This window comes from Streptomyces sp. MMS24-W38 (genome assembly GCF_059889265.1).
This window is the reverse complement of record NZ_JCBCPP010000001.1, coordinates 57,672-980,417: the sequence shown is the minus strand read 5'-3', so window position 1 is coordinate 980,417 and position 922,746 is coordinate 57,672. Positions and strand designations below refer to the sequence as shown.

The 922,746-nt window shown below is 71.5% G+C and carries 549 protein-coding genes, 1 tRNA gene and 88 pseudogenes (1 of these 638 cut by a window edge); 367 read left to right on the top strand and 271 right to left on the bottom strand.

The window, feature by feature from the left end; all coding sequences use genetic code 11:
* A protein-coding gene (locus tag AC6F7H_RS03330; protein ID WP_500755086.1) for an amino acid permease crosses the window boundary here: on the top strand, nucleotides 1–1,054 show its 3' portion. 467 nt of this gene lie to the left of the window's left edge; the window shows 1,054 of its 1,521 coding nt (coding positions 468–1,521); the start codon falls outside the window, past its left edge; the stop codon is at nucleotides 1,052–1,054.
* A 41-nt stretch (nucleotides 1,055–1,095) separates the two neighbouring features.
* On the opposite strand, the gene AC6F7H_RS03325 is transcribed toward AC6F7H_RS03330, so the two are convergent.
* Nucleotides 1,096–1,470 (bottom strand): PIN domain-containing protein, encoded by a 375-nt coding sequence (locus AC6F7H_RS03325; protein ID WP_500755085.1) that lies wholly within the window; start codon nucleotides 1,468–1,470, stop codon nucleotides 1,096–1,098.
* Nucleotides 1,471–1,537: 67 nt separating this feature from the next.
* Between AC6F7H_RS03325 and AC6F7H_RS03320 the strand changes: the two genes are divergently transcribed.
* On the top strand, nucleotides 1,538–1,666 hold the full coding sequence (locus AC6F7H_RS03320; protein WP_500755084.1) for a hypothetical protein: 129 nt from the start codon (nucleotides 1,538–1,540) through the stop codon (nucleotides 1,664–1,666).
* Nucleotides 1,667–1,807: 141 nt separating this feature from the next.
* Here the strand turns inward: AC6F7H_RS03320 and AC6F7H_RS03315 are convergent, their stop codons facing one another.
* The 5 genes from AC6F7H_RS03315 to AC6F7H_RS03295 all read right to left on the bottom strand — a co-directional run bounded on the left by AC6F7H_RS03315 (nucleotide 1,808) and on the right by AC6F7H_RS03295 (nucleotide 8,523).
* Nucleotides 1,808–3,937, bottom strand: a complete 2,130-nt coding sequence (locus tag AC6F7H_RS03315) for a 3-hydroxyacyl-CoA dehydrogenase NAD-binding domain-containing protein (RefSeq protein ID WP_500755083.1) — start codon at nucleotides 3,935–3,937, stop codon at nucleotides 1,808–1,810.
* A complete protein-coding gene (locus AC6F7H_RS03310) occupies nucleotides 3,934–5,151 on the bottom strand; it encodes a thiolase family protein (RefSeq protein WP_500755082.1) in 1,218 nt (405 codons plus the stop codon). The genes AC6F7H_RS03315 and AC6F7H_RS03310 overlap by 4 nt, the downstream gene beginning before the upstream one ends.
* A 332-nt stretch (nucleotides 5,152–5,483) precedes the next feature.
* Nucleotides 5,484–6,782 (bottom strand): ribonuclease D, encoded by a 1,299-nt coding sequence (locus AC6F7H_RS03305; protein ID WP_500755081.1) that lies wholly within the window; start codon nucleotides 6,780–6,782, stop codon nucleotides 5,484–5,486.
* A 134-nt stretch (nucleotides 6,783–6,916) separates the two neighbouring features.
* A complete protein-coding gene (locus tag AC6F7H_RS03300; protein WP_361460658.1) occupies nucleotides 6,917–7,576 on the bottom strand; it encodes a helix-turn-helix transcriptional regulator in 660 nt (219 codons plus the stop codon).
* A gap of 269 nt (nucleotides 7,577–7,845) precedes the next feature.
* Nucleotides 7,846–8,523, bottom strand: coding sequence for a DUF3000 domain-containing protein (locus AC6F7H_RS03295; protein WP_500755079.1), 678 nt, complete (start codon nucleotides 8,521–8,523; stop codon nucleotides 7,846–7,848).
* Nucleotides 8,524–8,682: 159 nt separating this feature from the next.
* Here AC6F7H_RS03295 and hemE point away from each other — a divergent pair, with 159 nt between their 5' ends.
* From hemE to AC6F7H_RS03280, 3 genes are all read left to right on the top strand, one after another.
* Complete coding sequence (hemE, locus tag AC6F7H_RS03290) at nucleotides 8,683–9,750, top strand: uroporphyrinogen decarboxylase (RefSeq protein ID WP_500755078.1); 1,068 nt, start codon at nucleotides 8,683–8,685, stop codon at nucleotides 9,748–9,750.
* A 159-nt stretch (nucleotides 9,751–9,909) separates the two neighbouring features.
* Nucleotides 9,910–10,113: a hypothetical protein gene (locus AC6F7H_RS03285; protein ID WP_500755076.1), complete on the top strand. Its 204-nt coding sequence runs from the start codon at nucleotides 9,910–9,912 to the stop codon at nucleotides 10,111–10,113.
* A 284-nt stretch (nucleotides 10,114–10,397) separates the two neighbouring features.
* A complete protein-coding gene (locus AC6F7H_RS03280; RefSeq protein WP_500755074.1) occupies nucleotides 10,398–11,843 on the top strand; it encodes a hypothetical protein in 1,446 nt (481 codons plus the stop codon).
* A gap of 369 nt (nucleotides 11,844–12,212) precedes the next feature.
* Here AC6F7H_RS03280 and AC6F7H_RS03275 read toward each other — a convergent pair whose 3' ends face one another.
* Both AC6F7H_RS03275 and AC6F7H_RS03270 read right to left on the bottom strand, forming a co-directional pair.
* On the bottom strand, nucleotides 12,213–13,703 hold the full coding sequence (locus AC6F7H_RS03275) for a molybdopterin-dependent oxidoreductase (protein ID WP_500755072.1): 1,491 nt from the start codon (nucleotides 13,701–13,703) through the stop codon (nucleotides 12,213–12,215).
* A gap of 34 nt (nucleotides 13,704–13,737) precedes the next feature.
* Nucleotides 13,738–14,235: a hypothetical protein gene (locus AC6F7H_RS03270; RefSeq protein ID WP_500755070.1), complete on the bottom strand. Its 498-nt coding sequence runs from the start codon at nucleotides 14,233–14,235 to the stop codon at nucleotides 13,738–13,740.
* A gap of 290 nt (nucleotides 14,236–14,525) precedes the next feature.
* On the opposite strand from AC6F7H_RS03270, the gene AC6F7H_RS03265 reads away from it, so the two are divergent.
* On the top strand, nucleotides 14,526–16,328 hold the full coding sequence (locus AC6F7H_RS03265) for a thiamine pyrophosphate-requiring protein (RefSeq protein WP_500755069.1): 1,803 nt from the start codon (nucleotides 14,526–14,528) through the stop codon (nucleotides 16,326–16,328).
* The gene (locus tag AC6F7H_RS03260; protein ID WP_500755067.1) at nucleotides 16,325–17,419 is read left to right on the top strand and encodes an SDR family oxidoreductase; all 1,095 of its coding nucleotides are present in this window, start codon (nucleotides 16,325–16,327) and stop codon (nucleotides 17,417–17,419) included. The genes AC6F7H_RS03265 and AC6F7H_RS03260 overlap by 4 nt, the downstream gene beginning before the upstream one ends.
* On the opposite strand, the gene AC6F7H_RS03255 is transcribed toward AC6F7H_RS03260, so the two are convergent.
* Entirely contained in the window at nucleotides 17,391–19,172 is a 1,782-nt protein-coding gene (locus AC6F7H_RS03255) for a glycoside hydrolase family 15 protein (RefSeq protein ID WP_500755066.1), read from the bottom strand. The two genes, AC6F7H_RS03260 and AC6F7H_RS03255, sit on opposite strands and share 29 nt — an antisense overlap.
* 150 nt (nucleotides 19,173–19,322) lie before the next feature.
* Between AC6F7H_RS03255 and AC6F7H_RS03250 the strand changes: the two genes are divergently transcribed.
* The 5 genes from AC6F7H_RS03250 to AC6F7H_RS03230 all read left to right on the top strand — a co-directional run bounded on the left by AC6F7H_RS03250 (nucleotide 19,323) and on the right by AC6F7H_RS03230 (nucleotide 27,315).
* Complete coding sequence (locus AC6F7H_RS03250; RefSeq protein ID WP_500755065.1) at nucleotides 19,323–19,622, top strand: hypothetical protein; 300 nt, start codon at nucleotides 19,323–19,325, stop codon at nucleotides 19,620–19,622.
* Nucleotides 19,622–20,764: an enolase C-terminal domain-like protein gene (locus tag AC6F7H_RS03245; RefSeq protein ID WP_500755064.1), complete on the top strand. Its 1,143-nt coding sequence runs from the start codon at nucleotides 19,622–19,624 to the stop codon at nucleotides 20,762–20,764. The genes AC6F7H_RS03250 and AC6F7H_RS03245 overlap by 1 nt, the downstream gene beginning before the upstream one ends.
* 28 nt (nucleotides 20,765–20,792) lie before the next feature.
* Nucleotides 20,793–23,954 (top strand): FAD-binding and (Fe-S)-binding domain-containing protein, encoded by a 3,162-nt coding sequence (locus tag AC6F7H_RS03240; protein ID WP_500755063.1) that lies wholly within the window; start codon nucleotides 20,793–20,795, stop codon nucleotides 23,952–23,954.
* Nucleotides 23,955–24,710: 756 nt separating this feature from the next.
* Nucleotides 24,711–25,274 (top strand): fasciclin domain-containing protein, encoded by a 564-nt coding sequence (locus AC6F7H_RS03235; RefSeq protein ID WP_500755062.1) that lies wholly within the window; start codon nucleotides 24,711–24,713, stop codon nucleotides 25,272–25,274.
* A gap of 1,030 nt (nucleotides 25,275–26,304) precedes the next feature.
* Entirely contained in the window at nucleotides 26,305–27,315 is a 1,011-nt protein-coding gene (locus tag AC6F7H_RS03230) for a YihY/virulence factor BrkB family protein (protein WP_500755060.1), read from the top strand.
* A 283-nt stretch (nucleotides 27,316–27,598) separates the two neighbouring features.
* On the opposite strand, the gene AC6F7H_RS03225 is transcribed toward AC6F7H_RS03230, so the two are convergent.
* Nucleotides 27,599–28,018 (bottom strand): transposase, encoded by a 420-nt coding sequence (locus AC6F7H_RS03225; RefSeq protein ID WP_500755059.1) that lies wholly within the window; start codon nucleotides 28,016–28,018, stop codon nucleotides 27,599–27,601.
* A gap of 63 nt (nucleotides 28,019–28,081) precedes the next feature.
* Nucleotides 28,082–28,327: pseudogene (locus AC6F7H_RS03220) on the bottom strand (lysine transporter LysE); the annotation flags it as partial.
* A gap of 121 nt (nucleotides 28,328–28,448) precedes the next feature.
* Between AC6F7H_RS03220 and AC6F7H_RS03215 the strand changes: the two are divergent.
* Nucleotides 28,449–29,654, top strand: a complete 1,206-nt coding sequence (locus AC6F7H_RS03215; RefSeq protein ID WP_500755057.1) for a cytochrome P450 — start codon at nucleotides 28,449–28,451, stop codon at nucleotides 29,652–29,654.
* A 12-nt stretch (nucleotides 29,655–29,666) separates the two neighbouring features.
* The gene (locus AC6F7H_RS03210) at nucleotides 29,667–29,864 is read left to right on the top strand and encodes a ferredoxin (protein ID WP_055571498.1); all 198 of its coding nucleotides are present in this window, start codon (nucleotides 29,667–29,669) and stop codon (nucleotides 29,862–29,864) included.
* Nucleotides 29,865–30,055: 191 nt separating this feature from the next.
* On the opposite strand, the pseudogene AC6F7H_RS03205 reads toward AC6F7H_RS03210, so the two are convergent.
* The 4 genes and pseudogenes from AC6F7H_RS03205 to AC6F7H_RS03190 all read right to left on the bottom strand — a co-directional run.
* Nucleotides 30,056–30,679, bottom strand: a pseudogene (locus AC6F7H_RS03205) (IS3 family transposase); the annotation flags it as partial.
* Nucleotides 30,680–30,726: 47 nt separating this feature from the next.
* Nucleotides 30,727–31,044: a transposase gene (locus AC6F7H_RS03200; RefSeq protein ID WP_500755056.1), complete on the bottom strand. Its 318-nt coding sequence runs from the start codon at nucleotides 31,042–31,044 to the stop codon at nucleotides 30,727–30,729.
* A 193-nt stretch (nucleotides 31,045–31,237) separates the two neighbouring features.
* Nucleotides 31,238–32,674, bottom strand: a complete 1,437-nt coding sequence (locus AC6F7H_RS03195) for a trimethylamine monooxygenase (RefSeq protein ID WP_500755054.1) — start codon at nucleotides 32,672–32,674, stop codon at nucleotides 31,238–31,240.
* A gap of 460 nt (nucleotides 32,675–33,134) precedes the next feature.
* Nucleotides 33,135–33,904 (bottom strand): annotated as a pseudogene (locus AC6F7H_RS03190) (transposase family protein).
* A 204-nt stretch (nucleotides 33,905–34,108) separates the two neighbouring features.
* Between AC6F7H_RS03190 and AC6F7H_RS03185 the strand changes: the two are divergent.
* Complete coding sequence (locus AC6F7H_RS03185; protein WP_500755052.1) at nucleotides 34,109–34,330, top strand: helix-turn-helix domain-containing protein; 222 nt, start codon at nucleotides 34,109–34,111, stop codon at nucleotides 34,328–34,330.
* A gap of 371 nt (nucleotides 34,331–34,701) precedes the next feature.
* Here AC6F7H_RS03185 and ltrA (AC6F7H_RS03180) read toward each other — a convergent pair whose 3' ends face one another.
* From ltrA (AC6F7H_RS03180) to AC6F7H_RS03165, 4 genes are all read right to left on the bottom strand, one after another.
* The gene (ltrA, locus tag AC6F7H_RS03180; RefSeq protein WP_500754556.1) at nucleotides 34,702–35,958 is read right to left on the bottom strand and encodes a group II intron reverse transcriptase/maturase; all 1,257 of its coding nucleotides are present in this window, start codon (nucleotides 35,956–35,958) and stop codon (nucleotides 34,702–34,704) included.
* A gap of 538 nt (nucleotides 35,959–36,496) precedes the next feature.
* On the bottom strand, nucleotides 36,497–36,997 hold the full coding sequence (locus AC6F7H_RS03175) for a transposase (RefSeq protein WP_500755050.1): 501 nt from the start codon (nucleotides 36,995–36,997) through the stop codon (nucleotides 36,497–36,499).
* A 289-nt stretch (nucleotides 36,998–37,286) separates the two neighbouring features.
* A complete protein-coding gene (locus AC6F7H_RS03170) occupies nucleotides 37,287–37,970 on the bottom strand; it encodes an HdeD family acid-resistance protein (protein ID WP_500755048.1) in 684 nt (227 codons plus the stop codon).
* 600 nt (nucleotides 37,971–38,570) lie between these two features.
* Nucleotides 38,571–38,705: a hypothetical protein gene (locus AC6F7H_RS03165; RefSeq protein WP_500755046.1), complete on the bottom strand. Its 135-nt coding sequence runs from the start codon at nucleotides 38,703–38,705 to the stop codon at nucleotides 38,571–38,573.
* Between the two features lie 48 nt (nucleotides 38,706–38,753).
* Between AC6F7H_RS03165 and AC6F7H_RS03160 the strand changes: the two genes are divergently transcribed.
* Nucleotides 38,754–39,035, top strand: a complete 282-nt coding sequence (locus AC6F7H_RS03160) for a hypothetical protein (RefSeq protein WP_500755045.1) — start codon at nucleotides 38,754–38,756, stop codon at nucleotides 39,033–39,035.
* Between the two features lie 283 nt (nucleotides 39,036–39,318).
* On the opposite strand, the gene AC6F7H_RS03155 is transcribed toward AC6F7H_RS03160, so the two are convergent.
* Both AC6F7H_RS03155 and AC6F7H_RS03150 read right to left on the bottom strand, forming a co-directional pair.
* A complete protein-coding gene (locus AC6F7H_RS03155) occupies nucleotides 39,319–39,531 on the bottom strand; it encodes a hypothetical protein (protein WP_500755044.1) in 213 nt (70 codons plus the stop codon).
* Between the two features lie 223 nt (nucleotides 39,532–39,754).
* Nucleotides 39,755–40,477: a dienelactone hydrolase family protein gene (locus tag AC6F7H_RS03150; protein ID WP_500755043.1), complete on the bottom strand. Its 723-nt coding sequence runs from the start codon at nucleotides 40,475–40,477 to the stop codon at nucleotides 39,755–39,757.
* Between the two features lie 919 nt (nucleotides 40,478–41,396).
* On the opposite strand from AC6F7H_RS03150, the gene AC6F7H_RS03145 reads away from it, so the two are divergent.
* The 3 genes from AC6F7H_RS03145 to AC6F7H_RS03135 all read left to right on the top strand — a co-directional run bounded on the left by AC6F7H_RS03145 (nucleotide 41,397) and on the right by AC6F7H_RS03135 (nucleotide 45,669).
* Complete coding sequence (locus AC6F7H_RS03145; RefSeq protein ID WP_500755042.1) at nucleotides 41,397–43,691, top strand: FUSC family protein; 2,295 nt, start codon at nucleotides 41,397–41,399, stop codon at nucleotides 43,689–43,691.
* A gap of 487 nt (nucleotides 43,692–44,178) precedes the next feature.
* Nucleotides 44,179–44,865 (top strand): SDR family oxidoreductase, encoded by a 687-nt coding sequence (locus AC6F7H_RS03140; RefSeq protein ID WP_500755041.1) that lies wholly within the window; start codon nucleotides 44,179–44,181, stop codon nucleotides 44,863–44,865.
* 45 nt (nucleotides 44,866–44,910) lie between these two features.
* Complete coding sequence (locus AC6F7H_RS03135) at nucleotides 44,911–45,669, top strand: SDR family oxidoreductase (protein ID WP_500755039.1); 759 nt, start codon at nucleotides 44,911–44,913, stop codon at nucleotides 45,667–45,669.
* A gap of 18 nt (nucleotides 45,670–45,687) precedes the next feature.
* On the opposite strand, the gene AC6F7H_RS03130 is transcribed toward AC6F7H_RS03135, so the two are convergent.
* Nucleotides 45,688–46,824 (bottom strand): alpha/beta fold hydrolase, encoded by a 1,137-nt coding sequence (locus AC6F7H_RS03130; protein ID WP_500755038.1) that lies wholly within the window; start codon nucleotides 46,822–46,824, stop codon nucleotides 45,688–45,690.
* A gap of 566 nt (nucleotides 46,825–47,390) precedes the next feature.
* On the opposite strand from AC6F7H_RS03130, the gene AC6F7H_RS03125 reads away from it, so the two are divergent.
* Nucleotides 47,391–47,981, top strand: coding sequence for a VOC family protein (locus AC6F7H_RS03125; protein WP_500755037.1), 591 nt, complete (start codon nucleotides 47,391–47,393; stop codon nucleotides 47,979–47,981).
* 20 nt (nucleotides 47,982–48,001) lie between these two features.
* Nucleotides 48,002–48,652 (top strand): cysteine hydrolase family protein, encoded by a 651-nt coding sequence (locus AC6F7H_RS03120; RefSeq protein WP_500755035.1) that lies wholly within the window; start codon nucleotides 48,002–48,004, stop codon nucleotides 48,650–48,652.
* 1,655 nt (nucleotides 48,653–50,307) lie between these two features.
* Here the strand turns inward: AC6F7H_RS03120 and AC6F7H_RS03115 are convergent.
* On the bottom strand, nucleotides 50,308–51,270 hold the full coding sequence (locus AC6F7H_RS03115; protein WP_500755034.1) for an alpha/beta hydrolase: 963 nt from the start codon (nucleotides 51,268–51,270) through the stop codon (nucleotides 50,308–50,310).
* 188 nt (nucleotides 51,271–51,458) lie between these two features.
* Between AC6F7H_RS03115 and AC6F7H_RS03110 the strand changes: the two are divergent.
* A pseudogene (locus tag AC6F7H_RS03110) lies at nucleotides 51,459–51,619 on the top strand (IS5 family transposase); the annotation flags it as partial.
* A gap of 59 nt (nucleotides 51,620–51,678) precedes the next feature.
* On the opposite strand, the gene AC6F7H_RS03105 reads toward AC6F7H_RS03110, so the two are convergent.
* Together AC6F7H_RS03105 and AC6F7H_RS03100 are read right to left on the bottom strand one after the other, a co-directional pair.
* Nucleotides 51,679–52,131: a VOC family protein gene (locus tag AC6F7H_RS03105; RefSeq protein ID WP_500755033.1), complete on the bottom strand. Its 453-nt coding sequence runs from the start codon at nucleotides 52,129–52,131 to the stop codon at nucleotides 51,679–51,681.
* Between the two features lie 252 nt (nucleotides 52,132–52,383).
* Complete coding sequence (locus AC6F7H_RS03100; protein ID WP_500755031.1) at nucleotides 52,384–53,247, bottom strand: alpha/beta fold hydrolase; 864 nt, start codon at nucleotides 53,245–53,247, stop codon at nucleotides 52,384–52,386.
* Between the two features lie 431 nt (nucleotides 53,248–53,678).
* Between AC6F7H_RS03100 and AC6F7H_RS03095 the strand changes: the two are divergent.
* A pseudogene (locus AC6F7H_RS03095) lies at nucleotides 53,679–54,964 on the top strand (RNA-guided endonuclease InsQ/TnpB family protein).
* A 45-nt stretch (nucleotides 54,965–55,009) separates the two neighbouring features.
* On the opposite strand, the gene AC6F7H_RS03090 reads toward AC6F7H_RS03095, so the two are convergent.
* Complete coding sequence (locus tag AC6F7H_RS03090; protein ID WP_500755030.1) at nucleotides 55,010–59,617, bottom strand: HAD-IC family P-type ATPase; 4,608 nt, start codon at nucleotides 59,615–59,617, stop codon at nucleotides 55,010–55,012.
* Nucleotides 59,618–59,911: 294 nt separating this feature from the next.
* On the opposite strand from AC6F7H_RS03090, the gene AC6F7H_RS03085 reads away from it, so the two are divergent.
* A complete protein-coding gene (locus tag AC6F7H_RS03085) occupies nucleotides 59,912–60,508 on the top strand; it encodes a cadmium resistance transporter (RefSeq protein ID WP_500755029.1) in 597 nt (198 codons plus the stop codon).
* Nucleotides 60,509–61,271: 763 nt separating this feature from the next.
* Here AC6F7H_RS03085 and AC6F7H_RS03080 read toward each other — a convergent pair.
* Nucleotides 61,272–61,724, bottom strand: a pseudogene (locus AC6F7H_RS03080) (rhomboid family intramembrane serine protease); the annotation flags it as partial.
* A gap of 769 nt (nucleotides 61,725–62,493) precedes the next feature.
* Between AC6F7H_RS03080 and AC6F7H_RS03075 the strand changes: the two are divergent.
* From AC6F7H_RS03075 to AC6F7H_RS03060, 4 genes are all read left to right on the top strand, one after another.
* A complete protein-coding gene (locus AC6F7H_RS03075) occupies nucleotides 62,494–62,670 on the top strand; it encodes a hypothetical protein (RefSeq protein WP_500755027.1) in 177 nt (58 codons plus the stop codon).
* Nucleotides 62,663–63,880: a CoA transferase gene (locus tag AC6F7H_RS03070; protein WP_500755025.1), complete on the top strand. Its 1,218-nt coding sequence runs from the start codon at nucleotides 62,663–62,665 to the stop codon at nucleotides 63,878–63,880. Before AC6F7H_RS03075 ends, AC6F7H_RS03070 begins: the two co-directional genes overlap by 8 nt.
* Complete coding sequence (locus AC6F7H_RS03065; protein WP_500755023.1) at nucleotides 63,877–65,295, top strand: amidohydrolase family protein; 1,419 nt, start codon at nucleotides 63,877–63,879, stop codon at nucleotides 65,293–65,295. The genes AC6F7H_RS03070 and AC6F7H_RS03065 overlap by 4 nt, the downstream gene beginning before the upstream one ends.
* A gap of 112 nt (nucleotides 65,296–65,407) precedes the next feature.
* Nucleotides 65,408–65,920 carry a tyrosine-type recombinase/integrase gene (locus tag AC6F7H_RS03060; protein ID WP_500761636.1) on the top strand — a complete coding sequence of 171 codons (513 nt, stop codon included), beginning with the start codon at nucleotides 65,408–65,410 and terminating at the stop codon, nucleotides 65,918–65,920.
* 159 nt (nucleotides 65,921–66,079) lie between these two features.
* Here AC6F7H_RS03060 and AC6F7H_RS03055 read toward each other — a convergent pair whose 3' ends face one another.
* The 7 genes from AC6F7H_RS03055 to AC6F7H_RS03025 all read right to left on the bottom strand — a co-directional run bounded on the left by AC6F7H_RS03055 (nucleotide 66,080) and on the right by AC6F7H_RS03025 (nucleotide 72,885).
* Nucleotides 66,080–66,772, bottom strand: a complete 693-nt coding sequence (locus tag AC6F7H_RS03055; RefSeq protein ID WP_500755022.1) for a TetR/AcrR family transcriptional regulator — start codon at nucleotides 66,770–66,772, stop codon at nucleotides 66,080–66,082.
* Nucleotides 66,773–66,981: 209 nt separating this feature from the next.
* Nucleotides 66,982–67,758: an enoyl-CoA hydratase/isomerase family protein gene (locus tag AC6F7H_RS03050; protein ID WP_500755021.1), complete on the bottom strand. Its 777-nt coding sequence runs from the start codon at nucleotides 67,756–67,758 to the stop codon at nucleotides 66,982–66,984.
* 41 nt (nucleotides 67,759–67,799) lie between these two features.
* On the bottom strand, nucleotides 67,800–68,981 hold the full coding sequence (locus AC6F7H_RS03045; protein WP_500755020.1) for a thiolase family protein: 1,182 nt from the start codon (nucleotides 68,979–68,981) through the stop codon (nucleotides 67,800–67,802).
* Between the two features lie 164 nt (nucleotides 68,982–69,145).
* Nucleotides 69,146–69,598 carry a MaoC family dehydratase gene (locus AC6F7H_RS03040; RefSeq protein ID WP_500755018.1) on the bottom strand — a complete coding sequence of 151 codons (453 nt, stop codon included), beginning with the start codon at nucleotides 69,596–69,598 and terminating at the stop codon, nucleotides 69,146–69,148.
* A gap of 48 nt (nucleotides 69,599–69,646) precedes the next feature.
* Entirely contained in the window at nucleotides 69,647–70,402 is a 756-nt protein-coding gene (gene fabG / locus AC6F7H_RS03035) for a 3-oxoacyl-ACP reductase FabG (protein ID WP_500755016.1), read from the bottom strand.
* 18 nt (nucleotides 70,403–70,420) lie between these two features.
* On the bottom strand, nucleotides 70,421–71,131 hold the full coding sequence (locus AC6F7H_RS03030; RefSeq protein ID WP_500755015.1) for an HAD family hydrolase: 711 nt from the start codon (nucleotides 71,129–71,131) through the stop codon (nucleotides 70,421–70,423).
* A gap of 677 nt (nucleotides 71,132–71,808) precedes the next feature.
* On the bottom strand, nucleotides 71,809–72,885 hold the full coding sequence (locus AC6F7H_RS03025; protein ID WP_500755013.1) for an enoyl-CoA hydratase/isomerase family protein: 1,077 nt from the start codon (nucleotides 72,883–72,885) through the stop codon (nucleotides 71,809–71,811).
* Between the two features lie 520 nt (nucleotides 72,886–73,405).
* Here AC6F7H_RS03025 and AC6F7H_RS03020 point away from each other — a divergent pair.
* A complete protein-coding gene (locus AC6F7H_RS03020) occupies nucleotides 73,406–74,236 on the top strand; it encodes a FadR/GntR family transcriptional regulator (protein WP_500755012.1) in 831 nt (276 codons plus the stop codon).
* Between the two features lie 44 nt (nucleotides 74,237–74,280).
* Here AC6F7H_RS03020 and AC6F7H_RS03015 read toward each other — a convergent pair whose 3' ends face one another.
* The 14 genes from AC6F7H_RS03015 to AC6F7H_RS02950 all read right to left on the bottom strand — a co-directional run bounded on the left by AC6F7H_RS03015 (nucleotide 74,281) and on the right by AC6F7H_RS02950 (nucleotide 88,204).
* Entirely contained in the window at nucleotides 74,281–75,396 is a 1,116-nt protein-coding gene (locus AC6F7H_RS03015) for an acyl-CoA dehydrogenase family protein (protein ID WP_500755011.1), read from the bottom strand.
* 17 nt (nucleotides 75,397–75,413) lie between these two features.
* Nucleotides 75,414–76,859 carry a class I adenylate-forming enzyme family protein gene (locus AC6F7H_RS03010; RefSeq protein WP_500755010.1) on the bottom strand — a complete coding sequence of 482 codons (1,446 nt, stop codon included), beginning with the start codon at nucleotides 76,857–76,859 and terminating at the stop codon, nucleotides 75,414–75,416.
* A gap of 27 nt (nucleotides 76,860–76,886) precedes the next feature.
* Nucleotides 76,887–77,177, bottom strand: a complete 291-nt coding sequence (locus tag AC6F7H_RS03005) for a hypothetical protein (protein WP_500755008.1) — start codon at nucleotides 77,175–77,177, stop codon at nucleotides 76,887–76,889.
* A gap of 2 nt (nucleotides 77,178–77,179) precedes the next feature.
* Complete coding sequence (locus AC6F7H_RS03000) at nucleotides 77,180–78,280, bottom strand: phosphotransferase family protein (protein WP_500755007.1); 1,101 nt, start codon at nucleotides 78,278–78,280, stop codon at nucleotides 77,180–77,182.
* Complete coding sequence (locus tag AC6F7H_RS02995; RefSeq protein WP_500755006.1) at nucleotides 78,273–79,571, bottom strand: acyl-CoA dehydrogenase family protein; 1,299 nt, start codon at nucleotides 79,569–79,571, stop codon at nucleotides 78,273–78,275. The genes AC6F7H_RS03000 and AC6F7H_RS02995 overlap by 8 nt, the downstream gene beginning before the upstream one ends.
* Nucleotides 79,572–79,592: 21 nt before the next feature.
* The gene (locus tag AC6F7H_RS02990) at nucleotides 79,593–80,741 is read right to left on the bottom strand and encodes a thiolase family protein (RefSeq protein ID WP_500755005.1); all 1,149 of its coding nucleotides are present in this window, start codon (nucleotides 80,739–80,741) and stop codon (nucleotides 79,593–79,595) included.
* Nucleotides 80,738–81,160: a Zn-ribbon domain-containing OB-fold protein gene (locus tag AC6F7H_RS02985; protein ID WP_500755004.1), complete on the bottom strand. Its 423-nt coding sequence runs from the start codon at nucleotides 81,158–81,160 to the stop codon at nucleotides 80,738–80,740. Before AC6F7H_RS02985 ends, AC6F7H_RS02990 begins: the two co-directional genes overlap by 4 nt.
* On the bottom strand, nucleotides 81,157–81,582 hold the full coding sequence (locus AC6F7H_RS02980) for a Zn-ribbon domain-containing OB-fold protein (protein WP_500755003.1): 426 nt from the start codon (nucleotides 81,580–81,582) through the stop codon (nucleotides 81,157–81,159). The genes AC6F7H_RS02985 and AC6F7H_RS02980 overlap by 4 nt, the downstream gene beginning before the upstream one ends.
* Nucleotides 81,583–81,587: 5 nt before the next feature.
* Nucleotides 81,588–82,775 (bottom strand): thiolase C-terminal domain-containing protein, encoded by a 1,188-nt coding sequence (locus tag AC6F7H_RS02975; protein WP_500755001.1) that lies wholly within the window; start codon nucleotides 82,773–82,775, stop codon nucleotides 81,588–81,590.
* Nucleotides 82,768–83,949, bottom strand: a complete 1,182-nt coding sequence (locus AC6F7H_RS02970; protein ID WP_500754999.1) for a CaiB/BaiF CoA transferase family protein — start codon at nucleotides 83,947–83,949, stop codon at nucleotides 82,768–82,770. The genes AC6F7H_RS02975 and AC6F7H_RS02970 overlap by 8 nt, the downstream gene beginning before the upstream one ends.
* Nucleotides 83,946–85,235: a CaiB/BaiF CoA transferase family protein gene (locus AC6F7H_RS02965; RefSeq protein WP_500754998.1), complete on the bottom strand. Its 1,290-nt coding sequence runs from the start codon at nucleotides 85,233–85,235 to the stop codon at nucleotides 83,946–83,948. The genes AC6F7H_RS02970 and AC6F7H_RS02965 overlap by 4 nt, the downstream gene beginning before the upstream one ends.
* A 97-nt stretch (nucleotides 85,236–85,332) precedes the next feature.
* Nucleotides 85,333–86,151: an SDR family NAD(P)-dependent oxidoreductase gene (locus AC6F7H_RS02960; RefSeq protein ID WP_202278842.1), complete on the bottom strand. Its 819-nt coding sequence runs from the start codon at nucleotides 86,149–86,151 to the stop codon at nucleotides 85,333–85,335.
* Nucleotides 86,148–87,410 (bottom strand): acyl-CoA dehydrogenase family protein, encoded by a 1,263-nt coding sequence (locus AC6F7H_RS02955; protein WP_500754997.1) that lies wholly within the window; start codon nucleotides 87,408–87,410, stop codon nucleotides 86,148–86,150. The genes AC6F7H_RS02960 and AC6F7H_RS02955 overlap by 4 nt, the downstream gene beginning before the upstream one ends.
* Nucleotides 87,407–88,204, bottom strand: coding sequence for an SDR family NAD(P)-dependent oxidoreductase (locus AC6F7H_RS02950; RefSeq protein ID WP_500754995.1), 798 nt, complete (start codon nucleotides 88,202–88,204; stop codon nucleotides 87,407–87,409). The genes AC6F7H_RS02955 and AC6F7H_RS02950 overlap by 4 nt, the downstream gene beginning before the upstream one ends.
* Nucleotides 88,205–88,557: 353 nt before the next feature.
* Here AC6F7H_RS02950 and AC6F7H_RS02945 point away from each other — a divergent pair, with 353 nt between their 5' ends.
* The 8 genes and pseudogenes from AC6F7H_RS02945 to AC6F7H_RS02910 form a co-directional block, all read left to right on the top strand.
* Nucleotides 88,558–89,388, top strand: a complete 831-nt coding sequence (locus AC6F7H_RS02945) for a mycofactocin-coupled SDR family oxidoreductase (protein ID WP_360030589.1) — start codon at nucleotides 88,558–88,560, stop codon at nucleotides 89,386–89,388.
* 30 nt (nucleotides 89,389–89,418) lie between these two features.
* Nucleotides 89,419–89,613, top strand: a complete 195-nt coding sequence (locus AC6F7H_RS02940) for a ferredoxin (protein WP_500754994.1) — start codon at nucleotides 89,419–89,421, stop codon at nucleotides 89,611–89,613.
* Nucleotides 89,613–90,836, top strand: a complete 1,224-nt coding sequence (locus tag AC6F7H_RS02935; protein ID WP_500754992.1) for a cytochrome P450 — start codon at nucleotides 89,613–89,615, stop codon at nucleotides 90,834–90,836. The genes AC6F7H_RS02940 and AC6F7H_RS02935 overlap by 1 nt, the downstream gene beginning before the upstream one ends.
* Nucleotides 90,837–90,853: 17 nt before the next feature.
* Nucleotides 90,854–91,240: an ester cyclase gene (locus AC6F7H_RS02930; protein WP_500754991.1), complete on the top strand. Its 387-nt coding sequence runs from the start codon at nucleotides 90,854–90,856 to the stop codon at nucleotides 91,238–91,240.
* 95 nt (nucleotides 91,241–91,335) lie between these two features.
* A complete protein-coding gene (locus tag AC6F7H_RS02925; RefSeq protein WP_500754990.1) occupies nucleotides 91,336–92,535 on the top strand; it encodes an NAD(P)/FAD-dependent oxidoreductase in 1,200 nt (399 codons plus the stop codon).
* Between the two features lie 385 nt (nucleotides 92,536–92,920).
* Nucleotides 92,921–96,151, top strand: coding sequence for a fused isobutyryl-CoA mutase/GTPase IcmF (icmF, locus tag AC6F7H_RS02920; protein ID WP_500754989.1), 3,231 nt, complete (start codon nucleotides 92,921–92,923; stop codon nucleotides 96,149–96,151).
* 49 nt (nucleotides 96,152–96,200) lie between these two features.
* Nucleotides 96,201–97,061 carry a 3-hydroxybutyryl-CoA dehydrogenase gene (locus tag AC6F7H_RS02915; protein ID WP_500754987.1) on the top strand — a complete coding sequence of 287 codons (861 nt, stop codon included), beginning with the start codon at nucleotides 96,201–96,203 and terminating at the stop codon, nucleotides 97,059–97,061.
* Nucleotides 97,062–97,822: 761 nt separating this feature from the next.
* Nucleotides 97,823–97,978 (top strand): annotated as a pseudogene (locus tag AC6F7H_RS02910) (IS30 family transposase); the annotation flags it as partial.
* Nucleotides 97,979–98,185: 207 nt separating this feature from the next.
* Here the strand turns inward: AC6F7H_RS02910 and AC6F7H_RS02905 are convergent.
* Entirely contained in the window at nucleotides 98,186–99,349 is a 1,164-nt protein-coding gene (locus tag AC6F7H_RS02905; protein WP_500754986.1) for an acyl-CoA dehydrogenase family protein, read from the bottom strand.
* An 82-nt stretch (nucleotides 99,350–99,431) separates the two neighbouring features.
* On the opposite strand from AC6F7H_RS02905, the gene AC6F7H_RS02900 reads away from it, so the two are divergent.
* The gene (locus tag AC6F7H_RS02900; protein WP_500754984.1) at nucleotides 99,432–100,154 is read left to right on the top strand and encodes a TetR family transcriptional regulator; all 723 of its coding nucleotides are present in this window, start codon (nucleotides 99,432–99,434) and stop codon (nucleotides 100,152–100,154) included.
* 466 nt (nucleotides 100,155–100,620) lie between these two features.
* Here AC6F7H_RS02900 and AC6F7H_RS02895 read toward each other — a convergent pair.
* A pseudogene (locus AC6F7H_RS02895) lies at nucleotides 100,621–101,073 on the bottom strand (rhomboid family intramembrane serine protease); the annotation flags it as partial.
* A 371-nt stretch (nucleotides 101,074–101,444) separates the two neighbouring features.
* On the opposite strand from AC6F7H_RS02895, the gene AC6F7H_RS02890 reads away from it, so the two are divergent.
* Nucleotides 101,445–101,699 carry a tyrosine-type recombinase/integrase gene (locus AC6F7H_RS02890; protein ID WP_500754982.1) on the top strand — a complete coding sequence of 85 codons (255 nt, stop codon included), beginning with the start codon at nucleotides 101,445–101,447 and terminating at the stop codon, nucleotides 101,697–101,699.
* Nucleotides 101,700–101,857: 158 nt separating this feature from the next.
* Nucleotides 101,858–102,097, top strand: a pseudogene (locus AC6F7H_RS02885) (DUF5655 domain-containing protein); the annotation flags it as partial.
* Nucleotides 102,098–102,496: 399 nt separating this feature from the next.
* On the opposite strand, the pseudogene AC6F7H_RS02880 reads toward AC6F7H_RS02885, so the two are convergent.
* Nucleotides 102,497–102,706, bottom strand: a pseudogene (locus AC6F7H_RS02880) (IS3 family transposase); the annotation flags it as partial.
* 50 nt (nucleotides 102,707–102,756) lie between these two features.
* Between AC6F7H_RS02880 and AC6F7H_RS02875 the strand changes: the two are divergent.
* The 5 genes from AC6F7H_RS02875 (at nucleotide 102,757) to AC6F7H_RS02855 (ending at nucleotide 106,088) form a co-directional block, all read left to right on the top strand.
* Nucleotides 102,757–103,020: a DUF5372 family protein gene (locus tag AC6F7H_RS02875; protein WP_500754981.1), complete on the top strand. Its 264-nt coding sequence runs from the start codon at nucleotides 102,757–102,759 to the stop codon at nucleotides 103,018–103,020.
* A 176-nt stretch (nucleotides 103,021–103,196) separates the two neighbouring features.
* Nucleotides 103,197–103,700 (top strand): helix-turn-helix domain containing protein, encoded by a 504-nt coding sequence (locus tag AC6F7H_RS02870; protein WP_500754980.1) that lies wholly within the window; start codon nucleotides 103,197–103,199, stop codon nucleotides 103,698–103,700.
* Nucleotides 103,701–103,776: 76 nt separating this feature from the next.
* Nucleotides 103,777–103,956: a hypothetical protein gene (locus tag AC6F7H_RS02865; RefSeq protein ID WP_500754978.1), complete on the top strand. Its 180-nt coding sequence runs from the start codon at nucleotides 103,777–103,779 to the stop codon at nucleotides 103,954–103,956.
* A 35-nt stretch (nucleotides 103,957–103,991) separates the two neighbouring features.
* Nucleotides 103,992–105,287 carry a recombinase family protein gene (locus AC6F7H_RS02860; protein ID WP_500754977.1) on the top strand — a complete coding sequence of 432 codons (1,296 nt, stop codon included), beginning with the start codon at nucleotides 103,992–103,994 and terminating at the stop codon, nucleotides 105,285–105,287.
* Nucleotides 105,288–105,299: 12 nt separating this feature from the next.
* Complete coding sequence (locus AC6F7H_RS02855; protein WP_500754976.1) at nucleotides 105,300–106,088, top strand: hypothetical protein; 789 nt, start codon at nucleotides 105,300–105,302, stop codon at nucleotides 106,086–106,088.
* Nucleotides 106,089–106,100: 12 nt separating this feature from the next.
* On the opposite strand, the pseudogene AC6F7H_RS02850 reads toward AC6F7H_RS02855, so the two are convergent.
* The 5 genes and pseudogenes from AC6F7H_RS02850 to valS form a co-directional block, all read right to left on the bottom strand.
* Nucleotides 106,101–107,074 (bottom strand): annotated as a pseudogene (locus tag AC6F7H_RS02850) (IS3 family transposase); the annotation flags it as partial.
* A gap of 296 nt (nucleotides 107,075–107,370) precedes the next feature.
* Nucleotides 107,371–108,438, bottom strand: a pseudogene (locus AC6F7H_RS02845) (transposase); the annotation flags it as partial.
* Between the two features lie 148 nt (nucleotides 108,439–108,586).
* On the bottom strand, nucleotides 108,587–109,081 hold the full coding sequence (locus AC6F7H_RS02840; protein ID WP_500761634.1) for a transposase: 495 nt from the start codon (nucleotides 109,079–109,081) through the stop codon (nucleotides 108,587–108,589).
* Between the two features lie 8 nt (nucleotides 109,082–109,089).
* Nucleotides 109,090–109,629, bottom strand: a complete 540-nt coding sequence (locus AC6F7H_RS02835) for a winged helix-turn-helix domain-containing protein (protein ID WP_500754975.1) — start codon at nucleotides 109,627–109,629, stop codon at nucleotides 109,090–109,092.
* A gap of 96 nt (nucleotides 109,630–109,725) precedes the next feature.
* Nucleotides 109,726–112,281, bottom strand: coding sequence for a valine--tRNA ligase (valS, locus tag AC6F7H_RS02830; protein WP_500754974.1), 2,556 nt, complete (start codon nucleotides 112,279–112,281; stop codon nucleotides 109,726–109,728).
* A 278-nt stretch (nucleotides 112,282–112,559) separates the two neighbouring features.
* On the opposite strand from valS, the gene fabG (AC6F7H_RS02825) reads away from it, so the two are divergent.
* The 6 genes from fabG (AC6F7H_RS02825) (at nucleotide 112,560) to AC6F7H_RS02800 (ending at nucleotide 139,965) form a co-directional block, all read left to right on the top strand.
* Nucleotides 112,560–113,321 carry a 3-oxoacyl-ACP reductase FabG gene (gene fabG, locus AC6F7H_RS02825; RefSeq protein ID WP_500754973.1) on the top strand — a complete coding sequence of 254 codons (762 nt, stop codon included), beginning with the start codon at nucleotides 112,560–112,562 and terminating at the stop codon, nucleotides 113,319–113,321.
* Nucleotides 113,322–113,518: 197 nt separating this feature from the next.
* Nucleotides 113,519–115,513 (top strand): AMP-binding protein, encoded by a 1,995-nt coding sequence (locus tag AC6F7H_RS02820; RefSeq protein ID WP_500754971.1) that lies wholly within the window; start codon nucleotides 113,519–113,521, stop codon nucleotides 115,511–115,513.
* Nucleotides 115,514–115,542: 29 nt separating this feature from the next.
* Complete coding sequence (locus AC6F7H_RS02815; protein WP_500754969.1) at nucleotides 115,543–119,991, top strand: MupA/Atu3671 family FMN-dependent luciferase-like monooxygenase; 4,449 nt, start codon at nucleotides 115,543–115,545, stop codon at nucleotides 119,989–119,991.
* Complete coding sequence (locus AC6F7H_RS02810; protein ID WP_500754968.1) at nucleotides 119,988–127,958, top strand: condensation domain-containing protein; 7,971 nt, start codon at nucleotides 119,988–119,990, stop codon at nucleotides 127,956–127,958. The genes AC6F7H_RS02815 and AC6F7H_RS02810 overlap by 4 nt, the downstream gene beginning before the upstream one ends.
* Before the next feature lie 53 nt (nucleotides 127,959–128,011).
* On the top strand, nucleotides 128,012–136,738 hold the full coding sequence (locus AC6F7H_RS02805; RefSeq protein ID WP_500754967.1) for an amino acid adenylation domain-containing protein: 8,727 nt from the start codon (nucleotides 128,012–128,014) through the stop codon (nucleotides 136,736–136,738).
* Nucleotides 136,735–139,965: an amino acid adenylation domain-containing protein gene (locus AC6F7H_RS02800; protein WP_500754965.1), complete on the top strand. Its 3,231-nt coding sequence runs from the start codon at nucleotides 136,735–136,737 to the stop codon at nucleotides 139,963–139,965. The genes AC6F7H_RS02805 and AC6F7H_RS02800 overlap by 4 nt, the downstream gene beginning before the upstream one ends.
* Nucleotides 139,966–140,094: 129 nt before the next feature.
* Here the strand turns inward: AC6F7H_RS02800 and AC6F7H_RS02795 are convergent, their stop codons facing one another.
* From AC6F7H_RS02795 to AC6F7H_RS02785, 3 genes are read right to left on the bottom strand one after another with little or no spacing between them, the layout of a single operon-like run.
* Complete coding sequence (locus AC6F7H_RS02795; protein ID WP_500754964.1) at nucleotides 140,095–140,301, bottom strand: MbtH family protein; 207 nt, start codon at nucleotides 140,299–140,301, stop codon at nucleotides 140,095–140,097.
* Between the two features lie 27 nt (nucleotides 140,302–140,328).
* The gene (locus tag AC6F7H_RS02790) at nucleotides 140,329–142,017 is read right to left on the bottom strand and encodes an NAD(P)/FAD-dependent oxidoreductase (RefSeq protein WP_500754963.1); all 1,689 of its coding nucleotides are present in this window, start codon (nucleotides 142,015–142,017) and stop codon (nucleotides 140,329–140,331) included.
* Entirely contained in the window at nucleotides 142,014–150,236 is an 8,223-nt protein-coding gene (locus tag AC6F7H_RS02785) for an SDR family NAD(P)-dependent oxidoreductase (protein ID WP_500754962.1), read from the bottom strand. Before AC6F7H_RS02785 ends, AC6F7H_RS02790 begins: the two co-directional genes overlap by 4 nt.
* A gap of 607 nt (nucleotides 150,237–150,843) precedes the next feature.
* Here AC6F7H_RS02785 and AC6F7H_RS02780 point away from each other — a divergent pair.
* Nucleotides 150,844–152,369, top strand: a pseudogene (locus AC6F7H_RS02780) (ISL3 family transposase).
* 91 nt (nucleotides 152,370–152,460) lie between these two features.
* Here the strand turns inward: AC6F7H_RS02780 and AC6F7H_RS02775 are convergent.
* Nucleotides 152,461–152,625: pseudogene (locus AC6F7H_RS02775) on the bottom strand (IS1380 family transposase); the annotation flags it as partial.
* Between the two features lie 202 nt (nucleotides 152,626–152,827).
* Here AC6F7H_RS02775 and istA (AC6F7H_RS02770) point away from each other — a divergent pair.
* Nucleotides 152,828–154,003 carry an IS21 family transposase gene (gene istA, locus AC6F7H_RS02770; protein WP_500754961.1) on the top strand — a complete coding sequence of 392 codons (1,176 nt, stop codon included), beginning with the start codon at nucleotides 152,828–152,830 and terminating at the stop codon, nucleotides 154,001–154,003.
* On the opposite strand, the gene AC6F7H_RS02765 is transcribed toward istA (AC6F7H_RS02770), so the two are convergent.
* Complete coding sequence (locus tag AC6F7H_RS02765) at nucleotides 153,982–155,223, bottom strand: IS110 family RNA-guided transposase (RefSeq protein WP_500754954.1); 1,242 nt, start codon at nucleotides 155,221–155,223, stop codon at nucleotides 153,982–153,984. The genes istA (AC6F7H_RS02770) and AC6F7H_RS02765 overlap by 22 nt on opposite strands.
* A 527-nt stretch (nucleotides 155,224–155,750) precedes the next feature.
* Between AC6F7H_RS02765 and AC6F7H_RS02760 the strand changes: the two genes are divergently transcribed.
* From AC6F7H_RS02760 to AC6F7H_RS02745, 4 genes are all read left to right on the top strand, one after another.
* The gene (locus AC6F7H_RS02760; RefSeq protein ID WP_500754960.1) at nucleotides 155,751–157,187 is read left to right on the top strand and encodes an IS701 family transposase; all 1,437 of its coding nucleotides are present in this window, start codon (nucleotides 155,751–155,753) and stop codon (nucleotides 157,185–157,187) included.
* Nucleotides 157,188–157,271: 84 nt separating this feature from the next.
* Entirely contained in the window at nucleotides 157,272–157,937 is a 666-nt protein-coding gene (locus AC6F7H_RS02755) for a hypothetical protein (protein WP_500754959.1), read from the top strand.
* A 1,240-nt stretch (nucleotides 157,938–159,177) separates the two neighbouring features.
* The gene (locus AC6F7H_RS02750; RefSeq protein ID WP_500754958.1) at nucleotides 159,178–161,511 is read left to right on the top strand and encodes a peptidase domain-containing ABC transporter; all 2,334 of its coding nucleotides are present in this window, start codon (nucleotides 159,178–159,180) and stop codon (nucleotides 161,509–161,511) included.
* Between the two features lie 118 nt (nucleotides 161,512–161,629).
* Nucleotides 161,630–163,648: an AfsR/SARP family transcriptional regulator gene (locus AC6F7H_RS02745; protein WP_500754957.1), complete on the top strand. Its 2,019-nt coding sequence runs from the start codon at nucleotides 161,630–161,632 to the stop codon at nucleotides 163,646–163,648.
* A gap of 24 nt (nucleotides 163,649–163,672) precedes the next feature.
* Here AC6F7H_RS02745 and AC6F7H_RS02740 read toward each other — a convergent pair whose 3' ends face one another.
* Both AC6F7H_RS02740 and AC6F7H_RS02735 read right to left on the bottom strand, forming a co-directional pair.
* A complete protein-coding gene (locus AC6F7H_RS02740; RefSeq protein WP_500754956.1) occupies nucleotides 163,673–164,980 on the bottom strand; it encodes a condensation domain-containing protein in 1,308 nt (435 codons plus the stop codon).
* 260 nt (nucleotides 164,981–165,240) lie between these two features.
* Nucleotides 165,241–165,924: pseudogene (locus AC6F7H_RS02735) on the bottom strand (IS701 family transposase); the annotation flags it as partial.
* A 451-nt stretch (nucleotides 165,925–166,375) separates the two neighbouring features.
* Between AC6F7H_RS02735 and AC6F7H_RS02730 the strand changes: the two are divergent.
* On the top strand, nucleotides 166,376–167,617 hold the full coding sequence (locus AC6F7H_RS02730; RefSeq protein ID WP_500754954.1) for an IS110 family RNA-guided transposase: 1,242 nt from the start codon (nucleotides 166,376–166,378) through the stop codon (nucleotides 167,615–167,617).
* A 21-nt stretch (nucleotides 167,618–167,638) separates the two neighbouring features.
* On the opposite strand, the pseudogene AC6F7H_RS02725 reads toward AC6F7H_RS02730, so the two are convergent.
* Together AC6F7H_RS02725 and AC6F7H_RS02720 are read right to left on the bottom strand one after the other, a co-directional pair.
* Nucleotides 167,639–168,193, bottom strand: a pseudogene (locus tag AC6F7H_RS02725) (IS701 family transposase); the annotation flags it as partial.
* Nucleotides 168,194–168,315: 122 nt separating this feature from the next.
* Nucleotides 168,316–168,693 (bottom strand): VOC family protein, encoded by a 378-nt coding sequence (locus AC6F7H_RS02720; RefSeq protein ID WP_500761632.1) that lies wholly within the window; start codon nucleotides 168,691–168,693, stop codon nucleotides 168,316–168,318.
* A gap of 77 nt (nucleotides 168,694–168,770) precedes the next feature.
* Between AC6F7H_RS02720 and AC6F7H_RS02715 the strand changes: the two are divergent.
* From AC6F7H_RS02715 to AC6F7H_RS02700, 4 genes and pseudogenes are all read left to right on the top strand, one after another.
* Nucleotides 168,771–169,103 (top strand): annotated as a pseudogene (locus AC6F7H_RS02715) (recombinase family protein); the annotation flags it as partial.
* Nucleotides 169,077–170,033, top strand: a complete 957-nt coding sequence (locus tag AC6F7H_RS02710) for a recombinase zinc ribbon domain-containing protein (protein ID WP_500761630.1) — start codon at nucleotides 169,077–169,079, stop codon at nucleotides 170,031–170,033. The pseudogene AC6F7H_RS02715 and the gene AC6F7H_RS02710, both read left to right, overlap by 27 nt.
* A gap of 126 nt (nucleotides 170,034–170,159) precedes the next feature.
* On the top strand, nucleotides 170,160–170,426 hold the full coding sequence (locus tag AC6F7H_RS02705; RefSeq protein WP_500754953.1) for a transposase: 267 nt from the start codon (nucleotides 170,160–170,162) through the stop codon (nucleotides 170,424–170,426).
* A complete protein-coding gene (locus tag AC6F7H_RS02700) occupies nucleotides 170,414–170,731 on the top strand; it encodes a hypothetical protein (protein WP_500754951.1) in 318 nt (105 codons plus the stop codon). The genes AC6F7H_RS02705 and AC6F7H_RS02700 overlap by 13 nt, the downstream gene beginning before the upstream one ends.
* Nucleotides 170,732–171,119: 388 nt before the next feature.
* Here the strand turns inward: AC6F7H_RS02700 and AC6F7H_RS02695 are convergent, their stop codons facing one another.
* Complete coding sequence (locus AC6F7H_RS02695; RefSeq protein WP_500754950.1) at nucleotides 171,120–171,944, bottom strand: rhomboid family intramembrane serine protease; 825 nt, start codon at nucleotides 171,942–171,944, stop codon at nucleotides 171,120–171,122.
* Nucleotides 171,945–172,080: 136 nt separating this feature from the next.
* Between AC6F7H_RS02695 and AC6F7H_RS02690 the strand changes: the two genes are divergently transcribed.
* Nucleotides 172,081–172,488 (top strand): hypothetical protein, encoded by a 408-nt coding sequence (locus AC6F7H_RS02690; RefSeq protein WP_500754948.1) that lies wholly within the window; start codon nucleotides 172,081–172,083, stop codon nucleotides 172,486–172,488.
* Here AC6F7H_RS02690 and AC6F7H_RS02685 read toward each other — a convergent pair.
* Together AC6F7H_RS02685 and AC6F7H_RS02680 are read right to left on the bottom strand one after the other, a co-directional pair.
* Nucleotides 172,472–173,956, bottom strand: coding sequence for an FAD-dependent oxidoreductase (locus AC6F7H_RS02685; protein ID WP_500754947.1), 1,485 nt, complete (start codon nucleotides 173,954–173,956; stop codon nucleotides 172,472–172,474). The genes AC6F7H_RS02690 and AC6F7H_RS02685 overlap by 17 nt on opposite strands.
* Nucleotides 173,957–173,995: 39 nt before the next feature.
* A complete protein-coding gene (locus AC6F7H_RS02680) occupies nucleotides 173,996–175,030 on the bottom strand; it encodes a DUF4349 domain-containing protein (RefSeq protein WP_500754946.1) in 1,035 nt (344 codons plus the stop codon).
* 157 nt (nucleotides 175,031–175,187) lie between these two features.
* Between AC6F7H_RS02680 and hemG the strand changes: the two genes are divergently transcribed.
* Nucleotides 175,188–176,645: a protoporphyrinogen oxidase gene (hemG, locus tag AC6F7H_RS02675; protein WP_500754945.1), complete on the top strand. Its 1,458-nt coding sequence runs from the start codon at nucleotides 175,188–175,190 to the stop codon at nucleotides 176,643–176,645.
* A 5-nt stretch (nucleotides 176,646–176,650) separates the two neighbouring features.
* Entirely contained in the window at nucleotides 176,651–177,382 is a 732-nt protein-coding gene (gene hemQ, locus AC6F7H_RS02670) for a hydrogen peroxide-dependent heme synthase (RefSeq protein ID WP_202282515.1), read from the top strand.
* Here the strand turns inward: hemQ and AC6F7H_RS02665 are convergent, their stop codons facing one another.
* The 5 genes from AC6F7H_RS02665 to AC6F7H_RS02645 all read right to left on the bottom strand — a co-directional run bounded on the left by AC6F7H_RS02665 (nucleotide 177,383) and on the right by AC6F7H_RS02645 (nucleotide 182,530).
* Nucleotides 177,383–179,041, bottom strand: a complete 1,659-nt coding sequence (locus tag AC6F7H_RS02665) for an alpha/beta hydrolase (protein WP_500754943.1) — start codon at nucleotides 179,039–179,041, stop codon at nucleotides 177,383–177,385.
* A gap of 89 nt (nucleotides 179,042–179,130) precedes the next feature.
* Complete coding sequence (locus AC6F7H_RS02660; RefSeq protein WP_500754942.1) at nucleotides 179,131–179,949, bottom strand: TIGR04222 domain-containing membrane protein; 819 nt, start codon at nucleotides 179,947–179,949, stop codon at nucleotides 179,131–179,133.
* A gap of 130 nt (nucleotides 179,950–180,079) precedes the next feature.
* Complete coding sequence (locus AC6F7H_RS02655) at nucleotides 180,080–181,399, bottom strand: MbnB/TglH/ChrH family RiPP precursor modification enzyme (protein ID WP_500754941.1); 1,320 nt, start codon at nucleotides 181,397–181,399, stop codon at nucleotides 180,080–180,082.
* A 205-nt stretch (nucleotides 181,400–181,604) separates the two neighbouring features.
* Nucleotides 181,605–181,799 (bottom strand): hypothetical protein, encoded by a 195-nt coding sequence (locus AC6F7H_RS02650; protein ID WP_500754940.1) that lies wholly within the window; start codon nucleotides 181,797–181,799, stop codon nucleotides 181,605–181,607.
* A 14-nt stretch (nucleotides 181,800–181,813) separates the two neighbouring features.
* Nucleotides 181,814–182,530: an aminoacyl-tRNA hydrolase gene (locus AC6F7H_RS02645; RefSeq protein ID WP_500754939.1), complete on the bottom strand. Its 717-nt coding sequence runs from the start codon at nucleotides 182,528–182,530 to the stop codon at nucleotides 181,814–181,816.
* A gap of 364 nt (nucleotides 182,531–182,894) precedes the next feature.
* On the opposite strand from AC6F7H_RS02645, the gene AC6F7H_RS02640 reads away from it, so the two are divergent.
* Together AC6F7H_RS02640 and AC6F7H_RS02635 are read left to right on the top strand one after the other, a co-directional pair.
* Nucleotides 182,895–184,124 carry an RNA-guided endonuclease InsQ/TnpB family protein gene (locus AC6F7H_RS02640; RefSeq protein ID WP_500754938.1) on the top strand — a complete coding sequence of 410 codons (1,230 nt, stop codon included), beginning with the start codon at nucleotides 182,895–182,897 and terminating at the stop codon, nucleotides 184,122–184,124.
* Between the two features lie 46 nt (nucleotides 184,125–184,170).
* Complete coding sequence (locus AC6F7H_RS02635) at nucleotides 184,171–184,641, top strand: SRPBCC family protein (protein ID WP_500754937.1); 471 nt, start codon at nucleotides 184,171–184,173, stop codon at nucleotides 184,639–184,641.
* Nucleotides 184,642–184,705: 64 nt separating this feature from the next.
* Here the strand turns inward: AC6F7H_RS02635 and AC6F7H_RS02630 are convergent, their stop codons facing one another.
* The 3 genes from AC6F7H_RS02630 to zapE all read right to left on the bottom strand — a co-directional run bounded on the left by AC6F7H_RS02630 (nucleotide 184,706) and on the right by zapE (nucleotide 188,332).
* Nucleotides 184,706–186,157: a PhoX family protein gene (locus AC6F7H_RS02630; protein WP_500754935.1), complete on the bottom strand. Its 1,452-nt coding sequence runs from the start codon at nucleotides 186,155–186,157 to the stop codon at nucleotides 184,706–184,708.
* Between the two features lie 92 nt (nucleotides 186,158–186,249).
* The gene (locus tag AC6F7H_RS02625) at nucleotides 186,250–187,098 is read right to left on the bottom strand and encodes a slipin family protein (RefSeq protein WP_500754934.1); all 849 of its coding nucleotides are present in this window, start codon (nucleotides 187,096–187,098) and stop codon (nucleotides 186,250–186,252) included.
* A 112-nt stretch (nucleotides 187,099–187,210) separates the two neighbouring features.
* The gene (zapE, locus tag AC6F7H_RS02620; RefSeq protein WP_500754933.1) at nucleotides 187,211–188,332 is read right to left on the bottom strand and encodes a cell division protein ZapE; all 1,122 of its coding nucleotides are present in this window, start codon (nucleotides 188,330–188,332) and stop codon (nucleotides 187,211–187,213) included.
* 37 nt (nucleotides 188,333–188,369) lie between these two features.
* Here zapE and AC6F7H_RS02615 point away from each other — a divergent pair, with 37 nt between their 5' ends.
* From AC6F7H_RS02615 to AC6F7H_RS02580, 8 genes are all read left to right on the top strand, one after another.
* Complete coding sequence (locus tag AC6F7H_RS02615; RefSeq protein WP_500754932.1) at nucleotides 188,370–189,194, top strand: pyrimidine reductase family protein; 825 nt, start codon at nucleotides 188,370–188,372, stop codon at nucleotides 189,192–189,194.
* A gap of 238 nt (nucleotides 189,195–189,432) precedes the next feature.
* Complete coding sequence (locus AC6F7H_RS02610; RefSeq protein ID WP_500754931.1) at nucleotides 189,433–189,906, top strand: indole-3-glycerol phosphate synthase; 474 nt, start codon at nucleotides 189,433–189,435, stop codon at nucleotides 189,904–189,906.
* A 227-nt stretch (nucleotides 189,907–190,133) separates the two neighbouring features.
* Nucleotides 190,134–191,558, top strand: coding sequence for a UDP-N-acetylmuramate--L-alanine ligase (murC, locus tag AC6F7H_RS02605; RefSeq protein WP_500754930.1), 1,425 nt, complete (start codon nucleotides 190,134–190,136; stop codon nucleotides 191,556–191,558).
* A gap of 44 nt (nucleotides 191,559–191,602) precedes the next feature.
* On the top strand, nucleotides 191,603–192,010 hold the full coding sequence (gene msrB, locus AC6F7H_RS02600; protein WP_500754929.1) for a peptide-methionine (R)-S-oxide reductase MsrB: 408 nt from the start codon (nucleotides 191,603–191,605) through the stop codon (nucleotides 192,008–192,010).
* A 229-nt stretch (nucleotides 192,011–192,239) separates the two neighbouring features.
* Entirely contained in the window at nucleotides 192,240–193,364 is a 1,125-nt protein-coding gene (locus AC6F7H_RS02595) for an ABC transporter ATP-binding protein (RefSeq protein WP_500754928.1), read from the top strand.
* Entirely contained in the window at nucleotides 193,361–194,059 is a 699-nt protein-coding gene (locus AC6F7H_RS02590) for an ABC transporter permease (RefSeq protein WP_500754927.1), read from the top strand. The genes AC6F7H_RS02595 and AC6F7H_RS02590 overlap by 4 nt, the downstream gene beginning before the upstream one ends.
* Nucleotides 194,056–194,721 (top strand): ABC transporter permease, encoded by a 666-nt coding sequence (locus tag AC6F7H_RS02585; RefSeq protein WP_500754926.1) that lies wholly within the window; start codon nucleotides 194,056–194,058, stop codon nucleotides 194,719–194,721. The genes AC6F7H_RS02590 and AC6F7H_RS02585 overlap by 4 nt, the downstream gene beginning before the upstream one ends.
* 86 nt (nucleotides 194,722–194,807) lie before the next feature.
* Nucleotides 194,808–195,764: an ABC transporter substrate-binding protein gene (locus AC6F7H_RS02580; RefSeq protein ID WP_500754925.1), complete on the top strand. Its 957-nt coding sequence runs from the start codon at nucleotides 194,808–194,810 to the stop codon at nucleotides 195,762–195,764.
* A 201-nt stretch (nucleotides 195,765–195,965) separates the two neighbouring features.
* Here AC6F7H_RS02580 and AC6F7H_RS02575 read toward each other — a convergent pair whose 3' ends face one another.
* The 5 genes from AC6F7H_RS02575 to AC6F7H_RS02555 form a co-directional block, all read right to left on the bottom strand.
* Complete coding sequence (locus tag AC6F7H_RS02575; RefSeq protein WP_500754924.1) at nucleotides 195,966–196,553, bottom strand: GTP-binding protein; 588 nt, start codon at nucleotides 196,551–196,553, stop codon at nucleotides 195,966–195,968.
* Nucleotides 196,540–196,899: a DUF742 domain-containing protein gene (locus AC6F7H_RS02570; RefSeq protein ID WP_500754923.1), complete on the bottom strand. Its 360-nt coding sequence runs from the start codon at nucleotides 196,897–196,899 to the stop codon at nucleotides 196,540–196,542. Before AC6F7H_RS02570 ends, AC6F7H_RS02575 begins: the two co-directional genes overlap by 14 nt.
* 1 nt (nucleotide 196,900) lies before the next feature.
* Nucleotides 196,901–197,332 (bottom strand): roadblock/LC7 domain-containing protein, encoded by a 432-nt coding sequence (locus AC6F7H_RS02565; RefSeq protein WP_109379714.1) that lies wholly within the window; start codon nucleotides 197,330–197,332, stop codon nucleotides 196,901–196,903.
* Nucleotides 197,333–197,354: 22 nt separating this feature from the next.
* Entirely contained in the window at nucleotides 197,355–199,826 is a 2,472-nt protein-coding gene (locus AC6F7H_RS02560; RefSeq protein WP_500754921.1) for a sensor histidine kinase, read from the bottom strand.
* Nucleotides 199,827–200,013: 187 nt separating this feature from the next.
* Entirely contained in the window at nucleotides 200,014–201,027 is a 1,014-nt protein-coding gene (locus tag AC6F7H_RS02555) for a substrate-binding domain-containing protein (RefSeq protein ID WP_500754920.1), read from the bottom strand.
* A 563-nt stretch (nucleotides 201,028–201,590) separates the two neighbouring features.
* On the opposite strand from AC6F7H_RS02555, the gene AC6F7H_RS02550 reads away from it, so the two are divergent.
* The 4 genes from AC6F7H_RS02550 to AC6F7H_RS02535 all read left to right on the top strand — a co-directional run bounded on the left by AC6F7H_RS02550 (nucleotide 201,591) and on the right by AC6F7H_RS02535 (nucleotide 207,193).
* Nucleotides 201,591–202,238 carry a ScbR family autoregulator-binding transcription factor gene (locus AC6F7H_RS02550; protein WP_500754919.1) on the top strand — a complete coding sequence of 216 codons (648 nt, stop codon included), beginning with the start codon at nucleotides 201,591–201,593 and terminating at the stop codon, nucleotides 202,236–202,238.
* 67 nt (nucleotides 202,239–202,305) lie between these two features.
* The gene (locus tag AC6F7H_RS02545; protein ID WP_500754918.1) at nucleotides 202,306–203,493 is read left to right on the top strand and encodes a damage-control phosphatase ARMT1 family protein; all 1,188 of its coding nucleotides are present in this window, start codon (nucleotides 202,306–202,308) and stop codon (nucleotides 203,491–203,493) included.
* 121 nt (nucleotides 203,494–203,614) lie between these two features.
* Entirely contained in the window at nucleotides 203,615–205,837 is a 2,223-nt protein-coding gene (cyc2, locus tag AC6F7H_RS02540; RefSeq protein WP_500754916.1) for a germacradienol/geosmin synthase Cyc2, read from the top strand.
* Nucleotides 205,838–206,236: 399 nt separating this feature from the next.
* Nucleotides 206,237–207,193 (top strand): aminoglycoside phosphotransferase family protein, encoded by a 957-nt coding sequence (locus tag AC6F7H_RS02535; RefSeq protein ID WP_500754915.1) that lies wholly within the window; start codon nucleotides 206,237–206,239, stop codon nucleotides 207,191–207,193.
* A gap of 63 nt (nucleotides 207,194–207,256) precedes the next feature.
* Here AC6F7H_RS02535 and treZ read toward each other — a convergent pair whose 3' ends face one another.
* The gene (treZ, locus tag AC6F7H_RS02530; protein ID WP_500754914.1) at nucleotides 207,257–209,002 is read right to left on the bottom strand and encodes a malto-oligosyltrehalose trehalohydrolase; all 1,746 of its coding nucleotides are present in this window, start codon (nucleotides 209,000–209,002) and stop codon (nucleotides 207,257–207,259) included.
* Nucleotides 209,003–209,204: 202 nt separating this feature from the next.
* On the opposite strand from treZ, the gene AC6F7H_RS02525 reads away from it, so the two are divergent.
* Together AC6F7H_RS02525 and AC6F7H_RS02520 are read left to right on the top strand one after the other, a co-directional pair.
* Complete coding sequence (locus AC6F7H_RS02525) at nucleotides 209,205–209,756, top strand: FHA domain-containing protein (protein WP_500754913.1); 552 nt, start codon at nucleotides 209,205–209,207, stop codon at nucleotides 209,754–209,756.
* Nucleotides 209,757–209,851: 95 nt separating this feature from the next.
* Nucleotides 209,852–210,295: an SSI family serine proteinase inhibitor gene (locus AC6F7H_RS02520; RefSeq protein WP_500754912.1), complete on the top strand. Its 444-nt coding sequence runs from the start codon at nucleotides 209,852–209,854 to the stop codon at nucleotides 210,293–210,295.
* A 65-nt stretch (nucleotides 210,296–210,360) separates the two neighbouring features.
* Here AC6F7H_RS02520 and AC6F7H_RS02515 read toward each other — a convergent pair whose 3' ends face one another.
* The 3 genes from AC6F7H_RS02515 to glgX form a co-directional block, all read right to left on the bottom strand.
* Nucleotides 210,361–211,614 carry a M14 family zinc carboxypeptidase gene (locus tag AC6F7H_RS02515; RefSeq protein ID WP_500754911.1) on the bottom strand — a complete coding sequence of 418 codons (1,254 nt, stop codon included), beginning with the start codon at nucleotides 211,612–211,614 and terminating at the stop codon, nucleotides 210,361–210,363.
* A gap of 76 nt (nucleotides 211,615–211,690) precedes the next feature.
* Nucleotides 211,691–214,117 (bottom strand): malto-oligosyltrehalose synthase, encoded by a 2,427-nt coding sequence (gene treY / locus AC6F7H_RS02510; RefSeq protein WP_500754910.1) that lies wholly within the window; start codon nucleotides 214,115–214,117, stop codon nucleotides 211,691–211,693.
* A 77-nt stretch (nucleotides 214,118–214,194) separates the two neighbouring features.
* Nucleotides 214,195–216,330, bottom strand: coding sequence for a glycogen debranching protein GlgX (gene glgX / locus AC6F7H_RS02505; protein ID WP_500754909.1), 2,136 nt, complete (start codon nucleotides 216,328–216,330; stop codon nucleotides 214,195–214,197).
* 289 nt (nucleotides 216,331–216,619) lie between these two features.
* Here glgX and AC6F7H_RS02500 point away from each other — a divergent pair, with 289 nt between their 5' ends.
* The gene (locus AC6F7H_RS02500; RefSeq protein WP_500754907.1) at nucleotides 216,620–217,858 is read left to right on the top strand and encodes a DUF5919 domain-containing protein; all 1,239 of its coding nucleotides are present in this window, start codon (nucleotides 216,620–216,622) and stop codon (nucleotides 217,856–217,858) included.
* A 130-nt stretch (nucleotides 217,859–217,988) separates the two neighbouring features.
* A complete protein-coding gene (locus tag AC6F7H_RS02495) occupies nucleotides 217,989–218,711 on the top strand; it encodes a 3'-5' exonuclease (protein WP_500754906.1) in 723 nt (240 codons plus the stop codon).
* A 67-nt stretch (nucleotides 218,712–218,778) separates the two neighbouring features.
* Here AC6F7H_RS02495 and AC6F7H_RS02490 read toward each other — a convergent pair whose 3' ends face one another.
* Entirely contained in the window at nucleotides 218,779–219,648 is an 870-nt protein-coding gene (locus AC6F7H_RS02490) for an aminoglycoside phosphotransferase family protein (protein WP_500754904.1), read from the bottom strand.
* 249 nt (nucleotides 219,649–219,897) lie between these two features.
* Here AC6F7H_RS02490 and mgt point away from each other — a divergent pair, with 249 nt between their 5' ends.
* The 3 genes from mgt (at nucleotide 219,898) to AC6F7H_RS02475 (ending at nucleotide 222,115) form a co-directional block, all read left to right on the top strand.
* The gene (gene mgt, locus AC6F7H_RS02485) at nucleotides 219,898–221,097 is read left to right on the top strand and encodes a macrolide-inactivating glycosyltransferase (RefSeq protein WP_500754903.1); all 1,200 of its coding nucleotides are present in this window, start codon (nucleotides 219,898–219,900) and stop codon (nucleotides 221,095–221,097) included.
* 102 nt (nucleotides 221,098–221,199) lie between these two features.
* Entirely contained in the window at nucleotides 221,200–221,748 is a 549-nt protein-coding gene (locus AC6F7H_RS02480) for a DUF1697 domain-containing protein (protein WP_500754902.1), read from the top strand.
* Nucleotides 221,741–222,115, top strand: a complete 375-nt coding sequence (locus AC6F7H_RS02475; RefSeq protein WP_500754900.1) for a nuclear transport factor 2 family protein — start codon at nucleotides 221,741–221,743, stop codon at nucleotides 222,113–222,115. Before AC6F7H_RS02480 ends, AC6F7H_RS02475 begins: the two co-directional genes overlap by 8 nt.
* 45 nt (nucleotides 222,116–222,160) lie before the next feature.
* Here the strand turns inward: AC6F7H_RS02475 and AC6F7H_RS02470 are convergent, their stop codons facing one another.
* The 14 genes from AC6F7H_RS02470 to AC6F7H_RS02405 form a co-directional block, all read right to left on the bottom strand.
* Nucleotides 222,161–222,919, bottom strand: coding sequence for a sirohydrochlorin chelatase (locus AC6F7H_RS02470; RefSeq protein ID WP_500754899.1), 759 nt, complete (start codon nucleotides 222,917–222,919; stop codon nucleotides 222,161–222,163).
* 7 nt (nucleotides 222,920–222,926) lie between these two features.
* Nucleotides 222,927–223,817, bottom strand: a complete 891-nt coding sequence (locus AC6F7H_RS02465) for an ABC transporter permease (protein WP_500754898.1) — start codon at nucleotides 223,815–223,817, stop codon at nucleotides 222,927–222,929.
* A complete protein-coding gene (locus AC6F7H_RS02460; protein WP_500754897.1) occupies nucleotides 223,804–224,619 on the bottom strand; it encodes an ABC transporter ATP-binding protein in 816 nt (271 codons plus the stop codon). Before AC6F7H_RS02460 ends, AC6F7H_RS02465 begins: the two co-directional genes overlap by 14 nt.
* Before the next feature lie 38 nt (nucleotides 224,620–224,657).
* Nucleotides 224,658–225,761 (bottom strand): aliphatic sulfonate ABC transporter substrate-binding protein, encoded by a 1,104-nt coding sequence (locus tag AC6F7H_RS02455; RefSeq protein WP_500754896.1) that lies wholly within the window; start codon nucleotides 225,759–225,761, stop codon nucleotides 224,658–224,660.
* Nucleotides 225,762–225,984: 223 nt separating this feature from the next.
* The gene (locus tag AC6F7H_RS02450; RefSeq protein ID WP_500754895.1) at nucleotides 225,985–227,319 is read right to left on the bottom strand and encodes a sulfate adenylyltransferase subunit 1; all 1,335 of its coding nucleotides are present in this window, start codon (nucleotides 227,317–227,319) and stop codon (nucleotides 225,985–225,987) included.
* Nucleotides 227,320–227,321: 2 nt separating this feature from the next.
* Entirely contained in the window at nucleotides 227,322–228,275 is a 954-nt protein-coding gene (cysD, locus tag AC6F7H_RS02445; RefSeq protein WP_500754894.1) for a sulfate adenylyltransferase subunit CysD, read from the bottom strand.
* Nucleotides 228,272–228,808, bottom strand: a complete 537-nt coding sequence (gene cysC / locus AC6F7H_RS02440; RefSeq protein WP_500754892.1) for an adenylyl-sulfate kinase — start codon at nucleotides 228,806–228,808, stop codon at nucleotides 228,272–228,274. The genes cysD and cysC overlap by 4 nt, the downstream gene beginning before the upstream one ends.
* An 80-nt stretch (nucleotides 228,809–228,888) precedes the next feature.
* Nucleotides 228,889–229,599 carry a phosphoadenylyl-sulfate reductase gene (locus AC6F7H_RS02435; protein ID WP_500754891.1) on the bottom strand — a complete coding sequence of 237 codons (711 nt, stop codon included), beginning with the start codon at nucleotides 229,597–229,599 and terminating at the stop codon, nucleotides 228,889–228,891.
* Complete coding sequence (locus AC6F7H_RS02430) at nucleotides 229,596–229,775, bottom strand: hypothetical protein (protein ID WP_500754890.1); 180 nt, start codon at nucleotides 229,773–229,775, stop codon at nucleotides 229,596–229,598. Before AC6F7H_RS02430 ends, AC6F7H_RS02435 begins: the two co-directional genes overlap by 4 nt.
* Nucleotides 229,772–231,469, bottom strand: coding sequence for a nitrite/sulfite reductase (locus AC6F7H_RS02425; protein ID WP_500754889.1), 1,698 nt, complete (start codon nucleotides 231,467–231,469; stop codon nucleotides 229,772–229,774). The genes AC6F7H_RS02430 and AC6F7H_RS02425 overlap by 4 nt, the downstream gene beginning before the upstream one ends.
* A gap of 152 nt (nucleotides 231,470–231,621) precedes the next feature.
* Entirely contained in the window at nucleotides 231,622–231,705 is an 84-nt protein-coding gene (locus tag AC6F7H_RS02420) for a putative leader peptide (RefSeq protein ID WP_310887545.1), read from the bottom strand.
* Nucleotides 231,706–231,898: 193 nt separating this feature from the next.
* Nucleotides 231,899–232,471 (bottom strand): GNAT family N-acetyltransferase, encoded by a 573-nt coding sequence (locus tag AC6F7H_RS02415; protein WP_500754887.1) that lies wholly within the window; start codon nucleotides 232,469–232,471, stop codon nucleotides 231,899–231,901.
* Between the two features lie 90 nt (nucleotides 232,472–232,561).
* On the bottom strand, nucleotides 232,562–233,893 hold the full coding sequence (locus AC6F7H_RS02410) for a hypothetical protein (protein ID WP_500754886.1): 1,332 nt from the start codon (nucleotides 233,891–233,893) through the stop codon (nucleotides 232,562–232,564).
* A 321-nt stretch (nucleotides 233,894–234,214) separates the two neighbouring features.
* Complete coding sequence (locus tag AC6F7H_RS02405) at nucleotides 234,215–235,852, bottom strand: acyl-CoA dehydrogenase family protein (RefSeq protein WP_500754884.1); 1,638 nt, start codon at nucleotides 235,850–235,852, stop codon at nucleotides 234,215–234,217.
* A gap of 90 nt (nucleotides 235,853–235,942) precedes the next feature.
* Here AC6F7H_RS02405 and AC6F7H_RS02400 point away from each other — a divergent pair, with 90 nt between their 5' ends.
* The 6 genes from AC6F7H_RS02400 (at nucleotide 235,943) to AC6F7H_RS02375 (ending at nucleotide 242,696) form a co-directional block, all read left to right on the top strand.
* On the top strand, nucleotides 235,943–237,103 hold the full coding sequence (locus AC6F7H_RS02400; RefSeq protein ID WP_500754883.1) for a YihY/virulence factor BrkB family protein: 1,161 nt from the start codon (nucleotides 235,943–235,945) through the stop codon (nucleotides 237,101–237,103).
* Between the two features lie 136 nt (nucleotides 237,104–237,239).
* Nucleotides 237,240–238,295, top strand: coding sequence for an iron ABC transporter substrate-binding protein (locus AC6F7H_RS02395; RefSeq protein WP_500754882.1), 1,056 nt, complete (start codon nucleotides 237,240–237,242; stop codon nucleotides 238,293–238,295).
* Nucleotides 238,296–238,300: 5 nt separating this feature from the next.
* Nucleotides 238,301–239,908: an ABC transporter permease gene (locus AC6F7H_RS02390; protein WP_500754881.1), complete on the top strand. Its 1,608-nt coding sequence runs from the start codon at nucleotides 238,301–238,303 to the stop codon at nucleotides 239,906–239,908.
* Nucleotides 239,905–240,996, top strand: coding sequence for an ABC transporter ATP-binding protein (locus tag AC6F7H_RS02385; RefSeq protein WP_500754880.1), 1,092 nt, complete (start codon nucleotides 239,905–239,907; stop codon nucleotides 240,994–240,996). The genes AC6F7H_RS02390 and AC6F7H_RS02385 overlap by 4 nt, the downstream gene beginning before the upstream one ends.
* A 61-nt stretch (nucleotides 240,997–241,057) precedes the next feature.
* The gene (locus tag AC6F7H_RS02380) at nucleotides 241,058–241,993 is read left to right on the top strand and encodes an AraC family transcriptional regulator (protein WP_500754879.1); all 936 of its coding nucleotides are present in this window, start codon (nucleotides 241,058–241,060) and stop codon (nucleotides 241,991–241,993) included.
* 10 nt (nucleotides 241,994–242,003) lie between these two features.
* Complete coding sequence (locus tag AC6F7H_RS02375) at nucleotides 242,004–242,696, top strand: helix-turn-helix domain-containing protein (protein WP_500754878.1); 693 nt, start codon at nucleotides 242,004–242,006, stop codon at nucleotides 242,694–242,696.
* Here the strand turns inward: AC6F7H_RS02375 and AC6F7H_RS02370 are convergent.
* Both AC6F7H_RS02370 and AC6F7H_RS02365 read right to left on the bottom strand, forming a co-directional pair.
* Entirely contained in the window at nucleotides 242,676–243,080 is a 405-nt protein-coding gene (locus AC6F7H_RS02370; RefSeq protein WP_500754876.1) for a VOC family protein, read from the bottom strand. The two genes, AC6F7H_RS02375 and AC6F7H_RS02370, sit on opposite strands and share 21 nt — an antisense overlap.
* 64 nt (nucleotides 243,081–243,144) lie before the next feature.
* Complete coding sequence (locus AC6F7H_RS02365) at nucleotides 243,145–244,197, bottom strand: LacI family DNA-binding transcriptional regulator (RefSeq protein ID WP_500754875.1); 1,053 nt, start codon at nucleotides 244,195–244,197, stop codon at nucleotides 243,145–243,147.
* 267 nt (nucleotides 244,198–244,464) lie between these two features.
* Between AC6F7H_RS02365 and AC6F7H_RS02360 the strand changes: the two genes are divergently transcribed.
* Nucleotides 244,465–246,006 (top strand): carboxylesterase/lipase family protein, encoded by a 1,542-nt coding sequence (locus AC6F7H_RS02360; RefSeq protein ID WP_500761628.1) that lies wholly within the window; start codon nucleotides 244,465–244,467, stop codon nucleotides 246,004–246,006.
* Between the two features lie 163 nt (nucleotides 246,007–246,169).
* Nucleotides 246,170–247,177 carry a homoserine dehydrogenase gene (locus AC6F7H_RS02355; protein ID WP_500754873.1) on the top strand — a complete coding sequence of 336 codons (1,008 nt, stop codon included), beginning with the start codon at nucleotides 246,170–246,172 and terminating at the stop codon, nucleotides 247,175–247,177.
* A gap of 61 nt (nucleotides 247,178–247,238) precedes the next feature.
* Here the strand turns inward: AC6F7H_RS02355 and AC6F7H_RS02350 are convergent, their stop codons facing one another.
* Nucleotides 247,239–248,369, bottom strand: coding sequence for a winged helix DNA-binding domain-containing protein (locus AC6F7H_RS02350; RefSeq protein ID WP_500754871.1), 1,131 nt, complete (start codon nucleotides 248,367–248,369; stop codon nucleotides 247,239–247,241).
* A gap of 213 nt (nucleotides 248,370–248,582) precedes the next feature.
* Between AC6F7H_RS02350 and AC6F7H_RS02345 the strand changes: the two genes are divergently transcribed.
* Nucleotides 248,583–248,795: a hypothetical protein gene (locus AC6F7H_RS02345; protein WP_500754870.1), complete on the top strand. Its 213-nt coding sequence runs from the start codon at nucleotides 248,583–248,585 to the stop codon at nucleotides 248,793–248,795.
* Between the two features lie 150 nt (nucleotides 248,796–248,945).
* Nucleotides 248,946–249,254 carry a hypothetical protein gene (locus tag AC6F7H_RS02340; RefSeq protein WP_500754869.1) on the top strand — a complete coding sequence of 103 codons (309 nt, stop codon included), beginning with the start codon at nucleotides 248,946–248,948 and terminating at the stop codon, nucleotides 249,252–249,254.
* A 445-nt stretch (nucleotides 249,255–249,699) separates the two neighbouring features.
* Here AC6F7H_RS02340 and AC6F7H_RS02335 read toward each other — a convergent pair.
* Together AC6F7H_RS02335 and AC6F7H_RS02330 are read right to left on the bottom strand one after the other, a co-directional pair.
* Nucleotides 249,700–249,801 (bottom strand): annotated as a pseudogene (locus tag AC6F7H_RS02335) (IS200/IS605 family transposase); the annotation flags it as partial.
* Between the two features lie 19 nt (nucleotides 249,802–249,820).
* Complete coding sequence (locus AC6F7H_RS02330; protein ID WP_500754867.1) at nucleotides 249,821–250,513, bottom strand: maleylpyruvate isomerase family mycothiol-dependent enzyme; 693 nt, start codon at nucleotides 250,511–250,513, stop codon at nucleotides 249,821–249,823.
* A 195-nt stretch (nucleotides 250,514–250,708) separates the two neighbouring features.
* Between AC6F7H_RS02330 and AC6F7H_RS02325 the strand changes: the two genes are divergently transcribed.
* Nucleotides 250,709–251,428 carry a leucine-rich repeat domain-containing protein gene (locus tag AC6F7H_RS02325; protein ID WP_500754866.1) on the top strand — a complete coding sequence of 240 codons (720 nt, stop codon included), beginning with the start codon at nucleotides 250,709–250,711 and terminating at the stop codon, nucleotides 251,426–251,428.
* A gap of 80 nt (nucleotides 251,429–251,508) precedes the next feature.
* Here the strand turns inward: AC6F7H_RS02325 and AC6F7H_RS02320 are convergent, their stop codons facing one another.
* The 6 genes and pseudogenes from AC6F7H_RS02320 to AC6F7H_RS02295 form a co-directional block, all read right to left on the bottom strand.
* Nucleotides 251,509–251,940, bottom strand: coding sequence for a DUF4259 domain-containing protein (locus tag AC6F7H_RS02320; protein ID WP_500754864.1), 432 nt, complete (start codon nucleotides 251,938–251,940; stop codon nucleotides 251,509–251,511).
* 325 nt (nucleotides 251,941–252,265) lie between these two features.
* A tRNA-Ala gene (locus AC6F7H_RS02315) sits at nucleotides 252,266–252,339 on the bottom strand.
* 552 nt (nucleotides 252,340–252,891) lie between these two features.
* A complete protein-coding gene (locus AC6F7H_RS02310) occupies nucleotides 252,892–253,269 on the bottom strand; it encodes a hypothetical protein (RefSeq protein WP_500754863.1) in 378 nt (125 codons plus the stop codon).
* Nucleotides 253,270–253,308: 39 nt separating this feature from the next.
* Nucleotides 253,309–254,487 carry a M48 family metallopeptidase gene (locus AC6F7H_RS02305; protein ID WP_500754862.1) on the bottom strand — a complete coding sequence of 393 codons (1,179 nt, stop codon included), beginning with the start codon at nucleotides 254,485–254,487 and terminating at the stop codon, nucleotides 253,309–253,311.
* A 255-nt stretch (nucleotides 254,488–254,742) separates the two neighbouring features.
* Nucleotides 254,743–255,006, bottom strand: a complete 264-nt coding sequence (locus tag AC6F7H_RS02300; RefSeq protein WP_500754861.1) for a DUF397 domain-containing protein — start codon at nucleotides 255,004–255,006, stop codon at nucleotides 254,743–254,745.
* Nucleotides 255,003–255,838: pseudogene (locus tag AC6F7H_RS02295) on the bottom strand (helix-turn-helix domain-containing protein). The gene AC6F7H_RS02300 and the pseudogene AC6F7H_RS02295 overlap by 4 nt, the downstream one beginning before the upstream one ends.
* Before the next feature lie 43 nt (nucleotides 255,839–255,881).
* On the opposite strand from AC6F7H_RS02295, the gene AC6F7H_RS02290 reads away from it, so the two are divergent.
* Nucleotides 255,882–256,466 (top strand): ATP-binding protein, encoded by a 585-nt coding sequence (locus AC6F7H_RS02290; protein ID WP_500754860.1) that lies wholly within the window; start codon nucleotides 255,882–255,884, stop codon nucleotides 256,464–256,466.
* Here the strand turns inward: AC6F7H_RS02290 and mmuM are convergent.
* A complete protein-coding gene (mmuM, locus tag AC6F7H_RS02285) occupies nucleotides 256,366–257,283 on the bottom strand; it encodes a homocysteine S-methyltransferase (protein ID WP_500754859.1) in 918 nt (305 codons plus the stop codon). The two genes, AC6F7H_RS02290 and mmuM, sit on opposite strands and share 101 nt — an antisense overlap.
* 117 nt (nucleotides 257,284–257,400) lie before the next feature.
* Between mmuM and AC6F7H_RS02280 the strand changes: the two genes are divergently transcribed.
* The 3 genes from AC6F7H_RS02280 to AC6F7H_RS02270 all read left to right on the top strand — a co-directional run bounded on the left by AC6F7H_RS02280 (nucleotide 257,401) and on the right by AC6F7H_RS02270 (nucleotide 259,635).
* Nucleotides 257,401–258,234 carry a class II glutamine amidotransferase gene (locus tag AC6F7H_RS02280; protein ID WP_500754858.1) on the top strand — a complete coding sequence of 278 codons (834 nt, stop codon included), beginning with the start codon at nucleotides 257,401–257,403 and terminating at the stop codon, nucleotides 258,232–258,234.
* A gap of 109 nt (nucleotides 258,235–258,343) precedes the next feature.
* Nucleotides 258,344–259,138, top strand: a complete 795-nt coding sequence (locus AC6F7H_RS02275; RefSeq protein ID WP_500754856.1) for an isocitrate lyase/PEP mutase family protein — start codon at nucleotides 258,344–258,346, stop codon at nucleotides 259,136–259,138.
* 71 nt (nucleotides 259,139–259,209) lie between these two features.
* The gene (locus AC6F7H_RS02270; protein WP_109378943.1) at nucleotides 259,210–259,635 is read left to right on the top strand and encodes an NUDIX hydrolase; all 426 of its coding nucleotides are present in this window, start codon (nucleotides 259,210–259,212) and stop codon (nucleotides 259,633–259,635) included.
* Here AC6F7H_RS02270 and AC6F7H_RS02265 read toward each other — a convergent pair.
* The 3 genes and pseudogenes from AC6F7H_RS02265 to AC6F7H_RS02255 form a co-directional block, all read right to left on the bottom strand.
* Nucleotides 259,622–260,371 carry a hypothetical protein gene (locus AC6F7H_RS02265; protein ID WP_500754855.1) on the bottom strand — a complete coding sequence of 250 codons (750 nt, stop codon included), beginning with the start codon at nucleotides 260,369–260,371 and terminating at the stop codon, nucleotides 259,622–259,624. The two genes, AC6F7H_RS02270 and AC6F7H_RS02265, sit on opposite strands and share 14 nt — an antisense overlap.
* Nucleotides 260,372–260,401: 30 nt before the next feature.
* Entirely contained in the window at nucleotides 260,402–261,817 is a 1,416-nt protein-coding gene (locus AC6F7H_RS02260; RefSeq protein ID WP_500754854.1) for a prenyltransferase/squalene oxidase repeat-containing protein, read from the bottom strand.
* Nucleotides 261,818–262,212: 395 nt separating this feature from the next.
* Nucleotides 262,213–262,947: pseudogene (locus tag AC6F7H_RS02255) on the bottom strand (glycoside hydrolase family 2 protein); the annotation flags it as partial.
* A gap of 822 nt (nucleotides 262,948–263,769) precedes the next feature.
* Here AC6F7H_RS02255 and AC6F7H_RS02250 point away from each other — a divergent pair.
* From AC6F7H_RS02250 to AC6F7H_RS02110, 29 genes are all read left to right on the top strand, one after another.
* Nucleotides 263,770–264,321, top strand: a complete 552-nt coding sequence (locus AC6F7H_RS02250) for an OvmZ protein (protein WP_500754853.1) — start codon at nucleotides 263,770–263,772, stop codon at nucleotides 264,319–264,321.
* A gap of 20 nt (nucleotides 264,322–264,341) precedes the next feature.
* Nucleotides 264,342–264,575: a helix-turn-helix domain-containing protein gene (locus AC6F7H_RS02245; protein ID WP_500754852.1), complete on the top strand. Its 234-nt coding sequence runs from the start codon at nucleotides 264,342–264,344 to the stop codon at nucleotides 264,573–264,575.
* 244 nt (nucleotides 264,576–264,819) lie between these two features.
* Nucleotides 264,820–265,194 carry a dehydrogenase gene (locus tag AC6F7H_RS02240; protein ID WP_500754851.1) on the top strand — a complete coding sequence of 125 codons (375 nt, stop codon included), beginning with the start codon at nucleotides 264,820–264,822 and terminating at the stop codon, nucleotides 265,192–265,194.
* Nucleotides 265,191–265,739: a nuclear transport factor 2 family protein gene (locus AC6F7H_RS02235; protein ID WP_500754850.1), complete on the top strand. Its 549-nt coding sequence runs from the start codon at nucleotides 265,191–265,193 to the stop codon at nucleotides 265,737–265,739. The genes AC6F7H_RS02240 and AC6F7H_RS02235 overlap by 4 nt, the downstream gene beginning before the upstream one ends.
* A 58-nt stretch (nucleotides 265,740–265,797) precedes the next feature.
* Nucleotides 265,798–266,271: an ester cyclase gene (locus tag AC6F7H_RS02230; protein ID WP_500754848.1), complete on the top strand. Its 474-nt coding sequence runs from the start codon at nucleotides 265,798–265,800 to the stop codon at nucleotides 266,269–266,271.
* 101 nt (nucleotides 266,272–266,372) lie between these two features.
* A complete protein-coding gene (locus AC6F7H_RS02225) occupies nucleotides 266,373–266,774 on the top strand; it encodes a nitroreductase family deazaflavin-dependent oxidoreductase (protein ID WP_500754847.1) in 402 nt (133 codons plus the stop codon).
* Nucleotides 266,775–266,840: 66 nt separating this feature from the next.
* On the top strand, nucleotides 266,841–267,425 hold the full coding sequence (locus AC6F7H_RS02220) for an NADPH-dependent FMN reductase (RefSeq protein WP_500761626.1): 585 nt from the start codon (nucleotides 266,841–266,843) through the stop codon (nucleotides 267,423–267,425).
* Nucleotides 267,426–267,459: 34 nt separating this feature from the next.
* Nucleotides 267,460–268,809, top strand: coding sequence for a cation:proton antiporter (locus tag AC6F7H_RS02215; RefSeq protein WP_500754845.1), 1,350 nt, complete (start codon nucleotides 267,460–267,462; stop codon nucleotides 268,807–268,809).
* A 95-nt stretch (nucleotides 268,810–268,904) separates the two neighbouring features.
* Nucleotides 268,905–269,564 (top strand): hemerythrin domain-containing protein, encoded by a 660-nt coding sequence (locus AC6F7H_RS02210; protein ID WP_500754844.1) that lies wholly within the window; start codon nucleotides 268,905–268,907, stop codon nucleotides 269,562–269,564.
* An 85-nt stretch (nucleotides 269,565–269,649) separates the two neighbouring features.
* Nucleotides 269,650–271,125, top strand: a complete 1,476-nt coding sequence (locus tag AC6F7H_RS02205) for an MFS transporter (RefSeq protein WP_500754843.1) — start codon at nucleotides 269,650–269,652, stop codon at nucleotides 271,123–271,125.
* Between the two features lie 212 nt (nucleotides 271,126–271,337).
* The gene (locus AC6F7H_RS02200; RefSeq protein ID WP_500754842.1) at nucleotides 271,338–272,282 is read left to right on the top strand and encodes a MarR family winged helix-turn-helix transcriptional regulator; all 945 of its coding nucleotides are present in this window, start codon (nucleotides 271,338–271,340) and stop codon (nucleotides 272,280–272,282) included.
* A gap of 200 nt (nucleotides 272,283–272,482) precedes the next feature.
* Nucleotides 272,483–274,195, top strand: a complete 1,713-nt coding sequence (locus tag AC6F7H_RS02195; protein ID WP_500754840.1) for an NAD(P)/FAD-dependent oxidoreductase — start codon at nucleotides 272,483–272,485, stop codon at nucleotides 274,193–274,195.
* A 49-nt stretch (nucleotides 274,196–274,244) separates the two neighbouring features.
* Nucleotides 274,245–274,826, top strand: a complete 582-nt coding sequence (locus tag AC6F7H_RS02190; RefSeq protein WP_452986373.1) for a flavin reductase family protein — start codon at nucleotides 274,245–274,247, stop codon at nucleotides 274,824–274,826.
* A 1-nt stretch (nucleotide 274,827) separates the two neighbouring features.
* Nucleotides 274,828–276,582, top strand: coding sequence for an acetyl/propionyl/methylcrotonyl-CoA carboxylase subunit alpha (locus AC6F7H_RS02185; RefSeq protein WP_500754838.1), 1,755 nt, complete (start codon nucleotides 274,828–274,830; stop codon nucleotides 276,580–276,582).
* 7 nt (nucleotides 276,583–276,589) lie between these two features.
* On the top strand, nucleotides 276,590–277,552 hold the full coding sequence (locus AC6F7H_RS02180) for a hypothetical protein (protein ID WP_500754836.1): 963 nt from the start codon (nucleotides 276,590–276,592) through the stop codon (nucleotides 277,550–277,552).
* Between the two features lie 71 nt (nucleotides 277,553–277,623).
* The gene (locus tag AC6F7H_RS02175) at nucleotides 277,624–279,090 is read left to right on the top strand and encodes an FAD-dependent monooxygenase (protein ID WP_500754835.1); all 1,467 of its coding nucleotides are present in this window, start codon (nucleotides 277,624–277,626) and stop codon (nucleotides 279,088–279,090) included.
* A gap of 46 nt (nucleotides 279,091–279,136) precedes the next feature.
* Nucleotides 279,137–279,466: a TcmI family type II polyketide cyclase gene (locus AC6F7H_RS02170; protein ID WP_500754833.1), complete on the top strand. Its 330-nt coding sequence runs from the start codon at nucleotides 279,137–279,139 to the stop codon at nucleotides 279,464–279,466.
* Entirely contained in the window at nucleotides 279,463–280,734 is a 1,272-nt protein-coding gene (locus AC6F7H_RS02165; protein ID WP_500754832.1) for a beta-ketoacyl-[acyl-carrier-protein] synthase family protein, read from the top strand. Before AC6F7H_RS02170 ends, AC6F7H_RS02165 begins: the two co-directional genes overlap by 4 nt.
* Nucleotides 280,731–281,951: a ketosynthase chain-length factor gene (locus AC6F7H_RS02160; RefSeq protein WP_500754830.1), complete on the top strand. Its 1,221-nt coding sequence runs from the start codon at nucleotides 280,731–280,733 to the stop codon at nucleotides 281,949–281,951. The genes AC6F7H_RS02165 and AC6F7H_RS02160 overlap by 4 nt, the downstream gene beginning before the upstream one ends.
* Nucleotides 281,952–281,991: 40 nt before the next feature.
* Nucleotides 281,992–282,261, top strand: coding sequence for an acyl carrier protein (locus AC6F7H_RS02155; RefSeq protein WP_500754829.1), 270 nt, complete (start codon nucleotides 281,992–281,994; stop codon nucleotides 282,259–282,261).
* Between the two features lie 86 nt (nucleotides 282,262–282,347).
* Complete coding sequence (gene fabG / locus AC6F7H_RS02150; protein WP_500754828.1) at nucleotides 282,348–283,133, top strand: 3-oxoacyl-ACP reductase FabG; 786 nt, start codon at nucleotides 282,348–282,350, stop codon at nucleotides 283,131–283,133.
* 44 nt (nucleotides 283,134–283,177) lie between these two features.
* On the top strand, nucleotides 283,178–284,122 hold the full coding sequence (locus AC6F7H_RS02145) for an aromatase/cyclase (protein WP_500754827.1): 945 nt from the start codon (nucleotides 283,178–283,180) through the stop codon (nucleotides 284,120–284,122).
* A gap of 46 nt (nucleotides 284,123–284,168) precedes the next feature.
* Nucleotides 284,169–286,628, top strand: a complete 2,460-nt coding sequence (locus tag AC6F7H_RS02140; protein WP_500754826.1) for an SDR family oxidoreductase — start codon at nucleotides 284,169–284,171, stop codon at nucleotides 286,626–286,628.
* A 61-nt stretch (nucleotides 286,629–286,689) separates the two neighbouring features.
* Nucleotides 286,690–288,174: an MFS transporter gene (locus AC6F7H_RS02135; RefSeq protein WP_500754825.1), complete on the top strand. Its 1,485-nt coding sequence runs from the start codon at nucleotides 286,690–286,692 to the stop codon at nucleotides 288,172–288,174.
* A gap of 232 nt (nucleotides 288,175–288,406) precedes the next feature.
* Entirely contained in the window at nucleotides 288,407–289,123 is a 717-nt protein-coding gene (locus AC6F7H_RS02130; protein ID WP_500754824.1) for a 4'-phosphopantetheinyl transferase family protein, read from the top strand.
* A 13-nt stretch (nucleotides 289,124–289,136) separates the two neighbouring features.
* Nucleotides 289,137–290,774: an acyl-CoA carboxylase subunit beta gene (locus tag AC6F7H_RS02125; RefSeq protein ID WP_500754823.1), complete on the top strand. Its 1,638-nt coding sequence runs from the start codon at nucleotides 289,137–289,139 to the stop codon at nucleotides 290,772–290,774.
* Nucleotides 290,771–291,034 (top strand): acyl-CoA carboxylase epsilon subunit, encoded by a 264-nt coding sequence (locus tag AC6F7H_RS02120; RefSeq protein ID WP_500754821.1) that lies wholly within the window; start codon nucleotides 290,771–290,773, stop codon nucleotides 291,032–291,034. Before AC6F7H_RS02125 ends, AC6F7H_RS02120 begins: the two co-directional genes overlap by 4 nt.
* Before the next feature lie 52 nt (nucleotides 291,035–291,086).
* Nucleotides 291,087–291,998, top strand: a complete 912-nt coding sequence (locus AC6F7H_RS02115) for an alpha/beta hydrolase (protein WP_500754819.1) — start codon at nucleotides 291,087–291,089, stop codon at nucleotides 291,996–291,998.
* A 14-nt stretch (nucleotides 291,999–292,012) separates the two neighbouring features.
* Nucleotides 292,013–292,189: a hypothetical protein gene (locus AC6F7H_RS02110; RefSeq protein ID WP_500754818.1), complete on the top strand. Its 177-nt coding sequence runs from the start codon at nucleotides 292,013–292,015 to the stop codon at nucleotides 292,187–292,189.
* An 86-nt stretch (nucleotides 292,190–292,275) separates the two neighbouring features.
* On the opposite strand, the gene AC6F7H_RS02105 is transcribed toward AC6F7H_RS02110, so the two are convergent.
* From AC6F7H_RS02105 to AC6F7H_RS02095, 3 genes and pseudogenes are all read right to left on the bottom strand, one after another.
* Nucleotides 292,276–292,443 carry a hypothetical protein gene (locus tag AC6F7H_RS02105; RefSeq protein WP_500754817.1) on the bottom strand — a complete coding sequence of 56 codons (168 nt, stop codon included), beginning with the start codon at nucleotides 292,441–292,443 and terminating at the stop codon, nucleotides 292,276–292,278.
* Nucleotides 292,444–292,673: 230 nt separating this feature from the next.
* Nucleotides 292,674–293,020 (bottom strand): annotated as a pseudogene (locus AC6F7H_RS02100) (ABC transporter permease family protein); the annotation flags it as partial.
* A 55-nt stretch (nucleotides 293,021–293,075) separates the two neighbouring features.
* Nucleotides 293,076–294,332 (bottom strand): FAD-binding protein, encoded by a 1,257-nt coding sequence (locus AC6F7H_RS02095; protein ID WP_500754816.1) that lies wholly within the window; start codon nucleotides 294,330–294,332, stop codon nucleotides 293,076–293,078.
* A 189-nt stretch (nucleotides 294,333–294,521) separates the two neighbouring features.
* Between AC6F7H_RS02095 and AC6F7H_RS02090 the strand changes: the two genes are divergently transcribed.
* From AC6F7H_RS02090 to AC6F7H_RS02070, 5 genes are all read left to right on the top strand, one after another.
* Entirely contained in the window at nucleotides 294,522–295,841 is a 1,320-nt protein-coding gene (locus tag AC6F7H_RS02090; RefSeq protein ID WP_500754814.1) for a radical SAM protein, read from the top strand.
* 250 nt (nucleotides 295,842–296,091) lie between these two features.
* The gene (locus tag AC6F7H_RS02085) at nucleotides 296,092–297,612 is read left to right on the top strand and encodes a cellulose binding domain-containing protein (protein ID WP_500754812.1); all 1,521 of its coding nucleotides are present in this window, start codon (nucleotides 296,092–296,094) and stop codon (nucleotides 297,610–297,612) included.
* Between the two features lie 369 nt (nucleotides 297,613–297,981).
* A complete protein-coding gene (gene rsgA / locus AC6F7H_RS02080; protein ID WP_500761624.1) occupies nucleotides 297,982–299,052 on the top strand; it encodes a ribosome small subunit-dependent GTPase A in 1,071 nt (356 codons plus the stop codon).
* An 88-nt stretch (nucleotides 299,053–299,140) separates the two neighbouring features.
* Nucleotides 299,141–300,541: an AlkA N-terminal domain-containing protein gene (locus tag AC6F7H_RS02075; RefSeq protein ID WP_500754811.1), complete on the top strand. Its 1,401-nt coding sequence runs from the start codon at nucleotides 299,141–299,143 to the stop codon at nucleotides 300,539–300,541.
* A 2-nt stretch (nucleotides 300,542–300,543) separates the two neighbouring features.
* Entirely contained in the window at nucleotides 300,544–301,080 is a 537-nt protein-coding gene (locus AC6F7H_RS02070) for a methylated-DNA--[protein]-cysteine S-methyltransferase (protein ID WP_500754810.1), read from the top strand.
* Nucleotides 301,081–301,106: 26 nt separating this feature from the next.
* On the opposite strand, the gene AC6F7H_RS02065 is transcribed toward AC6F7H_RS02070, so the two are convergent.
* Nucleotides 301,107–301,589 (bottom strand): DUF456 domain-containing protein, encoded by a 483-nt coding sequence (locus AC6F7H_RS02065; RefSeq protein ID WP_500754809.1) that lies wholly within the window; start codon nucleotides 301,587–301,589, stop codon nucleotides 301,107–301,109.
* Nucleotides 301,590–301,767: 178 nt separating this feature from the next.
* Here AC6F7H_RS02065 and AC6F7H_RS02060 point away from each other — a divergent pair, with 178 nt between their 5' ends.
* Nucleotides 301,768–302,979 (top strand): protein phosphatase 2C domain-containing protein, encoded by a 1,212-nt coding sequence (locus AC6F7H_RS02060; protein WP_500754808.1) that lies wholly within the window; start codon nucleotides 301,768–301,770, stop codon nucleotides 302,977–302,979.
* A 93-nt stretch (nucleotides 302,980–303,072) separates the two neighbouring features.
* Nucleotides 303,073–304,815, top strand: coding sequence for a pyruvate dehydrogenase (locus AC6F7H_RS02055; protein ID WP_500754806.1), 1,743 nt, complete (start codon nucleotides 303,073–303,075; stop codon nucleotides 304,813–304,815).
* A gap of 7 nt (nucleotides 304,816–304,822) precedes the next feature.
* Here AC6F7H_RS02055 and AC6F7H_RS02050 read toward each other — a convergent pair whose 3' ends face one another.
* Nucleotides 304,823–306,220, bottom strand: coding sequence for a helix-turn-helix domain-containing protein (locus AC6F7H_RS02050; RefSeq protein ID WP_500754805.1), 1,398 nt, complete (start codon nucleotides 306,218–306,220; stop codon nucleotides 304,823–304,825).
* Nucleotides 306,221–306,510: 290 nt separating this feature from the next.
* Here AC6F7H_RS02050 and AC6F7H_RS02045 point away from each other — a divergent pair, with 290 nt between their 5' ends.
* Together AC6F7H_RS02045 and AC6F7H_RS02040 are read left to right on the top strand one after the other, a co-directional pair.
* Nucleotides 306,511–307,122 carry a hypothetical protein gene (locus tag AC6F7H_RS02045; RefSeq protein ID WP_500754803.1) on the top strand — a complete coding sequence of 204 codons (612 nt, stop codon included), beginning with the start codon at nucleotides 306,511–306,513 and terminating at the stop codon, nucleotides 307,120–307,122.
* Between the two features lie 242 nt (nucleotides 307,123–307,364).
* Nucleotides 307,365–307,814, top strand: coding sequence for an ATP-binding protein (locus tag AC6F7H_RS02040; RefSeq protein WP_363034850.1), 450 nt, complete (start codon nucleotides 307,365–307,367; stop codon nucleotides 307,812–307,814).
* Nucleotides 307,815–307,828: 14 nt separating this feature from the next.
* Here AC6F7H_RS02040 and AC6F7H_RS02035 read toward each other — a convergent pair whose 3' ends face one another.
* Nucleotides 307,829–308,872: a DUF2637 domain-containing protein gene (locus AC6F7H_RS02035; protein WP_500754802.1), complete on the bottom strand. Its 1,044-nt coding sequence runs from the start codon at nucleotides 308,870–308,872 to the stop codon at nucleotides 307,829–307,831.
* 248 nt (nucleotides 308,873–309,120) lie between these two features.
* Nucleotides 309,121–309,975 carry a (2Fe-2S)-binding protein gene (locus tag AC6F7H_RS02030; protein WP_500754800.1) on the bottom strand — a complete coding sequence of 285 codons (855 nt, stop codon included), beginning with the start codon at nucleotides 309,973–309,975 and terminating at the stop codon, nucleotides 309,121–309,123.
* 189 nt (nucleotides 309,976–310,164) lie between these two features.
* Between AC6F7H_RS02030 and AC6F7H_RS02025 the strand changes: the two genes are divergently transcribed.
* On the top strand, nucleotides 310,165–311,028 hold the full coding sequence (locus AC6F7H_RS02025; RefSeq protein WP_500754799.1) for a GntR family transcriptional regulator: 864 nt from the start codon (nucleotides 310,165–310,167) through the stop codon (nucleotides 311,026–311,028).
* Between the two features lie 16 nt (nucleotides 311,029–311,044).
* Here the strand turns inward: AC6F7H_RS02025 and AC6F7H_RS02020 are convergent, their stop codons facing one another.
* Complete coding sequence (locus tag AC6F7H_RS02020) at nucleotides 311,045–311,812, bottom strand: hypothetical protein (RefSeq protein ID WP_363034858.1); 768 nt, start codon at nucleotides 311,810–311,812, stop codon at nucleotides 311,045–311,047.
* A 239-nt stretch (nucleotides 311,813–312,051) separates the two neighbouring features.
* The gene (locus AC6F7H_RS02015) at nucleotides 312,052–313,776 is read right to left on the bottom strand and encodes a PucR family transcriptional regulator (RefSeq protein ID WP_500761622.1); all 1,725 of its coding nucleotides are present in this window, start codon (nucleotides 313,774–313,776) and stop codon (nucleotides 312,052–312,054) included.
* 465 nt (nucleotides 313,777–314,241) lie between these two features.
* On the opposite strand from AC6F7H_RS02015, the gene AC6F7H_RS02010 reads away from it, so the two are divergent.
* The 4 genes from AC6F7H_RS02010 (at nucleotide 314,242) to AC6F7H_RS01995 (ending at nucleotide 319,407) form a co-directional block, all read left to right on the top strand.
* On the top strand, nucleotides 314,242–315,132 hold the full coding sequence (locus tag AC6F7H_RS02010) for an FAD binding domain-containing protein (RefSeq protein WP_500754797.1): 891 nt from the start codon (nucleotides 314,242–314,244) through the stop codon (nucleotides 315,130–315,132).
* On the top strand, nucleotides 315,132–315,737 hold the full coding sequence (locus AC6F7H_RS02005) for a (2Fe-2S)-binding protein (RefSeq protein ID WP_500754796.1): 606 nt from the start codon (nucleotides 315,132–315,134) through the stop codon (nucleotides 315,735–315,737). Before AC6F7H_RS02010 ends, AC6F7H_RS02005 begins: the two co-directional genes overlap by 1 nt.
* Entirely contained in the window at nucleotides 315,734–318,157 is a 2,424-nt protein-coding gene (gene pucD, locus AC6F7H_RS02000; protein WP_500754795.1) for a xanthine dehydrogenase subunit D, read from the top strand. Before AC6F7H_RS02005 ends, pucD begins: the two co-directional genes overlap by 4 nt.
* Before the next feature lie 71 nt (nucleotides 318,158–318,228).
* On the top strand, nucleotides 318,229–319,407 hold the full coding sequence (locus tag AC6F7H_RS01995; protein WP_500754794.1) for an XdhC family protein: 1,179 nt from the start codon (nucleotides 318,229–318,231) through the stop codon (nucleotides 319,405–319,407).
* Nucleotides 319,408–319,449: 42 nt separating this feature from the next.
* Here the strand turns inward: AC6F7H_RS01995 and AC6F7H_RS01990 are convergent, their stop codons facing one another.
* From AC6F7H_RS01990 to AC6F7H_RS01975, 4 genes are all read right to left on the bottom strand, one after another.
* Entirely contained in the window at nucleotides 319,450–319,890 is a 441-nt protein-coding gene (locus tag AC6F7H_RS01990) for an SRPBCC family protein (protein WP_500754793.1), read from the bottom strand.
* Between the two features lie 79 nt (nucleotides 319,891–319,969).
* Complete coding sequence (locus tag AC6F7H_RS01985; RefSeq protein WP_500754792.1) at nucleotides 319,970–320,095, bottom strand: hypothetical protein; 126 nt, start codon at nucleotides 320,093–320,095, stop codon at nucleotides 319,970–319,972.
* A 428-nt stretch (nucleotides 320,096–320,523) separates the two neighbouring features.
* Nucleotides 320,524–321,315 (bottom strand): S1 family peptidase, encoded by a 792-nt coding sequence (locus AC6F7H_RS01980; RefSeq protein ID WP_500754790.1) that lies wholly within the window; start codon nucleotides 321,313–321,315, stop codon nucleotides 320,524–320,526.
* Nucleotides 321,316–321,520: 205 nt separating this feature from the next.
* On the bottom strand, nucleotides 321,521–324,400 hold the full coding sequence (locus AC6F7H_RS01975; RefSeq protein WP_500754789.1) for an AAA family ATPase: 2,880 nt from the start codon (nucleotides 324,398–324,400) through the stop codon (nucleotides 321,521–321,523).
* A gap of 358 nt (nucleotides 324,401–324,758) precedes the next feature.
* Here AC6F7H_RS01975 and AC6F7H_RS01970 point away from each other — a divergent pair, with 358 nt between their 5' ends.
* From AC6F7H_RS01970 to AC6F7H_RS01955, 4 genes are all read left to right on the top strand, one after another.
* Nucleotides 324,759–326,429, top strand: coding sequence for an AMP-binding protein (locus AC6F7H_RS01970; protein WP_500754788.1), 1,671 nt, complete (start codon nucleotides 324,759–324,761; stop codon nucleotides 326,427–326,429).
* Between the two features lie 707 nt (nucleotides 326,430–327,136).
* Nucleotides 327,137–327,430 carry a hypothetical protein gene (locus tag AC6F7H_RS01965; RefSeq protein WP_500754787.1) on the top strand — a complete coding sequence of 98 codons (294 nt, stop codon included), beginning with the start codon at nucleotides 327,137–327,139 and terminating at the stop codon, nucleotides 327,428–327,430.
* 289 nt (nucleotides 327,431–327,719) lie between these two features.
* Nucleotides 327,720–328,415, top strand: a complete 696-nt coding sequence (locus AC6F7H_RS01960; protein WP_500754786.1) for a type 1 glutamine amidotransferase domain-containing protein — start codon at nucleotides 327,720–327,722, stop codon at nucleotides 328,413–328,415.
* Between the two features lie 123 nt (nucleotides 328,416–328,538).
* Entirely contained in the window at nucleotides 328,539–328,844 is a 306-nt protein-coding gene (locus tag AC6F7H_RS01955) for a muconolactone Delta-isomerase family protein (protein WP_500754785.1), read from the top strand.
* Between the two features lie 641 nt (nucleotides 328,845–329,485).
* Here AC6F7H_RS01955 and AC6F7H_RS01950 read toward each other — a convergent pair.
* Nucleotides 329,486–330,052 (bottom strand): GNAT family N-acetyltransferase, encoded by a 567-nt coding sequence (locus tag AC6F7H_RS01950; RefSeq protein WP_500754784.1) that lies wholly within the window; start codon nucleotides 330,050–330,052, stop codon nucleotides 329,486–329,488.
* Between the two features lie 88 nt (nucleotides 330,053–330,140).
* A pseudogene (locus AC6F7H_RS01945) lies at nucleotides 330,141–330,707 on the bottom strand (hypothetical protein); the annotation flags it as partial.
* A gap of 253 nt (nucleotides 330,708–330,960) precedes the next feature.
* Here AC6F7H_RS01945 and gcl point away from each other — a divergent pair.
* Nucleotides 330,961–332,745 carry a glyoxylate carboligase gene (gcl, locus tag AC6F7H_RS01940; protein ID WP_500754783.1) on the top strand — a complete coding sequence of 595 codons (1,785 nt, stop codon included), beginning with the start codon at nucleotides 330,961–330,963 and terminating at the stop codon, nucleotides 332,743–332,745.
* 240 nt (nucleotides 332,746–332,985) lie between these two features.
* On the opposite strand, the gene AC6F7H_RS01935 is transcribed toward gcl, so the two are convergent.
* From AC6F7H_RS01935 to AC6F7H_RS01925, 3 genes are all read right to left on the bottom strand, one after another.
* Nucleotides 332,986–333,222 carry a hypothetical protein gene (locus tag AC6F7H_RS01935; protein ID WP_109378915.1) on the bottom strand — a complete coding sequence of 79 codons (237 nt, stop codon included), beginning with the start codon at nucleotides 333,220–333,222 and terminating at the stop codon, nucleotides 332,986–332,988.
* 310 nt (nucleotides 333,223–333,532) lie between these two features.
* A complete protein-coding gene (locus tag AC6F7H_RS01930; protein ID WP_500754781.1) occupies nucleotides 333,533–334,426 on the bottom strand; it encodes a 2-hydroxy-3-oxopropionate reductase in 894 nt (297 codons plus the stop codon).
* Nucleotides 334,427–334,474: 48 nt separating this feature from the next.
* Nucleotides 334,475–335,332 (bottom strand): TIM barrel protein, encoded by an 858-nt coding sequence (locus AC6F7H_RS01925; protein ID WP_500754780.1) that lies wholly within the window; start codon nucleotides 335,330–335,332, stop codon nucleotides 334,475–334,477.
* Nucleotides 335,333–335,841: 509 nt separating this feature from the next.
* Between AC6F7H_RS01925 and ctaD the strand changes: the two genes are divergently transcribed.
* The 8 genes from ctaD (at nucleotide 335,842) to AC6F7H_RS01885 (ending at nucleotide 342,215) form a co-directional block, all read left to right on the top strand.
* A complete protein-coding gene (gene ctaD / locus AC6F7H_RS01920; protein ID WP_500761620.1) occupies nucleotides 335,842–337,500 on the top strand; it encodes an aa3-type cytochrome oxidase subunit I in 1,659 nt (552 codons plus the stop codon).
* Nucleotides 337,501–337,503: 3 nt separating this feature from the next.
* Nucleotides 337,504–337,851 carry a hypothetical protein gene (locus AC6F7H_RS01915; RefSeq protein ID WP_500754778.1) on the top strand — a complete coding sequence of 116 codons (348 nt, stop codon included), beginning with the start codon at nucleotides 337,504–337,506 and terminating at the stop codon, nucleotides 337,849–337,851.
* A gap of 320 nt (nucleotides 337,852–338,171) precedes the next feature.
* Nucleotides 338,172–338,423, top strand: coding sequence for a hypothetical protein (locus AC6F7H_RS01910; RefSeq protein ID WP_500754776.1), 252 nt, complete (start codon nucleotides 338,172–338,174; stop codon nucleotides 338,421–338,423).
* Nucleotides 338,420–338,788: a helix-turn-helix domain-containing protein gene (locus AC6F7H_RS01905; protein ID WP_500754775.1), complete on the top strand. Its 369-nt coding sequence runs from the start codon at nucleotides 338,420–338,422 to the stop codon at nucleotides 338,786–338,788. Before AC6F7H_RS01910 ends, AC6F7H_RS01905 begins: the two co-directional genes overlap by 4 nt.
* Nucleotides 338,789–338,941: 153 nt before the next feature.
* Nucleotides 338,942–339,451 carry a 2-oxo-4-hydroxy-4-carboxy-5-ureidoimidazoline decarboxylase gene (gene uraD, locus AC6F7H_RS01900; protein ID WP_500754773.1) on the top strand — a complete coding sequence of 170 codons (510 nt, stop codon included), beginning with the start codon at nucleotides 338,942–338,944 and terminating at the stop codon, nucleotides 339,449–339,451.
* A gap of 7 nt (nucleotides 339,452–339,458) precedes the next feature.
* Complete coding sequence (gene uraH / locus AC6F7H_RS01895) at nucleotides 339,459–339,854, top strand: hydroxyisourate hydrolase (RefSeq protein ID WP_500754772.1); 396 nt, start codon at nucleotides 339,459–339,461, stop codon at nucleotides 339,852–339,854.
* A gap of 4 nt (nucleotides 339,855–339,858) precedes the next feature.
* Nucleotides 339,859–340,794: a factor-independent urate hydroxylase gene (pucL, locus tag AC6F7H_RS01890; RefSeq protein WP_500754771.1), complete on the top strand. Its 936-nt coding sequence runs from the start codon at nucleotides 339,859–339,861 to the stop codon at nucleotides 340,792–340,794.
* A 26-nt stretch (nucleotides 340,795–340,820) separates the two neighbouring features.
* Complete coding sequence (locus AC6F7H_RS01885) at nucleotides 340,821–342,215, top strand: 8-oxoguanine deaminase (RefSeq protein WP_500754770.1); 1,395 nt, start codon at nucleotides 340,821–340,823, stop codon at nucleotides 342,213–342,215.
* A 15-nt stretch (nucleotides 342,216–342,230) separates the two neighbouring features.
* Here the strand turns inward: AC6F7H_RS01885 and AC6F7H_RS01880 are convergent, their stop codons facing one another.
* From AC6F7H_RS01880 to AC6F7H_RS01865, 4 genes are all read right to left on the bottom strand, one after another.
* Complete coding sequence (locus AC6F7H_RS01880; RefSeq protein WP_500754769.1) at nucleotides 342,231–342,923, bottom strand: peptidoglycan recognition protein family protein; 693 nt, start codon at nucleotides 342,921–342,923, stop codon at nucleotides 342,231–342,233.
* Nucleotides 342,924–343,054: 131 nt separating this feature from the next.
* Nucleotides 343,055–343,939 (bottom strand): lysozyme, encoded by an 885-nt coding sequence (locus AC6F7H_RS01875; RefSeq protein WP_500754767.1) that lies wholly within the window; start codon nucleotides 343,937–343,939, stop codon nucleotides 343,055–343,057.
* Nucleotides 343,940–344,250: 311 nt separating this feature from the next.
* Nucleotides 344,251–344,673 carry an acyl-CoA thioesterase gene (locus AC6F7H_RS01870; protein ID WP_500754765.1) on the bottom strand — a complete coding sequence of 141 codons (423 nt, stop codon included), beginning with the start codon at nucleotides 344,671–344,673 and terminating at the stop codon, nucleotides 344,251–344,253.
* A 58-nt stretch (nucleotides 344,674–344,731) separates the two neighbouring features.
* Nucleotides 344,732–345,358: a hypothetical protein gene (locus AC6F7H_RS01865; protein WP_500754764.1), complete on the bottom strand. Its 627-nt coding sequence runs from the start codon at nucleotides 345,356–345,358 to the stop codon at nucleotides 344,732–344,734.
* A 135-nt stretch (nucleotides 345,359–345,493) separates the two neighbouring features.
* Here AC6F7H_RS01865 and AC6F7H_RS01860 point away from each other — a divergent pair, with 135 nt between their 5' ends.
* Together AC6F7H_RS01860 and AC6F7H_RS01855 are read left to right on the top strand one after the other, a co-directional pair.
* The gene (locus tag AC6F7H_RS01860; RefSeq protein WP_500754763.1) at nucleotides 345,494–346,285 is read left to right on the top strand and encodes an IclR family transcriptional regulator; all 792 of its coding nucleotides are present in this window, start codon (nucleotides 345,494–345,496) and stop codon (nucleotides 346,283–346,285) included.
* A 294-nt stretch (nucleotides 346,286–346,579) separates the two neighbouring features.
* Nucleotides 346,580–347,890 (top strand): MFS transporter, encoded by a 1,311-nt coding sequence (locus AC6F7H_RS01855; protein ID WP_500754762.1) that lies wholly within the window; start codon nucleotides 346,580–346,582, stop codon nucleotides 347,888–347,890.
* 143 nt (nucleotides 347,891–348,033) lie between these two features.
* On the opposite strand, the gene AC6F7H_RS01850 is transcribed toward AC6F7H_RS01855, so the two are convergent.
* Complete coding sequence (locus tag AC6F7H_RS01850) at nucleotides 348,034–349,242, bottom strand: pyridoxal phosphate-dependent aminotransferase (protein ID WP_500754761.1); 1,209 nt, start codon at nucleotides 349,240–349,242, stop codon at nucleotides 348,034–348,036.
* 90 nt (nucleotides 349,243–349,332) lie between these two features.
* Here AC6F7H_RS01850 and AC6F7H_RS01845 point away from each other — a divergent pair, with 90 nt between their 5' ends.
* The gene (locus AC6F7H_RS01845; protein ID WP_500754760.1) at nucleotides 349,333–349,983 is read left to right on the top strand and encodes a winged helix-turn-helix transcriptional regulator; all 651 of its coding nucleotides are present in this window, start codon (nucleotides 349,333–349,335) and stop codon (nucleotides 349,981–349,983) included.
* 90 nt (nucleotides 349,984–350,073) lie between these two features.
* Here AC6F7H_RS01845 and AC6F7H_RS01840 read toward each other — a convergent pair whose 3' ends face one another.
* Genes AC6F7H_RS01840 through AC6F7H_RS01830 form a run of 3 tightly spaced genes read right to left on the bottom strand, consistent with a single transcriptional unit; the run spans nucleotide 350,074 to nucleotide 353,745 of the window.
* The gene (locus AC6F7H_RS01840; protein WP_500754759.1) at nucleotides 350,074–350,904 is read right to left on the bottom strand and encodes a hypothetical protein; all 831 of its coding nucleotides are present in this window, start codon (nucleotides 350,902–350,904) and stop codon (nucleotides 350,074–350,076) included.
* Complete coding sequence (locus tag AC6F7H_RS01835) at nucleotides 350,904–352,187, bottom strand: VWA domain-containing protein (RefSeq protein WP_500754757.1); 1,284 nt, start codon at nucleotides 352,185–352,187, stop codon at nucleotides 350,904–350,906. Before AC6F7H_RS01835 ends, AC6F7H_RS01840 begins: the two co-directional genes overlap by 1 nt.
* A 16-nt stretch (nucleotides 352,188–352,203) precedes the next feature.
* Nucleotides 352,204–353,745, bottom strand: coding sequence for an IucA/IucC family protein (locus AC6F7H_RS01830; protein ID WP_500754756.1), 1,542 nt, complete (start codon nucleotides 353,743–353,745; stop codon nucleotides 352,204–352,206).
* A gap of 100 nt (nucleotides 353,746–353,845) precedes the next feature.
* Here AC6F7H_RS01830 and AC6F7H_RS01825 point away from each other — a divergent pair, with 100 nt between their 5' ends.
* The 10 genes and pseudogenes from AC6F7H_RS01825 to AC6F7H_RS01780 form a co-directional block, all read left to right on the top strand.
* A complete protein-coding gene (locus tag AC6F7H_RS01825) occupies nucleotides 353,846–355,462 on the top strand; it encodes an IucA/IucC family protein (protein WP_500754755.1) in 1,617 nt (538 codons plus the stop codon).
* A gap of 251 nt (nucleotides 355,463–355,713) precedes the next feature.
* Nucleotides 355,714–356,496, top strand: coding sequence for a CoA transferase subunit A (locus tag AC6F7H_RS01820; RefSeq protein WP_500754753.1), 783 nt, complete (start codon nucleotides 355,714–355,716; stop codon nucleotides 356,494–356,496).
* Between the two features lies 1 nt (nucleotide 356,497).
* The gene (locus tag AC6F7H_RS01815; protein ID WP_500754751.1) at nucleotides 356,498–357,157 is read left to right on the top strand and encodes a CoA transferase subunit B; all 660 of its coding nucleotides are present in this window, start codon (nucleotides 356,498–356,500) and stop codon (nucleotides 357,155–357,157) included.
* Between the two features lie 180 nt (nucleotides 357,158–357,337).
* Nucleotides 357,338–358,876, top strand: a complete 1,539-nt coding sequence (locus AC6F7H_RS01810) for an extracellular catalytic domain type 1 short-chain-length polyhydroxyalkanoate depolymerase (RefSeq protein WP_500754750.1) — start codon at nucleotides 357,338–357,340, stop codon at nucleotides 358,874–358,876.
* 50 nt (nucleotides 358,877–358,926) lie between these two features.
* Nucleotides 358,927–359,283, top strand: coding sequence for a hypothetical protein (locus AC6F7H_RS01805; protein WP_500762192.1), 357 nt, complete (start codon nucleotides 358,927–358,929; stop codon nucleotides 359,281–359,283).
* A gap of 167 nt (nucleotides 359,284–359,450) precedes the next feature.
* Nucleotides 359,451–360,248 carry a 3-hydroxybutyrate dehydrogenase gene (locus tag AC6F7H_RS01800; protein ID WP_500754748.1) on the top strand — a complete coding sequence of 266 codons (798 nt, stop codon included), beginning with the start codon at nucleotides 359,451–359,453 and terminating at the stop codon, nucleotides 360,246–360,248.
* 94 nt (nucleotides 360,249–360,342) lie between these two features.
* The gene (locus AC6F7H_RS01795; protein WP_500754746.1) at nucleotides 360,343–361,737 is read left to right on the top strand and encodes an MFS transporter; all 1,395 of its coding nucleotides are present in this window, start codon (nucleotides 360,343–360,345) and stop codon (nucleotides 361,735–361,737) included.
* Between the two features lie 196 nt (nucleotides 361,738–361,933).
* Nucleotides 361,934–363,877: a helix-turn-helix domain-containing protein gene (locus AC6F7H_RS01790; protein WP_500754745.1), complete on the top strand. Its 1,944-nt coding sequence runs from the start codon at nucleotides 361,934–361,936 to the stop codon at nucleotides 363,875–363,877.
* Between the two features lie 92 nt (nucleotides 363,878–363,969).
* Nucleotides 363,970–364,773, top strand: coding sequence for an SAM-dependent methyltransferase (locus AC6F7H_RS01785; protein WP_500754744.1), 804 nt, complete (start codon nucleotides 363,970–363,972; stop codon nucleotides 364,771–364,773).
* A gap of 60 nt (nucleotides 364,774–364,833) precedes the next feature.
* Nucleotides 364,834–365,188: pseudogene (locus AC6F7H_RS01780) on the top strand (ISL3 family transposase); the annotation flags it as partial.
* A gap of 60 nt (nucleotides 365,189–365,248) precedes the next feature.
* On the opposite strand, the gene AC6F7H_RS01775 reads toward AC6F7H_RS01780, so the two are convergent.
* Genes AC6F7H_RS01775 through AC6F7H_RS01750 form a run of 6 tightly spaced genes read right to left on the bottom strand, consistent with a single transcriptional unit; the run spans nucleotide 365,249 to nucleotide 370,797 of the window.
* On the bottom strand, nucleotides 365,249–366,124 hold the full coding sequence (locus AC6F7H_RS01775; protein ID WP_500761618.1) for an alpha/beta fold hydrolase: 876 nt from the start codon (nucleotides 366,122–366,124) through the stop codon (nucleotides 365,249–365,251).
* A gap of 20 nt (nucleotides 366,125–366,144) precedes the next feature.
* Entirely contained in the window at nucleotides 366,145–367,206 is a 1,062-nt protein-coding gene (locus AC6F7H_RS01770) for a branched-chain amino acid ABC transporter permease (RefSeq protein WP_500754742.1), read from the bottom strand.
* A complete protein-coding gene (locus tag AC6F7H_RS01765) occupies nucleotides 367,203–368,129 on the bottom strand; it encodes a branched-chain amino acid ABC transporter permease (protein WP_500754741.1) in 927 nt (308 codons plus the stop codon). Before AC6F7H_RS01765 ends, AC6F7H_RS01770 begins: the two co-directional genes overlap by 4 nt.
* Nucleotides 368,129–368,869, bottom strand: a complete 741-nt coding sequence (locus tag AC6F7H_RS01760) for an ABC transporter ATP-binding protein (RefSeq protein ID WP_500754740.1) — start codon at nucleotides 368,867–368,869, stop codon at nucleotides 368,129–368,131. Before AC6F7H_RS01760 ends, AC6F7H_RS01765 begins: the two co-directional genes overlap by 1 nt.
* Nucleotides 368,869–369,609 (bottom strand): ABC transporter ATP-binding protein, encoded by a 741-nt coding sequence (locus AC6F7H_RS01755; protein ID WP_500754739.1) that lies wholly within the window; start codon nucleotides 369,607–369,609, stop codon nucleotides 368,869–368,871. Before AC6F7H_RS01755 ends, AC6F7H_RS01760 begins: the two co-directional genes overlap by 1 nt.
* 3 nt (nucleotides 369,610–369,612) lie before the next feature.
* Nucleotides 369,613–370,797 carry a substrate-binding domain-containing protein gene (locus AC6F7H_RS01750; RefSeq protein WP_500754738.1) on the bottom strand — a complete coding sequence of 395 codons (1,185 nt, stop codon included), beginning with the start codon at nucleotides 370,795–370,797 and terminating at the stop codon, nucleotides 369,613–369,615.
* A 1,223-nt stretch (nucleotides 370,798–372,020) separates the two neighbouring features.
* On the opposite strand from AC6F7H_RS01750, the gene AC6F7H_RS01745 reads away from it, so the two are divergent.
* Nucleotides 372,021–373,289: a MalY/PatB family protein gene (locus tag AC6F7H_RS01745; protein ID WP_500754737.1), complete on the top strand. Its 1,269-nt coding sequence runs from the start codon at nucleotides 372,021–372,023 to the stop codon at nucleotides 373,287–373,289.
* Between the two features lie 58 nt (nucleotides 373,290–373,347).
* The gene (locus AC6F7H_RS01740; RefSeq protein WP_500754736.1) at nucleotides 373,348–374,274 is read left to right on the top strand and encodes a HipA family kinase; all 927 of its coding nucleotides are present in this window, start codon (nucleotides 373,348–373,350) and stop codon (nucleotides 374,272–374,274) included.
* Here the strand turns inward: AC6F7H_RS01740 and AC6F7H_RS01735 are convergent.
* Nucleotides 374,260–374,757, bottom strand: a complete 498-nt coding sequence (locus AC6F7H_RS01735) for a hypothetical protein (protein WP_500754735.1) — start codon at nucleotides 374,755–374,757, stop codon at nucleotides 374,260–374,262. The genes AC6F7H_RS01740 and AC6F7H_RS01735 overlap by 15 nt on opposite strands.
* Before the next feature lie 172 nt (nucleotides 374,758–374,929).
* Here AC6F7H_RS01735 and AC6F7H_RS01730 point away from each other — a divergent pair, with 172 nt between their 5' ends.
* Nucleotides 374,930–377,461: a sensor histidine kinase gene (locus tag AC6F7H_RS01730; RefSeq protein WP_500754734.1), complete on the top strand. Its 2,532-nt coding sequence runs from the start codon at nucleotides 374,930–374,932 to the stop codon at nucleotides 377,459–377,461.
* Nucleotides 377,462–377,469: 8 nt separating this feature from the next.
* Here the strand turns inward: AC6F7H_RS01730 and AC6F7H_RS01725 are convergent, their stop codons facing one another.
* Nucleotides 377,470–378,222, bottom strand: coding sequence for a DUF4118 domain-containing protein (locus AC6F7H_RS01725; RefSeq protein ID WP_500754733.1), 753 nt, complete (start codon nucleotides 378,220–378,222; stop codon nucleotides 377,470–377,472).
* On the opposite strand from AC6F7H_RS01725, the gene AC6F7H_RS01720 reads away from it, so the two are divergent.
* From AC6F7H_RS01720 to kdpC, 5 genes are read left to right on the top strand one after another with little or no spacing between them, the layout of a single operon-like run.
* Nucleotides 378,221–378,484 (top strand): hypothetical protein, encoded by a 264-nt coding sequence (locus AC6F7H_RS01720; protein ID WP_500754732.1) that lies wholly within the window; start codon nucleotides 378,221–378,223, stop codon nucleotides 378,482–378,484. The two genes, AC6F7H_RS01725 and AC6F7H_RS01720, sit on opposite strands and share 2 nt — an antisense overlap.
* Nucleotides 378,481–378,570 carry a potassium-transporting ATPase subunit F gene (locus tag AC6F7H_RS01715; protein WP_109378870.1) on the top strand — a complete coding sequence of 30 codons (90 nt, stop codon included), beginning with the start codon at nucleotides 378,481–378,483 and terminating at the stop codon, nucleotides 378,568–378,570. Before AC6F7H_RS01720 ends, AC6F7H_RS01715 begins: the two co-directional genes overlap by 4 nt.
* A 1-nt stretch (nucleotide 378,571) precedes the next feature.
* On the top strand, nucleotides 378,572–380,236 hold the full coding sequence (kdpA, locus tag AC6F7H_RS01710) for a potassium-transporting ATPase subunit KdpA (protein ID WP_500754731.1): 1,665 nt from the start codon (nucleotides 378,572–378,574) through the stop codon (nucleotides 380,234–380,236).
* A gap of 53 nt (nucleotides 380,237–380,289) precedes the next feature.
* A complete protein-coding gene (gene kdpB / locus AC6F7H_RS01705) occupies nucleotides 380,290–382,341 on the top strand; it encodes a potassium-transporting ATPase subunit KdpB (protein ID WP_500761616.1) in 2,052 nt (683 codons plus the stop codon).
* A gap of 13 nt (nucleotides 382,342–382,354) precedes the next feature.
* Nucleotides 382,355–382,990, top strand: a complete 636-nt coding sequence (kdpC, locus tag AC6F7H_RS01700) for a potassium-transporting ATPase subunit KdpC (RefSeq protein ID WP_500754730.1) — start codon at nucleotides 382,355–382,357, stop codon at nucleotides 382,988–382,990.
* A 145-nt stretch (nucleotides 382,991–383,135) separates the two neighbouring features.
* On the opposite strand, the gene aceB is transcribed toward kdpC, so the two are convergent.
* A complete protein-coding gene (gene aceB, locus AC6F7H_RS01695) occupies nucleotides 383,136–384,761 on the bottom strand; it encodes a malate synthase A (RefSeq protein WP_500754728.1) in 1,626 nt (541 codons plus the stop codon).
* A gap of 142 nt (nucleotides 384,762–384,903) precedes the next feature.
* Nucleotides 384,904–385,551, bottom strand: coding sequence for a nucleotidyltransferase family protein (locus AC6F7H_RS01690; protein WP_500754727.1), 648 nt, complete (start codon nucleotides 385,549–385,551; stop codon nucleotides 384,904–384,906).
* A 239-nt stretch (nucleotides 385,552–385,790) separates the two neighbouring features.
* On the opposite strand from AC6F7H_RS01690, the gene AC6F7H_RS01685 reads away from it, so the two are divergent.
* Nucleotides 385,791–386,051 carry a DUF5955 family protein gene (locus AC6F7H_RS01685; protein ID WP_500754726.1) on the top strand — a complete coding sequence of 87 codons (261 nt, stop codon included), beginning with the start codon at nucleotides 385,791–385,793 and terminating at the stop codon, nucleotides 386,049–386,051.
* A gap of 109 nt (nucleotides 386,052–386,160) precedes the next feature.
* On the opposite strand, the gene AC6F7H_RS01680 is transcribed toward AC6F7H_RS01685, so the two are convergent.
* Complete coding sequence (locus AC6F7H_RS01680; protein WP_500754724.1) at nucleotides 386,161–386,964, bottom strand: IclR family transcriptional regulator; 804 nt, start codon at nucleotides 386,962–386,964, stop codon at nucleotides 386,161–386,163.
* Nucleotides 386,965–387,211: 247 nt separating this feature from the next.
* On the opposite strand from AC6F7H_RS01680, the gene allB reads away from it, so the two are divergent.
* From allB to AC6F7H_RS01665, 3 genes are all read left to right on the top strand, one after another.
* Nucleotides 387,212–388,552 (top strand): allantoinase AllB, encoded by a 1,341-nt coding sequence (gene allB, locus AC6F7H_RS01675; protein WP_500754723.1) that lies wholly within the window; start codon nucleotides 387,212–387,214, stop codon nucleotides 388,550–388,552.
* Between the two features lie 130 nt (nucleotides 388,553–388,682).
* Nucleotides 388,683–389,849 (top strand): allantoicase, encoded by a 1,167-nt coding sequence (gene alc, locus AC6F7H_RS01670; protein ID WP_500754722.1) that lies wholly within the window; start codon nucleotides 388,683–388,685, stop codon nucleotides 389,847–389,849.
* A gap of 148 nt (nucleotides 389,850–389,997) precedes the next feature.
* The gene (locus AC6F7H_RS01665) at nucleotides 389,998–391,551 is read left to right on the top strand and encodes an MFS transporter (RefSeq protein ID WP_500754720.1); all 1,554 of its coding nucleotides are present in this window, start codon (nucleotides 389,998–390,000) and stop codon (nucleotides 391,549–391,551) included.
* Nucleotides 391,552–391,604: 53 nt separating this feature from the next.
* Here AC6F7H_RS01665 and AC6F7H_RS01660 read toward each other — a convergent pair whose 3' ends face one another.
* Nucleotides 391,605–392,474, bottom strand: a complete 870-nt coding sequence (locus AC6F7H_RS01660) for a Cof-type HAD-IIB family hydrolase (RefSeq protein ID WP_500754719.1) — start codon at nucleotides 392,472–392,474, stop codon at nucleotides 391,605–391,607.
* Between the two features lie 182 nt (nucleotides 392,475–392,656).
* On the bottom strand, nucleotides 392,657–393,679 hold the full coding sequence (locus AC6F7H_RS01655; RefSeq protein ID WP_500754718.1) for a Gfo/Idh/MocA family protein: 1,023 nt from the start codon (nucleotides 393,677–393,679) through the stop codon (nucleotides 392,657–392,659).
* A 128-nt stretch (nucleotides 393,680–393,807) separates the two neighbouring features.
* Between AC6F7H_RS01655 and AC6F7H_RS01650 the strand changes: the two genes are divergently transcribed.
* From AC6F7H_RS01650 to AC6F7H_RS01585, 14 genes and pseudogenes are all read left to right on the top strand, one after another.
* Complete coding sequence (locus AC6F7H_RS01650; RefSeq protein WP_500761614.1) at nucleotides 393,808–394,545, top strand: GntR family transcriptional regulator; 738 nt, start codon at nucleotides 393,808–393,810, stop codon at nucleotides 394,543–394,545.
* Nucleotides 394,546–394,790: 245 nt separating this feature from the next.
* Nucleotides 394,791–395,975, top strand: a complete 1,185-nt coding sequence (locus AC6F7H_RS01645) for an ROK family glucokinase (protein WP_500754717.1) — start codon at nucleotides 394,791–394,793, stop codon at nucleotides 395,973–395,975.
* Nucleotides 395,972–396,550, top strand: a complete 579-nt coding sequence (locus AC6F7H_RS01640; RefSeq protein WP_500754716.1) for a sugar kinase — start codon at nucleotides 395,972–395,974, stop codon at nucleotides 396,548–396,550. The genes AC6F7H_RS01645 and AC6F7H_RS01640 overlap by 4 nt, the downstream gene beginning before the upstream one ends.
* 147 nt (nucleotides 396,551–396,697) lie before the next feature.
* Entirely contained in the window at nucleotides 396,698–399,688 is a 2,991-nt protein-coding gene (locus tag AC6F7H_RS01635; RefSeq protein ID WP_500754715.1) for an SCO1167/SCO6262 family helicase, read from the top strand.
* Nucleotides 399,685–401,799, top strand: a complete 2,115-nt coding sequence (locus AC6F7H_RS01630; RefSeq protein WP_500754714.1) for an SWIM zinc finger family protein — start codon at nucleotides 399,685–399,687, stop codon at nucleotides 401,797–401,799. The genes AC6F7H_RS01635 and AC6F7H_RS01630 overlap by 4 nt, the downstream gene beginning before the upstream one ends.
* Before the next feature lie 428 nt (nucleotides 401,800–402,227).
* The gene (locus AC6F7H_RS01625) at nucleotides 402,228–403,055 is read left to right on the top strand and encodes an HARBI1 family protein (RefSeq protein ID WP_500754713.1); all 828 of its coding nucleotides are present in this window, start codon (nucleotides 402,228–402,230) and stop codon (nucleotides 403,053–403,055) included.
* Nucleotides 403,056–403,173: 118 nt separating this feature from the next.
* Nucleotides 403,174–403,815 (top strand): hypothetical protein, encoded by a 642-nt coding sequence (locus tag AC6F7H_RS01620; protein WP_500754712.1) that lies wholly within the window; start codon nucleotides 403,174–403,176, stop codon nucleotides 403,813–403,815.
* 13 nt (nucleotides 403,816–403,828) lie between these two features.
* The gene (locus tag AC6F7H_RS01615) at nucleotides 403,829–404,233 is read left to right on the top strand and encodes a nucleotidyltransferase family protein (RefSeq protein WP_500754711.1); all 405 of its coding nucleotides are present in this window, start codon (nucleotides 403,829–403,831) and stop codon (nucleotides 404,231–404,233) included.
* Nucleotides 404,234–404,239: 6 nt separating this feature from the next.
* A complete protein-coding gene (locus tag AC6F7H_RS01610; RefSeq protein WP_500754709.1) occupies nucleotides 404,240–405,241 on the top strand; it encodes an NAD-dependent epimerase/dehydratase family protein in 1,002 nt (333 codons plus the stop codon).
* A pseudogene (locus tag AC6F7H_RS01605) lies at nucleotides 405,238–405,717 on the top strand (spherulation-specific family 4 protein); the annotation flags it as partial. The gene AC6F7H_RS01610 and the pseudogene AC6F7H_RS01605, both read left to right, overlap by 4 nt.
* A gap of 186 nt (nucleotides 405,718–405,903) precedes the next feature.
* Complete coding sequence (locus AC6F7H_RS01600) at nucleotides 405,904–406,818, top strand: endo alpha-1,4 polygalactosaminidase (RefSeq protein ID WP_500761612.1); 915 nt, start codon at nucleotides 405,904–405,906, stop codon at nucleotides 406,816–406,818.
* 322 nt (nucleotides 406,819–407,140) lie between these two features.
* Nucleotides 407,141–409,060: an ABC transporter ATP-binding protein gene (locus AC6F7H_RS01595; protein ID WP_500754708.1), complete on the top strand. Its 1,920-nt coding sequence runs from the start codon at nucleotides 407,141–407,143 to the stop codon at nucleotides 409,058–409,060.
* Between the two features lie 501 nt (nucleotides 409,061–409,561).
* Nucleotides 409,562–409,774, top strand: a pseudogene (locus AC6F7H_RS01590) (AAA family ATPase); the annotation flags it as partial.
* A 94-nt stretch (nucleotides 409,775–409,868) separates the two neighbouring features.
* Nucleotides 409,869–409,931 carry a hypothetical protein gene (locus AC6F7H_RS01585; RefSeq protein WP_500761610.1) on the top strand — a complete coding sequence of 21 codons (63 nt, stop codon included), beginning with the start codon at nucleotides 409,869–409,871 and terminating at the stop codon, nucleotides 409,929–409,931.
* Nucleotides 409,932–410,199: 268 nt separating this feature from the next.
* On the opposite strand, the gene AC6F7H_RS01580 is transcribed toward AC6F7H_RS01585, so the two are convergent.
* A complete protein-coding gene (locus tag AC6F7H_RS01580; protein ID WP_500762190.1) occupies nucleotides 410,200–410,340 on the bottom strand; it encodes a hypothetical protein in 141 nt (46 codons plus the stop codon).
* Between the two features lie 273 nt (nucleotides 410,341–410,613).
* On the opposite strand from AC6F7H_RS01580, the gene AC6F7H_RS01575 reads away from it, so the two are divergent.
* The 5 genes and pseudogenes from AC6F7H_RS01575 (at nucleotide 410,614) to AC6F7H_RS01555 (ending at nucleotide 415,236) form a co-directional block, all read left to right on the top strand.
* Nucleotides 410,614–412,764, top strand: coding sequence for a hypothetical protein (locus AC6F7H_RS01575; protein WP_500754707.1), 2,151 nt, complete (start codon nucleotides 410,614–410,616; stop codon nucleotides 412,762–412,764).
* Between the two features lie 322 nt (nucleotides 412,765–413,086).
* A pseudogene (locus tag AC6F7H_RS01570) lies at nucleotides 413,087–413,381 on the top strand (IS701 family transposase); the annotation flags it as partial.
* Nucleotides 413,353–414,117 (top strand): annotated as a pseudogene (locus tag AC6F7H_RS01565) (GNAT family N-acetyltransferase); the annotation flags it as partial. The pseudogenes AC6F7H_RS01570 and AC6F7H_RS01565, both read left to right, overlap by 29 nt.
* A gap of 213 nt (nucleotides 414,118–414,330) precedes the next feature.
* Complete coding sequence (locus tag AC6F7H_RS01560; protein WP_500761608.1) at nucleotides 414,331–414,828, top strand: peptidylprolyl isomerase; 498 nt, start codon at nucleotides 414,331–414,333, stop codon at nucleotides 414,826–414,828.
* A 213-nt stretch (nucleotides 414,829–415,041) separates the two neighbouring features.
* A complete protein-coding gene (locus AC6F7H_RS01555; RefSeq protein WP_500754706.1) occupies nucleotides 415,042–415,236 on the top strand; it encodes a hypothetical protein in 195 nt (64 codons plus the stop codon).
* A gap of 42 nt (nucleotides 415,237–415,278) precedes the next feature.
* Here the strand turns inward: AC6F7H_RS01555 and AC6F7H_RS01550 are convergent.
* A pseudogene (locus tag AC6F7H_RS01550) lies at nucleotides 415,279–415,395 on the bottom strand (integrase); the annotation flags it as partial.
* A 76-nt stretch (nucleotides 415,396–415,471) separates the two neighbouring features.
* A complete protein-coding gene (locus tag AC6F7H_RS01545; protein WP_109381677.1) occupies nucleotides 415,472–415,834 on the bottom strand; it encodes a hypothetical protein in 363 nt (120 codons plus the stop codon).
* A 162-nt stretch (nucleotides 415,835–415,996) separates the two neighbouring features.
* Between AC6F7H_RS01545 and AC6F7H_RS01540 the strand changes: the two genes are divergently transcribed.
* Nucleotides 415,997–417,979 carry a sensor histidine kinase gene (locus AC6F7H_RS01540; RefSeq protein WP_500754705.1) on the top strand — a complete coding sequence of 661 codons (1,983 nt, stop codon included), beginning with the start codon at nucleotides 415,997–415,999 and terminating at the stop codon, nucleotides 417,977–417,979.
* Entirely contained in the window at nucleotides 417,967–418,608 is a 642-nt protein-coding gene (locus AC6F7H_RS01535; RefSeq protein ID WP_381220668.1) for a response regulator, read from the top strand. Before AC6F7H_RS01540 ends, AC6F7H_RS01535 begins: the two co-directional genes overlap by 13 nt.
* 103 nt (nucleotides 418,609–418,711) lie before the next feature.
* Here the strand turns inward: AC6F7H_RS01535 and AC6F7H_RS01530 are convergent, their stop codons facing one another.
* The 3 genes from AC6F7H_RS01530 to AC6F7H_RS01520 all read right to left on the bottom strand — a co-directional run bounded on the left by AC6F7H_RS01530 (nucleotide 418,712) and on the right by AC6F7H_RS01520 (nucleotide 422,770).
* Nucleotides 418,712–419,914 (bottom strand): S8 family peptidase, encoded by a 1,203-nt coding sequence (locus tag AC6F7H_RS01530; protein ID WP_500754704.1) that lies wholly within the window; start codon nucleotides 419,912–419,914, stop codon nucleotides 418,712–418,714.
* Between the two features lie 299 nt (nucleotides 419,915–420,213).
* Nucleotides 420,214–420,414: an NAD-dependent epimerase/dehydratase family protein gene (locus tag AC6F7H_RS01525; RefSeq protein WP_500754703.1), complete on the bottom strand. Its 201-nt coding sequence runs from the start codon at nucleotides 420,412–420,414 to the stop codon at nucleotides 420,214–420,216.
* A 1,399-nt stretch (nucleotides 420,415–421,813) separates the two neighbouring features.
* A complete protein-coding gene (locus tag AC6F7H_RS01520) occupies nucleotides 421,814–422,770 on the bottom strand; it encodes a zinc-binding dehydrogenase (RefSeq protein ID WP_500754702.1) in 957 nt (318 codons plus the stop codon).
* 950 nt (nucleotides 422,771–423,720) lie between these two features.
* Here AC6F7H_RS01520 and AC6F7H_RS01515 point away from each other — a divergent pair.
* Nucleotides 423,721–425,301 carry an outer membrane protein assembly factor BamB family protein gene (locus AC6F7H_RS01515; RefSeq protein ID WP_500754700.1) on the top strand — a complete coding sequence of 527 codons (1,581 nt, stop codon included), beginning with the start codon at nucleotides 423,721–423,723 and terminating at the stop codon, nucleotides 425,299–425,301.
* An 878-nt stretch (nucleotides 425,302–426,179) separates the two neighbouring features.
* On the opposite strand, the gene AC6F7H_RS01510 is transcribed toward AC6F7H_RS01515, so the two are convergent.
* Together AC6F7H_RS01510 and AC6F7H_RS01505 are read right to left on the bottom strand one after the other, a co-directional pair.
* Entirely contained in the window at nucleotides 426,180–426,788 is a 609-nt protein-coding gene (locus AC6F7H_RS01510) for a YceI family protein (RefSeq protein ID WP_500754699.1), read from the bottom strand.
* Nucleotides 426,789–427,298: 510 nt separating this feature from the next.
* On the bottom strand, nucleotides 427,299–428,060 hold the full coding sequence (locus AC6F7H_RS01505) for a pirin family protein (RefSeq protein ID WP_500754698.1): 762 nt from the start codon (nucleotides 428,058–428,060) through the stop codon (nucleotides 427,299–427,301).
* Between the two features lie 233 nt (nucleotides 428,061–428,293).
* On the opposite strand from AC6F7H_RS01505, the gene wrbA reads away from it, so the two are divergent.
* The gene (gene wrbA, locus AC6F7H_RS01500) at nucleotides 428,294–428,914 is read left to right on the top strand and encodes an NAD(P)H:quinone oxidoreductase (RefSeq protein ID WP_500754697.1); all 621 of its coding nucleotides are present in this window, start codon (nucleotides 428,294–428,296) and stop codon (nucleotides 428,912–428,914) included.
* Nucleotides 428,915–429,283: 369 nt separating this feature from the next.
* Complete coding sequence (locus AC6F7H_RS01495; protein WP_500754695.1) at nucleotides 429,284–430,090, top strand: alpha/beta fold hydrolase; 807 nt, start codon at nucleotides 429,284–429,286, stop codon at nucleotides 430,088–430,090.
* Nucleotides 430,091–430,147: 57 nt separating this feature from the next.
* Here AC6F7H_RS01495 and AC6F7H_RS01490 read toward each other — a convergent pair whose 3' ends face one another.
* From AC6F7H_RS01490 to AC6F7H_RS01475, 4 genes and pseudogenes are all read right to left on the bottom strand, one after another.
* Nucleotides 430,148–430,306, bottom strand: coding sequence for a hypothetical protein (locus tag AC6F7H_RS01490; protein ID WP_500754694.1), 159 nt, complete (start codon nucleotides 430,304–430,306; stop codon nucleotides 430,148–430,150).
* Between the two features lie 304 nt (nucleotides 430,307–430,610).
* A pseudogene (locus tag AC6F7H_RS01485) lies at nucleotides 430,611–431,384 on the bottom strand (isopenicillin N synthase family dioxygenase); the annotation flags it as partial.
* Between the two features lie 41 nt (nucleotides 431,385–431,425).
* A pseudogene (locus AC6F7H_RS01480) lies at nucleotides 431,426–431,911 on the bottom strand (IS6 family transposase); the annotation flags it as partial.
* Nucleotides 431,912–432,543: 632 nt separating this feature from the next.
* Nucleotides 432,544–433,614 (bottom strand): hypothetical protein, encoded by a 1,071-nt coding sequence (locus tag AC6F7H_RS01475; RefSeq protein WP_500754583.1) that lies wholly within the window; start codon nucleotides 433,612–433,614, stop codon nucleotides 432,544–432,546.
* 1,084 nt (nucleotides 433,615–434,698) lie between these two features.
* Here AC6F7H_RS01475 and AC6F7H_RS01470 point away from each other — a divergent pair.
* Nucleotides 434,699–435,073: pseudogene (locus AC6F7H_RS01470) on the top strand (DDE-type integrase/transposase/recombinase); the annotation flags it as partial.
* Nucleotides 435,074–435,139: 66 nt separating this feature from the next.
* A pseudogene (locus AC6F7H_RS01465) lies at nucleotides 435,140–435,301 on the top strand (cold-shock protein); the annotation flags it as partial.
* Between the two features lie 88 nt (nucleotides 435,302–435,389).
* Here AC6F7H_RS01465 and AC6F7H_RS01460 read toward each other — a convergent pair.
* Nucleotides 435,390–437,042: an IS1182 family transposase gene (locus tag AC6F7H_RS01460; protein ID WP_500754693.1), complete on the bottom strand. Its 1,653-nt coding sequence runs from the start codon at nucleotides 437,040–437,042 to the stop codon at nucleotides 435,390–435,392.
* Nucleotides 437,043–437,206: 164 nt separating this feature from the next.
* On the opposite strand from AC6F7H_RS01460, the gene AC6F7H_RS01455 reads away from it, so the two are divergent.
* Nucleotides 437,207–437,329: a PmrA gene (locus AC6F7H_RS01455; protein ID WP_500754692.1), complete on the top strand. Its 123-nt coding sequence runs from the start codon at nucleotides 437,207–437,209 to the stop codon at nucleotides 437,327–437,329.
* Nucleotides 437,330–437,382: 53 nt separating this feature from the next.
* Here the strand turns inward: AC6F7H_RS01455 and AC6F7H_RS01450 are convergent, their stop codons facing one another.
* Entirely contained in the window at nucleotides 437,383–438,873 is a 1,491-nt protein-coding gene (locus AC6F7H_RS01450) for a SulP family inorganic anion transporter (RefSeq protein WP_500754690.1), read from the bottom strand.
* Between the two features lie 419 nt (nucleotides 438,874–439,292).
* On the opposite strand from AC6F7H_RS01450, the gene AC6F7H_RS01445 reads away from it, so the two are divergent.
* Nucleotides 439,293–439,706, top strand: a complete 414-nt coding sequence (locus tag AC6F7H_RS01445) for a MerR family transcriptional regulator (protein ID WP_500754689.1) — start codon at nucleotides 439,293–439,295, stop codon at nucleotides 439,704–439,706.
* Between the two features lie 83 nt (nucleotides 439,707–439,789).
* Here the strand turns inward: AC6F7H_RS01445 and AC6F7H_RS01440 are convergent, their stop codons facing one another.
* Both AC6F7H_RS01440 and AC6F7H_RS01435 read right to left on the bottom strand, forming a co-directional pair.
* Nucleotides 439,790–440,875 carry an integrase core domain-containing protein gene (locus AC6F7H_RS01440; protein WP_500754688.1) on the bottom strand — a complete coding sequence of 362 codons (1,086 nt, stop codon included), beginning with the start codon at nucleotides 440,873–440,875 and terminating at the stop codon, nucleotides 439,790–439,792.
* Nucleotides 440,876–441,237: 362 nt separating this feature from the next.
* On the bottom strand, nucleotides 441,238–441,690 hold the full coding sequence (locus tag AC6F7H_RS01435; protein WP_500754687.1) for an SMI1/KNR4 family protein: 453 nt from the start codon (nucleotides 441,688–441,690) through the stop codon (nucleotides 441,238–441,240).
* Nucleotides 441,691–441,818: 128 nt separating this feature from the next.
* Here AC6F7H_RS01435 and AC6F7H_RS01430 point away from each other — a divergent pair, with 128 nt between their 5' ends.
* Nucleotides 441,819–441,998 (top strand): hypothetical protein, encoded by a 180-nt coding sequence (locus AC6F7H_RS01430; RefSeq protein WP_500754686.1) that lies wholly within the window; start codon nucleotides 441,819–441,821, stop codon nucleotides 441,996–441,998.
* 54 nt (nucleotides 441,999–442,052) lie between these two features.
* Here AC6F7H_RS01430 and AC6F7H_RS01425 read toward each other — a convergent pair whose 3' ends face one another.
* The 3 genes and pseudogenes from AC6F7H_RS01425 to AC6F7H_RS01415 form a co-directional block, all read right to left on the bottom strand.
* The gene (locus AC6F7H_RS01425) at nucleotides 442,053–442,688 is read right to left on the bottom strand and encodes an SMI1/KNR4 family protein (protein WP_500754684.1); all 636 of its coding nucleotides are present in this window, start codon (nucleotides 442,686–442,688) and stop codon (nucleotides 442,053–442,055) included.
* Between the two features lie 170 nt (nucleotides 442,689–442,858).
* Nucleotides 442,859–443,566: pseudogene (locus AC6F7H_RS01420) on the bottom strand (IS6 family transposase).
* 301 nt (nucleotides 443,567–443,867) lie between these two features.
* Complete coding sequence (locus AC6F7H_RS01415; protein ID WP_500754683.1) at nucleotides 443,868–444,749, bottom strand: NAD(P)-dependent oxidoreductase; 882 nt, start codon at nucleotides 444,747–444,749, stop codon at nucleotides 443,868–443,870.
* A gap of 97 nt (nucleotides 444,750–444,846) precedes the next feature.
* On the opposite strand from AC6F7H_RS01415, the gene AC6F7H_RS01410 reads away from it, so the two are divergent.
* On the top strand, nucleotides 444,847–445,221 hold the full coding sequence (locus AC6F7H_RS01410; RefSeq protein WP_500754682.1) for a winged helix-turn-helix transcriptional regulator: 375 nt from the start codon (nucleotides 444,847–444,849) through the stop codon (nucleotides 445,219–445,221).
* A 56-nt stretch (nucleotides 445,222–445,277) separates the two neighbouring features.
* Here the strand turns inward: AC6F7H_RS01410 and AC6F7H_RS01405 are convergent, their stop codons facing one another.
* Nucleotides 445,278–445,736 (bottom strand): PPOX class F420-dependent oxidoreductase, encoded by a 459-nt coding sequence (locus tag AC6F7H_RS01405; protein WP_202279437.1) that lies wholly within the window; start codon nucleotides 445,734–445,736, stop codon nucleotides 445,278–445,280.
* Nucleotides 445,737–446,436: 700 nt separating this feature from the next.
* Here AC6F7H_RS01405 and ltrA (AC6F7H_RS01400) point away from each other — a divergent pair.
* The 3 genes and pseudogenes from ltrA (AC6F7H_RS01400) to AC6F7H_RS01390 all read left to right on the top strand — a co-directional run bounded on the left by ltrA (AC6F7H_RS01400) (nucleotide 446,437) and on the right by AC6F7H_RS01390 (nucleotide 449,418).
* The gene (gene ltrA, locus AC6F7H_RS01400; RefSeq protein ID WP_500754681.1) at nucleotides 446,437–447,909 is read left to right on the top strand and encodes a group II intron reverse transcriptase/maturase; all 1,473 of its coding nucleotides are present in this window, start codon (nucleotides 446,437–446,439) and stop codon (nucleotides 447,907–447,909) included.
* A 256-nt stretch (nucleotides 447,910–448,165) separates the two neighbouring features.
* Nucleotides 448,166–448,999, top strand: a pseudogene (locus AC6F7H_RS01395) (IS5 family transposase).
* A complete protein-coding gene (locus AC6F7H_RS01390; protein ID WP_500754680.1) occupies nucleotides 448,996–449,418 on the top strand; it encodes a hypothetical protein in 423 nt (140 codons plus the stop codon). The pseudogene AC6F7H_RS01395 and the gene AC6F7H_RS01390 overlap by 4 nt, the downstream one beginning before the upstream one ends.
* A gap of 131 nt (nucleotides 449,419–449,549) precedes the next feature.
* On the opposite strand, the gene AC6F7H_RS01385 is transcribed toward AC6F7H_RS01390, so the two are convergent.
* On the bottom strand, nucleotides 449,550–450,308 hold the full coding sequence (locus tag AC6F7H_RS01385; RefSeq protein ID WP_500754679.1) for an IS6 family transposase: 759 nt from the start codon (nucleotides 450,306–450,308) through the stop codon (nucleotides 449,550–449,552).
* A 524-nt stretch (nucleotides 450,309–450,832) separates the two neighbouring features.
* On the opposite strand from AC6F7H_RS01385, the gene pcaDC reads away from it, so the two are divergent.
* The 4 genes from pcaDC (at nucleotide 450,833) to AC6F7H_RS01365 (ending at nucleotide 454,161) form a co-directional block, all read left to right on the top strand.
* Complete coding sequence (gene pcaDC / locus AC6F7H_RS01380) at nucleotides 450,833–452,128, top strand: bifunctional 3-oxoadipate enol-lactonase/4-carboxymuconolactone decarboxylase PcaDC (RefSeq protein WP_500754678.1); 1,296 nt, start codon at nucleotides 450,833–450,835, stop codon at nucleotides 452,126–452,128.
* Between the two features lie 48 nt (nucleotides 452,129–452,176).
* Nucleotides 452,177–452,812 carry an MBL fold metallo-hydrolase gene (locus AC6F7H_RS01375; protein WP_500754677.1) on the top strand — a complete coding sequence of 212 codons (636 nt, stop codon included), beginning with the start codon at nucleotides 452,177–452,179 and terminating at the stop codon, nucleotides 452,810–452,812.
* 64 nt (nucleotides 452,813–452,876) lie between these two features.
* Nucleotides 452,877–453,656 (top strand): exodeoxyribonuclease III, encoded by a 780-nt coding sequence (locus tag AC6F7H_RS01370; protein WP_500754676.1) that lies wholly within the window; start codon nucleotides 452,877–452,879, stop codon nucleotides 453,654–453,656.
* Between the two features lie 94 nt (nucleotides 453,657–453,750).
* Nucleotides 453,751–454,161 (top strand): DUF6278 family protein, encoded by a 411-nt coding sequence (locus AC6F7H_RS01365; RefSeq protein WP_500754674.1) that lies wholly within the window; start codon nucleotides 453,751–453,753, stop codon nucleotides 454,159–454,161.
* A gap of 424 nt (nucleotides 454,162–454,585) precedes the next feature.
* On the opposite strand, the gene AC6F7H_RS01360 is transcribed toward AC6F7H_RS01365, so the two are convergent.
* A complete protein-coding gene (locus AC6F7H_RS01360; protein ID WP_500754672.1) occupies nucleotides 454,586–455,416 on the bottom strand; it encodes a hypothetical protein in 831 nt (276 codons plus the stop codon).
* A gap of 152 nt (nucleotides 455,417–455,568) precedes the next feature.
* Between AC6F7H_RS01360 and ggt the strand changes: the two genes are divergently transcribed.
* Nucleotides 455,569–457,389, top strand: coding sequence for a gamma-glutamyltransferase (ggt, locus tag AC6F7H_RS01355; RefSeq protein ID WP_500754670.1), 1,821 nt, complete (start codon nucleotides 455,569–455,571; stop codon nucleotides 457,387–457,389).
* A gap of 102 nt (nucleotides 457,390–457,491) precedes the next feature.
* Here ggt and AC6F7H_RS01350 read toward each other — a convergent pair whose 3' ends face one another.
* Both AC6F7H_RS01350 and map read right to left on the bottom strand, forming a co-directional pair.
* The gene (locus tag AC6F7H_RS01350) at nucleotides 457,492–460,098 is read right to left on the bottom strand and encodes an ATP-dependent Clp protease ATP-binding subunit (RefSeq protein WP_500754669.1); all 2,607 of its coding nucleotides are present in this window, start codon (nucleotides 460,096–460,098) and stop codon (nucleotides 457,492–457,494) included.
* A 306-nt stretch (nucleotides 460,099–460,404) separates the two neighbouring features.
* Complete coding sequence (map, locus tag AC6F7H_RS01345; protein ID WP_500754667.1) at nucleotides 460,405–461,172, bottom strand: type I methionyl aminopeptidase; 768 nt, start codon at nucleotides 461,170–461,172, stop codon at nucleotides 460,405–460,407.
* Nucleotides 461,173–461,204: 32 nt separating this feature from the next.
* Here map and AC6F7H_RS01340 point away from each other — a divergent pair, with 32 nt between their 5' ends.
* From AC6F7H_RS01340 to AC6F7H_RS01285, 12 genes and pseudogenes are all read left to right on the top strand, one after another.
* On the top strand, nucleotides 461,205–461,528 hold the full coding sequence (locus AC6F7H_RS01340; protein ID WP_500754666.1) for a helix-turn-helix domain-containing protein: 324 nt from the start codon (nucleotides 461,205–461,207) through the stop codon (nucleotides 461,526–461,528).
* Nucleotides 461,529–461,723: 195 nt separating this feature from the next.
* A complete protein-coding gene (locus AC6F7H_RS01335; protein WP_500754665.1) occupies nucleotides 461,724–462,566 on the top strand; it encodes a nitrilase-related carbon-nitrogen hydrolase in 843 nt (280 codons plus the stop codon).
* Nucleotides 462,563–463,849 carry an aspartate aminotransferase family protein gene (locus tag AC6F7H_RS01330; protein WP_500754664.1) on the top strand — a complete coding sequence of 429 codons (1,287 nt, stop codon included), beginning with the start codon at nucleotides 462,563–462,565 and terminating at the stop codon, nucleotides 463,847–463,849. Before AC6F7H_RS01335 ends, AC6F7H_RS01330 begins: the two co-directional genes overlap by 4 nt.
* 101 nt (nucleotides 463,850–463,950) lie before the next feature.
* A pseudogene (locus AC6F7H_RS01325) lies at nucleotides 463,951–464,424 on the top strand (amidohydrolase family protein); the annotation flags it as partial.
* 142 nt (nucleotides 464,425–464,566) lie between these two features.
* Nucleotides 464,567–465,958, top strand: a complete 1,392-nt coding sequence (gene hydA / locus AC6F7H_RS01320) for a dihydropyrimidinase (protein WP_500754663.1) — start codon at nucleotides 464,567–464,569, stop codon at nucleotides 465,956–465,958.
* Nucleotides 465,959–466,001: 43 nt separating this feature from the next.
* Nucleotides 466,002–467,015, top strand: coding sequence for a TIGR03842 family LLM class F420-dependent oxidoreductase (locus AC6F7H_RS01315; RefSeq protein WP_500754662.1), 1,014 nt, complete (start codon nucleotides 466,002–466,004; stop codon nucleotides 467,013–467,015).
* Between the two features lie 774 nt (nucleotides 467,016–467,789).
* On the top strand, nucleotides 467,790–469,754 hold the full coding sequence (locus AC6F7H_RS01310; protein ID WP_500754661.1) for a KAP family P-loop NTPase fold protein: 1,965 nt from the start codon (nucleotides 467,790–467,792) through the stop codon (nucleotides 469,752–469,754).
* Nucleotides 469,755–470,468: a Qat anti-phage system associated protein QatB gene (locus AC6F7H_RS01305; RefSeq protein ID WP_500754659.1), complete on the top strand. Its 714-nt coding sequence runs from the start codon at nucleotides 469,755–469,757 to the stop codon at nucleotides 470,466–470,468.
* A complete protein-coding gene (gene qatC / locus AC6F7H_RS01300) occupies nucleotides 470,465–471,799 on the top strand; it encodes a Qat anti-phage system QueC-like protein QatC (RefSeq protein ID WP_500754657.1) in 1,335 nt (444 codons plus the stop codon). Before AC6F7H_RS01305 ends, qatC begins: the two co-directional genes overlap by 4 nt.
* Nucleotides 471,796–472,542 carry a TatD family hydrolase gene (locus AC6F7H_RS01295; RefSeq protein ID WP_500754655.1) on the top strand — a complete coding sequence of 249 codons (747 nt, stop codon included), beginning with the start codon at nucleotides 471,796–471,798 and terminating at the stop codon, nucleotides 472,540–472,542. Before qatC ends, AC6F7H_RS01295 begins: the two co-directional genes overlap by 4 nt.
* A 652-nt stretch (nucleotides 472,543–473,194) precedes the next feature.
* Nucleotides 473,195–473,405 (top strand): annotated as a pseudogene (locus AC6F7H_RS01290) (DUF5655 domain-containing protein); the annotation flags it as partial.
* 501 nt (nucleotides 473,406–473,906) lie between these two features.
* Nucleotides 473,907–474,332: a hypothetical protein gene (locus AC6F7H_RS01285; RefSeq protein WP_500762188.1), complete on the top strand. Its 426-nt coding sequence runs from the start codon at nucleotides 473,907–473,909 to the stop codon at nucleotides 474,330–474,332.
* Between the two features lie 190 nt (nucleotides 474,333–474,522).
* Here AC6F7H_RS01285 and AC6F7H_RS01280 read toward each other — a convergent pair.
* Nucleotides 474,523–475,708 (bottom strand): annotated as a pseudogene (locus AC6F7H_RS01280) (IS3 family transposase).
* A 92-nt stretch (nucleotides 475,709–475,800) separates the two neighbouring features.
* Between AC6F7H_RS01280 and AC6F7H_RS01275 the strand changes: the two are divergent.
* From AC6F7H_RS01275 to AC6F7H_RS01260, 4 genes and pseudogenes are all read left to right on the top strand, one after another.
* Nucleotides 475,801–476,014, top strand: a pseudogene (locus AC6F7H_RS01275) (DUF5655 domain-containing protein); the annotation flags it as partial.
* A gap of 91 nt (nucleotides 476,015–476,105) precedes the next feature.
* The gene (locus AC6F7H_RS01270) at nucleotides 476,106–476,936 is read left to right on the top strand and encodes an IS5 family transposase (RefSeq protein WP_500754654.1); all 831 of its coding nucleotides are present in this window, start codon (nucleotides 476,106–476,108) and stop codon (nucleotides 476,934–476,936) included.
* Nucleotides 476,933–477,355 (top strand): hypothetical protein, encoded by a 423-nt coding sequence (locus AC6F7H_RS01265; RefSeq protein WP_500754652.1) that lies wholly within the window; start codon nucleotides 476,933–476,935, stop codon nucleotides 477,353–477,355. Before AC6F7H_RS01270 ends, AC6F7H_RS01265 begins: the two co-directional genes overlap by 4 nt.
* Before the next feature lie 81 nt (nucleotides 477,356–477,436).
* Nucleotides 477,437–477,844 (top strand): annotated as a pseudogene (locus AC6F7H_RS01260) (DUF5655 domain-containing protein); the annotation flags it as partial.
* Nucleotides 477,845–478,015: 171 nt separating this feature from the next.
* Here the strand turns inward: AC6F7H_RS01260 and AC6F7H_RS01255 are convergent.
* Complete coding sequence (locus tag AC6F7H_RS01255) at nucleotides 478,016–478,672, bottom strand: SPDY domain-containing protein (RefSeq protein WP_500754650.1); 657 nt, start codon at nucleotides 478,670–478,672, stop codon at nucleotides 478,016–478,018.
* 20 nt (nucleotides 478,673–478,692) lie between these two features.
* Here AC6F7H_RS01255 and AC6F7H_RS01250 point away from each other — a divergent pair, with 20 nt between their 5' ends.
* The gene (locus tag AC6F7H_RS01250; protein ID WP_500754648.1) at nucleotides 478,693–480,654 is read left to right on the top strand and encodes a WD40 repeat domain-containing serine/threonine protein kinase; all 1,962 of its coding nucleotides are present in this window, start codon (nucleotides 478,693–478,695) and stop codon (nucleotides 480,652–480,654) included.
* On the opposite strand, the gene AC6F7H_RS01245 is transcribed toward AC6F7H_RS01250, so the two are convergent.
* From AC6F7H_RS01245 to AC6F7H_RS01230, 4 genes and pseudogenes are all read right to left on the bottom strand, one after another.
* Nucleotides 480,644–481,201 carry a hypothetical protein gene (locus AC6F7H_RS01245; protein WP_500754646.1) on the bottom strand — a complete coding sequence of 186 codons (558 nt, stop codon included), beginning with the start codon at nucleotides 481,199–481,201 and terminating at the stop codon, nucleotides 480,644–480,646. The two genes, AC6F7H_RS01250 and AC6F7H_RS01245, sit on opposite strands and share 11 nt — an antisense overlap.
* Nucleotides 481,198–481,440, bottom strand: a complete 243-nt coding sequence (locus AC6F7H_RS01240; RefSeq protein WP_500754644.1) for a hypothetical protein — start codon at nucleotides 481,438–481,440, stop codon at nucleotides 481,198–481,200. The genes AC6F7H_RS01245 and AC6F7H_RS01240 overlap by 4 nt, the downstream gene beginning before the upstream one ends.
* 65 nt (nucleotides 481,441–481,505) lie before the next feature.
* A pseudogene (locus tag AC6F7H_RS01235) lies at nucleotides 481,506–481,691 on the bottom strand (DnaB-like helicase N-terminal domain-containing protein); the annotation flags it as partial.
* A 57-nt stretch (nucleotides 481,692–481,748) separates the two neighbouring features.
* A pseudogene (locus tag AC6F7H_RS01230) lies at nucleotides 481,749–481,912 on the bottom strand (IS5 family transposase); the annotation flags it as partial.
* A 214-nt stretch (nucleotides 481,913–482,126) separates the two neighbouring features.
* Between AC6F7H_RS01230 and AC6F7H_RS01225 the strand changes: the two are divergent.
* Nucleotides 482,127–482,843 (top strand): DUF4839 domain-containing protein, encoded by a 717-nt coding sequence (locus AC6F7H_RS01225; RefSeq protein WP_500754642.1) that lies wholly within the window; start codon nucleotides 482,127–482,129, stop codon nucleotides 482,841–482,843.
* A gap of 133 nt (nucleotides 482,844–482,976) precedes the next feature.
* On the opposite strand, the gene AC6F7H_RS01220 is transcribed toward AC6F7H_RS01225, so the two are convergent.
* On the bottom strand, nucleotides 482,977–483,204 hold the full coding sequence (locus tag AC6F7H_RS01220) for a hypothetical protein (protein ID WP_500754640.1): 228 nt from the start codon (nucleotides 483,202–483,204) through the stop codon (nucleotides 482,977–482,979).
* A gap of 171 nt (nucleotides 483,205–483,375) precedes the next feature.
* Between AC6F7H_RS01220 and AC6F7H_RS01215 the strand changes: the two genes are divergently transcribed.
* The gene (locus AC6F7H_RS01215) at nucleotides 483,376–484,356 is read left to right on the top strand and encodes a hypothetical protein (RefSeq protein ID WP_500754638.1); all 981 of its coding nucleotides are present in this window, start codon (nucleotides 483,376–483,378) and stop codon (nucleotides 484,354–484,356) included.
* On the top strand, nucleotides 484,353–484,844 hold the full coding sequence (locus AC6F7H_RS01210; protein WP_500754636.1) for an HNH endonuclease: 492 nt from the start codon (nucleotides 484,353–484,355) through the stop codon (nucleotides 484,842–484,844). The genes AC6F7H_RS01215 and AC6F7H_RS01210 overlap by 4 nt, the downstream gene beginning before the upstream one ends.
* Before the next feature lie 10 nt (nucleotides 484,845–484,854).
* Here AC6F7H_RS01210 and AC6F7H_RS01205 read toward each other — a convergent pair.
* Nucleotides 484,855–484,994: pseudogene (locus AC6F7H_RS01205) on the bottom strand (IS1380 family transposase); the annotation flags it as partial.
* A 113-nt stretch (nucleotides 484,995–485,107) separates the two neighbouring features.
* Here AC6F7H_RS01205 and AC6F7H_RS01200 point away from each other — a divergent pair.
* A complete protein-coding gene (locus tag AC6F7H_RS01200; RefSeq protein WP_500754634.1) occupies nucleotides 485,108–485,791 on the top strand; it encodes a DUF6308 family protein in 684 nt (227 codons plus the stop codon).
* Nucleotides 485,792–485,849: 58 nt separating this feature from the next.
* Here the strand turns inward: AC6F7H_RS01200 and AC6F7H_RS01195 are convergent, their stop codons facing one another.
* Complete coding sequence (locus tag AC6F7H_RS01195; protein ID WP_500754633.1) at nucleotides 485,850–487,199, bottom strand: ISL3 family transposase; 1,350 nt, start codon at nucleotides 487,197–487,199, stop codon at nucleotides 485,850–485,852.
* Between the two features lie 218 nt (nucleotides 487,200–487,417).
* Here AC6F7H_RS01195 and AC6F7H_RS01190 point away from each other — a divergent pair.
* The 3 pseudogenes from AC6F7H_RS01190 to AC6F7H_RS01180 form a co-directional block, all read left to right on the top strand.
* Nucleotides 487,418–487,795: pseudogene (locus tag AC6F7H_RS01190) on the top strand (FecCD family ABC transporter permease); the annotation flags it as partial.
* Nucleotides 487,792–488,624 (top strand): annotated as a pseudogene (locus tag AC6F7H_RS01185) (ABC transporter ATP-binding protein). The pseudogenes AC6F7H_RS01190 and AC6F7H_RS01185, both read left to right, overlap by 4 nt.
* A pseudogene (locus AC6F7H_RS01180) lies at nucleotides 488,605–488,994 on the top strand ((2Fe-2S) ferredoxin domain-containing protein). Before AC6F7H_RS01185 ends, AC6F7H_RS01180 begins: the two co-directional pseudogenes overlap by 20 nt.
* Nucleotides 488,995–489,104: 110 nt before the next feature.
* Here AC6F7H_RS01180 and AC6F7H_RS01175 read toward each other — a convergent pair.
* The 5 genes from AC6F7H_RS01175 to AC6F7H_RS01155 all read right to left on the bottom strand — a co-directional run bounded on the left by AC6F7H_RS01175 (nucleotide 489,105) and on the right by AC6F7H_RS01155 (nucleotide 496,510).
* Nucleotides 489,105–490,556, bottom strand: a complete 1,452-nt coding sequence (locus AC6F7H_RS01175) for an argonaute/piwi family protein (protein WP_500754632.1) — start codon at nucleotides 490,554–490,556, stop codon at nucleotides 489,105–489,107.
* The gene (locus tag AC6F7H_RS01170; protein WP_500754630.1) at nucleotides 490,553–491,866 is read right to left on the bottom strand and encodes a DUF4365 domain-containing protein; all 1,314 of its coding nucleotides are present in this window, start codon (nucleotides 491,864–491,866) and stop codon (nucleotides 490,553–490,555) included. Before AC6F7H_RS01170 ends, AC6F7H_RS01175 begins: the two co-directional genes overlap by 4 nt.
* 1,303 nt (nucleotides 491,867–493,169) lie before the next feature.
* On the bottom strand, nucleotides 493,170–494,258 hold the full coding sequence (locus AC6F7H_RS01165) for a hypothetical protein (RefSeq protein ID WP_500754628.1): 1,089 nt from the start codon (nucleotides 494,256–494,258) through the stop codon (nucleotides 493,170–493,172).
* A gap of 927 nt (nucleotides 494,259–495,185) precedes the next feature.
* A complete protein-coding gene (locus AC6F7H_RS01160) occupies nucleotides 495,186–495,389 on the bottom strand; it encodes a hypothetical protein (protein WP_500754626.1) in 204 nt (67 codons plus the stop codon).
* Nucleotides 495,386–496,510, bottom strand: coding sequence for an ISAs1 family transposase (locus AC6F7H_RS01155; protein WP_500754596.1), 1,125 nt, complete (start codon nucleotides 496,508–496,510; stop codon nucleotides 495,386–495,388). The genes AC6F7H_RS01160 and AC6F7H_RS01155 overlap by 4 nt, the downstream gene beginning before the upstream one ends.
* A 134-nt stretch (nucleotides 496,511–496,644) precedes the next feature.
* Here AC6F7H_RS01155 and AC6F7H_RS01150 point away from each other — a divergent pair.
* The 8 genes and pseudogenes from AC6F7H_RS01150 to AC6F7H_RS01115 all read left to right on the top strand — a co-directional run.
* A pseudogene (locus AC6F7H_RS01150) lies at nucleotides 496,645–497,871 on the top strand (IS1380 family transposase); the annotation flags it as partial.
* Between the two features lie 301 nt (nucleotides 497,872–498,172).
* On the top strand, nucleotides 498,173–498,520 hold the full coding sequence (locus tag AC6F7H_RS01145) for an SH3 domain-containing protein (protein WP_500754624.1): 348 nt from the start codon (nucleotides 498,173–498,175) through the stop codon (nucleotides 498,518–498,520).
* A gap of 57 nt (nucleotides 498,521–498,577) precedes the next feature.
* Nucleotides 498,578–499,039, top strand: coding sequence for a hypothetical protein (locus tag AC6F7H_RS01140; RefSeq protein ID WP_500754622.1), 462 nt, complete (start codon nucleotides 498,578–498,580; stop codon nucleotides 499,037–499,039).
* Complete coding sequence (locus tag AC6F7H_RS01135; RefSeq protein WP_500754621.1) at nucleotides 499,036–499,485, top strand: hypothetical protein; 450 nt, start codon at nucleotides 499,036–499,038, stop codon at nucleotides 499,483–499,485. The genes AC6F7H_RS01140 and AC6F7H_RS01135 overlap by 4 nt, the downstream gene beginning before the upstream one ends.
* A 13-nt stretch (nucleotides 499,486–499,498) precedes the next feature.
* Nucleotides 499,499–499,912, top strand: a complete 414-nt coding sequence (locus AC6F7H_RS01130; protein ID WP_500754619.1) for a hypothetical protein — start codon at nucleotides 499,499–499,501, stop codon at nucleotides 499,910–499,912.
* 42 nt (nucleotides 499,913–499,954) lie between these two features.
* The gene (locus tag AC6F7H_RS01125) at nucleotides 499,955–500,797 is read left to right on the top strand and encodes a winged helix-turn-helix transcriptional regulator (RefSeq protein ID WP_500754617.1); all 843 of its coding nucleotides are present in this window, start codon (nucleotides 499,955–499,957) and stop codon (nucleotides 500,795–500,797) included.
* Nucleotides 500,794–501,270: a hypothetical protein gene (locus tag AC6F7H_RS01120; RefSeq protein WP_500754615.1), complete on the top strand. Its 477-nt coding sequence runs from the start codon at nucleotides 500,794–500,796 to the stop codon at nucleotides 501,268–501,270. Before AC6F7H_RS01125 ends, AC6F7H_RS01120 begins: the two co-directional genes overlap by 4 nt.
* Nucleotides 501,267–502,475 (top strand): MFS transporter, encoded by a 1,209-nt coding sequence (locus AC6F7H_RS01115; protein ID WP_500754613.1) that lies wholly within the window; start codon nucleotides 501,267–501,269, stop codon nucleotides 502,473–502,475. The genes AC6F7H_RS01120 and AC6F7H_RS01115 overlap by 4 nt, the downstream gene beginning before the upstream one ends.
* 149 nt (nucleotides 502,476–502,624) lie before the next feature.
* Here the strand turns inward: AC6F7H_RS01115 and AC6F7H_RS01110 are convergent, their stop codons facing one another.
* Nucleotides 502,625–503,629, bottom strand: a complete 1,005-nt coding sequence (locus AC6F7H_RS01110; RefSeq protein WP_109382741.1) for an IS3 family transposase — start codon at nucleotides 503,627–503,629, stop codon at nucleotides 502,625–502,627.
* 20 nt (nucleotides 503,630–503,649) lie between these two features.
* A complete protein-coding gene (locus tag AC6F7H_RS01105) occupies nucleotides 503,650–504,030 on the bottom strand; it encodes a transposase (RefSeq protein WP_500754603.1) in 381 nt (126 codons plus the stop codon).
* A 225-nt stretch (nucleotides 504,031–504,255) separates the two neighbouring features.
* Between AC6F7H_RS01105 and AC6F7H_RS01100 the strand changes: the two genes are divergently transcribed.
* The 3 genes from AC6F7H_RS01100 (at nucleotide 504,256) to AC6F7H_RS01090 (ending at nucleotide 507,191) form a co-directional block, all read left to right on the top strand.
* A complete protein-coding gene (locus AC6F7H_RS01100; RefSeq protein WP_500761607.1) occupies nucleotides 504,256–505,491 on the top strand; it encodes an ATP-grasp domain-containing protein in 1,236 nt (411 codons plus the stop codon).
* Nucleotides 505,488–506,186 carry an MFS transporter gene (locus tag AC6F7H_RS01095; RefSeq protein ID WP_500754612.1) on the top strand — a complete coding sequence of 233 codons (699 nt, stop codon included), beginning with the start codon at nucleotides 505,488–505,490 and terminating at the stop codon, nucleotides 506,184–506,186. The genes AC6F7H_RS01100 and AC6F7H_RS01095 overlap by 4 nt, the downstream gene beginning before the upstream one ends.
* Before the next feature lie 219 nt (nucleotides 506,187–506,405).
* Nucleotides 506,406–507,191 carry a GNAT family N-acetyltransferase gene (locus tag AC6F7H_RS01090; RefSeq protein ID WP_500754610.1) on the top strand — a complete coding sequence of 262 codons (786 nt, stop codon included), beginning with the start codon at nucleotides 506,406–506,408 and terminating at the stop codon, nucleotides 507,189–507,191.
* Nucleotides 507,192–507,193: 2 nt separating this feature from the next.
* Here the strand turns inward: AC6F7H_RS01090 and istB (AC6F7H_RS01085) are convergent, their stop codons facing one another.
* From istB (AC6F7H_RS01085) to AC6F7H_RS01075, 3 genes are all read right to left on the bottom strand, one after another.
* Nucleotides 507,194–507,991, bottom strand: coding sequence for an IS21-like element helper ATPase IstB (gene istB / locus AC6F7H_RS01085; RefSeq protein WP_500754609.1), 798 nt, complete (start codon nucleotides 507,989–507,991; stop codon nucleotides 507,194–507,196).
* Nucleotides 507,988–509,619 (bottom strand): IS21 family transposase, encoded by a 1,632-nt coding sequence (gene istA / locus AC6F7H_RS01080; RefSeq protein WP_500761605.1) that lies wholly within the window; start codon nucleotides 509,617–509,619, stop codon nucleotides 507,988–507,990. The genes istB (AC6F7H_RS01085) and istA (AC6F7H_RS01080) overlap by 4 nt, the downstream gene beginning before the upstream one ends.
* A 135-nt stretch (nucleotides 509,620–509,754) precedes the next feature.
* A complete protein-coding gene (locus AC6F7H_RS01075) occupies nucleotides 509,755–510,168 on the bottom strand; it encodes a hypothetical protein (RefSeq protein ID WP_500754607.1) in 414 nt (137 codons plus the stop codon).
* Nucleotides 510,169–510,361: 193 nt separating this feature from the next.
* On the opposite strand from AC6F7H_RS01075, the gene AC6F7H_RS01070 reads away from it, so the two are divergent.
* Nucleotides 510,362–510,595: a hypothetical protein gene (locus tag AC6F7H_RS01070; RefSeq protein WP_500754605.1), complete on the top strand. Its 234-nt coding sequence runs from the start codon at nucleotides 510,362–510,364 to the stop codon at nucleotides 510,593–510,595.
* 15 nt (nucleotides 510,596–510,610) lie between these two features.
* Here AC6F7H_RS01070 and tpg (AC6F7H_RS01065) read toward each other — a convergent pair.
* Both tpg (AC6F7H_RS01065) and AC6F7H_RS01060 read right to left on the bottom strand, forming a co-directional pair.
* Nucleotides 510,611–510,859 (bottom strand): annotated as a pseudogene (tpg, locus tag AC6F7H_RS01065) (telomere-protecting terminal protein Tpg); the annotation flags it as partial.
* 774 nt (nucleotides 510,860–511,633) lie between these two features.
* On the bottom strand, nucleotides 511,634–513,226 hold the full coding sequence (locus AC6F7H_RS01060) for a S8 family peptidase (RefSeq protein ID WP_500754604.1): 1,593 nt from the start codon (nucleotides 513,224–513,226) through the stop codon (nucleotides 511,634–511,636).
* Nucleotides 513,227–513,813: 587 nt separating this feature from the next.
* Between AC6F7H_RS01060 and AC6F7H_RS01055 the strand changes: the two are divergent.
* Nucleotides 513,814–515,153, top strand: a pseudogene (locus tag AC6F7H_RS01055) (helicase associated domain-containing protein); the annotation flags it as partial.
* A gap of 36 nt (nucleotides 515,154–515,189) precedes the next feature.
* On the opposite strand, the gene AC6F7H_RS01050 reads toward AC6F7H_RS01055, so the two are convergent.
* Nucleotides 515,190–516,194 (bottom strand): IS3 family transposase, encoded by a 1,005-nt coding sequence (locus tag AC6F7H_RS01050; RefSeq protein ID WP_109382741.1) that lies wholly within the window; start codon nucleotides 516,192–516,194, stop codon nucleotides 515,190–515,192.
* Nucleotides 516,195–516,214: 20 nt separating this feature from the next.
* A complete protein-coding gene (locus AC6F7H_RS01045) occupies nucleotides 516,215–516,595 on the bottom strand; it encodes a transposase (RefSeq protein ID WP_500754603.1) in 381 nt (126 codons plus the stop codon).
* A gap of 53 nt (nucleotides 516,596–516,648) precedes the next feature.
* Between AC6F7H_RS01045 and AC6F7H_RS01040 the strand changes: the two genes are divergently transcribed.
* Both AC6F7H_RS01040 and tpg (AC6F7H_RS01035) read left to right on the top strand, forming a co-directional pair.
* A complete protein-coding gene (locus AC6F7H_RS01040) occupies nucleotides 516,649–517,062 on the top strand; it encodes a helicase associated domain-containing protein (protein ID WP_500754601.1) in 414 nt (137 codons plus the stop codon).
* A 160-nt stretch (nucleotides 517,063–517,222) separates the two neighbouring features.
* Nucleotides 517,223–517,780 carry a telomere-protecting terminal protein Tpg gene (tpg, locus tag AC6F7H_RS01035; RefSeq protein ID WP_500754600.1) on the top strand — a complete coding sequence of 186 codons (558 nt, stop codon included), beginning with the start codon at nucleotides 517,223–517,225 and terminating at the stop codon, nucleotides 517,778–517,780.
* Nucleotides 517,781–518,040: 260 nt separating this feature from the next.
* Here tpg (AC6F7H_RS01035) and AC6F7H_RS01030 read toward each other — a convergent pair whose 3' ends face one another.
* The 10 genes and pseudogenes from AC6F7H_RS01030 to AC6F7H_RS00985 all read right to left on the bottom strand — a co-directional run bounded on the left by AC6F7H_RS01030 (nucleotide 518,041) and on the right by AC6F7H_RS00985 (nucleotide 527,904).
* On the bottom strand, nucleotides 518,041–518,589 hold the full coding sequence (locus AC6F7H_RS01030; RefSeq protein WP_500754599.1) for a DM13 domain-containing protein: 549 nt from the start codon (nucleotides 518,587–518,589) through the stop codon (nucleotides 518,041–518,043).
* Nucleotides 518,590–518,720: 131 nt separating this feature from the next.
* Nucleotides 518,721–519,833: a sensor histidine kinase gene (locus tag AC6F7H_RS01025; RefSeq protein ID WP_500754598.1), complete on the bottom strand. Its 1,113-nt coding sequence runs from the start codon at nucleotides 519,831–519,833 to the stop codon at nucleotides 518,721–518,723.
* Nucleotides 519,834–519,835: 2 nt separating this feature from the next.
* Complete coding sequence (locus AC6F7H_RS01020; RefSeq protein WP_500754597.1) at nucleotides 519,836–520,597, bottom strand: response regulator transcription factor; 762 nt, start codon at nucleotides 520,595–520,597, stop codon at nucleotides 519,836–519,838.
* Nucleotides 520,598–522,280: 1,683 nt separating this feature from the next.
* Nucleotides 522,281–522,643: pseudogene (locus tag AC6F7H_RS01015) on the bottom strand (transposase); the annotation flags it as partial.
* Nucleotides 522,644–522,669: 26 nt separating this feature from the next.
* Entirely contained in the window at nucleotides 522,670–523,794 is a 1,125-nt protein-coding gene (locus AC6F7H_RS01010) for an ISAs1 family transposase (RefSeq protein ID WP_500754596.1), read from the bottom strand.
* A gap of 139 nt (nucleotides 523,795–523,933) precedes the next feature.
* Nucleotides 523,934–524,413 (bottom strand): annotated as a pseudogene (locus AC6F7H_RS01005) (transposase); the annotation flags it as partial.
* A 233-nt stretch (nucleotides 524,414–524,646) separates the two neighbouring features.
* A complete protein-coding gene (locus AC6F7H_RS01000; RefSeq protein WP_500754595.1) occupies nucleotides 524,647–525,045 on the bottom strand; it encodes a hypothetical protein in 399 nt (132 codons plus the stop codon).
* Nucleotides 525,042–525,895: pseudogene (locus AC6F7H_RS00995) on the bottom strand (IS5 family transposase). Before AC6F7H_RS00995 ends, AC6F7H_RS01000 begins: the two are co-directional and overlap by 4 nt.
* A 461-nt stretch (nucleotides 525,896–526,356) precedes the next feature.
* A complete protein-coding gene (fmdA, locus tag AC6F7H_RS00990; protein WP_500754594.1) occupies nucleotides 526,357–527,601 on the bottom strand; it encodes a formamidase in 1,245 nt (414 codons plus the stop codon).
* Nucleotides 527,602–527,622: 21 nt separating this feature from the next.
* Nucleotides 527,623–527,904 (bottom strand): FmdB family zinc ribbon protein, encoded by a 282-nt coding sequence (locus tag AC6F7H_RS00985; protein WP_112469573.1) that lies wholly within the window; start codon nucleotides 527,902–527,904, stop codon nucleotides 527,623–527,625.
* A 483-nt stretch (nucleotides 527,905–528,387) separates the two neighbouring features.
* Here AC6F7H_RS00985 and AC6F7H_RS00980 point away from each other — a divergent pair, with 483 nt between their 5' ends.
* Entirely contained in the window at nucleotides 528,388–528,918 is a 531-nt protein-coding gene (locus AC6F7H_RS00980; protein WP_500754593.1) for a GNAT family N-acetyltransferase, read from the top strand.
* Between the two features lie 39 nt (nucleotides 528,919–528,957).
* Here the strand turns inward: AC6F7H_RS00980 and AC6F7H_RS00975 are convergent, their stop codons facing one another.
* Nucleotides 528,958–530,055: an IS630 family transposase gene (locus AC6F7H_RS00975; protein WP_500754592.1), complete on the bottom strand. Its 1,098-nt coding sequence runs from the start codon at nucleotides 530,053–530,055 to the stop codon at nucleotides 528,958–528,960.
* A 362-nt stretch (nucleotides 530,056–530,417) separates the two neighbouring features.
* Here AC6F7H_RS00975 and AC6F7H_RS00970 point away from each other — a divergent pair, with 362 nt between their 5' ends.
* Nucleotides 530,418–531,008, top strand: coding sequence for a cadmium resistance transporter (locus AC6F7H_RS00970; protein ID WP_500754591.1), 591 nt, complete (start codon nucleotides 530,418–530,420; stop codon nucleotides 531,006–531,008).
* Between the two features lie 478 nt (nucleotides 531,009–531,486).
* On the opposite strand, the gene AC6F7H_RS00965 is transcribed toward AC6F7H_RS00970, so the two are convergent.
* A complete protein-coding gene (locus tag AC6F7H_RS00965) occupies nucleotides 531,487–532,314 on the bottom strand; it encodes an HARBI1 family protein (RefSeq protein ID WP_500754589.1) in 828 nt (275 codons plus the stop codon).
* 694 nt (nucleotides 532,315–533,008) lie between these two features.
* Here AC6F7H_RS00965 and AC6F7H_RS00960 point away from each other — a divergent pair.
* Together AC6F7H_RS00960 and AC6F7H_RS00955 are read left to right on the top strand one after the other, a co-directional pair.
* Complete coding sequence (locus tag AC6F7H_RS00960) at nucleotides 533,009–534,136, top strand: inorganic phosphate transporter (RefSeq protein ID WP_500754588.1); 1,128 nt, start codon at nucleotides 533,009–533,011, stop codon at nucleotides 534,134–534,136.
* A gap of 44 nt (nucleotides 534,137–534,180) precedes the next feature.
* Nucleotides 534,181–534,417, top strand: a complete 237-nt coding sequence (locus tag AC6F7H_RS00955; protein WP_500754587.1) for a hypothetical protein — start codon at nucleotides 534,181–534,183, stop codon at nucleotides 534,415–534,417.
* 191 nt (nucleotides 534,418–534,608) lie between these two features.
* Here AC6F7H_RS00955 and AC6F7H_RS00950 read toward each other — a convergent pair.
* Nucleotides 534,609–535,053: pseudogene (locus tag AC6F7H_RS00950) on the bottom strand (IS6 family transposase); the annotation flags it as partial.
* 717 nt (nucleotides 535,054–535,770) lie between these two features.
* On the opposite strand from AC6F7H_RS00950, the gene AC6F7H_RS00945 reads away from it, so the two are divergent.
* Nucleotides 535,771–536,934, top strand: a complete 1,164-nt coding sequence (locus tag AC6F7H_RS00945) for a carboxylate-amine ligase (protein WP_500754586.1) — start codon at nucleotides 535,771–535,773, stop codon at nucleotides 536,932–536,934.
* Nucleotides 536,935–537,028: 94 nt separating this feature from the next.
* Nucleotides 537,029–537,785, top strand: a pseudogene (locus AC6F7H_RS00940) (IS6 family transposase); the annotation flags it as partial.
* Between the two features lie 46 nt (nucleotides 537,786–537,831).
* Here AC6F7H_RS00940 and AC6F7H_RS00935 read toward each other — a convergent pair.
* Nucleotides 537,832–538,101, bottom strand: a complete 270-nt coding sequence (locus AC6F7H_RS00935) for a hypothetical protein (RefSeq protein ID WP_500762186.1) — start codon at nucleotides 538,099–538,101, stop codon at nucleotides 537,832–537,834.
* A 549-nt stretch (nucleotides 538,102–538,650) separates the two neighbouring features.
* On the opposite strand from AC6F7H_RS00935, the gene AC6F7H_RS00930 reads away from it, so the two are divergent.
* The gene (locus AC6F7H_RS00930; RefSeq protein WP_363045333.1) at nucleotides 538,651–538,854 is read left to right on the top strand and encodes a cold-shock protein; all 204 of its coding nucleotides are present in this window, start codon (nucleotides 538,651–538,653) and stop codon (nucleotides 538,852–538,854) included.
* A 47-nt stretch (nucleotides 538,855–538,901) separates the two neighbouring features.
* Nucleotides 538,902–539,099, top strand: coding sequence for a hypothetical protein (locus AC6F7H_RS00925; protein ID WP_500754585.1), 198 nt, complete (start codon nucleotides 538,902–538,904; stop codon nucleotides 539,097–539,099).
* A 107-nt stretch (nucleotides 539,100–539,206) separates the two neighbouring features.
* Here the strand turns inward: AC6F7H_RS00925 and AC6F7H_RS00920 are convergent, their stop codons facing one another.
* From AC6F7H_RS00920 to AC6F7H_RS00895, 6 genes are all read right to left on the bottom strand, one after another.
* Nucleotides 539,207–539,527, bottom strand: a complete 321-nt coding sequence (locus AC6F7H_RS00920) for an STAS domain-containing protein (RefSeq protein ID WP_500754584.1) — start codon at nucleotides 539,525–539,527, stop codon at nucleotides 539,207–539,209.
* Between the two features lie 224 nt (nucleotides 539,528–539,751).
* Complete coding sequence (locus AC6F7H_RS00915; RefSeq protein ID WP_500754583.1) at nucleotides 539,752–540,822, bottom strand: hypothetical protein; 1,071 nt, start codon at nucleotides 540,820–540,822, stop codon at nucleotides 539,752–539,754.
* Between the two features lie 1,414 nt (nucleotides 540,823–542,236).
* Nucleotides 542,237–542,806, bottom strand: coding sequence for a hypothetical protein (locus tag AC6F7H_RS00910; RefSeq protein ID WP_500754582.1), 570 nt, complete (start codon nucleotides 542,804–542,806; stop codon nucleotides 542,237–542,239).
* Between the two features lie 149 nt (nucleotides 542,807–542,955).
* Nucleotides 542,956–543,255 carry an integrase core domain-containing protein gene (locus AC6F7H_RS00905; RefSeq protein WP_500754580.1) on the bottom strand — a complete coding sequence of 100 codons (300 nt, stop codon included), beginning with the start codon at nucleotides 543,253–543,255 and terminating at the stop codon, nucleotides 542,956–542,958.
* A 66-nt stretch (nucleotides 543,256–543,321) separates the two neighbouring features.
* Nucleotides 543,322–544,080: an IS6 family transposase gene (locus AC6F7H_RS00900; protein ID WP_500754579.1), complete on the bottom strand. Its 759-nt coding sequence runs from the start codon at nucleotides 544,078–544,080 to the stop codon at nucleotides 543,322–543,324.
* 148 nt (nucleotides 544,081–544,228) lie between these two features.
* The gene (locus tag AC6F7H_RS00895; RefSeq protein ID WP_500754578.1) at nucleotides 544,229–544,420 is read right to left on the bottom strand and encodes a hypothetical protein; all 192 of its coding nucleotides are present in this window, start codon (nucleotides 544,418–544,420) and stop codon (nucleotides 544,229–544,231) included.
* Nucleotides 544,421–544,651: 231 nt separating this feature from the next.
* Between AC6F7H_RS00895 and AC6F7H_RS00890 the strand changes: the two genes are divergently transcribed.
* The 6 genes and pseudogenes from AC6F7H_RS00890 to AC6F7H_RS00865 all read left to right on the top strand — a co-directional run bounded on the left by AC6F7H_RS00890 (nucleotide 544,652) and on the right by AC6F7H_RS00865 (nucleotide 551,066).
* Entirely contained in the window at nucleotides 544,652–545,110 is a 459-nt protein-coding gene (locus AC6F7H_RS00890; RefSeq protein WP_500754577.1) for a hypothetical protein, read from the top strand.
* A 277-nt stretch (nucleotides 545,111–545,387) separates the two neighbouring features.
* Nucleotides 545,388–546,977, top strand: coding sequence for a S8 family serine peptidase (locus tag AC6F7H_RS00885; RefSeq protein WP_500754575.1), 1,590 nt, complete (start codon nucleotides 545,388–545,390; stop codon nucleotides 546,975–546,977).
* A 280-nt stretch (nucleotides 546,978–547,257) separates the two neighbouring features.
* Nucleotides 547,258–547,611, top strand: a pseudogene (locus AC6F7H_RS00880) (helix-turn-helix domain-containing protein); the annotation flags it as partial.
* 488 nt (nucleotides 547,612–548,099) lie between these two features.
* Complete coding sequence (locus AC6F7H_RS00875) at nucleotides 548,100–549,329, top strand: IS110 family RNA-guided transposase (RefSeq protein WP_500754573.1); 1,230 nt, start codon at nucleotides 548,100–548,102, stop codon at nucleotides 549,327–549,329.
* 22 nt (nucleotides 549,330–549,351) lie between these two features.
* A pseudogene (locus AC6F7H_RS00870) lies at nucleotides 549,352–550,105 on the top strand (transposase); the annotation flags it as partial.
* A 118-nt stretch (nucleotides 550,106–550,223) separates the two neighbouring features.
* Complete coding sequence (locus AC6F7H_RS00865) at nucleotides 550,224–551,066, top strand: IS5 family transposase (protein WP_500754572.1); 843 nt, start codon at nucleotides 550,224–550,226, stop codon at nucleotides 551,064–551,066.
* Between the two features lie 23 nt (nucleotides 551,067–551,089).
* Here the strand turns inward: AC6F7H_RS00865 and AC6F7H_RS00860 are convergent, their stop codons facing one another.
* The 5 genes from AC6F7H_RS00860 to AC6F7H_RS00840 form a co-directional block, all read right to left on the bottom strand.
* The gene (locus tag AC6F7H_RS00860) at nucleotides 551,090–551,368 is read right to left on the bottom strand and encodes a hypothetical protein (protein WP_500754571.1); all 279 of its coding nucleotides are present in this window, start codon (nucleotides 551,366–551,368) and stop codon (nucleotides 551,090–551,092) included.
* Nucleotides 551,369–551,499: 131 nt separating this feature from the next.
* Nucleotides 551,500–552,744 (bottom strand): ParB/RepB/Spo0J family partition protein, encoded by a 1,245-nt coding sequence (locus AC6F7H_RS00855; RefSeq protein WP_500754570.1) that lies wholly within the window; start codon nucleotides 552,742–552,744, stop codon nucleotides 551,500–551,502.
* Complete coding sequence (locus tag AC6F7H_RS00850; protein WP_500754569.1) at nucleotides 552,741–553,895, bottom strand: ParA family protein; 1,155 nt, start codon at nucleotides 553,893–553,895, stop codon at nucleotides 552,741–552,743. The genes AC6F7H_RS00855 and AC6F7H_RS00850 overlap by 4 nt, the downstream gene beginning before the upstream one ends.
* A 175-nt stretch (nucleotides 553,896–554,070) precedes the next feature.
* Nucleotides 554,071–555,078, bottom strand: coding sequence for an IS3 family transposase (locus AC6F7H_RS00845; RefSeq protein WP_500754568.1), 1,008 nt, complete (start codon nucleotides 555,076–555,078; stop codon nucleotides 554,071–554,073).
* A 17-nt stretch (nucleotides 555,079–555,095) separates the two neighbouring features.
* On the bottom strand, nucleotides 555,096–555,518 hold the full coding sequence (locus AC6F7H_RS00840) for a transposase (RefSeq protein WP_500761603.1): 423 nt from the start codon (nucleotides 555,516–555,518) through the stop codon (nucleotides 555,096–555,098).
* 92 nt (nucleotides 555,519–555,610) lie between these two features.
* Between AC6F7H_RS00840 and AC6F7H_RS00835 the strand changes: the two genes are divergently transcribed.
* The gene (locus AC6F7H_RS00835) at nucleotides 555,611–556,267 is read left to right on the top strand and encodes an NUDIX domain-containing protein (protein WP_500754566.1); all 657 of its coding nucleotides are present in this window, start codon (nucleotides 555,611–555,613) and stop codon (nucleotides 556,265–556,267) included.
* A 226-nt stretch (nucleotides 556,268–556,493) separates the two neighbouring features.
* Here AC6F7H_RS00835 and AC6F7H_RS00830 read toward each other — a convergent pair.
* Nucleotides 556,494–557,207, bottom strand: a pseudogene (locus AC6F7H_RS00830) (ISAzo13-like element transposase-related protein); the annotation flags it as partial.
* 60 nt (nucleotides 557,208–557,267) lie between these two features.
* On the opposite strand from AC6F7H_RS00830, the gene AC6F7H_RS00825 reads away from it, so the two are divergent.
* A complete protein-coding gene (locus AC6F7H_RS00825; RefSeq protein ID WP_500754565.1) occupies nucleotides 557,268–558,626 on the top strand; it encodes an IS4 family transposase in 1,359 nt (452 codons plus the stop codon).
* 16 nt (nucleotides 558,627–558,642) lie between these two features.
* Here the strand turns inward: AC6F7H_RS00825 and AC6F7H_RS00820 are convergent.
* A pseudogene (locus AC6F7H_RS00820) lies at nucleotides 558,643–559,587 on the bottom strand (ISAzo13 family transposase); the annotation flags it as partial.
* Between the two features lie 149 nt (nucleotides 559,588–559,736).
* Here AC6F7H_RS00820 and AC6F7H_RS00815 point away from each other — a divergent pair.
* From AC6F7H_RS00815 to AC6F7H_RS00755, 13 genes and pseudogenes are all read left to right on the top strand, one after another.
* Nucleotides 559,737–559,964 (top strand): MazG nucleotide pyrophosphohydrolase domain-containing protein, encoded by a 228-nt coding sequence (locus AC6F7H_RS00815; RefSeq protein ID WP_500754564.1) that lies wholly within the window; start codon nucleotides 559,737–559,739, stop codon nucleotides 559,962–559,964.
* Between the two features lie 924 nt (nucleotides 559,965–560,888).
* Nucleotides 560,889–561,803, top strand: a complete 915-nt coding sequence (locus AC6F7H_RS00810) for an AAA family ATPase (RefSeq protein WP_500754563.1) — start codon at nucleotides 560,889–560,891, stop codon at nucleotides 561,801–561,803.
* Between the two features lie 485 nt (nucleotides 561,804–562,288).
* Nucleotides 562,289–562,924, top strand: coding sequence for a hypothetical protein (locus AC6F7H_RS00805; protein WP_500754562.1), 636 nt, complete (start codon nucleotides 562,289–562,291; stop codon nucleotides 562,922–562,924).
* A 760-nt stretch (nucleotides 562,925–563,684) separates the two neighbouring features.
* Entirely contained in the window at nucleotides 563,685–563,930 is a 246-nt protein-coding gene (locus tag AC6F7H_RS00800; RefSeq protein WP_500754561.1) for a hypothetical protein, read from the top strand.
* Nucleotides 563,931–565,042: 1,112 nt separating this feature from the next.
* Nucleotides 565,043–567,616: a hypothetical protein gene (locus tag AC6F7H_RS00795; RefSeq protein WP_500754560.1), complete on the top strand. Its 2,574-nt coding sequence runs from the start codon at nucleotides 565,043–565,045 to the stop codon at nucleotides 567,614–567,616.
* Between the two features lie 446 nt (nucleotides 567,617–568,062).
* Nucleotides 568,063–568,410, top strand: coding sequence for a transposase (locus AC6F7H_RS00790; protein ID WP_500754559.1), 348 nt, complete (start codon nucleotides 568,063–568,065; stop codon nucleotides 568,408–568,410).
* Nucleotides 568,407–568,553, top strand: coding sequence for a hypothetical protein (locus tag AC6F7H_RS00785; RefSeq protein WP_500754557.1), 147 nt, complete (start codon nucleotides 568,407–568,409; stop codon nucleotides 568,551–568,553). The genes AC6F7H_RS00790 and AC6F7H_RS00785 overlap by 4 nt, the downstream gene beginning before the upstream one ends.
* A gap of 538 nt (nucleotides 568,554–569,091) precedes the next feature.
* Nucleotides 569,092–570,348 carry a group II intron reverse transcriptase/maturase gene (gene ltrA / locus AC6F7H_RS00780; RefSeq protein WP_500754556.1) on the top strand — a complete coding sequence of 419 codons (1,257 nt, stop codon included), beginning with the start codon at nucleotides 569,092–569,094 and terminating at the stop codon, nucleotides 570,346–570,348.
* Between the two features lie 102 nt (nucleotides 570,349–570,450).
* Nucleotides 570,451–571,224 (top strand): annotated as a pseudogene (locus AC6F7H_RS00775) (IS3 family transposase); the annotation flags it as partial.
* Nucleotides 571,225–571,232: 8 nt separating this feature from the next.
* Nucleotides 571,233–571,703 (top strand): transposase, encoded by a 471-nt coding sequence (locus AC6F7H_RS00770; protein WP_500754555.1) that lies wholly within the window; start codon nucleotides 571,233–571,235, stop codon nucleotides 571,701–571,703.
* A 359-nt stretch (nucleotides 571,704–572,062) separates the two neighbouring features.
* Nucleotides 572,063–572,299 (top strand): annotated as a pseudogene (locus tag AC6F7H_RS00765) (IS5/IS1182 family transposase); the annotation flags it as partial.
* 428 nt (nucleotides 572,300–572,727) lie between these two features.
* The gene (locus tag AC6F7H_RS00760; protein WP_500754554.1) at nucleotides 572,728–573,705 is read left to right on the top strand and encodes an ABC transporter ATP-binding protein; all 978 of its coding nucleotides are present in this window, start codon (nucleotides 572,728–572,730) and stop codon (nucleotides 573,703–573,705) included.
* Nucleotides 573,706–573,779: 74 nt separating this feature from the next.
* Nucleotides 573,780–574,535, top strand: coding sequence for an ABC transporter permease (locus AC6F7H_RS00755; protein WP_500754553.1), 756 nt, complete (start codon nucleotides 573,780–573,782; stop codon nucleotides 574,533–574,535).
* Nucleotides 574,536–575,301: 766 nt separating this feature from the next.
* Here AC6F7H_RS00755 and istB (AC6F7H_RS00750) read toward each other — a convergent pair.
* Nucleotides 575,302–576,054: an IS21-like element helper ATPase IstB gene (istB, locus tag AC6F7H_RS00750; protein ID WP_500761601.1), complete on the bottom strand. Its 753-nt coding sequence runs from the start codon at nucleotides 576,052–576,054 to the stop codon at nucleotides 575,302–575,304.
* Nucleotides 576,055–576,192: 138 nt separating this feature from the next.
* Here istB (AC6F7H_RS00750) and AC6F7H_RS00745 point away from each other — a divergent pair.
* From AC6F7H_RS00745 to AC6F7H_RS00730, 4 genes and pseudogenes are all read left to right on the top strand, one after another.
* A pseudogene (locus tag AC6F7H_RS00745) lies at nucleotides 576,193–576,734 on the top strand (ISAzo13-like element transposase-related protein); the annotation flags it as partial.
* A gap of 208 nt (nucleotides 576,735–576,942) precedes the next feature.
* Entirely contained in the window at nucleotides 576,943–577,092 is a 150-nt protein-coding gene (locus AC6F7H_RS00740; protein WP_500754552.1) for a hypothetical protein, read from the top strand.
* Nucleotides 577,047–577,640: pseudogene (locus tag AC6F7H_RS00735) on the top strand (metallophosphoesterase); the annotation flags it as partial. The gene AC6F7H_RS00740 and the pseudogene AC6F7H_RS00735, both read left to right, overlap by 46 nt.
* A gap of 268 nt (nucleotides 577,641–577,908) precedes the next feature.
* Nucleotides 577,909–579,480, top strand: coding sequence for a helix-turn-helix domain-containing protein (locus AC6F7H_RS00730; RefSeq protein WP_500754550.1), 1,572 nt, complete (start codon nucleotides 577,909–577,911; stop codon nucleotides 579,478–579,480).
* On the opposite strand, the gene AC6F7H_RS00725 is transcribed toward AC6F7H_RS00730, so the two are convergent.
* From AC6F7H_RS00725 to AC6F7H_RS00700, 6 genes are all read right to left on the bottom strand, one after another.
* Complete coding sequence (locus AC6F7H_RS00725; RefSeq protein WP_331755234.1) at nucleotides 579,440–580,678, bottom strand: cytochrome P450; 1,239 nt, start codon at nucleotides 580,676–580,678, stop codon at nucleotides 579,440–579,442. The two genes, AC6F7H_RS00730 and AC6F7H_RS00725, sit on opposite strands and share 41 nt — an antisense overlap.
* Before the next feature lie 188 nt (nucleotides 580,679–580,866).
* Nucleotides 580,867–583,671 carry a helix-turn-helix transcriptional regulator gene (locus AC6F7H_RS00720; protein WP_500754549.1) on the bottom strand — a complete coding sequence of 935 codons (2,805 nt, stop codon included), beginning with the start codon at nucleotides 583,669–583,671 and terminating at the stop codon, nucleotides 580,867–580,869.
* Nucleotides 583,672–584,086: 415 nt separating this feature from the next.
* Nucleotides 584,087–584,875: a thioesterase II family protein gene (locus AC6F7H_RS00715; protein WP_323183773.1), complete on the bottom strand. Its 789-nt coding sequence runs from the start codon at nucleotides 584,873–584,875 to the stop codon at nucleotides 584,087–584,089.
* Nucleotides 584,876–585,139: 264 nt separating this feature from the next.
* Entirely contained in the window at nucleotides 585,140–600,220 is a 15,081-nt protein-coding gene (locus tag AC6F7H_RS00710; RefSeq protein ID WP_500754548.1) for a type I polyketide synthase, read from the bottom strand.
* Nucleotides 600,186–604,802: a type I polyketide synthase gene (locus AC6F7H_RS00705; RefSeq protein WP_500754547.1), complete on the bottom strand. Its 4,617-nt coding sequence runs from the start codon at nucleotides 604,800–604,802 to the stop codon at nucleotides 600,186–600,188. The genes AC6F7H_RS00710 and AC6F7H_RS00705 overlap by 35 nt, the downstream gene beginning before the upstream one ends.
* An 18-nt stretch (nucleotides 604,803–604,820) precedes the next feature.
* On the bottom strand, nucleotides 604,821–621,449 hold the full coding sequence (locus tag AC6F7H_RS00700; RefSeq protein WP_500754545.1) for a type I polyketide synthase: 16,629 nt from the start codon (nucleotides 621,447–621,449) through the stop codon (nucleotides 604,821–604,823).
* 302 nt (nucleotides 621,450–621,751) lie between these two features.
* Between AC6F7H_RS00700 and AC6F7H_RS00695 the strand changes: the two genes are divergently transcribed.
* Entirely contained in the window at nucleotides 621,752–622,921 is a 1,170-nt protein-coding gene (locus AC6F7H_RS00695; protein WP_500754544.1) for a cytochrome P450, read from the top strand.
* Between the two features lie 228 nt (nucleotides 622,922–623,149).
* Here AC6F7H_RS00695 and AC6F7H_RS00690 read toward each other — a convergent pair whose 3' ends face one another.
* The 4 genes from AC6F7H_RS00690 to AC6F7H_RS00675 all read right to left on the bottom strand — a co-directional run bounded on the left by AC6F7H_RS00690 (nucleotide 623,150) and on the right by AC6F7H_RS00675 (nucleotide 679,166).
* A complete protein-coding gene (locus tag AC6F7H_RS00690) occupies nucleotides 623,150–641,968 on the bottom strand; it encodes a type I polyketide synthase (protein ID WP_500754543.1) in 18,819 nt (6,272 codons plus the stop codon).
* A 42-nt stretch (nucleotides 641,969–642,010) separates the two neighbouring features.
* Complete coding sequence (locus tag AC6F7H_RS00685; RefSeq protein WP_500754541.1) at nucleotides 642,011–676,024, bottom strand: type I polyketide synthase; 34,014 nt, start codon at nucleotides 676,022–676,024, stop codon at nucleotides 642,011–642,013.
* A 476-nt stretch (nucleotides 676,025–676,500) separates the two neighbouring features.
* Nucleotides 676,501–678,360 (bottom strand): hypothetical protein, encoded by a 1,860-nt coding sequence (locus tag AC6F7H_RS00680; protein WP_500754540.1) that lies wholly within the window; start codon nucleotides 678,358–678,360, stop codon nucleotides 676,501–676,503.
* Nucleotides 678,361–678,365: 5 nt separating this feature from the next.
* Nucleotides 678,366–679,166, bottom strand: coding sequence for an ABC transporter ATP-binding protein (locus AC6F7H_RS00675; RefSeq protein ID WP_500754538.1), 801 nt, complete (start codon nucleotides 679,164–679,166; stop codon nucleotides 678,366–678,368).
* A 399-nt stretch (nucleotides 679,167–679,565) separates the two neighbouring features.
* On the opposite strand from AC6F7H_RS00675, the pseudogene AC6F7H_RS00670 reads away from it, so the two are divergent.
* From AC6F7H_RS00670 to AC6F7H_RS00590, 17 genes and pseudogenes are all read left to right on the top strand, one after another.
* Nucleotides 679,566–680,267, top strand: a pseudogene (locus tag AC6F7H_RS00670) (beta-ketoacyl [acyl carrier protein] synthase domain-containing protein); the annotation flags it as partial.
* Between the two features lie 39 nt (nucleotides 680,268–680,306).
* Nucleotides 680,307–680,690 (top strand): annotated as a pseudogene (locus AC6F7H_RS00665) (beta-ketoacyl [acyl carrier protein] synthase domain-containing protein); the annotation flags it as partial.
* Nucleotides 680,667–681,101 (top strand): annotated as a pseudogene (locus tag AC6F7H_RS00660) (ketoacyl-synthetase C-terminal extension domain-containing protein); the annotation flags it as partial. The pseudogenes AC6F7H_RS00665 and AC6F7H_RS00660, both read left to right, overlap by 24 nt.
* A gap of 33 nt (nucleotides 681,102–681,134) precedes the next feature.
* Nucleotides 681,135–686,090 (top strand): annotated as a pseudogene (locus tag AC6F7H_RS00655) (acyltransferase domain-containing protein); the annotation flags it as partial.
* Nucleotides 686,076–696,440, top strand: a pseudogene (locus AC6F7H_RS00650) (type I polyketide synthase); the annotation flags it as partial. The pseudogenes AC6F7H_RS00655 and AC6F7H_RS00650, both read left to right, overlap by 15 nt.
* Nucleotides 696,441–696,524: 84 nt before the next feature.
* A pseudogene (locus tag AC6F7H_RS00645) lies at nucleotides 696,525–696,941 on the top strand (alcohol dehydrogenase catalytic domain-containing protein); the annotation flags it as partial.
* A 108-nt stretch (nucleotides 696,942–697,049) separates the two neighbouring features.
* Nucleotides 697,050–702,215, top strand: a pseudogene (locus tag AC6F7H_RS00640) (type I polyketide synthase); the annotation flags it as partial.
* Nucleotides 702,201–709,292 (top strand): annotated as a pseudogene (locus AC6F7H_RS00635) (SDR family NAD(P)-dependent oxidoreductase); the annotation flags it as partial. The pseudogenes AC6F7H_RS00640 and AC6F7H_RS00635, both read left to right, overlap by 15 nt.
* Nucleotides 709,293–709,304: 12 nt before the next feature.
* A pseudogene (locus AC6F7H_RS00630) lies at nucleotides 709,305–709,646 on the top strand (ketoacyl-synthetase C-terminal extension domain-containing protein); the annotation flags it as partial.
* 150 nt (nucleotides 709,647–709,796) lie between these two features.
* Nucleotides 709,797–710,603: pseudogene (locus AC6F7H_RS00625) on the top strand (acyltransferase domain-containing protein); the annotation flags it as partial.
* 69 nt (nucleotides 710,604–710,672) lie between these two features.
* Nucleotides 710,673–711,245, top strand: a pseudogene (locus AC6F7H_RS00620) (SpnB-like Rossmann fold domain-containing protein); the annotation flags it as partial.
* A 42-nt stretch (nucleotides 711,246–711,287) separates the two neighbouring features.
* A pseudogene (locus tag AC6F7H_RS00615) lies at nucleotides 711,288–711,875 on the top strand (SDR family NAD(P)-dependent oxidoreductase); the annotation flags it as partial.
* An 18-nt stretch (nucleotides 711,876–711,893) separates the two neighbouring features.
* Nucleotides 711,894–712,388: pseudogene (locus AC6F7H_RS00610) on the top strand (acyl carrier protein); the annotation flags it as partial.
* 48 nt (nucleotides 712,389–712,436) lie between these two features.
* Nucleotides 712,437–712,664: pseudogene (locus tag AC6F7H_RS00605) on the top strand (type I polyketide synthase); the annotation flags it as partial.
* A 36-nt stretch (nucleotides 712,665–712,700) separates the two neighbouring features.
* Complete coding sequence (locus AC6F7H_RS00600) at nucleotides 712,701–744,161, top strand: type I polyketide synthase (RefSeq protein ID WP_500754536.1); 31,461 nt, start codon at nucleotides 712,701–712,703, stop codon at nucleotides 744,159–744,161.
* Nucleotides 744,151–772,482, top strand: a complete 28,332-nt coding sequence (locus AC6F7H_RS00595) for a type I polyketide synthase (RefSeq protein ID WP_500754534.1) — start codon at nucleotides 744,151–744,153, stop codon at nucleotides 772,480–772,482. The genes AC6F7H_RS00600 and AC6F7H_RS00595 overlap by 11 nt, the downstream gene beginning before the upstream one ends.
* Before the next feature lie 196 nt (nucleotides 772,483–772,678).
* Entirely contained in the window at nucleotides 772,679–773,212 is a 534-nt protein-coding gene (locus AC6F7H_RS00590; RefSeq protein ID WP_500754532.1) for a DUF1707 SHOCT-like domain-containing protein, read from the top strand.
* Here AC6F7H_RS00590 and AC6F7H_RS00585 read toward each other — a convergent pair.
* From AC6F7H_RS00585 to AC6F7H_RS00555, 7 genes and pseudogenes are all read right to left on the bottom strand, one after another.
* Entirely contained in the window at nucleotides 773,094–773,963 is an 870-nt protein-coding gene (locus AC6F7H_RS00585; protein ID WP_500754531.1) for an AfsR/SARP family transcriptional regulator, read from the bottom strand. The genes AC6F7H_RS00590 and AC6F7H_RS00585 overlap by 119 nt on opposite strands.
* 218 nt (nucleotides 773,964–774,181) lie before the next feature.
* Nucleotides 774,182–775,066 (bottom strand): annotated as a pseudogene (locus AC6F7H_RS00580) (acyl-CoA carboxylase subunit beta); the annotation flags it as partial.
* 68 nt (nucleotides 775,067–775,134) lie between these two features.
* Nucleotides 775,135–775,227, bottom strand: a pseudogene (locus tag AC6F7H_RS00575) (hypothetical protein); the annotation flags it as partial.
* A 56-nt stretch (nucleotides 775,228–775,283) separates the two neighbouring features.
* Nucleotides 775,284–775,913 (bottom strand): 4'-phosphopantetheinyl transferase family protein, encoded by a 630-nt coding sequence (locus AC6F7H_RS00570; RefSeq protein ID WP_500754530.1) that lies wholly within the window; start codon nucleotides 775,911–775,913, stop codon nucleotides 775,284–775,286.
* Nucleotides 775,894–776,778 carry a metallophosphoesterase family protein gene (locus AC6F7H_RS00565; protein ID WP_500754529.1) on the bottom strand — a complete coding sequence of 295 codons (885 nt, stop codon included), beginning with the start codon at nucleotides 776,776–776,778 and terminating at the stop codon, nucleotides 775,894–775,896. Before AC6F7H_RS00565 ends, AC6F7H_RS00570 begins: the two co-directional genes overlap by 20 nt.
* Before the next feature lie 17 nt (nucleotides 776,779–776,795).
* Entirely contained in the window at nucleotides 776,796–777,506 is a 711-nt protein-coding gene (locus tag AC6F7H_RS00560; RefSeq protein WP_500754527.1) for an AfsR/SARP family transcriptional regulator, read from the bottom strand.
* Nucleotides 777,507–778,375: 869 nt separating this feature from the next.
* Nucleotides 778,376–778,879, bottom strand: coding sequence for a hypothetical protein (locus AC6F7H_RS00555; RefSeq protein WP_500754525.1), 504 nt, complete (start codon nucleotides 778,877–778,879; stop codon nucleotides 778,376–778,378).
* An 8-nt stretch (nucleotides 778,880–778,887) separates the two neighbouring features.
* Between AC6F7H_RS00555 and AC6F7H_RS00550 the strand changes: the two genes are divergently transcribed.
* On the top strand, nucleotides 778,888–779,037 hold the full coding sequence (locus AC6F7H_RS00550; protein ID WP_266752870.1) for a hypothetical protein: 150 nt from the start codon (nucleotides 778,888–778,890) through the stop codon (nucleotides 779,035–779,037).
* Between the two features lie 36 nt (nucleotides 779,038–779,073).
* On the opposite strand, the gene AC6F7H_RS00545 is transcribed toward AC6F7H_RS00550, so the two are convergent.
* Entirely contained in the window at nucleotides 779,074–780,768 is a 1,695-nt protein-coding gene (locus AC6F7H_RS00545; RefSeq protein ID WP_500754523.1) for an acyl-CoA carboxylase subunit beta, read from the bottom strand.
* Between the two features lie 149 nt (nucleotides 780,769–780,917).
* Here AC6F7H_RS00545 and AC6F7H_RS00540 point away from each other — a divergent pair, with 149 nt between their 5' ends.
* The 3 genes from AC6F7H_RS00540 to AC6F7H_RS00530 are packed head-to-tail and all read left to right on the top strand — an operon-like array spanning nucleotide 780,918 to nucleotide 783,421.
* Nucleotides 780,918–781,922: a beta-ketoacyl-ACP synthase III gene (locus AC6F7H_RS00540; RefSeq protein ID WP_500754521.1), complete on the top strand. Its 1,005-nt coding sequence runs from the start codon at nucleotides 780,918–780,920 to the stop codon at nucleotides 781,920–781,922.
* Nucleotides 781,923–781,961: 39 nt separating this feature from the next.
* Nucleotides 781,962–782,204, top strand: coding sequence for an acyl carrier protein (locus AC6F7H_RS00535; protein WP_500754520.1), 243 nt, complete (start codon nucleotides 781,962–781,964; stop codon nucleotides 782,202–782,204).
* Entirely contained in the window at nucleotides 782,201–783,421 is a 1,221-nt protein-coding gene (locus AC6F7H_RS00530) for a beta-ketoacyl-[acyl-carrier-protein] synthase family protein (protein ID WP_500754519.1), read from the top strand. Before AC6F7H_RS00535 ends, AC6F7H_RS00530 begins: the two co-directional genes overlap by 4 nt.
* Nucleotides 783,422–784,001: 580 nt before the next feature.
* On the opposite strand, the gene AC6F7H_RS00525 is transcribed toward AC6F7H_RS00530, so the two are convergent.
* Nucleotides 784,002–784,892: a hypothetical protein gene (locus AC6F7H_RS00525; protein ID WP_500754517.1), complete on the bottom strand. Its 891-nt coding sequence runs from the start codon at nucleotides 784,890–784,892 to the stop codon at nucleotides 784,002–784,004.
* Nucleotides 784,893–785,018: 126 nt separating this feature from the next.
* Here AC6F7H_RS00525 and AC6F7H_RS00520 point away from each other — a divergent pair.
* The 7 genes and pseudogenes from AC6F7H_RS00520 to AC6F7H_RS00490 form a co-directional block, all read left to right on the top strand.
* Nucleotides 785,019–785,559, top strand: a pseudogene (locus AC6F7H_RS00520) (IS6 family transposase); the annotation flags it as partial.
* 776 nt (nucleotides 785,560–786,335) lie between these two features.
* Nucleotides 786,336–787,412, top strand: coding sequence for a bifunctional DNA primase/polymerase (locus AC6F7H_RS00515; RefSeq protein ID WP_500754516.1), 1,077 nt, complete (start codon nucleotides 786,336–786,338; stop codon nucleotides 787,410–787,412).
* On the top strand, nucleotides 787,409–788,956 hold the full coding sequence (locus AC6F7H_RS00510) for a DNA primase family protein (protein WP_500754515.1): 1,548 nt from the start codon (nucleotides 787,409–787,411) through the stop codon (nucleotides 788,954–788,956). The genes AC6F7H_RS00515 and AC6F7H_RS00510 overlap by 4 nt, the downstream gene beginning before the upstream one ends.
* A gap of 132 nt (nucleotides 788,957–789,088) precedes the next feature.
* A complete protein-coding gene (locus tag AC6F7H_RS00505) occupies nucleotides 789,089–789,469 on the top strand; it encodes a DUF6009 family protein (protein WP_500754514.1) in 381 nt (126 codons plus the stop codon).
* 135 nt (nucleotides 789,470–789,604) lie between these two features.
* Nucleotides 789,605–791,141, top strand: a pseudogene (locus AC6F7H_RS00500) (ISL3 family transposase).
* 446 nt (nucleotides 791,142–791,587) lie between these two features.
* Entirely contained in the window at nucleotides 791,588–791,950 is a 363-nt protein-coding gene (locus tag AC6F7H_RS00495; RefSeq protein WP_500754513.1) for a hypothetical protein, read from the top strand.
* Nucleotides 791,947–792,606: a nucleotidyl transferase AbiEii/AbiGii toxin family protein gene (locus tag AC6F7H_RS00490; protein ID WP_073759566.1), complete on the top strand. Its 660-nt coding sequence runs from the start codon at nucleotides 791,947–791,949 to the stop codon at nucleotides 792,604–792,606. The genes AC6F7H_RS00495 and AC6F7H_RS00490 overlap by 4 nt, the downstream gene beginning before the upstream one ends.
* A 32-nt stretch (nucleotides 792,607–792,638) precedes the next feature.
* Here the strand turns inward: AC6F7H_RS00490 and AC6F7H_RS00485 are convergent, their stop codons facing one another.
* A complete protein-coding gene (locus AC6F7H_RS00485) occupies nucleotides 792,639–792,773 on the bottom strand; it encodes a hypothetical protein (protein ID WP_500754511.1) in 135 nt (44 codons plus the stop codon).
* A gap of 308 nt (nucleotides 792,774–793,081) precedes the next feature.
* Between AC6F7H_RS00485 and AC6F7H_RS00480 the strand changes: the two genes are divergently transcribed.
* The gene (locus AC6F7H_RS00480; protein ID WP_500761599.1) at nucleotides 793,082–793,321 is read left to right on the top strand and encodes a hypothetical protein; all 240 of its coding nucleotides are present in this window, start codon (nucleotides 793,082–793,084) and stop codon (nucleotides 793,319–793,321) included.
* A gap of 63 nt (nucleotides 793,322–793,384) precedes the next feature.
* On the opposite strand, the gene AC6F7H_RS00475 is transcribed toward AC6F7H_RS00480, so the two are convergent.
* Nucleotides 793,385–793,894 (bottom strand): DUF6082 family protein, encoded by a 510-nt coding sequence (locus AC6F7H_RS00475; RefSeq protein WP_500754509.1) that lies wholly within the window; start codon nucleotides 793,892–793,894, stop codon nucleotides 793,385–793,387.
* A 611-nt stretch (nucleotides 793,895–794,505) separates the two neighbouring features.
* Nucleotides 794,506–794,946: pseudogene (gene tpg / locus AC6F7H_RS00470) on the bottom strand (telomere-protecting terminal protein Tpg); the annotation flags it as partial.
* Nucleotides 794,947–795,250: 304 nt separating this feature from the next.
* Here tpg (AC6F7H_RS00470) and AC6F7H_RS00465 point away from each other — a divergent pair.
* The 3 genes and pseudogenes from AC6F7H_RS00465 to AC6F7H_RS00455 all read left to right on the top strand — a co-directional run bounded on the left by AC6F7H_RS00465 (nucleotide 795,251) and on the right by AC6F7H_RS00455 (nucleotide 797,279).
* Nucleotides 795,251–795,972: pseudogene (locus AC6F7H_RS00465) on the top strand (IS6 family transposase).
* A 158-nt stretch (nucleotides 795,973–796,130) separates the two neighbouring features.
* Nucleotides 796,131–796,262, top strand: a complete 132-nt coding sequence (locus tag AC6F7H_RS00460) for a hypothetical protein (RefSeq protein WP_500754508.1) — start codon at nucleotides 796,131–796,133, stop codon at nucleotides 796,260–796,262.
* A gap of 534 nt (nucleotides 796,263–796,796) precedes the next feature.
* Nucleotides 796,797–797,279 carry an integrase core domain-containing protein gene (locus tag AC6F7H_RS00455; protein WP_500754506.1) on the top strand — a complete coding sequence of 161 codons (483 nt, stop codon included), beginning with the start codon at nucleotides 796,797–796,799 and terminating at the stop codon, nucleotides 797,277–797,279.
* A gap of 121 nt (nucleotides 797,280–797,400) precedes the next feature.
* On the opposite strand, the gene AC6F7H_RS00450 is transcribed toward AC6F7H_RS00455, so the two are convergent.
* The 4 genes and pseudogenes from AC6F7H_RS00450 to AC6F7H_RS00435 all read right to left on the bottom strand — a co-directional run bounded on the left by AC6F7H_RS00450 (nucleotide 797,401) and on the right by AC6F7H_RS00435 (nucleotide 799,072).
* Entirely contained in the window at nucleotides 797,401–797,799 is a 399-nt protein-coding gene (locus tag AC6F7H_RS00450; RefSeq protein WP_500754504.1) for a PIN domain-containing protein, read from the bottom strand.
* Nucleotides 797,799–798,071: a hypothetical protein gene (locus AC6F7H_RS00445; protein ID WP_500754502.1), complete on the bottom strand. Its 273-nt coding sequence runs from the start codon at nucleotides 798,069–798,071 to the stop codon at nucleotides 797,799–797,801. The genes AC6F7H_RS00450 and AC6F7H_RS00445 overlap by 1 nt, the downstream gene beginning before the upstream one ends.
* A 273-nt stretch (nucleotides 798,072–798,344) precedes the next feature.
* Nucleotides 798,345–798,506: pseudogene (locus AC6F7H_RS00440) on the bottom strand (IS6 family transposase); the annotation flags it as partial.
* A 386-nt stretch (nucleotides 798,507–798,892) separates the two neighbouring features.
* On the bottom strand, nucleotides 798,893–799,072 hold the full coding sequence (locus tag AC6F7H_RS00435) for a hypothetical protein (RefSeq protein ID WP_500754501.1): 180 nt from the start codon (nucleotides 799,070–799,072) through the stop codon (nucleotides 798,893–798,895).
* A 29-nt stretch (nucleotides 799,073–799,101) separates the two neighbouring features.
* Between AC6F7H_RS00435 and AC6F7H_RS00430 the strand changes: the two genes are divergently transcribed.
* The 8 genes from AC6F7H_RS00430 (at nucleotide 799,102) to AC6F7H_RS00395 (ending at nucleotide 809,345) form a co-directional block, all read left to right on the top strand.
* On the top strand, nucleotides 799,102–799,287 hold the full coding sequence (locus AC6F7H_RS00430) for a hypothetical protein (RefSeq protein ID WP_500754499.1): 186 nt from the start codon (nucleotides 799,102–799,104) through the stop codon (nucleotides 799,285–799,287).
* A gap of 1,344 nt (nucleotides 799,288–800,631) precedes the next feature.
* Nucleotides 800,632–801,459, top strand: coding sequence for an HARBI1 family protein (locus tag AC6F7H_RS00425; RefSeq protein ID WP_500754497.1), 828 nt, complete (start codon nucleotides 800,632–800,634; stop codon nucleotides 801,457–801,459).
* Between the two features lie 171 nt (nucleotides 801,460–801,630).
* Nucleotides 801,631–802,386 carry a helix-turn-helix transcriptional regulator gene (locus AC6F7H_RS00420; protein WP_500754496.1) on the top strand — a complete coding sequence of 252 codons (756 nt, stop codon included), beginning with the start codon at nucleotides 801,631–801,633 and terminating at the stop codon, nucleotides 802,384–802,386.
* 178 nt (nucleotides 802,387–802,564) lie between these two features.
* Complete coding sequence (locus AC6F7H_RS00415; protein WP_500754495.1) at nucleotides 802,565–803,140, top strand: DoxX family membrane protein; 576 nt, start codon at nucleotides 802,565–802,567, stop codon at nucleotides 803,138–803,140.
* A gap of 315 nt (nucleotides 803,141–803,455) precedes the next feature.
* A complete protein-coding gene (locus AC6F7H_RS00410) occupies nucleotides 803,456–804,529 on the top strand; it encodes a sodium:calcium antiporter (RefSeq protein ID WP_500754494.1) in 1,074 nt (357 codons plus the stop codon).
* Nucleotides 804,530–804,667: 138 nt separating this feature from the next.
* Nucleotides 804,668–806,059 carry an LCP family protein gene (locus AC6F7H_RS00405; RefSeq protein ID WP_500754492.1) on the top strand — a complete coding sequence of 464 codons (1,392 nt, stop codon included), beginning with the start codon at nucleotides 804,668–804,670 and terminating at the stop codon, nucleotides 806,057–806,059.
* A gap of 820 nt (nucleotides 806,060–806,879) precedes the next feature.
* Nucleotides 806,880–807,464, top strand: a complete 585-nt coding sequence (locus AC6F7H_RS00400) for a TMEM165/GDT1 family protein (protein ID WP_500754490.1) — start codon at nucleotides 806,880–806,882, stop codon at nucleotides 807,462–807,464.
* A gap of 1,320 nt (nucleotides 807,465–808,784) precedes the next feature.
* Complete coding sequence (locus AC6F7H_RS00395) at nucleotides 808,785–809,345, top strand: hypothetical protein (protein ID WP_500754488.1); 561 nt, start codon at nucleotides 808,785–808,787, stop codon at nucleotides 809,343–809,345.
* A 347-nt stretch (nucleotides 809,346–809,692) separates the two neighbouring features.
* On the opposite strand, the pseudogene AC6F7H_RS00390 reads toward AC6F7H_RS00395, so the two are convergent.
* A pseudogene (locus AC6F7H_RS00390) lies at nucleotides 809,693–810,136 on the bottom strand (helicase associated domain-containing protein); the annotation flags it as partial.
* A gap of 177 nt (nucleotides 810,137–810,313) precedes the next feature.
* Between AC6F7H_RS00390 and AC6F7H_RS00385 the strand changes: the two are divergent.
* From AC6F7H_RS00385 to AC6F7H_RS00355, 7 genes and pseudogenes are all read left to right on the top strand, one after another.
* On the top strand, nucleotides 810,314–810,685 hold the full coding sequence (locus AC6F7H_RS00385) for a hypothetical protein (RefSeq protein WP_500754487.1): 372 nt from the start codon (nucleotides 810,314–810,316) through the stop codon (nucleotides 810,683–810,685).
* 206 nt (nucleotides 810,686–810,891) lie between these two features.
* Nucleotides 810,892–812,350, top strand: a pseudogene (locus tag AC6F7H_RS00380) (IS4 family transposase); the annotation flags it as partial.
* The gene (locus tag AC6F7H_RS00375; RefSeq protein ID WP_500754486.1) at nucleotides 812,277–812,651 is read left to right on the top strand and encodes an integrase core domain-containing protein; all 375 of its coding nucleotides are present in this window, start codon (nucleotides 812,277–812,279) and stop codon (nucleotides 812,649–812,651) included. The pseudogene AC6F7H_RS00380 and the gene AC6F7H_RS00375, both read left to right, overlap by 74 nt.
* A gap of 26 nt (nucleotides 812,652–812,677) precedes the next feature.
* Nucleotides 812,678–813,574 (top strand): annotated as a pseudogene (locus AC6F7H_RS00370) (S8 family peptidase); the annotation flags it as partial.
* Nucleotides 813,575–813,676: 102 nt separating this feature from the next.
* Nucleotides 813,677–815,191 carry a S8 family peptidase gene (locus AC6F7H_RS00365; RefSeq protein WP_500754485.1) on the top strand — a complete coding sequence of 505 codons (1,515 nt, stop codon included), beginning with the start codon at nucleotides 813,677–813,679 and terminating at the stop codon, nucleotides 815,189–815,191.
* Nucleotides 815,192–815,247: 56 nt separating this feature from the next.
* The gene (locus AC6F7H_RS00360) at nucleotides 815,248–816,639 is read left to right on the top strand and encodes a CoA transferase (RefSeq protein WP_500754484.1); all 1,392 of its coding nucleotides are present in this window, start codon (nucleotides 815,248–815,250) and stop codon (nucleotides 816,637–816,639) included.
* Nucleotides 816,640–817,018: 379 nt separating this feature from the next.
* Nucleotides 817,019–818,117 (top strand): annotated as a pseudogene (locus tag AC6F7H_RS00355) (integrase core domain-containing protein).
* 92 nt (nucleotides 818,118–818,209) lie between these two features.
* Here the strand turns inward: AC6F7H_RS00355 and AC6F7H_RS00350 are convergent.
* Both AC6F7H_RS00350 and AC6F7H_RS00345 read right to left on the bottom strand, forming a co-directional pair.
* Nucleotides 818,210–818,449, bottom strand: coding sequence for a hypothetical protein (locus AC6F7H_RS00350; RefSeq protein WP_500754483.1), 240 nt, complete (start codon nucleotides 818,447–818,449; stop codon nucleotides 818,210–818,212).
* Nucleotides 818,450–818,559: 110 nt separating this feature from the next.
* Nucleotides 818,560–820,482 carry an acyl-CoA dehydrogenase family protein gene (locus AC6F7H_RS00345; protein WP_500754481.1) on the bottom strand — a complete coding sequence of 641 codons (1,923 nt, stop codon included), beginning with the start codon at nucleotides 820,480–820,482 and terminating at the stop codon, nucleotides 818,560–818,562.
* 291 nt (nucleotides 820,483–820,773) lie between these two features.
* Between AC6F7H_RS00345 and AC6F7H_RS00340 the strand changes: the two genes are divergently transcribed.
* From AC6F7H_RS00340 to AC6F7H_RS00275, 14 genes are all read left to right on the top strand, one after another.
* A complete protein-coding gene (locus tag AC6F7H_RS00340) occupies nucleotides 820,774–821,475 on the top strand; it encodes a ScbR family autoregulator-binding transcription factor (RefSeq protein WP_500761597.1) in 702 nt (233 codons plus the stop codon).
* A 154-nt stretch (nucleotides 821,476–821,629) separates the two neighbouring features.
* On the top strand, nucleotides 821,630–822,787 hold the full coding sequence (locus tag AC6F7H_RS00335; RefSeq protein WP_500754480.1) for a cytochrome P450 family protein: 1,158 nt from the start codon (nucleotides 821,630–821,632) through the stop codon (nucleotides 822,785–822,787).
* A 166-nt stretch (nucleotides 822,788–822,953) separates the two neighbouring features.
* Entirely contained in the window at nucleotides 822,954–823,727 is a 774-nt protein-coding gene (locus AC6F7H_RS00330) for a thioesterase II family protein (RefSeq protein ID WP_500754479.1), read from the top strand.
* Nucleotides 823,728–823,888: 161 nt separating this feature from the next.
* Entirely contained in the window at nucleotides 823,889–825,664 is a 1,776-nt protein-coding gene (locus AC6F7H_RS00325) for an acyl-CoA dehydrogenase (RefSeq protein ID WP_500754478.1), read from the top strand.
* Complete coding sequence (locus AC6F7H_RS00320) at nucleotides 825,661–826,608, top strand: 4'-phosphopantetheinyl transferase family protein (protein WP_500754477.1); 948 nt, start codon at nucleotides 825,661–825,663, stop codon at nucleotides 826,606–826,608. Before AC6F7H_RS00325 ends, AC6F7H_RS00320 begins: the two co-directional genes overlap by 4 nt.
* Entirely contained in the window at nucleotides 826,547–827,776 is a 1,230-nt protein-coding gene (gene metK / locus AC6F7H_RS00315; protein WP_500754476.1) for a methionine adenosyltransferase, read from the top strand. Before AC6F7H_RS00320 ends, metK begins: the two co-directional genes overlap by 62 nt.
* Nucleotides 827,773–828,651, top strand: a complete 879-nt coding sequence (locus AC6F7H_RS00310; protein WP_500754475.1) for a thioesterase II family protein — start codon at nucleotides 827,773–827,775, stop codon at nucleotides 828,649–828,651. Before metK ends, AC6F7H_RS00310 begins: the two co-directional genes overlap by 4 nt.
* Nucleotides 828,648–831,134: an FkbM family methyltransferase gene (locus AC6F7H_RS00305; RefSeq protein ID WP_500754473.1), complete on the top strand. Its 2,487-nt coding sequence runs from the start codon at nucleotides 828,648–828,650 to the stop codon at nucleotides 831,132–831,134. Before AC6F7H_RS00310 ends, AC6F7H_RS00305 begins: the two co-directional genes overlap by 4 nt.
* Nucleotides 831,135–831,150: 16 nt before the next feature.
* Nucleotides 831,151–832,002: a 3-hydroxyacyl-CoA dehydrogenase family protein gene (locus AC6F7H_RS00300; RefSeq protein ID WP_500754472.1), complete on the top strand. Its 852-nt coding sequence runs from the start codon at nucleotides 831,151–831,153 to the stop codon at nucleotides 832,000–832,002.
* A gap of 56 nt (nucleotides 832,003–832,058) precedes the next feature.
* The gene (locus AC6F7H_RS00295) at nucleotides 832,059–832,313 is read left to right on the top strand and encodes an acyl carrier protein (RefSeq protein WP_364683967.1); all 255 of its coding nucleotides are present in this window, start codon (nucleotides 832,059–832,061) and stop codon (nucleotides 832,311–832,313) included.
* 22 nt (nucleotides 832,314–832,335) lie between these two features.
* Nucleotides 832,336–833,520 (top strand): acyl-CoA dehydrogenase family protein, encoded by a 1,185-nt coding sequence (locus AC6F7H_RS00290; protein WP_500754470.1) that lies wholly within the window; start codon nucleotides 832,336–832,338, stop codon nucleotides 833,518–833,520.
* On the top strand, nucleotides 833,517–834,542 hold the full coding sequence (locus AC6F7H_RS00285; RefSeq protein WP_500754469.1) for an HAD-IIIC family phosphatase: 1,026 nt from the start codon (nucleotides 833,517–833,519) through the stop codon (nucleotides 834,540–834,542). Before AC6F7H_RS00290 ends, AC6F7H_RS00285 begins: the two co-directional genes overlap by 4 nt.
* A 111-nt stretch (nucleotides 834,543–834,653) precedes the next feature.
* On the top strand, nucleotides 834,654–835,280 hold the full coding sequence (locus tag AC6F7H_RS00280) for a hypothetical protein (protein WP_500754468.1): 627 nt from the start codon (nucleotides 834,654–834,656) through the stop codon (nucleotides 835,278–835,280).
* Nucleotides 835,281–835,339: 59 nt separating this feature from the next.
* Nucleotides 835,340–835,546, top strand: a complete 207-nt coding sequence (locus tag AC6F7H_RS00275) for a helix-turn-helix domain-containing protein (protein ID WP_500754467.1) — start codon at nucleotides 835,340–835,342, stop codon at nucleotides 835,544–835,546.
* Nucleotides 835,547–835,642: 96 nt separating this feature from the next.
* Here AC6F7H_RS00275 and AC6F7H_RS00270 read toward each other — a convergent pair whose 3' ends face one another.
* The 11 genes and pseudogenes from AC6F7H_RS00270 to AC6F7H_RS00220 all read right to left on the bottom strand — a co-directional run bounded on the left by AC6F7H_RS00270 (nucleotide 835,643) and on the right by AC6F7H_RS00220 (nucleotide 908,179).
* Nucleotides 835,643–836,863 (bottom strand): cytochrome P450, encoded by a 1,221-nt coding sequence (locus AC6F7H_RS00270; RefSeq protein WP_500754465.1) that lies wholly within the window; start codon nucleotides 836,861–836,863, stop codon nucleotides 835,643–835,645.
* Nucleotides 836,864–836,979: 116 nt separating this feature from the next.
* Nucleotides 836,980–837,177 (bottom strand): ferredoxin, encoded by a 198-nt coding sequence (locus tag AC6F7H_RS00265; RefSeq protein WP_500754464.1) that lies wholly within the window; start codon nucleotides 837,175–837,177, stop codon nucleotides 836,980–836,982.
* A 92-nt stretch (nucleotides 837,178–837,269) separates the two neighbouring features.
* Nucleotides 837,270–838,646: an NAD(P)/FAD-dependent oxidoreductase gene (locus AC6F7H_RS00260; RefSeq protein ID WP_500754463.1), complete on the bottom strand. Its 1,377-nt coding sequence runs from the start codon at nucleotides 838,644–838,646 to the stop codon at nucleotides 837,270–837,272.
* Between the two features lie 32 nt (nucleotides 838,647–838,678).
* Nucleotides 838,679–850,429: pseudogene (locus AC6F7H_RS00255) on the bottom strand (SDR family NAD(P)-dependent oxidoreductase); the annotation flags it as partial.
* A gap of 89 nt (nucleotides 850,430–850,518) precedes the next feature.
* Complete coding sequence (locus AC6F7H_RS00250) at nucleotides 850,519–861,357, bottom strand: type I polyketide synthase (RefSeq protein ID WP_500754462.1); 10,839 nt, start codon at nucleotides 861,355–861,357, stop codon at nucleotides 850,519–850,521.
* A 79-nt stretch (nucleotides 861,358–861,436) separates the two neighbouring features.
* A pseudogene (locus AC6F7H_RS00245) lies at nucleotides 861,437–867,088 on the bottom strand (type I polyketide synthase); the annotation flags it as partial.
* 19 nt (nucleotides 867,089–867,107) lie between these two features.
* Nucleotides 867,108–873,269: an SDR family NAD(P)-dependent oxidoreductase gene (locus AC6F7H_RS00240; RefSeq protein ID WP_500754460.1), complete on the bottom strand. Its 6,162-nt coding sequence runs from the start codon at nucleotides 873,267–873,269 to the stop codon at nucleotides 867,108–867,110.
* Between the two features lie 255 nt (nucleotides 873,270–873,524).
* Complete coding sequence (locus AC6F7H_RS00235; RefSeq protein ID WP_500754458.1) at nucleotides 873,525–888,419, bottom strand: amino acid adenylation domain-containing protein; 14,895 nt, start codon at nucleotides 888,417–888,419, stop codon at nucleotides 873,525–873,527.
* A gap of 128 nt (nucleotides 888,420–888,547) precedes the next feature.
* Entirely contained in the window at nucleotides 888,548–905,581 is a 17,034-nt protein-coding gene (locus AC6F7H_RS00230) for an SDR family NAD(P)-dependent oxidoreductase (protein ID WP_500754457.1), read from the bottom strand.
* A gap of 245 nt (nucleotides 905,582–905,826) precedes the next feature.
* Complete coding sequence (locus AC6F7H_RS00225; RefSeq protein WP_500754456.1) at nucleotides 905,827–906,558, bottom strand: TetR/AcrR family transcriptional regulator; 732 nt, start codon at nucleotides 906,556–906,558, stop codon at nucleotides 905,827–905,829.
* Between the two features lie 4 nt (nucleotides 906,559–906,562).
* Nucleotides 906,563–908,179, bottom strand: a complete 1,617-nt coding sequence (locus AC6F7H_RS00220) for an MFS transporter (RefSeq protein WP_500754455.1) — start codon at nucleotides 908,177–908,179, stop codon at nucleotides 906,563–906,565.
* Nucleotides 908,180–908,518: 339 nt separating this feature from the next.
* On the opposite strand from AC6F7H_RS00220, the gene AC6F7H_RS00215 reads away from it, so the two are divergent.
* The 13 genes from AC6F7H_RS00215 (at nucleotide 908,519) to AC6F7H_RS00155 (ending at nucleotide 920,826) form a co-directional block, all read left to right on the top strand.
* Nucleotides 908,519–908,701, top strand: coding sequence for a DUF5302 domain-containing protein (locus AC6F7H_RS00215; protein WP_500754453.1), 183 nt, complete (start codon nucleotides 908,519–908,521; stop codon nucleotides 908,699–908,701).
* A 328-nt stretch (nucleotides 908,702–909,029) separates the two neighbouring features.
* Nucleotides 909,030–909,686, top strand: a complete 657-nt coding sequence (locus tag AC6F7H_RS00210) for a TetR family transcriptional regulator (protein ID WP_500754452.1) — start codon at nucleotides 909,030–909,032, stop codon at nucleotides 909,684–909,686.
* Nucleotides 909,687–909,953: 267 nt separating this feature from the next.
* Entirely contained in the window at nucleotides 909,954–910,778 is an 825-nt protein-coding gene (locus tag AC6F7H_RS00205) for an AfsR/SARP family transcriptional regulator (RefSeq protein ID WP_500754451.1), read from the top strand.
* A gap of 91 nt (nucleotides 910,779–910,869) precedes the next feature.
* Nucleotides 910,870–911,283, top strand: coding sequence for an acyl carrier protein (locus AC6F7H_RS00200; RefSeq protein WP_500754450.1), 414 nt, complete (start codon nucleotides 910,870–910,872; stop codon nucleotides 911,281–911,283).
* Between the two features lie 20 nt (nucleotides 911,284–911,303).
* Nucleotides 911,304–913,109, top strand: a complete 1,806-nt coding sequence (locus AC6F7H_RS00195; RefSeq protein WP_500754449.1) for a beta-ketoacyl [acyl carrier protein] synthase domain-containing protein — start codon at nucleotides 911,304–911,306, stop codon at nucleotides 913,107–913,109.
* Nucleotides 913,106–913,936 carry a 4'-phosphopantetheinyl transferase family protein gene (locus AC6F7H_RS00190; RefSeq protein ID WP_500754448.1) on the top strand — a complete coding sequence of 277 codons (831 nt, stop codon included), beginning with the start codon at nucleotides 913,106–913,108 and terminating at the stop codon, nucleotides 913,934–913,936. The genes AC6F7H_RS00195 and AC6F7H_RS00190 overlap by 4 nt, the downstream gene beginning before the upstream one ends.
* A gap of 216 nt (nucleotides 913,937–914,152) precedes the next feature.
* Nucleotides 914,153–914,974, top strand: a complete 822-nt coding sequence (locus AC6F7H_RS00185; RefSeq protein ID WP_500754446.1) for an AfsR/SARP family transcriptional regulator — start codon at nucleotides 914,153–914,155, stop codon at nucleotides 914,972–914,974.
* Nucleotides 914,975–915,148: 174 nt separating this feature from the next.
* Complete coding sequence (locus AC6F7H_RS00180) at nucleotides 915,149–916,108, top strand: aromatase/cyclase (protein ID WP_500754444.1); 960 nt, start codon at nucleotides 915,149–915,151, stop codon at nucleotides 916,106–916,108.
* Nucleotides 916,109–916,153: 45 nt separating this feature from the next.
* Nucleotides 916,154–916,852 (top strand): acyltransferase domain-containing protein, encoded by a 699-nt coding sequence (locus AC6F7H_RS00175; RefSeq protein WP_500754443.1) that lies wholly within the window; start codon nucleotides 916,154–916,156, stop codon nucleotides 916,850–916,852.
* Nucleotides 916,853–917,036: 184 nt separating this feature from the next.
* Complete coding sequence (locus AC6F7H_RS00170) at nucleotides 917,037–919,169, top strand: condensation domain-containing protein (RefSeq protein WP_500754442.1); 2,133 nt, start codon at nucleotides 917,037–917,039, stop codon at nucleotides 919,167–919,169.
* A 44-nt stretch (nucleotides 919,170–919,213) separates the two neighbouring features.
* Nucleotides 919,214–919,396, top strand: coding sequence for a DUF5302 domain-containing protein (locus AC6F7H_RS00165; RefSeq protein WP_500754440.1), 183 nt, complete (start codon nucleotides 919,214–919,216; stop codon nucleotides 919,394–919,396).
* 221 nt (nucleotides 919,397–919,617) lie between these two features.
* Nucleotides 919,618–919,758, top strand: a complete 141-nt coding sequence (locus tag AC6F7H_RS00160) for a hypothetical protein (protein WP_500754439.1) — start codon at nucleotides 919,618–919,620, stop codon at nucleotides 919,756–919,758.
* A gap of 99 nt (nucleotides 919,759–919,857) precedes the next feature.
* Nucleotides 919,858–920,826, top strand: a complete 969-nt coding sequence (locus tag AC6F7H_RS00155; protein ID WP_500761595.1) for a transposase — start codon at nucleotides 919,858–919,860, stop codon at nucleotides 920,824–920,826.
* Between the two features lie 308 nt (nucleotides 920,827–921,134).
* Here AC6F7H_RS00155 and AC6F7H_RS00150 read toward each other — a convergent pair whose 3' ends face one another.
* Together AC6F7H_RS00150 and AC6F7H_RS00145 are read right to left on the bottom strand one after the other, a co-directional pair.
* A complete protein-coding gene (locus tag AC6F7H_RS00150; RefSeq protein ID WP_500754437.1) occupies nucleotides 921,135–921,611 on the bottom strand; it encodes a GNAT family N-acetyltransferase in 477 nt (158 codons plus the stop codon).
* Nucleotides 921,612–921,640: 29 nt separating this feature from the next.
* Complete coding sequence (locus tag AC6F7H_RS00145; protein ID WP_500754436.1) at nucleotides 921,641–922,621, bottom strand: LuxR C-terminal-related transcriptional regulator; 981 nt, start codon at nucleotides 922,619–922,621, stop codon at nucleotides 921,641–921,643.
* Nucleotides 922,622–922,746 lie beyond the last annotated feature (125 nt).

Here is a 922,746-nt window from a genome sequence, read left to right as displayed (position 1 = left end):
CCTCGGCTTCGACATCCTCGCCGCCGCACTGGTACTGGTCCTCACCGGCGTCCTCGTCCTCGGCATGAAGCTGTCCGCACGGGTCACCTCGGTCGTCGTCGCCATCAAGGTGACCGTCGTCCTCGTCGTCATCATCGCCGGTGCCTTCTTCGTGACCGCCGGCAACTACGACCCGTTCATCCCGAAGGCGCAGGCCGTCCCAGCCGGTGAAGGCCTCCGTGCGCCGCTCATCCAGCTGATGATCGGCTGGGCACCGTCCAACTTCGGCGTGATGGGCATCTTCACGGCGGCCTCGGTGGTCTTCTTCGCCTTCATCGGCTTCGACGTCGTCGCCACGGCCGCCGAGGAGACCAGGAACCCGCAGCGGGACATGCCGCGCGGCATCCTCGGCTCCCTGTTCATCTGCACCGCGCTGTACGTCGCCGTGTCGATCGTCGTCACCGGAATGCAGCGCTACACCGACCTGTCCGTGGACGCCCCGCTCGCGGACGCGTTCAAGGCCACCGGCCATCCCTGGTTCGCGGGCTTCATCAGCTTCGGTGCCGCCATCGGCCTGACCACGGTCTGCCTGATCCTGCTGCTCGGCCAGACCCGGGTGTTCTTCGCGATGAGCAGGGACGGGCTGCTGCCCCGCTTCTTCTCCCGCGTCCACCCCCGCTTCAGGACCCCGTACCGGCCGACCATCCTGCTCGGCGTGATCATCGCGATCGTCGCGGGCTTCACCCCGTTGTCGGAGCTCGCCGAGCTGGTGAACATCGGCACGCTGTTCGCCTTCGTGGTCGTCGCGCTCGGCGTGATCATCCTGCGCCGTACCCGCCCCGACCTGCCCCGGGCCTTCCGCACCCCGTGGGTGCCGTTCCTGCCGATCCTGTCGGTCGCCGCCTCGCTGTGGCTGATGCTGAACCTGCCCGCCGAGACCTGGCTCCGGTTCGGCCTCTGGATGGTGCTCGGCTTCGTCTTCTACTTCCTCTACAGCCGGAGCCACAGCCGTCTGGGCCGGGAAGAGGAGGTCGGCAGCCGGCCCGGCAAGCCGCCGGGCCCGGCCTTCCGGTGACCCACACGGCCCCGGCCCCCGCCCTCTCCCGGCGGTCGCGGTCAGGGCCGGACGGTCCGGGGGCCGGTCACGGTGGCGCCCAGGGCGGTCACCCGGCTGCGCAGTTCGCGGTCGGCGGTGACGACCAGGACCGGGCGCTCACCCGCCTCGGCCACCAGGTCGACCACGCGGTCGTCGCCACTGCCCGGTGCCGCCTCCACCCGTACCCCGGGCACCGACTCCACGCCCCGTGCCGCGCCCTCCACCACCAGGACGATCTCCACCGGCCCCGGACGGTCGGGCAGCCCCCGTGAGGCCAGCCGGTCCCGCAGCCGCTCCGCGGCACCCCGGCGGTCCCGCCACCACCCGTCGGGCACCGACCCGACGACGTTCGCGGAGTCGACGAGCACGAGCAGGGCGGCGGTGCTGTGGTCCATGCGGCCAGAATCCCACGGAACGGCCCCGCCCGAGGCGCCCGCGAACCGGCTTGCCCAGGGTGAAACGGTGAACGGCGACTGGCTCCTCCGCGGCCACGACGGCCGCCTCACCGTCTCCCGCTCCACCGGCTCCCTCCGGCTCGCCCGCCGCGAGGACGAGCCGGGCCTGACCCTGACGGCGTGGCGCAAGGTGTGACCCGGGTACCCACCCGGTCGGACCGTGCGGCGGTCCGCTCGCCGCGCCCGTGACGAAAACCCGTGACGAAAACCTGTGACGAAAGGGGGCGGGCCGCACGGATCGTCACCGTGCGGCCCGCCCCCTGTCAGGGCCTGCCGGTCACGCCGGGACGCTCGCCACGCCCGGGGCCAGGAACCTCTTGCCGTTGACGCGCTCGGAGACACCCTCGCGGTCCAGGTACGGCGTGATGCCGCCCAGGTGGAAGGGCCAGCCGGCACCGGTGATCAGGCACAGGTCGATGTCCTGCGCCTCGGCGACGACACCCTCGTCGAGCATCAGCCCGATCTCCTGCGCCACCGCGTCGAGCACCCGCGCCCGCACCTGCTCCTCGGCGAGGACGGTGTCGCCCTGCTCGAGCAGTGCGGCGACCTCCGGGTCGAGCTCCGGCTTCCCGCTGTCGTAGACGTAGAAGCCGCGCTTGCCCGCCTCGACGACCGCCTTGAGGTTCGGGGAGACCGTGAAGCGCTCGGGGAAGGACCGGTTGAGCGTCTCGGACACGTGCAGCCCGATTGCCGGGCCGACCAGCTCCAGCAGCACCAGCGGGGACATCGGCAGACCGAGCGGCTCGACCGCCTTCTCGGCGACCTCGACCGGGGTGCCCTCGTCGATGACGTTCTGGATCTCACCCATGAAGCGGGTCAGGATGCGGTTCACGACGAACGCCGGGGCGTCCTTGACCAGCACCGCGGTCTTCTTCAGCTTCTTGGCGACACCGAACGCCGTCGCCAGCGAGGCGTCGTCGGTCTGCTCGCCGCGGACGATCTCGAGGAGCGGCAGGATCGCGACCGGGTTGAAGAAGTGGAAGCCGATGACCCGCTCGGGGTGCTTCAGCTTCGACGCCATCTCCGTCACCGACAGCGAGGAGGTGTTGGTGGCGAGGATCGCGTGCGCCGGGGCGACGGCCTCGACCTCCGCGAACACCTGCTGCTTGACGCCCATCTCCTCGAACACGGCCTCGATGACGAAGTCCGCGTCCGCGAAGCCCTCGGCCTTGTCCAGTACACCGGTGACCAGCGCCTTGAGGCGGTTGGCCTTGTCCTGGTTGATCCGGCCCTTGCCGAGCAGCTTGTCGATCTCGGCGTGGACGTATCCCACACCCTTGTCGATGCGCTCCTGGTCGATGTCGGTCAGCACGACCGGCACCTCCAGACGGCGCAGGAACAGCAGCGCGAGCTGCGAGGCCATCAGACCGGCGCCGACGACACCGACCTTGGTGACCGGGCGCGCCAGGTTCTTGTCCGGGGCGCCGGCCGGGCGCTTGCCGCGCTTCTGCACCAGGTTGAACGCGTAGAGGCCGGACCGCAGTTCACCGCCCATGATCAGGTCGGCGAGCGCCTGGTCCTCGGCGTCGTAGCCCTGCTGGAGGTCGCCGTTCTTGGCGGCGGCGATGATGTCCAGGGCGCGGTAGGCGGCCGGGGCCGCGCCGTGCACCTTGGAGTCGGCGATGGAGCGGCCCTTGGCGACGGCCTGGTCCCAGGCCTCGCCGCGGTCGATCACCGGACGGTCGACGACGATCTCGCCCTTGAGGACGGCCGCCGTCCAGATCAGCGACTGCTCCAGGAAGTCGGCGCCCTCGAAGAGCGCGTCCGCGATGCCGAGTTCGAAGACCTGCCGGCCCTTGAGCTGCTTGTTCTGGTTGAGGCTGTTCTCGATGATGACCGAGACGGCCTTCTGCGCGCCGATCAGGTTCGGCAGCAGCGCGCAGCCGCCCCAGCCGGGGACCAGGCCGAGGAAGACCTCGGGCAGGGAGAAGGCGGGGATGGCCGCGGACACCGTGCGGTAGGAGCAGTGCAGGCCGACCTCGACGCCGCCGCCCATGGCCGCGCCGTTGTAGTACGCGAAGGTGGGGACGGCGAGCTTCGACAGCCGCTTGAAGACGTCGTGGCCGCCCTTGCCGATGGCGAGCGCGTCCTCGTGCCGCTTGAGTAGCTCGACGCCCTTGAGGTCGGCGCCGACGGCGAAGACGAACGGCTTGCCGGTGATGCCGACGCCGACGATCTCGCCGTCCGCGGCCTCCTTCTCGACCTGGTCGAGGGCGGCGTCCAGGTTCGCCAGCGACTGGGGGCCGAAGGTGGTCGGCTTGGTGTGGTCCAGCCCGTTGTCGAGGGTGATGAGCGCGAAGCGGCCCGCGCCCAGGGGAAGTTCGAAGTGGCGTACGTGGGAGGTCGTGACGACCTCGTCCGGGAACAGCGCGGCGGCGCCCTTCAACAGTTCTGCGGTGGTGCTCACTTGTCCCCCTCGAAGTGCGGGTTCTCCCAGATGACCGTCGCGCCCATGCCGAAGCCGACGCACATGGTGGTCAGGCCGTAGCGGACGTGCGGCTGCTCCTCGAACTGGCGGGCCAGCTGCGTCATCAGCCGGACGCCGGAGGAGGCCAGCGGGTGGCCGAAGGCGATGGCGCCGCCGTACTGGTTGACGCGCGCGTCGTCGTCGGCGATGCCGTAGTGCTCCAGGAAGGCCAGCACCTGGACGGCGAAGGCCTCGTTGATCTCGAACAGGCCGATGTCGGAGATGGACAGGCCAGCCTGGGCGAGCGCCTTCTCCGTGGCCGGGATCGGACCGTAGCCCATGACCTCCGGCTCGACGCCCGCGAAGGCGTAGGAGACCAGGCGCATCTTCACCGGGAGGCCGTTCTCGCGGGCGAAGTCCTCGGAGGCGATGAGCGAGGCGGTGGCGCCGTCGTTGAGACCGGCCGCGTTGCCGGCGGTGACCCGGCCGTGGACGCGGAACGGCGTCTTCAGCCCGGCCAGGTTCTCCAGGGTGGTGCCCGGACGCATCGGCTCGTCGGCGGTGACCAGGCCCCAGCCCGTCTCGCCCGCCTCGGCGTTGGTGCGGCGTACCGAGACCGGTACCAGGTCGGCCTGGATCTTGCCGTCGGCGTACGCCTTGGCGGCCTTCTCCTGCGAGCGGACCGCGTACTCGTCGGCGCGCTGCTTGGTGATCGTCGGGTAGCGGTCGTGCAGGTTCTCCGCGGTCATGCCCATGAACAGGGCGGACTCGTCGACCAGCTTCTCGGAGACGAACCGGGGGTTGGGGTCGACGCCCTCGCCCATCGGGTGGCGGCCCATGTGCTCGACACCGCCCGCGATGGCGACGTCGTACGCGCCGAAGGCGACGGAGCCGGCCACCGTGGTCACGGCGGTCAGGGCGCCCGCGCACATGCGGTCGATGGAGTAGCCCGGAACCGAGGTGGGCAGGCCCGCGAGGATGCCGGCGGTACGGCCGATGGTCAGGCCCTGGTCGCCGATCTGCGTGGTCGCGGCGACCGCGACCTCGTCGATCTTCTTCGGGTCGAGTCCGGGGTTGCGGCGCAGCAGCTCCCGGATCGCCTTCACGACGAGGTCGTCGGCACGGGTCTCGTGGTAGATGCCCTTGGGGCCCGCCTTGCCGAACGGGGTGCGGACGCCGTCGACGAAGACGACGTCCCTGACGGTACGAGGCACGATGGCTCTCCTCCAGGGTGCGGGATGGCACTGCTGCGTTGCGCTGAGCGCGCGCTCAGAGCCTATGCTACTTGTGGGTAATGTAGCTGCCCAGCCCCACGGAACCGAGCGGCGAAGCTCACACTCCTGGCGGAGCCGTCGCACCACGCGGTGTCAGGACCGGGGTCGGCACGGACTGAACCCGCTCTGAGGATCTTGGCGTGATCTCGACGTCGCTGTTCTGTTTTGAGGGTCCCTGGTAAACCGCCGGCGCACGGGAAACCGTCTCGGCGGGCGCGATCCCGGTCGTCCTCTCCCCGCACCCGCCCCGCGACAGGCGCCGCCGACGGCGCTCAGCTCCCTCCCGAACCGCCGGAGACCAGTGCGGCGACCAGCACCGGGGTCACCTGCTCCACCTGCCACGGCCGCGCCCCGTACCCGGCCAGCGCCGCCGCGACGGACTCCCTGTCGGCGGGCTGCGGGGGCTCCCAGCACAGCCTGCGCACCGTGTCCGGGGTGATCAGGTTCTCCTGCGGCATGTTCAGCCGCTCGGCGAGCGCGCTCACCCCCGCGCGGGCCGCGGAGAGCCGGGCGGCGGCCACCGGGTCCTTGTCCGCCCAGGCGCGCGGCGGCGGCGGGCCGGTCACCGGCTGACCGGGCTGCGGCAACTGCGACTCGGGCAGCGCCCTCGCCCGGTCCACGGCCGCCTGCCACTGCTCCAGCTGGCGCCGCCCCACCCGCGGCCCGAACCCGTTCAGTGCGGCTAGGGCGTGGGTGTTGGCCGGCACGGCGAGCGCGGCCTCGACGATGGCGGCGTCGGAGAGCACCTTGCCGGGGGAGACGTCCCGGCGCTGCGCGATCCGGTCCCGGGCCTGCCACAACTCCTTGACGACGGCCATCTGCCGGCGCCTGCGCACCTTGTGCATGCCGGAGGTGCGCCGCCAGGGATCCTTACGGGGCTCCGGCGGCGGCGCCGAGGCGATCGCCTCGAACTCCTGCAGTGCCCACTCCAGCTTGCCCTGCCGGTCCAGTTCCTTCTCCAGGGCGTACCGCAGGTCGACCAGGAGCTCGACGTCGAGGGCGGCGTAGCGCAGCCAGGGCTCGGGCAGCGGGCGGGTGGACCAGTCGACGGCGGAGTGGCCCTTCTCCAGGACGAAGCCGAGCACGTTCTCGACCATCGCGCCGAGGCCGACCCGGGGGAAGCCGGCCAGGCGTCCGGCCAGTTCGGTGTCGAAGAGACGGCCGGGCAGCATCCCTATCTCGCGCAGACAGGGCAGGTCCTGGGTGGCGGCGTGCAGCACCCACTCGGCGTCGGACAGCGCCTCGCCCAGGCCGGACAGGTCCGGGCAGGCGACGGGGTCGATCAGTGCGGACCCGGCGCCCGCACGGCGCAGCTGGACGAGGTAGGCGCGCTGGCCGTAGCGGTAGCCGGAGGCGCGCTCGGCGTCGACGGCGACCGGACCGGTGCCCGCGGCGAAGGCGGCGGTCACCTCGGCGAGGGCGGCCTCGTCCGTGATCACGGGCGGGATGCCCTCGCGCGGTTCGAGCAAGGGGGTCGGCGCCTCCGTAGCAGATGATCCGTTGTCGTCCGGAGGGGCGCCTCCGGTGGTGCGCAGGGAGCTGTCTGCTGCGGTGTCGTGGGCGTCGGTCACCTGTCAAGAGTAGCCATGCCGTGAAGGCGCCTGCCGACGGAACGTTCCGTCGGCAGGCATCGGGGGGTCGCAAACCAGTCAGGTCGGTGAACGTGCGGCAGAGGGGGAGCAGGGGAACGGCGGGGGCGGCGAGGTCAGTGGATGATGCCCGTGCGCAGGGCCACCGCCACCATCCCCGCGCGGTCGCCCGTACCGAGCTTGCGGGCGATGCGGGCGAGGTGGCTCTTGACGGTCAGCGCGGACAGGCCCATCGAGACACCGATGGCCTTGTTGGACTGGCCCTCCGCCACCAGTCGCAGCACCTCGACCTCACGGCCGGACAGTTCGCGGTAGCCGCCCGGGTGGCTCGGGGCACCCGGGGGGCGGCGGTGCAGACGGGCACCGGCACCGAGGGGAGCGGCTCCGGGGCGGGAGGGGAGCCCGAGGTTGGTGCGGGTGCCGGTGACGACGTAGCCCTTCACTCCGCCCGCGAGGGCGTTGCGCACGGCGCCGATGTCGTCGGCGGCGGACAGGGCGAGGCCGTTGGGCCAGCCCGCCGCTCGGGTCTCGGAGAGGAGGGTGAGGCCGGAACCGTCCGGCAGATGGACGTCGGCGACGCAGATGTCGCGGGGGTTGCCGATGCGGGGACGAGCCTCCGCGACGGACGAGGCCTCGATCACGTCGCGCACACCGAGCGCCCACAGATGGCGGGTGACGGTGGAACGGACGCGGGGGTCGGCCACGACCACCATGGCGGTCGGCTTGTTCGGGCGGTAGGCGACCAGGCTTGCGGGCTGCTCGAGGAGAACGGACACCAGGCCTCCTGGGGTGGCGGGACGGGGCCGGCTCGTGGGGGTGAAGCCGGGCTCAACCGTGCTTTCAAGGTCACAGTCGTCTTCGGCACCAAACCCGGTCTCCTTTAGAAAGTGATCACGATCTGGTGAGTAACAATCTGTGCAATTCGGACACACGGTCGATCATTCGAAGACCGAACGGTTTCGGTCGGCGTCGCAACGCTTCCGAAAGTGGCCGTATCGACAAAGGGACCGACAGGTGTGATTGCCGAGGGCTCCGGAGGGGAAGCTCAGCGCGACTGCGGCCCCCTCCGCTGGGGGAGCGTCACCACCGACGCGTCTCCCGGAGCCGCCGGGGGCAGTCCGGCGACCTGGGCCAGCAGGTCGCACCAGGCGGCCAGGTGGGTGGCGGTGTCCGGCACCCCGCCCAGACCCTCCCGCGGCGTCCACGAGGCGCGGATCTCGATCTGCGAGGCGGCGGGGCGCTCGGACAACCCGCCGAAGTAGTGCGAACTCGCCCGTGTGACCGTGCCGCTCGGCTCGCCGTACGTCAGACCGCGCGCCGAGAACGCGCCGGTCAGCCAGGACCAGCACACCTCCGGCAGCAGCGGATCCGCCGCCATCTCCGGCTCCAGTTCCGCACGGACCAGCGTCACCAGCCGAAAGGCGCCCTGCCAGGCGTCGTGCCCGGCCGGGTCGTGCAGCAGCACCAGCCGGCCGTCCGCCAGTTCCTGCTCACCCTCCACGACCGCCGCCTCCAGCGCGTGCGCGTAGGGGGCGAGCCGGGTGGGCGCGGGCGTGGTCTCCACCTCGATCTGCGGTCGCAGCCGCGCGTCCCGCATCGCGTCGACGGCCGTCCGAAAGGGCAACGGGGGTGCCGCGCCCCCCTGCCCGAGGTCCTCCCCGGTGTTCTTCGCCTCGTCCATACCGCCCTTGCCGTCCGACAATCGTCCTTGAGCCGCAGCCATGCGGGGAAGATTAAGGGGAACGCGGCCCCGGCGCGGGGAAGGACACCCACGGCGCAGCACGCTGTCCGGATCGTGTCGTCCCGGGCGCGGCGCACGGGTGCCGTGCGCCGGACGGCCTGCGGTGCGGGGTCGCCGGCGGACCATGCGAGACTGGCCGGTGTGAGTGCCAATGTCAGCCCCCGGGGCAAGCAGCCGACCCAGACGTACGACAGTGCCTTCCTCAAGGCGTGCCGGCGTGAGCCGGTGCCGCACACTCCGGTGTGGTTCATGCGGCAGGCGGGCCGCTCACTGCCGGAGTACCGCAAGGTGCGCGAGGGCATCGCGATGCTCGACTCCTGCATGCGCCCCGACCTCGTCGCCGAGATCACGCTCCAGCCGGTCCGCCGGCACAACGTCGACGCGGCGATCTACTTCAGTGACATCGTCGTCCCCCTCAAGGCCATCGGTATCGACCTCGACATCAAGCCCGGCATCGGCCCCGTCGTCGAGGAGCCCTTCCGCGCCCGCGCCGACCTGGCCCGGCTGCGCGACCTCACCCCGGAGGACGTCTCCTACGTCACCGAGGCGTACGGCCTGCTGACCGCCGAGCTGGGCTCCACCCCGCTGATCGGCTTCGCGGGCGCCCCGTTCACCCTCGCCAGCTACCTCGTCGAGGGCGGCCCGTCCCGCACCTACGAGAACGCCAAGGCGATGATGTACGGCGACCCGGAACTCTGGGCCGACCTCCTCGACCGCCTCGCGGACATCACGGCCGCCTTCCTCGCCGTGCAGATCGAGGCCGGCGCCTCCGCGGTCCAGCTCTTCGACTCCTGGGCCGGCGCGCTCGCCCCCGCCGACTACCGGCGCTCGGTGATGTCCGCCTCGGCCAAGGTCCTCGACGCGGTGTCCGGTTACGGCGTCCCCCGCATCCACTTCGGTGTCGGCACCGGCGAGCTCCTCGGTCTGATGGGCGCGGCCGGCGCGGACGTCGTGGGCGTCGACTGGCGCGTTCCCATGGACGAGGCCGCCCGCCGCATCGGCCCCGGCAAGGCGCTCCAGGGCAACCTCGACCCGACCGTGCTGTTCGCCGGCACCGAGGCCGTCGAGGCGAAGACCCGCGAGGTCCTGGCCCAGGCGGAGGGCCTCGAGGGCCACATCTTCAACCTCGGCCACGGCGTCATGCCGAACACCGACCCGGACGCCCTGACCCGCCTGGTGGACCACGTCCACACCCTCACCACCCGCTGATCGGCCCCACCTGGAGTCCGGCCACACCCGCAGTGGCGCCGAGTGCCTGCTTCTCCGCTTCCTGGAACTCCCGAGGAGGTCGGCGGAGCAGGCCCGGTGGAGGCGTTCGCGGTCGGCGGTGCCCCTCCCTCTCCAGGCGGCGGATCACGTCCCGCTGGGGTGCTCGACACGGGATCGAGCGTCCTCTTCCTCGTCGCCGTCCGGGACGGGCGGCCTCGCCGTCGTGCCGGACTGCCCGCGTCGCTCTACCCCGTCAGCACGGTGCTGCCGGCCCGCTTCGTGCTCAAGGAACGCATCCGCGGCATCCAACACGTCGGGGTGACCCCGGCGGTGGGCAGCGTGCTGCTGTTCGCCGGGGGCTGACCCGTGGACGGCTCCTCCGGTACGGTAGCCCGCTCCGCGGGCGCCGAGGCATCCGAGTCAGCTTGACCACCATGCGCAGCCACGGCGGCCGTGGTCCTTGACCATGGCTTCTCCGTGCAGTGACATCCGGATCGGGAAGCCCGCCGTGAGCAGCGACCGTACGGCCGTGGTCCGCTGGCGCGGAGCACCGGAGCGCGGTTGCATGGGTTGGCGGGCTGTCGTGCGAGTGAGGCGCGTGACGTGCGGATCCGGTGGCCGCTCGGACGGTGCGGAGGAAGAGGTTGTTGGACTTCCGTCAGGCGTCAGCCCTCACCGTTGCGGTCGCCGCCCTGGCGACGGGCTGCACAGCGGCCGGCGCCGTGCCGGACTCGGCGCCGCAGGTGGCCGTTCTGCGGCTGGACACGCCGGTGCGGGAGCCGGTCTGGTCGAAGGAGGCCCACGCGGTCGTCGCACTGGCCGAGGACGCGTCCCGGATCGCCGGGATCACCCCGAGGGTGATGTCCGGCCGGCTGACGGCGCACACCGTGCTCTCCGGTCCTCTCCCCGGTCTGGGCGAGAATCTGGCGCCCGACGCCACGGGCGAGGAGGTGGTGTACGCGCCACGCCCCGATGCGGACCAGGTCGCCGTCGTCGACGTCAGGACGCTGCGGGCGAGGACGTTCCTGCGAGCGGGCAGGGCGCCGTCCTTCGTCTCCGTCGACTCCGGCGCGGACGTGGTGCTGGCGCTGTCCGCGGACGGCTCGACCGTCACCGGGGTGGGCGTCCAGCCGGCGCCCGGCGAGGAACCCGCCGTCGTGACGCGGACCGACGTCCGGCTCGGTCCGGCGGGCGAGGTCGACGGCGCCGCGCGTGGCCGCCTCATCGAGTTCCACACGGTCGGACCGGACCGGGTGAGCCATTACAAGGGAAGCGCGGGCGAGGTGGAGAAGACCGCCGACATCGCCTTCCGGGCGGAGACGGCCACCGGCGACCTGATCAAGGTCAGTCGGCTCTATGCCGCCGAGAAGGGGACGGACCGGCTGGTCGCGATCGACACGGCACCCGGCGGGGACAGGCTCCTGATGGTGGCCCAGTCCCGTCTCGGAGCCCCGGTGCTGCGCCTGGCGGTCGATGAGGATCGGCTCTACGCCGCCACCGAGGACCGGCTGGTGGTGCTGGAGACGAACAGTTACGAAGGTTTCCCGGAGGGGAGGTTCACCGTCGTGAAGAGCGTCGACTTCCGGGCCCCGGTGAGGGACACAGAGGTGAGGAAGGCGCCGCTGTCGGGCATGACGGTGGGCCCGGAACGGGTCCTGTCCGACCATGCGGGGCGTTCCGTACGCCCTCGGTGTCGCCAAACCGAGCCTGTAGGGGCCACGCTCATGGGGTTCCGCACGTGGAGCGCGCGCCGCAGGCGGTCGGCCGGCGGCGGCGAACCGGAGTCCGCAGCCGTGCCCGGTGCGGCCGCGGACATGGACCTGCTGTTCACCCAGGTACGACACCTGCGCGAGCTGGCCGGTGACCCCGAGAAGGCCGAGGACGCCGACCGCGTCTACGACTTCAGCATCCGGTGGGGGGCGTTTCTGCACGGGCGGCTGCCGAGGCTGGTGCAGTACGACCGTCAAGGCGCGCTCGGTCCGGCCGAGCGGAACCGGTTCGCGGACCTGTGTGCCGAACTGCGGGACGTCGCGCCGCTGGCCGAGCGGCTCGGCCTGGCGGCGCCGCGCCTGGACGGCGAGCGGCGACGTTGAGCGGCACCGGCACCGGACCGCGGGGGCGCCGCGGGGTCAGGGTTCCAGGACGTCCGCCCGGTGCACGATGACGCCGGTGCGGGGCCGGGGGCAGCCACGGCGGCGGCAGGTCACCGCGATCATGTAGGCGTCCTCGTCCTCGTCGAGAAAGAGGAACCCCAGGTGGAGCGCAGCGCCGACGGTCCAACGCCGGCGGTTTCCGCAGTGCGGGCAGGCCGCGCCGCAGCACGCGGCGGACCCGCTTGCGCTGTTCCTCGTCGAGCGGTGTGATCTCCGGACGGGCCGCCGCGCGCACCGGGGCATCGGCTGCGTGGCGCGAACCGCCCCGACGGCCGGCGGTGGCCTGCTCGGTGCGCGCCGGACCGGGCATCAGACCTCCACGTCCTTGTCGTAGAAGACGTTGTCCTCGCGCCAGCCGCCCATGCCTTCGCCGATCGCCGAACAGTCAAAGACCACTTCGATCCGGTCGATCCACTTGGCCATCTTGGATCCCACCTGGGTCTCCAGTCGCAGCCGCAGCGGTGCGCCGTGCTTGATGGGAAGCGGTCCGCCGTTCATGTCGTAGGCGAGGATGCACTGCGGGTGTTTCGCCAGGCTGAGATCGATGACCTCGTAGAACTGGCCCGCGCCCTCGGCGCCGGGTTCGTCGCGGCCGACGTCCTGCATCGTCAGGAAGCACAGGAAACGCGCCTCGGGCAGGGGGTTCACCAGGTCGAGCACCGTCTGCAGCGGTACTCCGCCCCATCGGGCGATGCTGGACCAGCCCTGGACGCAGTTGTGCAGGACCTGTTGGGTCTGCGGCCGGCCCAGCGCGCGCAGGTCCTCCAGGGAGAAGGCCATGGGGCGTTCCACCAGTCCGCCGACCTCGAGCCGCCAGTCCACGAAACCGTGCACCGCCATCGTCTTGTACTGGAGGGAACACGGCGGTTTGCCGTTGACCCGCTGCTCGACGGACACCTCGCGGCCCGGGTACGCCTGGGTCGACTTCAGAGGTCGCAGCAGTGTCCGGCGGACCGGTGTGATCACGGCACCGAGAGCGCGTTGCACGGTGCGCGGCCGTTTCAGGCTGACCACCGTGGCCGCGACGTGCACTGCGACGATGCCGGCCAGGACGGCCAGGGACGCTCCGACGGCCCTGTCCAGGTCCTGTACATGACCGAAGATCATCAGTGCGTGCAGTTCCGACCAGCCCCACAGGCCGATCATCGTCAGGTGAGCGGCGAGGAACCCCAGGAAGGCCAGCAACCCCAGGAAGTGCAGGCTGCGAGCCGCCTGCCGTCCGCCCCACAGCCGTACGTACCGGGGGAACCGGGCCTCGATCGCCGGGGACTGCGCGGAGCCGGTGAGGATCTGGAAGGGGACCAGCAAGAAGATCACGGCCCCGTACGCGATTTTCTGCCGGGCGTCCAGGGGCTCGCCCGGCAGCAGCGGCGACAGGTTGAAGCTGAGGTAGGTCTGCAGGTCGTCCCAGGCGGTGGAGAAAAGTGACCAGTCCTGAGGGACGTAGCGGCGCCACTGGCCGGTCGTGAACAGCAGGACGTAGTAGGCGGCGCCGGTCAGGACCCAGCCGATCACGCTGATGAAGTGCCAGTGCCTGCCCATCCCCAGCTTCCTGTGGCCCGGCAGGGACACGAGGGAGGAGTAGTGCTCCTCCTCGTCCAGGGTGTCGTACAGGCGGTCCTTCGGCATGGTCTTGCGGGTGAAGCGCGCCCACTCGGTGCCCGGCCGGCTGTCGTTGCGCCAGTAGAGCTTGGGGTGGGTGGCGATGATCTCGATGCCGCTGCGGATGAGCAGCGTGAGGAACAGGACGTTCAGCCAGTGCTCGACCCGCAGCCACACGGGGTAATCCAGATGCTGCACGAGAACTCCCACGTCCGGGCTGTCGGCTTCCGGTTCAGTCGTGCCAGTGACGGCGGTCGGGCGCGGCGACGTTCAGTCCGGTGAGGACCGAGAAGTGAAGACCCACGAAGAGACCCGCCAGAGCCATCGTGAGGGTGCCCGGGATGTGGTCCCACCGTCCCCTCAGCTCCCCGAGACCCGGAAGCCCCGCAGTGCGGCTGAGGAGGTACATCGCGACGGAAGCCGACGTCACCAGGCTGCCCAGGGCCCAGGCGAAGCGGCCGCGGCGGCGCGGCCCGCCCGCGCGAGCGGCCCAACCCTGCGCGACACCGACTACGGCGAGCACTGAACCAGCGGCGAGCAGCGCCAGGTACGCGGTGAAGTGGCCCGGCACCTCACGGTGGGTGAACAGCGTCCACAACTGGACAGCGGCGAAGCCGAGCAGCAGACCCAACGCCGACAGTGTGGTGAGAACCGGCAGGTTGAAGGCGAGGTACCGGTAGAAGGACACCGCCTTTCCCACGCCGGTCCACCGCAGCACCGCGGCCGTCACCGTCCACCACCGACGCCCGGGTGGCGACTCTCCCGGCATCCGGCCGGTGGCGATCCGTGAGTGACCAGCATGAGACCCAACGCAGGCGTAACCCCGGCTGACGGCACCCCGGCCGTTCCTGGTCGGTGCGCAGGAGCGAGTCCTGGACCCGTTCCGGCTCACCGCGGAGGTCTCCCCCGCCCTACGCGCACGTCTGCCGGGGGCGGCCGAACGAGTGAGTGCCGTCCGGTTCACCGACTTTCGGGGAAAGCACTCCAAAAGTGTCTTTCATCCCTCCCCAGGAGAGCCCCATGACTCAAGTCGCCGACTACGTGCTCCAGCGCTTGTCCGAATGGGGCGTGAAGCGGGTGTACGGCTATCCGGGCGACGGCATCAACGGTCTGCTCGGCGCGTTCGACCGGGCCGACGGCGATCCGGAGTTCATCCAGACGCGGCACGAGGAGATGGCCGCGTTCATGGCCTGCGCGCACGCGAAGTTCACCGGTGAGGTCGGCTGCTGCACGGCGACCTCCGGTCCGGGCGCGGTGCACCTGCTCAACGGTCTGTACGACGCCAAGCTCGACCACCAGCCGGTGGTGGCGGTGGTCGGCCAGCAGAAGCGGCTGTCGCTGGGCACCCACTACCAGCAGGAGATCGCGCTCGACCGGCTGTTCGCGGACGTGTCGGAGTTCTGCCAGATGGTCGTGCACCCGGGCCAGGCCCGGCACGTCATCGACCGCGCCTTCAAGACGGCGCTGACCACCCGGGGCGTCGCCACGATCATCATCCCCAACGACGTGCAGGAGGAGGACGCCATGCCCTCCCCACCGAAGATGCACGGTGCGGTCTTCTCCAGCGTCGGCTGGAGCCGGCCCCGGATGCTCCCCGACCCCGGAGAGCTGCGCAAGGCCGCCGACGTCCTCAACGCCGGCAAGAAGGTCGCCATGCTGGTCGGCCAGGGTGCCGCGGAGGCGGAGAGCGAGGTCGTGGAAGCCGCGGAGCTGCTGGGCGCCGGCGTGGCCAAGGCCCTGCTGGGGCGGGAGGTGCTGCCGGACGACCTGCCGTTCGTGACCGGCCCCATCGGGCTGCTGGGCAGCAAGGCCAGCGACAACATGATCCAGGGCTGCGACACCCTGTTCATGATCGGCAGCAGCTTCCCGTACGCGGAGTGGCTGCCGGACGAGGGCCAGGCCAAGGGCGTCGAGATCGACATCGACGGCCGGATGATCGGCATCCGCTATCCCATGGACGCCCACCTGGTGGGCGACTCCAAGGAGACCCTGCGCGCCCTGATCCCCATGCTCCGGCGCAAGGAGGACCGCTCCTGGCGGAAGGAGATCGAGAGGGACGTCGTCGAATGGAACGATCTGTGCGAGCGGTGGGCCGACCAGCACTTCGGAGACACCATCAACCCCCAGGCCGTCGCCGCCGAACTCTCGCCGCGGCTGCCGGACGGCGCCATCCTGACCGCCGACTCCGGCTCGGGCACCAACTGGTGGGCACGCCACCTCAAGCTCCGCGACGGCATGCGGGCCTCGCTGTCCGGCACCCTGGCGACCATGGGCCCGGGGACGCCGTACGCGATCGCGGCGCGCTTCGCGTACCCGGACCGGCCGGTGATCGCCTTCATCGGGGACGGCGCGTTCCAGATGAACGGCATGAACGAGATGATCACCGTCAAGCGGTACCTGGACCGCCTGTCCGGACGGGCCCCGCTGATCTTCTGCGTGTTCAACAACCAGGACCTCAACCAGGTCACCTGGGAGCAGCGCGCCATGGCCGGCGACCCGAAGTACCCGGGCTCCCAGACCATCCCCGACGTCCCCTATGCCGCCTACGCCGAACTCCTCGGCCTCAAGGGCATCGTCTGCACCCGCCCCAAGAAGGTCGGTGACGCCTGGGACGAGGCGCTCGCCGCCGACCGGCCCGTGGTCCTGGAGTTCAAGGTCGACGCGGAGATCGCGCCGATCCCGCCGCACATCATGAAGACGCAGGCCAAGAAGGCGGCCAAGGCGGCGCTGCACGACCCGGAACTCACCGGCATCGCCACCAAGGGCGTACGCCAGAAGCTCACCGAGTACGCCGAGCACATCCCCGGTCGGGGGAAGAAGTGAGCGCCGCGCGGCGGCCCCCGCGCGGCGGACGGCACCGCCGGACGGGCGGGGACGTCGTGGTCGTCACCGGGGCGAGCGGCGGGGTCGGCCGGGCCACCGCCCGGGCCTTCGGCGCGCGCGGAAGCTCCGTGGCCCTGCTCGCGCGGGGCGAGCACGCCCTGGAACGGGCGGCCGACGAGGTGCGGCAGGCGGGTGGACGCGCGCTGCCCCTGGTCGTGGACGTCGCCGACCCTCAGGCCGTGGACGCCGCCGCGACCCGGGTGGAGGAGGAACTCGGGCCGATCGACATCTGGGTGAACGCCGCCTTCACGACGGTCTTCGCCCCCGTCCAGGAGGTCCGGCCGGAGGAACTGAAGCGGGCCACGGAGGTGACCTACTTCGGCTTCGTGCACGGCACCCAGGCCGCTCTGCGGCGCATGACGCCGCGCGATCGCGGCACCATCGTCCAGGTCGGTTCGGCCCTGGCCCAGCGCAGCGTCCCGCTCCAGGCGGTGTACTGCGGAGCCAAGCACGCCATCCAGGGGTTCACCGCCTCGCTGCGCTGCGAGCTGTTGCACGACCGCAGCGGGGTGCGGGTGACCATGGTCCAGATGCCCGGGCTCAACACGCCCCAGTTCAGCTGGGTCCTCACCCGGCTGCCCCGGCACCCGCGCCCCGTGGCCCCCGTCTACCAGCCCGAGGTCGCCGCCGAGGCGGTCCTGTACGCCGCGGACCATCCGGAGCGGCGCGAGTACTGGGTCGGCGGGTCCACCGTCGCCACCCTGCTCGGGCAGAAGCTCGCCCCCGGGCTGCTGGACCGCTACCTGGCCAGGACCGGTTACGACGCGCAGCCGACGGACCGGCCCGTCGACCCGTCGCGGCCGGTCAACCTCTGGAAGCCGCCGGACGACACCGCTCCGGCCGACTACGGCGCGCACGGCGTCTTCGACGACGAGGCCCACCCGCGCAGCCTCCAGTTCTGGCTCTCCCGCCACCGCCGGCCGCTCGCGCTGGCCGCCGCCGCGGCCGGTGCCGCCGCGGCGGTGGCCGGTGGTGTGGGAGGGTACGTTCGGGCGGGCGCGCTCAGAACGGCAGCGTCGAGACGTCGTTGAGGCGGACCGCGCACTCCAGCAGGAGCGCGTGGACGAAGGCCTGGGGCAGGTTGCCGCGCAGCTGACGCTGCCGTACGTCGTACTCCTCCGCGAACAGCCCGGACGGACCGCAGGCCGCCCGGGCGCGTTCGAACCAGCGGAACGCACCCGTGCGGTCGCCCAGCTGGTGCGCGGCCAGAGCCATGGTGAACCCGCACAGCAGGAAGGCGCCTTCCTCCCTGCCCAGAGGACCGCCGGGGTGGTCGAAGCGGTACACGTATCCGTCCTCGGCCAGTCGGTCCTCGACGTAGGAGCGGGTGACGGCGTTGCTGGGGTCGTCGGCGGAGGGGCAGCCGCGGGCCAGCGGCACCAGCAGGGCGGCCTCGGCTCCGTCGTCGTCGGCGGCCCGGCGCCAGCGGCCGTCGGCGCGCAGACAACGACGGCGTGTCTCGGCCATGATCACGTCGGCGGTCTCGGTGCAACGCCGTGCCGTCGCGCCGGGCAGCACGTCCGCGATGTGCCGCAGCCCGGAGACGACGCTCAGCCGGGAGTGGGTCCACCACCGGTCCTCCAGCTCCCACAGGCCTGCGTCGGGCCTCCGCCAGTTGCGTTCCACCGCGTCCACCGTCACGCTCACCGCGCGTTCCGCCTCCGCGGTGAGCCGGTCGTGCCGGGCGGCCGCGGCGAAGAGCTGCAGCGCCTCACCGAACGTGTCGAGCTGGAACTGGGTGGCCGCCCGGTTGCCGATCCGGTCGCCACCGCCCGGATAGCCCGGCAGTCGCAGCGCGTGCTCCTCGGGCACCGGCCCACCGGTGACGGTGTAGGCGGGCCGGACCCGTTCGCCGTCCTCGAGCACGCGTTCGGAGATGAAGCGCACGGCGCCGTCCATCAGCTCGTGCGGTCCGTGCGCGGCGACCGCGACGCCCGCGTAACACTGGTCGCGCAGCCAGGAGAAGCGGTAGTCGTAGCTGCGTCCGGTGTTGGCCCGTTCCGGCAGCGACGTGGTGGCGGCGGCGACCATGCCGCCCGCCGAGCTGGTCAGCCCCCGCAGCACCGCGTACGCGTGCCGGGCGTCGCGCGGTGCGGCGAGCGTCGAGCAGTCCGGCACCGCACGCCGCCACTCCCGCTCCGTCGCCCGCCACAGTTCCCCCGGCTCGAGGCGGCCGCCGTCGGGGCCCGAGGCGAGCTCCAGCACCAGGTCGTGCTCCTCGCCCCGCCGCAGCCGGAACTCGCCGCGCAGCCCGGACTCCCCGTCCCACTCCGCCTCGGGGGCCCCCAGCAGCCGCAGCCGCAGCCCGTCGCCTTGAGCCGTCCACACGCCGCCCTCCAGTCGGGCGTTCGTCATACGGTGGGCGCCGAAACCGGGGAGCGGGTCGAGGCTCAGCCGCAGCCGCGCCTCACCCCGCTCCACCCGCATCCGGCGCAGCAGCACCAGCCGGTCCGGCGTGGCGGGCAGGGCCAGCGCGTCACGGCACTCGATCACGGAGTCCGCGGTCACCCAGCGGCTCACCCGGATGAGGGTCCCCTCCTCGTAGTAACCGCCCCACACGTGCCACCGGTCGGCGGGTTCCACCGCGAAGTGCCCGGCGCCTGCGATCAGGGCGCAGAACACCGCGTCGCTGTCCCACCGCGGCGCGCACAGCCAGACCACCCGGCCCTCGGGATCGACCAGCGCCCCGCGCTCACCGTCGGCCAGCACGGCGTAGTCCCGGATGGCCCAGGGCGGGACAGCGGGATGTCCCGTCGTGGCGGGCACCGGGGGTCGGAAGCTCATGACACTGGCCCTAACCGGACTGAACCGGATGGAAACGTGACACCGCCGACCGGCGGCTCTTCGGCCCGGACCGACCACTCACCGTGCGGTCCGCACGAGTGGCAGAACCGGGAGCACCGTTTACGCGGCCCGCCCAGGGGTCACCCACTGATGACGGCAGAGGTGCGTCCGGAGGAGAACGTGATGACGCTGGTGGCCGACTTCGTCCCGCCGCGCCCACAGAAGCGGGGCGCGAAGCGGGTGTACGGCTGTCCGGGTGAGGACGTCAACGGCCTGCCCGGCCACCGTGACGCGCCGAAGGGGACCGGTGCGGCCCGGGGCGGGGCGCCGGCCTTCGACCGGCCCGTGGTGCTGGAGTCCGAGGCGGGTCCGGAACGCGTCGACAGCGCCGCCGAGGGCGTACGCCAGGAGCTCGCCGAGTACGCCGGGCACCTCCCGGGGCGCCACTGATGCGGGACGACACGACGTCGTTGGAGGGGTGCACGGTCGACGCGGTCGACGTCCACGCCTTCGAGGTCCCCACCGACGGTCCCGAGGGCAGGGAGCAGGACGGCACCCTGGAGTGGGACTCCACGACCCTGGTCCTGGTACGGGTGCACGCCGGTGGCAGGACCGGGCTGGGTTACACCTACGGGGACGCCTCGGTCGCCTCGTTCGTGCACTCGAAACTGACTCCGGTGATCAAGGGCGAGCCCGCCTCCTCGCCTGCGGCGCTGTGGCAGCGGATGGGTGCGCGGATCCGCAACGCCGGGCGTCCCGGCGTCGGGAGCATGGCGGTCTCCGCCGTGGACGTGGCGCTGTGGGACCTCAAGGCCAGACTGCTGGACCTTCCGCTGGTGCACCTCCTCCCGGCCTGCCACGACCGGGTGCCGGTCTACGGCAGCGGCGGCTTCACCAACTACCCCCTGGACCGCCTCACCGACCAGCTCACCGCCTGGGTGGGTCAGGGCATCCCGCGGGTGAAGCTGAAGACCTCCCGGCAACCGGAACGCGACGCCGACCGCCTGACCGCCGTGCGCAAGGCGATCGGTGACGAACCGGAACTGTTCACCGACGCCAACGGCGCACTCGCCCGCAAGGAGGCCCTGTACTGGGCGCGGCGGTTCCACGACGAGTGGGACGTGCGCTGGTTCGAGGAGCCCGTCACCTCCGCCGATCTCGAAGGGCTGCGGATGCTGCGCGACCGGGGGCCGGAACGGCTGGAGATCGCGGCGGGAGAGTACGCCTTCACCGCCCAGGACTTCGGCAGCCTCACCGACGGGCCCGCCGTCGACTGCCTGCAGGCGGACATCACCCGGTGCGGGGGCGTCACCGGTGTGCTGGAGGTCGCCGGTCTGTCGGCCGCCCGGCACCTCGACCTGTCCGCGCACTGCGCCCCCGCGCTGTCCGCGCACGCCTTCTGCGCCGTGCGTCGACTGCGGCACCTGGAGTACTTCCATGATCACGTGCGCGTCGAACACCTGCTGTTCGACGGCACCCTGTCGCCCGTCGGCGGCGCGCTGCGGCCCGACACCGACCGCCCCGGACTCGGCCTGGACGTCAAGTGGGCCGACGCGGAGCCCTACCGCGTTCACGGGACGCAACCGTCCTGACCAGGACGGCAGAGGAGAGTGGACACCCATGGCCGAAGCGAGACACGGCACGGAGCGGGACGTACCCGCCAAGACCGACCCGGGGATCGCGGGACCGCCACGCGCCCGGCAGACCATCGACGTCGGGAAGCTGGAGCGGGCGCTGCACAAGGCGGTCGAGGGCGAGGTCCGCTTCGACAGCGGCACGCTCGGCCTGTACGCCCAGGACGCGTCCAACTTCCGTCAGGTGCCGGTGGGGGTCGTCGTACCGCGCACCCTGGACGACGTCGTGGCGGTGCACAGGATCTGCCGCCGCTTCGGCGCCCCCGTCCTCAACCGCGGCGGCGGCACCAGCCTGTCCGGGGAGACGGTCAACGAGGCCGTCGTCATCGACCACTCGAAATACCTCACCGCCATCGGCGAGATCGACCTCGAGCGTCGCCTGGTCACCTGCGAGCCGGGCGTCATCAACGAGGAGCTCAACCGCCACACCGGCGAACACGGCCTGATCTTCGGACCCGACCCCTCCACCCACTCCCGGTGCGTCATCGGCGGCAACATCGGCAACAACTCCTGCGGCATCCACTCGGTGCAGTCGCAGCTGTACGGCCCCGGCCCGCGCACCAGCGACAACGTCGAGGCTCTGGAGATCGTCACCTACGACGGCGCACGGTTCTGGGTCGGCGTCGACGAGGAGGAGCGGGTCGACGAGATCATCGCCGCGGGCGGCCGCAAGGGCGAGATCTACGCCGCGCTGCGCGACCTGCGGGACAAGTACGCCGACGCCATCCGAGCCGGGTTCCCCTCGGAGAAGCAGGTGCCGCGCCGGGTCTCCGGCTACAACCTCGACGAGCTCCTGCCGGAACGAGGCTTCAACGTCGCCCGCGCCCTGGTCGGCACCGAGAGCACCTGTGCCACGGTGCTGCGGGCCGTCCTCAAGCTCACCCCCGCCCTGCTGCAGCGCACCACCGTGGTGGTGGAGTACGACGACCTCGCCGACTCGGCCGAGCACTGCGAGGAGATCGTCGAGCGGTGGCGGCCGATCGGCCTGGAGGCCCTGGACGACGAGCTCATCCGGGAACAGCAGGAACAGAACATGAACGTGGAGGACATCAAGGAGCTCCCGCGCCGGGGAGGCGGGGCCTGGCTCGTCGTCCAGTTCGGCGCGGACACCACCGAGGAGTCCGTCGACCGGGCCCACCGGTTCATCGCATGGCTCACGGACGACAAGGGCTACGCCCGCGACCGCATCCGCGTCGCCAGGAGCACACAGGAGGGTGGCACCAGCGAGCACCTGTGGGCGATCCGGGAGGGCGGACTCGGCTCGACCGCGTTCCCGCCCGACGGCAAGGACCACTGGCCCGGCTGGGAGGACTCCGCCGTCCCGCCCGACCGGCTCGGCGAGTACGTGCGCAAGCTGCGCGAGGTCATGGACCGACACGGCATCAAGGGCGCCATGTACGGGCACTTCGGCCAGGGCTGCATCCACTGCCGGCTCAGCTTCGACCTCCGTACCGCCGAGGGCCTGGCCACGTACCGGGCGTTCATCGAGGACGCCGCCGACCTGGTCGTCGCCCTCGGCGGATCGGTGTCCGGCGAGCACGGGGACGGCCAGCAGCGCGGTGAACTGCTGGAGAAGCAGTACGGTCCCGAACTGGTCCAGGCCATGCGTGAGTTCAAGGCCGTCTGGGACCCGCAGGCCAAGATGAACCCCGGCAAGGTCGTCGACCCCTACCGGATGGACGAGAACCTCAAACTCGGCACCGACTACAACCCCCCGCGCATCCCGCTCAAGTTCGCCTATCCGGAGGACGGCGGCGACTTCGCCCACGCCACCCTGCGCTGTGTCGGCATCGGCAAGTGCCGCGTCCCGCGGGCCGAGACGACGATGTGCCCCAGCTACCAGGTGACCCGCGAGGAGAAGCACACCACCCGCGGCCGGGCCCGGCTGCTGTACGAGATGCTCAAGGGCGACGTGATCACCGACGGCTGGCAGTCGAAGGAGGTCAAGGACGCACTCGACCTCTGCCTGGCCTGCAAGGGCTGTACCAACGACTGCCCCGTCAACGTCGACATGCCCACCTACAAGGCGGAGTTCCTCCACCACCACTTCAAGTCGGCCCGGCGGTGGCGCCCCCGGTACGCCTACGCCTTCGGCTTCATCGACCGGACCGCCCGGATCGCCTCACGCGTTCCCGAGCTGGCCAACATCGCCACCCGGACTCCGGGGCTGTCCCGGCTGACCAAGCTGGTCGCGGGCATCGACCGCAGGCGCCCGCTGCCCCGGTTCGCGCCGATGACGCTCCAGGACTGGTTCGCCCGACGCGGCGGCACCGCCAACCCGACCGGACGGCCCGTCGTCCTCTTCCCCGACACGTTCAACAACCACTTCCACACCCAGGTCGGTGTGGCGTGCGTGGAGGCGATCGAGGCGGCGGGCTGGCGGGTCATCATGCCCGAGCAGCACATCTGCTGCGGCCGGCCGCTGTACGACTACGGCTTCCTGGACGCCGCCGAACGCTACCTGCGCCGGGTGCTGGACGTCCTGCGGCCCGAACTGCGGGCCGGAACGCCCGTCGTCGGCATGGAGCCCAGCTGCCTGGCCGTCTTCAAGGACGAGCTGCCCAAACTGCTGCCGCACGACGACGACGCCAAGCGGCTCACCCGCAACGCCTACCACTTCGCGGAGTTCTTCCAGACCTTCGGCATCCGGCCGCCCGCCCTCGACGGCAAGGCGCTCCTGTGGGGACACTGCCACCAGCGGGCCACCGGCGGCATGAGTCCCGACCGCCAACTGCTGGAGGACATGGGCCTGGAGGTGAACGACCTCCAGGGCGGCTGCTGCGGCCTGGCCGGATCGTGGGGCTTCGAGTCCGGCAAGTACGAGATCTCCCTGGACTGCGGAGAGCAGGCCCTCCTGCCCGCCGTACGGGACGCCGAGGACGACTGCGTGGTGGTGGCCGACGGCTTCTCCTGCAAGACGCAGATCGAGGACGCCGGCACCGGACGCCGGGCACTGCACGTCGCCGAGGTGATGAAGCTGGCCCGAGACCCCCGAGGACGAAGCCCGCACGCCGCGCCCGGTCGGCCCGAGCGGAACGGCCCCTCGCGCCCCACCCCGCCGTGGCGGGAGCGTGCCCTGCGCGTCTCGGCCGCCGCCCTCCTGGGAGCCGCCGTCACCGCTCTCGGCGTCCGCGCGGCACGTCACTGAACCGGGCCCTCACGCACTCCTTCGCCAGGACCGCACCCCTTGCGCCGGGGTGATGTGCGCCAGCTCCCGCGAAAGCGCCCGCACTGCGGGCTTTCCCCGCGAGCACTCCGCGACCTGTACGTCCACGTCCGCACCGAGCAGCAGACGCCCGAGTGGCAGCCCGCTGCGCGGTCCGCTCCGGAGTGGAGGGCACCGTCAACGAGTTCGCCCACGGGCACGACATGTGCCACTGCTGCTACCGGGGGGGCAGCCGAAGGCCCGCCCACAGCACGTGTGCACGGCCATCGCCGTGGGCACCGAGCGCCTCAGCGGTCTGTCACCGGCCGAGGAAGCGCCCACGTCCGGCCGCCGACCGCGTTCCAGGACTTCCCGGATCAGCGCGGTACCCCTCGCCTGAATTACTGACGAGCCGTCAGCGGACGGTCTCGACAGCTTCAAGATCCCCGAGAGAGCCAGGCCAGGTGGTTCGCTTCGCAAGCGCGGTCTCCAGGTACTGGCTGCAGCACCTGAAGACGTCAATACCGCGAATCCGGCAGGCCGGAGTTCAGCGGGGCGGGGCGTTCACCGCTTCCGGGCTTCGAGATGCGGTCACCAGCGCCTGCCAATACGCTCGCTGAGTGACCGGCTGATGATGGCCCGAGGCCGGGCGCAGCAGCCGCCTCCTACCCCGCCCAGCGGAAACGAAGACTTCCGCAGTCCAAACCTCTGCAGTGTTCACGCCTCCACGGGAAGAAGGTTGCGATGAGGTTCACCCGCATGCGTACAGCGAAAGCCGCCGCGGCAGCTGTGGTCGCCATCCCGCTCGCGCTCGGAGGCCTGGCGGCGCAGAGCCACGCACAGGATGCGTCTCCCAGCCCGTCGGGGACGTTCGGCCCCGGCTGTTCGACGCTCTCCCAGAAGGCCGACACGTCCAAGGACAAGCTCATAGAGGCTGCGGCCGCATACCCGCAACTCAGCCAGCTGGTCGCAGCCGCGGCCAGGGCGAACCTGATCGGCACCCTCGACGGGAAATCCGACATCACCGTCTTCGCCCCCAACAACCAGGCTTTCCAGAAGGTGACTGTGTCGCAGCTCAACTCGCTGCTCGGCAATCAGGAGCAGTTGAAGAAGGTGCTGACCTACCACGTGGTGGACAAGCGGATCACCCCGAACGAACTCCCCAAGGGCTCCTTCACGACGGTGGAAGGCGGCAAACTGACCACGTCGGGCTCGGGCACCGACTTCAAGGTCAACGGCAAGGCGAACATCGTCTGCGGCAACATCAAGACCGCGAACGCCACCGTCTACGTCATCGACACGGTCCTCCAGCCCCCGTCCTGACGCATGGCTCTCGTTCCCGGCACGGGGAACACCCGACCCGAGCGCACTCGGGCCGGGTGTTCCCCGTGCCGCTCGAAAAGTCGTCGTCGCCGGTCAAGCGGTGCGGCGGTACTCGCCGATCATGCCGCCGAGGGGCCCGGGTCCGCAGCACCCGGCGGGCGTCGAGGGCGTGCACTGCGACGTCGGGCCGTTCCTCGGCGTCGGGCGGTAGTCGCCGGCGGGCCCGGTGGGGTCGGTGGGCGTGGTGGTGTCGCTGGCAGGCGGCCGGGATCTGGTGGGTGCGGGTCTCGTTCCCGATCAGGACGTGGTCGAGCGTCTCGCATCGGATGCTGCCGCTGATTCTCTCGCCTTGGGCGTTCGTCCGGGGAACCCGCGGGGCACCCAAGAGCACCTCCGGCTCCCCGGCCCCGAAGACCGCGTCGCACGCCGCACCGTACGTGCCGTCGCGGTCCCGCGGCAGGGACCGCGGGGACTTCATGCGCGTGCCCGGGCCGGCGGTGAGGGGCCGCGCCCGGTGCCCGGCCCACTTCCGGGCGGTGACTCCGGTGCCTGCAGCCTCGTGCCGAGCGCGGCGCCGGGGCGACACTCGCGACGTGGAGGATCTCCCGGACCGTGGAGGCGGCGATGGGGCGGCCGGCTCGGCTCGGCTCGGCTCGGCTCGGCTCGGCTCGGCCTGGATCTTCGGGGCCGAAGACCGGTCAGGAGGTCATCCTCTCCCCGGAGCTGCCGAAGACGTCGGCCGCATACTGGATGCTGATGCAGGTCTCAATGGTGCTCGGTTTTTCACCGCGTGGCCCGTGAACGCCTGGCTGCTCCGGGCGGGCTCGAAGGAACGGATGTGAGATCTCCCCGACGCCGGTCCTCCGACGTGCGTGGACGGCCGGTGCAGGTGTGTCGGCAGCCAAACCGCCGGCCCGTCCGTCCTCACCCTGGAGCGACCGGGACGCCGGACCGGGCTGCACGAACCTGAGACCGGACGCGCCATCGCCTGGCACAACGAACGCCTCGGGCCTCGGGAAAGGCGCGAACGATGACACTCCACGAGCGTCTGGACCGCTACCAGCGAGGTCACCGCTGGGTGGGACTGCCGCTCGCCGTGCTGTACAAGTTCTACGACGACCAAGCCCTGTACCTCGCCGCCCTCCTCACCTACTACGGCTTCCTCTCCCTCTTCCCGCTCCTCCTCATCCTCGTCACCGTCCTGAGCACCTTCCTCAGCAACGATCCCGCCCTGCGCCAGCGGGTCCTCGACTCGGCCCTGAGCAAGTTCCCCGTCATCGGCGACCAGATCGCCGGCAACATCCACTCCTTCCACGGCAGCGGTACCGCACTCGCCGTGGGCATCGCGGGCAGCATCTACGGCTCTCTGGGCGTGGCCCAGGCAGCGCAGTACGCCCTCAACAAGATCTGGGCAGTGCCCCGGCACGCCCGGCCGGACCCCTTCCGCTCACGGCTCAAAGGACTGCTGTTCCTGCTGATCCTGGCACTCGGACTGTGCGCGTTCACCCTGCTGTCCGTGGTGGCCTCGCAGACGTACCTGTTCGGCGCGCGGCTGTGGGGCGGGGCCTGGATCGCCGCCACGGTGGCGTCCGTGGGCCTCACCACCTCGCTGCTCCTCGTGAGCTACCGCTTGCTGACGCAGCGGGAGCTGCCGCTGCGCGGACTCGTCATGATCGCGCTCGGCGCTGCCTGCGCGTGGCAGGGGCTGCAATGGGTGGGCACCTATTACGTCAGCCATGTCCTGCGCGGGAGCACAGCCACCTACGGCCTGTTCGGCATCGTCCTGGGGCTGCTCGCCTGGCTCTATGTGGGGGCACTCATCTTCATCACGGCTGCCGAGGTCGGAGCCGTCCGGCTGCTGCGGCTGTGGCCGCGGAGCCTGCTGACGCCGTTCACGGACCGAGTGGACCTCAGCGTGGGTGACCGTCGCGCCTACCAGTCCTACGCCGCCACCGAAACGTTCAAGGGCTTTCAGAAGATCCGGGTGCACTTCGAGTCGCCGCCGAAGCCTCGGCGCGAACAACCCCCTGACGACCTCTGAGGGGGCCGGGGTCCAGCAATGGGCTCCGGCTACCCGACCCCACCAGTACCACATCCGATCCCCTCTTCGATCACGCGCGGGGCTGCTGGTCCCACTGACGGCGTCGGCGCTCGTGGTCTGCGCGCTGTGGTCTGCGGCGGCGCGCGGGCTCAGCCGGGTGCTGCCGGTAACGGGGCCGGTCACTCTTGTCCTGGTGGTGCCGACCCCCGGATCCGGCGAGTGGCTGGAGGACCGGGTGCGGGAGAGTGCGCTGCTGGGAGAGCACGCCAGAGGGGGTCCGGCCTCACTCCATGGGCGATCGCCCTGGTCGTGGCCGTCGGCGCGGCCATCCAGGTGTACCGGATCGGTGACTCGGGCGCGAAGGCGGCCTGGCAGGGCCGTTTCTCGACGAGCCGGTCCGGCGCCGCCACGGCTGCTTCACCCACAGGACCATGCAGCGTTCGAGGACATCACGTTCCATCCCCGACTCCTTGGCGTCCTTCTTCAGCTGCTTGTTCTCCTCCAGCAGCCGGGCGATCAGCGCGTCCTTGTCCTCCGGCGCCGTCCTCCCCGCGCGCCTGGCCCGCGAGACCCGGCTCGCCGGCGTCGTCTCGTTGACCCCCGAGTCCTGCGCGACCTGCGCGACCGGCTTCCCGGTCTCGGTCACGATCCGCACGGCCCCCTCACGGAACTCCGCGCCGAACTTCCGCCTCTTCTCCGCCATGACTCCCGACTTCCCCTGCAGTGACGGCCTCCAGCTATGAGGGGACGGTCACCGGTCCGCAGGGGACGTTCGGGCGGTCAGGGTGACGAGGCAGGTCGCGACGGCGCCGACGGGCACGGCGATGCCGTAGCCCGCGAGCAGGCCCGCGACGAGCGCGGCGGACCGGGCCTTTGGGGACGGCCGGGCTGCTGCCGGGACCGCGCGGAGAGGTCGGCGGCGGACGGCAGCGGCGAGAACACATCGGTCGTGGACATGGCCGGATCCTGTATCCCGCGCCGTTCGGGCGGCAACCGAACTACGATGCGGAATGAGTGGTTCCCAGCCGGATCCCGCAGGTCCCCGATCTGGCCGAACTTCATGTCGTGCACCTAGGTGCGCCGGGCATCTATAGAAGATCGGCACGACGCATCCATCGTCTGCGAGGTCTTCCATGACAGACCTGACCGAACTGTCCGAGCCCGTCTCCTTCCCCCAGGACCGGACCTGCCCCTATCACCCGCCCACCGGGTACGACCCGCTGCGCACCGCCCGGCCACTGGCCCGCATCCAGCTCTACGACGGCCGCCCGGCCTGGCTCGTGACCGGCCACGCCGTCGCCCGCGACCTGCTGGCGGACCCCCGGCTGTCCACGGACCGCACCCGCTCGGGCTTCCCCGTCACCACGCCCCGCTTCGCCGCGGTCCGCGACCGCAAGCCGGCACTCCTGGGCGTCGACGATCCCAAGCACCGCACCCAGCGGCGGATGATGATCCCGAGCTTCACCCTCAAGCGCGCCACCGAGCTGAGGCCGCGCATCCAGGAGATCGTCGATGAACTGCTGGACGCGATGATCGCGCAGGGGCCGCCCGTCGACCTGGTGCGCGCCTTCGCGCTGCCGGTTCCTTCCATGGTGATCTGCGCCCTGCTCGGCGTGCCCTACGCCGACCACGAGTTCTTCGAGGAGCAGTCGAGGCGGCTGTTGCGGGGACCGACGGCCGAGGAGACGCAGGACGCCCGGGACCGGCTGGCGGCGTACCTGGAGGAACTGATCGACCTCAAGCAGCGGCAGCCCGGCGAGGGCCTGCTGGACGAACTCGTCCAGCAGCGACTGCGCGAGGGCGAGCTGGACCGCGAGGAGCTGACCGCGCTGGCGATGATCCTCCTGGTCGCGGGCCACGAGACCACGGCCAACATGATCTCCCTCGGCACCTACACGCTCTTGCTGCACCCCGACCGGCTGGCCGAACTGCGCGCCGACCCCTCGCTGCTGCCGGACGCGATCGAGGAACTCATGCGGATGCTGTCCATCGCGGACGGGCTGCTGCGGCTGGCCACCGAGGACATCGAGATCGCCGGGACCACGATCAGGGCCGGGGACGGCGTGGTCTTCTCCACCTCCGTCATCAACCGCGACGAGGACGTCTATCCGGCGCCCGACACGCTCGACTTCCACCGCTCGACCCGTCACCACGTCGCCTTCGGCTTCGGCATCCACCAGTGCCTCGGCCAGAACCTCGCCCGCACCGAGCTGGAGATCGCCCTGCGCACGCTCCTCGAACGGCTGCCCGGGCTCCAGCTCGCCGCCCCGCCGGAGGAGATCCCCTTCAAACCCGGCAACACCATCCAGGGGATGCTGGAACTCCCCGTCAGCTGGTAAGAGGCTGCCGTCATGCACATCGAGATCGACAAGGACCGCTGCATCGGCGCCGGACAGTGCGCCCTGACCGCGCCGGGAGTGTTCACCCAGGACGACGACGGCTTCAGCGCCCTGCTGCCCGGCCGGGAGGACGGAGCCGGCGACCCGCTGGTCCGGGAGGCCGCCCGAGCCTGCCCCGTGGGCGCCATCACGCTGTCCGAGGACGAGTAGCGGGTCACGCCGACCGACGGTCCGCCGCCGCACGCGGCGGGCCGGCCGGCCCGCCGCGTGCGGCGGCGGACCGTGGCCCAGGCGGCGCGGGACACTGGACTCCAGCAGCTCGACTCCACGTAATCCGGGGCACAGCACAGGCTGTTGAAGGCCTCCGCGAGGGCGTTGTCGTACGAGTCGCCGCGTGAGCCGACCGATGCCACGGCGGCCTCATCGGCGAGGCGTTCGGTGTAGCGCAGGGCGCGGTATTGCACGCCGCGATCGGAGTGATGGACCAGTCCGGCCAGGTCCGCGCCGTCGCGCCGGCGGCGCCAGATACCCATGTCCAGGGCGTCGAGGGCGAGGTCGGTGTAGAGGCTGGTGGCGACCTGCCAGCCGACGACCATGCGGGAGAAGACGTCGATGACGAACGCGGCGTACACCCAGCCGGAGAAGGTGCGGATGTAGGTGATGTCCGCGACCCACAGCTGGTTCGGTCCGCTCGCGGTGAACTCGCGTTTGACCAGGTCGGCGGGGCGGCCGGTCTCGGGAGCCGGCCGGGTGGTGCGCGGGCCCCTAGCCCTGCTCACGCCGCGCAGGCCGGCCTCGCGCATGAGGCGTTCCACGGTGCAGCGGGCCACGTTCCGCCCGGCTCTGCGCAGCGCGGCGTGGATCTTCCGGGCGCCGTAGACGCCGTAGTTGGCGGCGTGGAGCACGCGGATCTCCTGGGTGAGCCGCGCATCGCGCAGGCTGCGGGCACTGGGGGGCCTGCTGGCGGCGGCGTAGTAGGTGCTCGGCGCGATCTCGGCGTCGGTGCCCTTCAGGGCCTCGCAGATCGGCTGGACGCCGAACTCCTGTTTGTGCTGGTCGACGTAGGCGACCTTCAGCGCAGTGGGCGGTCCAGCTCCGCGGCGAAGAAAGCCGAGGCGGACTTCAGGATGGCGTTGGCCCGGCGCAGCTCCTTGTTCTCGCGTTCCAGCTCGGCGATCCGGGCGGCGTCGGCGCTGGTGGTGCCCTCGCGCAGGCCCTCGTCGGTCTCGGCCCGCTTGACCCAGGTGCGCAGGGCCTCGGGGTGGACGTCGAGCTGTTCGGCGATGCGGCGGATTGCTCCGGTCCGGCCGGCGGGGTCCTGGCGGGCCTCGACCGCCATCCGTGTCGCGCGCTCACGCAGTTCGTCGGAGTACTTCTTGGGGGCAGCCATGGTCGGCATCCTTCCGGGTCTTCGATGTCTCCATCAAACCCAGGGCGATTCAGAGGCTCAACGGCGCACTCCCCCTGACCCCAGCAACCGACATCCCCCAGTTGTGCCCACCCCATGGATACGGGTCAGGGGCCCGCAGTGAGAGCTGCTGGGCCCCTGACCCGTAGTGGGGTCCGCCCCCGACCTCGGGGAATTACGCCGCTAGGCTGCGCTCAGCGTTCTGCAGGGTCTTGGCGGTGTCTTTGGCGAGGTAACGCTCGATCGAGTCGTCGAGTTCTTCGAGCCACGGTGTGTGGTGCTCGGCGGCCAGGGTTCCCGTCATGACCGAGCGGTAGACACGGTCGCGGTAGCCCATGATGTCGGCCCTCTTGTCGCACTTCCACGAGAGGAAGATCTCGACGACCCGGTCGAGGTCGAACTCGGGGTAGTCCGTCTGCCGCAGCAGATCGCGCACGTAGTCGGCCTGGAAGCGGACCTCTTCGGCGTCCGAGGAAAGCTTCTCGAAACGTTCCCGCCACTCGGCGATGGACGCGGAGCGTTCGGTCTCCGACGGCAGCTCGGCGCGGCCCAGGATGAGGTCGCGTACGTACCAGGCCTGCGCGTCGAACATGTTGAAGGTGAACCACTGGTCCTGCGCGCCGAGGTAGGCCAGACGTGGGTTGTCCTGCCACACGACACCGCGGTAAAGGCCGTCCGGGTACACGTTGTTCGGGGAGGCCAGCGCGAGCTCGTCGGGCAGGAACGGGTACTTGTGCAGGTAGCCGGTGCACAGGATGACGGCGTCGATGTGCTTCGAGGTGTCGTCGGCGAAGTGGACCGTGTTGCCCTCGATGCGCTTGATGACGGGGCGTTCCTCGAAGCCCTCGGGCCAGTCGTAGCCCATCGGCGCGGAACGATAGCTCGCCGTCACCGAGCGTGCGCCCATCTTGAACGCCTGGCTGCCGATGTCCTCGGCCGAGTAGCTGGAGCCGACGACGAGGACGTCCTGCCCCTTGAAGGCTTCCGCGCCGCGGAAGTCGTGCGCGTGGGCGATGTACCCGGGGAAGGTCTCGATGCCAGGGAAATGCGGCACGTTGGGGAAAGCGAAGTGGCCGCTGGCGACGACCACATGGTCGAATTCCTCGGTCGTCGTTTCTCCGGTGGGGAGATTCTCGACCGTGAGCGTGAAGACCTCACGCTCGGCGTCGTATTCCGTCCAGCGCACGACGGTCTGGAAACGAATGAAATCGCGCACGTTCGTCTTCTTCAGCCGGGCGGCGATGTAGTCCCACAGAACCGGGCGCGGCGGGTATGAGGAGACGGCGCGACCGAAGTGCTCGTCGAAGGTGTAATCAGCGAACTCCAGCGCTTCCTTCGGCGCATTCGACCACAGATTGCGGTACATACTCGAGTGCACGGGCTCGCCGCACTCGTCGAGTCCGGTGCGCCAGGTGAAGTTCCACTGGCCACCCCAGTCAGCCTGTTTCTCAAAACAGACAATCTCGGGGATGTCCGCCCCCGCGCGCGCTGCGGTCTCAAAGGCCCGCAGCTGAGCCATGCCCGAGGGGCCGGCACCGACAATCGCTACTCTTTTTCTGTTCGTCACGTATGTCCCTTTATTTTCGCCATGCGGCCCCGTACCCACCCTCACGGGCAGGGCTGAGCCATCCGGTCGCCAGAGTCCGCACGTATCGACCGGTCCAGAGAGACGGATTTCTTTTGACCGTAGCAGGATTGGCTCAGTTGCGCTAATTTGCTATCGCAATCGACGGTGTCAACCTGTCGTAGGTGCGGGCTGCGACAGCCGGTCCGGCTGTGCGACTGCAGGTCGACATCAAGCCCCACTCTCGGCGGATGAACTGCAGCTTTGTCACCTCGTCGGGTGCGACGGGGTCGTCCGCCGGGCTGGCCGTGAAGGTCGTCGCCCTGCATGTCTTCACCCTTTGAACTTCACATCGGCAACGCGGTGGAAAGGGTGGATGGCGCCCTGACGGAAATGTGCTGGACCGCAGCTCCTTCCCGGTCTGCGCAATCTCATTCCTCCGAGATGCAGAAGGAAGCGGATCCGTAATCTGGTTCTCCGTCTTGTCCGAGTGAAGGAGGGTTTTCCATCATCGGTCTGAGCTGGCCGGATGAAGGCAGAGGGCGGCTTGGACGAGGCTGGTGATCCGGGTGGTCGAGCACCGGAGCTTGCGGAGGAGCCGCCAGGACTTGAGGGCGGCCATGGCCTGCTCGACGAGTGCGCGGATCTTCGCGTGGGACCGGTTCACCGCCTGCTGACCGGTGGAAAGGGTCCCCACCGTCCCCAGCACGGAGTGCGGACCGTGCCGCCGGCACCCTGGTAGCCCTTGTCGGCCCAGCACGTGATGTCGGCCTCGGCGAGGGCGTCGACGATGCCGTGTTCGTGAGCCGCGCGGATGTCGTGGACGGCGCTGGGCGGGGTCGGTGAGGCCCACAGCAGCCGGCCGAAGGGATCGGCAAGGACCTGAACGTTCACCCCGTGCCTCTTGTGCTTCCCCGAGTAGTAGGGCCGGTCCGCGGCGATCTCCCCAGCCTTCGGCCGGGAGGTGCCCCCGGTCGATCGGCGGCAGGGTCCCGTCCAGCAGCACGAACGCCTTCAAGGATGCTTTCCGGACCGCCTCCGCAAGGGGCGGCGCGAGAGCGGCCAGGACCTCGACGGCCTCGGTGATGTACCGGTACGCGGTCGTGGTCCCGATACCGAACCCGGCCGCGAGCTGGGCATACGGGTGGCCGTTGCGGAGATGGGCAAGAGTGAGCAGGGCCTGACGGCCGACGCTCAGGCGCCGCCGGCGGGTGCCGAGCTCATGGGGCGGCGCTGACGGAGCTGGGCGGACAGGAAGCGCAGGGCGGAACCGGACACGTCGACGCGATGGGGCCTCTCCTGCTCGAGCGAAGCCGAGAACTCGGGGAAGGGTAGACAAGCACACGAAGCCTCTGGTGGAGACGGATTTCTTGGTCGAAAACCCATCTACCAGGGGCTTCATCTGTCTGTCACCCCAACTGGCCCTCCAACCCGACAGGTTGGAAAGAGCTCAGTCATTGATCGTCGCGTTCCGACGTCGTCATGCGGTATGCGCATGGGGGCGGGCTGACGCCCAAGGAGCAGCAGAAGCGGGGGCTGGTGCGCCTGGAGTCCGCCGAGCGGTTCGCTCGTGGGGAGCCGACCGAGACCGTCGCGCGGGGCCTTCGAGTAACGGCGCGGTCGGTGCGGCGCTGGCAGGGGGCGTGGGAGCAGGGCGGTGCGGACACATTGCGCTCGACGGAGCCGCCTTGGTGGAACGGTTGAGCCGGGCGCAGTTCGGGCTCCTCGGCGGTGAAGTCCCGGCGGACGAAGTCCGCGGCAGCCGGCCGCCTGCCCGGCCTGGTCAGCGACCGGCGGCGACGCACCTTCCGTCCGGCCGGCCCGAGTTCGGCCATGACCTTCGCGACGGTGTTCACCGACACTCGCCGGCCTCTGCGCACCAGCTGGATGAACACCTGCGGCGAGCCGTAGGTGTTCATCCGAGTCGTGGAAGATCTCCTCGGCCAACTGCCGGCGGCTTACCTCACGCGCTGTCGGCGGACGATCCCGGTCGGGTGGCCCCGGGGAATCTCACCCCGGGGCTCCCACAGATCCCGGCGTGAACCTCTCGGTTCACCGGGCTCTTGTCGTCCTGGTCACCAGACAGCCGGAACCGTGTTGACCCAGATCCAGTGCGCGAAGAACCGAGGCCGCAGCCTCACAGCCCGATCCCACGCGGCTTGGGCCTTCTTCCGGTTCCGCAGCCGTTTGTACTTGTTGCGCGACCACCGCATCACGTAGGCGTTGATGCGGGTCAGGAGGGGATACAGCGCCGACCGATAGAAGGCACCGTAGTAGTTCAACCAACCACGCACTACCGGGTTGATCCGTCGTGCGAGGTCCGCTTCGGAAAGGTCCGTACGCTGGTGCAGTCGCCAGGACCGCACCCGTGCACTCATCATCTTCAGAGCTTCCTTGCTGACCGCCGGGTTGAAACCGAGGAACATCTGCCCGGTCTTCGTCCGCGCCCCGCGCGCCCGGAACGTGAACCCCAGGAACGTGAACGCCGTGTGCTCATGCGAGCCGCGCCGCTTCCCGTCCTTGCAGTAGACGATCCGGGTCTTGTCCGGGTGCAGCTCCAGCCCGACCTCGCGCATCCGTTCCTTGATCGCCGCCAGCACGGTGCGCGCCCGCGACTCGCTGACGCAGTGGACCACTGCGTCGTCCACGTAGCGTTCGAACTCGACGCCAGGGAACTCCCGGGCCATCCAGACGTCGAACGCGTAGTGGAGGAACAGATTGGCGAGCACGGGCGATACCGCTGATCCCTGTGGGGTCCCGCGGTCGCGCCCCTGCAATGTCCCGTCGGGCAGTGCCAACGGTGCAGCCAGCCACCGCTTGACATACAGCACCACCCACGGCAAGTCAGTGTTCGCCTCGACCGCCTTGACGATCAGATCCCACGGCACGGAGTCGAAGAACTTCCGGATGTCCAGATCGATCACCCAGTCGTTGCTCCAGCACCGTGTCCGGCAGGTCCCGACCGCGTCCAGCGCGGACCGCTTCGGCCGGTAGCCGTAGGAATCCGGATGGAAGATCGGCTCGACCCTCGCCTCCAGCACCCCGGCCACCACCGTCTGAGCGACCCGGTCGGCGACGGTGGGCACGCCTAAAATTCTCGTGCCCCCGCCGTGCGACTTCGCGATCTCCACCGCGCGGACCGCAGGAGGGAAGTACGTCCCCGAGGACATCCGGTTCCAGATCTTGTACAGGTTGCCCCGCAGATCCTTCTCGAACTCCTCGATCGACACACCGTCCACCCCGGCTGCGCCCTTGTTCGCCCTGACTTTCTCCCACGCCTCCCAGACAGCCCGCTTCGAGATCTCGAACGGCTTGCCTGATGCTTTCAGCACGTCCACGCGACTCCTCCCGGAGCACTTCCGGTTGATCGAACAAACGGCCACGAACGACCCGGCCCCTTCGCTCCACCCCCATTACAGGGGCTTCACAGCTACTACGAACCGGTCCGCCAGCACGACCCGCGACGGTACTCAGGCCCCCTGCGGACAGCCGCAGGAGACACTCCCTCTCGCCGCCCACAGGGCGGACGGTGTCGGATCGCGCCTTCTCACGTTCCGCGTGGAACCCGCAGACCGGGCTCGCGTCGCCTCCATGCCGGACACCGCCTGGCCAGTCGACGGGCTCCCGCCAGGCTCATCCCGGGATCAAGTGGACACCCCGGTTTCGATGTCGTCTGTTTCTATTTCGACACGTCAGCAGCGATTCGCTTGCGCTCGCCTTCCCGATCCCCACCTGACGCCTCGACAGACGCCTTTTCCACATCGCTCACCACGGACGGCATTCAGCCGCCGCAGCATGTGGCGGTTTGGAGCCTCCCCCCGCAGGGCGACTCCGAAGGGCCAGAACCTTCATCTTCCACGCAGCACCGCCTCACGAAGCTCTACCTACATCGAGCTCCCTTCGGCGTTCGTGACACACCCACTTGTAGAACCACGCCTCCGACACCCCCAACGCCCGGCAGGCGGTGCGGTACGGAATCTTCTGCTCGGCCTTGCAACTGCTGATCACCCCGACCGCGACGGCCGGGTCCGCCTCAGCCACTTCACCCCACAAGGCCACGAATCGCTTGCACACATCACGCTCCATTTCCAGCTCGCGGATGCGCTTGTCCTTCTCCCTGGCCTCGGCCCGCAGCCGCTCCAGCTCAGCGCGCTCCCTCTCCCGCAGACGACCACCGGGCGATGGACCGGCCACCGGCCGATCCGACGACGGCGACCCGTTGCGCCGGGCCCGCGAGACCCAGCTGTGCAGCTTCCCCGGGTGGATGCCCAGGTCCTCGGCCACCTCCGGAATCGGCTTCCCGGTCTCCGTCACGATCCGTACCGCTCCCTCGCGGAACTCGGCGTCGTAGATGCGCTTCCTGGATGCCATGACCCCCGACTATCCCTCCGGTCACGGTCTCCACAGGAGGAGGGGAACCTCACCAGCCCCGGTCACGGGAAACGAGGAGACCTCCTCCGCGATCGTGGCGGACGGCGGTGCGCTGGGAGGTGATGCCGAGCGGCGCGCGGACGCCGAAGCGATCCGTTGCTCCATCGTCGGCGCGAGTTCACCACGCGGTCGTCCGCCGCCGGGCGGCGCCGACGCCGACCGGGGCTGTGCCGATCCGGGCGGGAGGTTCTTCGCCACTCGCCGCGGCCGGCCACTTTGGTTCCGCCGATCAGTGCTGGGGGTGCGGACGGGCGTGGAACAGCGGTCGCCGCTGGGTGGTTGTGTCCGGTGCGAGATGACCGATCTCGACACGCGTCCTGATGGCGCGGATCACCTCGGTCAGGCCCAGGACTATGGCCATGACGCCGACCACCAGGGTGAGTGTCGCGATCGAGGCGAACGGCATGATGATCATCACGATGCCGGCCATGGCCCCGATGATGCCGAAGGCCACGTGCCAGCCGCGCGCCGGCATGTCCGGGGCGGAGGCCGCCGCGGCCGTCTCCAGGGTGCCGCGCAGCAGCCAGCTGAAGCCGATCCACAGGGCGAGCAGCAGGATCGACTGCAGGGTGCCCCGGAAGCAGATCAGTCCCAGCAGGATGGAGGCCGCGCCGGTGAGGAAGTGCAGTACGCGAAGATGCCGGCGGACGTGGACGCCGAAGGCAGCGGCGAGCTGGAAGACACCGGTGACCAGCAGATAGACGCCGAAGAGCACGCCGACGACTCGCAGGGTCGCGCCCGGCCAGACGAGGGCGATGACGCCCAGGGCGATGGTGGCCAGGCCCATGGTGAGCAGGAGCTGCCAGCCCATGTTCGCCAGGGCGCCCATGCCTTCGACCAGGGGCGTCTCTCGCGTTCGCGGCTCGGTGACGTGCGGGGGAACGGGACCTGCGGATTCGGAAGGAGATGTCATGACGCCTGCCTCCTTCTGGGAGCAGCGTGGTCACGTCAGTACACGTCCATCGTCACCCGATCGGCCTCATGTCGCTCGGTGGAGCCGGCGGGGGTTCGTGGCGCATGCGGTACTCCCCGAGCGAGCTTCTCCGACCCTGCTCACCGGCACGGCAATCCTCCGGGGCAACAACCTTCACGGGCCGCGTGCCCGAGGGACTGCTACCGCGGCTCGACATCGCTTCGGCGGGCACCCACCTGCTTCACGGGAAATGATCTTGATGAGCGCGGGGTTGTGTCTCGAGGAGCCCATTCGTATCCCCTGACCAGCGCATTTCGTTGGTTCCCCGCATATGTGGATCCGGCCGGGTGCCCTGCGTGTGCTGCTGCCGAAGGGCCGGCCGGGGATCCCGCCGGAGCGCGTGCCCGGGCGCCCGGGAGCAGTGCGGGCAGGGGGCAACGGTTGACGGTTGACCGGCCGGGTCGGACCAACAGGGGGACCACTGGGCCTGTTCTTTATCAAAGGCCGGACCCACCCGGCGACCGTGCACGGGAAGGGGAGTGACGGCGGGCCGTTGCACGGCTGGGCGACCGTCACGCAGTCCGCCTGGGCAATCAAGCCCTACACCGCGTTCTTGGGCGCGTTGCGGCCGGCCGACGAGGTCCGGGTGGAGTTCGAGGTGGCCAGGCTTGGCCCGGTGGACAGGCCCGGGTAGCCGCCGTTCGCGGTCCAGGCGCGACAGCCGATCACAGCCACCCGGCTCGAGGCTGCGGGCAAATCGACCCATCGGCCTACGGTAGGGGCATGAGCGACATCGTCGTCGTGTACGAGCTCGACAAGCCGGTGGCCACACGCTCCTCCTCCGGTTCACCAGGTGATGAAGAACGGCCCGTCCGCCGGGTGCACGCGGCGCCCACCGCGCCGGGAACGCCCACCAGGACCGGACCACGAACCCTCTGCGGCAAGGACACGTTCGTTATGGCGACCGCCCGCCGCAGGCCTTCCGAGCGCCGTGGGGCGCCGTGGTACCCCGATGAGTACGCATCCTTGGTCTGCTCCGACTGCGATGCCGTGATGGAGGTCTGACCGGCACACGCGCCGACATGCCCGGCCGCCTCCTCCCAAGACTTCTCCTTGGAACGCTTCAGGGCTTCCCTGGCGACTTCGCGCCCGTGCACGCTGTGCACGGGCTGCGGGCGGGCCACACCCCCTCACCCGACAGCCGTAAAGAGACGTGACCAGTGTGCCTCGGCAGTGCGACCCAGCGCCCGGAGACACCGCGACAGACAGTCCTTCTTCGCAGGCCAGACCCAGGCATCTGGACACGACAGCGGCACCACCGCGACACAGGCCCCACGTGCCACCGACGTCACCGAGCGCATCCGACGTCCAGCACTTCGATCACGTCACCACGGACGGTGTACACAAGCCAGCACCATTCACCGAACGCTGCGGCCGGCTCCGGGACCTGCACCTCCGGATTCTTGGCCACAGCGGTGATGAGCGTGATGATCTCCTCATGCGTGTCCTCCGGGACGTCGAACAGCACGTCGGCAGCAGGTTGGATCAGTTCGACTTTCATTTCTGGCTTTGTTCACGAGAACCGACAGCACCTGTACACGAGGTTGGTCAGCACTCGAAGCACTGCAGAAATCGAACAGTTCATGACTTCGGGCAGCGCGGGCCCCTGCCGAGTCGGCAGGGGCCCGCGGTATGGAGAGTTGAGGAGGGCCGGGACCTGTCCTCGACGAGCAGTATCCTGGCCGACACCGCTTACCGTCTGCTGCCGGCCTGACGGCCCGGCCTCACTTCAGGTGTCGGTCCAGGAACCGGCACCCGTCCTCCAGCTCGAACCACGGGGTGCCGGTATGCCCGCCCAGATTGGCGTGCAGCGTCTTCTCCTTGCTGCCGAAGGCGTCGAACAGGTCCAGGGCCCGTTGCCGGGGGTTTCCTTCGTCGTCCCACTGCAGCAGGAACAGCAGCGGAATGGTGATTTGCCGGGCCTCCTCGCGCTGGGCGCGGGGCACGTAGCCCCCGGCGAAGAAGCCGACGGCCGCGATGCGCGGCTCGAGGACCGCCAGCCGAATACCGAGGGCGGCCCACCCCCCGGAGTACCCGACCGGGCCGCCGATCTCGGGCAGCTCAAGGAGGGCGTCCAGAGTGGTCCGCCATTCCGGGACCGCGTTTTCGACCAGCGGGCCGATGAAGGACTCGAAGATCTCGTCGACCGGCTCGCCGGCCTGCGTCGCCCGACGGAGGTCGGCGCGGGCCTGCTCGTCGGCGGCGGAACGGGGCCGGTCACCGCACCCGGCGGCGTCGATGGTGGCCACCGCGTAGCCGCGCGCCGCGGTGTACCGGGCCCGGGCCACCAGCCGGGGTTCCGCCCTGGGCAGGCCGTTGTTGTGGGCCATCAGGATCAGCGGGGCCGGTTCGGATCCGGGCGTCCACAGGGTGCCGGGGATCTCGCCGAGAGTGAATTCGCGTTCGAGGACGCCGTCGTCGAGGCGCTGCTCGGAAGTGAATTGCATGGTCGTGCCTTTCGGGAGTGCGCTTAAACGGCGCTCCCGGACGACCTATCGCCCGACCGTGACCCCGGAGGGGAGCACCCATGTCGATACTGCGTTCACGGGTACCACCTCCTCGTTCTCTCGCACGGTCTCCGGGAGACTAGCAACGGTCGCCGTGGTCCGCCAACGGGTATTCGCGGAGGCTCCGTAGCCGGATGCCATGGAGTCGGAACACTACGCAGAGCTGCTTGGGGCCTCATCGCGGCTTCCCGAGGTGAGGCCCTGCGACGGCGAGGCGCGCTGGGGGCGCTGTCGTTTCTCATGAACATCGAACACGACGCGCCGCCGACGCCTCCCAAACTCGTGTACGGGTGCTTTCGGTTCTCGTGAACAAAGCCACCTTGCGTGATCCGGCACGGCGAGTCGGCTCCGAGGTAAAATTCATACCTTAATGCTGTGACTTGCACCCTATGTGATGAGTCGACAACGGTTCATGGTCGCGATTCGCCGCAAAGTCGAGATCACCGACCGCCGGACACACCAGCCGTGGTGCACGACCAAGACGACCCCGGCGTTCAGCGACATGGTCGTCAAGCTCCACCGGACGCTCATCACCGCCCGCCACATTCGCAACCCCGCAGGTCAACCCAGCCGCGAGGAAATCGCGGCGGTCATCCGCGCCTGGGAAGCCGCAGCGGCACAGAGCACCCCGCACCAAGATCACGACCCGCTGCAAGGTCGAGCAGATGACCGACAACGGCACCCGTCTCATGTACGACTCTGCCGCCGGCGCCCTGTCCGTCTATCAAGACGGACACTCCGTGGCCGCTGCCTGTGGCGTCGCCCCGAGGTTCTCGCCCTACTGCGGCACACCGCGGCTCAGGATGGATGGAAGCCACTGCTTGGTTGCCGTGCCACCACCTCACCGAGGCGGATCGCGATGATTCAGATGCGTCAGTTCACCGCGTGGTTGCGCCGCAGGGATCCGGGCCTCGCCGCCATGCGGCGGGCGGCCAGGACCGCGGTGGTGATGCCGTCCCTCTTCGCGCTGTGCACCCAGGTCCTCCACGCACCGGTCATGGGCACCTTCGCCGCGTTCGGCGCGTTCGCGATGCTCTTGCTGGTCGAATACACCGGCCCCGTGGTGCAGCGGCTGCGCGCGCATGCGGCGCTCGGCGCGGCCTGGCTGGTGCTGGTCTCACTGGGCACCCTCGCGTCGCGGTCGGTCTGGATCGCGACTGCTGCGACGCTGGTGGTGGGCTTCGTCGTGCTCTTCTCGGGCGTGGTCAGCTCGGTCCTGGCCGGCGCCACGACGTCGCTGCTGTTGGCGTTCATCCTGCCGGTGTCTTCGCCCGCTCCCCTGGCCCAGCTGCCTGACCGGCTGATCGGCGTGGTGCTGGCGGCCGGGACGTCCCTGATCGCGGTCTGGCTGTTGTGGGCGAGGACGCAGGCCGATCCGCTCAGCGCGCCGGCGGCTCGGGTCTGCCGAGCCGCGGCGGTGCAGTTGCGCACCGATGCGGACTACTTCACGGGCCGTGCCCCCGGCCCTGCCTTCGGGGAGTGCCGTGCCTGCGCCCAGGAGACCAGGTCGAGCACACAGAAGCTGCAGCAGGCGTTCACCGCCACCCCCTACCGGCCCACCAGCCTGTCCACCGGGTCCAGGGCGCTGGTCCGCCTGATCGACGAGCTGACCTGGCTGAGCGCGATCCTTGTGGAGGCCGCCCCCGCCGTCGAGGACGGTTCGACGGGGACCCGGCAGTCCTCAGTGGTGCGCAGGGCCGCTGCCGCCGTACTGGAACCGGCGGCGGAGATGCTCGATGATCCGCGCATCACGCCGGATTGCCTGCGCGCCGGGACGGAGGAGCTTCGTCATGCGTTGACCGCGCTGGAGGACGGGGCAGTCGACCGGCTGCCGATGCCGGACGACGGCTCCGGCGGCAGGCGTGGCCTCGACACCTTGATCGACAGCCTCGACGTCACCTTCCGGGCTCAGGAGGTGGCCTTCGTCGTCCTGCAGATCGCCCGGAACGTCGACATCGCCCGGACCGCCGATCACCGCGGCTGGCCGGACCGCCTGCTCGGCCGCGAGCCCGGATCCCCGGGCAGTCGCCTGACCAGCGCCACGGAACGCGCCGCCGCACATGTCGAACCGCACTCCATATGGCTGCACAACAGCATCCGCGGCGCCATCGGCCTGGGCGTCGGCATCGCACTGGCCGACGTGACCGGCGTCCAGCACGGCTTCTGGATCACGCTGGGCATCCTGTCGGTGCTGCGTTCCAACGCTCTCAGCACCGGACAGAACGTCTTCCGTGCCCTCGGCGGCACCCTGGTCGGCTCGGTCCTGGGCGCCGGTCTGCTCCAGCTCATCGGACACGACACGACCGTGCTGTGGATCCTGCTGCCCGTCGCGGTGATGGCCGCGGGTGTCGTCCCGGCCGCGATCTCGTTCACCGCCGGGCAGGCGGCCTTCACGCTTGCCCTGGTAATCCTGTTCGACATCGCCCAGCCGGCGGACCTGTCGGTCGTCCTGTTCCGTATCGAGGACATCGCGCTCGGCTGTGCGGTGAGCCTGGTCGTCGGCCTGATCTTCTGGCCGCGCGGCGCGTCCGCCGCCCTCGCCAGGGCGTTGGCGGAGGCGTATGTCGACAGCGCGCGCTATGTGCTCGGGGCAGTGGGCTATGCGGTGTCCTGCTGTACTTTCAGGCCCGAAACCATCGAGCGCCCGCGGGAGGGCCGCCGGGCGGCGGCCGCGGCGCGCCGACTGGACGACGCCTTCAGGACCTATCTGGCCGAGCGCGGAGCAAAGAACGTCTCGTTGTGCGAGACGACGACTCTGATCACCGGTGTCGTGGGGCTCCGTCTGGCCGCCGACGCGGTCCTGGAACTGTGGCGGCGGGCCCCGGGCGGCCGACCGCTCGAGGACCGCGCTGCCGCGCAGAGGGAGCTGCTGGTCATGGCGGAACGGGTCTTCCGGTGGTACGAGACCCTGGCCGAGGGGCTGGAGAGCGAAGGGCCGGTACCGGAGCCTTTGGAGTCCGACCGGGAGCACAACGCCCGGCTGGTCGAGGCGGTCCGCCGGGACCTGCGTGATGCGGACGGACGGACGGCGGGGACCGGCATCCGCATCATCTGGACCGGCGACCATCTGGAAGCAGTGCGGCGGCTCCAGTCGCCCATCGCGGCGGCAGCCGGTCACGCCGACGCGCGCGTTGCCGTCATCGAATCAGTTTGACTCCGCAGGTGTCGACAACCCACTCAGTCGCGCTCGGCATGCTCACACCCATCGAGTTCGAGCTGAGGGCAGCTCCCTCGATCGCCTGGAGCCCACGATGAAGTCCCCGCCATTCGACCAGGTCAGCGCCTGCGCCGGTGTTCTGGGGGGAGGCCTCGCACGTCATCTCGACGGCGGTTGCTCTCTGTGGATTGACCGCCGAAGGGAAAGGGGGCCCGTAGCCGAGCACCGTCTCACGTGCGTCGCTGCGGCGTCCGATGCACGCTGGTGATGGAGAGGACTTTTTACGTGGGGACCCTGCGTGGCACTGGCCTGAAATGCAGGTGAAGATCGAGAACCGGCCTCCAGGTGTCGAGTCGCCCTTTGTGCCAGTCGTGCATGGACCTGGGGGCGTGCCAGGACGCGGTCCGGTTCAGGCCCCATCGCAGAGTCGTCCCTCGCCTCAGTGCCTGCTGTGCTCGGCAGGCGGCAGCGGGAAGGAAGCGCGATGGAGATCAAGGGATCGATCGCTCTGGTGACGGGGGCCAATCGTGGTATCGGACGCGCGTTCGCCCGGGCGCTGATCGAGCGGGGAGCAGCCAAGGTCTACGCCGGTGTCCGCGATCCGTCGAGCGTGAGCGACGATGACCTTTCTGCGCTGCGCCTGGACGTCACCAAGCCGGAGGATGTCGCCGCGGCGGCCGAGACCGCCGGTGACGTCACCATCGTCGTCAACAACGCGGGCGTTGCCGGTTTTGAGACCGAACTGCTGACGGGTTCCTTCGACGGTGCACGCGAGGCGATGGAGGTCAACTACTTCGGCACGTGGGCCGTGTCCCGTGCCTTCGCCCCGGTCCTGGCGCGCAACGGCGGCGGCGCACTGGTGAACATGCTGTCGGCTGCCTCCTGGATCCCCCGGCCGGAGTACCCCGGGTATGCGGCGTCCAAGGCAGCCCAGTGGTCGTTGACGGGCGCGCTGCGGGAGGGCCTGCACGAGCAGGGAACACTCGTGATCGGGGTCCACGCCGGTTTCGTGGAGACGGACCTCAGCAGCTTCACGGACGCGCCGAAGATCAGCGCGGCGGACGTGGCGGTGCAGACGATGGACGCCCTGGCGAACGACCGGGTCGAGGTGCTCGCCGACGAGCGGACCAAGCAGATCAAGCATGCCCTGGCGCAACCACTCCAACAGTGAGAAGAAGCCCGGGCGGGACCGTGACGCCACAGCACAGGAGGATTCATGACCTCTGAACCGCCTGGAGGGCACAGCGCCGGCGGCCTGCCCCTGCTCGGGCAGACCCTCGTCGTCATCGGCGGGAGCGCGGGCATCGGACTGGCGACCGCACGGCTCGCCCGTAGCCAGGGCGCCTCCGTGGTCCTCACCGGACGGGACCCAAAACGGCTGCGCACCGCGGCCATGGAGGCCGACGCGCTCAGCACCGCGGCCTTCGACGCCCACGACGCGGCGCAGCTGGAGCGGTTCTTCCAGCAGCTGCCGGGGCCGATCGACCACGTGATGGTCACCGCGGGAGGCCCGTCCTACGGCCGCCTTCTGGACATGGACGCCGAGCAGGCACGCCGGGCGATCAGCGACCACATGGTGCTCGCACTCGAGGTCGCGCACCACTGCGCCGGCACCTTACGGTCGGGCGGCACGCTGCTGCTCCTGGGCGGCACGGGAGCCCGCAGGGTCCGGGCCGCTCTCGGTGTCGCCCCCGCGGTCACCGCCGCGATGCCCGCGTTCACGGCCAGTCTCGCACTCGAGCTCGCGCCGGTCCGGGTGAACCTGATCGCCGCCGGCTTCGTGGACACGCCGTTGTCGGCCCGCCTGCTCGGCGACGCGCTCGACGCCCGTCGCGAGGAGCTGCGCGCCGCGCTGCCCATCGGCCGTGTAGTCGTACCCGACGACGTGGCGGCGCTCGCCGTGCACATCATGACCAACACCGCACTCACGGGTGCGACCTACGACATCGACGGAGGCCAGCAACTCGTCGGCTGAGCCACACATCGATGGCGATCATTTGCCGAGCGTCGCGGCCGGCTGAGGTCGTGTGCTCCGGCCTTGGTTGCGGTACGGGGCCAGGAACGGGGTCAGCGCCGCGAGCACTTCCTGGGGTGCCTCCTCGGCCACCCAGTGGCCGGTGCCGGGGATTACTACGCTCCGCACGTCGTGTGCGACAAGTTTCATGGTGCCGGCGACGTTGTTACCGAGGCTTCCCGCACCGCCGATCGCAAGGACGGGCAGGGTCAGCAGGCGTGTTTTGCGTTGCTGGTCCTGCGCGCTGGTGATGTCGAGCGCGCGGTACCACCCAAAGCTGCCGCGCAGGGATTCGTGCTGGGAGGCGAGGATCCGGACGTAGTGGTCGACGGCGTAGTCGGGGAGTTCTCGTACGGCCTTGGTGGCGAACTGCCAGCCGAAGTAGATGCCTTCGCGTCCCCGGACGAGCTGTTCGTTCACGTCGGTGAGCCGGTTGAAGGGGATGTGCCACAGCCGGTTGTTGACCTGCGCGGTGCCGATCAGGGGAGGCGACGGGGTCACGGCCGGGAGGAACGCCTCGGCGACGGCCAGGCGGGCGACGCGCTCCGGGTGGTCTGCGGCCAGCGCGTAGGCGATGGGCATTCCGGTGTCATGGCCGACCACGGCGAACCGCTGGTGGCCGAGTGCGTCCATCAGAGCGACCATGTCGCGTGCCAGGGTACGGGTGTCGTACCCGCTCTCGGGTTTCTCGGTCAGCCCGATGCCGCGTTGGTCGACGGCGACGACCGTGAAGTGTTCGGCCAGTTCCGGCATCACCAGGCGCCAGGCGTACCAGGTCTCGGGCCAGCCGTGTATCAGGAGCAGCGGCGGTCCTTCACCTCCGACGACCACGTGCTGGCGGATTCCATTGGCTTGGACGAAACGGCTGGTGAACGTCTTGGTGAACCCAGCCGGCAGGTGCGGCGCCTGCCCGACGGAGCCGAGGCCTTCGGGCGTGGGTATGGATGTGGCCTGGGGCTGCGGGGCCCCGCCGCGGAGCCCCGTGACGGCGGTCAACGCTACGCCTCCCAGGCCGAGCCCCAGTGCACCCGCACCGGCCGTGCGCAGCACGTGGCGCCGGGGCAATCCGGCGTTGGTCTGGTCTTCGGAGTCGCCGTTCCCGGATGCCTGTGACATGCGCTCCCTTTCCGCTTCTGACGAGCGTTTTCAGTGACAAGCAGTGACGCGTCGGATCGGTCGTCTCCGGCCTCGTGGTAGGGGTCGCGACAGCGCGCCATGCCCGCGGACGAGCATGAGCGCAGGTCTCACGCCTGCTGAGCTCATGCTGGGGTGCGCCCCCTGCCCCCGCAATCGGAGCCACGCGTGACGGCCCGGCCGCTGTCCGCGCGCGGCTCGCGGGGTGCGTGGAGAGACCGGGAGTGGCGAGGAGGAGGCGGGAATGAGCTAGATGGCGCTTGGTGTCCGCTTCACGCTATGTGACGGTGCTGGTAAAGCGTTCGACGACCACGGACGTCAGCCGCACGTCCGTCATTTCCGGAGCGAAAGCGGGAAGTGCGCCGGAGAGAACGGAGATCGACCGCCTCCGACCGTACGCCGGCGAGTACCCCTCCACGTCTGCAGAGCGGTTCGCAAGGCTCGGACTCCGGTACCGGCCGTGACGCCTCCTGGTGCGGCACAGCCGTGCCGACGCGACGATGGTGCCCTGCACCCACCAGTGAGGCCCCGGCGGAGAGGGCGGATTCATGAACGTGAACGACATCGACATGAAGGTCGAAGTGCTCGTCATACCGGTGTCGGACATCGAACGGGCGAAGGAGTTCTACGGCCGCCTCGGCTGGAGGCTGGACCGGACCCCGCCCTCAGTCGTCCAGTTCACCCCGCACGGCTCCGCCTGCTCGGTCCAGTTCGGCGCGGACCTGACGTCGGCCGCGCCCGGTTCGGGCAAGGGGTATCTGATCGTCTCCGCCATCGAAGCCACCCGCACCGCGCTGGTTGCCGCCGGAATCGAGGTGAGCGCCGTCTTCCACCTCGGGCCTGACGGCCCGATCGAGGGCCTCGACCCGGAGCGACGCAGCTACTTCTCGCGCGCCACCTTCCGTGATCCCGACGGCAACACCTGGCTGCTGCAGGAGATCACCACCCGGCTCCCCGGGCGCGTCGATCCCGGCCCGACGTCCTTCACCTCCACGACCGATCTGGCGAGTGCGCTGCGGCGCGCGGCTGCCGCCCATGGTGAACACGAGAAACTCATCGGCCAGGAGGATCCGGACTGGCCCAACTGGTACGCCCGGTACATGGTCAGCGAGCAGACCGGCGCCGAACCGCCCAAGTAGGGTCGGCACGGGGAGGAACCATGGCCGAGACCTACGATCTCCACCGCACGGCCGTTCTGCTGGTCGACCCCTACAACGACTTCCTCTCGGAGGGCGGTAAGGTCTGGCCGCGCCTGGAGCCCGTGGCCGACAGCGTCGGTCTTCTGGACCATCTGCGCTCCGTGATCGCCGCCGCCCGCGAGAACGGTGTGCGCGTGGTGTTCGTGCCGCACCGCCGCTGGGAGCCGGGTGACTACGAGACGTGGGACCATCCGACCCCCTCGCAGCGGAAGATCCAGGAGTTCCACCACTTCGCCCGGGGTTCCTGGGGTGGGGAGTTCCACCCTGACTTCCAGCCGTGGCCGGGCGAGGTCGTCGTTCAGGAACACTGGGGGTCGAGCGGGTTCGCCAACACGGACCTGGACATGCAGCTCAAGCAGCACGGCGTCACCCACGTGATTCTTGTGGGCGTACTGGCCAACACCTGCGTCGAGGCCACCGCTCGTTTCGCCATGGAGCTCGGCCACCACGTGACGCTGGTCAGCGACGCCACCGCGGCCCTCAGCCCCGAGATGATGCACGCCGCTCACGAACTCAACGGTCCCACCTACGCCCACGCCATCATCACCACGGACCGACTCGTCACCGCATTCAACGGGTCCCGTGATGACAGTCGGACTCGCCCGTGTTGAGGCTGCAGGGCCGATACGCAACACCTCGGTATGCGGGCTTACCGGTCTCAACCCCCTGCTTGTGCGAGGACCTTGCTGACGTGGACCGGCAGGAGGGTGTGCAGGTGCATGGAGAAGGGGTGGCCCGGGTGTGCGTGTTCGAGTACGGATACCACTGAGGCGTCGGTTGCGGCGGGCTCGTCCGCCGGTCCCGTGAGCGGCTCCATGCCGGGGCCAGCCGCCGCTCGCTGCCGGTGAGACGGGGCCAGGTCATGGCGGAGAAGCAGGTGCGGAGACGTTCGGCCTTCCGCGAGCCGGCTGCGATGCGTCGTCTCCGGCCCGTGTAGCTCTCGATGATCTCCTGCATGTCCGATGCAGGGAGCATCCAGTTGGCGTAGCGCTGCCGTCGGTCGTAGTAGTCCGTGGGCGGCTGCCGGGCGACGGAGTCGGTGAGTGTCGACGGTCAGCCAATTCCCCACCCAGAACGTCACGTAATGGGCCAGGGGGACGCTGACGCCGCGACCGCCGTGGACATGGGGACGGTGACCGTGCGTCGGGATCCCCAGGGCGCCAGAGGTTCCCGGGCCGCCCGATAGCCAGACTGTCGTTCAAGCTGGTCAGGGCTATCCAGGGTGGCCGAAAGGCCAGCGCGTAGCGCCGCCGAAGGCGCCCTTGACAGACCGGACCAGCCCCACACTCGGCCGTCGGGCGGCCCGTCACGGCCTCAGCCCGGGTGGGGAATTGCGTGACGCTGATCATGCAGATCGTGGGGAATTATTTGACCGCTGACAGTGAGGTGTTGGAACAGCGCGGGCAGATCGGCTCGGTGCCCGTAGAACCTCTCTTCCAGAGGGCGGAACCTGCCCCGGACGCCGGTACAGGACGGGGCATGCCAAGGTATGCGCCCGCGTCCGTCAGCGGCGTGCCGGTGGCGGCTTGGACGAGATGTGCTGCGAGGCCGCGGCGCAGGGCGGTGCTCGCAGGGGACCGGGGCGCGCTGCCGAGGGGCTCCGTGATGATGCTCGTCCAGCCCTCGGGGAGTTGCTGAGGAACTTGTGCCGTTCGGATATTCGTCTCTGCTGGTCAAGCTGCGTATCTGTATTCGCTGATCAGGCCGCTGAGGACGTGGCTGCGTAGCAGTCGCGTGATGCTCAGGCCGGTGACCGGTGCGGGCTGCCGTGAGGTGATGCCTCGGCCGGGCATCGCTGTCACCAGGGCCTGAGCAACCGGGCCGGGAACTCCCACCAGTCCACCCGCCGGCGCGAACGCGCCGTGAAGGGCTTGTGCAGCGTCGGCGTCGTCGAGCTCATGGGCGAGAGGCATACGAGGCCGGGCTCGACGATCGCGTTCCCAAAGGAGGCTCCATGCGGTGCATCGACTCGCGGGTTGCCGCAGCGCCCGTCGCGCCGGCGTGTTGCCGTGCCGCACTCATCCGCCGAGACGAACGCTCCTGCGGCTGGAGCGTGCACGGAGCAGAGAACAGGGCCGACCCAGGTTCCGGTCCGCTCCGCGGCTTTCGCGCCTCCCCGGCCCGGGACCACGTCGAGCGGACCCAAGAGCCACTCGGACACCTCGCAAGCCTGCCCGTAGTGCCGACCAACGTACGATCTCCTGATCATGCTCGGCCCCAGGCAGGCCGCCGCCCAAAGGGCGTGCCCGATCCTGCCGCCGGGCGGTCAGTCGGTGCCGAGGGCGTCGCGCAGGAGCGAGACGGCCTGGTCCACAGCTGCTCGGGTGGCCCTGGACCGGCTGAGCGAGTTGATCATCATGAAGTCGTGCACCGCGCCGTCGTAACGCACCGTGGTGACCGGGACGCCGGCGGCGCGCAGCTTGGCGGCGTAGGCCTCGCCCTCGTCGCGTAGCACGTCGGCCTCGTCGACGATCAGCAGGGCGGGCGGCAGGCCACGGAGCTGCTCGGTGGTGGCGTGGTTGGGAGAGGCGGTGATCTCCGCGCGCTGCTGGGGGTCGGTGGTGTAGGCGTCCCAGAACCATTCCATGGCCTTGCGGCTGAGGTAGTAGCCGGTTTCGAACTGCTCGTAGGATCCGGTGTCCATGGCCGCATCCGTGACCGGGTAGTACATCGACTGCTGTACGAACGTCACGTCACCGCGTTCCTTGGCCATCAGGGCGAGCGCGGCTGTCATGTTCCCGCCGACCGAGTCGCCGGCCACGGCCATGCGCCGGGCGTCCAGGCCTTTGGATGCTCCGTCACGGGTGATCCATTGGGCGGTGGCGTAGCCCTGCTCGATGGCCACGGGGTAGCGGGCCTCCGGTGAGGGGGTGTACTCCACGAAGGCCACCGCTGCTCGGGCACCGACCGCCACCTCCCGGACCAGGCGGTCATGGGTGTCGGCGTTGCCCAGCACCCAACCGCCACCGTGCATGTACAGCACGACGGGCAGCGTTCCGGTGGAGCCCTGCGGTTTGACGATGCGCACCCGCACGTCGCCCACGGAGGCCGGGACGGTGATCCACTCCTCGTCGACCGGCAGCTTGTCGACCGGCGCGGCCTGCAGGTCGTCGAGGACCTTGCGGGCTTCGACCGGCTTCAGCTCGTACAGGAAGGGATGCGTCGAAGTGGCGTCGGCCAGTTCCTGCGCCGGGCGCTCCAGGACGATCGAGGCAGATCGAGCGGTCATGACCATGCTCCCTGGCAGTACTGAGAAGCCCGGAGCGAAGAGGGGCGGGCGTGTGAGGACTGCCCTGGGGCGTCGGCACCACCGCACGCCCGGGCTCTGGTCCGAGCTCCTGATTGAAGCCCTCGACAGGGCGATACGCCCATCGTAGTGGCGCACCGTGCGACCCTCGACTTCGGACGCCGCCAAGGCTCCACCGCCGCCTGGCCCGTGGCTACGAACCCCTCCCCGCACGCTCCGAAGCCGTGATCCACCTCGCGATGACCGATCTCATGGCCGCCGCCTCACCGGCGAGAACACCACCTCCTGGCGCGCCCCCACGAAGTCACACCAACCGAAGATTCCAGGATGAAACATCGGCAGAAAAAGACCTCTCAGGGGCCATTCGGCTGGTGGTGACGTTCCTCAGCACTACTCGGGCTCGTCGTCGGTCCACGCAAATAGGCCTTCCAGCATGCCGGTGGCCTGGCCGACCTCGATCAGGTAACCGTCAGGATCGCGCATGTAGCAGCGCAGCTCGGCGCGCCGGTCGATCGGCGGTGTCAGGAACTGCACCCCCTTGGCGCTCCAGTCGGCGTAGCAGGCCTCGAGGTCGGCAACGCGGATGTTCATGAAGCTTGAGACGGTGTGCGGGTCGGTGGGCGGTCGCAGCGTCACGTCCGGCTTGTCGGGGGTCGGTCCTCCGCCGGGGTTCATGATGATCCAACTGTTGGCGAGCTTGACGATGCAGGGGTTCTCGTTCAGCGCGACCTCTCCGCCGAGCACCTCACTGTAGAACTGCCGTGAGCGCGCCACGTCGCTCACGGTCAGGAAGTGGGTGAGTAGCAGCCCTTCGCTCGGGTACGGAAGGTTGTCCTTGGCCATGACGGACTCCTCAGACCTTGCGGTGCCCTGGGACGATGAACCGCTCCGGGATCGGTGGAGGTGATGCACCCCAGGGTCTCGGCCTTTCGCCTTGCCGGGCTCATGTTCCGGGCCGATGGCGTGCGGCGACCCGCTGCCCCGGTTCGCGCGGCGCGGCGCGGGGGTGTGCCGGTCAGGCTCGGTTGTTCTGCCGCCGCTTGCGGGCGGGCCACCTCAGGGCCGCGCCGAGCGCGGCTGCGGCTGCGGCGGCGCTCAGGGCGGCGGGACGGAGTTCCCGGTGTGGGCCGGGCTCGGGGTAGCGGCCGCGTCGAGGATCAGGTCCGTCACGGCGTCCGGGGCGGTGAGGTAGGCGGCGTGCGGGGCGTCGACCTCGACGGTGCGGGCCCGGGCGCGTTCGGCCATGAAGCGGAGGTTGGCGGTGCCGATGGCGCGGTCGTCGGTGCCGACCAGGAACCAGGAGGGGATGGTCCTCCACGCCGGGGCACCGGACTTGTCGGTGGACGTGGCGGGCGTCGCGGGACGCTGGGAGGCGGCCAGGACGGCCGCTTCGGCGAGGTTGAGCCGGTTGCTGAGGAAGACGTCCCGGAACTTGTCGGGCTTGATGTAGAGGTCCATCCCTCCCTGGTCCTTGGGGATGGGCACGGCGTTGAACGCGTCGGTCAGCAGGCTGCCGGGGAACTTGGCGAGCAGCTCGGCCGCCGACTCGCCCTTCTCCGGGGCGAAGCCGGAGATGTAGACCAGGGAGGCGACGTGGGGGTTTCCGGTCGCGGCGTTGGTGATCACCGAGCCGCCGTAGGAGTGCCCGACCAGGACGACCGGGCCGTCGATGCTCTTGAGGAACGCGGCGAGGTAGGCGGAGTCCTGGGACAGGCCGCGCAGCGGGTTGGCCGGGGCGACGACCCGGTAGCCGCGCTGCTGCAGGGCGGCGATGACCGGCCGCCAGCCCGAGGCGTCCGTGAAGGAACCGTGCACCAGGACGATGGTGGGCCTCTCGCCCGCGGTGTTCCCCCCTGAGGGAGCGGAGGCGGCCGAGGCGGCCTGCCCGGGTATGACCGCGGCGGACACGGCGAGCGCGGCGGCGCCGGTGCGCCAAGCGCTGGGGAGGGATCGGGGCATGGGGGCCTCTCTTCCTCGGCCGGGGACGGCCGTCGCTGCTCACTGTGTCCGGCCGCCGGACGTCCGGCGCGGTGATGCTGGGCTGATCAGGTGACGCCACTGCGACGATCCTTGCGAACCCGCCTTCCTTGCGAACGCGCGTTGCTCAGGGCCACCGTTGGCGTCCGGACAGCTCGCAGGCCGAGCGAGGGTGAGGAAACTTCAGCTTGTTCTTGCGAGGAACCCCGGGGCTTCAGCCCCGGGAGGAATCGCATCCTCGTGTATCGCGGCGTGCAGCGCCGCGGTATCGCTGTGTCCGTCCGGCCGTGGAGTGGCCGGGTCCTGCCCACGGGCGCGGTGAGGCGGCCCCGGTCATGCCGGGTTTCACTCGATGGGGTGGCCGGTGGGGAACGCGTGGTGCGGCGTCGTGCGGGTGTCTACGATCGGTGATCGTGAAGCTGGTGGTGCAGGTGAAGCTGCTGCCGACGCCCGTGCAGGCGGCGGCTCTGGAGGCGACCCTGCAAGCCTGCAACGAGGCGGCCACCTGGGTCAGTGGTGTCGCCTTCGAAAAGGATGTGCAGAAGAACTTCGCGCTGCGCAAGCACACCTACACCGAGATCAAGGCCCGGTGGAACCTGGGTGCGCAGGCCGCCCAGCACGTGATCAAGAAGACCTGCGACGCGTACGCGACGCTGCGGGCGAACCTGAAGGCCGGGAATCTGGGCCGACCGGGCTCGCCACGGTACCGGCGGGCCACGCAGAAGCCGATCGGTTTCCGGCCGACGGGTGCCCAGCCCTTCGACGACCGGATGCTGTCCTGGCAGTTCGCCGGGCGGCATGTGTCGATCTGGACGGTGGCCGGGCGGGTGAAGGACGTGGCGTTCACCGCCTCACCGGAGCAGCTGGCCACGCTCGCCCTCTACCGCAGGGGCGAGTCCGACCTGCTGGTGCGGGACGGTATGTGGTTCCTGAGTGCCACCTGCGAGGTGCCCGAGGCGCCGCTGAACGGTGACCCGGTGGACTTCCTCGGTATCGACCTGGGCATCGTGAACATCGCCACCACCTCGGACGGCGAGATCATGGCCGGGCGGGAACTCAACCGCATCCGGGCCCGGGAACGCACGCTGCGCACCAAACTGCAGAAGAAGAACACCCCGTCCGCCCGGCGCCGGCTGAAGAGGCGCCGGGGCAAGGAGGCCCGGCGGGCGAAGGACATCAATCACAAGATCGCGAAACATGTGGTGGCCGAGGCAGAACGCACCGGTCGCGGGATCGCCCTGGAAGACCTGACGGGCATCCGTGAGCGGGTACGGCTTCGCAAGCCCTGGGGGTACCTCCCACGCCTTTAAGGCAGTGGGGGAGGGCCACCCTGCACTCCTGGGCGTTCCATCAGCTCGGGCAGTTCATCGCGTACAAGGCCCGCCGGGCGGGGGTACCGGTGGTGTATGTCGATCCGGCGTACACCTCCCGTACCTGTGCCGAGTGCGGGCACCTCGACCAGGCGAACCGGGTCTCCCAGGCCCGGTTCGCCTGCCGGTCCTGCGGATTCGTTGATCACGCGGACCGGAACGGCTCCCGCAACATCCGCGCGAGAGCGTGGGAGTTGCGGCGACGCGGGGCGCAGTCAACCGCCCCAGACCCACCTCCCGGACCGGAACGTGGGACAGGACGCAAACGCAGCACCACAGCCAGTGATGCCCGTTGTGCAAGCCCGGGACTTTCAGTCCCGGGTCGTTGACAAGGGGAATCGGCCCGGTCCACCCGCCATCCGTGGGGGTGTCGTTCACGGGGACTCGGGGGTGAGGCGCGGGAGGAAGCGCGGGGTGACGGCCGCTGCGAGGGTGGCGGTGGTGGCGCAGGCGGTGACCATGGTCCATGCGACGGGGCCGAGGGGAGTACAGCCGAAGAAGTGGCTGAGGCCAGGGGTCTGGACGACGGTGATCAGGGCGGCGACGGAGAGCCCTGCGGTGGCCAGCACGAGGGGACTGTGCCAGTCGGTGATGAGGGTCTGGCCGAGCTGGGTGGTGATGAGGGCGGCCAGGCCCATGGTGCCGGCGCGGCGTGGCAGGCCGGTGAGGCGCCCGGTCTGCCAGGCGCTGAAGGCGCCGAGTGTGGTGGCGGCGCCACGGATGGCGAGGAGGCGCGCGAGATCGGGCCCCAGGAGCGTGGGCGCCGGTCCGGGGGCGAGGGGGGCGCCGCCGGACCGGGGGGTGCGGGAGGGAGCGAGTGCGACGGCGAGGGCAGGCAGCATGTCGGTCAGGAGGTTGACCAGGAGCAGTTGGCGAGTGCCGAGAGGGGCCCGGCCGGACAGGGCGGTGCCGAGCACGGTGAAGGCGACCTCGCCGGCGTTGCCGCCGAGGAGGATCGCGGCCGCGTCACGGACACTGCGCCACAGGCTGTGGCCCTCGTGGACGGCGTCGAGGATCCGGGTGGGATCGGGGTCGGTGAGGACGAGGTCGGCCGCGGCGCGGGCGGAGGCGGAGCCGTGGGCGGCCAGGCCGATGCCGACGTCGGCCAGGCGGATGGCGGCGGCATCGTTGATCCCGTCGCCGGTCATGGCGACGACGTGCCCGGTCTGCTGCAGGGCCTGGACGATGCGGACCTTGTGCTCGGGGGAGACGCGGGCGAAGACCGAGGTCCTGTCGATCGCCTGGATGCGTTCCGGTTCGGGCAGGGCGTCGAGTTCTGCCCCGGTCAGGACGGTGTCGGTTTGTGGGATGCCCAGGTCGCAGGCGATGGCCGCGGCGGTGGCGGGATGATCACCAGTGATCATGATGACCCGCACACCCGCGTCGGTGAGGCGTTTGACGGTATCGGCCGCCCCGGGCCGGGGGGTGTCGGCGATCGCCAGGAAGCCCAGCAGGGTCAGTTCACCAGCCAGTTCGGCCAGTTGATCGGCGGGATGTGTCGCGGTGGCAGGCGTGCCCTGGGCGACGGCCAGCACCCTCAGTCCGTCGCCCGCGAGGCGCTGTACGAGGCGGTGCGCGGCCTGCAGCCGGGTCGGGTCGAGGGGGACGATGCCGGCGGGGCCGTCCTGGGCGGCGCTCAGGGTGGTGGTGCACCGGGCGAGGACGGTCTCGGGAGCGCCTTTGACGGCGAGGCAGGGCCGCCCCGCGTCGGTGCCCAGGGACGCGGAGTAGCCGCGGCCGGCTTCGAAGGGGAGCTCGGCGCCGGGTTGCCATGCGTGGTCCCAAGGGCACTGGGCGGTGGCGGCGTCGACGACGGCCTGGTCGGTGGCGTGTGCGAGAGGCCGTCCGTCGGTGGGTGGGGGACAGGCCCGTGCGGCAATGCGCAGGAGGCGTTGCCCGGCGGGGCTGTCGACCAGGAGATCGTGGTCGAGTGTGGCCAGGCGGCTGACGGTCAGGCGGCCCTCGGTGAGGGTGCCGGTCTTGTCGAAACAGATCACGTCGGTGCGGCCGAGGGCTTCCAGGACGCGGGCGGAGCGGGTGAGGACCCCGTGGCGGGACAGGCGGCGGGCGGCAGCGGACTGGGCCATGGTGGCGACAAGCGGCAGGCCCTCGGGAACGGCGGCGACCGCGACGGCCACCCCGGATGCCAGGGCCTCGCGCACCGGCACGCCCCGCATCAGCCCCAGGAGAGTGACCGCACCGCCGCCGATGCCGACGGCGGGCAGTGCGGTCTTGGTCAGGGCGGCCAGATGGCCTTCGATGCCGGGCGGGGTGGCTGCGTGGCCGGCCAGGTCGGCGGCGCGGCCGGCCTCGGTCTGGGATCCGGTGGCTACCACGACGGCGTAGCCGGTGCCGGCCAGCACCGTGCAGCCCTCGTAGAGCATGCAGGACCGCTCGGCCAGCTCCGCCCCGGGGGTGGCCGCCGGGTCCTTGGCGACGGGCGCGGGCTCGCCGGTCAGGGCCGCCTCGTCGATCTCCAGGCGGTCGCTGACCAGCAGTCGGGCGTCCGCGGGGACGACGTCCGCGGGGCCCAGGGCGATGATGTCCCCGACCCGCAGGTCCTGCGCGGGGACGGGGTGTACCGCGGCCGTGTCCAGTCCGGCGAAGAACCGCATCCGGTCCGACAGCGGCGTGGCCTCCGGGCCTGCCACGGGGGAAGGGGGTGTCCACGCCACCCGCCGAGCGCGGATGTTCTGGGTGAGCACAAGACCGGCCAGGGCGCGCTCGGCTCGCAGCCGCTGTGCGCCGCTCACGACGGCGTTGCCGGCCATGACTCCTCCCACCAGCGCCGCATCGATGCTCGACCCCACCGCCGCGGAAGCGGTCGCGCCCAGTGCCAGCACAGGGGTGAGAGGGTCCTGGAGCTCTTCGCGCACAGCGCTCAGCAACCGCCCCGCCCACCGGGTCAGCGGAGCCAGACCGATGGCAACGGCCGCGGCGTGTCCGGCATCGCCGAGGAGACGGGCGGGCCCGGAGGCCGGTCCAGCCGCGGGGGGTCCGGCCGTTTCCTCGTCGAGGGCCGTCAGGATGCGGAGGGTCTCGCGCGCACCCAGGGCGTGCCAGGCGCCCCGGATACGGGCCGGGGGCAGGGGGCGGCAGGCCAGGCGGCGGGCGCCCCTGATGCCGCCGAACTGGGCGATGAAGGCCGCGCCGTACACCGGAGACGTCGTCAGGCCGCCCACCGCCCGGCGGGTACCCGCAGCCGCGATCAGCGCTCCCAAGGCGGACCCGCCCATCGACAGGTGAGCCGATTTTCCGCTGACCTGACGGGCGTTGTCCACCGCGGACAGGATCCGCCAGACCTGCGCCGTCCCGCCGCTGCAGACCAGGTCCGCCGACCACCACACCCCCGGCGCCCCGACAGGGTCGGTTCCGGGTGCGGGCAGTACGGCGACGCCGATGTCAGCGGCGGCCAGCGCACGGTCCTCGGCCGTGCTGATCAGCAAGACGACCTGCCCGTCCTGCTGCAGGCGCCGTACCTGCTCGTCCAGCGGCGTGGACGACGGCATGTTCCGGTCGGCCCACGGGAGCAGTTCGGCAGCGGAGACGTGCTCGGTGAGCAGCAGGCGCCGGCTGCCGGAACGGGCCGCGGTCACGACGGCATCGGCCAGCGGGTCGAGGTCGCAGCCCACCAGGACCCGGCCCGTGTATCGGCCGTCCGGGGCGCGCAGGTCCAGCGGCAGCCCCGAGGGGGCGTCCGGCCGGGCCTGAAGCGCGTCGGCGGGGCGCTCCAGCCGCCAGCCCCGAACGTCGCTCCACGGGCCGGGGCCGCACAACCGACGCAGCGAGAGGTCTGCCAGCAACGTCTGCGCGGCGGCCCATACAGCTGCCTCGTCGTGGCCGCCCGGGGCAGTCACCGACAGCAGCCTCGGGCGAGCCGCGCACAAGACCGCCGAGTCGATCACCACGGCAGAGACCCTGTCCAGCAGCCGCAGGACCGCCCCGTTCATCGGGACCACACCGTCCCGGGCCAGGTCCCGGCCCAACTGCGAGCAGAACGCCTCCCGCCCCATACCCGCGGCCTTCGGCGCCGTAGCCAAGATCGCCTGCGCGGCGGCCTCGGGGCTGCGGGCCCACGCCCATGCTCCTGCCGCGCCCAGCAGGGAGGCCAGCGAGGTCCGCTCTCCGCACTTCTCCACCGGCCCGGCCGGCAGCGGCACCGGCCGGGGCTGACGCTCCGGGGCCTTTCCCGGCAGTCCTTCCCCCGCCACACCGACCAACTGCCTCTCCAGCCGGTGCCACGCGGTCTGCCGGGCGCGGATCTCCGCCAACTGCCACACGCGCTGGACCCCGTCCAGGACCAGCGGTGCGATACCCGCCGTCGCGGCATGCGCGCACGCGTGGCCCACCCCGAGCACCATCTCGGCATGCGCCCGACCCAGGCGGCCCTCCAGCATGCTGCGCAGCCGCGGCTGCGTCTCCGCCACGACCACGGGCACCCGCAGCACCGGAGAGAACACGGGAAGCGGCGTCACCCGGCGAACCGCGGCCACCAGCAGCCCCAAAGAGTCCGCAACCAACGACGTCCCGGCCAGCACGGCCGGGACGGTGTCGAACGGTGGATGCGGACGCTCGCCCGCGAACGGCTCCCCACCGCAGCCGTGCGCCTCCTCCACGCTCTCCACCAACTCCAGCAGGCCGTCCACATCGAGGCGATCCTCTTCGGCGCCGACAACCACCTGTCCCAGTACCGCGTTCACCTCCGCCCACGCCACACCCTGAACCCCCCGCAGCGCACCGGTCACCTCGCGAGCCAGCCGCTCATGCCGCTCCCCGTGCCCGTTCAGTCCGCGCACCTCGATGTGCGCCCTGCCCGACCGGGCCCACACCCGCCGGTGCTCGCGGTCCTCACCCGCATCCAGCAGCACGCTCACCGCTTCAGCAAGTCCGGCCGGCACACCCGCGACCACACCGCCCAACGCACGCCGCCCCCTCTGCGCCGCATCGACCAGCGCGGCCCCCGCCTGTTCTGCAACCGACACGGCCGTACCCACAGGCGCGGTGCACGCCACCGGAATCGGCCGGAAAGCCACGCCCAGCCAGGAAAGAGGAAGCCCGCTCCACGGTGGCACCAGCAACTCCTGCTCTCACTCGTCCAGCGACAGCGCCGCGCTCGCCGGGACACGCTCCACGCGGACACGCCCAAAACCGCCACGGCGCCGTAGGCACCAGAAAGCGATCATCGCTGAACCGCACAAGAGCCGCACAGCGGACGCGCCCGTCCGGGTGGGCGTGCCGGGCCACCGGCCGTGGGGAGCTGGGATAGGTTCCGCGTGGTGAATGGGACCTTCGAGGCTGCGGTTACCGCGGCCGGGATGTTCGCGGGCACCAACATCGACGACATCCTCGTGCTGACGGTGCTGTTCCTGGCCCGCCGGGCCACCGGTCGGCCCACGGGCCGGCAGATCTGGATCGGCCAGTACCTCGGGTTCGCCGTACTGCTCGCGCTCTCGACGGTCGCCGCGCTCATGCTGGTGGCCTTACCGGACCGGTGGCTGGGACTGCTGGGGCTGGTGCCGCTCATGCTGGGCGTGCGCGGCCTGATCACCGCTGCACGGAAAGAAGGAGCCGGTGAGGGCAGCACCGCCATGGCCGGCGGGGTGCTGCCGGTGGCCGGGGTGACCATCGCCGCCGGAGCCGACAACATCTCGGTGTACACCCCGGTGTTCCACGCCCTCGGCGCCGGCGCCCTGGCCGTGGTGCTCACCGTGTTCGCCGCCGGGATCGCCCTGTGGTGCCTGGCCGGGGCCTGGCTGGGCACCTCCCGGGCGGCCACCGCGGTCGTCAAGCGGCACGGGCGATGGATCATTCCCGCGGTGTTCGTGCTCATCGGCGCGGCCCTGGTCATCCACTTCGGCCCGATCACCCCGTAGCGATCGCCGCGCGGCTGCATCCCCTCGCCCGTCCTGTGCCGCTCGAAAAAGCTCAGTGCAGCTTTTGTTGTTCCAGCCACCTGAAGACATCGGACCTCTTGTGCGGGACCTTCGCGTTTCTGCCCCGCCCAAGCTTGCAGCCCTTGAGTCCCAGCTTTCGGGCTTCTCTGCAGACCCATCTCTCGGACATGTTGATCATGGCTGTGAGCCCGGAGGTATCCGTGAGTACGGGCTCCACGGCGGAGCTGCTGCCCTCAGCAGAATGAGGCCGAGGGTCTTCTCGGAGCGCTTTCGTCCCGTGGGCATCGGCATCTCTTCTCCATTCGGTGAAGTACTCATCGGGGTCCGAGGGCCATTCGTCAAGACGGACGACCGGCTTGGTCGAGGTAGGAGAATGATGCGGAGTAGCGCCGGTTTGGCTGACCGGGGAATTCCGGCTGTGTTCCGCGCCGCCTCGTGATGTGGCACCTTCGGCATGGAGTGCTCGGGGGCCCCGTCGGGCTCGGCTGTGAGCCCGACGGGGGCCCCACTCCGAGCCGTGATGGACGGGCTCGGCGTGTCCCTGTGGGGACGCCTGCCACCTGACGAGGCGTCAGGAAAGTCGGCAACGGGTCAGTAAGAGCCCTGCCAGAGGCTGGAAAAGCTGGCAAACCATGCAGGTGGTTGAATTGTTCAACGACTGACGGCTGGCCTGAGAATACAAATGTCACTCATGTGAACTGATGCAGGTTCCCCTTGCGTTTCCTTGCCCTGGCGTGTGGCCCTACCACTCCCCTCGGGTCTGCCGTCCGAAGAGGATGCCGGCCGGTTCGGGTGGTGGGGGAGTGCCCGGTTTGAGGGGCCAGGCGATCAGCATGCCGACGACGAAGCCGACCACGTGGGCCGCGTAGGCCACCGTTCCGGCGCCGGTGATGCCCGCGCCCGCCGAGTACGCCGCCTGCAGCAGGAACCACAGGCCCAGCACGATCCAGGCCGGCAGCCGCAGGGGCAGGAAGATCAGGAAGGGGACGAGGACCCAGACCCGGGCCTTCGGGTAGAGGACCAGGTAGGCACCCAGCACCCCGGCGATGGCGCCCGAGGCGCCGATCAGGGGAGTGGTGGCGTCGGGGTTCGTGAGTGCGAATCCGTATGCGGCCGCGTAGCCGCAGACCAGGTAGAACAGCAGGTACCGCAGACGGCCCATGCGGTCCTCGATGTTGTTGCCGAAGATCCGGAGGGTGGGCATTAGCGCAGGTCAGGCGCATGCTGGGTGGCCCCGGGTCAGCAAGCAGCCAGCATGTGGCGAGGCAGAGATCTCCGCCTTGCTGACCGAGGGGCGTGACAGCAGAGTCGGCCTTCGCTGGTTCGCTCGTCCCTTCGGAAGGTGTCACTCCTCGGCTCGTCAGCTTGCTCGCGGCATGAGCTCCTCCTTCAAGGGCTGCTCCTGTGCCAAGCCCAGCCGCTGTCCGCACCTCTGCAAATGCCGCGGCCGGTGTCGCGGACGAGCGTTCGGCTGATGCGGCAGATGTCCTTGCTGAGGAAGGACTGGCCATGACAGCGCCGCACACGGAGAGCAACGATCCGCTGATCCTCCAGGTCTGCCCTCGCCCTCCCTGCGTTGCGCCAAGCCGTGGCCTCGGTCGCGCCTCCCCGCTTGTCGGAGTTCTTCGAGGACATGCAGAAGGCGTTCGGCAGAAGGCGTTCATACGGGCCGAGGAGGAAGACGACGTGGTCCCGGTCCGGATGTTCTACCGCCAGTGGGCGGTGGTGGAGATCGAGCGGCATCCCCCGTGAGGGAGTCCACGGTCTTCCTCCCGCAGGATCACCCGCTCGGGCCACTTCGCCTGCGCACCCAGGGTCGCGGCACTCCGTAAAGCCGGGGCGCCCAGACAGGCCTTCGGCGGTCAGCTTCCGGGCCTGCCCGGAGGGTCTTGCGACCGTCGTCGTAGGCTGGGTGCGCCCGGCCGCGGTGCCGACACCCGAAGGACCAAGCAGGAGGCTGAAGCGTGGACAGGATCGGACTGCGCTGCGTGGCCGACGGCGCGGCGGTCCTGATGGTCGGCGCGGACGGACTCCCTGACTCCCTCCTGGTAGTGGTCGACCCCACCGACCTGGTGGCGTCGGCACCGGGCTTGAGTCGGGGCCCCGTCGACGCCCGGGTCGAAGTGCACGGCCGTGGCTGACCTCGGCGCCTGGGCCGCGTCGGGTGCGATGTGCCTCACCGGCCGACCCGACGGCCCGCCCATGGTCGCCCCCGGCGACCCGGCGGGCGCAGTACGGCGAGCACTGGCGCGCGTCGCCGCGGCCACCCGGCGGCGCACCGGAGTCCTCCCCACCCTGCCGGACGTCGGCCTGCTCGGGGAACGGGCGGCGAGCGCCGGGCTGCGCCGCAACGGACCGTGGTCCTGCGGCGGCGCCTTTCGCCTGCTGCCGACCGCAGATGGCTGGTGGGGGGTGTCGCTGCCGCGTCCCGAGGACATCGAACTGGTACCGGCCCTCATCGAAGATGATGATCCGGGTGACCCCTGGGAGGCGGTCGTCCGCTGGGCACGCGGAACCGCCTCGGCGGACGCGGTGGCACGAGGCCGACTGCTAGGGCTGCCATGCTGCGACCCGGTGTCGGTCGACCGGTCCCGTCCCGGTGTCGTGGTCCGGCAAGGCGGTCGCCGCTTTCCGCGGGAGCGCCCGCGAGTGGTCGACCTGACCTCGCTGTGGGCCGGCCCTCTCTGCGCGAACCTGTTGGGGCTCGGCGGCGCGGAGGTCGTGAAGGTGGAAAGCCGGCACCGTCCCGACGGCAGCCGTCGTGGGCCACGCGCCTTCCTCGACCTGCTCCACGGCGGGCACGCGATGGTGGCCGTCGACTTCCACGACCCCGACGAGGTCGCCCGCCTGCGCGACCTCGTCGCCTCCGCCGACCTGGTGCTCGAGGCGTCCCGCCCCCGGGCGCTGGCGCGCCTCGGCCTGGACGCCGATGCGCTGGTCGATCAAGGGGTGTCCTGGCTGTCGATCACCGCGCGGGGCCGGGACCACGACGCGGTGGGGTTCGGAGACGACGTCGCGGCCGGGGCCGGCCTGGTGGTCGAGGACGGCGGGGAGTTGCTTCCCTGCGGTGACGCCCTCGCCGACCCGCTGACCGGCGTGACGGCAGCCGCGGCGGCCGCCGAGGCACTGCTCTTCGAGCGCGCCGCGCTCATCGACGTGTCGATGCACCATGTCTGCGCCGAGTTCTCGGGGCCGTCGGCCTCGCACGAGGTGGTCCGCCGCGCAGACCGCTGGTGGGTCACCTGGGACGGCGGCGAGGCCGTGGTCGCCGACCCGGCACCACGCGTGCCGCTCCTGCCTGCCGGTGAGTCGGGTGCGGACAACGAACGAGTCCTGGAGGGCCTGCGGTGAGCGTGCTCCTCCGCGACGTCGAGGTGGAGGGCTGTCGCTCGGACGTCCTCCTCACGGGTGGCCGGGTGGCGGCCATCGGAGCCGGGCTGCCCGCACCGGTCGGAGGCGAGGTGGTGGCCGGGGACGGTGGGGCGCTGCTGCCCGGATTGCACGACCACCACCTGCACCTGCTCTCGATGGCCGCCGCGCTCGACTCGGTCGACTGCGGCCCCGGGGTGGTCCGCGGCCCCGAGGCGCTCGCCGAGACGCTGCGCCGTGCCCCCGCTCAACCCGGCGGGTGGGTGCGCGGCACGGGCTACCACGAGGACGTCGCCGGTCCGCTGGACCGGTGCCTGCTCGACCGGTTGGTGCCCGACCGGCCGGTGCGGGTGCAGCACCGCAGTGGCGCCTTGTGGATGCTGAACTCACGTGGTCTCGACGAGGTTTCCCACGTCCTTGACCGGAGCCCCGACGTCGAGCGGGACGCGCACGGTCGGCCGACCGGACGGCTCTGGCGGTACGACGCCCGCCTTCGACCGGCGCTGGCCGATGCGCCGCCCGACCTCGCTCGGGTGGGCAGCGCCCTGGCGGCCTACGGCATCACCGGCGCCACCGACGCCACACCGGACCTGAACTCGGCGGCGGTCGACCTGCTCGGCCGGGCGGTGGCCGCCGGTGACCTCCCGCAGCGGGTGGTGCTGCTCGGCGCGCCGACCGGCGCCGAGCTTCCGCCCGGCCTCACCGCGGGCCCCCGCAAACTCCTCCTGCGCGACCACGACCTGCCACCGTACGACGAGCTGGCCGCAGTGGTCGCCGCCGAGCACGCCGCAGGGAGGCCGGTTGCCGTGCACTGCGTGACCCGGGACTCGCTGCTGCTCACGCTCACCGTGCTGGACGAGGTGGGACCGCTGCCCGGGGACCGGGTCGAGCATGCGGCGGTGGTTCCCGAGGGGATCGCCGAGTGGATGGCCCGGCTCGGGGTCCGCGTCGTCACGCAGCCGGACTTCTTGCGCACCCGCGGCGCGGCGTACCGGCGCGATGTCGATCCCGACGACCTGCCCCATCTGTACCCGTACGCCGGCCTGCTCGGGACGGGCGTGCCGACCTGCGCCTCGAGCGACGCCCCCTTCGGCGTGGCCGACCCATGGCAGGTGATCGCCAGCGCGGTCGACCGCACCACCGCGGACGGCGACATCCTCGGGGCCGGGGAGCGGGTTCCGCCGGCCACCGCCCTCGCCGGCTACCTCTGCGCCCACGACGAGCCCGGAGGCCCGCCCCGCCGCGTCCTCAGAGGCGCACCGGCCGACCTGGTCCTGCTGAGGGTGCCCCTCGACCAGGCGCTCGCCGAGCCGGACGCCGGTGTCGTCGCCGCGGTGTGGCGCGACGGGCGGCGCCTCGATGCAGGGGACCCCGGACTCGTCGGGCACCGGCCGTAACCCGGCCAGGGCAGGGCTGCGGCCGGGCCGAGCACCCCGCTCGCTCCGCCGGGTCCCGGTCAGCGGGCGACGGCACCGCTGACACCGGCCCGACCGACGTCCCGGCGCCCCGCTGTTCCCCTCCGAACGGAAGAACGCCGATGACTCCGTCCGCCGTGTCGGCGACGACGCCCTGCGCAACGGGCTGTCCGACGCGGCGAAGCTCCGTTGGCCCGGCCGGCGACAAGCTCCCCCGCATCTCCTGCGGCACTTCTGTGCGTCCGAGCTCTCCCTCGGCGGACTCGACCTGAGCGCGATCCAGGATGTCCTCGGACATTTCTGGATCGCCGTGACCATGCGAGACATCCACGTTCAGCAGACCCGGGTCGAGGACGCCTGGGTGCCCGGGCGGCAGCGGGTCGCGAACGGCTGGAAGGACTTCTGCGATGAAGTGAAACCTGCGGTTGAGCGCCGAGAACAAGGGCGTCTGAAAAGCCTCCGAGCTCCAGCGGAGCCTGGCCGAGCACGGGTTGGTGATCTCGGCGGGAAGACGCCCGGGCTGGGGACCGGCCAGCCGGTCTCACTCGAGCTGGAGGACTGGACGTCAACTGCGCGGTCCTCGGCTGCGAGATCGGCGACCTGTTGATCCCCGAGCCTGAGAAGGTCCGCCGCCCGGGCCAGGCGGAGGAGACCGGACGGGCCGTGGTCGGCGCGGGAACCGCCGTACCAGAGGTGATTCCCGAGCGCCGGCATGGCCGGTCGCTGCCGCCGCGTCAACCCCCGGCACCGAGCACCGCATCGAGGGCTACGGGGAGACCAGCGTTCCGCCGGGGCCTCGGGGGGTCTGGATGCCCAGTGAGTTGGCCCACAGCAGGGAGAGCTGTCGGGCAACCTTGTCCACCCCGCAGTCCGCGTCGCGCGCCAACCAGCGATACGCGAAGTTGCTCACCATTCCGCTGAGCGCCATCGCGGCGTACACCGGATCGACATCCGGGTCCGCGAGGCCCTTGTCCTGCCAGTGGCGAATACCTTTCTCGATCCGCTGTACGAACCGGTCACTGGCCTCGCGCCGCAGGTTCTCGACTCTCGCGTCCAAGGTGGCGACCTGTTCCCAGACGACCATGATCGAGAGATTCTCCCGGTACGCGGTCAGGTAGGCGTGGTTCGCCCGGAAGATCTGCTCGTACGGTTCCAGGCGGTTCGACCCGTCGTCGCCCTGCTGTACATCACGTGGGCCTGGGCTGCGAAGCTCGTCCTCCAACTCGCGCAGCAGCGCGACGAAGATCTCCTCCTTCGAGTCGAAGTAGGTGTAGAAGGAGCCGTGCGCCGCGTTCGCGGTGTCGGCGATGTCGGCGATCCGCGCATTCGCGAAGCCATCGCGCGCGAAGACCTCCCTGGCCGCGTCCAGCAGGCTCTGCCTGCGTCGCCGCCCCCGCGCGGTGGCGGGAAGCGGGCGCACGTCCGGACCAGCGTCGGTGAGGTCGCCGGTGTCGACCATGTTGCTCCCCATGCCGTCATGACTTCGTCCATCGGAACCTCTACTGGTCCGTCACGTTACTCGACCTCGACGTCGGGTTCATACGACTGGTCCCCGGGGGCTGCACCGAGCCCGAGCCGGCCCGGTCGTCGGGTCGGCTGCTCACCATGGAGGGTGTCGCGCACTCCGCCCTCCCGGTCGCCCGCGTCGTGCGGCGGACCGCACTGCGCTCATGCGGCTCCTCCCCGACGACCGGTGAAGGACGCGAGGAGCACGGTGGCCTCCGGCCGGGTGGCCGCCTCCGCGATCACACGGGCTTCCTCCCGGCCGGTCTGCTCCCGCGAGTTCCGCCAGGAGGAGCGCAGCAGCTGCTTGGCCTGCCCGAGGGCGAACGGCGGCCCCGCGGCGAGCTGCTCACTGAGCCGGCGTGCCCGGTCACCGAACGAGACGTCGTCCACCACCTCGGTGATCAGGCCCCATGCGCGGCCCTCCTCGGCGGTGAGCGTGCGGCCCGTCAGGGCCAGCTCCAGGGCGCGGTGTCCCCCGATCGCACGCGGGAGGAGGTAGGACAGGCCGCAGTCGGGGGTCAGGCCGACACCGGCGTAGGCCAGCAGGAACTTCGTCGAGGCGGCCGAGATGATCACGTCACAGCTGAGCATCAGGGACATTCCGGCCCCCGCCACAGAACCCTGAACCGCGGCGACGACCGGCTTGGGCAGCGCCGCGAGGCACTGCAGGGCGTCGTCGAAGGTGCCGGCGAGCTCCTCGAGATACGCCGCCCGGTCCGGCGCGGCGGCCATCGCCTCCACGTCGCCCCCGGCGCAGAACCGCTTGCCCTCCCCCCGGACAAGCACCGCTCGCACCTCGGGATCGGCCGCCGCCCGGTCCACCGCCGCGCCGAAGGCCCGCGCGGTCGGCAGGTCCACGGCGTTCGCCCTGGCTGATCTGGCCAAGGTGATCCGGGCCACCCCCGCTGCGCATTCGTAGCGGACTGGATTCTCTGTCATACGGTGCTCGCTTTCTGGTCGAGGTGGTCTCGGCGCGGTGGTCAGACGCGGCGGAAGAGCGCGGCCAGGGCCTGACCACCGCCGATGCACATGGTGACCACGCCCAGCTCCAGGTCGCGCCGGATGAGGTCCTTGGCCACCCGCAGGGTCAGGATCGCGCCGGTCGCCCCGACCGGGTGCCCGAGCGCGATGGCCCCGCCGTACGGGTTGGTCTTCTCCGGGTCCAGATTCGCGTCCCGGATCACTGCGACCGCCTGGGCCGCGAAGGCCTCGTTCAGCTCGACGGTGTCGATGTCGGACGGAGAAGTGCCGGTCATCCGGAACAGCTTCTGCAACGCCGGTACCGGCGCGTACCCCATCAGTTCCGGCTCCATCGCCGCGGTCGCCACCGCCTCCAGCGACACCAGGCCGGACAACCCGCGCTCGGCAGCCACCGACTCCCGGGCCAACACCAGCGCCGCACCGCCGTCGTTGATCCCCGACGCGTTGCCGGCGGTCACCGTGCCCTCCGGCTGGAACGCCGGGCGCAGGCCGGCCAGCGTCTCCACCGTGGTGTGGGGCTTGGGGTGTTCGTCCACCTCGACAAGGCGAGGCTTGCGGCCGCCCGCCTCGACGGGCGTGATCTCCTCGGCGAAGGCCGCCCGGGCCGCTTCCGTGGCGGCCCGCCGCTGGGACTCCGCCGCGAACTCGTCCTGCTCCCGGCGTGAGACGCCGTACTTCGCGGCGACCTTCTCGGCGGTGAGACCCATGTGAATGCCGTGGAAGGGGTCGGTCAGCATCATCACGGTGCCGTCGACCAGCGTGCGGTCGCCGAGCCTGTAGCCGGACCGGGCGCCGAAGTCGTAGAACGGCATCCGCGTCATGTTCTCGTCGCCACCGGCCAGCGCGAGGTCCACGCCGCCCCAACGCATCTGCATCGCCGCCGACCAGACGGCCTGCAGGCCACTGCCGCACAGCCGGTTCACGGTGTAAGCCGATGTGCTCGTCGGCAGCCCGGCCGCGAAGGCGACCCGGCGCGCGTTGTAGGCATCCGCCCCCACCTGCCCGATGCAGCCCATGACCACCTCGTCGATGTCCTGCGGACCCACCCCAGCGCGTTCCAGCGCCGCCCGTGCCGCGACACCGCCGAGCTCATGCGCCGGCACGTCCTTGAACGCGCCGCCGAAACTGCCGATCGGAGTGCGCGCCCCCTCGACGACGAGGATCCTTTCCTGTGGCCCCATGGCCATCCCTTCCGAAAATTGTGGTCTGCGTGCCGCGCCCACGGGCGCGGCAGGAGGGCAGCGAGCTGAGTCCGCTGCGCAGGAGTGACGCCGACGGGCGCGGCCGGGGCGCACCAGGTGCTCAGCCGATCGGCGTCACTCGCCGGGCGGGAACACCGGTCGCCTCAGGGCACCAGCACGCTGACGGTCTCGGCGACGCAGGCCGGCTTGTCGGCGCCCTCGCGCTCGATGGTGACCCGGGAAATGGAGTTCACCCCGTTCGGTCCCGGGGCCAGCGAGACCAGTTCGACGCCGGCCCTGACCCGCGATCCGGCCGGCACCGGGGAGGGGAAGCGCACCTTGTTGCAGCCGTAGTTGACGCTCATGGCCAGGCCCTCGACCCGGTAGACCTGCCAGGCCAGCTTCGGCACCAGCGACAGGGTGAGGTAGCCGTGCGCGATGGTCGTGCCGAACGGTCCGGCCGCTGCCTTCTCGGGATCGACGTGGATCCACTGGTGGTCGTCGGTGGCGTCGGCGAACAGGTCGATCTGCTGCTGCGTGACGGTGTGCCAGGGGCTGTACCCGAGGTGCGTGCCGACCGCCTTCTCCAGTTCGCCGATGCCGTTGAAGACCTTCATGGGTACTCCTTTTCCTGTCGGGCTCGGTGAGGGTGGGGCGCGCCCCGGTCAGTCGCACGGGCCGCCCGCGACATAGAGGACCTGGCCGGAGACGAAGCCGGCCCCCTCACCGGCGAAGAACGACACCGTGTGGGCGATGTCCTCGGGCCTGCCGGTGCGGCCGAGTGGGACCTGCGCGGCGACGGAGGCCTTGAACTCCTCAAACGGCATGCCCATCCGCTCGGCGGCCGCGGCGGTCATGTCGGTCTCGATGAAGCCCGGGGCGACGGCGTTCGCGGTGATTCCGAACTTGCCGAGTTCGATGGCGAGGGTCTTGGTGAACCCCTGCAGGCCCGCCTTGGCGGCGGAGTAGTTCGCCTGGCCCCGGTTGCCGAGCGCGGAGGTGCTGGACAGGTTGACGATGCGTCCCCACCTCTGCTCGGTCATGTGGCGCTGGACGGCACGGCTCATCAGGAATGCCCCGCGCAGGTGGACGTTCGTCACCGCGTCCCAGTCGTCGCTGGTCATCTTGAGCAGCAGGTTGTCGCGGACGATGCCGGCGTTGTTGACCAGCACGGTGGGGGCGCCGAGCCCCTGCGCGACCCGGGCGACCGCCGCCTCGACGGCCGTCTCGTCGGAGACGTCGGCGCCGACCGCGAGCGCGTCGCCGCCCCCGGACCGGATGTCCTCGACGACCGGTGTGCAGGCCGCCTCGTCCAGGTCGAGCACGGCCACGGCGAAGCCGTCAGCGGCCAGTCGCTTCGCCACGGCGGCGCCGATACCGCGCGCGGCACCGGTCACGATCGCGGTACGTCGGGTGCTCATCTCTCCTCGTTCCTTTCGTCATTCCCCTTGGGGAGGCGTCATGTCGTCGCGGACGGCCGAAGGCGCCGCCCCGAAGCCGGGGCGTCCTGTTGCCGAGGGGTCCCGGTGCAGCTGCGGCAGCAGCCGCATCAGCGCGGCCCGCGTCGTCGCGGGGTCGGTGTGGAGCACGGACCGCAGGCCCACGGCACGGGCGCCGGCCACATTCGGCTCGGCGTCATCGACCAGGACCACCTGCGCCGCAGCCAGGCCCAACCGTTCCAAGGTGAGTTCGAAGACCGTCGGCAGCGGCTTGCGCGAGCCCACTTCGCCGGAGATCACCACCGGATCGAACAGCGACTCGAGCCGCTCGCGGGGATAGTCGTTGCCCCAGCTGTTCGACAGCAGCGCCACCCGCACACCGCACGCGCGCAGTTCCTCGGCGAGCGCATACATCCGTGGTTCAGGACGCAGGCCCGCGAAGAACCTGTCCAGCACACCGACAGGATCGACCGGTGTGCCGCTGAGGGTCACCAGCTCGGTGGCGAACAGGCGCTCGAACTCCGCCACCGGCAGCTCTCCGGTCTCCAACCGGTGGATGGGGGTGCCCTCCGGCGCCTGGCGCCCGAGCCAGGCCTTCAGTGTCCTGGAGAACGACGCCGGCTCAATTCCGTCGTGCTCCAGCCAGGCGGCGATCGACTGCCGTACCGGTGTGGTGAGCACTCCGCCGTAGTCGAACACCACAGCGGCCACAGGCGGGTTGTCGGCCATCATTCCGATCACCCCACCGTTCCGCCGACAGCCCGACACGGGATGTCCTCGATCGCGGCCGCCGTTTCCTTCGATGCCTCGTGCCTGCGGGGGCTTCACCCGGTCGGGCATCCAGGGCGACCAGTCGATCAGCGCTGCTACGGCCGGAGCCGGTCGAACCGCCGGACCTGCGAGACACGGCAACTCCTCGTCTTGGGGGTGGTCGGTCGGCGGCTCGGGCCGCAGTGCGCCGGGCGTGACTGCCCGTGGCGCTCGGACCTCGGCGCGGGCGCCGGTGGAGTTCACCGTGCCGACGGGGAACTGGGCGGGGTGGTGTCGCGCTGTCAGAACCCGTCCCGCACACCGCGGCGGCAGCGGCCGTTGCATCCCTGACAGCAAGCCGACCTCCATGGATCCGCCGCCATCCTGCCGCCACAGACCCTAACTTAAAGTTGACGTCAGATTCAACTGTTCTCTTCGCCACATGCCCCCTCATTACGAGGAGGAGAGTGCTGCCGCGCGCATCGCGAACGTGGCTGCGTGGACCGGTCGTTCCCGGGCGCCCGGCACGCAGCGTGGAGTCGCGGGAGCTGTGTCGTCCGGGAGCGTGGAAAAGCTGGACCGGGTGATGATCCGGATCGCGCCGACCCGCCGCTCACGGTGACCCCGTGCCCGGACGGCTACCCGGACGACGGGGCCCCGAGAGCGTCGACCAGGCCCCAGGCGAGCGCGGTGGGGGAGTCCAGGACGCTGCCCGTGAGGGCGAGGTACAGGGTGCGCCAGCGTCCGATGCGCCGCGGGATGCTGACGGTGCCGCCGGCGCCGGGGATCAGGCCCATGCCGACCTCGGGGAGCCGGAAGGTGGTCTCCGGGGTGGCGAGGACGGTTCCGGCGAACGCCGGCAGTTCGATGCCGGAGCCCACACACGTGCCGTGCACCCGCGCCTGTATCCGGTCGCGCAACTCGTGGAGCAGTCGACCGGCGCCGGCGCGGGTCCGCACCAGATGGGCGCTGACCGGGTCGGGGGCCGTGCCGAACTCGTCGAGGTCTCCACCTGAGCAGAACGCCGGGCCGGAGCCGGTGAGCACGACCCGGGAGATGGTGTCATCGAGGGCGGCGAGGTGCAGGGCCTCGACCAGCGCGTCCCGCATGTGCCGGTCGTAGGCGTTTCGCCGCGTCGGCCGGTTGAGGACCACTTCCAGCTCGTCCCCGCTCCGGGTGACCAGCACGGGGTCCGGCACGGGGGGAGGCTGTGGACGGGGTCCGCGTGCGGCCAGCCACCGACGGAACTCCGCACCGCCGAGCAGAGTGGAGTACGCCAGCGACTCCACATCCAGGGCGTCGCGCACCGGGAGCGTCTCGGTCGTGCGCAGGAGGCCGGCCAGCACGAGTGCGGTCTGGGGGTTCGCGGTCACCGCGGCTTCGACCTCGGCCAGTGCGGCGGTTGGATCGGGCACCGGGACGAACGGGCGGTCGTCGGCCTGCGAACCCTGATCGACCAGGGTCATGTCGAGTGCCGCCGCCAGCAGCCGGCCCTCGGTCCGCACCCCCGCTCCCGCAGTGCCTGTGATCCCGACGAGCAGCCGGTCGCACGTCTCGGCGCGGCGGACCGCGGCGCCGAGCACGGCGGGATCGGCGGGCTCGGCCAGGTCGACGCCCAGCACCGGGGCGACCGGCCGCGCGGTCGGGTCGAGCAGCGGGGTGCCCGCCGCGCCGGCCGCCAGTTGCGCTGGACTGATCAGGGGCGAGGGGGACACGGAACAGCACGCTCCTCACGATCGCAGCCGACGGACGCCAGGGTGTTGCCTGCCCGTCCCCGGCTCGCGGAGGGCCCGGGCCCCACCCTGGCAGGCCGAACGGCTGATCGGGTTGGCGTGGCAGGTCGCCGGGCAGGGCCGGGACGAAGTGGCAACCGGGGCCGGGTCTGTGACGGCGGGTCAGGTGGACGCACCGACACGGGATCGCCGACTGGGGTGGGAGGGGCTCCTCCACCAGGCCTGGAAGCGGCGATGTGCTCGCCCCGCCACGGCGTGCCGAAGCCGCGCTGCTCGGCCGCCACCGCAAGTTCGGTGACATGGGTGCCGTTCGTGCCGTGTGCGCTTGGGTAGATGTGGTACCGCAGCGTCATTACTCGACGGTATAATCTCATGAGCAATTACGTCAACGACGTGGTGTTGGCCCTGCGAGGCCCGCGAGGAGCCGGGCCTCCTCTCTCCTGCCGTCGGCACTCGGCCACGCCTGCTGAAGATGCGGCCCCAAGGCAACGAGGAGATGTGGATGACCGACACGACCGCCGCGAAGGATTCCCCCGGCCGGCCCCGTGGCATCCCCATCGTCTACCGGCCGGGCACCGCCTATCGCACCGTCGTCCCGGGCAACGGACAGACCGCCTCACGCACGCCGAAGGCCTCCGAGGTCACCGCGGCCACGATCGTGCACGACATCGTCGCCGACAACCTCCAGGTCGGCGACCGGCTGCGTCCCGAGGCCGAGATGCTGGCGCACTACAACGTCAGCCGCGAGACGCTGCGGGAGGCGCTGCGTCTGCTCGAGGTGCAAGGACTGGTCTCGATCAAGCGCGGACCGGGTGGCGGACCGCTCGTCGAGCCGCTCAACGCCAGTTACCTCGCGCGCACCGCCACGCTGTACTTCCACCTCAGCGGAGCGACCTACAGCGAGCTCTTCGACACCTGGGAGATCCTCGAGCCGCCCCTCGCCGACCGGGTGGCGCAACTGCCGGATCGCAAGCTCAAGAGGCGGGCATTCGCACCGTTCCTCGACTACCAGCCCGAGGAGCACGAGCACGACGAGGTCTTCGAGGACCTCAACAACTTCCACGCGGTGATCGCGGCACTGAGTGGGAACCGGGTTCTCACCCTCCTGAGCCAGGCGGTGACCCACATCGCCACCGACCACGTGCTGGAGAGCATCGACCCGATCGCGGAGAGTGCTCACATGCTGCACTCGCACACCGACATAGCCGAGGCGATCATCGCCGGCCGTGCGAAGCGCGCGGCCACGCTGATGCGGGAGCACATCGTGGCGGTGACGGCGAGTTACCGGGAGCGGTGGCCGGAGCGGCTGCAGCAAGCGATCGAGTGGCGCTGAGCGCCCAGGTCTGGAGCGGGAGCCATCGCCCCGCTCCAGACCTGTCAGACACCCAGTTCGGTGAGAAGCCGCTCTTGGTGCTCCACGCGGTCGCCGAAGAGCACGGCACTCGTGGCGGCCCGTCGGAAGTGCAGGTGCGCGGGGTGTTCCCAGGTGAAGCCGATGCCACCGTGGACCTGGATGTTCTCGGCGGCGACGTACCGGTAGGCGCTGCCGCAGCGCAGGGCGGCCGTCATGGCCGCCAAGGGGAGTTCGCCGGACGCCTCGGCGGCGGCTGCGGTGGCCCAGGCGCTGGCGGAGCGGGCCGCCTCGATGTGCAGGGCCATGTCGGCGCAGCGGTGTTTGATCGCCTGGAAGGAGCCGATGGGTCGGCCGAACTGGATGCGGTCGCGGGCGTAGGCGACGGCGGAGTCCAGTGCCGCGGCGGCGCCGCCGAGTTGTTCGGCGGCCAGGGCGGCGACGGCCCGGTCGAGCACCTTGGCAAGGATCGGCATCGCACCGCCGGGCGTTGCGACGGCGCGGGCCGGCGTGGCCGCCAGTTCGATCCTGGCGAGCTGGCGGCCCGGGTCCATCGCCCGCATGGGCGTGCGGACCAGACCGGGCGCGCCGACGTCGACGGCGTAGATCCCCGGTCCCTCCGGAGCGCGGGCGACGACCAGCAGCAGGTCGGCCGTCGCCCCCTCGACGACCAGGATCTTGCTGCCGGTCAGTCGCCACCCGTCGCCGTCGGGGGTCGCGGTGGTGGCGAGGCGGTCGGGGCTCCAGCCCTGCGGGTCCTCCTGATAGGCCAGTGTTGCGGTCACCTCACCGGAAGCGAGCTTGGGCAGGAGGTCGGCCCGCGCGGCGCTGTCGTCGGTGTGCAGCAGCACTCCGACGCCCAGCACGGCGGTGGAGAACCACGGGAGTCGGACCAGGGACCGGCCCAGCTCCTCGGCCACGACCGCGACCTCGCGGAAGCTCGCCCCCGCTCCGCCGAGCGTCTCGGGCACGTCGAGGCCGGCCGTCCCGAGTTCACCGGCGAACCGGTTCCAGGTGGCCGGGTCCCAGCCCTGATCACCGGTCGGCTCGCGGAAGACCGCTTCGAGGTCGGCGTGTTTGCCGAGGAAAGCGCGTACGGTCTCCCGCAGCTCTTCGGCATCTGTGTCAGGTGTCAGGCGCATCAGATCGTCGCTCCCTCTCACGACAGGCTCGTCAGCAGTTCGGCGCGCAGTACGCGGCGCAGCGGCTTGCCGGTGTCGGTGTGCGGCAGTGCGTCACGCACCAGCACGCGGGCCGGGGTCTTCGCCGAGCGCAGCCGGGCGCGGACGAAGTCCCGCAGATCGGTCTCCACGGCGGGAGCACGGAGCACCACCGCGGCCACGGGCACCTCGCCCCACTCGACGTCCGGGGTGCCGAAGACGATCGCGTCGGCCACGGCGGGGTGCGACAGCAGGGCGTCCTCGATCTCGCCCGGCGACAGGTTCTCCCCGCCCCGCACGATGACGTCGTCGGCCCGGCCGTCGAGGAAGAGATAGCCTTCGGCGTCGAGCCACCCGCGGTCGCGGGTGGGGAACCAGCCCTCGCCGTCGGTGGCGGTGTGCGTGAGGTACTCGCCGGACACCTGTTCGCCGCGCACGTAGATCTCCCCCGGCTCGCCGGGAGGGAGCCCCCGCCCCTCCTCGTCGCGGATCTGCAGTTCCACACTGGGCAGGGGCCTGCCGACGGAGCCGAGCCGTGCCCGGACGGCGGGGTCGGGGGAGGCGAGGGCGTCGCGGTGGTCCTGCGGGCCGAGCACGGCGATCGTGGAGCTGGTCTCGGTGAGCCCGTAGGCGTTGACCAGGTCTACGTGCGGCAGCAGTCGCAGAGCCCGCTCCACGACCGGCATGGGCATCCGGCCGCCTCCGTACGACAGGTGCCGCAGTGCGGGCAGCGTGCGGCCCTCGGCCTCCAGCACGTCGAGGATCCGGCCGAGCATCGTCGGCACGACCATCGCGTGCGTTACCGCCTCCTTGTGCGCCAGATCCACCCAGGCCGCCGGATCGAACGAGGGCAGCATCAGGAGCCGGCGTCCGGCGAACACCGAGGTCAGCATCGAGGAGATGCCGGCGATGTGGTAGGGCGGCACGCTGACCAGCAGCGCCTCGTCCTCGCCGGCGGACAGGAGGTCCACCGTGGACAGCACATAGGAGACGAGGTGGGCCGGGCGCAGCACGGCCGCCTTGGGATCTCCGCTGGTGCCGGAGGTGAACAGCAGTGCGCTGATGTCCCCGGGGCCGGACCGGCCGGGAGCGCCCGTCGGCAGCTGTGGTGCCGTCAGCACGGTGACGCCGTCGATGCCCACACACCGGTCCCGCTGCTCCTCGCCCACCACCACCACGGCCGGGGCGATCCTGGCCAGCGCCGCGTGCAGCGCGTCGTCGGCGAGCCGGTAGTTCAGCGGCACGAACGGCAGACCCGCCAGCGCCGCACCGTAGAACAGCTGGGGAACCGTCTCGGAGTTCACATCCACCAGGGCGACGTGGTCCACGCCCAGGCCGCTCAGCCCCCCGGCCAGCGTCTCGGCGCGCGAGAGCAGCTCGGCGTAGGTCAGCCCGGAGCGTGCCGACCCGAGCGCAACGCGCTCGGGCGCGGCGTCGGCGACCATTCTCAAAAGGATCGAGGCATCCATCGTTCAGTCCGATGCCGGCAGCGGGCGGGTGCCCATCAACTGGAGGGGACGGCCGTCGACCGCGAGCTCGCCGGCCCCGCCACGGGTGCACATGACTTGCAGACCGCTGTCCTCGTCGGCGTAGCGCTTGCCGATCAGCGGGCCCTCGGCCTCAGTGGTGACTGCCGCCGTCCCCGGCTCCTGTTCGACCATCGGGACGCCCCCGCAGGTCAGCGTCACCTCCCCGGCGGCAGGTCGGACGACGACGACCGACACCGGACTCACCGTGCTCCAGAACCGCGTTCCCGGTTTCATGCTCACTGTGCTCCTTTCGCTGAACGTGTGGTGGGCAGGCCGAGCCGGCTCATGCCTCGCTCGGCCAGCACCGAGATGTGGTCACCGCGGCGGGCCATCCGTTCGTCGGTGGTCTCGCCGCGCAGGTGGCGGGCGTACAGCTGCTGCAGGATGACCAGCGTCTTGAAACAGCCGTAGGCCTCGTACCAGTCGACGTCGCGGACGCTGCGTCCCGACCGCGCGGCATAACGGTCGACGACCTCCTGGCGGGAGGGCAGGCCGAGTCGCGACAGGCGCAGCTCCGCCAGCGCGCCCGCGTCGCCGAACTCCGGGTCGGGCCAGTAGTTCAGCAGGGTGCCGAGGTCGGCCAGGGGATCGCCGAGGGTGGCCATGTCCCAGTCGAACACGGACGTGACCGTGTCGGGGGCGCCCGGTGCGAACTGACAGTTGTCGATCTTGAAATCGTTGTGCAGCACGGCGGGCGGCCCCGAATCCGGCAGGCTCGCCGCCAGCCGTTCGCCGAGCTCGGCTGCGACGGGGTCGCTGTCCGCGGTGGCGGCCAGATCCCACCGCTTGCGCCAGCCGGTGACCTGGCGGGCCAGGAAGCCGTCCGGACGGCCCAGATCGTCGAGGCCGCATGCGGCGGGATCCACCCGGTGCAGGTCCGCCAGCGCGTCGATCACCGCGAGCCCGATCCGGTGGCCGGCGTCGGGGAAGGCGGCCATCGACTCCGGCGTCGTGTCCCAGACGACGACCCCGGGCCGGTACTCCATCACCAGGAAGTCGGCCCCGGCGACGGAGTGGTCGTCGCAGAACAGCAGCGCGCGCGGCGCCCGCGGGTAGGCCCGCCACAGCCGTGAGAGTGCCTTGTACTCACGCCGCATGTCGTGCGCGCCCGGCGCCAGCTTCCCGAACGGCGGGCGGCGCAGGACCAGCGGGGTCGCGCCGAAGCGAATCCGGTACGTGAGGTTGGCCGAGCCGTGGGGGAACTGCAGCACCGAGAACTCCCCGGTCAGCTCGGGCAGTTCCGCGCGCAGGCAGGCCTCCACCCGCGGCCAGTCCAGGTCCTCCCCGGGACGGACGGGAGCGGTCTCGGAGTCGTACGCCGTCATCTCCTCACTCATCGGCGTCCCATTCGGCGATGACGTCGGCGTAGCGCTGGTGCGCCTGTTCGGCCAGGGTGGGCAGGATGTAAGGCGGGAACAGGCCCTCGTCGGGCTCCGTCCGGCGCAGCAGCGCCTTGGCGAGGTTGGCCTTGTGCACCTCGGTGGCGCCGTCGGCCAGCCCCATGTGGAAGGACTCCATGACCCACTTGCCGAACGGCAACTCCTTGGAGATGCCGAGCGAGCCGTGGACCTGGATGGCCCGTGACGCGACGTCGAGCAGCACCTTGGGCATCGCCGCCTTGACCGCGGCGATGTCGGCCCGCACCTCGCGGTAGTCGTTGTACTTGTCGATCTTCCAGGCGGTACGCAGCACGAACAGCCGGAACTGCTCGAGCTGGATCCAGGAGTCGGCGATCATCTCCTGGACCAACTGCTTGTCGGCGAGCCGCTCACCCTTCGTCGTCCGGGACACCGCGCGCCGCTTCATGAGCTCGAACGCCTGGCTGACCAGCCCGACGGTGCGCATCGCATGGTGGATCCGGCCGCCGCCGAGCCGGGTCTGCGCGACGGCGAACCCCTCGCCACGCTCACCCAGCAGGTTCTCCGCGGGCACCCGGACATCGTTGTAGCGCAGGTACTGGTGGGTACCGACGCGCTCCTCGTGTCCCCACACGCTCACGTCCCGGACCCGTTCGATGCCCGGGGTGTCGGCCGGCACGACGAACATCGACATGCTCCGGTGCCCGGGCGCCTCCGGCTCGGTGACCGCCATGACGATCAGGAACTCGGCGAACAGCGCGTGCGAGGAGAACCATTTCTCCCCGTTGAGCACCCACTCGTCACCGTCGAGCACGGCGGTGGTGCGGAAGCCGGTCGGGTCCGAGCCGCCGTGCGGCTCGGTCATCGAGAAGCACGAGACGATCTCGTTCTCCAGCAGCGGCTCGAGGTAGGTCTTCTTCAGGAAGTCGCTGCCGTAGTGGGCGAGGATCTCGGCGTTGCCGGAGTCGGGGGCCTGGCAGCCGAAGACGACCGGACCGGAGTGGGTGCGGCCGAGTTTCTCGTTGAGCAAGGCCAGCTTCAGCTGTCCGTAGCCCGGGCCGCCCAGCTCGGGGCCGAGGTGGCAGGCCCACAGCCTGTGCTCACGGACCTTCCGCTGCAGCGGTTTGATCAGCTCGTTGCGCAGCGGGTCACGGGTGTTCCAGGCGTGCTCGATCACCTGGTCGACCGGTTCGACCTCGGTCCGGACGAACTCCTCGACCCACTCCAGCTCCTGCTGGAACTCCGGGTCGGTCTCAAAGTCCCAAGCCATGGGAACGTTCCTTTCTTGTGATCAGCGGGTGAGTACCGTGCACGCGCTGATGCCGGGTGCTCCGTAGACATGGGTGAAGCCGACCCGGGGCCCGCCGGGAACCTGGTGCGCGCCGGCGTCGCCGCGCAGTTGCAGCACGGTCTCGTAGACCTGCCGCAGCCCCGATGCGCCGATCGGCTCGCCGTTGGCGATGCAGCCGCCGTCGGTGTTGACCGGCAGCCGGCCACCGATCTCGGTGGCTCCTTCGGCGAGGACCTTCTCCTGCTCGCCGTGGGCGCACAGCCCGGACTCGGCCATGTGCATCAGCTCCGCGCCGGCCTCGGTGTCCTGAAGCTGCGCCAGGTCCACCTCGTCCGGTGTGACGCCGGCCTGTTCGAAGGCCGCCCGCGCCGCCTCCACCGTCGGTGCATCCGCCCGCTCCAGCGCCAGCCACGGGCTGAACACCTCGAACGATCCGTACCGCCGCGACCGCAGCGTCGCTCCGCGCAGGAACACCGGTCGGCCGGTGTAGCGGTGCGCGAGGTCCGCGCGGCACAGCACCAGCGCCACCGCGCCCTCGGCGGGCGAGCAGTACATGTACTGGGTCAGCGGATGCGAGATCATCGGCGCCGCCGCGATCTCCGCCTCGCTCAGCGGGGTGCGCCGCCAGGCGTTGGGGTTCAGCGCGCCATTGCGGAACGCCTTGGCCGCGATCTTCGCCAGCACGCCGACGTCGATCCCGGTCTGGTGCAGATACCGCTGGATCTTCATGCCGAAGAACTGTGTGGTGAGCATCAGGCCGGTCTCCCCGTACCAGGCTCCGATCCCGTGTTCGGCCGGGTCGGTGTTGAACGCCCCACGCTCGTGCTTGTCGAACCCGATCACGATGCCAAGGTCGTGCAGCCCCGACTTGATCGCCGCGTGCGCGCTGATCAGCGCGCTGCCGCCGGTGGCGCACCCGTTGGCCACGTTGATGAACGGCAGGCCGCTCAGGCCCAGTTCTGACACCAGCGTGTCGGCGTCGCCCGCCGAGTGGCTGCCCCCGAACGCGAACTGCATGTCCGCGAAGCCCGTGCCCGCGTCGGCCAGCGCCGCCCGAGCCGCGGTCACCGCCTGCCGTCGGCCCGAGACCCCGGGGGTGCGGCCGAACGGGTGGATGCCGATCCCGACGATCGCCACGTCCGTGCTCATCGCCGGACCTCCCGGGCGGGGGCGAACGCGAACATCAGCACCGGTGTGCCGGCGTCATCGGTGCGGAAGGGCACTAGCTCCAGCGTCATCGGCATCCCGATCCGCAACCGATCGGGGTCGTTCTCGGTCAGTCGCGCTTCCACGATCACCTGTCCCGGTAGCTCCACATAACCCACTCCGTACGGCTCGAACTCCCGCGGTCCCACGTACGGCTGCTTGGGCCGGAACCCCTGCACCGTGAAGGACCACAACGTGCCCGTCCGCGAGAGCGGCACGTCCTGCATCGAGGCCCCTGTGCACCGCGGGCAGCCGTCCTGCCGGGGGAAGGTGTGCGCGCCGCAGTCGGCGCACCGGCTGCCCACCAGCGCCACTCCGTCCGGGGTGTCGGTGAACAGCGAATCGTCCACGGTGCGTGTCACGCCTCCACCTCCCAGTTGGGGACGGTGGTTCCGTCCGGCGCCCGGTCGAAGCGCACCCGCATCGGCTGCCCGACCTCCAGCTCGGCCTCGCCGGGAACGCTCCCGACGAGCCGGGCGTCGACCTCGTCGAGGTCGACCAGCACGACCGTGTACGGCGTCGAGAACGCCGGGTGCACCTGATGGGTGACGATGGTCCAGGCGTGGACGCGCCCGCGGCCGGGCACGGCGCGCCATTCGCTCCGGATGCCCCCGCAGGAGAAGCAGACCTGCCGGGGCAGGTGCAGCAACTGCCCGCACGCGCTGCAGTAACGCAGCGCCAGTTCGCCCCTGCGGGCGGCGGCGAAGAACCCGCCGGTGTCATGGTCGTCCTCGACCGGCAGCAGCGGCAGCACGGCGACCTCGTGGAACACCTCCTCGGACATCCCGCTCACCCCCTCACCAGCAGCAGCGCGCTCGTGCCGGGCGGTGGGGCCGAGGTGACCAGGCTGACCTCGGCTCCGGCGATCTGCGAGGTGGACGTGCCGCGGATCTGGCGGACGCCCTCCAGCACATGGTTCATCCCGTGCACGTAACCCTCCGACAGGTTCCCCCCGGCGGTGTTGACCGGCAGGGCGCCGCCCGGGCGCAGCGCCCTGCTCTCGGCGAAGGCACCGCCCTCGCCCTTGGCGCAGAAGCCGTAGTCCTCCAACTGGAGCAGAAGGGTGATGGTGAAACAGTCGTAGATCTGTGCCACGTCCACATCGGAGGGGCCCAGGCCGGCACGGGAGAACAAGGTCTGCGCCGCGGTCCGGGAGGGCGTCGTCGTGATGTCGGGACGCATCAGCATCGGGTACATCACCCCGGGCTGCACCCGAGGGCCGGTCGACTGCGCGACCGCGCGGATCAGCGCTGGCGGCTGTGCGCAGTCCGCCGCGCGCTCGGCGGTGGTGACGACCACGGCACAGGCGCCGTCCGTTTCCAGGCAGAAGTCGAACAGCCGCAGCGGCAGGGAGATCGGCCGAGCCGTCAGGCAGTCCTCCAGGGTCAGCTCGCGCTCGTGCATCTGCGCCGCGGGGTTGCGGTTCGCGGCTGCCCGGCAGGCCAGCGCGATCTCCGCGAGCGCCTCCGGGCGGGTGCCGTAGGAGCTCATGTGGCGCTGGGTGAGGAGCGCGAAGAACTGGCCGGGCGTCACCAGTCCGTAGGGACCGAAGAACTCCTCGTAGTTGCCCCGGCCGCCGACGCGGGCGTCGAAATCCACGGTGCCCTGCCCGTACCGGCGTCCGGAACGCCCGTTGAGGGAGCGGTAGACCAGGACGGTGGTCGCCTGTCCGGACAGGATCGCGGCGACCGCCTGACCGACCATGGCGCAGGGACCTGACCCGCCCGGCCCGGTCTGCCCCCAGTAGGTCAGGTCGTCGATGCCCAGGGCGTCGGCGATCGCGCTGTAGGAGACCAGGTCGTAATCGCAGGACACGACACCGTCCACGTCGGCCACGGTGAGCCCGGCGTCGTCGAGCGCGGACCGGCAGGCCTGCGCGGCCAGCGTCAGCTCGCTGCGGCCGCTGTCCTTGGAGAACTCGGTGGCGCCGATGCCCGCGATGGCACAGCGGTCACGGTGGGAAGCGGAATCAGGCACTTTCGAACACCTCCCTGGTGTGCTCCCCGAGCCGAGGAGCACGGCGTGGTCCGGGAAGGCCGAACGCGCTGAAACGGTAGGGGGTGCCGGGCTGCTTGACGGGCTGCGCACCGTCCTGCTCCACATCGACGAAGAAGCCGCGTGCTCGCAGGTGCTCGTCGTCGAACAGCTCCTCCGGAGCCCTGGCGACTCCGATCGGCAGTCCGCGCCGCTGGCCCTCGTGGTAGGCGGTCTCGGCGTCGAGGAGCAGGAAGAACACCTCGACCAGCTCCTGGACGTGCGCGAAGTTCTCCTGGCGGTGTGCCAGGTCGTGGTAGGCGGGGTCGGTGAGGTCGGCGGCCAGCCCCATGTCGTCCATCCACTTCACCAGGGCCTGCCAGGGTTTCTGGTCGGCGAGGATGAGTGCGAAGTACACGTAGTGGTCATCACCGCACCGGAACAGGGCCGGCTGCGTCGGGGAGGGCTGGGCGTGCCGGCTGGTCTGCCGCTTGACGACCGCCTTCGGGTAGAACCAGAAGGGGTTGCTCAGTTCGCCGCTGACCGCGCAGGCCGCATGAACGGAGACGTCCACGACCTGGCCCCGCCCGGTCCGCCTCCGCTCCAGCAGGGCGAGCAGCAGACCGGTGTGGGCGAAGCTCGCCGCCGTCGTGTAGGCGTGGTCACCGCCGGGGCGGATCGGCGGGATGGAGTGGTCGTCGTAGCCACAGGAGTGGAGCATCCCGCCGGCCGCGAGCCCCACCAGGTCGCTGCCTCGGTAGGAGGACCACGGCCCGTCGAGACCGAACGGGGTGACCGCCACCACGATCAGCCGCGGGTGCCGGGCGACCAACTCGGCAGGGACGAGGCCGCGCGCGGCAGCCTGCGCGGGCTCCAGCGAGATGAGCAGCACGTCGGCACCGGTGATCAGTTCGGCGAGCGCGGTCTGCCCGGCGTCGCCGGTGTCGTCGATCGTGACACTGCGCTTGCCGGCGTTGTACCAGCGGAAGGAGAGGCTGGCCTCGGGGTCGGTGCGGTCGCCGGGGAACGGCCCGATCCGCCGGCTGGCCGCCCCGGAGGGGGGCTCCACCTTGATGACGTCGGCGCCGGAGCCGGCCAGCAGTTTGCCGGTGAACTCGCCGCCGGGATCATCGGCGATCTCCACGACCCGCAGGCCGCTGTAGGGAGTGGCGGTCACAGGATCCCCTCCTTGGTGAGCTCGGCGATCTCCTCATGCGACATGCCGAGCAGGGTCGTGAACACGTGCTCGTTGTCCTCACCGAGCAGCGGAGCCGAGCGCCAGTTGTCCGGCTCGATGCCGGAGAAGAGCACCGGGCTGCCCTCGAACCGCGCCTCGCCGATGACCGGGTGGTCGAGTTCGAAGAAGGTGTCCCGGTGCGCGAGCTGGGGGTCGTGCTCGTTGAGGTCGCCGGCGTGCTGCACCGCCGCCGCCGCGACGCCCGCGGCCTGCAGCCGGTGCATGATCTCGTGCGGGTCGCGCTCGCGCGTCCACGCCGACAGGTACTCGTCGAGGACGTCCTGGTGGGCGAACCGGTCCGCCTGCGTGGCGAAACGCGGATCAGCGGTCCACGCGGGCGCGCCCACCTCGGTGACCAGCGCCTTCCAGTCGGCGTCGTCGAAGACCGCGATCGCGACCCAGCGGTCCTCGCCGGCCGCCGGGTACACGCCGTGCGGCGCCGCCTGCGGATGCTCCAGCCGGTTGCCCGTGGGGAAGTCCGGGCCCCGGGTCGACCGGCCGTTCACGGCGACGTCCAGCAGTACCGGGCCGAGCAGGTTGATCCCGACCTCCACCGCGGAGACGTCGACCTCGGTGCCCTGCCCGGTGATCTCCCGCTGCAGCACCGCCATCAGGACGGCCGCGGAGTTGTAGTACGCCGCCTGGTTGTCCATGTGTGAGAAGCCCCACCCCGAAGGCTCGCGTCCGGGAAGGCCGCTGATGTGGGTCAGTCCGCTGACGGCTTGGACGACCGGGCCGTAGCTGCGGTACTCGCTGTGCGGCCCGTCGTGGCCGTATCCGCTCATCCGGGCGTAGATCACGTCCGGTCGCAGCTCATGGAGCCGTTCGTAGGTCAGCCCCCACCGCTCCATCACGCCGGGCGCGAAGTTCTCGGTCACCACCGAGGCCTTCGAGATCAGCTGCTCGGCGATCTGCCTGCCGCGCTCGGTCCGCATGTTGATCGTGACGCCGAGCTTGTTGCGGTTGTAGTTGTTGAACAGCCCGCCCTTGTTCGGGTCCGGCTGGGAGTCCTCCTCGCCGTAGGTGCGGACCTCGCCCTTGTAGAAGGGCAGACGTCGGGGCATGTCCAGGCGCGTCCGGTCCTCGATCTTGATGACGTCGGCGCCGAAGTCGGCGAGCAGGCGGGTCGCGACCGCGCCCACGCCCATCCAGCAGAAGTCGGCAACGATGAGCCCGGCGAGCGGGCCTCGTCGCTTCCTGGGACGGCGGTTCATGGCTGTCGACACCGACACTCCTTCCAAAATTTGTCATGAGGTTTTCATCGGCGCAGGCTTCGCCCTTCAACGCGGGCTCCGCCTTCGTGGGGACTGTGGGGACGGTGTGTCAGGGCGCCGCGAGGCGCCCCCCGTCCACGGCGAGCAGAGCGCCGGTGGTGAAGCCGGCCGACGGCCCGCACAGGTACAGCGCCGCACCCACGATCTCGTCCGGGCTGCCGCCGCGGTGCAGTGGCCAGGACTCGGCCATCTCGTTGAACGCCTCCAGGTCCCACGCCTGGCTGATGTCGGTGAAGAACGGGCCGGCCAGGATCGTGTTCACCCGTACCGACGGGCCGTACTCCTGGGCGAAGCCCGCGGTGAGGGTGTTCAACGCCGCCTTGGCCGCGGCGTAGGGCAGGTCTGCGGCGGTGGGACGCTCCGACGCGATCGAGCTGATGTTGAGGATCACCCCGCCGCCCGCGGCGGCCATCCGCTTGCCGGCCGCCGCCATCAACCGGAAGGGGCCCTTCAGGTTGACCCCGATGACCTTGTCGAACAGCTCTTCGCTGACTTCGTCAAGACTGGGATACAGCGGGGCGATGCCTGCGTTGTTGACCAGGATGTCGACGGTGCCGAGGGTCTCCTCGACCTCGTCGAGCAGGTCGGTCAGCCGGTTCCAGTCCGCGACGTGGGCGGCGTGCGCACTCACCCGGCGGCCTGTGGCGGCCGCCAGTTCCTCGGCGAGCGCGACGCAGTTGTCCTTCTTGCGGCTGGCCACCGCGACGTCCGCACCGGCCGCCGCGAACGCGACGGCGATCTCCCGGCCCAGCCCGCGGCTGCCGCCGGTCACCAGGGCGGTTCGCCCGGCGAGCGGCTGCTCCACTGCACGTGCCGCGGCCACGGCCTCGGCCACCGAACGAGCATCGACGCGATCCGTTGTCGTCATCGGGGAACCTCCCGCCAGGGCATGGCACGATCCGTCCGCGGCTCCTGCGGAAGGCTGAGCAGGCGCTCGCCGATGATGGTGCGCTGCACTTCGTCCGAGCCGCCGGCGATGCGGTAACCGGGAGCGCCGAGGACATGCCCGGTCCACTGGAAGGTTTCGTCCTCCGTGTCGGCCACCAGCCTCGGTCCGAGGATGCTCGCCGCTGCCTCGCTCACCAGCGTCAGTCCCTGGCTCCAGGCGAGTTTGCGCAGCGATCCGACCGGCCCCGGCTCGATCCCGGCCAGCCGCGTCTCCCGGTCGCGCTGCGCCGCGATCTGGGCGACCCGCTCGTGCACCCACACCTCGGCCAGCAGGCGCCGCACCTCTGGATCGCCGGTACGGCCCAGCCTGCGGGCCAGTGCGACGAGCTGTGCGTAGCCGCCGCCGACGGAGCTGGTCCGTCCGCTGTGACCGCGCTCGAAACCGAGCGTGGCCAGGGCGACCCGCCACCCCTCGCCGACACCGCCCAGGCGCAGCGAATCGGGGATCCGCACCTCCTCGAGGAACACCTCGCAGAACGACGATCCGCCCGACATCTGGCGCAGCGGTCGTACCTCGACACCCGGACTGTCCATGGGCAGCAGGAACGCCGTCATGCCCTTGTGCTTGGGCACGTCCGGGTCGGTCCGCACGATGAGCTCGCCCCATCCGGCGAACTGCGCGCCGGAGCTCCACACCTTCTGCCCGGTGACGACCCAGTCGTCCCCGTCGCGGACGGCGCGGGTGCTCAGCCCCGCCAGGTCCGATCCCGCCGACGGCTCGGAGAACAGCTGGCAGGCCAGCTCGTCGCCGCGCAGCAGGGGCCGCGCCAGCCGTTCCCGCTGCTCCGGCGTCCCGAACAGGCGCACCGTCGGCGCGATCAGGTGCAGGCTCACCGAGGCCAGCTCATGGGACCCCGGCGTGTCGAACTCCGCCTCGACCTCGGCGAACGCCTCCTCGAACAGGGGGTCGAGGCCGGCGCCGCCGTACTCGGACGGCCACGTCAGTGCGCCGTAACCCGCGTCGAACTTGACGCGCTGCCATGTGCAGATGCGCTCCAGGAGCGCTTTCTCCTCATCGAACGGCAGGTCGTGGAAGACCGCGACGCTGTCGGCTGCCTCGTCCTGGCCCTGCCGGGGCCGGGCATGGCGTGCCAGCCACTCGCGGGCCCGCCGAACGAACTCCGCGGGCTCGGGCGCGTCCGCCCTCGGCGGGGCTCCGTCCACCTGCTCCGCCGTCACCACAAGGACTCGCCTCCGTCCACCACGAGATTGGTGCCGGTCACGAACGAGGCGGCGGGGTTGCACAGGTAAAGTGCGCCCTCGGCGATGTCGGAGGGCATACCGGCCCGGTTCAAGGGAGTCAGCTCGGCGCCGAGTTCGGCGGCCTTGGGGTTGTTCGACAGCGACATCGGAGTCACCACGAGTCCGGGGGACAGCGCGTTCACCCGGATGCCGAGCGGGGCGAGCTCGTAGGCCGCCACCCGGACCAACTGGTTCAGTCCGGCCTTCGTCGTCGAGTAGGGCAGGGTGCCCGGCCGCGTGCCCTCCGCCCGGATCGAGGAGACCACCACGATCGCGCGGTTGTCGGCGGGACGGTCGCGCATGAGACGTGCGGCGGCCTGCGTGCAGCGGAAGGTCCCGGTGAGGTTCGTGGAGATGATCCCGTCCCACTCCTCGTCGGTCACCTCCAGGAATGGATGGAAGATCCCGTAGCCGACATTCGCCACGAAGATGTTCAGCGCCGGCAGCTCATCGGTGAGGCGAGCGAACAGCTCGTCCACACCGGCGCGTCCGCTGAGGTCGGCGGCCAGCGACTCGATCCGCTGGCCGTCCCCGGCCCGCGTGCGTAGTTGTTCGGCCGCGTCGTCAAGAGCGACCTTGTCGCGAGCGACGATGACGACGTTCGCACCCTCGCTGACGAAGCGTTCCGCGATCGCGAACCCGATGCCCTTGCTCCCGCCGGTCACCACGGCCCATTGGTCGCGGAGCAGCCCGGTCGCCGCCGCGTTGCTGCGATCCTCTGCTGTTGCCAAGTCACTCCTCCGTCTGTGTGCTTGCCTCTCCCGCCCATGACCAGCGGGTTCTGCCCGCACTGAGGCTGTCCGCCCCGGACGCTGTCGAGGCCGGCCGCGTCTTCGGGTGCCGTCGCTTCCAGGACCCCCTGACTCCGCAGTGTGGCGGACGCAACATAAAACATCATGAGGAAATAGCGCAAGGGCCTCGGTGAGGGGTGCCCGGCGGCATGATGATCCTCATGAGAAATAAAGATGAACCTTATGATGAATATTGACCGCCGCGTTGGACGGCTGTAGCGTCCTGGCCACTTGAGCGAGGAAGATCACACAAACCTGCTGCAAGGCTGTGCAGAGAGTGGAGTTGAGGACACATGGGGCGGGTAGAAGGCCAGGTCGCGTTGATCACCGGTGCGGCCCGTGGTCAGGGGCGCGCTCACGCCGTGCGGCTGGCGCAGGAGGGGGCCGACATCGTCGCCATCGACCTGTGTCGCGACCAGCCCGAGCTGCAGTACGGCCAAGGCACACCCGAGGACCTGGCCGAGACCGTGGCGCTGGTCGAGAAGGAAGGTCGCAGGATCATCGCCCGCGCCGGCGATGTGCGTGACCAGGCAGCGCTGGACGGCATCGTGGCTGAGGCGCTGGAGCAGTTCGGCAAGATCGACATCCTGGTCTCCAACGCGGGGATCTCCAACCAGGGCCTGGCGCACGAGCTCACCGACAAGCAGTGGGCCGACATCCTCGAGACCAACCTGGTCGGCGCCTGGCACGCAGCCAAGGCAGTGATCCCGTCCATGATCGAGCGTCAGTCGGGGTCGATCGTCTTCGTCAGTTCCACCACCGGGCTGCGCGGGGTGCCGGGCCAGGTCCACTACGGGGCGTCCAAGCACGGAGTGCAGGGGCTGATGGGCGGCCTCGCCAACGAGCTCGGCGGGTACGGAATCCGGGTCAACTCGGTGAACCCCGGCACGGTGAACACGCCGATGGCGCTGAACGAGCGCCTGCTGAAGAACTACCTGCCGCACATCGAGAACCCCACCCTGGACGACGCTGCCGAGGCGTTCAAGCCGCTCACCCTGCTGCCCGCCCCCTGGGTGGAGCCGGAGGACGTCGCCAACGCCGTGCTGTGGCTCGCCTCCGACGAGGCCCGCTTCGTCTCCGGTGTCGCGATTCCCGTGGACTGCGGCCTGCTGGCCAAGTTCTGACTTATCAGCTTCGAAAACAAGGGAGTTTTCATGCTCGCCAAGTTGGAGATCGACGTGCCCATGTGTCAGGGGCACGGCCGCTGTTACGAGATAGCACCGGATGTGCTCGACGCCGACGGGGACGGCATCGCCGTCCTCAAGAGCGACGAGCCGATCGATGTGGACCGGGCTCGCGCGATCGCCGCCACCTGTCCGGAGTTCGCGATCCTCGTCAAGGAGGTCTGATGACCGTCGACGACGTCCAGAAGCAGGGCCTGTGCCCGGTCAATCTCTGGTCCGAGGAGTTCAACGAGAACTTCTGGGAGACCATCGGCTCACTGCAGGAGAACGCCTCGCTCGGCGTGCACAGACAGGGTAGCACTCCGTGCTACTACGCCACCCGGTACCGGGACGTCTTCAAGGTGCTGCGGGACGCCGGTACTTACTCCTCCGAGGGGGGAGTCGCGATCCTGGGCGGCGACAACCGCTCCGAACCGCCGAAGAACGAGGGCCGGTTCCTGCCCGAGGACCTCGACGCGCCGGTGCACACCGAGTGGCGCAAGGTGATCGACCCGTTCCTCACCGCAAAGCGGGTCGAGGCCTACGAGCCCACGATCCTTGAGACCATCGACGAGCTGCTCGACGCCGCGCTGCCGAACGGCCGGTTCAAGTTGCTGGCCGACTTCCTGCGACCGCTCCAGCTGAAGATCATCTTCGCCGACCTCCTGCACCTGCCGGGTGAGGAGATCGAGGACTGGATGCACTGGAGCCACGACCTGTTCGTCGGCGAAACCCCCGAGATCGCGGCGCAGGCGTTCGTGAGCATCAACAAGGCAGCCGAGGAACTGGTCCTGCGGCGGATGGCCGACCCGATTCCGGACGACCTGGTCAGCGCCGTCTGCACGGTCAAGGAGATCGGCGGCCGCGAGCCGACCCTGGCCGAGCGCACCGCGGTGGTCGTGCCGCTGGCGATCGCCGGCACCGAGTCGGTGGGGACCATCCTCAGCGGCATCGTCCACCACCTGGCCACCCACCCCGACGACCTCGTCGAGCTGGTCGCCGACCCCGGCCTCGTCCCCGCCGCCGTGGAGGAGGGGTTGAGGATGTTCGCCAACGTGACGGCGCTTCAGCGAACGGTGACACGTGACACCGAGCTCGGCGGGGCCCCGCTCGAGGCCGGCGCGAAGGTCTGGACGAGCTACAACGGCGCCAACCGCGACCCGGAGCAGTTCCCCGACCCGCACACCTGGAACCTGCACCGCGACGAGGTGCGGCATGTGGCGTTCGGCGTGGGCCCCCACCGGTGCCTCGGATCCAACCACGCCCGCCTCATGATCCGGTCGGTGCTCACCCGTCTGCTCGAGCGAGTGCCCCGCTTCACCCTCGCACCCGACCAGACGATCTCCCACTTCTCCATGCCGACCCGTGGCATCCACGAAGTCATCATCGACGTCCCCACCCAGGGCTGACAGACGGGAACACCGACGTGTCCGAAGACAACAAGCAGGAACTGTTCGACCGCGCGCTCGCCGTGGTCGACGCCTGGAACCGCCTCGACTTCGACGCGCTGCGCGAAATCGTGCACGAGGACGTCGAGGTGGTGCACCAGAACCGGGGGGTCGCGGCCCGGGGCCGGGACCTGATGTTCGAGACCATCGAGGCGATGAGCAAGGCGTTCCCCGACCGGTCGATCGGTGAGACCACCCGCTGGGCGGTCAGCGGGAACACGGTCTTCCGGGAGACCGTGTGGCAGGGGACCGCCGCGGTGGACGTGCCCGGCTTCGGCAAGGCCGGTGAGCACTGCAAGCTCGACGTCCTGTCGCTGATGACGTTCGAAGAAGGTCGCCTCGTGGAGTGGTGCGACTACGGCTGACGGCTGGGGAAGGGGCGGATGCGAACCGCACCTGCCCCTTCCCCAGCTCGCTGGTTGAGTTCCGGGACGAACCCGGGACCGGACAAGGAGTTCGTATGACAGGCCAGCCACAGCACGTCGTGGTGGTCGGCGCCGGGCTGGGCGGGATTCGGACCGCCGAGCAGCTGCGCGCCTCAGGTTTCCAGGGAAAGATCAGTCTGGTGGGGGCCGAGCAGCACCTGCCCTACGACCGCCCCCCGCTGTCCAAGCAGGTGCTCACCGGGGAGTGGGATCCCGAGCGGATCGTGCTGTGCGACAAGGCCCGGCTGGACGAACTCGGCATCCGCGCCCGGTTCGGCGAGCCGGCGGTGGCACTGCACGACGGTGCCGTCGAACTCGCCGACGGCACCGAACTGCAGGGCGACGCGATCGTCGTCGCGACCGGTGTGGCGGCGCGGCGGCTTCCCGACCAGCCGGACACCGCACACACGCTGCGCACCCTGGACGACACGCTCGCGCTGCAGAACGCACTGGCGACCGCACGGTCCCTGTTGGTCGTCGGCGCCGGCTTCGTCGGCGCCGAGGTCGCCGGGGCCGCGCGGGCCCGCGGCGTCGACGTGACCGTCCTCGAGGCCATGCCCGTGCCGTTCGCCCGGGCCCTGAGCCCCGAAATCGGCGCCGTCTGCGCCCGGTTGCTCACCGAAGGCGGGGTCGATCTGCGTACGGACGCCCGCCTGGAACGCTTCACAGGAGGGTCCTCCGTCGAGCTGACCGACGGCACGCGCCTGGACGCCGATGTCATGCTCGTCGGAGTCGGCGGGGTTCCCGAGCTCGACTGGCTCGCGGGCACCGGCATCGACACCTCCAACGGGGTGCCGTGTGACGCCCGTGGCCGCGTCGAAGGCGTTGCCGGCATGTGGGCGGTCGGCGACATCGCCGCTTGGACGGACCCGGTCCGAGGCGGCCGGCGCCGCAGCGAACACTGGACCAACGCCACCGATCAAGCTGCTGCCGTGGCCCGCGACATCGTCGGCGCCGATGCGCCGCCTCTCTCGACGCCGTACTTCTGGTCGGACCAGTTCGGATTGAAGATCCAACTGGTCGGGCGGCCCGACCTCGCCGACACCGTGCTCCCCCTGCACGGGGCCGGTCTCGACGGTGGCCCCGTCAAGGGCACGGTTGCGGCCTACTTCGACGGCGCGCGCCTGGTCGGCGTCGTCGGATTCGGCGCGGCGCGGCTCATCGCCCGCTACCGCGGGCTCGTCGGTCGCGAGGCCGACCGCGCCGAGGTGCTGGCCCTGGCCGCCTCGGATTGAACGAGTCCTCCAGGTAGAGCATTCCTCCTGCTGTTGCCGAGTGGCCGTAGTCGCCGGTGGTGTGACCGGGTCGCACCGTCGATCACGGATGAGAGCCCACAGGACGTCGACGCGTCGGTGGGTAAGTGCGAGCTTTCCCCGGCGGCCGCCCCGTCCAACTGGCTCCGGCCGTACGGACCGCGGCCCTGGGCCTGCCCCGCGTCCTCCACGCAGGCACCCGACCCCGGCAGGGAGGCCCCCTTCCCGTCAGCCGCCGCCTTCACCCGGAAACGTGGTGTTCGCCGCCCTGTGCTGGTGATCACAGCACCAGCACCTCTCGCAATTTACTAGGACGTCCTAGCATCTCTTTCGATCCGCCTCCCGCCACCTGTTGTGAGGGCACCCCATGAGCGATCTGCACCGTCCCCTGCACCCGGTCCGCCTGGTCACCGCTTCGGCCCTGTTCGACGGGCACGATGCGTCGATCAACATCATGCGGCGCATCTTCCAGTCCCAAGGCGCCGAGGTGATCCACCTCGGACACAACCGGTCAGTGCGGGAGGTCGTGGACGCGGCACTCGAGGAGGACGCACACGGCGTGGCGGTCTCGTCCTACCAGGGCGGGCACGTCGAGTACTTCGAGTACCTGGTCGCCTCGCTGCGCGAGCGGGGAGCGGAGCACATCCGCGTGGTGGGCGGCGGTGGGGGCGTGATCGTGCCCGAGGAGATCACCCGGCTGCGCACCAGCGGGGTGACCATCTTCTCCCCGGAGGACGGCCAGCGGATGGGCCTCGCCGGGATGGTCAACTCGGTGTTGAAGGAATGCGACTTCGACCTCTGGGAGAGCAAGCCGGCCGACGCGGCCGCCGTGCTCGCCGGCGACTGGTCCGCTGTCGCGCGCGCCATCACCGGCGCCGAACTCGGCAAAGTGCCCGCGGACTTCCTGGCAGAGCTGCGTGCCGCGGCGGCGGCACGGGTCACGCCGGTTCTCGGCATCACCGGTACGGGCGGCTCCGGGAAGTCGTCCCTGACCGACGAGCTGGTGCGCCGGTTCCGTGTCGACCAGCAGGACAAGCTGCGGATCGCGGTGATCGCGGTCGACCCGACCCGCCGCCGCGGCGGCGGTGCGCTGCTCGGGGACCGGATCCGCATGAACTCCCTCGACGGGGACCGGGTCTTCTTCCGTAGTCTCGCCACCCGCGGCAGCCACGAGCTGCCCGAGCACCTTTCCGATGTGATCGACGTGGTCAAGGCCGCCGGGTTCGACCTGGTGATCGTGGAGACGCCGGGCATAGGCCAGGGCGACGCGGCGATCGTGCCGTTCGTCGGCACCTCTATGTACGTGATGACGCCGGAGTTCGGCGCCGCCTCGCAGCTGGAGAAGATCGACATGCTCGACTTCGCCGACGTCGTGACGATCAACAAGTTCGAGCGGCGCGGCGCCAAGGACGCGCTGCGCGACGTCAGCCGCCAACTGATCCGCAACCGTGAGGCGTTCGACAAGAAGCCCGAGGACATGCCGGTGTTCGGCACCTCGGCGGCGACCTTCAACGACGACGGGGTCACCGCGCTTTACCAGTATCTGAGGAGTACTCTGGCCGAGAAGGGGCTGGAGCTGTCCGAGGGCGCGCTGGCACCGGTCGACGTGCGCCACTCCTCCGGCACCCGCCAGGTGGTGCCCGCGGGCCAGGTGCGCTATCTGGCCGAGATCACCGAGACGCTCCGCAGGTACCACGCCGAGACCGAACGCCTCGCCGAGGCGGCCCGGCGGGTGCAGCGCCTGGACGCCGTCAAGGGCGAACTCGCCCGGGTCGGCTCCGACGCCGGGAACGTGGCCTCGCTGCTCGCAGACGCCCGTAAGCAGCTCCCGCACGACGTCACGGAACAGATCGAGAACTGGCCCGCCGTCGTGGCCTCCTACTCCGGCGACGAGCAGGTCGTGAAGGTCCGGGACAAGGAGATCCGTACCAAGCTGACCCGTGAGTCCCTGTCGGGCAACGTGGTCCCCCGCGTGGCGCTGCCGAGGTTCACCGACCACGGGGAGCTGGTGCGGTTCTGGCGCCGGGAGAACCTGCCCGGCTACTTCCCGTTCACCGCCGGGGTGTTCCCGTTCAAGCGCGACGGTGAGGACCCGGCGCGGATGTTCGCCGGAGAGGGCGACCCGTTCCGCACCAACCGGCGGTTCAAGCTGCTGTCCGAGGACCAGCCGGCCACCCGGCTGTCCACCGCGTTCGACTCGGTCACCCTGTACGGCCGTGACCCCGGCGAACGTCCCGACATCTACGGCAAGGTCGGCACCTCCGGCGTGTCGGTGGCCACGCTCGACGACATGAAAGCCCTCTACGACGGCTTCGACCTGGTCGCGCCGACGACCTCGGTGTCTATGACGATCAACGGTCCGGCACCCACCGTGCTGGCGTTCTTCCTCAACACCGTCATCGACCAGCAGATCGAGAAGTTCCGCGCCGCCGAGGGCCGCGACCCCTCCGACGAAGAGGCGGCCGGGTTGCGCGCGCACGCGCTGGCGAACGTGCGCGGCACGGTGCAGGCCGACATCCTGAAGGAGGACCAGGGTCAGAACACCTGCCTGTTCTCCACCGAATTCTCCCTGCGGATGATGGCCGACATCCAGGAGTGGTTCATCGACCACCAGGTGCGCAACTTCTACTCGGTGTCCATCTCCGGCTACCACATCGCCGAGGCCGGCGCGAACCCGATCAGCCAGCTCGCGTTCACCCTGGCCAACGGCTTCACCTATGTCGAGGCCTACCTGGCCCGGGGTATGCACATCGACGACTTCGCGCCGAACCTGTCGTTCTTCTTCTCCAACGGCATGGACCCGGAGTACTCCGTCCTGGGCCGGGTGGCCCGCCGGATCTGGGCCGTCGCGATGCGGGAGAAGTACGGCGCCAACGAACGATCCCAGAAGCTGAAGTACCACGTGCAGACCTCCGGCCGTTCCCTGCACGCGCAGGAGATGGACTTCAACGACATCCGCACCACCCTGCAGGCACTCATCGCCATCTACGACAACGCCAACTCGCTGCACACCAACGCCTACGACGAGGCCGTCACCACCCCGTCGGAGGAGTCGGTGCGCCGGGCGCTGGCGATCCAGCTCATCATCAACCGGGAGTGGGGCCTGGCGATGAACGAGAACCCGCTGCAGGGCTCGTTCATCATCGACCGGCTCACCGACCTGGTCGAGGAAGCGGTGCTCGCCGAGTTCGACCGGATCAACGAACGCGGCGGCGTGCTCGGCGCCATGGAGACCGGCTACCAGCGTGGCCGCATCCAGGACGAGTCGATGCTGTACGAGCAGCGCAAGCACGACGGCAGCCTGCCGATCATCGGCGTGAACACCTTCCGCAACCCCCACGCGGACACCGCCGAGACCGGCGTCCTCGAACTGGCGCGCGCCACCGCGGAGGAGAAGAAGTCCCAGTTGCAGCGCGTTCTCGACTTCCAGGAGCGCCACCGCGACCCGGCCCGGGCCGCCCTCGCCGACCTCAAGGACGCCGCGGTCAGCGGCCGCAACGTGTTCGCCGTCCTCATGGACGCCGCCCGGGTCTGTTCGCTGCAGCAGATCACCGAGACCTTCTTCGAGGTCGGCGGCCAGTACCGCCGCAACGTCTGACCCCGACCCCAGCAACGACCCCGCCGCTCCTCACCAGTTGGGAATTCACATGGACCCCGTTACCCGTCTCGGCGTCGTCGGCTGCGGCCTGATGGGCTCCGGCATCGCCGAAGTCGCCGCCCGCAGTGGCCTCGACGTCCTTGTCGCCGAGGCCACACACGACGCCGCCGAAGCGGGCCGCCGCCGTCTCACCGCCTCCCTCGACCAAGGCGTACGGCGCGGAAAGCTCAGTGAGGAGCAGCGCGACCAGGCCCTCGCCAGGCTGTCCTTCACCCACGACCTCGGCGACATGGCCGACCGTCAGTTCGTCATCGAGGCCGTCGCCGAGAACCGCGACATCAAGACCGACGTCATCCGAGCCCTGGACAAGGCGGTCGAAGACCCCGCGGCGATCCTGGCCACCAACACCTCCTCGATCCCCATCATCGATCTCGCCGTCGCCACCGAGCGCCCCGGGCAGGTCATCGGCATGCACTTCTTCAACCCGGTGCCCGTGCAGCAGCTGGTCGAGCTCATCCCCGCGCTCACCACCGCGGAAGAGACCATGGCGCGCACCCGTCATCTCACCCAGCAGATGGGCAAGCGGGCCATCCAGGCGTCCGACCGCTCCGGCTTCGTGGTCAACGCGCTGCTGGTCCCCTACCTGCTCAGCGCGGTACGGATGGTGGAGGCAGGCTCCGCAGTCCCGGACGACATCGACCGGGGCATGGAACTCGGCTGCGCCCACCCCATGGGGCCGCTGCGCCTGCTCGACCTCATCGGTCTCGACACCGCCCAGGCAGTGGCCGAGTCCATGTACGAGGAGTTCAAGGAGCCGCTGTACGCGCCGCCCGCCCTGCTGCGCCGCATGGTCGCCGCGGGCCACCTCGGACGCAAGAGCGGCCGCGGCTTCTACACCTACGACGCTTGAGTAAGAGGGGTGTCCAGCAGACCTGACCCGCCTGGCACCGTCGTCGCGTCAACGTCCTCTGGCTCCTTCTCCGTGACGGACGGGCCTACGAAGCCGTGCCTCCCACTGCCCTCACGGCTTGACGGACAGCATGAGGAGTCACTGACTGGGGGCCACGATCAGTATTACCGGACAGGGCCAGCAGCCGAGGGGCGTACGGATCCGGTGCCGCAGTCGGTCACAGCAGACATGGCCGGCTCGGGACAGCGGGCCAGGTGCGGGGCGAGTTTGCCCGTGCTCATCCGGGCGAGACGGCCGAAGACCTGGGCGAGCGGCGGCGGGCATGACCCACTCGCCTCGAAGGAACTGGGAGATCTGCTCGTCGAGCGTGAACTCGTCGTTGCCGATGGCCGCCTTCGAGCCAATCCGCCGCAGCGCGGACTCGGACGGTCGACCACCTGCAGTGACCCGTTATGAGGCAGCCGGTCCCGGTCACCGTCCACGGCGGCGCGGATGCGACACGCGGAGGCAGAGCGTGCAACCGGGGCGCTCGAAGCACCCGTCGCTGATCCCTGCATCCCTTGCAAAGGAGGGAAGTCGGTGAGGCGTTGCATTACGGCGTTTCAGCAACACTGTTCCGTGACGCCTGCCGCTCGGGGCAGATTCGGAATCGGCAGCGGTCCGGACAGTACACTGCCCGCTCCACCCCACCGTCCACGACCGGCCCCACACCGGACACTCCCCTGCTCGCCCTGCTGCACCCAGGGTGAGCGCGGGGTGATACGGACTTGTCGCGATGGGATCCCGATGAGCTCGAGGTCGTTGCTCTCGCACTCAACAGCAGGCCCCGCAAGACCCTCGGGTGGAAGACACCCGCCGAAGCCCTGAACGATCATCCACCATCGATCCAGGAAGCCGGTGTTGCGACAACCGGTTGAGTCTGTGCTGGACTCCCCTGTCGGCATGGAAGACCGCACCGCGCACGTCACCGCCACGTGTGGCCACGGCCATCTCGGTGGCGTCCCAGGCTGTTGCGCGCACATACCTCAGCAGTTACGGAGTCCATCAGTTCGCCGCTCACCACGCCGGCCTTGCGCATGGCGCGATCGTTTCGTGCCCATCGAGTGCCTCCCCGGGGTCCAGTGCTACGGCAGGTTGCGGGCCATGACGATGCGCTGGACCTGGTTGGTGCCCTCGTAGATCTGCGTGATCTTCGCGTCGCGCATCATCCGCTCGACCGGGTAGTCGCGGGTGTAGCCGTAGCCGCCGAGGAGCTGGACGGCGTCCGTGGTGACCTCCATGGCCACGTCGGAGGCGAAGCACTTGGCGGCGGCGCCCTGGAAGGTCAGGCCCCCCTCTCCACCTCCGGCGGCGACGCGCTCGGACCTGGCGGCGGCCGCGTAGGTCAGCTGGCGGGCGGCCTCGATCTTCATGGCCATGTCGGCCAGCATGAACTGCACGCCCTGGAAGTCGGCGATCGGCCGGCCGAACTGCTTGCGCTCCCTGACGTAGCCCTGGGCGTAGTCGAGGGCGCCCTGGGCGATGCCCAGGGCCTGGGCGGCGATGGTGACGCGGGTGTGGTCCAGGGTGCGCATCGCGGTGGCGAAGCCGGTGCCCTCGGCGCCGATCATCCGGTCCGCCGGGATGCGGACCTGGTCCAGGTAGACCTCGCGGGTGGGCGAGCCCTTGATGCCGAGCTTCTTCTCCGGGGCGCCGAAGGAGACGCCCGCATCCGACTTCTCCACGACGAAGGCGGAGATGCCCTGGGAGCGGCGGGCGGGGTCGGTGACCGCCATCACCGTGTAGAACTCGGAGACGCCCGCGTTGGTGATCCAGCGCTTGACGCCGCTCAGGACGTAACTGTCGCCGTCGCGGACCGCCTTGGTCTTCATGCCGGCCGCGTCGGAGCCGGCGTCCGGCTCGGACAGGCAGTAGGAGAACATCGCCCGGCCCTGGGCGAGCGGGGTCAGGTACTTCTTCTTCAGCTCCTCGGAGCCGGCGAGGAGCACCGGCAGCGAGCCCAGCTTGTTCACCGCGGGGATCAGGGAGGACGAGGCGCAGACCCGGGCGACCTCCTCGATCACGATGACGGTGGCGAGCGCGTCCGCGCCCGCGCCGCCGTACTGGTCGGGCACGTGCACGGCGTGCAGGTCGTTCGCGACCAGCGCGTCCAGGGCCTCCTGGGGGAAGCGGGCGTCCTCGTCCACCTCGGCGGCGTACGGCGCGATCTTCGCCTCGGCCAGCGAGCGGACGGCGTCACGGAGCATGTCGTGCTCCTCGGACGGGCGGTACAGGTCGAAATCCGACATAGACTCTCCCACAGGATGGCACTCAGTACCCTCATTATGCATACTGAGTTCCCTTCGGGAAGGGGGCATGTACTTTCATGTCATGAGCGAGCAGCCCTACAACGGCCCGAGCGGGCCGGCGACCGAAGAGGACCAGGAGAAAGCCCCCATCAGGGATCTCCTCGTGTCAGCCGCCTTCACGCTCTTCACGGAGCGCGGCTACGAGAGGACCACCATCGACGACATCGTGCGCCGGGCCGGCGTGGGCCGCCGATCGTTCTTCAGGTACTTCCCCACCAAGGAAGCAGTCGTCTTCCCTGACCATGAGAGAGCCCTCGCCGACATGGTCGAGTACCTGGAGGAAGGCAGCCAGGACCCCGACCCCGTCGGACGCGCCTGCGGCGCGGCCCGCCTGGTCATGCGTATGTACGCGGAGAACGCCGAGTTCTCGGTGAAGCGGTACGCGCTCACCCGCAAGGTCGCAGCGCTCAAAGTCCATGAGACATCCGTGGTCTGGCGCTACGAGCGTGCCCTCGCCGCGTACCTTGAGCGCCGGTTCGCCACACTTGCGGACGGAGACGTCCGGGCCTGCACTGTCGCCGCGAGCGTCGTCGCCGCACACAACCACGGACTGCGCGCCTGGTTGCGCTCCGGCGCTCGGGGTGATGCCGCCGCAGGCGTCGACCGGGCTCTCGATCTGGTTCATCGCACCTGGGGCGACACCGGCGACACCATCGTCCTGGTCACCCGCAGCAGCACTCCCATGTGGCAGATCGTCCAACACCTTGAAGGCGCCCAGGCCGGACAACCACAGACGGGGAACTAAGTACCCCACGATGCGGGCATTCAGTTCCTTCTTTCGGCCTGCTGTGGGCGGCTCTTGCATCCCTGGCGCCGCCGCTGATCAGGCCACAGATCGATGCGGCTTTCAGCGGTGTCCGCCGACGGGACTCATGCCCCTACCTGCGCATTCCGAGTACTTGGTCGACTGCGTCACCTGGCGGGACGCGAGCGGAGCACTCCTCTGCGGTTGGCGGTGAATCCGCCGATGGTTCACCGCCCCGAACAGGTCATCCGGGCCACGGACGTGAACGGTCAGCATGTCGTCCACCTTGCTGAGGGGCGGGACGCGGACACGCAACTCGGGCGTCTGCCGCCCGAAGTCGCCGTTGCCCTGGCCTGTCAGGTACCCGTCCAGGCGCCCCTGTGCCGTCCCCGCCGAGTAGCTCCCCACCTACCCTTGGAGACGCTCCGTTGGGCCGCTCTCGTGTTGCTCGCTGTACGGCAGGCCCCTACCAGCCCCCTCGGGTCTGCCGTCCGAAGAGGATGCCGGCCGGTTCGGGTGGTGGGGGAGTGCCCGGTTTGAGGGGCCAGGCGATCAGCATGCCGACGACGAAGCCGACCACGTGGGCCGCGTAGGCAACCGTTCCGGCGCCGGTGATGCCCGCGCCCGCCGAGTACGCCGCCTGCAGCAGGAACCACAGGCCCAGCACGATCCAGGCCGGCAGGCGCAGGGGCAGGAAGATCAGGAAGGGGACGAGGACCCAGACCCGGGCCTTCGGGTAGAGGACCAGGTAGGCGCCCAGCACCCCGGCGATGGCTCCGGAGGCGCCGATCAGGGGGGTGGTGGCGTCGGGGTTCGTGAGTGCGAATCCGTATGCGGCCGCGTAGCCGCAGACCAGGTAGAACAGCAGGTACCGCAGACGGCCCATGCGGTCCTCGATGTTGTTGCCGAAGATCCACAGGATGGACGTTTTCGCAGGTCAGGCGCATGCTGGGTGGCCCCGGGTCAGCAAGCAGCCAGCATGTGGCGAGGCAGAGATCTCCGCCTTGCCGACCGCGGGGCGCGTCAGCAGGACCAGGTCCGCTGGTCCGCTCGCCCCTTCGGAAGGTGTCACTCCTCGGCTCGTCAGCTTGCTCGCGGCATGAGCTCCTCCTTCAAGGGCTGCTCCTGTGCCAAGCTCAGCCGTTGCCCGCGCGCCTGCACCATCCGGTTTCGCGACGCTCGGGGAGAACAGCGACCGGAAGAAGACGTCTTTCTCGATCGAACGATTCGCGGAAGAGCACGGGTCCACGGAGGACGGGCACCTCTTGAGAGGGCCGAAGGGGCCCTTCAGTGAACCGAACGAGCGATACCGGGTGGTCGAAGCTGTTCCAGGTCCTCCCGCCGGCGGAAGGCGTCGGAATGTACAGCTTCCGGCACTTCTTCGCGTCCAACGCGCTGAGCAACGGCATTCCCATCACAGACGTGGCGGAACGGATGGGACACACGTCGATCCAGGTCACCTACCGCACATACAGGCACCTCATGCCCGGGAGCATCACCAAGGCGGCGATGGTCTTGGACGAGCAGTTGCGAGCTGTCGTGTGACGGTTGGAAGTCGGTGCCAGAAGCGGCGGCGGGACACCGGCGGGCCCTGGCGGCCCGCCCTCAACCCTCCACCTGATCCTCACTCTTCTTGGTGTCATCACGGAAACAATCCCGCCCCTCTCCAACGTTCTCGATCTTCGTATCGAGGAGGGGGGAAGATGTCCGGCCTGAAGTTGTTCCGCACGACGAAGGGCGGCATGAGGGAGGTCGTGCTGCGGCTGGCTGATACCGAGGCCGCTGTGCAGCGCCTCGTCGAGAGCAACGTGCAGGAGCTGCTCGGGGTCCGGTTCCTGGCGAGCGAGTACGGCACCGGCCCGGTGCACGGCGGGCGGATCGACTCGCTGGGCCTGGACGAGAACGGGGCGCCGGCGGTCGTGGAGTTCGAGCGCGGGACCGAAGAGGCGGGCGGGATCCCGTGCTCCCCATGGACCTTTTTCCGATGACGCATCACGTGGAGTGCGTGGCGATCCTGGAGCCTGCCGCAAAGGGCTCCTGACCTGCAGTTTTGCGTGCGTGCATTATGTGCGGTGCGGGCGTTACGGGCGATATTCTGACGCTGGAATTACGCTCATTTGACGCTCCTCCTGATAGGTCGTCAGGTGACTTGTGTTGCTGGTCATGCGGTCTGTTGGCTACGCGGGTGTGGCAGGCTGCCGGGAATGTCGTGGCGCCAAGCGGCCTTGCTCAATTACGCGGGTGGAGCGTCCAGCAGGTTCTTCGTCTGCTGGTGGTACACGGGACATCACTTCGCTGCCTACAGCAAAAGGGACTGCTGCATGATCGGGTGACAGCGGGGTTTATGCAGCCAGGGCTGCGGCTGGGGTCATGATGGTCTCGTACTCGACGGGGGTCAATCGGGTCAGGCGTCTCTGACGCCGGCGTCGGTGGTAGGTGCGCTCGATCCAGGTCACGATCGCGATCCGCAGCTCCTGGCGAGTGGCCCAGGTACGGCGGTCGAGGACGTTCTTCTGCAGCAGCGCGAAGAAGCTCTCCATGGCCGCGTTGTCACACGTCGTCGACTGCACCCGATCAGTACGGTCAGCCGGGAGTTATCCGGGTGACGCATCCGTTCCATCCGTGGTGCGGGCGGGAGTTCGTCTTCGTCGACCGGCGTCTGGCCTGGGACGAGGACAGGGTCAGCTTCGTGGACGAGAACGGGGAGGTGGCCTCGCTGCCTGCAGCGTGGACGGACATCGACCCAGCCGATCCGTTCGTGGTGGTCGCCGCGGGTCGCTGCCCGTTCCGGGTGGATGACCTGCTGGCCGCCGCTGGCCTGATCGACGCGCTCCGATCTCGCGGTGTCGGGAAGACGACGCCGTGAGCGTCGTCTGATCCACGCCGTATCGCGTGCCCGTGCCGTCCGGCGGCGCGCGGAGGAAGCCACCGGAGTGCGCCCCCACCTGTTGCTTCGCCTCCGTGCGCCGATCTTGAGGGCTTGGCAGGCGCACCTGTCGGCGTGAACCTGGTGACATCGGCTCGGACCGAGGGAGTGACACGGTGGCATCGACGGCGACGGATCCGAAGGTGGCCGCCCTGGCGGCGGCCCGCTCGCTCAACCCGCATCCGGAGAAGGTGGTCGACGAGGCATTCCTCGCCTCGCCGTTCTGCGATGTGCGGGATGTGGTTCAGGTCAAGTACGAGATGGTGCGGCGGGTGCGCGTGGATAAGGTGCCCGTCGCCCAGGCCGCCCGGGCCTTCGGCTACTGCCGGCAGGCGTTCTATGAGATCGCCGCTGCCCTGGACGCCGGCGGGCTGTCAGCCCTGGCTTGGGGCAAGCCCGGCCCGAAGGGCCCGACCAAGCTGACCGCGCAGGTCATGGAGCGCGTCGAGGGCTGGCGTGCGGTCGAACCATCCTTGACCTCAAGGCAGTTGACGGCCAAGGTGCACGCCGAGTTCGGCTTCTCTGTCCACCCGCGCTCCATCGAGCGCGCGCTGACCCGCCGCGAGCCGGAGAGCGACCCCCAGCCAGAGCCCATAGCCCGCACCGGCTCCCAGCACTGACCCCGCGGCGGGCATCACCGAGTACGAGCGGCTGCGCGAGACGGCAGGCCGGGGCGGGCACCGCCACGGGCTCGGCGTGCTGGTGGCCCGCGGCATGGTCGCATTCCTGCGGGTCGCCGCAGCCCTGGCCGCCGCGGCGACGCCGCGGAGCCCGGTTGCACCCCCGCCGACAGCGCGTGAGACGCCCATCGGGCTGGACCCGCAGATCGTCCGGGTGTGGTCGCGGATGGTGCTGGCCCACGCCCACAGCCCATGACCAGCAGCAACCCTCATAAGGAAGCAGGGGAGTTGATGGAGTCAGTGTTCGGGCCGGCGGCCAAGGTGACCGCCGGCCACCTCGCCAGAGACGCCTACCTGTATGTCCGGCAGAGCTCGCTCAAGCAGGTGATCAACAACACCGAGTCCACAGTTCGCCAGTACGGGCTCAAGGAGCGGGCGGTCGCGCTGGGCTGGCCGGCCGACCGGATCGTCGTCATCGACACCGACCAGGGCCAATCCGGTGCCTCGGCCGCCGACCGGGAAGGCTTCCAGCGGCTGGTCACCGAGGTCGGCATGGGACACGCCGGCATCGTCCTCGGCCTGGAAGTGAGCCGGCTGGCCCGCAACAACACCGACTGGCACAGGTTGCTCGAGATCTGCGCGATGTCCGGGACACTGATCTTGGACGAGGACGGCCTCTACGACCCCTGCGATTTCAATGACCGCTTGCTGCTGGGGCTCAAAGGCAGTCTCTCGGAGGCGGAGTTGCACCTGCTCAAGGCCAGGTTGCGGGGCGGTCAGCTGTCCAAGGCCCGCCGCGGGGAGCTGATCAGCCCGCTGCCGGTCGGCCTGGTCTACGACCCGGCCGGCAAGGTCGTCCTCGACCCCGACACCGCCATCCAGCAGGTCATCCGCGTGGTCTTCGAGCTGTTCGACGCGACCGGGTCGGCCACCGGCGTGGTCAAGGCGTTCAACCACGAGGGCCTGCGACTGCCCCGCCGCATCGCCCACGGCCCGGGCAAGGGCCAGGTCGTGTGGGCGCCGGCCCAGCACTCGCGGATCCTGCAGATCCTGCACAACCCGCGCTATGCCGGGGCGTTCTTCTACGGCCGCTACCAGCACAAACCCACCCCCGGCACCGGGAAGAGCGGGCCCCGCTTGCTGCCGCGCGAGCAGTGGGTCGCCTTCTTCCCCGGCCACCACCCCGGATACATCACGCTCGAGAAGTACGACGCGAACCAGGCCAAACTCGCCTCCAACGCCACCGCGCACGGCAAGGACCGTCGCCACGGCCCGCCGCGCGAGGGCCCCGCCCTGCTGCAGGGCATCGCGGTCTGCGGGATCTGCGGCCGGCGCATGACCGTGCGCTATCACCAGCGCAAGGACCGGCTGGAGCCGGAGTACGTCTGCCAGGCCAAGGGCATTCAGTACGGCAACCCGATCTGCCAGCGCGTCCACGGCGCCGTCGTCGACGTCGCCGTCGGCGAACTGCTGGTCACCGCGCTGACCCCGCACGCGGTGCAGGTGGCACTCGCCGTCGCAGACGAACTGGCCGCTCGCGCGGACGAGGCCGACCGGCTGCGGGCCGCCACCGTCGAACGCGCCTAGTATCAGGCCGACTTGGCCCGTCGTCGCTACCTTGCTGTCGATCCCGACAACCGTCTGGTCGCCACCAGCTTGGAAGCCGACTGGAACCAGGCTCTGCGCGAGCTCGCCGAGGCCACCGATACCTACGAGAAGACAAAAGCCGCCGAAACCGGTGTCCTCGACGAGACCCAGCGGGACCGGGTCACCGCGCTGGCCCGCGACTTCCCGGCCCTGTGGGCGGATCCGGAAACCCCCGACCGCGAACGCAAACGCCTGGTGCGGCTGCTGGTCACCGACGTCACCCTGGTCCGCGCGGAGCAGATCACCGTCCACGTCCGCCTCACCGGCGGGCAGGAGCACACGCTGGTCAGGCCCGTCCCGCTGGCCTCCTGGCAGATCCGGCAGACCCCGGCCGAGGTCGTCGCCGCCGTCGACGAGCTCCTGGACGACCACACCGACGGCCAGATCGCGAAGATCCTCACCGAGCGCGGCCACGTCTGCGGCGGTGGCCAGCCCATCGGCCCGGGAACCATCAAGCACATCCGGAATGCCTACAACCTGCGCAGCCACCCCCAACGACTCGCCGAGGAAGGGCTGTTCAGCCTGAACGAGATCGCCCGCCGCCTGCACGTGCACACCAACACCGTCAAGAAGTGGCGCAACGACGGCCTGCTGACCGGCCGCCTCGCCAACGACAAGGGTGAGTACTTCTACCAGCTGCCCGGCCCGGAGTTCACCAGGCCACGCATCGGCCGGCCGCCCAACCCGCGGCCCGCACCCGAGGAAACACCGATCGAATCAGCCCAAGGAGGCGCAGTATGAAGCACGAGGTTTGTCGCCGGCCGCACCGACCCGGCCCATCGAGCCGACCAGGTCGTGACGTGCGAGAACGGACACGAACTTCCGTGAGCGGAACTGCGACCCGCGGTCGGAATGAACCATGCATCCGGCGACCTGGCCGCGACGGGCCACCGCGGATTCAAGGGCTCTCACCGCGAGGCTGGACTTCATCCGGGCGTCGATGGAATAGCCCACGATGCGGCCGGAGTACACGTCCTTGACGGCACACAGATACAGCTTGCCCTCGCCGGTTGCGTGCTCGGTGATGTCCGTCAGCCACAGCCGGTTCGGCCCATCCGCGGTGAAATCCCGCCGCACCAGATCATCATGGACAGGCGGCCCGGCTTTGGCGTTCTTCCCACGGCTCCTGCGCTTGCCGAAGGCACTCCACCAGCCGTTGTCCCGGCAGATCCGCCAGGCGGTCCGCTCGGCCATCGACTCACCGGCGGCCCGGGCCTCGTCGAGAAGGAAGCGGTGACCGAACTCGGGATCGTCGCGATGCGCGTCGAACAGGGCGTTCGCCCGGTATGCCTCAGCGAGCTCCGACTCGGTGACCGGTGAGGCCAGCCACCGGTAGTAGGGCTGGCGGGCCAGCTTGAGTACCCGGCACGTCACCGCCACCGGCACCCGGTGAGGGGCAGCGGCGGCGGCCAGCTCGCGGACGAGCGGGTACATCATTTTGACGGCAGGTTCGCCTGCGACAGATACGCCGCGGCCCTGCGCAGCACCTCGTTCTCCTGCTCCAGGAGCCGGATGCGTTTGCGGGCCTCGCGCAGCTCGGCCGACTCACCCGACGCCGTTGCGGGCCTGGCGCCCTCGTCGGTGTCGGCGCGGCGCAGCCACTTCGACAGCGTGATCGGGTGGACGCCGAAGTCGGCGGCGATCTGTTCCAGCGTGACGCCGGGCTCGCGGCTGCGCGCGACCCGCACGACGTCCTCGCGGAACTCCTTCGGATACGGCTTGGGCACTGCAACATCCTTCCAGGCCGCCTCTCAGCAAGCCAGGTCAGGTGTCACCTGCTCGTGCAGCAGTCCCCACGCGGCTGGGTCACCGCCCGCCAACTCAGCAACCCGCGCCGGTCCTGGGTGATCCACGCCGACCCCGCAGAAGTCGAACGGCTCCGCCGGCTCCACCGGCAGTCCCGCGGCCACCAGTCTCGACAAGCCTGGCTCGACCACCAACAGACGGTGATAATCCCGGACGGGAAAGGAAACACGCACGATGACGGCGAACCGCGACTTTGACAGCACTGCGGCTTGCTCATCTCCAGGTCGAAGCGTCGCAGGAACACCTGCCACCAGCGGTCCACGTCCGCCGGTGCGGCAGCGGTGGCCGAGCACCACAGCCAGACCGGTTTCGGGTCGCGGCCGCCGGGCAGGCGCTCGACCTTCAGGCGGATCAACGTGCCGTGCAGGATGGGGAGTTCTTCCTTGGCGTGGGCCAGCCAGGGGCCGCGATGGGTGAGCCGGGGGTGCATCCGGTCCCAGGCCGTCGCGGTGGCCGTGCCGTAGCGGGTGGTGTCCGTGGCGGTCGTGACATCCGGCTCGTGCCAGCTGTCGGGCTTCTTGAACGTGAGGACGCCGCCATGCCGGCGGGGACGCCCGCCCCGGGGGCCCGACCGGGCAGGGCCGGGGTCACGGAGCATGACCCGGTCCGAGCGCAGCCGTCCGACCAGCACGACGGGCAGGTCGGCGAGAGCGTGGGTCAGGTAGGCGACGTCGTAGCCGGAGTCCATCACGATCACGATGTCCGGATCGCCCGGTGCCCAGTGGCCTGCGCTCATCAACCGCTCGATGACATCGCGCAGTTGGGCGGCCGTGACAGTGGTCGCGTCGTCCGCCGGCCCGAGCCGTACGGCGTCCAGCAGAGCGACCCAGGAGGTGCGGCCGGACTCCAGGGCGGCGACGAAGGAGTAGGGCCAGCCGGGCACCAGCTGGTCCGAGCTGCGGTCGCCGCGTCCGTAGACGTGGCAGAACAGCCGCTCGTCGCTGGTCGGAGCGTCCGGGCGGAGCCAGTTGCTGACGTCCACCGCCAGCACGATGCGCCCGTCGGCCGCCCTCGGCAGCGGCAGCCCGGCCAGCGTGCGGCGCAACCGCATCGGTTCCAGCCAGCCCCGGTCCAACGCGGCGTACAGGGTGCCGTGCCCGCGCCGGTGCTCGGCCGCCAGCGACAGTTCGACCAGGGTTTTCACCGGCCCGTCCGCGCACAGCACCGCGTCGGTGAGCTCGAAGAGCGCGTCCGCGCGGCTATACAGGCAGTCGTAGAAGTCGACCCGAAAGCGGGACAACACGCCCAATGCCTCGCCTGCGGGCGCCTCGGCGGGGAGACTCATACGCAGCGGCCGTTCTCTCGTGCTTCGTTACTCGACATCTCGAAGCGTGAAGAACGGCCGCGTCATGTGCCGCCGGTTCCCGGGGATCTCAGCAGGTCGAGTGACCTGCGATGTTACTGATTCCTTTGGATTGAATTGACAACGGTCCTCAGTCCAGGGCGAGTCCGGCACCGGCGAGGAAGGCGAGCAGTAGGTCCGGGCGGTACTGGGTGCGGCACAGGGCACGCCGGGCGGCGGTGGTGACCTCGTCCAGGACGCGGGCGACGAGGTTGCCCAGGGGGCCGTCCTTGAGGAGTCCCCACAGCCCTTCAACGGGGTTGAGTTCGGGCGCGTAGCCGGGGAGCCGGTAGACGGTCAGCCAGTCGGCGTTGTCGTCGAGGAAGGCCAGGACGCCTTTGTCGCGGGCGTGTCCGGTGAGATTGTCCCACACCAGGACAACCGGGGCGTCCAGGTGGCGGTGCAGCCGGCGCAGCAGGTCGGGGAAGTCTGCTGCGGTGAAGTGGCCGCCTGGGCGCAGGTTGTATCGCAGCCGGGGGGTGTGGCCGGTGCGGTAGCAGCACCAGCCGGCCATCGAGGTCTTCTTGTGGCTGACCGGGGCGGTGAGGATCGGGGTGTGGCCGCGCCGGGCCCAGGTGGTGCGCAGCGGCGGGTTCAGCGTGGCGGCGGATTCGTCCTCGAAGACGATCCAGGCCCCGAGGCCCGCCGCGGTGCTTTTACCTCGGGCCAGGTCTCCTGCCGCCAGGTGCAGATGGCCTCCTCGTCGCGTTCGGCGGCCCGGTGGACGGGGCGCTGGCAGGAGAAGCCGATACGGCGCAGCAGCAGCCACAGGGAGCCGAGCGAGGCGTACCACACGCCGGTGGTCTCGTAGATCAGTACGCGGATGCGGGGGACGGTCCAGCGGTCGGTCTCCCAGCCGTGGGCGGCCGCGCCCCGCTCCAGATCGGCCTGGAGAGCCCGGATCTGCTCCTCGGTCAGGTAGGACTTCGTCCCCGGCGCCCCGGTGGAGGCCAGCGCCGCGCGGCCGCCGGCCCGCCAGAGCCGGTGCCACCGGTGCACCGCCTGGCGGGACACCCCCAGCCGGCGGGCGACCTCGGCCTGGGGCACCCGCTCCGCGAACAACTCCGCCGCGGCCGCCCGCCGGTCCTCCCGGCGCTGCCGCTCCTTCGGCGTCAGCCCTCGGACAGTAGCCATACCACCGGCATAGCACCCAGCAGGCCGATGTCAAGCCAACCCAAAGGAATCAGTAAACGCCAAGCTCAGGTGGGTAGTGCCCGTTGGGGGTGTGGGTCAGAGGAGGGCGACTTCGTAGGTGAGGGTGTCGGTGTCGGCGGGGTGGAATTCGGTGTTGAGGACGTGGCCGGCGGCTTGGATGTCAGGCAGGACTTTGCGCAGAGCGTTGTGCAGGGTGAGTGGGCCGGTCACGTTGAGGCTCTTTACCTCGGCGCGCATGGAGAGCTGGGCGGTGCTTTTGGCTTTGCGGATGGCGGTGATGGCTTCGGCGGCGAGGGTCAGGAGTTGGGGGTCGCCGTGGGGTGCCAGGGGCTGGAGTTCCTGGGGGGTGGGCCAGGTGGCGCGGTGGATCGAGCCGGTCTGCCACCAGCTCCAGGCCTCCTCTGTGGTGAATGGCAGGAAGGGGGCCAGAGCGCGTAGGAGGACGGACAGTGCGGTTGTCAGGGTTGTGCGGGCTGAGTCGGTGTCGGTCTGGGGCGTGGCGCCGTAAGCGCGGTTTTTGACCAGTTCGACGTAGTGGTCGCAGAAGCTCCAGAAGCAGCGTTCGATGGTTTCCAGGGCGCGTGCGTAGTCGTAGTTCTCCAGGTGTGCGGTGGCTTCGGCGACGATTTCGGCGATCCGGGCCAGCATGGCTTGGTCGAGTGGTTGGGTGACCTCGGTGTGTGAGGGGCTGGTGCCGAAGCCCAGGACGAATTTTGAGGCGTTGAGGACCTTGACGGCCAGGCGGCGTCCGATCTTCATCTGGCCGATCTCGAACGCGGTGTCGGTGCCGGGGCGCGCGGAGACGGCCCAGTACCGGACCGCGTCCGAGCCGTGCTGGTCGAGCAGGTCGGCCGGGGTGACCACGTTGCCCTTGGACTTCGACATCTTTTTGCGGTCGGGATCGAGGATCCAGCCGCTGATGGCGGCATGGCGCCAGGGCAGTACGCCGTGTTCCAACTCGGCGCGGACGGCGGTGGAGAACAGCCAGGTGCGGATGATTTCGTGGGCTTGCGGGCGCAGGTCCATCGGGAAGACCCGGGCGAACAGGTCGTCGTCGTGTCCCCATCCGCCGGCGATCTGGGGCGTGAGCGAGGAGGTCGCCCAGGTGTCCATCACATCGGGGTCGCCGGTGAATCCGCCGGGCATGTCGCGTTCTTCGGCGGTGAATCCGGGTGGGGCCTCGCTGCTCGGGTCGACCGGCAGTGCGTCCTCGGACGGCAGGATCATCTCGTCGGTCGGGTTGCCCGAGTCGTCGAGGCGGTACCAGATTGGGATCGGCACCCCGAAGAAACGCTGGCGGCTGATCAGCCAGTCACCGTTGAGGCCCTCGACCCATGACTGGTACCGGCTGCGCATCGTCTCCGGATGCCAGGACAGCTCCTGTCCCCGGTGGATCAGTTGGTCGCGCAGGGCCGCATCGCGGCCGCCGTTACGCAGATACCACTGCCGGCTGGTGACGATCTCGAGCGGTTTGTCGCCCTTCTCGTAGAACTTCACCATGTGGCTGAAGTGTCGCGGCTGGCCCAGCAGCGCCCCTGCGTCGCCGAGCATTTCGAGGATCCGCTCGCGTGCGGTGTGCGGGGTGGCACCGGCGAGCCGCGCGTAGGCATCGAGAGCTTGCTGTGAGCCGAGGTGGGCCGGGCCTTGCTTGACGAACCTGCCGTCGCGTCCGATCACCGCCCGGGTCGGCAGGTCGAGTTCGCGCCACCAGATCACGTCGGTGGTGTCGCCGAAGGTGCAGACCATCACCAGCCCGGTGCCCTTCTCGGGGTCGGCCAGGCGGTGCGGCAGCACCGGCACCTCGACGTCGAACACGGGGGTGCGCACGGTGGTGCCGAACAGGTCCTGGAACCGTTCGTCGTCCGGGTGTGCGACCAGGGCCACGCAGGCGGGCAGCAGTTCGGGCCGGGTTGTTGCGACTTCCAGGGCCTCCTCTGCGGCCCCCTTGAAGACGATGTGGTGGTAGGCGCTGGGCCGCTCGCGGTCCTCCAACTCGGCCTGGGCCACTGCAGTCTGGAACGTGACGTCCCACAATGTCGGCGCCTCGGCACGGTAGGCCTCGGCCCTGGCGAGGTTGCGCAGGAAGGCCCGCTGGGAGACGGCGCGCGCCCGGCGGTCGATCGTCTGGTACGTCTGCCGCCAGTCCACCGACAGCCCGAGGCGCCGCCACAAGCCCTCGAAGACCTTTTCGTCTTCAAGGGTCAGACGCTCGCACAGTTCGATGAAGTTGCGCCGTGAGACCGGGATCTGCTGCTTTCCGGGGGCACCTGGCGGGGTGAATTCCGGGTCGTAGGGAAGGGACGGGTCGCAGCGGACGCCGAAGTAGTTCTGGACGCGGCGCTCGGTGGGCAGTCCGTTGTCGTCCCAGCCCATCGGATAGAAGATCTGCTTGCCGCGCATCCGCTGAAAGCGGGCGATCGCATCGGTCTGGGTGTAGGAAAAGACGTGACCGACGTGCAGGCTGCCGCTCACCGTGGGCGGGGGCGTGTCGATCGAGTACACCTGCTCCCGGGTCGCGCTGCGGTCGAACTCGTATACGCCCTGCTCGTCCCAGCTCTTGCTCCACTTGGCCTCGAGGCCGTCCAGTGTGGGCTTGTCGGGAGTCGTGGGGCGAGGAAAAGGGGTCGTCATGCCCCGGATCATACTGACACTTCCCCCCGGGGAGTGCCGGCCTGCCGCCCTGGCCCGGCTTCACCTGACCTCAGCCGCAATTCACCGCCGGTTCAGTGCTGTTCGGTATCATAGCCCGAGCAGAAATGGCAAATTGATTAATTCCTGGCGCACTTCCGATGGCGGGGCGCAGCGGCCGCCGCCTCGATAGGTGACGCGTACGGACGCGTGCCGCTGAATGCGAACCTGCCGACCGGCAGTCGGCGGCGTGCCGCCACCCCACCCCGGAGGAACACCGCGTGACCACCACCGCATACAACGGGGCCGCCCGGCCCGTGGCCCTCGTCTCGGGTGGTTCCCGGGGTATCGGCCGCGCGATCGTGACCCGCCTCGCGCAGGACGGCTACGACGTCGCGTTCTGTCACCGCTCGCGGTCGGATGCCGCCGACGAGACCGCCCAGGCGGCAGCCGGGCACGGCGCCCGGGTCTTCGCGCGGCGTTGTGACGTCGCCGACGCCGCGCAGACCCGCGATTTCGTCGCGGCGGCCGAGGTCGAACTGGGCTCTGTCGACGTGGTGGTGGCCGCCGCAGGCGTCACCCGCAACCAACCGCTGGTCATGATGGACGACGCCCAGTGGCAGGATGTGGTGCGCACCAACCTGGATGGCACCTATCATCTCTGCCGTGCCGCCCTGCCGTTTCTGATCAAGCGTCAGAAGGGCGTCATCGTGACGCTGTCGTCCATCGCCGGTGTGTACGGTTCGGTGATGCAGACGAACTACTCCGCCGCCAAAGCCGGGGTCATCGGCTTCACGCGCGCCCTCGCCAAGGAGTACGGCAAGCTAGGGGTGCGCGCGAACGCGGTGGCGCCGGGATTCGTCGACACAGACATGATGGCGTCGATGAATCCCGCGACGAGGGACAAGCACCGCAAGCAGATCCCGTTGGCCCGGTTCGGCGCGCCCGAGGAGGTGGCCGACCTCGTGTCGTTTCTCGTCTCGGACCGGGCGGGATACATCACCGGGCAGGTCGTCGGCATCGACGGCGGACTCGCGATCTGAGCGGGGTCCCGTGGTCTGGGCGGGGTTTCCGGGGGGCCGGGGAGCGGGCGGCGCAGCACTGCTTCACCGGCCCGCAGCGGGATTTCACGGAGGCTTCAGCGGGCGTGAGTAGCCTGACCAGCGGAAAGACGCTCCGTATGAAGGGTCAGGCCGTGTCGAGGCAGAGCTTTGAACCCCTTGTTCGAGATCTCAACAGCTTGCTTCGGCAGCACGCGGAAGACCTGCCACAGGCCGTCACCTACACCTTCGTCGACCGCTTCACCGACCAGCGCACCTGGCGCGAACGGCAGTTGACCAACCGTGAACTGTTCCGACGCGCGAAAGCCCTGGCCGCCCGGATCCAGTGCCACGCGGCCCCCGGAGACCGCGTCCTGGTGCTCAATCAGCCCGGCGCGCACTACGTGATCGGGATCTACGCCGCCATGCTGGCCGGCGCGATCGCGGTGCCCGCCTATCCGCCGGAGGCGACGCGGCTCAGCCGCGGGCTGGAGCGGGTCCGCGCCATCATGGCCGACGCGGCCCCGAGCTGCGTCCTGGCCGACGACATGGCGGGACTGCCGGGGAGTTCGCTGCACGAGGAGTTCCCCTCGGTGGAGTGGATCGTCTCCTCCTCGGTCCCCGAGGAGTCGGCGGACGCCTGGGTGGCCCCCGATACCCGGCCCGAGGACCTGGCCGTCCTGCAGTACACCTCCGGCTCCACCGGGCAGCCGAAGGGCGTCATGCTGTCGCACCTGAACCTGCTGGAGAACCTGCGTGCCGGCCGGGACGCCTACGGTGTCGAGGGCCGGATGAACGGTGTCTTCTGGCTGCCGCCGTACCACGACATGGGACTCATCGGCGGCATTCTGATGGCGCTCCTGTGCGGTGGCCGCGCACAGCTGATGGCGCCGTTCACCTTTCTCCGCGACCCGCTGCGCTGGGTGAGCGCGATGTCGCACTACGGCGCCTATGTCAGCGCCGCGCCGAATTTCGCCTACGAAATGGCGGCCCAGGCCGCCGAGGCCGATCCCGAGGCGATCCGCGGCCTGGATCTGAGTAACTGGCGGGTGGCGATATCCGGCGCCGAACCGGTTCACCACGCGACGCTGGACCGGTTCGCCCGGGCCTTCGCCGGCACGGGTTTCAGCCGCGACGCCTTCCACCCCTCCTACGGACTGGCGGAGAACACCCTCCTGGTGACGGCGCAGCCCGGCGGCGACGGCCTGGCCCGTCTGGACGCGGCGCAGCTCGAGCGCCACCGGGTGCGCGAGGCGGCACCGGGCGCGGAGGCACGGCTGGTCGTGGGGTGCGGCCCGAGCGCGGGCCCGGGCCAGCGCGTCGAGATCGTCGATCCCACGACGCGTGAACGCCTGCCCGAGGCAACGATGGGGGAGATCTGGGTCAGCGGCCCCAGCGTAGCGCGCGGGTACTGGGGCAGGGAGCAGGAGAGCGAGTCGGTCTTCCGGGCCACGCTCGCCACCGGCGAAGGCCCGTTCCTGCGCACCGGCGATCTCGGGTTCACCGGACCGCAAGGCCTCTTCGTCACCGGCCGAGTCAAGGACCTGATCGTGCTGCACGGCCGCAACCACTATCCGCACGACCTCGAACGGACCGTGGAGGAGTCGCATCTGCGGATCCGTAGCGGCCGGTGCGTGGCCTTCGCGGTCGGCGGCGAGCACGGGGAGGAGCTGGTACTGGCCATCGAGACGGCCGGCCGGATCACCGCGGAAGAGGGCCGGGCCATCGCCCGGACCGTCCGTGAACAGGTCAGCGCCGGCCACGCGGTGGCCGTCCGGGAGGTCGTCTTCGTGCCGCGCGGTGGGATCCGGCGCACCTCCAGCGGGAAGCTGCAGCGGTCCGCCGTACGCGCCGCCTACCTGGCCGGGGAGTATCCGCCCGAGGACCGCTCCCGCACCGAGTATACGGCACCGCGCAACGAGTTCGAGCAGACAGTGGCGGACGCCTGGAGCAGGGTCCTCGGGGTCGAGCGGGTGGGCGTTGAGGACCGGTTCTTCGAACTGGGCGGCGACTCGCTGAAGGCGGTGCGGCTGCTGGGCGATCTGGACACCCGCCTCGGACACCGGCTGACGCTGTCCGACGTGGCGGACGTGCACACGGTCGGCGAGTTCGCCGCGCTGCTGCAGCAGCGCGCGAACGAAACACAGCCGGACACGCGGCCGGGCACTGCGGAGATTCAGCTGGACCTGGGCTGATGAGCGAGGGCGGGGAGAGGAGACCGGCGATGGCCGAGGACATACACCACTTCATGGCCGGGGTCGAGGCCCTGGGCATCAGGCTCTTCCTGGAGGAGGGCCGCCTCCAGTGCCGCGGGGCGCAGGAACAGTTGACGCCCGCGCTGCTGGAACAGGTACGCGAGCGCCGTGACGCGATCGTGGCGCACCTGCGCACCGGGGCCGCGCAGAGCGGTCCGCTGACCGCGGGACAGCGCAGTCTGCTGCTGCACCAGCGGTTGACCCCGGACAGCGTCGCCTACAACCTCGCGCTGGTGGCCCGTACCGACGAGGCCCTCGACGCCGGGCGCCTGGACCGCGCGCTGCGCTCGGTCATGACCCGGCACGCGATCCTGCGGACGACGTACCGCTGGAACGACGGCGAGCCGCTGCGGTGCGTGGCCGAGGTCCCCCCGTCAGTCCTCGTGGAGGAGACCACCACGGCCGAGCTGGTCGAGTCCCTCGCCGAAGCGTTCGTGGACCGGCCCTTCGACCTCGAGCGGGAGCTGCCGCTCCGGGCCGCCCTGGTGCGCGGCGGCCCGGACGACGAGCATCCGGTGCTGGCGCTGGCGGTGCATCACATCGCCGCGGACCTGCGGTCCGTCGACGTGATCGTCGAGCAGTGGCTGGCCGCCTACCGGGCCCAGGACCCTGCGGCGGCGGTGCCGCACAGCGTGGACTTCACCGAGCAGGTACACCGTGAGCAGCACCGGCTCTCCGGTCCCGACGCGGCAAACGCCCTGGCGTTCTGGCGCGAGGAACTGGCCGGCCTGGCGGAGACGCAGCTGCCCTTCGACCGGCCACGCCCGCCGGTGCAGACCTTCCGCGGCGGTCGCCTCACGGTGGAGCTGGACCACCGGCTGTCGGCCACGATCGCCCGGGTCGCCCGCGACGCCGACGCGACGCCGAACATGCTCTTCCTGTCGGCCTTCCAGGTGCTGTTGCACAAGCACCTGGAAGCGGACGACGTCGTCGTGGGCACGCCGGCCGCCAACCGGCCGACCACCGACGTACAGGACACGGTGGGCTTCTTCGCCGACCCGGTGGTCGTGCGCACCACACTCGCGGACGATCCCACCTTCCTCGCGGCGCTCGGGCGCACCCGCACCACCCTGCTGCGGGCGCTGGACCACCCGTTCCCGTTCCCACTGCTCGTCGAGCGCCTCAACCCGGTGCGCGATCCGCGCCGTTCCCCGTTCTTCCAGGTGATGTACGTCTGGCAGCAGGCGGAACCGGACCGGCAGCCGATCTCCCTCACGCCGCTGGCCGCCTCCGGTCAGCGCGGTGCCCCCTACGACCTGGTCCTCTCCGTCCAGCAGGCGCACGGGCGCTTCGCCTGTTCCTGGACCTACAACGTCGACCTCTTCGAACAGGCGACCGTCGAGCGGATCGCGGACGGCTACCTTGCCCTGCTCGACGCCGTCACCGCCCGCCCGGAGCAGCCGGTCTCGCAGCTGCCGGCCCTCTCCCACGCGGCCGAGCAGGCACTGCGAGCCGAGACCAGCGGGCCGACGGTGGACCTGGGCGAGCTGCCCTGGCCCGATCAGTTCGACGCCCAGGTGCGCCGGACCCCGCAGGCCGTCGCCCTCGTCTGCGGCGAGCGGTCGGTGACCTACCGGGAGCTGGGGGAGCGGGTCGACGGCATGGCCGCCGCACTGCGTGCGCGGGGGGTGCGCGAGGAGGTACGGGTCGGTCTGTGCGCCGAGCGCTCGATCGAGCTGGTGGTGGCCATGCTGGCCATCATCCAGGCCGGTGGCGCCTATCTGCCACTGGACCCGGATTACCCGCAGGAGCGCCTCGCCCACATGGCCGAGGACGGTCGGATCACGCTCTGCCTGGTGGACGGGACGGGCGAGCGGGCGCTCCGCGGGTGCCCCGGCGAACTCCTCGCCCTGGACACCCTCGCGCGGGAGGCCGCCAGGCTCGCCCCGACGCGGCTCGCAGCGGCCCCCGAGGCCGCGCTCGCCTACGTCATCTACACCTCGGGGTCGACCGGCCGGCCCAAGGGGGTCATGGTCACACGGCGCAACGTCACCAACCTGTTCGCGGGCCTCGACCTGGCTGTGGGCACGCCCCCGGCAGGCCAGCAGCCGGTCTGGCTCGCCGTCACCAGCGTCTGCTTCGACATCTCGGTCGTCGAGCTGCTGTGGACCTTGTGCCGCGGCTACCGCGTCATCGTCGAGACCGAACGATGGGCGACACCCGCGCGGCGGGCCGGGGAGAACGGCTGCGCCCCGTCGCGCCCGGTCGACTTCAGCCTGTTCTACTTCGCCTCCGACTCCGGCGAGCGCCGGGGGCCCGACGTCTACCGGATGCTGCTGGACGGGGCACGGTTCGCCGACGCCGCCGGGCTGCGTGCGCTCTGGCTCCCGGAACGGCACTTCCACGCCTTCGGCGGCGCGTTCCCCAACCCGTCGGTGCTGGCCGCCGCGGTGGCCACGGTGACCGAGCGCGTCGCCCTGCGGGCGGGCAGCGTCGTCCTTCCGCTGCAGGATCCGCTGCGGGTCGCGGAGGAGTGGGCCGCCGTCGACAACCTCTCCGGCGGACGGGTCGGCCTCTCCTTCGCCTCCGGATGGCAGCCGAACGACTTCGTGCTGGCACCGGAGAAGTTCGCCGACCGCAAGGAGCGGATGTGGCGGGACATCGAGACGGTGCGGGCCCTGTGGCGCGGCGAGAGCGTGCGGCGGGTGAACGGCGACGGCACTGAGGTGGAGACCGCCACCCTGCCCCGGCCCGTCCAGCCCGAACTGCCCGTCTGGGCCACCGCGGCGGGCAACGAGGAAACGTTCCGCCAGGCGGGCGCGGCCGGCGCCCACCTGCTGACCCACCTGCTGGGACAGAACGTCCAGGAGCTCGCCCGAAAGATCGGTGTCTACCGCGCCGCGCGGGCCGAGGCGGGACACGACGAGGGCGTGGTGACCCTGATGCTCCACACCTTCGTCCACCCCGACCCGGACGTGGTCCAGGAAGCGGTCCGCGAGCCGTTCAAGAACTACCTGCGCAGCTCGATCGAACTGATGCAAGGGCTGGCCAAAGGACTCGGCCTCGACCCGGTGGAGCACCGGGAGCTGCTCGTCGAGCACGCCTACCAGCGCTTCACACGCAACAGCGCGCTCTTCGGCACGCCAGAGCACTGCGCTTCACTGGTGCGGGAACTGGCGGACGCGGGGGTCGACGAGATCGCCTGTCTGATCGACTTCGGGGTCGACGACGAACAGGCGCTCGCCGCACTCGACCACATCGTGACAGTCCGCAGGCTGCTCACCGAGGTGTCCGGGACGCTGCCGGCCGGCTCGCTGTCCCGGCACGCGGTGACGCACCTCCAGTGCACGCCCGCCTACGCCCGGATGCTGCTGGAGACGGCCGGGACCGGTGCAGGGCTCGGCCCGCTGCGGCACCTGCTGGTCGGCGGCGAAGCGGTGCCCCCCGACCTGGTGCAGCGGCTCGGCAGCTCCGCCGTCGAGCGGATGCTCAACATGTACGGCCCGACCGAGACCACCGTCTGGTCGGCCGTGCAGAGGCTGGAGGTCGACGCCTCGGGCCGGGTCACCATCGGCGGAGCGCTGGCCAACACCACGCTGTACGTACTGGACCGCCACCTGCGGCCGGTACCGCCCGGAGTCGCCGGCGAGCTCTTCGTCGGCGGGACCGGTGTGGCCCGCGGCTACTGGGACCGGCCGGCACTGACCGCCGAGCGGTTCCTACCCGATCCCTTCGCCGCTGCCGCCGGTGCGCGCATGTACCGCACCGGTGACCTGGTCCGGCCGCTGGCCGGCGGCCGGCTGGAGTTCCTCGGCCGGGTGGACCACCAGATCAAGGTGCGCGGTTTCCGCATCGAGGTCGGCGAGATCGAGGCAGTCCTCAGCGCCCACCCGGACGTGGCCGAGTGTGCTGTGAGCGCCCGGCGGGACGGGCAGGGCGAGAACAGCCTCGTCGCCTTCGTCGTCCCCCGCGGCGACGCAGAGTTCGATGAACAGGCGCTGCGCTCGCACGCGCGCGGTCTGCTGCCCGAGTACATGGTGCCCTCCAGGTTCGTGGCACGCAGCACCCTGCCGCTGACGCAGAACGGGAAGACCGACCGCGGCGCGCTCCTCCGATCCGCCACCGAGGTCTCCTCGGCCGTGCCCGCCGGGTACGTGGGCCCGCGCGACGAGGCCGAGAGCGTGTTGCAGCGGATCTGGGCCGAGCTCCTGGGGCGCGACTCGGTGGGCGTGCACGAGAACTTCTTCGAGGTCGGCGGCCACTCCGTGCTCGCAGCCAGGATGCACAGCCGCCTCCAGGGCACCGGCCTGGGCCCGATCGAACTCGTTGACATCTTCACCTATCCGACGATCGCCGCCCTGGCCGCCCGGCTGGGCTCCGGCGGCGCCCCCGACGCCGAAAGCGGGCGCATCGACGACCGGGTCAACAAGCAGAGGGCCGCCGTCCGACGGCAGCAGCGCAGGAGGCAGAGCCCGTGAGCGAACACGACACCGACGACGACGTCCAGCACATCGCCGTCATCGGCATGGCCGGCCGGTTCCCCGGGGCCCGCGACCCGGAGGAGTTCTGGCGCAACATCGCGGACGGCATCGAGTCCGTCACCTGGCTCTCGGAGCAGGACCTGCTTGCCGCGGGCGTCCCGCAGCGTCAATTCCGCGAGCCGGGGTACGTCCGTGCTGCCACCGTGCTGGACGGGATGGAGCAGTTCGACGCCGGCCTGTTCGGACTGACGCCGATGGAGGCGGCCATCCTCGATCCGCAGCACCGGATGCTGCTGGAGGGCACCCAGGCGCTGTTCGACCACGCCGGTTACAACCCCGAGACGCTGAGCGTCACCACCGGGGTCTACGTCGGCGTGGGCTTCCCCTCCTACCTGGTGAACAATCTGCTCGGCCGTCCGGAGCTGATCGAACAGGTCGGCATGCAGCGGATCTTCTTCGCCACCGACAAGGGCTTCGCGCCGACTCGGATCTCGCACAAGTTCGACCTCACTGGTCCGAGCGTCGGCGTCGACACGGCCTGTTCGACCTCCCTGGTCGCGGTCCACCAGGCGGCCCGGGCGCTGCTCGGGTACGAGTGCGACCTCGCCGTCGCCGGCGGCGCGAGCGCGATCCTGCCCAGCAAGGTGGGCTACCAGTACCACGAGGGCGGCATCCATTCCCCCGACGGGCACTGCCGGGCCTTCGACGCCGCCGCAGGCGGGACCCGGTTCGGCAGTGGCATGGGTCTGGTACTGCTCAAGCGGCTCTCCGAGGCAGTCACCGACGGCGACCACATCCTCGCGGTGATCCGGGGTTCGGCGGTGAACAACGACGGTGCCGCGAAGGCCGGCTTCACCGCCCCGAGCGCCACCGGGCAGGCCGCCGTCATCGCCGAGGCACTCGCCTTCGCCGACGTCGAACCGGACACGGTCGGCTACGTGGAGGCGCACGGGACCGGCACCGTGATCGGGGACCCGATCGAACTCGTCGGCCTGACAAAGGCGTTCCGAGAACAGACCGACCGCCGCCAGTACTGCGCGATCGGCTCGCTCAAGACCAACGTCGGCCACCTCGACGTGGCGGCCGGGATCGCCGGCCTGATCAAGACCGTTCAGGCACTGCGGCACCGTGACCTTCCGCCGAGCCTGCATTTCAAGCAGCCGAACCCCGCCATCGGCTTCGCCCGCAGCCCCTTCTACGTCAACACCGAACTGCGGCCCTGGCCGGCACCGGACGGGGCACCGCGGCGCGCAGGGGTGAGCTCCTTCGGCATCGGCGGGACCAACGCCCACGTCGTGCTGGAGGAGGCACCGGTCCGTCCGGCCTCGGGGCCATCCCGCGACGCGCAACTCGTGGTCTTCTCCGCACGCTCGCCCCAGGCACTGGACCAGCTGGGCGCCGAACTGGCGGACGCCTTCCGCACGGCCGACGACACGCCGATGGCGGACCTCGCGTTCACCCTGAGCACCGGCCGCCGCACGCACTCGCACCGGCGTGCAATCGTCTGCCGGGACCGCGCCGGGGCGATCGAGGCGCTGGCCGGAGAACGTCCCTCGGTGCCGCTGTCCGGGGTGGCCGGGGCCGACGCCCCCGGCGTCGCCTTCCTGTTCCCCGGTCAGGGCGCACAGCAGGTGCGGATGCTCGCCGGTCTCTTCGCCGACGAGCCGGTCTTCCGCGAGGTGGTGGACCGCTGCGCGGAGCACGCCGCCGACCGGCTCGGCGTGGACCTGCGCCGGGTGATCTGGCCGGACCCCGCCGACGAAGAGCGCGAACGCACGCGGCTGGACCGGACCTGGCTGACCCAGCCCGCCCTGTTCACCGTGACGCTGGCGCTCGCCCGCCTCTGGACGGCGTGGGGCGTGCGGCCGTCCGTGCTGATCGGGCACAGCGTGGGCGAGTACGTGGCGGCGACGCTGGCAGACGTCCTCCGGTTCGAGGACGCCCTCGACCTCGTCGTCGAACGCGCGCGGCTGATGAACGAGGCGCCCGGCGGCGCCATGCTGGCGGTGTCGCTGGACGAACAGTCGCTGCTGCCCCTGCTGGAGGACTGCTCCCTGGCAGCCGTGAACGGCCCGCAGCACTGCGTCGCCGCCGGCCCCCACCCGGCGGTCGAGGAACTGGAGCGGCGGCTGACCGCCCAGGGCGTGCAGCACCGCCGGCTGCGCACCTCGCACGCGTTCCACTCCGCGATGCTGGACCCGGTCGTGGGCTCGTTCGAGAAGCAGGCAGCCCGCTTCGACCTGCAAACGCCGCGGATCCCTGTGGTCTCCTGCCTCACCGGCCAGGTGGCGTCGGCCGAAGAGCTCGGCGACCCGGGCTACTGGGCCCGCCAGCTACGCGGGACGGTGCGCTTCGCCGACGCCGTCCGCACGGCCGCCGAGCAGGGCGCAGAGGTCTTCCTGGAGGTGGGCCCCGGGCGGACGCTCGGCCCGATGGTGCGCCGCGGCGGCATTCCGGCCCACCGCGTGATCTCCTCCGCGCGCGGCGCCGAGGACGCACGGACGGACGGCGAGGCGCTGCTGGAGGCGCTCGGCGCCCTGCACTGTGCCGGCGTGCCGGTGGACTGGCCGAAGTTCTGGGCCGGACAGCGGCGGCACCGCGTGCCGTTGCCCGGGCACCCCTTCGAGCGCGAGCGCCACTGGATCGAACCCGTTCCCACGACCTCGGCGCCGTCGCCGCAGGCCACGCTCACACCCGTCGTGAGCGAATCCGCAGGCACGGTCGGCAACCTGGCCCGACGTTGGACTCCCGCGCCACGTGTAGGCCTTGACACCGCCGCACGGCAGCCGGGCGACTGGCTGGTGGTGGCCGACGACGTACTGGGCCAGGCACTGGCAGACCGTCTGGACAAAGACGGGGAGAGCATCGTCCGGGCGCGTCGCGGTGCGGCGTTCGCCGCACGGGACACAGGCTTCGTCCTCGATCCGGCCCACCCCGAGGACGTGGCCGCGCTGCTCGGCGCGCTGCGCCAGCGCGGAGGCCTGCCCCGCCACATCGTGCTGGAGTGCGACCCGGGCGCGGCCGCAGCACCGGGAGACGAACTACGCCTGGCCGGGACCTGGATGGCGCAGCTGCTCGCTGGCACCGAGGACGACGAGGTGCAGCTCGCCCTGGTGGCACGCGGGCTGCACCGGATCACAGCCGATGACGACCCGTCACCGATCGCCGCGGCCCTGACCGGCCTGACCCGCGCGATCGCCGCCGACCACCCGGAACTGGCCGTGGTCTGCGTCGACGTGGACGACCGGCTCGCGGAGGCCGCCGACGGTATCGTCGGCGAACTCCTCGGCGGCGTCGCCGAGACCGTCGTCGCGTTCCGCGCGGGCACCCGCCATGTCGAGTGCTACGAACAGGACCTGACGACACAGCCGGCCCCACAAGCCCACAGCCTCGTTCTCACCGACGGGCTCGCCGAGGTGCCCATGCTCCTCGCGCGCCGACTGGCGCGGCAGCGCCGGGCCGGACTCACCCTGCTGGAACGCCACCCCCTGCCGCCCGAGCCGCAGTGGTCCGACTGGCTCCACGAAGCAACCGGCCCCGCACTTGCCCTCACCGCGGTGTCCGCCGACAAGACCCTGCCCGAGCTCGAACGACTCGCGCCCGGCCTGTCCGCCGCCGAGCACCGACTCGCCCAGGAGGCCGGGGCCGCCTGGGACCGGGACACGGTGAGCGCGGTACTCAACCGGCTCTGCGGCAGCCACGTGTACCGGACCCTGCGCGACGGCGGCATCGATCTGCGGGCCGGCGTGGTACACCAGCGCGCCGAGATCGCCGAGCGGATGCGGATCCTGCCCGCCTTCGTCAAGTTCCTCGACTTCTTCCTCCAAGTGCTGCACGAAGACGGCGTCGTCCGCTGCGAGGGGGACCGGGTCGAGGTGCTGCGCGGACCGGACCAGGTGGAACTCTTCGACTCCGCCGCCGCCAACGCCCAGCTGCCCGGCTTCGAGCCGACGATCTCCTTCATCGACCACTGCGTGCGCAACTTCCCGGCCGCGCTGAGCGGCGACATCGACGCCGTTGGTGTGCTCTTCCCGGACGGCGACCCCGCACGGCTGGAGCAGGCGTTCCGTACCCTGCTGGATGCCAGCAACTACCGCGTCTACGCGGAACTGGTCGGGCGCCTGCTGGCCGAACTGGCCGACGCGACCCCGCAACGGCCACTGAGGGTACTCGAAGTCGGCGGCGGAAACGGCCAGTTGACCAGAATCATCGCCGCCGCCCTGCGCGGGCGGGAGGTCGAGTACTGCTTCACCGACCTCGGTGGCTCCTTCGTCCGCCGTTCCCGGCGATGGGCCGCCGGCTGCGGCTTCACCTCCCTTGACTGCCAGGTCTTCGACATCACCCGCGACCCGGCCGAGCAGGGCCTCCAAGCGCACTCCTTCGACGCCGTCATCGGCTTCGACGTGGTCCACGCGACACCGCGGATCGCGGACACGGTCGAGAACCTGCGCGGCCTGATCGCTCCGGGCGGGCTGCTCGGACTGGTCGAAGCCGTGGTGTCGCTGCGCTGGGTCGAGCTGCTCTGGGGCCTCGCCGAGGGGTGGTGGCTGTTCGAGGACGAGGACATCCGAAGCGGCTCGCCGCTGGTCCCGCTGGACACCTGGGACCGGGTGCTGCGGGAACGGCCCTTCACGGAGGTCATGTCCTTCCCCCGCGACGAAGCCACCCGCAACGCCACGGACTACGGTCTGGTGCTCGCCCAGCAGCCCACGACGCTCGACTCGCCCGGCCACCGGGCGCACCTCGCCCGGCGCGCCGAGGCCGTTCTGCGCACCACCCGGGAGCGCATCGGGGCCGTGCAGGAGCTCGCGGCCCTGGGCGCCGAGGTCCTGGTCGTCGACGCCGACCCGACCTCACCAGAGCAACTGGCGCGGGCCCTGTCCCGGGCTGCCACGCGATTCGGGCGCGTGGACGGGATCGTCCACGCGCCGCAACTGCCGCTCGACGACACACCGCAGCCATGGGAACCGGCCGACCTGCCGGCCCTGGCGGCTCCGCACGTCGCCACCGCACAGGCCCTGGTGCACGCCGCGGCGCAGGCGGAGGTCCCGGCGCTGGCCCTCGTCTCGCCCGCGCGCGCCGTCACCGGCGCCACAGGCAGCCTGCGCCCCGCGCTCGCCGGCAGCGTCTTCGACGTCTTCGCCAGTGACCGGGTCGCCTCGATCCACTGGGACGCGGACGCGGACCCCGCCCTGCTGGAGCAGGCCCTCGACCGGCCCGGCACCGTACTGCTGGCCGGGGCGCCCCCCCACCTCGGCACGGCCGCCGACCGGCGCGAAAGCCGGGCACGCAGGGCCACAGAGGCGACACAGGCCCCCACAGCGGACGTGGAGGAGGAAATCCTGGCCATCTTCCGGCAACTGTTCGGCACCGCAGAACTCGGCGCGCACGACGACTTCTACCGGCTGGGCGGCGATTCGCTGCTGGCCACCCAGGTGATCGCCCGTATCCGCCGCAGCCTCCGCGTCGACCTGCCGGTCAAGGCCCTGTTCGACGCCCCGACGGCCGCGGGCCTGGCCGAGCAGGTACGGGCAGCGCAGTCCCAGGACACCCACCCGGACATCCCGCTGCTGCAGGTACCCAGGCACGAACCGGTACCGCTCTCCTTCGGCCAGCAGTCCCTGTGGCTGGCCGAGCAGTTCCACGGCCCGAGCGCGACCTACAACATCCCCGGAGCAGTGCGCCTGCTGGGCCGGCTTGAGATCGAGCCGCTGCGGCGCGCCCTGCGGGAGGTCGTGGGACGCCACGAGGTGCTGCGCACCACCGTCCACGCCGTGGACGGCTCGCCGGTACAGCGCATCCACCAGGACGTCACGGTCGACCTACCGGTCCGTGAGGTGGCCGAGGAGGAGATCGAGACATACGCCCAGGAGCACGCGCGCACCGTCTTCGACCTCGAGCGGGGACCACTGATCCGGATGGCCCTGCTGCGGGTCGCGGAGGCGGACCACGTCCTGCTGGTCAACATCCACCACATCGTCTCCGACGGCTGGTCGCTGGGCGTCCTGGTGGAAGAACTGGTGACGCTGTACTCGGCGTTCACGCGCGGCCAGCGGTCACCGCTTGCTCCGCTCGACCACCAGTACGCGGACTTCGCCGACTGGCAGCGGCGCTGGCTGGACGGAGAGCTGTTCGACCGGCAACTCGCCTACTGGCGGCGCCAACTGGCCGGCGCACCGAAGCTGCTTGGACTGCCCACGGACAGGCCCCGGCCCGAAACCCAGAGAATCCGCAACGCCGTCCACCGCTTCGTGGTCCCGCTGCAACTCGCCGAGCGACTCGGCGGACTCGGCCGGGACGAGGGCGCCACCCTCTTCATGGTGCTGCTCGCCGGATTCAAGGTGCTGCTGTCGCGCCTGGCCCGCACCACGGACGTCTCGGTCGGCACCACGAACGCCAACCGGACCCGGGCCGTGTTCGAGCAGATGATCGGGATGTTCGTCAACAATCTCGTGCTGCGCACGGACCTCGGCGGCGACCCCACCTTCCGGGAACTGCTCGCCCGCGTCCGCGCGACGTCGGTGGACGCCTACGCGCACCAGGACCTGCCGTTCCTGACGCTCGTCGACGAACTCCGTCAGGAACGCAGCCCGGCGCACACGCCGCTGTTCCAGGTGCTGTTCCTGCTGCAGAAGCTGAACATCACCCTCGAACTCCCCGGGATCACCGCGCGCACCATCGAAGTCGACGCGCTGCACACGAAGTTCGACCTGACCCTGTTCATGGAGGAACAGGGCCAGGGGATCGTCGGCACCTTCATCTACAACGCGGAACTCTTCGACGCCGCCACGATCGACCGGATGGCCACGCGACTCGTGCGCGTGCTACACGACGCCGCCCAGGCGCCGGATACCCGGATCGGCGAGCTGCGCATGGAGAACAACGACGAGAACGGGACACGGGACATGACCGAGCAGGACTCCCACAGCACAAGGCTCCAGTCGCTGCGCAGCGCCAAGCGCCGCTCGGTGGACGTCGCCCGGATCAGTCCGGTACACACCGGCTTCCTGCCCGGTCTGCCACAGGCCCCCCTCGTCCTGACGCCCGCCGCCGACGTCGACCTCGCGGGATGGCTGCGGGGCAACCGGGAGGTCGTCGACACCCATCTGCACAAGCACGGAGCGGTGCTGCTGCGCGGCTTCCACGAGGGATCAATCGAGCGGTTCGAGGAGGCGGCCTCGGCGATCTGCCCGACACTCTTCCCCGAGTACGGGGACCTGCCGCGCGAGGGCCAGTCGCCCCGCGTCTACAAGTCCACCCCCTACCCGGACGACCGGTCGATCCTCTTCCACAACGAGAGCTCCCACCTGCACACCTGGCCGATGCGGCAGTTCTTCTCCTGCATCGTGGCGGCCCGCGAGGGCGGCGAGACGCCGATCGTGGACTGCCGCCGGGTGCTCGCGAGCCTGCGCCCCGAGCTGGCCGAAGAGTTCACCCGGCGCGGGCTGCGCTACGTCCGCAACTTCATCGACGCCGTGGACGTGAGCTGGTCGAGGTTCTACGGCACCGAGGACCGGGCCGAGGCGGAGCGCAAGTGCGCCGCCGCCGGCGAGGGCTTCAGCTGGCTGCCCGACGGCACCCTGCGCACCTGGCGGCGGGCCGACGCGGTGCTGCCGCACCCCCGCACCGGCGAGGCGGTCTTCTTCAACCAGCTTGCCCTGCACCACCCCTCGTGCCTCGACGCGGACACCCGGCAGTCGCTGGAGACACTGTATGGGGAGGCCGGTCTGCCCAGGAACGTGTACTGGGGCGACGGCTCCGTCATCCCCGACGAGGTGGTCACCGAGGTCCGCGAGGTGATGGACCGGGAGGCGCTGGTCTTCACCTGGCAGGAGGGCGACATCCTCGTCACCGACAACATGCTGGTGGCGCACGCCCGCCGGCCCTTCGTCGGGCCGCGGAAGATCGTCGTGGCGCTCGGCGACATGATGCGCGCCGACCTGCCCGCCCCCGCCGACCACTGACCCGGATTCAGCACGCACCGGCCCGATGGGCTGAAAATGGAGAATCGCACACCATGAACGACGCCGAGCTCGACAGCATGGCGCAGGCCGGATTCCGCCTGGCACCGCCGCAGCTTCGAACCTGGTCGCAGGCCCCGGGGCAGCGCGTGCAGATCCACGCCCTGCTGGAGGGCCCCCTCCCGGGCGACCGGCTCCGGCGAGCTCTGGCCCTGCTGACCGAACGTCATGAGCTCCTGCGCGCACACCTGATCGAGGTCCCAGGACTGACGGCACCGCTGCAGTCGGTGCAGTCGCCGGCCGAGCCCGAGTGGTATGAGGACCATCTGCCGGCCGACGCCGACCAGGCCGCGGCCGCGGTCGAGAACGTCGCCGCGGCGGACCTCACCGAACCGTGGACCGGACCGCTGCGCGCGCGCCTGCTGGCCGGCGCCGACCACGCGGTCCTGGTACTGACGGCCAGCGGCGTGTTCGCGGACCGCCGCTCGCTGCTCGTGGTCCTCACGGAGCTCGCCGAACTGCTCGACGGCCGGTCGCCGCAGGAGGAGGAGCCGTTCCAGTACCTGGACGCGGCGGAGTGGCTCCACGAGCAGGTCGGGACGGACGAGTCGAGGGCCCGGATGGACCGCTGGCTCGGCCGGGAGCTGGCCCTCGCCCGCGAGTCCACCCTGCCCCCGGAGACCGGCCCGCTCGGCGAGCCGACCCGGGTGGCTCTCGGGCTGGACGCCACGCTGTCGGCGACGCTGGACCGGGCGAGCGCCCAGATCGGCGGCAGTGCCGCCGCGGTGCTGCTCGGGGCCTGGCAGGTCCTCCTGCTCCGCCTGACCGGTCGCCCTGAGATCCTCACCGCGGTACTGCCCGGCTCCCGAGGACTGGACGAACTGGACCACGTCATCGGGCCGTTCGAGAGCCCGGTACCGGTGGCGGCCACCCTGGCCGGCACACTGCCGTTCGCCTCGCTGGTCCGCGACCTCGACCGGTTCCTGACCGACGCTCCCGCCGAACAGTTCGCCTTCGACAGCACGCGCCTCACCGATCCGCTCCCCTTCAGCTTCGCCTTCACCGAACTGCCCGCCGTCGTGCCCGCGGGGAGCGCACGGCTAACCGTGACCGGTGTGGGCGGCAGCCCCGGCGGAGCATCGCTGCACTTCGACGTGGTCCGGGCCGCCGACGGCGCTCTCACGGCCTCGCTCGTCCGAGACGAGCGACACGTGTCACACCGGCACACGCTGCAGATCGCCGGGCAACTGGTCTCGGTACTCAGCGAGATCAGTACGCGCCCGCAGACGCCGCTCGCGGACCTCGGCCTCGCGGCCGGACCCTACACGGGCGTTCCCGGGCACGGCGGACCCGCACCCACGGCGGCATCCGGCACCGCACTCGCCCACCTGCGGTTCACGCAGGCGGCCACCGAGCGGCCCGAGGCCCTCGCGGTGGTCTGCGGCGACGAGGAGCTGACCTACGGCCAGCTGGAGGGCCGGGCCAACCGGCTGGCACACGCGCTGCGCACCCGCGGGGTCGGCCCGGGTGTGCCGGTCGCCCTGCTGCTGGACCGCTCCGTCGACTACGTCATCGGTCTGCTCGCTGTCCTCAAGGCGGGCGGCGCCTTTGCGCCCGTCGACCAGGCGCTGCCGGCCGCACGGGTGCAGGGGATGCTGGAGGCCGTCCGCCCCACGGTACTGATCACCCACCGCGGCCGGCTCGACACCGAGGCGGCCGGCACGACGCCGGTGCTCGACCTGGACCGCGACGCCGCGGACCTGGCCGGCCTGCCCGAGACTCCGGTGGACGTGTCGGTCCGGCCGGAGCACCCCGCCTACCTGATCTTCACCTCCGGCTCGACCGGACGGGCCAAGGGCGTCACCGTCCCGCACCGCGCCATCTGCGCCTACCTGGACAGCGTGATCGCCGCCCTGAACCCGCCGCAGGACGAACTGCTGGGCACCCTGGCCACGCCCGCCGCCGACCTCGGGCACACCGCGGTCTTCGGCGCCCTGTGCACGGGCCGCCCCCTCTTCCTGCCGCTGACCGAGGAGGTTCTCGCGGCCGACGCGCTCGCCGCCCGCTTCCGGGCCCGTCCGCTGGGCCTGTTGAAGATCGTGCCCTCGCACCTGGCCGCGCTGCTCGACGCGCCCGACGCCACCGACCTGCTGCCCACCCGATGCCTGGTGCTGGGCGGTGAGCCGGCGTCCCCCGCGCTGCTGGAGCGGATCCGAGCACTGCGCCCGGAACTTCGGGTCGTCAACCACTACGGCCCGACCGAGACCGCCGTGGGCGCGCTGGTCCACCAGGCCGCCGGGGACGAGCCGGGCCCGCTGCCGATCGGCCGGCCGCTCGCCGGCTACCGCGCCTACCTGCTCGACGCCAAGCTCCGCCCGGTACTCCAAGGAGCGCCCGGGGAGCTGTACCTCGGCGGTCCCGGGCTCGCCCTGGGCTACTGGGACCGACCGGGCACCACCGCGGAGCACTTCCTGCCCGACCCGTTCGACGCCGAGCCCGGCGCCCGGATGTACCGGACCGGGGACCTGGCGCGGCAGCGCCCCGACGGCGCCGTGGTCTTCCTCGGCCGCACCGACCAGCAGGTGAAGATCCGCGGACACCGGGTCGAGCCAGGTGAGGTCGAGGCCGAGCTTTGCCGCGACGAACACGTCGCCGACGCGGTGGTGGTCGCCGTCGGCGAAGGGGCCGAGATACGGCTGGCGGCATACGTCGCGCCGCGTCGCGGTGCCCGGATCGACACCGACGAACTCGACCGGCAGTTGCGGCTGCGACTGCCGGACCACATGGTCCCGGCCGTGATCGTCCCGCTGCCAGCCCTGCCACTGAGGCCGAACGGAAAGGTGGACCGGCGCGCCCTGCCCGCAGCGGACCCGGCCGCCCCCCGCTCCGCCTATGTCGCGCCCGAGACGCAGACCGAGGTCCTGCTGGCCGCCCTGTGGGCGGAGATCCTCGGCTGTGAACGAGTCGGCCGCGACGACTCCTTCTTCCAGACGCTCGGCGGCAACTCCCTGGACGCGACCAGGGTGGTGGCCCGGATCCGGGCTACCACCGGTGTCGGCCTGCACGTCAGCACCCTGTTCGAGGCCCCCACGGTGGCGCGACTGTCCGCGCTGGTCGACGGCGCCCAGGCCGACGCGGATGCCGCGGCGATCCCCGTGGCCGAGCGCACCGGTCCCCTGCCGCTGTCCTACGCCCAGCGCCGGCTCTGGGTACTGTCCGAGGTGGACGGCGCCGACGCGGCGTACAACATCCCGGCGGCCGTCCGCATCCACGGCGCGCTGGACGTCGAGGCCCTGGTCCGCGCCCTGTACGAGGTGGTCGGCCGGCACGAGGCGCTGCGCACCAACATCGTGCTCGTCGAAGAGACGCCCCGCCAGGTGGTCCGTGAGGCCGCGCCGTTCGAGGTGCCGCTGACCGAGGCCACCGGGGCGGACGTGGTCCGGCACGCACTCGCCTTCGCGGCGCGCCCCTTCGACCTCGCGCACGACGACCTCTTCCGCGCCGCGCTGCTGCGGGTGGCACCGCAGGAGCACGTGCTGCTGCTCTGCCTGCACCACGTCGTCTCCGACGGCTGGTCGACCGCACTCCTGTGGCGGGAGACGGTGGCCCACTACAACGCCTGCCGCGCCGGCCACTCCGCCTCGCTCGCCCCGCTGCCGATCCAGTACGCCGACTACGCCCTCTGGCAGAACCAGTGGCTGGAGGGCACCGGCGTAGAGCCCCAACTGAACTACTGGACAGAGCAGTTGCGCGATCTGCCGACGCTGCTGGAGCTGCCCACCGACCGACTGCGGCCCGCGGTCCAGGGCCACGCTGGCGCGACCGTGGCGATCGAGCTGGACCCGGCGACCGTCGCCGGGCTGCGCGCGCTCGCGCACCGGCAGCACTCGACCATGTTCATGGTGCTGCTGGCCGCCTTCAACGTGCTGCTGGCCCGCCAGAGCGGCCAGCAGGACATCGCCGTCGGCACCCCGGTGGCCAACCGCACCCGGGCCGAGGTGGAGCAACTGATCGGCTGCTTCTTCAACACGCTGGTGATCCGCACCGACCTCACCGGCGACCCGGAGTTCACCGACCTGCTCGGCCGGGTCCGTGACGTGGTCCTGGCCGCCCAGGCCCACCAGGACCTGCCGTTCGAGCGGCTGGTGGAGGCGCTCAACCCGCCGCGCGACGCCGGGCACTCGCCGCTGTTCCAGACACTCTTCGTCTACCAGCCAGCCCCAGACGAGGGACTGGCGATGGACGGCGTGCGGCTGGAGCCTGTGCCGCTCGAGGGTGAGGTCGCCAAGTACGACCTCACCCTCGACCTGGTGGAGCACGCCGACGGCGTGCGGGGCCGGATCGAATACCGCACCGACCTGTTCGACGCCGACACCGTCCAGCGGCTGGCCGGACACTTCCACGAACTGCTCGGCTCGATCGTCCGCGCCCCGCACACGAGGATCGGTGACCTGCGCCTGCTGCCCGAACAGGAGCGCGCCGTGGTGCTGCGGGAACTGAACGCCGGGTACCGCGCCGATCCGGAGGCCACGCTTGTCGCGGACGCCTTCGAGGAGCAGGCCCGCAGCCGGCCACGGGACACCGCGCTCGTCCACGGCGGACGCTCGCTGAGCTACCAGGAGCTCGACCGCGCAGCGAACCGGCTGGCGCACGTCCTGCGGGCCAGGGGAGTGGCCGACAACGACCTGGTGGCTCTCTGGCTGGACCGCTCGGTGGAGATGGTCGTCGCCATGCTCGCCGTGCTCAAGGCCGGCGCCGCCTACCTCCCGCTCGACCCGAGCGCCCCGGCAGCACGCAACACCGACCTGATCGCGGACGCGCGGGTCGGCTCCGTGATCACCACCGGGGACCGGGCCGCGGACCTGCCCACCGGGGTCACGCTGATCGACCCCGGACAGGAGCCCGGCACGGACGACTCGACGCCCTCGCGCCGGACCGGTCCCGAGGACCTCGCTTACGTCATCCACACCTCGGGATCGACCGGCCGCCCCAAGGGCGTGATGATCGGCCAGCGCAACCTCGCCGGCTTCTTCCACGCCATGGACCAGCGGCTCGGCACCGACCGGCCCGGCACCTGGCTCGCCGTCACCCGGTACACCTTCGACATCTCCGTGCTTGAGCTGCTGTGGACCCTGACCCGCGGGTTCAAGGTCGTCCTCGTCGGTGACGAGCTCGTACTCAGCGACGGAGCCCGGCCGCGGCGCCGGAAGACGGACTTCAGCCTCTTCTACTTCGCCAGCGATGCAGGCGAGCGCGGCACGGCGAAGTACCGCCTGCTGCTGGAGGGCGCCCGCTGGGCCGACCGGAACGGTTTCGCCGCCGTGTGGACGCCGGAGCGCCACTTCGGCACCTTCGGCGGCCTGTACCCCAATCCCGTCGTCACAGCCGCCGCGCTGGCCACCGCGACCAGCCGCATAAGCATCCGCACCGGCAGCCTGGTCCTCCCGCTGCACAACCCGATCCGGGTGGCTGAGGACTGGGCCATGATCGACAACCTCTCCGGCGGCAGGGTCGGGCTCTCGGTGGCCTCGGGCTGGCAGCCGCACGACTTCGCGCTCGCCCCGCACAACTTCGCGGACCGCAAGGAGACCATGTTCCGCGACCTCGAGGTGGTCCGTGGACTGTGGAGGGGCGAGCCGGTGCGCACCGCCTCGGGCACCGGCGAGGAGATCGAGGTGCGCACACTGCCGCGTCCGCTCCAGCCGGAGCTGCCGGTCTGGATCACCGCCGCCGGCAACCCCGAGACCTTCCGGCGGGCCGGCGCGATCGGCGCCAACGTGCTGACCCACCTGCTCGGACAGTCGGTCGATGAGCTGGCCGAGGCAGTACGGGTGTACCGGGAGGCCCGCCGCGAGGCGGGCCACGCCGGCCCCGGCCACGTCACCCTGATGCTGCACACCTTCGTGTCCGAGGACGAGGACTTCGTCCGCCGGACCGTCCGAGAGCCCTTCAAGAACTATCTGCGGGAGTCCGTGGACCTGGTCCGGCCGATCGCCAGATCACGCGGGCTGGAGCTGGAGGACTTCGACGAGGCTGACCTCGACGCGCTCCTCGACCACGCCTTCGACCGCTACTACGACACCAGCGGTCTCTTCGGCACCCCGGACCAGTGCGTGGCGCTGGTCGACCGCCTGAGCGCGGCCGGCGTGGACGAGATCGCCTGCCTGATGGACTTCGGCGTCCCCGCCGACGACGTGCTGGCGAGCCTCGACCACCTGGACGAACTACGCCGGCTGGTCTCGCCCGGCTCCGAGGAGGACGTCCCCGAGTCCATCGCGGCACTGATCGAGCGGCACGGCGTCACCCATCTCCAGTGCACCCCCTCGCTGGCCTCCCTGCTGGTCGCCGACGAGCAGGTCAAGGCCGCCCTCGGCTCCCTGGAATGGATGCTGGTCGGCGGCGAGGCGCTGACCCCGGCCCTCGCGGCGGACCTGTCGCAGGCGGTCGGCGGTCAGCTGCTCAACGTCTACGGCCCGACCGAGGCGACCATCTGGTCCACCAGCCACCTGGTGCGCGACGCGACCGGTCTGATCGGCCGGCCGCTCACCAACACCCGGGCATATGTGCTGGACGAACGCCGGACCCCCGTGCCGATCGGTGTGCCCGGCGAACTCCACCTGGGCGGCGAGGGCGTGGCGCTCGGCTACCTGCACCAGCCCGACCTCACCGCAGAGCACTTCCTCACGGACCCCTTCGCCGCCGACCCGGCGGCGCGGATGTACCGCACCGGGGACGTCGTGCGCTACCGGGCCGACGGCAAGCTGGAGTTCATCGGCCGCCGGGACGACCAGGTGAAGATCCACGGCTTCCGGGTGGAACCCGGGGAGATCGAGGCGGCGCTGACCGCAGCACCGGACGTCCGGGCCGCTGCGGTCGTCGCGGCCGACGACGAACGGGGCGGACGGCGGTTGATCGCCTACGTCGTCACCTCGGGACCCCTGGACGTCGAGGCCCTGCGCGGGCACCTGAAGGCGCGGCTGCCGCGGTACATGGTGCCGGCCCAGTTCGTCGGGCTGGACGCGATGCCACTGCTGCCCAGCGGCAAGACCGACCGCCGCGCACTGCCGCAGCCGCCCGCGCAACAGCACACCGCACCGTCCGCCGCGCCGCGGACGGCGACCGAGCGCATCCTCGCCGGCGTCTGGAGCGACCTGCTGCACCGCGCGGAAGTCGGGGTCGAGGACAACTTCTTCGAACTCGGCGGGGACTCGATCGTCGCGATCCAGATGGTCTCGCGCGCCCGGCAGGCCGGGCTCACCATCGCGGCCCGGGACCTGTTTCAGCACCAGACGCTCGGGGCGCTCGCCGCAGTGGCACGCCAGGGCGTGCACACCTCGGCCGAACAGGGCCCGGTCCTGGGCCAGTCGCCACTCGCCCCCATCCAGCACTGGTTCTTCGAACAGGAGTTGGCCGACGCCCACCACTACAACCAGGCCGTGCTCGCCGACGTTACCGGCGATCCGCTCGACCTCCGCGTGCTGGCGCTGGCCCGTGACGCCCTACTGCAGCACCACGACGCCCTGCGCAACCGGTTCCGCGAAGGCGAGGCCGGCTGGGACCAGCGGACAGAGCCACCCCAGGAGGGAACGACGCCGATCGAGCACGTGGACCTGAGCGGGCTGCCCGAGCAGAGCTGGCCGCAGGAGACCGCGGCCGTCCAGGACCGCGTCCACCGTCAGCTCGACCTCGCACACGGTCCGCTGCTGCGGATGGTCTCCTTCGGCTACGGCGGCCGGCGGGCCGACCAGGTCTTCACGGTGATCCACCACACGGTGGTCGACGGCGTCTCCTGGCGCGTCCTGCTGGAGGACCTGCAGCGCGCCTACCGACTCCTGCAGGCCGGCCAGCCTGTGCAGCTGCCCGCCAAGACCACGTCGTACCAGGAGTGGACCGGCAGGCTGGCAGGGGAGGCCGGCACCGAACGGACACTCGCCGAACTCGACTACTGGGCCGACCAGGTAGAGGGCCCGGCGCCGACACTGCCGCGCGACCACGACGGCGACAACACCGAGGCGAGTGCCCGGACCGTCACCGCGCAACTGTCCGCCGAGGACACCGACGCCCTGCTGCACGAAGCGCCCGCGGCCCACGGCACCGACCTGCACGCGGCGCTGCTCTGCGCCGTCGCGGAGGCCTGCACGCCATGGACCGGCTCACACACGGTGCTGCTCGACGTGGAAGGGCACGGACGCGAAGACCTCTTCGAGGACGTGGACGTCTCACGGACCGTCGGATGGTTCACGGCGCTCTACCCGCTGCGCATCGAACTCCCGGAGGCCCCCGAAGACCGGCCGGCGGCCGTCCGCGAACAGGTGCGGCGCATCCCGCGCCGCGGAATCGGGTACGGCCTGCTGCGCCACCTGCACCAGGACGCATCGGTCCGCGACCGCCTCGGCAACGGACACCAACCCGAGATCATCTTCAACTACCTCGGCCAAGCGGACACCTCCAGGAGCGAGGACGCACTGCTGGCCCTCGCCCCCACGGCCGTGGGCGCACCGCACGGACCCGCGCAGCGGCGCCGGCACCTGCTCAACGTCAACGGGCTCGTGGCGAACGGCCGGCTTCGCGTCGACTTCACCTTCAGCGAGGCCGTGCACCGTCCGGAGACGGTCCGGGCCCTCGCCGACCGGGTCGTCGCCTCGCTGCGCCGACAGGTCGAGGACTGCCGCACCGGACGCGTACGGCTCACCCCCGCCGACTTCCCCGACATCGATCTGACGAAGGAGTCGTTGGACGAACTGCTCGGCGAACTGCGCGACCAGGAAGGAGGACTGGCTTGAGCCGGCCCGACGACGTAGAGGCGATCTACCCGCTCTCGCCGCTCCAGCACGCGATGCTGCTCCGGTCCCGGCTCGCCCCCGGCAGCGGAGTGTACGTCCTGCAGCTGTCCTTCGACATCCTCGGGGCGTTCGACGCGGCGGCGTTCCGGCGGGCCTGGCAGCAGGTCACCGCCCGGCACGCCGTGCACCGGACCTGCTTCCTGCGGCTGGACCAGCAACAACCCCTGCAGATCGTGCGCCGGACGGTGGAACTGCCCTGGCGGGAGGACGACTGGAGCGCACTCCCGGACGACGAGCAGGAGGCCCGGTTCGCCGCGCTGCTGGAGTCAGACCGCGCAAAGGGCTTCGTGCCCGAGCGGGCTCCGTTGCTGCGCTGCCTGCTGGTGCGTCTGGCCAAGGACCGGCACCGCTTCCTGTGGACCCGTCACCATGCCGTTTCCGACGGCTGGTCCATGCCCACCGTGCTCTCCGAGGTGGTCCGCTGCTACCAGGCGGATCGCGAGGGCGAGGCGCCCAGGCTCGGTCCGGTGACCCAGTATCGCGACTACATCGCGTGGCTCCAGGCGCGGGAAACGGCCACGACGCAGGAGTACTGGCGCCGTTCACTCGCCGGGGTGAGCGGGCCCACGCAGCTCGGGATTGACCGGCCGCGCACCCACCGCACCGCCGAGCAGGGACCAGCCGGGCAGCAGCGGGTGATGCTGAGCCAGGAGACCACGGCCGCGCTGCTCGCCACCGCCCGCCGCGAGCGGATCACGCTCAACACCTACGTCCAGGGCGCGTGGGCCCTGCTGCTCAGCTGCTACAGCGGCGAGCGCGACGTCCTGCTCGCTGCAATCACCTCGGGGCGCCCGCCGTCCCTTCCCGGCATGGAGTCCGCGGTCGGGTGCTTCCTGAACACGCTGCCCGTGCGCGTCGCAGTCGACCACCAGGCCCCGGTCGCCGACTGGCTGCGCGGGCTGCAGGCAGCCCAGGTGGAGCGCGAGGAGCACGGCCACGCGTCCCTCGCGCAGATCCGGCGCTGGGCGGGTCTGCCGGGTGACCTCCCCATGGCGGACACGCTGGTGGTCTTCGAGAACTTCCCACTAGGGCCGGCGCTGGCGGCGCAGGACGGACCGATCCGCGTCGAGTCGATCCACATGGCGGAGCGGACCAGTTTCCCACTCACCCTCACGGTCGCCCCGGGTGACCGCATGTCACTGCAACTGGGCTACGACGAGGACCGGTTCGACGCGGACGCGGTCGGGCGCATGCTTGAGCACTACAAGACACTGCTCACTGCGCTTGCAGCCCCCCCGGCCCTGATCGGGGACCTGACCGTGGTCGGCCCGGCCGAGCGGGCGGCGCTCGTGACGCAGGCCGCCGGCCCCCGCCTGGCGCTCCCGACGGCCGGTTCGGGCGGGGTCCACCGGTTGTTCGAGGCACGAGCGGCAGCGAGCCCCGGCGCGACGGCACTGATCGCGGGCCAGACACGCCGCTCGTACGCGGAGCTGGACGCGCGCGCCGATCAGATCGCGGTACGGCTGCAGGCGGCCGGTGTGGCCGCAGGCGACTACGTGGGCGTGTGCCTGGAGCGCACGGCCGACCTGCCCGCCGCGCTGCTGGCGGTCTGGAAGGCCGGGGCGGCGTACGTGCCGCTGGACCCGGCCTACCCCGCGGCACGGGTACGGCACATCCTGGCGGACGCGGCTCCCGCAGTGGTCCTGGCCCAGGAGCCGACCCGCGCGCTGTCGGCCGGCACCGCCTGTCCGGTCCTGCTGCTCGACGGCCCCGACCAGGGCCCGGACGCCGGCCCCACTGCCCCGTTCGTCACCGTGGACGCGGCCGACGACGCGGTGGCCGTGACGATCTATACCTCGGGCTCGACCGGCACACCGAAGGGGGTCCTGATCACCCATCGCAACATCCGCGCGCTGCTCGCCTGGGCGGCCGGGGTCTACTCGGCCGAGGAGCTCTCCGGAACGCTCGCCTCGACGTCGGTCTGTTTCGACCTCTCCCTCTTCGAGCTCTTCGTGCCGCTCACCACCGGGGCCACCGTGGTCCTCGCGGACAACGCCCTGCTGCTGCCCTCGTTGCCGGCGCGCGACGAGGTGACGCTGGTCAACACCGTCCCGTCGGCGCTCGACACGCTCCTGCGGTTGGGCGCGCTGCCGGCCCGCGTCGCCGTGGTCAACCTTGCGGGGGAGCCGCTCCCGCGGGACCTGGTGGACCGGCTGTACCGGCGGCCCGGGATCCGCAAGGTGTACAACCTGTACGGGCCTTCGGAGGACACCGTCTACTCCACGTTCGCCCTCGTCCCGGAGGACGGCGGCAAGCCCCTGATCGGGCGGCCCATCGCCAACGCGCAGGCCTACGTCCTCGACTCCCGGCTTCGGCCGGTGCCGGTCGGTGTCGCCGGCGAGCTGTTCCTCGGCGGCGAGGGCGTCTCCCGCGGCTACCACGACCGCCCCGCGCTCACCGCGGGCCGCTACCTGCCGGACCCGTTCGGCGGGCGCCCCGGCGCCCGGCTCTACCGCACCGGGGACGTGGTGCGCCGCCTGCCCGACGGCGGGCTCGACTACCTCGGCAGGACCGACCATCAGGTCAAGCTGCGCGGTTTCCGGATCGAGCTCGGCGAGATCGAGGCGGCCCTGCGAGCGCTGCCGGGCGTGCGGGACGCGGTGGCCGTGGTGCGTACCGACCCGCCCGGGGGCAAGCGGCTGGTGGCCTACGTGGTCACCGAGCAGGGGCCCGCCTTCGACCGGGCCGAGACCGTGCGGGCGCTGCGCTCCACCCTCCCCGAGCACTTGGTGCCGTCGGCCTTCGTCGAACTGGCCGAGGTCCCGCTCACCCCGAACGGCAAGGTCGACCGCGAGGCGCTGCCGGCTCCCGAGCCGGTGCGATCGCGGCGGACGCACCGAGCACCCGTGAGCGAGACGGAGCAGACCGTCGCCGCCGTCTGGGCCTCGGTGCTGGGCGTGTCGAGCCCGGGGATCGACGACGGCTTCTTCGAGCTCGGCGGTGATTCGCTGCTGCTGGCCCGCGTGTTCGGCGAGCTGAAGTCCCACTACCCGGGGAGCGTGCAGATGACCGACCTGTTCCGCTATCCGACCATCGCCGAGCTCGCCCGCCACATCGAAGGCGCCGAGGAGCGGCCCGCCTTCACCGGCGTGCGCAGTCGGCTGGAGCGTCGTCTGGCTGCCCGGGGCACCGAGACGAGTCCTCCGGCGGGTTCCACGGTAGGCTGAGCGACCATGGGCTGAGCGGGGCGGCGGGACCGTCGTACCGAGGAACCAACACACGAGGCGGGGCGGGAGCGGACGTGGTGTCCGCTCCCGCCCCGCCTCGTGCGCGCTCCGCCCGCTGCGGACGGCTGCTCAGTGTGGTGCGGCGGTACGCAGCGACAGCGGCCTCATGTCCGTCCAGTTCACCTCGACCCAGGCCAGGCAGTCCGTACGGGAACCGGCGACCCCGGTGTCCCGCCAGCCCGTCGGGCTCTGCTCATCGGCGAACCAGATCGAGTACTGCTCCTCGTCGTTCACCACGACCTTGTAGCGCGCGCCGGACTCGTCGTCATCCGTCATGCTTCACTCCCTCCTCGTTGTCATGCGTCAGGACTGTTGCGATGTCGGGCGCTTGTGCCCGAGAGCGCCCCGGTACAGCTCTTCCAGAGGCTGGTGGCCGTCCCAGTCAGGGTCGAACGCGGCCTTGAACCGGGTCTCGTCCCAAGCGGCTCCGGAGATCTCGATCAGCCGGCGGACCAGGGTGCGGCAGAAGATCTCGTAGGTCCGTTCGTCCGCCGGGAGTTCCAGCGCCCAGTCGCGCTTCCGGTGGACCTTGGCCATCAGGACCTCGTCCTGGTCGAACGAGCGAGAGTCCAGGAACATCCCGTCGTTGCAGCTGTAGAACATCCCCCAGCGGTCGAGCAGGCCTGTGAACTCCTCGGTCAGCCGGTCGGCGGACTTGAGCAGGCGGGACAGTTTGCCGCCCATCACTTGGTCGTCGCACTGGCAGTCGGTGCCGTGCGTCCGGGCGAAGTGCAGCAGGATCCGGTGGTCCTCGAACGCGTCCGGCACAATGCGGTTGTAGTAGACCCGGTTGCGCAGGGCCAACCAGGCGCTCCAGGTGTCGAAAGAGCCCTTGGCGAGGTAGTGCCCGGGGCTGTTGAGCAGCTTCTCGTAGCGGCTGCGCATCCGGATGCCGAAGTGGTGGACCAAGCCGGGCAACTGGTGTTCCCGGCCAGTGCGTTCGGCCTTGATGAAATCGCCGATGAGCTTGTTGTTCTCGGTGAACAGCCAGGACGCGGTGGCGAACATCGGGTCCAGCACGGTCCCCGCGTTGCCGGTCAGGAACCAGCGCTCCTCCGAAACCTGCTGCCGGGCGAAGCGGGCGAACCGGGCCCGGGAACCGTAGGAGAGCGGGCGCGGCGAGGGGCCGAGGATCTCGCCCAGCGCCCGGTGCTCGCGCAGGAAGGCGAGCAGCTCCTCGGGCGAGCCGAGCTCCGGCCGTACGTGGCGGCGGTCGAAGACGACCCCGATGCTGTAGGTCGTCTCGGAGACCGGGAACAGCCAGATCCAGTACCCGCGGTACATGAAGTACGTCATCGACGAGGCACGCCCCCAGTGCGGGACCCGCTGCCGCCACGCCTTGTCACCCAGGTCGTCGAGGGACGCGCAGCCCTCGAAGCGGCCCCAGGCGGCGGCGATGGGATTGCGGTCGTCTTCGGCCACCAGGCCGAGCATCCGGGTCAGCGGTGACGCCTCGCCCGCGGCGTCGACCAGCCATCTGCAGGTGATGACGCCGGCGGAGGTGCGCACCCGGTGGCCGCGCTCGGCATCGAGAAAGATCGCCTCGGCCGGCGACTCGTCTGGGCCGCAGTTCAGCACCGTCGTACCGAGAAGGACCCGGACCCCGTTGCGGCGGTTCATCTCGCACAGTGCCTGCTCGACCGCTGGCCGGTCGATCAGGTAGGTGGGGATGGGATGCGGGCTGAGGCCGCCGATCTCAGACATCCGGTCGATCGGCAGGTCCCGCTCGCGCGAGTCGAAGAAGAAGCGGGTCCCCGAGCAGACGTGGTGGTGCTTGCGCAGGTAGGGGCCGATCCGCAGGACGCGGTTGGCGTAGTTCGAGAACTCCTCGCCCGAGGCCTCGTCCAGGCCGGGTGGGAACTCGGTGACCCGGTCCACCACGACGATGTCCAAGTCGGGCTGTTCCAGGCTCAACTGGCGCGCCAGCGAGCCCCCGGCCAGCCCGGCGCCGATGATCAGCACGTCACACTGGATGTCCGTCTCGTTGCTCATCGGGCGCCGCCCTTTCGGAGTTCCGCGGCGACGATCCGCGCGCTGGTCTCGGCGTTCGCGGACCCGAACATGGCGAGGTAGTCACCGGGCAGGGTGTGCGTGGTCAGTCCGCCGAGGGCCAGTTGCGCCCAGGCGCTGTCCGGCCGGGCCGGGTCGATCCCTTCCCTTCGCCGCTCGGCGAGGAAGAACAGGACACGACCGGAGTAGGGGGCCGGCCGGTAAGCGTACAGCGCCTCCAGATTGGCCTGGTACACCGCGAGGACCTGCCGGGCGGACTCCTCGACCGCCTGGCTCGGCGCCACGCCCCTGTCCGCCAGGCGCTCGGCCAGCAGCTGGTCCGCCTCCGCGGGGGGCAGCTCCGCATGCCGGTTCAGCGGCATCTGCCCGGGGCCGGGGGTGTCGAACAGGGCCAGCAGCTCCACGTTCTCACCGGCGGCGCGCAGACGCTGGGCGACCTCCAGTGCGACCAGGCCGCCGAAGGCCGCTCCGCCGAGCGCATAGGGGCCCACCGGTTGGGCGGCGCGCAACTCCGGGAGGTAGCGGTCGGCGAGCTCTTCGACCGTCCGCCGCGGCACTGCCCCGTCGTGCAGCCCGGCCGCCCGGAAGGCGTGCACCGGCTGCTCGGCCGGCAGCAGGCGGGCGAACTCGCGGTAGACGTACACGCTGCCGCCCACCGGGTGGAACAGGAACAGCGGCTGGTGGCCCGGCGCCCCCTCCCGCAGCGTGATCAGCGACGCCGACCCCTGCTGTGACTGCAGGAGGTGGTCGATGTGGGTGGCCAGGTGGGTGGCGGTGGGTGCTTCGAGGAGTGTGTGGTGGGGGAGTTCGATGTCGAAGGTGGTGTTGGCCTTGGCGATGAGGTGGAGGGCCATGAGGGAGTCGCCGCCGAGGTCGAAGAAGTCGTCGTCGGGTGCGATGGGGGTGGTTGCGAGGGTTTCTTCGAGGAGGGTGATGACGGTGGTGAGGGTGTTGGTGGGGGTGGTGCGGACGATCTGGGGGCGGTCGTGGTCGGGGGCCGGGGTGGGGGCCTGCTGTGACTGCAGGAGGTGGTCGATGTGGGTGGCCAGGTGGGTGGCGGTGGGTGCTTCGAGGAGTGTGTGGTGGGGGAGTTCGATGTCGAAGGTGGTGTTGGCCTTGGCGATGAGGTGGAGGGCCATGAGGGAGTCGCCGCCGAGGTCGAAGAAGTCGTCGTCGGGTGCGATGGGGGTGGTTGCGAGGGTTTCTTCGAGGAGGGTGATGACGGTGGTGAGGGTGTTGGTGGGGGTGGTGCGGACGATCTGGGGGCGGTCGTACTCGCGTTCCGGGGCCGCGGGCCCGCGGAGCGCAGGCTCGAAGCTTGGCGTCGGGCGAGGGCTGGCCGCCGGTGCGGCGGCGGTGGCGACGGTGCTGCCAACGGCAGCGCTCTCCCAGCTGCCCGGCGCGTCGATCCAGTAGCGCTTGGTGGCGAACGCGTACGTGGGCAGCGGCACCCTGCGCGGCTTGCGGTGCTCGTGCAGCGCGGACCACCGGACGGGTGCGCCGTTGACCCACAGCCGCGCCAGCGCCTCCCGAATGGCCACCGCGTCGTGACGCACTGGGTTCGTCGAGGACACCACGATCCGGTCGATGGGCTGTTCCCCCAGCACCGCCGCCGCGCCCGGAGCGATCTCCAGCAGCATGGTTTCCGGCTCGTCCCGCAGCAGACCGGTGGAGTCAGGGCCCACGTCCGCTCGACAGTGCTCCACCCAGTACGACGCGCTCGTGGCCTGCTCGGCGGTGATCCAGTCGCCCGTCCTGCTGGACGCGAATCGCAGCCGCGGAGCCTTCAGACGCATCGTCGGCACCACGTCCGCCAGCTCTTCGTGCCGTGACTCGGCCCGCAGACACACGAGGCGGAGGGCGTCTTCGAGGGTCCAGACCTCGGCGAGGGTGGCCGCGACGAGTTCGCCGAGGCTGTGGCCGATGAGGGCGTGGGGCTGGATGCCCCAGGCGCGCCACTGCTGGGCCATGGCGTACTGGAGGGCGAAAAGGATGGGCTGCTGGTGTCGGGTGTCGGTGAGGTGGTTGTTCGTGGCGTCGGGCGTGTAGAGGGCGGTGAGGGGGTTGTGGCCGGTGTGTTGTTCGATGGTCCGGGTGCAGGTGTCGAGGGTGGTGCGGAAGACGGGGTGGGTGTCGTAGAGGCCGCGGGCCATGGTCGGGTAGGGGTTGCCCTGTCCGGTGAAGAGGAAGGCGGTCCGGGGGTTGGGGTGGGCTTGACCGGTGATCGCGGGCCGGGTGGCTTCGGTGGTGGTGCGGGCGAGGACGGCGGCGCGGTAGGGGTGGTGGTGGCGGCCGGTCTGGAGGGTGTGGGCGATGTCGGGCAGGGGGTGATGGGTGGTGCTGAGGTGGGTGGTGAGGCGGTGTTGTTGGGTGGTGAGGGAGGCGGGGGTGCGGGCGGAGGTGGTGAGGATCTGCCAGTCGTGTTGGCCGGTCTCGGTGTTGCTGGGTTCGGGGGTTTCCGCGGGTGTGGGTGCTTGTTCGATGATGATGTGGGCGTTGGTGCCGCCCATGCCGAAGGAGCTGATGCCGGCGCGTCGGGGGGTGGGGCCGGTCCAGGGCTGGGTGTAGCTGTTGATCCGGAAGGGGGTGTTGTGGAGGTCGGCCCGGGGGTTGGGTTTCTGGTAGTGGAGGGTGGCGGGGATGGTGGCGTGCTGGACGGTCAGGACGGCTTTGATGAAGCCGGCGATGCCCGCGGCGGTGTCGAGGTGTCCGATGTTGGATTTGACGGAGCCGAGGGTGCAGTAGCCGGTGTCCTGGGTGGTGGTGCGGAAGGCTTCGGTGAGGGCGGCGATCTCGATGGGGTCGCCGAGCGTGGTGGCGGTGCCGTGTGCCTCGACGTAGCCGATGGTGCGGGCGTCGGTCCCGGCGAGTTGTTGTGCCTCGTAGATGACGTCGGCCTGGCCGCGGACGCTGGGGGCGGTGAAGCCGACTTTGTCGGCGCCGTCGTTGTTGACGGCCGAGCCGCGGATGACGGCGCGGATGGTGTCGCCGTCGTGCAGGGCGTCGCTGAGGCGCTTGAGGACGACGATGCCCACGCCGCTGGCGAAGACCGTGCCGTTGGCGTCGGCGTCGAACGGACGGCAGTGCCCGTCCGGGGAGAAGATGTTCCCCTCCTGGTAGAGGTAGCCACCGCGCTCCGGCACGCGGACCTTCGCGCCGCCCGCGATCGCCGCGTCGCACTCGCCCGCCGCGAGGCTCCGGCAGGCATGAGCGATCGCGACGAGTGAGCTGGAGCACGCGGTGCTGACGCTCACACTCGGGCCGCGCAGGTTGAGGCGGTACGAGATCTGCGTCGCCGCGAAGTCCTTGTCGTTGCCCAGCCCGACGAAGAGGGGATCGAGGTCCGAGGTACCGCGTTGCGGGACCAGGTTGTTGAGCAGGTAGCTGCTCAACGCGGCGCCGACGTAGACGGCGACCGACCCGGGGTAGTTCCGCGGATCGTAGCCCGCGTCCTCCAACGCCTCGTACGAGCACATCAACAGCAGGCGCTGCTGCGGGTCCATGACCTCCGCCTCGCGCGCCGAGAAACCGAAGAAGCCCGGGTCGAACTGGTCGACGCCGTTCGGGGCGCCGGCCACCGCGACGTACCGGCCGCGAGGGCTGATTGCCGACCCGGCCGGCTCCGAGGTGGGGACGAGCGACTCGACGCCGTTGACGAGGTTCTGCCAGAACTCCTCGACGTTGTCCGCGCCCGGGAAGCGAGCCGCCATGCCGATCACGGCGATCGCCGCGTCGTCCGCCGGCTCGGGCTGTGCAGTCCGCCGGGCCGCGGGCGCCTGCGCCGCCGGGTCCGAGGACAGCCGGTCGACCAGATGCGCGACGGTCGGGTACTTGAAGAGGTCGGACACCGGGAGCGTGGCCTGCAGCCGCTCCTTGATCTGCCGGCCCGCCTCGATCACGAGCAGCGAGTCACCGCCCAGATCGAAGAAGTTCGCGTCGACATCGATCTCCGAACGCCCGAAGAGGACCCGCCAGATCTCGAGCAGCGTCTCCTCCACCTCGGCCCGGGACCGCTCGACCGGCGTACCGGCGTGGTGGCCCGCGGGTTCCAGGCGGCGGGCGCCGCGGGCGGCGAGCCGATCGGGCAGCGTGTCGGTCGACACCACGACACGCCGCTGCCCTCCGCTGACGGCCTGTTCGAAGACCGCCAGGGCGGCGGCGGCCGGGATCCCGGACCACTCCTGATCCGCGTGGGCGGCGACGACGGCCGCGGGCAGGCGCTCGGGCGCCGCCATGCCGACGCCGCGCCAGGTGTCCCAGGCGATGGTCACGGCACCTTCCGGCGCCTCGGGTGAGCATGCCCAGCTGTCCAAGAAGGCGTTCGCGGCGCAGTAGTCGACCTGGCCGACGTTGCCCAGCAGCGCACTGACTGAGGAGAAGACGGCGAAGAACGAGAGCCGGTGCTCCCGCAGCGCGGAGGCGAGGGCGAGCGTGCCGTCCAGCTTGGGCGCCAGCACCTGCCGCATGGCTTCGGACCGCTGGAACTGCGCCAGCGCGCCCCCGGCCAGGCCTGCGGCGTGGACCACGCCCTCGACCGGCCCGAAACGCGCCTCGGCACGGCCCAGGGCCTGCGCGAGCGCCTCCCGGTCCGTCACGTCGAAGCACTCGACGTGCACCTCGGCGCCGACAGACTCCAGCCGGCGGATCAGAGCCAGCCTGCGGCGGATCTCCGCCTCGGTGCTCGGGTCGCCCTCCAGCTCCGCCCACTGCTCGCGCGGCGGCAGCGGGGTACGCCCGGTGAGCACCAGACGTGCCTGGTAGTTGCGGGCCAGCCAGCCGGCGATCTCGGTGCCGATGCCGCCGAAGCCTCCGGTGACCAGGTAGACCCCGCCCTGCCGGAAACGGCTTTGCGCCCAGCCGGAGTCGGCCGGCAGCTGCTCGACGCGCTCGACGTGGCGGACCGCGCCGCGGTAGGCGACGAGGCTGTCCGGCAGCCCGGCGCACACCTCGGCGAGGACCGACGCGAAGGCCGCCTCGAAGCCGTCCTCCGCAGCCTCGAAGTCGATCACGGACGCGGTGAGCGCCGGGTACTCCAGCGGCAAGGTCCGCACCGGACCGAGGACCAGCGCCTGCGCCGGGGGAGCCGTCGGCTGCTGCCCTGGCACCGGGGCCAGACCGCGGGTGACGACGGCGAGCCGGGTGGCGTCACCGCCACGGCGCGGGCCCACGGCGCGGGCCAGCAGCACCAAGCCGTCGAGCGACCGGGCCTGGGCCTGCTCCAGGCTCGCGCCTGCCTCGACGTTCCACAGGTACAGCACGTTCCAGGTGCGGGGTCCGCCCTGCTCCTGGAGCGTGTCCACCAGCTGCTCGTAGTCCCCGGCTGCCTCGGGCCGGATGCGGAAGGCGTCCTCGGCCGTGCGCTCGTAGGCGGTGCCCGCGGTCACCGTGACCACCTGCTCGCCCGACGCGCGCAGCCGTGCCGTCCAGCGGTCAGTGCCCGGGGCGGCGTCGGTGAGGACCAGCCAGCGCGCCGTGCCCGGCTCGGTGGCGGCGGGGACGGCGGTCTTCCGGAGGACCGGCCGGAACAGTCGTGTCCCGTCCTGAACCGACGGCCGCTGGGCGGCCCGCTCGATCCAGTAGCGCTTGCGGTCGAACGCGTAGGCGGGCAGCGGCACCTTCCGCGGCTTGCGGTGTTCGTGCAGCGCCGACCAGCGGACGGGTGCGCCGTTGACCCAGAGCCGGGCAAGCGACTCCCGGGCCACCTGGACGTCGTCGCGGTCCTCGCGGGCGTGCCGCATCGAGGGAACCAGGATCCGCTCGCGGCCCTCCGGGTGGTCCGCCACCATCATCCGGACCGCGGCACCGGGCCCGACCTCCAGCAGCATGGCGTCGGGCTCGTCGCGCAGGAGGGTGGACAGGCCGGCGGAGAACCGCACGGTAGCGCGGATGTGCTGGGCCCAGTAGGAAGCGCTGGTGGCCTGCTCCAGCGTGATCCAGTCGCCCGTCACGTTCGACACGAACCGGGTGCGCGGCGCCCTGAGTTCAAGCCGGGCGACCTCCCGCTCGAACTCCGCAAGCATCGGTTCAATCATCGGGGAGTGGAAGGCATGGGAGGTGGCCAGCCGTCGGTGCCGCACGCCGCGCTCGGTCAGCGCGGCGGCCGCGCGGGCGATCGCCTCGTGGGTTCCGGAGAGCACCGTCTGCCGTGGGCTGTTGACCGCTGCGAGGACGCAGTCGTCGGTCACGAACGCCAGCACCTCGGCCTCGCCCAGGGACACCGCCAGCATCGCGCCCGGGGCCTGCTGCTGCATCAGCCTGCCTCGCAGACACACGAGGCGGAGGGCGTCTTCGAGGGTCCAGACCTCGGCGAGGGTGGCCGCGACGAGTTCGCCGAGGCTGTGGCCGATGAGGGCGTGGGGCTGGATGCCCCAGGCGCGCCACTGCTGGGCCATGGCGTACTGGAGGGCGAAAAGGATGGGCTGCTGGTGTCGGGTGTCGGTGAGGTGGTTGTTCGTGGCGTCGGGCGTGTAGAGGGCGGTGAGGGGGTTGTGGCCGGTGTGTTGTTCGATGGTCCGGGTGCAGGTGTCGAGGGTGGTGCGGAAGACGGGGTGGGTGTCGTAGAGGCCGCGGGCCATGGTCGGGTAGGGGTTGCCCTGTCCGGTGAAGAGGAAGGCGGTCCGGGGGTTGGGGTGGGCTTGACCGGTGATCGCGGGCCGGGTGGCTTCGGTGGTGGTGCGGGCGAGGACGGCGGCGCGGTAGGGGTGGTGGTGGCGGCCGGTCTGGAGGGTGTGGGCGATGTCGGGCAGGGGGTGATGGGTGGTGCTGAGGTGGGTGGTGAGGCGGTGTTGTTGGGTGGTGAGGGAGGCGGGGGTGCGGGCGGAGGTGGTGAGGATCTGCCAGTCGTGTTGGCCGGTCTCGGTGTTGCTGGGTTCGGGGGTTTCCGCGGGTGTGGGTGCTTGTTCGATGATGATGTGGGCGTTGGTGCCGCCCATGCCGAAGGAGCTGATGCCGGCGCGTCGGGGGGTGGGGCCGGTCCAGGGCTGGGTGTAGCTGTTGATCCGGAAGGGGGTGTTGTGGAGGTCGGCCCGGGGGTTGGGTTTCTGGTAGTGGAGGGTGGCGGGGATGGTGGCGTGCTGGACGGTCAGGACGGCTTTGATGAAGCCGGCGATGCCCGCGGCGGTGTCGAGGTGTCCGATGTTGGATTTGACGGAGCCGAGGGTGCAGTAGCCGGTGTCCTGGGTGGTGGTGCGGAAGGCTTCGGTGAGGGCGGCGATCTCGATGGGGTCGCCGAGCGTGGTGGCGGTGCCGTGTGCCTCGACGTAGCCGATGGTGCGGGCGTCGGTCCCGGCGAGTTGTTGTGCCTCGTAGATGACGTCGGCCTGGCCGCGGACGCTGGGGGCGGTGAAGCCGACTTTGTCGGCGCCGTCGTTGTTGACGGCCGAGCCGCGGATGACGGCGCGGATGGTGTCGCCGTCGTGCAGGGCGTCGCTGAGGCGCTTGAGGACGACGATGCCCACGCCGCTGGCGAAGACCGTGCCGTTGGCGTCGGCGTCGAACGGACGGCAGTGCCCGTCCGGGGAGAAGATGTTCCCCTCCTGGTAGAGGTAGCCACCGCGTTGCAGCACGTTGATCGAGGCGCCGCCCGCGAGTGCCGCGTCGCACTCGAACTCAGCCAGGCTCTTGCACGCCTGGTGGACTGTCACCAATGAGCTGGAACAGGCCGTGCTGACCGTCATGCTCGGCCCGGTGAGGTCGAGCCGGTGCGAGACCTGGGTGGCCGCGTAGTCCTTGTCGTTGAAGAGCGAGATCTGGCGGGCGAAGGAGGCCATCAGCTCGGCCCGCGGCAGCAGATGATGGAGGAAGTAGCCGCTGCGGCCCACGCCCAGGAAGACGCCGGTCGTCTCCTCGGTCACGGTGGGGTCGTGGCCCGCGTCGTTCAGGGCCTCCACGGCTGCTTCGAGGAGGAAGCGCTGTTGCGGGTCCATCAGCTCGGCCTCACGCGCGGTGAGGCCGAAGTGGTCCGCGTCGAATTCCTCGATCCCGTCGAGAAGCCCACCCGCGCGCACGAGGTCCGGCCGATCGAGGATGCCCGGGTCGTCATGCGCGGACATCAGGTCGTCGTCGCCGAGGCGTGTTATCGACTCCTTTTCCTCGACCAGGTTCCGCCAGAATTCATCGGCATTCACGGCTCCGGGCACGCGAAGGGCCAATCCGACGACCGCAATCGGGTCCACGCTCAAAATCGGCTCCTCTTCGGGCATGAAGGTACTTTTTTCCCGACACCGTATCCAGCGCCGATGAATCTGCCATGAATCACAACTGCGGATCACTGAAGCTGCGCTACCGCCGAGTGAACCCGGCGGTGGACTCGGAACCGCCACCCGAGGCGGGTGTGTCGCACAGGCACAACATTCCTGGTGGTGCCCCCGACAGGGGCGTGCCCGGAAGCGGAAGGCGCGTCTGTGACGCCCGAACGGGCAGCGTCGAGTTCACAAAGGGAGCCGGTCTTGTTTCGTATACGACATCAGCTGCCGCCGGGGAGGCGGATGTTACGGCCAGGGCAGGTCGTCGCACCCGTCCGTGTTCACGATGCGGCGGTGAACTTCCCGTCCGCGAGCTTGCACAGCCGTCCCCGCCCGGAGATCCCCCGCTCACCACGGACCTGCCTCGCGGGGCAGGTCGCGCGGACCGGCGGCGCTGGCGGAGCGGACGCGGTGCTCAGCCCGGGCCCGTTGAAGGTGGCGCAGTTCCCGTTCCGTACCGGCTGTCGGCGTACAACCTCATCTGTCCACCGGGTGTGTCAACTTAACGGGTCTGGCCCGTAGTCGGTGGTGACGGCGGGTAGCCATCAGCGATCATGATCTTGTGATGGATATCAACTCGCTTGTCGTCACGGTGTTTTCCGGGTTGTCGGGGGTGGTGATCGAGGGTGTTACGGACGGCGGGGACGCGGTCGTGGTCACGGCCCGTACCCGGGGTGCCGCGGTGCCGTGCCCGGTGTGCGGGACGCCGACGATGAAGGTGCACGGGTATCACCACCGGACGGTGGCGGACGTGCCGGTCGACGGCCGGCAGGTCGTCGTCCGGCTGCGGGTGCGGCGGCTGGTCTGTCCGGTGCTGGGCTGCGTGCGGCAGACCTTCCGTGAGCAGGTTCCCGGACTGCTGGAGCGCCATCAGCGCCGGACGGTGCGGCTGGCCGGGCAGATAGCCGAGGTGGCACGGGAGTTATGCGGCCGGGCGGCCGCCCGTCTGGCCGGCCTGCTGGCCGTGCCGGCCTCCCGCAGCACCGCGCTGAGGTGGCTGTGGCGTCTGCCGGTGCCCGAGGCGCCGGTCCCACGGGTGATCGGGGTGGACGATTTCGCGCTGCGGCGCCGTCGCCGCTACGCCACGATCATTACCGATGCCGTCACCGGCCGGCGCATCGAGGTCCTGCCCGGCCGGGACGCCGATCCCCTGGAAGTCTGGCTGCGCGAGCATCCCGGCATCGAGGTCGTATGCCGGGACGGCTCGGCCACCTATGCCGAGGCCATCTGCCGCGCCCTGCCCGACGCGGTGCAGGTCATCGACCGCTGGCACCTGTGGCGCAACCTGTGCGACAAGGTCCAGCTCGAGGTCCGCGCCCACGCCGGCTGCTGGGCCGCCGTCCTCAACCCGCCGCTGCCCGGCGGCATCTGCGAACAGACAACCCGTGACCGCTGGAACAAGGCCCACACCCTGCTCGGCCAGGGCGTCGGCCTGCTGGACTGCTCCCGCCGCCTCGGCCTCGCGTTGAACACTGTCAAACGCTACGCCCGCATGCCCGAGCCCACCGGTCTGCGCATCGCGCCGGCCTACCGGCCCACCCTCGTCGACCCCTACCGCGAACACCTGCGCCGGCGCCGGACCGAGGAGCCGGGCGTCCCCGTCCTCCACCTCTTCCACGAGATCAAGGAACTCGGCTACACCGGCAGCCTCAACGGCCTGCACAAATACCTCAACCAGGGCCGCGCCGACGGCGACCGGCCCGTCACCACCCCACGCCGCGCCGCGCGGCTCCTCCTCACCGATCCGAAGAACCTGCGGCCGAAAGAGGCCACCCTGCTGGAGAAGCTCACTGCGGCCTGCCCGGAGATGACCGAACTCGCCGATCTCGTGAGCGACTTCGCCGCCCTGCTGGCCCCGGCCCAGGGCAACGATCTGAAGCTCACCGAGTGGATCACCGCCACCCGCGCCGCGGCCCTGCCTCACCTGCACAGTTTCGCCAACAGCCTCGAACTCGACCGCTCAGCCGTCGACGCCGGCCTCACCACAACGGCCGCACCGAAGGCGTCAACACCAGAACGAAACGGATCATGAGACAGATGCACGGCCGCGCCGGATTCGACCTCCTCCGCCACCGTATCCTCCTGCGTTGATGGCTACCCGCCGTCACCACCGACTACGGGCCAGACCCGTTGATTAGACACTCCCGTCGGTCGGTGAAGCGCGAGGGGGGGCCGGGGTGCGGGCGTTTGTGCGGATCAGTGTCTGCCGCCCGCGCCGGTACTTCTTGGGCAGTGGGCCAGGGCTGACCTCGCGGCATCGATGTGGCCGGCGGCGGTGTTGTCGCCCGCGTTGCCCGGCCGCAGCAGGCCCGCCACCGTCGCCGGATCCGCCGCGGCCGTGATCGACGGGCGGCCAACTGTCGGCGTACACGTGAACGTCCCCACCCGCGTACGGATGAACGCGGCCAGTTCCTGATGCGCTGAGGGGTGCTGCTCGGCACTCTGCTGCTTGGTCGGTGTAGGCGGCGGAGGGGCGGTCGACGGTGGTTTTGGATCCGCATCGCTGGTTGGAACTGCGGCGTTTCCGTGGCCTGTTGGAGTCCGGGGCGATGAGCCTGTCGGAGATCGCCAGGGAGACGGGACTGGACCGCAAGACGGTCCGCAAGTATCTGTCGGCACCGGGCCCGGCGACCCCGCCGCGCCGGTCGGCGAACGGACGGTCCCTGGCAAGAAAGATCGACGAGTTCGCGCCGCTGATCGACTCGATGCTGCGGGCCGAGGTCCTGATGAAGGCATCGGTGATCCACGAGCGGCTGACCGCGGAGTACGGGTTCACCGGCAACTACCAGCGCGTCAAGCTCTACGTTCAGGAAGCCCGCCCCAGGATCGCCGAGGAACTCGGCATCACGCCGAAGGAGCTGGCGGGCATGCACCGCCGCTTCGAGGTCATCCCCGGCGCCCAGGCCCAGGTGGACTGGGGCGACGAGGGCAAGATCCTCGCCCACATGGGCATCGGGAAGGTCTACTCCTTCCACATGACGCTGTCGTACTCCCGCGACCCGTTCTGCTGTTTCACCACCAGCCAGGACCTGCAGACGTTCTTCGACTGCCACCGGCGGGCGTTCGCCCACTTCGGCGGGGTGCCGATGACGATCGTCTACGACCGCACGAAGACCGTCGTGCGCCAGCACGTCGCCCCGGGCGAGGCGGTTCCGCTGCACCCGGAGGCGGTCGGCTTCGCCGGCCACTATGACTTCGACATCGACGTCCTGGCCGCCTACCGGCCCACCGGAAAGGGCCGCGTCGAGCGACAGGTGCTGATCGTCCGCGACCACGTCCTGTCCGGTCGGGCCTTCTCCTCCACCGAGGAGATGGACGCCGCCTTCACCGCCTGGGTGCCGCAGCGCAGGTCCCAGATCCACAAGACGCACCGGGAGGTCATCGGCGAGCGGGCGGCCCGTGACCATGCGGCCCTCAGGCCGCTGCCGCCGACTCCGTATCTGGTGGCCGAGCGGCATCTGCGGCCGGTCGGCAAGGACTGCCTGGTCGCCTTCGGCGGCAACCTCTACTCGGTGCCCGCCCGCAGGGTCCGCCCCCGCCAGCTCGTGGAGATCCGGGCCACGAAGTCGCAGGTCATGCTGCACTCGGCCGTCACAGACGCCAGCGGCGAGACGCTGCTGGCCGTTCATGAACGGGCGGTCGGCCGCGGGGTCCGGGTCGTCGAGGAGACGCACTGGGAGGGCCTGCCCACCGGCAAGGGCCGTCAAGCGGCCTCGGTGAGTTGAACGTCTGACGGGACGGGGAAGGCGACGGTTTCGCTGTAGCAGACGCGGTGGGTCAGGCAGTGGTGGAGGCAGCCGATCATGCGGTTGAACAGGTTGCGCTGGGCGGAGGTATGGCGGTCTCCGGCCTCGCGGCGGCGGTCGTAGTGGGCTCGGGCGCCATCGGAGTGGGACATGGCGGCGAAGGCCCACATGTAGCCGGCAGCCGCCAGCCGCTGGTTCTTGACCCGGCGGGCCAGGACAGCAACGCTCTTGCCCGAGGCCCTGGTGATCGGGGCTGATCCGGCGTAGGCCTTCAGGCCGCGTGCGTCGGTGAACCGGGATCGGTCGTCGCCGATCTCGGCGAACACCCGGGCGCCGCTGAGAGCGCCGAGCCCTGGGAAGCTGGTGATGATCTCGGCGTCCGGGTGCTTCTCAAAAGACTCCACCGCGGCCTGTGCGAGGTCGTCGGCGCTGGCGCAGGCGGCCTCCAACTGCCGCAATAGCGCGAGTGTCTGGTGTCCCATCGCCTGCTCGACCAGGGGAAGTTGTCGCATCTGGGACAGGCGAAGCGCGGTGTGGAGACGGTCGGCCTCGGCGTCGAGGGTGTTCTTTCGGCCAGCCTTCTTCAGCAGGGACCGTAGCTGGGCGCGGGTGAGATGGGCGGCCCGTTCAGGGGTGGGGGCGGCAGCCAGCAGGGTGCGAGCGATGGGGTGGCACACGCCCTCGCGGCGGATGCCCACCGCGGCGAGGAAGCCGGGGAAGTACTCGTGCAGGTGCGAGGTGAGCTTGTTGGCGGCCTGGGTGCGGTCCCACACCGCGTCCTGCTGGGCGCGGGCGAGGACCGCGATGGCCTGGGCGAGTTCGGTGTCGGCGGGCAGTCGGCGGTGGGCGGCGGCGTCCGTGCGCAGGATGTTGGCCAGCACCATCGCGTCGAGGTGGTCGGACTTCTTGCGGGAGACCGCGTGACGGTCGCGGTAGCGGGCGGCGGCCATCGGGTTGATTGCGTAGACGGGGCGGCCGGTCGCGCGCAGGCAGGCGACCAGCAGGCCCCGGGAGGTCTCGATGGCCACCGGGATCGGGTCCTCGGCGGTGTCGCCGTGCTCGGTAAGGAGCTGCAACAGCTCGGCGAGCCCTTCGGCGGTGTCGTCGATCCGGGTTTTGGCCCGTAACGTTCCGGTGTCGTCGACAACGGTCACGTCGTGGTGGTCGCTGGCCCAGTCGATGCCGCAGAACACCTTCACAGTGCTTCACGTCCTCTCGATCGAGTCGCATATCGTGGCTGGTCACAGCCGTGTGGGGCACGCGTCTCCCTAATGGAAGGGCTCGATGGCCCGTCATCCGATTAGCCGTTCGTGACCCCAGCGACCCGCACGGTCCTCGGTCTTGGGAGGAACTCGGCGGCTCCCGAATACGGAAGAGGTGCTCCCTGCGGGTGGCTCGGACCACAAGCGTCAACGGTCTGATCATGTGCTCGGTCACGGTGCCGGTGCCGGTGCTCGCCGCTCTTTTTCGAGGGTTCACATCCGGGTAACGGGAAGGCGTCGCACCAACATCGGCTTCCAGCCCTACGGCCGGGAGGCTGGGGGGAAGACGGCGACGGACGACCGAATCTCATCACAGGGGTCGGGGCCCCTGGTCTACGGTGCGGTTCCCGATATCGCCGTCTGCTCCCCTTCCTCCACTGCCCATTACCGGTGATTTGTTGACTCTGGGCGGAGGGTGCAGTAGGCCGGTGGGGAGGGGTTTTCCCTGCTCGGAGGTGGTCCTGATGGCGACCGCGAGGCGTCCGTGTCCGCCGGCCCCGGGCCCGCTGGAGGACTATGCGGCCCAATTCGATGATCTCTTCTCGTCGCTCGCCCAGCGGCGGGGTTTCCGGGAGTACCTGACCGGGCTGCTGCTGCCGCGGGACCGGAACAAGACGCTCACGGCCCTGGCCGGGGCCGAGCCGGTGGCCGGGGCTCAGCATCCGGCGGTGCAGCGGCTGCAGTTCTTCCTGTCCGAATCCACGTGGGACCCCGAGCGGGTCGACGCCCGGCGCCTGGAGCTGCTGCGGGCCGATGCGGCGACCGCCCCGCACGCGGGCGGGGTGTTGGTGATCGACGACTCCGGGGACCGCAAGGACGGCACCACGACCGCGCACGTCGGGCGGCAGTGGCTGGGCCGGTACGGCAAGACCGACAACGCCGTGGTCACCGTGACCACGCTGTGGGCCGACGAACGCCTCTACTACCCGCTGCACGCCGTGCCCTATACCCCGGCCCACCACTTCGCCGGTGGCCGAAGCGACCCGGCCTTCCGTACCAAGTGGCGGATCGCCGCGGAGCTGGCCGGCCGGGCCCGGGCTGCCGGATTCCCCTTCCGCGCCGCGGTGGCCGACGGCGCCTACGGAGATCTGGACGACTTCCGGTGCGAACTGCACGCCGCCAAGGTGCCGTTCGTGATGGCCATCAAACGCCGCCGCGGCGTGTGGGCCTACGGCGACCAGGCCCGCACTCCGGTGGACGCCGCCCGCGAGCCGGCCTGGGGCGGCCCCGAGGAGCCCGGCGCGTGGACGCCGGTCGTGCGGACCTTCCGCGACGGGCACAGCGCCACCTGGTGGGCCACCGACGCCACGCTGGGGTTTTGGGGGCCGGACGGCCTGACGCGGCTGGTGGTGGCCACCACCGATCCGGCCACCCTGCCGGAGAAGGCCACCTGGTATCTGGCCACCGACCTGCCCCGGCCCGGCGGCCCGCGCGCCGTCGAGTCCCCCTATCCGCCCGCCGGCCTGGCCGAGGTCGTGCGGATCTACGGCATCCGGAACTGGATCGAGCAGGGCTACAAGCAGGTCAAGGACGAACTGGGGTGGGCCGACTTCCAGGTCCGCTCCGACACCGCGATCCACCGTCACCAGACCCTGGTCACCTGCGCGTTCACCTTCTGCTGGGAGGCGTGGTCCCCCGACCGGGAACCTGAGAACACGTCGGCGGAGGGCACCACTGCCGGAGAGAGGGGGGCCCGCACGGGCAGCTCCACCCCCACCACCGTGCTGGCCCAAGGCGATTCGCGCCGTCCGCAGCTGGCTGACCCCCGCGGTCGCGCTGCAACGCTGGTGGCGGGCCTGGTCCAACGCGCCCCCGCCGTCCGGGCTCCAGGCCCTGATCGACGCGGCCACCACCGGACAGGCCCTCAACCTCTACTCCCTGATTTAACAAACCACCGGTAGGTCTATGGCCGCAGCGCGAAACTGCGCGGCTTCTTCGAGGAGAACGGTATCGGCTACGTCTTCGCCGTCGGCGTCAACTTCGCCGTGCCCACGAGCGTCGGGCCGATCCGCGCCGATGTCCTGGCGGCGAGGAAGGTCCCCAAGCGGGCCTGGAACCGGCTCTCGTGCGGACAGGGCGCCAAGGGACCGCGCGTCTACGACTGGGCCCTTATCGCCACCGCCGACCCGCACCACCACCTGCTGGTCCGCCGCAGCATCGCCGACCCCACCTACCTGTCCTACTTCTACGCCTACGCACCCCCGGGCCGGTCGATGGCGCTGGCCGACCTCGTGGCGATCGCGGGGATCAGACGGACAGTTGAGGAGGACTTCGCCAACGGAAAGGACGCCGTCGGACTGGATCACACCCAGGCCCGCCGCTACCGCTCCTGGCGACGCCATGTCGTCCTTGCGATGGCCGCCCTCGCCCTGCTCTCCGTGATCACCAGCCTGGACCGGCGAGAACATCCCGCCCCGGTCCTGCCCGCCAGCCCCACCGACAAAGCACCCGCGGACTTCGAGCGGATCGCCCTGACCGTCACCGAGGCCCGCCGCCTGTTCCAGCTGTTCACCAGCCTGCTGCGGAACCTGCCCACCGCCCTCGCCGCCCGCCGCATGGCCTTCCACCTGCAGTGGTCCACCTGGCGGCGACGCCACCAAGCCCGCGCTCGCTGGCACCACTACAAGCGGCGCCTCACCGACCTCGACTGAACCCCGCACCACCCGTCGCCCCGTCAGATCACGAAGTGCGACTGGAGTACCGGAAGAATCCAGCATTCTGAAAGGACCCCTAAGAGCCTGAGGCTAGGGTTGACACAATGCCGAGTCGAAGTGTCTGATCATGAAGGGACGGGTTGGCCAAACACTTGGGGAGGGTGAATCTGGCCATGAGTTGATGCAACATCCGTTGACACACATTCACTGACCGAATTACCTTCGCTCCAGGAGATCGGTCGAAGGCAGCCAACCGGTGTGGCGCCCATCGACCACGATACCGGTCCCGGCCATCGAAAGCCGGTCCGTGAACTCCAATTCGTGAAACCAATCCGCCGATGTTCCGCTTGTGCGGAACCCGGCCCGCGAGACCCCTGCCGCCACGCATCGCCAAGTGCCGCAGGGTGCGTATCCGGATCCGCCGCTTCGAGTCCGCCCTCCCAAAAACCGGGAGGAGCCGTGGGCTCCCCGCAGGCTCCGCTGCCCTCCCCCTGAGCGCCGTGCCCTCGAGGCGCTGTGCTCGGGGAAGGGTCGCGGGTTGTCACACAGTCTCGCCGAACGAGAGGAGGTGAACAGCATGGAGAAGATCGAGTTCGAGAACGTCGAGATCGCCGACCTGGCGGACGACGAGCTCGCCGATGTCGTTGGTGGCCAGGCCCTGCTTGCCGGCCTCGTCAAGTGCATGGCCTGAGGACGCACTGAGGTTCCGAGCCCTGTAGGGAGGTGAACAGCATGGAGAAGATCGAGTTCGAGAACGTCGAGATCGCCGACCTGGCGGACGACGAGCTCGCCGATGTCGTTGGTGGCCAGGCCCTGCTTGCCGGCCTCGTCAAGTGCATGGCCTGAGGACGCACTGAGGTTCCGAGCTCTGTAGGAGGGTGAACAGCATGGAGGAGATCGAGTTCGAGAACGTCGAGATCGCCGACCTGGCGGACGACGAGCTCGCCGATGTCGTTGGTGGCCAGGCCCTGCTTGCCGGCCCCGTCCACTGCCTGTGAAGCCCATGGGGTGAGGACCTTGTAAGGCGATGCGGCCGGGCCTCCTGACATGAAAGAGATGTCAGGAGGCCCGGTTCATGGTAAGCCCCGGCGACGGTTGACCCGCCGCCATCCCAGGGACCGGCAGACGGCGGGGAACACCCCTGCTGCGCAGCGGCACAGGCTACGGCCGACGACACCAACATCAACGTCGGTTCCGCAGCCCGGACCGCATGGATGGAAACTCTCAGGTGAGCACAGTGGACACTGCGGAAGAAGGCGGCGCCCCGACCCCGCGACCGACTCCGTCGGGCAGGTTCCGGCAGCAGGCTCTCGCCGCGCGCGGTGCCGTACGCGACTACGGCGCCCAGGTAGCCCCCGGTCGCCTCGCACGACTCCCGTTCCGGCCGTCCGCCGAAGGCCAGGATTCGTCCGGCCGCAAGAAACGCTGGCTGCCCCGGCCCCAGCCCCGCGTCCCGGTACGGCTGCAGTCCCAGATCAGCGACTGCGGAGCCGCGTCGCTCTCCATGGTCCTCGCCTTGCACGGGGTCGACATTTCCATCCAGGAGCTCCGTCAGGCGACCACCACCGGTCGGGACGGGGTGTCGGCACGTCAGATCCTGGAAGCGGCACGCACATACGGCTTCAACGCGCGCGGCGTCCGCGTCGAACTCGACGCGCTGCGACACCTCCCGGCGGGCACGATCCTGTTCTGGGACTTCGCGCACTTCGTCGTACTCGAAGGGGTGCGCGGCGACACCGTCCACATCGTGGATCCCGCGCTGGGGCGGCGACGGCTGACCCTGGAGGCGGCCGGGACCTCCTTCACCGGTGTGGCCCTGCAGATCACCCCGGCCCTGGAGACGGTGCGCAGCTGGAGCGCCCGCCGCGCGGCGCGCCGGAGCGCGGGCTCCTGGCGCTACCTCTGGCACTTCGTCCCCACCGGCTACCGCTGGGTCCCGTTCGCGGTCTGCTCGCTGGTCCTCGTGCTCTTCAACCTGGGCATGCCGCTGGCCACCCGGTACGTGGTCGACCAGGTGGTACCTGGTCACGCCGCCGGCGTCGGCTACCTGTGGGTGGCGATACCCGTTCTCGCCGGAGCCTACTTCGCTCTGCAGTTCCTCCGTTCACTGACCTTCCTGGCCGTCCAGGCGGCCATGGACGAAAGCGTCACCCTCGGCATCCTCAACCGGCTCTTCGCGCTGCCCTACGACTTCTTCACCAGCAGGACTCCGGGAGACCTGCTGCAACGCGTACGAACCAGTTCGACGATCCGTCAGGTCTTCTCGGCCACGTCGTTCGCCAGCGTCTTCGACGGCCTCCTGATCCTGGTCTACATGACCCTGCTGCTGCTGGCCGACAGCACACTGGCGCTCGTGGTCATCGGCGTGGCCCTGCTGCAGGTGCTGCTCCTCGTGGTCACCTGGCGCCGCCAGGAATACGCGAGCGCCGATGCGTTGGAGGCCCGCTCACGGGCCGAGTCGGAGCTGGTCGAGATCCTGGACGGCATGGCCACGATCAAGGCGGCCGGTGTCGAGGGCGCAGCCGGTCACCGCTGGAGCCACACCCTGGCCGAGGAACTGAACACCCGACTGCGCAGTCGGCGGCTGCTCGCGCTCTCCTCGACGCTCAGCTCCGCCCTGCAGCTGGTCGCACCGCTGATCATCCTGGTCGTGGGCACGCAGCGGCTCTCCTCGGGTGCGCTGAGTCTGGGCGACGTGCTCGGCTTCAGCGTGCTCGCCATGGGACTGCTGGTCCCTCTGGTCAACTGCGTCCAGGTCGGCTTCCAGGTGGCCGGGATCGGTGCCGAACTCACCAAGCTGGGCGACATCATGGAGACGGCCCCCGAACGCCGCACCGGCGACGTCGAGGTCGGCGCCGTCAGCGGGACACTCGAGATCCGTAAGGCCTCCTTCACCTACCAGGCAGAGCAGACCCCGGTGGTCCGCGACGTCTCGTTCACGGTTCCGGACGGCAGCTTCACCACGATCCTGGGGGCCTCCGGATCGGGCAAGTCCTCCTGCGCGCTCCTGCTCGCGGGACTGCACCAGCCCAGCAGCGGGGCGGTGCTGGTGGACGGACGCGACCTCGCCTCCGTGGACACCGGAGACTACCGCCGGTCCATCTCCTTCGTGAACCAGGACTCCAAGCTCTTCTCCGGGGCGATCCGGGAGAACATCGCCTGGGGCGGCTCGGAGGTGACCGAGGCGGAGATCGTCGAGGCCGCCCGGCTGGCCGGCATCCACGAAGACATCGCCCGGATGCCGATGGGGTACGACACCCTGCTCGGCCCCGGCGGCATAGGTGTCTCCGGTGGTCAACGCCAGCGGATCATCCTGGCACGGGCGTTGGTGCGCAAGCCGCGCCTGCTGATCCTGGACGAGGCCACCAGCGCGCTCGACCCGGTCCTGGAGCTGCAGATCTTCAACCGGCTGCGCAGCCTGCCCATGACGATGGTCGTGGTGGCGCACCGGCTGACCGCCATCGACTGCGCCGACCAGGTCGTGGTGCTCGAAGCAGGCCGGATCGTGCAGCTCGGGCAGCCGGACGAGCTGTCCCTCCAGGACGGCCCCTACCGGACCCTGACGAGCTGACGCCCCGATGGACTGCCGACCGTATACCGCCGGACCCGAGCACCGACGACGTGACGAGCGAGACACCCGTCTGTCCCCGCGGCCCGTCTGCCGGTCAGCCGCTTGTTCTGCTGGTCATGTGGCAGACGACTCGACCGTGGAAGTGATACCCGTGTTTCCCTACCCGCTTGACACCGCCAAGTCGTTCCGATTCGCGTTGCTCGGCCCGATCCGCGCCTGGCGGGGCAACTGCGAACTCGACCTGGGCTCAGCCCGGCAGCGGGCGGTGCTGGCCAGGCTGCTGCTGGCCACCGGACAGCCGCACGCCATCTCCGAGATCATCGAGGCTGTCTGGGGCGAGGATCTGCCCGGCAACCCGCGCAACCTGGTACACAAGTACGTGGGCGGTCTGCGCCGGGCCCTGGACCCCGACGTCGGGGACGCCCGCACCAGCGAACTGCTCCCGCTCATCGACAACGGCTACTCGCTGCTGGTCGACCGGGACCAGGTCGACCTCAACGTCTTCACACAGATGCTGGCCGAGGGCGTGTCGCTGGTCGACATCGACCTGGAGACGGCGCGCGAGCGGATGGACACAGCACTGGGGCTATGGCGCGGCGACGCGTTCGGTCCGCTCGCCACCGAGTTCTTCGGTGCCGAGCGGAGCCGGCTGGTGGAGCGCCGGCTCTCTGCCCTGGAGGACCGGATCGGTATCGACATCGCCCTCGGACGGCACGCCGAGGCAGCGGTCGAACTGGTCAGCCTGCTGGTGGAGAACCCGCTGCGCGAGCACCTGGCGGTCCTCCTGATGATTGCGTTCTACCGGTCCGGTCGCCAGGCCGACGCGCTCCGGGTGTTCCATGACTGCCGCCGGAAACTGACCCGCGAGCTCGGGATCGAACCCGCCAGGGAACTGCAGGAGATCCAGCTGCAGATCCTGGCCGGCGAACCGATCCGGACCATGACGCTGTCCTGCGGGAAAACCGTGAAGGCCGCCGTGCCGAACTCCTGGAGTGAGCGGCCCGCGGCTCCAAGCGCCGGCAAGCCGAACGGCCGCCCGAGACCGGCCGGGGCCGAGCGGTGCTACCTCAAACCGGACCTCGGCGACTTCGTCGCCCGGGAGCGGGAGCTCACGCAGGCCTGCACGATCCTGGTCAAGCAGACCCAGGTCCCGCCCACCGTCGTGATCACCGGCAACGCGGGCATAGGCAAGAGCGCTCTCGCGGTGCGGGTGGCGAACCTCGTGAAGAGCCGCTTCCGGGGCGGCCAGCTCCAGATCGACCTCCGCGGCATGTCCGCCGACCCGGTGACGTCGCAACAGGCCCTGCTGCGACTGCTGCGCATGCTGGGCGTCGAGGAACCTGACGAGACGCTGAACCCCGACGAGCTCGCTGAGCTGTACCGGTCGGTGCTGGGGGACGACGTGCTCACCGTCTTCGAGGACGTCGCCGACGAACGTCAGGTCCGGCCGCTGCTCGGCGCGAGCGCCACCATCATCACCAGCCGCCGCCGGCTCACCGGCCTGGAGGGCGCGTACATCGTCGAGTTGGACGCGATGAGTGCGGACGACGCGATGCGGATGCTCGGACAGATCATCGGTCCCGAGCGGCTGTCGACAGACCCAGCCCAGGCGGCGCGGATCGGGGGGTTCACCGACGGCTCGCCGCTGGCCCTGCGCATAGCCGGTGCACGCCTGCTGGCGCGCCCTCACTGGTCACTGCGCCAGTTCGCCGACCGGCTCACCGACGAGGACCGCCGCCTGGTGGAACTCGCCCACAACGACCTCGACATACGGGCGAGCCTGGCCACGGCCTTCCACCGGTTGAGCCCGCAGAGCGTCGAGGCGTTCCTGGTGCTGGGTTCCTGGGCCGAATGCAGCTTCACCATCGCCGACGCGACGGGCCCCCTCGGCCTTTCCGAGATCGACGCGGCCGACGTGATCGAGGAACTCGTGGACCTGCGGCTGGTCGATGCCTGCCGGACCGACGCGACCGGCGAGATCCGCTACCGCCTGCGTGACCTCATCCGCTGCTTCGCCCGCTCCCAGGCCGAGGGAGCGGACGCGGCGCCGGCCACCCGCCTGCCGCAGCACAGGACCCTTGAGATGGTCAATCTCGGCCGCCACGCCGGTGCCATGCGTCACGCCGAATCGAAGTAGCGACGATTCCGTCCCGCTCACCGATCAGGGTGCGAGGCGGACGTCGCCCAGCCCTGCACTGAAGGCGTTCACCAGGCGGTCGGCTGTGCCGTCCGCGGAGAACACCGGGCCGAGGGCGAGGCCGATCCTGAGCGACGCGGCTCCGCCGACCACATTCAGCTCCACTCCCCGCGATATGTAATGGAAATCCGCCGGATAACTTCCCGGGCGTGCCACGATGCCCCGCGCGGCCCTTTCTCCCGGATTCTGGTCCCGGTTGAAATAGGTGGCCAAGACGCTCCAGCCGCGGCGCGCGTCACTCTCCCGGAACGACGACTGAAGTTCGGCCAGGGGGACGGGATCGATCTGCCGGTACGCTGCCACGGCCATGACCTCCTCCCGTACCTGCCGGGTCATCTCGGTGAGGCTCGCGGTGCGGGGCAGCGCGACGGGCAGGGAGATGGTGAACATGCCCGAAGTGTCGAAATCCGCCGGTGAGCGGGCGTCGATGGGCAACCAGACGTGCAGCCGGTCACCCGCGGCCGCCTCGGTCAGCACCGCGTGCGCGAGTGCGGCCACGGCCAGCTGGAACTCGGTGCAGCCGAAGGCCCGTGCCCGTTCGCGCAGCAGCTTGCGCTCCACTCCGCTCAGTGTGGCCCGGACGGTCACGCCCTGCTGGTCGGTCGTGTCCGGCCGCACGGGTGCCGGCTCGTCGGACAGGCAGTTCTCGGCGATGCGCTGTCGCCAGAAGCCAGCCGCCTTCGGCGAGGCGTCGGCCGCGTGCCGCTCGGCCGCCAGGACGAAGCTCTCCCGGTGCGGCACGCACGGTCCGTCCGGCTGCGCGGTGTCCTGCTCGAAGTTCTGCCAGAGGTCCCGCAGGACCAGGGCCATCCCCCTGCCGTCGACAGCGACATGGGAGAACGAGGCGAGGAAAGCGTGGACCGTGGGGGAGTGGCGCAGCAGGCGGAACCTGAACGGGTACTCGGTGGTGAGGTCCCACGGCTCCGCGAGGTCCTTGCTGTGGACGAGCTGCACGTACCGGCCGAACTGTTCCTCCGAGCTGCTACGGACCTGCTGGAGGGAGAGCAGCGAGGCGTTGTCCGGCTGCGGGCGCACCAACTGGCTCGGGACGTCGGCCTGCTCGTCGCACAGACCGATGCGCAGGGCGTCGTGCTGGGCGACCGTGCGCGCGATGGCCTTGGCGAACCGTGCGACGTCGAGCTCGCCCTCGATCCGGTAGGCGGCCGAGAGCGAGCTGGACATCTCCGGCCGCTCCCGCGTGCGGGCGTAGTACGAGGACTGCCCGGATGTCAGCGGATACCTCGCCGTGGACGCGGCCGTCGATGCCTGCATTTCTCTCCCTGCGGATGACTCGATTTCAGACTGCCGCATATTGGCGAACTTTTGGTTCCGAAGCCAGCGAACAGTGGGACCGCGCCCGCTGTCAAGGGGCGTCAATACGGAACGGCCGCACAGGAATTCTGACTTCATTCTCCGGGAGTCGGAATTCATTAGAATTTCAGTGCACGGTCCGACCCAGAGGTCTGTTGGGCCACCAGGGCGATTTCAAAGTCGGGGTGATCTTTTAGTACTCCAGCTGTAGATCGTGATCTTCATGTCTGGGATGCGGCTTGTCGCCGGTAATGACTGGCTCGTGATCGCGCCTGATGGCGGCGGCGCCAGGCGGACCAGCCGAGTCGGTGGGCGATGTCGTGGAGGGGCTGGACGACGAGCGTGATGAACAGGCGCTGGATCTCGTTGCAGGACAGCGGGACCAGTCCGTCCGGGGCGGGGTTGCGGGCGTGTTCGTCGGCGCGGACGACGGCCAGGAAGGCGTGGGCGAGCATCGCGAGGGTGACCCAGCGGGCCCAGGAGGGGTAGCGGCGGACCTGGTGCTCATCGAGCCCGGCCAGCCCTTTCTCACTCTGGAAGGTCTCTTCCACCCGCCATCTGGATCCAGCGACCCGCACCAGCTCGGTCAGCGGCACCGACTGGGGTGAAAAGCAGCGGTAGTAGGCGAGTTCGCCGGTGGCGCGGTTGCGGCGGATCAAAAGCTGACGGCTGCCCGGCGCCGCCTCGGTGAGATCGATGACGGCCCAGTCGTAGAACCGCTGCCCCTTCACACCGCGTCCGGCCGAGAGCCTCTGCCAGGCCCGCTTGGGCACCTTCCGCGCCAGGGCATCGGCGCGGAACGTGCCCGCTCCGGTGGCCACTTCGGCCGAACAGGCCACCGCGAGGACATAGCCGATGCCGCGTTCCTCCAGCGCCGTACGCAGTTTCGGATTGCCGCCGTAAACCTAATGGGCGGTGGAGGAAGGGGAGCAGACGGCGATATCGGGAACCGCACCGTAGACCAGGGGCCCCGACCCCTGTGATGAGATTCGGTCGTCCGTCGCCGTCTTCCCCCCAGCCTCCCGGCCGTAGGGCTGGAGGCCGATGTTGGTGCGACGCCTTCCCGTTACCCGGATGTGAACCCTCGAAAAAGAGCGGCGAGCACCGGCACCGGCACCGTGACCGAGCACATGATCAGACCGTTGACGCTTGTGGTCCGAGCCACCCGCAGGGAGCACCTCTTCCGTATTCGGGAGCCGCCGAGTTCCTCCCAAGACCGAGGACCGTGCGGGTCGCTGGGGTCACGAACGGCTAATCGGATGACGGGCCATCGAGCCCTTCCATTAGGGAGACGCGTGCCCCACACGGCTGTGACCAGCCACGATATGCGACTCGATCGAGAGGACGTGAAGCACTGTGAAGGTGTTCTGCGGCATCGACTGGGCCAGCGACCACCACGACGTGACCGTTGTCGACGACACCGGAACGTTACGGGCCAAAACCCGGATCGACGACACCGCCGAAGGGCTCGCCGAGCTGTTGCAGCTCCTTACCGAGCACGGCGACACCGCCGAGGACCCGATCCCGGTGGCCATCGAGACCTCCCGGGGCCTGCTGGTCGCCTGCCTGCGCGCGACCGGCCGCCCCGTCTACGCAATCAACCCGATGGCCGCCGCCCGCTACCGCGACCGTCACGCGGTCTCCCGCAAGAAGTCCGACCACCTCGACGCGATGGTGCTGGCCAACATCCTGCGCACGGACGCCGCCGCCCACCGCCGACTGCCCGCCGACACCGAACTCGCCCAGGCCATCGCGGTCCTCGCCCGCGCCCAGCAGGACGCGGTGTGGGACCGCACCCAGGCCGCCAACAAGCTCACCTCGCACCTGCACGAGTACTTCCCCGGCTTCCTCGCCGCGGTGGGCATCCGCCGCGAGGGCGTGTGCCACCCCATCGCTCGCACCCTGCTGGCTGCCGCCCCCACCCCTGAACGGGCCGCCCATCTCACCCGCGCCCAGCTACGGTCCCTGCTGAAGAAGGCTGGCCGAAAGAACACCCTCGACGCCGAGGCCGACCGTCTCCACACCGCGCTTCGCCTGTCCCAGATGCGACAACTTCCCCTGGTCGAGCAGGCGATGGGACACCAGACACTCGCGCTATTGCGGCAGTTGGAGGCCGCCTGCGCCAGCGCCGACGACCTCGCACAGGCCGCGGTGGAGTCTTTTGAGAAGCACCCGGACGCCGAGATCATCACCAGCTTCCCAGGGCTCGGCGCTCTCAGCGGCGCCCGGGTGTTCGCCGAGATCGGCGACGACCGATCCCGGTTCACCGACGCACGCGGCCTGAAGGCCTACGCCGGATCAGCCCCGATCACCAGGGCCTCGGGCAAGAGCGTTGCTGTCCTGGCCCGCCGGGTCAAGAACCAGCGGCTGGCGGCTGCCGGCTACATGTGGGCCTTCGCCGCCATGTCCCACTCCGATGGCGCCCGAGCCCACTACGACCGCCGCCGCGAGGCCGGAGACCGCCATACCTCCGCCCAGCGCAACCTGTTCAACCGCATGATCGGCTGCCTCCACCACTGCCTGACCCACCGCGTCTGCTACAGCGAAACCGTCGCCTTCCCCGTCCCGTCAGACGTTCAACTCACCGAGGCCGCTTGACAGATCTTCCGCATCGGATGTCTCGTCCCCGGTGACCCAGCCCACGTGGTGTCCGGCCTCCAGGAAGCGTTCGATCATCGTGCGGGCCAGTTCCGGCTTGGTCGCAAAAACGGTGTCCTCACCGAGCCCCGCTGCCCGGCAGCGGCCCGGGTCGCATGTCCAGGAGCGCGGAATGTACAGCTCCCGGTCCACCGCCGCGTGTCCCCGGGCACCGGCGTAGACGAGGTAGACGGCGACCTGGGAGTTCTCGATCCGCCCGGCCGTGCCGGTGTACTGGCGCTGGACCCCGACCGTGTGGGTGCCCTTCTTCACATCGCCGGTCTCGTCGACGACCAGCACCGCGGCATCGTCGTGGAGGTGCTCGACGACGTATTCGCGCACGTCGTCGCGGACGGCGTCGGCATCCCAGGAGGCCCGGCACAGCAGATGCTGCATGCCGTACGGGCCGGCCTCCCCGGCCCACTCCGCGATCGTCCAGCAGTTCTTGCGCGGCAGGTCCGACAGCAGGCCGAGCACCAACCGCCCGGCCCGCAGGCGGGGTTCGTAGCGGCTGAACCGGCCCGCGATCCGCCCCATGGCCGCCTCGAACGCCTCCCGCCAACGCGCGGGATCTATGCTGTGACCTGCGGCCACCGTCTCGTCGTTAGTCCACACAACTCACGATGATCAACGGTGGCCGCACCCCTTCGGCGTCCCCGTCAGTCCCGGACGAGACAGAACGGGTGACCTGCCGGATCCGCAAAGATGCGCCAACTCCGCTTCCCCTCACCCTCGTCGAGCAGTGTGGCACCCCGCCTGAGGACGTCTTCCTGGGCTCGTGCCAGGTCCTCGACCCCCAGGTCAAGGTGGAACTGCTGGGGGTGAGCGGAGTCCGGCCACTGCGGCGGCCGATAGTCTTCGACGCGCTGGAAGGCCAGCACGAACCCGCCGTCGGTGTGGAGCGTCGCCCAGCCCTCGCCGAGCGACCACCGCGGATCCGGCTGGTTCACCACGCCACCGAGAAGCGACTGGTAGAACCGGGACAGCTCAACGACATCGGCACAGTCCAGCACCACACACTGCAGCTTGGCGATCACGAAGGGCAGCGTCTCACGACGCCTGGTCACGATCTACAGCTGGAGTACTAGGGAAGGGCTCGTACGTCTATGAGGTCTACACGGACGGAGGCGTCTCGGGGAAGCTGGCGCACCGGCCGGACCTCGATGCCCTGAATGCTGACCTGGTGGCTCTGCGCTACGACCTTGTGATCTTCGGAAAACTCGACCGTATCGGTCGGACCATGCGCGACATTCATCGCTGGGTCTACGACACCACGGACATCGAGGTATTCGGCGGTGTCCAGGTGCGCGTTGCGACCGCAGATGGTCGGATCGACAGCGAAGATGGCATGTTCGGCATCCAGCTCAGCCTCTTGGCCTACATGGCAGAGCTGGAGCACGCCATGATCCTCGACCGAACGATGGGAGGGCGTGAGAAGAAACTCGCGCAGGGGGGATGGCCTGGAGGTGTCGCTCCTTTCTGGCTGGAGCTCCCAAAGAAGGGTGTGAGCGGGCCCCTCACTCTTCGTGAGAAGGGAGTCCGGTTCCTCGAAGTATCGGCTCGGCTCCTGGCCGATGAGCTGCTCCCTGCCGAAGAAGCAGCCACTGCGCTTAACGCGTTGGGTTATGAGACTGCGCGCGGGCTCCCCTGGACAGGGGCGAACCTCATCCGGACATGGATGCAGACGGTGCTGGACGGATACATCGTCTACCGTAACGTCGAGAGCGGGCGAGGATCCGTGCGCCTTGGCCCTGACGGCAAGCCGCTGTATGGAGAGACTGTTCGCATCCCCGTGCCCGTCCCATTGCCGACCTCTCGAGTGCGGGAGGTTAGGAGGGCGCTCGCCCGGCGCTCGTTCACCAAGGAAAACCACAAGGACTACCTCCTGTCTCGGCGTGTTACCGCACTCTGTGGCGCCCACTACGTCGGTGCCCACCGCGAAGCGCGGGGGAGAACCTCTTATCGGTGTTCGGGGCGTCGCTCCGATCCACCCTGTGACTGCCAGGAGATCCTCGCCCGGCCGCTGGAGGACGTCGTTTGGCGCGAGGTGGTGCGCACGCTGGGGGATCCGGAAAAGCTTAGGACCCTCGCTGAAGAGTGGCTTGGGGACGTGCCCGGAGAAGCGCAGTTGTACGAGGAGCGCCTTGCCGCTCTCGACGAGGAACTGGAGCGAAGCCAGCGCTTGCGGAAGAAGAAGCTTGTCGCCTTGGCCGAAGTCCTGGCCGCGGATGAGAGCGACGATGCCGAGACGGAACTGGAGATTAAGGCGTCCATCGCAGAGGTGAAGGATGAGCTTCAGAGCAAGGAGCGCCGGCTTCGTGATCTGAGGGCGGATGCGGCTGAACGCCTTTTGGAGGTTCAGCAGCGGGAGGAGTGAGTTCACGAGGTCGTCGAGCAGGCCCTTGATGTGGCTCCCCGACTCGGTGCTCTGGAATTCGCTGAGAGGTTGGATCTGCTTGATCTTGTCGACATCGAAGTTCGCGTCACCAGCCACGTTCCCGGAATGCTACGAAACGCTGGTTGCCCCTTCGAGGGATGGTTCGAGGAGCGGGGGCTGCTCGTACCCCCGGAGCTGACGGACGATGACTGGCAGCGGGTTGAAGCGTGCTTTCCGGTTCCCAGGAAGAAGACTCGCATCGTTCCGCCTCGGGTGGCGTTCGAGGCATCCCTCTACAAGGTGCGTCATGGGCTGCAGTGGAAGGACCTGCCCGAGGAGGTTTGCAGGGCCACCGGCCGAACAGCGTCTACCAGCGGGTCTTGGGGTATCTGAAGGACGGCTCCTGGGGAGCCGCGGTGTGCGCGCTGGGCGACTATGAAGGAACGCCGGTGCCGCCGCTGTACGTCCTTCCCGACCTCGACATCACCGGTACCTTCGATCCAGCCCTCGCAACCCTCCCGGAATCGCCCATGACCTGCGACGATGACGATACGACGTGTGAGGGGGCGGCGGAACGAAAATCAACAAGCCCATGGCTCCTGCATGATTTTTCTGCGTCGAGAACAGAAATGATCACGCATGACCACGGGCGTTCTGCATGCAGGGCCGATACCCACCACGGCAGCCAAACACTGTGACGAACGGTCAGCGCCCTCAACGGGACCCACCGCTGTACTTCGAAGACCCGGCGTCCTCGGCCCTCGGTGTACTACCCCAGCATCTGGTTGCAGTAGCCGGTCAGCTCCCCCGGTACTCCTCAAGCTCATCCGCTGCCCGATCCGCCTCAGCGACCCCCATGTCGCGTATCCCCTGCCACTACTGACAGTCGGGTAGCCCGAGGGTGAGATCCCCTCGGGCTACCCGACTGACTGAGCAAGGTCGCAGTGCCGGGTGCAATGCTGGAGGCCAACGCCGGGCGCGTCCGCGAGCGCCCCGGGTTGCTGCTGATCACGGACAAAGGCTTCGCCTCCAAGGCGTTTGAGCGATCACTGAACGTGTTCGGAAAGACTCGTCCAGCGCGTGGCCCTACCGGTCTCCTCGGGTCTGGCGTCCGAAGAGGATGCCGTTCGGTTCGGGTGGTGGGGGAGTGCCCGGTTTGAGGGGCCAGGCGATCAGCATGCCCACGATGAAGCCGACCACGTGGGCCGCGTAGGCAACCGTTCCGGCGCCGGTGATGCCCGCGCCCGCCGAGTACGCCGCCTGCAGCAGGAACCACAGGCCCAGCACGATCCAGGCCGGCAGCCGCAGGGGCAGGAAGATCAGGAAGGGGACGAGGACCCAGACCCGGGCCTTCGGGTAGAGGACCAGGTAGGCGCCCAGCACCCCGGCGATGGCTCCGGAGGCGCCGATCAGGGGGGTGGTGGCGTCGGGGTTCGTGAGTGCGAATCCGTATGCGGCCGCGTAGCCGCAGACCAGGTAGAACAGCAGGTACCGCAGACGGCCCATGCGGTCCTCGATGTTGTTTCCGAAGATCCACAGAAAGAGCATGTTGCCCAGCAGGTGCAGCCAGCCGCCGTGCAGGAACATCGCCGTCAGCACGCTCAGCTCGGGTGACTTGGCGTAGCCGGGCGGTCCCACCAGGCAGCCCGGCCCCTGCGGGCCCACCCCCGTGCCGCCGGTGGGCACCAGGCGCGGCATCTGGTGGTGGATCAGCTCCCGCGGCACGGCCGCGTACTGGTCCAGGAACGCCTGGAGGTGACAGAACTCCGCCAGGCTGCCCCCGCTGCCCGTCAGCGAACCGGCGACACCGGGCGTGAGGAACAGGAAGACGACGAAGTTCGCGGCGATCAGGGCGTACGTCACCCAGGGGGTGCGTCGCGCCGGATTCACGTCATGGACCGGGATGACCACATCCCACGTGTGCCCGCCCGGCCGCCGGTGGAATCAGGGGCTGTGCTGAACGCCGCCGTTCGGCCGTGCGTATCCCTTCCCAACCGCCCGCGGCGTAGGGAAGGGGGCCGCGGGGCCCACGTGAGGAAAACATGTGATGGACGACCGAGGGACCGCCGCGGTGCAGGCGCTGCCCGACGGTGAGGCGGAACTCACGCTCGTGGTGCGACTCCCCTGGGAGGACGTCGCCCGGCTCGGCCAGGAGGCGGGACGGCTCGCCGCCCAGAAGCAGCGGCCGGTGACGCTGGACGAGGCGGTGAGTCACCGCCTGCGCTCCACGCGGCCCGCCGCCGCGCACGCGCGGCCGGCCGGGGAGCAGCCACCGGCCGTGACCTCCGGCACGGCCCCCACCGTCGGCACGGCCGGAACCTCCGCCGCCGCGAGTGCCTTCGGTGGTTCCAGTGCCTCCGTGTCGTCCCTGCCGCCCCGGCCCGCCACCGACCAGGCGCGGCCTCCGGCCGACCAGGCGCGGCAGGCGATCGAACGGATCAACGGGACCGCGTAGGACCGGCAGGGGGCGTCGGACCTCCCGCCGTGGCGCGGATTCTCGCCGTCGCCTTGCGGGCCGCCACCAGCACCGGGTCCCAGGTGGGGGAGAAGGGCGGCGCGTAGCCCAGGTCCAGCATCGTCATCTGCTCCACCGTCATCCCGGCGGTGAGGGCGACCGCCGCGATGTCGACGCGCTTGCCCGCGCCCTCCCGGCCGACGATCTGGACACCGAGGAGGCGGCCCGTGCGCAGCTCGGCGAGCATCTTCACCGTCATGGGGGAGGCGTTCGGGTAGTAGCCGGCGCGGCTGGTCGACTCGATGGTGACCGCCTCGAACCGCAGCCCCGCGCGGTGGGCGTCCTTCTCCCGCAGACCCGTGCGCGCGATCTCCAGGTCGCAGACCTTGCTGACCGCCGTACCGACCACGCCCGGGAAGGTGGCGTAGTCGCCGCCGACGTTCGAGCCGATGATCTGGCCGTGCTTGTTGGCGTGCGTGCCCAGCGGGATGTGCCGCTCCTGCCCGGAGATCAGGTCGAGCACCTCCACGCAGTCGCCGCCCGCCCAGACGTTCTCGTGCCCGCGCACCCGCATCGACCGGTCGGTGAGCAGCCCGCCGTGTTCCCCCAGGGGCAGCCCCGCCGCCCGCGCCAGGTCGGTCTCGGGCCGCACCCCGATGCCGAGCACCACCACGTCCGCCGGGTACCGGGCGTCCGCGGTGGCCACGGCCCGCACCCTGCCGTCGTCCCCGGTGACCAGCCCGGTGACCTCGGCGTCGTTCACCATGGTGGTGCCCAGGCCCTCCATCGCCTTGTGCACCAGGAGCCCCATGTCGGGGTCCAGGGTCGCCATGGGTTCCCGGCCCCGGTTGACGACCGTCACCTCGTAGCCGCGGTTGATCATGGCCTCGGCCATCTCCACGCCGATGTACCCCGCACCGACGACCACCGCGCGGCGGCCGTCGGTGCGGGCCAGCGTGTCCAGCAGCGCCTGGCCGTCGTCCAGGGTCTGCACGCCGTGCACCCCGGGGGCGTCCATGCCGGGCAGTTCCGGGCGGATCGGCCGCGCGCCTGTCGCGATCACGAGCTTGTCGTACGACGTCCAGGACTCGGCCCCCGACTCGACGTCCCGCGCGCGTACCCGCCCCCGGTCCGGGTCGATCTCCGTGACCTCGGTGCGCAGCCGCAGGTCGATGTCCCGCGCGCGGTGCTCCTCGGGCGTACGGGCGATCAGGGTGTCCCGATCGGTGATGTCGCCGCCCACCCAGTAGGGGATGCCGCAGGCCGAGAACGAGGTGAAACGACCGCGCTCGAACGCCACGATCTCCAGCTCGTCCGGCCCCCTCAGCCGGCGCGCCCGGGACGCCGCGGCCATGCCCGCGGCGTCCCCGCCGATCACCACCAGGCGCTCCCGCACGCCCGGGGCCGCGGACGTGCGCGTGTTGGTACTCGTGCTCGTGCTCCGGCTCGTGTGCTCGCTCGTGCTCATACGAACACGCTACGGGGGCCGCGCACCTCGGGTCCGGCCCTACGGCGTCTCCTCCGGTGCCTGAGCCGGCGCGGGCGCGGACATCGGCGCGGGCAGCGGTGCGGACATCGGCGCGGGCCGCGTGCGGCGGGGCAGCCTGGGGCGTACGGCCTTCAGCCACAGGAGGGCGAGCAGCGCCGCCACCGCGGCGAACGGCAGCACCGCACCCAGCGCCACCGCGATCCAGCGCAGCATCGTCACGAACGCCCCCCAGCCGCCGGCGAGCGCGTCCAGGAACCCGGGGTCGTCGTCCTTCGCGGGCCGTTCCACCGGCGCCTCGGACAGGGTCAGGGTGATGGTGGCGAGGCTGGTGCGGTCCTTCAGGGACTCCTGCCGGGCGAGCAGCGCCTCCAGGTCGGCCTGGCGGGTGCTGAGTTCGCCCTCCAGGGTGACCACGTCGCTGAGCCGGGTGGCCCGGTCCATCAGTTCGCGGATCCGGGCCACGCTGGCGCGCTGCGTCTTGATCCGGCTCTCCACGTCGACGACCTGGTCGGTGACGTCCTCCGCCTTCGCGCGGCGTTCGACGAGCTTGCCGGCGCCCTCGAGCTCCGTGAGCACCGCGTCGTACTTCTCCACGGGTACGCGCAGCACCACGCGCGTGCGTTCGTGGCCCTCCTCGGTCCGGCGGGTGGTCTCGTCGCCGACGTAGCCGCCCGCGTTCTCGGTGGCCGTGCGGGCCTCGTCCAGGGCCTTCGGCGCGTCCTCGACCTGCACGGTCAGCGAGGCGGTGCGGATGATGTGGGCCGTGCCGCTCCTGTTCGAGGGCGGGGCGGTCGCCCGCGAGCCGGCCGCCGACGAGCTGCCGGGCGCCCCGTCCTTCGCTGCCGCCCCCGCCGCTTCCTCCGTGCCCGCCGGGGCGTCCGCCTGCGGGGCGGCGGCCTTCTGGTCGGCGGCCGAGGCCGCGCCGGAGTCGGTGTCCGAGGCGCCGCATCCGGTCAGGACGAGAGCGGCGGCCAGCAGCAGACCGGCCATCGCGTGGACCGGCCGGCCGGCTCGTACGGGTCGTGCGGGTCGTACGGGGTGTCGTGTGCGCATGCGGGTTCCCCCCAGGGGTTGTGACCACTGACGTTCCTTCGACGCCGGGGGCGGGCCGAACGTTGGCGCGAAACGGTTCCGAAGCGGTCACGGTAGGGACTCGTCAGGGCCGGACGGCCCTGACGGGAACGCGGACCGAGTCTGAGAGGGTGGAGCCATGAGCGGATCACGTGCGGGCGCGGAACAGCAGGTCGTCGTCGTGGGAGCCGGCATCGCCGGCCTGGCCGCCGCGCACCGGCTGCTCGGACGCGGGGCGCGGGTGACCGTGCTGGAGGCCTCGGACCGGGTCGGCGGCAAGCTGCTGCCCGGCGAGATCGCGGGCGCGCGCGTGGACCTCGGCGCCGAGTCGATGCTGGCCCGCCGCCCGGAGGCGGTGGCCCTCGCCCGCGAGGTGGGTCTCACCGACCGGCTCCAGCCCCCGGCCACGGCGTCCGCCTCGCTGTGGACCCGCGGCGCCCTGCGCCCCATGCCCAAGGGCCATGTCATGGGCGTCCCCGGCACCGCCTCCGCCCTGGCCGGTGTGCTCTCCGACGAGGGCCTCGCCCGGATCGAGCGCGACGCCGAACTGCCCCGCACCGAGGTCGGCGACGACATCGCCGTCGGAGAGTACGTGGCGGCCCGGCTGGGCCGCGAGGTCGTCGACCGACTGGTCGAGCCCCTGCTGGGCGGGGTGTACGCGGGCGACGCGTACCGCATCTCGATGCGCGCGGCGGTCCCCCAGCTGTTCGAGGCCGCGCGCGCCCACACCTCCCTGACCGAAGGGGTGCGGGAGATCCAGGCCAGGGCCGCCGCGCAGCAGACCGGTCCGGTGTTCATGGGCATCGAGGGCGGAGTGGGCACCCTCCCGCTCGCCGTCGCCGAGTCGGTGCGGGCACGCGGCGGGGAGATCCACACCGGCACCCCGGTCACCGAACTGCGCCGGGAGCCGGCCGGCGGCTGGCGGGTGGTCGCCGGGGAGCGGGAGCTGCACGCCGACGCGGTCGTCGTCGCCGCGCCCGCCCCGGAGGCCGCGCGGCTGCTGCGCGCCGAGGCCCCCGGGGCCTCCGCCGAGCTCACCGGCGTCGAGTACGCCTCCATGGCGCTCATCACGCTCGCCTACCGCCGCGCGGAGACCGGCCTTCCCGCCGGCAGCGGATTCCTGGTGCCGCCAGTCGACGGCCGCACCATCAAGGCGTCCACGTTCGCCTCGCACAAATGGGGCTGGATCGCCGAGGAGGACCCCGGCCTCACCGTCCTGCGCACCTCCGTCGGCCGGCACGGCGAGACGGAGATCCTCCGCCGCGACGACGCCGACCTCGTCGAGGTCTCCCGGCACGACCTGAAGGCCGCCACCGGCCTGGACGCCACCCCCGTGGCCACCCGCGTCACCCGCTGGCACGACGGACTGCCCCAGTACCCCGTCGGCCACCACGCGCGCGTGGCGCGCATCCGCGAGCACCTCGCCGCCCTCCCGGGGCTGGCCGTGTGCGGCGCGGCCTACGACGGCGTCGGCATCCCCGCGTGCATCGCGAGCGCGTACGCCGCCGTCGACCAGATCCACGGTGACCTCCCGCACGGCGTGCGGCAGGTCACCACCGACCCGGTGCAAAGCCTCCACGGAGGCGCAGGAGAATGAGGGACATGAGCGACGCCACCACCACCCCCGACCCCGCACGGATCCCGAACAAGGGCAAGCTGGCCAAGGACCTCAACGAGGTCATCCGCTACACCCTCTGGTCCGTCTTCAAGCTGAAGGACGTGCTGCCCGAGGACCGCGCCGGGTACGCCGACGAGGTCCAGGAGCTGTTCGACCAGCTCGCCGCCAAGGACGTCGTCGTCCGCGGGACGTACGACGTCTCCGGTCTGCGCGCCGACGCCGATCTCATGATCTGGTGGCACTCCGAGAGCAGCGACCAGCTCCAGGAGGCGTACAACCTGTTCCGCCGCACCGAGCTGGGCCGCGCCCTCGAGCCGGTGTGGTCGAACATGGCACTGCACCGCCCCGCCGAGTTCAACCGCTCGCACATCCCGGCGTTCCTCGCCGACGAGGAGCCCCGCGCGTACGTGAGCGTCTACCCCTTCGTGCGCTCGTACGACTGGTACCTGCTGCCCGACGAGGACCGCCGCCGCATGCTCGCCGACCACGGCAAGATGGCCCGCGGCTTCCCCGACGTGCGCGCCAACACGGTCCCCTCGTTCTCCCTCGGCGACTACGAGTGGGTCCTCGCCTTCGAGGCCGACGAGCTGTACCGCATCGTCGACCTCATGCGGCACCTGCGCGGCTCCGAGGCCCGGATGCACGTCCGTGAGGAGATCCCGTTCTACACGGGCCGCCGCAAGGACATCGCCGAACTGGTCGCCGGCCTCGCCTGATCAGGCGGCGGGCCGGTGCTCCGGTTCCGTCTCCGTACGCGGCTCCGGGCCCGGTTCCGCCCAGGGCTCCGGTTCCGGGCGCGGCGCGCAGGACGCGCGCCGCCCCGGGACCCGGCCGGTCAGCAGGTACGCCTCCAAGTGGCCGTTCACGCAGGCGTTGGGGCCGCCCGCGACACCATGGGTGCCGGTGTCCCGCTCGGTCACCAGCGCCGAACCCGCGAGCCGCCGGTGCAGTTCCAGCGCCCCGTCGTACGGGGTCGCCGCGTCCCGCTCGGCCGCCAGGATCAGCGTCGGCGGCAGCGCACCGGCCCCGGCCCGGACGTCCAGCGGCTGCTGCCGGGGCGCCGGCCAGAAGGCGCACGGTAGATTCGTCCACACATTGGCCCAGGTCTCGAACGGTGCCCGGCGGGCGAGCCGGGTGTTGTCCCGGTCCCACACCGCCCAGTCCGCCGGCCAGGGCGCGTCGTTGCACTCCACGGCGACGTAGACCGCGCGCGAGTTCTCCGTCTCCACCGCCGCCTCGGGCTGTGGCTCCGCCTGCGCGATCAGCGGCCCCGGATCGCCCTTCAGATAGGCCGACAGGGCGTGCGCGCGATGCGGCCAGTGGTCGTCGTAGTACCCGGTCTGCAGGAACGCCGACTGCAACTGCCCCGGCCCCACCTTCCCGCCCGCCGGTTCCCGGGCGAGCCGCGCGCTCACCTCCTCGTAACTGCGGTGCACCTCCGCGGGCGTGTCGCCGAGCCCGTACACGTCGTGGTGCCGGGCCGCCCATCTCCGGAAGTCCGCCCAGCGCTCCTCGAACGCCGCCGACTGGTCGAGGTTGTTGCGGTACCAGATCTGCTCCGGGTCCGGGTGCACCGCCGAGTCGAACACCATCCGCCGGACGTGCGAGGGGAACATCGTGGCGTACAGCGCCCCGAAGTAGGTCCCGTACGACGCCCCCATGAACGTCAGCCGAGGCTCCTTCAGCGCGGCGCGCAGCACGTCCAGGTCGCGCGCGTTGTTCAGGGAGTGGTAGTGCCGGAGCGCGCCGCCGGCCCGCTCCGCGCAGCCGCGCGCATACGCCTCGGCCCGCGCGATGCGCTCGCGCTTGTACGACTCCGAGGGGTGCGCCGGCGCCCGCGTGGGGCCCTGGACGGACTTCTCCGGGTCCTCGCAGGACAGCGGGGCGGACCGGCCCACCCCGCGCGGGGCGTAGCCGACGAGGTCGTAGGCCCCCGCGATCCGCTTCCACTCGGGGAGCAGGCCGATGAGCGGGAAGTACGTGCCGTCGGCGCCCGGCCCGCCCGGGTTGTGGATCAGGGCGCCCTGCCGGGGCACCTTGCGCCTGTCGTTGTCCGGGTCCTTCCCGGTGGCCCGGACGCGGCTGACGGCGAGTTCGATCTGCCTGCCGTGCGGGTGGGCGTAGTCGAGCGGGACGGTGACCGTGCCGCACTCGATGGTGCCGGGCAGGTCCTGCACGTTCGGGCAGGCGCCGAACCCGATGCCCGCGGCCGTGGCGCGCGCGGCGGCCACCGCGGTGCCGCGCAGCTCGGCCGCGCCGGGGGCGGCCGGGGCCGCGACGGCGGCCGGGGCGGCGGTGGCGCTGCCGGTCGGTGCGACGGCCAGGGTGGTGAGCAGCAAGGACCCGGCGGCCGCGTGGACGACGGCAGTTCTCATCGCGTATTCCCTTTCGGTGCACGACGGCGACAAAAGGGATGTTTCGTTCGGCGGTCGGGGAAGGCAAGCACCGTTCGCCGGTGTCGGCGTCAATGCCCCCGTGCGCCCCCGGGGCCCTGGCCCTGCCGCGGGTGCGGATGCTCGCGATGTGCGAAGGCCGCACGCAGATCCGGTTCACCGACCGCGCGGACGCCGCGTACGGCGACGGAAGTGAGATACGTACGGTCACCGGCACCGTGGGTACCGCGGAGCAGGGCGCCCAGCAGCCGTTGACCGGCAGGAGAGGCCCGGCGCGCGTACGGGTGGACCTCGATCCGCGCTATGACCAGGCAGCTCAGGATCAGGATCAGCGGCAGCGCGAACCACAGGGCGACCAGATGGCGCGGCAGCTCCGACGAGGCCGGCAGCAGCAGGGCGGCGGCCCCCAGCCCGACCACGGCCAGCGCGGCGAACCGCACCTGGCGCACCCCGTCGACGATCGTCGTACCGGTGCCGTCGTCGGGCACGGCCAGACCCGCACGGACCAGCCGGTCGGCCATACCGCGCACGGGGTCCGCGGTCGCCGCCGCGGCCCGTACGGGCGCGATGAGGGACTGCCCCTCCGGACCGATGGCCCCTATCACCGACCGCTCCATCTCGTCCCGGCCCCGCGGGTCGACCACGGTCGCCCAGCCGGTGCGGGCCAGCAGCAGCCTGCGCCGGCGCGCCATGGAGACCAGGGTGACATCGACGACCCGCCGGGGCCCGCCGCACAGGAACGCCGCCTCGTGCAACGTCAGGTCACGCCCGTCGTCGGTGGCCGCATCGGTGGTGCCGACGGCCGCCGCGCGGACGGCGGCCAGGCACAGCCGGGCGCACGCCACACCGGCGACGGCCCAGGCCAACAGCAGGAGGAGGACCCAGAACATGAACTGTTTGTAAGTGACACGGCCGCGGAAACACCATGCCCTTTTCACCATCCGGACGGAGTGTTGCGGTGATGTGATGTTCCGCTTGGCTTCCCGCCTGGTTCCGGGGGGATTTCGGGGCCACGGCGGCTCAACGCCGCAGCAGCACCCGCCGCGTGGCCCGGGCCAGCCGTACCGCCGGCCGGTGCGAGCGCGGCTTCGGCCCCGACCGCTCCAGCCACCACTCCCGCAGCTCCCGCCGCATCCGCCCGTCCTCCGGCCGCCCGGTGAGCAGCAGTTGCTCCACGAAGTCCAGCGCGTCCCGCCGGTACCCCTCGGTCATCGGCCGACTCTGCGCATACGCGAGGAAGGCGGACCGGTACCCCTCGCCGAGCAGTACCGGCAACTCGGGCGCCACCTTGGCGACGACGTCCGCCCGTTTCGCGGCCAGCGCCCGTGCCTGCACCGCCATCCGGCCCCGGTCGAACCCCTCGGGCACGGGCGTCCCGGCGACCAGCGCGGACAGCACCGCGGTCTGCGCGAGCGCGAGGCGCTGCCGCACGGGTTCGGGACAGCCCTCCTCCGGCTCGGCGCGGGCGGTGCGGGCGGCGGGAGCAGCCGTCGCCCGCACCTCCACCGCCTCCGCCGCGCCCTTCGCCACCGCCGCCTGGATGGCGCCCAACTCGTCCCGCAACTCGGCCGGTTCCGGGAAGTTCTCGTCCCGCTCCAGCAGTACACCGGGAGGGGAGACGCGGGAGGCGAGGTCGGTGAGGATGTCGAGGACCGGCCGGGGCACGGGGTGGGCGTGGCTGTCGTGCCAGACCCCGTCCCGCTCGACGCCGCCCGCGACATGGACGTACGCGACGGCCTCCAGGGGCAGTTCGGCGAGCGCCCGCGCGGGGTCCTCGCCGCGGTTGACGTGGTTGGTGTGCAGATTGGCCACGTCGACGAGCAGCCGCACCCCGGTGCGGTCGGCCAGCTCGTACAGGAACTGGCCCTCGGTCATCTCCTCGCCGGGCCACGAGAACAGCGCCGCGATGTTCTCCACGGCGAGCGGCACGGGCAGCGCGTCCTGGGCGATCCGGACGTTCTCGCACAGCACGTCGAGCGCGTCCCGGGTCCGCGGCACCGGCAGCAGGTGCCCCGCCTCGAGCCGAGGGGAGACGCTGAGCGGCCCACCCGCCCGGACGAACGCGATGTGCTCGGTGACCAGCGGCGCCCCCAGGGCGGTGGCCCGCTCGGCGAGCGCCGCCAGCCGCCCCGCGTCCGGCCGCTCCGCCCCGCCGAGCCCGAGCCCGACCCCGTGCGGAACGACGGTCACCCCGCGCTCGCGCAGCCGCAGCAGCGACTCGGGGAGATGCCCGGGACACACGTTCTCGGCCACCACCTCGACCCAGTCGATCCCCGCCATCCCCTCCACGGCGCCCGCTATCTCCGGCCGCCACCCGATCCCCGTCCCCAGTCGCACCATGTCGCCGTCCCCCTCCTCCACCGGCCACCCCGTCGGCCCCCGCCAGACTCCCGGTCGGACATGAAGGGGTATGGCCCCGAAGCCCGCGCCCGAACCGCGTCGCGGCCACCTTCAGAGGAACATTTGAGCTTTCGGGAAGGAGTTGCCGGGCCTGGGGTGAGGACGCGCGGTGGGGACCCGTCCTTCAGGTCCGGCCGGACGTGGGCTACCAGCGGTGGTCGCTCACGGGGATGCCGGGTGCGGGACGGTCGACGGCGGCGATCAGCCGGTGCCGGCCGAGGTGCTCCAGGACGGCACGAGCCTTCGGCCCGTCACCGGACAGGGCTGGAGCGCCCTCCCGCCGGGTGACCCCCACCCAGGGCACGGAGGAGCGGCCCGCGGCCTGCCGCCGGAGCACCACACCGGGCAGGGACGTCAGCGCAGGGACGGGTGGTCCGCCACCACGGTGCTGGAGCCGGGGGCGATCTCGGTGAAGCCCGCGTCGCGGACCAGGGGGAGGCCGCTGGTGATCAGGGCCGGCCAGTGGGAGGGAGCGGCGGGGCGGACGGAGAGGGGGAAGCCGGCGTCGTGCCAGGCGGTGCGGTCCTCGTCGGTCAGCTCCCACCAGGCAAGCTGGGCCGCGTGGCCCGCCTGGGCCATGGCCTTGCCGGCCGACATGTCGAGGTCGGGGTTGAGCCACAGGACGGGGGCGGTGGGGTCCGCCGGGGGCACGGCCTCCTGGTCCTCCAGGTCGGTGCCGGAGACCTGGAGGCGGGCCAGGTCCTTGGGCCAGCCGTCCAGCGGGACGGGCGGGAAGACGCGGACCTCCGCCGACGTGCCGGTGACCGTGATGCCGTCGAGCGCCTCCGCGCGGCGCCACTCCGCGCCGCGGGCCCGGCGCACCACCTTGCGGATGCGGGCGTCCTGCCAGTCGCGCATCACCTGCGCCCACTCGCCCTCGCCCGTCGACCGCTCGTCGGCCAGCATCGTCAGCACCGCGCGGGCCGCCGTCTCCAGCGCGTCCGTACGGGCCGGGGGCGCGGCCCGCTCGATGCGCGCCACCAGGGGCAGCACGAACTGGGGTGCCGCGTCGCGGGCACTGGACTCATGACGGAAGGGGCTGTCGGTGGCAGGCGTCCGGTCGTTGTTCACCGGAACAGTCTGCCAAGCCGCCGGGCACCGGCCACCGTCACCCCGAGCAGGACGTCCGCTCGGCCTCCCGCCACTCACACACCGGGCACAGCGTCACCTGGTCTCTTGCGAGGAGGCCCCGGCGTTCACGCCGGGGAGGAATCGCATTCCGTGACAGCGGCGCGGGGCGTCGCGGCGTCCTGCCCCTCTGAGCGTGGAGTGCCGCTGTGGCTTGCCGGGTGGGGCCGGGGGTGTGGGCGAACGTGCGTGCCGGTGTTCGCTGGTGGGGGTGGTCGGGGCGGGAGAGGGGTGCGGGTGTGCGGATCTCGTGCGTATGGTCGCCTCGCAGGGTCGACGCGGCCGGAATGTGGACGGGGGTGAGGGTGTGGCGCACGCAGCCGGGGCCGACAGAGCGGGGCGTGCCCGGTACACCTACCGGCTGCGGGTGTCGTCGACCGCCCGTACCGCCCTGCTCGCCGAGTGGGACCGCTGCCGCTGGGTGTGGAACGAATGCGTGGCCAAGTCCCGGCAGGTGCACGCCCACAATCGCGCGCACCCGGACGATGGGCTGACGTGCGGTCCGGCCCAGCTCGACAAGATGCTGACCGAGGCCCGTGCCCGTACGCCATGGCTCCGCGACGGCGCGAGCGTGCCGCAGCAGCAGACCGTCCGGGACTTCGCCAGGGCTCGTTCCAAGGCGCTGAAGGACATCGACAAGCGTCTCCCGGTGAAGCGACGTGCGGGAATGCCGCGTCACAAGAAGAAGCGCGAGGTTGCCCCGAGTCTGAACTACACCACCCGGGGCTTCCGCCTGAAGGACGGCCGTCTGCACCTGGCAGGCGGGATCGCCCTGACGGTGGTGTGGTCGCGGGACCTGCCCCGCGCACCCTCGTCGGTGCGGGTGTACCGGGACAGCGTCGGCCACTGGTACGCGTCGTTCGTCGTCGCCACCGAAGTCCAGCCGCTCCCGGAGACGGGCGCTGTGATCGGCGTGGACTGGGGCGTCAGGCAGACCGCGACCACCACGTCCGACGCGCACGACCTGCCGCACGCCGAACACGGCAAGCGGGCCGCGCAGCGCCTCGCCCGCTATCAGCGGATGATGGCCCGCCGCAAGCCCGCCCGCGGGCATGCGGCGTCCAAGGGTTACCGGCGGGCGCAGGCGCAGGCGCAGGCCGCGAAGCTGCACAAGAAGGTGGCCCGGCAGCGGCAGGACACCGCCCGCAAGTGGGCCAAACGCGTCGTGACCGACCACGACGCCATCGCCGTCGAGGACTTCCGGCCGAAGTTCCTCGCCCGCACCACCATGGCCCGCAAGGCCGCCGACGCCGCGATCGGCGCCACCAAACAGGCCCTGATCGAGATGGGCCGCAAGCACGGGCGGGACGTCCGCCTGGTGCACCCCGCGCACACCACCATGGACTGTGCGTCGTGCGGAGCGAGAACCAAGCACGCACTCCCACTGTCGGAACGTACCTACACCTGCACCGCCTGCCAGGCCGTCTCCCCCAGAGACAAGAACTCCGCACGCGTGATGCTGGTCCGGGCTGGTCTCAACCCGGCTGGTGCTGAGGGCACAAGACCCCCGGGAGCGCTGCTCCCGGCGGCAGCCTGAGCCAGGAATCCCCCTCCTTCTCCAGGAGGGGGAGGATGTCAAGAGCGTGGACAAGGATCTCGATCACCTGACCCTCACCGTGATCGCGGACTTCACCGCACCGGTCGAGAAGGTGTGGCAGCTGTGGGCGGACCCGCGGCAGCTGGAACGCTGGTGGGGGCCGCCGACCTACCCGGCGACCGTGAAGGAGCACGACCTGACCCTCGGCGGAGAGGTCAGGTACTTCATGACCAGCCCGGAGGGTGAGAAGTTCGGCGGCTGGTGGCGGATCACCTCGGTCACCCCGCCCACCGCCCTGGAGTTCACCGACGGATTCTCCGACCAGGACGGCAAGCCGAACCCCGAGATGCCGACCACGGCGGTACGGATGACGCTCAGCGAGCGCGAGGGCGGTACCCGGATGGAACTGCGCTCGGTCTTCGACAGCCGGGAGCAGATGGACCAGCTCGCGGAGATGGGCATGGTCGAGGGGCTGCGGCAGTCGATCGGCCAGATGGACGACCTGCTGGCGGCCTGACCCGCGTACGGACCTGTACGGGCCGCGGGGGCGACCGGGACTCTCTCCGGCCGCCCCGCGTGCGTCACCGCCGCCAGGGGCCGGTGACCGCGAACGTCGTGCCGGGGGAGTAGCAGTTGACGTACATGGTCCGGCCGTCGGGGGAGAAGGTGACCCCGGCGAACTCGCCCCACTCCGGTTTCTCGGGAGTGCCCCCCGCCGCGGTAGCGGCTGACGTGATCGCCTGGCGGTTGCGCGCCATCGCGTACACCTCGCCGCGCCGGGTGACGCCGTAGACGTGCTGCGCGCCGCTGCCGTCCTCGCAGACCATCAGGCCGCCGCCGGGGGCGAGACAGATGTTGTCCGGTGATTCGCCGGGCAGTCGTACGTCGGTGTCCGGCCCGAAGACGATCACCAGCGTCAGCCGTCGCCGGTCCGGGTCGTAGCGCCAGATCTGCCCGTAGTGGTCACCGGCCGAACCCTCGGCGCTGCGGGCGAAGGACGACACGAAGTACACCGACCGGCCGCCCCAGTAGCAGCCCTCCAGCTTCTGCGCGTGCGTGATGCCGCCGGTGCCGAAGTCCTGGAAGCGGATGGGGGTTCCGGCGGCCTGCGGGTCCGGCACGTCCACCCACTCGATGCGGTCGAAGTGCGCGCCCGTCTCCCGGACCGAGGACAGGTCGGGCACTCCGGGCACCCGCATCGCCTGGAGCCGGCCGCCCGCGCGCAGCGAACCGGTGCCGCCGAGCGGCTTGTCCGGCAGAAAGCGGTAGAAGAGCCCGAAGGGCCGCTCGAACGCATCCTCCGTCTCGTAGACGACGCCCCGCTGCGGGTCGATCGCGACCGCCTCGTGCTGGAAGCGGCCCATCGCGGTGAGCGGCACCGCACCCGTGCGGCGCGGGTCGGCCCCGTCGACCTCGAAGACGAAGCCGTGATCCTTGGTGTAGCCGTTGGTGCCCGCCTTGTCCTCGGTCTCCTCGCAGGTCAGCCAGGTGCCCCAAGGCGTGGGCCCGCCGGCGCAGTTGACGGCGGTACCGGCGATCGCGACCCGTTCCGACAGCACCCGGTTGCGGGAGTCCAGGGTCAGCGACGTACAGCCGCCCTTGCCCTGCGGGTCGTACGTCAGCCCGTCGACCGCCGGGACCGGGACCCTGCCGTTGGCGCGGTTCTCGTGGTTGCGGACGAGAAGGACGCGGCCGTGTCCGCCCGCGAAGGCGGCCATGCCGTCATGGTTGGAGGGGACGGGGCCCTCACCGGAGCGCAGTTCGTCGCCCTCGCGGGAGAGCACCCGGTAGCGGAAACCCTCCGGCAGGTCGAGCAGCCCGTCGGGGTCGGGGACGAGGGGGCCGTAGCCGTGGTGGCCGAGGTTCTGCGCGGCGGCGGCAGTGGGGGTGAACAGCTCGGAGAGGGAGCCGGAGAACGCGATGCCGATTCCCAGGGCGCCGGAACGGGCGAGCAGCTGACGTCGTGTCGTGGGGGAGGAGCCGGTGGCGGACCCGGCGGACTCCGTGGACCCGGTGGTCCCTGATGCGGTCATGGTGGGGGAACCTTCCTGCTGGCGGACAGGAACTGTGACCCGCCGTGTCTATCACCTGCCGTGAATCACGGGAACCACGCGTGGCGCACGTGTCACGGGCTCGGGGACTGGTCGGGCGGCTGCCCCGGTTCGTCGGGCGGCTTTCCCGGTTCCTCGAGGGCGCGCTCCGTCGGCGACGGCTGCTGGGCGGACCGTTCCAGGAAGCGCAGCAGCTCCACCGGGAAGGGCAGTACCAGGGTGGAGTTCTTCTCGGCGGACACCGCCACGATCGTCTGCAGCAGCCGCAGCTGCAGCGCGGACGGGGTGTCCGCCATCTGCTGGGCGGCCTCGGCCAGTTTCCTCGACGCCTGGAGTTCGGCGTCGGCGTTGATGACCCGGGCGCGCCGCTCGCGGTCGGCCTCCGCCTGCCGGGCCATGGACCGCTTCATCGTCTCGGGCAGCGAGACGTCCTTGATCTCGACCCGGTCGATCTGCACGCCCCAGCCGACCGCCGGGCTGTCGATCATCAGCTCCAGGCCCTCGTTGAGCTTCTCCCGGTTGGACAGCAGGTCGTCGAGGTCGCTCTTGCCGATGATCGAGCGCAGTGAGGTCTGGGCCATCTGGGAGACCGCGAACCGGTAGTCCTCCACGTTGATGAGCGCGGCGGACGCGTTGACGACCTTGAAGTAGACGACCGCGTCCACCCGCACGGTGACGTTGTCCCGGGTGATGCCCTCCTGCGCGGGCACCGGCATCGTGACGATCTGCAGATTGACCTTGTGCAGCCGGTCCACCCCGGGGACGATCATCGTGAACCCGGGCTGGCGCTCCCTGCTGTACAGCCGTCCGAGCCGGAAGACCACCCCGCGCTCGTACTGCTTGACGACCCGTGCCGCCGCGGTGAGATAGACGATGCCCGCGGCGCCGGTGGCGACGACCGCGGTGATCAGCTCCCCGACCATGACGACCTCCCGTTCAGAGGCCTGCTCCCTGCGCTTACACCCACTTATGCCACGATATGCCCGGCATCGGTCCGCGGCCATGGTCCGAGGTCGGGGGCCTCGGGGCCCGGGGCTACGGGGTCCCGGTGAGCCGGCCGGCGTCCCGGGCCAGCGCGGTGAGCCGGGAGATCGCCCGGAAGTACTTCTTGCGGTAGCCGCCCTTCAGCATCTCCTCGCTGAACAGCTGGTCGAAGGGCAGTCCCGAGGCGAGCACGGGTACCTCGCGGTCGTAGAGCCGGTCGGCGAGGACGACCAGCCGCAGGGCCGTCGACTGGTCCGGTACCGGCCGCACACCGGTGAGGCACACGGCGGTGAGCCCGTCGGTGAGAGCGCCGTAGCGGCTGGGGTGCACCTTCGCGAGGTGCTCCAGCAGATCCGCGAAGCCGTCCAGCGAGGCGCCCTCGGTGGCGTACGCCGTCTTGGTCACCAGTTCGTCGGTGTACGGCGGCGGCGCCTGGGGCAGACCGCGGTGGCGGTAGTCCTCGCCGTCGATGCGCAGGGCGCGGAAGTGGGCCGAGAGGCCCTGGATCTCGCGCAGGAAGTCGGCCGCGGCGAACCGGCCCTCGCCGAGCTTGCCGGGCAGCGTGTTGGAGGTGGCGGCGAGCGCGACACCCGCCTCGACCAGCTTGCCGAGCAGGGTGGAGACGAGCACGGTGTCGCCGGGGTCGTCCAGTTCGAACTCGTCGATGCACAGCAGCCGGTGCCCGGAGAGCGTCCGTACCGTCTGCTGGAAGCCGAGGGCGCCGACCAGGTTGGTCAGCTCCACGAAGGTGCCGAACGCCTTGAGCGCGGGCTCGGCCGGGGTGGCGTGCCACAGGGAGGCCAGCAGGTGGGTCTTGCCGACGCCGTAGCCGCCGTCGAGGTAGACACCGCGCGGGCCGGCCGGGACGGGCTTCGCCGGTTTCCCGAAGCCGAACAGTCGGCGCCTGCCGGAACCGCCGCCCGGTGCTCCGCCGAGACCGGCCGCGAAGCCTTCGAGGACGCGTACGGCCTCGGTCTGGCTGGGCTGGTTCGGGTCGGGTATGTAAGTGTCGAAACGGACCGCGTCGAACCGGGGCGGAGGCACCATCTCGGCGACGAGCCGGTCCGCGGGGACGTGCGGCTCACGGGCGCACAGGGACGGCGGGGCCACGTCGGCCGCGGGAGCGAGCCGGGCGGCGGAGGTGAGCCGGGGGGCGGGGGAGGATGACGACACGCTTCCTCATACTACGGGGCGTGGAACACTGCACGGCATGCGACGCCTCTTCCCTGTGATCGACGAAACAGCAGCTCCCGCCGGGGAGACGACCGGTACCTCCCGCGCGGGGGAGGGCGCAGAGGACCGGGAGTGGAGCCTGGCCGAACTGGCCGCCGCGTACGCCTATCCGGGGCCGGGGCCCGGTGCGGACCGGCAGCCGTGGCTGCGGGCCAACATGGTGTCCACGCTCGACGGAGCCGCCCAGCACGAGGGCCGCTCGCAGCCCATCTCCAGCCCGGCCGACATGCGTGTCTTCGGCACGCTGCGGGCCCTCGCGGACGTCGTGCTCGTCGGCGCGGAAACGGTTCGGCTGGAGGGCTACCGTCCGGCCCGCGCGCGTGCGGAGTTCGCGGCGGCGCGCGAGGCGGCCGGGCAGGGCCCCGCGCCGGCGATCGCCGTGGTCTCCGCCGGCCTGGACCTGGACCTCTCCCTGCCGCTGTTCACCACCCCGCTGGTGGACACCCTGATCCTGACCGGTGCCGCCGCGTCCCCCGACCGGATCGCCGCCGCCGAGGCGGCCGCCGGGACCCGTGTGGTGATCGCGGGGGACGGCACCGGTGTGGATCCGGCCCGCGCGGTGCGGGCCCTCGCGGAACTGGGGCACACCCGACTGCTGACCGAGGGCGGGCCGCGGCTGCTGGGGCAGCTGGTGGCGGCCGGGGTGCTGGACGAGCTCTGTCTGACCGTCGCCCCGATGCTCGTCGCGGGTGACGCTCAGCGCATCGCCGGTGGACCGTCTGTGACACTTCCGAGTCGTTTCACGCTGAAATCGATGTTGGAGGAGGACGGTTTTCTTTTCACGCGGTACGCGCGTTCCTGACCGGACGGGCGGATCCGAACCCTCCGGCGGTGTCCGGGATCGTCCAGGAGCACCCGGATGCGAGTTCAATGGTTACCGCTGGTCCGGTAATCGGCGGAATGTTCCGTTCCGCTTGGTGACGCGGCGGGCACACTGAACCCGGTGGTGCCCGTGCGGGCACGGGCAGGACGGATTCCGCAGGGCCTGGCTCGGCCCACGGGGAGAGGGCCCACGGCCCTCCGAGGAGAAGGGGCGCCTGGTGTTCACAAGCGTACTGATGATCGAGAAGGCCCTGACGTCCGCCGACGTGGAGTTCGTCACCACCCTGCACGGTGACGAGGAGGTCGCCTTCCGGGTGCTGCTCCAGCCGCGCGGCGAACAGGCGGACCGGCTGCTGAGGGCCATCGACGACGTGGCCCTCGGCGAGCTCGACGACGCCGTCCGGGAGGCGGAGACGCCCGAGGGCGAGGATGCCAGGACGACGGGGGAGCGGGCACTGGAGGTGTCCCTGCAGGCCCTGCGCGCCGCCGGTCACGAGGCCGACGGCTGGCTGATCGAGAACCACCCCCTGGACGCGCTGAGAACGATGGTCCAGGAGGCCGGGGCGGACGAGGTGATCGTGCTCACCGACCCGCACTACGTGGAGGAGTTCTTCCACCGGGACTGGGCCTCCCGGGCCCGGCACAAGGTGGGCGTGCCGGTGCTGAAACTGTTCTCGCACAGCAAGGCATAGGCTAAGGGCCCCGAACACAATGGGAGTCCGATCGGCTCACGGCGTCCGGTGCGTGCGATCGCAAGGCGCCGGAAGGCCCTCGTAGGGAGCTACCAGGACCTTCCGGCAACGCGGCGAGCGTGCGTGCCAGGCGTCGCGGGCCGGGCGCCCATCGTGTTCGGGGCTCTAAGGCGGCGCCCTTGCGACGAGGGCGCGAGAACACTCGTCACCACTGGGGAGAAACACGCATGGCACCCGGCCTTCCTACCGCCATGGACCGACCGCACTTCATCGGCATCGGCGGCGCCGGGATGTCGGGCATCGCGAAGATCCTCGCGCAGCGCGGCGCCAAGGTGGCCGGCAGCGACGCCAAGGAGTCGGCCACCGCCGGGGCGCTGCGCGCGCTGGGCGCCACGGTCCACATCGGGCACGCCGCCGGGCACCTGGCCGACGACGCGAGCTGCGTGGTCGTGTCGTCGGCGATCCGTGAGGACAACCCGGAACTCGTCCGCGCGGCCGAACTGGGCGTTCCCGTGGTCCACCGCTCCGACGCCCTGGCCGCCCTCATGGACGGCCTGCGCCCGATCGCGGTGGCCGGCACCCACGGCAAGACCACGACCACCTCGATGCTGGCCGTCTCCCTGACCGAGCTGGGCCGCCGCCCGTCGTACGCGATCGGCGGCGACCTGGACGTGCCCGGCTCCAACGCGCTGCACGGCGAGGGCGAGATCTTCGTCGCCGAGGCGGACGAATCGGACCGCAGCTTCCACAAGTACGCCCCCGAGGTCGCGATCATCCTCAACGTGGAACTGGACCACCACGCCAATTACGCGTCCATGGAGGAGATCCACGAGTCCTTCGAGACGTTCGTCGGCCGGATCGTGCCCGGCGGCACGCTGGTGATCTCGTCGGACCACGAGGGCGCGCGGGAACTGACCCGGCGCCTGCGCACCTCGGCCGGTCCGGCGAGTACGGAAGGTTCAGCCGGCTCCGTCCGGACGGTGACGTACGGGGAGGCGCCCGACGCCGACGTGCGGGTGACCTCGGTCGTCCCGCAGGGGCTGAGGAGCGAGGTGACCGTCGAGTTCGAGGGCGCCCCGCTCACCTTCACGGTGTCCGTCCCGGGCCGCCACTACGCGCACAACGCGGTGGCCGCGCTCGCCGCCGGCGTCGCGCTCGGCATCCCGGCCACCGAACTGGCTCCGGCGCTGGCCGCGTACACCGGGGTGAAGCGGCGCCTGCAGCTCAAGGGCGAGGCGGCGGGTGTCCAGGTCATCGACTCCTACGCGCACCACCCGACCGAGATGACCGCCGACCTGGAGGCGATGCGCGCCGCCGCGGGCGACGCCCGCATTCTGGTCGTCTTCCAGCCGCACCTGTTCTCCCGCACCCGGGAGCTGGGCAAGGAGATGGGCCAGGCCCTGACCCTGGCCGACTCCTCGCTCGTGCTGGACATCTACCCGGCCCGTGAGGACCCGATCCCGGGCGTCACCAGCGAACTGATCATCGAGGCGGCGCGGGCGGCCGGTGCGGACGTGACGCCGGTGCACGACAAGGCGGAGATCCCGGACGCGGTGGCGGGAATGGCGAAGCCCGGCGATCTGGTTCTCACCATGGGAGCGGGCGACGTCACCGACCTCGGCCCGCTGATCCTCGAGCGTCTCTCGAAGTGAGACGCGCAAGAAGCACGCAGCAGAAGCAAAGGGGCTGAAGGCTCATGTCGTACGACGTGGAGAAGCCGGACGAGCAGTGGCGCGCGGAGCTGACGCCGTCCGAGTACGCCGTGCTGCGCCAGGCGGCCACGGAGCCCGCGTTCACCGGTGAGTACACCGACACGAAGACCGAGGGCGTCTACTCGTGCCGCGCCTGCGGCGCCGAACTGTTCACCTCGAAGACCAAGTTCGAGTCGCACTGCGGCTGGCCCTCCTTCTACGACCCGCGGGACTCCGAGGCGGTCGAACTGGTCGAGGACCGGTCGCACGGCATGGTGCGCACCGAGGTGCGCTGCTCCCGCTGCGGCTCGCACCTCGGGCACGTCTTCGAGGGCGAGGGGTACCCGACTCCCACGGACCAGCGGTACTGCATCAACAGCATCTCGCTGAAGCTGCAGCTCACCGAGGACTGATCCGCGCGGACGCGCGCCGAGCCGTGGTGAGGGGGAGGGCCGTCGGGATTCCCGGCGGCCCTCCCCCTCCTGGGTGGTTTCCCGAGGTCGGGGCGGGGCAGGTGGCCGCGTAGCGGGGAGGGGGTGTTCCCTCGGGCGCTGTCGGAGGTGCCGTCTACACTCGACCGGCGGCAGACCGCGCGGCCGGCTCGGCCGGAAACTTCCAGCCACCCGAAGGGTGTTCGGCGTCTTGATACGGATCGACTCAGTGACGAAGCGCTACCCGGACGGCACGGTGGCGGTCGACCGGCTCTCCCTGGAGATCCCCGACCGCTCGATCACCGTCCTGGTCGGACCGTCGGGCTGTGGCAAGACGACCACCCTGCGCATGATCAACCGCATGGTCGAACCCACCGAGGGAACGATCCTGCTCGACGGTGCGGACATCCAGCGGCAACCGGTCACCGCCCTGCGCAGGTCCATGGGGTACGTCATCCAGAACGCCGGACTCTTCCAGCACCGCACGATCGTCGACAACATCGCCACCGTGCCGCGCATGCTCGGCTGGGGCAAGCAGCGGGCCCGGGAGCGGGCGGCGGAGCTGATGGAGCGGGTGGGCCTGGACACCGCCCTGGCCAAGCGGTACCCGTACCAGCTCTCCGGCGGCCAGCAGCAGCGCGTCGGAGTGGCACGCGCGCTCGCCGCGGACCCGCCGGTGCTGCTGATGGACGAACCGTTCTCGGCCGTCGACCCGGTGGTCCGCAAGGGGCTGCAGGACGAACTCCTCAGGATTCAGGAAGAGCTGGGCAAGACCATCGTCTTCGTCACGCATGACATCGACGAGGCGGTCAAACTCGGCACCATGGTCGCCGTACTGCGCGAAGGCGGCCGGCTCGCCCAGTACGCGCCGCCCGCCGAGCTGCTGTCCGACCCCGCGGACGCGTTCGTCGAGGACTTCCTCGGCGCCGACCGGGGCATCCGGCGGCTCTCCTTCCTCACCACCGCCGCGCTGGAACTGGCCACCGACACGGTGATCCCGCCGGACGCCACCGCCGAGCGGATCGGCGCGTCGAACGCCCCCCACCTCCTGGTGACCGACGACGAGGGGCGCCCGCTCGGCTGGTCCGAGCCCCGCCGGCTGACCGCCGGGGACATCAGACCGGACCGGCTGCTGCCGTACGGGCGGCCGTTCGTGCCCGGCGTGGACTCGCTGCGGGTCGCGCTCGACTGCGCGGTGCTCTCCCCCACCGGCTGGGCCGTCGCCGTGGACGACGCCGGCCGGGTGCGGGGCGTCGTCTCCCAGCAGACCATCGGCGACGCCATCCGCACCGCCCACCGAGACGGCCGCACCGGCGACGAGAAGGTCGCCGGATGAGCGGCTTCTTCGACATCCCCAGCGACCTCCAGCACAGCTGGGCAGGCCTGATCGGACTGCACCTGAGGGAGGCGCTGATCCCGGTCGCGGCCGGGCTGCTGCTCGCGCTGCCCATCGCCCAGCTGTGCGGACGCTTCCGCTGGCTGTACCCGCCGGTCCTGGGCATGACGACCGTGCTGTACGCCGTCCCGTCGCTGGCGTTCTTCGTCGTCCTCATCGACTACACCGGCCAGACCGAACTCACCGTGATGATCCCGCTGGCCCTGTACAGCCTGGTGGTGCTGGTCCCGGCGATCGTCGACGGGGTGCGCTCGGTGCCGCCGGAGACGCTGGCCGCGGCCACCGCCATGGGCTTCGGCCCCGTACGCCGGTACACCCAGGTGCAGTTGCCGATCGCCGCCCCCGCCATCATCGCCGGCCTGCGAGTGGCCACCGCGTCCAGCATCTCCCTGGTCAGCGTCGGCGCCCTGATCGGCAATCAGGGGGCCCTCGGCAACCTGCTCGCGGCCGCGCAGAAGTACGACCGGCCCGAACTCGCGGTGAACTCCGTGGTCACGACGGCCGTGCTGGCGATCCTGTGCGACGCGCTGCTGGTCCTGCTCAGGGTGCTGCTCACGCCGTGGACGCCACGCGGCACACGGCCGAGACCCGCCGCACGCCCCGAGCCGTACGAAGCCGGGGGCGCGGCCCGGTGAACATCCTCGACTTCATGAACGCCTTCTTCGGCGACAGTGCCCACTGGCACGGCTACGACGGCATCCCGCAGCGCTTCCTCGAACATGTCCGGTACTCGCTGCTGGCCCTCGTGATCGCCGCCGCGATCGGACTGCCCGTCGGCCTGCTGACCGGGCACACCGGCCGCGGCGGGAACGCACTCGCCTTCATCGCCAACGCCGCCCGCGCCCTGCCCAGTTTCGGCCTGCTGGTGCTGGTGGTGCTGCTGATCGGCTTCGGCCTGCTGCCCGTCATGATCCCGCTGGTCGTGCTGGCCGTTCCGCCGATCCTGGTGACCACCTACGAGGCCGTCCGCACGGTGGACCCCTCCCCGGTGGACGCCGCCCGCGGCATGGGCATGCGCGAGTCGCACATCCTGTTCCGGGTCGAGGTGCCGGTGGCGCTGCCGCTGATCCTGAGCGGGCTGCGCTCGGCGGCCATCCAGATCGTGTCGACGGCCACCATCGCCGCGTACGTCAGCCTGGGCGGCCTCGGCCGATACATCATCGACGGGCTCTACCAGCGCGACTACGAGAAGGTGGTCGGCGGGGCCACCCTGGTGGCGGTCCTGGCCCTCGTCACGCTCGCGCTGTTCTGGGCGGCGGGACGGCTGGTGGTGTCACCGGGCGTACGACGGCGCTGAACCGGCCCCGCACGCACGGGCGGCCGAGTGACAACCGTGATCCGGCCGCGCTTGACGGCCGTCAACCGGCTGGATTGGATCAGTGGATGACTCCTACCGCGAAGAGCAGCAGGTCCAGGACGAGGCACACCGTCGCGGCGCTCGTCGCGCTCAGCGCCACGACGGCGCTGCTCGCGGGCTGTTCGTCCGGCGACACCTCCGACAACCCCCTCGAGGAGGAGAAGGCGGAGGCCGGCACCGTCGTCGTCGGCTCCAACAACTTCGCCGAGAGCACCCTGCTCGCCGACATCTACGGCGAGGCGCTGAGGGCCAAGGGCCTCAAGGTCACCTACAAGCACAACATCGGCAGCCGGGAGACGACCTACGGCCTGATGAAGAACGGTTCCGTCACCGTCCTGCCCGAGTACAACGGCTCCCTGCTCGCCTACCTCGACCCCGAGGCCGAACAGGAGTCGACCGACGCGGTCAACGCCGCCGTCAAGGGCAAGCTCGACAAGAAGCTGACGCTGCTGGACCCGTCGCCGGCCGAGAACAAGGACTCGGTCAGCGTCAACGCCCGGACGGCGAAGAAGTACGGTCTCACGGCGTCGTCCACCCTCGCCGACCTCAAGGACGCCGCACCGGAGATGGTGATCGGCGGCTCGCCCGAATTCCAGACCCGGCAACAGGGCCTGAAGGGCCTGGAGTCCGTCTACGGCCTGAAGTTCAAGTCCTTCAAGGCGCTCGACGCGGGCGGCCCGCTCACCCAGGCGGCGCTCACCGGGAACGAGGTCCAGGCCGCGGACGTCTTCACCACGGACCCGACCATCGTCAAGGAGAAGTTCGTCGTCCTGAAGGACCCGGAGAACCTCTTCGGTTTCGCCAACGTGACCCCGCTGGTCCACAAGGACGCCCTCTCCCAGGAGGGCGTCGACGCGCTCAACGCGGTCTCCGCCGAGCTGGACACCGAGACCCTGCTCGACCTCGACGCCCAGGTCCAGTTGGAGAAGAAGGACCCGCTGGACGTGGCGAAGGCCTGGCTGAAGTCGGCCGGACTGGACTGATCCCGCGCGGGGTGCGGTGAACGGGCCGCACCCCCTGCGCCGTTCACCGTGCCCAGGGCCTGTCCGGCGGACCATGCCGCAGGGAATCGACGGTGCCTTGTCAGCGCGGATGAGCGGGGTCTGGTGCGTCCCCATCTGCTCGAAGGGCTTGGGGAGGGCGTGCCGGCCCCCGCGTCCGGGGCATGGTCCGCCGGACAGGCCCTAAGAGGCCTCCGCGATCAGCCGGTCGAGCAGGGCGATCAGTACGTCCCTGGACGACTCGCGTTCCCGCGCGTCGCAGAGCAGCACCGGCACGCCCTCCGGCAGGGCCAACGACTCCCGGATGTCCTCGACCGGGTAGGGATGCTCCCCGTGGAAGCCGTTCACGGCGACGACGAACGGGATGCCCCGGCGCTCGAAGAAGTCGATCGCGGCGAAACTGGACTTGGGCCTGCGCACATCGACCAGGACCACCGCGCCGAGCGCGCCGAGGGCCAGGTCGTTCCACATGAACCAGAACCGCTGCTGGCCCGGCGTACCGAAGAGGTACAGCACCAGGTCGTCGGAGACGGTGATCCGGCCGAAGTCCATCGCCACCGTGGTGTCACGTTTCTCCTCGATGCCCTCGAGGTCGTCGATGCCCAGGCCCGCCATGGTCAGCGGCTCCTCGGTGCGCAGCGGGGCGATCTCGCTGACCGAGCCGACCATGGTGGTCTTGCCGACGCCGAAGCCCCCGGCGATCAGGATCTTGACCGTGTCGGGTGCCGAACGCGCGGTGGGTTCCTGAGCGGTGGTGTCAGAGCCGGCCAAGTCCGTCCCTCACTTTCTGCAGCAGATCCAGGTCCGGGGTGGTGCGGGTGACGTGGTGCGGCGGGCGGACCGTGATCCGGCCCGCCTCCAGCAGGTCGCAGAGCATGATGACGACCACGCTCATCGGGAGGTCGAGGCGGGCTGCGAGTTCCGCCACCGCGATGGGCTCCGAGCACAGCCGCAGGATGCGGGTGTGCTCGGGCTGCGGCCGGGCGGCCGCCTCGGGCTGCGGATCGACCGCTGTCACCGTCGTGATGAGCGTGAAGTCGGCGCGGCTGGGCCGCGTCCGGCCACCGGTCAGGGTGAACGGTCGGACGAGCCGGCCCGCGACATCGCCTCCGCCCACCTCACGCGCCGGAGTCGACGGCGGGGTCTGCCGTGCCCCGGGGCGCCGCGCTGAGATGCTCGCCGATCTTCTTCACCAGCATGTTCATCTGGTAGGCGACCACGCCGACGTCCGCGCCCGGTCCGGTCAGCACCACGAGATGGGCGCCCGGCCCGGCCGAGGTGAGGATCAGGTAGCTGTTGGCCATCTCGATGAGCGCCTGGCGCACCGGGCCGCCGCGGAAGTCCATGCTGACGCCCTTGCTGAGGCTCATCAGTCCGGACGCGGTGGCCGCCAGACGCTCCGCGTCGTCGCGCAGGAACCCGGTGGACTTGCTGACCACCAGACCGTCCTCGGACAGCACCACGGCCTGGTTCACCTCGGCGACCCGCTCCACGAGTCCGGTGAGCAGCTGATCGAGCTGGGTGTGAGTGGCGGGTACGGGGCGTGTCATTTCTGTGTTCCTTCGTCGGCGTTCAGCGGTCGGAGAGCGGATTCGGGGGGTTCGGGAGCTCTCGGGAGCCGGCGGGGACCCCGGAGGAGGCCGTCGTGTCGGTGGTGGCGGCCGGTGGCACGGCATCGTCGCCGGTACGGGCGTCGTCGCCTTCCGCACGTGCCTGGGACGTGCCGCGCTGGAAGCCGGCCAGGGAGGAGGCCGCGTCTTCCGCCGTGAAGTCCTCGAAGTCGTGCTCGGGGACGGACACCGCCACCTCCTCCCGCAGTTCGGCGGCCAGGCTGGTCTGCGGCACCCGGCGGGGGAGCGGGGTGAGTCCGGGCGCGGCCGTGGCCGGGCGGGGAGCGGTCCGTACGGCGGCTCCGGGCCGGGGCGGAGCCGTACCCGCGGTCGCGTCGACCGCGGGGGGCCGGGCGTCCGCAGCGGTCTCGGGCTCCTCGGCGTCCTTGGCGTCCGCCGTGTCCGCCGTGTCCGCCGTGTCCGTGGTGCCGGTGGTGGCCGCCCGGTCCGGGTCGGTCGCCGTGCGGTGTCCGTTCGCCCCGACGGCGGGGGCGGCCTCGGCCTCGTGCGGTGCGTCGCACACCACGATCTCGTGCGGGAGCAGCACGATCGCCGTCGTCCCGCCGTACGGCGACGGACGCAGGGTGACGGCGATGCCGTGCCGGTGGGCCAGCTGGGAGATCACGAACATGCCGAGCCGCAGGTCGTCGGCGAGGGCCACCACGTCGAACTGCGGGGGCTTGGCCAACTGGGCGTTCATCGAGGCGTAGTCGTCCTCGGACATGCCGAGTCCCCGGTCCTCGACCTCGACGGCGAGGCCCTTGGCCACCAACGCGGCACGCACCCCGACGGGGCTCGGCGCGGGCGAGTACACCGTCGCGTTGTCGATCAGCTCGGCCAGCAGGTGGATGACGTCGGCCACCGCGGGCGGAGCCAGCGCCACCTCCTCGTCGGTGTGCACCTCCACCCGCTGGTACTCGGCGACTTCACCGACGGCGCTGCGCAGGATGTCGATCAGTGCGACCGGTTCGCTCCACGAACGGCCGGGCCGCTCACCGCTGATGATGACCAGGTTCTCCTCGTACCGGCGCAACTGGCTTGCCGTGGAGTCCAGTTCGTACAGCCCCTTGAGGACCTCGGGGTCGGTGTGCCGGCGTTCCAGCGCATCGAGCTTGCTGAGCTGGAGGTTGACGAGGTTCTGGCTCTGCCGTGCGATGCCCAGGATGATCTTCTGGAACCCACGCCTGGTGTCGGCGAGTTCGACCGCCGTGTGCACCGCGGTGCGCTGCGCGGTGTTGAACGCCTGGGCGACCTGGCCGAGTTCGTCGTGGCCGTAGTCCAGCGGAGTGGTCGCCGACTCGGCGTCGACCTTCTCGCCCCGTTCCAGCCGGGCCACCACGTCGGGCAGCCGCTCCTCGGCGAGGCTGAGGGTGGCCATCCGCAGGCCGTGCAGCCGGCGGGACAGCGAGCGGGTGATCCGCCACGACACGCCGACGCACAGCAGCAGGGCGAGCAGTCCGCCGGCGCTGAGCGCCGCCGCGGTCAGCAGCAGGCCGCGGGCCTCGTCGGCGCTGCGGGTGAGCAGCGCGTCGGTCTGCTGCCGGATCAGAGCGGCGTACTGCGGTGTGACCTCGGTCAGGGCCGCGTCCCACCGCTTCTGCGCGTCCGGCAGCTCGGCCGTGCCCTCCGCGGTGGGGTGGACGGCGAGCACCTCGTCCTCGATCTCCTGCAGGGTGCGCCACTCCGGGCTGTGCAGGATCCGCTCGGTCTGCGTCTTGGTGCCACCGCGCAGGGACGGCACGATCTGGTCCCCGATCAGCCAGCGGCGGGTGGCGACCGACCCCGCGAAGGCGGACCAGGACGGCTCGTCGAGCTCCCCGGACGGCCAGGCCAGGGTGAGCCGCGCGTCCTCCTTGGACACCAGCTCCGCCGCGTGCTCCAGCGAGACCAACGGCCCGGCCTGCGAGGTCAGGTCGCCGTCGTCGACCTGCGACAGCTCCTGGAAGGCGTGGATCTGGTCGTCGATGATCGAGGTGTACTGGTCGAGCGCCTGCTCGGCGGTGATGTCGCTCGGTTTGTCCACCTGGCCCCGGTAGTACTCGAGGCTGCCCACCGAACCGAGCACCGAGTACAGCCGCTCCGACACGCGGGCCGGCGCCTCGGCGATCGCGTCGGCCTGCCCGACCAGCTTCGCCACCGCCACGTCCGTCTTCTCGCGCTGCGCCTCGAGGGCGGCCCGGGACGTCTCGGGCGAGACCAGCCAGGCCGCGGACAGTCTCCGCTCCTGCTGCAACGCGAGGGTCGCCTCGGTGCCCATCGCGCCGGTCGACCGGCTCAACTCCGTCTGTGCACGGAGCTGAAGCCCCTCCGAGAACATCCGGATCGTCGTCACGCCCCACATGGCGGCGAGGGTGACGCTGGGCACCAGAGCCAGGAGGACCAGCGAGAGACGTATGGAGCCGAGACGGCGCCGGGCGCCTGTCCGTGGAGACATCGTCGTCCTAGAGCGGTCGGATCAGCGGGGATTGCGGGTGCAGAACAGTCGGGGAACAGCCTGCGGACGGATGGGCCGGACGTACCTCCGGTTACTCCCGGGTGATGCGCGGGAGGTCATCCGCACAGGTGACCGTACAGCCCGTGCGTAACCGAGTCCTCGAGTGGGTCTTCACCGGAGGCGACCGTCACCGGGTTCCGTTGGCGGCGAACTCGGCGACCGAGGCGGCGTTGGTCTTCGTGACGAACGCCGGTCCGGTGAGCACGGGTGACACCCCGCCGCCGCTGATGTTGCCATTGGTCCGGTACAACCACAGCGCGTCCACGGAGAGATAGCCCTGGAGATAGGGCTGCTGGTCGACGGCGAACTGGATGGAGCCCCTGCGGACGGCGTCCACCAGGTCCTTGTTGAGGTCGAAGGTGGCCACGTGCGCCCCGGTGTCCGCCTTCTTGGCGGCGTCGGCCACGAGGAGGGCCTGCTGCGCGCCGTTGGCGACCACCTCGTCGATGGTCGGGTCCTGGCGCAGCCGGGCGGTGACGATGCCGGAGACGGCGCGTTCGTCGGAACCGTCCACGTAGAGGTTCTCGGTCTTCCCGTCGAACGTCTTGCGCATACCGGCGCAGCGAGCCTCCAGCCCGACGTTGCCCCGCTCGTGGATGACGCAGAGGGCGTGCTCGGCCTTCAGTTCGTTCAGCTTGTTGCCGACGGCCTGGCCCGCGACGCCGTCGTCCTGACCGAAGTACTCCAGGAGCCCCGTCGACTTCCAGGCGCCGATGCCGGAGTTGAGCCCGACCACGGGGATGCCCGCCTCGCGTGCCTCCTTCACCGCGCCCTTCATCGCCTGCGGTTTGGCCAGCGTGAGGGCGATGCCGTCCACCTTGTCGCGGACCGCGTCGCGCACCAGTTCGGCCTGGCCGGCCGGGTCCGCGTCGCTCACATAGGTGAGGTCGATGCCGTCCTTCGCCGCGGCGGCCTCGGCGCCCTTGCGTACCCTGTCCCAGAAGGCGTCCCCCTCACCGCCGTGCGTCACCATCACGACCCTCATCCCGTCACCGGCCGCACCCGCGCTCCTGGAGGCCGAGGAGTCGCCGGCCGCGTCGAAGGCGGAGCAGCCGGTCACCAGCAGACCGACGGCTGCCGCGAGCACGGCCGGGCGGACGGGCCGTCTCGGGAAACCGTGGGACGGGGGACGAGTGTTCATGAGGGAGCGGACCTCGCTGTACGGCCGAGCAAGTGAGGAGACGGAAGCAGGGGCGGAGTCGCGGGGTGTTACGTCGATCAGGTGACTCTCGCTGGCCGGAGCCAATCGCGTCGCACCACTGGTAGTCAAGTGAGAGGCCACGTGAAGTGAGATGCCGCTGCCGCATTGTGATGAACGGTGAGTTCCGAGGTGACAGGGGTGGCCGCCCTCTTCCCGTCCCTAACCGCGCGGCCGGTACGGAACCCGAACGGGCCCGCCCGGCAGACGCGGACGGACTTGCTCCGAATCAACCCCGAAGGGTTTCGGGGGTGTTGGCCGGACATGGTGACGCATCGCGACGCGTTCCGCCCGGATCCGCCCGCCGTTCTCTTTTGCCGACGCGGCTGCCACACTCAGATACCGGACGTGCTGTTTTCTTTCGGCGTCCGAACTTGAATTGCCGGATGTGTACCGCATCACGGGACGGACCGCTGGAACGGCCGCCGCCACAGGGTGAGTTATCGTGTACTCGGGGTAAAAACAAACGGCACGCCCCGTTCCTTTCCGGCTCAGGAGTTCAGTCGATGGCGAGGCAGGTACGCGCCGAGCAGACCCGCGCGACGATCATCACGGCCGCCGCCGATCTGTTCGACCGGCAGGGGTATGAATCGACGAGTCTCAGCGACATCGTCGAGCACGCCCACGTCACCAAGGGAGCCCTGTACTTCCACTTCGCCGCGAAGGAGGACCTGGCTCACGCGATCCTGGAGCTCCAGTCCGCCACCTGCCGCCGACTGGCCAGGGACACCGAGACCCGCGGCCACACCTCCCTGGAGGCGCTGATGCGTCTCACCTTCTGCATAGCCCGCCTGTCGGCCGAGGACCCCGTGCTGCGGGCGGGGCTCCGGCTCGCCACCGGGGGCACCCGGCCGCGCCCCCCGCTCAGCCACCCCTTCGCCGAGTGGATGGACATCGTCACCGCCCGGCTCCTCGGCGCGGTCAAGGAGGCCGACGTCCACCCGGAGGTCGACATCGAGGTCGTGGCCCACTCCCTCGTCTGCTTCTTCATCGGCACCCGGGTCGTGGGCCGCTCCCGGGAACCCGTCGCCCGGCAGCCCCGCCGCACCGCGGAGATGTGGCAGATCCTCATCAGGGGCCTGGTGCCGGTGACCCGCAGGTCGCGCTATCTCAGCCTGGCCGCACGGCTGGAGCGGGAGATCGCCCCGGTGTGACCCGCCCGGCCGCCCCTGCCGGTGCGGCCGGTCACGCCGGCCGGCGCCGCGCGTTACGGTGAGCCGCATGCCCGACACCCCCATCGCTCCCGTGCTCCTCGGCAACCGGCCCGGCTCGTTCCCGCACGGCGTGCTCGCCGAGCGGCACCCCGCGATCATCCGACAGGTGCGCGACGCCTTCCCCTACGAGCCCGCGCAGCGGCACGCGCTCGACGCGCTGCTGGCCAACTGCGCCCGAGGCGCGATCGAGGCCCTCCCCGCCGACGCCCACGACCGGGACCGCTGGAAGGCCTGGGGGATGGACACGTACACCGGACAGTCCTGGTACGACGTGCCCTGGCTGTGGTCCGAGAGCTGGTTCTATCGTCAACTGCTGGGAGCAGTGGGTTACTTCGGCCCCGGCCCCTGGCAGGGCATCGACCCCTTCCGCCCCTCCAAGCTCGCCGAACTCGACTCGTCCGAGACCGGCGAGGAACTCGCCGCGCTCGACGACCTCGCCGGGCGGCCCGCGGACGAACGGGGCCGGGCCCTGCTGCACGGCTCGCTCTGGGGAAACCGCGCCGACCTCGGCTTCCGGCTGTCCGCCGAGGGAACCGACCTCGCGGAGGCCGTTCCCGCGCTGGTGTCCGACGACAGCGAGCGCCTGTGGTCGCTGCTGGACCCCTCCCACGCGGGCCCGGCGAGCACCCTGGTGCTGGTCGCCGACAACGCCGGCCGCGAACTCGTCCCCGATCTGCTGCTCATCGACCACCTGCTGGCCCACGGGCACATCGGCCGGGTGATGCTGCACGTCAAGCCGTACCCGTACTACGTCTCCGACGCCACCACCGCCGACGTCGTCGACGCGCTGCGCAGGCTGACCGACGCGGGGGCGGCGGCGGCCGGTCACGGGCGCCGGCTCCGGGACGCCCTTGCCGACGGACGGCTCGCCCTGCGCGCGCACCCCTTCTCCTGTTCCCCGCTGCCCTACGAGGAGATGCCGGACGGCCTCCGCGCCGACTTCGCGCGGGCCGCCGTCACCATCGTCAAGGGAGACCTCAACTACCGCCGCCTGGTGGGCGATCGACAATGGCCGCCGACCACGCCGTTCGCGGAGGTCACCGGGTACTTCCCGGGGCCGGTCGCCGCCCTGCGCACCCTGAAGTCAGACGTCGTCACCGGCCTGGCACCCGGTACGGAGGAGGCGCTGGTCGCGGCCGAGGAGCAGCGCTGGCGCACCAGCGGCACCCACGCGCTGATCCAGGTGCGCACATAGCATGCCGAAACCCGTTTTCGGCGCATCGGCGAGGTTTCACGCGATGGTGTGATCATGGACGGGCCGGTGGATGCCGCCACGGGCCCACGGGTAGTGCCCGGCCATGTCTTCAGCGTCCTCAGTGTCTGAGGTGTCCTCGGCGTCCTCGGCGAGTCAGCCGTTCGAACTTCCGCACTTCTACCTGCCGCACCCCGCGCGGCTGAACCCGCATCTCGATCAGGCCCGCGCCCACTCGTCGGTGTGGGCGCGCGAGATGGGCATGCTGGAGGGATCCGGGGTCTGGAACCAGGACGACCTCGACGCGCACGACTACGGCCTGCTCTGCGCCTACACCCATCCCGACTGCGACGGGCCCGCTCTCTCCCTCATCACCGACTGGTACGTGTGGGTCTTCTTCTTCGACGACCACTTCCTGGAGCTGTTCAAACGCAGCCAGGACCGTGAGGGAGGCAAGGCCCACCTGGACCGGCTGCCCCTGTTCATGCCGCTGGACCCCGCGACCCCGGTTCCCGAGCCGCGGAACCCGGTCGAGGCGGGCCTCGCCGACCTGTGGGCGCGCACGGTACCCGCGATGTCCCAGGACTGGCGCGCCCGGTTCGCCCTCGCCACGGAGCACCTCCTCAACGAGTCGCTGTGGGAGCTGTCCAACATCAACGAGGGGCGGATCGCCAACCCCGTCGAGTACATCGAGATGCGCCGCAAGGTGGGCGGCGCCCCCTGGTCGGCGGGGCTCGTCGAGTACGCGACGGCCGAAGTGCCCGTCGCCGTCGCCGGATCCAGGCCGCTGCGGGTGCTGATGGAGACGTTCTCCGACGCCGTGCACCTGCGCAACGACCTGTTCTCCTACCAGCGCGAGGTCGAGGACGAGGGTGAGAACAGCAACGGCGTGCTCGTCCTGGAGACCTTCTTCGGCTGCACCACACAGGAGGCCGCCGACACCGTCAACGACATCCTCACCTCACGGCTGCACCAGTTCGAGCACACCGCGTTCACCGAAGTGCCCGCGGTCGCCCTGGAGCAGGGCCTCGCCCCGCACGAGGTCGCGGCCGTGGCGGCGTACGCGAAGGGGCTGCAGGACTGGCAGTCCGGCGGTCACGAATGGCACCTGCGATCCAGCAGGTACATGAACGAGGGCGCGCGGCGGACCGGCCCGTGGGCGGGCCCGACCGGGCCCGGCACCTCGGCCGCCGACGTGCGGGGGCTGCTCGCCGCCGCGGGGACGGTGGGGGCACATCCCACGACGTCCGGGCAGTGGGGGAGGCTGCGGGCCCACACCCATGTGCCGTACCAGAAGGTCGGCCCGTCCCTGATCCCCGACATCCGGATGCCTTTCCCGCTGGAACTCAGCCCGCACCTCGACGCCTCCCGGAGCGCCCTCGTCGACTGGTGCCGGCAAACGGGCATCCTCGCCGAGGGCGTGTGGGACGAGGACAAGCTCGCCGCCTACGATCTCGCGCTGTGCTCGGCCGGACTCGACCCGGACGCCACTCCCGAGGCGCTCGACCTCAGCGCCCAGTGGCTCGCCTGGGGCACGTACGGCGACGACTACTACCCGCTGGTCTACGGACACCGCCGTGACCTGGCCGCCGCGCGGTTGACCACGGCACGCCTGTCGGACTGCATGCCCGTCGACGGTGAACCGGTGCCACCGGCGGCCAACGCCATGGAGCGGGCCCTGACCGGCCTGTGGGCGCGCACCACGGCGGCCATGACGCCCGAGGAGCGGGCCGTCCTGAAGAAGGCCGTGAACGACATGACCGAGAGCTGGTTGTGGGAACTGGGCAACCAGATGCTGCACCGCGTGCCCGACCCGGTCGACTACCTGGAGATGCGCCGGCAGACCTTCGGTTCCGACCTCACGCTCGGTCTGTGCCGGATGGGTCACGGCCCCGCCGTGGCGCCCGAGGTCTACCGCAGCGGCCCGGTCCGCTCCCTGGAGAACGCGGCCATCGACTACGCCTGCCTGCTGAACGACGTCTTCTCGTACCAGAAGGAGATCGAGTACGAGGGCGAGATCCACAACGCGATTCTCGTCGTACAGACCTTCTTCGGCTGCGACTACCCGAGGGCCCTCGGCATCGTCCACGACCTGATGAGCCGCCGCCTGGACCAGTTCGAGCATGTCGTGGAACACGAACTTCCCGTGCTGTACGAGGACTTCGAGCTCTCCCCGGAGGCCCGCGCGATCATGCGGGACTATGTGCTGGACCTGCGGAACTGGCTGGCGGGCATCCTGAACTGGCACCGGAGCGTGGACCGCTACAAGGACGAGTGGCTCTCGGGCCGGACCCACGGGTTCCTGCCGGACCGCACACCCCCGCTGCCCGTGGTCTCCCTCTCCTGAGGGGGAGCCGGTCCCAGCCGCAACGCCGGGCGGGGTCCCTGCCCGGCGGCCACCAGCGGCTCACGGTCGTCCCCGGCCTCGTCACCCGACCACCGGGAAGCGGGCCGCGGGCGCCTCGGAGAAGACGACACGACCGGCTGAACGCGGTGGACCGGCTCGCGCGGCCCCCGTCCGCCGGGCAGGATGCTGCCCATGACCACACGTAGCCGAACGTAGCTTTCTGTAACCGCACGTGGCTCACAGGTACGCCCCGGGAGGTCCGGATGACCGGCAGTACGCTCGTTCCCTTCACCGCCGAGGGATCCGCCGCCCGCATGGAGGGCGTACGGAAAGCGGTCATAGTGGACTGAGTGGCCCCAGACGTTCCGCAACGTCCATCGAACGACACCAGGCGCGACCATGACCCAGGCACCGACACCCACCGCGGACACCGTCCGCCGACTGGTCCGTACCCTCCTGAAGCACGAGGATGGAGGCGCGGACACCGCCGCCGGACCGGACGGAGTGGACGTGCGGCCCGTCGGCGAGGGCCCCGAACCCGCCACCTGGTGGGTCGGCACCCGCCATGTGCTGCGGCTGGCCCCCGACCGGGCGGCGAGCACCCGCAGGCGCCGTGAGCTGCGGCTGCGCGAACTCATCCGGCCGCACGTCCCGGTCGCGGTGCCGTCGAGCGTGGCGCACGGCGAGTGGGCGCCCGGCCTGGTCTGCACCCTGGACACCAGGCTGCCCGGCGGGTCGGCGGAGGAGCACCGGGTGTCCGCCGGGGGCGAGGCCGACCTGGCCGCGCTGCTCACCGGGCTGCGTGAGGTGCCGGTCCGGCAGGCGGAGACGCTGGGCGTGCCGCGGGTTCCCCCTCGCTCCCTGGAGTCCCTGCGCCGGGCCGCCGGACAGGCCGCCGAACGGCTCGCCGAGGCGGACGAGTTCGCCCCCGGCAGACTGCGGCACCTCACCCCGTCCGCCGCCGTACAGCTCACCGCCCAGCCCGCCTCGGCGGTCCTCGTCCACCACGACCTCACCGGCGTGCATCTCGTGGTCAGTGCCGAAGGCCGGGTACGCGGTGTCCTCGGCTGGGCGGGAGCGGTGATCGGCGACCCTGCCGAGGACATCGCCGGTCTGGCGTGCGCCGTGGGCTCCCCGGCCGCCGTACGCGCCGCCACCCTCGCCGGCTACGGCGCCCGCCCCTGTCTGCGCGGGCTCTGGCTGGCCCGTTGCGACAGCGTCCTGCACCTCGCCGAGGCGCTCGGCGGCAGGGGCACCGACCCGCTGCCGCTGCTGCGGGTCCGGCTGCGCCGGGCCTGGGAGGCGATCCTCCTGGAGCGGGTGACGGACCTCCGCGGCACCGACGACATGCTCTAGAGACATGCCCCAGGAGCGCGCCCTGGAGACGCGTCCCGACCGCCGGTCCCGGCGCCCCGGCCCTCACTCCTGCAGCAGCACCACCGCGGACTCACCGGGCAGGCGCAGCACCCCGTCGGTGCCCGGCACGTCGACCGGTTCCCAGGCGGCGAGCACGCGCGCGTGCGGGACGCCCAACGCGATCGAGACCGGTTCGCCGCCCAGGTTCACGGCCACCAGCACGTCCCCGCGCCGGAAGGCCAGCCAGCGCCGCTCCTCGTCGTGCACCACCCTGGTGTCGGCGAGGTCGGGGTCGGTGAGGTCCGGCTGGGCGTGCCGCAGGGCGACGAGCTGCCGGTACCAGGCCAGCACGCGCGCGTGGGGCTCGCGCTCCGGCTCCGACCAGTCGAGGCAGGAGCGGTCGCGGGTGGCGGGATCCTGCGGGTCGGGCACGTCCTCCTCGGCCCAGCCGTGCGCCGCGAACTCCCGGCGTCTGCCGTCGCGCACCGCCTCGGCGAGCTCGGCGTCGGTGTGGTCGGTGAAGAACTGCCAGGGTGTGCCGGCCGCCCACTCCTCGCCCATGAACAGCATCGGTGTGAACGGGGCCGTCAGGGTGAGGGCCGCCGCGCAGGCCAGCAGGCCCGGGGAGACCAGCGCGGCCAGCCGGTCCCCCCGGGCCCGGTTGCCGACCTGGTCGTGGGTCTGGCTGTAGCCGAGAAGCCGGTGCCCGGCGACCCGCGTGCGGTCCAGGGGCCGGCCGTGACGCCGGCCGCGGAACGTGGAGTACGTGCCGTCGTGGAAGAAACCACCGCGGAGCGTCTTGGCGAGAGCCGCGAACGGGGCGCGCGCGAAGTCGGCGTAGTAGCCCTGCGACTCACCGGTCAGCGCGGTGTGCAGGGCGTGGTGGAAGTCGTCGTTCCACTGCGCGTGCAGCCCGTGGCCGCCCGCCGCGCGGGGGGTGATGTCCCGGGGGTCGTTCCGGTCCGACTCGGCGATCAGGAACAGCGGCCGGCCGGTGTCGGCGGCCAGCGCGTCCACGGCCGCCGACAGCTCCTCGAGGAAGTGGTACGCGCGCGTGTCCGCCAGCGCGTGCACGGCGTCCAGGCGCAGCCCGTCGATCCGGTAGTCCCGCAGCCACGCCAGCGCGCTCTCCACGAGGTACGCCCGCACCTCGTCGGAGCCGGGCGCGTCCAGGTTGACGGCGGCGCCCCACGGGGTGTGGTGGGTGTCGGTGAAGTACGGGCCGAACCGGGGGAGATGATTCCCCGACGGCCCCAGATGGTTGTGCACCACGTCGAGGACGACGCCCAGCCCCAGGCCGTGCGCGTGGTCGACGAACCGTTTCAACGCCTCGGGTCCGCCGTACGGCTCGTGCACCGCCCACGGCGAGACCCCTTCGTACCCCCAGCCGTGGCGGCCCGGGAAGGGACACACCGGCATCAGCTGCACATGGGTGACGCCCAGTCCGGCGAGGTGCTCCAGCCGCTCGGCGGCGGCGTCGAAGGTGCCCTCGCGCGTGTACGTGCCCACATGCAGCTCGTACAGGACGGCGCCGGGAAGCGGGCGCCCGTCCCACGCCGCGCGCCAGGCGTACGCCTCGTGGTCGACGACCGCGCTCGGCCCGTCGGGCCCGTCCGGCTGCCGTCGCGAGCGCGGATCGGGCAGCACGGGCCCGTCGTCCAGGGAGAAGCCGTACCGGGAGCCGTGACGCGCGTCGGCCTCCCCGTGCCACCACCCCTCCCGTTCCGGATCACGTGTCAACGCGCTTGTGACGCCGTCGCACTGGAGCGTCACCCTGCCGGCCTGCGGTGCCCACACCTCGAACTGCACGGGCGGTTCCCCTTCGTCTGCTCACCGTGATGTAGCCCGTCCATCGTGCTGCATGGGAGATCGATCCGCCGGAGAATGATCCTTTTGTGGCGGGTGTCGCTGCCGGAGGTGCGGGAACCGCGAGGGACAGCGGGGGACGGCGGGTGCGGTGCTTCTCCGGTCTTCTGGACAGTCCGCCCCGCGCTGGCGGACAATCAGCAGCGTGACGTCGTCCTTCGAGTTCAACACGTACCCGGCGCGGCTCTCCGACGTGGAGCGCGACAAGGCGCTGAAGGTGCTGCGGGACGGTGCCGCCGTGGGACGGCTGTCCCACGACACGTTCATCCGGCGCATGGAACTGGCCCTCGCCGCCCGGTCTCTCGAAGAACTCGCCCCGCTCACCGCCGACCTGCCCACCGAGGGCCGCTTCTCGCGCCTGCTGTTCTCCTCCGTGGAGGCGGTCTCCGGGTTCACGGTACGGCTGCGCGGGGCATGGCGGGCCGAGCGGCTGCCGAAGCTGCTGCTGCCCCATCCGGCGACCGGCCACCCGCTGCGCATAGGGCGTGATCCCGCCAACGGGCTGCGGCTCAACCACGAGACGGTCTCCCGGATGCACGCGGAGCTCCACCTCCAGGGCGGCCTGTGGGTGCTGCGGGACCTCGGATCGACCAACGGCACGACGGTGAACGGGCGTCGGGTCGTCGGCGCGGCCGTGGTCCGCGAGGGCGACCAGGTCGGCTTCGGGCGGATGACGTACCGGCTCGCGGCGAACTGAGCGCGGCGCGGCGTGACACGGTGGTTCCCGGTCGTACGTTCTCGTTCGGGTGAGCCGGGCTGGGGTTCCGGCACCGCCGTGCCGATGCATCTGGAATGACGTACACCATGTACACCACGCGCACCTCAGTGAAAGCGGTACGGGGCGCCCTGCTCGCGGTGATCGCCCTCCTCGCCTGCGCCGCGCCCGCGCCCGCGCAGGCGGACCCCCGGGGCTCGGCCGCCCCCGACAGCTGGCTGGCCGTCGGCATCGACCGGGGTGAGGCCCGGACCGGCACGACGTCCGGCAGCATGCTCCTCTGCGATCCGCCCCAGGGCCACCCGCGCGCCGCCGACGCCTGTGCGGAACTCGCCGCGGCGAACGGGCGGATCTCCGACATCCCCGCACGGGACACCATCTGCACGATGGTCCACGCCCCGGTGACCGCCCACGCGCGCGGGCAGTGGCGGGGGCGGCCGGTCGAGTACACGGAGACCTTCCCGAACGCGTGCGTGATGAGGGCCCGGACCGGCTCCGTGTTCGCCCTGGACGGGGCGTAGACAAAGGGGAGGGGGCCGGGGCGGTCCGCTCCGGCCCCCTCCCCTCGCCGGTGCGCGCCGCACGGTCACGCACGGGCGTGCAGTGCCGCCGCCACGACCGTGCGGGCCTGGTGCTCCACCTGGTGCTCCACGGGCACCCAGCGGGCCCGGAAGTGCACGGCGAAGGCGTCGCTCCACAACGCGACCAGCCGGTCGAGACGCGCCGCCGCGTGCGGGTCGGTCTCCCGCAGCTCCCGCAGCAGCATCGCCGCCGCCCGCAGCGGCACCCGCCGGGTGAACGCGTCCACACTGCTCACGTATGCCCTCGTGCCGTCCGCGGGCGGGGTGTGGATCAGGTCGCCGGCCAGTCCCGGTACCAGCTCCAGCCCCCACGTGGCCGCCCGCAGCAGCGGACTGCCGGCGGCCCCGGCGCCCGTCATGGCTCCGGGCCGTGCCTCCTCGAGCACCTGCCGCACCTTCCGCGCGTCCCGCTGCAGCCGGTCCGCGAGGTACCGCAGCGCCGCCGCCGGCGCCGGATGCGGACCCGGGTCGTCCACCAGGGCCGCGGCCCACATCGGCACCTCGACGACCGCTGTCAGACCGCCGTACCGGTGAGCGCGGTACCAGGTGCTGTGCCGCGCGTCGTCCGGCAGGCTCGGATACGCCGGCCCGGCCCCCGGGGCGGGCATCACCCGCACCCCGGGGCCGGACACCGGCCAGCCGGCCGCGTCCGAGGCACCGGTCTCCACCGGAATGTGCAGCTCCGCGGCCGACTTGGCGAACGGCTCGGCGAGCCCCGGCACGTCCCTCGTCAACTGGACCCAGCTGCCGCCCAGATCGGTCCCGTGCAGCGACACCTGGAGGTAGGGCCGCAGCTCGTCGATGACCCCGGTCAGGGCCCGGGTCTCGGGCGGCAGCCGGCCGGGCGGCAGTACCGACGGCGCCCACTCCGGCTGTTCCGATCCCTGGGGACGGAAGAAACCCAGGTGGTAGTCGTACAGGCTGTGCGGCGGCGACGTCCTGTGGAGGCTCGCCCCGTCGGGGTCCGCGCACAGCAGGAAGTGCCAGGACGTGCCGTTGCGCAGCTCGCTCTCCGCCAGGACCCGCCGGGCCAGCACGAGCAGGGTGCCCCCGCCGGCCGGTTCGTTGGCATGGGCACCGGCGACCACCAGCACGGCACGCCGGGCGTGGCCCACGGACAGCAGGTGCAACGGCCGCCCCGCGCGGGAGGCCCCCACCTGCCGCAGGACGCTCAGACCGGGCCGTTGGGCCGTCAGTGCACGGGCGGAGGACACCAGTTCGGCCACCGTCGGATAGCGCAGCTCCGGCAGGAGACCCACCCCCCCGTCATCCCCCGTCGTCCCCGTCGTCCACACACCGTCGCACTGCGCAGTACCCCACGGCCACGGAACGGTGTCAAGGGTTTGACGGGGGAGGCCCCGGGGGGTGTGCGGCGCGCTCCAGCAGCGCCACCGGCGACCGCTCGAACAGCTCCGCCACGCGCGCGTGCCCCGTGAACTCCCGTCCGGGACCCAGGACGTCGGCCCACCGGCCGGGTGGCAGCGCCAGTCGGGTCTCCCGCCAGCCGCCCGCCTCCGCCAGCCGCAGCGACAACCGGGTCACGGCGGTCAGCACCGCACCGGACCGCACGAACGCCACACAGTGCGCGGCTCCGGGCCCCTCGGCGGCCAGCGACTCGTACGACGCCGTGTCGCCGAACGCCTCGGGCCGCCGCGCCCGCAGCCGCAGCGCGGCCCGCGTCACCGCGTCCTTGCCGACACCGCTGTCGCTGCCGGCGTCGCTGCCGACGCCCGTGCCCGGGCCGGACGGCCCGCCGGCCGGGAAGTCCACCGCGCGCCGGTTGTCGGGGTCCACCAGGGCCCGGTACTCGAACTCGGAGCCCTGGTAGACGTCGGGCACGCCCGGCATCGTCAGGTGGACCAGGGCGGTGCCCAGCACGTTCGCGTGGATGTGCGGCTCGAGCGAGGCCCGCAGCGCCGTCACCCGCCCGCCCGGCGCCCCGCACGGCCCCGCCGTCACGAACCGGGCCACCGCCTCCTCGTACGGCGGCTCCTGCTCCGTCCAGCTCGTGTGGAGCCCCGCCTCGCGCACATGCTTGAGCAGCGCCCCCGCCACCCGCTCCGGGTCCGCCGGGCCCAGCCCGAACACCGTCTGCCAGGCCGCCCACGCCAGCTGTGCGTCCGGCACGCCCTCGCCGGTGCGGGTCACCTCCGTCAGGACGTCCGCCCAGCGCCGCGGGCACTCGGTGAGCACATGGAGCGCGGCCCGCACGTCGGCGCTGCGCTTGGTGTCGTGCGTCGACACCACCGTTCCCGTCGTCGGCCAGTCGCGCTGCACGCGCGCGCAGTACGCGTGGAACCGCTCCGGGGACACCGCCGGGTCGCCGGGGTCCTGGCCCACCTCCGTCGCCGACAGCAGCGGCACATAGCGGTAGAACGCCGTGTCCTCCACCGACTTGGCCCGCAGCGCCGACGCCGTCTGCGCGAACCGCGTACGGAACTCCATCTGCTCCGGCCCGTCGCCGTACCGCCCGAGCACCAGATCCCGTACGACGTCCACCGCCCCGGCCTCCTCGGGCACGGCGAACGCGAGCCGTGCCGCGGCCGCCGCCTCCTCGGTGACCACACCGGCCGGGTCCACGGAGGTGTAGGGCCGGTACACCTCGAGCCGGACCAGCAGCTCCTGGAGCGCGGTGCGCAGCGCCCAGGGCGCGCGGTCGCGCAGCGCGGGCGCGGGCGAGCCGGCGCACAGGCGGTGCGCCACCCGGGTCAGCCGGTCCACCTCGGCGGCCAGCTCGTGCGTGAGCACCTTGTACGCGGCCCGCCGCACCGTCGCCGCCCACTCGCCGCCCCGGTCCGTCTGCGGCGCCGCGAACCGCCGGTACTGGCCGAGCAGCTCCCCGAACCCCGCCGGGTCGGTGAACAGGCCGTCCACGTGCCGCAGTGCGTCGTAGCCGGTGGTGCCGGCGACCGGCCAGGAGGCGGGCAGCGGCTCACCGTCGGACAGGATCTTCTCCACCACCGTCCACCGGCCGCCCGTGGCCTCGTGCAGCCGCCGCAGATACCCGTCCGGGTCGGCGAGCCCGTCCGGGTGGTCGACGCGCAGTCCGTCGACCACGCCCTCGCGCAGCAACTGGAGGATCTTCGCGTGGGTGGCCTCGAACACCTCCGGGTCCTCGACCCGCACCCCGATCAGCTCGGAGATGCTGAAGAACCGCCGGTAGTTGAGTTCCGTACGGGCCAGGCGCCACCACACCGGGCGGTACCACTGGGCGTCCAGCAGCAGCGGCAGCGGCAGGTGGGCCGTGCCCTCGCGCAGCGGGAACGCGTGGTCGTGGTAGCGCAGCACGTCGCCGTCGGCCTTCAGCCGGTCGGTCTCCGCGCCGAGCGGGCCGCCCAGCACCGGCAGCAGCACCTGGCCGCCCTGGGCCTCCCAGTCGATGTCGAACCACCGCGCGTGGTGCGACGCGGGCCCTTCGCGCAGCACCTCCCACAGGGCGCGGTTGTGGCGCGGGGACATCGCCATGTGGTTCGGGACGACGTCCACGACCAGGCCGAGCCCGTGCTCCCGCGCGGTGCGCGACAGGGCCCGCAGCGCGGGCTCGCCGCCCAGCTCCGCACGCACGCGCGCGTGGTCCACCACGTCGTAGCCGTGCGGCGAGCCCGGCACCGCCTCCAGGACGGGGGACAGGTGCAGATGCGACACCCCGAGCGAGGCCAGGTACGGCACCGCGGCCGCCGCGGCCGCGAACGGGAAGTCGGGCCGCAGCTGCAGCCGGTAGGTGGCGGTGGGGACCGCGGGGTCGGGTCGCTCAGGGGTCATGCAGACGTACGTACCCGCCCCGCGGCCCTTCCTGTCATCGGTGACCCGGCTGCCGCCGGACCGGCCGCCGGACCGGCCTAGGCGGGCCGCTGAAGCACAGTCAGGCTCCGGTCGGTCAGCGTCAGCCGGGCACCGGCCCGCACCTTCGGACCGGTGCCCGGGGGCACGCAGTCCTCGCGGGCGGTGTCGACCACGACCTGCCACTGCCGGCCGTGGTCGACCGGTACCACGAACTCCAGTGGATGGGGGGAGGCGTTGAACATCAGCAGGAACGAGTCGTCCGCGATGCGTTCGCCGCGCCGGCCGGGTTCCGAGATCGCGTTGCCGTTGAGGAACACCGTCAGCGCCGAGGCACGCGCCGAGTCCCAGTCCCGCTGGGTCATCTCCACCCCCTCCGGAGTGAACCAGGCGATGTCGGACAGGTCGTCGTGGGTGCCCTCCACCGGCCGTCCGTGGAAGAAGCGGCGCCTGCGGAAGACCGGATGGTTCTTGCGCAGCCACACCATCGAGCGGGTGAAGGCCAGCAGCCGGTCCTGCCGAGCCCGCTGGTCGCGCTGACCCCGCTCCGCAGGCCAGTCGATCCAGGCCAGCTCGTTGTCCTGGCAGTAGGCGTTGTTGTTGCCGCGCTGGGTGCGGGCGACCTCGTCGCCGTGACTGATCATCGGCACGCCCTGGGAGAGCATCAGCGTCGCGATGAAGTTCCGCATCTGCCGGGCCCGCAGCCGCAGCACGTCCGGGTCGTCGGTCTCGCCCTCGGCACCGCAGTTCCAGGACCGGTTGTGGCTCTCGCCGTCCCGGTCGTCCTCGCCGTTGGCCGTGTTGTGCTTGTGGTCGTAGGACACCAGGTCGTGCAGGGTGAAGCCGTCGTGGCAGGTCACGAAGTTGATCGAGGCCAGCGGGCGCCGCCCGTCGTCCTGGTACAGGTCGGAGGAGCCGGTCAGCCGGGAGGCGAACTCCGCGAGCGTGCGCGGTTCGCCCCGCCACAGGTCGCGCACGGTGTCCCGGTACTTGCCGTTCCACTCGGTCCACAGCGGCGGGAAGTTGCCCACCTGGTAGCCGCCCTCGCCCACGTCCCACGGCTCGGCGATCAGCTTCACCTGGGAGACCACCGGGTCCTGCTGCACCAGGTCGAAGAACGACGAGAGCCGGTCCACCTCGTGGAACTGCCGCGCCAGGGTCGCCGCGAGATCGAAGCGGAACCCGTCGACGTGCATCTCGGTGACCCAGTACCGCAGCGAGTCCATGATCATCTGTAGTACGTGCGGGGACCGCATGAGCAGGGAGTTCCCCGTCCCCGTCGTGTCGGTGTAGTGGCGCCTGTCGTGTCCCAGCCGGTAGTAGCTAGGGTTGTCGATGCCCTTGAAGGACAGCGTCGGGCCCAGATGGTTGCCCTCGGCGGTGTGGTTGTAGACGACGTCGAGGATGACCTCGATACCGGCCTCGTGCAGCGCCTTCACCGCCGACTTGAACTCCAGCACCTGCTGACCGCGGTCGCCCCAGGACGCGTAGGCGTTGTGCGGGGCGAAGAAGCCGATGGTGTTGTAGCCCCAGTAGTTGTTCAGGCCCATGTCCACCAGCCGGTGGTCGTTCACGAACTGGTGAACCGGCATCAGCTCCAGTGCCGTCACCCCGAGTTCGGTCAGATGCTCGATCAGCGCCGGGTGCGCGAGGCCCGCGTAGGTGCCGCGCAGTTCCTCCGGCAGTCCCGGATGGCGCATGGTGAGACCCTTGACGTGCGCCTCGTAGATCACCGTGTGGTGGTACTCCGTCCGGGGCAGCCGGTCGTCGCCCCAGTCGAAGTACGGGTTGACCACGACCGACGTCATCGTGTGCGGTGCCGAGTCCAGGTCGTTGCGCCGTTCGGGCGCGTCGAAGTGGTAGCCGTACACCTCCTCGCCCCAGCGGACAGCCCCGCTGATCGCACGCGCGTACGGGTCGAGCAGCAGCTTCGCCGAGTTGCAGCGCAGCCCCCGTTCGGGGGCGTACGGCCCGTGCACACGGAAGCCGTAGCGCTGTCCGGGCATGATGCCGGGCAGGTACGCGTGCCGCACGAACGCGTCGCTCTCGCGCAGTTCGACCGCCGTCTCGGAGCCGTCGTCGTGCAGCAGACACAGCTCTACTCGGTCCGCGGCCTCCGTGAAGACCGCGAAGTTCGTGCCGGCGCCGTCGTACGTGGCACCGAGGGGATACGCCTCGCCAGGCCAGACCTGCATGGACACGACTCTTTCAGGTGGACGGCCCCGGTGGGGGCGCCTTGGCCCGAGTGTTTGCCGTGTCGTCCCACGCGGCACCCGAGCTCCGGGCCGGGCCTTTCTGGCGGCGGTGCTGTGAAAACACAGTGAATCCGACCACTCATGGGGAGCGATCACGGCAGAACAGTCTTGTGGAAGAAGGAAGTTGAGAAACGACTCCGCCATCGGGCTGCACCCCGCACCGCATACGGAGTAATCTCCTTGATCGTTGGGGCTGGGAGTGCTCGGGGGAGCGGAAGGCGGTGCGCGGGTGGGTTCGGGAGGGCTGGAGCTGCCCCCTGGTGGCGAGGGTCACGAGGGAAACTCCACGGACGTCCCGCCCGGTGCGGTGTCGTTGGCGCGGCCGATGGACGCGGGCTCGATCGGGCCGGACCTGGACTGGGGCGCCGACGACTGGCGCGAGGTGCGGACCCGTGCCCAACGGGCCGGCCGCGCCTACATCTGGCTGAACCTCGTCGAACAGCGGCTGCGCTCGGTCGTCGCCGCCGTGCTGCGTCCGGTCTACGAGCCGATGCACGGCGACGACTGGGTGGTCGCCGCCGCCGGACCCGCCGGGCAGGAGTGGGTGCAGCGCGCGGTCGCGGTGCGCGAGGTCAGCCGCCGCAAGGGCTATCTGCTCGACCCGGCCGACGACAACGTGCTCTCCTTCCTCACCCTCCCTCAGCTGCGGGAGCTGATGGTCCAGCACTGGCCGTGCTTCGAGCCGTACTTCGACGACCGACGGGACGTCGAACTGGCCCTGGACGAACTGGAGGTCACCCGCAACGTCGTCTCCCGCAACCGGGCGCTGTCCGAGGCGGTGCTGAACCAGGCCGAGCGGGCCTCGGCGCGGCTGCTGGAGATACTCGGCGCCGACGGCGACGTGCCGTCCGCGCGCCGGCTGCCCGTCGACGCGGTGGAGGACCTGGTCGGCGACCGGTACGCGGACGTGGTCGCCGTCCACCCCGACCGGGTGCGGCTGCTCCGTCAGTTCCCGGCCGAGGACATCTTCGGCGGCGCCCGCCGCCTGGACGCCATCGGCATCGGCCTCAACCTGCTGGTGCAGAACTTCTCCGGCCGCCGTCTGGTGCGGCTCGCCGAATCCGGCTGCCGGGTGCGGCTGCTGTTCCTCAACCCCGCCTCCAGCGCGGTCAAGCGCCGCGAGCGCGAACTCGGTCTCAAACGGGGGGAACTCGGCCGCGCGGTCGAGATGAACATCCTCCACATGCGCCGGGTGCGGTCCCGGCTGCGCGACCCGGGAGCCTTCGAGATCCAGGTCTACGACGAGACGCCCCGCTGCACGGCGTACCTCGTGGACGGGGACGGCGCCGACGGCGTCGGCGTGGTGCAGAACCATCTGCGCCGGGCCCGGGGGATGGAGGCACCGGTGCTGGTGCTGCGCAACGGCAGCAAGGTGGTCAAACCGGGTGAGACCGAGGAAGGCGGCCTGTTCCCCACGTACCGCGAGGAGTTCGAGCAGATGTGGATGGATTCACGCCCGGTGTCGTGAATGCCCGCCTTGCGGTCGCCTGTCATGAACCCTCCCGACCGGTGAACGGAAGGCGACCCTCGGGTTGTCAGTGGTGCGTGCGAAGGTGGTGACCACTGGGGGAACGCACCACACAGAAGGGGGACGGCCCATGGGCTGGCACCGAGAGCTGCTGATCGGCTTCGACCTGGAGACGACGGGCACCGACCCGCGCGAGGCGCGGATCGTCACGGGGGCCGTGATCGAGGTCAGGGACGGAGAGCCGCTGGGGCGCCGGGAGTGGCTGGCCGACCCCGGGGTACCCATTCCGGCGGAGGCGGTGGCCGTCCACGGCATCAGCGGTGAGCGGGCGGCGGCCGAGGGAAGCCCCGCCGACCGGGTGGCCGACGAGATCGCCGACGTCCTCACCGCACACTGGAGCGCGGGCGTCCCGGTCGTCGCCTACAACGCCGCGTTCGATCTGACGCTGCTCTCCGCGGAACTGCACCGGTACGGGCTGCCCTCGCTGCGCGACCGGCTGGGGGGCGTCGACCCCGCACCGGTCATCGATCCCTACACGATCGACCGCAGCGTCGACCGTTACCGCCGTGGCAAGCGCAACCTCGAAGCGGTCTGCGCGGAGTACGGCGTCGCGCTCGACTCCGCGCACGACGCGGCGGCCGACGCGCTCGCCGCTGCCCGGCTGGCCGGCGCGATAGCCGGCCGCCACCCGAAGGTCGCGGCCCTCGACCCGGCGGAGCTGCACCGCCGTCAGATCGAGTGGTACGCCGCATGGGCGGCGGACTTCCAGAGCTTCCTGCGCCGCAAGGGCGACGCCACCGCGACCGTCGACGGGACCTGGCCGCTGCGCGAGCCGGCCGGCGAGCGGGTCTGACCCGGTACCACGGGAAGTCCCCGGCGGGGCGTGCGGACGGGGGCGTTCGCCGTCAGGGCGTTCGGAATCAGAACGGGTACCAGCGGACGGTCGGGTCGCCGTCCCGGAGGGACGCCACGCGGCGCTTGAACTCGGCCAGGGCCTTCGGGTTGCTCGGCGCGTGCTGGGAGACCCAGGCGCAACTGGCCGTCTCCCGCGCGCCGCGCAGCACCGCGCAGCCCTCCCAGGCGCGCACGTCCCAGCCGTACGTCTCGGTGAAGGACGCGTACGCCTCGTCCGACAGCCCGTAGCGGTCGTGGGACAGGGCCATGACCACCAGATCGTGTTCGCGCAGATCGGCCGAGAAGGTCTCCAGGTCGACCAGGACCGGCCCGTCCGGCCCGATGTGCACGTTCCGGGGCAGCGCGTCCCCGTGGACGGGTCCCGGCGGCAGATGGGGCGTCAGCGCCGCGGCGGCCGCCGCGAAACCGTCGCGCCGCTCGCGCAGATACGCGGCGTCCTCGGGGTCGATCACCTCGCCCGCGAGCCGCAGCCAGCGTTCCACACCGCCCAGCAGCTCGCGGGGCGGCAGCCCGAAGGAGGGAGTGGGCAGGGCGTGCACCACCCGCAGCAGTGCGGCCAGGTCCCGGGGCTCGGCGGGCCGTACCGGCGCGGGCAGCCGGTGCCACACCGTCACCGGGTACCCCTCGGCCAGCAGCGCCCGGGGCTCCGCCGCCCGCACCGCGGGTACGCCGGCCTCGGCGAGCCACAGCGCGACGGCCAGCTCCCGGCGGGCCCGCTCCAGCAGGCCGCCGTCGCGGCCGACCTTGACGACCAGGTCACCGGCGGCGAACACCGCGTTCTCGCCCAGGGCGAGCAGCCGCGCGTCCCGGGCGGCCGCGCGCCCCGACAGTACGCCCGCCGCCGCCAGGACGTCCCGCGCCCGTGCCTCGTCCATCCGTCCGCCTCCGTGCCTGTGCCCGACCTGGGCCCGCTGCCGGCCGGACCCGGTCCTTCTTCGGGTCCTGCTCCGGGGCCGCCTTCGGTCCGCGCCGGTCGTCCGACCGTGTCCGCGCCGTCGGCGCCATGGGTAAGTGTCGCATTCGCACAGGTCGGCCGAGTGCGGCGTGCCCCGGTGGTGCGACGCCGCCCCCTGCCCCAGCCATCCCAGTTGCACGAGACGTATCGTCTCGCCTAGGGTCGGGGCATGACCAGTCCCGCTCACATCGCCATGTTCTCCATCGCCGCCCACGGCCACGTGAACCCGAGCCTCGAGGTGATCCGCGAACTCGTGGCGCGCGGCCACCGGGTGACGTACGCGATCCCGCCGGTCTTCGCGGACAAGGTCGCCGAGACCGGAGCCGAGGTGAAGCTCTGGAACTCCACGCTGCCCTCACCCGACGACGACCCGGAGGCGTGGGGGAGCACCCTGCTGGACAACGTGGAGCCGTTCCTCGACGACGCGATCCAGGCGCTCCCGCAGCTGATCGCGGCCTACGAGGGGGACACCCCCGACCTGGTGCTGCACGACATCACCTCCTACCCGGCGCGCGTGCTCGGCCACCGCTGGAGCGTGCCCGTGGTCTCCCTCTCGCCGAACCTCGTCGCCTGGGAGGGATACGAGAAGGAAGTCGGCGAGCCGATGTGGGAGGAGCCGCTGAGGACCGAGCGCGGCCAGGCCTACTACGCCCGCTTCCGCGCCTGGCTGGAGGAGAACGGGATCACCGAGCACCCCGACCCGTTCGTGGGCCGCCCCGCCCGCTCCCTCGTCCTGATCCCGAAGGCGCTGCAGCCCAATGCCGACCGGGTCGACGAGAGCGTGCACACCTTCGTCGGAGCCTGCCAGGGGGACCGGAGCGCCGAGGGGCGGTGGCAGCGGCCCTCCGGTGCGGAGCAGGTCGTCCTGGTGTCGCTCGGGTCCTCGTTCACCAAGCAGCCGGACTTCTACCGGGAGTGCCTCAAGGCCTTCGGCGACCTGCCCGGCCTGCACCTGGTGCTCCAGATCGGCAAGCACGTCGACCCCGCCGAACTGGGCGACGTACCGGCGAACGTCGAGGTGCGGTCCTGGGTGCCGCAGCTCGCGGTCCTGAAACAGGCCGACCTGTTCATCACCCACGCGGGTGCCGGCGGCAGCCAGGAAGGGCTGGCCACGGCCACACCGATGATCGCCGTACCCCAGGCGGTGGACCAGTTCGGCAACGCGGACATGCTCCAGGCACTCGGCGTCGCCCGGCACGTCCCGACCGGGGAGGCGACCGCCGAGGCCTTGCGCGCGGCGGCCCTCGACCTCGTCGGCGATCCGGAGGTCGCCCGCCGACTGAAGCAGATCCAGGCGGAGATGGCCCAGGAGGGCGGCACCCCCAGGGCGGCCGACCTCATCGAGGCGGAGCTGCCGAAGCGGCGGTAGCCGTTTCACGCAGTCCGTGCCGCCCCACCCGGCTCCGTCCCGCGCGGACACGGCCGTCGTGCCCAGCCCCACGGGGTGCGACGGCCGCCCTATCGTGTGGGCATGGCGACGACATACGCGGCGCTGCTGCGCGGGATCAACGTGGGCGGCGGCAGAAGAGTCCCGATGGCCGAACTGCGCACCCTGATGGAAGGCCTCGGCCACGAAGCGGTGCGCACCCATCTCCAGAGCGGCCAGGCCGTGTTCACCTCCCCGCACGGCGACGAGGAGTCGCTGGCCGCCTCACTCGCGGAGGCGATCGAGCGGCACTTCGGCTTCGCCGTCGACGTGATCGTGCGCGACCACGCCTACTTACGGAGCGTCGCCGACGCCTGCCCGTTCCCGGCCGCCGAACTGGCCCCCAAGCAGCTCCACGTCACCTACTTCTCCGCCGCCGTCGACGCCGACCGCTTCGCGCAGATCGACGGGGCGGCCCACCTGCCCGAGGAGTTCCGCCTCGGCGACCGCGCCCTCTACCTGTACGCACCGGACGGCCTCGGCCGCTCCGAAATCGCCGAGCAACTGGCCAGGCCCCGGATCACCAGGGGCGTCATCGCCACTACCCGCAACTGGAACACCGTCGTCAAGCTCGTGGAGCTCACCCGTGCATGAGGAGAACAAGGCCGTGGACGCCGCCATCGAGGGCGAACTGAAACTCCTGGACCCCGAGGTGCGCCGCTCGCCCGAGCGGGTCGGGGCGCTGCTGCATCCGGAGTTCGTCGAGTTCGGTGCCTCCGGACGGATCTGGGACCGTGACTCGATCATCGCCCTGCTCGCCGGCGAACACGTCTCGGGGGACCTGGCCGGCACCGTCTCCGACATCAAGGCCACGCAGCTCGCCCCCGACGTCGTCCACCTCACCTTCGAAACGGACCACAACGGCCGCCGCGCGCGCCGCAGTTCGCTGTGGCGTCGCACCGGCCGGGACTGGCTTCTCTACTTCCACCAGGGGACGCTGTTCGACCCGGACGAGGAGTGACCGGCCGGTGCGGGCCCGGGGCCGCACATCCTTGAGCCCGCGCCGTCAGGCCCCCAGCGCCCCCACCGCCGCCAGCGCCGGCGTCCGCGCCGCGTCGTACCGCTCCAGCAGGACCCGCGCCACCTCGGGGGCCGGGCCCAGCACGTCCGCCCGTACGTCCGCCGCCGCCGCGCCCCGCGCGATGCGGTCCGGGAGGAAGCCGGGGGCGAGCACGTACGGGGCGACGGCGACGCGCTCGCAGCCGAGGGCGTGCAGCTCCCGCACCGCGTCCTCGGTGCGGGGGAAGCCCGCGGGAGAACCGGCGGAGGCGAACGCAGGCCGCACGGCGCACCAACCGGTGTGCCGCCACTCCCGCGCGATTGCTGCGATCACCGCGATCGCCTCCGGGTCGGTGGACCCCGCCGAGGCCAGGACGACCCCGGTCGAGGACTTGTCGGCGGGGGTGAGACCCGCCTCGTACAGCCGGCGTTCCAGCCCGGCGAGGAGCAGGGGGGACGGGCCCAGGACGTCCGCCTGACGGACGCGCAGCCGGGCGGGCGCCTCAGCGAGGACCGCCGGGATGTCCGTCTTGGCGTGGAAGGCCCGGGTCAGCAGCAGCGGGAGGGCCACCACGTCGCGCACCCCCTCCGCCGCGAGGGACTCCAGCACCCCCGGCACGGAGGGGATGTTGAAGTCGAGGAAGCCGGTCTCCACCCGCAGCCCCGGCCGTAGCGACCGCACCCGCCGTACCAGGGCGTGCACGGTCGCGGCGTGCCGCGGGTCGCGGCTGCCGTGGGCGATGACGAGAAGTACCGGTCGGCGCACGGTCGGCTCAGTCCTTCGCCAGCAGGCCGCGGCTGCGCAGGACCCACCGCTCCAACGGGCTGAAGATCAGCAGGTCGATGGCGACACCCACGGTCAGGATCAGCAGGATCGCCTCGAACACCATGGCCATGTCGCTGGCGTTGCGGCCGTTCTCCAGCAGCTGCCCGAGGCCGATGCCGAGGTCCGGGAACGACGCGATGATCTCCGCGGCCATCAGCGAGCGCCAGGAGAACGCCCAGCCCTGCTTCAGACCCGCCACATAGCCGGGCAGCGCGGCCGGCAGCACGATGTGCCAGGTGCCCTTCAGACCCGTCGCGCCGAGCGTACGGCCGGCCCGCACGAACAGCGGGGACACCTGGTCGACGCCGGAGACCAGGCCGTTGGCGATGGAGGGGACCGCGCCGAGCAGGATCACCGCGTACATCATCTGGTTGTTCAGGCCCAGCCAGATCACGGCCGGCGGCACCCACGCCACCGACGGCAGGGACTGCAGCCCGGACAGGATCGGGCCGAGCGCCGCGCGCACGAACCTCACCCGCGCCACCAGCAGACCCAGCGGGGTGCCGATCAGCAGCGCGAAGAAGAAGCCGAGCAGTCCGCGCGAGACGCTGGTCCAGATGTAGCCGAGCAGCTCGCCCTCGAGCCACGCCTGCCGCAGGACGTCCCACACGGCGCCCGGTGAGGGCAGCTTGGTGGGATCGTCGACGATCCTGAACGAGACCAGTGCCTGCCACACCGCCAGCACCAGGGCGACGGCGAGGACCGGCGGCAGGATCTTCTCGACGAACGTCCGGCGCCACGGCCTGCGGCTCCGCTGCACCGTCTCCAGTGCGTCGAGCCCCGCCTCCAGACCGGCGAGGTCGCCGCCGTCCTCGGCGGTCGTCTCAGTGCTTGCCATGACGGCGGATCTCCCCACGGAGTTCTTCGGTGATCTCGACGGACAGTTCCGCCACCGCGGTGTCCTCGATACGGCGAGGGTGCTCGATGTCCACCGTCCACTGGCGGGCGATCCGGCCCGGCCGGGACGACAGCAGCACCACCCGCCCGGCGAGCCGGACGGCCTCGCGCACGTTGTGCGTGACGAACAGGACGGACAGCCCTCCCGCGGCGGAGCCGCGGGTGTTCGCGGTGCGCCAGACCCGGGTCAGCTCGTCGTGCAGCACGTCCCGCGTGATGGCGTCCAGCGCCGCGAACGGCTCGTCCATCAGCAGCAGCCTGCTCTCCTGGGCGAGCGCCCGGGCCAGCGCCACCCGCTGACGCATACCGCCGGACAGCTCGTGCACCCGCTTGCCGTGGGCGCCCCCCAGCCGGACCAGTTCCAGCAGCTCCTCGGCCCGGCCGCGACGCTCGGACTTCGGCACGCCCCTCAGCTTCAGGGCGAGTTCGATGTTCTTGCCCGCGGTCAGCCAGGGGAACAGCGCGTGCTCCTGGAACATCAGCGCCGGACGGCCGTCCGTGCTGATCGTGCCGGCGGTGGGCCGGTCGAGGCCCGCGACCAGGTTGAGCAGCGTGGACTTGCCGCAGCCCGAGGCGCCCAGCAGGGTGACGAACTCGCCGGGCGCGACATCGAGGCTGATGTCGTCCAGGACGAGCTGCTGCCCGGCCGGGCCCGGGTACGACTTCGAGACGTGCTCGATCCGGGCGGCGTGGGCGGCTGCCGTCTCGGTGCCGTCGGCGGCCTTGGCGAGGGTCGTGGCCATGGTCGTCACCTCCTGGGACGTTTCTTCGGGATCAGGGGTCAGCCGACGCCGAGACCGGCGTCGTCGAAGGCGGGTGCGCCCTCGGCCGCGAGGACCTTGTCGAGGAGCGTGAGGTCGTAGACGCCCTTCAGGTCGGGCTTCTCCAACAGGCCCGCCGCGACGGCGTGTTCCGCCTGGGCGTCGAGGGTGGCGGCCAGCGGGTCGTCGGTGAACCGGATCGACTCCCACGCCGGGTCCAGTACGTCGGCGGGCAGGGCCTTGCCGGAGTCGGCCGCCAGCTGCTCGTTGGCGGCGGCCCTGGCCTCGTCCGGGTGGGCGTTGATCCACCGGTTGGTCTCGACCGACGCCCTGAGCACCGCCTCGACGGCCTTCGGGTGCTTCTCCAGGAACTCCTGGCGCACGACGATGTTCGTGATGACGAACTCCTCGTCGGGCCACAGCGAGGCCTCGTCCAGCAGCACCTTCCCGCCCTCGGCGACCAGTTTCGACGCGGTGGGCTCCGGCACCCACGCCCCGTCGACCGACCCGGCCGCGAAGGCGTCCGGGGTCACCTTGTTGTCGCTGCGGACGACCGTCACATCGCCTTTGCCGCTCTGCGGATCGACCGTCCAGCCCTGTTCGGACGCCCAGTTGAGGAACGCCACGTCCTGCGTGTTGCCGAGCTGCGGGGTCGCGATCCGCTTGCCCTCGACGTCCTCGAGGGACTTCACCCGGTCCGGGTTCACCACCAGCTTCACCCCGCCGGACGCCGAACCGCCGATGATCCGCAGGTTCTTGCCGCGTGACTTGACGTAGCCGTTGATCGCCGGGGAGGGGCCGATCCAACCGATGTCGATCGAGCCGGAGTTGAGCGCCTCGATCTCGGACGGCCCCGCGTTGAAGACCGCGTACCGGGCCTCGGTGGCACCGAGCTCCTTCTGGAAGAAGCCCTTCTGGTTGCCCACCAACGCGGTCCCGTGGGTGAGGTTGCCGAAGTAGCCGATCCTGACCGAGTCGAGGCCGTCGGTCTTCCGCGCCCCGGCGACGATGCCGGCCGCGCCCTTGTCCTTGGCCTGGGAGCCGTAGCCGCACCCGGCGAGGGCGAGCAGTACCAGCGCGGCCGTCACGGCGAACGCGCGGCGCGGGGCGGATGTGGCAGGCACGGGAGGTGTTCCTCTCGAAGGCCCGGCGGTCACGGACTCTTAGGCCGCGGCCGGGTGGTCGGCGGGTTCTCGCCTATGGCGACGGATGCTGAGGGCGCGGGGGCGGTGCGCGTACGTCATCGCGCACATCGGGCCACGCCGCCCTGCCCACTTCCCAGGGCCCCGCTACCGATGCGCCCGCCCTCCTTGGCGAACGTGACGTGGAAACCGGTGGAGTTCACGTTCAGAAATCCCACCCGTCGTCCTCGTCGGCGCCCTTGACGGGCTCGGGGGCGGCGAAGGACTCGCCGGCCATGCCCGCGGTGAGCGTGGTGCCGTCGTTCGGATCGATGAGGATGAACGAACCGGTGCGCCGCGAGTTCGCGTACGAGTCGGCCGGCAGCGGCTCGGCGGTACGGATCTTCACCCGGCCGATGTCGTTGGCGGCGAGCTGCCCGGGGTGCGGGTGCAGGGACAGGTCGTCCAGCGTCAGCCGGGCCGGGATGTCCTTCACGATCGCCTTGACCGTGCGGGTCCCGTGCTTGAGCAGCACCCGGTGGCCGACGGTCAGCGGCTGGTCGGCGACATGGCACACGGTGGCCTCGACGTCCTGCGTGGTGGCCGGCGCGTCCTTGCTCGGGACCAGCAGGTCACCGCGGGAGATGTCGATGTCGTCCGCCAGCAGCAGCGTCACCGACTGCGGTGTCCAGGCCGCCTCGACGGGCTTGCCCAGCAGGTCGATCCCGGTGATCGTCGTCGTCCGGCCGGACGGCAGCACGGTCACCTCGTCGCCGGTGCGGAACGTCCCCGCGGCGATCTGACCGGCGTACCCCCGGTAGTCCGGGTGTTCGGCGCTCTGCGGCCGGATCACGTACTGCACGGGCAGCCGGGCGTGGCAGTGCGCCAGGTCGTGGCTGACCGGCACCGTCTCCAGGTGCTCCAGCACCGTCGGGCCGCCGTACCAGTCCATGTGCGCCGACGGCTCCACGACGTTGTCGCCGACGAGCGCCGAGATCGGGATCGCGGTGACCTCCGGCACGCCCAGCTCGGTCGCGTACGCCGTGAACTCCTCGGCGATCCGCGCGAACACCGCCTCCTCGTAGCCGGTCAGGTCCATCTTGTTGACGGCGAGGACGACATGGGGCACGCGCAGCAGGGCGGCGATGGCGGCGTGCCGCCGGGTCTGCTCGACGACACCGTTGCGGGCGTCGACGAGGATGACGGTCAGCTCCGCGGTGGAGGCACCGGTGACCATGTTGCGGGTGTACTGCACATGGCCCGGGGTGTCGGCGAGGATGAACCGGCGCCGCGGCGTGGCGAAATAACGGTACGCCACGTCGATGGTGATGCCCTGTTCCCGCTCGGCCCGCAGCCCGTCGGTGAGCAGGGCGAGGTCGGGGGCCTCCTGGCCGCGGCTCACCGACGCCCGCTCCACGGCCTCGAGCTGGTCGGTGAGGACCGACTTGGAGTCGTGCAGCAGCCGGCCCACCAGGGTGGACTTGCCGTCGTCCACGGAACCGGCGGTGGCGAACCGCAGCAGGGTCGTCTCCGCGAGCGCCTCGCTCGTGATCGTGCTCATGTTTAGAAGTACCCCTCGCGCTTGCGGTCTTCCATCGCTGCCTCGGAGAGCTTGTCGTCGGCGCGGGTGGCCCCGCGCTCGGTCAGCCGGGAGGCGGCGATCTCGGTGATCACCTTCTCGATGGTGTCGGCCCCGGAGTCGACCGCGCCGGTGCAGGACATGTCGCCCACCGTCCGGTAGCGCACGAGCCGCTTCTCGACGCGCTCGCCGTCCTTCGGGCCGCCCCAGTCGCCGGCGGTCAGCCACATGCCGCCCCGCCGGAACACCTCGCGCTGGTGGGCGTAGTAGATCTGCGGGAGTTCGATCCCCTCGCGGGCGATGTACTGCCACACGTCCAGCTCGGTCCAGTTGGACAGCGGGAACACCCGGACGTGCTCCCCGGGGGCGTGCCGGCCGTTGTAGAGGTTCCACAGTTCGGGCCGCTGGCGGCGGGGGTCCCACTGGGAGAACTCGTCGCGCAGGGAGAACACCCGTTCCTTGGCGCGGGCCTTCTCCTCGTCCCGGCGGCCACCGCCGAACACGGCGTCGAACCTCTCGGCGGCGATCTTCTCGGTGAGCGGCAGCGTCTGGAGCGGGTTGCGGGTTCCGTCGGGGCGTTCGCGCAGCACTCCGCGGTCGATGTAGTCCTGCACGGAGGCGACGTGCAGCCGCAGCCCGTGCCGCGCGACCGTGCGGTCGCGGTAGTCGAGGACCTCGGGGAAGTTGTGCCCGGTGTCGACGTGCAGCAGCGAGAAGGGAACGGGCGCCGGAGCGAAGGCCTTCAGCGCCAGGTGCAGCATCAGGATGGAGTCCTTGCCGCCGGAGAAGAGGATCACCGGGTTCTCGAACTCGCCCGCGACCTCGCGGAAGATGTGCACCGCCTCCGACTCGAGGGCGTCGAGGTGGGAGAGGGTGTACGGCTCGGCCGCACCGCCGGTGCCCTCGCCGCCCGTCTCGACCGTGGCCACGGTTGTCATGCCAGTCCCCTTTCGCTCAGCAGGGCGTGCACCGCCGCGGCGGATTCCTGGACGGTCTGGTGCTGCGACTCGATGCGCAGATCGGGTGAGACGGGAGCCTCGTACGGGTCGTCCACCCCGGTCAGCCCGGTGAGCTCACCCGCGGCCTGTTTGGCGTACAGACCCTTCACGTCGCGTGCGGAGCACACCTCGACCGGAGTCGCCACATGCACCTCGAGGTACGACGTGCCGTTCGTCTCGTGCCGCCCCCGGACCGCGTCCCGGCTGTCGGCGTACGGCGCGATCACCGGGACCAGCGCGGTGACGCCGTTACGGGCGAGCAGTTCGGCGACGAAGCCGATGCGCTGCACGTTGGTGTGCCGGTCCTCGCGGCTGAAGCCGAGGCCCGCGGAGAGGAACTCGCGGATCTCGTCGCCGTCGAGCAGTTCGACACGTCGGCCCTCCTCGCGCAGCCGGACGGCCAGCTCGTGGGCGATGGTGGTCTTGCCTGCGCTCGGCAGACCAGTGAGCCAGACGGTGGCTCCGGTCGTCACGTCGGTCTCCTGGTTCGTGGCGGTCGTGAGGGGTGTCGGGGGCGCTGGAGGCGCCGAGGATGCGGAGGGCGCGGTCATGGTCAGCCGTGCAGTCCGCACTCGGTCTTGGCGCGGCCCGCCCAGCGTCCGGCGCGGGCGTCCTCGCCCTCCAGCACGCGGCGGGTGCAGGGGGCGCAGCCCACCGAGGCGTAACCGTCCGTCAGCAGCGGGTTGGTGAGCACGCCGTGCTCGGCGACGTAGGCGTCCACGTCGTCCTGGGTCCAGCGGGCGATGGGGGAGATCTTGACCTTCTGCCGCTTCTCGTCCCAGCCGACGACCGGGGTGTCCGCCCGGGACGGGGACTCGTCGCGGCGCAGCCCGGTCGCCCAGGACAGGTAGTCCCGCAGGCCCTCCTCCAGCGGCCGCACCTTGCGCAGCGCGCAGCACAGGTCGGGGTCGCGGTCGTGCAGCTTCGGCCCGTACTCGGCGTCCTGCTCCGCGACCGTCTGCCGCGGGGTGAGCGTGATGACGTTGACGTCCATCACGGCCGCCACCGCGTCCCGGGTGCCGATGGTCTCCTCGAAGTGGTAGCCGGTGTCGAGGAACACCACGTCGACGCCGGGCAGGGCGCGGGAGGCGAGATGGGCGACCACCGCGTCCTCCATCGAGGAGGTCACACAGAACCGCGGGCCGAAGGTCTCGGCGGCCCACGTCAGGATCTCCAGTGCGGAGGCGTCCTCCAGGTCGCGGCCCGCCTGCTCGGCCAGCGCCCTCAAGTCGTCGGTGGAGCGCTCTTCCTGAACAGCCGTCATGTCCGGTCCCCTCCCGTGTCGGTTCGCTCGATTCCGCGGGCGAGCAGTCCGAGGAACTTCAGCCGAAAGCCCCGATTGCACGCCCCGCACTCCCAGGCCCCCGGTCCCTCCTCGCCGGGACGCAGGTCCTCGTCACCGCAGTAGGGGCAGTAGAAGGGCGCGGCCCGCTCACTCACGACAGGGCCTCCGCATCGGCACGGGCCGCCCAGGTGGCGAACCGTTCGCCTTCCTCGCGCTCCGCCTGGAAGCGCTTCAGCACCCGCTCGATGTAGTCCGGCAGCTCGTCCGAGGTGACCTTCAGACCGCGCACCTTGCGGCCGAACGCGGGGTCCAGGCCGAGGGCGCCGCCCAGGTGCACCTGGTAGCCGCTGACCTGCCGGCCCTCGGCGTCGGTGACCAGCTGCCCCTTGAGACCGATGTCCGCGGTCTGGATACGGGCGCAGGCGTTCGGGCAGCCGTTGACGTTGATGGTGAGCGGCTCGCCGAAGTCGGGCAGTCGGCGCTCCAGTTCGTCGATGAGCTCGCTGCCGCGTTCCTTGGTCTCCACGATGGCGAGCTTGCAGAACTCGATGCCCGTGCAGGCCATCGTGCCGCGCCGGAAGGGCGACGGCTTGACCCGCAGGTCCAGCGACTCCAGGGCGTCCACGAGCGAGTCCACCCGGTCCTGCGGCACATCCAGGACGATCATCTTCTGCTCGGCCGTGGTGGAGACCCGTCCCGAGCCGTGCTCCTCGGCCAGCGCGGCGACCTTGGTGAGCAGCGAGCCGTCCATCCGGCCCACCCGCGGCGCGAAGCCGACGTAGAACCGGCCGTCCTTCTGGCGGTGCACCCCGATGTGGTCGCGCCACTGCTGCGCGGGCGTCTCGGGCGCCGGACCGTCGATCAGCCTGCGGCCCAGGTAGTCGTCCTCCAGCACCTGGCGGAACTTCTCCACGCCCCAGTCGGCGACCAGGAACTTCAGCCGTGCCCGGTTGCGCAGCCGCCGGTAGCCGTGGTCGCGGAAGATGGAAATGACGCCTTCCCACACGTCGGGCACGTCCGCCTCGGGCACCCAGGTTCCCAGCCGCACCCCGAACTTGGGGTTGGTCGACAGACCGCCGCCGACCCACAGGTCGAAGCCGGGACCGTGCTCGGGATGGACGACGCCGACGAAGGACACGTCGTTGATCTCGTGGGCGACGTCCAGCAGCGGGGAGCCGGAGACGGCCGTCTTGAACTTGCGCGGCAGGTTGGAGAAGCGCGGGTCGCCGATGTAGCGGCGGGCGATCTCGTCCAGCGCCGCCGAGCCGTCGATGATCTCGTCCTCGGCGACACCGGCGACGGGGGAGCCGAGCATGCCGCGCGGGGTGTCGCCGCAGGCCTCCGTGGTGGACAGGCCGACCGCCTCGAGCCGCTCCCAGATCGCGGGCACGTCCTCGATGCGGATCCAGTGGTACTGGATGTTCTGCCGGTCGGTGATGTCGGCGGTGCCGCGGGCGTAGGTCTCGGCGATCTCACCGATCACGCGCAGCTGCTCCGTGGTGAGTCGTCCGCCGGTGATGCGGACCCGCATCATGAAGTACTCGTCCTCGAGCTCCTCGGGCTCCAGCACGCCGGTACGGCCGCCGTCGATCCCGGGGCGGCGCTGCGTGTACAGGCCCCACCAGCGCAGGCGGCCGCGCAGGTCGTTGGGGTCGATCGAGCCGAAGCCCCGCTTGGAGTAGATCGTCTCAACACGTGTCCGAACGTTGAGACCGTCGTCGTCCTTCTTGAACTGCTCGTTGCCGTTGAGCGGAGTGAAGTGCCCCGCGGCCCACTGACCCTCTCCGCGGTGACGGCTCACCTTGCGGCGGGGGGTCGCGGCGGCAGGATCCTGCGGGCTGGCGGCCATGGCTGATACGTCCTTCGGGACAGGCGGGAGACGAATCTGACCTGCGCATGACGAAACAGGCGCAAGTGCGCGTCATCACGCGGGAGTTCAGTCGATGAGATGCGGGGTGGAACGGAGCGGAGAAGGGCTGTCGGGTACTGCTGAACGTGCTCTCAGCGCGCCGGACAGATGGCGCTGGACATACGGCCGAGGTCGACGTGCCGCCGACTCACCAAGGCGATTCCCGTTCCAGGCATGACGGAAGCGTGGCACGGAGATCTGGACGCAGTCCAGCTTCATCCATGATTCGGACGCGCCTGTCTCGGAATGGGAGATGCAGGTGTCCTTGGTCCAGGAGGCCCGGGCGCTCTCGTCCACGCGGTCCGAGAGAGGTGGGCGGCGCCGCCCGGGTGGGGCGGGCGGCGCCGTCGAGGGGGATGAACGCGCTGATCAGGCGGGGTGGGATCCCGGCCAGGGGCCCGGTGTGGCGACCTCGGGCTCTTCCTCGACCCTGGTGTCGAACAGCCTGAAGCCCCGGCGCCGGTAGTTGTCCATGGCGTACTCGCCGTCCTTGCTGCACGTGTGCAGCCAGACCCGCCTGGTCGGCTTCAGTCCGGGCCGGCGCTCCGCCAGGTCCCAGGCCCGCGCGACACCGTACGACAGCAGGTGCCCGCCGATGCGCCGGCCCCGGAAGGCGGAGATCAGCCCGAAGTAGACGATCTCCACGACCCCGTCGTCCTGCGCCTCCAGCTCCACGTACCCCGCGGGCGTCCCCCGGTCGTAGGCCACCCAGGTCTCCACACCGGGCCGGTCCAGGTGCTCCAGCCACTGCGCGTACGTCCACCCCAGCCGGTCGGTCCAGCGGATGTCACCGCCGACCGAGGCGTACAGGAAACGGCTGAACTCGGGGGAGGGCACCTCGGAACGGGCGATCCGCACATCCCCCTCGGGCACGGCGGCCGGCAGGAGATCGGTGGGCGCGGTCTGCTCCAGGGACCAAATGGTCACGGCGATGGTCGTCATGCCGGAAAGGGAACCATCCGGCACGGACATCTGTCGAACGCCTGATGGACGAGGTGGAGGGGCCCAAAGGGTGGTCGGGTCGGACAGGCCCTAGTCCAGGGAGTGGTCGACGGAGTCCAGGGGCAGTGCGAAGAGCATGCGGCCGGACTGGGACCACACCTCGCCGGTCTGCTGCCAGTAGGAGAGGGACGCCGCCGGCCCGCTCCAGCAGCGATGCGTCCCGTCCGCCCCGCACCGGGTGGGCCGCGCCCCCTTCCCGTCCTGCCGCCACAGCGTCCCGCGCTCCTCCGGCGTCCCGGTCATCCGGCCCAGATACCAGCCCGACCCGTACGACAGCACGCTGTGCACATCCGTCAGCTCCGTCTCGTACGCCGCGACCACGTCCGCCTGCCCCGCCGAGTCCGTGGCCAGCAGCCCCGTGCGGGAACGGTCGTCGTCGAACGCGTACCGCCACAGCCGGGTCGGCCCGTCGTGCTCCTTCGGCACCGCCTCGTGCGCGACCAGGCTGTCCGGCGCCGTGCTGCGGTCCAGCGAGATACCGCCCGGTTGCGGGGCGTTCACGTCGGCCGTCCGGTACGAGGCGACGGCCGGCAGTACGTACCGCGCCCCGGCCGCCGACCAGCCGCCGGGCACCCGCCCGACCGTCGCGCCGTCCACGGTGGCCCGCTGGACGCGGTCCACGTCGTACACGTACAGCGCGCTGCCGTCCCCCCGGCCGGCGGTGACCAGCAGCTTGTCCTGGTACCAGACCATGCCGGACACGGGGGAGACCAACCCCCGGTAGTCGCGGCCGTCGTCCACCGGGACGGCGAGCTGCGCCCAGGTGTAGCGGAGGTCGTCGGGGTCGCCGGCGTCGATGAACGCGACGCGCGCGAGACCCTGACCCGGGCCGGTGCCCGCGGTCGCGGGGCCCTCCGCCGGGGTGCCGTCCGCCGCGGTGTCGCCCTGGCTCCAGCCGGAGAGCACCACACGGCTCGGACCCCAGTGGCCGTCGTCGTCGGCGTCCCCGGACGTGGTGACGGCGCCGGAACGCCAGCCCTCGACGTCGGCGCCGTCCCAGCAGTACGCGCGCGTGGCGGCCGGCTCGACGGGCAGCGCCCACCTGTCGTCCTCCGGACAGGCCGCCGCGTCCCGCAGGGAACCGTCGGTGTCGTCGAGCACGGCCCGGACGCCGACGGGCCGGCCCATCTCCGCGGAGAGCCGGTCGAGCCACTCCGGGGGCACACTGCCCTCGGTCAGCCGCAGCGGCGCGGTCTCGGCGGACGCGGTCAGCGGCTTCAGCGCCCCGGGGTCGTCGGCATCGGTGGCCTGTGAGGTGCTGATCATGGTGGCCGTCGCGGTGAGCGCGAGCGCGGTCCCGGCCAGTGCCGCCCGCAGCGCCCTGCCCCGTCTGCGACGGCGATGTCTGCCGCGATGCTTCATAACGTCCTCCCGAGGCAAGCCAACTGCGTCCGGTGGTCCGACCGTTGACCGTGGAGCAGGTGGGGTGGCCCGTAGAGGGATGCTACGGCAGGGGGACCCGCCGAGGGACGAAGACCCCGCAAATATGCGGAACACGTGACCCCGACGGCCCGGACACGCCCCGGAGCCGCCTCCCCCGGGACGGGGTGACGGACCGGTGACACCACTGCGGGCCCAGGGGGCCCAGGGCCCCTGGGCTCACGGCTCGTGGCTCCCGGCTCAGGACTCCGGGTGCCGGCGGCCGCCCAGCGCCGGAGCCGTCGGCGCAGCACCGCCTCCGCGTCACGCCGGCTCCGGCCGGGCCCGTGCCACGACCGCCGCGAGGTCGAGGGTGTGCGGCAGCGTCCCGAACGACGCGCCCCCGTCACCGCCCAGCCGGGCCGCGCAGAACGCGTCGGCGACCTGCGGCGGCGCGTACCGCACCAGCAGCGAGCCCTGGAGTACCAGCGCGAGCCGCTCCACCAGCCGTCGCGCCCGCCCCTCGACACCCTCCAGATCGGCCAGCTCGGTCAGCAGGCCCCTGATCGCGCCGTCCAGCCGGTGATCGGCCCCGCGCGCCTGACCGACCTCCCGCAGATACGCGTCCAGCGCCCCCGGCTCCCGGCGCAGCGCCCGCAGCACGTCCAGCGCCTGGACGTTGCCCGCGCCCTCCCACACCGAGTTCAGCGGCGACTCGCGCACCAGCCGGGGCATCCCCGACTCCTCCACGTACCCGTTGCCGCCCAGGCACTCCGCCGCCTCCACGACGAGGGGCGCACACCGCTTGGTCACCCAGTACTTGGCCGCCGGCACCGCGATCCGCAGCAGCGCCCGCTCCTGCTCGCCCCCGTCGTCACAGGCGGCGGCCAGCCGTAGTGCCAGCGTGGTGGCCGCCTCCGACTCCAGGGCGAGATCGGCCAGCACGTTGCGCATCAGCGGCTTGTCGACCAGCTTCCCGCCGAACGCCTCCCGGTACGCGCAGTGGTGCACGGCCTGCGCGACGGCCTGCCGCATCAGCCCCGCCGAGCCCAGTACGCAGTCCAGCCGGGTCGCCGCCACCATCCCGATGACGGTGTGCACCCCGCGCCCCTCGTCCCCGACCCGCCGCGCCCAGGTCCCCGCGAACTCGACCTCGGCGGACGCGTTGGACCGGTTGCCCAGCTTGTCCTTGAGCCGCTGGAGGAGGAACACGTTGCGCGAGCCGTCCGCGAGCACGCGCGGCACCAGGAAACAGGTGAGTCCACCGGGCGCCTGCGCCAGTACCAGGAACGCGTCCGACATGGGTGCCGAGCAGAACCACTTGTGCCCGGTCAGCTCGTACGCGCCGTCCTCGGCCAGCGGCCGCGCGGACGTCGTGTTCGCGCGTACGTCGCTGCCGCCCTGCTTCTCCGTCATGGCCATCCCGAAGAGCACACCGGCCTTCTCGTGGGCCGGCCGCAGGCCCCGGTCGTACACCGGTGACGTCAGCCGCGGCTCCCACTCGGCGGCCAGCGCCGGGTCCGCGCGCAGGGCGGGCACGGCCGCGTGCGTCATCGACAGCGGGCAGCAGGTGCCGGCCTCGACCTGCGTCCACACCACGAACGCCGCCGCCCGCCGCACGTGCCCGCCCGGTTGCCCCCACGCGCCCGTCAGCCCCGCCGAGACCCCCTTGCCGAGCAGCCGGTGCCACGCCGGATGGAAGTCGACCTCGTCGATCCGGTGCCCGTACCGGTCGTGGCTGCGCAGCCGCGGCGGGTTCTCGTCGGCGAGCACCCCCCACTCCTGCACCTGCGCGGAGCCGGAGGTCCGGCCGAGTCCCGACAGTTCGGACCGGCCCTCGTCCAGCACCGCCGGGTCCAGATGCCGCTCGACCGCCTCCGTCAGCGCCCGGTCGGCGGCGAACACGTCGTACTGCGTCAGCGGCGGTGCCTGGTTGGTCACGGTGTGGGTGCTGCCTGCCATGACGACGAACCTACCCGCCGCCCCCGCCACCCGTCTCACCTCGTGACCCTTCGGGTGAGGACGGCCGGGCACGGCGGATACCTTTGGGTCGTGCAGCCAGCAAGCGAATCCCCCGACGCGCCCTCCGGTCGACTTCACAGGGCCCGCGCCCTGTATCGCAACGTCTCCAAACGCAAGACCGTCTGGCTGCTGCTCAAGGACACCGTCAACTCCTGCATGGAGTACCGCATCCTGGGCCTGGCCGCCGAGGCGGCCTTCTTCACCCTGCTGTCGGTGCCCCCGCTGCTGCTCAGCATCATCGGCCTGCTCGGCTACGTCGACTCCTGGACCGGCGCCGACACCATCCAGAGCCTGCAGACCAACCTCCTCGAGGCGTCGCGCGCCGTGCTGTCCGACCGGGGAGTGAAGCAGATCGCCGAGCCGATCCTGCACGACGTCACGAAAGGCGGCAGACCCGACGTCATCTCCATCGGCTTCCTGTTCGCCGTGTGGTCGGGCTCCCGCGCGGTGAACGTCTTCATCGACACCATCACCGTGATGTACGGCCTCGACGGGGTGCGCGGCATCGTCAAGACCCGCCTGGTGGCCTTCCTGCTGTTCATCGCGGCCCTGCTGATCGGCTCGGTCGCACTGCCCCTGATGGTGGCGGGCCCGGACGCCGTCGTCCGCGTCGTCCCCTGGTCGGCGACGCTCGTGCAGATCCTGTACTGGCCGGTGGTGATCCTGTTGTCGGTCGCCTTCCTGACCACGCTCTACCACGTCTCCGTACCCGTGCGGTCCCCGTGGATCGAGGACGTGCCCGGCGCCCTGGTCGCCCTCGCCATGTGGGTGATCGGCAGCATCCTGCTGCGGATCTACCTGACCAACACCGTCGAGGGCCCCACCATCTACGGCTCCCTCGCGGCCCCCGTCGCCGTCCTGCTGTGGATCGGGGTGTCCGCCTTCGCCGTGCTCGTGGGGGCCGCGGTCAACGCCGCCATCGACCGGGTCTGGCCGGCCGCCGCGACGGCCGCCGCCCGCGAGACCAACGAGCGGCTGCGGCAGGAGCAGGTCGCCGAGTACGTCGCCCGCACCTCCGCCGCGGCCGGCGACGAGGCCGACCCGGACATGCCCGCCGAGTTCCCCGAACGCTGGTCCCGCTTCCTGCCCCCCGAGGACGTCACGGCCCGCCTGCGCACCCACGTGAAGAACAGCCACCACCACCCGAGGAACGGAGAGGAGCAGACGGGACCGCCGGACGACGAGAAGTGAGGCCGGACGTCCGGCGGCGACGAATCCCACCAGGACGCACCAGATCCCGGTTTGGTCACGGAGAACGGGACGGAGTTGCTTCTTAGGTAAGGCAAACCTTAAATGAGCCTGACCCGTACCTTGGAAAGGCTTTGTCATGAGACGTCCCTCCCTCCGCACGATCGGGGCCCTCGCCGCCTCAGCCCTGCTCGTCCCCCTGGCGGCCGCCTGCGGTTCGGACGGCAAGGGAACAGGCTCCGGCACCGAAGCCGGGGGAAAGAACGGGGGAGGGACGCTCGTCGTCTACTCCGGCCGCAGTGAGGACCTCGTCGCGCCACTCATCGAGAAGCTGGAGAAGACCACCGGCTCCAAGGTCGAGGTGCGCTACGGGGACAGTGCCGAACTCGCCGCCCAGCTTCTCGAGGAGGGCGACAGGACCGACGCGGACCTCTTCTTCTCGCAGGACGCCGGCGCACTCGGCGCCCTGGGCAAGGAAGGCCGTCTCGCGGCGCTGCCGCAGAAGTCCCTCGAGAAGGTCGACAAGGCGTTCCGCGCGGAGAACGGCGACTGGATCGGTGTGTCGGGGCGGGTCCGCGTCATCGCCTACCACGGCGACAAGGTCGCCGAGGCACCGGACAGCGTGCACGAACTGACCGAGCCGAAATGGAAGGGGAAGGTCGGCTACGCGCCCACCAACGCCTCGTTCCAGGCGTTCGTGACCGGCATGCGGGTCCTCGAGGGCGACGACGCCACGCGCGAGTGGCTGAAGGACTTCCAGGCCAACGACCCCCAGGTGTACGAGAAGAACGGCGCCGTCCTCGACGCCGTCGACGACGGCAAGGCCGAACTCGGTCTGATCAATCACTACTACTGGTACGAGAAGGCCGCCGAGGTAGGCGCGGACAAGCTCAAGGCCAAGCTGCACTTCCCGACGAAGGGCGACCCGGGCGCGCTCGTCAACGTCGCGGGCGTCGGGATCATCAAGGGCAGCGACCGGAGCGCCGCCGCGCAGAAGGCCGTCGACTTCTTCCTGGGGAAGGAGGCGCAGACCTACTTCGCCGACGAGACCCACGAATACCCGCTGGCCGCCGGAGTCACCGGCGAGGACGACCTTCCGCCGCTCGACTCCATCGACGCGCCGGAGATCGACCTGGGCCGGCTGGAGTCCCTCCAGGTCACGCTGGAGATGCTCCAGGAAGCCGGGATGGTCTGATCGGTATGAGAAGTTCGGGTACCCGAGGCCACCAGGCCCCGCCGGCACCCGCCCGTTCCGCCCCGGGCCCGGACGACGCCCCCGCACCGTCCAGGCCCGGGCGCGCCGGGCGCAGACCGCCGCTCCTCCTGCTGGCCCTGGCTTCGGCAGCCGCGGCCCTGGCCCTGCTCCCACTGGTCTACCTGGCCGTACGGGCCGTGGAGCGAGGCCCCGAGTACGCGTGGAACGTCGTCGCGACCGACCGCACGCTGGAGCTGCTCGCCCGGAGCGTCGGCCTGGCCGCCGTGGTGGTGACCGCCTGCCTCGTCCTGGGCGTCTCCCTCGCCTGGCTGACCGTCCGCACCGCGCTGCCCGGCCGGCGCGCGTGGTCGGTGCTCGCCACGCTGCCGCTCGCCGTGCCCAGCTATGTCGCGGCCTTCGCCTGGATCTCGGCGCGCCCCGACCTCGCCGGGTTCAGCGGTGCCGCCTTCGCGCTCACCCTGGTCAGCTACCCGTACGTGTACCTGCCGGTGGCCGCCGCGCTGCGCGGTGTCGACACCGCCCAGGAGGAAGCGTCGCGCGCCCTGGGGCACGGGCCCTGGAGCACGTTCCGTCGGGTCACCCTGCCGCAGCTCCGCCCGGCCGCGGCCGGTGGCGGGCTGCTCGTGGCGCTGTACGTCCTCTCCGACTTCGGGGCCGTGTCGATCATGCGGTACGAGACCTTCACCCGGGCCATCCACACGTCGTACAAGGCGAGTTTCGACCGTACGCCCGCAGCCGCCCTCAGTGTGGTGCTCGTCCTGATGACGGTGCTGCTGGTCGCCGCCGAGGCGCGCACCCGCGGCCGTGCGGGCCATGCCCGGACCGGCGGCGGCACGGCCAGGCCCGCGCCCCCGATCCCGCTCGGCCGGCTGAAGTGGCCCGCACTCGGCTGGTGCTCGGCCGCCGCCGCGGCCGGGGTCGCCTTCCCGGCCGGGACCCTCGGGTACTGGCTGGCGGTCGGCAACTCCCGCACCTGGGATCCGCGGGGACTGCTGGAGACCGGGGGGATCACACTGCTCGTGGCGGCCCTCGGCGCCGCGCTCACCACGTGTCTGGCCCTCCCCGTCGGCGTGCTCGCCGCCCGCCACCGGGGCCGCGCCGCGCATCTGCTGGAGCAGGCCGCGTACGCGGGCCATGCCGTGCCCGGGATCACCGTGGGCCTCGCGATGGTCTTCCTCGCGGTGCGGTTCGCCTATCCGCTGTACCAGGAGCTGCCCCTGCTCGTCGCCGCCTACGCGGTGCTGTTCCTGCCGGTCGCCGTGGGCGCCACCCGGGCAGCGGTCCTCCAGTCACCACCCGTGCTGGAGGACGTCGCCCGTTCTCTCGGGCGGGGACCTCTGGGCGTCCTGCGCGAGGTCACGGTCCCGCTCGCCGCTCCCGGTATCGCCGCGGGCGCCGCCCTGACCTTCGTGGTCTGCATGAAGGAACTCCCGGCGACCCTGCTGCTTCGACCCACCGGTATGGACACCCTCGCGACCCGCCTGTGGACCGAGACCGGAACCGGCTCGTACGCCGCCGCCGCCCCGTACGCGGCCGTCCTCATCCTGATCGCCGCCGTTCCCTCGTACCTCCTCGGAAGGCACCGCGCATGACCGACCTGCGGATCACCGGGCTCACCAAGTCCTACGGACCCGGCGCCCCCGTCCTGAACGGGATCGACCTCTCCGTCCCCGCAGGGCGGCTGGCCGCCGTCCTCGGGCCCTCGGGCTGCGGCAAGACGACCATGCTGCGCATCGTGGCCGGCTTTCTGCGGGCGGACGCGGGGACGGTCGAGATCGGCGGGCGGACCGTCACCGGACCCGGCACCCACCTGCCCCCGGAACGACGGCGCATCGGCATCGTGCCGCAGGAGGGCGCCCTGTTCCCGCACCTGAGCGTGGCGCGCAACGTCGCCTTCGGGCTGGCGGGCTCCTCCCCGGCCGAACGCCGTCGGCGCACCGGGGACATGCTCGACCTCGTAGGCCTGCCCGGCTACGGCGACCGGATGCCCCACGAACTCTCCGGCGGCCAGCAGCAACGCGTCTCGCTGGCGCGGGCGCTCGCCCCGGAACCCGCGATCGTCCTGCTCGACGAACCGTTCAACGCGCTCGACAGCGGACTGCGGGCAGGCGTACGGGCCGATGTGCGCGCGGCGCTCAGGTCCACCGGGGCGACGGGCGTCCTCATCACCCACGACCAGCAGGAGGCACTCTCCACGGCGGACCTCGTGGCGGTCGTCAGAGCGGGCAGGGTGGCTCAGTGCGGAACTCCCCAGGACGTCTACCGCAGGCCGGAGGACCCCTGGGTGGCTGCTTTCGTCGGTGGCGTCGTCCTGCTTCCGGGCACCGGCAGGGGCACGACAGCGGACACCGCCCTGGGCCGCATCCCGTTGGAGACCCCGGTGGACGACGGTGCCGGAACGGTCGTGCTGCGCCCCGAACAGCTCACCCTCGGCGCACCGTCCGACCAGGCTCCCCACGGCACGGTGGCGGACGTCTCCTTCCACGGCCCGGACACGCTGGTGACGGTGGCGGTGACCGGACTGGACTCACCGGTGCACGTCCGTGTCCCCGGGCCGGTCGCCCACCGCCCCGGCGATCCGGTGAGCCCGGCCGTCACCGGCACGGCGACCCTCCACCTCCCCCGACGGGACGGCGACGAGTGCGTGGTGGGCGGGCACGGTCCCATGGCCACCGCCTGACCGGTGCGGGACGACGAGCGGGCGCGCGGGGGCACGCCCGCCCCGCGCCTACGCTGGCCCCATGGACGCTCTCACCGGCCTGCTGGAAGGCCCCCGCGCCCGTGGGGCGTTCATGATCAGGGCGTGCTTCGACCCGCCCTGGTCGGTCCGGATCGAGGACCGCGCCCCGCTGACCGTGATGCTGCTCGTCCGCGGTGACGCCTGGATCGTGCCGGACCGCGGCGACCGGCTGCGGCTGCGCCCCGGCGACCTCGCCATCGCGCGCGGCCCCGACCCGTACACCTGCGCCGACGACCCCGGCACCGCGCCGCAGGCGCTGATCCGGCCGGGCGGCGAGTGCCACCACCCCGACGGACGCCCCCTGAACGGTGTCATGGACCTCGGCGTCCGCACCTGGGGCGACCGGCCCGACGGCGAGACGGTCATGCTGATCGGCACCTACCGGATGCGGGGCGAGCTCGGCGGCCGGCTCCTCGACGCGCTGCCGCCGCTGCTCTCCCTCACCGCCGACGACTGGCACTGCCCGCTCACCCCGCTCCTCACGGCGGAGATCGTGCGGGACGAACCCGGCCAGGAGGTCGTCCTCGACCGGCTGCTCGACCTGCTGGTCATCGCCGCCCTGCGGGCCTGGTTCGCCCGTCCCGAGGCGGCGCCGCCCGCCTGGTACGAGCCGCTGGGCGACCCCGTCGTCGGCCCGGTGCTGCGCCTCCTCCAGGACGACCCCGCCCGCCCCTGGACGGTCGCCGCGCTCGCCGCGAAGGCCGGCGTCTCGCGTGCCGCGCTGGCCCGCCGCTTCACCGAACGCGTCGGCGAACCCCCGATGACGTACCTCACCGGCTGGCGCCTCGCCCTCGCCGCGGACCGCCTCCGCGACACCGACGACACGATCGGCGCGATCGCCCGCCACGTCGGCTACGGCAGCGCCTTCGCGCTGTCGACCGCCTTCAAACGGGAGTACGGGGTCAGCCCGCAGGAATGGCGGATGAGGGCCGCGTAGCGTGGGTGAGGTGTACAGCGAGCGTGCGTCACGGCTGCCGGGCGCGGTCGTGTGGACCAACACCCCGACCGGCACCGGAGCGGGCCGGGTACTGCCCGACGGCTGCATGGACCTGCTCTGGCACGACGGACGCCTGCTGGTCGCGGGCCCCGACACCCGCGCCCACCTCACCGAGGGCGACGCGACCCGCCCCTGGGCGGGCATCCGCTTCCACCCCGGCACCGCCCCCGCCCTGCTGGGCGTCCCCGCGCACGAACTGCGCGACCGGCGCCCCGACCTGGCGGACCTGTGGCCGGCGGCGCAGGTACGCCGCCTGACCGCCCGGGTGAACGCTGCGGCCGACCCGGCGCGCGGCCTGGAGGACCTGGCCCTGCGACGGGCCGCCGAGGCCGCTCCGCCCGACCCGGTGCTGCTGCGGGTCGTGGCCGCCCTGGACGCGGGCCGCCCGGTCGCCGAGACGGCTGACGAACTCGGCCTGAGCGTCCGCCAGTTGCACCGCCGCTCACTTGCGGCGTTCGGCTACGGCCCCAAGACCCTGGCCCGCATCCTCCGCCTCCACCGAGCTCTCGCCCTGGTCCGCACGGGCACCCCGTTCGCGGAAACCGCCACCCGCACCGGCTACGCCGACCAAGCTCACCTCTCCCGCGACGTACGGGACTTGACGGGCCTGCCCCTGAGCGATCTACTGACCGCCCGCCGCTAGCGGAGCGAACAGGTCGACCCCGTTGCCGTCCGGGTCGAGCACCACGGCGTACCGCTGCCCCCACACGGCGTCCCACGGCTTCAGCTCGCTGCCGCACCCGCTTGCGACCAACTCCTCGTACAGCGCGTCCACTTCCTCCGGGCTGTCGCAGCGCAGCGCCAGCGAGGCCCGCCCTCCGCCCGAAGGCGGCTCCCACCCGGTGTGGAACGACCGGACCACCTCCTCGGTGTCCAGCAGCAACCGCAGCCCGCCCGGCAACTCGGCCTCGGCGTGCCCCTGTTCCTCGGCCCCCTCGGGGAACGCGAACCCGAGCCGCCGATAGAAGGCGACGGAGGCGCCCATGTCGGAGACGACCAACCCGATGGCATCAAAACGTGCACTCATACGGCCACCGTAGGCCGGCCCGGTCGGCCCGGTCTTGAAGAAAACGGACACGCTCGCGCGGGGGTCAAGCGCGCGGCGGTGCCGTGCTCGCACGTTCCACCAGGCGGGTGGACAGTTCGGTGCGGGTGTTCTCCGGGCGGTGGCCGTCCATGACGCGCAGCAGGAGGCGCAGGGCCGTCGCCGCCATCTCGGACAGGGGTTGGCGGACGGTGGTCAGCGGCGGGGCGAGCCAGCGGGCCTCGGGCAGGTCGTCGAAGCCGACCACGCTCATGTCCTCCGGCACCCGCAGACCCCGTGCGGCCAGGACCTCGTAGACCCTAAGCGCCATCCGGTCCGAGCAGACGAAGACGGCCGTGGGCGGCTCGGGCAGATCGAGGAGTTCACGCATGCGGCGGTGGGCCATGGCCTCGTCAAAACCGGCGTGGCGCGCGTACTCGGCGCGGTGCCGGACGCCCGCCGAGGCCAGGGCCGAGTGGTAGCCGGCGATCCGGGCGCCGCTCGACACGGTGTGCCGGTGGCCCGCGACCACGGCGATGCGTTCGTGCCCCAGGGACAGCAGGTGCTCGGTGGCCGTCACCCCGCCCTGCCAGTTCGCCGCGCCCACCGACACGACGCCCGGCGGGGGTTCGAGCGCCGGGTCGATCATCACGAAGGGGACGCGGTGCTGCTCCAGCCAGGCGTACTGGGACATGTCCAGCTCGGCCAGGTTGAACAGGGCCCCCGACGACCCGCGGGTCACCAGCTTGTCCAGCCAGCCCCGCTCCGCGCGGCCGCAGCGGCCTCGGGTCAGGGCCGCCGAGACCACGATCTCCAGACCCGCGTCGTGCGCCGCCTCCTCCGCGCCGTGCAGGACCGCGCCCGAGCCGGAACCCTCCAGCGAGTGCACCACGAGGTCCACCAGGCGCGGCGCCCTCGCCCCGTCGAACCGGGGTCTTCTCACATAGCCGAGCCGGTCCAGGGCCTCCGTGACCCGGCGGCGGGTCTCGGGAGCCACGTCCTCGCGGCCGTTGACCACCTTGGACGCGGTCGGCACCGACACCCCCGCCTCGCGGGCCACGACCGCCAGCGTCGGCCCGGCCGCCGCGCTCGCGCTTCCCGTACTCCCCGTACGGACCATCGGGACCCCACCTCTCCGGCCCGCCCGAGGGCCCTGGAATTTTCGACCAGCGCTGCTCTCCGACGGCCCGGGACGCGACCGGATAGAAAGCGCTTCCTACTGTAGGTGTGCGGCAACGCGGCGGGAAGAGTGGGGAGGCAGCCACCGGAATGGCGCAGGAATACCGGTGAGCATCCCGGTGCTCTTGTGGTACTGGAGGCGCTGCGAAGGGCTGGTGGGCAGATGACGGCAGACGACCGGGCGAACCCCGTCACCCCCGTGACCCGCATGAGCCCCGTGCCCCCCGTGGTCAGGACGCCGTACGGCGCCGTACGCGGCAGGTGGGAGGACGGGATCGCCGTGTTCCGGGGTATCCCGTACGCGGCGCCGCCGTTCGGCCCCCGCAGATTCCGGCCCCCCGCCCCGCCGGGCTCCTGGGACGGCGTACGCGACGCCGACGCCTTCGGTCCCACGGCCCCGAAGCCCCCGTACTCCGAAGCCTTCGCGCGCTATCTGGCCGATCCGTCCGTCGCCGGCGACGACTGTCTCAACCTGAACGTCTGGACCCCCGACCCGTCCCCGACAGCCCGTCTGCCGGTGCTGGTGTGGCTGCACGGAGGGGCCCTGACCAGGGGTTCCTCGGCTGTACCGGTGTACGACGGGCGGACCTTCGCCCGTGACGGCGTGGTGTTCGTGTCGGTCAACTACCGGCTCGGCGTCGAGGGCTACGGCCTTTTCCCGGACGCCCCCGCCAACCCGGGCCTGCGCGACCAGCTCGCCGCCCTGCGCTGGGTCCACGAGTCGGTCGCGGCCTTCGGCGGCGACCCCGACCGCATCACCCTGGGCGGCCAGTCCGCCGGGGCGATCAGCACGGGCGCGCTGATCGCCGCCCCGCAGACCCAGGGCCTGGTCCGGCGGGCCGTCCTGCAGAGCGGACCGCCCGAGGCGTCCGACCGGGGCAAGGTGCGGCGGGTGGTGCGCCGCATGGCGAACCGGCTGAAGGTCCCCGCGACCGCCGAGGCCTTCGCCGCAGTCGACCGCGAGCTGCTGCTGCGCACCCAGGCCGAGGTGGGGCGCCTCAGCAGCCCGGTGCTCGGCGGGCCCGCCTTCGGCATAGTCGTCGACGACGACCTCGTCCCGCGCGACCCCCTGGAGGCACTCACCGACGGCGGCGCGGCCCCCGGCGTCGACCTGCTCACCGGATGGACCACTGACGAGTACCGGCTCTGGCTGGTACCGGGCGGGCTCCTGGAACGCGTCGACCGGTTCGGCGCGGTCGCCCTGGCCGGGGCGATGGCCCGCTGCCACTGCGGCAGCGAGGTCCCGCGCGGCTACCGCGCCCTGCGCCCGGACGCCGGCACCGCCGAGATCGTCGGGCAGTTGGTCACCGACCACCTCCTGCGCATCCCGCTCCACCGACTCGCCGACGGCCGCGAAGCCCCCTCGTACGTCTACGAGTTCGCCTGGCCCTCCAACCGCCCCGGCATGGGCGCCTGCCACGCCCTGGAACTCGGCTTCGTCTTCGACAGCGGCGACGAGCCCGACGCGCGCAGACTCGCGGGCGAGGGCGCACCCCGGGCCCTGTCCGACGCGATGCACGGCGCCTGGGTGCGCTTCGTCTCCGAGGGGGAGCCGGGGTGGGAGCGCTGGGACGCCGGGCACCCGGTGCGGATGTTCGGCGCCGGCGCACCGCACACGGCATACGGGCCGCGCGACCGCGAACTCGCCCTGTGGACCACGACCACCGAGGACCCGCCACCCGCCACCGCGCCGGAACTCCGCTCGGTCATCAGCCGCCTGCGCCGCAGTGGTGTGCTCCGGCGGCACTGAGGGGCGGGATTCCGGCGAACGGGGCGCGGGAGCACTTGCCTGCCGACCACGGCGCTCCGGCTTCGGCCCCGTTCCCGCGCGAGGTCGGCTCTTCCCCGGTGGCATCACCTGGGAATGCGAGGCTTGACCTCCCGTACGGCGTACCGAAGAGGAGCAGAGGACCATGCGTGAAGTGAGCCGGGCCGATGTGGTGCTCTCCGGATACGGTCCGGTCGGCCAGGCCTTCGTCGAGTACCTGGCTCGGCAGCGGGACGAGCTTGCCCGCCGGCACGGTGTACGGGTGAACGTCGCTGCCGTCCGGGCGAGTTCCGGACAGTGCCGACTCCGCGAGGGCGAACCCGTGCCGCCCCGCTCGGCGTGGAGCCCACTGGCCTCGTTGGAGGAGACACTCGACCGGACCGCTGCCCGCGTGTTCGTCCAGGCGATCCCGTCCTCACCCCGACTCCGCCGGCACGCCGCGGAGGAGGCCATGACCGCCCTGCGCAGAGGGGTCCATGTGGTCACGGCCACCAAGAGCCACCTGCTCAGCCACTGGCGGGACCTCGACGAAGCGGCCCGTGCAGCCGCCGTCATGATCAGGATCTCCGGGGCGACGGGAGCCGCTCTGCCGGCGGGGGACCTGTCCAGGACCTCGTTGCGAGGTCTGGGCTGCACGACGATCCGGGCCTGCCCGAACGGCACCGCCACTTTCGTCCTCGACCGCCTCGCCGAGGGCGACTCGCTGGGTGAGGCGGTTCGGGAGGCTCAGCACCGCGGAATCGCGGAAGCGGATCCTTCGTCCGACCTGTCCGGTGAGGACGCCGCCACGAAGGTGCGGCTGCTGGCAGCGCTGGCCTGGGGATGGGACCCGGCGTCCGTACAGGTGGAGGCGGAGCCGGTGGACGAGGGCACGTCCCGGGCGGCGCCGGCCGCGGTCTCCCGAGCACGCCGCCTGCGGGCCGTGGCGAGCGCCTCCTTGGACACGCCCCGCCTGGTCCGCGTCCGGCTGGAGGAGACGGAGCCCGGTGACCCCCTGCACGGGCTCGTCGGACCGGAGAAGGCTGTGGTGTTCGGCTGCCCCGACGCCGGCGACGTGATCGTCAGCGGGGGACGCTCGAGCCCCCTGGGCGCCGCGCTCGCCCTGGTGAAGGACACCATCGAGGTCACGGCTCCCCGAGCCGGATTCCTCTGACACGTGATACGCGGGGGGCCTGTGCTTTTGCTGTGGGAGGAGCACAGAGCGGGCAGGACGGTCAGCCCTTGACGATCCTGCTCTCGACACCGGGAATCCCCTTGTCCCACCAGTGCCCGTAGCGCCCGTAGACGGCGGGATCACGGTCGGCGAGCAGCACGCACAACCTCTCCGCCTCCTCGGTCAGACCATGCCACGCGGCCTTCGTGAGCGTGCGGAAGGCGGTCAGTTCCAGGCCGCCGTCAGCTGCGCGCCACACTCCGGCGACCTGCCCGTCAACGAGCAGGCAGGGCAGCATGTCGCCGTTGCGCCGTACGACCGACGGCCGGTGTTCCTGCGGCAGGAGCCGCCCGGGGACGGCGTGGGCCAGCATCGTGCTGTCCCACATCGGCAGCAGCCTCGGCGGCACCGGGGTGTCCTCGGCGGGCACGGTGGCGTCCGCCAGGTCGAACAGCGGGGCGCGGCCCGGACCCGCCACCCGCACCACCCGGTCGCCGAGCTCCCGCAGTGCCTGGGTGACCACTGGGCGCCCCAGCAGGGTGAACCGGGCGAAGTCCCGGGCCGACGCGGGCCCGAACGCCCGTAGGTGGGCGAGCAGCAGCCGCCGTACCCCGACCGCCGCGTCCTGGGGCGCGTATTCGGAGGCTGCGAGGTAGGCGTTCCGCTGGGTGAACGACCACGGGCCGCCGGTCGGCGCATGATGGATTGGCGCGTACGTCCGCAGCGCCCACCACACCCGGTGTGCGTGCTCGCCGAACCGCCCCGTGACCTCCTCCTCCACCTCGGCGCCGGTGCGGGGCCGTGCCAGGAACCCGGCAAGCTCCGGCAGCAGCGCGTCGGCGTCGGTAGGGGTCAGCGCTGTCGAGGTGAAGCGGCGGTCGTACAGCCGCGACGCCCGCAGAGTGCTCAGCATGGCGGCGTGGTGGTGCGCGTAGTCCTCGGCGTGGACGGCGTGCAGCGTGATCCGCATGAGGGTCGCCTTGACGATCCGGCGGTCCGCGAACGCCGCGTCGAGATCCTCGGGCGCGAAGCCCTGCAGGCGGTTCCACAGCGCAAGGTACGGCGACGCCGGCGTCTGCGCCTGGATGGCGCAGATCCGCCGGACCGCCTCCGCCACATCGAGACGCCGGCGTTCGAGCAGGAGTTGACGGTCCAGAGTGGCCAGGACGAGCTGCCGCGGGGTGAGGGTCACACCCGGATCATGCCGCGCCCAGGCCGTCCAGGAAGCCGGTCCTGCCGGATCGCCACGAGCACCTGGGTCCCAGAGGTGACACACCTACCCGAAAAACCGTGAGCACTTCGCCCACCACTGTCCATATGCCGCTCATTCGAGCGCTCAAGTGACATTCGCCTGCTGACTGTTCACGCTGTTCACGCTGTTCACCGAAGCGTCGGCCATCCTCCGTTGCGCAGGTCCCGTACAGACCCGGCCCCGGCGTGCGCGGCCGCGCCGTCCGCCGACGCGACACCGAGCGACTGCACGTCGTTCCTGGCTTCGCAGGGCTGCTCCGGCACCGACGCCGACCTCGCGTGCCCCACCGACGGTTCCGGCCTGCCCGCCGACCAGCTGCTGTGCCGCGTGTTGCTGATGAACGTGTCCTCGGTGTCCCGCCGGTGACCGCCGACACCGCCTTCCGCCACGTGACCCCTTCCTGAGAAGCCGGGTGCCGGGCAGGACCAGGAGGCCGGGCGTTCAGGGAGGACGCGTCCTTCATCGCGGCCCCCGGGCTTCTGAGATGATCATCGTTGGAGTGATCAAGGGGGGCGCGTGTCCACGTTCTTTCTGGTGGTCGGTTCGGCGATGGCGCTGGTGCTCGGGGCGGCGGGAGCGGTGGCGCTGGTGACCGGCCGGATCGTACTGCCCTGGTTCCAGGGCGGTGTGAGCCGTCCCGGACTGTGGGGTGCCGGCGCGCTCCTGCTGGCCGGAGGCCTCGCGGCCACGCGCCGCATGCCTTCCGGGGGCAACATGCCGCTCGTCCTGCTCGGGCTCTCCCTGATGACGGCGTCGCAACTCCTCGAGGAGCCCCGGCGGACACGCTCCGGCCGGGCCGCGAGGTCCGCGAGTCGTTCGAAATAATTTCCGAAAATATCGATTCCGAGCGACTTCGCGCGCTGCGGCATGGAGCGACCTGGAAAGGGAACTGAGCGTTCGACTGCCCGACGACTACAAGGAAATCGTCGGCAGATGCGCCCTGGTTCAACTGAACGGTCATCTCTTTCTGAGCCGTACCTCCGCTGACCGGTGGAACTCGGGGCGATGGATGCAGGAGACGGTCCAGGCGGATACGGGGGAATGGCGGCTGTTCGCCTGCGACGGCGAGGAGGCGCTGTATCACGAGTACCGTATGTCGTTCGCCGAGTGGCCCCACCGGTATCCGACCGGTGAGGACAGGTTCGGTCCGAACAGCGGCCTTTTCTCGCTCTGTTCCTGGTCAGTGCTCCGCCCTTCAGAGCGGGGGCGAAGGCCATCCCCGGGTCGGAGGCGCGGAGCGCCGGAGGGCTCTGCGCCTCAGCGGTGACGGTCAGACAGGGCGTCGCTGGTTCTCGATGTACCGCTTGGCAACGGTCAGGGGTGCCCCGCTGCACGATCCGGCGAAGCAGGAACCGGACCGGAAGTGTCCGCCCTATCGGCACCCGTGGCGGTCAGGGCGTCAGCGGGCCGGCGAGAACCGCTGCGCCCGCCGCGTGGTCCCCCGACCATGAGATCGACGCATCGGCAGCGGACACCCGACCCCAGAGCATGAGCAGCAGCCGCTCCGCCTTTCCGGAGATCTCGGCGACGGGCTCACCCGGACCGTGAGTCCAGGACCGGCCGGTGTCGGTAGCCCGCAGCCGCAGCGCATGGCGCGGCGGTTCGGCCTGTCCGCGCGCGATCTGACGCGGCGCCATCGTGTCGAAGACCTCCGCCACGCCGTCCGCCGCGAACTCCGGGTCGAAGGGGAGAGCACGCCCGAGCGCGTTCTGCGCGTCCCAGCGGTGGATCAGCGTCTCCTGGGCGCGCCGCCGCTGCCAGAAGCCCACGGTGTGCGGCGGGGAGAAGGTCCACGCCTCGATGGCGGGATCAGTGTCCAGCACGGCCAGTAGCTCGTCCACCGAGGCGTCGAACCAGCCCCGCACATCGGCGCCCGCCTGCGGTGCGGGCGGTGCCTCGTAGTCGCCGCGCTTGTCGGTGATCGCGGCGGCGGCCCAGCGGTTCCCCTGGCCCATGTGCTCGGCAAGGTCGCGCAGCGTCCATCCCCCGCAGTGGGGGACGGGTGCACCGAGGTCGTGCCCGAGGCAGGCGCTGAACGCAGCGGACTCCTGGCGCAGCAACTGGAGGTAGGGAAGCGAAGTCACCGCGCTGACCCTACCCACCCCCAGCCCACGACCCTGCGCCCGCCCCGTCGATGCCTGCGGCCCCCACCCGGCTCGCCGGCACCCGGGCCCAGGCCCGGCACTCGGCAACCGGCTGCTCTCCTCCGACATTGCTGCACGGCTTCGAGTTCCACGCGAGAATCTCGATCCGGACCGTCGACGGAAAAGGATGAGGCCGTGCAGCCCACCCTCAATCTCTGGCGCCGGCAGCTCGGGGAGGTGCCCGAGTCGGTCTGGCAGCGCACCGAGCTTCGAGTGCTGATCCTGGCAGACAACGGCCTCACGGCCCTCTCACCGAAGATCGGCCAACTGGACCGTCTGACCACTTTGGACCTCGGCCACAACGAGCTCACGGCGCTTCCCGACGCTCTGGGCGGCCTGGTCGAACTCAGCGACTGCCTCTACCTGCACGACAACGAATTGTCCCAACTCCCGGACACACTGGGCAACCTGACGCGACTGCGCTACCTCAACGTCGGCGAGAACCCTCTCACCGCCTTGCCCGAAACCGTCGGCCGGATGACGGAGCTGATCGAGCTGCGAGCCCAGCACAACCGGCTGACCGGATTGCCCGGCAGCATCGGCCACCTCCACAAGTTGCGCGAGCTCTGGCTGCGGGGGAACGGACTCAGAACTCTGCCCTCCACGGTGACTGATCTGCATGAACTAAGGCACCTGGACCTGCGGGAGAACGACCTCACCGAACTGCCCGAGTCCCTGGCCGGCCTTCCCCGGCTTCGACAACTCGACCTCCGCAGCAACCACATCGTCCAGATTCCGGACTGGGTGGTGCGGATGCCCGCCCTGGAGAAGCTGGATCTTCGTTGGAACACCTGCACGCTCCCCCGCCGCGTGCTGACGGGGCTGGAGGAACGCGGGTGCGTCGTCCTGCTGTGAATCGCCGGCAAAGCACTCCGACGTGAAGCTGCCGTCAATTCTCGGGTTCTGGCTCGACTTCTGTGCAGGGTGATGCTCCGTCATGGCTGGACATCGAAGAGAACGAAGGAAGGTGGCGGCGGGGCGAGTACTGCGCGAAGGCGGGCGAGCATCGTCCGCCATTGCTTCCAGTTCTTCGGATCACCCCAGTTCGAGGCCGGTCCCGCCTCGTCGTCGGCGATGCGGGCGAGGGCTTCGTCAGCGAGCGTCCGAAGGTCGGTGGGAAGTGCGGGCATGGGTGTTTCCGGGCCGTAGGGCGTGTCGACGGGGTCGCCTCCGGGGCATTGCGCCGCGATCAGTGCGGCGGCGGCCACCGCTTCCTCCGCTTCCGCGAGGTGGCCCGTGGCGTCGATCGTCCGGATGAGGACCCCTCGGATCAGGGCTTCGCGTGCATCGGGTTCGGCGTCGTCGAGAGCGTTGGCGAAGTCCGCGGCTGTGTCGTTGTCGAAGGGGCCGGTGTCCCAGGTGCCCATGCTGATCTCCTTGCGTTGCTTCGGCGGGATCCTCGCATCAGGCACCGACAACACGACTATGGGGCGAGCAGGACTCGTTTGCGCAGGCGTCGCCCTTCTGCGAAAGCGAGTTCTGCCGACGTGATGTCGGGCTCGGTGGGGTCCACTCAGAACTCCGGTCGTGAGTCACGCATGCGGCTGCCGTCTGCACCGCCTCTTTGCTCCCACTGGTTCGGTCCGCCGGCTTCGGGCGCCCCGGCGGCGCCTGTTGGAGCGACTGGACGAGCAGCTCACGTCCTGATCACCAGAACCAGAACGGTCGGTGGCCGTGACTGCCGGGGTGGGACGGGGCCGGCCGGATTCGAACCGGCGTCCTCCCACATGCGGTGAAGGCGCGACAACCCCTGCGCTACGAGCCCCATCCCGCCAGGGATCATACGAGCCCCCTGCGCTCCGCCGCTCTTGAATCGTCGAGACGACGACGGAGCACGATGGTGTCCCGCCGGGTGGTGCAGGGGAGGGCTCCGCGGTCCCTGCACTGCGGGACCGGAGACGGGTGCCGTGCCGAAAACCGTGAGCAGTCGGCGGGTATGTGTCACTTGAGCGCTCAAATGAGCGGCATCAGGACAGTAGTGGCCAAAGTGCTCACGACTTTGGGACGGGGTGTCCTCCCCGGGTCGTGGGAGGGTGTCCGGGCACCGCCACGTCGAGGCCGTCGTCCCACCGAGCGGTCGCGGAACACCGCCCGCACGAGCAGCCGACCGCCCTGGCAAGGCCCGATGCGCCGTCACTCGATTCCCGCCCCCGGCTGGCAGCACGACCGACCCCGACCTGCGACGCCGCCTTCGGATCCCTTGCACCACCCGCAGGGACACCATCCGGCCCGGCCATGCGAACCGACAACCTTGCCGCCACCTACCAGGCCGCACGCCATCTCGCCGCCACCCTCATCCGGGCCCGGCGACAGCCTGCTCAGCGATCGACCACCCAGCGTGCGTCCGCAGGCCAGGATCCCGTGCCGACGATGTGCTCCACGATCCTGAGCGCCTCACCGATGGGCACGGTGTCTTCGTCCGGGTACTCGTCGTGCTGCCCGTTCGAGAGGACGAACCCGTCGCTCGATCCCTCGGCTCCTGGATCCACGGCATGCTCGCCGGGACCGCCCTCTTCTTCGAGCAGCATCACCATCGCCCGCTCGGTGTTCGTCACGACGGCCGGCGAGCGTCCTGACGAACTGGTCAGCCACGTCTCCGACTGCCCACTGCCGACCCTCGCCCGAAACGTCTCCACCACCGCCTCGGACGACACGGCGACGGCGCTGCCGTCATCGATCCCCCAGGACTCGATCATGAGGACGACGATCTCATGGACGGATCCAAGAGACGATGCCTAATCGTCGAAGCCGTCCCGGATGACCTTTCGTGCCACCGTGTTGCGTGCGTCGGCCAGTTCCGCGGCGATCCGGTGCTCCCGGTCGTCGTCCGCCACCACGGCCGCGGGCACGGGCACACCGGTGAGCAGGCACTCCCGGCGCAGATGGGTCGGCGGATGCGTCGAGTCGATGCTGTGCCCCCTCAAGACGCCGACACGGCGCTGACGTTCGTACTCGTACTCCGGGATCGCGGCCACGCGCGCGGCGAGATGCTCCCACAGCCCGTCCCCGCGCTCCTCGGCCTGCCTGGTGCCGCGCCGCGCGGCTCGTCTCTTGTTGGCTGCGATCCGCAGGGTGTTGGCGGTCGACTCCGCGACCAGGAGCCGGTCCATGAACCCCACGGCGGCCTCGGTGGAGCCGGCACGGGCGGCCACGGAGTCGGCGAGGTACTCGGCACGCTGAGTGGCACGCAGCGTCAGCTGGTCGAGCAGCATCAGCATGCCCTGGAGCAGCGAGTACGGCACGAGGTAGAGCAGGTTGACGACCATTTCGCCTGGAGACGGGTTCGCGATCGGCGTGAAGTAGTAGTGCCACGTGGTCAGCGAACGGTACGCGGTCGCGACGATCAGCCCGTGGCGGGTGTCCCCGTTGCTGTAGTGGCCCAGCTCATGGCCCAGCAGTGCGATCCGCTCCTGCGGGGTGAGGATCTCCCACAGGGGCAGGCCCAGCACCAGCAGGCGACGACCGCGCACGCCGTAGGTCGTCACGGCGGCATTGACCTCGGCGTCCACCGTGATCACGTCCACGCCACGGGTGTCGGCCACGCGGGCGACCTCGTCGATCAGCGCGTACAGCTCGGGTGCCTCCGCGCGGTGCAGCAGCGGCGCGTCGTCGGGCAGCCCGGGCAGCCGCGGCCGGAGCGACCACGCAAGCGCCAGGAGGAACAGGCCCAGCACCACCCCGGCACCGCCCCATCCGCTCACGACACACCAGATCCCGCCCGCCAGCAGGGCGAAGGTCACGCCATGAACGCCGAGTGCGATCGCGCAGGCGAAGAGCGCGGGGGCATCCCGCCTCGGACTCAGCGTCCCACCGGCGGTCACTTCGGCGAGCAGCTTCTCGCCGTGCCGACGGGCCAGGGTGCGCCGTGCCCTCTCCAGCCGTCCCTGCTTCTCATCGGGCTTTGCCGGATCCACGTTCCAGTCACACGCGGCGCACCAGGTGATGAACCGGCTGTCCTCACGGATCTCGGCCCCGCACTGAGGGCACGGCCGAGTCACTTCTTCTGTGGCGCTGCGCATGAGTGCGCTGTTCCCTTCCCCCCACAGCCTTCCAAAGGCTGCCTGTTCATGACAGGCCAAAGCTGATCACGTAGGCGCGCCCGCGTAAAGCCTCGGGCCCCGGCCGACATTCGACATCGCCGGGACCCGCCGCAAACTCAACGAGGCCCCTTACGGACGCGGTCCAGCCGCAGTCAGCTCTCCCCCGGACAGGAACGCGGCCCAGGTCTTCGGGGTGACGGTGAGATGGGGCGCGTCAGGGGTTTTGGAGTCGCAGATGTGGATGGCGGTGGGATGGGCGGCCACTTCGAGGCAGTTGCCGCCTTCGCTGCCGCTGTGGCTCGACTTGCGCCAGGTGTAGGCGACTTCGATGCAGTTGCCGCCCTCGTCGCCGCTGTAGGTCGACTTGAACCACTGGAGTGCGGTGCTGCTCATTTCTCTCCCAGGAGACGGTCCAGCAGATCCCTTGTGTCCTCGGGCGTGAGGGCCTGTGACCGCAGCATCGCACATTTCTGCGTCAGGATCGCCACCTCGTCGGGGTCGGCGATCAGTTGGCTGCCGCGCTGGTTCTCCGTGTAGGCGAGCCGCTGGTGTTCGGGCGTCTCCAGAAGTACGAACGGGCCGTTGAGTCCTGCGTGGCTCGTTCGTTCCAGCGGCAAGACCTGGAGCATGAGGCCCGGTAGCTCGGAGCACTCCCGCAGATGGCAAAGCTGCTCGGTCCAGACTTCCCGGCCGCCGATTGGCGCCAGAACTACCGGCTCCCAGACTACGAAACAGGTGATGGGTGCGTCCTTGCCGTGCAAGATCCTGTGGCGCTCAAGGCGCGCTGCTACCAGCCGGGCGATCGTGTCCTCGCCATGGAACGGCACGCGGCTGCGGAAGACCGCCCGTGCGTATGCCTCCGTCTGAAGCAGGCCCGGCAGCACCTGGTTCTCGTAGGAGGAGATGGCGATGGCCTCCCGCTCCCGGTCCAGGAACTCCTCCGCCCACAGCGGGACCAGGTCCACCTCCGGCATGTGGGCCAGCGCAGCCGTCAACGCGCCTTTGGTGTCCAGGAGATCGTCCAGTTGGTCGGCGAGGTCCGGTTTCAGGGGGCGTCTGCCCTGTTCGATGGAGGCGATCTGTTGCTCGCTCACGACGAACTGTTCGCCCAGGAGCGCTGTGTGTGGCCCGCCGCTTCCCGGAAGGTGGCGAGCAGGGCGCCCACCATCTTCATCGCGGACGCGTTCCTGCGTGACCGGGACCGTGGTCTTGCCGTGGTGCTCATAGGGTCGAACTCCCCACCCGCGCGTGTACGTTCACCGTCGCGCATGCGTACATACGGGACGTACGGGTGCGCGGACTGTTTCATGATGGGTGCGGAGCGTGACTCTCGTCCCGTGAATCAGGAAACTTCACCCCTGTCCCGAGTCCAAGCCCCGCTCGAGCGGTTCTTTCTGCGTGAGCGCCGGTCCGTGCCGGACGCGCGGGCGTTCGCGCGGCGGGTGCTCGCAGAGTGGGGTGCGTGCGGGCGTGAGGACGATGTGCTGCTGTGCGTCAGTGAACTCGCCACCAACGCGCTGGTGCACGGTGTGCCGCCGGGCCGCGGGTTTCTGCTGCGGATGCTGCCGTACGGCGACGGTGGCGTACGGGTCGAGGTGCACGACAGCGGGGGTGGTGTACCGGCCGTACCGGAGGAGGCGGATGCGCCGGAGCCCGGGGAGGGCGGGCGCGGGCTGTTGCTGGTGGAGGAGGTGGCGGACAAGTGGGGCGTGGGGGAGCGGGGCCCGGGAAAGGTCGTGTGGTGCGAGTTCGCTACGGCTCCCGCACCACACGGGCGATCGCCGCGATTGTTTTCGGTCCCACCCGGCAGCATCCCCCGATCAGCCGTGCCCCGGACTCCCGCCAGCCCGTGACCCGCTCGGCGGTGAAGGTCGGCCGACCGGTCCATGCCCGCGACCCGGCGTCCCAGGTCTCGCCGCTGTTGGGGTAGACGACGACGGGTTTGCCGGTGACGCGGGCGGCGAGGGCGACGGCCTGGTCGGCGTCCTCGGGGGTGCAGCAGTTGACGCCGACGGCGATCACCTCGTCCGCCCGCGCGGCGAGCGCGAAGGCGTCCGACAGGGGCTGACCTGCGCGGGTGCGGTCACCGATCGCCGAGTACGACAGCCAGGCCGGGACGCCGAGCCCCCGCAGCGCCCTGAGCAGGGCCTTCGCCTCGTCGGTGTCGGGGATCGTCTCCAGGGCGAGCACGTCGGGGCCGGCGGCGGCCAGGACCTCCATGCGGGGGCGGTGGAAGCGTTCCAGCTCGGACACGGTGAGCCCGTACCGGCCCCGGTACTCGGACCCGTCGGCCAGCATCGCGCCGTACGGGCCGACGGAGGCCGCCACCCGGAGGATGCGGGGCGTCCGGGCCCGGCGGGCCGCCTCGCGGGCGCACCCGACGCTCAGAGCGAGCAGGCCGGCCGCCTCCTCCCGTCCGATCCCGCGCCGGGCGAAGCCCTCGAAGGTGGCCTGGTAGCCGGCGGTGATCGCCACGTCCGCGCCGGCCTCGAAGTAGGCGAGGTGCGCCTCGGTGACCGCCTCGGGGTCCTCGGCGAGCAGTCGCGCCGACCACAGTGCGTCGTTCAGGTCGTGCCCGGCCGCCGCGAGCTGGTTGGACATGCCGCCGTCGAGGACGACCGTGCCGCCCGCGAGGGCGTCGGTGAGGGCGGGAGCGGGGGCGGTGCTCATCTCCCCGACGGTAGTCGAGGCGGTCCCCGGGCCTGCCTCGCGGCCTCACAGCGCGCCCCTGCGGCAGGGCTGGGATCCTGAGGGGAGACGACCCCGCGGTCGGGAAGGCGGTGGACGATGTGCCGTTGGCTGGCCTACTCAGGCACCCCCATCCTGCTCGACAGCCTCCTTTACAAGCCGAAGCCCTCGCTGATCGATCAGAGCCTGCACGCCAAGCTGGGCGTCGAGACGACCAACGGTGACGGGTTCGGCGTCGGCTGGTACGGGCCCCGCGCCGACACTCCGGCGGTCGTCCGGGAGATCGGCCCGGCCTGGAGCAGTCGCAATCTGCGGGAGATCGCCCGCCACGTCCGCTCGTCCCTGTTCTTCGCCCACATCCGGGCCTCGACCGGATCAGCGGTGCAGGAGACCAACTGCCACCCGTTCCGTCACGGCCGCTGGATGTGGATGCACAACGGTGCGATCACGGGTTTCCACCGCATGCGGCGCGACCTCGCCCTGACCGTCGATCCGGAGCTCTTCCTCTCCGTCGAGGGGTCGACGGATTCCGAGTTGATGTTCTACCTGGCACTCACCTTCGGTCTGGAGCAGGATCCGCCCGGCGCGGTCGCGCGGATGGTGGGCCTGGTGGAGCGGGTCGGGCGCGAGCACGGGGTGGAGTACCCGCTGCAGATGACGGTGGCGGTGACCGACGGGCGACGGCTGTGGGCATTCCGCTACTCGACGCAGAGGGCGTCCCGTTCGCTCTTCTACAGCACCCGCGTGGAGACGCTGCGCTCTCTCCACCCGGACGTGGAGTTCCTGCGTGAGGCGTCCGACGAGACCCGCCTCATCGTGTCGGAGCCCCTGGGGGACCTGCCCGGGATGTGGAACGAGGTCCCCGAGGGCAGGTACGGCGTCGTCCAGCCCGAGGGGGACGAGATGGCCCGCTTCATCCCTCAGCCGGTGTAGGGGCGGGTCCTCGGTGAGAGGGACGGGTGGCTTCGTCCCGCCGGGCCGGGGCAGCGGGGGCGCGGACGCTTCGGCCGGAACCGAAGCGTTCCGCCTCCAGCATTGCCCCATGACCCAGAGGACCTTCGCCGATCTCCACCACGCCGACGAGCCCCTCCTGCTGCCCAACGCCTGGGACCACGCTTCCGCGGTGGCTCTCGCCGCCCAGGGGTTTTGGGCGGTCGGCACCACCAGTCTGGCCGTCGCGGCGGCGGCCGGGCTGCCCGACGGTGCGGCGGCGACCCGGGAACAGACCCTGCGACTCGCCCTCACCCTCGGCTCCGAGCCGTTCCACCTGTCCGTGGACGCGGAGGGCGGATTCAGCGACGACCCGGACGAGGTGGCCGAGTTCGTCCGCGAACTGCACGCCGTGGGCGCCGTCGGCATCAACCTGGAGGACGGGCTCGGGCCCGTCGACCGACACGCCGCGAAGATCGCCGCCGTCCGGGCCGCGGCCCCCGGCCTCTTCGTCAACGCCCGCACCGACACCCACTGGCTCGGTGACGGAGAGGGCACGATCCAGCGGCTCGAGGCCTACCGACAGGCGGGCACGCACGGAGTGTTCGTCCCCGGACTCGCCGACGCCCGGGAGATCGCCTCGCTGGTACGCCACTTGGGCGACGTTCCCCTCAACATCCTCTATTCGCCCACCGGTCCCTCCGTCCCTCATCTCGCCGACCTCGGCGTACGCCGGATCAGCCTCGGCTCGCTGCTGTACCGGAGGGCGCTGGGCGCGGCGGTGGAGGCGGCGACCGACATCCGGGCGGGCCGCGCATCCGGCGGCCCGGCACCCACGTACGAGGAGATTCAGGCACTGAGCCGGGCCACCGGCGGTGCGGCCGACGCCACGGCTTCCTTCGGGTGACCCTGGTACGGTGGCGGCTTTCGCGGGTATCAGAACCTTTGGACTCATCTCCGGCGAGGAACCGAGGAACCATGGACATGGACATCCCCGGCGACAAACGGCTGGCGGCAGCGGTCGTGAGGGACGACGAGGGGCGTGTGCTCCTGGTGCGTCGCAGCGAGACCGAGAGATTCCTGCCCCGGGTGTGGGGCGTGCCGTGCGGCAAGCTCGATCCCGGTGAGAGCGCCCGGGACGGCGCGCTGCGCGAGCTGAAGGAGGAGACCGGCCTGCTCGGTGAGATCGTGCGCAAGGTCGGCGAGTCGTCCTTCCTCAGCGAGTACGCGGGGCACGAGGTCAAGAACTGGCAGGAGAACTTCCTGGTCCGTCCGCTGTCCCGGGAGGTCACGCTGCCCAGTCCGGATCAGGACCACGCCTGGCTCCATCCGTCCGAGCTGACCGGTGTCGACATCGACGCCTACAACCTGGACGTCGTACGGCAGGCGCTCACGGACTCCTGAGCAGCTCCGCCAGCGCGCCCAGCGCGTCCAGGTAGGCCGGTACGTTCAGCGGTACCTTCGGCATCGCCGTCGGATGCGGGCCCGCCGCCGTGAACACGTCGGTGTGCCGCCGTCGTCGCCCGCCCGTCTCCAGGAACAGCGTCACCGTCGGCGCGTCCGTGTCGCACCAGGCGCGGTGCAGGGTGTGCGCCGGCAGGGCGTATGTGCTGCCCGCCGCGTACCGGCCCAGATGGGTCAGGCGCAGCCGCGCCGGACCCGCCGGTGCCAGCAGCCAGTCGGCCGACCCCTCGGCCAGCGACTCCTCGAACCGGGTCGTCCTGATCCAGGCGCCGCCCCGCGCCCCGGGCCCCGTCTCGGGCATCTCCTCGTACAACTCCGTGCACAGGCGCCCTCGTACGACATGGGAGGCCAGCGCCGAGCGGTGGTTGTGGATGTCCTCCCGGCCGGTGCCGTCCGCCCCCGCGTGCCACACGTGTGCGCGCAGCATGTGCAGCGGGCCCGAGTCGACCAGCAGCAGTTTGTCGAAACCGAGGACGTGCCGGTACGACAGCCTGGCGCAGGCCTCCGGATCACCCGCTCCGGAGGCGAGTTCGGTGACCAGCTCCAACAGGACTTCCGGTGACCCGAGTTCGGCGACGACCGCGTGAGCCGCGGCCACCTGGTCCCGTTCGGGCAACGTGCCGTCCAGGGTCCTCGCCAGCAGTCGCCGCGCCGTCAGAACCCGCTGACCGCCCATGCACTCCGTCCTCCGTCCTCCGGCTCCCGCTCACCGCGCGGACGCCGTCTCGTCGGGCCGATAGGTCCACACCGCGTGGGCGCGCAGCGCCGTCACACCCTGGTAGGTCATCCACATCGGGCGCCGCAGTTCCGTGCTGTCGCCCCGTTCCCAGGACCAGATGCCGTCCTGCTGCCCTGCCCGCACCGACGCCGCCGCGCCGTCCAGCAGCTCCCGCCAGGTGTCCTCCAGGCCGTCCTGCCGGGCCACCTCCAGCGCGCCCGGGGACAGCAGGGCGCGCACGATCCAGGACGCGGTGAAGTGCCGTACGTTCAGCACCTCGTGGTGTGCGGGGTCGTCGGGGCGCGGGCGCCGTACCTCCTCGCGCCGGTACTCCAGGTCCAGGCAGGAGTGGTGCGGCGCGTCGGGGCAGGACAGCAGCCAGCGCACCCCGTCCTCGCGGGCGGCCCGCACCGCCGCGCTCTCGCCCAGGACGCGGGCCGCGCGGTCGAGGGCGAGCACCGCCTGCGCGGTGTGCACCGGGGACGGCGGCCCGTACGGAGGGTCGAGCCGGTAGCCCCAGCAGCGCAGATGGTCCCTGCCCGGATCGCTGATCGACCCGTCGACGAGTGCCTCCCGCAGCACCGGCAGGGCGTCGCAGTCGGGTGCGGCGCGCAGCAGCCCGCGCAGCACCGTCGTCATCACATGCGTCGACTCGCGGCCGGCCCGGTCGGCCTCACGGGTGAAGGCCGCCGTGCAGAGGTCCACCTCCCGCGCCAGCTGCCCGCCCCGGGTCGAGCCCGCGCGGGCCAGGGCGCCCAGCACCAGCGCGGTGACTTCGGGGCGGGCCCGCGCGCCCTGCGACCGCGCCGACCAGCCGCCGTCGGGCAGTCGCAACCGCCACAGAGTGTCGGCCAGTTCGCCCGGTGTGAGGCGTCCGTCGGGCACGCCCAGATCGAGCATGATCTGCAGCCCGTACGCCGTACCGACCGAGGTGGGGCGGGACGGGGTGCTCTCGCCCAGGGAGTGCGACCAGCCGACGAGCCGTCCGCGCTCCGGATCGTCGACGACGGACACCTCGTCGACGAGGGTGTCGTGGGTGGCCGCGAACAGGCGCGGGAGCGGGCCGGGCACCGGGCCGGCGGTGGGCGCGGGAGACGGCAGGGGCCGTTGGTCCGAAGCCGTGGCGCGGGCCCGTACCAGGGCCGCGGCGAGCCAGGCGGCGAGCGCGGTGCCGAGTCCGCTCACCGACGCGACCAGGTACTTCGCGGCCTCCCCGTCGACGGAGTCGGGCAGCATCTCGAAGAGGAACTGGAACACGGCGTATCCGGCGGCCATGCAGCCGAACCCGCCCAGCCAGCCCACGAAACGGGTCGGCCGGGAGACCGCCTCGTCCCCTCCGGTGGGGGCGCGGTCGTCCGGACGGGTGGGTCGCAAGGGGCCGCGGCCGAGCTGCTGTGGGGACAAGGCGCGCTTCATCCCCTCCCGTTGGGCGGCACATGACGTCCGCGTTCACGCCATCTTAGGAAAACGGCTCCGACTCAACGTCCGTACCGCTGTTTTCGCCGTCTCACACCCGGCACCGCCGTCCGATGCGTGACCGTGGCACATACGCCCCTTCCGGCCTCATCTCCGGCTCTCCCGGAAGCAGTTCGTCAGGGGGACGTGCAGGGCCTCGACCGTCTTGTCCCAGGGTGCGTCGACATCGCGCGGGGCGCCGGTGCCACGGAGCCGGGCACGGGCATCCTGCTGGAAGCGCTGCTCGCCCGTACGGACCTCGGAGCGGACGACTTCCACCGGGCGCGAGCGTTCCTGCGCCCGGCGTGAGTGCCGTCCGCCCCTGCCGGAAGGAGCTCCGGGCAGTCGCACTCGTCGACGACCCCCAGCCCGTACTCGTCGCACAGGTCGAGGAAGGCCGGGTGCGGCGGGTAGTGGGAGGTGCGGACGGCGTTGACGTTGTGCCGCCTCATCAGCAGCAGCACGTCCTCGCGCATGGTGTCCGGATCGAGTGCGGGGTCCCGCTCGGGGTGCCACTCGTGCCGGTTGACGCCCTTGAAGAGGAGGGCCTTCCCGTTGACCTCGATCCGGCCGTCCGTGAGCGCGACGGTGCGGAACCCCACCCACAGCGGGACGCGTCCACCGGCGGTGGCCAGCAACCCGTCGTAGAGGCGGGGGCTCTCCGCCGACCAGGGGTCGACCGGCAGCGCCACCGGTTCCCCGGTCGCGACGTCGATGCCCAACTCCGGTACGGTTACCCGTCCGTCGGTGCCGGAATCGACGCGCAGGGTGCCCTCGCCGGTGACATGGTCGTAGGAGGCGTGCACGAAGAAGTCGCCGACGGTGCCCGCCGGCCGGTGCAGCAGTGTCACGTCACGGAAGATGCCGGGCAGCCACCACTGGTCCTGGTCCTCCAGATACGAGTCGGCCGACCACTGGTGGACCCGGACCGCGAGGACGTTCCCGGTCGCCTTCAACAGTGGCCCGACCGCGAACTCGTGCGGCAGCCGCGACCCCTTGAACTCCCCGACGTCCGTGCCGTTCAGCCACACCCGGGCACAGGACTCGACGCCGTCGAAGCGGAGCACGGCGCCGTCGCCCTCGGTCGGGGCGGGCCGGCCGCCGTGGGTGCATGTGACCGCGCGGTAACGGTCCATTCTCTTTGTGATCTTCGTCTTATTGCGCGTCGGGATGGGAGTGCATTAGTCATCGAGCGGGTCGCGCGGGCGGAGTCGATCTCCGCGGCGCCGCATCCACCCCACTTCCGCGCGCGGACGCCCGGTCCGGCCGTCCGGCCCGAGTGGTGTGTGCCAGCCACCTGCCACGCTTGCCCGGAGCGCCAGGTGCTGCGGCCTTTCAGCCGATGGGTTGTCAGATTCCGTTTCGATTCCGGGCGTTGTGCTGCGGTGACTGTGCCGCGGACGCGCGGAACGCTCCGACGCGAGCAGAAACACTCCTGTAGTCGTCTGTTCTCTTTCGGACACTACGATCCGGTTGCCAGTCGTCCCCTGGTGGGTGTCTCATCTGTCCTTGATCCCGGAGCAGACGTGGGCCTCCATCCGGGGAGGCGCACGATCGAATCCGCCTGCCGTGGTGCCGTTGGGGGGTGTGCACGCGCTCGTTTGCCGTCTTGACGGCGTGTTCTGTGTTCGGAGCCGGGTTTTCCCGCTCGCCGGACGGTTTGCAGCAACCACTTCACGGATCAGTGCATCGGACCGGAGCGACCGACCATGGGCCCGCGTTCTCGGCCCGCTCCGAGTCCCGTTCTCCGGCCCCACCCAGCCCGGTACCCCGGGCGGGGCGGGGCCGTCACACACGGACACTGAAGGAAAGGTTCGAGGAGTCAGATGCACAAGCACCCCATACTTTCCACCGGCCATATGGGCCGGGACTGTGCGGCACTCTGCGGGAGTGTCTGCCGGATGTGCATCGAGAGGCTGCGGGGAGAACTGCTCACCCTGCTCGGTCTGTACCGCGAGAGCGACCACGCCTTGACCCCGAGTCCAGCCCGGATGCGGGAACGGGTGGGCGGGAGCAGATCCGTCGGCATAGTGCTCGACGAGCGGATCGTCGAGATGCGCACGGAGACCATGGACGTACTGGCCTCGTGGGCGCGGCTGGTAGTCGAGGAGCGTGGGGCGAAGGGGCCGCGGGGCCGCGATGTCGCATCGCTGGTGTCGTTCCTCCGCGAGGAGATGGACTGGATCGCCGGGCACCCCGCGGTCGCCTCGTTCGACGAGGAGGTGCACCAGCTGCTCCAGCGGCTCGGCGCCCTGTTCGGTCCGGCCCCGGTGCGCGGGCTGCCGCTCGGGGCGTGCGTGGAGCCCGAGTGCACGGGCATGCTGCTGGCCGCGGTGCGCGGCGCCGGCGGGTCGGCCGCGGCGCCCGGCCAGGTCTCGTGCGACGCCGGGCACGTCCTTCCGCCGCGCCAGTGGCTGATGGTGGCGGGACAGATGGCGAGGCGGTCGGAGTGACGACCTCGAGACGCAGAACCGTGTCGACCGAGCTGGCCGCGCTGGCCATGGGCGTCAGTGAGGCGACGATCCGCAAGTGGGCCTCCCGGGGCAAGATCACCCGCTACGGAAGGAAGCAGCGAGCCGAGTACGACCTCGACGAACTGCTCGCGCTGAGGGAACGCGGAGCGCCGCTGTCGACCGATGGACGGCAGACGCGGGCTCATGACGTTACGGGGGTGAGCGCTGTCGACCGACCACGTGAGCCTCGCTGACCTGCGATGTTGGTTCTCCGATGGGTGGGATGGGGGATGGAACCCTTGCAAGATAAGCGGGTTGACGGTTCAGGAGATTGAGTGTCACACTTCTTCCGGCAGCTCCATGATCTGATTCCGTGATCGCCCCGCGATCGGCCGGATCAGATGTGACGGCGGCCCCAGCTCTCTCCAGAATCCGTGTCCGGCCCCGTGCCGGGCACGGATTCTTTTTTGTCCGCAGCCGACAGAGGAAGTGTGGTCGATGTCTGTTTCTCCCAGTTCACCCGCCGGACAGTGGGCGGGTACGGTCACGCACGACGGTGAGGTGGACGACTACACCGTCACCTTCCAGGAGGACGGTTCGCTCGTCGTCGTCACGCAGAAGAGCACGGGCGCCGGCTCCTGGACGCCGACCGGCGACGAGACGTTCACGTTCTTCCTGCGGGAGGACTTCAACACCGATGTCACCCAGATCAGCCCCACCGGGTTCCGAGCCGCCTACATCAAGATAGACATCGAGGCCCGGCTGGAGGGCGACGACAAGTTCACCGGCAAGGGCAAGGCGGTCGTGCACGGCCCCGACGACACGGTGATCTACGCGACGGACGCCGAGACCGACGCGCACCGGGTGCCGTGACCGGGGCTCCGGAGCCCGGCCTCGGTGAACTCGCAGCCGAGGTCGCGCGGTTGACCGATATCGCGGCCCTGAACAACCTGATCGACCGCTATCTGGCGGGCCTGGACGAAGGGCTCGCCGAAGGCGGCTCCGGTTTCGACGAGGTCTGGGCGGCGTCCCTGTTCACCGAGGACGTGGAGCTCCTCTTCCCGGTGGGCAGCCACCGGGGCCTGGCCGGGGCCGACGGTTTCCTGCGGGAGATCATGGAGCGCTGGAGCCGTACGCATCACCACGGCTCCCTCGCCTTGATCGAGCCGGACGGCGACCGTGCCGCGGTCAGCTGGAGTCTGATCGCCTCGCACGTGCACTTCGGCTCGCCCGTACCGCCGCAGCCCTCCGCGTACTTCCAGATCGGCGGACGGTTCACCGGCGTCGCGCGGCGGACGGCGGACGGCTGGCGTTTCGCGCGGCTGCGGCTCCGAATCGTGTGGAGCGCCGGGGCGCCGCCCGGCGGGGTGACCGAGGTCGACGCGCGTTCCCTGGAAGCCCTCGACACCCGCCACTGAGGCCTCGTTGCGTCATCAACCACCTTACCTGTCAATCGAGTTCAGAGGAGAATCTGCCATGCCCACCACACTCACGCCCGAGCAGCAGCGCGAGGTCATCGAGAAGGTCTTCCACGAGGGCCTGGACCTCGGTGACCTCACGGCCGCCGACCGCTATCTCACCGAGGACTTCCGCAACCACGGCAGCCACGACGACTCCATGCGGGGTCCGGAGGCCTTCAAGCACACGATCCGCATCCAGCAGTCCGCGTTCAGCGAGATCAAGTACGAGATCCTCGACTTCATCTCTCAGGGCGACCGGGCCGCGATCCGCTGGGTGATGCACGGCAAGCACACGGGCCCCTTCATCGGCATCCAGCCGACCGGCCTGCAGGTCCAGCACCAGGCCATCATCTGGTTCCGCTTCGAGGGCGACAGGATCGCCGAGCGCTGGGGGATCGTGGACAACTTCACGCTGGAGCGCTTCCTGAAGTCCGGCGGCAAGCCGGTCGGCCCGCTGACGCCCAAGGCCGGTCCGCCGCAGCGGACCTGACGCGGCGGCGGTGAGGGGTGGGCGGTTCCGCTCGGAGCCGCCCACCCCTCTTTCCGGCCGCGAGACGGCATCCCGTAACGGCGGAGAAAGAGGAGGCAGTTGTGCCGATCAACCGACGCGTGGCCCGCTTCAACAAGGCGGTCGCCAACCACTTCGTGGGTCCCGTCCTGAGCCGGATGCCCGGCTTCGGCAAGGTCCACCACCGCGGCCGCAAGTCCGGCCGCGCCTTCACCACCCCGGTCAAGCTGTTCCGCCGGGGCGACGACATCGTCATCACCCTGCCGTACGGTCCGGGGTCCGACTGGGTCAAGAACGTCCTGGCTGCGGGAGGCTGCGAGATCACCACGCGGGGTCGGCGGATCAAGGTGACCGACCCGGTGGTCTTCACAGACGACGGTTCGACGAAGATGCCCGCGCTGACCCGCCGGATTCTCTCCCGGGTCGACGCGACCCAGTTCCTCTCCCTCACGCCTGTCGCAGCGCGGTCCGCTGCGGCGGGCTGAGGGGCACCCGTGGATTCCCCGGCGGCCGGGCAGGGCACGGATGTGCCGGCCGCCCCGCGGGCCGCAATTCCGCTGCTGCCCGCCGCGCCGGTCAAGGTGGCGGTCGTCGTCGCCTCGGCGCGCGGCGGCAGGCTGGCGCCGGACGTCTCCGGCTGGTTCACCGCGGTGGCCGCACTCCGGGAGGACCTGGTCCTGGACACCGTCGACGTGGCGGACCACGAGCTGCCCGGCAGCCTCGACGCGCAGGACCCGGTGGCGGTGGCGCTGCGGCCCCGGCTGGCCGCCGCCGAAGCGTTCGTCCTGATCGTCCCGGAGTACAACCGCAGTGTTCCCGGCCCGCTCAAGACCCTCATCGACAGCTTCCAGGCCGAGTGGGAGGCCAAGCCCGTCGGCTTCGTCGGCTACGGGCTGTCGCTGGTGGGCGGGGTGCGCGCGGTGGAGCATCTGCGGCAGATCTTCGCCGAGTTCCACGCGGTCGGGATGAAGGACGCGGTGCTCTTCCCGCGCATCCTCGAACACTACGACGCCCAGGGCCGGTTCCCGGCCGAGCCCGAGGGCGCCGAGGCCGCGGCCAAGCTCATGCTCGACCAGTTGCTCTGGTGGGCGCTGGCCCTGCGCGACGCCAAGTCCGTACGTCCGTACGGCGCCTGAGAACCTCCCACTTCCCTCTGGAGAACCGATGGCCATGGCTGCTGCGACCGACCCCCTGCCCGATCTCCTGATCGCCATCCCAACGGTGATCCTGCTCTGCAAGGTGGGCGCGCGCCTCGTGCGCGGCGTCGGCCAGCCGCCGGTGGTCGGCGAGATAGCCGTCGGCCTGCTGCTCGGCCCCTCGTTCCTGGGGTGGCTGTGGCCCGGCGCGCAGGCGTGGCTCTTCCCGCCGTCCTCCCTGCCCTACCTGGGGCTGCTCGGCAACCTGGGGCTGCTCATCTTCATGTTCCTCGTCGGACACGAGCTCCAGATCAGCTCGCTCCGCGCGCAGACCAAGACGGCGGCGCTGGTCTCCATGGTGAGCGTCGCTCTGCCGCTGGGCCTCGGCGCGCTCCTGGCCCTCGGGATGTACGACTCCTTCGCGCCCGAGGGCGCGGAGCGGCTGCCGTTCGTCCTGTTCATCGCGGTGGCCATGAGCATCACCGCCTTCCCGGTGATGGCCCGGATTCTGGCGGACCGGGGCATGTACCGGACGCGGGTGGGCGTGCTGGCGCTGGCCTGCGCGGCCTTCGACGACGTGACCGCCTGGTGCCTGCTCGCGGCGGTGGTCGCCGTGTCGGCGGCCGGCTCGCCGATGGAGGCGGTCACCACCGCTCTGTTCGCCGTCGTCTTCGCCTTCTTCATGGTCGCGGTGGTGCGTCCGGTGCTGGCCCGACTGGCCACCCGTGCCGAGCGGACCTTCACCGACAGCTCGGTCCTGGTCCTGCTCTTCAGCGGTCTGTGCCTGAGTGCCCTGGCCACGGACCTGATCGGCGTGCACGCCCTGTTCGGGGCCTTCGTCTTCGGTGCGGTGACGCCGCGCGGCAGCCGGGTCATCGAGTACCAGACGGCCCGGCTGCGGGCCTTCGCCACGCCCGTACTGCTTCCGCTGTTCTTCGTCACCACCGGTCTGCGGGCGGATGTCGGCCTGCTGGCCGCGGACCCGGTGCAGTGGCTCTGGGCCGGTGCGGTCCTGGCGGTGGCCGTGGCGGCGAAGTGGGGCGGTGGGACCGGGGCGGCCCGGCTCTCCGGCCAGTCCTGGCGGGACGCGATGTCGATCGGCGCGCTGATGAACTGCCGCGGGCTGACCGAGCTGATCGTGCTGAACATCGGGCTCGGCCTCGGCGTGATCGGCCAGGACCTGTTCACGATCCTCATCCTGATGGCGCTGATCACCACCGCGGCGACCTCGCCGGCGCTCAACCGGATTCGCAAGGGGATGCCGGAGGAGGAGCTGGAGGTGGAGGAGAGGACCGCCGACGAGCCGGTGGACGGGGCCCGGCAGCCGGACGGCATGCAGGGCACCGTGGGTGCCCGCGCCGGGGGAGGACGTCCGGCTCCGTAAAGTGCTCGGGTCCCTGATGATTCCCAACTTGATAGTTAGGTAAGTTGACGATACTGTCGTTCCGAGCCGGACACGTGCAGGAGAGAGAAGAGAGCATGGGCGACTTCAAGAACCTCGACATGACGATGATGTTCGCCATCCACGACGCGCTCCGCCGTGAACTGGAGCGCATCGCACGGATCACCTCCCGGGTGGACGAGGACCCGCGGCACGTGCTGAGCACCGCGGTCGGCTGGGAGCTGTTCAAGAAGTTCCTCACCGCCCACCACACCTCCGAGGACCGCACCGTGTGGCCGGTGATGTACAAGGCGCTGGCCGACCGTGACGCCGGCTCCGAGATGGCGCTGCTCGACGCGATGGAGGCCGAACACGCGGTCATCGAACCGCTGCTGGCCGACATCGACGCGGCGCTGGCCGACCGAGACTCGGGCGCCGAACGTCTCGGCGGCCTCGTCGACACGCTCTGCACCGACCTCCGCGCCCACCTCGACCACGAGGAGCGGGAGGCGCTCGCACTCATGGACCTGACCATGAGCCCGGAGCAGTGGGCGGTGTTCAGCGCCGAGCAGAAGGACCGCATCGGAAGCGACGCCAACCGCTACCTCCCGTGGCTCCTGGACGACATCGACGCCGCCCGGGTCGCCACGATCCTCGGCAAGCTGCCGTCACCCCTGCGCGCCGCCTACGAGACCGAGTGGCGTGCCGCCTACGAGGAACTGAACATCTGGGCCGTCACGGACGTCGCAGGACGCTGAACCCCGTCCCCGCCCCGGATCCCTCCCGCACCCGGGGGGCGGGAGCGGCCGGATCCACCTCCCCGAACCACCTCTGGAGACGTTCATGTCTACGCAGGACAGAACCGAAGCCGCTCCACCGGGCCCCGTCGCACCCTCGGGCGCCGCCGCGCCGGCCCCGCCCGGGGAAAAGCTCGGCCTCGCACTCGCGGTCATCGCGGCCGCCCAGCTCATGCTGGTCCTCGACAACACGATCGTGGCCGTCGCCCTGCCGAGCATGCAGAGCGCGCTCGGCCTCTCCGACGCCAACCTCGGCTGGGTCATCAGCGCCTACGCCCTGGCCTTCGGTGGCCTGCTGCTGGCCGGCGGCCGGGCCGGCGACCTCTTCGGACGCCGCCGGGTGTTCCGTACCGGACTCGTGATCTTCACCCTCGCCTCGCTGCTCGGCGGCCTCGCGGGCAGCGGCGAGGTGCTGATCGTCGCCCGGGTCCTCCAGGGCGTCGGCGCGGCGATCGCGGCACCCACCGCACTCTCCCTGCTGGCCTCCACCTTTCCGGCGGGCCCGGCGCGCAACAAGGCGCTCGGCGTCTACGGGGCGATGGGCGGGCTCGGGTCCGTGGTCGGCCTGCTGCTCGGCGGTGCGCTGACCGAATACCTCAGCTGGCGCTGGGTCATGTACATCAACATCCCGATCGCCGTCGCGGTGCTCATCGGCACCGGTGTCCTGAAGGAGGGCGAGCGGGACCGCGGCAAGGTCGACGTGCCCGGCGCGCTGGCGGCCACCTTCGGGTTCGGCTCCCTCGTCTACGGCATCAACCGGGCCGGCGAGAAGGGCCTCGGCGACGGCACCACCCTGATCGCCCTGGCCGTCGCGGTCGTGCTGATCGCCGCGTTCATCCTCATCCAGCGCTCCAGCCGGGCGCCGATGGTGCCGGGCGCCGTCCTCGCGGACAAGAGCCGCGCCGGAGCCAACGCGGTCATGTTCCTGGTCGGTGCAGGCATGTTCGCCACCTTCTACTTCCTGACCCTCTACATGCAGATCGTCAAGGGCTACGAGCCGATGATCACCGGCCTCGCCTACCTCCCGTTCGCCATCGGGATCGGCTTCGCGGCCGGTGGCGTCGGACCGCAGCTGCTGGCCAAGGTGCCCGAGCGCTCGGTCATCTCCACCGGACTGGTCATCGGCATCGCCGGCATGGTCTGGCTCAGCTTCCTGGAGCCCGGCCAGAACGCCTTCGCCGTCCTCCTGCCCGCCCAGCTGGTCTGCGGGTTCGGCCTCGGCCTGGTCTTCGTCACCGTCACCATCATCAGCGTCCGCGGAGTCTCCCCGGAGGACACCGGGATCGCGGCCGGCCTCATCAACACCAGCCAGCAGATCGGTGGAGCGGTCGGCCTCGCCATCCTCGCCGCCACCGCCTCCGTCATCACCGAGAACAGGCTGCCCGGCGACCGGTCCGAAGCGCTCACCACCGGCTACTCCTACGGGCTCCTCATCGGCGGCGGCATCTATCTGCTCGCACTGATCGTGACCCTGAGCACCATCAAGGCCACGGCACCGCAAGCACAGCCGCAGCCCCACTGACGGACCGGCGGCGGCCCGCTGGGGCGGGCCGCCGCCGGTTCTCCTCCGCCCCGCCCGGGCCTCCCCCCTCCGGGCGGGGTCAGGCGCGTCCTGCGGTGCGCGTTCCCGCGCCACGGCGTACGGCAGGCCCCGGCGGGCTGTGGTCCGGTGATCCGGGCCCGGTCCACCGGGGCCCGTCCGCCGTATACTCGGTTACCGGTTCCGAAGGGGAGATGACGATCGTGCGAGGCGAGCCCGGTGCAACGCGAGGGGTCATTTCGGAGACGGAGGCCACGGCCGAAGTCGCCGGTGTCCTGCCCGAGGCGCTCACCGGCTTCATCGGCTACCTCCTGCGCCGGGTCTTCGCGCAGTTCACCACCTTCGCCGACGGCCCGGACGACGACTCCCGGGACTTCCTCGTCCTGGACGCGCTGACCGGCGGCGACTGGGTCTCCCAGCTCGACCTGGCCGAGCGGCTCGGCATCAACCGCACCATCATGGTCGGTGTCATCGACCGCCTGGAGGGCCGGCGACAGGTGCTCCGCACCCGTAACCCGGACAACCGCCGCCAGTACATCCTCTCTCTCACCGACGAGGGCCGCTCCGCCGTCGAGGTGGGCCGCCGCGCGGTCGCCGAGCGGGACGCGCGGCTCACCGCCGCTCTCAGCCCCGAACAGGTCATCCGCCTCAACACCCTGCTCGCGCGGCTCCTCCCGCAGGGCACCCAGGACCTCGTGCAGGGCACCGAACACCTCGTCGAACAGGCCCACCACCGCCTGCGCCGGCTCGGCGACGAGAAGCTGGCCGGGACAGGACTGCGGGTCCGCCACTACGGGCCGCTCTCCATCCTCGCCGCCTCCGGCCCCTGTCCGCAGCAGCGGCTCGCCCAGGAGCTGGCCATCACCGGGTCCGCGACCTCCCAGCTGGTGGACGAACTCGTCGACGGCGGGATGGTCCACCGCGGCCGCGACCCGCACGACCGGCGCCGCCACGCCCTGGAGCTCACCGAGCTCGGGCACACCCAGCTCAAGGCGGTCGCCGAGGCCGTCGACCTGCTCGCCGCGGACGTGGCGGCGCTGCTCGGACCCGGTGGCGAGGACGAGCTGCGGGCCCTGCTCGTGCAGCTCCTCGAACCGGCCCACCCCGGTGTCGTCGAAGCGGCCGGAAGGCGTGGCTGACCTCGAAGACCCGTCTTCAACCTGTCTTTTTCCAGCGGGGGGTTGACCGCCCGCGCCTTTCCTGTCACGCTTTCTTCAGCGGTTCAGTCGTGCCGTTTTACGGGCTCCTTCCAAAGGCCATTCGAGGTCACCAGAAGGGCCCGTTTTTTGTGCCCTTTTTTCGCACCGGAACGCACCTCACCTGACGAAGGAGACGGCCCGTGGTCGCGCAGACGAACGAAAGGCCCAAAGGGGCGGACGGCATACCTCAGGAAGCGACGTACGACGTCATCATCCTGGGGTCCGGTATCGCCGGATCGGTGACCGGAGCAATTCTCGCGAAGCACGGAGCGAGAGTTCTTCTCGTCGATGCCACCACGCATCCGCGTTTCGCGATCGGTGAGTCGATGACCCCGCAGCTCGTCGAATGGATTCACATTCTCGCCGAGCGCCACGACCTCCCGGAACTCAAGAGCCTGGCCAGCGTGCGGCAGAGCACCCGGGACATCGCACCGACCTTCGGGACCAAGGCCCACTTCGGCTTCATGAAGCACGAGGTCGGCAAGGAGCCCGACCCGCGCGAGGCGACCCAGCTGGCACTGCCCAAGATTTTCCACCAGAACAGCCACATGTTCCGGCAGGACAGCGACTCCTTCATGTTCCACGTCGCCGTGAAGTACGGCTGTGTGGGCAAGCAGAGCTGGCGTGCCAGCGACGTCGACTTCGACGAGGACGGCGTCACGGTCACCGGACGCAGTGGAGCCCCGGGCGCGGAGCCCGAGTCGTTCCGCGCGAAGTACGTGGTGGACGCCTCCGGGTTCCGCTCGCCGCTCGCGCAGAAGTTCGACCTGCGCGACCAGCCGGCCCGGTTCAAGCACCACTCCCGCTCCATGTTCACGCACTACGTGGGCGTGAAGCGGTTCGACGACGTCAGTGGCCACCCCAAGGAGCTGCGGCCGCCGGCCGACTGGCACACCGGGACGATGCACCACCTCATCGAGCGCGGCTGGTTCTGGATCATCCCGTTCGACAACCACAAGGACTCGCGCAACCCGCTGTGCAGCGTCGGCCTGACCATGGACGAGCGCACCTACCCCAAGCCCAAGGACCTTTCCCCTGAGCAGGAGTTCGAGCTCTTCCTCGACAAGTACCCGGCGGTCAAGCGGCAGTTCGTCGGTGCCAGCAAGGTCAGGGAGTGGGTCTCGACGGACCGGCTCCAGTACTCCTCCAAGCAGACCATCGGCGACCGCTGGTGCCTGCTGTCGCACGCCGCCGGCTTCCTGGACCCACTGTTCTCCCGGGGCCTGTCCAACACGCTCGAAGTGGTCGATGCGTTGACCTCCCGGCTGCTGGAGGCGTTCAAGGACGGCGACTTCTCCGCCGAGCGCTTCGAGTACGTCGAGCGCCTGGAACAGGGCCTGCTCCAGTACAACGACGAGATCGTCAACAGCTCGTTCATCGCCTTCTCGCACTTCCGCCTCTGGAACGCGGTCTTCCGCGTGTGGGGCTCGTTCATCACTCCAGGCACGATGCGGCTGACCCGGGCCCGGCTGAAGCACTTCCGGGACAAGGACCAGCGCCACTTCCGGGAGCTGGAGCAGAACGACTACCCCGGACTGTGGTGGCCGCAGAGCGACAAGTTCAAGATCCTGCTCGAAACCACCTCGGAGACCTGCGAGAAGTACGAGGCCGGGGCTCTGTCCGGTGACGAGGCGGCCGACATCATCTTCAAGCTTCTCGACGATTCGCCGATCGTCAATCCGGTCTTCGGCTGGAAGGACGAGAACAAGCGGTTCATCTATCCGTCCACCACCACCATGGCCCGATTCCTCTACTGGGCATCGGTCCAGGCGCCGCCGGAGATGAACAGCGTCGGCCGGGAATTCCTGCTCGGCATCGTCAAGGCCGGGTCCAAGGTACGCAAGCTCCTCTAGGTACGCGCGCACGCTCCGAGACCGGCAGCCTTCAGGAAAGGGATCGCACATGTCCGCAGCGCGCTCACTGACCCACAGTCAAGTGAAACAGCCGATAGCGCCGAAGGAATTCCGCCGTGTCTGCGGCCTTTTCGCGACCGGGGTGACGGTCATCACCGCCGGAACCGAAGGTCAGGCCGAAGGCACGACGGTGAATTCCTTCACGTCGGTCTCGCTCGACCCGTCGCTGGTTCTTTTCTGCCTGCACAAGGAATCGCGGATGCACGCGGTGATCGGCCGACACGGGACCTTCGCCGTCAACTTCCTCGCAGGCAGCCAGCAGGAGCTGGCCCGCGCCTTCGCGGCCCGCCGCCCGGAGGGGTTCCACGGCGTCCCGCACCACTTCGCCCCGGACGGACCGCCAGTCCTCACTGAGGCCCTGGCGTATCTGACCTGCTCCACGGTGGCCGTGCATCCCGGCGGCGACCACGACATCGTCGTCGGCGAGGTGCTGGAGCTGGCCGCGCCGGGAAGCACCCGGGAACCGCTGATCTTCTTCGACGGGACGCTCGGGCCGCTGGAGTCCACGGACGGGCGCTTCGGCCAGGCCGGGCCGAAGCACCCGGCGGCGAGTCCGGCCAGGGCCGGCTGACATGCGCAAGGTGCTCATCGCCAACCGTGGCGAAATCGCTGTCCGCGTCGCCCGGGCGTGCCGGGACGCGGGGATCGCGAGCGTGGCGGTCTACGCCGATCCAGACCGGGACGCGTTGCATGTCCGGGCCGCCGACGAGGCGTTCGCGCTGGGTGGTGACACCCCGGCCGCCAGTTATCTGGACATGGCCAAGGTGCTCCAGGCCGCAGCGGACTGCGGAGCCGACGCGATCCATCCCGGTTACGGGTTCCTGTCGGAGAACGCCGAGTTCGCGCAGGCCGTCCTGGACGCCGGGCTGACGTGGATCGGCCCGCCGCCGCACGCGATCCGGGACCTCGGTGACAAGGTCGCGGCCCGGCACATCGCGCAGCGCGCGGGTGCGCCGCTGGTGGCCGGTACGCCGGACCCGGTGTCCGGGTCCGCGGAGGTCGTGGCGTTCGCCGAGAAGAACGGCCTGCCGATCGCGATCAAGGCGGCATTCGGTGGTGGCGGGCGCGGGCTGAAGGTCGCCCGCACGCTGGAGGAGATCCCGGAGCTGTACGACTCCGCCGTCCGCGAAGCCGTCGCCGCGTTCGGGCGCGGGGAGTGCTTCGTGGAGCGCTACCTCGACAAGCCGCGTCACGTGGAGACCCAGTGCCTGGCCGACACCCACGGCAACGTGGTGGTCGTCTCCACCCGTGACTGCTCGCTGCAGCGCCGCCACCAGAAGCTGGTGGAGGAGGCGCCGGCCCCCTTCCTGACCCCCGCGCAGAACGAGGAGCTGTACGCGGCATCCAAGGCGATCCTCAGGGAAGCCGGCTATGTCGGCGCAGGCACCGTGGAGTTCCTCGTCGGCCTGGACGGCACGATCTCGTTCCTGGAGGTCAACACCCGCCTCCAGGTGGAACACCCGGTCACCGAGGAGGTCACCGGTATCGACCTCGTACGCGAGATGTTCCGCATCGCCGACGGTGAGGAACTCGGTTACGGCGACCCGGCCGTGCGCGGGCACTCCTTCGAGTTCCGCATCAACGGCGAGGACCCCGGCCGCGGCTTCCTCCCCGCACCCGGCACCGTCACCACGTTCACACCGCCGACCGGGCCCGGTGTCCGCCTCGACGCCGGCGTCGAATCCGGCAGCGTGATCGGCCCGGCCTGGGACTCCCTCCTGGCCAAGCTCATCATCACCGGCGCCACCCGCGAACAGGCCCTCCAGCGAGCCGCCCGCGCACTCGCCGAATTCACCGTCGAAGGCATGGCCACCGCGATCCCCTTCCACCGCGCCGTCGTCACCGACCCCGCCTTCACCACCGACCCCTTCACCGTCCACACCCGCTGGATCGAGACCGGTTTCGCCAACACCATCGAGCCGTTCGTCCCGTCCGCCGAAGGACCCGGCATCGACGCGGAGTCCATTCGGGAACGGGTCGTCGTCGAAGTCGGCAGGCAGCGCCTCGAAGTGGTCCTCCCGTCCTTCCTCGCGCCGGCCCGGACGGCTCCCGCACCGGCCGGCCCCGCCAGGTCCCGCCCGCGCGGCGGAGGAACACGCACGACAGCGGTCTCCGGCGACACGCTCGCCTCCCCGATGCAGGGCACCGTCGTCAAGGCGGCCGTCGAGGAGGGCCAGCGGGTCGAGGAAGGCGACCTGATCGTCGTCCTGGAGGCCATGAAGATGGAACAGCCCCTCAACGCCCACCGCTCCGGCACCGTCAAGGGGCTGCTCGCCACCGGGTCCACCGTGAGCACGGGCGCCACCATCTGCGACATCAAGGACTGATGGCCCCGTGGCTCCACTGACCTACACCGATGCCGTGAGCGGAGCGCTGGAGCGGCTGCGCGGAGTCGGCTTCGAACACGGCCCCCGGTTCGTCAACCACGCGCCGATGGCGGCCGAGGCGTTGGCGTACATGGGATACGCGGACGACGTACCGCGCTGGGTCGACCACAACCTCCGTACGCACACGTACCACGACGTCCCCGAGGCCCGGTGGACGATCGACGCGGCGGATGCTGACGACTGGCGGTCCGCGCTCGGCGAGTTCAGCCGGGTGGCCGACTGGACCGCGCTCTTCGAGCGTGAGCTGGGCCTCGCGCCCTGGCCGGAGGTGCTGGCCCGGTGGTGGCCGCGGCTGCTGCCCGGCATGTCAGGCGTCCTCACCCACGGGGTCATCCGGACGGCCCACGCGGTCCGGGCCATCTCCCGGGCGGTCCGGGGCGAGGACGACCGGCTGCTCCGCAACGAGCTTGCCCAGGGCCTGGGTTACTGGGCCGCGCGGTACGCGAGCCACGCGCACGGCATCCGGCCGGGCGACGCGGACCCGCGTACGGGCGACGGAGAAGGGGCGGCCGCCGCGCTCGACGGGCTGGTGGCCGAGTACTCAGGCGTCTACGCCTCCGTGCCGCAGCGCCACCCGGTCCCACTGATCCACTCCATCACCGGCCCGGCGGCGGTCCGCCTGGTCGTCGAGCACCTGCCGGCCGACCAGCGCCACGCCTCGTACATGGTCGCGCGGGACGTCAGCGCCTCGATGCTCGGCTGGTTCTCCGTACCCGCTCCACAGACCTCCGCCGACCACGAAGAGGTCCCGGACCTCGCGGAGGTCTTCGCCACCGCCGCCGCCATCGGTGACGAGCACGCCATCAAGCTGGCCGAGGTGGCCGTACGCCATCAGGAGCTCGCCCCCGATCCCCGTCACGCGGCGGCCGCCCATGCGGCGAACCGGGGGCTGGCCCGCTTCCGCAGGTGAACCGGACACCCCTGCATGCGCACCTCAGGACCCGTCCCCCGCCCATCGGCGGGATTTCACGAGGAGGACCGATGGACGCACAAGTGATCGTCGCGGGCGCGGGACCGGCCGGCATGATGCTGGCCGGTGAACTGCGCCTCGCGGGCGCCGATGTCATCGTGCTGGAGAAGCTGGCGGCGCGCACCGGTGAGTCCCGCGGTCTGGGCTTCACCGCCCGGACCATGGAGATCTTCGACCAGCGCGGCCTGCTCTCCCGCTTCGGCGAGATCGAGCTGAGCAACGTGGGCCACTTCGGCGGTCTGCCCGTCGACTTCGGGGTCCTGAAGGGCGCGCACCAGGCGGCCAAGACGATCCCGCAGTCCGCCACCGAGACGGTGCTGGAGGAGTGGGCCACGCAGCTCGGCGCCGACATCCGGCGCAGCCACGAACTCCTCTCCGTCACCGACAAGGAGGACTGTGTCGAGGTCGAGGTGCGCGGTCCGTCGGGTGTCCACACCCTGCGCGCCGACTACCTGGTCGGCTGCGACGGCGGCCGGTCCACCGTGCGCAAGGCGGCCGGGTTCGACTTCCCCGGCACCGCCGCGACCATGGAGATGTTCCTCGCCGACGTCAAGGGCATCACCCTCGAACCGCGCATGATCGGCGAGACCCTGTCCGACGGCATGGTGATGGTCGGCCCGCTGCCCGGCGGCACGACGCGCCTGATCGTCTGCGAGCGCGGCACTCCGCCGCAGCGCCGTGAGACGCCGCCGAGCTGGCAGGAGGTCGCGGACGCCTGGCAGCGGCTCACCGGCGACGACATCTCGCACGCCGAGCCGGTCTGGGTCTCCTCGTTCGGCGACGCCACCCGGCACGCCACCGAGTACCGGCGCGGCCGGATCTTCCTCTCCGGCGACTCCGCGCACATCCACCTGCCGGCCGGCGGCCAGGGCATGAACACCAGCATCCAGGACTCGGTGAACCTCGGCTGGAAGCTGGCCGCGGTGGTCCGGGGCCGGGCCCCGGAGTCGCTGCTGGACACCTACCACGCCGAGCGCCACCCGGTCGGTAAGCGGCTGCTCATGAACACCCAGGCCCAGGGGCTGCTGTTCCTCAGCGGTGCGGAGGTGCAGCCGCTGCGCGACGTCCTGCACGAGCTGATCCGCTATCCCGAGGTCAGCAAGCACTTCGCGGCCATGGTCGGCGGCCTGGACATCCACTACGAACTCGACGGCGGCTCACACCCGTTGCTCGGCCTGCGGCTGCCGCACGTGCCGCTCGAAGGGGCCGGTCAGCCGGCGTCGAGCACCGAGGCGCTGCGCGCGGGCCGCGGCGTGCTGCTGGACCTTCAGGACAACGCCGAGCTGCGCCGCCGCGCCGCTCCCTGGACCGACCGCGTCGACCTCTTCACCGCCACCGTCCCCGGCCCCACCGCCGGCTGCCTGGGCAACACCAGCGCTCTGCTGCTGCGCCCCGACGGCCATGTGGCGTGGGCCGCGCCGGGCAGCTTCGCCGATCTGCCGATGGCACTGGACCGCTGGTTCGGCCCGGCGCGCTGAACCGTCCACGGCCCTTCCCGGCCGCCCGACACCTTACGGAGACCCCATGCACAGCACGTTGATCGTGGCCCGGATGAACCCCGGCTCCAGCGAGGAGGTCGCCCGGCTCTTCCGTGACTTCGACAAAACCGAGATGCCGCATCTGATGGGCACCCGCCGCCGCCAGCTCTTCTCCTACCGGAACCTCTACTTCCACCTCCAGGACTTCGACACCGACAACGGCGGCGAGCTGATCGAGGCGGCCAAGACCGATCCGCGCTTCCAGCGGATCAGTGACGACCTCAAGCCGTTCATCGAGGCGTACGACCCGGCGACCTGGCGGTCCCCGGCCGACGCCCTCGCCACCCGCTTCTACGACTGGGAGGCACGGGGATGAGCGCCAGACGCGTCGTCATCACCGGGGTCGGCGTCACCGCCCCAGACGGCATCGGAGCCAAGAGCTTCTGGAGCCTGCTGAGCGAGGGCCGCACCGCGACCCGCGGCATCACCTTCTTCGACCCCTCCGCGTTCCGCTCCCGGGTCGCGGCCGAGATCGACTTCGATCCGGAGGCGCACGGGCTGAGCCCGCAGGAGATCCGCCGGATGGACCGGGCCGCGCAGCTGGCAGTCGTCACGACGCGGGAGGCGGTCGCCGACAGCGGCCTGGACCTGACCGCGCTGGACCCGTACCGCACGGGCGTCACCATCGGCAGCGCGGTCGGCGCGACGATGGGCCTGGACGAGGAGTACCGAGTGGTCAGCGACGGCGGCCGGCTCTCACACGTGGACCACACTTACGCGGTCCCGCACCTCTACAACTACCTGGTGCCCAGCTCGTTCGCCGCCGAGGTCGCCTGGGCGGTCGGGGCGGAGGGCGCCGCCACCGTCGTATCGACCGGCTGCACCTCGGGCATCGACGCGGTGGGCCACGCGGTGGAGCTGATCCGCGAGGGCTCCGCCGATGTGATGGTGGCCGGAGCGACGGACGCGCCGATCTCGCCGATCACGCTGGCCTGCTTCGACGCCATCAAGGCCACTACGCCCCGCAACGACGACGCCGAGCACGCCTCCCGGCCCTTCGACGGCACCCGGAACGGGTTCGTGCTGGGCGAGGGGTCGGCGGTCTTCGTCCTGGAGGAGCTGGAGAGCGCACGCAGGCGCGGGGCGCACATCTACGCGGAGATCGCCGGGTACGCCTCGCGCTGCAACGCCTTCCACATGACGGGGCTGCGCGCGGACGGGGCCGAGATGGCCGAGGCGATCACCATCGCGCTGCACGAGGCCCGGCTGAACGCCGAGTCCATCGACTACGTCAACGCGCACGGCTCCGGCACCAAGCAGAACGACCGCCATGAGACCGCCGCGCTGAAGAAGAGCCTCGGCGACCACGCGTACCGCACACCGGTCTCGTCCATCAAGTCGATGGTCGGGCACTCGCTGGGCGCGATCGGCTCGATCGAGATCGCCGCGTCGGTCCTCGCCATGGAGCACAACGTGGTGCCTCCGACGGCCAACCTGCACACGCCGGACCCCGAATGCGACCTGGACTATGTGCCCCTGACGGCGCGTGAGCACCGTACGGACACGGTCCTGACCGTCGGCAGCGGCTTCGGCGGCTTCCAGAGCGCCATGGTGCTCGCCCGGCCGGAGAGGAGAGTGGCATGAGCGCGACCACTCCGCGCGCGGTGGTGACGGGGATAGGCGTCACCGCTCCCAACGGGCTCGGGAACGACGCCTACTGGGCCGCGACCCGGGCCGGCAAGAGCGGCATCGGCCGGATCACCCGCTTCGACCCCTCGCAGTATCCGGCGCGGCTGGCCGGTGAGGTGCCCGGGTTCACCGCGTCCGAGCATCTGCCGAGCCGGCTGATGGCCCAGACCGACCACATGACCCGCCTCGCTCTCGTCGCCACCGACTGGGCGCTCGCGGACGCCGGGGTTGTGCCGGCCGAACTGCCCGCGTACTCCATGGGCGTGGTCACCGCCAGCTCCTCCGGCGGCTTCGAGTTCGGCCAGGGCGAGCTGCAGAAGCTGTGGAGCGAAGGCAGCCAATACGTCTCCGCGTACCAGTCCTTCGCCTGGTTCTACGCGGTCAACAGCGGCCAGATCTCGATCCGCAACGGCATGAAGGGCCCCAGCGGCGTCGTCGTGTCGGACCAGGCCGGCGGCCTCGACGCACTGGCCCAGGCCCGCCGACAGATCCGCAAGGGCACCAGGCTGGTCGTCTCCGGTTCGGTGGACGCCTCGATCTGCCCGTGGGGCTGGGTCGCGCAGCTCGCCGGCGGCCGGCTGGCCACCGGCGACGACCCGGGCACCGCGTACGTCCCGTTCGACACGGCCGCTGCCGGGCATGTGCCCGGAGAAGGCGGCGCCATCCTCGTCATGGAGGACGAGGCGGCTGCCGCGGAGCGCGGTGCCGCGGTCTACGGACACATCGCCGGATACGGCTCCACCTTCGACCCCGCACCGGGCGGCGGCCGCCCGCCGGGTCTCCGCAAGGCCATCGAACTCGCGCTGGCCGACGCCGAGCTGGAGCCAGGCGACATCGACGTGGTGTTCGCCGACGCGGCGGCGGTCCCGGAGCTGGACCGGGCCGAGGCACAGGCGCTGAACGCCGTCTTCGGGCCGCGCGGAGTGCCGGTCACCGCGCCAAAGACGATGACCGGGCGCCTCTACTCGGGTGCCGCGCCCCTCGACGTCGCGACCGCCTTCCTCGCCATGCGGGAGGGCCTCGTCCCGGCCACCGTCAACGTCGAACCGGACCCCGGCCACGATCTGGACCTGGTCACCGGGCAGCCCCGGGTGCTCCCGGTCCGCAACGCCCTGGTGCTCGCCCGGGGCCACGGCGGCTTCAACTCGGCGGTCGTCGCCAGCGCGTTGTAGTTCACCTCCCCGCAGTTGAGAGAGAAGGACGGAAGAAGACATGGACACCCAGACCTTCACCCTGGAGAACCTCAAGCGCATCCTGCGCGAAGGAGCCGGTGCCGACGAGAGCGTCGACTTCGACGGCGACATCCTCGACATGGACTTCGAGGAGCTGGGCTACGAGTCGCTGGCGCTCCTGGAGACGTGCGGCCGGATCGAGCGCGAGTACGGCATCACGCTCGACGACTCGGTGGTCAGCGAGGTGCGCACGCCACGCCGCATGGTCGAGGCCGTCAACGAGCACCTCGGCCAGGTGGCGCCCGCCTGAGTGTCGCCTCCCACCACCTCTTCGGCACCCGCATCTCGTAACCCGCGAGCCACTCCCGTACCCCTCGTACCTCTGAAGGAGCAGTCATGCCCGGAAACGACCGACCCGTCGCCCTCATCTCCGGCGCCACCAGCGGTATCGGCCTGGCGGTGGCCCGGCTGCTGGCCACGCAGGGGCACCGCGTCTTCATCGGCGCCCGTGACGCCGAGAACGTCGCCGCCACGATCAAGACCCTGCGCGAAGAGGGACTGGAGGCCGACGGCACGGTGCTCGACGTGCGCTCCCCGGACTCCGTCGACGCCTTCGTCCAGGCGGCCGTCGAGCGGTTCGGCACGGTCGACGTCCTCGTCAACAACGCGGGCCGAAGCGGCGGCGGGGTCACGGCCGACCTCGACGACGAGCTGTGGAACGACGTCATGGAGACCAACCTCACCAGCGTCTTCCGCCTCACCCGCGCAGTACTGAACACCGGCGGCATGCGCAACAAGGACCGCGGCCGGATCATCAACATCGCCTCCACGGCAGGGAAGCAGGGTGTGGTGCTCGGAGCGCCCTACTCCGCCTCCAAGCACGGCGTCGTCGGTTTCACCAAGGCCCTCGGCAACGAGCTGGCGCCGACCGGAATCACCGTGAACGCGGTCTGCCCCGGGTACGTCGAGACGCCGATGGCCCAGCGCGTACGGGCCGGCTACGCGGCGGCGTACGACACCTCCGAGGACGCGATCATGCAGAAGTTCACCGCGAAGATCCCGCTCGGCCGCTACTCCACCCCCGAGGAGGTGGCCGGCCTGGTGGGCTACCTCGCCTCCGACACGGCGGCCTCCATCACCGCGCAGGCCCTCAACGTCTGCGGCGGCCTCGGCAACTTCTGAGCCGTGCCCGCTTCCTGAGCTGACGACCCGAGGAGATGAAGAGCATGTCCGACTCCCAACCACGCGAGGTGGAGCACGAGATCACGGTCTCGGCCCCGGCCGCGGAGGTGTACCGGCTGATCGCCGAGGTGGAGAACTGGCCGCGGATCTTCCCGCCCACCATCTACGTCGACCACGTCGAGCGCTCCGACGACGAGGAGCTGATCCAGATCTGGGCCACGGCCAACGGCGAGGCGAAGAACTGGACGTCGCGCCGCTTCCTGGACCGCGAGGCGATGCGGATCACCTTCCGCCAGCAGGTCTCGACCCCGCCCGTCGCGACGATGGGCGGCACCTGGATCATCGAGCCGCTCTCGGCCACTGAGTCCCGCATCCGGCTCCAGCACGACTACACCGCCGTCGACGACGACCCGGCCGGGCTCGCCTGGATCGAGGAGGCCGTCGACCGCAACTCGCGCTCCGAGCTGGCCGCGTTGAAGGTCAGCGTTGAACTGGCCACCGCCTCAGAGGAGTTGACCTTCTCCTTCGAGGACACCATCGAGATCGAGGGCGCCGCCAAGGACGTCTACGACTTCATCAACGAGGCCGGGCTCTGGTCGGAGCGGCTGCCACACGTGGCGGTCGTCCGGCTCACCGAGGACAGCCCGGGCCTCCAGACCCTGGAGATGGACACCCGCGCCAAGGACGGCTCCGTGCACACCACGAAGTCGTACCGGGTCTGCCTGAACGGCGAGAGGATCGCGTACAAGCAGACCACCCTGCCGGCCCTGATGAACCTGCACACCGGCCTCTGGACCTTCCGGGAGACCGACACCGGGGTCGCCGCCACCTCGCAGCACACCGTGGTCATCCGCGCCGAGAACATCGGGAAGATCCTCGGGCCGGAGGCGGACGTGGCACAGGCGAAGGAGTACGTGCGGTCGGCGCTCAGCACCAACAGCCGCGCGACTCTCGGCCACGCCAAGGACTACGCCGAAGCCCGGCGCTGACGCCGTGCGGGCCCCCGTCACCACGGATGTCGTCGTGGAAACGGCCATGGACAGGGATGTCGTCGTCGTGGGCGCGGGCCCCGTCGGGCTGATGCTCGCCGGGGAGCTGCGGCTCGGCGGCGCGGACGTGGTCGTGCTGGACCGGCTGGACGCACCGACGACCGAGTCCCGCGCCTCCACCCTGCACGCCCGCACCATGGAGATCCTCGACCAGCGAGGGCTGCTGGACGAGATCGGCACCCCGCCGGACGAGCCCATGGGCCACTTCGGCGGCCTTCCGATGGACCTGCGGCTGCCCGGCCCGTACCCGGGCCAGTGGAAGGTCCCGCAGACCCGCACCGAAGAGGTCCTCGGCGCCTGGGCCGTACGGCTCGGCGCCGAGGTGCGGCGCGGCCACCGGGTCACCGGTCTGGAGCAGCACCCGGACCGGGTCGTGGTCGAGGCGGCGGGGCCTGGTGGTGCTCCGGTACGGGTCACGGCCCCGTACGTCGTCGGGTGTGACGGCGAGGAGTCCACCGTGCGCCGCCTCGCCGCCATCGCCTTCCCCGGCACCGACGCCCGACGCGAGCTGATCCGTGCCGACATCGACGGCATCGACATCCGCGGCCGCCGCTTCGAACGGCTGCCGCGCGGACTGGCGATCGCGGCCCGCCGGGCCGACGGCGTCACCCGCGTGATGGTCCACGAGTTCGGCCGGACACCACGCGCCGCACAGGCGTCCTTCGCCGACATCGTGGACGCCTGGCACAACGTCACCGGCGAGGACCTCTCGGCCGGAACTCCTTTGTGGGTCAACGCGTTCGGCGATGTCTCCCGACAGGCCGAGCGCTACCGGCACGGCCGGGTGCTGCTTGCCGGCGACGCCGCCCACGCCCAGATGCCGATCGGCGGCCAGGCCCTCAACCTGGGCCTCCAGGACGCGGTCAACCTGGGCTGGAAGCTGGCGGCGGTGGCCGGTGGCCGGGGCCCGGACCGGCTGCTGGACTCGTACCACGAGGAGCGCCACGAGGTGGGCCGCCAGGTCCTCTCCAACATTCGCGCGCAGGCCCGGTTGCTGCTCGGCGGACCGGAGGTCACGGGGCTGCGACAGGTGATCGGCGAACTGCTCCCGTACGAGGCGGTGCGGGCCCGGTTGGCGGGGATGGTCAGCGGTCTGGACATCCGGTACGGCGGTACGCCCGCGGATGCGGGCCGTCCGGGCGGCGGGCCGCACGCACTGGCGGGCCGGAGGTTGCCGCCGGTCTCGCTGGAACTCCGCCCGTCCCGGTGCCGTGCGGTGCTCCGGGGCGGCGCGGCGGGTTCGTCGGCGTACGGCGTCGAGGCCGGCGGCCCTGACAGCGGCGGTCCCGAGACGGACGGCTCGTCCGTGCGTACGACGGACCTGCTGCGAGGCGCGCGCGGAGTGCTGCTGGTGACGGCGGACGAGGAGGAGCGGCGGCTACTGCTCACGGGGGCCGCCGGGCCGTTCGACCGGAGCGTGGACGTCGTGACGGCGTTCCGGCCGGTGGACGATCCGGCCGGGTCGCCGCTGGACGGTGTGGATGCCGTCCTGGTCCGGCCGGACGGGTACGTCGCCTGGGCCGGCACGTCGGCCGCGGGCCTCGAAGCGGCGCTCGCCACGTGGTTCGCGCGGGACACCCGGATCGCGCGAACCTCCCGGGTCACCTCGAAGACCAGGCCCACCGAACGACACCCATCACCCACGGGCCCGTACATCGGCTCACACATCGGCAGGAGAGAGAACATGGGCAAGCTCACCGGAAAGACGGCACTGGTCACCGGCGCGAGCCGGGGCATGGGGCGGGCCACCGCCGAACGGCTGGCGCGGGAAGGGGCGCTCGTCGCCGTCCACTACGCGACCGGCGCGGACGCGGCGACCGAGGTCGTGGAGCGCATCGAGAAGGACGGCGGACGCGGCTTCGCCGTCCAGGCCGAGCTGGGCGCGGCCGGCGGCGTCCACGAACTCTTCCTCGGGCTCGAAGAGGGCCTCAAGGAGCGCACCGGCTCCACGGAGCTGAACATCCTGGTCAACAACGCCGGGGTGATGGGCGGGGTCGCGGCCGAGGACACGACTCCGGAGCAGTTCGACCGTATCTTCGCGGTCAACGCGAAGGCGCCGTTCTTCATCATCCAGCGGGCCCTGACCAGCATTCCGGACGGCGGCCGGATTGTGAACATCTCCTCCGGCCTCACGCGCTTCTCCAATCCGGACGAGATCGCCTACGCGATGAGCAAGGGCGCCGTCGAGATGCTCGCCCTGCACTTCGCCAAACTGCTCGGCCCGCGCAACATCACCATCAACTCCGTCGCGCCCGGCATCACCCGCAACAGCAATCCGGTCTTCGACATCCCGGAAGCCGTCACGGCCATGGCGGGGCTGTCCACCTTCAACCGGGTGGGCGAACCCGAGGATGTCGCCGACGTCATCGCCTTCCTGGTCTCCGACGACGCCCGCTGGGTCACCGGCTCGTTCGTCGACGCGAGCGGCGGCACGCTGCTCGGCTGACCGCCGTCCCCGACGTGAGCGGCGGAGCCCCGCCCTCCCCGACCCGCTGGAGCGCCGGACCATGACCAGTTCCTTCGTACCCTCGCACACCGCACCCGCCCCGGCACACGCACCGTGGAGCCCCCGGATGTGGGGGCTGCTGGTCGTGCTCGCCGGCAACATGCTCATCGACGCGCTCGAGGTGTCCGTGGCGCTCGTGGCGCTGCCCGCGATCGGCACGGACCTCGGCGCGTCGCTCACCACGACGCAGTGGACGATCACCGGATTCGCCGTCGGCTTCGGCGGCCTGATGCTGTTCGGCGCCCGTGTCGTGGCGCTGCTGGGCCGCCGCCGGGTCTACCTCGCCGCCCTCCTCGGCTTCGCCGCCGCCTCGCTGATCGGCGCGCTCGCCGAGGACCCCTCGCTCCTCACCGCCACCCGGGTGGTGAAGGGCTTCTGCGCGGCGCTGACCGCACCCACCGGGCTCGCGATCATCGCCACCACCTTCCCGGAAGGCACGCCGCGGAACCGGGCCCTGTCCGTCTACACCCTCTTCGGTGCCGGAGGATTCACCGCCGGGCTGCTGCTCTCCGGCTGGCTGACCGGCTTCAGTTGGCGCCTGACCTTCGCCTTTCCGGCCCCGGCGGTCCTGGTGCTGTTCGTTCTGGGCCTGCGGCTGATCCCGGGCTCGACACAGGACGGTGCGGAGCGGCCGGGCGGCGGGACGGCACAGCCGCCGTCCGGCGCGGCGCGGCGGCGTTACGGCTTCGCGAGCGCGGTCGCGTTCCTCGTAGCCCTGCTCGCTCTGGTCCAGGGCATCACCTCGGTGCCCGCGCACGGCTGGGCCGACCTCCGCTCCACCGGCCTGCTGGTCCTGACCGGAGTGCTGCTCAGCCTCTTCGTCGCCCTCGAACGCGCCTCGGCCGAGCCGCTCGTACGGTTCGCCGCGCTCCGCAGCGGCGCGATGATCCGCTCGGCGCTCGGCGCGACCTGCCTCAACGGCTCTTATCTGGGGATGCTGTTCATCGCCGGTCACCAGCTCCAGAGTCTGGCGGGCTGGTCTCCACTGCGGACCGCGGCCGCCTTCCTGCCGGCCGCGGCTCCGCTGGTGGTGACCGCGCTGCACTCCGGACGGATCGTCGCCCGCTTCGGCGCACCGCGCCTGATCGCGGCCGGTGCGCTGCTCCCGTTCGCGGGCTACCTGCTGTACCTGCGCACGCCCTGGCCACTGGCGTACGCCACCGGAATCCTGCCGACGATGCTGCTGGTGGGGGCCGGTTTCGTGCTCTCCTTCGCCGCGCTGAACAGCCAGGCGACCTCTCAACTGCCGCCCGCCGAACGGGGAGCGGCCAGCGGCCTCTACCAGACCGGCGTCCAGGTCGGCGCCACGCTCTCGGTGGCCCTGGTGGCCGCGCTGCTCACGGCGTGGACTCCACCGGCCGGAGCGGTCCCGGCGGAGATCGCGGCGGCCTGTCGCCCGGCGCTGACCGTGGTGGCCGCGATCGGAGGCCTCGGCCTGCTCACCGCACTCACCGGCCTGCGCTTTCGGCGTACGGGACCGCCCTGACGGTCCGTGTGCGGCGCGGACGGACCGGGCGTCCGTGCGGTGGCTCCGGGCCCCACTGAGCGCACCGGACCACAGCCCCGGCTCCAGGCCACAGGTCGGCGGCCCCCAGGCCCTGGCCCTCGGTCCCAGGCCCCTCGGCCCCCAGGGACATCCATGGACGCCGCGCACGCCTCCGCTCCCACCCTCACCGGCCCACCGCCGCCCCGCCCCAGGCCACGTGGACGTCCGGCTCGTGCGCCCGCCTCTTCCCGGCCTGCCGGACCAGACCGCCGGAGGACTCAGCGCCGCCGAACTCCGGCGCGCGGCCTCCTTCGTGCGTCCCGCCGACCGGGCCGCGTACGCGACCGCGCACACCGTGCTGCTGCGGCGGCTGCTCGGCGGCCACCTCGATTGGCCGCCCGCCGCCCTCACGTTCGTACGGGATCCCTCTCCCGGCTGCGCGGGGCCGCACGGCCGGCCCGCCGTGGTCCCAGCCGGCGGACCGCCGCTGCACTTCTCCCTGGCGTACAGTCGGGGCCTGATCGCCGTCGCGGTCGCTCCGCGCGTCATCGGCGTCGACGTGGAACGGCTGCCGTCACCGGAGACCGTGGAGGCGTGCGCCCGCGCACTGCATCCGGGAGAGCAGGCGGAGCTGGAGGCCGCGCCGCCGGGCGAGCGCCGGGCGCACTTCGGCCGGTTGCGGACCCGTGAGGAGGCGTACCTCAAGGCGCTCGGCACCGGCCTCTCCCACCATCCGCGCACCGACTACCTGGGGTCCGACCTGCGGCGCAGGCCGGCCCGTTGGGCAGTCCTGGACCTTCCCGCCGGGCCGGAGCACGCGGCGGCGATCGCGGTGCCCGGCGACCGCCCGGAACACGGCACCCTCCGGTGGCTGCCCGAGGAGTCCCCGTACAGCGACGGCGCCCCGGGCCCGAACTCCGGCAGCACGATCACCCGAAGCTCACGTTGAGGAGCGTGCACCCATGTCGACCGACGAGAAGACCACCGCACAAACCACCTCTCGGCTCACGTCACGGGCCGCCGCCACCCGGCTCGCCGCGCGCGGCCACTGGACGGCCATGGAGCGCCTGGAGGAACTCGGCCTGATCAAGGAGGAGGCCCACAAGGGGCCCGACCCGCGGGCCACCGAACGCCAGCACGCCAAGGGCAAGCTGACCGCCCGCGAACGAATCGACCTGCTCCTGGACGAGGGCACGTTCACCGAGGTCGAGCCGTTGCGCCGGCACCGTGCCACCGGCTTCGGCCTGGAGGACAAGCGACCTTACACGGACGGGGTCATCACCGGCTGGGGCACGGTCCACGGCCGGACCGTCTTCCTGTACGCGCACGACTTCCGGATCTTCGGAGGCGCGCTGGGCGAGGCGCACGCGGCCAAGATCCACAAGATCATGGACATGGCCCTGTCGGCCGGCGCGCCGCTGGTCTCGCTCAACGACGGCGCGGGCGCCCGCATCCAGGAGGGAGTCTCCGCGCTCGCCGGATACGGCGGCATCTTCCTCCGCAACACCAAGGCGTCCGGCGTGATCCCGCAGATCTCCGTCATGCTCGGCCCGTGCGCGGGCGGCGCCGCCTACTCACCGGCACTGACCGACTTCGTCTTCATGGTCCGCGGGATCGCCCAGATGTTCATCACCGGCCCGGACGTCGTGGAGTCCGTGACCGGCGAGAAGATCAGCCAGAACGGACTGGGCGGAGCCGATGTGCACGGCTCGACCTCCGGCGTGGCGCACTTCGCGTACGACGACGTCCGCACCTGCATGGAGGACGTCCGCCACCTGCTGTCGCTGCTGCCCGCCAACAACCGGGACCTGCCCCCGGGCGCTCCGGTGACCGACCCGGTGGACCGGCCCACCGACCGGCTGCTGGAGTTGGTGCCCGACGATCCGCAGCGGGTCTACGACATCCGGACCGTGATCGAGGAGATCGTCGACGACGGCGACTACTTCGAGGTGCATCCGGCCTGGGCCACCAACATCGTCTGCGCCCTGTCGCGGATGGGCGGCGAGGTCGTGGGCATCGTCGCCAACCAGCCCGCCTCCTCCGCGGGCGTCCTGGACATCAACGCCTCCGAGAAGGCTGCGCGTTTCGTCCAATTCTGCGACGCCTTCAACATTCCCCTGGTCACGCTGATCGACGTACCGGGCTTCCTGCCGGGCGTGGACCAGGAGCACAACGGCATCATCCGGCGGGGCGCGAAGCTGCTCTACGCGTACTGCAACGCCACCGTCCCGCGGGTCTCGCTCGTCCTGCGCAAGGCGTACGGCGGCGCGTACATCGTCATGGACTCCCGCTCCATCGGAACCGACCTCGCGCTCGCCTGGCCCTCGAACGAGATCGCCGTCATGGGTGCGGAGGGCGCGGCCAACGTCATCTTCCGCCGCGAGATCAACGAGGCGGAGGACCCGGAGGCGGTGCGGCAGCAGAAGATCAAGGAGTACCAGGTGGAGTTGATGCACCCGTACTACGCGGCCGAACGCGGCCTGGTGGACGATGTGATCGACCCGCGCCAGACCCGGCGGATCATCATCCGGTCGCTGGCGATGCTGCGCCACAAACACGCCGACCTGCCGTCGCGCAAGCACGGCAACCCGCCGCAGTGACCGCGCCCGGCGGCGAGACCGCCGCAGTGACCGCGCCCGGTCGCGAGACCGCCGCCACCTTCCGGATCGTCAGCGGACAGCCCACCGCCGCCGACCTCGCGGCCCTGACCGCCGTCCTGCTGAGCCGGCTCGCGGCGACCGGCACCCACGCGGACGACGGCGCCGGGACCCCGCGCACGGCCGGCTGGCGCCGCCCGGAACGAGCGGTCCCGCACCGCGATCCGCGCGACTGGAGGGTGTCGGGGAGCCGTATGTCCTGAGCGGGCCCGCAGCTTCTGGTCCATCCCTCCGTGCCAAAGGAGTTCCGATCCGATGCCCCAGCTGTCGCCTGTCGCCGTCGCGGCACCGCAGGTCCGCGCGACGACCCTGCACGCCGACGGCCTCACCCTGTCCGCGCTGCTCGCCGAGCCGGTGGACGCGGCGCCGCGCGCGGTCCTCGTCGCCCTGCACGGTGGAGGCATGCGCGCCGGTTACTTCGACAACCGTGCCCGCCCCGGCCTCTCCCTCCTCGCGCTGGGAGCCCAGCTCGGCTACACCGTGCTCGCCGTCGACCGGCCCGGTTACGGACTCTCCGCCGCGCGGCTGCCCCGCGGTCTGGCCCTGGCGGACTCGGCCCCGGTCCTGCGCGCCGCGCTGGCCGACTTCTCGGCGCGGTACGTCACCGGGGCCGGCCTGTTCCTCGTCGCCCACAGCTACGGAGGCAAACTCGCGCTGGCGGCCGCCGGCGCGTTCGGGGACGTGCTGATCGGCATGGACATCTCCGGACTCGGCAACCGCCTCGCCGTCGCCCCGCACCAACTCCCCGGACCCGGCGGCCAGGGCGAGTGGCGCAAGCACTGGGGCGCCCTGCGCCTCTACCCGCCGAACGCCTTCCGGCTCGGGCAGGCGCTCCTCTCGCAGGTCCCGGAGATCGAGGCGGCGCAGGGACGGTCGTGGCCGGAGCTGTATCCGGAGCTGGCCGCACGGGTCCGGGTCCCCGTCCGCTTCACGTTCGCCGAGCAGGAGCAGTGGTGGCGGTACGACGAGGAGGCGGTGGCGGACCTGACCCGGCCGTTCGTGTCGGCCCCGGTGCGCGTCGACCACCAGCCCGACGCGGGCCACAACATCAGCCTCGGCTGGGCGGCCCGCACCTACCACCTGCGGGTCTGCGGATTCCTGGAGGAGTGCCTCCTCGCACGCGACGCGGCGGTCCCGCAGCGTCGGCCTGTGGGGGCGGCCCTATGAACGCGGGAGGCACCATGCCGAACCTCATGCTCGACCACGACAACGTCCCGGGCCCGACGACGTGCACGTGTTCGCTCCTGCTCGCGCGCCCGGCCAAACCGCAGCGCCCGTTACGGCCCGTGCGCCCGGCCCTCCTGGCCGGTGAGGAGCCGGACGCTCCCGACCAGCACATATTCCGGGGTACCGACTGAGCTACGCCGACGAGGAGACCCGGACCCGTCGGCCCTCGCCGTCGGAGAGGAAGGCCGCCATCTGGGCGGCCTTCCTCTCCGAGCCCTCATCGTGTCTTGACCTGCTGGTAGGTGTGTTCGCGAAGGGCCAGGGGTTTCATCGCCTTCTCGGCGAAGGCGACCTCGGCCACCCAGGTGGCGGTCTCGTTGCAGGCGCGCAGGGTCGCCTCCGGCGCCGCCGCCTGCACCGGCGTCGGCAGGAGTCTGACCCGCACGACCGGCTTCACGATCACCGATCGCAGACACCCGCACGACGCCGCAGCACGCGTTCCCCACCGGCCATCCCATCGAGTGAAACCCGGCACTACCGGGTCCGACTCGTCCTGCCCCGCGAACAAGATCTGGCCGCTGCGCGGCCGGACGGACACAGCGACATCGCGGCGCTCCGTGCCGCGATGCACGAGGATGCGGTTCCTCCCGGGGCTGCCCCCGAAGTCCCTCGCAAGAATCCGCTGGAGAGACCCGGGATGATCAGGCCCCAGTAGCTGTCCACCCGGCTGAGGGACGGGACCAGCACGAAACGGGGACGAAGGCGCCCGCGGTCGGAACCATCAGGGTTCCCGGCACTGCGTAGAGAACCTTGTCGGCGTGCCGGTAGGGGATGCGGGCCAGTCCGTATCCGGCGAGCGAGCAGAACAGCAGGGTGCCGGCCGTGTGGAGGGTTTTGACGACCGCCGAGTTCCAGAGGGAGCGGGCGAAGGCGACCGCGGGATCGTCGAACGGTTCGGTGACGTAGCCCCACTGGATGTCGGACGGGAAGGACATCCACTCCTCGCCGGTGATCTCGGGGTCGGCGGACGGGGTTTGGAAAGGGGCTTCATGAAGTCGGTTCCAGTCGCTCGGTCGCTCACTCGCCCAGGACGTCCCGGACGAACGTGTTGGTGAACTTCCCCGCGGGGTCCAGGGACCGGGCCAGGGTCCGGAAGTCGTCCAGGCGCGGGTAGCGGGCGCGCAGGTCGGCCGTCGGCGTGGTGAACACCTTCCCCCAGTGCGGTCGCGCCTCGAAGGGCGCCAGCGCCTCCTCCAGCCGCCGCACCACGGGCAGCACGGCCGGGGTGTCCGCCACCCAGGTGAAGTGGGCGGCCACGGTGTCCCGGCCGTAGCAGGGGCTGAGCCACTGGTTGTCGGCGGCCACCGTCCGCACCTCGCAGGTCTGCAGCACGGGGGAGACGGCCTCCCGGATCCCGTCGATCGCGTGCAGCATGTCGAGGGCGAACCGGCGCGGCAGCAGGTACTCCGACTGCAGCTCCGACCCGCTGCTCGGGGTGAACTCCGCGCGGAAGTGCGGCAGCCGCTCGTGCCAGGGCCCCGGTACACCGAACTGCTCCGTGCAGTTCACCGCCGGCATGCCGGGCACGGGGTGCAGTTTCTCGGTCGCGGGCGCGGCCCAGGGGAAGTCCGGCAGCGGCTGGTCCGTGCGCCGCTTCACCCACACCTGCCGGAAGCCCGGCGCGTCCCAGTCGGTGAACAGGCTCACGCTGTACGCGGCCGACATCACCTTCTCGAAGGTGGCGGCGTCCAGCCCGGCCTGCGGGAGCTCGGTGAACAGATGCTGTTCGACGTCGTAGGCGGGCGTCAGGTCCAGGGCGAGTGCGGTGACCACACCGAGCGCGCCGAGCGAGGTGACCGCCCCGCCGAACCGCGCTTCGTCCCCGCGGTCGATCCGTACCGTCGAGCCGTCCGCCGTGACCAGTTCCACCGTGCGCACGGACGAGGCGAGCGGGCCGTTGCCGACACCGGAGCCGTGCGTGCCGGTGGCGACCGAGCCGGCCACCGAGATGTGCGGGAGCGACGCCATGTTCGCCAGCGCCAGTCCGTGCCGGTGCACCTGCCGGGCCAGCTCGGCGTACCGCACACCGCCGCCGACCCGGACCGCCTTGGCCGCCGTGTCCACGTCGATCTGCGGGGGCAGCGCGTCGAGGGAGAGCAGGACGCCGTCCGCGCCGGCCTCGGCGATCTCGTTGAAGGAGTGCCCGCTGCCCAGGACCCGCACCCGGGAGCTCCCGGCGACCAGCGCGCGCAGCGCGTCCAGGGTGTGCGGGCGGTTCAGCTCCTCGGCGGCGTACGTGATGTTGCCGGCCCAGTTGGTCACGGTCCCGGTCATGCGGCGGCCCCTCCCCGAGTCGTCGAGCGTGTCGGGGACATCACATCACCGCGCCGACCGGCCCCGATGCCGGGGGCCGCCGGACCGTTCACCGGACCCGGTTGCACACCCGAGGGGGCCGGGGGCATACCGTGAGGAGTCGTACGTCCGAGCCGGGAGTCGTACGTCCGAGCCGGAAGGAGACACGGGATGGGCAGCCGGACCGCGCTGGTCGAGGATCTTATGGAGCGGTTCCCGCACGTGCCGCGCGAGGCCGTCTTCAAGGAGGACCTGCTCCGGGGCGGTGTCGCCTTCGACTCGTCCGCGCTGAGCGACAACGAGAACGGCGAGGTCAAACCGAAGTCGTACTTCATCTTCTCCTTCGACCACGGCACGCTGCCCGAGCTGGGCGAGGCCGCGCTGCGGCGCCCGCCCGAGGAGATCATCCTCACCGGCGGCCCCTACGACCTGCGCCGGACGGTCGTCTCCGTCCGGGTGAACCCGGCCTCCCCGTACCGGGTCGCCGCGAACGAGGACGGCGTGCTCGGCCTCTACCTCGACGGGAAGCGCATCGCCGACGTCGGCGTGCCGCCGATGCCCGAGTACTACCGGCACACCCTCGCCAACGGGAAGTCCGTCATGGAGGTGGCCCCGACCATCCAGTGGGGCTACCTGATCTACCTGACCGTCTTCCGGGTCTGCCAGTACTTCGGTGCCAAGGAGGAGTGCCAGTACTGCGACATCAATCACAACTGGCGCCAGCACAAGGCGGCCGGCCGTCCCTACACCGGGGTCAAGGACGTCGAGGAGGTCCTCGAGGCCCTGGAGATCATCGACCGGTACGACACGGCGAAGGCGTCCACCGCCTACACCCTCACCGGCGGCGCGATCACCAAGACGGTCGCCGGCCGTGATGAGGCCGACTTCTACGGGCACTACGCCAAGGCCATCGAGGAGCGCTTCCCCGGCCGCTGGATCGGCAAGGTCGTCGCCCAGGCGCTGCCCAAGGACGACGTGCAGCGCTTCAAGGACTACGGCGTGCAGATCTACCACCCCAACTACGAGGTGTGGGACCGCCGTCTGTTCGAGCTGTACTGCCCGGGCAAGGAGCGCTACGTCGGCCGCGACGAGTGGCACAGGCGCATCCTGGACTCCGCGGACGTCTTCGGCGCGCGCAACGTCATTCCCAACTTCGTGGCGGGCGTGGAGATGTCCGAGCCGTTCGGCTTCGCCACCGTCGACGAGGCCATCGCCTCGACCACCGAGGGCCTGCGCTTCTTCATGTCGCACGGCATCACGCCCCGCTTCACCACCTGGTGCCCCGAGCCGACGACCCCGCTCGGCAAGGCCAACCCGCAGGGAGCGCCGCTGGAGTACCACATCCGGCTGCTCGAGGCGTACCGCGCCACGATGGACGAGTTCGGTCTGGCCTCGCCCCCCGGCTACGGCCCGCCCGGACCCGGCCGTGCGGTGTTCTCCGTGAGCTCCTTCATGGACAGCCTCCCGGAGCAGGAGCCCGTCGAGGCGTGAGAACTCCCGGGCCCTTCGAGGGCCCTTGAGCAAGGCCGAGAGGGCCGGAACCGGGACGGTTCCGGCCCTTCCTGCGTATGGTGCCCGAGGGGGCGTGCGCGGGCGTGCGCGGGCGCCGTGGCGTGCGAAGTGGAGACAGCGCTTGTCAGTTGTGTCGACAGCGTGAAAAGCTCGTCCATCGCCCCCGTGGTTTTCCCCAACTGCGTTGTCAATGTCACGAGTTGACCTCGTTCGTGGATGCAGGAGACTCATGCCCGACCTGCCGGCCCCCCAGGACGCCACCGAGGTGGCACTGTTCTCCGAGTGCTGGGACGCGGTGCTCTCCTACGCCGACCTGTGCACGGCCGGTTCCACCGCCGCCGCGCAGCTGGCGCGCGAGGCGTTCGCCCAGGGCATACGCGAGGTGCGCGAAGCGGAGGCGACCACCGTACGCGCGGCCGGCCGCCGCTCGTCCAGGCTGCCCCGAATACCCCTGCTGCTGACCGCCGTTCGCACCACCGCGGCAGCCTGGGAGGAGAGCGGACAGGGACACCGGCTCGATCCCGACCTGCGGCTGTGGCTCCACTCCGAGAACGCCGCCCGCTTCACCGGCCCGCCGCTGTCGCGCCCGGTCGCCCTGCGCGGACTGCGCGATCTGCAGCAGGCCGACGCCGAACTGCTGTGGCTGGCCGAGGCGGAGTCCCTCCCGCTGCCCCTGGTGGCCCGTCGGCTGGGCCTCGACCCTGACACCGCCGCCGACGAACTCGCCCAGGTCCGCGGCTTCTTCCGGGACCGGTGCCACCGCAACCACCTCGACTCCCCGATGGACGCGGAGTGCCGCAGCTACGCCCGGCTGCTGGACGCCGTCACCCGCTCGCCCGCCGCCGACACCCCCGGCGACCTGTCCAAACACCTCGCCACCTGCGTGCGGTGCGCCGAGATCGCGGCCTGTCTTCGGCTGCACGACGGCGGGCTGCCCGGCGCCCTCACCGGCGGGGTCGTCGGCTGGGGCGGCCTGGCCTATCTGGAGCGCCGCCGCCGCGCGGCCGAGGCGCGGCTCGGCCCCGGCCGCCCCGACGGCCCCGACGGCCCCGGCGTGGGCGGCGACCCGGCCGACGGAACCGGCCGGGCACGTGCCACCCGCAACGGGCTGCTGGTCGCCGCCGTCCTGGTGTCCGCCCTCGCCCTCGCCGTCTCCCTGATGCCGTTCGGTGGTACGGAGGCCGACAGCGCGATCCGCACCGGCGCCGACCCCGGACCGGTGGCCGACCCGGGCCCGTACCCGCCCGCGGCGCCCGCCCCCACCGCCTCCGTCACTGCCTCCGGCCCTGCCCCCTCCGGCACTCCCCGACCGCCCTCCGAAGGCGCCCCGGACCCGGCGAAACCCGACCCCGACCCCGACCCCGACCCCGACCCCGAGCCCCAGGGCAGCACCACCGCCACCGCCGAACCCCGGACCACCGCGCCCAGCAGGCCGGCCGTCTGTCACGCCGCGTACGACCTGGTCAACCAGTGGCCCGCCGGCTTCCAGGCCACCGTCACCGTCACCACGACGGAGCCTCTCGACTCCTGGCGCGTGGCCTTCACCTTCGAGGACGGCCAGCGCGTCACCCAGATGTGGGACGCCGGCGTCAGCCAGAACGGGTCCCGCGTCACCGCCACCGCAACCGACTACAACAAGACCGTCCCCGCCGGCGGGAAGCTCGCCTTCGGCTTCATCGCCTCCTGGAACGGCACGAACTCCCCGCCCTCCGACATCACCCTCAACGGCCACTCCTGCACGACCGTGTGACGCGACCCGGCCCGAAGCCTTTGGGCATCGGGGTGCCCGTTAAACAGGTGGCGCCCCTGGCCGGCGGTCTCCTACAGTGAGGGCCGCAGCACACAAGCGGCGCGCGCATGCGCCGTGGTCCGCTGCCGCCGGATCGAGTGAGGGACGGGAGGTGTGACCGATGGCTGTCTTCGTGATGGGCGCTGCCCGCATCCAGGAATCCATCCGTTTCATCTCCGTGGCCACCGGCTGACCTCACCTTTCCGTTCCGCGCGTCTTCGCGCGGCCGCCGGGGCCACCCTCGCGAAGGGTCACCCCTTGAGTTCCACCTCTTCTTTCTCCACCTCCGCCACCACCTTTTCCGTCTCCCTCCCCACGTCGAAGTCCTCCGTGCTGGCCGCCTACGGCTGGGACGGGACGTGGGCCGACGCGTTCGCCCCGTACGAGGCCGAAGGGCTGCTGGCCGGGCGCGTGGTGCGGGTCGACCGCGGGCAGTGCGACGTGGTCACCGCCGACGGGACCGTACGGGCCGACACCGCGTTCGTCACCCCGCGCGACCCCCTGCGGGTCGTGTGCACCGGGGACTGGGTCGCCGTCGAACCGGAGGGCGGCACTCCGCGCTACGTACGGGCGTACCTGCCGCGGCGCACCGCCTTCGTGCGCTCCACCTCCTCCGAGCGGTCCGAGGGACAGATCCTCGCCGCCAACGTCGACCACGCCGTCATCGCCGTCTCGCTCGCCGGCGAGCTGGACCTGGCGCGGATCGAACGGTTCCTCGCCCTCGCCTGGGAGTCCGGGGCGCAGCCGGTGGTCGTGCTCACCAAGGCCGACCTGGTGCCGGACGCGGTGACCCGGGCCCATCTGGTCCAGGACGTGGAGACCGCCGCGCCCGGTGTCCCGGTGCTCGCCGTCAGCGCGCAGGAGGGCGAGGGACTGGACGTCCTGGCCGCGGTCGTCTCCGGCGGTACGTCGGTACTGATCGGCGTGTCGGGCGCGGGCAAGTCCACCCTCGCCAACGTGCTCCTCGGCGAGGACGTGATGGACGTCCAGGCGGCCCGGGAGGTCGACGGCAAGGGCCGCCACACCACCACCACCCGCAACCTGCTCGCCCTGCCCGGCGGGGGAGTCCTCATCGACACCCCGGGCCTGCGGGGCGTCGGGCTCTGGGACGCTGGCAGCGGCGTCGGCCAGGTGTTCTCCGAGATCGAGGAGCTCGCCGGGGGCTGCCGTTTCCACGACTGCGCGCACGAGAGCGAACCGGGGTGCGCGGTCCTCGAGGCCATCGAGGCGGGCGCCCTGCCGGAACGCCGCCTCGAGAGCTACCGCAAGCTGCTGCGGGAGAACCAGCGCATCGTCGCCAAGACCGACGCGCGGCTGCGCGCGGAGATCCGCAAGGAGTGGAAGCGGAAGGGGGCGGTGGGCAGGGCGGCGATGGAGGCGAAGCGGGGCCGCCTGCGCTGACCCGTCGGCGTACTCCTCGCCGCACCCCGCCTCCCTGTCCGATTTCCGCCAGCCGGTCTCCCCCGGCCGGCGGAGACTGGACGGTGTGATGGACGAGGACAGCAGGTACGAGGCGGTGCGCAGCCGGGACGGACGGTTCGACGGGGCGTTCTTCTTCGCCGTCGGGACGACCGGGATCTACTGCCGTCCCAGCTGCCCCGCCGTCACACCGAAACGACGCAACGTGCGGTTCTTCGCGACCGCCGCCGCCGCGCAGGGCGCCGGATTCCGGGCCTGCCGGCGGTGCCGTCCGGACGCCGTCCCCGGCTCCGCCGAGTGGAACGTGCGCGCCGACGTGGTGGGCCGGGCCATGCGGCTGATCGCCGACGGCGTGGTCGACCGCGAGGGCGTCGCCGGACTGGCCGCCCGGCTCGGCTACAGCGCCCGCCAGGTGCAGCGCCAGCTCACCGGCGAACTGGGCGCCGGTCCCGTCGCCCTCGCCCGCGCGCAGCGCGCGCACACCGCACGCGTGCTGCTGCAGACCACCGGGCTACCGATCACCGAGATCGCCTTCGCCGCCGGGTTCGCCAGCGTGCGGCAGTTCAACGACACCGTCCGGGCCGTGTACGCCGCGACCCCCACCGCACTGCGCGCCGCCGCACCCGGCCGCGGCCGGGCCGCCGCCCGCCGTACGGCCGCACCCACGGCGGGCATCCCCGTGCGGCTCGCCCACCGCGGCCCGTACCAGCACCGCCCCGTCTTCGACCTGCTGGAACGCGAGGCGGTCCCGGGCGTCGAGGAGGTCACCGGAATCCCGGGTGCCCGCACCTACCGGCGCACCCTGCGGCTCCCGTACGGCATCGGCGTCACCGCCGTCGACGAACGTCCCGGGACCACGCGCACCGGCTCCGCCGCCCGCCCCGGCGGCTGGCTCGACGCCCGTGTCCACCTGACCGACCTCCGGGACCTGACCACCGCCGTCCAGCGGCTGCGCCGCCTCTTCGACCTGGACGCGGACCCGTACGCCGTGGACGAACGGCTCGGCGCCGACGCGCGGCTCGCCCCGCTGGTCGCCGCCCGGCCCGGACTGCGCTCGCCGGGCACCGCCGACCCGGAGGAACCCGCGGTACGGGCCCTGGCGGGCCGCGAGGAGGCCGCGCGGCTGGTCCAGCGGTACGGCAAGAGGCTCGACGCCCCCTACGGGAGCCTCACCCACCTCTTCCCCGAACCGGCCGTCCTCGCCAAGGCCGAACCCGGTGGCGCCCTGGGCGCGCTCACCGCCGCCCTCGCGGACGGCACCGTACGCCTCGACCCCGGCGCCGACCGGGACGACGCAGCGGACGCCCTGCGCGCCGTTCCCGGCCTGGACGCCCGTACCATCGCCGAGATCCGCACCCGTGCCCTCGGCGACCCGGACGTGGCCCCGCCCGGTCCGGAGCTGCCCGACAGCTGGCGCCCCTGGCGCTCATACGCACTGAACCACCTGCGCACGGCAGGGGAGTTGGAGTAACGATGACCACGACGAACACGACGGCCACGACGATCACGACGCCGAGCACCCCGCACCCGTACTGGACGAGCGTGCCGAGCCCGCTCGGGCCGTTGCTCCTCACCGCCGGGCCGGACGGGGAGCTGACCTCGCTCTCGGTGCCCGGTCAGAAGGGCGGTCGCGGTGTGCCGGCGGACGGGAGGCAGGACCCGGGACCGTTCCGCGCGGCGGAGGAACAGCTCGCCGCCTACTTCGCCGGTGAGCTGAGGGATTTCCGGCTGCCGCTGCACACCGCCGGCACCCCCTTCCGGGAGAGGGTCTGGGCCGCGCTCGACGACGTCCCCTACGGGGCGACCGTGTCGTACGGCGAGATCGCCGCCCGGATCGGTGCCTCCCGGGCCGCCGTACGGGCCGTCGGCGGCGCGCTCGGCGCCAACCCCCTGCTGATCGTGCGCCCCTGCCACCGGGTGATCGGCGCCGACGGGTCGCTGACCGGATACGCGGGCGGCCTGGACCACAAGGTGCGCCTGCTCACCCACGAAGGGGCCCTTCGTCCGTAGCCGGGCGCCCGTTTCGTCCGGGGCTCTCAGCCCCAGAACACCGCGCCGAGCCACGCCGCCGTGATCAGCTGGCAGGTGAACAGTTCGGTCAGCAGGCTCCAGCCCCCCGCGCGCATCGCCGTACGCGTCGCCGCGACCGCTTCGCCGTGGCGGCCCAGGCGGATCCGCTCGCCGGCGTAGATCCCGGCTACGAAGCCCGGGACGGCGCCCAGCACGGGCACCAGGACGAAGCCGAGGAACGACCCCGCGCCGGCGTACGCGAGCACCCGCCCCTCGATCCCGTCGGCCCGTAGCCGGCGGGGTGGCAGCGTCCAGCGGACCACCTGGGAGAGGAGCAGGGCGACGGTCGCCCCGACGAGCACCCACCACGCCACGGGCCGCGGGTCCTTCAGGGCCCACCAGAGGGTCCCGGCCCACACCAGCCACGACCCCGGCACCCCGGGCAGCAGTACTCCGCACAGGCCGAACAGGATCACCAGTCCGGTCAGCAGGAGGTCCCACGCTCCCATCCGTCCAGGGTGCCGGAGGGCGACGAAAGGCGCAGACCAGGTGCGCCGGACCCGCACAGGCCACTCCTGTAGAACGGACGTTCCAGGTGGCGGGTGGCGCGCCGTCGCCGCCCGGCACCGGGGACGGATTTCCTGATGCCCCGTTTCCATCGGACCCTCGCGGTGGAGAATTGAGGGTATGAGCGAGCAGGGGGGCGGGTCCGCCGGTCACGAGGACGACTGGTGGGGGCAGTTGTACGACGACGCCGGTGATGACACGGGCTCCGCGCCCGCGGCCGACTCCCTCGACGACCGCTTCGACTCCGCGGCCGGCACGGTGAACGAGCGGCCGACCGGGCCCGCCGCCGAGGCCACGCCCACCCTCGCCGATGTCCCCGCCGACCCCCGTGCACAGCGTCTCGCCCGCCCCGCCGGAGCGCCGCCGGTGCCGCGCGGTCATGTGGGCTCCCGGCCGCCCACCTACGACGCCGAACCCACCGCGCTGCCCGCCGCAGACCCCCACGAACTGGACGACCTGGTCCCGGACACCGTGCTGGACGGCGCCCGGTACGGGGCCTGCACCCTGCGGGCCGCGTCCGTACGGGGCGACTTCGCGCGCCACCGGGGCGAACCGCGGCGGGACGCCCTGCTGACCGCCCGGTTCGGCAACGGGGACCGGGCACTGGTGCTGGTGGCGGTCGCGACCGGCGTACGGGCCACCCCCGGCGCACACCGCGCGGCCGCCGAGGCCTGCCGGTGGATGGGCAGGGCGGTGGGCCTCAGTCATTCCCGCCTCGCCGAGGACATCAGGGCCGCCCGGCGCGGCGAACTCAAGTCCGGGCTGCACCGACTCACCGACCGCACCCTCGGCAGGCTCCGCGCGGGCGCCGCCGAGCAGGGTCTCGAACCCGAGGCGTACGGGGCCACCCTGCGCTGCCTCCTGCTGCCCGCCGACCCCGAATGCCGTACCCGGGTGTTCTTCGGCGTCGGCACCGGCGGCCTGTTCCGGCTGCGGGACGGCGCGTGGCAGGACATCGAACCGGAGGCCGCCGAGGCCAGGGGAGGGGCCGTGATGGGCTTCGGCTCGCCGCCCTCCGAGACCCCCGAGGGCGACCGGCTCACCATGGACCTCGGCATCCCGACGCCCCCGAGCCCGTACGAGCCCGCCCCCGGCCCCCCGCGCGAACTCTTCCGCTTCCGCACCTCCATAGCCCGTGAGGGTGACACCCTCCTGCTGTGCAGTGCGGGCCTCGCCGATCCGCTGCGCGGCGAGCGAGAACTCCGGTCCCACCTGGCCGAGCGGTGGTCCCGACCCGAACCGCCGGGCCTCGCCGCGTTCCTCGCCGACACCCAGGTACGGGTCAAGGGGTACGCGGACGACCGTACGGCCGTCGCCGTCTGGGAGGCGTGAGCGCGACAGGTGTGAATTCATGGACCCCGGAGGGAGACCCGGAAGCCCGCAGGCCCGAGGGATTCACGGACACCGAAGGGGCACACGAGAGCCATGGCCAAACAGAACGTCGCGGAACAGTTCGTCGACATCCTGACCCGCGCGGGAGTCAAGCGCCTCTACGGCGTCGTCGGCGACAGCCTCAACCCCGTGGTCGACGCCGTGCGCCGCAACTCCGCCATCGACTGGGTCCACGTCCGGCACGAGGAGACCGCCGCCTTCGCCGCCGGTGCCGAGGCCCAGATCACCGGCCGGCTCACCGCCTGCGCCGGCTCCTGCGGGCCCGGCAACCTCCACCTCATCAACGGGCTGTACGACGCCCACCGGTCCATGGCCCCGGTCCTCGCCCTCGCCTCGCACATCCCGTCCAGCGAGATCGGCCTCGGCTACTTCCAGGAGACCCATCCCGACCAGCTGTTCCGCGAGTGCAGTCACTACAGCGAGATGATCTCCAGTCCCCAGCAGATGCCCCGGCTGCTGCACACCGCCATCCAGAACGCGGTGGGCCGCTCCGGCGTCAGCGTCGTCACCCTGCCCGGTGACATCGCCGACCACGCCGCCCCGGAGAAGGCCGCCGAGACCGCCCTGGTCACCTCCCGGCCCACGGTCCGGCCCGGCGACGCCGAGATCGACCGGCTCGTCGACATGATCGACGCGGCCGGGAAGGTCACCCTCTTCTGCGGCGCCGGTACACAGGGCGCGCACGCCGAGGTCATGGAGTTCGCCCAGAAGATCAAGTCCCCGGTCGGGCACGCCCTGCGCGGCAAGGAGTGGATCCAGTACGACAATCCGTACGACGTCGGCATGAGCGGGCTGCTCGGATACGGCGCCGCCTACGAGGCCACCCACGAGTGCGACCTGCTGATCCTGCTCGGCACCGACTTCCCGTACAACGCCTTCCTCCCCGACGACGTGAAGATCGTCCAGGTCGACGTGCGGCCCGAGAACCTCGGCCGCCGCTCGAAACTGGACCTCGCGGTGTGGGGCGACGTGCGGGAGACGCTGCGCTGTCTGACCCCGAGGGTCAAGGCCAAGGACGACCGCAGGTTCCTCGACCGGATGCTGAAGAAGCACGCGGACGCGCTGGAGGGGGTGGTGAAGGCGTACACGCGGAAGGTCGAGAAGCACGTGCCGATCCACCCCGAGTACGTGGCCTCCGTGCTGGACGAACTCGCCGACGACGACGCGGTGTTCACTGTGGACACCGGGATGTGCAACGTCTGGGCGGCCCGCTACGTCTCGCCCAACGGCCGCCGCCGGGTCATCGGTTCGTTCTCCCACGGCTCGATGGCGAACGCGCTGCCGATGGCGATCGGGGCGCAGTTCGTCGACCGGGGCCGACAGGTCGTGTCGATGTCCGGGGACGGCGGATTCGCCATGCTCATGGGTGACTTCCTCACCCTCGTCCAGTACGACCTGCCGGTGAAGGTCGTCCTCTTCAACAACTCCTCGCTCAGCATGGTCGAGTTGGAGATGCTGGTCGCCGGGCTGCCCTCGCACGGAACCGCCATGAAGAACCCCGACTTCGCCGCCGTGGCCCGCGCCTGCGGCGCGCACGGGGTGCGGGTGGAGAAGCCGAAGGACCTCGCCGGGGCCCTGAAGTCGGCGTTCAAGCACGAGGGCCCGGCCCTCGTCGACGTCGTCACCGATCCCAACGCGCTGTCCATCCCCCCGAAGATCAGCGCCGAGATGGTGAGCGGCTTCGCGCTGTCCGCGTCGAAGATGGTGCTGGACGGCGGGGTCGGCCGGATGCTCCAGATGGCGCGTTCCAACCTGCGCAACGTGCCCCGGCCGTGACGGGAAGTCAGCCCGTCCGGGGCATCCAGCGGCGGGCGCTGGTGTCGTACTCGTAGCGGGGCAGGCCCTCGACGCCGCTGGTGCGGAACGGACGGCCCCGGTCGTCGATCCGCACGGTGCCGGAACGGCCGGTGGAGGACCAGTCCAGTTCCAGGTACCAGCGGCAGTCGCAGGTCACGGTCCGGGCGGTGACCTGCAGCACCTCCGGGTCCGTCGCGGAGACACGGTAGGGCATGCGGACCGCCGGGATCGGCGTACCGGCGTCGTTCCCGGCGACCGCGCGGGCGATGGGCCGGTCCTTGTCCAGGTTCACGTCGAAGTACCGCGGGGTGAGGGCGCCGCCGCAGCCCTGGTCCATGGCGTACGCGTTCCCCGGGGCGGGGTCGGTGCGGCCGGTCACCCGGACCCGCAGCGCCGTGAGGACGACGGCCGTGTCGGACGTCCCCTGCACGGACAGCTTCACGATCGTCTCGCCCCCGTGCACCGCCGTCTGCGTCGCCGCCCAGGTACCGGCGTCCTGCGGGACCGGGGGCGGCGGCACCTCGGCGGGCGGCTTGGCGATGACGTAGTCGTGGCCGCAGCCGAACGCCCAGGCATGCGAGTCGACGGTCCAGGCGAGGGGCGTCCCGGCGGGGGCGGCGGACTTCTCGGGGGCGCGTCCGGTGCCCCCGGGAGAGGCCGGGTTGGACGGCTCGCCCCGCGCTCCGGGGGCGTCGGGGGTGCGCCCCGAGCCGGAGGAACCAGAAGCACCTGACGCGGGCGGCGCCGAGGAGGGGCGGTCCGCTGCCGTGGGTTCCGCGGAGGCGGTCGGTGCCGGGTTCGCGGTGGCGGCCCGGGTGCCGTCGTCGGGGGAGGAACGGTGACCGTCCGGCAGCGCGGCCAGTGTTCCCACCGTGGCGAGTGACGCACAGGCGACGACAAGTGTGCCCGCGACGCGCTTGCGCCGGTACCAGGGCCGGGGGCGGGCGGGCGCGGGCCGAGGGCCGCTCACGATGCCGGCGTCCGGGGCAGGACGCTCGGTGCGGGTGCGGGTGCGGGTGCGGGTGCCGGTGTCGGTACCGGCGGTGGCGACGGCAGCGTCACCGTCCCCGTCACCGCTGGGAGCGTCCGCACCCGCCTCCGTCTCTGCCCGCGCCTCCGCCGCCCGAGGCCGTTGTCGTGCCGCGGCCGCCAGGAGCCAGCGGCGGTGGAGTTCCAGGCGTTCCCCGCCCGACGCCCCGCACAGGGCGGCGAAACGCTCCACGGGCGCGAAGTCGAGGGGGACCGCCTCTCCGGCGCAGTAGCGGTGCAGAGTCGAGGTGTTCATGCCGAGGCGGCGGGCCAGCGAGCCGTAGCTGCGGTCCGTACGCTCCTTCAGTTCCCGCAGCAGCGCCGCGAACCGCGCCACATCGTCCTGTGCCGACACCGTCACCTCGTACTCGTCGGGCCGAACCGGGCACGGAACGGCATCCCAGGCATCCCATGTACCTGCACGTCAGACGGGCTGGGATGGTTCCATCCCCAGGGATCGGGCGCCGACGCTTGCGCCGGCCTCCCGGGACGGCCGATGCTCTGGGTGTCGTCCCGACGACCACCGGACGGACCACCGCGCTCATGACGGTGGCCGCGGTGCACGACGGCCGGACCAACGGCCGGCCGACACGGCCGCAACACGCCGTACCGCATCCCACCACGCACTCCTCACGGGGGACACCCATGCCCACGCGCACCCGCGCCGCCGCACTCACCGTCGCCGCCCTCGCCGCCGTCACGGCACTCACCGGGCCGGCCGGGGCCCTGGAGAACAAGGCCGCCTCACCCAGGTTCCTCGCGGCTTCCGAGCTGCCTCCGCACGCGTGGTCCGAGTGGACCGCGGGACCGGTCACCGACGGCTTCCCGACGGAGCTCGCCTACTGCCTGGGCGAGGGCGTGCCGGCCCACGGCTACCGGCACCGGGTCTTCCACACCGAACTGGACACGGGCGCCGTGCAGGCCACCGTCGTGACCGGCTCGGCCGCCCAGGGCAAGGCACTGGCCGCACTGCTGAACAAGAAGATCCGTTCCTGCGCGGACCGGATCGAGCGAACCGACCCGGAATTCGACGCCGAGGGCCAGTACTACGGCTCGCTGCCGGTCGAGGAGGGCGCGCAGGTGCACGGTCTGCACACCAGCGCCTCCTGGGGTGCCACCGACATCCACCTGCTGTCCGTGGGACGGGACGGCCGGACGGTGACCGTCGTGAGCTGGGGGCAGATGGGCGACTTCGACGACGCCCCGGTGGCCGCCTTCAAGAAGACGACGACCACGGCCGTCGACAAGCTGTACTGACGGCGCCCACGACCACCGTGAAGACCGGGGTCGTCCTCTCGCCACGGGGGTCGGGAGGACGACCCCGCACACGTGTGTGGCCGTTGAAGTCCGGCCAATAACCGGCCTTGACCATGCCGCATGTCTTGGCGCGTGGGTGATGGGGCATGGATTCCCATGGACATGTTCGAGCCGCAGGGGGAATCGACACCGGAACGCGGGCGGGGGCCATGAGAAGGCAGGTACGAGGGGGTGGCCCCGGCATGGCCGGGACGACCCGGGTGACCACCGTGGAGGAGACGGCCGACGGTGACGGGGAGCGGGCCCCGGCGGCACAGCTGAGACGCCGGCTGGGACGCGCGGACCTGCGGGCGGTGCCCGAGTCCCGCCACGACCTGCGAGAACTGCTCAGGCACTGGGGCAGACCCGGACAGTCGGAGACGGCCGAGCTGCTCACCACCGAGCTCGTCACCAACGCGTTGGTCCACACCGACCGGGCGGCGGTCCTCACTGCCACCGTCGGACCCCGTGGACTACGGGTCGAGGTGCGGGACTTCGTGGACCACGAGCCCCGGCCGCGGGTACCGGACGCAGGTGACGGTACGCACGGCCGGGGGCTGGTGCTGGTCGAGTCCCTCGCCGACGCGTGGGGGATCAGGGCGCACGCGGTGGGCAAGGCGGTCTGGTTCGAACTCGACGCGGACGCCGCCTGACGCGCCGTCGCCCGTCAGCCGAACTGCTGCTCCAGGTCCTTGAGCTTGCGCTCCAGGGAGTCCAGGCGCGGCAGTGCCTGGGTGTCGTCCTCCGCGGTGAGGTCGACGGTCACCGGGTCGGAACCGCGGCGTACCGGCTGGAGGGAGGGACGCGCGCGCATCGGCAGGGCCTCCGGCGCCGGTATGGCGGGCTCCGCGGGGACCATGTCGTCGGCCCGCTCCACCGTCGGAGCCTCCACCTGGTGGCCGGCGCCCCGGCCCAGCACACCGCGGTGGCCGCGGCTGATCGCCTTCAGCCGCGCCCGCTCCACCCGCTCGTGCTCGCGCCTGCGCCGTCGCGTCTCGTCCCTCTGGCGCTGGTCCTCGCGCACCTCCTCGACCGCCTCGTCCAGGCTGCGCACGCCCTCCAGGAGCATCAGCGACCAGGCACGGTACGTCTCACGGGGGGCCCGCAGCCAGCGGACGATACGGATCTGCGGCAACGGACGTGGCACCAGGCCCTGTTCGCGCAGGGCGGCCCGGCGGGTCTGCTTCAGCGCGCGGTCGAACAGCACGGCCGCCGACAGGGACATACCCGCGAAGAAGTGCGGGGCACCCGCGTGTCCGATGCCCCGGGGAGCGTGCACCCAGTTGAACCAGGCCGCGGCGAACGCGAACGTCCACACGAGTATGCGGGAGCCGAGCGCCGCGTCACCGTGGCTCGCCTCGCGCACGGCGAGCACCGAGCAGAACATCGCCGCGCCGTCCAGACCGAAGGGGACGAGGTACTGCCAGCCGCCGGACAGGCCGAGGTTTTGCTCACCGAAGCCGACCAGGCCGTGGAAGGAGAGCGCCGCCGCCACCGCCGCACAGCAGAACAGCAGGACGTAGGAGACGGTGCCGTAGACGGCCTCCTTGCGCCTGCGGCGCTCCTCGCTGCGCTCCCACGAGTCGTCCGCACTCGTGTCCTTGACCGAGGAGCGCTTGCCGCGCGCGAGCACCGCCACCGCCGCCAGCATGCCCAGGAGCAGCACGGCGCCCGGAAGCAGCCAATTCAGCGATATGTCGGTCAGTCTCATCTAGGGGTCCCTTGCATTGGGATAGGGCGTAACGCCCGCCATAGTGGCCCAATCCCACCGTCCCTCAGGGGATTTCGGGGCAAGTGGCGGCCATCGAAGCGCGAGGGGACACCCAGGGCGTCGTTCTGCTCGAACTGACGCTCGGGTCGTGAGAGTCGGGTTCGAATGAGACTACCCGTACGAGTGGTTCAGTGGAGAGTTCCCGCGGCGAGTGAGGGAATCGTGAATCGCCTGTGACCTTCGCGGTGTCAGCTCGCCCTCGCCAGCTGCCTGGTGACGGCCTTCGCGCCCCCGCAGGTGCGCGGACAGGTGGCGCAGATGTCCTCGGGGCGCAGGGTGTAGAACATGCAGCAGCTGATCCGGTCCCGGGTGTGGGTCGGTTCGCCCTCCGGCCCGGTCGCCCGGCGGAACCCCGCCGCACCAACGTACGGCTTGGTCGCGCCGGGCAGCAGCAGTTCCAGCTCCCGCAGGGCCCGCTCCTCCTCGCCGAGCAACTGGCCGATGTACCGCAGGCTCTCCACGACCTCGTCGGTCGCCATGCCCCACAGGGCGCGGCCGCGCCGCCGCATCCGCGGGCCGAAGCCCGTCAGGACGGGTCCGAGGTGCTCGGCGACTGCGGTCCGCACCTCGGCCCGCAGCGCCTCCTCGTGCGGAACCACGCGGGCGCCGGGCAGCGAGGCCGCCGGGTCGCCGGGAAGGCAGGCGAAGGTGTCCGGCCGTACGGCCATGCGGCCCACGGCGAGCCCGGCGGCGGTGCGGTCGAAGGAGACGTGCGTCACGGGGTAGCGCGGCACGCGGCGGTGCAGGAACCACGGCACGGTGATCAGCAGGCAGGCGGGCCAGGCGTAGCGGTGCAGGCCGAAACTGGCGACCACGTCCGGGCGGGCCGACTGCCCGTAGTCCCGCAGTATCTGGCTCTCGTCCCAGGCCAGGAAGGCGTCCAGCGCGCTCCCGCCGTCCCCTTCGGCGAGGGCGTCGGCGGCGACCCAGGCGCCGCCCCGGGGAGTCTCCTCGCCGGCGGCGAGTTCCGTGACGGCGAGTGCCGGGAAGGCCTCTGCCAGGCGGGCGTACGCGTCCGCGACGGCCGAACCGGGCACTGCCATGGGATCACCCCTTCACGTCTCGTCGAGCCGGACCGATGCCGGCCGACACCGGGCCAATAAAGGTAAGCCTCACCTTACCCAAGATCGCCGGGATGTGAACCGGGGGCCCGGTGCCCTTAAGGTGCTTGACGAGCGAGTGACAAGCCACCGTAATGACCCCAAGTACCGATACATCCGGAGGAGGACCCGGTGAAGCAGGGCACGAAGGGCTTTGTCGGGGTGGACGACACGGGGACCGGACAGGGCGCCACGGACAGGGGCAGGGTGCCCGCCCAGCCCGGCGTGGAGGACGTGGACCGGCGGCGGAACCGGCCGCGAGGCGAGGGGACCGGCGCCGCCGCACCCGGCAGGACCGAGGCCGACGGCGTACGCGGTGAGCACACGCACGGCGAACCGGCCCCTCCCCGGCCCCTGCCCCGACGGTCCGTCCAGCGGTCCTCCGTGCGCGGGCAGATCCTCGCCGCGCTGCGCACCGCCCTGGTGACGGGTGATCTGCGGCCCGGCGCGGTGTACTCCGCGCCGGTGCTGGCCGAGCGGTTCGGGGTCTCCGCGACGCCGGTCCGCGAGGCCATGCAGCAACTCACCCTGGAGGGCGCGGTCGAGGTGGTGCCGAACCGGGGGTTCCGGGTCGTGGAGCGGGGCGACCGGGAACTGGCCGAACTGACCGAGGTCCGGGCGCTGATCGAGATCCCGGTGGTGCTGCGGCTGTCCCGTACGGTGCCCGCCGAACGCTGGGCCGAACTGCGCCCCCTCGCCGAGGCCACCATCCGCGCCGCCTCCTCCGGCTGCCGTGCCACGTACGCCGAGTCAGACCGCGCCTTCCACCGCGCGGTGCTCGCCCTGGCCGGCAACGAACAGTTGCTCCGGATCGCCGAGGACCTGCACCGCCGCGCCCAGTGGCCCCTGATCGGCTCCGCCCCCGGTGCCCGGGGCGGGGCGGCGCGACTGGTGACCGACGCCCACGAACACACCGCCCTGCTGGACGCGTTGATCGCGGGTGACCCGGACGCGGTGCGGTCGCTGGTGGAGGACCACTTCACCGGGGTGGTCTGAGGACGTCGGGGCGCCACTACGCCGAGGCCGCTCCCGGCGCCGGCGGGGCCAGTTGGCGGGACAGCCAGGTGGGGACCCCGCCGAGCAGGCGCAACAGGCGGCGGGCCTCCTCCCGCAGGCGGGACGCCTCCGGGTCGGTCTCCGTGTCGGCGAGGGAGACCAGGGCCGGTGCCGTGCCGACCAGATAGCCCAGCTCCTCGCGGATCCGCAGTGATTCGGCGAAGCCGTGCCGGGCCTCCGCCAACTCGCCCTCCCTCAGGGCGAGTCCGGCGAGGTGGCGCCAGGTGCCGGAGAGCAGCAGCGGATCGGCGTGCGCGGTGGCGCCCGCGTGGGCGCGGTGGTACGCGGCGCGCGCCGACTGCGGGGACCGGGTCAGGTTCTCGGCGATCAACCCGCGCCGGAAGTCCAGCAGCGCCCGCGCCGCGGCCCCCGGAGGGATCAGCGCCGCCGCGCGTCCGAGCGCGGCCCGTGCCTCGTCGGCCCGGTCCCGCACGCCGAACAGGGTGGCGGCGTAGGCCAAGTACCCGCGTTCACAAGCGGCGGCGCCCCGCTCGTCGTCGCTGTCGGCCAGCGCCTCGGCCGTACGCAGCGCGTCCTCGGCCTCCTCCCACCCCGCCTCGGTGTACAGGCACCGCTCCACCAGGAGCGACGCCCGCTGCAGCGCGGTGGCCGGGGTCACCGGCGTGAGCAGGGCGGCGGCGTCGACCCAGCAGGCGCGTGAGCGCAGCCGCCATACCGCGGTCTGGAGAGGATCGTCACCAGCGGTCGTTCCGTTACCAGACATGGCGGTATGCGCCACGTTGCCCTCCCCGAGCACGCCTTCGAGCTGTTGAGTGGTGGCCGCATCTCAGCACGAACAACGGGGCCGGGCCAAGAGGGTGGGTGAAGGATTTCACAAAGTCATGGATCAGCGGGCACGAACGGCCAACACCCCGACGGCGCCCGCGAGTCCCCACCGGCGCACGACTCCACCGCACGCCACCCCCGCCCCGGGCGGCCCCGGCCCCCGTCGGCGGTCCGCCCTCAACTCATGCGGAGCGCCAGGAAGAAGTCCAGCTTGTCCTCCAGGCGGGACAGGTCGCGGCCCGTCAGCTGCTCGATGCGGCCCACCCGGTACCGCAGGGTGTTGACGTGCAGGTGCAGCCGGGAGGCGCAGCGGGTCCAGGAGCCGTCGCAGTCCAGGAAGGCTTCCAGCGTGGGGATCAACTCGGCGCGGTGGCGCCGGTCGTACTCCCGCAGCGGGTCCAGGAGACGGGCGGTGAAGGCCCGCCGTACGTCGTCGGGGACGAAGGGGAGCAGCAGGACGTGCGAGGCCAGCTCGTGGTGGCCGGCCGCGCAGACCCGGCCCGGACGGGCCGCGGCCACGCGCCGCGCGTGCCGCGCCTCCTCCAGGGCCCCGCGCAGCCCCTCCGCCGAGTGCACGGCCGCGCTGACCCCGAGCGTGAGCCGCCCGTCGCCGTCCAGGCCGGCCGTCAGCGGGTCCCGTACGGACTCCAGCAGGGTCTCCGCGAGGAGCCCGCTCTCGTCGGAGCCCTCGTGCTCGCCCGCCACCACCGGCAGCGGGACGAGCGCGATCGCCTCCTCCCCGGTGTGTGCCACCGCGAGCCGGTCGGACTGCTCGGGCCCCGTCGACGCAGGGTCGACCAGGATCTCCTCGAGCAGCGCCTGTGCCGCCGGACCGCCCGCGACCCCGCCGCCGTCCCAGTCGACGCGGGCCACGACCACCTGCCAGTGCGGCGCGGTCCCGAATCCGGGCAGCAGTACCGGCGCCGCCACCCGCAGCCGGGCCGCGACCTCGGCCGGCGCGGCTCCCGCCTGCACCAGCTCCAGCACCTCGTGCGCGAGCCGGCGGCGCACCGTGCGCGCCGCGTCCCGGCGGTCCCGTTCGACCGCGATCAGCTGGGTGACGCCGTACAGCAGGTCCAGCCGTTCCCCGGCCCAGTCCCCGGCGTCCGCCTCGACCGCCAGCAGCCAGTCGGACAGTACCGTCCCCCGGCCGTCCGGTCCGTCCTGGACCCCGGGGGCGTCCCGCCCGTCCCGCGGACTCCGCGCGGTCTGCGGGGAGTGCCCGCCGCCGCGCACCGGGAAGAGGCTGTACGTGGTCCGGTCGTCCAGCGTCACCCGGTGCGGTCCGGGCCGGCCCGAGCGGGCGGCCGCCAACTGCTCCGCCGCGAGCCGTGCGCCCACGCCCGCGGGCAGCCCCGGCCCCGCCGCCTTCGAACCGGCGATCAGCCGCCCGGTGGGCGAGAGCACCCACGCCCGCAGGTCCAGGTCGGTGCCGAGCAGATCGAGCACCACGTCCGGGCCGCCGCCCGCCGGGCCCGAGGTCATCATCCGCCGGTGCCGGTCCACCACGGCCGCGAGGTCCCCGGCCCGCTCGCCGGACACCTTCCGCACGACGTGCTCGGTGACGGTCGCGAAGGCCACCGACTCGTGCACCGCGAACAGCGGCAGCCGGTGCCGCGCACAGGCCGCGATCAGGTCGTCCGGGATGTCGCCCAGCTCGGCCTCACCGGCCGCCAGGGCGGCGATCCCCGCCCGCACCATGCGCCGTACGAACGGCTCCGAGTCGGCGGGGTCCCGGCGCCAGGCCAGGCCCGTGAGCACCAGTTCCCCGCCCGAGAGGTAGCGGCTGGGGTCCTTGAGGTCGGTGGTCATCACCCCGTGCACGGTGCGGTCCAGCTCGTCCTCGCCGCCGAGCAGCCTGAGACCCAGCGCGTCGGTCTCCAGCAGTGCGCGCAGCCGCATTCTCGTCGCCGCCGTTTCCTTTATGTCGATGTGTGCGGATGTGGGCATCGATGTGTGCGTCGATGCCTACGATGGGCCGTGGAGAGGGTTCCGCGGTTTCGGCGCAGCGTCCGGCGGGCGGCTGATCAGTTGCGGTCGGCCGTCTACCAGAAGAGTGCCCTCCGTGTCTTCCGGATCCGCTTCCTCTGGAGGAAAACATGGAGATCGCTGCGATCGCTGAAGTCACTGAGGCCGCCGAGACCCTCCGTTCATATGAATCTACAAGATGACTGCACTGGCCAGCCAACTCCTTCATGGCTTTCGTGACTGACCCGGGTGGAGCAACGGACGGTGTACTGAGGCGCACTCCGAGTGAATCCCTCATGGACGGGCCGGGCCCGCCGGGCACGGATCGGCTCGATCCCGTACGACTCACGGGAGGAACAACTCGACGCGCACGACACGAGACGAAGAAGAGAGTCGGTCATGGACTTCCTTCGCCCAGCCAGCTGGGAGGAGGCGCTCGCCGCGAAGGCCGAGCACCCCACCGCCGTACCGATCGCGGGCGGCACCGATGTGATGGTCGAGATCAACTTCGACCACCGCAGACCCGAGTACCTCATGGACCTCAACCGCATCGCCGACCTCGCCGAGTGGGAGGTCGGCGAGGACACCGTACGGCTCGGCGCCTCCGTCCCGTACTCGAGGATCATGGAGCACCTGCGGGCCGAGCTGCCGGGTCTCGCCCTCGCCTCCCACACGGTCGCCTCCCCGCAGATCCGCAACCGCGGCGGGGTCGGCGGCAACCTCGGCACCGCCTCCCCGGCGGGCGACGCCCACCCGGCGCTGCTCGCCGCCGGTGCCGAGGTCGAGGCCGAGTCGGTGCGCGGGTCCCGCCGCATCCCGATCGACGCCTTCTACACCGGAGTGAAGCGCAACGCGCTGGCGCCGGACGAGCTGATCCGCGCCGTGCACATCAAGAAGGCCGACGGCCCCCAGCAGTTCTCCAAGGTCGGCACCCGCAACGCGATGGTCATCGCCGTGTGCGCGTTCGGCCTGGCCCTGCACCCCGAGACCCGTACGGTCCGCACCGGCATCGGCTCCGCGGCACCCACGCCCGTACGCGCCACGGCCGCCGAGGAGTTCCTGAACGCGGCGCTCGACGAGGGTGGCTTCTGGGACAACGGGAAGATCGTCACACCGTCCGTGGCCAAGCAGTTCGCGGACCTGTGCGCCGCCGCCTGCAACCCGATCGACGACGTCCGGGGCACCGCGGGTTACCGACGGCACGCCGTCGGCGTCATGGCCCGCCGCACGCTGACCTGGACCTGGGAGTCGTACCGCGGCGCCCGCCGCAGCACCGAGGGAGCCGCGTGATGCGTATCGACTTCACCGTCAACGGACGGCCCCAGCGGGCCGACGACGTGTGGGAGGGCGAGTCCCTGCTGTACGTGCTGCGCGAGCGGCTCGGCCTGCCCGGCTCCAAGAACGCCTGCGAACAGGGCGAGTGCGGCTCCTGCACGGTGCGCCTGGACGGCGTCCCGGTGTGCTCCTGCCTCGTCGCGGCCGGCCAGGCCGAGGGCCGTGACGTCGTCACGGTCGAGGGACTGGCGGACTTCGCCCGGCAGCGTTCCCGCGGTGCCGGTGCCGGACACGGTGCCACTCCCGCGGAAAGCGGCACCGCCTTGAACGAGGCCCACCGGTGGCAGGCGGCCCCGGGCGCCGGCTCGCAGACCGGCGAGGGCGCCGAACTCGCCCCGATCCAGCAGGCGTTCATCGACGCCGGCGCCGTCCAGTGCGGCTTCTGCACCCCGGGCCTGCTGGTCGCCGCCGACGAGATGCTGGAGCGCAACCCCAGCCCGAGCGACGCGGACATCCGCGAGGCGCTGTCGGGCAACCTGTGCCGCTGCACGGGCTACGAGAAGATCATGGACGCGGTCCGCCTCGCGGCCGCCCGCCAGTCCGAGGAGGCCCGCGCATGACCACCCAGGAGCCCTCCACGACGCCCGGACCGGCCGGCACCCCCCTCGGCGCGCCCGCCACCCTCACCCAGGGCGCGCGGACCAGGGGCGGCATCGGGGAGTCCACCCTCCGCCCCGACGGCACCCTCAAGGTCACCGGCGAGTTCGCGTACTCCTCCGACATGTGGCACGAGGACATGCTCTGGGGCCAGATCCTGCGCTCCACGGTCGCGCACGCCGAGATCGTGTCGATCGACACCTCCGAAGCCCTCGCGCTGCCGGGCGTGTACGCCGTCATGACCCACGACGACCTGCCGACCGAGGTGAAGAACTACGGCCTGGAGATCCAGGACACCCCCGTCCTCGCCCACGGCAAGGTCCGTCACCACGGCGAGCCCGTCGCCATGGTCGCCGCCGACCACCCGGAGACCGCGCGCCGCGCCGCCGCCAGGATCAGGGTCGAGTACCGCGAACTCCCGGTCGTCACCGACGAGGCCTCCGCGCTCGCCCCCGACGCGCCCCTCGTCCACGAGAACCGGGAAGACCGTCACTTCGCCCACGTCTCCCACCCCAACATCGTCCACCGCCAGCCGATCGTGCGCGGCGACGTGGCACGGGCCCGCGAGCGGGCGGACGTCGTCGTCGAGGGCGAGTACACCTTCGGCATGCAGGACCAGGCGTTCCTCGGCCCCGAGTCGGGACTCGCCGTCCCCGAGGAGGACGGGGGCGTCCACCTCTACATCGCCACCCAGTGGCTCCACTCCGACCTGCGCCAGATCGCGCCCGTCCTCGGCCTGCCCGAGGACAAGGTACGGATGACCCTGTCCGGCGTCGGCGGTGCGTTCGGGGGCCGCGAGGACCTGTCCATGCAGATCCACGCCTGCCTGCTCGCCCTGCGCACCGGCAAGCCCGTCAAGATCGTCTACAACCGCTTCGAGTCCTTCTTCGGCCACGTCCACCGCCACCCGGCCAAGCTCTTCTACGAACACGGCGCCACCCGCGACGGCAGACTGACCCATGTGAGGTGCCGCATCGTGCTCGACGGCGGCGCGTACGCCTCCGCCTCCCCGGCCGTGGTCGGCAACGCCACCTCCCTCGGCATCGGCCCCTACCGGGTCGACGACGTCGAGATCGAGGGCCTCGCCCTCTACACCAACAACCCGCCCTGCGGCGCCATGCGCGGCTTCGGCGCGGTCCAGGCGTGCTTCGCCTACGAGGCGCAGATGGACAAGCTGGCGCGGGAACTCGGCATGGACCCGGTGGAGTTCAGACAGCTCAACGCCATGGAGCAGGGCACGGTCATGCCCACCGGGCAGCGGGTCGACTCCCCGGCGCCGGTCGCCGAACTCCTGCGCCGTGTCAAGGCGATGCCGATGCCGCCCGAGCGGCAGTGGGAGAGCAGCGAGGGCGCCGACGTACGCCAGCTGCCGGGCGGCCTGTCCAACACCACCCACGGCGAGGGCGTCGTCCGCGGCGTCGGCTACGCGGTCGGCATCAAGAACGTCGGCTTCTCCGAGGGCTTCGACGACTACTCCACCGCGCGCGTGCGGATGGAGGTGGTCGGCGGGCAGCCCGTGGCCACCGTGCACACCGCGATGGCGGAGGTCGGACAGGGCGGTGTCACCGTCCACGCCCAGATCGCCCGCACCGAGCTCGGTGTCGCCCAGGTGACCATCCATCCGGCCGACACCCGGGTGGGCTCGGCCGGTTCGACCTCCGCCTCCCGGCAGACCTACGTCACCGGAGGCGCCGTGCGCCACGCCTGCGAGCTCGTCCGCGAGCGGGTGCTCGAACTCGGCCGGCGCCGGCTCGGCTCGTACCACCCGGCGTGGGCGACGGCCGAACTCCTGCTGGAGGGCGGCAAGGTCGTCACCGACGGCGGCGAAGTCCTCGCCGACCTGGTGGACGTCCTCGGCGACGAGGCCGTCGAGGTGGAGGAGGAGTGGCGGCACCGGCCGACCGAACCCTTCGACCTGCGCACCGGCCAGGGCAACGGGCACGTCCAGTACACGTTCGCCGCGCACCGCGCCGTCGTCGAGGTCGACACCGAACTCGGCCTGGTCAAGGTGATCGAACTGGCCTGCGCACAGGACGTCGGCAAGGCGCTCAACCCGCTGTCCGTCATCGGCCAGATCCAGGGCGGCACCACCCAGGGCCTGGGCGTGGCGGTCATGGAGGAGATCCTGGTCGACCCGAAGACCGCGAAGGTCCGCAACCCCTCCTTCACCGACTACCTCATCCCCACCATCCTCGACACGCCGACCATCCCCGTCGACGTGCTCGAACTCGCCGACCACCACGCGCCGTACGGGCTGCGCGGCGTCGGCGAGGCCCCCACCCTGTCGTCCACCCCGGCGGTCCTCGCGGCCGTCCGGAACGCGACCGGGCTGGAGTTGAACCGTACGCCGGTACGACCGGAGCACCTGACCGGCACCGCATGACAGACCCTCCGGGCGGCGCACGAACGGCCACGCGCGCGCCGCCCGGAGCGCCCGGCTCAGGAGGCCGAGAGATGCTGGACATCGCCGAGGAACTGCACCGGTGGGCCGTGCAGGGCCGCGACTTCGCGGTCGCCACCGTGGTGGCGGTCGTCGGCAGCGGGCCCCGCGGGCCGGGCGCCGCGCTGGCGGTGGACACCGACGGCACGGCGATCGGCTCGGTCTCCGGCGGCTGCGTGGAGGGCGCGGTGTACGCGCTGTGCGAGCAGGCGCTCCGGGACGGCGAAACCGTCGTGGAACGCTTCGGCTACAGCGACGAGGACGCCTTCGCCGCCGGTCTGACCTGCGGTGGCGTCATCGACATCCTGATCACACCGGTACGGGCCGCGGACCCCGTCCGCCCGGCGCTCACTGCCGCGCTCGCCGCCGCCGCGCGAGGCGAGGCGGCGGCCGTGGCGCGGATCGTGAGCGGCCCCGCAGACCTGATGGGCCGTGCGCTCACGGTGCGCCCCGACGGCTCGTACGAGGGTGGCTTCGGCGAGCGTCCGGGTCTCGACCGCACCGTGGCGGGGGAGGCGGGCGCGTTCCTGGACGCGGGCCGCACCGGCACCCTGGAGATCGGCGCGGAGGGTTCACGCTGCGGCGCCCCGGTGACCCTGCTGGTCGAGTCGTCGGTCCCGCCGCCCCGGATGATCGTCTTCGGCGCGATCGACTTCGCGTCGGCGCTGGTCCGGGCCGGCACGTTCCTCGGCTACCGGGTCACGGTGTGCGACGCGCGCCCCGTGTTCGCCACCCGGGCACGCTTCCCGGACGCCGACGAGATCGTCGTCGAGTGGCCGCACCGGTACCTGGAACGCACCGACGTCGACGCCCGTACGGTCCTGTGCGTCCTCACCCACGACGCGAAGTTCGACGTCCCCCTGCTCCGGCTCGCCCTGCGCCTCCCGGTCGCCTACGTCGGCGCGATGGGCTCCCGCCGCACCCACCTGGACCGCGAGGCCCGCCTGCGTGAGGCCGGCGTCACCGACCCGGAACTGGCCCGCCTGCGCTCCCCGATCGGCCTCGACCTCGGTGCCCGCACCCCGGAGGAGACAGCCCTGTCCATCGCCGCCGAGATCGTCGCCACCCGTCGGGGCGGCACCGGCGTCCCCCTCACCGGCGCCCACACCCCGATCCACCACGACGTCGAACCCACGCCGCCCACCGGCGCACCCGCACCCGAGCCCGCGGGCAGGACCGGTTCGAGGGCGTGACGGTGGTGCCGCCGACGCGGTGATCACCCGTCGCTCCGGCCGTCACGGCTGTCGCAGCAGGGTGTTCACCGCTCGTCCGAACACCTGGCGGGAGACCGACCGCAGCGCGGGGTCGCAGAAGGCGGGGAGGAAGCGGACCCGCAGGTCCTCGCGCCACAGGACGCGGGTGCGGCCGCCCGGCCCCGGACGGACCTCGATCTCCGCCCAGCCCCGGACCACGCGGCCACGCTTCTCCAGGCGGCACAGGCCCGGGGAACCGGGGCCGGGGGGCTGCCACACCGTCACCTCCATCGGGTCGTCGAAGGAGAGCGGGCCGAGACCCGAGCGGGCGACGACGACCGTGCCCTCGCCGGTGGGCGGGGGAGGGGTCACGGTGATCCGGGTGAGGGGGACCGCCGCTCCGTGGCGGTGCCACTGCGTGAGCCGGCGCCAGGTCTCGTCGATCGGGAGGGGCGCCGTGCGCTGGAGCTGGAAGGTGGCCACGGAAGGATCCTAGGGAATCCTCCCCGCCCGGTGGCCCGGGCGGGGAGGGCTCACCCGCCCGGCTCAATCGGTGCGCACATCACCGGCCGGCCGGGGCCGGGACCGGTCGGGACCCGGGGCGGAAGGGCAGCACCTGACGCATCTCGAACTCCGTGCGTTCGGCCACCTCGCGGGCCTCCGCCACGACGTCACCCCGTTCGCGCACCAGGCTCTCGTAGACCGGGAGACCTTCCGTTCCCCGGGGGCGGCCGGCGTCGCTTCGAGGGCTCTTGGGGCTCTGGGCGGTCTGGGGGCTCTGCGGGGTCTGGGCGGTCTGGGGGTTCTGTACAGTTCCACCGTTCTCGGTGGGGTGGGGATTCACTGGGGGGGCGGCCCTTCGTCGTGGGGTTGTTCCGGGGTGGTGCCCGACTGCATGAGAAAGGGCCGCTTCTCGCGTCCCGTACGGATCAGCGTCCGGTGACCGTCACGGTGTTACACGTCTCGAGGAAATCTCCTGATTGGACCTTGATGGGAAGGTTCGCCCCCGGGCATGGAAAGGGGGCGTTGCGGGCTGCTCGTGGAAGCTCGCAACGCCCCCTGGTAATCACCTGAGGGGTACTCAGGAACTCGGGTGCCGCACATCGACCCGTGGGACTACGAGTTGATCTGGGCCGTGACCTCCCCGGAGAAGGTGGTCAACCGGGTGTACACGCCCGGGGATCCGGCCGCCGCGCAGCCGTCGCCCCAGGAGGTGATGCCCGCGAGCCGGCCGCCTATGAGCAGCGGTCCGCCGCTGTCGCCCTGGCAGCTGTCCACGCCGCCGGAGGAGTGGCCGGCGCACACCATGTCGCTCCGGACGAACCGGGAACCGTACGAACTGCCGCAGCTCGCGTCGGACACCGTCGGGACGGTCGCGGTGCGCAACTGGTCGGAGGAGCTGCCGCCCGAGGAGGTGGTGCCCCAGCCCAGGATGCGGGCGGTGGTGCCGGCCGCGTACACCGAGGTGTCCGAGGAGGAGACGTAGCCCGCCGTGGAGTACGGCATCGACGTCGACAGGGTCATCACCGCGACGTCGTCGCCGCGGGTGACGCTCCGGTAGTCCGGGCTGATCCAGATCCTGCTGACGCGCGCCACCGTACCGTTGGTGCCGTTCAGGTAGGTGCGCCCGCCGACCACGCGCACACTGCCGGTGGTCTCGCCGACCATGCAGTGGGCGGCCGTGACCACCTTCGTGGGCGTGACCAGGGTGCCGCCGCAGAACTGGTTCTGCGAGGCGTCGGTGATCTGCATGACGAACGGGTACGCGGACGTCGTGGTCGTGGTACCGCCGACGATCGGCTGGGGAGCGGCGGCGGAGGAGGGGGCGGTGAGCAGTGCGGTCGCGGCGGCGGCCGTGGTCGCCGCGACGAGTACGGCGGCCTTCTTGGCGCGGGTGAGCCCGGACATCGGTCTCCTCGTCGGTTGCCGGTGGGGGGTCGCACGGGGTGGGGGGTTCAGCACGGGGACCGGGCCACCGGTCTCCGTGTGCCCGGCGAGCGGCACGGATTACGCTACGAGCCGGAGCGCGAGCCCCCAATGAGGGAAGCCCCTACGGGAGCCGGACAGGGAAAACCCTCGGTCGCCCGCACCCCGAACTCCCCATCCGCCCCGGCTACTTCGTACGGCGGCCCGCCGCCAGCCGGACGATGTCCACCCGCGACCGGATGCCCAGTTTCCGGTACACCCGGGTGAGGGTCGCCTCGACGGTCTTCACGCTGATGAACAGCCGGCCGGCGATCTCCCGGTTGGTGGCCCCCTCCATCACCAGCGAGGCGACCTGCCGTTCCATCGAGGCGAGACCGTCCAGCGCGGCCGGGGTCGCCGGGGCGGCGGCGGGCGCGGTCTCCGGCGCCACCGGACCGGCGGCCACGGCCGCGTCCACCTGGCGCAGCCAGGGCAGCGCGCGGCAGCGCCGGAACAGCCGTGCGGCCTCGTCGTACGGGGCCGGACCCGGGCCCCGGGCACGCAGTCGGGCCAGCGCGAACGCGGCCCGCGCCTCCTCCAGGCCGAAACCCAGCGCGGCGAGCCGGCCCTGCGCCGACGTCAACTGCACCCGGGCGGCCTCGTGTTCGCCACGCGCCGCGCGTACCAGCGCCTCGGCGCGGTCGAGTACGGCCAGCACGCTCAAGCGGTTCAGACGTCGCGCGTGCACCCGTGTGACGTTGATGAGTTCCTGCGCCTCGCCGGGTTCACCGATCCGCACCAGCGCCTCGGCGAGATCGCCGTGCCAGCGGCCCCGCGCCGGGTCGTGGATGCCCATGCCGTGCTCCAACTCCCGCACCCGGCGCAGCGAGCGGACCGCGGCCGCGGCGTCCCCGGCGACCAACCGGGCGTAGCCCAGGGCGGCCAGGGCGAGGGAGAGATACAACTGGTCGCCGTCCACCTCGGCGTGGTCCGCGGCCTCCCGGGCCAGTGCGAGCGCCCGGTCCACGTCCCCGCCGGAGGCCTCCGCGAGGGAGGCGAGCATGGCCGAGGCGCTCTCGCCGATCCCGGAGTCACGGGCCAGCCGCAGGCTCTCACGGGTCAGGTCCAGGGCCCGGCCGCAGTGCCCGGAACGCAGTTCGGTGTCGGCGAGCAGACGCAGGAAGTGCACCTCGCTCTCGACCATGCCGCGCCGCCGGGCCTCCCGCAGCAGCCCGGTGATGCTCCTGCGGGCCTCGGGCAGCTGGTCGCTCATCAGCAGCCAGCGGAACCTGGCCGACGCGGCGCCGTTGTGGTGGCAGGCCACATCGGGGTCCTGGGGTTCCTGAAGGGCCCGCTCGATGGTGGCGGGCGCGTCCGGGTGGCCCATCAGGGTCTCGGTGGAGGACTGGAAGGCGAGCGCCATCAGCTCCGTACGCCGGTCCCCGCCGCGTGCGGCCAGTTCCGCGGCGTGCGCGGTCTCCAGCCGGGCCTTGGCGAAGTCGCCGTCCACCACCACCTCCCGCCAGGCCAGTTGGTAGTGGACCAGGGCGAGCAACCGCGGGTCGTCGCCGGCGTCCGCCAGCACCTGCGGGTAGACCGCGTCGACCTCGCCGAGCGCCTGCCCGGCCGCCTCGATGACGACCATCCACGCCCGCACCCGCTCCGCGGGCACCGTGGCCCGGGTCAGCACCTCGCGCGCGATGTCCCGGGCGAGATCCACCTCACCGGCGGTGATGGCGTCCTCGGCGGCCTGCAGCCGCCGCTCGTCCGGACTCGGCACGCTGCGGCCCGGCTCGCCGCCGGCCGGCGCCGTGTCCGTCCGCGTGCCGTCGGTCGACGGGTCCGCCGGGGTGTGACGGGCCGCCAGCAGCCCCAGCGAGGCCGCGACCGAGGGCGCCCCCCGGTCCCGGGCCAGCGCGGCGGCCTCGGCGAGCCGGGCCGCCACCTCCGGATCGGTGCCGGTCGTGGCCAGGGCCAGATGCCGGGCCCGCTCGATGGGGTCGGAGGCCGCCGTGGACAGCGCGGCGTGCGCGGCCCGCCGCTCGTGCGCCGGGGCCTCCGCGTACAGCGCGGCCGAGATCAGCGGATGCGCGAAACGCAGGGCCGGCTCCTCCGGGTCCGTCGCCAGCAGCCCCAGCGCGGCGGCCTGGGCCGTCTCCTCCTCGGCGTGGTCCCGGCCGGCCGCGTGCAGCAGCGCCGGCGTGGGGCGGGCGCCGACGCTGGCCACCAGCAGGGTGCGGCGCGCCTCGTCCGACAGCATCTCCAGCCGGCTGAGCACCAGGGCCCGCAGCGAGGTCGGCACCGGCAGCGGCTCACCGGGGCGGGGGCGGGTCGGGCTCTCGGCCAGGGCGCGGCCCAGTTCGAGCGCGAAGAGCGGGTTGCCGCCGCTGGTGCGGTGGATGTCACGGACGGTGGTACGGGACAGGCCCGTGTAGCCGCGGTGGTCGAGCAGCGTGGACACCTGGACACGGGAGAACGGGCCCAGCCGCACCACACGCGTGTCCGGCGGGCAGGCCCGCAGATGACGGTCGTACTCCTCCAGGCCCTCCGTACGCACCGCGCACAGCATCTGCACGGGGGTGTCGCCGAGGCGCCGCGCGGCGAATCCGAGAAGCTCCGCGCTGGCCGGGTCCAGCCACTGCAGATCGTCGGCGACGACCAGGACGGGCCCCTCGGCGGCGAGCGCCCGCAGGGTGGACAGCACCGCCAGGCGCAGCGCGAGACCGTCCCGTTGGAGGGTCGACTCGCCGCGGCCGGTGAGCGCCGACTCCAGGGCGGTGCGTTGCGCGGCGGGCAGCGCACCAAAGACCCGGTCCAGGACCAGACCGAACAGATCGGCCAGTGCCAGGAACGGGAGGTGGGATTCGGACTCGGTGGCCGAGCAGCGCAACACCGTGGGCGCCGCGCCGGCGTTTTCCGCCGCAAGTGCCCGCAGCACGGTCGACTTTCCTATTCCGGCGGGCCCGTGGAGCAGCACACTGCCCCCCCCGGCGAGCTGTTCGCGCGCCTCGGCGAACGGTTCCTCCCGGCCGATGACCAGGTCGGGGCGGCACCTGGCAGGCTCCTTGAAGTCCCCTCGCACGGTCACCGCTCCCCTCCTGTGTCGTGTCCTGGCCAATATTAGGCAACAGGCCCTTTCATTTCGGAGAGACGGCGTGGTGAGGGAAATAACAGCGTGCCGCGCGGATGAAATCCAAAGCCCCGGGACACCGGTAATGGCGGCCGTACGAGACCACGGCACACCTACGGCGACCACCGCGCCCGGCGGGCCGGCGCGCCACCGGGTCCGACCGCGTCGAGTACTCCCGTCGGGCCGGCCGCCACCTGTTCGCCCCTTCGTCGCGGTTCCCGCGTACCCACCCCCCGTTCGGGGGTAGTGGGACCTGCGTCACGGATGACACGACGGGGGAGAGCCACCCGGCAAGGTTCGGCACCGAGGAGGACAGATGACGACGGCGACGGAAGAGTTCCGCAGGGCCCGGGACTTCCTGCTGGAACACCGCGACGACTACGCCACCGCCTACGCGGGGTTCCGCTGGCCGCGCCCCGAGCGGTTCAACTGGGCGCTCGACTGGTTCGACGTGATCGCGGACGGTAACGACCACACCGCGCTGCACCTCGTCGAGGAGGACGGCGAGCAGACCAGGCTGTCCTTCGCCGAACTGGCCCGCCGTTCCGACCAGGCCGCGAACTGGCTGCGCCAGCAGGGTGTACGCGCCGAGGACCGGGTGCTGGTCATGCTCGGCAACCAGGCCGAACTCTGGGAGACCGCGCTCGCCGCGATGAAACTGCGCGCCGTGGTCATCCCCGCCACCCCGCTGCTCGGCCCCGCCGACCTGCGCGACCGTGTCGACCGGGGCCGCGTCCGGCACGTGATCGCCCGCGCCGCCGACACGGCGAAGTTCGACGAGGTGCCCGGCGACTACACCCGGGTCGCGGTCGGCGCGGGAGCGGGCGACGCCTGGCTGCCGTACGAGGACGCCCACGGCGCCGCCGAGCACTTCGCACCCGACGGGCCGACCCTCGCCGACGACCCGCTGATGCTGTACTTCACCTCGGGCACCACCGCCCGGCCCAAGCTCGTCGAGCACACCCACACCACGTACCCCATCGGGCACCTGGCCACCATGTACTGGATCGGGCTGAAACCCGGCGACGTGCACCTGAACATCTCCTCACCCGGCTGGGCCAAGCACGCCTGGTCCAACCTCTTCGCCCCGTGGAACGCCGAGGCGACCGTCTTCCTGCACAACTACGCACGTTTCGACGCCGTCCGGCTGATGGCCGAGATGGACCGCGCCGGCGTCACCACCTTCTGCGCGCCGCCGACCGTGTGGCGCATGCTCATCCAGGCCGACCTCACCCGGCTGCGCACCCCGCCGCGCGAGGTCGTCGCCGCCGGTGAGCCGCTCAACCCCGAGGTCATCGAGCAGATCCGGCGCGCCTGGAACGTGACGATCCGCGACGGCTTCGGCCAGACCGAGACCGCCGTCCAGGTCTCCAACAGCCCGGGCCAGCCCCTCAAGACGGGCTCCATGGGCCGCCCTAGCCCCGGCTACCGCGTCGCACTGCTCGACCCGGTCTCCGGCGCGCCCGCCGCCGAGGGCGAGATCGCGCTCGACCTGTCGCACCGTCCGGTGGGCCTGATGACCGGTTACCACGGCGACCCCGACCGCACCGCGGAGGCCATGGCCGGCGGCTACTACCGGACGGGCGACATCGGCGCGCGGGACGAAGAGGGGTACATCACGTATGTCGGGCGCGCGGACGACGTCTTCAAGGCGAGTGACTACAAGATCAGTCCGTTCGAGCTGGAGAGCGCCCTGCTGGAGCACGAGGCGGTCGCCGAGGCGGCCGTCGTGCCCGCTCCGGACGAGCTGCGCCTGGCCGTGCCCAAGGCGTACATCGTGCTCGCGGAGGGCAGGCAGCCCGGCCCGGACACCGCGAAGGAGCTCTTCGAGCACTCCCGCAAGGTGCTCGCCCCCTACAAGCGGATCCGCAGGCTGGAGTTCGGCGAGCTGCCCAAGACCGTCTCCGGCAAGATCCGCCGCATCGAGCTGCGCGAGGCCACGGCGGCGGGTTCCGAGGCCGAGTACCGCGAGGAGGACTTCCGGTGACCTCTTCCGCCGCGACCCCGGGCCGCGGAGCGCATCCGTCGTTCCGCTGTGAGGGAGGGGTCGGGGTCAGGCTCCCCGGGGCAGGACCATGGAGAGGGTGGCGCCGCCGCTGGACGACGTATCGCGTCATCCGGGGGTGATCCCGGCGGCCGGACCGGTACCGTGCCGTCGACCGGATGCGAGAAGACCTCCGGCCCTGGACCGCAGGGCCGGAGGTCTTCTCCGTCGAGCGCCGGGCAGGCCTTGCACCTGCATTTCCCCGCAGGAAGCGGGGCGTCTTTCCTTGGACCACCGACGCGTCACCCGCCACCGGCGAAGCCGGCGGCGCGTACAAGATCCACTTTACCGCAGTCGGAGCAGGCGGCGCACCGCGCGTACGCGACCCGGCACTGATCTCCCGGGTCGTGCCGCGTCGCCATGTTTCATGCCATTTCAGCGGAGAGTGTAGCGCTGTACCACCGTGCCCACCGTGCCCACCGTGCCCACCGTGTCCCCGGTCGACCACCCCGCAGCGGGCGCCGGGCCGGCGCCCACCGGGAACAACGCTGTTCAGCGGCGTCCACGGGCTCGTTCCGGCCGGCGCGCCGGCGGCCGCACCGGACTCTCCCGGTGAGGCGTCCGACCCCGGGTCGGACGCTCTGCGGGTCCTGCTCGCCGCCCTCGCCTCCGCGGCCGCCCATGGCCATGCCCGTGTTGTCGCGCATCGGATGTCGGCGGATCGTGGCGGTGTCAGGATCGGGCTGCGCGCGATGCTCGCCGAGTGGCCGGTCGTCGCGGCGGCTGTCCCCACCGTCGTGCTGCTGCTGACCGCGGTGCCCTCTCGGTGGGCGGAGGCCGAGGCGGTGAACACCGCCCGGGTGCTCGACACCTTGCCGCTCGCCGGGTGGGGAGTGTGGACCGCGCGCAGCGTGGGCCGTGGCTGGGCGACTTCGCTCCGATCCGGAACCGTCGACATGCTGATCGGCCTGGTGGTCATCGTGGCCAACGCCCTGATCGAGTAGCGGCTACGTCCGCCGGCGTCCAGGTCGCCGCTGGACGCACTCCCTTCGCGCAGGCCGCCACCGGCCGTGCCGAGCAGCGGGCGCTGCTTCTCCCGGACCTTGCCGCCTGGCTCTGTTCGAGAGGACCGGCGGCCCTTGTTCGTTCACGGAGACGGTCAACAACACGTCGCACTGCGAGCCTTGGGCGGCGAACCGCTGTCCGCAGGTGCCTGATGGCTCCTGTGCCTAGACTGGCCTTCAGTGCAAATCATCTCAATTTCGCCGAACGGGAATGAGGAGGTGATGCGTGATGGCGAAGGTACTTTTCGTGGTCACCGGAGCTACGTACCTGGTCCTGAAGGACGGCACGAGGTACGCCACCGGCTACTGGGCGGAGGAGTTCGCGCGGCCGTACAAGGCGATCACGGAGGCGGGCCACGAGGTCGTCGTCGCGACGCCCGACGGCGTGACGCCGACCGTCGACATGATGAGCCTGCGCCCCGCCATGGCCGGCGGTGAGGAGGGAGCGCTCGAACTGGAAGCCATCATCCGTTCCGCGGAGGTCATGCGCCGGCCGATCAAACTCTCGGACGTGCGGCTGCAGGACTACGACGCGGTGTACCTGCCCGGAGGGCACGGCCCGATGCAGGACCTGTCGGTGGACGCCGACGCGGGACGGATACTGACCGAACAACTCGCCTCGGGCAAACCGCTCGCCATCGTGTGCCACGCCCCTGCCTCGATGCTGGCCACCAGGATCCACGGCGAGTCGCCCTTCAAGGGCTACCGGGTCACGGGCTTCACCAATGAGGAGGAGGAGGCTGTCGGACTGGCCGACAAGACACAGTGGCTGCTCGAGGACGAGCTCAAGGAGAAAGTCGGCGTCGAGTACAGCCGGGGCGAGATGTGGAAGCCGTATGTGGTCGAGGACCGCAACCTGATCACCGGGCAGAATCCCCACTCCGCCGAAGTGCTCGCGGAACGGCTGCTGAAAACCCTCGTGTGAGGGCTCTCATGAGGTGAGGCGGCGTCCGACCTGATCGCGGCTCCGCTCGGGGGAGACAGATGGCCACCAGCGAACTCGCCCTTCCCGTCGTCCCCGGGACCTTCACCGAACGGAGCGGAACCGATGCGGGAGTTCCTCGTCGAAATCACCACGACGATCCCTGAGGGAACCAGCCAGGACGAGGTCGACCGGCGGAGGGCGGCCGAGGCGGTCCGCGCGGGGGAGCTCTCGGCGACCGGCAACCTGGCTCGATTGTGGCGTCCCGTCGGCGAGTTGCGCAGCATCGGGGTCTGGCGGGCCGCGGACGAGAAGGAACTCCGGGAGAAGGTGCTCGGCACACTGCCGCTGCGTCCCTGGATGACTCTCACCGTCACCCCGCTCGAACCCCACCCCAACGACCCCGGGCGAGCCACCGACGGCACGCGGTGACGGCGGAAGTCCCCTGGGCCACGGACCGCCGGGCAGTGGTGCCCGCGTGCCAGGGTGAGGCTCTGCTCCTCACAGGTCCAGGACGGCCCCCTCGGTGGGCTTGGAGCAGCAGATGAGGATGTTGCCGTCGGCGGGGGGCTCGACCGGGTCGGGAGCGTACCGCACTGCCCCGGACATGAGAGCGGGTTCGCAGGTGTGGCGGACGCCGGTTCGGCACGACCGTCCGACGGGGACAACGCAGGTTTCGGCGAGTTCGAGCAGGGACTGCCGGGCCTCGCTCCAGGTGACCGCGAGACCGCTGCGGGCGAAGGCGTCCGGGGGACCGGTGCCCGCCCGGCGGGCTGGTGGGGTGCGGCTGTCGCCGCGCCGTCGATCCCGGGAGTGAGGGACGGACCCGTGCCGAAGATCTCGGTATGGACGCGGGATGCCCTCCAGGCCCGCGTCGACGAGGGCGGTGGTGACGCTGTCCCTCTCCGCACGGACCGGCCGGCCCGCTGTAAGACCCCGGGTCGGCTCCGGCTCGTCGACTCCTTCCCGATGACGGTCTTCGGGAAGGCGCGCGAGGTGGAGCCGCGGGAGCGGTACGCCACCGGCCTGGGCAGCGTCCGGGCGGTGGGGCGGGCGGGGTGCGGCCGATCCGGTCAGCACTCTGATCGTGGTGCGGGCGGGCCGTCGGGCGTCCGCCCCGGTCGACTGAGCGTTCGGACGCTTCCGCGCATGCACAGGCGCGGCCACCGGTCGAGGCCGTGCTCGCGCTCCTCGGCGCGGATCCGGCGCAGACCGGGCGTGAGCTCGGCCTCGGTCAGCGTGCGGAAGCCGAGGCGGGTGTAGTACGGGGCGTTCCACGGGACGTCGGCGAACGTGGTCAGCGTCAGGGCTGTCAGGCCCTCCGCCCCGGCCCGTCGCGCGGCGTGGACGATCAGGGACCGGCCCACGCCGCGGCGTGCGGCGCGCGGGTGGACGGAGACCTGCTCGACGTGGAGCGCGGCGTCCACCGGCTCGGCGATCAGGTACGCGGCGGGCCGGTCCCGTGCGTCGGCCGCCACCCAGCAGTACCCCGCCCGACGGTGCTGCTCGAGGGTGTCCAGGGCGGGCGGTTCGTCGTCGGCGATCTCCGTCATGCCCAGGGCGCGGAAGGGGGCGCCGGCGGCCCGTTCGACGTCCTGGAGGGCGGGCAGCTCGTCGGGGGCGGCGGGGCGGATGCGCATGTGCCGAGTATCGGACGGTGGCGGCGGGCGCGTCGCCGGTTCTTCGGTCCGGTTCGCAGGTGGTGCGGTGTTCTGGGCCGGCTCTCAGGTCGGCGCGGTCCCGGGCGTCCGGGGTGTACCCGGCGAGGGAGAAGTGCAGGCACTGGGCGGACTCCGTCATGGCGGTCAGCCACAGGCACTCCACGTCCCGCGGTGTCACCCGGCGCTCGGACGGGTCGAGGAGGACGACGACGCCCCGGCCGGCCCGATGCCGGACGGAGGGCGCCGGTCGGCGCGGCGGATGTCCCCGTGGCCGAGCCTCCGCAGATACAGCCCGGTGGCGGTGACCGCGTCGCGGGTGCTGCGGATCGGCACGGAGCGGAAGGCGGGGCGCGGAGCGGCGCCGGTCTCCCGAGGCCCGGGTGAGGGCGCGGGTGTGGCGTCGGGGCCGGGCGGGGTGCCCGGATCGGCCAGCGGGATCCGCAGTACGGTTCCGCACGGGCAACCGAGTTCCGGCCGCGGCCACTCGCCGGGCCGTCCGCAGTCCCCGCAGCGCACGGTGACCCAGTCGTCCTGCCAGACGCGGTGGGCGACCGGTGTGGGCACCGCGTTCCCGTCCAGCGGCAGGCCGGACAGCGCACGGACACGGACACGCTCTCGGGCATGGCCCCACCACCTCCGTTCCTGGACGAATCGGCCTCAGACCGGCTTACCCATCGTCCTCCCGCGCGCCCGCCCTGTCCGGCGGTTGCCATTCCCGGAGGGCACTCGTGCCGCCCCTCGGCGCCGTCGTGCCGCTCTCTTGACGGCCTTCGCTCACCCTGCCTACATTCATTCCAGATAGCAGAAGTTACTTTCCGCAATACGGAAGAAGCGCACCGCGGGGCGCGACGGGAGTGCGAATCCGACAGCCGAAGCAGGAGTACTCCATGGCCCGAATGACCGCTGCCCGCGCGGCAGTCGAAATCCTCAAGCGCGAGGGCGTCACCGACGCGTTCGGTGTCCCCGGCGCGGCGATCAACCCCTTCTACGCGGCGCTCAAGGCCTCCGGCGGCATCACCCACACCCTCGCCCGCCATGTCGAGGGCGCCTCGCACATGGCCGAGGGCTACACCCGCACCCGGCCGGGCAACATCGGGGTCTGCGTAGGAACCTCCGGTCCGGCCGGCACCGACATGATCACCGGCCTGTACTCCGCGACCGGCGACTCCGTTCCGATCCTGTGCGTCACCGGCCAGGCCCCGACCGCGGTGCTCCACAAGGAGGACTTCCAGGCCGTCGACATCGCCGCCATCGCGAGGCCGGTCACCAAGATGGCGGTGACCGTCCTGGAGGCCGCACAGGTCCCCGGCGTCTTCCAGCAGGCCTTCCACCTCATGCGCTCCGGCCGGCCGGGCCCGGTCCTCATCGACCTGCCGATCGACGTGCAGCGGACGGAGATCGAGTTCGACCCCGGGACGTACGAGCCGCTCCCCGTCCACAAGCCCGCCGCGAGCCGTGCCCAGATCGAGAAGGCGCTCGGCATGCTGAACGCCGCCGAGCGCCCCCTGATCGTCGCGGGCGGCGGCATCCTCAATGCCGACGCCGCCGAACTCCTCGTGCAGTTCGCCGAGTTGACCGGTACGCCGGTCGTGCCGACCCTGATGGGCTGGGGTGTCCTTCCCGACGACCACGAACTGAACGCCGGCATGGTCGGCCTGCAGACCTCGCACCGCTACGGCAACGCGACCTTCCTGGAGTCCGACTTCGTCCTCGGCATCGGCAACCGCTGGGCCAACCGCCACACCGGCAGGCTCGACGTCTACACGGCCGGCCGGACCTTCGTCCACGTCGACATCGACCCCACCCAGATCGGCCGGATCTTCGCCCCCGACTACGGCATCGCCTCCGACGCGCGCGCCGCGCTGGAGCTGTTCGTCCGGGTCGCGAAGGAACTCGGGGCCGAGGGAGGGCTGCCCGACCGTTCCGCCTGGGCGGCCGCGGCACAGGAGAAGCGGGCCACGCTCCAGCGCCGTACGCACTTCGACGACGTCCCGATCAAGCCGCAGCGTGTCTACGAGGAGATGAACAGGGCCTTCGGCCCGGAGACGCGGTACGTCTCGACGATCGGCCTCTCACAGATCGCCGGCGCCCAGATGCTGCACGTCCACCGGCCCCGGCACTGGATCAACTGCGGCCAGGCCGGCCCCCTCGGCTGGACCGTCCCGGCGGCGCTGGGCGTGGCCAAGGCCGACCCCGGCGCGCAGGTCGTCGCCCTGTCCGGCGACTACGACTTCCAGTTCATGCTCGAAGAGCTGGCCGTCGGGGCGCAGCACAAGATCCCCTACGTCCATGTCCTGCTCAACAACTCCTACTTGGGTCTCATCCGTCAGGCGCAGCGGGCGTTCGACATCGACTTCCAGGTCAACCTGGAGTTCGAGAACATCAACGCGCCCGAACTGGGCGTCTACGGCGTCGACCACGTACGGGTCGCCGAGGGCCTCGGCTGCAAGGCGATCCGGGTGACCGAACCCGACGGACTGGGCCCGGCACTGGAGGAGGCCAAGAAGCTCGCCGCGGAGTTCAGGGTCCCGGTGGTCGTCGAGGCGATCCTGGAGCGCGTCACCGACATCTCCATGTCGACCACCAACGACATAAGCCAGGTCGTCGAGTTCGAGGAGATCGCGACGGAACCGTGGCACGCCCCGACGTCGATCAGGACGCTGAAGGGCTGACGGGTGTCGTACGGCGTCGGCGGAGATCGTTGCTGTCGCTGTCGTCACCCGGGGCTTTCCCTGAGCGGGGCCCGCCGCCCCGTGCCGGCGGGCCCCGCGTACGGGGTATGTGCCCATCGGCAGGGGTGCTCGAAGCGTCCGAAGCCCGGTTCGGAGTTTGATTTGAGGGTGCCGTAGCCGGGCTACGGCCGCTGCCGTGGAACCGGTGGACCGGGAACGGCGGTACGTCCCCGCCCCCGCTCAGGCCTCGTGGTGCTCCGACAGGCCCGGCCAGTCGTCGGGGCCGCCGCCCTGCCACTCGATGAGGTCGGCCTCCTCGACGTCGGTGACATAGAGGTCCGCCAGCCGCAGGATCTCGCCGACGTCGTCGACGTGCGAGGCGACGCCCAGCGTCTCGTCGCCCGAGGTGACCCGCCGCGAACCGTCCAGGGCCGGCGCATGGACCACGATGTGCGGTTGCTCGGTGGGAGGTGCCATGCTCCCAGGCTCCTGCCCGCCGGGCGGATCCGCACCCCGGACGCCGGGAGGCGGGGCCGTCCGGCGGCGCGAGGCCGGGCGCGACGGTGTGTTCGCGCCGCCGGACGGGGTCGGTGGGCCGGGCTCGGGACCGCGGCGGGTGCGACGGCACCGGGCGCCCCTCCGCTCAGGTCGAAGGAGGAACTCCGGCGGCCTTCACCACCGCACTGGCGTGCACGCCGCCGCGGCGCCCTCGCCCGCCCGCGGGAAAGACCCCGCGGGCCGCGCGTACGGCCTCGCTCCCGTCGGCGGCCGTACGCGGGTCGGACGGTCAGCCCCGGGCGCCGGACAGCCGCTCCACCGCGCGCAGCAGCGCGGAGTGGTCCAGGCCGCCGTCGCCCTGCGCGCGCAGGCTCGCGACCAGTTGCGCGACCACCGCGCCGACGGGCAGGGCCGCCCCGACGGTGCGGGCGGCGTCGGTGACGATGCCCATGTCCTTGTGGTGCAGGTCGATGCGGAAGCCGGGCGTGAAGTCACGGGCGAGGAAGTTGTCCTTCTTGCGGGTCAGCACGGTGGAGCCCGCGAGACCGCCGTTCAGGACGTCCAGCGCGGCCGCCAGGTCCACGCCGGACTTCTCCAGGAAGACCACGGCCTCGGCGCACGCCTGGATGTTGACGGCGACGATCAGCTGGTTGGCGGCCTTCACGGTCTGACCGGAGCCGTGCGGTCCGCACCGCACGACCGTCCTGCCGAGTACGTCGAAGAGCGGCTTCGCCCGGTCGAAGTCGGCCTGTTCACCGCCGACCATGATGGACAGCACCGCCTCGACGGCGCCCGCCTCGCCGCCGGACACCGGGGCGTCGAGCACCCGGATGCCCTTGTCCCTCGCGGCGGCGGCCAGGTCGACCGAGGTCTGCGGGGTGATCGAGGACATGTCGATCAGCAGGGCACCGGGCCGGGCGTGCTCCAGGATGCCGTCGGGTCCGTAGGCGACCGCCTCCACCTGGGGAGAGGCGGGCACCATGGTGATGATCACGTCCGCGTCGCGGACCGCCTCGGCGACGGAGGAGGCGGCGGTGCCGCCCGCGGCGGCCAACCGGTCCAGCTTCTCCTGCTCCAGGGTGTGACCGGTGACGTCGTAGCCCGCCTTGATCAGGTTCTCGGACATGGGGGAGCCCATGATGCCGAGGCCGATCCAGGAGACCTTGGGAAGGCCGGTGCTCATGCGGGGGTGCCTCTCTTTCGCTCTGCGGTGTCTGCGGACGTCCACTGCTCAGCGGGGGGCGCGGGCCTCGGCCGGCAGCCAGTCGAAGGCCTCGGCGCTCGGCCGGTCGCCGGGTTTGTACTCCAGGCCGACCCAGCCCGCGTAACCCGCCTTCCGCAGCCGTCCGAGGAGGTCCGCCAGCGGGAGCGAGCCGGTGCCGGGGGCGCCGCGGCCGGGGTTGTCGGCGATCTGCACATGGCCGGTCCGCGCGGCGTACCGCTCGATCACCGCCGGCAGGTCCTCGCTGTTCCTGGACAGGTGGTACAGGTCCATCAGGAACCGGGCGTTGCCCAGCCCCGTGGCCGCGTTCACCTCGTCGACGACCTGCACCGCCGCCGGCGCCGACACCAGCGGGTACCGCGGCGACTCGGGCCGGTTCAGTGCCTCGACCAACAGGATCGCGCCGATCCGGTGGGCCGCGCGGGCGGCGAGGGTGAGGTTCTCCAGGGCGAGCGCGTCCTGCTCGGCGGGATCCACGCCGTCGACGCGGTTGCCGTACAGCGCGTTGAGGGCCGTGCAGCCGAGGGACTCGGCGAAGCCCGCGGCGACCTCGACGTTGGCGCGGAACCGCTCCGACTCCTCGCCCGGGACGGACAGGGCGCCGCGGTCCGGGCCGGGGAGCTGCCCGGCGTAGAGGTTCAGGCCCGTGAGCCGGACGCCCGCGTCCTCGATCGCCTTGCGCAGACCGTCCAGTTCGGACCGCTCGGGGGTGGGCGAGTCGGCCCAGGGCCACCACAGCTCGACCGCGGTGAAACCGGCCGCGGCGGCGGCCGCGGGGCGCTCCAGGAGCGGGAGTTCGGTGAAGAGGATCGACAGGTTGACGTCGAAGCGCTGCTCTGCGGCCGTACTCCACTCGGCACCTGGCATCGGACCGCGCTCCCTTTCCTTTGACTTGAATTCCGCATTGCGAAATCTTATTTCTGCTTAATGGAAGATTGCCTGCGGGTCTCGAGGCTGTCAAGAGGGCGGCGCGCGAGGTCACGCGCAGGCGTCAGGCACACCGGCTCGGGGAGGGGAGCGATGAACGTCATGTGAAGCGGACGCCTGGCCGGGACGGCGAGGGATCGGCAAGGCCCCCTGCAGCGGGACCGGGCGCGGGGACGGCAGTCCGACGCCGCCCCCGGCCGCTGGACACATCGGGGCCGTTGGGCCCTCCCCTCGGGACCCGGTATGGACTGTTCGGCCCTGTCCGACCCCGGTGCCCCGGAAAGGATCATGTGGCAGCGGCCGGGAGGCGTCGTGTCCGCTCCGGTCGACCCGGCCTCTCCCGACCCGTCGACGACGTGTACGGACATGAGCGGAAGGGCAGGGCGCCGACGGTGGACGAGGGGCAGATACGAGAGGTGCGAGAGGTGGAGGCCGCGGAGGGGCACGACGTGGCTTTCGGCACGGGGGCGCCCGGGCATCCCCGGGGGATCGCGCCCGGGACCGCGCGCCCGTCGTGGGTGGAGTGGCTGACGACCACCGACCACAAGAAGATCGGGACGCTCTATCTGGTCTCCGCGTTCGTGTTCTTCGTCGTCGGCGGTGTGATGGCACTGCTGATGCGGGCGGAGCTGGCCCGGCCCGGACTGCAGATCATGTCGAACGAGCAGTTCAACCAGGCGTTCACGATGCACGGTTCGATCATGCTGCTGATGTTCGCGATGCCGTTGTTCACCGGGTTCGCGAACTGGATCATGCCGCTGCAGATCGGCACACCGGACGTCGCCTTCCCCCGGCTGAACATGCTCGCCTACTGGCTGTTCTTCCTCGGTTCGTCGATCGCGGCGAGCGGCTTCCTCACTCCTGACGGCGCCGCCGGCTTCGGCTGGTTCCTGTACGCCCCGCTGTCCGACGCCGTCTACTCGCCGGGCGTGGGAGCCGACCTGTGGATCATGGGCGTGGCGTTGTCCGGCTTCGGCTCGATCCTGGGCGCGGTCAACTTCATCACCACGATCATCTGCATGCGCGCGCCGGGCATGACCATGTTCCGCCTGCCGATCTTCACCTGGAACGTGCTCCTCACCAGCGTGCTGGTCCTCATGGTGTTCCCGGTCCTGGCGGCGGCGCTGTTCGCCCTGGAGTACGACCGCAGGTTCGGCGGCCACGTCTTCGACGCGGCGAACGGCGGGGCGCTGCTGTGGCAGCACCTGTTCTGGTTCTTCGGCCACCCCGAGGTCTACATCCTGGCCCTGCCGTTCTTCGGCATCGTCTCCGAGGTGATCCCGGTCTTCTCCCGCAAGCCGATGTTCGGCTACATGGGGCTGATCGGCGCGACGATCGCCATCGCGGGTCTGTCGTTGACCGTCTGGGCGCACCACATGTACACCACGGGCGGAGTGCTGCTGCCGTTCTTCTCCTTCATGACCTTCCTGATCGCCATCCCGACCGGAGTGAAGTTCTTCAACTGGATCGGCACGATGTGGAAGGGCAGCCTGTCGTTCGAGACGCCCATGCTCTGGACCGCCGGCTTCCTCGTCACGTTCCTCTTCGGCGGGCTGACCGGCGTCATCCTGGCCTCGCCGCCGCTGGACTTCCACCTCACGGACTCGTACTTCGTCGTGGCGCACTTCCATTACACGGTCTTCGGTACGGTCGTGTACGCGATGTTCGCCGGATTCCACTTCTGGTGGCCGAAGTTCACCGGCAAGATGCTCGACGAGCGCCTGGGGAAGATCACCTTCTGGACGCTCACGGCGGGTTTCCACCTCACCTTCCTGGTCCAGCACTGGCTGGGCGCCGAGGGCATGCCCCGCCGCTACGTCGACTACCTGGCGGCCGACGGCTTCACCGCCCTCAACACCCTGTCGTCGATCGGGTCGTTCCTGCTGGGCATGTCGATCCTGCCCTTCTTCCACAACGTGTGGCGGACGGCCAAGTACGGCGAGAAGGTCGAGGTCGACGACCCCTGGGGCTACGGCCGCTCCCTGGAATGGGCCACGTCCTGCCCGCCCCCGCGGCACAACTTCACCTCCCTGCCCCGCATCCGGTCCGAATCCCCCGCCTTCGACGTGCACCACCCGGAGATCGCCGCCATGGAGACGGTGGGCTGAGCCGTGTCCCATCCAGTCCTGGCCCTCGGCGCCGCGGCGGTGACCACGGCCGGCTCCGTCTGGTACGTGCCGGCCCTCGTGGATCTGCGCGCGGGGGCCGACCGGCCCGCGTCCCGTCGTGCCGAGGCGGTGGCCTGCCTCAGCGGCTGGAGCACGCCGGCCGTCGTCGCCGTACTCCTGCTCGTGACCGGGGGCTGGTGGCTGCCCTGTGCCGCGGCCCTGACGGGTTCGACCGCCACGACCGGCCTCTGGGTCCGTGCCGTCGTCCACCGCCGGCGCACCACACGCGAAGAGGCCCGCCTCTGGGCACAGTTGTGCCGTCCCGGCCCTGCCCGCACGCCGGAGGAGTGAACGGCAGGACCCCCGAGGCGATGACCTCGCGTCCACCTCGCGAGCCACGGCAGCCGGTACGGCTGCGACCACTTCGTCTCCGTCGTCCTGCTGATCGCCGCGGGGGAGTCCGTTAAGGTCGTGCCGGAGCGACTGGGGCACACCGACGCCGCGATGACCCTGAACGCCCACAGCCACCTCTTCCCCGATCCGGAGCAACGGACCGGGGCGGCGGCGGGACGGGCATTCGGCGCCCTGACGGGAGAAAATGCCCCGAATGCGCCCTCTCGGCCGGAGGACTGAGAGAACGAGCAGGTCGGAGCCGACGCCATGGGGGCGCAGTGCGATTGAGAGTGGAGTTCACGACCGAGCCCTTCGACCTGGACGAGGCGCCCGCGCACGCGGTGGCGGCCCGGGAGGTCGTGGAGGCGGCCGAGCTGGACTCGGTGGACGTCGGGCCGTTCGGGAACACCGCGGAGGGCGGCGCGGACACGGTGCTCACCACCGTCGACGCCCTGCTGCGCCGGTCCCTGGAAGCGGGTGCCACCCGGATCTCGCTCCAGGTCAACGTGATCACGGAGGGCGAGGAATGAGCGGCGCGGCGGACGAGCCGTTCATCGCGGCCGTCAAGCCACTCGTCGACGCCATGGGCGGGCAGCTGCTCCCGCCCGACGAGGCCGGTCCCGACGACGTCGTACTCGTCTGGGAGGGGGCCGACGCCGTCGCCGTGCGCCTGCCCCAGCTCGCCGACTCCCTCGACCACATGCTCGCCGCCCTCGAGCGCCGGCAGGGCGGACCCCTCGCCGATCTGGACCGCAGGGCCAAGCAGGAGATCGTACGGGGCCTGGAGGCGCGCGGCGCCTTCGCCGTACGGCACGGGGTGGAGACCGTGGCGAGCGCGCTCGGCGTCAGCCGGTTCACCGTCTACAACTACCTCAACCGCGAGAAGGGCTCCTGAGCCCTGACCAGGGCGTACAAACCGCTCACGGCGCTGCGCGGCGTGGTGGCCGTCCGCCAGTTTTCAACAAACTGTTGACGTGACGGTCCGTGCGGCGTTAGCTGTCGGCACGCCCGATCAGCACCGAGGCCGCGCGCGGCCGGGGAGGCCACCGTGACGTCCACTGCCACGCCGCCGGGCCTGGCCCGCTTCAACGCGCTGGAGGAGCCGGCGGCCCTCGCCGCCCTCCACGAGGCGTGCGCCTCCACGGCGTGGGCCCGCCGACTGCTCGCCGACCGGCCCTACGCCACCGCCGAGGACCTGTACGCCGCCTCCGACGCCGCCATGAGCGGGCTGAGCGCGGCGGACCTCCAGGAGGCGATGGCCGGGCACCCGCCGATCGGCAGGCCCCGGCCCGGCGACCCGGCCTCGCAGCGGGAGCAGAGCGGCATGACCGCCGCGACGGACCGGCTCAAGGCGGAGATGCTCGAACTGAACCTCGCCTACCAGGAGAGGTTCGGCCAGGTGTTCCTCATCTGCGCCACCGGCCGGACCGGCGAGCAGATGCGTGACGCGCTGACCGTGCGCCTGGGCAACACGCCGGAGCGGGAGCGCGAGATCGTCCGCACCGAACTGGGGAAGATCAACCGCATCCGTCTGGCCCGACTCGTCGACGAGGACTGACGCAGAGATGAGCACCGACACCACCGCCTCCGTGTCCACGCACATCCTGGACACCAGCGTCGGCCGCCCCGCCCGGGGCGTCGCCGTCCACCTCTCCGCCCGCTCCGGCCGTCAGGCGCCCTGGCAGGCACTCGGCGGCTCCGCGACCGACGCGGACGGGCGGTGCAAGGACCTCCCGGCGCCGCCGGAGGGAACCACTCACGTACGGCTCGACTTCGCCGTGGAGCCGTACTTCACCAACCAGCGGGCCGAGGCGCGGCAGGACGCCCCCGCGAACCGGGACGGCGGCGCCGGGGCGTTCTTCCCGGAGGTGGCGATCACGTTCGCCGTCGTACCGGGCGAGCACTACCACGTACCGCTGCTGCTCAACCCGTTCGGCTACTCCGTATACCGAGGGAGCTAGCAAGATGACCGACACCTCCCGCCCTGCCCGCCCCGTGGTCCTGGGCCAGAACCAGTACGGCAAGGCCGAGAACCGGGTCGTCAGGATCACGCGGAACGGCGCCACCCACCACATCAAGGACCTGAACGTCTCCGTCGCCCTGTCCGGCGACATGGAGGAGGTCCACTACTCCGGCTCCAACGCCAACGTCCTGCCGACCGACACCACCAAGAACACCGTGTTCGCGTTCGCCAAGGAGCACGGCATCGAGTCCGCCGAGCAGTTCGGCATCCATCTCGCCCGGCACTTCGTCACCTCTCAGGAGCCCATCCACCGGGCCCGCATCCGCGTCGAGGAGTACGCCTGGGAACGGATCGCCACCTCCGACGCCCACGAGGGCGGGCACTCCTTCGTCCGCAAGGGCCAGGAGACCCGGCTGACACAGGTCACCTACGACGGCGAGCGGTGGGAGATCGTCTCGGGTCTGAAGGACCTGACGGTGCTGAACTCCACCGACTCCGAGTTCTGGGGCTACGTCAAGGACAAGTACACGACGCTGAAGGAGACCCACGACCGTATCCTCGCCACCTCGGTCGCCGCCCGCTGGCGGTTCAACTGGACCGGCGAGGAGCAGCCGATGCCCGACTGGGAGACGTCCTACGAGCGGACGAGGCAGCACATGCTCCAGGCCTTCGCCGAGACCTACTCCCTGTCCCTGCAGCAGACGATGTACCAGATGGGCGCGCGGATCATCGACCACCGCGAGGAGATAGACGAGGTCCGCTTCTCCCTTCCCAACAGCCACCACTTCCAGGTGGACCTGGAACCCTTCGGCCTCGAGAACGACAGCGAGGACGGCGCCGTCTACCTCGCCGCCGACCGCCCCTACGGTCTGATAGAGGCCACGATCCTGCGGAACGGCTGTGAGGCGCTGATACCGGCGGACCTCACCAACCTCTGAGGGCAGAAGGGACGAACGGGCGCATCATGACACCGGACCAGCACACCGTCACCGAACGCGTCGTCATCGAGAACTGCGCGATCGCGACCGTCGACGCGCAGGACACCGAGTACGCCTCCGGGCACCTCGTCCTCGCCGGCCACCGCATCGAGTCCCTCGGCGCGGGCAGGGCGCCCGACGGCCTGGAGAACGTCGTACGCCGTATCGACGCCACCGGGCATCTGGCGACCCCCGGCCTGGTCAACACCCACCACCACTTCTACCAGTGGCTCACCCGGGGCCTGGCCACCGACCACAACCTGTTCGACTGGCTCGTCGCGCTCTACCCGACCTGGGCGCGCATCGACGAGCCGATGGTGGACGCGGCGGCCCGGGGATCCCTCGCGATGATGGTCCGCGGCGGCGTCACCACCGCCATGGACCACCACTACGTCTTCCCGCGGGGCACCGGCGACCTGTCCGGCACCATCATCCGCGCCGCCCGTGACATGGGGGTGCGCTTCACCCTCGCCCGCGGTTCCATGGACCTCGGCGAGAAGGACGGCGGACTGCCCCCGGACTTCGCCGTCGAGACGCTCCAGGACGCCCTCGCCGCGACCGAGGAGACCGTCCGCCGGCACCACGACGCCTCCTTCGGTGCCATGACCCAGGTCGCCGTCGCACCCTGCTCACCGTTCTCCGTCTCCACCGAACTGATGCGGCGGTCAGCGGAGTCGGCCCGCGGACTCGGTGTGCGCCTGCACACCCACGGCTCGGAGACCGTGGAGGAGGAGAAGTTCTGCCACGAACGGTTCGGCATGGGCCCGACCGACTACTTCGAGTCCACCGGCTGGCTCGGCGAGGACGTGTGGATGGCGCACTGCGTCCACATGAACGACTCCGACATCGCCGCCTTCGCCCGTACGAGCACGGGCGTGGCCCACTGCCCCTCCTCCAACGCCCGCCTCGCCGCGGGCATCGCGCGCGTCCCCGACCTGCTGGCGGCCGGCGTCCCGGTCGGCCTCGGCGTGGACGGCACGGCGTCCAACGAGTCCGGCGAACTGCACACCGAACTGCGCAACGCCCTGCTCGTGGGCCGCCTCGGCCCGCACCGCGAAGCTGCCCTGACGGCACGTCAGGCGTTGCGTCTGGGCACCTATGGAGGCGCCCGGGTGCTGGGCCGTGCCGCCGAGATCGGCTCGCTGGAGCCGGGCAAGCTCGCCGACCTGGTGCTGTGGCGGATGGACACCCTCGCCCACTCCTCCATCGCCGACCCTGTGGCCGCGCTGGTCCTCGGCGCGGCGGCCCCGGTCACCGCGTCGTTCGTCAACGGCCGTCAGGTCGTGGAGGACAGCCGGCTCCGCACGGCCGACGAGGACGAGATCGCCCGCTCCACCCGAGCACAGGCCCGGCGGCTGGCCCGGATCGCCGCTCAAGCCTGAGCACGGGCCGGGCGGCTACGCCAGAGCCGCCCCGACCTCGTCGCGCAGCCGGGGCAGCATGTCGTGGAACACCCCGGGGCAGAGGGTGTCGCCGTAGTCCTTGTGACCGTGGAGCCGCGTGGCGGGGATGCCGTAGCGCGCGCAGGTGTACGCGCACAGGGCGACCAGGACCTCCCACTGCGCCTGCGGAGGTGTGGCGCCCGTGTGGTAGGCGCCCTCGTTGGCGATCCCGACGGCCTGGTCGTTCTGCCCGGAGGTGTGGGCGCCGAGGACGAAACCGCTCCCGCCGGTGAGGGCCTGGAGGCTGCCGTGCCGCCCCTCGGTGATCCAGCCGCCCCGGCTGACCAGGAAGTGGTAGCCGGTGTCGACCCATCCGTTCTTGTCCATGTGCAGGTCCTGGACCCAGTGGGCGTGGGAGTGGGCCTGGGCGCGGGAGAAGTCGGAGGTGTTGGCGCTCACCGTGTGGTGGACGATGATCCGGCTCGGCCGGTACGACAGCCGGCTGATGCTTCCGCGCGGTGAACGGGCGCCCCAGGCCCGGGTGCTGTCGATGTCCGGCTCGACGGCGTCGGCGGCCTTCGCGCCACCGGCGCCCCGCGCCCGGGCGGCGCTCTGTGCGTGGGCGGTGCCCGGCAGGGCGGTGGCGGCGGCCAGGCCGGCCGCGCCGGCGAGCAGGAGACGGCGCCGGAGCGCGTTCTCGGCGTTCACGATCGCTCCTTGGGGGAGGCGGTGGGGGGAAACGGAGGAGCCGACGGGATCGGCCGTCGGCTCCACCGCGTGATCGTGTGCTGGGGGGACGGCGAGGAGGGGTCCCCCGCCGGTGCCGAATCGGGTGCCGGTTACGTGTTGTTGGCGAGGGCCAGGAGCCGGTCGCGTGAACCGTTGAACTGGTTGCGGTCCACGTTTCCGGAGACGCCACTGACCGAGCCGGTGCTGGTGTACTGCCACACCGTCCAGGTCGGGAAACCGCTCGGGATGGTCGGGGACGACGCCGAGGTCCAGTGCGCCACCCACAGCGGGCTCTTGCCGGACATGCCGGTCCAGTTGCCGGTGCAGGTGTTCCACCAGCCGGACGTCGTGTAGATCACCGTGTCCCGGCCGGTGCGCGACTTGTACGTGTTGTAGAAGTCGTTGATCCAGGTGCGCATCTGCGTGGTGGACAGGCCGTAGCACGTGGCCCCGTAGGGGTTGTGCTCGATGTCCAGGACGCCCGGGAGGGTCAGGTTGTCGCGCGACCAGCCGCCGCCGCTGGAGGCGAAGTAGTTCGCCTGGGTCGCGCCGTTGGAGGCGTTCGGGAGCGCGAAGTGGTACGCGCCGCGGATCACGCCGGCACCGTGTGCGGCCGGGTAGTTGGTGTTGAACTGCGCGTCCTTGTAGCTGGTGCCCTCGGTCGCCTTGATCCAGGCGAACTGGATGCCGGAGTTGCGCACCGAGGTCCAGTTGATGGCGCCCTGCCAGTGCGAGACGTCGATGCCCTGGACGCCGTCGGTCGGGGCCATGGTGCCCATCGACGGCGGTTCCGCGGGGACGTCGTCGTGGACCCGGGCGCCCACGCCCATGTACGCCTGGCCCGGCTTGACCTTGGCGCGGTCCTTGTCGGGCTGGGGCGCGGCGGCGGCACCGGACGCGGTGGTCGCCGTCAGTGCGAGAGCCGCGACGAGGACGCCGAGCGCCGCGGTCGTCCGTCTGCGGGGGCCGGTCGGGCGGTTGGGGAACGAGAACATGACTGCCTCCGGTACGCATGTGGGGATGAGAGCAGGAGGTGACGTCGGCCGGTGCCACCTGGGCAGAGCCGTGCTGTTCCGTACTTTGACGTGCGCGCGTCATCAGTTATGCATGCGGGTCTACGCGTGTAAAGCCCTCACGGCCGCCTCTGGAGGTCTGGTCCACTGGAGCTTCGGGAGGCCTGGGGAATCGCCGTCCTGACGGCGGAAACTTTCACGCCGTGAAAACGCGGTGAGGGCGAAAGCGGCCCGAACGCGGCGGCCGGGCGCACGGGGCGAACGGAATGCCGCCCCGTGCATCCGGCACCGTCCTACAGCCCGAACATGCCCGGGTCCTCGGCCAGTTGCCGGAAGACGTCCTGCGGGCTCGGCACCAGCTTGCGCTCCTTGAGGTCCAGTACGCCGCCGACCGCCGTGATCTCGGCGGCGACCGTGCCGTCCGCCTTGGTGATGATCTGCTCGATGCGGAACGTCTTGCCGGTGCCCCAGGTGAAGACGCAGCTCACGTCGACCTCGTCACCGGCGAGCAGCTCCCGCTTGTAACGGATGGTGGTCTCCAGGGCGACCGGCCCCACGCCCTGCCCGATGAGACCGGACTGCGTGATCCCGGCCTCCTGGAGCAGCGACCAGCGCGCGTGCTCCGCGTAGTTGAGGTACACGGCCTGGTTGAGGTGGCCCTGCACATCGGTCTCGTATCCGCGCACGGTCACCCGGACGGAAAACGGCTCGCTCAATGCGTCCCCTTCAGGCCTGCTCGATTCGTTGCCCTGGCCACCGATCCTCGCACGCCCCTCACACCCGGCGCGGGGAGGCCAGCAGATACCGTGCCCGCGTCCTCGGCTCCGTGTACTCCCCGACCTGCCATCCGGCCCGCTCGAGCGTTCCGGCGCAGGCCCGCAGCGCCGTGCCGTCCGGCTCGTACACGGCGACCGCCTCCGGCTGCGGGGTCTCCCGCACCCGGTAGCCGCCCTCGCTGTCCCCGACGGCCGGATCGTGTCCGGCGGCCTCCAGGGCGAGCGCGGCGGCCTGCACCAGGTGTGCGCGCTCCCATCCGCACGGCCGGTCGGTGGCGCCGTCGGGGTTGGTCATCCTGCGCAGCTCCAGCATGCCCTGCCAGGCGCCGCGCACCTCCCGGAGCCGAGCCGGCCCGGTCCCGGAAGCCGTGTGCTCACCACCGACCCGTGCCGCGAACACCCCGGTGGCGGCGGGCTCGGGTGCCGGCTCGGCCTCCGCCTCCGCGTCCCGTGTCCGATGCCCCGCGGGCGTCAGGAAGCGATGGTGCGGCGCCCGCGGATGCCGGAAGGCGAGCCCGCGCTTCACCAGCGCGGCAAGCTGCGCCTCCGTCCCCTGCAGGCGCCCGGTCACGGGATCGGCGCCCGCGATGACCCGCCGCAGCCCCGCACTCAACGCTCTCGTCACCACAGCCCCCCGACCCCGACCGGCCGCCCATCTCTTTTCAATCTCTCGAAGAGTACGACCGGGCACTGACACTCCCGGCGTCCGGAGCCTCGGCGCGATGCGTGCCGCTCCATGAGCTGGTCGTAGAATTCCGCTGTGGAGAACTCAGATCGTACGTCGCAGCCCGGAGCGGAACCGCGGAGCGCGGGCGGCAAGCCCGCGCAGGGCCTGGAATCCGTGGAGAACGCCCTCTCCCTGCTGCTCCTGCTCCGCAAGCAGGGGCGCGTGCGGCTGAGCGAGGCCGCCGACGAGCTGGGTGTGGCCCGGTCCACGGCCCATCGTCTGCTCTCCACCCTGCGCGGGCGCGGCTTCGCGGTGCAGGGCGCCGACAAGGTGTATCGGCCAGGCCCCACGCTCTACCGCTTGGGGGTCTCCCAGCGCTCCGAGTACGACCTCGTGGAAACCGCCCGGCCACACATGCTGTGGCTCAACGGACAGCTCGGCGAGACGGTGCACCTGTCGGTCCGGGCCGGGGCCGAGGCGCGCATCCTGCACAGCATCGAGGGAACGCACGCACTGCGCGTCGGCAGCCGCGTCGGTGTGAATCTGCCCGCGCACCTCTCCGCCGGCGGCAAGGCGCTCCTCGCCGACCTGGGCGTCTCCGAGCTCGCCGACATCTACGGCACCCGGCACGCGGCGCAGGCGGACACCGACCCCGAGACACTGCACCGCACGCTCGCGACCGTCCGCAGGCGGGGCTACGCCGTCAACATCGGGGGCACCGAGCGCGGCATCTCCGCGGTGGGCGCCGCCGTGCGGGAGCCGGGGGGCCGCGCCGTGGCGGCGATGATCGTCTCGGCTCCTTCGCTGCGCTTCACCCGCGCCCGCCTCGGTGACGCGGCCGCTGTGCTCGGGGAGGCGGTGCGCCGCATGGAGGCGGCACTCTGAGCAGGCGGCCGGTGTCCGGTGTCCGGTGGCCGCACACGGCCGAAGCGGGGAAGCAGGATACGGCGACAGGCCCGTGATGCAAAGAGATGCTCCCCCCTGTACCGCAGAGCGGAACTACTGGACATTTTTATTGCCCTCTGCGTAACAGAGCTGCTTCCATGCTGGTCACCGATGGGTCATTCGCTTGTCGCCGGAAGGACGCCGGGGTCTGCGGAGCCGCCCACCGTGTCGGTGCTCCGCATCGCGGCCCGCCCGGCTCCCTTCCCCCACCTCTCCGCGACAGGACGTGGCCGCATGACCACCGATGTTCAAGCTCCCGCCTCCGCCCGGCCCCCGGCTCCGGACCCGACGGACCGGCGCACCCGCGCCCTGACCCTTGCGGTCGTCGCCCTGTGTACGGCGGCGATCACGGTCGAGGGGTTCGACCTCATCGTCTACGGCGTGGCGATGCCGTCGATGCTCGCCGACTCGAATCTGGGCCTCGACAAGTCCCTCGCCGGAACTCTCGGCAGCCTCGTCTATCTGGGCATGCTCATCGGCGCCATCGTCTGCGGGCCCCTCGCCGACCGTTTCGGCAGGCGTCGGCTCGTGCTGGCGTCGGGAGTGATCTTCACCCTGTTCACCGTCGGCTGTGCCGTCGCCGCCGCGCCATGGCAGTTCGGTCTCTTCCGGCTGCTCGCCGGCATCGGCATGGGCGGTGTGATGCCGTCCTGCGTGGCCCTCGCGAAGGAGTACGCGCCGCGCGGCCGCTCCGCGCTGGTGGCGACCGTCGTCCTCGCGGGCGTTCCGGTCGGCGGCGTGCTCGCCGCGCTCACCGCCGCCGCGTGGGGCGAGACCCTCGGTTGGCGCGGCCTGTTCGGTGTCGGCGCGGCACTGTCGACGCTGGTGTTCACCGGCGTGTACGCCCTGCTGCCGGACTCGCGGCCCGGAGCGACCGACGCCCCTGACCCCGGAGCCACCCCTTCGACGGCGTCCGTCGGCGGCCTTGAGTCCGGCGCTCCGACGGCCGAGGCGAAGACCCTCTCGCCGGCCCGCTCCGTGCTCTCGGACGGCCGCGCACGCACCACCGTGCTGTTCGTCGTCGCCAACTTCGCGGTGCTCCTGTCCTGGTACGGCCTGAACACCTGGCTGACCCAGCTGATGCGCGAGATGGACTACCCGCTCGGCTCGGCGCTGCAGTTCACGCTCGTGCTCAATCTGGGTGCCGTGATCGGTTCGTTCGGCATCGCCGCCGTCGCCGACCGGGTCGGCCCGCGCTTCGTCACCATCGGCAGTGCGGTGCTCTCCGCGGTCGCCGTCGTCGGCCTGACGTGGGGCGGCAACACCGTCGTCGTCCTCTGTCTGACCGCGCTCGCCGGTGTCGGTGCCCATTCGGCCCTGACCGTGCTCAACGACTGGGTGGCGTCCAGCTACCCGGCCTCGATCCGGGCCACGGCACTCGGCTACGTCTCGGGCTTCGGGCGCGGCGGCGCGATCGTGGCGCCGCTGCTCGGCGGCTGGATCCTGACGGCCTCTCTCGGCCCGACCACGGTCTTCTACGTCTTCGCCGCAGCCGCCGCCCTGAGCGCCGCGGCCCTCCTCGCCGTCCCGAGCCGCCGGTCCTGACGCCCCGCCGCGAAGCACGACGCCCCGTCTCCAGCAGGAGGCGGGGCGTCCTCGTCAGATGGGAGGAGTCAGTCTCACCGGCGGCGACCCGGCCGGACCGTACGGGAAGCCGTGCGCGGCCTGAACACGGCCGACCGGCCGCGCTACTGACGGTATCCGCTCAGGAACCGGCCGATGCGGCCGATCGCTGCCTCCAGGTCCTCCGCGTGGGGGAGGGTGAGGATGCGGAAGTGGTCGGGGGAGGGCCAGTTGAAGCCGGTGCCCTGGACTACCTGGATCTTCTCCCGGAGCAGCAGGTCGAGGACGAACCTCTCGTCGTCGTGGATCTTGTGCACCTCGGGGTCCAGGCGGGGGAACGCGTACAGGGCGCCCTTCGGCTTCACGCAGCTCACGCCGGGGATCTCGTTCAGCTTCTCCCAGACCACGTCCCGCTGCTCGTGCAGCCGCCCGCCGGGCGCGGTGAGCTCACGGATGGACTGGCGGCCGCCGAGCGCGGCCTGGATGGCGTACTGGGCGGGCGCGTTGGCGCACAGGCGCATGGAGGCCAGCATGATCAGGCCCTCCAGGTAGTCCTTCGCGTGCTGCTTGGGGCCGGTCACCACCAGCCAGCCGGAGCGGAAGCCCGCCACGCGGTAGGTCTTCGACAGCCCGCAGAAGGTGAGGACCACCAGGTCGGGGGCGAGCGCGGCGGCCGAGTGGTGCACGGCGTCGTCGTAGAGGATCTGGTCGTAGATCTCGTCGGCGAGGACCATCAGACCGTGCCGGCGGGCCAGGTCGAGGATGCCCTCGACGACCTCCTTCGGGTAGACCGCGCCGGTGGGGTTGTTGGGGTTGATGATGACCACGGCCTTCGTACGGTCCGTGATCTTCGACGCCATGTCGTCCAGGTCGGGGTACCAGTCGGCCTGTTCGTCGCACAGGTAGTGCACCGCCTTGCCGCCCGCGAGGGTGGTCACCGCCGTCCAGAGGGGGAAGTCCGGGGCGGGGACGAGGACTTCGTCGCCGTCCTCCAGGAGCGCCTGGACGGCCATCGAGATCAGCTCGGAGACGCCGTTGCCGAGGAAGACGTCGTCGACGTCGACCTCCAGGCCCAGGGTCTGGTAGCGCTGGGCCACCGCGCGGCGGGCGGAGAGGATGCCGCGCGAGTCGGTGTAGCCGTGCGCCTGCGGCAGCATCCTGATCATGTCCTGGACGATCTCCTCCGGCGCCTCGAAGCCGAACAGGGCCGGGTTGCCGGTGTTCAGGCGCAGCACACTGTGCCCCGCCTCCTCCAGCGCGTTCGCGTGCTCGATGACCGGGCCGCGGATCTCGTAACAGACCTCGCTGAGTTTGCTCGACTGCCGGAACTCCATGCGCCGCTTCCCCTCGGTATCCGGTGTTGCTTGCTTGGTTTTACCAAGTGACTGCTTGGAAAGTCCAACAACTTGTCTACACTGCGTCGCATGTCACCTCGCCGAAGCTACGACCAGTACTGTTCCGCCGCCCGTGCGCTCGACGTCGTCGGCGACCGCTGGACCCTGCTGATCGTCCGGGAGCTGCTCGCCGGTCCGAGGCGCTACACCGACCTGCACGCGGACCTCCCCGGCGTCAGCACGGACGTACTGGCCTCGCGACTGAAGGGCATGGAGCGTGACGGGCTGACCAGCCGTCGGCGGCTGCCCCCGCCCGGCGCGGCCTTCGTGTACGAACTCACCGCCCGGGGGAGCGAGTTGCTGCCTGTGCTACAGGCTCTCGGCGCGTGGGGGCAGGGCGCGCTGGGGGAGCGTCGGCCCACCGACGCGGTACGGGCGCACTGGTTCGCGCTGCCGCTGCTGCGGGTCCTGGAGGGCGAGTGGCCGGGCGGGGGAGTGGGCGAGGGACTGGTCGAAGTCCGTCTGGAGGAGGGGCGGTTCCACCTGCACGTCGGAGCCGGGGGCGGGGCCGTCTACGGCGACGGGCCCGCTCCCGGTGAGCCCGACGCCACACTGGCCCTCGACGCCGACACCTGTACGGCGATCAGCCGCGGCGAGGCGGCCGTGGCCGACGCGGTGCGGGACGGGCGGATCGAGGTGGGCGGCGACGGCCCGTTCGCCAAGGCGCTCCGGGAGGCATGACGGGGAGGGGCGGCGGCAACGAAAGGAGGCCCGCACAAGGCGGGCCTCCTGAGCGGACGTCACACGCCGCCGATGGTCACCTGCCGACCGTCACGCGCCCGGCGGTACCCGGGACGGCCGTCCCGACCCACGGGTCAACCGGTAGCCGGCGACACCCGCCAGCGAGGCCAGCGCACCGCCCACCGCGGTCCACACCCAGCGGTCGGACCACCAGCCGGAGGTCCAGCCGTCCTCGGGCTCGAGAGCGGCGAGTACGGCCGAGGACGACTTCTCCTCGCCGTCCTCGTCGCCTTCGCCGTCCGCTTCCGTCCGCAGCGCGATGCCCGGCACCAGCGGTTCGGCGAGTGAGCCGTCCACCGCCGCGGCGCCGCCCATGTCCTTGGAGTCGGCCCGGACTTCGACGTCCACCGACTGGCCCAGGTCGGACGCCGAGAGGTTCACCGCGGTGAGCCGGATGTAATACGTGCCCGGCAGCGGGTCGTCGGCCCACGGCTCCGACCAGGCACGGACCGTGCGCAGCACGCAGGCGAGCTCCACGGAGGCCGCGTCCGCCGGTGCCGTGCGGGTCTGGGCGCCGTACTGGCAGGCCTGGCGGCGGCGCAGACCGTCGTACACGTCGACCCGCCAGGTCTCGGCGGCGTGCGTCTCGGGCAGCTTCACCTTCGCCCGCACGGTGGGGCGTTGCCCCGCGTCCGCCGGGAACGACCAGTACAGGTAGTCGCCGACGGAGGCACGTGCCGTGGCGGTCTGCCCCTGCTCGAACTCCGTCGCGGTACGGAACGAGGTGCCCGCGCGGGTCGGCCCGGCGGCGTCCTCGGACGCGCCGGGGGAAGGGCTGGAGTCGGCCGCCGCGGGGGCCACGGCAGCCGCGGCCAGCCCGAACGTGAGCAGGGCGGCGGCCGACAAGCGGGTGATACGCATCAGTGGGTCCTCCAGACCGCGAGCCGCCAGCGGGACAGCCAGCCCCAGACGAGACCGGCGAGGAAACCGGTGAGGACCAGCGCGCCGAGCAGCCACCAGCCCCGGCCCAGGCCGAAGGAGGCCACGTCACTCGACTCGTTCGGACCCTCGACGACGTCGATGGTCAGTTCCAGCGGCAGACCGGGCGTGGTCTTCACACCGGAGCCCGGCGAGAACGAGTTGGTCACCGCCAGGCACACCGTCTCGGTGGCCGGCTTGTCGCCGTCGTCACCGTCATCGTCGTCCGATTCGGGCTTCGGGTAGCGCAGGCCGGTGGACAGGACGTCCGTACGGCCGTTGCCCGTTGCCTCGCCGCGGACGATCTCCCGGTCGTGCACCGTGACGGCCCGCAGCAGCACGCCGTAGTCCGGGTTCACCGCCCGGTCGGCCGCGACGCTCACCGACGCGCGCAGCTCCTGACCGGCCGGTACGTCCACGCGGTACCAGCGCTGCTGCCCGAACTCCTCGCGGTCCGTGTAGAGACCGGACTTCAGCGTCGGCGCCTTGGCGCAGGACGCGGCACCCTCGGTCGCGACCGGCGTCACCACCGGTTCGGCCGCTCGGTCCACCAACTCATTGACGCGGTCGGTGAGTTCGTCCTGGTGCTCGACCGAGGTGTAGGTGCCGCCGGTCGCCTCGGCGATGCAGCTGAGCTGCCTGCTCAGCTTGGCGTTCGGCACCAGGCCCAGGGTGTCGATGGTCAGGCCGATGCCCTTGGCCGCGATCTCCCGGGCCACCTCGCACGGGTCGAGCGGGGCGCAGGTGTCCTCACCGTCGCTGATCAGCACGATGCGCTTGGAGCCGTTGCCGTCCTTGAAGTCGTCGGCCGCCTGCAACAGGGCGGGGCCGATGGGGGTCCAGCCGGTCGGGGTGAGCGTGGCCACCGCCGTCTTGGCCTCCGTACGGTCCAGCGGGCCGACCGGGTAGAGCTGTGCGGTGTCCTTGCAGCCCTCCTTGCGGTCGTCGCCGGGGTAGTCGGCGCCGAGGGTCCGGATCCCCAGCTCGACCTCCTCCGGCGTCGCGTCCAGCACCTCGTTGAACGCCTGCTTCGCCGCCGCCATCCGGGACTGGCCGTCGATGTCCTTGGTCCGCATCGAACCGCTCACATCGAGGACGAGATCGACCTGGGGCGCGTCCTGGCCCGTGGGTTCGCCGGCGGCCGCCGCGGTCGGGAAGGTGAGCCCGGCCGTCAGGGCGGCGAGCAGGACACCGACGCCCGCTGCCGGCCATTTTCTTCTGATCATCGAGGGATCCTATTGATCAGGGGTGGCCCACTCCGAAGTGGGGTCCGCAAGGACCCTGGACCCGCAGGGGATTGGGCAGTTCCGCCCATTCGTCCCCGGTCGCTCGGGGGGACAGCCGCATCAGCGTCAGGGCCTTCGCGGGCAGCGGTTCGCCGAGCAGGGCGGCAAGGTCCGGGGTGCGCGGCAGATCCCGTACGGCCGTCTCCAGCGTGGCCCGAAGCGCCGGGCCCGAACCCGTCGTACCGGCCAGCGCACCCGCGACCAGCGACCCGAACAGCTTGCGCCGCAGGACGCGTTCGTCGTCCGTGACCATACGGGCGGGCAGCTCGGGCACCGGGACGCCGTGTCGCGCCAGCCGCTCGGGGCTGACCCGCAGATCGGCCAGATCGCGGTAGACCAGCCGCACCGGCTCCCCGTCCGGTGACAGCACCACCAGGAGGTTCTGACCGTGTGCCTCCAGAGCCACGCCCAGATCGAGCAGTCGCAGCCCGACCGTGAGGGCGAGCCGCGCGAACCGGGCCACCCGGGCGGGGGAGCGGGACACCCCGGTGGTCGCCAGCGCCGCCACCGGGACCACCCGCTCCCCGGCCGACACATACTCCTGCGGCGACTCGCGCACCACGGCCGCCAGATCGGGGGAGCCGGCCGCCGCGGCACCCAGGGTGCGGGTGATGTGCAGCAGCCCGCCGGTCCGCGCGGCCACCGACTCCCCGAAGTCGGACAGCACCGCGGACGCGGCGACCGAACCGAGCGAGATGTCCCGCACCGAGGACGTCAGCCGCGTACTCAACGCCGTTTTGACATGCGGGCCTCCGGGCAGGGCGAGGGTGCGCAGCGCCATCAGCGGATGCGCGACGATCCACCGGGCGGGGGCTTCCCGTTTGAGCACATGCGCCGCCTGCCACGGGTGCACGGGGATCACCACCCGCCCCCCGTCCCGCAGCCACTTTGGCCAGACCCCCGTCACCAGACAGTCGTCGGCCGGTAGCGGCACCAGCCCCAACTCCACGACCGGCCGGTGCTCGGGCCCGTACGCCAACTGCTCGGCGACCGAGAAACCGGGCCGGGAACGGCAGTTGGGATGGAACGGATGCCCGTCGACCACCCGTTGTTCCCACTCCCAGTCCCACCGGGGCCGATCGTCCGGGCCATCCTCCGGCCGGTCCGCCCGGGACAACGCCAACGAGGCGACACTGTAGGCGAGTTCGACGGCGAAGGGCGCCGAGCGCGGCACGGCGAGCCGCGTCATCAACCGTGCCGGATCGTCGTACGCCACCTCGTCCAGGTGGACGACGGTGACGTACGCGGCGGTCGCATACGGATCCGGTCGCGGGCCGTGCAGCCGCCGCCCGTCCGCCAGCCGCAGGGTGAGCCCGTCCCGGCGCGGCTCCCGGCCGGTGATCCACGGCAGTGGATCGTGCGCGAGGCCACGCCACAGCCGGGTCAGCACGGCCGCGCGGGCCCCTGGCAGCGCGTCCGCGTACCGGGGCGCCAGGGCCGGCCGTACGGCGGCCAGCTCGTCGGCGATCTCGGCCTCGGTGGTGGGGGGAGGGTGCACGGGCGGGCTCCTCGGGTACGACGAACAGCGTTGCGGGACGAACAGGCGGTCCGCGACGGACATACTGATCGTCCCCGTCCGGACAGACCGTTGGGAAACAGTGGAACGCGTGGACCTCATGCCCCCGCTCGCAGACGACGACGCGGCGACCCGCGCCCACCACGTGGCCGGGCTCGCCGCCCGCGCCGACGCGTACGCGGCCGTACCGCTGCTGAACTGTCTGCTGCGCGAGGTGGCACAACCCGTGCCGGCCACGGACGTGAATGTCGACGGGGAGGAGGGCCTCCGGACCTACCGCCTGCCCGGCGTCGACCGCCTGCTGCGGGTCCGCGGCACCCGGCGCCCCGCCGCACCCGAGGTGTGCGTGGACGGCGCCTGGCACCGCGTGAACCACACCGAACTGGTGAAACTCGTCGCGGAGGAGCTGTGTCGGCACACCGGCCTGCCGAACCACGAGCTGCCCGCCGAGATGATCGACAGCAGGGACACGGTGGCCGCGCTGCTCGCGGCGCGGGCCCGGACGGCCCCGCCCGTCGACCCCTACCTCCGCTCCGAACAATCCCTGCTCACCGGCCACACCCACCACCCCGCCCCCAAGGCGCGCGGCGGCGGCCCCGCGGCGAACTGGCTGCCGTACGCGCCGGAGGCGTACGCCCGCTTCCCGCTGACGCTGCTCGGACTGCGCGAGGACACGGTCGCCGAGGAGGGAGACACCTCGGCCCTCGACCGGCTCGGCACCGCCCCGCCCGGATACCGCCTGCTGCCCGCCCACCCCTGGCAGTTGGAGCTGACGGCTCACAACCTCGCCCCCGCGTTCGCCGACGGCCGCCTGATCAGGCTGGGCGCGACCCCGTTCGCGGCATGGCCCACGGCCGCGATCCGCACCGTGTACGCACCCGCACGCGACCTGTTCCTGAAGTTCAGCCTCGACGTCCGCATCACCAACGACATCCGCCGCCTGTGGCGCCACGACCTGCTGAAGCTCCGCAGGACCGACACGGCGGTACGCGAGGCGTTCGCCGCCTTCGACGGCCCGGCGGCCTGGCTCGGCGACCGCGGCCACCGCACCGCGGACTTCGCCTTCGAGGAACTGGCCGTGGTCGTCCGTGACGGCCTGCGCGACCACCTGCTCCCCGGCGCGGTCCCGCACCTCGCCGCCGCCCTGGTCGAGGAGTACGACGGCAACCCGCTCGCCGCCACCGCCGCCCCCGCCGCCTGGTGGGAGGCCTACCTGGCCCAGGTCGTTCCCCCGGCCCTGACCGCCTTCGCCCGGCACGGAGTCGTCGTGGAGGCACACCTGCAGAACACCGTGGTCGCCGTCGACACCGACGGCATGCCCGTGCAGGCCCTGTTCCGGGACGCCGAAGGCGTGAAACTCCTGCCGGAGGTGCCCAGGGAGGCGGGCTGGGAACGCCTGGTGTACTGCCTGATCGTCAACCACCTGACCGAGATCGCCGCAGCCCTCGCCGAACACCACCCCGGCTTCGACCCCTGGCCCGCCGTACGCCAAGAACTGGCCCGCCACGACTTCCCCGAGATGCCCGCCCTCCTCACCGGCCCCACCCTCCCCGCCAAAACCAACCTCCTCCTCCGCTGGACCAACGCCGACGGCGCCGCCGCCCGGTATCGTCCGCTGCCCAACCCGCTGACCGGCGGACAGGCGCGGGAGCGCGGGCGCGCACAGGTGAAAGCCGTGGGTGCCGGAACGCACGGCTGAAGGCCGCAGGTGTGGTTACCGGCGCCATGTCGGCCGGGCGTGCGGGTGGTGCGGGCGAGCGCGATTCCGCGCTGTGTGCCTGGGTGCGAGCCACACACTGACCGTGCGGTAGGTGTCGGAGGCAGCCATACCGGTTGGCTCCTGTGCGTCCTTAGGGTCGTCACGTCGATGGATGCCGGGGCGCGAGAACCACATCTTATGCGCGCCTCGGCTGCTCGGGGCGGTACGCGCCCCTTGATGAGAGGGGCCGTATGGGGCTGGACAAAACGGTCGACAGCGTGGGCGAGGCAGTGGCGGACATCCCCGAGGGGGCGTCGCTGGCCGTCGGCGGGTTCGGCCTGTGTGGCATACCGAGCGCCCTGATCGCCGCACTGCTGCAGCGGGAGGCGGGCGGGTTCAAGGTCGTCTCCAACAACTGCGGGGTGGACGACTGGGGGCTGGGGCTCCTGCTGCGGGCCGGCCGGATCGCGCGCATGACCAGTTCGTACGTGGGCGAGAACAAGGAGTTCGCCCGCCAGTACCTCAGCGGGGAACTGGAAGTGGAGCTGGTGCCGCAGGGCACGTTGGCCGAACGCCTGCGGGCCGGCGGGGCGGGTATCCCGGCGTTCTACACACCGGCCGGGGCCGGGACGCAGATCGGGCAGGGCGGGCTGCCCTGGCGGTACGGCGCGGACGGGCAGGTCGCGGTGGCGTCGCCGCCGAAGGAGACGCGGGTCTTCGACGGGCGTGAGTACCTGCTGGAGGAGGGCATCAGGACTGATTACGCCCTGGTGCGGGCGACCGTCGGGGACCGTCACGGCAACCTGGTGTTCCGCTCCTCGGCCCGCAACTTCAACCCGCTGGCCGCGATGGCCGGGCGCGTCACCATCGCCGAGGTCGAGCACCTGGTGGAGCCTGGTGAACTGGACCCGGACGAGGTGCACCTGCCGGGGGTGTTCGTGCAGCGGGTGGTCCGGGTCCTCCCCGATGACCCGACCGCCACCCGGCGGATCGAACGACGGTGCGTGCGGACCGAACAGGAAGGCGGTGCCTGACATGGCGCTCACTCGCGAGCAGATGGCGGCCCGGGCGGCCCGCGAACTGGTGGACGGCACGTACGTCAACCTCGGCATCGGCCTGCCCACACTGATCCCGAACCACCTCCCGTCGGGAGTCGAGGTGGTGCTGCAGTCCGAGAACGGCATTCTCGGAGTCGGCCCCTACCCGCTCGAGGAGGAACTCGACGCGGACCTGATCAACGCGGGCAAGGAGACGGTGACCACCCTGCCCGGGGCGTCGTTCTTCGACTCCGCGCTGTCCTTCGGCATGATCCGCGGCGAGCACATCGACGCCGCGGTGCTGGGCGCCATGCAGGTGTCGTCCTCCGGGGACCTGGCGAACTGGATGATCCCGGGGAAGATGGTCAAGGGCATGGGCGGTGCCATGGACCTGGTGCACGGGGCGCGCCGGGTCATCGTGCTGATGGAGCACACCGCCAAGGACGGCAGCCCCAAGCTCGTCGAGCGGTGCGATCTGCCGCTGACCGGTACCGGGGTCGTCCAGCGCGTCATCACCGATCTCGCCGTCATCGACGTCACGCCGGAGGGTTTCTCGCTGGCCGAACTCGCTCCCGGCGTCGGCGTCGACGAGGTGCGCGCCGCGACAGGGGCCGAGCTGCGCGTTCCCGCGCGGCTGGCGACGGCGGCAGGTGTCTGAGTAGCAGATGCCACCCGGCGGCACAACCCGTTCGGGTCCACATCGTGGCAAGCAGGCTGTGGTGTTCCCTGCCATATCGTTGCACGTTGAACGGACCTTACGGTGCCGGGCACCGGGCCGCTCCGGCCGACTCACGCCCATGGAGCGGCCCGGTGTCCCCCACTGCACCGAGGAGCCGCCATGCAACCGTCGTCCTTCCGGGGCACCGTCGCCCCGCTGTCCCGCACTTCGTCCGCACCGCCCGCCGATCCGCTGCCGCGCCCGGTGGGGGGTGCGTGGCGCGGACTGCTGTCCCGTCTTGTGGCCGTCGTGGCCCTCGCCCTCGCGGCTGCCCTGGTCGGTCCTGCGCCGACCGCTCAGGCTGCGGTCGGCCTGACCAAGGTCACCAACTTCGGCGCCAACCCGGGCCAGTTGAACATGTACGTCTACCGGCCCGCGTCCCTGCCCGCCAAGCCGGCGGTGGTGTTCGCGCTGCACGGCTGCAACCAGAACGCCCAAATGTACGCCGACAACTCCGGCCTGCCCGAACTCGCCGACCGGCACGGGTTCCTGGTGGTGTTCGCCGAGACCACTTTCTCGAACCACACGAGCAAGTGCTTCAACTGGTACCAGACCACCGACATCCGCAGAGGCCAGGGCGAAGCCGCATCGATCCGGCAGATGGCCGCGCACGCGGTCTCCGCCTACGGCGCGGACGCCGGGCGGACCTACGTCACCGGCCTGTCCGCCGGCGGCGCCATGACGTCGGTGATGCTCGCCATGTACCCGGACGTCTTCCAGGCCGGCGCGGTCGTCGCGGGTCTGCCCTACGGTTGCGCCGGCGACGCCACGGCCGCCTTGAGGTGCATGGCCCCTGGAGTCGACCTGACTCCGGACCAATGGGCGAAGCGGGTCCGCGACGCCAATCCCTCGTGGTCCGGACCCTGGCCCCGCGTGGCCATCTGGCACGGTGACAACGACCCCACGGTCGTCCCGCTCAACGCCGACGAACTGCGTGACCAGTGGACCGCACTGCACGGCCTGTCCCAGAAGCCGACCCGCACGTCCGTGATCGGCCCGAACTCCACCCGGCACGAGGAGTACGCCGCCGCGGACGACTCGGTGGCCGTCGAGGTGAACCGGGTCCCGAACATCGGGCACGCCACGCCGGTCGATCCCGGCAGCGGGCCCCAGCAGTGCGGCAGCACCGGCACCGTCAACTTCCAGGCCTCCATCTGCTCCAGCCACTGGATCGCCCAGTTCTTCGGCCTGGACGACTCCGACCCCGGGCGTGAGGGGCTGCCCGCTCCGACCGGCCTGGCCCCGACCGGCGTCACGGACACCACCGTCGACCTGAGCTGGGACGCCGTCGAGGGCGCCGAAGGCTATACCGTCTACCGCGACGGTGCCCCGATCGGCACGGCGGACTCCACGTCCTACACCGACACCGGCCTGACCGCGGGCTCCTCCCACACCTACGCGGTCGCTGCCCGCGACGCGGACGGCAAGCCGGGGCGGCTCTCCAGCACGGTCACGGCGCGGACCACCGGCGCCACCGCCACCTGCTGGACCGCCACCAACTACGCCCACGTACAGGCGGGACGCGCCACGACCAGCGGCGGCTACACCTACGCCAAGGGCTCCCAGCAGAACATGGGCCTGTACAACATGTTCGTCAGCCACACCCTGAAGGAGTCGCCCGTCGGCTACTTCACCCTCGCGGACGGTACCTGCTCCTGACGCAGGGCCGGCCATGACTGTGGACGCCTCCCCGCATCATCCACGGTCCCGTGCCCGTCATGGTGGCGGCCCACCTGAGAGAAGCCGCCGCCGTGGCGGGCACACGCATGTTCCCGTACCGAACTCGCCGCCCAGCCTCCGGCCCGTCCATCCATGGCGAGTCGACCACGGCGGGAACCGTGGCCTCCGGTCACACCGACCCGGCGGACCGGGCCGGACTCACGGCCAAGGACCTCACTGTTCCCGGCGGCGTACCCGGTATCCAGAGGGCAACACCGGTCTCGATTTCCACCGCCCTGGAGAAGTGGCTCTCCACCGGGCACCGCCCGCCCGCGAGCCACACCGTCGCCCGGCCCGAGGGCGCCGACCCGACGGCCCTGCTCACCGACTGCCGCTTCGACAAGTGACGCACCCGCGGCGGCCGTGACGAAACGTCACTGCCGCCGCGGGGCCCATCCCACGGAGTGCGTCACGTCATGTATCGCCTTGTGGATGAGGGTGCTATAGAGGTAGCTCTTACTGTGTGGGTTGCATACATAGGTGTGTCTGAGTGACGTCCGTACTGTTTCCGGCCATGACAAGCGAATTCCCTCCTCCCACCGCCCACTCGGCGCCGTCCGGCGCCGGCGTGGACCTGACGTCCCGGGCCGCTCTGGTCACCGGCGGCGGCAGCGGCATCGGCAAGGCGTGCGCCACGGCGCTGGCCGCCGCGGGTGCCACCGTGCACGTGGTCGACCGGGACGCCGATTCGGCCAAGGAGGTCGCCGCCGGGATCGGGGGCGAGGCGCACGTCGTCGACCTGGCCGACCCGGCCGCGATCGAGGCACTGCCGACCGAGGTCGACATCCTGGTCAACAACGCCGGCCTGCAGCACGTGGCGCCCCTGACCGAGTTCCCGCCGGAGCGGTTCGCCCTCATCCAGCAGGTGATGGTCACCGCCCCGTTCCTGCTGATGCGCCGCAGCCTGCCGCACATGTACGCGCGGGGCTGGGGACGGCTGATCAATCTCTCCAGCGTCCACGGACTGCGGGCCAGCGCCTACAAGTCCGCCTACGTGGCCGCCAAACACGCGCTGGAGGGCCTGAGCAAGGTGGCCGCGCTCGAGGGTGCCGCCCACGGTGTTACCAGCAACTGCATCAACCCCGGCTACGTCCGTACCCCCCTGGTCGAGAATCAGATCCGCGATCAGGCCGCCGCGCACGGAATCAGCCCCGACGACGTCCTGACCGATGTACTGCTGACCCGCTCACCCATCAAACGCCTGCTGGAGGCGGAGGAGGTCGCCGCGGCCGCGCTGTGGCTGTGCGCCGACCACAGCAGCTACATCACCGGAACCTCACTGCCCCTCGACGGCGGCTGGGGAGCCAACTGACCCGCCGCGCCCCGGGCGCCGCTCCTGCGCCGCCCCGTCCCCATGACTGCCCCCCACGCCTGTCCCCGCACCTCACCCGAGAATCGGTGAACCCATGTCCGAGACCACAAGCGCCAAGCCGGGCGAGCCCCGCTCCGGCGGCATCGCCCGCATCGTCGGGGCGAGCCTGATCGGCACCACCGTCGAGTGGTACGACTTCTTCCTCTACGGCTCCGCCGCCGCGCTGGTGTTCAACACCCTCTTCTTCCCCAGCAGCGACCCACTGGTGGGCACGCTGCTCGCCTTCATGACCTACGCGATCGGGTTCCTGGCCCGCCCGATCGGCGGCATGGTCTTCGGGCACTACGGCGACAAGATCGGCCGTAAGAAGCTGCTCGTGCTCAGCCTGCTGATGATGGGCGGCGCCACCTTCGCCATGGGTCTGCTGCCGACCTACGGCAGCATCGGCGTCGGCGCCCCGGTCCTGCTCACCGTCCTGCGCCTGATCCAGGGCTTCGCCCTGGGCGGCGAATGGGGCGGCGCCGTGCTGATCGTCTCCGAGCACGGAGGCGAAAAGCACCGCGGCTTCTGGGCCTCCTGGCCGCAGTGCGGCGTCCCCGCCGGCAACCTGCTGGCCACCGCCGTTCTCGCGCTGCTGGCCACCGTTCAGTCCGAGGAGGCGTTCCTTTCCTGGGGCTGGCGCATCCCCTTCCTGCTCTCCGGCGTCCTGGTCGTGGTCGGACTGTGGATCCGCATCTCGGTGTCCGAATCGCCGGTCTTCCTGGCCGCCCAGGCCAAGGCCGAAGCGGACGCCGCCAAGGGGGTCAAGGACGAGGCGCCCGTCATCGAGGTCTTCCGCCGCAGCTGGCGTGAGGTGCTCGGGGCCATCGGTGTCCGGTTCGGCGAGAACATCTCCTACTACATCGTGACCTCCTTCCTGCTGGTCTACGTCACCACCCACCTGGAGCTGCCGAAGAGCACCGCGCTGAACGCGGTCCTGATCGCCTCCGCCGTCCACTTCGTCACCATCCCGCTGTGGGGGGCGCTCTCCGACCGCATCGGCCGCAGGCCCGTGACGCTGATCGGCGCGGTCGGCATGGCCGCGTGGATCTTCGTCTTCTTCTCCATGGTCGACACGAAGTCCTTCACCGTGATCACCCTCTCGGTCACCGTGGGCCTGCTGCTCCACGGCGCCATGTACGGACCGCAGGCCGCCTTCGTCTCCGAGATGTTCGACACCAAGGTCCGCTACTCCGGGGCCTCCGTGGGCTCACAGCTCGCCTCCATCGTCGCCGGCGCTCTCGCCCCCATCATCGCCGTCGAGCTCCTCAGGCGCTACGAGTCCTGGACGCCCATCGCGGTGTACGTCTGTGCCTCCGCGGTGATCACCGCCATCACCGCCGTCGTCATCAAGGAGACCCGCGGCCGTGACCTGACCGTCTCGATCGCGGACGAGCCGGCGAAGCAGCAGCGGCAGGAGGCATCGCTCACCGGCACCGACCGGGTCTAGAAGTCCAGAGGCCCAGAGGCCCAGAGGCCCAGAGGCCCAGAGACCCAGGGATCCAGAGGCCACCGTGTCGCGGTCCGCCCCGTGAAGGAGAAAACGGGCGGACCGCGGCACGCCCGTCCGTAGACACCGTGCCCGCCACGCGGGCCACCACAGCCCGTCCACACACCAGCCGCGCAGCTGGAGGGAGGACCGCCCCATGCCCCCCGTGAGCCCCGTGACCGTCGGCAGCGACCCCTCCCACACGGCGACGGCCGCACTCCGGCAGCTGCTCGACCTGCTCGCCGCCGACGCACCCGTCGAACACCTGGCCCAGCCCGCGGCCCGGGCCCGCGCGGCCGGAGCCGACCCGAGCGAGCAGGCCGTCATCGACGAGGCCACCCGGACCGCACTGGACATCCACCGGACCCTGGCCCAGCGCCGACGCCGGGAGGCCGAACTCGCCGCCCTCTTCGACACCGCGAGCGACCTGGCCGCGTTGCGCGACCTGGACGCCGTACTGCGGGCCATCGTGCACCGGGCCAGAACCCTGCTGGGCACCGACACCGCGTACATGACCCTGAACGACCCCACGGCCGACGACACGTTCATGCGGGTGACCGCCGGCTCGGTCTCCGCCAAGTTCCAGCAACTGCGCCTCGCCATGGGGGAGGGGCTCGGTGGTCTGGTCGCGCAGACCGCCCGCCCCTACGCGAGCACCGACTACCGCACCGACCGCCGTTTCAAGCACACCGGAACCATCGACGAGGGAGTCGACGAGGAGGGCCTGCGCGGCATCCTCGGCGTGCCCCTGCGCGTCGGCCGGCGCGTGATCGGCGTCCTGTTCGCCGGAGACCGCGCTCCGCGCGACTTCACCCCCGAGGCCATCGCCCTGCTCTCCTCCCTGGCCGACCACGCCGCCGTGGCCATCGACGGCGCGCGCCTGCTGGAGGAGACCCGCTCCGCGCTGGTCGAGCTGAACGCCGCCAACGAAACGGCCCGGGCCCACAGCGAAGACCTGCACCGCGCGGCCGACGCCCACGACCGGCTCACCGACCTGGTCCTCAGAGGCGGCGACGTCGATGACGTCACCCGCGAGATCGCCGCCCTCCTCGGCGGCGGCCTGGCCGTTCACGACGCGGACGGCACCGAACTCGCCCGTCTGGGGACCGGCCCGGTCCGCCCGCCCGAGCAGGGGATCGAAGCCTCCCGCCGAGGCGGACGGGCCGTCCCCGTCGGCGGCAACTGGGTGTGCGCCGTCCTGGCGGGCCCGGAACTCCTCGGCAGCCTGGTGCTCACCGACCGGGCCGATCTCACAGACGCCGACCGGCGTCTGTTCGAACGGGCCGGCATGGTCACCGCTCTCCTGCTGCTCCTGCGCCGGTCCGTGGCCGAGGCCGAGGACCGGGTGCGCGGCGAACTCCTCGACGACCTGCTCACCGCCCAATCCCCCGGAAGCCACCGCAACATCGGCAGTCTGACGCTGCGTGCCAGAAAGCTGGACATCAATCTCGCCCAGCCGCACGCGGTGCTCGTCCTCAACTGCGACCCGGACCTGCGCTCACGGCTGCTGATCGAGGCGGCACGCCGTGCCCGCACGCTCGGCGGCCTGGCCGGCACCCGCAACGGGCACACCGTCCTGCTGGCACCCACCTCGGCTCCGGGCCCCCTCGCCCAGGAACTCGCCCAAGGCCTCTCCCGGGGCCTGGGCACCCCCATCACCGTCGGAGCAGCGGGCCCCGGCACGGGCCCCGAACACCTCCCCGACACCTACGACGAGGCGCGCCGCTGCCTCGAAGCCCTCGAAGCGCTCGGCCGCACCGGCACCGGCGCCGGCCTGGCCGACCTCGGCTTCCTCGGGGTGCTCCTCGGCGACCGGGCGGACATCCACGGATACGTGGACCGCGTCCTGGGCCCCGTACTCGCCTACGACGCCCAGCGCGGCACCGAACTGGCCCGCACCCTCGGCGCCTACTACGACCACGGTGCCAGCCTCGCCAGAGCCAAGGACGCCCTGCACGTCCACGTCAACACCGTGGTCCAACGCCTCGACCGGGTCGCCCAACTCCTCGGCCCCGACTGGAACACGCCCGGAAAGGCCCTGGAGATCCAAGTCGCCCTGAGCCTGCACCACCTCGCCCAGAACCCGCTGCACGGCAACTGAGCTGGATCCGGCGATCGGCGCCGTGGTCCCAACACCGAGCTCGAACACGGAAGTTGAGAGATCCGGGGGCCGCCGTGTGTCATGCTTCGATCATGACTGACCGAGAAGCCCGGGGCAGCGGGCTGCAGACCGACCGACCCCACTCGGCGCGTGTGTGGGACTACCTGCTCGGCGGGAAGAACCACTACCCGGTGGACAGTCAGGCCGGCGACCTGATCCTCCGGAACTTCCCCGAGTTCGCGGCCGTCGCCCGCGTGCAACGGCGCTTCCTGGTGCGAGCGGTGCGGTTCCTGGCGCGCGACGCCGGGATCCGCCAGTTCCTCGACATCGGTACCGGGTTGCCCACCGCCAACAACACCCACGAGGTCGCCCAGGGCATCGCGCCGGAAAGCAAGATCGTCTACGTGGACAACGACCCCATCGTCCTCGCCCACGCCGACGCCTTGCTGCGCAGTACGCCGGAAGGAAAGTGCGCCTACCTCGACGCCGATGTGCGCGATCCGCAAAAGATCCTCACCCAGGCGGCCCGCACACTGGACTTCGACCGGCCCATCGGCCTGATGATGCTCAACATCATGGGCCAGGTCTCGGACGAGGAGGAGCCCGAGCGGATCATGGCCGAGCTGATCGACGCGTTGCCGCCGGGCAGCCATGTGGCCCTGAGCGACGGCACGGCCACCGACGAGCGACTCGAGGCGGCCGTCGAGGCGTACAACGCGCAGTCCGTCAATACGTACCACCTGCGCTCGCCCGAGCACATCGGGAGCTTCCTGCAGGGGCTGCGTCTGGTCGAGCCAGGCCTGGTCAGGTCTGCCGACTGGCGCCCGGACCCCGACTCCGCGGCCGTCACCCACGAGCAGGGCCACGCCGTCGGGGCGGTGGGCCTGAAGGAGTAGGGCCGAGCCGGGGAGAGGAGTACAGGGAGAGAACACGCCCTGCGTCGGAGCTGGTCATGACGTGCGCACGGCTGTCATCTGCGGGCCGTGGCCGACGTGCCCGTGGACGTGCGGCGGGTAGTGGTCCGTGTCCGGGTGCGGCGCCCGGTGTGTCCCACGCGCGGCTGCCGTCACACCTTCCGCGGGCAGACGCCCGAAGTCTGGAGCGACACCAACGGCGTACAGCCCGTTCGACCAGGCAGGTCAAGCCCGTGGTCAAGGAGTCGGCGGGCCGCGCGGGGCACGCTTGCCGGCGGTACTCGCGATGCGCCTGTCGCGTCGCACGGCCCTGCGCGCCCTGCTGCGGATCCCGTGGCCCACCGGGCGGGTGCCCCGCGTGATCGGCGTCGACGACTTCGCCCTGCGCCGACGTCATCCTCCGTCACCACCGAAGGTGAGTCAGGGCCGCTGGCCGGACTCCCACATCCGGCGCGCCTCACCACCTGCCCGAAGTGGGCGTCGAGGCCCGCACAGCGGTCGCGACTTCGCCGGTGGCCGGCGGGAACAGGATCGAGTAGTGGTTGGTGTCGCCGATACACCGGGCGGGCATCCGGTCGGGGTCAAGGGCAGCCGCGGCGATACGGCCCGGATCGTAGAGGGCCTGCGGTTCGTCGAGCAGGCCGCGTTCGGCCCACAGCAGGGTGCCGTGCACATGTGGCTGATGGATGGCGGCCAGGGTTTCGGGGTCACCGAGCACGTCGGCGCCGTCCGCGCGTACCGCGTCGAGTACGCAGCTGCTGCGCAGCTCGGGGGAGCGGCCTGTGAGGTCGCGGTCGACGTAGGCGGCCACCTGGGGGCTCCAGTGCGGGGCGAGCGCGGGGTGGGCCCGGAAGAACTCGAGGTAGGCCTCTCGGTCTTCGAAGGTCATCGACAGCCGGTCCATCGCCGGGCCGATGACGGCCTGCAGCAGCTCGTCGATGTCGGTGCCCGCGGGGGCGGGAAAGCCCAGGCCGCCGTCGACCAGGACCACGCGCGGGAAGCGCTCCGGGTGCCGGGCGGCGGCCAGGGCGGCGACGAAAGCGCCCATGGAGTGGCCGAGGAGCACCGCCTGCTGCCGGCCGAGGTGGTCGAGCAGCGCGAGGGTGTCGCGGACGTGGGCGGTCAGGCCGTACGGACCGGGCAGAGCCGCGCTGGCGGCTCTGCCCCGCAGGTCGGGAGCGTAAAGGTCGACGTCGGGCAGGGCTTCGGCCACGGCGTTGAAGGCCAGGGAGTTGGCGGTGATGCCGTGCAGCGCGATGACCGGCGGGCCGTCGCCCGGCCACCGGGTGACGGCGAGTTCACCGCCGTCCACCGGGGCGGTGAGACTCTGCATGATGCCTCGGGTGGGCACGGTCACGAACTCCTCCTTCGGCCCAGGGCGGCGATGCCGCCGGGGGCCGCGTAGACGGCGATGATGAAGAGCGCACCCAGAATCAGCATGGGCTCCACGCCGAGGTTCCAGCCACCGAGCCGCTGGTCGAGGTAGGTGAAGAGCACCCCGCCGACGATCGGTCCCCAGCGGGTGCCGCTACCGCCCAGCACCGCCATGACCAGCAGGGTGAGCGTGAACTCCGAGGTGGAGGTGTGCGGAGTGGCGCCCGCGGTGACCAAGAGGTGCAGCACGCCGCCGAGAAGGGCGAGTGCGGAAGCGAGGGTGAAGGCGCCGAGCTTGTAGGCGAACGGGCTGCGGCCGAGGACCGCGACGCGCTGTTCGTTGTCGCGGATCCCCTGCCAGACGCGGCCGACCGGGCGAGCGGTGGCGATCCATACGACGGTGGCGACCAGGGCCAGGTAGCCGAGGGCGAGCCAGTAGATGTTGGCGGTGTTCTGCACGCCGACCAGCGCTGCCGGCACCCCGTCGGTGTGCAGTGGCAGGCCCTCCTCGCCGCCGGTGAGACCACCGGGGTTGCGCTCCACCCAGATCGCACCCGCCTGGGCGAAGGCCAGGGTGACCATGGCGAAGCCGACGCCGCCAAGGGCGAGCGTGCGCAACGAGATGGCGCCGAGGACGAGGGCGGCCAAAGTGCCGAGAACCAGGGTGAGCAGGGCGGCGGGCAGCAGACCGAGGCCGAGTTCGGCCATGGCCAGCTGCGTGCCGTAGGCGCCGCCGGCGATGTACAGGGCGTGGCCGAAGGACAGCAGCCCGGTGCGGCCGAACATCAGGTCGTAGCCGAGCGCGAGCGCGCCGAAGACCAGGCAGAGCGCGAACAGCTGCAGTGATCCCGGGGAGTTGACCGGACCGTCGAGGAGTACGGGGATGTCCACTGCCGAGTACGGCAGCAGCGCGAGCACCAGCAGCACGGCGGCCGGGACGGTCACCGACCGGACCCGCCGCAGTCGCCCGGCCCGTGGTGGCGCGGACGGCTTCACCGGTGCGGCGGCGGGGGTCACCCGCGGGGTGGGGGTGGCGGTCATGCCGTGCCTCCTGCGGATTGTGCCCGGGGTGCGGTGAGCGCGCGCCGCAGCCGCTGCAGCGGCGAGTCGGTGCCGGCCTTCGGCCGGGCCAGCACCACGGCGGCGAGCATGATGATGACGGCGAGGTCGCCGTAACCGCCCGCGTAGTAGTTGGCGTACTGCTGCACCAGGCCCACGCTGAGTGCGGACAGCGCGACGCCGGTGATCGAGCCGAGGCCACCGATGATCACGACGACGAAGGCGAAGATGAGCAGTGAGGTTCCCTGATGAGGGGAGAGCGAGCCGAAGTAGATTCCGCCCAGTACGCCGGCGAGTCCCGCCAGGGCACCGCCGAGCGCGAAGACGAGGGTGAAGGCCCGGGTGACGTCGATGCCCAGCGCCGTCACCATCGCCCGGTCCTCGACCCCGGCGCGGACGATGAGCCCGTAGCGGGTACGGGACAGGAACATCTGGACGCCGAAGAGAACGAGTACCGCCACCGCGATCAGCAGGAAGCGGTTGACGGGCACCTGGGCGCCGAGCACCCCGACGGTGCCGCTCAGCGCGTCCGGCACCGGGAAGGTGCGGGCGTCGGCGCCCCAAATGGTCTGTACCGCCGCCGGGATGGCCAGCGAGAGCCCGACGGTGACCAGGATCTGCTCCTTGACCCGGCCGTACAGCCGCCGGATGAGAACCAGCTCCACCACCACCGCCAGGGCGAGGCCGGTGGCCGTGCCCACCACAGCCGCCAGCAGCAGCCCCGGAACCCCGCCGACCGTCTCGGCGGTGCGCCAGGCGGTGTAGCCGGCGACGGTGAGGAACGCGCCGTGCGCGAAGTTCAGCACGTCCATCAGCCCGAAGATCAGGGCCAGACCGGAAGCGATGAGGAAGTACAGGGCTCCCAGGCCCAGACCGGTCAGGGTGAGCAGGACGAGGGTGTCCATCAGGCGGCTCCGTTCTTCGAGTGGCTGCCGACACCCAGCAGCGCGGTCGTCCGCTCCGTGTCCGCGAGCAGTTCGCGCGCGTCCCCGGTGTGCACCACCTGTCCGGCGTCCAGCACGACGGCGCTGCGAGCCAGTCGGCGGACGACGGCGAGGTTCTGTTCGACGAGCAGGAGCGGCACCCGCTCCGCGGCGCGCTCCAGGACCTCGGCGGCCTCGGTGACCACGCGGGGCGCCAGGCCCTTGGTGGGTTCGTCCACGATGACCAGAGCGTTGTCGTTGAGCAGGGTCCGGGCGAGGGCGACCATCTGCTGCTGACCGCCGGAGAGGGTGCCGGCGCGCTGGTCGCGGCGGGTGGCGAGTTCGGGGAACAGATCGTGCACGAGGTCGTAGTGGTGGGCGCTGCCCGGGCGTTCGGCCAGGGTGAGGTTCTCGGCGACGGTCAGGCCGGCGAAGATCCCGCGGTCCTCGGGGGCGTAGCCGATGCCGCGGCGTATCGTGCGGTGGGTGGGTTCGGCGGTGATGTCGTGGCCGTCGAAAGTGACGCGGCCCGCGGTCACCTGTCCGCCGTCGGGCAGCAGTCCGAGGACCGCGCGGATCGTGGTGGTCTTGCCGACGCCGTTGCGCCCCAGCAGGGCGGTCACCCCGGAGGCCGGGACGTCGAAACTGATGCCCTTGAGGATGTGCGACCCGGCGATGTTCACTTCGAGGCCGCTGACGGTGAGTATCGGTGGAGATGACATCAGAGCTCGTCTCCCAGGTAGGCCTGCTGGACGGTCGCGTTCGCCATGACCTCGGCCGGTGCCGCGGCGGCGAGCAACTGCCCGTGGTGCATGACGGCGACCCGGTCGGCCAGGCCGAGCACCACTTCCATGTGATGCTCGACGAGCATCACGGTCCGGCCCTCGTCGCGGTGCAGCGAACGGATGAGGTCGGTGAGTTCGCCGGTCTCCTCCGCGGCCACACCCGCCATCGGCTCGTCGAGCAGCATCAGTCGCGCTCCGGCCGAGCCACCGGCGAGGGTGGGCGCGAGAAGCATCGCCAACTCGAGTTTGCGCTTGTCGCCGTGGGACAGGCCGGCCGCGAGATCGGCGCCGCGGTCGGCCAGGCGAACCCGGGCCAGTACCCCCGTCACGTCGGCCGTGCTCACGCGGCGCACCCCGGCGGACCGGGCGGCCAGCTCCACGTGTTCGGCCACCGTCATGGTCGAGAAGACCGAGGACGACTGGAAGGTCCGCCCGATGCCCCGGCGGGAGCGCCGGTGCGGCGGCAGGGAGGTGATGTCGTGACCGTCGAGGCGGATGGTGCCGCCGGTCGGAGAGGTCAGGCCGGAGATGAGATTGAACAGGGAGGTCTTTCCGGCTCCGTTGGGGCCGATGACGGCCAGCAGTTCCCCCTCACGCACGGCGAGGGACACCTCGTTGATGATGCTGGCGCCACCGACCGACCAGCTGAGCCGGTCCAGTTGCAGTACGGGCGTCATGCGTCAGCCGATCTTCTTCTCGGCGGGCGCGACCTGCTCGGCGGGGAAGGTCTTCGACACCTCCGGGTGGTCGGCCGAGGCGAACTTCGCCTGGAAGGTGGGCTGCAGCAGTGCGTGGTCGCCCGCCCGCACGGTGTTCTCCCCCTTGACCCCGGAGAAGGTGAAGCCCTCCAGGGCCTTGATCATGGCGTCGGTGTCCCCGTCCGCTCCACCGGCCTTGATGGCCTCGACGACCATCTGGGCGGCGTTGAAGCCGTCCGGCGAGAACAGGTCCTCGTTCCACTTCTTCTTCGCGAAGTACGCTCGCATGGCCTCGGCCTCCGGCGTGCTGGTGGCCTCGGGCACGTAGTGGGCCAGCAGGGTGACCTTCTCGCGGGCCTTGCCGAAGACCGGGTAACTGGCCCGGATGTCCAGGCCGGTGACGACGGTGGCGGCATCCAGCACGCCCTGCTGGTCCAGGGTGGACCACATCGACTGGGCGGTGTCTCCCGCCCAGGCGACGAAGACCATGTCCGGCTTGGCCGCCTTGACCTTGCTTGCCACGGGGGTCAGATCGGTGGCGCTGGGCGGCGCCAGCACCGAGGTCACCGTGGTGCCGTCGGTGCCCAGCACGGCCTTGACGGCCTCGGCGTTGGCCTGCCCGAAGGCGCTGTCCTGGGCCAGGACGACGACCTTCTTGCCCTGGGAGTCGCCCAGGATGTGCTTGGCGGTCGTCACGTCCTGGAAGGTCTGACGTCCGGAGCGGAAGGTGTAGCGGTTGACGCCGGTGAGCGCGTCGGTGGCCGCGGGCCCGCTGATGTACAGCGTCTTGTTCTGTGCCGCCACCGGGGCGATCTGGGTGGCCACCCCGGAGGCCGCGGTGCCGGCGATGATCGGCACCCCCTGGCCGATGCGCTTCTTGGCCAGGGAGACGCCCTTGGCCGGATCACCGGCGTCGTCGTCCTTCAGCACGGTGACCTTGATGCCGTCGACTTTGCCGGTGCCTTCGGTGGCGTGGTCGAGGCCGGCTTCGAAGCCCTGCAGGTACTGCTCGCCGTAGGAGGCCAGCGGCCCACTGGTGGAGGTGACGAGGGCGACCTGCACCTCCTTCGACTCGGAGGCGGTGCTGCTGCCCGGGCTGGAGCAGGAAGCGGTGAACGCGACAGCGATCGCGACCAGGGTGGCGGGAAGAAAAACGGATCTACGCATGGCCGTATGGCTCCTCAACGCGACGACGGATACGCCCCAGGGGTCCATCACGGATTCGATTCCTGAGCGACGTCCGGGCAGTGTGTTTCACGCCACCTGGACGCCACAATGTGGCTCACCCCCATGTGGGACTGTCCGGCTATGTATGTGGCGCCTATCGGTGGCGCCTGACGGTGACGGTGAGGTGAACAGGGGCTAGCCGTCGTCGGCGATGACGAACTGGACGCCACAATGTGGCTCACCCCCATGCGGCACTGTCCGGCTATGTCTGTGGCGCCTATCGGTGGCGCCTGACGGTGACGGTGAGGTGATCAGGGGCAGCCGTCGTCGGTGATGACGAATGCGCCGGGGGTGGCTCCTTCACCGTCCCGGTCCCGACAACGGTCTCGCTCATCCGGTGTCTCTCCTTGATCAGCAGATCCGCCGTTGACCAGGCCCTGGCGCACTTTCGGTGGTGACTGAGCCCGGATTCACCGGCTTGATTCCGACGTGATCATTCCGAGGGCGTAGGAGACGCGCGATGGGTGATCTGTGGGTTCGGGCATGTGGCGGCAGCCGGTCCGCCCGTCCTTTCCCGTGTTCCTCTCTCAGGCCCTGCGGGCGAGTCGGTCAAGGCGCGTCGGACGGGGTGCGGTGGCGCATGCGGTGCGGTGAACAGTTGCGTGAAGCCGTCCTGCCCGGACCGGCGTTCGGTCAGGAGGACCTTCTCCCGGACCGGACCGGGCAGGACGCACCGCTCGGCCAGGCGGACCGCCGGACCCAGCCCGCCGTGGGTGAGCGGGTTCCCGACGTCGAACGCGGCGAAGCTCGTGGCGGGACCGCGGGAAGACCTCACTTACGAGGTGCCTTGCTGGTCGGGCCGGATGGAAGCGGCGGAGCCGGACCTGCGCGAGCTCCCCGGCATCCTGGGCCCCGACCGGGTCATCGGCTCGGTCATGTGCCTCGGTTCCGGTCCCGGAGGACCGCGCCACCCGTCCCGCATGGAGCCGGCGGGACCCGGGCGCGGGTGCGGCTGCCGGACACGGTGGCACCGGCTCGCCGGCCGACCGGCCCGGGAGGGCCGATCACACCGGCTGCCGGGCGTCCGTCGGGCAGCCGGCCCGGCAACCACCCGCCCTCTCGGACCTCTTGGTCGGCACACGGTGGAAACGGGGGTACCGTCCAGCAGAACGATCACACCGACACCACACCGGCCCGGTTCTCCCGGGCGAGGGGAGCTACGCATGAGCGAGGCCACGCACCACTCACCCTCCGAGCCCGAGCCCGGGGACGGCGACCGCACCGATCCGCTGGTCCGGCTGTCCCTGGAGCAGTTACGGCAGCGCACCAGCCTGAAGTGGCGCACGCACCCCGAGGACGTCCTCCCGCTCTGGGTGGCGGAGATGGACGTCCCCCTGGCCCCCGCCGTCGCCGACGCGCTGCACCGGGCCGTCGACCTGGGAGACACCGGATACCCGTACGGCACCGCCTACGCCGAAGCCCTCGCCGACTTCGCCGCCGCGCGATGGAGGTGGGACGGCCTGCGGGTGGAGAACACCGCGATCGTGCCCGACGTCATGCTGGGCGTCGTCGAGGTCCTCCGCCTCATCACCGGCCCCGGCGACGCGGTCGTCGTCTGCTCACCCGTCTACCCGCCGTTCTACGCGTTCGTCGCGCACGACGGCCGGGAGGTCGTCGAGGCCCGCCTGGGCCCCGACCGCCGGATCGACCTCGCCGGCCTCGAGGACGCGTTCATACGCGCACGACGCCACGGCCGCCGCGCGGCCTTCCTGATGAGCAACCCGCACAATCCGACCGGTGTCGTCCACACCCGTGCGGAGCTCGAAGCGATCGCCGCGCTCGCCCGCCGGCACGGTGTCCGGGTGGTCTCCGACGAGATCCACGCCCCGCTGGTGCTGCCGGGAGCCGTCTTCACACCGTTTCTCAGCGTCCCCGGCTCCGAGAACGGGTTCGCCCTGACCTCCGCGTCCAAGGCGTGGAACCTGGCCGGCCTCAAGGCCGCCCTGGCCATCGCCGGCACCGAGGCCGCGGACGACCTTCGACGTATGCCCGAAGAGGTCGGCCACGGCCCCAGCCACCTGGGCGTCCTCGCCCACACCGCGGCGTTCCGCGACGGCACCGACTGGCTCGACGAACTCCTGCTCGGACTCGACGACAACCGGAGCCTGCTGGGCAAGCTGATCGACGAACACCTCCCCGGCGTGGGGTACGTCCCGCCCCAGGGCACCTACCTCGCCTGGCTGGACTGTACCGGGCTCGGACTGCACGAGGACCGTCCGGCCGACGGTCCGGGCGTCGTCAGCGACCTCGCCGGACCGGCGAGGATGTTCCTGGACGAGGCTCGCGTCGCCCTCAGCTCCGGGCACGTCTTCGGCACCGGCGGCGCGGGATGCGTACGTCTCAACTTCGCGACCTCACCGGCGATCCTGCGCCAGGCACTCGCACGCATGGGACGCGCGCTCACCGGCCTCGACCGAGCACCCCACGACTGATACCGACCGTCGCCGACGCTCGGAAACTCTGCGGATCGGCCCCGTATAGCCTGGGGAGATGCTGTCTGAGGTCACCGCCACCCGCTATCTCGTGCCCCTGCGCTCCGGCGGTTCCGTCCCCGGAGTCGTCGAGGCCGACGACCTCGGCACGTACGTCGTGAAGTTCACGGGGTCCGCGCAGGGGCGCAAGGCGTTGGTCGCCGAGGTGATCGTCGGTGAGCTGGCCCGCGCCCTGGGGCTGCGTTTTCCGGAGCTGGTCCTGGTGGACTTCGACCCGGCGATCGCCGACGGCGAGCCCCACCAGGAGGTGCGGGAGCTGCACTCCGCCAGCGCCGGGACCAACCTCGGCATGGACTACCTGCCGGGCGCGCGGGACTTCACGCCCGAGATCGCCGAGGTCTTCCCCGTCGATCCGGTGGAGGCCGGGCGGATCGTCTGGCTCGACGCGCTCACGGTGAACGTGGACCGGACCACGCACAGCTCCAATCTGATGGTCTGGCCGACGCTCGGCGTCGCCCCGCCGCGCCTGTGGCTCATCGATCACGGGGCCGCGCTCGTCTTCCACCACCGTTGGGCCGCCTCCGACCCGGCGAAGGCGTACGACTTCCGCCACCACGCCCTCGGCCGCTACGCGCCCGACGTCCGCGCCGCCGACGCCGAACTCGCTCCCCTGGTGACCGAGGAACTGCTGCGGGCCATCACCGCCGAGGTGCCCGACGCCTGGCTGGCCGACGACCCGGACTTCGCGACGCCCGACGCGGCCCGCGAGGCGTACGTGGCGTATCTCCACGCGCGCGTGCGGGCCTCCCCGGCGTGGCTGCCGACCGACTTCCCCGCCGCGGAGGAACTGGCCGAGGAGAACGCGCGCCGGGCGGCCCGGACCCGGCAGGGCCGCCCGGACTGGCTCAAGCGCGTCCCCGACCTGCACGGCAAGCCGGAGGCGGCCCAGGACTGGTCGGTACATCTGGGATCACGGCCGGGATGAGGGCTGGGGCCTGCCACTTCTCGTACCCCGCGCCCCCTCCCGCCGTCGCCTGCCGGGGGGCGAGGTCGAAGAACCCCGGTGCGCCCCGGCGGGCAGGGAGCCCGGCAGGATCCGGTTGCACTTCTGCGTCGCGGTGTGAGGGGAACCCCGGTGCCGGCTTTTGGCGTGGCTGTCGCGGAAGAAGCGTTGCCACGCGCCGTCGCGCATGACCTGGACGCCCGCGAAGCGGTGCACGAGCTGACTGGTCTCCGGCGCGGTCCGGGTGGCGATGCCGCAGGCGAGCCGCGGCATCGTCTCCTGCTCGTCGTCGAGTCGGGCTTCGGCCGCGAGCGTCGACCCGTTGTCGTGCCAGGTTCCGCGCGGCAGTGCCACGGTGTCCCGGACGTGTGAGAAGTGCCGTGCGCACTCCGCGAAGAACTCGTCACCGGTGACCGGGGACCCCGCGGCCACCAGCCTCGACGACGTCGTCGGCGAAGCGGACATCACCCGTGTGATGCTCTACCGGCACTTCGAGTCCAGGGCAGACATGCACCGTGCCGCCCTGGACCGCGCCCGCGTACGGCCGCCCGGATGGACCGGGCCAACAGGGCGGCATCGAGGCCGCTCAGTGCGACCATGGAGCTGCGGGACGGGCGAGGAAGGACCCCGATCGGTCATGGCAGGCAAGCTGCGAGTGTTCCTGGGAGCCGCGCCAGGTGTCGGGAAGACGTACGCGATGCTCGCCGAGGGGCGCCGGCTGCGCGCGGGCGGCCTTGACGTGGTGGTGGGGTTCGTCGAGACGTACGGCCGTCGGGGCACCGAGCAGCAGCTGGCCGATCTGCCGGTGGTGCCGCGCCGGGTGTCGTGGTACCGGGGGATCGAGCTGACCGAGATGGACCTGGACGCGCTGCTGGTCCGACGGCCCGCGCTGACCCTGGTGGACGAGCTGGCCCACACCAACGTGCCCGGCAGCAGACACGCAAAGCGCTGGCAGGACGTGGGGGAGCTGCTGCGGGCCGGCATCGACGTCGCGACGACGCTGAACATCCAGCATCTGGAGAGCCTCAACGACGTGGTCGAGCAGATCACCGGCATCGTCCAGCGCGAGCAGATCCCCGACGCGGTCGTCCGGGCCGCCGACAGGATCGAGCTGGTGGACCTGAGCCCCGAGGCGCTGCGCACCCGGATGGCGCAGGGCGAGATCTACGGGCCCGACAGGATCGACGTGGCGCTGGACAACTACTTCCGGGCCGGCAACCTCGGTGCGCTGCGCGAACTGGCGCTGCTCTGGCTGGCAGACCGGGTCGAGGAGGAGCTCGCCGACTACCGGGCCCGGCACGGTATCAGTGCCCCCTGGGAGACCAAGGAACGGATCGCGGTCGCCCTGAACGGTGCCCCGCAGGGCGAGCACCTGATCCGCCGGGGCGCCCGAACGGCCGCCCGGGTGCACGGCGATCTGATCGGCATCCACGTCCGGCTGGACGACGGCACGCTGCAGTCGGAACCGCCGGGCCTGGAGGAGCAGCGCCGGCTGCTGCGCGAGCTGCACGGCAGCTATGTGGAGATCAGCGGCAGCGATGTCGCGCAGGCCCTGGTGGACTTCGCCCGCGCGGAGAGCGCAACCCAGATCCTGCTCGGGCCGACGAGCCGCTCGAGGCTGAAGGAGCTGATCGGTGGTTCGGTGATCAACCGGGTGGTCCGCATGGCCGGGCCGATCGACGTCCGGGTGCTGCCACCGCCCGACCCGGATCTGCTCGCCGTACCGCCGGTGCCGCACCGCCACAGGCCCGCACCGGTGCCGGCGCGGCGGAGCTGGGCGGCCTGGTTGCTCGGGCCGGCCGGAGCGGTCGCGCTTGCGGCGGTGCTGTCGCCGCTACGCGGCTCACTCGGCCTTTCCGGGGCGCTGTTGTGCCTGCTGCTGCTCGTTGCCGGGGTGGCCCGGCTGGGTGGGCTGCTCCCGGCGGCGGCCACCACCGCGACGGCGGCGGTGGCCGCGGACTACTTCTTCACCACCCCCTGGCACAACCTGGTCATCGGCCGGGCGGCGGACACGGCGGCCCTGCTGTTGTTCCTGGCCGTCGCGGGGATCATCGCGCACCTGATCGACGGTCTGGCCCGGCGTTCGCAGCAGGCCGCCCGAGCCCGCGCGGAGGCGCAGGTACTGGCCCGGCTGGCGGGGGAGACGGTGGATTCCGCCGCCAGGGCGCTGCCCGAGCTGCTGGGGGAGCTGTGCCGGGTCTTCGCCCTGGACGGCGCGGCCGTCATGGTCCGGATGGGCGAGGAGTGGCGCCCGGTGGCGTCCTCGGGCCCGGTGCCGCCCGCCCGGCCGGAGGAGGCGGCCTTCGCCGCAGACCTCGGGCAGGACACGGCGCTCGTCCTGGCGGGCCCGTCGCTGAGCCAGGAGGATGCCCGGTTGCTCGGCCCGTTCGTCACCCAGCTGCGGCTGATCCGGGAGCGGGAGCGGCTGACCGCCCAGGCCCGGGCGGCGGAGGCGCTGGCCCGCACCGACGCACTGCACATCAACCTGCTGGAGGCGGTGGAGCACGACCTGCGTACCCCGTTGGCGTCGATCAGCGCGGCCGCCGCCGGTCTCCGGTCACCCGAGACCGAACGGAACGCGAAGCGCGTTCACAGGCTGGCCACCCGGATCGGCGCCGAGTCGGAGCGGATGAACCGTCTTGTGGCCAACCTCCTGGACCTGAGCCGTTTGCAGGTCGGCGCGGTGCCGGTGACGCTCCGGCCGGCCGATCTCGACGAGGTGGTCCGGGCGGCGGTGGACAGCCTTCCGGACGAACAGGCCGCCGCCGACGTCAGGATCGCGATCGCCGACGGCCTGCCGAAGGTCGAGGCCGACCCCGGACTGCTGGAGCGTGCGTTGGCCAACGTGGTGGCCAACGCACGCCAGTGGTCCCCGCCGGACGCCGAGGTGGTGGTCGACGCCGGCGCCGTGGCCGGCCGGGTCGACGTGCGGGTGATCGATCGTGGCCCCGGCATCTCGGAGGTCGACTCGGACAACCTCTTCCAGCCCTTCCGGCGCAGTCGGCCCCATGACGGCGGCGCCGACGGCGGGGTGGGGCTCGGCCTCACGGTCGCCAAGGGCTTCGTCGAGGCGATGAGCGGCGAACTCACGGTCGAGAGCACCTCGGGAGGCGGGACCACCTTCGTCTTCGGCCTGCGCGTCTGGCCGGGAGAGCCGGCCACGGGCTGAACGCCCCGTCATGCCGCCCTCGCCGACTGCCACAAGGCGTCCATGGCTGCCCCGGCCTGGTCCGCCAGGGTGACCGCGACCAGCCGCGCCTGCCGCGAGGGCACCGCTCCGGGCGTGGGGGCGAGCATGTACCGGCCGATGTACCTGCCGTTGCCGAACATGCGCACCTCCACCTCCTGGTCGGGCAGGCCGAGCCGGTCCGCGTCCCACTGCCTGCGCCCGATGGTGATCGAGCCGTCGTGCTCCAGACGCGGCGGGTGGCCGATCAGGGAGCCGTACTGGAAGCGGCAGCCACGCAGCTGCAGCAGGTCGATCAACTCGTCCCCCACGTGGTCGACCACGGTGAGGGCGGAGTCGGCCGAGCGGGAGAGCACGGCGGTGTCGTGGATCCGTGCCAGGTATCCGGCGTCCGTGATCGCTATCACCCGGAAACGCCTTGCGCGGGCTGCCAGTTGGGAGACCGTCAGGCCGACGCAGAGCAGCAGAAGTGCGGTGGTGATGTCGGTGGACTTGCTGATCGTGAACCGCTCGTAGGGCCGGGTGAGGAAGAAGTCGAACCACAGGGCGGCGCCCACCGCGGCAAGCGCAGCGGCTCCCCGGTGTCCCAGAGCGGCCACCGCCACCACCACGACGACCAGCATCAGGGCGACGTCGGCGTTCGCCAGGCCGCCGCGCCACGGCAGCAGCACCGCACACAGGGCAACCGGGGCCAGCACCGCTGCGAGCAGGGAGAACGGCCCACGGGTGACGAACCGGAGCATGGCGCACCTCCTGACCTCCGGTGTAGCAGGCCCGGCACCCCGCGCGGCAAACCAGCACCAATCGTTGATGCAATCCTTGCGCCCGACCCCGACGGCCCAGGAAAAGTCGGCATGCCCTTCCTCCGCGGCCGACAATCTCCTCACCGGACCGATCGATCAGTTACGGAGTGGAGTCACCGTGGTGGACCTGGTCTTCATCGGTGTGACCGTCCTCGCGTTCGGCGTCCTTGCCGTTCTGGCCAAGGGGGTGGGGCGCCTGTGACGGCCGACAACATCCTGGGACTGGTGGTCGCGGCGGTCGTCATCGTCTATCTGGTACTGGCCCTCATCCATCCGGAGAGGTTCTGAGGTGGACCCGGTGCTTGCGGGCAGCCTGCAGGCGCTGTCCCTGGTGGTCGCGCTCGCGCTCTCGCACCGGCCGCTCGGTGACTATCTGGCGCATCTGCTGACCAGCCGCAGGCATCTGCGGACGGAACGCGTCCTCTACCGCTTGATCGGTGTCGACGCGGACTTCGACCAGCACTGGATGGCCTATCTGCGCAGCGCGCTCGCCTTCTCCGCGGTCTCGGTGCTCTTCCTCTACGGCTTCCAGCGTCTGCAGAACCACCTGTGGCTCTCGCTCGGCTTCCCGGCTGTGCCCGCCGCGACCGCCTGGAACACCGCGGTCTCCTTCGTGACCAACACCAACTGGCAGTCGTACTCGGGCGAGTCGAGCATGGGCCATCTGGTGCAGATGACGGGGCTGACGGTGCAGAACTTCCTCTCTGCCGCCGTGGGGATCGCCGTCGTGGCAGCGCTGATCCGGGGATTCGCCCGCAGCCGCACCGACCGGGTGGGCAACTTCTGGGTGGACGTCACCCGGCTGACGTTGCGCCTGCTGCTCCCGGTCTCAGTCGTCTTCGCCGTCGTTTTCGTGGCCTGCGGCATGGTGGAGAACCTGCACGGGGCTGTCCAGGTCACCACGATGAGCGGCGGCACCCAGAGCCTTCCAGGGGGGCCGGTGGCCACCCAGGAGGCCATCAAGGAGCTGGGCACCAACGGAGGCGGCTTCTACAACGCCAACTCCGCTCATCCGTTCGAGAACCCCACGCCGCTGACCAACTGGCTGGAGATCTACCTGCTCCTGGTGATCTCCTTCTCGTTGCCGCGCACCTTCGGGACGATGGTCGGCGACCGGCGCCAGGGCCACGCCGTCGTCGCCGTGATGGCACTGCTCTGGATCGCCTCCGCCTCCCTGCTGACCTTCTTCGAATGGCAGCACGAGGGCACGGCACTCCAAGCGGCGGGCGCGGCGATGGAGGGCAAGGAGGTCCGCTTCGGCATCCCGGCCTCGACGCTGTTCGCCGCCTCCACCACCTCGACCTCGACGGGCGCGGTCAACTCGGCCCACGACTCGTACTCTCCACTCGGCGGAGGCGTGCTGCTGTTCAACATGATGCTCGGCGAGATCGCGCCGGGCGGTGCGGGTTCGGGGCTGTACGGCATGCTGATCCTGGCGATCGTGACCGTCTTCGTGGCCGGTCTGATGGTCGGTCGCACACCCGAGTACCTGGGCAAGAAACTCGGCAGCCGGGAGATCAAGTTCGCTTCCCTCTACATTCTCGCCACCCCGGCGCTCGTGCTGATCGGCACCGGCACGGCGATGACGTTCACGGCGGAGCGGGCCGCCATGCTCAACAGCGGCCCGCACGGCTTCTCCGAGGTGCTGTACGCCTTCACCTCGGCAGCCAACAACAACGGCTCCGCGTTCGCCGGTCTCACCGCCACCAGTACCTGGTGGAACACCGCGCTCGGCCTGACGATGCTGTTCGGGCGGCTGCTGCCGATGGTGTTCGTGCTGGCCCTGGCCGGATCGCTGGCCCGGCAGAGCCCGGTGCCGGTGACCGCCGGCACGCTGCCGACCCACCGGCCCCTGTTCGTGGGGATGCTGACCGGCGTCGTCCTGATCGTCGTCGGGCTCACCTACTTCCCCTCCCTCGCCCTGGGACCGCTGGCGGAAGGGATCCGCCGGTGACGGCGTCGGCGGGCGCGCCGCCCGCGCACCAGGCGCACCGCGTCTCGGGCGGGATGCTGGATGCGAAACAGCTGGTCCGCTCCCTCCCGGACGCGCTGCGAAAGCTCGACCCCCGGGTGATGGCCCGTCGCCCGGTCATGTTCGTGGTGGAGGTCGGTTTCGCGCTGACCACCTACTCGGCGATCCGGCACACCAGCGTCTTCGCCTGGCTGATCACCGTCTGGCTGGGGCTCACGGTGGTCTTCGCGAACCTGGCCGAGGCCGTGGCCGAGGGCCGGGGCAAGGCCCAGGCGGACACGCTGCGCCGCACCCGTACCGAGGCCGTCGCCCGGCGGATCACCTCACCGTGGCGCCCCGGCCTGGTGGTACTGCCGCAGGAGACGATCCCCGCAGCCGACCTGAGGCCCGGTGACCATGTGATCGTCGAGGCCGGCCAGCTGATTCCGGGCGACGGCGACGTGGTCGAGGGCGCAGCCTCGGTCGACGAGTCCGCGATCACCGGGGAGTCGGCTCCCGTGATCCGCGAGTCCGGTGGCGATCGCAGCGCCGTCACCGGCGGCACCACCGTGCTGTCCGACCGGATCATCGTGAAGATCGTCTCCAAGCCCGGGGAGACCTTCATCGACCGCATGATCGCCCTGGTCGAGGGCGCCGCCCGGCAGAAGACCCCCAACGAGATCGCACTGGACATCCTGCTGGCATCGCTGACGATCATCTTCCTGCTCGCGGTGGTCACCCTGCAGCCGATGGCCGCCTACGCGGGCGCCGAGCAGAGCATCGTCGTCCTGGTCGCCCTGCTGGTGGCGCTGATCCCCACCACCATCGGCGCACTGCTCTCGGCGATCGGCATCGCGGGCATGGACCGGCTGGTGCAGCGCAACGTGCTTGCCATGTCCGGCCGGGCGATCGAGGCGGCCGGTGACGTCTCCACCCTGCTGCTCGACAAGACCGGCACCATCACCTTCGGCAACCGCCAGGCCGCCGAGTTCATCCCGGTCGGCGGCACGGACGTGCGGCAACTGGCCGACGCGGCGCAGCTCTCCAGCCTCGCCGACGAGACACCGGAGGGCCGGTCCGTCGTCGTCCTCGCCAAGGAGAAGTACGGCCTGCGCGCCCGGACCCAGCAGGAGATCGGGCACGCCGAATGGATCCAGTTCTCCGCCCGGACCCGGATGAGCGGCGCCGACCTGCCCGAGGACGGCGGCATCCGGTGCATCCGCAAGGGTGCGGCCGGTGCGGTGATCCGTTGGGTGCAGGACAACGGGGGCACGCCGGGCACGGAGATCGGCCCGCTCGTCGACGGGATCTCCGCCGTGGGCGGCACACCGCTGGTGGTCGCGGACCGGCACGGTGACGAGCCCGCCCGCGTCCTGGGCGTCCTCCATCTCAAGGACGTGGTCAAGCACGGCATCCGGGAGCGGTTCGAGGACCTCCGCAGGATGGGCATCCGGACCGTCATGATCACCGGCGACAACCCGCTCACCGCCCGGGCCATCGCCGACGAAGCCGGGGTGGACGACTTCCTCGCCGAGGCCACCCCGGAGGACAAGATGGCGCTGATCCGGCAGGAGCAGGGCGGCGGAAAGCTGGTCGCGATGACCGGTGACGGCACCAACGACGCCCCGGCCCTCGCCCAGGCCGACGTGGGCGTGGCGATGAACACCGGTACCTCGGCCGCCAAGGAGGCCGGCAACATGGTCGACCTCGACTCCAACCCCACCAAGCTGATCGAGATCGTCGAGATCGGCAAACAACTGCTCATCACCCGCGGCGCGCTGACCACCTTCTCGATCGCCAACGACATCGCGAAGTACTTCGCGATCATCCCCGCGATGTTCGCGGGCGTCTACCCGGGCCTGAACCACCTCAACATCATGGGCCTGCACAGCCCCACCTCGGCGATCACCTCGGCGATCGTCTTCAACGCGCTGATCATCGTCGCCCTGATCCCGCTCGCCCTGCGCGGCGTCCGCTACCGGCCCTCCTCGGCCTCGGCACTGCTGCGCCGCAACCTCGGCGTGTACGGGGTGGGCGGGCTGATCCTGCCCTTCCTGGGGATCAAGCTCATCGACCTCCTGGTTCAGTTCCTTCCCGGTCTGCAGTGAAGGGAGAGCTGCCGTGCCGACCTCACGCACGCCCTGGATCCGGCTGCACCTGACCGCGTTGCGCCTGCTCCTGGTCTTCACCGTGATCTGCGGGCTGGCGTACCCGCTGCTGATCACCGGAATCGCCCAGAGCGCCTTCCCCCGGCAGGCCAACGGCTCGCAGCTCGAACACAACGGGCAGGTGGTCGGTTCCGGCCTGCTGGGCCAGAACTACGACCTGCCCAAGAAGAACCCGAACGACCCGAAGGAGCAGCCGCGACCGGACCCGAAGTGGTTCCAGCCCCGGCCCTCGGCGGCGGGCACCGGTTACGACCCGACCGCCTCGGGCGGGTCCAACCTCGGCCCCGACGACGCAGCCCTGACCAAGACCGTCCAGGACCGCAGGGCGGCCGTGGCCGCCTTCGACGGTGTCGACCCGGCACAGGTCCCGCCGGACGCGCTCACGGCCGGCGGCTCCGGCCTCGACCCGCACATCTCCCCGGCCTACGCCGATGAGCAGGTCGACCGCGTCGCCACAGCGCGTGGCCTGGACCCGGTGGCCGTGCGCCGACTGGTCGAGCAGCACCTGCAGGGCCGCGATCTCGGCTTCCTCGGCCGGCGCCGGGTGAACGTCGTCACCCTCAACCTCGCCCTCATGCGGCTCGGCTGACCGGTGGCCCCGAGTGAGGTGTCCGATGGCGCAGCGGCAGACCGAGCGGCGCGTCCCGACCGGTCACCCCTCGGACGAGGCCGGTTCGCGCCGCCGGCCGACCGTGGCCCCAGGGCCGCTCCGGGGCCACGGTCGCGTGCGGGCGTCAGCCCTGGAGCTGCTCGTACGCCGGCAGGGTGAGGAAGTCGGCGTAGTCCTCGTCGAGGGAGACCTTCAGGAGCAGGTCGTGGGCCTGCTGCCAGTGGTCCGCCGCGAAGGCCTCGTCGCCGGTCTCGGCACGGATGTCCGCCAGTTCCTCGGCGGCGACCCTGCGGACCAGTTCCGCGGTGACCCGCTCGCCGTTGTCGAGGACGACACCCGCGTTGATCCACTGCCAGATCTGGGAGCGGGAGATCTCGGCGGTGGCCGCGTCCTCCATCAGGTTGAAGATGGCGACCGCACCCGTGCCGCGCAGCCATGCCTCGATGTAGCGGATACCGACCTGGACGGCGTTGACCAGGCCCGCGTACGTCGGCTCGGCTTCCAGGGAGTCGATCGCGAGCAGGTCGGCGGCGCTGACGTCGACGTCCTCGCGCAGCCGGTCCTTCTGGTTCGGCTTGTCGCCCAGCACCCGGTCGAAGGACTCCATGGCGATCGGGACCAGGTCCGGGTGGGCGACCCAGGAGCCGTCGAAACCGTCGTTCGCCTCACGGTCCTTGTCGGCGCGGACTTTCTCGAACGCGACCTTGTTGACCTCCGGGTCCCGGCGGGACGGGATGAAGGCCGCCATACCGCCGATCGCGTGCGCGCCCCGCTTGTGGCAGGTACGCACGAGGAGTTCGGTGTACGCCCGCATGAACGGGGCAGTCATCGTGACCGCGTTGCGGTCCGGGAGGACGAACTTGGCGCCGCCGTCACGGAAGTTCTTGACGATGGAGAACAGATAGTCCCAGCGTCCCGCGTTCAACCCCGAGGCGTGGTCGCGCAGTTCGTAGAGGATCTCCTCCATCTCGTACGCGGCCGTGATCGTCTCGATGAGGACGGTGGCGCGGACGGTGCCCTGGGGGATGCCCAGGTGGTCCTGCGCGAAGACGAACACGTCGTTCCACAGGCGGGCTTCCAGGTGGGACTCCGTCTTCGGGAGATAGAAGTACGGACCCTTGCCGAGGTCGAGGAGACGCCTGGCGTTGTGGAAGAAGTACAGCCCGAAGTCGACCAGGGCACCGGGTACCCGGGTGCCGCCCGGGGCGGAGAGGTGCCGCTCGTCCAGGTGCCAGCCGCGCGGGCGCATGACGACCGTCGCCAGCTCCTCGGCCGGGCGCAGGGCGTAGGACTTGCCGGACGCCGCGTCGGTGAAGTCGATGGTGCGGGTGTAGGCGTTGATCAGGTTGAGTTGACCGGTGATCACGTTCTCCCAGGTGGGCGCCGAGGCGTCCTCGAAGTCCGCGAGCCAGACCTTCGCCCCCGAGTTGAGGGCGTTGATGGTCATCTTGCGGTCGGTGGGGCCGGTGATCTCGACACGTCGGTCGTTCAGGGCCTCGGGGGCCGGGGCCACCCTCCAGGAGTCGTCCGCGCGGACGGCGGCCGTCTCCGGGAGGAAGTCGAGCGTGGAGGTGCGGGCGATCTCGGCACGGCGCTCCGCGCGGCGGGCGAGGAGTTCGTCACGCCGGGACGTGAACCGCCGGTGCAGCTCGGCCACGAAGGCGAGTGCCGCCTCGGTGAGGACCTTCTCCTGCCCGGGCAGGGGTTCGGCGTCGACGATGGCCAGCGGGGACGGCGCTGGTGCGGACATCAGCTGTCACTTCCTTCAGGCGGGCGCTCTGGGCAGTGGATAGTAGTTTCCTCATTGTGGAAGTTCAATGGTCTGTTGATGTCGAGGCACTTCGGGCCGAGGTGCTTCGGGTCGGGTCACGGCGGCGCCGGGTGTCCGCCCTTCACTCGAGGCGGGTCAGGTCCTTCTCCGTGTCGATGTCGTAGGGCTCGGCCACGTCCCCGCACTCGACGAGCGTGATCCGGTCCGAGTGTTCCTTCAGGTAGGCGCGCGCCCCCCGGTCGCCGGTCGCGGTCGCGGCGACACCGGCCCAGTGCGCGGACCCGAACAGGACCGGGTGACCGCGTACGCCGGCGTAGGTGGCCGAGGCGAGTGAATCCCGCGGCTCTCGCGCCGCGCGTGCGCCGAGTACCCGCGCGACCGCCCTCGGCCCGATCCCGGGCTGGTCGACCAGCAGGACCAGCGCGGCCCGGGCGTCCGTACCGGTCAGCGAGGTGAGCCCGGCCCGCAGGGACGAGCCCATGCCCTGCTCCCATGCGGGGTTGTCGACGAGCACGCAGTCCGGTAGTGAGGCACGCGCGCGTACCTCGTCCGCCCCCGCGCCGAGCACCACGTGGACGCGCTCGCAGCCGCCCTCGCGCAGGCACCGTACGGCGTGTTCCACGAGCGGTCGTCCCCGGTACGTCAGCAGCGCCTTGGGGCGGCCGCCCAGTCGTCGCCCGCCGCCCGCCGCGAGCAGCAGTCCCACGACCCGCTCCGGGGCCGCCTGCTCGGCGTCCGGGCTCCTCCGGTGTTTCGTCGGTGTCGTCACGGACTCTGCATACCGCACCTGCCGCCGGGTGTCCGTACGGCGCGATGTCACGCTGTGGAGCAAGCCGATGACGCAGCGGACTGGCGCGGAGGGGGTGGGGTGGCGTTTACTGGCGCGCACCGGTGACGGGGGCGGCGTGGCCGGTGGGGAGAGGCGCACCGTGGTGCGTGAGGGGGAGGACTGTGTTGCGGAGCGTAGAGCAAAGGCGTACGGGCGGCAGCCGTCAGGACGATCCGCGGGTGACGGAGCTGCGTTCCGCCGTGTCCCGGCTGCGGCGCCAACTCGCGGCCCATCCTGCGGAGTTCCCTGATCGGAGCATCGCGGAGGAGGAACTGGCCGCACTGGACGCCCTGGTGGCGGACGGCAGTGCCGAGATCCCCCGGTTGCGCCGTTCCCTGCTGCTGATCGCCGGCGCGATCGGCTCGGTGAGCGCACTGGGGCCGGGGCTGCGGGAGGTGCGGGACGCGGTGGAACTGTTCGGACCGGCACCCCGAGATTGACGAACGGGCTTGCGGAACACCCCCTGGAAGGGGGCGTGCGCGGGCGCTGAGGTCGAGGGGCGGCGAATCCGCGGGATGGCCGACCGGGTCGGGCGGCCCGGCCGGTCGGTCAGGCCGTCGGGCCGCCGCCCGGAGTGGTGAGCACTTCGGAGAGTTCCCTGGCCACCTGCTGGAGCACCGGCACGATCCGCTCCATGGCCGACTCCGTGACCCGTCCCGCGGGACCGGAGATCGAGATGGCCGCGGCGGTGGGGGAGTCGGGCACCGGGACGGCGAGGCAGCGCACGCCGATCTCCTGCTCGTTGTCGTCGATGGCGTAGCCCTGGCGGCGCACCTCGTCGAGCGCCGCCAGGAACCCCTCCGGTGTGGTGATGGTCCTGTCCGTCGCGGCGGGCATCCCGGTGCGGGCGAGCAGGGCCCGTACGTCCTCCGGCGGGAAACCGGCCAGCAGGGCCTTGCCCACCCCGGTGGAGTGCGGCAGGACGCGTCGGCCGACCTCGGTGAACATCCGCATGGAGTGCTTGGACGGCACCTGCGCGACGTACACGACCTCGTCCCCGTCGAGCAGCGCCATGTTCGCCGTCTCGCCCGTCTCCTCCACCAGGCGGGCGAGACAGGGGCGCGCCCAGGTGCCCAGCAGCCTGGAGGAGGACTCGCCGAGCCTGATCAGGCGCGGGCCGAGCGCGTAACGGCGGTTGGGCTGCTGGCGCACGTAACCGCATGCGACGAGGGTGCGCATCAGGCGGTGGATGGTCGGCAGGGGCAGTCCGCTGCTCGCCGACAGCTCACTGAGACCGACCTCGCCGCCCGCGTCCGCCATCCTTTCGAGCAGGTCGAAGGCGCGCTCGAGGGATTGGACCCCGCCGGAGGTGGGCCGGAGGGAGCCGTTGGTGCTGGCGCTGGACGTCGGCACGGCGCGTTTCCTTTCAGGGCTGCGGGAAGGGAGAAGCCTACCCGGCGGCCGGCGGGCCGCCTGATGGCACGTTACTGAATTCTGCCTTACGGAAGGCTCATTCCGCTTCATGGAAACATCCGGAGAGCGGTCGCCGGTCGCCGTCCGGGCGGTGTGCCCCTTGACGGCGCGGGAGGGGGAGTGAAGACTCCTTCAACAGAAAGTTGAACTCCTGGGAAGTGCGCCGGTGGAGGGGAGGAGGGCACGGGTGTCCGACACCGAACTGGTGCTGCGCTCGACGCGCGTCGTCACTCCCGGGGGAACGCGGGCCGCGTCGGTGGCGGTCGCCGACGGCACCATCACGGCCGTCCTGCCGTACGAGGCGCCCGTCCCCAAGGCGGCCCGCCTGGCGGACCTCGGCGACGACGTTCTGCTGCCCGGCCTGGTCGACACTCATGTGCACGTCAACGACCCGGGTCGTACCGAGTGGGAGGGCTTCTGGACCGCCACCCGCGCGGCGGCGGCCGGCGGCATCACCACGCTCGTCGACATGCCGCTCAACTCCCTCCCGCCGACGACGACGGCCGGTCATCTGCGCACCAAGCAGCGGGCCGCCGCGGGCCGGGCCCATGTCGACGTCGGCTTCTGGGGCGGCGCCCTGCCCGGCAACGTCCCGGACCTGCGCCCGCTGCACGAGGCCGGGGTCTTCGGCTTCAAGGCGTTCCTGTCGCCGTCCGGCGTCGACGAGTTCCCGCACCTCGGTCCGGAGCGACTGGCCCGCACCCTGGCGGAGATCGCCGCCTTCGACGGGCTGCTGATCGTGCACGCCGAGGACCCGGACCACCTCGCCGCCGCCCCGCGGTACGCCGGCCCGAAGTACGCCGACTTCCTCGCCTCCCGTCCGCGCGACGCCGAGGACACCGCCGTCGCCCTGCTCCTCGCGGAGGCGAAGCGCCTCGACGCGCGCGTGCACATCCTGCATCTGTCCTCGAGCGACGCGCTGCCGCTGATCGCCGAGGCCAAGTCCGACGGGGTACGCGTCACCGTCGAGACCTGCCCCCACTACCTGACCCTCACCGCCGAGGAAGTCCCGGACGGCGCCAGCGAGTTCAAGTGCTGCCCGCCCATCCGTGAAGCCGCCAACCGGGACCCGCTCTGGCGGGCTTTGGCGGACGGCGTCATCGACTGCGTGGTCACCGACCACTCCCCGTCCACCGCCGACCTCAAGACCGCCGACTTCGCCACCGCCTGGGGCGGCATCTCCGGCCTCCAGCTCAGCCTGTCCGCCGTCTGGACCGAGGCCCGCGGACGGGGCCACGGCCTGGAGGACGTCGCGCGCTGGATGTCGACGCGCACGGCGGAACTGGTCGGCCTCGACACCCGCAAGGGCGCCATCGCGCCCGGCCGCGACGCCGACTTCGCCGTCCTCGCCCCCGACGAGACCTTCACCGTCGACCCCGAAGGGCTCCAGCACCGCAACCGGGTGACGGCGTACGCGGGCAAGACCCTGTACGGCGTCGTGAAGTCCACCTGGCTGCGCGGCCGGCGCGTCATGACCGACGGCGAGTTCACCGAACCGAAGGGTCGCCTGCTCACCCGCATCCCCTGACGCCGGGGCGAGAAGGGCGAGAACGGTGAGAACGGTGAGAACACGGAAACGACAGGTGCCGGACGGCAGGCGCCGGCCACCACTCGACCTCGACCTCCGGCTTCCCCCCGAAAGGCAGGATCGGATCACCGTGACGGCGCAGCATCCCTCCTCGTTGCCCCACTTCAGCGGCCATGCGGCCCCCTACGGCGGCGGTGACCCGTACGCGGACTACCGCATCGCCGACTTCCCCTTCGCCGACCTCACCGATCTCGCCGACCGCCGGCTCGGCGCCGGTGTGGTCGCCGCCAACGACGAGTTCTTCGCCCAGCGCGAGAACCTGCTGCTGCCCGAGCGCCCCCTGTTCGATCCGGAGCACTTCGGGCACAAGGGCAAGATCATGGACGGCTGGGAGACCCGGCGCCGCCGCGGCCCCTCCGCCGAGCAGCCCTGGCCGGCGGCCGAGGACCACGACTGGGCGCTGATCCGCCTCGGCGCGCCCGGAGTCGTCCGCGGCATCGTCGTCGACACCGCCCACTTCCGCGGCAACCACCCCCAGGCCGTATCGGTCGAGGGCGCCTCGGTGCCCGGTTCCCCGACACCGGAGGAACTCCTCTCGGACGGGGTGAAGTGGACGACGCTGCTCCCGCGCACCCCGGTGGGCGGCCACGCCGCCAACGGCTTCGCCGTCTCGGCCGAGCGGCGCTTCACCCACCTGCGCCTGTCCCAGCACCCCGACGGCGGCATCGCGCGCCTGCGCGTGTACGGCGACGTCGTCCCGGACCCCGGGTGGCTGGCCGTCCTGGGCACCTTCGACGTCGTCGCCCTGGAGAACGGAGGCCGGGTCGAGGGCGCCTCCGACCGCTTCTACTCACCGGCCGCGAACACCATCCGGCCCGGCCGCTCCCGCAAGATGGACGACGGCTGGGAGACCCGGCGCCGCCGGGACCGGGGCCACGACTGGATCCGCTACCGGCTCACCGGCCAGGCACGGATCCGCGCCCTCGAGATCGACACGGCGTACCTGAAGGGCAACAGCGCCGGCTGGGCCTCGGTGTCGGTAAGGGACGCCGAGGGCGGCGCGGCCGAGGGAGCGGGCGGAACAGGTGAGGGCGACGGCTGGCGGGAGATCCTGCCCCGTACCCGTCTCCAGCCCGACACCAACCACCGCTTCGTCCTCCCCGTCCCGGTGATCGGTACGCACGCGCGCGTGGACGTCTTTCCCGACGGCGGCATCTCCCGGCTGCGCCTGTTCGGCTCGCTGACCGAACAGGGCTCGACCGCCCTGGCCGCCCGCCACCGGGAACTGGACGGCTGACCCACCGGGCCCCACCGAGCCCCGGCGGGTCGGCACATCACGCCTGCGGGGCGGTGACCGGCCGTGTTCCGCGCTGGGCCGATCGAGTGGTGACCCCAGGTCCCCGGGCGTACCGTCGTACGGTGGACTCCCGAAAGGGCGACCCGGCATGACCAGTGGTCCGCGGCCGGGTTCCGTACCGCAGACCACCGGCCAGGATTCCGGCAGCAGGGGCAGTGCGATGGCCCTGCTGGTCATCGCCTCGTGCCAGTTGATGGTGGTGCTGGACATCACCATCGTGAACATCGCCCTGCCGCACATCCAGCGCTCCCTGGACTTCTCCACCACCAGCCTGTCGTGGGTGGTCAGCGCCTACACCCTCACTTTCGGCGGGCTGCTGCTGCTCGGCGGCCGGGCCGGCGACATCCTCGGCAGACGGCGCGTCTTCATCTTCGGCGTCCTGCTCTTCGCGCTCGCCTCCCTGCTCGGCGGGCTGGCCCAGAACCCCGGCCAGCTCCTCGCCGCCCGCGCCCTGCAGGGCATGGGAGGCGCCATCGCCTCCCCGACCTCCCTCGCCCTGATCAGCACGACCTTCCGTGAGGGGCCGGACCGCAACCGTGCCTTCGGGGTCTTCGCCGCGGTCTCGGCGGGCGGCGGTGCGATCGGGCTGCTCGCCGGCGGAATCCTCGTCGAATGGCTGAACTGGCGGTGGGTGCTGTTCGTCAACGTCCCGATCGGGCTCCTCATCGCTCTCGCCGCCCCGCGCTGGATCAAGGAGTCCGAACGCCACCCGGGCCACTTCGACATCGCCGGCGCGCTCACCTCGACCGTGGGCATGGTGCTCCTGGTCTACGGGTTCATCCGGGCCGCGCAGGACGGCTGGCGGGACGCTCTCACCCTGGCCTCGTTCGGCGCTGCCGTCCTCGTCCTCGGGACGTTCGTGCTGGTCGAGAGAAGGTCCCGGCAGCCGATCACCCCGCTGCACATGTTCGCCGACCGCAATCGCGCGGGCACGTACGGCATCATGCTGTGCCTGGCCGCGGCGATGTTCGGCATGTTCTTCTTCCTGACCCTCTTCGTGCAGGACGTGCTGGGCTTCAGCCCCCTCCGGGCCGGCCTGGCCTTCCTGCCGGTCAGCGCGGTCATCGCGATCGGCGCCGGGCTGGCCTCCCGGCTCCTGCCCGTGTACGGGCCCAAGCCCTTCATGGTGGGGGGCGGCGTCCTGGCGGCGGCGGGCCTGGCCTGGCTGACCCTGACCGACGTCCACTCCACCTACGCGGGCAGCATCCTCGGTCCGATGCTGGTGTTCAGCCTCGGCATGGGCATGGAGTTCGTCTCGCTGACCCTGATGGCACTCTCCGACGTCCGTCCCGCGGAGAGCGGCGCGGCCTCCGGCCTCCTCAACGCCACTCAGCAGGTGGGCGGCTCGCTCGGCCTGTCCATCCTGGTCACGGTGTTCGGTACGGCGAGCACCAGCGAAGCGGAGAAACAGATCCCGCGCTTCCTGGAGCAGGCGACCGTGGCTGAACGCCTGCGTTTCCAGCGCACCGGGGAGCTCCCACCGCCCTGGGCCGACGAGGTCCTCGCCCACGGGATCTCGGCCGCGTTCACCACCGCGGCGGTCTTCGCCGCGCTCGCCGCGCTGGTCGCCGTCGTGGCCATCCAGGTCCGCCCCTCCGACCTGCGACGCCTCCAGGGCGGCATGGGGCCCGGCCCGGTGTGAGACGGCGTTCCTCCTGCCCGCCCGGGACGGCCGGGGCCTTGACGCGCCGTGTCTCACTCGCCGGGCAGCGCGAGCAGCCGCTCGATCGTGCGCAGGACGCCGTCCTCGTTGTTGGACGGGGCGACATGGCGGGCGCGGTTCAGGACGTCGGGATGCGCGTTGGCCATGGCGAAGGACCATTCGGCGGCGTCGAGCATCTCCAGGTCGTTGAGGTAGTCGCCGAACACCAGCGTCTGGGCGGGGGTGACGTCCAGCTCCCGCTGGACGCGGCGCAGGGCGGTGCCCTTGTTCGCGGTCCGGTTCATCACGTCGACCCAGTGCTCGCTGGAGACGACGACCTGGTGGGTGGAGGTGAATTCGGTCAGGGCCGGTGCGATGGTGCGGGCCGCGGGGGCGAAACCGAATATCGCGATCTTGTTGATCTCGTCGTCGACGACGGTGGCGTCCGCGACGCTTCGGTGGGCGACGTAGTACTGCTCTACCTTGGCGAGGAAGGCCGCGTCGGTGCGCTCGGTGTAGGCGTGGCGCTTTCCGCAGACGACGACGCCGACGTCCGTGCCGTCGTCCGCGAGTCGGCGCACCGTCCTGACGAGCCGGGCGGCGACGGCGGGGTCCAGCGGGTCGGAGGCCAGTTCGACGCCGTCGCGGACCACCTGGGTGCCGTTCTCCGCGATGAAGACCATGCCGTCGTCGAAGCCCTCGAACAGGCGGGCGAGGGTGGCGTACTGGCGGCCGTTCGCCGGACTGAACAGCACCCCGCGCTCGCGCAGGAGCGACACCGTCCGGCGCAGCCGCCGCGGCGGATCTCCGGCGTCGTCCAGGAGGGTGCCGTCCATGTCGGTGACGACGAGCCTGATGTCGACCGGCGCGCCGGGCAGGCGGGGGAGGTCGGCGGACGCGGTGGGCGCGGTGGGCGCGGTCATGGACGGGTCCTGTTCTGCATCTTCGGGGACGGTTTCGGCGGGGCCGTGCGCCCATTCTAGTAAGGACCCTTGCCCAACCCTTCGGGGCGGCTGACGCCCTGGTGCGCACGCGACGGGCCGGCTTTCCGGACCGCGGTGGCACGCCGAGGAGGGGCGTCAGCACACCAGGGGGCCCCCGGACCTCATCCGAAGGGGGATGCCGCCCCGCCCGCGATCTCCATCAGCCGTACCGCTCTGCGCTCCCGCCGGGACACCTCGCACGCCTCCGCGACGCGCAGCGCCTGCAGGGCCTCGCGCCCGTCGCAGGGGTTGGCCCGCTCGCCCCGCACCACCTCGACGAACGCGATCAGCTCCGCCTCGTACGCGGGCCCGAAACGCTCCACGAACCCGGTCCACGGCTTGTCCGCGGCCGGCGGCCCGGTCGGCTCGGTGGACGCGATCGGCGTGCGGTCGTCGAGGCCGACCACGATCTGGTCCCGCTCCCCGGCGAGCTCCATGCGCACGTCGTAGCCCGCGCCGTTCATCCGCGTCGCGGTGAGGGCGGCGAGTGTGCCGTCGTCGAGGGTGAGGAGCGCCGCGCCGGTGTCCACGTCGCCCGCCTCGCGGAACATGGCCGGACCGGCGTCGGAGCCGGTGGCGTGGACGTCCACGACCTCCCGGCCGGTCACCCAGCGCACGAGGTCGAAGTCGTGGATCAGGGTGTCCCGGTACAGTCCGCCGGACTGCGGCAGGTACCCGGCAGGCGGCGGCTCCGGGTCGCTGCTCATCGCCCGTACGGTGTGCAGCCGGCCCAGCCGTCCCGAGCGCACCGCCTCACGCGCGCCCAGGTAGCCCGGGTCGAACCGGCGCTGGAAACCCATCTGGAGGACGGTCCCGGCCGCCTCGACCTCCGTGACCGCTTGTAACGTCCCGGCCAGATCCAGGGCGATGGGCTTCTCACAGAACACCGGCAGCCCCGAACGGGCCGCCCGGCCGATGAGTTCGGCGTGGGCGGACGTGGCCGTCGTGATCACCAAGGCGTCCACCCCCCAGGTGTAGATCTCGTCCACCCCGGGCGCCGCCGTCTCGCCGAGCCGATGGGCGAGTGCCTGGGCCCGAGCCGGTTCCGCGTCCGTGAGGATCAAGGAACCGACGTCGCGGTGCCTGCTGAGTGTGTGGGCGTGAATGGTGCCGATACGGCCCGTACCGATGACCCCGATGCGCATGGGAACAAACTGCGGCCCGAGCCCCTCCCTGTCAATCCGCATGTCCGGACAACCGAACCACACGGCTTCCCGTCAACCACGCGTGGGACTACGCTCGGCCCGTGCCGAAACCAGGAGTGGACCCGACCGTGCAGCTGGAGCTGAGCGTGGACCGCGCCTCCCCCGTCCCGCTGTACTTCCAGCTCGCCCAGCAGCTGGAGGCCGCCATCGAGCACGGCAGACTGACCCCCGGGAGCCTGCTGGGCAACGAGATCGAGCTCGCCGGCCGGCTCGGCCTGTCCCGGCCGACGGTCCGTCAGGCCATCCAGTCCCTCGTCGACAAGGGACTGCTCGTACGGCGGCGGGGAGTGGGCACCCAGGTCGTGCACAGCCAGGTCAAGCGCCCCCTGGAGCTCAGCAGCCTCTACGACGACCTGGAGTCGGCGGGCCAGCGCCCGGCCACGAAGGTCCTGGTCAACACGGTCGTCCCCGCGTCCGCCGAGATCGCCGCAGCCCTCGGCGTGGCCGAGGCGGGCGAGGTGCACCGGATCGAGCGGCTGCGGCTCGCGCACGGCGAACCGATCGCGTACCTGTGCAACTACCTGCCGCCCGGACTGCTCGACCTGGACACCGGGCAGCTGGAGGCCACCGGCCTGTACCGGCTGATGCGGGCCGCCGGGATCACCCTGCACAGCGCCCGCCAGACCATCGGCGCCCGCGCCGCCGGTGCCGTCGAGGCCGAGCGGCTCGGTGAGGAGACGGGCGCCCCGCTGCTCACCATGCAACGCGTGACCTTCGACGACACCGGACGCGCCGTGGAGTTCGGCACCCACACCTACCGGCCCGGCCGCTACTCGTTCGAGTTCCAGCTGCTGGTACGGCCGTGAAGCCGGTGCGAGCCGGCATGGGCATCCCGGTGAACGCCAGGTGACGTGAACCGATCTTCATCACATTGTCCGGACAATGTGACCGACTCCGGGGTCGGGGTGCGGATGGGGGCGTTGTTCCGGGTATGGGGCCGCCGGTGTGCGACAGGAGGCCGCCGTGAGTGCCCCGGGAGCGGCAGGCGTCACGCGATGCCTTCGCTCCCGAGTACGCCACCCAGGGTCACCGTGAGGCAGAATCGGCGGCAATGAGCACCTACCGCGACCTCACACTGCCCAGGGCGCTGAGTTCCACTCGGGCGGGCGCAGCCCCCGTCGGCTCCCGCCGTGCACCCGTGCTCCGCACGGTCGGCACCAGGGAACGCCGCTCCCACCTGTCGGCACCGCGCGTACCGACCGTCGGCATCGACATCGGCGGTACGAAAGTGATGGCGGGCGTCGTCGACGCCGACGGCAACATTCTGGAGCGGCTCCGCACCGAGACCCCGGACAAGTCGAAGAGCCCGAAAGTCGTCGAGGACACCATCGTCGAACTGGTGCTGGACCTGTCCGACCGGCACGACGTGCACGCGGTCGGCATCGGCGCGGCCGGCTGGGTCGACGCCGACCGCAACCGCGTGCTGTTCGCCCCGCACCTGTCGTGGCGCAACGAGCCGCTGCGCGACCGGCTCGCCGGACGTCTCGCCGTCCCCGTCCTGGTCGACAACGACGCCAATTCCGCCGCCTGGGCCGAATGGCGCTTCGGCGCCGGCCGGGGTGAGGACCACCTCGTCATGATCACGTTGGGTACCGGCATCGGCGGCGCGATCCTCGAGGACGGTCAGGTCAAGCGCGGCAAGTACGGCGTCGCCGGCGAGTTCGGCCATATGCAGGTCGTCCCCGGCGGCCACCGCTGCCCCTGCGGCAACCGCGGCTGCTGGGAGCAGTACAGCTCCGGCAACGCACTGGTCCGGGAGGCGCGTGAACTGGCCGCCGCCGACTCGCCGGTCGCCTACGGGATCATCGAGCACGTCAAAGGGAACATCGCCGAGATCAGCGGCCCGATGATCACCGAGCTGGCCCGCGAGGGCGACGCCATGTGCATCGAGCTCCTCCAGGACATCGGCCAGTGGCTCGGCGTCGGCATCGCCAACCTCGCCGCCGCCCTCGACCCCTCCTGCTTCGTCATCGGCGGCGGGGTCTCGGCCGCCGACGACCTGCTGATCGGCCCCGCGCGGGACGCCTTCAAGCGCCACCTCACCGGCCGCGGCTACCGCCCCGAGGCCCGTATCGTCCGCGCCCAGCTCGGTCCCGAGGCCGGCATGGTGGGCGCCGCCGACCTCGCCCGCCTGGTCGCCCGCCGCTTCCGCCGCGCCAAGCGCCGCCGGGTCGAGCGGTACGAGCGCTACGAGCGGTACGCGGAGGCCCGCCGAACCCCCCAGGAGACGCTGTGACGGGCGACCTTCCCCCGCAGGCCCGCTTCCCCGGCAGGCCCCGGCCGCCGGAGGGCCGCCGGCACATGATCCGCCGCAGGGCGCTCACCCTGCTGATCATCGTGCTGCTCATCGGCGTCCCGGCCGGGTACCTGGTGATCTCCGCGAACCAGAGCCGCGCGAGCGGCAAGGACAAGGAGGCGAAGTACTCGGCCAACGGCCTGACCCAGGGCTGGCCGTCGAAGCTGCAGCGCCGCCTCTACCAGGTGCCGGTCCCGCACCCGGCCTGGTGGGTGGCCTCCTACGAGACCAACAACTGGAAGACCAGCCGCCTCTACGTCGAGTTCGAGACCACCGACGCCGGCCTGAGCGCGTTCCTCACCAGCATGGGGGTGCAGCAGGACGAACTGAAGCGGGACGAGATCACCATCAGCGACCGCGACCAGGAGATCACCGGCTGGAAGTTCGACCGCCCCGGCCTGTGGTTCGGACTCGTCAACGAGCAGAAGGACCCCGCGCCGACCCACGATGTCGTCGTCAACCACGGCAAGCCGGGCTTTCCCAAGGTGTACGTCGTCTCCCGGACGGTTCCCTGACCCCGTGCCGCTCCCTCGCTCCCACTCTCCCCGACCGCCCGGTCAGGGCGCCGGGACCGATTGTCAGTGCCCGTCCGTAGAGTCGAGGACGGCTGAGGTGACTACGCGGGCGGAGCGGGCAGGAGCGGGCGGGAGGTGACAGGACGGATGAGCGAGGGGGCGGCCGTGACGGCCGAGCGGCGCACGGCCGGGGCGGAAGGCACAGAGATCGCCGAGATCGCCGAGATCGGCGAGACCGCCGAGGGCACAGAGCCGACGGAGATCTCCGTCGGACTCGCCGCGGTGTTCCTGCCCGCACCCCTTCCGCGCGACGGACGGATCGCCTTCTACGACCCCGAGGGCGGTCCCCTCGAGCCCGTCGACACCGCCGAGCCCACGGATCTCACGGATCCCATGGTTTTGACCGCTCCCGCACCGGAGCCCGCCCCGCGTACCCGGCTCACCGTCACCCGCCCGCACGGCGCCGGGGTGCGGCGGCGGACGGTCCGCGCCCACTGCCTGCCCCTCGACGAGGCCCTGCCCCTACTGGTCCGCGCCCGGCACGATCCCGCCGCCCACCCCGCCACCGCCTGCTGGGGCGCCGCCGCCCTGCACGCGCTGCGGCTCACCGCCCGCGGCCGGCTGTTGCCCGGCCTGACGACCACCGGTCACGACGCCTGGCGGGCCGGCCCGCTCGACCCCGACGACGTGGCGCACCTGCGCGCGGTGGCCGCGGCCCTGCCGTTCGAGGGGCACGCGGTCCCGCTTCCCGGCTCCGGCCCGCTGCGGCTGCCGGAGCCGGAGGCACTCGTCCGCGCCTTCCTCGACGCGGTCGCGGACACCCTGCCCCGCACCCCCGCCGCGCCGTACGCCTCGGGACTGCCGTTCGCCGCGCGGAAGGCCCAGCGGCTGCCCGGCGCCCACGACTGGGCCGCCGAGGTCGCCGCCGGAATGGACGCCGGAGTGCGCGTCTCGCTCCGCCTCGACCTCTCGGCGTACGACGTGTTCGACCCGTTCGACGGCGCCGACGAGAGCGCGGCCGGCGACGGCGCGCGCGGGGCCGGTGCGGCGATCGTCCAGGTGCACAGCCTCGCCGACCCCACCCTCGTCGCCGACGCGGCGGCCCTGTGGGCGGGCACGGCGGACAGTGTGTTCGGCCCCCGCGCGCGGGTGGACACAGCCCTCGCCGTCCGCCGGGCGGCCCGTGTCTGGGCCCCGCTGGACCGGCTCTCCGACCAGGACGTACCCGACGTGCTGGCCCTGTCGGAGGACGAGGTGAACGACCTGCTCGGCGTGGCCGCGACCCGGCTCGCGGCGGCCGGTGTCGCCGTGCACTGGCCCAGGGACCTCGCCCAGGACCTGACCGCGACGGCGGTGGTCCGGCCGGCACCCGGTTCGGCGACCGACGGGAGCGGCTTCTTCGAGAGCGAGGACCTGCTGAGCTTCGGCTGGCAGCTCGCGCTCGGCGGCGATCCGCTCACCGAGGCCGAGATGGACGCCCTGGCCGAGGCCCACCGCCCGGTCGTCCGGCTGCGCGACCAGTGGGTGCTGGTCGACCCGGCCATCGTCCGCAAGGCCCGCAAACGGGAGCTGGGTCTGCTCGACCCCGTCGACGCGCTGTCCATCGCCCTCACCGGCACCGCGGAGGCCGACGGCGAGACCGTCGAGGCGGTCCCGGTCGGCGCCCTGGCGGTGCTCCGCGACCGCCTGACCACCGGTGTGCGGCCCGCCGCCCCGCCACCCGGACTCGACGCCACCCTGCGCGACTACCAACTGCGCGGCCTGGCCTGGCTCGACCTCATGACCTCGCTCGGCCTCGGCGGCTGCCTCGCCGACGACATGGGCCTGGGCAAGACGATCACCCTCATCGCGCTGCATCTCAAGCGGGCCCGTACCGAGCCGACACTGGTCGTCTGCCCGGCCTCACTGCTCGGCAACTGGCAGCGGGAGATCACCCGGTTCGCGCCCGGCGTCCCAGTGCGCCGCTTCCACGGCCCGGACCGCACCCTGGACGACCTGGCCGGAGGCTTCGTCCTCACCACCTACGGCACCATGCGCTCGGCCGCCCCGACGCTGGCCGCACAGCGATGGGGCATGGTCGTCGCAGACGAGGCGCAGCACGTCAAGAACCCGCACTCGGCCACGGCCAAGGCGCTGCGCACCATCCCGTCCCCGGCGCGCGTGGCGCTCACCGGCACCCCCGTCGAGAACAACCTCTCCGAGCTGTGGGCCCTCCTCGACTGGACGACCCCCGGGCTCCTCGGCCCGCTCAAGTCCTTCCGCGCCCGACACGCCCGCGCGGTGGAGAACGGCGAGGACGACCAGGCCGTCGAGCGCCTCTCCCGCCTGGTGCGGCCCTTCCTCCTGCGGCGCAGGAAGTCCGATCCGGGCATCGTCCCCGAGCTGCCGCCCAAGACCGAGACGGACCACCCGGTCCCGCTCACCCGGGAACAGGCCGCACTCTACGAAGCGGTGGTGCGAGAGTCGATGCTCGCCATCGAGACCGCCCAGGGCATGGGCCGCCGCGGACTGGTGCTGAAGCTGCTGACCGCGCTCAAACAGATCTGCGACCACCCGGCGCTCTACCTCAAGGACGAGCACGCACGGGCCGGCGGCGACCGCCTGGCGGCCCGCTCGGGCAAACTGGCCCTGCTGGACGAGCTGCTGGACACCCTGCTCGCCGAGGACGGATCGGCCCTGGTCTTCACGCAGTACGTCGGCATGGCCCGGCTGATCACCGCGCATCTGACCGGGCGCACGGTCCCGGTCGAACTCCTCCACGGAAGTACGCCGGTATCGGAGCGGGAGCGCATGGTGGACCGCTTCCAGAGCGGTACGACCCCCGTCCTGGTCCTCTCCCTGAAGGCGGCCGGCACCGGCCTGAACCTCACCCGCGCGGGCCATGTCGTCCACTTCGACCGCTGGTGGAACCCGGCGGTCGAGGAGCAGGCCACCGACCGCGCCTACCGCATCGGCCAGACCCAGCCGGTCCAGGTCCACCGCCTCATCACCGAGGGCACGATCGAGGATCGCATCGCCGAGATGCTGGAGGCCAAACGGGCCCTCGCCGACGCGATCCTCGGCTCCGGCGAGTCGGCGCTCACGGAACTGTCCGACCGCGAACTGTCCGACCTGGTCTCCCTGCGGAGGACGCCATGACGCCCCGCCCGTCCGACCAGGCGCGGGAGGCCCTGCGGGCGGCCCGTCGGCGCGCGAGCGCCGAACCGGAGGACACCGGCACCCCGGACCGGCACCCCGCGCCCGTCCCCGGCCCGGGCCCCGACACCGGTGGGTACGGGCGGTCCGCGGGCCGGGAGCAGCGCCCGGGCGACGTGGCCCGCGACGCCCTGCGCAGGGCGGTACTCGCCCGACGCACGGCGGGAACGGGACGCCCCGAAGCGACCGGGCCCGCGGACGCGGCAAGGGAGAAGGGCACGGAAGCGGAGGCGGGCGACGGGGGCGCGGACACCACCGCACCGCCGGCAGCCGAAGCCCCCCGGAACCAGCCGGTCACCTCGGACCGACCGGTCACGTCGGACCGACCGATCACGTCGGACCCGTCGGACCGGTCCGGCCGACGCCCCGGTGACATCGCGCGGGAGGCCCTGCGTTCGGCCCGGGAGGAAGCGCTGCGCGCACGCACGGAGACCGCCGACCGGGAGATCGCGGACCGGGAGACCCCCGACCGGGAAACCGGCGTGCGGGACACCGCCGTGCGGCGCGCCGGGCGCACACCGTCGGGCACCACTTCCCGGGCCCCGCGCACCACCCGGGGCGACCGCGCCGAGAGCGCCCGGACGAGTGAGCGAGCAGCGGGCGAAGGAGTACACCGGGTACGGGAGTTGCTCACCGGCGCCTTCCCCTCACCCCCCGACACGGAAGAACCGACCCCGAAGCCCGACGGAACCCGCCACGAACCCCCGGCACCCCAGGCTTCTTCCACCCCGCCCGCCTCCCCGCCGTCGCACACCCCCCGCTCCATGGCCGCCCCCGCCCGCGACGGCGAACTCCGCCGCACCTTCCCCGCGTTCCCGCCCGGCGCCTCGGACGGCCCGGGGTTCGCCGAGACCTGGTGGGGCAACGCGTGGGTCACGGCGTTGGAGGAGGGCGCGCTGGACGCCGCGCGGCTGGCCCGCGGACGCCGGTACGCGCAGCGGGGGCACGTCGACGCCGTCACCGTCACCCCCGGGCTCGTCCTCGCCTACGTCCAGGGGAGCCGCCCCCGCCCGTACCGGGTGCAGGTGCGGCTGCGCACGTTCGGGGACGCCGACTGGGAGCGCTTCCTGGACACCGCCGCCGACCGGCCCGGCGACATCGCGGCCCTCCTGGAGAAAGAGCTGCCCCAGTCCCTCGCCGACTGCGGGGCCCCGCTGCTCCCCGGACCCGGGGACCTCGAACCGCGGTGCAGCTGCCCCGACTTCGGGCACCCCTGCAAGCACGCCGCCGCCCTCTGCTACCAGACCGCCCGGCTGCTCGACGCCGACCCGTTCGTGCTGCTCCTGCTGCGCGGCCGGGGTGAGCGCCAGGTGATCGACGCCCTGTCCCGGCGCAGCGCCGCCCGCGCGGCCCGCGCCACCCGGGGCAGGGAACAGGAGCCCCTCCCCGGCGTGCGGGCCAGTGAGGCCGTCGCCCCCCGCGCTCTCCCGCCGCTTCCGGCACCGCTGCCCCCGCCTCCGCACCCCGAGCAGCCGCCCGTGTACCCCGCGTCCCCCGGCGGCCCGGACCCGTTCGCGCTCGACCAGCTCGCCACCGACGCCGCCGCCCGTGCCCACACCTTGCTCACCACCGGCCGCGACCCCGTCGGCGGGCTCACGCTGTGGCAGGACGTGGTACGGCTGGCCGCCGCCCGCCCGGGCTCCGGGCTCACCGCGGCCACCCGCGCGCTGTACTCCTCGCTCGCCCGAGCGGCCGGCCGCACCCCGGCCGAGCTGGCGCGCGCGGTCGCCGCGTGGCGCCAGGGCGGCCCGACGGGACTCGAGGTCCTGGAGGCCCCCTGGGACCCGCCGGCCGGCCGCTTCGACCGCGCCCGCCCCCTGCTCCTCGCCGCCGACCTGCCCGCCTTCCGCCCCTGGCGCAACCACCTCACCCATCCCCGCGGACACGTCCAGCTCCGCCTCGGCCAAGACCGCCTCTGGTACGCGTACGAGTCCGAACCGGGCCACGACGACTGGTGGCCCCGCGGCACCCCCGACCCGGACCCCGTCGGCGCCCTCACCGGCCTGGACGCCCTGGATGCCTCGGACGCCCTGGACAGTCCGGACATCCGATGACCGGCCCCGCTTTTGACGCCGTCACCGGGTGCGGCCGGGCTGTCGCCCGAACGGTATGCGCCAAAGTCTCCGGGGACGGCGACGGGACCACTCCGTGGGCCCGTCGCCTCGGCCGCCTCACCGGACCGCCCGTGTCGTGCGGCAATGCCACCGGTCGGCAAGTGTCACCATATGCGCACAACTCCTTCACGGCGGGTGCGCTTTCGGTCGGTGGGTGGACGGGAGGCCCGCGACGGGGGAGACGGTCGCCGGGGCGCGTGCTTAGCCTCCCGGCTCATGAGATCACCGCTGAGCCTTTCCCGGTAACCGGTCGTCGCTCACTGTGATCGCCGGGCTGTGCTGTGTCCCTGTCGCCGCCGATCCGTGCAGCCGTAAGGCCCCTGGTAGGAACGATCTTGCGACAGAAAGATCCGACCGAGGGGCCCCACGTGTCGGCCGGAGTCACGTACAACGCCGTTCTCGATGCCCGCCGGTCCACCGCCGAACACCTGGCCCGGCTGCTGCGCGACCACCGTGCAGTGATCGGCACCCGCCGGGGGCGACGCGCGCTGGGCTGCTTCCGCCAGGCCGTGCTCATCCTGCGCTGGTTCCTGGACGGCACCCGCTTGACCCGACTTGCCCGGGACAACGGCCTGTCGTCCTCCACCGTCTACCGCCACCTGCACGAGGGACTGGCCGTTCTGGCCGCTGGGACATCGGACCTGCAGACCGCGCTGGAGCGGGCGAAGACGGCCGGGCTGACGCATCTCAACCTGGACGGCACCGTGGTCCGCACCGACCGGGTCGCGGCCCCGGGCCCCAACGGTGCGGATCTGTGGTGGTCGGGCAAGCACCGGCAGCACGGCGGGAACGTGCAGGTCATCTCCACTCCGGACGGCTGGCCGATCTGGGTCTCGCCGGTCCGCCCGGGCCGCGAGCACGACACCACCTGCGCCCGCCGGCACGGCCTGATCGACGCGCTCAACCGCCTCGCGGCGGAGCTGGACATGCCTACTCTGGTCGACCTCGGGTACGAAAACGCCGGCGACGGCTTCCGCCATCTGCTCAAGAGGCCCGCGGGCGGCGAGCTGACTGAGGCCCAGCAGACCTACAACAAGGTCATCCGAGGCGTTCACGGTGTGTGCGAACGCGCCAACTCCCTGCTCAAGACCACCTTCAAGGCCCTGCGACGAGTCAGCCTCGACCCCGGCCAGATCACCCAGATCGCCGCCGCGGCCCTTGTCCTGCTCCAGCTCGAATACGACCGAACCATCTGAATGATGGTCCTGTCCCACTGAAGTCTGGTCACGTCTCATCGAAGTTTGAGCGAGTACCCCCACCCACGTGAGTATGCATACTCACGTGCAGGGGGAGGCTTGATCGGAGACTGTGCGCATGACACGAATCCCTGCCTTGACCAGCACGTTCGCCCGCTCCTCGCGCCGCCCGCGGCTCGCCCTCGTGATAACCGCCCTTGCTGCGCTGACACTTGGCGCGTGCGGCACCGAGAAGACGAACGCCGGCGGAGAGCAGACCAAGCCCGCAGACGCCGCCGGAGGTCGGCCCGACGCGGCCTTCACGGCGATGCTGGACAAGATCGCGCAGTCGTGTCCCCCGAGCGCCCCGCCAGAGGCGCCGCCGACCGGTCCGGCGGAGACACTGCCGTCCGGTTCGGTGGAGACACCGCCGAGCGACGCGATCGAGCCCATCGCCCCCACGGCGGGGCCGGAAGTGGAGTTGAACGCTCGCGACTGGTGCGCGAGTAACCTCCATGAAGAGCGCATCGCCCAGGCGCTGTGGGATCTGGTGGAACCCACCCCCACCAAGGTCAGGGCGATCCTGAACGACCTCGGCTATGTCGACGAGCGCATCCACGGCCTCAAGCAGTCCGGTGCGACCACGCGGTTCTTCCTCGACCTGCGTGACAAGGGTGGACGGCTCTGCTTGGAGGGCTCGGCAGCCGGCGAGAAGACCGTCGTCGACAAGTGTGTAGCCCCTGTGACCGGCCCGTTCACGGCTGGAGAGCGGAAGCAGTGAGACCTTCCTGGTGATGAACGGCGACGTCCTGACCGACCTCGACTACGCCGACGTCCTGAACCGGCACCGGGCGTCCGGTGCCCCGCTGACCATCGCGACCTACGCCCGCAAGGTCCACATCGACTTCGGCGTGCTGACCACCCGGGTGAGCCGGGTCGTCGCCTTCACGGAGAAGCCCAGCATGGACTACCGCGTCTCCATGGGTGTCTACGGGCTGTCCCGCTCGACGCTCGAGGGCTACACGCCCGGCCTCCCGCTGGGCTTCGACGAACTCGTCCTGGACCTCCTCGCCGCCCAGCGCCCGCCGCACGCCTACGAGTTCGACGGATACTGGCTGGACATCGGGCGCCCGGACGACTACGACCGGGCCAACGCGGAGTTCACCACCCGCAAGTCCATGCTGCTCAAGGGGGCCTGAGCACCCGTGCGCGTTCTCGTCCTGGGCCGCACCGGCTACCTGGGCCGTCATGTCGTCGCCCACCTGCGCGGCCTGCCGGGCACTGAGCTGCCCGAGGCCGGCCGCTCGACCGCGGGGGCCGGCGCGGGTCCGCGCATCGACCTGGCCACCGACTCCCCCGACCGGCTCGCCAAGACCCTGGCGGAGGCGGCGCCCGACGCCGTGATCAACCGCGCGGGTGCGACCGCCGGGGACGCGGTCACCCTGGCCGAGGTCAACACCCGCGGCCCCGCCGTCCTGTGCGCCGCACTGCGGCAGGCCGCTCCCCGGGCACGCCTGGTGCACCTGGGGTCGGCCGCCGAGTACGGCCCGGGGGAACCGGGCACCAAGGTGACGGAGACGGCGGCGACCCGCCCGCTCGGACCGTACGGCGCGACCAAACTCGCGGGCACGGCGGTGGTGACGACCTCCGGCCTGGACGCGGTGGTGCTGAAGGTGGGCAATCCGGTGGGACCGGGCGCGCCGCCCACCGGGCTGCCCGGCAGGGTCGCCGCCCTTCTGCGCGAGGCCGGCGCGTCGACAGGAGCGGGGCCGGAGGCAGGGGCGGAGACAGGGGCAGGGGCGGTGCTGCGGCTCGGTGACCTGTCCGCGTACCGCGACTTCGTCGACGCACGCGACGTCGCGCGTGCGGCGGTGCTCGCCGTCATGACGGCCGGGCCGCTCCCGCCCGTCCTCAACGTCGGCGGCGGCGAGGCGGTCCGGGTGCGCGACCTGGTACACCTGCTGGCCCGTCGGGCCGGTTTCGGGGGACGGATAGAGGAGGACACAGGAGCCACGGGGGCCACGGGAGGTTCGGCCCGCTCGGCGGCGGTGTCCTGGCAGTGCTCCGACAGCACGGCGGCGGGCGAGGCACTCGACTGGCGTCCCTCGTACACCCTCGAGGAGTCACTGGCCGCGCTGTGGGCGGGCGGCGGCACGGGCGCCACCGGTGAGGACACCGCCGGCACGGAAGGCGACCGCGCGCCGTGAGCCTGCTGATCCCTCTGCACGTCCATCCGGCCGAGGACCCGGGCGCCTGGCACCGGCTGATCACGGCAGCCGACCGTACCCACTCCGTCGTGCTCAACCCAGCGGACGGCCCCGGGACCGGCCCGGACCAGGCGTTCGCGGCGGTCGCGGACGCGCTGCGGACGGCCGGCGCCCGGCTGCTCGGCTACGTCGACACCGACTACGGCGCGCGGGACCCGTCCGCGGTCACCGCCGACGCGCGTCGGCACCGGGAGTGGTACGCGGTCGACGGCTGCTTCCTGGACCGGGTGACCGCGGGGCCGGAGAGCCTGCCGGGCTGCCGCAGGCTGGTCCGGTCCCTGCGCCGGGCCGGCGCGCGGACCGTCGTGCTCAACCCCGGAGTGGACCCGGCGCCCGGCTACGTCCGCCTCGCCGACCTGACCGTCACCTTCGAGGGGCACTGGTCCACCTATGTCGCGGCGTTCAGCCGCTCCGGCCGGGTGAAACCGCATCCACCGGAACGGATCTGCCACCTCGTCTACGGTGTGCCCGAGGCACTCGTGCCTCTGGCCGTACGCACCGCGCAGGACCGCGGCGCCGGGGTCTGCTGCCCCGTGACGGGTGGACTTCCGAATCCCTGGGCCGAGTTGACCCCTGACCGTGACCGAAACCGAGGGACGAGCATGACCAGGAAGCCTCCGCCCCACACGCCCGCGTCGAGGGTGCCGAGGGTGCCGACCGCGCCGACTGTGCTGGTCGCGCTGGTGGTGTTGGCCATCACGGCCCTGACCGGGTGCTCCGCCCCGGGCGGCGCCGGGGACACGGACGCCGCCCGGTCGTCCGCACCGTCCCGCACCTCACCGGAGGCCCCGACCGGGACCTCCTCCGCCCCCGGCGGGGGACTCTGGCGCCCGCGCCCCGGACTCGCCTGGCAGTGGCAGCTCGACGGCAGGGCCGACCCGTCGGTCGAGGTGCCCGTCTACGACATCGACGGCTTCGAGAACACCGCGGCGGACGTGGCCCGCCTCCACCGTGACGACCGCAAGGTGATCTGCTACATCAACGTCGGCGCCTGGGAGGACTTCCGGCCTGACCGGGACGCGTTCCCGCGCTCCGTCCTCGGCAGGGCCAACGGCTGGCAGGGCGAGCGCTGGCTGGACATCCGCCGGATTTCCGTACTGAAGCCGATCATGGAGCGACGGTTCGACATGTGCCGGGACAAGGGCTTCGACGCGGTGGAGCCGGACCTGATGGAGGGCTACGACCACGACACCGGGTTCCCGCTCACCGCCGCCGACCAGCTCCGCTACAACCGCATGATCGCGGACATCGCGCACGAACGCGGTCTGTCGGTGGGCCTCAAGAACGACCTGCCGCAGATCCCGCAGCTCGTGGACGACTTCGACTTCGCCGTCAACGAGGAGTGCGCGCAGTACGGTGAGTGCGCCGAGCTCACTCCGTTCATCGAGGCGGGCAAGGCGGTCTTCCACGTGGAGTACGCGGAGCCGACCGGTGAGTTCTGCGCCGAGTCCCGCGAGCTGAAGCTGTCGTCCATGCGCAAGAAGCCGGAACTGGGTGTGTGGCGGGACCCGTGCTGACCCGGAGGAACCGGTTGTCCTCCCTTCGGTGGCGGCACCGCCGACCCGTCCACCGGATCTCCGGCGAGGAGGCCACCGACCCGGTGACGGGCCCGACCCGGCAGCGCGGCTCCTCACCGGCCGCGCTGAGCCCGCCGTGCGCCGGGCCCTGAACTCTGAACTATGACGACGGCTGCACCGACCACCGCGAGCTCACCACCGGATACGACCGCTGCGTACGCCGGACGCAGCGGTGTCCGGTTCTCGCCAGTCCGCGGTAAATGCCTGGACTGAGAACCTCCCCTGACGGGAAACTTCCGACTTCCGAACTTCCGGGAGAGTGATGGGGACAACCGATACGCGAGGACCGACGCCGGGCAGGAGCGCGGTCGTTCTGGCACTGCGCCGCTACGGCCGGGAACTGCTGCGACTACGACTGCTGGCCCTGCCCGCGCTGCTGCTGCCGGCCGTGGGCAACATCGGAATCCGCTATGTCGCCCCCTTGCTGATCGCCAAACTGGCGGGGCAGGCCGCCGGCGACGGCGGTCTCACCCTCAGCTCGGCGCTGCCGTACGTGCTGGGCTTCGGCGTGACGCTGCTGCTCGCCGAGGCCGTGTGGCGGGTCGGGCAGCACTGCCTGAACCGCGTGGACGCCCTCGGCATGGAGCACCTGTACGTGAGCGGCATGGACGAACTCCTCGCCAAGGACGCCGCGTTCTTCCACGACAACTTCGCCGGCTCCCTGACCAAACGGGTGCTCAGCTTCGGCAAGCGCTTCGAGGACTTCGTCGACACGCTGACGTACCGGATCGTGGGCAGCCTCGTCCCCCTGGTGTTCGGTGCCGTGGTGCTGTGGAGCTACGAACCGATGCTCGTCGTAGGCCTTCTGGTGATGATCGTGCTGACCGTGGTGGCCGCGACACCGCTGATCCGGCGTCGGCAGAGGCTCGTCAACGACCGTGAGGCGGCGATCGCCCGGGTCTCCGGCCACGTCGCCGACAGTCTCATGAACATGGAGACCATCCGGGCGTTCGCGGCCGAGCGGCGGGAGGCCGACGAACACCGCAGCCGTGTCGCGGACTCCCGGCGCCTGACGCTGAAATCGTGGGACTACGGCAATCTGCGCGTCGACACCCTGATCGCCCCCATGTCCGTGCTGACCAACGTGCTGGGTCTGTTGGTCGCCGTCGCCTTCGGCGGATCGGGCCAGGGAGTGGAGGAGATCGTCGTCGCTTTCACCTACTACTCCAACGCGACCCAGATCATGTTCGAGTTCAACCAGATCTACCGGCGTCTGGAAAGCTCGATGACCGAGGCCGCGCAGTTCACGGAGCTGCTGCTGGATCCGCCCACCGTGCTCGACCCGGCGGAACCCGAACCGCTCGCACCACGGGACACCGGCGTCCGCTTCGAGGCGGTGACCTTCGCCCACCCGGGTGCGAAGCCGATTTTCCAGGGACTCGACCTGGACGTGCCCGCAGGCGCGCGGATCGGTCTGGTCGGCAGGTCCGGCGGCGGCAAGAGCACGCTCACCCGGCTCCTGCTGCGGATGGCGGACATCGACGACGGACGCGTCCTGATCGGCGGGCAGGACATCAGCCGGCTGCGCCAGGCCGACCTGCGCTCACTGATCGCCTACGTCCCGCAGGAACCCGCGATGTTCCACCGCAGCCTGCGGGACAACATCGCCTTCGCCCGGCCCGGCGCCACCGACGTGGAGGTCCACGCGGCGGCCGCGGCCGCGCACGTCACGGAGTTCGCCGACCAACTCCCGGACGGCTTCGCCACTCTGGTGGGGGAGCGGGGAGTCAAACTCTCGGGCGGCCAGCGCCAGCGCGTCGCCCTCGCCAGGGCCATCCTGCGCGACGCCCCGATCCTGCTGCTCGACGAGGCGACCAGCGCGCTGGACTCGGAGAGCGAGCTCCTCGTCCAGGACGCCCTGTGGCGGCTGATGGACGGACGTACGGCCCTCGTGGTCGCCCACCGCCTGAGCACCGTCGCCGGTATGGACCGTCTCGTCGTCCTCGACCGCGGAAGCGTCGTCGAGCAGGGCACCCACGAGGAGCTGCTCGCGGTGAACGGTGCCTACGCCAAGCTGTGGCAGCACCAGTCGGGCGGCTTCCTCGGCGAGAACACCGAGTCGGCCCTCGGATGCCCGGTCCCGGAAGCCGGTCCCAGCGGGCTGCCCGGGCCGGCCGACCCGGCACCGGACGGGGCCCGCAGGGCGTCGTCGCATGCTCGTACGAGTACTTGGTCCACGTGATCGAGTCGGTTCTCGGACATTCTCGACCGCACGCGGCGTCACGCTGATACGTCCCCGCGTGCGGCAGACGGAGGAGCACCGCAGGAAAAACGACGACTGCTCCCGGGCCGGCTGACGCGGTCCGGCTTCGCCGCGCTGTGCGAGGTCAGCTCTGTGGAGCGCTCCTCGGGCAGTCGCCGGTACCGTCGTCCCAACCGTGGCGGCGACCGGCAGGCCGACGCCGCCCCGCACCGGATCGTGCGGATCCGCCCGCGCTTCGACCCGCGCGCCCAGGACCACTACGAACGCCGCATCAAGGAGGGCAGGACCCGACGCGAAATCGTCCGGTGCCTCGAACGTACGCTGCCCGGGAGGTCTTCCACCTGGTCAGGACCACACAGCCATAACCCCTGTGATGAGGGCAGTGTGATGGCGGGTGATACGGCGAGGCCCCGGCGGGAGCCATCCTGATGCGGCCTTCGCGCGGATGCGCTGACCGCGCTGGAGGCGAGCGCCGACGGGGTGACGGACACCGGCGGCACCCTGGTCGACGTCCCGGCCGTGGAGAGGGCTGTCGCCGAGACCACCGTGCGCTACGACCGGCAGGGCGACCAGCACCACGACGTCGTCAGCGCGTTCATCAAGTCGATCCGCGGCTCGGACCCCGACGCGGCACCGCACCACCTGGCACGCATGCTCGTCGCCGGCGAGGACCCGCGCTTCATCGCGCGGCGCCTGGTGGTGCACGCGAGCGAGGACGTCGGGCCGGCCGATCCCACGGCCCTGCAGGCCGCCCGTCGCCGCGGCCCGGACGGTGCAGCTCATCGGCATGCCCGAGGCCCGCCTCGCCCTGGCCCAGGCCACCGTGCACCTGGCCATGGCGCCGAAGTAAAACACGGTGATCGTCGGGATCGACGAGGCCATGTCCGGCGTCCGGGCGGGCGCCGTCGGCGAGATCCCCGCTCACCACTGAGGGCCTCCAGCACGGAAGCCAAGATCGAGGTGGACCCGGATACCGGCTGCCGGCTGTGTACCGGCAGCTGCAACGGGGAGGGGCGGCCGGGCTGGGGTCAAGTCTCCTACGGGGAAGAGACACAGCTTGTCCACCGTGTGGTGTTCAGACTGCTGGTCGGTGAGATCCCGGAAGGCTTTCAGGTGCGTCATGCCGATCCTCGGGCCGCGTCCCGGAAGGCGAGGGACAGCCCCTCGACGTGGGCCGACAGCTCCCGTACCGCGTACTCGGGACACGGGGTCAAAGCGCCCGGGCACTCGTCGCCGATCGCGCCGGGCAGCTGCGTCACCGCCTGGGCGGCGGGAGTGAGATCGGGCAGGGACGTGGTGTCGGAGGCGTCCGTGTGCAGTGCCGACTGCCCGCCCGACGCGAACTCGTCGTCACCACGCGAATCCCGCCCCCACCTCGCCCCGCCCCTGCCGGCTCCGGGCTCCGGCCGGCCTCGCCGCCGCTCCGCCCGGTGTGCCGGGGAGCGGGCCGCACAGACGTATCACTCGCTCGATCGGGCTAACCCCGGACCCGTAAGGATCACCGGGGCCGCCCGTACTCATACGCTCCACGAGTGACTCGTACGAACGCCTTGAACACCGGCCGCGACGACTTCCTCAGCTGGGCGACGGGGGAGAGAGGCGTCGCACTGCCGGCGCGCCTCACGGACGCTGTGCTGACGATGCTCGCGCTGCGCGGAGCGGACCGCAGGGCGGGAGTGCCGGAGCCGACCCCCGGCCTGCTGCGGCAGGTGCTGCACGAGGACCTGCCGCAGCTGCTGTGCGCCGGCGACGACGAGCTGGACGCCCTGCCCGGCGTCCTCAGCACCCTCGCCGACCGGGTCCGGGCAGCGGGCCGGCTCAACGCCAAGCGTCACGCGCGCCTGCTCGCCGCCGTCGAGGACGCCGTGCCCGGCTTCCGCCGCGCCATGGCGGACCCGGCGAATCTGACCTGGCACCGCTGGTACGCGTCACTGCTGACCGCCGACGGTGTCGACCCGGACGATCCCGCCGCCGTGGGGGCCTGGCTCGATGCTTACGAGAGCACCCCGCACGCCGACCGGCCGGCCCTGCCCGAGCCGCTGCACCGTTTCGACCTCGCGGAACGGACGTTCGCCGTGCGGATCCGTCTCAGCGAGGCGCTGCTCGCCGCGTTCGCCCGCGACACCCGCGAGGCATCACCGGCGGGCCCGCTGCTGCCCGCACCGCCGCTGGACGACCGACGTCCCGACGACGCACTCGGCAGTGAGCTGGAGCGCATCGCCGATGCGTTGACCGACCGGTGGACCGCGGCGGGGCTCGCCGAGGCGTTCACCGCCCGGCACGCCGCACTCGCCCCCGCCCCGGAGGCGATGCCGCACGTCGCGCTCGCCGACCGCATGCTCGACGAACACCTCGACTACTACGGCGACTCGTCCGTCCCGCTGCCGCCCCCGCCGGCGGTCCCTTCGCCCCACGAGATCCCGGACCTGCTGCACGCCGCCCCGCTACCCGCGGCGCTCGCGGCCGGGACCTTCGACGACGAGCTGCGCGACATCGCGGAACGCTGCGGCCTACCCGGCCCCGCCACCGCCGTGTGGGCCGACGGCACCCCGCAGGAGCTGCTCGAGCTGGCCGCCGACGTCCTGGCCGCCCAGGCCGAACGGCTGCCGCCGGTCACCGGCCCGCAGGAGGCGTACTCGTTCGACGCAGCGCACCTCCTCTACTCGCTGTACGAACGAGGCAGCACCCCCGACTCGGTCGCCCGCAAGATCGCCGACGCGAAGTCCGACGGCCTGCCGCCCGAACTGGAGGACGCTCCGACGCCCGTGTCGCGCGACGCCCCCGACGCCTACGAGCTCCCGTCGCCCGAGGAGCTGTCCCAACTCCTCGGGACGCCCGCCGTCACGGACGCCGACCGCGCCGAACTCGACGACCCCGCACACAAACTGGCGTCGCTCGTGGACCGACTGGCCGCCACCGGCTGCGTCTTCCGTACCGGCGACACCTACGGGCTCACCCCGCTCGGCGCCGCCGTCATGCGCCACGTGCTCACCGTCGGCCATGTGGCCGCCCCCGGCCGGGAAACCGTGGCGGAGTGGAACGCGGCCGAGACCGTGGCCGCCACCCGCCACTGGCCCACCCGGATCGCCGCCGCCACGCTTGCCGCGTGGGCCGCGCACCGCGGTGGCACGGACGAGGCATGGGGCGAACTGCTCGACGCCGTCTCCGCGGCCAGGGCCGACGAGGCCGATGCCGCCCGCACGTCCGAGTACTTCGCCCGCCTCGATGCCGCCGCGATCCCCGGCACGGTGCTGCGCGCCGCGCTCACCGACCCGGTGACCGGGGCAGCCGCCCGCGGGCTGCTGCTGGCCCGGGGAGAGTCCGTCCCCGAGGACACGGTCCCCTTCACCGCCCGCGCCACGGTGCTCGTCGAGGAGCTGGACCAGCGCTGGATCGACGACATGCTCGGCCATGTGAAGCGCCGGTACGACGTGGGCGAGACGGGCGTCCCGGACGCGGCCGACATCCCGCCGACGACCCTGCTCCCCGCCTTCGACACGGCGGCCGCCGCCTGGCCCGGCGGCGCTGCAGCCCTCGTCGACGCCCTGGCCGAGGCTGACCCGGGCACGTCGCTGCGCATCCTGGACGCCCTGCACGCCCACCACCCGGACCGCACGGTGGCAGACGCGGCGGCCCACGCGAAGAAGACGGCGCAGCGGGCATCGTCCGGGCGCCGCCGCTGACATGCCCCGGCCCCGGCCGACAGCCCGCAGACGCGCCCACCCTGCTGCGTACCAACGCCCGGGCCCGGCAGGGCTTTGCCAGGCGCGACGGTCGGGGAGTTCGGCGGGGAGATGTTCGCGCCGCTGGTGCGGCAGGAGCAGCGAGGCGTCACGGCGGACACGAGGGCCTGCCGAGTGGCGGTGCGGATGTGACAGTCCACACCGAACCCAGCAGGCCCTCACCTGTTCGAGCACCCGGCCGTGCGTCGGCATCACCCGGCACAGCGCGTCCGGCCCGGTACTGCCCCCACGGCGCCGGTCAGACGGCTGGTCCCTCGCTGTCGAGCCGGACGCCGGGACCGCCGCGTCCTGGGCGACCGGCGACGAAGCCTACGGCCAGGAACCCCAGTTCCGCGCCGCCCTCGAGGCACGCGGCATCGGTCATGTCCTGGCCGTCGCCTGCTCGACACGGGTGAGGATCAACCACGGCCGCACTCCCGCCCGCGCCGATACCGTAGCCGGCCGCCTGGCAGCGGCACAGCGCCGGAAACGGTGCGAAAGGACCGCGGTACTACGACTGGACCTGGATCCACATCGACACCGGCAGCCATCAGCACCTGCTCATCCGACGCCAACCGGTCCACCGGCGAACTCCCCGACCCCCTGGGCACCCGTGAAGGCCACCGGCGCACCCGGTTCCGCCCCGACTGGATGCGCGTCGCCCTGCGCGACGGCGAGGTCGTCGCACGCGGCGCGTGGTGGGGCGGCCCCGACGACCCGGAGCCCCTCACCATCAACTGGTTCGACGTGGCCGAGGGCGAGGAGGAGGCGGGGGCCGAACTCCTGCGCTCCGCCCCCTGGCAGGTCGAACTCGAGATCAATCTGCCGGCCGGCTGGCGGGACGAGCCCGACCTGCGCGCCGCCGCCGAGACACGGTTCGCCGCCGCACGAGCCGCCGGGTACGAACTCCTGGTGGAACGCCTCCGGTACCGCTGGACCCCGGAACGAGGTCTGCCCGAGCGGCCCGGACGCCTGCGTTTCGGCGCCGAACCCGACGACACGGTGTTCTTCGACGCGTTGCGCCGCATCCACTCCGTCACCCTGGACGCCCACGCGCTCAGGGCCATCGAGGAGGGCGGCCTCGACCGGGCCGCCCAGGAGGAACTCGACTTCTTCCACTGGTGCCCCTCCCCGCGGGAGTGGTGGCAGGTCGCGCACACGCCGGAGGGCGACCTGGCGGGCGTCCACATCCCGGCCCACAACCCCTCAGGGCCGACCATCGGCTTCATCGGAGTCGTCCCGGAACAGCGCGGTCACGGCTACGCCTACGACCTCCTCGCGGAGTGCACCCACTTCCTCGTCGAACAGGGCGCCGGAGTACACCGCTACGGCGTCGACGCGAAAGAAGCCCCTTTGCCCGACCGGCACGGTGCACAGCCTGTTCCCGCACGCCCTGCCGGGCAGAACGGTCTGGGAGTGGACCGGGGCAGGGCCACTGCGCAGGTCCGCACAGCGGTCTTACCGGCGGGCCCGTGCGATGGCAGGGTGGGAGGCGAGCGGTACCCGGTGGAATGTCAAGATGGGGGCATGACGACCAAGGTTTACTTCGATATCACCATCAACGACGAGCCCGCCGGGCGGATCGTCTTCAACCTGTTCGGCGACGTGGTTCCCAAGACGGCGGAGAACTTCCGCGCCCTCGCGACCGGCGAGAAGGGCTTCGGCTACGCGGGCTCGTCGTTCCACCGTGTCATCCCCGACTTCATGCTCCAGGGCGGCGACTTCACCCGGGGCAACGGCACCGGCGGCAAGAGCATCTACGGCGAGAAGTTCGCCGACGAGAACTTCACCCTCAAGCACGACCGGCCGGGCCTGCTGTCCATGGCCAACGCGGGCCCGAACAGCAACGGCTCGCAGTTCTTCATCACGACCGTCGTGACGGACTGGCTGGACGGCAAGCACGTGGTGTTCGGCGAGGTCGCCGACACCGAGAGCATGGACCTCGTCAAGAAGATCGAGGCCCTCGGCTCCTCCAACGGCCGTACCTCCGCGAAGATCACTATCGCCGAGTCCGGCCAGCTCTGACGATTCGCTGCCGGCGCCGCCGAGGGGCGTCCGACCGACGCGCCCCTCGGCGGGAATCGGCACGCGGCCGTGGCCATGGGCGGCTCCCGGACAGTGATGAGTTTGGACGCCGGGGGAGTTGACGGCGCACGTATGGTGGGGAGGAAACGCATCAACGCCCACCCCGGGCTGTGAGCCGGGCGGGCCGAACGGGGGAAGAAAGGTGCGTGCCCGATGACGATCGGGCTCCTCTCCACGATCGCCGCTGTGTTCTACGGGGGCACGGTCTCGATCCTCGCTCTGACTGCGACCTTTGCTCGGCGCCGCACGCTGCGGCGTGAAGCGCGCAGCACCCTTGCCGTCCTGGTGCCGGGGAGGGCGGTGGAGTCGCAGCAGGCAGACCGCGCGGCAGTAGGCCCGGACAGCTGAGCGGTTACGGCGAAGGCAAGCGGCCACAGAGCGCCGGGTTGGTCAGGCTGCGAGGGGGCGCCCGCCCCAGCGGATGCCCTTCTCGCTGCGGACGCGGGTGCGTTCCCGGCGTGGGGCGGCGAGCAGGCCGAAGTGGCGGGCGTTGGCGTTGCGTCGGCGCGGCGTTGTCACGTTGTCCGTGATGTATCTGGCTGATGGCGCGCCGGGGCGGTGTCCGCCGTGGTGGAGGTCGTGGTCACCCCTCCGTCACGGCGCGCGTCCGCAGTGCCGAGGCGACCAGCGCGACGCCGGCGAGGGTGACGAGGAGGGCGAACGCGACCGCGCCGACCAGCGCTCCGGGCACGTCGTCGACGAAGAACGCCGGGACGGCGCTGAGCCCCGACAGCAGCCGGGTGACGATCACGGCCACCGCGCCGGCGCGGCTGCCCCGCCAGGCCAGAACGGCGCCGACCAGGGTGATCAGCCCGAGTACGGCACCCACGACGGCCACCGCGACCGGAGGGTGCTCACCGTCGCCGAACGGCAGCGAGATCACGTCGATGAGGCCGAGCAGGCCGGACAGAACCAGTCCGGTGACAAGAAGGCGGGTGCGGTTCACGTGGTCCTCCTGAGTGCGGGACGAAGTACCGGTGCCGGAAGTACCGGTGTCGTGTCCGCAGTCTGGGTTCGCGGGTCGGGTCCGCGGATCGGGGCGGGCCCGGAACCGTTCTCCGTGCTGCCACGTATTCACTCCAGGTGACCAAAGTCCTACCCTGGGTGCGTGGCAACTCGGGGTTTGTTCGCTGTCGCCGCCGCGGTCCTGACGAGCGTGCTGGCAGCCGCCGGAGTGATCCTGGCGGTGCTCGGCGGTGACGGGGGCGCCACCACGGCGTTCGCGATCGGTGTGGCGTTCGGGCTGCCCTCCGTCGTGCTGGGCGTGGTGGTGGCGGTGCGCCGTCCGGACAGCGTGGTCGGGCTGCTGCTGGTGCTGGTCGGCGCTACGGCGGTGTGGCTCACGGTCGGCGAGCTGTGCGGGTTGCTCCTCGCGCGGAGGCCGGGCCTGCCGGTCGCGCAGTGGTACGCGGCCCTGCGGCAGGGCGACTGGATGTTCCTGTACGTCCCGGCCGCGCTGCTCATGCTGGTCTTCCCCGACGGGAGGCTGCCGGGCCGCCGCCGGCGGTGGGCGGCGGCCGGACTGCTGGCCGTACCGACGCTGTTCATGCTGATCGCGGCGCTGGACCCCGCACCGTTCCGGCCGCCGTTCGAGGCGATGCCGCACCCTGTGCGGGTGCCCGAGCCCTGCCTCCCGGTGCTGCGCGCGGTGGCGTTCGCCCTGCTGCCGGTCTTCCTCGGGCTGCTGATCGCGTCCGCGGCGGCGGTGGTCGTCCGCTACCGGCGGGCGGCCGACGAGGTGAGGCGGGCGCAGCTCAAGTGGTTCGCGCTCGGTGCCGCCTTCCTGCCGCTGACGCTGCTGCTGTGCTGGGCCGGCTACCTGTTCCTCGGGGGGCCGGAGTTGGCGGTCGTCGGCCTGGTGGCGGCGGCCCTGGCGATTCCGGCCGCGGCCACGATCGCGATCCTGCGGCACGACCTCTACGACATCGACCGGGCGATCAGCACCGCCGTCACCTACGGCCTGGTGACCACGATCCTGCTGGGCTTCTACACGGCCGCCTCGTTCGTGGCCGGCCTCGGCGCCGGACGGTCCTCACCGGTCGCGGCCGCCGCTGCCACCGCCGTCTGTGCCGCCGCGCTGTCCCCGCTGCGCACCCGGCTCCAGCGGTGGGCCGACGGGCGGTTCTACCCCGCGCGACAGGCCGCGCTGACGACCGTTCAGGGGCTGCGCGGTCGTATGCACGCCGGACAGGCCCGGCCGGAGCAGCTGGAGCAGGCGCTGCGCGAGGCGCTGCGCGATCCGCTGCTCCGGGTCGGCTACCGGCTTCCCAGCGCGTCCGGGCTGGTCGACGCGGCGGGCGCGGCGCTGGACCCGGGGCAGGCGCACGTGGCGCCGGTCCGGCTCGGCGGGCACGACATCGGGGCGATCGTGCGGGGCACGACCGGCAGCCGGGAACTGCTGCGCGAAGTGGCGTCCGCCTGCGCGCTGCTGGTCGAGGTGGTCCGGCTGCGCATCGAGGTCAGCAGGGCGCTGGCCGAGGCCGAGGCCGGCCGCGCCAGGCTGCTGCACGCCGGGTACGAGGAACGGCGGCGGCTCGAACGCGACCTGCACGACGGGGCGCAGCAGCGCCTGGTCTCCCTGGGCATGGCGATCCGCCTGGCACAGCGCCACCTGGACGACGGCACGGTCGACGTCGACGACCTGCTCGACCGGTCGGTGGCCGAACTTGCCGCGGCCGTGGTCGAGTTGCGGCAGATCGCACATGGTCTGCGGCCGAGCAGCCTGGACGACGGGCTTGGCAACGCGCTGGCCATGCTGGCCGGCCAGGCACCGGTACCGGTGGCGCTGGAGGTCTGCGTCGACGAACTGCCCGACGACGTGGCGATGACCGCCTACTACGTGGCGAGCGAGGCGATGACCAACGCGGTCAAGCACGCCGGCCCGGTCCCGATCGGCGTCCGGGTCAGCCGGGTCGGTGACCGGGTCACGGTGCGGGTGGGCGACGAGGGGCCGGGCGGCGCGGCGATGCGCCCCGGCGCCGGGCTGGCCGGGCTCGCGGACCGGGTCGAGGCGGCCGGGGGCACGCTGCGGCTGTCCAGCCCGGCGGGTGGCGGCACCCTGGTGGAGGCGGTGCTGCCGTGCGCGTGGTGATCGGCGAGGACTCGGCGCTGTTCCGGGAAGGTCTGGCCCGCCTGCTGGCCGACGCGGGGTACGAGGTCGTGGCCAAGGCACACAACGCCCCGGAGCTGGTCTCCGCGGTCATGGCCACACGCCCCGATCTGGCGGTCATCGACATCCGGATGCCGCCCGATCTCACCGACGACGGCGTCCGGGCGGCCCGGCGGATCCGCGACGCCCATCCGGAGCTCGGGATCGTCCTGCTCTCCCAGCACGTCGAGACCCGGCACTCCGTCGACCTGGTGTCCCGGGGGCGGTTCGGCTACCTGCTCAAGGACCGGGTGTTCGACGTCGACGACTTCCTGGACGCGCTGCGCCGGGTGGCGGCCGGGGGTTCCGCCCTCGACCCGGAGGTGGTGTCGCGTCTGATCGGGGCGCACCGGGCCGCCGATCCGCTGGCCTCCCTGACCGCCCGCGAGCGCGAGGTGCTGGCGCTGATGGCGGAGGGCCGCACCAACGTCGGCATCGCCCGCCGGCTGTGGCTCACCCATCGCACGGTCGAGACCCACGTCAGCTCGATCCTCACCAAGCTCGGCCTGGCCAACTCCGCGGAGGACCACCGCCGCGTACTGGCCGTGCTCCTCTACCTCAACCGGGCCTGACGCCCGGCCGGCGAGCGGACTCCGTCCGCTCGCCGGCCGGGAAAGTGCCGTTTCCCGGAGGCACGGCGGCCGCCGGGAAACGACGTTCACATCTGACGGGATGTCACGGGACGAGACGCAGAAGCTTGTTCGGCGAACCGGAGCCCGGGCTGGTGACCACGCCCGAAGTGGCGCCGTTCACCAGGGCCGCGGAAACCTGTGCCGGGGTGGCCGTGGTGTGGCCCGCGAGGTAGACCGCGGCCGCGCCCGCGACGTGAGGTGTCGCCATCGACGTGCCCGAGATGGTGTTGGTCGCGGTGTCGCTGGTGTGCCAGCCCGCCGTGATCGAGGAGCCGGGGGCGAAGAGGTCGAGGACCGAGCCGTAGTTGGAGTAGCTGGCCCTGGCGTCCGTACTGGTGGTGGCGCCGACCGTGATCGCCTCGGTGACCCGGGCGGGGGAGGAGGAGGACGCGTTGGCGTTCTCGTTGCCTGCGGCGACCGCGTAGGTGACACCGCTGGCGATCGAGTTGCGCACGGCCGCGTCCAGGGAGGCGGAGGCGCCGCCGCCCAGCGACATGTTGGCGACCGAGGGGCCGGAGTGGTTCCTGGTGACCCAGTCGACGCCCGCTATGACGCCGGCCGTGGTGCCCGAGCCGCTGGCGTTGAGCACGCGGACTGCCACGATCCTGGCCTTCTTGGCGACGCCGTAGGTGGAGCCCGCGATGGTGGTGGCGACGTGGGTACCGTGGCCGTTGCCGTCCGACGGCGTGCCGCCGCTGACGGCGTCGTAGCCGTACGAGGCCCGCCCGCTGAGCTGCGAGTGCGTGATGCGCACCCCGGTGTCGATGACGTACGCGGTCACGCCGCTGCCCGCAGAGTCCGGGTAGGTGTACGTGCCGGAGAGCGGGCGTGCCGCCTGGTCGATGCGGTCCAGGCCCCAGGGGGCATTGGTCTGCGTGGCGTCGAGGTGGACCTTCTGGTTCTGTTCCACCGAGGCGATCGCCGGGTCGGCCGCGAGTCTCCTGGCCTCGGTCGCCGAGAGGTTCGCCGTGTAGCCGTTCAGCGCGCTGCCGAACGTCTTCTTCACCGTGCCGCCGTACTTGGTGATCAGGCCCTTGCCCTTGCTCGACGCGGACTTGAAGCCCGCGGTCTTCTTGAGCGTGATGATGTAGCTGTCCTTGATGGCCGTGGGGGAGTCGGCGGCGAGCACTTTTCCTTCGGCCGGGGCGGCCTGGGCGGGAAGCGCGGTGAGTCCGCCCAAAAGGGCGGCGGTCGCAACACCGGTGAGGGCGGCGAAGCGGATCTTCCTGCTACGCGGTTGTGCCATGTGAGGGGGTCCTCCTCAGGCGAGCGCGCCTGGGTGTGGCGCGCGATGTGGGGGTGCGCGCGGGGTCGCGCACACGGCCCTGAGCGCTGCGTTCCGCCCAAGGCCGAGTAAAGAGTGTGGTAACTGGTGGGTATAATCAAGGGAGTTGGAGACTTGACATGTAGATGTCACACGCATGAAGCGGGTGAGGTCATCCTCATCGCCGGTGTCGCCGCCACCGGGACGGATCGTCGCGACGCGGGCTTCTCCCTCGCAGCGACCACCGAAAAGATCTGTTTTCCGAAGAAATTGATGTCCAGTCAGCTTTGTACCCGAGGCGGAAACGGACGAACGGCGTGGTTCGAGCAGCGGGCACTGCGCACGGTCCCGGTGCGCAGTGCTGCCTGAAGCGCCGACCGCGTGCCAGACACGTTCGTGCGCACGAAATCCGCGGCGTCGTCGGGCGAGCGGTCCACGCGTGGCTGTGCCGCGAAGCGCACCACTGCATCGTGTCCCGGCATCAACTCCAGCAGGGGAGGTCCGTGAAACGACCCCTGTTCCCGTGTGCCGGCAACAAAACCAAGGACAGCGTCGGCGGCAAGACCCGCGTGACCACCGTCATCACCCTGACCGGACCCCCTCGACTTCCCGGTCCTGGGATGAACCCCACCCGGAGCAAGGCCAAGAGGAGACACTTCGGTGTCTCTGCGCGGACGCATCAGGGATGCCGGCCCGAGTCCGCGGGTGGACCGCACGAGGCCGGCGGCAACACTGGTCCTGGATGTATGGCCGTCGCCCCGGACTCCGCGAGGAACCCCGGGAACAGAACCCGGCGTACAACCCGACTCGTCCGCCGGCCTCTGCGGATTCGCCGCTCAGGCTTCATTCGAGAGGATCTTGTCCGCTTCGTCAAAGAGCCCGCACCGCGTCTTTGAGCTGAAATCGGAAATTCGGACTACGGCCTGCCCGACGGTGGAGACTGTCCTGAAACGCGATGCGACCTGGGAGGTTCCGGCTCCCGTGGCATGATGCCGTCCGCCTTCCTGCAAGTCTGCGTGACAGGGGCTTCTGTGACAGCGGCGTTCGACGAGAAGCCCCGCAGGTGCGGGCCGGCGGGGCTTTTGAGCAGGTGGGTTTCTGCGTCTGTCGTGGGCATCGTTGCGCTCCGGTTCTCCTCTCTCGAGTACGGAGGCCAGGACGCGGTGACGACAAGACTCCACGGCCGATGGGCGGCATGCGGCCCGGGAACTCGGCGCGATCGACCGGTGCACGCCCGTCGCTCCCGCAAAGTTCAATGCCTCCGGGGGTGTCTCGGCATTGCCTGTCCCTTCGAGGCTGTGCGGATGGCTGACCGTGCACGCGACCACCCGGGCACCGTCGGGCCCGGCGAGGTCGGAGCTGCCGGTGGTTCGCGGAGCTGCCTGGCCCAGGGCCGGTACGGTCTACGGGGATGCGGAGAGGAGCGCGCGGGGAGGGACGCGGGGGGATTCCGTGCGCGACCTGTTCATGGCCGGTCAGGCCTGTCAACATCTCAAGGCTGTTGGAGCGCACCCTGGAGGACCAGCATCCAGACGATCAACTACAAGATCATCTCAGGCGGTCAGCTGACGTGACAACGCCGCCGCGAGTGCACACCTCCAGCAACCGATGCTTCAGATGAGGGCTTCGGCGCGTGCTCGAACCCGGCCTGACCGATCGGCTGAGGCAGTGCGACGTTCCCGGAGCTCGGCAGCGAGACCCGCATATCAGAGGGGTGCCGATGTCGATCGGCTATGACCGGACCAAGACCGTCGTCCGCCTGCACGTCGCACCAGGTGAGGCTGGACCGTCGCACCCGGAGGCGGTCGCGTTCGCCGGGCAGCGGTGGCCCCGAACCGCTTCGGTCCGGGGCCACCGCAGGCTTTTGCCGTGCTTGTCGGCTCAGTCCTCGTACAGGGCGATGATGCGGCCGACGACACCGCCCTTGCGGAGGCGCTCCAGCCCCTCGGGGATCCGGTCCGGCGTGATGCGGTTCAGCGGCGGGTTGAGGTCGCCCGACCGCATGAGGTCGTAGAGCTCCTCGAGATCCTGCTTCGTGCCCGACTTGGAGCCGAGGACCCGCAGTTGCTTCAGAATGATCGCGCCGGTGCTGATCGTGGACTCGAGGCGGCCCATGCCGACCTGCACCAGCGTGCCGAATTCGCCGAGTGTCTCGAGTGCCTCGGCGGTGGTGGTGCCGAAGCCCGCGTAGTCCACTATGAGCTCGAGGTCCTTGTCCGCGAACTCGGTGATCGACTCGCCGACGCCCGCCAGGCCGACCTCGGCGGCGAGCTCCCGGGTGGCCGGGTTCACGTCGGCCGCGTACACCTCGGCGCCCTTGAGGACGGCGGTGCGGGCGCCGATGTAGCCGAGGCCGCCGAGGCCGATCACACCGACCCGCATGCCTTTCTTCGCTCCGCCGAGCGTGACCATGGCGTGGTACGAGGTGAGGCCCGCGTCGGTCGCCATCGCGCCCAGCTCGAACGACACCTCGTCCGGCAGTCGCACCAGATTCGCCTCGGTCGCGCGCACCTTGGGTCCGTAGCCGCCGTCCCAGGCGCCGTAGCCGATGGCGTCGCCGTCCGGCATCATCGGCGAGAGGCCGACGCGGTCGCCGATCTTCCAGTGGTCCATGCCCTCGCCGACCTCGCTGATCACGCCGGCGTTCTCGTGCCCGAGCGTCATCGGGATCCGCGGGAACATCGACATCCAGCCCGCGTCGTCCATCGCGCTGACATCGGAGTGGCAGAGACCGGCGGCCTTGACGTCGACGACGACCTCGCCCGGTCCCGCGTGCGGCGCTGCCACCTCCTCCGAGGTGAGCGGCTGGTTGGTTCCGTGGAAGCGCCAGGATTTCATGGTGTCGCGTGTCCTTGCATACGTGCGTCGGGGGACGACGCCGGATGACGCCGTCCGTCCGGGCTGGATGGGCTTTCTCTTGTCTCTCGATCCGGACGGCGCTCGTGGGAGGCTCGCTCCGGACGGTTCGGACGGTGCCCCGAGGTGGTGGGCCCATCGCCGAAACTACCCGGACATTGTTTAAAGATGAACTTTCTGCCGCGTGGGCTATTTCACCGCTGTCGCCTCGCCCGGAGGGAAATAATCCGGCCTTCCGCGGCCTTCGCGCGGCCGAGATCAACCGCATCGACGGGCAGGAGGAAACCGCCGCCGGTCGAGACGGAACGGCAGCCCGCCCCGGCGGCAGGGGTGGTCGGCGCGCACCGGCGGCCACCCGAACCCGACTCAGGCCGTCGTCGGCCGCTCCCCGCGCAGCGGGGACGGACCCCGGCCCCAGGGGTGCTTTCCGGCCCTCGGTGACGTCGCCCTCTCCCGGCCAGGGTGGCGTGGAGAGGCGGGGAGGCCGCCTCTCGTCGGGCGGGGTCGGTGCGGGCGGCCGGGGTCGGGGGCGAGCAGGTCACCGACCGGGATCAGCCGGCCGCGCACGGGATCCCGGACCGCGCCGGGCGGATCCACCCCCGCCTCGCGGCGGCGGATGGTCGTGCGGCTGACGCCCACACGCGCCGGCGGTCCCGCCGGGTCGGCACCGGTAATTTCTCGGCGAAGCACGTGAGGGTCAACCAGCCGAAGCAGCACCGGGATTGGGGCCGCAAGGGTGGTGTGTTCCGGCTCGCTGCGAGCCCCCCGGGGGTCGACCCGCCGAAAAGATAGTTTAGTGTTCAACCAACGGCGGGCGGCGCGGCCGAGACGACCACTCCTGTGACGCGCCGAGGAGCAAGCCGAAGACCACGGCCGAACAGGCCGCAGCCGGCACGGCTCCGCACCGCCGCACAGCACGAAGGAGTTTTCGCATGTCAACACGGAGCCCGAAGTCGCGGACGCTGAGGTCCGCAGTCGTGGGCGTGCCGCTGGCTGCGGCCGTCGTCGCCGCGGCGTTCGCAGGGACCACCGGGACCGCCTCCGCGGCCGACCCGAAGCCGCCCGCGAACTGGACTTCCGCGGGCCATGACTCCCACAACACCCGCAACGCCGCGTCCGAGAAAATCCTGAACGCGAACAACGTCAAGAACCTGAAGGCGCGTTGGACCTTCACGGCCGGCGGTGACATCTCCGCCACGCCGACCGTGGTGGACGGCGTCGCGTACGTGCCGGACTGGAGCGGCAAGCTCCACGCCGTGGACACCAAGACGGGCAAGGCCCTCTGGTCCAAGCCGGTGAGCACGTACAGTGGGATCGAGGGTGACGTCTCCCGGACCAGCCCCGCCTACGCGGACGGCAAGCTGGTCTTCGGCGAGGGCGTTCCGTCCATGAAGACCACCGAGGGCGCCTACCTCCTGAGCGCCGACGCCAAGACCGGCGCCCCCCTGTGGAAGACGCAGATCGACGACCATGAGGCGGCGCTTGTCACCGGCTCGCCGGTGATCGCCGACGGCGTGGCGTACGTGGGCGTGTCGTCCAAGTCCGAGGGGATGCCCGGCGAGCCGACCTTCCGCGGCAGCGTCGTCGCGGTGAGCGTGGACACCGGTGAGATCCTGTGGAAGACCCACACGGTGCCGGAGGGATACACGGGCGGCGCGGTGTGGGGCAGCCACCCCGCCGTGGACCTCGAGCGCGGCCTGGTGTACGTGGCCACCGGTAACAACTACTCGGTTCCGGAAGGCGTCTGCGCGACCCCGGACGCGACCGGGTGCACCCCCGCCTCCCCCGACAACCATCAGGACGCGATCGTCGCGTTCGACCTGAAGGACGGCAAGGTCGCCTGGGCCCGCCACACCCTCGAGGCCGACCAGTGGACGATCGAGAAGCCGAACGGTCCGGACTACGACTTCGGGTCGGGCCCGAACCTCTACACGACCACGGTGGACGGCAAGCGCACCGACCTGCTCGGGGTGGGCCAGAAGAGCGGCGTCTACTGGGCGCTCGACCCGGCCACGGGCAAGGTCGTCTGGCAGACGCAGGCCGGCCCCGGCGGCCTCGGCGGCGGCATCCAGTGGGGCTCCGCGACCGACGGCAAGCGCGTCTACGTCGCGGTCACCAACTACGACAACGTCCCCACCACCATCACCTCGGCGACGGGTGAGAAGTCGACCACCACGGGAGGCTTCTGGGCCGCCCTCGACGCCGCCACCGGCAAGCTCCTGTGGCAGACCGCCGACCCGCAGGGCCACAAGGCCCACGGCTTCGTGACCAGCGCCAACGGAGTCGTCTACGGCGGCTCCATGGCTCCCAAGGGCAACAACATGTACGCCCTCGACGCCAAGACCGGCAAGGTGAAGTGGGACTTCGCCAGCGGTGGTTCGGTCGTCGGCGGTGCCGCAGTGGTCAACGGCTCGGTCTACTGGGGCTCCGGATACACCTCGGCGATGTGGCCGGACAAGGGCACGAACAACAAGCTGTACGCCTTCTCCGTCGGCAAGGGCAGCAAGAACTAGCCTCCTCACCTCGCCTGCTGAAGCCGTGAAACCGCACGGCCTCGGCGCGCCCCGGCACGGACACCGCGCCCGGGGAGCACGCCGAGGCCGTGCAGCGAGCCACGTCCACGGCCCGACCACAGCCGAGCGTCAGCGCGTGCACGTAACCGGTCGACCGCCGCTGGTGCCGAGGACCACGGACACGCCTACTGGGGCAGCCTGGAGCACCGCACGACCTTTCACATCGCTGGGGGACCGGGGCACCGAAGCCGCCACTGCTTGGGCTGCCGTACGCCGGTGGGCAAGTGACGTGGCCTGAGCCGCCCCTGCACCACATGTGGGCGGGCGTCACAGGACAGCGGGGGTGGTATGCGGTGTCATGACCGCTTAAGGGACAGCAGTGGTCATGGCACCGCATACCACCCCCGCGCCCCGCGTGGAGGTTCCGCAGCCACCGCTGCCACGGCCCGGGCGAACACCTCATTCAATGCGTCGTCTCATGCGCCGTCCTTCTTCGGCGCCCGAAATCCTAGGAGACAGAGCATGAACCATGGCCGACAGCACCGCGGTTGCACTTCCCGCTTCGTGGGCACTGCCGTGCATGGAGACCACCTCCGGGAGGAACACCGTGACCGCCGGGCAGGCCACGTCTTGCGTTGATGACCGCACGGACCGCGTCGATGCCGGGCCCACGCCGGGGTCCCACTGCCGGGGCCCAGTACCACCCCGGCCCCGAACGCACACAGAGCCACGATCACTTGCGTGTACCACTCCGGTGACCCGACCCGTGCCTTCCGTGCTGCGATCCCCTTCAGGTCCGCGGCGTCCCGGGAGGCGGAGGGGCCGGCGTGGCCGGGGCGCGATTCCACTGTGATCACAGTGGCCCGCGGGGGCGGTGGTCAGGCGGCGCGGATCGCGGAGACGTCGAACTCCAGCTTCACCTTCTCGCCGACCAGCACGCCGCCGGTCTCCAGCACGCTGTTCCAGGTCAGGCCCCAGTCGGTGCGGTCGACCGTGGTGGAGCCCTCGAAGCCGGCGCGCTCGTTGCCGAAGGGATCGGTCGCCGTGCCGGTGTGGGTCAGGTCCAGGACGACCGGGCGGGTGACGCCCTTGATGCTCAGGTCGCCGGTCAGGCGGTAGGTGTCCGTGGAGAGCTGCTGTACGGAGGTGCTGCGGAAGGACAGTTCGGGGTGGGCCTCGACGTGGAAGAAGTCGGCGCTGCGCAGGTGCTGGTCGCGCTGTTTCTGGCGGGTGTGGAGGCTGGCGGCCTTGAGGGTCACGTCGGCGGTGCTGCGCCCGGGGTGCTCGTCGTCCAGGTACAGGCGGCCGTCGAAGTCTTCGAAGGTGCCGCGGACCTTGGTGATCATGGCGTGCCGGGCGACGAAGGCGATGCTGCTGTGCGCGGGGTCGATGGTCCAGATGCCGGTCAACCGGGCGGTGGCCGGGGCGGAGGCCGAGTCGGCGGCCGGGGCGGGAGCGGTGGCGCGGCGGCGGGTGAACAGGCCCATGGGGTCGTCCTTCGGGGAGGGAATGTCTTCCGCCCTCCCTCAACATGTTGAGGTTTGAATCAATTCCAGGGGGATTCTTGCACTTCCGACGGTCCGGCAGCCTGAGCACGGCAGCCACGAGAATCCGCCGACACCACGGACGGGAAGGCCGCCCACACGGTTGCCGTGCCGGAGGAGGCGGGCCGCCGCTCCTGGGCGCCCCGCCGGTACGACACCCACCCCCGGGGAGTCACCGCCCTGGAGCAGTTGCGCGAGCGGGGCGCGGACGCGGTGGTGCGGCAGTGCCTGGGACGCGACGGTGCGCAGACGTCGATCCCCGCGGTACGCCCGGAGGGCTGGAACGACGCCGGCTGGTTCTCGGCCTGGGCGGTCCGGCGCGGAGCCCGTATGCGCTGCGTGCTTCCGCCGGCCGGTCTTCGGCCCCGGACCGGGGATCCGTTGAACCGGCCGCGTTGCGGAAACTTTCGTCAGATCGTACCCACAGGCTGGCTGCACGGATCGGTGCGCGTGTCACGCCGTGGTGACGGCGGCGTGCATTTCCCACATCAGGACCTCGGCGCCGTCGGGGCCGGCGGTGATGCGCTGGCCCTCCGCGCCGGTGATGCGGGCCGCGTCACCGGTGGCCAGCGGGCCCGCACCCTCCAGTTCGGCGCTGCCGCGGGCGAGGAAGAGATGGGTGAAGGGAGCGGTGACGAGCGGGAGGGTCTCGTCGGGGCGGATGCGGGCGACGTGCAGGGCGGCGTGCTTCTGCCGGATGCCGATCGCGCGCTGGTGGGCGTGCCGGGGCATGCCGGAGGCGAGGGTGGTCCAGCCGCCGCGGGCGAGTTCGTCGTTGATGTCGAGCTGCTCGTAGCCGGGCTTGATGCCGGCCTCGTCGGGGATGACCCACATCTGGATGAAGTGGACGGGGTCCTGATGGGCGGGCTCGCCGGTGAGGGTCCAGGAGTCGTTCTTCTCGCTGTGGAGAATGCCGGTGCCGGCGCTCATCCGCTGGGCGAGGCCCGGGTAGATCACCCCGTTGTGGCCCTCGGAGTCCTGGTGGACCAGACCGCCGTCCAGCACCCAGGTGATGATCTCCATGTCGTGGTGGGGGTGGGTGTCGAAGCCGGTGCCCGGCGCGACGACGTCGTCGTTGGAGACCAGCAGCAGTCCGAAGCGGGTGTTCTTGGGATCCCAGTGGCGGGAGAAGGAGAAGGAGTGCCGGGAGTCGAGCCAGCCGGCGCGGGTGTGGAAGCGCTCGCCGGCGCGGCGGACGTCGAGGGCGGAGGCCATGGCGGTGTCCTTGTCGTCGGTGGGTGCAGGTCATCGGACCGGGGTTTAGTTGAACGTTATACCAATCTGTGAGCTCGGCTGCTCCTCCGCCCCCGCCGGCGCGGATGCCCTCGCAATGGTTTACCGTTCAACCAATACCCGTCAGTGGGTGTTTCAGCACCAGAACGAAAGCTGTCATGGGCATCTTCAGCCGTAACCGCACACCCGACACCAACCGAACGGAGACCGCAGCAGTGAGCACCCAGACCAAGCTCGCCGTCGTCTACTACTCCTCCACCGGCATCGTCGCCGAGATGGCCAAGGAGATCGCCGAGGCAGCGGAGAAGGCCGGCGCCGAGGTCCGCCTGCTCAAGGCCGCCGAGCTGGCCCCGCAGGCCGCGATCGACTCCAACCCGGCCTGGGCCGCCAACGCCGCCGCCACCGCCGACATCCCCGTCGCCACCCCGGCCGACATCGAGTGGGCCGACGCCGTGATCTTCGGCTCGCCCACCCGCTTCGGCAACATCGCCTCGCAGCTCAAGCAGTTCATCGACACCCTCGGCGGCCTGTGGGCCCAGGGCAAGCTCGCCGACAAGGTCTACAGCGGCTTCACCGCCACCTCCACCGCCCACGGCGGCCAGGAGTCCACCCTGCTGGCGCTGTACAACTCCGTCCACCACTTCGGCGGCATCGTCGTGGCCCCCGGCTACACCGACCCCGCCAAGTTCGCCGACGGCAACCCCTACGGCACCTCCCACGTCGACGCCCAGGGCAACAACCCGGTCGACGACACCACCCGCACCGCCGCCCGCGTCCAGGCCGAGCGCGTCGTCAAGATCGCTTCCGCCCTCAAGGCCGGCCTCGCCGCCGCCTGAGCCGGCCCCTTCTCCGGGAGCGGACCGGAGCCCGGCCCGTCGGCTGCACAACGGGGTGCGGCCGACGGGCCGTCACGGATCCGACCGATCCGCGCCCAGCCGGCGGACAGATTCCCGAGCGGCACCGGCTTTCCCCGCGCACCGCCGCTTCTGCACCGGCACGAGCCTCGGGACGTTCCCGGGTGCCGCACGATCGCACGGAGCCCATCCTCGATTCAGCGGGGAAGGACACGGAGAGAGAGGTCTTGTGATGAGCGGACCGGTCAGTACGGTCGATGCGCCTGCCGATCAGACGGCATTGCGGCAAGATCGTGTCAAGACCCAGCTCACAGGCCTGGCGATCAACCCGGCCGTCCGCGGGAGGAATCAGTGGCTATCACCTCGGTCAACGGCATACAGGTGGGGTACGAGGACGAGGGCAGTGGCGAGCCTGTACTGCTGATCCACGGTCACCCCTTCGACCGGACCCTGTGGGAGCCGCAGCTGGTGAAGTTCGCCGGGCCTCTGTACCGGCTGATCGTGCCGGATCTGCGTGGTTTCGGCGAGACCACCGTCGTCCCGGGAAAGACTCACTGGGAGGAGTACGCCCGCGACCTCGCTGCCCTGCTCGACCATCTGGGCGTGGGCTCCGCAGTGATCGGTGGGATCTCCATGGGAGGACAGCTCGCCCTGGAGTTCTACCGACTGTTCCCCGAACGGGTGCGTGCCTTGCTCATCGCGGACTCGTTCGCTCAGACCGACACCGAGGAGAAGCGGGCCTGGCGGTACGAGACCGCCGATCGGCTGGGGGCCGAGGGGATGGCCGGGTACGCCGATGAGGTCCTCACCTCGATGGTGGCGCCCTACAACGTCGAGGCCCAGCCCGCCGTGGCCGAACACGTGCTGCGCATGATGCGCGGGGCGCCGCCGGAGGGTGCGGCCGTGGCGCTGCGCAGCCGCGCCGAACGGCCGGATTACACCGGAATGCTCGATCGGATCACCGTTCCCACTCTGGTCGTGGTCGGCCGGGACGATTCGTTCACCACCGTCCAGGATGCGGAGTTGCTCCAGCAGCAGATCCCCGACGCGACCCTCGCGGTTGTCGACGGGGCCGGGCACCTGCCCAATCTGGAGCGCACCGGGGATTTCAACGAGGTCCTCGCCGGTTTCCTCGCCCAGTTCCCCTCGCTGTCGTAACGTGTGCCGCTCGAAAAGACATCGTCGCCCGTCAAGCGATGCAGCGGTACTCGCCGATCACGCCGTCGAGGATCCGGGTCCGCAGCATTCGGCGGGCGTTGTCATGTCGCTGCAGGCAGCCAGGACCAGGCGGGCGTTGGCCCCGGTCACGGTCAGGACGTGACCGAGGGCCTCGCGCCGGATGCCGCCGATGATCCTCTCGCCGTGGGCGTTCATCCGCGGAGCCCGTGACGTGCTCTTGACGACGTCCGGTTCCTCGGCTCGGCGAGCCGGAGGCGCTGCACACCGAACACGAGCGCGTCCTCCAAGCCCTGCGCGACCACTCGGCCGAGGTGGCGCGCCGAGATGCGCGCGCACCTTCAGCGAGGCATGGAGCAGCGCCTTCACACGACTGTCAACGGGGACGCCGGCCGGTGAACGCCCCGCCGGGGACGGGTCACACCTCGTCCCCGGCGGGCTGTCGGCTGTCGTCCACCGGGCCGCCCGGCACGTACGGCATGGAGCAGGACCGGCCGGTACCTCACGCCCCGACGAGTCCGGGATGGTGGCGGCGAGCGACCTCGGGATGGGCGCGGAGCCGGCCTTTGAGTTCGTTGCGGCCGTACTCGGCGAACAGCGGGTTGGCCGGATCCCGCGTCGCGCCTGGTGCCAGGTGGGCGTTCGGGAAGGGCACCGGATCGGCGCGCGCTTCCAGGCGCGGGTTGTAGAAGAAGGGCACCGAGAACCGCTCACGGGTGCCGGGGGGGCTCACGACGCGATGGTTGGTGGCCTTGAGGTAGCCGTTGGTGGCCACCTCCAGCAACTCCCCGAGATTGACCACGAACGCGCCGGGCAGTGGGGGCACTTCGCGGAAGGTTCCGTCCGATCGCTGTACCTGCAGGCCGCCCACGTCGTCCTGGAGAAGCAGAGTGAGGAAGCCGTAGTCCTTGTGCGCGCCGACCCCTTGATCGTTTCCGTCCGGGGCCCGGCCGGGATAGCGGGCCAACTTGAGGTGCAGATGCGGCCGTTCGGCGAAGGCGGGCGCGTAGAAATCGGACGGGGCTCCGACGGCGGTCAGTGGTTCGCGGAGCAGCCGGTCCGCCACCTCGGACAGTCGGCCGATCCAGTTCAGGGCGACGGTGCGTAGTTCCGGCAGGGCCGCGGGCCACTGACTGGGACCTTCGAGCCACCAGAACGACGGCTCGCCGGGACCCGGTATGCGCGGGGGGCGCTCGGCGCCGATGTCGAGTTGGTCGCGCCAGTCGCGGTTTCCCGTGGTGCGCTCGTCTCCGATGCGGGTGTAACCGCGGAAATGAAGTTCCCCCAAGCCCTGACTACCCGGCCTTGGGGGAACTTCAGGCCCTTGTGGGCACGGTGCTCGGCGGAGGGCATCAGCTCCCGGTGGGCGGTGCCGTAGGAGCGGAGCTTGTCGGTGATCAGCACCCGCGGTACCCGGCCCTGCTTCTTCAGCAGCCTGGCGAGGAATCGCTTGGCGGCCTTGGCATCCCGCCTCGACTGGACCAGGATGTTCAGCACGTTGCCGTCCTGGTCGACCGCGTGCCAGAGGTACTTCTGCTCGCCGTTGATCGTGAGGAAGACCTCGTCCAGGTGCCACGTGTCGCCGGACCGGGGACGTCGGCGGCGCAGCGCGTTGGCGTAGGACTGCCCGAACTTCAGGCACCATCGGCGGATCGTCTCGTAGGACACAGCGACACCGCGCTCGAGCATCAGCTCCTCGACCTCCCGGAACGACAGCGGGAAGCGGAAGTACCGCCATACCGCGTGCGCGATGATCTCCACCGGGTACCGATGGCCCTGGTACGACGGCGACGCGGACGACACGAACGAACCCCTCCCCGCACGATCAACTCCAAGATCATCCCAGGCCGGTCAGCCAACGTGACAGCACCCCACCGGGCAGTTGCTGAACGCCCCGGCAGACGTGGAGAACACCGCGCGCCTGGAGACCGCCCTGGAGGCGTTCGGCCGGGCCGTCAACGCGGCCACCGCGCCGTGGCTGTCCTGGTGGGCGCGTCGGCGTGCTGTCCCGGCAGGGTGACTGCCGATCCAGGCTGCCGATGTGCTGACGGTGCGGGCCCGCGTGTCGGCGTAGGAGTCTGATGTCGTGGTCCGTACGGACTGATATGCAGGTCTTCTTCGGAGTGTCGAGGCGGACACGGGCCGGTTGCGATCTCTCACCTTCGTGTCAGTACGCCACCTGCGCGTATACCGCCCGGTGACCGTACCGACACCCCTGATCTCTCCTCTCCTGACAGGGGCCACACCTGCGGCAAGGCCGATTCCCAGAGCGCTGACCAGCACGTCCGGACACCACCACGAAAACCCGCCACCGACACGCCATCCATTGGCACCAAACCGAGAGATCGCACTCCAGGGCTGTCATGAGTTCCTCCGCAAGCGCGCTGCGCTGTCCTGCCCTCACCCGTCTACCGGCAGACGCGCGCCTGTGGGCGTCAGGAGATGGTGCGCGCCTGGGCGGCGGAGATGACCTTCTGGCGCTGCTGGTGGCGCCGTTCGTACTCCTGGACCTGGCGGGCGATGCCGGCGGGGACGTTCTGCAACCGGGTGGTGAGCTTGTCCGGGTCCATGGTGTCGTAGCCGGGCCAGGGTTCGCTGCCGCGCAGCTGCTCGATGGTGTCCAGGACCGGGGGGCGGTTGGAGTGGGTGCGTTCGTATCCCTCGATGACCGTCAGGTCCGACTGGGAGAGTGCGCGCAGTTGCCGCTGGATTTCGTCGACGCTGAGCCGGCTGAAGCGGGGGATCGGCAGTTCCTCCTCCCGGGTCACCGCACCCTGGACCTTTTCGGCCAGGCGGGTCGGCTCGGGCATCTCGCGCACCGCGCCCCCGGCGGCACCCCGGGCCCGCCGGCCGCCGGTCTGGGCGACGTCTTGCACCCGGTTGGCGGCGGTCCGCACGGCGCGGGCGGCCGCGTCGGCCCAGCCGCCGCCGTTCTCCCGGACGAAGCCGTTGGCCGCGGCCGCCACGGCCCGGGCGTTCTGGGCGACGCTGTCCTCCAGTTGTTCGAGCAGTTCCTCGTCCTGGCGGCGCAGTGCGGCGAGCAGGTCGGCGGTGGCCTGGTCGTGGGCCTCTTCGGCGATGCTCTGCCCGGCCCGGCAGGCCGCCAGCGCCCGGGCGGTGACCGCGTACTCGTCCTGGGCGTTTTTCAGCAGCCGCCGCTCGTCGTGGGGCCGCCGGCCGCGCAGCATGTCCGTCACGAGCGTGGATCCGATGGTCAACGGCAGCATGACGGTGCGCACGGCGCCGCGCGAGATGAACCGCGCCATATCCACGGTGTTCCCGGCCATGTCGCGGGGCCGCAGCTCGCGCATGTGGTGCTCGATGCGCTGGAGGCCGTCTTGGACGTCGTCCGCCTGGCGCTCGAGCATCTGCCGGTACGGGCCGGGCGGCGTGATGGTCGCATCCGCCCGCAATCGGCCTGCGAGCGCCTCATGCGCCGCACGAACGTCCTCCAGCGCCGGTACGAGCGCGTCCGTCATCACTGCCATGGGGTGCATCACTGCCATGGGGTGCTCCCTGGGGGTGGGGTCAGGCGGCCGGCCCACGCCCGCCGCGCCTCGGGCATCGGCTGCCTGCCGGGCATTGCCGAGGCCGGGCAACCAGGGACCATCCTGTGGGACCCCCGGCAGGATTGCCCGGCGGCCGACTTCGCGTCCGGTGCGGCCCAGACCGGCCGGGACGCCTCGGGCCTGCCGCCCGCCACCCCTGTGGGGCCCACGGCACCGGGCGGAAAAGACCTTCCCGGGGCGGCCCGGCCCCGCGGCCCCGGGTGGGCGCCGCGGTGGAGGCAGCGTGGGCCGAACGGGTGAGGGCGGCGGTGGCGCTGTGTCGAAAATCCTGATCACGCGTTGGTCCGGGCGTGAATCCTCGCGTCGATGACGTGGTGCCCCATGCGGCACCGCTCGGGCTGACCGGCTCCCGGCCCGATCGCGCCGGCCTGAACACCGGCGTCCAGCGGGACGGCAGGCGGGGCCGGGCCGTGATGGTCACCGGCTCAGCGGTGCCCGTTGCCACTGCCGTGGTGCGTGCCCGTGCGGACCGGCTCGCTTGAAAGACTCAGGACCGGGTGGCCCGGGCCAGTCAGACGGTCCGGGCTCGACCGCGGCGGCAGCCGGGATGGATGCGGATGCGGGCCTGCGTGGCCGGCTGGTCGAGGCGATCGCCTCCCTTCGCCGGCAGGCAGCGGTGATGCTGTCGCACGCCCCCGGCCGTGTCGGTGGAGCCGATGCCACCGGGCCGGAGAGCCAGTCGTCACCTGGCCCGCAGCCCTGATCAGAACCCGGGCAAGCCCGGGTGGGCAGGCTCGGCTGCCGGTCATCCCTTCGCGGTGCCCTGTTCCGCCCGTGCGGTTCGAACAGGCCCTCTGCATGGGGCGGTCCGCTCCGGCAAGCGGGATCAATCACGTTGACGGCCGCGCCGCCGAGGCGGGGGCCAGACAGTGCGCGATCGCGCGCCGGCCGGGTTCCGGCCTGCTCACGCCGGCCCCGTTTTCGCCAAGCAGTGGACCTCGCCGTCGCGCAGCGCGTAGGAGATCAGGGTGAGCGGCTTGCGGGCCGCGGCGGCCTTGGCGACGTTGCGGGCCGTGGTGCCGCGGCCAGGCGTTTCTTGCGCCGCCTGATGAAGAAGACGCGCGCGGTGCCGCGGGTGGTCGTCACCGACAAGCTCCGCTCCTACGGCGCCGCCCACCGCGAGGTCATGCCCTCAGCCGAGCACCGCTCCCACAAGGACTTGAACAACCGGGTCGAGAAGTCCCACCAGCCGACGAGGCGGCGCGAACGCGCGATGAAGGGCTTCCGTAGCGCGGGTGGGGTCCAGCAGTTCCTGTCCGCCTTCAGCGGCATCTCACCCCGCTTCCGGCCTTACCGCCACCTGATGACCGCCGCCCACTACCGCGCCGAGATGACCACCCGCTTCGCCGTCTGGGAGCAGGTCACCGGCGCTGCCAACCTGCCCACCATGGCCTGAAGCACAGCCCGGGCCGCGGGCTCACCAGGCCCCGACGCGCCATCAGACAGTCACGCGCCCCACAACGTGACAACGCCCTTCGGCTTCATCGCGCAGGAGGGCGGCGGCCCGGACGTCTTCGCCCACTACTCCAACATCACCGGGCAGGGCTACCGCGAACTGCAGGAGGGCCAGCACGTGGAGTTCGACCTCGCCCAAGGCCAGAAGGGCCTCCAGGCGGAGAACATCCGCGTCGTCCGACCCCAGCGCCCGAACAGGCCCGGTGCCCTCCGTGGATGCTGTTGGTTAATTCGGGCCTGGCTGCTTCGCCCCGTCGTCATGCGGCGGGGCGGAGTGCTGCCAGGGGGCTGGTGCGGGTGCGGGCGTGGGGTTTGCCGGTGAGCCAGGCGTCGATGCGGATGAGGTTGACCGCGGCGCCGGTGAGCTGGTGTTGGAGGCTTGTCTTCGGCAGTCCACGGTAGCGGGATCTGCGCAGGCCGCAGGCCTGCACGGCCTGGGAGACGGTCCCCTCGACCCCGGCGCGGACCTTGTAGCGGTCCTTCCACTCGTCGGTCGCCTGAAGTCTGCGGGCCTGCTGGAGGGCCTCGTATTCCTCACGGGGCCTGAGGTTGATCTCGCGGCGCTGGGCCTTCGGGGAGTTGACGCACTGCCGCAGCTGGGGGCAGGTGCGGCAGCCGGCGGGTGAGAACCGGACCCGAATGGTCGGCAGTCCGTCTTCCGAGCGACGCTGGTGCCACTGCGTGCTGGTGATGCCGTTCGGGCAGGTCACGTGCTGGTTGTCCCAGTCGATGGCGAACGCGTCCTGTCCGAAGGCGGCCTCGCCTCGGGCGTGCGGAACGGTCACGGACTTCAGTGGCCCGTGCAGCGCCACCTGGTGATCACGGCGGGCGGCGACCAGCGCGCCGCCGTCGGCATAGCCGGTGTCGACCCAGTGCTCGTCCGGCAGCAGGTCCCGCCTCGCCAGGTCGGCATGGACGACGGTGGCCATCCGGTCGTCGGGGACCGTGGCGACGGTGGTGGTCACGTTCGTGATCAGGTGCACCTTTTCCGGCTCGCATGTCTCGGTGAGATGGACCTTGAAGCCGTCCCAGAAGGTGTCGCGCTTGACGCTGCCCCTGGCCTCGGGGTCATAGGGAGTGACCGGGCGTTTCGCGCCCGGCGGCCGGTCTTTTGGGTCCCGCCGCTCCACCTCACCCTCCACCAGGTGGAAGTGCTGGACCCACAGCTGACGCAGGAACTCCACCTCCGGCAGTGCCCGAAGCACCAAGGGCGCACCATCCGTCCAGATCATCTCCAGCAGGCGCATGCCGTCCGCGCCGATCCGGCGCCCCACCTCGACCCGCTTGGCCTGGGCCTTGGGGAAACGGGAGTCCTCGATCCGGGTCGCGTAGTGCGTGAACCAGTCTGGCAGGGCGTGGACAGCGAGCCAGTCCGGCTCGGTGCGGGCCACCGCGTTCAGCGCCGCTCGCAGGCTCTCGCCGACCTGCTCCAGCCAGTTCAGCTCACGCGCCGCGGACAGCACATGCGTGGAGTCGGTCCGCGCCTTGCCGCCACGGCTGAGCAGCCCCTTCTTTCCGGCCGCGGCCAGGATGCCGTCCAGCACCGGCCGGCCGCCGTCCGCACCGACCAGCCGATCCCGGAACTCCGACAGCACGGAGAAATCGAACCCTGGATCGGTCAGCTCCAGTGCCAGCGCGTACTTCCAGTCGATCCGGGCCCGCACCGCCTCGGCCGCTTGTCGGTCCGTGAGCCCTTCCACGAACTGCACCACCAGCACCACCGCCAGCCGCCCCGGTGACCAGGCAGGCTTGCCCCGTACGGCAAACAGGTCCGCGAACTGTTCATCGGTGAACAAGACGCCTGACTCGTCTCTCACCCGGATCGCCAGACTTCCCTTCGGGAAAGCCGCCCGCGCCACCCGCACCGTGTCCGCCGGGATTTCTTCCGGGCCCCTCGGCTGCATGGACATCGACACCCTCCCCATACGACAACGTCGGCCTCCAAGACCACAACCGGGTCTCGAAGGCCGACGTCACGCAGGGCCCGAATTAACCAACAGCATCCCTCCGTGGTGCCGGGCCTCCGTGTCGGGCCGCGCTCACCCTGACGTCGAGCGCACCCGCCACCACCCCGATGCTGCTGGCCCGCTCCCGCCACGCCTCCGTCCGTTCCCTGGAGCGGTACGTCCGCCCCGGCATCGACGTGGTCGCCCGGCATGTGGCCCAGCGCGACCCGGCCGCCCGCCGCCGAGGCTGAACGCGCAGGGACCCCGGCGGCTGGCCGGGGCCCCTGCGCGTTCACGTGAGGTGTCAGTGGCTGTCGGCGAGTTCGCCGGTGAGCTTGCCGTGGAGGTCGGCACTCGGGTCGTTCAGACCGGTGATCTCGACGGTCTTGCCGCGCTGGGCGTACTTCGTCTCGATCGCGTCGAGGGCGGCGACGGAGGAGGCGTCCCAGACGTGGGCAGCGGACAGGTCGATGACGACCCGGTCAGGATCGCCGGCGTAGTCGAACCGGCCGACGAGGTCGTTGGAGGACGCGAAGAACAGTTCGCCCGTCACCCGGTAGACCACGGTGGTGTGGTCGGGGTCGGTGACCGCGGTGACCTCGGCGAGGTGGGCGACGCGCTTGGCGAAGACGACCATCGCGGTGATCGAGCCGACGACGACACCGATGGCGAGGTTGTGGGTGACGACCACGCATACGACGGTCACCACCATGGCGGTGATCTCCCCGGTCGGCATCCGCTTGAGCGTCTTCGGCGCGACGGAGTGCCAGTCGAAGGTCGCGAACGACACCATGACCATCACCGCGACGAGGGCGGCCATCGGGATGTCGGAGACGACCGGGCCGAAGACGATGCACAGCACCATCAGGAAGGAGCCCGCGAGGAACGTCGACAGGCGGGTGCGGGCGCCGGACACCTTCACGTTGATCATCGTCTGGCCGATCATGGCGCAGCCGCCCATGCCACCGAAGAAGCCGGTGACGATGTTGGCGATGCCCTGCCCGATGGACTCGCGGGTCTTGGAGGAGTGGGTGTCGGTGATGTCGTCGACCAGCTTGGCGGTCATCAGCGACTCCATCAGACCGACCAGCGCCATCGCGAACGCGTACGGGGCGATCGTCGTGAGAGTGTCCAGGGTGAACGGTACGTCCGGCAGGCCCGGCACGGGCAGGGAGGAGGGCAGTTCTCCCTTGTCGCCGACCGTGGGCACGGCGATCCCCGCCGCCACCGTGACGACGGTGAGGATCACGATCGACACCAGCGGAGCCGGGATGACGGTGGTGACCTTCGGGAAGAGCACCATCAGCGCCAGACCGGCGACGATCAGCGGGTAGACCGGCCAGGGCACGTCGGTCAGCTCCGGTACCTGGGCCATGAAGATGAGGATCGCCAGGGAGTTGACGAAGCCCACCATCACCGAGCGCGGGACGAACCGCATCAGCTTCGCGACCCCGAGTGCGCCCAGGACCACCTGGAAGACGCCGGCCAGGATGACCGCGGCGACGAGGTGGCTAAGGCCGTGCTCGCGGTTCAGTGGCGCGATTACGAGGGCGACGGCGCCGGTGGCGGCGGAGATCATCGCCCGGCGTCCGCCGACGACGGCGATCGTGACGGCCATCGTGAAAGAGGCGAACAAGCCGATCGTCGGATCGACCCCGGCGATGATGGAGAAGGAGATCGCCTCGGGGATCAGGGCGAGCGCGACCACCAGACCGGCCAGTACCTCGGTGCGCCAGACCTTGGGGTCGCTCAGCCAGTCGGGCTTGAGGCCGCGCAACCGGGCGGTGGGAGCCAATGCGGAAGAAGACAAGGGAGAAGGAACCTGTCGTGCTCGGGCACACCCCTACGGCAGGCCGGGGCGTGCGGGAGGACGCGGAGGGGCCGGACCAGCACCCCGCGGGGTGGCTCCATGAGCGTGGAGCCGGAAGTCGAGAAGAGAAAGGAGCGGGGTCCGCGCAGACGCACGGCCGGGCTCACATCCGGGGGCGAAGCGTCACGGCGGGCAGGCGGTGCCGGGCGTCAGGGGCTCGCGCACGCTTGTCTCCTGCAAGAATCGGAACTTCGCCGGGGGCGGCATCGGCCCCGACACGGCAACGGCGGGACAGCGGCCAGCCACCCTCACCACCAGCAACTCTACCCTAACGTTAGGGTAGAGATTGGCGGCGCCCCCGGGCTGAGACCGCCGACGACGAGAAGGGCCAGAGGATCACGGGCGTGGACAGCAAGCACATGCAGATCGGCGAGGTCGCCGCGCGCACGGAGCTGTCCCTGCGCACCATCCGGCATTACGAGGAGACCGGCCTGGTCGCCCCCTCCGCCCGCTCCCAGGGCGGCTTCCGCCTCTACACCGAAGCCGACGTCGCCCGGCTCATGGTCATCCGCCGGATGAAGCCGCTCGGCTTCACCCTGGACCAGATGCGCGACCTGCTGGACGCCACCGACCGCCTCGACGCCGGCACCGGCCTCGACGCCGACGAGCGGGACGCCCTGCTGGAGCGCGTACGGAGCTACGAGCGGGCCGCCGCCGAGCAGGTGGAGAAGCTGCGGGTCCAGCTGGCCCGCGCTGAGGACTTCGCCGCCACCCTGGGCGCCCGACTGGAGCAGAACGCTCCGGCCGCCCGTATCTAGAACCGCGGGCGTCACGTCTGGGCCGATGCCCGTCCCGTCCGAAAATACGATTCGGTGCAGTGAGCTGTGGAGATGTCGCTCGGTCAGGCGGCGCGGTGATACTGGTTGGTCAATCCTCCGAGGACGGATTCTCGTCGGATCCGGTGGTTCTGGAGATCGGTGACGGTGGCCGGGGCGGGGGGTTCGGCGCTATCGGGGGACAGTTGCCGCCGGGACCGGCGCGGCCGGTGCTGGTCGTAGTGCCGGAAGTACTCGGTCAGCACCTTTACGGAAGGGGCCTCGTTGGAGATCAGCACGCGGTCGAGGACCTCGCCGCGCAGGGCGCCCACGGCTCTCCCGCAGATCGCGTTCGCTTTGGGTGCCCGCGGTGGACCGCGCAGGACCCCCACGCCGGCGGCCCCGAAGACGGCGTCGAAGGCGCTGGTGCACCTACTGTCCCGGTCGCGGAGAAGGAAACGCAGGGAACCCATGCGGCGGTCCAGTGCCCTGGCGAGGTTCCTCGCCTGTTGAACGGTCCACTGGGCGGTGGGCTGCGCGGTGACACCGGCGAGGTGGATTCGTCTGGTGTCGTGCTCGATGAAGACCCAGGCGTACAGGCGCTTGAGGCAGATGGTGTCGAGGTGCAGGAAGTCGGCGGCGAGGACGCCGTAGGCCTGGGCGGTGAGGAATTCACGCCAGGACGGGCCGGAGCGCTGCGGAGCGGGATCGATGCCGGCGGTGCGCAGGATCTCCCAGACCGTGGACGGGGCGATCGAACAGCCGGGGCGGGCGAGTTCGCCTCGGATCCGGCGGTGGCCCCAGGCGTGGTTCTCCTTCGCCGGGCGCAGGATGAGTTGCTTGACGGTGGGCGCCATGGAGGGCCGTCCCGGGCGGCTGCGCTGAGGATGCGTCCACTTCCGGGCGACGGATCGCCGGTGCCAGGCCGACAGCGTGGCAGGGGTGACCGCGAACACCTGACGCCGGCGCTCGCGTGGGACCAGCCGGGAGAGCACGGCGAGCCAGATCCGGTCGGCGGGCTCGTAGCGGACCCGGGCGATCTGGCGGCGCAGCACCGCGTTCTCGTGCCGCAACGCCGGCACCTCCGCATCCTTCGCTACGCGGCCGCGCAGTACGGCAGCGGGCACCGTGATCAGATCCCGGACCGGCGCGGTGACGCTGGACAGCGGCATCGAAGGATCGTCGCAGATGCTGTGCCGGCCAGTCCTGTGATCTGGGAACCTCCAGGTCAGGCCCCAGAATCGTGTTTCCGAGCGGGACAGGGCACTGTCACGTGGGCGAAGGGAGTGGGAGGACCTTCGAGTTGATCATGGTGGAGGGGGGCCGCCCGGGGAGAGTGCGTCGCCGTCGTATCAGGGGCACCGGCACCCGATCGAGGTCATCTGCAACGAGTGGGCCAACGGCTTCCCCGAGTGGAGCCAGTCGGCGACGAAGCTCAGCGCGCCGCGCCACTGACACCCTCGAAAACGGCAACCCGATACCCCCGGCCCGTTGCAGGATCGACTCCTCAACGGGCGGGACCCGTTCGGCGCCGTCAGTGGAGTGCTCGAAGTTCGTCGGCCACCTCGGTCAGGTACCCGGTCAGAGTGCTGCCATCGTCGTAGAGGTGGGAGACGTCCTGCCGGTTCCACGACCCGATCAACCCCGTCGCGGCGTCGATGAAGGTCCCGGAGAACGGGTCGTCAGGTTCGTCGGCGGTGAACGGGATCCATGTCGTCTCCCAGACTCCGGGGTGATTCAGCAGGTCGTAGGCGTCCAGGACCTGGCGCACTCCGAGCAGTACCTCACCCTCGGGCGTCAACGGCCCGACCGGCCCGCCACATCGCCGCCACAGCGTACGAAGGTCGGCGGGGAGGTGGAACCCGAGCTCGGCCTCCGCCTCGGCGATCAGCTCGTCGGAGGCGCCGGGAGACAACGGGGCAGCCGGCGGGTGGAGCCTCAGCCAGGACTCGATGTGTTCCCAGGCCGCGATCACACCGTTGCTCATGTGTTCATGCTATCGACAGGCGAGGAACCGGAATTCTGAGGCAACAACTGCCACACAGCAGCGAGCACTTCCTGGACGACACCCGCTACGACGCGCCCACCTGGGATGAGAACTGCGGACGCTCCTCGATGTCGAAGTACATCAACTCCGGCGCCATGAGCAGCTTCGGCAACACCTCCGCCCCCGAGTTCCGCCTGCTGGACACGGAGGAATACTGGGTCAACCCCGGTAACACCCCCGGCATGAGCTGGTTCAACTCCTGTGACACCACCAAACCCGAGGTGATCTGCACCATGAGCACGCCGTAACCGGCTAGCAGCACATGCCTGGGGCCCCATCAGCCAGACGGGGCCCCAGGCATGTCAATGGATCGGCGTCCAGTGCGGGAGGGCTTCGTCCAGCAGGGGATACTCCGGGTTCTCCCAGATGAGGCAGCCCCACACCAGGCCGGGCACATCCGGGCCCATCGCATCGGCCGGCCCTTCGGTCACGGTGCGCAAGACGGCATCCAGGTAGGCGGCGATCGACGGGAACGCGGGCCTGGCGCTGACGCCGGGCAAGCTGTCCACACTCCACCGGCCGACACCCATGGCACCCACCCAGTGGCCGGACTCGGGCCCTGCCTCATCCCCGGTCAGCCACGGCACCACCGGCGCGCCTTGCCACCAATCCTGTCCGTTATGGTTCGGCAGGCGCGGGCGCAGGGCATCTACCGGCGACATGATCACCCCGCCGGGCAGGAACGCCCCCGAACCGACCTCGCCCTCTTCCTCGTTGGCCTCGATGTACCGATGCTCCACACCGCCGCACAGCCGCCACAACGCGCCCAGCTCCACGGGCAGCCCGAACCCGAGGTGCTGCCTCAGCTGAGTGTCGGCGGCCTCGATGGCCTGCTCGGCAGCCGGAGGCAGCAGCGAAGCGTAGGAGACCGGAGCATTCGTCTTCAGCCAGCCGGTGAGGCAGCGCCAGGCTTCCACAACATCCTGCTGATCGCTCATCCCGCCAACTTAACTGGCCGTGACGTCGCTCAGCGGCCCACCCGGACGGCCTGAGTCGGACCCACTTTGAAGTCCCCCCGAGATGCGGAGAAGGCGCTGTCACATTATTGGGTGCGTGGGTCTCTGGCGGCGCGTCGGGGCGTGGTGGGGGCCGGGTTCCGGGCCGGTGCTCAGGCCTCGGTGGACCGGTCGGCGGCGCCGGTGATCTGGTCCCAGACGGCGAAGCGGACGGTCATCTCGGCTCGGTAGCCGGGGGCGATCATCAGGTGGCGGCGGGGCCGGAAATGGGGTGAGATGCCGCTGAACCCGGACAGGAACCGCTGGGCCCCCCGGCGGAGCAAAAGCCCTTCCTCGCGCGTTCGCGCTGCCTCGTCGGCTGGTGGGACTTCTCGGCCCGGTTGTTCAGGCCCTGGTGACAGCGGTGCTCGACCGAGGGCATGACCTCGCGGTGGGCCGCACCGTAGGAGCGGAGCTGATCGGTGACGACCACCCGGGACACCGTACGGGTCTCCTTCATCAGGCGGCGCAAGAACCCCTGGCCGCGGCGGTGTCCCGGCGGTCCTGCACGGGGATGTCCAGCACGGTGCCGTCCTGGTCGACGGCCCGCCACAGGTACTTCCGCTGATCTTGATGAACACCTCGTCCAGGTGCTACTTATCCCCCGGCCGGGGCCGGCGGCGGCGCAGCCCGTTCGCGCAGGCCTGGTCGAACGTGGCGCACCCCCGCCGGACCGTCTCGTGGGAGACGAGCACACCGCGCTCGAGCATCAGCTCCTCCACCTCACGGAACGACAGCGAGAAGCGGACGTACCGCCACCCGCAGTGGGAGATCACCTCCACCGGGTACCGGTGCCCCTTGCACGACGGCGCACTGTCCACCGAGGACTCCTCCCAGCCTGATCAACCCGAAGGTCATCCCACCCGGTCAACCAACGTGACAGCGCCATGCCGGGGGCGCGGCGCGGGGGAGGGGGGGCTCCCTGGGTGCTGTCATGACCGCGAGAGTACGGAGTGAGCCCTCACTCCGCCCACTTTCCCGCAGCCGGCCGCCTGCCGACGGCAGCCCACCAAGATCCACAACTACGACTGGAGCACCAGGGTGCGTTTCGAAAGTGCTGGTCGCAGCCACTCGTTGAGGACTGCGCCCAGCACGGTCGCCACTGTGGCGGCACGTGGCCGGTCAGTGCACCAGCAGGTCGATCACGCCCGTCAGGTCCTCCTCGCCGCTGCCCTCGGCCAGGCGGCGGCGCATCAGCTCGAAATATGGGCTGAGCAGTTCCGGGCTGACCCCCTGCTGCTCGGCGGTGCTCAGGAAGGTCGGCGTGCCGGCCACCTGCATGGCGAGGTGGGAGACGACGCCCTTGGTGTAGTCGCCGCTGCGCAGCCGGTCGGCGGTCTGGTGAACCGCCGGGGCCATCGCGACGAGCCAGTCGGCGAGCAGCGGGGCGAGCGCCGCGGGGTCGATGTCCTCCTTGCGGATCAGGGCGAAGGCGTGCGCGGCCCCGGCGAACATCCCGTACATGGCGCTGAGCAGGGCCACGTCGTACAGGGCCGCGAAACCCGCGTCCTCGCCGACGTAGGTGGTGCCGGCCGGGACGCCCAAGGTCCCCTGGTGCCGCTCGAACAGCTCCCGTGAGCCGCTGTAGAAGACGTAACCGCCGGCCTCCGGGACACCGATCATCGGCGGGACGGCCATGATCCCGCCGTCCAGGTAGCGGGCGCCGCGCTTACGGGCCCACTCGGCGCGGGCGCGGGCCTGGGCAGGGGTGCCGGTGGTCAGGTTGACCAGGTCCCGGCCGGCCAGGTCGGCGCCGGCCAGCACCCCGTCGACCGAGGCGTCGTCCAGCAGGCAGACGACGATCAGGGGGTTCGCCGCGACCGCCTCGGCGGCGCTGACCGCGACCTCTGCGCCCTCGGCGGCGAGTGCCGCGGCGCGGGCCGGGGTGCGGTTCCAGACGGTGAGCGGGTGGCCGGCGGCAAGCCAGGTGCGGGCCAGCGCGGTGCCCATCGCGCCGAGGCCCAGCAGGGTGACGGGAGGCTTCTCCACGGTGTTCTGTGTCATGCCGATTAGGCTGGTCACAGGCCCGGGGATGATCAAGTACGCACTTCGGAGTGGGTGGTTACCCCGGGGTGAGCGAGCACGTCGGAAGGGGTGGGGCATGACGACGCTGAACCGGCCGGGCGCACCGGACGGACACGTCTGCGGGATCGACACCGCGATGGAGGTGATCGGCGGCAAGTGGAAGGTGCTGATCCTCTGGGCGCTCCACGAGCACCCCTGCCGCCGCTTCGGCGAGCTGCGCCGACTGCTGCCGGGGGTCACCGAGAAAGTGCTGGCCTCTCACCTGCGTGAGCTGGAGGCGGACGGCGTCGTGCACCGCGTCTCATACGACGAGGTGCCGCCCCGCGTCGAGTACTCACTGACCGAGGACGGCAGGCGCCTCAACGACGCACTCCAGCCGCTGGCCGCCTGGGGCCGCGAGCGGCCGACCGCTCGGGGGCCGGAGGAGAAGACAGGCCAGGGCCTGTTCTGAACGTGCTGGTCACAGTCACTCGTTGAGGGCCGCGACCAGCACGGACCCGATACGTCCTAGCCGTTGATGTCGAGCGCTGTTCCGTACAGACGGTCCACCTTCAACCGGATGACCACTCGGCGCTCAGCAACAAGATGCTCCAGAAACGCATCTTCATTCTCCGGTTTCGCGGCCTGCGGGATCATTCCAAGCAGTTCCCGACCGACCGCATCGCCAGGAACCGTCGTGATCTCGGAGACCTCGGCCTCGCCTTCGGCGACGGCGAACGACCACACGTCGCCGCCCTGCACGTGCAGCGCCGCACGCGGGTCGCGTCGCAGGTGCCCGACCTTGATGCGGTCGGCCGTCGTTGAGAACCGCGCAATGCGGGCCTCGGAGTCCCAGCTGTACACCATGGTGGTCAGGTGGGGGTGGCCACTGCGCTTGACGGTGGCGAGCGTGCCGAACTGCTGCTTGCCAAGCAGGTTGGAGAGGGCTTCGTCGGACAGTGGGCGAGGCGCTGGTCTTTGAGTCATGACGTGACCAACGTCCGTAGCCGCCCCACAATTTCATGGACGCTGTGAGCACAACCCCCACTTTCGCAACAGGCCCTAGCTTGACTCTGTCGGGGATCTTGGTTGCGCCGTGAGGCGCTGTCGGTTCGAGTGGAGGTGGAAGACCTGCACCAACGCCCTGTCGCAGCAGGGATGTTGAAGCTGAGGGCAGCCTGATCCGGGTGGTGCCGGGGAGGGCGGGAAGCGGCCCTGACAAAGCCGGGACGTACCAGTACTGCCAGATGGTGCGGGTCCGGCGAGCGTGATGGAGAGGAGTACGCGAGGAACCGGCGTTTTACGTCTCTCAAAGCGACACCGGCTCGAACCTGGCGGATGGGGGCCGGGAGTGGCGCGTATCCGGGTCATCCGTTCGGGTGGTCCGGAGAACTCCTGGGGCGGTATTCAAGAGCTGTCCGGGAGGCCGTGGGGAAGGTCTGCGGCGTACTCGCGGCGATGCCACAGGGACACAGTCGGGCTCCTCCTTCATCGAGCGAACCGCAGTGAACACGGGAACCGTTCCGGTCCTTGCCCCGCACGCCGCGCCCGGCGGTGGGGGCGGGGCTGAGTCCACCGACGACTGACCGGTCCGGGACGGGGCGGAGCCGCCGTAGTACTCCGAGGCCGGGAGAGCCGGTCACATGGGGAAGGGCGGCAGCGGTATCGAGAAGGGAAGGATGCTGCAATGCCGGAAGACGCACTGCCGAACGGCGGTGCTCCGTCGGCGGACCCCGAACCGGGGCCCCGCCGGCGGGTATCGGAGATGCAGGCCAAGCTTCACCGTTGGGCGGCGGCCGATCCGGGCCGCAGGTTCGACGACCTGTTCAACTTCGTGCACGACCCGGCCACGCTGCGTGTCGCGTGGGACCGGGTCGCGGGCAATCAGGGGGCGCGGACTCCCGGCGCGGACGGGCGCACGGTTGTCTGGATCGAGTCCGAGATCGGCGTCCCGGTGTTCCTGGCCGACGTGCGTGAGCGGCTCAAGGCACGGGCCTGGCGCCCGATGCCGGTGCGTGAACGCATGATCCCCAAGCCCGGTGGCTCGGGGAAGGTCCGCAAGCTCGGGATTCCCCGGGTGGAGGACCGCCTGGTCCAGGCGGCACTGAAGCTGGTGCTGGAGCCCGTCTTCGAGGCCGACTTCGAGCCGGTCTCCTACGGGTTCCGGCCCGCCCGGCGGGCCCAGGACGCGATCGCCGAGATCCACTACTTCGGCACCCGAGGCTATCGATGGGTGCTGGATGCGGATATCGAGGCGGCCTTCGACAACGTCTCGCACCTCGCCGCCATGGACGCGGTGCGGGCCCGGGTCAAGGACAAGCGCGTGCTGGAGCTGGTCAAGGCGTTCTTGAAGGCCGGTGTCCTCACCGAGGACGGCCGGTATCAGGACACCCACACCGGCACTCCGCAGGGCGGGATCCTCTCACCGCTGATCTTCAATATTGTCCTGTCGGCGCTCGACGAGCACCTGCACGGGCCGTGGAAGGACGGCGGAGAGATGAGTACCAACTCCCGGCGGACGATGCGTCGTTACCGAGGGCTGCCCAGGTGGCGGCTGGTCCGTTACGCGGACGACTTCGTCGTTCTCGTGAACGGCACTCGCGATGACGTCGAAGTGCTGCACGAAGACGTCGCTCATGTGCTGGAGCCTCTGGGACTTCGGTTGTCACCGGCCAAGACCCGGATCGTGGACATGGCCGACGGGTTCGACTTCCTGGGGTTCCGCATCCAGTGGCGCCGCAAGCGAGGCACGAACAAGTGGTACGTCTACACCTTCATCGCCGACCGGCCCCTCCGGTCGCTGAAGGCGAAGATCCGTTCCCTGACACACAGGACGTCGCAACTCCCACCCAGGGGCGTGCTGATCCGTCTCAACCAGATCATGCGCGGCTGGGCCAACTACTTCAAGCACGCAGTGGCCAAAGACACCTTCAGTAAACTGGAGTACTTCGTCTGGTGGCGGGTGGTCCGGTGGCTGAGAGCCCTGCGTCGCTGGCGGTGGAAGGACGTCCGCCGGTGGCTCGCCGACCCCCGCGGGGGCTGGCGCCGCCCACACGCGGACGGGATCGAATTGTTCGACATCGAAGCGGTGACGGTCACCCGCTACCGCTACCGGGCGTCGAGGATCCCCAACCCCTGGACCAGCATCAACCACGCCTGACGGCAGGGACCGTGGAGAGCCCGTTGCGTTGAGAGGCGCACGGCGGGTTCGGCGAGAGGTCCGGAGAGACGGACCGGGAGCAATCCCGGCACCGCGCTCCGGGCCTACTCAGCAGTTGGAGGGTTCAACTGTCAAGGATTCGCCAGGACTTGAGAGGGCGTTAAGTCCCGTTCCAGATGATCTGGTGTCGCCCGTTCGTGGGTGATGGGACGGTTCCACCCTCGTGTCATGTCGTGTGCATGATGGGGTCGCGGGCATGGAACGGATGCCGTACGCAACCGACTTGACCGAAGAACAGTGGTCGCTGATCGAACCGCTGGTCACCGCGTGGAAGCAGGACAGGGTGGCGCGGTCGGCGACCGGAGACCCGGGCTCCTGCGACCTGCGGGAGGTCGTGAACGCGATCTTCTACCAGAACCGCACCGGCTGCCAGTGGGAGTTCCTGCCCCACGACATGCCTCCGCCCGGCGCGGTGAAGTACTACTTCTGCCTCTGGCGCGACGACGGCACCGACCAGACCGTGCACGACCTGCTGCGGTGGCATCTGCGGGAGAAGAAGAAGCGATGAGCCGACCCGAGCCTGATCGTCATGGACACCCAGAGCATCCACGTCTCCGTCGGGGTGCCGGCCACCACGACCGGCAGGGATGCCTCGAAACGGGTGCCGGGCAGGAAGAGATGCCTGGCCGTGGACACTTTGGGCCTGGTCGTCGAGGCCGTCGTGCTGCCGGCGTCCGCGCACGACAACGCCGCGGGCACCGCCCTGCTGGACGGCATGGCCACGCAGACCGACAGGGTCGAAAAAGCCCTGGTCGACCAGGGGTTCAAGAAGACCGTGGTCGATCACGGCAAGCAGTACGGCATCGACGTGGAGATCGTCGAGCGCAACCCGGCCGACACCGGCTTCGTCCCGCAGGCCAAGCGGTGGATCATCGAGCAGACCAACGGGATCCTGATGTTCTACCGCCGTCTCGTGCGCGACTACGAGCACCGGCCCTCCAGCTCCCGCTCCCGGGTGTTCTGGGCGATGACCTCCGTCATGGCCCGCCGCCTCACCGGGTCCACCATCGCCTCCTGGAGGACAGCGTGAGCGACAACCCGCAGATCAGGGCCGTCCTGGAGTATGTCGAGCCCCGTGAGGCCGAACTCGGCGAGCAGGCTGGAGAGATTCGCTCCCGCATTGAGGACCTCACCGCCCAGCTGGGCGAACTCGACGCGGAGAGCGAGAACTTGAGCATCACCCGCAAGACCCTCCTCGGTATCCCCGTACCGGCCCCTGCCGACGAACCGGCCCGACCCGACGTCCCGGACCACCCGGCCTACCAGCAGATCCTCACTGCCTTCGCCGACACCGGAAAGCCGCTGCGAGCCCGCGACCTCTGCCAGGCCCTCGACCTGCCCATCGTCCCGAAGAACACCGAAGGCATCCGATCCAAGCTGAAACGCCTGGTCGCACGGGGCATCCTCACTGAACCCGAGCCCGGCCTGTTCGCTCAGCCCCGTCCCTGACCGTCCACTCGCCCCGCCGACCAGGGCTCCTCACCCAGACCCAACCCCGAAACGGACATCAGCTCACATCCCGCACTCTGAGTGTCTGATGGCGCGTCGGGGCGTGGTGAGCTTGCGCTTCGGGCCTGGGGTCAGGCTGTGGTGGGCAGGCCGGCAGCGCCGGTGATCTGGTCCCAGATCGCGAAGCGGACGGTCATCTCGGCGCGGTAGTGGGCGGCGGTCATCAGGTGGCGGCGGGGTCGGAAGTGCGGGGAGATGCCGCTGAACGCGGCCAGGAACTGCTGGGCCCCGCCGACAGAGCGGAAGCCTTTCATGGCGCGTTCGCGCCGGCGGGTGGGCTGGTGGCTGTTCTCGGCCCGGTTGTTCAGACCTTTGTGCGAGCGGTGCTCGACGGAGGGCATGACCTCGCGGTGGGCCGCCCCGTAGGAGCGCAACTTGTCGGTGATGACCACCCGCGGCACCGAGCAGGTCTTCTTGAGCAGTTTGCGGAAGAAGCGTCGGGCCGCGGCCTTGTCCCGGCGGTTCTGGACCAGGATGTCGAGCACGGTGCCGTCGGCGTCGACGGCCCGCCACAGATACTTCCGCTCCCCGTTGATCTTGATGAAGACCTCGTCCAGGTGCCATGTGTCCCCGGGCCGCGGCCGACGGCGGCGCAGTCCGTTGGCGCAGACCTGGCCGAACTTCGCACACCAGCGGCGCACCGTCCCGTGGGAGACGAGCACGCCGCGCTCGAGTATCGGCTCCTCCACCTCGCGGAAGCTGAGCGGGAAGCGGAAGTACCGCCACACGCAGTGGGAGATCACCTCGACCGGGTACCGGTGCCCCTTGTACGACGGCGACGCGGACGACACGAACGGCCCCCTCCCCGGCACGACCAACTCCAAGATCATCCCAGGCCGGTCAGCCAACGTGACAACGCCGTGAGCCAGGAAGCCTGGCGGTGGAGCGATTTGCCCAGCCGTATGAAAGCCGAGATCGAGGTGGATTCGGACACCGGCTGCTGGTTGTGGACCGGCAGCTGCAACGGGGAGGGGCGGTCAGGCTACGGCCAAGTCTCCTACGAGGGAAAGGCGCAGCCTGTCCACCGTGTGGTGTTCCGGTTGCTGGTCGGGGAGATCCTGGAAGGCTTTCACGTGCGTCGTGCTGATCCTTGGGGCCGGCAGTATGAGCTTTGCCGCAAACCGGACTATCTGGAAGCCATGCCGAAGCAGGAAGCTCTGCGGAGCAGGGAATGGGAGAGCGCGCGTGTCAGTAGGATGCACTGTCCGAGCGGCCACGCCTACACGCCGGAGAACTCGTACCTGGGGCCCCGAGGGTTCCGGCAGCGCCGGCGGTGTGGCGCCGCCGGGCGCGGGAGTCGCCGGGTTTTTCCCCGGCCGTGTGACAGCTCGTGACACGTGAGAGAGTTTGGGGCGTGAGTGAGACACCACCGAACACCCTGCAATACCGCTTTGACGGGCCAGAAGACGCACCTGTCCTGATCCTGGCTCCCTCACTGGGTACCACATGGCACATGTGGGACCGGCAGATCCCCGAGCTGACGAAGCAGTGGCGGGTGTTCCGGTTCGATCTGCCGGGGCACGGAGGTGCCCCCGCCTACCCGGCGGGATCGGTCGGCGATCTCACCGCGCGGCTGCTCGCCACCCTCGAGGGCCTCGGCGTGCAGCGCTTCGGATACGCCGGCTGCGCGTTCGGCGGCGCGATCGGCCTCGAACTGGCCCTGCGGCACCCCGAACGTGTCGCCTCCCTCGCACTGATCGCCGCCTCCCCCCGGTTCGGCACCGCCGACGAGTTCCGCCAGCGCGGTGTGATCGTCCGGACCAACGGGCTCGACCCGATCGCCCGCACCTCGCCCGACCGCTGGTTCACCAGCGGCTTCGCGGCCGCACAGCCCGCGATCACCGAGTGGGCCGTGCAGATGGTGCGCACCACCGATCCGGGCTGCTACATCGCCGCCTGCGAGGCCCTCGCCTCGTTCGACGTGCGGGCCGAACTCGGCAGCGTCGGCGTGCCGACCCTGGTGCTGGTCGGCTCGGACGACCAGGTCACCGGCCCCGCCGAGGCCCGCACGCTGGTCGCCGGGGTGCCGGACGCCCGGCTGGCCGTCGTGCCCGGTGCCTCCCACCTGGTACCGGTGGAGCAGCCCGCCGCGGTCACCGACCTGCTGGTCCGGCACTTCTCCACCGCCTGGCAGCTCGCCTTCGAGTCCGCCACCGGGCAGACCGCCCTGCCCGCCGTCCCGGACCAGGCCGTGCGGGCGGTGGTGCCGCCGCAGGGCGGACCCGTCGCCGAGATCGCCGCCGCAGTCCCGCCACAGGCGCAGGGCAGGCCCGACCCGTACGAGACCGGGATCAAGGTCCGCCGGGAGGTGCTGGGCGACGCACACGTCGACCAGGTACTGGCGCAGACCGACGACTTCTCGGGCGACTTCCAGGAGTTCGTCACCCGCTCCGCCTGGGGCGAGGTCTGGGACCGGCCCGGCCTCGACCGGCGCACCCGCAGCTGCGTCACCCTCACCGCCCTGGTCGCCGGCGGTCACCTGGAGGACCTCGCCGTCCACACCCGGGCGGCCCTGCGCAACGGCCTCACCCCCGGGGAGATCAAGGAGGTCCTGCTCCAGGCGGCCGTCTACTGCGGCCTCCCCGCGGCGAACAGCGCGTTCCGGGTGGCCCAGCAGGTCGTCCGGGAGGAGACCACACCCCAGGGGTGAGCACCGGGCACCCCGCGCGGATGGGGGAGCGGGAGGCACCATGGGCTCATGAGGCTCACGAAGAAGTCACACTCCTGTGTCCGTCTGGAGAAGGGCGGCCGCACCCTCGTCGTCGACCCCGGTGGGTTCAGCGAGGAGGACGCCGCACTCGGCGCGGACGTCATCCTGGTCACGCACGAGCACCCCGACCACTTCGACGAGGGTCGGCTGAGGGCCGCCCTGGAGGCCGACCCGGCCGTGGCGGTCTGGACCCTGAAGTCCGTCGCGGAGCAGCTCTCGGCCGCGTTCCCGGGCCGTGTGCACACCGTCGGGCACGGCGACGCGTTCACCGCCGCGGGCTTCGACATCCAGGTGCACGGCGAGCTGCACGCCGTGATCCACCCGGACATCCCGCGCGTCACCAACGTCGGCTACCTCGTCGACGGAGGGGCCCTCTTCCACCCCGGCGACGCCCTCACCGTCCCCGACCACCCCGTCCGGACGCTGATGCTCCCGGTCATGGCCCCCTGGAACAAGATCTCGGAGGTCATCGACTACGTCCGCGAGGTCCGGCCGGAGCGCGCCTACGACATCCACGACGCCCTGCTCACCGATCTGGCCCGCCCGATCTACGACCGCCAGATCGGCGCGCTCGGCGGCTCGGAGCACCTGCGGCTCGCCCCCGGGGCGACGGCCGAGCTGTGAGCTGAGGCGGGGGTCGCCCGCCGCCGGGCGGGCATTGTCGGTGGTGCCGGGTAGGTTGTGAGACATGCGCATCGCCACCTGGAACGTGAACTCGATCACCGCCCGCCTGCCCAGGCTCCTGGCCTGGCTGGAGAGCAGCGGCACGGACGTGCTGTGCCTCCAGGAGGCCAAGGTCGCCGAGGAGCGGTTCCCGGCCGAGGAACTGCGCGAGCTGGGCTACGAGTCAGCGGTGCACGCGACCGGCCGGTGGAACGGCGTGGCGGTGCTCTCCCGCGTGGGCCTCGAGGACGTCGTCAAGGGCCTGCCCGGCGATCCGGGGTACGACGGTGCCGTGGAGCCCCGTGCCGTCTCCGCGACCTGCGGCCCGGTCCGCGTCTGGTCGGTGTACGTGCCCAACGGCCGCGAGGTGGACCACCCCCACTACGCGTACAAGCTCCAGTGGTTCGAGGCGCTGAAGGCGGCCGTGGCCGGGGACGCGGCGGGCAACCGCCCCTTCGCGGTGCTCGGCGACTACAACGTGGCGCCGACCGACGACGACGTCCACGACATCGCCGCCTTCGAGGGTGCCACCCATGTCACCCCCGCCGAGCGCGCCGCCCTGGCCTCCCTGCGTGAGACGGGCCTGTCCGACGTCGTCCCGCGCCCGCTGAAGTACGACCACCCGTTCACGTACTGGGACTACCGTCAGCTCGGCTTCCCCAAGAACCGCGGCATGCGCATCGACCTGGTATACGGCAACGAGCCGTTCGCCAAGGCCGTTTCCGACGCGTACGTCGACCGTGAGGAGCGCAAGGGCAAGGGCGCCTCGGACCACGCGCCGGTCGTGGTGGACCTCGACGTGTAGGGCTCCGGGACAGTCCCCGGGGTGACGGTCTTCGGGGGAGAGGCCGGCAGCGCGCCTGTGGTGCGGACGGCGGTACGAATGTCAGGCTGGGGGGATGAACATCCCTTTCCTGGGCAACAGGCGTGAGAAGCCGGGAGTCCGTGACCCCGAGGGCATCGCGGAACTCCTCGCCGAGTGCGAGCTGCTGCGCTCCCAGGCCTCCCGTGCCGGAGTCCGACTGGACGACTCCCAGGCCTCGTTGGAGGCGCTGGACCAGCTGGTGCCCGGGAGCTGGCGGGACGACGAGGACACGCTGACCTGGCTGGGCAACGACGCCGGGCTCTATCTGGGCACCGTCATCGTGCGCACCGTGCCGGGAGCCGCCTGGAGGATCCGGTCCGACGGACAGCCCGTCGTACGGCTCGCCTCCGGCCGGGAGTTCGACGTCGTGGACTCCGGGCACCAGTGGGCCGCCAGTGGGGTGCCCGAGTTGTCGCAGCTGTACGCCGAGGTCGCGGAGGCGTGAGGCACCGGGCCGCGCTCCGGCGCGGATATGGCTGACGGCCGGACGGTGCGTGCCGGGAGTCCTCCACGAACTCGAGCGGTGACCGGGCCGAGGACTTCCTTTCCAAGATCCTCAAGTACTGAACGGTATGACGCGGGGAAGTCCGTCCCACCGGACCTCGACTACGATGTGCTCTCCAATCCGGTGGGGAGGGGACTTCGCGGCCGGAGCGGGGACGCTGTCGCCGGGAGGGGCCTACCGCCCCGCCCCTGCGGATGGCGGTTCACATAAGCCAGTCCCGTCCGGCGGCAGTCGGAGATCACTGCTCGCGCGGTGGAGACGACCCGCACCACGGGCCGCCCACCGGCGGGAAGAAGGTCAGCTGCGCGCCGGACGGGTTGCGCCCGCTCACCGGCGGCCCAGAGCCCCGAACACCATGGGGGTCTCAGGACTTCTGCTCCTTCCTGCGTGAGCCGCGTGCGCCGCGTGATCCGGGTGAAGCAGGTGAAGCAGGCACGGACGGCGGCTCCGCCGAGGGCGTCGAGACGGCGGGCGCCGGCAGCGGAGTCTGCGCCGCACGGGTCACATCCCCCACCAGGTCCACCACATCGGGGCCGTACGCCTGCGAGTTGATGACCTTCAGCAGCAGGACGAAGGAGTTCGAGCCGTGCTTGCGGGCCAGCTGCTCGTGGTTGCGGGCGAGGTACCGGGTGGCGGCCTGGTTGGTGATCGCGCGCTGGCCGCAGAACAGGAACACCGGCCGGGTGTCGCGCCGTTCACCGGCGGTGAGCCGGGCGAGCAGGACGTACTCGGTGACACCCGGTTCCATCCGGTAGAGCTCGGTGCCGATCCGGAAGGCGCCCCGGTCCGGGCCGGGCTCCGGATCCACGTTGATGCGCACCCCGGGCAGCATCGCCGCCATGTGTGCCACCATCCGCCGGTTCGACGCGGGCCCTCCCACGCAGAACTCCGTGCGCTCGCCGAAACCCTGGTGGGCCGCGTCCTGCGTGACCACCTGCACGTGCGCCCCGCAGTCCTTGATCAGCGCCGAGAGCTCGAGCAGCGAGAACACGTCGAAACGGTGCACGGCCGGCTCCGCCGTGGCAGGATCGCGGTTGACGACGAGGAGCGACTCGGAGTTCTCCGGCAGTCCGAAGAAGGCCTGCTTGCGCCGGAGTCTGCGCTTCCACAGGGAGGTACGGGCGATCCAGCCCAATGCGGCGAAGAGGCTGGAGGCGACCACACCCAGAACGATGTTGCGTACGTCGTCACTCATGGGCGCGCATGCTAGCGGGCTCGAGCAAACCCATGTTCGAGATGTTCGGAGAACGAGCGTCCGAGAGGCCGCGGCGGCGCGCCCCGCGACCTTCCTGATGTGGGCATGGCGATGAATGCGGCTGCGCGAACGGCCCTTCAACGGAGGTGCGAATGCGTCATCGTGTCGGACGGAAGCTCACGGTCGCGGCGGTCGCCGCCATCGTGGTCTCGTCGGGAGCGGCAGCGCCGTCACCGGCAGCCACGCAGGGCGGTGGGCCCGGCCTGCCCCCCGCCAAGACCCCGGTGGCCGTCGGCCACGGAGGCGCGGTCTCCAGCGTCGACGCCGACGCCACAGCCGCCGGGATCGAGGTCCTCAGGAAGGGCGGGAACGCCGTCGACGCGGCCGTCGCCACCGCCGCCGCGCTCGGCGTCACCGAGCCCTACTCGGCCGGCATCGGCGGAGGCGGCTACTTCGTCCACTACGACGCCCGCTCCCGCACCGTGCACACGATCGACGGACGCGAGACCGCTCCGCTGACCGCAGACTCCGGTCTCTTCCTGGAGGACGGCGCGCCGATCCCCTTCGCCGAGGCCGTCAGCAGCGGCCTCGGCGTCGGCACCCCCGGCACGTCGGCCACCTGGCAGCGGGCGCTGGACATGTGGGGCAGCAAACGGCTCGACGCGGTCCTGGGGCCCGCCGAGCGGCTCGCCCGCGAGGGCTTCACCGTCGACGAGACCTTCCGCGCGCAGACCGCCGCCAACGAGACCCGCTTCCGCCACTTCCCCGACACCGCCGAGCTGTTCCTGCCGGGCGGCCGGCTCCCGGTCGTCGGCTCCACCTTCAAGAACCCCGATCTCGCCCGCACCTACGCGGAGTTGCGCCGCAAGGGCGTCGACGCGCTGTACCGGGGCGGCATCGGCCGGGACATCGTGAACACGGTCAACGAACCGCCTGTGGACCCGGACTCCGGCTGGAACGCCCGCCCCGGCGAACTGTCCACCCGGGACCTCGCGGCGTACCGCGCCAGGTCCCAGCCGCCCACGAAGACGTCGTACCGCGGTCTGGACGTCTACTCCGTCGCGCCCTCCTCCTCCGGCGGCACCACGGTCGGCGAGGCCCTCAACATCCTGGAGCGGACCGACCTCTCCCGGGCGGACGACGCCCGCTACCTGCACCGCTTCATCGAAGCGAGCCGCATCGCGTTCGCGGACCGGGGGCGCTGGCTCGGCGACCCCGCCTTCGAGGACGTCCCCACGAAGGAACTGCTCTCCCAGCGGTACGCCGACTCCCGCGAGTGCCTCATCGAGGACGACGCGGCCCTCACCAGCCCGCTCGCACCCGGCGACCCGCGCGATCCCGCGCCCTGCGCGGCGGGAGGCACCGCGGCCCCGACGACGTACGAGGGCGAGAACACCACGCACCTCACCACCGCCGACCGGTGGGGCAACGTCGTCGCCTACACCCTCACCATCGAGCAGACCGGTGGCAGCGGCATCACCGTGCCCGGCCGCGGCTTCCTGCTCAACAACGAGCTGACGGACTTCTCCTTCGCCCCGGCGAACCCGGCCGTGCACGACCCGAACCTGCCGGGGCCCGGCAAGCGGCCCCGGTCCTCGATCGCCCCGACGATCGTGCTCGACCGGCACGACCGGCCGGTCGTGGCGCTCGGTTCACCCGGTGGTTCGACCATCATCACCACCGTGCTGCAAACCCTCACCGGGTTCCTCGACCGAGGTCTGCCGCTGGTCGACGCGATCGCCGCGCCGCGCGCCAGCCAGCGCAACACGGCCCGCACGGACCTCGAACCCGGCCTGTACGACAGCGCGTTGCGGAAGAAACTGGAGGCGATCGGGCACTCGTTCCAGGAGAACCCGGAGATCGGCGCGACCACCGCTGTGCAGCGGCTGCCGGACGGCCGGTGGCTCGCCGCGGCGGAGAAGACCCGCCGGGGCGGCGGTTCCGCGATGGTCGTGCACCCGGAGCGCCGGTGACCCGGTGAGGTGGCCCGCGGACCGTGAGCCGGCCCGTGGGTCGGGGAACGGCACCCTCCGGCGCGGTGAGCGGGGGTCGGAGGGGCGTCCGGCCCACCCGGCTCACCGCCCGGAAGCCGGTGCCTCCCCGGGCCCGGCCCCGCCGGGCTCGGGGCCGACGGGCTCGGCGCCGGTCCCGTCCCTCGCCCCGGTCCGGAACGTGAGGTTCCCGTCCGCCGTGTCCACCGTCACCCGGTCGCCGCCCTGGACGCTGCCGTCCAGCAGCAGCCGGGACAGCTGGTTGTCGACCTCGCGCTGGATGGTGCGGCGCAACGGCCGCGCCCCGTACTCGGGTTGATGGCCTCGCTGCGCCAGCCAGTCCACGGCGGCGTCGGTGAACTCGACCGTGACGCCCTGGCCCCGCAGGCCGCGTCGCGTCCCCTCCAGCAGCAGATCGGTGATCTGCCGCAGTTCCACGGCGGTGAGCTGGCGGAACACCACCACCTCGTCGATCCGGTTGAGGAACTCGGGCCGGAAGTGCTCCCGCAGCGGCCGCAGGATCTGCTCGCGCCGAGCCTCCTCGTCCGCCTCCGCGCCGCCCGTCGCGAAGCCCAGCGTCGCACCGCGCCGGGTGATCGCCTCGGAACCGAGGTTGCTGGTCATCACGATGACGGTGTTGCTGAAGTCCACCGTCCGGCCCTGGGAGTCGGTCAGCCGGCCGTCGTCGAGGACCTGGAGCAGGATGTTGAAGACGTCCGGGTGAGCCTTCTCCACCTCGTCGAAGAGCAGCAGCGAGTACGGATGCCTGCGCACCACCTCGGTCAGCTGCCCCGCCTCCTCGTGGCCGACGTATCCGGGCGGGGCACCGACCAGCCGGCTGACCGTGTGCCGCTCCTGGTACTCGCTCATGTCGAGGCGCACCATCCGGTCCTCGCTGCCGAACAGAACCTCGGCCAGCGCCCGGGCCAGCTCCGTCTTGCCGACACCGGTCGGCCCGAGGAACAGGAAGCTGCCGATCGGCCGGTCGGGGCTGGCGAGCCCGGCCCGGGAGCGCAGCACCGCGTCCGAGACCGCCCGCACCGCCTCGTCCTGGCCGATGACCCGTTGGTGCAGGTGCTCCTCGAGGCCCAGCAGCCGGTCCTTCTCCTCCTCGGTGAGCCTGCTGACCGGGACGCCGGTCTGCCGGGAGACCACCTCCGCGATCGCCTCGGCGTCCACCACCAGGCTCTGTCCCTCGTCGACCCGGCCCTCACCGCCGGCATCGGCGATCCGCTCCTTCAGTTCGCCGATGCGGTCGCGCAACTGCGTCGCCTGCTCGTACTTCTCGTCGGCGACGGCCTGGTCCTTGTCGTAGGTCAGCTGCTCCAGCTCCTGCTCCATGGCGCGTACGTCCGTGCCCTTGGTCCGGGCCCGCAGCCGAACCCGGGCGCCGGCCTGGTCGATCAGGTCGATCGCCTTGTCCGGCAGGCGGCGCTCGCTGAGGTAGCGGTCGGACAGCTCCACGGCCGCCACCAGCGCCTCGTCGGTGTAGCGGACCTGGTGGTGGGCCTCGTACCGGTCGCGCAGTCCGCGCAGGATCGCGACCGTGTCCGCGGGCGTGGGTTCCGGCACCATGACCGGCTGGAAGCGGCGGGCCAGCGCCGCGTCCTTCTCGATCCGCCGGTACTCCTCCAGCGTGGTCGCGCCCACGATGTGCAGCTCGCCGCGGGCCAGCGCCGGCTTGAGGATGTTGCCGGCGTCCATCGAACCGCCCTCGCCGCCGCCACCGGCGCCCACGACGGTGTGCAGCTCGTCGATGAAGACGATCAGCCGGTCGGAGTGGGCGCGGATCTCGTCGACGATGGTGTTCAGCCGCTCCTCGAAGTCGCCCCGGTAGCGGGTACCGGCGACCACGCCCGCCAGGTCGAGTGAGACCACCCGCCGGGTCATGAGCACGTCGGGCACGTCCCCGTCGGCGATCCGCTGCGCCAGCCCCTCCACCACGGCGGTCTTGCCGACGCCCGCGTCACCGATCAGCACCGGATTGTTCTTGCCGCGCCGGGAGAGCACCTCGACGGTCTGCTCGATCTCCTCCTCCCGCCCGATCACCGGGTCGATCCGGCCCTCACGGGCCAGCTCGGTCAGGTCACGGCCGTACTTGTCCAGCGTCGGCGTGCCCGTCGCGGGGCGGGGCCGCTCGGGGCGCGGCGGCGCGGCGTCCGGCGCGGCGTCCGGCAGCGGCATCCCGGCGGAGGTGAAATGGGCCGAGTTCAGGATGTGCCCGGCGGCCGAGTCGGGGTTGGCGGCCAGGGCGCTGAGGACGTGCTCCGGGCCGATGTAGCCGGCCCCGGTCGACCGGGCCATGTCGTGGGCGTCCAGCAGGGCCCGTTTGACGGCGGGGGTCAGCGAGAGCGACGTCGGCGGCGGGGCGTCGTCCGGCCCGTGCTGGACGGGCCCGGACCGTTCGTCGATCTCCGCCGCCAGCGAGTCGGGATCCGTGCCCGTCCGGCTGATCAGGTCGCGGGTCGGCTCGGTGGCGAGCGCGGCGCGCAGCAGGTGCTGGGTGTCCAGGTCCCGGCTGCCGTGCTCGGCGGCGTACTGCGCGGCGCCGCGCACCAGCTCCCTGGCCGGCTGGCTCAGCAGCCGGCCGATGTCGATCTGCCGGGGGCGCGGCCCGCCGAAGAAGCGTGCGAGGAATTCTCCGAAGGGGTCCGGGCCGTAGCCCTGCGGACCCGTGAACCCGCTGCTCATGGACATCCGTTCCGGCGCCCCCGCGGGATCCCCTGGGCCGGGCGGAACCGGGAACCCGAAGGAGCCCCGGGGCGCGCTCACTGCTCGACGTACGGTCCGGACGCGGGTGCCCGACCGTCTCCCGGTTACACCCGTACGTGTCCCCGCGGTGCGTAGGGGGCCCGCACGGTGTGCGTGTGGCGTGTGTGCTGCCTGCGGCGCGCTCGTAGAAAACACCTTCGCACGATCGCTTCGGCGCAGCACCTCGGAAGCGGGCCGTGCGGAGCATGCCCGCGGCAGGCCCGCGGGGCCTCGCGGGAGCCGTGCTCAGCGGGCGGTCAGGACGCGGGGGCCGGCGGCGGTGATCGCGACGGTGTGTTCGGCGTGGGCGGCGCGCGAGCCGTCGACGGTGCGCAGGGTCCAGCCGTCGGGCGCGGTGCGGAAGCCGTCGGTGCCGCCGCCGATGAGCATGGGCTCGATCGCCAGCACCATGCCGTGCCGCAGCGGCATGCCCCGGCCCGGCCGGCCCTCGTTGGGGACGGGCGGGTCCTCGTGCATACGGCGACCGATGCCGTGCCCGCCGAAGCCGTCCAGGATGCCGTAGCCCGCCGCGCGGCACACCGTGCCGATCGCGTGTGCGATGTCCCCGACACGGTTGCCGACGACGGCGGCCTCGATGCCCGCCGCCAAGGCCCGCTCGGCGGTCTCGATCAGCCTCACGTCGCCCGCACGCGGGGTGCCCACGATGAAACTGATCGCCGAATCGCCGACCCAGCCGCCCAGCTCGGCGCCGAAGTCCACGGACACCAGGTCGCCGTCGCACAGCCGGTAGCCGTCCGGGACGCCGTGCACGATCGCGTCGTTGACCGACGCGCAGAGGACGGCGGGGAACGGGGTCGGGGCGAAGGAGGGCCGGTAGCCCAGGAAGGGCGAGCCCGCCCCCGCCCCGCGCAGCACCTCACGGGCCACCTCGTCCAGCTCCAGCAGGGAAACACCCACCCCGGCGGCCTTCCGTACGGCCTTCAGGGCGTCCGCGACGACCTGGCCCGCCTCGTACATCGCGGCGATCGACATGTCGGTCTTCAACTCCACCATGCCAATTACTATACCGGCATTAGAATGACGGAATGGTGCGCACCCCCCTCACCCCCGAAGAACGCGAACGCGGCGAGCGGCTCGGCCGGCTGCTGCGTGAGGCGCGCGGCGACCGGAGCATGGCGCGGGTCGCGGCGAGCGCGGGCATCTCCCCGGAGACCCTCCGGAAGATCGAGACCGGGCGGGCCCCCACCCCGGCGTTCTTCACGGTGGCCGCCCTCGCCCGCGCGCTCGACCTGTCGATGGACGAGCTGGTGAACCGCTGCGCCCCGGCCGTACCGCCCGTCGTACCGCCTGCCGTGCCCTCCGTCCCGCCCTCCGTCCCGCCGCCCGTCCCGCCGTCGGTCGCTGCCTGAGCCCGGGACCGGGCCCGGGGCAGGGTCTGGAACCGGGCCCGGGACGGGGACTCACCCACCGGAGTGCGAATCATGATCGACCCCGCGGGTTGACGACGATGGTCTTGGCAAGGCCGCCCGAGAGGCTTACGTTCGTCCCTCTACAACCGTTTCTACGGGCGTAGAGGCGCTGACGTCGCGTCGAAGGAGTAGCTCATGGCACACGTCGTACGAGCCGCCCTGGTCCAGGCCACCTGGACCGGCGACACGGAGTCCATGGTGGCGAAACACGAGGAGCACGCCCGCGAGGCGGCCCGGCAGGGTGCGAAGATCATCGGGTTCCAGGAGGTCTTCAACGCCCCCTACTTCTGCCAGGTCCAGGATGCCGAGCACTACCGCTGGGCCGAACCCGTGCCCGACGGGCCGACCGTCCACCGGATGCGGGAACTGGCCCGCGAGACCGGCATGGTGATCGTCGTGCCGGTGTTCGAGGTCGAGCAGTCGGGGTTCTACTACAACACCGCGGTCGTGGTCGACGCCGACGGCACCGTCCTCGGCAAGTACCGCAAGCACCACATCCCCCAGGTCAAGGGGTTCTGGGAGAAGTTCTACTTCAAGCCCGGAAACCTCGGCTGGCCCGTCTTCGACACCGCCGTCGGCAAGGTCGGCGTCTACATCTGCTACGACCGCCACTTCCCGGAGGGCTGGCGACAACTCGGGCTGAACGGAGCCCAGTTGGTCTACAACCCGTCGGCCACGCACCGCGGCCTCTCGTCCTACCTCTGGCAGCTGGAACAGCCGGCCGCGGCCGTCGCCAACGAGTACTTCGTCGCCGCGATCAACCGGGTGGGCCAGGAGGAGTACGGGGACAACGACTTCTACGGAACCTCGTACTTCGTCGACCCCCGTGGCCAGTTCGTCGGCGACGTCGCCAGCGACAGCAAGGAGGAACTCGTGGTCCGGGACCTCGACTTCGACCTCATCGAGGACGTACGGCAGCAGTGGGCGTTCTACCGCGACCGCCGCCCCGACGCCTACGAGGGACTGGTGCGGCCGTGACCGACGACCTGCTGGGCCGCCACCGCTCCGTGCTCCCCGACTGGCTCGCCCTCTACTACGAGGAGCCCATCGAGATCACCCACGGCGAGGGCCGCCACGTCTGGGACTCCGCGGGCAACCGGTACCTCGACTTCTTCGGCGGCATCCTCACCACCATGACCGCCCACGCCCTGCCCGAGGTGACGAAGGCGGTCGCCGAGCAGGCCGGGCGGATCATCCACTCCTCCACCCTCTACCTCGACCGACAGATGGTCGAACTCGCAGAACGTGTGGCCCAGTTGAGTGGCATCCCGGACGCCCGGGTCTTCTTCACCACCTCCGGCACCGAGGCGAACGACACCGCCCTGCTGCTCGCCACCACCTACCGGCGCGGCAACTCGGTCCTGGCGATGCGCAACAGCTACCACGGCCGCTCCTTCAGCGCGGTCGGCGTCACCGGCAACCGCGGCTGGTCCCCGACCTCGCTGTCCCCGCTGCAGACCCTGTACGTGCACGGCGGTGTGCGCACCCGAGGCCCGTACGCGTCGCTCGGCGACGACGACTTCATCGCGGCCTGCGTCGACGACCTCAAGGACCTGCTCGGCCACACCCGCCCGCCCGCGGCACTGATCGCCGAACCGATCCAGGGCGTCGGCGGCTTCACCTCACCACCCGACGGGCTGTACGCGGCGTTCCGCGAGGTGCTGAACGCACACGGCATCCTGTGGATCTCCGACGAGGTGCAGACCGGATGGGGCCGCACCGGCGACCACTTCTGGGGCTGGCAGGCCCACGCCCGAAGTGGCCCACCCGACATCGTGACCTTCGCCAAGGGCATCGGCAACGGCATGTCCATCGGCGGTGTCATCGCCCGCGCCGAGATCATGAACTGCCTGGACGCCAACAGCATTTCGACGTTCGGCGGCACCCAGGTCACCATGGCGGCCGGCCTGGCCAACCTCACCTACCTGCTGGAGCACGACCTCCAGGGCAACGCCCGGCGGGTCGGCGGCATGCTCCTCGAACGCCTGCGGGCCGTCGCCGCCCAGGTGCCCGCGGTACGGGAGGTGCGCGGGCGCGGGCTGATGATCGGCATCGAGCTGACGAAACCGGGCACCGACGAGGCCGACCCGCAGGCCGCCTCCGCCGTACTGGAGGCCGCCCGCCGGGGCGGACTGCTCATCGGCAAGGGCGGCGGCCACAACACCAGCGCCCTGCGCATCGCCCCACCGCTGTCCCTCAGCGTGGCGGAGGCCGAGGAGGGAGCCGCGATCCTCGAACACGCGCTGCGGAGCGCACTGTAGCGGCCCGAAGGGCCGGGCCCGGTCGGGGGTCGCGCGAGAACCGCGCGACCCCCGACCGGCGACCCGCACCTCTCCACCACAATCCAGCGGAGGGTCAACGCATGAGCCGTACCGTCATCCGTGGTGGCCTCGTCATCACCGCCTCCGACGAGATCCACGCCGACGTCCTGATCGAGGGCGGCCGCATCGCCGCCCTCGCCGCCTCCGGCACCCCGGCCGCCGCCGCGTTCACCGACGGCCGGGTCATCGACGCCACCGGCAAGTACGTCATCCCGGGCGGCGTCGACGCCCACACCCACATGGAGCTGCCGTTCGGCGGCACCTTCGCCTCCGACACCTTCGAGACCGGCACCCGGGCCGCCGCCTGGGGCGGCACCACCACCGTCGTCGACTTCGCGGTGCAGAGCGTCGGCCGCTCCCTGCGCGAAGGGCTGGACGCCTGGCACGCCAAGGCCGAGGGCAACTGCGCCGTCGACTACGGCTTCCACATGATCGTCTCCGACGTGAATCCGAAGACACTGAAGGAAATGGACCTTCTGGTGGAAGAGGGGATCACGTCGTTCAAGGGTTTCATTTGGCCGCGTGACCAGGGGTTTTCTAGCGGAGTAGGCCGTGTGCCGTGCGAGATGGCGGCGTGAGGGGGCGGGTGGGCCGGGGCGTGGTCCCGGCCTGTGTCAGTGGTGGCGTGGTCGGCGGGTATGAGGGGATGGCTGGGAAATGACTCGGACTCTGATTACCGGTGGTCTTGTGATCACGGCCGCGGACGAGGTGCACGCGGATGTGCTGATCGAGCACGGCCGGCTGGTGGCGTTGGCGGCGCCGGGGACGCAGGAGTGGACGGCTGACCGTGTTATCGACGCGTCGCAGAAGTACGTGATCCCGGGTGGGGTCGACGCGCACACGCATATGGAGCTGCCGTTCGGTGGGACGTTCGCTTCGGACACGTTCGAGACGGGGACGCGGGCGGCGGCGTGGGGCGGGACGACGACGATCGTTGATTTCGCGGTGCAGTCGAAGGGCCATTCGCTGCAGGCCGGCCTGAATGCCTGGCTGGAGAAGGCGGACGGGAAGTGCGCGATCGACTACGCGTTCCACATGATCATGTCGGACGTGAACGAGGCGACGCTCAAGGAGATGCCGAAGCTCATCGAGCATGGCATTTCCTCGTTCAAATTGTTTATGGCCTATCCGGGGGTCTTTTATTCGGATGACGGCCAGATCCTGCGGGCGATGCAGGTTGCTGGTGACACGGCCGGTCTGATCATGATGCACGCGGAGAACGGCATCGCGATCGACGCCCTGGTGGAGCAGGCCCTGGCCCGCGGCGAGACCGATCCGCGCCATCACGGGGAGGTCCGCAAGACGCTCCTTGAGGCGGAGGCGACCCACCGGGCGATCCAGCTCGCCCGGGTGGCCGGCGCGCCGCTCTACGTCGTCCACGTCTCGGCCCAGGAGGCGGTGGCGCAGCTGGCGGCGGCGAGGGACATGGGGCTGCCGGTGTTCGGCGAGACCTGCCCGCAGTACCTGTTCCTGTCGACGGACAATCTGGCGGAGCCGGACTTCGAGGGCGCCAAGTACGTGTGCTCGACGCCGCTGAGGCCGAAGGAGCATCAGGCGGCGCTGTGGCGGGGTCTGCGGACGAACGACCTCCAGGTGGTGTCGACGGATCACTGCCCGTTCTGCTTCGTGGGCCAGAAGGAGCTGGGCCGGGGCGACTTCTCGAAGATCCCCAATGGCCTGCCTGGCGTCGAGAACCGGATGGACCTGCTGCACCAGGCTGTCGTCGAAGGGCACATCTCACGCCGCCGCTGGATCGAGATCGCCTGCGCGACCCCGGCCCGGATGTTCGGCCTCTACCCGCAGAAGGGCACGATCGCGCCGGGCGCCGACGCCGACGTGGTGATCTACGACCCGCACGTCACCCAGACACTCTCGGCCGAGACTCACCACATGAACGTCGACTATTCGGCGTACGAGGGGAAGACGGTGACCGGCCAGGTCGAGACCGTGCTCTCGCGGGGTGAGGTCGTCATCGACCAGCGCAAGTACGTCGGTCACGCCGGCCACGGCACGTTCGTCCCGCGCTCCACCTGCCAGTACCTGGGCTGACCCCCAGGACCTCCCCGCACCGATTTGAACTGGAGGTCCCGCGTTGGACTTCGGACTCGTCCTGCAGACCGACCCGCCGGCGTCGCAGGTCGTCGGGCTGATGCGCCGGGCGGAGCGCAACGGCTTCCGCTACGGCTGGACCTTCGACTCGGCCGTGCTGTGGCAGGAGCCCTTCGTCATCTACAGCCGGATCCTGGAACACACCACGAAGCTGCACGTGGGTCCGATGGTGACGAACCCCGGCACCCGCACCTGGGAGGTCACGGCCTCCACCTTCGCCACCCTCAACGACATGTACGGCAACCGGACCGTCTGCGGCATCGGCCGCGGCGACTCCGCGATGCGTGTCGCCGGCCGCAAGCCCAACACCCTGGCCCGGCTCGGCGAGGCCATCGAGGTCATCCGCGACCTCGCCGAGGGCCGGGAGGCGCTGGTCGACGGCAACCCGGTCCGCATCCCGTGGATCCAGAACGGCAAGCTGCCGGTCTGGATGGCCGCGTACGGCCCGAAGGCGCTGGCGCTCGCCGGCCAGAAGGCCGACGGCTTCATCCTCCAGCTCGCCGACCCCTTCCTCACCGAATGGATGGTCAAGGCGGTACGGAAGGCGGCCCAGGACGCCGGCCGGGACCCCGACGCCCTCACGATCTGCGTCGCCGCGCCCGCATATGTCACGGCCGACGACTCGCCCGATGCCCTGGCGCACGCCCGGGACCAGTGCCGGTGGTTCGGCGGCATGGTCGGCAACCACGTCGCCGACCTCGTCGCCAAGTACGGCGAGCACTCCGCCATGGTCCCCGACGAGCTCACCACGTACATCAAGGACCGCCACGGCTACGACTACAGCCACCACGGCCGCGCCGACAACCCGTCCACCGACTTCATCCCGGACGAGATCGTCGACCGCTTCTGCCTCCTCGGCCCCACCGAGGCCCACATCGACAAGCTCCGGCACCTCAAGGACCTGGGCGTCGACCAGTTCGCCGTCTACGACATGCACGACAACCGCGAAGCCACCATCGACGCCTACGGCACCGACATCATCCCCGCCCTTCGCTGACGAGGTTGTTCGGTCCGGGCACCGATGCAGCTGAACGGCGGCCATCCACCTGTTCCCGATGACGCACCACGTGGAGTGCGTTGCCATCCTTGAACCGGCGGCTAAGGGCTCCTGACCTGCGGTTTTACCCGTGCGCATTATGTGCGGTGTGGGCGTTACGGGCGATATCTTGACGCTGAAATGACGCTCGTGACGCTCATTTGGCGCTCGTTCTGATGGGGTGTCAGGTAACTTGAGTGCAGACCGGGGGCACCGCTCCGATCGCATGTCTTGGAAGGAGTCAGCGAGCCCTGCGACCTGCTGTGGTGGGCGGTAGCGATGCTCTGACCAGCATGGATGATCTTTCGGGCGTTTCATGCTCATGCCGGTCGATCCAGCCGGGAGTCCCAGAGAATTCCCAGGAGACTCCCGTGCTCGGGGTGCCCGGGGAACGCACTTTCGTCTTTGCGCCGCTGCTGGTCCACGTGGTGATCCCGTGATGGCGCAGCTGGATGTGCGCCGAGAAGACTGTCGGGATGGGGGGCGAACCGCGTGGCTACGCCACCGATGAGCTGGTGGGTGTCCTCTTCGTCTACAAGGTGGCCGAAACCTTACTCCCGGTGTTGGTGCGCGCCGGTGCCGAGGGGTGAACTGTGGACCGAACCTTTGTGGCGCGGGGTCCCGAGTGGCCAGGGTGACTACGGATATCACCGAAGAGGGTCTCATTTCGGCCGGTCGCCCTTATGATCACGGAAACACACGGTAGGGGGCCGTGCGGTACATGGGGGAGGCGCCATGTGGTCGGACAACGAGACGGATCTGGACCTGCTCGGTTTCGACTTCCTCGTGGACGAGATGGTCGTCGCGCTCACCCAGCCGCGGCTGCTACCGCTGACGATGGGCGTCCTCGGTGGTTGGGGGTCCGGCAAGAGCAGCCTATTGAAGATCGTTTCAGCAGAGCTGGCGGACCTTTCGGACAACGAGGCAGGGCACTTTGTCGTCGTTTCGTTCAGTCCGTGGCAGTACGAGGGGTACGAGGACGTCAAGGCCGCTCTGACGGAGGCGGTCCTGGCACGCCTCCAGCAGGAGGTCGACGCAGATGGCCCACAGGCCGAGCAGGTTGGGCGTCTCAGGCGCATGGCCACGAGCTTGCGCCGACCAGTACGGAGGCTGGTCGGCGCGGCTCTGCCCGTCGGTGCCGCGATGGCCGCCGGCGCTGTGGATCCTGGCCTGGCGGAGACAGCATCCATGATGGCTCAGGGCATGGTCGGCTCGACGGAAGCATCCCAGGACTCCGCCGCGGAGAGTTCCGATAAGGAACCTGAGCCCATAGCGGCGGGCGCGTTTCGGCAGCAGTTCGCTGACCTGATGGAATCCTTGCACAAGGTCCGGGCCGTGATCGTGTTGATCGACGACTTGGACCGGTGCCTGCCCCCTACCGTCGTGGACACCTTCGAAGCGATTCGACTCTTCCTGAACGTTGACAAGAGCGCGTTCGTCATCGCTGCCCACGCCGAGGTCGTTCAGGCCGCCATCAACCAGCGCTACCCGGGACTGGGACGTTCCGGGACATCCGGACTGGGGGCGGAGTACCTGGAGAAGATGCTCCAGGTCGAGATCAACATTCCGGCGCTCTCCGCGCCGGAGGCCGAAACCTACATGCACCTCCTCCTGTCCGAACTGCACCTCCCCCAGGATCAGTTCACGGCGGTGAAGGAGGCGGTCGACCAGCGTCGGCGCGGCAGCGCGCTCGGAGTCGCCTTGAACGTCGGCATGGCCTCGGACACCCTGGGGGCCGACATGCCGCAGGAGCTGTACCGGGACATGATGTGGGCCGCTGCCGTCGCGCCGGTGCTCGGCAGCGGGCTGAGGGGCAACCCCCGCCAGATCAAACGGTTTCTGAACACCCTCAAAATGCGCCTGGCCAGCGCCGAGCGGCGCGGTACGACGTTGGACGCGGCGGTCCTGGCCAAGCTCATGGTGCTGGAGACGCAGTACCTGAGCGATTTCCAGAAACTTTTCGACTGGCAGTCCGCCGGGCCGGTGAGGGACGGGGGGAACTGGCTCTCCGCAGCCGAACAGCACGCTCGAGGCTCAGGGGGAGCCGACGAGCCCGAGCCCGCCACGAACGAGGCACCCGAGGCTCCTTCCGCTCCCGGGTCCCGTGGTGGTACGCGAGGCACGGTCCGTCGCCCGGCGGGCCAGGAAGCGGCCACCGCAAGCGGGCCGGACGAGGAGGTGCGTACCTGGGCCGAGCAGTCTCACATCGACGCCTGGCTCAGGATGGAGCCAGCGCTGGGAGGGGTAGATCTCGGTCCGTACTTCACCTTCGCACGGGCCAAACTGACCCTCGGCGCCACCACCACGCTCCTGCCGGCACACATCCAGGAGCTGCTCGGGCACCTTCAGTCCGACGTGGTTTCGCGGCGTCGGGTAGCGGTGCGGCAGGTGGCGGAGAGTGTGGCTTCGGCGGATCTTCCGATGCTTGTGGACCACCTTCTGCAGGCGGTCGAGCGCGATCCCGCCGGTGCGGCCACGGATGGTGCGGCGGAACTGTGTGAGCGGATCCCCGGCATCGCACCGGGCGTGTGCGATCGGCTCAGAGTCATTCCGTTGGAGATTCTCCGGCCGAAACTCACCACCCTGGTCCGTCGACTCCCGGCGGCCGACCCCGCCGTCAGGGCACTCTTGAACGGGTGGGAGGCCAGCGCGTCTGGGGAGTTCGTCAGGGCGGCCCGCCAGGCACGAGGACGGCACTGAATGGGAACCTCCACGGACCGTACAAGTGGCTCCGGCGGGGCCTGGACGCCTCTGAAGCACGCCGCCACCGCGTACACCCGCGACATCAGCAGTGGCTCAGCGCCCCGAAGCCGAGCTGCAGTGGTCCTGGCTCGTCACGTGCCGGTCCTGGGTGGGGCGTCTGCCGCTGCGGCCGGCGCTGCGGCCGGCCGCAGCGCGGCACAGCGGCTGGGCGGTCTACTGGCAGGGGTGGCCTCGGGAGGCTTGGGTGAGGCGCTGCGCCAGGCGTCCCTGGGCGACCTGGTCGGACGGGATCGATTCGAGGTCGTCGACGAACTGGTGACACAGCTGGCCGGGGCCGGCGGCGACCTGGACGGACAAGCGGCCCGGGACGCGGTCTGCGATGTGCTGGACGAGCTGTTCGGCGACGCCGATACCTGGGAGGAGCTGGAGAACGAGGCCACCAGCCGCAACGACGTGGAGCGGCTGCTTGAACTGTTCTTGACGCACTACATCTACAACCGAGTGCCGGTGGTGGCGGAACGGCTGGGTACGATCGCCGACCCGGAGGCGGCGCGCCGCGCGGACCGGCAGATGCGCCAGATCATCGAGGACTGTGTGGCCATCAGACTGCCCAAGAACGCGTTGAGCATGGACTGGTCGAGGCCGGAGGGCCGCGCCGTCGTCGAGGGCGCGTTGGAGCTGGCCTACCAAGCGTTGGAGATACTGGCATGACGCAGTTCACGGTGCGCACCTCGAAGTTCGAGGATCCCGACCGGCCGAGCGGAATCCTGCTCGACTTTATGCCCGGCTCGCCCGGCGCCACGGTGCAGGCCGGTCGAGGATTCTTCCGGTCCTTCACACCCACCCGGCAGGCGGCAGATCTGATGGTCATGGCGTTCGGCGCCTATGTCGCGGACCGGGTGAGCGAGCGCAGCCGGACCGAGGACGCGTGGACACGGGACCTCGCCCTCGGATTTCCGGTTCACGACGCTGCCGGTTGGCCAATCGAAACCGGACAGGACATGCTGCGCTTCCTGACCGGCGACCGATGGACCCTGCATCCGCGCCCCCAACACGCCCCGACATTAAAGCGGGACTCGGACGGCCAGGGCCAGATCGCTGCAGATGGTGTGTGCCTGTTCTCGGGCGGTCTTGACTCCCTATGCGGCGTGATCGACCTGTTGGAGGAAGTTCCCGAACAGCGCCTGTGCCTGCTCTCGCACTACGAAGGCGGGCAGACCTCCGCGGCCCAGCACCGACTGTTCCGCCGACTGCAGGCTCACTACGGGCAGCGAGTCATTTCGCTGCGCCTGTTCCTGCGGCCCGGACCCGTCCATCCGGTCCAGGCCAGGCCCCTGCCGCCCGGTCGCGAGACCACCACGCGTTCACGATCCCTGATGTTCCTGTGCACCGCCCTCGCGGTCGCCTCCTCCATCGGCCCGAACGTCCCGGTCTACTTGCCCGAGAACGGCTACATCGGCGTCAACGTGCCCTTGACCCGAGCACGGTGCGGCAGCTTCAGCACCCGTACCACCCATCCGCACTACCTGGCACTCCTCGAACAGGCCAAGCAAGCGATCGGGGTGCCCAACCCCCTCGTCAACCCCTACCGGCTGAGGACGAAGGGCGAGATGCTCACCGGCAACCGCAACCGGGCCCTCCTGGGCGAACTCGCTCCCGGGAGTATCTCCTGCTCCCACCCCGAGGTTGCCCGCTACGCCAAGCGGGCCCAGGGCAACTGCGGCTACTGCTTCCCCTGCCTGATCCGCCGGGCATCGATGGCCAGAGCCGGCTGGGACCGGGCCGAGCACTACGCCTGGGACGCGCTCACCGACCCCGAACTGCTCGCGCCTGACTCCGGACGCAGTGCCGACCTGCGTGCCGTGCTGGCCGGCACCCGTGAAGGGCGTCCCACCACCGACATCCTGCGTAACGGGCCCCTGCCTCGCGGCGAGCGCCGGGCATACGTCGACCTGTGGAGCCGGGGCAGTACCGAGGTCCGAACCTGGATCACAGCCGGCGCTCAGGGGCAGCTCGCACAGCTACTGGAACACACCTCGTGAATCGCCTGCTGGACACCCACTGCCATCTGACGGGATACAAGGACCCCGCCGATGTCCTGCGTGAAGCCGCCGATGCCTCGGTCGACATTGTGGCCGTCACCGAGGACCCCGGAGAGTACCGGCTGACGCGCACCCGGCTCGGCCGACGTCCGGGCGTCCATACCGCGCTGGGCATGCACCCGCTCCGGGCCCACAGCTTCAACCCTGCTGACCTGGCCCGGTTCCTGCGCATGCTGCCCGAGGCCCCCTGGATCGGCGAGATCGGCCTGGATTACTCACCCGCCGGACGCAGCACGCGCCGCGCCCAGCTCAAAATCTTCGAGGCCATCCTGGCCGATCCCCGCGCCCTCTCGGTGCCCATGACGGTCCACAGCCGCGGCGCTGAGAAGGATACCCTCACTCGCCTCGCACAGAGCGGTGCCACCGCTGCGATTCTGCATTGGTACACCGGCCCTCGAAATTTGGTGGACGACGCCCTGGCGGCCGGACTGTGGTTCTCCATCAACCCTGCCATGTGCCAATCGGCCAAGGCCCGCCCGCTGATCGACGTACTCCCCGTCGACCGCGTCCTGCTGGAGACCGACGGCCCGTTCGCCAGACACCGAGGGCGACCGGCCCGCCCCGCAGACCTGCCCGCCGTCATCGCCCACCTTGCTGCGCGATGGGCTCTCGCCCCCGAAGACATCGTCCGCCAATTCCAGGCCAACCGGATGCAGCTCCTGAAGGGTCGTGAAGGCCAGTAGGTTCGGGGGGTGAAGCGGAAAGACAGCGTCCAGTTCTTTCCTGTCAATGGCCGGTTCGTTCTCCCTAGAGTCACTTCCTTCGTCACGCGTGCCAGCGCTGTATCTCATGCTCACTGAGTGGAAGTCGAGACGGTGGCGGTTCAGGGAATTGCCAGGCACCTCGTGAACAAGTAGACCGGCCGAACGAATACAGCTGCCGAAGAGTCAGTTCCCACAGAGATCTTAAGCAGGACGTGATCCTGGACGCCACCGCAGGGGAGAGGCAGCGATCAACGGCAGTACACGCCGTGCGTCCGATTCATCAAGCCTAAATGCGCACGGGTATGCGAGTTAAGCGCGTTGGCTGGCGGCGGCAGAGTTGGGGGGATGGCGCTGTTTTCTGGGCATTTGAGTTTTATAGAGCAGGCGTTTAGAAGGCGCTCGGCCTGTCGAAGTCCGCACCCCGCCTGAGCTGCACTTTCGCACTGACGGCGCTTCAGTAAAGCTGGGGGACACATGGGGGGAACCGCCCCTGTCCGGCGGACCGGGGGGACAGCGTGGGCCCATGGGGCAACGCGACGCCGTCCACGCCATCTTCACACGGCTGAGGGTCGTTGCGGAAACAATCCTTCCCTTTCTCGGCGTTGGTGCCCTGTGAGCCGAGGAGGGGAAGGTGTCGGGCCTGAAGCTGTTCCACACGACCAGTAGCGGCGTGGCTGAGGTCGCGCCGCGTCTTGCTGAGGCAGAGACCGATGTGCAGCGCCTGGTCGAGGCGAACATGGAGGCGCTGCTGGGCGAGCGAGTACAGCACCGGGCCGGTCCACGGGGGCCGGATCGGTTCGCTCGGGCTGGACAAGAACGGTTCGCCGGTCATCGTCCAGTACAGTGCGGTTCTGTGTCCAGCGACTGTTGTTGCTCGACGAGGCCGACCTCAAGAGGTGGCGCCTCACCCACCAGCACCCCGACCTGAAGGACCTCTTCCAGGCCGAGGCCGCTCGCGACGGGCCAAGAGGTCGAAGCATGCGTGGTCCACCGACGCCTTCGAGGAGCTGAAGAAGAAGCACGCCAACCTTCAGGAGCACTGCCGGTCCGTCGAAGCCCGGCTCCAGATCTCGCGACAGCCCTGCAACTGCTCTCGCTGGAACGTGCGGCATTGGCCGACCGAGGCGCTGAAACTCCAAAGGTCCGCACATGGCTCGCCACCACATGCCATGAAGAGACCCGCAGTCGTCATACTGTCGTCAGTCGCTCGATGCTGGGGGAGAAGCGTGCTCCGAATCCTGTTCTACCTTGCTTCATGCACTGCCACTGGGGGCGGTCTCGCCGTCCTTATAGCCAGGGCCTCAGGAGCGGCTAACCCGGAAGGTACCCCCGCCAGCATCGGGATGGCCGTTGGCTTCCTCGCTGGCCTGGCTTATCTGAAGTTCCGCAACTCGCCGAAAGCCACGCTAGCTCGCGCCATGCGCGATGGGGACGGGGCCGCGTTTTTGGCCCGCGCACTTGACAGGGGCGCCACCCAGCCGGTTCCAATGCGGCTCTCCCAACCCTGTGGGCATGGCTCGGACCGCGTCCTGGTTACGACGCGGCTGCTGACGGAGATGCACGACGGGGACATAGCCGTGCAGTCACAACGGCTGGAGGCTCTGCTGCGGGACGCTGCAAAGGCGGCCCGTGCTGAGAAGGGCTTTGGCGGCTCCACCAGCGGGGTGTTCATCTCGCTAGGTTCGTCGGTGACCGTGCCGCTTCGGATCGCCAGCTGGGATGGCTTGACTGAGGGTCCTGGCGTGGTCATCGGGCACGACATGCACTGACGTCCAAGGCCATCTCAACCGAACAACACCCCTGTTGCGTGCACCGAGAGTCTCCCCAGCCGTGCTACCAGCACAAAAACCTTCTTACCGGGCAATCCACTAACCTCCCACACTAGCGGCATAAAGCGAGGCGTCGATGCCGGAGTCATCAACCAGGGGGGACTGCTGCATGATCGGGTGACAGCGGGGTTTATGCAGCCAGGGCTGCCGGTGGGGTCATGATGGTCTCGTACTCGACGGGGGTCAATCGGGCCAGGCGTTTCTGGCGTCGGCGGCGGTGGTAGGTGCGCTCGATCCAGGTCACGATAGCGATCCGCAGTTCCTGGCGGGTGGCCCAGGTGTGGCGGTCGAGGACGTTCTTCTGCAGCAGCGCGAAGAAGCTCTCCATCGCGGCGTTGTCACCCGCCGCACCGACCCGGCCCATCGAGCCGGTCATGCCGTGACGGACGAGAGCGGCGACGAACTTCCGTGAGCGGAACTGACCTGCGAGCCGCGGTCCGAATGCACCACGCATCCGGCCACCTGACCGCGGCGGGCGACGGCGGATTCCAGGGCTTGCACCGCAAGGCCGGACTTCATCCGGGCGTCGATGGAGTAGCCCACGATGCGGCCGGAGTACACGTCCTTGACGGCGCACAGGTACAGCTTGCCTTCGCCGGTGGGGTGTTCGGTGATGTCCGTGAGCCACAGCCGGTTCGGCCTGTCGGCGGTGAAGTTGCGGCGCACCAGGTCGTCGTGGACAGGCGGGCCGGCCTTGGCGTTCTTACCGTGGCCTTTTCGTTTGCCGAAGGTGCTCCACCAGCCGTTGTCCCGGCAGATCCGCCAGGCGGTCCGCTCGGCCATCGGCTCGCCGGCGGCGCGGGCCTCGTCGAGGAGGAAGCGGTGGCCGAACTCGGGATCGCCGCGGTGAGCGTCGAACAGGGCGTTGGCCCGGTATGCCTCGGCGAGCTCTGTGTCGGTGACCGGTCTGTCCAGCCACCGGTAGTAGGGCTGGCGGGCCAGCCCCAGCACCCGGCACGTCACCGCCGCCGGCACCCGGTGAGAGGCATCGGTGGCGGCCAGCTCGCGGACGAGCGGGTACATCATTTTGCCGGCAGGTTCGCCTGCGACAGATACGCCGCAGCCCTTCTGAGCACCTCGTTCTCCTGCTCCAGCAGCCGGATCCGTTTGCGGGCCTCGCGCAGCTCGGCCGACTCACCAGATGCTGGTGCGGGCCCGGCACCCTCGTCGGTGCCGGCGCGGCGCAGCCACTTCGACAGAGTCATCGGGTGGACGCCGAAGTCGGCGGCGATCTGTTCCAGCGTGACGCCGGGCTCGCGGTTACGCGCGACCCGCACGACGTCCTCGCGGAACTCCTTGGGATACGGCTTGGGCACTGCAACATCCTTCCAGGCCGCCTCTCAGCAAGCCAGGTCAGGTGTCACCGAACCCTGCAGCAGTCCCGGGCCTGCTCTACCTCTCGTGGCTGATGGACCACCGGGCGGAGTTCGAGCACCTGGTCGGAGACCGGCTCGGGGTGATGGCCGCGTCCCAGGTCCTGTGGAGCGGCCCGCGTTTGATCTGCATCGCCGGCGACTTCACGCGCTACGACGTGCACGCCGTACGCGAGCACCGGCGGTCGATCGACCTGGTCCGCTACCGACTCTTCGGCAGCGACCTGTTCGGCCTTGAGAGGGCGGTATGTGAGTGCATAGGTGTTTTGTCGTCACCTGAACGTGTGGCAGGACGCTGTTCCGGCCGGTCGGCGGGCGTGGGCGTGCTGGGCTGGTCGCCGTGAGCGAGCGCAAGCCCTACAAGACCGACCTGTCCGACGAGCAGTGGTCGCTGGTCGAGCCGGTGATCACCGCCTGGAAGGCCGCGCATCCCTCGGTCAGTGGCCATCAGAGCCGGTACGCGATGCGGGAGATCGTCAACGCGCTCCTCTACCAGGGCCGCACCGGCTGCCAGTGGGACCTGCTCCCGCACGACTTCCCGCCGCCCGGCGCAGTGAAGTACTACTTCTACACCTGGCGCGACGACGGCACCGACCAGACCATCCACGACCTGCTGCGCTGGCAGGTGCGGGAGAAGGCGCGCCGGAAGGCGGACCCGAGCCTGGTGGTGCTCGACACCCAGAGCGTGCACGCCGCGGCCGGGGTGCCCGCACAGTCGACGGGGCGTGATGCGGCAAAAAAAGTACCGGGCCGCAAGCGCGGCCTGGCCGTTGACGTCCTGGGGCTGGTGATCGCGGTGGTCGTGGTGGCCGCGTCCGTGCACGACAACGCCGTCGGCATCACGCTGCTGGACAAGGTCGCCGCCGACACCGGCACCGTGGAGAAGGCCCTGGTCGACCAGGGCTTCAAGAACGCCGTCGTCGCGCACGGGCAGAAGGTGGGCATCGAGGTAGAGGTCGTCGAGCGCAACCCCGCGCAGACCGGGTTCGTTCCGATCCCCAAACGGTGGATCGTGGAGCGCGCCTACGGGATCTTGATGCTGCACCGCAGGCTGGTGCGCGACTACGAGCACCAGCCCCGCACCTGCGAGTCGCGGGTGTACTGGGCCATGACCGCGGTGATACTGCGCCGGCTGACCGGGGCGACCGCGCCGGCCTGGCGCACCGCATGACTGGCGGGGAGCTGACGCTCGGTGCGGTGCTGGCACGGCTGGAGGAGCGGGAACGGGAGATCGCCGCGCAGGCCGAGACGACGCGGGAGCAGATCGCGCAGCTGACCGTGCGGCTGGACGAACTCGACCGGGCCGCCGAGGAGGTCCGGATCACTCGCAAGACACTGCTGGAGCTGCCCGATCCGCAGCCGCCCGCGCCGCCGCCTTCGAAGCTGCCGGACCATCCGGCCTACCAGCAGATCATGGCGGTGTTCGCCGCGGCCGAGGCCCCGCTGCGGGCGCGGCAGGTGTGCGAGGCGATGGACCTGGAGATCGCGCCCAACACCATCAACAACACCCGCCTGAAACTCAAGCGGCTCGTCGAACGCGGAATCCTGACCGAGACCGAGCAGGGCTTGTTCATCCAGCCACGGCCGTAAGCCGCCCTGCGTCGCTGCGACCTGCCCACTCACCCACAACGGAAGCGACGAATCGGGGCATCAAGTCTCATACCGCCCTCTGAGACCGTGGCGTCCGTGAGTGGCGGCATGCAGGTCACCAGCCGGGCGCGCCGACAGGCCGTCGTGGGGGCGGCAGCCGACGTCCGGGGCGCGTTGATCGCGGAGCTGGCGAGCGCGGTCGACGAGGCGCTGCTCGGGCTCGGGGACGGTGTGAACCGCGTTGAGCGCAAGACGTACCGGGCGTATCAGCGACTGCGAAACTTTGCCTGTGTCTGTCCGCCGCAGCGGAGCAAGCTGCTGGTCTATCTGAAGGCCGCCCCGAAGCTCGTCGACCTCGTTCCGGGTTTCACCCGTGACGTGTCCGGTCTCGGTCACCACGGGACGGGTGATCTGGAGGTGCAGCTGCGTACGCCGAGGGACGTGGAGCGGGCGCAGGATCTGTTCCGGGCAAGCTATGCGGCGGCGTGATCGCTCGCCGGCCCCTTGGTCGGGCGCGCTTCGCGGCTGGTCTGTGGTCGTTGGGAGTGCCTTTCGACGTGCGGGCATGGCGTGGCGGTGGACTATCAATGGTGCGCGGGATCACCGGTTTGGCTAACCGGTGATCCCGCGCTATGTTGCCCCGCTCTGCCGTGCAGGTGGTCAGCGTGAACGGCTGGTCGCGGGGCTGGCCGCGACCGCTGGCGTGGCGGGCGGGGTGGTGCCGAGGCTCGTCCTGTGTTCGCGGCCCGCGGTCCGGGGGTGGCGCGTGCCGGTGCCGTGGGCGAGGGTCTCGGAGAGGTTGGCCAGCAGCGAACTCGGTGTGTTCGGGGACGCGGTGAGGGTCCAGGCGGGACGGTCGGGGCCTGGGCCGGCCCAGACGGTCCAGGTGGCGAGGTTCTGGCTCGGGTGCTGGGTGGTGAAGGCGTCGAACTGGACGCCTGCGTCCCCAAGTGGGGACGTCCACCGGATCCATCGCCCGTCCACGGTGTGCTTCCAGCCGGCATCGGACAGGGGCTGCGTGGCGGTGGTGACGGTCTTCTCGTCCACCGGTGCGCCGATGGCCGTGTCCCAGCCGTCGCCGTCGGCGAGGTGGTCCAGCAGCTCCTGCAGCACCGGGGCGGGGGTGGCGCCGGTCGCGGTGAGGACCCACATGCGGTCGGAGACGGGAGTCTCGTAGGCGGCCACGGTCCACGTGGTCTCGTGGGCGGGAGCCTCGTGGACGTGCTCGATGCGCAGGGTCTGGGATTCGTGGATGGCGTGGGTCGTGTCATCCGACCAGGTGCGTTCCCTGTCAAGTGCCGCATGTTGAGCGTGCACGGCTGACCTATGATGCGGGCATGGCGGGGGCACGTGGGGACTTGGTAGGCGAGCGCTACAGGTTGGTGGAACCAATCGGTGAGGGCGCGATGGGACGTGTCTGGAGTGGACACGACGAGCGGTTGGACCGCAAGGTCGCCCTCAAGGAGGTACTCCTAGGCAACTCCGATCTGGACGTGCAACATAGAGACGAGCGGCTGGCTCGCGCGATTAGGGAAGCGCGCTCCGCAGCACGCCTGGCACATCCTGGGATCATCACAATTCATGATGTAGCTGAGCACGATGGTGCCCCGGTCGTCGTCATGGAATTCATTCAGGGGGAGTCTTTGGGAAGCCTCCTGCGTCGACATGGTCGGTTGTCGATTGAACAGGTGGCAGGGATTGCATTGCAAGTCGTGCAAGCGCTGACTTTTGCGCATGGCGCTGGCGTGGTGCATAGGGATCTCAAGCCGGATAACATTATGGTATCCGGCAAGCGTGCCATTATTGCCGACTTTGGTATTGCCGCAATCATTGATGCCACGGCCATCACGCGTACCGGATCCGTGCTCGGCTCGCTCGCCTACATGTCTCGTGAGCAGTTGGAAGGCAGGAGCCCGGCGCCGGAGATGGATTTATGGTCGCTTGGTGTCACCCTATATGAGGCGGTGGAGGGTGAGCGGCCGTTCCAGGGTGTCGGCGGAAGCTTGATTTATGCGATCTGTGAGAAGAAGCCACGTCCCCCTGAGTATGCAGGGCCGCTTACCCCCCTACTGCGGGGGCTTCTCGTAAAGGACCCCGCCAGCCGGATCAGTGCTCAGGCTGCCGCCGCGATCCTTGTGGAGATCGCGCATGAATTTTCTTCTGTAAGGTCTGAAGCGGCTGCTCCATCGCAGTCGGATTCGACCATGGTGTCTACTTTGCATCCGGCGGAGTCCACCGTGACCGCAGTTGCCGGCTCATCGGATGTAAGCCAACTTGCTTCGCGTGCAGCGGGGAAGTCTGACTCCGCAGGTGGCATCGAGGAGCGGCGAGAGGCCCAGTCCGCGCCAGTGGCTGATGCGGCTCCATTCGTGCGGGCTAGCGAGTTGGGAGGGATGTCTCTTTCCTCCGACCGCGAGCTCGTGGGGCACACCCAACCCGTATTTTCCCTGGCTTTCAGTCCCGATGGACGCACACTTGCAAGCGGTGGCCCGGACTGGTCCCTTCGATTGTGGGACGTTTCCTCAAACCGTCTAATTACCACCCTAGATGTTGGTGATGCGGTGTGGTCGCTCGCATTCAGTTCCGATGGCAGCTCCCTGGCTTACGGGAACTACGGCAAGAGCGCCCAGATTCTTAATGCATCGTCTCTGCGTACTCAATCCGTGTTGCGTCGACATGAAGACGCTGTGTGGTCGCTTGCGTTCAGTCCCGATGGAGAGAGAATCGCAACATGCAGCGTCAACGACTCCTTTCTGATATGGGACGTAGCTAGCGGCCGCGCCTTGGCTTCCTTCGATGGTCACAGCGGCTTTGTAAGGTCTGTAGCGTTCAGTCCTGACGGTACGTACGTGGCCAGCGCTAGTTACGATGACACAATTCGGCTGTGGAATGTAACTACAGGTGATACGGCTGCCACCCTCGGGGAGGATGGCAGCTGGTCTGGCCATAAGGACTGGGTCAACTCCGTAGTGTTTAGCCCAGATGGATCGCTGATTGCCAGCGGAAGCGACGATCGAACTGTTCGGCTCTGGGATGTGGCTTCGGCAAGCCTTACTGGTGTCCTGGAGGGACACCAGAAGGGAATCAACTCAGTGGCGTTCAGTGCGGACGGCACGCTGGTCGCCAGCGGAAGTGCTGATCACACTGTCAGGGTGTGGGATGCCAGTTCTTGCCAGCCCCTTGCCGTGCTCAGCGACCACAGCGGAAGCGTGCTTTCGGTGGCGTTCAGTCCCACTGACAACCACCTCTTGGCGAGCGCGGGGGACGACCGGGTCATCCGGCTCTCGATCACTCCGTAGCGGTGGCACTGTCACGTTCGAGGCGCACGAGGGGTATGCCTGGCGCCTCAGTCGGCGGGCGGTTGAGGTCGCCGTGCGTGTCGAGGAGGGCATCGTGGTCGCCGGCATCGGCCGCGTATGCCGGAACGGTCTCCGGTTCCGGGCGGGCGGGCTCAGGGGCAGCTGCGGGGAGGGTGCCGCGGGCTTCGGCGGCGGCGCGCTCGATGTCGGTCATGGGCGCCGGGCCGGGACGCATGTCGGCACCGTGGAGCTTCTCGAAGGCGACCAGGGCCTGGGCGGGTGAGTCGAAGGTGTCGGCGACCTGTCGCAGGTGGTCCTCGCCGTGGAGGTAGACGCTCTTGCCGCTGCCGATGTAGGTGCCGACCGCGACGGTGGTGTGGCCGTCCTCGGCGTGGGCGTGGATGAGGAGCTGGCCGTGGCGGATGTCGTCGTAGATCTTCTGCGCCTCGTTGGAGACCTCGCGGATCTCGGTGCGGGTGCACCAGGGCATCGGGTAGCTGGCCCAGGTCCATTCCTCGGCCGTGGCTTCCCGCAGCCGGGGAGTCATCTCGACGGTGATCCCGTCAGCCGCCAGGTGCTGGGCTGCCTCTCGGCCCAGTACGGCTCCTCGTGGTCGATGCGGACCAGCACCAAGACGTTCTTGGCCACGACGGTCCAGTCGGCGGCCTCCAGGCCCACGTGGGGGACGTGGGCCTGGAGGCCGGTCAGGACCGCGGTCACGGCGCTGGGGTGAGTGGGGTGGGTGTCGAGGCGGACGTGGGCGTCGATGGAGGTGGTGGGTGGCACGATGGGTGTGATCTCTCCTGCCGGTGGCCGGACCTTCGGGTCCGGCCACCGGCGCACTTGGGGCGCTATCGGGTTGCGCGGGCGGCGCGGGTTGCGCGGGCGGCCGTGGTGGTCGGCGGACCGGCGCGGGTGGTGGGCGCCGGTCGCGGTCGCTGCGGCTGCACCAGTCCGGTGGCGTGCTGCCAGCGAGTCCGTATCGCGCCGAGGTCGGCGAGGGCTCGGCGGGCGCCGACGACGAGTTGGAACGGTGTTTAAGGTCGAGCTCACCGAGCATCTCGGGCGGGAGAGCGGGGGCAGGCCGACGAAGGCCCCACGATCGTCTCGTCGGCGTCGGTGCCCTGGCTCCGGGCGGGGACGCTGGTGGAGGTCTTCACGCTCCGTATGTCGATGACACAGGCCGACGGGCTGGAACTATACGGCCCTCCTTCTGCCGCACCAGCTGCATCAGCAGGCCATTGAGCTGGGCGAACACTTGCGCCGCTCGCGAGGCTACCAACGGTGATCAACTCGTTGCCTGAGGCGTGCGCTCGGTAGTGCATACCGACTCCGGTCTCCCGTTACACGCGTTCAGCGTGCTGCGGATGCCAGTGATGAGCCGACAGTTCGTGCCGCCGGGCTCCTCGCGGAGTCATCTATGCTCGCGCCCAGTTGGTATGACCAGTTCGCTTCAGGGGGCGGGGAGCCGCATGGCCGATGAGATCAAGTACGAGTACAAGGCCGTGCAGACGGTTCGGGGCACCGACGGTTTGGTGATCTCGAAGATGCAGAAGGACGGCTGGGAGCTCGTGGAACAGCTCCCAGGCAGACTTCGCACCACCCTCAACTTCCGTCGGCCGAAGAGGCCACTACCGTGGCGTCTGATCGGGGCAGGGGCTGCCGTCCTCGTGGTCTTGGCCGCCATCATCGGCACTGGCGTTGCGCTCGGCGACGGAGACGAGGAGAAGGGCGCGTCGGCCAGTTCGACGGCCATCAGCGAGAAGCCTTCCGCTACGCCGCCCGCAGACGAGCCGACTGCCGCTGAGGTGATCACGGCGCAGAACAACCGTGAGTTCGCAGCATTGTTGAAGGCGGACCCGTGTGACGAAGCGAACGTGAACTTCGCAACGAAGCACGAGGGGCAGACGGTCGCCTTCGACGGGTCAATCAGGCACATGGCGTCCTACGGGGATGACCAGACCCGCTACGACTTCCTTCTCGGCCCGGGCGACAAGGGACCGCAGACGACGGACGGCCCGAACTTTAAGTACGAGGACGTCAACACCGGCAATCTGCACCTGACCGGCAAGCAGGTCCCTGCCACCGTTGCAGTTGGCGACAAGTTCCGCTTCGTCGCCGAGGTGATCGAGTTCAACACGGTCCAGTGCGTCTTCCGCCTCGCCCCGGTCTCGACGGAGACCCGGTAGCCGAAATGGGCAGCCTTCCCATCATGGAGGGGGGACAGGTCCCGGCAGCTTGCCGACTACGACCGTGTCTGGCTCCTCGAACTCCGCCACCTCACACGCGTCGCATTGGTTGGTCTGGGAGTATCGGGCCGTGTCAACCATGAAAAGCACCACAAGGCCCCTGTTTGCCGCGCTTGCTGATGCCGTACGGCTGCTGAGCGACGAGCGCGACGAAGTAGATCGAGATGCTGTTTCGACGAACAGTCGGATACGCGAAGTTCTCGCTGGTTGCCTTCAGGGCATAGACAGCGACTTCCGTCTCAAGCTCCGCGTAGCTCCCGTGCGGCAAGGCCCGGGAGGCGTACTCGCTTACCTGCTGCACGAGGCCGATCGTCTGAGTCAGCTGGTCAAAGCATTGCCTCACACGCATGAGGTGGACCCTCACGAGGAGGCCGCCCGTGTCTCGCTCACCTTCCTGTTGCACGCTGGCAATGAGCTGTCAAGGGTGGCCCGGCGCCGCACGGTAGAACCTCACGAAGGTGGTCGTCGGACCATGTTCGACGAGCTGCCGTTCCACTCGCTGCGAGGGCTAGTCCCCATCGCTCTCAGCATGGAGCGAGTCAAGACACTCAAGGCTCGGGTGACACGTCTGGAAAAGGCAGCGAGCTCCGGGCTGCTCACCATCGCCGAAGAAGAGACCACACAGGCCGTAGGGGGTGAGGAGCTCGGCTTCTTCATCGACCGTGCCCGGAAACGGCAGAAGTGGGCCATGCCTCTGTGGGTCGCACCGACGCACGTTGCCGCTGCCAAGTCCGAGCCGGCACCGCCGTCCTTGAGTGAGGAACAAGCGCTGCTCGACCAGTTGGAAGCTGAGGCAGCACACTCCGTCGGACTCGACGCGGAGGCGTTGTCCAGACTACGGACGAAATTCAGGGTGAGCACGAACGAGCTGGCTCGGGAAGAGCAGAGAATTTTGCGGCAGGCAGCCACCAGGCTGGCGCGGGTCGCGGCCTCCACAGCTCGCACAAAGACACAGAGCAGGGCCGCGCACCTGACAGACGTGTATGTCACCGTTGCGCGTGAGCCAAGCGAACGCTTCTCCACCAGCATGGCTGCTGACATCCTTGATGCCCCTGACACCGCTCGGCAGGCAATCGACCGGGAGCGGCGCATCCGTGAAGAGACCGTGGAGGCCGCGAGCGCGCTGCCCGGTGGAAAGCTCCAGCAGATGTGTGAAGTGGACTATCTCCAGCTGGTCGGCGACCAGGTCGCCGAAGCATTGCACGGAATTGGTCACAGAGTGCAGAGCAAGCGCATGGTGGTCCTTACCCCCGCAGTGTCGGAGGAGACGGCCCAGACAGTGCTGCAGCAGCTCGTCAACGTCTTCGGAGATACCTGCGTACTCCTCAAAGGCATCGACGACGTGGCGATCAGAATCCCGCGCCCGAGCCAATTCGGCATCAGTCTGCGCCGCGCCCGCAGTTGCGACTGCGGGCGGCATCCCGTCTATGGGCCGGACGGAGCAGAACTGTGAACCGTCCCTTTCTGCAACGGCTCCACAAGCATCTGGCAGCCAAGGCGCAGGAATCTTGGTTCAGCCGCCAGTGCGCTGGCTGTTCGGCTGAACTCAATCCGTCCTCCGAGGAGGAGTACTGCGGTGACTCATGTCGTCCAGACCTGAGCGAGCCGGTGCCGGCGTTCATCAACAGCTCACCGGCCACACGCATAGCCAGCTTCCGGTCCACTGCCGCCTATAGAGCCCTTGCCGGAGCCTATTTCGAAGACGTGGACCCACTTGAGATCATCGAGGCAGCGGGCTGGCGATGCGAACTATGCGGCGGTGAAATACCACGGTTCGTCGACCGCTTCGATCCGCAGGCCGCAACCGTAGACCACCACATGCCGCTCGCCCTGGGCGGCCATCACGTCTACAGCAACATGCGTGCCGCGCATCGCCGCTGCAACAGCAGCAAGAACGCCAAGCACCCCCACGACCTCCGGCCTGTGATCGAAGGGCGTTGACTCAAGGCCCCTCATGGATGTCGCCTCCGGAGTCGGTACGGATGAGTGTCCGGCGTCCGCGCCGGTAGGTCTTCGGTAGTTGGTCCAGGATGATCCGGGCGGTCTCGATGTGTCGGCCGTGGTGTTGGAGCCGGCGTTCCCGGGTCGCAGCGCCCGCAGCTGTCCAGGTGAGCGAAGTGCAACTCGAGGGCCGTGGGGTTATCGGTGTCGTCCGTTACCCTCAAATGTCATTCCACCACCAAATTTACGCAAGAAGAGTTGACATGGCATCTGTCGGCTTCGCTGAGCGATTGCGCGCACTGCTGTCCACTGCGGACGCGGCGGCCGACCTGGAGCGCTATTTTGGCGTCGATGTGCTCGATGGCGTCGTCACGCCTGCCTTTACGGGTTCCCGTTTCGAGCACCTGGACGGTGGGGGTGACCGAGCCGACATCGCCAACGTTGTCACTGCAGCAGACTTGATCGCCGTTCAGACGCTTTCCGTTCAGGTGCCGCCCCCGGCAGCGCTCGCCTTGTTGGAGGGCCACCTCGCCGGGGAGCTTTCAGCCCTTCTTCGCCAAATACCTGCCGATACAGACATGGCGAACGCAGAACCTACTCTGCTGGAACCCGGTTCTCCAGCCGACCGGGCCTGGCACCTCCTCAAAGGTCAGAAGGGGCTTGGCTGGGTGACGACTAACAAGCTTCTGGCCCGCAAGCGTCCGCGCCTTCTGCCGGTCTACGACCAGGTGGTGCGCTGTGTAGTCGGACACCCGGAGTCCTTCTGGTTGTCGCTGAGGGCAGCGCTTGCTGCCGATGGCAATGCTCTGCATGAGCAGCTGCACTCGTTGCGGGATGGCGTCGGTGTCCCGGAGACGGTTTCGGCACTGCGGATCTGTGACGTAGTGCTGTGGATGAGCCATGTGGCAAGCCATAAGGAGAAGAACTGCGGGGGCGTCCCAGGCTGACCTTCCGTCCCCGCCTTCGCATGTTGATCGGGTGCCCGGACAATCCGGGTCTTCGAATTTAGTGGGGGTGTGCCTCCCGTCGGCTCCGCCGGGTGGTTGCACAGCGTGACCGGAGCCGCTGGTTCTCGCGGTTGCGGAAGCCGAAGGCGTTGCGTGCTTCGAGCTTGATGAGGCGGTTGTTGCCTTCGGAGGCGGCGTTGGTGATCCCGGTGACCAGGTAAGTCTCGATGCCGTCCCACCACTGCTCGACGGTTTCGGCGAGGGTGACGAGTTCGGGCAGGTGGGCGTGGTCGGCGACGTGGACGAAGAAGCGGTGGCGGGCGGTGGAGATCGCGGAGTGGTCCGGAGTGACGTGCGTGCGGCTGACGGCCAGACCGAGGAGGTCACGCAGGAGTTCCTTGGCCTGCCAGGCCGCGTAGATCTGTCGGCCGTAGGTGCCCATGTAGTCCAACTCGGACCGCAGAAGGGTGCGTTGGTCCTCGGTGAGGTCCTCCTTGTTGCGGCGCAGGAGTTTGCGGACGGTGTAGACGCTGTCGCCCTTGCGGGCTCGGCGGCCGTGCTGTTTCCAGGTGAGGCGTCGGCGCAGGTCGGCGAGGTGGCGCTGGGCGAGCTGGACGATGTGGAAGCAGTCGACGACCACGGCCGCGTGCGGCAGGGCCCGGTGAACGGCGGCGCGGAAGGTGGAGCACAGGTCGATGGCGACGTGGCGGACCTGCTCGCGCCAGGCGGCGGGCTGGGAAGTGAGCCAGTCGGCGACCGATGCCGCGTTGCGGCCCTCGACCTGGCCGAACAGGCCACGTCCGCCCATCGCGTCGATGAAGCCGATGTGCCAGGCGTCCGCGACGAGTTCCCGCTTCCGCGTTACCGGGTTCTGCTTCCATACCGGCTTGCCGCGTCGGGTCTCGTCGATCCCGATCGCCGAGGTGGTCGGCGGGTCCTCGGGCAGGACCTCGGCGGCGTAGTCCTCGAAGCAGTGCTGCACGGTCGGCCAGCTCAGGTGCAGGTCGCGGCCGGCCTGCACGACGGTGCGAGAGCCGTCGCAGACCGCGGCCCCCGCCGCCCGGCGCAGAGTGAGGGTGGTGCGCATCCCGGCGGGCACCGCGCGGATCGCCTCGGTGAACGAGCCGCGTTTGCAGGCGGGTTCGGTGCAGTGCCAGCGCGCCTTGCGCCACCGGATGCTCACCGGGCGTCCACCGCAGGGGAGGTGCCGGGGCCGGGTGGTGCGGTAGTCCTTCAGCCGGGTGGCGAAGACCCCGCACGAGGGGCAGGCCCGGGCAGAGTCCTCGCTCGTGACGACGTACACCGTCGAACCGCCCGATCCGTCGTCCTTGACCTCCGTCACACTCACCCCCTCCAGCCCCAGAAGTCGCGTCGCCGCCTCGTTGATCCCGGTATCGTCGATGTCCAAGCCCGTGGGGTTTCATGATCGGTTGCGTAGAGAACAACCATGATCACGAAGGCCCGCGGGCGACTTGCGTCCGGGACGCCCGCACCCCCACTGCCTCACGCAGCGTGACCGGCAGGCCTGCCCGTCACCGCCGCGCCCCCATCAAGTTCGAAGACCCGACAATCCACCAGCGCCGGTCTCACGACGGTTGGCACCGTCGGCTGTGTGGGAGCTGCGATGTCCTGGCCGTCTGCCTTGAGTACGCCCGTACCCTGGACGCCTTCGCCTTTGGCGACGAGGCTGCAGCCGGGCTTGGGGTACGGGTCGCGCGCACGCGCCTGGTCCTGCTCTCGGCGACCGCGCTGCTCACCGCCGCCCTGGTCAGCTGCGCCGGCGTGATCGGCTTCGTCTGTCTGATCCTCCCGCACGCCACGAGCGCCCTCACCGGCTCCGGCCATGCCCGCCTGCTCCCGGTCACGGCACTGACCGGAGTCATCTTCCGGGTGCGGGTGGACACCCGCACCCGCACGGTCCTCGATCCCCAGGAGGTCCCGGTGGGCGTGGTGACGTCCCTCATCGGCGTACCGGAGTCCTGGGCTGTGCTCTACCGAGGATGAAGAAGGGCAAGACCAGCCTGCACGCGGACGGCGTCGTACGGCACTTGGGAGGCGAGGTCGTCGTCGACAACGTCACCCTCACTCTGCGCCCCGGTGAGACCGTCGGTCTTCTCGGCCCCAACGGCTCGGGAAAGTCGACCCTGTTGGGTCTGCTGGCCGGGGTCCTCGCTCCCACCGCCGGAGTCGTGACCCTGGACAGACGTCCGCTCGCCGAGGTCGGACGCCGGGTCACCGCCCGCCGTATCGCACCGTCGAACAACACGCCGACACCCAGACCGAACTGACCGACCGGGACGTCGTCGCCCTCGGACGCATTCCGCACCGGCGCACCTGGACGCCCGCTACGGCTGGCGACGCGGAAGCCGTCACTGAGGCCCTCGCGCGCACCGGCCTGACCGACCGGGTAGACCAGTTATTGCACACCCTGTCCGGCAGCGAACGCCAGTGCACCCAGATAGCCCGCGCCCTCGCCCAGCAACCCCGATAGCTCCTCCTCGACGAACCCACCAACCACCTCGACATCCAGCACCAGCTTGACTTGCTGGACCTCGTTGCGAGCCTGCCGGTCACCACCATGATCGCCCTGCACGACCTCAACCTCGCCGTGACGTACTGCGACCACCTGCTCGTCCTGCGCGACGGCCAGGCTGTCGTGGAAGGCACCCCGGCCGAGGTCCTAACGCCCGACCTCATCGAGCAGGTCTACGGGGTTCGTGCTGAGGTCACCCACGACCCCGGCCACCCCGCGATCCGCTTCCTGCGTCCCGCAGCCCGCGAGGGATCACTCCGCAAGAGGAACACGACGAGCGATGCTCCGACGGCAACCTGAAGAACGACGTTCCGCGCACGCCCCGGCGGCACCGGCACCCTTCCGCATCGTCGTCTGCCGGGACTGCTGCTGCGGAACCTCCAAGGTGCCCGAAGTCGATCACGACTGGCAGATCGCGTGCCTGGCCGAGAACGCCCCCGTTCGCGTCTCGGACTGCCTCGACGTGTGCGAATAAGCCAACGTGATCGTCGTCCAGCCTCCGCCGCCGCACACGCCGCCGGCGCCCGCCCCGTCTGGCTCGGCCTCGGCAACGACCTCGACGCCACCGAGGACATCGCTGCCTGGGTCCAGGATGTCGGCCCCGGGTAGCGCCCCCTGCCCCGACATCCTCGACCTCTACGTCTTTACGCCGCCCCGGAGGGCGCGTTGAGCGTGGAAGCCGGACCGGTTCCGACCCCCCTCACCTACTGAAGCCCGCCCTGGCGTGCCGCGCCGCGAAAGCGCTGTTGAGGATGCTCGGGCTGTTGAGGGCGCCCTTGCCTACATGTAGTAGGCGTAACGGGTGGCGATGCGGGCATTGGGCGGGACGTGCTTGAGGATCGAACCGACTCGGTAAGCGGTGCGCAAGGTGAGGGGGTCACGTTCGTCGAGTTGGGCGTTGTTCCAGTTCATCTTAGTCAGGGCGAGGATGTCCATGCCGGCGGTCAGCAGATCCGTGCCGTGTGTTGCGGGCCGGATCAGCAGTGGCTGGGGGACGTACAGGCCGGGGTAGGTCCGGAAGTACGGCACTGAGCCGCGGGTGTACAGGAGCAGGGAACGAGCGTCCAGTTGGACGCTGGTGCCGCGCAACGGGGGGAGTTGGCCGGTGCGGTACAGGTGTGGGGCGCCGCGCCGCTGAATCCACAGCAGGTCGACATGGTCGATCTCACGCAGGTCGGCGGCTTCGTGGAATCCGTCGACCTCACTGGCGGTGAAGTTCGAGGTCTTGTGAACGACGATGCGTGCGGGCTGGTGGCCGTGGGTGGTGCGGTACTCGGCTAGGGCGTCCAGCAGCAACTGCTGGGCGTCCGAGAGCGTCAGGTGGGGCTGGCGGTCGGTCTTGGAGATCTGCGCGGTTCCGCCGCGGACGACGACGCCGTCGCCGCGTTCGTTGAACACCTGGGCGACGGCCGTGTGCAGCTCGTTTCCACTCGCGCTGCGGTAGAAGCTGACCCCGACGTAGCAGGTGGCCAGGTCGGAGCTGTGGCGCTGCATGCGCCAGGGGGTCCCACCGGCCTTGTAGTACAGGGCGGTGTGCAGGTTCCAGGCCCGTGTTGCCTCGTCCTGCAGCGGGCGGATGGTTTGACCGTTGGTCTTGGCCGGGATCCCGGTCCAGGTCTCCTTGCGCATCAGTTGCAAGGGGGCCGGCAGCGTTAGTGCGGCGGCCTTGAGCAGGTCGTGGAAATCACCTCCGGCCCCTTGCTCGCCCTGTTCCTCCTGGCGGTCGGTCACGACCTCCTCCGAAGGAAGATGGTCTTCTCTGTCCCGCAGTTCTTCAGGGCGAGCGCAGATGATGACCCGGCAGCGCCCGGTCTCGGCCAGCGACCGGGCGGCGTCGGCGTAGAGCTCGACCGCATCGGCGGTGGCGGAGGCAATGTCGACGCGGGCAAGGCGGCGCAGCTGGCGTTCGGGGATCTCGCGGACGAGGGCGTCGTCGAAGACGAGCTGGGCACCGAACGGGGAGTCGCCGCTGAAACCGGGGAACGGCTGGTGAAGATTCTCCTGCCCGGGCTTCGTCTCCTTCGCTTCGATTGGGTCCTGGCAGCGCTGCAGCCAACTCCGGATGCCGTCGACCGCATGGGCGGGGCCGACCAAGGCGATGGGGATCTGACGGGGTCCGGTAGGGGAGTCGGCGTCGGCCGGGCCGAACACGCTGACGCCGTAGCGGGGATCGATGTGACGGTTTCCGGCCCGGAACTCCAGTTCCGGCTCATGAAGCACTGGTGCTTTCATTGCGGCAGCTCCCACAGTCCCTCGGCCAGCCCGTTCACGCTCGGCTTCGGCGCTGGTTCTTGCGGAATCCAGACGCTTTCGTCGATGGCGGCATCGCAGTCGAGCTGCAGGAGCTGGCCGAATCGGATGCGCTCATCCCGGCTCCTGAACAGGGTGTCATCGCCTTGCAGATAGTCGGCCCAGGCGCGTACGAGCTGGTAGACGGCATTGTTGCGTTCCAGCCGCTTGATCTTCTGGACGTACTCGGCGTCGAACAGGGAGTCGCGGTGGCCGTCGATGGTGAAGTGGTAGGTGGGGTTGATCTCCAAGAACCACTGCTCACTCCAGCGGCGGAAGTACAGGCTGGCAGCGTAGTGACGGCAGAAGCTGATCTTGGTCTGGTCGTCCTTGCCGAAATACGGGGTGAAGAAGGTGCGTCCGCGGCTGCCTCGGTAGCGGCCTTTGATCTTCCGGCGGGACCGGTCCGGCGGGGCCTGCATATAGACGACCTTCTTGGTGGGATGCCAGACCAACTCGGGATGGTGGGCGGAGCGCAGCGTGAAGTTCAACAGGGACACGAAGCGCCGCTGCAGGTCGGGGTCCTCGGTGGTCGCCCATTCCTCACTGGGGACGGAGGTGACCGGCCCGTCGCAGAGCACGGCCAGCGGGCCCTCGTCCAGTCGGCACAGCGAGAAGATTCGTCCGGCAGCCAGGACGAAGCCACTCTCGAACTGGTTGCCGTTCGACCGCATCCGCTCCCAGGCATCGCCGCGGCCACGACAGGGCGTGGACGCCTCGTAGATGAGTGGGGCGAAGCCCTCAACCTTGAGGAGGTTCGAGACCAGCTGTTCGCTTCCTTCGAGCCGCGGCAACGGCTCCCCCACGGGTACGCCCAGGGCCGACAGCCGGCTGAAGGCATCGAGGTCGAAGCGGTCTGCGGCCTTGTCGAACTGAACGACCCGCCGGGCCTTACGTTCAGGGTCGGCGAACCAGGTGTCGACGCGCTTCCACCATGCTTGTTGGATACGCAGGTCGACGCAGATGAGCACGACTGGTCGCCCTAGCCGAAGCCAGTAGGCGATGTGGTCGGCCTTGCACGTGAACTTGAATCCCGTCGCCGTCTCGCCCCGAAATCCGACTTCCGTGCCTTTCACTTGAGCCAGGACGGCGACACCGGTGACTTCCCGGTCGACATCCACGAACTCGATCTGCCCGTCGACGGCGAAGTCACGTTTGGTGTCGTTCCACACATGGCCGGCATCGGAGACGGCCTTGTCGACGAATGCCTCACCCCGGTACCCAGCCCGCTGCTGGACACTGCGCTTCGGCATCCGATCAGTGCTCCGAGAAACGCACACATGTGTGCTCCGCAGCCCTGCTGAATCTGGGCGGCCGACGGCGCGCTTTGTTGTCCCACCCCATGCAGTGATCCTCCGTCGTTCGCGCGTGGTCCGAGTCAACTCAGGATAAGAGGGACCACTGACGATGACCTGTGCACGTCCTTCGGGAAGAGTGAACCCGGAGGCTGGGTACCTGAACGTTTCGAGGTCCACACGGCAGCGGGGCCTGCTGAATGATCAACCTTTGTTTGGCTTGGGGTGAAGCGGCCGCGGGCGTGGCGACGGCCGAACTCCTCGAGTTCGGCCGTGGTCAAGAGGCGGCACGCAGCGAACACGTCGATCAGATCACGCGGCACTCCGCAGTCGGCGAGAGCGCGGATCTTCGTCCCGATCACGTCTTCCTCCGCGAGGACAAGCCTGTACGGGTTCTGGGGGACGGCCGCCAGAAGATCTCCTTGAGAATGCCGACCTCACGTCCTGCCCGGTGGCTGGGCCGGTTACGGTTAAACGGGCGGCCAGCGGGGCGGTCTCGAGCGCCTGCACCTTCCAGTCCCGGCTTCCAGACCCCTGCGGAGGGGGCTGCGATGTCGGCCGTGGGCGCCGGGTTGTCGGTGGCGACATCGAGGTCCTGGCGGGGGCGGTTTACAAGGTGGTGCGCCCGCACGGTGTATCCGCCAGTGAGGACCAGGGGTGTACGGGGAGCCGAGCGCAGTCACATCCGCCAGCAGCCACGTGTGGAGCCCCGGCATGTCCGTCACGTGGCTGCCCGGGTGCGGGAGGCGAGCTCGGGGAAGGTGTCCTCCCAGACAGTGCGCACGGTGCGACCGACGAGTGAACGCAGTCGGGCTCACGCAGGGGGAGCTGGTCGTGCCAGCCAGTTCCGCCCCCAGGAGAGATGGCTAGGTCGTCATGACGCTCGTTTGACGCTCTGGGCGTCCGTACGCAGGACAGCGAGCCGAGAAAGAGGCTTTGACCTGGCCTTTTCCGAGACTCGCTCAGGCCGACATCTTTCCGATGACGCACCATGTGGAGTGTGTCGCCATCCTCGAACCGGCCGCGAAGAGCTCCTGGCCTGCGGTTTCTTGAGTGCGCATTATGCGCGGTGTGGGCGTTACGGGTGATGTCTTGACGCTGAAATGACGCTCGTTCTGATGGGGTGTCACCTGGTTGATCCTGCAGGTCGTGCCGGGTGGAGGGCGTGTTCCCGCGGGCTGTCTTTGCGGGAACTTGAAGGAAATCGGCCGGGTTTCTGCCTGCCGTACTTCGGCGGGCCGGACGTTGGCGGAGTGGGTGCTCAATAGGTCGGTCCGTAAGGGCTCCAGTGCCCGAGGAAGGGCTTTAGGTCGTCGGCTCGCGGTTCGGGGACGTCGGGCAACCGGGGTGGTGAGTTCAGCGGGTCGAGGCGCTCGACGGTGGCCACTGCCCAGCTGATCCATGCTTCGGCGTCGGTTCTGGCCTGCCCTGGCGGCATGGCCTCGACGCGCGTGCGTATGGCGCTCACGTACTCCGTCAGTCGAGTGACGTGGCGCCAAGCCGCTTCCTGCGCTTCGAAGTGCCTGACGCGATACGCCTCGGCGTACCGGATGTGGGCTTCTTCCATGGCGGCTTCCCAGCGGATGCGCTTCTGGCGTGCCGCTTCGATCTCGTCGAGGCGTCTGCGTTCTGCGGCTTCGCCGCGAAGTGTGATCTCCTGTGAGATCTCGGCGAGCTGGTCTTCGAGGGGGCGGCCGGGGGTGTCGGCCCATTCGCTCGCCCGGTGCGGCTGGCCGCCGCTGAGGACGAAGCGGAGGCGTTCGGACGGGGTGTAGTCGAAGCGGGGGATCCTGACCCAGGAGTCCTTCTTGGCCGCGGCGAGTTCCTTCTCGGTGGCGACGTGCTCGGTCCGGTCTTGCTCCTGGAGGACAAGGAACCCCACGGTCTGGCCCTGTGCGGTGATGGTGAAGTGGGGAGATGCCCTGCGACGGCGATGAGATGGCGGCGCGAAGCCGGTCTGTCCTACCGAACTGGAGTGTCCTTCGGCCTCGGCGGCGGTGATCAGTGCCTGGATGAGCCGGAGGGCGCGGCCTTGGACGGGTTTGGTCAGGCCCAGTGGCTGGGGTTCGTTCTGCATGGCCTGGACCACGGTGTGCGGCCGTGCGAGCCGCGAGGGCACGGGGACGGGTTCGAGGACGGCAAGGCGCCAGGCGGGGATGTCGACGAGCTTGATCTCGTACCCGCCACGGCACCAACCCCCGTACAGCTCCTTCGTCTCCGGGACCCTTCCGGACCTACGTGCCGCGGCGACGCGGGACGGCCACTTCTCTAAGTCCGGACCGCTGCCGTTCTTGACGATCCGGCCGCCGGCGTCCGCGAGCTCTTGCAGCAGTTGCTCCGTGAACGTCACACGTGGCTGTGATGGAGGGCTTGGCTTCCGCCCGGCGGCCGGAGTTTCCCCCGCTCGGGTGGACTGGGGTCGTGGAGCGGCGGCCTGGGTCTTGCGCGGGCGTGACCCGTGGGGAGGGTAGGTGCCGTGCGCCAGGTAGTGCTGGCCTGCACTCGTCAGGGAGACGCTCCACTGCCCGCCCTTCCGGGAGACAGTGACCAGGCCCCGGTTCTGCAGTGCCTGACACGTGGTCTTGTAGGAGTTGGTCTCCCAGACGCCTGCAGAGCACCCGGCTCCCACCCACTGCAGCACTGACAGTTGCCGCTCATTGACCTGCCGCTCCAATGGCCTTCCTTCGACTTGAGGTTGACGTACGACGGCGGCATGTTGTCAGTTCCGTTTGTCAGCGACGGGCGGTTCGGAACAATTCACTCGAACGAGCTGGGGCTGACGCGGGCCGTGTGTACGCGGCGATGGCGGCGTAATGCCGACCGGTGCGTGGCCGGCTCTTCGCCGAAGGGAGCGATGAGCTGCCATTGTGCGGGCGAACTGGATGTCCGTGCGGGCGGCGAATTTCGCCGTTGCCGTCAGTTCGGCCTCCGTGAGCTGCTGGCGAGTCAGCCCGGTGGCTTCGGTCGGGGCCTTCAGCCACTGAGCTTTGCGCGCAAGCGTTCGTTCTCCTTCTCCAGCGTCTTAAGACGTCGTTCGAGTTCGGCTCGTGTCGGCTTCTTCGGGGGCGGTGGAGGTAGGGGTTCTGTTGCATCCGGTGGCTCGCCACGCAGTCCGATGGGTTCGAAGGCCACGATTGTTTGCCGGTCTACCCCACACTCAACCTGGATCCACCGCGTAGCGGACGGGCCGTGGACGGAGAAATCAGAAGAGGTGCCCGCTGACCTGGGATGATGGGAGTTCCTACGCTTCCACCGGTCCCGACCTGCAAGGCACCTCTCAAGTGAAATCGTCCCACAGCCCGGCGCGGGTGTTTGCCGCGTTCGACGAGCCGAATCTCATCGCGCATGCCGGGCTGGTCCCGGTGATCCGGCTGGCCGAGCGGTGCAGCCTGCCGGCTCTGGTGGCCGAGAAGGTCAAACTGGCCGGCGCGGCCAACGGCGCCGGCACGGCCCCCAGGGCTCCGGCAAAGTCGTCGGTCATGCGGTCAGGAGAAGGCTGACGGGGCGGTCGGTGTCGCGGGCGTGGTGTCGTAGGGCGGCGGCGATGTTCTGGTGGCCGTGGAGGCGGAGGAGGGTGATCGCGGTGTTGCGGATGCCTGCCATGACGCGGGGTGCGTTGCCGGTGCGGACCTGGGAGCGGTCCTCGTCGAAGGTGACGTCGCGGACCCAGTGCAGGCGGTTCTCGATCTCCCAGTGCGACTGCACCCATGTGGCCAGCAGCTCCGGGGGCGCGGTGCGGGCGTCCGCGCTGGTGATCAGGTAGACGATCTCGACCGTCCGTGTGCCCTTCCTGGTGACGGTGCGCCGCAGCTGGGCGACCTGCGCGGCCCCGGTGAAGTCGATCCAGGCGGGGACGGCGACGGCCTTGATCGTTCGGGTGGCGCGGCGCCCGTGTCCGCGGTCCGTTCTGGTGACAGCAGGTATCCGGGCCCAGGGCAGAGCCTTGAGCCGTGCGTACAACGACTTCTGATTGGCCTTCACGGTCAGGACGTAGTCGGCGCCGGCCTCGGTCACGAGTGCCGCGGTGGCGTGCTGGGTGTGCAGCGCGTCCATCGTGACCACCGCCCCGTCCAGGTCGAGGGCATCCAGCAGTTCTCTGGCCGCGGGGATCTCGTTGCTCTTCTCGCGCACGGCGACTTGGCCCAGTACCGCTCCCGAACCGTGCGCGAGCGCGGCGACCAGATGTGGGGCCGGGGCGTCACCGCCGCGTGCGCCCCGGACGGTCTTGCCGTCGATCGCGATGACCCGCCGGCCCGCGACCAGCGAGGCCCTCGTCGCCGCCCATGTCCCCAGGAGCGCGTCGAGGCGGTCCGCGTCCAGCCTCGCGAACAGGCGCCGCAGCGTCGACTCGTCCACCGAGCCTCGCACCAGGCCCAGCTGTTTCACGGCTACCGCTCCGGCGTCCCGGGCCCACTCCCCGATCGCCGTGAAACCCCGCGCTCCGGCCATCACCGCGCACACCGCGACCGCGATCAGAGCACTCACCGGGTGACGGACCCCGCGCCGGCGGCGCGGATCGGGCATCCGGCCGAGCAGGTCGACGAGGAGCTCGCGCTCCGGGACGGGCGTGCGAACAGGCACGCAGATGCGAGACGATGGCATGGCGCGGGCGTTGTTCCCTGGTCGGACGGAAGGCGTAGGAACCTCCATCCAACCGGACCGGAACACGCCCGCGCACCTCACCCACCCGCAAAACCACACGTCACAGGGCTACCAAACGACTTTGCCGGAGCCCTGGCACGGCCCCCGACGCGAAGGCGATGAGCATCGTGGGCGGCATGGCCGCCGGCGCCGACTCCATCGACGACCTGGATGTCCTGCGGCACGGAGGGCTGCGGAAGCTCTTCGCAGGGGTGCGGGCACCGTCCACGCTGGGCACCTTCCTGCGCGCCTTCACCTGGGGACACGTCCGGCAACTCCAGTCCGCGACACGCGCGTTCACCTGCAACCTGGCCGCCCACACCGGACTGGTGCCCACGACGGACGAGGTGGTGTTCGTCGACATCGACTCCAAGGTCAAGCAGGTCTACGGCCCGGCCAAGCAGGGCGCCTCGTTCGGCTACACCAAGGTCCGGGGGCTGCACTTCCAGATCGTCACGGTCAAGACGTCCACCTGCGCGCCGGTCATCGTCGCCACCAGGCTGCGCAGGGGCTCGGCCGGCTCCGGCAAGGGGGCGGCGAGTCTGCTGCGCGAGGCGCTGACCACGGTGCGGGCCATGGGGATCACCGCGCAGATCATCGTGCGCGCCGACTCGGCGTTCTTCTCCCACAAGGTCGTCGCCGCCTGCCGTCGGGCCGGCGCCCGCTTCTCGCTGGCCGTCGCGGTCACCAAGACGATCCGCACGGCGATCGAGACGATGCCCCCTGACACCTGGACACCGATCCGGTACACCGACGCGATCTGGGACGCCGAGGAGGAACGCTGGATCTCCGACGCCGAGATCGCCGAGATCCCGTTCACCGCGTTCACCAGCAAGAAGAAGCAGTTCCACACCACCGCCCGGCTGATCGTCCGCCGTGTGAAGCGGCTGAACCCGAAGACGGTGCCCGACGGACAAAGTGAGCTGTTCGCGGTCTGGCGCCATCATGTGGTCTTCACCGACAGCACCTTCGTCCTCACCGACGCCGAGCCCATGCATCGTGCTCACGCCGCGGTGGAACAGGTCTTCGCCGATCTGGAGGACTCCGCCCTGGCCCACCTGCCCTCGGGGAAGTTCACCGCGAACGCGGCCTGGCTCACCCTGGCCGCCACCGCCTACAACCTCACCCGCGCGGCCGGACACCTCGCTTCCGCCTTCCATGCACGGGCACGGACCGGCACGATCCGCCGTCATCTCATCGCCGTTCCGGCCCGCATCGCCCGCCCGGGACGACGAGTAGTGCTGCATCTGCCCCAACGCTGGCGGTGGGAAGACGACTTCACCGACCTGTGGACCGCCACCGGGCAGCGGATGCAGACCTGACCAACCGGACCCCCGCCCGTCCACGATCTGGAAGACCTTGGAGAACCCGCCACCGGAACGGCCATCCGGAAACCCGCCCTGCCCGGAACCGAAAATCCACCCCGAAACCAATCACACCGCGCGATCAAAGATCACGCGGTGGATCGAGGCTGAACTCAAGCTTGTGAAGCGGCCGGAAATATAGACGACGATCGCCGGTTAGCCAAACCGGCGAATCCATGGACTCTAGTAGCGGCCGACAGGGCGAACGCCCGGTCCGCCTCTCTGCATTCCCCTTTTCCCGTACGAAGGTTACTTCCGCATGCGCTCATCCCGAATAGCGCTGTCCGCCGCAGTGCTCGGCGCGCTCGCCCTGCCGCTCGTGTCCGCGACGGCGGCCACGGCAGCTCCGGCATCCGCGCCGAGCACGATGCCGACCACCCGGGCATGCGACCGGCCCGACCCCTGGGACATCGGCACACAGGCCGTCGACATCCGCTCCAAGGCATCGGTCAAGTCCACCCGGCTCGGCATTCTCCACCGCGACCACCGCTTCACCGTCCACAAGACCAGCGGGAACCGGCACCACATCACGGACACGACCACCGGCTCGAGGGGCTGGGGCTCCGGCCCCTACGTCTACCGCGACGTCCGCATGTGCCTTGGCTGACAGGGGTTCGAACTCCGCCTGCCTGTATCCCGTGTGCCTCCCAGGAAGGAAAGCCCTGTGTCCGACGATGCAGACGATGTCGTGGGCGTGCTCACCGAGCAGATCGAGCAACGCTTCGGCATGTACATCGGAACGCTGAAGGCCGCCGTCACAGCCGCCCCGGACGCTAACCGACAGGCCACCGACATCGTGCGCTGGCACGGCCTGCTCACCGAATCCCAGACCGTACTGGAGCGCGCGGAGGACGACCTCCTACGCGCTCTGGAAAAGCAGCCCAACGAGGTCGATGACCCCACCATGGACCTCGCCCACCGCGTCAACGCCGCCGTCTCCACCCGCGACGGGCGTGCCATGGTCGTGCGGTGGCTGCTCGACCCTGACGCACCGGGCAAACGGGGCCCCGCCGCAGACCGGCTGGCCCGCCTCGACCGCAGTCGGCGACCGGGCCCGGCCGTGCCCACCAGCGCACCGGCCCGGCCCGCGACGGCGACGGCCACCGGCCAAGGAGCCCTGCGATGAGCGTCCGAGACAAGCCCTGCACCCAGGACACCCGACTCCACGAGGTCTTCGGCGTCCCGGTCACCGACCTGTACGCGCAGGCCGCCGCCCCGGACGCCTCCGCGGCCGTCACCCGGGCCCTGGAACTGCGCAGCTTCCTCGCCCTGGCCGAGGAACAGGTCGCCCGGATCCGCGACCGCGTGCACGAGGCGATGGCGCCCGAGCGCGACATGGACGAGCTGTCCGCGGCCGAGCTGCGGATGGACACGCAGTGGCTGGAGGCAGCGCTGTCCGCCCGGGACGGCTACCGCGCCGCGCTGGACGACCTGCTGCACACCATGCCCCCGCTCCACGCGCAGGCCCGCCCCGCCCGATTCGCCCAGCAGACGGTCACCACCACCCTGCCCCCGGCCTCCGCCGCCCCGGCACCCGCGCATGTCGGGGCGGCCCGCAGCCGCCGACGATGAGAGCCTCTACCGATTGCCCCCTCCCACCGCCGCTGAGATCGCCGCACGGATCGAGGGCCTGTACGGCGCCGAACTGCCCGGCCTCGAAGCACACGCCCAGGACCAGGCCCCCGGCATGCTGGCCGCTCTCCTCGCCAGCCACCACACCCTGGCGTTCGCCGAACAGAGCATCGCCGCGCACCGAGAGCGGCTGCAGCACCTGACCCAACCCGAGCGGCAGATCGGCGCCCACGAGGTCTCCCACATCCTCGACTGCGCCCGCCGCCTCGCCGAAGCCGTGGCCGTCCGCGACACGCAAGCCGCAACCGCCGACGCGGTTCTGCGCAGCCTCGGTCGCGCGCCGGCACCGGAGTCGCCCACCACCTTGGCGGCAGCACCCGTTGCCGCTCCGCCCGTACCGGCCGCGAGCCCCGCCCCGAGCCGCTGACCCGCCAGCGCCCGGCCTTCCGCACCCCAGGAGTTCACCCCCTTGGCCATCACCGGTCTGCCGCCCGCCGACGACGCCGACGTCGCCCGGGTCACCGAAGCCCTCCAGATGATCACCCCGCGCTGGAACGTGCGGATCCTCCTGGCCCTGAACCAACCGCCCCAGCGCTACACGGAGATCGCGGCCAAGCTGCCGTATCTCCAGAGCGGCCAGCTGCATCCCAAGATCCGCTCGCTGTGCGATGCCGGCCTCGCCGAGCGCACCGAACACTCCGCGCGTCACGTCACCTACGGCCTCACCATCCGGGGCCGACAACTCCTACCGGTGCTTCCGGTGATGGCTGCCTGGGCCGAGGAACATCTGGAGAAGCCGGGGCAGCCGCTGTCCGCGATCGAACAGGTCGAGGACAGTCTCACCCTCCTCGCCCGCCGACAGGCTGCCGCGATCCTGTGGGTGCTCAAGTCACGGCAGGAGGTGTCTGCTCGGGCCCTGGCCCGCATCGTCATCCCCGACGGCTACTGGACCAACATCTACCCGCCGCTGCGTCAACTCATCGATGACGGCCTGGTGATGACCGCGGGCAACGGGCAGCCCTACCGCCTCTCGCGGGCCGGTGACGCTCTGGGCCCTGTTTTCGGAGCCCTGTCCACGTGGTCCGCCGGACGACCACTCGACCACGCCGCCTTGCATCCGCTCTGGGGGCGACCCGCCCCCGGACCTGCGAGTCCTGCTGCCGCCTGGACCAGCCACCAGCCCGGGATCCCTGCCCCCGCCGTACCGACGCAGCCCGCACGCCGCCCCGGCTGGCAACCCAGCGAGTTGTTCTCCCATGCCGCCCCCGCCCGAGTGAAGGCCGTCCTGTTGCCCGGGGGAGCCCGCCGATGATTCCCGCTCTCTCCCACCAGCAGCTCCGCGACATGTGCACGGTGCTGTCCTCCGCAAGCCTGATTCGCCTGGTCAGCGAGATCGACGACCACGGAGCGATACCTGTGCGCGGCCTGGCACGCACCCTCGCGGACCTCTCCACCCGTCAGATTCGCCAGGCCATCGAGCAGGCAGATGCCCTCGGACTCCTCACCCGCGCCCCCGGCAGCGTGGGCCTCTCGGCAGCCGGCCGGGACCTCGCCGACGTCTACGACGCGACCGCGCGGTGGGCCCGGCGGCACAACTACCCCGCTCCGTTGTGTGACTTCGCCGGACGGATTCAGCACACCTTCGCCCTCCTGGGAACGCCGACAGCCGGCACGCAGGATCCCGACGGCGAGCACGTTGCCGAACTCGGCCGCATCCACCGGCTGATGGCCGAGTGGGCCCACGCCCATCAGCGAAACCGCAGCGCCTATGGCGTCGTCGCGTGACGTCTACCCCTGGCCTCCTGCGCGGGATCTACCTGCCGCGCAGCGCCGACGGTGCCGCCTTCGCGATGGCCACCTACGGCATCCCCCTCCTCGTCCTCGCCGCTACCGGGTCGACTGCGCTGACCGGCCTGGCCTTCGCACTGGAATGGATTCCGCGCATCGCGGCCTTCACCGTGGTGGGCACCGTTGTCGACCGTCACGGCACGGCCCGTGTCTTCCGGGCAGCCTGCCTCGCTCGGGCCCTGGCCGTGCTTGCCGCCGCCGGCGTCCTGACCGCGCTCGACGCCGGGTCGCCGGCGGTGACCGCCACGGTCATGCTGCTGGCCGCGTCCACCGGCATCCTCACCGAATTCAGCTACGTGGCCGCCGAGACCGTCGGCGGCGCAGCGAGCCGGAGCGCGGGCGCTCAGGCCCACCGGGTGCAGTCCGTGCTGCTGGGCATCGACCAGACCGCCATGCTCGCTGGACCGCTGGTTGCCGGCCTGCTGCTGGAGCACGGCGGGCCGACCGCCATGCTCGGCACACTCGCGGCCTTCTCCTTGCTCGCCGCCGCCCTCGGATCCGGGGAACGGAACACGCCGCCGAGCGCGGCATTGGCCAAGGGAGGACTACGGATGGGATGGGCGACACTGCGCTCGCTGCCCGTCCTGGCCTGGCTGGTCGGCGGCCTTATGGTCTCCAACACGGCCATCGCCGTCCTACAGGCGGCCATGCCGGTGATCGTGATCACCGAACTACGGCGCTCCAGCGCGGACGCCGGACTCATCTGGTCCGCCGCAGCTGTCGCCTCCCTGCTCGCCCTCACCGCCGCCCGCCGGGCGATCGACCGCTGGGGACTGTGGCCGGTCGGCGCCGCAGCCTCCGTTCTCGCTGCCGGAGCGACCCTCGCCGTCTCCCAGGCCGATGCCTACCACAGCTACCTGCTGTTGATCGCCGTCCTGATGGCCGGCGAAGGCGGCCTCACCGTCGTCCTGCGCACCCTGCGCTCCCACCTGATCCCAGCCGACGTCTTCGGCAGCACCCTCAGCCTGACGATCCTGCTGCTCCTGCTGCCGTTCCCCGCCGCCGGACTGCTCGTCGCCGCCCTCCCACCCTCCCAGCTCGGGCACGCCGTCACCGCCGCCGCGCTGCTCCAAGCAGCCGGTCTGGCAACCGCTTTCACCCGGCTGCGCACCCTGCCAGCCCCACCGACGCCGGTGCCCTGACCCTCTGCACGACAGGGTCCCTGCCCCTCATGCCCACCATCAGCCAGGACGGACTGCCCGGCCTTCGCCTTCCTCTGGGGGCCGGCCATCACCCGCAGGCTGCTCGCCGCTCACCGGAAGATTTCAAGTCCAGTGAGACAGTTGTGATGCTATGAGGTTTGTGGTGCTGATTCGCGGCGCTTGGCGGGATCGTTGATCCAGGCTGTCCGGGGTATCTCGGGTGGCCGGGGGCGGCGTCCGAAGCGTTCGGGGTGGTGTGTGTAGGCCTGGGCGAGGGTGGCGGCCCGCTGGTCGCGGACCTCTTCGGCGGTGCCGAAATGGACGCTGGCCGGGGTGTGCCAGGCGATACCGGAGTGGCGGTGCTCGTGGTTGTAGTACGCGATGAACGCGTCGAACCACTCACGGGCATGGGCCAGCGAATCGAACCTTTCCGGGAAGTCCGCCATGTATTTCGTGGTCTTGAACTGAGCCTCGCTGTAGGGGTTGTCGTTGGAGACCTTCGGCCGCGAGTGCGACCGGGTGACGCCCAGGTCGATCAGCAGCTGGGACACCTTCTTGGAAGTCATGGACGTGCCGCGGTCGGCGTGCACGGTCCCGGGCACGATGCCGTTGCGGGCGATGGTCTCGCGGATCAGTTCCTCGGCCCGTAGGGCGGACTCGGCGCGCTCGACGGTGTGGCCGACGATGTACCGGCTGAAGATGTCGATGATGACGTAGGCGTGGTACCAGACGCCCTTGGCGGGCCCGGCCACCTTGGTGATGTCCCAGGAGAAGACCTGAGACGGGCCGGTGGCGACCAGTTCCGGCACCACCCGCGCCGGGTGGGTCGCCTGGCGGCGGCGCTCACCGCTCTGGCCCTGTTCCCGAAGGATCCGGTACATCGTGGAGACCGAACAGTGGTAGCGCCCGGCGTCCAGCTCACGGGCCCAGATCTGCGCGGGCGGCAGTTCCGCGTACTCGGCGCTGTTCATCAACTCCAGCACCGTCAGGCGCTCTTCGGCGCTCAGGGCGGACGGTTGGACGCCGACCGCGCGGGGCCCGGGCCGGGCCGGTGGCCGTAGCCGACGGTAGTGGGTGGCACGGGAACGGCCGGTCAGCCGGCACGCGGCAACGACACCGAGCTCGGTCTCGACGCCGTGGAAGGCGTCGTCCACGACCGGGGCGGCGGCAGACTTCAGTCCGCGCTCCTGGAGATCATTTCCAAGAGCGCAGAAGCTTTTCCCATGACCTCCAGAGCGGCCTTGTTCTGGGCCAGCTCCTTCTCGAGCCGCTCCACCTGGCGCCGCAGTCTCTCGTTCTCCGCCTCGGCGGCCGACTTCTTCGGCCTCGCGGGACTGGTCCGGCGGTCGACCAGCTTCTCCAGGGCGCCGGCGTCCCGCGCGGCCCGCCATTCCTTGACGTGCGAGTGGTAGAGACGCTCGCGGCGCAGGATCGCACCCTTCTCGTTCTTCGGGGCCGCGTCGTACTCGGCGACGATCCGCAGCTTGTACTCCGGACTGAAGGAGCGGCGCTTCGGCCGGGGAGCGGGATCGGACGCGGGGTTCTTGCTGGTCATGAGGGAGGTGGTTCTCCTGTCGGTGCCCTCTCAGGCTAACCCGGCAGAGCCGGGTGTCTCACTCAAGGCTGACAGAGAGGGCACCCCGAGTGGGCCTCCGCTACCGAGGTCCACCGCCGGCGCAGCCCGTGAACGGCAGCAGGCAGACATCTTCCACCCCCTGAACTCTCAAGGAGCCTGTTCTTGTCCGACCGTCCCGTTGTTCTGCTCGTCGCTTCCGCAGACATGGAAGCCGAAGGCTACCGGGGCTACTGCCTCGAAAGCGTTGCTGCCGACTACGACGTCGTCCTCATCACCGACGAGGAGCCGTCGTGGGAGGTCCCGTACATCCGGGACTGCATGGTCCTGCCCGACCCGACCGATCAGGCGGCACTGTCCGCCGCAGGCCGATACCTGGCCCAACACCACGATCTCGCCGGGGTGTTCACGTGGACCGAGTGGTATCTCGTCCCCGTCGCCCGCCTCGCCCGCCTCGCCCGCCAGCTCGGCCTGCCGACCACCGCCCCGGAGGCGATGCAGGCATGCCGCAACAAGGCAACCGCGAGGAGCCTGTTCGCTCGCCACGATGTCCCGTCAGCCGCATCGGTGAGCGTCCGCACCCTGGATGAGGCACGGGCCGCGGCCGAACGGATCGGCTACCCGGTCGTCCTGAAGCCGGCCGCCCACGCGGCCAGCATCGGCGTGATCCGCGTCGACAACCCCGGCCAACTCACTGCTGCCTACCCGTTCGCCGACCGGGCCGCCGGCCTGGGCTTGGAGAGCACCGACGTGCTGGTCGAGGAGTACCTCGACGGCCCCGAGATCTCCGTCGAGTGTGCCACCTCCCAAGGCGAGACCACCGTCGTCGCCGTCACCCGCAAGACCGTCAGCACCCCGCCGTACTTCGAGGAACTCGCGCACTCCGTCGACGCCGCAGACCCACTCCTCGCCCAGGTCGCCCCTGTCGCACGGGCCGCGATTCATGCCCTGGGGATCACCGACGGCGTCAGCCACGTCGAGATGCGCCTCGTCGGCGGGCGGCCCCGGCTCGTCGAGGTCAACGGCCGACTGGCCGGGGACATGATCGGCCACCTGGTCCGCCTCGCCACCGGCATCGACCTGCCGCGCGCCGCAGCCGACATCGCCTGCGACCGCGCCCCCGACCTCACCCCGACCAGGTCCTCCGCCGCCGCGATCCGCCTGATCTACCCCGACACCTCGGGCATCCTCACCCGCCTCCGCCTCGACGGGCCCCGCCCGCAGTGGCTGGAGCACGTCCACTTCCAGCACCATCCGGGCGACGAGCTGGTCCTGCCCGGCGACGGCGGCGACATGTTCACCGCACGCATCGGCTACGTGATCACCACAGCGTCCACGGCAGACCTCGCCCAGTCCCGTGCTGAACAGGCCGTTCGTGCCCTCGGCATCCAGATCTCTCCCCGCGCCGCGGGTGAGACCTCCCGCAGCGGCCTGAACGCATGAACCGGGCCACCGACTCCGTCCGCCGCAGCCGCGGCCTGCTGACGGGTTACTTCTTCGGCCTCGGGGCGATCATGGCCGTCTGGGGCGCACGGATGCCGGCCGTCCAGCAGGCTGCCCACCTGAGCACCGCGCAACTGTCCATGGTCCTGCTGGCCGCCGCCCTCGGCATGGTGGCAGGACTGCAGGCCGGGGGCCGGCTCACCCGGCCTGAACGCCTGCCCGCGCTGCTCACCTGCGGCGCAGTCGGCCTCGCCGGCTGCCTGGCCATCCTCGGCCGCTGCGACAATCTCCCCTCGCTGCTCGTGGCCGCGCTCGCCTTCGGGGTCACCCATGGCGTGCTGGACGTCGCCGCCAACTCCGCAGCGGTGCGCTGCCAGAATGCCTACGGCAGACCGATCATGTCGTCCCTGCACGCCGCCTACTCCCTCGGCGCCCTCGCCGGTGCCGCCCTGGCCGCGATCACCGCCCACACCACACACCGCACCCTCTTCCTGACGACCGGCCTGATCCTGGCCGGTGCCGCGCTGGCCGCCACCCCGGCAACCCGGACGCTGACAGGCACCGACCAGCCACCGGCTCCCACGGGACAGGACGAGACCGGAGCGTCGCTGCCGTCCACAAAGCTGTGGCTGCTGGGTGGCTTCGTTGATCTCCAAGAACAGCGTTTGTCGACGGTTTCCGGAGGCAGTTGGTGATCAACCGGCTCTGGAATATGGATGAGAAATGACGGCACTGCGTGGATGCGAACGTGCCGACGGCCAGCCGCTCGAAGAGCGGCTGGCCGTCGAGGCAGGTAGCGGCAGAGGCCAGTACCTGTTTTGGTCTCCGGTGGCCGGGTGAGGCAGTGCAGCCCTTGATGTTCGCGCGGTTTCGACCGGCGATTATTCACTTGACCCGGTCCGTACGGTGTTCGAGTGAAGGACACTCTGATCGACGAACTCCGCACCGCGTATGACGCCCAACTCCGTGGTGTCACCCCGCCTGGCGGCAGCGCCCGCGTCGAGAGGGACGGCCCGTTGACCCGTGTCGTCGGTTGGCACCGTGGCTTCGTCACGGGCCCACGCGACCTCGGTGTGTACGGGGCAGAACTCGACACGCTCATAGCGCGGCAGCGTGACTTTTACGCTGCCCGTGGTGAGGCAGTCGAATGGAAGACTCGCGCCCATGATCTCCCCACCGACCTCACCGACCGGCTCACCGCGGCCGGCTTCGTCGCCGAGGACAGCGAGACGGTGCTCATCGGGCAGGCCGCAGACCTTGCCGCCGACCCCGTCCTGCCCGACGGCGTGACCCTCCGCCGTGTCACCGCCAGATCAGACCTCCAGCGCATCGCCGCTCTGGAGAGCACCGTCTGGGGCGAGGACTGGAGTTGGCTCGCCGACGACCTGGCCGCCCGGGTCGAGAACGCCCCGGAGAACACCATCGTCCTCGTCGCCGAGGCACGCGCCGAAGTCGTCTGCGCCGCCTGGCTGGTGTTCAACGACGGCGTCGACTTCGGCGGCCTCTGGGGCGGCTCAACGCTCAAGGAATGGCGCGGACAGGGCATCTACCGGGCCATGGTCGCCCACCGAGCCCAACTCGCTGCTGCCCGCGATGTCCCCTACGTCTACGTCGACGCCTCAGCCGACAGCGCCCCGATCCTCACCCGCCTTGGCCTGCACGCGGTCACCACGACGACACCGTATGTCTGGTCGCCCTGAGCTCAGCCGGCCTTCGTCGGCTCCTCGGCTCGTGCCCGGGTGCTGGCGAGGCGATAGGAGTCGGTGCCGGTCTCGATGATGGTGCCGTTGAAGGTCAGGCGGTCGACGATGGCCGCGCAGAGACGCGGGTCGGTGAAGGTCTTGGTCCAGCCGCCGAACGACTCGTTGGAGGCGATGGCGACGCTGTTCTTCTCCTCGCGCTCGGTCAGAACCTGGAACAGCAGCTCGGCGCCGTGCCGGTCCAGTTCCATATATCCCAGCTCGTCGATGCAGAGGAGGTCGACGCGGCCGTAGCGGGCGATGGTCTTGTTCAGCTGCTTCTCGTCGGCCGCCTCGACCAGCTCGTTCACCAGCTTGGTGGCAAGCGTGTAGCGGACGCGGTAGCCCTTCATCGCGGCCTCGGTGCCCAGCGCGATCAGCATGTGCGACTTGCCGGTGCCGGAGTCGCCGATCAGGCAGAGCGGCTGACTCTTCTTGATCCACTCGCAGCTGGCGAGCGTGTGGACCGTGGCCGGGTCGATGTTCGGGTTGGCCTCGAAGTCGAACGCCCGCAGCGACTTCTCCCGCGGGAAGCCCGCCGCCTTGATCCGCCGCTCCGACCTGCGGCGGGCCCGGTCGTCGCACTCGGCCATCAGCAGCTCGGCGAGGAAGCCGCGGTAGGTCATCTGGTCCTTCATCGCCCGGTCGGCGATCTCGGAGAACTCGTTACGGATCGACGGCAGCCGCAGCAGGCGGCAGGCGGTGTCGATGGCGGCGTCGGCGGCCTGCTCGGTCAAGCCGCGCTGGCGGGGCAGGGTCACTGTGCTTCTCCCTCTCGGTGGTCACCGCCGCTGGCGCGACGACGTCGGAGCAACTGGTCATAGGGGGCCACGGACGGCAGTGGCCTGGTGTCCGGCGGGAGATGAGACAGCTTCCACTCATGCAGGGACGTCACGTTCGCCGGCGCTTTGCCGGGCGACGGCTGGCCTGACGGGGCGGGTTCGGTCTCGGCCTGGGCGGCCTTGCGGGCCTCGAGCGCGACCGCGTCAGCGGTCATCGCCCCGGCCCGCAGGGCCGCGGCCAGGCCGGCGACGATGTGCTCGTGTGGCAGGTGCCGGCCCAGCAGCAGGACCTCGATCAGCGCGCGGGTGCCGTCCCGCTCACCGTGGACCTTCCGAGCCTGAGCCCACCACGCGTCGTGGACCGGGGTGAACTTGCCCGCCGAGCGGGCCTGTTCCAGAGCGGTGGACCCGGGAAACGCGCCGGGTTTGCGGACCAGGACCTCCAGATAATGATCCAGCTCCAGGCGCACGGCGCCCTTGGCGATCAGCCTCTCGTGCCGGGCCACTTCCACATTCTGGTCGTAAACCACCAGGTGAGAGGCGTGCAGCACGACCCGCACCCGCTTGCCGATCAGCCGGATCGGCACCGAGTAGCGGTTGGTGCGGACCGGGATCTGGCCGTAGCGGTCAACCCGCGGGGTGAACAGCCGGCCCGTCTCGAACGGCTCCTCGGGCAGCGGCACCAGCAGCGGCCGCTCGAGCGCGAAGCACTCGGCGACGGTCTTGGACCGGGCACCGATGCGGCGGGCATCGTCCTGCCGGTCCCACTGCTCGACCATCTCGTTCAGCTCGGCGAGCGAGGCGACCTCGGGGACGGGAACGAAGTGGTTGCGACGGAAGTAGCCGATCATCCCTTCGACGCCGCCCTTCTCGTGGGCGCCCTCGATGCCCGGGCGGCAGTAGAAGCTCTCGATGCCGTAGTGCGACTTGAAGGCGATCCACCGGTCGGCCTCCACCCGCGCCCGGCTCAGTCCCAGTACCCGGGCGACGGCGGCCTTGAGGTTGTCGTAGCGCACCTTGCTCCGCGGGACACCACCCAGCGTCCGCAGTGCGTGGACATGGCCTTCGAAGAAGGCTTCCTGGCCGCAGGAGGCGAACACCCGGTGGACGGCCTTGCCCGAGTACGACAGCCGGAAGGAGAACAGGTAGCAGGTCACCAGCTCGCCGGCCAGGCGCACGGTCACGTCGCCGAAGTCGACTTCCGCCTCGTGACCGGGCTGGTGGGTCTGCGGGACGAACGCCTCCAGCGGTGCCCTGCCGGACTCGGTCAGGATCTCGGGCTTCCTGGCGGCGACGTAGTAGCGGACCATCCCGTAGGAGACGTCGGCGCCGTGTTCCTCGACCAGCCGGTGGAAGATCCGGGTGACGGTGTGCCGCTGCTTGCGTGGCGCATCCAGGTCCGTCCGGAGGATTTCGTCGATCACCGGCTTGTACGGATCCAGAGCGGAGGCCCGGGGCGGCAGCTTCTTGCGTGGCTCCGGCCAGGCCGAGTCCAGTGCCTTCCGCACGGTCCGCCACGTCACGCCGTGCTTGCGCTCGAGCTCTCGCATCGACATGTCGCCGCGATGGTCACGCCGGATCGCCGCGTACAGCTCGACCTTCGACATCTGCGGCATGACCAGCACCTTTCACCAGGAGCATCCCGATGCTGCCCTGGCAAGAACCCCAGCGCCTCCCAAACTCGCCAACACCACCCGTCCGTGGAACGGGGCGCCTCCCAAACTCATCGAGAAGCGACATCGCTACTGCTCGATAAAGCCAATGCCCTGATGCACCGGATGCTGCATCATCACTTCGTTGAGGGGGAACCAGGCGAAGCCGGTGTGGATACCGGGGCCGGGCAAGAAGAGAGCGGCGGCCCACTGCGCCTCCCAGCTGCGGGAAGTGTCGTCGGCCGGTGCGGGCAGCGGTCCCTCCACGTGCGGGTGGTGCCCGAACTGGTCCTGGTCGTACCCCCGGCTGCCGTCGTGCAACAGATAGAGCGCCCGGAGAGCCGGGGGAAGGAGGAAGCCCATCGTGGCCTCCCAGCGCTCGATCCGGTCCAAGGCGGCGGGCGGGTTGAGCATGGCGCGCGAGGCGGGAGCGTGGCGGCCCATCCACATCTCGATCTGCTTCCATGCCCGCTGTACGCGTAGGAAATCGTCGCTGCTGGTCACACCGGGGAGCGTATCGAGCGTGGCCGGGGCCGTACGTCACGCACATGCCGGGCATCGCCGCCGCCAGGACCACCGCCTGGTGCTCACCGGAGTTCACCGCCTCGCACGCACGCGACACGCGCACCCGGGGGCCCGCCGCCGCCCACGGCGATCCCGGTGAGGAAGAACAACGCGCGCCAGGCGAGAATCCGGCATGACCGACCGCCGCCCGCTGGGCACCGGACCCACCCGCACCGCCACCAAAGCGGAGCTGCCGCCCGCGCCACGCGCCCAGCTCGCCGCCGAACGCCTGCCCACCGCCCCGGCCGCCGGCGACCCGATGCCCGCACGCCCGGCCACCGGGCGCCGCACCCTGGGCGCCGGCCCCGGCGGTAATCCGCAGCCACCCACAACCGAATGCACAGCTGCGCAGCCTCCCCCGGTCTGATGGCCCAGCCCGGCTCTACAACTCAAACTCCAGGTGCTCCACGTCGGTGAACTCCACCTCCAGGTCGGTGGCGCGGCGGCCGCCGTCGCGGAAGTACACCTCGCCCAGGCCGTCGGCGGCGATGTCGCGCAGCCGCCGCTCGGTGGCGCTGGCGTCGTGGGCGTCGAAGAGGCGGGCCGCGTGCTGCGGGGGCAGGGCGAGGGTGCGGTGGCGGAGGCGGGCGTCGTCGGTGGTGCCGGGCGCGGCGGTGAAGCCGAAGCGGGCGGGGTGGCCTGTGTTCGCACGGGCGGTCAAGGGGTCTGGGCCTGGGAAAGCGGCGGTGGTCAAGGGGTAATCGCCTGGGAAAGCGAGGGGTCGGTGAGCAACTTGGCCCAGGCGGCGCCGGTGGCGGTCAGGACGAGCGGCACGGCACCCGCCGGGTCTTGACGGTGGCGCGGCAGGGGCTGGAGCGTCGTCGGCCGCCGACGGGGGCGGCTGCTTTGGCCGACGGCCGGGCAGGGCGGGCCCGGGCAGCTTCGGCGACGCGGCGACAGCGGCCGGCAGGGCGCTCTCCAAGGCGCCGGACAAGGCGCCTCAACCGTGCACGGACGTAAGGAAGAGTCGCAGGTCAGCGCGCTGGTCAAAGGGGGCCCGGCCGCACCGACTACTCCCTGAGGCACCCCTCCGGCCGCAGGAACGTACGCCCCGAGGTGCCGTCGGCCTTCGGCCCCCGCCGCCTGGTCCCGGTCGCCGTCGTCCCGGACAACGCCCCTTGTACGGCGCGGTCCAGGCCGTCTCCAACAATGCCCATCGGGGGTCTCCGTTCGGGGAATCGGAGGAGGCGCAGCAGGGCCGGCGCCTCGTGAAACCCGCTCCGTAGAAGGCGACACCGGCTACCCCCGTTGCCACTGCCGGCACCCAACCCCTGCCACCACGGCCCTGACCACCGAATGTCTCCGTGGCCGCACGATGTGCGGCCACGGAGACACCGTCAGGTTGTGTCCGGGTACCGGCCCGGTCCGGCACGGCATGGCCGGGTCCGATCGGCTCCGGGGCGGATCAGAACTGCAGCGCCCAGGAGTCGATGTATCCGATGTCGCCGGCGTAGGCGTCGGTGACCTGGAGTTTCCAGGTGCCCATCGCCTTCTCGGAGGAGGCGTCGACCGGGAACGTGCCGACCACGTTGTCGGCGCTGCCGCCGGTGCCGGTGTCCTTCAGCCGGTAGGCGGTCCCGTCGGGTGCGATCAGATCCACCTGCAGGTCACCGCTCCAGGTGTGCTTGATGTCCACCTCCACGTGGAGGTTGGCGGGAGCGTTGTGGGGAACGCCGGTCACCCTGATCGGCGACTCGGCGACCGACCGGTCCGGGACTCCGTAGTCGGTGGTGTTCTCGAACCGCTTGCCGCTCGGCGCCGGCGCGGGCTCCGGAGCGCCTCCGCCGTCCTCGCCGACGTTGAGCAGCAGGTTCGGCGAGCCGGGGCCGGGGTCGGTGACGGCAGCGTAGGTCGCCTTGCCCGCCAGCGCGGAAGCGACCTCCTCCGGGGTGGCGGTGGGGTCGTCCGCCAGGTGCAGCGCGGCGGCGCCGGCGACGTGCGGCGCGGCCATCGAGGTACCGGAGATGGTGTTGGTGGCACTGTCCGAGGTGTGCCAGGCCGAGGTGATGGAGGAGCCCGGGGCGAAGACGTCCAGCACCGAACCGTAGTTGGAGAAGGAGGACCGGGCGTCGGTGTTGGTGGTGGAGCCGACGGTCAGCGCCTCGGTGACACGGGCCGGCGAGGCGCTGGAGGCATCCGTGTTGGAGTTGCCCGCAGCCACCGCGTAGGTGACGCCGGAGGCGATGGAGCTGCGCACGGCGGTGTCCAGGGCGATGTTGGCGCCGCCGCCCAGGCTCATGTTGGCCACCGACGGACCGGAGGCATTGGCCGTCACCCAGTCGACACCGGCGATGACGCCGGCGGTGGTGCCCGAACCGGAGTTGTCCAGCACCCGCACGGCGACGATGTCGGCGTTCTTGGCGACGCCGTGGGACGCGCCGGCGATGGTGCCGGCCACGTGGGTGCCGTGGCCGTTGCCGTCGTCGGCGATGGTGTCGCCGTCGACCGCGTCGTAGCCGTACCGGGCGCGTCCCGCGAAGTCGCTGTGGCTGATCCGCACACCGGTGTCGATGACGTAGGCGGTGACGCCCTCACCGGCGGAGTCCGGGTAGGTGTAGGAGCCGTTCAGCGGGAGGGGCGCCTGGTCGATACGGTCCAGGCCCCACGATGGCGGGGCGGGCTGGGTGCCGGTCGCCTGGACCGTCTGGTCCTGGACGACGAACTTCACCGCGGGGTCGGCGGCGAGCCGCTCCGCCTCCTCCTGCTCCATGGAGATGGCATAGCCGTTCAGAGCGGCCGTGTAGGTGTGGGTGATCTCGCCGTCGAACTTCGCGACCAGCGCCTTGCCCTGCCGGGACGCGGCGTCGAAACCGGCTGCCTCCTTGAGGACGACGATGTAGCTGCCGTCGACGGCGCCGGGGCCGTCCGCGTTCAGGACCACGCCTTCGGCCGGTGCCGCGGCCGCCGGGAGTGCCGCCACCGCGCCGAGTGCCACGGCCGTGAGTATTGCCGTGCCGACACCGGCGAGTCCGTGACGGGTCATGCGTCTGCCTGCCATCCGAGGGATCCTCCTCCTGCGGGTACACACGGGTGCACGGCGGGTACCGGTGCCGACCGGGGTGACCGGTCGGACCGGAGGGCGGGGTCGCCCTGGCACGGGCAGCGCGAACAAGCCGGATCATTTACTCATGCGCATGACAAATGAAGCCGCCTCGTCGCCTGCCGCACCGAACCGCCGTGACACAGCATCACCACTCGATGGCACTTACACAAGAACGCCTCTGGCGGAGCGCAAGGGCCGCATCGCCCCCACAGCCCCTTCACGCATCACAAGAACCAGCGGCGGCACGCACCGGCACCGCCGACTCCCGCCGACCGGTGCCGGGTTACCGGCCGGAGGAGGCCGACCAGGCCGCCCACCCGTCACCCGGCCCTGCCACCACGGCCCTGACCAGCGACAACACACCTCGCGCCATGCCGACCGGCAACCAACTGACCCGCACCATCACCAAAAACGTCAGCCCCAGATCAACATCCGTGTCACCACCCGAAACCCCACCACAACACGCTGAACAGCAGAAACCCGATACCTCCCGCACTGACATCACCATGCCGAACCACCACCGACAAAAAATTACAGATCATCACTTCGCGGAGAAACTGCCGCAGACCGCAGCCGAGCTGTACGGCACCGACGCCTCGGACCACGACCTGGCGGCCGCGGACCGGCTCCCCGCCTCGTCGATCGACGCGGCCTTCTACGAGCTGGAGGCCGACCGCCACGTACCCCCGGACCGCGTCTGGTCGGCATGGCTGTGCGGCGACCACCTCGTGTCTGAGCGGCGGGAGGTGCTCCGGCAATTCGCCAACGGCATCGACGCCTCGGGCCGGCGCGTGCACCGGGCGTTCCTCGCGAGCTGTCGCGTGCTCGGGGAAGGCGTCGACATCACCGGCGAACGGGGCGTGGAGGCCTTCTGCTTCGCTGACACCCGCGGCTCCCAGGTCGAGATCGTGCAGAACATCGGCCGGGCGCTCCGGCTCAACAAGGGCGGCAGCACCAAGGTCGCCCGGATCATCGTGCCGGTCTTCCTCCAGGCCGGCGAGGACCCGACCGACATGGTCGCCTTTGCCTCGTTCCGCCCTCTTGTGGCCGTGCTCCAGGGCCTGCGCTCGCATGATGAGCGGCCTGGTGGAGCAGCTCGCCTCCCGCGCGCTCACCAGCGGGCAGCGCCCAGTGCACGTCCGGCGTGACGAGGACGGGCGGATCATCGGCGCCGGCGGCGAGAGCGACAGCGAGGACCAGGAGCAAGACGGCAGCGATGCCGCTGCCGGGTCGGCCCTGCTGCGCTTCTCTTCTCCCCGGGACGCCGCCACCATTGCGGCGTTCCTGCGCACCCGGGTCTACTGGCCGGAGTCGCTGGTGTGGCTGGAGGGCTTACCAGGCCCTCATCCGCTGGCGGGCCGAGAACGAGATCACCGGCCTGCACGCCGTCCCCTATGACGTTGCGGTCGCAGTCGGGGTGACGAAGGACTTCCCGCTGGGCAGGTGGGTGCACCAGCAGCGCAAAGCACTGCGGGCCGGGGAACTGGAGCCGCGGCGCAAGGAACTTTTGGACGCGCCGGAGGCCGGGATGGTCTGGGAGCCGGGCGAGGAAGCGTGGGAGAACAAGCTCGCCGCGCTCCGGTCCTACCGGCGGGCCACCGGGCACCTCGCACCGCGCCAGGACGCGGTGTGGAGCGAGAGCGAGACGACGGTGCCCATCGGGCAGCATCTGGCGAACCTGCGCAGGAAGGGCGGTCTCGGCAAGGACCCGGAGCGGGCCGCCGTACGCGCCAAGCAGCTGACGGCCATCGACAAGGACTGAAACTGCCCCTGGCCGCTTCACTGGCAACGGCACTACCGCGTCCTTGCCGACCTCGCCGACACCGAGCCCGACGGCCACCTGCCCGACATCGCACCCGGCGTCCTCATGGACGGCGATGACCCGGAAGATTTCAAGTCCAGTGAGACAGTTGTGATGCTATGAGGTTTGTGGTGCTGATTCGCGGCGCTTGGCGGGATCGTTGATCCAGGCTGTCCGGGGTATCTCGGGTGGCCGGGGGCGGCGTCCGAAGCGTTCGGGGTGGTGTGTGTAGGCCTGGGCGAGGGTGGCGGCCCGCTGGTCGCGGACCTCTTCGGCGGTGCCGAAATGGACGCTGGCCGGGGTGTGCCAGGCGATACCGGAGTGGCGGTGCTCGTGGTTGTAGTACGCGATGAACGCGTCGAACCACTCACGGGCATGGGCCAGCGAATCGAACCTTTCCGGGAAGTCCGCCATGTATTTCGTGGTCTTGAACTGAGCCTCGCTGTAGGGGTTGTCGTTGGAGACCTTCGGCCGCGAGTGCGACCGGGTGACGCCCAGGTCGATCAGCAGCTGGGACACCTTCTTGGAAGTCATGGACGTGCCGCGGTCGGCGTGCACGGTCCCGGGCACGATGCCGTTGCGGGCGATGGTCTCGCGGATCAGTTCCTCGGCCCGTAGGGCGGACTCGGCGCGCTCGACGGTGTGGCCGACGATGTACCGGCTGAAGATGTCGATGATGACGTAGGCGTGGTACCAGACGCCCTTGGCGGGCCCGGCCACCTTGGTGATGTCCCAGGAGAAGACCTGAGACGGGCCGGTGGCGACCAGTTCCGGCACCACCCGCGCCGGGTGGGTCGCCTGGCGGCGGCGCTCACCGCTCTGGCCCTGTTCCCGAAGGATCCGGTACATCGTGGAGACCGAACAGTGGTAGCGCCCGGCGTCCAGCTCACGGGCCCAGATCTGCGCGGGCGGCAGTTCCGCGTACTCGGCGCTGTTCATCAACTCCAGCACCGTCAGGCGCTCTTCGGCGCTCAGGGCGGACGGTTGGACGCCGACCGCGCGGGGCCCGGGCCGGGCCGGTGGCCGTAGCCGACGGTAGTGGGTGGCACGGGAACGGCCGGTCAGCCGGCACGCGGCAACGACACCGAGCTCGGTCTCGACGCCGTGGAAGGCGTCGTCCACGACCGGGGCGGCGGCAGACTTCAGTCCGCGCTCCTGGAGATCATTTCCAAGAGCGCAGAAGCTTTTCCCATGACCTCCAGAGCGGCCTTGTTCTGGGCCAGCTCCTTCTCGAGCCGCTCCACCTGGCGCCGCAGTCTCTCGTTCTCCGCCTCGGCGGCCGACTTCTTCGGCCTCGCGGGACTGGTCCGGCGGTCGACCAGCTTCTCCAGGGCGCCGGCGTCCCGCGCGGCCCGCCATTCCTTGACGTGCGAGTGGTAGAGACGCTCGCGGCGCAGGATCGCACCCTTCTCGTTCTTCGGGGCCGCGTCGTACTCGGCGACGATCCGCAGCTTGTACTCCGGACTGAAGGAGCGGCGCTTCGGCCGGGGAGCGGGATCGGACGCGGGGTTCTTGCTGGTCATGAGGGAGGTGGTTCTCCTGTCGGTGCCCTCTCAGGCTAACCCGGCAGAGCCGGGTGTCTCACTCAAGGCTGACAGAGAGGGACCTCGGACGGTGGCTTCAGTGGCAGAAACAGCCGGGCACCTGGAAGCTGCTGCCGAGCGAGCAGCAGGAGCGGCTGACCCGCTTGGGCGTCAAGCCACTTGAGGCCCCGGCTCCCGCCCCGGTAGCCGGGCGTGCGGCGAAGGGGGCCGAGCAAGGCACAGCAAGCCTCCAACGCGGACTCACCGCCCTCGCGCAGTGGGTCGAACGGGAAGGCTCCCACCGGCCGGTACCACGCGGCCACAACGAGACGATCCCGCTCGACGGCGAGACCGAGCCGGTGGTCGTCAAGCTCGGGGTGTGGGTCTCCAACACCAAGACCCGCCGCGACAAACTCACCCCCGAACAGCGGGCCGCACTCGCCGAGCTCGGGGTGGGGTGGACGTAGCCGCCCTGTCTTCGGCGCTCCTCGGGCTTTCGTAGCCGACGCCGGCTGGTGCTGTCTCGCGAATGCCGTAACCGGCGGTCACGTGTGGGCAGCGTGGGAGAACTGACGCTATGGGCCGCAGGATGCCGGCCCTGTCGGCCGGCCGCTGGGGGAGGCGGACGTGGGGCAGATCGAGCAGGGGCTGGAGCACGCGTTGCGCACCCGGCCCGTTGCCTCAAGCACCGGGGCCCGTCTGCGGTTTCTGCCGGCGGCGCACCAGGGTTCCACCCGGAGGGTGGCCGCCGTGCTGGGCGTTTCACAGCGCACCGTGCAGCGGTGGGTGACACAGAAGCCCGGAGCGCGGCGCCCGCCGAGCCCGCTGCAGGTGGGGGCGATCGAGAAAGCCGTCCTGGCCCGCCGGCAGCCCCGGATACGGGCCCGCCGGCGTGCCCGGGCCGAAGCGGAGGGCTTCGTCTTCCACACCCGGGTGCGGTTCGGGTTCGCTGCTGCGGCCGGGTCCTCGGATGATCCGCGGGTGCGGTGGATCACCCAGTACCTGCCGGGAGAGGTCGCCCGGGAGCTGTTCGCCGCCCGGGACGCCGGCGCGGGTGAGCAGCAGCAGATGGTGATCCTGGCCCGCGCGCTGGGGCATGCCTCTTTCCGCGACGGGGGCCGCCGCGCCCACGGACTGCACATCGCCTTCAGCGACCTCGAGTTCGCCGACTTCTCGATCCGATGAGCCTGCCCTTTGGATCGGGCACATGGCCGATCGGACGCGTCAGGGCGTTCAGCGCTGCGAGGGCCTGGCACGTACGGCTGGCATCGCTTCGTACCTGTTGGCCTCCTGCCGCTGTCGGCCTCGGCGAGCTTGAACGCCATCGTGAGGAGCGCCCGGCGCTCCAAGCACGGCGACGGCAGCAAGGGTGTTGGCACGCCATCACCTTCGTGCCAGACCCGCAGCGGCTTCGTGCAAGAACGCGGCGAGGCCATGCACCGGCGTCAGGCCCGGTTGAGCTCGGCAGCGCCAAAAGAGACGTCGAAGCGGTCGCACCAGATGCTGATGCTGGTGTAGCGGACGGGGTCGATGTCATCGGGCAGGGCGTAGTTCTGGCTGCCCTTGTTGCCCTTGAGCTTGCCTAGGCTGACGTACTGCCCGTCGTCGAAGACGTGCCAGCCTGCCTTGCCCTCCTTCACCGGTGCATCGGTCAGCCACACGCGCAGGTCCGGTCCATTGCTGGTGTCGAGGTTCTCCAGCCGGACGACGTGGGAGCCGTCGTCCAGCCGTACGAGCTTCACCGTGCCCGACGTCGCGTGCTCGTGGCTGATCAGTTCACCGCTCGCCAGCGTCTTCGGCCCGGTCGCCGGGGAAGGCGCCGCGGTAGGAGGAGCGGTGATCTCCACCGCCTTGGACAGGGCCTCTTCGACGGTCTCGTCCTGCCACAGCTTCCACGGCTGGAACCAGTACAGCCCGAAGCCGGCTCCAGCGACAGCCACCCCCAGCGCTCCGATGGCCAACGGCCTGGTCAGTGCCTTCCCCACACGTCCCATCCCCGCCTCGCCTCCTGAAATTTTCCTATCCCATTCAACGGAACGGGCGGCCGCCCCGTTGCCCGCAAGAGATGACGGAACCCTTACGCCGTCGCGCCGCACGGGGCGGCCCACACCTGGTCGAGGCGACCTCACGCCTCGGTCATGGGAAGCGTCACCTCGAATCGGCAGCCGCCGGGAATGTTCCGTACGGCGGCACGCCCGTTGTGGGCTTCCACGATGCCGCGGACAATGGCCAGGCCCAGTCCCGCACCGGCGGGAGGGGTGCGGGCGTGGGCGCCGCGCCAGCCGGTGTCGAAGACGCGGGGAAGGTCCTCCTCGGGGATGCCTCCGCAGCCATCGGTGACCGAGAGGACGACTCCGTCCGGCGAACGCTCGGCGGCCACCGCGACCGTACCGTCGGCAGGTGTCCGGCGGATCGCGTTGACCAGCAGGTTGCCCAGGACGCGGCTCATCTCCTTGCCATCCACTGCAACCGGTACTGCTTCGACGCGGTCGCCGACCAGCCGCACGCCGTGTTCGCGGGCGAGCGGGTCCGCTCCTGCGAGGGCGTCACCGACGAGGTCGTACACCGAAATCCGGGACGGCGAGAGCGCCAGCGTGCCGGCGTGGATGCGGGACAGTTCGAAGAGGTCGCCGACCATGTCGCTGAGGCGCTCGACCTCCGTGCGGATCTGCCGGAAGTAGCGGTCGGGGTCGGCGGCGACGCCGTCCTCCAGCGCCTCGGACATGGCGCGCAGGCCCGCGAGCGGGGTGCGCAGGTCGTGCGAGATCCAGGCGACGAGTTCGCGGCGGGAGGACTCCAGGGCGCGCTCACGCTCACGGGAGGCGGCGAGTTTCATGCTCGTCGCTGCCAGTTCGCGGCTGAGCGCGGCAAGTTCGGCGGTGACGGGGCCGTCGGGGGCCGTGAAGTCGCCGCCGTCGCCGAAGGAGCGGGTGGCGAGGGCGAGTGCACGGCTGCGGGCGACCACCCAGCGGCCCAGCAGCAGCGCAGTGGCCAGGGACACGACGGCCGCCATCGCGACGACCGTCGTGACGACGGACAGGTCGTGCCCGGAGAGGAACATCGCCTGTGCCACGGCCAGCGTGCCCGCGAGCATCGCGGTCACCGCGACTGCGGCGACGACCGTGAGCGACGCGGTGAGCGAGCGGCGGCGGATCAGCCACAGCACGCCTGCGCCGAGCAGCCCGGCCGCGGCGGCGCCGAGGAAGGCGAACAGGGCGATGAGGAGAGTGTCACGCACGGTCACTCCTCTCCCTGCCCGGATGTGCCGGTGGGGTCGAACCGGTAGCCCACGCCCCACACGGTCTGGATCAGCCGGGGTCGCGCGGGGTCGTCCTCGACCTTGCCGCGCAGCCGGCGGACGTGGACGGTGACGGTCGACAGGTCGCCGAAGTCCCAGCCCCAGACCTCACGCATCAGGTCCTCGCGGCTGTACGCGCGGCCGGGGTAGCGCAGGAAGAAAGCGAGGAGATCGAACTCGCGGAGGGTGAGGGCGAGTTCGGCCCCGCTCTTGGTGGCGCGGCGGGCCGCGGCGTCAACCGTGAGGCCGGCGGCGTGCAGGGGCGTTCGCATGCCGGTTCCGGCAGACCGGGTACGGCGCAGCACCGATTCCACCCGCAAGACGAGTTCCCGGGGGCTGAAGGGCTTGGTGACGTAGTCGTCGGCTCCCACCTCCAGGCCCAGGATCCGGTCGTCCTCGTCACCGCGCGCGGTGAGCATGATGACCGGCACGGGACCGCGGGCACGCAGCCGGCGGCACACCTCCAGGCCGTCCATCCCGGGCAGCATCAAGTCCAGCACCACCAGGTCCGGCCAGTGCGCGGCGGCACGGGTGAGCGCGGTCGGCCCGTCCCCGACCGGGTCCACCTCGTAGCCCGCGCGGTCCAGGTATCCCGAGACGACCTCGGCCACGGTGGGATCGTCCTCCACCACCAGGACCCGGGCCGCTTCGGCCGGCCGCGGCCCGGCGGGCGCTTCCCCCATCGGCTCGTTGGGATGCTTCATGCGTTCAGCTTCGCACCATGCCCCTGGCCAGGCCGCCTCCGGCCTGCCTCCAGCTTCTGACGTCCGTGTTCCGTAAGAACCGGAGTCGGAAATGCACTGTTCGAGTTCGTGGGTGATTGCCGTGACGACCTCCCCCCGGGCCCGCGGATCTCACGGAACCGGACGTCGACGTGATCCCTCCTCCCTTCCCTGAACGAGGTCCGCGTCATCCCGCACCTCGTCCGCGTCGCTCCGCGTAGGCAGGACACGCTCGCCGAGGGAACAGGTCGGTCGCCTTGCTCACGACCGTGGCCGTCGTATGCACCGCGGGCCCGCAGAGCGGGTCTCCTCACTCAGCGCGTGAGGAGACCCGCTCCACTCAGCCGCAGCTGAGGCCGTTACGACGTCGGCCGGACAACGAAGTCGCACCACGCGGTCCATGGGGAGTGAAGACCGTGATGCTCGGCCCGCACCCGCCAGCGGTACTCCCCGTCCGGCAGAACCGCGTTCTGATGAACGAGGGTGCGACCGTTCCAGGCCCGCCTGGTCGCACGCACGAACGGCTCGTGCTCCGCCCCCGGTAGAGCGATCTCGAATTCACCGTTCATGTCCGGGTAGACCGGGAACGGGTAAAAGGGATCGCCGGCACTCGGAGTGACATCGGCGGCGAATGACGCAGAAGCCCCGCTCCCTACGACGGGCGCCCCAACGTGGCAGAACTGGAACCCCGCGTACGGGCCGTCGGAGATACGCGGGTACTTGGGCGTGCCCGGAGTCCCCGGCTGCGGCTCCGTCTCCGTTCGTGTCGATGTCGATACGGACGGCCCCTTCTTTCCGGACGACGTGGCGTTCGCCGGCGCCGCACTCAGCGTCCCGACAACCACCGCCACAGCACACACCGCCAGGGTGCGCCGCACCCGTCTCCCGGCCGGCTTCCGGACGATACCCATGATCATGAACCCCCAGGGCAGAGAAAGCGCACCGGGCTTCCCGGTACGCAGCAACAACGGCAGTACATCCCGCCGACGGCCCGCTTGTCCCCACCCGGCTGATCAACGTCATGGATCGGTAAGCAACGCTGCACTCACGTCGGTTTCTGCCGACTCGACCCACGAGGTCGCAAGAAACCGGCGAGCACTGATGCATCACGCAGGACAGGGAAGGCAGGGCTTTTGGGGCCTCGCGCTCACCACCGGCAAGCCCTGCCCGCTCCCCCGGCGCCCGGGCCGCGGCCCCGTCCTGTCCGGCGGCGGCCGGCCACCGCCACACCGCACGCTCCCGCACCCCCAACACGTCCACCGCCGACCTCACCTGCCGAGTGATGAGCTTCCCCACCCCGCCGCCGGCCCCCGCAACGCCCGAACCGACACAGCCGGCAAAACCCCACCCGTCCCCGCCGAGGCCGGGTCCTGCTCCGGGCGCAGGTTGGCCGCCCACTTGTCGTCCTGCGTGCGCTTCACCGGCCGCTCCTCCTCGGTGGCAGGGGCTAGGGAGAACGGGGTGCAGCCGGACGGGGGATGCAGGTGCCACGGTACGAGGGCGTGAGGGAGGTGGCTAATCATCGGCCCGGCCGCCGGTATGTGCCCGTCAGGCCCTTGACCGGGTGCCGCTTCGACGGAGGATGGGGGGGAAGAGAGCGGGTCTGCGTGGTGAAGTGTGGGCCTCTGAGAGGGCGTTTAGCGTAGGCGGAATGCCACTTATGGCCTAGTAGGTTCCTCGCCAGGTTGGCGTGGCCTCGTCCGTTATGCGCTTGGCGAGGTTGTCGATCGAGGCGATGTGGATCATGGCTTCGGAGCTGGCGGTGAGAGTCTCGTAGTCGCGGGCGAGCCGGCGGTGCATCATGATCCAACCAATACTCCGCTCCACCACCCAGCGTCTTTTCACTACGTGAAAACCGCGAACTCCGGGGTTTCTGCCGACGACTTCGACGTCGATTCCGAGCCGCGCGCCGTGCTCGACGACGGCCTTCTTGAAGCCGGTGTCGACCCAGCTCTTGGCTATGGTCGGGTAGGTCTTCTTGGCCTGGTCGAGGAGGCGTATTCCCAGGGCGTTCTCGGAGAGGCTCGCGGCCAGGGCTCCGGCAAAGTCGTCGGTCATGCGGTCAGGAGAAGGCTGACGGGGCGGTCGGTGTCGCGGGCGTGGTGTCGTAGGGCGGCGGCGATGTTCTGGTGGCCGTGGAGGCGGAGGAGGGTGATCGCGGTGTTGCGGATGCCTGCCATGACGCGGGGTGCGTTGCCGGTGCGGACCTGGGAGCGGTCCTCGTCGAAGGTGACGTCGCGGACCCAGTGCAGGCGGTTCTCGATCTCCCAGTGCGACTGCACCCATGTGGCCAGCAGCTCCGGGGGCGCGGTGCGGGCGTCCGCGCTGGTGATCAGGTAGACGATCTCGACCGTCCGTGTGCCCTTCCTGGTGACGGTGCGCCGCAGCTGGGCGACCTGCGCGGCCCCGGTGAAGTCGATCCAGGCGGGGACGGCGACGGCCTTGATCGTTCGGGTGGCGCGGCGCCCGTGTCCGCGGTCCGTTCTGGTGACAGCAGGTATCCGGGCCCAGGGCAGAGCCTTGAGCCGTGCGTACAACGACTTCTGATTGGCCTTCACGGTCAGGACGTAGTCGGCGCCGGCCTCGGTCACGAGTGCCGCGGTGGCGTGCTGGGTGTGCAGCGCGTCCATCGTGACCACCGCCCCGTCCAGGTCGAGGGCATCCAGCAGTTCTCTGGCCGCGGGGATCTCGTTGCTCTTCTCGCGCACGGCGACTTGGCCCAGTACCGCTCCCGAACCGTGCGCGAGCGCGGCGACCAGATGTGGGGCCGGGGCGTCACCGCCGCGTGCGCCCCGGACGGTCTTGCCGTCGATCGCGATGACCCGCCGGCCCGCGACCAGCGAGGCCCTCGTCGCCGCCCATGTCCCCAGGAGCGCGTCGAGGCGGTCCGCGTCCAGCCTCGCGAACAGGCGCCGCAGCGTCGACTCGTCCACCGAGCCTCGCACCAGGCCCAGCTGTTTCACGGCTACCGCTCCGGCGTCCCGGGCCCACTCCCCGATCGCCGTGAAACCCCGCGCTCCGGCCATCACCGCGCACACCGCGACCGCGATCAGAGCACTCACCGGGTGACGGACCCCGCGCCGGCGGCGCGGATCGGGCATCCGGCCGAGCAGGTCGACGAGGAGCTCGCGCTCCGGGACGGGCGTGCGAACAGGCACGCAGATGCGAGACGATGGCATGGCGCGGGCGTTGTTCCCTGGTCGGACGGAAGGCGTAGGAACCTCCATCCAACCGGACCGGAACACGCCCGCGCACCTCACCCACCCGCAAAACCACACGTCACAGGGCTACCAAACGACTTTGCCGGAGCCCTGGGCTCGCGGCGGTGACGGTCACGGCGAGGAGGAGGCCGAGCGTGTCGGTGAGGATGCCACGTTTCCGGCCGACGATCTTCTTCGCGGCATCGGTTCCCTGGCTGGTCACGGGCACGTTGGTGGAGGTCTTCACGCTCTGGGTGTCGATCACGGAGCCAGTCGGATCGGGCTTGCGCCCCTCCTTCACGCGGGCCAGCCCGGTCAGGTCGTAGTTGAGCAGGGCGAGAATTCCCTCGTCGCGCCAGGCGGCGTAGTAGGCGTAGACAGTGCCGTGGTTCGGGAAGTCGTGCGGCAGGTACTTCCAGGGGATTCCCGTCCGGTTCACGTAGAGAATCGCGTCGAACACGTCGCGCAATTCGACTTTGGCCGGCTGACCGGTCGGCCTGCGGTCGAGCCGGGCCTTTCGCCATGCCGTCAACGTCGGTTCGATCAGGGCCCATCGGGCGTCGGACAGGTCGCTGGGGTACGGCTTCCGCTGGCTCACGCCGTAGCGTGGGAACGCGAGGGCCGGAAGGTGTCGTTCCGCTGATCATCGGGAGGTTCTGCCGCATCTTCAAACCAAACGGATTTCCAGCGGCAGATGCGAGCGAAACGGATGACGGACCCCGAGTGGCGAGAGGAGGTGAAGGCCGCATCCAGCTCGGACCACCACAAAACGGGTTAGCCATGAAAGCCGCTTTTCGGAACAAGCCTACGTAAACGCCCTCTGAGAGGGCGTTAAGTCCGTTTCTGGTAGCGGCCACGTCCGGGCTGCTCGAGGAATCCCTGGCGGACGAGTCGTCCCAGGCGGGAGCGGGTGACGTTGATCGAGGGCTCGTCGGTGAGCAGGCCGAGGTGTTCGTGCAGATCGCGGACGCGGAACACCTTATCGGGGTGTTCGCTGAAGGCAGTCACGATGCGCTGGTAGACGGTGGCGGTCTCCGCGGAGGCCGTTTCGTAGTCGGGCGGGGCGAGGCCGTCGATGACCTTGCGGGTGGCGGCGAGCTCGGCCAGGCGGGCCTCGGTTTCGGCGAGGGCGGTGGTGAGCTGCTCGATCTGCTCGCGCAGGTTGTCGGCGCGGGCTGCGGTCTCGTCGTGTTCGGTCTGCAGCAGCCGCAGGAGTTCGGAGACGTTCACGCGGCCAGCTCCACCGCGGCGCGCCAGGCGGGGGTGGGGTGGTGAGGCGGCGGAGCATGCCGGCGGTGGAGGCCCAGTAGACGCGGGAGGCGGCGTTGTCGGGCCGGTGGTCATAGTCGCGGGCGAGGCGGCGGTGGAGCATGAGGGTGCCGTTGACCTGCTCGACGATCCACCGTTTCGGTTGCGGGACGAAGCCCTTGCCGCGGTCGTCGGGGTTGCGCCGGACCACCTCGACGGTGATGTCCTTCACCGCTCCGTGGATGATCACGGCGTCCTTGAAGCCCTGGTCGACCAGGGCCTTCTCCAGGCGTATCCCGCATCGTTCGGCCGCCTGGTCCAGCAGGGCGATGCCGGCCTCGTTGTCGTGCGCGCTCGCGGCCAGGACCACCACGCCGATGATCAGGCCCATGACGTCCACGGCGAGCCCCCGCTTGCGGCCGGGCGTCTTCTTGTTCGCGTCCAGTCCCGTCGTCTCCTTCGGCACCCCGGCCGCCACGCGGACGGACTGGGTGTCGATGATCACCAGGGACGGGTCCTCTCATCGCCGGGCCCGCTCCCGCACCTGGCAGCGCAGGATCTCCTGGATCCGCTGGTCGAGGCCGTCCTTGCGCCACAGGGTGAAGTAGTAGAACACCGCCGACCAGGCCGGGAGGTCATGTGGCAGGAGCCGCCACTGGCAGCCCGTCCGGTTCTGGTAGAAGATCGCGTTCACGACCTCCCGCAGGTCGCAGGAGCCCGGGTCTCCGGTCGCCGACCGCGCCACCCTGTCCTGCTTCCACGCGGTGACCAGCGGTTCGATCAGCGACCACTGTTCTTCGGTCAAGGCGGTTGCGTACGGCATCCGTTCCATGCCCGCGACCCCATCATGCACACGACATGACACGAGGGTGGAACCGTCCCATCACCCACGAACGGGCGACACCAGATCATCTGGAACGGGACTTAACGCCCTCTCAGGGCTCCAATGAGGTTTTCTCAACGATGGCCACTTCCAGATTCCGTTGAGGGCGAGGGCGGCGCGGGTGATGTCGTCGGTTCGGCTGGGGCTGAGGGTGACGTGCTGCAGCGTGCGCCGACGCTGCTTGAGCTCGGCAGCGGTGCGCTCGCCCAGGGCCCGAACGCTCCGCACGAGGGTGTCGAAGGCACGGGTGTCCGTCCGGCCTGCTCACGCATGCAGCGGTTCATGCCGCTTCGCGTAGAGCATTTCGCTGAGAAAACGTCACTCGTCGGCTGTCTACCAGGGGGCACCCGAAGCAGCTGGGTTCCGCTGCTTCGGGTGCACCTCGGATGCCGGGTGTCTGGAAAGCCCAGCTAGCTTGTGCGGGCGCAGCTTCCCCGATCGGCGCGCTGTGGCCCGTCGCCGGACGGGCGGATGTCGAAGTCGAAGATGGCGGTGGGCAGATAGAGCGTGGCGCAGGAGTTGGGGATGTCGACCACGCCGCTGAAGCGGCCTTCGATCGGGGCGGCTCCGAGAAGCAGGTAGGCCTGCTCAGGTGAGTAGCCGAACTTGGTCAGGTACTCGATCGCGTTCAGGCAGGCCCGCCGATAGGCGACGTGTGAGTCGAGGTAGCGCTGGCGGCCGTCTTCGTCGACGGAGATGCCGACGAAGGTGAGGAACTCGCTGTAGCGCGGCTCGACGTTGCCGGGGTAGAACACGGGGTTCGTCGTCACCCCGTAGGTCTGCATGCCGCCCTTGATGAGGTCGACGCCGAGATCGAGGTAGCCGCCCATCTCGATTGCGCCGCAGAAGGTGATCTCGCCGTCGCCCTGGCTGAAGTGCAGGTCACCGACGGACAGTTTGCCACCCTCGACATACACCGGCATGAAGATCCGGGCGCCACGGGTGAGGTTCTTGATGTCCTGGTTGCCGCCGTTCTCGCGTGGCGGCGCGGTTCGTGCCGCCTCCCGTGCAGCGCGCTCGAATGCGTCGCCTTCCAGCGTGCCGAGGATTGCCCTTTGCGAATCCGGCGGCAACGCGAGCGGGGGCACTCGGTTGGGATCGGTCGCGATGAGCTCGGCCTCCCGGGCGTTCCACTGACCGAGCAGGTCGTGCGACGGGGCGGTGCCGATGATGCCTGGGTGGGTGATGCCGGTGAAGCGCACGCCGGGCAGGTGGCGGGAGGTCGCGATCTGCCCGTGGAAGTCCCAGACCGCCTTGTACGCGTCCGGGAAGTGCTCGGTGAGGAAACCGCCGCCGTTGGACTTGGCAAAGATGCCCGTGTAGCCCCAGCCTTGGCCGGCGACCGGCCCGGTCTCCTGCGGGACGGGACCGATGTCGAGGATGTCGACCACCAGCAGGTCACCGGGCTGCGCACCCTCGACGGCGATCGGTCCGCTCAGAGGATGGACCATCGAGAGATCGAGGTCGCGGATGTCGTTGGCGGAGTCGTCGTTGTGAACCGTCCCGTCGAACCACTCCCGGCATTCGAGGCGGAACTCGGCGCCGGGCCGAACGGTCGCCACCGGCGGGATGTCGGGGTGCCAGCGGTTGTGCGGCGGGACTGCCTGGTCGTAGAACGACCGGGACTGGTCGACGCTGAAGAGCACTTCGGGCATCTGTCGTTCCTTGCCTGTGGGTCACGGCCTCGGGAGGCGTGCGTGCAGTGGATTCGGCGGATGAGCATGACGACGGGGAGGTGCGGGCATGCGGTGTAGCACCGTCGGCTCGTGCGCGCTGGCCTCGGCAGCGTCGCGCGCCCGTCGCAGGGCGGAGTGGGGCGAGGTGATGGCGGGCGGGGCGTATACACGCGTCGCCGCTCCGCCGCATGTGGCGCACGTCGGCTCATGTACCGGGGCGTCGATCGGGCGGACGACCTCGAACACGCCACACTGCCCGCACGCGTAGTCGTACCTCGCCATGTGAGAGCCTCCGCGTCACATTCGGGGCGGACCGGGGGTGTGATGGCGCTGGCCGAACTTCCCCACTACCGCTGAAGCAATTCGTGGTGGTTTGAGCATAATGATCGTTCAGCGGTGTAGCTGAACGACTCGGTGTGGGGTAACTCCGTTGGGTATGGCGGCGCGCAGATGGGGGTCACGCTGTGTTCGACAGGCCGGCACTCGCAGGCCCTCCGGCATCTCTTCAACCGCATGATCGGTCAGCTCTGGCACTGCCTCACGACACGCACGCTGTTCGATGAACGGGAGGCCTTCCCGCTGCCTCGCGCCGTCGCGACGTGACACCTAGTGGCTCAGCTCGGATAGTTGACCGTGTAAATGGCCCCTCATGACAGCTCGGCCTGCAGCGCTGGGCGATGTGGGGCATGGCGACGAGAAAAGCGATGTCCGCGCAGGCGAAAGTGGTTTGCCGACACGGATGTTGCGTGGGTAGCGTCGCCATCTGTGACCCCGACTCTGCGCACCGAGCGGCTGCTTCTGGAGCCGTACGTCCCCGAGGACGAAGAGGGCTTCGTCGCTCTGTTCCAGGACACCAGGGTGTCGCAGTGGATGGGTGACGGCCCTGCTTCCGAAGCAACAGACCGGGCCCTGTTCGGGCGGATCTTCACGAAGGTCTATGCCCAGGACCTGTTCGATGTCTGGGCTGTTCGTCGCAACGGACTCCTGGTCGGGCATGCCGAGATCAAGCTGACCGACGTCGTCGGAGGCCACGAGATCATCTACGCTTTGGCGCCGACGGCATGGGGGTCCGGCCTAGGGACTGAGCTGGCTGAGGCCATCGTCGCCTATGGCTTGGATACTCTCGGATTGACCAGGGTGTATGCCACCGTAGCTGCATCGAACGAGGCCTCACTGACTCTGCTGGGCAGAATCGGTTTCGAGCATGTCCGGGACATCAAAGAGGACGACGGCACCACCACCCGCGTGTTGGCCCGCGGTCCGGCTGCGACCGACAAGTCGCCCCTCGCCCGATAGGGGCGAGCAAAACACTGCCTCTGAACCTCCTACGGGTGCTCAGGCAGCGCGGGTCGGATACCGGGTCCAGGTCCGGATGGGTGAGTCAGGAGCGAAGATGGTCTTCGGCTCGGCACGGGCATTACGCCAGCGGACGTAGGCGGCGATGGCGGCGTTCTGCTCGTCGTGGCTGCGGTGGTCGGTGCCGTTGAGGGCGAAGTAGCGCAGGGCGGCGAACTCGGCCTCGATCCAGTTCAGCCAGGAGCCGTAGGTCGGCAGGAAGACCAGCTCGACGTCGTTGCCGACCGCCCAGGCGCGGACCTTGGCATGCTTGTGCGGGGAGAAGTTGTCCAGCACCACATACAGCTTCTGACCGGGCCAGCGGGCGCGCAGGACCATGAGCAGGTCGAGGAACTCGCGCCACCGCTTGCGCGGGCGGATGCGGTAGTACAACTTGCCGGTGGCCAGATCGAGGGCGGCGAGCATGTGCATTACGCCGTTGTACCGGTTGTAGGTGGCCCGCAGCCGGCGCGGACGCCGCACCGGCCCCCACGCCTTGCCCTTGCGGGGCATCAGGTTCAGCGGCCCGAACTCATCGACGCATATCACCCGCCCGTCGGCGGGCGGGGTGTCGTACAGCGCCAGGATGCGGTGCATCTTGGCGATGAACTCCGGGTCGGTGGACGCCTTCCACGTGGTGGTGGTCTGCCAGGAGACCTTGCCGGCGTGCAGGATCCGGCGCAGCGTCTCCCGGCTGATGGCCGCGGTCACCTTCTGCTTGACCAGGTGCTCGGCGAGCTTGCTCAGGCTCCAGGTGGAGAACGCGGTGATCTTCCAGTCGGCGGGGGACGTCCGGGCGATCAGGCAGATGCGCTCACGCACCTGGTCACTGATCGTCTGGGGGCGTCCCCCGCTCCATTTTGGGTCCAGCGCGTCCAGCCCTCGCTCGTTGAAGGCGTGGATGACATCGCGGACGTAGTCCTCGCCGGCCTGCATCAGCACGGTGATGTCCTTGACCGTCTGGCCCTGGGCGGACATCAGCACCACGATCGCCCGGCGGAGTTTCACCGGGTCCTTCGCGGTCCGGCTGATCCGCTGCAGCTTCCGGCCCTCCTCCATGCTCACCGGCCGGACGAACACGCTTGGTCGACGTCCCACGACCACCTCCAAGATCAGGTCTTGGAGACAGTCTGCTGCCCGACGAACAGCGGGTTGATTACCCGGCCAAGGCTGCGTGACGAGCCACTAGATGCCGTGAGAGGTCCCCACAGCGCCCTCTGCAGCAGTCCGCCTCGGGGAACCGCCGGCCTTCGGCACCCGCCGCCTGGCCCCGGTCGCCGTCGGCGTCCCGGACTGAGGTTGCCCTACAACTTGCACCAGGGTCGCCCGTCCGGCACTGGCCTGGCTGTCCCGCGACAGTGGACTTTGAGCGCGACGTTCCTCGCGGCTTTCGCGGTGTGGCGTGCCGTCCCCCATAGGGTCACCGCGTCGTTGCGGTACGAGCAGAGCGAGCTGGTCACGTGCACCTGGGCATCCTCGGGCAGGCGGTCGGCCTGTTCGCCGTCACCAACCTCGACGACCTCCTGCTTTTGTCCGTGCTCTTCGCCCAGGGCGCCAAACACCGCGGCTCGACCCGCCGCATCGTGCTCGGCCAGTACCTCGGGTTCGCCGCCATCCTCGCCGCCGCGCTCAGCGGGACCCTCCTGCCCACGGCGGTCATCGCCTACCTCGGCCTCCTGCCGCTCGCCCTCGGCCTCAAAGCAGCCCGGCAGGCCTGGAGGAACCACCGGGACGATGCCGACGAGACCGACGGCGCGAGGAAGGGGGCCGGCCCGAGCCTGCTGGAGGTCGTCCTCCTCACCGTCGCCAACGGCGGCGACAACCTCGGCGCCTATGTGCCCGTCTTCGCCACCGCCGGCATCGGCGCCGTGAGCGCCTACGCCGTCGTCTTCCTCGTCCTGCTCGCGGTGTGGTGCTATGCGGGCCGGTTCCTCGCCACCCGCCCGGCCCTCGCCCAGGCCTTCGGCCGCTGGGGCGACCTCCTGCTCCCGGTGGTCCTCATCGCGATCGGCTTGTTCCTCCTCATCGAGGGGGGCGCCTTCGGGCTCTGAGCCGACGTCGCCGGCGTCGGCCGCTCAAACTTCGACGGCACAGGCTCAACCTCCGCTGTCACAGGAAACCGGCGCCTGACCTGCGCGGTCAAGGTCTCGCTACCGGCCCGGCCTGCACCGACCACTCCCCTGTGGCACCCCTTTGGGGCACAGTCGGTCCGACCCGAGGTACCGCCGGCTTCCGCCCCTCCTTCCCCGCGGCCCGGCCGCTGCAATGGCCGGGCAAGCACGCCCGGCCGACGCGCAACACCACGCCCGGGCCTCCCGAACCTGCGGCAAGTGGGCATCACCAACAACCTCGACACCTACGGAACTTGATCAAGCCCTGTGCACCACGTGAGAGACACGACACCTGCCGAGGACGCCTCCCAGCTCCGCACCGGCAACGCGCCGTCTGCTGCACGGTGAGGCCAGCCTTGCTACCCGTGCAGCACCAGTGAGCCTTTCCCAGTAACGGATCATGACGGTGTGTGATCGTTCAGATGGTGCGGTCGTACTCGAGCTGGAGCAGGACGAGGGCCGCGGCGGCGATCTTCGTGATCTGGCCGGGGTCGAGGCTGACTCTGCGCAGGGCCTTGAAGGTCGTCTTGAGCAGGGAGTTGGCGCGTTCACAGATGCCGTGGATGCCACGGATGACCTTGTTGTAGGTCTGTTGCTCCTCGGTCAGCTCACCGCCGACAGGCTTCTTGTGCGGGTGGCGGAAGCCGTCGCCGGCGTTCTCGTAGCCGAGGTCGACCAGGGTCGGCATGTCCAGCTCGGCCGCGATGCGGCCCAGGGCGTCGACCAGCCCGTGGTGGCGGGCGCAGGTGGTGTCGTGCTCCCGGCCCGGGCGGACCGGCGAGACCCAGATCGGCCAGCCGTCCGGAGTGGCGATGACCTGCACGTTCCCACCGTGGTGCCGATGCTTCCCGGACCACCACAGGTCCGCCCCGTGGGGGCCCGGGGCCGCGACCCGGTCGGTGCGGATGACCGTGCCGTCCAGGTTGAGATGGGTCAGGCTGGCCGCCTTGGCCCGCTCCAGCGCGGTGGCCAGATCCGGCGCTCCGGCCGCCAGGACGGTCAGCCCCTCGTGCAGGTAGCGGTAGGCAGTGGAGGACGACAGGCCGTTGTCGCAGGCGAGTTGGGCAAGACGGGTGCCGTCGATGAACCAGCGCAGGATGAGCACGGCCTGCCGGAAGCAGCCCAGCGCGCGTCGTCCCCGGCGGGTACCGATCGTCGAACGGTGGTCCCGCAGCGGCCGGGCCAGGTGCTCGGCGGTGGACCAGCGGACATCGAGCACGGCGGTGTATGTGACACTGGTCGGCACGTGAGGCCCCTCGGTCGGATCTTTTCTGTCGCAAGATCGTTCCTACCAGGGGCCTTGCGACTGCCCGGAGTTGGGGTCTACAGGACGCAGCACAGCCCGGCGATCACAGTGAGCGACGACCGGTTACCGGGAAAGGCTCAGTGTGCCGTCTGGGTCGTGCGATTACTGCGCTGCACTCCTCAGCAGACTTGCAGCACGCGTCTTGCACCCCTCACCACCAGGAGCAGCAGGACGTCGTGTCTGTGCAGCACGAGGTGCTGCACAGACCGGTGAGGTCGGTCGGCGACGGGGTCTGAAGGTAGGTACTACAGGTAGTACCTACCTGCGGGTGAGTTTCGGGCCTGATCTCGGTCGGCCAGCGGTCAACTTCCACCCGTGTCGTGAGGCGATCCAGTCGGCAGCGTAGGCGCATACGTGGTCCTTGGCGGGCGGCATCCACTCGGCAGGATCCTTGTCCCCTGGGTACGGTGCGAACCCAGGTGGACCACGGCAATGCGTCGCGGCTCCGAGGTCGTCGTACTACCCACGCCCGTCGCTGAGTCCGGCACGGCACTGACTGCAGTCGGCCGCCAGCGACCGGCCCGCGCCGTCGCGTTGGCGGCCATTCGGAGGGGCGCTTAGCGTGGGAGGGACGGCGGTTCGCACACACGTTTCAGTGCGCGCGGCCAAACCGCCCTCGACGTGGAGGACCGGGATGGCATCTGTCTCCTTCCTGCTCGTGGCCGTGATCCTCACCGCCCTGGCCTTCGACTTCACCAACGGGTTCCACGACACCGCCAACTCGATGGCCACCTCGATCGCCACCGGGGCGCTGAGCCCCCGGGTTGCCGTCGCCGTCGCGGGGGTGCTCAATCTGGCCGGAGCCTTCCTCTCCACGGAAGTGGCCAAGACGATCTCGGGCGGCATAGTCCAGGACAGCGAAGTGTCTCCAGTGATGATCTTCGCCGGGCTGATCGGGGCGATCCTGTGGAATCTGGTCACCTGGCTCCTCGGGCTGCCCTCCAGCTCGTCCCACGCCTTGTTCGGCGGGCTGATCGGCGCAGTGTGGGTGGGGGCCGGGGGTTCCGCGGTGCGCTTCGGCGCGATCATCGAGAAGATCGTGATCCCTGCGGTTGCCTCACCGGTGGTGGCCTGCGTGATTGCGCTGCTGGCCACCTACCTCGCCTATGTGATCACCCGGGGGACATCGCGCCGCGCCGTCGGGAAGGGCTTTCGCACGGGACAGATCGGGTCGGCGTCCTTGGTGGCGCTGGCGCACGGCACCAACGACGCCCAGAAGACGATGGGGGTCATCACCCTCGCACTCATCTCGAGCGGGGTGCTCGCCCATGGCGCGGGGCCGCCCTGGTGGGTGGTGCTGAGCGCGGGGCTTACGATCTCCCTGGGCACCTACATGGGCGGCTGGCGGATCATCCGGACCATGGGCAAGGGGCTCACCGACATCCAGGCCCCGCAGGGCTTCGCCGCCGAGACCAGCGCGACCGCCGTGATCCTGGCCTCGTCGCACATGGGGTTCGCGCTGTCGACCACCCAGGTGTGCACGGGCAGCATCCTCGGCGCAGGGCTGGGCCGCAGGCTGGCACACGTGCGCTGGGGCATCGCCGGGCGGATCGCGGTGTCCTGGCTGCTGACACTGCCGGCCGCGGCCGCCGTGGGAGGCATGGCGGCGTGGGTGGCCGACCAGGGCGACGCCGGGGTGGCGCTGGTGGCGGGCGTCGCGCTGGCTGCCGCGGCAGCCTTCTACATACTCTCGCGCCGCCGTCCGGTGAGTGCGGAGAACGTCAACGAGGTGCCGGAACCCGCCGTCAGGTCGGCCGCCTGAGCCGGCCCGGCGGGGCGGCCCTTCGCCGAGGAAGGGGATACGGGATGGACATCGACTGGGGCGCTCCTGCCGGGGTCTTCGGCGTCAGCCTCGGGGTCGCGGTGGTGGTGATCGTGATGTTCTCGCTCGGCCTGGCCGCATGGGATCGCGCCGGACACGGAGAGCCCGCCCCCGACGTGCCCAGGGGCCAGCGGAAGGTGGCGGCCGCCACGGCCGTGCTGTGCTTCGCCACCTGCCTCGCGGTCGCGGCCTACGGGATCGATCTGATCGTTCCCGTCTGAACCTGCTCCGGTCACCTCACTCGCCCGGTGCGCGAGGTGCCGCACACCGGGCCCGGGAGAGTGGCGGCGCCAGCAGGTGTCGAAGGCGGACTGAAGAACTGAGCAGCGTCGGAGGGTGCTGTCACGTTGTTGGGTGCCTGAACCCCTGACGGCGCGTCGGGGCATGGCGGGCCCGCGCCCCGGACCGATGTTCAGGCCTCGGTGGGCATGGCGGCAACACCGGTGATCTGGTCCCAGACGGCGAAGCGGACGGTCATCTCGGCTCGGTAGCCGGAGGCGGTCATCCGGTGGCGGCGGGGCCGGACGTGCGGTGAGATGCCGCTGAACGCGGACAGGAAGCGTTGTGCTGCGCCCGACGGAGCAGAAGCCTTTCCTCGCGCGTTCCCGCTGCCGGGTGGGCTGGTGGCTGTTCTCCGCCCGGTTGTTGAGGTACTTCGACTGACGGTGCTCGACGGAGGGCATGACCTCACGGTGGGCGGCGCCGTAGGAGCGCAGCCTGTCGGCGACGACCACCCGCGGCACCGCACGTGTCTTCTGCAGCAGGCGGCGGAAGAACCGCCGGGCGGCGGCCGTGTCCCGGCGACTCTGCACGAGGATGTCCAGGACATTGCCGTCCTGGTCGACGGCCCGCCACCGAAGTGATCACCCGTGAACAGGCCGCACGCCAGCGCGCCGAACACCAGCACATCGAGCGGAACCGCGCCGCACGCGACCAGGGCCGGCAGGTCGCCACCGAGCGGACAGAGCCCGGGGGGCCCGCGCAGCCAGCGATGGCATGACACGTGTAGCCCTGCCCGCACTTCACACACCAGCACCGGACCGTCTCGTGAGAGACGAGCACGCCGCGCCCGGGCAGCGGCCCCCCGGCCTCGCGGCAGCCGAACGGAAAGCGGACGTACCGCCCCACGCAGGGGGAGGGTCTTTACCGGGGACCGGGGCCCCTGGCACGACGGCGGCACGGACGACATGAGCAGCCCCCGACACGGCACGATCGACCCGAAGGCCCTCCCCCACCGCCAGCCAACGGGACAGTGCCCCGTTCCTCCCACGGTGTCACCGCGTCCCGATACCTGCCTCGGTCCACGATCACCGACCTCCGGTCCCCCATCGGGCCATCCCGGCATCGCGCCCGCCGGGCCGCCACGGATTCTTCCCCGGTCCCGACCGAACGTTCCCGGCACTGACCCGCGCGGGGACACCGGACGCGCGGCCGGCGGGCCCGGCCGGCCGCGCGACGCAGAGGGCGAAAGGCTTGTAAAGGTTTCGGGCTGGGCACTCGAAGCCCCGGAGCCGCGAGGTTTCCAGCGGGACGCGGACGCGACGGCCCAGTGACCACCCGGGCAAGGAAAGAACGTGACGCTGCGCATCGGGGCGGAGGAAGAGTTCCACGTGCTGGACGCGGAGAGCGGCCGGCTGGTGCCGCGCGCCCGCGCCGTGCTGGACCGGCTGGACGGGCCCGGGTTCACCACCGAGCTGCAGCAGTCGACCGTGGAGAGCAACAGCGGCGTCCACGGCACCCTCGACGCCCTCCACGCGGACCTGGCCGGCTCCCGGCGCCGGCTGGACGCGGCGGCCTCCTCGCTGGGCCTGGCGTCGGTGGCCGCCGGCACCGTGCCGCTGGCCCGGCCGAGCTCCCGCACTGTCACCGCCGGGCGCCGCTACCGGCACATGGCCGACGAGTACCGCAGGGTCGCCGACGAGCAGCTCGTCTGCAGCGCGCAGGTGCACGTCGACGTACCCGACCGGGACACCGCCGTGCGCGCCATGTGCCTGGTCTCGCCCTGGCTGCCGCCGCTGCTGGCGCTGTCCGCCAGCTCACCGTTCTGGCTCGGCGCGGACACCGGCTACGCGAGCTGGCGCACGATGCTGTGGCAGCGCTGGCCCACCGCCGGGCCGGCCGGCCACTACACGGACGCCGCCGACTACGACGCGGCGCTGGGGGAGCTGATCGGCTCGGGCGTCATCAGCGACCCCGGCATGGTCTACCACGACGTACGGCCCTCCGCGCACCAGCACACGCTGGAGCTGCGGATCTGCGACGCCTGCCCGCGGGTGGAGACGGTCGTGCTGGTCGCGGGGCTCTTCCGGGCGCTGGTCCACGACGCGTGCGACCGGCTGGCCCGCGGGGACGGCCCCCGGTGCGACGGCCACCACGAGTGGCTGCGGGCCGCCACCTGGCGGGCCGCCCGCTCGGGCCTGGAAGGCGCGCTGGTCGACCCGGTCGCCCGGCGCGCCGCCCCCGCCCGCGTGGTGCTGCACGGCCTGGCGGCCCGGCTGCACCCGGCGCTGGAAGCGTCCGGCGACTGGGAGAACGTGCACGAACTGCTCGCGCGGGCGCTGGCCGACGGCAGTGCCGCGCACCGGCTGCGGCGGGCGGCCGAGGACGAGGACCTGCTCGCCGGTGTCGCCCTGCTGGTCGCCGAGACCCGCGGCGCGCCCGTCCCGCGGGCCGCCGCGCCGACCGGCACCCCCCGCGGTGGCCGGGCCGGCCCGGTCGCCGACGGGGCCGGAACCTGACGACGCCGGCCGTTGCGCCAGGTCCGGCCCGCTTGCCCGCCTGCCACCGGCGAGGCCGTCCGACGGCGTGGTCACGTGGGCCGACCGGCCTGGGATGATCTCGTGGTTGCTCGTGCCGGGGAGGGACTCGCTCGGGTCGTCCGCGCCGCCGCCGTACCAGCGCCACCGGTCCCCGGCGGAGGTGATCGCGCACCGCGTGGGGCGGTACGTCCGCTTTCCGTTCGGCTGCCGCGAGGCCGGGGGGCCGCTGCCCGGGCGCGGCGTGCTCGTGTCCTACGCGACGATCCACCGCTGGTGCGCCACGTTCGGGCAGGCCTACGCCGAGGGCCTGCGCCACCGCCGACCCGGGCCGGGGGACACGTGGCACCTGAACGAGGTCTTCGTGAGGATCAACGGAGAGCTGACGTACCGGTGGCGGGCGGTGGACCGGCACGGCACCGTGCTGGGCATCCTGCGCCGGTCGAGGCGCGACGCCAGGGCCGCCCAGCGGTTCCTGGCCGAGCTGCTGAAGAAGCAGCGCCGGGTGCCCCGGGGTGCTGGCCACCGACCAGCTCCGCTCCTCCGGCGCGACCCGCCGCGAGGTGATGCCCTCGGCCGGGCACCGCTCCCATAAGGGCCTGAACCACCGGGCCGAGAACAGCCACCAACCCACCCGGCAGCGCGAACGGGCGATGAAGGGCTTTTGCTCCGCCGGCGCAGCACAACGCTTCCTGTCCGCCTTCGGCGGCATCTCACCGCACGTCCGGCCCCGCCGCCACCGGATGACCGCACCCGACTACCGAGCCGAGATGACCGTCCGCTTCGCCGTCTGGGAGCAGATCACCGGCGCTGCCGGCCTACCCACCACGGCCTGCCCCCGGGCCCGGACCGCAAGCCCACCACGCCCCGACGACGCCATCAGACACTCACCCGCCCCACAACGTGACAGCGCCGCCCGGACACCTGCAGCACCGCCGGCGCCACCGTGGACGGGTCTCCGCTGGTCACCCACCGGAAGCGGGCCACCCTCATCAGGTCGTCGACGCTCTCCCGTACGAACCCGTCCACGATGCCCAGACCGCTCGGGCGTTCACGCAGCACCACATCGCCCGGCTCTTCATCATCCGCGATCTGCTGGTAGTCCCCCGAGTCGGGACAACCCGTGAACTCGTACACCCATCGGCCCATGCCTGTCATCCTGTCGGGAACCACGAGCACCCACTGATCAGGCACGCAGGCTGTGCAGTGGAGTCGCCCGAAGGGATCAGGGACGCTGCTGATCAGACAATTCCGCGGTTGGGGTCCTGGAGCCGGTCGCCGACTGGCCCAAGTCCGCTCCCTGGAGCGGGTACGCCCGCCCCGGCGCCGACACGGTCGCAGCCCACGGCGCCGCCTCCGGCCTGGCCGCCCGCCGGAGGGGCTGACCGCGGCCTACCTCAACAGTCCTTGACGGACACCCCCCGAGCCGACGCTCAGAACCGGGCGTCGCTGCGGGCGGTCGCCTTCAGCAGCCGGCGGCAATGCCGACGCCGGCGCACGACGGGGCCGGCGGGGTTTCGGCCTGCGATGTCCCCGCAAAGGGACTAGCGTGATCCACAGAGCAGTCGTGGTTCCGAAGTCGTTCGCCCGCGGTCACCTCGCCCGCGGGCGCATTGCTGTGCAGCCCGCTCCGGACCAGGCGATCACCTCCGGACCCGCAGCACCGTGCGGGCCCGAACCCCCTCGAAGGAGACAGGCATGGCCAGGGGCACCGTGAAGTGGTTCAACGCGGAGAAGGGCTTCGGCTTCATCGCGCAGGAGGGCGGCGGCCCGGACGTCTTCGCCCACTACTCCAACATCACCGGGCAGGGCTACCGCGAACTGCAGGAGGGCCAGCACGTGGAGTTCGACCTCACCCAAGGCCAGAAGGGCCCCCAGGCGGAGAACATCCGCGTCGTCTGACCCCAGCGCCCGAACAGGCCCGGCACCCTCCGCAGTGCCGGGCCTTTGTGTCGGGCCGCGCTCACCCCGACGCCGAGCGCACCACCCCTGCCCCGATGCTGCTGGCCCGCTCCCGCCACGCCTCCGTCCGCTTCCTGGAGTGGGTACGCCCGCCCCGGCTGCGACGCGGTCGCAGCCCACGGCGCGGCGTCTGCCCCGGCCGCCCGCCGGAGGGGCTGACCGCGGCCTACCTCAACGGTCCTTGACGGACACCCCCCGAGCCGACGCTCAGAACCGGGCGTCGCTGCGGGCGGTCGCCTTCAGCGACCGGCGGCAGTGCCGGCACCGGCGCACGACGGGGCCCGCCATGGCTTCACCGTACGCTCGGCTGCTCGATCTTGAAGGCGCTGCCGGTGTGGGAGAGCCGCAGCAGCCGGGCCAGGAGGTGCGGGACCGCGCACAACCGCAACTCGGCCCCGGCGGCCTTCGCCGCGCGGGCGGCGGCCAGCAGCGCGGACAGTCCGGAGCAGTCGCAGAAGGACAGTCCGGCACAGTCCACATCCACCCGCTCATGACGGCTCACGGCGTCGCGGAGGGCTTCGCGAACGGTGGGGGCGGTGCACACGTCGAGGTCCCCGGCCACGGTCACCCGGCAGCTGCCGGGCCCGGTGGCGTGGGATTCCACCTGGATCATGTCGTACACCGCACCCCCTGCGCGCGTCGCCGAGCGGGCCGTGCCTTCACCGTACGCCGCAACGCCGGGGCAGCGCGCTCTCCGCCGTGATGACGGCGGCCGCGACCAGGCCGCCGGAGGCTGGAGCCGGTGCGGGCAGCTCCAGGGCTGTCATGAGTTCCTCCGCAAGCGCGCTGCGCTGTCCTGCCCTCACCCGTCTACCGGCAGACGCGCGCCTGTGGGCGTCAGGAGATGGTGCGCGCCTGGGCGGCGGAGATGACCTTCTGGCGCTGCTGGTGGCGCCGTTCGTACTCCTGGACCTGGCGGGCGATGCCGGCGGGGACGTTCTGCAACCGGGTGGTGAGCTTGTCCGGGTCCATGGTGTCGTAGCCGGGCCAGGGTTCGCTGCCGCGCAGCTGCTCGATGGTGTCCAGGACCGGGGGGCGGTTGGAGTGGGTGCGTTCGTATCCCTCGATGACCGTCAGGTCCGACTGGGAGAGTGCGCGCAGTTGCCGCTGGATTTCGTCGACGCTGAGCCGGCTGAAGCGGGGGATCGGCAGTTCCTCCTCCCGGGTCACCGCACCCTGGACCTTTTCGGCCAGGCGGGTCGGCTCGGGCATCTCGCGCACCGCGCCCCCGGCGGCACCCCGGGCCCGCCGGCCGCCGGTCTGGGCGACGTCTTGCACCCGGTTGGCGGCGGTCCGCACGGCGCGGGCGGCCGCGTCGGCCCAGCCGCCGCCGTTCTCCCGGACGAAGCCGTTGGCCGCGGCCGCCACGGCCCGGGCGTTCTGGGCGACGCTGTCCTCCAGTTGTTCGAGCAGTTCCTCGTCCTGGCGGCGCAGTGCGGCGAGCAGGTCGGCGGTGGCCTGGTCGTGGGCCTCTTCGGCGATGCTCTGCCCGGCCCGGCAGGCCGCCAGCGCCCGGGCGGTGACCGCGTACTCGTCCTGGGCGTTTTTCAGCAGCCGCCGCTCGTCGTGGGGCCGCCGGCCGCGCAGCATGTCCGTCACGAGCGTGGATCCGATGGTCAACGGCAGCATGACGGTGCGCACGGCGCCGCGCGAGATGAACCGCGCCATATCCACGGTGTTCCCGGCCATGTCGCGGGGCCGCAGCTCGCGCATGTGGTGCTCGATGCGCTGGAGGCCGTCTTGGACGTCGTCCGCCTGGCGCTCGAGCATCTGCCGGTACGGGCCGGGCGGCGTGATGGTCGCATCCGCCCGCAATCGGCCTGCGAGCGCCTCATGCGCCGCACGAACGTCCTCCAGCGCCGGTACGAGCGCGTCCGTCATCACTGCCATGGGGTGCATCACTGCCATGGGGTGCTCCCTGGGGGTGGGGTCAGGCGGCCGGCCCACGCCCGCCGCGCCTCGGGCATCGGCTGCCTGCCGGGCATTGCCGAGGCCGGGCAACCAGGGACCATCCTGTGGGACCCCCGGCAGGATTGCCCGGCGGCCGACTTCGCGTCCGGTGCGGCCCAGACCGGCCGGGACGCCTCGGGCCTGCCGCCCGCCACCCCTGTGGGGCCCACGGCACCGGGCGGAAAAGACCTTCCCGGGGCGGCCCGGCCCCGCGGCCCCGGGTGGGCGCCGCGGTGGAGGCAGCGTGGGCCGAACGGGTGAGGGCGGCGGTGGCGCTGTGTCGAAAATCCTGATCACGCGTTGGTCCGGGCGTGAATCCTCGCGTCGATGACGTGGTGCCCCATGCGGCACCGCTCGGGCTGACCGGCTCCCGGCCCGATCGCGCCGGCCTGAACACCGGCGTCCAGCGGGACGGCAGGCGGGGCCGGGCCGTGATGGTCACCGGCTCAGCGGTGCCCGTTGCCACTGCCGTGGTGCGTGCCCGTGCGGACCGGCTCGCTTGAAAGACTCAGGACCGGGTGGCCCGGGCCAGTCAGACGGTCCGGGCTCGACCGCGGCGGCAGCCGGGATGGATGCGGATGCGGGCCTGCGTGGCCGGCTGGTCGAGGCGATCGCCTCCCTTCGCCGGCAGGCAGCGGTGATGCTGTCGCACGCCCCCGGCCGTGTCGGTGGAGCCGATGCCACCGGGCCGGAGAGCCAGTCGTCACCTGGCCCGCAGCCCTGATCAGAACCCGGGCAACTTCAGGCCGTGCCTGCGCTGCTTCCGTGGACGTTCAGGGCCCTGGGCTATCCGGCATCCAGGGGCGAGTCGCTCCAACCGACGGAACGCTCAGACCACCCTCACCGCGAGAACGACGCCGCCCGGGGGATCCATCACCTCATGACAGTGAAACCCGATCCCTGTGTCAGCGGCGGACCGTCCCACGCCCCACCGCGGCCAGCGGGAAGACGGCCGGCAGCGGCCGACGACGACTGCCGACCACTCCACCGACACCTCGCGCCACACGGAACACAACCCGCCCCGGACGAACGCCCGAGCCCCCGAGCCCTGGATGCCAAAGCCGGCACCCCGGCGGGCACGAGCGCCGCCGGACACTGCCCTCACACACCTGTCACGGACCGTAGCGGCGTGGCGAGGGCAGACCCCCTTGACCACCCCCTTGACCGGACTCCGGCAGGGGTGCCTTGCCGCGTTCGCCGTCGCGGGTGCCGGCGCGCCTCGGCGGTGAACGGGCTGCTGCAGACGTGCTGCCGGACGGGCCCCGGTGGCACGGAGATCATCACCGTCGCCGACAGGGCGAGCACCCTTCACCCACTCCGCATGTGCGGCCGCCTCACCCGATGAAGACGACCTGCCGGCGTTTCACAATCTTCACGGGAGGAAAGGGGCGGCGGAGCGGGCCCGCCCCCACATGCCGTGCAGCTGTTCCTTGGGACGCTGCTGCTCACCGTGCAGGGCATTGAGGATCACCAGGCATCCGGTCAGGGCCGGCACCGCCCACTGTGCGTAGGCCAGTTGCCGCCGGGCCTTGGTGGTGTCGATGGGATGCTGCTCTGCCTTCTCGGCGTCCTGCGGGTCGAGGGAGGAGGCCAGCTCGATCTTCTTACCCAGGATGCGGGCGTAAGCGGTGGTGGCCAGGGCCCCGGCGGTGACGACGGTCTTGGCCGCAGTGGAGGCGGCCACGCCCTGCTGCGCGGCGACCCGGTGGGCGTTCACGGCCAGCAGCCCGCCGCCGCCGAACAGGTGCGCGCCAAGGGCGGCGGCATTGACCGGCGTCCACTTCGCCCAGCCCGACGAAGCGATGCGTGCACTGGTCTCATCAGTTCCGCCTTCGTCCTTGGCCGCGCCGTTCAGACCGACCGCGCCCATGAGTGAGCCGCCGAACCAGGCTGCCAGGCCCAGATCGTGCAGGCTGCGGATCCAGGTGTTGCGTCCGGACACGAGTGCGCTCCTTCGAAAGGGGGTGAGCCGACGGGAACGTCGAGCACTCCTCCACCCTCACCGGGCCCTGTTCTCGCCGCCATCACTGCTGACCCGGGCGGGTTCTCCTATGGGGCTCGTAAAGTCGTCGCTGCGGCTCAAGCCGTGTATCAGTACTCGTTGACGGCCCCGCCGACGACGCGGGTGCGCAGGAGCCCGCGGGGCACGCGATCGTGCCATACCGCCGGCTGTTCTTGGGCTTCGGGTGGTCGTTGGTCTCGTGAGCGGTGTGGCCGATGCGTGTGGCAGTGCTCCTGGTACTTGGTGAGGACCTGGTGGGCGTGGGCTTCGTTCACGCTCAGGATGTGGCCGGGGACCTCGCGCCGGATCGTGCCGCTCACTCGCTCGCAGTGGGCGTTCCTGCGCGGCGCCTGTGGCGCGCTGAGCAGCAGGTTTTTGGGCGTTGTCACGTTGTTGGGTGTGCGGGTGTCTGACAGTGTGTCGAGGTGTGGTGGGGCCGGGTGTCGGCCCTGGGCTCAGGCCGCGGCAGGTCGGCCGGTGACGCCGGTGGCCTGGTCCCAGATGGCGAAGCGGACGGTCATCTCGGCTCGGTAGCTGGGGGCGGTCATCAGGTGGCGGCGGGGCCGGACGTGCGGTGAGATGCCGCCGAAGGCGGACAGGAAGCGTTGTGCTGCGCCGGCGGAGCGGAAGCCCTTCATGGCGCATTCCCGCTGTCGCGTGGGCTGGTGGGAGTTCTCCGCCCGGTTGTTCAGGCCCTTGTGCGAACGGTGCTCGACCGAGGGCATCACCTCGCGGTGGGCCACGCCGTAGGAGCGGAGCTTGTCCGTGACGATCACCCGCGGCACCTCGCCCGTCTTCGTCAGCAGCGTGCGGAAGAACCGCCTGGCCGCAGCGGTGTCCCGGCGGTTCTGCAGGAGGATGTCGAGCACGGTGCCGTCCTGGTCCACGGCCCGCCACAGGTACTTCTGTTCCCCGTTGATCCTGATGAAGACCTCGTCCAGGTGCCATGTGTCGCCGGGCCGGTGATGGCGGCGGCGCAGCGCGTTGGCGTAGGCCTGCCCGAACGTGGCGCACCAGCGGCGGACCGTCTCATGGGAGACGACGACACCGCGCTCGAGCATCAGCTCCTCGACCTCGCGGTACGACAGCGGGAAGCGGAAGTACAGCCATACACAGTGGGAGATGATCTCGACTGGGTACCGGCGCCCCTTGTACGACGGCGACGCGGATGACACGAGCGAATCCCTCCCCGGCACGATCAACTCCAAGATCATCCCAGGCCGGTCAGCCAACGTGACAACGCCGTCTGCGAGCGGAGGGAGGCGATCGCCTTGGCCAGCTGGTCACGCAGGCCCGCAGCCGCATCCCTTCCGGCTGCCGGCGGACCATCTGGCCTGCCCTGCCCGGTCGTCTCCGAGTCTCTCAAGCGAGCTGGTCCGCACGGGCACGCACCACAGCAGCGGCAACGGTCACCGCTGAGCCGATGACCATCACGGCCCGGCCCCGCCTGCCGTCCCGCTGGACGCCGGTGCCCAGGTCATCGAGATCGGGCCGGGATCCGGTCAGCCCGAGCGGTGCCGCATGGGGCACCGCGTCGTCGACGCGAGGATTCACGCCCGGACCAACGCGTGATCAGGATTTTCGACACAGCGCCTAGCAGCCCATCCTGCCGCGCCACCCACGGCTCACCAGTCGCCGGAGCCGATCGAGGGGTCTGCTCCCCAGGAGCAGCTCGTCCGATTGCGGACCGGGCGTCGTCAACTTAGCTTCAACACATCGGATTTGTTCCGATAAAGCCAATATTATTCCTTGTGTTGGCTTTCCATGGCATCGAACGGAGCATTCATGTCGGTGATGACCGGTACCCAACCCCTCCAGCAGTACGGCTCGCAGTTCGGCGGTCAGCAGATGGGCGGCCCGCAGATGGGCGGCTCGCAGCAGATCGCCCAGATGGTCCAGCAGACCATCCAGCAGGCGTGTCAGCAGACGGCCCAGCAGGTCGCGCAGCAGGTGCAGCAGACGTTCCAGCAGATCCAGCAGATCCAGCAGCAGCTGCAGCAGCGGCCGGAGCTGGCCCAGCAGGCGCACCCGTACATGGCCCTCATGCTGCACCGCACGCTGGCCGGGGCCGTCCGCCACGCCGTGGAGCAGTCCGTGCAGCAGGCGCTGCCGAACGCGATCGTGACGCTGCTCCAGCAGGGCATGCAGGGCATGCAGGGCATGCAGGGTCAGCAGCCGTGGGGCGGCGGGTACGGTCCGCAGTCGTTCGGCCAGATGGGTGGTCAGCCCTTCGGTATCGGCTGACTTCCAGCGGCGCGCGATGCGGTGTGCTCAGGAGCGGTTCTTGGGCACACCGCATCACCGTGGAAGCGCGAGCCGCTTGGGACGGGATCAGGAGCACAAGGACGACGTTGGCGTGGTGAAGGTGGACGTAATGGTCAAGGGAAGGCCCGGAAACAACCGTGAGAGCGGGTCCGGGGGCGCGGGGACCGGCGGACCGGCACCCGAGGGCAAAGAAGAGGCGCCACGCACCAAAGGCGCGCCGGCACCGATCGAGGTGCAGCCGCGCCGGTCGCGGTACATGGTGACACCACTACCGCAGCAACTGCTCCCACCGGGAGCTCCCGAACTGGGCATGGACGCGGTGTGCGACCGGCTGGACCGGATGCCCGAGGTCACGGTGGTCCGCAGACTCCGGCCGTCGGAGAAGCTCCAGTCGGTGGGGCCGCCCCCCTCCTGCCCGGAGATCGCGGTCGTCGAGGCGGCCGAAGCCCAGGTACCGGCGATGCGGTCGCTGCGCGTGCACATCGAACCGGATCTGCCACTGTCCGCAACCGTACCCGCCGCCACGCAGACCGCGGGCATGCTGTCGCTGCGCGATCCGGGGCTGGTCATGCCCCTGGAACAACCCGTGAAGATCGCGCTGCGCGTCTGCGGCCCAGACGAGGAACCGCTGGCCGGCGCCGGGGTGTTCCTGATCGGGGCGACCTGGCCGAGTCAGGGCATCACCGGGGCCGACGGGACGGTCACCGTCACCCTGGCGACGGAGACCGAACAGTCCGTCCAGTCCCTGTACGTACGTCCCACGGGCGGATACGCGGACCGCTGGATCCCTCGCCCCGACCTGTCGGGGACGCAGGAGAACCTCGTCACCCTCACCCCGCTGTCCAAGGTGTACCCGGAACTGGAGCAGCGGCAGCAGTACGGCTGGGGCCAACAGGCCATGCGGCTCGACCGACTGCCTCCCACGTTCCGCGCCTTCGGCATCAAGGTCGGTATGATCGGTTCGGGCGTCAGCGCCGAGCACCCCGATCTGAAGCAACACGTGATTTCCGGGGTCGGCATCGTCCACGGCACGGACGAGGGCTGGGCGCACGACACGGTGGGCAGCGGTACCCACGCGGCGGGCATCATCGCCGGGGCCGACACCGGCAAGGGCGTCATCGGCATCGCCGTCGACGCCGAGATCGAGGTCTGCCAGGTCATGCCCGACGGGCACTTCAGCGACCTGATCGCGGCCCTGGACCACTGCATCGAGCGCGAGGTCGACATCGCCCACATCGCGGTGGCGACGCCCTACACCTCGGCGTTGGTCTCCCGCAAACTCGCCGACGCCAACGCGGCAGGCGTCGCCTGCGTCGCCCCGGCAGGCGACACCGGTGGACCGGTCACTTTCCCGGGCGCACTGCCCACCGTGTTTGCCGTCGGCGCACTGGGCGTCTTCGGCTCCTACCCGCAGGACGCCTCCCAAGCCACCCATACGGGGCCGCAGTTGACACCGGAAGGGCTGTTCGCGGCACCGTTCAGCTGCTACGGCCCCGGAGTCGATGCGGTCGCCCCTGGCGTGGCGGTCCTGTCGTGCGCCGCGCAGGGCGGCTACACCGCCCTCGACGGCACCGGCACGGCCTCGGCCCACGTCGCGGGCCTCGCCGCGCTCGTGCTCGCTCACCACGAGGACTTCCACGGCCAGTTGCTGCCCCGCGGACCCGGCCGAGTGCAGCACCTGTTCGAGATCATCGCCGCCAGCTGCCGCCAACTGGCCGGCCCGGCAACTCTGGAGGCGGCCCGCGTCGGACGCGGCCTGCCCGACGCTCTCGTCGCCCTCGGCCTGGCCCCCGGAGTGCAGCTCGCTCCGACCCTGTCGCCCATCGCCCCCTCCATGACCGGGTAGGTCCTCTACCCGCGGCCTGCACGCCGAACGGCACCCGCCCTCGCCTCGGGACGGGTGCCGTTCGGCGTGCAGGCCAGGCGGAATCGAAGCTGGGTATTCCCGGGCCAGGGCTTCCAGCCCTTCGGCTTCCAGAGCGGGATTCCGCTCGACGAGGGCGGGTTGTTGGGATGCTGAGCGGCGCTTGCGGGACATACGACCGCACTTACTGACTTCGGCTCGGTGGGGTGAATTTTCCCGAAGTCTCTGATGAGCCTGGAGCGGTGGCTGTATCCCGTGGTGTGTGAGGTATGCGGATGGGGGCGGTCTGACCGCTGTGGGGCGTTGGCGCCGGGAGTCGGTGCGGATGCAGGCGGCCGAGCTGTTCGAGCAGGAGATCAAGCCGGCCGAGGTGGCACGGCGGCTGCGGGTGAGCCGGAAGTCGGCCTACCGGTGGCACCAGCTGTGGCGGGACGGCGGTGTGCAGGCGCTGGTCTCCCGGGGCCCGAGCGGATCGCGGTGTCGGCTGTCCCCGCGCTGTCTGGAGAAGCTGGCCGCGTATCTGGAGCAGGGCCCGGCCGCGCATGGCTGGGTGGAGGACCAGGTGTGGACCGCGGCGAGGGTGGCCACGCTGATCGGCAGGAAGTTCCACGTCTCCTAATCCGTGGGTAAGGACGGTCTGCCGGATCGGGAACACGGGCGAGCCGTTCGAGAATGCCGGGACCGTGGCGTCTGGCTCCATCCGGGCTCCCGAAACCCTTCCGTGCATCGGTGGGCGGTCCCGGCTCTGATGGTGGTGGTGGCCGCATGGGCGGCGGACGGACGCCTACACGTCTCCGGGCTTCGACGCCTAGCTGTAGACCGTGCGGCGTCCGGTGCCCTCGCGACCACCACCACCGTCAACACCGCCAGCTTGATCACTCGTTGGTGTTGGTGGTGCGAGCCCATCGCGCGATGACCTCTTGATACGCCCGAGCTGATCTTCGAGCTCCCGCACAGACCGAGGCCCGTGGGGTGCGCTGGTGCCACGAACAGCTGCTGAGGTGGCGGACCGGCCCCGAGGGCCGAGTCCTGGGATTAGGTCGCTGCGTGGTTCCGCACGAGCTCGTGACCAGTACAAACGCATAGGCACTACCGGGAGGGACCTTGATCTACTGCGGCATCGACTGGGCAGAGAAGACACACGACGTGGCGTTGGTCGACCACACCGGAACGCTGGTCGCCAAACGGCACATCACCGACGACGCGGCCGGCTACAAGATCCTGCTGGACCTGCTCGCCGAGCACGGCGACACCGAGGACAACCCCATCCCGGTCGCGATCGAGACCTCCCGCGGCCTGCTGGTCGCCGTCCTGCGCACCGGTCGGCGGAAGGTCTACGCGATCAACCCGATGGCCGCCGCCCGCTACCGCGACCGCCACTCCGTCTCGCGCAAGAAGTCCGACCCCGGTGACGCCCTCGTGCTGGCGAACATCCTGCGCACGGACATGCATGCCCACCGGCCTCTGCCCGACGACACCGACCTCGCCCGCGCCATCGCCGTCCTGGCCCGGGCCCAGCAGGACGCCACCTGGAACCGTCAGACCATCGCCAACCAGCTCCGCTCGCTGCTGCGCGAGTACTACCCCGCCGCCCTGGCCGCGGTCGAGCCGTGGAAGAACGGCCTGTGCCGTCCCGAGGCCCACGCCCTGCTCAAGGCCGCCCCCACCCCCACCCGCGCGGCCCGCCTGACCCGCACACAGCTCCAAGCCACCCTCAAGCGCGCCGGACGCCAGCGCGGCATCGAGGCGGAGGCCGACCGGTTGCACGAGGTCCTCCGCGCCGAGTGGGCCCACCAGCCTCCGCTCGTGGAGGACGCCCTCGGCGAGCAGATGCTGGCCCTGCTGATCCAGCTGGAGGCCACCTGCACCGCCGCCGACCGGCTCGCGAAGGCGGTGGAGGAGGTGTTCCCTCAGCACCCGGATGCTGACATCTACCTGTCCTTCCCCGGCCTCGGCGTCCAGCTCGGCGCCCGGGTGCTCGCCGAGGTCGGAGACGACCGCACCCGCTTCACCGACGCCCGCGGCCTGAAGGCATACGCGGGCTCCTCGCCCATCACCCGCGCCTCGGGCAAGAAGTCGTCCATCACCCGCCGCTGGGTCAAGAACGACCGGCTCAACGCGGCCGGCTACCTATGGGCCTTCTCCGCCCCCAACGCCTCACTCGGCGCCAAAGCCCACTACCGCCACCGCCGCGACGACTGCGGCGACTGGCACGCCGGCGCCCAGCGCCACCTGTTCAACCGCATGATCGGCCAGCTCTACCACTGCCTCCAGCACACCGAACTGTTCGACGAACACACCGCCTTCCCCGTCGAACCAGCCGAAGCCGCTTGACACGCTAAACACCTGAGGTGTCTACAGCGTCTCCGGGGCGACGAGGCTGATGCACCGGCTCGGCTTCAGCCCGCAGGTGCCCGCGCGGCGGGTCGCCGAGCGCGACGGGCAGGCCGTCACCATGTGGAAGGAGGGGACCTGGGCGGAGGTAAAAGAGCCCGGGCGGCCTGCGGGAGCTACATCTGCTTCGAGGACGAGGCAGGATTCACCCGGAAGCCGCCCACAGGACGCACTCCCCCAGGCTCCGCCCGGGGGTACCCCCAGGGGCCGGCGCGGCCGCACCCCGGTCGTGACGGTCAGCGGGCGGCGTTCGGGACGGCTGTCGGTGGCCGGGCTGATCGCGATGCGGCCGGGTTCCCGAACCCGGCTGTGCCACCGCCTGCGCACCCACCCCGCGGGGAAGGGCAAGCGGCGCAGCATGGGCGAGCGGGACTTCCTTGCGTTGGTCGACGGCGTCCACCAGCTCGTCAGGGCGCCGATCGTGCTGGTGTGGGACCGGCTCAACACCCACGTCTCCCGTGCTATGCGTGAGTTGATCGCCGAGCGTGCATGGCTGACGGTGTTCCTGCTGCCCGCCTACGCGCCCGACCTCAACCCCGCAGGAGTGGGTCTGGGCACACGTCAAACGCAGCCTGGCCAACCTCGCCGTGGTCGCCCTGGACCGGCTCGAGGCCCTCGTCCGCAACCGGCTCAAACGGCTTCAGTACCGGCCCGACACCCTCGACGGCTTCATAGCCGGCACCGGCCTGACCCTCGACGACCCCGCGTCACCCTGACGAGCCGAAGTCAGTAAGAGGTCGCGCGGATAGGCGCGGTTGGGGACACCGGCAACAGGACGGGCACAGGTCCCGGTGATCATGGAGTTGCGACGCTCTGTGATCACTGGAGAGACCTGTGCCCGCGCTTCCATTATGGCTGACCGAACCGCTCTGGGACCAATTCGCGGTCCTGCTGCCCGAGCGGCCGGCGTACCACCCGGACCATCCGCTCGGCTGCCACCGCCGGCGCATCAGCGACCGGATCATCTTCGACAAGCTGCTGCAACTGCCGCGCTTCGGCTGTCCTTACGAGGCGATCGCCGACACGACCTGCTCGGCCACCACGATCCGCAGCCGCCGCGACGAATGGATCCGACAGGGCGTCTTCGCCCGGCTCAAGCAGATCGCGCTGGACGCCTACGACCGGATCGTCGGCCTCGTCCTCGACCAGATCGCCGTCGACGGCTCCATCACCAAGGCCCCCGGAGGCGGCGAGGTGGCCGGGCGCTCCCCGGTCGACCGCGGCAAACAGGGCCTGAAACGCTCGGGCATGACCGACGGATACGGCATTCCCCTGGGGCGTGTCCTGGCCGGCGCCAACCGCCACGACTCCCCGCTGCTCGCCCCGACCCTGGACCGCCTGAATGACCTGGGCCCGCTGCCCGACGACATCACCGTGCACCTGGACGCCGGCTACGACTCGGACACCACCCGCACCCTGCTCAACGAACGCGGCCTGCGCGGCCGCATCGCGCACAAGGGCGAGAAGGCACCCATCCAGGCCAGCCGGCGCTGGCACGTGGAGCGCACCCACGCCCGGCAGAACGCCTTCCACCGGCTCACCCGCTGCTACGAACGGCGCGCCATCGTCATCGACGCCTTCTTCGACCTCGCCGACACGATCATCACCGTGCGCAGCCTGATCCGGCGGGCATGGACCACTCACCGCTGGGACGAACGCCCGAACCGCCGGCCATGACCGCACCATCATCCGCGCCACATCTAAACGTCGCGTACCGCGAGCAGTTCGACCGCTGCCCCAGACGACTCCAGCAGTGGTGCAGCGGCAGAACGCCGGGGATCCGCCCGGTAGGCAGCGAGATCCTCGCTGGTGGGAAAGGTTATGAGGTGGGCCTCGACCTGATCGTCCAGAGTGCGCAGTCGGCGCTCAAGCCGCCCTCCATACTCGGCAAGGAGGGGCAGGACAGCGCCTTCATAAGCGTCGAAGGCGCCCAAGCCCCCTTCAGGTAGCCGCGCGAGCATCAAGTAGGTGACGGTCATGGCCCCCCTCATAGCGGTCTGTAACCGGTGGTCTTCTGAGCCTAGCTGGAGTACACGCCCTCAACGCCGCCTATCTGCGCGACCTCTAAGGCGCCCCTGTTCTTGCAGTGCTTTGTGCCGCACTGCCGAGGTCAAGCCGTCATGGTCTCGCTGGTGAACTCGGCAAGCAGGGACTGCAGCGACTCGGGGTCGTGTTGCTTTGCCGCCTTCAGCATGTCCTTCAACAGGTTGAGGGAGGGGTCCAGCCCGGCCCTGTCCCAGCACTTCGTTGCCATCAAGCGCGTGGATTTCAGGAAGTCCTCGGGCTCCATCTTGACTTCCAGATGCATGGCCACATAGACGGGGTTGTCGTACGGCAACCGCTTGGGCTGGCTGTCCTCCTGCTCCTCTTCCGTGCCCGCCGCTGCATCACCAGCCGGGTCGTTCCGCTGTCCGGGCAGCGCCGAAGAGGACTCCGCCGTCTTCTTGCCACCGTTCAGTGTCCGACGCTTCTGCACTGAGACGCCCGTAGCGTCCGCTGTGCCGGAGTCGCCGGATGGTTCGTTGTCCGCGGACAACAACGCACCTGCAGCCGTCCCCGCCTGGACTCCCCGTACGAGCTCCAGCGCTTCCTTCTCCTGCTGCTTGAGCATGGCCGCTGCCGTCTTCGTTTGCTCAAGATGATCCAGCAGCGCTGCGGCATCAAGACCTGGATTGTCCTTCAAATGGCGGGCAAGAAGCCGACCATCACGCTCCGCGAGGCTGCCAGCGCTGAGCATCGACTGCAACTCCGCCGGCAGCTCCAACAGGACGAGCTGGTTGGTCACCCAGGACCGGTCCTTACCCAACTGCTCAGCGGCACGAGAACGAGCACCACGCTCCCCCTTCTCCGCACAGACGTCCACCAAGTGCTGCACACCTCGGGCCCGCTCTATGACGTCGAAGTCTTCACGGTCGAGGTTCTCCTTGAGCAGGTGGTTGATGAACTGCTCACGAGAGGAAGCCAGGTCGTCCCGGACAACAAAGTCCAGCGCTTCCATTCCGACGTGAACGCCGCTGCGATAGCGCCGCTCACCGTTGATCAGAACATGCTTGGCGGAACCGATCCGTTCCTCATGCTCAGGCCACAGCGTCAGGTAGGCGTCACGAGTGACAGCGACACAGGCCGACAACTGTGCCTGCCGCAGCTCCTCACCAAAGCGGGTCAGCTCCTCCTCCGTGCCGAAGTTCCGGCGCGGATTCAACGGGGTGGGCGCGACCTCGTCCAGCTGCAGCCGCACAAGCTCATACGCAGGCACATCCCCCTGGGCGACGGCCTTGGCACGACCTCGGGCACTGCGTCCTCGAGTAACGTTGCCGAACGACGATCCGGCCCCCAACTTGTCGGCGACACTCATGCGCTGATCCTCCGTGCCACGGTACGCATCACATCTGCCTGGTCACCGTAGGGCGCGTGCACGAGCAGCGGCTTCTTCACACGGACCGCTTCGCGCTGGTCCTTCAACTCGGGGACCACGGCGAGGACGGGCGGTTCGCCGATGTTGCGCCATTCATCGAGCGATGACGTAGCGACGAAACCCTTGCGGCTGTCGTACATGTTGACCACGAAGCCCAGCAGAGCAATGTCGATGTCCATGTCCTCAATGAGGTCCTGGACCTGGTCGTAGAGCATGTCGTAGGCGTCAGCGGAGGAGTCCTCGGCCAAGACCGGGACCACGATGCCGGAGGCATTGGGTTCTTCCCCGTCACGGGTGCGGCAGTAGTACAGGGCGGTGTCCATGGAGTAGCCCAGGCTCGGGGGGCAGTCGACGATGATGTAGTCGAATTCCTGCTCCAGCGGCTCGAGGGCCTTCTCCAGCGCCGTCTCCTTGATGCGTACGGCCTTAGTGGTGGCCAGCTTCGCGTCGAGCAGGAACGCGTCCTTGCAGGCGGGCAGCAGCCACAGGTGCTCTTCGAAGTCACCGCCCTTTATCGGCACGAGCAGCTCGCTCAGCCCGCCCTTGGCCTCCTTCAACATGTGCTTGGCCAAGCTGGCCTCATCGATGTCGAGCATCGGGTAGCCAAGCTGCTTGGTGAGGTGGCCCTGCGGGTCGAAGTCGATGAGCAGCGTGCGGTGCCCAGACTCTGCGAGCGCTTGGGCGACGCCAGCGGAGACCGATGTCTTGCCCACGCCGCCCTTCTGGTTGCCGAAGATGATCCGGCGCGCTCCGGTGACCCGGGCCGGCCTCGGGCGTGGGGACGGGTTGTTGTCGAGCCACCAGCGGATCGACTGGGCGATCCCCTGATTGTAAGAGATGTTGCGGGTCTTGCAGTCCTGCTTGAGCTTGCCGTACAGCCCGGCCGGGAGATAGGTCGCGAACGACGTGCCCCCAGCGGTGTCGACCACCAGGCTGCCCTTTGCCTTCCGCCAGGCCTCAACACCTTCAGTGACGGCGTCCTGGATGTCCTTCCCCAGTTCCGCTGCCCGGACCTTCAGCTCCTTGCGTAGCTCAGCAGGCAGCTTGGCTACTACCTTTTCCCGATCGGTCGGGTCGTATGGCGCGGTCATGGCGCTACCTTACTCGCCTGACCCGGTTCAGAAACCCCGCAAAGCACGTGTCTGCCCACACTTGTTGTCCGCGGACAACAAACGTCCAAGCCTGTCAACCACGAGTGAACGTTGTCCGCGGACAACAAGCAGGCCCAGGGCGGTAGCTTTCAAGTCAAATGAGACGTTTACGTCGCTATGAGCTTTGTGATTCGGTTTGCGCTCGCTTGGTGGGGTCGTTGATCCAGACCTGGCCGGGTATCTCGGGTGGTTTCGGCCGGCGGGCGAAGCGCTCGGGATGGCGTTCGTAAGCCCCGGCGAGGGCGACGGACCGCTGATCCCTCACCTCGTGGGCGGTGCCGAAGTGGACCGAGGCGGGGGTGTGCAGGCCGATCCCGGAGTGGCGGTGCTCGTGGTTGTAGTAGCTGATGAACGCGTCCATCGACTCCCTGGCGTGCGCCAGGGAGTCGAAGCGTTCGGGGTAGTCGGGTGCGTACTTGGTGGTGCGGAACTGGCTTTCGCTGAAGGGGTTGTCGTTGCTCACCCGGGGTCGGGAATGGCTCCTGGTGACGCCGAGGTCGGTCAGCAGCTGGGAGACCTTCTTGCTGGTCATGGAGGTGCCGCGGTCCGCGTGGACGGTCTCGGGCACGATGCCGTTGCGTTCGATGGTCTCGCGGATCAACTCCTCGGCCCGCTCGGCCGTTCCGGCGCGTTCGACGGTGTGCCCGACGATGTACCGGCTGAAGATGTCGATGATCACGTAGGCGTGGAACCAGATGCCCCTGGCCGGTCCGGGCAGTCGGGTGATGTCCCAGGTGAAAACCTGGGAGGGGCCGGTCGCGACGAGTTCGGGGATCGTCCTGGGCGGGTGGGTGGCCTGGCGGCGGCGTTCGCCGTTCTGTCCGGCGGCCGACAGGATCCGGTACATCGTCCGCTCCGAGCACCAGTAGTTCCCCGCGTCCAGTTCACGTGCCCAGACCTGGGCGGGCGGCAGGTCGGCGTACTCCGGCCGGTTCAGCAGTGCCAGGACCGCGGCCCGCTCGGCCGGTGAGAGGGCCGAGGCGGGCGTGGGTCTTGGGGACGGTTCAGGCTTCGGCCTCGGGCTGAGGCGGCGGTAGTGGGTGGCACGTGAGCGTCCGGTCAGCCGGCAGGCCGCCGTGGTCCCCAACTGGCCCTGGACGCCCGCGAACGCCTCGGTGATCACCGGTGCGGCGGCGTGCTTCAGTCCGCGCTCTCGGAGAGCAGTTCCAAGAGCGCGTTGGCTTTTCCCATGACTTCCAGTGCCGCGTCCCGGCGGGCCAGGTCCTTCTCCAGCCGGGCGACCTTCTTGCGGAGTCGTTCCAGTTCGGCCTGCTCGGCCGCCTGCTTCGGCCGGGCCGGCGAGGTGCGCTGATCGGTCAGGGCGTCCAGAGCGCCGCCGTCGCGGGCCTGGCGCCACTCGATCACGTGCGAGTGGTACAGCCGCTCACGCCGCAGGATCGCGCCCTTCTCCCCGGTCGGGGCGGCGTCGTACTCGGCGACGATCCGCAGCTTGTACTCCGCGGAGAACGTCCGCCGCTTCGGACGGGGCGCCGGATCCGGTCCGGAGCTACGGGGGGGGGGGTGCCGGCCATGCCGGGGTGTACTCCTGTCTCGCCCTTCCAGCCTAACCCGGCAAAGCGGGCGTCTCAGTCAAGGCTGTCAGAGAGGGGTTCGTCGACGCGCAACGAATCGACCTCGCCGAGCATCCTTCACCCGTGCTGTCGCCCTGGGAGCAGCAGGAGGTCGACCGTCTCTGGGCTCACACCACGGCCCAAAACCCGGCAACCTTCGACGGTCCCCTCGTCGCGAGCCTCGGGCTCGACCGACCGGACCCCAGCCGGCTGACGGTGCGGTGGGCGAGAATGACGTACCGGCACAGAGCCCTGCGACACCTCCGGCCGGCGGACGATGTCCCCGGCTCCGTCTTCGTCACGGTCCTACTCCCCACCGAGGGCGGACTCGTGGTCGGACGCGGCTCCCCCACCACGGCGGCACCCGGCCGCTGGACGCTGCCCGGGGGCTCGGTCGAACCGTCGCCGCCCGGACAGCCCTTGAACGTGGACGCACTGCGCCGGCATGCTGCCCGCGAGCTCACCGAAGAGACCGGCATCCACATCCCCGACGGCGAGTTGCGGCTCTGGGGCCTCACCCGCGGAAGACGTTTCGGCAGCCTCGGCTTCCACTTCCTCGCCCCGCCCAGACCCAGCGCACTCGCACAGCGCCAACATGCACATCTCAGCATGTCCGGGACCGGCCAGGACGCAGTCGAACTCGACAAGATCGCGCTGGTGCCCTCGGCTGGGCACGCCACCCGTCTCGGCCCCTGCGCGGACTACCTGCACCAGGTACTGGGCCGGTACTTCTCGCTCTGAACGCGTGAAGTCGCGCCCGCCCCTGTCAATGACGCAGAGTCCTTGCCCGCACCACATCAGCAAGTGCGAGTTCGTCTCCCGGTCCTCCTCGTGCCCGGCAGACCAGGAGTCCGAGCACAGCCTCCTTCCTCCTCAGCACACGCCCCAGAAGGGACAAACTTCATGGACCTCGACCGCCTGAAGCACCAGGGGGCTGTCGAAAAATAAGTCCTTGATCTTGGCGCGGTCATGAGCTCGCGAGATCGTGCCCGGCGATCGCGGCAAGTTGTTGTGCCGTGGTCACGGTGAGGGCGCCGGTGGAGGCGGTGTGACCGAGTGCGGCGAGGACGGGGGTGGCGTCCCAGAGGGTCGCGCCGATCCGGCTCTTGCTCAGGCCGGTCGCCTCGGCGAGCACGGCGTTCGTCATGGACCAGCGCTTCTTGAGGAGGAAGACGACGAGTTGGTCGGCGGCGGACAGTCGTCTGCCGCCGGCACCGGGGCCACCGTCGGGACGTTTTCCGGGAAGGAGGATCGGTGGATGTTCGGCACGCCAGGCGCGGTAGCGGGCGGCGAGATCATCGAAGGCGGCGGGTTCCAGGCCGGTGAGGCTGGGATGCCGCAGCCAGACGGGGAGTTTGTCGCCGGCCGGGAAACGGCCGAACTCGGCCGGCCTGGAGGGCACTGGAGGAGCCAGGGGTTCGGGTCGCAGCGTGTAGTTCCAGGTGCCGTGCCAGTCGTGCGGGGCGAGGGGGAGGCGGTCCATGACGGTGTCGGGGACGGTGACGCCGGTGGGGTAGGTGCCGGGGTCGAGTTCGGCGTGGACGGCCAGTCCGGTGCGGGTGCGGGTGGCGCCGATGGTGCTGACCACGACTTCATGGCTGGTCAGGGGCCTGCCACGCCAGTTGATGCTGATCTGGGAGAACAGCCGGTGTTCTATCTTGTTCCACTTTGAAGTGCCCGGACAATGCCGTTGTTTGAAGGTTCATTGAGTTGGTAGTGACGGACTGAGCGTCGCGCCGTTATGCGGGGTGTGCATCCGTGGAGCGGGGTATCTGAGCGAGTGCGGCTGGGCTTGATCACACAGTGGGTGACGCCCGAGTTGGTGGACGAGGTCCTGTCGGAGTGTCGCAAACGGGACCGTCGGCCGGGAGCGTTGCCGGCGGGGTTCATGGTCTACTTCACACTCGCGCTTGCGCTCTTCCACCAGGACTCCTACGACGATGTGGCAGAGCAACTGGTAGGTGGAATACAGGAGTTGAGCGAGTGCATCCCGCACAAGGCGTCTTTCACCCGGGCTCGGGAGCGCCTGGGACCGGAGGTTGTCGAGCGGATCTTCCACCGCCTGGCCGGTCCGCGGGCCCCTGCGGGGCTGGCCGGGGCCTTCTACCGGGGGATGCGTCTCGCTGCGGTCGACGGGTTCCTGCTGGACGTGCCGGACAACGAGGCCAACCGACTCGCCTTCGGCGGCCCGAAAGACTCCAGCGGGAAACCGGGCGGGTTTCCGCAGGTGAGAGTCGTGACGCTGACCGAGACCGGCACGCACTCTTCCATCGACGCCCGGGTGGGCGGCTACAACAGCGGTGAACGCGACCCAGCCGTGGCAATGGCCGCCTCGGCCTCCGGGATGCTCGTGATCATGGACCGGGGGTTCCCCGGGGTGGAGTTATGGAAGGCGTATACCGGCGCCGGTGCCCACCTGCTGCTGCGGGCCCGCTCGTGTGTGGCACGCCGCCCGGTACGCCACCTGCCCGACGGCACCTATCTGGCGCGCATGAACCTCGCGGGGCAGAAGGGCGCCCATCCGGGCGGTGTGCTGGTGCGCGTGATCGAGTACCGCGTCGACGGGGGCGAAGTGATCAGGCTGCTGACCGACCTCTTCGATCACGACGCCTACCCAGCAAGGGAGTTGGCGGTCTTGTATCACGAAAGATGGGAGGTGGAATCGGCCTATCGGCAGATCAAGACCTTCCAGCGGGGCCGGCAGGAAGTTCTGCGATCCACCGACCCGCAGCTGGTGCGCCAGGAAGTGTGGGCGCACCTGGTCGTGCACCACTGCCTGACCGGCATCATCATGCAACTTGCCGACAGCAACGGCATCGACCCGGACCGCATCTCGTTCGTCAAGGTCCTCAAGCACACCCGACGCAGCGTGGTCCGTCAGCTCGCCGACACCCCGCCGAAGATCCGCAGGTTCCTGACCGCGCTGGCGGCGAAGGTCCGCCGGAAACTCGACAGCGGCACCCGCCGACTGCGAGAGGCAGACCGCTTCCTGAAACGGCCCAACTCGCTGTACTCCTACCGACCGAAGGGCAAACCGAAAGCCCTACCACGCCACGTACCCGCCAGGACCATCACACTGCAGGCGACGATAGTTCAGTAGTCAAACAACGGCATTGAGTGCCCGGAGGAAAGTGACACACGGTCACCTGCAGCCCGGTGTCGTGGGCGAAGACGGCGAGTTCCTTCTTCCACGCGCGCACCCGGTAGCCGTTGGAACCTCCGGCATCAGCGGTGATCAGCAGACGGGAGGCGCGCGGGTAGCGGTGTCGGCCTTCCCCGTCCCACCAACGACGCAAGGTGGCCACGGCGAACGCGGACGTGTCACCGTCGCACCCCACCGACACCCAGCCGGCATCCGCGCCGATGTCATAGATCCCGTACGGCACCGCCTTCAGCGCGCCCTTCTCGGGAAAGTCATGGGCACGCACCTGCACCGGCTGCCCGGCCCGGTGCCACTCGCGCCCGGCGACCGCGTACTGACCGAGGGTCTCCTTTTTCTTGGTGTCCACGCTGATGACCGGCTGCCCGTCCGCGAGATACGCCTTCACCTGGTCGTTGATGTAGTGGAACTGGGCATCCCGGTCCGGGTGGCGGGCCCCCTCGGTGGTGCGCGAGGTGCCCTGCAGGGAGAACCCCTCGGCCTTCAGCAGCGCGGCCACCGTGTCGTGACCGACCCGGTGCCCCTGGCGGGACAGCTCCGCGGCCAGGACACGGGTGGACTTCACCGTCCACCGCAACGGCGACTCCGGATCTCCCCGCTGGTCCGGCTCGACCAGCGCCAGCAACGCCGGGACCAGTTCCGGATCAACGTCTCGCAGCCGCTTGCGGCCCGCGCCCGCCACCCGGACCCGGCCATCGGGCCCTTCACCCTGTTCCAACTCGCGCAACCCACGCGACACCGTGGACTCCGCCGCCCCCGCAGCCGCCGCCACCAGGCGAATCCCGCCGTGCCCCCGCACCCGGGCAGCAGCCCCCAGCACCAGCCGTCGCTGCCGCTCGTCCAGATACGGCAGCAACAACGCGAACGCCTCCGAAAGCCCCGCCTCGATCCCCTCCGCCACACCCGCATCCTACGGGCCAACAGAACTCAGAAACCGAGGAGTTATTAATCGGCGACCCCCAGGCCATACGCATCCACGGCCTATATGACGAACTGAACCGTCGTGAGCGCGGCCGCGTCTGGACGCGCGGTGAATTCATGCTGGGTTTCATGGGGGACGTCGGCGACCTGGCCAAGCTCGTCATGGCCGAAGAAGGGGCACGAGAGAACCCGGGCGGCCGGGCCGCGTTGGAGCACGAGCTTGCCGATTGTCTGTGGTCGGTACTCGTTTTGGCCCACCTGCACAACGTGGACCTCGAGCACGCCTTCGACCGCACCATGGCAGAGCTGGACGAGAAGATCAGCGCTCGCCTTACCCAGAACGCTCCTGCCCCATGAGCGTCTTGGCATCACCTGGACAGCGTGAAGCGGATCCCCTGAGGCCAAAGTCCTCGGCGCACTGGGTGTGGGGCTGGCCGGCGATATCCCAGGGGTCGCGACCTCCGCTCTCAGATTCTTCTGCGGGTTGCCATCTGGGTCGGGAAGCGAGTTATCGCCTTGAGGTGCTCGATCTGACGGCCTGACCTTGAGTGTCGGACCCACTTGACGGCTCGCCACGTAGGCGCGAGCGCGCGACCCTCGCGCACAGGAGGGTGAGTGAAATAGGAGTGAAGTCACTTATAACCATGAACAGTTGACTTGTCTTTAATGCCGCTTCTGTAGGCCTTTTCTGCTTTCGCTGAAGGGCGCGACAGGCTGAGTGCGCACCCTCAAGGACGCCCGCCCGAGAAGCAAAAAGAAAGCAAAAACACCCCCTGACCTGCCATTTCACAAGTTCACTACCGGGGACACAGGGAGGGACACAGGGAGGGACACAGGGACACAGTCGCCCTTTCGAAGGTTCATGTGGTCGACGCCCATGAAGGAAACTGCAGTGTCCTCGGTGCCGCACCGACCGGCACGCAACCACTCCATTCGCCCAACATGACCGCGATACGAGCAGGCGTCGACACTCCTTCAACGGGAGGTGGCAACTCACTTGGACGCACTTCCGTGCGTCCCACCCGAGGGGACACCATGTCTCTGCTAGCGTGGCCTCGCCATCCAGTAGACCGGATGGCAGCCGGGCAGCCACCTAGGAAGTTCGGCACCGAAGCGACCAGCCGTCGGGCGATGAAGGTTGACGGGCAAGCAGCCCTTCTCCCATGCAACCCGCTTCCATCGGCACTCACCGCAATCTGAGGGGCGCTGCAGTGCCAGCTGACGCGGGTGCGCGGTAGCCAAGTAGCATCTCGCCCAGAAGTAAGCAGGTACACAACTCACATGCCTCGCGAACTCGCTCCCGAGCAGACACAGGGGCTCGTCCCCTCCCCTTCAAGCGAAGCGCCTTCCGCTTCCGCAACGTTCCGATCCGAGCCGATGGCCTCACCGGCCCTCACAATCCCCTCGCACGTCGCCGAGGAAGTGGGGGAATTGGTCAACGAACTTCCGGAGCCCCTGAAAACCGCTGTCCTTGCCGCCCTCAACACGCCCGACGGCGTGAAAATCACCATGGGCAACGCAAAGGGCGGAGTGATGAAGACGACCATGTCCGTCTACATCGCACTGATCCTGGCGCTCACCGGAGAGCCTGTTCTCCTGGTAGACGCCGATGACACCAACAAAACGTGCCTCAAGTGGCAGGCAGCTGCGGGCGAAGACTGGCCGCCTCTCGTGACTGTCGTTGGCTACACGGGCTCGGCCATGGCCAAGCAGGTAACCGACCTCATGGCGAGGGGATTCAAGCACCTCATCATCGACGTCGGGCCCACCGACAAGGGCGTGCTCAAGACTGCCTGGATGCTGACCAAGCGCGGGATCGTACCCACGCAGCAGCACGTCGGCGACGTGGTTCAGCTGACCACGACGTTCGATCTCCTGGAGGAAATGGGGGAGCGCATCGACCTGTCGGTCATGCTCGCGAAGTCGTTCCCCAAGCGCAGCAGCTACGCCAACGCCCGTGAGTACATCCAAGGCCTGATCAACGGCGAGAGCGCCGATCACCCGGATGGCCTACCTTCGGTCGGGCTCCTGGAAGGGACCGTCCCCCTCCTCGAAGGGATCGCGGACACCTGGGGGTCCATTCCGGACGACTTCGGCTACTTCAGCTCTGTGCTCGCGGAAGTCCTCGGCGTACCCGCCTCGGTCATCACGGAGCGCGAAGCTGCATGGCTTCACGACGCGGTGGAGGCCCAGTAATGGCCGAACCCAAGGGCAAGGGAAAGACACCCGCCCCGCGGAAGCGGGCTACCAAGGCCAGCGCTGCCTTCGGGAGGCTCAACCAGCTGTCAGCGTCTGGCGCGCTCTCAAAGATCAACAACGAGGGACCACAGCCAGCAGCAGCCTCTACTGCGCTGAACTCCGATGGTGCTCCGAAGACTGACGAGACACCCGCTGCTGGGATCACGGCAGAAGCCGCCCCTGCCTCGACGCCCACGGTCGCAGTCGAGCCAGCCGCACCCCCTGCGCCGCAGCGTACGGAGAAGCCTGCAGCTGCGGCTGAGTCCTTGGCGCAGCCGACCGCATCTCGAGCCTCCTCAGTCAGCACCATGCCCGACGCCTCTGCCCCCAGCTCGAGCGTCGGGCACAACGACACCAGCGTCGATCCCGAATCGCCTGCGGAAGCAGTCCCCATCCCCCCGCAGGAACGTGATCATGTTGCGCAGAGGGCTGGAGCCCCCGCGATGGGCACCACCCCTGAGCTTCCGAGCACCCTGATTCGCGGCCTCTCAGACCCTGCGCCGGGCCTTTCAGCGCCCACTGGGGAGGTGGCGGTTCGCCGGACGGCTAGGCCCGCCTTCCCCGCGTCCAGCGGCTATGCCGAGAACAAGATGCTCGATGCCCTTCCGCCGCAGCTTGAGCAGAAGGTTCAGGGCCTGCCGGTGGCCTACTACGAGCTGGCCAAGAGCTACCGCCTGGCCCAGGCCACTCGAACGGGCAAGAAAAACGCGAAGCGCAACATCCGCCTCCACGATGAAGTCGCCACCGCGGTGAATCGCCAGATGGTCAGCGACAAGAGGATGCTCGGGCTCAGGAACCTCAAGCCGAGTCATTACGTCGATGCTGCCATCACCCTGGTGCGAGAGGTGCCTGTCGCCGACCTCATCAAGGCCGCGGACGACTTCCGCGACCAGCACCTGGGAGAGGAGGGAGGTTCTGCCTCGGCGAACCACTACAGCATCAGCACGAAGAACGACGAGTGGCTCGACGACATGATGGACGAACTCCTCCTGGCGAACACGACAGGTCTCCACGGCCACATGATCAACGTGATCGTGCAGTCGTTCCTCGCGCAGCTGCAGGCTGAGGCGCCGGCCTGATCTGAGTCAGTCTGTGAAGGGGTGCGAGCCGAGCTGGCTCGCACCCCTTCTCCTTAACCATAGGTTCACATAACCACAAGCTGGGACACGTAGCGGGACACGTAGCGGGACACAGGGACACGCGACACTCTCGGACGCAGAAGAGTCGCCGCCCCAGTTAGGCAAGCCTCTTCGCGGACGCACCGCAGGCTTCGCTGAGTGCCGTATCTACCGCCAAACTGCACGACCCTCGTACACTTCAAATGCCCTGACACTTCCTTCAGTTCTCTCGGACTCCCGTCCTGATCTTCACTCTTTCGTATGCAGAAGGCCGCCCTACCTGCACTGTTGTCGGCATCTGACGCGGATTACTTCCCTGCCGGCGGGCCGCGACGTTACGCTTGCGACACGCGAGCCTTCCTGAGTTTGCATCAAAAGTGCGCGAGGGTCGTATGATTCGCAGCACGGCACGATAGTCTCGTGCTCACCACAGTTCTGTTCGGAAGGAGTTCCAGTGCCGCCTCGCAGGTCAGTCGTGCGACGAAACGGAACGGTGTCCCAGCGCACCGTGTCCGAGTGGTCGGGTGTCGGGGCGGGAACTCTCAAGAATCTGGCGCGAATCGGGCTCCTGCCGGAGGCTGACCAGCTTCGTCCTCACGACGTTGTGCTGGCGCAGGTTGCGGCAGCGCTCGGCGCCACGAGGTCGACGAACAGGGAAACACAGCAGGGCGAGCGCACCACCGCAGCGTTCCAACGTGACTGGGACGCTGTCCGGATAGTGATGGAACTGCTGGTCGCAGCATCCCAGCCCGGGGGCAAGGACAAGATCTATCCCCGAACGCGGCTCGTGGCCTTCCCCGAGTCCGTCGCCCTGGCCCACCAGGACTACCAGCTGCTGCAGCTCAGCGAAGAGGCCCTCGCGAGGGACCTGCCGTACCACGTTCTGCCCATCGGAGCCTGGCACGTCAAGTTGCAGCAACGGCTGGCGGACGAGTTCGACGAAGGAGCCGCCAAGGACGCCGCATAAAGAGAACGGCACCCACTGACCTGCCGCAAACAGGGTGGGTGCCGAACCGAAAAGGCTAAGTAGCCTCTCTCACCACCTTCGAGGTTACCAGCCTCTAGCCGAGTCGTCTCCGCTGACAGGAGCCTCGGCTAGACGTGTCTCCCCTGTCATGCCCATCGAAACTGGTAACCATGATCAACTTCAGGTGCGCCGTGCCGACGAGGAGGGGGCCCGCGACCCCTTCCTCCAGCAGGCCGTTCCGTGACCTGTCTCAGTGCTTGCGGCTCGGCCGCAGGGCACGTGACTCATCCGTTAGCCGGCAAGTTGCTTGTCTTGTCGAGGGCCTCCAGGGCCTAGGACAACACCACTCGGTCCTCAGGTTGTCGCTCTCTAGCGAACTTTCCTGGCACGCCCAAGTGCGCGTCCATCACGCCCGTCACAGCAACGCTGGCCCAACGCCTATGCCGCCGCACCGCCCGCCCAACACACGGAGGTGATGTCTTCCCCAACTGAATAGGTCGTGTCTGGCTGCGAGATCAGCAAGCCAGACGGCGATGGACGTTTCCCTCTTTCCCCTCGACGGGAGCAGATCATAGCTGCCAGCCAAGGGGCTGGTCTTCTCTTGCCCGCGAACAGCGCGTCCCCCTCATCAGAAGACCTGGCCCGACGAACCAGTGTCCACGCCTCCACGGCGTGCTCATCCACCGCCCTCCTCGACCAGTTGAGGCGGCATCGCAGCTTCAGGGTGTTCTTGCGGGTGCTGCTGTCCTCTCCCATGCCCGCAACGGAATGGCGCCCATCACGCACCGGTCTCTATCCCCAGGGCCGATCTTGCAGGCTGACCGGAACGCGAAGAGCCCGGGACTACCGATCCCGGGCCGTTCGCACTGCGCGAGAAAAGAGGGGGTCGGTCACCAGATAGCCACCTGATTACCAGCGTCACCGGGTCTGCCACTCGTGCTTGCCCTAGCCAGATCGGACCGCGGTGACGGTGCCCCTTTCCCTCCTCGATTATGGAGCAGGTCATCGCTGTCCGTACGAGGGCTGGCTCAGTCATGCCAAAAACGGCTGATCGGGCGGCTCGTTCCAAGCGTTCTGGTACGTCTCCGCGTCACCGTGGGTGGCGGGGACGAGTGATTGAAGAAGCCGGGCCGACCCCGGAGACGGGCCCAGGTGATCCGCTGGACCTGGGCCGTGGCATGCGCACGAGGTTGCAGGCGGCGCTGGATGCGCTGCTGAGCGACCGTACTGTGCATGGGCGGCAAGATGCCGAGCGGCTGGCCACGGTGGTGCTACTGGCCAAGGCCCCGGTGGGTTCCTCAACGCTGCTGCTGCGGGCGGGGGAGATGGCCCGGTGGCTGGGCTTCTCCGAGTCATACGTCGACCACCGGGTACTGCCGGCGCTGCGTGCGTCAGGGGCGGTCGAGACCTCGGTGAAGAAGAACTCCGAGGGATACGTCAGCGGGCTGGAGTGGGAGTTGCTCCCGCTGACGACGGCGCTCGACGGCCGGGAAAGCCCGCTGGTACTGAACAAGTCGGAGGCGGCGACGCTTCTGCGGTTGTGCGAGCGCCTGTTCGGTCCAGGATGGGCACCGGTGGACAAGCCAGCAACGCCAGCCGGGCTGCTGGGCGGACGGCGGGGGAGAGGAGCTGCGACAGCGCGACTGGCACTGCTTCATCTGGCGTTGCAAGCCCGGGCTGACGGGAGCGTTCGCCTGGTGGGCGGCGCTGTCAAGCAAGGCCACCGGCGAGCCGCTGCGACGGTGGGGCGGCTGCTCGGCTGCCCGGTCGAGGATGCCGAACAGGTGCTGAACGACCTAGTTGCCAAGGGCCTGGTCGAGGTGCACGCGTCGTCGCCGGGGTCGAGCGCGGGTGAACGGCTGGTGATCCCTGCGGTCGCGTCCGCCCATAGGCGGGCGCGAGGCCCGGAGTTGTCGCTGGTTGGCAGCGGACCGGGGGAGGGCGTTCATGAGGGGACCTCGGATACTTCCAGCTGTGCGGCATGTGGTGCCGCCGGAGGAGCATCGTCCGATGCCCCTCAGACCGTGCTAAAGGGTGATGGCTGGGTCCAGGAGGGCTTCGACGTCATCGATGAGAGCTTTTCTCGGGGTGCGGTTGGTGCACTCAGGGATCAGGACCCGCTCGCAGCGAGTCAAACCCACGCCGATACGCCCCCTGACCAGGGCAAACGTGCTCCGCTGGAGAGGGAACGCGAAGCGGCCGCCAGTGCACTACACCACGCCCCCCACGCTCCGGTGGTTGAGATAAGTGGTTCTCTCTCGCTCTCTCGTGGTTTTTCCGGCGAAGCCGATCGCAACTGCGGTGGTCTGCCGAAGCGCGCGAACACGGGCGAGAACCAGCCGGGCCCAGACACGGTCATCAAGGAAACGGACCGCGGGGGCCAAGGTGGCCCGCTTCGCGGGGAACAGCAGGAAGAAGTCCGCGGTGAGCTGGGCGTGCCGGCGACACAGGAGCGGGCATCGGTGGCTGGGCCTGCGGTGTTCGTCCGGCCTGCGTCGCTGCCAACGGGACTGGAGGCGGTGCTAGCCCCGGTGCGCAGCGTCTGGGAGCGGATCGCCCGGATGAGTACGCGGCGGCATGTCGCCGCGGCGGTCCGGGTCCAGCTCAGTGCTCTGCGGGGCATCGTGGGGTCCGAGCACGCCGAGGAAATCCTGGCCGAGAGGCTGGAGCGACGGCTCGAGCAGCAGATGGGTCGGCCGGTCAGCGATCCGGTGGGCTGGCTCCTGGGCCGCGGTCTGCCGCAGCGGCAGTGGTGCTGGTCGCAGATGTGCGACGAGGGCCGACGGATGGACACCGGTGGCGAGTGTCCCAGCTGCCAGGTCCTGGCCGGGGACAGCCGGGCGCTGCGCACCCGGATCACGGCCCAGGTCGAGCAGGAGATGCCCGGTGCGGCTGCGCAGGTGGTGAGGGCGGAGGTCGAAAAACGGCTGAATGGGGCGGTGATGTCCGAGGCCGCTGCGCAGGCGGTGCGTCGGGGGAGGCAGTTGACCGAGCGGCAGGCCCGGGAGCGGATGATCGCCCAGCGTCGGGCGGAGTTCGCCGAGGCTGAGGAAGCCCGTCGCGCGGCGCCGTGTGCCGCCTGCGGGATGCCGGATGCCGCCGGGCTGTGTCCGGTGTGCATCTGGCTCCAGGCGGCCGAACGAGCCCTGGCCGAGGCGGTGGATCTGGCTGTCATGGCCCGCGTCGACCTCACGGACCCGGCTGTCGTCGCCGAGGCGACCGCACGCTGCGCGGCCGACACCCAGGCCCTGCTGGAGCAGCAGCTCGACCTGCTGCGTGCCGAGGGCGCCGAGGAGGTGGCCCTGGGCTTCGCGACCCGCGAGATCGCCGAGAAGATCCGCGACCAGCGGCGGGAGAGCCTGCACGGCAGGCTGATGCGTTCCACCGAGGCCCAGGCGGAGGCCGACAGGACGTACGGGACCGAGCTCCGGGCCCATCGGCATCCCGGCCGGGCACTGGCGGAAGCGGCGGCCGAGCGGGCGGCGGACGAGGCCCTGCTACGCGCGGTGGATGTCCTGCACGCCGAGCGTGTCCGGCAGTTGCAGACCGTCCGCGGTGAGCGGCCGGCAGGTCCAGCGTCCACCGACTGGCAGAGCCGGTTCGCCCACCTCGTTGCTCAGGAACTCGCCGAGGAGGGCACGACCGAGGTTGGCGTGCCGATGGCGGAGGCGGTGAACGCCGTATGAACCCGCTGGCCATCCCACCGACTTCGGCACGGGTGGCTCGGCCCGGTCCGCCTGGGCCCGCTGTACGGCACCGGGGCGTGGTGTCCTCCGGTTCGACCGGGGGAGAAGCCGTGACCGCGACGACGAGGACCCGGGCATCGAGTCCGGTGCTGCCGGTGTGGCAGCGGCGCCCCATCAGCGGGCGGTCGCTGCTGCAGCTGGAGAGCGATACCGAGGGCCGCTACGCGGGGCGGGACTATGCGACATCCCGCGGGTTCGTCCTGGCTTTCATCTCCCGTTGCCACAGGTCAGCCCGGCAGACGGGAGCGACGAAGACCCCTTCGAGGAGGGCAGCCGGAATACGCCGGAAACGTGCCGTAGGCCGTCTGAGGTGATGGGGACCTGTCCCCGAGTGGTGAACACCTCTGATACCGGCCCCGGCAGGGGCCGGGCAGGAGGCATCTTTTATGGTGATGAAGGTCTACTCGCCCGGGTTCAAGGCGGACGCGGTCGCGCTGTACCTGTCGGACCCGAGCCACACCTTCGAGGGCATCGGCAAGGATCTGGGGATCAGCCGGGAGACGCTGCGCAACTGGGTGCGGGCCGAGCGGGCCCACCGCAGTGAAAGCGGCACGACGAACGGCAACACGAAGGACATCCCGGTGAGCGAGGCCACGAAGCAGGAGCTGGAGGCCGAGATCGCGGCTCTGCGCGCGGAGCTGAAAGCGGTGCGCAAGGAGAACCAGAAGCTCGCGGTCGAGCGGGACATCCTGCGCAAGGCGACGAAGTTTTTCGCCGCCGAGATGAACTGGTGAACCGCTGCCGTTTCATCGAGGACCACCACCGCGCCTTCGGCGTGAAGCGGTTGTGCCAGGTGCTGGAGGTGGCCCGCTCCAGCTTCTACAAGTGGGTGTGTCACGAACGCCGAAGGGAGCTCGATGTAGGTAGAGCTTCGTGAGGCGGTGCTGCGTGGAAGATGAAGGTTCTGGCCCTTCGGAGTCGCCCTGCGGGGGGAGGCTCCAAACCGCCACATGCTGCGGCGGCTGAATGCCGTCCGTGGTGAGCGATGTGGAAAAGGCGACTGTCGAGGCGTCAGGTGGGGATCGGGAAGGCGAGCGCAAGCGAATCGCTGCTGACGTGTCGAAATAGAAACAGACGACATCGAAACCGGGGTGTCCACTTGATCCCGGGATGAGCCTGGCGGGAGCCCGTCGACTGGCCAGGCGGTGTCCGGCATGGAGGCGACGCGAGCCCGGTCTGCGGGTTCCACGCGGAACGTGAGAAGGCGCGATCCGACACCGTCCGCCCTGTGGGCGGCGAGAGGGAGTGTCTCCTGCGGCTGTCCGCAGGGGGCCTGAGTACCGTCGCGGGTCGTGCTGGCGGACCGGTTCGTAGTAGCTGTGAAGCCCCTGTAATGGGGGTGGAGCGAAGGGGCCGGGTCGTTCGTGGCCGTTTGTTCGATCAACCGGAAGTGCTCCGGGAGGAGTCGCGTGGACGTGCTGAAAGCATCAGGCAAGCCGTTCGAGATCTCGAAGCGGGCTGTCTGGGAGGCGTGGGAGAAAGTCAGGGCGAACAAGGGCGCAGCCGGGGTGGACGGTGTGTCGATCGAGGAGTTCGAGAAGGATCTGCGGGGCAACCTGTACAAGATCTGGAACCGGATGTCCTCGGGGACGTACTTCCCTCCTGCGGTCCGCGCGGTGGAGATCGCGAAGTCGCACGGCGGGGGCACGAGAATTTTAGGCGTGCCCACCGTCGCCGACCGGGTCGCTCAGACGGTGGTGGCCGGGGTGCTGGAGGCGAGGGTCGAGCCGATCTTCCATCCGGATTCCTACGGCTACCGGCCGAAGCGGTCCGCGCTGGACGCGGTCGGGACCTGCCGGACACGGTGCTGGAGCAACGACTGGGTGATCGATCTGGACATCCGGAAGTTCTTCGACTCCGTGCCGTGGGATCTGATCGTCAAGGCGGTCGAGGCGAACACTGACTTGCCGTGGGTGGTGCTGTATGTCAAGCGGTGGCTGGCTGCACCGTTGGCACTGCCCGACGGGACATTGCAGGGGCGCGACCGCGGGACCCCACAGGGATCAGCGGTATCGCCCGTGCTCGCCAATCTGTTCCTCCACTACGCGTTCGACGTCTGGATGGCCCGGGAGTTCCCTGGCGTCGAGTTCGAACGCTACGTGGACGACGCAGTGGTCCACTGCGTCAGCGAGTCGCGGGCGCGCACCGTGCTGGCGGCGATCAAGGAACGGATGCGCGAGGTCGGGCTGGAGCTGCACCCGGACAAGACCCGGATCGTCTACTGCAAGGACGGGAAGCGGCGCGGCTCGCATGAGCACACGGCGTTCACGTTCCTGGGGTTCACGTTCCGGGCGCGCGGGGCGCGGACGAAGACCGGGCAGATGTTCCTCGGTTTCAACCCGGCGGTCAGCAAGGAAGCTCTGAAGATGATGAGTGCACGGGTGCGGTCCTGGCGACTGCACCAGCGTACGGACCTTTCCGAAGCGGACCTCGCACGACGGATCAACCCGGTAGTGCGTGGTTGGTTGAACTACTACGGTGCCTTCTATCGGTCGGCGCTGTATCCCCTCCTGACCCGCATCAACGCCTACGTGATGCGGTGGTCGCGCAACAAGTACAAACGGCTGCGGAACCGGAAGAAGGCCCAAGCCGCGTGGGATCGGGCTGTGAGGCTGCGGCCTCGGTTCTTCGCGCACTGGATCTGGGTCAACACGGTTCCGGCTGTCTGGTGACCAGGACGACAAGAGCCCGGTGAACCGAGAGGTTCACGCCGGGATCTGTGGGAGCCCCGGGGTGAGATTCCCCGGGGCCACCCGACCGCCGCCGGCCGCGCGGCCCGCGCCGCGCGCGAGCGGGCCGACGCCGCGCTCGCCGAGCGGATCCGGGCCGTGCACGCCGAGTGGGACGGCACCTACGGTCGCCCGCGGATCACCGCCGAGCTGCGCGACGACGGCGAGCGCGTGAACCACAAGCGCGTCGGGCGGGTGATGCGGAAGTACGGCATCGCCGGGCTGCGGCTGCGCAGGCGCCAGATCACCACCGTGCCCGAACCGTCCGCCACCCCGGTGCCGGACCTGCTGCGGCGCGACTTCACCGCGAGTGAGCCGAACCTCAAGTACGTCGGCGACATCACCTACCTGCCGGTGGGCGACGGTGAGTTCCTGTATCCGGCGACGGTGCTCGACTGCTCCTCGCGTCGTCTGGTGGGCTGGTCGATCGCCGACCACATGCGCACCGAGCTGGTCACCGACGCGCTCCGGGCAGCTGCTGCGACTCGCGGCAGCCTGGCCGGCGCCGTCTTCCACAGCGATCATGGGGCGCAGTACAAGTCTCGTGAATTCGCCGCAGTCTGCGCCGAGTTGGGAGTGACCCAGTCCATGGGCGCGGTGGGCACGAGCGCGGACAATGCCCTCGCCGAGTCGTTCAACGCGGCCCTCAAGCGCGAGACGCTCAAGGGCGCCCGCCGCTTCGACGACGCCCTCGACTGCCGCCTGGCCGTCTTCCGCTGGATCACCCGCTACAACACCCGCCGACGGCACTCGGCCAACGGACAACAGGCCCCGATCGTCTACGAGCAGCAGTCAGCTACCCTGACACTTGCCGCATAACGACATGAATGGTGTCCACTCTCAGGGGACAAGGCCCGCCGGCCCTCATCGAGGCCCTGACCGGGCAGTTCGAAGACCACCACGCCCGGCTGCTGCGGGTGATGCTGTCCACCGTCGACCACCTGACCGCGCAGATCGACGAACTCGGCCGGCTGATCGCCCGGACGCTGGAGGAGATCACCACCCCGCCAGGCAGCACAGGCACCGGGGACGAGGCCGCTGCGGTCAGTGCGCGGACTCTGGCCGCGAAGCTGGATGCCGTCCCCGGGATCGGGCCGGCCACCGCGCAGATCATCCTCGCCGAGATCGGCGCGGACATGAGCCGCTTCCCCACCCCTGGGCACCTGGTGTCCTGGGCCAAGTTGTGCCCCCGCACGATCCAGTCCGGAGCGAAGAACACCTCGGGGCCGGCCGGGCAGGGAAACCCTCCCCCAGCCTTCGGCCGGGGGGACCCCCAGGCTCAAGGGCGTTCTCGGTAAGGCCGCCAACGCTGCCGCCCGCACCGACACCTTCCTCGGCGCCCGCTACCGGCGCATCGTCAAACGCCGCGGCCATGCCAAAGCTCTGGTCGCCGTCGCCCGCTCGATACTCGTCATCGCCTGGCACCTGATCAACGACCCGGACGCCTCCTACCAGGAGTTCGGTGCCGACTGGCACCGCCGTCACCTCGACCCCGCCCGCAAAACCCGCGACCTCGTCCGCCAACTCCAGGCCCTCGGCCACCAAGTCGCGCTCAGCCCGGCATCAGCCTGACCGTCCCGTCTCACCGTCATCCGGTCCGCAAGCGGCCCGGATGCTGCCGCCTGCCCTCCCGCACATCGATTTTCCGATCAGCATCAAGGGCCACCAGGGAGCCGGCGGCACGGTGCGCGTGCCTTACCGCGGCCGCTGGGAGTGGCTGTCCGCAGGTCAGCGAGCCGCTAATGTCTCCCCTGCGGGGATCCGCGCGCTCGGCGAGCAGTCCATGGCCACCCTGAAGGTCTGGTGGCTGCTGCGCAAGCTGCGGTGCAGCACCACCCGCATCGCCGCCCTCGTCCAGGCCGTTCTCACCCTCCACCTCAACGCCTCAAAATGAGGTTGGAAACAGCTCCGTGTCCGCGATGGCTGGAAACGTCCAGCTCGTCGAGCCGGATCCTCTGCGACCGGGACGGCACCCCATCCCGCGCGACTGGATCGTCGGCGGGGGTGTCTCCCGGCCAGGCTGTCCTGACGCGGAAACGAGAGTGTACAGGGGTGCTCCGGGCCGCGACAGAGCGATTAATGCCGAAAGCGATAAAGGCGTTCCGGTGCCGCGCGATGCCCCCCTTGTCCACCCCCTATTGAGGGGAAACTCAAAAGGCCCCGGAGGTCCGGGAGCGTCCTTGCAGGTCAGCGCGTCGCGGCGACAAGAATTCCAAGAGTTTCCCCTCAATAGGGGGGGGCACCCCTATTCTGCGGCGGGGGCGCACTCTGCTTCCTGCCGTCGCTGTACTTCCGCCGGAAGTTTTCGTTAGGGTTGGTATTGTGACTGATGCCGTAAGGGTCGAAGACCTGGTGAAGAAATATCCGAATGGTCCGGTACCCGCAGTGGACGGCCTGAGTTTTTCCGTGTCGCACGGAGAGGTCTTCGGTCTGCTCGGGCCCAATGGTGCCGGCAAGACGACGACCGTGGGAATCCTGACCACGCGGGTGCTCCCCACTTCGGGACGCGCCCTGGTCGATTCGGTGGACGTGGTGACGGAGTCCGCCCGGGCGCGCAGGGCGCTGGCCGTGGTGCCGCAGCGCAACAACTTGGACCGGTCTTTGACTGTCCGTCAGAACCTGTTGTTCCACGCGGCCTATCACGGGGCCCGCTCTGCGGAGCGGAAGCGGACGGCGGACCTCCTCCTGGAGCGGATGGGGCTGAAGGACTTCGCCGACGCCCGTGTCGACTTCTTGTCCGGCGGTCAGGCGCAGCGGGTGATGATTGCCCGGGCGCTGATGCACCGGCCCTCTGTGCTGTTCCTCGACGAGCCGGCGACGGGACTGGATCCGCAGGCACGGCTGTTCGTGCACGAACGGATAGCCGAACTCCGCAGCGAGGGGGTGACCGTGGTGCTCACCACGCACGACATGGACGAGGCCGAGAAGCTGTGCGACCGCGTTGGCATCGTCGACCACGGCAAGCTCATCGCCCTCGACACCCCCGCCGCGCTGACCCGCACCCTCCCTGGCAGTACCACCCTGACCGTCACGCTTCGTCTTTCCGACGGCACCATCGCCGAGGACGTCACGCTCACGCTGGCGGGTGCTGACGGGGTGGAGCGGGTGGAGCGCCTTCCGGCGGACCCCTCGGGCGCGGAGGAGCAGTTCCGGCTCTATACGGCCCTTGCCCCAACCGCTGTGCTGCCGGGCGTCATCAAGGTGCTCGAGGGCGTCAGCTGCGAGGTGAGCGACATCGCCATCGGCAGACCGAGCCTCGAGGACGTGTTCATCCATTTCACCGGTCGGGAGCTCCGTTGACCAGCATGCTTGAAACGCCGAGCCGCCAGGGCGGCGACGACGTGGCGCGTGGGCCCGGTTCCGCGCGGGTCTTCATGGCCGTCTTCTGGCGCGACCTGTCCGTCACGGGCCGCGAACTTCCCTCGTTCCTTGCACAGGTGGTTCTCCAGCCGCTCTTCACGCTCTTCATCCTGGGCAAGGTCCTGGGTGACCTCGGTTACGTGGGCGATGAGTTCGAGCGGGTACTGCTGCCGGGCGTGGTGGCCCTGGCCGCGTTCATCGGAGCCTTGCAGAACACTGCGCTTCCGCTGGTGCTGGACTTCTCCTACACCAGGGAGATCGAGGACCGGCTCCTGGCACCGATGCGTCTGGAACTGGTCGCGGTCGAGAAGATGCTCTTCGGCGCCGCGCGTGGTGTGCTGTCGGCCGTGCTGATGATCCCGATCGGCATGCTCATCCTGGGCGGGGTGGACTGGCCGCTGAGCGCTGTGCCAGGGATCGCCGGAGTGATCCTGCTGGGGTCCCTGGTGGGTGCGGCGATAGGAATGACTCTGGGCACCTTCGTCCCGCCGCATCGGATCGAGATCATGTTCGCGGTGACGCTCACTCCGTTGATGTTCACCGGTGCCACGCAGTTCCCCTGGCTCGGTCTCGAAGCGATTCGGTGGTTCCAGGTAGTTTGTGCGGTCAACCCGCTGACATACTTCAGCGAAGCACTGCGCGCGTTGCTGCTGGTGGACGGCAGCGTTGAGTCGCTTCCGCTGTGGATCTCTCTTCTGGTCCTGGGCGCGGCACTCATCGGCTTCGGTCTCGTCGGCGTCAAGGGCTTCATGAAACGCGCGCTCGACTGACCGGTCGAGTGGAGTGCGGTGGCGGGCGGCACCAGTGACCCAGGGGTCTGGTCACTTCTCGTGCATGTGTGCCGTCATGCGCGGGTCGGTCTCCTACCGGCTCCGCGCATGACGTTGCTCGTCTTTTCCGGCACGGTCGGCTGCTTCGGGTTGTGCTGTCGGCGCGCGTACCGTGTCGCGCTGCTGCTTCGCAGTCGCCGCGGCCGTCCGTGGTGCTGCCGTCCCGCTCCGTGTCACCGATGGCGGCGTGTGCCGCGGTGGGTGCTGCTCCTTGGCCGTGTCACGCCGGACGAGGGCGAGGAGCGCGGTGCCGGGGCCGCACGGCCCCGGCACCGGCGTTGGGTTCTGTGCGCTGTCGTTCTCTTGTCACCGCGGGCCCGGCCGGCGACAACCGCGCCGGCGGTGACACGGCAGTCGGCGGCGCGGGCCCGCGGATCGGCCCGGCAGTCACCGGGTGAGCCCGCAGACCGCTCCATGCCGTCCGGTCTCTTCTCCGCGGTCCGGGGGCTCTGACCCCGGATCCTGGACACGGGTTGCGAGGCTGGTGCCAGCGTGGTTGATGTAGCTCCGGACGCTGTCCTGTAAGGCAATTGGCTGCGTTTGCAGCACCGGACGTGAAGTTCGCAGCGATGCTGCCGCACCTGGACGAGCGGCAGTGCCTCCCCTGTCCGGCCTCCGAAGCCGATGCACTCGGATATGGCGGGATAGTGGTGTCCGCGTACTCGTCCGAGTGCACCACCGAGTACGAAGTCGTGTGCACCACTGCTCAGGCCACGTCGGTGTCCCGTTCGATGGCCTTGAAGCGGTTCTTGAGCCGGTAGCTGTTGCCGTTGATCGGAACGATCTCGCAGTGGTGCAGGAGGCGGTCGAGGATTACGGTGGCCAGGACCTCGTCGCCGAAGACCTGGCCCCACTCGCCGAAGGTCTTGTTCGAGGTCAGGATGATGGAGCCCTTCTCGTAACGCTTGGAGATGACCTGGAAGACCAGGTTCGCCTCGGCCCGCTCCAACGGCTGACAGCCCACCTCGTCGACTACGAGAACGGCGGGTCGGAGATAGCTGGTGAGCTTGCTGATCAGCCGGCCCTGGTCCTCGGCGGCCTTGAGGTGGCGGACCATGTCGTCGAGGCTGGTGAAGTAGATCGAGTGGCCGGCCCGGCAGGGCACGACCGCGAGGGCGACGGCGATATGTGTCTTGCCGACCTCGGGTGGCCCGAGCAGAGCGACGTTGGCCTTGTCCTCGACGAAGGACAGGGTGGCCAGGTCTTTGACCTTGCGCGGGTCGAGTTCGGGCTGGAAGGAGAAGTCGTAGTCTTCCAGCGTCTTGTGGTGCGGCAGTTTCGACAGCCGCAGGCCGTTGCGGAAGCGGCGGTCGTCTCGGACGGCAAGTTCCTCGGACAGCACCAGGTCGAGCAGATCGAGGTAGCCCATCTTGGCCTCGTCCGCCCGCTGCACGTATTGGTTCAGGGCCTTGGCCAGGTGCGGCAGGCCGAGCTTGGCGGCGGTGGTGCGGATGCGGATCCAAGACCACCGTCAGTCGCCTCCCTGCCACTCCGAACCGACAGCAGCAGACTCACGGACTGCACCCGTCACCGCACCGAAAACGGTGCACCTTCATCTGTACGAGGTGGCGCACGTTCGCTTGTACGCCGACAACTGGCGGTGGCCAGGCTGGCGGAGGTGTCGGAGTCGACCATCATGCGAGGACGCGACGAGCTCGCGGACGGTGTGCCAGTGCTGGAACGGGTGCGCCGCCCCGGCGGCGAACGCAAGTCGGCCGCCAGGACGTGTCCCTGGCCTGGTGCCGGCACTTGAGGCCCTGACCGGACCGTGGGAGGTCGGCGACCCGTTCTCCCCACTGCGCTGGACCACCGCCTCGCTGCGGGGCCTGGCAAGGGAACTGGCCGCGGCAGGGCATCCGATCAGCGTCCTGGCCGTGGGCAAGCTGCTGCGCTCGATGGGCTTCAGCCTCCGGGGCACGGCCAAGACCCGTGCCGGGAGCCACGTGTCCGACCGCGATGCCCGGTTCCGGCACCTCAACGCCACGGTCGAGCGGTTCCCGGCGCAGGGCCTGCCGGTGGTGAGCGTGGACGCGAGGAAGGGGCCGATCGGGGACTTCGCCAGGGCGGGCCGCCCCTACCGCCCCAAGGGGGTGCCGATCACGGCTCCGGACCATGACTTCGTGGACCCCGACACATCGTCCGCCGGATCCTGGCCTAGGCTGAGCGCGAGAAGAGGAAGAGCATCAACCGGCGCGGATACAAACCCGGTTCCGGCTTCCTCGACGGCCGCCCCCGCGTCCTGGCCGCTGTCCTGAGCCGCCGCAACACCGTCACACTCACCCTGACGGACCGACTGCTCGGCAGAGACCGCAACACCCTGAGCTACCACGCCCACCAGACCACGCCTTTGCCGGCCTTCGCCACCCCCGACATCGCCGCAGCCCTCGCCCAGCCCCGGCGGACCCGCCCACTCCGCACGATCGAGGTCTTTCAGAGCGCGATCGCCGACTACGAAAGCAACATCTGGTGGCGCTGTGCCGCCGCCTCGGTGTGGTGACCCCCGAGGACCCGTACCCCGTGCGGGACGCCGGAGGCGATCCGGTCCTGATCGCGCCCCTGTTCGTCGGCTACGACTACAGCTGGCGGCCGGCCGGCGCCCGGACCAGGGACGAGGCGCTGGCCGTGGCGGAGGAGCGGGGCGTCGTCTGCACCGACGAGTTCTTCCTCCACCCCGACCCGCACGCGCGCCGCGACGACTGGTGCCGGGCCCGCGCCACGTCGACGAAGCGGCGGCTCGACGCGGAGCGCGACGGGCTGCCCACCGTGCTGGTCAACCACTATCCGCTGGTGAGGGAGCCGACCAGGATCCTCCGGCACCCCGAGTTCGCCCTGTGGTGCGGCACCGACCTGACCGCCGACTGGCACATGCGCTACGAGGCCCGCACCATCGTCTACGGCCACCTCCACATCCCCCGGACCACCTGGCACGACGGCGTGCGGTTCGAGGAGGTGTCGGTCGGCTACCCGCGTGAATGGCGACGCCGCTCCGGCCCGCCCGCCCGGCTCCGCCCGGTGCTGCCCGCACCGGTCGCCCAGCCCTCCTGACAACACCCGGGCCGGGCGGCTCCACCGGCCGCCTTGATGCCGCGCCCACCGCCCGGGAGACCCTCCGCCGGGCCGCGCCCCGGCCAGGGCCCCGACCGCCGTTGTCGCGCGACGCGAACAGATGAAAGACTTGGCAAAGACCGGACGGGGAAGACCGGCAGAAGGGCCGACGCGGCAACGGCGCGTGACGCGCTGCCGTGCGCCGACCGGTGAACAGGCTGACCAACGGGGACACCGCGCGACGAGGCATCCGGTCTCGGAGCCGCGGGTGGAGAGGCTGACGCGCACAGTGCTCGTGCAACGCGAGGAACAACTGGCCGGACTGCGGGGGATGTACCGCGCCTGCCGGGAACAGGGACGGGGCCAAGTGGCCCTTCTGAGCGGGCCCGTGGGCAGTGGCAAGACCGAGGTGCTGGAGGTCTTCGGCGAGTGGGCGGCCATGGTGGGCGGGCAGGTGCTGCGCGCCGCCGGATCCCGCGCCGAGCGCGACATTCCCCTGGGCGTGATCTGGCAGCTCCTGCACAGCGCCCCGCTGGAACCCGAGGCCCTCGCCCAGGCCGACGAACTCATCGGCACCGCCTTCGACCGCCTCACCCGGACCGCAGGGGTCGTCGAGCAACTGCCCCCGGGTGACGACCTCTGGGGACGGGCCCTGCACGCCGTGTTCACCTCGCTGACCAGCCTGGGGGACGAGGTCCCCGTGGCCGTCGCCGTGGACGACCTCCACCACGTGGACGCGGCCTCGCTCCACTGCCTGCTGTACGTGGTCCGGCGGTTCCGTCGGGCACCCGTCATGATCGTGCTGGCCGAGACCACCACGCTGCGCCCGGCCCATCCCCTGTTAAGGGCGGAGCTGTTCAGCCAGCCCTTCTTCCGGCGCTACACCCTGCCGCTGCTCACCGCCGACGCCGTCGCCCGACTCGTCCCGCGCGGCGCCGACTGCCGGGGCGGAACCTCGGCGCGCGAGACGGCCAACGGCCTCCTCGGCGCCACCGGCGGCAATCCGCTCCTGCTGCGCGCCCTCCTGGACGAAAGCGCCGGTGGTACGGGACGGGACAGCACGTACGGGCCGGTGCCCGGCGACGCCTTCGACCAGGCGGTGCTGCGCTGCCTGTACCGGCATGAGCCCGTCGTCCGTCAGGTGGCGCGCGCCGTGGCCGTACTCGACCGGAGGGCGTCCGCCGAACTGATCGGCCGCCTCCTCGGCATCCCGCCGGACTTCACCGCACAGGCGATGCGGCTGCTGCGCGGCGCCGGCCTCACCGAGGCGGGACGCTTCCGCCATCCGCGGATCCTGGACCTGATCGTCTCCGACATGACGGCCGAGGAGCGGCAGCGACTGCACCGACTGGCCGGAGAGACGCTCGACGAACGGGGCGCGGCGGCCGGCGAGGTCGCCCGGCACCGCCGTGCCGCCGCCTGGACCGATGCCCTGTGGAGGGCGCCCACGCCGTCGGAGGCCGCCGACGAGCCGGTGTCCCACGACCGGTCCGGCCCGGCCCCGGAGCCGCCCCGCCACACCGGGCGGCCGCCGGGGGACAGTAACGGGGACGGCGACGTGCTCAGCGAGGCGGAGTGGCGCGTCGCCGAGCTGGCCGCCCTGGGGCACACCAACCGGCAGATCTCCCGCCGGCTGTTCATCACCGTGAGCACGGTCGAACAGCATCTGACCAGGGTGTACCGGAAGCTCGACGTCAAGCGGCGGACCGACCTGGCCGAGCGGCTGAACGTCTGCCGCGGCCGCCCGCGGGAGCCGGCCCGGGAGCATGCCCCGGGCCCGCTCGCCCCACCGCCCCGGATCAGCGGGCCGCCACCGGGAACTCCGCCATCCCGCGGATGATGAACGAGCTGCCGCGCCGTATCCGGCCCGCCCGGCGCAGCCCCGGCATCCGGGTGGCCAGCGCCCGGAACGCGATCTCCGCCTCCAGCTTCGCCAGGTTGGCGCCCATGCAGTAGTGGATGCCCGCGGAGAACGCCAGGGTGTCGGCGCCGACGCTGCGCGTGATGTCGAAGGTGTTCGGGTCGGGGAAGACCTTCGGGTCGCGGTTGGCCCCACCGACCATGATCGCCAGCTCGCCGTCGACGGGCAGCGTGCAGCCGGCCAGCTCAAGCCGCTCGTGCACGATGCGCCGGTACTGCTGGACCGGCGGGTCGAAGCGCAGGGTCTCCTCGGCCACTCCGGCCGCGAGCTCGGGCCGCTCGACCAGGAGCCGCCACTGCTCGGGGTGGGACAGCAGCGCGAGGACACCGTTGCCGATCAGGTTGACGGTGGTCTCACTGCCCGCCAGCGGCACGAAGGTCACCATCGGCACCAGCTCCGCCATGGTCATGGTGCCCTCGTCGACCAGCCCCAGCAGGCGCGTGATCATGTCGTCCCGCGGATCGGCCTTGCGCTGCGCGATGACGTCGACGAGAAGGTCCGTGATCTCCCGGATCGCCGTCTCGGTGCTCTGCGTCTGCTCGTAGGTGACCACACCCTCCAGCAGGGGCGTCATCCGGCGGCTGATGCGGTGGAAGTCGTCACGATGGCCGTCCGGGATCCCGACGAGGTCGGCGATCAGCGCGACGGGCAGCCGTTGCGCGAAGGCCGTCATCAGGTCGAACGGACCGGCCTCGGCGAGGATCTCGTCGATCAGCCGGTCGCAGATCTCCTCGATACGGGTCCGCCAGCCCTCGGCCATGCGCGGGTTGAGGGTGGGTGTCGCGATACGGCGCAGCCTCGTGTGGTCGGGCGGATCGGCGCCGAGCATCGAGTTGTCGAAGCCGATGAACTCCGGGAGCCGCTCCCCGCTCGCCTTCCGGACCCCGAAGCGCCGGTCCCGCAGGATCTGGTTGGCGAGCGCGTGGTCCGCCGTCACCCAGGCGCCGATGGAGCTCTGGTGGAGAGGACCCCGGGCCCGGATCTCCTCGAAGTGGGGATACGGACTCTCCGGCACGCTCAGCACCTTGGCGTACGGGTCGCCCCGCTCGGCCTGGACGCGGATGAAGTCATGGAAGAAGGCGAGCTGCGCCCGCAGCTGTCGTTCGCTCGGCCGCATCGGTGCCCGCTCCTAATCCCGTCCTGCCATGGCGTCCCGCTTCGAGAACGTAATGACGGCCGCCCCCTACCGGACACCCCTAACTCCGACCCGGTCGTCCGCCGTCCCCCCCCACCCCGTCGGCAGGCCCCGTCGGCCGGCCGGCATCCGGCCGGCCGACGGGGCCGTGACGGGGGACGGGGGAGGGGTCAGGGAGGGTTGCCCGCGCAGGAGAGCAGGCTGGTCGGCAGATCCGAGCGGTTGTTGATCCGCAACTTGCGGTAGACCCGGGTCAGATGCTGCTCGACGGTGCTCACCGTGACGAACAGCTTCCTGGAGATCTCCCGGTTGGTGCACCCCTGCGCCGCGAGCGAGGCGACCCGGCGCTCGGCGTCGCTGAGGTCCACGATAGCCGGATCGTCCGCCGGCGAGACCTCTCCCTCGGAGACGTCCGCCGGGCCCGTCTCCGAGGGGGGACCCTGCCGCTGCCCCGGCAGGACCACCAGCATCTGGCCGTCGAACTGCTCCGCCCGGCGGCCGATCACCCGGGCGTGGGAGTACTCGCCGAGGGCGTGCTGGGCGTGGCTGAGCGCCGCCAGGGTCTCGGCCAGCTCCAACCGGTCCCCGGAGGCCTGCAGCAGATCGACCGCCTCCCGCAGGATCGGGGGCCGGCTGCGCAGCTCGCTGGAGGCGGCGAGCACCCGCAGCGTGATGCCCCGGGTGCGGGCGTTCTGGGTGCCCAGCCGCGCCGTCTGGTCGGCGGCCAGGGTGCCCGCGGACAGCCCGCCCGCCAGCCGGGCCGCGGCGAGGTCGGTGCGCCACGGCACCAGTCCCGGAAGATCCGAGCCCCAGCGGCACATCAGGTCGCCGCAGGCCTCGAACTCCTCCATCGCGGCCTCGTGTCTGCCGCAGGCGAGGTAGTAGTGGCCGCGGGCACGCCGGTAGTGCAGTCCGACGGTGGTCTGGAACATGGCGTCCGGCACCGCCATGTTCAGATGGCTGAGGGCCTGTTCGTTCTCGCCCGCCCGGGTGGCGGTCATGATCAGGACGGACAGCGGAATGCCGATCAGAATGCCCAGACCCCTGGGCGGAATCTGCCGCAGACACGTGCGGGCACAACGCTCCGCCGCGGCCAGGTCGCCCTGACGGTAACTCACCATCGCCCGCAGCCCGTAGAGCACGGCCCGCCAGGCGGGCGCCGACCGCCGTCGTGCCTCGTCGAGCAGACGGTCGCACCAGGACGCCGCCGCGTCCAGACAGTCCGCGAAAACCAGCGTCTCGAGGGCGATCATGATGGGGTAGAGGGTGTGGTCCTCCAGGCGGCAGCTGTGCAGCAGCGCCTTGGCGTCGGCCACGACGGTGTCGGTGTACCCGGACGCGTACACGGTGTGGACGATGCCCGCCGCCAGGGACTTGGGCTCGGCCGCGGTGACGGACCGCGCCGACGAGGCGGCCGGCGGCTCCTTCACCGGCTCGACCACTCCCGGGTACCAGTAGGCCAGCGCCATGCGGGCGTTGTACAGCGGAACCGAGGGGCCGCCGGGGCTCCCCGATCCGGCCGACGCCTCGACCCGGGTCAGCACCGCCTCCGCCTCGACGGGCCGGCCGTACCACTCCAGCGGGGCGACCAGCCTCAGCGCGTCCTCGGAGGGAAGCTGCCCGGACCGGAAGGCGTTCAGAAGCCTGTCCACATGGTGCTCCGCGAAGACGGGGTCGAGCCGCCACTTCGCACGCGCCAGCAGAGCGTCGATGCCCACGCGTGAACAGGGTTCGGCCTTCACGCGGGTGGCCAGCCGCAGGCAGTCGAGGGCCAGGCCGCTGTCGTCCTGCGCCAGCGCCTGCTCGGCCGCCTTCAGCAGTACCGGCACCGACCCGGGCGGCGTGGGCCGGCGTGCGGCCACCCAGTGCCGCGCCACACGCACCGGCGCGGCGCCGGCCCGGTCCAGCAGTCCGGCGAGCCGGGCGTGCAGCGCGACGCGCTCCCGCGGCTCCATCAGCTCCAGCACCACGTCGCGGGAACGCCGGTGACGCAGACGGCCGTCGGCGATCAGACCCGCCTCCGTGGCGGCCTCCACGGCCCACTCGGTGGCCGACGTCGTCCAGTCCAGGAGTTCGGCCAGGAAGGCGATGGGCACCGCCTCGTCCAGCGCGGCGACGGCGCGCACCACCGGCAGCAGGCTCGGGTCGCTGCGCATCAGGCAGTTCAGCACCGCCTGCCCGAAGACGTGCCCGGAGGCAGGGAGCGACGTCTCGGGGTGACCGGCCTGCCGGCGCACCTGCGCAGCCCGCAGCTCCTCGACGAGCGCCATGAGCAGCAGCGGGCTGCCGCCGGTCGCCTCGTACAGGCTCGCCGGGGTGTTGTCCCGGAGGTCGACGGCCTCGGCCCGCAGTACCGCGGCGACGCCCACCGGGGACAGCATGTTGAGGCGGATGAGCTGGCGGTGCGGCTGGCTGAGCAGCTCGGCCCAGATCATCGGCCGCGCCGGCCGGACGGTGGTGTTGTCGTTGAGCACGACGAGGACGGGCGCGTGGTCGATACGGCGCACCAGATAGCGCAGACACTCCAGGGAGTCCGCGTCCACGAAGTGGGCGTCGTCGACCCCGATCAGCAGCGGCGCCCGTTGGGCCGCGGCCAGGATGATGCCGGTCAGGCCGTGCAGGACCGCCACGTCGACCTGGGCCCGCGACTCGTCGTCGCTGTCCTGCAGCATCGAGGTGAGCGCGCCGGCCTCCAGCAGCCGCTGGGCGCGGGCAGCCTCCTCGCCCCGCAGGTCCAGGCCGGCGAAGATCTGGGTCATCGCCCCCATCGGATTGGTCTGCTCGGCCTGGGACCCGGTTGCGCCCACGTGGGCGACCCCGGCGACGGCCGCCTCGCGCACCAGACTGCGCAGGAGTTCGGTCTTGCCGACCCCTACCGGGCCGCGGATGACCACCGACCCTCCGGTGCCGCGGACGCAAGCGGCGAGAGACGCGCGCAGTACCGCGAGTTCGGCGTCCCATTCGACACGGACCATGGACACTCTCCCCGTGAGCTCACCTGTGGCCACCGGTCTTTCCTCCGCACCCCACGCATAGTGGTGGTGGCCCGCGCAATCACCGCGGCTCGATGCCGCGGTCCGCAGGGTGCGAGGTATGGAGTGCTGTGAAACGCGCCCACTTCGATACGTTCGGAACGTATCGGGAACGCGCCCTTTTCTGATGGTTCCCGCAAGGTGAAACCGCGGTAAATCCGGAATTTCACCGGGAGGCAAATGCTTCTTCCCCGGCAGTTCCGGTCAGCACCGCCGTTTCCGGACAGCGTCGGCGGTTCCGGACGGGGCCGCCGCGCACCGTACGGCCATTGCCCTCGCGGCCGATTCCAGCCGAATCCGGCCGGCGGCCGCCGCCCGGCCGCAGGGCACGCGGCCGTCACCGCCCGGCCAGGGTCCGCTAGCGACCGGTTCGGGCCGGGTCCCCGGGAGGCGACAGGGACTGCAACTGGTCCAGCATGGTCTTCAGCAGGCGGGACTGATGCGCCGTGAGGAAGAAGTGGCCGCCGTCGAAGACGTGGAAGTCGAACGCGGCGCTGGTGTGGTCCTGCCAGGCCCGCGCCTCCTCGACCGTGACCTTCGGGTCGTCGTCGCCCACGAAGGCGGTGATCGGACAGCTCAGCGGGGCGCCGGGCACGTACCTGTAGGTCTCCGCCGCCCGGTAGTCGGAACGCGTGGCGGGCAGGATCATGCGCAGCATCTCCTCGTCGCCGAGGATGTTTCCGGCGGTGCCCTGCAGACGCTGCAGTTCCTTGATGAACTCCGGGTCGGAGGCCAGGTGGTTGCGCTCGTCCCGCGGCATGGACGGGGCTCGCCGCCCCGAGGCGAACAGCCAGGCCGGAACGATGCCCCGCTCCTGCTCCAGCATGCGCGCCAGTTCGAAGCCGACCGTCGCGCCCATGCTGTGCCCGAAGAGCGCGAGCGGCTTGTCGAGAACCCCGTCGAGTGCGCCGAGGATCGCCCGCGCGAGGGAGGGCAGATCGTCGATGTTCGGTTCCGAACGCCGGTCCTGACGGCCCGGGTACTGCACGGCCAGGACCTCGACGGCCGGCGAAAGGGCGCGGGAGACCGGGAAGTAGAAGCTGGCGGACCCTCCGGCGTGTGGCAGGCACAGCAGCCTGACGGCGCTGTCCGGTGCCGGATGGTACCGGCGGATCCACAAACCGGTGTCGTCCTGCGCAGTCGTCATTCCCGACCCCTTCGTGTGGCGTTCGTCATTCGCGCGCGCCGAGACTTTTGTGCCCGAGCGGCGCATTCGTGTGTGGGTTTTGAAGGATCGAAAGTGATTTTGCGGGGGTGTGATCCGGCCAGCAACCCCTACACCCGCCGCTTACCCCTAGAGCCAGAATACGGGTTGACCTGGCCGGTGTCATCGATGTAATCCGTTCACCGGCCCGGCGCCCCCGGGCCGGTGAACGGCCTGCGAACTCCGGGAAATCCCGGAGTAACGGCCTCAGCCGCCGAGCTCCTCGTCGATCAGCGCGAAGATGTTATCGGCCGTGGCGGTATCCAGGTCCGCGCCGTCGATCCCGGCGGGTTGCCGGTCCCCGCCCTGGATCCGCTCCAGCATGACCTCCAGCCGCGAGCGGACCGACGCCCGCTCACCCGTCGTCAGCCCGGACTCCCCGGACGTCACTTCGGCGAGCCCGGCCTCCATCCGTGCCAGCTCGTCCAGCAGGACCTCGGCCGGCGTCCTGTCCGGCGGCACGAGTTCGTCCAACAGCCGCGCGGCGAGCGCGGCCGGAGTCGGGTGGTCGAAGACGAGCGTGGCCGGCAGCCGCAGCCCGGTCACGGCATTGAGCCGGTTGCGCAGTTCGACCGCGGTGAGCGAGTCGAACCCGAGGTCCTTGAACGGGCGGTCCGCCCCGATCGCGTCGGACGAGGCGTGTCCGAGCACCACGGCGGACGAGGCGACGACCAGGTCGAGCACCACCGGGTCCCGCTGGGCAGCGGGCATCCCGGCGAGCCGGTCCGCGAGCGACGGCCCGGACCGGGCGGCCGTGCCGGCGGCGTGCCGCACCGGACGGCGCAGCAGCCCCCGCACCAGCGGAGGGATCTCGGCGTCCGCGGAACGCGGCGCGTTGAGGTCCAGGTTGATCGGTATCAGGTGTGCTGTGGGGCGGTTGAGGGCGGTGTCGAAGAGGGCGAGTCCTTGTGCGGTGGACAGGGTGGTGCCTGCGGTGGTGGCGCGGGCCCGGTCGGTGTGGGCGAGTGCGCCGGTCATGGTGCTGGCCTGTTCCCACATGCCCCAGGCGAGGGAGAGGCCGGGCAGGCCGTGTGCGCGGCGGCGGATCGCGAGGGCGTCGAGGTAGGCGTTGGCGGCCGCGTAGTTGGCCTGGCCCGGGGTGCCGAAGGTCGCCGACGCCGAGGAGTAGAGCACGAACATGGCGAGGTCGCTGCCGCGGGTCAGCTCGTCCAGGTTCGACGCGGCGGTGGCCTTGGCGCGCAGGACGGTGTCCAGACGCTCCTGGGTCAGCGCGGTGACGATGCCGTCGTCGAGGACACCCGCCGCATGAACGACACCCGTCAGCGGAACCTCGGCGGGGATGGCGTCGAGGACGGTGGCGAGGGCATCACGGTCGGCCGCGTCGCAGGCCACGATGCGGGCGCGGGCGCCGAGTTCGGCGAGTTCCTCGACGAGGTCGGCCGCGCCGGGGGCGCCGGGGCCCTGGCGGGACAGCAGGAGCAGGTTCCTCGTGCCGTGCTCGGTGACCAGGTGGCGGGCGAGGAGCCCGCCGAGGGTTCCGGTGCCGCCGGTGATCAGCACCGTGCCGTCGGGGTTCGGGCGGACGGGGAGGGAGAGGACGTTCTTGCCGGTGTGCTTGGCCTGGGCCATGTGGCGCCAGGCGGTGACCGCTTCACGCACGTCCCACACGGTCAACGGCAGCGGCTGGAGGGAGCCCTGTTCGAAGAGGGCGACGACCTCGGCCAGGATGCGGCCCATCCCCTCGGGACCCGCATCCGACAGGTCGAACGGGTAGTACGGGACGTCGAGGCCGGCCCGGAGGTCGGTCTTGCCCATCTCGACGAACCGGCCGCCGGGGGCCAGCAGCCTGAGGGAGGCGTCGAGGAACTCGCCCGCAAGCGAGTTCAGCACGACGTCGACACCCCTGCCGCCGGTCGCGGTCCGGATCCGGTCTTCGAAGTCGAGGTCGCGGGAGGAGGCGATGCGTGAGGGGTCGACTCCGCCGGCGATGACGGTGGGCCACTTGGCGGGACTGGCGGTGGCGTACACCTCCAGGCCCCAGTGACGGGCCAGTTGCACGGCGGCCATGCCGACACCGCCGGCGGCCGCGTGGATCAGCACGGATTCACCGGCCTTGACCTGGGCCAGGTCCCGCAGTCCGTACCAGGCCGTGGCGAACACCAGCGGCACCGCTGCCGCCTGCGCCCACGACCAGCCCTCGGGCACCCGGACCACCAGACGGCGGTCGGTGACGGCGTCGGTGGCGAATCCGCCGTCGAAGAAGCCGAAGACCCGGTCCCCGACGGCAAGGTCGCCGACACCGGGACCGGTCTCCACGACCACGCCGGCCGCCTCGGAGCCCATGGTTCCGGGTTCCGGATACATGCCCAGGCCCAGGAGCACGTCCCGGAAGTTCACACCCGCGGCACGGATCTCGACCCGCACCTGGCCGGACTCCAGAGGCAGCGAGCCGGCCGCCTCGAGGTGGAGGGACTCCAGCGTGCCGTCGGTGCCGGGCAGAAGGCGCCAGGTGCCGTCGGGCAGTACCAGTCCGCTGCCTCCGGCGCGCATCAGGCGGGGCGCCAGCAGCGCACCGTCACGGAGGGCGACCTGCGGCTCGTCGAGTCCGGCCAGGAGGGCCAGGTCGAGCCGTTCCTCAGATGCCGGGTCGGTGTCGACGAGCACGATCCGGTCCGGGTGCTCCGACTGCGCCGAGCGCACCAGACCCCACACCGCCGCACCCACCGGGTCCACGACGACGCCAGCACCCGCGGGCATCGCGCCCCGGGTCACGACCGCCAGACGCGAGCCGAACGTGCTCTCGTCCGCCAGCCACTCCTGCACACCGTGCAGCACCTCACCGAGGACCTGCTCCACCGGACCGTCACCGGCCGGCAGCACCGTCCACGCCGCAGCCTCCGCCGAGTCCTCTTCGGTGACAGCGGTGATCCCAGGTGATACCGGAACCGGCACCCATTCCACGGCGAACAGCGCGTCGTCCGCCGCCTGCCCGGCCGCCGACAACTGCTCCGCCGACACCGCCCGCGACACCAGCGCACGCACGAGAGCGACCGGCGCACCCGTGCCGTCCGCCGCCTGCACGGTGAAGCCCTCGCCCTCGGGACGGATCGCCACCCGCAGCGCGGTCGCGCCGACCGCGAACAGCTCCACCCCCGACCACGCGAACGGCAACCGCGGCCCACTCGCTTCGGCGTCGACGCTCGGGACCAGCCCGGAGGGGTGCAGGGCCGCGTCGAAGAGGGCGGGGTGGATACCGAACCCGTCCACCGGATCCGCGAATGTGACCTCGGCGTAGACACCGGAAGCGTCCCGCCAGGCCGCCTGGACGCCCTGGAACGCCGGACCGTAACCGAAGCCCGCACCGGCCAGCGCCGCGTAGAAGCCGTCGACGTCCACCGCCTGCGCACCCCGCGGAGGCCACACACTCAGCTCGAAGCCCGCCCCCGATGCGGCCTGCTCCGCCAGCGAACCGGACGCGTGCAGCGTCCACTCGGCCACGCCCTCGGCACGGGCATGGACATGCACCGGCCGGTCGCCCGAGGCATCCGGGCCCTCGACCCGGATCTGGACCTGCACACCACCGGACTCCGGCAGCACCAACGGCGCCCGCAGGACCAGCTCCCGCAGCAGACCGCAGTCGACCTCCTGGCCGGCGCGCAGCGCCATCTCCACCAGTGCGGTGCCGGGCACCACCACATGCCCCGACACCACGTGGTCGGCCAGCCAGGGCTGAGTATCCATGGAGAGGCGGCCGGTGAGGAGTACGCCGTCCGCGTCGGCGAGGGCCACCACGGAGCCCAGCAGCGCGTGCTCGGCGCCCTGGATGCCCAGTGCGCCCGCGTCCGCGCCGAGTACGCCCGGCTGCGGCCAGTAGCGCTCGCGCTGGAAGGCATACGTCGGCAGGCCGACCGTCCGGCCGCCCCAGCCGGCGAACACCGCGCGCCAGTCGATGGCGGTGCCACAGGCCCACAGACGACTCACGGCGGTCAGCGCGGTGCCGGCCTCGTCCCGGTCCTTGCGCAGCACAGGCACGAACACGGCACCGCTGGCGGTGGCGGTGGCGGTGTCCTGGGCCATGCCCGACAGGACGCCGTCCGGACCCAGCTCCAGATAGCGGGTCACGCCCATCGCGTCGAGCGTGGCGACGCCGTCGGCGAACCGCACCGCCTGCCGCACCTGACGCAGCCAGTACCCCGGCTGCTGCATGGCACCCGGCTCGGCCACCGCACCCGTCACGTTCGACACGACCGGGATCCGCGCCGGGTTGAACGTGAGGCCGTCCAGCACCGCCGCGAACTCGTCCAGCATCGGCTCCATCAGCGCCGAGTGGAACGCGTGCGACACCGACAGCACCCGCACCCGCACGCCGCGCTCGGCGCACTCGGCGGCATACCGCTCGATCGCGTCCGAGTCGCCCGACAGGACGACGGAGTTGGGGCCGTTGACGGCCGCGACGTCCAGACCGGAGCCGGCGACCTCGGCCTCGGTCGCCTGCACGGCCAGCATGCCGCCGCCCGCGGGCAGCGCCTGCATCAGCCGGCCCCGCTCCGCCACCAGCACACACGCGTCGTCGAGGTCGAGGATCCCGGCGACGTGGGCGGCGCTGATCTCACCGAGGGAGTGGCCGAGGAGCACGTCGGGGGTGATGCCCCACGACTCGATCAGGCGGTAGAGGGCGACTTCGAGGGCGAAGAGGCCGGCCTGTGCCCACATCGTGTGGTCCAGGTCGGTGCCGTCGGTGAGCACGTCCCGCAGGGGGCGCTCCAGCCGGACGTCGAGGCGGGCGCAGACGGCGTCGAAGGCCTCGGCGTAGACGGGGAACGCCTGGTAGAGCCCCAGGCCCATGTCGGCACGCTGGGAGCCCTGGCCGGTGAACAGGAACGCGGTCCGGCCCTCGCCTGCGACACCCGTGGCGAGCACATCGCCACCGGCGGTCAGGACGGTGCGGTGTTCCAACACCGCGCGGCTGGTCGCGAGCGACCAGGCCACGTCCACCGGGTCCAGGCCCGGGTGGTCCGCGATGCGCGTCCGCAGGCGTTCGATCTGCTCCTGGAGGGCGGAGTCGGACTTGGCCGAGACGATCCATGGCACCACGCCCGGAGCCTGCTGCGTCGCCGCCGGGGACACCGGCTCCGGCTCGGGGGCTTGTTCGAGGATGACGTGGGCGTTGGTGCCGCTGATGCCGAACGAGGAGACGGCGGCACGGCGCGGGCGGTCCGACTCGGGCCACGGACGCTGTTCGGTGAGCAGTTCGACCGCGCCGGTGGTCCAGTCGACCTGCGGGGACGGCTCGTCGACGTGCAGGGTGGCCGGGAGCACGCCGTGCCGCATGGCCATGATCATTTTGATGATGCCGGCGACACCGGCGGCGGCCTGGGTGTGGCCGATGTTGGACTTGATGGAGCCCAGCCAGAGCGGTTCGTCGGTCTCGCCGCGGTCCTGGCCGTAGGTGGCGAGCAGGGCCCCTGCTTCGATGGGGTCGCCGAGGCGGGTGCCGGTGCCGTGCGCCTCGACGACATCGACGTCGGCGCCGGTCAGGTCGGCGTTGGCCAGGGCCTGGCGGATGACCCGCTGCTGGGAGGGTCCGTTGGGGGCGGTGAGGCCGTTGGAGGCGCCGTCCTGGTTGACGGCGCTGCCCTGGACGACGGCGAGGATGTGGTGGCCGTTGCGGCGGGCGTCGGACAGCCGTTCGACGAGGAGGAGGCCGACGCCCTCGGCCCAGCCGGTGCCGTCGGCGGCGGCGGCGAAGGACTTGCAGCGGCCGTCGGCGGCCAGGCCGTCCTGGCGGTCGAACTCGGCGAACGCGCCGGGGGTGACCATGACGGTGACGCCGCCGGCCAGGGCCAGGTCGCACTCGCCGCTTCGCAGGGCCTGGGTGGCCAGGTGCAGGGCGACCAGGGAGGAGGAGCAGGCGGTGTCGACGGTGAGGGCCGGGCCCTCGAGGCCGAAGACGTAGGCCAGGCGGCCGGAGATGACGCTGCTGGCGGTGCCGGTGAGCAGGTGTCCCTCGGCGCCGGTGACTCCGGTGCCGTAGCCGGAGGGGGAGGCGCCGGCGAACACGCCGACGTTGTGGCCCTTCAGGGAGCGGGGGTCGATGCCTGCGGTTTCGAGGGTTTCCCACGCGGTTTCCAGCAGCAGGCGCTGCTGGGGGTCCATGGCGAGGGCCTCGCGCGGGCTGATGCCGAACAGGGCGGCGTCGAACTCGTCGGCGTCGTGGACGAAGCCGCCCACCGAGGCGCTTGAATCGAGCAGGGTGGTGGGCCAGCCGCGGTCGTCGGGGAACGGGGTGATGCCGTCCGCCCCGGCGGCGACCAGGTTCCACAGCTCCTCGGGGGAGGTGACGCCTCCGGGGTAGCGGCAGGCCATGCCCACGATCGCGACCGGTTCGTCGAGGACGGCACCCGTGACTGCGGGGGTGTTCGGTGCGGTGTGGCCTGCCAGGTGGGACAGGAGGTGGTCGGTGAGGGCGGTCGGGTTGGGGTGGTCGAAGACGAGGGTGGCGGGGAGCGTCAGGCCGGTCTCGGTGGTCAGCAGGTTGCGCAGTTCGACCGCCATCAGCGAGTCGAAGCCCAGATCGCGGAACGCCCGCCCGGGCTCGACCGCGTCCGCACCCGTGTGCCCGAGCACCGCGGCGGCCCGCTCACGCACCAGATCCAGCACCATACGGTGACGCTGTTCCACCGTGGTCACTGCGAACTGACGGCTCCAAGGCGTTTCGGATTCCCCGGAGCGCACCGGCGCTGTTGCATCCGCCGCTTCCGGAAGCTCGGACAGCAAGGCGCTGGGGCGGGACGAGGTGAACGCCGGTGCGAAGACCGACCAGTCCAGGTCGACGACCGTCAGACCGCTGTCGTTCCGGTCGATCGCCTCCGCCAGGGCACGGACAGCCAACACCGGGTCCATCGGCGCCAGTCCGCGTCGGCGCAGTGCCTGTTCGGCCTCGTCCTGGACCGCCATACCGGCTCCGGCCCAGGGGCCCCAGGCCACGGATGTGCCGGGGAGTCCGCGGTCGTGGCGGTGCCGGATCCAGGCGTCGAGGAAGGCGTTGCCGGCCGCGTAGGCGGCCTGGCCGCCGCTGCCCCAGGTCGCGGCGATCGAGGAGAAGACGACGAAGAGGTCGAGCGGCAGATCCGCGGTCAGCTCGTCGAGGTATCTCGTGCCGTCGACCTTGGCCCGCAGTACGGCGTCGAACGCTTCCGGGGGGGCTGCCTCAAGCCATGTGCCGGCGTCGATCCCGGCCGCATGGACGATGCCGGTCAGCGGCAGGTCGGCGGGCACGTCGGCGAGGACGGTGGCGAGGGCGTCGCGGTCGGCCACATCGCAGGCCGCGACCGTGACCTGCGCCCCCAGCCCGGACAGCTCCTCGACCAGCCCCTCGGGCGCGATGCCGCGGCGGCTGGTCAGCAGCAGATGCGGCACCCCCCGGCCCGCCAGCCAGCGCGCGACCTCGGCACCCAGACCACCGGTGCCACCGGTGACCAGCACCGTCCCCGACGGCCGCCAGCCCTCACCGACCACGCCTGCCGGCAGCGCACGCGCCAGGCGGCGGCCGTACACACCCGCCCCGCGGATCGCGATCTGATCCTCACCACCACCGGCGGCCAGGACGCCGGCGAGGCGGGCGCCCGCCCGCGCGTCCAGGACCTCGGGCAGGTCGACGAGACCGCCCCAACGCTGCGGCAGCTCCAGCGCCGCGACCCGGCCCATGCCCCACACCGCCGCCAGGTCCGGATCAGTCAGCCGGTCCGAGCCGCCCACCGACACCGCGCCCCGGGTCAGCACCCACAACGGCGCGTCCACCCCGGCCAGCGCCTGCACCACGGCCAGTGTCTCCACCCACCCCGACGGGGCCAGGACGACACCCGCCAGGTCGGGCAGTCCCGGCACCTCTGCGGCTTCCACACCGACCACGGTCGCGCCCGCCGCCGACAGGGCCGCGGACACCGCCGGATCCCCGGCGCCGACAACCGCCCACACCCCCGACAGCACTCCCGCCTGCGGCAGGCCGTCCAGCGGCTTCCACATGACCCGGTAACGCCACGAGTCGAGCGTCGAACGCTCCCGGTGACGCCGCCGCCACTCCGCCAGTGCCGGCAGGGCCGACTCCAGACCCGCCAGCTCGGACAGGTCCTCGCGTTCCACCGCGTCCCAGAACGCGGCATCGACCAGATCCCCACCACCGCCCGCAGCGGCCACCGCCGACAGCTCCGGCCAGAACCGCTCCCGCTGGAAGGCATACGTCGGCAGATCCACCACCCGACCGCCCCAGCCGGCGAACACCGCAGACCAGCCGACCCCGACACCACAGGCCCACAGACGACTCACGGCGGTCAGCGCACTGCCGGCCTCGTCCCGGTCCTTGCGCAGCACAGGCACGAACACGGCGTCGGAGACCGTCTCCTGGGCCATGCCCGACAGCACACCGTCCGGACCCAGCTCCACATACCGCGTCACGCCCATCGCCTCGAGCGTGGCGACACCGTCGGCGAACCGCACCGCCTGCCGCACCTGACGCAGCCAGTACCCCGGCTGCTGCATGGCACCCGGCTCGGCCACCGCACCCGTCACGTTCGACACCACCGGGATCCGCGCCGGGTGGAAGGTCAGGCCGTCCAGCACGGTTGCGAACGCGTCCAGCATCGGCTCCATCAGCGCCGAGTGGAACGCGTGCGACACCGACAGCACCCGCACCCGCACGCCGCGCTCGGCGCACTCGGCGGCATACCGCTCGATCGCGTCCGAGTCGCCCGACAGGACGACGGAGTTGGGGCCGTTGACGGCCGCGACGTCCAGACCGGAGCCGGCGACCTCGGCCTCGGTCGCCTGCACGGCCAGCATGCCGCCGCCCGCGGGCAGCGCCTGCATCAGCCGGCCCCGCTCGGCGACCAGGGTGCAGGCGTCGTCGAGGTCGAGGATGCCCGCGACGTGGGCGGCGCTGATCTCGCCCAGGGAGTGGCCGAGGAGCACGTCGGGGGTCACGCCCCACGACTCGACCAGGCGGTACAGGGCGACTTCGAGGGCGAAGAGGCCGGCCTGTGCCCACATCGTGTGGTCCAGGTCGATGCCGTCGGTCAGGACCTCGCGCAGCGGGCGCTCCAGCCGGACGTCGAGGCGGGCGCACACCGCGTCGAAGGCCTCGGCGAAGACCGGGAACGCCTCGTAGAGCCCCAGGCCCATGCCCGCGCGCTGCGAGCCCTGGCCGGTGAACAGGAACGCGGTCCGGCCCTCGGCCGCCACGCCCTCGGCGAGCGTCGTGTCCCCTGCCAGCACCGCACGATGCTCCAGCGGAGCCCGAGTGGTGGCCAGCGACCAGCCGACGTCCACCGGATCCAGCTCCGGCCGCCCCGCCACGAACGACCTCAGCCGCTCCACCTGAGCCCGCAACGCGGGCTCGGACTTCGCCGACACCACCCACGGCACCAACCCGGGGCGCACCACCGAAGGCTCGGCGGCCGCCACCGGCTCCAACTCCGGGGCCTGCTCCAGGATCACATGCGCGTTCGTGCCGCTGATGCCGAAGGACGACACCGCCGCACGCCGCGGACGCTCCACCATCGGCCACGGACGGGACTCGGTCAGCAGCTCGACCGCGCCCAACGACCAGTCCACGTGCTGCGACGGCTCGTCGACGTGCAGCGTCGCGGGCAGCACGCCGTGCCGCATCGCCATGACCATCTTGATCACGCCCGCGACACCGGCGGCGGCCTGGGCATGGCCGATGTTCGACTTCACCGAGCCCAGCCACAACGGGCCGGCCTCGTCACGCTCCCGGCCGTAGGTCGCCAGCAGCGCCTGCGCCTCGATCGGGTCACCCAGCCGGGTGCCCGTCCCGTGCGCCTCGACCACGTCCACGTCCGCGCCCGTCAGCCGGGCGCCTGCCAGTGCCTGGCGGATCACCCGCTGCTGCGCGGGGCCGTTCGGGGCGGTGAGGCCGTTGGAGGCGCCGTCCTGGTTGATCGCGCTGCCCCGGACCACCGCCAGTACCTGGTGTCCATTGCGGACGGCGTCCGACAGACGCTCGACCAGCAGGACGCCGACGCCCTCGGCCCAGCCCGTGCCGTCGGCGGCCGCGGCGAACGACTTGCACCGGCCGTCGTCGGCCAGTCCGAGTTGCCGGGAGAACTCCGCGAACGCGGTCGGGGTGGACATCACCGTCGCCCCGCCGACCAGGGCGAGGTCGCACTCTCCGCGTTGCAGGGTCTGGGTGGCGAGATGCAGGGCCACCAGGGACGACGAGCAGGCCGTGTCCACCGTCACCGCCGGGCCCTCCAGGCCGAAGGTGTACGCGATGCGGCCGGAGAGGACCGATGCCGAGTTGCCGGTGCCACGATGGCCTTCGGTGTCCTGCTCCCCGCCGGCGAGGATGCCGACGTAGTCCTGGCCGCTGGTGCCGACGAACACGCCGGTCCGGCTGCCGTGCACGGCGCGGGGCGAGATGCCGGCGCGCTCGAACACCTCCCAGGACACTTCGAGGAGCAGCCGCTGCTGCGGGTCCATCGCGAAGGCCTCGCGCGGGGAGACGGCGAACAGGCCGTTGTCGAAGTGTGCCGCGCCGTTCACGAAGCCGCCTGCCCAGGAGGCCCCGGCGGCCGCGGCCGGGTCGGCCTGCGGCCAGCCCCGGTCGGTGGGCAGGCCGGTCACCGCGTCCACACCGTCGGCGACCAGCCGCCACAGGTCCTCGGGTGAGGCGACCATGCCCGGGTACCGGCAGCCCATCGCGACGATGGCGACGGGCTCGTCGCCGGTGACGGCCGCCGGGGCGGCCGGTTCGTCGCCGAACGGCCGGGTGCCGAGGATCTCGGTGCGCAGCCGGGTGGCGAGGGCCTGGGGCGTGGGGTGGTCGAAGACCAGTCCCGACGGCAGGGCGAGTCCCGTCTCCGCGGTGAGACGGTTGCGGAGCTCGACCGCGGTGAGCGAGTCGAAGCCGAGGTTCTTGAACGGGGCGTCCGCCGCGATGTCGGTCTGGCCCCGGTAGCCCAGGACGGCCGCGATCTGGTGCCGGACGAGGTCCAGCAGGAAGCGGAGCTGCTCGGCCTCCGGCTGGGCGGCCAGGGTCCGCGCGAGTGGGGACGTGTCACCCGGCGTGGCCGCGGTGGCCGCTTCGAGGGCGGGCCGGGCTTCGGGGATGTCGTCGATCAGCGGGCGTGCCCGGCCGGCGGTGAAGGCCGGGGCGAACGCCGCCCATTCCACGTCCGCCACGGTCACGCAGGTGTCGTCGGCCTGGAGGGCCTGTCCCAGAGCCGCCACGGCCAGCTCCGGGGCCATCACGCGCAGCCCGCGACGGCGGAGCAGTGCCGCCATCTCCGCTCCGCCGGCCATTCCGGCACCGGCCCAGGCACCCCAGGACACCGCCGTTGCCGTCACCCCCCGGGCCCGCCGGTTGACCGCCAGCGCGTCCAGATAGGCGTTCGCCGCGGCGTAGGCAGACTGCCCGCCGCTGCCCCAGACGCCGGCGATCGACGAGAACAGGACGAAGAAGTCCAGCGGCGAGTCGCCCAGCACCTCGTCCAGGCACATCGCGCCGTCGACCTTGGCGGCCACGACCCGCGTGAAGTCCTCGACGTCCGAGGTGTCGAGGGGAGTCACATCGCCTGCGCCGGCGGCGTGCACGACTCCCGAGAGTGTCGATCCGTCCGGAACCTGTGCCAGGGCGTGCCGTACGAACTCCCGGTCGGTGACGTCACCGGCCAGCACGGATGCGCTCGTTCCCAGCTCCGCCAGCTCGGCGACGAGCGTGTCGGCCCCGGGCGCTCCGGGTCCCTGCCGGGACAGGAGGATCAGGTGCTCGACGCCGGACCTCGCCAGCCAGCGCGCCACCTCGGTGCCGAGCGCGCCGGTGCCGCCCGTGACGAGAACGGTTCCCCGGCCACGCCACTCGCCTTCCGGTCCAGCGGTGCCGAAGCCGTCGGCGGCACCGGCCCGCACCAGCCGCCGGGCGTACACCCCCGGGCCACGGACGGCGACCTGGTCCTCGGCGCCCGACGCCAGGACGGAGACGAGTCGTGAGCCCGCGGTGTCGTCGAGCGTGCCGGGCAGGTCGATCAGGCCGCCCCACAGCGCGGGCAGTTCCAGTCCGACCACCCGGCCCAGACCCCACACCTGTGCCTGCGCCGGGTGTTCCAGCCGGTCCGACCGGCCGACGCCGACCGCGCCGGAGGTCACCGTCCACAGCGGTGCCGTGATGTCGAGAGCGCTCATGGCCTTCACCAGCGCGACCGTCAGCGCGGCTCCCACGGGCAGGACCGTCCCGGGCAGGGGCCGGTCGGCGAGGCCGGTCAGCGAGAGCACTCCGGACGGCCGCACACCGCCGAGGAGTTCGCGGAGGCGGTCGGCGAGCCGTGCGTGGTCGGTGTCCTCCGCGTCGACGGGAAGTTCGACCACCTGTGCTCCGGCGGCGCGCAGCCGGGCGCCGAAGTCGTCGGCGGGACCTGAGGTGACGAGGAGCCAGGTTCCGTCGAGCGATCCGCCGGAGGGCAGGTCCAGAGGCTTCCAGACGATCCGGTAGCGCCACGAGTCGAGCGTGGACCGCTCCCGGCGCTGCCGCCACCACGCCGACAGCGCGGGCAACGCCGACTCCAGGCCCGCGAGTTGCTCTAGGTCCTCCCGCTCAACCGCGTCCCAGAACGCGGCGTCCGCGGGCTGCCCGCCGACCGCGTGCGTGACGTCCTTGGGCCAGTACCGCTCGTGCTGGAAGGCGTAGGTGGGCAGGTCGACCGCCCGGCCGTCCAGCACGGCGGTCCAGTCGATGTCGCCGCCGGAGGTCCAGAGCCGGCTGAGGGCGGTGAGGGCGGTGTGGGTCTCGTCGCGGTCCTTGCGCAGGACGGGGACGAACCGGGCGCCGGGGGCGGAGTCCTGAGCCATGCCGGACAGGACGCCGTCGGGGCCGAGTTCGAGGTAGCGGGTCACGCCCAGGGCTTCGAGGGCCGTGACGCCGTCGGCGAAACGCACGGGCTGCCGTACCTGCCGAAGCCAGTACTCCGGATCCTGCATCAGCCCTGCTTCGGCAACGGCACCCGTCAGGTTGGAGACGACCGGGATGCGGGCCGGGTGGAACGTCAACCGGCGGAGAACCGTGCCGAGTTCGTTCAGCATCGGTTCCATCAGGGCGGAGTGGAAGGCGTGCGACACCGACAGGACGGTGCACCGCAGTCCGCGCTCGGCGCACTGGGCCGCGTAGCGCTCGATGGCTTCGGTGGTGCCGGAGAGGACGACGGAGTTCGGGCCGTTGACGGCCGCGATGTCCAGGCCCGAGTCGGCGACCTCGGCTTCGGTCGCCTGCACGGCGAGCATGCCGCCGCCCGCGGGCAGCGCCTGCATCAGGCGGCCGCGTTCGGCGACCAGGGTGCACGCGTCGTCGAGGTCGAGGATCCCGGCCACATGGGCGGCGCTGATCTCGCCCAGGGAGTGGCCGAGGAGCACGTCGGGGGTCACGCCCCAGGACTCCACGAGCCGGTACAGGGCGACTTCGAGGGCGAAGAGGCCGGCCTGCGCCCACATCGTGTGGTCCAGGTCGGTGCCGTCGGTCAGGACCTCCCGCAGCGGGCGCTCCAGCCGGACGTCCAGCCGGGCGCAGACGGCGTCGAAGGCTTCGGCGTAGACCGGGAACGCCTCGTACAGCCCCAGGCCCATGCCGGCACGCTGCGAGCCCTGGCCGGTGAACAGGAACGCGGTTTTTCCTTCGCCGGCCACGCCCTCGGCGAGGGTCGTGTCCCCCGCCAGCACCGCACGGTGCTCCAGCGCGGCGCGCCTGGTCGCCAGCGACCAGCCCACGTCCACCGGGTCCAGCCCGGGACGGTCCGCGACGAACGAGGTCAGCCGCTCCACCTGCGCCCGCAACGCGGTCTCGGACTTCGCCGACACCGGCCACGGCACCGGCCCGGGGCGCACCACCGACGACTCGGCAGACGGCTCCGGCTCCGACTCCGGGGCCTGCTCCAGGATGACGTGGGCGTTGGTGCCGCTGATACCGAACGACGACACCGCCGCGCGCCGCGGGCGGTCCGATGCGGGCCAGGGGCGCGCGTCGTCGAGCAGTTCCACCGCGCCCGCCGACCAGTCCACCTGCGGCGACGGGGCGTCCACGTGCAGCGTCGCGGGCAGCACACCGTGCCGCATCGCCATGACCATCTTGATCACGCCCGCGACACCTGCCGCGGACTGGGTGTGACCGATGTTGGACTTGATCGAGCCGAGCCACAGCGGATCGCCGGCCTCGCCCCGTTCCTGGCCGTAGGTGGCGAGCAGTGCCTGCGCCTCGATCGGGTCGCCGAGCCGGGTGCCCGTCCCGTGCGCCTCCACCACGTCCACGTCCGCGCCGGTGAGCCGGGCGTTCGCCAGCGCCTGGCGGATGACCCGTTGCTGCGACGGCCCGTTCGGCGCCGTCAGACCGTTGGACGCGCCGTCCTGGTTGATCGCGCTGCCCCGCACCACCGCCAGCACCTGATGTCCGTTGCGCCGGGCGTCGGAGAGCCGTTCCAGCAGCACCAGGCCGACGCCCTCGGCCCAGCCCGTCCCGTCGGCGGCCGCGGCGAACGACTTGCAGCGGCCGTCGGCGGCCAGGCCCTGCTCGACGCTGAAGGCACCGAACACGTCGGGGGTGGCGATGACGGTGACGCCGCCCGCCAGGGCCAACGAGCACTCGCCGGCGCGCAGCGCCTGGCACGCCAGGTGCAGGGCGACCAGGGACGAGGAGCAGGCGGTGTCCACGGTGACGGCTGGGCCGACCAGGCCGAACGTGTAGGAGACGCGGCCGGACAGGACGCTCGTCGCGCCGCCGGCCAAGGCGTACGCCTGCCCGGCGTCGGACGGCTGGAGGCCGATTCCGTAGCCGGACGGGGCCGCGCCGACGAAGACGCCCGTGCGGCTGCCCTTCAGCCGGGGCGGCAGGATCCCGGCGTGCTCGAACGCCTCCCAGGAGGTCTCCAGCAGGAGACGCTGCTGGGGGTCCATGGCCAGGGCCTCGCGCGGGGAGATGTCGAAGAAGCCGGGGTCGAACCGGGCGACGTCGTCGAGGAATCCGCCCGACGCCGACTCGTCCGCCGCGTCGGCGGCGTCCAGGCGCCACCCGCGGTCGGAGGGGAACGGGGTCACGGCGTCCCCGCCGGCGTCCACCAGACCCCAGAGCTCTTCCGGCGACCGGACGCCCCCGGGGTAGCGGCAGGCCATGGACACGATCGCGATGGGCTCGCGTGACGCCGTGGTGAGTTCGCGGTTCTCCGCCCGCAGCCGCTCCGTCTCCTTCAGAGAAGTACGCAGCGCCTTGACGTAGTCCTCCATGGAGGCGGCGGCCATTTCAAGCTCCTCGATCTGCTCGATCTGTCTGTCCATCCGACTCCGGACCACTGCCGAGAGCGAGCCTGAGCAGGCTCTCGCCGTCCATCGAGTCGATCGAATCCTGAATGTCCTGGCCCGGCTCCGGGTCCTCCGGGGCCGTCCCGTCGTTCGCACCGTCCTCCGCGGCGAGCCGCAGCAGCGGGGCGAGGAGACCGGCGTCGGCCAGGCGGGACAGCGGGATCCCCCGCAGTGCCCGCCGGATCTCCGCGGCGCGTTCCTCGTCGATCTCGCCGATGCTGTCCGGGAACATCTCGGCCCGCAGCAGGCCGGCGACGGCCCGCGCGCTCGGGTGGTCGAACAGCAGCGTCGCGGGCAGCCGCAGACCGGTCTCGGCGGCCAGCCGGTCGCGCAGTTCGACGGCGCTGAGAGAGTCGAAGCCGAGGTCGCGGAAGGCCTTGTCGGCGGTCACCGCCTCGGGCGACGGGTAGCCCAGTACGTCGGCGGCGTGCCGCTGCACGACACCGACGAGGGCCGCCTCCCGCTCGTCGCCGGTCAGGGTCGAGAGCCGGTCGCGCAGGCGGGCGGCGCGCGCGCCGTCCACCTCCGCGGAGGCCGTCGTCAGCGCGGTGACTTCGGGGATGTCGTGGATCAGCGGGCGTTCCCGGCTGGCGCTGAAGGAAGGCAGGAACGCCGCCCAGTCGACGTCGGCGACCGTCACGCACGCGTCGCCGGCGAGCAGCGCGGGGCCGAGCCGCCGGACCGCCGCGCCGGGCGCCATCGCCCGCAGACCGCGGCGCCGCAGATATTCCGACGCGCCGGCGTCCGCCGCCATGCCCTCGCCCGCCCACGGCCCCCAGGACACCGACGTGGCGACGGCGCCTCGCGCGCGCCGGTTGGCCGCCAGCGCGTCCAGGTAGGCGTTCGCGGCCGCGTAGGCGCCCTGTCCGCCACTGCCCCAGACTCCGGCGATCGAGGAGAACAGCACGAAGAAGTCCAGGGGCACGTCCCCCAGCGCCTCGTCGAGCAGGCGCGCGCCCTCGGCTTTCGCGGCCATCACCCGGGCGAAATCTTCCGGGCCCGAAGTGCCCAGCGGGGTCGGGTCGCCCACACCGGCCGCGTGGACCACCCCGGAGGGGCGGTACCGCTCGACGACCGACCGCACGAACGCACGGTCCCCGATGTCGCCCGCGACGACCGACACCGCCGTCCCGGCGCCCTCCAGCTCGGCCACCAGCCGGTCGGCGCCCGGCGCCGCCGACCCACGCCGTGAGACCAGGACCAGCCGCTCGGCTCCGGACCGGGCCAGCCAGAGGGCGACTTCGCGTCCCAGCCCTCCCGTGCCTCCGGTGACCAGCACGGTCCCGTGGCCCTGCCACTCTCCCGCCGGTGTGCCGCTGGCCCGCACCAGCCGCCGGACGAACGCGCCGGCCGGACGCAGCGCCACCTGGTCCTCGACGCCGGAGCCCAGGATCTCGGCGAGACGCTCGGCCGATGCGGTGTCACCGACGTCGACGAGACCGCCCCACATCTCGGGGAGTTCGAGCCCCGCCACCCGGCCGAGGCCCCACACCTGCGCCTGGTCGGTGTCGACCGTCTCACCGGCGTCGACGGCGACCCCGCCGGAGGTGATCCACCAGACGGGCGCCCGGACCCCGCGGTGCCGCAACGCCTCCACGGTGGCCAGCACGCTCGCGACCGACGCGGGCGGGGCAGCACTTCCGGGGCCGCCGTCGGCGGTCAGCCCGGCGAAGGAGAGCACACCGGCGGGCTCGGCACCGTCCGCGCACGCCTCGGCGACGCGCTCCCGGAGGTCCGCGGCCTCCGCCCGTACCGTCACGACATGCGCACCGGCGTCGGTGAGCGCGCGTACGCACCGTTCGGCCACATCGTGGTGTTTCGTGGTGTCCGGCAGCAGTGCCAGCCAGGTGCCGCCCGGAGCCGCCGCGGAGAGGGCGGGTCCCGCGGGCTTCCACTCCACGGCGTAACGCCACGAATCCGCCGCGGTGTGCGGAGAGGGCTGTGGCCAGTACTGCTCGTGCTGGAAGGCGTAGGTGGGCAGGTCGACCGCCCGGCCGTCCAGCACGGCGGTCCAGTCGATGTCGCCGCCGGAGGTCCAGAGCCGGCTGAGGGCGGTGAGGGCGGTGTGGGTCTCGTCGCGGTCCTTGCGCAGGACGGGGACGAACGTGGCGCCGGGGGCGGCCTCTCGGGCCATGGCGGACAGGACGCCGTCGGGGCCGAGTTCGAGGTAGCGGGTCACGCCCATGGTGTGGAGGGTGGTGACGCCGTCGGCGAAGCGGACCGGCCGGCGGACCTGGTTCAGCCAGTACGCGGGCTGCTGCATGGCGCCCGGTTCGGCCACGTCTCCGGTGAGGTTGGAGACGACCGGGATCCGGGCCGCTTGGAACGTCAACCCCTGCAGAACCGTGCTGAGTTCGTTCAGCATCGGTTCCATCAGGGCGGAGTGGAACGCGTGCGACACGGAGAGGACGGTGCACCGCAGGCCGTGCTCGGCGCATGCGGCGGCGTAGCGCTCGACCGCGTCCAGATCACCCGACAGCACCACGGAGTTCGGACCGTTCACCGCCGCGATGTCCAGGCCCGAGTCGGCGACCTCGGCTTCGGTCGCCTGCACGGCGAGCATGCCGCCGCCCGCGGGCAGCGCCTGCATCAGGCGGCCGCGCTCGGCCACCAGGGTGCACGCGTCGTCCAGGTCGAGGATCCCGGCCACATGGGCGGCGCTGATCTCGCCCAGGGAGTGGCCGAGGAGCACGTCGGGGGTCACGCCCCAGGACTCCACGAGCCGGTACAGGGCGACTTCGAGGGCGAAGAGGCCGGCCTGCGCCCACATCGTGTGGTCCAGGTCGGTGCCGTCGGTCAGGACCTCCCGCAGCGGGCGCTCCAGCCGGACGTCCAGCCGGGCGCAGACGGCGTCGAAGGCTTCGGCGTAGACCGGGAACGCCTCATACAGCCCCAGGCCCATGCCGGCACGCTGCGAGCCCTGGCCGGTGAACAGGAACGCGGTTTTTCCTTCGCCGGCCACGCCCTCGGCGAGGGTCGTGTCCCCCGCCAGCACCGCACGGTGCTCCAGCGCGGCGCGCCTGGTCGCCAGCGACCAGCCCACGTCCACCGGGTCCAGCCCGGGACGGTCCGCGACGAACGAGGTCAGCCGCTCCACCTGCGCCCGCAACGCGGTCTCGGACTTCGCCGACACCGGCCACGGCACCGGCCCGGGGCGCACCACCGACGACTCGGCAGACGGCTCCGGCTCCGACTCCGGGGCCTGCTCCAGGATGACGTGGGCGTTCGTGCCGCTGATACCGAACGACGACACCGCCGCGCGCCGCGGGCGGTCCGATGCGGGCCAGGGGCGCGCGTCGTCGAGCAGTTCCACCGCGCCCGCCGACCAGTCCACCTGCGGCGACGGGGCGTCCACGTGCAGCGTCGCGGGCAGCACACCGTGCCGCATCGCCATGACCATCTTGATCACGCCCGCGACACCGGCGGCCGCCTGGGTGTGACCGATGTTGGACTTGATCGAGCCGAGCCACAGCGGATCGCCGGCCTCGCCCCGTTCCTGGCCGTAGGTGGCGAGCAGTGCCTGCGCCTCGATCGGGTCGCCGAGCCGGGTGCCCGTCCCGTGCGCCTCCACCACGTCCACGTCCGCGCCGGTGAGCCGGGCGTTCGCCAGGGCGTCGCGGATCACCCGTTGCTGCGACGGCCCGTTCGGCGCCGTCAGACCGCTCGACGCGCCGTCCTGGTTCACCGCGCTGCCCCGCACCACCGCGAGGATCCGGTGGCCGTGGCGCCGCGCGTCCGAGAGCCGCTCCACGAGCAGCATGCCGACGCCTTCCGACCAGCCCATGCCGTCGGCCGCGGCGGCGAACGACTTGCAGCGGCCGTCCGGAGCGAGGCCCTGGTCGACGCCGAACGCCCCGAACACCTCGGGGGTGGCCATCACGGTGACACCGCCGGCGATCGCCAGATCGCACTCACCGGCCCGCAGCGCCTGGCACGCCAGGTGCAGCGTCACCAGCGAGGAGGAGCAGGCGGTGTCGACGGTGACCGCGGGGCCCTCCAGCCCGAAGGAGTAGGCGACGCGGCCGGAGGCGGCGCTCCCCGCGGTGCCGGTGGCCAGGTACGCCTCGCTGCCGGGCGGCATCTCGGCCGAGCCGACCAGATAGTCGTGGTACATCTGGCCGATGTAGACGCCGGTGCGGCTGCCGCGCAGCGTCGCGGGGTCGACGCCGGCGGACTCCATCACCTCCCAGGAGGTTTCCAGCAGCAGGCGTTGCTGGGGGTCGGTGGCCAGGGCCTCGCGCGGGGACATGGCGAAGAACGCCGCGTCGAACCGGCCGGCGTCGTGCAGGAATCCTGCCTCGCGGGGGCCGTCGGCCGGCAGCCGGCCGAGGTCCCAGTCGCGGTTCTCCGGGAAGCCGGACAGGCCGTCGCCGCGCGTGTCGACGAGGTGCCACAGGCCGTCCGGTGAGGCGACGTCGCCGGGGTACCGGCAGGACATGCCGACGATCGCGACCGGCTCGCGTACGCGTTCGTCCAGTTCGCGGAGGTCCCTTCGGGCCTCGCGCAGGTCGGCGGTCGCCTGCCGCAGGTATCGCAGCAACTCTTCGGTGGTGGCCATGCTCGCGCTCCCGGCGGTTCAGTCGGACTCGTCGAGGATCTGGAACAGCTCCTCGGCGGTCGCCGTTTCGAGGCTGACGGCGTCATCGGGCCGCTGCCGTCCGTCGTTCCACCCGGCGAGCAGCTCCCGCAGCCGGCTGCCGACCGTGGCACGGTCGGCGTCGTCGGGGGACACGGCGGCCAGGACCTCCGCCAGCCGGCCGAGTTCCTCCAGGGCGCGCGCGGACGGGGCCACCGGCTCCGGCAGCAGTTCGGCGCGGAGGTACCGGGCGAGGGCGATCGGCGTGGGGTGGTCGAACACCAGGGTGGCCGGCAGGCGCAGCCCGGTCAGGGCCGCGAGCCGGTTGCGGAGTTCGACGCCGGTGAGGGAGTCGACGCCGGTTTCGAGGAAGCCCCGGTCGGGCCGGACCGCCTCACCACCGGAGTGGCCCAGGACGACGGCGAGTTGGGTGCGGACGAGGTCGAGGACCGCCTTGTGGCCCTCGGCGTCGCCGAGGTCGGCGAGGCGGCGGCGCAGCTCCGCCCCGTCGTCGCCGGTGGCGACGGCGGAGGGGCGGCCGGGCCGGACGAGCTCCCGCAGCAGCGGCGGCGCCGTCTCGGAACGGATGCGCAGCGCACCGGTGTCGAGGAGCATCGGGACGGCGACCGCGGTGGCGGAGCCGAGCGCGGCGTCGAACAGCGCCATGCCGTCCCGCGTGGACATCGGCGTCACACCGAGCCGTTCGACGCGCCGGACGTCGGCGTCGGTGAGCCCGCTGGTCATGCCGCTCGCCTCGGCCCACGGGCCCCACGCCATGGACACCGCCGTCAGCCCGCGGGCCCGGCGGTGGTGGGCGAGGGCGTCCACGAACGCGTTCGCGGCGGCGTAGTTGGCCTGCCCCGCGGCGCCGAACGTCGCCGAGGCCGAGGAGAAGAGCACGAACGCGGACAGCTCCAGGTCCCGGGTCAGATCGTGCAGATGCCACGCGCCGTTCGCCTTGGCGTGCAGCACCCGGTCGAGCCGGGCGTCGTCGAGGCCGGTGACCAGGCCGTCGTCGAGTGCCCCGGCCGCGTGCACCACGATGCGCAGCGGCCGGTCGGCCGGGACGGTCCGCAACAGGTCGGCGACCTCGTCCCGTTCGCCGATGTCGCAGGCCACGACCGTGGCCTCGCAGCCCAGGGCGGCGAGGTCGGCCACGAGGCCGTCCGCACCCGGTGCCTTCGGGCCGCGCCTGCTGGTCAGCACGAGCCGGCGGACGCCGTGTTCGGCGGCCAGATGCCGGGCGAGCGCCGAGCCGATGGTGCCGGTGCCGCCGGTGATCAGCGCCGTGCCACCGGCGTCGAGGGACGTCTCCGCCGGCCGCTCGGCCCGCGCCAGGCGCGGCGCGTACAACCGGCCGGCGCGCACCGCCACCTGCGGTTCCGGGCAGCTCAGTGCCTCGGCGAGCACGTCGGGCGAGACGGGGCCGTCGAGGTCGACCAGGACGAACCGGCCGGGGTGTTCGGCTTGTGCGGAGCGGATCAGCCCCCAGGCCGCGGCTCCCGCGAGATCACCGATGTCCGTGTCAGTGTCAGTGTCGACGTCGGCCGCCACGGCGCCCCGGGTGACGATCACGAGGCGGGCGTCCGCGCGTCGCTCGTCGGCGAGCCACCGGCGCACGAGCCGGAGCGCGTCGCGCGGCACGCCGGCCAGCTCCGCGGACCCGTCCGCTGTGGCCAGGGACGCGAGGACGACGCCCGCACCGGCCTCGTCGCCGAAGCCGGAGCCGTCGGAGCCACCGGAGCCGTCGGTGTCGTCGGCCCGGTGGACCGGCGCCCCGGCCGCCAGGAGCCCGGCGTGGAGGTCCAGCGGGTCGGGGCCGTACACCGTCCAGGACGGCACGGGGGGCGCCGGGACGCCTCCCACCTCCGCCCAGTCGACCTGGAACAGCGCGTTGCGGGACGGGTGTCCCGCGCCGAAACCGTCCGGCACGGGCCGGGAGACGATCGAGTCCGCCGTGGCGACCGGCGCGCCGTCGGTGCCGGCGACGGTCACACCGATGCCGCCCGTCCCGCCCAGGGTCAGCCGGACCCGCAGGGCCCGCACGCCGTGCCGCAGAAGCCGCACACCGCGCCAGGCGAACGGCAGTTCCGCCCGGACCGGTTCGCTTCCCCCGCCCAGCGACCGCAGCATGCCGATGCCGTGCAGCGCCGCGTCCAGAAGGGCCGGGTGGACGGCGAAGCCGTCGGCCTCCGGGCCGTCTGGGAGAGCGACCTCCGCGTACACCGCTCCGTCATGGTGCCAGGCGGCACGCATGCCCTGGAACGCGGGCCCGTAGCTGTAGCCGAGGGCCGCGAGGTCGTCGTAGAAGCCTCCGAGGTCGATCTCGGCCGCTCCGGCCGGGGGCCACTGCGCCAGACCCTCGGGCTCCGCCGCCACGGGCGCGGCGGGCGCGACGGTGGCGGTGGCGTGCAGCACCCAGTCGCCGTCGGCGTCGCCCAAGTCCGGTGAGCCGTCGTCTGGCCGGGACCAGACGCCCACGGACCGCCGCCCGGTGTCGTCCGGCGGCCGGACGACGGCCTGGACGCGCACGGCGTCCGTGTCGGACAGCACCAGCGGCGTCTCGAGGGTGAGTTCCTCGACGAACGGGCAGCCGGCCCGGCCGCCCGCGGTGACCGCGAGATCGACGAAGGCGGTACCGGGCACCAGGACGGTGCCGAGGACGGCGTGGTCGGCGAGCCACGGGTGGGTCCGGGTCGACATCCGGCCGGTCAGCAGGAGGGTGTCGGTGCCCGCCACCGGAGCGGCGGCGGTGAGCACCGGATGCGCGGTGGCGTCCAGCCCGGCGCCGGACGGGTCCGTCCCGGACACCGTCCCCGGCGAGCTCATCCAGTACCGGTCGGACTGGAACGCGTAGGTGGGCAGATCGACGGCGCGTGCGCCGCGGCCGCCCAGCACCTTGCGCCAGTCGACACGGATGCCGGACACGTGCGCCTGGGCGGCGGAGGCGAGCATACGGGCCGCGTCGCCCTGCCCGGAGCGCAGCGAGGAGACTGGCTGCGGCCACGGGACGCCGTCGTCGCCGATGTCCTCGAGCGTCTCCTGGATGCCCATGACCTGCAGGGGGTGCGGACCGACCTCGACGAAATGCCGGTAGCCCTGGGCGGCGAGAGAGCGCACGGCGGGCTCGAACCCGACGCAGCGGCGCAGATTGTCGAACCAGTACGCGCCGTCCAGCGTGGCCCCCTCGACCCAGCCGCCGGTCACGCTGGAGAAGAACGGGACCGCCCCCGTCCGCGGCCGGATGTCCGCCAGCGCCTCCCGCAGAGGGCCGGCGAGCCCGTCCACATGGTGCGAGTGCGACGCGTAGCCGATCCGGACCGGCTTGACGCGGATCTCCTCCATGGCACACGCCGCGGCGAACTCCGCGAGCGCGTCCCGGTCGCCGCTGACGACGTTCGTGCCGGGCGCGTTGCGCACGGCGAGACAGAGGCGGCCCTCCCACGCGGCGAGCCGCTTCTCGATCTCCACGGCCGGCAGCGCCACCGACAGCATGCCGCCGCGGCCGACGATGCTCGCGAGGAGGTCGGCGCGCAGGGCGACCACCTGTGCCGCGTCGTCCAGGGAGAGCGCCCCGGCGACGTACGCGGCGGCGATCTCGCCCTGCGAATGGCCGACCACGGCGTCGGGTTCGACGCCCCAGGAGCGCCACATCGCGGCCAGCGAGACCATCACGGTGAACAGCGAGATCTGGACGACGTCGTCGCGCTCCAGCGAGGCCGCGCCGTCGGCGCCGCGCAGGACGTCGAGCACGGACCAGTCGGTGTGACGGGCGAACGCCTCGTCGCACGCGGCGGCCGTCTCGGCGAACACGGCGTCGGATTCCAGCAGCGGGCCGCCCATACCGGCCCACTGCGACCCCTGGCCGGGGAAGACGAACGCGGTGCGGCCCTCGACGGCCCGGCCGAGGACCGCCCCGGCGGGGAGTTCCCCGGCTGCCAGGGCGGCCAAGGCGTCGCGGTCGCCCGGGAGCAGCACCGCACGGTGCTCGAACGCGGTCCGGGTGGTGGCCAGCGACCAGGCGACGTCGCCCGCCTCCGGCGCGGGCCCACGCCCGAGGTGGTCGTGCAGCCGTCGGGCCTGCTCCCGCAGGGCCCGCTCGCTGCGCCCGGACAGCAGCCACGGCAGCGCGGCCGGTGCCCCGGCGCCGGTGGCGGAGGACGTCGCGTCGGGCGCCTCGCCGGCCGTCGCGCGGGGCGGTGCGTCGGGTGCCTCGTCGCCGTCGTCGTGCGCCGGTGCGGGCGATGCCTGTTCGAGGATGGCGTGGGCGTTGGTGCCACTGCCGCCGAAGGAGGACACAGCGGCCCGGCGGATCCGGCCGGTCTCCGGCCAGGGCCGCGCCTCGGTGAGCAGCGCCACCGACCCCTCGGACCAGTCCACGTGCGGGGTGGGCTCGTCGACGTGCAGGGTCGGCGGCAGGACGCCGTGCCGCAGCGCCATCACGGTCTTGATCACTCCGGCGATGCCCGCGGCGCTCTGGGAGTGGCCGATGTTCGACTTGACCGAGCCGAGCCACAGCGGGTTCTCCGCGGAGTGTCCCGGCCCGTAGACGGACAGCAGGGCCTGGGCCTCGATGGGGTCGCCGAGCGGGGTGCCGGTGCCGTGCGCCTCCACGAGGTCGACGTCGCCGGCGTCCAGCCGGGCGCCGGCGAGGGCGGCGGCGATGACGCGGCGCTGGGAGGGGCCGTTGGGCGCGGTCAGTCCGTTGCTGGCGCCGTCCTGGTTGACGGCGGAACCGGTAACCACGGCCAGGATGTTCCGGCCTTCGGCCAGGGCGGTGCTGAGGCGCTGCACGGCGACGACTCCGACGCCCTCGCTCCAGCCGGTGCCGTCGGCCGCGGCGGCGAACGGCTTGCAGCGGCCGTCGGGCGCCAGGCCGCGCTGGCGGCTGAACTCGGTGAAGGACACCGGCGTGGGCAGGACGGTGACACCGCCGGCCAGGGCCAGGTCGCACTCGCCCTGCCGGAGCGACTGGCAGGCGAGGTGCAGCGCGACCAGTGACGAGGAGCAGGCGGTGTCGACGGTGACGGCCGGGCCCTCCAGGCCGAGGCTGTAGGACAGGCGCCCGGACACCGCGGCCGTTCCCGTTCCGGCGAGGAAGAATCCCTCGGCGGCGCCGAGCGCGTCGGCGTCGCCCAGCCCGTAGCCCTGGAACGAGGTGCCGACGAACACGCCGGTGCGGCTGCCGGTCAGCCCCGCAGGGTCGACGCGGGTGCGCTCCAGCGCCTCCCAGGCGGTCTCCAGCAGCACCCGCTGCTGCGGGTCCATCGCCATCGCCTCGCGGGGGCTGATGCCGAAGAACTCGGCGTCGAAGTCGCCCGCGCCGTCCAGGAAGCCGCCCTCGCGGACGTACGAACTGCCGGGCCGCGACAAGTCGGGGTCGTAGAGGGCGTCGAGGTCCCAGCCCCGGTCGTCGGGGAACGGGGTGATCGCGTCACGGCCGTGGACGACGAGGTCCCACAGGTCCTCGGGCGAGCGCACCCCGCCGGGGAACCGGCAGCCCATGCCGACGATGGCGACGGGCTCGTCGGCGGACCCGGCCGCGGCCCCCGCCTCCGCCGCGGTACCGGCCGCGGGCGTACCGGCGGGCGCGGACGCGCCGAGCAGTTCGTCGGCGAGGAAGCCCGCCAGCGCGTTCGGCGTCGGATGGTCGAAGGCGATGGTGGTGGGCAGCCGCAGGCCGGTCGCGGCGCGCAGCCGGTTGCGGATGTCGACGGCGGTCAGGGAGTCGAACCCGAGGTCCCGGAAGGCGCGGCCCGGTTCGATGTCGGCCGGACCCGTGTGGCCCAGCGCGGCGGCGGCCTCGGTGCGCACCAGGGTCAGCAGGAACGGCCGGCGTTCGCCCGCGGGCAGCGCGGCGAGCTGACGGCCGAGACCGGAGCCCGCCTCGTCGCTGGAGCCGTCGCCGCCGTCGGCGTCGGCCAGGGCCCGCGCCGCTTCCGGGATCTCGCCGATCAGCGGACGGGGACGGGCCGCGGTGTAGCCGGGGACGAAGCGGGCCCAGTCCATGTCGGTGACGGTGAGCAGCGTCTCGTCGTGGGTGAGGGCCTGCCCGAGGGCGACGAGGGCGAGCTGAGGCGGCATCAGCCGCAGACCGCGCCGTCCGAGGAGCTCGATCGCCTCGGCGTCCGCCATACCGCCGCCGTCCCAGCCGCCCCACGACACCGACGTGGCCGTCCGGCCCTGCCGGCGGCGCCGCAGCGCCAGCGCGTCGAGATGGGCGTTGGCGGCCGCGTAGGCCGCCTGGCCGGCGCCGCCCCAGACGGCGGCGCCCGACGAGAAGAGGACGAACGCGTCGAGGCCGTCGCCGAGGAGTTCGTCGAGATGACGCGCGCCGTCGGCCTTCGCGGCGATCACCTGGGCGACCTCTTCGGCCGTGGTGTCCAGGACGGACGCGGACCGGGTCACCCCGGCGGCGTGGACGACGGTGGTCACGGGCGGGCCGTCGTCGAGCCCCGCGAGCAGCGCCCGCAGCGCCTCGCGGTCGCCGACGTCGCAGGCCTCGATCAGCACCTCGGTGCCGGCCGCCGTCAGTTCCGCGGCCAGCTCCGCGGCGCCCGGCGCCTGCGGTCCGCTGCGGCTGATCAGGACGATACGGGGCGCGCCCAGCCCGGCCAGCCAGCGGGCGACGTGCGCGCCGAGAGCGCCGGTGCCGCCGGTGACCAGCGCGGTGCCGGTCGGCCGCCACGGTTCGGTGCGGGGAGCGTGGCCCAGCGGCGCGCGCACCAGGCGGCGGGTGAAGACCCCGGCGGGGCGTACAGCGACCTGGTCCTCGCCGTTCTCACCGGCCAGGACCCCGGCCAGACGGTCGGCGGCCCGGTCGTCGAGCTCGGCCGGCAGGTCCACCAGACCGCCCCAGCGGGCGGGCAGTTCCAGCCCCGCGGCCAGCCCGAGGCCCCACAGCCCCGACTGGGCCGGGTCCGGCGCCGGGTCGGCCTCGCCGACGCACACCGCGCCGCGGGTCGCCGCCCACAGGGGCGCGGCCACGCCGAGGTCCTCGGCCGCCCGGACCAGCGCGAGCGTGGTGGCGACACCGTTCGCCACGCCACCGGGGCCGGGGCGGGTGTCGAGGCCGAGCAGGGACAGCAGCCCGGCGACACGGGCACCCGCCGGGCCGGGGCCCGCGCCGTCGGCGGCCCGGGCCACGGCGTCCGCGAGGCCGGCGGCCAGACCCTCGCCGTACGGGTCGTCGTCGGAGACGGTCACCGTCAGGACCTGGGTGACGCCCCGTTCGGCGAGCGCCCCGGAGATCCGGCGGGCGACACCGCCGGGGTCGTGGGCCGGGGCGACGAGGAGCCAGACGCCCGACAGCACCGGCCGCGGAAGCCGGGTGGTGCGCCGCCACCGGATCCGGTAGCGCCAGCGGTCCACGGTGGACCGGTCACCACGCTCGGCACGCCACGCCGACAGGACGGGCAGCACGGACGCGGCGCCCTCCAGCAGCTCGCGCCGCTGCGGGTCGGACACGTCGAGCGCGTCGGCGAGCGCCAGCGGATCGCCGCCCGCGACCGCGTCCCAGAACGCCTCGTCGGCCGGGTCGGCGACGCCGGGACCCGCCGTCGCCACGGCCGGTGCGGCGGGCTCCAGCCAGAACCGCCGCCGCTGGAACGGGTATCCGGGCAGCTCGGGGAGGGCGGCCGAGGCGCCCGGCGCGGGCAGGACGGCGTCCCAGTCGGGGGCGAGGCCCCGGGCGAACGCGGTCGCCACCGCCTCCCGGAAGCGGCCCGGACCGCCGTTGTCGCGGCGCAGCGTCGTGACGACGACCGTGTCGTCGGCGCCCTCGGCGTCGGCGACGTCCTCGACGTTCGCGGTCAGCGACGGATACGGGCTGGGCTCGACGAAGGCGCGGAAGCCGTCGCGCAGCATGGCGGCGACGGCCGGGGCGAATCGCACCGGCAGCCGCATGTTCCGGTACCAGTGCTCCGCGTCCAGGGCGGCGCCGTCGACCGGGCCGCCGTCGACGGCCGAGTAGAGCGGGACGGCCGCGGCCCGCGGGGCGATCCCGTCGAACGCGGCGAGCGCCTCGTCGCGGAGCCGTTCGACCTCGGGAGAGTGGGCGGCGCCGGTGATCGGCATCCGGCGGGCGGCGATCCTGTCGGCGGCCAGCGCCGCGGCGAGCTCCCCGACCGCCTCGAGGTCGCCCGACACCACGGTGGCCCGGGGGCCGTTGACGGCGGCGAGGTGCAGCCGACCCGGCCACCGAGCCATCCGCTCGGCGAGTTCACCGGCGGGCAGGGTCACCGCCAGCATCGCGCCGGCGCTGTCCAGGGAGGCGAGCAGCCGGCTGCGGGCCACGACGATCCGCGCCGCGTCCGGCAGGGTCAGGGCCCCCGCAGCGCAGGCCGCCGCGATCTCGCCCTGCGAATGCCCGACCACGGCCTCCGGTACGATGCCGTGCGCCCGCCACAGCGCGGTCAGGGACATCATCATCGCGAACAGGGCCGGCTGGACGACGTCCAGCCGCTCCAGCGACGGGGCCCCCTCGACGCCCCGCAGGACGTCCTCGGCCGACCAGCCGGCGTGCTCCGCGATCGCCGCCGAGCACTCGCTCAGCGCGTCACGGAACACCGGTGCGGTACGCAGCAGTTCCGAGGCCATACCCGGCCACTGCGAGCCCTGCCCGGGGAAGACGAACGCGACCGGGCCGCCCGGTCCCGTCTCGCCCCTGACGAGGCCCCGGACACCGCGGCCCGCGGCCAGGGCGTCCAACTGGTCGAGGTAGCGCGCCGGATCGGGTCCGAGCAGGACGGCGCGGTGGCGGAACGCGGTCCGGCCGGTGGCCAGGGCACGGGCCACCTCCGGGACGGACTCCGGGGCGGCGAGGCCGGGCCGCTCGACGAGCCGTTCGCGCAGCCGCGCCGCCTGGGCGCGCAGCGCCGGTTCCGTCCGGCCGGACAGCACCCACGGCACCGGCGATTCGGCGACCACGGGCGCGGCGGCCGGAGCGTCGGCCGTCCGGGGCGCCGGCTCGGCCGGAGCCTCCTCCAGGACGACGTGGGCGTTGGTGCCGCTCATGCCGAACGACGACACACCTGCCCGGCGCACGACGCCGTCGCGCGGCCACGGCACCGGCTCGGTGAGCAGCCGCATCGCCCCGGACGACCAGTCGACGTGCGGCGTCGCCTCCGCGGCGTGCAGCGTCGCCGGGAGCACCTCGTGGCGCAGGGCCTGCACCATCTTGATGACGCCGGCGACCCCGGCGGCGCACTGGGAGTGGCCTATGTTGGACTTCACGGAGCCGACCCACAGCGGGCGCCCGGCGGGCCGCTCCTGCCCGTACACGGCAAGCAGGGCCCCGCCCTCGATCGGGTCGCCGAGCGCGGTTCCGGTGCCGTGCGCCTCGACGGCGTCGACCTCGTGGGGCTCCAGGCCGGCACTGCGCAGCGCCCGGCGGATGACCCGCTGCTGGGCCGGACCGCTCGGTGCGGTCAGACCGTTGCTGGCGCCGTCGTGGTTGACCGCGGAGCCGCGCAGCACCGCCAGCACACGGTGGCCGTTGCGCCGGGCGTCGGAGAGCCGCTCGGTCAGGAGCATCCCGGCGCCCTCGCTCCAGCCGGTGCCGTCGGCGTCGGCGGAGAACACCTTGCACCGGCCGTCGGCGGCCAGCGCGCCGCCCTGGCTGCCCTCCGTGAACATGCTCGGCGTGGTCATGACGGTGACACCGCCGACCAGGGCCATCGAGCACTCACCGCGGCGCAGCGCCTCGGCGGCCATGTGCATGGCCACCAGCGAGGACGAACAGGCGGTGTCGACCGTGAGGGTGGGGCCCTCCAGGCCGAGCACGTAGGAGACCCGGCCGGAGGCGACGCTCGTCGACGTGCCCAGCAGCAGATGCGCGCCCGTCCCCTCGGGGATGTCCAGCGGGCCCGTGCCGTAGCCGGTCGACGCCGCGCCCACGAAGACACCGGTGGGGCTGCCGGCGAGCGAGCCGGGGGCGATCCCGGCGTGCTCGACCGCCTCCCAGGCGGTCTCCAGCAGCAGCCGCTGCTGCGGGTCCATGGCGAGGGCCTCACGCGGGCCGATGCCGAAGAACTCGGCGTCGAAGTCCGCCATGCCGTCGACGAACCCGCCCTCGAAGGTCCGGCTGAGACCGGCCCCGGCGCTGTCGGCCGCGTAGACGGAGTCGGGCCGCCAGCCGCGGTCGTCGGGGAACGGAGCGATGGCGTCGACGCCCTCGCTGACGATCCGCCACAACGCGTCGGGGGTGTCGGCGGAGCCGGGCAGCCGACAGCTCATCCCGATGATCGCGATCGGATCGTCGGCCGGCGCGGGCGCGTCCGCCGTCCCGGGGACGTCGACCGTCTCCTCGCGGTCGCCCACCACGGCCCGGCCGAGCATCGCTGCCAGCAGGCGGGGCGTCGGGTGGTCGAAGACCAGGGTGGCCGGCAGCCGCAGCCCGGTGGCCGCGGCCAGCCGGTTGCGGAGTTCGACGGCGGTCAGCGAGTCGAAGCCGAGTTCCTTGAACGCCCGCCCCTCCTCGACCGCCCGCGGGCCGGAGAAGCCGAGGACCGCGGCGGCGGCCGAACGGACCAGGTCGAGCAGGAACCGGGCACGGTCCTGCGGGGCGAGCGCGGCGAGCCGGTCGGCCCAGGCGCCGCGCTCCACCGGCGCGGCATCGCTGACCGTGCGCCGGGCACCGGGACGGACCAGACCGGTCAGCATCGGCGGCAGCGAACCGGCGGCGGTCAGGGCCGCGGTGTCCAGCCCGGTCGCCACCAGGGCCGCGTGCGGCGCGGCCAGCGCGGTGTCGAGGAGGGCGAGTCCGTGGCCGGCGGCCAGCAGCGGGAAGCCGGAGCGAGCGACGCGGTCGCGGTCCACCCGGGTGAGCCGGGCGGCCATGCCGGCGGTGCCGTCCCAGGCGCCCCAGGCCAGCGACAGCGCGGGCAGACCGGCGGCGTGCCGGTGCTGGGCCAGGGCGTCGAGGAAGGCGTTGGCCGCGGCGTAGTTGCCCTGACCGGGAGCGCCGAGGGTCCCGGCGACCGAGGAGAACAGCACGAAGGCCGCCAGGTCATGACGACGGGTCAGTTCGTGCAGATGGAACGCGGCGTCCGCCTTGGGCCCCAGCACGGTATCCAGCCGCTCCGGCGTCAGCGCCCCGACGGTCCCGTCGTCGAGCACACCGGCGGTGTGGAACACACCGGTCAGGGGACGGCCGGCCGGTATCGCGCCGAGCACGGCGCCGAGCGCGTCGCGGTCGGCCACGTCGCAGGCCACGATCTCGACGTCGGCGCCCAGCTCGGCCAGTTCGGCGGCCAGTTCCCCCGCGCCCGGCGCGTCCGGACCGCTCCGGCTGAGCAGCACGAGACGGCGCACACCGTGGGCGGTGACGAGATGCCGGGCCAGCAGTGCGCCCAGACCGCCGGTGCCCCCGGTGACCAGGACGGTGCCGTCGGGGTCGAGCGCCCGCGGGACGGTGAGGACCACCTTGCCGATGTGCCGGGCCTGGCTGACGTGACGGAACGCGTCCGGCGCCTGCGGCAGGGCGAACGCCCGCACCGGCGGCAGCCGCAGCGCCCCGGCCCGCAACAGCTCCAGCAGCTCGGCCAGGATCTCCCCGATACGCGCGGGGCCCGCCTCCACCAGGTCGAACGCCCGGTAGCGGACGCCCGGATGGGCGGCGGCGACCTCGTCGGCGTCCCGGATGTCGCTCTTGCCCATCTCGACGAACCTGCCGCCACGCGGCAGGAGCCGCAGCGAGGCGTCGACGAACTCGCCCGCGAGCGCGTCGAGGACGACGTCCACCCCGCGCCCGGAGGTGACGGCGGCGAAGCTGTCCTCGAAACCGAGGTCCCGGGACGAGGCGATGTGGTCGTCGGGGACACCCATGGCCCGTACCGCGTCCCACTTGCCCGGGGAGGCGGTGGCGAACACCTCGGCGCCGAGGTGCCGGGCGAGCTGGACGGCGGCGGTGCCCACACCGCCCGCGGCGGCGTGCACCAGGACCGCCTCGCCGGCTTTCAGCCCGCCCAGGTCGACCAGACCGTAGTAGGCGGTGGCGTAGGCGATCGGCACTGCGGCCGCCTCCGCGAACGTCATGTCCGCGGGCATCGGTGCCAGCAGCCGGTGATCGGTCACCGCGACCGGCCCGAACGCGCCGGTGCACACACCCATGACCCGGTCGCCGGGCGCCAGGCCCGAGACCTCCGGCCCCGTCTCCAGGACGACGCCCGCGGCCTCGCCGCCGAGCTCCACCTCGCCCGGGTACATGCCCAGCGCGTACAGCACGTCGCGGAAGTTCAGCCCCGCGGCCCGCACGGCGAAACGCACCTGTCCCGGACCGAGCGGCTCCGCCGGCTCCGCGGGCGCGAGCCAGAGTCCGTCCAGGGTGCCGGGCTCCCGCGTGGCGAGCCGCCACGACGCCGCCGCCGGCACGGGCAGACCGGACGGATGCGCGGCCCGCACCAGCCGGGCGGCGAAGGCCGCCCCCGCCCGCACGGCGATCTGCGGCTCGCCCGCCTCCACCGCGGCCGTGACGGCCTGCCAGGGCACACCGTCGCCGTCGGTGTCCACCAGCACGAAGCGGCCGGGTTCCTCGGACTGCGCGGCCCGCACCAGACCCCACACCGCGGCGGCGGCCGGATCGGGGGCCCGGTCGCCGGGGGCGGCGAGCACCGCGTCGCGGGTGAGGACGACCAGCCGCGCATCGGCGCACCGCTCGTCGGCCAGCCACTGCTGGAGCGCGTCCAGCACCCGCCCGGTCAGCGCCCGCGCCCGGGCCGGCCCGGCGGCGGCATCCGCCGCCGGGCCGTCGGCGCGCAGCACCACGGTCCGCGGCAGCGGGCCGTCGGGGAGCAGCGGGGCCGGCCCGAAGGCGTCCACGGCCACGCCGGACGGCGCCGTACCGGAGGCCCGGCCGGCGGCGAGCGGGGTCCATTCGAGACGGCAGAGACCGTCCGCCTCGTCGGCGGCCCCGGGCGGCGCTGCCACGGGGCGGACGACCAGCCGGTCGACCGAGAGGACCGGCTCGCCGTCGTGGTCCGCGGCAGCGACGGCGACGCCGCCGCCGTCGAGCGGTGTCAGCCGGACCCGCAGCGCCGCGGCGCCGGACGCCCGCAGAGTGACGCCCGTGAAGGAGAACGGGATCCCCGCCGTGCCCGGAGCGGACGGGCCGGCTCCGGCCGCGGCCTGGAGAGCGGCGTCGAGCAGCGCCGGATGGATGCCGTAGGCACGCGCCCGGGGTTCCTCGGACTCCGCGAGGGACACCTCGGCGAACACCTCGCCGCCGAGCCGCCACAGGCTCCGGACGCCGCGGAAGGCCGGGCCGTACTCCAGTCCGGCGGCCTCCAGCAGCTCGTACACGCCCTCCACCGGCACGTCCTCGCCGGCCGGCGGCCACTGCCGCGCCCAGTCGCCGTCCGGGCCCCGGCCCGCGGGCGGCTCCGGGGCCAGGACACCGCTCGCATGCCGGGTCCAGGGGCGCTCGGGCCACCCCTCGTCCGCGGGGGCGCCGGGCCGCGCGTACACGGTCACGTCCCGCCGCCCGGCCCCGTCGGCGGCGCCGACCGCGACCTGCACCTGCACTCCGCCCCGCTCGGGCAGCACCAGCGGCGTCTCGAGCACCAGCTCCTCGACGCCGCCGCAACCGGCCTGGTCGCCCGCGCGGACCGCGAGTTCCACGAACGCGGTGCCCGGCAGCACGGTGCGCCCCAGGACCACGTGGTCGGCCGACCACTGCGGCCGGCCGGGCGAGAGCCACCCGAAGAACAGCAGTTCGTCGCCGTCGGCGACGGAGACACCGGCGCCCAGCAGCGGGTGCCGGGTGGCGCCGAGCCCGGCCGCCGTCACGTCGCCGGGCGCCCACGACAGCCGCGGCCAGTAGTGCTCCGCCTCGAAGGCATAGGTGGGCAGCGCCACCGGCAGGCCGGTCACACCGGGGAGCACGGCCGTCCAGTCGGGGGTCACACCGTGCGCGTGCAGCTCGGCCAGGGCCGCTGTCGCGGCGGCCGGCTCGCCGAGGGAACGCCGCAACGCCGCCACCACGACGGCGGGTTCGTCACGGTGCGCGAGCGACTCGCCGGCCATGGCGGCGAGGACACCGTCCGGTCCGAGTTCGAGGTACCGGTCCACACCGTGCCCGTCGAGCCAGGCGACACCGTCCCCGAACCGCACCGCCTCACGGACCTGGCGGACCCAGTGGTCGGGGTCGGCGAGCTCCTCGGCCCCGGCCACCGTGCCGGTGACGTTGGAGACGACCGGGACGGTGGGGGACCCGTACGTCAGCCCGGCGGCGATCGCGCGGAACTCGTCGAGCATCGGGTCCATGTGGGCGGAGTGGAAGGCGTGGGACACCCGCAGGGGCCGGGTCCGCACCCCCTGCTCCGCCCAGTGGGCGGCCAGCCGGACGACGGCGTCGCGGTCGCCGGAGACGACCACGTCGGCCGGCCCGTTGACGGCGGCGACGACGACGGCCCCGGGGGCGTGCGCGGCGAGCGTCGCACGGACCTCGTCCTCGCCGGCCCGGACCGCGAGCATCGCGCCGTCCCCGGCCATCCGCTGCATGAGCCGGCCCCGGGCAGCGACGAGCGCACAGGCGTCCGGCAGCGACCACACCCCGGCCACATGGGCCGCGGCGAGTTCACCGACGGAGTGGCCCAGCAGGTAGTCGGGGGCGACACCCCAGTGCGTGAACAGCCGGTGGAGCGCGACCTCGATCGCGAACAGCCCCGGCTGGGCGTACTCGGTGCGGTCCAGCAGCCCGGCCGCGGACGAATCCGGCTCCGCGAACAGCACCTCGCGCAACGGGCGTTCCAGGTGCGGGTCCATCGCCGCGCACACCTCGTCCAGCGCCCGCGCGAACACCGGCTCCACGGCGTACAGTTCGCGGCCCATACCGGCCCGCTGCGCACCCTGACCGGTGAACAGCATCGCGAGCTTCCCCGCCGGACGGCTCCCGCGGGCCACCCCGTACCGCACCCCGGGGCTCTGGGCGCCCTGTTCGACGGCGGCCAGGGCGTCGAGCAGCTCCTCGCGGCTGCCCGCGGTCACCACGGCCCGGTGCGGCAGCGCCGCGCGGGTCGTCGCCAGGGCGTGGGCGAGGCCGGTGAGGTCGAGCCCGGGGTCGGACGCCACCCGCGCCCGCAGCCGGGCGGCCTGCCCGGGCAGCGCGGACGCCGACCTCGCGCTCACCGGGAACGGCAGCGGCACACCGGCCGGCCGGCGCGCCGCCGGGGCCGCGTCCTGCTCCGGCCGGGGCTCCGCCGGGGGTGCCTGCTCCAGGATCAGATGGGCGTTGGTGCCGCTCAGCCCGAACGAGGAGACGCCCGCCCGGCGCGGTTCGCCGGTCTCCGGCCAGTCGCGGGCCTCGGTGAGCAGCCGGGCGGAGCCGGCGCTCCAGTCGACGTGCCCGGTGGGCTCGTCGACGTGCAGGGTCCGCGGCAGGACGCCGTGACGCAGCGCCTGCACCATCTTGATCACCGACGCGACGCCGGCGGCGGCCTGCGTGTGGCCGATGTTGGACTTGACCGAGCCGATCCACAACGGCCGGCCCGCGGGCCGGTCCTGACCGTACGCCGCGATCAGCGACTGGGCCTCGATCGGGTCGCCGAGGCTCGTGCCGGTGCCGTGCGCCTCCACGGCGTCGACCTGACCGGGCGCCAGACGAGCGTCCGCCAGGGCCTGCAGTGTCACCCGCTGCTGTGAGGGCCCGTTGGGCGCGGTCAGCCCGTTGGACGCGCCGTCCTGGTTCACCGCCGAACCGCGCACCACCGCGAGCACCGGGTGGTTCAGCCGGAGCGCGTCGGACAGCCGCTCCACCACCAGGACACCGACACCCTCGGACCAGCCGGTGCCGTCGGCCGCCGCCGCGAAGGACTTGCACCGGCCGTCGGCGGCCAGCCCGCCCTGCCGGCTGAACTCGGAGAACACACCGGGCGTCGCCATCACGGTCACACCGCCGGCGAGCGCCAGGGTGCTCTCGCCCCGCCGCAGCGACTGGCACGCCAGGTGCAGGGCGACGAGCGACGACGAGCAGGCGGTGTCCACGGTGACCGCGGGACCCTCCAGGCCCAGGGAGTAGGCCACCCGGCCGGAGATCACGGCGGTCGCGCCACCAGTCAGCAGATAGCCCTGGTTGTCCTGTTCGGCGCCGGCCAGCAGCGAGGTGTAGTGCTGGTCGTTGGCACCGACGAACACACCGGTGCGGCTGCCGCGCAGCGACGACGGATCGATACCCGCGGCCTCCACGGCCTCCCAGGACGTCTGCAGCAGCAGCCGCTGCTGCGGGTCCATGGCGAGGGCCTCACGCGGCGAGATGTCGAAGAACCCCGCGTCGAACCGGGTGGCGTCACCGACGAATCCGCCCTCCCGGACGAAACCGCCGCCGTCGCGGCCGTCGTCGTGACCGCCTTCGCCGGCGGAGCCGGTGTCCTGGCCGCGGCCGTCCTCGCCGAGCAGTCCGGACTGCTGCCAGCCGCGGTCCTCGGGGAACGGGCCGACGGCGTCGGCACCCGCCGACACGAGCCGCCACAGCTCCTCCGGCGTGGACACCCCGCCGGGAAAACGGCAGCCCATGCCGACGACGGCGATCGGCTCCCGATTTCCTTTCTCGGCCTCGCGCAACCGCTGCCTGGTCCGGTGCAGATCCGTGGTGACCAGTTTCAGGTATTCGCGCAGCGTTCCGTCGTCCACCATCTGAAGGAAACCCCATTTCCGTGGGCGACACAGTGGCCGGCTGTCGCTTACCCGGGGCCCCGTGAGTCAGACCCCTGTGCGGGGGAGGCTAGTCACCCGAGCATGCGGAGACCAACCCCTGCCTGCTGGTCAGGACCCCATTGAGCGGTAGGGGGGACATGCACACAGAACTCTAGGGGGGACTTGTAGGGGTTGACGCCCCCCGTCTTTCCCATACGCTTTTTCCGCTGCTACCGATCGGATTGGCTGGGCGACAAGTGGACAATCCCCGAGGTCTTTTCGACCTGACCGACCCGGCCCTCATGAACGACCGGTACGCCTATTATCGAAGGCTGCGGGAAAAAGAGCCGATCCATCATTCACCGCACGGTTTCTGGACACTCGCCCGCTATGCCGACGTCGACGCCTTCCTGCGCGCTCCGCAGACATCGGCGGCCACTCCCCAGGACCCCCTGTTCGTCGCCCTGCGAGGCGGCCGGGACGCCCCCGCGATGCGCAGCATGCAGCGGTGGATGGTGGTCAAGGACGGCGCCGAGCACCGGCGGCTGCGCCGCCTGGTGGCCCGGGCACTCACCCCCAACGCCGTCGAGCGGCTGCGCCCGGAGATCCACCGGATCGTCAGCGGCCTGATCGACGACATGGGCGAGGGCGAGATCGACCTGATCGGCGGGCTCGCCACACCGCTGCCGATCGCCGTCGTCTGCGGGCTGCTCGGCATCCCGATCGAGGACGCCCAGCGCTGCCTGGAGTGGACGAACGCCATCGCCAACATCGTCGACCCCCTCATCACCCCCCAGATGCGCATCGCGATGAACCGGGCCGAACCCCAGTTCAGCGCCTACGTCCGGGAACAGATGGAGCTCCGGCGCAGCCACCCCGGCGACGACGTCCTCTCCCTGCTGATGCGAAAGGACGCCGACGGCGACGGGCTGAGCGACGAGGACGTCATCGCCCAGGTGCTGCTGCTGTTCAACGCCGGCCACGAGACCACGGTCAACGTCATCGGGAACGCGCTCCACGCGCTGCTCACGCATCCGGACCAGTTGCGCATCCTGCGGGAGCACCCCGAACTCATCGAGCCCGCCTTCGAGGAACTCGCCCGCTTCAACGCCACGGTGCAGATCATCGCTCGGCAGCTCAGCGGCGACCTGGTCCTCGACGGCACCGTCATCCCCGCGGGCTCCTCGGTACTGGGCATCACCGGGTCCGCGCACCGCGACCCGGCCAGGTTCGAGGACCCGGACCGGCTGGACGTGCGCCGTACCGGGGTGCGGTCGCTCGCCTTCGGCTCGGGCCCGCACGCCTGCATAGCCGCCATGCTGGGCAAGACGGAGGTCTCCATCGCCCTCACCGAACTCCTGCGGCGGTACGAGACCATCGAGTTCGCCACGGACGACCTCCAGTGGCACACCCGCTTCAGCTTCGTCCTCGGACTCAGGAGCCTCCCGCTGCGGGTCACGTACCGCCGCTAGACGGCCGGTCCGCCCCGCGCGTCCCCGATGCGGATGCGGATGCGGATGCGGATGCCGATGCACGGCCCGGCACCGTCCGTCTCCTCCGCGTCCGGCCCACTGCTGCCGCACGGCCCGCGACGACCGGCCCGGCGCCGCCGCGCGGTCCGCGTGGACCCGCCACCGCCGTCGCGCGGTGGCCGATGCCCGGCCGGCCGGCGGTGGGCCGGGGCCCACCGCCGACCTCGCTCAGCCGAGTTCCTCCAGCCACCTGCTGACCGCCAGCGCGGTCGTCCCGCCGTGCTCGCGCATGACCGTGAAGTGGTTGCCGGGCACGTCGACAGCCGTGTGGGGCAGGTCCCACGACGCCCGCCAGTCCCTCTCGTGGTTCCACTCCGCGATCGGGTCCGACGCCCGCAGCACGAGTGTCGGGGCCTGGATGTCCCGGGGCTGGAAGTACGTGAACATCCCGCCGTACCAGGCCTGCGCGGTGAGCCGGGTGTCGTCCATGGGCACGTACAGGTCCTCGCGCTGGAACATGCCGTCGTTGAACTCCTCCTTCCACTCCTCGTACACCGGCTGGTCCAGCGGATAGGTGTCGACGAGGACGACACCGGCCGCCACGACGCCCATCTGCTCCAGCCGGTAGGCCAGCGCGTGGGCGAGCAGGCCGCCGCCCGAGTGCCCGACGATCACGAACGGGTCGTCGCCCACGACGTCCAGCAGGGCCTTCGCCTGCCAGGCCAGCGCCGTGTCCGGATCGGACGCGAGCAGTTCGCCGTCCCGATAGCCGGGCACCGGCAGGGCGATGACATCGCGCTCCCCGCGGAACGACGAGGCGAACCGGGCGAACTCGTGGGGCCCGGCCACGGCGGAGGTGCCGCACTGGCCGACGATGCGCACCCGTCCCTCACCGCGGGCGAGGAAGACCGGATCGGGCGCCACCTCGAGTTCGTCGGGGTCCTCGAACTTCGGGCGGAAGCCCGCGGCCTCCCTGAGGAACTCCATGAACCTGACCAAGGAGCCCTCCTGCGACGCCTCCTGCAGCAGCGACCGCAGGATCCCACCGCCACGCGGCCCGGCGTCGGTGCCCGCCCCCGCGTCGTCGGCGTCGGGGCCGAGCAGCGTGTGCAGCACATGCGCGGCCAGCGCGGCCGGAGTCGCGTGATCGAACACGACCGTACTGCTCAGTGCCGCACCGGTGACGACCTGCAGCGCGTTGCGCAGCTCGATCGCCGTCAGCGAGCTCATGCCCAACTCGAGGAACTCGCGGTCCGGTTCGACGCTCTCCACGTCCGGATAGGCGAGCACGGCTGCCGTGTGCGCCCGGACCAGGTCCAGGGCCGCCAGGTGCCGCTCGGCACGCGGCAGCCTCTCCAGCCGCTCACGGAGATCCTCGGGACCGGCGCCGCCGCCGGCCGCCGAGCCGATGCCGCGCAGGCGGCGTACCTCCGGCAGGTCGTCGAGCAGGCGCCGGGCACGGTCACGCGTGTACGCGGCGGCGAACGGGGCCCAGTCGACATCGGCGACGACGACACCGGACCCGGCCGGCAGCCGTCCGAGCACCCCGGTCGCGATCTCCGGCGGCATCGCTCGCAGACTGCTCTGCCGCAGCCACTCCAGCTCGTCCGCATCACCGCCCGCGAGGTCCGTCCACGGCCCCCAGGCCACCGAGGCGGCGGAAGCTCCTCCCGCCCGCCGGTACGCGGCCAGGGCGTCGAGGTAGGCCCCGGTCGCCGAACGGGCCACCTGCCGGGCGTCTCCCCAGACTCCGTCGGCCGAGGTCAGCAGCACGAACGCGGCCAGGTCGAGACCGGCGGTCAGCTCGTGCAGATGCAGGGCCCCGGCGACGACACGGTCGATCGCACCGAACCCGGCCGGTGTCAGGGCCGACGGCTCGCAGTCCGAGGCGATCTCGGGCGCGTACACGACAGCGGCCAGCGGCCGCTCGCCGGGAATCTCCGCGAGTACCCGGGCCAGCGCGGCACGGTCCGCCGGGTCGCAGTCCACGACCGTGACCCGCGCGCCACGCCCGGTCAGATCGGCGACCAGCTCGGTCACACCGCGAGCCGCCGCGCCCTCGCGTCCGGTGAGCAGCAGATGCCGCACCCCCTGGTCGGCGAGCCAACGCGCCGTTCCCGCCCCGGTCCCGCCGGTCCCGCCGGTCACCAGGACCGTGCCGGACTCGGGCCAGCGGACCGGCTCGCCGTCGGTCACGGGATCCGACACGTCCGGCACCAGCCGCGGTACCCGCAACTGGCCGTTACGTACAGCCAGTTGCTCGTGTCCCGACAGCAGCGCGGCGGTGAACATCGGCCAGTGACGGGCCGCCGGCTCCTCGGGCAGGTCGATCACACCGCCCCAGCGGGCCGGGCCGGCGCGGTCGACCGCCCGCCCGAGACCCCACAGGAGCGCCTGCGCCGGATCGCGGACCGGGTCGGACGCGCCGGTCGACACCGCGCCCGAGGTGACACACCACAGCGGGGCGTCGACACCGGCGTCCCGGAGTGCCTGAAGCAGCTCCAGCGTCCCCTCGAAGCCCGCGGCCCGGGCCCGCATCCCCCCGGTGCCCGCCTCCTCGGTGTCCGCCCCTTCGGCGTGCCCGCCGAGCGCCGTCAGCGACACCACCCCGGCGAGCCCGTCGGATTCGGCGAGCGCGTGCTTGAGCCGCTCCACGAGACCGTGCCGTGTCATGTGCGACCCGTCGACGGGCAAGCGCAGCACGGTCGCACCGGCGTCGGCCAGGGCGGCGGCGAACCCGGCCCCCGGGTCGTCCGCCCGCGTGACGAGAAGCCAGGTACCGGGGGGGCCCGCGGGGACGGGCAGATCGGCGACCGGCTTCCACACGACCCGGTACCGCCACGAGTCGAGCAGCGAACGCTGCTGCCGGCGCTGCCGCCACGCGGACAGGGCGGGCAGCGCGGATTCGAGTCCGGGCAGCTCCGTCAGATCCCCGCGCTCCACGGCGTCCCAGAACGCGGCGTCCACCACATCGCCGGCGGCCGTCACCGGCGGCTCCGGCCAGTACCGTTCGCGCTGGAAGGCGTACGTCGGGAGCGGGGTGCGACGGCCGGTGAGCACGGCGGGCCAGTCGACGTCGACGCCGGCCTTCCACGCCTCGCCCAGGGAGGCCAGCAGTCGGCGCGGCCCGCCCTCGCCACGCCGCAGTGTGCCGAGCACCGCGGCCTGCACGTCCGCCGCGTCGAGGGTCTCCTGGACGCCGACCGTGAGAACCGGGTGCGGGCTCACCTCGATGAAGGTACGCATCCCCTGCTCCAGCAGATTGCGGACCGTGTCCTCGAACTCGACAGGGGAGCGCAGGTTGTCGTACCAGTACTGCGCGTCCAGGCGGCTCTCCAGCAGACGGCCGGTGAGCGTGGAGAACATCGTCACCGTGCCGTCACCGGCCGGGGACAGCCCCGCCAGGTCCGTCAGGACACGCTCCCGCAGCTCCTCCATCCACACGGAGTGCGAGGCGTAGCCCATGACGATCGGTCGCGCACGGATCCCCCGCCGCTCGCACTCGGCCGTCAGTTCCTCAAGGGCACCGTTCTCCCCGGACACGACGGTGGACGAGGGGCCGTTCACGGCCCCGATCGACACTCCCGCCCTGCCCGACACCAGATCCGCGACGACCTCCCTGCCCGCTGCCAGCGACACCATCCCGCCGCGGCCGGCCACCGAGGCCAGGATCCGCGACCGCAGCGCCGCCACCCGCGCACCGTCGTCCAACGACAGCCGTCCCGCCACACACGCCGCGGCGATCTCACCCTGCGAGTGACCCACCACCACGGACGGCACCACACCCGCCGCCCGCCACACCTCCGCCAGGGCGACCATCACCGCCCACAGCACCGGCTGGACCACGTCCACCGGCTCCAGGTCCCCGTCCCGCAGCAGGACCTCGCTCAGCGACCAGTCCACATACGGGGCGAGCGCGGTCTCGCACTCGGCCATCCGCTCCCGGAAGACCGGCGAGGTCTCCCACAACTCCCGTGCCATGCCCACCCACTGGGGGCCTCCGCCCGGGAACACGAACACCACGCCGCCCGAGGAACCCACGGCGCCCGCGGACACCGCACCGACCCCCGAGGCGACCCCGGACAGACCGGCCAGCAACTCCTCCGGGCCCTCGCCCACGACCACGGCACGATGCTTGAGCGCGGCCCGGCCCGTCGCGAGCGACCAACCCACGTCCGCGATGTCCGCCGCGTCCTGGGCGGGCTGTTCGGCCACGAACGACCGCAACCGCTCCGCCTGTGCCCGCAACGCCTCAGCGGACCTCGCCGACACCACCCACGCCGACACACCCGCACCCGGCGACAGCACACCGGGACCGCCGGACACACCCGGACCCGCCTGCTCCGGGACCTCGTCCGGCTCCGGGGCCTGCTCCAGGATCACGTGGGCGTTCGTCCCGGACATCCCGAAGGAGGACACCGCCGCACGCCGGGGACGATCACCGGCCTCGGGCCAGGGACGCGACTCCGTCAGCAGTTCCACCGCACCGGCGGACCAGTCCACCTGCGGCGACGGCTCGTCCACGTGCAGCGTGGCGGGCAGCACGCCGTGCCGCAGCGCCATGACCATCTTGATCACGCCCGCGACACCCGCGGCGGCCTGCGTGTGACCGATGTTCGACTTCACCGAGCCCAGCCACAACGGACCCGCCTCGTCACGGCCCTGGCCGTACGTGGCCAGCAGCGCCCCTGCCTCGATCGGGTCACCCAGCCGCGTCCCGGTGCCGTGGGCCTCCACCGTGTCGATGTCGGCGCCGGTCAGCCGGGCGTCCGCCAGCGCCTGCTGGATCACCCGCTGCTGGGACGGCCCGTTCGGCGCCGTCAGACCGTTGGACGCGCCGTCCTGGTTGATCGCACTGCCGCGCACGACCGCCAGCACCTGATGCCCATGACGCCGGGCGTCGGAGAGCCGCTCCAGTATCACCAGACCGACGCCCTCGGCCCAGCCGGTCCCGTCGGCCGCGGCGGCGAACGACTTGCACCGGCCGTCCGTCGCGAGCCCGTCCTGCCGGTCGAACTCGATGAACGCGCCCGGCGTCGCCATCACGGTCACACCACCGGCCAACGCCATGTCGCACTCGCCCCCCCGCAGGGCCCGGGCGGCCAGGTGCATCGCCACCAGCGACGACGAACACGCCGTGTCCACCGTCACCGCCGGGCCCTCCAGGCCGAACGTGTAGGAGAGACGGCCGGAGATGACGCTGCCCGCGGTACCGGTCAGCAGATGGCCTTCCGTACCCGGCACCCCCGCGGCTCCGTATCCGGACGAGGACGCGCCGGCGAACACCCCGACGCTGCGGCCCCGCAGCGACTGCGGGTCCATTCCCGCCGACTCGAACGTCTCCCACGCGGCCTCCAGCAGCAGCCGCTGCTGCGGGTCCATCGCCAGCGCCTCACGCGGCGAGATCCCGAAGAGGCCCGCGTCGAACCCGGCCGCGTCATGGACGAAACCGCCCAGGCCGCCCGCGAACCCGGACACCTCCACCGGCCAGCCGCGGTCCGCCGGGAACACCGACATGCCATCCGCCCCGCCGGCGACCAGGTCCCACAGCTCGTCCGGCGACGTCACACCGCCGGGATAGCGGCAGGCCATGCCCACGATCGCCAACGGTTCGTCGGCCGCGTCCGTCCGCGTCCACGCCGGTTCCGCGGGCTGGTCGGCACCGAGGAGCTGGGCCTGGAGGTACTCCGCCAGCACCTGCGACGTGGGGTAGTCGAACGCCAGCGTCGCGGGCAGGGCGAGCCCGGTTCCCGTGGCCAGCAGGTTGCGCAGTTCGACCGCCATCAGCGAGTCGAAGCCCAGATCACGGAACGCCCGCCCGGGCTCGACCGCCTCCGCGCCGGAGTGCCCCAGCACGCTCGAAGCCTGCTCCCGCACCAGGGCCAGCAGCATCTCCTGCCGCCGGACCTCGGAAACGGCCATCAGCTTCTCGCGCAGCGGCGACTCCGCGCCGGGAGCGCCGCCCGGGGCGGTGTCGGCCAGGGCGGCCGCCTCGGGCAGGTCGCCGAGCAGCGCACTGCGCCGTGCCGAGGTGAAGGCGGGCAGGAAGGTGGGCCAGTCGACGTCGGCCACCGTCAGCGTGTCCAATTTTCCGTCGATCGCCTGGGCCAGTGCCCGCATCGCGAGCTCCGGATCCATCGTGTGCAGCCCGTGCCGCCGCAGATAGGCCTCCATCCCACCCATCGTGGCCATGCCCACCTCGGCCCAGGGGCCCCAGGCCACGGATGTGCCGGGGAGTCCGCGGTCGTGGCGGTGCCGGATCCAGGCGTCGAGGAAGGCGTTGCCGGCCGCGTAGGCGGCCTGGCCGCCGCTGCCCCAGGTGGCGGCGATCGACGAGAAGACGACGAAGAGGTCGATCCGCAGGCCCGATGTCAGTTCGTCCAGCAGGACCGTGCCCTCGACCTTGGCCCGCACCGCGTCCGCGAACGCCGCGGCGGTGGTCTGCTCCAGCCCTGCCGAGTTCCCGACGCCGGCGGCGTGCACGATGCCGGTCAGTGGTGTGTGGGTGGGGATGCGGGCGATGACTTCGGTGAGGGCGTCGCGGTCGGTGACGTCGCAGGCGGCGACGGTGACCTGGGTGCCGAGGCGGGCGAGTTCCTCGGTCAGGCCGTCGGGGGCGTTGCCGCTGCGGCTGGTGAGGACCAGGTGGGGGGTGCCGCGGTGGGCGAGCCAGCGGGCCACGACGGTGCCGAGGGCGCCGGTGCCGCCGGTGATCAGGACGGTGCCGGTGGGGGTCCACGGGGTGGTGGGCGGTGTGGTGGGCGGGGCGTGCAGGACGCGCCGGCCGTGGACCCCGAAGTCGCGGACGGCGACCTGGTCCTCGCGGCCGTCGGCGAGGACGCCGACGAGGCGGGCGGCCGTGTTCGTGTCGGTTGTGGGGTGGGTGTCGGTTGTTGCGGGGAGGTCGATGAGGCCGCCCCAGACGTGGGGTGCCTCGAGTGCGGCGACGCGGCCCATGCCCCAGATGGTGGCCTGGGCCGGGTTGGTCAGCGGGTCCGATGCCGTGGTGGACACGGCGCCGCGGGTGGTCACCCACAGGGGGGCGGTGAGGTGGGTGTCGGTGAGTGCCTGGAGCAGGGTCAGCACGCCGGCGAGGGGTGCGGGGATGCCGTCGTGTGCGGGCCGGCTGGTGAGGGTGTCGGCGAGGAGCAGGATGCCGGACAGGTCGGGGGCCTGGGCGGCGAGGTGTTCGAGTGCCGCTTTCCGTTCGTGGCGGGTGGCCGTGGCGTTGTCGTGGGGGGTGTCGAGGGGGAGGGTGAGGACGGTGGCACCGGCTCCGGTGAGAGCGGCCGTGATGGTGGCGACGGTGGCGGTGGTGGTGGGGTCGCCGGTGGTGGCGAGGATCCATGTGCCGGTGAGGGTGGGTGTGGTGGGGAGGGTGGTGAGGGGTTTCCAGGCGACCTGGTAGCGCCAGGAGTCGATCACGGAGCGTTCGCGTCGGCGGCGTCGCCAGGTGGCGAGCACGGGCAGGACCTGGCCCAGGGAGGCCGGGGGTTCGGTGAGTTCGAGTTCGGTGGCCAGTTGCTGGAGGTCTTCGCGTTCGACCGCGTCCCAGAATCCGGTCTCGGCCACCTCGCCGCCGGTGGGTGCGGCGATCGGCTCGGGCCAGTACCGCTGTCGCTGGAAGGGGTAGGTGGGCAGGTCGACCGTCCGGCCGCCCCAGCCGGCGAACACCGCGCGCCAGCCGACCTCCGCGCCGCAGGTCCACAGGCGGCTCACGGCGGTCAGCGCGGTGCCGGCCTCGTCGCGGTCCTTGCGCAGCACGGGGACGAACACGGCACCGCTGGCGGTGTCCTGGGCCATGCCGGACAGCACACCGTCCGGGCCCAGCTCCAGATAGCGGGTCACGCCCATCGCGTCGAGCGCCGCCACACCGTCCGCGAAACGGACCGCCTGGCGGACCTGGTGCAGCCAGTACCCCGGCTGCTGCATGGCACCCGGCTCGGCCACCGCACCCGTCAGGTTCGACACCACCGGGATCCGGGCCGGGTGGAACGTGAGGCCGTCCAGCACCGCCGTGAACGCGTCCAGCATCGGTTCCATCAGGGCCGAGTGGAAGGCGTGCGACACCGACAGGACGGTGGACTTCCAGCCGCGCTCGGCGCACTGGGCGGCGTAGTGTGCGATGGCTTCGGTGGTGCCGGAGAGGACGACGGAGTTGGGGCCGTTGACGGCGGCGATGTCGAGGCCGGAGTCGGCGACGTCGGCCTCGGTGGCCTGGACGGCGAGCATGCCGCCGCCCGCGGGCAGCGCCTGCATGAGGCGGCCGCGCTCGGCCACCAGCACGCACGCGTCGTCGAGGTCGAGGATGCCCGCGACGTGCGCGGCGCTGATCTCCCCGAGGGAGTGGCCGAGGAGCACGTCGGGGGTGATGCCCCACGCTTCGATCAGGCGGTAGAGGGCGACTTCGAGGGCGAAGAGGCCGGCCTGTGCCCACATCGTGTGGTCGAGGTCGATGCCGTCGGTCAGGACCTCGCGCAGCGGCCGCTCCAGGCGGACGTCGAGGCGGGCGCAGACGGCGTCGAAGGCCTCGGCGTAGACGGGGAACGCCTGGTAGAGCCCCAGGCCCATGCCGGCGCGCTGGGAGCCCTGGCCGGTGAACAGGAACGCCGTCTTGCCTTCGCCTGCGACACCGCTGCTGAGGGTGGCGTCGCCGTGGAGCACCGCACGGTGCTCCAGTGCGGTCCGTGTGGTGGCGAGCGACCAGGCCACGTCGACCGGGTCCAGTTCGGGCTGGTCGGCGACGAACGATCTGAGGCTTGCGATCTGTGCGCGCAGGGCGGTGTCGGACTTGGCCGAGACGAGCCACGGCACCAGGCTGGGCGTCTGCTGCTTCGTCACATCCGAGACCGGCTCGGGCGCGGGTGCCTGTTCGAGGATGATGTGGGCGTTGGTGCCGCTGATGCCGAACGAGGAGACGGCGGCGCGGCGCGGACGGTCCACCGCAGGCCACGCGCGCTGCTCGGTGAGCAGCTCCACCGCACCGGCGGTCCAGTCGACCTGGGTGGTGGGTTCGTCGATGTGGAGGGTGGCGGGCAGCAGGCCGTGGCGCAGGGCCATGACCATCTTGATGACGCCGGCGACGCCGGCGGCGGCCTGGGTGTGGGCGATGTTCGACTTGACCGAGCCGATCCACAACGGCTCCCTGCCGGCGCGGTCCTGGCCGTAGGTCGCCAGCAGTGCCTGGGCCTCGATCGGGTCGCCGAGGCGGGTGCCGGTGCCGTGGGCCTCGACCACGTCGATGTCCGCACCGGTCAGGTCGGCGTTGGCCAGCGCCTGGCTGATGACCCGCTGCTGCGCGGGCCCGTTCGGCGCCGACAGGCCGTTGGAGGCGCCGTCCTGGTTGATCGCGCTGCCCCGCACCACGGCGAGCACGCGGTGTCCGCGACGTTCTGCGTCCGAGAGGCGTTCGACCAGCAGCAGGCCGACGCCCTCGCCCCAGCCCATGCCGTCGGAGGAATCGGCGAAGGCTTTGCAGCGGCCGTCGGAGGCCAGTCCGCCCTGGCGGTCGAACTCGGCGAACACGCCGGGGTTGGCCATGACGGTGACGCCGCCGGCCAGGGCCAGGTCGCACTCGCCGGTCCGCAGGGCCTGCGCCGCCAGGTGCAGGGCGACCAGGGAGGAGGAGCAGGCGGTGTCGACGGTGACGGCGGGGCCTTCGAGGCCGAAGGCGTAGGAGACGCGGCCGGACATGACGCTGGTCGCGTTGCCGGTGAGCAGGTGGCCTTCGGCGCCCTGCGGGATCTGGGTGCCGGTGCCGTAGCCGGAGGTGGTGCCGCCGACGAATACGCCGGTGGCGGTGCCGCGCAGTCCGGCCGGGTCGAGGGCGGCGGACTCGAAGGCTTCCCAGGCGGTTTCCAGCAGCAGGCGTTGCTGGGGGTCCATGGCGAGGGCTTCGCGGGGGCTGATGCCGAACAGGTCGGCGTCGAACGCGTCGGCGTGGTCGAGGAACGCGCCCCGGCCGGCGATGCCCGCGGGCCAGCCACGGTCGGTGGGGAACGGCCCCACCGCGTCGCCCGCGTCGGCGACCAGGTCCCACAGGGACTGGGCCGAGGTCACCGAGCCGGGGAAGCGGCAGGCCATGCCGACGATCGCGACCGGCTCGTCCACGGCCACCGCCACCGGCCGGGCCTGCGACGGCGTCCCCGCTTCGGTGTCGGAGAGTTCGGTGAGGAGGAAGTCGGTCAGGACCAGGGGGGTGGGGTGGTCGAAGACGAGGGTGGCGGGCAGCCTGAGTCCGGTGACCGACTGGAGACGGTTGCGGACCTCGACCGCCATCAGGGAGTCGAAGCCGAGGTCGCGGAAGGCCCGGCCGGCTTCCACGGACTCCCCGTCCGCGTGCCCGAGGACGGCCGCGGCGTGGGTGCGCACGACGTCCAGCACCACCTGCCGGCGCTGCGCGGCCGCTGTCCCTGCGAGCTGCCGGCGCAGACCGGCCGCACCGCCGTCCTCCTCGAACGATGCCGAGGCCTCCGGCGCGCTGACTGCTTCGGGCAGGTCGGCGAGGAGCCGGCTGGGGCGGATGGCGGTGAACGAGGCCGTGAACGTGGGCCAGTCGATGTCGGCGACGGTCAGTCCCGACTCGCCGGCGTCGACGGCTGCCGCGAGGGTGCGCACGGCGAGTTCGGGGTTCATCGGGGCCATGCCGCGTCGGCGCAGGAGCTGCTGGGTCTCGCCCTGGACGGCCATGCCGGCACCGTCCCAGGGGCCCCAGGCCACGGACGTGGCGGGCAGGCCGCGGTCACGGCGCCCGGCGGCCCAGGCGTCGAGGAACGCGTTCGCCGCGGCGTAGGCGCCCTGACCCGCACCGCCCCACACCGCGGCGCCGGAGGAGAAGACGACGAACAGGTCGAGCGGAAGATGGGTGGTCAGGGCCTCCAGGTGGGCGACCCCGTCGATCTTCGCGCCGATCACCGCCGCCGTGGTGTCCCGGTCGGCGGCCTCCAGCAGCTGCGCGTCCCCGACACCGGCCGCATGCACCACACCGGTGAGCGGAACATCTGCCGGAACACCGGCGATGACCTCGGCCAGCCCATCCCGGTCGGCGACATCGCACGCGGCCACGGTCACCCGGGCACCCAGTGCGGCGAGTTCCTCGACCAGGCCGTCCGGGGCGATGCCGCGGCGGCTGGTCAGCAGCAGATGCGGCACACCCCGGCCCGCCAGCCAGCGCGCCACCTCGGCGCCCAGCGCCCCGGTACCACCGGTGACCAGCACGGTGCCCGAGGGCTGCCATCCCTCGCCCACCGCATCGGTCGCCGCTGCCCGGACCAGGCGCCGGCCGTAGACACCGGAGCCACGCACGGCGGTCTGGTCCTCACCGTCACCGGTGGCCAGGACGGCCGCGAGGCGGCCGGACGCACGAGTGTCCAGGGTCTCGGGCAGGTCGATCAGGCCGCCCCAGCGCTGCGGGAACTCCAGCGCCGCGACCCGGCCCAGACCCCACACCGCGGCCTGCACCGGATCCAGCACCCGGTCCGACGCACCCACGGCGATTGCACCCCGCGTGAGCACCCACAACGGCGCGTCCACCCCGGCATCACCCAGCGCCTGCAACAGCACCGTCACCCGGGTGAGTTCATCCGCCACCCCAGCGGCGGTGCGGTCGGCCGTCCCCGCGCCGGCCGCCAGCACCACACCGCACACATCCGGCACGGCGGCGACCGCCGCGGCCAGGCCCGCACGGTCCACGACCCCGTCCACCGACAGGCCCGCCACGACGGCACCCGCCCCGGTCAACGCCCCGGCCACCTCCGCAGCACCGTCGCCCACCACCAGCCAGGTGCCCGACAGCGCGGCGGCCGTCGGGAGACCGGCGAGCGGCCTCCAGGCGACCTGGTAGCGCCAGGTGTCGATCACGGACCGCTGCCGCCGCTCCCGGCGCCACGACGCCAGCGCCGGAACCACCGACCCCAGCAACTGCGGGGCCTCCGACAGCTGCAGCGTGCCCGCGAGTTCATCGAGGTCACCACGCTCCACGGCATCCCAGAACCGCGACTCGACCGGGTCCACCACCCCGCCCGCGGCCTGGGCGGGCAGCGACGGGACGTCCAGCCAGTACCGCTGGTGCTGGAACGCGTAGGTCGGCAAAGCGACCTGCCGGCCGGTGAGCACCGCCCGCCAGTTGACGTCGACACCCGCCTTCCACGCCTCGCCGAGGCTGGTCAGCAGGCGGCGCATGCCGCCCTCACCGCGTCGCAGGGTGCCCAGCACCACGGCGTCGGCCCCGGTCGCGTCGATGGTCTCCTCGATGCCCACCGTGAGTACCGGGTGGGCGCTGACCTCGACGAAGGTGCGCATCCCCTGTCCGAGGAGGGCACGGACCGCGGTCTCGAACTCGACGGTGGAGCGCAGGTTGTCGAACCAGTACCGGGCGTCCAGTCCACCGTCGACGCTCTCGCCGGTCAGGGTGGAGATCATCGGAACCGTGCCGGTGGCCGGGGACAGGTCGGCCAGGTCGGCCAGGATCCGCTCCCGGAGCCGGTCCATCTCCGGCGAGTGCGACGCGTAGTCCACCGGAACGCGGCGCGTGCGGATGCCCTGGCGTTCGCACGCGGCCATGAACGAGTCGAGGGACTCGGCGTCGCCGGAGACCACGGTGGAGGACGGACCGTTCACCGCGGCCACCGACACCGTGCCCGGCAGCAGGCCCTCGACCGCTTCCCGGCCGGCCGCCACGGACACCATGCCCCCGCCCCCGGCCACCGCCACCAAGGCCTGCGAGCGCAGCGCCACCACCCGCGCCGCGTCCTCCAGCGACAGCCGGCCCGCCACACACGCCGCGGCGATCTCACCCTGCGAGTGCCCCACCACCGCGGACGGCACCACACCCGCCGAACGCCACACCTCCGCCAGGGCGACCATCACCGCCCACAGCACCGGCTGGACCACATCCACCCGGTCCAGGTCCCCGTCCCGCAGCAGCACATCGGTCAGCGACCAGTCCACAAACGGGGCCAGCGCGGTCTCGCACTCGGTCAGCCGCTCCCGGAACACCGGCGAGGCATCCCACAACTCCCGCGCCATGCCCACCCACTGCGAGCCCTGACCCGGGAACACGAACACCACACCACCGGCACCCGCAACGGCCGAGGTGGCCACGGACAGCCCGGCCAGCAGCTCCTCCCGGCCCTCCCCCACGACCACCGCACGGTGCTCCAGCGCGGCCCGCGTCGTCGCCAGCGACCAGCCCACGTCCACCGGGTCCAGCCCGGGACGCTCCGCGACGAACGAGGCCAGCCGCTCCACCTGCGCCCGCAGCGCGGCCTCGGACTTCGCCGACACCACCCACGCCGACACACCAGAATCCGAAACAGGAGAGACCGAGGCCTCCGGCTGCGGGGCCTGCTCCAGGATCACGTGCGCGTTCGTGCCCGACATGCCGAACGAGGACACCGCCGCACGCCGCGGACGCTCCACCGCGGGCCAGGCCCGCGCCTCGGTCAGCAGCTCCACCGCACCCGCCGACCAGTCCACCTCCGCCGACGGCTCGTCCACGTGCAACGTCGCCGGCAGCATCCCGTGCCGCAGCGCCATCACCATCTTGATCACACCCGCGACACCCGCGGCGGACTGGGCGTGGCCGATGTTGGACTTCACCGAGCCCAGCCACAACGGCTCACCGGCCTCACCGCGTTCGCGGCCGTAGGTCGCCAGCAGCGCCTGCGCCTCGATCGGATCCCCGAGACGCGTACCGGTGCCGTGCGCCTCCACGACATCCACGTCCGCACCCGTCAGCCGGGCATTGGCCAGCGCCTGGCGGATCACCCGCTGCTGCGAGGGCCCGTTCGGCGCGGTCAGACCGTTCGACGCACCGTCCTGGTTGATCGCGCTGCCCCGCACCACCGCGAGGATCGTGTGCCCGTTGCGCTCCGCGTCCGACAACCGCTCCAGCATCACCAGGCCGACGCCCTCGGACCAGCCGGTCCCGTCGGCCGCCGAGGAGAACGCCTTGCACCGGCCGTCGCCGGCCAGCCCGTCCTGCCGGTCGAACTCGATGAACGCGCCCGGTGTGGCCATCACCGTCACACCACCGGCCAGCGCCATGTCGCACTCACCCGACCGCAGCGCCTGGGTGGCCAGGTGCAGGGCCACCAGCGACGACGAGCACGCGGTGTCCACCGTCACCGCCGGGCCCTCCAGCCCGAAGGAGTAGGAGAGGCGGCCGGAGATGACGCTGCCGGCGGTACCCGTGATCAGGTGACCTTCGGCTCCAGGGATCCCCGCCGCGCCGTAGCCGGACGAGGCGGCGCCGGCGAACACGCCCACGTTCCGGCCGCGCAGCGACCGTGGGTCCATTCCGGCCGACTCGAACGTCTCCCAGGCGGCCTCCAGCAGCAGCCGCTGCTGCGGGTCCATCGCCAGCGCCTCACGCGGCGAGATCCCGAACAACGCGGCGTCGAAGTCGGCCACGCCGGGCATGAAGCCGCCCAGTTCGACGATGCCGCTGGGTACGTCGGTGGGCCAGCCGCGGTCGAGGGGGAACGGCGAGATGCCGTCCTGCCCGTCGGCGACCAGCCGCCACAGCTCCTCCGGGGAGGTCACGCCGCCGGGGTACCGGCACGCCATGCCGACGATCGCCAGTGGCTCCCCGGGATCGGCGTGTGCGGACGGGGACGTCGTCGTGGGGGAGTGGTCGGCCTCGCCGAGCAGCTGACCGATGAGGTACTGCGCCAGCGCCAGCGGCACCGGATAGTCGAACACCAGGGTCGCGGGAAGCCTCAGCCCGGTCCGTTCGACCAGGAGGTCGCGCAGCTCCACCGCGGTGAGCGACGTGAACCCCAGGTCCTTGAACGCCCGTCCCGGGTCGACCGCCTGGGGGTCGGGGTACTGCAGGACGTTCGCGACCGCGGTCTGCACCAGGTCGAGGAGGATCCGCTGGTGCTCGGCGACGGGGAAGCCGGCGAGCAGGTCACGGAGGCCGGCGCCGCCGGCGCCCGAACCGCCGCCGGTGTTGGCTCCGGGGTTCGCCGCCTCCGCGGCCTCCGGAAGGTCGGACAGCAGCGGACTCGGCCGCAGCAGGGTGAACGCCGCGGCGAACCGGGTCCAGTTCACGTCCGCGACGGTCACGCAGGTGTGCTCCTGCTCGATCGCCTGCGCCAGCGCACGCACGGCCAGCTCCGGGCTCATCGGCGACAGCCCCTGCCGGCGCAGCAGGTCCCCGGCTTCGCCCTGGACCGCCATACCGGCCTCGGCCCACGGCCCCCAGGCGATCGACGTGCCCGGCAGACCCCGGTCACGGCGGCTCTGCGCCCATGCGTCCAGGAACGCGTTGCCGGCCGCGTAGGCGCCCTGACCGCCGCCGCCCCAGGTCGCGGCGATGGACGAGAAGACCACGAACTGGTCGAGCGGCAGCTCCCGGGTGAGCTCGTCCAGCAGCACCGTTCCGTCGACCTTGCTCCGCATCACCCGTGCCACCGCCTCGGAGCCGGTCCGCTCCAGCGTTCCGGGGTCGTCGATCCCGGCCGCGTGGACGACACCGCAGAGGGGCCACTGCCCGGGAATGCCGGCGATGACCTTGCCGAGGGCGTCCCGGTCGGCGACATCGCACGCGGCCACGGTGACCCGGGTGCCGAGCGCGGCCAGCTCCTCCACCAGACCGTCGGGCGCCACGCCGCGGCGGCTGGTCAGCACCAGGTGCGGGGCGCCGCGCCCGGCCAGCCAGCGGGCCACCGTCACGCCCAGCCCGCCGGTCCCGCCGGTGATCAGGACCGTGCCGCCGGGGCTCCACTCGGGAGCGGTCCGGCGTGCCGGAGTGGCCCGCACCAGCCGGCGCCCGTGGACGCCCTGCCCGCGCACAGCGACCTGGTCCTCGCCGTCCCGGCCGGCCAGGACACCGGTGAGCAGGGCGCCCGTCCGGTCGCCCCACTCGGCGGGCAGATCGATGAGACCGCCCCACCGGTGCGGAAGTTCCAGGGCGGCGACACGCCCCATTCCCCATACGGTCGCCTGCGAGGGGTCCGCGGGCCGGTCCGACGCGTCGACGCGGACCGCGCCCCGGGTCAGCACCCACAGCGGCGCGGCGAGATCACGCGACGCGTGCACCGAGGCCAGGACGTCCGCCCAGCCGTCGGCGACCAGCACGACTCCGGCGACGTCCGGCACGGAGGCCGCCTCGTCGACGGGCGCGTTCACCACTGTCGCGCCGGCGGCGCCCAGGGCGGCGACGACGTTGTCGTCCGCGCGCCCGCACACCACCCAGGTGCCCGGAAGCGGGGCCGGAGCCGGTCTCGCGAGCCGCTTCCACACGATCTGGTAGCGCCACGAGTCCACGGCCGCCTGCTCCCGCCGCTGCCGCCGCCACGAGGTCAGCGCCGGCAGCGCGGACTCGAGGCCCGCCAGCTCCCGCAGGTCCCCCCGCTCCACCGCGTCCCAGAACGCCGAGTCCTCGTCATCGGCGCGGTCGAGCCCGGCGACCCCCGGCTCGGGCCAGTACCGGTCCCGCTGGAACGCGTAGGCCGGCAGGTCGACGACGCGTGCGCCCCAGCCCGCGAAGACCCCGGCCCAGTCGACCTCGACGCCGACCGTCCAGAGCCGTCCGACGGCGTTGATCGCGCAGGCGGTCTCGTCCCGGCCCTTGCGCAGCATCGGCACGAGCACGGCTTCCCCGGCGGTCTCGCGCGCCAGCCCGGACAGCACACCGTCCGGGCCCAGCTCCAGGCACCGTGTCACGCCCAGGGACTCCAGCGCCGCGACACCGTCGCCGAAGCGCACGGTCCGCCGCACCTGCTCCAGCCAGTACTCCGGACGCTGCATCAGCCCGGGTTCCGCCACGGCGCCGGTCAGGTTGGAGACCACCGGGATCCGGGCCGGGTTGAAGGAAAGCCCGTCCAGGACGGCCGCGAACGTGTCCAGCATCGGTTCCATCAGCGCGGAGTGGAAGGCGTGCGACACCGACAGGACGGTGAACCGGCGTCCCTGCTCGGCGCATCGGGCGGCGTACCGCTCGATCGCCTCCACGTCGCCGGACAGCACCACCGAGGCCGGGCCGTTCACGGCGGCGACGTCCAGACCGGAGTCGGCGACCTCGGCCTCGGTCGCCTGCACGGCGAGCATGCCGCCGCCCGCGGGCAGCGCCTGCATCAGCCGGCCCCGCTCGGCCACCAGCGTGCAGGCGTCGTCCAGGGACAGGATGCCGCCCACATGCGCGGCGGTGATCTCGCCCAGGGAATGGCCCAGCAGGACGTCCGGAACCACACCCCAGGACTCGGCCAGCCGGAACAGTGCGACCTCGACGGCGAACAGCCCCGCCTGCGCCCACACGGTGTGGTCGAGGTCGGCGCCGTCGCTCAGGACCTCGCGCAGCGGACGCTCCAGACGCGCGTCGAGCCGCGCGCACACCGCGTCGAACGCACCCGCGAACACCGGGAAGGCCGCGTACAGTTCGAGTCCCATGCCGGCACGCTGGGAGCCCTGGCCGGTGAACAGCATCGCCAGCCGGCCGGCGCTGACGACACCGGAGGCCGTCTGCTCGGCGCCGGGGCCCGTGAGCACCGCGCGGTGCTCCAGCGCGGCCCTCGTCGTCGCCGTGGACCAGCCGACGTCCACCGCGTCGAGGCCGGGGCGTCCGGCGGTGAACGCGCGCAGGTTCTGGACCTGTTCCCCGAGGCCTTCCGAGGTCTTCGCCGAGACCAGCCACGGCACCGTTCCCGGCCGCACCGCTCGCGCCGGTTCCGTGTCCTCGGCACCCTCGGGAGCCTGCTCCAGGATGACGTGCGCGTTGGTGCCGCTGATGCCGAACGAGGACACCGCCGCGCGGCGCGGGCGGTCCGACTCGGGCCAGGGACGCGCCTCCGTCAGCAGCTCCACCGCACCCGCCGACCAGTCCACCTGCGGGGACGGCTCGTCGACGTGCAGCGTGGCCGGCATCAGACCGTGCCGCAGCGCCATGACCATCTTGATCACACCCGCCGCACCGGCGGCGGCCTGGGTGTGCCCGATGTTCGACTTCACCGACCCCAGCCAGAGCGGCTCGTCGGCCTCGCCGCGCTCCTGGCCGTACGTGGCCAGCAGCGCCTGCGCCTCGATCGGGTCCCCGAGCCGGGTCCCGGTGCCGTGCGCCTCCACCACGTCGACATCCGCGCCCGTCAGCCGGGCGTTGGCCAGCGCCTGCTCGATCACCCGCCGCTGGGAGGGACCGTTCGGGGCGGTCAGACCGTTCGACGCACCGTCCTGGTTGACCGCGGTACCCCGCACCAAGGCGAGCACACGGTGCCCGTTGCGCCGCGCGTCGGAGAGCCGTTCCACGACCAGGACCGCCGCGCCCTCGGACCAGCCCGTGCCGTCCGCCGCCGCGGCGAACGACTTGCAGCGCCCGTCCGACGCCAGCCCGCCCTGCTGCGCGAAGTCCACGAAGACCGCCGGCGTGGACAGCACGGTCACACCGCCGGCCACCGCCAGATCACACTCACGCGACCGCAGCGCCTGCGCGGCCAGGTGCAGCGCGACCAGCGAGGACGAGCATGCCGTGTCCAGCGTCACCGCCGGACCCTCGAGCCCGAAGGTGTAGGCCACCCGGCCCGACAGCACGCTTCCCGCGTTGCCGGTGCCCAGGAAGGCTTCCACGCCCTCCGGCACCACGCTCATGCTCGACGCGTAGTCGTGATACATCTGCCCCGCGTACACGCCGGTCGACGAACCGCGCAGCGACATCGGGTCCAGCCCCGCGGACTCGAACGCCTCCCACGCCGCCTCCAGCAGCAGCCGCTGCTGCGGGTCCATCGCCAGCGCCTCACGCGGCGAGATGCCGAAGAGCCCCGCATCGAAGTCACCGGCACCGGCGACGAAGCCGCCGGTCCCGGACACCCCGTCCCAGCTCACGTCCCAGCCGCGGTCGTCGGGGAAGTCCGTCACCCCGTCCCCGCCGGCCGTGACCAGATCCCACAGCCCCTCGGGGGACACCACACCGCCCGGCAGCCGGCACGACATGCCCACGATCGCGATCGGCTCGCGATCCGCCGACTCGATGCTCCGGAGCCGCTGCTTCGTGCTGTGCAGATCGGCCGTGACCCGCTTGAGATAGTCGCGCAGCTTCATCTCGTCTGACATCAGGGCCTCGTTGTGTGTCGTGGTCGGATCCGGAAACGCCGGCTAGTCATCGCCGAGCTCCCTGTCGATGAACGCGAACATCTCGTCGTCCGTCGCCTGGTCGAGCGCATCGACCGCCGAAGGGGCGGCGACCTGCTGCATACCGTCGTCGCCGTACTTGGAGATCATGGATTCCAGGCGCCGGACGAGCTTCGTGACAGCCCCCGCGTCCGCGGTCTGCGCGAGACCGGCCTCGATCTCCTGGAGCTTGTCGAAGAGCAGGGCCGTGGCGGCCATCTCCTGCCGGGGAAGCAGCTCCGCGGCGAGGAAATCGACAAGCTTCGCCGAGGTCGGGTAGTCGAACACCAGTGTCGCGGGCAGCCGGAGTCCGGTGGCGGCGTTGAGCCGGTTGCGGAGCTCCACCGCGGTGAGCGAGTCGAAGCCCAGGTCCTTGAAGGCCTGGCGTTCCCCGACGGCGTCCGCGGAGGCGTGCCCGAGGACCTGGGCCACCTCCGTGAGCACCGTGTCCTGGAGCAGGCGGCTCTGATCGGCGGGCGACAGCGAGGCCAGCCTCTTCGGGAGCTGCGGCTCCTGCACGGTCGCCTGGCCGGCCCGCCGGACCGCGGCCGGGACGAGGCCGCGCAGCAGCGCGGGCACCGGGGTGGCGCCGTTCCAGGAACGGAGGGCGACGGTGTCGAGCAGCATCGCCACGATGTCGGCGCGGTCCGCGCCCAGAGCGGCGTCGAAGAGGGCCAGGCCCTGCTCGTCGGTCAGACCGGGGCCGAGACGCCCGGTCCGGTCCTGGAGATGACCGGTCATCCCACTCGCCTGCTGCCACAGGCCCCAGGCCAGGGACAGACCGGGCAGTCCCTGCGCACGGCGGCGGATCGCGAGGGCGTCGAGGTAGGCGTTGGCGGCCGAGTAGTTGGCCTGGCCCGGAGTCCCGAAGGTCGCCGACGCCGAGGAGTAGAGCACGAACATGGCGAGATCGCTGCCGCGGGTCAGCTCGTCCAGGTTCGACGCGGCGGTGGCCTTGGCGCGCAGGACGGTGTCCAGACGCTCCTGGGTCAGCGCGGTGACGATGCCGTCGTCGAGGACACCCGCGGCGTGGACGACGCCGGTGAGCGGGGTCTCGGCGGGGATGGCGTCGAGGACGGTGGCGAGGGCATCACGGTCGGCCGCGTCGCAGGCCACGATGCGGGCGCGGGCGCCGAGTTCGGCCAGTTCCTCGACGAGGTCGGCCGCGCCGGGGGCGCCGGGGCCCTGGCGGGACAGCAGGAGCAGGTGGCGGGTGCCGTGCTCGGTGACCAGGTGACGGGCGAGGAGCCCGCCGAGGGTTCCGGTGCCACCGGTGATCAGCACGGTGCCGTCACCGTCCAGCGGCACCGTGGTCGAGCCGGCGGCGGTACGGGCGAGGCGGGGCACCAGCAGTGCTCCGTCGCGGACCGCTACCTGCGGCTCGTCCACCCCGGCGAGCAGGGCCGGATCGAACGGATCGCCGGATGCCGGGTCGGTGTCGACGAGCACGATCCGGTCCGGGTGCTCCGACTGCGCCGAGCGCACCAGACCCCACACCGCCGCACCCACCGGGTCCACGGCACGGCCAGCACCCGCGGGCACGGCACCCCGCGTCACCACGGCGAGGTGTGCGTGCTCGGGGTGTTCCTCGCTCAGCCACTCCTGGATACGGCGCATCGCGTCACCGGTGACAGCTTCCACCGGCCCGTCTCCCACGGAGAACACCGTCCACGCGGAGCCGTCCGCCCCGTCCTCGGCAGCCCCATCCGTCACCGCGGCCGGTGACGCGGGCACCCAGTCGACCGCGAAGAGGGCGTCGCCGCGGGCGGCGGCGACCGGCAACTGCTCACGGGAGACCAGGGAACGGACGATCGCCACGGGGGCACCCGTGCCGTCGGCCGCCTTGACGCACACTCCGTCACCCGCGGGGACGATCGCCACCCGGAGAGCCGTCGCCCCGACCGCGAACAACTCCACACCCGACCAGGCGAACGGCAACCGCGGCCCGGAGGCCTCGGTGTCGCCCGCGACGAGACCGGAGGCATGCAACGCCGCGTCGAGCAGCGCCGGATGGATGCCGAACCCGTCGACCTGGCTCACGGCCTGCTCCGGCAGCACCACCTCGGCGTAGACCGCCGACTCGTCGCGCCACACCGCCTGCACGCCCTGGAACACCGGGCCGTACCCGAAGCCCGCGCCGGCCAGGACGTCGTAGAAGCCCTCGGCCTCGACAGATGTCGCGTCCTTCGGCGGCCAGACCGCCAGATCGAACCCCGGCGCCTCGGCACCCGATGCGGCGACCACACCGGAGGCGTGCAGGGTCCACGTCTCCGTGCCGTCGGGGCGCGCGTGCACCTGTACGGACCGCTCGTCGGACACGTCCGGCGCGTCCGGGGCCATGACCCGGACCTGGACCTGGACGCCGCCCGTGGCCGGGAGGACCAGCGGTGCCTGAAGGACCAGCTCGCGGATCAGTCCACAGCCCACCTCCCGGCCCGCCCGCAGCACCATCTCGACGAGCGCGGCCCCGGGAACCACGACCCGGTCCAGCACGGCGTGGTCGGCCAGCCACGGCTGCGAACCGACCGCCAGCCGGCCGGTCAGCACCATCCCGTCGCCCTCTGCCAGCGACACCGCCGCACCCAGCAGCGAGTGTCCGGCGCCCGCCAGACCGACGGCGCCCAGATCGCCGGGGGCCGTCTTCGGCTGCGGCCAGTACCGCTCGTGCTGGAACGCGTAGGTGGGCAGATCGATCACCTGGCCACCCCAGGCGGCGAACAGCGTCGTCCAGTCGACCTCGGCCCCGGTCGCCCACAGGCGACCGGCCGCGGTCAGCGCGGTGTCCGTCTCGTCCCGGTCCTTGCGCAGGACAGGGACGAACTCGGCGTCGGTGACGGTCTCCTGGGCCATGCCCGACAGCACACCGTCGGGGCCGAGCTCCAGATAGCGGGTCACGCCCATCGCCTCGAGGGCGGTGACGCCGTCGGCGAAGCGGACCGCCTGCCGGACCTGGCTCAGCCAGTACCCCGGCTGCTGCATGGCACCCGGCTCGGCCACCGCACCCGTCAGGTTCGAGACCACCGGGATCCGCGCGGGGCGGAAGCTCAGACCCTCCAGCACCGCCGCGAACTCGTCCAGCATCGGCTCCATCAGCGCCGAGTGGAACGCGTGCGACACCGACAGGACGGTGCACCGCACGCCGCGCTCGGCGCACTCCGCGGCATACCGCTCGACAGCCTCGACCGCGCCCGACAGGACGACGGAGTTCGGGCCGTTGACGGCCGCGACATCGAGACCGGAGCCGGCGACCTCCGCCTCGGTCGCCTGGACGGCCAGCATGCCGCCGCCCGCGGGCAGCGCCTGCATCAGCCGGCCCCGCTCCGCCACCAGGGTGCAGGCGTCGTCCAGGTCCAGGATGCCCGCGACATGCGCCGCACTGATCTCACCCAGCGAGTGGCCGAGGAGCGCGTCCGGGGTCACGCCCCACGACTCCACCAGACGGAACAGGGCGACTTCGAGGGCGAAGAGGCCGGCCTGCGCCCACGCCGTCTGTTCAAGGTCGGTGCCGTCGGCGAGGACGTCGCGCAGCGGGCGCTCCAGCCGGGCATCGAGGCGCGCGCACACCGCGTCGAAGGCTTCGGCGAACACCGGGAACGCCTCGTACAGCCCCAGCCCCATGCCCGCACGCTGCGAGCCCTGGCCGGTGAACAGGAACGCGGTCTTGCCGTCGCCCGCGACACCCGTGGCGAGCGTCGTGTCCCCGGCCAGCACCGCGCGGTGCTCCAGCGCGGCCCGGGTCGTCGCCAGCGACCACCCGACGTCCACCGGGTCCAACGCGGGACGCCCGGCCACGAAGGACCGCAGGCGTTCGATCTGGGGCAGCAAGGCATGCGCCGACTTCGCCGACACCGGCCACGGCACCGGAGCAGGGAGCCCGGGACGCGTCGGTACCGGGGCCGCCTCGACGGCCGGTGCGGCGGGCGGCGCCTCCAGGATGACGTGGGCGTTGGTGCCGCTGATGCCGAACGAGGACACCGCCGCGCGGCGCGGGCGGTCCGACTCGGGCCAGGGACGCGCCTCTGTCAGCAGCTCCACCGCACCGGCCGACCAGTCCACCTGCGGGGACGGCTCGTCGACATGGAGCGTGGCCGGCATCAGACCGTGCCGCAGCGCCATGACCATCTTGATCACACCCGCCGCACCGGCGGCCGCCTGGGTGTGCCCGATGTTCGACTTCACCGACCCCAGCCACAGCGGCTCGTCGCTCTCGCCGCGCTCCTGGCCGTACGTGGCCAGCAGGGCCCCTGCCTCGATCGGGTCACCCAGGCGGGTGCCCGTCCCGTGGGCCTCGACGACATCGACATCCGCCGCCGCCACCCGGGCGTTGGCGAGCGCCTGGCGGATCACCCGCTGCTGCGAGGGACCGTTCGGCGCGGTCAGACCGTTCGACGCGCCGTCCTGGTTCACCGCACTGCCGCGCACCACCGCCAGCACCTGGTGGCCGTTGCGCTGTGCGTCGGACAGCCGCTCCAGCACCAGGACCGCCGTGCCCTCGGACCAGCCCGTGCCGTCGGCCGCGGCGGCGAAGGACTTGCACCGGCCGTCGAAGGACAGTCCGCCCTGCCGGGCGAAGTCGACGAACACGGCGGGCGTGGACAGCACGGTCACACCGCCGGCCACCGCCAGCCCGCACTCACCCGACCGCAGCGCCTGCGAAGCCAGGTGCAGCGCGACCAGCGAGGACGAACACGCCGTGTCGACGGTGACGGCCGGGCCCTCGAGCCCGAAGGTGTAGGCCACCCGGCCCGACAGCACGCTTCCCGCGGTGCCGGTGCCCAGGAAGGCTTCCACACCCTCCGGGACGACGCCCAGGCTCTGGGCGTAGTCGTGGTACATGATTCCGGCGTACACGCCGGTCGACGATCCGCGCAGCGACATCGGGTCCAGCCCCGCGGACTCGAACGCCTCCCAGACCCCTTCCAGCAGCAGGCGCTGCTGCGGGTCCATGGCCAGCGCCTCACGCGGCGAGATGCCGAAGAGGCCCGCGTCGAAGTCACCGGCACCGGCGAGGAAGCCACCGGATCCGGAGACCCCGCTCCAGGTCACGTCCCAGCCGCGGTCGTCGGGGAAGTCGGTCACCCCGTCCCGTCCTGCCGTGACCAGATCCCACAGCCCCTCGGGGGACAGCACACCGCCCGGCAGCCGGCACGACATGCCGACGATCGCGATCGGTTCGTCCGCAGCCACCGGCCGTGTGGGCGCCACGGCGGCCGGTACGTCGGATCCCGACAGAAGACCGGCCAGGTGATCCGCGAGGACGTGGACACTCGGGTAGTCGAAGACCAGTGTCGCGGGCAGCCGGAGTCCGGTGGCGGCGTTGAGCCGGTTGCGGAGCTCCACCGCGGTGAGCGAGTCGAAGCCCAGGTCCTTGAAGGCCTGGCGTTCCCCGACGGCGTCCGCGGAGGCGTGCCCGAGGACCTGGGCCACCTCCGTGAGCACCATGTCCTGGAGCAGCCTGCGCCGCTCGGCCGACGACAGCCCCGCAAGCTGCCGCAGCAACGGCGACTCGCCGACCGCGGCCCGGGCCTGGCCTGCCCTGCGGACGACGGCGGCCGGGACGAGGCCGCGCAGCAGCGCGGGCACCGGGGTGGCGCCGTTCCAGGAACGGAGGGCGACGGTGTCGAGCAGCATCGCCACGATGTCGGCGCGGTCCGCGCCCAGAGCGGCGTCGAAGAGGGCCAGGCCCTGCTCGTCGGTCAGACCGGGGCCGAGACGCCCGGTCCGGTCCTGGAGATGACCGGTCATCCCACTCGCCTGCTGCCACAGGCCCCAGGCCAGGGACAGACCGGGCAGTCCCTGCGCACGGCGGCGGATCGCGAGGGCGTCGAGGTAGGCGTTGGCGGCCGAGTAGTTGGCCTGGCCCGGAGTCCCGAAGGTCGCCGACGCCGAGGAGTAGAGCACGAACATGGCGAGATCGCTGCCGCGGGTCAGCTCGTCCAGGTTCGACGCGGCGGTGGCCTTGGCGCGCAGGACGGTGTCCAGACGCTCCTGGGTCAGCGCGGTGACGATGCCGTCGTCGAGGACACCCGCGGCGTGGACGACGCCGGTGAGCGGGGTCTCGGCGGGGATGGCGTCGAGGACGGTGGCGAGGGCATCACGGTCGGCCGCGTCGCAGGCCACGATGCGGGCGCGGGCGCCGAGTTCGGCCAGTTCCTCGACGAGGTCGGCCGCGCCGGGGGCGCCGGGGCCCTGGCGGGACAGCAGGAGCAGGTGGCGGGTGCCGTGCTCGGTGACCAGGTGACGGGCGAGGAGCCCGCCGAGGGTTCCGGTGCCACCGGTGATCAGCACGGTGCCGTCACCGTCCAGCGGCACCGTGGTCGAGCCGGCGGCGGTACGGGCGAGGCGGGGCACCAGCAGTGCTCCGTCGCGGACCGCTACCTGCGGCTCGTCCACCCCGGCGAGCAGGGCCGGATCGAACGGATCGCCGGATGCCGGGTCGGTGTCGACGAGCACGATCCGGTCCGGGTGCTCCGACTGCGCCGAGCGCACCAGACCCCACACCGCCGCACCCACCGGGTCCAAGCCCGCACCGGAGTGGGCCGGAACCGCGCCACGGGTCACGACGGCCAGTCGCGAATCCGCGGAATCGGCGTCGTCCAGCCACTCCTGGATCCGGCGCAGTACGTCGCCGACCACGTCGCCCACCGGCCCGGTCCGACTGGCCGTCAGCGTCGTCCACATCGAGGCATCCGTCGCTTCCTCCGCGGCAGCGGTGGTCGCGGACGGGGCAGGGACCCAGTCGACGGCGAACAACGGATCGCCACCGGGCGCGGTGGCAGGCAACTGCTCGGGCGAGACCGCGCGCGCCATCAGGGAACGCACCCGTACCACCGGCTGACCGGCTCCGTCGGCCGCCTGCACGGTGATGCCGTCGCCCTCGGGACGGATCGCCACCCGCAGGGTGGTCGCCCCGACCGCGAACAGCTCCACACCCGACCAGGCGAACGGCAGCCGCGGCCCGGAGGCGTCGGCGTCACCGGGGAGCAGGCCCCACGGGTGCAACGCCGCATCGAGCAGCGCGGGGTGGATTCCCAGTCCCTCGGCGGACGTTGCGTTCGTGCCCGTGTCCGGCAGCACCACGTCGGCGTAGACACCCGACTCGTCGCGCCACACCGCCTGCACGCCCTGGAACACCGGGCCGTACCCGAAGCCCGCTGCGACCAGGGCCTCGTAGAACCCGGCCAGGTCCACCGCGGTGGCATGCAGCGGCGGCCACACTTCATGACCGAATCCGGGCGGCGTCCCCGGTCCCTCGGCACTCAGGACGCCGGTGGCGTGCAGAGTCCAGCCGTCCGTGTCCTCGGCACGGGCGTACACCTGCACCGGACGCTCACCCGTCGCGTCCGGATCGTCGACCCGGACCTGGACCTGGACGCCTCCCGCCGCAGGCAGGACCAGCGGTGCCTGGAGGACCAGTTCCCTGACCACTCCGCAGCCGGCCTCGTGCCCGGCGTGCAGCGCCATCTCCAGCAGCGCGGTGCCGGGGACCACGATCCTGCCCAGCACCACGTGGTCGGCGAGCCAGGGCTGCGCGTCGACGGACAGAACACCGTGGTGCACCATGCCGTCCCCGCCGGCCAGGGACACCGCCGCACCCAGCAGCGCGTGCCCGGTGCCGGCAGAGCCGACTCCGCCCGGCGTCGACTGCGGCCAGAAGCGCTGCCGCTGGAAGGCGTAGGTGGGCAGGTCGACCACCTGACCGTGCCGGCCGTCGAGCACGGCCGCCCAGTCGATATCGGTGCCGGAGGTCCACAGGCGGCTGATCGCGGTGAGCGTGGTGTCGGTCTCGTCGCGGTCCTTGCGCAGGACGGGGACGAACTGGGCTTCGCTGACCGATTCCTGGGCCATGCCCGACAGGACGCCGTCCGGGCCGAGTTCGAGGTAGCGGGTGACGCCCATCGCTTCGAGGGCCGTGACGCCGTCGGCGAAACGCACCGGCTGGCGCACCTGGCTCAGCCAGTACCCCGGCTGCTGCATGGCACCCGGCTCGGCCACGGCGCCGGTGAGGTTGGAGACGAGCGGGATCCGGGCCGGGTGGAACGTGAGGCCGGCCAGGACGGTCGCGAACTCGTCCAGCATCGGCTCCATCAGGGCCGAGTGGAAGGCGTGCGACACCGACAGGACGGTGCACCGCACGCCGCGCTCGGCGCATGCGGCGGCATACCGCTCGATCGCGTCCGAGTCGCCGGACAGGACGACGGAGTTGGGGCCGTTGACGGCGGCGACGTCCAGGCCGGAGTCGGCGACCTCGGCTTCGGTGGCCTGGACGGCGAGCATGCCGCCGCCCGCGGGCAGCGCCTGCATCAGCCTGCCGCGTTCCGCGACCAGCGTGCAGGCGTCGTCCAGGTCGAGGATGCCCGCGACGTGCGCGGCGCTGATCTCGCCCAGCGAGTGACCGAGGAGCACGTCCGGGGTCACGCCCCACGCTTCGACGAGGCGGAACAGGGCGACTTCGAGGGCGAAGAGTCCGGCCTGCGCCCACATCGTGCGGTCGAGGTCGGCGCCGTCGGTCAGAACCTCTCGGAGCGGGCGCTCCAGCCGGACATCGAGCCGTGCGCACACCGCGTCGAACGCTTCCGCGAAGACGGGGAACGCCTCGTACAGCCCCAGGCCCATACCGGCACGCTGGGAGCCCTGGCCGGTGAACAGGAACGCCAGCCGGCCGTCGCCGGCGACCCCGGCCGCGAGCACGTCCCCGTCGGACAGGACCACGCGGTGTTCCAGCGCGGCCCGGGTGGTCGCCAGCGACCAGCCGACGTCCACCGGGTCCAGCTCCGGCCGCTCCGCGGCGAACGAGGTCAGCCGTTCCACCTGCGTCCGCAGCGCGGTCTCGGACTTCGCCGACACCGGCCACGGCACCGGCCCCGTTCCGCGAGCGGCCCCGGCACCGGCCCCGCGGGCCGGCTCCGGGTCCGGCGCCTGCTCCAGGACGACGTGCGCGTTGGTGCCACTGATGCCGAACGAGGACACCGCCGCGCGGCGCGGACGATCCGAATCGGGCCAGGGACGCGCCTCGGTCAGCAGCTCCACCGCGCCCGTCGACCAGTCCACCTGCGGGGACGGCTCGTCGACGTGCAGTGTGGCCGGGAGCACGCCGTGCCGCATCGCCATGATCATCTTGATGATGCCGGCGACACCGGCGGCGGCCTGCGTGTGACCGATGTTGGACTTGATCGAGCCCAGCCACAGCGGCTCGCCGGCCTCGCCGCGCTCCTGGCCGTAGGTGGCGAGCAGGGCCCCTGCTTCGATGGGGTCGCCGAGGCGGGTGCCGGTGCCGTGCGCCTCGACCACGTCGACGTCGGCGCCGGTGAGCCGGGCGTTGGCGAGGGCCTGGCGGATCACGCGCTGCTGGGAGGGTCCGTTGGGGGCGGTGAGGCCGTTGGAGGCGCCGTCCTGGTTGACGGCGCTGCCGCGCACCACGGCGAGGATCTTGTGCCCGTTGCGCTCGGCATCGGACAGCCGCTCCACGAGCAGCAGACCCACACCCTCGGCCCAGCCGGTGCCGTCCGCCGCTCCCGCGAAGGACTTGCAGCGGCCGTCGGAGGCCAGACCGTCCTGCCGGTCGAACTCGGCGAACGCCGCGGGGCTCACCATCACCGTCACACCACCGGCAAGAGCCAGACCGCACTCGCCCGACCGCAGCGCCTGCGCGGCCAGATGCAGAGCCACCAGCGACGACGAACACGCCGTGTCCACCGTCAGCGCCGGGCCCTCCAGGCCGAACGCGTACGCCACCCGGCCGGAGATCACACTGTTCGCCGTGCCCGAGAGCAGATGCCCCTCGGACCCCGCGACACCGCTGTTGCCGTACCCCGACGACGAGGCTCCCGCGAACACTCCGACGCTGCGGCCCTTCAACGAGCGGGGGTTGACACCGGCCGACTCGAACGTCTCCCAGGCCGCCTCCAGCAGCAGCCGCTGCTGCGGGTCCATCGCCAGCGCCTCACGCGGCGAGATCCCGAACAACGCGGCGTCGAACTCGTCCGCGTCATGGACGAACCCGCCCAGCCCGGCCACACCGTCCAGGCCGTCCACGGGCCAGCCACGGTCGGCCGGGAACGGAGTGATGCCGTCGGCCGCGGACTCGACCAGATCCCACAACTGCTCCGGAGAGTTCACTCCGCCCGGATACCGGCACGCCATGCCCACGATCGCGAGCGGCTCGTCCGGCGCAGAACCCGCGGAACGCGCCGGCAGTGCGGAATCCGGCTCCTCGTCCCCGACGAGCTGCGCCAGGAGGTGATCACCCAGAACCGTCGGACTCGGATAGTCGAACACCAGCGTCGCCGGCAGCGACAGCCCGGTGTGCTCGGCCAGCAGGTTCCGCAGTTCGACCGCCATCAGCGAGTCGAAGCCCAGATCGCGGAACGCCCGGCCCGCGTCCACCGCCTCCTCACCCGCATGACCCAGCACCTGAGCGGCCTGCGCCCGCACCAGATCCAGCACCATCCGGCGACGGTGCTCCACCGCGGCCCCCGTGAATCGCCGGGCCCACGGCGATCCGGACTCCCCGGAGCGCACCGGATCCGGAGCGCCTGCCGCCTCCGGAAGATCCGCCAGCAGCGCGCTGGCCCGCAGCGAGGTGAACGCCGGGGCGAACCGCGGCCAGTCCACATCGGCGACCGTCACACACGACTCACGGCCGTCCACCGCCGTGGCCAGGGCCTGAATCGCCAGGCCCGGATCCATCGGCAGCAAGCCGCGTCGGCGCAGTGCCTGCTCCGCCTCGCCCTGGACCGCCATGCCGGCTCCGGCCCAGGGGCCCCAGGCCACGGATGTGCCGGGGAGTCCGCGGTCATGGCGGTGCTGGACCCAGGCGTCGAGGAAGGCGTTGCCCGCCGCGTAGGCGGCCTGGCCACCACTGCCCCAGGTCGCGGCGATCGACGAGAAGACGACGAAGAGGTCGAGCGGCAGATCCGCGGTCAGCTCGTCCAGCAGGACCGTGCCTTCGGCCTTCGCCCGCACCACGTCCGCGAACGCCGCGGCGGTGGTCTGCTCCAGCCCTCCCGTGTCCCCGACGCCGGCCGCGTGGACGACGCCTGTCAGCGGCATATCGGTGGGGACATCAGCGATCACCGCGGCGAGGGCGTCGCGGTCGGTGACGTCGCAGGCGGCGACGGTGACCCGGGTGCCGAGCCGGGCGAGTTCCTCGGTCAGGCCGTCGGGGGCGATGCCGCGGCGGCTGGTCAGCAGCAGATGCGGCACACCCCGGCCCGCCAGCCAGCGGGCGACCTCGGCGCCCAGACCACCGGTGCCACCGGTGACCAGCACGGTCCCCGACGGCTGCCAGCCCTCGCCGACCACGCCTGCCGGCAGCGCACGCGCCAGGCGGCGGCCGTACGTACCGGACCCGCGGATCGCGATCTGGTCCTCGCCGCCACCGGCCAGGACGCCGGCGAGGCGGGCACCCGCCCGCGCGTCCAGGACCTCGGGCAGGTCGACGAGACCGCCCCAACGGTGCGGCAGCTCCAGCGCCGCGACCCGGCCCATGCCCCACACCGCGGCAAGGCCGGGGCTCACCAGACGGTCCGAGCGGCCCACGGACACCGCGCCCCGGGTCAGCACCCACAAGGGCGCATCCACCCCGGCCAGTGCCTGCACCACGGACAGCGCACCCACGACGTCGTCCGCGAGCAGTACCACCCCGGCCACGTCAGCCGGCAGCGACACCTCTTCGGCTTCCACACCGACCACGGTCGCGCCCGCGGCGGAGAGCGCCGCGGACACGTCGGAGTCCTCGGAACCGATGATCGCCCAGGTGCCGGACAGCGTCGGCGGAACCGGATCGGCCAGCGGCTTCCACGTGACCCGGTAGCGCCACGAGTCGAGCGTCGAACGCTCCCGGTGGCGCCGCCGCCACTCCGCCAGTGCCGGCAGGGCCGACTCCAGACCCGCCAGCTCGGACAGGTCCTCGCGTTCCACCGCGTCCCAGAACGCGGCATCGACCAGCTCACCGCCGGTGGGTGCGGCGACGGGCTCGGGCCAGTACCGCTCCCGCTGGAAGGGGTAGGTGGGCAGGTCGACCGTCCGGCCGCCCCAGCCGGCGAACATCGCCGTCCAGTCGATGTCGGTGCCGGTCGTCCACAGGCGGCTGATCGCGGTGAGGGTGGTGTCTGTGTCGTCGCGGTCCTTGCGCAGAACGGGGACGAACACGGCACCGGTGGCGGTGGCGGTGTCCTGGGCCATGCCCGACAGGACACCGTCGGGGCCGAGTTCGAGGTAGCGGGTCACGCCCATGGTCTGGAGGGTGGTGACGCCGTCGGCGAAGCGGACCGGCCGGCGCACCTGGTGCAGCCAGTACGTGGGCTGCTGCATGGCACCGGGTTCGGCCACGGCTCCGGTGAGGTTCGAGACGACCGGGGTATGTGCGGGGTGGAAGGTCAGCCCCTCCAGGACGGCCGTGAACTCGTCCAGCATCGGTTCCATCAGGGCCGAGTGGAAGGCGTGCGACACCGACAGGACGGTGGACTTCCAGCCGCGCTCGGCGCACTGGGCGGCGTAGTGTGCGATGGCTTCGGTGGTGCCGGAGAGGACGACGGAGTTGGGGCCGTTGACGGCGGCGATGTCGAGGCCGGAGTCGGCGACGTCGGCCTCGGTGGCCTGGACGGCGAGCATGCCGCCGCCCGCGGGCAGCGCCTGCATGAGGCGGCCGCGCTCGGCCACCAGCACGCACGCGTCGTCGAGGTCGAGGATGCCCGCGACGTGCGCGGCGCTGATCTCCCCGAGGGAGTGGCCGAGGAGCACGTCGGGGGTGATGCCCCACGCTTCGATCAGGCGGTAGAGGGCGACTTCGAGGGCGAACAGTCCGGCCTGTGCCCACATCGTGTGGTCGAGGTCGGTGCCGTCGGTCAGGACCTCGCGCAGCGGGCGCTCCAGCCGGACGTCGAGCCGGGCGCAGACGGCGTCGAAGGCCTCGGCGTAGACCGGGAACGCCTGGTAGAGCCCCAGGCCCATGCCGGCGCGCTGGGAGCCCTGGCCGGTGAACAGGAACGCCGTCTTGCCTTCGCCCGTGGTGCCTGTGGCGAGCACGTCCCCATCGGCGGCCAGGACGGTGCGGTGTTCCAACGCTGCCCGGCTGGTGGCCAGCGACCAGGCCACGTCGACCGGGTCCAGTTCGGGCTGGTCGGCGACGAAGGCTCGCAGGCTTGCGATCTGTGCGCGCAGGGCGGTGTCGGACTTGGCCGAGACGAGCCACGGCACCAGGCTGGGCGTCTGCTGCTTCGTCACATCCGAGACCGGCTCGGGCGCGGGTGCCTGTTCGAGGATGATGTGGGCGTTGGTGCCGCTGATGCCGAACGAGGAGACGGCGGCGCGGCGCGGACGGTCCACCGCAGGCCACGCGCGCTGCTCGGTGAGCAGCTCCACCGCACCGGCGGTCCAGTCGACCTGGGTGGTGGGTTCGTCGATGTGGAGGGTGGCGGGCAGCAGGCCGTGCCGCAGGGCCATGACCATCTTGATGACGCCGGCGACGCCGGCGGCGGCCTGGGTGTGGGCGATGTTCGACTTGACCGAGCCGATCCACAACGGCTCCCTGCCGGCGCGGTCCTGGCCGTAGGTCGCCAGCAGTGCCTGGGCCTCGATCGGGTCGCCGAGGCGGGTGCCGGTGCCGTGGGCCTCGACCACGTCGATGTCCGCACCGGTCAGGTCGGCGTTGGCCAGCGCCTGGCTGATGACCCGCTGCTGCGCGGGCCCGTTCGGCGCCGACAGGCCGTTGGACGCGCCGTCCTGGTTGACGGCGCTGCCCCGCACCACCGCGAGGATCTTGTGCCCCTTGCGCTGGGCGTCCGAGAGCCGCTCCACCAGCAGCAGGCCGACGCCCTCGCCCCAGCCCATGCCGTCGGAGGAATCGGCGAAGGCTTTGCAGCGGCCGTCGGAGGCCAGCCCGCCCTGGCGGTCGAACTCGCCGAACACACTTGCGTCGGCCATGACGGTCACGCCGCCGGCCAGGGCCAGGTCGCACTCGCCGGTCCGCAGGGCCTGCGCCGCCAGGTGCAGGGCCACCAGGGAGGAGGAGCAGGCGGTGTCGACGGTGACGGCGGGGCCTTCGAGGCCGAAGGCGTAGGAGACGCGGCCGGACATGACGCTGGTGGCGTTGCCGGTGAGCAGATGGCCTTCCGCGCCCTGCGGGATCTGGGTGCCGGTGCCGTAGCCGGAGGTGGTGCCGCCGACGAACACGCCGGTGGCGGTGCCTGCGAGCGAGCGGGGATCAACTCCCGCCGCTTCGAAGGCCTCCCACGTGGTTTCCAGCAGCAGGCGTTGCTGGGGGTCCATGGCGAGGGCTTCGCGGGGGCTGATGCCGAACAGGTCGGCGTCGAACGCGTCGGCGTGGTCGAGGAACGCGCCCCGGCCGGCGATGCCCGCGGGCCAGCCACGGTCGGTGGGGAACGGCCCCACCGCGTCGCCCGCGTCGGCGACCAGGTCCCACAGGGACTGGGCCGAGGTCACCGAGCCGGGGAAGCGGCAGGCCATGCCGACGATGGCGACCGGCTCGTCCACGGCCACCGCCACCGCCCGGGCCTGCGACGGCGTCCCCGCTTCGGTGTCGGAGAGTTCGGTGAGGAGGAAGTCGGTCAGGACCAGGGGGGTGGGGTGGTCGAAGACGAGGGTGGCGGGCAGCCTGAGTCCGGTGACCGACTGGAGACGGTTGCGGACCTCGACCGCCATCAGGGAGTCGAAGCCGAGGTCGCGGAAGGCCCGGCCGGCTTCCACGGACTCCCCGTCCGCGTGCCCGAGGACGGCCGCGGCGTGGGTGCGCACGACGTCCAGCACCACCTGCCGGCGCTGCGCGGCCGGGGCTTCTTCGACTTGTCGTCGCAGGCTCGCGGTGTCGTCGTCGGCCGATGTCGGTGTGTCCGGGGTGGTGGCTTCGGGCAGGTCGGCGAGGAGCCGGCTGGGGCGGATGGCGGTGAACGAGGCCGTGAACGCGGGCCAGTCGATGTCGGCGACGGTCAGTCCCGACTCGCCGGCGTCGACGGCTGCCGCGAGGGTGCGCACGGCGAGTTCGGGGTTCATCGGGGCCATGCCGCGTCGGCGCAGGAGCTGCTGGGTCTCGCCCTGGACGGCCATGCCGGCCCCGTCCCAGGGGCCCCAGGCCACGGACGTGGCGGGCAGGCCGCGGTCACGGCGCCCGGCGGCCCAGGCGTCGAGGAACGCGTTCGCCGCGGCGTAGGCGCCCTGACCCGCACCGCCCCACACCGCGGCGCCGGAGGAGAAGACGACGAACAGGTCGAGCGGAAGATGGGTGGTCAGGGCCTCCAGGTGGGCGACCCCGTCGATCTTCGCGCCGATCACCGCCGCCGTGGTGTCCCGGTCGGCGGCCTCCAGCAGCTGCGCGTCCCCGACACCGGCCGCATGCACCACACCGGTGAGCGGAACATCTGCCGGAACACCGGCGATGACCTCGGCCAGCCCATCCCGGTCGGCGACATCGCACGCGGCCACGGTCACCCGGGCACCCAGTGCGGCGAGTTCCTCGACCAGGCCGTCCGGGGCGGTCCCGCGGCGGCTGGTCAGCAGCAGATGCGGCACACCCCGGCCCGCCAGCCAGCGTGCCACCTCGGCGCCCAGCGCCCCGGTACCACCGGTGACCAGCACCGTGCCCGACGGGTCCCAGTGACCCTCCGGCACAACTGTCGCCGCTGCCCGGACCAGGCGCCGGCCGTAGACACCGGAGCCACGCACGGCGGTCTGGTCCTCACCGTCACCGGTGGCCAGGACGGCCGCGAGGCGGCCGGACGCACGAGTGTCCAGGGTCTCGGGCAGGTCGATCAGGCCGCCCCAGCGCTGCGGGAACTCCAGCGCCGCGACCCGGCCCAGACCCCACACCGCGGCCTGCACCGGATCCAGCACCCGGTCCGACGCACCCACGGCGATTGCACCCCGCGTGAGCACCCACAACGGCGCGTCCACCCCGGCATCACCCAGCGCCTGCAACAGCACCGTCACCCGGGTGAGTTCATCCGCCACCCCAGCGGCGGTGCGGTCGGCCGTCCCCGCGCCGGCCGCCAGCACCACACCGCACACATCCGGCACGGCGGCGACCGCCGCGGCCAGGCCCGCACGGTCCACGACCCCGTCCACCGACAGGCCCGCCACGACGGCACCCGCCCCGGTCAACGCCCCGGCCACCTCCGCAGCACTGTCGCCCACCACCAGCCAGGTGCCCGACAGCAGTGCGGCAGAGGCCGTTTCGAGAGGCTTCCACACCACCTGGTAGCGCCAGGTGTCGATCACGGACCGCTGCCGCCGCTCCCGGCGCCACGACGCCAGCGCGGGAACCACCGACCCCAGCAACTGCGGGGCCTCCGACAGCTGCAGCGTGCCCGCGAGTTCATCGAGGTCACCACGCTCCACGGCATCCCAGAACCGCGACTCGACCGGGTCCACCACCCCGCCCGCAGCCTGGGCGGGCAACGACGGGACGTCCAGCCAGTACCGCTCGTGCTGGAACGCGTAGGTCGGCAAAGCGACCTGCCGGCCGGTGAGCACCGCCCGCCAGTTGACGTCGACACCCGCCTTCCACGCCTCGCCGAGGCTGGTCAGCAGGCGGCGCATGCCACCCTCACCGCGTCGCAGGGTGCCCAGCACCACGGCGTCGGCCCCGGTCGCGTCGATGGTCTCCTCGATGCCCACCGTGAGTACCGGGTGGGCGCTGACCTCGATGAACGTCCGCTGTCCCTGACCGAGAAGGGACCGGACGGCGCCTTCGAACTCGACCGTGGAGCAGAGGTTGTCGAACCAGTACCGGGCGTCCAGTCCACCGTCGACGCTCTCGCCGGTCAGGGTGGAGATCATCGGAATCGTGCCGGCGACCGGAGTCAGCCCGGCCAGGTCGGTCAGGATCCGCTCCCGCAGTTCCTTCATCCGCGGCGAGTGGGACGCGTAGTCCACGGACACGCGCCGGGCGCGGATGTCCCGCCGTTCGCATACGGCGATGAGCTCGTCGAGGGCCTCGGCGTCGCCGGAGACGACGGTGGAGGAGGGGCCGTTCACCGCGGCCACCGACAGCCGGTCCGCCCAGGCCGACGACAGCAGGTCTTCCACCGTGTCCCGCCCGGCGGCCAGGGAGACCATGCCGTCCTTGCCGGCCACGCTCACCAGCACCCGCGCCCGCAGGGCCACCGCACGGGCGGCGTCGTCGAGCGACAACCGGCCCGTCACGCACGCCGCGGCGATCTCACCCTGCGAGTGACCCACCACCGCGGACGGAACGACTCCTGCCGCCCTCCATACCTCGGTCAGGGCGACCATCACCGCCCAGAGCGCAGGCTGGACCACGTCCACCCGGTCCAGGTCCTCTTCTCGCAGCAGAACGTCGGTCAGTGACCAGTCGACGTACGGGGCGAGCGCCGTCTCGCACTCGGCCAGCCGCTCCCGGAAGACCGGCGAGGTCTCCCACAACTCCCGTGCCATGCCCACCCACTGGGAGCCCTGGCCCGGGTACACGAACACCACTCCGCCGCCGGAGCCCGCAACGGCGGACGTGACTCCGGCGGTCCCGACGACCGCAGCGGCTGTGGGCAGGGCGGCGAGCAGTTCGTCCCGGCTCTCGCCCACGACCACCGCGCGGTGTTCCAGCGCGGCCCGGGTCGTCGCCAGCGACCAGCCGACATCCGCCGGGTCCAGCTCCGGCCGCTCCTCGACGAACGACCCCAGCCGCTCCACCTGAGCCCGCAGCGCGGCCTCGGACTTCGCCGACACCACCCACGCCGACACACCCGAAACAGGCGCAACCGAAGCAGGCTCTGACTCGGACTGCTGCTCCGGCGCCTGCTCCAGGACCACATGGGCGTTGGTGCCGCTGATACCGAACGAGGACACCGCCGCACGCCGCGGACGCTCCACCGCGGGCCAGGCACGCGACTCCGTCAGCAGCTCCACCGCACCCGCCGACCAGTCCACCTCCGCCGACGGCTCGTCCACATGCAACGTCGCCGGCAGCATCCCGTGCCGCAGCGCCATCACCATCTTGATCACACCCGCGACACCCGCGGCCGCCTGGGCGTGGCCGATGTTGGACTTCACCGAGCCCAGCCACAGCGACTCGCCGGCCTCGTCACGCTCCTGGCCGTACGTGGCCAGGAGCGCCTGCGCCTCGATCGGATCGCCCAGCCGGGTGCCCGTCCCGTGCGCCTCGACGACATCCACGTCCGCACCCGTCAGCCGGGCATTCGCCAGCGCCTGACGGATCACCCTCTGCTGCGAGGGACCGTTCGGCGCCGACAGGCCGTTGGACGCACCGTCCTGGTTGATCGCGCTGCCCCGCACGACCGCCAGCACCTGGTGCCCGTTGCGGACGGCGTCCGACAGCCGCTCCACGAGCAGCAGACCCACGCCCTCGGACCAGCCCGTACCGTCGGCCGCCGAGGAGAACGCCTTGCAGCGACCGTCCGACGCGAGGCCGTCCTGCCGGTCGAACTCGGCGAACATACCCGGGGTGGCCATCACGGTCACGCCACCGGCCAGCGCCATGTCGCACTCGCCGGTGCGCAGCGCCTGAGCAGCCCAGTGCAGAGCCACCAGCGACGAGGAGCACGCCGTGTCCACCGTCACCGCGGGCCCTTCGAGACCGAAGGAGTAGGCGACACGACCCGAGATGACGCTCGGCGCGTTGCCGGTCAGCAGGTGGCCGTCCGCCCCCTCCGGCATCTGCATGCCCACCCCGTAGGTGGAGGACGAAGACCCGACGAACACGCCGGTCGAGGTTCCCCGGACCCGCGCAGGGGCGATTCCGGCCGACTCGAGCGTCTCCCAGGCCGCCTCCAGCAGCAGCCGCTGCTGCGGGTCCATCGCCAGCGCCTCACGCGGCGAGATCCCGAACATCGCTGCGTCGAACTCGTCCGCGTCATGGACGAACCCGCCCACACCCCCGGCTGCCTCGGACGCACTCATCGGCCAGCCGCGATTGACCGGGAAGGGCGACATCCCGTCGGTTGCGCCGGCCACCAGCTCCCACAACTGCTCCGGCGAGGTCACGCCGCCGGGATAGCGGCAGGCCATCCCCACGATCGCGATCGGCTCGTCGTTCCCGGTGGTGAGCGCGGGCCGCGTGACGTCCGGCTGTGTCTCCCACGCCCCGAAGAACTGCGACAGCAGATGATCGGTGAGAGCAATCGGCGTGGGGTAGTCGAACACCAGCGTCGCGGGCAGCCGAAGTCCGGTGGACGAGGTCAGCAGATTGCGCAGTTCGACGGCGGTGAGCGAGTCGAAGCCCAGGTCCTTGAACGCCTGACGCTCACCGACCGCGTCGGTCGAACCGTGGCCCAGGACCGTCGCGGCGCTGCCGCGCACCAGCTCCAGCAGCATCTGGTGCCGCTGGGCCTCGGGGACGGACCGCAGCCGCTGGGCGAGTGCCAGGCCGGCGACGGACTCCTGCGCGACGGCACGCCGCACCCGGCCCGACACCAGGCCGCGCAGCAGCGCGGGCACCTCACCGGCCGCACGCACGGCAGCAAGGTCCAGGTTGATCGGTATCAGGTGTGCTGTGGGGCGGTTGAGGGCGGTGTCGAAGAGGGCGAGTCCTTGTGCGGTGGACAGGGTGGTGCCTGCGGTGGTGGCGCGGGCCCGGTCGGTGTGGGCGAGTGCGCCGGTCATGGTGCTGGCTTGTTCCCACATGCCCCAGCCCAGCGAGAGACCGGGCAGGCCGTGTGCGCGGCGGCGGATCGCGAGGGCGTCGAGGTAGGCGTTGGCGGCCGCGTAGTTGGCCTGGCCCGGGGTGCCGAAGGTCGCCGACGCCGAGGAGTAGAGCACGAACATGGCGAGATCGGTGTCGCGGGTCAGCTCGTCCAGGTTCGACGCGGCGGTGGCCTTGGCGCGCAGGACGGTGTCCAGGCGTTCCTGGGTCAGCGCGGTGACGATGCCGTCGTCGAGGACACCCGCCGCATGAACGACACCCGTCAGCGGAACCTCGGCGGGGATGGCGTCGAGGACCGCCGCGAGGGCATCACGGTCGGCCGCGTCGCAGGCCACGATGCGGGCGCGGGCGCCGAGTTCGGCGAGTTCCTCGACGAGGTCGGCCGCGCCGGGGGCGCCGGGGCCCTGGCGGGACAGCAGGAGCAGGTGGCGGGTGCCGTGCTCGGTGACCAGGTGGCGGGCGAGGAGCCCGCCGAGGGTTCCGGTGCCGCCGGTGATCAGCACCGTGCCGTCGGGGTTCGGGCGGACGGGAAGGGAGAGGACGTTCTTGCCGGTGTGCTTGGCCTGGGCCATGTGGCGCCAGGCGGTGACCGCTTCACGCACGTCCCACACGGTCAACGGCAGCGGTGCGAGCACACCCGCCTCGAACAGGGCGACGACCTCGGCCAGGATGCGGCCCATCCCCTCGGGACCCGCATCCGACAGGTCGAACGGGTAGTACGGGACGTCGAGGCCGGCCCGGATGTCGGTCTTGCCCATCTCGACGAACCGGCCGCCGGGGGCCAGCAGCCTGAGGGAGGCGTCGAGGAACTCGCCCGCAAGCGAGTTCAGCACGACGTCGACACCCCTGCCGCCGGTCGCGGTCCGGATCCGGTCTTCGAAGTCGAGGTCGCGGGAGGAGGCGATGCGTGAGGGGTCGACTCCGCCGGCAATGACGGTGGGCCACTTGGCGGGACTGGCGGTGGCGTACACCTCCAGGCCCCAGTGACGGGCCAGTTGCACGGCGGCCATGCCGACACCGCCGGCGGCCGCGTGGATCAGCACGGATTCACCGGCCTTGACCTGGGCCAGGTCCCGCAGTCCGTACCAGGCCGTGGCGAACACCAGCGGCACCGCTGCCGCCTGCGCCCACGACCAGCCCTCGGGCACCCGGACCACCAGACGGCGGTCGGTGACGGCGTCGGTGGCGAATCCGCCGTCGAAGAAGCCGAAGACCCGGTCCCCGACGGCAAGGTCGCCGACACCGGGACCGGTCTCCACGACCACGCCGGCCGCCTCGGAGCCCATGGTTCCGGGTTCCGGATACATGCCCAGGCCCAGGAGCACGTCCCGGAAGTTCACACCCGCGGCACGGATCTCGACCCGCACCTGGCCGGACTCCAGAGGCAGCGAGCCGGCCGCCTCGAGGTGGAGGGACTCCAGCGTGCCGTCGGTGCCGGGCAGAAGGCGCCAGGTGCCGTCGGGCAGTACCAGTCCGCTGCCTCCGGCGCGCATCAGGCGGGGCGCCAGCAGCGCACCGTCACGGAGGGCGACCTGCGGCTCGTCGAGTCCGGCCAGGAGGGCCAGGTCGAGCCGTTCCTCAGATGCCGGGTCGGTGTCGACGAGCACGATCCGGTCCGGGTGCTCCGACTGCGCCGAGCGCACCAGACCCCACACCGCCGCACCCACCGGGTCCACGACGACGCCAGCACCCGCGGGCATCGCGCCCCGGGTCACGACCGCCAGACGCGAGCCGAACGTGCTCTCGTCCGCCAGCCACTCCTGCACACCGTGCAGCACCTCACCGAGGACCTGCTCCACCGGACCGTCACCGGCCGGCAGCACCGTCCACGCCGCAGCCTCCGCCGCATCACCGGATGCACCGCCGGGCGGGAGCGCGACCCACTCGACCGCGAACAGCGCGTCGTCCGCCGCCTGCCCGGCCGCCGACAACTGCTCCGCCGACACCGCCCGCGACACCAGCGCACGCACGAGAGCGACCGGCGCACCCGTGCCGTCCGCCGCCTGCACGGTGAAGCCCTCGCCCTCGGGACGGATCGCCACCCGCAGCGCGGTCGCGCCGACCGCGAACAGCTCCACCCCCGACCACGCGAACGGCAACCGCGGCCCACTCGCTTCGGTGTCGGTCTCGGTGCCGGAGATCAAGCCGGAGGGGTGCAGGGCCGCGTCGAAGAGGGCGGGGTGGATACCGAACCCGTCCACCGGATCCGCGAATGTGACCTCGGCGTAGACACCGGAAGCGTCCCGCCAGGCCGCCTGGACGCCCTGGAACGCCGGACCGTAGCCGAAGCCCGCACCGGCCAGCGCCGCGTAGAAGCCGTCGACGTCCACCGCCTGCGCACCCCGCGGAGGCCACACACTCAGCTCGAAGCCCGCCCCCGATGCGGCCTGCTCCGCCAGCGAACCGGACGCGTGCAGCGTCCACTCGGCCACGCCCTCGGCACGGGCATGGACATGCACCGGCCGGTCGCCCGAGGCATCCGGGCCCTCGACCCGGATCTGGACCTGCACACCACCGGACTCGGGCAGCACCAGCGGGGCGCGCAGCACCAGCTCCCGCAGCAGACCGCAGTCGACCTCCTGGCCGGCGCGCAGCACCATCTCCACCAGTGCGGTGCCGGGCACCACCACATGCCCCGACACCACGTGGTCGGCCAGCCAGGGCTGAGTATCCATGGAGAGGCGGCCGGTGAGGAGTACGCCGTCCGCGTCGGCGAGGGCCACCACGGAGCCGAGCAGCGCGTGCTCGGCGCCCTGGATGCCCAGTGCGCCCGCGTCCGCGCCGAGTACGCCCGGCTGCGGCCAGTAGCGCTCGCGCTGGAAGGGGTAGGTGGGCAGGCCGACCGTCCGGCCGCCCCAGCCGGCGAACACCGCGCGCCAGTCGATGGCGGTGCCACAGGCCCACAGGCGGCTGATCGCGGTCAGGGCGGTGTCGGTCTCGTCGCGGTCCTTGCGCAGCACGGGGACGAACACGGCACCGCTGGCGGTGGCGGTGGCGGTGTCCTGGGCCATGCCCGACAGCACACCGTCCGGGCCCAGCTCCAGATAGCGGGTCACGCCCATCGCCTCGAGGGCGGTGACGCCGTCGGCGAAGCGGACGGGCCGGCGGACCTGGTGCAGCCAGTACCCCGGCTGCTGCATGGCACCCGGCTCGGCCACCGCACCCGTCAGGTTCGAGACCACCGGGATCCGCGCGGGGCGGAAGCTCAGACCCTCCAGCACGGCCGCGAACTCGTCCAGCATCGGCTCCATCAGCGCCGAGTGGAACGCGTGCGACACCGACAGGACGGTGCACCGCACGCCGCGCTCGGCGCACTCCGCGGCATACCGCTCGACAGCCTCGACCGCGCCCGACAGGACGACGGAGTTCGGGCCGTTGACGGCCGCGACATCGAGACCGGAGCCGGCGACCTCCGCCTCGGTCGCCTGGACGGCCAGCATGCCGCCGCCCGCGGGCAGCGCCTGCATCAGCCGGCCGCGTTCCGCGACCAGCACGCACGCGTCGTCCAGGTCCAGGATGCCCGCGACATGCGCCGCGCTGATCTCGCCCAGCGAGTGGCCCAGGAGCACGTCCGGGGTGATGCCCCACGCTTCGACCAGCCGGAACAGGGCGACTTCGAGGGCGAACAGGCCGGCCTGCGCCCACATCGTGTGGTCCAGGTCGGTGCCGTCGGTCAGGACCTCGCGCAGCGGGCGCTCCAGCCGGACGTCGAGGCGCGCGCACACCGCGTCGAAGGCCTCGGCGTAGACCGGGAACGCCTCGTAGAGCCCCAGGCCCATGCCGGCGCGCTGGGAGCCCTGGCCGGTGAACAGGAACGCGGTCCGGCCCTCGGCCGCCACGCCCTCGGCGAGCGTCGTGTCCCCCGCCAGCACCGCGCGGTGCTCCAGCGGAGCCCGAGTGGTGGCCAGCGACCAGCCGACGTCCACCGGATCCAGGGTGGGGCGCTCCGAGGCAAAGGACCGCAGGCGTTCGATCTGGGCACGCAGGGCGGACTCGGACTTCGCCGACACCGCCCACGGAATGAGCCTGGGTGGCGTCGCACGGACCGCCGTCACCTTGACGGTCTCCGCGGCGGAAGGCTGTTCGAGGATGACGTGGGCGTTGGTGCCGCTGATGCCGAACGAGGAGACGGCGGCACGGCGCGGGCGGTCCGACTCGGGCCACGGACGCTGTTCGGTGAGCAGTTCGACCGCGCCGGTGGTCCAGTCGACCTGCGGGGACGGCTCGTCGACGTGCAGGGTGGCCGGGAGCACGCCGTGCCGCATGGCCATGATCATTTTGATGATGCCGGCGACACCGGCGGCGGCCTGGGTGTGGCCGATGTTGGACTTGATGGAGCCCAGCCAGAGCGGCTCGCCGGTCTCGCCGCGGTCCTGGCCGTAGGTGGCGAGCAGGGCCCCTGCTTCGATGGGGTCGCCGAGGCGGGTGCCGGTGCCGTGCGCCTCGACGACATCGACGTCGGCGCCGGTCAGGTCGGCGTTGGCCAGGGCCTGGCGGATGACCCGCTGCTGGGAGGGTCCGTTGGGGGCGGTGAGGCCGTTGGAGGCGCCGTCCTGGTTGACGGCGCTGCCCTGGACGACGGCGAGGATGTGGTGGCCGTTGCGGCGGGCGTCGGACAGCCGTTCGACGAGGAGGAGGCCGACGCCCTCGGCCCAGCCGGTGCCGTCGGCGGCGGCGGCGAAGGACTTGCAGCGGCCGTCGGCGGCCAGGCCGTCCTGGCGGTCGAACTCGGCGAACGCGCTCGGGGTGACCATGACGGTGACGCCGCCGGCCAGGGCCAGGTCGCACTCGCCGCTTCGCAGGGCCTGGGCGGCCAGGTGCAGGGCGACCAGGGAGGAGGAGCAGGCGGTGTCGACGGTGAGGGCCGGGCCCTCGAGGCCGAAGACGTAGGCCAGGCGGCCGGAGATGACGCTGCTGGCGGTGCCGGTGAGCAGGTGTCCCTCGGCGCCGGTGACTCCGGTGCCGTAGCCGGAGGGGGAGGCGCCGGCGAACACGCCGACGTTGTGGCCCTTCAGGGAGCGGGGGTCGATGCCTGCGGTTTCGAGGGTTTCCCACGCGGTTTCCAGCAGCAGGCGCTGCTGGGGGTCCATGGCGAGGGCCTCGCGCGGGCTGATGCCGAACAGGGCGGCGTCGAACTCGTCGGCGTCGTGGACGAAGCCGCCCACCGAGGCGCTTGAATCGAGCAGGGTGGTGGGCCAGCCGCGGTCGTCGGGGAACGGGGTGATGCCGTCCGCCCCGGCGGCGACCAGGTTCCACAGCTCCTCGGGGGAGGTGACGCCTCCGGGGTAGCGGCAGGCCATGCCCACGATCGCGACCGGTTCGTCGAGGACGGCACCCGTGACTGCGGGGGTGTTCGGTGCGGTGTGGCCTGCCAGGTGGGACAGGAGGTGGTCGGTGAGGGCGGTCGGGTTGGGGTGGTCGAAGACGAGGGTGGCGGGGAGCGTCAGGCCGGTCTCGGTGGTCAGCAGGTTGCGCAGTTCGACCGCCATCAGCGAGTCGAAGCCCAGATCGCGGAACGCCCGCCCGGGCTCGACCGCGTCCGCACCCGTGTGCCCGAGCACCGCGGCGGCCCGCTCACGCACCAGATCCAGCACGAATCGGGCCCGTTCCCCGGCAGGGACGTCCAGGAGCCGCTGCCGCAGTCCCTGCGCGGCACCACCGTCCGGCGTGCCCGCGAGCGCCTCCGCCGCCTCCGGAAGCTCGGAGAACAAGGCGCTGGGACGGGACGAGGTGAACGCCGGGGAGAACACCGACCAGTCAGTGTTGGTGACGGTCACGCAGGTTTCCTGGCCGTCCACCGCCGCTGCCAGGGCCCGGATCGCGAGGGCCGGGTCCATCGGCGCCAGCCCACGTCGGCGCAGTGCCTGTTCGGTCTCGTCCTGGACCGCCATGCCGGCTCCGGCCCAGGGGCCCCAGGCCACGGATGTGCCGGGGAGTCCGCGGTCGTGGCGGTGCTGGATCCAGGCGTCGAGGAAGGCGTTGCCGGCCGCGTAGGCGGCCTGGCCGCCGCTGCCCCAGGTCGCGGCGATCGAGGAGAAGACGACGAAGAGGTCGAGCGGCAGATCCGCGGTCAGCTCGTCGAGATACCTCGTCCCCTCGACCTTGGCCCGCAGCACCGCGTCGAACGCTTCCGGGGTGGCTGCCTCAAGCCATTGCGGGGCGTCGATCCCGGCCGCGTGGACGACGCCGGTCAGCGGCCACTGCTCCGGAACACCGGCGAGGACGGTGGCGAGGGCGTCCCGGTCGGCGACGTCGCAGGCCGCGACCGTGACCTGCGCCCCCAGCCCGGACAGCTCCTCGACCAGCCCCTCGGGCGCGACGCCGCGGCGGCTGGTCAGCAGCAGATGCGGCACCCCCCGGCCCGCCAGCCAGCGCGCGACCTCGGCACCCAGACCACCGGTGCCACCGGTGACCAGCACGGTCCCCGACGGCCGCCAGCCCTCACCGACCACCACGGCCGGCACCGCACGCGCCACACGACGGCCGTACACACCCGCCCCGCGGATCGCGACCTGATCCTCACCACCACCGGCGGCCAGGACGCCGGCGAGGCGGGCACCCGCCCGCGCGTCCAGGACCTCGGGCAGGTCGACGAGACCGCCCCAACGCTGCGGCAGCTCCAGCGCCGCGACCCGGCCCATGCCCCACACCGCCGCCAGGTCCGGATCAGTCAGCCGGTCCGAGCCGCCCACCGACACCGCGCCCCGGGTCAGCACCCACAACGGCGCGTCCACCCCGGCCAGCGCCTGCACCACGGACAGCGCACCCACGACGTCGTCCGCGAGCAGTACCACCCCGGCCACGTCAGCCGGCAGCGACACCTCTTCGGCTTCCACACCGACCACGGTCGCGCCCGCGGCGGAGAGCGCCGCGGACACGTCGGCGTCCTCGGAACCGATGATCGCCCAGGTGCCGGACAGCGTCGGCGGAACCGGATCGGCCAGCGGCTTCCACGTGACCCGGTAACGCCACGAGTCGAGCGTCGAACGCTCCCGGTGGCGCCGCCGCCACTCCGCCAGTGCCGGCAGGGCCGACTCCAGACCCGCCAGCTCGGACAGGTCCTCGCGTTCCACCGCGTCCCAGAACGCGGCATCGACCAGATCCCCACCACCGCCCGCAGCGGCCACCGCCGACAGCTCCGGCCAGAACCGCTCCCGCTGGAAGGCATACGTCGGCAGATCCACCACCCGACCGCCCCAGCCGGCGAACACCGCGCGCCAGTCGACGTCCGCGCCGCAGGTCCACAGGCGGCTCACGGCGGTCAGGGCGGTGCCGGTCTCGTCGCGGTCCTTGCGCAGAACGGGGACGAACACGGCACCGGTGGCGGTGGCGGTGTCCTGGGCCATGCCCGACAGGACGCCGTCCGGGCCGAGTTCGAGGCAGCGGGTCACGCCCATGGTCTGGAGGGTGGTGACGCCGTCGGCGAAGCGGACCGGCCGGCGCACCTGGTGCAGCCAGTACGTGGGCTGCTGCATGGCACCCGGCTCGGCCACGGCGCCGGTGAGGTTCGAGACGACCGGGGTATGTGCGGGGTGGAAGGTCAGCCCCTCCAGCACGGCCGTGAACTCGTCCAGCATCGGTTCCATCAGGGCCGAGTGGAAGGCGTGCGACACCGACAGGACGGTGGACTTCCAGCCGCGCTCGGCGCACTGGGCGGCGTAGTGTGCGATGGCTTCGGTGGTGCCGGAGAGGACGACGGAGTTGGGGCCGTTGACGGCGGCGATGTCGAGGCCGGAGTCGGCGACGTCGGCCTCGGTGGCCTGGACGGCGAGCATGCCGCCGCCCGCGGGCAGCGCCTGCATGAGGCGGCCGCGCTCGGCCACCAGCACGCACGCGTCGTCCAGGTCGAGGATGCCCGCGACGTGCGCGGCGCTGATCTCCCCGAGGGAGTGGCCGAGGAGCACGTCGGGGGTGATGCCCCACGCTTCGATCAGGCGGAAGAGGGCGACTTCGAGGGCGAACAGTCCGGCCTGTGCCCACATCGTGTGGTCGAGGTCGGTGCCGTCGGTCAGGACCTCGCGCAGCGGGCGCTCCAGCCGGACGTCGAGGCGGGCGCAGACGGCGTCGAAGGCCTCGGCGTAGACGGGGAACGCCTGGTAGAGCCCCAGGCCCATGCCGGCGCGCTGGGAGCCCTGGCCGGTGAACAGGAACGCCGTCTTGCCTTCGCCTGCGACACCGCTGCTGAGGGTGGCGTCGCCGTGGAGCACCGCACGGTGCTCCAGTGCGGTCCGTGTGGTGGCGAGCGACCAGGCCACGTCGACCGGGTCCAGTTCGGGCTGGTCGGCGACGAACGATCTGAGGCTTGCGATCTGTGCGCGCAGGGCGGTGTCGGACTTGGCCGAGACGAGCCACGGCACCAGGCTGGGGCGCGTTGCCGACGGTTCGGCGACTGCCACCGGCTCGGGCGCGGGTGCCTGTTCGAGGATGATGTGGGCGTTGGTGCCGCTGATGCCGAACGAGGAGACCGCCGCACGCCGCGGACGGTCCACCGCAGGCCACGCGCGCTGCTCGGTGAGCAGCTCCACCGCACCGGCGGTCCAGTCGACCTGGGTGGTGGGTTCGTCGATGTGGAGGGTGGCGGGCAGCAGGCCGTGGCGCAGGGCCATGACCATCTTGATGACGCCGGCGACGCCGGCGGCGGCCTGGGTGTGGGCGATGTTCGACTTGACCGAGCCGATCCACAACGGCTCCCTGCCGGCGCGGTCCTGGCCGTAGGTCGCCAGCAGTGCCTGGGCCTCGATCGGGTCGCCGAGGCGGGTGCCGGTGCCGTGGGCCTCGACCACGTCGATGTCCGCACCGGTCAGGTCGGCGTTGGCCAGCGCCTGGCTGATGACCCGCTGCTGCGCGGGCCCGTTCGGCGCCGACAGGCCGTTGGAGGCGCCGTCCTGGTTGATCGCGCTGCCCCGCACCACGGCGAGCACGCGGTGTCCGCGACGTTCTGCGTCCGAGAGGCGTTCGACCAGCAGCAGGCCGACGCCCTCGCCCCAGCCCATGCCGTCGGAGGAATCGGCGAAGGCTTTGCAGCGGCCGTCGGAGGCCAGCCCGCCCTGGCGGTCGAACTCGCCGAACACGCCGGGGTTGGCCATGACGGTGACGCCGCCGGCCAGGGCCAGGTCGCACTCGCCGGTCCGCAGGGCCTGCGCCGCCAGGTGCAGGGCGACAAGCGACGACGAACACGCGGTGTCCACCGTCACCGCCGGGCCCTCCAGGCCGAAGGCGTAGGACACCCGGCCGGACATGACGCTGGTCGCGGTCCCGGTGAGCAGATGGCCTTCCGCGCCCTGCGGGATCTGGGTGCCGGTGCCGTAGCCGGAGGTGGTGCCGCCGACGAACACGCCGGTGGCGGTGCCTGCGAGCGAGCGGGGATCAACTCCCGCCGCTTCGAAGGCCTCCCACGTGGTTTCCAGCAGCAGGCGTTGCTGGGGGTCCATGGCGAGGGCTTCGCGGGGGCTGATGCCGAACAGGTCGGCGTCGAACGCGTCGGCGTGGTCGAGGAACGCGCCCCGGCCGGCGATGCCCGCGGGCCAGCCACGGTCGGTGGGGAACGGCCCCACCGCGTCGCCCGCGTCGGCGACCAGGTCCCACAGGGACTGGGCCGAGGTCACCGAGCCGGGGAAGCGGCAGGCCATGCCGACGATCGCGACCGGCTCGTCCACGGCCACCGCCACCGGCCGGGCCTGCGACGCTGTGCCGGGGGCGATGTCGGAGAGTTCGGTGAGGAGGAAGTCGGTCAGGACCAGGGGGGTGGGGTGGTCGAAGACGAGGGTGGCGGGCAGCCTGAGTCCGGTGACCGACTGGAGACGGTTGCGGACCTCGACCGCCATCAGGGAGTCGAAGCCGAGGTCGCGGAAGGCCCGGCCGGCTTCCACGGACTCCCCGTCCGCGTGCCCGAGGACGGCCGCGGCGTGGGTGCGCACGACGTCCAGCACCACCTGCCGGCGCTGCGCGGCCGGGGCTTCTTCGACTTGTCGTCGCAGGCTCGCGGTGTCGTCGTCGGCCGATGTCGGTGTGTCCGGGGTGGTGGCTTCGGGCAGGTCGGCGAGGAGCCGGCTGGGGCGGATGGCGGTGAACGAGGCCGTGAAGGCGGGCCAGTCGATGTCGGCGACGGTCAGTCCCGACTCGCCGGCGTCGACGGCTGCCGCGAGGGTGCGCACGGCGAGTTCGGGGTTCATCGGGGCCATGCCGCGTCGGCGCAGGAGCTGCTGGGTCTCGCCCTGGACGGCCATGCCGGCACCGTCCCAGGGGCCCCAGGCCACGGACGTGGCGGGCAGGCCGCGGTCACGGCGCCCGGCGGCCCAGGCGTCGAGGAACGCGTTCGCCGCGGCGTAGGCGCCCTGACCCGCACCGCCCCACACCGCGGCGCCGGAGGAGAAGACGACGAACAGGTCGAGCGGAAGATGGGTGGTCAGGGCCTCCAGGTGGGCGACCCCGTCGATCTTCGCGCCGATCACCGCCGCCGTGGTGTCCCGGTCGGCGGCCTCCAGCAGCTGCGCGTCCCCGACACCGGCCGCATGCACCACACCGGTGAGCGGAACATCTGCCGGAACACCGGCGATGACCTCGGCCAGCCCATCCCGGTCGGCGACATCGCACGCGGCCACGGTCACCCGGGCACCCAGTGCGGCGAGTTCCTCGACCAGGCCGTCCGGGGCGGTCCCGCGGCGGCTGGTCAGCAGCAGATGCGGCACACCCCGGCCCGCCAGCCAGCGTGCCACCTCGGCGCCCAGCGCCCCGGTACCACCGGTGACCAGCACGGTGCCCGAGGGCTGCCATCCCTCGCCCACCGCATCGGTCGCCGCTGCCCGGACCAGGCGCCGGCCGTAGACACCGGAGCCACGCACGGCGGTCTGGTCCTCACCGTCACCGGTGGCCAGGACGGCCGCGAGGCGGCCGGACGCACGAGTGTCCAGGGTCTCGGGCAGGTCGATCAGGCCGCCCCAGCGCTGCGGGAACTCCAGCGCCGCGACCCGGCCCAGACCCCACACCGCGGCCTGCACCGGATCCAGCACCCGGTCCGACGCACCCACGGCGATTGCACCCCGCGTGAGCACCCACAACGGCGCGTCCACCCCGGCATCACCCAGCGCCTGCAACAGCACCGTCACCCGGGTGAGTTCATCCGCCACCCCAGCGGCGGTGCGGTCGGCCGTCCCCGCGCCGGCCGCCAGCACCACACCGCACACATCCGGCACGGCGGCGACCGCCGCGGCCAGGCCCGCACGGTCCACGACCCCGTCCACCGACAGGCCCGCCACGACGGCACCCGCCCCGGTCAACGCCCCGGCCACCTCCGCAGCACTGTCGCCCACCACCAGCCAGGTGCCCGACAGCGCGGCGGCCGTCGGGAGACCGGCGAGCGGCCTCCAGGCGACCTGGTAACGCCAGGTGTCGATCACGGACCGCTGCCGCCGCTCCCGGCGCCACGACGCCAGCGCCGGAACCACCGACCCCAGCAACTGCGGGGCCTCCGACAGCTGCAGCGTGCCCGCGAGTTCATCGAGGTCACCACGCTCCACGGCATCCCAGAACCGCGACTCGACCGCGTCCACCACCCCGCCCGCGGCCGGAACCGGCAACGACGGGACATCCAGCCAGTACCGCTCGTGCTGGAACGCGTAGGTCGGCAAAGCGACCTGCCGGCCGGTGAGCACCGCCCGCCAGTTGACGTCGACACCCGCCTTCCACGCCTCGCCGAGGGAGCTCAGGACACGGCGCACCCCGGCCTCGCCCCGTCGCAGGGTGCCCAGTGCGGTGGCCTCGGCCCCGGTCGCGTCGATGGTTTGCTCGATGCCCATGGTGAGCACGGGATGAGGGCTGATCTCGACGAAGGTGCGCGTGCCCTGTTCCAGCAGGGTCCGGACGGCGCCTTCGAACTGGACCGTGGAGCAGAGGTTGTCGAACCAGTACTGGGCGTCCAGTCCGTCTTCGATCGCCTCGCCGGTCAGGGTGGAGATCATGGGAATCGTGCCGGTGGCCGGGGACAGCCCGGCCAGGTCGGTCAGGATCCGCTCCCGCAGTTGCCTCATCCGCGGCGAGTGGGCCGCGAAGTTCATCGCAACGCGGCGGGCGCGGATGTCCCGCTGTTCGCATACGGCGGCGAGCTCGTCGAGGGCCTCGGTGTCGCCGGAGACCACGGTGGAGGAGGGGCCGTTCACCGCGGCCACGAACAGACGGTCCGGCCAGGCCGAGACCAGGTTTTCGACTGTGTCCCGCCCCGCCGTCAGGGAGATCACGCCGTCCTTGCCGGACACGGCCACCAGCGCCTGCGCCCGCAGGGCCACCGCACGTGCGGCATCGTCGAGCGACAACCGGCCCGTCACGCACGCCGCGGCGATCTCACCCTGCGAATGACCCACCACCGCGGACGGCACCACACCCGCCGAACGCCACACCTCCGCCAGGGACACCATCACCGCCCACAGCACCGGCTGGACCACATCCACCCGGTCCAGGTCCCCGTCCCGCAACAGCACATCGGTCAACGACCAGTCGACGTACGGGGCGAGCGCGGTCTCGCACTCGGCCAGCCGCTCCCGGAACACGGGCGAGGTCTGCCACAACTCCCGTGCCATGCCATCCCACTGGGAGCCCTGGCCCGGGAACACGAACACCACACCACCGGCACCCGTAACGGCCGAGGTGGCCACGGACAGCCCGGCCAGCAGCTCCTCCCGGCTCTCGCCCACGACCACCGCACGGTGCTCCAGCGCGGCCCGCGTCGTCGCCAGCGACCAGCCCACGTCCGCCGGGTCCAGCTCCGGACGCTCCGCGACGAACGAGGCCAGCCGCTCCACCTGCGCCCGCAGCGCGGCCTCGGACTTCGCCGACACCACCCACGCCGACACACCCGGAACCGAAGCCGGGGAGACCGAACCGGTCGATACAGAGTTGGAAGATGTCGAACCGAGCGACACCGAACCAAGCGGCACCGAAGCAGGGGAGAACAGAGCAGGGGAGACCGAAGCAGGCTCGGCGGGCTCCGATTCCGATGCCGAATCGGACACGGGCTCCGACTCCGGTGCCTGCTCCAGAATCACGTGCGCATTGGTACCGCTGATGCCGAACGAGGACACGCCCACGCGCCGCGGGCGGTCCGTCACGGGCCAGGGACGTGCCTCCGTCAGCAGTTCCACCGCACCGGCCGACCAGTCGATCTCCGTCGACGGTTCATCGGCGTGCAGCGTCGCCGGCAGCACACCGTGCTGCATGGCCATGACCATCTTGATGACACCCGCGACACCTGCCGCGGACTGGGTGTGACCGATGTTCGACTTCACCGACCCGAGCCACAACGGACGGGACTCGTCGCGGCCCTGGCCGTAGGTCGCCAGCAGCGCCTGCGCCTCGATCGGGTCACCCAGCCGGGTGCCCGTCCCGTGCGCCTCCACCGCGTCGATGTCGGCGCCGGTGAGCCGGGCGTTGGCCAGGGCCTGGCGGATGACCCGCTGCTGCGAGGGCCCGTTGGGTGCGGTCAGACCGTTCGACGCGCCGTCCTGGTTGATGGCGCTGCCGCGCACGATCGCCAGCACCTGGTGTCCGTTGCGCCGGGCGTCCGACAGTCGCTCCAGCAGCAGCAGGCCGACGCCTTCGCCCCAGCCCGTGCCGTCCGCGGCCTGCCCGAACGACTTGCAGCGTCCGTCGCCGGCGAGGCCGTCCTGACGGTCGAACTCGACGAACATGCCGGGGCCGACCATGACCGTGACACCGCCGGCCAGTGCCAGGTCGCAGTCGCCCGCCCGCAGCGCGAGGCCTGCCAGGTGGAGGGCGACCAGCGAGGAGGAGCAGGCGGTGTCGATGGTGACGGCGGGGCCTTCGAGGCCGAAGGCGTAGGAGACGCGGCCGGACGCGACACTGGTCGCGTTCCCCGTGCCGCGGAACGCCTCGCCGGCACCGGGCAGAGGGGCGTCGCCGTAGCCGGAGGTGGCCGCTCCGGCGAAGACTCCGACACCGCGCCCCTTCAGCGAACGTGGGTCGACCCCGGCCGTCTCGAAGGTCTCCCAGGCGGTCTCCAGCAGGAGACGCTGCTGCGGGTCCATGGCGACGGCCTCGCGCGGCGAGATGCCGAACAGGCCGGGGTCGAAGTCGGTGGCGTCGTGGACGAAGCCGCCCATGGCCGTCACGCCGGCCGGCAGGAGGGAGGACCAGCCGCGGTCGGAGGGGAACGGTGTGATGCCGTCCCCGCCGGTGCTGACCAGTCGCCACAGGTCGGAGGGAGAGTGTACGTCCCCGGGCAGACGGCAGCCCATCGCGATGATGGCGATCGGCTCGTTTTCCCGGTCCTGTGCCGCCTGCAGGCGCCTGCGCGTATGGCGGAGATCGGCCATTACGCGCTTCAGGTAATCGACGTACTTCTCTTCATTCTCCACCCGAATCCACCTTACTTCCGGGGCAGTGGGTAGAAATGTCAAGCCTGAACCCAACAGCCCTCTGCGACCCAGCAGCCCAGAGCTGCGGAGAACGGAGACCAGGATCAGATTAGGAGATCAAAGCACTGATACGGCAACCCCTAATCGACCCCTCAATGTCCCCGGGAGATGAATTCCCGGAGAACGCGGAACGAGCGGTGGAACGGGGGATCGGCGAAAAGGGGAACGGCGAAATGACGGAGCGTCGGAACGGCCGGACCTGGAAATGGTCGAACGGTGAAAGGGTGAAGTGGGAGGGGGTCGGATCGAGGGAATGGGGGGAATGCCGCGCGTGGAACGCCAAGGGTGGCATGTCGGACGGGTGGGAATGTCGGAGGGACGGAATACCGGAGTGGTGCCGTGGTCGGGGTGGGGCAGATGGATTCGTATTCCGGGTGACGGCTGCGGGACGGGTCCGTGGCCTCTACACCGTTCTCCTAGGGTGCCGCAGGCTTGCCGCCGGCCCGGCCGGTCGAGAGGCGGACGGCCCGGATGAGCAGCGTGACGCCGACGGCGATCATGACCAGTGCGACCGCCCAGGACCAGGGGTCGGGTGTGTAGAGGGCCAGGAACCAGACCTTCGCGTCGACGTCGGCGAGCAGGAAGATCAGGGGCACCAGGCCCTGCGGGAAGAGCGCCAGGCTGCCGAACACCCAGGACAGGAGCGTGACCACTTCCTGGCGCCGGGTGAGCTGCGGCTTGACGCGCGTCGCCGCGCCCGCTTTCCCCGTGCCCGCCGAGGCCTCGCCCGCCGTTCCCGGGGTCGCGGGGCGTCCGGTCCGCATCAGGAGGAGCAGTTCGGGGCCGCGTGCGGTGAGCCGGTCGGCGGCGACCCGCCCCAGCCGGAGGGCGAGCAGGACACCGGTGGCCACACCGACCGGGGCGCCGAGCCAGCCGACGAGGGAGTTGTCGAGGACGGTGCCGAGGGTGACGACGCCGGCCGCCGGCACGGCGGGCAGGAGGGCGACGAAGAACAGCGCGTTGGAGGGCCCGGTCGTGTCGGCCCGGTCGAGGGGGCTGTCGGGCCGCTTGTGGGCGTCCGGGCCGGGCACGAGGGCCGTGACCGACGCGTACGACATCAGGCCGATACCGCCGCCGAGCAGGGCCGGGACGAGGGCGGCGACCCACGGCCAGGTCCAGGAGTACCCGCTCGCCGCGGTGCATATGACCGTCACCGCGACGGTCAGCGGGCCGAACAGCAGCAGGCACGCCCACTGCCGGCCGCGGACGTCGGCGCGCTGGCTGCCCGTGGTGAGGGTGAGCCACAGGCTCGTCCCGTCCTGGCTGTACAGGTTGTAGGCGGTCGCGACGACCATCACCGGAAGTGCCGGGCCCGCCCAGGGCAGCAGCAGGCCGGTGTCGAAGGTGAGCGGCAGCAGTGCCGTCCCCAGGGCCCAGGCCAGCGGCGTGACCGCCATGGTGACGCGCTGCGGGTCGCGCAGCCAGGTCCGCAGTTCCTTGCGGACCACGGCCCCGGTCGCGCCGGAGAGAGCGCCGCGCGCGGGGGCGGCCCGGCGTGCGCTCCCGCGGACGACGGAGCGGCCGTGCCGGGCCTGGCCGAGGGTGCGGCTCCAGACGGCCAGCAGCAGAACGCACAGGGCGACGAGTCCGGCCAGGGCGCCGAGCGACTGCCACCAGTCGCCGCTGTCGGCGGCGTCGACGGCGGCCACGCCCCACCCGGACGGGACGGAACGGATCGCGGTCGACACGAAGCCGGAGAACCCGGTCTCGGTCACCCGGGACGCGACGACGGCCACCACGAGCATCCAGCCGGACTGGGTGAGCACCAGCATCGCCGCGAACAGCAGGCCGGTCACGAAGGCACCGAACCGGGAGCCGGCGACCGCCCCGAACAGGGCGTGGGTGACCCTCGACAGCAGGACCACGAACACCAGTTGCGCGGCGGCGGCCGGGACCGACACCAGGGCCGGTCCCAGGCCGGAGCGGATGCCGTGGACGACGAGGCCGAGGAACGCCAGGGCCGTCACCACGGTGGTGATGCCGACGAAGGCGGCCGCGAGCAGTCCGAGGGCGAGGCCGCGGCGGGGCAGCGGCAGCAGCGCGAAGTGGTCGTTGCGGAGGACTGCCGAGCCGCCCCACAGCGGACCGACCATCCAGCCGAGGGTCCAGATCAGGAACGTCACGGCGAGCAGGTCGGAGACCAGTCCCGGGGTGTCGAGCCGGACGAACGCCAGGGCGACGGTGGCCGCGGCGAACATCAGGCCCAGGATCGCGCCGGTGACCATCCAGACGGCCTTGCCGCCGGTCATGGAGTTGCGGATGAGCCGCAACTTCATCCGAATCAGGACGCCAGCCACGACAGGCCCTCTCCCGTCCTCGCCTCGGCCCCGACGAGACGGACGAAGGCCTCCTCGAGTGTGCTGTCGCCGCGTACCTCGTCCAGCGTCCCGGCGGCCACCACGCCGCCGCCGGCCATGACGGCGACCGTGTCGCAGAGCTGCTCGACCAGCGGCATGACATGGCTGGACAGGACGGCCGATCCGCCGGACGCGACGAAGCGCTGCAGGATCGTCTTGAGTGCCACGGCCGAGACCGGGTCGACCGCCTCGAACGGCTCGTCCAGCACCAGCAGCCGCGGCCGGTGCAGCAGCGCGGTGGCGAGTCCGATCTTCTTGCGCATTCCGGTGGAGTAGTCGACGACCAGGGTGCGTTCGGCCTCGACGAGCTGCATGACCTCCAGCAGCTCGTCGACCCGCCGGGTGAGCTCGGCGGGTTCGATGCCGCGCAGCTGGCCGGTGAACGTCAGCAGTTCACGGCCGGTGAGCCGCTCCGGCATCGACAGGCCGTCGGGCAGCACACCCAGCAGTGTCTTGGCCCGGACCGGGTCGGACCAGACGTCGACGCCGAAGACCTCGCAGCGGCCGCCGTCCGGGCGCAGCAGGCCGACGGCCATGGACAGGGCCGTCGTCTTGCCGGCGCCGTTGGGTCCGACGAGGCCGAAGAAGGAACCCCGGGGGACGGTCAGATCGACTTGCCGGACGGCGACATTGTCACCGAACTCCTTGTGCAGGCCGGTCAGCCGCAGCGCGGGCGGCTCGCTGCCGGAGCCGAACTCCGGTTTCGCGGCGTGCTGCTCCGTCACGTGTTGTTTTCCTTCCTGTGGCAGCGGCACCGGCCGCGTGGGCTCGGTCGGGCCGGGTGCGGCGGGAATTGAGGGGGGAGGTGAACAGGCGGCGCCGCGGGTGGACCCTACACGGCACCACGCCCCTACCGAGTACCCCTAGAACTCCGCGCGCGGAGGGGGACGTTCCTGGTCGCGCACCCGTCGGCCGCCTCCCGGGGCCGCCGGCCGCACGGTCCCCGCCGCGTGCGGCCCCGCCACGGTTCGCCGGCCGTGTCCCGGAGAGTCCCGCAAGGCACATAGGGGCTGGTCAGCCTCCCCATAGGGGTTGGTGCGCCGACAGGGCGTGGTTAGTCTCAGGTGCCGACCCGGATTAGGGCAGCGGCATCCATGGCGCATTCAGAGGTGGTTGGAGTTTCCATGCCTGAAATCTCTGCCGAAACGCAGGAAGCGGTGGCAGTGGTCGGGCTGGCCTGCCGGCTCCCCGGCGCCCCCACCCCGGACGCATTCTGGCGGCTTCTGCGCAACGGCATGGACGCGGTCGGCGAAATTCCCGCGCACCGCTGGGACTTCTCCGACGACGACCCGAATGCGGCTCGCGCCGTGCGCCGCGGCGGTTTCCTGGACCGTGTCGACGAATTCGATCCCCGGTTCTTCGGAATCTCGCCGCGCGAGGCCGCGGCGATGGACCCGCAGCAGCGCCTGATGCTGGAATTGAGCTGGGAGGCCCTGGAGGACGCCCGCATCGTTCCCGGGCGGCTGACAGGCGGCCGGACCGGTGTGTTCGTCGGCGTCATGGGCAACGACTACGCCACCCTCGGCCACCGGGCCGGCCTCGGCGCCGTGGGCCGCCACTCGCTGACCGGTGTGCAGCGCGGCATCATCGCCAACCGGGTCTCCTACGCCGTCGGCCTGCGCGGCCCGAGCATGACCGTCGACGCCGGGCAGGCCTCGTCGCTGGTGGCCGTCCACGTGGCCTGCGAGAGCCTGCGCCGCGGCGAGTCGACGCTCGCTCTCGCCGGCGGTGTCCACCTCAACATCGCCGCCGAGAGCGCCGTGGCCGCCGCGGCCTTCGGCGCCCTGTCGCCCGACGGCCGCTGCCACACCTTCGACGCCCGCGCCAACGGCTACGTACGCGGCGAGGGCGGCGTCGTCGTCGCACTGAAGACCCTGACGCAGGCCGTCGCCGACGGCGACGAGATCTACTGCGTCATCCGCGGCGGCGCCGTCAACAACGACGGCGGCGGCAGCGGCCTGACCGTGCCCGACGCCGACGCCCAGGCCGAGGTCCTGCGCGACGCCTACCGGGCGGCGGGCGTCGGACCCGAGCAGGTCCAGTACGTCGAACTGCACGGCACCGGAACGGCGGCCGGAGACCCCGTCGAGGCGCACGCCCTCGGGACCGTGCTGGGCGGGGGACGGCCGGCCGACGGCCGGCTGCGGGTGGGATCGGCCAAGACCAACATCGGGCACCTGGAAGGCGCCGCCGGCGCCGTCGGGCTGCTCAAGGTCGCACTGTCCCTGCGCAACGGCGAACTCGCGCCCAGCCTCAACTTCGTCACCCCGAACCCCGCGATCCCCCTCGACGACCTCGGGCTGACCGTCCAGACCGAGCTGGCGCCCTGGCCCACCGACGAGCCGTCCCGTGTCGCCGGTGTGAGCTCCTTCGGCATGGGCGGCACCAACTGCCACCTGGTGCTCACCGGATGGGAGCCCTCCGAGCCCGATGTCGCCGGACGGCCCGAGGACCCGGGCACCCCCGTGGCCTGGCCGCTGTCCGCCCGGACCGGCGAAGCCCTGCGCGACCAGGCACGCCGGCTGTCGGAGCACCTGGCGGACCACCCCGGCCCGCACCCCGCCGACATCGGGTTCTCCCTGGCCACCACCCGCTCCGCGTTCGACCGGCGCGCGGTCGTCGTCGGCCGGGACCTGCCGGAACTCCTCGCCCGCCTCGACAGCCTCGCCCACGACCGCCCCGACCCGGGTGTGATGACCGGCGACGCCGAACCCGGCGGCCTGGCCCTGCTGTTCACCGGCCAGGGGGCGCAGCGCCCCGGCATGGGGAAGGAACTCCACCAGGCGTTCCCGGTGTTCGCCGAGGCCTTCGACGCGGTGTGCGAGCGACTCGACCCGCGGCTGGGCCGCCCGCTGCGCGAGGTGCTCACCGACGGCACCGACCTGGATCACACGATGTGGGCGCAGGCGGGCCTCTTCGCCCTCGAAGTCGCCCTCTTCCGGCTGGTGGAGTCGTGGGGCGTCACCCCCGGCGTGCTGCTGGGCCACTCGCTCGGCGAGATCGTCGCCGCACACGTGGCGGGCATCCTGGACCTGGACGACGCCTGCACCCTGGTGGCCGAGCGAGGCCGGCTGATGCAGGCGCTGCCCGCGGGCGGCGGCATGCTCGCCGTCCAGGCGACCGAGGCCGACGTCGCCGGCTCCGGCCTGGACGTCGCCGCCGTCAACGGCCCCAACTCCGTCGTCCTGTCGGGCGCGGTCGAGGTAGTCGAGCGGTATGCGGCGGAGTGCGCCGAGCGCGGCCTGCGGTTCAACGTCCTGTCGGTGTCGCACGCCTTCCACTCGGCCCTGATGGAACCGATGCTGGACGAGTTCGCGACCGTCCTGGACGGCCTGACGTTCCACCCCGCACACATCCCGGTCGTCTCGAACCTCACCGGAGCCGTTGCCGAACCCGGTGCCATGCAGCAGCCCGCGTACTGGCTGCGCCAGGTCCGCGACACCGTCCGCTTCGCCGACGGCGTCGCCGCCACCGCCGCACTGGGCGTCACCCGCTACCTCGAACTCGGCCCCGACGGCGTACTCGCCGGCATGGCGGCCACCTGCCGCACCGACGGCCCCGTGCTGACGGCGGCCCTGCGCAAGGGCCGCGACGAGGCCGAGACGCTGCTCCGCGCCATCGGACGCATGCACACGGCCGGCGTGGACCTGGACTGGACGGCCCTGCTCGCCGCCCACCGGCCCCGCCCGGTCGCCCTGCCCACCTACTCCTTCCAGCGGCGCCGATACTGGCTCGACGACCTCCCCGCCCGCGCCCTGCCCGCCACCTGCCCGCGGACGCAGGAGCCGGAACTCCCCGGAGCCCGCCCGCAGGCACAGGAGCCCGAGCCGGAGCGCCCCGCCGACGGAGCCGGAACCCGTGCCGTGCTCCGGCTGATCCAGGAGAACGCCGCCGCCGTCCTCGGCCACGACGGCCCCGACGACGTCGACGCCCGCCAGACCTTCCACGACCTCGGATTCGACTCGCTCGGCTCCGTCGAACTGAGGGACCGGCTCGCCACAGCGCTCACCCTGCCGCTGCCGGACTCGCTGTTGTTCGACCACCCGACGCCGGACCGGCTCGCCGCACACCTCCGGGACCGGCTGCGGGGAGGCACCGACCCCGCACCGCCCGCCGCACCGGCCGCACCCGGCGAGACCGCCGACCCCGCCGAGCCGATCGCCATCGTCGCGATGAGCTGCCGCTACGCCGCCGGGATCGCGACCCCGGAAGCGCTGTGGCAGTTCCTGCTCGACGGCGGTGACGCCGTCACCGGCTTCCCCGACGACCGGGGCTGGAACGCCGAGGACATCTACCGGGACGCCGCCCGCAACCCCCACGGCACCCTGCGGCCCGCCGGCGCGTTCCTCGAAGGCGCCGGCGACTTCGACGCCGCCTTCTTCGGCATCTCGCCGCGCGAAGCCCTCGCCATGGACCCCCAGCAGCGGCTGCTCCTGGAAACCGCCTGGGAAGCGGTCGAGCGCCTCGGAACCGATCCCGAATCCCTCCGGGGCAGCCGGACCGGCGTCTTCGTCGGCGCCACCGCCCAGGACTACGGCCCGCGCATGCACGAGGCGCCCCCGGAGCTGGAAGGGCACCTGCTGACCGGCGGCACACCGAGCGTCGCCTCCGGCCGCATCGCGTACGTACTCGGCCTGGAGGGCCCGGCCGTCACCGTCGACACCGCCTGCTCCTCCTCCCTCGTGGCCCTGCACCTCGCCGCGCAGGCCCTGCGCGCCGGCGAATGCGACATGGCCCTCGCCGGCGGCGTCACCCTGATGGCCACCCCGGGCATGTTCACAGAGTTCAGCCGCCAGCAGGGCCTGGCCCCGGACGGCCGCTGCAAGCCGTTCGCCGCGGCCGCAGACGGCACCGGCTGGGGCGAGGGCGCCGGCCTGCTGATCCTCGAACGCCTCTCCGACGCCCGGCGCCTCGGCCACGACGTCCTCGCGGTCGTCCGCGGCAGCGCCGTCAACCAGGACGGGGCCTCCAACAGCCTCAGCGCGCCCAACGGCCCCTCCCAGGAACGGGTCGTCCGGCAGGCCCTCGCCAACGCCCGGCTCACCCCGGCCGACGTGGACGCCGTCGAGGCCCACGGCACCGGCACCGGCCTCGGCGACCCGATCGAGGCGCAGGCGCTGCTGGCGACCTACGGCCAGGAACGCGGCGAGACCGGCGAGCCGCTGCTGCTCGGCTCCGTGAAGTCGAACATCGGGCACACCCAGGCCGCCGCGGGCGTCGCCGGCGTCATCAAGATGGTGCTCGCCATGCGGCACGGCGTCCTGCCCCGCACCCTGCACATCGACGAACCCACCCCCCGGGTCGACTGGTCCGCGGGCGAGCTGCGGCTGCTGACCGAGACGACACCCTGGCCGGAGCTCGACCGCCCCCGCCGCGCGGCGGTGTCGTCGTTCGGCATCAGCGGCACCAACGCCCACCTGATCCTCGAAGGCCACCCGCAGCCCCCCGCCGCCGAACCCGGTGACCAGCCGCCCGCCGTCCCCGTGCTGATCTCCGCACACCAGGACGCCGCCCTGCGCGCCCAGGCGCACCGGCTCGCCGACGTCCTGCGCAGCCGGACCGACCTCGACCTCGCCGCCCTCGGCCACACCCTCGCCACCGGCCGCGCCGCGTTCGACCGGCGGGCCGCCGTCGTCGCCGCCGACCGGGACGGCCTCCTCGCGGGACTCGACGCGCTGGCGGGCCGGCTCCCCGCACCCGGCGTCACCGAGGGAACCGCCGGCCGCCCGGACGGCACCGTGTTCGTCTTCCCCGGCCAGGGCTCCCAGTGGGCCGGCATGGCCGCCTCCCTGCTGAACACCAGCGACGCCTTCCGCGACGAGATCCAGGCCTGCTCGGCCGCCTTCGCACCGTACGCCGACTGGTCCCTCGTCGACGTCCTCCGCGGCGCCGACGGAGCACCGCCGCTGGACCGGGACGACGTCGTCCAGCCCGCCCTCTTCGCCGTCATGGTGTCGCTGGCCGCCCTGTGGCGCTCGGCAGGCGTCGAACCGGCCGCGGTCGTCGGCCACTCCCAGGGCGAGATCGCCGCCGCCTACGTCGCCGGCGGCCTCACCCTCCCCGACGCCGCCCGGATCGTCGCCCTCCGCAGCCGCTGCGTCCGCACCCTCGCCGGCACCGGCGGCATGGTGTCCGTGCCGCTGCCCGCCGCCGACGTCCGGACCCGCCTGGCCCGCCTGGACGGCCGGATCGGCATCGCCGCCCTCAACGGCCCCTCCGCCACCGTCGTCTCCGGCGACGCCGACGCACTCGACGCGCTCCTCGCCGCATACGAGGCCGAAGGGATCAGGGCCCGCCGCCTCCCCGTCGACTACGCCTCCCACTCACCCCACGTCGACGCCTTCCACGACGAACTCCTCGACACGCTCGCCACCCTCACCCCGCGCACCGGCGACGTACCGTTCTACTCCACCGTCACCGGCGAACCACTCGACACCGCGCACCTGGACGCCGCCTACTGGTTCCGCAACCTGCGCGAAACCGTGCGCTTCGAGCCGGCCGTGCGCGCCCTGCGCGCCGCCGGGCACGACGTGTTCCTCGAAACCAGCGCCCACCCGGTGCTCACCGCGGCCGTCGCCGACACCCTCGACGACATGGGCCGCCCCGGCGCCGCACTCGCGACCCTCCGCCGCGACCACGGCGACCACGCCCACTTCGTCGCCGCCATGGCGACCGCCTGGACCCACGGCGTCCGGCCCGACTGGACGACCGTGCTCCCCGCACCCGCCCGCAAGGTGCTGCTGCCCACCTACCCCTTCCAGCGCGAACGCTTCTGGCTCGCACCCGCCACGCCCACCGCCGGGGCCGACGCCCTCGGCCTGGACGGCGCCGACCACCCGCTGCTCGGCGCCGTGGTCGACATCGCCGAGGACGGCACCCTCGTCCTCACCGGCCGCCTGTCGACGGCGGGCCGGCCGTGGCTGGCCGACCACACGATCCTCGGCAGGACGGTGCTGCCCGGCAGCGCCCTCGTCGACCTCGCCCTGTACGCGGGCCGCCGCTGCGGCCACCCGCGCGTCGACGAACTCACCCTGCAGACACCGCTGATCGTCCCCGACGACGAGCCGCTCCAGCTGCAGATCATCGTGCAGCCGCCCGACGACACCGGCCGGCGGCCGATCACCGTGCACTCCCGCCAGGCCACCGGCGCCGACCTGGTCCCGTGGACCTGGCACGCCACCGGCACCCTCCACACCGCCGGCCCCGCCCGGCCGCCCCGCCCGACTCCGGCCGCCTGGCCGCCCCCCGGCGCGACGGCCGTCCCGCTCGACGGCGCCTACCCCCGGCTCGCCGCACTCGGCTACGCCTACGGCCCGGCGTTCCAGGGACTGCGCGCCTGCTGGCGGCACGGCGAGGAGATCTACGCCGAAGCCGCCCTGCCCGATCCCGATCCGCAGCACACCGTCGGATTCGAACTCCACCCGGCCCTCCTCGACGCCGCCCTGCACGCTCTGCTGCCCCTCGACGGCAGCCCGGCCGGCACCCGGCTCGCCTTCGGCTTCGGCGGCGTCCAGCTCCACGCCACGGGCGCGAGCGCCGTGCGGGTCCACATCGGCGCCCCGGACCGCGACGGCGCGGTCACCGTCGAACTGACCGACCCCTCCGGCGGCGCCGTCGCCACGATCGAGGCCCTCGTGCTGCGCCCGGTCGATCCGGACCAGCTCGCGACCGCGACGACCGGCACCGACCCGCTCTGGCGCCTGGAATGGGTGACGCTCCACGACACCACCCCCGCCGGGCCCGTCGACTGGGCCCTCGTCGGCGAACCGCGTTCCGGAGCGGGCGGCGTGGAGCTCCCCGGTGAACTGCCGGCCGAATCCGCGGACTCGGCGCTCCCCGGCACACCGGCCACCCGACCCGGGGCCTTCGCCAGGCACTACGCCGACCTCGACGCGTTGCAGGCGGCCCTCACCGCCGGCGCAACCGCACCGGAAGCGGTCGCCGTACACCTCGTCGGAGCCCACCGCACCGCGGAAGCCGCCGACCCCGTCGCCGACGCCCACCGCGCCGCCCTCGACACGCTGACGCTGCTCCGGACCTGGCTCGCCGACCAGCGCCTGACCGGCACCCGCCTCGTCCTGCTCACCCACGGCGCCGTCGCCACCCGAGGCGACGAGCACGTCCACGACCTGGCCGTCGCGACCGCCCGCGGTCTCGTCCGCACCGCCCAGGCCGAACACCCTGGACGGTTCGTCCTCGTCGACATCGACGACGACACCCTCCTCGACCGGGCGCCCGTCGCGGCCCTCCACCACAACGAGCCCCAACTCGCCCTCCGCGGCGACCGGGTTCTGGCCGAGCGGCTCGCCCGCGTCACCACCACGGCCGGGGCAAGCCCCGTCGACGCCGACGGCACGGTCCTGATCACCGGCGGCACCGGCGACATCGGCCGGCTCATCGCCCGGCACCTGGTCACCGCACACGGCGCCCGCCACCTCGTGCTCGCCAGCCGCAGCGGCGCCGACGCCGACGGAGCCGCCGAACTCATCGCCGAACTCACCGCGACCGGCGCCCACGTCACCGCCGTCGCCTGCGACGCCGCCGACCCGCAGGCGCTCCGCGCACTCCTCGCCGGTATCCCCGCCGCACACCCGCTGCGCGTGGTCGTCCACGCCGCCGGTGTCGTCGACGACGCCCCGATCCACACGCTCACCTCCCACCAGCTCACCACGGTGCTCCGTCCCAAGGCCGACGCCGCCTGGCATCTGCACCGGCTCACCGCGGACCTCGATCTCACGGCGTTCGTCCTCGTCTCCTCGCTCGCCAGCACCATCGGCACCCCCGGACAGGGCAGTTACGGCGCGGCCAACGTCTTCCTCGACGCCCTCGCCCAGCACCGGCACGCCCGCGGCCTGCCCGCGCTGTCACTGCTGTCGGGCTTGTGGGACGACACCGGCATGGGCGGCCGCCTCGGCGACGCCGACCGGGCCCGGCTGACACGCACCGGACTCGCCCCCATGAGCCCCGAGCAGGCGCTCGCCCTCTTCGACGCGGCACTGCCCGGCGGAGAGCCGCTGCTCGCACCCGCCCGGCTCAGCCTCCCCGAACTGCGCGCCGCCGCCCTGACGGACCCCGACACCGTCGCCGCCCCGCTGCGCGCCCTGGTGGGCGAGCCGCGCCGCCGCGCCGCCGCCCCCGAGGCGCTGACCGGCCTCGGCCTCGACCTGACCGCGCTGCCGGAGGCGGACCGGCACCGCACCGTGCTCGACCTCGTCCGCGCGCACGCCGCCGCGGTGCTCGGCCGCGCCGGCACCGGTGAGGTGGACGCCACCCAGGCGTTCAAGAGCCTCGGCTTCGACTCGCTCATCGCGGTGGAGTTCCGCAACCGGCTCAACACCGCCACCGGTCTCCGCCTGCCGAGCACCATCGCCTTCGACCACCCCACGCCCCACGCCCTCGCCGAGCAGCTCGTCGCCCGGCTGCTGCGGCGGCCCGCGGAACCCGTCGGCACGGCCACGCCCACGGCGACCCATGTCGGCGAACCCGTCGCCGTCGTCGCCATGGCCTGCCGGTACCCCGGCGGTGTCACCTCTCCCGAAGACCTCTGGCGGCTCGTCACCGACCGGAGCGACGTCATCTCCGGCCTGCCCGACAACCGCGGCTGGGACACGGACGGCCTCTACCACCCCGACCCCGACGAGCCCGGCCGCTCCTACACCGCCGAAGGCGGATTCCTCCTCGACGCCGACCAGTTCGACCCGGCGTTCTTCGGCATCTCGCCCCGCGAGGCCCAGGCCATGGACCCGCAGCAGCGGGTGCTGCTGGAAACCGCGTGGGAGGCGTTCGAACGCGCCGGCATCGATCCGACGACGCTGCGCGGCAGCCGCACCGGAGTCTTCGCCGGCGCCGCCACCCAGGAGTACGGCCCACGGCTCGACCAGCCGCTGGAAGGATCCGAGGGCTACCGGCTGAGCGGCGGCCTGGGCAGCGTGACATCCGGCCGGGTCGCCTACGCCCTCGGCCTGGAAGGCCCCGCCGTCACGGTCGACACCGCGTGCTCGTCGTCGCTGGTGGCGACCCACCTGGCGGTGCAGGCCCTCAACAACGGCGACTGCGACCTCGCCCTGGCCGGCGGTGTGACGGTGATGGCCGGCCCCGGCCTGTTCGTCGAGTTCAGCCGCCAGCGCGCCCTGTCCCAGGACGGCCGCTGCCGGGCCTTCGGCGCGGGGGCCGACGGCTTCGGCCTCGGCGAAGGCGCCGGGCTCGTGCTGCTGGAGCGGTTGTCGGACGCGGAGCGCAACGGGCACACGATCCTCGCGGTGGTGCGCGGCAGCGCGATCAACCAGGACGGTGCGTCGAACGGTCTGACCGCGCCGAACGGCCCCTCGCAGCAGCGGGTGATCCGCCAGGCGCTGGCCAACGCCCGGCTCACCGGCGCGGACGTGGATGTCGTGGAGGCGCACGGGACGGGCACCCGGCTGGGTGACCCGATCGAGGCGCAGGCGCTGCTGGCGACCTACGGCCAGGACCGTGACGAGGCCGGCGAGCCGCTGTGGCTCGGGTCGGTGAAGTCGAACATCGGCCACCCCCAGGCGGCCGCGGGTGTCGCGGGCCTGATCAAGATGATCATGGCGATGCGGCACGGCGTCCTGCCGGCCACGCTGCACGCCGACGAGCCGTCGGCGGAGGTGGACTGGTCGGCGGGCGCGGTCGAACTGCTGACCGAGGCACGTCCCTGGGCCGGTGCGGACCGTCCGCGGCGTGCGGGTGTGTCGTCGTTCGGGATCAGCGGTACGAACGCGCACGTGATCCTGGAGCAGGCCCCGCAGCCGGAGGCCTCGGTTGCAGAGACCTCTGTTCCGGGTGTGTCGGCGTGGGTGGTGTCGGCGAAGTCCGAGGCCGCGTTGCGGGCGCAGGTGGAGCGGCTGGCCTCGTTCGTCGCGGAGCGTCCCGGGCTGGACCCGGTGGACGTGGGCTGGTCGCTGGCGACGACGCGGGCCGCGCTGGAGCACCGTGCGGTGGTCGTGGGGGAGGGCCGGGAGGAGCTGCTGGCCGGGCTGTCCGTGGCCACCTCGGCCGTTGCGGGTGCCGGTGGTGTGGTGTTCGTGTTCCCGGGTCAGGGCTCGCAGTGGGTGGGCATGGCGCGGGAGTTGTGGGATGCCTCGCCGGTGTTCCGGGAGCGGCTGACCGAGTGCGAGACCGCGCTGGCCCCGTTTGTGGACTGGTCGCTGACCGATGTGCTGCTGCGGGACGGGGACCTGGACCGGGTGGATGTGGTCCAGCCGGTGCTGTGGGCGGTGATGGTCGCCCTGGCGGAGGTGTGGCGTTCGGCGGGTGTGGTGCCGTCCGCGGTGGTGGGGCACTCGCAGGGTGAGATCGCCGCGGCGTGTGTGGCGGGCCGGCTGTCGCTGGAGGACGCGGCGCGGGTGGTGGCGCTGCGCTCGCAGGCCTTGGTGGCGGTGGCCGGGGGCGGGGGCATGGTGTCCGTGGCGGCCGGCCGGGAAGCGGTCGAGGGCCTGCTGCCGGGCACGGTGTCGGTGGCCGCGGTGAACGGTCCGTCCTCCACCGTGGTCTCCGGCGACGCCGAGTCCCTCGACTCGTTCATGGCCGCGTGCGAACGCCAGGGCATCCGCACGCGCCGCGTTCCGGTGGACTACGCGTCGCACTCGCCGGAGATGGACCGGCTCCGGGAGCGGATCCTGGCCGACCTGGCCGACCTGGCCCCGGCCACCGGCACGATTCCGATGATCTCCACCCTGACCGGCGAGAGCGTCGACGGTGGACTGGACGCCCGGTACTGGTTCGACAACCTGCGCTCCACCGTCGAGTTCGAGACCGCGGTCCGTGCCCTCCTCGGACAGGGGATGCGCACCTTCGTCGAGGTCAGCGCCCACCCGGTACTCACCGTCGGCATCGAGGAGACCATCGACGCGACCGGGGCCGACGCCGTGGTGCTGGGCACCCTGCGACGCGGTGAGGGCGGCATGCACCGCCTCCTGACGTCCCTCGGCGAGGCATGGGCCACCGGCGTGGACGTGAACTGGTCCGCGCTGCTCACCGGCCGCCAGGTCGCTTTGCCGACCTACGCGTTCCAGCACCAGCGGTACTGGCTGGACGTCCCGTCGCTGCCCGCCCAGGCCGCGGGCGGGGTGGTGGACCCGGTCGAGTCGCGGTTCTGGGATGCCGTGGAGCGTGGTGACCTCGATGAACTCGCGGGCACGCTGCAGCTGTCGGAGGCCCCGCAGTTGCTGGGGTCGGTGGTACCCGCGCTGGCGTCGTGGCGCCGGGAGCGGCGGCAGCGGTCCGTGATCGACACCTGGCGCTACCAGGTCGCCTGGAAGCCGCTCACCGGTCTCCCGACGACCGCCACCCTGTCCGGCACCTGGCTCGTCGTCCTGCCCGAGGACACCGCCGCCCATGGCGAAACGGCCGACTCCGTGGTGACCGCGCTCCACCGCGCCGGCGCCGACGTGGTCACGTTCACGGTCGGGGCCCGTGACACCGATCCCGCCGAACTCGCCGCCCGGATCAGCGAAGTCTCCGGCCCGGACACGGCCGGCGTGCTCAACCTCGCCGCACTCGCCGACGAGGGCCTTCCCACCGCCCCGCTGCCGGCCGGCAGCGCCACCACCCTGACCCTGATGCGGGCCCTCGCTGTCGCCGGCCTCGACACGACGGTGTGGACCGCCACCCGCGCGGCCGTCTCCACCGGCCGGTCCGACCGGCTGGACGCACCCGTCCAGGCACAGGTGTGGGGCCTCGGCCGGGTCGTCGCACTGGAGCATCCGCGTCTGTGGGGAGGGCTGGTCGACCTGCCCGCCGCCGTCGACGCGCGGACCGGCGGCCGACTCGCCGCCCTCCTGGCCGGCGGCACCGGCGAGGATCAGGTCGCGCTGCGCCCCTCCGGCGCCTACGGCCGCAGACTGCGGCGCACGCCGCTGGGCGAGCGGACCGCCGAGCGGTGGCAGCCGGGCGGCACCGTGCTGGTCACCGGCGCCGACGGTCCACTGGGTGCCCATGCCGCGCGCTGGGCCGCCGGCCGGGCCCCGGCACGGCTGCTGCTCGTCAGCGACAACGGATTCGACGACCGGGGCGCGGCGGACCTCGCCGCCGAGCTGTCGGGCACCGGCGTCCCGGTGTCGGTCCTCGCCTGCCGCGTCACCGATCCGCATGCCGTCCAGGACATGCTGGCCGCGATCCCGGCGGAAGAGCCGCTCTCCGCCGTGGTGTTCACCGCGGCCGTGCCGTCCACCGGCCCGGTCGACGGGACCGCCCCCGAAGCGTTCGGCTACGCACTCACGGGCAGGGTCCTGGGCGCGACCACCGTGCATCACGCCCTCGGCGACACCCCGCTGGACGCGTTCGTCCTCTTCTCCTCGGTCGCCGGGACCTGGGGCGGCGCCGGACAGGGCGCCTACGCGGCCGCCAACGCCTACCTGGACGCGCTCGCCGAGTTCCGCAGGGACCGCGGCCTGCCGGGGACCTGTGTCTCCTGGGGACCCTGGGACGACGGCGCACAGGTGCCCGACGGGCACGGCCTCGAAGACCTGCACAGGCGGGGTCTGGCCGCGATGGAGCCCGGGACGGCGCGGGCAGCGCTCGACCGGGCCGTCGACCACGGCGACGGGTGTGTCGTGGTGGCCGACATCATCTGGCCCGCGTTCGTCGCGGCGTTCACCTCGGCGCGGCCCAGCCGGCTGCTCGCGGACCTGCCGGACCTGCAGCCCGCGCCCGGCCCGTCGCACCGGCACGACGAGCCCGACACCGCCGGACGTGTCGCCTCCCTCACCGCTGCCGAACGCGAGCAGGAGATGCTCACCGTGGTCCGCGCGCAGGTCGCCGCGGTCCTCGGCCACGTCGGCCCCGACGGCGTCGACCCGGACCTGCCGTTCAAGGATCTCGGCTTCGACTCGCTGACGGCCGTCGAGCTCGGCAAGCGGCTGCGGGCGGCGAGCGGCGTGGCGGTGTCCGCCACCGCCGTCTTCGACCACCCCAGCGTGCGGATCCTGGCCGGTCACCTGGCCCGCGGCCTCGGTGGCCCCGCCGCCCCCGCGGCCGTGGCCGCGACAGCGGCCGACGACGACCCCGTCGTCATCGTCGGCATGAGCTGCCGGTTCCCGGGCGGGGCAACGGACCCGGCCGCCCTGTGGCGGCTGCTGTGCGACGGCGGCGACGCCATCACCGAATTCCCCGCCGACCGGGGCTGGGACATCGACACGTTGTTCGACCCCGACCCGGAGCGTCAGGGCACGACCTACACGCGCCACGGCGGATTCCTGCCCGACGCCGGGGACTTCGACGCCGAACTGTTCGGCATCTCCCCGCGCGAGGCGCTCGCCATGGACCCGCAGCAGCGACTGCTGCTCGAAGCGTCCTGGGAGGCGCTCGAGGACGCGGGCGTCGACCCGGCCGTGATCAAGGGCGTCCCCGGCGGCGTCTTCATGGGCGTCACCTCCTCCGGCTACGGCCGCGCCGCCCGACTGCCGGACAGCGTCGAGGGGCACATCCTCACCGGTACCGCCACCAGCGTCGCCTCAGGCCGCCTGGCCTACACCTTCGGGCTGGAGGGCCCGGCGATCACCGTCGACACCGCCTGCTCGTCCTCCCTCGTCGCCATGCACCTGGCCGCCCAGGCGCTGCGCAACGGCGAGTGCTCCGTCGCCCTGGCCGGCGGCGTCACCGTGATGGCCACCCCCGACGCGTTCGTCGAGTTCAGCCGCCAGCGCGGGCTGGCAGCCGACGGCCGCTGCAAGCCGTTCTCGGCGGCCGCTGACGGCACGAGCTGGTCCGAGGGCGCGGGCGTCCTGGTGCTGGAGCGCCTCTCGGACGCGCGGCGTCACGGGCACCGGATCTGGGCCGCGCTGCGCGGGAGCGCCGTCAACCAGGACGGCGCCTCGAACGGCCTCACCGCCCCCAACGGGCCCGCGCAGCAGCGGGTGGTCCAGCAGGCTCTGGCCAACGCCCGGCTCGCCCCGGCCGACGTGGACGCCGTCGAGGCGCACGGCACGGGTACCGCCCTCGGCGACCCGATCGAGGCGCAGGCGCTGCTGGCCACCTACGGCCAGGGCCGCGGCGACGCCGAACCGCTGTGGCTCGGCTCGCTCAAGTCGAACATCGGCCACACCCAGGCGGCCGCCGGTGTCGCCGGCGTGATCAAGATGGTGCTGGCCATGCGGCACGGTGTGCTGCCCCGCACCCTGCACCTCCACGAGCCGACCGGCCACGTCGACTGGTCCGCCGGCGCCGTCTCGCCCCTCACCGAGAACCGGGCCTGGCCCGAAGCGGGCCGGCCCCGCCGGGCCGGTGTGTCGTCGTTCGGTGTCAGCGGCACCAACGCCCACGTCATCCTGGAACAGGCCCCGCCGACCCCCGTCCCCGACCGCGCCCCCGTCCCCGTCCCCGTCCCCGCCGCGGCGTCCTCCCCCGAACCGGTGGTGCCGTGGCTGGTGTCGGCCGCCGGCCCTGCCGCACTGCGCGCACAGGCCGCCCGGCTCCGCGCATTCGCCGCCGCCGACGGCAGCCCGCACACCGTCCACGACATCGCCCACTCCCTGGCCGTCACCCGTGCCGGCCTGGCACACCGGGCCGCCGTGATCGCCGGCGACCGGGACACCCTGCTCGCGGGCCTCGACGCGATCGCCGAGGACCGCCCCCACCACGCCGTCGTCACCGGCGCCACCGGGCACGGCCGCCTCGCGATGCTGTTCTCCGGCCAGGGCTCGCAGCGCCCCGGCACCGGCCGCGAGCTCTACCAGGCGTTCCCCGTGTTCGCCGACGCCCTCGACGCCGTCTGCGCCCGCGTCGACCCCCACCTCGGCCACCCGCTGCGCGCGGTGATGTTCGCCGAACCCGGCACCGACGAGGCGGCCCTCCTCGACCGCACCGACTACACCCAGACAGCCCTGTTCGCCCTGGAGGTCGCGCTCTTCCGGCTCCTGGAGTCCTGGGGCATCCGCCCCGACCACCTCCTCGGCCACTCCGTCGGCGAACTCGCGGCCGCGCACGTCGCCGACGTCCTCTCGCTCGACGACGCCTGCGAACTCGTCGCCGCCCGAGCCCTGCTGATGGCCGACCTGCCGCCCGGCGGCGCCATGCTCGCCGTCGCCGCCACCGAGGCCGAAGCGGTCGAGGCCCTCGGCACCTACGAGGGACGCGTCGACATCGCGGCACTCAACGGCCCGTCCGCCCTGGTGATGTCGGGCGACGAGGACGCCATCGCTGAACTGGCCGCCCGCTGGACCCTCTCCGGCCGCAAGGCCACCCGGCTGCGCGTCTCGCACGCCTTCCACTCCCAGCGGATGAACCCGATGCTCGAACGGTTCGCCGCGGTCGCCTCCACCGTGACCTTCCGGCCGCCCGCGATCCCGATCGTGTCGAACCTGACCGGCGCCCCCCTCCCCGTCGAGGAGTTCTGTTCACCCGCCTACTGGGTGCGGCACGTACGGCACGCCGTCCGGTTCGCCGACGGCGTGAGCTGGCTCGCCGACCACGGAACCACCCGGTTCCTCGAGATCGGCCCCAGCACCGTACTCAGCGCGATGGCCCAGCACACCCTCGCCGAACGCGACGACGCCGCCACGACGACGATCGCCCCCGCGCTGCGCGACGACCGGCCCGAAGCCGCCACCTTGTTGCACACCGTCGCCGCCGGATGGACCCGCGGCGCCGGCGTCGACTGGGCCACCGTCCTCACCGGCCGGGGCGGCACCCGCGTCGACCTCCCCGCCTACGCCTTCCAGCGGGAGCGGTACTGGCTGCGTCCGGCCGCGGCGGGCGGCGACGCGGGCGTGGCCGGCGGACTGAACACCGGCCACGCCGTCCTCGCCGCCGCGGTCCCGCTCGCCGACGACGGCGGCCTGGTCCTCACCGGCAGCCTGTCGCTGTCCGCCCAGCCCTGGCTCGACGACCACCAGGTCCTCGGCGCCGCGATCCTGCCCGGCACCGGATTCGTCGAACTGGCCCTGCGCGCCGCCCGGGAGGCGGGCTGCGGCGAGATCCGCGAACTGACCCTCCAGGCCCCCCTCGTCGTCCCGCCCGCCGGCCGGATCCGGATCCAGGTCCGGGTGAGCCCCCCGTCCGGCGCCGACGACCGCGAGGTGTCGATCCACTCCCAGCCCGAGGACGGCGACGGCACCTGGCTCCGCCACGCCTCCGGGCTCCTCGCCCCCGAGGCCGAAGCCGAAGCCGCCCGCTTCGACCTGTCCGCCTGGCCGCCGCCCGACGCCGAACCGGTCGACCTCGACGGCTACTACGACACCACCCTGGCCGGCGCCGGCTACCACTACGGACCGGTCTTCCGCGGCCTGCGCCGCGCCTGGCGCGGCACCGACGCCGTCTACGCCGACATCGTCCTGCCACCGGCGGCCGCACCCGACACCGACGCGTTCGACCTGCACCCCGCCCTCCTCGACGCGGCCATGCACGCCACGACCATCGGAGGCTTCCTCGAGGACACCGGCGCCACCCCGCTGCCCTTCCTGTGGTCCGGCGTGACGCTGCAGGCCACCGGCGCGACGGCACTGCGCGTGCGCCTGGCCGCCGCCGGAGCGGACGCCCTGTCCATCCAGGCGGCCGACAGCACCGGCAGCCCCGTCGCCGAGGTCCGGTCACTGACCCTGCGCCCGGTGCGCCCCCAGCAGTTGGCGGCGGCGGCCGCGGCCACCGCGGCCAACTCCTCGCTGTTCGCCGTGGAATGGACCGCCGCACCGGCCGCCACCGGTGCCGGCGTCGGCACCGGCGGACCGGTCGACGTGCACGTCCTGCCCGGCGGCCCCGTCACCGAGGACCTCGACGACGCCACCGCCGACCTGGTCGTGTGCCCCGTCGGCCCGGCCCGCGGCGACCTCGCCGAGAACGTCCACCGGACCACCGCCGCCGTCCTCGGCCTGATCCAGCGCTGGCTGGCGGGCGAACGGCCCGCCTCCTCCCGGCTCGTCCTCGTCACCCACGGCGCGGTGGACGCCGGCCCGGGCGAGGGCGCCCCGGACCTGGCCGCCGCCGCCGTGTGGGGCCTGATACGCACCGCGCAGTCCGAGAACCCGGACCGCTTCGTCCTCCTCGACCTCCCCGCCACCGGCGGGCCCGCCGGCACGGAAGGCACCCCCGGCACGGAGGGGCCCACCGGCAACGCGACACCCCTCGGCATCCCCACGCCCGCCGACGGCGTCGGCGGGACCGCCGTCCACGACGGCGTCGACTGGACCGTCGTCCGCGACGCCGTCGACCGGGGCGAGCACCAACTCGCCCTGCGCGCAAGCGAACTGCGCACGCCACGCCTCGTCCGCCTGCCCGCCCCTGACGGCCTCCCGCTCCCCGCCGACGCACCCGCCTGGCGCCTCGACACCACCGGACCCGGCACCCTGGAGAACCTGGCCCTGGTCCCCGCCGACGCCCCGCCGCTGGAGCCCGACCAGGTCCGCGTGGCCGTCCGCGCGGCAGGCGTCAACTTCCGCGACGTCCTCATCGGCCTGGGCATGTACCCGGAGCCGTCCCCGATGGGCGCCGAAGCGGCCGGCATCGTCGTCGAGGCCGGCCCCGCCGTCACCGACCTGGCCCCCGGCGACCGCGTCTTCGGCCTCGTCCCCGCCGGCCTCGGCAACGTCGCCACCGCCCCGCGCGCCCAGCTCGCCCGCATCCCGCGGGACTGGTCGTTCAGCCAGGCCGCCACCGTGCCCGTCGCCTTCGTCACCGCGTACTACGGACTCGTCGACGTCGCGGGCGCGCGGCCCGGCGAATCTGTCCTCGTCCACGCCGCGACCGGCGGCGTCGGCACCGCCGCCGTCCAGCTCGCCCGCCACCTCGGACTCGACGTGTTCGGCACCGCGAGCCCCGCCAAGTGGGACGCCCTGCGCCGGGCGGGCCTCGACGACGCGCACATCGCGTCCTCCCGTACCACCGACTTCGAAGCCCGCTTCCGGACCGCCACCGGCGGGCGCGGCGTCGACATCGTCCTCAACTCGCTCACCGGCGACATCCTGGACGCCACTCTGCGCCTGCTCGCCCCCGGCGGCCGGCTCGCCGAGATGGGCAAGGCCGACCTGAGGGACCCCGAGCAGGTCGCGGCCGCCCACTCCGGCGTCCGCTACCGCTCCTTCGACCCCTCCGAGGCAGGCCCGCAGCGGCTCGGCGAGATCCTCACCGACATCCTCACCCTGTTCGACAGCGGAGCACTCCAGCTGCCCCCGGCCACGGCCTGGGACATCCGCGACACCGCCGCCGCGTTCCGGCACATCAGCCAGGCCCGCCACATCGGCAAGAACGTCGTCACCGTCCCCGCGGCACCAGACCCCGACGGCACCGTCCTCGTCACCGGCGGCACCGGCACCCTCGGCGGCCTCCTGGCCCGCCACCTCGTCACCGAACACGGCATCCGTCACCTGCTGCTGCTCAGCCGCCGCGGCACCGACACACCGGGCGCCACCGAACTCGTCGCGGACCTCGAACGGCTCGGCGCCCACGCCACCGTCCTGGCCGTCGACGCCGCCGACCGCGCCGCCCTCGGCGCCGCACTCGCCGGCATCCCGGCCGCCCACCCGCTCACCGCCGTGGTCCACGCCGCCGGAGTCGCCGAGGACGGAGTCCTCGAAACACTCGACGCCGCACGGCTGCACGACGTCCTGCGGCCCAAGGTCGACGCCGCCGTCAACCTGCACGAGCTGACCGCCGGACACGACCTGACCGCCTTCGTCCTCTACTCCTCGGTGGCCGCCCAACTCGGACCCGCCGGCCAGGGCGGCTACGCCGCCGCCAACAGCTTCCTGGACGCCCTCGCCCGGCACCGGCGCGCCCACGGGCTGCCCGCCGTGTCACTGGCCTGGGGCCTGTGGGCCGCGGACAGCGGCGTCACCGGGCGGATGACCGACGTCGACCTCGCACGGGCCACCCGCCTCGGCGCACCGCTGCAGGCCGCCCACGGTCTCGCCCTGTTCGACGAGGCGAGCACCACGCACCGCTCGCACATCGTGCCGGCCAACCTGGACACCACGGCCCTGAGGTCCACCGCCGCGCCCGTCCCGCCGATCCTGGCCGCACTGGCCGGACCCGCACGGCGACGGGCGGCCGGCGGCCGCGCCACCGATGCCTCCTTCCTCGCCCAGCGCCTCGCCGCGCTCCAGGGCGACGAGCGCCTCGCCCTGGTCGTCGACGTCATCCGCACCCAGGTCGCCCTGGTCCTCGGCCACGGCTCCGCCGAAGCCGTCGAACCACGCCGCGCCTTCAAGGACCTCGGCTTCGACTCGCTCACCGCCGTCGAACTCCGCAACCGCCTCGCCGCCGAGACCGGCCTGCGGCTGTCGGCCACCCTCGTCTTCGACCACCCGGCACCCGCCACGCTCGCCGACTACCTGCTCGGAGAACTCGTCGGCAGCATGCCCGCCGCGCCGCCGAAGACATCGGCGCAGCCGGCGCCCGCCGACGATCCCATCGCCATCGTCGGCATGAGCTGCCGCTACCCCGGCGACGCGGACAGCGCCGACCGGTTCTGGCAGCTCCTCCTCGGCGGCACCGACGCGATGACCGCCTTCCCCGCCGACCGTGGCTGGGAACAGAGCATCGCCGACGCCCGCTTCGCCCTGCGCGGCGGCTTCCTCGGCACCGCGACCCGGTTCGACGCCGGCTTGTTCGGGATCAGCCCGCACGAGGCCCTGGCGATGGACCCGCAGCAGCGCCTGGCCCTGGAGGCAGTCTGGGAGGCCTTCGAGGACGCGGGCATCGACTCCACGACCCTGTGGGGCAGACCGGCCGGAGTGTTTCTCGGAGCCGGTTCCAGCCACTACGGCGTCAGCGCCGACCTCCCGCCCGAGGCCAGAGGACACGTCGTGTCCGGCTCGGCCACCAGCGTCATCTCCGGCCGCGTCTCCTACACCTTCGGTCTTGAGGGCCCGGCGGTGACGGTGGACACGGCGTGTTCGTCGTCGCTCGTCGCCCTGCACCTGGCCAGCCAGGCGCTGCGCGCGGGGGAGTGCGAACTCGCCGTCGCGGGCGGGGTCACCATCATGACCAGCCCGGACATCTTCACCGAGTTCCAGGTACTGGGCGGCGTGGCCGGCGACGGCCGGTGCAAGGCGTTCTCCTCGGCCGCCGACGGAACCGGCTGGGCCGAAGGAGTCGGCGTCCTCGTGCTGGAGCGGTTGTCGGACGCGGAGCGCAACGGGCACACGATCCTCGCGGTGGTGCGGGGCAGCGCGATCAACCAGGACGGTGCGTCCAACGGCCTGACCGCGCCGAACGGGCCCTCGCAGCAGCGGGTGATCCGCCAGGCGCTGGCCAACGCCCGGCTGACCGGCGCGGACGTGGATGTCGTGGAGGCGCACGGCACCGGTACGCGTCTCGGGGATCCGATCGAGGCGCAGGCGCTGCTGGCGACCTACGGCCAGGACCGTGACGAGGCCGCCGAGCCGCTGTGGCTGGGCTCGGTGAAGTCCAACATCGGTCACACGCAGGCCGCCGCGGGTGTCGCGGGTGTGATCAAGATGGTGATGGCGCTGCGGCACGGGATGCTGCCGGCGACGTTGCACGTGGACGAGCCGTCGGCGGAGGTGGACTGGTCGGCGGGCGCGGTGGAGCTGCTGACCGAGGCGCGGGCCTGGCCCGCGGTGGAGCGTCCGCGGCGTGCGGCGGTGTCCTCGTTCGGCATGTCGGGCACGAACGCGCACGTGATCCTGGAGCAGGCCCCGCAGCCGGAGGCCTCGGTCGCAGAGACCTCTGTTCCGGGTGTGTCGGCGTGGGTGGTGTCGGCGAAGTCCGAGGCCGCGCTGCGGGCGCAGGTGGAGCGGCTGGCCTCGTTCGTCGCGGAGCGTCCCGGGCTGGACCCGGTGGACGTGGGCTGGTCGCTGGCGACGACGCGGGCCGCGCTGGAGCACCGTGCGGTGGTCGTGGGGGAGGGCCGGGAGGAGCTGCTGGCCGGGCTGTCCGTGGCCACCTCGGCCGTTGCGGGTGCCGGTGGTGTGGTGTTCGTGTTCCCGGGTCAGGGCTCGCAGTGGGTGGGCATGGCGCGGGAGTTGTGGGATGCCTCGCCGGTGTTCCGGGAGCGGCTGACCGAGTGCGAGACCGCGCTGGCCCCGTTTGTGGACTGGTCGCTGACCGATGTGCTGCTGCGGGACGGGGACCTGGACCGGGTGGATGTGGTCCAGCCGGTGCTGTGGGCGGTGATGGTCGCCCTGGCGGAGGTGTGGCGTTCGGCGGGTGTGGTGCCGTCCGCGGTGGTGGGGCACTCGCAGGGTGAGATCGCCGCGGCGTGTGTGGCGGGCCGGCTGTCGCTGGAGGACGCGGCGCGGGTGGTGGCGCTGCGCTCGCAGGCCTTGGTGGCGGTGGCCGGGGGCGGGGGCATGGTGTCCGTGGCGGCCGGCCGGGAAGCGGTCGAGGGCCTGCTGCCGGGCACGGTGTCGGTGGCCGCGGTGAACGGTCCGTCCTCCACCGTGGTCTCCGGCGACGCCGAGTCCCTCGACTCGTTCATGGCCGCGTGCGAACGCCAGGGCATCCGCACGCGCCGCGTTCCGGTGGACTACGCGTCGCACTCGCCGGAGATGGACCGGCTCCGGGAGCGGATCCTGGCCGACCTGGCCGACCTGTCCCCGGCCACCGGCACGATTCCGATGATCTCCACCCTGACCGGCGAGAGCGTCGACGGTGGACTGGACGCCCGGTACTGGTTCGACAACCTGCGCTCCACCGTCGAGTTCGAGACCGCGGTCCGTGCCCTCCTCGGACAGGGGATGCGCACCTTCGTCGAGGTCAGCGCCCACCCGGTGCTCACCGTCGGCATCGAGGAGACGATCGACGCGACCGGGGCGGACGCCGTGGTGCTGGGCACCCTGCGACGCGGTGAGGGCGGCATGCACCGCCTCCTGACGTCCCTCGGCGAGGCATGGGCCACCGGCGTGGACGTGAACTGGTCCGCGCTGCTCACCGGCCGCCAGGTCCCGCTCCCCACCTACGCCTTCCAGCACCACCACTACTGGCTCAGCCCCCGCGCCGGCGCAGGGGACGTCGCGGCGGCAGGTCTCGTCGGGGCGGACCACCCGCTGCTGTCCGCTTCGGTCGCACTGGCCGCCGCCGACGACGTGGTGCTCACCGGCCGGCTGTCCCTGCCCGCGCAGCCCTGGCTGGCGGACCACACTCTCCACGGCCGCGTAGTGGTTCCCGGTACCGCCTTCGTCGAACTCGCGCTGCGGGCCGGCCACGAGGCCGGCTGCGGTGACATCCTCGAACTCACCCTTCACGAGCCCCTGTTGCTGTCGGCGACCGGTAGCTCACGTATCCAGGTGCGGATCGGAGCGCCCGGGCCCGACGGCAATCGCGACGTGGCCGTCCACGCCCAGGCGGACACCACCGGCGACGACTGGATCCTGCATGCCGACGGCGTACTCGCCGGTGCCCCGGCCTCCGACGTCCCGGCCGCCGAGGTATTCGACCTCTCCGCGTGGCCGCCGCCGGGGGCGACACCGGTCGACCTGGAAGGGTTCTACCCGGCCCTGGCCGACGCGGGCTACGGCTACGGACCGGCGTTCCAAGGCCTGAGCCGGGCCTGGCGCGACGGAGACGACGCCCTCGCCGAGATACGGCTCCCCGCGTCCGCGGGTGAGGACGCCGACCGCTTCGGCCTGCACCCTGCCCTGCTGGACGCCGCGCTCCACGTACTCGGCGCCGCCGGGCTGGTAGCGGACCCGAGCGCCGTCCCGGTGCCGTTCGCATGGTCCGGGGTGTCGCTCCAGGCCACCGGTGCGACCGTGCTGCGTGTCAGGCTGTCTCCGGCGGGCCCCGACACCGTGTCGCTCCGGATCGCCGACGGCAGGGGTGCGCCTCTGGCACGGGTCCGCTCGTTGACCGTCCGTCCGTGGAACGCCACGGACACCGGGCCCACCGTCGGCGACTCGCTCTTCGCCGTCGAGTGGCAGCCCCTGCCCGCTGCCTACGACACCGCGGCCCCTGGCGGCCCCACGTCCGCCACCGAAGCGCCGTGGCAGGTCGAGGACCTCACCACCGCCGCCTCCGGGTCGGCACACGACTCGGCGGCCGACCGGGCACGTGCCCTGACGGTCCGCGCCCTGGACGTCGTCCAGCAGCGCCTGCGCGCCGAAGGCGAGCAGGCCGCCGCCCCGCTGGTCCTGCTGACCCGCTCCGCGGTGACGACCGGCACGGACGGCGCACCGACCGACCCCGCCGCGGCAGCGGTGTGGGGCCTGGCCCGGACCGCGCAGACCGAGCACCCCGGCCGCTTCGTCCTGCTCGACGTCGAGGCCGGTGCCGACGACCCGTCCGCACCGTCGCCCGACTGGGAGCGGATCGGACGCGCCGTGACCGGCGGCGAAGCCCAACTGGCCGTGCGTGGCGGCGAACTTCTCGTCCCGCGCGTGGTCCGGACGGCACTGGCCGAACGCCGGGCCGCACCGGAGCCCGGAAGCCTGCGGGGCACGGTTCTGATCACCGGCGGGACCGGCGTCCTCGGCGGCCTGGCGGCACGGCGGCTGGCCGACGACCCCGGCGTCCGGCGGCTCCTGCTGCTCAGCCGGCAGGGCCCCGACGCTCCCGGCGCGGCTGAGCTCGCGGACGCGCTGCGCGACACCGGCGTCACGGTGGACATCGTGGCCTGCGACGTGGCCGACCGCGCCGCCCTGGCGGACGTCCTGGCCACCATCCCGCACGACGCCCCGCTCACCGGCGTGATCCACACGGCCGGGACGCTCGACGACGGCATGGTCGAAGCCCTGACCCCGGAACGCGTCCGGAGCGCACTGCGCTCCAAGGTCGACGGGGCCGTCCACCTCCACGACCTCACCGCCGACACCGACCTCGGCCTCTTCGTCCTCTACTCGTCCGCCGCCGCCACCTTCGGCGCGGCGGGACAGGCCGGCTACGCCGCGGCGAACGCGTTCCTCGACGCCCTGGCCCACCTGCGCCGCGCCGAGGACCGGCCGGGCATCTCCCTCGGCTGGGGCCTCTGGCAGCAGGCGACCGGCATGACCGGCCACCTGGCGGACGCCGAGGCGGCGCGCGCGGCCGAGCTGACCGGCTCGCTGTCCGCCGCGGACGGCATGGCGCTCTTCGACGTGGCCCGCGCCTCCGGCCGCCCGCACCTCCTTCCCCTGCGGCTCAACACCGAGGCGACCGGCGACGGCGACACACCGCCGATGCTCCGCGCCCTGACCCGCCGCCGACTGCGCCGTGCCGCCGACGTGGCCGAAGCCGCCACGTGGACGCGTCGACTGGCCGAACTCCCCGAGGCCGAACGGACCCGGGCCGTACTCGACCTCGTTCGCACCGAGATCGCCGCGGTCCTCGGGCACGCGGGACCGCAGGACGTCGAGCCCGGTCGCCCCTTCAAGGACCTCGGCTTCGACTCCCTCCTCGCCGTCCGCCTGCGCAACCGCCTCCAGGCGGCGACCGGCCTGCGTCTGCCGGCCACGCTCGTGTTCGACCACCCCACCGCACTCGCCCTCGCCGACCACCTTCGCGGCCAGGTCACCGGAACCCGGCCCGACACCGTGTCGCCGACCGCCGTCGCCACCTCCGACGAGCCGATCGCGATCGTGGGCATGGCCTGCCGCCTCCCAGGGGGGATCTCCTCCGCGGACGAGCTGTGGGAACTGGTGGCCGGCACCGGTGACGCCATGTCCCCGTTCCCGGCGGACCGGGGCTGGGCCGAAGCCCTGCGCGGCGCGCCGTTCGCACCCGTCGGCGGGTTCGTCCACGACGCGGACCGGTTCGACGCCGACCTCTTCGGCATCTCCCCGCGCGAGGCCCTGGCCATGGACCCCCAGCAGCGGCTGCTGCTGGAAACCGCCTGGGAGACATTCGAGTCGGCGGGCATCGATCCGACGTCCCTGCGCGGCAGCGCCACCGGCATCTACGCGGGCGTGATGTACCACGACTACGCCGCGAGCATGGGCCGCGTTCCGGAAGGCGTCGAGGCCTTCCTCGGCACCGGAAACGCCGGCAGTGTCCTCTCCGGCCGAGTGGCGTACGCCTTCGGCCTCGAAGGACCGGCGATCACGGTCGACACCGCGTGCTCCTCGTCCCTGGTCGCCCTGCACTCGGCGGTCCAGGCACTGCGCTCCGGCGAATGCTCGCTGGCCCTCGCCGGCGGTGTGACGGTCCTGGCGACGCCCGGCATCTTCACCGAGTTCGACCGGCAGGGCAACCTCGCTTCGGACGGCCGCTGCAAGTCCTTCGCGGGAGCAGCCGACGGCACGGGCATGTCCGAGGGTGTGGGCCTGCTGCTGGTGGAGCGGTTGTCGGACGCGGAGCGCCATGGGCACCAGGTGCTGGCGGTGGTGCGGGGCAGTGCGGTGAACCAGGACGGTGCGTCGAACGGTCTGACGGCGCCGAACGGTCCGTCGCAGCAGCGGGTGATCCGTCAGGCGTTGGCGAATGCGCGCGTGGCGGCGGCGGATGTCGATGTCGTCGAGGCGCACGGGACGGGTACGCGTCTCGGGGATCCGATCGAGGCGCAGGCACTGCTGGCCACGTACGGCCAGGAGCGCGGCGAGGCCGGCGAGCCGTTGTGGCTGGGCTCGGTGAAGTCGAACATCGGTCACACGCAGGCGGCCGCGGGTGTCGCGGGCCTGATCAAGATGGTCATGGCGATGCGGCACGGCGTCCTGCCGGCGACGCTGCACGTGGATGAGCCGTCGCCGCAGGTGGACTGGTCGGCAGGTGCGGTGGAACTGCTGACCGAGGCGCGTCCGTGGCCGGTGGCGGACCGTCCGCGCCGCGCGGGCGTCTCGTCGTTCGGCATCAGCGGCACCAACGCGCACGTCATCCTGGAGGCGCCTCCCGCCGCACGGGCCGTCGAGGCGCCGCGGGTGCGTGCCGCGTTCCCTGCTCCGGTGCCGTGGGTGGTGTCGGCGAAGTCCGAGCCCGCGCTGCGGGCGCAGGTGGAGCGGCTGACGTCGTTCGTCGCGGAGCGCCCCACCCTGGATCCGGTGGACGTCGGCTGGTCGCTGGCGACGACCCGGGCCGCGCTGGAGCACCGAGCGGTGCTCGCCTCCGGCGGGGATGTGCTGGCCGCCGGCACGGCCGCTGAGGGCCGGACCGCGTTCCTGTTCACCGGCCAGGGCTCGCAGCGGGCGGGCATGGGGCTGGAACTCCATGAGGCTTTCCCGGTGTTCGCGGAGGCGTTCGACGCGGTGTGCGCCCGGCTGGACGTCCGGCTGGAGCGCCCGCTGCGGGAGGTCCTCGCCGACGGCGTCGACCTCGACCGGACCGGCTGGGCGCAGGCGGGGCTGTTCGCCCTCGAGGTGGCGCTGTTCCGGCTGGTGGAGTCCTGGGGGGTGACCCCGGACGTGCTGCTGGGCCACTCGCTGGGTGAGATCAGCGCGGCGCATGTCGCCGGGATCCTGGACCTGGACGACGCGTGTGTGCTGGTGGCGGAGCGGGGCCGGCTGATGCAGGCGCTGCCCGCGGGCGGCGGCATGCTCGCCGTGCAGGCGACCGAGGCCGACGTCGCCGGCTCCGGCCTGGACGTCGCGGCCGTCAACGGCCCGAACTCCGTCGTCCTGTCGGGCGCGGTCGAGGCTGTCGAGCGGTATGCCGCGGAGTGCGCCGAGCGTGGCCTGCGGTGCACCGTCCTGTCGGTGTCGCATGCGTTCCACTCGGCGCTGATGGAGCCGATGCTGGACGAGTTCGCGACGGTCCTGAACGGCCTGACGTTCCGTGCCCCCCGTATCCCGGTGGTCTCCAACCTGACCGGAGCCGTCGCCGAACCCGGCGCCATGCAGCAGCCGGCGTACTGGCTGCACCAGGTCCGTGGCACGGTCCGCTTCGCCGAGGGCGTCACCGCCCTCGCGGCCATGGGCGTGACCCGCTGCCTGGAACTCGGCCCGGACGGTGTGCTGTCGGGCATGGCCCAGACCGGCGCCGAGGACATGCTCTGCGCCCCCGTCCTGCGCAAGGACCGCGACGAGAGCGACACCGTCCTGACCGCCGTGAGTCGTCTGTGGACCTCTGGGGCCGAGGTCGGCTGGCGCGCGGTGTTCGCCGGCTGGGGCGGCCGGACGGTCGATCTGCCGACGTACGCCTTCCAGCGCGAGCGGTACTGGCCGCAGCCGTCGGCGACGTTGGCCGCCGGCGACGGCCTGGACTCGGCGTTCTGGGATGCGGTGGAGCGGGAGGACCTGTCCGAGCTTGCGGGTCTGGAGTCGGCGTTGCCGGCGTTGTCCGCGTGGCGTCGGCGTCATCAGGAGCGTTCCACGGTCGACTCGTGGCGTTACCGGGTGATGTGGCGGCCGCTGGACGGTCTGCCGTCGTCGTCGCAGGCGCTGTCCGGGGTGTGGGCGGTCGTCGGCACCGAGGACCCGGAGGTGTCCGCGGCCCTGTCGGCGGCGGGCGCGTCGGTGGTGGGTGTTCCGGTGGAGGAGGTCTTGGGTCTGCCGGGCCTGGCGGGTGTGGTCCTGGTCGCCTCGGGTGTGGCGGAGACGCTGTCGGTGGTGCAGGGGCTGGCCGGGGTGGATGCGCCGTTGTGGGTGCTGACCCGGGGTGCGGTGTCGGTGGGTGGTTCGGACCGGTTGGGTGATCCGGGTCTGGCGGCGGTATGGGGTCTGGGCCGGGTCGCGGCGCTGGAGATCCCGGGCCGCTGGGGCGGCCTGGTGGACCTGCCCGAGGTCCTGGACGCGCGGGCGGGCGCCCGCCTCGCGGGCATCCTGGCGGCACCTGGTGGTGAGGATCAGGTCGCGGTCCGTGGGTCGGGGGTGTTCGGGCGTCGTCTGGTGCGTGCGGTGCCTGCCGCGCCGGAAGACACGTCGTGGAGCCCGGACCCGTCGGGGACGGTGCTGGTCACGGGTGGTACGGGTGCGTTGGGTGCCGAGGTCGCGCGGTGGCTGGCGGGCCGGGGTGTGCCGCATCTGCTGCTGACCAGCCGTGGCGGTGTGGCGCCGGAGGGTCTGGTCGACGAGCTCGCGGGGCTGGGCGCGCGGGTGACGGTGGCTGCGTGCGATGTGGCCGACCGGGAGGCACTGGCGGCGGTCGTCGCGGGCGTGCCGGACGATGTGCCGCTGACGGGCGTGGTCCACGCGGCGGGTGTGTTGGACGACGGGTTGCTGGAGGGCCTGTCGCTGGAGCGTCTGGCGTCGGTGATGGCGCCGAAGGTGGACGGTCTGGTCAACCTGGACGCGGTGACGGCGGGGCTGCCCGTCGAGTGGCTGGTGGTGTTCTCCTCGCTCGCGGGCTCGGTGGGCAGTGCCGGTCAGGGCAACTATGCGGCGGCGAACGCGTGTGTGGACGCGTGGGTGGAGTGGCGTCGCGGTCGTGGGTTGCCGGCGGTGTCGGTGGCGTGGGGTCCGTGGGCCGAGGAGGGCATGGCCGCGGATGGTGTGGTGGTGGAGCGGCTGCGGCGTGGCGGGGTCCGCCCGCTGGACGCGGAGCTCGCGCTGCGCGTGCTCGGCGAGGCGATCCGGTCCGGTGACGCGGATGTGACGGTGGCGGATGTGGACTGGGAGCGGTTCGTTCCGGTGTTCACGTCGGCGCGTGCGAGCCGTCTGCTGGCGGACCTCCCGGAAGCGGCCAAGGTGTCGTCGGTGTCGTTGGGCGAGGCAGCCGCATCGGGCCTGCGGGAACAACTTGCGACGGTTCCGGCGGGGCAGCGGCAACAGATGCTGCTGGACCTGGTGCGGGGGCAGGCCGCCGTCGTGCTCGGACATGCCGGGGTGCAGGCGGTGGAGCCGGGCCGGGCGTTCCGGGAACTGGGCTTCGACTCCCTGATGGCGGTCGAACTGCGCAACCTGCTCTCCGCGCGGACCGGGCTGCGTCTGCCCGCCACCCTCGTCTTCGACCACCCGGCACCGTCGGTCCTGGCCGACCACCTGTCGGCCGAACTGGCCGGTGACGGCGTCGGTATCGCGACGGCGACCGAGACGGCGGCCCTGGCGCTCACGCCGGTGGACGAACCACTCGCGATCGTGGGCATGGCATGCCGCTTCCCGGGCGGAGTCACCTCGCCCGCCCAATTGTGGGACCTCGTCGCCGACGGAGTCGACGGCATGTCGCCGTTCCCGGCCGACCGCGGCTGGCCCGCCGACACACCCGGCGGCGTAGGCGCGTTCGTTGCCGACGCAGACCGGTTCGATGCCGCGTTGTTCGGGATCTCGCCGCGTGAGGCGTTGTCGATGGACCCGCAGCAGCGGTTGCTGCTGGAGGCGGCCTGGGAGGCGTTCGAGTCGGCGGGCATGGATCCGCGGTCGCAGCGCGGCCGCAGTGTGGGCGTCTTCGCCGGCACCAACGGCCAGGACTACGGGCAGGTCCTCGCGGCGTCGCTGGATGCCGGTGACGGGCACGCGGTGGTGGGGAACGCGGCGGCGGTGCTGTCGGGACGGGTCTCGTACGCCTTCGGGCTGGAGGGTCCGGCGGTGACGGTGGACACGGCGTGTTCGTCGTCGCTGGTCGCGCTGCACTGGGCAGGGCAGGCACTGCGGGCCGGTGAGTGCGAACTCGCGTTGGCCGGTGGTGTGACGGTGATGTCCACCCCGGCTGCGTATGTGGAGTTCGACCGGCAGGACGGCCTGGCGTCGGACGGCCGGTGCAAGGCGTTCGCGGCAGGGGCCGACGGCACGGGCTGGGGCGAGGGCGTCGGTCTGCTGCTGGTGGAGCGGCTGTCGGATGCCGAGCGCCATGGGCACCAGGTGCTGGCGGTGGTGCGGGGTACTGCCGTCAATCAGGACGGTGCGTCGAACGGTCTGACGGCGCCGAACGGTCCGTCGCAGCAGCGGGTGATCCGTCAGGCGTTGGCGAATGCGCGCGTGGCGGCGGCGGATGTCGATGTCGTCGAGGCGCACGGGACGGGTACGCGTCTCGGGGATCCGATCGAGGCGCAGGCACTGCTGGCGACCTACGGTCAGGAGCGCGGCGAGGCCGGCGAGCCGTTGTGGCTGGGCTCGGTGAAGTCGAACATCGGTCACACGCAGGCGGCCGCGGGTGTCGCGGGCCTGATCAAGATGGTCATGGCGATGCGGCACGGCGTCCTGCCGGCGACGCTGCACGTGGACGAGCCGTCGCCGCAGGTGGACTGGTCGGCGGGCGCGGTGGAACTGCTGACCGAGGCGCGTCCGTGGCCGGTGGCGGACCGTCCGCGCCGCGCGGGCGTCTCGTCGTTCGGCATCAGCGGCACCAACGCCCACGTCATCCTGGAGCAGGCCCCGGAGCCCGAGCCGCTTCCGGTTGCCGCCCCGCGACAGGCGCCTGGGCTGGTCCCGTGGCCGGTGTCGGCGCACTCCGAGATCGCGTTGCGGGCTCAGGTGGAGCGGCTGGGATCGTTCGTGGCGGAGCGGCCGGAGCTGGATCCGGTGGACGTCGGCTGGTCGCTCGCGACGACCCGGGCCGCGCTGGAGCACCGAGCGGTGCTCACCTCCGGCGGGGATGTGCTGGCCGCCGGCACGGCCGCTGAGGGCCGGACCGCGTTCCTGTTCACCGGCCAGGGCTCGCAGCGCATGGGCATGGGGCTCGGGCTCTATGCGGCGTTCCCGGTGTTCGCCGAAGCGTTCGACGCGGTGTGCGCCCGGCTGGACGTCCGCCTGGAGCGCCCGCTGCGGGAGGTCCTGACCGACGGCGTCGACCTGGACCACACGATGTGGGCGCAGGCCGGTCTCTTCGCCCTCGAAGTCGCCCTGTACCGCCTGGTCGAGTCGTGGGGGGTGACCCCGGATGTGCTGCTGGGCCACTCGCTGGGTGAGATCAGCGCCGCACACGTGGCGGGCATCCTGGACCTGGACGACGCGTGTGTGCTGGTGGCGGAGCGGGGCCGGCTGATGCAGGCGCTGCCCGCGGGCGGCGGCATGCTCGCCGTGCAGGCCACCGAGGCCGACGTCGCCGACTCCGGCCTCGACATCGCCGCGGTCAACGGGCCCCGGTCCGTGGTGCTCTCCGGCGACGTGGACGCGATCAAGCGCTACGCGGTCGAGTCCGCGGAGCAGGGCCTGAGGGTCAGGAGCCTTGCGGTTTCGCACGCGTTCCACTCGGCTCTGATGGAGCCGATGCTGGACGAGTTCGCGAACGTGCTGTCGGGACTGACGTTCCACCCGGCCCGGATTCCCCTCGTCTCCAACCTGACCGGCGCCGTCGCCGAGCCGGGTGCCATGCAGGAGCCCGCGTACTGGCTGCACCAGGTCCGTGGCACGGTCCGCTTCGCCGACGGCGTCACCGCCCTCGACGCGCTGGGCGTGACGCGATACGTGGAACTGGGCCCGGACGGAGTCCTGTCGGGCATGGCCCAGGACACCGTCTCCGATGCCGTGTTCGTCCCTGTCCTGCGCAAGGACCGCGACGAGACCGACACCGCCCTCACCGCGGTCGGCAGCCTGTGGGCGATGGGTGGCGAGGTGGACTGGACGGCGGTGCTCGGCGGCTGGGACGGCCGGACGGTCGACCTGCCCACCTACGCCTTCCAGCGCGAACGCTACTGGCCGCAGTTGCCGATGCAGGAAGTCCAGGACTCGTGGCGTTACCGGGTGATGTGGCGGCCGCTGGACGGTCTGCCGTCGTCGTCGCAGGCGCTGTCCGGGGTGTGGGCGGTTGTCGGCACCGAGGACCCGGAGGTGTCCGCGGCCCTGTCGGCGGCGGGCGCGTCGGTGGTGGGTGTTCCGGTGGAGGAGGTCTTGGGTCTGCCGGGCCTGGCGGGTGTGGTCCTGGTCGCCTCGGGTGTGGCGGAGACGCTGTCGGTGGTGCAGGGGCTGGCCGGGGTGGATGCGCCGTTGTGGGTGCTGACCCGGGGTGCGGTGTCGGTGGGTGGTTCGGACCGGTTGGGTGATCCGGGTCTGGCGGCGGTATGGGGTCTGGGCCGGGTCGCGGCGCTGGAGATCCCGGGCCGCTGGGGCGGCCTGGTGGACCTGCCCGAGGTGTTGGATGCGCGGGCGGGCGCCCGCCTCGCGGGCATCCTGGCGGCACCTGGTGGTGAGGATCAGGTCGCGGTCCGTGGGTCGGGGGTGTTCGGGCGTCGTCTGGTGCGTGCGGTGCCTGCCGCGCCGGAAGACACGTCGTGGAGCCCGGACCCGTCGGGGACGGTGCTGGTCACGGGTGGTACGGGTGCGTTGGGTGCCGAGGTGGCGCGGTGGCTGGCGGGCCGGGGTGTGCCGCATCTGCTGCTGACCAGCCGTGGCGGTGTGGCGCCGGAGGGTCTGGTCGACGAGCTCGCGGGGCTGGGCGCGCGGGTGACGGTGGCTGCGTGCGATGTGGCCGACCGGGAGGCACTGGCGGCGGTCGTCGCGGGCGTGCCGGACGATGTGCCGCTGACGGGCGTGGTCCACGCGGCGGGTGTGTTGGACGACGGGTTGCTGGAGGGCCTGTCGCTGGAGCGTCTGGCGTCGGTGATGGCGCCGAAGGTGGACGGTCTGGTCAACCTGGACGCGGTGACGGCGGGGCTGCCCGTCGAGTGGCTGGTGGTGTTCTCCTCGCTCGCGGGCTCGGTGGGCAGCGCGGGTCAGGGCAACTATGCGGCGGCGAACGCGTGTGTGGACGCGTGGGTGGAGTGGCGTCGCGGTCGTGGGTTGCCGGCGGTGTCGGTGGCGTGGGGTCCGTGGGCCGAGGAGGGCATGGCCGCGGATGGTGTGGTGGTGGAGCGGCTGCGGCGTGGCGGGGTCCGCCCGCTGGACGCGGAGCTCGCGCTGCGCGTGTTCGGTGAGGCGATCCGGTCCGGTGACGCGGATGTGACGGTGGCGGATGTGGACTGGGAGCGGTTCGTTCCGGTGTTCACGTCGGCGCGTGCGAGCCGTCTGCTGGCGGACCTCCCGGAAGCGGCCGCGGTCGCGGCGGCTCTGCCGGCCGGCTCGCGTGGGCCGAGCCTGCGGGAACAGCTGGAGGGCCTGCCGGAGGGCAGGCGCCGTCAGGTCCTCCTCGACCTGGTCCGGGGGCAGGCCGCCGTCGTGCTCGGACATGCCGGGGTGCAGGCGGTGGAGCCGGGCCGGGCGTTCCGGGAACTGGGCTTCGACTCCCTGATGGCGGTCGAACTGCGCAACCTGCTGTCCGCGGCGACGGAGTTGTCGTTGCCGACCACCCTCGTCTTCGACCACCCGACCCCCGACACCCTCACCGACCACCTCCACACACAACTCGCCCCCGGCGAAGCACAGCAGACGGCCTCGATTGCCGAAGAGATCGACCGGCTGGAAGCGGCCCTGCTGACGCTGTCACAAGCCGAGGGCGAACAGTTCGACGTCTCGGGCCGACTGCAAGCCCTCCTGGCGAACTGGCGGAAGAGCAATGCCCCCGATGAAGAGACAGCTGCCGACGACGCGCTGGACCAAGCGGCCAGCGCCGACGAAGTACTGCAGCTGATCCAGAAGGAATTCGGGGGACCGAAGTGAACAGCGTTCAGACACATCCCGTGAAGGACAACGGCCATGGCGGATGAAGCACAGCTCCTCAACCAGCTGAAGTGGATGACCACGGAGCTGCGCCAGGCCCAGCGCTCGCTGCGCCAGGTCGAGGAACGCGAACACGAGCCGATCGCGGTCGTCGGTGTCAGCTGCCGCTTCCCCGGCGGGGTCCGGTCCCCGGAAGACCTGTGGCGGCTGGTCCGCGACGGTGTCGACGGCATCGGCGACTTCCCTGACAACCGTGGCTGGAGCGACGAGGGCGACTTCGTCCGCCAAGGCGGATTCCTCCACGACGCCGACCGGTTCGACGCGTCCATGTTCGGGATCTCGCCGCGCGAGGCGCTCGCCATGGACCCGCAGCAGCGACTGCTCATGGAGTCGGCCTGGGAGGTCTTCGAGTCCGCCGGGATCGACCCGCGGTCGCAGCGGCGTACCCGGACCGGCGTGTACGTCGGTACGAACGGCCAGGACTACGCAACGCTGCTGAACGCCGACGAGGCGGAGGGATACGTCTCCACCGGCGCCAGCGCCAGCGTGATCTCCGGCCGCGTGGCGTACGCGTTCGGGCTGGAGGGCCCGGCCGTCACCGTCGACACGGCGTGTTCGTCGTCGCTGGTAGCGCTCCACCTGGCGTCGCGTGCGCTGCGATCGGGAGAGTGCGGACTGGCCCTGGCCGGCGGTGTGACGGTGATGTCCACCCAGGCCGCCTTCGTGGAGTTCGACCGGCAGGACGGCCTGGCGTCGGACGGCCGGTGCAAGGCGTTCGCGGCGGGGGCCGACGGCACCGGCTGGGGCGAGGGCGTCGGCCTGCTGCTGCTGGAGCGGTTGTCGGATGCCGAGCGCAACGGGCACAAGATCCTCGCGGTGGTGCGGGGTACTGCCGTCAACCAGGACGGTGCGTCGAACGGTCTGACGGCGCCGAACGGCCCCTCGCAGCAGCGGGTGATCCGCCAGGCGCTGGCCAACGCCCGGCTCACCGGCGCGGACGTGGATGTCGTCGAGGCGCACGGTACGGGCACCCGGCTGGGTGATCCGATCGAGGCGCAGGCGCTCCTGGCCACGTACGGCCAGGAGCGTGACGAGGCCGGCGAGCCGCTGTGGCTGGGCTCGGTGAAGTCCAACATCGGCCACACGCAGGCGGCCGCGGGTGTCGCGGGCGTGATCAAGATGGTCATGGCGATGCGGCACGGTGTGCTGCCCGCGACGTTGCACGTGGACGAGCCGTCGCCGCAGGTGGACTGGTCGGCCGGTGCGGTGGAACTGCTCACCGAGGCGCGTGCCTGGCCCGCGGTGGAGCGTCCGCGGCGTGCGGGTGTGTCGTCGTTCGGGATCAGTGGCACGAACGCGCATGTGATCCTGGAGCAGGCTCCGGAGCCCGTCGTCGAGGGGGAGCCGGTTGCCGCGCCGCGACAGGCGCCGGGTCAGGTGCCGTGGGTGGTGTCGGCGAAGTCCGAGCCCGCACTGCGGGCTCAGGTGGAACGGCTGACGTCGTTCGTCGCGGGGCGGCCGGAACTGGATCCGGTGGACGTCGGCTGGTCGCTGGCGACGACCCGGGCCGGGCTGGAGCACCGTGCGGTGCTGGCGGGGGACACGACGCTCGCCGAGGGCGTGGCGGCCGAGGGCCGGACCGCGTTCCTGTTCACCGGCCAGGGTTCGCAGCGTGCCGGCATGGGCCTGGGGCTCTACGAGGCGTTCCCCGTCTTCGCCGAGGCCTTCGACGCGGTGTGCGCGCGCCTCGATGCCCGGCTGGAGCGCCCGCTGCGGGAGGTCCTGACCGACGGCGTGGACCTGGACCACACGATGTGGGCGCAGGCCAGCCTCTTCGCCCTCGAAGTCGCCCTCTACCGCCTGGTCGAAGCGTGGGGCATCACCCCGGACGTGCTCCTGGGCCACTCCCTCGGTGAGATCAGCGCCGCGCACGTCGCCGGGATCCTGGACCTGGACGACGCGTGTGTGCTGGTGGCGGAGCGGGGCCGGCTGATGCAGGCGCTGCCCGCGGGCGGCGGCATGCTCGCCGTGCAGGCGACCGAGGCCGAGGTCGCCGACTCCGGCCTGGACGTCGCGGCCGTCAACGGCCCGAACTCCGTCGTGCTCTCGGGTGAACTGGACGCGGTGGAGCGCTACTCCGCCGCATGCGCCGAGCGTGGCCTGCGGTTCAACGTCCTGTCGGTGTCGCATGCGTTCCACTCGGCTCTGATGGAGCCGATGCTGGACGAGTTCGCGGCGGTGCTGGACGGCCTCACGTTCAACCCGGCGCGGATCCCGGTCGTGTCGAACGTGACGGGTGCGGTGGCCGAGCCGGGTGCCATGCAGGCCCCGGGGTACTGGCTGCGTCAGGTGCGGCAGGCGGTGCGGTTCACCGACGGTGTCGCCACGCTCGACGCGATGGGCGTGACCCGCTATCTGGAGCTGGGTCCGGACGGTGTGCTGTCGGGCATGGCCCAGGAGACCGCCAGCGGTGCCGTGTTCGTCCCTGTGCTGCGCAAGGACCGGGACGAGGCCGGCACCGCCCTGACCGCCGTGAGCCGTCTGTGGGCGACCGGTGCCGAAGTCGACTGGACGAAGGTGTTCGCCGCCTGGGGCGGCCGGACGGTCGACCTGCCCACCTACGCCTTCCAGGGCGAGCGGTACTGGCCGCGACCGAACATGAACGCCGGGGATCTGGCCGCTGTCGGTCTGGTGAGTGCGGGCCACGCGCTGCTGGGTGCCACAGTTGCCCTTGCCGACGGGGATGCGGTCGTGCTGACCGGCCGCCTCGCTCTCGGAGCACAGCCCTGGCTCGGCGACCACGTCGTGCTGGATCGGGTGGTGGTCCCGGGTGCGGCGTTGGTGGAGATGGTGCTGCGGGCGGGGCAGGAGGTGGGCTGCGGTCTGCTGCGGGAGCTGGTGCTGCGGGCGCCGTTGGTGCTGCCGGAGTCCGGTGGTGTGCAGGTTCAGGTGCGGGTCGAGGGCCCGGATGCCTCGGGTGACCGGCCGGTGCATGTCCATGGGTGTGTCGAGGGCGCGGAGGAGTGGACGTTGCATGCGTCGGGCTTCCTCGCTGTGTCGCAGACGCGGGTGCCTGAGTTCGGTTTGAGTGTGTGGCCTCCGCAGGGTGCGGTTGCGGTGGAGGTCGACGGGTTCTACGAGTCGTTGGCCGGGGTGGGCTTCGGTTACGGTTCGGTGTTCCAGGGGGTGCGGGCGGCCTGGCGTGACGCGTCCGGTGTGTATGCGGATCTGGTGTTGCCTGAGCCGGGTGTGGGGCAGGTCGACGCGTTCGGTATTCATCCGGCGCTGCTGGATGCCGCGTTGCATCCGGCGAATCTCCTGTCCCAGGGCTTCGGCAAGTCCGGAGAGCCGGGGGAGTCTGGGCCGCGGTTGCCGTTCGCGTGGTCGGGGGTGGAGCTGTTCGCGGTCGGCGCGACCGCGCTGCGGGTGGCGATCCGTCCCGAGGGCGAGGGCTTCACCGTGCAGGCGGCGGACGGCACGGGTGCGCCGGTCGCTCTCGTGCGTGCGCTGGTGTCGCGGGCGGTGTCGGCGGAGCAGTTGTCGGCGGCCGGGCAGGCGGCGGACGACGCGCTGTTCGCCGTGGAATGGGTGCCGGTTCCGGTATCACCTGGGATCACCGCTGTCACCGAAGAGGACTCGGCGGAGGCTGCGGCGTGGACGGTGCTGCCGGCCGGTGACGGTCCGGTGGAGCAGGTCCTCGGTGAGGTGCTGCACGGTGTGCAGGAGTGGCTGGCGGACGAGAGCACGTTCGGCTCGCGTCTGGCGGTCGTGACCCGGGGCGCGATGCCCGCGGGTGCTGGCGTCGTCGTGGACCCGGTGGGTGCGGCGGTGTGGGGTCTGGTGCGCTCGGCGCAGTCGGAGCACCCGGACCGGATCGTGCTCGTCGACACCGACCCGGCATCTGAGGAACGGCTCGACCTGGCCCTCCTGGCCGGACTCGACGAGCCGCAGGTCGCCCTCCGTGACGGTGCGCTGCTGGCGCCCCGCCTGATGCGCGCCGGAGGCAGCGGACTGGTACTGCCGGACGACACCTGGCGCCTTCTGCCCGGCACCGACGGCACGCTGGAGTCCCTCCACCTCGAGGCGGCCGGCTCGCTGCCTCTGGAGTCCGGCCAGGTGCGGGTCGAGATCCGTGCGGCGGGTGTGAACTTCCGGGACGTGCTCCTGGGCCTCGGCATGTATCCGGAGCCCGGCGAGATGGGTGCGGAAGCGGCCGGTGTGGTCGTCGAGGTGGGCCCGGAGGTTGCGGACCTTCACGTCGGGGACCGGGTATTCGGCTTCTTCACCGGTTCGTTCGGTGCTGAGGCGGTGACGGACCGGAAGCAGGTGGTCCGGGTGCCCGAGGGCTGGTCGTGGGCGCAGGCGGCGGCGGTGCCGGTGGTGTTCGCCACGGCCTGGTACGGACTGCGGGACCTGGCCCAGGTCAAGGCCGGTGAATCCGTGCTGATCCACGCGGCCGCCGGCGGTGTCGGCATGGCCGCCGTGCAACTGGCCCGTCACTGGGGCCTGGAGGTGTACGCCACCGCCAGTCCCGCCAAGTGGCCCACCGTCATCGCCGGCGGAGTCGACCCCTCACGCATCGCCTCCTCCCGCGACCTCGACTTCGAAGACCGGATCCGGACCGCGACCGGCGGCAGGGGTGTCGACGTCGTGCTGAACTCGCTTGCGGGCGAGTTCCTCGACGCCTCCCTCAGGCTGCTGGCCCCCGGCGGCCGGTTCGTCGAGATGGGCAAGACCGACATCCGGGCCGGCCTCGACGTCCCGTACTACCCGTTCGACCTGTCGGATGCGGGTCCCGAGGGGATGGGCCGCATCCTCGCCGAGGTCGTCGCCCTCTTCGAACAGGGCTCCCTCCAGCCGCTGCCGTTGACCGTGTGGGACGTGCGTGAAGCGGTCACCGCCTGGCGCCACATGGCCCAGGCCAAGCACACCGGCAAGAACGTCCTCTCCCTTCCCGTCCGCCCGAACCCCGACGGCACGGTGCTGATCACCGGTGGCACCGGAACCCTCGGCGGGCTCCTCGCCCGCCACCTGGTCACCGAGCACGGCACCCGCCACCTGCTCCTGCTGTCCCGCCAGGGCCCCGGCGCCCCCGGCGCGGCCGACCTCGTCGAGGAACTCGCCGAACTCGGCGCCCGCGCCCGCATCGTGGCCTGCGACGCGGCCGACCGTGATGCCCTCGCCACCGTCCTCGACGCCATCCCCGCCGAGGTTCCGCTGACGGGTGTCGTTCATGCGGCGGGTGTCCTCGACGACGGTGTCTTCACCGGGCTGACCCAGGAGCGTCTGGACACCGTCCTGCGCGCCAAGGCCACCGCCGCGTCGAACCTGGACGAGCTGACCCGCGGCAGCGATCTCGCCATGTTCGTGCTCTACTCCTCCGCGTCGGCGACCTTCGGCACCCCGGGCCAGGCCAACTACGCGGCCGCCAACGCCTTCCTCGACGCCCTCGCGATCCGCCGCCGCGCACACGGCCTGCCCGGTCTCTCGCTGGGCTGGGACATGTGGCAGCAGGCCAGTGCGATGACCGGTCATCTTGAGGACCAGCTCGCGCGCGGGCTGGCCACCGAGCAGGCGCTCGCCCTCTTCGACACCGCACTGCGACGCTCTGCGGCACACCTGGTGCCGGCCAATCTTGACCTTGCTGCGGTGCGTGCGGCCGGTGAGGTGCCCGCGCTGCTGCGCGGCCTGGTGTCGGGCCGGGTGCGGCGTGCGGTCGCGCAGGAGTCCGTGGCCGGTCTGGCGCTGGTGCAGCGGCTGCGGTCCGTCCCCGAGGCCCAGCGGCACCAGATGCTGCTGGAGCTGGTGCGCGGCAGCGCCGCGACGGTCCTGGGCCACGGTTCGACCGACGCGGTCGGTGAGCGTCAGGCGTTCAAGGACCTGGGCTTCGACTCGCTCACCGCCGTCGAACTGCGCAACCGGCTGACCGCCGCCACCGGCCTGCGGCTGTCCGCGACGCTCGCGTTCGACTACCCCACCCCGGCTGTTCTCAGTGACCATCTGCTGGCGCAGTTCTTCGGCGAGTTGGACACCGCCGCAGAACCGGAGCCCCGGCTCACCCTGACCGGAACCGACGAGCCGATCGCGATCGTGGGCATGGCCTGCCGGTTCCCCGGCGGGGTCATGTCGCCCGAGCACTTGTGGGACCTGGTCGCCGACGGAGCAGACGGCATGTCGCCGTTCCCGACGGATCGCGGCTGGCCTGCCGATCTCGCGGGCCGATCCGCTGGGGTGGGCGGCTTCGTCCATGACGCGGACGGCTTCGACGCCGAGCTGTTCGGCATCTCGCCGCGTGAGGCCGTCGCCATGGACCCCCAGCAGCGGCTGGCGCTCGAGTCGGCGTGGGAGACCTTCGAGACCGCGGGAATGGATCCCCGTTCGCTGCGCGGCCGGAACGTGGGCGTGTTCGCCGGCGCGGCCTCCTCGGGGTACGGCATGAACGCACGGCTGCCCGAGGGCGCCGACGGACACCAGGTGACCGGAAGCACGACCAGCGTGATCTCCGGCCGTATCGCCTACTCCTTCGGGCTGGAGGGCCCGGCGGTGACGGTGGACACCGCGTGCTCGTCGTCGCTGGTGGCCCTGCACCTGGCCACGCAGGCGCTGCGCGCCGGCGAGTGTGACATGGCGCTGGCCGGTGGTGTGACGGTGATGGTCACGCCGGGCATGATCGCAGAGTTCGACCGGCAGGACGGGCTGGCCGGCGACGGCCGGTGCAAGGCGTTCTCCTCGGCGGCCGACGGGACCGGCTGGTCCGAGGGCGTGGGTCTGCTGCTCGTGGAGCGGTTGTCGGATGCGGAGCGCAACGGGCACACGATCCTCGCGGTGGTGCGGGGCAGCGCGATCAACCAGGACGGTGCGTCGAACGGTCTGACCGCGCCGAACGGGCCCTCGCAGCAGCGGGTGATCCGCCAGGCGCTGGCCAATGCCCGGCTGACGGGTGCGGACGTGGATGTCGTGGAGGCGCACGGCACCGGTACGCGTCTCGGGGATCCGATCGAGGCGCAGGCGCTGCTGGCGACCTACGGCCGCGAACGCGGTGAGGCCGGTGAGCCGTTGTGGCTGGGCTCGGTGAAGTCCAACATCGGCCACGCCCAGTCCGCCGCGGGTGTCGCGGGTGTGATCAAGATGGTGATGGCGCTGCGGCACGGGATGCTGCCGGCGACGTTGCACGTGGACGAGCCGTCGGCGGAGGTGGACTGGTCGGCGGGTGCGGTGGAGCTGCTGACCGAGGCGCGGGCCTGGCCCGCGGTGGAGCGTCCGCGGCGTGCGGCGGTGTCGTCCTTCGGGATCAGCGGTACCAACGCCCACGTGATCCTGGAGCAGGCCCCGGTCGGGGCCTCGGTTCGGGAAGCTGCTGCGGTCTCTCCTGTTTCGGATTCTGGTGTGTCGGCGTGGGTGGTGTCGGCGAAGTCCGAGGCCGCGCTGCGGGCGCAGGTGGAGCGGCTGGCCTCGTTCGTCGCGGAGCGTCCCGGGCTGGACCCGGTGGATGTGGGCTGGTCGCTGGCGACGACGCGGGCCGCGCTGGAGCACCGTGCGGTGGTCGTGGGGGAGGGCCGGGAGGAGCTGCTGGCCGGGCTGTCCGTGGCCACGCCGGCCGTTGCGGGTGCCGGTGGTGTGGTGTTCGTGTTCCCGGGTCAGGGCTCGCAGTGGGTGGGCATGGCGCGGGAGTTGTGGGATGCCTCGCCGGTGTTCCGGGAGCGGCTGACCGAGTGCGAGACCGCGCTGGCCCCGTTTGTGGACTGGTCGCTGACCGATGTGCTGCTGCGGGACGGGGACCTGGACCGGGTGGATGTGGTCCAGCCGGTGCTGTGGGCGGTGATGGTCGCCCTGGCGGAGGTGTGGCGTTCGGCGGGTGTGGTGCCGTCCGCGGTGGTGGGGCACTCGCAGGGTGAGATCGCCGCGGCGTGTGTGGCGGGCCGGCTGTCGCTGGAGGACGCGGCGCGGGTGGTGGCGCTGCGCTCGCAGGCCTTGGTGGCGGTGGCCGGGGGCGGGGGCATGGTGTCCGTGGCGGCCGGCCGGGAAGCGGTCGAGGGCCTGCTGCCGGGCACGGTGTCGGTGGCCGCGGTGAACGGTCCGTCCTCCACCGTGGTCTCCGGCGACGCCGAGTCCCTCGACTCGTTCATGGCCGCGTGCGAACGCCAGGGCATCCGCACGCGCCGCGTTCCGGTGGACTACGCGTCGCACTCGCCGGAGATGGACCGGCTCCGGGAGCGGATCCTGGCCGACCTGGCCGACCTGGCCCCGGCCACCGGCACGATTCCGATGATCTCCACCCTGACCGGCGAGAGCGTCGACGGTGGACTGGACGCCCGGTACTGGTTCGACAACCTGCGCTCCACCGTCGAGTTCGAGACCGCGGTCCGTGCCCTCCTCGGACAGGGGATGCGCACCTTCGTCGAGGTCAGCGCCCACCCGGTGCTCACCGTCGGCATCGAGGAGACCATCGACGCGACCGGGGCCGACGCCGTGGTGCTGGGCACCCTGCGACGCGGTGAGGGCGGCATGCACCGCCTCCTGACCAGCCTCGGCGAGGCATGGGCCACCGGCGTGGACGTGAACTGGTCCGCGCTGCTCACCGGCCGGCAGGTCGCTTTGCCGACCTACGCGTTCCAGCACGAGCGGTACTGGCTGGACGTCCCGTCGTTGCCGGTTCCGGCTGCGGGCGGGGTGGTGGACGCGGTCGAGTCGCGGTTCTGGGATGCCGTGGAGCGTGGTGACCTCGATGAACTCGCGGGCACGCTGCAGCTGTCGGAGGCCCCGCAGTTGCTGGGGTCGGTGGTTCCGGCGCTGGCGTCGTGGCGCCGGGAGCGGCGGCAGCGGTCCGTGATCGACACCTGGCGTTACCAGGTCGCCTGGAGGCCGCTCGCCGGTCTCCCGACGGCCGCCGCGCTGTCGGGCACCTGGCTGGTGGTGGGCGACGGTGCTGCGGAGGTGGCCGGGGCGTTGACCGGGGCGGGTGCCGTCGTGGCGGGCCTGTCGGTGGACGGGGTCGTGGACCGTGCGGGCCTGGCCGCGGCGGTCGCCGCCGTGCCGGATGTGTGCGGTGTGGTGCTGGCGGCCGGCGCGGGGACGGCCGACCGCACCGCCGCTGGGGTGGCGGATGAACTCACCCGGGTGACGGTGCTGTTGCAGGCGCTGGGTGATGCCGGGGTGGACGCGCCGTTGTGGGTGCTCACGCGGGGTGCAATCGCCGTGGGTGCGTCGGACCGGGTGCTGGATCCGGTGCAGGCCGCGGTGTGGGGTCTGGGCCGGGTCGCGGCGCTGGAGTTCCCGCAGCGCTGGGGCGGCCTGATCGACCTGCCCGAGACCCTGGACACTCGTGCGTCCGGCCGCCTCGCGGCCGTCCTGGCCACCGGTGACGGTGAGGACCAGACCGCCGTGCGTGGCTCCGGTGTCTACGGCCGGCGCCTGGTCCGGGCAGCGGCGACCGATGCGGTGGGCGAGGGATGGCAGCCCTCGGGCACCGTGCTGGTCACCGGTGGTACCGGGGCGCTGGGCGCCGAGGTGGCACGCTGGCTGGCGGGCCGGGGTGTGCCGCATCTGCTGCTGACCAGCCGCCGCGGGACCGCCCCGGACGGCCTGGTCGAGGAACTCGCCGCACTGGGTGCCCGGGTGACCGTGGCCGCGTGCGATGTCGCCGACCGGGATGGGCTGGCCGAGGTCATCGCCGGTGTTCCGGCAGATGTTCCGCTCACCGGTGTGGTGCATGCGGCCGGTGTCGGGGACGCGCAGCTGCTGGAGGCCGCCGACCGGGACACCACGGCGGCGGTGATCGGCGCGAAGATCGACGGGGTCGCCCACCTGGAGGCCCTGACCACCCATCTTCCGCTCGACCTGTTCGTCGTCTTCTCCTCCGGCGCCGCGGTGTGGGGCGGTGCGGGTCAGGGCGCCTACGCCGCGGCGAACGCGTTCCTCGACGCCTGGGCCGCCGGGCGCCGTGACCGCGGCCTGCCCGCCACGTCCGTGGCCTGGGGCCCCTGGGACGGTGCCGGCATGGCCGTCCAGGGCGAGACCCAGCAGCTCCTGCGCCGGCGCGGCATGGCCCCGATGAACCCCGAACTCGCCGTGCGCACCCTCGCGGCAGCCGTCGACGCCGGCGAGTCGGGACTGACCGTCGCCGACATCGACTGGCCCACGTTCACGGCCTCGTTCACCGCCATCCGCCCCAGCCGGCTCCTCGCCGACCTGCCCGAAGCCACCACCCCGGACACACCGACATCGGCCGACGACGACACCGCGAGCCTGCGACGACAAGTCGAAGAAGCCCCGGCCGCGCAGCGCCGGCAGGTGGTGCTGGACGTCGTGCGCACCCACGCCGCGGCCGTCCTCGGGCACGCGGACGGGGAGTCCGTGGAAGCCGGCCGGGCCTTCCGCGACCTCGGCTTCGACTCCCTGATGGCGGTCGAGGTCCGCAACCGTCTCCAGTCGGTCACCGGACTCAGGCTGCCCGCCACCCTCGTCTTCGACCACCCCACCCCCCTGGTCCTGACCGACTTCCTCCTCACCGAACTCTCCGACATCGCCCCCGGCACAGCGTCGCAGGCCCGGCCGGTGGCGGTGGCCGTGGACGAGCCGGTCGCGATCGTCGGCATGGCCTGCCGCTTCCCCGGCTCGGTGACCTCGGCCCAGTCCCTGTGGGACCTGGTCGCCGACGCGGGCGACGCGGTGGGGCCGTTCCCCACCGACCGTGGCTGGCCCGCGGGCATCGCCGGCCGGGGCGCGTTCCTCGACCACGCCGACGCGTTCGACGCCGACCTGTTCGGCATCAGCCCCCGCGAAGCCCTCGCCATGGACCCCCAGCAACGCCTGCTGCTGGAAACCGCCTGGGAAGCCTTCGAGTCCGCCGCCCTCGACCCGGCCGGACTGCGCGGCACCGCCACCGGCGTATTCGTCGGCGGCACCACCTCCGGCTACGGCACCGGCACCCAGATCCCGCAGGGCGCCGAAGGCCACCTGCTCACCGGCAACGCGACCAGCGTCATGTCCGGCCGCGTCTCCTACGCCTTCGGCCTCGAAGGCCCCGCCGTCACCGTCGACACCGCCTGCTCCTCCTCCCTGGTCGCCCTGCACCTGGCGGCGCAGGCCCTGCGGACCGGCGAGTGCGACCTGGCCCTGGCCGGCGGCGTCACCGTCATGGCCAACCCCGGCGTGTTCGCCGAGTTCGACCGCCAGGGCGGACTGGCCTCCGACGGCCGCTGCAAAGCCTTCGCCGATTCCTCCGACGGCATGGGCTGGGGCGAGGGCGTCGGCCTGCTGCTGGTCGAACGCCTCTCGGACGCAGAACGTCGCGGACACCGCGTGCTCGCCGTGGTGCGGGGCAGCGCGATCAACCAGGACGGCGCCTCCAACGGCCTGTCGGCGCCGAACGGGCCCGCGCAGCAGCGGGTCATCAGCCAGGCGCTGGCCAACGCCGACCTGACCGGTGCGGACATCGACGTGGTCGAGGCCCACGGCACCGGCACCCGCCTCGGCGACCCGATCGAGGCCCAGGCACTGCTGGCGACCTACGGCCAGGACCGCGCCGGCAGGGAGCCGTTGTGGATCGGCTCGGTCAAGTCGAACATCGCCCACACCCAGGCCGCCGCCGGCGTCGCCGGCGTCATCAAGATGGTCATGGCCCTGCGCCACGGCCTGCTGCCCGCCACCCTCCACATCGACGAACCCACCACCCAGGTCGACTGGACCGCCGGCGGGGTCGAACTCCTCACCCAGGCACGCCCCTGGCCCGAGAACGACGACCGGCCTCGGCGGGCAGGTGTGTCCTCGTTCGGTATCAGCGGCACCAACGCCCACATCATCCTCGAACAGGCACCCGCACCCGAGCCGGTCTCGGATGTGACGAAGCAGCAGACGCCCAGCCTGGTGCCGTGGCTCGTCTCGGCCAAGTCCGACACCGCCCTGCGCGCACAGATCGCAAGCCTCAGATCGTTCGTCGCCGACCAGCCCGAACTGGACCCGGTCGACGTGGCCTGGTCGCTCGCCACCACACGGACCGCACTGGAGCACCGTGCGGTGCTCCACGGCGACGCCACCCTCAGCAGCGGTGTCGCAGGCGAAGGCAAGACGGCGTTCCTGTTCACCGGCCAGGGCTCCCAGCGCGCCGGCATGGGCCTGGGGCTCTACCAGGCGTTCCCCGTCTACGCCGAGGCCTTCGACGCCGTCTGCGCCCGCCTCGACGTCCGCCTGGAGCGGCCGCTGCGCGAGGTCCTGACCGACGGCATCGACCTCGACCACACGATGTGGGCACAGGCCGGCCTCTTCGCCCTCGAAGTCGCCCTCTACCGCCTGATCGAAGCGTGGGGCATCACCCCCGACGTGCTCCTCGGCCACTCCCTCGGGGAGATCAGCGCCGCCCATGTCGCGGGCATCCTCGACCTCGACGACGCGTGCGTGCTGGTGGCCGAGCGCGGCCGCCTCATGCAGGCGCTGCCCGCGGGCGGCGGCATGCTCGCCGTCCAGGCCACCGAGGCCGACGTCGCCGACTCCGGCCTCGACATCGCCGCCGTCAACGGCCCCAACTCCGTCGTCCTCTCCGGCACCACCGAAGCCATCGCACACTACGCCGCCCAGTGCGCCGAGCGCGGCTGGAAGTCCACCGTCCTGTCGGTGTCGCACGCCTTCCACTCGGCCCTGATGGAACCGATGCTGGACGCGTTCGCGGCCGTGCTGGACGGGCTGACGTTCCACCCGGCCCGGATCCCGGTGGTGTCGAACCTGACGGGTGCGGTGGCCGAGCCGGGTGCCATGCAGCAGCCGGGGTACTGGCTGCACCAGGTCCGCCAGGCGGTCCGTTTCGCGGACGGTGTGGCGGCGCTCGACGCGATGGGCGTGACCCGCTATCTGGAGCTGGGCCCGGACGGTGTGCTGTCCGGCATGGCCCAGGACACCGCCAGCGGTGCCGTGTTCGTCCCCGTGCTGCGCAAGGACCGCGACGAGGCCGGCACCGCGCTGACCGCCGTGAGCCGCCTGTGGACCTGCGGCGCGGAGGTCGGCTGGCGCGCGGTGTTCGCCGGCTGGGGCGGCCGGACGGTCGACCTGCCCACCTACCCCTTCCAGCGACAGCGGTACTGGCCCGAGCCGATCGCCGCACCCACCGGCGGCGAGGTGGCCGAGACCGGATTCTGGGACGCGGTCGAACGCGAAGACCTCCAGCAACTGGCCACCGAACTCGAACTCACCGAACCCCCGGCCTCCCTGGGCCAGGTCCTGCCCGTGCTCGCCACCTGGCGACGCCGCCGACGCGAACGCTCCGTGATCGACTCCTGGCGCTACCAGGTCGCCTGGAAACCCCTCACCACCCTCCCCACCACACCCACCCTCACCGGCACATGGATCCTCGCCACCACCGGCGACCCCACCACCACCGCCACCGTCGCCACCATCACGGCCGCTCTCACCGGAGCCGGTGCCACCGTCCTCACCCTCCCCCTCGACACCCCCCACGACAACGCCACGGCCACCCGCCACGAACGGAAAGCGGCACTCGAACACCTCGCCGCCCAGGCCCCCGACCTGTCCGGCATCCTGCTCCTCGCCGACACCCTCACCAGCCGGCCCGCACACGACGGCATCCCCGCACCCCTCGCCGGCGTGCTGACCCTGCTCCAGGCACTCACCGACACCCACCTCACCGCCCCCCTGTGGGTGACCACCCGCGGCGCCGTGTCCACCACGGCATCGGACCCGCTGACCAACCCGGCCCAGGCCACCATCTGGGGCATGGGCCGCGTCGCCGCACTCGAGGCACCCCACGTCTGGGGCGGCCTCATCGACCTCCCCGCAACAACCGACACCCACCCCACAACCGACACGAACACGGCCGCCCGCCTCGTCGGCGTCCTCGCCGACGGCCGCGAGGACCAGGTCGCCGTCCGCGACTTCGGGGTCCACGGCCGGCGCGTCCTGCACGCCCCGCCCACCACACCGCCCACCACCCCGTGGACCCCCACCGGCACCGTCCTGATCACCGGCGGCACCGGCGCCCTCGGCACCGTCGTGGCCCGCTGGCTCGCCCACCGCGGCACCCCCCACCTGGTCCTCACCAGCCGCAGCGGCAACGCCCCCGACGGCCTGACCGAGGAACTCGCCCGCCTCGGCACCCAGGTCACCGTCGCCGCCTGCGACGTCACCGACCGCGACGCCCTCACCGAAGTCATCGCCCGCATCCCCACCCACACACCACTGACCGGCATCGTGCACGCCGCCGGCGTCGGGACTCCCGAGAAGCTGGACCTCACCGGTCTGGACGCCGTGGGGGAGGTGCTCGCGAGCAAGGTCACCGGCACAGCGCATCTCGACGAGCTCACCGCCCACCTGCCGATCGACCTCTTCGTCGTCTTCTCGTCGATCGCCGCCACCTGGGGCAGCGGCGGCCAGGCCGCCTACGCGGCCGGCAACGCCTTCCTCGACGCCTGGATCCGGCACCGCCACGACCGCGGACTCCCCGGCACATCCGTGGCCTGGGGCCCCTGGGCCGAGGTGGGCATGGCCACCGAGGGCGAGACGGGGGAGTACCTGCGGCGGCACGGGCTGCACACGATGGATCCGGAGCTCGCGATGCGGGCACTGGCCCAGGCGATCGACGGAAAATTGGACACGCTGACGGTGGCCGACGTCGACTGGCCCACCTTCCTGCCCGCCTTCACCTCGGCACGGCGCAGTGCGCTGCTCGGCGACCTGCCCGAGGCGGCCGCCCTGGCCGACACCGCCCCGGGCGGCGCTCCCGGCGCGGAGTCGCCGCTGCGTGAGAAGCTGATGGCCGTTTCCGAGGTCCGGCGGCAGGAGATGCTGCTGGCCCTGGTGCGGGAGCAGGCTTCGAGCGTGCTGGGGCACTCCGGCGCGGAGGCGGTGGAGCCCGGGCGGGCGTTCCGTGATCTGGGCTTCGACTCGCTGATGGCGGTCGAACTGCGCAACCTGCTGTCCTCGCACACCGGGACGACTCTGCCCGCGACGCTGGCGTTCGACTACCCCACGCCGCGAGTGCTGGCGGAGTACCTCCAGGCCCAGCTTCTCGGCGCGGACCGGCCCGCGGAAATGGTGCCGGCCCGGGCGGGCGCGGCCGACGAGCCGATCGCGATCGTGGGCATGGCCTGCCGCTACCCGGGTGGAGTCGACTCGCCGGAGCGGTTGTGGGACCTGGTCGCCGGCGGGACGGACGGCATGTCGGTGTTCCCGGCGGACCGCGGCTGGCCGGCCGATGTGGCCGAGGCGGCCGGTGGCATGGGCGGGTTCGTCCATGACGCGGCCGGGTTCGACGCGGGCCTGTTCGGGATCTCGCCGCGTGAGGCGCTCGCCATGGACCCGCAGCAGCGGCTGCTGCTGGAGGCCGCGTGGGAGACGTTCGAGTCGGCGGGAATGGACCCGCGTGCGCAACGAGGCCGCAGCGTGGGCGTGTTCGCCGGCGCGTCCTCGTCCGGATACGGCTACGGCGGTGTCCCAGGATCCGACGGTCACCTGCTGACCGGTACGGCGAACAGCGTGATCTCCGGCCGGGTGGCGTACGCGTTCGGACTCGAGGGTCCGGCGGCCACGATCGACACGGCGTGTTCGTCGTCGCTGGTCGCCCTGCACTGGGCGGCACAGGCACTTCGGGGGGGCGAGTGCGACCTGGCGCTGGCGAGCGGCGTGACCGTGATGGCCACGGCGAACGTGTTCACCGAGTTCGACCGGCAGGACGGGCTCGCGACGGACGGCCGGTGCAAGTCGTTCGCCTCGGCGGCCGACGGGACCGGCTGGGCCGAGGGCGTCGGTGTCCTGATGCTGGAGCGGTTGTCGGATGCTGAGCGCAACGGGCACAAGATCCTCGCGGTGGTGCGCGGCAGTGCCGTCAACCAGGACGGTGCGTCCAACGGTCTGACGGCGCCGAACGGGCCCTCGCAGCAGCGGGTGATCCGCCAGGCGCTGGCGAACGCCCGGCTTTCCGGCGTCGATGTCGATGTCGTCGAGGCGCATGGCACCGGCACCCGGCTGGGTGACCCGATCGAGGCGCAGGCGCTGCTGGCGACCTACGGCCAGGAGCGCGGCGAGGCCGGCGAGCCCCTGTGGCTGGGGTCGGTGAAGTCCAACATCGGTCACACGCAGGCGGCCGCGGGTGTCGCGGGCGTGATCAAGATGGTGATGGCGATGCGGCACGGCGTGCTGCCCGCCACGCTGCACGTCGACGAGCCGTCGCCGCAGGTGGACTGGTCCGCCGGCGCGGTGGAACTGCTGACGGAGGCGCGTGCCTGGCCCGCGGTGGACCGTCCGCGCCGCGCGGGCGTGTCGTCGTTCGGGATCAGCGGCACGAACGCCCACGTCATCCTCGAACAGGCACCGGAAGCGGAGCCGGCACTGGAGCCCGCCCCGATCGACCTGCAGACGTGGACCCCGCAGGCGGTCCCGTGGGTGGTGTCGGCGAAGTCCGAGCCCGCGCTGCGGGCTCAGGTGGAGCGGCTGAGGTCGTTCGTGGCGGAGCGGCCGGAGCTGGATCCGGTGGACGTCGGCTGGTCGCTGGCGACGACCCGGGCCGGGCTGGAGCACCGTGCGGTGCTGGCGGGGGACACGACGCTCGCCGAGGGCGTGGCGGCCGAGGGCCGGACCGCGTTCCTGTTCACCGGCCAGGGCTCGCAGCGTGCCGGCATGGGGCTGGGGCTCTACGAGGCGTTCCCCGTCTTCGCCGAGGCCTTCGACGCGGTGTGCGCGCGCCTCGATGCCCGCCTGGAGCGCCCGCTGCGGGAGGTCCTGACCGACGGCGTGGACCTCGACCACACGATGTGGGCGCAGGCGGGCCTCTTCGCCCTCGAAGTCGCCCTGTACCGGCTCGTCGAAGCGTGGGGCGTGACCCCCGACGTGCTCCTCGGCCACTCGCTGGGCGAGATCAGCGCCGCCCACGTCGCCGGGATCCTCGACCTCGACGACGCGTGTGTGCTGGTGGCGGAGCGGGGCCGGCTGATGCAGGCGCTGCCCGCGGGCGGCGGCATGCTGGCCGTGCAGGCGACCGAGGCCGAGGTCGCCGGCTCCGGTCTGGACGTCGCGGCCGTCAACGGCCCCAACTCCGTCGTCCTGTCGGGCGACTCGGACGCGATCGAGCGGTATGCCGCCGAGTGCGCCGAGCGCGGCGTGCGGGTGCGGGTGCTGTCGGTGTCGCACGCGTTCCACTCGGCGCTGATGGAGCCGATGCTGGACGAGTTCGCGGCGGTGCTGGACGGCCTCACGTTCAACCCGGCGCGGATCCCGGTCGTGTCGAACGTGACGGGTGCGGTGGCCGAGCCGGGTGCCATGCAGCAGCCGGGGTACTGGCTGCGTCAGGTGCGGCAGGCGGTGCGGTTCGCCGACGGTGTCGCCACGCTCGACGCGATGGGCGTGACCCGCTATCTGGAGCTGGGTCCGGACGGTGTGCTGTCGGGCATGGCCCAGGAGACCGCCAGCGGTGCCGTGTTCGTGCCTGTGCTGCGCAAGGACCGGGACGAGGCCGGCACCGCGCTGACCGCCGTGAGTCGTCTGTGGGCCTGTGGTGTCGGGGTCGGCTGGTCTGCGGTGTTCGCCGGCTGGGGCGGCCGGGTGGTGGATCTGCCGACGTATGCCTTCCAGCGCGAGCGCTACTGGTCGCAGCCGGGTGTCACCGGCGCGGACGCGGGTGCACTGGGCATCCAGGGCGCCGAGCACGCGCTGCTGGGCTCCGTGGTGGCCCTGGCCGAGGGCGACGGGACTGTGCTGACCGGTCTGCTGTCTGTGGACGCCCAGCCCTGGCTGGCCGACCATGTGGTGTCGGGGCATGTGGTGGTGCCCGGCACCGCACTGGTGGAGATGGTGCTGCGCGCCGGCCAGGAGGTCGACTGCGGTCTGCTGCGGGAGCTGGTGCTGCGGGCTCCGTTGGTGCTGCCGGAGTCCGGTGGTGTGCAGGTCCAGGTCCGGGTCGAGGGCCCGGATGCCTCGGGCGACCGGCCGGTGCATGTCCATGCCCGTGCCGAGGGCGCGGCCGAGTGGACGCTGCACGCGTCCGGTTCGCTGGCGGAGCAGGCCGCATCGGGGGCGGGCTTCGAGCTGAGTGTGTGGCCTCCGCGGGGTGCGCAGGCGGTGGACGTCGACGGCTTCTACGCGGCGCTGGCCGGTGCGGGCTTCGGCTACGGTCCGGCGTTCCAGGGCGTCCAGGCGGCCTGGCGGGACGCTTCCGGTGTCTACGCCGAGGTCACATTCGCGGAGTCGGTGGACGGGTTCGGTATCCACCCCGCCCTCTTCGACGCGGCCCTGCACCCCTCCGGGCTGGTCCCGAGCGCCGACACCGAAGCGAGTGGGCCGCGGTTGCCGTTCGCGTGGTCGGGGGTGGAGCTGTTCGCGGTCGGCGCGACCGCGCTGCGGGTGGCGATCCGTCCCGAGGGCGAGGGCTTCACCGTGCAGGCGGCGGACGGCACGGGTGCGCCGGTCGCTCTCGTGCGTGCGCTGGTGTCGCGGGCGGTGTCGGCGGAGCAGCTGTCGGCGGCCGGGCAGGCGGCGGACGACGCGCTGTTCGCGGTGGAATGGGTGCCGGTTCCGGTATCACCTGGGATCACCGCTGTCACCGAAGAGGACTCGGCGGAGGCTGCGGCGTGGACGGTGCTGCCGGCCGGTGACGGTCCGGTGGAGCAGGTCCTCGGTGAGGTGCTGCACGGTGTGCAGGAGTGGCTGGCGGACGAGAGCACGTTCGGCTCGCGTCTGGCGGTCGTGACCCGGGGCGCGATGCCCGCGGGTGCTGGCGTCGTCGTGGACCCGGTGGGTGCGGCGGTGTGGGGTCTGGTGCGCTCGGCGCAGTCGGAGCACCCGGACCGGATCGTGCTCGTCGACACCGACCCGGCATCTGAGGAACGGCTCGACCTGGCCCTCCTGGCCGGACTCGACGAGCCGCAGGTCGCCCTCCGTGACGGTGCGCTGCTGGCACCCCGCCTGATGCGCGCCGGAGGCAGCGGACTGGTACTGCCCGACGACACCTGGCGCCTTCTGCCCGGCACCGACGGCACGCTGGAGTCCCTCCACGTCGCCGCCGCCGACGTGCAGGAGCCGGGCCCCGGCCAGGTGCGGGTCGAGATCCGTGCCGCGGGCGTGAACTTCCGGGACGTGCTCCTGGGCCTGGGCATGTATCCGGAACCCGGAACCATGGGCTCCGAGGCGGCCGGCGTGGTCGTGGAGACCGGTCCCGGCGTCGGCGACCTTGCCGTCGGGGACCGGGTCTTCGGGTTCTTCGACGGCGGATTCGCCACCGACGCCGTCACCGACCGCCGTCTGGTGGTCCGGGTGCCCGAGGGCTGGTCGTGGGCGCAGGCGGCAGCGGTGCCGCTGGTGTTCGCCACGGCCTGGTACGGACTGCGGGACCTGGCCCAGGTCAAGGCCGGTGAATCCGTCCTGATCCACGCGGCCGCCGGCGGTGTCGGCATGGCCGCCGTGCAACTGGCCCGTCACTGGGGCCTGGAGGTGTACGCCACCGCCAGTCCCGCCAAGTGGCCCACCGTCATCGCCGGCGGAGTCGACCCCTCACGCATCGCCTCCTCCCGCGACCTCGACTTCGAAGACCGGATCCGGACCGCGACCGGCGGCAGGGGTGTCGACGTCGTGCTGAACTCGCTTGCGGGCGAGTTCCTCGACGCCTCCCTCAGGCTGCTGGCCCCCGGCGGCCGGTTCGTCGAGATGGGCAAGACCGACCTCCGGGCCGGCCTCGACGTCCCGTACTACCCGTTCGACCTCACCGACGCAGGTCCCGAGCGTATGGGCCGCATCCTGGCCGAGGTCGTCGCCCTGTTCGAGGCGGGTGTGCTCGCACCGCTGCCGTTGACCGTGTGGGACGTGCGTGAAGCGGTCACCGCCTGGCGCCACATGGCCCAGGCCAAGCACACCGGCAAGAACGTCCTCTCCCTCCCCGTCCGCCCCAACCCCGACGGCACGGTGCTGATCACCGGCGGCACCGGAACCCTCGGCGGGCTCCTCGCCCGCCACCTGGTCACCGAGCACGGCACGAGGAACCTGCTCCTGCTGTCCCGCCAGGGCCCCGGCGCCCCCGGCGCGGCCGACCTCGTCGAGGAACTCGCCGAACTCGGCGCCCGCGCCCGCATCGTGGCCTGCGACGCGGCCGACCGCGACGCCCTCGCCACCGTCCTCGACGCCATCCCCGCCGAGACCCCGCTCACCGGCGTCGTCCACGCCGCCGGCGTCCTCGACGACGGTGTCTTCACCGGGCTGACCCAGGAGCGTCTGGACACCGTCCTGCGCGCCAAGGCCACCGCCGCGTCGAACCTGGACGAGCTGACCCGCGGCAGCGACCTCGCCATGTTCGTGCTCTACTCCTCCGCGTCGGCGACCTTCGGCACCCCCGGCCAGGCCAACTACGCGGCCGCCAACGCCTACCTCGACGCCCTCGCGATCCGCCGCCGCGCACACGGCCTGCCCGGTCTCTCGCTGGGCTGGGACATGTGGCAGCAGGCCAGTGCGATGACCGGTCATCTTGAGGACCAGCTCGCGCGCGGGCTGGCCACCGAGCAGGCGCTCGCCCTCTTCGACACCGCACTGCGACGCTCTGCGGCACACCTGGTGCCGGCCAATCTTGACCTTGCTGCGGTGCGTGCGGCCGGTGAGGTGCCCGCGCTGCTGCGCGGCCTGGTGTCGGGCCGGGTGCGGCGTGCGGTCGCGCAGGAGTCCGTGGCCGGTCTGGCGCTGGTGCAGCGGCTGCGGTCCGTCCCCGAGGCCCAGCGGCACCAGATGCTGCTGGAGCTGGTGCGCGGCAGCGCCGCGACGGTCCTGGGCCACGGTTCGACCGACGCGGTCGGTGAGCGTCAGGCGTTCAAGGACCTGGGCTTCGACTCGCTCACCGCCGTCGAACTGCGCAACCGGCTGACCGCCGCCACCGGCCTGCGGCTGTCCGCGACGCTGGCGTTCGACTACCCCACCCCGACCGTGCTGAGCGACTACTTGGCCCAGCAGTTCTTCGGCGAGTCGGAGGCGATCGCAGAGTCGGCCCGTCAGCTCACGTCGGACGTGAGCGATGAGCCGCTGGCGATCGTGGGAATGGCCTGCCGTTTCCCGGGGGAGGTCGTGTCCCCCGAGCAGCTGTGGGACATGGTCGCCGACGGGAGGGACGGCATCTCGCCGTTCCCCCTCGACCGTGGCTGGCCGAGCGAGGCGCTCGCTGACATGACGCGACTTGGTGGGTTCGTCCACGGTGTGGACGGCTTCGACGCCGGACTCTTCGAGATCAGCCCTCGTGAGGCGCTGGCGATGGACCCGCAGCAGCGGCTGCTGCTGGAGGCCGCCTGGGAGACGTTCGAGTCGGCCGGAATGGACCCACGGTCGTTCCGTGGCCGGAGCGTCGGCGTGTTCGCCGGCGCCGCCTCGTCCGGCTACGGCGCGGCGGGGATCCCGGGTGCCGAAGGACACATGCTGACCGGTACCGCGAGCAGTGTGATCTCAGGGCGGGTTTCCTACGCGTTCGGGCTGGAGGGCCCGGCGGTGACGGTGGACACCGCGTGTTCGTCGTCGCTGGTGGCGTTGCATCTGGCGGGTCAGGCGCTGCGGTCGGGTGAGTGCGACATGGCGCTGGCCGGTGGTGTGACGGTGATGGCCACACCGGGCGCGTTCATCGAGTTCGACCGGCAGGACGGGCTGGCCGGCGACGGCCGGTGCAAGGCGTTCTCCTCGGCGGCCGACGGGACCGGCTGGTCCGAGGGCGTCGGCCTGGTGATGCTGGAGCGGTTGTCGGACGCGGAGCGCAACGGGCACACGATCCTCGCGGTGGTGCGGGGCAGCGCGATCAACCAGGACGGTGCGTCGAACGGTCTGACGGCGCCGAACGGGCCCTCGCAGCAGCGGGTGATCCGCCAGGCGCTGGCGAATGCCCGGCTGACGGGTGCGGACGTGGATGTCGTGGAGGCGCACGGCACCGGTACGCGTCTCGGGGATCCGATCGAGGCGCAGGCGCTGCTGGCGACCTACGGCCGCGAACGCGGTGAGGCCGGTGAGCCGTTGTGGCTGGGCTCGGTGAAGTCGAACATCGGTCACACGCAGTCCGCCGCGGGTGTCGCGGGTGTGATCAAGATGGTGATGGCGCTGCGGCACGGGATGCTGCCGGCGACGTTGCACGTGGACGAGCCGTCGGCGGAGGTGGACTGGTCGGCGGGTGCGGTGGAGCTGCTGACCGAGGCGCGGGCCTGGCCCGCGGTGGAGCGTCCGCGGCGTGCGGCGGTGTCCTCGTTCGGCATGTCGGGCACGAACGCGCACGTGATCCTGGAGCAGGCCCCGCAGCCGGAGGCCTCGGTCTCTCCTGTTTCGGATTCTGGTGTGTCGGCGTGGGTGGTGTCGGCGAAGTCCGAGGCCGCGCTGCGGGCGCAGGTGGAGCGGCTGGCCTCGTTCGTCGCGGAGCGTCCCGGGCTGGACCCGGCGGACGTGGGCTGGTCGCTGGCGACGACGCGGGCCGCGCTGGAGCACCGTGCGGTGGTCGTGGGGGAGGGCCGGGAGGAGCTGCTGGCCGGGCTGTCCGTGGCCACCTCGGCCGTTGCGGGTGCCGGTGGTGTGGTGTTCGTGTTCCCGGGTCAGGGCTCGCAGTGGGTGGGCATGGCGCGGGAGTTGTGGGATGCCTCGCCGGTGTTCCGGGAGCGGCTGACCGAGTGCGAGACCGCGCTGGCCCCGTTTGTGGACTGGTCGCTGACCGATGTGCTGCTGCGGGACGGGGACCTGGACCGGGTGGATGTGGTCCAGCCGGTGCTGTGGGCGGTGATGGTCGCCCTGGCGGAGGTGTGGCGTTCGGCGGGTGTGGTGCCGTCCGCGGTGGTGGGGCACTCGCAGGGTGAGATCGCCGCGGCGTGTGTGGCGGGCCGGCTGTCGCTGGAGGACGCGGCGCGGGTGGTGGCGCTGCGCTCGCAGGCCTTGGTGGCGGTGGCCGGGGGCGGGGGCATGGTGTCCGTGGCGGCCGGCCGGGAAGCGGTCGAGGGCCTGCTGCCGGGCACGGTGTCGGTGGCCGCGGTGAACGGTCCGTCCTCCACCGTGGTCTCCGGCGACGCCGAGTCCCTCGACTCGTTCATGGCCGCGTGCGAACGCCAGGGCATCCGCACGCGCCGCGTTCCGGTGGACTACGCGTCGCACTCGCCGGAGATGGACCGGCTCCGGGAGCGGATCCTGGCCGACCTGGCCGACCTGTCCCCGGCCACCGGCACGGTTCCGATGATCTCCACCCTGACCGGCGAGAGCGTCGACGGTGGACTGGACGCCCGGTACTGGTTCGACAACCTGCGCTCCACCGTCGAGTTCGAGACCGCGGTCCGTGCCCTCCTCGGACAGGGGATGCGCACCTTCGTCGAGGTCAGCGCCCACCCGGTGCTCACCGTCGGCATCGAGGAGACCATCGACGCGACCGGGGCCGACGCCGTGGTGCTGGGCACCCTGCGACGCGGTGAGGGCGGCATGCACCGCCTCCTGACGTCCCTCGGCGAGGCATGGGCCACCGGCGTGGACGTGAACTGGTCCGCGCTGCTCACCGGCCGCCAGGTCGCTTTGCCGACCTACGCGTTCCAGCACCAGCGGTACTGGCCGCAGTCGGTGCCGGGTGGGAGCGGTCAGTTCGCCTCTGGACATGCATTGTTGGGGACCTCGGTCTCGTTGGCCGAGGGCGCCGGCAGTCTTCTGACCGGTCTGCTGTCTGTGGACGCCCAGCCCTGGCTGGCCGATCATGTGGTGTCGGGGCATGTGGTGGTGCCCGGCACCGCACTGGTGGAGATGGTGCTGCGCGCCGGCCAGGAGGTCGACTGCGGTCTGCTGCGGGAGCTGGTCCTGCGCGCGCCGCTGGTGCTGCCCGAGTCCGGTGGTGTGCAGGTCCAGATCCGGGTCGAGGGCCCGGATGCCTCGGGCGACCGGCCGGTGCATGTCCATGCCCGTGCCGAGGGCGCGGCCGAATGGACGCTGCACGCGTCCGGTTCGCTGGCGGAGCAGGCCGCATCGGGGGCGGGCTTCGAGCTGAGTGTGTGGCCTCCGCGGGGTGCGCAGGCGGTGGACGTCGACGGCTTCTACGCGGCGCTGGCCGGTGCGGGCTTCGGTTACGGTCCGGCGTTCCAGGGGGTGCGGGCGGCCTGGCGGGACGCTTCCGGTGTCTACGCCGAGGTCACATTCGCGGAGTCGGTGGACGGGTTCGGTATCCACCCCGCCCTCTTCGACGCGGCCCTGCACCCCTCCGGGCTGGTCCCGAGCGCCGACGCCGAAGCGAGTGGGCCGCGGTTGCCGTTCGCGTGGTCGGGGGTGGAGCTGTTCGCGGTCGGCGCGACCGCGCTGCGGGTGGCGATCCGTCCCGAGGGCGAGGGCTTCACCGTGCAGGCGGCGGACGGCACGGGTGCGCCGGTCGCTCTCGTGCGTGCGCTGGTGTCGCGGGCGGTGTCGGCGGAGCAGCTGTCGGCGGCCGGGCAGGCGGCGGACGACGCGCTGTTCGCGGTGGAATGGGTGCCGGTTCCGGTATCACCTGGGATCACCGCTGTCACCGAAGAGGACTCGGCGGAGGCTGCGGCGTGGACGGTGCTGCCGGCCGGTGACGGTCCGGTGGAGCAGGTCCTCGGTGAGGTGCTGCACGGTGTGCAGGAGTGGCTGGCGGACGAGAGCACGTTCGGCTCGCGTCTGGCGGTCGTGACCCGGGGCGCGATGCCCGCGGGTGCTGGCGTCGTCGTGGACCCGGTGGGTGCGGCGGTGTGGGGTCTGGTGCGCTCGGCGCAGTCGGAGCACCCGGACCGGATCGTGCTCGTCGACACCGACCCGGCATCTGAGGAACGGCTCGACCTGGCCCTCTTGGCCGGACTCGACGAGCCGCAGGTGGCCCTCCGTGACGGTGTGCTGCTGGCACCCCGCCTGATGCGCGCCGGAGGCAGCGGACTGGTACTGCCGGACGGCACCTGGCGCCTTCTGCCCGGGACGGACGGCACGCTGGAGTCCCTCCACCTTGAGGCGGCCGGCTCGCTGCCTCTGGAGTCCGGCCAGGTGCGGGTCGAGATCCGTGCGGCGGGTGTGAACTTCCGGGACGTGCTCCTGGGCCTGGGCATGTATCCGGAACCCGGAACCATGGGCTCCGAGGCGGCCGGCGTGGTCGTGGAGACCGGTCCCGGTGTCGGCGACCTTGCCGTCGGGGACCGGGTCTTCGGCTTCTTCGACGGTGGGTTCGCCGACGAGGCGGTGGCGGGCCGGGAACTGCTCGTGAAGGTTCCGTCGGGCTGGTCGTGGGCGCAGGCGGCGGCGGTGCCGCTGGTGTTCGCCACGGCCTGGTACGGGCTGCGGGACCTGGCCCAGGTCAAGGCCGGTGAATCCGTGCTGATCCACGCGGCCGCCGGCGGTGTCGGCATGGCCGCCGTGCAACTGGCCCGTCACTGGGGCCTGGAGGTGTACGCCACCGCCAGTCCCGCCAAGTGGCCCACCGTCATCGCCGGCGGAGTCGACCCCTCACGGATCGCCTCCTCCCGCGACCTCGACTTCGAAGACCGGATCCGGACCGCGACCGGCGGCAGGGGTGTCGACGTCGTGCTGAACTCGCTTGCGGGCGAGTTCCTCGACGCCTCCCTCAGGCTGCTGGCCCCCGGCGGCCGGTTCGTCGAGATGGGCAAGACCGACATCCGGGCCGGCCTCGACGTCCCGTACTACCCGTTCGACCTGTCGGATGCGGGTCCCGAGGGGATGGGCCGCATCCTGGCCGAGGTCGTCGCCCTCTTCGAACAGGGCTCCCTCCAGCCGCTGCCGTTGACCGTGTGGGACGTGCGTGAAGCGGTCACCGCCTGGCGCCACATGGCCCAGGCCAAGCACACCGGCAAGAACGTCCTCTCCCTCCCCGTCCGCCCGAACCCCGACGGCACGGTGCTGATCACCGGCGGCACCGGAACCCTCGGCGGGCTCCTCGCCCGCCACCTGGTCACCGAGCACGGCACGAGGAACCTGCTCCTGCTGTCCCGCCAGGGCCCCGGCGCCCCCGGCGCGGCCGACCTCGTCGAGGAACTCGCCGAACTCGGCGCCCGCGCCCGCATCGTGGCCTGCGACGCGGCCGACCGTGATGCCCTCGCCACCGTCCTCGACGCCATCCCCGCCGAGGTTCCGCTCACCGGCGTCGTCCACGCCGCGGGTGTCCTCGACGACGGCATCGTCACCGCGCTGACCCAGGAGCGTCTGGACACCGTCCTGCGCGCCAAGGCCACCGCCGCGTCGAACCTGGACGAGCTGACCCGCGGCAGCGATCTCGCCATGTTCGTGCTCTACTCCTCGGCGTCGGCGACCTTCGGCACCCCGGGCCAGGCCAACTACGCGGCCGCCAACGCCTACCTCGACGCCCTCGCGATCCGCCGCCGCGCACACGGCCTGCCCGGCCTCTCCCTCGCCTGGGGCATGTGGCAGCAGGCCAGTGCGATGACCGGTCATCTTGAGGACCAGCTCGCGCGCGGGCTGGCCACCGAGCAGGCACTCGCCCTCTTCGACACCGCCCTCAACCGCCCCACAGCACACCTGATACCGGTCAGCCTCGACCTTGCTGCCGTGCGTGCGGCCGGTGAGGTGCCCGCGCTGCTGCGCGGCCTGGTGTCGGGCCGGGTGCGGCGTGCGGTCGCGCAGGAGTCCGTCGCCGGCCTGGCACTCGCCCAGCGGCTGCGGTCCGTCCCCGAGGCCCAGCGGCACCAGATGCTGCTGGAGCTGGTGCGCGGCAGCGCCGCGACGGTCCTGGGCCACGGTTCGACCGACGCGGTCGGTGAGCGTCAGGCGTTCAAGGACCTGGGCTTCGACTCGCTCACCGCCGTCGAACTGCGCAACCGGCTGACCGCCGCCACCGGCCTGCGGCTGCCCGCGACGCTGGTGTTCGACTACCCCACCCCGACCGTGCTGAGCGTCTACCTGGCCCAGCAGTTCTTCGGAGCCGACGAGCCGGTGCCGACGGCGCCGGCCCGGGTCGTGCCGCTCGACGAGCCGCTGGCGATCGTGGGCATGGCCTGCCGGTTCCCGGGGGAGGTCACGTCTCCCGACCAGCTGTGGGAGCTGGTCACTGGCGGAGTGGACGGTATGTCCGCCTTCCCGTCAAATCGCGGCTGGCCGGCCGAGGTGCCCGGCGGTGCCGCCGGCCTGGGTGGGTTCGTGCACGACGTGGACCGGTTCGACGCCGCCTTGTTCAACATCTCGCCGCGTGAGGCCGTCGCCATGGACCCGCAGCAGCGCTTGCTGCTGGAGGCCGCGTGGGAGACGTTCGAGTCGGCCGGAATGGACCCGCGTTCCCTGCGGGGTCGCAGCGTGGGTGTCTTCGCCGGAGCGTCGTCGTCCGGGTACAGCGTCCCCGGAACGCTGGGGGCGGACGGTCATCTGCTGACCGGCAACGCGCCGAGTGTGATCTCCGGGCGCGTCGCCTACGTGTTCGGGTTGGAAGGCCCTGCCGTCACAGTGGACACCGCTTGCTCCTCCTCCCTGGTGGCGTTGCACTGGGCGGGGCAGGCGCTCCGGGCCGGTGAGTGCGAACTCGCTCTCGTCGGCGGTGTGACGGTGATGGCCACACCGGGCATGTTCGCCGAGTTCGACCGGCAGGACGGACTGGCCGCGGACGGCCGCTGCAAGTCGTTCGCGGCTGCCGCGGACGGGACGGGCTGGGGCGAAGGCGTCGGTACGGTGCTGGTGGAGCGGCTGTCCGACGCGCAACGCAACGGGCACAAGATCCTCGCGGTGGTGCGCGGCAGTGCCGTCAACCAGGACGGTGCGTCCAACGGTCTGACGGCGCCGAACGGGCCGTCCCAGCAGCGGGTGATCCGCCAGGCCCTGGCCAACGCCCGGCTCACCGGTGCCGACATCGACGTGGTCGAGGCCCATGGCACCGGCACCCGTCTCGGCGACCCGATCGAGGCGCAGGCGCTCCTGGCGACCTACGGTCAGGAGCGGGGCGAGACCGGTGAGCCGCTGTGGCTCGGCTCGCTGAAGTCGAACATCGGTCATACACAGGTGGCCGCGGGTGCGGCCGGTGTGATCAAGATGGTCATGGCGCTGCGGCACGGCGTGCTGCCCGCGACGCTGCACGTGGACGAGCCGTCGCCGCAGGTGGACTGGTCGGCCGGTGCGGTGGAACTGCTCACCGAGGCGCGTCCCTGGCCCGAGTCGGACCGTCCGCGCCGCGCGGGCGTCTCGTCCTTCGGCATCAGCGGCACCAACGCCCACGTCATCCTCGAACAGGCTCCGGAATCGGAGCCCGAGCCGGTTCCGGTCGCCGCGCCGCGACAGGCACCGGGCTTGGTGCCGTGGCTGGTGTCGGCGAAGTCCGAGACCGCGTTGCGGGCACAGGCCGAGCGGCTGACATCGTTCGTGGCGGGGCGGCCGGAGCTGGATCCGGTGGACGTCGGCTGGTCGCTGGCGACGACCCGGGCCGCGCTGGAGCACCGTACGGTGCTGGCCCCTGACGGGGAAGTGCTCGCCGCGGGCAGGGCCGCTGACGGCCGGACCGCGTTTCTCTTCACCGGCCAGGGCTCGCAGCGTGCCGGCATGGGGCTGGGGCTGTACGAGGCGTTCCCCGTCTACGCCGAGGCCTTCGACGCCGTGTGCGCGCGGCTTGACGTCCGGCTGGAGCGTCCGCTGCGCGACGTCCTGACCGACGGTGTCGACCTGGACCGCACGATGTGGGCGCAGGCCGGTCTCTTCGCCCTCGAAGTCGCCCTGTTCCGGCTGGTGGAGTCGTGGGGCGTGACCCCCGACGTGCTCCTCGGTCACTCCCTGGGCGAGATCGTCGCCGCACATGTGGCCGGGATCCTCGACCTGGACGACGCGTGCGTGCTGGTGGCCGAGCGGGGCCGCCTGATGCAGGCGCTGCCCGCGGGCGGCGGCATGCTCGCCGTCCAGGCGTCCGAGGCGGATGTCGCCGGCTCCGGCCTGGACATCGCCGCCGTCAACGGCCCGAACTCCGTCGTCCTCTCCGGCACCACCGAAGCCATCGCACGCTACGCCGCCCAGTGCGCCGAGCGTGGCCTGCGGTTCAACGTCCTGTCGGTGTCGCACGCCTTCCACTCGGCCCTGATGGAACCGATGCTGGACGAGTTCGCGACCGTGCTGGACGGTCTGACCTTCCACCCGGCCCGGATTCCGATCGTGTCCAACGTGACGAGCGCGGTGGCCGAACCCGGTCTGATGCAGGAGCCCCGCTACTGGCTGAACCAGCTTCGGCAGGCCGTCCGCTTCGCCGACGGCCTCGCGGCCGCCGCGGAACTCGGTGTGAGCCGCTGCGTCGAGCTCGGCCCTGACGCGGTCCTGTCCGCCATGGCGCAAGAGGCCTGGAGCGAGGCGGAGTTCGTCTCCCTCCTGCGCAAGGACCGTGAGGAGACCGACACCGTGCTCACGGCGGCCGGTCGACTCTGGGTGTCCGGAGTCGAGGTCGACTGGACGGCGGTGTACGCCGGTTGGGGCGGGCAGGTGGTCGATCTGCCCACCTACGCGTTCCAGCGTGAGCGCTACTGGCCGGAGCTTTCGGCCACGGCTGCCGCGGGCGGTGGCGGTGATCCGATCGATGCCGCCTTCTGGGACGCGGTGGAACGTGAGGACCTGACGGAACTCGCCGGTCTGGAGTCGGCCCTGCCGGCACTGTCCGCCTGGCGGCGGCGCCACCGGGAACGCTCGACGCTGGACTCGTGGCGTTACCGCGTCACCTGGCAGCCGCTGGACGGCCTGCCCGAGACGGCGGTGCTGTCCGGTATCTGGGCGGTCGTGGGCACCGAGGACCCGGAGGTGTCCGCCGCGTTGGAGGCCGCGGGCGCGACCGTGGTCGGCCTGCCCGTCGAGGAGGTGCCGGGACTGCCTGGCCTGGCGGGTGTCGTCCTGTCCGCGTCCGGGTGGGCGGAGACGCTGGCCGTGGTGCAGTCACTGGCCGGGGTGCACGCACCGCTGTGGGTGGTGACGCGCGGCGCCGTGTCGGTCGGTGATGCGGACGGGCTCGGCGATCCGGATCTGGCGGCGGTGTGGGGTATGGGCCGGGTCGCTGCCCTGGAGCTGCCGCAGCGTTGGGGCGGTCTCGTCGACCTGCCGGCCGAGCTGGACGCGCGGGCCGGTGAGCTTCTCGCGGGTGTCCTGGCCGCCGATGCGGCCGGCGGCGGTGAGGATCAGGTCGCGGTCCGTGGGACCGGGGTGTTCGGGCGTCGGCTGGAGCGTGCGGTGCCTGGCGGTGTGCCGGCCACGCCGTGGGACCCGGACCCGTCGGGCAGCGTGCTGGTCACGGGCGGCACCGGTGCGCTGGGTGCGGAGGTGGCGCGCTGGCTGGCGGGCCGGGGTGTGCCGCATCTGGTGCTGACCAGCCGCGGCGGCATCGCGCCGGAGGGTCTGGTCGAGGAATTGTCCGGGCTGGGGGCGCAGGTCACGGTCGCGGCCTGCGATGTGGCCGACCGGGATGCCCTGGCGGCGGTGATCGCCGGTGTTCCGGAGCAGTGGCCGCTCACCGGCATCGTGCACGCGGCCGGTCTCGACCTCCCGCAGCGGATCGAGGAAGCCACCCCCGAGACCTTCGCGACGGTGCTCCGCGCGAAGGTCGACGGGACCCGTTACCTCGACGAACTCACCGCCGGGATGCCGATCGGTCTGTTCGTGGTGTTCTCGTCGATCGCCGCGACCTGGGGCAGTGGCAGTCAGAGTGCGTACGCGGCGGGCAACGCCTTCCTCGACGCCTGGGTCCAGCACCGCCACGACCGCGGACTCCCCGGCACATCCATCGCCTGGGGCCCCTGGGCCGGAGCCGGCATGGCCACGGACCCGGAAGCTGCCGGGAGCCTGCGCCGGCGCGGGCTGACCCCGATGGAACCGGACCTGGCGATCCGCGCCCTGGCCCAGGCGGTCGACCACGGCGACAGCGGCCTCACCGTCGCCGACGTCGACTGGACACGCTTCGCCGAAGCCTTCACCCTCCTGCGGCCCAGCCCGCTGCTCCACGAGTTCACCGCGACGTCCGAAGACCCGGCCGCCGGAGCGACTCCTGCCGACGAAACGGAGGAGAACACCGGTGCCGAGTTGCGGGACCGGTTGGCGGACGCCCCGGCCGCACAGCGTCAACGGATCCTGCTGGACATGGTCCGGTCCACGGCCGCGACCGTCCTGCGACACCGCGATCCGCATGCGATCGGAGCGGGCGAGGCGTTCAAGGACCTCGGGTTCGACTCCCTCATGGCAGTCGAGTTCCGCGATCACCTCAACCGGCTGACAGGCTTGCGCTTCCCGGTGAGCCTCGTCTTCAACTTCCGTTCGCTGCAGGCGGTGGCCGACCTGCTCCTCACCGAGCTGATGCCGGAACCCACCGCACCGGACGACCCCGTGTCCGACTCCCGTGACGCCGAGATCCGCGGTGTCCTCGCCGCGATCCCGATCGAGCGGCTGCGGGAAGCCGGACTCGTGGACACCTTGCTGAAACTGGCGGAACCCACAGACGCCGTCGAGCAGTCCTCGACCGAGAGACTCGACTCGCTGGACGACCTGGACGCCGAAGCCCTCATCGAAATCGCGCTCGACGCCGCACGGCACGAAGCCAGTTCTGGAGAAACCAATGACCGCTGACTCGGCCGACAAGCGAATCGTCGAAGCGCTGCGGGTCTCCCTCAAGGAAGCCGAGCGGCTCCGCACCCAGAACCGGGAGATCCTGGCCGCGAACAGCGAGCCGATCGCCATCGTCGCCATGAGCTGCCGGCTCCCCGGCGATGTCGCGGGCCCCGACGAGTTCTGGCAACTGGTGAGCACAGGCACCGACGCCATCACGGACTTCCCCGCCCACCGCGGCTGGGAACAATCCGAGCGGGACCAGGGACCCGAGACCTATGCGCCCAGGGGCGGCTTCGTCCACGACGCCGACCTTTTCGACGCCGACCTGTTCGGCATCAGCCCGCGCGAGGCGCTCGCCATGGACCCGCAGCAGCGGCTGCTGCTGGAGTCCGCGTGGGAGGCGTTCGAAACCGCGGGCGTCGACCCGCGCTCACTCGCGGGCACGCCCACCGGAGTGTTCATCGGGGCTTCGCCCTCCGGCTACGGCCTGATCGACCAGGGCTCCGAGGACGCCGAGTCGTTCGCCCTGACCGGGGGCGCCAGCAGCGTCCTGTCGGGCCGCGTGTCCTACGTCTTCGGCCTCGAAGGCCCCGCGGTGACCGTGGACACGGCGTGCTCCTCGTCGCTGGTCGCCCTCCACCTCGCCGCGCAGGCACTCCGCCAGGGCGAGTGCCGCATGGCCTTGGTCGGCGGAGTCGCCGTGATGGCGACCCCCGGCTCGTTCAGCGCCTTCGCCAAGCAGGGCGGTCTCGCCTCGGACGGCCGGTGCAAGTCGTTCGCCACGGCGGCCGACGGCACCGGCTGGTCCGAGGGCGTCGGCGTCCTGCTGGTGGAGCGTCTGTCGGACGCCCGCCGCAACGGGCACAAGATCCTCGCCGTGGTGCGGGGCAGCGCGATCAACCAGGACGGCGCCTCCAACGGCCTGTCCGCCCCGAACGGCCCCGCGCAGCAGCGGGTGATCCGCCAGGCCCTCGCCAACGCCCGGCTGACGGGCGCAGACATCGACGTGGTCGAGGCGCACGGCACCGGCACACGGCTCGGCGACCCGATCGAGGCGGAGGCACTCCAGCTCACCTACGGCCGGAGCCGGGGCGAGAGCGGCGAACCGCTGTGGCTGGGGTCGGTCAAGTCGAACATCGGGCACGCCCAGTCCGCGGCCGGTGTCGCGGGCGTGATCAAGATGGTCATGGCGATGCGGCACGGCGTGCTGCCCGCGACGCTGCACGTCGACGAGCCGTCGCAGCACGTGGACTGGTCGTTGGGCGCGGTCGAGCTGCTGACCGAGTCCCGTCCGTGGCCGATGGTGGAGCGTCCGCGGCGTGCGGCGGTGTCGTCCTTCGGCATCAGCGGCACGAACGCGCATGTGATCCTGGAGCAGGCCCCGGAGTTGGAGCCGGTGGCGGCCGCCGAGCCTTCGGTGGTGCGCCCCGGGTTGGTGCCGTGGGTGGTGTCGGCGAAGTCCGAGCCCGCGTTGCGGGCTCAGGTGGAGCGGCTGAGGTCGTTCGTGGCGGGGCGGCCGGAGCTGGATCCGGTGGACGTCGGCTGGTCGCTGGCCACCACTCGGGCTCCGCTGGAGCATCGTGCGGTGCTGGCAGGGGACACGACGCTCGCCGAGGGCGTGGCGGCCGAGGGCCGGACCGCGTTCCTGTTCACCGGCCAGGGCTCGCAGCGCGCGGGCATGGGCCTGGGGCTCTACGAGGCGTTCCCGGTCTTCGCCGAGGCCTTCGACGCGGTGTGCGCCCGCCTCGACGTCCGGCTGGAGCGCCCGCTGCGCGAGGTCCTGACCGACGGCATCGACCTGGACCACACGATGTGGGCACAGGCCGGCCTCTTCGCCCTCGAAGTCGCCCTGTACCGCCTGGTCGAGTCGTGGGGCGTGACCCCCGACGTGCTCCTCGGCCACTCCCTGGGCGAGATCAGCGCCGCCCACGTCGCGGGCATCCTCGACCTCGACGACGCCTGCACCCTGGTCGCCGAGCGGGGCCGGCTGATGCAGGCGCTGCCCGCGGGCGGCGGCATGCTGGCCGTGCAGGCGACCGAGGCCGAGGTCGCCGGCTCCGGTCTGGACGTCGCGGCCGTCAACGGCCCCAACTCCGTCGTCCTGTCGGGCGACTCGGACGCGATCGAGCGGTATGCCGCCGAGTGCGCCGAGCGCGGCGTGCGGGTGCGGGTGCTGTCGGTGTCGCACGCGTTCCACTCGGCGCTGATGGAGCCGATGCTGGACGCGTTCGCAACCGTGCTGGACGGCCTGACCTTCCACCCGGCGCGGATCCCGGTGGTGTCGAACGTGACGGGTGCGGTGGCCGAGCCGGGTGCCATGCAGCAGCCGGGGTACTGGCTGCGTCAGGTGCGGCAGGCGGTGCGGTTCGCCGACGGTGTCGCCACGCTCGAGGCGATGGGCGTGACGCGGTATGTGGAGCTGGGTCCGGACGGTGTGCTGTCGGGCATGGCCCAGGAGACGGTCTCCGACGCCGTGTTCGTGCCTGTGCTGCGCAAGGACCGGGACGAGGCCGGCAGTGCGCTGACCGCCGTGAGTCGTCTGTGGGCCTGTGGTGTCGGGGTCGGCTGGTCTGCGGTGTTCGCCGGCTGGGGCGGTCGGGTGGTGGATCTGCCGACGTATGCCTTCCAGCGGGAGCGGTTCTGGCCGGAGCTGTCGGCGGTGGCCGCTGCGGGCGGTGGTGGGGATCTGGTCGATGCCGCGTTCTGGGACGCGGTGGAACGCGAGGACCTGTCCGAGCTGGCGGGTCTGGAGTCGGCCCTGCCGGCACTGGCGGAGTGGCGGCGGCGTCACCGGGAGCGTTCGACGCTCGACTCGTGGCGTTACCGGGTCATGTGGAAGCCGCTGGACGGCCTGCCGCAGGCGGGAGTGCTGTCGGGGGTGTGGGCGGTTGTCGGCGCCGGGGATCCGGCGGTGTCCGCGGCCCTGTCGGCGGCGGGCGCGACCGTGGTCGGTGTGGAAGCCGCAGAGGTGCCGGGACTGCCCGACCTGGCGGGTGTCGTCCTGGCCCCGTCGGGGTGGGTGGAGACACTGGCCGTGGTGCAGGCGCTGGCCGGGGTGGACGCGCCGTTGTGGGTGCTGACCCGGGGCGCGGTGTCGGTGGGCGGCTCGGACCGGCTGACTGATCCGGACCTGGCGGCGGTGTGGGGCATGGGCCGGGTCGCGGCGCTGGAGCTGCCGCAGCGTTGGGGCGGTCTCGTCGACCTGCCCGAGGTCCTGGACGCGCGGGCGGGCGCCCGCCTCGCCGGCGTCCTGGCCGCCGGTGGTGGTGAGGATCAGATCGCGATCCGCGGGGCGGGTGTGTACGGCCGCCGCCTGGCGCGTGCGCTGCCGGCAGGCGTGGTCGGTGAGGGCTGGCGGCCGTCGGGGACGGTGCTGGTCACCGGTGGCACCGGTGGTCTGGGTGCCGAGGTCGCGCGCTGGCTGGCGGGCCGGGGGGTGCCGCATCTGCTGCTGACCAGCCGCCGCGGCATCGCGCCCGAGGGGCTGGTCGAGGAGCTGTCCGGGCTGGGGGCGCAGGTCACGGTCGCGGCCTGCGATGTGGCCGACCGCGACGCCCTCGCCACCGTCCTCGCCGACGTGCCCGCCGACCTGCCGCTGACCGGCGTCGTGCACGCGGCCGGGGTGGTGGACATGGAAGGGTTGGAACAGAGCACAAGTGCGTCGTTCGACGCCGTACTGCGGGCCAAGGTCGACGGCACGAGATACCTCGACGAGCTGACCGCGGATCTGCCGCTCGACCTCTTCGTCGTCTTCTCCTCGATCGCCGCGACCTGGGGCAGCGGCGGCCAGGCCGCCTACGCGGCCGGCAACGCCTTCCTCGACGCCTGGATCCAGCACCGCCACGACCGCGGACTCCCCGGCACATCCGTGGCCTGGGGCCCCTGGGCCGAGGCCGGCATGGCCATGGACCCGGAAGCCGGCAGGAGCCTGCGTCGGCGTGGGCTGGCGCCGATGGACCCGGCCCTCGCGATCCGGGCCCTGGCAGCGGCGGTGGACGGCCAGGAAACCTGCGTGACCGTCACCGACACTGACTGGTCGGTGTTCTCCCCGGCGTTCACCTCGTCCCGTCCCAGCGCCTTGTTCTCCGAGCTTCCGGAGGCGGCGGAGGCGCTCGCGGGCACGCCGGACGGTGGTGCCGCGCAGGGACTGCGGCAGCGGCTCCTGGACGTCCCTGCCGGGGAACGGGCCCGATTCGTGCTGGATCTGGTGCGTGAGCGGGCCGCCGCGGTGCTCGGGCACACGGGTGCGGACGCGGTCGAGCCCGGGCGGGCGTTCCGCGATCTGGGCTTCGACTCGCTGATGGCGGTCGAACTGCGCAACCTGCTGACCACCGAGACCGGCCTGACGCTCCCCGCCACCCTCGTCTTCGACCACCCCAACCCGACCGCCCTCACCGACCACCTCCTGTCCCACCTGGCAGGCCACACCGCACCGAACACCCCCGCAGTCACGGGTGCCGTCCTCGACGAACCGGTCGCGATCGTGGGCATGGCCTGCCGCTACCCCGGAGGCGTCACCTCCCCCGAGGAGCTGTGGAACCTGGTCGCCGCCGGGGCGGACGGCATCACCCCGTTCCCCGACGACCGCGGCTGGCCCACCACCCTGCTCGATTCAAGCGCCTCGGTGGGCGGCTTCGTCCACGACGCCGACGAGTTCGACGCCGCCCTGTTCGGCATCAGCCCGCGCGAGGCCCTCGCCATGGACCCCCAGCAGCGCCTGCTGCTGGAAACCGCGTGGGAAACCCTCGAAACCGCAGGCATCGACCCCCGCTCCCTGAAGGGCCACAACGTCGGCGTGTTCGCCGGCGCCTCCCCCTCCGGCTACGGCACCGGAGTCACCGGCGCCGAGGGACACCTGCTCACCGGCACCGCCAGCAGCGTCATCTCCGGCCGCCTGGCCTACGTCTTCGGCCTCGAGGGCCCGGCCCTCACCGTCGACACCGCCTGCTCCTCCTCCCTGGTCGCCCTGCACCTGGCCGCCCAGGCCCTGCGAAGCGGCGAGTGCGACCTGGCCCTGGCCGGCGGCGTCACCGTCATGGTCACCCCGAGCGCGTTCGCCGAGTTCGACCGCCAGGACGGCCTGGCCGCCGACGGCCGCTGCAAGTCCTTCGCCGCCGCCGCCGACGGCACCGGCTGGGCCGAGGGCGTCGGCCTCCTCCTCGTCGAACGGCTGTCCGACGCCCGCCGCAACGGCCACCACATCCTCGCCGTCGTCCAGGGCAGCGCCGTCAACCAGGACGGCGCCTCCAACGGCCTCACCGCCCCCAACGGACCCTCCCAGCAGCGGGTCATCCGCCAGGCCCTGGCCAACGCCGACCTGACCGGCGCCGACGTCGATGTCGTCGAGGCGCACGGCACCGGCACCCGCCTCGGCGACCCCATCGAAGCAGGGGCCCTGCTCGCCACCTACGGCCAGGACCGCGGCGAGACCGGCGAGCCGCTCTGGCTGGGCTCCATCAAGTCCAACATCGGCCACACCCAGGCCGCCGCCGGTGTCGCCGGCATCATCAAAATGATCATGGCCATGCGGCACGGCGTGCTCCCGGCCACCCTGCACGTCGACGAGCCGTCCCCGCAGGTCGACTGGACCACCGGCGCGGTCGAACTGCTCACCGAACAGCGTCCGTGGCCCGAGTCGGACCGCCCGCGCCGTGCCGCCGTCTCCTCGTTCGGCATCAGCGGCACCAACGCCCACGTCATCCTCGAACAGCCTTCCGCCGCGGAGACCGTCAAGGTGACGGCGGTCCGTGCGACGCCACCCAGGCTCATTCCGTGGGCGGTGTCGGCGAAGTCCGAGTCCGCCCTGCGTGCCCAGATCGAACGCCTGCGGTCCTTTGCCTCGGAGCGCCCCACCCTGGATCCGGTGGACGTCGGCTGGTCGCTGGCCACCACTCGGGCTCCGCTGGAGCACCGCGCGGTGCTGGCGGGGGACACGACGCTCGCCGAGGGCGTGGCGGCCGAGGGCCGGACCGCGTTCCTCTTCACCGGCCAGGGCTCCCAGCGCGCCGGCATGGGCCTGGGGCTCTACCAGGCGTTCCCCGTCTACGCCGAGGCCTTCGACGCCGTCTGCGCCCGCCTCGACGTCCGGCTGGAGCGCCCCCTGCGGGACGTGCTCACCGACGGCACCGACCTGGACCACACGATGTGGGCGCAGGCCGGCCTGTTCGCCCTCGAAGTCGCCCTGTTCCGGCTGGTCGAAGCGTGGGGCATCACCCCGGACGTGCTCCTGGGCCACTCGCTGGGCGAGATCAGCGCCGCGCATGTCGCGGGCATCCTCGACCTGGACGACGCGTGCGTGCTGGTGGCCGAGCGCGGCCGGCTGATGCAGGCGCTGCCCGCGGGCGGCGGCATGCTCGCCGTCCAGGCCACCGAGGCCGACGTCGCCGACTCCGGCCTCGACATCGCCGCCGTCAACGGCCCCAACTCCGTCGTCCTGTCCGGCGACTCGGACGCGATCGAGCGGTATGCGGCGGAGTGCGCCGAGCGCGGCCTGCGGGTGCGGGTGCTGTCGGTGTCGCACGCCTTCCACTCGGCGCTGATGGAGCCGATGCTGGACGCGTTCGCGGCCGTGCTGGACGGGCTGACCTTCCACCCGGCCCGGATCCCGGTGGTCTCGAACCTGACGGGTGCGGTGGCCGAGCCGGGTGCCATGCAGCAGCCGGGGTACTGGCTGCACCAGGTCCGCCAGGCGGTCCGTTTCGCGGACGGTGTGGCGGCGCTCGACGCGATGGGCGTCACCCGCTACCTCGAACTCGGCCCGGACGGTGTGCTGTCGGGCATGGCCCAGGACACCGCCACCGCCACCGCCAGCGGTGCCGTGTTCGTCCCCGTGCTGCGCAAGGACCGCGACGAGACCGACACCGCGCTGACCGCGATCAGCCGCCTGTGGGCCTGTGGCACCGCCATCGACTGGCGCGCGGTGTTCGCCGGCTGGGGCGGCCGGACGGTCGGCCTGCCCACCTACCCCTTCCAGCGCGAGCGCTACTGGCCGCAGCCGGGCGTACTCGGCGCGGACGCGGGCGCACTGGGCATCCAGGGCGCCGAGCACGCGCTGCTCGGCTCCGTGGTGGCCCTCGCCGACGCGGACGGCGTACTCCTCACCGGCCGCCTCTCCATGGATACTCAGCCCTGGCTGGCCGACCACCTCGTGCTCGGCCGTGTCGTGGTGCCCGGCACCGCGCTGGTGGAGATGGCGCTGCGCGCCGGCCAGGAGGTCGACTGCGGTCTGCTCCGTGAGCTGGTCCTGCGCGCCCCGCTGGTGCTGCCCGAGTCCGGCGGCGTCCAGGTCCAGATCCGGATCGAGGAACCCGATCCCTCGGGCGACCGCCCGGTCCACCTCCACGCTCGCTCCGAGGGCGCGGCCGAGTGGACGCTGCATGCATCGGGCTTTCTCGCCGCCTCGGACACCCGAACGCCCGGGTTCGATCTGGAGCTGTGGCCCCCGCAGGAAGCCACGGCAGTTGACCTGGACGGCTTCTACGACGTCCTGGCAGGGGTGGGCCTGGCGTACGGCCCGGCGTTCCAGGGGGTGCGGGCGGCCTGGCGGGACGCTTCCGGTGTCTACGCCGAGGTGGCGATCGCGGATCCGGTGGACGGGTTCGGTATCCACCCCGCCCTCTTCGACGCGGCACTGCACCCTTCGGGGCTGCTGATCGCCGACGCCCCGGGGGCGCGGCTGCCGTTCGCGTGGTCGGGTGTGGAGCTGTTCGCGGTCGGCGCGGCCACGCTGCGGGTGGCGATCCGTCCCGACGGCGAGGGCATCACCGTGCAGGTGGCCGACGACGCCGGTCTGCCCGTCGCGGTGGTGCGTTCGCTGATGTCCCGCGAGGTGTCGGCGGACCAGCTGTCCTCCGTCGGTCGAGCGGACAACGCGCTCTTCGCGGTGGAGTGGGTCCCGCTGCCGCGGGGCAGGGCTTCCGGCCACACGGCGGAGGAAGCCCCGGCATGGACGGTGCTGTCGGCCGGTGACGGTCCGGTGGAGCAGGTCCTCGGCGAGGTCCTGCACGGAGTGCAGGAGTGGCTGAGCGAGGAACACCCCGAGCACGCACACCTCGCCGTGGTGACGCGGGGTGCCGTGCCCGCGGGGTCTGTCGTCGGTGTGGACCCGGTGGGTGCGGCGGTGTGGGGTCTGGTGCGCTCGGCGCAGTCGGAGCACCCGGACCGGATCGTGCTCGTCGACACCGACCCGGCATCCGGCGATCCGTTCGATCCGGCCCTGCTCGCCGGGGTGGACGAGCCGCAGGTAGCGGTCCGCGACGGAGCACTGCTGGTGCCCCGCCTCGCCCGTACCGCCGCCGGCTCGACCACGGTGCCGCTGGACGGTGACGGCACCGTGCTGATCACCGGTGGCACCGGAACCCTCGGCGGGCTCCTCGCCCGTCACCTGGTCACCGAGCACGGCACCCGCCACCTTCTCCTGCTGTCCCGTCAGGGCCCCGGCGCCCCCGGCGCGGCCGCTCTCGTCGAGGAACTGGCCGAACTCGGCGCCCGCGCCCGCATCGTGGCCTGCGACGCCGCCGACCGTGATGCCCTCGCCACCGTCCTCGACGCCATCCCCGCCGAGACCCCGCTCACCGGCGTCGTCCACGCCGCGGGTGTCCTCGACGACGGCATCGTCACCGCGCTGACCCAGGAGCGTCTGGACACCGTCCTGCGCGCCAAGGCCACCGCCGCGTCGAACCTGGACGAGCTGACCCGCGGCAGCGACCTCGCCATGTTCGTGCTCTACTCCTCGGCGTCGGCGACCTTCGGCACCCCGGGCCAGGCCAACTACTCGGCCGCCAACGCCTACCTCGACGCCCTCGCGATCCGCCGCCGTGCGCAGGGACTGCCCGGACTGTCCCTGGCCTGGGGCCTGTGGCAGCAGGCGAGTGGGATGACCGGTCATCTCCAGGACCGGACCGGGCGTCTCGGCCCCGGTCTGACCGACGAGCAGGGCCTGGCCCTCTTCGACGCCGCTCTGGGCGCGGACCGCGCCGACATCGTGGCGATGCTGCTCGACACCGTCGCCCTCCGTTCCTGGAACGGCGCCACCCCGGTGCCCGCGCTGCTGCGCGGCCTCGTCCCGGCCGCCGTCGTCCGCAGGGCAGGACGAGCGACCGGAGGCGAGCCCCAGCTGTTGCGTCAGCTTGCGGGGCTGTCGTCGGCCGAGCGGGACAGGCTGCTCCAGGACATGGTGCTCACGGAGGTGGCCCAGGTCCTCGGGCACGCCTCCGCGGACGCCGTCGGGGAACGCCAGGCCTTCAAGGACCTGGGCTTCGACTCGCTCACCGCGGTGGAGCTCCGCAACCGGCTCAACGCCGCCACCGGACTCCGGCTGCCCGCGACACTGGTCTTCGACTACCCGAACGTTCAGCTGCTCGCCGGTCATCTGGCTGCCTTGCTGTCCGGTTCCGGTGAGCCGGCCGTGGTGGCACCACGGCGAACTGCCCCGGTGGCTGCGGACGAGCCGATCGCGATCGTCGGCATGTCGTGCCGGCTGCCGGGCGGTGTGGTGTCCCCCGAGGGGCTGTGGGATCTGGTCACGGCAGGACGGGACGGGGTGACGGACTTCCCCGACGACCGCGGCTGGGACGTGACCTGGAGCGGGGTCTCCGGATCCGGTGGCTTCGTCGCCGGTGCCGGTGACTTCGACGCGGGCCTCTTCGGCATCTCGCCGCGTGAGGCGCTGGCCATGGACCCGCAGCAGCGCCTGCTGCTGGAAGGGGTCTGGGAGGCGTTCGAGTCCGCGGGGCTGGACCCGATGTCGCTGCGCGGATCGTCGACCGGCGTGTACGCCGGAATCATGTACCACGACTACGCCCAGAGCCTGGGCGTCGTCCCGGAGGACGTGGAAGCCTTCCTGGCCACGGGCAACGCCGGAAGCGTGTTCTCCGGGCGGGCAGCCTATGTCTTCGGGCTCGAGGGCCCGGCCGTCACCGTCGACACGGCGTGCTCGTCCTCGCTCGTCGCGCTGCACCTGGCCGCGCAGGCACTCCGGGCCGGTGAATGCGACCTGGCGGTGGCCGGCGGTGTGACCGTGCTGTCCACACCAGGCGTGTTCGTCGACTTCGCCCGGCAGGGCGGACTGTCCTTCGACGGCCGGTGCAAGTCCTTCGCCGCCGCGGCCGACGGCACGGGCTGGTCCGAGGGCACGGCGGTCCTGGTCGTGGAACGGCTCTCCGACGCACAGCGCAACGGACACCACATCCTCGCCGTCGTCCGCGGCAGCGCGATCAACCAGGACGGCGCGTCGAACGGTCTGACCGCACCCAACGGTCCCTCCCAGCAGCGGGTCATCAGCCAGGCCCTGGCCAACGCCCGGCTCACCACCGCCGACATCGACGTCGTCGAGGCGCACGGCACCGGCACCCGCCTGGGTGACCCGATCGAGGCAGGGGCCCTGCTGGCCACGTACGGCCAGGAGCGCGGCGAGAGCGACGAGCCTCTCTGGCTGGGGTCGGTGAAGTCGAACATCGGGCACACCCAGGCGGCCGCCGGTGCGGCGGGTGTGATCAAGATGGTCATGGCGCTGCGGCACGGTCTGATGCCGGCCACGCTCCATGTCGACGAGCCGTCCCCGCAGGTGGACTGGTCGGCCGGTGCGGTGGAGCTGCTGACGGAATCCCGGGCCTGGCCCGAGTCGGATCGTCCGCGCCGCGCGGCGGTGTCCTCGTTCGGGATCAGTGGCACGAACGCGCATGTGATCCTGGAGCAGGCTCCGGAGCCCGTCGTCGGGCGGGAGACGGTTGCCGCGCCGCGACAGGCGCCGGGTCAGGTGCCGTGGGTGGTGTCGGCGAAGTCCGAGCCCGCGCTGCGGGCGCAGGTGGAACGGCTGACGTCGTTCGTGGCGGAGCGGCCGGAGCTGGACCCGGTGGACGTCGGGTGGTCGCTGGCGACGACCCGGGCCGCGCTGGAGCACCGCGCGGTGCTCGCCGGGGACACGACGCTCGCCACGGGTGTCGCGGGCGACGGCAAGACCGCGTTCCTGTTCACCGGGCAGGGTTCGCAGCGTGCGGGCATGGGGCTGGGGCTGTACGAGGCGTTCCCGGTGTTCGCCGAGGCCTTCGACGCGGTGTGCGCGCGCCTCGATGCCCGGCTGGAGCGCCCGCTGCGCGACGTCCTCGCCGACGGCACCGACCTTGAACAGACGGCGTGGGCGCAGGCCGGCCTCTTCGCCCTCGAAGTCGCCCTGTTCCGTCTGGTGGAGTCGTGGGGCGTGACCCCGGACGCGCTCCTCGGCCACTCGCTGGGTGAGATCAGCGCGGCGCATGTCGCGGGCATCCTGGACCTGGACGACGCGTGTGTGCTGGTGGCGGAGCGGGGCCGGCTGATGCAGGCGCTGCCCGCGGGCGGCGGCATGCTGGCCGTCCAGGCGACCGAGGCGGAGGTCGCCGGCTCCGGTCTCGATGTCGCGGCCGTCAACGGCCCGAACTCCGTCGTCCTGTCGGGCGCGGTCGAGGCTGTCGAGCGGTATGCCGCGGAGTGCGCCGAGCGCGGCGTGCGGTGCACCGTCCTGTCGGTGTCGCATGCGTTCCACTCGGCGCTGATGGAGCCGATGCTGGACGAGTTCGCGGCGGTGCTGGAGGGTCTGAGCTTCCGCCCCGCGCGGATCCCGGTGGTGTCGAACCTGACGGGTGCGGTGGCCGAGCCGGGTGCCATGCAGCAGCCGGGGTACTGGCTGAGCCAGGTCCGCCAGGCGGTCCGTTTCGCGGACGGTGTGGCGGCGCTCGAGGCGATGGGCGTGACCCGCTATCTGGAGCTCGGTCCCGACGGTGTGCTGTCGGGCATGGCCCAGGAGACCGTCACCGACGCCGAGTTCGTCCCTGTCCTGCGCAAGGACCGGGACGAGACGGACACCGCGCTGACCGCGGCCGGTCGCCTGTGGGCGACCGGTGCCGAGGTCGACTGGACGACGCTGTTCGCCGCCTGGGGTGGCCAGGTGATCGATCTGCCCACCTACGCGTTCCAGCGCGAGCGGTACTGGCCGCAGCCGAACAGGGGCCCGGGAGACCTGGCCGCCGTCGGCCTGACGGGTGCCTCCCATGCCCTGCTGGGTGCGGCGGTGACGCTGGCAGAGGGCGACGGCGTACTGCTGACCGGCCGGCTGTCGCTGGGTGTGCAGTCGTGGCTGTCCGACCATCTGGTGCTGGATCGGGTGGTGGTCCCGGGTGCGGCGTTGGTGGAGATGGTGCTGCGGGCGGGGCAGGAGGTGGGCTGCGGTCTGCTGCGGGAGCTGGTGCTGCGGGCGCCGTTGGTGCTGCCGGAATCCGGTGGCGTGCAGGTTCAGGTGCGGGTCGAGGGCCCGGATGCCTCGGGTGACCGGCCGGTGCATGTCCATGGGTGTGTCGAGGGCGCGGAGGAGTGGACGTTGCATGCGTCGGGCTTCCTCGCTGTGTCGCAGACGCGGGTGCCTGAGTTCGGTTTGAGTGTGTGGCCTCCGCAGGGTGCGGTTGCGGTGGAGGTCGACGGGTTCTACGAGTCGTTGGCCGGGGTGGGCTTCGGTTACGGTTCGGTGTTCCAGGGGGTGCGGGCGGCCTGGCGTGACGCGTCCGGTGTGTATGCGGATCTGGTGTTGCCTGAGCCGGGTGTGGGGCAGGTCGACGCGTTCGGTATTCATCCGGCGCTGCTGGATGCCGCGTTGCATCCGGCGAATCTCCTGTCCCAGGGCTTCGGCAAGTCCGGAGAGCCGGGGGAGTCTGGGCCGCGGTTGCCGTTCGCGTGGTCGGGGGTGGAGCTGTTCGCGGTCGGCGCGACCGCGCTGCGGGTGGCGATCCGTCCCGAGGGCGAGGGCTTCACCGTGCAGGCGGCGGACGGCACGGGTGCGCCGGTCGCTCTCGTGCGTTCGCTGGTGTCGCGTGCGGTGTCGGCGGAGCAGTTGTCGGCGGCCGGGCAGGCGGCGGACGACGCGCTGTTCGCCGTGGAATGGGTGCCGGTTCCGGTATCACCTGGGATCACCGCTGTCACCGAAGAGGACTCGGCGGAGGCTGCGGCGTGGACGGTGCTGCCGGCCGGTGACGGTCCGGTGGAGCAGGTCCTCGGTGAGGTGCTGCACGGTGTGCAGGAGTGGCTGGCGGACGAGAGCACGTTCGGCTCGCGTCTGGCGGTCGTGACCCGGGGCGCGATGCCCGTGGGCACTACGGACGTCGTGGACCCGGTGGGTGCGGCGGTGTGGGGTCTGGTGCGCTCGGCGCAGTCGGAGAACCCGGACCGGATCGTGCTCGTCGACACCGACCCGGCATCTGAGGAACACCTCGATGTCGCGCTGCTCGCCGGTCTCGACGAGCCGCAGGTCGCCCTCCGTGACGGTGCGCTGCTGGCACCCCGTCTGATGCGGGCCGGGGGTGCTGCGCAGTCTGTGCCGCTGGACGGTGACGGCACGGTGCTGATCACCGGTGGCACGGGGACCCTCGGTGGCCTCCTGGCCCGGCACCTGGCCACCGAACACGGCGTCCGCAGCCTGCTTCTGCTGTCCCGCCGGGGCGCGGACGCGCCCGGTGCGGCCGCACTTGTCGCGGAGCTCGCCGAACTCGGCGCGCAGGCGCGGGTCGTGGCGTGCGACGCGGCCGACCGTGATGCCCTCGCGGCCGTCCTCGCGGGCGTTCCCGCGGAGGCTCCGCTGACCGGCGTCGTCCACGCGGCGGGTGTCCTCGACGACGGCATCTTCACCGCTCTGACCCAGGAGCGTCTGGACACCGTGCTGCGGGCGAAGGCCACCGCCGCGTCGAACCTGGACGAGCTGACCCGCGGCAGCGACCTCGCCATGTTCGTGCTCTACTCCTCCGCGTCGGCGACGTTCGGCACCCCGGGCCAGGCCAACTACTCGGCCGCCAACGCCTATCTCGACGCCCTTGCGATCCGCCGCCGTGCGCAGGGACTGCCCGGCCTGTCCCTGGCCTGGGGCCTGTGGCAGGAGGCCAGCGGTATGACCGGCGGACTCGCCGAGACCGACCGGACCCGGGTGACCAGTGCTGGTACCGCCCTGTCCACGGAGCAGGGTCTTGCGCTGTTCGATGCGGCGCTGGGGCTGTCGGTGGCGCATGTGGTGCCGGTTGGTCTGGATCTGGTGGCGGTGCGGGCGGCTGGTGAGGTGCCTGCGTTGTTGCGTGGTCTGGTCGCTGGTGGGGTGCGGCGTGGTGTTGCGCAGGCGTCGGGCGCGGGCTTGGCGCTGGCGCAGCGGTTGCGGTCGATGCCCGGTGCTCAGCGTGCGCAGGTGTTGCTGGAATTGGTGCGCGGTAGTGCGGCGGCGGTGCTGGGGCATGCTTCGGTGGATGCGGTCGGTGAGCGTCAGGCGTTCAAGGATCTGGGCTTCGACTCGCTGACCGCCGTCGAACTGCGCAACCGGCTGACGGCGGCGACGGGGTTGCGGTTGCCCGCGACGCTCGTGTTCGACTATCCGAGCCCGGTGGTGCTGAGTGATCACCTCCTCTCCGAGTTCTTCGGCGGCGCGGAGGCGGTCGGGGAGCCGGTCCGGCAGGTGAGCGCGGCCGGGACCGATGAGCCGCTGGCGATCGTGGGCATGGCGTGCCGGCTGCCCGGGGGTGTGACGTCGCCCGAGCAGTTGTGGGACCTTGTCTCCGGTGGGCTGGACGGTTTGTCGCCGTACCCGGTTGATCGTGGCTGGCCGGCCGAGTTGGCCGGTCGGGGCGCCGGTGTGGGCGGGTTCGTCGATGACGCGGACCGGTTCGATGCGGCGTTGTTCGGGATCTCGCCGCGTGAGGCGCTGGCGATGGACCCGCAGCAGCGGTTGCTGCTGGAGGCGGCGTGGGAGACGTTCGAGTCGGCGGGCATGGATCCGCGTTCGCTGCGGGGTCGCAGTGTGGGCGTGTTCGCGGGGGCGTTGTCGTCCGGGTACATGGCGGGTTCCGAAGGGCATGTGCTGTCGGGGGCGGCGAACAGTGTGATCTCCGGCCGGGCGGCGTATGTGTTCGGCCTGGAGGGGCCGGCGGTGACGGTGGACACGGCGTGTTCGTCATCGTTGGTGGCGTTGCATCTGGCGGGGCAGGCGCTGCGGTCGGGTGAGTGCGACATGGCGCTGGCCGGTGGTGTGACGGTGATGGTCTCTCCGGCCGCGTTTGTGGAGTTCGACCGGCAGGACGGGCTCGCGGCCGATGGCCGGTGCAAGGCGTTCGCGGGTGCGGCGGACGGCACGGGCTGGGCCGAGGGCGTGGGTCTGCTGCTGGTGGAGCGGCTGTCGGACGCCGAGCGCAACGGGCACAAGATCCTTGCCGTGGTGCGGGGCAGCGCGGTCAACCAGGACGGTGCGTCCAACGGTCTGACGGCGCCGAACGGTCCGTCCCAGCAGCGGGTGATCCGCCAGGCCCTGGCCAACGCCCGGCTCACCGGCGCGGATGTCGATGTCGTCGAGGCGCACGGCACGGGCACCCGCCTCGGGGACCCGATCGAGGCACAGGCGCTGCTGGCCACGTACGGCCAGGACCGTGACGAGTCCGGTCCGCTGTGGCTGGGGTCGGTGAAGTCGAACATCGGTCACACGCAGGCGGCCGCGGGTGTCGCGGGCCTGATCAAGATGGTGATGGCGATGCGGCACGGCGTGCTGCCCGCCACGCTGCACGTGGATGAGCCGTCGCCGCAGGTGGACTGGTCCGCCGGTGCGGTGGAGCTGCTGACGGAGGCGCGTGCCTGGCCCGCGGTGGACCGTCCGCGCCGCGCGGGCGTGTCGTCGTTCGGGATCAGCGGCACCAACGCGCACGTCATCCTGGAGGCGCCTCCCGCCGCACGGGCCGTCGAGGCGCCGCGGGTGCGTGCCGCGTTCCCTGCTCCGGTGCCGTGGGTGGTGTCGGCGAAGTCCGAGCCCGCACTGCGGGCGCAGGTGGAACGGCTGACGTCGTTCGTCGCGGGGCGGCCGGAGCTGGACCCCGTGGACGTCGGCTGGTCGCTGGCGACGACGCGGACCGCGCTGGAGCACCGCGCGGTGCTCGCCGCCGGCGGTGATGTGCTGGCCGCCGGCACGGCCACTGAAGGGCGGACCGCGTTCCTGTTCACCGGCCAGGGCTCGCAACGCGCGGGCATGGGGCTGGAACTCCATGAGGCTTTCCCGGTGTTCGCCGAGGCGTTCGACGCGGTGTGCGCGCGCCTCGACGTCCGGCTGGAGCGCCCGCTGCGCGACGTCCTCGCCGACGGCACCGACCTTGAACAGACGGCGTGGGCGCAGGCCGGCCTCTTCGCCCTCGAAGTCGCCCTGTTCCGTCTGGTGGAGTCGTGGGGCGTGACCCCGGACGCGCTCCTCGGCCACTCGCTGGGTGAGATCAGCGCCGCGCATGTCGCGGGCATCCTCGACCTGGACGACGCCTGCACCCTGGTCGCCGAGCGGGGCCGGCTGATGCAGGCGCTGCCCGCGGGCGGCGGCATGCTGGCCGTGCAGGCGACCGAGGCGGAGGTCGCCGGCTCCGGTCTCGATGTCGCGGCCGTCAACGGCCCGAACTCCGTCGTCCTGTCGGGCGCGGTCGAGGCTGTCGAGCGGTATGCCGCGGAGTGCGCCGAGCGCGGCGTGCGGTGCACCGTCCTGTCGGTGTCGCACGCGTTCCACTCGGCGCTGATGGAGCCGATGCTGGACGAGTTCGCGGCGGTGCTGGAGGGTCTGAGCTTCCGCCCCGCGCGGATCCCGGTGGTCTCGAACCTGACGGGTGCGGTGGCCGAGCCGGGTGCCATGCAGCAGCCGGGGTACTGGCTGAGCCAGGTCCGGCAGGCGGTCCGCTTCGCCGACGGCGTCACCGCCCTCGAGGCGATGGGCGTGACCCGCTATCTGGAGCTCGGCCCCGACGGTGTGCTGTCGGGCATGGCCCAGGAGACCGTCACCGACGCCGAGTTCATCCCTGTCCTGCGCAAGGACCGCGACGAGACGGACACCGCCCTCACCGCCCTCAGCCGCCTGTGGGCCTCCGGGGCCGCCATCGACTGGACGACGCTGTTCGCCGGCTGGGGCGGCCGGACGGTCGACCTGCCCACCTACGCGTTCCAGCGCGAGCGGTACTGGCCGCAGCCTGACATGGACGCGGGAGACCTGGCTGCTGTCGGCCTGGCGGGTGCGGGCCATGCGCTGCTCGGTGCGGCGGTAGAACTGGCCGACGGAGACGCGGTGGTGCTGACCGGCCGCCTCGCGCTGGGTACCCAGCCCTGGCTGGCTGACCACGTCGTGCTGGACCAGGTCGTGGTGCCGGGTGCGGCGTTGGTGGAGATGGTGCTGCGGGCCGGGCAGGAGGTGGGCTGCGGTCTGCTGCGGGAGCTTGTCCTGCGGGCCCCTCTGGTGCTGCCGGAATCCGGTGGCGTGCAGGTCCAGGTGAGCGTCGGTGGATCGGACGAGTCCGGAGACAGGCCGGTTCAGATTCATGGCCGGCTGGACGGCGCGGAGGAGTGGACGTTGCATGCGTCGGGCTTCCTCGCTGTGTCGCAGACGCGGGTGCCTGAGTTCGGTTTGAGTGTGTGGCCTCCGCGGGGTGCGGTTGCGGTGGAGGTCGACGGGTTCTACGAGTCGTTGGCCGGGGTGGGCTTCGGTTACGGTTCGGTGTTCCAGGGGGTGCGGGCGGCCTGGCGTGACGCGTCCGGTGTGTATGCGGATCTGGTGTTGCCTGAGCCGGGTGTGGGGCAGGTCGACGCGTTCGGTATTCATCCGGCGCTGCTGGATGCCGCGTTGCATCCGGCGAATCTCCTGTCCCAGGGCTTCGGCAAGTCCGGAGAGCCGGGGGAGTCTGGGCCGCGGTTGCCGTTCGCGTGGTCGGGGGTGGAGCTGTTCGCGGTCGGCGCGACCGCGCTGCGAGTGGCGATCCGTCCCGAGGGCGAGGGCTTCACCGTGCAGGCGGCGGACGGCACGGGTGCGCCGGTCGCCCTCGTGCGTGCGCTGGTGTCGCGGGCGGTGTCGGCGGAGCAGTTGTCGGCGGCCGGGCAGGCGGCGGACGACGCGCTGTTCGCCGTTGAGTGGGTCGCGCTCCCGCCGGGCAGTGCGTCCGGTGATGCGGCGGAGGCTGCGGCGTGGACGGTGCTGCCGGCCGGTGACGGTCCGGTGGAGCAGGTCCTCGGTGAGGTGCTGCACGGTGTGCAGGAGTGGCTGGCGGACGAGAGCACGTTCGGCTCGCGTCTGGCGGTCGTGACCCGGGGCGCGATGCCCGCGGGTGCTGGCCGTGCCGTGGACCCGGTGGGTGCGGCGGTGTGGGGTCTGGTGCGCTCGGCGCAGTCGGAGCACCCGGACCGGATCGTGCTCGTCGACACCGACCCGGCCACCGAGGAACAGCTCGACCTGGCCCTCTTGGCCGGTGTCGACGAGCCGCAGGTCGCCCTCCGTGACGGTGCGCTGCTGGCACCCCGTCTGATGCGGGCCGGGGGTGCTGCGCAGTCTGTGCCGCTGGACGGTGACGGCACGGTGCTGATCACCGGTGGCACGGGGACCCTCGGTGGCCTCCTGGCCCGGCACCTTGCCACCGAACACGGCGTCCGCAGCCTGCTTCTGCTGTCCCGCCGGGGCGCGGACGCGCCCGGTGCGGCCGCACTTGTCGCGGAGCTCGCCGAACTCGGCGCGCAGGCGCGGGTCGTGGCGTGCGACGCGGCCGACCGTGATGCCCTCGCGGCCGTCCTCGCGGGCGTTCCCGCGGAGGCTCCGCTGACCGGCGTCGTCCACGCGGCGGGTGTCCTCGACGACGGCATCTTCACCGCTCTGACCCAGGAGCGTCTGGACACCGTGCTGCGGGCGAAGGCCACCGCCGCGTCGAACCTGGACGAGCTGACCCGCGGCAGCGACCTCGCCATGTTCGTGCTCTACTCCTCGGCGTCGGCGACGTTCGGCACCCCGGGCCAGGCCAACTACTCGGCCGCCAACGCCTATCTCGACGCCCTTGCCGTCCGCCGCCGTGCGCAGGGACTGCCCGGCCTGTCCCTGGCCTGGGGCCTGTGGCAGGAGGCCAGCGGTATGACCGGGCATCTCCGGGACCAGTTGTCCACGGGGACGTCCACGGAGCAGGGTCTTGCGCTGTTCGATGCGGCGCTGGGGCTGTCGGTGGCGCATGTGGTGCCGGTTGGTCTGGATCTGGTGGCGGTGCGGGCGGCTGGTGAGGTGCCTGCGTTGTTGCGTGGTCTGGTCGCTGGTGGGGTGCGGCGTGGTGTTGCGCAGGCGTCGGGCGCGGGCTTGGCGCTGGCGCAGCGGTTGCGGTCGATGCCCGGTGCTCAGCGTGCGCAGGTGTTGCTGGAATTGGTGCGCGGTAGTGCGGCGGCGGTGCTGGGGCATGCTTCGGTGGATGCGGTCGGTGAGCGTCAGGCGTTCAAGGATCTGGGCTTCGACTCGCTGACCGCCGTCGAACTGCGCAACCGGCTGACGGCGGCGACGGGGTTGCGGTTGCCCGCGACGCTCGTGTTCGACTATCCGAGCCCGGTGGTGCTGAGTGATCACCTCCTCTCCGAGTTCTTCGGCGGCGCGGAGGCGGTCGGGGAGCCGGTCCGGCAGGTGAGCGCGGCCGGGACCGATGAGCCGCTGGCGATCGTGGGCATGGCGTGCCGGCTGCCCGGGGGTGTGACGTCGCCCGAGCAGTTGTGGGACCTTGTCTCCGGTGGGCTGGACGGTTTGTCGCCGTACCCGGTTGATCGTGGCTGGCCGGCCGAGTTGGCCGGTCGGGGCGCCGGTGTGGGCGGGTTCGTCGATGACGCGGACCGGTTCGATGCGGCGTTGTTCGGGATCTCGCCGCGTGAGGCGCTGGCGATGGACCCGCAGCAGCGGTTGCTGCTGGAGGCGGCGTGGGAGACGTTCGAGTCGGCGGGCATGGATCCGCGTTCGCTGCGGGGTCGCAGTGTGGGCGTGTTCGCGGGGGCGTTGTCGTCCGGGTACATGGCGGGTTCCGAAGGGCATGTGCTGTCGGGGGCGGCGAACAGTGTGATCTCCGGCCGGGCGGCGTATGTGTTCGGCCTGGAGGGGCCGGCGGTGACGGTGGACACGGCGTGTTCGTCATCGTTGGTGGCGTTGCATCTGGCGGGGCAGGCGCTGCGGTCGGGTGAGTGCGACATGGCGCTGGCCGGTGGTGTGACGGTGATGGTCTCTCCGGCCGCGTTTGTGGAGTTCGACCGGCAGGACGGGCTCGCGGCCGATGGCCGGTGCAAGGCGTTCGCGGGTGCGGCGGACGGCACGGGCTGGGCCGAGGGCGTGGGTCTGCTGCTGGTGGAGCGGCTGTCGGACGCCGAGCGCAACGGGCACAAGATCCTTGCCGTGGTGCGGGGCAGCGCGGTCAACCAGGACGGTGCGTCCAACGGTCTGACGGCGCCGAACGGTCCGTCCCAGCAGCGGGTGATCCGCCAGGCCCTGGCCAACGCCCGGCTGACCGGCGCGGATGTCGATGTCGTCGAGGCGCACGGCACGGGCACCCGCCTCGGGGACCCGATCGAGGCACAGGCGCTGCTGGCCACGTACGGCCAGGACCGTGACGAGTCCGGTCCGCTGTGGCTGGGGTCGGTGAAGTCGAACATCGGTCACACGCAGGCGGCCGCGGGTGTCGCGGGCCTGATCAAGATGGTGATGGCGATGCGGCACGGCGTGCTGCCCGCCACGCTGCACGTGGATGAGCCGTCGCCGCAGGTGGACTGGTCCGCCGGTGCGGTGGAACTGCTGACGGAGGCGCGTGCCTGGCCCGCGGTGGACCGTCCGCGCCGCGCGGGCGTGTCGTCGTTCGGGATCAGCGGCACCAACGCGCACGTCATCCTGGAGGCGCCTCCCGCCGCACGGGCCGTCGAGGCGCCGCGGGTGCGTGCCGCGTTCCCTGCTCCGGTGCCGTGGGTGGTGTCGGCGAAGTCCGAGCCCGCGCTGCGGGCGCAGGTGGAACGGCTGACCTCGTTCGTCGCGGAGCGCCCCACCCTGGATCCGGTGGACGTCGGCTGGTCGCTGGCGACGACCCGGGCCGCGCTGGAGCACCGCGCGGTGCTCGCCGCCGGCGGGGATGTGCTGGCCGCCGGCACGGCCGCTGAGGGCCGGACCGCGTTCCTGTTCACCGGCCAGGGCTCGCAACGCGCGGGCATGGGGCTGGGGCTGTACGAGGCGTTCCCGGTGTTCGCCGAGGCCTTCGACGCGGTGTGCGCCCGGCTGGACGTCCGGCTGGAGCGCCCGCTGCGCGACGTCCTCGCCGACGGCGTCGACCTCGACCGGACCGGCTGGGCGCAGGCGGGGCTGTTCGCCCTCGAGGTGGCGCTGTTCCGGCTGGTGGAGTCCTGGGGTGTGACCCCGGACGTGCTGCTGGGGCACTCGCTGGGTGAGATCAGTGCGGCGCATGTCGCCGGGATCCTGGACCTGGACGACGCGTGTGTGCTGGTGGCGGAGCGGGGCCGGCTGATGCAGGCGCTGCCCGCGGGCGGCGGCATGCTCGCCGTGCAGGCGACCGAGGCGGAGGTCGCCGGCTCCGGCCTGGACGTCGCGGCCGTCAACGGCCCGAACTCCGTCGTCCTGTCGGGCGCGGTCGAGGCTGTCGAGCGGTATGCCGCGGAGTGCGCCGAGCGCGGCGTGCGGTGCACCGTCCTGTCGGTGTCGCATGCGTTCCACTCGGCGCTGATGGAGCCGATGCTGGACGAGTTCGCGACGGTCCTGAACGGCCTGACGTTCCGTGCCCCCCGTATCCCGGTGGTCTCCAACCTGACCGGAGCCGTCGCCGAACCCGGCGCCATGCAGCAGCCGGCGTACTGGCTGCACCAGGTCCGTGGCACGGTCCGCTTCGCCGAGGGCGTCACCGCCCTCGCGGCCATGGGCGTGACCCGCTGCCTGGAACTCGGCCCGGACGGTGTGCTGTCGGGCATGGCCCAGACCGGCGCCGAGGACATGCTCTGCGCCCCCGTCCTGCGCAAGGACCGCGACGAGAGCGACACCGTCCTGACCGCCGTGAGTCGTCTGTGGACCTCTGGGGCCGAGGTCGGCTGGCGCGCGGTGTTCGCCGGCTGGGGCGGCCGGACGGTCGATCTGCCGACGTACGCCTTCCAGCGCGAGCGATTCTGGCCGCAGCCGTCGGCGACGTTGGCCGCCGGCGACGGCCTGGACTCGGCGTTCTGGGATGCGGTGGAGCGGGAGGACCTGTCCGAGCTTGCGGGTCTGGAGTCGGCGTTGCCGGCGTTGTCCGCGTGGCGTCGGCGTCATCAGGAGCGTTCCACGGTCGACTCGTGGCGTTACCGGGTGATGTGGCGGCCGCTGGACGGTCTGCCGTCGTCGTCGCAGGCGCTGTCCGGGGTGTGGGCGGTCGTCGGCACCGAGGACCCGGAGGTGTCCGCGGCCCTGTCGGCGGCGGGCGCGTCGGTGGTGGGTGTTCCGGTGGAGGAGGTCTTGGGTCTGCCGGGCCTGGCGGGTGTGGTCCTGGTCGCCTCGGGTGTGGCGGAGACGCTGTCGGTGGTGCAGGGGCTGGCCGGGGTGGATGCGCCGTTGTGGGTGCTGACCCGGGGTGCGGTGTCGGTGGGTGGTTCGGACCGGTTGGGTGATCCGGGTCTGGCGGCGGTATGGGGTCTGGGCCGGGTCGCGGCGCTGGAGATCCCGGGCCGCTGGGGCGGCCTGGTGGACCTGCCCGAGGTGTTGGATGCGCGGGCGGGCGCCCGCCTCGCGGGCATCCTGGCGGCACCTGGTGGTGAGGATCAGGTCGCGGTCCGTGGGTCGGGGGTGTTCGGGCGTCGTCTGGTGCGTGCGGTGCCTGCCGCGCCGGAAGACACGTCGTGGAGCCCGGACCCGTCGGGGACGGTGCTGGTCACGGGTGGTACGGGTGCGTTGGGTGCCGAGGTCGCGCGGTGGCTGGCGGGCCGGGGTGTGCCGCATCTGCTGCTGACCAGCCGTGGCGGTGTGGCGCCGGAGGGTCTGGTCGACGAGCTCGCGGGGCTGGGCGCGCGGGTGACGGTGGCTGCGTGCGATGTGGCCGACCGGGAGGCACTGGCGGCGGTCGTCGCGGGCGTGCCGGACGATGTGCCGCTGACGGGCGTGGTCCACGCGGCGGGTGTGTTGGACGACGGGTTGCTGGAGGGCCTGTCGCTGGAGCGTCTGGCGTCGGTGATGGCGCCGAAGGTGGACGGTCTGGTCAACCTGGACGCGGTGACGGCGGGGCTGCCCGTCGAGTGGCTGGTGGTGTTCTCCTCGCTCGCGGGCTCGGTGGGCAGTGCCGGTCAGGGCAACTATGCGGCGGCGAACGCGTGTGTGGACGCGTGGGTGGAGTGGCGTCGCGGTCGTGGGTTGCCGGCGGTGTCGGTGGCGTGGGGTCCGTGGGCCGAGGAGGGCATGGCCGCGGATGGTGTGGTGGTGGAGCGGCTGCGGCGTGGCGGGGTCCGCCCGCTGGACGCGGAGCTCGCGCTGCGCGTGTTCGGTGAGGCGATCCGGTCCGGTGACGCGGATGTGACGGTGGCGGATGTGGACTGGGAGCGGTTCGTTCCGGTGTTCACGTCGGCGCGTGCGAGCCGTCTGCTGGCGGACCTCCCGGAAGCGGCCGCGGTCGCGGCGGCTCTGCCGGCCGGCTCGCGTGGGCCGAGCCTGCGGGAACAGCTGGAGGGCCTGCCGGAGGGCAGGCGCCGTCAGGTCCTCCTCGACCTGGTCCGGGGGCAGGCCGCCGTCGTGCTCGGACATGCCGGGGTGCAGGCGGTGGAGCCGGGCCGGGCGTTCCGGGAACTGGGCTTCGACTCCCTGATGGCGGTCGAACTGCGCAACCTGCTGTCCGCGGCGACGGAGTTGTCGTTGCCGACCACCCTCGTCTTCGACCACCCGACCCCCGACACCCTCACCGACCACCTCCGCGCGGAGCTGACCGGTACGGGAGCGGCGGTCGCGTCCGGTGCGCCGGCACCGTCGGCGAGAACCGACGAGCCGCTGGCGATCGTCGGGATGGCCTGTCGCTTCCCGGGCGGAGTGGGATCGCCCCAGCAGTTGTGGGACCTGGTCTCCGACGGGGTGGACGGGCTGTCCGTCTTCCCGGTCGACCGGGGATGGCCGGCGGAGGTGTCCGGCGTCGCGGGCGGCGTGGGCGGATTCGTCCATGACGCCGGCGAGTTCGACGCGAACCTGTTCGGGATCTCGCCGCGTGAGGCGCTGGCGATGGATCCGCAGCAGCGGCTGCTGCTGGAGGCGGCCTGGGAGGCGTTCGAGTCGGCGGGGATGGACCCGCGGTCGCAGCGCGGCCGCAGTGTGGGCGTCTTCGCCGGCACCAACGGCCAGGACTACGGGCAGGTCCTCGCGGCGTCGCAGGACACCGGTGACGGGCACGCTGCCGTGGGGAACGCGGCGGCGGTGCTGTCGGGACGGGTCTCGTACGCCTTCGGGCTGGAGGGGCCGGCGGTGACGGTGGACACGGCGTGTTCGTCGTCGCTGGTCGCGCTGCACTGGGCAGGGCAGGCACTGCGGGCCGGTGAGTGCGAACTCGCGTTGGCCGGTGGTGTGACGGTCATGGTCACCCCGGGCGCGTTCGTGGAGTTCGACCGGCAGGACGGTCTGGCGTCGGACGGCCGGTGCAAGGCGTTCGCGGGAGCGGCCGACGGCACGGGCTGGGGCGAGGGCGTCGGCCTGCTGCTGGTCGAGCGGCTGTCGGACGCCGAGCGCAACGGGCACAAGATCCTCGCGGTGGTGCGCGGCAGCGCGATCAACCAGGACGGTGCGTCGAACGGTCTGACGGCGCCGAACGGTCCGTCCCAGCAGCGGGTGATCCGCCAGGCCCTGGCCAACGCCGACCTCACGACCGCTGACGTCGACGTGGTCGAGGCGCACGGCACGGGTACGCGCCTCGGGGACCCGATCGAGGCGCAGGCACTCCTGGCGACCTACGGCCAGGAGCGGGGCGAGGCCGGCGAGCCGCTGTGGCTGGGCTCGGTGAAGTCGAACATCGGTCACACGCAGGCTGCCGCGGGCGCGGCGGGTGTGATCAAGATGGTGATGGCGCTGCGGCACGGTCTGATGCCGGCGACGCTGCACGTCGACGAGCCGTCGCCGCAGGTGGACTGGTCGGCGGGTGCGGTGGAACTGCTGACGGAATCCCGGGCCTGGCCCGAGTCGGACCGTCCGCGCCGCGCGGCGGTGTCCTCGTTCGGCATCAGCGGCACCAATGCGCACGTCATCCTGGAGCAGGCTCCGGAGCCCGAGCCGGCTCCGGTTGCCGTGCCGCGGCAGGCGCCTGGGCTGGTCCCGTGGCCGGTGTCGGCGAAGTCCGGTGCCGCGCTGCGGGCGCAGGTCGATCGGCTGACGTCGTTCGCCGCGGAACGGCCGGAGCTGGACGCCGTCGACGTGGCCTGGTCGCTCGCGACCACACGAGCCGGTCTTGAGCACCGCGCGGTACTGTCCGGGGACACGACGCTCGCCACCGGCTTCGCCGGCGAAGGCAGGACCGGGTTCCTCTTCACCGGCCAGGGTTCACAGCGTGCGGGCATGGGGCTGGAACTCCACAAGGCGTTCCCGGTGTTCGCGGAAGCCTTCGACGCGGTGTGCGCCCGGCTGGACGTCCGCCTGGAGCGCCCGCTGCGCGAGGTTCTGACCGACGGCGTCGACCTCGACCACACCGTGTGGGCACAGGCCGGCCTCTTCGCCCTCGAAGTCGCCCTCTTCCGGCTGGTGGAGTCGTGGGGCGTGACCCCCGATGTGCTGCTCGGTCACTCCCTGGGGGAGATCAGCGCCGCGCATGTCGCGGGCATCCTGGACCTGGACGACGCCTGCACCCTGGTCGCCGAGCGGGGCCGGCTGATGCAGGCGCTGCCCGCGGGCGGCGGCATGCTCGCCGTCCAGGCCACCGAGGCCGAGGTCGCCGACTCCGGCCTGGACGTCGCCGCCGTCAACGGCCCGAACTCCGTCGTCCTGTCCGGCACGGTCGAGGCCATCGAGCGGTACGCCGCCCAGTGCGCCGAGCAGGGACGCCGGTTCACCGTTCTGACCGTGTCGCACGCGTTCCACTCCACGCTGATGGAACCGATGCTGGACGCGTTCGCGACCGTCCTGGCCGGCCTCACGTTCCACCCGGCCCGGATTCCCCTCGTCTCCAACCTCACCGGAGCCGTCGCCGAACCCGGCGCCATGCAGCAGCCGGGGTACTGGCTGAACCAGGTCCGCGGCACGGTCCGCTTCGCCGACGGTGTCAAAGCACTCGCAGCGATGGGCGTGACCCGCTGCGTCGAGCTCGGCCCGGACGGCGTCCTGTCGGGCATGGCCCAGGACACCGCCACCGACGCCGAGTTCGTCTCCCTCCTGCGCAAGGACCGTGAGGAGACCGACACCGTGCTCACGGCGGCCGGTCGACTCTGGGTGTCCGGAGTCGAGGTCGACTGGACGGCGGTGTACGCCGGTTGGGGCGGGCAGGTGGTCGATCTGCCCACCTACGCGTTCCAGCGTGAGCGCTACTGGCCGGAGCTTTCGGCCACGGCAGCCGCGGGCGGTGGCGGTGATCCGATCGATGCCGCCTTCTGGGACGCGGTGGAACGTGAGGACCTGACGGAACTCGCCGGTCTGGAGTCGGCCCTGCCGGCACTGTCCGCCTGGCGGCGGCGCCACCGGGAACGCTCGACGCTGGACTCGTGGCGTTACCGCGTCACCTGGCAGCCGCTGGACGGCCTGCCCGAGACGGCGGTGCTGTCCGGTATCTGGGCGGTCGTGGGCACCGAGGACCCGGAGGTGTCCGCCGCGTTGGAGGCCGCGGGCGCGACCGTGGTCGGCCTGCCCGTCGAGGAGGTGCCGGGACTGCCTGGCCTGGCGGGTGTCGTCCTGTCCGCGTCCGGGTGGGCGGAGACGCTGGCCGTGGTGCAGTCACTGGCCGGGGTGCACGCACCGCTGTGGGTGGTGACGCGCGGCGCCGTGTCGGTCGGTGATGCGGACGGGCTCGGCGATCCGGATCTGGCGGCGGTGTGGGGTATGGGCCGGGTCGCTGCCCTGGAGCTGCCGCAGCGTTGGGGCGGTCTCGTCGACCTGCCGGCCGAGCTGGACGCACGGGCCGGTGAGCTTCTCGCGGGTGTCCTGGCCGCCGATGCGGCCGGCGGCGGTGAGGATCAGGTCGCGGTCCGTGGGACCGGGGTGTTCGGGCGTCGGCTGGAGCGTGCGGTGCCTGGCGGTGTGCCGGCCACGCCGTGGGACCCGGACCCGTCGGGCAGCGTGCTGGTCACGGGCGGCACCGGTGCGCTGGGTGCGGAGGTGGCGCGCTGGCTGGCGGGCCGGGGTGTGCCGCATCTGGTGCTGACCAGCCGCGGCGGCATCGCGCCGGAGGGTCTGGTCGAGGAATTGTCCGGGCTGGGGGCGCAGGTCACGGTCGCGGCCTGCGATGTGGCCGACCGGGATGCCCTGGCGGCGGTGATCGCCGGTGTTCCGGAGCAGTGGCCGCTCACCGGCATCGTGCACGCGGCCGGTCTCGACCTCCCGCAGCGGATCGAGGAAGCCACCCCCGAGACCTTCGCGACGGTGCTCCGCGCGAAGGTCGACGGGACCCGTTACCTCGACGAACTCACCGCCGGGATGCCGATCGGTCTGTTCGTGGTGTTCTCGTCGATCGCCGCGACCTGGGGCAGTGGCAGTCAGAGTGCGTACGCGGCGGGCAACGCCTTCCTCGACGCCTGGGTCCAGCACCGCCACGACCGCGGACTCCCCGGCACATCCATCGCCTGGGGCCCCTGGGCCGGAGCCGGCATGGCCACGGACCCGGAAGCTGCCGGGAGCCTGCGCCGGCGCGGGCTGACCCCGATGGAACCGGACCTGGCGATCCGCGCCCTGGCCCAGGCGGTCGACCACGGCGACAGCGGCCTCACCGTCGCCGACGTCGACTGGACACGCTTCGCCGAAGCCTTCACCCTCCTGCGGCCCAGCCCGCTGCTCCACGAGTTCGCGGGAACGGCCGGGGCCCTGACCGTGCCACAGGAGGAGGGCGGGGCGAGCGCTGCCGATCTGCGCGCACGACTGGCTCCGCTGAGTCCTCAGGAGCAGGAGGCGGAGCTGTCGGAGATGATCCGCCGCGGTATCGGCGCCGTGCTCGGTTACAAGTCGGAGGAGGACATCGACAGGCGGCCGTTCCGGGATCTCGGGTTCGACTCGCTGACCGCGGTCGAGTTCCGCAATGTGCTGGCGAAGGACAGCGGGCTGCAGCTCGCCTCGACGGTCGTGTTCGACCATCCGACGCCGTCCGCGCTGGTGCGGCACCTCCTCGACGAGCTGGGCGGGAGCGTGGCCGACGTGGCCGAGCCCATGATCAGCGCCCTGGACGAGCTGGACGCGGCCTTCGCCGCCGGTCGGACGGACGGGCTGGTCCGGGCCCGGGTGGCGGTTCGGCTGCAGGCATTCCTGGAGAAGTGGACGGCGGGCGAGCCGGCCGCCGCGGACGAGTCGCTGGCCGAGCGGCTCGAAGCGGCCGGTGACGACGAACTCATCTCTCTCATCCAGAAGGAGCTCGACGAAGGAGCGGAGTAGCGGAACCGAAGGAGCAGAACCGGAGTTGAAGGACCTGAGGAGAGGGACCGGAGGGGAAGGACCGGCGTACTCAGGCCCCTGAACGCCGGGAGCGCCGTCGGGGCGGAAACGAAGGCGCCCGCCACGGACTCGATCCGTCCGTGGCGGGTACCAGAGACCCGACACCACAAGTACCGTCTGTGAAAGGATGTTTGACATGTCGACTGACGTGCCCGAGCTGCGGGCGTCGCACGGTGACCGTGACCGCGTCGTGGAGGTTCTGCGGATCGCCGCCGGAGACGGCCGGCTCACCTCCGAGGAGCTCGACGCCCGGGTGGAGCGCGCGCTGACGGCTCAGACGCAGGGCGAGCTGGCCGCGCTGGTCGCGGACCTGCCGGCCGAAGCCCTGACGACGGAGGACCTCGTCGTGGAACAGCGCAGCGGCAACTGGTCACGGGCCGGCCAGTGGAGGGTTCCGCAGCACATCACGGTGAAGACGCAGATGTGCCGGGTCACCCTCGACTTCACCGATGCGGTGATCACGTCGAGAACGCTGCGCATCGACGTGGACATGGAGCACGGCAAGCTGATCATCGTCGGCGCGCCCGACATCGCGATCGACACCGACCAGCTCAACCTGACGTTCTCCCAGGTGAAGCGTGCCTCGAAGGATGTCGTCGCCGACCCCCGCCTCCGTATCCGACTGGTCGGAAGGCTCCAGCACGCGAAGGTGGTCGAGCAGCGGCCGTGAGCCCGGGCCCGTCAGCCGTCACACCGCACGTGGTGAGCGCCGGGTCCTGGTCGAGGATTGCGCGGTAGCGGCGCTGGACCTGCAGCCCTGGCTGCAGGCCCAGGTCGTCGCGGAGGCGTGCGCGCAGCCGGTGGAAGACCTCGATCGCGTCGGCCTGCCGGTCGGCCCGGTACAGGGCGAGCATGAGCAGGTCGTGCAGCCCCTCGCGCAGCGGATGCTGGGCGGCCAGGCTCCTCAGCTCGCCGGCGACCGCGCGCTCGTCACCGAGGGCCAGCCGCGCGGCCATGAGGTTCTCGTGCGCGGCGACGCGGCTGTCGTCGAGCCACAGCGTCGCGGACCGGCAGCGCGTGCCCGGTCCGGCGTCCAGCAGGACCGGCCCCCGCCACAGGCCCAGTGCCTGTTCGAGGTGGTCCACGGCGGTGCGCGGGTGGTCGGCGATGCGCTGCGCGCCGCTGGAGGCGAGGCGGTGGAAGCGTTCCGCGTCGATCGCGTCGGGGCTCAGATCCAGCAGGTACCCCTGGCTCACCGTCCGCAGGGCGTCCGGGCATCCGGCTTCCGTGAGCAGTCTGCGCAGCCGGGTGATGTGGGCCTGCAGGGTGTTCTTGCTGGTGCGCGGCGGGCGGTCGTCCCACAGTTCGTCGGCCAGATCCTCGTAGGACACGACGGATCCGACGTTGAGGGCGAGCAGGGCGAGAGTGGCGCGTACCTTCGTACCGCCCACCGGGAGACGTCCGCTCCCGGTCACTGTCATCGGGCCGAGAATTGCAACTTCCATCGGGACTCTCCGCCCGGCCGACGCCGACAGTGTTACGCCGACGAACGATCGGCGCAGCCCATGCTTGTCGCAGGCAGAGTCGTCGTCAACAGGCGTTGACCCGTATATCCCCCGACGGGCCCCCCTATTCCCGGTCGGGGGCGCGACCCTTCCAGGGGTGGGCCGCCGGTCGGGACCTGCCCGCTCCAGGGGCGCCGGGATGTTCCCGGTGCGGGGTCGTCCACCAGGGTCACGATGGGGATGTTGAACGTGTCGCAGAACCGTATGAACCGCGCCCCCTTCTCGGCGGCGGCGATGTCGAGCGCGCCGGCCAGGTGCAGCGGCTGGTTGGCGACGACGCCGACGGTGTGCCCCTCGATCCGGCCGAAGCCGCAGATGATGTTCGGCGCGAAACCCGGGTGCACCTCCAGCAGTTCGCCGTCGTCGACCACACGCGCGATCACCTCGGTCATGTCGAACGCCTCGCGCTGCGCATCGGGCAGGATCGAGTCGAGTTCGAGGTCGTCGGGCGTGAGATCGAGGGGTGCGGTGGCCCGGTAGGCCGGCGTCTCGTCCAGGTTGTTGGACGGCAGGAAGGACAGCAGGTCCCGGACGTAGTCGAGCGCCTCGGCCTCGCTGTCCGCCACGTAGTGCGCGTTGCCGGCGACCGTGGCGTGCACCTGCGCGCCTCCGAGGTCCTCCATGCGGACCGTCTCGCCCGTGACCGTCCGGATGACGTCGGGGCCGGTGACGAACATGTGCGAGGTCCGGTCGACCATGACGACGAAGTCGGTGCAGGCGGGCACGTAGACGGCGCCGCCCGCGCAGGGTCCCATGATCAGCGAGATCTGCGGGATGACACCTGAGGCGGTGACCACCTTGTTGGCTACACGGCCGTATGCGGCCAGCGACAGCACGCCCTCGGCGACGCGTGCGCCGCTGGAGTCGTTGATCGCGATGACCGGGCAACCTGTCTGCAGGGCGAGGTCGAGCAGTTTGCCGACCTTCTCGCCGAAGACCTCGCCGACGCTGCCGCCCAGGGCCAGGGCGTCCTGGGCGTAGACGCACACCCGGCGGCCGTCCACGGTGCCGTGGCCGGTGCGGCCGGCTCGCTCTGCGTCCGGGCCGTCAGCGCGCGCTCCACCCGGGCGTCGAGCTCCTCGGAGGCGAGCCGGCCGTCACCGCCGGCGAGCCGCAGGGCGTCCACGACGCGGTCACGATCCTCGTACGACGCCCGCAGTTCGGGCAGATCCTTCGACATGGCAGCGCCACGCTGGCAAAAGCAGGGGTCTTCCGGCGTGGACGCGGGGATCCCGCTCAGACCACGATCGCGGTCAGGAGCAGGCCGCGCTGCACACGCCACAGCCCGGTGAACCCGCTGAACGGCCCGGGAACGAGCAGCTCGGCATGGAACGTCCCGGCGTCCGGGTCGAACTCGATACGGGCGGCGTCGAAGCCGATGAAGACGCGGGCCACCGGGTACCAGGCCTTGTAGACCGACTCCTTCGCACTGAACAACAACCGGTCCCAGTTGGGCGCGGTGGGGTGCGCCGGCAATGCGGCCAGCATCTTCAGTTCGGCGTCGAGCGCCACCGCCTCGGCGACGCCGTCGGGCAGCGGCGCGTCCGGCTCGGCGTCGATGCCGATGGTCAGCACGTCGTCGCGGCGGGCCACGGCGGCACCGCGGTAGCCGGCGCAGTGCGTGAGGCTGCCGACGATGCCGTCCGGCCAGACCGGCGCACCCCGCTCCCCCGACAGGACCGGGACGGGCGGCAGGCCGAGGCGGCCGAGCGCCCGGCGGATGCAGGCCCGTCCGGTGGCGAACTCGCGCCGGCGTCCTTCGACGGCGCGCGCCACCCTCGCGGCCTCCTCCGGGAACAGGTAGGCGTCGGCCAGGTCCCCGAACTCCTCGGCGGTCGCGACCGTGTCAGGCAGAAGATCGAGCATGCGCCCCTCCCGGCCGGCCCGCCGACGCAGCGGTCGTCCCGGGCAGGATCACCGGACGCAGCACCGGCGGCGGTGTGCTGCGGCGTTTCCATTCCCGCGGATACCCGAGCGACACCTCCTGGAACAGCACGCCGTCCCGGGTGATGTTGCGGGGTATGTGCAAGTGTCCGTAGACGACCGTCGCGGCCCGGAACCGCAGGTGCCACGAGGCGGTGCGCTCGGTGCCGCACCACTGCGCGAACTCGGGGTACCGCAGGACGTCCATGGGGTCCCGGATGAGCGGATAGTGGTTGACCAGGACGACGGACTGCTCGGGTGCGCACGCGGCGAGGCGGCGCTCGGTGTACTGGACGCGCTGCGAGCACCATGCCTCACGGCTCGGATACGGGTCGGGGTGGAGCATCGACTCGTCGGTGCACACGACTCCGGTGGAGTACGCGTAGGCCAGCGACTCGGCCTTCGTGCGCGTGCCGGGTGCCCGGAAGGAATAGTCGTACAGCACGAACAACGGCGCGATCAGGAGTGGGCCGCCGTGTCCGGTCCACAGGGGGTATTCGTCCTCCGGTGTGAGAACGTCGAGGCGGCGGCACATCTCCACCAGCTCGCGATAGCGGTGCTCGCCGCGCAGCCGGACGGGATCGTCGGGGTGCGTCCACAGTTCGTGGTTCCCGGGTGCCCAGACGACCTTGGCGAACCGCGAACGCAGCAGCCCGAGGCACCATTCGATGTCGGCAAAGAACTCCCCGACGTCGCCGGCGACGATGAGCCAGTCGCCCGGGTCGGTGGGGCGGATACGCTCGACGAGCTCGCGGTTCTCGCGATAGCTGATGTGCAGATCACTCAGCGCGTACAGGGTCGGTGGCATCGTGGGTCCCCCAGCCGCTACGCGGCACGCAGTGGCGTGGTGAGCGCCGGGTCCTGGTCGAGGATTGCGCGGTACCGGCGCTGGACCTGCAGGCCGGGCTGCAGGCCGAGGTCGTCGCGGAGGCGTTGGCGCAGCCGGTGGAAGACCTCGATCGCGTCGGCCTGCCGGTCGGCCCGGTAGAGCGCGAGCATGAGCAGGTCGTGCAGCCCCTCGCGCAGCGGATGCTGGGCGGCCAGGCTCTCCAACTCGGAGGCGACCGCGCGCTCGTCACCGAGGGCCAGCCGCGCGGCCATGAGGTTCTCATGCGCGGCGACGCGGCTGTCGTCGAGCCACAGCGCCGCGGACCGGCAGCGCGCGCCCGGACCGGCGTCGAGCAGGACCGGCCCCCGCCACAGGCGCAGCGCCTGTTCGAGGTGCTCGGCGGCGGCCTGCGGGTGGTCGGCGACGCGCTGGGCGCCGCTGGAAGCGAGGCGGCGGAAGCGTTCCGCGTCGATCGCGTCGGGACTCAAGTCCAGCAGGTACCCCTGGTTCACCGTCTGCAGCGCGTCCGGACGGCCGGCGTCCTCCAGCAGCCGGCGCAGCCGGGCGATGTGGGCCTGCAGGGTGTTCTTGGTGGTGCGCGGCGGGCAGTCGTCCCACAGTTCGTCGACCAGATCCTGGCAGGACACGACGGTGCCGACGTTGAGGGCGAGCAGTGCGAGGATGGCGCGCACCTTGGTGCCACCCACCGGGAGACGACTCCTCCCGATCACCGTCAGCGGGCCGAGAATTGCTATTTCCATCGGGACTCTCCGCCTGGCCATCGTTGTCAGTGGCATGCCGACGAATGATCGACGAAACCCATGCTTGCCGGAACCGTACAGTATCGTCAAGCAGCCATTACCCCGTATATCCACCAGCCGACCCCACTGCTTCCCGCCCCCGGTCTAGGGGTTGCCCCGGGATCGCCCATCGCTTTCCGCGGGCCGCTAGGGGTTTCAGGCCATTGTGCCGACGGAAGCCGTCGGGTTAACGTGGCCGCTCATGCCGGGACGACGCCAGCCGAATGTTTGAGGAATGACCGGTATGATCGAGACCATCGGATTACACAAGTCCTGCAAAGGCAAATACTGCGGACAGACTTATACCGTCTAAGCCGTATGCGGCGTCGAAATGTCCGTCGACAAAGGCGAGATCTTCGGCTTCCTCGGTCCCGACCTCGTCGTTTCACCAAGTCGACCGGTTGATCTTGTGCCTGTGATGCCGTGTTGATCCCTGTCCGGGGCAGTGCCGGTCAGGGGTGCGCGTCGGCTGGCGTGCCGGATCGCGCCGGGTCCCACGGGCCCGGTGACCGCGGGTGTCCTCCTCTCGGTGCCCGGCGGGACGGTTCGTGCCGTTCAGGTGGGGTGGGGCAGAGCGAGGATGCGGGTGAGGGCCCGCACGATCGCGGCTGTCCGGAGTCCGGTTTCGAAGAGTTTCAGGCGGCGTTTGCGCCGGCCGCGCACCAGGTGGGCGGGGACGTGGAGGATGCGGTAGCGCAGTGTCCTGGGGGTGGCCTTGGCCTCCTCGCCGTCCAGCGCGAGAAGTTGGAGCCAAGCGCGAAGGTCGTGGCCGTCAGTCAGGCGGCATTGGCATTCGTCTCGTGGGAGGGCGGGAGGCCCATCCCGGACGCCTTGCTGTCGCGGCTCGACGCGGGCGTGCTTGCGGTGCCGGGCGTCGAGGTGGGCGATCTGACCGCGGCGACTGTTGGTGGCGAAGGTCCGGTAGCGGACCTGTTGCTTGATCTCGTAGTCGGAGGCGTCCTTGAGGCAGCGGGGGCGCAGCGGCTCCTCCGGGCGATCACCCGATGGCTCTTCGGCCAGCCGGTGATGTCGGCGAGCAGGCCGGTGCTGTCGGCGACGAACGCGTCCTCACGGACGTGGCCGCCCTCGCCGGTGGTCGGCTGCCACAGCTTCTTGCGGTCCACGATCTCAATGGTGGCCTGCTCGCGCTCGGTGAGGTACCAGCCGACGGAGTACTCCCAGCGGAACGTGGGGGTGGCCCTCCGCCCGCGCTCCAGTCCAGCAGCTGGTGGGAGAATCCGGCCCCGTCCACCCGGAACAGGATCTTCTGCCGCCGCCACCAGGGTAGTTGGGCAACGCCCCTGGTGAGGATGTCGATGCGCTGTTCGCCGATGAGCTGGGCAGCAACGTGATCTGGCAGAGCATCCTCGTCGTCGGCGCTCTGGCGATCCTCTCGATGCCGTGGGCCGCACGGGCCTTCGCGCGGAGCCTGCGGTAGTCGGCTCCGCGCACTTCCTCAGCGACATCCCGCTTCCTACAGCGGGATGTTGCTGTGCTTGCGCGGCGGCAGTGTCACACGCTTGTTGCGCAACGCCCTGAGTGCGCGCAACACGGTCAGCCGGGTCTCCGACGGCAGGATGACGTCATCAAGGCTGCCGCGTTCGGCCGCCATGTAGGGGGTGAGCACGGTCTCCTCGTACTGCTCGATCAGCTCTTCGCGGAGCTCGCCGGGATCGTCGGCGGCGCCGAGTTCGCGGTGGCACAGCATGTCGACGGCGCTGGCGGCGCCCATCACGCCGATCCATGCGGTGGGCCAGGCGAAGCACATGTCGGCGCCGAGTTCCTTGGAGCCCATCACCGCGTACCCGCCGCCGAACGCCTTCCGGACGATGACGGTCACCTTCGGCACCGTCGCCTCGATGTAGGCGAAGCCGAGCTTGGCACCGCGCCGGATGATGCCCTGATGCTCCTGGGCGGTGCCGGGCAGGAAGCCGGGGACGTCCACCAGGGTCACGATGGGGATGTTGAACGTGTCGCAGAACCGTATGAACCGCGCCCCCTTCTCGGCGGCGGCGATGTCGAGCGCGCCGGCCAGGTGCAGCGGCTGGTTGGCGACGACGCCGACGGTGTGCCCCTCGATCCGGCCGAAGCCGCAGATGATGTTCGGCGCGAAACCCGGGTGCACCTCCAGCAGTTCGCCGTCGTCGACCACACGCGCGATCACCTCGGTCATGTCGAACGCCTCGCGCTGCGCATCGGGCAGGATCGAGTCGAGTTCGAGGTCGTCGGGCGTGAGATCGAGGGGTGCGGTGGCCCGGTAGGCCGGCGTCTCGTCCAGGTTGTTGGACGGCAGGAAGGACAGCAGGTCCCGGACGTAGTCGAGCGCCTCGGCCTCGCTGTCCGCCACGTAGTGCGCGTTGCCGGCGACCGTGGCGTGCACCTGCGCGCCTCCGAGGTCCTCCATGCGGACCGTCTCGCCCGTGACCGTCCGGATGACGTCGGGGCCGGTGACGAACATGTGCGAGGTCCGGTCGACCATGACGACGAAGTCGGTGCAGGCGGGCACGTAGACGGCGCCGCCCGCGCAGGGTCCCATGATCAGCGAGATCTGCGGGATGACACCTGAGGCGGTGACCACCTTGTTGGCTACACGGCCGTATGCGGCCAGCGACAGCACGCCCTCGGCGACGCGTGCGCCGCTGGAGTCGTTGATCGCGATGACCGGGCAACCTGTCTGCAGGGCGAGGTCGAGCAGTTTGCCGACCTTCTCGCCGAAGACCTCGCCGACGCTGCCGCCCAGGGCCAGGGCGTCCTGGGCGTAGACGCACACCCGGCGGCCGTCCACGGTGCCGTGGCCGGTGATGACGCCGTCGCCGCTGGGCCGCGCCGGGTCGGCGGCGAAGCCGGTCGAGCGGTGCCGGGCGAGCAGGCCGGTCTCCACGAAGGAGCCCGGGTCCAGCAGGTGTTCCAGGCGGTCCCGGGCCGTCATCCGTCCGAACCGGGCGAGGCGGCGGACCGTGCGGTCGGGGACATGGCGGGCCGCCTCGCGCCTGGCCCGCAGATCGGCGACCCTGCCCGCGGTGGTGCGCGCCTCCCCGGAGGGTCCCGCTCCCGCGCCGGTGCCCGGCGCCTTCGAGGGCACCGGCCTCTCGTTCCCGTTCCCCGTCCGCTGGACGGGGAAGCGCCGTTCCACGGCTGCGTGCGCTTCGAGGTAACCGGGTTCGTCCATAGTCGTCTCCTCGCTCACACAATCATGCTCGCGCACCCCGCTGCCCATGCTCTGACCAGCTGCTGACAGGTTGCTGAAGGAGTGCTGAAAGCGGCTGTGCGTCAGAGGTCCGTCAGTCGAATTTCAGCGCCCGCTGGCATGGTTGGCGCATGACGCGTGCCGCGGTGATCTGTGGCCTGGGGGGCTGGCTGCCTCCTCGGGTGGTGACCAACGACGACCTGCCGGCCGGACTCGGCACCTCCGACAGCTGGATACGAACCCGTACCGGCATCACGCGCCGCCACCACGCCGACCCCGGCTCCGCCACGTCCGACCTCGCCGTCGAGGCGGGAGCGCGCGCCCTGGCCGCCTCCGGTGATCCGCGGGCGGACGCCGTGGTCCTGGCCACGACCACGCCCGACCGGATCTGCCCGGCCACCGCCCCCGAGGTCGCGACGCGCCTCGGGCTGACCGGCGCCGCCGCCTTCGACATGAACGCCGCGTGCACCGGCTTCGTGTACGGGCTCGCCGCCGCGGCCGGTCTGATCTCCACCGGCGTCGCCGACCGGGTGCTGCTCATCGGCGCCGAGACGTACTCCAGCATCATCGATCCCCTTGACCGCGGGACGGCTCCCATCTTCGGCGACGGGGCCGGCGCGGTGGTCCTGCGGGCCGGCGCCCCCGACGAGCCGGGCGCGATCGGCCACATCGACCTGGGCAGCGACGGCGCCGACGCCGACCTCATCGCGGTCAACGCCGGCGGTTCCCGGCAGCGGCTGTCCGACGGGCCGGAGCGGGACGGCGAGCGGTATCTGACGATGGCCGGCCGCGAGGTGTTCAAGCACGCCGTCATGCGGATGACCGCCTCGTGCCGGACCGTGCTGGAGCGCGCGGGCCGGGGCGTCGCCGATGTCGACCGGCTGGTGGCCCATCAAGCCAACATCCGCATCGTCCACCAGCTCGCCGACCAGTTGGGCGTCGACCGTGGCCGCGTCGTGACCAACATCGACCGCGTCGGCAACACCGCGGCCGCCTCCATCCCGCTGGCGCTGCTCCACGGCGTCGCCGACGGCACTGTGCGGCCCGGCCAGCAGACCCTGCTCACCGCGTGCGGCGCGGGCTTCACCTGGGGCTCGGCGCTGCTGACCTGGCCCGAACTCGTGCTCGGCGACTAGCCGAGCGACGGTTACCGATTGCTGATGAGGAGCCCTCTGATGAAGAACACGTACGACCGGCTCACCGACATACTGGTCAACCAGTTCGAGGTGCAGCCCGAGGAGGTCCGCCCGGACATCACCTTCGAGGAGCTCGAACTGGACTCGCTGTTCCTGGTGGAACTCGGCCTGGTCGTCAAGCGGGACCTCGACGTGGAGATCGGCGAGGACGACGCGACCCCGCGCAGCACGGTCGCCGACGTCGTGAAGCTGATCGACGCCCAGCTCAACCCGGCGTCATGACCTCCGGTGTCGTCGTCACGGGCCTGGGGCTGGTGACCGCCGCCGGCGTCGGCACCGATCCGGCCTGGCGCGCGGTGTGCGCCGGGGAGCCGACGGCCGCCACCGACGCGTCGCTGGCCGGGTTGCCGGTCGACTTCTCGTGTCGGGTGCCGGAGTTCGACGCCCGGGCACTGCTCGGCCGTCGCGCCAACCTGCAGTACGACCGGTTCGTGCAGCTGGGGCTCATCGCCGCGCAGGAGGCCGTCGCGGACGCCGGGCTGGATCCGGCCACGTGGGACGGCGCCCGGGTCGGCGTCGTCGTCGGCTGCGGCGTGGGCGGTGCGGGCACGTGGGAGACGCAGCACACGACATTCCTCGGCGAGGGGCCCGAGACGGTGTCGTCGATGCTGATGCCGATGATGCTCCCGAACATGGTCGCCGGACACGTGGGCATGCGGTTCCGGGCGACCGGGCCGAACCTCGTGACCGCCACGGCGTGCGCGTCCGGGGCCACCGCCATCGGCGTGGCCCGCGACATGCTGCGCCAGGGTGTCTGCGACATCGTCCTGGCGGGCGGCACCGAGGCCGCGGTGGTGCCGCTCATCGTCACCGGCTTCAGCCAGATGCGCGCACTGTCGACCCGTACGGAATCACCGGCGGCGGCGTCACGCCCGTTCGACACCGGCCGCGACGGATTCGTCATAGGGGAGGGCAGCGGGATCCTGGTCCTCGAACGCGCCGAGCACGCCGCGGCCCGCGGCGCCCGCGTCCGGGCCCGGCTCGTCGGGTACGGCGCCTCCGCCGACGCGTACCACGCGACCGCCCCGGACCCGTCCGGCGCAGGTGTGGAACGCGCCCTGCGTGCCGCGCTCGCCGACGCCGGCGCGGTGCCGTCCGACGTGGACCACGTCAACGCGCACGGCACGTCGACGCCGCTGAACGATCTCGCCGAGGCCAGGGTCCTGGCCCGCTGCCTCGGTACCGGCCCCGCGGTCACCTCGGCCAAGGGCACCCTCGGGCACACGCTCGGCGCGGCCGGGGCGATCGAGGCGGCGCTGACGGTGCTGACGATCGAGAACGGGCTGATCCCGCCGACGGCGAACCTCGAAAGCCAGGACCCGGAGATCGACATCGACGTGGTGGCCAAGGAGGCCCGACGCTGCCGGGTCGACCTGGCGCTCACGAACTCCTTCGGTTTCGGCGGGCAGAACGCCGTCCTCGCCTTCGCAGCAGGCTGAGCACGCCGGCCGGTCCCGAGCGTGCGGGTCCACCCTTCTTCCTTCCTCAGGGGTGCGGTACGAATTTCGGGTACCGCACCCCGCTGCTTGGCGCCCCCGTGCAGTAGGGGTTCAGCAGCGTGCGCGGGCCGGGACACGGTTCTCCCTTCGATCGCGGTCACCAGATCCATTCCTTCCGCCGGACACCGGTCATCTCTCTGTCGGAGACGAACAGCCGGTGTCCGATCGCGCACACCGTAGAAGGGGGCCCGCGTTTGTGTCGCGCCCCTCGGTTGCTCCCACCGCCGAAAAAGATGCCGCGATCTGCATCGCAGCCGGGTGGGCCGGCCCAGAGAGCACGCCGTGAACTGCACGAAGTTCACGCCGAATTGCACACGATGCAGGCGGCAATGCCCTGGTAGGTCGAACCTGATGACGGATGGGACGACTCCGTCACCAGCCGCTGGTATCCCTCGGCCGAATCCCCGGCCGAGGGCTGGAGCAGCGAGGTGACCAAGGCGTATACCCTGGTCACCCGCCCTGCCATAGTCGAATCCGCCCGGGCCGCACAGACCCACATCGTGAGGAACACCGGCCCGGATCACGACGCTCCCACCACTTCGGCCACGACCTGGTCCTCGGTGAGAGGGCGGACCGCGAGCGCGGCGCACCGCTCGTTCCACGCCCGCACCGGCTCTCGCGGCACGGCCGTGGCCCGGGCCCGGTAAAGATCGCCGAGGAACTCACCCAGCAACTCCTCCGCCACCCGCGTCCGAGCCTTGTCTGCGGCCGTCTCGGCCCGCTTGCGGTTTTTGTCCGTGGGAGACATCCCGCGCATAGCCATCCGCTTCACGTGCGCGGCCTCGGCCTCGGCAGGCTTCGACTCCCGCAGCCGTTCCAACGCCCCCCGGCGGCGGGCCTCCAGCACCCTCTTGACCACCTGCCGCTTAGCGTACGCCCGCGGCGTCGGGTGGTCGAACCCTTCCGGCGCCTGGGCCCCGTGCACATACGCCCAAGTGTCCCGCGCCGGCGTCTCGGTCAGTTCTGCCAGGCCCTGAGGATCGTCGACGTCGGCTCGCAATGCCACCGCGCTGTCCACCGCCTGGTCCGCCACGGCCACGGTTTCCCGCCGCAACGTGCACGTCATGCACAGCCCAGCGGCGTCGGACAAGCCGCAGTCCGCGCACGGCTGTGCCGCCCACTCCGTCTTGGCCACCGTGATCTGCGCCTTCTGCTCGTCGACCGCAGCACGGTAGGCGATCTGCTGCTTGGCCGTCTGCTCGCGCCGCACGAGATCCATCGCGGCCTGGTACTCGACCGTGGCCCGCAGTTCGCCCTCGTAGGCGGCCCGCCACTCCCCCGGCGGAAGATGCGGATGCTCAGCGACAACACGGGCCGCCACCACGGTGCGCAGACCACGCCGATGGCCGATCCGGCAGGTGCAGCTCTCGCGGATGCCGCCGGTGTCGATCCGGATTCCGTCGTCGCACAACGCCGACCAGCACTCGGCCTGCTACGGCAGCCCGCGCTTGAGCAGCCAGCCGGCCAAGTTCCGAACCGGGCGGGTCCCTTGCCGATCCAGGCGGCGTTCGATCCGTTCCGCCAGCCGCCGGTCTGCGTGCTCGTCGCCGACAAGACGGTCCGGCGGTGGTGCGCCACGTTCGTGGCAGGCCTACCCGGTGCGCTGCGCCACCGACGTGCAAGGCCGGGCGACAGGGGGCACCTGGACGAGGTCTTCATCGAGAGCAACAGAAAGCGGACGTACCTGTGGCGGGCCGTGGACGCCGACGGCACCGTGCTCGACATTCTGGTGCAGGGCTGAAGGGGACACCGCTGCGGCCCGGCGCTTCTTCTGCCGCCTGCTGAAGACGACCTGTACGGCGCCCCGGGTGGCCGTCACCGACAAGCTCCGCTCCTACGGCACCGCCCACCGCAAGGCCACGCCCTCGGTGGAACACCGTTCCCACCAAGGCCTGAACAACCAGGCCGAGAACAGCCACCAGCCCGCCCGCCAACGCGAACGCGTTCAGCCAGATCTCACCGCACTTCCGGCCCCGCCCCCACCGGATGACCGCCACTGGCTACCGCACCGAGATGACCACCCGCTTCGCCATTGGGACCAGACCACCGGCGCCGCCGGCCAACCCACCACGGCCTGACGCGCCACCAGCCGGTAACACCCACACCAACATGACAGAGTCACGGCGGCTTCAGCGACTGGTACAGCACTGCTCGCAGCCGGACCGCGGAGTGAGCTGCTCCAGTCGCTCCGGGGAGAGATGCATCAGGAACGGTTCAGCCATGCGAGGGCCTCCATGCTTCGGTGATCGGTCCTCCCGCCCTAGCCGCTTTCCCAGCGGCGGGCCCAGGGAGGCGGAGGGACGGGACTCCTTCGGTCCCTCCACGTTTCAGTCCCTTAGAAAAAGTGCAGGTCAGAGCGATCGATTCGGAGCTGAAGGGACTGAAGGGTCCGAAGGTTCCTGTTCCAGCTGCGTGCGCGCACACCCATGCACGCGTACGAGGACCGACCTGTACATATCCTGGTGCACTGATAACTGGGAAATTGAGTCCCTTCAGTCCCTCTCCTCGATCACGCAGGTGCTCTGACCTGCTGGAACATGACAGGGACCGAAAGGTGCCGAAGAGTCCCTCTGCCACTGTCAGGCCTTCGGTCCTCAGCCGCCTGCCCCAGCAGGCGGACTCTCTCCTACTACCACTCACGGGCCGCACACAGGGACTGAAGGGACTGATTCTGGAATAAGTGCTAATGCCTCCCCAGGTGGGGAAAGTGGTGCGCTAGGCTCTGCTGCCCATAAGGGAAAGTCAGTCCCTTCAGTCCCTCAGCCCGTGCCGCACCCATCCTGAACAGGAAAAACGCTCGGAACCGAACTGAGGGACCCAAGCCTGGCCACACCAGAGGAACGGACCGACGACAGTGCAGCGCCACGCCTACGCCGCTTCATCCGAAGTCGCGCAGCCGCCGCGACCCGCGGATGTCGCCCGTTGGCTGGCGGGCCGTCAGTGGCCGGTCCATCCGCTGGCACCGGGACGCAAGACTCCGGCCGCCAACTGCGAGCAGTGTCGCATCCGTTCCCATGCCCCCTCGGGGTGTCCCTGCCATACCCGAGGAATGTGGTGTCACGGTTTCCACAGCGCAACCACGGACCTGGCCCGTATCGATGCCTGGTGGAGCAGGGAGCCCCGTGCAGGAGTTGGTGTGTCTTGCGGGCCGGCGCATCTCGTGGTCCTGGACGTCGACGCCCACGCGGCACAGATCCCCCACCGCGACCGCTTACTGCCAGGCATTCCGATCCCGGACCAGGTGAATCTCGACGGGCTTGCCTCGGGCTTCGACACACTGGCCCTCCTCGCCGCCTATCGGCAGCAGCAGGACCCGGCGCAGGACAACACCACACTGCGCGTACGCACGCCTTCCGGCGGGCTGCACATCTGGTACCTGAACCCCGAACCCCAGGTCCGCTACCGTTCGTCCACCGGGTCCAGCCCCAGAACCGCCCTGGCCTGGCAGGTCGACGTACGGGCCCATGGTGGGTACATCGTCGCTCCAGCCACCCGTACGTCCGTCGGTGTCTACACGCTTCTCGGGTCCGTACGAGAGCCAGCCCCCCTCCCCGCCTGGCTGGCTGCCGAACTGACGCGCACCGGGCATGTCATACAGACACCCCCGATTCCCGGTCCGCCCCCGCACAGCACCAGTCGGCGCCCCCGGCGCGGCGCGGCGCAGGCGCTTTTGCAGCCGCTCATCGAGACCGTGCGTGAATGTGCCGCCCATGCCGAGGGAACGGGCTTCACCGAGAAGCTCAACCGAGCCGCCTACACAGCGGGAGGACTTGCCGGGGCAGGCCACCTTGATCAGGACGAAGTCCGACAAGAGCTGACAGAAGCCGCTCACTACGCTCGTCCCCGCCAGACACGCCGCAGTGAGACGATCATCAACGCAGCCCTTTCCGCAGGCGCCAGCCGCCCGTTCCACCCCAAAGGACTCGCATGAGTAGCGTCGAGAGCAGCCGCTTCGATGCGGCTGCCGCCGCTCAGCAGATGCTCGACCTCGAGGCCGCTGCCCCCGCACGGGTCCCTCCCCAGCAGGCGCAGACGCCTGCCGTGGCCGACACGCCCGTTCTGCTGCCGCCCATGCTTACCGATCGGGGCAACGCCAAGTTGTTCGCCCAGCTCTACAGCGACCAATTCCGCCACGTCGAAGGCCTCGGCTGGTACTGCTGGGACCAGTTCAGGTGGAAGCGTGTGGGGGGCGAGAAGGCCGCGTTGTGGGCCGCGGGCGACATGGCCGAGCAGATGGCCGCCACCGACCCCCGCGGCATCTTCAGCGACCGAGAGATCGCCCAGCACCGTCGGCGCACCATGTCCACGAGCGGCATGAAGGCGCTGCTCCACCAGGCCAAGGCCGCGCCTGCCCTGAGCCTCGACCCCGATGTCCTCGATGGCGACGCGTATGCGCTGTGCACGCCCGCCGGCGTCGTCGACCTGCGCTTCGGTGGTCTGCGCAAGCCCGATCCGCTGCGCGATCTTCACTCCCGGGCCACCAACGTGGCTCCCCAGGCGATGCCGACCCCGCGGTGGCATGCCTTCCTGGACGACACCTTCGGCGACGACGCCGAGGGACAGGAGATGATCGACTTCCTGCACCTGCTGCTCGGGTACTCCATCACGGGGGACGTCGGCGCACAGGTGTTGCCCTTCCTGTGGGGCAAGGGGGCCAACGGCAAGTCGGTTCTCCTGGACGTCATGATCCAGGTGATGGGCGACTACGCCGACGCGGCCCCGCCCGGTTTCCTGATGGACAAGGGCAACTTCGCCGAGCATTCCACGGAACTGACCGAGCTCCACGGCCGCCGCATCTTCGTCTGCAGCGAGCTCAAACCCAACGACAAGTTCGACGAGGCGCGGGTCAAGCTCCTTACAGGCGGCGACAAGATCAAAGCCCGCCGCATGCGGCAGGACTACTTCAGCTTCACCCCCACCCACAAGCTCTGGTTGCTCGGGAACCACCAACCCGAAGTCGGTACCGGGGGTCACGCCTTCTGGCGCCGTATCCGCCTCATCCCTTTCGAACGCGTCGTCCCCGCCGAGCGGAAGATCGACAACCTGGCCGGCGAACTGGTCAGGGAAGAGGGTCCCGGCATCCTGCACTGGCTCATCCAGGGTGCCATCCGCTATCTCACCAGCCGGGACCCCCTTACCGGGCCTTCATCCGTCCGACTGGCCACTGCCGCGTACGAGACCACCGAGGACCACATCGGCCGCTTCCTCGGCGAGTGCTGCATGCGCCAGGGCCTGGACACCGGTGACCTGCGCGTCGAACAGGGCCTGCTCTACGCCACCTACACCGGCTGGTGCAGTTCGGAGGGCATCCGGGCCGACACCGCCCGCGCCTTCGCCGGCCGCATCCGTCAGGAGGTCGGCCTCGCGTCCCCCGCGGAGATGCTCAAGTCCAGTGGCAAGAAGTACTACCCGAACCTCGCCCTGCTCCCCGACGACATCGCCCGCCCTCACGCCCCGTCAGGGGGACGGCCATGACCGAAAGCCTCCTGCCCGGGACCTGGACGCCGCCCTACTATGGAAGCGTCCCAGACCTCCGTGCCCCACTGCCTGCCTCGGGCGGCTACACCTCCACTCGCACCGCCACATCACCGACAAGGAGCTGCGTCCATGAGCTCGCTGCTGCACGAAGGCCAGCTCGTACATGAAGCGAACGTGGTGTGGCTGGAGGACCTCGACCACCTCGACTACGTCCGCCAGGCACTCGACAAGAGCGCCCGCCGCAGCGGGAAGCCCCGCTACGCCCGCGACGGACGCATGGTCGGCTACGCCGAGCTCGACAAGGACGCCGAGGCCAACCCCGACAGTGGCCTCTTCCAGCGCCGCACCTTCTTCCTGCTCCCGCACGACCGGCCGAACGAGCCCGAGGGCCTCTACAAGGAGGGAGCCCCGGGAGAGGCGGTCGACCCTCGGACCATCGAACCGCGCCGAGTGGGAGAAAAGACGCCCCGCTCCCAAGGGAAGTGCAGAAGCCAGATAGTGCCCTCCTGACGGCCCGGCGTTCGCCCACTCCAGACAATCTGGCACCACTGCGGCTATGTCTTCATCAGGATTGGGAGTGTTCAATGATCGGCCCTGTCTCACATTCGGTGGTGACGGAGGGTTGCCGGGATCGTTGAGATTCATGTGCGCGATGTCAACGAGCTTGTAAATGTGGTGTTCTCGGGGCTGTTGCCGCTGGTCATCGAGGACGTGGCCGACGAGGGCGAGCGGATTCTGGTGCGAGCGCGGACGCCGGCGGACGCGGTGCTGTGCCCGGGCTGCGGGGCGCCGTCAGGGCGGGTGCACGGCTTTCACCTGCGGACGGTGGCCGACGTACCGGTGGACGGGCGGCGGGTAGTGGTCCGTGTGCGGGTGCGACGCCTGGTGTGTCCCACGCGCGGCTGCCGGCACACCTTCCGCGAGCAGGTGCCCGGGGTACTGGAGCGATACCAGCGGCGTACCACTCGTCTGACCAGGCAAGTAAGAGCCGTGGTCAAGGAGTTAGCGGGCCGGGCGGGGGCTCGTTTGCCGGCGATACTCGCGGTGAGCTTGTCGCGTCACACCGCACTGCGCACCCTGTTGTGCATCCCGTTGTCCATGGGGCGGGTGCCTCGCGTGATCGGTGTCGATGATTTCGCTCTGTGCCGGCGGCACCGCTATGCCACCGTGGTGATCGACGCCGAGACCCACGAGCGGATCGACGTGCTGCCCGATCGCACGGCCGACACCCTGGAGGCGTGGCTGCGTGCCCATCCAGGCGTCGAGGTCGTGTGCCGCGACGGCTCCGCGACCTACGCCGAGGCCCATCCGCCGTGCGCTGCCCGATGCGGTGCAGGTTGGTGATCGCTGGCATCTTTGGCTCAACCTGTGCGAGGCCGCCCTGTGCGAGGTCAGGGCGCACAGCAACTGCTGGGCCACCGTGCTGGAGGCGCCGTTGTACAACGGGCCCCGCGCACAGACCACCCTGGAACGCCGGCACCAGGTCCACAACCTGCTCGACCAGGGCGTGGGCCTGCTCGAATGCGCCCGCCGACTGCAACTGGCCCTGAACACCGTCAAACGCTACGCCCGAGCCGACCGGCCCGAACGGATGCTCCGCGTCCCCAAGTACCTTGCCAGCCTCGTCGATCCCTACCGTGCGCACCTACGCAAACGCCGCGCCGAGGACCCCGCCGTCCCCGTCCAGCACCTCTTCGAAGAGATCAAAGCCCTCGGCTTCACGGGCTGCCTCAACCTCCTGCACAAGTACATCAACCAAGGCCGCGCGGACGCCGACCGCAGCCACATCTCCCCGTGCAGGCTCGCCCGGATGCTGCTCACCAGGCTCGACAACCTCAAGGCCGCACACCGAGACCTCCTGGCCCGGCTCACCGCCGCCTGCCCCGAGATGGCTCAACTGTCCGCTCATATCGAGAACTTCGCCCAGCTCCTGAAACCCCACCCAGACAATGCCGACGTGCTCGCGGGCTGGATCACTCAGGTCCGCGCTGCCGATCTGCCTCACCTGCACGCCTTCACCCGGGGCCTGGAGCGGGACCGTGACGCCGTCATCGCCGCGTTCACACTTCCGTACCACAACGGGGGCACCGAAGGCGTCAACACCAAGACCAAGCTGATCGCGCGGCAGATGTACGGCCGGGCACGCTTCAACCTGCTCCGCCACCGCATCCTTCTCGGTTAGCGTCACCCTCCGTCACCACCGAATGTGAGACAGGGCCGTCTACTGGACACACCCTGGTCCGGTGTTGCTCCTCTTCCGCGTCGGCGCAGGCGGTCTGGCGGTGGTAGAGGACATCGTTGTCGGGTTGTCGAGCGCGGCGGTCAGCGTCTGCTCACCGTCACGCCCTCGCCCCGCTCGCGCAGCTGCTCCAAGGTGGCGACGAGGGGCACGGTCTGGCCGTAGTCGAGGGGCGTGATCCCTCGGTGGTGGGTATCGCCTCGACCTCCACGCGTACCCCCGCGGACGACACCGCCATGGGTGCCCGCCGTCCCAGCGCCTCCTCTCACGCAGAGAACTCCAATGGCTCGAGCGCCCTCCGCTGCGCACCCGCCTTTCGCCGGAGTCGCGCTCCTCTTGACCGCAGCCCGCTGAGAAGGGGCGGCAGCCGCACCAGCGATACTGGATGCATGGACACGACGACCACCGCCCCCCGCGCCGAGGTGCTGCGGGACCGCTACCGCAGCCGACTGCCCGAGCGCCTGCAGGAGCTGGCCGGTCCCATCGAGGGCAATGTGGACCTGCCGCTCCACATCGTCTGGTCCGGGCGCACGAGCTACAGCCTGGACCGCCCGAAGGCCCGCATGACGCTCTATCGGACCGTCCTCGCCGAAGGACTGCGCGAGGACCTGGCGGCCTTCCTCCACCACCGGCTGCTGGCCGAGCAGTGGCCCGTGCTGCGCCGCCTGGTCAGCCCCTACATCCGCGAGGTCTGGGAGGACGCCTTCCCCGAGCTGCTCCGCACCGCTCCGGCCGACACGACCGCCGCGTGAAGCTCACTCCGCTCCACGAGCGTCTCCTCGCCGACATCCTCGACCTCGGCTCCCCCTACCCTCTGGTCCTCACCGGCGGATACGCCGTGCAGGCCCACGGCCTGGTCGAACGCTTCAGCCGCGACCTCGACGTCGCCACCGAGAACCCCGCCCCGATGCAGGAGATCGTCGCCTCACTCACAGCAGGCCTCAGCGCGCGCGGATGGCGGACCACGCACGTCCAGACCGACCCGCTCAGCGGCCGGTTCCTCGTCACCGACCCGGACACCGGCGAGGAGTGCGAGGTCGACGTCCTCAAGGAGGCGTTCTGGGCCCCGCCCGCCCAGACCCCCTACGGCCCCGTCCTCTCCCTCGACGACGTGATCGGCACCAAGGTCCGTGCCCTCGCCGACCGCGGCACCGTCCGCGACCTCATCGACGTCCAGGCCGCCTCCCGCCACCGCTCCACCGCCGACCTCGAATCCCTGGGCCGCCGTCGTGCCCATGACGAGTTCAGCCTCGAAGACCTCCGGGACCGGCTCATCGGCGCGGACTGGTACGAGGACGAGGACTACACCGCGTACGGGCTCACCTCCCGGCAGATCGAAGAACTCAAGGCGTGGGCGCTGGAGTGGGCGGAGGACCTGGGGGCGCGGATCCACGACGAGAACGCCTGACAAGAGGCCGTACCCCTCTCCCGTCGGCGTGCTCACGCACGGGTCGTGGTGTCGAGGGGCTCGGCCCGGACGGTCTTGCCGCCGGGCGGGTAGGGGACGGTGTCCCAGTGGCCGTCGAGGGCGGCGACGAGCGCCAGGGCCACCTGCGGCCAAGGCCGCGACTGCATCGACATCCAGCACCCCACCCGCAACCGGAACGGCAAAACGATCACCACCCTGGCCAATGAGCCGTCACACCGGACGGCACGGAATTGACCAGCAGGATCGCTGACAGGATTCTTATCGGCGCCCCGAGTGGCGTACTTCGGATGGTGGTAGGACTTCCCGCAAGCGTTGCGCCCGTTGAGGTATGCGGCGACTGTGTACGTGGCGAGCCTTCCGCGATCGGGACTCAGGCTTCGGGACGATGCCATCGCGCATCGCGCGGCAGCGGGCGCAGGCGCGCGTGCGCCTTGAGAACAAAGGAAATTCAACAGTGAGCCAGATCATCCGCCGCCTTGGCGTTGCTCCGCGTTACCGAGGCAGCACGAATGGTGGGACGTGTCCCGACATTTTTGAGCTGGCCGACGGGAACTTCGCCGTCATCGGTACGGATGTGACCGACTCGCTGGACGCCGGGCTCCCCCCGGACGCTGCGCGCGCGGACTACGAGCGGATCGTCATGATCACGCGGGAGACCCTGGTCAGGGCGAAGGCCGACATTCCCGACGCCTGACCACGTCCCGGCGGCCCGGTTCTGGGCGTGGTGACACGGCCCCGGGCCGGCGCTCCGCCGACATCACTCGGCGGGAGGTTCGCCGACCACCCACCACTCCTCGGTGTCGGCCTCCTCCAACTGCCGGAGCAGATCGTCGACCGTCAGCCCGAGTTCCGCCTCTTCGGTGTCCGCGATACTCGCCCGCTGCTGTGCGGTGGCGTACCAGTACTCCCTGACGATCGGGTTCTGGAAGGTGCCTCGGACGCGCTTGAAGAACTCGTCCTTGGTCAGGTTCCCGATGCGGTAGTAGAACAGCAGGTTGGTGTAGAGGGCGTTGGCGTAGAGGTACTGTCGCCGCCTTACCGGTGAGGCGGGCACCTCGAAGATATCCAGGACCTCGGCGAGTTCGGGATCGTCGATGGCTTTGCTCAGCAGCTCCCAGTGCTGGCGTTGCTGGCTCGCCAGATTGACGTGTCGCTGGGCGTGTGCCTGCTGTTCCAGGCGTTCCAGGCGAGCGCGCAGTGACTCCAGCGTGTGGCGTTGGGTCGCCGCGGTGGCGAGGACGCCCATGGCCATCCCCAGGCTCGCCACCGCGGCAGCATCAAGCCCGCGCTGGCCAAATTTCCATGTGCCCATAGCAAGTACCCCCGATCAGGCGGCCGTCCGCCGGTCGTCGGGGTGCGGGTCGACGGTGGGGACCGGCGAGCGGTGGGCGGCGCGTGCCGCCTTCCAGGGTGCCGAGCGGCTCTGATCGGCTGGGAGGCGGAGAGGAGGCGCACGGAAGGAAGCGAGGGTCGCTCAATCCGGCGCCTTGTCCAACGTCTGCCCCGCGAACGCTGCTAACAATCGTTCACTTCGCGGCGATGCTCGTATATGCGCCCGACCACGTTCCGGGGCATGCGTCGGTCGTGTGCTGCTCGAAAAGTCATCGCTGCACGTCACGCTGCATATCTGTACTCGTTGATCAGGCAGTCGAGGGTCCGGGTGCGCAGCAGCTTATGGGCGCCGCTGGGTTGCCGGACCGGCGGGCATTTCGGATCCCTCGAGGACGCCCGGGCGTGTGCACCCAGTTCTTCACCCGGTACAACGAGGAGCACCAGCACTCCGGGATCGGCCCGCACACGCCCCACGACGTGCACTTCGGCCTTGCCAAGCAGCTCCGCGAGATAGAGCACGGCCGAACTCACCCGCGCGTACGGTCTCTACAGGGCAAACGTCAAGTGCTCAACGTCCGTGAACTGAACCTTAAGACCGTGGGCGCGACGGCCGCCGTCGCGGAAGTGCACCTCACCCAGCCCCTCGACGGCGATGTCACGCAGCTGTCGCTCACTGGCGCCGGTCTCCTGCGCGTCGACAGGCGGGTCGCGTACTGCGGAGGCAGGGCGAGGGTGAGATGACGGATCCGCGCATCGTCGGTGATGCCGGGCGCGCTCGCGGATACGAGGCTGCCAGCGGGCGCGGACGGCGTCCTGGAGGCGCTGGGCGAGGTCCGGGCACGGGGCGGCGGACTGGTCCTTGACGTACCGCTCCACGGTGCGCTGCGAGACACCGAGCGCGTCGGTCACGGCGCGGGTGCCGTTGAGCTGCCCGACCAGGTAGCGCATCTGCGCGCCGGCCGACGTGGGGACGGGGCGGGCGAACGCTCCTCCTGACCGAACGCGAGGAGAAGAACCGCATCGCGATCGCCTCCACGCGAGCCCGCACCGAGGAGTCCGCCAAGGCCGGCTGAACACTGCCCTGCCTTCCATGGCGGCCCGCACACGTGCGGGCCGCCGCACGGATCGGCGGTCTTGCTCTGGGAGACCTGACCCAGAAGCATTCTTGGCATGAACAGGATCTACGACGATGAACGACTCGCGGGCGTCTACCAGAGCGGAAACGGGCGCTGTCACGTTGGTTGACCGGGTGGGATGATCTTCGGGTTGATCAGGCTGGGAGGAGTCCTCGGTGGACAGTGCGCCGTCGTACAAGGGGCACCGGTACCCGGTGGAGGTGATCTCCCACTGCGTGTGGCTGTACTTCCGCTTCCCGTTGTCATTCCGTGAGGTGGAGGAGCTGATGCTGCAGCGCGGCGTCATGGTGTCCCACGAGACGATCCGCCGGTGGTGTCTGAAGTTCGGGCAGTCCTACGCCGGCGCGCTGCGCCGCCGGCGTGCGAGGCCGGGCGACAAGTGGCACCTGGACGAGGTCTTCCTCACGATCAACGGAGAACGGAAGTACCGGTGGCGGGCCGTCGACGCCGACGGCACCGTGCTCGACATCCTCGTCCAGTCCCGCCGGGACAAGGCCGCGGCCCAGCGCTTCTTCCGCCGCCTGCTGCAGACGACCCGCACGATGCCCCGGGTGATCGTCACGGACAGGCTCCGCTCCTACCGCGCGGCCCACCGCGAGGTCATGCCCTCCGTCGAGCACCGCTGCGCTGACACAAGGGCCTGAACAGTCGGGCCGAGAACTCCCACCAGCCGACGAGGCGGCGCGAACGCGCGATGAAGAGCTTCCGCAGCGTCGGCGCGGCCCAGCGGTTCCTGGCCGCGTTCAGCGGCATCTCACCCCACTTCCGACCCCGCCGCCACCTGATGACCGCCGCCGAACACCGCCTGGAGATGACCCTCCGCTTCGCGATCTGGGACCAGATCACCGGCGCCGCCGGCCAGCCCGCCGAGGCCTGAGCACCGGCCTGAAACCCGGCCCCCACCACGCCCCGACGCGCCGTCAGAGACTTACGCACCCAATAATGTGACAGCGCCGAATATACGGGATGCCGAGCGCGGTCGATCGAGTCCGCGCCGTCGCGCGGCTGTCGACCAACGCGGCATGATGACCGACCGTGCCCCTGCCACTGGCCCAGTCGGGCCGGGCGAACGCGTTCGCCCGGCTGCGCCTGCTGTCGAGGAGTGATCGGGACAAGGACGTGCAGATCCGCGCCCTGCGCCACCAACTGCCAGGGCTGGAGTACTGACCCGGGAAGGGGAAGGCGCGGTCCAGCCCTGGCGTTCTGGGCGGCGCTGCCGTACCGGCTGCCGTCGGAGGTGCTGCACGGGCTGCGGCTGCCGGTCCGGCCGGACACGGTGCCATGTCGGCACCGCGCCCCGGTCGCCCGCCGCCACGCCAACCGATCCCGGCCGAAGCGCCCGGGCCGGCCCCGCACCGTGCGCTCCCTCCGCGCCCCGGTGCCGCGCCCGGCACAGGAAAATCCCCCGGGGGGCTGCCGGCGCCTCCACGGCGAGCTGCCGGTGCCGGGCGTGACGGCGGCCCCCTTTACGGTCTGGGAGATCCTGCGGGAGGCCGGGCTCGATCCGTCACCCCACGGAGCTCGAGTACGGGGGCGGACTTCTCGCGCTCGCCGGCCGACGCCGCGGCCGACGGACAACTTCTTCGCGACGGTCACCTGGCCCGGGGCCCAGAGGTACGTGCGCGCGGTGATCGAGCACGCCTGTCGGCGGATCCGGATGCCGGGCGTCCCGGCACACCCGACCGCCGCCCGGGGGCGCAGGTGGCGAAGGACCTCGTCCTGGACCTGGAGGACGCCGGCTGCCGGGCGCGGTTCCTGCTCCGCGACCGGGACGGGAAGGTCCCCGCCCTGTTCGACGCAGTCCTCGCCGATGCGGGCATCGAGGTGGTGCTCGGCGGCGTCCGGGTGCCGCGCATGAACTCGATCATGGAGCGGTGGGTGCGGACCTGCCGGCGCGAGCTGCCGGACCGCACGTTGCTCTGGAATCAGCGGCATCTACTCCACGCCGTGCGCGCGTTCGAGCAGTGCTGCCACTCCCCTCGGCCGCATCGGGGCCTTGCGCATGCCCGCCCGCTGTATCCATGGCCCGCGCCGATCACTGATCCGGACGAGATCGCCCGCCGCGACATACGCCGCCGCGATCGCCTCGGCGGCAATCTCCACGAGTACCGACATGCCGCACGACCTCAATGGACGACGTTTTCGGCAAGGGCAACCCTCCACGAGTGCCAATACGCCGCTTGACCAGGGCGGATGATTACTCGGCACCCGCAATGCTCGCCCGCCGCGGTGCGGGAGGCGGCTGCTGTGATGGCCACCTCTCATACCGGCCGTCCCGCCACACATGAGCGCCGGGCGCCGACGCCTACTGGTCGGGGTGGACGGCCTGGACGCCGGTGCCCGCGTACGCCTTCGGGGTCAGGGTGAGCAGGAACCGCCCGGTGGGGTGCGCGGCGGAGGGCCGGGCAGCGTGGATGGCGTGGACGGCGGCCCAGGAGTGCCCGAAGCGCAGCAGCTCGGTGGCGGTGACCGCCGCGTCGGTGTCGAACGCCTCGAGCTGGATGAACCGCAGCCCCTTGATGTAGCCGAGCAGCCCGGGCTGCTCGGCGTCGCCGGCTGTCAGCGACAGCACCGGCGCGTACAGGCTGCCCAGCCCGCCGGAGGCTTGCACGTAAAACGCCGCGACCGCCTCGTTGAACGGATCCTTCGGGTCGTACAGCGCCGCGGCGGTCGTGTGGTCGAGGACGACCGGGATCGTCCTCACTACGCAGCCGCCTGCGGGATGTGTTGCGCCCCGCCCAGGCGCTCCAGCAGCGCCCGCGCCTTCGCCTCGGCCTCCGGGCTCGGCGCGCTGCCGAGCGCGGAGGAGAGCTCGGCGCGGGCCAGCTCGGCCCGCTCGGCGTACTCGGCCTGGGTCGGGGTGCCCTGCGCGAGGTCCTCGACCAGGCCGCGGATGGTCGTGCCGTGCTCGGCCGCCAGCCGGGCCAGCCGGTCCCTCGCTGCCGTGCTCACCTTGATGCTCGTCTCGTCTGCCATACCCCGACTCTACCGCGTTTCTCTACTCACGGTAGAGGAATGGTTTCGGTGTGGCGGTATCCCCTGAGAATCTCCGCGCACGCGCTGGAGAGTGTCCTCGGTCGCTTCGCGGTGTCCACCGCCCGAAGGGGTCAAGGGCGCATATCGGCGTTGCCGGTTGACTGACCGGCCCGGGATGATCTTGGAGTTGATCGGGCGTTGCCAAGTTGCTGTTTCGGCAGGCGAGTTGAGGTGTGCTGGAGGTGCGTTCGGCCGGGCCGAGGGGCATCCTGGTCAGGCGGCCGTGAGGGCTCCGGTGACGGTCTTCCAGATACGGAACCGTTCGGTCATCTCGGTGCGGTAGTCACTCGCTGTGATCAGATGGCGTCGGGGCCGGAAGTGGCCGGAGATCCGGCTGAAGGCGGCCAGGAACCTCTGGGCTGCTCCGCTGGAGCGGCATGGCGCTGTCATCCCTGAAGGAGCGGGGCCGGTCAAGGGTGTTACCCCCGTCTGTTTTCCCGGTTTCCGGCTGAGTTCGGGCAGCGCCGAGCCCAGGCGCGGGGTCAAGGCGGAGCGCCCGCAGGCGGAGCCGAGGACGAACGGCCTTGAGGCCGCACCTGGTCGGCGCACACTGGCGGCGCCGGGGACCGGGGGTATGGAGTTGTGGTGTCTCGCCCCAAAGGTGTGGTCGTGGGTGGGCAGGCTCGGCTGCCGGTCATCCCTTCGCGGCTGCGTCCGGCCCCGCGGCCGGACGAGCTTGTGCATGGGGCGTTCCGCGACGGCCGACGGGATCGATCACGTTAACGGCCGCGCCGCATGCGCCGGGGCCAGACAGTGCGCGATCACGCGTCGGCCGCGTTCCGGCCTGCTCGCGCCGGGTCCGGCTTCGTCAGGCAGCGGACCTCGCCGTCGCGCAGGGCGTAGCAGACCAGGGTGAGCAGCTTGCGGGCCGCGGCGGTCTTGGCCACGTTGCGGGCCGTGGTGCCGCGGCGGTCGACGATGCGGTCCTTCAGGCGCCGCATCGGGGTGTCGGCCCCGCTGCAGGTCCTCGATGCGGGGCGGCGCGTTCGTCCAGGCGCGCCTGGAGGTGCCGGGCCCCGGCCTCGGCCTCGGCCTCGGCGAGCTGACGGGCGGTGCGTTCGTCGGCGAGCGCCAGGGCGTGCTCGTGGCGCAGCCGGTCCAGCTCGGCTCGCAGCGTGTCCGTGTCCTGCTGTGCCTGGGTCGGCGCCGGGACTGACGCGGCACTGGCTGCGGCACGTTGCGCGGGCTCGGGTGGTGCGCGTCGGCGGGGCCGCCGCGCTCACCCGGCCGGTGAGGCGCCCGGAACGCGGGGAAGGGTGGGGCAGGCGCCCAGGGGCGGCGTCCGGCGTCCGGACGTGGTTTTGGTTCGGTGGCGGCCGGGGCGGCGGCGGGAAGGCGTTCGGCGGCGAGCCGGGCGCGCGGCGCGGGCGGGCCGGTGTCTCGCATGCGGGACTCGTCGGTGTGGGTGGGTCCGGTGTCCAGCGGGCGGCGGTGGTCGGTCATCGCCCGATTCTCCCCGCCACCGGAACTTCTTCCTCCCTGCTCGGTCGGCTGCTCCGGCCCAGGGTGCGCGCGTGTCGCGCGCGGGCGAGGCGGTGGACTCCGGGCAGCACCAGACGGTGGTCCGGGCGGCGGCGCTGCCCGGACCGGAGCAGGGCGCCGGGTCCCGGCGGAACCGGGCCGGTACCGCCCGCAGAGGCCCCGCAAAGGGGTCTCCCAGGAAGTAGTCGGCGCGCCCGGCTCCCCTTTGATCACGCTTGTGACGTGCGGGTTTTCCCGTCAGGACCGGATCGGTGAGGCGCCCTGCGAAATGCCCCTCCGGGGCACCCTGGAGAGCGCCTTGTCAGACGCCCTCGCCGTCGGCCCCGCGCTCCTGGCGCCCGTGCGTTCCGCACGGGGAGTCACGGATGGTAGTGGTGCAGCGGCGCGAGGCGACGGCGAAACCCCTTGACCACCCCTGCCAGAGCCCGGTCAAGGGGAGTGGTCAAGGGGGTCTGCCGTTGCCACGCCGCTACGGTCCGTGACAGGTGTGTGAGGGCAGCGTCCGGTGCGAGTCGGGCATGAGGGGCCGGCTGCACTTGCCATCGCCGAGCACGGCCTCGAGCTCTTGCACGCCCTCTTTGGTGCGTCAACCACACCAGGCACGGAACTTGCGGTGCAGGCACGTCTCGCATCCAAGATCCCTGCTGCACGGGAACCAGCCGACCAGGGACGTATCCCCAGGTGATTACGTAAACGGCGCCCTTTGGGATCGCCGTTTTGGCGAAATAACCGTGTGGCACGGCTGCCGGAATGCTGTCAGAGACTCAGCGTGACGGCGGCGCCGATCGGCACGGTCACCAGGATCGGGTGGAACGGGTGACCGTACGGGTCGGCGAGCGAGGCACTGCCGGGACGCTTCGCCTGAAGCTGCGACTCATTGAGCCTTTCCCGGTAACCGGTCGTCGCTCACTGTGATCGCCGGGCTGTGCTGCGTCCTGTAGACCCCAACTCCGGGCAGTCGCAAGGCCCCTGGTAGGAACGATCTTGCGACAGAAAAGATCCGACCGAGGGGCCTCACGTGCCGACCAGTGTCACATACACCGCCGTGCTCGATGTCCGCTGGTCCACCGCCGAGCACCTGGCCCGGCCGCTGCGGGACCACCGTTCGACGATCGGTACCCGCCGGGGACGACGCGCGCTGGGCTGCTTCCGGCAGGCCGTGCTCATCCTGCGCTGGTTCATCGACGGCACCCGTCTTGCCCAACTCGCCTGCGACAACGGCCTGTCGTCCTCCACTGCCTACCGCTACCTGCACGAGGGGCTGACCGTCCTGGCGGCCGGAGCGCCGGATCTGGCCACCGCGCTGGAGCGGGCCAAGGCGGCCAGCCTGACCCATCTCAACCTGGACGGCACGGTCATCCGCACCGACCGGGTCGCGGCCCCGGGCCCCCACGGGGCGGACCTGTGGTGGTCCGGGAAGCATCGGCACCACGGTGGGAACGTGCAGGTCATCGCCACTCCGGACGGCTGGCCGATCTGGGTCTCGCCGGTCCGCCCGGGCCGGGAGCACGACACCACCTGCGCCCGCCACCACGGGCTGGTCGACGCCCTGGGCCGCATCGCGGCCGAGCTGGACATGCCGACCCTGGTCGACCTCGGCTACGAGAACGCCGGCGACGGCTTCCGCCACCCGCACAAGAAGCCTGTCGGCGGTGAGCTGACCGAGGAGCAACAGACATACAACAAGGTCATCCGTGGCATCCACGGCATCTGTGAACGCGCCAACTCCCTGTTCAAGACGACCTTCAAGGCCCTGCGCAGAGTCAGCCTCGACCCCGGCCAGATCACGAAGATCGCCGCCGCGGCCCTCGTCCTGCTCCAGCTCGAGTACGACCGCACCATCTGAACGATCACACACCGTCATGATCCGTTACTGGGAAAGGCTCACTGGTCGTCGCAACCTCCCGCTATTGCGCCAATAAGTGCGGGTCTTATTGAGGGGTGATGTCAGGACGCCCAGCAGAGCGCGCCTGAAAGAGCACTTGCGCCCACATGGGTGGGAGTTATTGTGGTGTTTGTGGCTTCTGACCCGACTCAGTGGCAGGCCGATGCGGCGAACGCCGCCATCGACTCCGTCAGCGTGCTGAGCGAGGACTCACGGCGGCGCATGTTCGCCTTCGTCCGCCGTGCGGGCCGCGCCGTCACCCGCGACGAGGCCGCCGCCAGCGTCGGCATCTCGCGTAAACTCGCCGCCTTCCACCTCGACAAGCTCGTCGACGCGGGCCTGCTGCGTGCCCGGTACGAGACGCCCGGCGGGATCCGCAAGGTCGGCAGGCGGCCGAAGGTGTACGAGCCCACCGATGCCCAGATCACCGTGAGCATCCCCGACCGGCGCCACGAACTCCTGGCGGACCTCCTCCTGGACGCCGTCCTGACCGAGGAGGCCGACGAAAACGCCGCGCAGGCGGCGGTGCGGACCGCCGAACGGCGCGGCCGGCAGATGGGCGAAGCCGCGCGGGAGGAAATCCGTCCGGGGCGCCTGGGCCCGGAGCGGGGGCTGACCGCCTGTGAGCGGCTGCTGGACGGGTACGGCTACGAGCCGGTCCGGGAAGGACCGACCCGGCTGCGGCTGCGCAACTGCCCGTTCCATCCGCTGGCCGCGAAGGCTCCCGACCTGGTGTGCGGCATGAACCAGGCCTTCCTCAGCGGCTACCTCACCGGCCTCCAGGTCAGCGGGGTCCAGGCCGTCCTGGCCCCCGAGCCCGGGGAATGCTGCGTGCGACTGGGCCCCAGCGGCACCGATGGTGATGGCCAAATGGCGCGAGACCGCTGACCGGACGCTGCCCTGCCCGCGCGGGCCGCCGCCCGTGCTCGACCCTGCCCGCTGCGCAAGGACCGGGTGGGGGGAGGGCGCTCTGCGCCGCTGCGGGGGGCTCACTCGTGACCGGTGCTCGGCCCGTGTCCGAGCTGGGGGAAAACGCCCGTTCTGGCGTTCTCACCGGAGCATTGCCATGTTGACCAAGCGCATCCTGAACCGTCCTGCTTCTTCCACGGAACCAGTAGCGCATCCCACCACCAGCGCACCTACGACCACCGCCCCTATCGCGACCGCCGCCGACTGCGGCCTGCTGCTCATCCGGCTGACCTTCGGCCTGCTGCTGGCCGGCCATGGTGCTCAGAAAGTCTTCGGGCTCTTCGGCGGCGAGGGTCTGACGGCGACCGGCAAGGGGTTCGCCGCCCTGGGCTACCACCCGGGAGGGCTCTTCGCCGCGATCGGAGGGCTGTCCGAGTTGCTCGGCGGCCTCGGACTGGCCCTCGGCCTGCTGACGCCGCTGGCGGCCGCCGCCCTGATCGGCGTCATGATCAATGCGATGGCCACGGTCACCGGCGTCCACGGCCTGTGGGAGACGGACGGCGGCGTGGAATACAACGTCTGCATCGCCGTCGTCGCCCTGGCCGTCGCCGCCATCGGTCCGGGCCGGCTGGCTGCCGACCGCCTCTTCCGCTGGGGCAAGGGCGGCTGGAAAGAGGCAGCCTTCGCCCTCGGCCTGGGCGGCGTCGCCGCCGCGATCACACTCAGCCTCTGAACGAAACGCCCACCCGCTCCGCTTTTCCCGGCGGTGCCTGCCGTGCGGGGTACTTGCACGGCCTTGGGGACGTCGACGATCACCGTGTATGCTCGCGGCCGCGAAGGGGAGTAGCCCCGCAATACCGGTCGTCGACACACTGGAACCCAGCGCCGGGTTCCCGGCGGCCGGGCCCGCGCTGCTGGTGCGGGTGGGCGAGACCTTCGGCCCTTTGTCGACGACGTATGCGCGTCGGTGGGGTCGAAGCTGCCGCCATTCCCCTCGCGCGGTCGTTCTCGAAGCCCCCGCCGGTGCGGGAAGGCTGAACCGAGACCCGTGATCCATTTCATCTGGTTGATCGCCTGTGCGGTGGCGATCTATCTCTCCTGTGAGTGGTTCGTCAACGCCGTCGAGTGGCTCGGCGAGCGCCTCAACGTGGGCAAGATGGCGGTCGGCACCATCCTGGCCGCCTTCGGCACCGCACTGCCCGAGTCCGTCGTCACCCTCGTGGCCGTCACGACCGGCGCCACCGCGGAGGCCAAGAACATCGGCGTGGGCGCCGCGATGGGCGGCCCGCTGGCGCTGGCCACCGTCGCCTACGGCGTCACCGGCGCCATGCTGCTGCTCAAGCGCCGCAAGGAGCGTGAGCGCACTGCCGCGCTGGTCCCCGCAGGCGGCAGGGGCCCCGACATGCCCGCCCGGCCGGCCAGTGACACCGAGCAGGCGCTCGGTACCGCGAAGGACATGAAGCGGCTGGCCAAGGACCAGAAGTGGTTCCTGCCGATCTTCACCGTGAAGGTCGCGCTCGGCCTGGTCGCGTTCGCCTTCAAGCCGGTGCTGGGCCTGTTGTTCTTCGCCGCCTACGCGGTCTACTTCTGGCGGGAGATCCGCGGAGGCCAGGACGAGGACGGCGAGCAGGAGGAGCTGGAGCCGCTGAAGTTCCAGCCCAGGGCCGCCTCCCCGGCCACCTGGGCCGTCCTCGCGCAGACCCTGGTCACCCTGGTGGTGATCTTCTTCGCGTCGCAGCTGTTCGTGAAGCAGCTGGACGCCATCGGCCCGATGCTCGGCCTGTCCGCCTCGGTCACCGCCCTGCTGCTGTCCCCGATCGCCACCGAGCTGCCGGAGATCATGAACGCGGTGATCTGGGTCCGTCAGGGCAAAACCCAGCTGGCCCTGGCCAACATCTCCGGCGCCATGATGGCCCAGGCCACCGTCCCCTCCGGCCTGGGCCTCCTGTTCACCAGCTGGCACTTCGATGCCGCGCTGCTGTGGTCCGGACTGATCACCATGGCGGCGATCGTCTACCTGCTGCTGACCATGCGCGCCCACAAGCTCACGCCGGCGCGCCTTGCGGTCGCTACCGGCTTCTACGTGCTCTTCGGCCTGGGCCTGGTTCCCATCCTCAGCTGACCGAGCCCGCCCGTGCCGCCGCCTGGGCCCGGGCGGCGGCACGGGGATCGCGCTGCTGTCCGGAACCCCCTGTGCGGCGGCTGGGCCACTCCCGTGGATCTATACAACACTCGGCACAGCGAAGGAACGCCCCTAGCCATGGCAGGACACGCACGCAGAACCGCACATCAGGAGATTCCAGCCGGATCGCGTCGGCGCAGGCGACGCGCCAGACGAGGTATCGGCCGGTGGATCGCGCTCGCCGCGTCGGTCCTCGCTCTCGGCACCGCAGCAGTGGGCGGCTGGGCGTACACCCACCTCAACGGCAACATCAAGGGAGCCGACGTCGGCGACGCGCTGGGCGACAACCGGCCCAAGGCCGCGGCCGGGGGAGAGAACATCCTGGTCATCGGCTCCGACAGCCGCAAAGGCCTCGGCGAGTCCTACGGCAAGGACCTCACCACCATGCAGTCCGACACCCTGATGCTGCTCCACACCGGCGGCGACGGGAAATGGGCCACCGTCGTCTCCTTCCCCCGCGACTCCTGGGTGCAGGTACCCGCCTGTGACCGGGGCAACGGCTCGACGTCCACCCCGCACCACTTCAAAATCAACGAAGCGTTCGCGATCGGCGGCACCACCGGCGACACGGCCAAGGCCGCCGCCTGCGCCATCAAGACCGTCGAGGCCAACACCCAGGTCCGCATCGACCACTTCCTGATCGTGGACTTTCGCGGCTTCACCGGCATGGTCGACGCCCTGGGCGGCGTCGAGGTCTGCCCGAAGCAGCCCATACATGACACCAAGGCCCACCTCGACCTGGAGGCCGGCTGCCAGATCGTCAAGGACGACAAGGCCCTCGGCTACGTCCGCGCCCGCTACAGCATCGGCGACGGCTCCGACATCGGCCGCATCGGACGCCAGCAGGAGTTCATGCAGTCCCTCGCCGACCGCGCGAAATCAAAGCTGTACAACCCCACCGCCCTGTACGGCTTTTTGAACTCCGCGACCAAGTCGCTGACCACCGATCCCGACCTGGCCGGCATCGACCCCCTGTACAGCCTGGCCTCCAGCGTGAAGGGCATAGCCACCGATCGGATTTCCTTCCTGACCGTCCCCAACTACCCCCGCGAAAGAGACGTGCCCACCGACAAGGCCAACGTCACCTGGCAGCAGCCCGCCGCCCGCCAGCTGTTCACCGCCCTCAACCACGACCAGGAGATGACCAAGGCCGACCTGAAGAAGGCCACCGCCCAGCTACCCGCACCCGCGAGCACGGTGCACGTCACCGTCCTCAACGGCACCGGCACCAAGGGCCAGGCGCTGAAGGCCGCCGACCAGCTGCGCGCCCTCGGCTTCCAGATCACCGCCACCGGCGATGCCCCCGCGCGCGTCAGCAAAACCACCCTCACCTACGCCCACGGCCAGTCGGAGCAGGCCCAGGCGCTCGCCGGCCACCTGCCCGGCGTGACGCCCACGCTGTCCGAACAATCAGCCCCCGCCACGGTCACCTTGACCATCGGTCCCGACATGCCCGCCCTCGACGGCTGACCCAAAGACAGGACCGACACATGACAGGCGAGCACACCCGTTTCCCACCCGGACTTTCTCCACCCAGGAAGTTTCCCGGCCCGGCCGGCAGACGAGCCGCTCACGGTCTCCGCCGCCTACGATGGCGACCCGGCCCGCGTCGCCGAAGCCCGTGCCGTCGCCCGCGGGTTCCTCACCGAAGCACAGGCCGCCTTCGAACACACCCTGCCCGGCCACGCCCAGGAGACCGTCCAGCTCGTGGTCAGCGAACTGCTCACCAACTCCTGCCGCCACGCACCAGGCCGCTGCCTGCTCACCCTGACCGCAACGCCTCACAAACGACACCGCCCCGCCTGACCCGCGTACGCTGCCGCCGTCGAACGGCTTCGTGCCCATACCAGGCTGCTGGGTCTGCACAGCCGCCCATGCCGCCGTGGCAGCGGCCTGGCACGGCGAGGGCGGTCTGCCCCTGCACGATGGACAGTCCGTGTTCGGTCATGCGGCACCGCATGACCGAACACGGACTGCTCCCCAGGGCCGCACGGGCAGCGGGTGACAGGCGACACCAGTACCCGCCTTACCTTCCCATTGCTGATCTTTTAGGATTGGGGCAGCGAAGGGGAGTAGTCCCGCAATACCGCTGGTCGACACGCTGGACAGGGCACTGTCCCGGCCACCGGGCCTCGGCAACTGCCGTGGCGGACGAGACCTTCGGCCAACGCATGACCCACGCCTGCACCGACCGTGCGGGCGGCTCCGTCGTGCCGGGCCGAGAAGGTTCCCCGTCGCCCGCCTGGGTGCCGTACGAGCCCGCGGCCCGGCCCCAGCAGAAAGCACTTTGATGACCTTCGACCCCCTGGCGATCATCACCGCCTTCGGGCTGATCTTCCTCGCCGAACTCCCCGACAAGACGATGTTCGCCTCACTGGCCATGGGCACCCGCATGCGGCCCCTGTACGTGTGGTTCGGCACCTCCACCGCGTTCATCGTGCACGTCGCGATCGCGGTGGGCGCCGGCAGCCTCCTCGGCCTGCTGCCCGGCCTGGCCGTCAAACTCGTCTCGGCCGCCCTGTTCGCCTTCGGCGCCTTCGTCCTGCTGCGCAGCGGAAGCGACGACGAGGACGACGAAGCCGGCACCAAGACCGTCACCGGCTTCTGGCCCGTCTACACCACCGCCTTCATGGCCGTCTTCATCAGCGAATGGGGCGACCTCACCCAGATCACCACCGCCAACCTCGCCGCCACCAACGGCTGGCTCCCCACCGCCATCGGCTCCGCCGCCGCCCTGATGTCCGTCTCCGCCCTCGCCCTCCTCGTCGGCAAGTTCATCGCCAAACGCGTACCCCTGAAGACCGTGCAGCGCATCGGCGGCGCCTGCATGGCCGCACTGGCCATCTGGACCCTCATCGAAGCCTTCACCGGCTGACCCGACCAACCAGGGCACGCGGTGCGGCCCCGACGGCGGACAACGGACAGGGCCAAATCCTGCCCATCACTTCGGCCCGGGCGCGTGGCGCGGGCGGCAGCTCCGTTTCGGTGGCGGTGCGGGTCGGTCCGGTGCCCAGCGGGCGGCGGTCGGTCATGCCGGATTCTCGCCCGGCGCGCGTTGTTCTTCCTCACCGGGATCGCCGTGGGCGGCGGGCCCCGAGGCGCGCGCGTGTCGGGCGCGCCCCCTCCACAGCACCCTGCGCTGCTGCGATCGCGGTAGGTGGTAAGGCGGCAGAGCCGGGGAGACAGCTGGGTTGTTGGTGAGGGTGCGGTGTCGGCGACGGCATTCCGGCCGTGATGGCGCGCAGGCGCAGGTCTTCCCTGTGCTTACAGAGCGTCGCAACTCCACGATCACGGAACCTGTGCCTGTCCTGTCTGCCCGCTGGTCCCTGCTGGCCGCCTATCTGCGCGACCTCTAACTCGCCGGCGTTCGGGGTCGGCTCCGGCTCGGGCGTGGGTGCGACGGGTCCGGGGCTCCGGGCCTGGGTGGGGAAGCCGGTGGGCGGCTTGTGTAGCCGCCCACCCAGATCCACGGCAGCATGCCGTCCGCCGTCGACGATGTGGACGGCGGCATGTCCACACCGCCCCCTTCGACGGCCGGCGCAGAGGCCGGCGAAGGGGCCGGGCACCGGACACGCCGGCCCCGGGTGCCCGCGATCGGCTCGTGGCGCGGGGCATCATGTCCCTGGCCTGCTCGCGCGGTGGCGCGCGGGACCCGGTGACCCGGGTTCCGGTTCGCCGGGCGAGCCGCCCACCGCACCATGAACGGGGCCCGTTGCGGGTGGCGGGCACGTGTTCAGGGCGCTCGGGTGGGCCCGCCGGCCGGCCGCGGGTGCCCGGTGACGAGGACCTGGAGTCGGCGTCAGGTCTTCGTCTTCACCGGGACGTTCTGCGGGAACCTCATCCTGCAGACGGCACCGCGTCAGGGGCCCGCCCGCGCGCCCGGGCACCCCGCCCGGCATCACGGGAAGACCGGTTTCACCCGGTGTGTCAACGAACGACACGCCGCGGCCGCGGGTGAGCAGGCGCCGGAAAAGTCCCCCGGACAGCCTATCGGGGCATCAAGTCCACTACAGGAAAAGTGAGCTGATTACACGTCAGTGCGCCATGACACAGCATGCGGGCGCCCCCTGTGACCCGATTGGAGTCAATCCGCTGACTTCCCCTTATGTCTCGATATGACAGGTATGGGAATCGGTCAGTACGTTCATCACAAGTCGGCTGGCCAGCCGATTTCCCGAGACAGGAGAAGCGCGTGATGAAGACCCGTCCCAACGTTGTTACCGCGGCCGTCGCGGCCGCCGCGGCCCTGGCCGCCACCGGTATCACCTATGCCTCGGCGTCCGCCTACGAGCCGGCCCAGGCCGCCCCCGCGGTCCAGCAGGCGGCCGCCCCGGCCGCGGCCCCGATGGGCGGCGAGTCCGGCCAGGAAAACGAAGGCCGAGGCTTCGAGGGCAAGGACCACGAAGGAAGGGGCTTCGAGGGCCGGGGCTTCGAAGAGAAGGAATTCGAAGGCCGGATCCACATCAACGAGCGTTCGTTCTCCGCCCGCCCGGACGGCTGCATCACCGTCGCGAGCGGCCTGGGCTCCAAGAGCTTCAACATCCGCAACGACAGCAAGAGGACCGTCGAGTTCTTCCGCGGGGTGACCTGCGACAACGGCGCCCCCGTCGCGACGGTCGGCCCCCACAGCGAAGCGAACGGCATCAAGGTGCACCACACCAAGGGGGTCCGCGTCAAGGACGGAGTGGTGGGCAGCTTCCGAGTCGTCCACCGCTTCGGCGGACACGGCGGATTCGGCGGACACGGCGGATACTGACCGAACCGCCACCCCGGCACCACGCAAAGACCCCGGCCCGCTGGAATCGGGCCGGGGTTCTGCCTGCAGCATCCCACCCCGAACACCCGCTTTCACGCACCCACCCGGGCACCCCAGCGTCAATCCGGACAACGACGCCCTGCCGGCTCAGCCCCACCCGGAAGTGCATCCCGGCCGCTGGTTCAGCCGGCGCCTGATCCGCGTCGTCGTACACCGCGGTGGAGACGGCACCATTGGGTGCCGTCGACTTGGTGACGTTGTCGTTGTCGTCGTACTCCTGTGCCAGAGCAACGAAAACCTACGCAGCAGACCCGCACCGAAGCTCACATCACCCCAGCCAGCGACGGCTACGCCCATTCGATGTCGAGTTCGGCGAGTGCGGTGCGCTGCTCCTGGGTGAGTTTGTCTCGCCTCGATTTGGTGTTGAAGACCCATACGCCCAGCTTCACGGTCACCGGCTCGGTCTCGCCGTCGACGGTGATCTGTTCGCTGTGGCCGCGCGGTACCGGCCGCTGGCCCTCCCGTTCCACCCACTGCGTAAGGGCTGCCAGGCCGCGCAGGAACGCCGCCTGGGCTTTGCTGGAGCCTTCCGTCGCACGCGTTGCTGCCGGGGCGCCAGTCGGCGTCGGGGCGGGCTTGACGCCCAGTTTCGACAGTCGTTCCTGCTGCTCGGTCGACAGCAGTTTCCAGGTGCCCGGCTGCTTCTGCCGCTGGAGCCACCGTCCGAGGTCGTCGCCGTCGAAGAGCACGCTGGGTGCGATGTCGGGCAGGTGGCCGTCGGCGTCGACGACCTGGTCGCGCGCCGCCACGCCGCCATGTCCCGGCCGAAGAGCCCGGGCCGGCCACGCACCCGTACGCTCCATCCGCGCTCTGGTGCCGTGTCCGGCGCGTGAGAATCCCAGCTGGGGCCACTGGAGGGTGCACGGCGAGCTGCTCGTGCCGGGGGTGAAGGTGGCCGCCACGGTGTCGTGGTTGCGGACGCGGTCAAGCTGGTCCGTGACAAAGAACAGCACGGATTGGCGGACGACATGCTGAGGGTCGAAGAGCTGGAGGCGGCGCTGCCGTCGATGACACGGTGGCGTGTGCCTAGGGGGCACGGCATGGACTGGGCCGCCCTTGAGGCGGACCTCGGGACGGCGCTGCCCTCGGACTTCCGCTCCCTGGCGGAGGCGTACCCGGTACTGGTCATCGACGACTTCCTGAGCGTGTCCGTTCCCCGGCCCGGGGGCGAGGCGTTGTGGGCGTCCGCGTCCAGGGAGGACGAGATCCTTCAGGATCTGTACGAGATGGGCGACACCGAGGACTACGTCCCCTACCCGCAGCCGGGAGGCCTGATCTGAATCGCCCCGGGTTTGATGGAGACATCGAAGACCCGGAAGGATGCCGATCATGGCTGCACCCAAGAAGTACTCCAAGACTACGGAGTTAGGGCCGATCCGCGACTGTCAACCGGATCGGGGTATTTCGAGGAAGCGCAGGTCAGGGCAACGGGACTCCTGGTAGAGCAGGGAAGCCGACCAAGGTCTTCCCACTCGAAGGAGCCCCGTTGCCCGCTCAGTGTTCCACCGTCACGCTCACGTCGTCCATTACCGTCGCCGATGGCATCTTCGCTCCGGGGCATCTCGGCGAGTTGACCCGGCAGCTGCCCTTCGAGCTCATCGATGACGTGCTGGAACGCGTCGGCGGTGCCCAGCGGAGGCTGCGGCTGCTGCCGTCGAGGGTGGGCGTGTACTTCGTGCTGGCACTGGTCCTCTTCCCGACGCTGGGGTACGTGCGCGTGTGGGACAAGCTCACCGCCGGGCTGCGCGGGCTTCTTTCCCAGAACCCCTCGGAGAAGGCGCTGCGAGAGGTCCGTCGGCGGCTGGGGGTCGCGCCGCTTCGGTTGCTGTTCGAAACGCTGGCCGGCCCCGTGGCACAGCCGAACACGCCCGGGGTGCGCTACCGATGCTGGCGCACAGTCGCCTTCGACGGGTGCAGCTCGACCAAGGCCCCTGACCGGCCGCGAGTCTTTGCGTGGCTGGGCAAACACAAGCACCGCTACGGCACGGACGGATATCCGATGCTGAAGATCATGGTGCTGTGCGAGACCGGGACCCGGGCCCTGCTCGGCGCGGTCTTCGGGCCGACCCCGGAGAAGGAAACCGGCTACGCCGAGCAACTGCTGCCGCTGCTGGACGACGGGATGTTGCTGCTCAACGACCGGGCTTCGACTCCGACGACTTCCTCGCGAAGGCCGCGGCCACCGGCGCGCAGCTACTGGTGCGGCTCAAGGGAACCGGACACCTGCCCGCTGGACACTACTGCCGGACGGGTCGTTCCTGACCAGGATCAACGGGACCCGGCTGAGGATCATCGACGCGCGCATCGCGGTGACTACCGCTAAGGGGCTGCGGCTGGAAGGCCATTACCGACTGGCCACCACACTGACCGATCACCGGCGCTACCCCGCCGCCGAGCTCGTGGAGCTCTACCACGAACGATGGGAGATCGAATCAGCGTTCTATTCTCTCCGTCACACCTTGCAGTGCGGCCTGGTACTGCGCTCCCAGGACGCGGCCGGTATCCAGCAGGAGCTATGGGCTCACCTGACCGTCTACCAGGCACTGCGTCGGGCGATGGTCGAGGCCGTCGAAACAGTCCCCGGCGCCGACCCGGACCGTGCTTCCTTCACCGTCGCCCTGGAGACCGCGAAGGACCAGGTCATCGCCGCCGCCGATGTAGTACCCGAGACCGGACCGGGCCGGATCGCATCGGCAGTGCTGCACAATCTGCTCCCGCCCCGCCGGGCGCGTATCAACCCCCGCCGCGTCAAGTGCCCGATCTCCCGCTACGCCGCCCCGCCTGACCAGGCGCAGGTCCTGGGCGCCTCCAGGATCAACAGCGTCGACATCACCGTGCACTCGGCCGCCGGACTGGGCGCCGACGGGCGTCGTGACCGCACGCTGCAACTCCTGCGTACTGACCCGTTCCGCACCTGGCGCGCATGCGAATCGCGGCGTGCAATACCGCGCCCTGCGCTACACCGAACGCCTCGCCGATGAGGCCGCCGTGGCATCGGTCGGCTCACGCGGCGACTCGTACGACAACGCCCTCGCGGAGGCCTTCAACAGCCTGTTCAAGGCCGAGCTGATCCGCAATAAGGGCCCGTGGACCGGCATCAACGACATCGAGATCGCCGTGGCGGAGTACATCGACTGGTTCAACCGGCGACGCCTCCACGGAGAGCTCGGGCACCTCCCGCCTGCCGAGTACGAGGCCCTCCACACTGCATCACCCACACCAGAACTCACCCTGAAAACCAGCTAACCCACCATCCACCAAACCCGAGGCTTGACAGCTCCTGGCGGCCGGTTGACGCGGACCACTACCACGGCACGCATGTGGCGGGCGAGATAGCCGCGGCCCGCAACGGCACCGGGGTCGCGGGCGTGGCGCCCGGTGTGCGGGTCTCGGGCATCACGGTCGCACAGCCGGACGAGGACCAGTGGTTCTACGCCGAGAGCGTCGTCTGCGCCTTCGTGTTCGCCGCCGACCACGACGTCCAGATAACCAACAACAGCTATTACGTGGACCCGTGGAAGTACAACTGCCCTGGCGAGGCGGACCAGAAGGCCATTCTCGAGGCCGTCAACCGGGCTCAGCTGTACGCCCAGGGCAGGGGGACCCTGAACGTGGCCTCGGCGGGCAACTCCAACCACGATCTGGCTGCCAAGTCGATCCTCGACGACTCCAGCCCGAACGACACGACCTCGGTGGACCGCACGATCGACCCGAAGAAGTGTCTTGACGCTCCGGCCCAGTTGCCGGGTGTGGTGACGGTCGGCGCCACCGGCGTGCAGAACCTGAAGTCGTACTACTCCAACTACGGCCACGGCGTCATCGACGTCGCCGCGCCGGGCGGCGACAAGTTCCAGATCCCCGACACCCCGTCGGGTAACGGCCGTATCCTGTCCACGATGCCGAACGGCGAGTACGCGTACCTGCAGGGGACCTCGATGGCCGCCCCGCACGTCGCCGGTGTCGCCGCACTGCTGAAGTCGACGCATCCGCAGGCGAAGCCCGCCCAGCTGCTGGCCCTTCTCAAGGCCCAGGCCGACAACCCGGGATGCCCCGTCGAGCCCTACGACCCCGACGGCAATGGGATCGTCGAGTCGTTCTGCAAGGGCAACAAGAACCACAACGGTTTCTACGGCTCCGGCATCGTCAACGCGCTCCGCGCGGTCAAGTAACGGGCTCTGCCCGCCACTTCCACAGACTCCCCCACGCCCGCATGCCCTCGCGCATGCCCTCGCGCATGCCATCACGCAATGGCTCAACACACTGGAGTTCTCATGAGTGCACGCCTCAAGCGGCGTACCGTCACCATTCCGCTCGGAATGGCCGTCGCCTCCGCTCTTGCCTTCCTGCCGAACGTCGCGTCCGCCACCGAGGCCGGTCCGCAGGCGTCCGCCGCTCAGAGCGTCTCTGCCACCGGAGAGGCTCTGAGCTACGTCGTCAACGTCCGTCCCGGGCACAGCTCCGCGTCCGTGCAGAAGGCGATCGCCAAGGCCGGCGGCTCGGTCGTCATCGCGTACGACCAGATCGGTGTCATCGTCGTCCACTCGTCGAGCGCCGACTTCGCCAAGGAGATACGCAAGGACCAGGGGGTCGAGTCGGCCGGCGCCACCCGGACCGCTCCGCTCTCCCCGCAGTCGACCACCGAGATGTGGGCGCCGGAGGTGCTCACCGACGCTGAGGTGCAGGCCGCGGCCGCGGCGGCCCCCGCCGGCCAGGAGCCGCTGGAGTACCTGCAGTGGGACATGCCGATGATCAAGGCCGACAAGGCCCACGAGATCACGCTGGGCAGCCCCAACGTCACGGTCGGCGTGATCGACACCGGTGTGGACGACACCCACCCGAACCTGGCCCCCAACTTCAACCGGGCCGCGTCGGTCAACTGCGTGGCGGGCAAGCCGAACACGGCGGACGGCGCCTGGCGGCCGAACAAGGGCGAGAGCGCGCACGGCACGCACGTCGCCGGTGAGATCGCCGCCGCGAAGAACGGCACCGGCATGATCGGTGTCGCCCCGGGTGTGAAGGTGTCCGGCATCAAGGTCTCGACGCCGGAGGGCTGGTTCTACACCGAGGCCGTGGTGTGCGGCTTCGTCTGGGCCGCCGAGCACGGTGTGGACATCACCAACAACAGCTACTACACCGACCCGTGGCAGTTCAACTGCAAGGACGACATCGACCAGAAGGCTCTGGTGGAGGCCGTCTCGCGTGCCACGAAGTACGCGGAGAGCAAGGGCACGGTCAACGTCGCGGCCGCCGGCAACGACAACTGGGACCTCGCCGGCGACTCGATCCTCGACACCGGCAGCCCGAACGACTCGACCGAGGTGACGCGCACCATCGACCCGAAGAAGTGCCTCGACATGCCGGCGCAGCTGCCGGGCACCGTCGTGGTCTCCTCCATCGGCGCCAAGGGCATCAAGTCGTCGTTCTCCAACTACGGCCAGAGCATCATCGACGTCGCCGCGCCGGGCGGCGACTCGACCCGCTACCAGGCGCCGGACGCGCCCGCCGTCGACGGCCGGATCCTCGGCACGCTGCCGGGCGGCCAGTGGGGCTACATGGCCGGCACGTCGATGGCCTCGCCGCACGTCGCGGGTGTCGCCGCGCTCATCAAGTCGACCCACCCGAACGCCAAGCCGAACCAGGTGAAGGCGATGCTGGCCCAGGGTGCCGACAAGCAGGAGTGCACGGTTCCCTACTCCATCAACAGCTCCGTGTGCAAGGGCGGCGAGGGCAACAACTCCTTCTACGGCGCGGGCGTCGTCAACGCCCTCAACGCTGTGACCAAGTAAAAACGCTGTGACCAAGCAAGCACGGCGGAGTTGAGTCGGTACCGCATAGTGCAGTCATGACTCAACTCTCCTTCGCCTGGTCCGTAGTGGGTGGCGATCCCGCCCTTCTCGGGCGGATCACCACCGTGGAGCGGGAAGGCGCGCTTACAGCGCGCCTTCCCGTACGGGAGCTCGCACGCGCGTGTGTGGGTACCTGTGCGCTCGCCGCCGCCGAACTGGGGGCGCGGCGGGCAGGACTCGCCGAGGTGCCGGCGGTGCGGGTGGACGACGCGGCCGTGGCCACGGCGTTCCTCAGTGAGCGGCACCTGCTGGTGGACGGGCGGGCGCCGGTCTCCTTCGCGCCGCTGTCCCGGTTCTGGCGGACCTCGGACGGCTGGGTGCGCACGCACGCCAACTACCCCCACCACCGGGAGCGGTTGCTCTCCGCGCTGGGAGTGCCGGACGACGTGGACCACGTCGGGTCCGCGCTCGCCGAACGGTCCGCCCAGGAGGCCGAGGAGGCCGTGTACGCGGCTGGCGGCCTCGCCGTCGCGCTGCGCACGCCCGAGGAGTGGGCCGCGCACAAGCAGAGCACCGCGCTCGCCGCCCGGCCGCTGGTCGAGCGGGAGCGGCTGGATGAAGCACACACGCGCGTGTTCGCGCCCATCGAGAGTTCTCCCCTGTTGCCCGCCGCCGGGCTGCGCGTGCTCGACCTGACCCGGGTACTCGCCGGCCCCGTCGCCACCCGCACGCTCGCCCTGCTGGGCGCGGACGTGCTGCGCCTGGACCGGCCGGACCGGCCCGAAGAGGCCGGCCTGCACGCGGACACCGGCTTCGGGAAGCGGTCGGCGAGGCTGGACCTCGCGTTCGACCGGGCGGCCTTCGAGGAACTGCTCGCCGATGCGGACGTCGTGGTCACCGGCTACCGGCCGGGCGCCCTGGACTGGTTCGGCCTCTCCCCCGAGGCACTGGCCGAGCGGCGGCCCGGGCTGGTCGTGGCACAGCTGTCGGCGTGGGGCGGGTACGGGCCGTGGAACGGACGCCGGGGCTTCGACAGCCTCGTACAGGTCGCCACCGGCATCGCCGCGATCGAGGGATCACCCGAAAAGCCCGGCGCCCTGCCCGCGCAGGCCCTGGACCACGGCACGGGCTATCTGCTGGCAGCAGCGGTGCTACGGGCGCTGACCGAGCAGTCCCACGAGGGCGGCAGCCGGGTGGTACGGCTGGTGCTGGCACGGACGGCGGCGTGGCTGACGGACGGGACCGCCCGGCAGGAGAGCGTGCCGGGCGCTGCGGCGGCGTCCGTGGCGGGTGACCCGTACGAGGGGCCCGGCCCCTGGCTCGGCGAGACGGACAGCCGGATCGGTCGACTCCGGTACGCCCACTCGCCCATCACCTTCACCGGCGGCCCGGCCGACTGGAGCAAGCCTCCCACTCCCTGGGGGACGGACACCGCCCGCTGGGCCTAAGCGAGACGGACCGGATCCTCCCGTCGCATCCGGGCGAACGGCGGCACGCGAAGCCGGCGGGCGCGGAATGCCGCTCCCCCCACTTGATCACGCACGGTTGCCCCGTTCCGGGGCAGCTGGTGAAGCTTGCACACGCCCGTGGCGGTCACGGCGGCGAGCAGAACGGCCGCCACGCGCGCGTAGCGGCCCAGCAGGCCGGCGTCGCGCTGCTCGCCCTGTGCGCCCGGATCCGGCTGCGGCGGGCCCGCGACCCTGCGCTTGCCGATAACCTGATCCGCCCTGGTCGGAGCTGGTGTGCGGGGTGGACGGGATGTCGAGTGCGGTCGGTCGAGTCCGCGCCGTCGCGCGGCTGTCGATCAACGCGGCATGATGACCAACCGTGCTGCTGCGACTGGCCTACTTGGGCAGGGCGAACGCGTTCGCCATGCTGCGCCTGCTGTCGATGAGCGATCGGGACAAGGACATGGAGATCCTCGCCCTGCGCCACCAACTGTCGGTACTGGAGCGCCAACTCGGTAAGGAGAAGGTGCGCTTCAGCCCGAGTGACCGGGCTTTCCTGGCGGCGCTGCTGTACCGGCTGCCGCGGGACGTGCTGCGCAGGCTGCGGCTGCTGGTGCGGCCGGACACGGTGCTCCGTTGGCACCGCGACCTGGTCGCCCGCCGCCACGCCGACCAGTCCAAGCCCAAGCGCCCGGGCCGGCCCCGCACCGTGCGCTCCGTCCACGCCTTGGTGCTGCGCCTGGCACGGGAAAATCCCACGTGGGGCTACCGGCGCCTCCACGGCGAGCTGCTGGTGCTGGGCGTGAAGGTCGCCGCCTCCACGGTCTGGGGGATCCTGCGGGAGGGCCGGGCTCGACCCGGCGCCCGAGCGGACCTCCAGCACGTGGGCCGACTTCCTGCGCTCCCAGGCCGACGCGCTGCTGGCCTGCGACTTCCTCGAGACGGTCACCCTGACCGGGGCACGACTGTACGTGTTCGCCGTGATCGAGCACGCCAGCCGGCGGATCCGGATCCTGGGCGCGACCGCGCACCCGACGGCCTCGTGGGTGGCGCAGGCCACGAAGAATCTCGTCATGGACCTGGAGGATGTCAACTGCCGGGCGCGGTTCCTGATCCGGGACCGGGACGGGAAGTTCCCCGCCCTGTTCGACGCGGTCCTCGCCGATGCGGGGATCGAGGTCGTGCCCGGCGGTGTCCGGGTGCCGCGGATGAATGCGGTCATGGAACGCTGGGTGCAGACCTGTAGGCGCGAGCTGCTGGACCGGACCTTGATCTGGGATCAGCGGCATTTGCTCCATGCCCTGCGGGAATTCGAGCGTTTCTACCATGTGCACCGGCCCCATCAGGGCATCGCGAACGTCCGCCCGTTGAACCCGTTGCCCCCGCCGATTACCGATCCGGACCAGATCGCCTGCCTCGAGGTACGACGACGCGATCGCCTCGGCGGCCTTCTCCACGAATACGAGCATGCCGCCTGACCTGCCCGGACGAGGATTTCGGCAAGGGCAACGTCGCAGCAAACGGATACTCGTCGCACGAGACCGAGTCTGTCCTTCCGGTGGGGAGGAGCTCATGATGCAGGAAGGTACAGGGGTGATTGAGGAAACGCTTCTTCGGCATCGGGCTGTGCGGCGATGGGAAGGTCGCCGCGGCGCTGCGGGACGAGATCGACGAGTTCATCGTCGGACTCAACCCGGTCGTGAATCGGTTCGGGCATCCCGCTGTTCGATTCCGGCTCCTCGCCACAGTGCTGCCAGGTCGTCTCGGGCCGGGTCTTCGACAGTGGCGTCACGATCATGACGTACGCCAAAGTCCGGCCATGAGGAACGTCAGTCGCTGACTGGGGGTCCGTGCCTGGGCGGTGTGCCGGACACGGACCGTGGCTCCAGTGGCTTCACTGCCCTTCGGCGTGGATGGCTCTCAGGGGCAACCTGCTCCTCCGCCGGGCTGTTCACAGTGTTCGTGGCTGATCCGCCCCCCGTCGGCGATCGGAACAGTGGCAAGGAACTCCGCCGGCAGATCGAACGCATCGGCAAGTGCCATGGTGTGCGGGGCCAGACGGGCGACAAGGCCGTTGACCGTGGACCAGAGCGAGCGGACATGTTCGGCCGTCATGTGGTGGTCGGCGAGCAGGAGTCCACTGTGCGCACTGAGCTGCTGGAGCAGGAAGAGGCGGCACAACTCCTCGAGTACCCGGCGGGCTTCGGGGTCCTCTGCCCGGGCCGCGGCGGCCGTGAAGGCGTCGGCCGCCTGCAGGCAGGCGTACGCCGAGATCATCTCCAGCGCGGGAGCCGACGCCTCGTTCCAGCGGCCGAGCGGGTCGCCCTTGGGCCCCTGACGCAGGGCGTCGCGTGCCCGGCTCTGCCAGCCGGCAACGACCTCGGCCAGCAGCCCGCGCAGGAATCCCAGGTCGGTCAACGGCCTGTTGCTCAGCGCACCCTCGGCCGCGGGCCGGTCGTCGTCCTGGCGGTCGAAGAGCATCTCGGAGGCCGCCTTCAGCCAGATCACCAGGTTGTCGCCCTCGGCCGTGATGCCGCCCTCCACATTCAGCGGCAGGTCGGATATGCCGTTGACGGGGAAGAAACCCTGAGCACCGCACCGCTCACGGGACTCGGTGGTGATGGCGCGGGCCTGCCAGGTGATCCAGCCCTTGGCGACGGCCACCAAGCGCGCGGCGTCTTCGCGGTCCTCAGGGGCGTGTCCGACCCAGCGGGTCAGCACGGACCGGTGCAGGAAGCTCATGGCGTAGGCCAGTGCCAGGGCGTGCAGGAGCCTGCCGTGATGGCTGCGGTGCGCCATCAGCGGCACGCGCAGCCCACGTCTGGGCCCGCTGATCTGACGTGAGTGGGCGTGTCGCACCGCGATGACCAGAGAAGCGCGCGCCATGCCGAGGGTTCCGGCGCTCATGCAGAGCTTGCCGGTGGTGACGCGGTCGATGGACTGCAGGAACCGTTTGCGTGGGCTGCCCAGGGTGCTGGTGAAGGTGTCGTCGGCGTCGAGGCGGCCGTGGTCGGCCTGCAGCAGGGCCTCGCGGGGGAGCCGGACATGGTCGAACGCCGTGAGGCAGTGGTCGACCGGGGTGCCGGTCCGGTCGGGCAGCCGTCGCACGCGTACTCCGGGCAGGTGACCTTTGTCGTCGCTCAGCGGCGTGAGGAAGAGGTAGACACCCTGGTCCTCGCCGTCGATCAGCAGCCGCGCGGCCACGACGGCGGTCTTGGGGCCGCCGGTGAGGCTGGTGTTCGGCATGAACTTCTGGGCTCCGGCCGTGGGCGTGTTCAGAACGAACTCGCCTTTCTCCCGGTCGAGTTCGGCTGTGGTCTGCAGGGCCGGTGCGTCGTTGCCGTGATCCAGTTCCGTGCACAGGAATGTGCCCGTGCGGCGCATGGAGGTGAACTCGGACAGGTCCCGGCCGGCGCTGTCGTGGTCGAGCAGGCTGCCGAGGAACAGGTTGTAGTGGATGCTCGCCAGCGTGCACAGACCCCCGTCGACGACGCCGGTCCACTCGTGCAGCGCGGCGAGCCGCTCCGGGTCGCCGGCCAGCCGCTCGGGGGAGTCGATCACCTCGTTGACCTGGCGGAGACGGTCGTACGAGAGCGCGACCCGCTGCTCGGGCGTCAGGCCCGGCCGGTGATGAAATCTTTCGTCGGTGAGCAGGCCGCGCCAGGTGGCGTGCACGGACGCCCGGCTCTCCCCGTCGAAGAGGAGCCGGGCGAGTTCCCCGCTGAGGGCTCTGTGCGGCTGCAGCGGTGACTGGGCGGTCCGCTCGCTCCGGCAGGAGTCCTCGGCGAGCGGGAACACGACGGTCCCGGAGGGAAGGTGGCCGGGAAGAAGTGCAGTTGTCATGAAATCCCCCGTAAAGGCGTGGTGCGCGACTGAGGGAAGCCGGGGGAGTCCCGGCTTCCCTACTGATCGGTCCATTGGCGCGGCCCATCTTTGCGCTCCGAGCGCATTTGGGGAAGTCTTGAAAAACCGATTGATCGGTTTTAAAGTGAGGGCTCGCTTGCGCCACCGGCCGTGCAGACACAGGATTCTTCGCGGTTCACCAGGCTCTTCCCGTCCACGTGGGCGGGAGTGGTGAGGTCAGTCTGCATGCGGAACAATACCGACTGGTATTTTCTGACAGGAGGTAGAACGGTGGCGCTGCAGGAACGGGCGATCCGGACACGCAGGGCAATCCTCGTGGCCGCGGCCGAAGTGTTCGACGAGGTCGGATACGAGGCCGCGACCATCACCGAGATCCTGAAACGGTCCGGGCTGACGAGGGGTGCTCTGTACTTCCACTTCGGTTCCAAGGAGGAACTGGCCCAGGGGGTGCTGGCCGTGCAGGTCGATGCTCTCCCAGCAGTCCCGAAGCAGGAGCTCAAGCTGCAGGAGTCTTTGGACGAGGCCCTGCTGCTGGCCTATCTGCTCAGGCGGGAGACCGGCGACCCCATCGTCCGCGGCAGCGTGCGACTGACCGTCGACCAAGGGGCGGCCCAGGGAGGGCTCGACGCGCGGATTCCGATGCGGGCGTGGGTCGAGCACACCCATGCCTTGCTGAACGAGGCGAAGACGAACGGCGAGCTGTTGCCGCACGTCGACACGCTGAGCCTCGCGCAGCTCGCGGTCGGAGCGTTCACCGGGGTTCAGGTGCTGTCCAACATCATGACCGACCGCGAGGACATGCCGGAGAGGGTCACCGACCTCTACCGGAACCTGATGGCGGCCGCCGCGGCGCCCGCGGTGCTCTCTCGCCTGGACTTCGGCTCCGGCCGGGGCCCGTGGGTCTACCAGGAGGCCATGAAACTCCGTCAGGCCGACGCGGAACCGGAGGTCGCTCAGGACGCCATGCGGTGATGCGTCCGGGGGGCCGGGTACGACGCGTTCCTGCTGTGTGACCGGTGCCCGAGGGGCACGAAGCAGCCAGTGACGAGGGGAAACACGGATGGAAGCGACTGCCTGCCCATACGCGCTCGACGTTCTCGGGCGCGACCTGCCAAGTGAGACCGCGATGCTGCAGCGCACCGGCCCCGCCGTCGAGGTCGAACTGCCCGGGGGCGTGCGTGCCTGGGCGATCACCCGGCAGCGGTACATCAAGCAGCTGCTCACGGATCCGAGGGTGTCCAAGGACGCCCGGCAGCACTGGCCGGCGTTCGTCGAGGGGCGCATCTCCGACGAATGGCCGCTGTATCCATGGGTGGCCAACGAGAACATGCTCTTCGCCTACGGCGAGAAGCACACCCGGCTGCGCCGGCTGATCGCCGGCGCGTTCACGGTGCGGCGCACGGAGGCCCTGCGGCCCCGCGTCGAGACGATCACTGCCGAGCTCCTCGACGACCTGGCGCTGCTGCCGGCCGGACAGCGTGTCGACCTGCGCGCCCAGTACGCCAAGCTGCTGCCCCTGCGGGTCATATGTGAGCTCTTCGGCGTGGCGGAGGACCTCAGACAGCCGCTGTGCACCGGGCTGGAGATGGTGTTCAGCACGTCGGCGACCGCGGCGGAGATGGCCGCGGCGCAGCTGGAGGTCTTCGGGATGCTGGGCGAGCTGGTCCGGCACAAGCAGGACCACCCCGGTGACGACCTGACGTCCGCCCTGATCGCTGCCCGCGACGAGGGCCGGGCGCTGAGCGAAGAGGAACTGCTCGGCACCCTCTACCTGATGATCGCGGCCGGTCAGGAGACGACCTGCACGCTGATCGGCAACGCCACGGGCGCGCTGCTCGCCGACCCCGCGCAGCTGGACCACGTGCGGGCCGGGCACGCCGACTGGGGCGACGTCATCGCCGAGACCCTGCGCAGCCGTAACCCCGCCGCCTACTCGCCCATGCGCTTCGCGGTGGACGACATCGACCTGGACGGAGTGCTGATCGGCAAGGGGGACCCGATCATCGTCTCCTTCGCCGCCGCGGGCATCGATCCCGGACAGCACGGGCCGGACGCCCCCCGCTTCGACCTGATGCGGCCCGGGCGCCGTGACCACATCGGCTTCGGGCACGGCGTTCACTTCTGCATGGGGGCTCCGCTGGCCAGGCTGGAAACCGTCAGCGCTCTGGCCGGGCTCTTCGAGCGGTTCCCGCAGATGAGGCTCGCCGTCCCGGCGGACGAGATCGATCCCGTGCCGTCCTTCATCGTCAACGGATACGGCTCGCTGCCCGTGCTGCTGGGGTGACCAGCGGGGAGCGAACCACAAAAATGAACCGACAGTCCGGTTTATTCTAAGGCGGGGAGGGAGGCCACCCGCCGTTCGAGCCGCCCTCCACGGACGTTCCGGAGCCACGAGACCGCCGCATGACTGGATACGGGCTTGACCCGATCCAGCAATGGGGGAGAAAGACATGGCGGCAAGCCCCGGTACGCGCAACCCCTACCTCACCGTCTATCGCCCGTCCCCGGACGCCTCCGTCCGTCTGGTCTGCCTGCCGCACGCGGGCGGGGCAGCCAGCTTCTACGTCCCCGTGGCTCAGGCTCTCGCGCCCCGCGTCGAGGTCCTGTGCGTGCAGTACCCGGGCCGGCACGAGCGGCACAACCACCCGCTCGTGCCGGACATCGGCACCCTTGCCGACCGGATCGCCGACGCCCTCATGCCGTGCACCGAACGTCCGTACGCGTTGTTCGGCCACAGCATGGGTGCCATCGTCGGTTTCGAGGTCGCACGCCGGATGGAGGACGCGGGCCGCGGTCCCGTCGAACTGTTCGCCTCCGGCAGCCGCGCCCCCTCGGTGGAGCGGCGCGGCGAGATGTGGCACCGGACCTCCGACGCCGAATTCGTCGCCCGGGTGCAGTCCATGGGCGGCGCCGGATCCGAACTCCTCGACGACCCCGACATACGGCGGATGCTGCTGCCGGCGCTGCGCAACGACTACCGCGCCGTCGAGCAGTACGAGTACCGGCCGCAGCCCCCGCTCGCCTGCCCGGTCACGGCCTTCGCCGGTGCCGACGACCCGCGGGTCACCGTCGCCGAGGTGCGCTCCTGGGCACACCACACCACGGGACTCTTCACCGTCGAAGTCCATCCCGGAGGGCACTTCTTCCTCGCCGACCACCGGGAAGCAGTCCTGGACACGGTCACCGGCCACCTGGGGGACCCGGCGCTGCGCCCGTGTCCCTGAGGAACGCTCAGAGTCCGTCGAGTCCCGGCCGATCGGAGTTCGAGCGGCCGTCGAGTCCTCGTCGGCACAGTCGTCAACAGCTGAGGCGCGCGTCCGGCAGACCGGCACGCGGCTCGTCGCCGTAGGTCTGCACGATCCGAAGGGGGCTGATCCGCGTCACCATGGCCGCCGCAGCCGCCACCGCAGGGGACCTGGCCGTCGCCGGCGATCCCGCCCGTCCGGCCGCCCCGTCCGCCGCCGACGCCGACCGGCGTGCCGCGCGGCTCGAAGTGCTCCTCGGCGACCCCTACGCCCCCGACAACCCGCACGGTCTGACGGCCCTGTTCGACGCCGACGCCCGGGGACGGCAGCCCGAGCAGACGGAGCTGCTGCTCGAGCGGTTCGGACTGAGCGCCGAATGCGTGCCCGTCGCGGACGGCGGGCGACTGACCAGGGCCGACCTGCTCGCCAGGGTGCTGCGGCCGGTCTTCCGCCGCGACGTGGCACTCGGAACCGCGGTGGGCACCGCCCCGGTGCTGGCCGCGGGGCCGGTGTGGGCCGCCGACAACACTCACCGGCGTGCGCAGACCGCCGCGTTGCTGCTGGGCGGCGGCCGGGTCGGGCTGGTGCCGCACGAGCGCGGGCAGCACGCCGGCAGCACGCCGTACGGCATCACCGCTCGCCCCGCGGCGGACGGCGGCCTGCTGCTGGGCGGCCGGGCCGAAGCCGCCCCGGACGCGATCGGTGCCCGCCTGTACGTCGTGCAGGCCCGCACCGGTCCGGCCCACTCCCCGCACAGCCACACTGCCGTGCTCCTGGACGGCGATCGTCTCCCCGCACTCGCGGTGCGGGAGACGGGCAGGACCGCGGCCCCCGGACGGCTCCGCCTGCCTCGAGCTGAGATCGAACTGCACGATCACGCCGTACCGCACGACGCGGTCCTCGGACGCATGGGCGAGGGTGTGCCGCTGGCCCTGCGTGCGCAGCAGGTCGGCCACGCTCTCGTGCCCGCACTGCTGGTCGCCGCCGCGGACACCGCACTGCGCTCCGCCGTGCGTGCAGCCGGTGGCGGGGCGCCGCCCGCCCGCCGGCACCGGCGACTGGCCGGTGTCTTCGCCGACATGCTGGCCTGCGACAGCTTCGCCTACGTCGCCCTGCGTGCGCTGAGCCTGCTGCCCGCCCAGGCCCAGGTGCCGGCCGCCGCCGCGCACTACCTGGTCCCCGCGCTGCTCCGGGAGAACCTCGAGGCACTCGCCTGCGTGCTCGGCGCGCGCCGCCACGACCACGGCAGTGCCCACTACGGGGCCCTCAGCAGACTGATGCGGGCCCTGCCGCTCGCCGCCTCCGGACCCGCACGCACCGGCGCCGCCGACGGCCAGGCGGTGATCGCCCCCCATCTTCGGCCGCTCGCCGAGCACTCCTGGTTCGCCGAGCCGGAGCCGCCGCTGACGCTGTTCCGGCACAGAGCCGACCTGCCCGTCCTCGACTTCGCTTCCCTCGCCGAGGCGGGTCGCGGGGACTTCCTGGCCGCCTCCCTGTCCGGATCGGCGGCGCGGTTCGCCGAGGTCCGCGGCGTCGGCGGCCACACGGCCGTTCTCGCCGAACTCGCACAGATCCTCGTCGCCGAGCTGCACGCGCTACGAGCCCGGTGCCGTACGCTGCCCGCCCCCGGGACCGGACCGCTGCCCGTGGCCGCCGTGTGCGCGCTCGTCGACCGCTACGCCCTCGTGCTCGCCGCCGCGGCGGTCCTCGGTGTGTGGGAGAGCCAGGACGGCGCCGATCCCTTTCTCGCCGCCCCCGCCTGGCCGGTGCTCGCCCTGTCCCGGATCGCCCAGCGCCTCGGCGCGCCCGTTCCGCCCCTGCCGGACGGGGTGGAAGAACTGGTGCACCGCGAACTCGTGCGCCGCTGCCACGAGCACCTCAGCTATGACCTGGACGCCACGGAGCTCGCACCGTGACGGCGCACGCAGCGCACATCGCCCCGCCGTTCAAGGCCAGGGGCAGCCGCGGCCCCTGGCACGAAGTGCGCGAGAGCATGCGGCTGACCGGCAACGCCACGGTCCTCACCACCTGGGGGGAGTGGCTCAACGCCACGCTGACCGGGGGCGGCCTGCGCGAGATGCTCGGCCCGGACTGGCAGCGCTACCGGCGTACCCCCGACCCGGCCGTCCGCTACCGGTTCGCCGCCTCCCGGCTTGCCGTCAAGTACACGGCGGCTGCCGCTCTCGGCACCGAACCCGTCGAGCTCGACCTCGCCTACACGCCCGGCGGCCGCCCGTACCTGCGCGGCTTCGGGCAACTCGACATGAGCTTGACCCACTCCGAGGATCTGATCGCCGTGAGCATCAGCCGCACCGGCAGGATCGGCGTCGACGCCGAGCCGGCCCACAGGCGGCCCCCCGCCGAGGGGTTCCTCGGCCATGTGTGCACCGCCGCCGAGCGTGCCGAACTCGGCCGGCTGCCCGGGACGGAGCAGCACCGGGCGCGCCTGCGCTTGTGGACGCTGAAGGAAGCGTACTCCAAGGCCCTCGGCCAGGGACTGCCCCTCGGTTTCACCGAGTTCGGCTTCACCGCGTGCGAGAGGTGCCGCGGCAGCGCTGACGGCGGTGGCTGCGCGCTGCTGTGCGCGCCCGACGGCACGCCGGTGGAGAGCGACACATGGACCTTCGCCACGTACCGCGTCCTCGGCGGCCGTTATCTGGTCAGCGTGGCCTGCCAGGACACCGGGGTGGTCACCGTGCCAGGTCCGACGGTCACCGCACCGCTCGACGAGACCGTCCTGAGCACCCTCGCCGACCGCCTGTCCCGTCACCACTCCCTTCCCGATCATCTGGAGACCCATGTCCCGTCGTCTGTTCACCTCGGAGTCCGTGACCGAGGGTCACCCCGACAAGATCGCTGACCAGATCAGCGACACCATCCTTGACGCACTGCTCCGCGAGGACCCGACCTCGCGCGTCGCCGTCGAGACCCTGATCACCACCGGCCTGGTGCACGTGGCCGGAGAGGTCACGACCACGGCCTACGCGCCGATCCCGCAGCTGGTGCGGGAGAAGATCCTTCAGATCGGCTACGACTCCTCGAAGAAGGGCTTCGACGGCGCCTCCTGCGGCGTGTCGGTGTCCATCGGCGCCCAGTCCCCGGACATCGCGCAGGGTGTCGACACCGCGTACGAGTCCCGAGTGGCAGGCGCCTCGGCAGGGGAGGAAGCGGACGAACTGGACCGGCAGGGCGCCGGGGACCAGGGCCTGATGTTCGGCTACGCGACGGACGAGACGCCGACGCTGATGCCGCTGCCGATCTTCCTCGCCCACCGCCTGTCCAAGCGCCTGTCCGACGTGCGCAAGAACGGCACGATCCCCTACCTGCGCCCGGACGGCAAGACCCAGGTCACCATCGAGTACGACGGCGACAAGGCGGCCCGCCTCGACACCGTCGTGGTCTCCTCCCAGCACGCCTCCGACATCGACCTGGACTCGCTGCTCGCCCCGGACATCCGCGAGTTCGTCGTGGAGCCGGAGCTGAAGGCGCTGCTGGACGAGGGCATCAAGATCGACACGGAGAAGTACCGTCTGCTGGTCAACCCCACCGGCCGCTTCGAGATCGGCGGACCGATGGGCGACGCCGGCCTGACCGGCCGCAAGATCATCATCGACACCTACGGCGGTATGGCCCGACACGGCGGCGGCGCCTTCTCCGGCAAGGACCCCTCCAAGGTGGACCGCTCGGCGGCGTACGCGATGCGCTGGGTCGCCAAGAACGTGGTCGCGGCCGGCCTGGCCGCCCGCTGCGAGGTGCAGGTGGCGTACGCCATCGGCAAGGCCGAGCCGGTCGGTCTGTTCGTGGAGACCTTCGGCACCGCCAAGGTCGACACCGAGCTGATCGAGCGGGCGATCGACGAGGTGTTCGACCTCCGCCCGGCCGCCATCATCCGCGACCTGGACCTGCTCCGCCCGATCTACGCCCAGACCGCCGCCTACGGCCACTTCGGCCGGGAGCTGCCCGACTTCACCTGGGAGCGCACCGACCGCGTGGACGCGCTGCGCAAGGCGGCAGGCCTCGGCACATGACGGAAGGACAGTGCGGCACCCGGCCGGTGCGCCTGTACTGCTTCGCCCATGCCGGCGCGGGCACCTCCTCGTTCGACGGCTGGGCCGGCCGGGTCGGCCCGGGCGTCGAGGTCGTACCGCTGCCGCTGCCCGGCCGGGGCAGCCGCGTCGGCGAGCCGGCCGTCACCGGGCGCGAGGCTCTCCTCGCCGATCTGATGGGCCACTTCGCCGCGGCACCGCGTTCGCAGCCGTTCGCGCTGTACGGACACAGCCTGGGCGCGATGGTCGCCTGCACGGTGACGCGCGCGCTGCACGACGCCGGCCTGCCCGGGCCGGCGCTGCTCGCAGTCGGGGCCTGCCCTCCGCCCACCGTGCCCTCGCCGTTGTCCGACGCCTGGGCGGCACCGACGGACGAACTGGTCGGCCTACTGACCGAGATGGGCGCCGTACCGGACAGGGCGGCACCCGGCGGGTTCTGGTACCGCACCGTCCTGCCGGTGCTGCGCGACGACCTGGCCCTAGGGCACCGGCTGCGCGTCGCCGCCCGGGAACCGGCCCCGGGCGGGCTGCCGGACGTGCCGCTGCTGGCGGTCTCCGGTGATCGCGATCGCCTGGGCCGTCCCGGCGACATGGCGGGCTGGCGGGAGTGGACCGCCGGCCCCGTCACGCTGCACACCGTGCCGGGTGACCACTACTTCGCGGGCGGCCCGGATCTTCCCGTCCTGCTCGGCCGGGCCTGCCGCACCGCGGCCGACCGTGCGCCCGACTGCTGCTCCGGTCTCGCTCAAGTCGGTGCCGCCAAGGTCGGGATGACAGCGGACACCTCGGAGGGAACGGGGCGGCAGTGGGCGCGCTCACACCTTCCGGCCGGCCGTCATCTCCAAGGAGAGGCATGAGCCCCTACACGATCACAGCCGAAGAAGAGCGCGCGGCGGCCACACCGGCCGCCGCGCAGCACCGGTGGCATCTGGCGCTTGCCGAAGCCGCGAACGGTGCATTGCTGGACGCCGGCCTCGCCGCGCTGCGCACCCGGGCAGGCGGCGCCGTCGCGTCAGCCGAACCGGTCGGCGTGGTACGCGTCGGCGGCCGGACCGGGGGGCACCGCGCGGCGGTCCTCTCGGGCCCCGACGGCGCGGTGGAACTGGGGTCGGCCCAGACCGCGGACAGCGGCGCAGCGGTGGCCTTCATGTTCCCCGGCCTGGGCGACCACTACCTCGACATGGGGCGCGACCTGTACCGCGACTTCCCCGTGTTCAAGACCACCGTCGACCGCTGCGCCGAGGCGCTCACCGCGGAGCTCGGCCTGGACATCCGCGACGTGATCTTCACCGCCGCCGGACGTCCCGAGCCGACCGCGACGGGCAACGACCTCGCCATGGACCTGCGCCGCATGCTGGGCCGCGACACGCGTGAGCAGAGCACCGAGGAGCGGCGCCTCAACACCACGCGCGTGGCCCAGCCCGCGCTCTTCGTGATCGAGTACGCCCTGGCCGCCCTGTGGGAGTCGTGGGGGGTCAGGCCGACCGCGATGATCGGCTACAGCCTCGGCGAGTACGTCGCGGCCACCCTCGCCGGCGTCCTCTCGCTGGAGGACGCGCTGGTCCTGGTGGCCCGTCGGGCCGCGCTCATCGACGAGCTGCCCGAGGGCACGATGCTCGCCGTGATGCTGCCGGAGGGGCAGGTGCGGCCGCTGACAGGTGGGAACATCTCGCTGTCCGCCGTCAACGGCCCCGAGTTCTGCGTGGTGGGCGGCCCGGTGGCCGACATCCTCGAGCTGGAGCGGACGCTCGCCGGCCGCGGCGTGATCACCCGCAGGGTGACGACCACGCACGCGTTCCACTCGTCGATGATGGAGCCGATCGCCGACCGGGTCACCGACATCGCCCGTGGTCTGACGCTCAACCCGCCCCGCATCCCCTACATCTCGAACGTCACCGGCCGGCCCATCACCGACGAGCAGGCCACCGACCCGGCGTACTGGGCCCGCCACCTGCTCAGCCCGGTCCGCTTCGCCGACGGCCTGCGCCACCTCGGCCAGGAGCGCCTGCTGCTGGAGTCCGGACCGGGCCAGACGCTGAGCAGCCTGGCGACCGTGGTCCGAGGCGGCGACACCGGCGCCATCGTCGCTTCCATGCGCCACTCCCTGGAGCCGCACGCCGACACGGCCGTCGCTCTGAAGGCCCTGGGCCGGCTGTGGCTCGCGGACGCCGACGCTGCCTGGCACGACCTGCCCTGCGGCGACCTGGCCACCACCGAGCAGACCCCCGTGGCACAGACGGACGCAACGGACGCGGACGGCGCACCGGAGGCGACCGAGACGGAGACCGCGCTGCTGGCCGTGTGGGCCAGGATCCTGAAGAATGACGACCTCCCGCGCGATGTCAGCTTCTTCGAACTGGGCGGCAACTCCCTGCTCGCCACGCGGCTGATGCTGCGCATCAGCCGGGCCTTCGACGTCGAGCTGACGCTGCGCCAGGTGTACGAGTTCGCCACCCTCACGCGTATGGCCGCGGCCATCGACGTACTGCGCGGCGGCGGCGACCCGGAGACGGCGGGGGAGAAGGCGGGCTCCTCGCACACCGGCAGCTGCCAGGCCCGCTTCCGGCTGCCCAACGGCCTGACGGTCCACCACCAGAACGAGTCGGAGACCCGTCACTTCTACGAGGACATCTTCGACCACCGCGTCTACGCCAAGAACGGCATCTCGCTGCGCAGCGGCGACACCGTCGTGGACGTCGGCGGCAACATCGGCCTGTTCACCCTGTTCGCGCACTACGAGGCGCAGAACGTGCGGGTCTTCACCTTCGAGCCGGCCCCGCCGCTGTTCGAACTGCTGAGCAGGAACGTCGCGGAGCACGGTGTGGACGCGAAGCTGTTCAACATCGGCATCTCCGACGCCGAGACCGAAGCGAGCTTCACCTTCTACCCCCGTAGTTCCGGGATGTCCTCGTTCCACCCGGACGAGGAGGAGGAGAAGCACAATCTGCGCACGATCATCGCCAACCAGCGGAACACGGACGCGGAGGCCCGCCGGCTCGCCGCCTACGCCGAGGAGCTGATGGACGTCCGCTTCGAGGCCATCGAGTACACGGCCCGGCTGCGTCCGCTGAGCGCTGTCATCCGCGAGCAGGGAATCGAGCGGATCGACCTCATCAAGATCGACGTGCAGAAGAGCGAGCGGCAGGTCATCGACGGCATCGCCGACGAGGACTGGCCGAAGATCCAGCAAATGGTCCTCGAGGCGCACGACGCCGACGGCGCGGTCGAACGGCTCGCGAAGCTGCTGGAGGACCGGGGCTTCACCGTCACGGCCGAGCAGGACGAGCTGTACGTCGGGACGGACATCTACAACATCTTCGCCGTACGCGGCGCACAGTGACGGAGCCGGACGAGTCATGGAATTCACCACGGTAGGAGTCGTCGGCGCCGGCGTCATGGGCGTCGGTGTGGCACAGAACCTCGCGCAGACCGGGCACCAGGTGATCCTGGTCGACGTCTCGGAGGAGGTGCTCGACAACGCGAGAAGCGAACTGCGCACCAGCCTGCGCGCCTTCGCCCTCTTCAACCGCGCCGCGGCCGTCGACCCGGCGGCGGTGATCGAGAAGATCGAGTTCACCACCGACTACGAGCTGCTGGCCAAGGCCGATTTCGTCGTCGAGAACGTCACCGAGGACTGGAGCATCAAGGAGAAGGTCTACGAGCGGCTGGACCGCATCTGCCGCCCCGAGGTGCGGTTCGCCGTGAACACCTCGGCGATCTCCATCACCCGCGTCGGCTCGGTCACCAACCGCCCGCAGAACATCGTCGGCATGCACTTCATGAACCCGGTGCCGATGAAGCCGATGGTGGAGGTCATCCGCGGCCACCACACCACCCCGGAGACCATCGACACCGCCCGCAGGTTCCTCGCCGAGATGGGCAAGGAGTGCATCGTCGTCGAGGACGTGCCGGGATTCGTCTCCAACCGCGTCCTGATGCTCACCATCAACGAGGCCGTCTTCCTGGTGCAGGACGGGGTGGCCTCGCCCGCCGACGTCGACCGCATCTTCAAGACGTGCTTCGACCACAAGATGGGGCCGCTGGAGACGGCGGACCTGATCGGTCTCGACACCATCCTGAAGTCCGTCGAGGTGCTCTACGAGAGCTTCAACGACAGCAAGTACCGGCCGGCCCCGCTGCTGAAGAAGATGGTCGCCGCCGGCCTGCTGGGGCGCAAGAGCGGCGAGGGCTTCTTCAACTACCGCTGACCCGGCCGAGGCGCACACCCACTGCCAGGCCGCACACGAACAGGACGGAACACGACATGAGCATGGACAACAAGGCGAAGATCGGGGAGTACCTGTCCCGCTTCTTCCCGGTGCAGGACCTCAAGGACGACGACGACATCTTCCAGCTCGGCTTCGTCAGCTCGATGTTCGCCATCCAGCTCGTCTCCTTCGTGGAGCACGAGTTCGGCCTCACCATCGACAACGACGACCTGGAGCTCGACAACTTCCGTTCCGTCGGAGCTCTCGACGCGTTCGTCACCCGTAAGCTCTCCGCCTCCGTGGCGTCCTGACCCACGAGGGGACGCCACAGCGATGACCAGCACGCTCACGGCGGAGCAGGCCCAGGCCCAGAAGGAGTTCCGGGCCTTCGCCGACCGCCACATCGTTCCGCATGCCGACGCAAACCATCGCGCTCAGCGCACTCCGCCCCAGACCGTCGAACTGCTGGCGGCCGAGGGACTGCTCGGTCTGCCGGTCGCGGCCCAGTACGGCGGGGGCGGATGCGACGCGGTGACGCTCGGGCTGCTCGCCGGTGAACTGGGGCGTGCCTGCTCGTCGCTGCGCAGCCTGCTCACCGTTCACACGATGGTGGCGCACGCCGTCGCACGGTGGGGAAGCCGCGAACTCAAGGAGACCTGGCTGCCCCGTCTCGCCCGCGGCAAGAGCATTGGCGCGCTCGCCGTGTCCGAGCCGGGCGCCGGCAGCGACGCCGCCGGCGTCGTCACCCGGCTCACCCCGGACGGAGACTCCTGGCTGCTCGAGGGCCACAAGACGTGGACGACGTACGGCGAGACCGCCGACGTCTTCCTCGTCCTGGGCCGTTCCCCCGAAGGACCCACGGCGGTGCTGGTGGAGCGCGCCACCGCCGGAGTGCGCACCGAGCTGATCGAGGACCTGATCGGCATCCGCGCCTCGATGACGGCGGACGTCCACTTCGACGGCTGCCGCATCCCGGCCGGCCAGGTGCTCGCCCGGCCCGGCCTCGGCCTCTCCCACGTCGTCGGTACGGCGCTCGACCTGGGCCGCTACACCGTCGGCTGGGGCTGCGTCGGCATCGTCGACGCCTGCCTGGAGGCCAGCGTCGACTACGCGGGCAGCCGGGAGACCTTCGGCACGCCCATCAAGGACCACCAGCTCGTACGGCAGATGATCAGCGGCATGTACACCGACGCCCGGGCGGCGCGGCTGCTCTGCCTTGAGGCGGGCCGGCTGCGCGACGAGGGCGATCCCGGCGCGCTGGCCCAGACATCCATGGCGAAGTACTTCGCCTCGACCGCCGCGAGCCGGGCCGCGGCCGACGCCGTGCAGATCCACGGCGCCAACGGCTGCAGCGCCGGCTACCCGGTGCAGCGCTATCTCGGCGACTCCAGAGTCATGGAGATCATCGAGGGAAGCTCTCAGATCCATCAGATCGGCCTCGCCGAGTACGCGTTCCAGGAGCGCGCCCTCGTCCGCAGGAGGCAGGCCGGTGCGACCCCCAGGAGTGAGGGACGATGACGACCGTCAAATGTGTGGTGTGGGACCTCGACAACACCGTCTGGGACGGGGTGCTCCTCGAGGACGGGGACGTGAAGCTGCGACCCGGTGTCGTGGACGTCCTCAAGACCCTCGACGAGCGGGGCATCCTCCACTCCGTCGCGAGTCGCAACGACCACGACGCGGCCATGGCCAAGCTGGAGGAGCTGGGCATCGCCGAGTACTTCCTGTACCCGCAGATCAACTGGGGCAACAAGTCGGACTCCGTGAAGGCGGTCGCCGAGGCGATCAACATCGGCATCGACACGCTGGCCTTCGTCGACGACCAGCCCTTCGAGCGCGACGAGGTCCGCTTCACGCACCCGCAGGTGCTGTGCATCGACGCCCTCGACGCCGAACGCATCCCCAGCCTGCCCGAGATGCACCCGAGGTTCGTCACCGCGGACTCCCGGGAGCGCCGTCACCTGTACCGGGCCGACGCCGAGCGCAACCAGGCCGAGGCCGGCCACGACGGCACGGCCGAGGAGTTCCTCGCCTCCCTGAACATGCGCTTCACCATCGCCCCGGCCCAGGAACGCGACCTGCAGCGCGCCGAGGAACTGACCGTCCGCACCAACCAGCTCAACGCGACCGGCTACACCTACTCGTACGAGGAGCTGGACGCGTTCCGCCAGTCGCCCGGCCACGATCTGCTGGTCGCCGGCCTGGAGGACAGGTACGGAACGTACGGCAAGATCGGGCTGGCGCTCGTCGAGCGCGGCGAGGACGCGTGGACCGTCAAGCTCCTGCTGATGTCCTGCCGGGTGATGTCCCGTGGCGTCGGATCGGTGCTGCTCGCCCATCTCATCCGGGAAGCGGCCGCGGCCGGGGTACGGCTGCGCGCGGAGTTCGTACCGACGAACCGCAACCGGAGCATGTACGTCACCTACAAGTTCGCCGGGTTCCGGGAGATCACCACGAACGGCGAGATCTCCGTGCTCGAGCACGACCTCGCCCGCGTTCCCGAGTTCCCGCCGTACATGGAGGTCCTGGTCGAGAGCTGACCTGGGGCTGGACACGAGTTCGAGCCGGGTTTTAGGACGCTTCGCAATACTGGCCGAGTCTGTCAGCCCCTGCCGGTCTCCGGCAGGAACGGGGAGGGAAGCAGAGAACGGATGGCCATTCAGTCACTGTGCGAAGCAGTCCATTGCCGTCACGACCGGCAGTCGGGCAAGCCCCAGCCTCGGACGGCCGCCTCGGGGCAGCGGCTCTGCCTGGTGTGCCGTGCCCGGCTGAAGGAGGACCTCGTCAGTCTTCCGGGCCTGTACGACGGTTGTGAGGAAGCGCTCTCACCAGCGCGGACCGGAATCACCGAGCGGGTCAGCTCGGGCCGTGCCCGGCAGGGCATCCGGCTCAACGAAGCGGCTCTCCAGGCCCGCGGTGACATGGTTCCGGTGCTCGCCTCGTGGGCCGGCGCCATCGTCGCGGAGCGGGGGGTGACCGGGCCGTCCAGGCGCGAGGTCGGTACGCTCGCGGCCTTCCTTACCCGCCATCTCGACTGGCTCGCCGCCCACCCGGCCGCAGGTGAGTGCGCGGCCGAGGTCCGCAGGGTCACCAACGTGGCGCGCTCGGCGCTCGCCCCCAGGCCGGCCGTCCCGCAGGAGCTCGGCTCCTGCCCGGTCACCGACTGCGAGGAACGCGTCCGCACGTCGCGGGGCGCCGATTCGACACACGTGGTGCGTTGCGGGGCCGGGCATGTGCTGCCGCCGGACCGCTGGCTGCTGCTGAGCGGCCGCGCGTGAGCCCGGCCGGTCCGCGCCCCGCTCAGCTCCGACCTCACGCACTCACGGAAGGCCCCCCCATGACCGCCGTCAAGAAGGCCGGCACGCGCACGGTCCCCACCCAGCTCGCCGCCCTCGCCGCGGGAGTCTCCGAGGCCACCATCCGGCAGTGGGCCACCCGCGGCAAGCTCACCCGCTACGGCCGGCCCCGCCGTCGTGAGTACTCCCTCCAGGAACTGACCGCCCTGATCGCGAAGAACGCCGAGCACGCGAAGAGCGCCGAATAGGCCACCCCTCGGCCAACTCCCGTCCGGACCCCCGTTCCACGGGCCCGGAGGCCCGCGGAACGGGGGAGAGCACACCGGCGGGGGCTCAGGGGGAGGTCACCAGGTGACCGGCAGCCGGTGCACGCCGTAGACACCCATGTCGCTGCGCACCGGCACCTCGGAGACCGGGACGTCCAGTCGCAGGCCGGGGAACTCGCGTAGCAGCCCGTTGAGGCCGATCCGCATCTCGATACGCGCCAGCTGCTGCCCCAGGCACTGGTGGATGCCGTGCCCGAAGGCCACGTGCCCGGTGGCCGGTCGGGTGATGTCCAGGTCCTCCGACGGGCCGAACTTCTCCGGGTCCCGGTTGGCCGCCGGCACGGACACCGTGACGGTCTCGCCCTCGCCGATCACACGGCCGGCCAGCTCGACGTCCTCCATCGCGGCCCGCGGCAGGCCCACGTGCATGATGCTCAGGTAGCGCAGCAACTCCTCCACCGCACCGTCGATCAGCGACGGGTCCTCGCGCAGCAGCGCCAGCTGACCGGGGTGGGCCAGCAGCGCGAACGTGCCCATGGCGAGCATGTTCGCGGTGGTCTCGTGCCCGGTCAGGAGCAGCAGCAGGGCCATGCCGATGAGCTCGTCGTCCGTGAGAGCGCCGTCCGTCACCAGCTCGCTCAGGATGTCGTCGGCCGGCTCTTCACGGCGCCGCCGCACGAGGTCGAGCAGGTACGTCCGCAACGCCGCGTACGCCGCCGAGGCCTCCTCGGGGTCCTGCACCAGCCGGAAGATGGCCACGGCCCTGGACTGGAAGAACTCGTGGTCCTCGTACGGCACTCCGAGCAGCTCACAGATCATCAGCGACGGGATCGGCAGCGCGAAGTGCTCGACCAGGTCCGCGCCCGGCCCCTGGGCACGCAGCAGGGCCAGCTGCCCGCCGGTGACCTCCTCGACCCGTGTCTCCAGCCGCCTCATACGGCGCACGGTGAACCGGCCGGTGAGCAGTTTGCGGTACCGGGTGTGCTCCGGGGGGTCCATGAACAGGAAGCCGCCCGGCATCGCCGGTTCGGCCCTGCGGTCCGTCAGCGGTGAACTCATCAGCTCCTGACGGGCGCTGAAACGGGGATCGCTGAGCACCTTCCGGGCCAACGCGTGGTCGGTGACGAGCCAGCCGGTCGTGCCGTCCGGGTTCGCGATCCGGCTGAGGGGTGCACGCTCACGCAGGGCGGTGAGCTCGGCGGGGGGTGTGAAAGGACAAGACCGGGTCAACGGGATGGGCCGCGGCTCGTTCGCCGCGTCCCGGACGGGGTGGGACTCCCGTGTGGTCTCGGTCGTCATACGTTCTCCGATCGTGGGGGGGGAGGGGTAGATCGTGGGCTCCGCGGCCGTCGCCGCGGGCCGGCCACGTGGGGGTGGCCGGCCTCGGAGCCGTGCGAGGGGACGTCGCGGCGCGCTCAGTCCTGCGCCGTGGCCAGAGCGCCGGTGGGGCAGGTCGACACCGCGTCGAGGACCGCGTCCACCTCGTCGGCCGGAACCCTCGCCACCAGCAGCACGACTTCGCCGGTGGCGGGGTCCTGGTCGAAGACGGACTCGGCGGCCATGACGCACTGGCCGGCTCCGATGCAACGACCGGCATCGGCAATGATCTTCATCCGGGATCCTTCGTTCCTACGGGTGCGTGTTCTTGCGTATGCCTTCGGTCCGGCGTGCGTACGCCTTCGGGTCCAGCCGGAGGACGCGGCGTTCAGCGGGAGGACGCGGCCAGCACCTCGACGAGGTCGGACCGGCCCGGCCCGGAGAGGGCCTGCGGACGCCAGCCCGACGCCCACACCTCCTGCAGGCGCCGCCGGTTCTCGGGGGTGTCCAGGCTGTCGAGGGGGGCCAGCAGGCCGGCCACGCGCTGCGCCGCCTGCCACAGATGCCCGTCGTGTTCCCCGGCCTCCATGAGGCTGAACAGGCTCACCGGCGGCATCGCCGCACCCTGCGGCAGACGGTGCCCATCCACCGCGGCCTGCCAGAGCCGGGTGCGGGCGATGTCGGCCTGGACCGAGTCGTCGAACCAGGGCCGCACCCACGCCTGGGCCTGCGCGGTCACGTCCCGGACGAGCCCGGGCAGAGAGCCCGGCTCCCCGGCGAACGCCTCGGCGAGCAGCACGGCCTGGTGCATCGCCACCGACGCACCACGCCCGAAGGCCGGATCGGTCGTGCACAGCGCGTCGCCCACGACGCCGTAGCCCACGGGGGCGTCGGGCGCCAGGCCGCGCAGGGTGTTGCGCAGCCCGGCCATGGGGACGACCTCGGTCAGCACTTCGCCGACGTCGGGACGCAGCCACGGCTCGAACTCCGGGAAGAGCGCGGTGACCTGGTCGAAGGCCTCCGCCTCACGCAGCGCCTTGAGGTCGTTGTCGTCGGGGAGGCGGCCGATGCCGATCGCGAACGTGCGGTTGTCGTGGTAGAAGAGCCCGGCGCCGAATCCGTCGCCGGCGACCATCGTCGTCACGCCGCGTTTGAGCGGCGGCCGCTGCACCCCGTCGCGCAGCCGGTAGAACCGCGTGTTGTACACGACCCCGCAGTCCTCCTCCCCCTCCAGGACGGTGAAGTCCTCACGCAGCGGCGAGCGTCGGCCCGCCGCGTCGATGAGCACGTCCGCGTCGACGACGCCGCCGCGCACCCGTACGCCGCTGATCCGGCCGTCCCTCACCTCGGCCCGGCGCACCGACGTCCCGTAGTGGATCTCGACGCCCGGCTCCCGGCGCAGGGCGCGTTCCAGCGCCCACTCCATGGTGGGGCGCCGCGCCGCCAGGACCGCGAGGTCCTCGGCACCGGGCGGGGTGGTGCCGGCGGGCGTGGCGATGCTGACCTCCTCGGCGCCGTTGGCCAGCAGATCCTCGTACACATCGGGCAGATGCGTGAGCAGGTGCTGCCGGAACAGCCCCAGGAAGGTGTGCAGTTGGCGGGTCTGCGGGGCACCGGGGCGGTGCCAGTCGCCGATGGCGGCCAGGTCTCCGGGCGGGGCCTGGTCGCGCTCCAGCACGGTCACCTCGAAGCCCCGTCGCGCCAGCAGCAGCGCCACGGACAGACCTGAGATCCCTCCACCCATCACCACGGTCCGGGCACTCATCACTGTCTTCCTTTCGTGATCATCAGTAGCGGTCAGGCGGCGAAGTCGCCGAGCACGAGGTCCAGGGCCCGGTCGATGTCCGAGTCGCTGAGCGACTCGGCCGCCCGGAGGGCATCGCTCGCACCGCGCTGCTTCGGCAGGTCCATGCCCTGGGCCAGGTCGAGCAGCTGCGCGAGCAGTCCGCTCTCCCGCAGCAGCGTGGCGCCGGCCTTGCCGATGGCCCACTGCGCGGCGGCCATGGGGTCCTGCGGCGGGCCGTCCTGTGCCGCGCTGCCGAGCCGCAGCCTGCCGAGGAGGAACTCCGCGATCGCCCGCGGTGTCGGGTAGTCGAACGCCAGCGTGCTGGGCAGCTCGGCACCGGTCTGGGCGGCGATGCGGTTCTTCAGGTCGACGGACATCAGCGAGTCCAGGCCCAGACCCTGCAACGGCTTCTCCGCGGCCACCGCGTGCGCGCCAGGCAGACCGACGGCCGCCGCCACCTCACCGCGGACGAACTCGGTGAGCGTCTCGAACCGCTCCGCCTCGCCCAGGGCGGCGAGCCGGTCGAGGAAGTCCGAACCCTGCGGCGCGGTGGCCGCTGCCTGCCGCAGCCGCGGCCGCACCAGGGAACGCAGCAGCGGTGCCACGTCCTCCTGCTGCGCCAGCGCAGCCAGGTCCAGCCTGACCGGCGCCAGATGCGCCTCGGGCCGGCGCAGGGCGGCGTCGAACAGCGCGAGCCCCTCGTCGACACCAAGGGCCCGGGCCCCTCCGCGGCGCATCCGGGCCAGTTCGGCCTCGCCGAGGTGCGCGGTCATGCCCGCTCCGCCCTGGTCCCACAGCCCCCAGGCGAGGCTGAGCCCCGGCAGCCCGCGGGTGCGGCGGTAGGCGGCGAAGGCGTCCAGGAAGGCGTTCGCGGCCGCGTAGTTGACCTGCCCGGGGGACCCGAACGTGCCCGCCACCGACGAGAACAGTGCGAAGACGGCCAGATCCTGACCGGCGGTCAGCTCGTGCAGATGCACCGCCCCGTCGACCTTCGGCGCGAGGACCGCGGCCATCCGGTCCGCGTCCTGGTTGCGCGCGATGCCGTCGTCGAGAACGGCGGCCAGGTGCACCACCGCGGTCAGCGGGTGGTCCGCGGCCACCGTGGAGACGGCGGCGGCGACGTCGTCGCGGCGGCTGACGTCGCAGGCGACGATGCGCACGGTGGTGGCGCCTGCGGTGGTGAGGTGGGTGGTGAGGGTGTCGGCGCCGGGGGTGTCGGGGCCGCGGCGGGAGGTGAGGACGAGGTGGCGTATGCCGTGGGTGCGGATGAGGTGTTCGGCGAGGGCCTGGCCGAGTGCGCCGGTGCCGCCGGTGATGAGGGCGGTGCCCTCGGGGTCCAGCGGGCGGGGCAGGGTGAGGACCAGCTTGCCGGTGTGCCGGCCCTGCGCCATGAACCGGAACGCGCTGGGCGCCTCGCGGACGTCGTAGGCGTGCAGGGGCAGCGGACGGATCGTGCCGTCGGCCAGGAGTGCGGTGATTTCCTGGAGCATCTCCTGGATGCGGTCGGCGCCGCTGTCCATGAGGTCGAAGGCCTGGTAGCGCACGCCGGGGTGGTCGGTGGTGACCTGGTCGGGGTCGCGGATGTCGGTCTTGCCCATCTCCAGGAAGCGGCCGCCGTCGGTCAGCATCGTCAGGGTGGTGTCGACGAATTCGCGTGCGAGGGAGTTGAGGACGACGTCGAAGGGCACGTCGTTCCAGGTGTCGGCGTAGGTGGTGTCGCGGGAGGAGGCGATGTGGTCGTCGGCGAGGCCCATGGCGCGCAGGGCGGGCCATTTGGCGGTGCTGGCGGTGCCGTAGACCTCGGCGCGGAAGTGCCGGGCGAGCTGGACGGCGGCCATGCCGACGCCGCCGGCGGCGGCGTGGATGAGGATCTTCTCGCCGGCCTGGAGTCTGCCGAGGTCGACCAGGCCGTGGTAGGCGGTGAGGAAGGTGAGGGGGACGGTTGCCGCTTCGGCGTAGGAGAGGTGGTCGGGGATGGGGGTCATGACCCGGGCGTCGGCGCGGACCTCGGTGCCGAAGGAGCCCACGGCCAGGCCCATCACCCGGTCACCGGCCCGCAGATGCCTCACCTCAGCACCCACCTCCAGCACGACTCCGGCACATTCCAGGCCGAACTTCGGGGCGTGCACCATGTCGAGGGCGTTGAGCACGTCACGGAAGTTCAGTCCGGCCGCGCGCACCTGGACCCGGACCTCGCCGGGGCCGAGCGGTTCAGCCGTGTCCAGGGGCACGGCCTCGAACGTGTCGAGCCTGCCCTTCTCCCGCACGTCCAGGGCCCACGCCCCGGTGTCCGGCACCCGCACCGTGCTGCCGGAACCGGCCCGTGCCAGACGCGAGACGAACACCATCTCGCCCCGCAGCGCCAGTTCCGGTTCGCCGGTGACGGACAGGGCCGCCGCGAACAGGTCCGGGACCGCGGCGTCCGCGTCGACGTCGACCAGACGCCACGTCCGCTCCGGGCTCTCCGCCCGCAGCGAGCGGACCAGACCCCACAGCGGAGCGGTGCCGAGTGCGGCGACCGTGTCGTCGGGGCGGGTGCTGACCGCGTCGCCGGTCACCCACACGACCTCGGTGTCGACCAGCGTCGGTGACGCCAGCAACCGCTGAACCAGAGCGAGTTCACCGGTCGCGGTGGCGTGTGCCCGCTCGGCCGCGGACGGACCGGCGGTGCCGGACGGCCGCGGTGTGCGGTCGACCACGATGCGCCGGGGCGCCGGGTCAGAGGCGAGGAGCCCGTCGAGGTCCGCGAAGGCCGGGGCGTCCAAGGACCGTGCGACGAACCCGTTCCCGTCGCCGAGGACCAGCGTGCCCGCCGTACCGTCGGCGCCGGACGCGGGCAGCGCCTCCGCCTCCACCGGCTGGAACTCCACCCGGTACAGATGGTCGGTGTCGCGCCCGCCGGCCCGCAGCTGCTCGGCGCTCGCACGCTGCAACCGCAGGCCGCTCGCCGATGCCACCGGCCGGCCGGTGCCGTCGGCGAGGAGCACCGACGCGCGGGGCTCGCCGCCCTCGCCCTCGCCGGACGGCTCCAGCTCGACACGCACGCGCAGCTCGGTGGCGCCCGTCGCGTACAGCGTGACGTCCGTCCAGGCGAACGGGAGCAGCACCGAGTCGCCGTCGGTGTCCTGCTCGCCGCCCGGGGTGGTGCCCGCGAGGGTGTGCAGGGCCGCGTCGAACAGCGCCGGGTGCACCCCGAACCCGTTCGTGCCGGCGGTGTCACCGTCCGGCAGCACGATGCGCCCGTAGGCGACGCCGTCCCGGCGGGACAGCTCGGTCAGGCCGCGGAAGGCCGGCCCGTATCCGACGCCCTTCGCCGCCATCCCGTCGTAGAAGCCGTCCAGCTCCACGCCGTCCGCACCGGGTACAGGCCAGGCGCTCAGCTCGGCGAACGCCTCGCCGCTCGGAACCCGGACGTCGTCCAGCTCTCCCTCGGCGTGCAGGGTCCACACCTGCTGGTCCACGGCGTCCTCGGGCTGGCTGTAGACGGCGATCGTGCGCCGTCCCTCCTCCGCCGGCTCGCCGACGCGCACCTGGAGCCGCGTCCGTGCGGATCCGTCGAGGACCAGGGGCCGGGCGAGCGTGAGGTGCGCGACGCGTGCGGCGCCCACGGTGTGCGCGGCCGCCCAGGCCAGGTCCAGCAGACCGGTGCCGGGCAGCAGCACGGAGTCGAACACGGCGTGGTCGGCCAGCCAGGGGTACTCGGCCGCGGAGACGGCACCGTACAGCAGATGTCCGTCGCCGCCCGCCAGCACCGCCGTCGCGGGCAGCCAGGGGTGGCTGCCCTGCCCCAGACCCGAACCGCGCACATCCGTGCGCGACGCCGGCTCCTTCCAGTAGCGCGTGCGCTGGAAGGCGTACGTCGGCAGCTCGACGGGACCGCCCGAGGCGGGCAGCGGGGTGCGGGACCAGTCCACGCGGTGGCCCGCCGTGTGCAGCCGGGCGAGCGCGGCCAGCAGCGTACGGGGCTCGTCCGCCGTGCCCTCGCCCGCCTTGGCCGCGTTGCGCATGCTCGGCGTGAAGTGACCGGCGCTCAGCGTCTGCGTGCCCATGTGCGTGAGCGCGGGAGCCGGGCCGCACTCGAGGAAGCGCCGGACGCCGTGCTCCGCGAGCGTGCCGAGGGCATCGGTGAACCGGACCGCCTCACGGACCTGGCGCACCCAGTGCTCCGGCGAGCGGATCCCCTCGCCCTCGGCGGTGCCGGCCGGGTGCCAGACGCCGGTGCGCGTGTCCACCAGCGGGATCGCGGGCGCCCGGTAGTCGCAGTCGGCGGCCACGGCGGCGTACTCGTCGAGCATCGCGTCCATGTGGGTGCTGTGGAAGGCGTGCGAGACAGTCAGCCGGTGGGTGCGCAGCCCCTGGCCGGCGAAGTGCTCGGCGAGGGCGGTGACGGCGTCGGCGTCGCCGCTGACGACGGTCTGCGTCGGGGTGTTGAGGGCGGCGATGCCGACGCCCGCACGGTCGCCGATCGCGTCGAGCACCTCGGCCTCGCCGGCTTCGACGGAGACCATCGCACCGTCGGTGCGGCAGGACTGCATGAGACGCCCGCGGGCGACGACCAGCCGAGCCGCGTCCTGAAGGCTCAGCACCCCCGCGACATGGGCCGCGGCGAACTCGCCGACGGAGTGCCCCGCGACGGTCGTCGCGGTGACGCCCCACGACTCCCACAGCCGGTAGAGAGCGACCTCCAGCGCGAACAGCGCGGGCTGGGTGAAGCGGGTCTCGTGGATCAGCGCGCCGGTGCCGTCACCGTCGTCACCGCCGGAGAACACCAGCTCGCCCAGGGACCTCCCCAGATGCGGGTCGACGGCCGCGCACACCGCGTCGAACGCGGCACGGTAGGCGGGGAAGGCGTCGTACAACTGCCGCCCCATACCGCCGTACTGGCTGCCCTGCCCGGTGAACAGGACGCCGAGTCCGGCGTCACCGGTCACCTCGCCCCGGACGACAGCGGCGTGCGAGGCACCGCCACCCAGCGCCCGCAGTCCGGCCACGGCCTCGTCGGCCGACGAGGCGAGGACGGCGGCCCGGGTGTCGAAGTGGGTGCGGTGCAGCGCGGCCGTGACGGCCACATCGGCCAGCGGGACCTCGTCGTGGCGCTCCAGCCAGTCCGCCCAGCGCCCCGCCTGCTCCCGCAGTGCGGCCTCGTTGCGGCCCGAAAGGAGCACGGGCACCGGGACCTGCGGTGTGTCCGTGCCGTCCGACGTGACCGCCTCGACGGCGGGTGCTTCTTCGAGGATGAGGTGTGCGTTGGTGCCGCTGAGGCCGAAGGAGGAGATGCCGGCTCGGCGCTGTCGTTCGCCGCGTTCCCAGGGGCGGGCTTCCTGGAGGAGTTGCAGGCCGGAGTCGTCCCACTGGATGTGGGGGCTGGGCTGGTCGGCGTGCAGGGTCTTGGGCAGGGTGTCGTGCTGGAGGGCGAGGATCATCTTGATGACGCCCGCGACGCCGGCGGCTGCTTGTGCGTGGCCGATGTTCGACTTGGAGGAGCCCAGGTAGAGGGGGTGGTCCTGGGCGCGGGTGGGTCCGAAGACCTCGGCGAGGGCGCCGGCCTCGATGGGGTCGCCGAGGCTGGTGCCGGTGCCGTGGGCCTCGATGGCGTCGATGTCGTCGGGGGTCAGGCGGGCTGCCGTGAGTGCGTCCTGGACGACGCGCTGCTGGGAGGGGCCGTTGGGGGCGGTCAGTCCCTGGCTGCGGCCGTCCTGGTTGACGGCGCTGCCGCGGATGACGGCGAGGATGTGGTCGCCGTCGCGCTGGGCGTCGGAGAGGCGCTTGAGGAGGAGGATGCCGGCGCCCTCGGCCCAGCCGGCGCCGTCGGCGTCGGCGGAGAAGCTCCGGCAACGGCCGTCGGCCGACAGACCCTTGAGACGGCTGAACTCGACGAACGTCGCCGGTGTCGACATGACGGTGACACCACCGACCAGCGCCGTCTCGCACTCGCCGCTGCGCAGGGCGGTCACACCGAGGTGGGTGGCGACCAGCGACGACGAGCACGCCGTGTCCACGGTCAGGGCCGGACCCTGAAGACCGAGGGTGTACGACACCCGGCCGGACAGCACACTGCTCGCGTTGCCGGTGCTCAGGTAGCCGTCGAGCCCGCCCAGGTCGTGGTTGTACAGGTTCCCGTAGTCGGAGCCCATGGTGCCGAGGTAGACGCCGGTGCGGGACTCCGAGAGCGTGTCGGGGCGGACACCGGCGCGCTCCAGGGCCTCCCAGACGGTCTCGAGGATGATCCGCTGCTGCGGGTCCATCGACTGCGCCTCACGCGGGGTGATCCCGAAGAACTCCGCGTCGAAGCCCTCGATGTCGTTGAGGAACCCGCCTTCACGGGCGTAGCACTTGCCGTCCGCCTCCGGGTCCGGGTCGTACAGATCGAGTCCGGACCACCGGCTCGGGAACGAGCCGACGGCGTCGCCACCGCTGACCAGCAGCCGCCAGTAGTCCTCGGGGGTGTCGATGCCACCGGGCAGGCGGCAGGCCATCGACACGACCGCGATGGGCTCCTCGGCGGTGCCGCGGCGCGCACGACGAGTGGCGGCCGGCTTCGATGCGCCGCCGAGCGCGAGCTTGTCGAGCAGGAGCCCGGCGATGGCGGTGGGGGTGGGGTAGTCGAAGGCGAGGGTCGCCGGCAGCGACACCCCCGTCACGGCCGACAGACGGCGGCGCAGCTCGACCGCCATCAGCGAGTCGATGCCCAGGTCCTTCAGCACCTGGCCCGCCCCGAGCGCCGCACCGTCCGCGATGCCGAGCACCACGGCAGCCTCACCGCACACGAGAGTGGACAGCTCCTTGCCCCGCTCGTCGTCGGAGAGCGGCGCGAGCCGATCGCGCAGCGTGCCGCCCTCGACGGCGCCGGCGGCCCGCCTGCGCGGAGCACGCAGCAGCGACCGGAGCAGCGGACGCGTCTCCCCGTCACGATCGAAGTCCCGCTGCAACGTGGTGAGTTCGAGCTTCAGCGGGATGGTGTGGGGGTGGTTGGTGGTGAGGGTGGTGTCGAGGAGGTGGAGGGCTTGTTGGGTGGTGAGGGCGGTGACGCCTTGGCGGCGCATGCGGGCGAGTTCGGCGTCGCCGAGGTGGGCGGTCATGCCGATGCCGGCTTGTTGCCACAGGCCCCAGGAGAGGCTGGTGGCGACTTGGCCTTGGGTGTGGCGGTGTTGGGCGAGTGCGTCGAGGAAGGTGTTGGCGGCTGCGTAGGTGCTTTGTCCGGCGCCGCCGAGGACGCCGGCTGCGGAGGAGAAGAGGACGAAGGCGGCGAGGTTGTGGTCGGTGGTCAGTGCGTGCAGGTGGAGGGCGCCGTCGATCTTGGGGGCGAGGACCTGGTGGAGGCGTTGGGGGGTTTGGGTGGTGATGAGGCCGTCGTCGAGGGTGCCGGCGAGGTGGAAGACGCCGGTGAGGGGGCGGGTGAGGTTGTTGATGAGGGTGGCGGTCTGGTGGTGGTCGGTGATGTCGCAGGCGTGGATGTCGACGGTGTCGGCTCCGGCCTGGGTGAGGGTGGTGATGAGGTCCTCGGTGCCGGGGGCGTGGGTGCCTCGGCGTGAGGTGAGGGTCAGGTGGCGGATGCCGTGTTCGTGGACGAGGTGGGTGGCGAGCTGTCGGCCGAGTTCGCCGGTGCCGCCGGTGATCAGGACCGTGCCCTCGGGGTCGAAGCGCGGGGCTTCGGCGTCGTCGGGTTGGTCGGTGCGGGTCAGGCGGGCGACGAGGATGCGGCCGTCGCGCAGGGCGATCTCGGGCTCTCCCTCGACCGCGATGGCCTGCTCCAGCAGCTCGGCGTCCACCGCACCGGCGTCCAGATCCACCAGACGCACCGAACGCTCCGCGTACTCCGCCCGGGCCGCGCGGACCACGCCCCACACGGGCGCGTGCGCGAGGTCGTACGCACCCTCACCCACAGCGCCACGCGTCACCCAGACCACCTCGGCCTCGGCAAGACGCGGCTCCGCGACGACGTCCTGAACCTGCGTCAGGACAGCCGCGGCGGCATCCCGAACGGACTCCGCGTCGACCACGCCGCCGCCCGGAGCGGAGCCCGTGGCGTCCACCACGATCCGCGCGGGCGGCAGCTCGTCCTCACCGAGCCCGGCGAGCGCGGCCGCCAGGTCCGCTACGGCCTCGGTACCGAGCGCGCGGGCGAGATCGCCCGACCCGCCGAGCACCCACAGGTCCTCGTGCGGCACCTCACGCAGAGCACGGGCCGGCGTGAACGCGACCTTGTACAGATGCCGGGCGGACCGGCTGCCGCGAATCTGCTCGCGCGTCGCCTCACGCAGCGCCAGTGTTCCCGACACCACGACATTCCCGGCCGGATCGGCGGCGAGAACCCGCGCCGACGTCTGGGCGTCGTCCAGCTCCACCCGCACCCGCAGCTCGCCGGGCCCGGTCGAACGCAGCTCGGCAGCGCTCCACTCGAACGGCAGGATCACGGCCTCTTCGGTGCTGCGCAGCGCCGCGAGGGTGTGCAGGGCGGCGTCGAGCAGCGCCGGGTGCACGCCGAACTCACCCGGTGCGACCCCCTCGGGAAGGCGGACGAGGCCGTATCCGACGCCGTCCTTGCGCCACAGCTCCCGCAGCCCCTGGAAGGCGGGCCCGTACCCGAGGCCCTGCTCCGACAGCCGGTCGTACAGACCGTCCAGTTCCACCCGCTCCGCTCCGGACACCGGCCACTGCGCGAGCGCGGACGACGACCCGGAAGCGGCGGCGTCAGCGCCGTCCTGGTCCGAAGCGCCTCCGAGAACACCGGTGGCATGGCACGTCCAGGTCTCCTGGCCGTCCTCCTGCTGGCTGTATACGGCCACCTCGCAGCGGCCCGAGTCGTCCGGCGCGCCGACGGTGACCTGGAGTCGTATGTGGGTGTTGGTCTCGCCGGGTTCGGGCAGGACGAGGGGCTCGGCGAGGGTGAGTTCGTCGACGCGGGTGGCTCCGGTTTCGGTGGCTGCGGTCCAGGCCAGTTCGAGGAGTCCGGTGCCGGGGAGGAGGGGGGTGTTGTAGACGGTGTGGTCGTTGAGCCAGGGGTGTTGGGTGGGGGAGAGGCGTCCGGTGAGGAGGTGGCCTTCGCCGTTGGCGAGGGCGGTGGCGGCTCCGAGCCAGGGGTGGGTGGAGGCGTGGAGTCCGAGTGAGGTGGTGTCCTGGGGGGTGTGGGTGGGGTCGGTCCAGAAACGCTCGTGCTGGAAGGGGTAGGTGGGCAGGGGTGCCTGTCCGGCGGGGGCGGGGAGGGTTTTGGTCCAGTCGGTGGTGTGGCCCTGGACGTGGAGCAGGCTGAGGTTGCGCAGGAGTTGGGTCAGGCTGCCGTGGTTGCGGGCGAGGGTGCCCACCACGATGCCGTTGTGTTCGGTGGCGGCGTTGGTCAGGGGCATCGACAGCACCGGGTGGGCGCTGATCTCGATGTAGGTGGTGTGGTGGTCGGCCAGGAGGTGGGTGAGGGCCTGGTCGAAGCGGACGGTCTCGCGCAGGTTGCGGCACCAGTAGGTGCCGTCGAGTTCGGTGCCGTCGGTGATGTGGCCGGTGACGGTGGAGTAGAACGCGGTCTGGGTGGTGGTGGGGGTGATGTTGGTGAAGCCTGCCGCGAGGTCGGGCAGGAGGGGGTCCATGTGGGCGTGGTGGGAGGCGTAGTCGACGTTGACCTTGCGGGCGTAGACGCCGTCTTCGGTGAGGCGGGTGACGATCTCGGCGATGGCGTTGGCTTCGCCGGAGATGACCGTCGATGTTGAGGTGTTGGTGGCGGCGATCGACAACGCCTGGCCGTAGGGGGCGATGAACTCCTCGACCTCGGCCTGGGGGCGTTCGATGAGGGCCATGCCGCCCTGGCCTGAGCGGGCCAGGACCGCCTGGGAACGCTGCGCGACGATCTGCGCGCCCTGCTCAAGGGTCAGCGCGCCGGCGACCACTGCGGCGACGACTTCGCCCTGGGAGTGGCCGATGACCGCGTCCGGTTCGATGCCGTGGGAACGCCACAGCGCGGACAGGGCCACGCCCATGGCGAAGAGTGCGGGCTGGATGACATCCACCCGGTCGTGCGGCGGGTGCTCGCCACCCTCACCGGTGAGGACCTCGCGCACCGACCAGCCGGTGAAGGGCTTCAGAGCGGTGTCGCAGGCGTCGATCGTCTCGGCGAACACCGGCGACTGAGAGAGCAGGTCGCGGCCCATGCCGATCCACTGGCTGCCCTGCCCGGGATAGACGAAGACCGTCTTCCCGCGCGGCTGGGCCGTGCCGGTGACCACACGCTCGTGCGCCTGGTCTTCGGCCAGGGCGCGCAGGGTCTCAACGGCCTGCTCCACCGACTCGGCGAGCACCGCCGCCCGGGTGTCGAAGTGGGTGCGGTGCAGCGCGGCCGTGACGGCCACATCGGCCAGCGGGACCTCGTCCTGGCGCTCCAGCCAGTCCGCCCAGCGTCCCGCCTGCTCCCGCAGTGCGGCCTCAGTCCGGCCCGACACCACGATCGGCACCGGAAGCCGAGGAGCCTCGGCGGTCTCCGTCGCCTCGACGGCGGGCGCCTCCTCCAGGATCACGTGTGCGTTGGTGCCGCTGAGACCGAACGACGAGATGCCCGCGCGGCGTACCCGCTCACCCCGCACCCACGGGCGGGCCTCCTGGAGCAGTTCCAGGCCGGAGTCGTCCCACTGGATGTGGGGGCTGGGCTGGTCGGCGTGCAGGGTCTTGGGCAGGGTGTCGTGCTGGAGGGCGAGGATCATCTTGATGACGCCCGCGACGCCGGCGGCTGCTTGTGCGTGGCCGATGTTCGACTTGGAGGAGCCCAGGTAGAGGGGGTGGTCCTGGGCGCGGGTGGGTCCGAAGACCTCGGCGAGGGCGCCGGCCTCGATGGGGTCGCCGAGGCTGGTGCCGGTGCCGTGGGCCTCGATGGCGTCGATGTCGTCGGGGGTCAGGCGGGCTGCCGTGAGTGCGTCCTGGACGACGCGCTGCTGGGAGGGGCCGTTGGGGGCGGTCAGTCCCTGGCTGCGGCCGTCCTGGTTGACGGCGCTGCCGCGGATGACGGCGAGGATGTGGTCGCCGTCGCGCTGGGCGTCGGAGAGGCGCTTGAGGAGGAGGATGCCGGCGCCTTCGGCCCAGCCGGCGCCGTCGGCGTCGGCGGAGAAGCTCTTGCAGCGGCCGTCGGCGGCCATGCCCTTGAGGCGGCTGAACTCGACGAAGAGGGCGGGGGTGGACATGACGGTGACGCCGCCGACCAGGGCGGTGTCGCACTCGCCGCTGCGCAGGGCGGTCACACCGAGGTGGGTGGCGACCAGCGACGACGAGCACGCCGTGTCCACCGTGACGGCCGGACCCTGAAGGCCCAGAGTGTACGAGACACGGCCCGACACCACACTGCTCGCGTTGCCGGTGCTGACGTACCCGTCCAGATCGCCCAGGCCCGCCTGCTTGCCGTAGTCGGAGCTCATCGTGCCGAGGTAGACGCCGGTGCGGGACTCCGAGAGCGTGTCGGGGCGGACACCGGCGCGCTCCAGGGCCTCCCAGACGGTCTCGAGGATGATCCGCTGCTGCGGGTCCATCGACTGCGCCTCACGCGGGGAGATGCCGAAGAACTCCGCGTCGAAGCCCTCGATGTCCTCGATGAACCCGCCTTCACGGGCGTAGGACTTGCCGGCGGCCTCGGGGTCCGGGTCGTACAGGCCCAGGCTGTCCCACCGCTTGGGCAGGCCGCTGATGGCGTCGGATCCGCTGACCAGCAGCCGCCAGTAGTCCTCGGGGGTGTCGATCCCGCCGGGCAGGCGGCAGGCCATCGACACCACCGCGATCGGCTCCGTCTTCGCGGCGCGCTCCGAGGCGAGGTCGTTCTCGGCCTGCAGCAGCGCGTTCGTCGTACGTCGCAGATAGGTCTCGAGCTTCTGCACGTCGGTAGCGCTCACTTGCCCACTCCAAACTTGCGGTCCAGGAAATCGAGGAGGTCTTCTTGGCTGCTGTCCGTGACGTCCGCGGCGTCCATCTCGGGTTCGCCGGGCTCGGCGGCGGCCGTCTTCGACAGCGCCGCGTGCAGGTCCACGAAGCTGGCCACGAGGCCCTGCGTCGTGAGCTGTTCCGGCGTCGCGGAGCGCAGCAGCTCCACGAGTGCGTCGATCTGGTTCTTCGTCAGGCGCGGTGCCGAGGCGCCCGAACCGGCGCCGCCGAGTGCGAGCTTGTCGAGCAGGAGCCCGGCGATGGCGGTGGGGGTGGGGTAGTCGAAGGCGAGGGTCGCCGGCAGCGACACCCCGGTCTCGGCCGACAGGCGGCGGCGCAGCTCGACCGCCATCACCGAGTCGATGCCGAGATCCTTGAGCACCTGCTGGGCGCCGACACTCGCGGCGTCCGCTATGCCCAGGACGACGGCGACCTCGCGCCGCACCACCTCCAGCACCGACGCGTGCCGCTCCTCCTCGGACAGCGCGAGCAGCCGGTCGCGCAGCGCGCCCGGGGCCGCTGCCGCCGCACCCGCCCGGCGCTGCCTCGCCCGCACCAAGCCGCGGAAGAGGGCGGGCACGTCACCGCTCCGCTCCGCCTCACGGCGCACCGAGCCCAGGTCGAGCTTCAGCGGGATGGTGTGGGGGTGGTTGGCGGTGAGGGTGGTGTCGAGGAGGTGGAGGGCTTGTTGGGTGGTGAGGGCGGTGACGCCTTGGCGGCGCATGCGGGCGAGTTCGGCGTCGCCGAGGTGGGCGGTCATGCCGATGCCGGCTTGTTGCCACAGGCCCCAGGAGAGGCTGGTGGCGACTTGGCCTTGGGTGTGGCGGTGTTGGGCGAGTGCGTCGAGGAAGGTGTTGGCGGCTGCGTAGGTGCTTTGTCCGGCGCCGCCGAGGACGCCGGCTGCGGAGGAGAAGAGGACGAAGGCGGCGAGGTTGTGGTCGGTGGTCAGTGCGTGCAGGTGGAGGGCGCCGTCGATCTTGGGGGCGAGGACCTGGTGGAGGCGTTGGGGGGTTTGGGTGGTGATGAGGCCGTCGTCGAGGGTGCCGGCGAGGTGGAAGACGCCGGTGAGGGGGCGGGTGAGGTTGTTGATGAGGGTGGCGGTCTGGTGGTGGTCGGTGATGTCGCAGGCGTGGATGTCGACGGTGTCGGCTCCGGCCTGGGTGAGGGTGGTGATGAGGTCCTCGGTGCCGGGGGCGTGGGTGCCTCGGCGTGAGGTGAGGGTCAGGTGGCGGATGCCGTGTTCGTGGACGAGGTGGGTGGCGAGCTGTCGGCCGAGTTCGCCGGTGCCGCCGGTGATCAGGACCGTGCCCTCGGGGTCGAAGCGCGGAGTGTCCGCCGCCTCGCCTCCCTCCGACTGCCCGACCCGGGTCAGGCGAGGCACGTACGGAACGCCCTGCCGCACCACGAGCTCCGGCTCGCCCGCGACACCGAGCGCCCGGGCCAGCACGTCCGCGTCGGATTCCTCCGCACCCAGATCGACCAGGCGGATCGGCCGGTCGGGGTGCTCGTTGCGGGCGACCCGCAGGAAGCCCCACAGCGGGGCCTGCGCCAGGTCGGGCACGCCGTCGGACGGTACGGCCACGACCGACTCACGGGTGACCCAAACCAGTTCGGTGGTCTCCAGGCGCCCGTCGTCCAGGGCGAACCGCAACGTCTCCATGGCGTCCGCGGCCAGCTGCCGGGCCGCCTGCGCACTGTCTCCCGGTACCTTCCCGGTCACGTCCAGGACCAGGCGGGAAGGCCGTACCTCCGTGCTCTCCAGCTCGGCGGCCAGCGCGTCCAGATCGACCAAGCGCTGAACGCCGAGTGCCTGCGCGAGGCGGTCCCCACCGCCGACGACCCAGGTGGCCGGCGTCTCCACCCCGCTGGGCAGGGGCACGGCCTGGAACTCCACCCGGTAGAGGTGCTCCACCGGGCGGCTAGCGCGGATCTGGTCCGGCGTCGCCGTCCTGGCGCGCAGCCGGGCTGAGGCCAGCGGACTCCCGGTGGCATCCACCACCCAGACGCCGCCCTCGGCAGCGTCCGGGTCCCAGTCGGCGCGCACGCGCAGCTCGGTGGCGCCGGCACGATGCAGCTCGGCGCCGCTCCACTCGAACGGCAACAGCACCTGCTCCGGCTCCGACCCGGCCGCCGCGTTCCCGTCCCGCGCCGCCGCGAGCGTCTGGACCGCCGCGTCGAGCAGCGCCGGATGCACGCCGTACGCGGACCCGTCGAGCCCCTCCGGCAGCCGCACCAGCGCGAAGGCGCTGCCCGGCCGGTGCCACAGCTCGGTCACGCCCCGGAACGCCGGGCCGTACCCGATGCCCTGCTTCGCGTACCGCTCGTAGAAGGCGGCCACGTCCAGCGGTTCCGCACCGGCGACCGGCCAGCGGGCCAGCTCGGCGAACTCGCGCGCCGACCCGGTGGCCTCGGCCCCGGCGTCGGCCCCGTCGCCACCGAGCAGGCCGGTGGCGTGACAGGTCCACTCCTCCTGGGTGTCCCGGCGGCTGTGCACCGAGACCGGACGCCGTCCGTCCGCCTCGGCCGCGCCGACGGTGACCTGGAGTCGTATGTGGGTGCTGGTCTCGCCGGGTTCGGGCAGGACGAGGGGCTCGGCGAGGGTGAGTTCGTCGACGCGGGTGGCTCCGGTTTCGGTGGCTGCGGTCCAGGCCAGTTCGAGGAGTCCGGTGCCGGGGAGGAGGGGGGTGTTGTAGACGGTGTGGTCGTTGAGCCAGGGGTGTTGGGTGGGGGAGAGGCGTCCGGTGAGGAGGTGGCCTTCGCCGTTGGCGAGGGCGGTGGCGGCTCCGAGCCAGGGGTGGGTGGAAGCGTCCAGGCCCAGAGAACCGGGGTTGGTGCCGCGACTCGTGGACTCCAGCCAGAAACGCTCGTGCTGGAAGGGGTAGGTGGGCAGGGGTGCCTGTCCGGCGGGGGCGGGGAGGGTTTTGGTCCAGTCGGTGGTGTGGCCCTGGACGTGGAGCAGGCTGAGGTTGCGCAGGAGTTGGGTCAGGCTGCCGTGGTTGCGGGCGAGGGTGCCCACCACGATGCCGTTGTGTTCGGTGGCGGCGTTGGTCAGGGGCATCGACAGCACCGGGTGGGCGCTGATCTCGATGTAGGTGGTGTGGTGGTCGGCCAGGAGGTGGGTGAGGGCCTGGTCGAAGCGGACGGTCTCGCGCAGGTTGCGGCACCAGTAGGTGCCGTCGAGTTCGGTGCCGTCGGTGATGTGGCCGGTGACGGTGGAGTAGAACGCGGTCTGGGTGGTGGTGGGGGTGATGTTGGTGAAGCCTGCCGCGAGGTCGGGCAGGAGGGGGTCCATGTGGGCGTGGTGGGAGGCGTAGTCGACGTTGACCTTGCGGGCGTAGACGCCGTCTTCGGTGAGGCGGGTGACGATCTCGGCGATGGCGTTGGCTTCGCCGGAGATGACCGTCGATGTTGAGGTGTTGGTGGCGGCGATCGACAACGCCTGGCCGTAGGGGGCGATGAACTCCTCGACCTCGGCCTGGGGGCGTTCGATGAGGGCCATGCCGCCCTGGCCTGAGCGGGCCAGGACCGCCTGGGAACGCTGCGCGACGATCTGCGCGCCCTGCTCAAGGGTCAGCGCGCCGGCGACCACTGCGGCGACGACTTCGCCCTGGGAGTGGCCGATGACCGCGTCCGGTTCGATGCCGTGGGAACGCCACAGCGCGGACAGGGCCACGCCCATGGCGAAGAGTGCGGGCTGGATGACATCCACCCGGTCGTGCGGCGGGTGCTCGCCACCCTCACCGGTGAGGACCTCGCGCACCGACCAGCCGGTGAAGGGCTTCAGAGCGGTGTCGCAGGCGTCGATCGTCTCGGCGAACACCGGCGACTGGGTGAGCAGGTCGCGGCCCATGCCGATCCACTGGCTGCCCTGCCCGGGATAGACGAAGACCGTCTTCCCGCGCGGCTGGGCCGTGCCGGTGACCACACGCTCGTGCGCCTGGTCTTCGGCCAGGGCGCGCAGGGTCTCAACGGCCTGCTCCACCGACTCGGCGAGCACCGCCGCCCGGGTGTCGAAGTGGGTGCGGTGCAGCGCGGCCGTGACGGCCACATCGGCCAGCGGGACCTCGTCCTGGCGCTCCAGCCAGTCCGCCCAGCGTCCCGCCTGCTCCCGCAGTGCGGCCTCAGTCCGGCCCGACACCACGATCGGCACCGGAAGCCGAGGAGCCTCGGCGGTCTCCGTCGCCTCGACGGCGGGCGCCTCCTCCAGGATCACGTGTGCGTTGGTGCCGCTGAGACCGAACGACGAGATGCCCGCGCGGCGTACCCGCTCACCCCGCACCCACGGGCGGGCCTCCTGGAGCAGTTCCAGGCCGGAGTCGTCCCACTGGATGTGGGGGCTGGGCTGGTCGGCGTGCAGGGTCTTGGGCAGGGTGTCGTGCTGGAGGGCGAGGATCATCTTGATGACGCCCGCGACGCCGGCGGCTGCTTGTGCGTGGCCGATGTTCGACTTGGAGGAGCCCAGGTAGAGGGGGTGGTCCTGGGCGCGGGTGGGTCCGAAGACCTCGGCGAGGGCGCCGGCCTCGATGGGGTCGCCGAGGCTGGTGCCGGTGCCGTGGGCCTCGATGGCGTCGATGTCGTCGGGGGTCAGGCGGGCTGCCGTGAGTGCGTCCTGGACGACGCGCTGCTGGGAGGGGCCGTTGGGGGCGGTCAGTCCCTGGCTGCGGCCGTCCTGGTTGACGGCGCTGCCGCGGATGACGGCGAGGATGTGGTCGCCGTCGCGCTGGGCGTCGGAGAGGCGCTTGAGGAGGAGGATGCCGGCGCCTTCGGCCCAGCCGGCGCCGTCGGCGTCGGCGGAGAAGCTCTTGCAGCGGCCGTCGGCGGCCATGCCCTTGAGGCGGCTGAACTCGACGAAGAGGGCGGGGGTGGACATGACGGTGACGCCGCCGACCAGGGCGGTGTCGCACTCGCCGCTGCGCAGGGCGGTCACACCGAGGTGGGTGGCGACCAGCGACGACGAGCACGCCGTGTCCACGGTCAGGGCCGGACCCTGAAGGCCCAGAGTGTACGAGACACGGCCGGACAGGACACTGCTCGTGTTGCCCGTGCCGAGGTAACCGTCGAGGGCCTCGTAGTCGTGGTTGTGGGGATTGTCGTAGTCGGAGCCCATGGTGCCGAGGTAGACGCCGGTGCGGGACTCGTTGAGGGCGTCGGGGCGGACGCCTGCCCGTTCGAGGGCCTCCCAGACGGTCTCGAGGACGATCCGCTGCTGCGGGTCCATCGACTGCGCCTCACGCGGGGTGATCCCGAAGAACTCGGCGTCGAAGCCCTCGATGTCCTCGATGAACCCGCCTTCACGGGCGTAGGACTTGCCGGCGGCCTCGGGGTCCGGGTCGTACAGGCCCAGGCTGTCCCACCGCTTGGGCAGGCCGCTGATGGCGTCGGATCCGCTGACCAGCAGCCGCCAGTAGTCCTCGGGGGTGCCGATCCCGCCGGGCAGGCGGCAGGCCATCGACACCACCGCGATCGGCTCGTCCGCTCCTGCGCGGCGGGTGCGACGCGCGACGGCCGTCCGCTGGGGGACGTTCGTCAGGTCGAGCTTGTCGAGGAGGAGCCCGGCGATGGCGGTGGGGGTGGGGTAGTCGAAGGCGAGGGTCGCCGGCAGGGCGGTGTCCGTCTCGGCCGACAGACGGCGGCGCAGTTCGACCGCCATCACCGAGTCGATGCCCAGGTCCTTCAGGACTTGGTCCGGACCGAGACCCGCCGCGTCGGAGACGCCGAGGATGATCGCCGCCTCGTCGCACACCAGACGCGTCAGATCCCTGCGCCGTTCCACGTCGGACAGGGCGGCCAGACGGTCCCGGAGCGCCGACGGCCGCGCCGCGGCCCGGCCCGCCTGCCGCAGCCGAGGCCGCACCAGTCCGCGGAACCTCGGCGCGACCTCGCCGCCCCGGTCCGCGGCCCGCTGCAACTCCGCCAACTCCAGCTTGACCGGGGCGAGATGCGCATACGGCTGGGTGAGCGCGGCGTGGAGCAGTCGCATGCCCTCCGCCTCCGACAGCGAACCGATGCCCTGCCGGCGGATCCCGGCGAGTTCGGCGTCGCCGAGGTGGGCGGTCATGCCGATGCCGGCCTGCTCCCACAGACCCCACGAGAGGCTGATGGCGACCTGGCCCTGAGCCCGGCGGTGTTCGGCGAGCGCGTCGAGGAAGGTGTTCGCCGCCGCGTAGGTGCTCTGACCCGCCGTACCCAGGATTCCCGCTGCGGAGGAGAAGAGGACGAAGGCGGCGAGGTTGTGGTCGGTGGTCAGTGCGTGCAGGTGGAGGGCGCCGTCGATCTTGGGGGCGAGGACCTGGTGGAGGCGTTGGGGGGTTTGGGTGGTGATGAGGCCGTCGTCGAGGGTGCCGGCGAGGTGGAAGACGCCGGTGAGGGGGCGGGTGAGGTTGTTGATGAGGGTGGCGGTCTGGTGGTGGTCGGTGATGTCGCAGGCGTGGATGTCGACGGTGTCGGCTCCGGCCTGGGTGAGGGTGGTGATGAGGTCCTCGGTGCCGGGGGCGTGGGTGCCTCGGCGTGAGGTGAGGGTCAGGTGGCGGATGCCGTGTTCGTGGACGAGGCGGGTGGCGAGCTGTCGGCCGAGTTCGCCGGTGCCGCCGGTGATCAGGACCGTGCCCTCGGGGTCGAAGCGCGGGGCTTCGGCGTCGTCGGGCTGGTCGGTGCGGGTCAGGCGGGCGACGAGGATGCGGCCGTCGCGCAGGGCGATCTCGGGCTCTCCCTCGACCGCGATGGCCTGCTCCAGCAGCTCGGCGTCCACCGCGCCGGCGTCCAGATCCACCAGACGCACCGAACGCTCGCCGTATTCGTTCGCGGCGGTCCGAAGCAGCCCCCACAGCGGAGAGTGCACCAGGTCGGACACGCCGTCGCCCACGGCCCGGCGCGTCACCCAGACCAGCGCCGTCGACGCGAACCGCGGCTCACCGAGGAGGCTCTGAAGCGTGGTCAGGGCGGCGGCGGCCGTCTGCGCGGCACCGTCCTCGCCCGACACGGGACGCGTCGCGTCGACCAGGACGAGACCCGGAACGGACTCCCCGGCCAGCAACTCGTCCACGCCGGCGACCACGTCGAGGCCGAGCGCGGCACCCAGCTCGGAGCGAGCACCCAGGACGACGGCGTCCTCGAACACGTCCGACGCGCCGCTGTCACCGTCACCGGCGGTGGCCGCGTCCGTGCCCGTCGCACGCAGCGGCTCGAACGCCAACCGGTACAGGTGCTCCACCCGCTCGGCGACCCGTATCTGGTCGGACGTCACCTCGCGCAGGCGCAGCTCCCGCACCGACAGGACCGGGTGTCCCGCGGTGTCCACCGCCCGGATGCGGGCGACGGACGCCACCCGGTCGAGCTCGACCTCGACCCGCAGTTCCGTGCCGCCCCCGGCGAGCAGCTCCGCGCCGCTCCACTCGAAGGGCAGCACCACGGAGTCGTCCCCGTCGCGCAGCGCCCCGATGACGTGCAGGGCGGCGTCGAGCAGCGCCGGGTGCACGCCGAACTCACCCGGTGCGACCTCCTCGGGAAGTCGTACGAGACCGAAGCCGCGGTCCCTGTCACGCCACAGCTCCCGCAGCCCGCGGAACGCCGGGCCGTACCCGAGGCCCTGTGACTCGAACCGGTCGTAGTACCCGTCGAGTTCCACGCGCTCGGCACCTGCGACCGGCCACTGCGCGAGCGCCTCCGTACCGGATCCGTCCTCGGGCGAGTCCGCCACGAGCTCGCCCGTCGCGTGCCGACGCCACACGCCGCCCAGCGAGTCCTCCGACTGGCTGTAGACGGCCAGCGAGCGACGACCGTTCGCCTCCGGGCCGACCACCACCTGCAACCGAACGGCATCCCGCACGACCAGCGGCTCGGTCAGCGTCAGCTCGCCGACGCCGGCCGCCCCGACCTCACGGGCAGCGGCGAACGCGAGGTCCAGGAGTCCGGTGCCGGGGAGGAGGGGGGTGTTGTAGACGGTGTGGTCGTTGAGCCAGGGGTGTTGGGTGGGGGAGAGGCGTCCGGTGAGGAGGTGGCCTTCGCCGTTGGCGAGGGCGGTGGCGGCTCCGAGCCAGGGGTGGGTGGAGGCGTGGAGTCCGAGTGAGGTGGTGTCCTGGGGGGTGTGGGTGGGGTCGGTCCAGAAACGCTCGTGCTGGAAGGGGTAGGTGGGCAGGGGTGCCTGTCCGGCGGGGGCGGGGAGGGTTTTGGTCCAGTCGGTGGTGTGGCCCTGGACGTGGAGCAGGCTGAGGTTGCGCAGGAGTTGGGTCAGGCTGCCGTGGTTGCGGGCGAGGGTGCCCACCACGATGCCGTTGTGTTCGGTGGCGGCGTTGGTCAGGGGCATCGACAGCACCGGGTGGGCGCTGATCTCGATGTAGGTGGTGTGGTGGTCGGCCAGGAGGTGGGTGAGGGCCTGGTCGAAGCGGACGGTCTCGCGCAGGTTGCGGCACCAGTAGGTGCCGTCGAGTTCGGTGCCGTCGGTGATGTGGCCGGTGACGGTGGAGTAGAACGCGGTCTGGGTGGTGGTGGGGGTGATGTTGGTGAAGCCTGCCGCGAGGTCGGGCAGGAGGGGGTCCATGTGGGCGTGGTGGGAGGCGTAGTCGACGTTGACCTTGCGGGCGTAGACGCCGTCTTCGGTGAGGCGGGTGACGATCTCGGCGATGGCGTTGGCTTCGCCGGAGATGACCGTCGATGTTGAGGTGTTGGTGGCGGCGATCGACAACGCCTGGCCGTAGGGGGCGATGAACTCCTCGACCTCGGCCTGGGGGCGTTCGATGAGGGCCATGCCGCCCTGGCCTGAGCGGGCCAGGACCGCCTGGGAACGCTGCGCGACGATCTGCGCGCCCTGCTCAAGGGTCAGCGCGCCGGCGACCACTGCGGCGACGACTTCGCCCTGGGAGTGGCCGATGACCGCGTCCGGTTCGATGCCGTGGGAACGCCACAGCGCGGACAGGGCCACGCCCATGGCGAAGAGTGCGGGCTGGATGACATCCACCCGGTCGTGCGGCGGGTGCTCGCCACCCTCACCGGTGAGGACCTCGCGCACCGACCAGCCGGTGAAGGGCTTCAGAGCGGTGTCGCAGGCGTCGATCGTCTCGGCGAACACCGGCGACTGAGAGAGCAGGTCGCGGCCCATGCCGATCCACTGGCTGCCCTGCCCGGGATAGACGAAGACCGTCTTCCCGCGCGGCTGGGCCGTGCCGGTGACCACACGCTCGTGCGCCTGGTCTTCGGCCAGGGCGCGCAGGGTCTCAACGGCCTGCTCCACCGACTCGGCGAGCACCGCCGCCCGGGTGTCGAAGTGGGTGCGGTGCAGCGCGGCCGTGACGGCCACATCGGCCAGCGGGACCTCGTCCTGGCGCTCCAGCCAGTCCGCCCAGCGTCCCGCCTGCTCCCGCAGTGCGGCCTCAGTCCGGCCCGACACCACGATCGGCACCGGAAGCCGAGGAGCCTCGGCGGTCTCGGCCGCCTCGACGGCGGGCGCCTCCTCCAGGATCACGTGTGCGTTGGTGCCGCTGAGACCGAACGACGAGATGCCCGCGCGGCGTACCCGCTCACCCCGCACCCACGGGCGGGCCTCCTGGAGCAGTTCCAGGCCGGAGTCGTCCCACTGGATGTGGGGGCTGGGCTGGTCGGCGTGCAGGGTCTTGGGCAGGGTGTCGTGCTGCAACGCCAGCACTGTCTTGATCACGCCGATGGCGCCCGCCGCGGCCTGGGCGTGGCCGATGTTCGACTTGGACGAGCCCAGAAGCAGCGGCCGGTCGGCCGTGCGCGTGGGTCCGAAGACCTCGGCGAGGGCGCCGGCCTCGATGGGGTCGCCGAGGCTGGTGCCGGTGCCGTGGGCCTCGATGGCGTCGATGTCGTCCGGGGTCAGGCGGGCTGCCGTGAGTGCGTCCTGGACGACGCGCTGCTGGGAGGGGCCGTTGGGGGCGGTCAGTCCCTGGCTGCGGCCGTCCTGGTTGACGGCGCTGCCGCGGATGACGGCGAGGATGTGGTCGCCGTCGCGCTGGGCGTCGGAGAGGCGCTTCAGGACCAGCACACCGGCGCCCTCGGCCCAGCCGACCCCGTCGGCGTCGGCGGAGAAGCTCTTGCAGCGGCCGTCGGCCGACAGGCCCTTGAGGCGGCTGAACTCGACGAACGTCGACGGCGTCGACATGACGGTGACACCACCGGCGAGGGCGAGACCGCATTCCCGGGTGCGCAGTGCCGAGACCGCGAGGTGCAGGGCGACCAGCGACGACGAACACGCCGTGTCCACCGTGACGGCCGGGCCCTGAAGGCCGAGCGCGTACGAGACACGGCCTGACAGCACGCTGCTCGCGTTGCCCGAGCTCACATAGCCGTCGAGGGCGTCCAGGTCGTAGTGGGTCAGGGCGTCGTAGTCGGAGCCCATGGTGCCCAGGTACACGCCCGTGCGTGACTCGTTGAGGGTGCCGGGGCGGATGCCCGCCCTCTCCAGGGACTCCCAGGCCGTCTCCAGGACGATCCGCTGCTGCGGGTCCATCGACTGCGCCTCACGCGGGGAGATGCCGAAGAACTCGGCGTCGAAGCCCTCGATGTCCTCGATGAACCCGCCCTCGCGGGCGTAGGACTTGCCGGCGGCCTCGGGGTCCGGGTCGTACAGGCCCAGGCCCTCCCACCGCCTGGGCAGGCCTCCGACCGCGTCTCCGCCGCGGGACAGCAGGTCCCAGAACGCCTCCGGCGTTCCGATGCCCCCCGGCAGGCGGCAGGCCATCGAGACCACGGCGATCGGCTCCGTGCGCTGGGCCTCGAGGTCGGCCGCGCGCTTCTGGAGCAGACGGATCGCGGGCAGGGCGGCTTCCATCCGGTCGGAGGGCGGAGTGCTCATCGGTCAGCCTTTCTAGGCGAGCAGGGCGGAGAACGGTTCGGGTGTGTGCGTGGGCCGCAGGGGGCGCATCGGGCGCATGTCAGAAGGCCTCGTCGCCGACCGAGGCCAGCAGGGCGTCGAGCTCCGCGTTGATGTCGTCGACGGACCGCTCCGCGGGACGGGACGTGCCGGACGGGGACGCGGGCCGGGCGGCCGGGCTGGCGGATGTGCCGTCCGGGCCCGGGGCGTCCGCGCGGTCGGCGAGGTCCACCAGCAGGTCGAGCAGGCCGCTGCGCTGCATCTCGTCCGCCGACACCCGGTCGAGGACCCGGGCGAGGACCGAGTCGGGGTCCCCGGCCGTCGCCGTCTGCTCCGGACCGGCCGCGAGGTCCAGTCGGGTCAGGACGAGTCCGGCGATGGCGGCGGGGGTCGGGTAGTCGAAGGCCAGCGTCGCCGGCATCGGCACACCGGCCCGTGCGGCGATCCGGCGGCGCAGCTCGACCGCCATCAGCGAGTCGAGGCCCAGCTCCTTCAGCACCTGGTCCGCCTGGACGGACGTGCGGCTGCTCAGGCCGAGCACCGCGGCGGCCTCCTCCAGTACGACCTCGGTGGCCAGTCGGGTCCTGCGTTCCGCGGGCAGCGGTTCGAGCCGCTGCCGCAGCGACGCCGGGTCGGCGGCGGAGGATCCGGCCGCCGCTCTGGGCAGTTCCGGCCGCCGCACCAGGACGCGCAGCACCGGGGCGACCTCGCCGCCCTCGCCGAGGTGGCGGGCTGCGGCGGCGGTGTCCAGCCGCAGCGGCACCAGGTTCGGCTGTGGCCGGCGCAGGGCCTCGTCGAGCAGCCGCAGGCCATCCTCCACCGGCATCGGGGCGATGCCCTGCCGGCGCATCCGGGACAGTTCGGCCGTGCCGAGGTGCGCGGTCATGCCGGTTCCGCTCTGCTGCCACAGGCCCCAGGCGAGGCTGAGCGCGGTCTCGGAGCGCTGCCGGCGGCGGGCCGCCAGCGCGTCCAGGACGGTGTTGGCGGCGGCGTAGGTGCTCTGGCCGGCCGTGCCGAGCACACCGGCGGCGGAGGAGAACAGCACGAACGCCGCCAGGTTTTGGCCCCGGGTCAGTTCGTCGAGGTGCAGCGCGCCGCGCACCTTGGGCGCGAAGACACGTGCCAGGCGTTCACCGTTCTGCGCCGTCACCAGACCGTCGTCGATGACACCGGCCAGGTGCACCACGCCCGTGAGGGGGTGGGCCGGGTCGATGCCGGCCAGCAGCTCCGCCACCGCGTCCCGGTCGGCCACGTCACACGCGGCGATCCGGACGCTCAGCGCACCCGCCCCGGTCAGCTCCCGCACCAGGCTGTCGGCGTCCGCGGCGTCCGGGCCCCGACGGGACGTCAGGACGAGGCGGCGTGCGCCGTGCTCCCGCAGCAGGTGCCGGGCCACGGCCCGTCCCAGTTCGCCGGTGCCGCCGGTGAGCAGCACCGTGCCCTCCGAGTCCAGCGGTGTGGCCGGGACCTCGGGAGCAGGGGCTTCGGCACGCACCAGGCGCGGCGCGAAGAGGTCCGTGCCGCGCACCACGAGCTCCGGTTCGTCCGGCACGTCCAGGGCGCTCAGCAGCGACTCGGCCGCCGGAGCGCTGTGCGCGCCGCTGATCTCGACGGTGCGCAGCGACCGGTCCGGGTACTCGCCCCGGGCCGCGCGCAGCAGCCCGCGCAGCGACGCCGGCGCGAGGCCCCGGGCGTCGGTGCCGGTGTCCGTGTCCGGATCGTCGTACGGGCCCGGTGCCGGGTCCGTCACCCACACCAGCTCCGCCTCGTCCAGGCGGGGTTCGGCGAGCAGCCGGTTGAGCAGTGCCAGGGCGTCGCCCGCCGCCGACGTCACCTCCTCGTCGGGGCGGTCGGCGAGGCCGGTCGCGTCGACGAGGACGCGCCGTGGCCGCGTGCCGTTGTCCAGGGTGGCCGACAGCGCCTCGAAGGAGGGCACCGCCGGGGTGTTGAGCGCCTCGGCGAGCCGGCTCTCGCCGCCCAGGACGACGGTGGCGGGCCGCTGCGCGGCGGGGCGGGGGCGGGTCACCGGCCGCAGCCGAAGCTCGTGCAGGTCCCGTGCGGCCGTGTCCGTCACGGCCGCCGAGATCTGCGCGGCGGTGGCGCGGCGCATCTCCAGGCCCTGCACGCGGGCCACCGGGGCGCCGGTGGCGTCGGCGGCCTCGACCGTCAGGTGCCGGCCGGTGGCGGTGTCGCGGACGCCGACCCGGACGCGCAGTTCGCCGGCGCCGGTGGCGTACAGCTCGACGCCCGACCAGGAGAACGGCAGCAGTACGCCGTCCTGCCCGGCGGTGTCGTCGTCCGGCACGGCCTTCATCACGTTCAACGCGGCGTCCAGCAGCGCCGGATGCAGCCCGAATCCGTCGGTGGCGCGGTCCTGGCCGGGCAGCCGCACCACGCCGTACGCGGTGTCGCCCTGCCGCCACAGCGCCGCGGTGCCCCGGAAGGCCGGGCCGTAGTCGACGCCCTGCTCCTGGAACCGCTCGTAGAAGCCGTCCATGGCGACCGGCTCGGCACCGGGCGCCGGCCACCGGCCGGCCCAGGCGAACCCGGCGGAGGCGTCCGCGGGCGCCGTGCTCAGCTCGCCCGTGGCGTGCAGCGTCCAGGACTCCGGGCCGTCGTTGCCGTCGGCGGTGCGGCTGTGCACCGTCACGGTCCGAGGGCCGCTCTCGCCGCCGCCGACGACGACTTGGAGGTGCACCGCCGTGTCGGCGGGCAGCACGAGCGGAGCCACCAGGGTGAGGTCGGCGACGCCGGCCGCGCCCGACCGGTGCGCGGCCGCCAGGGCCAGTTCCAGCAGCCCGGTGCCCGGCAGCACCGCCCGGCCGAACACGGTGTGGTCGGCGATCCAGGGATGCTCGGCGAGCGAGAGCCGGCCGGTGAAGATGTGGCAGGAGCCGTCGGCCGACGCCGTGAGCGCGCCCAGCCACGGGTGCGCGGGGTCGGCGAGCCCCAGGGCGGCGGTGTCGAGCGAGACGGCCGACCGCTCGGGCCAGAACCGCGCCCGCTGGAAGGCGTACGTCGGCAGCTCCACCCGCTCCGCGCCCGTGCCCGTGAAGAACCGCTCCCAGTCGACGGTGACGCCGTGGGCGTGCGCGCGGGCGACCGAGCCGATCAGCGTCCCGGTCTCCGGGCGCTCCCGGTGCAGCAGCGCCACCACGCCCGTCGTGGCCTCGACACCCAGGTCCGCCAGGCAGTCCTGCACCATCGCGGCGGCGGTGCCGTCCGGGCCGAGCTCCACGAAGCGGGTCACGCCCGCGGCCGTCAGGGCACGGGTGCCGGCGGCGAACCGGACGGCCTCCCGCACGTGCCGGACCCAGTAGTCCGGGTCGCGCACCTCGTCGACGACGCGTTCGCCCGTGAGGTTGCCGACCAGACCGAGCACCGGCGCGTGATACGTCATCCGCCGCGCGACCGCGGCGAAGTCGGCGAGCATCGGGTCCATCAACGGCGAGTGGAAGGCGTGCGAGACGGTCAGCCGCCGTGTCTTGGTGCCGCGGGCGGCCAGCTCGGCGGCCACGTCCTCGATGACCTCGGCGGGCCCGGACACCACCACCGAGCCGGGACCGTTCACCGCGGCCACGCCCGCCGCGTGCCCGTGGCCGGCGAGCAGCGGCGCCACCTCCTCCTCGGGCGCCTTGACGGCGAGCATCGCGCCGCCGGCGGGCAGGGCCTGCATCAGCCGGCCGCGGGCGGCGACCAGGGCGCAGGCGTCGGCGAGGGACAGCACACCGGCCACGTGCGCGGCCGCCAGCTCGCCCACCGAGTGGCCCATCACGTAGTCGGCGGTGACGCCCCACGACTCCAGGAGCCGGAACAGCGCCACCCCGACGGCGAACAGCGCGGGCTGGGTGAATCCGGTCTGGTCCAGCAGCGTCGCCTCGGGGGTGTCGCGCTCGGCGAACACGACCTCCCGCAGCGGCCGTTCGAGCTGCGGGTCGAGTTCGGCGCAGACCGCGTCGAAGGCCGCGGCGAACGCCGGGAAGTCCCGGTACAGCTCCCGGCCCATGCCGGGCCGCTGAGCCCCCTGCCCCGGGAAGACGAACGCGGTCCGGCCCGGCAGCGCGGCCGTGCCGGCGGCGGTGCCGTCGGCGATCGCCCGTACGGCGCCCAGCAGTTCGTCGAGGTCGCCACCCACGGCGACCGCCCGGTGCTCGAACGCGGTGCGCGTGGCCGCCAGCGAGTACGCCACGTCCGCCACGTCGGTGGCGGGCCGGTCCGTCACATGGCCGGCGAGCCGGTGCGCCTGTGCGCGCAGCGCGGCCTCGTCCCGGCCGGAGAGCAGCCAGGGCACGACCGGGTGGTGGGCGGCGTCCTGCGCGGGCGCCGCGTCCGGTGCCGGCACGGGCGCGCTGCCCTCCGGCCCCTCCAGGACGATGTGCGCGTTGGTGCCGCTGATCCCGAACGAGGACACACCGGCGCGGCGCACCCGCTCGCCGGGCGTCCACGGCACCGGTTCCGACAGCAGCCGCACGCCGCCGTCGGACCAGTCGACGTGGGTGCTCGGCTCCTCGGCGTGCAGGGTGCGCGGCAGCCGGCCGTTGCGCAGCGCCTGGACCATCTTGATGATGCCCGCGACTCCGGCGGCGGCCTGCGTGTGACCGATGTTGGACTTCACCCCGCCCAGCCACAGCGGGTCGCCCGTCGCGTGGGCCGCCCCGTAGGTGGCGATCAGCGCGCGGGCCTCGATCGGGTCGCCGAGCCGGGTGCCGGTGCCGTGCGCCTCCACCGCGTCGATGTCGGCGGCGCCGAGCCCGGCGTCGGCCAGGGCGGCCCGGATCACGTCCTGCTGAGCCTGCCCGTTGGGTGCGGTGAGGCCGTTGGACGCCCCGTCCTGGTTGACGGCGGTGCCCCGGATCACGGCGAGCACGGGGTGGCCGTTGCGGCGGGCGTCGCCGAGCCGCTCCAGCAGGAGCATGCCGCTGCCCTCGGCGAAGCCGGTGCCGTCGGCGTGGTCGGAGAAGGCCCGGCAGCGCCCGTCCGGCGCCAGGCCGCGCTGCCGGCTGAATTCCACGAGGAGCTGCGGCGTGGCCATCACGGTGGCCCCGCCGGCCAGCGCCAGCGCGCACTCGCCCCGGCGCAGCGCCTGCACCGCCAGGTGCACCGCCACCAGCGAGGAGGAGCAGGCCGTGTCGATGGTCAGGGCCGGGCCCCGAAGGCCCAGCGCGTAGGCGATGCGTCCGGACAGGACACTGGCGGCGGCACCCGTCAGGGCGTGCCCCTCGCTGCTGCCGTCGCCGATCAGGTCCGCGTAGTCCTGGCCGTTGGTGCCGACGTAGACGCCCGTCGGCCGGTCCTGCACCGACTCCACGGTGATGCCCGCGCCCTCGAACGCCTCCCAGGCGTTCTCCAGGAGGAGCCGCTGCTGGGGGTCCATCGCCACGGCCTCGCGCGGCGAGATCCCGAAGAACCCCGCGTCGAACGTGGCCGCCTCGTCGAGGAATCCGCCGGCGGCGGCGTACACGGTGCCGGCGTTGTCCGGGTCCGGGTCGTAGAGCCCGGCCGTGTCCCACCCGCGGTCCTCGGGGAACGGGCCGATGGCGTCGGTGCCGTCGTCGAGCAGCCGCCAGAAGTCCTCGGGCGTTGCGACGCCGCCCGGCAGCCGGCAGCTCATCGCCACCACGGCGATCGGTTCCCGGTGCCTGCCCTCGGCCTGCCGCAGCCGCTCCCGCGTCGTGTCCAGTTCACCGGTGACGCGCTTGAGATAGGCGCGCAGCTTGTCTTCATTCGCCATGTCAGAGTCCGAACTTCTCATCGATGAACTGGAACAACTCGTCGTCCGACGCGTCGTCGAGCGCCTGCGGCGCCTCGTGCGGTTCCTCCGGGGGCGCCTGCCGGTCACCGGCGTGCGCGAGGATCTCCTGAAGGGCGCGGGAGACGGCCGACAGGCGGTCCGTGTCCGCCGGTGCCAGCGCCGACGCGTCCAGGGCGGTGACGGCCGCCTCCAGCGCGTCGACGTCCACCGGCCGCTGCGCCTCGGCGGCGGCGCCCACGCCGAGTTCGGCCAGCACATGGCCGGCGAGCGCGGTCGGCGTCGGATGCTCGAAGACGAGCGTGGCCGGCAGCCGCAGACCGGTCTCCGCGTTCAGCCGGTTGCGCAGTTCGACACCGGTCACCGAGTCGAACCCGAGCTCCTTGAAGGGGCGCCGGTCCTCCAGCGGCTCCTCGGGGCCGTAGCCGAGGACGGCCGCGGTGTGCGCACGCACCACCTCCAGGACGGCGTCGGTGCGCTGCCCGTGCGGCAGCCCCTCCAGACGCCGGCGAAGATCCGGCTCGCCCGGGCCGTCCTGGCCCGCCGCCGCGGCGGGCGCGGAGGCGGCCCGGGTCAGTTCCACGACGTCGGGCAGATCGGCGAGCAGGGGGCTCGGCCGGGCCGCCGTGAACGCCGTCAGGAACCGGGGCCAGCGCACGTCGGCCACGGTCTGGCAGGGCCGCCCGCCGTCGATGGCCTGCTGCAGGGCGATCAGGGCGAGATCCGGGTCCATCTCGGGCACCCCGTGCCGCTCCAGGACGCCCCGGACGGCGCCGCGGGCCAGCCCGCCGCCGCCCCAGGCACCCCACGACACACAGGTGGCGGGCAGCCCCCGCAGGTGACGCAGCTCGGCGAGCGCGTCGAGGTAGGCGTTGGCGGGCGCGTAGTTGCCCTGCCCGGGGATGCCGACGGTCGCCCCGTACGACGAGAACAGCACGAACGCCGACAGGTCCTGCGCCCGGGTCAGCTCGTGCAGGTTCCAGGCGCCCTGGGCCTTGACGCGCAGGACCCGTTCCACCTGGCCGGGGTCGAGCGCGTCGACCGTGGCGTCGTCCAGGGCGGCCGCCGTGTGCAGCACCGCGGTGAGCGGTCCGTGCGCGGCCGCGCGGTCCAGGACGGCGCGCAGCGCTTCCAGGTCCGCCACGTCGCAGGCCTCCACGACCGCGTCGGCACCCAGCGCCCTCAGTTCTTCGACGAGCTGACCCGCGCCCGGCGCGTCCGGGCCGCGACGGCTGGTCAGGACCAGGCGCTCGGCGCCCTGTCCGGCCAGCCAGCGCGCCACCCGGCGGCCGAGTGCGCCCGTGCCGCCGGTGACCAGCACGGTGCCGGAGGGCCGCCAGGTGTGGCGCGGCGCCTCCCCGGCCCGGGTCAGGCGGCGTGCCCGTACCCCGTCGGTGCGCACCGCGACCTGGTCCTCCGTGCCGTCGCCGCTCAGCAGTGCGGCCAGGCGCCGCCAGACGCCCGCGTCCGGCGAGCCCGGCAGGTCGATCAGACCGCCCCAGCGGTCGGAGTGCTCCAGCGCGGCCACCCGCCCCAGCCCCCAGATCATGCGCTGGGCGGGGTCGACGGCCAGGTCGCCGGGTCCGGTCCGGACCGCCTCGCGGGTCACGCACCACAGCGGGGCGGTGAGCTCCACGTCGCCGAGTGCCTGGACGGCCCGCAGCGTCGCGGTGTATCCGGCGGGCACCGAGTCGTGCCGCGGGTCGCTGCCAGTCGCGAGGGCGAGCAGCGACAGCACACCGGCGAACTCCTGCCCGGAGTGGGCCGCGTGGTCCTCGCACGCCGTGCGCAGCGCCTTCGCGGTGAGTTCCCGCTCCTCGTCTCCGAGCACGACCGCAACGAGGTCGGCACCGGCGTCCGTCAGGCCGCGCAGCACCTCGGCGGCCCGTGCCTCGCCCGCCGGCAACAGCGCGAGCCAGGGCGCGGCGGGCGGCGGTCCCGCGGGGTCGGTGATCTTCTTCCACGTGATCTCGTACCGCCAGTCGCGCACCCCGGCCGTCGCGCGGGTGCGCCGCCGCCACGCGGACAGCGCGGGAACCAGTTCGCCGAGGCCCGCGGCCGGGCCGACGTCCAGGGACGCGGTGAGCGCGTCCAGGTCGCCGCGTTCCACCGCGGACCAGAACTCCGAGTCGTCCGCGCCCGAGGCCGCCGGGACCGCGGCGGGGGAGCCCTCGACCGGGTCCAGCCAGTGGCGCCTGCGCTGGAACGCGTACGGCGGCAGATCGACCGTGCGCGGCCCGCCGGGGCCGCTGCCGGTGAAGGACGCCTGCCACGCCACGTCGGCGCCGCGCACCCAGGCCTCGGCCGCCGAGGACAGGAACCGGGAGGCGCTGTCTGTGCGGCGGCGCAGGGTGCCGAGCGCGGTGGCGCCCGCCGCGCCCGCCGTCTCCTCGACCGCGAGGGTCAGCACCGGGTGCGGGCTGGCCTCCACGAACAGGCGGTGTCCGCGCTCGGCGAGGGCGGCGACGGCGGATTCGAACTCCACGGTCGTGCGCAGGTTGCGGAACCAGTAGTCGGCGTCCAGCTCCGCCGTGTCCAGCAGGCCGCCGGTCACCGTGGAGAAGAACAGCGTTCCGGCGGAGCGCGGCCGGATCGGCGCCAGCACCGCGAGCAGTTCCTCGCGCAGGGTGTCGACCTGGGCGGAGTGGGAGGCGTAGTCGACGGGGATGCGCCGGGCCCGTACGTCGTCGGCGGCGCACTGCTCCATCAGCTCGTCCAGGGCGTCGGGCGCGCCGGAGACCACGGTCAGGCCCGGGCCGTTGACCACGGCCACGGACAGGTGCCCGTCCCACCGCGCGATGCGCCGCTCGACCTCGGTGCGCGGCAGGGCCACCGACACCATGCCGCCGCGGCCGGTCAGGGACCGTGCGATGGCCTGGCTGCGCAGCGCCACGACGCGGGCACCGTCCTGCAGGGAGAGGCCTCCGGCCACGCAGGCCGCGGCGATCTCGCCCTGGGAGTGGCCCACCACGACGGCGGGCCGCACCCCGTGGGCGCGCCACAGCTCGGCCAGCGACACCATCACCGCCCACAGCACGGGCTGCACCACGTCCACCCGCCGTAGGGCGTCCTCGTCGGTGAGTGCCTCGGTCGGCGACCAGTCGACGAACTCGCCCAGGGCCCGCGCGCACGCGGCGTAGGCGTCGGCGAACACCGTTGAGTGGTCGAGCAGTTCGCGGGCCATGCCGGCCCACTGCGCGCCCTGCCCGGGGAAGACCAGGACACAGCCGTGGTCCGGGTCGGCCGGCTCGCCGCCGTCACCGGTGACCAGTCCGGGGATGCTGCGGTCCGCGGCCAGCGCGGCGAGGCCCCGCAGGAAGCCGTCGCGGTCGTCCGCGACCACGACCGCGCGGTGCGCGAACGCCGTACGGGTGGTGGCCAGGGAGTGTCCGACATCGTCGGGGGACAGCCCGGGACGGTCGTGGACGTGGTCGTGGAGGGCCGCGGCCTGGGCGCGCAGCGCCGCCGGGGTCTTCGCGGACAGCACCCAAGGCCGGGCCGGTCCGGCCTGTGGCGCGGCGCCGGTGGCGGCGGCCCAGTCCACGCCGACGCCGTCGTGCCACAGGGCGTGCAGCAGCTCTTCCAGAGTCTCGGTGGCGGGCCGGTTCCGGCGGCACGCGGCGAGCACACGCGTCTCGTCGGCCGGACCGTCCGCGCGGTCGGCCAGCGTGCGCCGCACGGGCGTGGACACCACGGGGTGCGGGGCGATCTCCACGACCCGCAGTCCCCGGCCCGGTGTCCGGGGCAGCCGGCGCACGGCCTCGTCGAGCAGCATCGGGCGGCACATGTTGCGGGCCCAGTACCGCGCGTCGAGCAGCGTGCCGTCCAGGTGGTCGCCGGTCACCGTCGACAGGAAGGGGATCGAGGCCGCCGCCGGACGCAACGCGCCCAGCCGCGCCACGAGTTCGTCGGCGAGCGGAGCCAGCTCCGTACTGTGCGAGGGGTAGTCGATGTGCACCCGGAACGTCCGCACGCCGGCGTCGCCGAGTTCCCGCTCCACCTCGGCGAGGGCGGCCGTCGTTCCCGACAGGCAGACCTGGCCGGGCGCGAGGTGTCCGGCGAGGGTGACGCGGCCCCGCGCGAGGGCAGTGGCCCGCTGCGCGGTCAGTTCGCACACCAGCATCGAGCCGGTGCCGGCGGCGCGTTCGGCCACGAGCCGTGACCACACGCCGATCACATGGGCGCCCTGTTCGAGGGTGAGCGCGCCGGCGACGACCGCCGCGGCGACCTCGCCGACGCTCTGCCCGAACACCACGTCCGGGACGACGCCCCACCGGCGCAGGGTGCGGGCCAGTGACACCTGCAGGGCGAACAGCACGGGCTGCAGCACCTCGGTGCGTTCCAGCCGGCTGTCCGCGGCGACCAGTTCGTCCAGAACGGACCAGCCCGTCACGGCGGCCACGGCCCGGTCGGCCTCGGCGAGTTCCGCGCGGAAGGCCGGTTCGGCCAGCAGATCGCGTCCCATGCCGGTCCACTGGGAGCCGTGCCCGGAGAAGCAGAACGCGACGGCCGGTGCCTGCTCGGGCCGTTCCCCCGCCGCCGCGGGCGCGGTCAGGGCCCGGCGGTGCGGGGCCTCCGTCAGGGCCAGGTGCACGTTCGTGCCGCCGAAGCCGAAACCGCTCACGCCCGCGTGGCGGGGGCCCTCGGGCCAGTCGCGGGCGGCCGTGACCACCTCCAGGCGCAGGCCGGTGAAGTCGATGAGCGGGTTGGGACGGTCGAAGTGCAGGCCGGCCGGGAGCCGGCCGTGGTGCAGGGCGAGGGCCGTCTTGAGGACGCCGAGGACACCGGCGGCCGGTTCCAGATGGCCGAAGTTGGTCTTCGCGGAGCCGAGCAGCAGCGGCGTCGTCCGGCCCGGCGCGAACACCTCGCCGAGCGCCGCGGCCTCGATCGGGTCGCCCAGCGGGGTGCCCGTGCCGTGCGCCTCCACGTATCCCACCTGGTGCGGTGCGACGCCCGCCGCCCGCCAGGCCGCCCGGACCACGTCGACCTGGGCGCGCGGATTGGGCGCGGTCAGCCCGTTGGAGGCGCCGTCGTTGTTGACGGCGCTGCCGCGCAGCACCGCGTAGACGCGGTCGCCGTCGCGCAGCGCGTCCGACAGGCGGCGCAGCACGACCACGCCGCAGCCCTCGCCGCGTACGTATCCGGCGGCGTCCGCGTCGAAGGCACGGCACTGGCCCGCCGGGTTCATGCCGCCGAACTTCGTCATCGCGACCGTGGTGTGCGGGTGCAGCACCAGGCTGACCCCGCCCGCCAGGGCGATGTCGGACTCGCCGCGGCGCAGGCTGTGCGCGGCCATGTGCACCGCCGCGAGCGACGAACTGCACGCCGAGCCCACCGAGAGCGCCGGCCCCTCCAGGCCGAGCGCGTACGCGATGCGGGCCGGCACGATCGAGGTGTCCCAGCCGACCGCCGAGTGCGAGCCGATCGTCTCGGGCCCCGCGCCGGTCGCCAGCTGGTACTCCTGCCACATCGTGCCGAAGAAGACTCCGGTACGGCTGCCGGCCAGCGTGCCGGGGACGATGCGGGCGTCCTCCAGCGCCGCCCACGCCACTTCCAGGGCGATGCGCTGCTGCGGGTCCATACGGGCCGCCTCGGCGGGCGAGATCCCGAAGAAGGCGGCGTCGAAGCCTGCCACGTCGTCGAGGAAGCCGCCGCGGCGCGTGGACATCGTGCCCGGCGTCTGCGGGTCGTCGTCGAACCACTCGTCGGCGTCCCAGCGGTCCCGGGGCACCTCACCCACGGCGTCGCGGCCCGCGAGCAGGGCCTCCCACAGGGCGTGCGGGGTCGCGATGCCGCCCGGCAGACGGCAGCCCAGACCGACGAGCGCGATGGGCTCGTCGGCGGTGACCGCCGCGGTGCGCCGCTCGCCGGCGGCCGTCCGGTCCGGCTCCCGCTCACCGGCGAGTGCCGCGGCCAGCTCCGCCACGGTCGGGTGCTGCCACAGCAGCCAGCCGGGCACGGCCCGGCCGAGCCGCTCGGTCAGCGCGCCGGCCAGCCGCGTCACACCCGACGAGTCGACACCGAGGTCGCGCAGCGCGACGGTCACGGGGACCGCCTCCGCCTGTGTGCCGAGCAGGTCCGCGACCGCGTCGCGCAGGAACTCCGCGATGTCCGCGGCCACTGCCTCCGTTGCGTTAACACCCATGTGACACCTTTTGGTTGCGTCGGCCAGGATCTGTGCTGGTCGCTGCCGGGAACCGTCGACATCAGGGGCCGTGGAACCACCTGCCCAAGGGCATCACGGCGCACTTGACGCGGAGTCGACTCCACTCCGCGCGGCACTCGACTACGACCTGGATCCCGGGCGGGGCGCGGTGGCGAGGAGCCGCGGGAGACCACCGAAGGTCTGCCCGGGGTCCACGCCACCGGTGTCGCCCGCCCGGGCGGGGTGAGGTGCGGATCAGACGCCGTCCGCCGGGACCGCGGCGAGCAGCTCGGCCACCATCGCCTCGGCGTTCTCCAGCGGCGCGGCGTGCGAGCCGGCGATGGTGCGCAGCGAGAACGCCCCGAGGGACAGCTCGCGCCAGGCCTCCATCGCCTGCGGCGCCGCCACCGGGTCGTCGGTGGCCGCGACCGCGAACACCGGGACCTTCAGCGTCTCCCGCCGGAGGTCCGTGAGTGCGCGCCGGTGGCTCGCGCCCAGCTCGGTGTCGGCGTGCAGCCGCTCCGCGTACTCGACGAGCAGCTCCTCGTTGTCGAGGATCTGCCGGGGCAGCAGCCCGTCGAGCGCCTCGGCGATCTCGGCCGGCGAGGCACCGTCGCGGCCGGCGGCGACACCGGCCCGGCGCACGAAGTCCGACACCTCGGCGTACGGCGTCTGCGCGCACGCCACCACGAGGGACAACTGCGGCTCCTCGGGCCGCAGCCCGAGCCGGTGGGCCACCTCCCAGGCCAGCCAGGCGCCCTGGCTGTGCCCGAACAGCACCAGCGGCACGTCGCAGCGGTCGGCGAGCGCCGCCGCCACCTCGTCGGCCACCTTCATCATGTCCGTCAGCGGCGGCTCGTCCGTGCGTGCCTCACGGCCCGGCAGCTGCACCCCGACGAGCTCCACACCCTCCGGCAGCGCGCCGATCAGCGGGATGTAGCCGCCGGCCGTACCGCCCATGCCGGGCATGCACACGATGCGTGCGCGGGGCCGTGCCGCGGGCTTCAGCACCCGCAGCCACGGACTGTCCGCGTCGGCCTGCGGCTCCTGCTCGCCGCCCAGCAGCTCGCCGAGCAGATGACGGCCGAGCGCCGCGCAGGTGGAGTGCCGGACGAAGACGTTCGTCGTGAGGGCCAGACCGGTGAGGCGGGCGAGCGCGCCGCGCACCGTGACCGCCATGAGCGAGTCGAACCCGAGCTGCAGCAGCGGCTGTTCGACGTCGAGCGCGTGCGCCTCCATGCTGAGGGCCTGTGCCACCTCGGCCCTGACCAGCTGGGTCAGGGTCCGCAGCCGCTCCTGCCGGTCCATGCCGGTCAGTTCCGCGCGAAGGTCGTCACCGGCGCGCGGGTCGAGCGGCGCGTCGGTCGCGGCCAGTGCCGTCCGCACGTCGTCGATGTCACCGATCAGCGGCCGGGGCCGGGCCGCGCTGTAGGCCGGGGCGAACCGGGCCCAGTCGATGTCGGCCACGCCCAGCGCCGGCAGGCCGGCGTCCAGGGCGAGTCCCAGCGCGTGCAGCGCGCGGCCCGGCTCCATGGCCATCAGGCCACGTGCCCGCACACTCTCCTCTTCCTCCGCGCTGAGGATGCCGTCGACCGCCCAGCGGCCCCAGTGCAGCACCGTCGCGGGCAGCCCGGCCAGGTGCCGCTCCCGCGCGAGCGCGTCGAGCGCGATGTTGGCCGCGGCGTACACCGCCTGGTGGCCGCTGCCCCACAGCCCGGCGCCGCTGCCGTACAGGACGAACGCGTCCAGCGGACGGTCCCCGAGCACCTCGTGCACGTGTCGGGCACCGTGCGCCTTCGCCGCGAGTTCCCCACCGATCTCCTCGTCGGAGATCGAGTCGAGCGGGCCGGCGGCGGAGACACCGGCCAGGTGCGCGACCGTGCGCAGCGGCGCCCCGGCCGTCTCCGCGGACGCGATCAGCTTCTCGACCTGCGTGCGGTCCGAGACGTCGCACGGCACGAGCACCACCTCGGTGCCCTTCGCGGCGAGGTCCGCGCGCAGAGCGGTGATCTCGTCGGTCTCGCGGGCCCGCCGCGACGCCAGGACGATCCGGGTGGCGCCCCGGCCGGCCAGCCAGCGGGCCAGGTGCCGGCCGAGCCCGCCGGTGCCGCCGGTGATGAGCGCGGTGCCAGAGGTCGACCAGCCCGCCTCGCCCGGCTGCGGCGCGGTGCGCACCATGCGGCGCACGAAGCGTCCGCCGGGGCGCAGCGCCACCTCGTCCTCGTGGTCACCGGCACCCAGGCTGAGCACGAACTGCGCCGCCCAGTCCTCGTGCGGCAGCGGCGGCACGTCGATGACGCCGCCCCACCGCTGGGGCTGCTCCAGGGACACGACCCGGCCCACGCCGCGCACCAGGGACCCCAGCGGGTTCGGCAGCGGCTCGACGCCGTCGACGCTCACCGTGCCCGAGGTCAGCGCCCACACGGGCACGGGCCGTCCGGTGTCCCCGACGGCCTGCACCAGGGCGAGCACCCCCCGCAGCCCCTCGGTCACGCCCTGCGCGTCCGCCGTGTCGTCCAGGCCCGCGAGCGTCACCACGCCGAGCAGTCCGCTCGGCAGCGCCTGCAACGCCCGGGCCAGGCCCGCACGGTCCGCGGCGCCGTCGATCCGGTGCACGGTGGCCCCGGCGAGCCGCAGTTCCCGCTCGATCTGCTCGCCGTACCCGGCGTCCGCGGCCTGCCCGGGGCAGGTCACCAGTGCCCAGTCGCCGTCCACCGGCCCGGACGCGGCCGGCTCGGCGGGCCGCCACACCTCGTCGTACAGCCACGAGGCGATGGCGGAGCGGCCCTTCTGCTCGTCCTGCCACGCCGACAGCAGGGGCAGCAACTGCGCGATGCCCGCCCGCAGTTCCTCGGGAGCGCCCAGCATCTTCGCGACCCGGTCAGCGCCGCCGTCGTCCACGGCCTGCCAGAACGCGTCGGTCGCGGCGGGCACGGTCCGCTCGGGCGTGGTCTCCGGCTCGGCCCAGTACCGCTCGCGCTGGAACGCGTAGGTGGGCAGGGGCACGGCCGGGGCGTCGCCCAGGGCCCGCGTCCAGTCGACCTCGGCACCGTGCACGTGCAGCCGCCCGACGCCGCGCAGCACCTGCGCCAGGTCCCCCTGGTCGCGCTGGAGCGTCGGCACGGTGACGGTCTGGTCGTACCCGGCGTACAGGGCGCCGTCGGTGAGCGGCATCAGCAGCACCGGGTGCGGGCTCACCTCCACGAACACGTCGAAGCCGGCCGCCAGCAGCTGCTGGTGCGCCAGGTCGAGGCGGGCGGTTTGGCGCAGGTTGCGGCACCAGTACGCCGCGTCGAGCTCCTCACCGCGCACCCGGTCGCCGGTGACGGTCGAGTAGATGGGGATCTCTCCCGCGCGCGGCCGCAGCTCGGCCAGCTCCTCCGCCAGGACGGGCAGGACCGGATCCACGTGGTGGCTGTGCGCGGCCATCCGGGCTTCCAGGGGACCGCACGCGATGTCCTCGTCGTCGAGGCGGAACAGCAGGTCGTCCACGGCGTCGGCGTCACCGGAGACCGTCACCGAATGCGGCGTGTTCACCGCGGCGATCGACACGGTGCCCTCGTACTGGGCGACCCACGTCTGCGCCTCGGTCGGCGGCAGCTCCACCACCGCCATCCGGCCGGAGCCGGACTGCCGCTGCATGGCGGCGGAACGCGCCGCGATGACGCGCGCCCCCTCCTGAAGGGTCAGCGCCCCCGCGACCACCGCGGCCGCGGCCTCGCCCTGCGAGTGGCCGACCACGGCGGCCGGCTCCACACCGAGCGAGCGCCACACGACCGCCAGGGCCACGTACATCGTGAAGCGCAGCGGCTGGACGATGCCGAGGTCCGACCACTGCGAGCCGTCCCCCTCGCGCAGCAGCTCCGTCATGGAGCGGCCGGTGAAGGGGGCGAACGCGGCGTCGCACTCGGCCACGGCCCGCGCGAACACCTCGGACTGCTCCAGCAGTTCACGGCCCATTCCGGCCCACTCGGTGTCCTGGCCGGGGAAGACGAAGACGACGCGGCGGTCGGCGGCCGTCCCCTCGTCCAGGGCGGGGTGCGAGCGGCGCTCGGCCAGCGCGGCGAACGCAGCGCCCGCCTCGGCGGCCGTGGCCGCCGTGACCGACGCCCGCGCGCTGAAGTGCTCGCGTCGGGTCGCCGCCGACACCGCGACGCGCCGCAGCGGCACCTCGGGGTGGATGGCGAGCCAGTCGGCCCAGCGGGCGGCCTGCGCACGCAGCGCGTTCGTGTCACGCGCCGACAGCACGACGGGCATGGCGCCGTCCGTCCCGTCCGCCGCGGACTCGTCCACGACCGGCGCGGGGGCCTCCTCCAGGACGACGTGGGCGTTGGTGCCGCCGATGCCGAACGAGGAGACGCCCGCCCGGCGCGGCCCGTCCGCGACCCAGTCCTTGGTCTCGGTGTTGACGTAGAACAGGTCCGGGTCCAGGTCCATGTCCGGGTTGGGGCGCTTGAAGTGCAGGGTCGGCACGAGCTCCCGGTGGTGCAGGGTGAGCACCGTCTTGATGAGCCCGGCGACTCCGGCGGTGGTGTCGGTGTGGCCGATGTTGGTCTTCACCGAGCCGAGCGCGCACGGCTCGTCGCGTTCGCCGCTGCGGAACACCTCCTGAAGCGCCTGGACCTCGATGGGGTCGCCGAGCGCGGTGCCGGTGCCGTGCGCCTCGATGAAGCCGACGCTGTCCGCGCTGATGCCCGCGGTGCTCTGCGCGGTGGCGATGACCTGCGCCTGCCCGGCGACACTCGGCGCGGTGAAGCCGACCTTGTCGGAGCCGTCGTTGTTGATGGCGCTGCCGCGCACCACCGCGTAGACGGTGTCGCCCGCGGCGAGCGCGTCGGAGAGGCGGCGCAGCACCACCACGCCGACGCCGTCACCGAACACCGTGCCGGCGCCGTCCGCGTCGAAGGCCCGGCAGCTGCCGTCCGGCGAGACGACCATGCCCTCCTGGTACGGGTAGCCGTTCTTGAGCGGCACCGACACCGAGGACGCGCCGACCAGGGCGATGTCCGACTCGCCGCGCAGCAGGCTCTCGCGGGCCAGGTGCGTGGCGACCAGACCGGTGGAGCAGGCGGTCTGCACGTTCAGCGCCGGTCCGCGCAGGTTCAGCTTGTGCGCGACGCGCGGCGCCAGGAAGTCTCCCTTGGTGCCGACCATGTTGCGGAAGAAGGACGACAGGTCGTTGATCTCGTGCTGCTGGTAGCCGCCGGACCCGGAGCCGCCGAACACGGCGATCGGGCCGTCGAACTCCTGCGGCACGATGCCCGCGTTCTCCAGGCCCTCCCAGGCGCATTCGAGGAAGAGCCGGTGCTGCGGGTCCATCGCCTCGGCCTCGGTACGCGAGTAGCCGAAGAACCCGGCGTCGAACCGGTCGACGTCCTCGACGTACCCCTTGGCCCTGACGTATGAGGGGTGGGTGAGCAGGGCCTCGGGGACGCCGGCCTCGCGCAGTTCGGCCTCGGTGAAGCGGCTGATGAGCTCGCGGCCCTCGCGCAGGGCCTGCCAGAAGGAGTCGATGTCGGGCGCTCCGGGCAGGCGGCAGGCCAGGCCGACGACGGCGATGGCGTCCTCGGCCGGATCACCGGACGCGTGCCGGGCCGCGCGGGCGGCCGGGCCGGTGGACGTCCCGGTACCGCTCAGGTGCGCGGCCAGTCTGCGCACGGTGGGGTGGCGGAAGACGGTGGCCAGCGGGAACTCGCGGCCCAGCTCCGCGCAGATCGCCTGGTGGGCGCTGAGCGCGGACATGGACGTGCCGCCGAGTTCGAAGAACCCGGTGTCGCGGTCGACGCGGGGCAGGCCGAGCACGGCCTGCCAGGCCCGGGCGACGACGTCCTCCACCGCCTGCGCCGGGTCCGTCGCGTGCGCGGCCTCGGCAAAGCCGTCACCGGTCGCCTCGGCGACGGAGTCGGGCGCGGGCAGGGGAAGGGCCTTGAGGGCGTTGCGGTCGGTCTTCTCGTTGGGGGTGTGGGGCAGCTCCGCCATACGGACCAGCCGGGCCGGGACCATGTACGCGGGCAGCCGGCCGGCCAGATGGGCGCGCAGTTCCGAGCCGTCGGCGGTGCCGGCGGCGGGTGTCCAGTACAGGAACAGGGCCGGGTCGCCGGGGATGTCCTCGCGGACGATCGCGGCGCACTCCAGCACGGCCGGGTGGCCACCCGCGACCGACTCGATCTCGCCGAGTTCGATGCGGTGGCCGCGGAGCTTGATCTGGGCGTCGGTGCGCCCGCAGAACTCCAGGGTGCCGTCGGGGCGGTAGCGGACGATGTCGCCGGTGCGGTACATCCGCGCGCCCGGCACGGGGCTGTGCGGGTCGGGGAAGAAGCGCTCGTCGGTCAGCTCGGGCCGCCCGTGGTAGCCGCGGGCTACGCCGTGGCCGCCGATCCACAGCTCACCGCGAGTGCCGCGCGACACCGGCTGCAGGTCGTCGTCGAGGACGTACAGGCGGTTGCCGTGCAGGGGCCGGCCCAGGGACACCTCTCCCGGCTCCAGGGTCCAGGACGACGACCAGACGGTCGTCTCGGTGGGCCCGTACATGTTGGTGATCTCGCCGCCGCAGCGGCGCAGCAGCTTCTTGGCCAGCGCCCGGTCGAGGGCCTCGCCGCCGACCAGGAGGCGCTGCAGACCGTCGAGCAGGGCCCGGCCGTCGCGGTCCGCCAGCAGCATGCGGGCCAGGGACGGCGTGCACTGCAGATGAGTGGGGGACGACGCGCGGTAGCGGCCCCAGTCGGCGACGGTGCCGTCGGCCACGATCACCCGGTAGCCGCGCGTGAGCGTCCACAGCAGCTCGACCGTGGAGATGTCGAACGACGGACTCGTCACCGCCAGCCAGGTGTCACCGCTGCCGCCGCCGACCCGGTGGTCCATCGCCGTGCAGAAGTTGGCAAACTGGGCGTGCTCCAGCATCACGCCCTTCGGCTTGCCCGTGGAACCGGACGTGTAGATGACGTACGCCAGGTCCGAGAGGGCCGGCAGCGCGGGGGTGTCCGTGCCCGCGAAGGCGTGCACGTCGACGGGGAGGACGTCGATGTCGTCGCCCCCGCCGGTGAACGTGCCGTCCGGGGTCGTGAGTACGGTGCGCATCCCACTGTCCCGGACGACGTGCTCGATTCGGGAGGCGGGGTAGGCGGGGTCGAGCGGCACGTACGCGCCGCCGGCCAGCCATGTGCCCAGGGCCAGCACCACGAACGCCGCCGAACGCGGCGCGTGCACGCCCACCAGCACGTCCGGGCCGACACCCCGGTCCTTCAGCAGGCGCGCGACCGCGCCCGCCGCCACCGTCAGCTCCCGGTAGGTGAGCCGGTGTTCGCCGTGGACGAGGGCCTCCTCGTCGGGTGTGGCAGCGGCCTGCTCCCACACCCGCTCCAGAGCGGTCCGCGGGTCCTCCAGCTGCGGCGCCACGCTCCCCGACTGTTCCGACAGCCAGGCACGCTCGGACGCGCCGAGCACCTGGAGCCGGCTCACGGGGGTCGCGGGGTCGCGTACGACCGATGCGAGCAGCTCGGTGAAGTTCTCCGCCATCCGCTCGGCGCCCGCGCGGTCCAGGACGTGCGACTGGAACTCCAGCTCGCCGCGCAGCCCGTCCTCGTCGGAGACCAGCGTCAGACCCAGCTCGAACTTCGCGGCGCCCCGCACGTTGCCGAGCGCGCTGCCCGTGCCGAGCGGCATCCAGGCGTCGTCGCCGGCGCCGAGGAACGGCGCGGCCGCGCCGAGGTAGTTGAACGCGGCCCGGAAGAACGGGTTCTCCTCACCGGTGCGCTCGCTCGCCGCCGTCCGCACGATCTCCGTCAGCGGCACGCTCTGGTTCTCCAGTACTCCCAGCACCCGGGGGCGCATGGCGGCCAGGAGCCCGGTGAACGACGGGTCGCCGGTCAGGTCGCAGCGCAGCGGAAGGGTGTTGGCGAGGAAGCCGGCGATGTTCGCCGCGCCGGGCACCTGCCGGTTGCCCCACAGCGTGCCGACCGCGAAGTCGTCCTGGCCGCAGTAGCGCTTCAGCAGGACCGCGTACGCGGTGACGAGGACCGTGTACGGGGTGACGGACGCTTCGGCGGCCAGCCGCTCCAGGCCGTCGCGCAGAGCGGCGGGCACGGTGAAGTACACGGCGTCGCCGTCGGGGCGGCCGTCCGGGGCCTCCGGCGCACCGGAGGGGAACTCCAGGCGCGGCACGCCCGCCAGTTCCTCGCGGAAGAAGTCCAGAGCGGGGGCGAAACGCCCCTCGTGCACCCAGCGGTCCTCCCACAGCGCGTAGTCGCCCAGCTGGTGGTCCACCGCGGGCCGTTGCGGCTCCCGGCCGTCCCGCAGGGCGTGGTAGGCCTCGTACAGGTCCTGAAGGAAGATGCCGCCGGACGACCAGCCGTCCGTGATCGAGTGGTGCAGCACGAAGCACAGCAGCTGCCCGCCGCCGGGGAGATCGAGGACCAGACCCCGCACCAGGGTGCCGCCGTCCACCGTGAACGGTGCCAGCTCCTCCTGGCGCACACGCGCTTCGACCGCGGACTCGTCGGCGTGCGACAGGTCCTCGTGCACCAGCGGGACCGGCAGGGACGGGTGCACGACCTGCACGACGTCACCGTCCTCCACCCGCAGCGTGGTGCGCAGCGACTCGTGCCGGTCCACCACCCAGTCCAGGGCGCGTGCCAGGACCTGAAGGTCCACGGGGCGCACGGTGCGCTGCCGGCACACGGCGTTGTACTGCGCGGATCCCGGGTGCAGATGCTCCATGAACCACAGACGGCGCTGTCCGTGGGTCGCCGGGTAGGTGCTGACGCCCTCCGCCCGCACCAGGGCGGGCAGTTCCGGCCCCCGCGCGGCCGCGGCGGGCCTTTCGGAGGCCTCGCCCAGACCGGCGAACACCTCCGTGAGCAGGAAGCGGGCGATGGCCCGGGGCGTGGGGTGGCTGAACGCCAGGTCGGAGGGGAGCGCGGCGCCCGACACGTCGGACAGGCGCTTGCGCAGCTCCACCGCCATCAGCGAGTCGATGCCCAGTTCCCTGAGCTCTTGGTCGGCCCCGACGCCGCTCGCGCCGGAGACGCCCATCACGACGGCGACCTCGCCCTGCACGATCCCGGTGAGCAGCGCCTCCCGGTCCGCCTCGGCGACGGCGGCGAGCCGGTCGCGCAGGGACACGCCGGTGCCGGACGCCTGGGCGGCCTGGCGCAGCTCGGGCCGCGGCCGGACCAGAGCCCGCAGCAGTGCGGGCACTCCGGCGCCCGCACCGCGCTGCAGTGCCGCCGTGTCGAACTTCACCGGGACCAGGTGGGTCTCGGGGCGCCCGAACGCCGTGTCGAACAGGTCCAGGCCCTCGGGCACGGTCAGCGCGTGTGCCCCCTGGCGGCGCATCCGGGCCAGCTCCGCCTCGCCGAGGTGCGCGGTCATGCCGGTTCCGCTCTGCGCCCACAGGCCCCACGACAGGCTCAGCGCGGGCAGCCCCCGGTGACGGCGGTACGCCGCGAGGGCGTCCAGCACGGCGTTGGCCGCGCCGTAGTTGCTCTGGCCGGGGGAGCCGAGGGTGCCCGCGGCAGAGGAGAACAGCACGAACGCGGCGAGATCCAGACGCGCCGTGAGCTCGTGCAGATGCACCGCCCCGTCGACCTTCGAGCTGAACACGCCCGCCAGCCGCTCCGCGCTCTGACCGGCCACCAGCCCGTCGTCGATCACCCCGGCCAGGTGCAGTACGGCCGTCCACGGGTGGTCGCCGGGCACGTCGTCGAGCAGGGCCTGCACCTCGTCGCGGCGGCTGACGTCGCAGGCGACGATGCGCACGGTGGTGGCGCCTGCGGTGGTGAGGTGGGTGGTGAGGGTGTCGGCGCCGGGGGTGTCGGGGCCGCGGCGGGAGGTGAGGACGAGGTGGCGTATGCCGTGGGTGCGGATGAGGTGTTCGGCGAGGGCCTGGCCGAGTGCGCCGGTGCCGCCGGTGATGAGGGCGGTGCCCTCGGGGTCCAGCGGGCGGGGCAGGGTGAGGACCAGCTTGCCGGTGTGCCGGCCCTGCGCCATGAACCGGAACGCGCTGGGCGCCTCGCGGACGTCGTAGGCGTGCAGGGGCAGCGGACGGATCGTGCCGTCGGCCAGGAGTGCGGTGATTTCCTGGAGCATCTCCTGGATGCGGTCGGCGCCGCTGTCCATGAGGTCGAAGGCCTGGTAGCGCACGCCGGGGTGGTCGGTGGTGACCTGGTCGGGGTCGCGGATGTCGGTCTTGCCCATCTCCAGGAAGCGGCCGCCGTCGGTCAGCATCGTCAGGGTGGTGTCGACGAATTCGCGTGCGAGGGAGTTGAGGACGACGTCGAAGGGCACGTCGTTCCAGGTGTCGGCGTAGGTGGTGTCGCGGGAGGAGGCGATGTGGTCGTCGGCGAGGCCCATGGCGCGCAGGGCGGGCCATTTGGCGGTGCTGGCGGTGCCGTAGACCTCGGCGCGGAAGTGCCGGGCGAGCTGGACGGCGGCCATGCCGACGCCGCCGGCGGCGGCGTGGATGAGGATCTTCTCGCCGGCCTGGAGTCTGCCGAGGTCGACCAGGCCGTGGTAGGCGGTGAGGAAGGTGAGGGGGACGGTTGCCGCTTCGGCGTAGGAGAGGTGGTCGGGGATGGGGGTCATGACCCGGGCGTCGGCGCGGACCTCGGTGCCGAAGGAGCCCACGGCCAGGCCCATCACCCGGTCACCGGCCCGCAGATGCCTCACCTCAGCACCCACCTCCACTACATCGCCCGCGAACTCCAGCCCCAGCTCCGGGGCGTGCACCATGTCGAGGGCGTTGAGCACGTCACGGAAGTTCAGTCCGGCCGCGCGCACCTGGACCCGGACCTCGCCGGGGCCGAGCGGTTCAGCCGTGTCCAGGGGCACGGCCTCGAACGTGTCGAGCCTGCCCTTCTCCCGCACGGTCAGATGCCAGGGCCCGTCCCCGGCGGGCGGTGCCACCGCCGGACCCGCCTGGGCACGCACCAGACGCGGAGCGCACACCCCGTCGCCGCGCAGCGCCAGTTCCGGCTCGTCGGCCACGGCCAGCGCGGCCCGCAGAACAGCCGGGTCCCACGGCTCGGCGCCCACGTCGACCAGGCGCAGCATCCGCTCCGGGTGCTCCACCCGGGCGGTGCGCACCAGCCCCCACACCGAGGCGTCGGGGAGAGCGCCCGCACCGTCCTCCGGCCGGGCCGCGATCGCGTCCCGCGTCACCCACACCACCTCGGTGCCGGCGAACCGCTCGTCGGCGAGGACCCGTTGCACGAGCGCCAGCGCCTGTCCGGCCGCGGCCCGTGCGGACCCGGCGAATGACCACGCCGCCTCCGCCGCGCGCCCGGCCCCGGTCAGGTCCACCACGAGGCGGCGCGGTGCCGCGTCGTCGGCGAGCTCGTCGACGGCCTCGACGCCGAGCGCCTCGGCGACGGCACCAGCGCCGAGCACCACCAGGCCCTCCCTGTCGGGCTGACCGGCGGAGTCGGCATCCACCTGCCGGAAGTCCAGGCGGTACAGATGCTCGGCGCCGGTGCTCTGAGCGGCCCGCAGCTGCTCCGCCGTCGCCCGCTGCATCCGCAGGGCACCGGCCCGCAGGACCGGCGTCCCTTCGGTGTCCGTCACCAGGACCGAGGCCACCGGGGTTCCCCCCTGCGGCTCCAGCAGCTCGATACGCACCCGCAGTTCGGTACTGCCCGTGGCATACACCTCCACGTCCGACCAGGCGAACGGCAGGATCACCGTGTCGGCGTCCTCCGGCCGGTCCTCGGCCGACGTGATGCCGGCCAGCACGTGCAGCGCACCGTCCAGCAGGGCCGGGTGCACGCCGTACCCGTCGGTCGGCCCGGACTGCTCCGGCAGCACGACCCGCCCGTATGCGACGCGGCCCCGGGTCCGCAGCTCCTTCAGGGCGCGGAACGCGGGCCCGTACGTGAAGCCCTGCTCCTCCAGACCCTCGTAGAAGCCGTCCAGGTCGACTCCGTCGGTGTCCGGGACCGGCCAGCCGAGCAGCTCGGGCGCTCCGCCGGGGGTCGCCGGCGCGTCCGCCAGTTCACCCGTCGCGTTCAGGTTCCACGCGCCCGGATCCGGTGTGTCCTCGAACTGGCTGTAGACGGCGAGGGAGCGGTGGCCGTGCTCGTCGGGCCCTTCGACCCGCACCTGCAGCCGCACCGCCGAGCCGCCGTTCAGCACCAGCGGCTTCGCCAGGGTCAGCTCCCGCACCCGCGCGGCACCCACGGCCCGCGCCGCCGCCAGGGCCACGTCCACCAGACCGCTGCCCGGCACCATGGCCGCGCCGAACACGGCGTGGTCGGCGAGCCAGGCGTGCGCACGCGGTGACAGCCGGCCGCTCAGCAGATGACCCTCGTCCTCCGGCAGCGTCGCCACCGCGGTCAGCCAGGGGTGGCCGGCCGGCGTGAGCCCGGCCGCCGTGAGGTCGGTGTCCGTCCGGGCCCCGGACGTCGCGGGCAGCCAGTAGCGCTGGTGCTGGAAGGCGTAGGTCGGCAGGGGAGCCGCGGTGGCCTGGCTCGGGGCGAACAGGGCGGACCAGTCGACGGTCCGGCCCTGGGTGTGGAGGCGGGCGACGGCCTGTGTGAGGGCGAGGGCTTCGGGCCGGTCCTTGCGCTGGGCGGGGACGACATGGGCCTGGGTGTCCTCGGGGAGGCAGGTGGTGGTCATGGCGGCGGCGGTGCCGTCGGGGCCGAGTTCGAGGTAGGTGGTGGTGTTGAGGTTGTTGAGGGTGGTGATGCCGTGGGCGAAGCGGACGGTGTTGCGGATGTGCTGGGTCCAGTAGTGGGGGGTTTGGATGTCGTCGGTGGCGGGTTGGCCGGTGAGGTTGCTGATGATGGGGATGGTGGGTGGGTGGAAGGTGATGGTGGTGAGGGTGGTGGTGAATTCGTCGAGGATGCTTTCCATGTGGGGGGAGTGGAAGGCGTGGGAGACGTTGAGCCACTTGGTTTTGCGGCCTTGGTCTTCGAAGTGGCGGGTGATGTCTTCGACGGCTTCGTCGTCGCCGGCGATGACGGTGGAGCGGGGTCCGTTGAGGGCGGCGATGGAGACTTGGTGGGTGCGGCCTTCGAGGTGGGGGAGGACTTCTTCTTCGGTGGCCTGGAGGGCGACCATGGGGCCGCCGTGGGGGGCGGTTTGCATGAGTCGTGCGCGGGTGGCGACGAGGGTGCAGGCGTCGGGGAGGGTGAGGATGCCGGCGATGTGGGCGGCGGTGACTTCGCCGATGGAGTGGCCGATGAGGTGGTCGGGGGTGATGCCCCAGGATTCGGTGAGGCGGTAGAGGGCGACTTGGTAGGCGAAGAGGGCGGGCTGGGTGTATTGGGTCTGGTGGATGTCTTCGCTGGTGTGGACGAGGTCGCGCAGGGAGCGGCCCAGGAGTGGGTCGAGGTGGGTGCAGACTTCGTCGAAGGCTTGGGCGTAGGTGGGGTAGTGGGTGTAGAGGTCCTGGCCCATGCCGGTGCGTTGGGTGCCCTGGCCGGGGAAGACGATGGCGAGGCCGCCGTGGGGGGTGGGCTGGCCGGTGACGAGGCCGGGTGCGGTGGTGTCGTTGGCGAGTGCGTCGAGGGTGGTGAGGAGTTCGTCGGGGGTGGTGGCGGTTGCCACGGCGCGGTGGTCGAAGTGGGTGCGGGTGGTGGCCAGGGCCAGGGCGGTGTCGTGGGGGTCGGTGCCGGGGTGGGCGCGGACGTGGGCGGCCAGGCGGGCTGCCTGGTCCCGCAGCGCGGCCGCCGTCTTGCCCGACACCGTCCAGGGCACCACGGGCAACGCGACCCGCTCGGCGTCCGCCGGCTGGTCGTCCCCGTCGCCCTCGGGGAGGGTGTCCTCCGGCGCCGGAGCCTGCTCCAGGACGATGTGAGCGTTCGTACCGCTCACCCCGAACGACGACACACCGGCCCTGCGCGGTCCTTCACCGTCCCACGGACGCGACTCCGTGAGCAGCCGGACCTCGCCGGCGGACCAGTCGACGTGTGAGGTCGGCCGGTCGACGTGCAGGGTCTTCGGCAGCGTGCCGTGCCGCATGGCCTGCACCATCTTGATGACACCCGCGACACCGGCCGCCGCCTGCGTGTGACCGATGTTGGACTTGATCGAGCCCAGATACAGCGGCCGGTCCCCGGACCGGTCCTGGCCGTAGGTGGCCAGCAGCGCCTGCGCCTCGATCGGGTCGCCCAGGGTGGTGCCGGTGCCGTGGGCCTCCACCACGTCCACGTCACGCGGCGTCAGCCGGGCGTTGGCGAGGGCCTGCTGGATGACCCGTTGCTGCGAGGGGCCGTTGGGGGCGGTCAGACCGTTGGACGCGCCGTCCTGGTTGACCGCCGAACCCCGCACCACGGCGAGCACGTCGTGCCCGAGCCGGCGGGCGTCCGACAGCCGCTCCACGAGGAGCATGCCCACGCCCTCCGACCAGCCGGTGCCGTCGGCGGCGTCGGCGAACGGCTTGCACCGGCCGTCGGCCGCGAGGCCCCGCTGCCGGGAGAACTCCACGAACGTGCCCGGCGTCGCCATCACCGTCACACCGCCCGCGAGCGCGTACCGGCACTGGCCGGTGCGCAGCGCCTGGATCGCCCAGTGCAGGGCGACCAGCGACGACGAGCACGCCGTGTCCACCGTCACCGCCGGGCCCTCCAGGCCCATGGTGTACGCCACCCGGCCCGAGGTGACACTGCCGGCGTTGCCGTTGCCGATGAAACCCTCGAGGTCCTCGGGCACGTCCCGCAGCCGGGCCACGTGGTCGTGGTACATGAGCCCCGCGAACACGCCGGTCTGCGAACCGCGCAGCGAGACCGGGTCGATTCCCGCCGACTCCACGGCCTCCCACGCGGCCTCCAGCAGCAGACGCTGCTGCGGGTCCATCGCCAGCGCCTCACGCGGGCTGATCCCGAAGAACGCCGGGTCGAAGTCCGCGGCGTCGTACAGGAAACCGCCCACGTTCGTGTAGGAGGTGCCCGGGCGGTCCGGGTCCGGGTCGTACAGGGCCTCCAGGTCCCAGCCGCGGTCCTCGGGGAACGCCGACATCCCGTCCCGGCCCTGCGCGACCAGGCCCCACAGGTCCTCCGGTCCGCGGACGCTGCCCGGGTACCGGCAGGCCATGCCGACGATGGCGATCGGCTCGTGTGCCGCGTCCTGGACCTGCTGCAGCTTTTCGCGGGTCTGCTTCAGCTCTCCCGCGGCACGCGCCAGGTATTGACGGAACTTGTCCTCGTTTGACATTGGGCCCTCGCTGAGTTCTGCGTTGTGCTGACGCGTTGACGAAGTGGGTGGGCCGGCGCTGAGCCGGGCAGATCGGGCCACGGCCCGCGGGCATCACTGCTCGCGGGCCGTGGGACGGAAGGGAACGCTCAGATGCCGAGGTCCCGGTCGAAGTAGTCGAAGATCTCGTCGTCCGAGGCGGACAGCAGCGTGTCCTCGATGGCGGGAGCACTCTGCGTCCCGGCGCCGCCGGTGTGCTTGGCGAGCACCGCCCGCAGCCGGTCCCGCACCCGGTCGACGTCGTCCTGCTCCGGGGACAGTTCGGACAGCAACTGCTCCAGGCCGTCGATCTGCTGGAACAGCCGGTCGGCCGCGGACTCCGGCTCCGGCAGGATCTGCTGCCCCAGGTACTCCGCGAGCAACGCCGGGTTCGGGTAGTCGAACACCAGCGTCGTGGGCAGCTTCAGACCGGTGATCTCACCCAGCCGGTTGCGCAGTTCGACCGCGATCAGCGAGTCGAAGCCCAGCTCGGCGAAGGACTGATCCGCCTCCAGGGCGCTCCCGGAAGCGTGGCCGAGCACGGCGGCCACCTCCTCGCGCACCACGGTGAGCAGCGTCTGCCGCTGCTCCTCGGGCTGCTGCGCGAGCAGCCGCTGCAACAGGTCCGGCCCGAAGGACGCGGAGCCCGCCGCCGCGGCGGCGCGTCGCACCGCCGGAACCAGCGACCGGAACAGCGCGGGCACCGCCGCACCACCCCTGGTCATGTCCAGGCGCATCGGCAGCAGCACGGTGTGCCCGGTCCGCCCGGCCGTGTCGAACAGGGCCATGCCCTCGGCGGTTTCGAGGGCGGTCACGCCACCGCGCGCCATGCGGGACCGGTCGGTGTCGCTCAGCTCCGACGTCATCCCGCTGGCCTGCGCCCACGCACCCCACGCGAGGGACTGCGCGGGCAGCCCGGCCGCCCTGCGGTGCTGGGCCAGCGCGTCCAGGAACGCGTTGGCCGCCGCGTAGTTGCCCTGGCCGGGCGCGCCGACCACACCGGCCGCGGAGGAGAACAGGACGAACATCTCCAGATTCGCGTCCGCGGTGAGCCGGTGCAGATGCCAGGCCGCGTCGACCTTGGGCCGCAGCACACGGTCCACCCGCTCGGGGCTGAGCGACGTCAGCACGCCGTCGTCGATCACACCGGCGACGTGCACCACACCGGTCAGGGGGTGCTCGTCCCCGATCCCGGCCAGGAGCGCGGCGAGCGCCTCGCCGTCCGCGGCCTCACACGCCTCGACGCGCACGGACGCGCCGAGCGCCGTCAACTCCGCGGCCAGTTCCCGCGCGCCGCCCGCCTCCGGGCCGCTCCGGGAGGCCAGCACCAGGTGCCGCACCCCACGCTCGGTGACCAGGTGCCTGGCCAGCTCACCGCCGAGCACACCGGTACCGCCGGTGATCAGGACGGTGCCGTCCGCGGACAGCTCTCCGTCCGCGTCCGGCGTTCCCGGCTCGCCGCCGGCCCTGACGACGCGCGGCACCAGCAGGCCACCGTCGCGCACCGCGAGTTGCGGCTCGTCCTCGCGCAGCGCCGAGGCCACCGAGGCCACCGGCACACCGCCGAGGTCACCGGCGCCGCCGACGTCGAGCAGCCCGATCCGGCCGGGGTTCTCCGACTGCGCCGACCGCAGCAGACCCCATACGGCGGCGCCCGCCAGGTCGGTGACGTCCGCCTCGGGCGAGGTCGCCACCGCACCGCGGGTCGTCACCACGAGCCTGGCCGAGGCGAACCGCTCGTCGGAGAGCCACTGCTGCGCCAGCGCGAGCGCCCAACCGGTGGCCGCCCGGGCCGCCGGCACGGGGTCGCCCGGCGCGCCCGGCCAGGCCGCGAACACCAGCTCCGGAACCGGCTCCCCGTCGGCGACCGCCGAGCTCAGGGCCGCCAGATCCGGGAACGACGGCTGTCCGCCCGCCGCCTCACCGACGAACACGTACGACGCGTCCGCGGCGGGCGCGGCCTGCTCGGCGCGCTGCCAGTCCAGCCGGAACAGCGAGTCGCCGCGAGCCGCCGGCCGTACGGCGAGCTGCTCCTGGCTGACCGGTCGCAGCACCAGCTCCTCGATGCGGGCCACCGGACGGCCCGCCACATCGGCTATGTCCACCGACACCGTGCCGTCGGCACCCGTCGGGGTCAGCCGCAGCCGCAGGGCCGCGGCGCCCACGGCGTGCAGCGTGAGCCCGTTCCAGGCGAACGGCAGCATGGCCTGCTCGCCCATGGCCTTGGTCAGGCCGACCGCGTGCAGGCCCGCGTCGAGCAGCGCCGGGTGCAGGCCGAACGCGCCCGCGTCGCCCTGCTGTTCCTCGGGCAGCGCGACGTCCACCAGGACGGTGTCGCCGTCGCGCCAGACCGCGCGCAGCCCCTGGAAGACCGGGCCGTACGCGAAGCCCGCCTCGGCCGACCGGTCGTAGAACCCGTCGATGCCGACGGCCTGTGCGCCCTTGGGCGGCCACACCGACCAGTCGGGCGCGACGGGCGGCTCCGGCGCGGCGACGGCCAGCGTCGCCTCGGCGTGCTGGACCCACGGCCCGTCCCCGGACCGCGAGTGCACGGTCAGCCGGCGCCTGCCGCGCTCGTCCGCGGCACCCGCCGTCAGCCGCAGATCCGCCGCGCCGTGCTCCGTGAGCACCAGCGGCGCCTGCAGCGTGAGTTCCTCCACGTGCCCGCACCCGACCACGTCACCGGCGCGCACCGCCAGTTCGACGAAGCCCGTGCCCGGGAACAGCACCGAACCCAGCACCGCGTGGTCGGCGAGCCAGGGGTGCGTGCGCAGCGACAGCCGCCCGGTCAGCACCGTGCCCCCGTCGTCGGGCAGTTCCACCCTGGCGGCGAGCAGCGGATGCCCGGCCTCGGCGAGACCGGCCGTTGCGAGATCGGCGCCCGCTCCCTGGCCGCTGCCGGAGAGCCAGTAGCGCTGGTGCTGGAAGGCGTAGGTGGGCAGCGGAGCCGGGGCGGGGCGGCTGGAGGCGAGGAGCGCCCGCCAGTCGATGTTCCTTCCGCGGGTGTGGAGGTGGGCGACGGCCTGCATGAGCGTGACGGTCTCCGGCCGGTCCTTGCGGACGGCCGCCAGGACCTGCACAGGAGTGTCGGTCTCTTCGGGGAGGCAGGTGGTGGTCATGGCGGCGGCGGTGCCGTCGGGGCCGAGTTCGAGGTAGGTGGTGGTGTTGAGGTTGTTGAGGGTGGTGATGCCGTGGGCGAAGCGGACGGTGTTGCGGATGTGCTGGGTCCAGTAGTGGGGGGTTTGGATGTCGTCGGTGGCGGGTTGGCCGGTGAGGTTGCTGATGATGGGGATGGTGGGTGGGTGGAAGGTGATGGTGGTGAGGGTGGTGGTGAATTCGTCGAGGATGCTTTCCATGTGGGGGGAGTGGAAGGCGTGGGAGACGTTGAGCCACTTGGTTTTGCGGCCTTGGTCTTCGAAGTGGCGGGTGATGTCTTCGACGGCTTCGTCGTCGCCGGCGATGACGGTGGAGCGGGGTCCGTTGAGGGCGGCGATGGAGACTTGGTGGGTGCGGCCTTCGAGGTGGGGGAGGACTTCTTCTTCGGTGGCCTGGAGGGCGACCATGGGGCCGCCGTGGGGGGCGGTTTGCATGAGTCGTGCGCGGGTGGCGACGAGGGTGCAGGCGTCGGGGAGGGTGAGGATGCCGGCGATGTGGGCGGCGGTGACTTCGCCGATGGAGTGGCCGATGAGGTGGTCGGGGGTGATGCCCCAGGATTCGGTGAGGCGGTAGAGGGCGACTTGGTAGGCGAAGAGGGCGGGCTGGGTGTATTGGGTCTGGTGGATGTCTTCGCTGGTGTGGACGAGGTCGCGCAGGGAGCGGCCCAGGAGTGGGTCGAGGTGGGTGCAGACTTCGTCGAAGGCTTGGGCGTAGGTGGGGTAGTGGGTGTAGAGGTCCTGGCCCATGCCGGTGCGTTGGGTGCCCTGGCCGGGGAAGACGATGGCGAGGCCGCCGTGGGGGGTGGGCTGGCCGGTGACGAGGCCGGGTGCGGTGGTGTCGTTGGCGAGTGCGTCGAGGGTGGTGAGGAGTTCGTCGGGGGTGGTGGCGGTTGCCACGGCGCGGTGGTCGAAGTGGGTGCGGGTGGTGGCCAGGGCCAGGGCGGTGTCGTGGGGGTCGGTGCCGGGGTGGGCGCGGACGTGGGCGGCCAGGCGGGCTGCCTGGTCCCGCAGCGCGGCCGCCGTCTTGCCCGACACCGTCCACGGGATCACCGGAAGCGGCGTCCCCGGCTCGTCCGGTGACTCCTCCTCCGCCGGAGCCTGCTCCAGCACCACGTGCGCGTTCGTACCGCTGATGCCGAACGACGACACCGCGGCGCGCCGCGCACACTCGGTGTCCGACCACTCCCTGGCCTCCGTCAGCAGGGCCACCTGCCCCGCCGACCAGTCGACCTCCGTCGTGGGCCGCTCGACGTGCAGGGTCTTCGGCAGCATGCCGTGCCGCATGGCCTGCACCATCTTGATGACACCCGCGACACCGGCCGCCGCCTGCGTGTGACCGATGTTGGACTTGATCGAGCCCAGGTACAGCGGCCGGTCCTCCGGCCGGTCCTGGCCGTAGGTCGCCAGCAGCGCCTGCGCCTCGATCGGATCACCGAGCCGGGTGCCCGTGCCGTGCGCCTCGACGACGTCCACATCACGCGGCGTCAGCCCGGCGCCCGCCAGGGCCTGCTGGATGACCCGTTGCTGCGAGGGGCCGTTGGGGGCGGTCAGACCGTTGGACGCGCCGTCCTGGTTGACCGCCGAACCGCGCACCACGGCGAGCACGTCGTGCCCGAGCCGGCGGGCGTCCGACAGCCGCTCCACGAGCAGCATGCCCACGCCCTCGGAGAACCCGGTGCCGTCGGCCGTGTCCGCGAACGCCTTGCAGCGCGCGTCCGGCGCGAGGCCCCGCTGCCGGGAGAACCCGATGAACGTGGCCGGCGTCGCCATCACCGTCACACCGCCGGCGAGCGCCAGCGAGCACTCGCCGGAGCGCACCGCCTGCGCCGCCAGATGCAGGGCGACCAGCGACGACGAGCACGCCGTGTCAACCGTCACGGCCGGGCCCTCGAAACCGAGGGTGTACGACACCCGGCCGGAGACGACGCTGCTGGTGTTGCCCGTCATCAGATGGCCCTGCACCTCGTCCGAGGCCTTCGCCACCCCGGACACGTAGTCCTGGCTGATGCTGCCGACGAACACGCCGGTACGGCTGCCCCGCAGGGACGCCGGGTCGATCCCGCTCTGCTCCAGGGTCTCCCACGCCGTCTCCAGCAGCAGACGCTGCTGCGGGTCCATCGCCAGCGCCTCACGCGGGCTGATCCCGAAGAACGCCGGGTCGAACTCCGCGGCGCCGTACAGGAAACCGCCCTCACGCGTGTACGAGGTGCCCGGGTTGGCCGGGTCCGGGTCGTAGAGGTTCTCCAGGTCCCAGCCGCGGTCCTCGGGCATGCCGCCGATGGCGTCACGGCCCTCGGCGACCAGGTTCCACAGGCTGTCCGGGTCGGTGATGCCACCCGGGTAGCGGCAGGCCATGCCGACGATCACGACCGGGTCGCTGTCGTCCGCGACGGCGGCCACCACCGGGGCGGCGGCCCGGGACCGCACGCCGGTCACCTCGGTGTACAGGTGAGCGGCGAGCACGGCGGGCGTCGGGTGGTCGAAGACGAGCGTCGACGGCAGCGTCAGCCCCGTCGCCGCCGCCAGCCGGTTGCGCAGCTCCACCGAGGTCAGCGAGTCGAAGCCGACGTCCTTGAACGCCCGGTTCTCCTCGACCGCCGCCGCGGACTGCGCGCCGAGCACGGCCGTCGCGTGCGAGCGGACCAGATCCGCCAGCACGGCCGTCGCCTCCTTCCGGGCGAGCCCGGCGAGCCGGTCCAGCAGCGCCGAACCCGCGGCACCGGCAGGCGCCGACGCGGCGGTACGGCGTACCACCGTCCCGGCCAGCCCCCGCAGCACCGGCGGCAGCGCACCGGCCGCGGCCAGCTCCCGCAGACGGCGCGGCTCCCACCGGGTGGGCAGCAGCGCCGCCTCCGGCCGGGTGAGCGCCGCGTCCAGCAGCGCCAGCCCCTGCTCGGAGGCGAGCGGGAGGATGCCGGCCTTCGCCATACGGGCCAGATCGCGTTCGCCCAGCTGCGCGGTCAGGTCACTGGCCTCCTCCCAGAAGCCCCAGCCCAGCGCGTGCGCGGGCAGGCCCTGGGCACGCCGGTGCGCGGCGAGGGCGTCCAGGAACACGTTCGCCGCCGCGTAGTTGGCCTGGCCGGCCGCTCCGAGCGTGCCCGCCATGGACGAGAACAGCACGAACGCCGCCAGCGGCAACTCGCGGGTCAGCTCGTGCAGATGCCAGGCGCCGTCCGCCTTCGGCCGCAGCACGGCGTCGAGGCGCTCCGGCGTCAGCGACTCCACGACGGTGTCGTCCAGGGCGCCCGCCAGGTGCACCACACCCGTCAGCGGGTGCGCCGCGTCGATGCCGTTCAGCAGGTCCGCGACCGCCGCCCGGTCCGCCACGTCGCAGGCCACGACCCGTACGTCGGCGCCGAGTTCCGTCAGATCGGCGCCCAGCCGCCGCGCGGCGGGCGCGTCGGGGCCCCGGCGGCTGGTCAGCACCAGGTGCCGCACGCCGTGCGCGGTCACCAGGTGCCGGGCCACCAGCGCGCCCAGCGTTCCGGTGCCGCCGGTGACGAGCACCGTGCCCTCCGGCGCGAGCGGACGACCGCCCTCGGCGGGTTCCGCCCCGGCCTCGGCCGCCACCGCGAGCCGGGGCACGAGCACCTCGCCCGCCCGCAGCGCGAACTGGGTCTCCGTGTCGAACGGCACACCGGCCGGCAACGGCCGGGCGTCCCCGTCACCGGGCAGGTCCAGCAGCGCGAAACGGCCCGGATGCTCCGTCTGCGCCGACCGCACCAGACCCCACACGGCAGCCGTGGCCGGGTCCGGGGCACCCGCGCCGGCGTCGACCGCGCCCCGGGTGACGACGACCAGACGGGACGCGGCGAACCGCTCCCCGGCCAGCCACCCCTGGAGCGTGGCGAGGACCGACGCCGTCACCCGCCGTGTCTCGGCGGTCGGTTCGGCCGAGGCGTCCGCCCCCACCGGCACGAACACCACCGGCGGGACGTCGTCGTCCGCCCCCGCGAGCTCCTCCAGACCGGCACACTGCCGCACCGACCAGCCCGCGCCGTCCAGCACGGACGTCACCGGCCCGGCCGCGGAGCTCATGACCGCGCACTCCACCGGCGATCCGGCCGGGGTCGTCGGCACGGCCGTCCAGTCCAACCGGTGCAGCGCGCCACCGCGCGAAGCACCGTCGGCGAGCTTGCCCGCGGAGATCTCCCGGGACTCCAGCACCGCGATCGAGGCGACCGGGCGGCCCGACGCGTCGGCCACCTCGACGGCGACCTCAGCCGCGCCCGCCGCGGGCGCGATCCGCACCCGGACCGTCGTCGCGCCCCGCGCGTGCAGTTCGGCACCACGCACCCGGGCGACACCGCGCGGCCGCCCGTCGGCGGCGGCCTCCTGGTGCCACAGCGGGTGCAGCGCCGCTTCCAGCAGCACCGGATGCAGCACGAACGCACCGGCGTCCGCGTGCAGGTCCTGCGCCAGCTCGGCCTCGGCGAACAGCTCGTCGCCGCGCCGCCAGGCGGCCCGCACGGACCGCAGCACCGGGCCGAGCTCCAGGCCGCCGTCCGCCGACGCCTCGTACCACTCGTCCACGGCGACGGGCTGTGCCTTCGGGGGCGGCCAGGCCGCCAGATCGAAGGAGGGCGCTCCCGCCGCCCGGCCCAGCGTCCCGGAGGCGTGGTGGACCCACGCGTCCTCGGCCGCGCCCTCGGCGCGGGAGTACACGTCGACCGGACGGCCGCCGGACGCGGACTCCTCGCCCACGACCACGTGCAGATGCACCCCGTCGCCCGGTCCGCCCGCACCCTCGGGGAGCACCAGCGGCTCGTGCAGCGCGAGGTCCTCGATCCGGTCGAGGCCTGCCCTGTCCCCGGCCTGGGCGACCAGCTCCACGAACGCGGCGTCCGGCAGCACCGTCCGCCCGTGCATCCGCCTTTCGCCCAGCCAGGGCTGCGCGGCCGTCGACAGCCTGCCGGTGAGCACCACCGACCCGGAGCGCGGCGACGTCACCTCGGCGGCGAGCAGCGGGTGGCCGAGGGCACCCAGGCCGACGGCGCCCGCGTCCCGCACCGCCGGCTTCGGCGGCAGCCAGTACCGCTGCCGCTGGAACGGGTAGGTGGGCAACTCGGTGTGTTCGGCGGCCGGCAGCAGCGCGGTCCAGTCGACGCGGACGCCCGCGGCGTGCGCCTCCGCCAGCGACAGTACGAACCGCTCGGGTCCGCCCTCACCACGCCGCAGCGTCCCCACCGCGACGGCGTCCGCCCCGGCGTCCTGCACCGTGTCCTGCACGCCCATGATCAGGGCCGGGTGCGGGGACACCTCGAGGAACAGCCCGTATCCGTCGGCGAGCAGCGCCCGCGTGGCCTCCTCGAACCGCACGGTCTCCCGCAGGTTGCGGCTCCAGTAGGCCGCGTCCAGACCGCTGGTGGCGATCGGCGCGCCGGTCACCGCCGAGTAGAACGCGACCGAGGTGTCCCGCGGCGCCAGCTCGGACAGCTGCGCCTGCAGCTCGGGCAGCAGCGGGTCCATGTGGCGGCTGTGCGAGGCGCACGAGGCGTTCAGCCGGCCGCAGACGATGTCGTCGTCGTCGAGCTCGATCAGCAGGTCGACGATCGCGTCGGTGTCGCCGGACACCGTCACCGAGCGCGGGGTGTTCACGGCGGCCACGGCGATGCGCTCGCCGTAGCCCGCGATGCGCTCACGCAGCTCGGCCAGCGGCAGTTCGACGAACGCCATCTCGCCGCCGCCCCCGTCGCGGTGCAGCGCGCGGCTGCGCAGCGCGATGATGCGGGCCCCTTCCTGGAGGGTGAGCGCCCCCGCGACCACGGCCGCGGCGACCTCGCCCTGGCTGTGCCCGACCACCGCGTCCGGCTCCACGCCCAGCTCACGCCAGACCGCCGCCAGCGACACGAACATCGTGAACAGCGCCGGCTGCGCGATGTCGATGCGCTCCAGCGGGTAGTCGGCGGCGGGCAGTTCACCGCGCAGCAGTTCCCGTACGGACCAGCCGATCACCGGCGCGAAGGCCGCGTCGCAGGCGGCGACGGTCTCCTCGAACGCCGGGCTGCGCTCCAGCATCTCCCGGCCCATGGCATGCCACTGGCTGCCCTGCCCGGAGAAGACGAACACGGTCCGGTCCGGCACGGTCGCGGTGCCCTGCACGACCCCCGGCACGGGTTCCCCCGCCGCCAGCGCCGCGAGCCGCTCGCGCAGCTCGCCGCGGCCCGCGCCGACCACGACCGCCCGGTGCTCGAAGGCGCCGCGGCCCACGGCCAGGGCGCCCGCGACCCGGGCCGCCGACACCTCGTCGTGCGCGTCCACGTGCCCGAGGAGCCGCTCGGCCTGCGCCCGCAGCGCGTCGGCCGAGCGGGCGGACAGCACCCACGGCAGGACGCCGCACGGGGCCGCCGTCTCCGGAGCGGGCTCGGGCGCGGGCGGTGCCTGTTCCAGCAGCACGTGCGCGTTGGTGCCGCTCACCCCGAACGAGGACACCGCGGCCCGCCGCGGACGGTCCTCGCTCTCCCACGGCAGCGCCTCGGTGAGCAGCCGGATCGCGCCCGACGACCAGTCGACGTGCGAGGTCGGCCGGTCGACGTGCAGGGTCTTCGGCAGCACACCGTGCCGCATGGCCTGCACCATCTTGATGATGCCCGCGACACCGGCCGCCGACTGCGTGTGACCGATGTTGGACTTGATGGAACCCAGGTACAGCGGCCGGTCCTCAGGCCGGTCCCGGCCGTAGGTGGCGAGCAGTGCCTGCGCCTCGATCGGGTCGCCCAGCCGGGTGCCCGTCCCATGGCCCTCGACGACGTCCACATCGCCCGGTGTGAGCCCGGCGCCCGCGAGGGCCTGCCGGATCACCCGCTGCTGCGAGGGCCCGTTGGGGGCGGTCAGGCCGTTGGACGCGCCGTCGGAGTTGACGGCCGTGCCGCGCACCACGGCGAGCACGGGATGCCCCTGGGCCCGCGCCTGCGACAGGCGTTCCACGAGCAGCATGCCGACGCCCTCGGAGAACCCGGTGCCGTCGGCGGCGTCCGCGTACGGCTTGCAGCGGGCGTTCGGCGCCAGCCCCTTCTGCTTGTCGAACTCGTCGAACACCGACGGCGTCACCATCACCTGCACACCGCCCACGAGCGCCAGCGAGCACTCGCCGGAGCGCACCGCCTGCGCCGCCAGATGCAGCGCGACCAGCGACGACGAGCACGCCGTGTCCACCGTCACCGCCGGGCCCTCCAGCCCGAAGACGTAGGCGAGGCGACCGGACATCACACTGCTGGAGACGCCGGTCATCATGTGCCCCTCGACGCCGGCCCGCGCCAGGTCCGCCTCCGTGCCGTAGCCCGTCGACGCGCCGCCGACGAACACGCCGACGGACGTGCCGCGCAGCGCGCCCGGCGCGATCCCGGCCCGTTCCAGGGTCTCCCAGGTCGTCTCCAGCAGCAGACGCTGCTGCGGGTCCATCGCCAGCGCCTCACGGGCGCTGATCCCGAAGAACGCCGGGTCGAACTCCGCGGCCCCCGCCAGGAACCCGCCCTGACGGGTGTAGTCGGCGCCGTCGCCGGCTGTCCATCCCCGGTCCGTGGGGAACGCGGCGATGCCGTCGCGGCCCTCGGCGACCAGGTCCCACAGACCGTCCGGGTCGCTGATGCCGCCCGGGTAGCGGCAGGCCATGCCGACGATCACGACGGGGTCGTCGTCGTCCGCGACCGCCGCCGGCACCGCGGCCGGCGCCTCGGCACGGCCACCGAGGAGCTCCTCGGCCAGGTGCCGGGCGAGGACCTGCGGCGTCGGATAGTCGAAGACCAGGGTGGCGGGCAGATTCAGGCCCGTGACCACGCTCAGCCGGTTGCGCAGGTCGACCGCCGTCAGCGAGTCGAACCCGAGCACCTTGAACACCGAGTCGTCGCGGACCGCCTGGGCACCGGTGTGCCCGAGCACCGCCGCGGCGTGCTCGCACACCAGGCCGGCCAGGGTCCGCTCCGCGTCGGCGGCGGACAGCGCGGCGAGCCGGCCGCGCAGCGCCGAGTCACCGGCCGCGACGGCACCGCCCGCGGCGGTACGGCGCACCGTGCCGCCCAGACGCCGCAGCACCGGCGGCAGGTCACCGGCGGCGGCGCGGGCCTTCAGCTGCCGGAAGTCCCACTGCACCGGCACGGTCGCGGCCTCGGTCGAGGCGAGGGCCGCGTCGAACAGCCCCAGGCCGTCCTGGGCGGGCAGCAGCACCAGACCCGTCCGGGCGATCCGGGCGAGATCGCTGTCGCCGACGTCGGCCATCATCGTGCTGCTGTCCCGGAGATCCCACGGACCCCAGGCCAGCGAGTGGCCGGGCAGCCCCGACGCCACGCGGTGCTGGGCGAGGGCGTCCAAGAAGACGTTGGCCGCCGCGTAGTTGGCCTGGCCCGCGGAGCCCACGGTGCCCGCCATCGAGGAGAAGAGCACGAAGGCCGCGAGGTCCGCGTCCCGGGTCAGCTCGTGCAGGTTCCACGCCGCGTCCACCTTCGGCCGCAGCACCCGGGCGACCCGCTCGGGGGTGAGGGCGTCCAGCACACAGTCGTCGAGCACACCGGCCGAGTGCACCACCCCGGTCAGCGGGTGCGCCGGGTCGACCCCGGCGAGCAGCGCCGCCAGGCTGTCCCGGTCGGCCGTGTCGCAGGCCACCAGGCTCACCTCGGCGCCGAGCGCGGCCAGTTCGGCGAGCAGCTCCGGCGCACCGGCCGCGTCCATGCCACTGCGGCTGGTCAGGAGAAGGTGCCTGACACCGTGCCGGGTCACCAGGTGACGGGCCACCAGGGCGCCGATCGCGCCGGTGGCGCCGGTGAGCAGCACCGTGCCGTCGGGGTCGAGCGCGCGGGGCACGGTCAGCACGATCTTGCCGATCTGCTGCGCCTGCGCCAGCAGCCGGAACGCCTCGGGCGCCTGGAGCAGGCTCAGCGCCCGCACCGGCAGCTGCTCCAGCCCGCCGTCCGCCAGCAGCCCCACCACCTCGGCGAGCATCTCGCCGAGCCGCTGCGGGCCCGCCTCGATCAGGTCGAACGCCCGGTAGGAGACACCGGGCAGGTCCCGCGCCACCTCGTCGGCCGAACGGATGTCGCTCTTGCCCATCTCGATGAACCGGCCGCCGCGCGGCAGCAGCCGCAGCGACGCGTCCACGAAGTCACCGGCCAGCGAGTCCAGGACGACGTCCATGCCCTCGCCGTCCGTGGCACGCAGGAACTCCCCTTCGAAGTCCAGGTCCCGCGAGGACGCCAGGTGCGCGTCGTCGAAGCCCGCGGCGCGCAGCACGGCGTGCTTGCCGGGCGACGCGGTGCCGTAGACCTCGGCGCCCAGGTGCCGGGCGATCCGCACGGCCGCGGTGCCCACACCGCCCGCCGCGGCGTGCACGAGCACCTTCTCTCCGGCCCGCAGCCCGGCGAGGTCGACCAGCCCGTAGTACGCCGTGAGGTAGGCGATCGGCACGGCGGCGGCCTGCTCGAACGACCAGCCCCGCGGCATCGGCACGACCATCCGCGCGTCGGCGACGGCCACCGGCCCGAACGACCGGTCCACCATGCCGAGAACACGGTCACCGGGCGCCAGCCCGGTCACGTCCGGGGCGACCTCCAGGACCACACCGGCGGCCTCGCTGCCGATGTGCCCCTCGTCGGGGTACGTACCCAGCGCGATCAGCACGTCCCGGAAGTTCAGGCCCGCGGCCCGTACCGAGATCCGCACCTGCCCGGCCGCCAGCGGCTGGGAGGCCTGCGGGAACGGCACCAGCGACAGATCGGCCAGACCTCCCTTGCCCGGGGCGAGCTGCCACACGGCCTCACCGGCGGGCGGCGCCAGCGGCTCGCGGGGTACCGCGGCCAGCAGCGGCGTGAGCCGGTCACCGCCGCGCAGCGCCAACTGCTCCTGTGTACCGAGCGGTGCGCTCTCCAGGGCCCGCCAGGACTCCTCCGCACCCTCGGGACCGACAACGGGGTCCAGGTCGACCAGACCGAACCGGCCGGGGTGCTCGGACTGCGCGGACCGCACCAGACCCCACACCGCGGCACCGGCCAGATCCCGCGGCCCGGAGCCGACGGCCACGGCGCCACGGGTCAGGAGCACCAGCCGGGACGAGGCGAACCGCTCGTCCGCCGCCCAGTCGCGCACCAGTTCCAGCGCCTCGACGACCTTCGCGTGCACGACATCGGCACCGAACTCGGCCTCCGCGCCGGGCAGGAAGGGCGCGAAGACGGCCTCCGGCAGGCCACCCGTCTCCTCCGCCCGCTCGGCGAGAGCGGCCACGTCCTGGTACACCGCGCACTCCCAGCCCGCGGCCCGCAGCGACACGGCGACATCCTCGGCGCCCTGGCCCACCACCGCGCACCGCGCCCCGCCGAGAGCGTCGGCGGCGGGCACGGGCGACCAGTCGAGGCGGTACAGCGACCCCGAACCGCGCTGGGCGACGTCGACGAGCTGCCCCGCCGTCATCTGACGGGCCACCAGCGAATCGACCGAGGCGACGGGGTTGCCCGACCGGTCGGCCAGCTCCACCCGCACCGACCCGGCGCCCACCGGCGAGATCTTCGCCCGCACCGAGGTGGCACCCACCGCGTGCAGCGCCACTCCCGACCAGGCGAACGGCAGCCACGGCCGGCCTTCCTCCGCCGTCAGCGGACCGAACCCGGCCGCGTGCAGCACGGCGTCGAGCAGCGCCGGATGCACACCGAACCGAGCTGCCTCGGTGTGCTGTTCGGCCGGCAACTCGACCTCGGCGTATACCTCGTCGCCCTTCCGCCACACCGCCGACAGACCCTGGAACGCGGGCCCGTACTCCAGCCCGCCCCGTGCCGCCGCCTCGTAGAAGCCCTCCACCGTGACAGGCTCGGCCCCCGCCGGAGGCCACTGGACCGACTCGAACGCCGGCTCCGGCAGCTCACGGGCCAGGGTGCCGTCGGCGTTGTGCGCCCACTGCTCCGACGGGTCGGCGTCCTCGGGCCGGGAGAAGACCTTCACGGCCCGGCGGCCGTTCTCGTCGACCTCGCCCACGACGACCTGCACCTGCACGCCGCCGCGCTCGGGCAGCTGCAACGGCGCCTGCAGCGTGAGTTCTTCCAGGAGCCCGCACCCGACATGGTCACCGGCCCGCAGGGCCAGCTCCACGAACGCGGTGCCGGGCAGCAGCACCGATCCCATCACCTGGTGGTCGACGAGCCAGCGCTGGCTGCCGCGAGCGAGCCGCCCGGTCAGCAGCACGCCACCGGAGCCCGGCAGATCCACCCCGGCCTTGAGCAGCGGATGCCCCGCCGCCCCGAGCCCCGCGGCCGTCACGTCGGCACCGCCGTCGAGGTCGTCCGGCCAGAAACGCTCGTGCTGGAAGGGGTAGGTGGGCAGGGGTGCCTGTCCGGCGGGGGCGGGGAGGGTTTTGGTCCAGTCGGTGGTGTGGCCCTGGACGTGGAGCAGGCTGAGGTTGCGCAGGAGTTGGGTCAGGCTGCCGTGGTTGCGGGCGAGGGTGCCCACCACGATGCCGTTGTGTTCGGTGGCGGCGTTGGTCAGGGGCATCGACAGCACCGGGTGGGCGCTGATCTCGATGTAGGTGGTGTGGTGGTCGGCCAGGAGGTGGGTGAGGGCCTGGTCGAAGCGGACGGTCTCGCGCAGGTTGCGGCACCAGTAGGTGCCGTCGAGTTCGGTGCCGTCGGTGATGTGGCCGGTGACGGTGGAGTAGAACGCGGTCTGGGTGGTGGTGGGGGTGATGTTGGTGAAGCCTGCCGCGAGGTCGGGCAGGAGGGGGTCCATGTGGGCGTGGTGGGAGGCGTAGTCGACGTTGACCTTGCGGGCGTAGACGCCGTCTTCGGTGAGGCGGGTGACGATCTCGGCGATGGCGTTGGCTTCGCCGGAGATGACCGTCGATGTTGAGGTGTTGGTGGCGGCGATCGACAACGCCTGGCCGTAGGGGGCGATGAACTCCTCGACCTCGGCCTGGGGGCGTTCGATGAGGGCCATGCCGCCCTGGCCTGAGCGGGCCAGGACCGCCTGGGAACGCTGCGCGACGATCTGCGCGCCCTGCTCAAGGGTCAGCGCGCCGGCGACCACTGCGGCGACGACTTCGCCCTGGGAGTGGCCGATGACCGCGTCCGGTTCGATGCCGTGGGAACGCCACAGCGCGGACAGGGCCACGCCCATGGCGAAGAGTGCGGGCTGGATGACATCCACCCGGTCGTGCGGCGGGTGCTCGCCACCCTCACCGGTGAGGACCTCGCGCACCGACCAGCCGGTGAAGGGCTTCAGAGCGGTGTCGCAGGCGTCGATCGTCTCGGCGAACACCGGCGACTGGGTGAGCAGGTCGCGGCCCATGCCGATCCACTGGCTGCCCTGCCCGGGATAGACGAAGACCGTCTTCCCGCGCGGCTGGGCCGTGCCGGTGACCACACGCTCGTGCGCCTGGTCTTCGGCCAGGGCGCGCAGGGTCTCAACGGCCTGCTCCACCGACTCGGCGAGCACCGCCGCCCGGGTGTCGAAGTGGGTGCGGTGCAGCGCGGCCGTGACGGCCACATCGGCCAGCGGGACCTCGTCCTGGCGCTCCAGCCAGTCCGCCCAGCGTCCCGCCTGCTCCCGCAGAGCGGCCTCAGTCCGGCCCGACACCACGATCGGCACCGGAAGCCGAGGAGCCTCGGCGGCCTCGGCCGCCTCGGCCGCCTCGACGGCGGGCGCCTCCTCGATCACCACATGCGCGTTGGTGCCGCTGATGCCGAACGACGAGATGCCGGCCCGCCGGGTCCGCTCGCCGCGCTCCCAGGGCAGGGCCTCCCGCAGCAGCTCCAGGCCGGAACCGTCCCACTGGATGTGAGGGCTGGGCTCGTCCGCGTGGAGGGTCTTGGGCAGGGTCTCGTGCTGGAGCGCCAGCACCATCTTGATGACGCCCGCGACACCGGCCGCCGCCTGCGAGTGGCCGATGTTCGACTTGGACGAGCCCAGGTAGAGGGGGTGGTCCTGGGCGCGGATGGGTCCGAAGACCTCGGCGAGGGCGCCGGCCTCGATGGGGTCGCCGAGGGTCGTGCCGGTGCCGTGGGCCTCGATCGCGTCGATGTCGTCCGGCGTGAGGCGCGCCGTCGCGAGGGCCTCCTGCACCACACGCTGCTGCGAGGGCCCGTTGGGAACGGTCAGGCCCTGGCTGCGGCCGTCCTGGTTGACGGCGCTGCCGCGGATGACGGCCAGCACGCGGTCGCCGTCGCGCTGGGCGTCGGAGAGGCGCTTCAGGACCAGCATGCCCGCGCCCTCCGACCAGCCCGCGCCGTCGGCGTCGGCGGAGAAGCTCTTGCAGCGGCCGTCGGCGGCCATGCCCTTGAACTGGCTGGACTCCACGAACAGCACAGGCGTGCTCATGACGGTGACACCGCCGGCGAGGGCGGTGTCGCACTCGCCGTTGCGCAGCGCGCCCACCGCGGAATGCAGGGCGACGAGAGAGGACGAGCAGGCCGTGTCTATGGTCACGGCGGGGCCCTGGAGTCCCAGGACGTAGGAGACACGGCCGGAGATGACGCTGCTGGAGACACCGGTGCCCTGGTAGCCGTCCAGGTAGTCGAAGCCGGTCTGGTCGTCCGCGTAGTCCGAGCGCATGGCGCCGAGGTAGACGCCCGTCCGGCTGCCGCTCAGCGACTCCGGGCGCATTCCGGCCCGCTCCAGGGCCTCCCACACGGTCTCCAGCACGATCCGCTGCTGCGGGTCCATCGACTGCGCCTCACGCGGAGGGACGCCGAAGAACTCCGCGTCGAAGCCTTCGACGTCGTCGAGGAATCCGCCCTCACGGGCGTAGGACTTGCCGGGGGTCTGCGGTGTCGGGTCGTACAGGTCCAGGGCGTCCCATCGGGCGGGGAAACCGCCGATGGCGTCCCGTCCCTCGTTCAGCAGGTCCCAGTACTCCTCGGGGTTGGCGATCCCGCCGGGGAAACGACAGGCCATCGACACGATCGCGATCGGTTCGGTGCGCTGTTCCTCCAGCTCGGCGTTGCGCTGCTGAAGCTGCAGCACCGCGGCCATCGCGCGACGCAGGCGGTCATCGTTCCCGGGCCTGTTCACATCCGTCATTCGACTCGACTCCGTCACTTTTCCCTACGGCGGGTACTGGAAACGCAAGAGAGCCGTATCGCCAAGGGGCGATACGGCTCTTGAGGCAATTCAAAGAGTATTTCGGGGGCGTGTTTTTAGTCAGGGCACACCACGCCTGTTCGAACAGTGTGACAGCAGACCCGCTCCGCCGTCAATGTCGTTCTGGCCGGAGGTGCGAGCTCAAGAATCGCTCGAAAAGAAATCAATCGCTTTTCGAGCGATTCTCAGCTCTGCTTGGTTCCTTTGGCGCGCATGCCGGCGATCATGCAACTCAGGCCGAACTCGAAGTGGTCGTCCCAGGCCCGGGACTCCCCGGCCTCCAGATTGGCCCGCATGCGCGGGTAGGCGTCGCCGACGAGTTCGAGCACCGGAGACAGCCAGATCTCCTTGATGTCGTCCGGCTGGAGATCCGTCTCCCGCATTTTCAGGATCCATTTCACCTCGTCCGCCGCGAACCCGAGGACGAAGTTCACCAGGGTGCCCACCGCGCGGTAGGCGTCGGGCGGGGCGAACCCGCCCGCCTCGGCGAGCACGATGAGCTGCTCGTGCATCGCCAGCGAGTTCGGGCCGACGAGTGCGAAACTGCCGGCCAGCTGGCTGGTCCAGGGGTGCTCACGGATGATGCGGCGCAGGTCCTGGGAGATGTGCTCTATCTGCTCGCCCCAGTCGGCGTCCGGCTTCGGCGTCAGGTCCAGCTCGCCGAAGGCCTCGTCGAGGGCGAATTCGAGAACCGCGTCCTTGGTGGGGACGTGCCAGTACAAGGACATCGCCGCGACACCGAGCTCGGCGGCGAGGCGTCGCATGGAGAGGGCGCCGAGGCCTTCCCGGTCGAGCAGCCGGACGGCCGCCGCGACGATCTGATCACGGCTCAGTGGATTCTGACCGCTGGGCGGCCGCCGGGCCGGCCTGGACAGCCAGATGCTGCCCAGGCGCGGTTCGGGAAGGTTGCGGGACATGGGATCAAGATACGCCGGTGGTGTCCGGCGTCTTCTCGGCCCCTGGAGCGGGCGCCTGCGCCCCGGCCTCGTCGGTCTGCGTCGCGGACTCCTCGGGCGGGACCGAGTTCCTGCGCAGCAGTGCCCAGGCCACCAGACCGGCGGCGACGGCGGCCGCGGCACCGATGCGCATGCTCACCGAGAAGCCGGAGACGAACGCCTCGCGCACCTGCTCGACGAGCTGGGCCGGGTTCTCGGCGGTCGAGGCCACGCCCAGGGCGTGCCCGATGGAGTTCGTCGCCTCGTCGGGAATGGTGTCCGGCAGACGCGAGGCAAACAGCCCGGCGGCGAAGCTGCCCATAACGGCCACGCCACAGGCGCTGCCGAACTCCTGCATCGTGGAGTTGAGGCCACCCGCCATTCCGGCGCGCTCCACCGGGATCGCGCTCACCATGGCGGTCGACGCGGTCGGCATGGCGATGCCGGCTCCGGCACCCATCACGGCCAGTCCGGCCAGGGACAGCAGATAGCCGGAGTCCCCGTTCAGGAAGCTCAGGGTGACCAGGCCGAGGCCCATGACGGTCAGACCCGTGGCCATCGTGCCGGGAGTGCCGATCTTCTCCGCGATCTTCGGGCCGAACGGCGTCATCATCATGAGCGCGAGCGCCATGGGCACGACGCCGAGGCCGGCCTCCAGCGGGCTGTAGTCCAGGACGAACTGCAGGTACTGGGTGAACAGGAACAGCGAGCCGGAGAGCGCGAGGTAGGTCAGCGCCGTGCTGCTGACGGCTCCGCTGAACGCGGGGTTCCTGAAGAGGGCCACGTCGAGCATGGGCTCCTCGCAGCGGCGCTCCCAGTACGTGAAGGAGATCAGCGCCGCCGCGCCGACCGCGAAGGGGATCAGCGTCTGCGGGGAGTTCCAGCCGTGCTCGGGCACGGAGATGATCGCATACACGAGGCCGACGCTCATCAGGATGGACAGTGCCACACCGGGGACATCGGTCCGGCGGACCTGCGGGTCGCGCGACTCGGGGATCAGGATGATCATCGAGATCAGCGCGACGAGCCCGACCGGCACGTTGATCAGCAGGACGGAGCCCCACCAGAAGTGGTCGAGCATGAAGCCGCCGAGCACGGGCCCGAGGGCGACTGCGGCCGCGGCCACACCGGTCCACACGCCGATGGCCTTCGGCCGCTCCTTCTCGTCGAAGACCTGCATGAGGACGGCCAGGGTGCTGGGCATCAGCAGCGCGGCGCCCACGCCCATGCCGACGCGTCCCGCGATCAGCTGGGCCGGGCTGTCGGCCATCGAGGCCACGGCGGAGCACAGGGTGAACAGCGCCACGCCGATCAGGAGCGCCTTGCGCCGCCCGATCCGGTCGGCCAGGGAGCCAGTCGTCATGAGCAGGCCGCCGACCGCCAGCGTGTAGCCGTTCATCACCCACTGGATCGCCGAGGTCGAGGCGTTGAGTGATTCCGTCATCGACGGGATCGCCACGGTCAGCACCGTGTTGTCCAGCAGCACCAGCAGTACGGCGAGGCAGAGGGTGCTCAGGATCAGCCAGCGCTGCGGGTGGGGGGTGGGCCCCGCGGCCGGATCCTGCGTCTCCGCAGCCGTCCGCGGCTCAGAGGCCTCAGTCATGGAGGCTCCCTTCCAAAGGGCTTTGACTTACTACGTAAGGGGAGTACGGTACACTGTAAGTGGGAAGAGGTTGCACCGCAATGAAGCCCCATGAGTATGGGGTGTCTGCACGAGTTATGAAGGGGTGGTTCCGGTATCACTCGACTCGCTCTCGAGGGCGGCGCGGTGAAACGGACTTCCCTGGCCGACAGGTACCGGGTGCGGTGGCTGGAACGCGCATTTCGCGCGGATCGTCACTGCTTTATTCGAGGGGGTGTCAGGTGATTCTCAAGTGAGACTCAAGCGCTTTTCGAGCGGTGGTTCCGCTCGACTCCATTCCTCTCGACCCAGGAGCGACGTATGGCTGACGTGACCAAGCGCAATGCAGCAGACACCGACGTGAAGCTTCAGTTCAAGGAAGTGCTCGAGCGCAAGCAGCGCCGGCAGCGGTCCGGGGAGGCTCACGGCGACAGGGGCCTGCAGGCCAAGGGCGTGAGCGGCCCGATGCCGCAGAAGAAGATCTTCCGCCGCAAGACCGGCTGACCATCCCCCGTTGTAAGCCGGGCGGCGGAGCAGGAGCCCCGGCGGTCCCGTCCTCAGTGACGGACCGTCGGGGCGTCCGTATGTCCTGGGCGCGAAGCAAAAACAGACAATATTGACTGTTTCTGACGGGGCCTCGGTGCCGTGAAGGGCCCTGAGTAGCGCACTGATTCCGGCTGCCGTCTGGGCCCACCTTGGCATTTTCGGTGCGGAGGGCTCCCGTAATAAACCGTCATGATGGTTTACTGATTCCATGATGCATGTCCGCTCGCGGTCCCCTGTGTGCGGACTGTCGTGCCGGACGGCTGTCCCGCGATCAGGAGACTTCTCGATGGTGAAGCAGGAACGAGCGGCGCACACTCGGCAGACGTTGGTCCGAGCCGCCGGCGAGGAGTTCGCCCGCGGGGGCTACGAGCCGGTGTCGCTCAGCAGGATCAGCAAGCGGGCCGGGGTCAGCTACGGCGGCCTGCACCACCACTTCGCCGGCAAGCAGGACCTGGCCCGGGCGGTCGTGGCGGAGGCCGCCGCCATCCTGCGTGACGAGGTGTGCGCGGACACCGGCTCCGCGCCCGGTGACGGCGGGCGCGGAGCCCTGGCGCGGCTCGTCGGGTCCACCTACCGCCTGGTGGACCGGATCGACCGGGACGCGGTGGTCCAGGCGGGGTTCGTCCTCACTCTGGACATCTCCAGCCCCGACCTCGGAGAGGACCTGCGCGAGCGGTGGCGGCGCTGGGTCGAGCAGATCCTGGACGAGGCCGAGCGGGCGCAGGAGCTCGGCGCGGGCATCCGCGGTGCCGACGTCGCGACGGCCGTGGTGGCGGCGACCGTGGGATTCGAGGCGCTCAGCGTGCGGGACCGGGCCTGGTTGAAGCCGGATGTCGTCGTCCGCTTCTGGCGGCTGATCCTGCCGCGCGTCGCCTCGCCGGAGACGGCGGCCGCCCTGCACGCCGTCGGCTGCCCGCCCGTCGCGTACGAGCCGACGGTGTGATCCCCGGGACGGCGCCGCGCCCCCCGGGGCGGGCCCGGGACGGCGCCGCGCCCCCCGGGGCGGGCCGACCGTCCTCGATCGACGCCAAAAAAGTCATTGCGTTCTCTTTTTGGCCCCGCATCAGCAAGAGTGTTCCCTGATCGGGCCGGAAGGGTGGTCGATATGCCCGATTAAGTCGAATTCTCCAGTGCGCTCCGCGTATTGACAAACCGATCGTACTGTTTTTTACTTCGGCGAGAGGTTGCACAACAAACAGGGGAGAGAGTTGTGGACATCGGGGTCTTGGGGGCTCTGGAGGTGAAGGTGCGGGGTGTGTCGATCACACCCACGGCACCCAAACCGCGGCAGGTACTGGCGATGCTCGCCTCGCGTGTGGACCGGCTGGTGCCGGTGGAGGTGCTGACCGAGGAGCTGTGGGGAAGCTGCCCGCCCCGCAGCGCCCGCACGACGCTGCAGACCTACGTGCTGCAGCTGCGGGAGCTGATCGCCGCCGCTCTGGCCTCGCGGCCGGCAACGGACGAGCGGGAGCCCCAGGACACCGGAGCGAAGGACGTCCTGATGACGCTGCCCGGCGGCTACCGCCTGGTGGGCGGCGAAGGAGGCTGCGACGTCCGGGAGTTCGAGCTGCTGGCCGGGCGCGGCTACCGCGCCATGGACGCGGGCGACTTCACCGAGGCGTCCACGCTGCTGCGGCAGGCCCTCGGCCTCTGGTCGGGCGAGGCCTTCGCCGACGTCCGCACGGGCGCACAACTGCAGTCGGAGGCATGGCGGCTGGAGGAGTCACGCCTGTGCGCGCTGGAGCAGTGCTTCGAGGCGGAGCTGCGGCTCGGCCGGCACCGTGAACTGCTGTCGGAACTGACGGTGTTGGTGAACCGGTACGGCACGCACGAGAACCTGCACGCCCAGTTCATGCTCGCGCTGTACCGCTCCGGACGGCGTGGCGAGGCCCTGCACGCCTACCAGCGCCTGCGCGCCACCCTCGTACGCGATCTGGGGCTCGAACCCTCCGCGCACGTACGCAGGTTGCAGCGCTCCATCCTCATGGCGGCGCAGGACGCCCCCACCGTCTCCGTGCCCTCTCTGACCGGGTGAGCCGGACCCATCAGCCATCGCCGTACGGATTCGAGACGGCCTCGCCCCCCATGCTTCCGCCGCGGCCGACGTGACTTGGAGAGAAACCATCGTGTTCCAGAACCCGAACCCGGCCCGGTCGGCACCCGGCGGTGACGTGCCGAGCGTCCTCGACGCACTGCGCGAGATGCTCGGCGCGATCCTGCGCTGCGACCCGTGGGAGATCGACGAGAAGGCGACCTTCCACGTACTGGGCCTCGACTCCATCCTCGGCACCGAGTTCGTGGATGCCATCAACACCCGGTACGGCCTCAAAGAGGAACCCTTCACCCTCTACGACCACCCCACCCCCGCCGCCATGGCCACCCACGTCGTCGCCCGCACGACTGCGAAGACGCCGGCCGCGCCCGGGCCCGCCCGCGCGGCCGGTCCTCGTGCCGGTCTCGACACCCTGCTCGACGCGGTCCGCGACGACCGGCTGAGCGTCGACGAGGCCGTCGCTCTGCTCGCCGCGGACAGGGCCTGACCAGGTCGCGCCTGCCGCACATGCGTATGGACAACAGGGAAATCCTGACCCGGTTCAAGGACGGCACACTCGGCCGGCAACAGGCCGTGGAACTCCTCACCGCAGGAAGCGACCCGCCCTCACAGCCCGACCCCCTCCCCGCCCGGCCCGAACCCGCCCCCGAACGCCCCGCACCCACGGGCTACGCCGTCATCGGCATCGCCGGGCGCTACCCGCGGGCCGGTGACCTCGACGCCCTGCGGTGCCTCATAGGCACCGGGCAGGACGCGCCCACCACCCCGCCATCCGGCCGCCTGATCGACGAGCGGGGCCTGACCGGTCGCTACCTCGACCAGGTCGCCGAGTTCGACCCCGACTTCTTCCGGCTGACGGCCGGGGAAGCCACCCTCATCGACCCCCAGGAACGCCTCCTTCTCGAAGTCGCCTGGCAGGTGATGGAGGACGCGGGCTACGCCGGAGCCCGCCTCGACGCCCTGGTCTGCGCCGACGGTGAACCGCGCAGCGTCGGCGTGTACACGGCGGTGAGCTCCTGCGACTACGCCCTGCTGGCCGCGGAGCTGTGGGCCGACGGCCACCGGGCCATGCCCCGCAGCGGCCACTGGAGCATGTCGAACCGGATCTCCGCACTGCTGGACCTGCGGGGCCCCAACTGGTCGGTCGACTCCGCCGATTCGTCCTTCCTCGTCGCCCTGCACCAGGCGATCGGCGCCCTGGAGGCCGGCGAATGCGCCGCCGCCCTCGTAGGCGCGGTGGAACTGCGGTTGCACCCTTCCCGGCAGTCGCCCGGAGCCGGAGAGGGAGTGGGCGCCCTGCTCCTCAAGCCGTTGGACCGGGCCCGGGCGGACGGCGACACCCTCCATGCCGTCATCCGCTCCAGCGCCGTGGGCCGCACCGGCCGCGTCGAGAGCACCGGACACACCCACCGCACGGAACCGGCCGACCACGCCGGACCCGGCAGCGGGAACACACCTCGCCCCGGCGAAGACCGCCTGATGAGCCGTGCCCTGACCGCCGCAGCGATCGACGCGGACACGGTCACCGTGCTGGAGACACCCGACAGCGCGGCACGCACCGCCGGCCGAGCCGGCGCGGCCACCGGTGTCGCCGCCCTCACCCGGGCGGTGCTGCGGCTGAACGAAGAGGCCGGCCGGGACGGGTCGGTACCACACCGGGCCGTGGTGACCGCTGGAGACCCGGGCGGCACCCGGGCCTGCGTCGTCGTCGAGGCGTGTCCGCGTCAGCCGGCCGCGCGCCCGAAGACGGAGGACCCCACCGGCCGGCCGCCGCTGGAGCACGGCCACGAGGGGGGCGACCCCGAGCTGATCCTGCTCTCGGCACCGACCTCCGGCCACCTCGCGGCCACGGCCCGTCGCCTCGCCGACTGGCTCACCGACGGCCGCGCACCGGATCTGCCCGCTCTCGCCCATGCCCTGCGCATCGGCCGGGCCGCGCTGCCCTGCCGCCTTGCCGTCACCGCCCGCAGCCACACGGAACTGGCCGGACTGCTACGGGACTTCGTCGCCGGCACACCCGGTGCCGGCGCAAGCCGGCGTCTGCGGGTGGCGGACCTGCGGACAGCGCCAGCCGATCCGCTGCTCCTCGACGAGGCGCCCGAGACCCGCGGCTACCTGTCCGCGCTGTGGCGAGCCAGCCGACTGGAACAGCTCGCCGGGCTGTGGCTCGGCGGCGTCGACGTGACACGGACGGCGGAAGCCGCCGACGGCCGCGAACCCGGGCCGCGCACGATGCCGCCCCGCTCCGTCCTGCTGCCCCGGCCGCTGTGGCTGGGCCGCGACACGGAGGCGGACGTGGAGCCGCTGACGTGATCACGGACATCGGCCGGAGCGAGGACCCGACCCGCCCCATCCAGCTGTGGTTCTGCACCAATGACGACCTGCCGCCGGACCACGCGGCCCTGCTCGCCGCCCACTGGTTCGACGAGGAGGAGAAACAGACGGCACAGGCGTTCCTCTTCGAGCGCGACCGGCGCCAGTACCTGGTCGCCCACACCCTCGTGCGCCGCGTGCTGGCGCTGGAAACCGGGCTCGCCGAGAGCGAACTGCACTTCTGGCGTTCCTCGCACGGCCGGCCCTTCCTGCGCGTGCCTCCGGGTGGGCTGTTGTGCGGGGGACCGCAGCTGGACTTCAACCTGTCGCACGCCGGTGGCTGCAACCTGCTGGGCGTGACGCGCGCGAACACCATCGGAGTCGACGTGGAACGGCTCGACCGGGACCCGCGTTCCTTCCGCACGATCCTGCAGACCTTCGCGGTGAGGGAGCGGCACTGGGTGGCCGAAGCGGCGTCCGGGCCGGCGCGCGACCGCCGAACGATGCGGTTGTGGACCCTGAAGGAGGCCTACGCCAAGGCACGCGGGCTCGGCCTCGGACTGCCGTTCGATACGTTCGCCTTCACGCTGGCCGAGGACTGCGGCGTACTGGGGTTCGAACCGCCGGCCGACGACAGGTACGGGCAGTGGACGTTCGTCGAACTGGAGCCCGCCCCCGGCGTCCTGGCCGCGGTGGTGATCCAGACCGGCCCCTTCACGGCTCCCGTGATGCACCTGCACCGCGGATTCCCGTGGGCACGGACGGCACCGCACCGCATCACCCTGCCCGCGCCGCCGGCCGTCGCCGCGCCCCCGGCCTACCGGTGACCTGCCGTGCCCCGCAAGCCTTCTCGAGCGACTTCCGGGCGGCGCTCCAGCAATTCGCGAACCCTTTCACGCCGTTCGGCGAACAGCGAATTCAGCCGTCCAAAACCGCTGGAGAAGAACTGGAGGATCAAGCGTGCACGCTCTGTGTCCCGCTAGCGTGCAGGGAACCAAGCGTGTGTGCCCATTGAGTGCATCTCGCCGAGAGCTGGGGAGAAAATGAAGATTCAGGTACTGGGTCCGCTGAGGGCAGAAGTCAACGGCGGGTCGATCGTTCCCACGGCCGGCAAACCGCGCCAGCTCCTTTCCCTGCTGGCCCTCTATCGAGGACGTGTCGTGCCGGTGCAGACACTCATGGAGGAGATATGGGGAGTCGAGCCGCCGCTGAGCTCGCTCACCACACTCCAGACCTATATCCTTCAGCTGCGCCGCCGCCTCGGCACCGCCATGGGCCCGGACGTCCCCGGAAACGCCAAGGACATTCTGGCCACTCGGCATGGCGGCTACGTGTTGCAGATCGCCGCGGACTGCATCGACGTGCATCAGTACGAGCGGCTGGTGGCGGAGGGGCGCAACGCCTTCGAAGCCGGTGACGCCGCTCTCGCCTCCGACCGGTTCCGTGCGGCACTCGACCTCTGGGACGGTGCCGCCCTGGTGGACGTGCGTCTCGGGCCCGTGCTCGACATCGAGGTCGTACGACTCGAAGAGAGCCGCCTGGTCACCACCGAGCGCCGCATCGACGCCGATCTGCGCCTTGGCCGGCACGCCGAACTGCTCGGAGAACTCCGGCAGCTGACGATGCACCACCCACTGCACGAGGGACTGCACGCGCAGTTCATCCTGGCGCAGTACCGCTCCGGCCGGCAGGCCGCCGCTCTGGGAACCTACCGCGGGCTGTGCGGCCGGCTGCGCGAGGAGCTCGGCGTCGAGCCCGCACCGCAACTCCAGCGGCTGTACCAGGCGATGCTCACCACGGCCCCCCAGCTCGACATCCTGGCCGGCCCGCGGGGCGCCTCCACCTTCGACCTCTTCGCCGCCTGACCGCAGGCGCACCCCTCAGGATCTGCTGTCGAAGGCGATGCTCAAGGCACCCTCGTCCCACCCTCAAGTGATTCAGGACACAGTCGGCGCAACGGCCTCTGCCCGCCGATGCCCGAGGCCCGTGACGCCATGGGGCCACCCGCCCCGGGCGGTGACTTGGAGGAGGGCGGACAGATGCCTGCCGAGCGGATGCGCTGTGCACAGCACGACGTGGTGATCGCCGCCCCCGCGGGCGTGGTCTACGGGCTGGTGGCCGATGCCGCGCACTGGCCCCGGTACGTCCCGTCCGTCGTGCACGTCGAACAGCTCGAGTCCGACGGGTGGCAGGAACGGCACCGCCTGTGGGACACCGCCGAGGGCCAGGTGCGCTCGTGGACGACGCGCCTGTCCTTCTCGTCCGACCTGCGGCGGGTGGACTTCTGGCAGGAACAGCCGGCTCCACCGCTGACGAGCCTGCGCGGCACCTGGACCGTGGAAGCCCTCGGCGACAGGCGCACCCGGCTGACTCTGCGCCGCACCTTCACCGTCGCCCGGGACGACCCGGCGAGCGTCGCCTGGGCGGAGCGGACCCTCGAGGCCACCGCCCGCACGGACCTGGACGGTGTGCGGCATCACGCGCAGCACTGGAGCGACCTCGACGGGCTCATGCTCTCCTTCGAGGACTCCACCCGTGTCCACGGGCCCGCCGAGCTCGTCTACGACGTGCTGTACCGGGTACGGGACTGGCCCGGACTGCTGCCGTCGGTCTCCCGCGTCGACGTGCGGGAGGACCCGCCCGGCGTGCAGATGGTCCACGCCCGGACACACGCGACGGGCCGCCTGCCCGCCCGGACCACCGAGGCCGTACGCCTCTGCTTCCCCCACGCCGGACGCATCGTGTTCAAACTGACCTGTCCGCCGAGTCCGCTGGTGGCCCACATCGGGGAGTGGTCCGTCCTGCCGGACACGACGGGCGTGACCGTCACCGCCCAGCATCGTGCCGTTCTCGACCCGGACCGTATCGAAACCGTCCTCGGCACCGGCACGGACACCGCCCAGGCCCGGCGCCACGTACGGGAGAGCATCAGCCAGGAGAGTCAGGCGGTCCTCGAACTGGCCAGGCAACACGCGGAGGGCGCGGTCCGGAGGCTGTGACCCGCGTGCCGCGGCGGATTCGCCACGAGTACACGAGAGGGACCCATGAAGTCCGACCCGCACACCCGGGACACACCCCGGCCCGCACTCCTGGCCTGCGGCTGCGCCGACCGAGCCGACCGAGGTGGAACGCCCGCCGTCCGCGGCGACCTCGCGGTGCTGTTCCCGGACTGGGACGGCCGCTCACCCACCACGGCCAGGGCTCTGTACGGCACGTTTCCGGCCTTTCGGGTCGCCTTCGACGCACTGCGCGACGCACTGGACTGCTGTCTGCCCGTACCGTTGGTCGCCGCCGTGTTCGCACCCCCGCACGGAGTCGACGCCCAGCTGCTCGAAGACCCCCGGTACGGCAAGCCCGCGTTGTTCGGATACCAGGTGGGCCTGTTCCGCCTCTGGCACGCCTTCGGTATCGATGCCACCGCGGTCACCGGGCACGGCATCGGCGCGCTCGCGGCCGCCCACGTGGCGGGAGCCCTCGGTCTGCGGGACGCCGCCCACCTGACCCTCACCCAGGAGGGCGGCCCCTGCACCGCGCGGACGTCGCACCCCGCGGGCTTCGGCAGGCTCCTGCGATGTGAGCCAGTCCAGGAGACGCCGGCTGCCACCAAAGAGCCCGGGTCACTGCTGGCCACCTTCCGTCAACTGCAGGTGAGGGGCCCCGAGATCGACTGGAACCGGCTCATGGCGTCGGGTACCGCTGCAGGGCCGCTCGAGAAATCCGGCCTCAGCTCGCTGAGTGTCTAATCTGGCCGTAACAGCCGGGCGGTGGGACGAGCACGAGGAGGCGGTCATGGACCACCGGCACGCCGGCCCCCTTCTGCGCCGTCCCGGCCGGCCCCACGCCGTCCCGAGTGAGCCCCGAGCGGCCCACCTGCGAACGCACCGTCAGGACGAGAGATCACGAAACGACGAGGGAACGGGTGCACGGATGACCACCGACGGCCACCACCCCTCCGACGCACCTGTCCCCACCCCGGGACGCCGAGCCGCACCCGAACCGGGTGCCGTGACCGTGACCGTCACCTTCGCCGGTGCCCCCGATGCACGGCAGGCCGTCGTGAACGCGCACGGCCCTCTGCCGACCGCCCCCCTCGGCAACGGCACCGCGCCCGCAGCCCCCCGCCTCATCAGGCAGGCGACGGTCCCGCCCGCCTTCGCCGGCCCGCTTGCCGACCAGCTCACCCACCCCCCGACGCCGTCACACGTTCCGCAGGGCACGGCCAGGGCCGAACCCCTGGAGACCTTCGTCGCCACCCCTCTGCAACGCGATGTCCTGGCCGACGCCGTCGACCACCCGGACCACCACGTGGAACAGCTTGCCTGGCGCTGGCACGGTCCGCTGGACACCAGTCGTTTCGCCGCTGCCTGGCAGTCCGTCTTCGACCGGGAGACAGTGCTGCGCGCCGCCTTCGCCTGGGACCCGCACCCCAAGGTCACCGTGTACCGCCACGCCACCCCGGAGGTCGTACGGCACCCGCACGGGACGTTCCCCGACCGCGCCGTCCTGATGGAACACGAGCGCGTACGCGGCTTCGACCTGCGTCGCCCCGGGCTGCTGCGTGCCACCCTCCTCGACGGAGCACCCCCGGGCACGCCGGACGGCACCGCGCCCACCGACGTCCTGCTCACCTACCACCGCGCCCTGCTTGACCACTGGAGCGTCCACGTCCTGCTCCGTGAGTTCTACCGCGCCTACTGCGCCGACGGTGTCCTGCCCGGTGGCGAGCGCCGTCCCGACCTGCGCGACTACGTCCGCTGGCTGAAAGCCCAGGATCCTTCCGCCGCAAGGGACTTCTGGTCCCGGGAGGTGGCGCGTCCCGCTGTTCGCCTGCCGCAGGCCGCACCCGGAACCGCCACCGGACAGTCCGGCACCGGCCGCGCCCGGGTCCGGCTGGCGACCGACGAGGTGGCACGCCTGGCCGCGTGGGCGGCGAAGCAAGGCGCCACCGAGAGTGTCGCCGTGCACGCGGTGTGGGCGATGCTCCTCCATCGCGCGTCGGGCGCGGCCGCGGAGCCCGCCCGGGTGCGCTTCGGCGTCACCGTCTCCGGCCGAGGCGTCTTCCTCGGGGACATCGAGCGCACTCCCGGCCCCTTCGCCGGCCCGCTGCCGGTGTCCGTCGAGGTGGACCCGCGTTCCCCGGTGTCCCGGCTGCTGCGGGCCCTGCGCGACTGCGCCCTGGACGTGTCCGGGTACGAGTGGGTCGCCGCGGGCCAGATCCGCGACTGGCTCGCGAAGGGCCCGACCACGGCCGACGCCCTCGTACCCTCGGGCACGCCGAAGGACGCAGAGGCCGTACTCGCCGACTCCCTGCTGGTCTTCGAGCACCGCACGCAAGGGCTCGGCGAACTCGGCTCCGGCCTGGCCGCGCGCGGCGTCCGCGTCGACGCCCCGGACGTCGTCCCCGCCCGCACCCCGGTCCCGATCGGCATCGTCGTCCACCACGACCACCAGGGCAGCCTGGTCCTGACGTCCGTGCACGACCGTGCCCGCCTCGACGACGCCCAGGCCTTCGCCCTGCTGTCGCACAGCGCCCGGCTACTGCGCGACCTGCCCCAGGCCGCAGCGGAGTCGGTGACCGTCGCCGACCTCCTCGACGGCCTGCCCGGCACGGACCTGCCCCGTCTGCACGAACGTCCCAGCCCCCCGTCCGAGCAGGGCGGTCCGCTGGTCACGCTGCGGGCGGCCACCGCGCCCCGCACGGGAACCGCCTGCCTGGTCACCACGCCGGGCACACCGGCCTCCTGGCTCACCGGACTCATCCAGGGCACCACCGGAGCGCATGCCGTCGTAGCGCTGTACCCGACGGCCCACGGGGCTCGGACCTGCGTCACGGCGCTCCGCCGCTACCTGCGCACCGTCGACGGTCCCCTGGTTCTCGCAGGCCTCTCCGGCGTCGGCGCCATGGCCTGTGACATCGCCCTGGGCCTCGCAGAGGACGGCGGCGCGCCCCCGCCCGTGGTCCTGGCCGGCGGCGACTCCGTCAGCGCCCTGGCCCACGCGATCGAGACAACCTTGAGGCGGGTTGAGGCCAAACTCGAGTGGCCCTCAAGAGGTCAGTGATGCCCTGGGGTACGGGATTTGCCGTCGAACGCCAGGAGGCAGCCATGACTGACACGCCCCCCGCGAACAACGCCGAGGAGGAGGCGAAGCGTCGTTTCCAGGAAGCCCTCGAGAAGAAGGCGCGCATGTCGCAGGCGCGCGCGGCTCACGAAGAAGGCCGGCTGAAAGTCAAGAACATGAGTGGCAACGCTGGTAAGAAGCGGTTCTTCAGGCGCAAGGCCGGCTGACGGCCCCCAGCCGCCGCACATGGCGCACGAACGTCGTGCCTCGATCTCCGCATCGAGGCACGACGTTTTCGTTTCCGTGCGGTGCGACTCGGTGCCGAGGGGGCTTGCGTCCGGGCCAGCTCGACCAGGACTCCTCCGGCGCGGCCCAACGTCCCAGTTTTTCCGGGGGCGGGTCGCGGACCGGCCACCGCCACGGGCACCGACTCACTGAAGGGGATTCGATGGACATCACCACGGCCGTCTGGAAGGACGCCATGCACCAGGAGGGCCTCACGGCGACTCCGGTGCACCCCGTGGGCGCGGTGCACCTCACCGCCGGCCGTGCGCGACCTTGGTGGCTAATTCCAATTCTCCTGCTGTGAGCCGGAGTTGATCGCTGAGGAACAACGACTCCAGCGGATGGGATCATGCTGATCGTTGATCTCGTCGTGATTCCTTGGGGATCGGAGTGTGTCGTGTCGATGCAGCCGCAGTCCTGGCCGGAGCCGGATCCGCAGGTCGCGGCGGCGATCCGGGCGATCTACCGGGGCCGGCGGGCGGTTCCGTTGCCGGTGCAGGTGCGTGACCGGCTGGGCGAACTGTTCCCGGACGCGGCGTTCGCCGAGGCGTTCGGCCGGGCGGGTAAGCCGGGCTGGTCGCCGGGGCGTCCGGCGCTGGTCACGGTGCTGCAGAAGGCCGCGAACCTGACCGACCGGCAGGCCGCGGACGAGGTCCGCGAGAACCTCGCCTGGAAGTACGCACTCGGCCTGGACCTGGAGGATCCGGGCTTCGACCACAGCGTGCTGTCGGAGTTCCGCTCCCGTGTCGTCGCCCACGGCCTGGAGGAGCGGGTGCTGGACCTGTTGCTGGAGCGGCTGACGGCGCTGGACCTGCTGACGGCGGGCGGCAGTCAGCGCACCGACTCCACGCACATCGTGTCGGCGGTGCGGGACCTGAACCGGCTGGAGCTGGTCGGCGAGAGCGTCCGAGCTGCGTTGAACGCGCTCGCCGCCGCCTGCCCCGACTGGGTGGATCAGGTGCTGGTGGTGGACGACTGGAGCCATCGCTATGGAGATCGGGTGGACAGCTGGCGGCTGCCGATCTCCAAGACCAAGCAGGAAAGACTCGCGCTCGCCTACGCGCAGGACGGCTACACGCTGCAGCAGGCCGTCTACGCACCCGCCTCGCCCGTGTGGCTGCGCGAACTGCCCGCGGTTCAGACTCTGCGGCGGGTGCTGGTGCAGAACTTCACCCGCACCTGCCCTTGCCGAATACCTCGTCCATGCAGGTGGAAGCGGGTTTCTGGGTGTCGGCCGTGGCCGATCGAGTCGCCGCTGTTGCGCGGCGGCGGTGGGCGCGGCATGACGATCGGTCGTGCTGCTGAGACCGGCGTACCCGGGCGTGACGAACGCGTCCACGATGCTGCGACTGCTGCCGACGAGCGACCGTGAGAGAGACATCGAGATCCTGGCCCCGCGCCGTCAGATCGCCGTCCTGGAGCGGCAGCTGAACGGGCAGCGAGTCCGGACGGCCGCGAGCGACCGGGCTTTCCCGGCGTCGCCGCTCCACGGTCTGCCAGGGGAAGCGCTGCGCCGGATGCGGCTGCCGGTGCGGCCGGACACGGTACTGCGCCGACACCGCGATCTCCTCGCCCGCCGGCACGCCGCCCGGTCCAGGCCGAAGCGCGGAGGCCGGCCCCGCACCGCGCACTCGATCCGAGCACTCGTAGGGAAGCCGGCCAACGCGGAGCCGGGGATCGTCAGGAGGCCGGCTTCAGAGCGGCGACCACTTCCTCGTCCTCGAAGTCGCCGGTGGGCCGGAAGCCGAGGGCGGCGTAGAGGCGGGCGGCCGGGGTGTTGTCCGGATGGTACGAGAGGCGGATCTCGCGGCAGTCCGGGAGGGCGGCCAGCCGCTGGACCAGCGCGCGCACGGCGGCGTGGCCGACGCCCTTGCCCTGCTCGGCCTCGTTGACGATCATGCCGCCGATCCAGTGGGTACCGTCCTCGTCGTCGTACGCCCACATGACGTGGCCGACGACCTCGTCGCCGGCGCGGACCGCAAGGGAGTTCCAGACGCCGCCGCGCAGGGAGAGCAGGAGGTAGCGGGCGCCGAGGGCGGCCACGAAGCGGCGCTGGTCGTCGGCGGGAGCGACATCGGCGACGTCGCGCCAGTTGGCGTCGGTGATCTCCTCCAGGATGACGGTCCGGTCCTGGCGGTCGATGATCTGCTGAGTCATTGGTCCCGTTCTTCTGTTCAAGGGGGTCTTCATATCCATCCGCGGCGGACGGCTTCGGTGCCCGCCTGGAATCTGCTCTGTGCGTTGAGTCTTCTCATGAGGTCGGCCATCGTGCGCCGGACGGTCCGGATGGAGACGCCCATCTTCCGGCTGATTCCCTCGTCGGTGAGGCCGTCTTCGAGCATGGCCAGCAGGGCCAGGTCGCGGTCGCTCGGCCCGTCGGAGGAGGGGGCCGAGGGGGCACCGAGGGGATCGGCCCGCTTCCACACGTATTCGAAGAGTTCCCCCAGGGCGCAGACGACGCTCCGGTAGCGGATGACGAAGGCGCCCTGGCGGCTCTCGTCGACGTTGACGGGGATGACCGCCACCGAGCGGTCGCACAGGATCATCCGCATGGGCAGGGACGGCACGGTCCGGGTCTCGCCGCCGTGGGAGGCGAGCCAGTCCGCGTACTCCACCGTCGCGCAGTCGTTGCGGACGCTGTCGAGGTGGACGGTGCGCATCCGCACCCCCCGGACCAGGTTCTGCTCGTCCAGGGGCCGGCAGGCCTCAAGGGCGGCCGCACTGAGAGCGCCCCCCGGCATGAAGGACCGGACCTCGGCGGTGGCCTGGCGGGAGAGCTCGGCGAGGCGGACTCGGACCGCTTCGACGCCGACCAGCCGCTCGATGCCGTCGCCGCCGTGCTGGGAGCCCAGTGTCGCGTACTCGGCGGCCAGCGCCGCCACGGCGGCCCGGCCCCGGGACAGCGACGCTCGTTGCTCGTCAAGTTCGGCACTGCGTCGCTCCAGAAGCGGGTAGATGCCGACCTCCGGGTCGGCGGGGATGAAGTGGGAGCTGCCCTCGACGCTGTGCAAGAGCGAGAGGTCGGTGAGTCGGTCCAGCGCGCTGCGCGTCTCCTCGACGGACAGTCCGACCTCGCGTGCGATGTCATCGAGGTCGCTGTCCGGTTTCAACAGCAGTGCCCTGTAGACGTCGTGCGTCTGCCTGCTCAGCCCGACACTCTCCAGCATCAGCTCGTCCCCCCGTACCGCCCGACCGGCCTTCACGAAGTGTGGTCGAACCGTGTCCCGAATTACTTGAGGGTGGGACGAGGGTGCCTTGAGCATTGCCATTCAGCCAAGATGTGGGGCATTTC

Excerpts from the sequence above, each read along its gene's own strand:
- AC6F7H_RS03325 (WP_500755085.1), bottom strand. The coding sequence starts at position 1,470 with ATGGACCACAGCACCGCCGCCCTGCTCGTGCTCGTCGACTCCGCGAAC.
- AC6F7H_RS03295 (WP_500755079.1), bottom strand. The coding sequence starts at position 8,523 with ATGGCTGCGGCTCAAGGACGATTGTCGGACGGCAAGGGCGGTATGGAC.
- AC6F7H_RS03265 (WP_500755069.1), top strand. The coding sequence starts at position 14,526 with ATGACTCAAGTCGCCGACTACGTGCTCCAGCGCTTGTCCGAATGGGGC.
- AC6F7H_RS03255 (WP_500755066.1), bottom strand. The coding sequence starts at position 19,172 with ATGAGCTTCCGACCCCCGGTGCCCGCCACGACGGGACATCCCGCTGTC.
- AC6F7H_RS03250 (WP_500755065.1), top strand. The coding sequence starts at position 19,323 with ATGACGGCAGAGGTGCGTCCGGAGGAGAACGTGATGACGCTGGTGGCC.
- AC6F7H_RS03245 (WP_500755064.1), top strand. The coding sequence starts at position 19,622 with ATGCGGGACGACACGACGTCGTTGGAGGGGTGCACGGTCGACGCGGTC.
- AC6F7H_RS03240 (WP_500755063.1), top strand. The coding sequence starts at position 20,793 with ATGGCCGAAGCGAGACACGGCACGGAGCGGGACGTACCCGCCAAGACC.
- AC6F7H_RS03235 (WP_500755062.1), top strand. The coding sequence starts at position 24,711 with ATGCGTACAGCGAAAGCCGCCGCGGCAGCTGTGGTCGCCATCCCGCTC.
- AC6F7H_RS03230 (WP_500755060.1), top strand. The coding sequence starts at position 26,305 with ATGACACTCCACGAGCGTCTGGACCGCTACCAGCGAGGTCACCGCTGG.
- AC6F7H_RS03225 (WP_500755059.1), bottom strand. The coding sequence starts at position 28,018 with ATGGCGGAGAAGAGGCGGAAGTTCGGCGCGGAGTTCCGTGAGGGGGCC.
- AC6F7H_RS03215 (WP_500755057.1), top strand. The coding sequence starts at position 28,449 with ATGACAGACCTGACCGAACTGTCCGAGCCCGTCTCCTTCCCCCAGGAC.
- AC6F7H_RS03210 (WP_055571498.1), top strand. The coding sequence starts at position 29,667 with ATGCACATCGAGATCGACAAGGACCGCTGCATCGGCGCCGGACAGTGC.
- AC6F7H_RS03200 (WP_500755056.1), bottom strand. The coding sequence starts at position 31,044 with ATGGCTGCCCCCAAGAAGTACTCCGACGAACTGCGTGAGCGCGCGACA.
- AC6F7H_RS03185 (WP_500755052.1), top strand. The coding sequence starts at position 34,109 with ATGCGGTATGCGCATGGGGGCGGGCTGACGCCCAAGGAGCAGCAGAAG.
- AC6F7H_RS03175 (WP_500755050.1), bottom strand. The coding sequence starts at position 36,997 with ATGGCATCCAGGAAGCGCATCTACGACGCCGAGTTCCGCGAGGGAGCG.
- AC6F7H_RS03170 (WP_500755048.1), bottom strand. The coding sequence starts at position 37,970 with ATGACATCTCCTTCCGAATCCGCAGGTCCCGTTCCCCCGCACGTCACC.
- AC6F7H_RS03160 (WP_500755045.1), top strand. The coding sequence starts at position 38,754 with ATGAGCGACATCGTCGTCGTGTACGAGCTCGACAAGCCGGTGGCCACA.
- AC6F7H_RS03155 (WP_500755044.1), bottom strand. The coding sequence starts at position 39,531 with ATGAAAGTCGAACTGATCCAACCTGCTGCCGACGTGCTGTTCGACGTC.
- AC6F7H_RS03150 (WP_500755043.1), bottom strand. The coding sequence starts at position 40,477 with ATGCAATTCACTTCCGAGCAGCGCCTCGACGACGGCGTCCTCGAACGC.
- AC6F7H_RS03145 (WP_500755042.1), top strand. The coding sequence starts at position 41,397 with ATGATTCAGATGCGTCAGTTCACCGCGTGGTTGCGCCGCAGGGATCCG.
- AC6F7H_RS03140 (WP_500755041.1), top strand. The coding sequence starts at position 44,179 with ATGGAGATCAAGGGATCGATCGCTCTGGTGACGGGGGCCAATCGTGGT.
- AC6F7H_RS03135 (WP_500755039.1), top strand. The coding sequence starts at position 44,911 with ATGACCTCTGAACCGCCTGGAGGGCACAGCGCCGGCGGCCTGCCCCTG.
- AC6F7H_RS03130 (WP_500755038.1), bottom strand. The coding sequence starts at position 46,824 with ATGTCACAGGCATCCGGGAACGGCGACTCCGAAGACCAGACCAACGCC.
- AC6F7H_RS03125 (WP_500755037.1), top strand. The coding sequence starts at position 47,391 with ATGAACGTGAACGACATCGACATGAAGGTCGAAGTGCTCGTCATACCG.
- AC6F7H_RS03120 (WP_500755035.1), top strand. The coding sequence starts at position 48,002 with ATGGCCGAGACCTACGATCTCCACCGCACGGCCGTTCTGCTGGTCGAC.
- AC6F7H_RS03115 (WP_500755034.1), bottom strand. The coding sequence starts at position 51,270 with ATGACCGCTCGATCTGCCTCGATCGTCCTGGAGCGCCCGGCGCAGGAA.
- AC6F7H_RS03105 (WP_500755033.1), bottom strand. The coding sequence starts at position 52,131 with ATGGCCAAGGACAACCTTCCGTACCCGAGCGAAGGGCTGCTACTCACC.
- AC6F7H_RS03100 (WP_500755031.1), bottom strand. The coding sequence starts at position 53,247 with ATGCCCCGATCCCTCCCCAGCGCTTGGCGCACCGGCGCCGCCGCGCTC.
- AC6F7H_RS03055 (WP_500755022.1), bottom strand. The coding sequence starts at position 66,772 with ATGGTCGACACCGGCGACCTCACCGACGCTGGTCCGGACGTGCGCCCG.
- AC6F7H_RS03050 (WP_500755021.1), bottom strand. The coding sequence starts at position 67,758 with ATGACAGAGAATCCAGTCCGCTACGAATGCGCAGCGGGGGTGGCCCGG.
- AC6F7H_RS03045 (WP_500755020.1), bottom strand. The coding sequence starts at position 68,981 with ATGGGGCCACAGGAAAGGATCCTCGTCGTCGAGGGGGCGCGCACTCCG.
- AC6F7H_RS03040 (WP_500755018.1), bottom strand. The coding sequence starts at position 69,598 with ATGAAGGTCTTCAACGGCATCGGCGAACTGGAGAAGGCGGTCGGCACG.
- fabG (WP_500755016.1), bottom strand. The coding sequence starts at position 70,402 with ATGAGCACCCGACGTACCGCGATCGTGACCGGTGCCGCGCGCGGTATC.
- AC6F7H_RS03020 (WP_500755012.1), top strand. The coding sequence starts at position 73,406 with ATGACCGACACGACCGCCGCGAAGGATTCCCCCGGCCGGCCCCGTGGC.
- AC6F7H_RS03015 (WP_500755011.1), bottom strand. The coding sequence starts at position 75,396 with ATGCGCCTGACACCTGACACAGATGCCGAAGAGCTGCGGGAGACCGTA.
- AC6F7H_RS03010 (WP_500755010.1), bottom strand. The coding sequence starts at position 76,859 with ATGGTCGCCGACGCCGCGCCCGAGCGCGTTGCGCTCGGGTCGGCACGC.
- AC6F7H_RS03005 (WP_500755008.1), bottom strand. The coding sequence starts at position 77,177 with ATGAAACCGGGAACGCGGTTCTGGAGCACGGTGAGTCCGGTGTCGGTC.
- AC6F7H_RS03000 (WP_500755007.1), bottom strand. The coding sequence starts at position 78,280 with ATGAGTGAGGAGATGACGGCGTACGACTCCGAGACCGCTCCCGTCCGT.
- AC6F7H_RS02995 (WP_500755006.1), bottom strand. The coding sequence starts at position 79,571 with ATGGCTTGGGACTTTGAGACCGACCCGGAGTTCCAGCAGGAGCTGGAG.
- AC6F7H_RS02990 (WP_500755005.1), bottom strand. The coding sequence starts at position 80,741 with ATGAGCACGGACGTGGCGATCGTCGGGATCGGCATCCACCCGTTCGGC.
- AC6F7H_RS02980 (WP_500755003.1), bottom strand. The coding sequence starts at position 81,582 with ATGTCCGAGGAGGTGTTCCACGAGGTCGCCGTGCTGCCGCTGCTGCCG.
- AC6F7H_RS02960 (WP_202278842.1), bottom strand. The coding sequence starts at position 86,151 with ATGACGACAACGGATCGCGTCGATGCTCGTTCGGTGGCCGAGGCCGTG.
- AC6F7H_RS02945 (WP_360030589.1), top strand. The coding sequence starts at position 88,558 with ATGGGGCGGGTAGAAGGCCAGGTCGCGTTGATCACCGGTGCGGCCCGT.
- AC6F7H_RS02940 (WP_500754994.1), top strand. The coding sequence starts at position 89,419 with ATGCTCGCCAAGTTGGAGATCGACGTGCCCATGTGTCAGGGGCACGGC.
- AC6F7H_RS02935 (WP_500754992.1), top strand. The coding sequence starts at position 89,613 with ATGACCGTCGACGACGTCCAGAAGCAGGGCCTGTGCCCGGTCAATCTC.
- AC6F7H_RS02925 (WP_500754990.1), top strand. The coding sequence starts at position 91,336 with ATGACAGGCCAGCCACAGCACGTCGTGGTGGTCGGCGCCGGGCTGGGC.
- icmF (WP_500754989.1), top strand. The coding sequence starts at position 92,921 with ATGAGCGATCTGCACCGTCCCCTGCACCCGGTCCGCCTGGTCACCGCT.
- AC6F7H_RS02915 (WP_500754987.1), top strand. The coding sequence starts at position 96,201 with ATGGACCCCGTTACCCGTCTCGGCGTCGTCGGCTGCGGCCTGATGGGC.
- AC6F7H_RS02905 (WP_500754986.1), bottom strand. The coding sequence starts at position 99,349 with ATGTCGGATTTCGACCTGTACCGCCCGTCCGAGGAGCACGACATGCTC.
- AC6F7H_RS02900 (WP_500754984.1), top strand. The coding sequence starts at position 99,432 with ATGAGCGAGCAGCCCTACAACGGCCCGAGCGGGCCGGCGACCGAAGAG.
- AC6F7H_RS02860 (WP_500754977.1), top strand. The coding sequence starts at position 103,992 with ATGGAGTCAGTGTTCGGGCCGGCGGCCAAGGTGACCGCCGGCCACCTC.
- AC6F7H_RS02835 (WP_500754975.1), bottom strand. The coding sequence starts at position 109,629 with ATGGCTACTGTCCGAGGGCTGACGCCGAAGGAGCGGCAGCGCCGGGAG.
- valS (WP_500754974.1), bottom strand. The coding sequence starts at position 112,281 with ATGACGACCCCTTTTCCTCGCCCCACGACTCCCGACAAGCCCACACTG.
- AC6F7H_RS02815 (WP_500754969.1), top strand. The coding sequence starts at position 115,543 with ATGGCCGAGGACATACACCACTTCATGGCCGGGGTCGAGGCCCTGGGC.
- AC6F7H_RS02805 (WP_500754967.1), top strand. The coding sequence starts at position 128,012 with ATGAACGACGCCGAGCTCGACAGCATGGCGCAGGCCGGATTCCGCCTG.
- AC6F7H_RS02795 (WP_500754964.1), bottom strand. The coding sequence starts at position 140,301 with ATGACGGATGACGACGAGTCCGGCGCGCGCTACAAGGTCGTGGTGAAC.
- AC6F7H_RS02790 (WP_500754963.1), bottom strand. The coding sequence starts at position 142,017 with ATGAGCAACGAGACGGACATCCAGTGTGACGTGCTGATCATCGGCGCC.
- AC6F7H_RS02785 (WP_500754962.1), bottom strand. The coding sequence starts at position 150,236 with ATGCCCGAAGAGGAGCCGATTTTGAGCGTGGACCCGATTGCGGTCGTC.
- istA (WP_500754961.1), top strand. The coding sequence starts at position 152,828 with ATGAGCCTGTCGGAGATCGCCAGGGAGACGGGACTGGACCGCAAGACG.
- AC6F7H_RS02760 (WP_500754960.1), top strand. The coding sequence starts at position 155,751 with ATGGCGACCGCGAGGCGTCCGTGTCCGCCGGCCCCGGGCCCGCTGGAG.
- AC6F7H_RS02740 (WP_500754956.1), bottom strand. The coding sequence starts at position 164,980 with ATGCAGGCATCGACGGCCGCGTCCACGGCGAGGTATCCGCTGACATCC.
- AC6F7H_RS02710 (WP_500761630.1), top strand. The coding sequence starts at position 169,077 with ATGGGAGGGCGTGAGAAGAAACTCGCGCAGGGGGGATGGCCTGGAGGT.
- AC6F7H_RS02705 (WP_500754953.1), top strand. The coding sequence starts at position 170,160 with ATGCTACGAAACGCTGGTTGCCCCTTCGAGGGATGGTTCGAGGAGCGG.
- AC6F7H_RS02690 (WP_500754948.1), top strand. The coding sequence starts at position 172,081 with ATGGACGACCGAGGGACCGCCGCGGTGCAGGCGCTGCCCGACGGTGAG.
- AC6F7H_RS02685 (WP_500754947.1), bottom strand. The coding sequence starts at position 173,956 with ATGAGCACGAGCGAGCACACGAGCCGGAGCACGAGCACGAGTACCAAC.
- AC6F7H_RS02680 (WP_500754946.1), bottom strand. The coding sequence starts at position 175,030 with ATGCGCACACGACACCCCGTACGACCCGCACGACCCGTACGAGCCGGC.
- hemG (WP_500754945.1), top strand. The coding sequence starts at position 175,188 with ATGAGCGGATCACGTGCGGGCGCGGAACAGCAGGTCGTCGTCGTGGGA.
- hemQ (WP_202282515.1), top strand. The coding sequence starts at position 176,651 with ATGAGCGACGCCACCACCACCCCCGACCCCGCACGGATCCCGAACAAG.
- AC6F7H_RS02665 (WP_500754943.1), bottom strand. The coding sequence starts at position 179,041 with ATGAGAACTGCCGTCGTCCACGCGGCCGCCGGGTCCTTGCTGCTCACC.
- AC6F7H_RS02660 (WP_500754942.1), bottom strand. The coding sequence starts at position 179,949 with ATGTTCTGGGTCCTCCTCCTGCTGTTGGCCTGGGCCGTCGCCGGTGTG.
- AC6F7H_RS02655 (WP_500754941.1), bottom strand. The coding sequence starts at position 181,399 with ATGGTGCGACTGGGGACGGGGATCGGGTGGCGGCCGGAGATAGCGGGC.
- AC6F7H_RS02630 (WP_500754935.1), bottom strand. The coding sequence starts at position 186,157 with ATGACCGCATCAGGGACCACCGGGTCCACGGAGTCCGCCGGGTCCGCC.
- AC6F7H_RS02625 (WP_500754934.1), bottom strand. The coding sequence starts at position 187,098 with ATGGTCGGGGAGCTGATCACCGCGGTCGTCGCCACCGGCGCCGCGGGC.
- AC6F7H_RS02615 (WP_500754932.1), top strand. The coding sequence starts at position 188,370 with ATGCGACGCCTCTTCCCTGTGATCGACGAAACAGCAGCTCCCGCCGGG.
- murC (WP_500754930.1), top strand. The coding sequence starts at position 190,134 with ATGGCACCCGGCCTTCCTACCGCCATGGACCGACCGCACTTCATCGGC.
- msrB (WP_500754929.1), top strand. The coding sequence starts at position 191,603 with ATGTCGTACGACGTGGAGAAGCCGGACGAGCAGTGGCGCGCGGAGCTG.
- AC6F7H_RS02590 (WP_500754927.1), top strand. The coding sequence starts at position 193,361 with ATGAGCGGCTTCTTCGACATCCCCAGCGACCTCCAGCACAGCTGGGCA.
- AC6F7H_RS02580 (WP_500754925.1), top strand. The coding sequence starts at position 194,808 with ATGACTCCTACCGCGAAGAGCAGCAGGTCCAGGACGAGGCACACCGTC.
- AC6F7H_RS02565 (WP_109379714.1), bottom strand. The coding sequence starts at position 197,332 with ATGACACGCCCCGTACCCGCCACTCACACCCAGCTCGATCAGCTGCTC.
- AC6F7H_RS02560 (WP_500754921.1), bottom strand. The coding sequence starts at position 199,826 with ATGTCTCCACGGACAGGCGCCCGGCGCCGTCTCGGCTCCATACGTCTC.
- AC6F7H_RS02555 (WP_500754920.1), bottom strand. The coding sequence starts at position 201,027 with ATGAACACTCGTCCCCCGTCCCACGGTTTCCCGAGACGGCCCGTCCGC.
- AC6F7H_RS02550 (WP_500754919.1), top strand. The coding sequence starts at position 201,591 with ATGGCGAGGCAGGTACGCGCCGAGCAGACCCGCGCGACGATCATCACG.
- AC6F7H_RS02545 (WP_500754918.1), top strand. The coding sequence starts at position 202,306 with ATGCCCGACACCCCCATCGCTCCCGTGCTCCTCGGCAACCGGCCCGGC.
- AC6F7H_RS02535 (WP_500754915.1), top strand. The coding sequence starts at position 206,237 with ATGACCCAGGCACCGACACCCACCGCGGACACCGTCCGCCGACTGGTC.
- AC6F7H_RS02520 (WP_500754912.1), top strand. The coding sequence starts at position 209,852 with ATGACGTACACCATGTACACCACGCGCACCTCAGTGAAAGCGGTACGG.
- treY (WP_500754910.1), bottom strand. The coding sequence starts at position 214,117 with ATGACCCCTGAGCGACCCGACCCCGCGGTCCCCACCGCCACCTACCGG.
- glgX (WP_500754909.1), bottom strand. The coding sequence starts at position 216,330 with ATGCAGGTCTGGCCTGGCGAGGCGTATCCCCTCGGTGCCACGTACGAC.
- AC6F7H_RS02495 (WP_500754906.1), top strand. The coding sequence starts at position 217,989 with ATGGGCTGGCACCGAGAGCTGCTGATCGGCTTCGACCTGGAGACGACG.
- AC6F7H_RS02490 (WP_500754904.1), bottom strand. The coding sequence starts at position 219,648 with ATGGACGAGGCACGGGCGCGGGACGTCCTGGCGGCGGCGGGCGTACTG.
- mgt (WP_500754903.1), top strand. The coding sequence starts at position 219,898 with ATGACCAGTCCCGCTCACATCGCCATGTTCTCCATCGCCGCCCACGGC.
- AC6F7H_RS02480 (WP_500754902.1), top strand. The coding sequence starts at position 221,200 with ATGGCGACGACATACGCGGCGCTGCTGCGCGGGATCAACGTGGGCGGC.
- AC6F7H_RS02465 (WP_500754898.1), bottom strand. The coding sequence starts at position 223,817 with ATGGCAAGCACTGAGACGACCGCCGAGGACGGCGGCGACCTCGCCGGT.
- AC6F7H_RS02460 (WP_500754897.1), bottom strand. The coding sequence starts at position 224,619 with ATGGCCACGACCCTCGCCAAGGCCGCCGACGGCACCGAGACGGCAGCC.
- AC6F7H_RS02450 (WP_500754895.1), bottom strand. The coding sequence starts at position 227,319 with ATGAGCACGATCACGAGCGAGGCGCTCGCGGAGACGACCCTGCTGCGG.
- cysD (WP_500754894.1), bottom strand. The coding sequence starts at position 228,275 with ATGACAACCGTGGCCACGGTCGAGACGGGCGGCGAGGGCACCGGCGGT.
- AC6F7H_RS02435 (WP_500754891.1), bottom strand. The coding sequence starts at position 229,599 with ATGACGGCTGTTCAGGAAGAGCGCTCCACCGACGACTTGAGGGCGCTG.
- AC6F7H_RS02425 (WP_500754889.1), bottom strand. The coding sequence starts at position 231,469 with ATGGCCGCCAGCCCGCAGGATCCTGCCGCCGCGACCCCCCGCCGCAAG.
- AC6F7H_RS02420 (WP_310887545.1), bottom strand. The coding sequence starts at position 231,705 with ATGCCTGGAACGGGAATCGCCTTGGTGAGTCGGCGGCACGTCGACCTC.
- AC6F7H_RS02415 (WP_500754887.1), bottom strand. The coding sequence starts at position 232,471 with ATGACGACCATCGCCGTGACCATTTGGTCCCTGGAGCAGACCGCGCCC.
- AC6F7H_RS02410 (WP_500754886.1), bottom strand. The coding sequence starts at position 233,893 with ATGAAGCATCGCGGCAGACATCGCCGTCGCAGACGGGGCAGGGCGCTG.
- AC6F7H_RS02405 (WP_500754884.1), bottom strand. The coding sequence starts at position 235,852 with ATGGCAGGCAGCACCCACACCGTGACCAACCAGGCACCGCCGCTGACG.
- AC6F7H_RS02395 (WP_500754882.1), top strand. The coding sequence starts at position 237,240 with ATGAGACGTCCCTCCCTCCGCACGATCGGGGCCCTCGCCGCCTCAGCC.
- AC6F7H_RS02390 (WP_500754881.1), top strand. The coding sequence starts at position 238,301 with ATGAGAAGTTCGGGTACCCGAGGCCACCAGGCCCCGCCGGCACCCGCC.
- AC6F7H_RS02385 (WP_500754880.1), top strand. The coding sequence starts at position 239,905 with ATGACCGACCTGCGGATCACCGGGCTCACCAAGTCCTACGGACCCGGC.
- AC6F7H_RS02380 (WP_500754879.1), top strand. The coding sequence starts at position 241,058 with ATGGACGCTCTCACCGGCCTGCTGGAAGGCCCCCGCGCCCGTGGGGCG.
- AC6F7H_RS02370 (WP_500754876.1), bottom strand. The coding sequence starts at position 243,080 with ATGAGTGCACGTTTTGATGCCATCGGGTTGGTCGTCTCCGACATGGGC.
- AC6F7H_RS02365 (WP_500754875.1), bottom strand. The coding sequence starts at position 244,197 with ATGGTCCGTACGGGGAGTACGGGAAGCGCGAGCGCGGCGGCCGGGCCG.
- AC6F7H_RS02360 (WP_500761628.1), top strand. The coding sequence starts at position 244,465 with ATGAGCCCCGTGCCCCCCGTGGTCAGGACGCCGTACGGCGCCGTACGC.
- AC6F7H_RS02355 (WP_500754873.1), top strand. The coding sequence starts at position 246,170 with ATGCGTGAAGTGAGCCGGGCCGATGTGGTGCTCTCCGGATACGGTCCG.
- AC6F7H_RS02320 (WP_500754864.1), bottom strand. The coding sequence starts at position 251,940 with ATGGGCACCTGGGACACCGGCCCCTTCGACAACGACACAGCCGCGGAC.
- AC6F7H_RS02310 (WP_500754863.1), bottom strand. The coding sequence starts at position 253,269 with ATGATCGAGTCCTGGGGGATCGATGACGGCAGCGCCGTCGCCGTGTCG.
- AC6F7H_RS02300 (WP_500754861.1), bottom strand. The coding sequence starts at position 255,006 with ATGAGCAGCACCGCACTCCAGTGGTTCAAGTCGACCTACAGCGGCGAC.
- AC6F7H_RS02290 (WP_500754860.1), top strand. The coding sequence starts at position 255,882 with ATGCGTACATACGGGACGTACGGGTGCGCGGACTGTTTCATGATGGGT.
- mmuM (WP_500754859.1), bottom strand. The coding sequence starts at position 257,283 with ATGAGCACCGCCCCCGCTCCCGCCCTCACCGACGCCCTCGCGGGCGGC.
- AC6F7H_RS02280 (WP_500754858.1), top strand. The coding sequence starts at position 257,401 with ATGTGCCGTTGGCTGGCCTACTCAGGCACCCCCATCCTGCTCGACAGC.
- AC6F7H_RS02275 (WP_500754856.1), top strand. The coding sequence starts at position 258,344 with ATGACCCAGAGGACCTTCGCCGATCTCCACCACGCCGACGAGCCCCTC.
- AC6F7H_RS02270 (WP_109378943.1), top strand. The coding sequence starts at position 259,210 with ATGGACATGGACATCCCCGGCGACAAACGGCTGGCGGCAGCGGTCGTG.
- AC6F7H_RS02265 (WP_500754855.1), bottom strand. The coding sequence starts at position 260,371 with ATGGGCGGTCAGCGGGTTCTGACGGCGCGGCGACTGCTGGCGAGGACC.
- AC6F7H_RS02250 (WP_500754853.1), top strand. The coding sequence starts at position 263,770 with ATGTGCATCGAGAGGCTGCGGGGAGAACTGCTCACCCTGCTCGGTCTG.
- AC6F7H_RS02240 (WP_500754851.1), top strand. The coding sequence starts at position 264,820 with ATGTCTGTTTCTCCCAGTTCACCCGCCGGACAGTGGGCGGGTACGGTC.
- AC6F7H_RS02230 (WP_500754848.1), top strand. The coding sequence starts at position 265,798 with ATGCCCACCACACTCACGCCCGAGCAGCAGCGCGAGGTCATCGAGAAG.
- AC6F7H_RS02215 (WP_500754845.1), top strand. The coding sequence starts at position 267,460 with ATGGCTGCTGCGACCGACCCCCTGCCCGATCTCCTGATCGCCATCCCA.
- AC6F7H_RS02210 (WP_500754844.1), top strand. The coding sequence starts at position 268,905 with ATGGGCGACTTCAAGAACCTCGACATGACGATGATGTTCGCCATCCAC.
- AC6F7H_RS02205 (WP_500754843.1), top strand. The coding sequence starts at position 269,650 with ATGTCTACGCAGGACAGAACCGAAGCCGCTCCACCGGGCCCCGTCGCA.
- AC6F7H_RS02200 (WP_500754842.1), top strand. The coding sequence starts at position 271,338 with ATGACGATCGTGCGAGGCGAGCCCGGTGCAACGCGAGGGGTCATTTCG.
- AC6F7H_RS02190 (WP_452986373.1), top strand. The coding sequence starts at position 274,245 with ATGTCCGCAGCGCGCTCACTGACCCACAGTCAAGTGAAACAGCCGATA.
- AC6F7H_RS02185 (WP_500754838.1), top strand. The coding sequence starts at position 274,828 with ATGCGCAAGGTGCTCATCGCCAACCGTGGCGAAATCGCTGTCCGCGTC.
- AC6F7H_RS02175 (WP_500754835.1), top strand. The coding sequence starts at position 277,624 with ATGGACGCACAAGTGATCGTCGCGGGCGCGGGACCGGCCGGCATGATG.
- AC6F7H_RS02170 (WP_500754833.1), top strand. The coding sequence starts at position 279,137 with ATGCACAGCACGTTGATCGTGGCCCGGATGAACCCCGGCTCCAGCGAG.
- AC6F7H_RS02165 (WP_500754832.1), top strand. The coding sequence starts at position 279,463 with ATGAGCGCCAGACGCGTCGTCATCACCGGGGTCGGCGTCACCGCCCCA.
- AC6F7H_RS02160 (WP_500754830.1), top strand. The coding sequence starts at position 280,731 with ATGAGCGCGACCACTCCGCGCGCGGTGGTGACGGGGATAGGCGTCACC.
- AC6F7H_RS02155 (WP_500754829.1), top strand. The coding sequence starts at position 281,992 with ATGGACACCCAGACCTTCACCCTGGAGAACCTCAAGCGCATCCTGCGC.
- fabG (WP_500754828.1), top strand. The coding sequence starts at position 282,348 with ATGCCCGGAAACGACCGACCCGTCGCCCTCATCTCCGGCGCCACCAGC.
- AC6F7H_RS02145 (WP_500754827.1), top strand. The coding sequence starts at position 283,178 with ATGTCCGACTCCCAACCACGCGAGGTGGAGCACGAGATCACGGTCTCG.
- AC6F7H_RS02140 (WP_500754826.1), top strand. The coding sequence starts at position 284,169 with ATGGACAGGGATGTCGTCGTCGTGGGCGCGGGCCCCGTCGGGCTGATG.
- AC6F7H_RS02135 (WP_500754825.1), top strand. The coding sequence starts at position 286,690 with ATGACCAGTTCCTTCGTACCCTCGCACACCGCACCCGCCCCGGCACAC.
- AC6F7H_RS02125 (WP_500754823.1), top strand. The coding sequence starts at position 289,137 with ATGTCGACCGACGAGAAGACCACCGCACAAACCACCTCTCGGCTCACG.
- AC6F7H_RS02115 (WP_500754819.1), top strand. The coding sequence starts at position 291,087 with ATGCCCCAGCTGTCGCCTGTCGCCGTCGCGGCACCGCAGGTCCGCGCG.
- AC6F7H_RS02110 (WP_500754818.1), top strand. The coding sequence starts at position 292,013 with ATGCCGAACCTCATGCTCGACCACGACAACGTCCCGGGCCCGACGACG.
- AC6F7H_RS02095 (WP_500754816.1), bottom strand. The coding sequence starts at position 294,332 with ATGACCGGGACCGTGACCAACTGGGCCGGCAACATCACGTACGCCGCC.
- AC6F7H_RS02090 (WP_500754814.1), top strand. The coding sequence starts at position 294,522 with ATGGGCAGCCGGACCGCGCTGGTCGAGGATCTTATGGAGCGGTTCCCG.
- AC6F7H_RS02085 (WP_500754812.1), top strand. The coding sequence starts at position 296,092 with ATGCCCGACCTGCCGGCCCCCCAGGACGCCACCGAGGTGGCACTGTTC.
- AC6F7H_RS02075 (WP_500754811.1), top strand. The coding sequence starts at position 299,141 with ATGGACGAGGACAGCAGGTACGAGGCGGTGCGCAGCCGGGACGGACGG.
- AC6F7H_RS02070 (WP_500754810.1), top strand. The coding sequence starts at position 300,544 with ATGACCACGACGAACACGACGGCCACGACGATCACGACGCCGAGCACC.
- AC6F7H_RS02065 (WP_500754809.1), bottom strand. The coding sequence starts at position 301,589 with ATGGGAGCGTGGGACCTCCTGCTGACCGGACTGGTGATCCTGTTCGGC.
- AC6F7H_RS02060 (WP_500754808.1), top strand. The coding sequence starts at position 301,768 with ATGAGCGAGCAGGGGGGCGGGTCCGCCGGTCACGAGGACGACTGGTGG.
- AC6F7H_RS02055 (WP_500754806.1), top strand. The coding sequence starts at position 303,073 with ATGGCCAAACAGAACGTCGCGGAACAGTTCGTCGACATCCTGACCCGC.
- AC6F7H_RS02045 (WP_500754803.1), top strand. The coding sequence starts at position 306,511 with ATGCCCACGCGCACCCGCGCCGCCGCACTCACCGTCGCCGCCCTCGCC.
- AC6F7H_RS02040 (WP_363034850.1), top strand. The coding sequence starts at position 307,365 with ATGGCCGGGACGACCCGGGTGACCACCGTGGAGGAGACGGCCGACGGT.
- AC6F7H_RS02035 (WP_500754802.1), bottom strand. The coding sequence starts at position 308,872 with ATGAGACTGACCGACATATCGCTGAATTGGCTGCTTCCGGGCGCCGTG.
- AC6F7H_RS02030 (WP_500754800.1), bottom strand. The coding sequence starts at position 309,975 with ATGGCAGTGCCCGGTTCGGCCGTCGCGGACGCGTACGCCCGCCTGGCA.
- AC6F7H_RS02020 (WP_363034858.1), bottom strand. The coding sequence starts at position 311,812 with ATGTCTGGTAACGGAACGACCGCTGGTGACGATCCTCTCCAGACCGCG.
- AC6F7H_RS02015 (WP_500761622.1), bottom strand. The coding sequence starts at position 313,776 with ATGCGGCTGCGCGCACTGCTGGAGACCGACGCGCTGGGTCTCAGGCTG.
- AC6F7H_RS02010 (WP_500754797.1), top strand. The coding sequence starts at position 314,242 with ATGGACTTCCTTCGCCCAGCCAGCTGGGAGGAGGCGCTCGCCGCGAAG.
- AC6F7H_RS02005 (WP_500754796.1), top strand. The coding sequence starts at position 315,132 with ATGCGTATCGACTTCACCGTCAACGGACGGCCCCAGCGGGCCGACGAC.
- pucD (WP_500754795.1), top strand. The coding sequence starts at position 315,734 with ATGACCACCCAGGAGCCCTCCACGACGCCCGGACCGGCCGGCACCCCC.
- AC6F7H_RS01995 (WP_500754794.1), top strand. The coding sequence starts at position 318,229 with ATGCTGGACATCGCCGAGGAACTGCACCGGTGGGCCGTGCAGGGCCGC.
- AC6F7H_RS01980 (WP_500754790.1), bottom strand. The coding sequence starts at position 321,315 with ATGTCCGGGCTCACCCGCGCCAAGAAGGCCGCCGTACTCGTCGCGGCG.
- AC6F7H_RS01970 (WP_500754788.1), top strand. The coding sequence starts at position 324,759 with ATGACGACGGCGACGGAAGAGTTCCGCAGGGCCCGGGACTTCCTGCTG.
- AC6F7H_RS01965 (WP_500754787.1), top strand. The coding sequence starts at position 327,137 with ATGTCGGCGGATCGTGGCGGTGTCAGGATCGGGCTGCGCGCGATGCTC.
- AC6F7H_RS01960 (WP_500754786.1), top strand. The coding sequence starts at position 327,720 with ATGGCGAAGGTACTTTTCGTGGTCACCGGAGCTACGTACCTGGTCCTG.
- AC6F7H_RS01955 (WP_500754785.1), top strand. The coding sequence starts at position 328,539 with ATGCGGGAGTTCCTCGTCGAAATCACCACGACGATCCCTGAGGGAACC.
- AC6F7H_RS01950 (WP_500754784.1), bottom strand. The coding sequence starts at position 330,052 with ATGCGCATCCGCCCCGCCGCCCCCGACGAGCTGCCCGCCCTCCAGGAC.
- gcl (WP_500754783.1), top strand. The coding sequence starts at position 330,961 with ATGGCCCGAATGACCGCTGCCCGCGCGGCAGTCGAAATCCTCAAGCGC.
- AC6F7H_RS01935 (WP_109378915.1), bottom strand. The coding sequence starts at position 333,222 with ATGGCACCTCCCACCGAGCAACCGCACATCGTGGTCCATGCGCCGGCC.
- AC6F7H_RS01930 (WP_500754781.1), bottom strand. The coding sequence starts at position 334,426 with ATGAGCACCGGCCTTCCCAAGGTCTCCTGGATCGGCCTCGGCATCATG.
- AC6F7H_RS01925 (WP_500754780.1), bottom strand. The coding sequence starts at position 335,332 with ATGCCAGGTGCCGAGTGGAGTACGGCCGCAGAGCAGCGCTTCGACGTC.
- AC6F7H_RS01905 (WP_500754775.1), top strand. The coding sequence starts at position 338,420 with ATGAGCGGCGCGGCGGACGAGCCGTTCATCGCGGCCGTCAAGCCACTC.
- uraH (WP_500754772.1), top strand. The coding sequence starts at position 339,459 with ATGAGCACCGACACCACCGCCTCCGTGTCCACGCACATCCTGGACACC.
- pucL (WP_500754771.1), top strand. The coding sequence starts at position 339,859 with ATGACCGACACCTCCCGCCCTGCCCGCCCCGTGGTCCTGGGCCAGAAC.
- AC6F7H_RS01885 (WP_500754770.1), top strand. The coding sequence starts at position 340,821 with ATGACACCGGACCAGCACACCGTCACCGAACGCGTCGTCATCGAGAAC.
- AC6F7H_RS01875 (WP_500754767.1), bottom strand. The coding sequence starts at position 343,939 with ATGTTCTCGTTCCCCAACCGCCCGACCGGCCCCCGCAGACGGACGACC.
- AC6F7H_RS01855 (WP_500754762.1), top strand. The coding sequence starts at position 346,580 with ATGACCACCGATGTTCAAGCTCCCGCCTCCGCCCGGCCCCCGGCTCCG.
- AC6F7H_RS01850 (WP_500754761.1), bottom strand. The coding sequence starts at position 349,242 with ATGGAGTTCCGGCAGTCGAGCAAACTCAGCGAGGTCTGTTACGAGATC.
- AC6F7H_RS01845 (WP_500754760.1), top strand. The coding sequence starts at position 349,333 with ATGTCACCTCGCCGAAGCTACGACCAGTACTGTTCCGCCGCCCGTGCG.
- AC6F7H_RS01840 (WP_500754759.1), bottom strand. The coding sequence starts at position 350,904 with ATGCGTATCACCCGCTTGTCGGCCGCCGCCCTGCTCACGTTCGGGCTG.
- AC6F7H_RS01835 (WP_500754757.1), bottom strand. The coding sequence starts at position 352,187 with ATGATCAGAAGAAAATGGCCGGCAGCGGGCGTCGGTGTCCTGCTCGCC.
- AC6F7H_RS01820 (WP_500754753.1), top strand. The coding sequence starts at position 355,714 with ATGGGGCTGGACAAAACGGTCGACAGCGTGGGCGAGGCAGTGGCGGAC.
- AC6F7H_RS01815 (WP_500754751.1), top strand. The coding sequence starts at position 356,498 with ATGGCGCTCACTCGCGAGCAGATGGCGGCCCGGGCGGCCCGCGAACTG.
- AC6F7H_RS01810 (WP_500754750.1), top strand. The coding sequence starts at position 357,338 with ATGCAACCGTCGTCCTTCCGGGGCACCGTCGCCCCGCTGTCCCGCACT.
- AC6F7H_RS01800 (WP_500754748.1), top strand. The coding sequence starts at position 359,451 with ATGACAAGCGAATTCCCTCCTCCCACCGCCCACTCGGCGCCGTCCGGC.
- AC6F7H_RS01795 (WP_500754746.1), top strand. The coding sequence starts at position 360,343 with ATGTCCGAGACCACAAGCGCCAAGCCGGGCGAGCCCCGCTCCGGCGGC.
- AC6F7H_RS01790 (WP_500754745.1), top strand. The coding sequence starts at position 361,934 with ATGCCCCCCGTGAGCCCCGTGACCGTCGGCAGCGACCCCTCCCACACG.
- AC6F7H_RS01785 (WP_500754744.1), top strand. The coding sequence starts at position 363,970 with ATGACTGACCGAGAAGCCCGGGGCAGCGGGCTGCAGACCGACCGACCC.
- AC6F7H_RS01775 (WP_500761618.1), bottom strand. The coding sequence starts at position 366,124 with ATGCAGAGTCTCACCGCCCCGGTGGACGGCGGTGAACTCGCCGTCACC.
- AC6F7H_RS01770 (WP_500754742.1), bottom strand. The coding sequence starts at position 367,206 with ATGACCGCCACCCCCACCCCGCGGGTGACCCCCGCCGCCGCACCGGTG.
- AC6F7H_RS01765 (WP_500754741.1), bottom strand. The coding sequence starts at position 368,129 with ATGGACACCCTCGTCCTGCTCACCCTGACCGGTCTGGGCCTGGGAGCC.
- AC6F7H_RS01760 (WP_500754740.1), bottom strand. The coding sequence starts at position 368,869 with ATGTCATCTCCACCGATACTCACCGTCAGCGGCCTCGAAGTGAACATC.
- AC6F7H_RS01755 (WP_500754739.1), bottom strand. The coding sequence starts at position 369,609 with ATGACGCCCGTACTGCAACTGGACCGGCTCAGCTGGTCGGTCGGTGGC.
- AC6F7H_RS01750 (WP_500754738.1), bottom strand. The coding sequence starts at position 370,797 with ATGCGTAGATCCGTTTTTCTTCCCGCCACCCTGGTCGCGATCGCTGTC.
- AC6F7H_RS01745 (WP_500754737.1), top strand. The coding sequence starts at position 372,021 with ATGAGCGAGGCCACGCACCACTCACCCTCCGAGCCCGAGCCCGGGGAC.
- AC6F7H_RS01740 (WP_500754736.1), top strand. The coding sequence starts at position 373,348 with ATGCTGTCTGAGGTCACCGCCACCCGCTATCTCGTGCCCCTGCGCTCC.
- AC6F7H_RS01735 (WP_500754735.1), bottom strand. The coding sequence starts at position 374,757 with ATGTCCGCTTCGCCGACGACGTCGTCGAGGCTGGTGGCCGCGGGGTCC.
- AC6F7H_RS01730 (WP_500754734.1), top strand. The coding sequence starts at position 374,930 with ATGGCAGGCAAGCTGCGAGTGTTCCTGGGAGCCGCGCCAGGTGTCGGG.
- AC6F7H_RS01720 (WP_500754732.1), top strand. The coding sequence starts at position 378,221 with ATGGCGCACCTCCTGACCTCCGGTGTAGCAGGCCCGGCACCCCGCGCG.
- AC6F7H_RS01725 (WP_500754733.1), bottom strand. The coding sequence starts at position 378,222 with ATGCTCCGGTTCGTCACCCGTGGGCCGTTCTCCCTGCTCGCAGCGGTG.
- kdpB (WP_500761616.1), top strand. The coding sequence starts at position 380,290 with ATGCTGGATGCGAAACAGCTGGTCCGCTCCCTCCCGGACGCGCTGCGA.
- aceB (WP_500754728.1), bottom strand. The coding sequence starts at position 384,761 with ATGTCCGCACCAGCGCCGTCCCCGCTGGCCATCGTCGACGCCGAACCC.
- AC6F7H_RS01665 (WP_500754720.1), top strand. The coding sequence starts at position 389,998 with ATGACCAGTGGTCCGCGGCCGGGTTCCGTACCGCAGACCACCGGCCAG.
- AC6F7H_RS01660 (WP_500754719.1), bottom strand. The coding sequence starts at position 392,474 with ATGACCGCGCCCACCGCGCCCACCGCGTCCGCCGACCTCCCCCGCCTG.
- AC6F7H_RS01655 (WP_500754718.1), bottom strand. The coding sequence starts at position 393,679 with ATGCGCATCGGGGTCATCGGTACGGGCCGTATCGGCACCATTCACGCC.
- AC6F7H_RS01645 (WP_500754717.1), top strand. The coding sequence starts at position 394,791 with ATGAGCACCTACCGCGACCTCACACTGCCCAGGGCGCTGAGTTCCACT.
- AC6F7H_RS01635 (WP_500754715.1), top strand. The coding sequence starts at position 396,698 with ATGAGCGAGGGGGCGGCCGTGACGGCCGAGCGGCGCACGGCCGGGGCG.
- AC6F7H_RS01630 (WP_500754714.1), top strand. The coding sequence starts at position 399,685 with ATGACGCCCCGCCCGTCCGACCAGGCGCGGGAGGCCCTGCGGGCGGCC.
- AC6F7H_RS01620 (WP_500754712.1), top strand. The coding sequence starts at position 403,174 with ATGACACGAATCCCTGCCTTGACCAGCACGTTCGCCCGCTCCTCGCGC.
- AC6F7H_RS01615 (WP_500754711.1), top strand. The coding sequence starts at position 403,829 with ATGAACGGCGACGTCCTGACCGACCTCGACTACGCCGACGTCCTGAAC.
- AC6F7H_RS01600 (WP_500761612.1), top strand. The coding sequence starts at position 405,904 with ATGACCAGGAAGCCTCCGCCCCACACGCCCGCGTCGAGGGTGCCGAGG.
- AC6F7H_RS01595 (WP_500754708.1), top strand. The coding sequence starts at position 407,141 with ATGGGGACAACCGATACGCGAGGACCGACGCCGGGCAGGAGCGCGGTC.
- AC6F7H_RS01560 (WP_500761608.1), top strand. The coding sequence starts at position 414,331 with ATGACGACCAAGGTTTACTTCGATATCACCATCAACGACGAGCCCGCC.
- AC6F7H_RS01555 (WP_500754706.1), top strand. The coding sequence starts at position 415,042 with ATGACGATCGGGCTCCTCTCCACGATCGCCGCTGTGTTCTACGGGGGC.
- AC6F7H_RS01530 (WP_500754704.1), bottom strand. The coding sequence starts at position 419,914 with ATGGCACAACCGCGTAGCAGGAAGATCCGCTTCGCCGCCCTCACCGGT.
- AC6F7H_RS01525 (WP_500754703.1), bottom strand. The coding sequence starts at position 420,414 with ATGCCGGGACACGATGCAGTGGTGCGCTTCGCGGCACAGCCACGCGTG.
- AC6F7H_RS01520 (WP_500754702.1), bottom strand. The coding sequence starts at position 422,770 with ATGAAATCCTGGCGCTTCCACGGAACCAACCAGCCGCTCACCTCGGAG.
- AC6F7H_RS01515 (WP_500754700.1), top strand. The coding sequence starts at position 423,721 with ATGTCAACACGGAGCCCGAAGTCGCGGACGCTGAGGTCCGCAGTCGTG.
- AC6F7H_RS01510 (WP_500754699.1), bottom strand. The coding sequence starts at position 426,788 with ATGGGCCTGTTCACCCGCCGCCGCGCCACCGCTCCCGCCCCGGCCGCC.
- AC6F7H_RS01505 (WP_500754698.1), bottom strand. The coding sequence starts at position 428,060 with ATGGCCTCCGCCCTCGACGTCCGCCGCGCCGGCGAGCGCTTCCACACC.
- AC6F7H_RS01490 (WP_500754694.1), bottom strand. The coding sequence starts at position 430,306 with ATGAACGCCCACGGCGAGAGGATCATCGGCGGCATCCGGCGCGAGGCC.
- AC6F7H_RS01475 (WP_500754583.1), bottom strand. The coding sequence starts at position 433,614 with ATGGCAGTGATGCACCCCATGGCAGTGATGACGGACGCGCTCGTACCG.
- AC6F7H_RS01460 (WP_500754693.1), bottom strand. The coding sequence starts at position 437,042 with ATGTCCATGCAGCCGAGGGGCCCGGAAGAAATCCCGGCGGACACGGTG.
- AC6F7H_RS01455 (WP_500754692.1), top strand. The coding sequence starts at position 437,207 with ATGCTGCTGGCCCGCTCCCGCCACGCCTCCGTCCGTTCCCTGGAGCGG.
- AC6F7H_RS01440 (WP_500754688.1), bottom strand. The coding sequence starts at position 440,875 with ATGCCGCTGTCCAGCGTCACCGCGCCGGTCCGGGATCTGATCACGGTG.
- AC6F7H_RS01435 (WP_500754687.1), bottom strand. The coding sequence starts at position 441,690 with ATGAGCAACGGTGTGATCGCGGCCTGGGAACACATCGAGTCCTGGCTG.
- AC6F7H_RS01430 (WP_500754686.1), top strand. The coding sequence starts at position 441,819 with ATGTCGAAGTACATCAACTCCGGCGCCATGAGCAGCTTCGGCAACACC.
- AC6F7H_RS01425 (WP_500754684.1), bottom strand. The coding sequence starts at position 442,688 with ATGAGCGATCAGCAGGATGTTGTGGAAGCCTGGCGCTGCCTCACCGGC.
- AC6F7H_RS01415 (WP_500754683.1), bottom strand. The coding sequence starts at position 444,749 with ATGACACAGAACACCGTGGAGAAGCCTCCCGTCACCCTGCTGGGCCTC.
- AC6F7H_RS01410 (WP_500754682.1), top strand. The coding sequence starts at position 444,847 with ATGACGACGCTGAACCGGCCGGGCGCACCGGACGGACACGTCTGCGGG.
- AC6F7H_RS01405 (WP_202279437.1), bottom strand. The coding sequence starts at position 445,736 with ATGACTCAAAGACCAGCGCCTCGCCCACTGTCCGACGAAGCCCTCTCC.
- ltrA (WP_500754681.1), top strand. The coding sequence starts at position 446,437 with ATGCCGGAAGACGCACTGCCGAACGGCGGTGCTCCGTCGGCGGACCCC.
- AC6F7H_RS01385 (WP_500754679.1), bottom strand. The coding sequence starts at position 450,308 with ATGATCTTGGAGTTGGTCGTGCCGGGGAGGGGGCCGTTCGTGTCGTCC.
- AC6F7H_RS01375 (WP_500754677.1), top strand. The coding sequence starts at position 452,177 with ATGAGGCTCACGAAGAAGTCACACTCCTGTGTCCGTCTGGAGAAGGGC.
- AC6F7H_RS01370 (WP_500754676.1), top strand. The coding sequence starts at position 452,877 with ATGCGCATCGCCACCTGGAACGTGAACTCGATCACCGCCCGCCTGCCC.
- AC6F7H_RS01365 (WP_500754674.1), top strand. The coding sequence starts at position 453,751 with ATGAACATCCCTTTCCTGGGCAACAGGCGTGAGAAGCCGGGAGTCCGT.
- AC6F7H_RS01360 (WP_500754672.1), bottom strand. The coding sequence starts at position 455,416 with ATGAGTGACGACGTACGCAACATCGTTCTGGGTGTGGTCGCCTCCAGC.
- ggt (WP_500754670.1), top strand. The coding sequence starts at position 455,569 with ATGCGTCATCGTGTCGGACGGAAGCTCACGGTCGCGGCGGTCGCCGCC.
- AC6F7H_RS01350 (WP_500754669.1), bottom strand. The coding sequence starts at position 460,098 with ATGAGCAGCGGGTTCACGGGTCCGCAGGGCTACGGCCCGGACCCCTTC.
- map (WP_500754667.1), bottom strand. The coding sequence starts at position 461,172 with ATGGTGGAGTTGAAGACCGACATGTCGATCGCCGCGATGTACGAGGCG.
- AC6F7H_RS01340 (WP_500754666.1), top strand. The coding sequence starts at position 461,205 with ATGGTGCGCACCCCCCTCACCCCCGAAGAACGCGAACGCGGCGAGCGG.
- AC6F7H_RS01335 (WP_500754665.1), top strand. The coding sequence starts at position 461,724 with ATGGCACACGTCGTACGAGCCGCCCTGGTCCAGGCCACCTGGACCGGC.
- hydA (WP_500754663.1), top strand. The coding sequence starts at position 464,567 with ATGACTCGGACTCTGATTACCGGTGGTCTTGTGATCACGGCCGCGGAC.
- AC6F7H_RS01310 (WP_500754661.1), top strand. The coding sequence starts at position 467,790 with ATGTGGTCGGACAACGAGACGGATCTGGACCTGCTCGGTTTCGACTTC.
- AC6F7H_RS01305 (WP_500754659.1), top strand. The coding sequence starts at position 469,755 with ATGGGAACCTCCACGGACCGTACAAGTGGCTCCGGCGGGGCCTGGACG.
- qatC (WP_500754657.1), top strand. The coding sequence starts at position 470,465 with ATGACGCAGTTCACGGTGCGCACCTCGAAGTTCGAGGATCCCGACCGG.
- AC6F7H_RS01285 (WP_500762188.1), top strand. The coding sequence starts at position 473,907 with ATGGCCGTTGGCTTCCTCGCTGGCCTGGCTTATCTGAAGTTCCGCAAC.
- AC6F7H_RS01265 (WP_500754652.1), top strand. The coding sequence starts at position 476,933 with ATGACTGGCGGGGAGCTGACGCTCGGTGCGGTGCTGGCACGGCTGGAG.
- AC6F7H_RS01250 (WP_500754648.1), top strand. The coding sequence starts at position 478,693 with ATGGCGGGGGCACGTGGGGACTTGGTAGGCGAGCGCTACAGGTTGGTG.
- AC6F7H_RS01245 (WP_500754646.1), bottom strand. The coding sequence starts at position 481,201 with ATGACTCCCCGGCTGCGGGAAGCCACGGCCGAGGAATGGACCTGGGCC.
- AC6F7H_RS01225 (WP_500754642.1), top strand. The coding sequence starts at position 482,127 with ATGGCCGATGAGATCAAGTACGAGTACAAGGCCGTGCAGACGGTTCGG.
- AC6F7H_RS01215 (WP_500754638.1), top strand. The coding sequence starts at position 483,376 with ATGTTCGACGAGCTGCCGTTCCACTCGCTGCGAGGGCTAGTCCCCATC.
- AC6F7H_RS01200 (WP_500754634.1), top strand. The coding sequence starts at position 485,108 with ATGGCATCTGTCGGCTTCGCTGAGCGATTGCGCGCACTGCTGTCCACT.
- AC6F7H_RS01175 (WP_500754632.1), bottom strand. The coding sequence starts at position 490,556 with ATGAAAGCACCAGTGCTTCATGAGCCGGAACTGGAGTTCCGGGCCGGA.
- AC6F7H_RS01170 (WP_500754630.1), bottom strand. The coding sequence starts at position 491,866 with ATGCCGAAGCGCAGTGTCCAGCAGCGGGCTGGGTACCGGGGTGAGGCA.
- AC6F7H_RS01160 (WP_500754626.1), bottom strand. The coding sequence starts at position 495,389 with ATGACCGACGACTTTGCCGGAGCCCTGGGGGCCGTGCCGGCGCCGTTG.
- AC6F7H_RS01155 (WP_500754596.1), bottom strand. The coding sequence starts at position 496,510 with ATGCCATCGTCTCGCATCTGCGTGCCTGTTCGCACGCCCGTCCCGGAG.
- AC6F7H_RS01145 (WP_500754624.1), top strand. The coding sequence starts at position 498,173 with ATGCGCTCATCCCGAATAGCGCTGTCCGCCGCAGTGCTCGGCGCGCTC.
- AC6F7H_RS01135 (WP_500754621.1), top strand. The coding sequence starts at position 499,036 with ATGAGCGTCCGAGACAAGCCCTGCACCCAGGACACCCGACTCCACGAG.
- AC6F7H_RS01120 (WP_500754615.1), top strand. The coding sequence starts at position 500,794 with ATGATTCCCGCTCTCTCCCACCAGCAGCTCCGCGACATGTGCACGGTG.
- AC6F7H_RS01105 (WP_500754603.1), bottom strand. The coding sequence starts at position 504,030 with ATGACCAGCAAGAACCCCGCGTCCGATCCCGCTCCCCGGCCGAAGCGC.
- AC6F7H_RS01100 (WP_500761607.1), top strand. The coding sequence starts at position 504,256 with ATGGAAGCCGAAGGCTACCGGGGCTACTGCCTCGAAAGCGTTGCTGCC.
- AC6F7H_RS01095 (WP_500754612.1), top strand. The coding sequence starts at position 505,488 with ATGAACCGGGCCACCGACTCCGTCCGCCGCAGCCGCGGCCTGCTGACG.
- istA (WP_500761605.1), bottom strand. The coding sequence starts at position 509,619 with ATGTCGAAGGTCGAGCTGTACGCGGCGATCCGGCGTGACCATCGCGGC.
- AC6F7H_RS01070 (WP_500754605.1), top strand. The coding sequence starts at position 510,362 with ATGACCGACCGCCGCCCGCTGGGCACCGGACCCACCCGCACCGCCACC.
- AC6F7H_RS01060 (WP_500754604.1), bottom strand. The coding sequence starts at position 513,226 with ATGGCAGGCAGACGCATGACCCGTCACGGACTCGCCGGTGTCGGCACG.
- AC6F7H_RS01045 (WP_500754603.1), bottom strand. The coding sequence starts at position 516,595 with ATGACCAGCAAGAACCCCGCGTCCGATCCCGCTCCCCGGCCGAAGCGC.
- AC6F7H_RS01030 (WP_500754599.1), bottom strand. The coding sequence starts at position 518,589 with ATGGGACGTGTGGGGAAGGCACTGACCAGGCCGTTGGCCATCGGAGCG.
- AC6F7H_RS01020 (WP_500754597.1), bottom strand. The coding sequence starts at position 520,597 with ATGAAGCATCCCAACGAGCCGATGGGGGAAGCGCCCGCCGGGCCGCGG.
- AC6F7H_RS01010 (WP_500754596.1), bottom strand. The coding sequence starts at position 523,794 with ATGCCATCGTCTCGCATCTGCGTGCCTGTTCGCACGCCCGTCCCGGAG.
- fmdA (WP_500754594.1), bottom strand. The coding sequence starts at position 527,601 with ATGCCCGAAGTGCTCTTCAGCGTCGACCAGTCCCGGTCGTTCTACGAC.
- AC6F7H_RS00985 (WP_112469573.1), bottom strand. The coding sequence starts at position 527,904 with ATGGCGAGGTACGACTACGCGTGCGGGCAGTGTGGCGTGTTCGAGGTC.
- AC6F7H_RS00960 (WP_500754588.1), top strand. The coding sequence starts at position 533,009 with ATGGCATCTGTCTCCTTCCTGCTCGTGGCCGTGATCCTCACCGCCCTG.
- AC6F7H_RS00955 (WP_500754587.1), top strand. The coding sequence starts at position 534,181 with ATGGACATCGACTGGGGCGCTCCTGCCGGGGTCTTCGGCGTCAGCCTC.
- AC6F7H_RS00935 (WP_500762186.1), bottom strand. The coding sequence starts at position 538,101 with ATGGGCCGATGGGTGTACGAGTTCACGGGTTGTCCCGACTCGGGGGAC.
- AC6F7H_RS00930 (WP_363045333.1), top strand. The coding sequence starts at position 538,651 with ATGGCCAGGGGCACCGTGAAGTGGTTCAACGCGGAGAAGGGCTTCGGC.
- AC6F7H_RS00920 (WP_500754584.1), bottom strand. The coding sequence starts at position 539,527 with ATGATCCAGGTGGAATCCCACGCCACCGGGCCCGGCAGCTGCCGGGTG.
- AC6F7H_RS00915 (WP_500754583.1), bottom strand. The coding sequence starts at position 540,822 with ATGGCAGTGATGCACCCCATGGCAGTGATGACGGACGCGCTCGTACCG.
- AC6F7H_RS00900 (WP_500754579.1), bottom strand. The coding sequence starts at position 544,080 with ATGATCTTGGAGTTGATCGTGCCGGGGAGGGATTCGCTCGTGTCATCC.
- AC6F7H_RS00890 (WP_500754577.1), top strand. The coding sequence starts at position 544,652 with ATGTCGGTGATGACCGGTACCCAACCCCTCCAGCAGTACGGCTCGCAG.
- AC6F7H_RS00885 (WP_500754575.1), top strand. The coding sequence starts at position 545,388 with ATGGTGACACCACTACCGCAGCAACTGCTCCCACCGGGAGCTCCCGAA.
- AC6F7H_RS00860 (WP_500754571.1), bottom strand. The coding sequence starts at position 551,368 with ATGACCGTCACCTACTTGATGCTCGCGCGGCTACCTGAAGGGGGCTTG.
- AC6F7H_RS00855 (WP_500754570.1), bottom strand. The coding sequence starts at position 552,744 with ATGAGTGTCGCCGACAAGTTGGGGGCCGGATCGTCGTTCGGCAACGTT.
- AC6F7H_RS00850 (WP_500754569.1), bottom strand. The coding sequence starts at position 553,895 with ATGACCGCGCCATACGACCCGACCGATCGGGAAAAGGTAGTAGCCAAG.
- AC6F7H_RS00825 (WP_500754565.1), top strand. The coding sequence starts at position 557,268 with ATGCGGGGTGTGCATCCGTGGAGCGGGGTATCTGAGCGAGTGCGGCTG.
- AC6F7H_RS00815 (WP_500754564.1), top strand. The coding sequence starts at position 559,737 with ATGGGGGACGTCGGCGACCTGGCCAAGCTCGTCATGGCCGAAGAAGGG.
- AC6F7H_RS00810 (WP_500754563.1), top strand. The coding sequence starts at position 560,889 with ATGCCTCGCGAACTCGCTCCCGAGCAGACACAGGGGCTCGTCCCCTCC.
- AC6F7H_RS00805 (WP_500754562.1), top strand. The coding sequence starts at position 562,289 with ATGGGCACCACCCCTGAGCTTCCGAGCACCCTGATTCGCGGCCTCTCA.
- AC6F7H_RS00800 (WP_500754561.1), top strand. The coding sequence starts at position 563,685 with ATGGAACTGCTGGTCGCAGCATCCCAGCCCGGGGGCAAGGACAAGATC.
- AC6F7H_RS00790 (WP_500754559.1), top strand. The coding sequence starts at position 568,063 with ATGGTGATGAAGGTCTACTCGCCCGGGTTCAAGGCGGACGCGGTCGCG.
- AC6F7H_RS00770 (WP_500754555.1), top strand. The coding sequence starts at position 571,233 with ATGGTGTCCACTCTCAGGGGACAAGGCCCGCCGGCCCTCATCGAGGCC.
- AC6F7H_RS00755 (WP_500754553.1), top strand. The coding sequence starts at position 573,780 with ATGGCCGTCTTCTGGCGCGACCTGTCCGTCACGGGCCGCGAACTTCCC.
- AC6F7H_RS00725 (WP_331755234.1), bottom strand. The coding sequence starts at position 580,678 with ATGCGGCCGAGCGAACGACAGCTGCGGGCGCAGCTCGCCTTCTTCCAT.
- AC6F7H_RS00720 (WP_500754549.1), bottom strand. The coding sequence starts at position 583,671 with ATGGTCCGTGTCGAATGGGACGCCGAACTCGCGGTACTGCGCGCGTCT.
- AC6F7H_RS00715 (WP_323183773.1), bottom strand. The coding sequence starts at position 584,875 with ATGACGACTGCGCAGGACGACACCGGTTTGTGGATCCGCCGGTACCAT.
- AC6F7H_RS00710 (WP_500754548.1), bottom strand. The coding sequence starts at position 600,220 with ATGGACAGACAGATCGAGCAGATCGAGGAGCTTGAAATGGCCGCCGCC.
- AC6F7H_RS00705 (WP_500754547.1), bottom strand. The coding sequence starts at position 604,802 with ATGGCCACCACCGAAGAGTTGCTGCGATACCTGCGGCAGGCGACCGCC.
- AC6F7H_RS00700 (WP_500754545.1), bottom strand. The coding sequence starts at position 621,449 with ATGGTGGACGACGGAACGCTGCGCGAATACCTGAAACTGGTCACCACG.
- AC6F7H_RS00695 (WP_500754544.1), top strand. The coding sequence starts at position 621,752 with ATGAACGACCGGTACGCCTATTATCGAAGGCTGCGGGAAAAAGAGCCG.
- AC6F7H_RS00690 (WP_500754543.1), bottom strand. The coding sequence starts at position 641,968 with ATGTCAGACGAGATGAAGCTGCGCGACTATCTCAAGCGGGTCACGGCC.
- AC6F7H_RS00680 (WP_500754540.1), bottom strand. The coding sequence starts at position 678,360 with ATGAAGTTGCGGCTCATCCGCAACTCCATGACCGGCGGCAAGGCCGTC.
- AC6F7H_RS00600 (WP_500754536.1), top strand. The coding sequence starts at position 712,701 with ATGGCGGATGAAGCACAGCTCCTCAACCAGCTGAAGTGGATGACCACG.
- AC6F7H_RS00595 (WP_500754534.1), top strand. The coding sequence starts at position 744,151 with ATGACCGCTGACTCGGCCGACAAGCGAATCGTCGAAGCGCTGCGGGTC.
- AC6F7H_RS00590 (WP_500754532.1), top strand. The coding sequence starts at position 772,679 with ATGTCGACTGACGTGCCCGAGCTGCGGGCGTCGCACGGTGACCGTGAC.
- AC6F7H_RS00585 (WP_500754531.1), bottom strand. The coding sequence starts at position 773,963 with ATGACAGTGACCGGGAGCGGACGTCTCCCGGTGGGCGGTACGAAGGTA.
- AC6F7H_RS00570 (WP_500754530.1), bottom strand. The coding sequence starts at position 775,913 with ATGCTCGATCTTCTGCCTGACACGGTCGCGACCGCCGAGGAGTTCGGG.
- AC6F7H_RS00565 (WP_500754529.1), bottom strand. The coding sequence starts at position 776,778 with ATGCCACCGACCCTGTACGCGCTGAGTGATCTGCACATCAGCTATCGC.
- AC6F7H_RS00545 (WP_500754523.1), bottom strand. The coding sequence starts at position 780,768 with ATGGACGAACCCGGTTACCTCGAAGCGCACGCAGCCGTGGAACGGCGC.
- AC6F7H_RS00540 (WP_500754521.1), top strand. The coding sequence starts at position 780,918 with ATGACGCGTGCCGCGGTGATCTGTGGCCTGGGGGGCTGGCTGCCTCCT.
- AC6F7H_RS00535 (WP_500754520.1), top strand. The coding sequence starts at position 781,962 with ATGAAGAACACGTACGACCGGCTCACCGACATACTGGTCAACCAGTTC.
- AC6F7H_RS00530 (WP_500754519.1), top strand. The coding sequence starts at position 782,201 with ATGACCTCCGGTGTCGTCGTCACGGGCCTGGGGCTGGTGACCGCCGCC.
- AC6F7H_RS00510 (WP_500754515.1), top strand. The coding sequence starts at position 787,409 with ATGAGTAGCGTCGAGAGCAGCCGCTTCGATGCGGCTGCCGCCGCTCAG.
- AC6F7H_RS00505 (WP_500754514.1), top strand. The coding sequence starts at position 789,089 with ATGAGCTCGCTGCTGCACGAAGGCCAGCTCGTACATGAAGCGAACGTG.
- AC6F7H_RS00495 (WP_500754513.1), top strand. The coding sequence starts at position 791,588 with ATGGACACGACGACCACCGCCCCCCGCGCCGAGGTGCTGCGGGACCGC.
- AC6F7H_RS00485 (WP_500754511.1), bottom strand. The coding sequence starts at position 792,773 with ATGCAGTCGCGGCCTTGGCCGCAGGTGGCCCTGGCGCTCGTCGCCGCC.
- AC6F7H_RS00445 (WP_500754502.1), bottom strand. The coding sequence starts at position 798,071 with ATGGCAGACGAGACGAGCATCAAGGTGAGCACGGCAGCGAGGGACCGG.
- AC6F7H_RS00435 (WP_500754501.1), bottom strand. The coding sequence starts at position 799,072 with ATGCGGCGCCTGAAGGACCGCATCGTCGACCGCCGCGGCACCACGGCC.
- AC6F7H_RS00430 (WP_500754499.1), top strand. The coding sequence starts at position 799,102 with ATGCGGGGCGGCGCGTTCGTCCAGGCGCGCCTGGAGGTGCCGGGCCCC.
- AC6F7H_RS00415 (WP_500754495.1), top strand. The coding sequence starts at position 802,565 with ATGTTGACCAAGCGCATCCTGAACCGTCCTGCTTCTTCCACGGAACCA.
- AC6F7H_RS00405 (WP_500754492.1), top strand. The coding sequence starts at position 804,668 with ATGGCAGGACACGCACGCAGAACCGCACATCAGGAGATTCCAGCCGGA.
- AC6F7H_RS00400 (WP_500754490.1), top strand. The coding sequence starts at position 806,880 with ATGACCTTCGACCCCCTGGCGATCATCACCGCCTTCGGGCTGATCTTC.
- AC6F7H_RS00395 (WP_500754488.1), top strand. The coding sequence starts at position 808,785 with ATGAAGACCCGTCCCAACGTTGTTACCGCGGCCGTCGCGGCCGCCGCG.
- AC6F7H_RS00365 (WP_500754485.1), top strand. The coding sequence starts at position 813,677 with ATGAGTGCACGCCTCAAGCGGCGTACCGTCACCATTCCGCTCGGAATG.
- AC6F7H_RS00360 (WP_500754484.1), top strand. The coding sequence starts at position 815,248 with ATGACTCAACTCTCCTTCGCCTGGTCCGTAGTGGGTGGCGATCCCGCC.
- AC6F7H_RS00345 (WP_500754481.1), bottom strand. The coding sequence starts at position 820,482 with ATGACAACTGCACTTCTTCCCGGCCACCTTCCCTCCGGGACCGTCGTG.
- AC6F7H_RS00335 (WP_500754480.1), top strand. The coding sequence starts at position 821,630 with ATGCTGCAGCGCACCGGCCCCGCCGTCGAGGTCGAACTGCCCGGGGGC.
- AC6F7H_RS00330 (WP_500754479.1), top strand. The coding sequence starts at position 822,954 with ATGGCGGCAAGCCCCGGTACGCGCAACCCCTACCTCACCGTCTATCGC.
- AC6F7H_RS00325 (WP_500754478.1), top strand. The coding sequence starts at position 823,889 with ATGGCCGCCGCAGCCGCCACCGCAGGGGACCTGGCCGTCGCCGGCGAT.
- metK (WP_500754476.1), top strand. The coding sequence starts at position 826,547 with ATGTCCCGTCGTCTGTTCACCTCGGAGTCCGTGACCGAGGGTCACCCC.
- AC6F7H_RS00310 (WP_500754475.1), top strand. The coding sequence starts at position 827,773 with ATGACGGAAGGACAGTGCGGCACCCGGCCGGTGCGCCTGTACTGCTTC.
- AC6F7H_RS00305 (WP_500754473.1), top strand. The coding sequence starts at position 828,648 with ATGAGCCCCTACACGATCACAGCCGAAGAAGAGCGCGCGGCGGCCACA.
- AC6F7H_RS00300 (WP_500754472.1), top strand. The coding sequence starts at position 831,151 with ATGGAATTCACCACGGTAGGAGTCGTCGGCGCCGGCGTCATGGGCGTC.
- AC6F7H_RS00295 (WP_364683967.1), top strand. The coding sequence starts at position 832,059 with ATGAGCATGGACAACAAGGCGAAGATCGGGGAGTACCTGTCCCGCTTC.
- AC6F7H_RS00290 (WP_500754470.1), top strand. The coding sequence starts at position 832,336 with ATGACCAGCACGCTCACGGCGGAGCAGGCCCAGGCCCAGAAGGAGTTC.
- AC6F7H_RS00285 (WP_500754469.1), top strand. The coding sequence starts at position 833,517 with ATGACGACCGTCAAATGTGTGGTGTGGGACCTCGACAACACCGTCTGG.
- AC6F7H_RS00280 (WP_500754468.1), top strand. The coding sequence starts at position 834,654 with ATGGCCATTCAGTCACTGTGCGAAGCAGTCCATTGCCGTCACGACCGG.
- AC6F7H_RS00275 (WP_500754467.1), top strand. The coding sequence starts at position 835,340 with ATGACCGCCGTCAAGAAGGCCGGCACGCGCACGGTCCCCACCCAGCTC.
- AC6F7H_RS00270 (WP_500754465.1), bottom strand. The coding sequence starts at position 836,863 with ATGACGACCGAGACCACACGGGAGTCCCACCCCGTCCGGGACGCGGCG.
- AC6F7H_RS00265 (WP_500754464.1), bottom strand. The coding sequence starts at position 837,177 with ATGAAGATCATTGCCGATGCCGGTCGTTGCATCGGAGCCGGCCAGTGC.
- AC6F7H_RS00260 (WP_500754463.1), bottom strand. The coding sequence starts at position 838,646 with ATGAGTGCCCGGACCGTGGTGATGGGTGGAGGGATCTCAGGTCTGTCC.
- AC6F7H_RS00250 (WP_500754462.1), bottom strand. The coding sequence starts at position 861,357 with ATGAGCACTCCGCCCTCCGACCGGATGGAAGCCGCCCTGCCCGCGATC.
- AC6F7H_RS00240 (WP_500754460.1), bottom strand. The coding sequence starts at position 873,269 with ATGGGTGTTAACGCAACGGAGGCAGTGGCCGCGGACATCGCGGAGTTC.
- AC6F7H_RS00235 (WP_500754458.1), bottom strand. The coding sequence starts at position 888,419 with ATGTCAAACGAGGACAAGTTCCGTCAATACCTGGCGCGTGCCGCGGGA.
- AC6F7H_RS00230 (WP_500754457.1), bottom strand. The coding sequence starts at position 905,581 with ATGACGGATGTGAACAGGCCCGGGAACGATGACCGCCTGCGTCGCGCG.
- AC6F7H_RS00225 (WP_500754456.1), bottom strand. The coding sequence starts at position 906,558 with ATGTCCCGCAACCTTCCCGAACCGCGCCTGGGCAGCATCTGGCTGTCC.
- AC6F7H_RS00220 (WP_500754455.1), bottom strand. The coding sequence starts at position 908,179 with ATGACTGAGGCCTCTGAGCCGCGGACGGCTGCGGAGACGCAGGATCCG.
- AC6F7H_RS00215 (WP_500754453.1), top strand. The coding sequence starts at position 908,519 with ATGGCTGACGTGACCAAGCGCAATGCAGCAGACACCGACGTGAAGCTT.
- AC6F7H_RS00210 (WP_500754452.1), top strand. The coding sequence starts at position 909,030 with ATGGTGAAGCAGGAACGAGCGGCGCACACTCGGCAGACGTTGGTCCGA.
- AC6F7H_RS00195 (WP_500754449.1), top strand. The coding sequence starts at position 911,304 with ATGCGTATGGACAACAGGGAAATCCTGACCCGGTTCAAGGACGGCACA.
- AC6F7H_RS00185 (WP_500754446.1), top strand. The coding sequence starts at position 914,153 with ATGAAGATTCAGGTACTGGGTCCGCTGAGGGCAGAAGTCAACGGCGGG.
- AC6F7H_RS00180 (WP_500754444.1), top strand. The coding sequence starts at position 915,149 with ATGCCTGCCGAGCGGATGCGCTGTGCACAGCACGACGTGGTGATCGCC.
- AC6F7H_RS00175 (WP_500754443.1), top strand. The coding sequence starts at position 916,154 with ATGAAGTCCGACCCGCACACCCGGGACACACCCCGGCCCGCACTCCTG.
- AC6F7H_RS00170 (WP_500754442.1), top strand. The coding sequence starts at position 917,037 with ATGACCACCGACGGCCACCACCCCTCCGACGCACCTGTCCCCACCCCG.
- AC6F7H_RS00165 (WP_500754440.1), top strand. The coding sequence starts at position 919,214 with ATGACTGACACGCCCCCCGCGAACAACGCCGAGGAGGAGGCGAAGCGT.
- AC6F7H_RS00160 (WP_500754439.1), top strand. The coding sequence starts at position 919,618 with ATGGACATCACCACGGCCGTCTGGAAGGACGCCATGCACCAGGAGGGC.
- AC6F7H_RS00155 (WP_500761595.1), top strand. The coding sequence starts at position 919,858 with ATGCAGCCGCAGTCCTGGCCGGAGCCGGATCCGCAGGTCGCGGCGGCG.
- AC6F7H_RS00150 (WP_500754437.1), bottom strand. The coding sequence starts at position 921,611 with ATGACTCAGCAGATCATCGACCGCCAGGACCGGACCGTCATCCTGGAG.
- AC6F7H_RS00145 (WP_500754436.1), bottom strand. The coding sequence starts at position 922,621 with ATGCTGGAGAGTGTCGGGCTGAGCAGGCAGACGCACGACGTCTACAGG.